Below are 915456 nucleotides of genomic sequence, written 5' to 3' on the forward strand. Positions count from 1 at the left end.
CTTCGATAGCGATCGCCGTCCCGCCGCACAGCGCCCACTCAACCGAGATCGAGCCCGAGCCCGCGCCGATGTCCCACAGCCGTTCACCGGGACGCGGCCCCAGCGCCGAGAGCGCGAGCGCACGGACCGGACGCTTGGTGATCTGGCCGTCATGGACGAAGAGATCGTCTGATAGTCCCGAGCTGCGGGGAAGACCCTGCGTTCCTCTCGCCTCCACGGCCACCGCGACCAGACTTCCGGCAAGATCGCCTGCGAAGCTGTCGGCGCGATGCGCGTTGATACTCTCGCGCGGCCCGCCAAGCGCGGTGAGCGTCCAGAGTGCCGAAGCGCCCCAACCGCGCGCCGTCAGCCATTTCGCGAGATCGCCTGCCGCCTTCGCGTCGCGCACGAGGCAAATGATGCGTGCACCTTGCGCCAGATGCGGCACGAGACGCTCGAATGGCGCGGCATGGAGACCAAGACAGCTAATTGCTTCGAGGCGCCAGCCTAGTCGTGCGGCGGCAAGCGAGAAGGTCGACGGCGCGGAATGCGCAATCCACTCGCCGGCGTCCAGCTTCTCGGCGAGGCTCGCGCCGGCGCCAAACCAGAACGGATCGCCGGAGGCGAGCACCGCCGTCGGACGGCCGCGGCGGCTTAGCACGATCTCCGCATCGAACGGCACCGGCCAGGGGCGGCCGCGCCCGGTTACTCCGGCAAGTGCAAGATGCCGTTCACCGCCAAAAACAGTTTCGGCGTCGTCGAGCGCCTTTCGACTTGCTTCCGACAGGCCGGCGAGGCCATCTTCGCCGATACCGATGATGGTCAGCCAGGGATCAGCCATGACGCGCGCCCTCATTCTGGGCGGAACGGCCGACGCGAGCCTGCTCGCGGCGGAGATCGCGCGTGCCGGCATTGACGCCATCTATTCCTATGGCGGCCGCACCCGCGCGCCCGCCGGTCAGCCGTTGCCGACGCGGATCGGCGGTTTTGGCGGCGTCAGCGGCCTTGCCGATTACATCCGCCGCGAAGAGATCACCCATGTGATCGATGCGACGCATCCCTTTGCCGCCGAGATGAGCCGCAATGCGGTCGCGGCATGCGCGGAAACCGGCACGCCGCTGATCGCGCTGGAGCGCGCGCCGTGGGTGCAAGTGCTCGGCGACAACTGGATCGAAATACCGGATGTCGACGCCGCGGTCGCCGCACTGCCTGAGGCGGCGGCCAATGTGTTCCTCGCCATCGGCCGCCAGCACATCTCGCCGTTCGCAACCAGGCCGCAGCACGCCTACACGCTGAGATTCGTCGATCCGCCCGAGGCGCCGCTGCCCTTCGCCGCGGACGTCGTCGTGTCGCGTGGGCCCTTCACGCTTGAGGGCGAATTGGAGATGATACGCAAACGCAGCATCACCTGGATCGTCGCCCGCAATTCGGGCGGCGACGGCGCGCGCGCCAAGATCGACGCAGCCCGCAGGCTCGGCCTGCCCGTGGTCATGATCGCGCGACCGCAACTGCCGGAACGATTGCGGGTCGAGAGCGCGGCCGAGATCATGCAGTGGCTCGGTCATCGGGCCTGCCTCGGCGCATAGACCCAGCGGCCGACGCGGCGTGTCTGCGAGTTGCCGACGATCACCAGCGTGCGCATGTCGGCCATCTCGGGCGTCGCCTCGTTCAGCCTGACGGTTTCGATCTTTTCATCAGCGGCGCTGATCGCGCGCGCGAAGATCACGAGGCGCTCGCCGCAGCCGGCCTCGTTCAGCACTGCGAGCGCACGGCCAAATCCTTCCGGCCGGCTCACTGAGCGCGGATTGTACATCGCAATGGCAAAATCGGCTTCCGCGGCGAGCCGCAGGCGCTTCTCGATCACCGCCCACGGCTTGAGATTGTCGGAGAGATTGATCGCACAGAAATCATGGCCGAGCGGCGCGCCGGCGCGCGCGGCAGCCGCCAGCATCGCAGTGATGCCGGGCAGCACACGGATCGGCAGCTCCTGCCATTGCGGCGCCTGTTCGAGCGCCTCGAACACCGCGGAGGCCATCGCGAAGACGCCGGGGTCGCCGGAGGACACGATGACGACTTGCCCGCCTTCGGCGGCGAGCCGCAAGGCCTCGCTCGCGCGCTGCAGCTCTTCGCGATTGTCGGACGGATGCAGCTTGAGCCCCGGTCGCGGCGGCACGCGCGCGACATAGGGCGCGTAGCCCAGAATGTCGGTCGCGGCGGCAAGCGCGGCGGAGACCTCCGGCGTCACCAGCGCATCGCTGCCCGGCCCGAGGCCTGCGATGGTCAGCGTGCCCGTCATTCGGCGGGGTCCGGATGCCGGCCCTTGCCGTGCACGAGTACGATCGCAAAATAAGGGCAGTCGGCGGCATCGACCTCCGCGAGCCGCACCACGCGCTCGCCCGGCATGGTGCCGCGCTCGACCAGCCAGGCGTCGTCCAGCCGTCCGGCGGACGCGAGCGCGCGGCGCACCTTGGCGAGATTGCGCCCGGTCTTCATGATCACGACCGCATCGGAATCGCGCATGCGGCGTTCGAGCTCTGCTTCGGCGAGCGTGCCCATGAGCACCGTCGTCACGTCATCTCCGAGCGCGATCGGCTGTCCCACGCCATTCCAGCAGCCGACCATGCCGGGAATGCCGGCGATCACCTCGATCTCGACGCGGCCCTGCAGGCGCGTGTGCAGATGCATGAAGGAGCCGTAGAAGTAAGGATCGCCCTCGCAGAGCACGACGACGTCGACCGCGCGCGCCAGCCGCGCCAGACGTTCCGACCATTCGTCGTAGAAGCCGGCGAGCAGCTGGACGTATTCAGGCGTGTCGAAGGCGATCTCTATGGTGACCGGATATTCCATCGGATATTCGGTCACGTCGGCCGCCAACATGCCCTCGACGATGCGACGCGCCTGGCCGGGCCGGCCCTTCTTGCGGAAATACGCGACATGCCTTGCGCCGCGCACCGTGCGATCGGCGCGTACGCTCATCATATCAGGGTCACCGGGGCCGAGACCGCAGCAGATGATGCGTCCCATCGCTATTCGCTCCGGCTCGCCAGCGCGTTCACGGCGGCGACCGTGATCGCGGAACCGCCAAGGCGGCCCTCGACCGTCAGTGCCGGCACCGGGGAATCGGCCATCAGCGCAGCTTTGGATTCGGCCGCGCCGACAAAGCCGACCGGACAGCCGATGATCGCCGCGGGCCGCGGGCAGTCCCGGTCCTCCAGCATGTTGAGGAGATGAAACAACGCGGTCGGCGCATTGCCGATCGCCACGATCGCACCATCGAGATGCGGGCGCCATAGCTCCAAAGCCGCAGCCGAACGGGTGTTGCGCATGGACTGCGCGAGCGCGGGAACAGTCTCGTCGCCCAGCGTGCAGATGACGGCATTGGCCGCAGGAAGCCGCGCGCGCGTAATTCCTTCGGAGACCATGCGCGCGTCGCACAGGATCGGTGCGCCCTTCTGCAGGGCCGTGCGCGCGGCGACCGCCATGCCTGATGTGAAGCGGATATGCGCCTCCAAGCCGACCATGCCGGCGGCATGGATCATTCGCACCACCACCGGCTCCTCATCCCGCGTGAAGCGCGCAAGATCGGCTTCGGCCCGGATGGTCGCAAAGGACTGCCGGTAGATCGCCGCGCCGTCGGTCTCATAAGTGTGCGGCATCAGTGCCCTCCCATCAGGATGGAGGGATCCTTGACGATGTCTTCGCGGTTCAGTCCCCGCAGGATGGGCTCATCGCGTGTCGACCCACCGCGCACGAGATCGAAGCCTGCGCCGGTCGCGACCAGAGTGATGGCCGCGGGACCGGAATGGGCGCAACCCTTGGCACAGCCGGAGACGTGGAGCCGTGCGGCCGCGCCGATGTTCGGCGCCAGGGCCGCGGCAAGGCCGCGGGTATCGGCATGTGCCTCGCGACAGCGTGGCGCACCGCTACAGGCGATGACGCGCAGCGCAGGGTCGTAGGCCTCGGTGATGAGACCAGGCGCGCTCGGCATTACGCGCTTGCCTTCGCTCAAAACCATCCGCCATGGCGTCATGCGCAGCGCATGTCCGCAACCGGCGAACTGGTCGAGTGTCGCATGCGCCATCTGTCCGAAGGCGACCCCGACCATCGCGCCTTGCGCATAGAGGCCGGGACGTGCCGCCGCCATGATCGGCGCCGGCTCGGCCTCCCCGCGCAATGCCTCCGGCAGGATTGCACCGGCGGCAAGATGCGCCGCCATCCGCCCCCGCCCGCCCCTGGCGCCGCCTGAGATCACGAACCAGTCGGCGAATGCGAGCGCGGTGGTCACAGCCTCGCCGCGTGCGACGGAGCGGCCGAGTTTGTCGCCATCGGCCCGCACCAGCAGTTCGCCGGAACGATCGCGTTCGATCCGCACGTCCGCGGAATCGCCCGCAAGCACGCGTGAGGTGCCGTCATCGATGGCGAAGCCGAACTTGGTTGGAAGTTCGAGCGTGCTGTCGGCGAGCGCCTCCTCGAGTTCGGCAGCGAGCGATTGTGTTGCGTCTCCGGCACGCCAGAACGGCGTCACAAGGATGTTGCGACGGGATTCGGTGTCGGCGTCGGGGTCGAGCAGCGCCAGTTGCGCAAGGCCACTGAGCAGCAGCCTGTGGCTGGTCTCGTTGACGCCCCTGATCTGGAGATTGGCTCTGCTGGTCACGTCGATCAGGCCGTTGCCATGGCGTTCGGCGAGATGGGCCAATCCGGAGATTTGTGCCGCTTCGAGCCGTCCACCGAACGGACGCACGCGGACCACGAGCCCGTCGCCCGATTGCATCGGGCGCAGCGCGCCGGGACACCAGCCCTTGACCACGGAAGCGCTCATGACGCCTCCCGCAGCGCAGCCGCGATCGAATTGCGGCGCGTTCGCCAGAGCGAAGCTTCATACAGGCGCTTGAAACACGTCTCCATCGCCGCCAGCGCCGCCGGATTTTCACGGGCCATGAAGGCGCGGGCGTCGTCATGGCCGAGCGTGGCATCGTAGTAGAGGTCGAACAGATGCGGCGGCACGGCGCCGGCCAGATGCGCGAAGGCGGCCATGTGCTCGAGCGTCGCGGTGATCTCGGCCGCGCCGCGAAAACCGTGGCGCATCATGCCGGCGATCCAGGCCGGGTTGGCCGCGCGCGCGCGGACCACCCGCGAAATTTCCTCGGTCAGCGTACGCGCATGCGGCTGCTCGGGTCGCGTCGCATCGAGATGATAGAGCGATGGTCCTGCCGCGCCGAGATGGGCTGCGGCGGCCGCAATGCCGGCCTCATGCGCGGCATAGTCGGCCGCGAACAGAAGGTCGGTTTCAGGCAAATCCTGGACGTGCACAAAAGCATCGGCGGATGCGAGCCGCTTCTCGATACCGGCACGATCGAGCTTGATCTCGCCATCGGCCGAGAACGCCCATGACGATGCCGAGAGCCACGCTTCGCCGGCGGCTTCGCGCGTCTCGGGCGTGAAGGCGTCCGGGATTGCCGAGAGGCCGACGCCGTATTGTCCGGGACGCGGCGCGAACACGCGCGATGTACGATGGCGATAAGGATTCTCGTCGCCCTCGTCCTCGCGGGCGGACAGCGCCTCGGCTGCCGCCTCGAACAATTGCGCGAGGCCTGAGAAGACGTCGCGAAACAGGCCCGAGACACGCAGCGTGACGTCGATGCGGGGCCGGCCAAGCTCGGCAGGCGCGATGATGTCGTAGCCGGTCACACGGCCGGATGCGTGATCCCAGCGCGGCGCGAGGCCGGCCAGATGCAGCGCCATCGCAAACTCTTCGCCCGCGGTCCGCATGGTCGCTGAGCCCCAGAGATCGACGACAAGGCCCTTCGGCCAGTCGCCGTGATCCTGCAGATGGCGGCGGAGCAATTCTTCCGCGAGCTTGATGCCTTGCGCATGCGCCGACGGCGTCGGCACCGCGCGCGGATCGACGGCGAACAGATTACGTCCCGTGGGCAGCACGTCCTGGCGGCCGCGATAGGGCGAGCCCGACGGCCCCGGCGCGACGCGGCGTCCCGCAAGCGCGGCACGTAGCGCGTCACGTTCAGCGTCGCCGCAGGCGCCGCGGCCGAACACGTGCAGGCCGTCACCGAATTGGCTTTCCTTGAGATCACAGACGAAGCGGTCGATCCGCGGGATCGCTTCGGCCGGAGCGGCGGTTGCCTCAAGGCCAAGATCGTCTTCGAGACCGGCCGCGCGTGCCTCGTCGCGGATCGCGGCGATCAGGCGCTGGCGGCGGGCGGGATCGAGGCCATCGGCCGTCGAGTACTCGTCGAGGAGCTGTTCAAGCCTGCGCAGCCCGTCCGGCACCGCTGATGCTGCGAGCTGCGGTGGCAGATGGCCGATCGTGACGGCACCCACGCGCCGCTTGGCCTGCGCGGCCTCGCCGGGATCGTTGACAATGAAGGGATAGATGACGGGCAATTCGCCGATCAGGGCTTCCGGCCAGCACGCCTGCGACAGCGCCACGGATTTTCCGGGCAGCCATTCCAGCGTGCCGTGCGCGCCCATGTGCACGACGGCATCACAGCCCTGCTCGCGGAGCCAGAGATAGAACGCGACATAGGCATGGCGCGGCGTGCGGGCGAGATCGTGATAGTCGGCATCGCGCGTGGTCGCATCGCCACGCTCCGGCTGAACCGCGATGATCGACCGGCCACATGGAATCGCTGCGAAATGGAACGCGCCGTCGCGACACCCCGGATCGGTTTCCGGCGTGCCCCAGGCTTGCGCGAGGTCATCCTGCAACACTTGCGGAAGGTGCGAGAGCGCAGCGCGGTAATCGGCAACGCTCCAGCTCAAGGTCCGCTTGAGCAGCGTCTCGCCAAGCGCATGGACCGGATCGACATCGAAGCCAGCTTTCGCGAGGTCGGACACCAGGGCCTCGACCGAGGCCAGTGCATCGAGACCCACCGCATGCGCGATCTGATGCGGGCGGCCCGGATAGTTGGAGAGCACGACTGCCATGCGCTTGTCGGCGGCCGGCTTCTCGGCGAGGCGACGCCAGGCCGCTACGCGCGCGGCGACGGCCTTCACGCGCTCCTCATCGGGCCTGTGTGCCAGATGCGAAAATTGCAAATCGGGATCGCGCATCGCCGCCGATTTGAAGCTCACCACGCCCGCAAACAGGCGGCCGTCGACCTCGGGCAGCACCACATGCATCGCAAGGTCGCCGGGCGACAGGCCGCGGAGCGAGCTCGCCCAATCCTCGCGCCGAGCCGTGGAGAGCGCGACCTGGAACACCGGGCAGGATGCGGCATCGAACGGCGTGGTGCCGTCGTCGCCGATCGCCGAGAACGCCGTCGCATTGACGATCGCGGCCGGCGGGTTTTGCGCGAAATACCCGCGCAACCAATCCGCAACGCCCGGGGCCTTCAGCGAGGTGACGAACACACCATGCGCGTCAAAGCCGCGCTCGCGCAGCGTCGCGATCAGCGCATCGACGGGGCCGGTATCCGCGGCGGTGAGGTAGGAGCGATAGAAGGTCACGAGCGCTCGCGGCCTGCCCTCACCCGACGCCGGCGCGGCAATGACGCCGCGCGACGGATCATAAAAGCCCATCTCGGGGACGGTCATCTCGCCGATGACCGGGCCGGCATAAAGGCCAGAGGCCAGCGCAAGCTGCGCGACCGCGGCTTGCGCTGCGACGGGGCCGCCGGTGTCGCAGAGCACCTTGAGCCGCCGCAATGTCGAGACCGGCAGGGTCGAATACGCATCCAGCCGCGTGTCGTCGCGGCCGTCCGCCGGCAGCACGGCCAGCACGATGCCGCGCTCCTTCGCCAGTTGCTGCAGGGCCGCGAGCCCGTACGACCAATAGGATTCGCCGCCGATCAGACGCACGAGGATGCCGCGCGCGTGCGCAAGAGTGCGCTCGACATAGGTGTCGACCGAGAGCGGATGGCGGAGCTCTGCGAGATTGACGAGCCGTAGCGACGGCAGGCTGTCGCGGCCGCGGCGCCAGCCGGCCGCGAACGCCGCCAGATCGGAATCCGAATACGAGAGCACCACGAGATCGGCCGGGTCCTGGCCGATGTCCCTTGGTATCGCGGTCTCCTCGAGACCGCGGCTCTCGCGGAAGACGACGTGCATCAGATTCCGAGTCCCGCCCTGATCGCGGCTTCATCAATGTTTCTATGCTCGCCGATCACGACGAGCTTTGATTGCCTCGCACCTGCGCCCCAGGGCTTGTCGAACTGGTGGCGCACGCGCTCGCCGACCGCTTGCAGCAAGAGGCGCATCGGCTTGCCTTCCACCGCGATGTAACCCTTGACGCGCAGCACATTCTGCTCCCGCGCCAGACGCTGGACGGATGCAACCAGCGTGTCGATATCGGTGACCTCAGGAAGATCAATCACGACGGAGGCAAAATCGTCGTGCTCGTGATCCTCCTCGCCGTCATGATGCGATGGACGCGCGGCGAGATCGTTCTCGGCGGCAGCACCGAGGCCGAGGATGAGGCGCGCGTCGATCGCACCGTCGGTGATCGCCAGCATCGGCACGCGGCGCGACATCTCGGCGGTGATCGCCGCCTTGGCCGCTTCGAGGCCTGCCGCGCCCGCAAGATCCGCCTTCGTCAGCAGCACGATGTCGGCGCAGGCAATCTGGTCCTCGAACACTTCCGATAGCGGGGTCTCGTGATCGAGATTTTCATCGGCCGCACGCTGCGCTTCGACGGCGTCAGGATCCGGCGCGAAACGGCCGGCAGCGACAGCTTCGGCGTCGGCCAGCGCGATCACGCCATCGACCGTGATGCGCGAACGGATCTCCGGCCAGTCGAACGCCTTCAGCAGCGGCTTGGGCAGCGCCAGGCCCGAGGTCTCGATCAGGATATGATCGGGCCGCACCGGCCGCGACAGCAGCTTCTCCATGGTCGGAATGAAATCGTCGGCGACGGTGCAGCAGATGCAGCCATTGGCGAGCTCGATGATGTTCTCTTCTGGGCAATTCGCATCGGCGCAGGATTTCAGAATCTCGCCATCGACGCCCTCGCTGCCGAACTCGTTGACGAGCACCGCGAGCTTCTTGCCGTTGGCGTTGGCAAGCAGATGCTGGATCAGCGTGGTCTTGCCGGAGCCGAGAAAGCCCGTGACGACCGTGACCGGCACTTTTGCGAGCGAATTCATTCGGCGGCCTCCGGCACGACGGCCAAGGGGAGCATGGGGAGAATGGGGGGAATGCGGGCAAGCGATTGCTTGCGGAAGATCTCCGGGCGGCTGCGCCAGGGCACAAGGCCGTCGGGCGCGGCCGCATAGGCCGCGGCGCCCGCGACCACGTCGCGCGCATTCGCATCCGACAGACGGCCATAGACATAGGACCAGCGGCCGGGCGCGCTGAGCGCGACCGAGCAACCCTGGTTGCATGCAGACAGGCATTCGACGGGAACCACGCTGACGCCGTCGGGCACGCCGGCCTCGAGGATCGCACCATGCAGGCGCTTGCCGGGCGTCGTCTCGCCCTCGCCAAGCGTCTGGCCGGCGCGGCAGGTGATGCAGACATGAAGTGTGACGGTCATCGCTTCTTCCAGAATAAACAGCGGGAAGCGAAGAGGCCCACGAACCGTTCTTGCGAAGGCCCGTATCCCCGTCGCGGAACACCCCGTCCGCCGGTCCAAAATCGTCCGCGTTGGCAGGTCTCCCGGCTTGCGGAGCAGGGTTTCCCCTTCGATTCCCGCCTTCCCGATCCCCAGGGGATCAGTGGCTTCGGGCATCTCTCCGGTCACGGTCGCGGGGGCGGCTGCATTTTGGAACCAAATCTTGCCGATTCGGACCCTATCGCATTCCCTCTTCGCCTGTCGTAGGACAGGAACCAACGCCGGGCCACCATTTGCCCCCGACCGCCTCTTGTCAAGCCGAAGGACCCCGTCCGATGACGTCAGAACCGGATACCCAGACGGCCGACGAAACCGACGCCCGCCACGCCTCGAAAATGGCGAAGAAGAAGGTCGCCCGCGACAAGATCATGGCGACCAAGAGCGGCGAAAAGGGCCTCATCATCGTCCACACCGGCGCCGGAAAGGGCAAATCCTCCTCGGCCTTCGGCATGATCGTCCGCTGCGTCGCCCATGGCTTCCCCTGCGCGGTCGTGCAGTTCATCAAGGGCGCCTGGGACACCGGCGAGCGCCGCATGCTCACCGGCCATTTCGGCGACCTCTGCCAGTTCCACGCCATGGGCGAAGGCTTTACCTGGGAGACGCAGGACCGCGCCCGCGATATCGCCGCCGCGCGCGCCGGCTGGGAGAAGGCCAAGGAGCTGATCCTCGACCAGAATCTCCGCATGGTCGTGCTCGACGAGATCAACATCGCGCTGCGCTACGACTATCTCGACATCGCGGAGGTCGTCGAATTCCTGGCGACCTCGAAGCCGCCGATGACGCATGTCGTGCTCACCGGCCGCAACGCCAAGGACGAGCTGATCGAGGTCGCTGATCTCGTCACCGAGATGACGCTGGTCAAGCATCCCTTCCGCTCCGGCATCAAGGCGCAAGCCGGCGTCGAGTTCTAAGAAACTCGCGATGGCGCGCGCATTGATGATCCAAGGGGCCGGCTCGGACGTGGGCAAATCGCTCATCGTCGCTGGCCTCGCGCGCGCCTTTGTGCGTCGCGGCTTGCGCGTGCTCCCGTTCAAGCCGCAGAATATGTCGAACAATGCGGCCGTCACCGTCGACGGCGGCGAGATCGGCCGCGCCCAGGCGCTCCAGGCGCTCGCCGCGCGCGTCGAGCCGCATACCGACATGAACCCGGTGCTGCTGAAGCCGGAGACGGATGTCGGCGCGCAGGTGATCGTGCACGGAAAGCGCATTGCGACCGCGCGTGCGCGTGAATATGCGGCGATGAAGCCGTCATTGATGGCTGCGGTGCTGGAGAGCTTCGAACGGCTGAAAGCGCGCGCCGATCTCGTGCTGGTGGAGGGCGCCGGCAGCCCGGCTGAGGTGAACCTGCGCAAGGCCGACATCGCCAATATGGGTTTTGCGCGCAAAGCCGATGTGCCGGTCGTGCTGGTCGGCGACATCGACCGCGGCGGGGTCATCGCGCAACTCGTCGGCATCCAGACGGTGATCGACCCCGATGATGCCGCGATGATCCAGGGATTTGTCATCAACAAGTTCCGTGGCGATCCCACGCTGTTCGACGACGGCTACAGACTGATCGAAGAGAAGACCGCATGGCGCGGCTTTGGCGTGCTGCCCTGGTTCGGGCGCGCCGGCGAGCTGCCGGCTGAGGATGCGCTGGGCCTGAGCGATGCGCGCAAGCCCGGCCAATGCAAGATCGCCTGTCTCGCGCTGTCGCGGATCGCCAATTTCGACGATCTCGATCCGCTCAAGCTCGAGCCCGGCATCGATCTCGTGATGGTGCGGCCGGGCGAAGCCATTCCCGGCGACGTGCGCCTCGTCATCATCCCCGGCTCGAAATCCACCCGCGGCGATCTTGCCTTTCTGCGCGCGCAAGGCTGGGACATCGATCTCCTGGCGCATCACCGCAGAGGCGGCCATGTGCTCGGCCTCTGCGGCGGGTATCAGATGCTCGGACGCAGCGTCACGGATCCCGAGGGGATCGAGGGCCCCGCGGGCGACACAGCGGGTCTCGGGCTTCTGGATGTCGAGACGGTGATGAGCCCGCAAAAGACGCTGACGCGCGTTGCGGCCGTGCACGCCGCGACGGATCAGCCGATTGAGGCCTATGAAATCCACATCGGCCGCACCGATGGGCCGGATCGCGCGCGGCCATTCGCAAGGCTGAACGGCGAACCGGAAGGCGCAATGTCGCGCGACGGGCGCGTGCAAGGCAGCTATCTGCACGGCCTCTTCACGTCGGATGATTTCCGCAAGGCGTTCTTGGCAAAGCTCGACATTGCCGCCGGCGACGAGCCCTATCACGCCAGGGTCGAGAGCGCGCTCGATGCGCTCGCCGATCACATGGAAGCTCATCTCGACGTCGAAGGCCTGCTCGCGCTAGCGCGCTAGCGCCTCGGCCAGGCGCGTCCATTCGGATTCGCCGCCCGGAAGCCCGAGGCGCAGCCATGTCGGCTCCCGCCCGAACACGCGCGACCAGATATGGCGACGCGCCAGCTTCTCCTGCGCGGCAAGCGCGTCAGGCGTCGCGTAGAGACGAAACAGCGGCGTCCCGCCAACGAGCGTCCAGCCTTGCGACTGCACCATGCCGTCGAGGCGACCACAGTCTCGCGCGAGCCGCGCGGAGGCGGCCTCAGCCCAAGCATCGTCACCCAAAGCACGGCAACCGATCGCGATCGCCGCTCCCGAGACCGGCCAAGGCCCCGACATCGAGGCGATCCTGGCGATGTCGGACGAATTGCCGAGCGCGAAACCGAGCCGCAGGCCGGCAAGGCCGTAAAACTTTCCGAAGGAGCGCAGAATCAGCAGCCCCGGCCGGTCCTCGGATGCAAGCGATAGCTGCGGGGCCACATCGGCAAAACTCTCGTCGATGACGAGACGGCCGACGCGAGGCAGAAGCGCCAGCAAATCCCTTGGTGTGTGGCATCGGCCGTCAGGATTGTTGGGATTGACGACAATGGCGAGGTCGGCGCCCGCCAGCGCGTCGAGCTCCCCGACCTCCTGGACCTCCCAGCCCGCGGCCGAGAGGACCCCGGCATATTCATTGTAGGTCGGCGCGAGCATGCGCGCGTGGCCGGTTGGCGCGAGTTGCGGCAGCAGTTGAATCGCGGCCTGTGCGCCGCCAAGCGCGACAACCGCCGCGCTCGTGCGATAAGCCTGCCGCGCCGCCTGATGCAGCGCCTCGATGTCGCCGTGCGACGGCAACGCGCTCCATGCGCGCGAGCTCACCTCGCCCACGGGATAAGGCAGGCGGTTGATCCCGGTCGACAGATCGATCCAGTGCTCCGCGGGGCCGCCGAAACGCTGCTGGGCCAGATCGAGATTTCCACCGTGCTCGCGCATGCGCTGTTCTTTCACGCGAAGGCCAGGATCGCAAGGACACCGGCGAGCAGCAGCATAGCGCGGCGGTAGACCGTCAATCCCCGATCGATGTCGGCAGCAAGCGGATCGCGCGCACCTTCATTCAACCATGGCTCGTTGGTGGTGCTGCCGTGATAGATTCGCGGACCGCTGAGCCGCACACCAAGCGCACCCGCCATGGCGGCTTCCGGCCAGCCGGCATTGGGCGATCGATGTCGGCGTGCATCCCGCATCATGCAAGACAGCGCCTCCGATCGCCGTGGCGCCAGCAGCACGAACAGAAATCCGGTCAGCCGCGCCGGAATGAAATTGGCGACATCGTCGATTCGCGCCGCAGCCCAGCCGAAGGCTTCGTGGCGTTCGGAGCGATGGCCGATCATGGAGTCCAGCGTGTTGATCGCCTTGTAGCCGAGGATCCCCGGAAGACCGAACAGCGCGCCCCAGAACACCGGTGCGACGATGCCGTCGGATGCATTCTCGGCGAGGCTCTCGATCGCCGCGCGAGCGATCCCGGCCTCCTCGAGCGCCAGGGGATCGCGGCCGACGATGCGCGAGACCGCGTCGCGTGCGGCCGCGATGTCACCGGCCCGCATGGGATTTGCGACGGCAGCAACGTGGTCGTGCAGCGAACGCAAGGCGACCAGCGGCCAGCCCAGGACGCCGACCAGTACGATCTGAGTCCAGCCCAAGGGAAGCAGGGACTGCAGCGCCCAGCCGAGCGCGACGGAGAGCGCGATCACGACGAGTGCTCCGGCGAGACCAGCGGCGCGGCGAAATGCCTGCGGATCGGACGGTCGATTCCAGGCGGTGTCGATGGCAGAGATCAGCCCGCCCAACCAGGTGACGGGATGGCCGATCCGCGCGAACAACCACGACGGCCAGCCCAACAGGGCATCCACCACCATCGCAACCGCCATCGCACCCGCAAAACCCACACCCGCCTCCTGTCTTGCCCCTGTTGCGCAAAGCGAAGGCCGAACGCAAGCCCCCGACTGCCTGATTTCGGCTTTGTCTTTGGCCGCGTTTGGTGATTAGTCAGGCCCACAGGAGACCTTTATGGCCGTCATCTTGATCACGGGCGGAGCGCGATCGGGCAAGAGCGCCCATGCGGAAAAACGCGCACGCAGCTTTCCGGGCCGTCCCGTCTACATCGCGACGGCCGAGGCGCTCGACGCGGAAATGGAAGCACGCATCGAAAAGCATCGCAGACGACGCTCAACCGATTGGATCGAGCGAGAGGTACCGCTCGATCTTCTGCAGGCGCTGATGGAAACCGATGGCGGCGGGCCTAGACTGGTGGACTGCCTGACCCTGTGGCTCTCCAACATGATGCATGCGCAGCGCAACTGGGATCACGAAGTCATGAAGCTCGCCGTCTTCCTGCGCGCCCAGAAGAGCCCCGTCGTCTTCGTCACCAACGAAGTCGGCCTCGGCATCGTCCCCGACAATGCGCTGGCGCGGAGCTTCCGCGACGCGGCCGGATTCATGAACCAGGCCATCGCGGCCGTTGCCGACGAGGCCGAGTTCGTCGTCGCCGGCCTGCCGATGAAGCTGAAATGATGCCGCGCGACGAATTCTTGCGGAATGTCATCGCCGATCTCAGGATGGCGGTATCGTTCGTGACGATACTTCCCGTCGCCTCGTCGAAGCCAGCTGGCGACGGGGCCATCGCGCGCGCGGCATGGGCGCTTCCCGTTGCAGGGCTGGCGGTCGGCCTTGCCGGCGCCTTGGTCTACAAGCTCGCCAGCCGGTTCGGTCTGGCACCGAATCTTGCCGCCCTGCTCGCGCTGGCCGCGACCGCCCTCATGACCGGCGCGCTGCACGAGGACGGCCTTGCCGATACTGCCGACGGGCTCGGTGGCGGCCGCACGCGCGAGCGCAAGCTCGAGATCATGCGCGACAGCCGGATCGGCACTTATGGCGTCTGCGCGCTGATCCTGTCGTTCGGCCTGCGCTGGAGCGCGCTCGCGGCGATCGCCAATCCGTGGGCCGTCGCGCTCGCGCTGTGCGCTGCGCATACTGCTGCCCGCGCGGGCTTGCCGGCCTTCATGTCGCAGGTTCCACCTGCGCGACCTGACGGCTTGTCGGCGAGTGCGGGATCACCGCCGGGCCGCAGCATTGCGATCGCCTTCGCCGTTGGGATCCTCGCGCTCGCGCTCGCGCTTGGACCGGGCAAGGCGCTGGTGGGCCTGATCCTGCTCTCGCTCGCCGGCCTGATGCTGGCGCGACTTGCCATCCGCCAGATCGGCGGGCAGACCGGCGACATTCTCGGCGCGTTCGAGCAGACCGGCGAGATCCTGATCCTGCTGGTTGCCGCAGCCTTCCAGATCGGACACTGACGTCGTGGTCGAGTTCGACGAGACCTTCCGCCAACACTTGCGCGAGCTGTTCGTGTGGCGCCGTGACGTGCGCCGCTTTCGCACCGACCCGTTGCCGGACGGCGCCATCGATCGCCTGATCGAGACAGCCTGTCTCTCACCCTCGGTCGGCCTCAGCCAGCCCTGGCGCTTCGTCATCGTCGATGACGCCGCGCGGCGTCGCGCCGTGATCGACGACTTCAAAGCGTGCAACGCCGACGCACTGAATGCCTATGCCGGTGAGCGCGCGGCGCGCTATGCCACTCTGAAACTGTCGGGTCTCGAACAGGCCCCCGGCCACCTCGCCGTTTTCGCCGACAAGGCCAGCGATGTCGGTCACGGCCTCGGCCGCGCGACGATGCCAGAGACGACGGAATATTCCGTGGTCGCGGCGATCACCGCGATGTGGCTGGCCGCGCGCGCCGAGGGCATCGGGCTTGGCTGGGTATCGATCCTCCATCCGGATCGCATTCACGCCATTCTCGACGTGCCGGACACCTGGAAATTCATCGCCTATCTCTGCATCGGCTATCCGGAAATCGAATGCGACCGGCCCGAGCTGGAACAGGCGAAGTGGGAGCAGCGCCGCGGCCCGGATGAGTTCACGCTGCGGCGTTAAGCGCGTCCCCCCTACGTCCTACGACCTACTCCTGCCGGCAACCGCCGCCACAGGCGCAGGAGTTTCCTGCTTCTGGAACATCAACAACGGCCGGAAAATGACCCGGCCGTAGGCCTCGTAGTGGTGCTGGGTCGAGACCGCCATCTTCAGCGGCGTCGCGTAATTCGCCTCGAACGTCATGAACGAGGCATAAGTCCAGGAGAAGCCGACGCCCACCGAGCCCAGCTCGGTGATCCCGGGGAACGTCGAATACACCGCGCCCCAGTCGGTGAAGATGTAGGTGTCGAAACCCCTGAGCCATTGCGACCAATTGTAGTGCAGCTCGGCGTTGAAGTAGTAGCCGCTGTCACCGGACGCCGAGTTGGAGGGATAACCGCGCACGGTAGTGGGACCGCCGATCGAGAAGATCTGGTCGCCCGGTAGCAGCTTTTCCTGCGTGTACTGCCAGCTCGCCAGCACATTGGTACTGAAATTTGCAGGTCCCGCCGCGCTGGTCGCGAACATCGAGCCGGTATAGGTGTTGAACGTGCGATTATTGCCGAGCACGTGGTCTTGCCATGTGATGTAGTTCACCGCCGGCGAAACCGTGATCGAATAGGTGTTGCCGGAATTGGTCACCGAGAGGCCCGCCGTGGCCTTGTCGTAATGATCATGGGTCACGGCGACCGTGGCGAAGCGGCTGACCGTCTTGCCCTCGGTCTCCGCGGCGTTGAGCAGCACTAGCCAGTTCTGCGTGACCCAGATCGGCTGGCTGAAATTGACCGCGGCCTGGCTCGAGCGTCCGGTGACGTCGAGCGCGACGAACGGCCCCTGGATGATCTTGATCTTGCCTTCGGTATAGCTGACGCCGGCGCGGCCGCCCCAAGGATTGACCGGAATGCTGTAGGCGACGTTGCCGTTGAGATTACCGTCGGAACGGACGCCGTAGAAGGTCAGGCGGTCGTCGACACCGAACAGGCCGTGGCGCTTGTAGAAGGCCCCACCCTCCCAACGCCCGGTGTTTTCCGCGCCCTGGTTGTCGGTGAAGAGCTGCAGGGTGTCGACCGGCGGCTCGATCACGGCGAACTGGAGATCGGTCAGGCCGAAGCTCGTTCCGGGCTGCAGCAGCGCCTTGATCTGCACGTCGTTGGTTCGATTGAACCAGATCACGTCGCGATTGAGTTTTGGAACGTCGAGGACCTCGCCTTCGGGCTCCTTCACGCGCTGAAGGATGTATTCGGTGCGGGTCTGCTTGTTGCCCTCGATGGTCGTCTTCTGGAGCCGGCCTTCGGTCAGCTTGACGCGGACGATGCCGCCCTTGGCATCCTGCTCGGGCAGCGTCGCGATGCCCGTGACGATGCCGCGCTCGGTATAGATGGCGTTGATGTCGGCGACGAGCTGCAGCAGCGAGGCGATGTCGACGTTCTTGCCGATGTACTTCTTCGCGATCTCGGCGAGCTCGGCCGGCGTGATGAACTTGGAGGCGTCGAACTCGACGTTGCGCAGGCGGAACTTGGGACCGCCCGGCTTCAGGAGCTGGGACTTCTCCCGCTCGCCGCCAATCACCGCCGGGCCGTTGAGCTTCGGCGGCGCGCTCTGCTGTTCGAGCTGCCTTCGTTGCCGGTCGACGTCGTTCTGGATCACGCCGGGATTGATCGACGGAATCTGCGCCCGCGCGGAGGCGATGCACGACGCTGCGAGCCCAACTCCTATCGCCGCCCCCAGAATCCGCATCCCTGGTCCCGTTACCATGCCTGTGCGAGACGGCCGATGGCCGGCTTCGCCGCCTCGATCGCCGCGTCCTTCCAGCCGGCGCGTCCCACGCGCTGGCCCTGCCGGCGCAGCTTGCGCATGTCGCTCAGCCCCTCGACGTTGACGGCGGGACCAGAACCGATGGTCTCGACCGGCCGCGGCATCAGCAGTGCATCGAGCCGCGCCTTGCCGGAGAGACCGAGCAGGTAGAACGTCCCCCCGTCCTTCTTCGCGAGCCAGGTCTCGATGCTCTCGGTGCCCTCGCCGTCGACGGAGATGTTGCGCACCATGCTCGCGCCGGTGAAGTCGTTGCAGCAGGTGTGGGTCGGCCCATAATTGGTGACCGTCGCGGAGACGTTGCCGGTGTAGAACACCACATAGGCGTTGCTGACATTGGCATTCCCGACCTGGCTCATCGTGAACACGCCACCCGGCTGGTAGAGCTGGAGCGACGGCCAGTTGGACGGGGCCGGCGTACGGTTGTTGAGCAGCACCTGCTGGGTTGCCGTGGTCAGCATCAACTGGCCCGGCACATAGCCGTTCAGGATCGCGACCGCATGCGCGTCTGTCCAGAAGTTGGCGTCCACCACCCTGAACTGGTTGATGATGATGCTGTCCGGATCGATCGAGACGTTGGCCGAGGTTGCGGTGCCGCCGTTGTAGCCGGTGATGTTCATGATCAGCGGAACCGACGGGTTCGAGCGAACCTGCTCGCCCTTGACGTTGATAGTATCGGCGGCGAGGTCGAGCTCCTTGACCACGCTGACCCAATCGATGGTCAGGTCACCCGATGAAGTCAGCTTGATCACATTGCCGCTGACCCGGTCCAGCGAGACCGATCCGGCCACATCGAAATGCGTATCGCCGCTGGCCGAGATCGATCCGCCGCGGAGCGAGCCGGTGTCGGACTTGACGTTGAGGTCGCCGGCATCGCCCGGGATGCCTCTCGTGGTGAGCTGGCTGAAGACGATGTCGTTGACGGCATGCAGGGTCTGTGTGCCGCTGCTGATCGCGGTGCCAACGGTGATCCCCCCGGCAGTCGCGGTGACGTCGAACGTGCCGCGGGCCGTGAGATTATCCCAATGAACGACAGTGCCGCTCAAGGCCGCGGTGCCGGTCGCGGCCGTGAGGTTATGACCGGTGTTGCTGCCTGCCGCGATCAGCCTTGCCGAGCCGTTGGCGGAGACCGAGCCGAGCGTCGGCACGCCGCCCGACATCACCGTCTGCGCCAGGATGAAGCCGTTGTCGGCGGTGACGTTGATGTTGCCGAAGTCGCCGCTGTAGCCGGTGGCCGCGAGGGACTTGAACGTCACGTTCTGGGTGGCGTGGACCGTCTGCGACCCGCTGCTGTCGGCGGTGCCGATGACGATGCTGCCATTGCTCGCAAGGGCGCTGAAGGTGCCGCTCGCACCCGCCGCCGTACCCGCCAGCACCTGATCGAGCGTCAGCCCACCGGTGCCGAGGATGTCCACGCTGCCCTTCACTGCCGAGAGCAGGCTCGCCTCGGTGTCGGTCAGAGACTTCAGATAGATGTCGCCGGCACTCGTGCTTGCCGACAGCCGCGCGGCGCTGAGAATGAACCGGCTCGTCGCGTTGCCGATGCCGTTGGATGCGCTCAGCGAAACTTCGGCACCCGAGCCGGACGCGACGAATTTGGTCTGGCCGTCGCCATTGTCGATGATGGCTCCGAGCGAGGCGACGCCGCCGGAGGTGACGATGATCGAAGGCGTGTTCGAGGCCGCGGTATAGGAGAGCGATGAATTCAGCTGGCCGATGCTCGCGTCGCCGGTGGTGGTCACGGAGATCGCGCCGGCCGCGTTGATGGCGGAGTAAGCTCCCATCGACAGTGTCGCGGCTACCAGCGTCACCCCGCCGACGCTGCTGGTCGCTGTCACGGGGGCCGTGCCGATGCCGGCCGCGAAGGTCATGCCCCGGTTGGCGAGGAGCTGCATCAAGCCGCCGCTGGCGAGGTCGGCATTGATGGTGAGCGCGCCGCGCGCAACGTTCAGCGTCTGTGCGCCGCCGGATGTCAGCGTCCCATAGGCGCCGTTGGTGCCGACGACGAGATCGCCGGTGACCGCGAGGAGGCTGAGATCGCCGACCGCCGAGCCGGTCACGGCGCCGGAGATATTCACCTGCACCGGCTGGAAGGTCGAGCCGTTGAAGCCGATGCTGCCGCCGGCGCGCAGATCGAGGTCGGTGCCGAGAATATGGATCGCGGTACGGTCCGTGAAGCCGGACTCGGCGTAGATGCTGCCGGTCGCCGCGAGCTGGATTGCATTGCCGGCGGCGATGTTGCCGAGAATGAGATCGCCGGTGGTCTGCTTCACATAGATGCCCTGCGCCGACGAAACCTCGTCGAGCTGGTCGTTGGCCGGGTCGGCGAAGGCGATCTGGATCGCGTTCGCGTTGGTCGCGGGATTGCTTCCGGCAGCCCCGGGGGCGCCGACATTGCCGTGCTCGGCGATCAGGGTGAGGTTGCCGATATCGCCGGAGATCACCGGCATACCGGTCACGCCCGCGGCGGCGGTGATGCTGGTGACGGCGTCGAACTTGACGTCGCCGCGGCCGGTCACCTCGATGCCGTTGGCCTGCGCGGCCGCGATCGGGCCGTAGTTCGCGGTGATGCCGCCGAGCGTGAGGCTGTTCTTGCTGCCGAGATAGACATTGGTCAGCGCCTTGGCCGAGATCGCAATCGGGTTGTCGACAACGACGAGGTTCTGCTGCGACAGGCTGACCGTATAGGTCACGACGTGGGTGGTCGGATCCGTGACCGCGCCGACGGTGAGCTGACCCGGACCGGCCGTCGCGAGCAATCCCCTTTGCGCCGGCGTCAGCGACGAGGAATCGACGCTGGTGAAGGTGAACGTCTGGGGCGCAGCCGAATTGCCGACCGAGCCGTGCGGCGCGTAGAGCATGATCTGGTTGGCGCTGACGTTGGCCACGACGTTCTCGTCGATCGGCGGCGGTGCCGCGCCGACGGCCGACGACGAGACGGTGTAGGCGAGCTGGCTCTGCGTCCACTGCGCGCCCGCGGTGATGATGCCGTAGACCCGCTCGGTCGACGCGAGCGTATAGGCGTAGTTCGCATTGTAAGTGTTCAGCGCCGTTTGCAGCGCCGTATTGCTCGGCAGGCGCTGATTGGCTGTCGTTACGCCGTCGAACAGCTTCGTGAACAGGGTCGACGACAACGAGCTGCCGAACACGGTTCCCAGCGGATCTGCCGGTGCGGTGCCGAGCAATGTCGTCAGTGAGGTCTTGAGCTCATCGGTCGTGATCTTGCCGAGCAGGAACTGGTCCCTCAGGAACCGCGTCGTGGCCTCGACCTTCATGTCCGTCGTCGAGACGTTCGCGGGATCGATGCCGAGCTTGGCCGCCACCTGCGCCCGCAGCACGGTCAATCCCACCGAAGTCGGGTTGTAGGTGCTGCCGTTCGCGAAGGCGATGTTCTTGAGCTGGAAGTAGTCGTTATAGGCCGACGTCACCATCGACTGGTAGCTGTTGACGGCGTTGGTCGCGGCGTTGCCGCTGAGCAGGTCGAGGCTGGTCCAGACATCCTGGAGATGCTGGCTCTGGGCCTGGGTGAGACCAACCGCCGCCCTTCCGTTCAGGATACTGGCCTGGTTGCCGTCGGAGCCGGCCGCCTCCAGGAACACCGGGCCGCCGCTCGACTGGACCGTGCCGAGGCGCAGATCGCCCTTGGACTGCACGATGTAGGTGCCGGTCGCCGAGGCGCTGTCGAGAACCCCGCCATCGACATTGCCGCCGGCCTGCGTCGTGCCCGTCGCCTGGATCACCAGCGGATTGATGTTGGTCAGCGTGCTCGCGCCATTGATGACGGCGCTCGTCGCACCGATCGCGCCGGCGGTGGAGTTGATCTCGACGTTCTTGCCGATCACGACGGGGTTGGCGACGTCGTAGGGCGAGGCGGAGTTGATGTCGCCGGTCGCCGAGATAAAGACGCTGCCCTGCGGCGTGCTGCCTGCCGAATTCACCTTCACCTGATTGATCGAAAGCGAGCCGACGGCCGCGATCGCTATGTCGTGGTCGATTGAACTGGCCGTCAGGCTGCCGCCATAGACCTGCACCTGGACGGGAGCACCGTTCGCGCCGATCGTGCCGATGCCGCCATCCGCCGAGAGAATGACGCTCCGTCCCGATATCACCGGGTTGTTCGCGTTCGTGCCGCTGGTGATAGCCGAATTGGCCCGCGTGGCGCTGACCGTCGTCGTACCCGAGAGGTTGTTGATCGGACCGTTGACGACGATGCCGGAGTTGGACGTGACCAGAACCGTGCTGTTGCCGCCGCCGCTGAACGAGATGTTGATCGGGTTCGACGCCTTCACCGTATTGGTCAGCGTCAGGGTCAGGTGATCATAGATATTCTGGTACCAGTTGTATTGGTTGTCCGTGCCGCAGCACTTCTCGGGATGGGTGTTGCCGCCACCGGTGTGATAGGAACCGGTCGCGGTGACGACTTCCTGGAAGTTCGATGTCTGTGGGCCAGTGCTGCCGCCGCCGCCCTGGGCCTGTTGCACGTCCGAAACCAGGCTGATGGTGCGGGTCCAGTTCTGCCCGGTGGCCGAGTTGGGCGTATAGTGCCATCCGTAGTCGAACTGCGTCGAGCTCGTCGGACGATCCAGCGTAGCCGTATCGACCCACTGGTAGAACATGTTTGCCTTGGTCGCGTACTGGATACCTGCCGTGCCGCTGAGGCTCGTCAACATCGTGTCCGTGTACTGGCTCGCATTGACGCCGCTCGTCTGATACGTCGACACCTGCTGGCCGCCCGCAGCGGACGGATTGTAGACGTACCACGTCGTCTGCTGCTTGAGCTGATCGACGATCTCGATCACGCTCGGCGCGCTGACGCCGGTATTGATGGTGTTGGTGACGAGCTGCAGGCCGGTTGTGTTGTTGACCGTGATCGAGCCGGCGCCACCTTTGACCGCGATAGTGCCTTGGGAGACACCGTCCTGGGTCGAGGTCGAGATGATCCTGCCGTTCAGATAGACGTAGCCGCCCGAGCCCTGCACCACGCCGTTCACGAGGATCTGGTCGGTGAGAGCGTTGTACTTCACCCCGATCTTGATGTCGCCGGCGGCCTCCGTCGTCGCAGACGCCGTGATGTCGTAATAGCTACCGTTCCGTGCGTTGACCTGGGCCTGGGCAAAGTCCGCGCCCGCATTGCGGCTCTTGAGGTCATTGATGGCGGTCAACGTGGAGCCGCCGATGTCGACCGAGTAATCGCTGCTCGTGCCGCTCTGGATGGTGCCGTTGATGTTGATGACCCCCGCCGAGATGATGATCGCCTTGCCGAAGATGAAGGGCGCGTTAGCCGGCGGGTTGGTCCCCGTGCTCGAGTTCGCGGCTGAGTTCGAAGACGCAGCCTTCGGCGTGATCACGTCCGGCTGGATATTGACGACTTGGAAGTAGGCAGAGCACCCCGCGCAATTGAATGGCGAGTAATACGTAGCCGTGTGGTTGGTGGTGGTGGTGTTGCCCTGTGCATCTGTCGAGGTCGTGGTGTAGTCGTAGGTCGAGTTGCTGTAGACGCCTTGGCCGGTATAGGTATTTCGCTCCCACGGCGCGGTGGAGATGGTCTGAGCCGTCGGCCCCTCCATGATCGCGAGCGTAGCAGCATTCGGCACGCTGCCGACGTTCGGGTTACCGTTGCCGGGCGCACCCTGGCCCATCGGCAGGAAGATCGCCGAATAGAGCGACAGGCCGTCGTAATATAGATCCAGCATGCGCGCGGTGAAGATGGTGCTGTTGCTCGCCGTCTGCTGAACGCCGTTATTGCCGTCGACGCAGCAATAGTACGAATACGGGTGGCCGCCGCCCGCGCCGATGTGCGGGCTGTTCGCGTAATCGCCATAGGCGCCGAGATAGGTCGCCGCCGCCATCACCGCCGTCAGCGTGTCGTCGTCACCCGGCTTGAACTCGACACCCGACCATTGCGAGAGAACATCGTGGTTGGAGGTGTAGAAGCTGCCGATGCCGCCGAGGAAGACGAACGAGCCGTTGGGCGCCACCATCTGGACGGTCGCCGCGTTGAGCGACTGCGACGCGACGATGCTGCCGAGATTGTTGGTGATCTTGAGCAGGCCGTTCTCGTTGTTGACGACGCCATCGAAATAGATGTCGGGCGTGCGGGTCAGCTGGTTGCCGTTCTGGTCGACGCCGAGCCCGCTGGAGGGATCCAGGCGGTTGTAGGTGGCCGAGATGTCGATGATCGGCGTCGCGCTCGGCGTGGCGGTGAAGGTCACATTGGAGTGCGAATCCGGATCGACATGGTCGATCTGGCGATAGGTGATGTTTCCTCCGGTGATATTGGTGACCGTGAGGTTGGCCAGGTCCATGAAGTCGAGACCCCTGTTCTCGATCTTGATCATCGGCGAGCTGCGCGCGATGACCGCCGGCGCAATCGGATTCGTGCCGCTGTTTCCGGTCAGCTTCTGCGCCAGGATCGAGACGTTGCCGGCGGACACCAGCATATCGCCGAATGCGAAGGCATTGCCGGCGGCGTCGGAGGTATACGGCGCCTGCTGGATCAGCGCGTTGATCTGGCGCTGGAAGTCGCCGGTCGGATCGGTGCCGGATGGCGACATCGTGGCGGGGGCCGCGGGCGTCGCCGCCGCGAGCTGTGTGCGGATCTGCGTCGCGGTCAGGCCGGTCAGCGCGGCGAGCTGGTTGACGACGCTCTGATAGGGATTGAAGCCGCCGACGATGGTGTACTGGACCACCTGGTGGTTCCAGCTCATCATCGGGTTGAAGTGATCGACGTCGGCGACATATTCGAGGGTGGGCGTCGACGAACCGCCGGACAGCAGTGACGAATAAGGACTCGTCGTGCTCGCGGTCGGCGCGCCTGCACCTATGTCGATCGTAATGGTGATGTCGTTGTTGATGCCCGCGACCACCAGGCCATTGAGCGCGACATCGCCGGTTCCGCTGGTGTGGCTGTGATTGTCGCTGTTCTTGGCGCTGAAGATGTCCAGATACGGATTGTAGTTGCTGCCGTTGCCGGAGGCCGTGACCTGACCCTGGGTCGCTCCCAGGGAAATGTTCTGGACGCCGAGCACGCTCGAGGTGTTGGCGAGCGTCAGGCTCGTAGTGTCATCGGCATTGGCCGTGCCGCGGTAGAGCGTGGAGATCGGAATGGCGGTGTTGTTGTAGACGACCGTCGTCGCGCTTGCCTGTACGCTGCTGAAGATGATGGTGTCGCCCGACATCCCGGCATAGATGTTGATCTGGCCCCAGGCCTCGACCTTGGCGTTGTTGCCGACGGTGACGGCCTGGTTGGCATGAACCCAGCTGTTGGTGCTGGCGCCGACGCCGGCGATCGCACCGTAGAGACTGGCATTGGCGTTGTTGGCCGCCGCCATCTTGGCGGCCGTGCCGATATAGATCTTGCCGGCGCTGAAGAGTTCGCGGGCATTGATGTTGACCGCAAGCGTGGCGTTCGCCGTCATGTTGGATTCGGCTCCGCCGCCGGCGAAGAAGGCGGCTGTGGCCAGGCTCGCCGTGTCGTTGGTATTCAGCGTGTTGTAGGCTTCGATGTTGATCACCGCCGCCGATGTCCGCGGATCGCCGTTGAGGCTCAGCACCGTCCCGGCGCCGATGTTGGTGGTGACGGCCTGGGTGACATGCGTGTTGCTCAGTGCCGCTGCACCAGCGAACACGCCACCGGAGCCCGACCGCGCGCCGCCACCAGCCTGGTTGACGATGTCGTTGGCGATGACGACCATGTCGCCGCCGGCCGAGTTGATGATCAGATGAGGTCCAATGTCGACGGTCGTGGTCGCGTTGACGTCGTTCTGCGCGCTGCCACCGGAGACGCCGGCCGTGGACGCCTGGTAGGCGTCGCCGCTGGCGGCATAGTTCGTGGTGTGCTTGGCCTGGATGTTGAGACCGCCAAAGAAGAGCGTGTCATCCGTCGTGCCGCCGTCGAACCGCGCATTGGTCACCGCGGTCGAGCTGGTCGTTGCGACCGCGGCAGCGCCGGCATAAGTGCCACCCGCGCCAACCGTCGCGTTGGAGACGTTGATGTCCTTGCCGGTCGCCGTGATCTGGAGGATGCCGGTGTAGTCGGCGTGATTCAGATGGGTCGCGTCCATATCGTCGGGGGCACCCAGATAAGCGTAGGTGTGCGCGCTCGAGGACGTCTGGGCGACCGTCGCACCCACTGCCAGGAAGCCGGTCGAAAGTCCGGTGGCCTGGGCGTATTGGCTGCTGTCGTTCTGGGCCGTAATGACCACGTCGGCGTTGGGAAGCGTAATCCCGGTGCCTCCATACGCACTCACCGTCGCGTTCTCGGACGCCCTGGCGTAGCTGCCTTGTGCACCGATCAGCGAACCGCCGCCGCCGGCGAGCGACCAGGCGTAGGTCGTCGTGCCGCTCGTCGGAACCAGCGCCATCGCGGTTACGGCGAGCGCACCGCCCGAGAAGCTGGTGTTGTCGCCGACATCGGCGGTGACAGTGGCCGTCACCAAGGATTCCGCGACGGATACGCCGATGGCGCCGCCGCCGACCGCGACGCCGATCGCTTCGCCCGAAAGATTGGGGGTGAGCGATGCCGACACCAGCGTGCCGACGCCGGCCGCGGAGGTGGTGATCGAGGCGCTGGAACCGATCTCGGCCAGAACAGTCGAATTTTCCTTTGCGGTGGCGACTGCCCCGTCACCGGCGACGATGCCGCCGGCGACCGCGGTCGCGGAGGCCGACATTGCGCCGGCCTCGCCTGCGCCAACCGCAAGGGTCGAGCTGTTCACCGTCGCGTTCGACAGCACCTTTGCCGCGACCGAACTGGATCGTCCCGTAGTGGCGATCGATACCCCGATGGCCGCGAGGCCGCCGGTGCCGCCGCCCGCGGTCACGCTCTGGGTCGAGCTGTCCATCGCCATGACCGCGACGCCGGTGCCGCCCGAGCCGGTCACGGAGCCACCGAGCTGCGCCGTGACCGTGTTGGCGACGTTGCCGACCGCCACGGCGGCATCCGCGCCGAAGTAGAGCGCGGCACCGCCGGCGATCGCCTCGCTGTCGACGGTCTTGCCCGAATAAGGTCCGGTGTCGGCGTCCTTGACCCGCGCGGCGACCGTCACGGAAGGCGCCGCAACGATCGCGCTCAGATTGGCGAGCACGCTGCTGTTGACACTGGTGTAGCCGATGCCGGCACCGATCCCGATATTCTTGCCAAAGCCGGCGCCGAGCAGGAACATCTTGGTCGCGTTGGCGCTGGTGGCGCCGACGTTGACCTGCGTGCCGGTGACATTGCCACCCGCGATCTGAGCGGTGACACCGTCATTGCCGCCGGTCAGCACGGTGCTGACGTCGTAGGTCGAGGTTGCGTTGGCGTTGCTCGGATTGCCCGAGGTGCCGCTCGCGACCGCGTCGCTGCCGTGCGAGGAATTGGTGCCCGCGTTCACCGACGCGATGGTGCCGTTGTTGCCCTGGTTGAGCTGGCCGGTCTGCTCGCCCTGCGTATCCGGATCGGCGGTGTTGGTGCCGATGATGATGACGCCGACGGTCGCGCCGATGCCGATGCTGCCGCCGATGCCGGCGGTGACCGCGTAGGACAGCACTTCCTTGGTGCTGAGCGCGCCGACATTGATCGCACCGGACGAATTGAGGTTGCTGTTGCGGCTTTCCGCAATGGTCTGGCTCTTGAAGACGATGACGTTCGCCGCCGCGCCGACACCGACGCCGGACCCGCTGGCTGCAATCGAAAGTGCGCCGGCGATCTCCTTGATCGCCACGTCCTCGGTGGCGTTGATGGTGACGGCCCCGGCCGCGCCCCCCGTGGGGGACTGCAGCGTAGTGTCGTAAACGCCCGCGATGGTGGTGTTGTTGGCGATCTCGATGTTGGCCATGCCGGCGATCGCCGCCGTGCCGGTCGAAAGCGCCCCGCCGATCGAATAGGCCTGGAAGCGGTTTTTCGTCGTTGCCGTGACGTCGAGCGCGCCGCTCAGATTGACCGCGGTCGTGTGCGCCGCGCCGTTGCCCTGGTAGTGGAACTCGTCGCCGACGTAGGCCTCGGTCCGGTTCGCCGAGACCTGGACCAGGAAGGCCGCACCGATCGCGGCCTGGCTGCCATAGGCGCCCGAGCCGTTCGCCGACGCTATACCGGTGGCGTCGTAGGCATTGACCGTGAGCGAGGACGCCGTGAGGGAACCGCCGTCGACATAGGCTTCGGTGGTTGCGACGAAGACGTTCAACCCGACGGAGCCGGTGCCGAAACCGACCGCGATCGATGACGCGTCCTGCTCGGCATTGGCTTTCACGGTGACGGCGCCCACTGTTGCGCTCGCCGACTGCACACCGCCCACGGTCGCATTGGTGATGTAGGCCTCGGTGTCACGCGACATCGTCGTGCTGAGAATGGTCGCACCGCCGCCCCCGCTCCCGGTTGGCGGTACCACGCCGGCGCCGAACGCGCCGGAATAGGAGAAGCTGCTGGCGGCCACGTCGATCTGCGGGTCGAGCGTCGAACTTGCCAGCCGCGTGTCGATCGCCGCGCCGTCGATATAGGCCTTGGTGGATCCGCTCATCACATTGGTGATCGGATTGATCATGATGGAGATGCCCGAGCCCGCGGACAGCGTCGCGACGTTGGTGACGACAGCCTGGTGCGAACTGGCGACGACGGCGAGGCCGCGTACGCTCTCCTGGGTCTCGCTCAGATCGGGCGTGGTGTCGGTGGGCGCGCTGAAGCCGCCGAGATCGATCGCATGCGCGAGCGTGCCGCTGTTGACCGAAAGCACGTCGCTCGTGCTGGTTCCGAGCGCATCCACCTTCGTCGTCGTCCCGCTGATATAGGCCGCGGTGGTGCCGGTGATCTTGTTCGTGACCATCGAGCCTGCACCGCCGGCCGCGCCCTTGCTGATCGACACGGCGCCGGCGAAAACGCCCGCTTTGTCATTGTTGCCGGCAATCACGGCAACGTTGTTGTTCGCGGTAACGTCGGCCCCGCCGGTGATGCTGGCGGTGACGTTGGTTCCCATCAGGTTGGTGGCGACCGAACCCGCAAGGCCGATCTGCGAAGAAATCGCAATGCCGACGGCAACCGTCGATATGCCAGCGTTCGAGTTCGCGTTGACGGCCACGCTGCCCGAGGCGGTCAGCTTGGAGCCGGTGACGCCTGCACTGACATTGTTGGCGATGCTGCTGTAGACGAGTGCCAGGCCCGCGGCGCTGCCTTGCGTCGAGGCGCCAGCGACTGCGGCGGCTCCGGTGATGCTCGAATTGTCGCTCGCGGTGACGGAGATGTTGGAGGCCGTGACCGTTGATTGTGTCGTGTCGGACTGGCTATTGCCGATCGCCGCCGAAACGGTATTGGCGATCGAGCTGATCGTCATGCCGCCGACGCCGGCAAACTGGCCGCTCGCCAAGCCGAACCCGATCGTGACCGATTGGATCTTCGTGATGTCGACCGCATTCACACTGACACTGCCGAGGGCCGACATCCGGACGTTGGCGATATAGGCCGAATGCGTCGTTGCGATGGTATCGTACACCATCGAGGCGCCGACATTGTTCTTGCCGGCCTGGATGGTGCCCGCAACGGAGATGATGCTGGCACCCGGACCGTTACCCGTGCCACCGTTGAGCGCCGCCGCGCTGAAATCGATGCAGTTCTGCGTGCCATTGCCGGCGGCGGCAGTGCACGTGTCGGACGCGAGATGATTGTTGTTCGACTTCTTGACGAGATTGCCGAGCGCCATATCGAGGTCCGACACGGCGCCGCTGTCAGCCAGCACTGTCACGCGCCCGACGTTGATGTTCACCGTCGCGCTGCTGCTGATATAGGCCGTGGTCGTGGGCGTAATCTCGTCGACGACGATTGCCCCGGCAAGTCCGTTGGCGTTGCTCCCTGCCCCGCCCGAGGCCGCACCGGCCGCAATCACGCTGGCACTGTCGGCCAGCACCAGCAAGCTGTCATAGTTCGAGATCGACGTGTTGCGGATATGCGCGTCGGTGGCATTGCCGCCCGAGGGATCGGCAATCGACGCATAGGTCAGCGCGATGCCGACACCGGCCTTGCCGCCCGACAGATAGAGCGAACCGCCGCCGATTGCGATGTTCGTGGTCTGGTAGGCATCCACCTCGATCGCGCGATTGGTCCCCGTCGCGACGCCCGTGATTGTCGAGTTCTCGATATATGCATTGGCGCTGTCGGTGACGATGCCGACAGATCCCGACAGAGCGAGCGCATTGGCCGACGTTCCGCCGGCCACGCCGAGTGCGACGACGGTTTCCGACCCGCCATTGAGCGCCTGCACCGTCACAGACATCTGGTTCTGCATCGTGGTGCCGGAGATATAGGCGAGCGTGGCATTGTTGGATATCGCCGCCGCGATGGCGGCGCCGATCGCTGCTCCCTGAGACGACCCGCCGGACATATTGGCCGCGGCGGAGCCGGAGCCGTTGCTGAGGATCGTGTCGTTGAGCGCCTGCACGATCGTATTCGTGTTCACCGCGGTCGCCGTGGTGAATTTGTTGACCGACGTATTCCTTATATAAGCACTGGTCCCGAGCGAGACGTCGCTCACGGACGAGCTGCCCGCAAGGTCCATGGTGAAACCGCTCGTGCTCGATCCCGAGCCCGAGCTGATCTTGTTTGCAGCCAGCGCGATCCCGGCCGGCCCGCCGGTCGCGGCGGCACCGGCGGCGTTCGCCTTGTCGGCGAAGCTGGACAATGACGGCTCGCTAATCGAAGCCGCGACGGCCGCAGACGTGATCCGGCCAGAGGTGGTGGCGCTGATCGTGAGGTTGTCGGCGTTGACCAAGCCGCTTCCGCCGCCGTTGCCGGCAAACGGATCGTTGCTGCTGAACGGCCCCGGCCGGATGTCGGAATGGTTGTCGCCGATATAGGCGGACGTATCCATATTCGCGCCCAGATAGGCAACGGACAATCCAACCGCCGAACCGCCGCCGACATTGACCGCGCCGGCGATCGTCACGACGGACAGATCCTGCTGCGCCAGGACGCCGAGCGTCGGAGAAAAGACGCTGGCCTGGCTGGAGATCGAGGCGTGCGTCGTGTTGTTGAGGAAGCCGAGCGAGGTGATGCCGTTCAGCGCCAGCGCGCCACCGGCCTTTCCGGACGACGGCGCGACCGCGACGAACTGGTCCGAGGTGATCGCATTGACGGCGATATCGTCCGCCGCCCGCAGCGATGCACTCTCCGAAACGCCGGCAATCGTGCTGGTGTTGAACTGGACGAAATTGAGCGAGCCGCCCACCGAGGAGCCGCCGGACGTGTTGCCGGGCAGGAAGCCGAGTGTACCGACATTGCCGGCGGCGTCGATCGACGCCGTCGTCGTCGTTGCCGCGATCTGGATGCTGGCGTCGTAAGTGTGGACGTCGCCGTTGTTCACCGTCCCGGACCAGCTGCTGCCGCAAGCCGCCGTGCATGTCGCGGTCAGGCTGGCGCTGCTGGCCACCCACGCCGTCGTATCGTTGTTCACGACAAAATGGTTCACCGAGCCGGCCACGGCGGCGGTATCGCCCGCGTCGGCGGTGGCGTTGGCATAGCTGGTCAGGATGTTGCCGCCGACGCCGAGATTGCCGTTGAGGTGGCTGAGAACCTCGGTCAATCCGTCCCACTTCAGCCAGGTATTGGTGATCGGCATCCAGGTGCTGGCGTCGACGGCGATGTTGGCCGCATTGATCACGGTGCCGCCGCCGACATAGGCGTTCGAATTATGATTGAAATTGCCCCATGCGACCGCGGCGCTGATCGCGACTCCCTCGCCGCTCGTGGGGTCCGAGGCAATCGCAGACGCGGTGGCGTTGCTGCGCACACCTCGATCGACGAGGGTGCTGACGACGGCGACGTTGCCACTGACATAGAGGCTCGGTGCGCCGCCGTTCGGATTCTGGCCGATCGACGCGGTGGCGTTTTCGGTGCTGTTGGCCAGCGACAGCGCGGCGGCGGCCTTCAAATTGAAATTCACCGGCATCAGCGGGATCATATGCTGGGCGATGATCGAACCCGGGCTGGCCGTGGAGACCATGAAGTCCTGGATCGCGCCGATCACGGCCGGCGTACCGACGATGGTCGAAGCCATGGTCGAGTTGCTCGTGGTGTTCGACGTCGCCTCGACCATCACGGAGCCGTTCATCCGGGAGGACGTGCTGGTGCCCAGTGACGCGCCGAGCTTTGCGGTGGCCGACGTGGTGACGTCGCTGATGGCGAGCGCCCCGCCGATGCCGCCGCTCGCGTTCGGTGTGCTCAGCGCGACCGCGGTGGCACTGGTCGAGAACGAATTGTTGTTGATCGCACGCACCGTCAGCGAATTGCCGGATGCAATCACGTTGCCGACGGAGAGGTTCGCGCCGGTCGCGACATTGGCCGTGGTCGAGACCGAGCCGGTAGAATAGGCAACGGTCGCGACGAATTGCGCGCTGGACGTCGCCGCAACCGCAGTCACGTTCAACGTGGCGTCATTGGTGGCGTGGATGTTGAGGTTGCCGCCCGCGCTGATCGTGGCGCCGGAGGCCACGTTGGTGGTGACGTTGCCGTCGAGCTTGCCGACGACGGCGGCGGCGCCGATCGGCGAGCCACCGAGCAAGGTGCTCGCCAGCGCCGGATCCTGCGCCGTTTCCGAGCCGTGCGACTTGATGTCGACGTTGCCGACGCCGTTGATGTTAGCGTGGCCGTTGATGTTGACCGTCGCCGTGGCGCTCGCGGCCACATAGCCGCCGTTCAGGCCGAGCAGCGAGGCCGCAAGCGTGGTGCCGACCAGCGTGAAGAGGCCGGGGACCGAGCTCGTGAAGCTCGATGTCGCCGTCGAGGTCGCACCGATCGAGATGTCGCCGCCAGTGATCTGGCCATCGATCGTGATCCCTGTGGTGGCGGTGGCCTGGCCCGACAGCTTGGTGTCGCTCGCCGTCGCGGTCAGCGTGACACTGCCGCTGGCGTAGTTCGTTCCACCAGTATTGATCGCCTGGGCGAGAATCTTCGCTCCGTTGACCATGCTGATGGTCGGCGCGTCGATCTCGACATTGATGGCGTTGCCGACGGAATGAGTCTTGGTGGCGTCGAGGTTGCGGGCATCGATCACTGCATGCGCGGCCAGCGTGATCGAGTTGTCGGCCTGAACCACATAGGTGCCACCAGCGCTCAGTGCCGCGATGGCGTTGGCGACGGACGTGTTCCCGAGGGTTACGCCGGTGTCGCCCTGGCTCATGTCGCCGATCACCACATCCGTCGGGTCGATCAGCAGCGTGCCGGCCCGGCCGTTGGTTGCGGCAAGGTTGATGGTAACGCCGCTGCCGACGTCGATGACGCCGTTTCCGCTCAGCTCGACCAGCCCCGCATTGCCGGTTTTCGAGCTGGCATTGATCTTCGCGCCGGTCTTCACCGTCACGTCGTTGCCGGCCTTGACGAGGACGCCGCCGGCATCCGCAGTCCTGCTTGCCGTGCTCAACCGCGCATTCTTGCCGAGTTCAGCCTGGTTGCCGGCCACGACCGTGATGTTGCTCGGCGTCGTGGTCTTGCTTCGCGCGCTCAGCCGTCCGTTGACACTGGCATTGTTGACGGCGCCGATGTGAATGGAGCCGTTGCGCACGGAGATCGCGGCGGCGCTCCGCAGCCCTTTGGAATTCACCGAGGCTGCGAACTTCGCGGCGTGATCGAGATTGGCGATGTCGCGTTGGCTGGCACCGCCGACAAGGACGTTCTGCCCGGTCAGGCGCACGCCGTCGATGGCATTGACCCGGCCGTAGATCCGGATGTTGCCGTCCGGCGAGACGGGGAACGAGCCCGCCATCAGATTGGCGACGGCGGAGCCGTTGATCTGCCCCTGCGCGCCGATCAGGCTGTCGGTGAACTCGCGCGTCGGCGTCGAAACGTTGAGGCTGCCGACATTGACCGTGCCGCTGCGGCCGACCACGAAGCCCTTGGGATCGGCGAAATAGACGTTACCGCCGATCGCGCCATTCATGTAGGAGTTCAGCGTGCCGTTGACGTAGACCGGCGCGTCGCGAACGATGTTGACGAGATTTTGCGTGCCGGTCGGCAATTGCAAATTGACGGTGCTGCCCTGCCCGACGCTGAACCGCGAGAACGAGTTGAAGGCACTGTTGCCGGAGACGGTCGACGTCGTGACGTTGGTTACGCTGCCGGACGTCTGAAGGCTGGTCCCGGTGCGGCCGTCCGGCGTAATCACGTTCGCCGTCTGCGCCTGCAGACGGACGCTGAACACCGGCAGGAAGACCATCTGCATCGCGCAGAGCAGTGACATCGAACGGAAACGCGCAAGCCCCCGTAGCGTCAGCTCGTCATTCTCACGCCTTGCAGATGGTCGGCGCATTTCAGATCCTCTTCATCGGCACTGGCGCCGATCCACAACCGGGTGGGAGAATGTCGTCGAAGCGCGGCATCAGAACTGGCCGGGCGGCAGCTTGAAGATGTCGGGGCTCTTGGCGTCGGCTACGTAGAACAGCAGCAGGCTGGTCGGCGTCAGCACTCGCTGGTTGTTGTCCTTGTTCTCGAACGTGCCCTGGAGCAGCAGGATGACCGAGCGATCCTTGGCGTCACTGCCGCGGAACATCACGATGCCGCCGTTGACGGGCATGTTGACCGCGATGGAGTCGGGCTTGAAGCCTTCGCTGAGGAAATGGGCGCGCAGGATGTTGGCGTTGGAGAACAGCTTCTCCGGCGTGATCGCCGTGTCGGTGCCCTTCGACCAGACCGCGCCGATCTGGATCAGGGACTTCGACTTGTAGCCGAACACGTAGGAGAGCTCGGCCGTGCCGCCGTTCGGCAGCAGCTCGGGCGCCGAATAGAGCAGGCTGTGCGTCAGCTCGGAGGCATTGTCCTGCGCCCTGATAGCGTCGGGCTTTGCGCTGAAATCCTTGGCTATCGCCGCGCGCACGTCGGCCTCGTTCATCCCGAATTTGGCGGAGCGGAAGCCGTCGATCGCCTTGGAGTCGATCGCTTTGGACTTGTCGTCCGGGGCAGCTGTCTCGGCGGCGGTTGCCGACGTCGCGCCGGCGGCGACCGGCGTACCGGCTGCTGCGGGGGCAGCACCGGCGGCTCTCGGTGCCGGCGCAGCTTTCTGCTTTGGCACGGCGCCCTGGGCCGCAAGGGGCCCCGCTGCAACGGTGGTGAGCAGGCCAACGAGGGCCGGAACGAGATAGATTTTGCGCATCGAAAACCTTCGAAAAAATTTGAAACAACGCTTCAAAAATCGGCAGCTACGAAATCGGCCTCCCCGAACCGTCATCACGACCGAGACGGAAAATGTTGCAACGCCGCAGGGCGTTACAAGGTGTCACGGAGGAGGCAAGGTTCGAAACAGCGACTCTTTGGCGGCGTAGGAATACGGTATCGGGCTGCCAAACGCTGCGAATGAGCAGTCACAAACGCATTTTTTCATCAATTGTGGACGCCGGCTGTTCGCGCTAAGCATCGGGCTGGGGCAAACCATCATGCAAAGACATTCATGACCGAACGGCCTTCCGCTCTCGCGGTCGATCGCCGCGGGTTCATTCGCCTTGCGGGCACCACCGCTGCGGGATGGCTGGCGCTCGGCGCAACATCTGATCGCATGCGCGTCGTCGCATCGCTGACCGCATTGCGGCTCGACGACGAATTGACCAGAAGAAGCATGATCGACAGCCCGACCTCTCGCCTGGGTGGTCTCATCGTGGGCTTGAGGCAGCGAGGTTGGGTCGAAGGCGTCAATTTCCGATTCGAGCTCCGTTCGACCTTCGGCGCGCCGGATAGACTGAAAACCGCGGTTCAGGAATTGCTGGCGCTCAAGCCGGACGTGATCCTGACCGGCTCGACGGTCGAAACCGCGGCCGTCCTGGAAGCCACCAAAACCATCCCGATCGTGTTCGCGACCGCCAACGATCCCGTCGGCAACGGCTTCGTCGAAAGCCTTGGCCATCCCGGCGGCAACGTGACCGGCTTCACCAACAGCACCGCCGAGATGGGCGGCAAATGGCTTCAGCTCATCCGGGAGGCCGTGCCGGATCTTGCGCGCGTCGGCATCCTGTTCAACCCGGCGACCACACCTCGCGGCGGCCGCTTCTTCCTCGATTCCATCGAGCAAGAGGCTGCACTGTCCGGCGTGTCCGTGGTCCCCGCCCCGGTCAGCGCGCCAACGGACATCGACGAAGCCGTCAGGCGCTTTACCGAACCGCCCAGGGCGGCGATGATCGCGCTCGTCGACAGCTTTCTGGTGGTCAACCGGCAGGCGATCATCGCGGCGACCGCCAAATATCGCGTACCCACGATTTACCCCTTCCATTATTTCATGGATGCGGGCGGGCTGATGAGCTACGGGCCGACGCTCGAAGTGCGCTCGGCTGACTATGTCGATCTCATCCTGCGCGGCACCAAGGCCGGCGATCTGCCGGTGCAATCGCCGCGCAAATACGAACTCCTGATCAACCGCACGGTCGCCCGCACGCTGGATTTGACGATACCATTCACGCTGCTCGCGCGCGCCGACGAGATCCGCGAGTGAACGAGACGATCGACCAGGGAGATTTGCGGCCACCTCCCGGCCGGCTGTTCCGCAAATACCTCTACTCGATCGTCGCGCTCGCTTTTGCCGCGCTAGCCATCAACACCGGCTTCGACGTCTGGTTCTCCTATCGCGAGCAGAAACAGCTACTGGCGGCGACCCAGCGCGAGCAGGCAGCAAGCGCCGCCATCCAGATCGGCCAGTTCATTGGCCAGATCGAAAGCCAGATCAGATGGCTCTCGCGCCTGCCCCCGGAGCTGTCCACGAACGAGGACCAGCGTCTGAACGCCATCCGCCTCCTGCGCCTCTCGCCTGCGATCGCGGAAATCGCCGAGCTCGACGCCCAAGGCCGCGAGCAGGTGCGCGTGTCGCGCCGTGTCGCGGACAGGATCGGCAGCAAGGCCGACCTCTCCGCCTCGCAGGCGTTCCGCGGCGCGAATGAAAGCCGCGCCTATTACGGGCCGGTCTACTTCCTCGGTGACACCGAGCCGTTCATGACGCTCGCCACGCGCGGAACCGGCCTGACGCCCGATGTGATTGTCGCCGAGGTCAATCTTCGCTTCATCTGGGACCTCGTCGCCGGGATCAGGGTAGGCAACACCGGCAAGGCCTATGTGGTCGATCGGATGGGGTTGTTGATCGCGCATCCCGATTTGTGGCCGGCGTTGCGTCGCAGCGATCTCTCCGGCCATGCCGACGTCCGCGCCGCGCTCGATGGCGTCGGGCCGCCCTCCGGCGGCCTGGTCAAGGAGGATCTGTCCGGTCAACGCGTGCTGTCGACCTATGCGACGGTCCCCTCGCTGGGCTGGCTGGTGTTCGTCGAGCTGCCGCTCACCGAGGCCTATGCGCCGATTTATGCGTCGATCGGACGCTCGACTTTTCTCCTGATCATCCTGCTGGCATGTGCGGTGCTGGTCTCTCTGTTTCTAAGCCGGCGCATGACCGTGCCGATCCAGATCCTGACGCGGGGCGCCCGGCGGATCGGCAGCGGCGACCTCGGCCTGCGGCTCGCAATCAAGACCGGTGACGAGCTGGAGGCGCTCGGCGACCAGTTCAACCGGATGGCCGCTCATTTGCGCGAATCCTATGCGACGCTCGAGCGCAAGGTAATCGAACGCACCTCCGAGCTTGAAAGGACCCGCGACCAGGCCCTTGCCGAGCACGATGCCGCCGAGCGCGCGCGCAGCGCGGCGGTGGCGGCCAATGAGACCAAATCGCGCTTTCTCGCGGTCGTCAGCCACGAGCTGCGCACGCCGCTGAACGGCGTCATGGGCGTGCTGCAACTGCTCGACGACGGCAGCCTCGGCGAAGCGCAGCGGCGCCACCTCACGACCGCCGCCGCGTCGGGCGAAACGCTGATCGCGCTGGTCGACGGCATCCTCGAATATGCGCGCCTGGAGGCCAGCGCCGAGACTCTGGAGACCCGCGATTTCCGCCTCGACCAGCTCATCGAAACGGCCGCCGATCTGATGCGTCCGCAGGCCGTTGGCAAGGGCCTGACCTTCGATCTCGCCTGCGATGCGACGGTCAATATCTCCGTGCACGGCGATCCGGTGCGGCTCAATCGCATTCTGCTCAATCTGATCGGCAACGCGATCAAGTTCACCCCGCGCGGGGGCATCGGCTTGAGCGCGGCCGCCGAGGGACATGACGATCATGTCCTGCTGCGCATCACCGTTCGCGATACCGGCATCGGCATCGCGCCCGACATGCACGAGCGGATTTTCGAGGATTTCGTCCAGGCCGACGACAGCATCGCCCGGCGATTCGGCGGCACCGGCCTTGGACTGGCGATCGCGCGGCGCCTCACCCGCCTGATGCGCGGCGAGTTGACGGTGGCGAGCACGCCGGGTACGGGCAGCTCGTTCATGCTTGAGGTACCGCTTGGCCTTGCCGCGAGCGACATCGCGCAAGGCGCGGTCCAGCCGCCATCGCGGCAGCTTCGCGTGCTGCTGGTCGACGACGACCCCGTCAATTGCGAGGTCGGCGAAGCGATGTTGAAGAGGCTTGGCCACCACGCCACCATCGCCACGAACGGCGCGTCGGCCATCGCGCTCGCCCGCGATCAGGCGTTCGATATCATCCTGATGGATCTGCACATGCCCGACATGGACGGGGTCGAGGCGGCATCGCGGATCCGCAAGCTCGGTCTGCCGACGATGCCGCGCATCATCGCGGTGACCGCCGACATGTCGCGCCGCGCCCGCGAACGGCTCGCGGACGCAGGCATTGCCAGGATCGTCAGCAAGCCGATCCTGATCAATGCGCTGCGCGAGGCGATCGAGGATGATGCCCAGAACCAGCCGGCCGCGGCGCAACTCGCCGCAGGCGCATTGATCGACCGGCATTTCCTCGATGACCAGAAGGAGCTGCTGGGCGCGGCGCAGATCGCAAAACTCCACCGCCTACTGGAACAGACGAGCAAAAAGCTGGTCGAGGACATCGCCAAGGCAGCAGTGATTGGCGATCCCACGCAGCTCGCACGCTGCGCGCATCAACTCGGGAGCGCCGCGAGTGCACTCGGCCTCGTCCGCCTGTTCGAATTCTGCCATGAGGTCGAGCTGGCGGCAGTCACGATGTCCCCGCCCGAATCCCACAGCGCCGCCCGCGAGCTCGCCGCGCTTCGGAAGGCCTCGATGAGCGCGCTGGACGATCTGCTTCGGCCGGCCTAAGAGCCTTCGGTCACTGACTGAAATACAAGATGATCGGAGGCGCCGGTGCGCGCAAGATATCTCGCCATTGTTCTCACGCTGCTCGCCCCTGCCGCGCGCGCCGAGGTCGAACAGTTCCCGTCCGGCTTCAAGACCAGAACCATCGCGGCCAACGGCACGCAGATTCATGTTCGCGTCGGCGGTCAGGGGCCTGCCGTGATCCTGATCCACGGTTTCGGTGATACCGGCGACATGTGGGTCAAGCTCGCCGCTGACCTCGTGCGCGACCACACCGTTGTCGTGCCCGATCTGCGTGGTATGGGCCTCTCGAGCAAGCCCGACAATGGCTACGACAAATGGACCCAGGCGGCCGACATGCGGGCCGTTCTCGCAGCGCTCGGCATCGAAAAGACCGCCGTCGTCGGCCACGACATCGGAACCATGGTGGCCTATGCCTACGCGGCCCGGTATCGCGACCTGACCGAGAAGCTGATCGTCATGGATGCCCCGGTGCCCGGGGTGCCGCCGTGGGACGAGGTCGTTCGCAGCCCGCAGCTTTGGCATTTTGATCTCGGAGGCCTGGACATGGAGCGGCTGGTCAAGGGTCGCGAGCGCATCTACCTCGACCGCTTCTGGAATGACTTCGCGGGCACGCCTTCCAGGATCGCGGAAGCGACACGCCGTCATTACACAGCGCTCTATGCGCGGCCGGGCGCCATGCGTGCTGCGTTCGCCCAGTTCAGGTCGATCCGAACCGACGCCGAGGACAACAAGAAGGCGATCGCGACCAAGTTGACCATTCCCGTGCTGGCTGTCGGGGGCGAAAAATCCTTCGGTGCGACAGAGGCCGTCGTGATGCGAAACGCCGCGACTGACGTCACCGAATTAGTCATTCCGGACGCCGGTCATTGGCTGATGGAAGAGCAACCGGCGGCGACCGTGAAGGCGATACGCCAATTCCTCGACACCAAAAACTAGAGCAGCGAGCCGCGCGGAGCCGACATATCTCGCTCGGTCCCTCCGCGCGGGTCATTTTAATCGGCCCGACGCTTCATCCTCCCGCCCGAACCGCTCCACCAGAAAATCGATGAACAGCCGCACCTTCACCGACAGATGCCGGGTCGGCGGATAGACCGCATAGAGCGCGAGCGGCGGCGCCGAATAATCGTCCAGCACCGTTCGCAGCTCGCCTTTCCCCAAGGCGTCGGCGGCGATGAACTCCGGGAGCAGCGCGAGTCCCCTGCCCTTGATCGCGACATCGCGCAGCACTTCGGCATTGTTTACGCAGAGCGACCAGGCCGGCTGGATCCAGTGATCGCCGTCGGTGCCGGTGAGCTTCCACTGATTGCCCGTAAGCAGGAAGCCGTAGGTCAGCGAGGTGTGCCCGCGGAGATCCTGCGGGTGTTTTGGTGTGCCGTGACGTGCGAGATAATCGGGTGAAGCACAGATCATGCGCGCCACCGGCATGATTTTTCGCGCGATCAAACTCGACGATTCCAATTCCGCGATCCGCAAGGTCACGTCAAAGCCGTCCTGGACGGGATCGAGCAGATCGTCGCTGAGAACGAGCTGGAGCTGCAGCTCCGGATATCGCGCCATGAAATCGGCAAGCACCGGCCCGAGCCGCAGGGTGCCGAACGACATCGGCGCGTTGACGCGCAACAGGCCGCGAGGCGCCGACTGGGCTTGCGTGACCGCCTGGTCGGCCGCCTCGATCTCCGACAGGATCACGACCGCGCGCTCGAAATAGCGCTGGCCGTTCTCGGTCGGGCTCGCATGGCGCGTGGTGCGGTTCAGGAGCTGCACGCCGAGGCTCTCCTCGAGGTCGGCGATGTATTTGCTGATCGCCGAGCGTGACAGCCGCAACTGCCGGCCCGCCTCGGCAAAACTGCCGCTTTCGACCACTTTTACGAAGGCCCGGAGGCTGGCGACCTTATCCAAGCGTCGGCCCCGTGGATTGTTTCCAAATCGTAGACATAGACGTCATATTTGCATGGATTGTCTCCAATTCAAAGCGGAGCGATATTTCCGGCCAGAGCAAGACCGCTCCCCTAGCGTTGGAGGACGACAATGTCTGGACTGCACCATGTGACCGCGATCGCCGGCGACCCGATCAGGAACTTCGGCTTCTACACCCGAGATCTCGGCCTGCGCTTCGTCAAGAAGACGGTCAATTTCGACGATCCCGGCACCTATCACTTCTACTATGGCGACGAGACCGGCCGCCCCGGCACCATCCTGACCTTCTTTCCGTGGGCCGGCGTGCCGGCCGGGCGCCGCGGCGTCGGCGAGACCCACCAGACCGCCTTCCGCGTGCCGCAGCGCTCGCTCGGCTATTGGACGCAGCGCTTCGTCGAGAAGGGCATCGCCTACGAGGCGCTGGAGAAGCGCTTTGGCGAGTCCGTGCTGCCGTTCACAGACCCTGATGGCATGGCGCTCGCGCTCGTCGGCATTCCCGGTGCCGAGAGCGAGCCCGGCTGGAGCAACGGCGACGTGCCGGCCGAGCATGCGATCCGCGGCTTCCACGGCGTGACCTTGCTGCTCGACAGCGCGGCAAAGACGGCTGCCGTCCTCACCGACGTGTTCGGCTTCAAGGAGATGGCGCGTGAAGGCTCGGTGATCCGCTTCAAGGCACCGGGCGATGTCGAAGGCAGCGTCGTCGACATCTACGAGGCCAAGGGCTTCCTGCGCGGACACCAGGGTGGCGGCTCCGTGCATCACATCGCCTTCCGCGCAGCCGACGACGCCGAGCAATGCAAGATGGCGCAGAGGCTCGTCAGCAATCACGGCCTGCACCCGACCGAACAAAGGGACCGCAACTACTTCCGCTCGATCTACTTCCGCGAGCCCGGGGGGGTGCTGTTCGAGATCGCGACCGATATCCCCGGCTTCGCCGTCGACGAGCCCGTGGCGACGCTGGGACGCGACCTCAAGCTCCCGAGCTTCCTCGAAGCGCAGCGCAAGCAGATCGAGGCTGTGTTGCCGAATTTGGCAGAGAGCGTGTCATGACCGAGAGTTCATTCGTCCATCGTTTCGAGCCCGCGACCAGCACGGGCTCTCCTCCGGTGCTGCTGCTGCACGGCACTGGTGGCGACGAGAACGATCTGCTCGGGCTTGGCAAGATGATCTCGCCTGGCTCGGCCCTGCTCTCGCCGCGCGGCCGCGTGCTCGAGCATGGCATGCCGCGTTTCTTCCGCCGCCTTGCCGAGGGCGTGTTCGACGAGGACGATGTGCGGCGGCGCGCGCGCGAGCTCGGCGACTTCGTCAGCGAGGCACGGCAGCGCTACGGCCTCGCCGCACCGGTCGCGGTCGGCTTCTCCAACGGCGCCAACATCGCGGCCGCGCTGTTGCTGCTGGAGCCGGACGTGTTGGCAGGCGCGATCCTGCTCCGCGCCATGGTGCCGCTGTCGGATCCGCCGAAGGTTGAGCTCGGCGGCAAGCCCGTCCTGCTTCTGTCAGGGCAGGCTGATCCGATCGTTCCGGCGAGCAATTCGGGGAAGCTTGCCTCGCTGTTGTCGGAAGCCGGAGCCCGGGTCGAACACAAGGTTTTGCCGGCGGGCCATCAATTGTCGCAAGCCGATTTGACGCTCGCCCGCGACTGGGTCGGCAAATTCGCCGCCGAAGTCGCCTGATCCCGAAAAGCGGCGCATCGTCTTCGAGCGGTGCGCCGCGGCTTTACTCGAACCAGCCGCGGCGCTTGAACCAGATCAGCGGCAGCACGCCGCTGGCAATGATGGCGAGCCACGCCAGCGGATAGCCGAACGTCCAGTCCAGCTCCGGCATGTGCTTGAAGTTCATGCCCCAGATGCCGACCATGATCGTGGGCGGTACGCCGACGACCGAAACGATTGTCAGGATCTTGAACAGCTCGTTCTGCTGGATGTTGATGAAGCCGAGCACGGCATCGAGCAAAAGCTGGATCTTGTCCGACAATCGCGTCTCGTAGTCGCCGAGCGAAGCGACATCCTTCGAGACGGCCTCGAGGCGCTTCTTCGACGCGGCCGTGATCCATTCACTCCCGACATCGCCGGCAAACGAGGCGACGCGACCGACACCAAGCAGGACATCGCGCGCCTTGGCGAGCCGATCGGCCAGCTCCCCGATGTTCTCCAGCGCCTCGCGCATCCGCCGGCTGGAGCGGACCGGCCGCTTGGTGCGAACGAGTCCACCCTTGAAGACGTCCCGCGAAAGCCTGTCGACCTTCGCGCCGAGATGCTCAAGAACATCGGCGCCGCGATCGACCATGGCCTCGACCAGGCTGGTGAACACGCACATGCCGTTCTCCAGGCTGTCATCGGAGCCGATACGCTTGCCGATGTCGTCGAAGATCGGCAGCTGCGCGAAGCGCACCGTCACCAGCACGCGCGGGCCGATGACGAATCCCACCGGCGTAATCTCGGCCTCGTCGTCCTCGTTGAGCCGGACCGCCGGCGAGCTGAGATAGAGCGTGCCGTTGTCGACGATCAGGCGGCTCGACGCTTCGATCTCGCTGAGCGAATCCTCGGACGGAACGCGTATCCCGAGCAATCGTTCGACGAACTGCTTTTCTTCTGCGGTCGCGTCCAAAAGATCAGCCCAGATGATCTCGGACGGCATCTCCGCGCCGATCTTCTGCCAGTCGTCGGATGGCCACCTGTACAGTTTAAGCAAGAACCGAACTCCGCATACCCTCGCGCCGGATCGCACGGCCTGCGGCCATCCTGCGCCGAACTAACGCATCAGGGTTCCGAACGTTCAAAGTCGGGGAGCATCGGGCCGGCGCAATCAAACCAAGCGGGCGCGCCTCCTTCGATGATGCCATCATGCCAGTGTTTTGCCCGACGGGTCAACGGCATCGCGCAACGCAAACCATTCAATTGCGTGACGCGCAAGTCATTGAAATGACTATCCCCGGCTACTGTGCATGGGGTTGTTTTTCAGGTTTTTGTTTGGACCGGTCTCGTGACGATCTCTTCCGTTGGGAGAGATCGTCACCGAAATCACGCAATCGACCTCCGCGACCCTACTCCCAGGCCCATGCCGAGAAGTCGTTCTCGTACTGCGGCACGTCCTTCCAGACGCCTTTCAGCTTTTTGTTGGTGATGGTGATCAGCTGCGGCTGGTACAAATAGCCAGAGACCGCGTCGGTGGCCAGCATGCGCTGGGCGTCGCCGAGAAGCTTGACACGGGCGGCTTCCTCCGGCGTCGACACGATCTGCTTGTAGAGCGCGTTGAACGCCTCGTTGTTGTAGCCGAGATAGTAGTCCTGTTCGGTGATCTTGACGAGATCGAACGGCTCGACATGGCTGACGATGGTGAGGTCGAAATTGTGCGGACCATTGCCGGCGAATACCTGCGACAGCCATTGCGCCCATTCGACGTTCTCGATCTTGGCGATGATGCCGACCTTGGCGAGTTGGGCTGCGAGGATCTCGCCGCCCTGCCGCGCATAGGATGGCGGCGGCAGCTTCAAGGACAGCTCGAGCGGGGTGGTAACGCCGGCCTCGGCGAGCAGCTTCTTGGCCTTCTCGGGATCGTAGGGGTTGATGCCTGTGGTGTCGACATAGCCGAGCGCGGTCGGGACGTAGAAGCTGCCGATCGGCGTGCCGAAACCATCGACGGCGCCGTCGATCATCGCCTTGCGATCGATCGCAGCGAGGATCGCACGGCGCACGCGAACATCGTCGAGCGGCTTCTTGCGATGGTTGATGCCGACGATGGTCTTCGCCCTGGAGCCGCCGACCATAACGTTGAAGCGCGGATCGGCCTTGAACTGCGCGATGGTGCGCTGGGCCGACACGCGGGGAAACGCATCGACATCGCCCGACAGCAGCGCCGCTGTCTGCGCCGACGGATCGGAGATGAAGCGGATCGTCACCTTCGAGAGCTTGATCGCGGCGGCGTTGCGGTAGTCGGCCCATTTGGTCAGGGTCATCGAGGAGCCCTTGGCCCAGGCGCCCAGCTGATAGGGCCCGGTCCCAACCGGCTGCGTGATGTTCGTCGGCGCGCTCTTCGGCTCGACGATCGAGCCGCTGGCCTGCCCCAGCAGGAACGGTAAGTTCGGCTCCGAATGTTTCAGGCTGATCACGACCGTGTCGGCATCGGGCGCGTCGACCTTCTCGAAACTCTGGAACAGGCTCTTGTCTTTGTTGGTGCTGGTGGCGACAGCATTGCGCTCGAACGAGAACTTCACGGCGGCGGAGTCGAACGGCTCGCCATTGTGGAATTTGACGCCCTTGCGCAGCTTGAACGTATAGGTCTTCAGATCGGGCGAGGCCGTCCAGCTCTCGGCGAGCAGCGGCGAAGTGGTGCCGTCCTCGTTGATCTTGGTCAGGGTCTCATAGATGTTGTAGAGCGTGACCTCGGCGATCGCGGCGGCGGCGGCGTTTGTGGGATCGAGCCCCGGCGGCTCCAGCGCCATCGCCATGACGACGCTGTCCTTCTTGGACTGCGCCAGCACCGGCAACGGAGCCACGGCAAGCGCGGCGGCGAATGCGACGATCGATAGTTTCCTGAACATGCTTAACTCCCCGGCCTTCTCTCATCCCAGCCTACGCCAATCCCGCCTAGGACGCTAACCTTCCACGGGCAATTGCGGCAACGCCATCACGGCTTCCGCCTTGTGGCAGGCGGCCAGATGCGTCTCGCCCAGCTTGCGTAGCTCAGGCAGAACCTCGCGGCAATGCTGGTCGGCGAGCGCGCACCGCGAGACATAGGGACACCCGGTCGCGGCCGCCGATTGCGAGGCGATTGCCTGGGCCCCGCGCCGGCGCCGGCCGCCGGCGGCGCGCACCCGCGGCACGGCATCCAGCAGCGCTCGCGTGTAGGGATGGGCGCAGCGCTCGAACAAATCCTCGGGACGGCCCTGCTCGACGATGCGGCCGAGATACATCACCGCGACCTCGTCGCAGAGATAGTCGACGACGGCGAGGTCGTGGCTGATCAGGACGTAGCTGAGGCCGAACTGCTCCTGGAGGTCTTGCATCAGGTTGAGCACCTGCGCCTGCACGGAGACGTCGAGCGCGGAGACCGGCTCGTCGGCGACGATCAGCTTCGGCTGGGTGATCAGCGCGCGTGCGATGGCGATGCGCTGGCGCTGGCCGCCAGAGAACTCGTGCGGATATTTCTCCATGTCGGCACTACGCAGGCCCACCTGCTGCAGCACCGCGGAGACGCGGGCACGAAGCGTCGTGCGATCAATCCCCTCCAACACGGTCAGCGGCTCAGCGACGATGCGCGCGATGGTCTGGCGCGGGTCGAGCGATCCGTAGGGATCCTGGAACACCATCTGGAAATCGCGGCGCGCGCGGCGCAGCTCGTCCGCAGAGATGCGGTTGAGGTCGCGGCCGAGCAGCGCGACCTGCCCCGATGTCGGCCGCTCCAGCGCCATCACCACCCGCGCGAAAGTCGATTTGCCCGAGCCGGACTCGCCGACGATGCCGAGGCTCTTGCCGGCGTCGACCCGCACGCTGACACCATTGAGCGCGCGCACCTGCCCCGGCGGGCGGAACACGCTTTCACGCGGCAGCGTGTAGCGCTGCTCGAGATCCTTCACGTCGAGAAGAGGCGCCGTGGTCATACGGTCAGCGCTCCGACGCGTTCGGCCATGGAGACGTCGGTCCGGATGCAGCGCACCAAGTGGCCGGGTCCAACGTCCACCATCGGTGGAAGCGCGGCCCGGCAATGCTCGATGACGAGCGGACACCGGTCGGCGAAGGTGCAACCGAAAGGCAGATCGGCGAGCTCCGGGACCGTGCCCGATATCGTCGTCAGCCGCGTCCCCTTGCGCGCGCCGAGCTTCGGCCGGGCGCGGAACAGGCCCTGCGTGTAGGGATGTCCCATCCGGCGGAACACTTCGTCGGTCGGCCCGCTCTCGATGATCGTGCCGCCGTACATCACCATCATGCGTTGCACGTTCTCGGCGATGACGCCGAGATCGTGCGAGATCAGGATCATCGACATGCCGCGCTCTTCGACGAGATCGGCGATGAGGTCTAGGATCTGGCCCTGAATGGTGACGTCGAGCGCCGTGGTCGGCTCGTCCGCGATCAGCAGGTCGGGCTCGCAGGCGAGCGCCATCGCGATCGTGACGCGCTGACGCTGGCCGCCGGAAAACTGGTGCGGATAGGCATCGACGCGGCGCGCCGGATCAGGCAGCCCGACGCGGTCGAGCAAGGCGATCGCTTCTCGCCGCGCCTGCGATGCCGAGTATTTCCTGTGACGCCGCAGCGGCTCGGCGACCTGGTGGCCGATCGTGTGCATCGGGTTGAGCGCGGTCATCGGCTCCTGGAAGATCATGCTGATGCGATTGCCGCGCAACCGACAATATTCCGCGTCCGACAAACCAGCGAGTTCGCCGCCGTCCAGCTTGATGCTGCCGGTGACGACCGCGCTGTCCGGCAGCAGTCCCATCAGCGACAACGCCGTCACCGACTTGCCGCAGCCGGATTCGCCGACGAGCCCGAGCGTCTCGCCGCGCTTCAGGGCAAAGCTGACGCCGCGCACCGCCTGTGCAGGCCCGCGGCTGGTATTGAGGCGCACGCCGAGATTGTCGACCTCGATCAGCGGCATGGTCGAGCGCTCGCCCATCCTCATCGCTCCCGCGCAAGTCGAGGGTCGAGCAGATCGCGTAGTCCGTCGCCGAGCAGATTGAGGCCGAGCACCGCGATTGCAATCGCAGCACCCGGATAGACCGCAAGCATCGGCGACTGGAACAGCAGTGTCTGCGCGTCGTTCAGCATCCGCCCCCAGGACGGCTGCGGCGGCTGCGTGCCGAGACCGAGATAGGACAAGGCGGCTTCGGCTAGAATCGCAAGCGCGAACTGGATGGTCGCCTGCACGATCAGGATCGAGAGGATGTTGGGCAGCACGTGCTCGATGGTGATGCGAAACTTGCCCTTCGCCGCCGCGCGCGCGGCCAGCACGAATTCGCGCGCCCAGATCGCGTTGGCCGAGCCGCGCGTCAGCCGGATCAGCGTCGGGATCTGGAAGATGCCGATGGCGACGATCGAGGTCACCATGCCCGGCCCCACGACTGCGGCGAGCATGATGGCGGAGAGCACGGCCGGAAAGGCGAAGGTGAAATCGGAGAAGCGCATGATGATCTCTTCGGTCCAACCGCGCCTGGCCGACGCGATCAGGCCGAGACAGACGCCGAAGGTGAGGCCGATGCTGACCGCGATGATGCCGACCATGATGGTGGAGCGGGCGCCGGCGAGCAGCAGCGAGACGATGTCGCGGCCGAAGACGTCGGTGCCGAGCCAGTGCGCGGCCGAGGGCGACCGGAGCTTTGAGGCAATGTCGATCTCATAAGGCGACCAGGGCGTCCACAGCAGCGACAGCAGCGCCGAGGCGAGCACCAGCAGGCTCAGCGCGCCGCCGAGCACGAAGCTGCGATGACGCAGCGCGCGGCGCCAGAAGGTCCGGGCCGGCAGAGGGCGCGCTAAGGCCGGCGCATCGACGAGGGTGGCGAGCGGATCACTCACAGATCGTGGACCTTGATGCGGGGATCGACGAAGGCATAGAGCACGTCGACCACGAAATTGACGATGACCACCATGGTCGCGAGCAGCATCACGCAATTGCGCACCACGATGAGGTCGCGGTTGGCGATCGACTGGAAGATTAGCCGGCCGAGGCCGGGCAGATAGAACACGTTCTCGATCACGATGGTGCCGGCGAGCAGATTGGCGAATTGCAGCCCCATCACGGTCATCACGGGGATCATGGCGTTGCGCAGCACGTGGCTCCACAGCACCTCGCGCTTGCCGAGGCCTTTTGCGCGCGCCGTGCGGACGAAGTCTTCACGCAGCACTTCCAGCACCGCGGAACGCGTGACGCGCGCGAGGATCGCGGCCTGCACCACCGCGAGCGAGATCGCCGGCAGCAGCAGCGACTTGATGCCGGGCCAGAAGCCGTCCTCCCAACCGGGAAAGCCGCCCGCGGACAGCCATTGCAGCCGCACCGAGAACAACAGCACCAGCAGGATCGCGAACCAGAAATTTGGCAGCGCGATGCCCACCTGCGTCAGCGACATCACCCCGACATCGCCGAGCTTGTTGTGGTTGGCGGCGGTGTAGATGCCGGCCGAGAGCGCCAGCGTCACCGTGATCAGCATGGACATCATCGCGAGCGGAATGGTCAGCACCAGCCGCTCCGCAATCAAGGCGGCAACCGGGGTGCCGTAGACATAGGAGTTGCCGAGATCGCCGACGAGCAGCCCCTTGATCCATTGCAAATAGCGAAGCGCCAGCGGCTGATCGAGCCCGAGCTTGACGGTGAGCGCGCGGACCGCATCTGGCGAGGCATCGGCGCCCATCAGCATCTGCGCGGCGTTGCCCGGAAGAGCATCCAGCACCAGGAAAATGATCACGGAAGCGCCGACCAGCGTCGCTAGCAAGGTCAGCACACGTCGGAGGACAAATACGCTCATGCGTTCACGAGCTCCGACGTCGTCCTGGCGAAGGCCAGGACCCATAACCCCAAGCAGCAGTTTGGCGAAGACTCGTCCTTCGGTACTGGCACTGCCCGTCACCGATCAATTCCGCGGTATGGGTCCTGGCTTTCGCCAGGACGACACCGAGGCGGATGCGGGCGTCATGCCGCATGGGGACAAATAGGCTCATGGGCGTTCGGATTCAGGGGGCATCCGCGGCACGATCAACATGTCCGAGGGCCGGAGGCAAGCGCTTTGCTGCATGCCCATCTGCTCAAGCCGGCCAGCGGGACAGGAGGTCATGCGAGGCCTCGAACAGCGCGCTCACGCGCAGCAAGTCCGCATCAGCGCGGAAGCGGCCGACGAGTTGCAATCCGATCGGCAGGCCATCGCGGCCGAAGCCGCAGGGCAGACTGATCGCGGGGTGTCCGGTCATGTTGAACGGCATGGTCCAGGGGAACCAGTGCGGCCGGACGCTGTCAAAGTGCTTGCCGTCGATCTCGATGGTGCCGAACAGGTCCTGATCGATCGGCAGGGCGGTGCGGGTGATGGTCGGCATCGCCAGCAGATGCCCGCGCGCAAGCAGGGATTGCACCCGGCGGAACAGCGCCGTGCGCGCGAACATCGCCTCTTGATAGGCGACGCCGCTGACGTCGGTGGCAAGCGCAAGCTGCTTGAGGAAGGCCTCGCTCAGCGCGTCCCCATGCTCGGCTGCGAGTTTTGCAAAGCGCGTCCGCCAGACCGTGTGATTGATGGCGCGCCAGATCGGCTCGATGTCGAACCCCTCGCCCGAAAACTCCTCGAGCTCGGCACCCAGGCCCGCGAGCCGATCGAGGCTCGCCTTGAATCCGGCCTCGACATCGGCAGAGACGGGGCGTCCGGGCGGCGACAGGCAGTACAGGATTTTCTGCCGACGCAGATCGCCGCGCGGGGCGGCCCTGCCGATGAAGTCGGGCACGGGAACGCCGATCGACCAGGGATCGCAAGAATCCTCGCCGGCCATCGCCTGCATCATCAGCGCGGTGTCGGCGACGGTCCGAGTCATCGGCGTGACATAGGTCTGGTTGCCGAACGCGTCCAGCACCTGGCTATGCGGGATGACGCCGTTGCTTTGCTTCAGCCCGACCACGCCGTTGCAGGCGGCGGGAATCCGCGTCGAGCCGCCGCCATCGGTCGCGATCGCAAGCGGTGCGATGCCGCTCGCCACCGCCACCGCGGCGCCGCCGCTGGAGCCGCCCGACGAGCGCTCGGCGCTCCACGCATTGCGGGTTCGGCCGAACAGCGGCGAGTCGGTCAGGCACTTGCTGCCGAATTCTGGTGTCGTGGTCTTGCCGATCAGGATCGCGCCTTGCGCGCGCAGCCGTGCAACCGCGACGGCATCCTCGGTCGGAACATTGTCCTTGTAGGGAACGGCGCCGAAAGTGGTCCTCACGCCCCTGGTATTGACGATGTCCTTGACGGTGACGGGGATGCCGTGCAGCAGGCCGAGCGGCTCGCCGGCCATCACCTTGCGCTCGGCCTCGCGCGCAGCCGCAAGCGCCTCGTCGCCGCAGATCGTGATGAAGCAGTTCAGCTCGGGCTGGAGCGCCTCGGCACGGGCGAGCACCGCGCGGGTGAGCTCGACGGGCGATATCTGCTTTGTCGCGATGAGGCCGCGCAGCACGGTTGCGGATAGCTGGCAAGGATCGCCGTTCATCGTCACATCGCTCCGAAGCCGGCCGCCGGTGGCCGATAGCATTGACAGCCAGGATGACAGTTTTGTTAACTCGCCGCCAATACGATTTTGAACACCAACCCATACGTTTTCGGTATGCCAATGGATCTTCGCCGGCTCCGCTATTTCGTCGCCGTCGCCGAGGCGCGCAGTGTCGGCAAGGCTGCCGAGCGGCTGCGGATGGCGCAGCCGCCGCTCTCGGTCCAGATCCGCAAGCTGGAGGCCGAGGTAGGTGCACCGCTGTTCCGCCGCGGCACGCGCGGCATGGATTTGACCGACGCGGGCCAGGCACTGCTGGCGCGCGCCGGCGAGGCGCTGGCGCTGGCGGCTGACGGCATCGAGGCCGCGCGCGCGATCGCGGCCGGCAGCCGTGGTCGGCTGTCCGTCGGCTACATGTTCGTATTGGCGAACGCGATGCTGCCGCGTCTCATCCCCGAGTTGCGGCGATCTATTCCCGGCGTCGATCTCGATTTCGCCGAGCTCAGTGCCACGACGCGCGAGCCGCGTCTGCTCGACCGCAGCGTCACCGTCGCGCTGTGCATGCCGGCGATCCACCATCCCGAGATCCAGGTAGCCCGGATCGGCGCGCAGCCGTTCGTGCTGGCGGTGCCAAACCGTTCGCCGCTTGCGCGCCTGAGCGCGGTGCCAATGACACGCCTACAAGGCCGTCCGCTGATCGCGCTGCCGCCGCCGGAGCGGGACCCCTCCTCCTCCGCGGTCGCGGCCCTGCTGCGGCGGCATCAGATCGTGATGCCGATTGCGAGCCGGGTGGAGACGGTGCATTCGGCGATGAGCCTGGTTCTCGCCGGTGAAGGCCTCGCCATCCTGCCCGCCTGCGCCCAGCTCGGCGCGCCGCGCGGCATCGTGTTCCGGCCGCTGCGGGACGCAAGCGATTCCATCGACATCGCGGTCTGCTGGCGGCGCGACTCCCAGAGTCCGCTGATCCGCACGTTCCTCAAATGCGCCGAGAAGGCGGTCGCGCGGCTGTGAGGCGGCCTACCAGCTCCAACTGATCTCGTCGCTCCAGGGCGGGTCGGCACCGGGACGGGTGCAGGTGAGGCCGGCGCAATTGGCGGCAAAGGACAGCGCGCGGCGAAGCTCGTCTGCGCCGATATCCTTCAGTTGTTGTCGGGCGAGACGTCCCTGCCTGTGCAGGGCGAACAACAACGCCGCCTGAAAACTGTCGCCCGCGCCGATGGTGTCGGCGACCACGACCTTGGGGGCGGCGACCTCGATCTGCCCTGCCCCCGCAGGCCACGCGATGGCGCCGTTGTTGCCGCGGGTGATGACGACGAGGCTGGCGCCCTGCGCAAGCAGCGTGTTCGCGCGCTGCTGATAAGGCTCGTCGCCGAACAGGTAGGTAAAATCGACGTCCGACATCTTGATGAGATCGGCACAGCCGGCAAACTCCGTCATGCGCGCGAGATAGGCCGGTTTGTCCTTCACGAAGTTGGGCCGGCAGTTCGGATCAAAGGAGATTGTCGAGGACGCCCGTGCGTCCGCGATCAGGGCCTTGGTCTCGGTCGCGCCCTGGTCGTTGACGAGTGTGGTCGAGCCGACATGGAGGGCTTCGACGGTGTCCAAAGGAATGGAGCCGCGCCGGTAGGTCCAGTTCCGCGTCGCGGTATCGGCATCGTAGAACGCGTAATGCGACTCGCCGGCGACAATACGAACGAAGGCAAGCGTGGTCTGGTGACCGCTGCGGGTGGCGAGGGCGAGCTCGACATTGGATGCAGCGGCGTGGTCGGCGATCATGCGCCCGAACAGGTCGGTCGAGATCCCGCCGACAAAGCCGGTCCGCGCGCCGAGCCGCGCCATACCGATTGCGACGTTGAGGCAGGAGCCGCCGACCGCTGGCATCACCGCTTCGCGCCCGTCGGTGTTTCGCGTCGGGACGAAATCGATCAGCGCATCGCCGCAGGAAATCAACATCCGTTTCAACCCCCGGCCATTCCACGCATCGCGGCGCGGCTGCCGCGATCGACCTCGCGCAGCAACTTGTAGACCTCGCGCTTGCGGGCGTGAAAGGCGGCGATGTCGGGCGTGGTCGCCTCGCTCTTCCGTCCCAGCGCCGACATCTTTGCCATGGTCTCCCCGATCGAGCCATAGGCGCCGCCGGCAACCGCGTCGAGCATGGCAGCGCCCAGCAGCACGGGTTCTTTGGTCTGCGGCAGCGCGACCGTGAGGCCGGTGGTGTCCGCCATGATCTGCCGCACCAGCGGACTGCGGCTGGCGCCGCCGCCCATGATCATGATGCTGGAGTGGACGCCATGCGCGGCAAAAGCCTCGATCACCTCGGCAAGTCCATAGGCGAGCCCGCACAGACCGGCGACGAACAGCCGTTCCATCGAGGCGATGTCGGTGTCGAGATCGAGGCCCGCGATCACCGCGCGCGTGTCAGGGTCGGCGTAGGGCGAGCGGTTGCCGATAAACTCAGGAAGCACATGGACGTCGCAGGCCAGCAGCGCGACACGGCTGGCGCCGCCTGCGCGTGCGAGGATGCGGCGCTCGAGAAACTCGATAAGGTCGAGGCCCTCGCTGCGCGCCGCCGCGCTCGCCTCGGCGTGGCCGGGATGCGACTTGAGAAGATGGTCGATCGCAGCGCCCGCAGCCGACTGCCCGCCCTCGTTGAGCCAGAAATTTGGTACCATGCCTGAGTAGTAAGGACCCCACACGCCCGGCACGAAGCACGGCTGTTTCGTCGTCGCCATGATGCAGGCCGACGTTCCCATGATATAGGCAAGGCGGTCGGAGACATCTGTCGCGCCGTCCGATTCATCGCGGCCGCCGATTGCGCCGATGCCGCCGGCATGGGCATCGATCAGGGACGCTCCGACCGGCGTGCCCGGCGACAAGCCAAGATCGGCAGCTGCCGTACCGGTTAGACCGGCGCCGAGCCGCGTGCCGGGCGCGACGATTTCGGTGCCGATGCGGGCGTATTTCTCGTTGACGAAGTCCGACAGGCCGATGCGCTTGAAGAATGGCGCGCTCCAGCCACCGCCGTCATGCGCGAGGTAGTTCCATTTGCAGGTGACGGTGCAGGTCGAGCGCTGCAACGAGCCGGTGGCGCGCCAGGTCAGGTAATCCGCCAGATCGAAGAAGTGCCCTGCAGCGTCGAAGCTCGCGCGCAGATGCCGCTTCAACCATAGCAGTTTCGGCATCTCCATCTCCGGCGAGATCGAGCCGCCGACATAACGCAGCACGGCGTCACCGGTCTCGTTGATCAGCCGCGCCTCGGCCGTGGCGCGGTGATCCATCCAGACGATGACGTTGCGCTGCCTGTCGCCGGAAGCGCTGACGGTGAGCGGCTCGCCCTGCCGGTCGAGCACCACGAGAGAGCAAGTGGCGTCGAAACCGATACCGCCGACGCTATCGGGCGCGATTGCAGCTTCCGCCATCGCGGCCCGCACCGACGCCGTGCAAGCGTCCCAGATATCCTGGGACGACTGCTCGACGATGTCACCGGCCTCATGCCATATCCTGATCGGATGCCGTGCGATCGCCAGCAAGGTGCCGGCTTCGTCGAACACCCCAGCCCGCGTGCTCGTGGTCCCTACATCGACGCCGATATACGCTCGCGGCATTGTCGCCCCCGGAAGCTCTCGTCAGTTTTGACGCAAGCCTACCAGCAAGTGTAGCCGCCATCCACCACCACGATACTGCCGGTCATCAGGCTCGCGGCCTCGGACGAGAGGAACAACACCACGGAGGCGATCTCCTCGACCTGCCCCATCCGCGCCATCGGGGTTCCACCGATCCAGGCGTCGTACATTCTCGGATTGCTCTTCACGAAGGCGTTGAGCGGCGTCTCGATATAGGTCGGCGCCACCGCGTTGACGCGGACGCCGCGCGCGCCCCATTCGGCGGCGAGCGATTTCGTGAGATGGTGCACGCCGGCCTTGGAGGCATTGTAGAAGCACTGCTCCTGCGGCTTGTTGACGATGAAGCCGGACATCGAGCCGACATTGACGATGGCGCCGCTCTTCGCTTTCAGCATGTGCTTGCCGAACTCGCGGCAGCACCAGAATGTGCCGTTGAGATTGACGTCGATGACGTTGAGCCAGTGCTCGTCGGTCACGGTCTCCGCCGGCGTCTCGCTGCGCGCAATGCCGGCGTTGTTGACGAGGATGTCGACCTTGCCGTGGCGCGCGACGAGGTCGTTCGCGACCTCCGCCACGCGCTTGGTGTCGGTGACGTCCATGATCGCCGTCTCGGCGTCGAAGCCCTTCGCCTTCAGGCTGGCTTTCGCACTGTCGGCGACCTTGCTGTCGCGATCGCCGATGACGACCCTGGCGCCGGCTTCAGCCAGCGCTTCGGCGCAGGCGAGCCCGATGCCTTGCCCGCCGCCGGTTATGAACGCGGTCTTGCCGTTCAGTTTGAATTTTTCCAGGTACATGTTGCTGTTTCCGATTCTTGTCGTTTCTTGCCGTTTCTTGTCAGGCCTTAATGGCGTTGCCGCTTGCGTCGAAGCGATGGATGCGCGCGGGCTCCGGCACCAGCGATACATGGTCGCCGGCGTGCAGGCTCAATTCACCGATGTAGCGCGCCGTCAGCATGCCGAGCGGACCGGCATCGACATAGAGGAAGGTGTCGCTGCCGAGATGCTCGGCCACTGCGATCGTTCCCTGCCAACCGCCGGAGCCGTCGCGTTCGATCTTGAGATGCTCCGGCCGTACGCCAATCGTTGCCGCGCCCTTCTGCAAGGCGTGCTCGCCGGTCGCGAAATTCATCTTGGGCGAGCCGATGAAGCCGGCGACGAACAGGTTGGCCGGCTTCTCGTAGAGATCCAGCGGCGAGCCGTATTGCTCGATCTTGCCGCCGTTGAGCACCACGATCTTGTCGGCCATGGTCATGGCCTCCACCTGGTCGTGGGTGACATAGATCGCGGTGGTGCCGAGCTGCTTCTGGAGCCGCGTCACCTCGATCCGCATCTGCACGCGCAGCGCCGCGTCGAGGTTGGAGAGTGGCTCGTCGAACAGAAACGCCTTGGGCTCGCGGACGATGGCACGGCCGATCGCGACGCGCTGACGCTGGCCGCCGGACAATTCGCGCGGCTTGCGGTCGAGATAGGGCGTGAGGTTCAGCGTCGCAGCGGCCGCCTCGACCTTGCGGTTGATCTCGTCCTTGGCCAGTCCCGCCATCTTCAGGCCGAAACCGATGTTGCCGCGCACGCTCATATGCGGATAGAGCGCGTAGGACTGGAACACCATCGAGAGCCCGCGCTTGGCCGGCGGCGTGTCGATAACGTTCCTGCCGTCGATCAGGATCTTGCCGCCGGAGACGTCCTCGAGCCCCGCGATCAGCCGCAACAGCGTGGTCTTGCCGCAGCCCGATGGCCCCACGAACACCACGAACGACCCGTCGGAAATCTCCAGGTCCGCGCCCTTGATGATGTGCACGGGGCCGAAGGATTTCTGCACGTCCTGAAGTGTGATCTGACCCATGATCCGGCAGCCCTTCCTACTTTACCGCGCCAAAGGTGAGCCCGCGGACGAGCTGCTTCTGGCTGAACCAACCGAGGACGAGAATAGGCGCGATCGCCAACGTGGAAGCCGCCGACAGCTTTGCCCAGAACAGCCCTTCCGGGCTCGAATAGGATGCGATGAACGTCGTGAGCGGCGCAGCGTTCGAGGTCGACAGATTGAGCGTCCAGAACGCCTCGTTCCAGGCCAGGATCAGGTTCAGCAGCATGGTCGACGCTAGGCCCGGGATCGCCATCGGCGTCAGCACATAGACCAGCTCGCGGCCGATGGTGGCGCCGTCCATGCGCGCGGCTTCCAGGATGTCGCGCGGGATCTCCTTGAAATAGGTGAAGAGCATCCAGATCACGATCGGCAAATTGCCGAGGCACAGGATGAAGACGAGGCCGATGCGGGAATCGAGCAGGCCGAAGGACTTGTAGATCAAGTAGATCGGCACCAGCACGCCGACCGGCGGCATCATCTTGGTCGAGAGCATCCAGAGCAGAATGTCCTTGGTGCGCTTGGTCGGCGAGAACGCCATCGACCAGGCTGCGGGAATGGCGATCAAAAGCGCAATGAGCGTCGAACCGCCGGCGATGATGATCGAGTTCAGCGCGTGGTGGAAATAGTCACTACGCTCCTGCACCGTTGCGTAGTTCTCGGTGGTCCAGTGGAAGAACAGGAAGGACGGTGGAATCGCGAAGGCCTCAAGTTCGGTCTTGAAACTCGCCAGCACCGTCCAGAGGATCGGGAAGAAGATCAGGAAGCCGAAGAACCACGCCCCGATCGTCGAGACCACTACCCGCTGCCTCGTCGCCATCCGCGCCATGTCTCATGCCTCCAGGTTGCGGCCGACGATGCGGACCAGGAAGAAGGCTACGATGTTGGCGATCACGACAGCGACGAGGCCGCCGGCCGAGGCGGTGCCGACATCGTACTGGATCAGTGCCTGCGAATAGATCAGGAAGGCGATGTTGGTGGTCGACAGTCCCGGGCCGCCGCCCGTGGTAACGTAGATTTCGGCGAAGACGGTGAGCAGAAAGATCGTCTCGATCAGGATCACCACCGTGATGGGGCGCGCGAGGTGCGGCAGCGTGATGTAGATAAAGGTCGAGACCGCGCTGGCGCCGTCCATTTCGGCGGCTTCCTTTTGCTCCTCATCGAGCGACTGCATCGCAGTGAGCAAAATCAACGTCGCAAACGGCAGCCATTGCCAGGACACGATCAGGATCACGGCGAGCAGCGGCGCGTCGGTGAACCAGTCGATCGGCGTCAACCCGAACACCGACGCGATCCAGGCAAACAGCCCGGACACCGGATGCATCAACAGGTTCTTCCAGACCAGCGCGCTCACTGTCGGCATGACGAAGAACGGCGCGATCACCATCAGCCGCACGATGTTGAGGCCGATCACGGGCTGGTCGAGCAACAGCGCCAGCGGAATTCCGAGCAGGACGGTCAGGGCCAGCACCGAGCCGACCAGCACCAGCGTATTCTGGAGCGACGCGAGGAACGCGGGATCGGTGAGGAAGTAGCGGAAATTTTCCAGCCCAACGAACGCTTCCGAGCCGGGATCCAGCAGACTGTAATGCAGCGTCGAGAAATAGAGCGTCAGCGCGAGCGGGACGATCATCCAGATGAACAGCAGTCCGACGGCCGGCGTCAGGAGCGTCCGTGCGAGAAGCTGCGTCTGCCGGGTTGCCATTCTTGACTTGTCCGCTTGCGGGAAGAAGGCGGCCATCCATCTGGAGCGGTGGATGGCCGCAAGTCCGAGCTCAGGAGGGGGAGCTCGCGTTCACTTGATGTAACCCGCGCGCTTCATCTCGCGCTCGGTTGAAGATTGCGCCGCGGTGAGCGCGGCATCGACCGTCATCGATCCCGCAAGCGCGGCCGAGAACTGCTGGCCCACCTGCGTGCCGATGCCCTGGAATTCGGGGATCGCCGCATATTGCACGCCGACGTAGGGCACCGGCTTCACCGTCGGCTTGTTCGGATCGGCGGCATCGATCGAGGCCAGCGTCAGCTTCGCAAACGGGGCGACCTTCAGATATTCAGGGTTCTGGTAGAGCGAGGTTCGGGTGCCCGGCGGCACGTTGGCCCAACCCTCCTTCGCGGCGACGGTCTTGGTGTAGTCCTTGCTCGTTGCCCATGCGATGAACTTCTCGGCCGCCTCCGTCTTCTTGGAGCCGGCGGGGATCGCGAGATTCCAGGCCCACAGCCAGTTGGCGTTTTTGCCGAGCCCGGTGTTGGGCGCCAGCGCGAAGCCGACCTTGTCGGCGACCTTGGAGTCCTTCGGATTGGTGACGAAGGACGCCGCGACGGTGGCATCGATCCACATCGCGCACTTGCCGGCATTGAACAGTGCGAGGTTCTCGTTGAAGCCGTTCGAGCTCGCACCCGGAGGTCCGGCCTGCTTCATCAGGTCGACATAGGTCGTGAGCGTCGCCTTCCATTCCGGCGTGTTGAACTGCGGCTGCCACTTCTCGTCGAACCAGCGTGCGCCATAGGAGTTGGCCATGGCGGAGAGGAACGCCATGTTCTCGCCCCAGCCGGCCTTGCCGCGCAGGCAGATGCCGTAGACGCCGGCGCTCTTGTCGGTGAGCTTCTTGGCGGCGTCGACGACGAAATCCCAGGTCGGCTTTTCCGGCATCTTGAGGCCGGCCTTGTCGAACAGGTCGGTGCGGTACATCACCATGGAGCTCTCGCCGTAGAACGGCGCGGCGTAGAGCTTGCCGTCGACGGAGACCGCATCCTTGATCTTGGGCAGGAGGTCGGCGACGTCGTAGTCGGCGCCGAGATTGGCGAGCGGCACCAGCCAGCCCTTCTTGGCCCAGATCGGCACCTCGTAGGTGCCGATGGTGAGGACGTCAAACTGGCCGCCCTTGGTGGCGATGTCGGTGGTGACGCGCTGGCGCAGCACATTCTCCTCAAGCGTCACCCATTTGACCGATATATCGGGGTTCTTCTTTGTGAATTCGGCCGTCAGCCCCTGCATGCGGATCATGTCGCCGTTGTTCACGGTGGCGATCGTCAGGGTCGTTTCGGCCATCGCGGGGACGGCCAGCAACAGGCAAGACGCGCCGCAGACGGCGCCGAGGACGTGTTTCACGGTGACCTCCCTAGGATCGCGCTTTTGAGCATATGCCCACGCGTTGGGCGTATGTTCGACCGAGGGCGGGCCGTTGTCAAGCAGGCGCGCGGGCGTTTCGGCAACTTATGAGTGCTGCGATGCAGGGAGCTGGTGCGTCGCCCTCCCCGTCATGCCCCCGCGTAGGCGGGGCATCCAGTACTCCGTGCCGTCTGTTGGTTTGCCTCAAGCGGCGCCGCGGCGTACTGGATCATCCGCCTTCGTGGATGATGACAGCAGTGCGAGGGGCGAGATCGCCGCCCTACCGCTCCAGAATCGCCCTCGCGGTCGCCTCGTCCGTAATCAGCCCGTTGATCAACCGTCCATTCAACGCGGCCGCGATCGCCGGCACCTTGGCCGCACCGACCGCGGCGCCGATCGTGGTGGTCTTCGCCGGGACCTCCGGCGGGATGCTGGTCAGGCGCCTGTTGGTTCCGGCCTTCAGCAGCCGGCCCTTGGAATCATAGGCCCATCCGGTGATCTCGCCGATCGCCCCTTGCCGCATCATCTCGAACAATTCGTCGCGGGTGACGAAGCCGTCGACATGGACCTGCGCCTTCTGGTCCATCTGGCCGATGCCGACGAGACGTAAATCCGCCTTGGCCGCGACCGCCTTCACCTTCGCGATCGGCTCGATCCGGACCATCTTGTTGCGCTCGTCTTCGGACGACATCAGGAACGGCAGCGGCATCGGATAGTGCCGCGCGCCGGTGCGGTCGGCGAGCCGGCCGACGGTGTCGTAGAAGCTCGCCGAACCGTCGGCGGAGATATTCCCGACCAGCGAGACGATCTGGTGGTTGGGCCGGTCGATCGGCGTGACGCGCTCGACCGCGGCCCGCACGGCCCGGCCGGTACCGAGCGCGACGATGACGGGGGTCTCCGCACGCAGGGTGGAATCGAGCAGGTTGGCGCAGCGTTCGGCAATGCCCGCTGTGGCCTGCGGCGCGGCGGAATCCGCCGGCACCACCTCGCAATGGGTAAGCTGGAAACGCTCCTTCAGACGCGCCGCCAATTCCATGCACGCGGCGATGGGATGTTCGAGCCGGAAGGTGATGAGCCGTTCCGCGAGACACAGCGACACCAGCCGCTGCGCCGACGCGCGCGAGACCTGGAGCATCTTCGCGATCTCGTCCTGGGTGTGACCGGCAATGAAATAGAGCCAGCCGGCACGCGCGGCATCATCGAGCCTGGACCTTTCGTTCTCGGCGGCCATGGCGGCGTCAGGCGTCCTTCCAGAAATCGATCATGCGCGCGAAGACCCGGTCGGCCCCCGCGCCCGACAATATAGCCTGCCCGTCGCGTCCGCGATAATGGCTGCCGCCGGCAAATCCCCAGACCGTCATGCCGGCCGCCTTCCCCGCCTGCACACCGCTCGCACTGTCCTCGATCACCAGCGTGCGCGCCGGTTGCGCGCCCATCTGCTCGGCCGCGTGGAGAAAGAGATCGGGCGCCGGCTTGCCATGCCTGACCATCTGCGCGGTGTAGATCCGGTCGCCGAAATGTGGTGCGAGCCCGGTGACGTCAAGGGAGAGCGCGACACGGTCGATGTCGCTGGACGAAGCCACGCAGAATGGTGCCCGCAATTCCGATATCACGGCGGCCACACCCGCGATCGGCTGGAGTGATCCGGCGAACCTGCTCAACACATGCGACTTCAAGCGCGGCAGAAAGCCGTCCGGCACGACCTGTCCGAGATCCCGATAATGCTGCTCTACCGCCTTGGTGCTACGTCCGAGAAAGAGTTCGAGCGCCTGCTCCGGGCTCAGCGCGATGCCACATTCGGCCAGCGCGTCGGACAGGCACCGACAGCTCAACAGCTCACTGTCCACCAGCACGCCGTCGCAGTCGAAGACGATCAGATCAGGTTTCAGCCGGCCCTGGTTCATCCCGCCATTCGATCATATACCCAATACATGGGCAATAGCTCACCCGAGACCGGAACGCCGCACCCTTTCCTGAATCAGTGCGCCACCTGCCGGTAAATCGCCGGCAGCGCCGCGGGCAGTCGGCGGATATTGCCGACGATGGCGTACCCGCCACGCCCGAACAGCGTCGGGAAATAGGATTGCGCGGTTGCGTCCACCGTCACCCCGAAGGCGGCAATGCCGAGCCGGCGCGCCTCCTGCACCGATTTGCGGGTGTCCTCGACCGCGAAACGGCCTTCGTAATGATCGACATCGTTCGGCTTGCCGTCGGTGAGGACGAGCAGCAGCTTCTTGCGCTGCGGCTGACGGGCGAGCCCGGCCGAGGCGTGGCGCACCGCCGCGCCAATCCGCGTGTAATAGCCAGGCTTCAGCGCGCCGATACGACGCTCCACTGCCCCGCTCATGCGCTCGCCGAAGGCCTTGACGGTTTCGAGCCGCACCCAGGATCGCCGGCGCGACGTGAAGGTCAGGATGCTGTGGTGGTCGCCGCAGGCCGACAGGCCATGCGCGAGCACGAGCAGCGCCTCCTTCTCGACGTCGAGCACGCGATGGCCGTCGACCCAAGCGTCCGTCGAGAGCGAGACATCGACAAGCAGTGTGACGGCGAGATCGTGCCCCTGCGGGCGCATCGCGACATGGATGCGATCGAGACCGCCGCCGCTGCCGGCGCGAAGATCGCACCGGGCGCGCACGAGCGCGTCGAGGTCGAGGTCGTGCCCGTCGGCCTGGGCGCGCATCAATTCGTGGCGCGGCCGCAAGATCTCGAAGCGCCGCCGCACCTGACGGATATGCCGGCGCATATACTCGTCGAGCGACCAGGTCTCGCCGGTCTCGGATGCGGCGCCCGCGAGCACGCGGCAGTGATCGGGCAGGTAGGAGCTGCTGCGGTAGTCCCATTCGGGATAGGTGAGGTCTGCGTTCAGCGGCGACGCGTCGAGGGCTTCCGGCGGCAGGTCGAGATCGAATTTTAGCCGGCTCGCCGGCTTGCCGCTGCGCCGGCTCAGCGTCATCTCCTCGAGATCGTCGGCGGCCTTCTGCGCATCCTCGTCCTCGCTGTCGTCAGCCGGACGGTCGACATTGACCATCTGGGCCATTGCGAGAATCTTTTCGAAGCGGTTGAGCACGAAGGGATCGCGGCGGTTGGCGTTGTCCTCGCGCTCGCGCACGGCAAAGCGCTTGCGGCTGTCCTCGGCGGCGGCCCCCGCGCCCGGCGCGCACGCGTCGTCGCCCGCATGCACAGGCGAGAGCTCGCGCGTCCAGCAATCGCCCCAGAGCGGACAGGGTAGGACCGAGCGATAGCCCGGCGGCGACTTGTCCGGCAGCGGACCTGTCCCCACCATCGCCGGCCACAGCTGGCCTGCGGGCGCCTTTCCGGTCCCGAGCAAGGCCAGCACGATCCGCTCGATCTCCTGCTCAAGACGCGGCAACGGACGTCGCGGCCGGGCTTCGGCAGTTGCGGCGGTGAGCCGCGCGTAATCAGCAGCGAGCCCGGGAAACTGCGTGAGCACGAAGACCGCCGTCTCGCTCGCCCGGCGCAAGACCAGAAGGTCCCGCCGCAGCGGATCATCCTCCGTGATCGTCTCGATCGGCGCGACCGCGAACCACGCCGCAAGCCAGCGATAGAGGCATGCGTTGAGGTCGTGGTCGGCATATATCGCGATGCGGTCGGGGAGGAAGATGGTCGTGGCGTCGCGGCCCGGCTGTTCGAGACGTTCGTCTCCAAGGCCGATGCGTTGCCGCCAGCCGAGCCGATGGCCCGCCCTGCGTGCGCCTGCGCTCGCGATCTGAACGCCCGTCTCGCCGCCCAGCGCACGGAACATCACCGCGAGCCGGCCTCTCACCTCCGCAAGCGCGACCGCGTGATCATCGTGAACCGGATAGCTCGCGGTGCCGCCGACCATGCGGTGCCAGGCGCGGCCGACCGTCTCCTCCAGTTCGAGGAAGTCGAGCATGGAACCTGCCTCATCCAATCACGGCGCGCGCGGCATCCAGCAGCGCCGCCTTGACATCGGAATCGTCGGTCAGCGGCTCGATCATGCCGGCGAGCACCGCATCGGCGATCGAGACTCCCGCCGCAATCAAGGTCGCGCAATACACCACGAGCCGGGTCGAGACGCCCTCCTCCAGATCATGCCCCTTCAGCGCCCGCAGACGCCCGGCAAGCGCGACCAGCGGCCGTACGCGATCCGGCGGCAGCCCACTCTCGGCCGACACCACCGCAATCTCCTGCTCGGCCGGCAGGAAGCCGAACTCGATGGCAACGAAGCGCTGCCGCGTCGACGGCTTCAGCGCCTTGAGCAGGGTCTGGTAACCGGGATTGTAGGAGACAACGAGCATGAAGCTCGCGGGAGCAACGAGCTCCTCGCCGGTTCGCTCCAGCGGCAGGATACGGCGGTCGTCGGTGAGCGGATGCAGCACGACGGTGACGTCCTTGCGGGCTTCCACCACCTCGTCGAGATAGCAGATGCCGCCCTCGCGGACCGCGCGCGTCAACGGACCGTCGGTCCACACGGTGTCGCCGCCTCTCAGCAGATAGCGGCCGGTGAGATCGGCGGCGGTGAGATCGTCGTGGCAGGCGACGGTGTGGAGCGGCAAGCCCAGCCGCGCCGCCATATGCGCGACGAAACGCGTCTTGCCGCAACCGGTCGGCCCCTTCAGCAGGACCGGAAGCCGGTGCCGCCAGGCGTGCTCGAACAGGGCGCATTCGTTGCCGCTTGCGACATAGGCCGGTAGCGCGGGTGCGGGCGCGGCCAAGGCGTGAAGGGCTGCTTTCATGATCTCTCTCCGAAAATTCCTGAAGCGGCGGCCGCGATGAAACGCGGCCGCCGTCACGCTTACTCGGCCGGCTGCAGCGCGGCGGGAATGGTCGCCAGCTTTTCGCGGCCGGGCACCAGCACCGCCCAGACGAACATCAGCGCGGAGATCGCGACGAACGCACCGGAGCCGAGCCGCACCCAGTAGAAGAAGGCGAGCTGGTCCTGCACGTCCATGTAGCCCTGGCCGAGCACGCGCTGGAGATGGACCTGGATCACGCCGGCAAAGGTCAGCGCGAACGTCATGGTCATCATGGCCGTGCACATGATCCAGAAGCTCGTCATGCTGAGCCACTGGTTATAGGGCGCGCGTCCCTTGATCTGCGGGATGGCGTAGGCCATCACGGCAAGATTGAGCATCACATAGGCGCCGAAGAAGGCGAGATGGCCGTGCGCAGCGGTGACCTGGGTGCCGTGGGTGTAGTAGTTCACCGAGGAAAGCGTGTGCAGGAAACCCCAGACGCCGGCGCCCAGAAACGCCATCACCGAACAGCCGACCGACCACAGCAGCGCGGCGCGGTTCGGATGCTTGCGGCCGGCCTTCCAGGTCATCTGCACCGTGAAGATCACCATCGTGAAGAGCGGCGCGACCTCGAGCGTCGAGAACAGCGAGCCGATCCACTGCCAGTAGCCGGGCGCGCCGATCCAGTAGAAATGGTGGCCGGTGCCGAGAATTCCCGAGAATAGCGCAAGGCCGATGATGACGTAGAGCCACTTCTCCACCACCTCGCGATCGATGCCATTGAGCTTGATCATGAGATAGGCGAGCACGGAGGCCATGATCAGCTCCCAGACGCCCTCGACCCAGAGATGGACGACGTACCACCAGTACATCTTGTCGACCGCGAGGTTCGCCGGATTGTAGAAGGCGAACAGGAAGAAGATCGCAACGCCCCACAGGCCGAACAGCAGGATGTTGGTGACCGTGGTCTTGCGCCCCTTGAGCGCGGTCATGGTCACGTTGAACAGGAACATCAGGCAGACGACGACGATGCCGACCTTGATGATGAAGGGCTGCTCAAGGAACTCACGGCCCTCGTGGTAGTGGAAGAGATAGCCGACCACCGCCACGCCCGCTGCGCCGAAGAACATCCAGAACTGGATCTTTGCGAGCAGCGGGCTGTACAGCTCGGTCTCGGTCTCCTCGGGCAGCAGGAAGTAGGTCGCGCCCATGAAGCCGAGCAACGACCACACGATCAGCGCGTTGGTGTGAATCATCCTGACGATGTTGAACGGCAGCAGCACCGACAGCGTGTTGGGCAGGACGTAGATGGTCCCGGCGAGGAGGCCGAAAAGGACCTGGGCCAGGAACAGGGTCAGCGCGCCGTAGAAATACAGCATCGCGACTTTCTGGGTCTGATATTTCATCTCGGTTCTCTCTGTCTTGAAAGAGGAAAGCGGGTGGGCTTAGCCGGCCTTGTTCGGCGGCCAATCCTGGCGCTTGATCGTGCTCACCCATTGCAGGAAATCGGCGAGATCGTTGAGCTCCTGGTCGGTGAGGTTGAACTGCGGCATCTGCCGCCGCCCCTCCGCGCCCGAGGGCTGCGACTGCATCCAGGCCTTCAGCGTCTCTCGCGCGCCGGCCGGATCCTCCTTGCCGCCCCATCGATCCCAGACGTTGCCGACTTCGGGCGCGAAATAGGCGCCTTCGCCGAGCAACGTGTGGCAGTTGATGCAGGAGTTCTTCTCCCAGACATGCTTGCCGCGGGCGACCGACGACGTCAGCGTCGCCGCGTCCGTCGAGGTCGTGGCCATGTAGTAGTGGCTGTGCGCCGTCAGCCCGATGAAGATGGCGAAGAAAAAGGCCGAGCCGCCGTAGAAGACATTTCGAGCGGCCGACTTGGTCAGGCGTTCAGCCATTGCCAATCCTTTCAATTGAGTCCTGTCGCGTAAATCGGTGATGCGATTTATTGCCGATTGGCCCGGCCCGTTCTTTGTCAGGGCGCAAGGAGTGAGTCAGATCAGGGCGATGACTGCGGATGTGAGCCAGGCAAACAGCACCACGACGAGGATCCAGGCGCTGACGAGGCCGCGCCAGAGCGCGGGCACTGCGCGAAGATCGAGGAAATCGAGCGCTATCCGGCGCCCCTTGACTGCGGCGAGGGCCAGCAGCAGGGCGTTGCCGAGCAGCGGCCGCGGCACCAGCGGCGGCACCAGGACGGTCGCGAGTGCGAGGCCGATCAGCGCGAGCCAGGTGAAGTCCAGGCGATCCGGCATCGTCACCGCACCAGATAAAGAATCGGGAACATCACGATCCAGACCAGATCGACCATGTGCCAGAAGGCCGTTCCCGTCTCGACGCTGAACGCCTCCGCGCGGCGGCAGACCACGGCTAGGATGATGATACCGAGGCAGACATGCAGGAGATGGAAGCCGGTCAGGAGGAAGTAGAGTGTGAAGAACGGACTGGTCTCGAGTCCGATGCCGCGTCCGATCTCTTCGGCATATTCGCCGAGCTTGATCGCCACGAACAGGCCGCCAAGCCCCATGGCCGTGAGGAGCCAGTAACGTGTCGCCCGCCTCTCGCTGGCCCGCGCGGCCTTCGTAGCCCGGGCTGCGGCCCAACCGCTCGTCACCAGCACGACAGTGTTCAATCCGGCGAGACCCGGATCAAGCGCCGCCTGCCCCGCCGCAAACACGGCCGGATGGATCGCGCGAGCGACCGTAAACGTACCGAGAAACAGGCCGAAGGCGGCGAGCTCGCTGAAGATCAGCACCCAGATCATGGGATCGCCGGGAAGATCGTCCAGAATTCCCCAGCCAGCTCCCTGTGGTTCGCAATCGGCTGCCGACATCTGCTCTTCCGGATCAGGACACCGGCCAGACTTAGCTCGGCCGCGCCGATCCGAGTTTGCTGCCGGACAAACTTGGGGAATGCCGATCTATTTATTTGCGCCGTCGCAACGTCCGGTCGGCCGGGTCGCGGTACGAAGCACTCCAAGGTTCCATGGAGCTGCGAGCCATGACATGAGCGATGCACAAATCGGGCTGATGACCGCGACGCCCATCATCATTGTCTTCGCCGTCGCACTCCGGCGAATGGGCGTGCTGTCGACCGTGGCAACCGTCTCGGCGGTGAGCCTCTCCGTCGCGATCGCGGCGGTGCTCTTCACGACGCAGTAATGACTGCCGCAGCCTCATCTCCGCTGATTATACACGTCGATGCACACCGCCCCGAGCAGGACCAGGCCCTTGATGACCTGCTGATAGTCGATGCCGATGCCGAGGATGGACATGCCGTTGTTCATCACGCCCATGATCATGGCGCCGACCACGGCGCCGCCGACGCGGCCGACACCGCCATAGGCTGAGGCGCCACCGATGAAGCAGGCGGCGATGACGTCGAGCTCGAAGCCGAGACCTGCCTTCGGCGTTGCGGTGTTGAGCCGCGCGGCGAAGACAAGGCCGGCGAGCGCAGCGAGCACGCCCATATTCACGAAGGTGAGGAAGGTCAACCGTTCCGTCTTGATACCCGACAGGCTTGCGGCCTTGGCATTGCCGCCGACCGCATAGATCTGCCGGCCGATCACGGTGCGGCGGGTGACGAAGCCGTAGAGCGCGATCAACGCGCCCATGATCACGAGCACGTTGGGCAGGCCGCGATGCGAGGCAATCAGATAGGTGAAATAGAGCACGGCGCAGGCGAGCAGGATGCTCTTGCCGAGGAAGAACGCGTAGGGCTCGACCTCGATGCCGTGCAACTGCTCGCGCGACCTTCCCCTGGCGCTGGCGTAGACGAGGCCGAGCGCGAGCACCGCACCGATCAGCATGGATGTCGGATGCAGGGTGCCGGCCTCCGGCAAGAGCTCGGGAATGAAGCCGGAGGACAGTTTCTGGAAGGTCGCCGGGAACGGTCCGAGCGACTGGCCCTGCAGTACCGCGAGTGCGAGGCCCTTGAACACCAGCATGCCGGCCAGCGTCACGATAAAGGACGGAATCTTGAAATAGGCCACCCAATAGCCCTGTGCGGCGCCGATCGCGGCGCCCAGCAGCAGACAGGCGATGAAGGCGAGCGTGTAGTCGATCTTGTAGGTCACCATCAGCACGGCGGCCACCGCGCCGACGAAGCCCGCGACCGAGCCGACCGAGAGGTCGATATGGCCGGTGACGATGACCAGCAGCATGCCCAGCGCCATGATGACGATGTAGCTGTTCTGGAGCACCAGATTGGTCAGGTTGAGCGGCTGCAGCAGCGTGCCGCCGGTCATGACCTGGAAGAACAGCATGATCGCGATCAGCGACATCAGCATGCCGTAGGTGCGCAAATTGTTCTTGATGAAGCTGCCGTGCCGGCCCGCCTCGGGCAGCGAAACCGTCTTGTCGGTCATGGCTGCGATCCTCCCATCTCGGCACCCGCCAGGGCGCGGCTTCCATAATTTCTGTCGTTGCGCATAATGGCGCGCATGATCTTTTCCTGCGTCGCTTCGGTGCCGGGGAACTCTCCGACGAAGGCGCCGTCGTTCATGACACAGATGCGGTCGCAGATGCCGAGCAGCTCGGGCATCTCCGAGGAGATCACCACCACGCCGCGGCCGGCCTCTGCAAGCTCGTTGATGATACAGTAGATCTCGTATTTGGCCCCGACATCGATGCCCCGGGTCGGCTCGTCCAGGATCAAGACCTTGGGGTCGGTCATCAGCCATTTCGACAGCACGACTTTTTGCTGGTTGCCGCCGGAGAGCTGGCCGGTCTCCTGATAGACGTCGGAGCAGCGGATGCGCATCCGGTTGCGGTAGTCGCTGGCGACCTTCAGCTCGGCGATGTCGTCGATGACGCGGTTCGGCGCGACCTGGTCGAGGCTTGCGAGCGTGATGTTCTTGCGGACGTCGTCGGCGAGGATAAGTCCGAGCTGCTTGCGGTCCTCGGTGACATAGGCAAGGCCGGCGTCGATCGCGGCCGCGACGTTGGGCAGCACGATCTCATGGCCCTCGAGCCGGATGCGACCGCTGATCGTGGTGCCCCACGAACGGCCGAACAGGCTCATGGCGAATTCGGTCCGGCCGGCGCCCATCAATCCGGCAATGCCGACGACCTCGCCGCGTTTCACGCTGAAGTCGACGTTCTTGATCACCTGCCGCTCGGGATGGATGGGATGGTAGACCGACCAGTTCTCGACGGTGAGGACGGGTTCGCCGATCTTTGCACTGCGCTCCGGAAAGCGATGGGCGAGATCGCGGTTGACCATGCTGCGGATGATGCGGTCTTCCTGGATCGGCTCGGCGCGGCAATCGATGCCGTCAACGGTGCGGCCGTCGCGCAGCACGGTGATGTGGTCGGCAACGCGGGCGACCTCGTTCAGCTTGTGCGAGATCAGGATCGAGCCGATGCCCTGCTCGCGGAAGGCCATGAGACGTTCGAGCAGCGCGGCACTGTCGGCCTCGTTGAGGCTAGCGGTCGGCTCGTCCAGGATCAGCATCCGCACCCGCTTGGACAGCGCCTTGGCGATCTCGACGAGCTGCTGCTTGCCGACGCCGAGATCGGTGATCAGCGTATCCGGTGATTCCTTCAGGCCAACCTGCGCCAGGAGTTCCCGGGTACGCCGATAGACCTCGTCGCGATCGATGACGCCGAGCTTGGACGGCGGATGCGACAGGAAGATGTTTTCGGCAATCGACATCAGCGGGATCAGCGCCAGCTCCTGATGGATGATGATGATACCGAGCGCCTCGGAATCGTTGATGTCGCGGAAGCGGCGCTCCTCGCCATCAAAGATGATGGTGCCCTCGTAGCTGCCGGCCGGGTAGACGCCGCTGAGCACCTTCATCAGCGTGGACTTGCCGGCACCGTTCTCGCCGACGAGGGCGTGGATCTGCCCGGCTTCAACCGAGAAGTTGACGTCGCGCAGCGCCTGCACGCCGGAAAAGCTCTTGCTGACGTTGCGCATCTCCAGCATTGCGGTCATCGGATCATTCTCCCGGACTTTTCCACGTCGTCATGGCCGGGCTTGTCCCGGCCATGACGAGTATGTGGACACGCATTTCATCCCCATCGGGAAAAGGAAGTGGCCTTACTGGAACTGCGACTTCTTGTAGTAGCCGCTCTCGACCAGGACCTTCTCCCAATTGTCCTTGTAGACCACGACCGGCTTGAGCAGATAGGACGGCACGGTCTTGGCGCCGTTCTCGTAGGTCTTGGTGTCGTTGACGGTGACCTGCTTGCCCGCAAGCGCAGCGTCGACCATGTCGGCGGTCACATTGGCGAGATCGCGGGTGTCCTTGAAGATGGTCGAATACTGGTCGCCGCGCAGCATCGCCTTGATCGAGGGCACCTCGGCATCCTGGCCCGAGATGACAGGCATCGGCTGGCCGGCGCTGCCATAACCGACGCCCTTCAGCGAGGAGATGATGCCGATCGACAGGCCGTCATACGGCGACAACACCGCGTTGACCTTCTTGTTGCCGTAGTAGGCGCTGAGCAGATTGTCCATGCGGGCCTGCGCCGTGGCGCCGTCCCAGCGCAAGGTCGCGACCTTGTCCATGCCCATCTGGCCGGAGACGACGACGAGCTTACCGCTATCGATGTACGGCTTCAGCACGCTCATCGCGCCGTTGTAGAAGAAGTAGGCGTTGTTGTCGTCGGGCGAGCCGCCGAACAGCTCGATGTTGAACGGACCCTTGCCATCCTTGAGGCCGAGGCCCTGCACGATCGACTCGGCCTGGAGCACGCCGACCTGGAAATTGTCGAAGGTCGCGTAATAGTCCACGTTGGGCGTGCCGCGGATCAGGCGGTCATAGGCGATCACGGTGATGCCCTTTGCTTTCGCCTGCTTGAGCACGTCGGAGAGCGTGGTGCCGTCGATCGCGGCGATCACCAGCGCTTTCGCGCCCTTGGTCACCATGTTCTCGACCTGCGAGAGCTGGTTCGGAATGTCGTCCTCGGCATATTGCAGGTCGGTGTTGTAGCCGCGCTCCTTCAGCACCTTGACCATGTTGTTGCCGTCGTCGATCCAGCGCGCCGACGATTTAGTCGGCATGGCGATGCCGACTGTTGCTTTGTCCTGGGCTGAGGCGGTGACGCCCGCGGCCATCGTCGCAGCGCCGGCCAGCGCCAGCGCGAGGAAGGTCGTCTTCAGTTTCAACATGTTTCGCTCCCTTGGATGTCAGACTGTTTTTTCGTGTCGTCGAGAAATTTGGCGGTGTGTGGCTTCGAGCCTCCTATGCGAGCTTGACGTCAGGCTCCGCGCGACCGCGCGCGGATGCCTCCAACAGGAAGGTGCGGCCTGCTTGCGGATCGGCGGCACGTGCCGCCGCATCCATGTCCTGCCAGGCCGAGGTGACGAGAAGACGCGACAGATCAGGGCCGACAAAAGCGGGGCAGCTCGCCTGCTTTGCCGGCACGCTCAGCGAACGCAGCCGCTCGCCTTGCGGAGAGTAGACGTCGATACGGCCAGCGCCCCAGCAGGCGTTCCAGATGTTTCCGTCGGCGTCGCACACCGAACCATCGAGGCCGCCGCTACCGGTGTGGCGCAGCAGCACTTCCGGCTCGCCGCGCGGCAGGCCGGTGACGGGATTGAGCGGCACCGCGTAGAGCACTGCCCGCGCGGTGTCGGCGAAGTAGCCGGTGGCGCCATCGGGCGAGAAGCAGATCGAGTTGGGAATGCTGATGCGCGGAAACAGCATCGATATCTCGCCGTGATGGAACGCGTAGATCGCCCCTGCTCCTGCTTCCGCCTTTCGGCCCATGGTGCCGATCCAGACCGTGCCGGAGGGATGCACGCGGGCATCGTTGGAGCGGGTCGCGTGATTGTCGGCTTCGAGCGGACAGAACAGCGTCATCGCGCCGTCGGCGATTTTGCGGATATAGAGGCCGTCTTCCGCGACGATCAACTGCCGCTCGGCGTCGATCCGCCCAAGTGCGCTCGCCATCCGGCCGAGCGCATGAACGCGGATGCTGCCGCTGCCGAGCTGCGCCTCGAACAGTCGCCCCTCGCGGATATCGAACCACCAAGCCGTGTCCGTGGTCACATCATAGGTTGGCCCCTCGCCGAGATGGCAGGAATCGTCCGAAAGAACCGAGGTCGCCACCTGCTCCATCATCATGGCCTCCTCACTGCAAAGCGATAGACCGTGTGATGGCGATAGACCTGGCCAGGATCGAGGCGTGGGCTCGGGAAATCCGCCCGGTTCGGTGCATCCGGCCACATATGCGGCTCCAGGCACATGGCGTCCGACTGCCGGTAGAGCTTGCTGCCCTTGCCCGAGATCGTGCCGTCGAGATAATTACCCGAATAGACCTGCAGACCGGGCTGATCGGTGAACAGCTCCATGATGCGCCCCGAGCGCGGCGCCTCCAGCCGCGCCGCGAGCGCAAGCCTGCCGTCACGCGCGAGACAGTAGGTGTGATCGTAGCCCCTGCCGTTGCGCAATTGCTGGTCGCTCTCTCGGATGCGCTCGCCGATCGCCCGCGGCTCTCGGAAGTCGAATGGCGTGCCGGCAACGCTGCGCGGCGGCTCGGGCAACGGAATGGCGGTGGGATCGATCGCCAGGAAATGCCCGGCCGCGACCGTCAGCTGATGATCGAGAATTGGCGTGCCTGATGTCGCGCCTTCCAGATTGAAGAAGCTGTGGTTGGTCAGGTTGACGATGGTCGGCCGGTCGGTCCGCGCCTCCATACGAAGCGACAACTCAGTCGGGCCGGTGACGCGATAGGTCAGGCGAACGTCGAGACGACCGGGATAGTTCTCTTCGCCGTGCGGGCTGACATAGGTCAGCGTGACCGCAGGTTCGGCGCCGCCGTCGATCTCCGCAATGTCCCAGAGCTTGCGATCGAAGCCGTCGAGACCACCATGCAGCGCGTTCGGACCGTTGTTGACGGGAAGCTGCACCGTCTCGCCGTCCAACGAAAATTGCCCGTTGGCGATGCGATTGGCGTAGCGGCCGACGGTGGCACCGAAGAACTTTCGCTCGGCGAGATAGCCGGCGAATGTGTCATGGCCGAGCACGATGTCCTCGTAGCTCCCCTTGGCATCCGGCGCGATCAGCGCCTGGATCACCGCGCCATGGGGGATGATGCGCGCCTCGAACCCGCCCTCTCCGCGCAGCACGATGCGCTCCACCTTGCGGCCGTCCGGCAGCGTTCCGAAGATGTCTTTTTCTGTTTTCGATCCAGCCATGATCAATCCACAAACGGTTCGACGATCGTGCGCCTGCCGAGCAGGAAGGCGTCCGCAACGAGACGAAGCGGCGCCAGATCGACGTCGCTCGCGCCCGTCGCGGCGAGCGTGACGAAGCGCCGGTAAAGCTCCCGATATTCCTCATCGGGCGCCTCGGCAACGGTCCTGCCATCGATCGCCATGATCCGGCCGCCGCGGGATAGCGTCATCCGGCCCTCGTCGGTTTCGACGAGGATATCCCAGCTCTGCGGTCCGGTCTGGCGGAAATCGAACTCGGCGGTCACAGGCAGGCCGTTGATGTCGGTCAGCGTCAGCTTCGCGGCGATCGGCGCCTGGCAATTGGCGGGGAAGGCGAGCTCGGCCGCGCTGACGAACACGGGCTTCGGCAGGATCCTGGTCAGGATCGACAGCGCATTGATGCCGGGATCGAACACCCCGAGCCCGCCGGGCTCCCAGATCCACGCCTGCCCGGGATGCCAGACGCGCACGTCCTCCTTCCAATTGATGTGGACGGAGGTGATCCGCCGCGCGGCAAGCCACTCGCGCGCCGGCTCGACTGCCGGCGCATGGCGCGAATGCCAGGTCGCGAACAACGTCCGCTTCGCCTCATCCGCCATCGCGATCAGCGGATCGAGCTCGGCAACGCCGGCACCGGGCGGCTTCTCCAGCATGACATGCTTGCCGGCCCTGAGCGCTGCAACGGCCTGGGCACGGCGCACTTGAGGCGGCGTGCAGAGCGACACCGCGTCGATCGGCGGACCTTTTTCCAGCAGCTCTTCGATGGTCGCGAAATGCGGCAGATCGGGCAGCGAGGCATTGCGGCTGGCGACAGCGGCCAGCGTCGCGCCGGGAACCGCTGCGATGGCGCCGACATGCTGGTCCCGCGCGATCTTGCCGAAGCCGACGATGGCGATGCGAAGTTCAGTCACGATCTTTCTCCAGCTTCCGCGGACGGCAGCGCTTCGGCCGGTACAGTCTCGATCACTGTCCCCTCATGGCGGCGCATGCCGTTGTGAATGACGTAGACCATCGCCTCCGACGCAGTCGTGGCATCACCGGCGGCGATGGCATCGACGATCTTCTGATGCCAGAGCAGAACGATGTCGCGGTCTTCCGGTTCGACCGGTGCGCTGAGCAGGAATGAGGCGCGCAGCGCAGCCTCGATGACGTGCCCGATCGAGCGCATGAAGAGATTACCCGACGCTCGCGCCACAGCGACATGAAGCGCGAGGTCGGCATCGGCAAAGCCGACGGCGTCGGAAGCTTCAAGTCGCATCCGCTCCATGCAGCGGTGCAACTCGGCGACGTCCTGCTCCGACCGCTGCGCGGCCGCCAGCATCGCCGCGCGCGGTTCGACCGCAAGGCGGATCTCGGCGAGGTCGTTGAGGAAGCGCTTGTCGATACCGGCGTCCAGGTGCCAGGCCAGCACGTCGGCGTCGAACATGTTCCAGGCAGCGCGCTCGCGCACCACAGTGCCGACTCGCGCCTTCGTGGTGAGCAGGCCCTTGGCCACCAGTGTCTTCACGCTCTCGCGCAGCACCGGCCGCGACACGCCGAACATCGCGATCATCTCGGCATCGCCGGGCAGCCGCGTGCCTTCCGCATATCGGCCGGCGATGATGTCGACGCCGATCGATCGGGCCACCTCCGCGTGATTGGAGTGCGCCCGGCGCGTCGGGATGACGAGGATGCGCGAGGTGGTCATGAGACTGCTCCCGCGCGCTTTGCCACGGGCCGGCGCGCGAGCGCGACCAACCCCTGTTGCAAGGCGATGAAGGCGAACAGCAGCACGCCGGTCGCGATCTTGGTCCACCAGCTCGACAGCGTCCCGTCGAAATTGATGTAGGTCTGAATCATGCCCTGGATCAGCACGCCGAGGAAGGTGCCGATCACCGAGCCCTGCCCGCCCGTGAGCAGCGTGCCGCCGATCACGACGGCCGCGATGGTGTCGAGCTCGACGCCGACGGCGGAGAGCGAGTAGCCGGCGCTGGTGTAGAAGGAGAAGACGATGCCGGCGATGCCGGCGAGAAGGCTCGACAGCATGTAGATCTTCACCGTCATCCTGCCGACGGCAACGCCCATCAGGCTCGCGGTCGCCCGGCTGCCGCCAAGCGCATAGACATTGGCGCCGAACCGGGTGAGCTGCAGCAGCAAAGCGCCGCCGATCACGATCGCAAGCATGATGATCGCGACCGCCGTCAGCCGCCCGCCGCCGGGTAGTCGCAGTGCGAAGTCCGACACGGTCGAATAGACCGGTGCTGTGATCGGCACCGATTCCGTCGAGAGCAGAAAGCTGGCACCCCGGGCGAGGAACATGCCGGCGAGCGTCACGATGAAAGGCGGCAGATCGAAGACATGGATCACCGCGCCCATCGCCGCGCCGAAGGCTGCCGAGAGCGCGAGGATGGCGACGAAGGCGACCAGGGGCGGCATTCCCCAACGCTCGATCGCCAGCGCGACGAACACCGTGGTGAAGCCGATCACCGAGCCGACCGAGAGATCGATGCCGCCGGAAATGATGACGAAGGTCATGCCGGTCGCGACGATGCCGAGGAAGGCGTTGTCGGTGAGGAGATTGCCGACCACGCGGGTGGATGCGATGTTGGGAAACTGCATCGCGCAGAGCGCGAATCCCGCGACGAGCACGATCGCCGTGATGAGGACGGGCCGCAGGCCTTTCATGCCTTTGTCCTCCGCAGCCGCGTCACCACGTCGGCAAAGCCGGACAGCTTCGGCGATTGCAGCAACAGCACGGCGAGCACCACCACCGCCTTAACCAGCAAATTGAACTCCGGCGGATAGCCCGACAGCAGAATCCCGGTGTTCATGGTCTGGATGATCAGCGCGCCGAGTACGGCCAGCACGAGACTGAAGCGGCCGCCGAACAGCGAGGTGCCGCCGATCACCACCGCGAGGATGGCATCGAGCTCGAGCCAGAGGCCGGCATTGTTGGCATCCGCGCCCATGATGTCGGCCGCAGCGATCACGCCGGCAAGCGCAGCGCAAACGCCGCACCAGACATAGACCGCCAAGATCATCGCGCGCGTACCGACGCCGGCAAGCTCGCTCGCCCGCGCATTGCCGCCGGTTGCCTCGATCAGCAATCCGAGTGCCGAGCCGCGCACCACCGCGCCGGTGAGGATCAACATGCCCAGCGCAATCGCGACCGGCACCGGCAGGCCGAGAATAGAGCCATTGCCGAACCAGACCAGATCGGGCGAGGAGAAGGTCACGATACGGCCTTCGGTGATGAGCTGCGCGATGCCGCGCCCCGCCACCATCAGGATCAGGGTCGCCACGATCGGCTGCATGCCGAGCACCGCGACGAGAAATCCGTTCCACAATCCGCAGATCAGGCCCGCGCCGAGCGCAGCCGCCAGCACCACGGCCAGACTGTGGCTGTCGGCAAGGCTCGCCGCGATCGCGCCCGAGATCGCCATGACCGCACCAACCGACAGATCGATGCCCCGCGTCGCGATCACCAGGACCATGCCGAGCGAGAGCAGCGCAACAGGCGTGCCGCGGTTGAGCACGTCGACCAGGCTGCCGAACAGCCGGCCGTCCTGGAGGCGCAGATCGAAGAATTGCGGCGACACCACGCGATCGACCGCCAGGATGACGATCAACGCAAGAATCTGTGCAAGGCCGCGGCGCGGCAACAGTGCGGTCATGCCCGGCCCTCATGCGCGACACTGGCGCCATCGGCCGCGATGGCGGCGAGAATGCTGCCGACTTCAATGGCCTCGCCGGCGAGCTCCTCGACATGAGCGCGGTCGCGCAGCACCACCACGCGGTCGGAATAGGTCACGATCTCGTCGAGCTCGGAGGAGATCACGAGCAGCGCAAGCCCGTCGTCGCAGAGCTCGCGGATCAGGCGGATGATCTCGGCATGCGCGCCGACGTCGATGCCGCGGGTCGGCTCGTCCAGCACGAGGAGCCGCGGCGAGGTCGCAAGCCACCTTGCCAGCAGGACCTTCTGCTGATTGCCGCCGGACAGCAGGCCGACGGGACGCTCCGGATCGGGCGGGCGAATGTCGAGCATCTTGACGTAACGGCTTGCGATCTCGTCCTGCTCGCGTCGCGACAGCGGCCGATGCAAACCGCGCTTGGCCTGGAGCGCGAGCACGATGTTCTCGCGCACGGTGAGCTCGGCGACGATACCGTCGGTCTTGCGCTCCTCCGGGCAATAGCCAAAGCCGTGGCGCACGCCGTCGCGCGGCGACTGAAGCCGGACAGGCGCGCCTTCCACCCTCGCCTGTCCGCGATCGGGGCGCTCGGCGCCGAACACCAGCCGCGCCGTCTCGGTCCGGCCCGAGCCGAGTAAGCCGGCGAGACCGACGACCTCGCCATGGCGCAGCTCGAGATTGAACGGCGCGACATAGCCGGCCTTGCCGTAACCCTCGAAGCTCGCGCAGACTTCGCGGGCCTGATGCTCGCGCGTCGCGGCCCGCGCGCTGGTGGTCTCGGCCAACTCGCGGCCGAGCATCATCCGGATCAGCTCGAGCCGCGACAGCGACGCGGTCTCCCGCTCGCCGACCAGGCGACCATTTCGCAAAACGGTGATGCGATCGGATATCTCGTAGACCTGGTCGAGGAAATGGCTGACGAAGACGATGCCAATGCCGCGCTTGGCGAGCTGGCGCATGATACCGAAGAGTATCTCGACCTCATGGCGATCGAGACTCGCGGTCGGCTCGTCCAGGATCAGCACGCGCGCCGAGAGATCGACGGCGCGCGCAATCGCGGTGACGTGCTGGATCGCCACCGAATAATTGCCAAGCGGCGCTGATACGTCGATGTCGAGGCCGAAATCCGCGAGCAGCGCCTTGGCGCGGCGTCGCATCTCGCCTTCGCGCACGATGCCGAAGCGCATCGGCTGCCGGTCGAGGAACAGGTTCTGCGCCACCGAGAGGTTCGGCAGCAGATTGACCTCCTGGTAGACAGTGGCGATGCCGGCCTGGAGCGCCGCCTTGGCCGAGCGCGGCGCGACCTCTTCGCCGCCCAGCCTGACGATGCCGGCATCGCGCGGAAATACGCCCGTGACGACCTTGATCAGCGTGGACTTGCCGGCGCCGTTCTCACCGAGCAGCGCATGGATCTCGCCGGCGCGAAGCGTGAAGTCGACCTCCTGCAACGCACGCACAGCACCAAAGCTCTTGCTGATCCCGCGCACCTCCAGCAGGGAAGCAGCGGAATCCGGGCTGTTCTCCATGACAAATTCACTCCCAGCGGCGCCCGCTGTCGATGCGGACACGGAACCTGTTCGTTCGCAGCAGTTTCGAAGGGGATCGCCGGACTGCCGAAACCCGGCGGCCCGGCGACGTCCTCGCCTCAGTAACCGAGGCCCTTCTTGCTGTCGTAGATCTTCTGCGGATCATCGGTGGCGGTGTAGAGCTTGGATTCCGTCTGGATCCATTTCGGCGGAACAGTGCCCTTGCCCTTGAAGGCCGCGATGGCATCGAGCGCGGGACCCGCCATGTTCGGAGTCAGCTCGACCGTGGCATTGGCTTCGCCGGCCACCATCGCCTTGAAGATGTCGGGGACCGCGTCGATCGAGACGGTGAGGATCTCCTTGCCCGGCTTGAGGCCGGCTTCCTTCATCGCCTGGATTGCGCCGACCATCATGTCGTCGTTGTGCGCATAGACCGCGCAGATCGATTTGCCGCCGCCTTCGGCCTTGATGAAGCTTTCCATCACTTCCTTGCCCTTGGCGCGGGTGAAGTCGCCGGTCTGGCTGCGCACCACCTTCAGGTTCGCATGCTTGGCGATGGCGGCGTCAAAACCCTTCTTGCGGTTGGCGGCGACGCTCGCGCCGACCGTGCCCTGCAATTCGACGATGTTGCAGACCTTGGCTCCGACGGTCTTCGCCAGCCAGTCGCCGGCGACCTCGCCTTCGTGCACGCTGTCGGAGGTCACGGCGGTGAGATAGAGCTCTTTGCCGGACGGATCGATGTCGCGGTCGAGCAGCACGACCGGGATCTTGGCCTCCTTGGCTTCCTTCAGCACCGAGTCCCAGCCGGTCGAGACGACGGGCGCGAGGAAGATCGCATCGACATTCTGCGCGATGAAGGAGCGGATCGCCTTGATCTGGTTCTCCTGCTTCTGCTGCGCGTCGGCGATCTTGAGATTGACCTTGCGCTTGGTGGCCTCCTGCTTGGAGACCGAGGTCTCGGCCGCGCGCCAGCCGGATTCCGATCCGATCTGCGAGAAGCCGATGGTGAGCTCGGCGGCGTTCGCCGGCAGCGCGAGCAGCAACGCGGCCGTGGCGCTGGCCGCAAAGAGGGCTTTGAGGATCATCAGGCGTATCTCCCAAAATGTTATCCGGGGCGCCAGTTGGTAGCATCGCACCCGCAGGCCGACCTTTGAGGCGGCGGGAGGGACTATTTCACGGAAGTTTGGTTCCGACTAGTCATATTATCTGACTATTCGCTCGGGACATCGCAGTTGGCAGGGCGGTCATCGTATGACACGCCAAGCGCGATTTTGTTCCGCGGATGCAACGGGAAGATGAACGAGATGATGTGGCTTCGCCAGCGCCACATCGTCATGGCCGGGCTTGTCCCGGCCATCCACGGCTTTGCCATGCAGGACCAAGAACGTCGATGCCCGGGACAAGCCCGGGCATGACGACCTTCTCCTGATTTCGATGTGCAATCGCCCGCTGTCGGCGGGGCAACATGCCGGCCGCTAGATCAGCTTCCGCTGCGCCAGATTCTTCATCAGCGCACCCATGCCGAACGTCCAGGGCTCGCACTCGTCGCTGGTCCGCATGCGGTTGACGAGTTTACCGAGCTGGGGCGCCGCAATGGTGACGATGTCGTCGCGCTTGTGGGTGAACCCCTGCCCCGGCGCGTCGCGATCCTTGACCGGCGCGAACATCGTGCCAAGGAACAGCACGAAGCCGTCGGGATATTGATGCACCTTGCCGATGGTCTGCTCGACCAGATCGGTCGGATCGCGGCTGATCATGCTGATCGAGGAATGGCCGTCGAGGACGAAACCGTCCTGCCCCCTCACGTTCAGGCTGATGTCGAGCTTGCGGGCGTCGTCGAGGGTAAAGCTGTCGTCGAACAAACGCAGCAGCGGACCGATCGAGCACGAGGCGTTGTTGTCCTTGGCCTTCGACAACAGCAGTGCCGAACGGCCCTCGAAGTCGCGCAGATTGACGTCGTTGCCGAGCGCGCCGCCGACGATCTTGCCGCGGCTCGAGACGAACAGCACCAGCTCCGGCTCGGGGTTGTTCCAGGTCGACTTCGGATGCAGCCCCGCATCCATGCCGGTGCCGACCGACGACAAGGTCGGCGCCTTGGTGAAGACCTCGGCATCGGGGCCAATGCCGACCTCCAGATACTGGCTCCAGGCGTTCTGGTCGATCAGCACCTGCTTCAGGTGCATCGCCTGGTCCGAACCGGGCTTGAGTTTCGACAGATCGTCGCCGATCAGCCGCGTCACCTCTTTCCGGATCGCTTCGGCCGAGGCCGGATTGCCTTTCGCCCGCTCCTCGATCACGCGCTCCAGCATCGAGATGGCGAAGGTCACCCCGGCGGCCTTCAGCGTCTGGAGATCGACCGGCGCGAGCAGCCACGGCTTTTTCGCATCGCGCTGATCGGGCGGCGTGTTGGCGACGATGGCTTCGAGATCGCCGATGCGCTCGCCCTCGGTCGCGGCAAGCGCCTTCGCCGGATTGTCTTCCTCGCAGAGCGTGCTGACGGTCGGGAATTTTGCGGTGACGTCGAACACACCATCGCCGCGCACGGCGACCACGGCCGGGCCATTCGCCTGCGGCAGCCAGACGCGGCCAACGAGCGTTCCGCGCGTGCCGTCCTCGGGGAGAAGGTCCTTAACCGTCAATGTCGTCATGGGCGCATCCTCGCTCTTTTCGGATCGACCTCCGCTCGCGGAGGCCTATCACATTGGCGAAGACCAATAAACGTCTGGGACGGGAAGTCCAGCGCGGCAGGCGGCTGCGCTTCTATGCCCCCGCCCGCGCTTTTCGGGCCGCGATCTGCTGAAGCGCCCAGCGCGCGTTCTTGCGCACCTCGGGATCGGGATCGTCGGCGATGACGGCAAGGAACGCTTCGCCGTCGTGGTGGGCGATCTCGCCGAGCGCAGCAGCGGCTTCCTTCCGCAAATTCGCCTGCTCATGGTTGACGCAATTGCCGATCGGGCGCACCGCGCGCTCGATCGTCATCCGGCCAAGGCTGCGGATTGCCTTCAGCCGCACCTGCCAGAACTCGTCACCGAGCGAAGCGATGAGCTGGTCGGCGGCGATCGAGCCGTTGACGTTGAGGCCCAGCGTTTCCGCGGCCATCTCCCGCACCATCCAGTCCGAATCCTTCAACGCGCGCGTGATCATCTCGGCTGCGGGCTTCATCTGCGAGAAGGCGAGCGCGCTGACGGCGGCACGGCGCACATGCGCGTCTGGATCGTTGATCAGCGCGGTCAGCGCCGGAATTGATTCCTCCAGCTTGAGGAACCCGATCACGCCGATCGCCTGCACCCGCACGGCGGCATCGGAATCCTGGAGCGCTTCCAGCGCGGGTTTCAAGGTGTCCTTGCAACGCAGTTCCTTGAGCGCACGCAACGCGCCCATGCGGACGAAGGCGTGGGCATGCTTGACCAGCGGCAGGATGATTTCGGCGCAGGCTGGATCCTTGAACTCCGCCATGCTGTCGGCCGCGGCGGCCGCAACGATTCTCTCGGGATCGACCAGCAGCTTCACCAGCGCGCTGGCGGCCTCCGGCCCGTCGAACTCGCCGAGCGCCATCGCGACCTGCTGGCGCACGCCGGCATCGGGATCGGCGACCATTTTGGCGAGATGGCCGACCGCTGCGGGATCGCCGGAATGGCCGAGCGCGATGATCGCGACGCGGCGCTCCCCTGGATCGGCGGCCTGGAGCCGCTCGTCGGCATCTTCGAGATCGTCGTAGGATTCGAACGGGCTCGACATGGCTACCTCAGCAGATAGGGAATGTTGACGGTGACGGCGCCGGTCGGGCAATCCGCCTCGCAGGGCATGCAGTACCAGCATTCGTCATAGGCCATGTAGGCCTTGTTGGTCATATCGCTGATACGCAGTACGTCGAGCGGACAGACGTCAACGCACACGGTGCAGCCCTTGTCCGCGATGCATTTGGCGTCGTCGACGACCACCGGAACCGATGTCTGATAGGAAGCGAGAGGCATCGTATGTCTCCTGTTATTTGTGCGGCGGGTCAGGCTGTCGCGCGGATGCGCTGCTTGTCGTAGAGATCCTTCTCGTCGTCGGCGATCGGCACGACATAGGGCTCCACGGCGCGCTTCTCGCTGCTCATCTTGCCGTCCCGCTTGCTCAGAAGCGTGTGGCAGAACCAGTTCTCGTTGTCCTTCTCCGGGAAATCGGTCCGCCAGTGATAGAGGCCCCAGCGGCTTTCCTCGCGGTAGAGCGAGGCATGCACCGCCATGTCCGCGCAGTCCATGATCGACTGGACTTCGAGCGCGCGGAGCAGTTCGTGCGCATTGCGCGCGATCATCCGCTCCTCCATGTCTTCCCTCGCTTCGGCGAGCCGACGCATGCCGAGCTCGTATTTGCGCGTGACTTTCGGCGGCTGCAGATAGTCATTGACGAGACGCCGGGTCTTGTACTCGATCTGGTTCGGTGGAATCCCGTCCTCGCGTTTGGTCGGCGCCATCACGCGGTCACGCTCCCTGGCGACATCGGCCGCGTCGAATTCCGCGAAATCGTGATTGTCCGCGAATTCCATCGCGTCGACGCCGGCGACCGAACCGTTGGTGAAGGCACCGAGCATGTAGTTGTGCGGAACGCTCGCCATGTCGCCGGCGGCATAGAGGCCCGGCACGGTGGTGCGCGCGTTGTCGTCGACGAACACGCCGGACGCGCTGTGACCGGAGCAGAAGCCGATCTCGGAAATATGCATCTCAATCGACTCGCTGCGGTAGTCGACCCCGCGCCCCTGCTGGAACAGGCCGCGCGTGGGACGTTCGACCTTGTGCAGCGTCGATTCGATTTCCGAGATCGTGTCGGGGTGAAGATGCTTGAGCTGGAGAAACACCGGGCCCTTGCCGGACAGCAGCTCGTTGTAGAATTCCAGCATCATCTGGCCCGACCAGTAATCGCATTCGATGAAGCGCGATCCCTCGTTGTTGGCGGTGAAGGCGCCGAAGGGACCGGCGACATAGGCGCAGGCCGGGCCGTTGTAGTCCTTGATCAACGGATTGATCTGGTAGCATTCGAGGTTCGCCAGGGCCGCACCGGCATGATAGGCCATGGAATAGCCGTCACCGGAATTGGCCGCGTTCTCGTAGGTGCCGAACATGTAGCCGGAGGTCGGCAGGCCGAGACGGCCGGCGGCGCCCATGCACAGGATGACGGCCTTGGCCTTGATCACCAGCATCTCGGCGGTCCGGGTATTAACGCTGATCGCACCGGCAATGCGTCCGTCGGCAGATTTGAGCAGCCGCGTCGCCATGTAACGGTTGGAGATCAGGATGCGGGCACGCCGCAGCTGGCGATACAGCGCCTTCTTCACGGTCTCGCCGTTCGGCATAGGCAGCACATAGGTGCCGATGTGGTGCACCTTCTTGACGGCGTAGTCGCCGTTCTCGTTCTTCAGGAAGCGGATGCCGAAACTGTCGAGTTCCTCGATGATCGAATAGCAATTTTGCGCGTATTTGTAGACCGCCTTCTGATCGACGATGCCGTCATTGGCGATGGTGATTTCCTTGGTGTACTGCTCCGGCGTCGCGTAGCCGGGAATGACGGCGTTGTTCAAGCCGTCCATGCCCATCGAGATCGCTCCGGAGCGCTTGACGTTGGCCTTTTCGAGCAGGACGACGTTGGCCTTCGGATTCTTCAGCTTCGCCTTCAACGCCGCCATCGGGCCGGCAGTGCCGCCGCCGATGACGAGCACGTCGCAGGAAACCTCCGAAAGTCCGTCGACGATCTGATCTAGTGACATCGCTTGCTCCTGGTTCGCCGGCAGGTCCGGCGCCTTTGCATCAGATTTGTTCAGCAGGCGTCCCGGCGATAGCAATTAGTTGTCGCCGAGGTGCGATTTGCGCCTCAGCGCTCGACAAAGGCCTTTTCGATCACGAAATGGCCGGGGCGGCTGTGATTGCCCTCGACAAAGCCACGCGCGGAAAGCATCGCGGGAAGTTCCTCCAGCATCGCAGGGCTCCCGCACAGCATGATGCGGTCGGTCTCGATATCGAGTCCCGACTGCCCGATATCGTCGAACAGCTGGTTCGACGCGATCAGGTCGGAGATACGACCGCGATTCCTGAACGGCTCGCGGGTAACGGTCGGGTAGTAGACGAGCTTGTCGCGGATCAGCGGCCCGAAGAACTCGTGATCGCGCAGGCCTTCGACGAGGTGCTCGCCATAGGAGAGCTCGGAGACCTGGCGGCAACCGTTGGCGAGCACGATGGTCTCGTAATTCTCGTAGACGTCGGGGTCCTTGATCAGGCTGGCGAACGGCGCGAGCCCCGTTCCGGTCGGGAGCAGCAACAGGCGTTTGCCGGGAATGAGATTGCCCGTGATCAGCGTGCCCGTGGCCTTGCGGCCGACCAGGATGACGTCCCCCTCCCTGATCTTCTGAAGGCGCGAGGTCAGCGGACCATCCTGCACCTTGATCGAGAAGAACTCGAGCGCCTCCTCGTGATTGGCGCTCGCCATGCTGTAGGCCCGCAGCAACGGCTTGCCCTCGACTTCCAGCCCGATCATCGCGAACTGGCCGTTCTGGAAGCGGAAGCCCGGATCGCGCGTCGCGGTGAAGCTGAACAGGCTATCGGTCCAGTGCCTGACCGACAGGACCGTTTCCTTCTGAAATGCGCTCATTGTCTCTCCTGACCTCGATTCCGCACAAGGTTTCGGAGAGACAGGAATCCGGCAACGCCGAACTGAAATTCCCGGTCGATTAGTTTCACATTTCGTGGACGATGATCGAAGAGCAGGCAGCGAAGATCAGCGTCGCGCACCTGTGCATGGCAATTAGTTGCTATCGCAGCAGCGCTGCGACAACGTAGACAAGGGTCGGAGACACGTCATGACCTTGGTGGCACCGACCGTGGCAGACTACGAAGCAAGCGCCGATCTCGCGACGCTCCGCGTCCGCACCGCTAAGGACGACACGCTGGACTTGCCGGCGGAAACGCTCCGCCTCTCCTGCAAATGTGCGCACTGCACCCGCGCCCGCTTCGACGGCCGCTTCCCCGAGCGGTTTCCAGGCATCGCGATCACCGAGATCGGCGATCTCGGTTACGGGCTGAACATCTCGTTTTCGGATGGGCATAACCGGGGGATTTACCCGAAGCCGTATTTGTTGAGCTTGGCCGGGCGCTAGGGATAGGATTCCTTCCTGCGTTCCGTTGTGTTTCCCCGCGCAGGCGGGAATCCAGTACGCCGCGGCCCCTCCGTATCCCATTGCTTTCCCTGGAATACTGGCTCGCCCGGTCTTCGCCGGGCGATGACAGGTGAGTGATTGGCACGGACATTGCTCCTCTTTAGAACGGTTTGAACGTTCCGGAGGCAGACGATGTTGCAGGCGGCCAATGTGGTTCGCGGGACCGGCCCCGCAACGGTCCGGCCTGCTGGCGGTTCCTCGCTGCTACTCACCGAGAACCAGCAATGGATCGGCGGACCGCCGGCATTGATGGACAAGCTCAGCCAGCGCGAGCGGGAGCTGGTGCTGAAGCAGGGCCGCCGAAAAGTGCTCAACCGTGGCCAGACGCTGTTCAGCCAGGGCGGCAAGCACGACGGTATCTGGCTGATCGAGAGCGGCCGTATCCGGGTGTTCTACACCTCCCCGCTCGGCCGCGAGATCACGCTGGCCTATTGGCATGTCGGCAATTTTGTCGGCGGGCCGGAAGTGTTTGAAGGCACTGTGCATCAATGGTCCGGCGTTGCATCCAGCAATTGCAGCGTGGTGCATCTGCCCGGAAAGGAACTGCGATCCCTTGCCGTCGAGATTCCGAACCTCGCGATCGGCCTGATTGAAGGCCTGACCTTCAAGGGCAAGTGCTATTCGGCGCTGGCCCAGATGCTGGGAACGCGCTCGATCACGCAGCGCCTTGCGCATCTGTTGCTGCATCTCGTCGACCTCTATGGCGTCGATGACGCCGACGGCCGGGTGATCGCGGCCGCCTTCACCCATGCCGATATTGCCCACATGGTCGGCGCCACCAGGCAATGGGTCACGATCAGCCTGAAGCGCATGCAGGAGAAGGGAATCGTGCTGACCAAGCGCTCCCAGATCGTGGTCTGCCGGCCCGACGTGCTGGAAGAAATGCGAGGGCAAGCGTCTGACTAGGGCTGGTGCCCACGCAAGCGGCTTTATATTGCAGGACTGCCCAAGGACTATGCAATCAACTTTTCCCGGCAACTAATCGACTGTGGCGCTCATTCCGGATTTGCCCTGCCCACGCCCTCACCCAATCATGGCAACCACAGCACATCCAACCGAATGAGGATGAGAATGGTCCGCCATCTTCCCACGCTCTCGATCGCGATGTCGGTGACGTCGCTGGCGCTTCTCCTCGCGCAGCCGGCCGCGGCGGAAACCGTCACGCTCGGCATTGGAACGCAGGACACCACCACCAACACGGTGACCGCCGGCGTCGTCATCCGCCAGCTCCATCTCCTCGAAAAATATCTGCCGAAGGAGGGCAAATACGCCAACATCAAGTTCGAGCTGGAGTGGCAGAACTTCACATCCGGTCCGCCCGTCACCAATGCGATGATGGCGAACAAGCTGCAGATCGGCATGATGGGCGACTATCCGTTGATCGTGAACGGCTTCACTTTCGACAGCAATCCGGAGAGCAAGAGCCGGCTGATCGGCATCGCCGCCTACAGCCTGTCGGGCTCCGGCAACGGCATCGTCGTTCACAAGGATTCGCCCTACTACGATCTCGCCGATCTCAAGGGCAAGCTCGTGAGCGTGCCGTTCGGCTCGGCCGCGCACGGCATGGTGCTGAAGGCGATGCAGGACCGCGGCTACGCGTCGGATTTCTTCCAGCTGGTCAGCCAGAGCCCCGAGGTCGGTTCGACCAATCTCCAGGAGAAGAAGATCGACGCGCATGCCGACTTCGTTCCGTTCGCCGAGCTGCTGCCGTTCCGCGGCTTTGCCCGAAAGATCTTTGACGGCGTCGAGACCAATCTCCCGACTTTCCACGGCATCGTCGTGCGCACCGATTTCGCCGAGAAATACCCCGAAGTCATTGTTGCCTACTTCAAGGCGCTGATCGCCGCCAATCAGTGGCTGCGCGACGATCCCAAGCTCGCCGCCGAGAAAATCCAGGAATGGACCGGCATCAACAAGGAGGTCGTCTACATCTTCCTCGGCCCCAGCGGCAACATGACCACCGATCCCTCGATCAAGCCGGCGCTGATCGACGCCGCAGCGGCCGACGTCAAGGTGCTGCAGAACCTCGGCCGGATGAAGGAGTTCGATCCCAAGAAATGGGTCGACGACAGCTACATCCGCAAGGCCTATGCCGAGATGAAGCTCGACTATGACGCGCGGCTCGCCAGCGCCAGTAACTACGAGATCTCCGGCGAAGATTCCTTCTGCAAGAAGCCGATCGCAAATCCGCGCAAGGCCGGCGAGGTCTGGGTCGACGATTCAGGCATCATGCCCTTCTCGTCGGCGAGCTGCACGCTCGGTGCCTATGCCGACTACAAGGCCAAGGGCAAGAAGATCAACGTCACCTACGTGTTCGATACCACCCGCGGCATCAAGCTGTTCGCCGACCAGGCCTTCTTCGCGGTCGGCAATGGCGAGGTTGCGCCGTTCCTGTTGAAGAAGGACGCTGAAGCCTATGCCGCCAAGATCAGCGGCAAGGTGCTCGGCTTCGACGACGCGGTGAAGGCGGCGGTCGGCGGGGGCAAGACGTGAGCAGTCCCGCCCTCCTCAGACATTCCGAGGACAGCATGCCGGCAAGCGCAATCGCGGAGGCCAGCGCCATGCCCGCCTCCACTCCACCCGCATCACCGCCCTCCTTCAGCACGCTCACGTTGCGCTGGTACCGGCTCAACCGCGGTGGGCTGCGTGCGACCGCGATCGGCATTATCTCGCTGCTCGCCTTCCTGCTGGTCTGGCACCTGCTGACGACCTATCGCGTCGTGTTCTTCGTGCGCTTCACCAACGTGCCCTCGCCGCTCGCGGTCTATGCGAGCTTCACCAAGGCGATCCACGATCCGAAATTCCTGCTGCACGTCCTCCTGAGCTGCCGGCGCATCTTCTTCGGCTTCTCGCTCGCGGCGATCGTCGCCGTGCCGCTCGGCCTGATCATGGGCCGCTTCAAGCTCGTCCACGAGATCATCTTCCCCGTGGCGGAGGTGCTGCGGCCGATCCCGGCGATCGCCTGGGTGCCGATGGCCATCATGCTGTGGCCGACCAACGAGCAGAGCATCGTCTACATCACGTTCCTCGGCTCGTTCTTCCCGATCCTGGTCAACACGCTGCACGGCATGTCGCTGGTCGATCCCGTGCTGGTGCGCGCCGCGCAATGTCTCGGCGCGCGGGAGCGCTCGATCTTCCGCGACGTGTATTTTCCAGCCTCGCTCCCGCACATCTTCACCGGCCTCACGGTCGGCATGGGCGTGGCCTGGGTGTCGTTGATCGCCGCCGAGATGATCTCGGGGCAGTACGGCATCGGCTATTTCACCTGGGAGGCCTATTCGCTGGTTCAGTATGCCGACATCGCGCTCGGCATGATCGCGATCGGCGTGCTCGGCCTCGGATCGAGCATGCTGATCCGGGGGGCCGGACAATTGGTGATGCCGTGGAGGCTGAAATGAGCGAGGTCGTTGTCAAGGCACCGCAGGGCCATATCGAGGTCAAAAACTTCTCCCTCAGCTACGACAGCATCGAGGGGCCGGTCGAAGCCGTCACCGATACGCAGATACATGTGAAGCCTGGCGAGTTCGTCTCGATCGTCGGTCCATCCGGCTGCGGAAAGTCGACGCTGCTCAACGCGGTCGCCGGCTTCCTCAAGCCGACCACGGGCATCGTCACCGTCGACGGCGAGACGGTGAACGGCCCCAGCGCCGAGCGCGGCATGGTGTTTCAGCAATATTCGCTGTTTCCCTGGAAGACGGTGCGGGAGAACGTCGAGTTCGGCCTGAAGATGCGCGGCATGCCGCGCTCGCAGCGCGAACGTGCCGCGCGCACGCTGCTGGGCCTCGCGGGCCTGGAAGCCTTCGAAAAGCATTATCCCGAGAAACTCTCAGGTGGCATGAAGCAGCGCGTGGGCATCGTACGCGCGCTCGCGACGGGACCCAAAGTGTTGTTGCTGGACGAGCCCTTCGGCGCGCTTGATGCGCAGACCCGGGTCATCATGCAGCAGATCCTCACCAACATGTGGCAGCGGCTGAAGATCTCGGTGCTGTTCGTCACCCACGACATCGACGAGGCGATCTTCCTCTCCGACCGCGTCTACTGCATGACCGCACGCCCCGGCTCGATCAAGGCGGAGATTCCGATCCCGCTGGAGCGGCCGCGGCAGCAGTCGATGATGATGTCGTCGGAATTCCTGGCATTGCGCCGCGGACTGATGTCGCTGATCCGCGAGGAGAGCATCAAGGCGATGGGCGGCGAGCTCAACGACATGGGCATGCAGGGCCTGAACATCGAGCTGCACGGGCATTCGCTCGCCGATGTGATTTAGCGATTTCTCGACGCTTACCCTCTTACTTCCCTTCTCCCGTTGCGGGAGAAGGAGGCGGAGTGTGGGGCAGCAGCTTGTCTCACTTGAACCAGTGCACCAGCGCGATGCTGATGCCGAGCAGTAGCAGCAGCGACAATGTCACGGCCGCCGTCACCCTGCCCCCGACATTGGCCAGCACCCTGACGTCGACACCCAGGCCCAGCGCCGCCATCGACACCACCGTGAGGAAGCTGGTGATCTTCGTCACCGGACCGACCACCGTGCCCGGCACGATCTCCAGGGATCGCAGGGTCGCCAGCGCAAGGAAGCCGAGGATGAACCACGGGACCAGGCGGAAAAAGCCGACATTGGCCTTCTTGGCGTCGCTGTGCCAGCGCGAGGCCGTGAGCGAGAGGCCGACGACCACCGGCCCGAGCATCAGCACGCGCATCAGCTTGACGAGCGTGCCGATCTGCGTCGAGACGAGCCCAGCCGGCACCGTCGCGGCCAGCACCTGAGGCACGGCATAGACGGTGAGGCCTGCGAGGATGCCGTACTGCGTGGCCGATAGCTGCAGCAACGGAATCAGCAGCGGCAGGCCGAGCACCATCATCACGCCGAGGATCGCGGTGAAGGAGATCGAGGATGCGATCTCGTCATTGTTGGCGCCGATGATCGGCGCCACCGCCGCAATTGCCGAATTGCCGCAGATCGAGTTGCCGCAGGCGATCAGGATCGAAAGCCGCGTCGACAGACCAAGCAGGCGGCTGATGCCGAAGGAGACGCTGAGCGCGATCACGACGACCGCTGCGATCGAGGCCAACAGCGCGACGCCCGACGCCGCGATCGCGGCAAAGCTGATCGAGGCCCCCAGCAGCATGACGGCAACTTCGAGCAGCTGCTTGGCGCTGAAGGCGATGCCGGACTGCCAGCGCGGCGCGGGCTTCCAGAAGCTGCGCACGGCCATGCCGAGCAAGATCGCCATCACCAGCGCCTCGACATAGGGATGCTCGAAGACACCCAATTCCGCCCGTTCGAGCAGGGCCGAAACGCCGGCCACGGCGATGCAGAGGAGGATGCCGGGAATCAGCGCAACGATGCGGCTGGTGGCCGTGGTCGGCTTAGCGTCGGCCGGGCTGGATGCTTGATTCTGCGACACAAATCTCTCCCAGAGGAGAAGGATTTATACGCAGCGCCAGCCGATTGGGAAATAAGTTTTCGACATATCAGAGCCGAGGGAAGTTCTATCCTCAACCCGGGATAATGCGGCTCGACGGCCAGGCGCCCTTTAGAAGATCAGGCGCGCCTTAGAAGATCAAGCTCTTGGCCAGTGAGGCAACGCGGCTGAAGCCGTCATAGACGCCGGGCTCGAAGAAGGCCGCGCGCGCCAGCACGATACCGGCGACCAGCGACCAGAACAGGCCGGTGCCGACCCGCAGCAGCAGCTTCGACCCGCGCGAGCGCGGCTGCGTGTCCGTTGCGGACACCAATTGCTCGCCGAAAGGCTCAAACCTGGTGCGTTCCATAGCAGTCAATCCATCAATTTCTGATCGAAATGTCGTCGTTTCGGCCCCAAACAGCAATGGAAGCGATTGGCGTATTTGCCCCTCGACGGGGAAACTCCTTCCGTCCATTAGACCCGGGGCAACAGTTTTCTTCTTTTGGCCTATTTGGACACTGGCGGCTCCGCCTAGAGGGCCAGATAACGTCGCCGGATCGTCTCGTTGGCCTTCAGCTCGTCGATCGCGGCGGCATAGACGATCTGGCCCTTGTCGATGACAGTGGCATGGCTCGCCAGCCCCAGGCAGAAATGCATGTTCTGCTCGGCGATCAGCACGGTCGATCCGAGCTTCCGGAGTTGCCGCAACAACTCGCCGATCCGCTGCACGATGATCGGCGCGAGACCCTCGCTCGGCTCGTCCAGCAGCAGCAGCGCAGGATTGCCCATCAGCGTACGCGCGATCGCGAGCATCTGCTGCTCGCCGCCTGACAGGCGCCCGGCGATGCGGTGGCGCAGCGGCTCCAGCAGCGGGAAGACTTCGTAGATGCGCTTGATGGGCCATTCGTCCTGGCCCTCCGGTCCGCGCTTCCGGCCGATGACGAGGTTGTCCTCAACCGTATGCTCCGGAAAGATCTGGCGGTCCTCCGGCACGAAGCCGAGGCCGGCGCGCGCGATATGGTGCGGCTTGCGGCCGGAGATCACCGCGCCGCGCAGGCTGATTTGACCCCGTCGCGGCGGCGCCAAGCCCATGATCGCCTTCATGGTCGTCGACTTGCCTGCGCCGTTGCGGCCGAGCAGTGCCATGGTCTCGCCCTGCCGCACCGCGAGCGCGACGCCGAACAGGATCTGGCTCGTGCCGTAGTAGACATCGAGATCGGCGACTTCGATCACAGCGCTCATGCGGCGGCTCCCGCATGCTCGGTGCCGAGATAGGCCTCGATCACGGCACTGTCATTGCGGATCTCGTCGGGCGTACCGTTCGCGAGAATGCGGCCGTAGCAGAGCACCACGATTTTCGGTGCGATCTTGAACACGATGTCCATGTCGTGCTCGATGAAGACCACGGTGATCTTTTGCGTCTCCCAGAGCTCACGCACCTTGTCAATCATGCGCCAGCGCTCTTCCGGGCCCATGCCGGCGGTCGGCTCGTCCAGCAGCAGCACTTTCGGTTCGAGCACCAGCGCCAGCGCGATGTCGAGCAGCTTCTGGTCGCCATGCGACAAGGTCGCAGCGGTGCGATTGCGTTTGCCGGCGAGACCCAGCAGCTCCATCACGTGCTCGGCGCGATCGCGCGTCTCGGGCAACGGAAAGCGCTTGTGCAGCACCGCGGAGGTGCGCTGGTCGGCGCTGACCGCGGCGAGCATGGTCTCCTGCACCGTCAGCGATTTAAAGATGCTGGCGACCTGAAACGCCCGGCCGATGCCATGGCGGACTATCTCCGGCGGCGAGCGGCCGGCGAGATCAACGCCATCGAGCAGCACCTCTCCGGAATCCGGCTTCAGCGCCCCGGTGATCAAATTGAAGAAGGTGCTCTTGCCCGCGCCGTTCGGGCCGATCACGGCCGTGAGCGAGCCGTCGGGGAAGTCGAGAGAGACGTCGTTGGTCGCTTTCACACCGCCAAAGGATTTTGCGAGGTTGCGGATTTCAAGCATGGCTAGCGCCCCTCGCCCGCATCGCGCTGGTGCGTGTACCATTCGGCGACGAAATCCAGCAGGCCTTTGCGCAGGCCCAGCGCGAAGAACAGGATCACGACGCCGAGCACGATGCCGTGGTATTCGGTGAATCGCGTGACTGTGTCGTTGAGCAGCAGCAGCAGTACGGTCCCGACCATCGGCCCGAGGAAGGTCGAGACGCCGCCGAGCATGTTGATGAAAATGCCCTCGCCCGAGATGGTCCAATAGGCGAATTCGGGATAGGCGCCGGAGACGAACAGCGCCATCACCATGCCGCCCATCGAGGCAAACAGCGCCGCCAGCACGAACACGGTGAGCTTTGCGCGCCAGACGTCGATGCCGAGGAAGCTCGCGCGCGCAGCGTTGTCCCGGATCATGCGCAGCGTGTAGCCGAAGGGGGACTGCGCGATCTGGCGCATTGCCAGCAGGCCGAGGACAAGGAGCGCACAGCTCGCGACATAGAGATGGACATGATTGGCGAGATTGATGCCGAGGAAAGCGGGACGCGGAATGCCGCCGCGCAGGCCCTGGTCGCCGCCGGTGAAGGAGGCCCAGGACAGGATGGTCGAGTGGATCAGCATCTGGAACGCCAGCGTGACGAAGGCGAAGTAGATCTCCTTCAGCCGGACGCAGATCGCGCCGATAACAGCTGCGACGAGCGCAGTGATCGCCAGCGTCGCGACGAACGCGACCGGAATGGGCACGCCGAGCTTCTGCATGATCAGGCCGAAACTGTAGGCGCCGAGGCCGAAGAACATGCCGTGGCCGAACGAGGTCAGCCCGGTGTAGCCGACCAGCAGGTTGAGCGAGGTCGCGAACAGGCCATAGGCGGAGCAGCGAATGACGAAATCGAGCAGCGCCTTGCTGTCAGTCAACAGCGGCAAACTGGCCAGCACGGCTAAGGCGATCAGCGCGATCAGGACATCGCGATAGCGTTGAAGCGCGGCGACGCTGCGCACCGGCGCCAGCCTGTCGGCGCGCCCGGCCTCCAGCTCGGTCATGCCGCCTCCTTGCCGAACAGGCCGGTGGGCTTCGAGACCAGCACGATCACCATGAACAGATACATCAGGCCTTCCGTGAACAGGGGAAAGCCGAGCGAGCCGAACGAACGGATCAGGCCGAGCAGCAACGCGCCAACCAGCGCGCCCACAATCGAGCCCATGCCGCCGATCACGGTGACGATGAAGGATTCGATCAGCACCGAGAATCCCATGCCCGGGGTCAGCGATCGCACTGGTGCGGCGAGCGCGCCGGCGAGGCCAGCCAGCATCCCGCCGAGCGCGAACACGCCGCCGTAGATCAGACCGGTGTTGATTCCGAGCGCGGATACCATGCCGGGATTGTGCGCGGCGGCACGGATCACCTTGCCGATGCGGCTGCGCGAGAGCCCAATACCGAGCACGATCGCCGCGACCAGCGCCACGCCGATCAGCAGCAGATAATAAGGCGGCACGACGCCACCCGCGATGAACAACGGCATCACCTGGAACGCCGCGGGCATGCCCATCGACTTGAATTCCGGCCCCCAGATCAGCCGCACCACATCATCGAAGATCAGCACGAAGGCGTAGCAGACGAGCAGCTGCATCAGCACATCGGCACCATAGACGCGGCTCATGAAGACGCGCTCGAAGATCAGCCCAAGGACCGCGGTACCGGCTGCACCGGCAAGCATCGCGAGTGCAAAGCTGCCCGTGAGCTGATAGGCCGTCATCGCGAAATAAGCGCCGAACATGTAGAAGGCGCCGTGGCTGAAATTGACGATCTTGAGCACGCCAAAAATTAGTGTCAGCCCAACCGCGACCAGGAACAGCAGCATGCCAATGATGAGGCCGCTGGTGGTTTGCGTCACCAGGCAAGCGGAGCTGGAGAGGCAGCCGGCAAGCGCGTCGAGATCCACGGGGGCACTTTCATTGTCGTGCGCCGATCCCGGCGCGGAGAGCTAAATGAAGACGGAGGCGATCGCTCGCCTCCGTCGCGCGGGCGATCAGGTGTAGCCCTTGCTCTTCTTCCACTCGGCCTCGAGCTCGAAGATGGTCTTCCAGTCGCCTGCCTTGACCTCGGGGACATAGGGCTCCTGCGGGATCGTGGTGCCCCAGCCGATGGCGTAGCCAACCAGCGTGTGGTCGTCGCCGCGCATAGTCACGGTGCCGTCGGCGCCGAACGGGCACTTGATGGTGAGGCCCTTCAAGACCTCGGCGATCTTCTTGCCATCGGTTGAATTGGCCTTCTTCGCGGCTTCGGCGAGGAACATCACCGCGGTCGCGTTCTGCCACGACCAGTTGGTTGGATATTCGTTGTACTTGGCCTTGTAGGCATCGCCCCAGGCCGCATTTTCCGGCGTGGTCGGGAACGACTTGATGTAGCGGTTGCCGGAATGGATGCCCTTGGGCAGGTTCTTCACCACGGTGAGCGCGGTGTAGTCGGCCATATTGACGGCGAACACCTCCATCTGGCCGAACATCGCGTAGATGTTGGCCTGGTCGATATAGGAGGTGAGATCGCCGCCCCATAGGCAGGAGTACAGCGCCTGCGGCTTGGCCTGCAAAATCTTGGTCACCACTTCGGTGTAGTCGGGCTGGAACAGTTTGGGCCAGGACTCGCTGATGATCTCGATGTCCGGCGCGAAGCGCTTCAGGTACAGCGTGAACTCGCCCGTGGTGTCGCGGCCATAGGCATAGTCGGGCGAGCAGGTCGCCCATTTTTTCAGGCCCTTGGCTTTCGAGATCGCAGCCGCATAACTGCCGCCGACGATGGAATCGTGGATGCCCTGGCGCACGCAGCGGAACGCGTTCGGGACGTGCTGCTTCGGATCGGCCGTCAGCGACGACGCTTCCGAGCAGGTGTGGACACAGAGCACGCCGAGATCGCGCGCCACCTCGTGCACCGCGAACGATCCGGACGAAGCCTCGCCGTCGATCAGCCACTCGCAGCCGTCAGTGTTGACGAGTTCGCGCGCGACGCGGGCAGCTTCCTGCGGCTGGCCCTTGGAGTCGCGGATCACCATTTCGATCTGCCGCCCAGCGAGCCCGCCGGCTGCGTTGACCTTGTCGACCTCGAGCATCACCGCGTTGCGGGACGACGTGCCGAGCTGCGCGACCCGGCCCGACAAGATCGTCGGCATGCCGATCTTGATGGTCTTGGCTTGCGCGCGCGCCACCCACGGCGCGGCAACACTCATCGCACCGGCGCCCATCAGCGCCAATGTTGAACGGCGGCTGATGCCCGGCGTGCGGGTTCTCGTCATTTTTCCCTCCCTCTGTCGGGTCGGCGTGTCCTGATCCCAGCCGGAGATCTCTCGTCTCCGTATTCCCAAGGATTTCAGAGGCAGGGGGTGACGTCAAGCCGAACATGAATTATGAGTCAGAATTCATTATACAGGAAACGGCGCCGACCATCGGCCCAAAGCCCGCAAAATGATCAACCTGTCGAGCTTCGTTGCCTTTCATGCCCGGCGCACGCCGGACCGGCCTGCGCTGAAATATCGCGGCGAGGAGATCTCCTATGCGGTCCTCGACGCGCGCGTGTGGAAGGTGGCCGGCTGGCTCGCGGCACAAGGCATCGGCGCCGGCGACGTCGTAGCCGTGCTGATGAAGAACAGTGCAGCCTTCCTGGAACTCGTCTTTGCCACAAGCCATCTCGGCGCGGTGTTTTTACCGATCAACTTCCGCCTCTCGCGCGATGAGGTCGGCTACATCACTGGCGATGCCGGTGCTCGCCTGTTGATCGCCGATGAAGAATTGGCTGTGAATGCCGCTGGAGCGCAAGTTGTCATACTCGACGAGGCAGCACAGCAGAGCGTGACGTGCCTCGCCGGCGACTCTGCGGCCGCGCCGATGAACGTCCGCCAGCCGTCCGACCTGATGCGTCTGATGTACACCTCGGGCACCACCGACCGCCCTAAGGGGGTGATGCTCAGTTACGATAATTTCTACTGGAAGTCGGCGGACCAGACGGTCGCACTGGGCTTGAGCGCGGAGACGCGCCTTCTCGTCGTCGGCCCGCTCTATCACGTCGGCGCGCTCGATTTGCCCGGCATCGCCGTGCTCTGGCATGGCGGCTTCATCCATATCGAGCGCTCTTTCGAACCGGAGAGCGCGCTTGCGGCAATCGCGGAAGACAAGCTCAATGCCGCATGGTTCGCGCCTGTCATGACCACGGCGATGCTCACCTGCACGACGCGTAACCGCTACGACGTGTCGAGCCTGAAATGGGCGATCGGCGGCGGCGAGAAGACGCCTGAACTGCGTATCCGCGCCTTCTCCGATTATTTTCGCAATGCGCGCTACATCGACGCCTACGGCCTAACCGAGACCGTCGGCGGCGACACCTTCATGGACGCCGGCCGCGAAATCGAGAAGATCGGGTCCACCGGGCGCGCCATTGCTCACGTCGAGATCGAGATCCGCGACGAGGACGGCAACAAGCTGCCGCCGAACGTCAATGGCGAGATCTGCCTGCGCGGGCCGAAGATCATGCGCGGCTATTGGAAGGATCCGGAGAAGACTGCGTCAGCCTTCTTCGGCGAGTGGTTTCGCAGCGGCGACGTCGGCTATCTCGACGACGACGGCTTCCTGTATTTGACCGACCGCAAGAAGGACATGATCATCTCCGGCGGCGAGAACATCGCATCCTCCGAGGTCGAGCGTGTCATCTACGATTTGCCCGAGGTGCGCGAGGTCGCGGTGATCGGCCTGCGCGATCCGCGCTGGGGTGAGCGGCCGGTCGCGATCGTCGTGCTGGCCGAAGGCGCGAGCCTCGAGCTCGCGGCCCTCATCGAGCATTGCCAGTTACGGCTGGCGAGCTTCAAGGTACCGAAACAGCTCATCATCCGCGCCAGCCTGCCGCGCAATCCGTCCGGAAAAATTCTCAAGCGCGTGCTGCGCGCTGAACTGGAGACCGTGGCATGACGCGAGGCCCCGCCACCGAGAAAGTCACAAAGCTCAACCGCGTCGAGCGCAACGCCTGGACCAAGCAGAAGATCTTCGAGGCCGCCACGAAAATCGTCGGCAAGCACGGCTATGCCGAGGCCTCCGTTGCGCGCATCACCGAGGAGGCTGGCGTCGCGCAAGGTACCTTCTACAATCATTTCGAGAACCGTCAGGAGCTGCTCGACCAGCTGCTGCCGAAGATCGGCCTCGACATGGTCGAGTTCATCCGCGCCCGCACCGGCACGGCGGATGCAGCACGGCAGGAGATCGCGCGTTTCTCCGCCTTCTTCGACTTCATCCGCGAGGTCCCGGAATTTCTGCGCATCCTCAACGAGGCCGAATTCTTCGCACCCCACGGTTACCAGAAGCATCTCGACAACATCTCGGTCGCCTATGTCCGCATTTTGCGTCGCGCGCGACGTTCAGGCGCGATCGAGAATTACAGCGACGAGGAGTTCGAGGCCATCGTCCACATGCTGATGGGCTCGCGCGGCTATCTCAGCCGCCGCTACTCCTATTCCGCCGATGGTGTCACCGCTGTTCCCGACCACGTCATCTCCGCCTATCGCAAGCTGATGACGCGCGGCCTCTTCACTGCATCCGGAGATCAAGACACGCCATGAACATCGAATGTCCGCACAAGGCGCTCGACCTCACCTCGGCGATTGCAGAAGGGGACATCCGCTGCCTGCTGATGGTGCTGGTGCACATGACCGGCGACGAGCGATGGCTGGAACCGCCTTATCTGCCAAAGCGCGACATCCGCCTCATTCCCGATCCCGAAGCCGGCGTGCCCCGGGAGATCCAGGATGAGATCCGCGCCGCGGTGGTCAAGCTCTTTGCCGGCGGCACGCCTAAGCCCGTGATCACCGATCCCGGCGAGGAGCTATTGCTAAAGATGATGCGCGCCTGTCTCGGCGAGAATGTCTCGCCGGAATATGCGCCCCTGATGCGCGAGGAGATGGGTTTCGTGCCGCGCGAAACGCGCTGGGCCAAGCGCCCTTCAGACCAACAACTCGCCGAGCAGCATGTGCTGATCGTGGGTGCCGGCGTCTGTGCCATCGCGCTCGCCGTCGCACTCGGCCATCTCGGCATTCCCTACACCATCGTCGAGAAGAATCAGGAGCTCGGCGGCACCTGGTGGATCAACCGCTATCCAGGTTGCGGCGTCGACACGCCAAACCACTCCTATTCCTACTCCTTCGGCCCGGGCAATGCCTGGACCCGTTACTTCTGTCAGCGCGAGGAGTTGCATGGATATCTGGTCAAGGTCGCCAACGAATACGGCATCCGCAAGCATCTGCGCGTCAACACCGAGCTGACCTCGTCGCATTGGGACGAAGGCAAGCGGCGCTGGATCTCGACGCTCAGGACCGAGAATGGCGAGGAAACGTTCGAATCCACCGCGCTGGTCTCGGCGATCGGCCAGCTCAACGATCCCTCGCGCGCCAGCTTCAGGGGCGAGGAAGATTTCGAGGGAACGATCCTACATTCCGCCCTGTGGTCCGATGACATCAAACTCGACGACACGCATGTCGCCGTGATCGGCACCGGCGCGACATCGATGCAGCTCGTGCCGGCGATTGCCGACCGTGTCGCCTCGGTCACGATCTATCAGCGCAGCGCGCAATGGGCGCGGCCGGTGAAAGGGTATGCCGACCCCATCAGCGAAGGCGCGCGCTGGCTGCTCGCACATCTGCCCTTCTATGTGCAATGGTATCGCTTCAACATGTTCTGGCGCTATGGCGACGGGCTATTGCCCTTCCTGCGCAAGGACCCGGCCTGGCCGCATCCGAATCGCGCCGTCAACAAGGGCAACGACCGGCATCGTCAGGAACTGACCGATTTCATTCGATCGGAATTGAAGGACCGGCCGGACCTGATCGAAAAATGCGTCCCGACCTATCCGCCCTACGGCAAGCGCATTTTGCTCGACAACAACTGGTTCAAAACCCTGACGCGCCCGAACGTCGAGCTCGTCACCGACGCGATCGATCATTTTGAACAGAGCGGCATCGTCACCGCGGACGGCAGGCATCGCTCCGCCGACACCATCGTGGTCGCCACCGGCTTCAAGGTCACGGAGATGGCCGCGCGCCTCAACATCAGCGGCCGCGACGGCAAGGATTTGCGCGAGGCCTGGGGCAACGACAATCCGACCGCGTTTCTTGGCCTTACCGTCCCCGGTTTTCCCAATTTCTTCTGCATGCTCGGCCCCAATTCCGGTCCCGCGCATGGGGGCAGCGTCATCTTCCAGTCGGAATGCCAAAGCCGCTACATCTCCGCCTGCCTTGCCGCCATGATCGAGCACGACGTCGCCGCGATCGATCTCCGCAAGGAAGTACTGGACGACTACGTCCAGAAGGTCGATGTCGAGCACGAGGCAATGATCTGGACTCATCCCGGCATGAGCACGTACTATCGCAATTCGAGCGGCCGCGTGTTTTCCGCGATGCCCTGGCGATTCGTGGATTACTGGCGCATGACGCATGATCCGGATCTGCGGCAGTACAAGCTGACGAAGGCTTGAGCTAGGGAGGGAGCTGTCATGCCGAAGCCCAACGTGCGCATCTACACTGACTACAAGAGCCCCTACGCATTCGTCGCCAATAAGCGTCTGTTCGAACTCGAGGAAACGCACGGCGTCGAGCTCGAATGGCTGCCCTATACGCTGCGCGTTGCCGAATTCATGGGGACCGTGGAAGAGCGCACGCCGCATTTCTGGCGCAAGGTCCGCTACGCCTATATGGACGCCCGGCGCTATGCCAATGCGCAAGGGCTCGTCATGAAAGGGCCCCGGCGGATCTACAACGCGTTCTATTCCAGCGTCGGCATGCTGTTCGCCCAACAGCACGGCTTCTTCCGGCCTTATCACGACACGGTGTTTCGTCGGTTCTGGAGCCATGAGCTCGAGATCGACGATCTCGCCGCAATCACCGACGTCATCACGTCCTGCGGTGGCTCAGCCGGTGAGTTCGAAGCCTACGTCCACGGCCCTGCCCGCGCCGAACACGACCGCATCATCGACGAGGCCGAAGCGCTCGGCGTGTTCGGCGTCCCGACCATGGTGTTCAACGGCGAGCTGTTCTGGGGTGGCGACCGCATCGACATGCTGATCGAACGCATCAAACATCCCGAGACGATCGAGGCCGCGCTCGGCAGCCGCCATCGCAAGCCGGTATGAGCAGCAACGCTACGCCGCCAGCCCACTCTCGACCGGGGCAAACTCCAGCCCGAGGCTTTCGGCCACCGCCTTGTTGGCGATGCGGCCGCGATGCACATTCAGCCCGTCGCGCAGATGTGGATTTTCCAACACCGCGGCAAAACCCTTGTTCGCGAGCATCAAGCCGAACGGCAGCGTCGCGTTGTTCAGCGCCTGACTCGACGTCACCGGCACCGCGCCGGGCATGTTAGCCACGCAATAATGCACGATGCCGTCAACCAGATAGGTCGGATCGGCATGCGTGGTCGGGTGCGAGGTCTCGAAGCAGCCGCCCTGATCGATCGCGACGTCGACCAGCACGGCGCCCGGTCGCATCGATGTCAACATCGCGCGCGTGACGAGCTTGGGCGCACTCGCGCCCGGCACCAGCACCGCGCCGATCACGACGTCGGCAGCGAACACCTCCTCCTCGACCGACTCGATGGTGGAGAAGCGGGTGCGCACGCGCCCGGCAAAGAGATCGTCAAGCTCCCGCAACCGAGGAATCGAACGGTCGATCACGGTGACTTCGGCGCCAAGGCCCGCGGCCATGCGGGCGGCTTGCGTTCCCACCACGCCGCCGCCGAGCACGACGACCCGCGCCGGCTGCACGCCGGGAACGCCGCCCAGCAGCAGCCCGCGGCCGCCAGCCGAGCGCTTGAGCGCGGCGCCGGCAGCCTCGATGGCAAGGCGGCCGGCGACTTCGCTCATCGGCGCAAGCAGGGGGAGGTGACCGGCCGCGTCGGTGACGGTTTCATAGGCGATCGCAGTGCAGCCGGAGGCAAGCAAACCCCGGGCCTGTTCGGGATCCGGCGCGAGATGGAGATAAGTGAACAGGATCTGGTTTTCGCGGAGCTGGGCCCACTCGCTTTTCTGGGGCTCCTTCACCTTCACGATCATGTCGGACTTCGCGAAGATGTCGCGAGCGTTTTCGGCTATGATGGCCCCTGCCCGCCGGTAGACTTCGTCGGAGGCGCCGATGCCGCCGCCCGCACCGGTCTCAACCGTTACCTCGTGCCCAGCCGCGACATATTCGCGGACCGCACCGGGGGTGAGCCCGACGCGATATTCCTGCACTTTGATCTCCTTGGGCACACCGACGCGCATCCTGGGCTCCTTTTGATTCACCTCATGATTGTAGCGGGGTGCCCGGTTTGGTTTCGTGCAAATATCCGCTAGCTTTGGCCTCACTGCGCCGGCTTCCGGCGCGCAAACGCCCTTTCACGCTGGAAACGAAACTTTGGCCCTCGACCGGAAAGATCTCGCCATCCTCGCGGAACTCACGACCAATGCGCGGGCCAGCCACACCGAGCTCGCCAACAAGGTTGGCCTGTCCAGCACCGCGCTCGGGCGGCGGCAGAAGGCGCTGGAAGACGACGGCTACATCCAGGGCTATCAGGCTACGCTCGACCTCGCGCAATTCGGCCTCACTACCACGGTGCTGGTCCGTATCGCGCTGGAAAGCCAAAGCGATGAGGCGTTGAAAGCGTTCGAGGCGGAGGTGGTGAAATGCCCGTCCGTCGTGCGCTGCTTCCTGATGTCGGGGACCGACGACTACATCCTGATCGTGCTCGCCCGCGACATCCAGGATTTCGAGCGCATCCACCGCATGGAGCTGTCGCGCCTGCCGCGCGTAGCGAGGGTACAATCGAGCTTCGCGCTGCGCGAGGTCGTCAACCGCGCCGTGCCGAATGTGGTGTTCGGCGAAGCGAAGCGCTGATCGCAACCTCTCGGAAAGGCGAACTGCCGGCAAGTGGACTCAAAAGGAACCAACCGGCCGGTGGTCCGTTGGGCGCTATTGGCCGGCGGAGGCGTGCCCCCGCGTCAACACGGCTGACGTCCGGCACGGTCGCCGTCGCAGGGAGCAGGACATGGGCGATGTCACGCATCAGATTTCCGAACGAATCCCGATCCATCTTGTCGTCAACGGCGTCAGTCACACGCTCGATCTCGTGCCATGGACCACGCTGCTCGACGCCTTGCGGGACCATCTTGCGCTGAGCGGCACCAAGAAGGGCTGCGACCATGGTCAGTGCGGCGCCTGCACGGTGCTGGTGGATGGCCGGCGCGTCAATTCCTGCCTCACGCTCGCCGTCATGAAGGACGGCGCCGAGATCACGACCGTCGAAGGTCTTGCCAAAGACGGCGCGCTGCATCCCCTCCAACAGGCTTTCATCGACCATGACGCCTTCCAGTGTGGCTATTGCACGCCGGGACAAATATGCTCGGCGGCCGGACTGCTCGTCGAAGGCCATGCCCACGATGCCGACGAGATCCGGGAGCTGATGAGCGGAAACCTCTGCCGCTGCGGCGCCTATCCGAACATCGTCGCCGCCATCCAGCAGGCAATGGGCCAGCCATGAACAACTTTCAGTACGCCCGAGCCACTGATGTCGCCGACGCGATCCGCCTGCTCGCCGCCGATCCCGGCGCCAAACTGATTGCCGGGGGCACCAATCTGATCGACCTGATGAAGGAGAATGTCGAGCGCCCCACCCGGCTGATCGACATTTCCCGCCTGCCGCTCCGCAAGGTCGAGGAGACGTCCGACGGGTCCTTGCGCATCGGCGCCCTGGTGCCGAACTCGGACCTCGCCTACCATCCATTGATCGAGCAGCGCTATCCCCTGCTCGCCAGCGCCATTCTGGCCGGCGCCTCGGCGCAATTGCGCAACATGGCGTCGGTCGGCGGCAATCTGATGCAGCGAACGCGCTGCGCCTATTTCTATGACACGGCCACGCCCTGCAACAAGCGACATCCCGGCAGCGGCTGCTCGGCGATGGACGGCCTCAACCGCAACCATGCGATCCTGGGTACGAGCGCCGCCTGCATCGCGACTAATCCATCCGATATGAGCGTGGCTCTTGCCGCGCTCGATGCGTTCGTGCACATCGCGGGTCCCTCCGGCGAACGCACCATCGCGCTGACCGATTTCCATCGGCTGCCCGGCGACAAGCCTCATGTCGATACCCATCTCCGCACCGGCGAGATCATCACGGCGATCGAGCTGCCGCGGCACGGCTTTGCTCAAAACTACAGCTACCTCAAAGTTCGCGACCGGATGTCCTATGCTTTTGCTCTGGTCTCGGTTGCCGCCGCGCTCGAATTGGAGGGCAACGCGATCAGCGGGGCACGCGTGGCGCTCGGCGGCGTGGCTCACAAGCCCTGGCGCAGCCTCGAGGCGGAAGCTGCGTTGCGCGGCCAGGCCGCGACGCCCGATCACTTCTCACACGCCGCGGATCTCTTGCTTCAGGGAGCAACGACCCGCTCGCATAACGGCTTCAAGGTCGAGCTCGCACGCCGCGCCATCGTGCGCACACTGACACAGGCGGCGAATGCCACGCCGCAATCCCAGGCTCACAAGAAGATCGCGTGAGGACCCCATGAACGCTTATGTCGGAACGCCAACGTCGCGTGTCGACGGACGGGCCAAGGTCACGGGGGCCGCCAAATACGCCGGCGAATTCCCGGCCGACAAGCTCCTCCATGGCTTCGTCGTCGAGGCCACCATTCCATGCGGGCGCATTGTCCGCCTCGACACCGGCGCGGCACAGCAGGTCGAGGGCGTGCTCGACGTGCTCACGCATGCGAACCGTCCGCCGCTGGCGGACAAGGACGAGGCGTGGAAGGACGAGGTAGCGCCGGATGGGTCGCCCTTCCGTCCGCTTTACGATGACACGATCAAGTTCAACGGCCAACCGATCGCGCTGGTCGTGGCGGAGGACTGGGAAACCGCGAAATTCGCCGCAACCCTGGTGCGGATCGAATATGAACAGCATAGTTTTGCGACCGACCTCGAAGGCGAGCGCAGCAACGCTGCCGAGAAGGACAAGCCGCATAAGCCGCGGGGCGACGCCGCAGCCGCCCTTGCGGGGGCTGATGTGCGCCACGAGGCGGACTACGTGATACCGACCGAGCATCACAACCCGATGGAGCTCTATGCGACCACGGCGGTCTGGGACAGCAGTGGCAAGCTCACGATCTACGACAAGACGCAAGGCGTTCAGAACGTCCACAAATTTCTATGCGGCGTGTTCGAAAAGAAGCCGGATGATATTCGCGTGGTCTCGCCATACGTCGGCGGCGCCTTCGGCTCCGGCTTGCGGCCGCAATATCAGGTGGTGTTGGCAACGCTTGGCGCGCTCGCGCTGAAGCGATCCGTGCGCGTCGTGCTGACACGGCAGCAGATGTACGGGCTCGGCTACCGGCCGATGACCATCGAGCGTGTCGCGCTCGGCGCGAAATCCGATGGTACGCTCGACGCGGTCACGCACGAGGCCATTGCCGTCACCTCGCGCTACGAGGATTTTGCACGCAACGATACCGGCTGGGCCGAACAGCTCTACAAGAGCCCGAACAGCCGCTCCTCCCACAAGCTCGTCCACCTTGACGTCTCCACGCCCTGCGACATGCGCGCACCGGGCGCGGCGTCGGGCGTCTGCGCGCTTGAATGCGCCATGGACGAGCTCGCCGTCGCGCTCAAGCTCGATCCGGTCGAACTGCGGTTGAAGTGCTACTCGGACCGCGACCAGAGCGAAAACCTGCCCTACACCAGCAAGCAGTTGCGCGAATGCTACGCGCGCGGCGCGGACGCCTTCGGCTGGAGCAGACGCAATCCTGCGCCTCGCTCGATGCGCGACGGCAAGGATCTGGTCGGCTGGGGCATGGCGACGGGCGTGTGGGAAGCACTGCAGATGCCGGTCGCCGTCCGTATCGTGCTGACGTCGAACGGACATGCCGAGGTGTCATGCGCCGCATCCGACATCGGCACCGGCACCTACACCATTGTGGCTCAGGTCGCAGCCGACGCACTCGGCCTGCCGATCGAGAACATCAGCGTCAGGCTCGCAGATTCCAGTCTGCCCCAGGCGCCCGTCGAGGGCGGCTCCTGGATGGCTGCCTCGAGCGCACATGCGGTGCTCGCAGCCGCCGAGGAGGTGCGCAAGGAGCTGTTAGGTCTGGGTGGAAAAATCCCTGGCTCGCCGCTCGCCGGCGCCGAGTTGGCCGATACGGTCCTGATCGACGGCAGCATTGCCGGGGCCAGCGACACCAGACGCGCGGTCTCGATCGCCGACGCGATGCGCCATGGCGGCGTCGAACGCATCGAGAAGGAAAAGCTCAACCAGTTCGACGAGGACAAGAAGCACGCGCGCAATACCCATTCAGCCGTCTTTGCCGAGGTCAAAGTCGACGAAGAGCTGGGCGTCATTCGCGTCACGCGCGTGGTCAGCGCCGTCGCGGCCGGGCGGATTCTCAACACCAAGACCGGCCGCAGCCAAATCATGGGCAGCGTGGTCTGGGGGATCGGGATGGCCCTGCACGAGGAGACGGTGATGGATCATCGCTTCGGCCGGATCATGAACGCGAACATCGCCGAGTACCACATCCCGGTGAATGCGGATGTTCACGATATCGACGTGATCTTCGTCGACGAGCCGGACAATCGTATCAACAAGCTCGGCATCAAGGGACTGGGCGAGATCGGCATCGTCGGCGTCCCGGCGGCGATCGCAAACGCCGTCTATCACGCCACCGGCAAACGCATCCGCCGCTTCCCGATCACACTGGACAAGTTGTTGGACTGAGACGGTGCAGCGGTCCGCTCGGCGCCAGCGTCACCTCACGGGGCCCGGCCGCCAGGCCTCACGACGGAAAGTCAGCCGGTCTGACCTGGATGCGGTCGGCATGCAACGACCAGTGGTGCAGCGCCTGATCCTCGCAAAACCTCGCCTTCGCCCGCTCTCTGGCTTCGTCCTCGTCGGAGGCGTCGATCTCAAGCGTGCCCTGGCACACCTCGATCTGCCGGCCGTACTGGCCGAGCACGTCCTTCATGAACCTGACCACATAAGTTGACATGGGACCTCCTGCCTGCCCCGGCGGCGCTCACTCTAATCCCATTTAGCCGGATTGCGGGAGGGAGATTTTGACGCGGATCAAAGGCGGCGCGGTTCCCGCCCGTCGATCATTCCGTGGCGCGTAGCGCTAACCGGGAAATGGACAGCAGGAGCGTAGCACCCTGGAAGGACAAAGCGACTGCCGACTACGCCGGCGTCACACCAAACGCATGCTTGAATCGCTCGGCATAGCGTGGCCAGACCTCCGGATTGATGATGCGCGGCGGGCGCTTGCCGTCGAGCGTATCCAGCACCTGCTCGGCCGCGATGCGGCCCATGTTCTGCCGCGCCTCGATCGTGACGCCCGCGGTATGCGGGCTCGCCAGCACGTTGTCGAGTTGGAGCAGCGGATGCTCCGGCGGCGGCGGCTCCTTGGACCAGACGTCGAGACCGGCGCCCGCAATGCGCTTGTCGCGCAGGGCCTGGAGCAGCGCATCCTCATCGTGGATGAAGCCGCGCGCCGTGGTGATAAAGTACGCATGCGGCTGCATCAACCCAAACTCGCGCACGCTGATCATGTTGCGGCTGCCCTTGTTGAGCGGGCAGGAGATCGAGATAAAATCGGCGCGGCGCAGCAGCTCGTCGAGCTCCACCTTTTCCCCGCCCCGTTCGGCCATCACCTCGGCCGTGAGGTAGGGATCATAGGCCAGCACCTTCATGCCGAACAGGCCCTTGCACAGCGCGGCGATGCGGCGACCGACATTGCCGAGGCCGATGATGCCGACGGTTTTGTGCTCGATCTCGTTGCCGACGAGTTCGTTGCGGTTGACGTTGGCCTCCCTGCGAAGCTTGCGGTCGGACTGGATGATGCGCTTGGACAGCGTCAGCATCATCGCCAGCGCATGCTCGGCGACGGAATGGGCATTGCCGCCGGACTGGTTGACGACCAGCACGCCCGCATCGGTGCACGCCTCGACGTCGACGGGATCGAAGCCTGCACCATTGCTCGAGACCAGCAACAGGTTCGGCGTGCGTTTCAGGAAGGCGGCATCGACGTGGAAATGCGGGGCGAGTTCGTCCCGGGCGGCGCCGATCTGGTAGACATGAGCGACACCGATGATCGGCGCGTAGAAGTCTTCGGGACTCTCGTTCTCGATGCGATCGAGCCGGACGTCGGGCCGCGCCTTCAGAATGTCGATATAGATCGGATTGGCCAGATATTTGACGTAGAAGACGCGCTTGCTGTTGACGGACATAAGGACCTTTCCGGCTCTCTCCTGGAGATCCGCAGGGCCAGCGCGGCGCGCGCTCCTTTCATGCGTTCCTCCGTTCTCTTGTTATTGCCGCTTATGACACGGCGCCAGCGGCCGCGGCAGGCCGTCTGGCGCAGATCACGGTGCAGCCCGGACATGTTGACAATCCCGCTGCCTGCGTCAAGTTCGGCAGACCGCCGCGACGGCCGACACGAGCCTAAGGCAATGGCAAAGACCAAGAAGCATGCGCGGCCGAAGGGAGAACGCAATGCCGATTGCGGAGCAACAAACCTCGTCCGAGGCGGCGCAGACCTCCAGTGACACGAGCTGGCACGGCATCGTCCTGCAAACCCTGAAGCGGAACGAGATTAGCCTCGTCCCTTACGTGCCTGACCGCGTGCTGACGCCGCTGATCAAGAACCTGCACGCCGATCCGTTCTTCACCACCTTTGCCACCGCCCGCGAGGAGGAGGCCGTCGGCATCGTCTCGGGCGCCTGGATGGGCGGACGACGAGGCGCGGTGTTGATGCAGACCTCGGGCTTTGCGACGCTCGCCAACGTGCTGGCCTCGCTCGCGGTGCCCTACCAGATTCCGCTGATCATGTTCGTGTCCGAGCGCGGCACGCTCGGCGAGTTCAACTACGGCCAGTCACTGGTCTGCCGCACCATGCGTCCGGTGCTGGATTCGTTGGCACTGGAGCATCACACCATCACCCGGCTCGACGAGCTCGAATTCATTGCCGACCGTTCGATCAAGCAGGCCGTGACGACGCAGGCGCCGGTGGCACTGATCCTCAACCCGCTGCTCACCGGCGGCAAGGTGTTCAACAAGTGAGGCCTGCCCGAATGAATACCGACGCGCGCAACACCAAAGTGATGAACCGCTTCGACGTCACCTCGCGCCTGATCGCAAAACTCGAGCACGAGGAAGCCGTGATCGGCGGCATCGGCAACACCAATTTCGATCTCTGGGCCGCCGGCCACCGTCCGCAGAATTTCTACATGCTCGGCAGCATGGGGCTCGCCTTCCCGATCGCGCTGGGCGTGGCGCTGGCGCAGCCGGAGCGGCGCGTCTTTGCGCTCGAAGGCGATGGTTCGCTCCTGATGCAGCTCGGCGCGCTCTCGACGATCGCGGCGTTGAAGCCGAAGAACCTCATCATGATCGTGATGGACAACGGCATCTATCAGATCACCGGCGCGCAGCCGACACCGGCCGCGAACGTGGCTGACATCGTCGCCATCGCGACTGGCTCCGGGCTTGCCAACAGCGCCTGGGCCGCGGACGAGGAGGATTTCGAGCGTCTGGTCGAGGAAGCCATGTCGGCCGGCGAGCCCAGCCTGATCGCCGTTCGTATCGATGACAAGCCGGGCGTCGGCGCCACCCGACGCGATCCCGTACAGATCCGGGAGCGCTTCATGCACGGCCTTGGCGTGCGGGAGCCGCTTTAACATTTCGTCATTAACTACACGGCGATCTGATCCTAGCGCCTCGGCAGGCTGCTGCAATCCGTGCTAAGCGGTGCGGATGTCCTTTTTAGTTCGCTCCTCTGCCTGGCTGCTTGCCGCCGCCGTCGCCTTTGCCACCCTCGGCCCGCCCGGCCTGCGGCCCCATTCCGACCTTGGCCAGGACGGCGAACATGCCCTCGCCTTCGTGCTGGTGGGACTAGCCTTCGGCCTCGCCTATCCGCGCCGCCGCCTGTCGGCCACAGCCATCGCCGTGGTGCTGATCGGCCTGCTCGAACTGATGCAATTCTGGGCACCGGGACGGCATGCGCGGCTGGAGGACTTTCTGGTCGATGCCGGCACCACCTGCATTGGCTTCGCGCTCGCGGCCATCGCCGATTGGGGCATGACGCGGTTTCGCGCGAATTCGGCCCTGACGAGCCAAGGCCCCGCGGAATGATGCTCCGCAGGGCCCGTCTCTTCAAAGCTCACGCTCGATCGATCAGTCGATGATCTTGACGACGCGGCGCGTGCGCGGCTCCACGATCACGCGGCGATCGTTCACGACCGCATAGCGATATTCGGTGTAGTTCGGCACGGGCCGCAGCACCACGGTCGGCGGCAGTGGCTCGCCGACCACGACGCGATCCTCGACGACTACGGATTCACTACGCGGGATGCCGCCCAGAATGGCATTCGGAATTTCCAGACCGGCGCCGACAGCGGCGCCGACGGTACCACCGACCATCGCTCCGACCGGGCCGCCAATGTCGCCGCCCGCGCGTGCGCCGTTCCTGGCGCCTTCTTCGGTCGTCGACTGAGCAAAGGCCGCACTCGACGCCAGCAGCGACGCGGCAGCCAACGAAATCGCAAGACGGGTTTTCATGTGCTTATGTCTCCAGTGATTGTTGTGCGCCTTCAACCGCGGGGCCGGATCATTGTTCCGGTTCCCCGCCCGATCTAGGCAGAACTACAAGTGGAGACTGTTACCCGGTAACAGTTCAGGTCGCGGCGATCTCGTGCCCCGCCATCAGTTCCAGCGCGCGCACCATTGCCGAGTGATCCCAACCCTTGCCGCCATGCGCGGCGCAAGACGAGAACAATTGCTGCGCCACTGCCGTGCTCGGCAGCGACAGGCCGAGGACGCGGGCGCCTTCAAGCGCGAGGTTGAGATCCTTCTGGTGCAGCTCGATGCGGAAGCCGGGATCGAAATTGCGCTTCACCATGCGCTCGCCATGCAATTCGAGAATCCGCGACGACGCAAAGCCGCCCATCAGGGCCTGCCGCACCAGCGCCGGATCCGCACCGGCTTTCGACGCGAACAGCAGCGCTTCGCTGACCGCCTCGATCGTCAACGCGACGATGATCTGGTTGGCGACCTTCGTCGTCTGGCCGTCGCCATTGGCGCCGACCCGGGTGACATTCTTTCCCATCCGGTCGAAGATCGGCTTCATGGTGTTGAAGGCGCGCTCGGGGCCACCGACCATGATGGTGAGGCTTGCCGCCTTGGCACCAACCTCCCCGCCTGACACCGGTGCGTCGAGATAATCCGCGCCGAGCGCCTCGATCTTCTTCGCAAACTCCTTGGTCGCCAGCGGCGAGATCGAGCTCATGTCGACCACGATCTTGCCCTTGGAAATGCCGCCCGCGACGCCGTCCTTGCCGAACAGCACGGCCTCCACATGCGGCGTATCCGGCACCATGATGATGACCGCATCGGCCTCCTCCGCGACCTCCTTGCTTGACTTGCAATCAACGCCGCCGGCGGCGATCAGCTCGGGTGCGACCGGCCCGACATCGTGCAGGAGAACGCGATGGCCTGCGGCCAGAAGATGCCCGGCCATCGGCCGTCCCATGGTGCCAAGTCCAATAAAGCCGATGTCGATCATGTCAAAGTTTCCTCAGGTCTCAAACGTTTGCGCGGCGTGCCAGGACAGGCCTTCCAGCGTCGTGGTGCGCGGCTTGTATTCGCAACCGATCCAGCCGCGATAGCCGATCGCGTCGAGATGGCGGAACAGGAAGGGATAGTTGATCTCGCCGGTGCCGGGCTCGTGACGGCCGGGATTGTCGGCGAGCTGTATATGCGCGATCTGCGGGAGATATTCCTGCATGGTACGGGCGAGATCGCCCTCCATGATCTGCATGTGATAGATGTCGTACTGGATAAACAGATTGTTGGAGCGCACCTCGGAGATCAGCTGCACGGCCTGCTCGGTGCCGTTGAGGAAGAAGCCGGGAATGTCGAGCGTGTTGATCGGCTCAACCAGAAGCTTGATGTTCTCGCGCGCCAGCGTCGAAGCGGCGAAGCGCAGATTCCCGACCAGGGTTTCGTTGAGTTCGCGCGGATCGGCATCGACAGGCGCGATGCCGACGAGACAGTTGAGCTGCTCGCAATCGAGCGCCTTGGCATAGTCGATGGCGCGAAACACGCCGTCCCTGAACTCGCTGACACGATCCGGCAGGATCGCTATGCCGCGCTCGCCTGCCGCCCAATTGCCGGCCGGCAGATTGTGCAGCACCTGTGTCAGCCCATGGCTGTCGAGTTGCTCGCGCAGCTGCGCCTTGTCGAAATCATAGGGGAAGAGGTACTCGACCCCACCGAAGCCCGCTGCTTTGGCCGCTGCGAAGCGGTCCACGAACGGCATTTCGTTGAAAAGCATGGTGAGATTGGCGGCGAATTTCGGCATGATGCTGCTCCCTATTCCGCCGGCTGCAGCACGCCGGGCCGCGCTGTCGCGACCTCGTCGAGCGGCAAATCCAGCACCTCCTCGAATTCGACGATGTTGTCGATTTCCGTGCCCATCGCGATGTTGGTGACGCGTTCGAGAATGAACTCGACCATCACGGGCACGCGGTGCTTCGCCATCAATTCGCGCGCAGTGGCGAACGCGGCCTGCGCGTCCTTGGGATCGGTGACGCGGATCGCCTTGCAGCCGAGCCCTTCGGCGACGGCGACGTGATCGACGCCGTAGCCGCCGAGCTCGGGCGCGTTGATGTTCTCAAAGGAAAGCTGGACGTGATAGTCCATGTCGAAGCCGCGCTGGGCCTGTCGAATCAGGCCGAGATAGGAATTGTTCACGACGACGTGGATGTAGGGCAGATTGAATTGCGCCCCGACCGCGAGCTCTTCGATCAGGAACTGGAAATCGTAGTCGCCGGAGAGCGCGACGATGTCGCGATCCGGACACGCCGCACGCACGCCGAGCGCCGCGGGTAGCGTCCAGCCGAGCGGTCCCGCCTGCCCGGCATTGATCCAGTTGCGCGGCTTGTAGACGCCCAGGAACTGCGCGCCAGCGATCTGCGAAAGGCCGATCACGGAGACGTAGCAGGTGTCACGGCCAAAGGCCTTGGTCATCTCCTCGTAGACGCGCTGCGGCTTGATCGGTACGTTCTCGAAATGGCTCTTGCGCAGCATCGTCTTCTTCCGGTCGCGGCAGGAAGCGGGCCACGCCTGGCGCTCGCGCAGCCTGCCTGACCGGCGCCACTCCTTGGCGACGGCGACGAACAGTTCGAGTGCCGCCTTCGCGTCCGAGACGATGCCGAAATCGGGATTGAACACGCGCCCGATCTGGGTCGGCTCGATGTCGACATGCACGAAGGTGCGACCCTTAGTGTAGGTCTCGACCGAGCCGGTGTGGCGGTTTGCCCAGCGATTGCCGATGCCGAGGACGAAATCGGATTCGAGCATCGTGGCATTGCCGTAACGGTGGCTGGTCTGAAGACCGACCATGCCGGCCATCAGCACGTGGTCGTCGGGGATAGCGCCCCACCCCATCAGCGTCGGCACGACCGGCACGTTGGCGATCTCGGCGAATTCCACCAGTAGATCCGAGGCGTCAGCATTAATCACGCCGCCGCCCGCGACGATCAGCGGCCGTTCGGCCGCATTGAGCATCTCCAGCGCCTTCTCGACCTGCTTGCGGGTCGCGGTCGGCTTGTAGACCGGCAGCGGCTCATAGGTCTCGTCGTCGAACTCGATCTCGGCGAGCTGCACGTCGAGCGGCATATCGATCAGCACGGGGCCGGGCCTTCCCGAGCGCATCACGTGAAAAGCCTGGCTGAACACGCGTGGCACAAGCGCCGGCTCGCGCACCGTCACCGCCCATTTGGTCACGGGCTTTGCGATCGATTCGATGTCGACGGCCTGGAAATCCTCCTTGTAGAGCCGCGCCCGCGGCGCCTGGCCGGTGATGCACAGGATCGGGATCGAGTCGGCGATCGCCGAATAGAGCCCGGTGATCATGTCGGTGCCCGCCGGCCCCGAAGTTCCGATGCAGACGCCGATATTGCCCGCCTTGGCCCGCGTATAGCCCTCGGCCATGTGCGAGGCACCCTCGACGTGCCGCGCCAGGATATGGCGGATCGAGCCGCGCTTCTTCAGCGCCGAGTAAAGCGGATTGATCGCGGCCCCTGGAACGCCGAAGGCAGTCGAGATGCCCTCCTTCTCCAGAATTCGCACGGCAGCATCGATGGCTCGCATCTTCGCCATATCGGACCTCGCTCGGTTATGTTGGCTCGAGCGAGATCATCGGGCGCGCGGGATACAATCTCAACGAGATCGATTTTATTTTCCACGATGCGGCAACCGCGGAAAAATCGCGGCAGCTTCAGTCAGTTAAGTCGAGACACGCGTGAAAGCGGTCACTCGAACAGCGGCGCCAGCTGCATTTGCGGGACCAGCACGAGGCCCTTGTCGGTGATGCGAATTTCCGGAATGACCGATAGCGGAATCAGATTGAAGCCCATGTAGGGGATGGTGCAGCCGGCTTCCGCCCATTCCTTCTTCAGCGCCTTGACCTCTTCGGCCACTTCGGTAACGCGCTTGTCGGACAGGAGGCCGGCGATCGGTAGCGGCACTAGCGCCCTCACCTTGCCCTCGGCGACGAGGCAGACGGCGCCCTGTTGCTCCTTGATGGCGGCGACCGCGACCTGCATGTCGGCCTCGTTGGTGCCGGCCACGATGATGTTGTGGCTGTCGTGCCCGACGCTGGAGGCGACCGCGCCGCGCTTCAGGCCAAAGTCCTTCAACAGGCCATAGGCGACATTACCGGCCGATTTGCCGTGACGCTCGACCACCGTGACGAAGCACAGGCCGTAGCGGGCGAACAGTGAGGGCCAGTCCTTTGCGGGCTCGATCGCGATCTTCTCGTGGATCAGCGTGATGCCGGGCAGCGCCGTCTTGATCGCGTTGACGGTACAGGCTTTCGCCGGAAGCTCCGGCGTCAGCTTGACCTTCTGGGGCAGTTTTACGGTCGCATAGGCCGCCTTCGGGTATTGATAGCGCTGCGACAGCGCCTGATCGAGCTTCGGCGTGATCTTGCGGTTCTCGACCACGAGCTCGCCGCCATACCAGGTGCATTGCGGCTTCAGATTGTCGTCCATCAGCACCAGATCGGCGCGGCGGCCGCCGCCGAGCCCGCCGATATCGCTGTCCATGTTGAAGCGCGTGGCGCCATGCAGCGATCCCATCGACCAGGCCTGCTCGGGCGACATCCCTGCCTTCACGGCTTCGCGCACCACCCAATCGAGCCCAAACAGCAGGAGATCGTCGGCATCGCGATCGTCGGTGCACACGGCGGTGCGTTTATGCGAGGCCCCGAGTTCGGTGATGGTCCGGATCGCCTGCGGCAGCGAGTGCCAGGGCGTGGTCGGCGGTCCCCCGCGCAAGAACACCCAGACCCCGGCATCCAGCAAGTCGTCGGCGATGTCGCGGTCGATCGCCTCGTGGGTATCGGTGACACCTGATGCCGCATAGGCCGCAACAAAGTCGCGGCCGTAGACGTGACCGGACACCGGCCGCCCGCGCTTCAGGGCGGCGGCGAGGATCGCGTGGCTTCGCTCATCGCCCATGGTGACGGGCACAAAATCCATCTTCTCACCGAGCCCGACGGCTTCCGGCCAGCGGTCGAACAGGCCGGCGATCTTGTCCGGCGTGAGATCGCCGCCCGCCGTCTCCAGTGCGGCCGAAGTGGCAGGGACCGTGGAAGGCACCGTCAGGAAGATCGAAAGCGGCGCCTCGCGCGCGTCCTCCAGCATCGCCTCGACGCCGGCGACGTCCATCACGTTGCCGATCTCGTGGCTGTCGCAGAAGATCGTGGTGGTGCCGTTGAGCAGTGCCGCCTCGGCATAGGCACAGGCCGTCACCATCGAGGATTCGATGTGGATGTGCGGATCGACCAGCCCCGGCGCGACGATGCCGCCGGCCGCGTCGTAAACCGGCACGTTGCTGAAGACTTTCTTCGCAGCACCGGCCGGCTTCACCGCAGCAACGCGGCCGCCGGTGATCCAGATTTCGCGGCTCGCGTGGATGCGCTCCGAATAGGTCGAGAGCACCCGCGCGCCGGTGACGACTAGATCCGGCGCGACACGCGCCGAGGCCACATCGGCCAGACGCCGGGTCATCGAATGCAACGGGGCGACGGCGAAGCGGGTAAGTTTGGTCATCAGGACCCTCGCGTGGCGTTATGGCCCTGCGATGGTTACGCCCTGCGCCGGGCCGGGCAAGCGCAAATATAACGGCACGCCCTGCTTACGCCTTAGGCGGCGAAGTGCCTGCCGTCCCTGACCTCGCGGGTCTGCGCGAGTTCCGTCGTCTCGGGGCCGCTGCGGCAGCGGGCTTGACCCGAATCCGCATCGACCTCCCGTTCTGCTCGTCGATCTCGAACGCATTCGTCTTGCGCACGAGGTCACTCAGTTTGCGGAAGCCGAACGTTCTCGGATCGAAATCGGACGCAAGATTGGCAAGTTGGCGGCCGACTTCCCCAAGCGTCACCCATCCGTCCTCGCTCTCCATCTGGGTGATGACCTTCTTGATGATGGGGGTTGCGGCATCGAGCGGCTGAAGCGACGTCGATCTCAAGGCGGCGTCCTGGGTGTTCGCCGGGGCGGGAAGCAGGTTCTCCGTGTAGACGAACCTTCGGCAGGCCTGCCGGAAGCTCTCCGGCGTCTTCTGTTCGCCGAACCCAAAGACATCGATGCCCTGCTCCCGGATCCGGGCGGCGAGACGGGTAAAATCGCTGTCCGACGACACCAGGCAAAAGCCGTCGAACCGGCCGCTGTGAAGCAGGTCCATCGCGTCGATGACCAGGGTGATGTCCGACGCATTCTTCCCTGTCGTATAGGCGAACTGCTGCTGCGGGATGATGGCGTGTTTCGACAGGATGTCGGCCCAGCCCCTCGACCTGGCATTGGAGAAGTCGCCGTAGATGCGGCGAACGCTGGCCTCGCCGATCTTGGCAATCTCCTCGAACAGTCCATCGGCGATCTTTGCCGAAGCATTGTCGGCATCGATCAGGACAGCGAGACGGGGCGAACGGAGCTCTGACGGCATGACTTTCCCTCACGAGATGGACTTAGCACGAGAAGACGCTCGCGTCGGGGTGGCTAGTCCTCGTTCGCCTTGAAGCGTCCTATCCCTTTCAGCACGAAGGGTGCCAGCAGCGCGATCAACGCCAGCGCAAGCAGCGTCGCCGAGATCGGGCTCTGGAGCAGCGTCATGGGATCGCCCAGACTGATCGCGAGCGCGCGACGCAGCTGGCTCTCGGCGATCGGGCCGAGGATCAGGCCGACCACGACGGGCGCGATCGGAAAGTCGAACCGCCGCATCAGAAAGCCGAGCACGCCGAAGCCGGCCAGCATCGACAGTTCAACCACCGACGGCTTTGCGGCGATGGTGCCCATGGTCGCGAACACGAGGATGCCGGCATAGAGCCACGGCTGCGGGATCGCCAGCAGCCGCACCCACAGGCCTACCAGCGGCAGATTGAGTACCAGCAGCATGCAATTGGCGATGAACAGGCTCGCGATCAGGCCCCACACGAGGTCGGGCCGCTCGGCGAACAGCAGCGGCCCCGGGTTGAGGCCGTATTGCTGGAAGCCCGCCAGCATCATCGCGGCCGTCGCCGAGGTCGGCAATCCCAGCGTCAGGAGCGGCACCAGCGTGCCCGCAGCCGAAGCGTTGTTGGCGGCTTCCGGTCCTGCGACGCCTTCGATCGCGCCCTTGCCGAATTCATCGGGGTGTTTGGTCAGCCGCTTCTCGCAGGAATAGGACAGGAAGGTCGGGATCTCCGCGCCGCCGGCGGGCAGCGCACCGATCGGGAAGCCGAACATGGTGCCGCGCAGCCACGGCTTCCACGATCGCTTCCAGTCTTCCTTGGTCATCCACAGCGAGCCGCGCACCGGCTCGAGCTTCTCCTCGGTGTGGTGGCGGCGCGATGCGACGTAGAGCGCCTCGCCCACCGCGAACAGGCCGACCGCGAGCGTCGTCACTTCGACGCCGTCGAGCAGCTCGGGCACGCCGAACGCAAGCCGCGCCTGGCCGGTCAGCTTGTCGATGCCGGCGAGGCCCAACGTCAGACCAATGAACAGGCTGGTCAGGCCGCGGATCGGGGAATCGCCGAAGGTTGCCGACACCGTGACGAAGGCGACGCACATCAGTGCGAAATAATCCTCCGGGCCAAAGCGCACCGCGAAATCGACCAACCACGGCGCGAGAAAGGCAAGCCCGATGGTGGCGATGGTGCCGGCGACGAAGGAGCCGATCGCGGAGGTCGCGAGCGCCGGTCCGCCGCGGCCGGCCTTGGCCATCTTGTTGCCTTCGAGCGCCGTCGCCATCGAGGCGCTCTCGCCGGGCGTGTTGATCAAGATGGCCGTGGTCGATCCGCCATACATGCCGCCGTAATAAATCCCGGCAAACATGATCAGCGAACCGCCGGGATCGAGCTTGTACGTCACCGGCAGCAGCAACGCGACAGTCAAGGCCGGGCCGATGCCGGGCAGCACGCCCACGGCGGTGCCGAGGAACACGCCGATCAGGGCGTAGAGCAGATTCATTGGCTGGACGGCGACCGCCATGCCGTGGGCCAGCGCCGCGAAAGTTTCCATCACAGCAGTCGCTCCAGGGGACCGGCCGGAAGGCTCAACGTCAACAGCCGATCGAACGCGAGGTAAATGAGGGTCGACATCACCAGAGCGATGGCGGAATCGACGAGGACGGCGCGGCGCCCAAATGCTGCCGAGGTCGTGACGAACAGCGCCGACGTTGCCAGGATGAACCCGCCGCCGAAGCCGATGATGCCGATCAGCAGCGCAAGGCCGGCGAGGATCAGGACCACAGGCACGGGATCGGCGCTCTCGCGCGCCGGCAGACTGCCGCGCAACGCGTCAACGAGATTGCCGATCGCGAGCAGCGCGAGGCCGGAGGCGATCACGACCGGCATGGCTTCCGGCCCCATCCCGTACATCGTGGTCGATTGCAGACCGCGCGCGTCCCAGACCAGCACCGCGGCAAGACCTGCGAGCAACGCCGCAATCACGATGCCGGCGCGATCGACGCGCCGCGGCGGCTGGACGGGATCGCCCGGAGTCATGACTTGACCAAGCCGACTGATCTCAGCACGTCAGTCACACGTACCGTTTCCTTCTTCAGGAAATCGGCGAAGGCATCGCCGCCGAGATAGGCATCCTCCCAGCCCTTCTGCTTGAGGATGTCCTTCCAGGCGTCCGACTTCACCATCTTCTCGACCGCGTCGCTCAGCGTCTTGCGCTGCTCCGGCGTGATTCCGGGAGGCGCGACCACCGAGCGCCAGTTGGCGATCACGAGGTCGATGCCCTGCTCCTTGAAGGTGGGGATGTCGCTGCCTGGAATGCGCTTCTCCGAGGTCACGCCGATCGCGCGCAGCTTGCCGGACTTGATCTGCCCATCATATTCGCTGAGGCCGGAAATGCCGGCAGTGACCTTCGCGCCGAGAATGGCGGCGAGCGACTCGCCGCCGCCCGAGAACGGGATGTAATTGATCTTCTTCGCGTCGGCGCCAACGGCGCCGGCGAACAATGCCGCCATCACATGATCGACGCCGCCGGCCGAACCGCCGGCGAAGGTCACCTTGGCGATGTCGGCCTTCACCGCTGCGGCCAGATCCTGCGCGGTCTTGATCGGCGAATTTGCCGGCACCACGATCACCTGGATTTCCTCGGTGAGGCGCGCGATCGGCGTCACCTGCTCGAGCGTGACGGGTGATTTGTTCATGGCGAGCGCGCCCACCATGACGAAGCCGTTGACCATCAGCTGGTTGCCGTCACCCTTGGCGCCGTTGACGAACTGCGCGATGCCGACGCTACCGCCGGCGCCGGGAACGTTCGTGACCTGCACGCTGCGTGCGACGCCGGCGGCGACCAGCGCCTGCTGCATCGAGCGCGCGGTCTGGTCCCAGCCACCGCCCGGCGCCGCCGGTGCCATCAGCTTGAGCTCGAGCTGCTGGGCAAGGGCCGGCGTGGCTGCCGCAAGGGTCAGCGCGACGGCTGCGCCGACGAGGCGCGCGGGAAGTTGAAACATGGGACGTCTCCGGGCTCATGCGGACATTTGCCGCATCGTGTCGTTTGGTCGCATATCAGCCAAAACGGCCGACACTGTCCAGTGACATACCCCTGGTTTCTGATTAGCGGGGCGTCGGAACTACCCCGCCGAGCGCGGCCGTCAGTTCGGCTGCAACATCCCGGACGACTTGCCCGATGTCCGGTAACCTCTGATCGGTCAGCCGGCTGGTCATGCCGGAGACCGAAATCGCCGCGAGCGGCTCGGCGCAGTCGTTGTAGACCACCGCGGCAACGCAGCGCAGGCCCATGCAGGCCTCTTCATCATCCAGCGCGTAGCCTTGCTTGCGGATCTTTTCGAGTTCCTTGAACAGGTCGCTCGGCCGCACGATCGACTTCTCGGTCAGGCGTGGCATGCCGTGATGGCGGATGACGGCGCCGACGTCCTCGTCGGAATAGGTTGCGAGCACCGCCTTGCCGACGCCCGACGTCACCATGGGAACGCGGCCGCCGACCTGGGTCAGCGAGCGCATGATTTCGCGGCTCTCCATGCGGGTCAGCACGATGATGAACTCGTCGTCGACCATGGCGAGATTGGCGGTCTCGCGGGTGAGATCACGCAGCTTGCGCAAATAGGGAATAGCCTGGGCGCTGAAATTGCGCCGCCGGGCAAAGCTCGCGCCGACGGTGAAGCTGCGCACGCCGACATGCCATTTGGATTCGGCGCGGTCGAATTGCACGAAGCGGCGGCTTTCCAGCGTCGCCAGCAGGCGGTGCACGGTCGAGGCGGAGAGCCCGGTGCGGACAGCGAGATCGCTGAGGCGATAGCCCTCGTCATCCTCGGACAATGTTTCGAGGATCGACAGCGCGCGGTCGACGGATTGCACGCCGCCGTCTCGCGCGTCGTGGTCGGCCTCCGATGACGATCGAGGCTCGATCGATTTGCGCCGGATCACGTTCCTGCCCATCGCGACCTGACTGTTCTCACCTCTCCCCGCATCCGCCTTCGCCGAGCCTTCGGCGGGCAAGCGCGGGGAGAGGTGAAGTAGTAGCTCAGAGCAGCCCTGCCCCGCGCGCCCATTTGTACTTGGCGCCGAGAACCTCGACCGGCAGTTCGGTCGAATAGGCATAGGCCGGGATGCCGTTCTGGTAGAGATATTCGGCGGCTTCCTCGACCTCGACGTCGCCGGCGAGCGAGGCGACGATCGGCTTCACGAAGCCCTTGGCCTCCATCTCCTTCTTCACCTCGACCATGTTGCGGGCGAACACCATCGGCGGCGTGACGATGGTGTGCCAGTAGCCGAGGATCAGCGAATGGATGCGCTCGTCCGTCAGGCCGAGCTTCACCGTATTGACGTAGGTGATCGGCGGCTCGCCACCGGTGATGTCCACGGGATTTCCGGCCGCGCCAAACGGCGGGATGAACTTGCGGAACGCCGCATCCAGATCCGCCGGCATCGCCATCAGCGACAGGCCGTTGTCGACGCAGGAGTCCGACAGCAGCACGCCCGAGCCGCCGGCACCGGTGATGATCAGCACGTTCTCGCCCTTCGGCGTCGGCAGCACCGGCACGCCGCGCGCGAACTCGAGCAACTGCCGCAAGCTACGGGCGCGGATCACGCCGGACTGCGCCAGGACGTCCTCGTAGATCTTGTCGTTGCCGGCGAGCGCGCCGGTGTGCGACGAGGCCGCCTTCGCACCGGCCGAGGTGCGGCCGGCCTTGAGCACGATGACCGGCTTTTTCTTGGAGACGCGCTTTGCCGCTTCCGCAAAGGCGCGGCCGTCCTTGAGGTCTTCGCAGTGCTGCGCGATCAGATTCGTGTTCGGATCCTGCTCGAAGAAGGCGAGCAGATCGTCCTCGTCGATATCGGACTTGTTGCCGAGGCCGACGATCGCCGACACACCCATCTTGGCCGAACGGGAGAAGCCGATGATGGCCATACCGATGCCGCCCGACTGCGAGGACAGCGCCGCGTGACCCTTGACGTCGTAGGCGGTGCAGAAGGTCGCGCAGAGATTGGCAGGCGTATAATAGAAGCCGTAGATGTTCGGTCCCATCAGGCGGATGTCGTACTTCTTGCCGACTTCGACGATCTCGGCCTGAAGCTCAGGCGCGCCGGCTTCCGCGAAGCCCGACGGGATCAGAACCGCGCCGGGAATTTTCTTCTCGCCGCATTCGGTGAGCGCCGCGGCCACGAACTTCGCAGGAATTGCGAACACGGCGGTGTCGATCACGCCGGGCACGTCCTTGACGCTCTTGTACGCCTTGTAGCCGAGGATCTCGGCGGCCTTGGGATGGATGGGGTAGATGTCGCCCTTGTAGCCGCCGTTGATGAGGTTCTTCATCACGGAATTGCCGATCTTGCCGTCTTCAGCCGAAGCGCCGACCACGGCAACCGCCTTCGGCTGCATGATGCGGCTCATGGCCGCGACGATCTCTTCGGTTGCGCGCGGCTTCGGCTTGGGCACGTAAGCGAAGTCGACGACAATGCGGACGTCGGCCGCGATCGCGTCCTTGGCCGTCGCGAACACCGGGTTGAGATCGAGTTCGACGATCTCGGGGAAATCGGTGACGAGCTGCGAGACCTTGACGATGACATCCGCAAGCGCCGTGCGGTTCACCGGCTCGCCGCCGCGAACGCCCTTCAAAATCTCATGCGCCTGGATGCCGTCGAGCATCGATAGCGCGTCTTGCTTGGTCGCGGGCGCGAGGCGGAAGGTAATGTCCTTCAGGACCTCGACCAGCACGCCGCCGAGGCCGAAGGCAACCAGCTTGCCGAACGAGGCGTCGGTGATCGACCCGACGATCACTTCGGTGCCGCCGGCCAGCATCTGCTGCACCTGGACACCCTCGATCTTGGCATCGGACTTGTACTTCCTGGCGTTCGAGAGGATCGTCTCGTAGGCCTTCTCGGCGTCTTCGGCCGTCTTGAGGCCGACGATGACGCCGCCGGCTTCGGTCTTGTGGAGAATGTCCGGCGAGACGATCTTCATCACCACTGGGAAGCCCATCGAGGCGGCCATCTTGCCGCCTTCGCCGGCCGATTTCGCCACACCCTCCTTCGGCACCGCAATGCCGTAGGCGTCGCAGACCAGTTTGCCTTCCGGCGCGGTCAGGCTGGTGCGCTTGTCCGCCTTGACCTGGTCAAGCACCTTGCGGACGGCATCTTTGGAATTGGACATGTGGCTCTCCCTTGACCTTGGTTCTTGCGTTCTCAAAGCGCGCGCGTGTTGCGGCTGCCCGTGATGCTTTCCATTCGCCGCGCTCTGTTCCATGTCGCGGAACGGAGTGGCATAAAGCCAAGGTTACTCCGCCGGCACGGATCAAAAATGGCTGGCGATGGCATTTGGTATGCCAGAAGCCAACTTGTCAAGCTGCCGCGCACCTTAGAACGCTGCAAAAAATAGGCAGCTTGACATCTTGGTATTTGGTATGCCAAAAACTTTCCCGTTAATAATCCTGTAAAAGACGACTCCCACTGGAGGAGATTCGTCGTGTCACTGCGGAAACCAACCAAGGCGTTGCCGAACATGGCCGAGGCAGATATCGCAATCGTTCGTATTGCCCCGGAGTCGAGCTTCAAGAACAAGGCGTACGACGCCTTGAAAGAAGCCATCCTCAAGATGGACATCTACTCGACGCCCGAGCCGGTGATGCTCGACGAGCGCGCGTTGTCCGAGCGCCTGGGTGTGAGCCGCACGCCGATCCGCGAAGCCATCGCGATGCTCGAGCAAGACGGCTTCGTGAAGACGGTTCCGCGCCGCGGCATCATGGTGGTGCGAAGGACCAAGAGCGAGATCGTGGACATGATCCGCGCCTGGGCGGCGCTGGAGAGCATGGCGGCGCGCCTCATCACCGCCACAGCGCGCAAGAAAGACATCACGGCGCTGCGCGACTACTTCAAGGATTTTGGCAAGGACCGCCTCCCCCAGGATCACGTCGAGGAATATTCGCGCGCCAACATCGCCTTCCACCAGGCGCTGATCTCGCTGTCGGAATCACCGGTGCTGGTCGATCTCACCAACGACCTGCTGCTGCACGTGCGTGGCTATCGGCAGCTGACCATCGGACGCAAGGACCGCACTGCGACGTCGCTACCCGAGCATCTCGGCATGATCGAAGCCCTGGAGGCGCGCGATACCGAACTCGCCGAGAAGCGCGCCCGCGATCACACCCTTGGCCTTGCCGCTTACGTCGAGGCGCATGGCCAGGAACTCTTCTAGCCAGCAACGTTCACCAGAAGGGCGAGGCATCGCCCCCAAAAGCCTGAAACGGCATCTTGAGACCAGGGAGACAAGGCCCATGCTGAATACCGCGACCAAGTCCGAAGCACCGGGCACCGAGCAGGAATTGACGGATGGTTTTCATCTCGTCATCGACGCGCTCAAGCTGAACGGCATCAACACCATCTATAATGTGCCGGGCATCCCGATCACGGATTTGGGCCGCATGGCGCAGGCGGCCGGTATTCGCATGATTTCGTTCCGCCACGAGCAGAACGCCGGTTATGCGGCGGGCATCGCCGGCTACCTCACCAAGAAGCCCGGCATCTGCCTCACCGTCTCCGCGCCCGGCTTCCTCAACGGTCTCACCGCGCTCGCGCACGCCACCACCAACTGCTACCCGATGATCCTGATCTCGGGCTCCTCCGAGCGCGAGATCGTCGACCTCCAGCAGGGCGACTACGAAGAGATGGACCAGCTCGCGATCGCCAAGCCGCTGTGCAAGGCAGCCTATCGCGTGCTGCACGCCCAGGACATCGGCATCGGTCTTGCCCGCGCCATCCGTGCCGCCGTCTCCGGCCGTCCGGGCGGCGTCTATCTCGACCTGCCGGCAAAACTGTTCGGCCAGGTGATGAACGCCGATGCCGGCCGGAAGTCGCTGGTCAAGGTGATCGACGCGGCTCCCGCGCAGATCCCCTCGCCCGCTTCGATCAAGCGCGCGCTCGATGTTTTGAAGAGCGCAAAACGTCCGCTCATTATCCTCGGCAAGGGCGCGGCCTACGCGCAGGCCGACGAAGAGATCAAAACCTTCGTCGAGAAGAGCGGCATCCCCTTCCTGCCGATGAGCATGGCCAAGGGTCTCCTCTCCGACACCCATCCGCAGTGCGCAGGCGCCGCCCGCTCGACGGTGCTGAAGGAATCCGACGTCGTGCTGCTGATCGGCGCCCGGCTGAACTGGCTGCTCTCGCACGGCAAGGGCAAGAACTGGGGCGAAGCGCCCAAGAAGTTCATCCAGGTGGACATCGAGCCAAGGGAAATGGACTCCAACGTCGAGATCGTCGCGCCGGTCGTCGGCGACATCGGCTCGGTCGTCTCCGCCTTCAACCAGGCGATGGCTTCGGGCTGGACCACCCCGCCGGCCGAATGGACCAAGGCGATTTCGACCAAGCGTGAAGAGAACGTCGCCAAGATGGCGCCGAAGCTCATGAACAACAAGTCGCCGATGGACTATCACGGCGCGCTCGGCGTGCTGAAGAACGTCATCAAGGATCATCCCGAGGCGATCCTCGTCAACGAGGGCGCCAACACGCTCGACCTCGCCCGCGGCGTCATCGACATGTACAAGCCGCGCAAGCGTCTCGACGTCGGCACCTGGGGCGTGATGGGCATCGGCATGGGCCAGGCGATCGCGGCGGCTCTCGAGACCGGCCACCCCGTGCTCGCGGTCGAAGGCGACTCGGCCTTCGGCTTCTCCGGCATGGAGGTCGAAACCATCTGCCGCTACAATTTGCCGATCTGCGTCGTCATCTTCAACAATGACGGCATCTATCGCGGCACCGACGTCAACGGCGCCAATGCCGATCCGGCGACGACGGTGTTCGTCAAGGGCGCCCGCTACGACAAGATGATGGAAGCCTTCGGCGGCGTCGGCGTGAACGCGACCTCGCCGGACGAGCTCAAGCGCGCCGTCAACGAAGCCATGGCCTCGGGCAAGCCGACGCTCATCAACGCGGTGATCGATCCGGCTGCCGGTTCCGAGAGCGGCCGCATCGGCAATCTCAATCCGCAGAGCGTTCTGCAGAAGAAGAGGTAACCAGCCGCCGGGTCATTCCCCGCGCGGGCGGGGAATCCAGTCATCGCCAAATCATCTTGAGGCGAGCACTGAGGCCCAACTGAACCTTCAGCGAATACTGGATGCCCGCCTTCGCGGGCATGACGGAAACAGAAGAGTAACAGGAGCAACACGATGACAAAAGCGCTCGAGGGCGTTCGCATTCTCGACTTCACCCACGTCCAGTCCGGGCCGACCTGCACGCAGTTGCTCGCATGGTTCGGCGCCGACGTGATCAAGGTGGAACGTCCGGGTGTGGGTGACATCACCCGCGGCCAGCTGCAGGACATCCCGAACGTGGACAGCCTGTATTTCACCATGCTCAACCACAACAAGCGCTCGATCACGCTCGACACCAAGAACCCCAAGGGCAAGGAAGTTCTCACCGAGCTCATCAAGAAGTGCGACGTGCTGGTCGAGAACTTCGGCCCCGGCGTGCTCGACCGCATGGGCTTCCCCTGGGAGAAGATCCAGGCCATCAACCCGAAGATGATCGTCGCCTCGATCAAGGGCTTTGGTCCCGGACCGTACGAAGACTGCAAGGTCTATGAGAACGTCGCGCAGTGCACCGGCGGCGCCGCCTCCACGACCGGCTTCCGCGACGGCCTGCCGCTGGTGACCGGCGCGCAGATCGGCGACAGCGGCACCGGTCTGCATCTGGCGCTCGGTATCGTCACCGCACTCTATCAGCGCACCCATTCCGGCAAGGGCCAGAAGGTGACGGCTGCGATGCAGGACGGCGTCCTCAACCTCGCGCGCGTCAAGCTGCGCGACCAGCAGCGCCTCGCCCACGGTCCGCTCAAGGAATACAGCCAGTTCGGCGAAGGCATTCCGTTCGGCGATGCCGTGCCGCGTGCCGGCAACGATTCCGGCGGCGGCCAGCCCGGCCGCATCCTGAAGTGCAAGGGCTGGGAGTCCGATCCGAACGCCTACATCTACTTCATCACCCAGGCTCCGGTCTGGGAGAAGATCTGCGACGTGATCGGTGAGCCCTCCTGGAAGACCGATCCTAACTACGCCAAGCCGGCCGTCCGCCTGCCGCGCCTGAACGAGATCTTCGGCCGCATCGAACAGTGGACGATGACGAAGACGAAGTTCGAGGCGATGGAAATCCTCAACAAGGACGACATCCCCTGCGGACCGATCCTGTCGATGAAGGAGATCGCCGAGGACCAGTCGCTGCGCGCGACCGGCACCGTGGTCGAGGTCGACCACCCCACCCGGGGCAAGTACATCTCGGTCGGCAACCCGATCAAGCTGTCGGACTCCCCGAGCGATGTGGAGCGCTCCCCGCTGCTTGGCGAGCACACCGACGAGATCCTGCGCACCGTGCTCGGCTTCTCGGACCATCAGGTTGCCGATATCCACAAGTCCGGCGCGCTTGATCCGCCGCAGAAGCAGGCCGCGGAGTAAGCGGGCTTATCTCACGACGCGAAAGGCCGCCGGCTTCGGCGGCCTTTTTGTTGATGCGGAAGGGCTGCATCGCACGATCGGCACGCTTGCCGCGCCGCGAAGGCTGGATTAAAGATTGGTCCGCGAGGAACTGATGCGGTGGCCGGCCGTTACTCCCTCGTCCGCCGTGCTCCCGGGAATGCGAGCACGCCCGGAAATGCCAGCATGTCATCTCCACAGCGAGTGCAGCACGCCTCGCAAAGATCTGCCTCACGCTGAAGAACTGGTCTCCTTCGTTTGCGAGGGTGGCAAGTCGGCCTTTCAGTTCAGGCACGGCGGCGGCGCGTCCGGCACTCGCCAGGACCACGCTCGTTGATTAAATTGAGGGCTTAAATGTCGAAAGATCAATCCTCTGATCGCGCCAAGCGTGAAGCCAACAAGGCGTTCAAGCCGGCGACAACGCAGAAGCCGATGAACGACTATGCGAAGGACCAGAATTCCTTCAACGAGAATCGCGAACGGCTGAAAGCGGAGCGATTGGCCCGGGAGGCGAAGCCGGGAAGCGGCTCCGAATAAGAGCGTCAGTCCCAGGCTCCGACCGCGGATTCCGCTGAACGCGGGACGCCGAAATCCGCCTGATCTACAGCATCGATAGCACGACGATTCCGTCTTCGACGGCACCAGAAGCGAGCTGCGCCCGCGCCACCCGCTCGAGCTCCGTCCGGTTCTTGCGAAGATAGCTGAAAGCCTGTTTCTGCGTCAGGAACGTCGTCGCAAGACGGCACATCTGTCGGCCCGCGCCAAGCGCGAGAAAGAAGGTGATGGTACCACCGCCATCCGACTTGATTCTAGGCACGACCCGCACTCTTGGGCATTTGGTCGGTCCTCTCCGAGTTGTCGTCGGCGCAATGGAAGGCAGCTATGGCGTCACCTTCTTCTTGCGCTTCGTCGGCGTGACCGCGGGCAGCGATGCCTGAAGGGCGGCGTCTGCCGCTTCCTTGGCTTCGCGCAGCTCTCGAAGCCGCGCCATGTTCTTGCGAACATCCACGGCTTGCTTTCCAACATCAACCATCGCCCGGGCGCCTTCCTCAGCGGCCAAACGCTGACGGTTAGAGCGCGCGATGCTTTCGGGTGACGGTTCGGCCGGTCTCTTGGCGCTCATTATTCACCCTGCTTTGCAACGGACAAAACCCGCTCAATCCTGGGATCGAGCGGGTGGCATGGCCGTTTCAGTACATCCGTGAAACGGCACTAAGGCTTTAGGCCAGCGAGAGATTCTCAGCGCTGACCTTGCCCCGCATCTTGTCGGTCTTGAGCTCGAAGTTGACCTTTTGGCCTTCAGCGAGACCTGCAAGACCAGCCCGCTCGACCGCGCTGATGTGAACGAACACATCGTTGCCGCCGTCGTTCGGCTGAATGAATCCAAAGCCCTTTTGGCCGTTAAACCACTTCACAGTACCTGTCGTCATTTTCTTCTCCAAAGCGCATACGCGCAGGTTCCGCGTGATCGTCACGCAGAACAAATTCTATTCGTCGATGTCTATGGAAAAGGAGCCCGCGGGCGCATTCAACAAGGCACAGCGGCTGAACGAACAGCCTCAACGTATACCTCATCCTCGCCATTTGCAAGGCTTGACCGAATTTAACGCCTCGGGAGCCCGGCGGTAGGTCCAGGACGCCGCCACCGAGCACACTCATCATTCGCCGCCAGCTGCTCTGGGAGGGCTGCCGAGCGCCACATGCGCTCGACGGCGTTCTCCAATTCAGAACGCATGCATCGCAATAATGCATTTTTACAAAACGAGGGGGTGACCTAGGCTTGATCGAAGTCAAGCCGTACGGCTGCGCAATGAGGCGCGACGACGGAGGGATCGATACCGATCGATGCGGCTATTTTTGAATCAGACGTCGCCCTACGCCCGCAAGGTAAGAGTCGCCATTCATGAGCTCGGATTGAACGACGCGATTCAGTTTATCGAAGTCGACCCCTGGCTCGAGCTGCATCATTTCACCGACATCAACCCGCTCTCCAAAGTGCCGGCACTCGTTCTCGCCGACGGAACGCTTGTGACCGAGAGCGACACGATCGGACAGGCCCTGCACGGTCTGACCATCGACTCGCGACTGATCCCGAACGAGCAGCCTGCACGACACCTCTGTCTTGGACGCGCTGCGCTGTATCAGGGCCTGATCGATGCAACCTTCATCTGGGCTATCGAAGGGCGCAGGCCATCGGAGATGCGCTGGGCGGATTGGGTTGCGCGTCAGGAGCGAGCGATTTCGCGGACGCTGTCATCGATTGAAGCTCGATTCGACCTCGATGACCGGCGCTTCGACCTCGGCGACATCGGGCTCGCCTGTGCACTTGACCATATCGATTTTCGCGCGGGGCATCTGTCATGGCGTTCCGAGAGACCAAGGCTTGCCGGCTGGTTTGAACGCGCGCGCGTTCGGTCGTCCATGATCGCGACACGGCCATGCTGAGTTTCGAGCCCGGAACGGTCTTCAGCAGCCGTCACCTCGCCGATATCTTCAGCACCGCCCCGATGCGTGCTATTTTCAGTGAGCGCAATTCACTTGAGTCCATGCTTCTGGTCGAGGTCGCGCTGGCGAAGGTTCAAGGGCAGCTCGGCGTGATTCCTGCCGATGCTGCTGCTGCGATCGCCTCCGCTGCACGTACTGAACTACTCGATCTCAATGAATTGGCCGCGCGCACTTTGCGCGCCGGCTTGCCGGTCGTGAACCTGGTCGAGCAGTTGATCCGGCTCACCGGCGAACCCCATGGCGAATTCGTCCATTGGGGCGCCACGAGCCAGGACATCATGGACACCGCGCTCGTGATGCAGATACGCGACGCGCTCGAGCTCATCCACCGCGATCTGGAGCGCCTGATATCGACGCTTGCGGATCTGGCGCGGACCCATCGCGATACGCCCATGGTCGGCAGGACCAAGCTTCAACACGCGATCCCGATCACCTTCGGGTTCAAGGTTTCCGTCTGGCTGTCGGGCCTGCTGCGCCACAGGCAACGGCTCGCCGAACTCAAACCAAGGGTCCTGCAGGTCCAGTTCGGCGGTGCGGTCGGCACGTTCGCATCGCTCGGCGATGATGGCGACAGCGTCCGCGCTGCACTGGCCCACGAACTCGGACTCGGCGAGCCACTGGTGGCATGGCATGCCGCGCGGGATGGTTTGGCCGAGACGGTTTGCCTGCTTGGGCTAATCTCCGCGACCCTGAGCAAGATCGCGACCGATGTCGTGTTGATGGCGCAGACCGAGGTCGGCGAAGTGCTGGAGCCAGGCGGCCAGGGCCATGGCGCCTCCAGCACCATGCCGCACAAGCGCAACCCGATCATCTGCGAGCAAATTCTCAGCACCGGACCGTCGCTGCGCCGGCTGGCAAGCGCCATGCTCGACGCTTCGGTCCACGACCACGAACGGGCGACGGGACCGTGGCAAGCCGAATGGTTGTTGCTGCCGGAAGCGTTCGTGCTGGTCTCCCGGGCCATGGACAACGCTGTTCGCCTCTGCAGCGGATTGGTCGTCAGACCCGATGCGATGCAGGCCAATCTTGGGCGGACGCAGGGGCTCATCGCCGCCGAGGCCGTCATGATGGTGCTGGCTCCGCACGTCGGGCGCCATCATGCGCACGAAATGGTGGGTGCGGCATGCACGCACGCCATCGCTTCAGGCCTGACACTAGCCCAGAGCCTTTCGCGAGATCCGGCCGTGACGGCCCACATCGCGCCCCATGAGATCGAGGCGGCTGCGGACCCGGCCCGATACATCGGCCTGTCCGGCCGTGAGGTCGATCGTGTCCTCGCGGCGGTGCAAGGCGACGCCATTGATGCGGAGTGAGGCCATATGATTCTGAAACGCAAGCACACGGCCCTCGTCGCAGCTGCGGTGCTGACACTATTGAATGCGGCACACGCCGAGTCGCCGTTCCCGTCACGACCGATCACGTTGGTCGTCCCGTTCGCGGCTGGCGGCCCGAATGACGTGATGAGCCGGATCGTGTCCGAACACATGGCGCGAAAACTCGGACAGCCGATCATTGTCGAGAACGTCGCTGGGGCGGGCGGCACGACCGGCTCAACGCGCGTCGCGAAAAGCGCGCCCGACGGTTATACGCTCGTCAGCGGTCACGTCGGGACGCATGCGGCATCGGTCGCGCTGTATCCAAATCTCCGTTACGATCCGCTGGTTGATTTCACGCCGATTGGCCTGGTCGCGGAAACGCCGATCCTCGTCGTCGTTCGCCGCGACCTCGCCGCAGATAGCATGGCGTCGTTCATTGCGATCGCCAAGGCGCGTGGCCCGGACCTCACCTTGGGCCATGCGGGTGTCGGTTCGATCAGCCACATCAGCTGTCTGCTGTTCACCTCCGTGATCGGATTCAAACCGGTGGAGGTGCCATATCGCGGATCAGCGCTGGCGATGACTGACCTGGTCGCGGGCCGCAGCGACTTCAGTTGTGGACTGTTGGGCGACGTTCTTCCCTTCCTGGGTGACAACAATCTGCGTTTTCTGACCGTTTCGGCCGCCGCACGTGTTCCGCAATTGCCGGACACACCGACGTCCCGGGAAGCAGGGCTTCCACAGTTTGTCGCATCGAGCTGGTTCGCGTTCTACCTGCCGAAAGGCGCTCCCGACGCCATTCGCGACCGGTTCTCGGATGCGCTTCGCTCAGCGCTCGACGATGACGGCGTGCGGAAACGGCTCGAACTGGTAGGCTTGATCCTGCCACCGCCGGACCAGCGAGGCCCCGAACCGCTCAAGCGGCGGATGACCGAAGAGATCGCGCGTTGGCAGGACATTGTCAAAACCGCGCAGATTCGACTCGATCAATAACTGCAACCGATGCAGTCGAGCGCGTGATCGCCGGCCAGCTTCCGCCGTCGGCGCCTCACGCAGCAGGCGGGCGGAACATTCCGACGATCCCCGGCTAAAATCTCGCATTCACCATGACGCCGCAGGACGTGGCGGCAGTCTGCCAATCATCCATCAAAAAATTCGAGACGCGCTGTCGGATCGGCGGTATCTCGTCCGTCATCTAGACATGAAAGGGCAATAGACGCTGACGTCGAGCCCGGCGATTCATGAGGAAGATGATCATGCCCAGCACTGTTCGCCTGCACCGCGTTTTGACCACCAGCCCGGAGAAAGTCTATCGCGCCTTCCTGGAGGCGGATGCGCTGGCGAAATGGCTTCCGCCGAACGGCTTCACCTGCACCGTCCATCATTTCGAGCCGAAGGTCGGGGGCACGTTCAAGATGTCGTTCCGCAACTTCACGACGGACAACAGCCACGCTTTCGGCGGCGAATATCTCGAACTCGTCCCCGGCGAACGTCTGCGCTATACCGACAGGTTCGACGACCCCAATCTGCCGGGCGAGATCCAGGTCACCGTGATCCTGAAGAAAGTATCCGTCGGCACCGAGGTGGATATCACGCAGGCTGGCATCCCCGACGTCATCCCGCCGGAGGCATGTTATCTCGGCTGGCAGGAATCGCTGCGCAATCTGGCGAGGCTCGTCGAGCCTGAGATCAAGCAATAGCGTCTGGAAGGACGAGGCGCACACAATCGCGCGAATGCCCTACGTCCCTGCCCGCGGCGCAATCCCGCCGCTTGCGGTCCAGCGGTCGGGGTCCGGGCTGTGTCCGATCAAAGCAAGACCGTAGGCGATCGACTCGAACTGATCGCCCGACATCAGCCGTTCGTTGCCGAACCGCTCGGCGAACAGTTTTCGGACAGCGGGCACGAAGGACGTGCCGCCGGTCAAAAACACCTTCTCGACGTCGCGCGCGGTGATGCCGGCTTCGCCCAGCACTTTGTCGACGGTGGCCCCGAGCCTCGCGATATCGTCGGCAATCCAGGCTTCGAAATTCTTCCGTGTGATGGTCGAGCCAATGTCGACCCCGCCGCCTTTGAAGCGGAACTCCACCTGGTCCTGCGCCGACAGCGCGACCTTGGCGTCAGACACCGCGCGGTACAACGAAAAGCCGAGGTCGAGATCGACGATGGTGATGAAATCCTCGAGCAGAGCCGGCTTCACCGCGGTGCGCGCAAGCTCCCGGAGCTCGCGCAGGTCGCCGTTGCTCTTCATCATCGCGAGCTGATGCCAGCGCGCGAGATTTGTGTAGTGGCCGGTGGGGATCGGCAGCACCTTGTCGAACGACCGGAAGCTCGAGCCCTTGCCCAGCCGCGGCGAGACGACGTGATCGACGATGCGGTAATCGAAGGTATCGCCCGCAATCCCGATGCCGGCATGGCCGAGCGGCTCGGCGCGCAAGGCGCCGCCGGCACGCGAGAACCGCATCACCGAGAAATCGCTGGTGCCGCCGCCGAAATCCGCAACCAGCACGGTCGCATCGCGCTCCAGACGGCGGGCGAAGGAGAACGCTGCACCCACGGGTTCGTAGACATAGCGCGCGTGGCCGGCGCCAAGGCGCTCGAACGCGGCCCGGTAACGTTGCATCGCTAGCGCCTCGTCGGGATTGCCGCCGGCGAAGCGGACGGGGCGGCCGACCGTGATGGTGGACGTCTCGAAGCCGAATCTGTCACCGCCATGGCGCGCCAGGGTCCGCAGGAACGCCGCCAGAATATCCTCGAACCTGTAGCGCTGCCGGAACACCTGGGTGGTGTTGAAGCTGGAGCTCGCGGCGAAGGTCTTGAACGACTGGAGGAAGCGGTAGACATGCCGTCCCTCGAGGAACGTCTCGATCGCCCACGGACCGCCTTCGGCCTGGGCGCCGGCTCCCGGCCGGTCCTCCCAGAAGCACAGCGCCGATACGAAGACACTGTGGCGCTGTCCGCCATGATCGAAGCGGATGGCCTCCACCCGGCGGTCGTCCGCCGCAAGGGCCACGACCGTGTTGCTGGTCCCAAAATCGATGCCGATCGAGACGGCGGGCGAGGCGCTCGACATGAACCACTCTGACAGATGATTGGAAGGGGGCAGACCACTAGCGGCTTCGCGCACCGCTGCCAAGGCTCCGTTTTTTGGACATCGGCGGTCAAATGATAGAGTTTCGGCGGGGTTGGGGCATATCGCGCTCAAATCGGCCGATTTAACGGATTGTTATGCTGCAATGCGAAGAGCTAAATGCTGCTATGCAATGGCATGCATAGACTTTGGCATCTGGTATACATAGATTGCCCTTCGAAATGAGACAGCACTGCTGACCGTCTCAAGAAAGGGATTTCCGATGTCCAAGACCGCTTCCGTCGCTCTCGCCCCCTCCTCCTCGCTGTTCGCCCGCCTGATGGCCACGATCGACCGCCTCCTGATGGCGAGCGCCAAGATCTCGAACCACAACGGCGACCTGCCGCGCTTCGGCCTGTAAGCCGGGCAGCCTCCCCCGCCGCCGCGCTGCGGGACGGTTTTATATCGGTTTGCATACGACTTTTGATGAATGGCCCCGGATGACGGGGCCATTTCTACTTGTGCTGTCCTGAGTCACAGCCGCAGCCGGGTGCGGTCCTGCGACATTTGCGCACGGTGGCCGGACCAGCGCTTGAAGCTTGGCATAATGCATACAAGAATGCCCCTCCAGCGCTCGCAGAAAAATTAGAGGCGCCACGGGAGGCTTTATGACGGACATGGTGCAGGCAACGGCCCCAACCGCCGCGCGCGTTAGCGACACGTATCGCTGGGCGCAATTGGCGGTCGGTGTCGCGGCGATGGTGATGATCGCCAACTATCAATACGGCTGGACGTTCTTCGTCCCCGACATCCAGAAGAAGTTCGGCTGGGATCGCGCGTCGATCCAATGGGCCTTTACGCTGTTCGTGCTGTTCGAGACCTGGCTCGTGCCGATCGAAGGATGGTTCGTCGACAAATACGGCCCGCGCCTCGTCGTGCTGGTCGGCGGCGTGCTCTGCGCCATCGGCTGGGCCATCAACGCGCAGGCGACCACGCTCAACGGCTACTATCTCGGCATGATCGTCGCGGGCATCGGCGCCGGCGGCGTCTACGGCACCTGTGTCGGCAACGCGCTGAAGTGGTTTCCCGACAAGCGCGGTCTTGCGGCGGGCATCACGGCCGCGGGCTTCGGTGCAGGCTCTGCGCTGACCGTCGCGCCGATCCAGGCCATGATCAAGGACAGCGGTTTCCAGACCACCTTCCTCTATTTCGGTCTCGGACAAGGCATCATTATCTGCATTCTCGCCTTCTTCCTGTTGGCGCCGAAGGCAGGCCAGGTGCCCAGCGTGGTGGCGAACGCCAATCTGCAGCAGACCCGCCGCAACTATCAGCCGACGGAGGTGCTGCGTCAGCCGATCTTCTGGCTGATGTACTTCATGTTCGTGATCGTCGGCGCCGGCGGCCTGATGGTGACGGCCAATTTGAAGCCGATCGCGGCCGACTGGAAGATCGACAACGTGCCCGTCACGCTGATGGCGGTGACGATGACCGCGGTGACCTTCGCGGCCACGATCGACCGCGTGCTCAACGGCTTGACGCGTCCGTTCTTCGGCTGGATCTCCGACATGATCGGCCGCGAGAACACGATGTTCATCGCCTTCGGCATGGAAGGTATCGGCATCTGGATGCTCTACCTCTGGGGCCACGATCCGCTCTGGTTCGTGCTGCTCTCGGGCTTCGTGTTCTTCGCCTGGGGTGAGATCTACTCGCTGTTCCCCTCGACCTGCACCGACACGTTCGGCGCCAAGTTCGCGACCACCAATGCCGGCCTGCTCTACACCGCCAAGGGTACCGCCGCGCTGCTGGTCCCGATCGGCAACTACATGCAGCAGTCGTCGGGCAGTTGGGACAACGTGTTCATCATCGCGGCCGGCGCCAACATCCTGGCCTCGGCGCTGGCGATCGCGGTGCTCAAGCCCTGGCGCAAGGTTGTGGTCGCGCAATCGACCGTCTGACGCACTCCAAAAGCGCTTCTCGCGCAAAACGCCCGGCCTCGCGGCCGGGCGTTTTCGTTTGCGCGACGTTTTCATGAACCCGCCGTTCCCAGACGGAACTCCGCATATTTTATCTGCGGCCCGCCAAGATAGGGCTTGCAATCTGGAATATGGTATACCAAGGTCGCAGCAGCGCTTGCGACGATAAGCCACAATATTGCGACATCAGGTCATCTTTCAACCGGTGTCGAAGCAGACAGGCGCTTGGGAGGTTCTTGATGATTTCCAGCACCGATGGCGCTGTCACGGCCGCGCCTCTCCGCACAGGTTTCCGTTGGCTCCAGCTGGTCATGGGCATCGTCTGCATGGCGATGATCGCCAACCTGCAATATGGCTGGACGCTGTTCGTCGATCCGATCGACCACGCGCACCACTGGGGACGCGCCGCGATCCAGCTCGCTTTCACCATCTTCGTCGTCACCGAAACCTGGCTGGTGCCGATCGAGGCCTGGTTCGTCGACAAGTACGGCCCGCGCATCGTCATCATGTTCGGCGGCGTCATGATCGCGCTGTCGTGGATTCTCAACTCCTATGCCGATAGCCTCACTTTGCTCTACGCGGCCGCGATCATCGGCGGCATGGGCGCGGGCGCGGTGTACGGCACCTGCGTCGGCAACGCGCTGAAATGGTTTCCCGATCGTCGGGGCCTCGCCGCCGGTGCGACTGCCGCCGGCTTCGGCGCAGGCGCTGCGCTCACCGTTGTGCCGATCGCGACCATGATCGCAACGAGCGGCTATCAGCACGCGTTCCTCACCTTCGGCATCGGCCAGGGCGTAATCGTTTTCGTGCTCGCCTTCTTCATCCAGCCGCCGCGGATCTCGATCCCGCCGAAGAAGAAGCAGCTCAATCTGCCGCAGACCAAGATCGACTTCACCCCGCCGCAGGTGCTGCGCACCCCTATTTTCTGGGTGATGTATCTCGTTTTCGTCATGGTCGCCTCCGGGGGCCTGATGACTGCGGCGCAGATCGCCCCGATCGCGCACGACTTCAAGATCGCCGACACGCCGGTCACGCTCGCCGGCTTCCAAATGGCGGCACTGACGTTCGCGATCTCGCTCGACCGCATCTTCGACGGTTTCGGACGTCCCTTCTTCGGCTTCGTCTCCGACACGATCGGCCGCGAGCACACCATGTTCATCGCCTTCGGCACCGCCGCGCTGATGCTGCTGACGCTGTCGGCCTATGGCCACGTGCCCGTCGTCTTCGTGCTCGCCACCGCGGTCTATTTCGGCGTGTTCGGCGAGATCTACTCGCTGTTCCCGGCGACCTGCGGCGACACCTTCGGCTCGAAGTTCGCAACCACCAACAACGGCATGCTCTACACCGCGAAGGGGACGGCATCCCTGCTCGTTCCGCTCGCAAGCGTGATCTCGGCCACCTATGGCTGGAAGGCCGTATTCGTGGTCGCGGTGGCGCTGAACGCGACGGCGGCGCTGACGGCGCTGTTCGTGATCAAGCCGATGCGCCGCTCCTTCATCCTCGGCAAGGAAGCCGAGAGCGCCAACGCCGCGACCGGGAACGCCAAGACCGAGACGGCATAACGAACACGCACCTTGCACGGGTGAGACAGGGGCGCAGCGATGCGCCCCTTTCTTTTTGGCTCACGGCAAATGTCAGCATGACTGCCGCAAGATTTTTCGGATCAGCCAAATCGAATGCTTGACGATTGGCATTATGTATACCACACTTGGCTCATCATTCACCCAGGGAGGTTGCAATGCTGGTCGGAGACATTCTGCGCAAGAAGACACCGCGCGTTGTCACGGTGCGAATGAACGAAACGGTGGGTATCGCCGCCAAGCTGATGCGCGCCAACAATATCAGCGCACTGGTCGTGAAGGACGTGGTCCGCTCCGAGGGTAATACCGCGGTCGGCATGTTCACCGAGCGCGACGTCGTGCGCGCCGTCGCCGAGCACGGCGCCAATGCCGTCAACGTCAAGGTCTCGCAGCTCGTCTCGGTGCAACAGCTCGTGTCCTGCACGTCGAGCGACACGATCGAGCACGTCCGCCATCTGATGAACCGGAATCACATCCGGCACCTCCCCGTCATCGACGATTACAGCCTCGTCTCCGTCATCAGCATGCGCGACATCGCATCCTTCATCGACGAAGCGATCAACGGCACGCCGCAAGCAGCTTAAAAGCGCCTCACTTCCCCTGCGACTACCGGACCCGGCTCGGACCCTTCCGAGCCGGACCGGATCTTTCGTCCCGAAATCCGGCTTCCGCTGCTTCGCGAGGATTCCATGAAGATCTGCATCTACGGCGCCGGCGCAATCGGCGGATATCTCGGGGTTCAGCTCGCGCGCGCGGGCGCCGACGTCAGCCTGGTCGCACGCGGCGCGCATCTTGCCGCGATGCGCGAGCGCGGCCTGACGCTGCTCGCGGGCGAGGAGAAGCACACCGTGCATCCGCGCTGCACCGACGATCCCGCCGAGCTCGGCGTGCAGGACTACATCATCATCACGTTGAAGGCGCACTCGATCACCGGCGTGATCGAGACGATGCAGCCGCTGCTCGGGCCCCACACCCGCATCGTCACCGCCGTCAACGGCATCCCCTACTGGTACTTCTACAAGCATGGCGGCCAATACGAGAACGCGACGCTGGAGAGCATCGACCCCGGCGGACGGCAGTGGCGCGAAATCGGCGCCGCGCGCGCCATCGGCTGCATCGTCTATCCCGCCACCGAGATCGAGGCGCCCGGCGTGATCCGTCACGTCTACGGCAACAACTTTCCGCTCGGCGAGCCCTCCGGCGAGACCACCCCGGACGTGCAACGCCTCGCCGATCTCTTCGTCGCAGCCGGGCTGAAAGCGCCGGTGCTCGACCGCATCCGCGACGAGATCTGGCTCAAGCTGTGGGGCAATGTCTGCTTCAACCCGATCAGCGCACTCACCCATGCAACGCTCGACGTGATCTGCACCGATCCGGCCACCCGCGCGCTGTCGCGCGCGATCATGATGGAGACGCAAGGCATCGCCGAGACGTTCGGCGTCAAATTCCGCGTCGACGTCGAGCGCCGCATCGAAGGCGCCCGCAAGGTCGGCGCACACAAGACCTCGATGCTCCAGGATCTCGAGCGCGGCCGCCCGATGGAGATCGACCCGCTCGTCACCGTCGTGCAAGAGATGGGCCGCCTCACCGGCGTCGCCACCCCCGCGCTCGATTCAGTGCTGGCGATGGTGACCCAGCGCGCCCGCATCGCCGGTCTCTACGACGGCATCTCGACGCCATCAGATCCGCGCGCACTGGCGGTGGCATAATGGCTGGCGAGATCAAACAATGGCTCCGCTTCCGTAAGAGCGGTGCGACCGGCTTCGGCACGCTGAATTCGTCTGGCGTCAGCGTTCATGAGGGCGAGATGTTTGGCCGCCATGCCGCCACGGGCAAGACGCTGGCGCTGTCGGAGGTCGAACTGCTCGCGCCCTGCGCGCCCAGCAAGATCGTCGCGCTCTGGAATAATTTTCACGCGCTCGCGGCCAAGCTCAACCAGCCCGAGCCGCCGGAGCCGCTCTACCTCCTGAAGGCCACCACCAGCATCACGACACCCGGCGCCGTGATCCGCCGCCCCTCTCATTACGACGGCAAGACCACCTATGAAGGCGAGCTCGGCATCGTCATCGGCAAGACCTGTGCCCGGGTGTCGCCGGCGGAAGCGGACAGCTTCATCTTCGGCTACACCTGCGTCAACGACATCACCGCCAACGACATCCTGACCAGCGACCCGACCTTCCCGCAATGGGCGCGGGCCAAGGGCATCGACGATTACGGCCCGTTCGGCCCGGTCATCGCCACCGGTCTCGATCCGGCCAAGCTGGTGGTCCGTACCATCCTCAACGGCGCGGAGCGGCAGAACTATCCGATATCGGACATGATCTTCACCGCGCAGGAGCTGGTCAGCCGGATCTCCCACGACATGACCCTGCTTCCCGGCGACCTCATTGCCGTCGGCACCTCGGTCGGCGTCGGCGTGATGAAAGAGCCGGTGAACACGGTAACCGTCGCGATCGACTGCATCGGCGAGTTGACCAACGAGTTTCGGCTGTAGCGCACTCTGTCATTCCCGGGCGGCGCGTAGCGCCGAGCCCGGAATCCATCGGGCGGCAGAGACTGCAGATCAATGGATTCCGGGCTCGCGCCGCGCGCGCCCCGGAATGACGGCGGAGGAAGCCAGCGCCCCACCCCGCGTCGGGAAACCCCGGCAACCCGCGCCGCCCCTCCATCGATCGGCTGACGCGGCAGGCCGTGGATCGCGCTACCGGAAACCTCCGGCAAGCCCCGCGGCCCTTGATCTCGGTTCCGCTCTCCAATAGCAACTATGGCGATAATGTGCCGGCGTGAGGAAGTCACGATGTGGCTGTTTTTCCTGGTTGCCTGGTTTGTTCTGCTCACCGCCGTCGCGATCTTCGCCCAGCAGGCGCTCGGTTACGATGTCAGCCACCTGCCTGCCTGGTTCGGAGGCCTGCCCGTCCCGCAGCGTATTGCGACCGGCGCGATCCTGGCCCTGGTTCTGGCACTGATCGGCGCCTCCGCCTGGCGGCTCTCACGCCAGGACCGGCGCCTCGACACGTTGCGCGATCGCCTCAAGAAGACCCGCGAGGACGTCGTCGTCGCCCACGCCCTGCAGAACCATCTCGACGCCACCGTCCAGCACCTGATCGAGAGCGATCCCCGGGAGGCCGTCTCCGCTCTCCACGACAAGCTGGGCGAGACCGAGCAGCGCGCCCTGCTGCAGCGGGGCCGCAACGAATCCACCGACATGCACGACCAGCTCGCCGAAATCCGCCGCCGCCAGCAGGAGCTGCGCGACATGGTCGGCAAGGTCGCCGAGCAGCGTCGCGCCGTCGAGCCGGTTTTCACCGAGATTCGCGACCGCCAGAACCAGCTCGAACGCTCGCTGCACGACCTCGAGACTGACGACCGCAAGAACAACCTCGCCGACAGGCTGAAGGATATCGCGCGCGACGTGTCGACGCTGCTGTCGCGGGTCGGTACGGTCCAGAACACCTTTGCGACCCTGAACCAGTACAAGGAAGATCTGGCGAAGTCCCACGCCGAGCTGGTGCCGCTGCGGGCGTCGGACGCCGGCCTCAATGCCTTGATCGGCGAGCTGAGCCTCGGTCATGAGCGCCTCGCCAAGAGCGTCGACGAACTCGAAACCGGCGGCGAAGCCCCTCTCGGCACCCGCGTCGAGACCCTGTCGAAGAACAAGATCGAGATCGAGCAGCGCCTGGCCCGCATCGACGACAGCTTCCACATCCTGAAAGGCATCGGACTCGACTTCGAAGAGCTCGGCCAGCGCCAGGCCCAGCTCGAACGCTCGCTCGCCGGTGTCGAGACCGACGCCGATGGCAAGACGCTTGCCGACCGCCAGAATGCGCTGAACGATTTTGTGCTCCAGTCGCGCCAACGCCTCGGCGCGTTGCATGAGACGCTGGCGACGCTGAACGCCTTCAAGACGGAGCTGTCGAAGTCGCAGGCCGACCTCCTCCCGCTGAACGCGCCCGTGTTCGGCATCGAGGCCCTGATCGCGGACGTCGGCACCACGCGCGATCTCCTTGCCAAAACCGTCGGCGAGATCGAGGCGAGCGGCGACGTCACCCTCGCCTCTCGCGTCGAGGCACTGACCAGGAGCAAGCGCGAGGTCGAAGACCGCCTCGCCCGCATCTTCGACAATTTCAACGCACTCGACGGCTTGCGAAAAGACATCGGCGGCATCTTCTCGACGATCCGGAACAGCCTTAACCGGATCGGGTGAGCCTCGTAGCAACCGTTCTTAATGGTTGCTACCAGCCGCGGGCTTCGAAACTTTCAGACACATCACATCTCCGCGCGCCCGGCATATGCCGCCAACATGTCGCCGGCGCGCCGCACTGTGGACGCATTCGGCCGCCCTTCTGTGAGCGTGTCTGGGGGCACGGCGGTGCCGTGTTTGGACCAAACCTTCTAGGGGTATGACTGTGAAGAAGATTGTATTTGTCGTGGGTGCTACGTTTGCTCTGGTGACGGCTGCGAACGCTGCGGATCTGCCGCGCCGCCAGCCCGTTCCCGTCTATTCGGAGCAGGCGCCGATCGGCAAGATGCCGATTGGCAAGAGCCCGGTTGGAAAGGCCCCGATCGGCAAGGCGCCCGGCCCGGTCGCGGCGCGCTACTGACGTCTTAGCGAATACGCGCAGAAGAGGCACTCTGCGTGAGTGGCCGACAGTCGAGGGGCATAGCGTGACGAACAAACCTGATCGATCGGGACCCTGCATCCTTGCGGGATTCGCGCTCGCTGCCATGCTCGCGTGTACGACACCCTCGGCCTCGGCCCACGAAGCGAACAAGCGCGTTGCCGATGCAAACGCGCTTGCCACGACCGACACCGTATCACGGCCGGCGCCGCAAACGACGCGGCGCGCGGTCGCGCGCGCGGAGAAAGGTCCGTACTACGTCGATTTCCGCGCCCGCACGGCCGCGAGCTGGGGCCACGCCTTCGTCTGGTACGGCAAGACCAGCGAGCGCGCCGTCGAGGTGGCAGGGCTCACGCCCGCCGGCGACACCTGGGCCTATGTGCTCGGTCACCTCACCTGGGTGCCCGCGGAGACCGGCGCGAGTTACGGCGATCTCGACCCAGATTATCTGACCGCGAACTACCGCGTCTATCTCAACGAAGCCGACGCCAAGCGCGTGTTTGCCTATATCAAGAAATTGCAAGCGAACTCGCCGGTCTGGAACGCCGAGACCACCAATTGCACCGGGTTCATCGGCGACATCGCCGAGTACATGGGATTGAAGGTCCCCAACCGCTGGCAGCGCCCTGAAAACTTCGTCAACAGCCTCAAGGAAATGAACGGCGGCCGCCAGATGGTGCGGCTGTCGACGGAGTAGAGCCCGCCAGGACGCTCCACGCGACGCCGTCATTGCGAGCGCAGCGAAGCAATCCAGAGTCCCTCCCCGGGTAAAGTCTGGATTGCTTCGCTGCGCTCGCAATGACGATGCCGAAGCAATTGGGGCACGATGGATCGGCGGAGTGCCCGTCGGGCAAAACACCCGCGCAAATTTACCACCCCGCCCTGTCAATCCCCGCCCGGAAAAATTTTCCACTTTACCGAAATTCGGATTTGTCGTACGTACGCGATACCCTGACCCGGGACAAGGGGCGGATCGCGATCGTCACGAACCGCGGGCTGGGCAGCGATGGACGCGACGGCGTCGGGCATAATAGGCATTGCAGGGCGGCTTCGGCCGTGAGCAATGGCCTTCGTGCCTACGACACGATGCCGACAGCGTCTTCGCATGGCTTCGGGTGTGAGCACACGCCAGTTCCCGAGGTCCCAGCGAAGACGTGCGCGGACGAACAAGTCGTGTGGTCCTGACGCCCGGGGTCTGTGCGTCAAGTCCTGCGGTGATGCGGCGGTCCAACCGGGCGCGCGCATCAGTTATCTGCATGGCGACGGGGGCAATAGTGCATCGCTCCCCGGGGAGAGCACGAAGGACACGTTAAAACCATCGCGCAGGGAAGGCCGGGCGATCCGGCGAACCTGTGGTCCACCCCGTGTGCATTCCTTTGGCGCACGGACTTGCGGGTGTCAGCCGGCGCCCGGCCTTCCCTGCGCCCTTGTCACGACGAGGGTGATGCGATCGGGCAAAGCTCGGGCGAATGCGCCGCGAGGATGCGAAGGCGTGCCTTGCGACGGAATTGCAAGTTGATGGTCTCCGAAAGCTCCTCATCCTCCGTCGGTGTTGAAGCAGCGGCGCACAAAACCCTCACGCCACCGGTGCTACCCACCTCAATTATCCGCCCTGCGGAATCCCCCCACTCCCGGCATGATCGCCCCGCTTCCACCGCACGCCCTCCCAATAGACTTTTCCCGACCCGGGCGGCATCCTGCCGCCATCAAACGATAACAGAGCGCCACACAGGCGGAGGAAACAGATCATGCTGCAGACACGGTTCACCAAGCTCGTCGGTGTCGAGCACCCGATCGTCCAGGGCGGCATGCAATGGGTCGGGCGCGCCGAGCTGGTCGCCGCCGTCGCCAATGCCGGCGCGCTCGGTTTCATCACGGCGTTGACCCAGCCGACGCCGGAGGACCTCCGGAAGGAGATCGCCCGCTGCCGCGATCTCACCGACAAGCCGTTTGGCGTCAACCTCACCATCCTGCCCGCGATCAAGCCGCCGCCTTATGCCGAATACCGCGCCGCCATCATCGAGAGCGGTATCAAGGTGGTCGAAACCGCCGGCAACAAGCCGCAGGAACATGTCGACGAGTTCAGGAAGCACGGCGTCAAAGTCGTGCACAAATGCACCAGCGTCCGTCACGGGCTCTCCGCCGAGCGCATGGGCGTCGACGCCATCTCGATCGACGGGTTCGAATGCGCAGGCCACCCCGGCGAGGACGACACCCCCGGCCTGATTTTGATCCCGGCCGCCGCCAACAAGATCAAGATCCCGATGATCGCCTCCGGCGGCTTTGCCGACGCCCGCGGCCTGGTCGCCGCACTGGCGCTGGGCGCCGAAGGCATCAACATGGGCGCCCGCTTCATGGCGACCAAAGAGAGCCCCATTCATCAGCTCATCAAGGAGAAGATCGTCGCCAATGACGAGCGCGAGACCGAGCTGATCTTCCGCACCATGCGCAACACTTCCCGCGTCGCCAGGAACGAGATCTCGACCAAGGTCGTCGCGATGGAGAAGGAAGGCGCCAAATTCGAGGACATCCGCGAGCTCGTCGCGGGCGCCCGCGGCAAGATGGTCTACGCGACCGGCAACTCGGACGAAGGCATCTGGTCGGCGGGCCAGGTCCAGGGCCTCATCCAGGACATCCCGACCTGCGCCGAACTGATCTCCCGCATCGTGCGCGAAGCCGAGGCCATCATCCGCAGCCGGCTCGAAGGCATGATCGTTCACCCGACAGCGCAAGCTGCGGAATAGTCACTGCAAGAAGCGAGAGCCATACATGAAGGCTTATGTCTACGGCCCTGGTGGCGCTACGATTTCCGACGTCGCTCAACCAAAGCCTGAAGGCACGCAGGTGCTGGTCCGGGTCCGCGCCTGTGGCCTCAATCGTGCCGACACCGGCATGCGCAAGGGCCACGCCCATGGCGCCGCCGGCGGCGCCGGCACCGTGCTCGGCATGGAATGGGCCGGCGAGGTCGCCGCGCTCGGGCCGGATGCCAAGGGCGTCAAGGTCGGTGACCGCATCATGGGCTCGGGCGGCGCAGCGTTTGCCGAATACACGCTGGCCGATCACGGCCGGCTGTTCCGCGCGCCCTCGAACATGAACTTCGAGGAAGCCGCCACCCTGCCCGTCGCACTCGCGACCATGCACAACGCCGTCGTCACCATCGGCGGCGTGCAGCCCGGGCAGGCCGTGCTGATCCAGGGCGCAAGCTCCGGCGTCGGCCTGATGGCGATGCAGATTGCGAAGCTGAAGGGCGCCAGGCTCGTGATCGGCTCCTCGACCGATGCCACTCGTCGCGGCCGGCTGAAGGAGTATGGCGCCGACCTCGCGGTCGATTCCTCCGACCCCACATGGGTCGACGAGGTGCTGAAGGCGACGAACGGCGAAGGTGTCGACCTCATCATCGACCAGGTCTCGGGCGAAGTCGCCAACCAGAACCTCGCGGCGACCAGGGTCAAGGGTCGCATCGTCAATGTCGGCCGGCTCGGCGGCACCCATGCCGATTTCAACTTCGACCTGCACGCGGCCCGCCGCATCAGCTACATCGGCGTCACCTTTCGCACCCGCACCATCGCGGAGATCCGTGAGATCTTCGAAGAGGTCAAGAAGGACATCTGGGGCGCGGTCGAGTCGCGCAAGCTCCAGCTGCCGATCGACAAGGTGTTTGCCTTCGACGACATCGACAAGGCGTTCGAGCACATGGAGGCCAACAAGCACCTGGGGAAGATCGTGGTGACGCTGTAGTGACCGCGGGCAGCGGCGAGAGGCCATATGGCGCGCTCTCTCAGCTCGTCGTGGCCGGGCTTGTCCCGGCCATCCACGTCTTTCCCGCGATTTAGAAAGATCGTGGATGCCCGGGGACAAGCCCGGGCATGACGGAGGTGGAGGCGCCCGCTCCTGCAACTCACTAGCGTGTACGCCTGTGGATCGTCGCTTGATGTTCGCCCCTGGGCTGCTAAATCCCCGCCATGAGCTCCCAACACGACAAGACCTCGGTCGCAGCGATCTCGATCTTCGCCAGTGGCGGCATGGCGGCGGCCAAGTTCGCGGTCGGCATCGCGATCGGCTCGCTGGCGCTGATTTCTGAGGCGCTGCATTCCTCGATCGACCTGGTCGCGACCATCATCACCTGGGCCGTGGTGCGGGTGTCCGACAAGCCGGCGGACGAGGAGCATCATTACGGCCACGGCAAGCTCGAAAGCGTCTCGGCGCTGGGCGTCACCGCCCTGCTCTATGTGCTCGCCGGCGGCATCCTGGTCGAGTCCTACAGCCGGCTGCGCGAGGGAACCGCGCCGCCGACCATTTCGGCCGTGCCGTTCGTGGTGCTGGTGATCGACATCGTCGTCAATCTCTGGCGCGCCCGTGCCCTGCACCGCGCTGCGCGGGAGACCAGGAGCCAGGCGCTCGCCGCCGACGCGCTGCATTTCGCCTCCGACGTGATGGGCTCGCTCGCCGTGATCGTGGGCCTGATCCTCGCCGGCCTCGGCTTCTGGTGGGGCGACGCGGCTGCCGCCGCCGCGGTGGCCGTGATGATCGCCCTGCTCGGCCTGCGCATGGCCGGTTCGACCGTGCAGACGCTGGTCGACCGCGCCCCGGAAGGCGCGCATGAGACGGCCACGGCCGCGATCCGCAGCGTGCCGGGCGTGATCGATGTCGAGCGGCTCCGCGTGCGCATGGTCGGGGCAACCACGTTTATCGACACGATCGCAAAGGTGCCGCGGACTTATCCCATCGACCGGGTCGAGGACATCAAGCGCAACGCGCAAGCAGCCGTCGAGAAGGCCTTCGGCGATACCGACCTCACCTTCACCGCAGTCCCCGTGGCGCGCGACAACGAGACCGTGCGCGACCGCATCATGGTCATCGCACACAATTCGGGCCTCGCCATCCACCACGTCACTGTGCACGATCTCGGCGCCAAGCTGATCGTCAGCATCGACCTCGAGGTCGACGCCGGGATGCAGCTCGACGCCGCCCATGACGTCGCCAACACGCTGGAACGCAACATCCAGGAAGAATTCGGCGCGGACGTCGAGGTCGACGTCCATATCGAGCCGCTGGAACCGGAACTGCCGTTCGGGGTCGACGCCGAACCGGAACGGGTGCGGGCCATCGCCGCCGCCCTGACGGAATATGCCGCCGGCGGCGAGATCCACGACATCCACAATGTCCGCGTCCGCAACACCGATGCCGGCGAGATCGTCAACTTCCACTGCCGCGCCGAGCCGTCGATGAGCGTGATCAGGGTGCACGAGCATGTCGACGCGATCGAGCGCGCGTTGCGGCGCGCGTTCCCCAGCGTGAAGCGCGTCATCAGTCACGCCGAACCGCCGCGCGCGTGACGCAGAATGTGCGAGGAGTCACACGTTCTCGTTTCGGACTCGCCGCGCACGTAAGTTTGCGGACGCGCATCACGCAAACTGCGCGTTGGATAAGAATAAATTCGCGTTAACGATTCGTTGACTCTCGACAGCCCGCGAAAACTGGATTCAAATCGACCATGATTCGGAAGCGATGTGGGGCTGCTTCCGAAGTCCAGTTGCAAGCAGGTTTCCAGGGGGCTTTAGGCATGTCGCGTGCAGACGCCGCGAACGCGTGCGTCCAATCCGATTCGATCAAAGGATTGGCGCAATCGATCGCGAAACCTGCCTATCATCGGCTCCTGATCGCGGAGCCAGCGCTGCGCCGTGCCGTGCCGACGCTCATCATCGCGTTCCTGATCACGATCTGCCTCGGCGCATTCGTGCAGGTCGTCGACCAGACGCGCCAGAAGCGACTGGTGATCCGCCACGACATCTCGGCGCTCGCCGACCTGCTCGCCGAGCGGATCGACCGCCTCACCTCCGCGCGACAGGAGCGGCTGAAGAACATCGAGAGCCTGCCGGCGCTGCTGCCCGATCTCATTCCGTCCTGGGGCACCGCCTCGGGCCGCCACGTCATCGTCACCTCGGCCGGACTCGATCGCCGTATCCTCGCCCGTATCCCGGTCGACAGCGATCCCTCGGGCAACGACCGCCTGCTCGACGCAATCACGACGGCGCAACTGCTGGCGGCGCCGCCGCGCGACGGCAACATCTCCGACATGACGCTGCCGAACGGCAATGCCGCGATGGCGACCTCGCGGCAGATCAAGTCGCTGCCCGGCTTCGTGACCGTGATCCAGGAGCGCAACGAGCCGATCTGGGGCTCGGACGCCGCGCTGTCGGTGACGCTGTCGGCCACCACCGGTTTCGTGGTCCTGATCCTCGGCTTCGCCTTCCACTGGCAGTCCACCCGTGCCCGCGAGGGCGACCTGATCAACGACGCCGTGCGCGGCCGGATCGATACCGCGCTCAACCGCGGCCGCTGCGGACTGTGGGACTGGGACCTGTCGCGCGGCCGCATCTTCTGGTCCCAGTCGATGTTTTCGATGCTCGGCCTCGACGGCCGCAACGAGCTCCTCACCTTCGGCGAGGTCAACGCGCTGGTGAAGTCCGACGACATTGACCTGTTCGAGATCGCCGACCAGCTCATCTCCGAGAAGATCGACCACATCGACCAGACCTTCCGCATGCAGCATGTCGACGGCCACTGGATCTGGCTCCGCGTCCGCTGCGAAAAAACCAGCGGCGCGACCGACTCCAGCGTTCACCTGATTGGGATCGCCGTCGACATCACCGAGCAGAAGAGCCTCGCCGAGCGGACCGTGGAAGCCGATCTGCGCCTGCGCGACGCGATCGAGACCATTCCCGAAGCCTTCGTGCTGTGGGATGCGAGCGACCGCCTGGTGCTCTGCAATTCGCACTTCCAGCGCCTGCACAAGCTGCCCGACAGCGCCGTTATCCCCGGCACCTCCTACGAGACCGTGCTCGAGGTCGGCCGCATGCCCGAGGTCCGCACCCGGCACAACGAGACTGCGAGCCAGGGGCCCGGCGCGCGCACCTTCGAGGCGCAGCTCGATGACGGCAGCTGGTTGCACATCAGCGAGCGCCGCACCAAGGACGGCGGCTACGTCTCGGTCGGCACCGACATCACCCGCATCAAGGAGCACGAGCAGAAGCTGGTCGACAACGATCTGCGCCTGCGCGCCACCGTAATCGACCTCAAGCGCTCGCAGGCAGCCCTGGAACGCCAGGCCGGCGAACTCGCCGATCTCGCCGAGAAATACCAGCGTGAGAAGACCCGCGCCGAGGAAGCCAACCAGACCAAGTCGAAATTCCTCGCCAATATGAGCCACGAGCTGCGTACGCCGCTGAACGCGATCATCGGCTTCTCCGAGATCATGGGCTCGGGCATGTTCGGCGAACTCGGCTCGGAGAAGTACCAGGAATACTGCCACGACATCCTGACCAGCGGGCATTATCTGCTCGAAGTCATCAACGACATCCTCGACATGTCCAAGATCGAGGCGGGCCGCATGAAGCTCGACATGGAAGAGCTCGACCTGGCGCAAACGCTGGCGGAATCCCTCCGGGTCGTCACCGGCCGCGCGCAGGACAAGCACCTGACGCTCGACGCCGACATTGCAAAGTCCATCTCCGTCGTCGCTGACCGCCGCGCCACCAAGCAGATCATCGTCAATTTGCTCTCCAACGCCGTGAAGTTCACGCCCGACGGCGGACGCATCGTGGTGCGCAGCCGGCAGCTCGACGACAGGATCGTACTGATGATCGCCGACACCGGCATCGGCATCGCGCCGCATTCGCTGGCGCGGCTCGGCCGCCCGTTCGAGCAGGTCGAGAGCCAGCTCACCAAGACCTATCACGGCTCGGGACTGGGGCTGGCGATCGCCCGCTCACTGGCGCAGCTTCATGGCGGCTCGATGCGGCTGCGCTCCAAGCTCGAGGTCGGCACCGTCGTGCGCGTCACCCTGCCCCGCGACGCGATCAAGTCGGCGTCCGGAATATCGGCCGCGGCTTGATTGCTACGATTGCAGCGACGGCGCGACTTCCCGCGCGACGTTGACCAGCGCCGCAATCAGCGGCGTCATCGGATCACGCTGCGGGATCACCATGCCGATGCTGTAATTGACATCGGGATCGGTGATCGGGATCGATCGCACGGTATCGGAAAGGCCGAGCGTCTCGGCGAGCTTGGCCGGCATCACGCTGGCCCAGCGTCCCGTTTTCACATGCGTGAACAGCACGAGCAGCGAATTCGAGGTCAAGGTCGGCGTCGCCTCGGCGCCGACCGAACGTAACGCGCGGTCGATGATGCGGCGGTTCTGCATGTCGGGTGTCAGCAGGCACAGCGGCACCTGCCCGACCTCCTTCCACGTCACCGTCTCGCGATCGCCGAACATTCCATCCGGCGCGGTGAGCAGACGATAGCTCTCGCTGTAGAGCGGGATGGTGCGCACCTTACCGATCGGCTCGTTCTCGATATAGGTCAGCCCCGCATCCACCTCGAGATTCTCGAGCAACCCCAGCACCTCCGATGAGGTGGTGGACTGGATGCGGAAACGCACCTCGGGATGCCTGGCACGGAACGGCGTCGTCAGCGCGGCGACCATGCCCAGCACGGTAGGGATTGCGGCAATACGGATCTCGCCGGAGAGCTGATGCTTCAGCCCGTTGATCTCATCACGCATCGCGCGGGCATCGCCGACGATCCGCCGCGCCCAATCCAGCGCCCGCTCGCCTTCCGGCGTAAAACCCTGGAAACGGGAGCCGCGCTGGACCAGCATCACGCCGAGGATCTCCTCGAGCTGCTTCAGCCCGGTCGACATCGTCGGTTGCGTCACGCCGCACATTTCGGCAGCCCGGCCGAAATGCCGTTCCTTCGCCAGCGCCAGCAGCAGTTCAAGCTTGTCGAGCAACCGTTCGTCCCCCGGATCGTGTGGTGGCATGCAAGCTAGCATGCCCTCCCCCTCCCAACACGCAAAAACCGCCCGGCGGACGGCTCCAATCGCAATTCCAAATCGAATGATTGCCATCGCAAATCGATCGGAATCCGCAATCGCAGCATGAGACAGCTTTATTGATCTTCGAACGATTCCAAATAGTTTGCCCTGAGCAGACGCTCCGGTTGAGAACGAAGAATGACAGCGGTTTTTGAGCCTTGGGACGAAACGCGCGGCGCCGAGATCATCGCCGAACACAGCAAGCAGGAAGGCGCGACGCTGGTGATCCTGCACGCGCTCCAGGAGGCGTTCGGCTACGTGCCGGCGGCAGCCATTCCCATGGTGGCGCAGGCGCTCAACCTGTCCCGCGCCGAAGTGCATGGCGTGTTCACGTTCTATCATGATTTCCGCCACAAGCCGGCCGGTCGCCATGTGCTGAAACTTTGCCGCGCGGAGGCCTGTCAGGCGGCGGGCGGCGACGCGCTGGCTGCGCGTGCGGAGGCGAAGCTTGGCGTCTCGCTCGGCCACACCACGGCCGATGACCGCGTCACGCTGGAGCCGATCTACTGCCTCGGACTGTGCGCAACCGCGCCGTCCGCGATGCTCGACGGCCGGCTGATCGGCCGACTCGATGAAAAGCGCATCGATGCTCTCGTTGCGGAGGCGCAGCGATGAGCATCCGTCTATATGTCTCTCGCGATGCGGGTGCGCTTGCGGTCGGCGCCGACGAAGTCACGCTGGCGCTGGAGCAGGCTGCAGCCAAGCGTGGCATTGCCATCGAGATCGTCAGGACCGGCTCGCGCGGCCTGTACTGGCTCGAGCCGCTGGTCGAAGTCGCGACGCCGCAGGGCCGGATCGCGTTCGGCCCTGTGACCGAGACCGATGTGCCCTCCCTGCTCGACGCGCTCGCGAGCAACACGCCGCATCTGCTGCGGCTTGGGGCCACCGACGAGATCCCCTGGCTCAAGCGCCAGACCCGCCTGACCTTCGCGCGCTGCGGCGTGATCGACCCGCGCTCGCTCGACGACTACCGCGCCCATGGCGGCTACAAGGGCCTGGAGCGCGCGCTCTCGCTCGGCTCGGAAGCGATCCTCAATGAAGTGACCGCGTCCGGCCTGCGCGGCCGCGGCGGCGCAGGCTTCCCGACCGGCATCAAGTGGAAGACGGTCGCGCAGACGAAAGCGGATCGCAAGTTCATCGTCTGCAACGCCGACGAAGGCGACAGCGGCACCTTCGCCGACCGCATGATCATGGAAGGCGATCCCTTTCTCGTCATCGAGGGCATGACGACCGCGGGGATCACCGTCGGCGCGACCAAGGGCTACATCTACATCCGCAGCGAATATCCGCATGCCGTCGAGGCGATGAATGCGGCCATCCAGGCTGCCAAGCGCGGCGGCTATCTCGGCGTGAACATCGGTGGCTCCAAGCACAGCTTCGATCTCGAAGTGCGGGTCGGTGCCGGTGCTTACGTTTGCGGCGAAGAGACCTCGCTGCTGGAAAGCCTCGAAGGCCGTCGTGGCATCGTGCGCGCAAAGCCGCCACTGCCCGCGCATCACGGCCTGTTCGGCAAGCCGACCGTCATCAACAACGTGCTGTCGTTCGCCGCCATCCCCTTCATCCTGGCCGAGGGCGCCAAGGCCTATGCCGATTTCGGTATGGGCCGCTCGCGCGGCACGATGCCGATCCAGCTCGCCGGCAACATCCGCCACGGCGGGCTGTTCGAGACGGCGTTCGGCGTGACGCTCGGCGAGCTCGTCGACGACATCGGCGGCGGCACGTTCACGGGCCGTCCGGTCCGCGCGGTGCAGGTCGGTGGTCCCTTGGGCGCCTACTTCCCGCGCGCGCTGTTCGACACACCGTTCGACTACGAGGCCTTCGCCGCGCGCGACGGCCTGATCGGCCATGGCGGTATCGTCGTGTTCGACGATCGTGTCGACATGCGCAAGCAGGCGCGTTTCGCCATGGAGTTCTGCGCCATCGAATCCTGCGGCAAGTGCACGCCGTGCCGGATCGGATCGACCCGCGGCGTCGAGACCATCGAGAAGATCATCAACGGCGAACGCGTTAGCGAAAACCTCGCACTCGTCGAAGATCTCTGCAACACCATGAAATTCGGCTCGCTCTGCGCGCTCGGCGGCTTCACGCCCTACCCCGTGCTCAGCGCATTGAAGCACTTCCGGGAGGATTTCGTCCCGGCCCCGACCACGCTTCAGGCCGCGGAATAGGAGAACGACAATGTCTCTGATCGAAGAAATCGACTTCGGTACACCGCGCTCGAAATCGGAAACAATGGTCACGCTAACAATCGACGGCAACCAGGTCACGGTGCCCGAGGGCACCTCGATCATGCGAGCGGCGATGGACGCTGGCCATCAGATCCCGAAACTCTGCGCGACCGACATGGTTGATGCGTTCGGCTCGTGTCGCCTTTGCGTCGTCGAGATCGAGGGCCGCGCCGGAACGCCGGCCTCCTGTACCACGCCTGTCATGTCCGGCCTGATCGTGCACACCCAGAGCGAACGGCTCAAGAAGCTGCGCAAGGGCGTGATGGAGCTCTACATCTCCGACCATCCGCTCGACTGCCTCACCTGCGGTGCCAACGGTGATTGCGAGTTGCAGGACATGGCGGGCGCCGTAGGCCTGCGCGACGTGCGTTACGGCTATGAGGGCGAGAACCACGTCTTCGCCAAGACACCCGGCAAGTCCAATGGCGAGATCAACGCCGCCTGGATGCCGAAGGACGAGTCCAACCCGTACTTCACCTACGATCCCTCCAAGTGCATCGTCTGCTCGCGCTGCGTCCGCGCCTGCGAGGAGGTGCAAGGCACCTTCGCGCTCACGATCTCCGGCCGCGGCTTCGACAGCCGCGTCTCGCCCGGCATGAGCGAGAGCTTCCTCGGCTCCGAATGCGTCTCCTGCGGCGCGTGCGTGCAGGCCTGCCCGACCGCGACGCTGACCGAGAAATCCGTGATCGAGATCGGCCAGCCCGAACACTCGGTCGTCACCACCTGCGCCTATTGCGGCGTCGGCTGCGCCTTCAAGGCCGAGATGCGCGGCGAGGAAGTCGTCCGCATGGTGCCGTACAAGGACGGCAAGGCCAATCGCGGCCATTCCTGCGTCAAGGGCCGCTTCGCCTGGGGGTACACAAACCACAAGGAGCGCATCCTCAACCCGATGATCCGCGAGCGGATCGAGGATCCCTGGCGCGAAGTGTCGTGGGACGAGGCGTTCTCGTTTGCCGCCGAAAGGATGCGCGGGATCCAGAAGGAATACGGCCGCGACGCCATCGGCGGCATCACCTCGTCCCGCTGCACCAATGAAGAAACCTATTTGGTGCAGAAGCTGATCCGCGCCGGCTTCGGCAACAACAATGTCGACACCTGCGCCCGCGTCTGCCACTCCCCGACCGGCTATGGCCTCTCGACTACGTTCGGTACCTCCGCCGGCACGCAGGATTTCGACTCGGTCGAGGACACCGACGTTGTCGTCGTCATCGGTGCCAACCCCGCTTCGGCCCATCCGGTGTTCGCCTCCCGCCTGAAGAAGCGACTGCGCCAGGGCGCCAAGCTGATCGTGATCGATCCGCGCCGCACTGAGATGGTCGAATCGCCGCATGTGAAGGCGCTGCACCTGCCGCTGATGCCCGGCACCAACGTTGCGGTGATGACGGCACTGGCGCATGTGATCGTCACCGAAGGTCTCGTCGACGAAGCCTTCGTGCGCGAACGCTGCGACTGGAGCGAGTTCGAGGAATGGGCGGCGTTCGTCGCCCAGCCGAACAACAGCCCGGAAGCCACCGCCATCCTCACCGGCGTCGATCCGAACGATCTGCGCCAAGCAGCGCGCGTCTACGCCACCGGCGGCAATGGCGCGATCTATTACGGTCTCGGCGTCACCGAGCACAGCCAGGGCTCGACCACCGTGATTGCGATCGCGAACCTCGCGATGGCCACAGGCAATATCGGTCGCCCCGGCGTCGGCGTGAACCCGCTGCGCGGCCAGAACAACGTGCAGGGCTCCTGCGACATGGGCTCGTTCCCGCACGAGCTTCCCGGCTATCGCCACATCTCAGGCGATGCCGTGCGTGACCAGTTCGAGGCGCTGTGGAACGTCAAGCTTAACCCCGAGCCCGGCCTGCGCATTCCCAACATGTTCGACGCCGCGGTCGAAGGCACGTTCATGGGGATCTACGTGCAGGGCGAGGACATCCTGCAATCTGATCCCAACACCAAGCATGTGGTGGCGGCACTGTCGGCGATGGAATGCGTCATCGTCCACGACCTCTTCCTGAACGAGACCGCGAACTACGCCCATGTGTTCCTGCCGGGCTCCAGCTTCCTCGAGAAGGACGGCACCTTTACCAACGCCGAGCGCCGCATCCAGCGCGTCCGCAAGGTGATGACGCCGAAGAACGGCCTCGCCGACTGGGAGGTCACCATCGGCCTTGCCAAGGCCATGGGCTTCGAGATGACCTACAGCCATCCTTCCGAGATCATGGACGAGATCGCGGCGCTGACCCCGACCTTCGCCGGCGTCTCCTATGCCAAGCTCGACGAGCTCGGCTCGGTGCAGTGGCCCTGCAACGAAAAGGCGCCTGAGGGCACGCCGGTGATGCATATCGACGGCTTCGTCCGTGGCAAGGGCAAGTTCGTCGTCACCGAATATGTCGCGACCGACGAACGCACCGGCCCGCGCTATCCGCTGCTGCTCACCACGGGCCGCATTCTCAGCCAGTACAATGTCGGCGCGCAGACCCGGCGCACCGAAAACGTGGTCTGGCATGCCGAGGATCGGCTGGAGATCCATCCGCACGATGCCGAACAGCGTGGCGTGCGCGACGGGGACTGGGTGCGGCTGAAGAGCCGCGCCGGCGAGACCACGCTGCGTGCGGAGATCACCGATCGCGTCGCGCCGGGCGTCGTCTACACCACGTTCCACCATCCGGACACGCAGGCCAACGTCATCACAACCGACTATTCGGACTGGGCGACCAACTGCCCCGAATACAAGGTCACGGCGGTGCAGATTTCGCCGTCGAACGGCCCGTCTGACTGGCAGAAGGCCTACGACGCGCAGGCGCGGCATTCCCGCCGCATCGCGCCGGCCGAGGCCGCGGAGTAGCGGCATGCACGTGCCGGTCCAGGCTATCGACCGTGAGATCTGGCGCGACGGTGTCGCGTCCGAAGGAGCGCGGTTGATCCCGGAGGAGACGCCGCTGGCGCTGACCTACAATGGCGGCACCTACGCCGTCATGATGGGAACGCCGCAGAACCTCGAGGATTTTGCGGTTGGCTTCAGCCTGGATGAAGGCATCATCAAATCCGTTGATGACATCAAGTCACTCGAGGTGGTCCGCCTAGACGAGGGCATCGAGCTGCGCATGTGGCTTGCGTCGGAGGATGCCGCGCGCATCAGCGAGCGCCGCCGCCACATCGCCGGCCCGACCGGCTGCGGCATTTGCGGCATCGACTCGATCGCGGAGGCCGTGCGCCCTGCCGCTGTCGTGCCGCACGGGCACAGCTTCACGCCGCAACAGATCATGACTGCGATGCAGGCCATCGCCCCGCTGCAATCGATCAACATGCAGACGCGCGCGGTTCACGCCGCGGCGTTCTGGTCGCCATCGCATGGCATTGTGGCGCTCCGCGAGGACGTCGGCCGCCACAACGCGCTCGATAAGCTTGCCGGCTCTCTGGCGCGGAGCCGGACGGACGCAAGCGCCGGCATGGTCCTGCTGACAAGTCGTGTCTCGGTCGAGATGGTGCAGAAGACCGCCGCCATCGGCGCGCCGGTGATGGTCGCCGTCTCCGCGCCGACCGCACTTGCGGTGCGCACCGCGGAGGCCGCCGGCATCACGCTGATTGCCATTGCCCGCCAGGACGGGTTCGAAGTATTTTCGCATGGCGGCCGGGTTGTCGCCCGTCATGCCACGGAGGTTGCCGATGTCGCCTGACCGCCTGATCTACATGGCCAACCAGATCGGCACGTTCTTCCGGAGTCAGGGTCACGACAAGGCCGTGCCGGGGATCGCCGACCACATCAAGAAGTTCTGGGATCCGCGGATGAAGCGCGCGATCTTCGCCCATCTCGACGCCGGCGGCGCGGGCCTCGAGCCGAACGTGCTTGAGGCACTCACTTCGCTGAAGCCGACGACGTCCCTTCCAGCAGCGCCCTGAAGACGCGGCGCACCTCGCTCTGCGTCTCCTTCACGCGCGCCTCCAGCGAGGAGAAATGCGGCGCATCGCCCGCGCGTGCCATCACGCGCAGGAGGTCGGTGCCCGCGGTTTCCGGCTTGAACCGATCGTTGACGCAGAGCCGCAGGATCTGCGTCAAATCGTGATAGAGCCGCGCTGCGGCACGCAATATCTCGGTCTCCGATTGTGCGAGCACGCCGAGCCTGCATGCATTTTCCAGCACCTGCGTCGTGGCGACGTCGAGAATCTCCGGTTTCTCGTGAGCATGCACGAGCTGGAGATATTGCGCGATGAAGTCGATGTCGACCATGCCGCCGGCCGCATATTTGAGGTCCCAGCAATCAGCTTCGCCCTTCTCCTGGGCGATCGCACGCCGCATATCGGCAACATCGTTGGCGGTGATTCCGGCGTCGCGGCGGCGGGTCAGGACATCGCGGATGACGCGCTCGATCCGTTGCCGGAATTCGGGCGAACCCGACACGACGCGCGCGCGCGTCAGCGCCATGTGCTCCCAGGTCCAGGCCTCGTTTGCCTGGTAGTCCGCGAACGAGACGAGGCTCGAGGCCACGGGGCCGGCACGTCCCGAGGGGCGCAGCCGCATGTCGATCTCGTAGAGCACCCCGTAATTGGTGCGCGTCGTGAACGCGCTGATCAGGCGCTGGGTGAAGCGCGCGAAATAGTGAGCACCTTGCAATGACTTCGCACCGTCGGAGTCCGGATTGTCGCTGTCGAAATCGTAAAGCAGGATCAGGTCGAGATCGGACGACGCGGTCATCTCGCGGCTACCGAGCCGGCCCATCGCGATGATCGCGGTCTCCTGGCCCCTGATCCGGCCGTGCTGGGCGGCGAAGCGGTCGGCGACGAGACCATGCACGGTATGCACGATGCCCTCGGCGACGTCGGCAAATGCGGTGCTCGCCTGCTGCGCCGAGACCGTGCCCGAGAGAATTCGCGTACCGATCAGGAACAGGCTCTCCTGCCCGAAGAGGCGCAGGCGGTCGAGAAACTCTTCGTAAGAGCCGGCGTCCTGCACTGTACTCGCGAGCCGCCCCGACAATTCCTGCCGGTCGGGCATGGCGCCGAAGAAGCGCGGATCGATCAGGCCGTCCATGAGCTGCGGCTGCCGCGCCAGCATCTCGCCGAGCCGGGGCGCCGCGCCCAGCACCAGGGCCACGAGCGCGACGAGATCGCGGTTCTGACCGAGCAGCGTGATCAGCCGGCCGCCGCGCTGGAGCGCCCCAAGGAAATGGTCGAACGCCACGACGGCCCGATCCGGCTCCTCGGCATGAGCGAGACCGTCGATCAGGGCCGGCACGAACTCGACGAATGCGTTGCGCGTCGCCTCGACGCGGAAGACGCGGTACTCGCCAGTGATCCAGTCGCGCACGGTCTGCGCGACGGCGGCAGGCTTCTTGAAGCCTAGCGTCGCCAGATGCTGAAGCAGCCGCGGATCGTCGGGACCCGCACTGTAGTCGAGCGCCGGAAGCTTGGCCGTGCCGGTCGGATCGTCGCCCTCGAAAAGTTTTTCGTAGTGGCCCTGGACGATCTCGAGCTGGCGTAAAAGGTCGCGGGCAAAGGCCTCGCGATCCGGATAGCCGAAGAACCAGGCGAAACGCTCGACCGCCTCCTTATCCTCGGGCAGCGTGTGGGTCTGCTCGTCGGCGATCATCTGGAGGCGATGCTCGACCCGGCGCAGGAATTGGTACGCCGTGGTCAGTTCGTCACGCGCCGCAAATGTGATCCAGTTGCTGGAAGCGAGCACGCCAAGCGCGGCGAGCGTCGGCCGCACGCGCAACTCGGGATGTCGCCCCCCGGCGATCAATTGCTGGGTCTGGGCGAAGAACTCGATCTCGCGGATTCCGCCGCGCCCGACCTTCACGTTATGCCCTTCGACCGCAACCTCGCTCTGGCCGCGATAGGTCTGCATCTGTCGCTTCATGTCGTGAACGTCGGCAAGCGCGGCGAAGTCGAGATGCTTGCGCCAGACGAAGGGCGCGATCTCCGCGAGCAGCGCCTTACCCGCCTTGGGATCGCCGGCGCAGGCTCGCGCCTTGATCATCGCGGCGCGCTCCCAGGTACGCCCTTCCCGCTCATAATAGTTCAGCGCGGCGTCGCGCGAAATCGCCACCTGCGTCGAGGACGGATCGGGACGCAGGCGCAGATCGACGCGGAAGACATAGCCGTCATAGGTGCGCTGCTGGAGAATGCGTGCCATCCCCTGCGTCACCCTCACGAAGAATGGCTGGGGTTCGATATCCGCGGCCAGCGTCGTATGGTCGGGATCGAAGAACACGATGAGATCGATGTCGCTGGAATAGTTCAGCTCGCCTGCGCCCATCTTGCCCATCGCAAGCACGATCAGCCCGCAGCCCTCCTCCGGCGCCTCGGGATTGGACGGCAAGAGCTTGCCACGTGCGGCTTCCTGCCGCAGGAGGTATTGAAGCGCCGCCCGCACCGAGGACACCGCGACATCGGTGAGCGCTGCGGTCACCCGCATCACCGGCCAGACCCCGCCGATGTCGCACAGTGCGATCAGCAGCGCGGCCTCCGCCTTCATGCGGCGAAGCAGCCGCATCACCTCGGCTTCATCGGATGCCGCTAGCACGGCGCCGTTCGCCTCCGCGACCAGCGCGGCGAGATGCGCATCCGGATCGCATTCCAGCAGCCGGATCAGGCGCTGTGGATCAGCGCGCACCAGCTCGAACAGATAAGGCGAGAATTCCGCGATGCCGGCCAGGATGTCCCGCGCGAAGGGCTGAGCCAACAGCGCTTCAAGACGGGTGAATTGCGCGGGCTCGAGCTCGGCCAGCCAGCTTTCAAAACGTCCTTGGTCGGTGACGGAAGCGGCAATATGGGGAGCCTCCGCGAAGCGTGCGGCAAGTCTCTCACCATGCTTGTCCGCGTTTCCCGGCGCGGAATGGTTCATGCCACCTTCTGTGGCACATCCTGCATTGGCGGAGCAACCCTGTCGCCGACCCCCGCTCGCGCCGGCAGTACCAGCGTGGCGACAAGCCCGGGCTGGGCGTCACCCAACCTCAACTCACCACCATGCAATGTCGCGACCGCGGAGGCGAGACTGAGGCCGAGGCCGGATCCAGGCAGCGTGCGGCTCACTTCCAGCCGCACGAATCGTTCCACCACATGCTTGCGGTCGGCTTCGGGGATGCCGGGACCGCGATCGGTGACGCTGAGGAGCACCTGATCGCCCTCGCGCCTCGATTCGATCGTGATCTGCCTGCCCTCCATGCTGACCACAGTTCCCGCCGGCTGCGCGGCCGGCTTGCCGTATTTGATCGCATTCTCGACAAGATTGGCGAGAGCCTGGCTGATCAACTCGCGGTTGGCGTGAACCGGCGTCGGCTCGCACCTGACCTTCAAGGTCATGCCGTCGTCTTCAGCCAGCGGCTCGTAGAGCTCGTGAATACCGTTGGCGACGTCGGCGGCGTCGAAATCATCCATGTTGCCGCGCGCCTGCCCTGACTCGGCGCGCGCGATCATCAGAAGCGCGTTGAAGGTGCGGATCAGCCCGTCGGATTCCTCGATGGTCCGTTCCAGCGCGGCGCGGTAATCTCCCTCGCCGCCCGATTTCGCCAGCGCCTCCTCGGCGCGGTTACGCAAGCGCGTCAGCGGCGTCTTGAGGTCATGGGCGATATTGTCGGAGACCTCCTTCAATCCCGCCATCAACGCTTCGATACGCTCCAGCATGGCGTTGAGATTTTCGGCGAGGCGGTCGAGCTCGTCGCCGCTACGCCCCACCGGCAGGCGTTCGCTGAGATCGCCGGTCATGATGCGATGGGCCGTGCCACTCATCGCATCGATGCGCCTGAGCACCCTGCGCGCCACGAAGATGCCGCCGCCCAGGCCGAGCACAACGACGATCAGGATCGACCATTGCGCGGCCTTCGCCACGATGCCGAACAGCCGTCGCCGCTCGGCCAGATCGCGTCCGATCAGAAGCCGGAAGCCGTTTTCCAATTCGGTGACGCGAACGAGCGCAAGATGGTCCCGATCATCGGCATCCTCGATCCGCCGGTAGGCGGTCTCCGACCAGCCGCGCGTCGCCATCACGCCGGGCGCCAGCGAGCCGACATTGCCGGCGATCGACTGGCCCGTCGGCGTCGTCACCAGATAGAGGTTGGCGCCCGGCCGCAACGCCCGGTACTCGATCGCGAGCACGAGAGCACGTAAGCCGCGGCGGCCGTAGATCTCGTTGATCTCCGACGTCTCGGCATTGACCGTCTGCGTGATTTCCTCGGTGATCAGCCGCCGCGTATTCCAGGCGAAATAGGCCAGCAGCGAGGCCGCGAACATCGCGAACAACAGCAGATAGACCAGCGTCAGCCGGAATGCCGTGGTGCGGACGAGTTTACCGAATGCCGTCACGGATCATATATCCCGCGCCGCGAATGGTGTGCAGCAGCGGCCGCTCAAAACCCTTGTCGATCTTGGAGCGCAGCCGCGAAATGTGCACGTCGATCACGTTGGTCTGCGGATCGAAATGATAGTCCCAGACGTTCTCCAGCAGCATGGTGCGGGTCACCACCTGGCCCGCATGCTTCATCAAATATTCGAGCAGGCGGAATTCGCGCGGCTGCAGCGTCAACTCGTCCTTGCCGCGCGCAACGCGGTGGGAGAGCCGGTCGAGCTCGAGATCGCCGACGCGGTACAGCGTGTCCTCGGCCGGACCGCCGCGGCGGCGCGACAGCACCTCGACGCGGGCCAACAGCTCGGCGAAGGAATAGGGCTTCGGCAGATAGTCGTCGCCGCCGGCGCGCAGGCCCTTGATGCGGTCGTCGACCTGGCCGAGCGCGGAGAGAATCAGCACCGGAGTCGAATCGTCCTTGTCGCGGAGCGCGCCGATCACCGACAGGCCGTCGCGCTTGGGCAGCATGCGGTCGACTACCAGCACGTCGTAATCGCCGTTCTCGGCCATGGCGAGGCCTTCCTCACCGTCCGCGGCGTGGTCGGCAATGTGCCCGACCTCGCGAAACGCCTTCACGAGGTAGTCGGCGGATTCGCGGTCGTCTTCGATGATGAGGAGGCGCATCGTGCGTTCGGCAACGGTCAAGGGAGTGAACCTTCTCTAAACATGGCGCGAGCGGCAATCGCATGCAAGCCGAGTGAGAGACTCTGGCGTCGAGAAAAAGGCGGGCGGTGAAGCTGGGGGGACTTCACCGCCCTAGGCCTTCCGACGGAGGGGGGCGTATTCCACCGGAAGGTAGACAGGGGAAGCAAACGTTGCGCTGCTCCCCCGAAGGGCGCCGTCGGCGGGGGCGACTGATGCCGGCGACACCCTTCATCTCGGAGGCCTCCTGAGGCCTGGCCCTGGGTCAGCCCTTGGTTAACCCTTGGCGATGGGCACGGCGACGAAGCGCGACTGGCCGCCGCTCTTCACCCGCATCAGGACGCTGTTCTTGTTGTCGGTCCGCGCCGTGTTGATGGCGTCGCGGACTTCGCCGGCGGTGCTCACGCTCTTGCCGCCGACTTCGAGAATCACGTCACCTTCCTTGAAGCCGCGTTCGGCAGCCGCGCTCTTCGGATCGACTTCGGTGATCACGACGCCTTCCTTGCCGGCACCGGCCACGGAATCGGCGGGCGCGACGGTCATGCCAAGCTTAGGCACGTCGGTGCCGCGGCTCGCGCCCTTGCCGCTGTCCTTATCGATGTCCGCCTTGGCCTCGATCGTGTTCGGCAGCTGGCCGAGGGTGAGGTTCACCACCTTGTCCTGGCCCTTGTGCAGCACGTTGAGCTTCACGGTCGCGCCGGGCGCCAGGCCGCCAATGGTACGGGCGAGCTCGCGTGCGTCCTTGACCGGTTCGCCGTTGACCGACGTGATCACGTCACCGGACTCGATGCCGGCCTTGGCGGCCGGACCATTCGCCTGCGGCTCTGCAACCAGCGCACCTTCGGCCTTCTTCATGCCAAGGCTGTCGGCGATGTCGGATGTCACCGGCTGAATCTGCACGCCGATCCAGCCGCGGCTGACCGAGCCCTTGTCCTTGAGCTGCGCAACCACGCTCTTCACAGTGCTCGCGGGAATCGAGAACGCGATGCCGACGCTGCCGCCGGAAGGCGAGTAGATCGCGGTGTTGACGCCCATCACCTCACCGTTGGTGTCGAAAGCCGGACCGCCGGAATTGCCCTTGTTCACGGGCGCGTCGATCTGGATGAAATCGTCATAGGGGCCGTTGCCGATGTCGCGGCCGCTGGCCGAAACGATGCCAGCAGTCACGGTGCCGCCGAGGCCGAACGGGTTGCCGACCGCGAGCACCCAGTCGCCGATCCGCGGCTTGCCCTCGGCAAGCTTCGCGAACGGGAAGTTCGAGCTGCCCTCGACCTTGATCAGGGCGAGGTCGGTGCGCTGGTCGGTGCCGATCACCTTGGCGGTGTAGGTCTTGCCGTCGTCGGTGGTAACTTCGACCTTGTCGGCGCCGTCGACCACGTGGTTGTTGGTCACGGCGAAGCCATCAGCCGAGATGAAGAAGCCGGAGCCCTGGCCCTGCACGACGCGGCCACGACCGCCACCACCCTTCAGGCCCGGCATGCCATCCGGACCGCCGAAGCGGCGGAAGAACCGCTCCATCGGCGAGCCCGGCTGGAACGGCGACTGCGCGTCATCGCCGTCATCGTTGCTCGCGGACTTCTCCTTCATGTTGACCTTCACCGAAATCACCGAGGGCTTCACGCGCTCGACCACATCGGCGAAACCGACGGGACGTTCGACCTTGCGGACCTCGTTGTTGACCTGTGCATGCGCCGGGCTTGAGAACAGGTCGGCCGGCGAGGTCGACGTGCCGAAGCCGTAGACGGCGGCGCCGAGGCCGGCGACGACCGAGGCCATCAGCGCGATCTTGCGGGCCGAGAAAACGGACCGGCGGGGCTGCCGGTAGGACGGAAGGTTCGAGAGGTCGGAACGGTCGGTCATGCAGAGATCTCCAGGGCCTTGAAATCCATTTGGTACCTGACGGCGGCACCTTACGGACCTGAAGATGGGGGCTGCCGCCTTACCGTGCGCTGGCGGCGGGGTTAAACTTTTGTAATGAACGCGTGTGCGGATGCGGCAGTTTATCGCGGCCGAAAATCGCGAACCTGCAGGAACTTAACGAAGTTCCAGGAACGCCCGCGCAGTGCCCGCTTTGATGCAGCGACGAAGCTAACGCGATGTGGCCTCGTCCGACATCAATGCGGCGAGACGCGCCTCTTCCTCGGGCGTGAGCGGCGGAGCTGGGACATCCGCACCATTTCGCGAGCGCCGGCGGATTTGCAGCCATAGCGCCAAGCCGCCGCCAATCAGCAGCAGCGGCGCGAGCAGCCACAGCAGCACGTTCTGGCGCTCGAACCGGGGCTTGAGCAGCACGAACTCGCCGTAGCGCGCGACCAGAAAATCGAGCACTTGCGAATTGCTGTCGCCGGCCGCGATACGCTCGCGCACCAGAAGCCGCAAATCGCGCGCCAGCGGCGCATCGGAATCGTCGATCGACTGGTTCTGGCAGACCATGCAGCGCAGCTCGCGCGACAAGTCGCGTGCACGCGACTCCTTCGCAGGGTCCGACATGATCTCGTCAGGCTGCACGGCATGCGCCGCAGGCAAGGCCAGCAGCATCAGCGCGACGAACGCGGCCATCATCCGGCGCATCGGTTCACTCCGCCGGCTGCAGGCGCTGCTTGGCCCGCGCCGGTTTCGGCGCACCCACCCGCAAGCGCCGATCCGACAGCGACAGCACGCCGCCGAACGCCATCAGCACAGGTCCCCACCAGATCAGCAGCACCAGCGGCTTGTGATAGATGCGCACGGCAATGGCGCCCTCGGCAGTGGCGTCGCCGAGTGAGATGTAGAGCTGGCTGGCACCGCGCGTCAGCAGGGCGGCCTCCGTGGTCGACGAGCCGCGGGTGGTGAAGCTGCGCTTGGACGGCGTCATCACGCTGAGCTTCTCGCCGTCACTGCTGACGTTGAATTCGGCGATCATCTCGTGGAAGTTTGGCCCTTGACGCTGAAACAAGCCGTCGAGCTTCACCTCGTAGCCGGCGACATGGGCGACGTCGCTCTGTTTCATGGTCGCGATATATTCGCTGTTCCAGGTGGTCTCGCAGACGATCCCGATCAGCGCGACGCCGAGGCCGGCATGCGCAAAAGCGGAGCCCCAGGCCGAGCGCGGCAGGCCGCGGGCGCGGTGCAGTGCCGTTGCGAAAGGTAACCGCACGAGGCCGGTCCGCTCGACGATATCAGTGACGGCACCGGCGATGACGAAGACGCCAAGCCCGATCGCGAGCGGCGCCAGCGCGCTCCCGCCGAGCACCCAGCCCCAGACCATGGCGGCGGCGACAAGCCCGGCAACGCCTGCCGCGAGCAGACGCTGGGTGACGCCGAGCAGATCGCCGCGTTTCCATGCCAGCATCGGCCCGAACGGTACGGCGAGCAGCAACAGCGTGAACAGCGGAGCGAAGGTGAGGTTGTAGAACGGCGCGCCGACCGACATCTTGAAATCGGCGAGCATCTCCATCGCCAGCGGATAGAGCGTGCCGAACAGCACCACCGCGCAGGCGACCGTGAGCAGCAAATTGTTCAGCACCAGCGCCCCCTCGCGCGAGATCGGCGCAAACAGGCCGCCCTGCTTCAACGACGTCGCGCGCCCCGCGAACAGCGACAGGCTGCCCCCGATGAACAGGCAGAGAATCAGGAGAATGAACACGCCGCGGGTTGGATCGGTCGCGAAGGCATGCACCGAGGTGATGACCCCCGAGCGCACCAGGAAGGTGCCGAGCAGCGATAGCGAGAAGGTCAGGATCGACAAGAGGATGGTCCAGACCTTCAGCGCGTTGCGCTTCTCCATCACCAGAGCCGAATGCAGCAGCGCGGTGCCGGCAAGCCACGGCATCAGCGAGGCGTTCTCGACCGGGTCCCAGAACCACCAGCCACCCCAACCCAGTTCGTAATAGGCCCAGTACGAGCCCATGGCGATGCCGAGGGTCAGGAAGATCCAGGCGACCAGCGTCCACGGCCGCACCCAGCGCGCCCAGGCGGCGTCGATCCGCCCCTCCAGCAGCGCCGCAATCGCGAAGGAGAACGAGATCGAGAAGCCGACGTAGCCGAGATAAAGCATTGGCGGATGCACGGCGAGACCGATGTCCTGAAGCACCGGATTGAGATCGCGTCCCTCGATCGGCGGGTTTGCGATGCGCAGGAATGGGTTGGAGGTCACCAGGATGAAGAGATAGAAGGCGCTGGCGATCCACGCCTGTACGGCCAGCACATGCGCGCGCAGCGGCAGCGGCAGATTGTTGCCGAAGGCCGCGACCAATCCGCCGAACAGCGCGAGGATCGACACCCACAAGAGCATCGAGCCTTCATGGTTTCCCCACACGCCGGTGATCTTGTAGAGCAGCGGCTTCGTGGAATGGGAATTCTCGTAGACGTTGGCAACCGAGAAATCCGAAGCTACGTGCAGCATCACTAGCGCGATGAACGACGCACCGACGAACAGGAGCTGCGCCAGCGCAGTGGAGCGCGCCACATTCATCAGCGCGTCATCGCGCAGCCGCGCCCCGATCAGGGGCACGATGGACTGAATCAATGCCAGTCCGAGCGCCAGCACCAGCGCATAATGTCCCGATTCCGCGATCACCGAACTGCTCCCTGCGGATTGCCCTGTGCGGTCGTAGCCGCGGGCTTGACGCTATCTGAAGCCTTGGCGCCGTAGTCATCCTTCCAGTGCCCCTGCTTCTTCAGGGCATCCGCGACGTCCTTGGGCATGTAGGTTTCGTCGTGCTTGGCGAGCACGGTGTCGGCCTTGAACACGCCATCGGCGTCGAGCGCGCCCTCGGCGACGACGCCCTGCCCTTCCCGGAACAGATCAGGCAAAATGCCCTTGAAGGCGACTGGAAGCTTTGCGCCGCCGTCGGCGACTTCGAAGGTCACTACGAGATTGGCGCCGCGCTGGAGCGAGCCGGGCTGCACCAGGCCGCCGAGGCGAAACCGCTTGCCGGGCGCGACGTGCTTCTCGGCGACCATGGTCGGCGTCGAGAAAAACACGATGGAGTCGCGCAGGGCGTTGAGCACCAGCGCGGCCGCGAGCGCGAGCACGGCAAGCGAGCCGCCGATGATGGTCATACGTCGCTGCTTGCGCGTCATGGCGTATCCATTCCCTGCCCGTCTCGTCCTGACGTCGTCATCCGTCGAGCCCGAGTGTCTTGAGGCCTTCATCGAGCTGGCGCAACCGCGCTGCATCATTGGCAACCGCCTGGCGGGCATCGGTCGATGCCCCCACCGCCTTGTCGCGATCACCCATCACGAGATAGGCGCGCACCAGGCGCAGCCAACCCTCGACGTCGTCGCCGTTCTGCTTGAGGCGCGTGGCGAGCCGTTCGACCATGCCGCGAACCATCGCGTTGCGATCGCCCTCTTTCATGTCCTTGGAAGCTGCGAGCGTTTCATCCGACAGCGCCGGCATCGTAGCGCCACCGCCGCCGACCCGCGCGAGCGAGGTCTGCACCAGAGGGCGCCACGGCGCATCCGCCGGCGCTTTCGCCAGCAGCGCGCGCCAGATATTGGCGGCATCGTCCTTGCGGCCGTCCTGCTCGGCGGCGAGACCGAGAAAATAATTCGCCTTGGGGTCGTCGGCGCTGAGCGCGTGCGCGCGCTCGAACTCGGCCTTGGCTTCGGCGGTCACGACGCCGCCGGCGGCGGCCGACATCGCTTCGCCGAGATCGGACCGGCGCTCCGCGCTCTCGCCATTATAGGTGAGCGAGTTGCGATAGGCGCGCACCGCGTCGTCGAAGCGACCAAGCCGTTCCAGCACGGGCGCGATCACGTTCCAGCCGCGGCCGTCGGTCGGATTCTTTTCCAGATGTTGCTCGACCTGCACGACCAGATTCTCGAGCGACTGCGCCATGCCGGACCCGGATCCGCGCTCCCGCTGCGCCAGCGGAAAGTCCTGAAGCCTGGGCGAGCCGAGCGGCACATAGACACCAATCGCAACCAGCGGCAGGCCGGCGAGCGCCAGCACGGCCGCCGCTCGGCGCCATTTGACGCTGGATTTCGGCGCCGTTGCTTGCTCGCTGCCGGCCGCGGCGAGCAACCTGCGGCTGACCTCGACGCGCGCGGCCTCGGCTTCGGGCGCTGCGATCAGCCCTGCGGCAAGATCACGCTCGATCTCGGCGAGTTGGTCCTTGTAGACCGCGACCTCGCTGCCCTGATTTTGCGCGCGTCCGCTACGGCCGAGCGGCAAAAGCACGGCGAAGATCGCCGCGACCGTCATCAGCGCGAACACGAACCATAGCGTCATCTGGCAAGCTTCCGGCGGCGCGCAAGCCGCGCCCACAGGTGGCTTTACACCACGGCCGGATGATGCGGCAATTGACAATTGTCAATTCGGCGCGACCGCGCACAGTCCCGAAATGGTGAAAATCCAACGACTTAGCCGATCTCGAAGTCCGCACTTTGAGCGGCGTCCTCGCCATGCCCGTTGAAGGCCTTCAGGAAGTATGTTCCCGGCTCGATTGCATCGGGCAATCTGATGCGCAACGCCCCGACGGGAACGGGCGATGCTACCCTGGTGACGGTCTCAGGAAACTGGCGACCGCTTGCCTTCTCGACCAGCACCACCTTCGCGCCGACCATCAGCCTTTGATATTTGGCAACGACGACGCGATTCTCGATTTCGATGGAACTGATAACGGATTTCATGCGCCCACAGATAGAAATATCAAGAATTTGCACGGCGACCGTAGGGCCGGCCACCGACACCGTCAACCTGAAATTGTGATCACAAAATATGCGCCTGGATCAGCTCGCGCGCGACGATTTGCGCTCGCCCGTGGCCGCGTTCTCCGCGGCGCGGCTCATCAGCGAGGCATAATCATCGCCGAACAGCACCTGGCAGAAGCGGATCGCGGCCTGCACCTGCTGCTGCCGATAGGTGCGGACCTTGTGATCGGCGCCACGCAGCGACTGCACCAGCTGCTCGGTCGAACGCTCGACATATTGCTGGAGGTCGGAATAGGTGCGCAGCGTCACCTCGTTGATCGCAAGCTCGCTCGCATAATTGCGACAGGTCGCGACGAAATCGATCAGTGCCACGGCTTCCTCGACCTCGGTGCTGTCGATCCGCGCGCCCGGCGGAATGTCCTTCTCGGCGCGCTGGCGCAGGATGCGGCGGACGCGGCCGGGCACACTGTCGATCTCGGATTGCAGCGCGTTGGAGATGTCGGCCCGGATCGAGGTCAACTGCTTGCCCCAGGCGGAATCGTTGCGCAGGTCGAGCTCGGTACGCAGGCCTCGGACGCCGTCGTGCAGCGTCTTGAGATTGCCGGCGACATTGTCGAAATGGCCGCGCTTGATGTCCATGCGCAGGATGGCGGCCACGCAGGACAGATCATGCAGCGCCATCGTGACGGCGACGCCATAGGGCGTTGCCGCGACACGGATCTCGTCGTCGGACGCGGCAATCTTGATGGCGAGGCGGATGATCTGCCATGGCGCGGTCATCCGCTGCGTGACGATGGAGAGCGCGAAGGGCAGCATCTGCGGCGTCTGGAGGACGGGAATGTTGAGCGCGGCAGTCACTGAGGCGATCTGGGCATCGCTGAAGGCGCGCAAAGAGCGCGGCAGCTTCTCGTTCAAGGTGGCGATGGCGTCGCGGACCGCGAGCACCGCCCCGGTCGAATAGAGATCCTCGATCACGTTGGGCGGACCGACGCGGGCGAGCGCACGCGATTTGTCACCCCCGCCCGGCCCCGTTAGCTCGAAGATGGCATCCGCGGCGACCGCCTGGAGCTTCGAGGCCAGCGCTTCGACCTGCCCTGCACTGTCGGCCGGCATGCGCGCTAGCGCCACCTCGAATTCGCTCAGCTTGGCCGGAGCACCGTCGCGGCCGAGCCATTGCCAGATCGGAGCCAGCGAAGAGCGGCGGATCTGCCCGGCCCGGATCGGGGCGCCCGCTTCGACCAGGAATGGTTCCAGCACCTGGAACAGTAACCGCGACAGATCGTCCGTACGCGGCGGTGGGGCCGCGTCGGCTTCCGTCTTGCGGACGATCTTGCGCAGTTGGTCGAGCACGAGCGTTGCCACGGCCGTGTCCTGGCCACGCTCGAGCGCGCGCTCGAACTCCCGCATCAGCAGTGCCTGCGCCTGCGGCGGGAGCTGCGCGAGATATTCCCTCAGCCGCTCGATCGATGTCTGGCTCATGCGCCCGGGTAATGAACGGTAAAATGGCGGACGTGGGATCCGTCCTGCCCGATCATAGGTGGGCCCACTTAAGAAGCCGTTTAGGAAGTCGCTCCGAATACCCCGGGTTTCGTCCGGATCGACGTGCCGCAGGCCAAATAGTCATGTCGGAACAAGGCATTATATTCCGGGGAGGACCAGCTCCGCCCGCAGCCCCCCGGTCGCCGCGCGGCCAAGTGAGAGGCTGCCGCCGTAGAGCGCAGCGAGCTCGGTCACGATCGACAGCCCAAGCCCAGATCCCGGCTTGGACTCGTCGAGCCGCTGGCCGCGCCGTGAGACCTGCGCGCGCTCGGCCTCCGACAGGCCGCGGCCGTCGTCGTCGACGACGATATGCAGCCGCGGACCGGCGCTCGTCTGATGGGGCGCTTCCACTAGAACTTCGATGAAGACCCGCGAGGCCGCCCATTTGCAGGCGTTGTCGACGAGATTGCCGACCATCTCCTCCAGATCCTGCCGCTCGCCGCGAAATTTCGCCGACGGATCGGCCTCGGCCTCGACCACGATGCCGCGGCCGCGGTGGATCTTCTCCATGGTCCGCCGCAGTGCCTCGATGGCCGGTGCAACCTCCGTCACCGTCGCGACGACCGAGACCCGCGCCGCGATGCGCGCGCGCTCGAGATGATGGGCGACCTGGTCGCGCATCACGTCGGCCTGCTCCATCACCTTTGCCGCGAACGGATCGGTGGCATGCGCGCCGGCCTCGTTCACGATGACCGAGAGCGGCGTCTTGATGGCGTGGGCGAGATTTCCGACATGGGTGCGGGCGCGCTCGACGATCTCGCGATTGGCGTCGATCAGCGCGTTGGTCTCGCGCGCCAGCGGCGCGATCTCGACCGGGAACTCGCCCTCGAGTCGCTCCGCCCGCCCAGACCGGATGTCCGCGATGGATTCGGAGATGCGCTTGAGCGGCGCGAGACCGAAGCGGACCTGGAACACCGTGGTCAGCAGCAGCACGATGCCGAGCGCGGTGAAGGTGCCGCCGAGGTAGTAATCGAAACTGCGCGTCTCGTCGAAAATCTCGGTATCGTCGCCGGCGACACTGACGAGAAATTTGCCGTCCGCGCCGAGATCGACCGGCCGCTCCACCATCCGCAGGTTCTGTCCCTCGGGACCGTCGACATAAGCGATCCGGATGCCGGCGGCGGTGAGCTCTGTGCCCTGCTCTTCCAGCTTCGGCAGCTTCTTGTCCCAGAGCGAGCGCGAGGAGCGCACCTCCGGCTTTTCGGTGTCGGTCCGCGTGATCTGCCAGTACCAGCCGGACAACGGCAGCTCGAACAGAGGCTCACCGAGCGACTGGAACTGGCGATCCGGCGGCTCGTCGGGGGTGGCGACCTCGGCGATCAGCGTGCGGAGATAGAGATTGAGCCGGCGGTCGAAGGCGCGCTCGGTGGCGTTCTTGTAGACCGACGACAGCACCACGCCGGTGATGGCCAGGATCACCACGAGCCACGCGGTCGCCGACAGGAACAGGCGGTTCGCGAGCGAACTGGCGGGCATCGGAATGATCCCGGAGGCGCGGGGTGGCATGGCGTCGGAACTCATGACCCGAACAAGGCCTCTGCCGCGCCGCCCGTCAAGCCAAGATACGTCCAGACAAGATAGTTCGAGACACCGCGCTTCAAGCGCCAGGGGCCGGCGGGGTCAGGAGATAGCCGAGGCCACGGACGGTCTGGATGATGTCGACGTCGAGCTTCTTGCGGATGCGGCCGACGAAGACCTCGATGGTGTTGGAGTCGCGATCGAAGTCCTGGTCGTAGAGATGCTCGACCAGCTCGGTGCGGGACACGACGCGGCCCGAATGGTGCATCAGGTAGGCCAGAAGCCGATATTCGTGCGAGGTCATCTTGATGGGATTGCCTGATACGCTGACCCGGCCGGTCCTGGTGTCGAGCGTGACGGGGCCGCAGCTCAGCTCGCTCTGGGCGTGGCCGGTGGAGCGGCGCAGCAGCGCGCGGATGCGCGCCAGCACCTCCTCCAGGTGAAACGGCTTTGCGACATAGTCGTCGGCGCCGGCATCGAAGCCCTGGACCTTGTCGCTCCAGCGGTCGCGCGCGGTGAGGATCAGCACCGGCATGGTGCGGCCGTTGCGCCGCCAGGCTTCCAGCACCGAGATGCCGTCCTTCTTCGGCAGGCCGATGTCGAGCACCACGGCATCGTAGGGCTCATTGTCACCGAGATAATGCCCCTCCTCCCCGTCGAAGGCGCGATCGACGACATAGCCGGCGTCGGTCAGGGCCTTGGTAAGCTGGCGATTGAGATCGGGGTCGTCCTCAACGACGAGCAGGCGCACGCTTCTCTCCAGGATTAGGCCGCATGAACACCCGCACAGATGAGCAATTCCGGCGTGAACTGAATATGAACACGGGGAACCGGCCGCGTTACTTTTTGGTCATATCCGACCTGTTCGCGGTCAACGCACTGCGCCCGCCAGGCCATCGGACGAACCGGCGGCATGGCGGGCGCAATGTGCCGCGTTACGCGGCGAGTCGGAAGGTGCGAACCGTCCGGTCGATCTGCCGATCAGGTCCGGAAGAACACGAACCAGATGACGGCGAGGATCAGGATCGCGAGCCCGGTGGATATGGCGAGCAGCGCCGCCACCGACGGCCCGGGCTCGCCTTGGCGCGCCTCGGTTGGAGTTTCCACGATCTGACGTTGGTCTCGCGTGGTTGCCATGGTGACCTCAATTTCTGGGCGTCGCGTCGGATGGCCGCGACTCCTCGCGGCGGAATGTCCCGTGGCAACGCATGATGGGATATGATGTTCCGGCCTTTGCGGCCGGATCAGGCTGCAACCGCGCACCGGGCGGCCGGTTAACGCAGTTGCAAGATTCAGCGAACCGCCTTGCTATGATTCGTTGTTCCCCGATGGTATCTTCGTGTTCTGTCCCCGTTGCGTTTGGAGTAGCCCATGGCCCCCCGCGCCAATTGGAAGGGTTTTCTGCGTTTGTCGCTCGTGACCTGCCCGGTCGCGCTCTATCCGGCCACTTCGGATACCGAGAAGGTCTCGTTCAACCAGATCAACCGCAAGACCGGGCACCGGATCAAGTACCTCAAGGTCGACGCCGAGACCGGTGACGAGGTGACCTCGGAGGACATCGTCAAGGGCTACAAGGTCGACACCGACACCTATATCGAGGTCACCAAGGACGAACTCGACGACATCGCGCTGGAGTCTACCCACACGATCGAGATCGATGAGTTCGTACCGAAGACCGACATCGATAGCCGCTATCTGATCCGCCCCTATTATCTCGTGCCCGATGGCAAGGTCGGCCACGACGCCTTTGCGGTGATCCGCGAGACGATCCGGAGCATGGACAAGGTCGCGATCGGCCGCGTGGTGCTGACCAACCGCGAGCACATCATCGCCCTGGAGTCGCTCGGGAGCGGCCTGATGGGGACGCTGCTGCGCTACCCCTATGAGGTGCGCGGCGAGAAGGACTATTTCGACGACATCCAGGACGTGAAGCTGACCAAGGACATGCTCGACCTTGCAAAGCACATCGTCGAGAAGAAGTCCGGCGCGTTCGAGCCCGAGCTGTTCGAGGACCATTACGAGACCGCGCTGATCGACCTCATCAACAAGAAGCGCAGCGGCGCGCCCATCACCGCGAAAGCGGCGCCGAAGACCGGCGGCAACGTCATCAACCTCATGGACGCGCTGAAGAAGAGCATCGCGAACGAGAAGGACGCAGGTCCCGCGGTGAAGGTGGCCAGGGATGCGACCAAGGACACCGTCAAGGGCAAGAAGCCGAAGAAGCGCGTCGAAGGCCAGCGCGAGATGCTGCTGCCGATCGCCGGCAAGGGCGGCAAGGACGCTGCTGCGAAAGCCGCTCCCAAAAAAGCCGACAAGCCGGTGCGCGCGCAGGCGCGGGCGAAGAAGGCCGGCTAGCAGCATCGCACCAGCGGCTACGCCGTGATACCTCCCCTCGCCGGTCGGCCGACCTGACATGCCCTGGTCGACCGCGTTCGACGACCCCATTTCGTTACGTGGCGGGCGCAAGCTGCGGACGCTGCAAGAAGCTGCCGATCACATCATGCGACTGCCCGAGGATACGCAGCATGCGAGCCACTGGCAGATCGCGATCGAAACCCTGATCAACGCGGCCGAGACCGGCGGCGGCTGGATGATGTTCGCCCGCATCGCGGTGTTACGGGCGCTGAATGCGGACGTCGGTGACTGAGCCCGGCACCCCGCTCGAGAACAGGCTCAACAATCCGTTAAGCCAAGCCCGCGCTTTCAGCGTCCACCTGCGGCCGGCGGCGGCACGTAATCCTACGGAAGACAAAATTAACCGCCGGTACCCGCTCAGCGCAGCATGCTCGCCCCTGATTAGACTCGGGATTCACAGCCTCGTGCAGCAGCAGGACGCCAGAAAAAACTACATCGGCATCGTCAACGACGCGGCCGAGGAAGAAAGCCCCGCCGGCCGCTCCGCGCGGGCGCAGCCGTGGGCGATGAGCTATCTGGTCGGACGCCTGGCAGCAGTGCTGAAACGCTCCGAGAAGGCCGCGCCGGAACGCCAGATCTCGTCCTGAGACGCCATGACGACATCGCCAAATGCGTCCGAATTGGGTGACGAAACCTTAAGTCAATCGATGACACCATATCAAACGGCAGGTGAGGACCATCCACCTGCGTTTTGATGCGCCCACGAAAAATTAGTGAATCAATTTACCATTCCGAAAACGGCACCAGCCTAAGTTGGACGGATGAACAGGAGTTGACGATGACTTTGCTCAAGTCATTTCTTGCCGATGAAAACGGTGCCACTGCCATCGAGTATTGTCTGATCGCCACCGGGATCGCGTTTGCGATCATCGCGGCCGTGAACAATACGGGCAGCGCACTCCTGAGCGGCAAATTCAACTCGATCAGCGCGGCGGTGAAGTAGCCGGCATAGGCAGGCCGCAATCCCGTCAGCACGAGTCCGCGTGCAACGCGCCAGGTGACGGGCTCCTCGTTCCGCTGCAGCGGCGACCCCTGTTCGATTCTCGCGAAGTTCGCATTATGACGTTGTGTCGTGCGGCTGCGCCATCGTAGAGCGTAAGCTCAAACTGCAGCGGCCCGATGACATGATTCCTTCCGACAAGCCGACCTCGACAATCCGGGCCCGTCTTGGCTCGGACCGGTCGGTGGCGATCACCGTCCTTGCTGTCCTGGCGACCGCGTCGTTTCTTCCGGTACTGCTGACCCCTATCCCCGCGATGGTCGACTATCCCAATCATCTCGCCCGGATGTATATCCTGAGCCAGAACGGCACCCCCAACGCCAATCCGCATTACGAAGTGGCCTGGGCATTCTATCCCAACCTTGGAATGGATCTGCTGGTCCCGCAGATGGCACGGCTGATCAGCGTCGAGAATGCCACACGGCTGTTTCTGCTCCTGAGCCAATTGCTGATCGTCGGGGGCGCGCTTTTGCTCGAATGGGCCCGGAAGGGACGGGTCCATCTCGCCGGCTTTGCGGCGCTGGCTTTCCTTTACTGTCTGCCGTTCGCCTGGGGCTTCGTGAATTTCGAGTTCGGACTGGGCCTCGCTCTCTGCGGCATCGCCGTCTATCTGATGCTCGCGGAACGCCCATGGCCACTGCGTTTCGTCGTCAACATGGTGTTCGTCGCTGCGCTGTTTACGGCGCATTTCTTCTCCCTCGGCATCTATGGCGCGACGCTCGGCCTTTACGAGCTCTCGCGCATCCGCCATGGGCGAATTTCGTACGGGGTCGCCGCCGCGCGGCTCGGCGCGCTGGCTCTACCGGCGCTTGCCCTGTTTGGGATCATGCGCATGACCGCGGGATCGATCGGAAGCGAAGGAACGAGCTGGTTCCTCGGATTCAAGCCGATCTGGCCGTTGCGCATCATGAACGGTTACAATCTGACGGTCGCGGCGGCGACCGGGCTGGCATTGACGATCGCGCTGCTTTTCGCGGCAAGACGCGGCGTCCTCAAGCTCGAGGCAGCCGGGATCTGGCTCGCGATCGGCTTCGCGCTGCTGTACGTCGTCATTCCCTCGAAGCTGTTCGGAACCTCGTTCGTCGACCTTCGCGTGATTCCCGCTGCGGCTCTGATCCTGCCGGCCTTCTGCTCGATGACGCTGCCCAGCCGAGCATGGAGAATGGCAGCGCTCGCCGCGATCAGTGGCGTCATACTGATCAATCTCGCCGTCGTGCTCGCGGTGTGGTTGCCTTACCGCACCGACTATGCGGCCATCGTCGAGTCGTTCCACAAGATCGATCGCGGCTCGCGCATCCTGGTCGCCAGCACGGACGACAATGGAGACCCGCCCTTCGCCGACCTTACCTCATATCCGATGTATTATGCGCCTACGCTCGCTGTGCACTATGCCAACGCGTTCGTGCCCAATCTATTCACGGAAGCGGGCAAGCAGCCCGTGCGGGCCCGCGAGGACGTGCGCCATCTTGCCATTCCCTACGGGGGGCCGGTGCCGCTGGGCGTGCTTACCGCGATTGCGGCAAGCCGGCCGCCGGCTGGCGTTCCGCCGTTCGTCCGCACCTGGCACCAGGATTACGACTATCTCTACGTCCTCGGGCCGCGGGTCGCAAACCCGCTGCCGGATCTGCTGGAAGCGCTGGACACTTCGGAGCGATTTGTTCTCTACAAGATCCGCCGCAGGTTCTAGGCCGCAAGTCCTAGGCCGCAAGTCCTGGGCCAAAGCCGCGGCTGCCCAGCGTGGTTAATCGCGCGTCACCACCCGCACCGCTTATTGGAGGCCACCCGCGGTGCCCCATATCCTTAATGGTTGTGGCAAGGCGACCTTAACGACCGCCGGCATAGACTTCCGCTCCTGCAACGAGTTGGACTCTCTCGCATGGCGGCCAATTTCCAGTCGATCCGCTACAGCCTCGTCATCCCCGTATTCAACGAGGAAGCGGTGTTGCCGGTGCTGCTGCGCAGGCTCGACCTGGTTTTGTCCCGGCTCGACGGGCCGGCAGAAGCAATCTTCGTCGACGACGGCAGCAGTGATTCCAGCTCGATCGTGCTCCAGGCGCTCGCCACGCGCGACCCGCGCTTTCGCTATATCGGCCTGTCGCGAAATTTCGGCCATCAGATCGCCATTACTGCCGGCATGGACGCCGCGCAAGGTGAAGCGATCATCGTCATGGATGCCGACTTGCAGGATCCGCCCGAAGTGATCGAGCAATTGATCGCAAAATGGCAGGAAGGCAACGACATCGTCCACGCCCGGCGCCTGTCGCGCGACGGCGAAAGCCGATTCAAGCGCGCGACCGCGCATCTGTTCTACCGGCTTCTCGGCAGGATGTCCTCGGTCGGCATTCCCGCCGATGTCGGCGACTTCCGCCTGATCGATCGCAAGGTGCTCGACGCGCTTCGGCAGATGCCGGAGCAGGACCGCTTCGTACGCGGCATGATCGCCTGGCTCGGCTTCCGGCAGGCCGAGGTCACCTTCCACCGCCTCGAGCGCGCAGCGGGTGAGACCAAATATCCACTGTTCAAGATGGTGCGGCTCGCGATGAACGCCGCGCTCGGCTTTTCCGATCTGCCCTTGCGGCTCGCAATCTGGTGCGGATTGACCGTCTCGGGACTCGCACTGCTCTACGGCGGTTGGGTGATCCTGTTGTGGCTCAGCAACGATAGTCATCTCGTCACCGGCTGGTCCTCGACGATGGTCGTCGTGTCCCTGCTGTGTGGAATGAACATGCTGATGACGGGTATCGTGGGGCTTTACGTCGGCCGCATCCACGCCGAGGTGAAACGTCGCCCGCTCTACGTCGTGCAGACCCGCGCCGGCTTCGACCGCAACGAGGCGGCGGCCGCACCCGCGATCCACGCCGTCAACCAGTGACCCAGCGCATGACCGAACTCTTCGACGGTTATCACGACAACTACCGTGACGTGGTCCAATCCTCGATCGACTTCTCCGGCTTGCCGCATCATTTCTTCATGCGCGCCAAGGCCGATCTCCTGGGCAATCTGATCGCGCAGCGGCTCGACACGGAGAGGCCGGATATGCTGGACGTCGGCTGCGGCGTCGGCAGCCTTCATCCCCTGCTGCACGGCATGGTCGGCCGCTTGAGCGGTATCGACGTTTCTTCGGCCAGCCTGGCGCAGGCACGCGCTGACAACGGCAGGGTCGACTACCGCGAGTTTGACGGCCGCACCTTTCCTTTCGACAATGCCAGCTTCGATCTGGTCACGGCCGTCTGCGTGATGCACCACGTCGTGCCAACCGAATGGGCGCAATTCATCGCGGAGATGCGGCGCGTGACGCGCTCCGGGGGACTCGTCTGCGTCATCGAGCACAATCCGTACAACCCGCTGACCCGCCTTGCCGTCGCGCGTTGTGAGTTCGACCGGGACGCCGTGTTGCTCGGGGCCGGCACAACCCGAAAATTGATGGCTTCCGGCGGCCTGCGCGAGATCGGTGCGCGCCATTTCCTGCTGCTGCCCTGGGACACAAGGCCGGCGCGGCGCCTCGAACACACGCTGAGCGGCGTGCCGCTCGGCGGCCAATACGCCGCCTTCGGGACCGCTTGATCTATCTTTGCGGCATGTCCCGCCGCTTGTGCACGACCGCCACGTCGTCGCTGTAGACGCGCTGCCATCGGGGCAGCCGGTCCAGCATCGCTATCGCGGGCGTCCCCGGCGCGAGCAGCGTCGCGCCGATGTTGTATTCGTCGAGCAACTTGAGAAAGTCGCCGAGGTCGAGCAGCGCCAGGGCGCGATTGTAGCGGTTGATGAACGCCCCCCCGTACAGTTCACCGCGACCATCGATAAAGGTGGGAATGCCGGCAAAGATCAAATAGCCGCCGAAGGAATAATCGTTGAGCACGTGCCCCGCCGTGGCGAGTTTAGCTTCAGCGACGGCAGCCTGAGGGGTAATGGCTGGAGCCGGCCGTATATCACGGGCCAGTGTCGCCCCGCTCGCCACGATCAACACACCGAGCGCGACCAGGTTCAGGCCGCGCGACGAGCCGGCGGCATCTTCCCCAACCGGTCCACCGAACTTCCGCCCCAGCGGAGCCGCCAGATAGAGCGGCGCCAGCATGGCCAGCAGATCCGCATTGCGGATCTGGGCCAGCGCGAAATGCAGCAAGCCGATCACGACCAAGGTACGGACGACCGGCAGCGTCACGCCACGCGAGAGCGCGAAGATCGCGGCCAGCAGCAGCAACTCGAAGAAGCCTATGTGGCTGAAATCCTGCGGCCGCCATTCCGCAATCCAACCGAGCGCGGGGCCGAGGCCGAGTGTGGTCAGCGGCATCAGCAGCGGTTCCGGCCCGTAGGGTGTCAGGCAGGACGCTACGACCGCAAGCGCGGTGAATGGCAGCCACCGCAGGAATACGCGTGGCCATTCGCTGCGCTTCTCGCGCAGCAGCGCCTCGAGCCCCGCTGGCCCGATCAGTCCAAGCGCCAGCACCACACTGCCGTGCAGATTGGCCCACACGACCAGCAGCGGAAGAGCCCAATACGGCGGAGGTCCACCACGATCCATGCAGCGTACCAGGGCAGCCGCCCAGGTCACCATCAACGGCAGCACCAGCACGTGTGGCCGCGCCAGCATATGCGGCGCCAACAGGATGACGGCCGCGATCACCATGAGCAGCGTATGGATTGGCGAAAGCTCGCGCAGCAGGAAGAACGTGAACAGGCCAAAGGCGAGCGCTATCGCCGCGGCGGCGACGACGAGGACGCCCTGCCAGCCGGCAAGCGCGTAGGCTCCGGCGTAGATGATCTCCGAGAGCCATTCGAAGGTGATCCAGGGGGCGCCGTACCTCGAAAAGGAAAATGGATCGCTCGCCGGCAGCGTGCCGTGCGCGATGATCCAGCGCCCGACCTCGATATGAGAATAGCTGTCGGGATCATTGAGCAGCCGCGGTCCAAGGATCAGCAGCAGGACATAGACGCCAAGGCTCACCAGCCAAGGGAGCGCCGCACGCGCCGAAAACGGTTGAACCTCGCTGTGGACGACCTGGTCACTCATGGCGAGCGCAAGTTAGGGCACAAGCGTTAAATTCCTCTTTGACTTGACCGCGCCTGGCTTGGTGCGCGGCGGGCCGGTCACGCTTTGTGAACCATACTCCCGGCTACGAAATCCGGGCTGCGGCGCTTTGAGGACGATGTGAGTCCTGATACCCTTCACACGTCAATCCACCAACCACAGCTGCTTGAAGGATGCGGATGAGAAGCGTGATGCTTTTGGCTTTCAGCCTCATCTTTGTGGGCGTCTGGTCGCAGGACAGCGCGCGAGGACAGACTTCGGCCGCGCCGCCGGTTTCGCTTTCTCCGCCCAATGCATCGCCGCCGCATGCGGGCGCTAAAAATTCCAGACCTCCGCCGGCAGCATCCATCAGAGAGGCTTCGCCGCCGGTCATCGGCGGGCTTCCATCGGCGCCGAACCCGGCCGTCGACTACGATGGCTTCAGCGTAGGCGCCGGCGACGGCAATGACACCTCGAGCCTGCTAGTCCCGCCGGTGAGGTCTCGCACGGCGAAGGGGTCCAGAGCCGATCCGGGTGCTAAAGGCGCCGCTGAGCAACTGATTGATCAAGAAGACGAGGCGTTGAAACGCAAGCTGATGATCTGCCAAAGCTGCAAGTAGCAGTCGTAGCGGATGGAGCGCAGCGGAATTCGTCATTGGTCTTTCCGGTGGAACGGCCCCGGATTGCGCTGCGCTCCATCCGGGCTACGGCAGCCTGCTGCATGGCTGACCTACCTCCGCGGGCATCGAGCTGTGCTTTACCCTACGCCAATTTCCTGATCCTCTCTCCCCTAATCAGCCGGACCAACCGGCCTGCCCCAGGGAGAGAGACGCCATGAAGCTCGGCACCGCGATTGCGGAAATCATGAAGCGCGAGGGGATCGAGATCCTCTGCGGCTATCCGGTCAACCATCTGATCGAGCATGCGGCGAAGGCCGATATCCGGCCGGTGATGGTACGGCAGGAGCGCGTCGGCATCCACATGGCGGATGCGATCTCGCGGGTGACATCGGGACGCTCGATCGGCGCGTTCTGCATGCAGCATGGCCCCGGTGCGGAGAATGCGATGGGCGGCGTCGCGCAATGCTACGGCGAATCCGTTCCCGTACTGGTGCTGCCGATGGGCTATCAGCGCCGGCTTGCGCATATCGAGCCGAACTTCAATTCCAGCGCGGCGATGAAGGCGTTTTCGAAATCGTCGGAACCGATCATCCTCGCCGCGGAAGTCGCCAACATTTTTCGCCGCGCCTTCACCAAGCTGAAAAACGGCCGCGGCGGGCCTGTCATCGTCGAGATCCCCGCCGACATGTGGAACGAAGATGTACCGGAGCCGCTGAACTACACGCCTGTGCTGCGCACCCGCTACGGCGCGGACCCCGTTCATGTGAAGGAGGCGGCCCACCTGCTCGTCAACGCCAAGCTCCCGGTGATCTATGCCGGCCAGGGCGTACATTACGCGCAGGCCTGGCCGCAATTGAAACGGCTGGCCGAACGGCTCGCCATTCCCGTCACCACCAGCCTTGGGGGCAAATCGTCCTTCCCGGAAACGCATCCACTCTCGCTTGGCTCCGGCGGCCTTGCGGTGCCGCGCGCGGTGCCGAAGTTTCTGGCCGACGCCGACGTCATTTTCGGCATCGGCTGCTCCTTCACTGAAACAAGCTTCGGCATTGCGATGCCGAAAGACAAAACCATCATCCACTCGACGCTCGATCCGAACCATCTCAACAAGGACGTGGAAGCCAGGATCGGCCTCGTCGGCGATGCCGGGCTCGTGCTTGATGCGCTGTTGGAGGAGATCGGCAAGACCGTCACCGCGGATCGCGACGCATCGGCGGTCGCGGCGGAGATCGCGGCCTCGCACAAGGAGTGGCTGGCGAAATGGATGCCGAAGCTCACCAGCAATGATGCGCCCTTGAGCCCCTACCGGGTGCTGTGGGACCTGCAACATACCGTGGACATCGGCAACACCATCATCACCCACGATGCAGGCAGTCCGCGCGACCAGCTCTCGCCGTTCTGGAAGGCGGTCGAGCCCCTCACTTATCTCGGCTGGGGCAAGACGACGCAACTCGGCTACGGCCTTGGGCTCGCAATGGGCGCGAAACTCGCAAAGCCCGACAAGCTCTGCATCAATGTCTGGGGCGACGCGGCGATCGGCTTCACCGGCATGGATTTCGAGACCGCGGTGCGCGAGCGCATTCCGATCATGTCGATCCTGCTGAACAATTTCTCGATGGCGATCGAATTGAAAGTGATGCCGGTCTCGACCGAGAAATATCGCTCGACCGACATTTCCGGCGACTACGCCGCGATGGCACGCGCCTTCGGCGGCTATGGCGAGCGGGTGACGAGACCCGAGGACATCATCCCCGCGATCAGGCGCGGCATCCAGAAGACGCAGGAAGGCGTTCCCGTGCTGCTGGAGTTCATCACCAGCAAGGAGACCGAGGTGTCGCGGCCGGGCACGTAAAACTGGCCGGATTCTGGCCACAAAACTCGCTGTCGCGGACGCTGGCTCCGGCCGCAGGAGATGTGATAATCCGCGTTGGTGCCGCGCATGTCGCGGCAGCAAGCCGGATTGCGAATGACCACCCCTTCCGACGACATCGAGGAATTCGAGCGCCTGTTGCAGTCGGCAGCAGCCGAAAACGCGCAGCTTCGAAGCGAGCTTGCGACTGCGCGCGATCGTCAGAGCGCCAGTGCCGGGATTCTGCGCACCATCGCGGCCTCTCCGTCCGATGCCCGGCCGGTCTTCGAGGCGATCGCGTCCAGCTCCCGGCGATTGCTCGGCGGCTTCTCCGCCACCGTGCTTCAGTTCATCGAGGACGAGCTCCACCTCGTGGCGTTTACACCAACCAGCCCCGAGGCGGACGAAGGACTCAAGGCGTCGTTCCCGCGCAAGATTGCCGACTTTCCGACCTTCGCGCTGGTGCGTGGCGGCGAGACGATCCAGTTTCCAGATAGCGAAGCCGCGGAGGTCCCGGAGCTGAACCGGAACCTTGCGCGGCTGCGCGGCTTCCGCAGCGTGCTGTTCATGCCGCTGATGAATCGGGGTACGCCCGTCGGCATGATCAGCGTCACGCGCGCGGAGCCCGGCGCGTTTGCAGCCGACCTCGTGCAGCTGCTCCAGACCTTTGCCGACCAGGCGGTGATCGCGATCGAGAATGCGCGGCTGTTCAACGAGACGCGCGAAACGCTGGAACGACAGACCGCCACCGCCGACATTCTGAAAGTGATGGCCGCTTCCCCGTCCGACGTGCAGCCGGTATTCGATGCCATCGCCGCCAACGCCAACCGCCTGATCGGCGGCTTCTCTACGGCGGTGTTGCGCTACATCGGCGGCGCCGCGCACCTTGCGGCGTTCACGCCGACCGATCCGGCCGGCGATCGCGTGCTGCAGTCCTCGTTCCCGGTGCCATTCGCGCAGTTCCCGCCCTACCAGCTCGTCGCCGATGGTGTGGCGGCGCAATTGCCCGACACCGAGGTCGAACCGGCAGCCCGCGACATCGCGCGCGCCCGCGGCTACCGCAGCATGCTGTTCGCGCCCTTGATGAGCGACGGCGAGGCCATCGGAATCATCATCGCCACGCGGCGCGCGACCGGCGCATTCGGCGAGCATCATGTGCGGCTGCTGCAGACCTTCGCCGACCAGGCGGTGATCGCGATCAAGAATGTCAGCCTGTTCAACACAACGAGGGAAGCGCTGGAACGGCAGACCGCGACCGCCGACATCCTCAAAGTGATCGCGGCCTCGCCCGCGGATGTGACGCCGGTGTTCCAGGCAATCTCCGACAGCGCCAAGTCCCTGGTCGGCGGACATTCCTCCACCGTCACTCGCGTCATCGACGGCCTGCTGTACCTGGCCGCCTTCAGCACCGACAACGAAGCCGGCAACGAAGAGCTGCTCAGCTCGTTCCCGGCGCCGCTGTCGGCATCCGGCATTCACAGCCGGGTGGCGACGAGCGGAGAGTTCGCCTTCCGCAGCGACATGCAGAACGAGCCCGACCTCACGGACGCCATGAGAGAGCTGGCGCGGACGCGAGGCTATCGCAGCATCCTCGTGATCCCGATGCTGCGCGACGGCGTCGCGATCGGCACCATCGGCGTGACGCGGCCGGAGGCCGGTCCCTTCCCGGACAAGGCGATCGCCCTGCTCAAGACCTTTGCCGACCAGGCCGTGATCGCCATCGAGAACACGCGCCTGTTCAACGAGGTGCAGGACCGCACCAGGGATCTCGCCAAATCGCTCGACGATTTGCGCGCTGCCCAGGACCGGCTGGTCCAGACCGAGAAGCTGGCCTCGCTCGGCCAGCTCACGGCCGGTATCGCGCACGAGATCAAGAACCCGCTCAACTTCGTCAACAATTTTGCATCGCTCTCCGCCGAGCTGACGGACGAGCTGAACCAGGCGCTCGCGCCTGTCCCACTCGCGGACGAGATCCGCAGCGAGGTCGACGAGCTAACCGGGCTCCTGAAGGGCAATCTCGCGAAGATCGTGCAGCATGGCAGGCGCGCCGACTCCATCGTCAAGAACATGCTGCTTCATTCCCGCGAGGGCGGCGGCGAGCATCGGCTGAGTGACATCAACGCACTGGTCGAGGAGAGTCTCAACCTCGCCTATCACGGCGCCCGCGCCGAGAAGCCGCAGTTCGACGTGACGCTGAAGCGCGAGCTCGATCCGGCGGCCGGGCAAGCGGAAGTGTTTCCGCAGGAGATCACCCGGGTGCTGCTGAACCTGATCTCGAATGGCTTCCACGCGGTGGCCAAGCGCAAGTCGGATGACGGCGCCGCCGATTACGAGCCGGTGGTGATCGCCGCGACACGCGACCGGGGCGACAGCATCGAGATCCGCATCCGCGACAATGGCACCGGCATTCCGCACGAGGTAAAGGAAAAGATGTTCGATCCGTTCTTCACCACCAAGCCAGCCGGCGAAGGCACCGGCCTCGGATTGTCGATGAGCCACGACATCGTGGTGAAGCAGCACCGCGGCACCATCGACGTCGCGACAGAGCCCGGCGCGTTCACCGAGTTCACGATTCGATTGCCGCGAAACAGCAGCTTTCCGGATGGAGGCCGCGGCTAGCGGTTCCTACTCCGCCATCTCAACGGGTTGCGTCGTGGAGGGACCGGCCAGCGGGCGCTCCTCCATCATGATCAGGCAGAGCGCGGCGCCGGCCATCAGCGCCGTGGCGGCGCCGAACACGTAACGGAACGCATGCCGCATGTCGTCGGCGGGGATCGCATTGACGGCGCCGTGATGCTCGCCGGCGAGCGGAACGTCGGCACCGAGCGCGATGAGCAGGATGGCCGCGAACGCCGCGACCGTGAACGATGACATCAGCGAGCGGAAGAAGTTCAACGCGCCGGTGATGGTGCCGACCTGCGGACGGGCGACCGAATTCTGCACCGAGACCACGCAGACCGGAAAGGTGGTGCCGAGGCCAAGCGCAAATGCAGCCATCAGCGTCAGCAGCGCCCATAGCGGCAACGTCGTCAAGGTGAGGCCGAGGCCGCACAGCGCAGCCCAGGACGTTCCGACAATGGCGACCCGCTTGTAGTGCTTGGCGCGCGCCATGGTGCGACCGGCGACGGCTGCGCCGACGGTCGAGACCGCCGCGAGCGGGATCAGCGCAAGGCCGGCTTCGCTGGCGCTGAGATGATAGACCGCCTCGTAATAGAGCGGCAGCTGCACGGTGAGGCCCGTGATCGCACCGAGCGCGCAGCCGCCGGCCATAAGCCCGAACGGCACAACCGATCCTCCGAGCAGCGGCAGCGGCAGGAACGGCTCGTCCGCGCGGCGCGCGTGCCACACGAAGGTGACCGCGAGCGCGACGGCGCCGCCCACCATCGCAAGCACGGTCGGCGAGAGCCACGGGAAGCGCGTGCCGCCCCAAGTCAGCACCAGCATGAAGACGACGGCGGAGGCCATCAGCAGCACGCCACCCAGCCAGTCGACCTTGCGCTTGCGGTGGAACACCGGGATCTTCTTCATCCTGGGCAACAGCAGCGCGATCGCAGCAGCTGCGAGCGGCACATTGATCCAGAAGATCATCGACCAGTGCAGATGCTCGGCGAACACGCCGCCGATGACCGGGCCGAGAATGCCGCCGACCATCCAGACGCTGGAGAAATAGGCTTGATATTGGCCGCGCTCGCGTGGGCTCACGACGTCGGAGATCACGGTCTGCACCACCGGCATGATGCCGCCGCCACCCAGCCCCTGGAGCCCGCGCGCAAGAATCAGCATCGGCAGGTTCGGAGCGATTGCGCACAGCACCGAGCCCGCGACGAACAGGCTGAGCGAGATGATGATCATCACGCGGCGGCCGTAGATGTCGCTGAGCGTGCCGAACACCGGCGCGACCGCGGTCGAGGCGAGCAGATAGGCGGTGATGACCCAGGAGAGATTGGAGACGTCGTGGAACTGACGTCCGATGGTCGGCAGTGCGGTCGCGACGATGGTCTGGTCCAGAGCGGCCAGGAACATCGTCAGCATCAGGCTGATGACGATGGTGCGGACCTCGTCCTGCGACAGTGGCGCCGGCGGCGCAAGCGAGGGAGCGTCATCGACGCTCAAGACCTCGCTCGGAAGCCGCGACAATTCCTCGGCGATATCGTCGGGCAATGTCTGGGTGTCGGCAGAACTGTTCTGCCGCTCGAACTTGTTCATCTCGATCGGGGGCCATGAGGCGGCGCAACGCCGCGAAGGATTCGTTCTATGCAGCCCAATGTAGACAGCAAAGTTCTTCTCAGGCAGGCACTGCGGCGCATGGGAGCATCCCACCCGACGGTCATCCCGAACAAGTGATCTAGCTGGTGCGGCGGATCAGTCCTTCGGACGTCGCTTCAGGCGGGCCCGTTTCGGCAGCTGCGCCGGCCATTGCACGATGTGGTTCTCGAGCTCCTCGTCCGGGATCTCCACCTCGCTGCCTTCGACCCGTCCGCGTACGGAGACGCCGGCCTCATGCACCGTGTCGGGATCGCCTGACACCAGCGGATGCCACCAATAGAGGTCGCGCCCTTCCGCAACGAGCTTGTAGCCGCAGCTTGGCGGCAGCCAGTTCAGGGTGCGGACATTGGCCGGGGTCAGGCGGACGCAGTCCGGAACCTTGTCGGAACGATTCGCATAGTCCTTGCAGCCGCAGGTCACCCCATCGAGCAGCTTGCAGCCGACATGGGTGAAGTAGATGTCGCCGGTGCCCTCTTCCTCGAGCTTGTTCAGGCAGCAGCGGCCGCAGCCGTCGCACAGGCTCTCCCATTCGGGCCCCGACATCTCTTCCAACGTCTTGGTTTTCCAGAAGAATCCTTCCTGGCCTGAAGGTCGTTTGGGAGCTGCGGTCATGCGCCTCAACAAAAGTTCGAAAGAGCTACGGCTGGTGCCATCTAGGGCGTGCCGCCCTGGGGCTGCAAGCAACGCCCGCGTGAGGCCCGTAATGAACCGGGGTCAATTAGGCCTGTTGTTCAAAATCGCAAGCGTGACCATTGGTTTATAGGCCCTGCTCGGCTAGAAGGAACAGCAAGTCCCCACCGTCGCTGGCCGGGCGCCTTGGGTTTGCCGCAACACTCCCGCAAGACGTCTCGATGCCGCCCCGGCCGGGTGCTTGAACGCTTTTGAACCAAGCCGCAAGGGTTCTAGGTGCGCCAGATCATACCACCGCATTGGAAAGCCCGGATCCGGAATTTCTTCCTGGATCTCGATGCGCGCATCGACTCCTCGCTGTTCTCCTCGGCCAAGGGCATCCGCGAGCTCTACGAGCGCTACTCGACCTTCATGGACCGCTTCTATGTCGGGCGGTGGAAGCGCTGGGTATTCATCGAGCCGCTGTCGGAGGCTGCGACCCTCGGCCTCGGCGGCCTGGTTGTGATGCTAACCCTCGCCATCCCCGCCTTCCGCGAGACCGCGGACGAGGACTGGCTGAAGAAGTCCGACCTCGCGGTGACTTTCCTCGACCGTTACGGCAACCCGATCGGCAGCCGCGGCATCAAGCACAACGATTCGATCCCGCTGGAAGATTTTCCGGACGTGCTGATCAAGGCGACGCTCGCGACCGAGGACCGCCGCTTCTACGAGCATTTCGGCATCGACATCGCCGGCACCGCCCGCGCTCTCGTCACCAACGCCCAAGCCGGCGGCGTCCGCCAGGGCGGCTCCTCGATCACCCAGCAGCTCGCCAAGAACCTGTTCCTGAGCAACGAGCGCACCATCGAGCGCAAGGTCAACGAAGCCTTCCTCGCGGTCTGGCTGGAATGGCGCCTGACCAAGAACGAGATCCTCAAGCTGTATCTCGACCGCGCCTATATGGGCGGCGGCACCTTCGGCGTCGACGGCGCCGCGCATTTCTACTTCAACAAGTCGGCACGAGACGTGACGCTCGCCGAAGCCGCGATGCTCGCCGGCCTGTTCAAGGCACCGACCAAATACGCGCCCCACATCAACCTGCCCGCCGCCCGCGCCCGCGCCAACGTGGTGCTCGACAATCTCGTCGACGCCGGCTTCATGACCGAGGGCCAGGTGTTCGGCGCCCGCCGCAATCCCGCCTTCGCGGTCGACCGCCGCTACGAGGCGTCGCCGAATTATTATCTCGACTACGCCTTCGACGAGATGCGCAAGCTGGTCGACACCTTCCCGAAATCCTACACCGAGCGCGTCTTCGTGGTCCGGCTCGCGATCGACACCAATGTGCAGAAGGCGGCGGAAGACGCGGTCGAGAACCAGCTGCGCCAGTTCGGCCGCGACTATCACGCGACCCAGGCCGCGACCGTCGTCTCCGATCTCGACGGCGGCATCCGCGCCATGGTCGGCGGCCGCGACTACGGCGCCAGCCAGTTCAACCGCGCCACCGACGCCTATCGCCAGCCGGGCTCGTCGTTCAAGCCTTACGTCTACACCACCGCGCTCCTCAACGGCTTCACGCCGAATTCGATCGTGGTCGACGGCCCGGTCTGCATCGGCAATTGGTGCCCGCAGAACTATGGCCATTCCTATTCCGGCTCGGTGACGCTGACGCAGGCGATCACGCGTTCGATCAACGTGGTACCCGTCAAGCTGTCGATCGCGATCGGCCAGAAGAACGAGCCCAAAGCGCAGAACCCGGCCAAGGTCGGCCGCGCCAAGATCGTCGAGGTCGCCCGCCGCTTCGGCCTCAAGGCGCCGCTGCCCGACACGCCGTCGCTGCCGATCGGCTCGGACGAAGTCACCGTGCTCGAGCACGCGGTGGCGTATGCGACCTTCCCCAACCGCGGCAAGGCGGTGACGCCGCATTCCGTGCTGGAAGTGCGCACCGGCGCGGGCGATCCAGTCTGGCGCTGGGACCGCGACGGGCCGAAGCCGCGCCAGGCGATCCCCGCCTCCGTGGCCGCCGACATGGCCGGCATGATGAGCCACGTCGTCAGCGAAGGCACGGCGCGCCGCGCAGCCCTCGACGGCATTCCGACCGCCGGCAAGACCGGAACGACCAATGCCTATCGCGACGCCTGGTTCGTCGGCTACACCGGCAATTTCACCTGCGCGGTCTGGTACGGCAATGACGACTATTCGCCGACGAACCGGATGACCGGCGGCTCGCTGCCGGCGCAGACCTGGCACGACATCATGCTCGCGGCGCATCAGGGCGTCGAGGTGCGGGAAATCGCCGGCATCGGCATGGGCCAGAAGCTGCCGCCCGAGCGGATCGCCAACGCGCAGGCCAATGCGGCGCCGAAGGTGCTGGAGACCAAGCCCGGTCCGCCGCCGGTATTGACCAAGCGCGGCGCCGACGTTTTGGTCCGCGTCGAGAAGCTGCTGGATGACGCGGCCAGGACCGCGACCAAATCGGCGGCCACCGATCCCAAGCAAGCCAAGCCGGCATCGTCCACGAGCGCGCTCGCCTTCCCGCAGAACTATGCGGAAGAGAATGCGAACGCATCCGCCCCGCGCAAGAACTAGTCGAAACAAGAACTGATCGAAACAAGTGCGGCTGATCCTGATCACATTGACGGCCCTTCTGCTCGCAACCGTGGTGGGCGTCGGCGCGACCTGGATGACGACGACGCGCGGGACCGAGATCGGCGCGCTGACCATCGGCCCCTGGACCGCGCGTCCGCGCACCGGCACCGCCGACGTCGATCCCTATTCGCGCGCCACCATCGTGCGCAACGGCGAGCTGCCGATCGGAACCGGCGACGGCGTCGCCTTCACGGCGACCGCGGACGACAAGAAGAAGGTGCTCGACGGCCGCTGTGACGTCGTGGTCTCCGGCGTGACGCCGCCGGCGCGGTTCTGGACGCTCACGCTTTACGACCGCAAGGGTCATCTCGTCCCCAATTCGCTGCAGCGCTACGGCTTCACCAGTCAGGAGATCGTCCGGCAGTCCGACGGCTCGTTCGAGATCCGCATCGCCTCGCGCTCGCGCGCCGGCAACTGGCTGCCGACCGGCGGCATCGAGCGCTACGCGCTGATGCTGCGGCTCTACGACACCCCGGTCGGCGTTGCCACGCGCACCCAGCGCGATGCGCCGATGCCCACCATCACGACGGCGGGCTGCTCATGATCCGGCTGTTGTTCACCATCGTTGCCGGCGTGGTGCTGGGCCTCGTGGTCCATCTCGTCAGCGTGCTGGCGCTGCCGCGGATCGCGACCCAGGACGCCTATTCGCGGCTGACGCCGATGACCAAGCTCAACGCCGTCACGCAGCTTCCGCTCACCGATCCGCAGACCTCGCCGATGCCGTTCATGGATCCGGCCTTTGCGCTGGCGATCTGCCGCTACGATCTGTCGAACGGCCCGATCAAGCTGACGGTCCCCGTCAGTCAGGCCTACACCTCGGTGTCGTTCTACACCCGCAACGAGATCGCCTATTATGCCATCAACGACCGCTCGGCCGGCAAGAAGGTGATCGAGCTCGACCTTATGACCGAGCCGCAGCACAACGAGCTGCCCGAGGACGAAGAGATCACCGCCGCCGACCGCCTGATCATCGATTCCCCCAGCGCCACCGGCCTGATCGTGATGAAGGCGCTCGCCCCAGAGCCCGGCCTGATGCCGCAGGCGCAAGGCTCGCTCGCGGCCGCGAGCTGCGGTCCGCAGACCGACTCGCCGGCCAAGGCGGAAGCGCCGCGCGCACGGCGCTAAAGCGCGTCGCTTCGGCAGGCCGCAAAACAAAAAGCGCGAAAACAACCCCATGCACAGTAGCGAGGGTGTTGAAATCATTCGCCATTTTGGTTGCACCAAATAGGCGTTTGCCGGACCGATACATCCCTGCCCGTCGCGCTGTTCGGCTTTGACTCGTCGGGCAAAACACTGGCAGAATGGCAGCATCGAAAGTTCACCCGCGCGGAGCAATCCGCCGCGGGTTTTTTCTTGCTGGAGCCTCACCGAACATGGCCTGAATCCCTGCAGGGCGGTGTCACCGTCAGGTCGGTGGCTGCAGTCCTGGCGAGTTGAGCCAATCATCTAACGACAAGCTTGTTTCAGCCCAGCGTGCGCGTCTGAGGGCGGCATCTCTCACCGGCCCTGGCGGGAGCAGTTCCGCAGTTGAGCGAAGACGAGCGGCCATTTCTGCAAGCCCCTCTTCGTGGGATTCATTGATCTTGCGCCGCTGGCTCACTGCACGATCGGTTCCGGAGGAGGCGGGAGCGCAAGCAGGCGTTCTCATCACCGATAAAAGCCACTGATCGGGCGGTGACGCCGGAACGTAGATATTGGTGGAAGCTTCCGTCGGCGCACTATTGCACACAAGCGGCAGAGAGCGGTTCACGTTGGCGGCACTTCCTCCTGCAGCGTGCATGGATCAGGTTGGAGTCACCAAGCTTCACGCATCCCGATCGTGCGGGGAACAAGGTGAGGGCATGCAGGTTGACCTTGCGGCAGGGAAAGTTGTCATGAGCGAAGAAGAGCTTACCAGCAGAGCCGAGCGCGCCCTCGTCACCGTTGCGCTCAGCTTGACGATGCTGGTTCTTTGCGTCGGGGCCCTGATCTATCGTTAGCGCGTTGCTGTGCGCTGCTCGGTGTTTGCCAATCCTACCGCTCTTTGGTCGGATGCACCCATTTGTGCGGGGTGATGCTTTGCGTTGCGGTCAGCTTGATCATGTAGAAAGGCGGAGCGGAACGTCCCTCCTATGAAGACGGCCCGGCTCGCGATGACAAATTATCGATTGTTGGCGGGCCGGAACGGCCGACCACCACTACCCCTCGCGTTGTGGAAAACCGGACGGCGATGCGAATCCTCCGCGCAGCGCGCCTTCACCTTTGACACGTCGGGCAAAACACTGGCAGAATGGCATCATCGAAAATTCACCCGCGCGGAGCAATCCGCCGCGGGTTTTTTGTTGGCGGAGACGTTGCCGAGAACGACGACCTTCGCCGCCCACCTATTCGGCAGCTTGCGGAGCGCGCATGGTCCATTCATCGGCAGGAGCCGATCGCTCGCCCGGCGGAAGCCCCCGCCCCTTCACCAGGCCGAAAATCGCGGGGATCACGACGAGGGTCAGCACTGTCGATGACGTCATGCCGCCGATCATAGGCACCGCAATGCGCTGCATGATCTCCGACCCCGCCCCGGTGCTCCACATGATCGGCAGCAGACCGGCCATGATTGCGACCACTGTCATCATCTTGGGCCGCACGCGTTCGACCGCACCCACCATGATGGCATCGTGAAGGTCTCGTCGGGTAAAGACCCTGCCGTCAGCGCTGCACCTGGCTTTTGTCTCGACCAGCGCGTGATCGAGATAGATCAGCATCACCACGCCAGTCTCGGCGGCAACGCCGGCGAGAGCGATGAAGCCGACCGCGACGGCAACGGACAGGTTGAAGCCGAGCCACCACATCATCCAGATGCCGCCGACCAGCGCGAACGGCAGTGACAGCATCACGATGAGGGTCTCGGTCATCGCCCGGAAGTTCAGGTACAACAACAGGAAAATGATCGTAAGCGTCACCGGAACGACGATCTTCAGGCGGGCGGCGGCGCGCTGCAGATATTCGTATTGGCCGCTCCAGATCACGTAATAACCGGCCGGAAACCTGATGCTTTCGGTGACGGCGCGCTGCGCATCGGCGACGTAGCTTCCGATGTCGCGATCCCGGATGTCGACGTAGATGTAAGTCGCAAGCTGACCGTTCTCCGTCCGGATCGAGGTCGGCCCGCGTGCCGGCTCAACCTTGGCGACCTCGCCGAGCGGCACGGCACCGCCCGAAGGCATCGGCACCAGGATGTCGCTGGCGATGGCCTTGGGATTGTCGCGGAGATCACGCGGATAGCGCATGTTCACCGTGAACCGTTGCCGGCCTTCTACAGTCGTCGTCACAGTCTGACCGCCGAGCGCGGCCGCGATGGTGTCCTGAACGTCCTGGATCAATATGCCGTAACGGGCGAGCACCTCGCGATCCGGAACGATCTCGAGATAATAGCCGCCGATGCCGCGTTCGGCGTAGGCCGATGACGTGCCAGGCACGGTCTTGATGACGCGTTCGATCTGCTTCGCGAGCCGGTCGATCTCGCCGAGGTCCGTGCCCATGACCTTGACGCCGACCGGCGTGCGGATGCCGGTGGAGAGCATATCGATCCGCGCCTTGATCGGCATGGTCCAGGCGTTGGAGACGCCCGGAAATTGCAACGCCTTGTCCATCTCGGCGACAAGACTGTCGACGGTAAGGCCGGAACGCCACTCCTCTTTGGGCTTCAGGTTGACGATTGTTTCAAACATCTCCGTCGGTGCGGGATCGGTCGCAGTGGCGGCTCGTCCCGCCTTGCCGTAGACCGAAGCGACCTCCGGGAACGATTTGATGATGCGGTCCTGCATCTGCATCAGCTCGGCTGCCTTGGTGACCGAAATGCCGGGCAGCGTCGTCGGCATGTAGAGCAGCGTCCCCTCGTTCAGCGCCGGCATGAACTCCGTGCCGAGCTGGCGCGCCGGCCAGATTGTCACCGCAAGCACGACGAGCGAAGCCAGGATGACCAGCGTCTTGGCGCGCAGAACCCCCTTGATCACGGGACGATAGATCCAGATCAGGAAGCGATTGATGACGTTCCTGCTCTCCGGGACAATCCTGCCGCGGACGAAGATCACCATCAGCGCCGGCACCAGGGTGACGGACAGCAGGGCCGCGGCGGCCATGGAGAAGGTCTTCGTGAACGCCAGCGGGCTGAATAATCGCCCCTCCTGCGATTCCAGGGTGAAGATCGGCATGAACGACACGGTGATGATCAGCAGGCTGAAGAACAGCGCGGGCCCGACCTCGGATGCTGCGTCGATCAGAATCTGCACGCGAGACTGATGAGGCCTCGCCCGTTCGAGGTGCTTATGTGCGTTCTCGATCATGACGATGGCGGCGTCCACCATGGCGCCGATCGCGATCGCGATACCGCCGAGGCTCATGATGTTCGATCCCAGCCCGAGCAGCTTCATGGCACCGAACGCCATCAGCACGCCGACCGGCAACATCAGGATCGCGACGAGTGCGCTGCGGACGTGCAGAAGGAACACGATGCAGACGAGCCCGACGACGATGCTCTCCTCGAACAGGGTGTGCTTGAGGGTATCGATGGCCGCATAGATCAGGCTGGACCGGTCGTAGACCGGCACGATCTCGACCGATTTCGGCAGGCTGCTCGCGATCTCCCCGAAGCGCTTCTTGACGTTTTCGATGACGTCGAGTGCGTTGACGCCGAACCGCTGCAGCACGATGCCGCTAGCAACCTCGCCCTCGCCGTTCAATTCGGCGATGCCTCGCCGCTCGTCCGGCCCGAGCTCGACGTTGGCGACGTCCCGCAGCAACACCGGCGTGCCGTTGCTCGTCTTCAGCACGATGTTGCCGAGATCGTTGATGCTCTTGATGTAGCCCCTGCCGCGGATGACGTATTCGAACTCGGAGAGCTCGACGGTGCGCCCGCCGACATCGGCGTTGCTGGCGCGGATCGCCTCGCGTATTTTTTGCATGCTGATGCCGCGGTCGCGCATCCGCTGCGGGTCGAGGACCACGTTGTACTGCTTGACGAAACCGCCGATGCTGGCGACCTCGGCGACGCCATCGGCCTTGGCCAGCGCGAACTTCAGATTCCAGTCCTGGATCGTGCGCGTGTCCGCCAGGTTCAATTCCTTCGATATGACGGCGTATTGGTAGACCCAGCCGACGCCGGTCGCGTCGGGCCCGATGGTCGGGGTGACACCGGCAGGAAGCCTGGACGACGCACCGTTGAGGAATTCCATCACGCGCGAGCGGGCCCAGTAGATGTCGGTGCCGTCCTCGAAGATCACGTAGACGAAAGAGACGCCGAAGAACGAGAAGCCGCGCACGACTTTCGATTTCGGCACGGTGAGCATCGCCGTCGTCAGCGGATAGGTGACCTGATCCTCGATCACCTGCGGCGCCTGCCCGGCATATTCGGTGTAAACGATGACCTGCGTGTCCGAGAGGTCCGGGATCGCATCCAGCGGGAGGTGAACCAGGGCATAGAGGCCGGCGGCGGCGGCGAAGCCGGTACCGAACAGCACGAGCAGCAGATTGCGCGCCGACCAGGCGATGACGCGGGCAATCATTTGCGATCTCCCGTTGCGTTGCCAGGGCCGGCGTCGGTGGCTCGCGACGCCGCCTCACCAAAACCCTTCAGCGCCGCTTTCAGGTTGCTTTCCGCATCGATCAGAAAATTGGCGGAGGTAACCACCGCCTCGCCGACCGAGAGACCCTCCCGCACCTCGACATAACCGCCGCCGCGACGGCCCAGCCTAACCTCCCGCGGCTCGAAACGCCCTTCCCCTGTGTCGACGAGGACGCTCTGCCGGCTGCCGGTGTCGAGCACCGCACTGTCCTGTATCGCCAGGACGGGCGCGGCATCGGCCGTGTCGATGTCGGCATCGACGTACATGTCCGGCAGCAGCACCGCGTCCGCGTTGGCAAGCTCGATCCGGACACGAACGGTTCGCGTGTCGCGGTTCACCTGCGGATAGACAACGGCGATCTTCCCGGTGAAGGTTCGGCCCGGGAAACTGCGTGCGCGTACCGCGACCGACTGCCCCACCGCGATGTCGCCGAGATCGCGCTCGGCCACGTCGACCAGCGCCCAGACGACCGAGGTGTCCGCGATCCGGAACAGCACGTCGCCGGGATTGGCCCGCATACCTTCGATCGCGCCGCGCTCGAGCACGATCCCGTCGCGCGGCGCAGACCAGCGTATGGTGACGGGCGAGGTGTGCATCCTGTCCATCTCCGCGATAACCGCGTCGGGAACATCGAGATTGATTAGCCGCTGTCGCGAGCCGCGGCCATACGTCTCAACGCCGCCGACCGTCTTGGAGGTGATCGTCGCGAGATACTCCGCCGCCGCGGAAGCGACGGCCGAACTGTAGATTTCCATCAACGGCTGGCCCGCCTTTACGCGCGTGCCGGTGGTCACGTCGGCGACCTTCTGCACGAAGCTTTCGGCGCGCATCGCGATCACCGACACGCGGCGTTCATCGAGTTGGATCGTGCCGGGCGCCTTCACCGAGACCCGGATCGAGCGGCGCTCGACCGGCTCGGACTTCACGCCCGTGCGCTGGATCTTGCCGGGCGACAGCTTCACGGTACCGTCGTCGGTGTCGTCGCCTTCGTAAACGGGGACATAGTTCATCCCCATCGAATCCTTCTTCGGCACCGGCGAGGTGTCGGGCAGCCCCATGGGATTGCGGTAGTAGAGGATTTTCCGCGAGGACGCCTGCTGCGGCTTCGGTACGGCCCGGACCGGCTGATCGTCGTCATAGACCGGCAGGTAGTCCCGGCCGCGCTCGTCCTTCTTCGGACCAGCAGACCAAAGCGGCGCGCCGCCCGGATCGCGGTAGTAGAGCGGAGTTGGCTCAGCGGCAGCCGCAGCGGATATGATGTCGGCATCGAGGAGCCCGCGCGCACGGCTCAAATGCCAGTAGCCGGCCAGGACCAGGCTGCCGCCCAGCGCAAGAGCAGTCAGGAGACGCAGCGTTTTCATGTCGTGTATCCGCGCGCCCGGGAGCGCGCTTCCATGTGAATGAAAAAGGGGAATGTCGGGCGCCGCCAGGCAGCGCCCGAACGCTCACTTGGTCGCGGTGACGATCACCTTCCCGATGACGGTCTCGGGTTCGCCCTGCACCTTCGCCGATAGCGTGATCTGGTAGCGGCCGGCCATCGGCAGGTCCGTCTTGAAGGCGTACACACCGGGTTCCTTGGAGGGCAGCGGTGCGACCGGCGACTCCATCTCGGCCATCCCGTCCGGGGCCATGTCGACGCGGGTCTTGAAGACGACCGCATCCGGCACGGGCTTGCCGGTCTGCTTGTTCGTCAAGCGAACGGCGAGCGTGACGTCTTCACCCTTCTTCATCTGCGGATTGACGGGGTCGAAGGCGTAGTCGCCGGCGCCCGCAAGCGCGGCGGAAGTGGCAAGCGAAAGGGTGGCGGCGACAGCCGCGGTGCTGAATCTGGAAAGCATCGTCCTGTCCTCATGAATTGATCTATCGCCGTGGCGCGGGAGCGCGCACGTCAAGTCATCGTCGCGAGCCGGCATGCCGCTCGCGCCTCGGCCTTTGCGAGATCAGATTCGAGGTGGTCGGAAAGGAGGACTGGCGCCGCGGAAGCAGACAACCTGATCGGCTGGAATGGTCAACTTGCTGGCCGCCACGGCGAGATATTCAAAAGCGACGGGCCTGACATCACCGAGCGCGATGATCCCGCCAACGCAGCAGAAGCCCATTCCGCACTTGTCGCCACCAGTGTGGGAGCCCGTTCCCTTCATGTCGGGACAACAATCGTCCATCGACATATCCGCGTCGCCGCTCATGTGCATGGTCGTCGCCATGTCGTCCGACGAGATTGCGAGGTTCGCCGCGGACGCGCTAACCGGCAACATCGCCAAGGATATGGCGATGGCGAATGCCTGGATGGTACGGACGAACTGCATCAAATATTAAATCTCACTTTCGGGCCGGAACACCGCCTCAGTAACATATTCGAGCATCGAAAACAGTCATTGATCTTGGTCAAGGGGTTCGTGACCGAGGCCGGAACGACGGCCGGGTCCGTCCCCCAGCGGACGACCGACGGTCCGACCAGCGTCAGCGGCACCGGCTCGTCGAAATTCGGCGGACAAATCCCGGGCGCAAGCGGAGCGTTCCGAGGCGCAAGCACCCGGAGGCAGCTCACGATCAAGACACGATCAGGGTCGCTTGTGCGGCAAAGACGAGCATGATAGCAACGGCCATCGGGTCAAACACAACCGCCCGACCAGCTTTCGAGCCAAGCGTTGTTTCGCTCCATTACGGAGGTGAAACATGTCTTGCGACAGCACCACTGGCTCAATCAGCACATCCAGCGCAGCCTTCGCCCCCTCTCCAAACCCTCGATGGTTCTGGAAGTTAACGCTCGCGCTGCTGGACGGCATCACACGGCGCCGCCAATACGACGAGCTTCTCGAACTGGACGACCGGCTTCTCGCGGACATCGGCTTATCGAGAACAATCGTTGGGGAAGCTCGACAGTGTTACTTCTCAGGTTGGCGTGACGATCGGTGATTGTCATATCCGCTCGATGAGCGGTCACACCTGAGCATGCGAAGGCGGCGCGTCTGCTCATCCCTGTGGATCAGACGGCCGCGCCAGGCTCGCGAAAAGGCTCTCAGAAGTCCAGCTTGTCGCGTATGGCATCAATTCCGGCTTTCGCGCACGCTTCGTCCGCGTCACCGCCCGGAGCGCCGGACACGCCGACCGCTCCGACCAGGGAGCCGCCCGCTTCAACGATCAGTCCTCCGGCGATGACGACTGCTCCGGGAAGGTTGCGAATGCCCGCCTGCATCATGCCCGGCTGGCTGATCGCATTCAGCTCGGTCGTGCTGGTCTTGAACGAGGCAGCAGTCCACGCCTTGCCGGCTGCCGTCGAGGGCGTGTGAGGGCCTGCAAAGCGGTCGCGCAACATCACTTGCGTGACGCCGAACCGGTCGACGACAGCGACTGCAACCTGGTACCCACGCGTGCGGCAGTTCGCCAGCGCAGCGCGCGCAAGATCGAGCGCCAGTTCGGGACCGAGCGATTTATAGGCGACCAAACTTTCCTCGGCCCGTACTGGGCAGATGGACGCAATCAGCAGGGCCGTCGCGACGGACAGGCATCGAACGTTCATGGCAATCTCCGGCACAGGTGACCAAACGCCTATTTGGTCTCACCATATGTCAGATCGTCGAACAGGGTCACGCTATCTGCCTTGGTCCACAGGCCGATCATCCCGGCGTCCGGAATGGTGGCGTCTTCCACCTCGAACAATTGCTTTCCGTCATAGCTCACCTTGAACCGACTTCCCGCGAAGTCGCAGCGCAGCAGGTGCCATTGCCCGGACGATACCGGCGCGCTGACGCCATAGCCGTCTTTGCGACCCACGATCTCAAGTGAGATTCGAACGCCCTTGATCGTCTTGTACAGCACGACATTGTCCTCCAGTGCGTTGGCCCGCACCACGTAGTAATTATCGGCATCCTTCGCACGCCAAATAACTCCCGCCGCGCGATCCTCGGAGCCGGCGACGGCCTTGAATTTCACCTCGACGAAGCCGTCGCGGATGGCGGTATCGCGCTTGATGGCGAGGGGAAACGTCGCCCGTCCGGATTGCTTGAGAACGTTCGGCTTGCTGGGCGCCGTGGCCTCGGCCTCAACGGTCCATTTCGGCTGTCCCTTGCCGGTCATCGTCAAAGTCCACCCGTCGGGCGAACTTCCGGCAGCAGCGTTGTCGAAATTCAGGGTCTCGGCCACGGCGTTCCCTCCCACTAACAAGGCCAGCATGGAAGCCAACGCAAGCTTGTCCATGAGCTTGTCCATGCATCAGCCCTTCGTGCTCGCCGTCTTGTCGATCGCCGCACGGAGGCCCTCTGCAAGCTTGACGGCGTCGTCGTTCGCCCAGAAATGCATGAAGAAGAGCCGCGGCTGTTCGTCCAGCATGTGGCTGTGCAGCGCCGTCACCTCGATGCCGTGGGTCCGCAGCGCCAGGATGACGGGGTTCACCTCGTCGCTGGTCAGCACGAAGTCGCCGGTGATGGCGGCCTTCCCCGCGCCCGTCGGTTGGAAATTGATGGCGATCGCAACGCCCATCGCGGCGACGGGGCTCAGCAACATGCCGTCTTCCGTGATGGGGTCGCGCCGCTTCACGTTGAACTGGTAGACGCCGCCATTCGCTTTCCCGTTCACTCCGATGATCTGGTCGAGTTTCGCCGTGTCAAGGTCGATGGCGGGTGGCGGGCTCGCCGGTGCGGTGACCGTCAGTGGGGTCTTGCTTTCGGCCAGCGCATCATGGATTGCCGAGGCCAGTTTGACGGGGTCGCCGTGTCCGGCGACGTGCATGTAGAACGTTGCCGGGCTCGCACGCAGCAAATGATTGTGCACGGCTGTGATCTCGAGCCCGCTCGCGATCATCTTCGCCATCACGGGATTGATCTCGGTCTCGAGCAGCACAAGGTCGCCCATGATCATTGCGCCGCCATGCGCCGGCTTAAACGCGATCCAGCCACCCAACGCCAGCGCCGGCTTGATCGAAACCCCGTCCAACGTCACGGAGAGATCGCTGCGGGGAAAGCCGTAACGGCGGACGTCGTCCGAGACGGCGGGCTTGCGGCCCAGGGTCTCGTCCACCTTCTGCCATTCGGCATCCTGGGCATATGCCGGGATGAAGAGGCCGAAGCGAAATGCAAGCAGACAAACACCAATGCCGACCACGGCCCAGATGATTCTTTTCATTGTGCTACTCCTCAGGCTTTGGTTTCGCTGTTTGACCCGGTCGCCGCTGTCGACGACGGACCCGCCCCAAGTGAAGTCCGGTTCGCGATCTTTCCCCTACATCACGCCCACGAGGCGCGACAAAGCGCGGGCATCAACGCGCGCAGCGGTGCTGTGATCGGCACGGGAGCCGAGCCGAAAAATCGAGCCTATCTGCCGGATGAAGTAGGGAATGTATGATGATGACATGCTGCGCCCTTGGTGATCAGGACGCGATGCTTGGGCATGTCGCCTCACGGGGAGATCGCACATCCCCGAGCCCCAAATAAAAACCCGAAGGTGGGAGCTGTCAACGGGCGCGTGCATCGGGCTGCCCACCGGAGCCGCGGGCGACCGTCACAAAGAATTCACCGCTCCGCGGAACCGCGCCAGCCACGTCTTGAAACTCGCGAACGGGCTCGCTAGTGTCCTTTGCGTGGGGACAAAGCAGACTCCCCGTGAGGCCTCGGTCCAAGCTCTGCGCAGCACGCCATTCGTGGAGCTTGCGCATGGACACCGAACGACACCCTTCTCAACAATACACCGTCGCTATCCTCTCGCGAGGCGACGCTGCCGCGCGGCGGGATGCGACGGCGCAAAACAGCCGCTTCGTCCGCGTCTTCGAAGCACTCGCCGCCGTCGGTATCGAGGCGCGCCCGGCGATCTACGACGAAAACTTCGCTGAGGACGTCCGTGAACAATTGCTCGCGATGGACGGCGTGCTCGTCTGGGTCGATCCGATCCACCAGGGCAAGACGCGTGTCGAGCTCGATCCCCTGCTGCGTGACGTCGCCGCACGGGGCGTGTGGGTCAGCGCGCATCCGGACGTCATCCTCAAGATGGGCACCAAGGAGGTACTCTATCGTAGCCGCTCGATGGGGTGGGGATGCGACACGGCTTTATATCAAACCGCCGAGGCCATGCGCGCCGAGTTGCCGACATGGCTCGCCACCGGTCCGCGCGTGATCAAGCGCAACCGCGGCAACGGCGGCCAAGGCGTGTGGAAGGTCGAGAAGCTACCGACTTCCCCGATGATAAAGGTGCTGGATGCGACCAAAGATGGCTCCGAGGAACTGACGCTGGATAGTTTTCTCGGTCGCTGCGCCGAATATTTCGAAAATGGCAGCGTGGTCGATCAGCCATTCCAGCCACGCTTGAGCGAAGGCGTGGTGCGCTGCTATATGTCGGGCAATCGCTGTGCCGGCTTCGGCTATCACAAAGTCAAAGCCCTGGTCGACTCGCCGGCCGCCCGTTCCGAGGCGGGACCGCGCCTCTACACCTCGAACGCAGACCCGCGCTTCCAGCGGCTGCGTCGATTGATGGAAGATGAGTGGACCCCGGGAATGATGAAGACACTGGAGATCGACGAAGGCTCGCTCCCGGTCATCTGGGACGCGGACTTCCTGTATGGTCCGAAAGACACGACTGGGGCCGACACCTACGTCCTGTGCGAGATCAACGCGAGTTCATGCTTCGCGATACCCGAGGAGGCCCCGGCAGCGATCGCGCGGACGGTGAAGCAGCGGCTTACGCAGACGCAAAGAGCGAGTTGGCCAAATGAACCGCCGGCGGGCGCATAGCGTCATCCCGCGCTGCGGCTCGGAGACGGTTGCGCCCGCGCCCACAGCAGCGCCAACGGCCCCAGCGCGATTCCGGCCGCAAGAACGCTGAACGCCAGCAGCCAGCCGGTCGCGCTCTGCGGGCCGCCGGCTGCGTCGAGCGCGGCGCCGGTGCCCCAGGCACCGACAGCCGACAGGCCGAAGCCGACCGTCGAATGCAGGGCCAGGGTCGCGCCGCGATGTTCGGACACAGCCGCGGCGGACATGCCGGCGGTCAACGCGCCCGAATCCGCCGGCACTGTCAGGCCATAGACGAGCAGCAGCAGCGCGAGCACCCATGCCGGCGCCGTCGCGTTGAGGCCGATGACCAGCGCGACGCAGGCCGACGCGATCATCACGACCGTGATCGCGCGATGGCGCCCGAATTTCAGCGCGGCCTCGTTGCCGAGGATGCTGGCCGGCATCGAGATCACCGCAAAGCAGAAGCTCAACACGACGGGGCTCAACCATGACGGCGCGCCTTGGTGGGCGACGACGAAGGTCCAGAAGCCGACCAGCCAGGTGCGGATGCCGTAGAGCTCGAAGCAATGGGCGCCGTAGCCGAAGATGTATCCGAGCGCCTCGCGATTGGCGAAGACGGGCGCGAAGTTCAGGAGACGTCCCGCCTTCGGAGCGGGCCGCTGTGCCTGCATCAGAAGGCACGCGACGACCATTGCGATAGGACCGAAGCCGGTGACAAGGAAAGCCGTCCGCCATCCCCAGCGGTCGGCGATCACTTGCGCGACCAGGAACGAGAGGCCGACGCCGACCGAGAAGCTCGACGTGTACAGCGTGACGGCGCGGGAGGTGTCGCCGGCGGGCAGCCGGTCCGTCAGCGCCTTCAGGCCCGGCATGTAGGCGCCGGCAAATCCAAGCCCTGCCAGGGACCAGATCGCGGTCGCGGACCAAAACCCTTGCGCGAAGATTCCGAACGCGGCGGTCGCCAGTCCGCTGACGATCGAGCCCCAGAGCAGGACGAGCCGTGCGTCGATCCGGTCGGTCAACGTCGTCAGCAACGGCACGGCGAGCATGTAGCCGAACGCGTAACCGCTCGCCATCAAGCCGCCTTCGGCCGCCGACAGTCCCCACGCCGGCATCAGATGCTGCGCCAAATTCGCGGACAGCGTCACATGCGGCAGCAGATTGCCGACCTGGCCGATGCACATCACCGCGATCAGGGACCGGCCGCTCAAGTCACGAATGCTGTCCTCCCGCCCCCGGGCCGAAACGGCGCACCAACCACAATGGGCAACTCTCCGGCTTCACCTGCAAGAACCAAATTCATGAACAACCGCAGCCCGAAGCGCCGGCCTTCTTTGCCGCTTCGTCGGCGGCGCAACACGCCGTTGGTTCCTGCTTCACCGGCCCGCCGCAACAACCTGATGCGGCTTCAGTGGACTCGACGCCACCGCGCGTGCAAACGCCGGTCTCCGGCAGCACGAGCTCCACCCTTGCGGCGGCTTTCTTGTCGCCGGCGAGATCGGCCGCAATCGAGCGCACCTGTTCATACCCTGTCATCATGAGAAAGGTCGGCGCGCGGCCATAGGACTTCATGCCCGCCATGTAGAAGCCGGGCTCATCGTGCGAGAGCTCGCGCGCGCCGTGTGGGCGCACCGTGCCGCAGCTGTGCTCGTTGGGATCGATCAGCGGCGCCAGCGCGACCGGCGCCTCGATGGCGGGATCGAGCCGCAGGCGCAATTCGGACAGGAACGAAAAGTCGGGACGAAAGCCCGTCGAGACGATCAGCTCGTCCACGATCACGCTTCGTCCGCCGCAACCCAAGCCGGCCGCGATCTCGAGGCGGCCTTCGGAGTCCGAGAGACGCGTGACTCCGAATTCGGCTTCGACCTTGATCTTCCCGGTGGCAACGAGCGCAGCGAACGCGCTGCCGAGCTCTCCGCGCGCAGCGAGCTTGTCATTCCGGCCGCCGCCAAACGCCTTGGCGGGATCGGCGCCGCGCAACAGCCAGATCGCTTGCGTCCCCGGCGCCTCATCCGCGAGATGCACGAGATCGATCAGCGTGCCCACCGCGGAGTGGCCAGCGCCGAGCACCGCAACGGTCTTCCCGGCATATCTGGCGCGCCCGGCACCACGGACATCGGGCATGCCATACGCGATGTGGCCCGCGCATTCTCGCTCGCCGATCGCGGCCAGACCATTACCCCCGGCGGGATTGGGCGAGAACCATGTGCCTGACGTATCGATCACGGCATCGGCGCGCAGCACTTCGGGACCTTTGCCGTTCTGGTAGCGGATTTCGAATGGCGCCTGCTGACGCCCCTTCGTCTTCGCCTTGTCGAAGCCGACGCGGCTGATGGCCGTGACACGGCTGGATGTCCGGATCACCTCGCGCAGTGCCGTTCGCGTCGCAAGCGGCATCAGATATCGATCGAGCAGTTCGCCACCTGTGGGATATGAGCTCGGGTCCGGCGAATTCCATCCCGTCGGCGCGAGCAGGCGCGCGGCGGCCTTGTCGACGTTGTATTCCCACGGCGAGAAGAGCTGGACCTGCTGCCACTCGCGAACCGCGTGCCCCGCCTCTGGTCCGGCCTCGAGCACGACGGGCGACATGCCGCGTTCGAGCACATGCGCGGCCGCGGCCAGGCCGACAGGGCCTGCCCCAATGATGGCTACCGTCTTTGCGTCGCTCATGCTGTTGTTCCCATCATTCTAGTACCATCGAATAACTTGACCCGAAAAAATGATCAGGCCGCCGTTTGCGTGTCCTTGCATCCGACCTCGTCGGCACAGCACTCCGCCGCCAGGAAATCGACCAAGCCCCGCATCGCGTCGAAGTTCGCGTGGCAGATCAGCGTCGTCGATTCCCGGACCTGACTGACGAGCCCGACCGAGACCAGGGTTTTGATGTGATGCGACAGCGTCGACGCCGGAATCTTCAGCTTGTCCTGCAGGCGGCCGACGGCCATGCCTTTGTGCCCTGCCCGCACCAGGGCACGATAGATCTGGAGTCGCGTCCGGTTGCCCAGGGCTTCAAGGCGTGCTGCTGCGTCATCGATCTTCATGGCGGGCATGCTGCGCCAGCTGACGCCTAAGTGTCAAACCGTATTTCTAGAATCTACGAAATATGCTCGCCCATTGTTGAAAATTCCGGATTGACGGCGTCGCAATAATTCCATAAGTCTGGATATATGGAAACCGAAGAAGCCGTCCTCGCCCTCGCCGCCCTGGCCCAGGCGACCCGTCTGGAGGCCTTCCGGACGCTGGTCCGGCACGAGCCCGACGGGCTTGCGGCCGGCGATCTCGCACGGCTGTTGGAGGTCCCTCAGAACACGCTCTCGGCGCATTTGTCGATCCTGACGCGCGCGCGGCTCGTCACCTCCGAGCGGCGCAGTCGTTCGATCGTCTACCGCGCCAATCTCAGCGAATTCCGCGACGTCGCGGTTTTCCTGCTGCGGGATTGCTGTGGCGGACGGCCGGAGGTCTGCGAACCCGTCGTCGAAGTCCTGAGATCCTGCTGCAAGCCGAGACGAAGGGAGCGGAGCCGTGCCTGATCAGTTCGATCTTCCGCGCCGCCTCGCGGCCGAAGCGCTCGGCACAGGCATTCTCGTCGCCACGGTGGTCGGCTCCGGCATCATGGCGGAGACGCTGACCAAGGATGTCGCGCTTGCGCTGCTCTGTAACACGTTGCCCACCGGCGCCATTCTGGTCGTCCTGATCACGGCGCTGGGTCCGATCTCCGGCGCACATTTCAATCCGGCGGTGACGTTGGTCTTCACCGGCAAGCGCGAGCTGCCGGTGAATGACGCCGCACTTTACGTCGTCGCGCAGATCGCCGGCGGCATCGCGGGAACGATGGCGGCGCATCTGATGTTCGGACTGCCGCTGATCGATCTCTCGGCGAAGATGCGAACCGGAGGAGCGCAATGGTTCGCCGAAGCCGTCGCCGCCTTCGGTCTGGTCGCGACGATCCTGGCCGGCATCCGGTTTCAGCGGACGGCCGTCCCCTGGCTGGTAGGCCTGTACATCACGGCGGCTTATTGGTTCACGGCCTCGACCTCATTCGCCAATCCGGCCGTGGCCATCGCGAGGTCGCTGACGAATACGTTCGCGGGCATTCGTCCCGCCGACCTGCCCGGCTTCATCCTCGCTGAACTCTGCGGAGCCTTTGCAGCCATGCTGTTGATGAACTGGCTGCTCGGACGCCCCCAGGCGCGAGGCCCCATCCCAATCGCGGAAACGACCCGATGAGCGTCACGATCTATCACAACCCCGCCTGCGGCACCTCGCGCAACACGCTGGCGATGATCCGGCAGAGCGGCGCCGAGCCCGTCGTCATTGAATATCTGAAGACGCCGCCATCCCGCGAAAGACTGGTCGAACTCGTCAAGGCCCTGGGCATTTCCGTTCGCGCGCTGCTGCGCGAGAAAGGCACCCCCTACAAGGAGCTCGGCCTCGACGACCCCAAATGGTCCGACGACGAGCTGATCGACCAGATGCTCGCGCATCCCATCCTGATCAACCGGCCGATCGTGGTGACGCCCAAGGGCACACGCTTGTGCCGGCCCTCGGAAGCGGTCATCGATCTCCTGGACCATCCCGTCGGCCGGTTCGTGAAGGAGGATGGCGAGGTCGAGGGGCGATAGGCTTACGGGGCGCCTGTGTTGCCTCGGATCAGATCTTCGGGATCTTCGCCCGCTCGACCACGCCGGTCCATTTGCTGATCTCAGTCTCGATCAGCTTCTTCATCTCCTCCGGCGAACTGCCGCGAACCTCGCCGCCGACGGCGGTCTCCAGACGTTGCTTGAGGTCGGGATCCCGAAGAGCGTCCAACGTCGCCGCATTGAGTGCGACCATTATGGCGGGCGGCGTTCCCTTCGGGGCCAGCAGGCCGGCCCAGGTGCGCACGTCATATCCCTTGATCCCGGCTTCCTGAACCGTCGGCACGTCAGGCAACAATGCGGTGCGCGTCGGCGAGGTCACCGCCAGGCCGCGGATCGCACCGCCTTGAATTTGCGCGGCGAGCAGGACCGGCGTGCCGACGATCACCGGAACCTCTCCGCCGAGCAGCGCGGTGACTGATTGAGAATCGCCGCGATAGGGCACGTGCACGATCTCGACGCCGGCGGCTGCGTTCAACAGCTCTCCTGCAAGATGGTGCGTACTGCCGAAACCGACCGATCCGAAGCTGAGCGCACCGGGCTTCTGCTTTGCCATGGCGACGAGCTCGCCTAGCGATTTTGCCGGATAATCGCTACGCACGGCAATGACGAGCGCGTAATAGACCAGCGTCGAGATCATCTCGAAACTCTCGGCCGGCTGGTAGGCGAGGGTCTTGTAGGTCGCCGCGGAAATGGCGTGAGCGCCGGTGACGAGCCCGATCGTGTAGCCGTCGGGCGCCGCTTTCGCGATGGCATCGGCGGCGATGTTGCCGCCGGCGCCAGGCTTGGCCTCGACGATGATCGGCTGCCCGAGCTTCTTGGAGAGCCCGTCGGCGATGATGCGCGACAGCGTGTCGGCCGCGCCGCCGGCGGCAAATCCATGCAGCAGCCGGATCGGGCGCGACGGATAATTGTCGGCCGACGCCTCGGTGGTTGCGAGACAACCGCCAAACAGAAAAATCGCCGCAGCAAGCCGCTTCATCCTTCGCATGGATGCGTCCTCCCTTTTGATTGTTCTATCGTTGGCCGCAGCGAGGCGGCGTTGTTCAAGTCGAGTTTGAGTCCGCTAGCGGGCGAACTCCGTGCATTCAGGCGATGGCGGCATGCCCCAGACGTCGCGCGGCAGGCCGACCCAGACTTTTGGCCGCTGCGGTCGATCGCGATGCCAGGGACGCGGCTCGAAGTAGCCGAGCTCTTCGTCGGTCATGCGGTCGAGGTCGTGGAACAGCTCGACCAGATGTCCGTCGGGATTGCGGTGGTAAATCGCCGTGTTGTGGCCTGGGCCGTGACGCACCGGTCCCCAGAGCACCGGGAGCTTGTGCCGGGCGAGATGGTCGCACGCCTGCTGCATATGGGTCGGCCCCCGCAGCTCGAACGCGACATGATGCAGGCCGCGGCCGGGCGCGCGGGCGAAGTTCAGCGTGTGATGCTCATAGCCGCTGCGCATGAAGACGAAGCGGTCCTCGATCCAGTCGGAGACTCGCAGGCCCATGGCGTTGGCGTAGAACTCCGAGGCCGCGCGCGGATCGGGCGTGCGAAGGGCGACATGGCCGAGCTTGGTGACGGCAAGCGCACCGATCCGTTCCTGCGCGGGCGTCGGCGTCCAGCCCTGGATCAACTCGAAGCGCGTGCCTTCGGGATCGCGGAACGACAGCAGCCTGGAAACGCCAGGCAGCGGATCGCTCTGAAGTTCGGGCCGCAGATCGGCCTGCTTCAGCGCGGCGCCGAGCGCCTCGATCTGGACATCAGGCGATATCTCGAAGGCGATGCTCGTCAGCGCCGCGTCGCCGGATTCGATCACCAGCGAAAGCTGCTCGGCATCGTTGGCGAGAAAGATGCGGTTGCCGTCGCGGCCGACGAGGCCAAGACCGATCACGGCGCGATAATAGTCGAGCAACCGCTCGGGATCGGGCGAGGCAAAGCTCGCGTGCCGGAGCCGGGTGAAGCGTGCAATGGGTGCTTGTGTCGTCATCGTGCGATCCACCCCCTCATGGCGTCATGATGATCTTGCCGAGCGCGGAGCCCTGCTCGAGCAGCGTGTGGGCCTGCCTGACCTCGTCGAGCTTCAGGACCGCCGAGATCGCCGGCTTGATCGCGTTGCGGCTGAGCGCCTCGATCACGTTGCGCATGAGCGCGCGACGCCCGTCGCGATCGTGGTCGTAGATATGGAAGGAGAAGCAGCGTATCGCCGGGCAGATGTCGAGATGGTCGCGCATCGCCGCCATCAGGTTTTCTTCCGGCAATCCGGCGAAAGCGTTGTACGACAGCAGCGTCCCCCATTTGCCGAGCGCGCCGAGATAGCCGGTGAACTCTGGTCCACAGACGTGATCGAGCACGAGGCCGACGCCCTCGCCATTGGTCAGCTCGCAGGTCCGCGCCACCACGTCTTCGCGGCGGTAGTAGATGACATGATCGGCGCCGTTGCTCCGCGCGAATGCGGCCTTCTCGTCGGTGGAGACCGTACCGATGACATTCATCTGTGCGAGCTTGGCGAGCTGTACCAGCGCGGTGCCGACACCACCGGCAGCCCCGATCACCAGCACGCTCGCGGGTGCGCGCGGATGGCGGCACTCGTGCAGCAGCGCGTAGGCGACCTGGTAGTTCGACAGACACACGGCCGCTTGCAGATCGACATTGTCGGGCAGCACATGAATGGCGTCCGCGGGAGCGACCACATAGTCGGCGTAGCAGCCGCCGCGCTGCGACAGGTCGCGTGCGCTCAGCAGCACCTTCTGGCCGATCGCAAGGCCCTCGATGCCGGGCCCGAGCGCGGCAATGCGGCCGGCGACGTCGTTGCCGGGATTGGCCGGCAGCGGCGGCATCCATTTGTAGACGCCACGCCGGATCAGCACATCGGGTTGCCCCACCCCGAACGCTTCGGCCCGGATTTGCACCCGGCCGGGTCCGGGCACAGGCACCGGAAGCTCGACCAGTTCGAGTGCATCCGGACCACCCGGCTGCCGCACCAGCACCGCTCTCATGATGTCACACACCTCCTCCCGAGCCGTATTTTCGAAAATCATATCCTTTACGAAAATTATTGCAAGATGGTCTTTGGCGCGGCATGTTGAGCTATCGATTCAATGACAGAAACCATGTCCGACAGCGCCATTCGCCCCCGCAAGGAATTCGGCAAGACCATCGCCGCCGACGTCACCCATCGGCTGCGCGAGGAGATCATTGCCTGCGGGCTGGCGCCGGGCGAGCCGCTGCGATTCGACGTCCTGCGCGAACGATTCGGCGTAAGTTTCACCACGCTGCGCGAGGCACTGACGGCGCTTACCGCCGAGGGCCTGGTCGACGCGCAGGAGCAGCGCGGATTTCGCGTGGCCCCCGTCAGCCGCCAGGATCTGGTGGAGGTCACCGATGCGCGGGTCCTGATCGAGGTGGAATTGATCCGCCGTGCCATCGAGCGGGGCAACGACGATTGGGAAATCGCCGTCATCTCGACACTGCACAGATTGAAGCGAATCGAGCAGCGCGATCCCGAACATCCACTGCGCGATCCCGAGTGGAAGATCGCCCACCGCCAATTCCACCAGGCGCTGGTCTCCGCCGGCGGCTCGGCGACGCTGCTGGCAATTCGCGCCGAGCTGTTCGACCGCGCCGAGCGTTATCGGCACCTGTCGGCCAATTTCCGGCCGCGTCCTCGCGACAAGGCCGGCGAGCACCAAGCGATCATGCAGGCCGCGATCTCGCGCAATCCGGATCTCGCGGTGCAGCTGATCGAGACGCATATCCGCTCGACCGCCGACAACGTGGCAACATACGCCGCGCACCTGCTCGATACCGAATAGGCTGCACCGTCTTTTTATTGGGCTGGGCTTGCGCCTCCATCGATTTTCGAAAATAATGTAAAAGATCGAAAATGCTAACCTTTGGGGCGAAACCATGAAACTACTGTCATTCTTGGACGGAACTCGGGAAAGTTGGGGCGCCGTTGTCGAAAATGGTGTCGTGGATCTCGGTCGCACCCTGCCCCAATACCCTGTTCTCGCGGACTTCCTCGGCAGCGACGACTATGCGCGGCGCCAGGCCATCGTCGCCGGGCACAAGCCCACGATGGCGCTGAGCGACGTCAAATATCTGCCGGTGATCCCGCGTCCCGAGAAGATCGTCTGCGCCGTGCGGAATTATCTCGACCACCACAACGAAGCCGTGGCGTTCGGCATGAAGCGCGAGATCACCGAATTTCCACCGATCTTCCTCCGGGTCTGGCGCTCCCAGGTCGCGCACAACGCGCCGGTGGTTCGGCCGAAGGTCTCGGACAATTTCGACTGGGAGGGCGAGCTTGCCGTCGTCATCGGAAAGGGCGGCCGTCACATCAACCAGGCCGACGCCTGGAATCACGTGGCGGGCTACTCGATCTACAACGACGTCAGCGTGCGCGACTGGCAGCGTCACGCCCAGCAGATCGCCTCCGGCAAGAACTTCGTCGGCACCGGCCCGTTCGGTCCTTGGCTGGTGACACCGGACGAGATCGGCGATCCCACCAAGCTGAAGCTCGAGACGCGCGTCAACGGCTTGGTGGTGCAGTCGTCCGACACCTCGATGCTGATCTTCTCGATCCCGCGGCTGATCGAGTACAGCTCGACCATCTTCGACCTCGTCCCCGGCGACGTCATCGCCACCGGCACGCCGGCCGGCGTCGGCTTCACCCGCAAGCCGCCGGTCTTCCTCAAGCCCGGCGACGTGATCGAGGTCGAGATCGAGAACATCGGCGTGCTGCGCAATCCCGTCGTCGACGAAGCATAGAGCCAGCGCATGTCGTCCCAAGCCTTGTCACCTCAAGCCGTGGCCCAAGACATGTCCCATGACATCCGCAAGACCTCGCTCGGCGTCGAGACCATCTGGCACGAGCGCGGTCCCCGGCTGGAGACGCCGCTGCTGGTCGGAACGGCCGTCGCGGTGATCCGCAATCCGTTCGCCGGCCGCTTCGAACCTGACCTGATGCCGTTTCAGGCGTCCTTGCGCGAGCTCGGGCGCGAGCTCGCGACACGGCTGATCGCGCAGCTCGGCGGTGCCGCGCAGATCGAGGCCTATGGCAAGGGCATCATCGTCGGCGAGGACGGCGAGCTCGAGCACGGCGCGGTCTGGCACGAGGCCGGCGGCCAGGGCATGCGCGAGGTGCTCGGTCAGCCCAAGGCGATCGTTCCGGCGGCGAAGACCATCGGCGGTCCGGGCACGCGCCTGATGGTCCCGCTCGGCCATATCCACGCCGCCTATGTCCGCAGCCATTTCGGCACCGCGGAGATGACGCTGTGGGATTCACCACGGCGCGACGAGATTGCCTTCGGGCTCGTGATGGCGACCGGCGGCCGGCCTCACGCGCGCATCGGCGGCCTCGCGGCGTCTGCAATCTCCGTGCACGATGGGCAGCGTTGATGAGCGCCCGATGCGCTGAGGGATTTTGCCGGAACGCTGCAGAGGCAGCGCGCCAAACCCGACGCAATCGAGCGCCGGCGCGCAGCCGTAAAATGATCAACTCTTGAAGCGATCAGCCTTTGGAGACGACCGCGCGACCGTAGGGCGGCTGGGCCGCGACCGGCGGGTTAGCGGTCTGGGCGGCGAGTTCGCCGATCAGGCGGTCGGCATCGGCAGCCATGCCGTCGGGCGCCTGGATCACCAGCCGCTCCAGACCCCAGCGATAGGACGAGACGCGCTGCTCGAGGCACTGCTGCACCCACTGGATGATCAGCGAATTCTCCTGCATGCGCTCGACCGCGTCCTCCTTCTCCTTCGGCGAGAGGAAGGAGACACGCGCCATGCTGGCGTTGCGCTTCCTGTCGAGGTCGATGACGCGGATCGCGGAGGCGAAGAACGGCTCGAAGCGGGTGATGTCGTTGCGCACGTCCTCGATCAGCTGCGCATAGCGCGAGGAGTGCGAACGGTGCGGCTCGTCGATCAGCGTGCGTCCGTACATGGTGCGGTCGAACACGATCTTTTGCCGCCAGGGCGAGGGCAGCGCCTTGTAGTCGCCGAACACGCTCTTCCAGGCAGGCCGCGACAGCGGCGGCTCGATCAGCGGATAAGCGAGGTCGCGAAGCTGGCGCTCCTCGTCGGTGAGCTGGAATTGGGATGGCTTCAAGCCGATGCTGGAGGTGACTTCCGCGCCCAGCCAGCGATGCATGTCGTCGCTGCGCATGTCGGCGCGGGTCCGGCCGAAATCGCCGCCGCTACAGGCGGCAAGCGTCGCGCCCAGCACTGCGAGCATGATGGCCGTTACGACGGGCCGGATCTGGCGGAGGTTCTCCGGCATTGCAAAGGCCGAAGGCTAGCGGCGACGACGACGGCGCCCCGGCGCTGTGCCCTGCTCCGGCCCGTGATCGCCGCTGGGCTCGTCGCTCTCGCGCTCGATGCGGATCACGGGAAGGATCAAAATCGTGCCCATGTCCGCGCGCGGAGCCACGTCCCCCGACGCGCTCACCCGGCGACCGGCCGGAAATTCGATGATGGTCCCCATATCAGCTCTCTTCAATTGCCGCGCGACCCGGCGCGCCTCTGCAACATGGGATCATTAAGATCAGTTCATGGTTAACGGGGTGTAAACGTGCCGGCGGAACCGTAACCGCACGGGTAGGACCCGCCGTCCCGTTGCGGCACGAGAACGCTTCAAAGCAAGCGTTCGGCTTCACGCCTCGTTTTCCTTAACGAGCCTTTAAAGGAGCCCGCGATAGGGTGGCGGCGAGTATCTCTTCCAGGTCGCGTATCTCTCCATGACCAAGTCGTTGTTTCCAGGATTCGACGGGCTGATGACCCTCTCCCGTCGCGAAGGCGTCGATGTCCGTCCGACGCTGCTGCGCGTGCTGACCGACCTCTATGTCCAGTCGAGCACCCACAGCGACGACGAGCAGCGCCAGTTCGTCGAGCTCGCCACACGACTGATCGACCAGGTCGACGACGCGACGCGCGCGGCCGTCAAGGCGCGGCTTGCGATCTATCCGTCGACGCCCGTCCCGATCATGCAGAAGCTCGGTCTGTCGGCCGCGCAGGAGGGCCGCAGGGTTCCGCTCGCGCGCGAAATCCCGGCGCCCGTCACTGCCCCCGCCCTTGCTCCCCCTCCTGCCCCCTTGCCGGTTCGCACGCCAACCGACGCCGAGCTGCGCATGGCCTCGAACATGGCGATGCAGCCAAAGGACGCGGCCGATATCCACGACATGTTCTTCCGCGCCGGCGCCTCCGAGCGCGCGCTGATCCTGCACAATCTGGCGCAGACGCCGCTGAAGGCCGCGCCGCGGATTCCGACCGTGCGCGCCAAGCGCGCGATCCAGATCCTCGAGATGGCGGCGATCGCGGGCGATTTCGAGAATTTCACCTTCGAGCTCGGCGACAGCCTGATCCTGCCCTCGCGCGTCGCAGCCCAGATCGTCGACGATGCAAGCGGCGAAGCGCTCGCGGTCGCCGCGCGCGCGCTCGACATGCCGAGCCCGGTATTCCAGCGCATCCTGCTGTTCTTCAAGCCGGAGATCGGCAACTCCGTGACCGACGTGTACCGGCTGTCGCGGCTTTACGATCGGCTCAGCGACCGCTCGGCGCTGGTGATGCTGGCCGCCTGGCGCGGCTCGACGCTCGCCGTCAACCGCGCAAAGTACCAGCCGTCGCTGCACGACAGCGAGCGCCAGCGCGCGCGTGCGGGCGCAAGCCAGACGCGCCCGGGCGTGCAGCCCGGCTCCGCGCCCGCGGTGCGGATCGGCACCAGCGGATCATCGGATCGCTAGAGGCGAGTGCGACCTGATACCGTCGCTTGCTCCACAAGCTCGTCATGCCCGGGCTTGTCCCAGGCATCTACGTTCATCGGTGGCGCAACCAAGATCGTGGATGGCCGGGACAAGCCCGGCCATGACGACGCAACAGCGTCCTGATCAGGTCTTCGCTAATTCGAGAAAATGCCGCCCGGCGCGGTCTTCGGTCTCGACGATCCAGATGTCGGAGTCGAAGCGGATCTCCTTGGTCAGGCGCTCCTCCACCGCGGGCTCCGGCATCGGCTGCGGCGCAAACGGCACGAAGAAGCGATCGACCGGCCGGCCGTCGTCATAAGAGGTCTGCGGCGCGGGCACGTAGAGCATCGCATTGCCGTCGAGCAGCGAAACCTTCACGAACACCGCACCCGCCTCCTCGGCGCCGCGACGGCGCACCGCGCCGAACACGCCCTCGGTCTGGCACCGGCGCAGATAGGCCGAGACCCAGATGTTTGATTTCAAACGCATGGACGCACGATAAGCCAGTGCTGTAATGAGCACCAGCCTTGAGGCTTCGGTCTCGGCGAAGCGTAACGACTATTCGACGGGGTGGCCGATCGCGGCGCCGAGCTCGCGGAGCAGGCGGTCGGACACCTGCCCGGTGACCTGCATCTTGTGCTCGCGCTCGAATTTCTGGATCGCGGACTGGGTCTCGCTTCCCATCGTGCCCGTGATCTTCAAATTCCCGTAGCCGTATTCGGACAGCGCGCGCTGCACGCCGGCGATGCGCTGCGCGGCCGGGCTCTGCTGCATGGGGATCGGCGCCGGCGGACGCGCGACGGAGGGCGGCGCCGAAATCGTTTGCTTGACCAGATTGGTCATGGGATCGCCCGAGCGCGGCGTCGATGCGGTCGCCTCGACGGGCCTCTCCGGCGGCTTGTCCGCAGCTCTGGGCTCGGCACGAAACTCCGTCGCTCTCGGCTCGAGCGGCGAGGTATCGGCGCCGACGGGACGCGGACGGGGCAAGGGGTTCGACAACGCCAGGGACGACGGTGCGGGAAGATTGATCACGGTGCCGAACATCGGCGCCGGATGCCGGCCGGTCTGGAGGAACAGCGCATTGGCAACGATCGCGCCGATCGCGGCAACGGCGACGAGACCGGCCAGCGTATCCTTGGGGCTATGCAGCAGCACCCGCAGCACGAGATTGCGCTCGGTCTCGACATCGATGACCGCGGCCTTGGCGCCACGGCGGCGCGGAGCGGCTTCGTCCTTGGCAGACTTTTTAGGCACTTTTCTTCACCAGAGCGGGTTGGTCCTGAACTTGGTCGTGCGGATGGTCCTGAAGTTCCTTGTGCTGAAGTTCCTGGCGCAGCACCGGCGTCAAGGTCGCGATCTTGTTCTCGCTCGCCTTGCTGTCGGACATCTTGGCCTCAGAACTTTTGGCCTGCGGCGTGTACACGAGCGGCAGCTTGACGGTGACGGCAGTGCCCTCGCCGAGCCTGCTTTGTACTGTCAATTCGCCGAGATGCAACGCCACGAGGCTCTTCACGATCGAAAGTCCGAGGCCGGTGCCTTCGTGGCGGCGCTGATAGGTCTTGCCGGCCTGGAAGAACGGCGCGCCGATGCGCTTGAGATCGTCAGGCGCGATGCCGATTCCGGTGTCGCTGACGCGCAGCGCAAGCTGGGAGCCCGAGACCGCGGCTGTGACGGTGACCTGACCGCCGCGCTCGGTGAACTTGACGGCGTTGGCGACGAGGTTGAGCACGATCTGCTTGAAGGCGCGCGGATCGCCGGTCATGACAGGCAGGTCCTGCGGCGCATCGGTGACGAGATCGACGCCGTTCTCCCGCGCCTTCAGCGCCAGCAGATTGCAGCAATGCATCAATGATGCACGCGGCGCGAACGGCTCCGACGCGATCTCGAAATTACCCGATTCCATCTTGGACATGTCCAGGATGCCGTTGACGACCGAGAGCAGATGCTGGCCGGAATCGTTGATGAGCTGGGCGTATTCCCTCCGCTGGGCCGCGCCCAGCATCAAGGTCTGCTCCTGCGTGATCATCTCGGAGAAGCCGATGATGGCGTTGAGCGGCGTGCGCAGCTCATGGCTCATGGTGGCGAGGAAGCGCGTCTTGGCGGCGTCGGCCGCCTCTGCAGCGCTGCGTGCCTCGTCGAACGCCTGTTCCCCGAGCTTGCGGTCGGTGACATCGCGCATCACGGCGACGACATCGGCCTCGCGCGTTGCATCGCGGCCCATATCCTGGTCGAGCGGGCGGCAGCGCATCTCGACCCAAATGAAATCAACCTGGCCGCGCTCCGAGCCGGCACGCTCCCGGCGCAACCGGAACTCGACGCTGCGCACGTCGCCGCGCGCGGCATCGGACAGCGCCGTCAGATACGCCGGGCGATCGGCGACATGGACGCGATCGAACAGGCCGTGGCCGAGCAGTTGCGGGACGGGCACGCCGAGCATGGCTTCCACTGCCGGTGAAATGAACTGCACCGCGCCGTTGCGCTGATGCCGCGAGATGACGTCGCTCATATTCCGCGCCAGGAGGCGGTAACGCTCTTCCTCGCGCGACAGCAGCGCAACGCTGGTGCGCGCGAGCGATTCCGCACCGAAGGCAAGGCCCGCGGCATAAAGCGTCGCCGAGGCGACGCCGAACGCCATCAGCACGCCGCGTTCCGCGGCGCTGGTGTCGCCAATTGGCAGCCAGCCGAGCTGGCTGACGAGGATCAGGATGCCGGCGCAGGACAGCGCCAGCAGCGATGCAAAGGCCGCGACGCGGCGCGAGGCCGACAGCGCAGCTTCGAGAGGAACTACGACCAGCCAGATCGCGGCAAATGATTCGATGCCGCCGGTCGTCACCGCAACCGCCATGATCAGGCTTGAGAGCGCCAGCGACGACAGCACATGCGCGCCTTCGTAACGGCCGGTGCGCGACAGGAACCAGGACAGCAGGATCGGCGCAATCAGCCAGGCGAACGCCGCGACCTCGATCGCGGTCGGCGCGCCGCGCATGGCGAGATAGACCGGGAATGCGGCAAAGGCGGCCAGGCTGCCGAGCAGCCGCGGGGCCATGAAGGCACGATGGCGCGCTCGCGTCAGCGCGTCGTAACGCGCGGAGGGATGCAGCAGCGCATCGAGACAATCGCGGATGATACTCAAAACTGTCACGGGTCTCGCGCTTCGGCTCAATCGTCGGGAAGACGCGCCGGAACGCCTCCTTATCGTCGAGCCACCGTGTCAGAGCGACCTTAAACGAACACTAAGGCAGCGCGGCGCGCCGCCGGACACCGCGTCATCGCACGGCTTTTTAGGCGATTTGACGACGTCATCGGCAGGGATGGTGAACACAGGGTTTCACCGTGATCCGCATGGTTTCGAAATGGTGGACGGGTGGCCGGCAGAGTTCGCGGCGCGGACGTCAATCGAAAATTTACGACACCGTCGATTGCTAAGATTCTTGAGTCAATTTTCCGCGAATTAAGCGGAAGGCAATCACTTGCGATTTATCGAGAGTTGCTAGGTCCGACATCCGCGGAGATCGCCGCGGCGGGCTCTAACATACAGGTCGCAAGATGCGCTTTCTGCTTCGCATCACATTCTGGCTCGGGCTGGTGCTGGTGCTCCTGCCGCGGGACAAGACGCCGGAATCGGACAAGCTGCCGCAGATCGGCGCTGCCGACGCGGTGCAGGCTGCGACCGCAGCCGTCTCCGACATGACCCAGTTCTGCAAGCGCCAGCCCGCAGCCTGCGAGGTCGGCGGACAGGCCGCGACCATCATCGGCCAACGCGCGCAGGATGGTGCGAAGAAGATCTACCAGATCATCAACGACAAGAAAGAGCAGCTCGAGAAGACCGACAAGAAGGCGCCCGACCACACCGGCTCGATCGCGCTGGCCGGCGAAGGCGATCTTGCCGCGAGCGAGGCGCCGCGCGACACCCTGTCCCAGGACGACCTCGCGCTGGAATGGCGCGGCCCGGCGCCCGCGACAGCGAATTAGCGAGCCAAACCCTATCGATTTCGGCGCTTTGCGTCCCTATATTGGCCTGAACGGGAACTTTGGGCCAGCATGACGACGATCGACGAAATCAGGGATAATTTCGAGCTTCTGGATGAGTGGGACGACCGCTATCGGTACGTCATCGAGCTCGGCCGCACCCTGGAACCGATGTCCGAGGCCGAGCATTCGGCCGAGAACAAGGTGAATGGCTGTGTCAGCCAGGTTTGGCTTCAGAAGCTGATCGATCGTCGCGATAGCGGCGCGCCGATCCTGACATATCGCGGCGACAGCGACGCCCACATCGTGCGCGGGCTGGTCGCGATCGTGCTGTCGCTTTACTCCGGCCGCACGCCGCAGGAGATTCTTGCGACCGACGCTATTGCCGTCTTCGACGAGTTCGGCTTTCGCGATCATCTGACGCCGCAGCGCTCCAACGGCCTGCGCTCGATGGTCGAGCGCATCAAGACCGACGCGAAAGAGGCGCTCGCGGAAGCGTCGTAGAAATTCTACTTCCGCTTCCGCTGCTGCTGCCCCAGTCCCATCTGCTTCGCAAGCTGCGAGCGGGCCACCGCATAGTTCGGCGCGACCATGGGATAGTCGGCCGGCAGGCCCCATTTCTCGCGATATTGCTCCGGCGTCATGTTGTACTGGGTGCGCAGATGGCGCTTCAGCGACTTGAAGCGCTTGCCGTCTTCCAGACAGACCAGATAATCGGGCGCGATCGACTTCTTCAGCGAGACCGCCGGCTTCGCCGGCTCAAGCGGCGCCGTCTCGGTGCGGCCGGACGAAACGCGCACCAGCGCGCCATGCACCTGGCTGATCAGGTTCGGAATCTCGGCCGCAGCCGTCGGATTGTTGCTGAGATAGGCCGACACGATGCCCGCCGTCAGCTCAATGAAATTCTTAGCCCCGGTATCCGACATCGGCCCGACCTTTCTCCACTTTGCGTCGCATGGGATTGACGACGCCAAAGTATTCCGTGTCAACAATACGTTCGGCTGAAACGGAACGACTAGGAGTATGGGCCGATTTACTGACGAAGCAACAAGAACGCCAGCGCTTTACTTGGCTGCGCCAGATTTCCCTGCGCCCGCTCTCAAGCGCCCCGCTGGTCGAGGTGGGAGCGCAGCTCGTCGATCGAGGCAAAGCGCATCATCCCCTCCGGCATCTGGGCTTCGATCGAGCCGTCGGAATAGAGCGAATAGGCCATGCCGTCGACGATGCCGGATTTGAGCACGGTCACGGGCGCCTGCTCGGCGGCTGCCGCCGGTTCGGGTGCAGCTGGCGGGGCGGCCTCCGCGAAGGTCGATGGCGAGCGCGGTGGCGGGCGCCGCGCGGCGGGCGGCGGCTCCGGAGACCTCACACGGTCCGGCTTCGGCCAGGCGTCGTCGAAGCTGGCAGGGGGCGTCTCCGGGGCGGCAGGCTCCGCTGAGGGCTCAGCGTGCGGCAGCGGCGGCAAGCCCTCGCCGGTCTTCGCCTCCGCGCGCTCGCGCTCCTTGCGGGAGGTCGAGGCGAACAGCAGGTTGCGCCGGCGCGGCGGTTCCGGAACCTCGGGCGGGCTCGGAGCTTCGGGCGCTGGCGGAGGCTCGGCGCGCGGACGCTCGCGCGCGGCGGCTTCGTTCTGCCAAGGCGGCGGTCCTGCGGTCGGCAATGGCGGCGCCGGCTCGATCTTCTCTGCGTCCGGCTCAGGCGCGAGGCCGGGCGTTCCAGGGATCCCGAGACCCGGCAGCACGGGCCTGACCCGAACGTCCGATGGTGCGATTGATCCTGCCAGCCGGCGGGCAATGCCCTTCAGTTCCGCGACCACGACGTAGAGGCCGGCCAGTAACAGTCCGGAGCAGACGCCGATGGTGCCGGAGATTATGAGGGTACTACCGAGACTGAATTCCCTGACGGTGAAGCCGAACAGGATCGCAAGGAGGCCCGCCAAAACGGCGAAAATCCCAGCGATCAACAAAGCCAAGGTCATCGAACTCACCCCCGGCCGCGCATCCACACGCGACACTCGTCACGCCACGATACCGTCATCCGGTGTTCCACGCCAACGTCGAATTATAGCCTGCGTTCCTAAAGGAAAGGAAATCAGGGACTTATTCACATTCCCTTCAGCTACGGCTCGCTACTTTTAAGCTGCTCAGGAGTTGGTCGGATTTGCTGCGCTGCATCAGGAATTAGCCATAATGCCCAATTACTTGGTAATGGAACTGCGCTATAGGGATTCCGGGGAAGTGGCCCGCGCGCACCAGCAGGGCCAAGAGGGGATTCCGGGTCACCAATAGCCATGACATCCATCACGACTTCGGCGATCGACACGCCTCTGCGGCGCTCGGTTGAACGGACTTGCGACGATCTCGCCATGCTGGTGCTGGCTGCGGTCGCCGTCATTGCTGGCTTGACCTTCCGCGACTACGGGCTCGGCTGGGACGACTACACCCACGCCGAATATGCCGACCTGCTGCTGCGCATGTTCGGTTCCGGCTTCAAGGACACCGCGGCACTCTCGTTCGCCAATCTCTACATGTATGGCGGCGGCTTCGACATGGTCGCGGCCCTCCTGCACAAGGTGATTCCGCTCGAGCTGTTCGAGACGCGCCGTCTGGTCGGCGCCGTCGTCGGCGTGGTCGGACTTGCGGTGACGTGGCGGCTCGGCCGCCGTATCGGGGGCCCCCTTGCGGGACTTGCCTCACTCTTGCTGCTCGCGCTCTGCCCGATCTTCTACGGCCACATGTTCATGAACCCGAAGGATGCGCCCTTCGCGGTGGCCATGATCATCCTGATGCTGGGCCTCGTCCGGCTCGCCGAGGAATATCCGCAGCCTTCGCCGCGCACGATCTTGATCGTCGGCCTTGGTGCCGGCCTCTCGCTTGGCACCCGCATCCTGGGCGGACTTGCGCTGGTCTATGCCGTGATCGGCTTCATGCCGCTGTTCCTGGAGGAACTGCGCAGCGAGGGCCTGCGCGAGTCGATCCGACGCTTCGCCTATGTCGTCTACGTGCTCCTGCCTGGCCTCGTGCTCGGCTACCTCGTGATGGGGCTGATCTGGCCGTGGTCGATCATGGAGCCCGGCAATCCCTTCGAGGCGCTGACCTACTTCTCGCACTTCTTCGAGAAGCCCTGGAAGGAGATGTTCGACGGCGCGATCGTATCCGTGCCCGACATGCCCTGGTCCTATCTGCCGACGCTGTTTGCGCTGCAGTTGCCCGAGGTGATGCTGGTGCTGATGTTCGGCGCCGTGATCGGCACCTTCGCACTGCTGCCGCGCAGCGAGGTTCCCGCCCGCCGCAAAACCATCCTGCTGATGCTCACGCTCGCAGCGACGCTGCCGCTGGTGATCGCGATGGTGAAGCGGCCGGCGCTGTACAACGGCATCCGCCATTTCGTCTTCGTGATCCCGCCGATGGCGGTGCTCGGCGGCGTCGCCTTTGGCTGGGCCATGGAGCACCTGCGCGCCAATCACCGCACGTGGCAGCCGGTCGTGCTCGCCACCTTCTGTTTTGGCCTTGCGCTCTCGCTCGCCGAGATGATCCGGCTGCATCCTTATCAATACACCCACTTCAACCACATCGCCGGCACCGTGCGCGGCGCCGACGACCGCTTCATGCTGGATTATTGGGGCCTCGCGCTGAAGCAGGCCTCGGACGAATTGCGCGAGCAGTTGGTCGAACGCCAGGAAGTGCCGCCGCGTAACCGCAAATGGAAGGTCGCCGTGTGCGGTCCGCAGCGGCCTGCCCAGGTCGCGCTCGGCCCCGACTTCACCATCGGTTGGGATTCCAATGCCGCCGATTTCGCCATGACTCTCGGTGAATTCTACTGCAAGGGCCTCACCGCGCCCGTGCTGGTCGAGATCAAGCGCGACGACGTGGTGTTCGCTCGCGTCTACGACATCCGTGGCAGCAGCATTTCCAGCCTGCTCTCGATCCCTGCGCCGTAAGATTCTTCTCTCCCGAGCCGGAGTGCCGTAGCCCGGATGGAGCGAAGCAAAATCCGGGGACCGGTCCCGCATTCCGCTTCGCTCCATGCGGGCTACGCTGGACTGCCGCGCTTTCAGCGCCTTGCCGCCAGCTACCGCCGAGACTACCCTCCCTCCCCGCAACAACGATGTTCGGAGAGACCAGCCATGTCGCCAGCGGAAGCGCGCCTGAAGGAAGTGCCGTCGAACATGACGGAGGCCGAGTGGCAGCAACGGGTCAATCTCGCCGCCTGCTATCGCCTCGTCTCGCTCTACGGCTGGGACGATTTGGTCGACACCCACATCTCCGCGCGCGTGCCCGGGCCCGACCATCATTTCCTCATCAACCCCTACGGGCTGATGTTCGACGAGATCACGGCGTCGAGCCTCGTCAAGGTCGATCTGCACGGCAACCAGCTCTCCGAGAGCGAGTACAGCATCAATCCCGCCGGCTTCACCATCCACTCGGCGATCCACGAGGTGCGCGAGGACGCCATCTGCGTGCTGCATCTCCACACCCTCGACGGCACCGCGGTCTCGAGCAGCGCCGAAGGCCTGCTGCCGCTGAACCAGACCGCCCAGCTCGTCACCCACGACCTCGCCTATCACGACTATGAAGGCATCGCGCTCGACCACGACGAGCGGCCGCGGCTGCAGAAGGACCTCGGCGACCACAACCACATGCTGCTGCGCAACCACGGCACGATGACGGTCGGCCGCTCGGTCGCCTCGGCCTTCGAGCGCATGTATCACCTCGAGCGCGCCTGCTCGATGCAGGTGCGTACGCGCGCGCTGGGCACGCCGGTCTATCCGGTCGACGATGTCGCGATCGATAAGAACACCGAGCTGCTCGCCAACCGCGACCGGGCCGAATTACGCGCCACCAACCTCGTGTGGCCTCCGCTGCTGCGCAAGCTGGACCGCGAGCTCCCGGGCTACCGCTCTTGAGATTTTCCGGATTTGGTGTAGGGTAGCGGTCAACGAACCTCTACGCCTTTTGGAATGAAACGCCGCCCAATTCCGGGCGGCGTTTTTATTTGGCTCGTCATTGCGAGGAGCGAAGCGACGAAGCAATCCAGGCTATCTCCGCGGACAGATTTCTGGATTGCTTCGCTACGCTCGCAATGACGAGGAAAGAGCGCCCTACTTCACCTCAGCCAGCGCCGCGAGGATGCGCGCCCAGGAACGGATGCCTTTCTGAAAGCTGCGGAGGTCGTACTTCTCGTTCGGCGAGTGGATGTTGTCGTCGTCGAGGCCGAAACCGACGAGCAGCGAGTCGAGCCCAAGCGTGCGCTTGAAGTCCGCGACAATCGGGATCGAGGCGCCCGATCCCATCAGCACGGTCTCCTTGCCCCATTCCTCGGTCAGCGCGGTCTTGGCCGCGGCGAGCGGCTTCATGTTCCAGTCGAGCGCAATCGCAGGCCCGGCAGAGTGGTCGCCGAATTCGACCTTGCAGTCTCCCGGAATGCGCGCTGTCACGTACTCACGGAAAGCCTTGCGGATCTTTTGCGGATCCTGCCCTTCGACCAATCGGAATGACACCTTGGCCGATGCGTGCGACGGGATCACCGTCTTCGAGCCCTCACCGATATAACCGCCCCAGATGCCGTTGACGTCACAGGTCGGACGCGTGGAAGCCTGCTCGACGAGGAGCCTGCCCTTCTCGCCGGCCGGTATCGATAGCCCAACGGGCTTGAGGAACGTGTCCGGCGTGAAGTCGAGCTTCTTCCACTGCGCGAGAATGTCCGGCGGCGTATCCTTCACCCCGTCATAGAAGCGGGGGATGGTGATACGGTTGTCATCGTCGAACAGCCCGCCGAGAATTTTGGTCAGCACCCGGATCGGGTTCATCGCACTGCCGCCAAACACGCCGGAATGCAGGTCGCGATTGGCGGCGGTGATCTTGAGCTCCTCGTAGAGCAGACCGCGCAGCGAGGTCGTGATCGCCGGCGTGTCGCGATCCCACATGCCGGTGTCGCAGACCAGCACGTAGTCAGCCTTAAACTCGTCCTTGTTGGCTTCGATGAACGGCACGAAGTTCTTCGAGCCGACTTCTTCCTCGCCTTCGATCAGGAACGTGACGTCGATCGGCAGCGATCCCGTCACCTTCTTCCAGGCGCGGCAGGCCTCGACGAAGGTCATGACCTGGCCCTTGTCGTCCTCGGCGCCGCGCGCCACGATGATCTTGCGGCCGTCGGCATGGTCGGTCACAACGGGCTCGAACGGCGGACGGTGCCAGAGCTCGAGCGGATCGACCGGCTGCACATCATAGTGGCCGTAGAACAGCACATGCGGCCGGCCGCCCGCGACGCTCTTGCCGACGACCGCGGGATGGCCGGCGGTCGACCTCACTTCAGTCGCAACGCCGAGGCTCGCGATGTCCCTGGCAAGATGCTCGGCCGCCGCCTTGCAATCGGCCGCGAAGGCCGGATCGGCGGAGATCGACTTGATCCGCAACAACGAGAACAGACGCTCCAGGCTGTTGTCGAACTCCTTGTCGATGTGGTCGAGCACGGATTGAAGCTGCGCATTTGCCATTGGTCGTATTCCCTGCGTTCGAATCCCAAGACGTCGGGGCTCAAGATGTGTTCTCAAGAACTATCGGCTTTTAGCGCTGCCGCGGCGTCGGGGCCAGCCGCAACCGGCGGATGCCGGATGTGCCATGCGAGACTAGCTGCGAGGATCGCCGTGGCGACGAGGTTATTGCCCCAAGCCTGAAAGACATTGGGAAACCACGGCAGCGCCAGCAGCATGAGGATGCCGGCGGCGCCAAGGGCGAGCCAGGTTCCCAGGCGCACGTTGGCCCGCTCGTCGAAGGCGGCACGATGCATCAGCACCGTCATCGGGAAGAACAGCCACATGAAGTAGTATTGCCGCGCCAGGGGCGACGCCACCGTCATCAGGCAGAACAGGATGCCGAGCTCCTCGGCGTCCGAGCGCGCCGTACGCCGCGCTTGCCGTGGCATGACGGCGACGAAGCCTAGGCCGAGCAACGCCGACAGCGCCAGCACGATCCAGTTCGCCGTCCTGTAATCGACGTCGATGACATTCATTGTGCGCGGCGGCTTGCTGGGGTCCTCCTGATTGTAGTTGATTGGCCGGACCAGCCGATGCGTGACGGCAATGAGTGACTGGTTCACCCACGACCAGTTCTGCTCGTCGCGCTGGCCAAATCCTTTTTCCGAACTCGACCCGACCATGCCCTGATACCAGGTCTTGACCTCGGCGGCGTTGCGCTCGAAGCCGCGAATGGGGCCCGGCACGACATAGAGAAGTATGCCGGTGAAGGCGACTGTCGCGACGGCGGCTCCCCAGTTTCGCCGCCATACCAGATAGGGCAGCACCGCAATGGGAAACACCTTGATGGCGGTGGCGAGCGCGAACATGAAGCCTGCGAGCCAGGAGCGCTGATGCTGCAAGCTCCAGAAGCCGTAGAGCATCATCGCCAGCAGGACGAGGTTCGGCTGGCCAAGATCGAACATGTCGAACACGAAAGTCACGGTGACGAGAGCGGGCAGCGCCTCCAGCCAGGGGCCGGGCCTGCGGCCCGAACCGGTCATGGCATTGGAGAGCATCCCGGTGTACCACCACGCCGCGATATTCAGGATCGACAGCACGCTGTAGAGCGCGATCTTGCCGAACCAGCTCGGGATCGCCAGCAGGATCGCCGGCAGCGGTGGGTAGATGAACTCGAAGTACTCACGGATGTCGCCGGGATAGAGCGGCCCACCGTTCAAGACTTGCTGCCCGGCCCAGTACCACAGGCCGTAGTCCTTGGTCTTACCGTGACCGAAGATCTCGGGACCAAGGACGTCGGCAGCCAGGATGAAGCAGCAGAGCAGGAAGAGCAGGTCGAGCGGCGCACGCAACGACAGGTTTCGGAATGCGCCGGGTCGAACGAAAGATTCAGGTGAGGTCACGGTGTGGTCCAGTCAGGGGCCATAGCACCTAGCAGACCGACGGACGCTTGGAGAGTCCTGATCACCTGAATTTGTGGTGTTCAGCTTCGCGCGCGTATGGGCAATCGCATATCAATACCCGCGGAATCTCGTCATGCCCGGGCTTGTCCCCGAGCATCCAAGTTCTTCGAACTGCAAGTGAGGCGTGGATGGCCGGGACAGGCCCGGCCACGACGTTGTGGAGGCTTTAGTGCCTCAAATCTAGCTTGACTGCCTACCTGCGCAGCAAGCCGCCGAGCGCGCCGCGGACCAGCGTGCGGCCGATCGAGCCGCCAAGCTGGCCGGCGACCGACTTGCCGATGTTGGCGGCCATCCCCCCGATCACCTGATTGGTGACCGATCGGGTCATGTCACGCGCGATGACCTGGCCCGTGGAGAGGCGGCCGCGCTTGACGTTGGTGCCGAAGATGGTGCCGACCATAGAGCCGATCTGGCCGAGGATGCCGCCGCCTCCACCGTCCGCCGAAGCATCCGCAGTGGCAGCCGTGCCGGCAATGCGCTTCTGGATCATCTCGTAGGCGGACTCTGCATCGACGGCGGTGTCGTATTTGCCCTTCACCGGGCTTGCATCCATGATCGCCTTGCGCTCCTCCGGCGTGATCGGTCCGATCCGGGCCGACGGCGGCCGGATCATCACCCGCTCGACCATCGCCGGCGTGCCGTTGCCTTCGAGAAAGGACACCAGCGCCTCGCCCTTGCCGAGCTCCATGATCACCTTGGCAGTGTCGAGCTTCGGGTTGGGCCGGAAGGTCTGGGCCGCGGCGGCGACCGCCTTCTGGTCGCGCGGGGTGAAGGCGCGCAACGCGTGCTGCACCCGGTTGCCCAATTGTCCGAGCACGCGATCGGGTACGTCGACCGGGTTTTGCGTCACGAAATAAACGCCGACACCTTTCGAGCGGATCAGGCGCACCACCTGCTCGATCTTGTCCATCAGCGCCTTGGGCGCGTCGTTGAACAACAGATGCGCCTCGTCGAAAAAGAAGACCAGCTTCGGCTTGGGCAGATCACCGGCCTCGGGCAGCTCCTCGAACAGCTCCGACAGCATCCACAGCAGGAATGTCGCGTAAAGCCGTGGGCTCTGCAGCAGCTTGTCGGCGACGAGGATGTTGACCATGCCGCGGCCGTCACGGTCGGTCTTCATGAAGTCTTTCAGCGTCAGCGCCGGCTCGCCGAAGAATTTGGTGGCGCCCTGGTTCTCCAGCACCAGGAGCTGGCGCTGGATGGTGCCGACCGTGGCCTTGGTGACGTTGCCAAAACCCTGCGCCGCCTTCTTGATCTCGGCAAGCGGACTCTCCTCGGCATCCGCCCCCTTCTTGCCGGCATCGGGCACGATGGCATCGAGCAGCGCGCGCAGATCCTTCATGTCGATCAGCGTCAGCCCATTGTCGTCGGCGACGCGGAAGGCGACGTTGAGCACGCCTTCCTGCACGTCGTTCAGGTCGAGCATACGTGCGAGCAGCAGCGGGCCCATTTCCGTGACGGTCGCCCGCACCGGGTGGCCCTGCTCGCCGAAGACGTCCCAGAACACCGTCGAGAACTGGTCGGGCTGGAACGTCAGCCCCATCTCGGTGGCGCGCTTGACGATGAAGTCCGCGGGCACGCCAACCTCGGAGATGCCGGAGAGGTCGCCCTTGATGTCGGCCGCGAACACCGGAACACCGGCGCGCGCAAATCCTTCCGCCATGACTTGCAGCGAGACCGTCTTGCCGGTTCCGGTTGCACCCGTGACGAGGCCGTGGCGATTGGCGAACGCCAGCGTCAGCCATGCCTGCTCGTTTCCTTTACCGACGAAGATCTTGTCGTCGGTATCGCCGAGCTTGCTGTCCTGTGCGGTCATTATTCCCTGATCTCTCTGCCGTGTTTCGCATATCGAAACTCGAATGCACCAGTTCCGTAGTTTAACGCATGTCGTGCGCTGATTGAAACCATTCAACGCGCTCCGGGCATCGACATCGCCGGAAATATGCGGGTGACATCCGCCGAAAGTAGGAACGACGCGTTCGCATCGCGGCATTTTTTTGCCGATTTCATCTCCGCTCTTGCATCACTGCAACACTTCTCGCGCGTTCGAGAATGAATCGGAACGTTGATGGCGTTCATCGCTTGTATTTCACATCACACCGGCTCAAGATCATTTTCGAAAGCAATACTCCGGCATGTGAACCGGCTGAGGGGCGGCCATATGGACGAGCTAATCGGGCGGCTGGCGACAAACGCCAGCATAGATAGTGCTGTCGCCGAAAAGACCGTCGGCATTATCCTGGGCTTCCTCCGCAACGAGGGTCCTTCCGACAGCGTCCAGGTACTGATCGACCAGATTCCGGGTGCAGAAGCGGCTATCGAGGCGTCCCGCAGCGGCGGAGGACTGTCGCGGCTGATGGGCGGCGGCCTGATGGCGGTCGGCACGCGCCTGATGGGCCTCGGACTTGGCATGTCCGAGATTCAGAACATCGCCCGTGAACTTTTTCGCTTCGGCCGAGACAAAATCGGAGCGGATCAGATGGGCAAGATCATCGCGGGGACCCCGGGCCTCAGCCAGTTCGCCTGACGCCTGCGCATTTCACATCGAGTATCATGACATATCCGATCTCCGAGATTGAGGGCCTGTCGGCCTTTGCCGCCAACAAGTTGAAGGCGCAGGGTATCCGCACCACCGACGCGCTGCTCGAGGCGGCCTCGACCGTGAAGGGCCGCAAGGCGCTCTCCGCCAAGACCGGCATCAGCGAGCAGTTGCTGCTGGAATGGGCCAACGTCTCCGATTACATGCGCATCCCCGGCATGGGCAGGGCCAAGGTCGGCCTGGTCCGCGCCGCCGGCGTCACCACCGTGCGCGAGCTCGCCTACCGAAATCCGGCAAGGCTCGCCCAGAGCATGCGGGACGCCAACGAAAAGAAAAAGCTGCTCCGCATCCTGCCCTCGGAGAAGTCGGTCGGCGACATCATCGCAAAAGCGAAAAAGCTGCCGCCGAAGATTTCGTATTGATCCAGGGACAAGGCTGGGCAGATAGAGCACCGCTCCTTCCCGGTCGTCATTGCGAGCGTAGCGAAGCAATCCAGAGTCTCTCCGCAGCGGCAGCCTGGATTGCTTCGCTGCGCTCGCAATACGGAGTGTGGGCAAGAGCATTGCGCCCTCACGGGCCCCGGAGCGCATTGGGCGACTGGGTCGCCCCCCAATCCCACCTTGAATCCCCCCTGCCCGACCGCTAAAGCGGGCCGCATGAATGCCTCGCCCTCCCCATCCGTCCCGGCGGCCGGTTCAGTCGGGCCTGACGTGCTGCGGACGCTGCTGGAGCGGCCGATCCCGGCGGTGATGGGCGTGCTCAACGTCACCCCGGATTCCTTCTCCGACGGCGGCGAATTCATCGCACCCGAGCAGGCGCTCGCGCGGGCACGGGCGATGATCGAGGCCGGGGTCGACATCATCGATATCGGTGCCGAGTCCACCCGGCCCTACAAGGGTGCGCGGCCGGTCACGGCGGAAGACGAGCTGGCACGGCTGAGGCCGGTGCTGTCGGACATCGTGGCGCTCGGCGTGCCCGTCTCGATCGACAGCATGAAGGCGGAGGTGGTGGCCTTCGCGCTCGCCCAGGGCGCTGTGATCGCCAACGACGTTTGGGGCCTGCAGCGCGACGCCGGCATGGCGCCGATGGTGGCGGCCAAGGGCGTCCCCGTCATTGTCATGCACAACCGCGACAGCGTCGATCCCGCCATCGACATCATTGCGGACATGAAGGCGTTCTTCCAGCGCTCGCTCGACATCGCGGCACAAGCCGGCATCGCCCGCGACAAGATCGTGCTCGATCCCGGCATCGGCTTCGGCAAGACGGCCGAACAGAGCATGATTGCGCTGGCGCGGCTTCGCGAGCTCGACATGTTTGGCCTGCCGATCCTGGTTGGTGCCTCGCGAAAACGCTTCATCGCTTCGGTGTCGCCGTCGGAGCCGACAGAGCGACTCGCCGGCTCGATCGCCGCGCATCTGATCGCTGCACAACGCGGCGCGAAAATCATCCGGACCCATGACGTCGCCGAGACCTTGCAGGCCCTGCGAGTGGCGCACGCAATCGAGAGCAAGCCATGACCGATACGATCTTCGTGAGCGGCCTGTCGATCCATGCCCGCCACGGCGTGATGGAGCACGAGACCGAGGTCGGCCAGCGCTTCGTCATCGACCTCGAGCTCTATACCGACCTGTCGGAGCCTTCGCGCTCTGACCGGCTTTCCGATACTGTGTCCTACGCCGACGTCGTGGCGACTACTACGGCAGCCTTCAAGAACACCAATTACAAGCTGCTGGAGCGCGCGGCCGGCGCGGTGGCCGACGCCATCCTGTCGCACTTCCCGCGCATCCGTGCGGTCAAGATCACCGTGCACAAGCCGCATGCGCCGATCGCCGCGATCTTCGACGACGTCGGCGTCATGCTGACGCGCTCGCGGCACCCCTGACATGGCAAGCGTCCTGATCGCGCTCGGCGGCAATGTCGGCGATGTCCGCGCGACGTTCCAGAAGGCGGTCGCCCATATCTGCGGCATGGCGCAAGCCGCGATGATCGCCCGCTCGTCGGACTATGCGACGCCGCCCTGGGGCGACGAGAACCAGGCTCCCTTCATCAACGCCTGCGTCGAGATCGAGACCGATCTCGATCCGCACGCGCTGCTGTTCATGATGCAGAAGGTCGAGCAGAAATTCGGCCGCACGCGCGACAAGGAGCGGCGTTGGGGGCCGCGTACGCTCGATCTCGACATGATCGCCTATGACGATGTGTCGTTTCAGAAGCCCAATCTGACCCTGCCGCATCCGCGCCTGTTCGAGCGCGCCTTTGTGCTGGTGCCGCTGGCCGAGATCGCGCCCGACCGCGTGATCGCAGGCATTCGCGTCCGTGACGGTCTCGCCAGCGTCTCGACGCAAGGCATTGAGCGGCTTCCGGATACCGGTTAACCAAAAACAACCGTTTGCAGGGACGGCCGGCCGTGGCAATTTCGACTGCGAACAACAAGATTTTCGGGAGCCCCTCGCCGCATGACCTCCGCGACTGACGACCTGCCGCTGGCGGCGGATTTTCCCAAGGCGACCGTTGACGACTGGCGCAAGCTGGTCGATGGCGTGCTGAAGGGCGCGCCGTTCGAGAAGCTGGTCGCCAAGACCTATGACGGAATCAAGATCGATCCGCTCTATCCGCGCGCCAAAGGCGTTGCGCCCGTGGTTGGCCGGCCGGCGGCGGCGCCCTGGCAGATCATGCAGCGGATCGACCATCCCGATGCAAGGGCGGCGAATGCGCAGGCACTGACCGATCTCGAAAATGGCGCGACAGGGCTTGCGCTGGTGTTCGCCGGCGGCAATGCCGCTCACGGTTTCGGGCTGGAACCGACCGCGGACGCAGTCGCAAAGATCTTGAGGGATATCCATCTCGATGCCGGCATCGGGCTGGAGCTCGAGGTCGGTCCGCAATCGCGGATGGCGGCGATCCACGTCGCGGAATATGTGAAGAGCAACGGCATCGATCCCGCGGCCTGCGACATCCGCTTCGGGCTCGATCCGCTCGCGGCCGGCGCCGTGTGGGGCCATAGCCCGTATACCTGGGAGGAGATCGCTCCCGCCATTACCGGCGCGATCAAGGGCCTGGTCGCGCTCGGCTTCAAGGGGCCGTTCGCATCCGCCGACGGACGTGTCATCCACGATGCCGGCGGCTCTGAGGTGCAGGAGCTCGCTTTCGTGCTCGCCTGCGGGGTCGCTTACTTGCGCGCGATCGAAAGCGCCGGCGTTCCGCTGGAGCAGACTCAAGGCATGGTCTACGCGCGGCTTGCCGCGGATGCAGATCAGTTCCTCACCATGGCAAAATTCCGCGCCTTGCGGCTGCTGTGGGCGCGTATCGAGACGGCGTGCGGGCTCACGCCAAAACCGCTGTTCATCGCCGCCGACACCGCCTGGCGCATGCTGACGCAGCGCGATCCCTATGTGAACATACTGCGCGCGACCATGGCGACGTTTGCGGCCGGACTCGCCGGCGCCAACGCGATCACCGTGCTGCCGCATACGCTGGCGCTCGGCCTGCCCGATCCGTTCGCGCGGCGCGCGGCGCGCAATACGCAAGCCGTGCTGCTGGAAGAGAGCAACCTCGCCAAGGTCAGCGATCCCGCGGCGGGCGCAGGCGGCATCGAGACGTTGACGGGCCAGCTCTGCGACGCGGCCTGGGCGCTCTTCCAGGAGAGCGAGAAAGCCGGCGGCGCCTTCGCTGCGCTTCAGCAGGGCCTGTTCCAGAGCAAGGTCGCGGCCGCGCGAAAAGCCCGCGACGCCAACATCGCAAAACGCCGCGACGTGCTGACCGGCGCCAGCGAGTTTCCGAACCTGCACGAGAACGAGACCGCGGTGCTGAAGGCGACGCCGATCGCGCTGGCGCCTTATGGCGAGCAAAAATACAAGTTCGACGCGCTGCCGCCGATCCGCCTGGCGGAACCGTTCGAGGCGCTGCGGGACAAATCCGATGCGGCGTTGAAGGATCGCGGCGCGCGGCCGAAAGTGTTTTTGGCCAATCTCGGCACACCCGCCGATTTCACGGCGCGCGCGACCTTTGCCAAGAGCTTGTTCGAGACCGGCGGCATCCAGGCCGTCGACAGCCAGGGCTTCGCCGATCCGGCCACGCTCGCAGCCGCGTTCAAGGCCTCCGGCGCCAAGCTTGCCTGCCTTTGTTCCAGCGACAAGGTCTATGCGGAACAGGCCGAAGCCGCGGCGCAGGCCCTGCAAACCGCCGGGGCCCGACTTATCTATCTGGCAGGCCGCCCGACCGATGCCGAGGCGGCGCTGCGTGCAGCCGGCGTCACCGGTTTTGTCTTCGCCGGGGGCGACGCGCTTGCGACATTGCAAGACGCCTATCGACGGATGGAGCAGGCATGACCGAAGCCAGCAAACCAGTTTTCACCGGCGGCTGCCAATGCGGGGCAGTGCGCTTTGGAGTCACGACGGCGCCGAACAGGGTTTCGATATGCCACTGCCGGATGTGCCAGAAGGCCAGCGGCGCTCCGTTCGCCTCGTTTGCCGACATCAACAAGACGGACTTCGCCTGGACCAAGGGGAAGCCGTCGTTCTTCCGCTCGTCCTCCATCGCCGAGCGCGGCTTTTGCGCCGCCTGCGGCACGCCGCTGAGCTTTGGCCGCATCGACGGCGACCGCATCGAGGTCATGACCGGCGCGTTCGACCGCCCCGACCACGTGGTGCCGACGCGACAGTTCGGCTCCGAGTCCCGTCTCGGCTGGGTGGTCGGGATCGCCAATTTGCCGAGCCAGACCACGCAGCAGAATTACGGACCGGAAAAGATGGCGACCATCGTCAGCCATCAGCATCCGGATCATGATTGAGCGCCTATGATATGGTTGAAACCATGAGCCGCATTCCGAACTTCGCCGACGTCGCCTTCGAGCGAGCCGCCACCGGCGCCCCGACCGGCAGCGCCGAGCCGTGGCTGACGCCCGAGGGAATTCTGGTGAAGCCCGCTTATGGCGAGGCCGATCTGGCCGGACTCGACTTCCTCGACACCTATCCGGGCATCGCGCCTTATCTGCGCGGCCCCTACCCGACCATGTATGTCAACCAGCCCTGGACCGTGCGGCAATATGCCGGCTTCTCCACGGCGGAGGACTCCAACGCGTTCTACCGCCGCAATCTCGCGGCGGGACAGAAGGGCCTTTCGGTCGCTTTCGACCTCGCCACTCATCGCGGCTATGACAGCGACCATCCACGTGTCGGCGGCGACGTCGGCATGGCCGGCGTTGCCATCGATTCCATCTACGACATGCGCACGCTGTTTGCGGGGATTCCGCTCGACCAGATGAGCGTGTCCATGACCATGAACGGCGCGGTGCTGCCGATCCTCGCGCTCTACGTTGCGGCCGCCGAGGAACAGGGCGTGCCGCCGGAGAAGCTCTCAGGGACCATTCAGAACGACATTCTGAAAGAGTTCATGGTGCGCAACACCTACATCTATCCGCCCGCGCCTTCGATGCGGATCATCTCGGACATCTTCGCCTATACCTCGCAGAAGATGCCAAAATACAATTCGATCTCGATCTCCGGCTATCACATGCAGGAGGCCGGGGCGACGCAGGACCTCGAGCTCGCCTATACGCTGGCCGACGGCGTCGAATATCTTCGTGCCGGACTTGCGGCGGGCCTCGACGTCGACCGCTTCGCGCCGCGGCTGTCGTTCTTCTGGGCGACCGGGATGAACTTCTTCATGGAAGTCGCCAAGATGCGCGCGGCGCGGCTGCTCTGGGCGAAGCTGCTCAAGCCGTTCAACCCGAGGGATCCGCGCTCGCTGTCACTGCGCACGCATTGCCAGACATCCGGCTGGTCGCTGACCGCGCAGGATGTCTTCAACAACGTGATGCGCACGACTGTGGAAGCGATGGCGGCGACGCAGGGTCACACCCAGTCGCTGCACACCAACGCGCTCGACGAGGCGCTGGCGCTGCCGACCGATTTCTCCGCGCGTATCGCCCGCAACACCCAGCTTTTCCTGCAGCAGGAGAGCGGCACCACCCGCATCATCGATCCCTGGGGCGGCTCGTTTTATGTCGAGCGTCTGACGCGCGACCTCGCCGCCAAGGCCTGGAGCCACATCCAGGAGGTCGAGGAGCTCGGCGGCATGGCCAAGGCGATCGAAGCCGGCGTGCCGAAACTGCGCATCGAGGAAGCCTCGGCCAAGACCCAGGCCCGCATCGATGCCGGCAAGCAGGCGGTGATCGGCGTCAACAAATACAAGCCGACCGGCGAAGCTCCAATCGATATCCTCAAGGTCGACAATACCAATGTCCGCCGGCTCCAGATCGACAAGCTGACGCGGCTGAAATCCGAACGCAACCAGAAGGACGTCGAGGCCGCGCTCGCGGCGCTGACACGCTCGGCCGGCGAAGGCAACGGCAATCTGTTGGCGCTCGCCATCGACGCTGCGCGCGCGAAGGCAACGGTCGGCGAGATCTCGGACGCGATGGAAAAAGTGTTCGGCCGGCACCGCGCCGAAATCAAATCCATCACCGGCGTCTACAAGCGGGAGGCGTCCAGCATGGGTAACCGGGTCGAGAAGGTTCAGGCGCTGATCGACGCCTTCGAGGAGGCCGAAGGCCGCCGTCCGCGCATCCTGGTCGCAAAAATCGGTCAGGACGGTCACGACCGCGGCCAGAAGGTGATCGCGTCGGCCTTCGCCGATATCGGCTTCGACGTCGATATCGGGCCGCTGTTCGCGACTGCCGACGAAGCCGCGCGCCAGGCTGTCGAGAACGACGTCCACATCCTCGGCGTCTCCTCGCTCGCCGCCGCCCATCTCACGGCCGTGCCGGAGCTGAAGGCCGCGCTGAAGAAGCAGGGCCGCGATGACATCATGATCATCGTCGGCGGCGTAGTGCCGCCACAGGATTACGACGCGCTCTACGCGGCAGGCGCCGAAGCGATCTTCCCACCAGGCACGGTGATCGCGGACGCGGCCGAGGAGCTGATCCGCAAGCTGAACGCCCGGCTCGGGCATAGCGAGGCGGCGGAGTAGGTCGCCATCGATCTTCGAAAGGACAGTGCGTGATATTTTCCGCGCCAGCGTTGATGCGCGCTAACTTTGGTCGCAGCCTGCAGCGCGTTGTTGGCGACCGCCCATGCTGCCGACCCCAAGCCCGACGCGGTCATCAAGACCAAGAGCATCGAGGCCCGCGTCTTCCTCGACGACAATATCAAGTTCGATGCAGCGCTGGCGGCCGACTGCCTGGCGGAAGGCAAGAAGTGGATCGACAAGAACGCGGCAGAAGCCGCCGCCTCGCGCAAAGAGGATCCGCAGTTCTTCAGGGATGGCGGCTGGGACTTTGAGCGCAAATATACGATCCGGTCCGTCGTCGCTGACCGCTATGTCAGCATTCTCCGCAACGACTACATGGACACCCACGGCGCCCATCCCAACTCCGACGTGAACACGATCCTGTGGAACAAGGCCGAGAACAAGCGCATCTCCATCCGCCCGTTCTTCACCGAGACCGCCGACAACGGCCCGGTCATGAAGGCAATGATGAAGGCGGTGATCGCCTCATTGAAAATCGAGAAGAAGAAGCGCGGCGCCGGCGAGACCGCGACCGACGAATGGTTCAAGAGCGTGGAGCCGAGCCTGCTCAAGATCGGCGCCGTGACGCTCGCGCCGTCAACCGACGCGGGCAAGAGCTCCGGCCTCGCCTTCCACTACCCGCCCTATGCGGTCGGCCCCTACGCCGAGGGCGAATATGTCGCATTCGTGCCGTGGGAAGCGCTGAAGCCTTATCTCAGCGCGGAAGGCACCCGTATCTTCGGCGGCGCGCGGCCGAAGAGCGACGCGGACGAACCGCAGTGATCGTGTTTGAGCAGCGACTAGCTCACAGAGCGCTGGTAGCGCTACCTTGCGGCCGCGCTGCAAAGCCGACTAGAATGTCGCCATTGACAAGAGCGCCCGAAATCATGGGCGCCGCTGGGAGGCATTCATGTCCAAGATTACGCGCCGCACCTTTGCGGCTTCATCTGTCGCAGTCGCCGCATCCGCAGCATTCGGCCTCACACCCGCACGTGCGCAAGCCTACCCGGCGCGACCCGTCACGGTCATCGTGCCCTGGGGCGCGGGCGGCGGCACTGACGCGACTGCGCGCATTGTCGCAGCGCTGCTGGAGAAGGATCTCGGCCAGCCCTTCAACGTGATCAATCGCACCGGCGGCTCCGGCGTCGTCGGCCATACCGCGATCGCGACCGCGCAGCCCGATGGCTACACCATCGGCATGCTCACGGTCGAAATCTCGATGATGCACTGGCAGGGGCTGACCGAACTGGCGCCCAAGAGCTACACCCCGCTTGCGCTGATGAACGAAGACCCCCCGGGCATCCAGGTCTCCTCCTCCTCGCCTTACAAGACGGTGAAGGAACTCGCCGAAGCCATCAAGGCGGCCCCTCCCGGCAAGTTCAAGGCCTCGGGCACCGGCCAGGGCGGCATTTGGCACCTCGCGCTGGTCGGCTGGATGCAGGCGATGGGCCTGCCCGCCAACCAGGTCGCCTGGGTGCCGTCGAACGGCGCCGCACCCGCGATGCAGGATCTCGCCGCCGGCGGCCTCGACCTCACCACCTGCTCGGTGCCGGAAGCCCGCGCCATCATCGAGGCCGGGAAGGCCAGGAGCCTTGCCATCATGGCGCCGGCCCGCAATCCGATCTTCAAGGACGTGCCGACGCTGAAGGAGGCGATGGGCATCGACTACGCGACCGGCGCCTGGCGCGGCATCGCCGGGCCGAAGAACCTGCCGCCGGAGATCGCAACGAAGCTCACCGCGGCGCTGCAGAAGGTCTACGACTCTGCCGAGTTCAAGGACTTCATGGGCAATCGCGGATTCGGCACCGTGTGGGGCGATGCCGGCCAGTTCGCAAGCTTCATGGACAAGGGCGACGCCCAGATGGGCGAAGCGATGAAGGCGGCGGGTCTGAGCAAAGCGTGATCTCCTGCGGCTCTCACGCGAAACGATAGTTGATTGAAGTGGCCGGTCCACACGCTCAGTTCACCTCGCCCCGCTTGCGGGGAGAGGTCGGAATTCGGGCGGAGCTTGAATTCCGAGTGAGGGGGACTCTCCGCGAATCCAACTTTTACCTCCCCGGCGGAGAGCCCCCCTCACCCCGCCCCTCTCCCCGCGCGCGGGGAGAGGGAGAACACCTCTTGTAGGACTTCTCCCATGCGACTTCCCGACTCCGTCACGGGATCGTTTCTCGTCGTGCTCGGCACAGCAGCCGCCTATGGCGGCTGGCTGCTGCCGCCGGTGCCCGGGCAGCCGGTCGGCCCCAACATATTTCCGCTCGTGATCGGCATCGGGCTTGCGCTGTGCGGGCTCGCAATCGTGTTCGGTATCGGTCACACCTTCGAGGAGACGGAAGAGCTGATCCCGCTCGAGGATGGCCAGGCAGCGGCTGCTCCACCGCCGCAAGGAAAGGTCTACGGCCTGCGCGCGCTGCTGCCGCCGGCGCTGCTGCTGTTCTACGTAGTGGCGGCCGACCGGCTCGGCTTCATCATCACCGCGGCGATCATGGTCTACGTCACCTCGACGGCGTTGGGGGCGAAGTGGAAGCTGGCGCTGCCGCTCGCAGCGCTGGCGCCCTTCGCCATCCACCTGATCTTCGGCAAGCTGCTGCGCGTGCCGCTTCCCGCCGGCCTGTTGCCGACGCCCTGGTGATCCCATGATGAAAACCCTGATTGAAGCGTTCGCACTGATCTCCACCTGGGAGGTCATCATCGCGATGTTCGCAGCCTCCGTGTATGGGCTCGTGATCGGCTCGCTGCCGGGCCTGTCGGCGACGATGGCAACCGCGCTGCTCGTCCCCGTCACCTTCTACCTCTCGCCGATCGCGGCGATTGCGACCATCGTGGCTGCGTCCTCGATGGCTATCTTCTCCGGCGACATTCCCGGTGCGCTGCTGCGCATCCCGGGAACGCCCGCCTCGGCCGCCTATGCGGACGAGGCTTACGCCATGACACGCAAGGGGCAGGCCGAGCTTGCGCTAGGGGCCGGCGTGTGGTTCTCGGCCGTCGGCGGCATTGCCGGCGTGCTGTCGCTGATGATCCTGGCGCCACCGCTGGCCGAGATCGCGCTGTCGTTCTCGACCTTCGAGTATTTCTGGCTGGCGCTGCTCGGCCTGATGTGCGCGACGCTGGTAGCGCGCTCCTCGCCGGTGAAGGCGATCGCCGGCATGTTCCTCGGCCTGCTGGTCTCCTGCATCGGCATCGAAAATCCCGGCGGCGTGCCGCGCTTCACCTTCGGCCTCACCGATCTGTTCGGCGGCATCGAGCCGATCCCCGCGCTGGTCGGCGTGTTCGCGGTGGCCCAGGTGATGCGCGCGATGCTGACGCCCGAGCCGCCGCCGCTGCCGCGGCGCAAATTCGGAAGCATCATGGCCGGCCAGTGGAAGCTGACCAAGAAATACCATTGGCAGATGACGCGCGGAAACATCGTCGGCATCATCATCGGCGTGCTGCCCGGCGCCGGCGCCGACATGGCCGCCTGGGTGTCCTATGCGATGTCGAAGCGCTTCTCCAAGGAACCGGAGAAATTCGGCACCGGCCATGTCGAGGGCCTGGTCGAGGCCGGCGCCAGCAACAATGCCAGCATCGCCTCGGGCTGGGTGCCATCATTGCTGTTCGGCATCCCCGGCGACACCATCGCAGCGATCGCGATCGGCGTGCTCTACATGAAGGGGCTCAACCCCGGACCGACGCTGTTCACCGAAAAAGCGTCGAGCATGTACGCGATTTATCTAATGTTCATCATCGCGAACATTTTGATGATCCCGCTCGGCATCGCCATGATCCGGGTTGCCGCCTACATCCTGCTGGCACCGCGCTCCGCAATCATGCCGATCATCATGCTGTGCTGCGCGGTCGGCTCGTTCGCGATCGGCAATAACATGTTCGGAGTCGTCACCGTCGCCGCTTTCGGCGTGATTGGCTATGTCATGGAAGCAAACGGCTATCCCGTTGCCGCGATGGTGCTCGGCATCGTCATGGGCACCATGGTCGAGCAGGCTTTTGTCACGTCGCTGATCAAGTCCGACGGCAGCATTTTGCCGTTTTTCGAGCGCCCCGTGGCCGCGATCCTCGCCGCCATGGCGATCGGGGCGCTGCTGTGGCCGGTGATGGTCTGGGGATGGCGGAAGCTGAAACCGGTGCGGACGGGGGTGGCGGCGACAGGCCGGTGATATCGGGCGGGCGGCCCTCGCCTGCTCCGCGCGGGCGTTGTAAAGCAGGGCATGGTTGAGAAAAAGCCTTCCCTGGACATCAAATCCCTCGCCCATGAGCTCCGCGCCGGCAGCCGTGCGGCGCTGGCGCGGGCGATCACACTGGTCGAGAGCCGGCGCAGCGACCATCAGGCGCTGGCGCGCGAGCTGGTGCAGATGCTCTTGCCTGACACCGGCAGGGCAGTCCGCGTCGGCATCACGGGCTCGCCCGGCGTCGGCAAATCCACCACCATCGACGCGCTCGGCATCCATCTCATCGAGCAGGGCCACAAGGTCGCGGTGCTCGCGGTCGATCCGTCCTCGGCGCGCAGCGGCGGCTCGATCCTCGGCGACAAGACGCGGATGGCCCGGCTCTCGGCCTCCGACGACGCCTTCATCCGCCCCTCGCCGTCCTCCGGCACGCTCGGCGGCGTCGCCGCGAAAACGCGCGAGGCGATGCTGCTGTGCGAAGCCGCCGGCTTCGACGTCGTGCTGGTCGAGACCGTCGGCATCGGCCAGTCCGAGACGGCGGTCTGCGACATGACCGATTTCTTCCTGGCCCTGATGCTGCCGGGGGGCGGCGACGAGCTCCAGGGGATCAAGAAGGGTCTGGTCGAACTCGCCGACATGATCGCGATCAACAAGGCCGACGGCGACAATCTCAAGCGCGCCAACATCACCGCCGCCGATTATCGCGGCGCGCTGCATATCCTGACGCCACGCTCCGAGCATTGGCATCCGCCGGTCGAAACCTATTCGGCGCTGACCGGCGACGGCATCGCGAAGATCTGGCAGAAGGTCCTCGATCACCGCAAGGCGATGAATGCATCCGGCGACTTCGCCGCACGGCGGCGCGAGCAGCAGGTGAAATGGATGTGGTCGATGCTGGAGCAACGCATGCTGGCGCGGTTGCGTAGCGAGGCGTCGGTGCGCACCAAGGTCCGGAAGATCGAGACCGAGGTCGCCGATGGCCATCTCACACCGGCGCTCGCCGCCGAAAAGATCCTGGAGTTGCTGCAATGAGCGACAAGCTCCGCATTCTGCTCACCGGCTTCGGCCCGTTCCCCGGCGCGCCCTACAATCCGACCCAGCCGCTGGTCGCCCGCCTGGCGCAATTACGCCGTCCCGCACTCGACGATGCCGCGATTTCCAGCCACATCTTCCCGGTCACCTATGCCGCGGTCGACCGGCAATTGCCGGAGGTGATCGCGAGAGAAAAGCCCGACGCGCTGCTGATGTTCGGCCTCGCCGCACGCACGCCCTATCTGCGCATCGAGAGCCGCGCGCGCAACGCCGTCACCATGCTGTGGCCCGATGCCGCCAACACCCGCTCGAGCAAACGCGGCATCGCCGGCCATGCGGACGCGATGATATTCGGCCCGCACACCGCAAGGCTGCTGCGCGCCGCGCGCCTTACCGGCATCGACGCGCGTGCCTCGCGCGACGCCGGCGCCTATCTCTGCAACTACCTAAGCTGGCGCGCGATCGAAAGCGTCAGGGCCGGCGGGCCGCAGCTTGCGGGGTTCATCCATATTCCCCTGCTCGCGCGCAGTGGCGCCGTGCGCCGCAAGGGCGCGCCGCGGATCACGCTCGAGGAACTGGTGGACGCCGGGGAAGCGATGCTGATGGAGATGGTACAATTGGCACGGAAGGCGCGGAACACGACTGCGTAAACATTTAACCCTACCGCGAACAATCCTCACGCGCCCAATCGTCCTGCGCTACCTAACCGCTGCGGACCCCCGCGTCCGCCGGAGGACGCGTCATGGACCTCAATCGCCGCCATCTCATCGGAGCTTCGACCGCAGGCATCGCCGGCGCGCTCGCGATACCCGCCGACGCCGCGCGTGCGGCGCCGCTGACGTCGCTGCTCGGCCGCGATGCCACGCAATATGGTGTGCGACCCGGCAGCAGCGAGGATCAGACCCGCGCCCTCCAGCGTGCGATCGACGAAGCCGCGCGAGCGCAGATGCCGCTGGCGCTGCCACCCGGCGTCTATCGCAGTGGGTTGCTACGCTTGCCAAATGGCGCGCAACTGGTCGGCGTGCGCGGCGCGACCAAGCTCACCTTCACAGGCGGGGCCTCGGCGATCCAGAGCGACGGCTCCGATGCAATAATCGGCCTTTCCGGCATCACCTTCGACGGCGGCGGCATTCCGCTGCCGACGCGGCGCGGGCTGATCCACGTGCTCGGCGGGCGCGACGTCCGCATCACCGGTTGCGAGATCACAGGGTCCGGCGGCAGCGGCATCTGGCTCGAGCAGGTCTCCGGCGACATCTCGGGCAACATCTTTACCAACATCGCGGTGACGGCGGTGGTGTCGTTCGACGCCAGAGGTCTCAGCGTCTCCCACAATACCATCACCGGCACCAACGACAACGGCATCGAGATCCTGCGCACGGCCATCGGCGATGACGGCACGCTGGTCACTGATAACCGCATCGAGGACATCAAGGCGGGCCCCGGCGGCTCCGGCCAGTACGGCAACGCCATCAACGCGTTCCGCGCCCGCAACGTCATCGTGCGCGGCAATCGCATCAAGAACTGCGATTACTCCGCCGTGCGCGGCAACTCGGCCTCGAACATCCACATCACCGGCAACAGCGTCAGCGACGTGCGCGAGGTCGCGCTCTATTCGGAATTCGCGTTCGAGGCCGCGGTGATCGCCAACAACATTGTGGACGGCGCCGCCGTCGGCGTCTCCGTCTGCAATTTCAACGAAGGCGGCCGCATCGCCGTGGTCCAGGGCAACATCATCCGCAATCTGATCCCGAAGCGGCCGATCGGCACCGCGCCCGATGACGATGCCGGTATCGGCATCTATATCGAGGCGGATTCATCGGTCACCGGCAACTTGATCGAGAACGCGCCGTCCTACGGCATCGTCGCCGGCTGGGGCAAATATCTCCGCGACGTCGCCATCACGGGCAACGTGATCCGCAAGGCACTGGCCGGCGTCGGGGTGTCCGTCGTGCCCGGCGCCGGCACCGCGCTCGTCAACAACAACATGATCTCGGAAACCCCGCGCGGCGCCGTGGTCGGCCTCGATCATGCGCGCGCGGTAACGTCCGACCTGTCGGCGGACGGCGCCCAGCGGTTTGCGCAATTGGTCGTCGGCGGGAATGCGGTGCGGCGGTAGGCGTACGGTTGAAAGTCGGGCCGTTCATCCTTCGAGGCTCGCCCCGCGGTGCTCTGCACCGCGAAACTCGCACCTCAGGATGACGGGATATATCTTCAGGTTGTCACCTCCAACTTGACAACCAGAGCACCGTCGTCATCCTGAGGTGCGAGCCGTGCGGTGTGGAGCACCGCGCGGGGAGCCTCGAAGGATGATGTTGTGGGCATCTACGTCTACATGTTGCGCTGCGCAGATGGTTCTTTCTACATCGGAAGCGCTACTGGCGATGACACGTCCAGCCGGGTCGATCAGCACAATGCCGGTACCTATCCCGGCTATACCTTCTCGAGACGCCCCGTCGTCCTGGTGTGGTCCGAGTATTTTGACCGGATCACGGACGGCATTGCCGCCGAGCGGCAACTGAAGGGATGGAGCCGCGCCAAGAAGGAAGCCCTCATCAAGTCGGATTGGGATTCGGTGAGTCAGCTCGCACGGCGGCGCGCGGGAGAGCCCAGGAAGAAATAAGTCTTGGTGCGGCTGGCACACGGGCCGCTCATCCTTCGAGGCTCCCTAATCGGCGCGTTGCGCCGCTTAGCTCGCACCTCAGGATGACGGGTTAGAGAAGGCGCGGCGTCTGTCTCAAGCATTTGCCTAGAACGCGTTCCGCAGCAGCGGGTACTTCGCTTCGAGGCCGTCGAGGCTGAAGGTGAACTCAACCAGGCGCTCGGGGGCAGCGACAATTTCGGCTGCCGGCGGGGAGAACTGCGGCAGAAGCGCCGCCATCGCGGTCAGCGCCTTGGGCGCTGCCATCGCGGGCGGCACCTTGGGCCCTGTCATTGCCACGGGCGCGGTGGGCGGCGCCATGGCAGCAGGCACTTCGAGCGGTGCCATCGGGCCCGGCGCGGCGACCGGCGCGACCGGGGAGATTTCGGCGAGAACGCCCGGCTTGGGATCGAGCCTGACCGACACGGCGGTCTCGGGGGCGATGCGCACGGCCTTCGGTTGCACGGTCTGCGCCTGCTGCTCGCGCGGAAACATGCGGGGCATTGTCGCCGGCGACCAGCCGAATGCGGGCGAAACGCTCGCGGCCGCCGTGGCGACGTCAGCGCCGGTGGCAAGCGCGCGCCAGGTCTGGACCGCGAGCTTGGCTTCCTGGATGTTTTCGAGAAATGCGATCTCGGAATGATAGCGGCGCCAGCGGCCGGTCTCGAACATCTCGGAGAGATGCACCAGCCGCTGCTCGGCGAGAGCGCACCAGCGTGCCGCAATGTCGCGGCCAACGGCCACGTCGCGAACAGCCTCTTGGCGATGTGTCATAAATCAGCCCGTCAGGAGAAAATACGGACGCGACGCAACGCACACGAATCAATTTAGACGCGACGTGAATATTTTGTGGAAAAGTTTTGACTTGTCCAGCAACGACGATGTTTTCGTCGCCAAACTCCGTAGTCGTGCGGAGATTCAAGGGGATTTGAAGTCAAGCTTCGCACAAGCATAGCGCGCTTGCGGCGTGCCAGCAGAGCGGTGGGGATGAGCGAGTCACGATCTCTCAACCGGAAGCTGATCTCATGCAGGGCTTCGAGGAATCGGACGTCCAAAAAGAAAAGACCCGTCCGGGGGGACAACCGGACGGGTCGAGCCATATGGGCGCTTGGGGTGGATGGGCGCTCGCGCCTGATATGACTTATGGGGAGGGATAACCGCTCCCACATAATTTGGTCGTGGCAGCGGGCCGAACGTTCAATGCGGCGTTTGATTTTTCGACCTTCGCGCGGCGCGCAAAGTCGTCGCAGTCGCTATCGCGTCGCCGCACTATCCGCCTGAGAAACCGTGGCTTTATCCTCGGTGCTCGACAACGAGGGTTGCTCTAATGCGCGGATGCCGGGCCCGTCGCGACGCTTCCCGATATCTTCACGTTTTGTTGTACCGGACGCGGCTGCGACCGGCGTCGCGCCGGCGGCGGGAACGGCCATGACCGCGGCAAACGCGTCGGCCTCGCCATCGCCGAAGAGATCGTCGCGCCCGGGTGAACCGAGGTCACGCGCCGTCTTCGCCAGCGTCGTGCGCAGCGCTTCCGGCTTCAAGGCGTAGTTGCGCTCGAGCAGCAGCGCCGCGACGCCGGAGACATAGGCGGCCGAGAACGAAGTACCCGACGTCATCTGGTATTTGCCGTCAGGCGCGGGGAGGAAGATATCGACGCCGGGGGCCGCGACCGCGATGTAGTTGCCACGGTTGGAGGCGGTGAACAGCCGGTCCTGCTGGTCGGTCGCGCTGACCGCGATCACGTTGGGATTGGCGGCCGGATAGAGCGGCGGGGACTTCGCGCCGGCATTGCCGGCGGCCGCGATCAGCACCAGGCCACGCGCGGCGGTCGCGGCGATGGCCCGCTCGATCACCGCGTCCTTCGGGCCGGCAAAGCTCATGTTGACGATCTGCGCGCCATGCTCGGCGGCATAATTCAGCGAGCGCAAGATGATGTAGGACGAGCTCTCGGCCCCACCGGTGGTGCCGCCGAAAGCGCGGATGGCGATGATGCGCGCCTCGGGCGCGCTGCCCATCAGCTTGGCATGCGCCACGATGGCGCCGGCAATTCCGGTGCCGTGAATGTGCGGGCCCTCGGCGATGCCGAGCGCATCGAAATTGTCGGCAATGGAATTGGCAAGTTCCGGATGTTGGACGTCGATGCCGGAGTCGATGACGGCAACCGTCACATTAGCGCCATGCGCCAGCGCATGTGCCTGCGGCAGCCGGAGCTTGGCCAGCGCATATTGCGCGGGATCCCCCTCGGTCGGCACCGACGATTTCTGATCCTGGAGCATGTAGCGGAAATTCGGCTGGATCGAGCGCACGCTGCCGTCCGCCGCGAATTCGCGCCGCACCGTCGCGGAGGGTCGGCCGTCGGTGATGCGGAACAGTCCGAACGTTGCCCCGATCAGCGGAAAATTCTCGGAGGACACGCGGGTCAAGCCATGGCGGCGCGCAAGCTCGTCGGCCTGGGTCGCCGACAGCCCGGCATCGATCTCGGCAACGAATTCGTTGGCGAAGGTGCGCAAGTCCGCGGCGACGGGCGTGTTGTTGCCGCGCCCCTTCCCGGCGGTCTTCTTGCCCGATTTACCCGAGCCATCGCCGCCTGCGTTCTGCTGCGCCAGGCATTCGCCGGCGGCGTCGCGATAGGGCGCGGTACAGGCGGGATAGAGGTTCGGGGAGTAGCGCGCATAAGGCAGCACCGGCGTCGGCCCCATCCGCGCCGAAATCCTCGTCGTCGCGATCGGACCGGGGCCGCGGCCGACGGCCACCGCTCTGGCGGCAACACCGGGACTGACGCGTGCGGCGACACCCGGAGAAATGGTCGGCATTCGGGAGGGGACGCTGATCGTCGGCGTGCGCATGATCGCCTGCGCCTGCGCAACCTCGACGCCGAGACAGGCGGCGAGCAAAAGCGCGGCTGCGACCGACGAAGCCCAGGCCCCGGCTCTCACTCCATTTTCGGACTTGCGCGTCATCGGCTTGGAAGCGCTACGGCGCCGCGACGGCGAGGTTGACGAACTTCTCGCGCTGCATCTTGCCGAGCAGCGAGGCGAGTTCGTCCTGGCTCATCGCCTTGTCGAACTGGAGGCGGAACATGCCGCCCTTGGCATCACCAATGATCGAAGCCTGGTAGCCGTCGAGCAATGCCGTGATGTCGGCGACGCGCGCCTCGGGCGTAAAGCGCACCAGCGCGCGCGCTGGCGGGACGCTCGTGCCGAGGTCGCGTGTGAGCGGAGCACTGGTCGAGAGCGAAGCAGTCTGGAAGGTCGCCGTCTGGCTCTTCGTCAACACGGCGCCGATGATTCCGGCTTGCAGCACGAGCGCCATGGCGCCAAGGCTCGCCGACCAGGCCAGAGTGCGCGGCGACAGGCTCGCAAAGAAGGTGGCGATGCGCGCCGACAGCGGCAGCGAACCGGACGCCCGCGCCGGCTCGGCGTCGATCGCCGCGAACAGCTTCTGCATCGCGCGCGCCGACGGAGCACCCAGGCTCTCGTTCAGATGAATGGTCTCTTCATACTCACCGCGGATCGCGGCATATTGCTTCGCGAGCTCGGGATCGCGCGCCAGCGCTTCCTCGACGCGGCGCGCATCGCGCGGGTTCAGCGTGCCGGCGGCGTGCCACGGCAGCAGCAGTTCAATTTCACCGGGCTCTTGCTCCAGCATCTTCTTGCTCAAAGCCATCATGGCCAGCCTCGCTCAATGCCGGCTGCCTTCAGCAGTTCGGCCAATTTCTTGCGCGCATAGAACAAGCGCGTCTTCACAGTGTTCTCCGGGATGCCAACGATTTCGGCCACCTCTTCCACGGATTTTTCGTGGTAGTAGACGAGATCGACGATTTCCCGATGATCCGGCGAGAGGCCCGTCAGACACTCCCGCAACGCTTCACTGGTATCCTTCTTCTGCACCGCCGTTTCCGGATTGTCGGACGTATCCTCGATCGCGTTCGCGGCGTCGTCGTCCAACTCAAAATCCTTCCTGCGCCGGAGCGCAGACAGGGCCTTGAATCGGGTAATGGCCAGCAGCCAGGTGGAAACGGCGGATCGGCCCTCGAACTTGCCGGCTTGACGCCAGACGTCGAGAAATACCTCACTGATGAGGTCTTCTGCCGCCTGCTCGTCCCGCACGAGCCGAAGGCCGAACCGATACACCCTGACATGGTGCCGCCCGTACAGCACCTGCATGGCGAGCCGGTCGCCTTGAGCGATCCTGGCGATCAGGATCTCGTCTGAAGCCGCTTGTGTCACGCTCAAAGGCCGTCTCGCAAGGTTGGTCGGGTCGATGCGGCAGACGGTTCGACGGGAGGGGTAAAATTCTTCAACCTACCGCAGTCGTACGGGGCGCTGTGTGATCTACCCCACATACGCGAAATTTCCTGTTGCCACCCGCGGCTGGGCGCCTCGCTCAAGAACGGTAACATAGTAATAAAGCACTTTCCTGCGCAATTCCGTCCCAGCATAGAAGGTCCGACGTGCATGGAACCTTAGCAGCCTAGCACGACATATGTCTTCCGAAGCCCTGCTTTGGCTCGAACGCGTCGCACACGATGCCTAATCGCCGGCAAATTCCTGGAGCGGTCGACATCCCGCGCTGCCGCGCTGCACAGCGTGGATTCGGTTTCGAAGGATACCAAACCTAAAGGCTTGGGACGTAGATTTTTGCGCTGACATCCACCATTGGCGGGACCATGAGCACGGCTGCGACGTCCTTTCCCGAGAGGAATGCCGCTGAGACCGCGGATCTCGCCCTGACGACCGAGGCAGCGGCACCCGAAGTCCTGGCGCGCCGGATCCGACAGCGCCGCCAGATGTATGTCGGCCAGGTGGCGAGCTACTCGCTCGGCGCCTCCGTCCTGCTGCTCTACGCCTTTGACGGCGTGATCTCCATGGGCGTTCCGTCACTGTTCTGGCTCAGCGGTCTTCTGATCATCGGTACCTTCACCGTGCTGTCGGAAGCGGGCTTCGCCGACCGGTTCGAGGATCATTACCTCACCGTCTTCCAGATCTCCGCGCATATGACGCTGCAACTGCTTTTCCTGCTCGCGGTGCCGACAGTCGGAGTCGCGTTCCTGGCCGTGCTGTTTCTGATCTTCGCCTTCGGCACGCTTCGCATGACCTCGAGTCAGGCGATGCTCACCTGGGGTCTCGCCACGTGCGGGCTCGCCTTGGTCTTCCTCGCCTCGGACTTGCCAATCGGACTGCCGGTTGCGACCCAGCTGCAACGGGCCGCTTCGATGCTGTGCTTCGTGCTGGTAATCGGCCAGTGCGCCTTCCTCGGCCTGTTCGGCGCCACGCTGCGCAAGATCCTGTACCGGCGCAGCATCGAGCTGAAGGCCGCCTATCAGCGCATCGAGGAGCTGGCGGAGCTCGACGAGCTCACCGGCTCCTACAACCGCCGCTGCATCATGCGGCTTCTCGACGCCGAGATCGAAAAATCGCGGCAGACATCGAAGCCTTGCGCGATCGCACTGATCGACCTCGACTGGTTCAAGCGCATCAACGACGCCCATGGCCATCCCGTCGGCGACGAGGTGCTGCGCACCTTCGCGATCACCATTTTCGCCAATATCCGCCCGGCCGACTGCTTCGGCCGCTACGGCGGAGAGGAATTCTTGCTGCTGCTGCCGGGGATGGACGGCGATGCGGCGTCACGCATGCTCGATCGGCTGCGCGGCATCGTCGCAGATCTGGACTGGAGCGCATTCTCCCCAGGCATGCGCGTGACCATTTCCGCGGGCGTTGTGACGCTGCGCGACAACGATACTGCCGATACCTTTCTCGTGCGCGCCGACAGCGCGCTCTATTCCGCCAAGGCACAAGGGCGCAACCGCATTGCAACGAGCTGACCAATCCATTTTCTCCCGGCGCGACAGAAGCCGCTGCCGGGCCGACCGCTCCAGGACAGGGCAATGAGATCCAAATCCGCAAAATCATCCGAGAATTTGCTCGAGGAATTGCAAACCACGCTCTCGCACGGCACCGTTGCGCACCGGGTCGAGATGCTGCGCCGCGTCACGGACCTCTTCGTGGGCAATGCGGTGGATTATTCCGACGACCACGTTCGTGTGTTCGACGACGTGTTCCAATGCCTGATCGAGCAGATCGAGACATCCGCCAGGGCGCTGCTTGCCGAGCGCCTCGCACCGATCGCGGCTGCGCCGCCGAAGATCATCCGCACGCTCGCGCTCGACGAGGTGATCGAGGTTTCCGGCCCCGTGCTGTCGAAATCCGAACGGCTGGACGAGGCGACCCTGATCGAGATTGCGCGTACCAGGGGCCAGGCCCACCTCAAGGCGATCTCGCTGCGGCGGGTGCTGTCGGAAGCGCTGACCGACGTGCTGGTGACCCGCGGCGACGAGGACGTGGTGCAATCGACCGTCAGCAATCCGGGCGCACAACTGTCCGAGGGAAGTCTCGCCGACCTCGTGACCCGCGCCGAGCGTGACGACGACCTCGCCAGCTGCATCGGCCTGCGGCCTGACCTGCCCCGCCATCATTATTTGAAGCTGGTCGCGAAGGCCTCCTTGGCCGTGCGCAGGAAGCTGGAGGCCGCGCATCCGGAGCTTGCGGACGACGTGTCCAGCGTGGTCCAGGAAGCGGCCCAGCGGATCCGCGCCGCCGCCATGACCAGGCAGACCGAGAGGGCACGGGCGCTGGTGAAGTCGCTGCACGAGGACGGCCGCCTCACCGAGCTCCAGGTCGCCACCTTCGCAGAGCAGGGCAAGTTCGACGAGACCAATGCGGGGCTCGCGGCGCTTGCGGGCGTTGCGGTCGAGACCGCCGAGACCATGATGATCGAAAGCCGGGTCGAGGGCGTGATGATCCTCGCCAAGGTCGCGGCCATGCAATGGTCGAGCGTCCGCGCCATCATCGCCCTGCGCGAGAAGCTCTCAGGCGGCTCGCAGACCGACATGCTGACGCTGCGCGACGCTTACGAGGCGCTGCGCAGCTCGACCGCGCAGCAGGTGCTGCGCTTCCACCGCATGCAGCAGGGCGCGACGCCGGCGGCGTGAAGCGGGCGAGCTAGTAGCGTAGGACCTTCGCCCCCACCAGCGCGCCAATTGCCGTCACCAACGCGGTGGCGAGCGTGTACCAGGTCGCGACGAACAGTGGCGAGTCGTCGGTGCAGTGCGAGGCGTACAGCGTCGCGGCAAGGCCTGCCGACACCAGGCCGGCGAGCGCACCGGCGAGCGCGGGGTGCGACGGCGCGCCGTGGCGCAGGCCGAACAAGGCCCCCGCAAGCAGCGGCAGCGACATCGCAGGGATTGCGAACAGGCACACCCTGGAATTTTTGCCCATCAATCGCATCGTCACCGGCATGGCCGGCGCCATCATTGCCTCGCTTCCGATCGCCACCGCGAGCAGCCCGACCGGCAGCAGCAGCAGCCAGCCCCAGCCACGCAGCAAGGCTTCGGGGCGCGACAGATGCAGGCTGACGATGATCGCAGGGATCGCGAGCGACAGCGTCACCGCGAACTTCATGTCGAAGAACGGGTTGCGCATCGCGCTCATCACGTCGTGACGCACACCGAGGAAGGTGGCGAAGATCAGGATCGACAGGGGCGCGGCGACCAGCAGCGCCATGGTCAGCACCGCGCCGACGCGCGGCGGGCGATGGGCGTTGTCGGCGGCGAGCGAGCGAATGAGTTGATCGGTATCCATGACTACTGGTCCCGCAGTTTGGCAGTCAGCGCCGCAAGTCCGCGATGTAGCGCGACCCGCACCGCGCCCTCGCTCATCGAATATTTCGCCGCCGTATCCTTGATCGAGGTGCTGTCGACCGCGATCGACTGCAACACGTCGCGCTGGCGTTGCGGCAGCGTATTGAGCTGACTGGCGACTTCGCCTGCCGAAGCCGCCTCCTGCGGCGCCTCGCCCGGCAGGATCTCGGCGAAATCGTCGATGTTGACGAAGATCCGCCTGCCCCGTCGCCGCAGCATGTCGATCAGCTTGTTGCGGCCGATCGCAAACAGCCACGGGGCGAAGGGGGCTTCGCTGTCCCAAGTGTGCCGCTTCAGATGCACCGCCAACAGAATCTCCTGCACGATATCCTCAGCCTGGTCGGGAGGCTGCCCGGCCCGCGCCAGGCCACGCCTCGCGGCAGCGCGCAGCACAGGCGTGACCGCCTTCAACAGGCGATGATACGCCGCGTCATCGCCTGCCATGGCCGACCGCATCAGGCCGGTCCACTCGTCCTCACGTCCGCGCACGCGCGCCCTCACCATGCAATTCGGCCGCTCTTTCAGTTTGTTACGCCGGCAGCGGCAAGATCACGAATTCGTGATCTGTGCCTGGCCACGCGACCGAAGCGGCCCTCAGGATTTGCGACGGCTCTTAACACCGATCGGTCCCGTTCGCACCCCGTGGCCAGTCGCGACGGCAGCGGTTTGCCGCGCTTTTGCCCAGTGTGGCCCGAAGATTCCCATTTTCTGCCCCGCTGTGGTCACGCCCCAGGGTCTCTGTTCGGTCCCGGGACGGGCGGAATTTGGGGAGATCGTCAACATGATGAAAGCCAGCGGGCGCGCGGCCGTGATTCTCCTGGCCGGGTTTTTCTTGGCCGGGCTTTTCGTGCTGTTCGGGGGCGTTGCACAGGCGGCGCCGGGTTCAGCCGCAAGCAGCAAGTCGGACAGTGCAGGCAAACAGGCCGACGCGGTCAAGCCTAGCAAGCAGCAGCGGCGTCACACGTCGCGCCACCGCGACAGCACCAAGACGGCGCAGAAATCCGACGACAAGGCCGACAAGAAGGACGCCGCGGCAACCGCCGACGAGGCGAAGGCCGACAATCGTGACATGCCGGCGTCGAGCCAGATGCCGCCGGAAGTTGCGAACGCCAATGCGCAGCTCGCGGCCGCCGAAACACCGACAGCAGCTGCCGCTTCCGCAATGACGGGCCGCGCCAACGACAACGTCCAGGCAGCGGCCGATAATACCGCCGCCCCGAACGCCGAGAGCCAGGTCGTCCCACCCGATCAGCTCAACGACATCGACCGCGCCCTGCAACGGGACAACGCGCCGGCGCCGAAGGCGGTGATTGCCGCAACCGAGGCGCAGCCGCGTCCGGCACCGGTGATGGCAAGCAGCCAACAGAGTTCGGCCTGGGACCAGAGCTCCCTGATCGGAAAAATCTTCATCGGCGTCGGCACGCTGCTGACGCTGGCCTCCGCCGCGCGCATGTTCATGGCCTGATTGTGGCCTGATAGCCGTCCGGAACGCGGACCTCGCCGCGTGTCCCGGGCGCTCCTGCTCCGATGGCCTTGGCGCCTCTTGAAGCCCACCGCACGAGCGGGCACATTGCCCGCTCAACCAAAAGCGTGGGTGGAGCATGAGCACGTTCGAACACATCATCGTCGAAAGCAAAGGCGCGGTCGGCATCATCAAGCTGAACCGGCCGAAGCTGCTCAACGCACTCTCCTTCGGCGTCTTCCGCGAGATCGCCGCGGCAGTCGACGATCTCGAAGCGGATGACGCCATCGGCTGCATCGTCGTGACCGGCAGCGAGAAGGCATTTGCCGCCGGCGCCGACATCAAGGAGATGCAGCCGAAAGCCTTCATCGACATGTTCTCGGAGGATTTTGCCGCGATCGGCGGCGATCGGATCGCGCGCTGCCGCAAGCCGACGATCGCCGCAGTCGCGGGCTATGCGCTGGGCGGCGGCTGCGAGCTCGCGATGATGTGCGACTTCATCATCGCCGCCGACACCGCCAAATTTGGTCAACCCGAAATCACGCTCGGCACCATCCCCGGCATCGGCGGTACCCAGCGCCTGACCCGTGCGATCGGCAAGTCCAAGGCGATGGACCTTTGCCTCACCGGCCGCATGATGGATGCAGCCGAAGCCGAGCGCAGCGGCCTCGTCAGCCGCATCGTTCTGGCCGACAAGTTGATGGACGAGGTGATGGCCGCGGCCGAGAAGATCGCCACGATGTCGCGGCCCGCGGTCGCGATGGCCAAGGAAGCGGTCAACCGCGCCTTCGAGACCACGCTCGCCGAGGGCATGAGCGTCGAGCGCAACCTGTTCCACTCGACCTTCGCGCTGGAGGACCGCTCCGAGGGCATGGCGGCGTTCATCGAGAAGCGCAAGCCGGTGAACAAGAACCGGTAAGGAGGGAGCGGTCAGGCTGGTGTAAGGCGCTGCCGCTTTCCCGCAGAATCCCTGTGATGTCGCTGCAACAAGCACGGAATACATGGGGGTTTCCCCCGCGGCAGTTTGCCTGCGAGACCCCGGCTGGTTAAACAGTTAAGAGAGCCGCCGTCGGCGGGGGCGGACAGCCGGGATTTGCGGATTACATGATTGGGCGTGCCGCCAGAGCTGGTCGCGTGATGACGCGGCATCGATCGGGCGTGGCTCCTGTGCTCGCGACATGGACCACGCTGGCGCTCTGTTGCGCCTTGCCCTCCGCCGCACGGGCGGAAGCGCTTCCGGAGGCGCTCGCCAAGGCCTACCAGACCAATCCGCAGCTCAATGCCGAGCGTGCGCGGCAGCGCGCCACCGACGAGAACGTGCCGCAGGCCCTCGCCGGCTACCGGCCGCAGATCGAGGCAAGCCTCAGCGCCGGGCTGCAATCGGTCCGCAATCTGCTGCCCAACAACACCATCCAGACCGCCAATCTGAAGCCATGGATCATCGGCGTCACCGTGTCGCAGACCCTGTTCAACGGTTTCCGCACCGCCAACAACGTGCGGGCCGCTGAACTCCAGGTACAGTCGGGCCGCGAGGCGCTGCGCAACGTCGGCCAGGGCGTGCTGCTCGACGCGGTCACCGCCTACACCAATGTGCTCGCCAACCAGTCGCTGGTCGAGGCGCAGCGCTCCAACGTCGCCTTCCTGCGCGAAACGCTTTCGGTCACCCAGCGGCGCCTCAACGCCGGCGACGTCACGCCGACCGACAGCGCCCAGGCCGAGGCGCGGCTCAACCGCGGGCTTTCCGATCTCAACGCCGCCGAAGTCGCGCTGGCGGTGAGCCAGGCGATCTACGCGCAAGTGATCGGCAATGCGCCGTCGCAGCTTCGGGTCGCCGAAGTCGTCGACCGCTATCTGCCGAAGAGCCGCGAAGACGCGCTGACGATGGCGATCCGCCAGCACCCGGCGGTGATGGCGGCGGGCTTCGACGTCGATGTCGCCTCCACCAACATCCGCGTCGCCGAAGGCGCGCTGCTGCCGAGCGCCAGCGTCCAGGGCAGCGCCAGCAAGAGCCGCAACAACGACCCGACGCTCGGCACCTTCGCCGAAGATCAGGCCTCGATCGTCGCCAATGTCACCGTGCCGATCTACGACGGCGGCCAGGCCGCCGCACAGACCCGGCAGGCCAAGGAAATCACGGCGCAGAGCCGGCTCGTGCTCGACCAGGTGCGCAACCAGGCGCGCACCGCGGCGGTCAGCGCGTGGGTTGCCAATGAAGGTGCCAAGGTCGCGGTCTCGGCCTCGGAGTCCGAAGTGAAGGCGGCGACCGTCGCGCTCCAGGGCGTGCAGCGCGAGGCCGCCGGCGGACAGCGCACGACGGTGGATGTGCTGAACTCGCAGGCCGATTTGATCCAGGCCAAGGCCCGCCTGATCGGCGCCAATCGCGACCGCGTGATCGCCTCCTACACGCTGCTCAGCGCCGTCGGCCATCTCGACGTCAAGACCTTGAGCCTGAACACGCCGGACTATCTGCCCGAGGTACACTACCATCAGGTCCGCGACGCCTGGCACGGCCTGCGCACGCCGTCCGGGCAGTAGTTTCAAATCGTCTGGCTTGCTGCCGATGAAAAGCTGCCGCATCCATCTGATGGGAGCTTCAGGCTCCGGCGTGACGACGATCGGCCGCGCGCTCGCTGGCCTGCTTGCGCTGCCGCATCACGACAGCGATGATTATTTCTGGCTGCCGACCGCGCCGCCCTACCAGACCACGCGCCCCGCCGCCGAACGTTTGCGGCTGATGCGCGAGATGTTTCTGCCGCGGCTCGATTGGGTGCTGAGCGGAACCGTCACCGGCTGGGGCGACGAGCTCATCCCAGTCTTCGATCTCGTCGTCTTTGTGACGACGCCGCGCGAGCTTCGCTTGAAGCGCCTGCGTGGGCGCGAGGCTACGCATTTCGGAGCGGATGCCGTCGCACGGGGCGGCTGGCGTCATGAGGAGGTGGAGTCGTTCGTCGATTGGGCCTCGCACTACGAAGCCGGCGACCGCGACGGCCGTAGTCTCGCAAAAGATGAGGCGTGGCTCGCGAAGCTGCCCTGCCCGGTCGTGCGCATCGACGGCTCACGCCCGCTTGCGGACCTCGTCGAGCAGCTATGCAGCGAAGCGCAGCGGCTGCCGGGCTGATGTGATACTGTCGCGACGCCACTGCCAGATAATAAAAACAGGGAGAGAAACCATGCTCAGCCGACGCAGCGTCCTGCTTGCCTCCCTTGCCGCCGGAGTTGCCATGTCGAACAAAGCCCACGCACGCGCGGCGCAGCCCGCGACGCCGGTCAATTTCGACGTCCCGGCCCATGCCTGCGACTGTCACACCCATATCCATGGCGATGTCGAAAAATTTCCGTTCTTCGCCGGACGCGTCTATACGCCCGAGCCGGCGAGCCCCGAAGAAATGGCCGCGCTGCACAAGGCGCTGCATATCGAGCGCGTGGTGATCGTGACGCCGAGCGTCTACGGCACCGATAACTCCTCCACCCTGTTCGGCATGAAGGCGCGCGGCGCGGCCGCGCGCGGGGTGGCCGTGATCGACGACAAGACGACCGAGGCCCAGCTCGACGCGATGCATGCAGACGGCTTTCGCGGTGTCCGCCTCAATCTTGCGACCGGCGGCGTTAACGACCCCAATGTCGGCCGGCCGCGCTTCACCGCCGCAGTCGAGCGCATGAAGGCACGCGGCTGGCACGTGCAGCTGTACACCACGCTCCCCATGATCTCGGCAATCAAGGACCTCGTCGAGACGGCGCCCGTACCCGTTGTATTCGACCATTTCGGCGGCCTTGATGCTTCGCTCGGGCTGGAGCAGCCGGGATTTGCCGATTTGGTCGCGCTCGTGAAATCCGGCAAGGCCTATGTCAAGATTTCCGGCGCCTACCGCTCGTCGAAGCTCGCACCCGATTATCAGGACATGGTGCCGTATGCCCGCGCGCTGATCGCGGCGAATGCCGACCGCATCGTCTGGGGCACGGACTGGCCGCATCCGGATTCGAGCCGTGTCGAAGGACGCAAAGCCACCGATATCGCGCCGCTCTACCAGATCGACGACGGTCGCCTGCTCAACCAGCTTCCGGTGTGGGCGCCGGATGCGGACGTGCGCAAGAAGATCCTGGTCGACAACCCGGCGCGACTCTACGGGTTTTGACGTCAGCGTGCGCGGCGGGAGAAGAAGGAGATCAGCACCGGCAGCGTCACGAGGATCACGATCGGGGCCAGCATCATGCCTGTTACCACGACCACCGCGAGCGGCTTCTGCACCTGCGAGCCGATGCCCTCCGACAGCGCGGCCGGCAACAGGCCGATGCCGGCGACGACGCAGGTCATCAGCACCGGCCGAAGCTGCAATTCGCCGGTGCGTATCACCGCGCTCATGCGGTCCATGCCCTCTTCGATCAGCTGGTTGAACTGCGACAGGATGATGATGCCGTCCATCACGGCGATGCCGAACAGCGCGATGAAGCCGATCGCCGCCGAGACACTGAAGGCGGTGCCGGTGATCAAGAGACCGAGCACGCCGCCGAAGATCGCCATCGGGATCACGCTCATGGCGAGCAGCGTGTCGGTCATCGAGCCGAAATTGAACCAGAGCAGGACGCCGATCAGCGCCAGCGACACCGGCACCACGATCGACAATCGCCGGATCGCATCCTGGAGATTGCCGAATTCGCCGACCCAATCCATGTGCGCGCCGGGCGGCAGCTGCACCTGATCGGCGATCTTCTGCTGCGCCTCGCGGATGGCGCTGCCGAGGTCGCGTTCACGCACCGAGAACTTGATCGGCAGATAGCGTTCCTGCTGCTCGCGATAAATGTAGGCCGCACCCGAGACGAGGCTGATGGTGGCGACCTCGCTCAGGGGTATCTGCGTGACGGTGCCGTTCGGTCCGGGCGCGCCGATCCGCAAATTCTGGATCGCCTCGGCGCTCCTGCGGAATTCCGGCGCGAGGCGAACGATGATCGGGAAGTGGCGGTCGCTTCCCGCCTCGTAGATGTCTCCCGCGGTGTCGCCGCCGATCGCGACCTTGATGGTGGCGTTGATGTCGCCCGGCGCGAGGCCGTAGCGCGCGGCCTTGGCGCGGTTGATGTCGATCTGGATGGTCGGCTGCCCGAGTGAGGTGAACACCGCAAGGTCGGTGACGCCCTGCACGGTCGCCAGCACCGACTTGATCTTGTTGGCGGTGTCGGTCAGCGCCTGGAGATCGCTGCCGAACAGCTTGATCGAGTTCTCGCCCTTCACGCCGGAGACGGCTTCGGAGACGTTGTCCTGGAGATATTGCGAGAAGTTGAACTCGACGCCGGGGAAGCGATCGTCGAGCTGCTTGAGCAGCTGCGCGGTCAGTTCCTCCTTGTCGCGGGTGCCGGGCCACTGGCTGGCGGGCTTGAGCGGCGCGAAGAACTCGGCGTTAAAGAAGCCGGCGGCGTCAGTGCCATCATCGGGGCGGCCGTGCTGCGACACCACGGATTCCACTTCAGGCCGCGCGCGGATCACCTTGCGCATCTCGTTGACGTAGGAGTTGCCTTCCTGGAGCGAGATGGTCGGCGGCAGCGTGGCGCGGATCCAGAGATTGCCCTCCTCCAGCTTCGGCAGGAATTCGAGCCCAAGCAAGCGGCTGAGCGCAACCGTCATCAGCACGAGGCCGAACGCGCCACCGAGCATGATGCCGCGGTTGGCAACCGCCCAATTCAGCACCGGCATGTAGATCCGATGCAGGATCAGCATCACCCTGGTCTCGGTCTCCCTGACATGCGCGGGCAGGATGATCGCGGACAGCGCCGGAGTGACGGTGAAGGTCGCAAGCAGACCGCCGGCCAGCGCGTAGGCATAGGTGCGCGCCATCGGCCCGAAGATGTTGCCCTCGACGCCGGAGAGCGTGAACAGCGGCAGGAAGGCCGCGATGATGATCGCCGCGGCGAAGAAGATCGAACGAGAGACGTCGGCCGCCGCGCTGAGGATGGCGTGGCTTTTCATGCCGAACAGCGTCTCCGACGACATCTGCTCGGATTCCGACATGGGCGTCGTCTGCGTCAGGCGTCGGAAGATCGCCTCCACCATGATGACGGTGGCATCGACGATCAGGCCGAAATCGATGGCGCCGACCGACAGCAGGTTCGCCGATTCCCCGCGCAGCACCAGGATGATCACCGCGAAGAACAGCGCGAACGGAATGGTGGCGCCGACGATCAGCGCACTGCGGAGATCGCCGAGGAATATCCACTGCAGCAGCACGATCAGCAGAATGCCGACCACCATGTTGTGCAACACGGTGTGGGTCGTGAGGTCGATCAGGTCGCCGCGGTCGTAGATGCGTTCGATACGCACGCCGGGCGGCAGGATGCTGGAGTTGTTGATGGTTTGAACGAGCTGGTGGACGCGCTTGATGGTTGGCGAGCTCTGCTCGCCGCGGCGCATCAGGACGATGCCCTGCACGATGTCGTCGGCCTCGTCGAGGCCGGCAATGCCGAGACGTGGCTTCTGGCCGACGGTGACGGTGGCGACGTCCTTGACCAGAACCGGGTTGCCGTTGGTCTGCGAGACCATGGTGTTGGCGAGGTCGTCGATCGAGCGGATCAGGCCGACGCCGCGCACCACGGCCGATTGCTGACCGATATTGACGGTGTTGCCGCCGACATTGACGTTGGAATTGCCGACCGCCTGGAGCAATTGCGGCAGCGTCAGGCCGTTGGCCACCAGCTTGTTGAAGTCGACCTGGAGCTCGTAGGTCTTGCTCTTGCCGCCCCATCCGGTGACGTCGATCACGCCGGGCACGGCGCGGAAGCGCCGCTGGAGAATCCAGTCCTGGATGGTCTTGAGGTCGAGCACGCTGTAGTTCGGCGGGCCGACGAGACGGTAGCGGAAGATTTCGCCAATTGGACTGAGCGGCGAGATCTGCGGCTGCACGTTGCCGGGCAGCGGCGCGAGCTGCGCCAGGCGGTTCAAGACCTGCTGCAACGCCTCGTCATAAGTGTAGGCGAAGGAGAACTGCAGTTTGACGTCGGAGAGGCCGTAGAGCGAGATGGTGCGAATGGTCGTCAGGTTCTTCAGGCCCGCGACCTGGGTCTCGATTGGAATCGTGATGTAGCGCTCGATCTCCTCGGCCGACAGGCCCGGGCTTTGCGTCACGATGTCGACCATCGGCGGGGTCGGATCGGGGTAAGCTTCGATGTTGAGCTGGTTGAACGCAATCAGGCCGCCGATGAGCACGGCGACGAACATCCCAACCATCAGGAAGCGCCGGTTGACGGCAAGGGCGACGAGGCGATCCATTCAGGTCTTCAGCTTGTCTTTTCCCGGCCCGTCGATCAGCTGCCGGACGCCGCGCGGTCGATGAACAGGCTGCCTTTGGTGACCACCTGCTCGCCGGGCTTCAGATTGCTGGTGACCTCGACGAGATTGCCATTGATGAGACCGATCTTGATCTCGCGCAGCTCGACCGACTTGTCCTCGCGTGCGACCCAAAGGCGGACCTTGTCGGCTTCGTAGATCAAGGCCTGCTTCGGTACCGCCGGCGCGGCGCGGTCGCCGGACGAATAGATCGTAACATTGGCGAACATCTCGGGCTTCAGCAGGCCGTCCTTGTTGTCGATGGTGGCGCGGACCAGCAGGCGGCGGGTGTTCGGATCGATCGCGGCGGCGACGTAATTGACCTTGGCGGTCAAGGGGCGGCCTGGCAGCGCCATCACGTTGACGGTGATGTCCTGCCCGATGCACACGGCAGCCGCATCGCTCTCGCGCACGAAGGCGGTGAGCCAGACCGTGGAGAGGTCGCCGACCACGAAGACCGGATCGCTGGCGCCGGAATTGACGTACTGGCCGGGGCCGATCTTACGCTGAACGACGGTGCCCGCGATCGGCGAATAGATCGTGACTTCCGGATTGATGACGCCCTTGTCCTGGAACGCCTTGATGGTCTCATCAGTGAAGCCGAGAATCCGCAGCTTGTTGCGCGCGGCTTCCAGCGCTGTCGTCGAGGAGCGCATGTCGTTCTGCGCCTGAACCTGGGTCGCTTCCGCCTGCTGATAGTCCTTCAGGGGGATGGCATGGCCCTCATAGAGGTCCTTGGCGCGCTTGAACTGGATGTCGGCAAGATCGATCGCCGATTTTGCCTTGTTCTGCGAGCTCATCGCCGCAATGAAATCGTTCTGGGCCTGCACGGTGTCGGCGGCCTCGATTGTGAACAGCGGTTGACCTTGCTTCAGCACCTCGCCGGGCTTGGCGAGCAGCTTGGTCACCCGCCCCGCATAGGGCGAAAACACCGGCGTCGAACGGTCCTCGTCGACTGCGACCTTGCCCTCGGTGACATACTCGGCGCGGAAGGTCTTGGCCTTGACCGGCTCGATCGTCAGCGTCGCCCATTCCGACGGCGTCGGCGTGAAGTTCTGCGCATTCCTGCGCGACTGGCTGGAGATCTCGGAGTGGTTCTTCTCCTTGGCTCCAGTATGGAGGAAGCCGTAGGCCCCGGCACCGGCAAGAGCTAGTAAAACTACGGATGTAATCACCCGTTGTTTTGTAAGCACCTGCAATCGCTTGGTATTTTCAACTACCATGGGGCCCGGTCATGTCTGCGATGATACCGGCGGATGCCTGCCTCATCGGTCGCGCTAATAGTGCCGAATTGTGATTTCAAACAACCTAAAAAACGCCGCGCGCCTTTCGGTTTGCGTTAAATATTTGCGACGCGTCAGCTTCACGTCAGCTTGTCACCGGCCACTCTGCCGGATGACTGCCGAGCGGCATCGCCGGACGGCTCCATTGCGCCGGCGTCTTCGACAGCAGCGCTGAATGGCGCACCGCCTTCAACGTGCCGAAGCCAGATGGCATGCTCTCGATGAATGCAGCATGTACGGCCTCGCCCGTAATATCCGGGGTGTTCAGGCCATTTTCGAGCCGTCCGAGATTCCACAGCCAGCGCCCGGTCTGGGCTAGCGACACACGCACGTGCCAGCTGCCGCCTTCGCGGACCTGGCGGGCCTTGGCCATCATCGCGCCGAACGCCATCAGATAGCCGGTGGCGTGGTCGAGCATCTGCGCCGGCAATTCCTTCGGTCCATCGATGCCGGCGGCCTCTCCCTCAGCATGGTTGAAGCCGGTCGTGGTCTGCACCAGCGAATCGAAGCCGCGCCGTTCCGCCCAGGGACCGGCATGGCCATAGGCCGATAGCGTTACGTAGACGATGCCGGGATTAATTGTCGCTGCGTCCTCCGGCGTAAAGCCGAGAGCGGCGAGCGCGCGCGGGCGATAACCCTGTGAGAAGATGTGGGCGTCCTTCAACAGCGCGCGCATCTGCGCTCTGCCCGCCTTGCTCTTCAGCTCGATGAAGGTGGTGAGCTTGCCGCGGCCGGTGTCGATGGTTAGCCACGGAATCGCCGGCAGCGCGGGGCCCGACACGAGCAGCACATCCGCGCCGTGCGCGGCGAGCGTGCGGCCGGCGACGGGGCCCGCGATGACGCGAGAGAGATCGAGCACGCGCAGGCCGGAGAGTGGGCGATCGCCTTTTGGCAGTCGTTGCGGCCACGGCTTTGGCGGAGCCTCGCCGATCTTCTCGATCGAGACCAGCGGCAATTCGGCGAGCGCGCGGGCCTGCGGCAGCGCCGACCATTCGTCGTAGGAACGCATCAGGGCGACGACGCCGCCCGCGGCGTAGGCCGCGGTCTCGAAATCCTCGCCCTTCCAATGCATCAATGCGGCCTGCACCGTCTCGCGCTCGGGCTTGCAGCCGAGGACCTTGCAGACGGCGTCGCGATGATGTGGGAAATTGGTGTGGCAGCGGACGAAGCGATTGTCGCCGGTCCTGTAGACGCCGGCGATGGCGTCCCAGGCGGGCGGCGGCGGCTTGTCTTCGACACGCAAGTAGCGCTCGGAGCGGCATTCGGCGACGGCATGGCGCAGGTCGACGCTAACGTCCTGCGCCTCGCCGCCGCGCAATCTCCAGATTTCGGCGGCGGCGAGGCCGGCGGCGGCGACCGTCGTCTGGCCGGCAACTGCAACGCGAAACGAAGACGGGATTTGCGGCTCCTCGCCCATCAACCGCACGCGCGCAAGCGCAGCGGCGTCACCGCCGGCGGAGGTCCAGATGCCACTGAGAATCTCGGCGGGGCTTTGCATGACCCTTCTCTCCCTCTAGTTTGCGACCATCGCATTAGCACACAAGGACATGCAATGGCCGCCATCGATCCTCTCACTGCAGGCGCCGTGTTCATCGCAACGGCGGCCACCGACGCGGTCTATGTCATGTTCACCTCGGCCGTGATCGCGCGCAAGCGCGTGCCTGCGGCGAACTGGAGCGCGGTCTGGTACATGCTCTCGTCCTATGCGGTGATCAGCTACACCGAAAACGCGTTCTATGTGGCTTTCGCGGCGATCGGCTCCTGGGCCGGCGCCTACGCCTCCCTGACATTCCTGCACCGCCCGCCCGGCGGCCCGCCGGTGGGCGCGGCACCGGAGTGAGGGCCGCTGCTTCCACACCGTCATTGCGAGCGAAGCGAAGCAATCCAGAGTCTTTCCGCGGTGGCAGTCTGGATTGCTTCGTCGCAAGGGCTCCTCGCAATGACGATGTGGAGGCTTTTGGGCTTCCCTCGAAACAGCTACACTCGCTGCGACCAACAAAAAAGGAAAACCAAACAATGGATCTCGGTCTCAAAGGCAAGAACGCCATCGTGCTCGGCGGCACGCGCGGCATCGGGCGGGCGATTGCGGTGACGCTGGCCGGCGAAGGCAGCAATGTCGCGGTGTGTGCACGCAACGCCGATCAGGTTGCCGCCACCGTGACCGAATTGAAAGCCAGCGGGATCCGCGCGACAGGCGGCCCGGTCGATGTCACCGACGGCGCGGCGCTGAAATCCTGGATCGAGGGCGCGGCAAAGGAGCTTGGCGGCATCGACATGCTGTTCTCCAACGCGGGCGCGATGGCACAAGGTCATGATGCCGCATCGTGGGAGCAGAATTTTCGGCTCGACCTGCTCGGCGCGGTGCATGCGTTCGACGCCGCGCGGCCGTTCCTCGAGGCCAGCGGCGACAAGGGTGGCGACGCCGCCTTCATCATCATCTCCTCGATTTCAGCGGCGCAAGCGGACACGGCGAGCTCCTACGGCCCGATCAAGGCGGCGTTGATCCACATGGCCAAGGGACTGGCGCGGCAATATGCGAAGAAGAAGATCCGCGTCAACGTGGTCTCGCCCGGCACGGTCTATTTCAAGGGCGGTGTCTGGGAGATGATCGAGCAGAACATGCCCGAGCGCTACAATGATGCGATGAAGCGTAACCCCACCGGCCGCATGGCGACGCCGCAGGAAATCGCGAGCGCAGCGGTGTTTCTGGCAAGCCCGGTGTCGGGGTTCACCACGGGCTCCAATCTGGTGGTGGACGGCGCGATCTCGAACCGGGTGAATTTTTGAGGCGGGCATGCGCGTCCCTGCCAGTTTCGTCATCCTGAGGTGCGAAGCTTGCGATGCAAAGCATCGCAAGAAGAGCCTCGAAGGATGAACGGCCCGGATGCAGCCGGGCCGTCGCCCTTCGAGGGCCGCTGAAGAAGCGGCCACCTCAGGGTGACGGTGCGAGAGGGGCGCGGCCCACACCCTCAATGAAAATCCCGCGACGGCGGCAGGATGCGGACGTTGCGGGGGTGGCGGAGTTTTTGCGCGGGCGCATCCGGATGCGCCCGGGGATCGTCGTTGAGCGGCTCGATCGGGGCGGCGCCTGCCGGCACCGGATGCTTGCGACCGAGGGCGTCGTTGGCAAGGCCGACCAGATCGTGCGAGCGGTCGACCATGCGCTGGGCGATAAGGTGCGTCACCTTTTCTGGGCTGCTCTGGATGTAGCCCTCGACCAGGATGAGGCGCGCGCCCATCACTTCCTTCCGGTACTGCTCCATGATCTTCGGCCACACCACGACATTGGCGATGCCGGTTTCGTCCTCCAGTGTCATGAACACGACGCCGCTGGCGCTGCCCGGCCGCTGCCGTACCAGCACGACGCCGGCACAGCGGACGCGGCGCCGCTCGTTGTCATGATTGATGTCCTTGCAGGCGACGATGCGCTCGCGCGTAAACATCTCGCGCAAAAATTCCACCGGATGGCCTTTGAGCGAAAGGCGAATGGTCTGGTAGTCCGCGACCACCTGTTCGGCACGCGGCATCACCGGCAACGGACTGGCGTGCTCGTCCGGCTGCTCGCGTGCGGTGGCCACCTCGAACAGCGGCAGCGGCACGTCGTCGGGCAGGCGCCGCACCTGCCACAGCGCCTCGCGGCGGTCGAGCCCGAGCGAACGGAACGCGTCGGCATCCGCCAGCAGGATCAGCGCGCGCTTGGGCAGTCCGGTGTCGCGCGCGAAGTCTTCCAGAGAGGTGAAGGGCCGGCGGTTGCGGGCGACGACGATGCGGTCGGCCCAGTCGGGCGCTCTCTCCACATTTTCATTCCGAGGCGCGCCTCTTTTCAGCCTTTCCTCATCTTCATCGAGCCAATGGAAACCGTCGATCTGGCGGAAGCCCAGGCGCACGGCGCAATACTTGCCACGTCCTTCTTCCAGCGTGTTCTGCGCAAAGCTGTAGGACACGTCGATATCGCGCACCTCGACGCCGTTCTTGCGAGCGTCGCTGACGATCTGCGCCGGGGCGTAAAAGCCCATCGGCTGCGAGTTCAGGAGGCCGCAGCAGAATGCATCAGGGTGATAATGCTTCAGCCATGAGGAGATGTAGACAAGCTGCGCGAAGCTTGCGGCATGGCTCTCCGGAAAGCCGTAACTGCCAAAACCCTTGATCTGTTCGAAACAGTTTCTGGCAAAATCAGGCGCATAGCCGCGCGCGATCATGTTGCCGATCATCTTGTCTTCGAACTTGCCGATGGTGCCGACATTGCGGAACGTCGCCATCGCACGGCGCAGGCCGTTGGCCTCCTCGGCCGTGAACTTCGCGGCTTCGATCGCGATCCGCATCGCCTGTTCCTGGAACAAGGGCACGCCGAGTGTCTTGTGCAGCACTCTGTAAAGCTCGTCCTTGTCGCCATGCTCCGGTGACGGCGATGGATAGTTCACTTTTTCCAAGCCGTTCCGCCGTCGCAAATAGGGATGCACCATGTCGCCCTGGATCGGCCCCGGCCGCACGATCGCGACTTCGATCACGAGATCGTAGAAGGTCCGTGGCTTCAGGCGCGGCAGCATGTTCATCTGCGCGCGGCTCTCGACCTGGAAGACGCCGAGCGATTCCCCTTCACACAGCATGTCGTAAACCTTGGGATCGTCCTGCGGGACGCTCGCCAGCATCCAGCGTTCGCCCTTGTGCTGTTCGATCAGATCAAAGCACTTGCGGATGCAGGTCAGCATGCCCAGCGCGAGCACGTCGACCTTCATCATGCTGAGCGCGTCGACATCGTCCTTGTCCCATTCGATGAAGGTGCGATCATCCATCCCGGCATTGCCGATCGGCACATAGGTGTCGAGCCGGTCTTGCGTGAGCACATAGCCGCCGACATGCTGGGACAGATGACGCGGGAATTCGATCAGCTCGGTCGCGAGTTCGACCGCGAGGTTGATCATGGAATTTTGCGGATCGAGGCCGGCCTGTCTGACCTGCATGTCGTTGAGGCCCTTGCCCCAGCTTCCCCAGACGGTGTCGGCGAGTGCGGCGGTGACGTCCTCGGTCAGGCCCAGCGCCTTGCCGACGTCGCGGATGGCGCTGCGCGGGCGATAATGAATGACGGTGGCGATGATCGCGGCGCGATGGCGGCCGTAACGCCGATAGACATATTGCATCACCTCCTCGCGCCGCGAATGCTCGAAATCAACGTCGATGTCGGGCGGCTCTAGCCGCTCCTTGGAGATGAAGCGCTCGAACAGCAGATCGACCTTAGTCGGGTCGACCGATGTGATGCCCAGTACGTAGCAGACCGCCGAATTCGCCGCCGATCCCCGCCCTTGGCATAAAATGTTCTGGCTGCGGGCGTAATGCACGATGTCGTGCACGGTGAGGAAGTAATGCGCGTATTTCAGCTCGGCGATCAGCGCGAGTTCTTTCTTCAGGGTGGCGCGCAGCTTGTCGTCGATCTTGCCGCCGAAATATTTGTCGACACCGGCCCAGGTCAGATCCTCCAGATGCCCCTGCGCGGTCTTCCCCGGCGGCACCGGCTCATCCGGATACTGGTATTTGAGCTGATCGAGCGAGAAGGTGATCTTGTCCGCAAAGCGCATGGTCTCCGCGATAGCCTCGGGAAAATCGCGGAACAGCCGCGCCATCTCCCTGGGCGTCTTCAGAAATCGTTCTGCATTGGCTTCCAGCCTCCGGCCGACCGCCTCGATCGTGTTTTTCTCCCGGATGCAGGTCAGCACGTCCTGCAGAGGACGGCGCGCGGGATGGTGATAAAGCACCTCGTTGGTCGCGAGCAGCGGCACTTTTGCTTTTGAGGCGAGATCATCGAGCTGCGCGAGGCGGCGGCGGTCGTCGCCGCGATAGACCAGGCTCGCCGCCAGCCACACGCCCTCGGCGCGACTTGCCTTCAGCCTGGCGAGGATGTCCTGCGCTTGCGCCGCATCGAAACGATGCGGCAGCGTCAGGATCAGGAGCTGGCCTTCGGCAAACGCAAGGAGATCGGCGAAGGTGAGATGGCACTCACCCTTCGCGATCCGCGTGATGTCGTCGCCGCGCTTGCCCCTGGTGAGAAGCTGGCACAGCCGGCCATAGGCGGCGCGGTCGCGCGGATAGACCAGAATATCGGGCGTACCATCGATGAAGACGATGCGCGTGCCGATCAGCAGTTTTGGCTTGTGCAGCACCTCGTCATTGTCGAGTTCCTTGTAGGCCCGCACCACGCCGGCGAGCGTGTTGTGGTCGGCGATGCCGATCACGGGAATGCCGAGTTTGCCGGCCTGGTGCACATAGTCGCGCGGATCCGACCCGCCGCGCAGGAAGGAGAAATTCGTAGTGATGCCGATCTCGGCATAGGCGGGCGTGTTCATGCGAAGAGACCGTGCACATACCAACCGGGAGGAACGGGCTTGCCGTCGCGGTCGAAGCACTCCCCCTCGTAAAGACCGTCGCGAAAGATCCAGAAGCGAAGGCCCTCGGCATCCTCGATGCGGAAATAGTCCCGCGTCAGTTGCTTGCCGTCCTGCCGCCACCATTCCATGGCGATGCGCTCGGGGCCTTCCACCCGCACCACCGCATGCTGCGCGCGGCGCCAGGTGAATTGATGCGGCGGCCCGTCGGGCACGGTCGCGAACGGCACATTGATCGGCTCAGGCTTGTCGAACAGCCGCAACGGACGCAATGGCGGCTCGGTCTCGGTGCGCGCGGGCCATTCGGCCTGCATCGCCACGGCGAGATGATGCTGGGCAGGCGCGGCCAGCACCGCACATTCGGGGATATGGGTATCCTCAGGCAGATGCACGACGACGCGCTTTCCGCCGATGCGCGCGGCGATGCGGTCTATCAGCGCGGCAAGCTCGTCATTGTCGTGGACATGGGCGTCGAGATCGCGCTGCTCCTGCACCACGATCTCGGTGCGGCTTGCCGACAGCCGAACCATGTCGAAGCCGAAGCCGGGATCGAGGGGATCGGCGAGTGCATCGAGACGCTCGCGGAACAGCCGGTCGATGACTTTGCTTTGCGTCACGGGACGTCCGGTCTCGACCATGATGGCACGCACCGCGCCGTCGGTGCGGAAGAAGGTGGCCACCAGCCGGCGCGCGCCCTTGCCCTGCTTCTCCATCGACGCGATCAACGTGTCCGCGAGGCGCGACAGCGTCATCGCGATCATGGTGTCGGTCGCGATCGGCTCGGCAAAGCGTTTCTCCACGATGTAATCGGGCAGCGGCTTTCGTGGATTGATCGGCGCATCGCCCTGCCCCAGCGCATGCGCGAGCAGCGTGGAGAACCGTGCGCCGAACCGCGCCGTGATTTCGCTCGGCGTGCGCGAGGCGACATCGCCGATGGTCTTCAGGCCGGCGCGTCGCAGGCCGGTGCTGATGGCCTCACCCGCACCAAGCGCGGACACCGGAAATCGGCTGATTGCCGCCGCCTCCCCACCATCGGCAACGATGGTCCTTGAAGATTGCCGCGTCAGCGTACGCGCGCAGACCGAGGTGCCGGCGATCGCCGCGCTGACGACAAAGCCCTGGCGGTCGAGGGCACGGACAAGGGTTTGCAACAGCGCAGCCTCGCCGCCGAACAGATGCGCGCAGCCGGTGATGTCGAGGAACAGCCCGTGCGGCGGATCGAGCGCCACCAGCGGCGTGAAGCGGTCGCACCAGTCGGCGATGTCGCTGATCGTCTTGGCATCGGCCACGGCATCGGCGTCGAACACCCTTAGATCCGGACACATCGCCCTGGCATTGGCCAGAGGCTGGCCGATATGCAGACCGAGGCGCTCGGCCGCCTCGTCCAGCGCATGGATCACCAGCGCGTTGCTGTCCTTGGCAACGACGATGCTGGGCTCATTGTTTTTATGCAGTCCGACGTTGCCGAAGAACCGCTGGATCCGATCGATGGGCAGGCGCGGCAGCCACAGGCTGAGGATACGCCGACGATTCAGAGAACTGGCACTCATCACATTTCCATTCCATGATCCACCGGCCGCACGGGCCATGACGATTGCGCAGGAGCTCGGCATCGAAGCGCGGCGCGCCCCAGGCACTCCACATCACGCCCGGCGGCGAATGCGCCGCGCGAAGCATCCATCTGGTCTCGGCGGTCGAGGGCAAGGGTTGCGCGGCCATCCGCAGCAGCAAACCGGTGACACCGGAAGATTGCGCAGCCAGCGTCAGCTTGCGGCTCGCCACGAGATCGAACTGCCTGGTCTCACCCCAGAGCTCGAGCACGACCGCGCCCAGCGCGTCGCAGGCGAGCGCATCGGCCGACGTGCGCAGCGCACTCTCCACGTCGGCGGCGCGTACCATCACCATGCGGCGCGGATCGAGACCGATCTCGGCGAGCCCGCTCATCGACAGCGCACCGGTTTCAATTTCCGAAAAATCCTGCCGCACCCACAGCAGCGGTTTGCGCGCCGTTACGCGCCCCGCAAGTCCGGTGACAAAGCCGGTCGCGGCCGCGCCCTGACGTCCTTCGCAAAATACCTCGTGGATTGCCGCGCGCGCGAGCCCGCCCTTCAGCGCGCTGTCGGCCTCGCGATGGCCGAGCGCGACACGGTCGCGATGATGCATGACCTCCGCCGTCTCGATGCGCTCGATCTGGCCGCGCAAGGCTGCAAGCGCGCTGATGCGTGCGCCGCTCATGGTCGCCGCTCCTCAAGGGTGATTGCCGGTGGCTCTCAAAAAGAGAACCAGCGGCTAGCTCATTTGTTCATGATATGTTCTAATATAAAGCTAACGACGCCCCGGGAGTCAATCGAATTGGCGGGCCTCGGGATTCATGAGTTGAATCAAAGGGATTCCAATATGGACGTGCAACGCAAGCTGGAAATCCTGGCGGACGCCGCCAAGTATGATGCGTCCTGCGCCTCCAGCGGCACCGAGCGGCGGGATTCCAGCGACGGCAAGGGCATGGGCTCGACCGCGCCCGGTATGGGTATCTGCCATTCCTACGCGCCGGACGGCCGCTGTATCTCGCTGCTCAAGGTGCTGCTGACCAACGCCTGCAATTACGACTGCCTCTATTGCGTCAACAGGGCCTCCTCCAACGTACCGCGTGCCCGCTTCACTGTCGACGAAGTGGTCAAGCTGACGCTCGACTTCTACCGGCGCAATTACATCGAAGGGCTGTTTCTCTCCTCCGGCATCATCCGCAACCCCGACTACACCATGGAGCAGGTGGTGAGCGTCGCGCGCAAACTACGGGAGGAGCATCACTTCCGCGGCTACATCCATCTCAAGACGATCCCCGAGGCTGACGATGCATTGATCTCCGAGGCCGGCAAATATGCCGACCGTCTCTCCATCAACATCGAGATGGCGCAGGAGACGAGCCTGCAGCAATTCGCGCCCGAGAAGGACGTGCGCGCGATCCGCCGTACCATGGGCCGGCTGCGGCTGAAGTTGGACGAGGCCGAGGAAAGCCGCAGCGCGAAGACGAAAGCCAAGCCGCAGCGCTTCGCGCCGGCTGGCCAAAGCACGCAGATGATCGTCGGCGCCGACGCGGCCTCCGACCACACCATCCTTCACACCAGCGCCAATCTCTACGGTTCATACCGGCTGAGGCGCGTCTATTATTCCGCGTTCAGCCCAATCCCCGACGCCAGTCGCGCGCTGCCTCTGCGCGCGCCGCCCTTGCTGCGCGAGCACCGACTCTACCAGGCCGACTGGCTGATGCGGTTCTACGGCTTCGACGTCGGCGAGATCGTCGACGACAGCGCGATGCTGCCGCTCGACATCGATCCAAAACTCGCCTGGGCGCTGCGCCACCGCGACCGCTTCCCGCTCGACGTCAACCGCGCCAGCCGCGAGGAATTGTTGCGCGTGCCGGGCTTCGGCACCAAAGCGGTCGAGCGCATCATCGCGGCGCGCCGCACGACCACCATCCGTGTCGCCGATCTCGCGCGGCTGCATGTGCCTCGGAATAAAGCGCTGCCGTTCATCGTCCTCAGCGATCACCAACCCACGCCGCATCGTCTCGATGAGGCACGGCTGATCGAACGGTTCAAGCCGAAGGCAACGCAACTGGGATTTGGCTTCTGATGCAGTACATCACCCTCGAGAACGAAACCGATTTCGATGGCTGGCGCAAAGCCGCGCGTAGCCTCGTGCTTCACCAGGTGAAGCCGGCCGACATCACCTGGGCCGTGTGGGGCGGCGAAGCGGAGCTGTTCGCGCCGCCCTCGCCGTCTCCGCTGCCGGCCGGCGGCGACGGCACCTTCAACGTGCCTGCAAAATTCGTCGAGCTCGCCAAGGCCGCGATCCTGCATCGCGATCCCGAGCGCTTCGCGATCCTCTATCGCCTGTTGTCTCGGCTGAAGGACAATCACGACCTCATCGAGGTCGCGACCGATGTCGATGTCGCGCAAGTCACGGCCATGGCAAAGGCGATCTACCGCGACGAGCACAAGATGCATGCCTTCGTGCGCTTCCGCGAAATCGGCAGGGAACGCGAAGCACACTACGTCGCCTGGTTCGAGCCGGAGCATCATATCGTCGAGCTCGCCGCGCCGTTCTTCGCCAAGCGCTTTGCCGACATGCCCTGGTCGATCCTGACGCCGGATTTGTGCGCGCATTGGGATGGCCACGCGCTCTCGTTCACATCAGGCGTCAGCAAGAGCGAGGCGCCGAGCGAAGACCGGCTGGAGGAAACCTGGCGGCGTTACTATGCCAGCATCTTCAATCCGGCCCGCCTGAAAGTGAAGGCGATGCAGACGGAGATGCCGAAGAAATATTGGAGGAACCTGCCCGAGGCTTCGATCATTAAGCCCTTGATCGAGGACGCCGAACGCATGACCGGCGCCATGATCGCCAATGCCGCAACCGATCCGCACAAGCCTCAAAAGCGGCCGGAGGCTCCGATGAAACGCAAGACCGCTGCCAACGATCTCGAAGCGCTCCGCGAGGAGGCCGCCCACTGCCGCGCGTGCCATCTCTACAAGGACGCGACGCAGACCGTGTTCGGCGAAGGCCCGAAGTCCGCCAACATCATGCTGGTCGGCGAACAGCCCGGCGACAAGGAAGACCTCGCCGGCCATCCCTTCGTCGGTCCGGCCGGCCAGATGCTCGACCGGGCACTGCAGGAGGCCGGCGTCGACCGCAAGAAGGTCTATGTCACCAACGCGGTGAAACACTTCAAATTCGTGCCGCGCGGCAAGATCCGCCTGCATCAGAAGCCGAATACGCCGGAGATAAAGGCCTGCCGACAGTGGTATGAGCGGGAAGTCTCCGTCATCCAGCCCGATCTCATCGTCGCGATGGGCGCGACCGCCGCGCAGAGCGTGTTCGGCAAGATCACGCCGATCGGCAAGACCCGCGGCCGGCTGATCGACCTTCCCGACGGTCACAAGGCGCTGGTGACGGTGCACCCGTCCTATCTGCTGCGGTTGCCCGATCCGGAAGCCAAGGTGCTGGAATATCAGCGCTTTGTCGAAGACCTGAAGATCGTCGCCGGGTTGCAGAAGAAAGCCGCGCGGGCGGCGTAAATAGCGGCGGAAATCGGCTTTCAACCGCTGCTTGTCATCCAGCCTTCAAATCCATCGCGGACAATACCCTTACCTGAAAGTTAAGGGGCGTCCTGACATGACCGATGTAGCATTCGACCGCGCGGTAGCCGATCCCGCGCCGATCCAGCCGGCCTCGCGGCCAAATCTCGACAAGGGCTTCAATCCGCTGACGATGATCCTGTTCTTCGGCATCCTCGCCGCGGGTCTGCTCTATGTGGCCTACAGCATCTATTCGGATGTCGATGCGACCGGCACGCGGGTCACGAGCTACCTGCCCTACATTCTCTTGTTTGTCGCGCTGCTGATCGCGCTGGGCTTCGAATTCGTCAACGGCTTCCACGACACCGCCAACGCGGTAGCGACCGTGATCTACACTCATTCGCTGCCGGCCGAAGTCGCGGTGATGTGGTCGGGCTTCTTCAACTTCCTCGGCGTGCTGCTCTCGTCCGGCGCCGTGGCCTTCGGCATCGTCTCGCTGCTGCCGGTCGAGCTGATCCTTCAGGTCGGCTCCAGCGCCGGTTTCGCGATGGTGTTCGCGCTACTGATCGCCGCAATCCTTTGGAACCTCGGCACCTGGTATTTCGGCCTGCCGGCCTCCTCCTCGCACACGCTGATCGGCTCGATCATCGGCGTCGGCGTCGCAAACGCGCTGATGCGCGGCCGCGACGGCACCTCGGGCGTGGACTGGGGCAAGGCCACGGAGATCGGCTATGCGCTCCTGCTGTCGCCGCTGGTCGGCTTCGTCTGCGCCGCCGGCCTGCTGCTGCTGCTCAAGCTGATCGTCAAGAACCCGGCGCTCTATGCCGCCCCTGAGGGTAACAAAGCTCCGCCGATCTGGATTCGCGGCCTGCTGATCCTGACCTGCACCGGTGTCAGCTTCGCCCACGGTTCGAACGACGGCCAGAAGGGCATGGGCCTGATCATGCTGATCCTGATCGGTACCGTGCCGACGGCCTATGCGCTCAACCGCGCATTGCCGGAGTCGCAAGTCGCCCAGTTCGCGAAGATCTCGGAATCGGCCTCCAAGGTGGTTGCGGCCAAGGGCGCCGGCCATGCGATCATCGGCGATCCCCGTCCTGCGGTGACGCAGTACGTCACCTCGCATCACATCAGCGAAGGCACCTATCCTTCGCTCTCAGTGCTGGTGAAGGATGTCGGCGAGCAGGTCGCGAAATACGGTTCGCTGAACAAGGTGCCGGCGGAAGTCGTCGGCAACACCCGCAACGACATGTACCTGACCTCGGAAGCGATCCGCTTCCTGATGAAGGACAAGGAAAACGACCTCAGCAAGCAAGAGGTCGCGACCTTGAACGCCTACAAGGGCGGACTCGACAGCGCGACCAAGTTCATCCCGACCTGGGTGAAGGTCGCGGTCGCCATCGCGCTCGGCCTCGGCACCATGATCGGCTGGAAGCGCATCGTCGTGACCGTCGGTGAGAAGATCGGCAAGACTCACCTCACCTACGCGCAGGGCGCTTCCGCCGAGCTCGTCGCCGCCGCCACGATCGGCGCCGCCGACGTGTTCGGCCTGCCGGTCTCGACTACCCACGTGCTGTCGTCCGGCGTCGCCGGCACCATGGCCGCGAACGGTTCGGGTCTTCAGGTCGCCACCATCAGGAACATGGTGATGGCCTGGGTGCTGACCTTGCCCGTCGCCATCCTGTTGTCGGGCACGCTGTACGTGATCTTCTCGCGGATCTTCTGAGCCGATCACGTCGCTCGGAAGACAAAGGGCCCGTGCGGTGCACGGGCCCTTTTCATGTGTGCTTTCGGCTTGACCTTACGATGCCGCGAGCGATTGCTCGACCAGCTTGACCCAGTACGACGTGCCGTAAACGATCGCCTCGTCATCGAAATTGTAGGCGGGGTGATGCAGGCCGGCACTGTCGCCGTTACCGCAGAAGATGAAGGCGCCGGGGCGCGCTTCAAGCATATAGGCGAAATCCTCGCCGCCCATCAGCGGCGGCATCTCGAGCACGTTGGCCTCGCCCGCAACTTGCCCCGCGATGCGACGCGCGATCTCGGTCTCCGCGGCGTGATTGTTCACCACGGGATAATTCCGCTTGTAGTGCAGATCAATCTTGGCCCCGGTGATCTGCGCCACGCCCGCGACAACCTCGTGCACGCGCTTCTCGACCAGCTTGCGCACCTCCGGCGACAGCGTGCGGATGGTGCCCCTCAGTGTCGCGGTTTGCGGAATAACATTGCGGGCATTGCCCGCGTGGAACTCGCAGATCGAGATCACGGCCGATTCCAGCGGATCGACGCTGCGCGCGACGATCGACTGCAGCGCCGTGATCACCTGCGCGCCGACCAGAACGGAGTCGACACATTTGTGCGGCCGCGCGGCATGGCCGCCGAGACCCTCGATCATGATATCGACCTCGTCGGTCGCTGCCATGATCGGACCCGGCCGGATCGCGAACGAGCCCACCGGAATGCCCGGGCCGTTGTGCATGCCGTAGACCTGCTCGATGCCGAAGCGCTCCATCATTCCGTCCTTGACCATCGCCAAGCCGCCGGCGCCACCCTCCTCGGCCGGCTGGAAGATCACCACCGCATCGCCGGCGAAGTTGCGGGTTTCGGCGAGATAACGGGCAGCACCGAGCAGCATCGCGGTGTGGCCGTCATGGCCGCAGGCGTGCATCTTGCCGGGAGTCTTCGACGCGTAAGGCAGGTTGGTCTGCTCCTCGACCGGGAGCGCATCCATATCGGCGCGCAGGCCGATGGTCTTGAGGCCCTCGCCGGCCGGCTTGCTGCCCTTGATCACGCCGACCACGCCGGTCTGGCCGATGCCGGTCACGACCTCATCGCAGCCGAATTCGCGCAGGCGGTCCGCGACGAATGCTGCGGTGCGGTGGACGTCGTAGAGCAGCTCCGGATGCTGGTGGATGTCCCGGCGCCAGGCCTGAATATCGGGTTGAAGGTCGGCGACGCGGTTCACGATGGGCATGGAGGGTCTCAAGCTTTGTTGAAAATGCAGGCCTGTCTACCATGCAAGCACCAGTCCACCCAACTGGCGGGGAGTCTGGGGTAGCTCTGTCCTCTCGTCATGGCCGGGCTTGTCCCGGCCATCCACGTCTGACTATTAGAACGGAAAGCGCGTGGATGCCCGGGACAAGCCCGGGCATGACTCCTATTGGGTGGAAGCAGAATGCCAAGGCGGCTCGAAGGTGAGTTTGACTACATTGTCGTTGGGGCTGGCACGGCCGGCTGCATCGTCGCCAACCGGCTGTCGGCCAATTCCAGCAATCGCGTCCTCGTCCTCGAAGCGGGCGGCGACGACAACTGGATCTGGTTCCACATTCCCGTCGGCTATCTCTTCGCCATCGGCAATCCGCGCTCGGACTGGATGTTCAGGACCGAGGCCGAGCCCGGCCTGAACGGCCGCTCGCTCGCCTATCCCCGTGGCAAGGTGATCGGCGGCTCGTCGGCGATCAACGCCATGATCTCGATGCGGGGACAGGCCGCCGATTACGATCACTGGCGCCAGCTCGGCATGACCGGCTGGGGTTATGACGACGTGCTGCCGCTGTTCAAGCGGCTCGAGGATCACTTTCTCGGCGCGAGCGAGCATCATGGCACCGGGGGCGGCTGGCGCATCGAGGCGCCGCGGCTGTCCTGGGACGTCCTCGATGCGGTGGGCGATGCGGCCGAAGAGATGGGCATCAAGCGTATCCCGGATTTCAATACCGGCGACAACGAAGGCACCAGCTATTTCCACGTCAATCAGAAGCGCGGCAGGCGCTGGTCGTCGGCGCGTGGCTTTCTCAAGCCGGTTCTGAACCGCCCGAACCTACGGCTCGAAAAACATGTGCTTGTTGATCGTCTGATCATTGAGCAGGGCCGCGCTGTCGGCGTGCGCTTCATCCAGAATGGCGAGATCATCGAAGCGCGTGCGAAACGCGAGGTAGTCCTCTCGGCAGGCGCGATCGGCTCGGTGCAGGTGCTGCATCGCTCCGGCATCGGGCCCGCCGACTGGCTGTCCCCGCTCGGCATCGACATCGTGATGGACAAGCCCGGCATCGGTCGCAATTTGCAGGATCATCTCCAGCAGCGCGCGATCTACAAGGTCGAGGGCGTGCGCACATTGAACGAGACCTATTACAATCTGGTTCGACGCGGCTTGATGGGCCTCGACTACGCCTTCCGCCGTCGCGGGCCGCTGACGATGGCGCCGTCGCAGCTCGGCATCTTCACCCGCTCCGATGCGACGCGCGCACGCGCCAACATCCAGTTCCACGTGCAGCCGCTATCGCTCGACAAGTTCGGCGATCCTCTGCACCGCTTCCCCGCGATCACGGTGAGCGCCTGCAATCTCCAGCCGACATCGCGCGGCACCGTACGTCTGCGTTCGGCGGCGCGGGACGAGAAGCCGATCATCGCGCCGAATTACCTTTCAACGGATGACGACCGCCAGGTCGGCGCCGACGCCATCCGCACCACCCGCCGCCTGATGCAGCAGAAGGCGCTCGCAAAATATCGCCCGAGCGAATATCTGCCCGGCCCTGCCGTCGGCGACGACGATGCCTCGCTCGCGAAGGCCGTCGGCGACATTGGCACCACCATCTTCCATCCCGTCGGCACCGCGAAGATGGGCGCGGTGAGCGATCCGATGGCGGTGGTCGACGAACGCCTGCGCTTCTACGGCCTAGACGGCCTTCGCATTGTCGATGCGTCAATCATGCCGACCATCACATCGGGCAACACCAACACACCGACTGCGATGATCGCCGAGAAGGGTGCGACGATGATTTTGGAGGACGCGAAGTGAATGCGTAGCCCCGATGGGGCGTAACGAAATCCGGGAGGACGCTCGATTAGTCCCGTATTCCGTTACGCTCCATACGGGCTACGCGTCCAACCACCTCACGAAAACGTCATCGCGTCCGGGAATAACAACCCCACTCCCCCAATCACCTCCCCGAAGCCCAATTCCGGGCGAAGTGGAGCAGCGCGATGAGCGAACACGATCACGGCGAGGACGGCTTAAGCCGCCGCAAGGTGTTGGAATGCATGACCTGGGCCGGCACTGGGGTGCTCTGGACCATCACCGGTGGCGTCCCCCGCTCGCTCGGCATCATCGATTCCGCGCAAGCCGCGACCGCGGCCGCGCCCGGAATGACCTTCCTCCAGATCAGCGACAGCCATGTCGGCTTCGACAAGCCGGCCAATCCCAACGCGCTCGGCACGCTGGAGGAAGCCGTCAACAAGATCAACGCGATGCCGGTCAAGCCGTCGTTCATGATCCACACTGGCGACATCACGCATCTCTCCAAGGCCGCCGAGTTCGACAATGCCGACCGCATCATCTCGCAGAGCAAGCTCGACGTGCACTACGTGCCCGGCGAGCATGACTTCCTCGACGAGGAGGTGAAGTTCTATCGCGAGCGCTACGGCCGCGGCACCAAGGGCGCAGGCTGGTATTCGTTCGACGCCGGCGGCGTGCACTTCATCGGCCTCGTCAATGTCGTCGACCTCAAGGCCGGAGGCCTCGGCAATCTCGGCGCCGAGCAGCTGGCCTGGCTCGAGGACGACCTGCGCGGCAAGTCGAAATCGACGCCGATCGTGCTGTTCGCCCACATCCCGCTCTGGACCGTCTACCCCGAATGGGGCTGGGGCACTGAGGACGGCGCCCGCGCGCTGGAACAGGTGAAAAGTTTTGGTTCGGTCACCGTGCTGAACGGCCACATTCACCAGGTGATGCAGAAGGTCGAGGGCAACGTCACGTTCCATACCGCGCGCTCGACCGCCTTCCCGCAGCCGGCGCCGGGAGCTGCCCCCTCGCCCGGACCGATGAAGGTCGAGGATGCAAAGCTCCGCGCGATGCTCGGCGTTGCCAGCATCAACTTCAAGCAGAACGAGCAGCGGCTCGCGATCATCGACACGCCGCTCCAGGGTTGATGCAGGGCGAACGGAAACTGACAGATGAAGACTCTCAATCGCCGCGACTTCGGTGGCGCCTTCGGTCTCGCTTTGGCCGCGGCCATGCTGTTACCCGCCACAACCGCCCATGCCGAAGACATGGAGGTGCATATCGACAATTTCGTCTTCCAGCCGGCCGAGCTCAAGATCAAGGTCGGCACCACCGTGACCTGGACCAACCGGGACGACATCCCTCACACCGTGGTGTCGGCCGGCAAATTCAGGTCCAAGACCCTGGACACTGACGACAAGTTTTCGTTCACCTTCACCAATGCGGGCGAATACAAATATTTTTGTTCTCTGCACCCGCACATGACGGGGATGATCAAGGTTGAGTAACATCTCGAACCAAGGCATCAACGTCTTGCCCGGCCGGTGGTCCCACGCCGGCCGGGCTCATGTGCCTTCGGTCACACACACGGACGAGACGAACAGGGACGAAGCGAAGAGCGACGAAACGAATCAACGAGCAGAACAAGAGGCAAAGCGAGGAGCGATGCCCGCCAACGACGATTTGCAGAAGGCGCAACGCTTCCGCGAGGCGGCGCTGCCCCATCTCGACGACGTCTACACGCTCGCGCGCTATCTCTTGCGTGACGCCTCCGATGCAGAGGACGCGGTGCAGGAGTGCTATCTGCGCGCGCTGAAGCATTTCGACAGCTATCGCGGGCCGGCAATGAAGCCCTGGCTATTCGCGATCCTGCGTAACGTCTGCAATGCCGAATATGCACGCCGCGCGCACAGGCACGGCGCGATCGAGGATACCCCCGGCGCTGCCGAGCAGACGCCGATCTGGCAGGAGACCGAGGCCAGCCCGGAAACCGAAGTGCTGCGCAGCCGCGATGCGGGCGCGATCCGCAAGCTGATCGACGCGCTCGCCGAACCGTTCAAGGAAACATTCGTGCTGCGGGAGATCAACAACCTGTCCTATCGTGAAATCGCCGAGGCCGTCGGTGCACCCGTCGGCACCGTGATGTCCCGCCTCGCCCGCGCGCGCGCCATGCTGCGCGCGGCCTGGACGGCGGATGAGGAGCAAGCAAGATGACCTGCGACGAAGCAAGGATCCTGCTTCACGCGCTGCTCGATAACGAGCTCGATGCCGGCCATGCGCGCGAGGTCGAAGCCCATATCGCCGGCTGCCCGGCCTGCGCTGCGGAGCTTTCGGCACAGCGCGAGATGCAGCGCGTGCTCGCGGACGCCAATTTGCGCTACACCGCGCCGGCGAGCCTGCGTGCGCGTATCGAGGCCTCGCTGCCGCAGCGTCAACAGCCGAGCCGCCGCTCCGTGCTGCGCGGCTTTGCGATGGGCTCGGCAGTCTCCGCGCTCGCCGCATCCGGCGTTGTCGCATTGGTGCTGCGCCAGGACGACCAGCAGCGCATCCTGTCGGAGGTCGTCTCCGCGCATCTGCGCTCGCTCCAGGCCGGCCACCTCATCGACGTGCTCTCGACCGACCAGCACACGGTGAAGCCCTGGTTCAACGGCAAGCTCGACGTCGCCCCGCCCGTGATCGACCTCACCGCACAAGGTTTTACGCTGGTCGGCGGCAGGCTCGACTATATCGACGCACGCGCCATCGGTGCGGTCATCTACAAGCGCCGGCAGCACGTGGTCAATCTGTTCGTGTCGCAGACATCGAACGCGGAATACCGCGCGCCCAAGACCGAGACCATGCAGGGCTTCAACTGCCGGCGCTGGGGCAATCGCGGCCTGAGCTTCTGGGCCGTCAGCGATCTCGGCGCAGACGAGCTCGCCGAGTTCGTCGACAAGTTCGAGGCGGCGATGAAGGCGAATGTGGAAGGGTAACCCCTAGAGTCGTATCAGAAATTGATACAAATCCCTTGCGCATGTATCAACCAATGATACAGTGCCAGAGTGATCAGGACGTTTCGAGATAAAACGACTGAAGCGGTCTTTAACGGCGAAAGCCCGAAACGCTTTCCGGCGGACCTGGTGAAGGTTGCTCGCCGGAAATTGCGCTATCTTCACGCTGCGGGCGAACTCAGCGATTTGAGGGCACCACCCGGAAATCGCCTTGAAGCCCTCACGGGCGATCGCAAGTGACAGCACTCGATCAGGATCAACGACCAGTTCCGAGTGTGCTTCGTCTGGACATCACAAGGTCCCGTTCAGGTCGAGATCGTGGATTATCACTAGGAGAATGCGACGATGGCCAAGAAACTCAAGCCCATGCATCCTGGTGAGGTTCTTCGGGAAGAATTCCTGAGCCCGCTGGAAATGTCGGCAGGCGCGCTCGCCAAGACATGCGGCCTGCCGCGTACGCGTATTGAGCGGATTGCGAGTGAGCAGACCGGAATCACCGCTGACACCGCGCTTCGGCTTGCCAAAGCGCTCGGCACGACCGCCGAGCTATGGCTCAATCTCCAGAACGATTACGATATCCAGATCGCCAAACGCGATATCGGGAAGGCTCTCGACCGCATCGAGACTGTGAACAAGCCCAAGGCGGCCTGAGGGATCAGGTTACGCCGATCGCCTCACCGCGTTGTCCACCAGCGTCTTGCCGAGCGACCAGATCGCGCCGGGGACCTTGTGGCTGCCCGCGATGACGTCGTCAAAGGCCCGCTCGATCCAGCCGCAATCTTCCTCGGTGATGGTGAGCGGCGGCAACAGCTTGATGGTGTGGCTGCCGTGGCCGGCGACTTGCGTGAGGATCTTGTGGTCCTTGAACAGCGGCACGGTGATGAGCTGGCAGAACAGGCCCTTGTTGGCCGCCTCCAGCACGTTCCAGGACGCCCGCAGTCGCAGCGATTTCGGCGGGCCGAACTCGACGCCGATCATCAGGCCCTTGCCGCGGACTTCCTTCAACAGCTCGTAGCCGGGCACCATGCGCGTGAGCGCGAGGCGCAGCTCGGCACCGCGCTTGGCGGCGGACTCGATCAGCTTCTCGGACTCCATGACGTCGAGGGTGGCGATGCCCGCGGCCATCGCCAGGTCGTTCTTGGAGAAGGTTGAGCCGTGCACCACTGCACGGTCCATCTGGTTGAAGATCTTGTCGAAGATGCTCTTGCGCGTCAGCACCGCGCCGACCGGCACATGGCCGCCGGACAGCGACTTCGACAGCAGCACCATGTCGGGCTCGACGTTCCAGTGCTCGACCGCGAGGAAGCGGCCGGTGCGGCCCATGCCGGTCTGGATCTCGTCGGCAACGAACAGCGTGCCGTATTTCTTGCAGAGCGCGGCCGCACCCGGCAGGAACTCGTCGGTGGGCATGTTGACGCCCTTGCCCTGGATCGGCTCGACGACGAAGGCCGCCACCTCGCGCGAGGCCAGCGCCTTTTCGAGCGCGGCGAGATCGTTGAACGGGATCGAGGTGCAACCCGGCAGCAGCGGCTCGAAGCCGGTGCGGAAGTTCGAATCGCCCGTCAGCGACAGCGCGCCATAGGTCAGGCCGTGATAGCCGTGGGCACAATAGACGATGCCCGGACGGCCGGTGGCGCCGCGGGCGAACTTGATCGCCGCTTCGACGCATTCGGCGCCGGAATTGGCGAAGAACGCCTTGTCGAGATAGGGGACGTACTTCAAAAGCCGCTCGGCGAGCACGCCAGCGAGCACCGAGACGTCGAACTGGACGAGGTTGGGCAGGTCGGCATCGAGAACGCTCTTGAGCGCCTCGCGCATGACAGGATGATTGCGCCCGATCGCAAACACGCCAAAACCGGACAAGAGGTCGAGATAGCGAGCCCCGTCGCGGTCGTAGAGGTACTGTCCCTGCCCCTTCTGGAAGCCGACATCGTAGCCGATGGTCTTCAGAACCCGAACGAACTGCTCGTTCAGATGCCGATTATGCAGGGCGCTGCGCTGGGCCTGGCGGTCCGCGAACAGCTGAGACATGTCTGGATTTGGGCTGTGCATCCGCTACATACTTCGGTTGAGGGCCGTCTCGTCAACTGAAAACGGACCGTTGCCAAAAACGGTCTGTGCGGCCTTTTGCCCTTTTTCGGACCATCTTCGCAAGCAGAGCTTTAGACCATGTTGCACTGCCAAGGAACTATCATGCGTTTAGCCCTTTACACCGGACTAATACTGGCTGGCGGTTACACCTGCCTGACCCCGGCGCTCGCCGCCGATCCGACCGGCGACTGGCGGGTTGCCGATGCCGTCGCCAACATTCGTGTCGCCCAATGCAATGGCAGCATGTGGGGCGCGGTTTCCTGGGAAAAACAGCCCGGCGGCCGCGACGAGAACAATCCGGACGCCTCGAAAAAGACCCGGCCCACGCTAGGCATGGCGACCCTGATCGACATGAAGAAGAAGCCCGGCGCCGATCAGTGGGAAGGTCAGGTCTACAACGCCAAGGACGGCCAGCTCTACAGCGCGACCATCACGCCGGTTGGCACCGACCAGCTCGAGATCAAGGGCTGCGTGATGGGCTTCCTGTGCGGTGGCGAGACCTGGACCCGGGTCAGCCCCCCGATTCCCCTGAGCCCCGCCAACGCCATGGCCAAGGGCGCGCCGAAGCCCACCGGCGCCGCGCCGAAAGCCCCGGCAACGACGGGCGCTACGGCGGCGCAGCCTGCGCCCGCACCTCCCAAGCCCGGCGGCACTGCCAAACCCGGTCAGAAGGGCGCCGCCGACCAGGTCGGCGACATCTGCCTACTCCCTGAGATTGCGGGGTTTGCCCATTAGGGCGGGCTGAAACAGCAGCACGGCGGCGAGCGTCGTCACCAGCGACAACGCGAGCAGCTTGCCCATGCTGGACGTGCCGGGATGGCTCGACAGCCAAAGGCTGCCGAACGCCGTCGCCGTTGTCAGTGCGCTGAAAAAGATCGCGCGCGTCAGGCTGGTCTGGAGCAGGTTTGTCCTGCCCGAGCGCCAGGCCACGACATAGTAGATCTTGAAGGCCACGCCGACGCCGAGCAGCAGCGGGAACGCGACGATGTTGGCGAAGTTGAGCGGCAAGCCGATCAGCACGCAGATCTCGAGCGTCACCGCGCCGGCCACCAGCAGCGGCACCAGCGTCATCAGCACGTCGACGAACCGGCGCAGCGTGATCCACAGCAGCAGGCCGATCACCAGCAGCGCATAGATTCCGGCATGGATGAACGCCTTCACCACGGTGTCGCCGGACTTCAGGATCGAGACCGGACCGCCGATCGCGGTCGGCTCCGCAACGAGCACAGCCGCCGCAAATCTGCGCAGCGTGTCGTTGTCGTTGGGATCGCCCTTCGGCAGCGCCTCGACGCGGATGATGCCGTCCTTGCTCTTCCAGGCGCTAACGAGATCTGCCGGCAATGACTTCAGGGTGACCGGCTCGGCCTGCATCGCGTTCCGGAGCTGGTCGAAAACGATCTTCATCGGCGCGACGAACACGTCCTGGGCTTTATTCCGCGTGGCCTCGTCGCCATTGGCGAGCTTTTCCAGCGCGTCAGCGAGCCGACGCGAGGCGACCGCACCCGGGCCTTTCGCATCCCCTGCCGTCCGGCGCAGATTGTCGACCGAGGATTTCAGCGCATCGACGTTTTCCTTGTCCGTCGGCGCGGCGTCGATCTGGTCGGGATTGAGCGCGGGGTTCAGCACCTTGGCGCCCTGCGCGATCAGCTTCAGCTTCGGCGCCTGGTCTTCAGGAACGAAGCTGTTGAGCGACATCACCCGCAACACCTCCGGCACCTTCTCCAGCTTCGCCTCCACCTGCCTTGCCTGCTCTTCAGACGTGGTCATCACGTTGATGGCATTGGCGCCGGTGTTGGGATCCTTGCGCAAATCGAGGAAGGTCGCGATCGACTCCGCCTTGGGGTTGCGCAGGTTCATCGGGTTGAAGTCGAACTTCATGAAATAGAGCAGCGGCAGGCCGGCGATCGCCAGAAACATCGTACCACCGACGACCAGCACGCGGTGCTTCTCCAGGAAGTGATCGAGCGGCGCCAGGAAGGCGTAGCCGACCGGCTCTTTCTCGCCGGGCGGGTTCAACAGCTTCAGCATCGCCGGGAGCACGGTGATGCTGGTAACAAACGCCACCAGCATGCCGACGCCGGCGATCTGACCGAGTTCGGCGATGCCCTTGTAGTCGGTGGGGATGAAGCAGAGGAAGCCGGCCGCGGTCGCCATTGCCGCCAGCGACAACGGAATTGCCGAGCGCTTGGCGGCCAGCACCAGCGCACCCGAAAGGTCGTTGTGCTTGTAGCGTTCGGAGCGATAGCGGACGCTGTACTGAATGCCGAAATCGACGCCGAGGCCGACGAACAGCACGGCGAACGCGATCGACAGCAAATTGAGCGAGCCCACCATCATCAGGCCCGCGGCGGTCGTCAGCGCAAGACCGACGAAGAGATTGACGAACACCGCGAAGATGATCTTCGCCGAATGTAGCGCCAGCCACAGGATGAGCAGCACGACGAGGACCGTGCCGATGCCATTGACGACGGCACCTTCCTGGACGGTTGCATATTCCTCGTTGGCGATCGGGACCGGACCGGTCAGCCGCACACGCGCCTGATATTTGGTGGCAAAATCCAGATCGGCTGCGGCCTTGCGGATCGCGTCGGTGGCGCCTTTGCCGGGCTCGAGCGCGTTGTAGTCGAGGACGGGCTTGAACTCGATGAAGGCGCGCTTGTCCGAATCCGTCAGCGGGTCGTCACTGACGAGCTCGCGCCAGGAGAAGGTCGCGTTGCCCTTATTGAGCACGGTCTCGACCGTTTGCGCGATCTGGTTGAAGGGCCGTTCGGTGTTGTCGAGCTTGACCTGGCCGCGCTTGACGCCGGCAAGTCCCGTTTCCAGCGCGCCGGTCAGGCCGCGGATCGAGGGATCGCCCGCCATGATCTCGATCAGGGGCGCGGCGGATTCGAACTGGCTGGTGACCTTGGCGACTTCCTCAGTCGGCAGGAACAACAGACCATTCTTCTCGAAGAACTCGCCGGTGCCGAGCTGCTGCATCGACTGGAAGTCGGTCTTGTTGTCCTTCAGCTTGGCATAGAGCGCGTCCGACGCCGCGGTCGCCATCTCCGGCGTCTTGGCTTCGACGACCGCCGTAATCGTGGCATCGCGGTCGAAGGCGCGATCGAACTGCTGGTCACGTTGGCGCCAGTCCAGATTTTGGGCAATCAGCGAATTGATGTCGGTGTTGATGGCAAAGTGCCGGGACGTGTAATAGCCCGCCCCCACCGCCAGCAGGAGCCCGAGAACGACGACGAGGGAGGCAAACCGGGTGCAGGCCCTGACGGTGGCAACGACTACGCTTTGCAGCACTACTTTTCTTTCTGCGGTTAACAGCTTGCCGGAAACGCCCGCTGTTTAACGGAGTTCCCGGCCGAAACCTATTGCTGTTTTGAGTGGTTATCGCCGTCAGAAGGTTCGAGGTAAACGGCGGAAGACCATGGCAAAATCATGCGGGGCAGTCGGTATAGCCGGGGAGTTGAGGCGGGAAAGTGACGAAGCGCGCGCACAAATGTCGCCACTTTTGCGGCCACGGGCGCCCTCTACTATAGTACCGCAAAAGTGATCCACTAGGGAACCAAAGTTCGTTCCACCTTTCCTTACTGCCGATTTTTTGACACAAAGTGCTGCGCCTCCATGCACCGGGGCGGCGACAGGGGTGGGCGGCTACCGCCTGCGCGAAACCGTGGTGCGGATATTGCAACTCATTGGTTCGTATCGGGGTGTCCCCTGAACTTGAGAGCGGATTGGTGCAACTTGCGTGATGGGCGTCCAATGGAAGTTTATCTGGCGCAACCGCGTGGCTTTTGCGCGGGAGTGGTGCGTGCGATCGAGATTGTGGAACGGGCGCTGGAGAAGTACGGCCCGCCCGTCTACGTGCGCCATGAGATCGTGCACAACAAGTACGTCGTCGAGAGCCTGAAAAACAAAGGCGCGATCTTCGTCGAGGAACTTTCGGAGGTGCCGCCGAAGGCCGTGACGGTCTTCAGCGCTCATGGCGTCGCCCGCAGCGTCGAGGAAGAAGCGGCCGCGCGCGACCTTCCAGTGCTCAATGCCACCTGCCCCCTGGTCACGAAAGTTCACAATCAGGGGAAGCGCTACATCGCCAGGGGCCGCACCCTGATCCTGATCGGCCATGCTGGCCACCCCGAGGTCGAGGGTACGATGGGCCAGGTTCCCGCCCCCGTCCTGCTAGTCCAAAGTGTTGAAGAGGTTAAGGCCCTTGAGCTGCCGGCGGATACGCCAGTGGCCTACATCACCCAGACCACCCTGTCTGTGGATGACACCAAGGACATCATTTCGGCCCTGCAGGCCCGCTTTACAGATATTCAAGGTCCGGATATCCGGGATATCTGCTATGCGACACAGAACCGCCAATCTGCGGTAAGGGATTTGAGCAAGCTGGTCGACGTGATCTTGGTGGTGGGCGCTGCCAATAGCTCGAACTCGAACCGGCTCCGCGAAATCGGCACTGAGGCCGGTGTCGCGAGTTATCTGATTGCCGACGGCAGCGCGCTCAATCCCGAGTGGTTGAAAGATGCCAGAACCGTCGGTGTCACGGCTGGCGCTTCGGCGCCCGAGGTACTCGTGGATGACGTGATCGAAGCAATGCGGCGGATCGGACCGGTCAAGGTCTCGGTGCTCCCCGGCCGCGAGGAAAACATCGAATTCCGGCTTCCGGCCCAACTGGCTGCGAGCTGACCCACCCGAATTTCAAGCCCAGAAAGAAACTTGTAATGGCTATCCCCTTCTTCAAGGAAATGCGTATCGGCGGCTATTTGATCAAGCAGAAGCTGCTTGGCCGCAAGCGCTATCCGCTCGTGCTGATGCTGGAGCCGCTGTTCCGCTGCAACCTCGCCTGCGTCGGCTGCGGCAAGATCGACTATCCGGATGCGATCCTCAACCGCCGCATGACCGCACAGGAGTGCTGGGACGCGGCCGACGAGTGCGGCGCGCCGATGGTCGCCATTCCCGGCGGCGAGCCGCTGATCCACAAGGAGATCGGCGAGATCGTGCGCGGCCTCGTGGCGCGCAAGAAGTTCGTCTCGCTCTGCACCAACGCGTTGTTGCTCGAGAAGAAGCTCGATCTGTTCGAGCCCTCGCCCTATCTGTTCTTCTCGGTGCATCTCGATGGCCTGAAGGAGCACCACGACAAGGCCGTGTCGCAGAAGGGCGTGTTCGACCGCGCCGTCTCCGCGATCAAGGCGGCCAAGGCCCGCGGCTTCACCGTCAACGTCAACGCCACCATCTTCGACGGCCACCCGGCCGAGGAGATCGCCAAGTTCCTCGACCTCACGGTCGAGCTCGGTGTCGGCGTCTCGATGTCGCCCGGCTACGCCTATGAGCGCGCGCCCGACCAGGAGCACTTCCTCAACCGCACCAAGACCAAGAAGCTGTTCCGCGACGTCTTTGCGATGGGCAAAGGCAAGAAGTGGAATTTCATGCATTCCGGCCTGTTCCTCGACTTCCTCGCCGGCAACCAGGAATATGAGTGCACGCCCTGGGGCATGCCCGCGCGCAACATCTTCGGCTGGCAGAAGCCCTGCTATCTGCTCGGTGAAGGCTACGCCAAAACCTTCAAGGAGCTGATGGACACCACCGACTGGGAGACCTACGGCACCGGCAAGTACGAGAAGTGCGCCGACTGTATGGCCCATTGCGGCTACGAGCCGACGGCGGCGACCGCAGCCATCAACAACCCGCTGAAGGCGATGTGGGTGTCGCTGCGCGGCATCAGGACCACGGGTCCGATGGCGCCGGAGATCGACATGAGCAAGCAGCGTCCGGCGCAGTACATCTTCTCGGCGGAAGTGCAGAAGCGCCTGTCGGAGATTCGCAAGGACGAGGCCGCTGCTGCCCAAGAGAAGGCCGCACGGAAGGCTTCGACCGCTGCCTAAGCGCGATGCCCTGTAGCCCGGATGGAGCGCAAGCGAAATCCGGGACGGTGCCTCCGCGTTGAAGGCCCCGGATTGCGCTCTGCTCCATCCGAGCTACGCAGATCAAAACAAAAGGCCCGGTCGCCATCGCGACCGGGCCTTTTGTTTTGTCAGATCGCAGAACCCCGCTCAGGCCGCCTCGGAGACCAGCGCCTCGCCCTCGACCAGCTCGGTGCCGATCAGGAAGTCGCGGCAGCCGCGAAGTGAGCGCAACGCGCGGTTGAAGTCGAGGCCGGTCGAGACCAGTCCATGCAGCGCGGTCGGATTGCGCGCGATGCCGCGCAGCACGGCCAGCACGTCGATCTGGCCGTTCGGCTTGATGGCGGCGCGGGCGAGCGCCGGCAGCGCGCGATGGGCGGGATCGCTGATGACGCGGACCGCGGCGAACGGCAAGCCGGCCTCGGCGGCGTAGGCGGCCGCGATGTGGCTTTCCATGTCGACGGCGGCCGCTCCGGTCTCGGAATGCAGCGCCGCCTTGCAGGAGCGCCCCGTAACCACTTCCTCGGCACCGGCGAGGCTGCCGCGCACCACGCGGCGGCGCCCCGACGTCAGGCGGTCGATCAGGTCGTCGCCGAGCGAGAGGCCGGCGGCCCAGCGGGTGTCGCCCGCGAGCACCTCGGTCGCCAGCACGACGTCGCCGGAGCGCAGCGTCGGGTCGAGCCCGCCGGCAACGCCAAAGGAGATCACACCGCGAATCGTCTCGGGATCCAGCACCGTCAACAGCGCCCGCAACTGGGTCGGGCTGCTCGACGAACAAATGACCGCCATTCCGGGCCCGGCCGCGATGCGGGCCTCCTGAACCAGTCCAGTCACGATCAATATCGGCCTCGGATCAACGGTTTGACCCGCGGTAAGATAGTCCCCCGTCCCCAAAGTCACATTCCGACCCCTACCACCCTGCTGTTGGTGTTCCGCAAGTTCCGATACCGCGCCAACGCCCACAGCGGGAAGAACTTCGGGTAACCATGGTACCGTAGATAGAATACACGGGGAAAGCCTGTGGCGGTGTACCGCTGTTCGTCCCACAGTCCTTTTTCGTTCTGTGTTGCAATCAGGTACTCCACCCCGCGGGCGACGGCCGGGTGATCAACCTCGCCTGCCGCCATCAGGGCAAGCAAGGCCCATGCCGTTTGCGAGGCGGTCGAGGCGGCCGCTTCCCAGCCCCGGTAATCCAGCCGGTAGCTGACGGCATCCTCGCCCCAGCCGCCGTCCTTGTTCTGGATCGAGGCCAGCCAGCCGGCGGCTTTCCGGATCATGGGGTCGTCATGGCGGACGCCGGCCATGTTGAGGGCGCACAGCACCGACCAGGTTCCATAGATGAAGTTCATCCCCCAGCGGCCATACCAGGACCCTTCCGGGTGCTGGGTCTTTCGGAGGTAGTCGATCCCGTCCGCGACATGCTTGCTGGTCTTCGCGGTCTCGCCGAGCTGGGCCAGCATCGAGACGCAGCGCGCGGTGACGTCCTCGGTCGGTGGATCGAGCAGCGCGCCATGGTCCGAGAACGGGATGTTGTTCAGATAATATTCGAGATTGTTGACGTCGAAGGCAGCCCAGCCGCCGTCGTCGCTCTGCATGCCCTCGATCCACTCCCGCGCACGGTCGATCGCGGCGTCATAGCCGGTCGCGCCGTGCTCCCGGCGCATGCGGTCCATCGACATCACCACCACCGCGGTATCGTCGAGATCGGGATAATGGGCATTGTTGTACTGGAAGGCCCAGCCGCCCGGGCGCACGTCGGGCCGCTTCACCGCCCAGTCGCCCTTCACCTCGAGCTCCTGCTTCGGGATCAGCCAGTCGAGACCCTGCTTGGCCGCCGGCACCGCCCTGTTACCGCCGGCTTCGAGCAGCGCGTGGGCGGTCAGCGTCGTGTCCCACACCGGCGAGACGCAGGGCTGGCAATAGGCTTCGTCGTCCTTGATCACGAGCAGCTTGTCGATACCCCGGCGCGTGATCGCGCGCGGCGGGAAGTTCTCGTCCTTGCCGAGTGCGTCGTACATCATGACGATGTTGGCCATTGGCGGATAGATCGCGCCCATGCCGTCCTCGCCATTGAGCCGCTCCTCGGTGAAGGCGAGCGCTGCCTCGATCGCGCGCTTACGCAGGCTCTTGGGAAACATCGGCTCGACCACGCGCAAAATGCCGTCGAGCGCGCGGAACAGCACGAACCAGGCCATGCTCTGGTGCGGCGCCTTGGCAGTCATGCCGATCGAGCGCGGATCCTGCAGGAACAGCTCGTCGATACCGATGCCCTTGGGATTCCTCGCCCGCGGCTTCAGCGCGGCGATGACCATCAGCGGCACCATGGTGGTGCGCGCCCAGTAGGAGATCTTGTTGATGTGGAAAGGCGACCAGAACGGCAGCAGCACGATCTCGATCGGCAGCACCGGTACCGCGCGCCAGGTCACGACGCCAAACATCGCAAGCATGAAGCGCGTGAAGACGTTGCTGTGAATGGCGCCGCCGCGGGAATGGATCGCCTCGCGCGCACGCACCATGTGCGGCGCGTCGATGGAATCCCCGATCATTTTCAGCGCGAAATACGCCTTCACGCTGGCGCTCATGTCAAACTCGCCGTCATGCACCAGCGGCCAACCGCCATGGGCGCCCTGAACGCGGCGAAGATAATTGGCGATCTTGGCTTCGAGCACGGCATCGACCGGCTCGGCCAGATAATGGCGCAGCAGCACGTATTCGGCCGGAATCGTGCAATCGGCCTCGAGCTCGAACACCCAATGGCCGTCGGGTTGCTGGAAGCCGAGGACGCCTTCGGTGGCCGACACAATGCTCGATTCCAAGTTTCTCAATTCTTGGGCTTCGCGGCTGGTCGCGTTCACGGAATCCATCTCGCTCGATTGCTCCGATAGTCGATTGAATTGGTCGAAATTGACCGGGACAAATGCCCGTCAGGGCCGCCTGTCAGTATCCCTTGGCGGCCAGAACCAGATCGGCGGCGCGATCACCGGATCGGACCGATCCCTCGATGGTTGCAGGCAATCCCGTAGCAGTCCAATCGCCTGCAAGAAACAGGTTTTTCAGCGCAGTGACCGGCCCTGGACGCAGGGCATTCTGCGCCGGAGTCGCCGCAAATGTGGCGCGGCGCTCGCGCACGATCTGCCAAGGGGGCAGCTCGCCGGAAACACCGCCCGCCTTGCAGACGTCGTTCCAGATCGCCTGCGCGAGTTCCTCGCGCGGCATCTCGACCAGACGGTCGCCGTTGCTGATGGTGACGGAAAGCCGGTTCGGGAACGCAAACAGCCATTCCACGACGCCACCGATTACGCCGAGGATCGGAGCCGATCCCGCCGGCGGCTCAACACGGAAATGCGCATTCACGATGGCGCGGAATTCGGTCGGCGTCTTCAGGCCCGGCAGCAAGTTGGAGGCAGCGCGCGGCGGCACCGCCATCACGACGACGTCGCCCGCGCCGATCTGGATCACATCCTCGCCGCCGAAATTCAGCGCACCGACCTTGCCGTCATGGGTCGCAAACGAGCGCAGCTCATGGCCGAGCTGAACGGTGTGGCCGCGCTCCTGCAGGAACGTCACGGCAGGCTCGATCAGCACCGCACTTAGTCCGTCCCGCGCGATCAGGGGACGGCAGGCCTGCCCGCCGGCAAGCAGCGTCTCGCGGACGATCGCGCCGGCAAGCCCAGCCGAGCCTTCGGGTGGATCGACGTTGAGCGCCGCCAGCAGTAGCGGCTGCACCAGGCGCTGATAGAGGATGCCCTCGCAGGGAATGGACTTGCCGACCAGCGTCTCTTCCGAGGCCCAGATCAGCGGCGCCAGCTTCAGATAATCGGTCAACCCGGTGTCGGGGACGCGGCGGCTCTCGTCGAGCACCCACGTCGGCAGCCGGCCGTCGCCGAGATCGATCTGCCAGCGCTGCCCGGTCGTGATATCGACGAAGGGAAACTGCGCGCGCTCCGGACCGACGAGGCCCGCCTCGGTGCCGATCGAGCGCGCATATGCGCGCGCGTGGCTATTGCCGGACAGCAGCAAATGGTTGCCGTTGTCGATGGTGAGATTGGTGGCACCGTCGAAATAGGAACGGCAGCGGCCGCCGGCCTGCTGCGTCGCCTCGTGCACGGCGATCTTGAAGCCGGCATTGGCAAGCCGCACGGCGGCGGAGAGGCCGGAGATTCCAGCGCCGATGATGTGAGCTGTTTTTTGCATCAGATGAGAGCGTAACGGAGCAGGATGGCGATGCGTGTGATCTTCGACACACGCACCGGCTGACGCGGCGCGTTGAACCCGCGCGCGATCAGGAGATCCAGAATGGCATGATAGTATTTCGACATCATCCGCGGCGCGCGCACCGCGCGGCGCCGGTTGCGATTCATGATCTCGTCCGACTTCTCGAAATACACCTTTGCGCGTTGCGCCAGCGGCAGGCAGACCTTCGGCAGCGCGCGCTCGACGATCACGCGGTCCGGATCGTTGGAGGTGATGCCGGCATGCAGCAGCGCTTCGCGCGGCAGATAGAGCCGCCCGAGGCCCGCGTCCTCGTCGATGTCGCGCAGGATGTTGGTGAGCTGGAGCGCGCGGCCGAGATGATGCGCGAGCTCGATGCCGTCTTCTTCCGGCAGGCCGAAGACCCGGACCGACAGCCGCCCCACGGCACTCGCAACGCGATCGCAGTAGAGATCCAGCGTCGCCATGTCGGGCGCGCGGATGTCCTGCGGCACGTCCATCTCCATGCCGTCGACGATCGCAAGGAAATCCTCGCGCTTGAGGCCGAAGGTCTTCACCGACGCGACGTAGTCCTTCAGCCGCGGCGGCGGATTGCCCTGGTAGAGCGCATCGATGTCGTTGCGCCACGCCTGAAGGGCGGCGAGCCGCTCGTCGCGCGGGCCATCGGAATCGGCGATGTCGTCGACCTGGCGGCAGAAGCTGTAGATCTGGAACATCGCTTCGCGCTGGTCGTGCGGCAGGATGCGCATCGCGGCGTAGAACGAACTGCCGGATGCGGTCGAGCCATAATTGGCGCCGGGCGAGGTCGCCTCAAGCGTCATGTGCAGTCCCCGGTCTGGAAATGGCCTTGCGTCCGACCGCGCGGCGGCCGACTTCGCCGATCATGCCGGCGAGGCTGAAGGTGAGGAGCTCGAGCTTGTTCAGGTGCACGCGCTCGCGCAAGGGATCGCGCACCTTCAACAGGCGCACGATGCGGTCGGCATAGGCCTGGATCACGGAGACCTCGACGCCGAGGCGGAAATCCCGGATCTCCGCAGCTAGCGACCTGCCCTCGTCGAGCAGCGCTTCGTTGCGCACGGCGAGAGCCTGAAGGCAGGCCAGCATCGCCGGCGGCGATTGCGCCAGTCCGAGCTGCTCGACCGAGGCGCCACTCGCGGCCAGCGCATCGCGCGGCAGGTAGACGCGGTTGAGCTCGCGGAAATCCTTGCCGCAATCCTGAAGGTGGTTGTTGATCTGCAGCGCTGCGCAGAGCGCATCCGACGCGGCCCAGGTCGAGGTGCTCTCACCATGGACGTCGAGCATGAAGCGGCCGACCGGCATCGCCGAGTAGCGGCAATAATGGATGACCTCGTCCCAATTCTCGTAGCGCAACTTGGTCACGTCCATGCGGAACGCGATGAGCACGTCGAGCGCGTGGCGCGGCGCCATGCCGCGTTCGGCCAGTGCGTGCCGCAGGCTGACGGCCTCGGCCTGGGTGTCGCCCTTGCCGAGCAATTCCGCCTCGAGCAGGTCGAGATAAGCGAGCTTCTCGTCGGGCGGCAGCGTGGCGTGGTCGGCGATGTCGTCGGCGGTGCGGACGAAATTGTAATACGCCAGGATCAGCGCGCGATGACGCGGATGAATGATCCAGGACGCGACGGGAAAATTCTCGTCGCGCTCACCCTTGCCGGATCGCAATTCGCTCGCAGAGGTCATCGAGGGCTGGTCTACAATCGTTTGGACAGGAAGGGCTTTTTCGCTCGCGCTAGCCCGTGCCGGCGATGCCGCCGCGGCCCCCATATAGGGGAATACGGCCGCAAAACCAATCCTGTCTCTCGATGGCTGCCCTTTGCGTATCAGGTCCGAAAAAGCGGCCCCGGAAGCCGCCTTTTGTGGGCCAGTGGCCGAGCTTACTGGTTGTGGTTCTTCAGGACCTGGTCGCAGGCCTGCGAAATCTTGGCCCGGTTCTCCTTGAGGCAGGCCAGGATGGTGAAATCGCCCTGGTCGATGACCGGACGGCAGAGCTTCTGCACATCGCGCGAGCAGGCCTTCTGCTCGGCGTCCGTGCCGCGCCCTTGCTGGGCGAACGCTGCGGTCGAGAGGGAGGCCGACAGCAAGGTGAGAGCGACGAGAAGCTTACGCATTGTATTCCTTCATTCTGACGGCAGAATCGCACCAATCCCGGGCAGCACAGGGCGACGACCGGATCGGATTGTTCTGATGGCAAGTCGCCGCAGGAGTAGCGGCCTCAGAGAAGGCACAAGCACTGGCAAATGCGGCCAAATTGGCGCCACGTCCACCAAATCAGGTCTTCCCTATGCCTTCTCTGGCAAATGTAAGAGATTGATACTACGCCATAATTCAGGCACGCCGCGTTTTGCTGCGCACCTGTTGCAGAGCTGCATCTCTCCATCCCGCCTTGGGCGCCAGAAACATGCCGAAACGCAGAGAATCCGGAGGTCAACCATGGCAAGCGCGCTTCGCGATGCCGACATGTGGGCGGCCGGCCATTGAACCTGACACAGGCTCGGAACACTAAACCTTCGATGTGGCGAGACGTCCTTGGTGACAAGCGAACGTCGTTCCAAAACGGGATATCTTGAGATGAAATTCTTTGGACGATCTGAACTGGCAATCAAGGCGGCCGGCATCGGCGCTGTGCTGCTGTTCTCAGTTTCGGCAAGTCAGGCTCAGTCGTCCGGACCGTTTGCAGGTTTCGAGGGCGCGTGGACCGGGACGGGTACGGTGTCGCTGTCCGACGGCTCCACCGAGCGCATCCGCTGCAAGGCGGACTACAAGGTTGCCGGCACCGGTCTCAGCCTCAAGCAGGCGCTGCACTGCGCGTCCGACAGCTACAAGTTCGACCTCACCAGCGACGTGACCAGCCAGGGCGAGCGGATCTCCGGCAATTGGAGCGAGACCAACCGCAACATCTTCGGCAATCTGCAGGGCACCGCCGGCGGCGGCCAGATCGAGGTTTTCGTCGAGGCCAACGGCTTTGCCGCCAATTTGTCGCTGCGCACCAACGGCACCAAGCAGACGGTGCAGATCTCATCCAAGGGCGAGATTCGCGGCGTCAACATCACGATGACGAAGGGCTGACAGCTCTTACCGCTTCGAAAGAAGCAAGCCCCGGTTCTCGCGAACCGGGGCTTTGTTGTTTTTCGGAGCCGCGGCGCAATCGCCGGACCCCGCCGATCCATGTCCGATGGATCAGCCGCTCAGATCGCCGGCTTGTCGGTGCCCTGAAGCTTGCCGTGCAGATTGATCAGCCACATCGCCGTCGGCCGCAGGATGAAGAGGTCGGCGACGAGCGCCATGACCATCGAGAAGGCGCTGAGCCAGCCGAACAGCCGTAGCGACGGCAGGTCGGAGAACACCGTGACGACGAGACCGCAGGCCAGCACCAGCGTGGTCAGGATCAATGCCGGGCCGACCAGCACGGTCGCGCGCTCCACCGCGAGCGCCGAGCCGACGCCCGGCTTGCTCTCGAGCCTGAGGCGATTGAGAAAGTGGATGGTGGCGCTTAAGCCCAGGCCAAACGAAACGGTCAGAGCCACGACGCTGGCGAATTGCAGTCCCTCACCCATCGCCCACAGCACCGTTCCCGACATCACCACGGGGAAGATGCCCGGCAGGATGCAGGCGAACATCACCACCCAGGAGCGGAAGGCCAGGCCGATGAAGATCGCGACCAGCGCGAATTCGACGGTGAGCCCGCGATTGAGCTTCTCGATCATGCCGGCCGAGTTGCGCGCGGCAATCGCGGCAAGACCCGTGACCGCCACTTCATAGCCGGGATGCTTCTTGCGGACGGCGTCGAGCTCGGAATCGAGCTTGTCGACGATCGGCAGGAGCTGGCTGGAATCCTTGTCCGGCACGCGACCTGCGACCACGACGGCGTCCTGCTCGGCATCGATGAACCGGCGCACCAGATGCTCCGGAATGACGCTGACATATTCCTTCAGGGTCGCGACATCGGCGCTGCCGGCCTTATCCGCGAGCCAGCGGCGCAGGGTCTCGACCGACCAGACGTTGCCGACACCGGCTGCCTTCTCCACCGTCGCGTGCACGTCCGCGATGGTCTGCAGCGTCTCCGGCGAATAGAGCGATTCACCCTTGGGGAACTGGATCAGAACGTTGACCGGGTTGGCGCCCGTGAGCTTGGCGTCGAGCCGGTCGCTGGCGGCGACCGCCTGGCGCTTGTCCGGCACCTGGTCGGCGAGCCGGTAGCGCGGCTCCAGATTGGCGTAGATGACGCCGAGGCCGGCGACGAACAGCACGGCGATCAGGCTGAACAGGCCGGGACGGCCCACCATGCGCACCGCGATCCAGTAGCAGAAATTACGCAGCGCCTGCACGCCGGCATCCGCGCTCTGGAACTTGGTCGCAAAGACCTTCTCGTTGCGCACCAACAGCACGCCGAACACCGGCACCAGTGACAACACCGCGACCAGCGCGATGATGGTGGCGGCGAGACCCGCCTCGCCGAACTTGCGGATCAGATCGGAGTCGGAGAACTGGAGCGCGATGAAGGAAATGCCGGCGGTGCCGTGCGTCAGCACGCAGGCCGGCCCCACCACCAGCACCGCGTTCTTGAACGCGGTGAACTTGTCCTGGCCCGCGATCAGCCGGTCGCGCGCGGCGAAAGTCAGCTGCATCGAGTCCGAGAAGCTGATCACCATGATGAGCGGCGTCATCACGTTCAGGAACATGTTGAGATTGAAATTGGCCCAGCCGAGCGCGCCGAGCGCCAGCAGGATCGCGATCATGGGCGGGAACGCCGCCGCCACCATGAACGAGATTTTTCTAAAGAAGATGATGGCGATGACACAGCCGGCGAGAATGCCGAGGATGTTGTAGGTGAGCCCGTCGCGCTCGACCGCGTTGCGGATCTCGAGCTGCATCACCGGCACGCCGGAAAGCTGCACGTTGAGGCCGGTGTCGCCGAGGTCTTCCTTCATCAGCGCGCGGATGTCGGCGACGGTCTTGGTCAGCTTGTTGGAGGCGACCACCTCCGGATCGAGCGACAGCACGATCAGCGCCAGCGTGCCGTCCTCGGACAACAGCTTGCCGCGGATGATCTCGTTGGCTTTGACGCCCTCGATGAACTTGTTATAGGCCTCGCCCTCGGGTAGCTCGGGCGGAAACAGCGCGGCGGGAAGCTTGCCCGGCGCCGGCGCCTGACGCGCGGAGAACAGCGAGACCAGTCCGCGCGTGCCCTCGACCAGTTGCATGTCGGTGACGAAGTCGCGCAGCTTCTCGAGGTTGTTCCGCGCCAGCAGGGTCTTGCCCTCGACCACGACGAGGACGTCGAATTCCTCAGCCGGGAACTTCTTGGTCACCGCTTCGTACTGGCGGAATTCCGGCGTGTTGGACCGGAACAGCTGCGACAGCGAATCGTCGATCTTGATCCGGTGGATGCCGAACACGGCGCCGACGATCAGCACGAGCAGGACGATGCACGAGACGATGGGCGCCCGGACTGCGATCAGCCCGATGCGCTCCAGCCCGAAGGCGATCGAGGACGCAGGTCCCTGCTCGACCTTGTCGACATGAACCTCACTCTCGCTGTGCTTTTCGAGCATGCCTTGTCCAGTTCCTAAATCGGCTCGGGTCTGTGAGCTTGTCGCGCCCCGCGAACGGCTTGAAAATGCCATACCAATGGGAGGCTTGCCCTTTGAAAATGCGCAGAAAATCGCCGCGAGGGGTTTAGCAGGTCAATCACCCTTCTCGCAAGCAGGCGGAGTGTGGCCGAATCGATCAAGATATGGCGATTTTGCCTTAATGTCCTTCATCCGGGCAAAGCCGTGCCAATTCGACGCGGCGCGCGGTCCGCGCTCTCGTCCTTCAGCGCCACACCGGTCAGTTCCCGCGCGAGCCCCTCGCGGACCAACCAGGCGATCTTGAAGGCGGCCTCGTCATAGCTCAACCCGGCCTTGTGGATGTTCGACACGCAATTGCGCTCGGCATCGCTGCGATCAGGCTTCGGGGCGAAAGTCAGATAGGCGCCGAGACTGTCGGGCGCCGACAGGCCCGGCCGCTCGCCGATCAGCGTCACCACCATGCGCGCGCCGAGAATGGCGCCGATCTCGTCGCCGAGCGCGACGCGCGCGCCTGAGGCGACGACGACATGGCCGATCGCGACACCATCGTCGGCTGCGAGCAACGGCAGCAGGCGCATTACGAGCGCGACCGCATGGGCGTGGACCGCCGCCGCCGACAGCCCATCGCCGATCACGACCGCGAGTTGGCACGGCTCCGAGGCGCTCCGCGTCAGGACCTCGGCTGATCCGGCATCGAGCCGTCTGCCCAGATCGGGCCGCCGCAGATAGTCCCCGCGGTCGACCGCCTGGCTGTTCGCCTCGTTAACGACGAGGCCAAGCGCGCGGAGGTCCGCGACCAGCCGCGGCGCATCGAAGACGGCATGCACGGCATCGCGGGCGCGGGCATGGTCCAGCGTGAAATCGAGCAGTGCCCGCGTCGGCAGGCTGGCGCCGCTGCGCCCGAGCGCGACGCGCGCGGGCGTGAGCGACCGCAGATCGAGGGTCGGACGACGCGGGGTGGCCGGATCAGACATGTCGCATCATTCGGCGGGGACGGAGGCCTCGCGTAGCCGGATCGAATAATTCGAGGCGTTCTGCTGGCCGGTCGAGGCCGCCCGCGCAAAGGTGATGAGATGGTGGGCGATCAGGGTGCAGCCGATCAGGCCTTCGAGATCGCCGCGCTTGATGCGGCCCAGCGCAAACTTCCAGAACACGCGCTTGTAGTCGCCGAGCACGCCGACCTTCCAGAAGATGTTTCGCAGCATGACGAGGCCGCGCCTGATGTTGGGCCAGGTCTTCATCTCGGCCGGCGTCGGCATCTTCAGGCGGTGCACGTAAACGTGGTCGCATTGATACTGGAAGCGCGCATAGACCTTCTCGGGCTCGTAGGCGACGGCCATCGCGTGCTTCCAGGACGCGACGACGTCGTCGTAGGGCAACAGGAAGTTGACATTGGAATCGCGACCGTCGTCCTCGACGAGGCGTCCCTCGCGCTCCAGACGGTCCCACAGCGGCGTCTTCGGCAGCGCCTGAAGCAGGTTGATCGTGAGCAGCGGAATCCGGGAGTCCTCGACGAAAGCGAGCAGCGCCTCCGAGGTATTCGGTTTGTCGGTGTCGAGCCCCATGATGATGCCGGACACGACCTCCATGCCGTAGGAGTTGATGGTTTGCACGCCCTCGAGGATCGGGACCATCATGTTGTGGTCCTTGTGCATCGCCTTCAGCGCATCGGGGTCGGGCGTCTCGATGCCGCAGAAGATGGTGACGAAATAGGCCTCGCGCATCTTCTCGAGAATTTCCGGCCGCTTGGCGATGTTGAGCGTCGCCTCGCAGGCGAGCCGCACCATGTAGCCGGTCCTCTTCTGCCATTCGATCAGATGCGGCAGGAGGTCCAGCGCCGCCTTGCGGTTGCCGATGAAATTGTCGTCGACGAAATAAACCGTGTCGGTCATGCCGCATTCGCGCAGGCGGTCGAGCTCGGCGATGATCTGCTCCGGCGACTTGAGCCGCGGATTGCGGCCGTAGAGGCCGGGGATGTCGCAGAACTCGCACTGATAGGGACAGCCGCTGGAATACTGGATGCTGCCGAGGAAATATTTCTTGACGTCGGCGAGCTCGTAGGCCGGGATCGGAAACTCCGTCATCGGCACACGGTCCTTGGTGGTCAGCACCACCTGCGCTTCCGGACGCGAGATATCGCGCGACAGTATTTCGAGCAGCTGATTGGTGGCGTCGCCGAGCTCGCCGACATGGAGATAGTCGAAGGAGGGATAGTAATCCGGGCAGGCGCTGACGGAGGGACCGCCGAGCGCGACGGGCAGATCGAACTCGTGGGCGCGGCGGCAGATATCGTTCATCTGCTGGCGTTGGATGTGCATGCCGCTGACGAAGACCGCCTCCGCCCATTCGAACTCTTCCCTAGTCGTACGGCGAAGGTTCTCATCGACGAATTTGACCTGCCACTCCTCGGGCAGATAGGCCGCGAGCAGCAAAAGCCCTTGCGGCGGCATGAAGGCGCGGACGCCGTCGGTCAGGGGGTAGGAATGCTCGAACGTCCCGAACGACGATGTGTATCGCGGAAACACGCAAAGAATCCGCCGGGACGTCCCGTTACTTTCAGCTCGCATCAAAGCTCCCCCGCCACGCTCGACTTAGCTGCGGAAATTGCCAGACAGACACATAGCGTAATGCTGCCGCCGGAATTTCTCAATATTGTGGCATGAGCATAATTCCCTAGGGCACCAATGGTTTCCTCGAGCCGCCTGGTGCTTCCGCCGCGTCACGCGATCAGCCGTGAGGCAAAATCGGGCAGCAGGCCTGCATCGCCGGCAAGCCGGAAGTCAGCGCCCGCAATCCCCGACTGCGCCAGCCAGTCGTCGAATTCCGGTGCGCGGCGCAGTCCGAAGACGTCGCGGACGTAGAGCGCGTCGTGAAAAGACGTGGACTGATAGTTCAGCATGACGTCATCGGCACCGGGGACACCCATGATGAAGGTGACGCCGGCGGCCGCGAGCAGCGTCAGCAGATTGTCCATGTCGTCCTGGTCCGCCTCGGCGTGGTTGGTGTAGCAGATGTCGATCCCAAGCGGCAGGCCGAGCAGCTTGCCGCAAAAATGATCCTCCAGCCCGGCGCGGATGATTTCCTTGCCGTCGTAGAGATATTCCGGGCCGATGAAGCCGACCACGCTGTTTACCAGGAGGGGCGCGAAGGCACGGGCCACCGCATAGGCGCGCGCCTCGCAGGTCTGCTGGTCGACGCCATGATGGGCGTTGGCCGATAGCGCCGAGCCCTGCCCGGTCTCGAAATACATCACGTTCTGGCCGACCGTACCGCGCCTCTGCGACAACCCGGCCTCTTGCGCCTCCTTGAGAAGCGCGAGGTCGATGCCAAAACTGCGGTTGGCGGCCTCAGTGCCGGCGACCGACTGGAAGACGAGGTCGACCGGCACGCCCTGCCCGATCAGCGACAGCGTCGTGGTGACATGGGTCAGCACGCAGGCCTGGGTCGGGATCTTCAGCCGCGCGATGATCTCATCGAGCAGCCGCAGCAATTGGCCGATCACGGCCGGGTCGTCGCTCGCCGGATTGATGCCGATGCAGGCATCGCCGGCGCCGAGCAGGATGCCGTCGAGGATGGAGGCGGTGATGCCTCTGGCGTCGTCGAAGGGATGGTTGGGCTGGAGCCGGGTGCTCATCCGGCCCTTCAGGCCGATGGTGTTGCGGAAAGCGGTGGTGACCTCGCATTTCCGCGCCGCCAGGATCAGATCCTGGTTGCGCATCAGCTTCGACACCGCGGCCGCCATCTCCGGGGTGATGCCGCCTGCCACCTTGCGCAAGATTTCGGGCGTCGCGGCATCCGACAGCAGCCAGTCGCGAAAGGCACCGACCGTCAGCGAAGCCACCGGCGCGAAAGCCTTGGCGTCGTGACTGTCGATGACGAGGCGGGTGACCTCGTCGGTCTCATAGGGGATGACGGCTTCCTGCAAGAACTGCCCGAGCGGGACGTCGGCCAGCGCCATCCGCGCCGCGATCATCTGTTCGGCACTGGCGGCGGCGATCCCGGCCAGCCGGTCGCCGGAGCGCGGCGGCGTCGCCTTGGCGAGCAAGTCGCGCAAATCCGGGAACGTGTAGGTCGTGGCGTCGATGGTGTGGCGGTAGACCAATCGTCTCTCCGGGGTTCGTCGGCCAGAGGCCGACTCCAGGGCCGATCCCAAGACTATACCTTCAGATCAAGACGCTGAAATATCTTACCTTTCTTTCGACCAAGGGCGAAGGGGGGCCAAACCCGGCGTTAACGCCGCGTCCATCTTCATTCTGCATAGTTTTGCATCAATTTGTACGACTGCGCTCTCCGGGCCGCTTCCGGCCATTCGGGCCCCTGAAAACCATGACAATCGACCAATCTGGGAATGCCACCGGCCTCGCCGGCCGCTTCACGCTTGCCAACAAGCTTTACGCGATCTTCGCGCTGTTCGCGTTGCTCACGGCGGCGATCGCGATGCTGTCCGACTACAACAGCCGCCGCGGCGCCGACCTGACGAACGCGATCGAGACCGCGAACGCCGCCGCGCTGAACGTCGAGCGGGTCAACTCGCTGGTCTACGCGGTCGTGATGGAATCGCGCGGCGTCTACATGTCGACTGAACCGGCCGTGGTGAAGAAATACGGCGAGGGCCTGCTCAAGTTCAACGCCCAGATCCTCGACGTCGTGAAGCGCTGGGCGACCATCGTCAAGGCTGACGATGCCGAGCAGTTCGCCACGTTCAAGAAGCGCATCGAGCAGTTCGTCGAGTTTCGCAAAGAGCTGGTGCGCCGCGGCGTCGAGATCAATGCGGCCGCGGGCCGCGAATGGGGCGACAACGACGCCAACCGCGCCGTGCGCTCGGCGCTGAACAAGGATCTCGAGGCGCTGTCCAAGGTCTATGCCGAGCGCGCGAGACAAATCGGGCACGAGACCGAGACCAATCGCACCCTGTCCTTCGTCCTGACCTGCCTCGCCGGCGTGGCGCTCGCCCTCGTCGTGATCGGCATCGTCATCATCGCCCGCTCGATCGCACGCCCCCTCTCCGCCATTACCGCGACCATCAAGCAGGTCGCTGACGGCGCCGAGAACGTCGTAGTGCCCCACAGCCACCGCGCCGACGAGATCGGCGCACTGGCACGCGCGATCCAGATCTTCCAGGACGCGATGGGGCGTAACCGCAACCTCGCCTCACAGGTCTCGCAGGACTCCGCCGCGCGCGAGGAGCGCGCCCGCCACATCGAACAATCCGTCGACGCGTTTCGCGAGGCGATCGGCGCGATCATGCGCGGCCTCAGCGACAACGCCTCCGTCATGCGCGAGACGGCGCAGACCATCACCCGCGTCACCGCGGACGCGAGCAGCCGCGCCGGCACGGCGGCGAACGCCACCGAGCAGGCCTCGCACAACGTCACGGCGGTTGCAGGCGCGGCCGAGGAGCTGTCTGCGTCGGTGGTGGAGATCGGCCGGCAGGTGCGGCAATCCGCCAGCGCGGTCGAGCAGACCGGCCAGCGCACCGAAAAATCGATCGCCGAGATCGAGAGCCTGGCAGCCGCCACGCAACGCATCGACGGCGTGCTCAGCCTGATCCAGGCGATCGCCGAGCAGACCAATCTGCTCGCGCTCAATGCCACCATCGAAGCCGCGCGCGCCGGCGATGCCGGCCGCGGCTTTGCCGTCGTCGCACACGAAGTCAAGGCACTCGCAGGCCAGACCGCGAAGGCGACCGCCGACATCAGCGAGAACGTCTCGATGATCCAGTCCTCCACCCGCAACGCGGTCGACGCCGTCCGCGAGATCGGCGGTGCGGTGCGCGAGATCAACGATGTCACCTCGGCGATCGCCGGCGCCATCGGCCAGCAGGATGCCGCCACGCGCGAGATCTCGTCCAACGCGCAATCGGCTGCCCAAGGCAACGAGACCCTCGTCGCCAACATCAGCTCGCTCCGCGACGCCATCGGCGAGACCGACACTGCGGCCTCCTCGGTGCTGACGGCTGCGAGCAGCGTGACCGAGACGGCGGAGACGCTGTCGCGCGAGGTGGAGAAGTTCTTCCAGAACCTGCGCTCAGGCGCGGCGGACGGCCGTATCGCCAAGGCGGGGTAGCAGCACGTCCATCGCCAGCAGAGCCGGCGGTGGGTCGCTCCATCAAAAAACGCGAAAACAACCCCATGCACAGTAGCCGGGGACAGCGATATCAATGGCTTGGCTCCAGTCCAAAACTATTCGTATTTTACGAAATTATATTTGACTCGTCGGGCAAAACAGGGGCATGATGTCAATGCTGGAGCCTTCCGCGCTGGGCCGGCAGATCGTGAGAAGCCGAAGGCTGGCTGAGGCCGCCTCCCTGTGAACCAAAGCCGCGGAGCAGTCCGCGGCTTTTTGCTATCGCCACCACCTGGGTTTATCGGAAGCGATGCAGGAGACAGTGATCCTTGGAAGCGGCCCAAATGCTCAGGCTTTTCGGCGGGAAGCAGGCCGGAAAGATCACACCGAGTCGCTAGCGCGAGCTAAGCGGGGCGCCATACCGCGCTCTTGGAGCAGCGCGCGGAACTAAACCCGGCGTGGCTTGTTCATCCCCAACGTGGCTTGGCGCTCCCGATTCAATGCCGCCGTCAGCGCAACATCGTCCGCTCCAGATGCTCATGGCAACAATGCGTACCCGTCGGGATCGTAGCCCTAGCCGATCGGGCCTGGTCAGTTGTGGCCGCCCTCGCAAACCGGCCTGAAGCTCATGCATCGACTTCGACAGGTTGCGTCATGTCAGGACTAGACGACCTTCCCAAAGATGTGCCGTCCGAACTCACTGGACCCTCAACAAACTCGCCGTCTTTCCCGGCCTAGCGAGGAGCTGTGATCAGGCAGCCATTCAAAGCACGAACACCGGAAGAGCTGATTTCCCTATTGAGCGCCGTGGCGATGGCCATTCTCGCGTCGATCATTGTCATGGTGCTGTATTATGGTCGCGAGATCATCATTCCGATAGCGCTGGCTGTCTTGCTCAGCTTCGTGCTGGCGCCCCTGGTTCGACTGGTTCAGCGTCTGCGCATTCCACGCAGTTTGGCTGTGGTGAGCGTGGTCGTAATCGCCTTCGCGTTCATATTTGCGATGGGCAGCCTGCTAGCTACCCAACTCGCGCAGCTGGCCGGCGATTTGCCGCGATATCAGTCCACAATCAGCGAGAAGATCCAATCCTTCCGTGAGACCACCGCCGGTCGAGGCACGCTCGAGCGGGCTTCCAGCATGTTGAAAGACCTCAGCAAGGAGCTCGACAAGCCGAAGGAGGCCGCGAATTCGTTGGGGACCATAGCAGCTCCGAAAGCGGCCCAGCCGAAGCCCGTTCCTGTGGAAGTGCTCCAGCCCGATCCCGGCGCGCTGGAGAGCTTGCAAACGCTGATTTCACCATTGCTTCATCCGCTCGCAACGACCGGGATCATCGTCATATTCGTGATCTTCATTTTGCTTCAGCGCGAGGATCTTCGTAATCGTCTGATCAGGCTGGCCGGTTCGGATGACCTGCAGCGAACCACGGCTGCCCTTGATGACGCGGCGAGCCGCCTCAGCCGGCTTTTCCTTATCCAGCTTCTCGTGAACGGGGGCTTCGGCATCATCATCGGAATGGGTCTGTGGCTGATCGGCGTTCCAAGCGCGATCCTGTGGGGTATTCTGGCAGCAGTGCTGCGCTTCGTGCCTTACATTGGGGCGGTCATCGCCGCCGCCTTTCCTCTCGCTCTCGCGGTCGCGGTGGATCCAACCTGGACGATGCTGCTTTGGACGATTGCGCTGTTCGTGGTGGTGGAGCCCGTCGTCGGCCATGTGCTGGAGCCGATGGTCTATGGACACAGCACGGGACTGTCGCCGGTGGCCGTTGTCGCTTCTGCGACGTTCTGGACGGCGCTCTGGGGTCCGATCGGCCTCGTTCTGGCAACACCCCTTACAGTGTGTCTGGTCGTACTGGGCCGCCATGTCGAGCGCCTGGAGTTCCTGGACGTCATGTTTGGAGACCGACCAGCGCTCTCTCCGCCTGAGATATTCTATCAGCGGATGCTCGCCGGCGATCCGACAGAAGCATCGGCAAAAGCCGAGGAGTTCTTGAAGGAGCGATCTCTTGGCTCCTATTACGACGAAGTCGCCCTGCGAGGACTGCAACTGGCTCAAGCGGATGCCGAGCGCGGTGCTCTGGCTCCCGACCGGCTGACCAAGATCAGGGATGCAGTCCAAGAATTTGCCAATAACATTTCGGAGCAGGATGAACGTCCGTCGCCGAAGGTCAACCCGACTACAGATGTCGAAGCTACATCTGCCATAGAAGGCGTGGCTGAGGACGCGCCTTATGAGAGTCTGCGGGTTCTGCGCAAGGAGGACTTGCCTTCCGAATGGCAAGGCGATCATCCCGTGCTCTGCCTGGCTGGACGAAATCCGATCGACGAAGCCGCTGCGATCATGCTGGCTCAACTGACGAATGCGCATGGCTTGTCGGCACGAGTTGAAGCAGCGGGAGCGTTATCGACGGCGAATATCTTCCGGCTGGAGACCGCCGGGGTCGCCATTGCCTGTCTTGTCTATATGGACGCAAGTAGTCCTGCCCATATGCGTTACTCGGTGCGACGGCTTCGCCGTAAATTGCCGAACGCTACAATCATTCTGGGTTGCTGGATGAAGGACATCGACCCAGCGGCGCTGGAAACTCTGCGGGAAGGTGCCAAGGCGGATTTGGCTGCTGCAACTCTGGGCGGAGCGCTTAAACTCTGCATAGAGGCGACGGGTGTGGATGGCCTTGGCACAGGAGCCGAAGGCCAGACTTCGAAGATCACGGCCGCTTAGTAGTTTAGACGCGCAGACATGGCTGCTCCGGGCGCGCAGCAAACCATGATGTCATCATGAAGATGGCGCGGCGCCCGCGACCTTCGTTCGTACTGCGCGATTCAGCCAACCGGTCCGGCGGTCCAATCGCCGCCGGCAAGCGGCCGCACTTTTACGTCAGGAATGACCCCGCGCTCCAGGCTCGGATCGAAATGGCGCATGGTCCGCTCATTGAAGTCGATGATGCGGCCAGGCCTTAGCGGTCCCACATCATTTATCCTGACGATGACCTTCTTGCCGACAGCCTCGACGAGGGCGTATTTCGGCTTCGCGCCAAATTGGACCCCACCGAATTTCTTACGCAAGCTCGTCTTGATTGCAGCCGACCAGACTGAGGGATCATAGCGTTCGCCGGAGGCCGTCTTCGGGCCGCCCTCCTCTTTGCCAGGCTTGAACGGATTGTACATGGATGCCGCGCCAACGATCGCTTCCCCAGAAGCGGCATTGTCGGCAGCGCTTGAGTGAACCCCACCAGCTTCACATCGCGCAATCGGAACGGAAACGGCAAGCGCAACCACGGCGCCGCAAATTGCGGCGCTCGATCGGAACCCCATTATATCTCCTGTGATTTTCGATTGTTCGGTTCCGGTGCCGCAAATCATTTTGCGGATGGAGCCAACCCCTGGCTCCGGAACCGTTGTGGGAACCGTAGTGGTCCAGCACGGTGTTTTAGTTGTCGCCGTCTAAGACAGACATTGCGTCAACAGCATGACGACGAGCGACAGAGAAATAGTGCGACGACATGACTCTCACGGCGCCACCAATCAGGACAATCGGTGCGCTCGTCGGCCTGACCGTGGTTTCATACTCATCGACGTTGTCGATGCAGAAGCGATCATCGCAGCGACGCTGCGGCGGAGGCAGCCACCTAGCGTGAGATGGCTTGCTTGCGCGATGTCGCAGAGGGTGTTTGCGATGTCCTTGCGCAGCAAGGCCCGCTGCTGAACACGTTCCTGGAATGAGCCGGCGCACAGATCCGATCCGCTTGTCCACTCCGTCCGTGTCGGCGGATATGGGACAGAAATGCTGAGCTTGTCTTCTTTCACTTTCCCCGGCATCAGTCGCAACTGCTCACAGCATCTAACAACCCTTAACGAGCTATTGACCGGCTTCCGAGCCATGTTGCAGAGCCAGACGAAGGACTGCCTGCTCCGCAGGCTCCGATCGCCTGAGGTCAGGAGGCAGTCCGATGCCGATGCCATACAATTCCGAGAACCCAATCGACAGAAGCCGGCGCGCGCTTTTGAGTACCGCCGCGATTGGAATTGCAGCGGTGATTTCCACGAGCGTGTTTTCGCTGCGTGGCGCGGCGGCCGCCGGCGAAAGCACAATTCGCCCCTTCCACATTGCCGTGCCGGAGGAGGACCTTATCGAGCTTCGGCGGCGGGTGTTGGCGACGCGATGGCCCGATCGCGAGACTGTTTCCGATCAGTCCCAAGGTATCCCGCTGGCGAAGCTCCAGTCCCTCGTCAACTATTGGGGAACGTCCTACGACTGGCGACAGATCGAAGCGAGGATGAATCGACTTCCGCAGTTCGTCACCAACATCGACGGCATCGATATCCACTTCATTCATGTCCGCTCCAAACATCCCAACGCCCTCCCTGTCGTCATAACCCATGGCTGGCCGGGATCGGTCTTCGAGCAGCTCAAGCTGATCGATCCACTCACCGATCCAACCGCCCATGCGGGCCGCCCCGAAGACGCGTTCGACGTCGTGATCCCCTCGATGCCCGGCTATGGATTCTCCGGCAAGCCGGTCGATATCGGTTGGGGTCCTGACCGCACGGCGCGCATCTGGGCGGAATTGATGAAGCGATTGGGCTACACCGACTATGTCGCGCAGGGCGGCGACTGGGGCTCGCCGGTCTCGAGTGCGATGGCACGGCTGGCGCCGGCAGGACTGCTCGGCATCCATATTAACTTGCCGGCGATCGTCCCGCCCGAGATTGCGGCGATCCTCGCGGCCGGCGGGCCCGCCCCGGCAGACCTTTCCGCCAAAGAGCGCGCAGCGTTCGATGCATTCAGTGCGGCCGGCAAGATGGGCAACCGGTCCTACGCGCTGATGATGGGAACGAGACCGCAAACGATCGGCTACGGCTTGACGGATTCTCCCGCCGGCCTGGCGGCCTGGATGCTCGGGCATCCCGGCTTCTCGCATTGGAAATTTGACGGCACCGACTCCGAAAAGTCCCGCGACGAGGTGCTCGACGACATCACACTGTACTGGCTGACGAACAGCGCCACCTCCTCGGCGCGACTTTACTGGGAATATAGCGGGCGCAGCCCCGCCCTTGCGGGTCCCGAGAAGACTGCGGAGATCTCGCTGCCGGTTGCCATCACGGTCTTCCCCGGCGAGAGCTATCAAGCCCCGGAGACATGGGCCCGGCGCGCCTATCGCAACCTGACCTACTTCCACGAGGTCGACAAAGGCGGTCATTTTGCTGCTTGGGAGCAGCCGGCGCTTTTCTCCGCCGAGCTGCGCGCCGCATTCAGGCCGCTTCGCCCCGCACATCTGGTCCAGTGATGGTGGTCAAGAGCGCCGCGGGCAAGGTGTTGATCTAACTGCCGAGGGCGTTGCTTAGCCCATCGCCCCGCCTCGCTTGATCAGCTCCTTCCCCACCGCGGCCAGATGCACCTGATCCGGCCCGTCGCCGATGCGGATGAAGCGGGCGTAAACGTAAGCACGCGCCAGGAACGTGTCCTGCGAGACGCCGGCGGCGCCGTGGATCTGGATGGCGCGGTCGATAACGCGGGCGGCCATGCTGGGCACGACGATCTTGGCGGCGGCAATCAGGTCGCGCGCCATCTTGTTGCCTTCGCGATCCATCCTGTCGGCGGCTTGCAGCGTCAGCAAGCGCGCCTGCGCGATCTCGCAGAATGAGTGTGCGATGTCCTCGCGCACCGAGCCCTGGTCTGCGAGCGGCTTGCCGAAGGCCGTGCGGGAGACCGCGCGCTGACACATCAATTCGAGCGCGCGCTGGGCGCAGCCGATCAGCCGCATGCAATGATGGATACGGCCGGGGCCGAGCCTGCCTTGCGCGATCTCGAAGCCGCGGCCCTCGCCGAGCAGGATGTTCTCCGCGGGCACGCGAACGTTCTCGTAGACGATCTCGGGATGGCCGACCGGCGCGTCGTCATAGCCGTAGGTCAGCATGTCGCGGACGATGCGCACGCCGGGAGTCGCTCTCGGCACCAGGATCATGGATTGCTGGCGGTGGCGATCGGGATCGTCGGGCGCGGTCTTGCCCATCACGATCAGGATCTCGCAATCCTCGTTCATCGCGCCGGAGGTGAACCATTTGCGGCCGTTGATGACGTAGTCGCCGCCGTCGCGCCTGATCTCGCACTGGATGTTGGTGGCATCGCTGGAGGCCACCTGCGGCTCCGTCATCGAGAAGCCGGAGCGAATGCGCCCCTCCAGAAGCGGCTTCAGCCAGCGCTCCTGCTGTGCCGGCGTGCCGTAATTTGCCAGCACCTCCATGTTGCCGACATCGGGCGCCGAGCAATTGAACACCTCGGGCGCCCAGAGGATGCGGCCCATGATCTCCTTCACCGGCGCATATTCGAGATTGCTGAGGCCCGGACCGTGCTCGCCGGAGAGGAACAGATTCCAAAGCCCCTGCTCGCGCGCCAGCCGTTTCAGGTCCTGAAGGATCTGCGGCGTCTTGTAGCGTGTCGCCTCCGGCTTGACCTGCTCGTAATAGAGCGCCTCGACCGGCTCGACATGCGTCCGCATGAACCGGCGGACGCGCTCCTGCAGCTCGAGCGAACGCTCGGAGTGGTGAAAGTCCATGGTGTCCTCCTTTTCCTTCTCCCCTTGCGGGAGAAGGTGGCGCGAAGCGCCGGATGACGGGTCTCTCTCCGCGAACGCAATAAACAGCTTCGCGCGCGGAGAGAGACCCCTCACCCGGCTCGCCGCTTCGCGGCGATCCACCCTCTCCCACAAGGGGAGAGGGTGCACCGTTTGTGCGGTCGCGCCCGCAGTCCCTCACGTGCCGCGCAGCAGCTCGCTCGCGACGATCCAGTCGTTGCCGTCGAACTGGAGCATATAGCCGTCCTTGATTGGGCGGAAATCCTGCGGCGTGGTGTTGAGCGTGATGCCGGGCATCAGCAGCGACAGCGGCACGTTCTTCAAATTGGCCGCCTGCGCCATGATGTTCTCGCGCGTCAGATTATCCTTGCACTGCTTCAGCAAGACCACCAGTGCCTCGGCGACGGTGTAGCCGTAGAGACCCGCGACGTTGTTGACGTCGGCATTGGGCAGGCGCTTCTTCATGAAGTCGATATAGGCCGTCATCGCCGGATCGTTCTTCGGCGCCTCGACGAACGGCTTGAGCGAGCCGAGCGAGAGCACGCCCTTGCCGGCATCGAGGCCGGCGGGGACCATCACGGTGGCCTTGTTGGCGCAGCCCGAGGCGAGGAAGCGCGTCGCCTGCCAGCCGACTTCATGCGCTTTCCGGATCGCCTGGGCGCAGGCGCGCGGCGTCACCGAATAGATCATGAATACGTCGGCCTTGGTGTTGGCGAGCGTCAGCACCTGGGAATCGACGGTGGGGTCGGCCACCTCGAAGCTCGACGCCATCGCGATCGCCTTGTCGGCGTCGGCACCAAGCGCTTCCTTGACGCCGCGCAGATATTCCTTGCCGGCGTCGTCGTTCTGATAGAGCACCGCGAAGCGCGCGTTCGGGTTCTTGGCGCGGGCATAGGCGACGTCGATGGCGGCCTCGCTGGTGTAGTTCGGTGCCCACGGCAGCGCCATCGACCACGGCATGTTGGCGGGGTCGTTCCACTTCGAGGCCGAGCTGATCAGAAACAGCTGCGGCACCTTGTTGCTGTTGAGATATTTCGCGATCGCCGAGCTCGGCGCGGTGCCCATGGTCGCGAAGATGAAGGCGACGCCGTCGCCCTCGACCAAACGCCGCGCCGCTTCCATGGTCTTCGGCGGCGAGAAGGCGTCGTCGAGCGACAGGAGATTGAGCTTGCGGCCGTTGATCCCGCCCTTCTCGTTGACCTCGTCGAAATAGGCCGAGATCACCCTGCCAGTGATGCCGAGCGGCGATGCGGGGCCGCTATAGGGCATGGTGTTGCCGATCTTGATCTCGGTGTCGCTGACACCGGGACCGTAGGATTTTTGCGCGGAGACAGGCGTGGACAGGCAGGCAGCCAGCGCTGCAGCCAGGGCCAAAGCGGCTTTCATGGTTTCTCCCCGGTGATGATCGCCGCGCGAGTCGGAAAGCGCGACGTGCTGCTTTTTGCCAGCACGTCAGATCAGCGGAGTTCCGCTAGAGGGTCTTGCGTCGAGTTGCTGATCAGTGCCGCCGCTTCAGGCTGAAGCCCAGGCTGACCCAGCCCGCGCCCGCCATGATCAGGTCGATGCCGAGAAACAGGCCGAGGATGTAGACGCTGTTTACCGGCCAACGTGCCAGGATCAACAGCCCGAGCAGCAGCGTGACGACGGCCGACAGCGCCACCCAGACCCACGGGCTTTCGCGCTTCATGCTGAAGGCGAGAAACAGCCTGACCGCGCCGGAGGCGAGCAGCGAGGCGCCAAGGAACAGGGTCAGCAGCGCCGCAGCAAACAGCGGGTTCGCGAAGGTCAGGAAGCCCGCGACGATGTAGAGCACGCCGAGCAAGGCCCAGATCACGAACTTGCCCCAGCTCTTCATCTGGAACGCACCGATGATTTCGGCCGCGCCTGCGACGATCATCATGGCGCCAACCACGATCACGCTCGCCACCGTCGCCATCACCATGCTGCCGAGCGCGACGAATCCGGCAATGAGATAGACCACGCCGAGAGCGACGATCCATCCCCATTTGCCATGCAAGGCCGCGATGCCGGAGCCCAGGCTGGAAGGATGGGAGATATCCGAGGCATTTGTCATGAGGGGCCACTCCTGCATGGGAAGCCAGCGAGCACAGGCCAGAATAGCGCGCGCCGCACCGGAGACAGCCAGCACAGCAGCCCTCGCGGGCAGCAACATTGACGCAAATCAACATCGGAAGCGGCGCCTCAGCCGCGCCTCCGCTCCATCTCCAGCTCGGCCTTGAGGTTGTCGAGATCGCGATAAATTGAAGCAATCGCAAGGACTCGGCCGCCCTTGCGATACTTCAGCAGGCAGTCCTTGCCGGAAATGCTGCCGTCGATCGCGATGTCGTCGAAGCTCTCGGCGTGGCCGACATAGTTGATCGGCACGTCATAGTGCTGCGACCAGAAGAACGGCACGGCCTCGAAGCGCTCGCGCTTGCCGAGCATGTTGCGCGCCGCGGTCTGGCCTTGCCGCTCCGCCACGACCCAGTGCTCGACGCGGATGGTTTGCCGCGAATGCGGATCGGGCCAGCGCGCGATGTCACCGGCCGCAAAGATACCGGCTATGCTGGTCTCCAGATATTCGCTGACGCTGACGCCCCGGTCGGCCGCAAGCCCCGCCTGCTCGGCGAGCGCAAGGCGCGGCTTGACGCCGATGCCGACCACGACCAGTTCGGCCTCGATCACGCCGCCGCTCTTCAACGTGGCGCGCGTGCCGTCCAGCTTTTCCACCGTGTCCTCGAGATGGAAGTTGACGCCATTCTCCTCATGCAGCGCGCGCACGAAGTCGCCCATCTCGGGACCGAGCACCTTCTGCATCGGTCGTTCGTCCGGCGCGACCACGTGCACCTCGATCTTGCGTGCCCGCAAGGAGGCCGCAACTTCGAGGCCGATGAAGCTGGCGCCGATCACCAGCGCACGCTTGGCGCTGCCGGCCGCCTTGATGATGGCGCGGCTGTCGGCGACGGAGCGCAGGGTGTGGACATGAGGCTGGTCGGCACCCGGAATCTGCAATCTGACCGGCTCGGCGCCGGTCGCGAGCAGCAGCCGGTCGAACGGCAGCCTGTCGCCGTTGCCCAGCGTCACGCTGCGCGTCTTCGCCTCGATCGCGGCGACATTCGTGTTGAGCCTGAGATCGATACTGGCGTCCCGATAATAGTCCTCGCCCCGCAGCGGCAGCCAATCCTCCGGCGCGTTGCCGGCGAGGTAATCCTTGGACAGATTGGGCCGGTCCACCGGCATCGCGCTGTCATTGCTGAGCATCGTGATGGCGCCGGCAAAGCCCTCGCGACGGAGCGTCTGCGCCGCCGCGAAACCCGCCGCGCCGCCGCCGATGATGACAAATTTTTCCGGCGTTGGCGCTGTCCGGTGGGGCACCGAAGGCTTCGGCACCTCGCGCTTGCGCTGAACCACGATCTTGTCCTGATCGCGCGAGACCTCCCACACCGCCAACGCATTCAGCGCCGGCGGACGGGTCGCCTCGCCTGACCGCAAGGAGAAGCAGGCGTGATGCCAGGGACAGCGGATGGTGTCGCCAACCACGAGTCCTTCGGCGAGCGGACCGTGATAGTGGCTGCAGGCCGGCTCGATCGCAAAGATCTCGCTGCCGGCCTGCACCAGCAGGACGTCTTCCTCGCCGACATGGCCGAGCAATTTGCCATCCTTGAACGCGGCGAGCGTCACGCCTCGGCTCAGGTCGGGGCCGCTTGGCTTCTTGTCCTCGGTCATGGCATTGCCTCCTTGAGCCGTCGCGGATCAATCGTCCGAATTGGCCAGCCCCAGCAGCTCCTGGCGGGTCAACGCATTATCGCGGAACACGCCGAGCATGCGGCTGGTGACGAGATCGGTCCCGGGCTTGTGCGCGCCGCGCGTGGTCATGCAGTGATGCGTTGCCTTGATGATGACCCCGACACCTTCGGGCTTCAGCACATCGTTGATCGTGTTGGCGATCTGCGCCGTCATCTTCTCCTGGATCTGAAGGCGCTTGGCGTAGATGTCGACGAGACGCGCGAGCTTGGAGATGCCGACGACGCGCCCTTGCGGAATATAAGCGACCCAGGCGCGGCCGACGATCGGTGCCATGTGGTGCTCGCAATGGCTTTCGAAGCGAACGCCGCGCAGGACGATCATCTCGTCATAGCCTTCGATCTCCTCAAACGTCTTTTGCAGGATTTCGGTGGGGTCCTGCGCATAGCCGGAGAAATACTCCTCGAAGGCGCGGGCGACCCGGTCCGGCGTTTCGCGCAGACCGTCGCGCGCGGGATCGTCGCCGGCCCAGCGGATCATGGTCCGGATCGCCTGCTCGACCTCCGCCCTCTCGGGCCGTTCGGTCGGCGCTTGCGCGACGGCGACACGCTCCAGCCTGCGCGTTTGTGTCTTCATCGAAAACCTCCCCTGCACCGAACCGCGTACAGAAAGCGGCCCCACAGCTTGGACGGCTGCGATTGGAAAAGGTTCCCGGGATCAGGAAAAATTGGAATCCGCGAGAGCGGCAAGACTGAGGGACGAGAAACCCGGCTCTATGAGGCCGCTTTCCGCACATCGAGCACGGCCCGCGCCCATTCGGCCGGCCGCTCCTGCGGCAAATTGTGGCCGGCCCCTGTAAAGACGCGCCGCTCGAAAAAGCCCTCGAATTTGCGTGCATGGTGCGCGGTGCCGGAATTGACACCGTCGCTGTCGCCGTCGATCGCGATGGTCGGCACCCGAACCGGCGGCTGGGCGGCGAGCTTCGCCTCGATCGCGGCATAGGCGGGATCGCCCGCGACCAGCGCGTAACGATGTCGATAGGAGTGGATCACGACATCGACGAAATCAGGATTGTCGAACGAGATTGCGCTGGTCTCGAACGTCGCGTCGTCGAACGCCCATTTCGGCGACCACATCGACCAGAGCTGGCGCGCAAAACCGCGCCGGTTGCGCTCCAGCGCGCGGCGGCCGCGCTCATTGTGGAAGAGATATTGATACCAGAGCGCCGCCTCCTCCGTTGGCGAAGCCGGCTCCATCGAACGCGCGATGTTCTGGATGTTGTAGGAATTGCCCGAGACGAGGGCGATCACGCGCTCCGGATGCAGCACCGAGACCACGCAGGCCGCGCGCCCGCCCCAGTCGTAACCGCCGACGACCGCGCGCGAGATTCCAAGCGCATCCATGAAGGCCAGCAGATCGGCGCCCAGCGCCGCCTGCTCGCCGGAGCGCAATGTCGCAGCGGAGCGGAATCGCGTCGGCCCGTAGCCGCGGAGCCAGGGCACCAGCACCCGCGCGCCCGCTTGCGCAATGATCGGCGCGGTCTCGGCATAGGCGTTGACGTCGTAGGGAAAGCCGTGACCCATGATGCAGGGCCAGCCGTCCGGCGCGCCGTATTCGCGATAGGCGATGTCGAGGATATCGGTGGTAATTGTTTTTTGTTGCATTACAAGGCGAAGCTATTTTTGCGGCCCGGACAACGTGATGTCGCGCTCGGCGCGGAACACGTTGCTGTAGAGGTTGGCGATCCACTGGCGGCCGATCTCGGTCTTATTGAGGTAGCCGATCTCGGTCTGGATGTGCGGCGCGACGCTATTCCAATAGAACTGCGGATAGCGGTTCACGATGTCGGCCGGCGAATCGTAGCCGAGCTGGCGGTTCATGCCGACCTCTTCGAATTCGTAGTAGAGCGCGTTGGCCTTGCGCAGATAATTGGGGTCGCCGAGCTGGCCGATGAAATCGGCGGCGCGCAGGATCGAGGCGTCGTCGTCATAGTCCTGGCCTTCCCGGGCCGGAAACCGCGTGCCCTCGATGGCGCGGGCGATGCGTTCCGGATCAAGCCCTGGAATGTGCTGCAGCCGGCGCATGACGTACAGCTTGGATCGGTCGACATGATACATCATCAGGCTGGCATCTGATGAGCCGCGGGGCAGGGAGACCTTGGTGCCTGCCGCATCGACCAAAAAACCGTCCTCGTCATCTTCTTCGAACAAGCCGCGGACATAGCCGATGTCATGGGCAAGACACGCGATCAGGACGTGGACGTAATCCTCGGCCGAGAGATGAATATGAAGATACCGGCCGCTCAGGATGGAATGGCCCGCGAGCGTGACCAGCATCGTATGTTCGACATTATGATAGAGAGCGTCGCTGTTTCCGATGCATTCCATCGCCGTGCGGGTTGCGCTCTCGACGATGTTTGCCGGAGAATCGCCGTACCTGCGGCGCATGAACGAACCCAGCGTCTTCTCCAGGGATTCCGCCGCCAGTCTCGGTAACGTCATCATGGATGCAGCCCCGTCTGTCGGTGGTGTCCCACATCAACTCCCGACGTCTCATTCTCGTCCTCGACGCAGGCGCCAGCATAGCCCATCTTGGCCGACTGGCAAAACCCGGGGGCGTAAACACGCAAATATGTTTGCGGTTGTTGCCCCGCGATATCGCAGTTGCGGTGCCGGTTCGATACACCCAGGCTAGGGCGTCGCGGGCACGGCAGGACTCGCAATCATTCCACCAGCAGCACGTCGACCGCGACGTCGAGCTTCTGCTTCGGCGAGCCGACGATGATGCCGTCGACCGGCGAAACGTCGGAAAAGTCGCGGCCGACCGCGAGCACGATATGGTCGCCAGCGACCATAAGATCGTTGGTCGGATCGAAATTGACCCAGCCAAGCTCCTCCCCGCACCACAGCGACACCCAGGCATGAGTGGCGTCGGCGCCCTGCAGGCGCGGCTGGCCCGCCGGCGGAATGGTGCGCAGATATCCGCTGACATAGGCCGCCGGCAGGCCCAGCCCGCGCAAGCCCGCGATCATCACATGGGCAAAATCCTGACAGACACCATGGCGCTTGACGAAGACCTCGTTGAGCGGCGTCGAGATCACCGTCGCCTTGGGGTCGTAGCGAAATTCGGTGCGGATGCGATGCATCAGATCGACCGCCCCGGCGAGGACGCCCGCACCGGGCGCGAAGCTTTCCGCCGCATAGGCACTAACCGGTCCCAGCACCGGCACCAGCGGGCTCGCAAAGACATAGCCGACCGGCGAGGACGGCCCGAGGCTCGTCGCCTCGAAGGCGATGTCGCGAATGTTCTCCCAGCCCGGACTGGCAGCGGCGCGCGCCGGCGGCTGGCGCGACACCTTCACGCGAGAGCGGGAATCGATGCGCAGAGTGCGATGCGCGGCCTCGATCACGACGCTCTCGGTCAGGGTGCCGAAGAAATCGCGCCGGACGCTACGCTCGGCGGGGCGCGGACGGATCTCGACCTTATGCGAGATCAGCTCCTGGCCATGGCCACTCCTCGGCTCCAGCCGCAGCGTGCAGCGGGCGAAGCTGACCGGACTCTCGTATTCGTAAGTTGTGACGTGACGGATGTCGTAGATCACGCGAGCCCCGTCAGCTTTTCCGGTCGGCTGGCATTGGGGCCGTGCGGGAAGTAGTGCTGCCCGACCGCGTCGGCGAGGCTGAGCAGATCCTGCTCCAATGCGAACAGCGTCTTGACCTCGAGCTTCTCGGCCTCCGCGGTCGCGAGCATCGCCTGCATCGCGACCGCAAGCCGCTGCGGCTTCTCGATCAGGCCGTGCTCCTTCAGACTCGGCAGTGCGGCGATGTGTTCGTTCAGCGCCGTCACCTGGAACGCCACCGAACGCGGATTGTAACTGTCGAGCACGGCGAGGTCGCGCACCGGCGCCAGGATCGGCGCCAGCAGATAGCGCGAGCGGTAGGTGATCTGGCAATCCACCAGCGTCAGCAGGATATCGAGATCCTCGTCGCCGGCCTCGTCATAGGCAAACTGCCGGGCGAAACGCGTCGTGTTGATGGCGCGCTCGGTGCGACGGCCGATATCGAGGAAGCGCCAGCCGGCGGCGCGGTTCATGTTCTCGTGCGCAAGGCCGGCAAAGCTCGCGAGCTCCTGCAAGGTCAGCTCGGCCGCGCTCAGCACGCTGTCGTCGTCCTCGACCTCAACGGCCAGCCGCTCGGCCATCTCGGTGATGACTTGCCAGGCGTCCGGCGACAGCCGCTCGCGCAAGGAGGTCGCCGTGCGCTGGGCCGCGCGGACCAGCGACAGTGCCGAGCCGAAACGCTCCGGGCTCTGCAGCGCTTCGGCGACGATGCGGCCGGGCGCCGCGCGCGAGGTCTGCGAGATCGCGCCCCAGGTCACCAGCAGGCGCTGGATACGCTCGGCCGATTGCAGCGAGGCCGCGGTGCCCTTGTTGGGCCCGCTCGGCGAGCCCAGCGCCCGCACCAGCCGCAGCGTCGCCTCGGCGCGTTCGAGGTAGCGGCCGAGCCAGAACAGATTGTCGGCCGCGCGACTCGGCAGCACGCCGGCGATCCGGCGGATGCGCACCTTGTCGGTGGCGGGCAGCAGCGTCGCGCTCGAGACCTGCTTGTCCGAGACCACCCAGACGTCGGCGGAACGCGCGCCGTCGCCCATCGACACCGCGCGCGCATCCGGCTGCTCGGCGATCCGGCAGAAGCCGCCGGGCATGATGGCCCAGCCGTCGGGCGTCGCGGCTGCGAACACGCGCAGCACGAAGGGACGCGGCGTGATCTGCCCCTGCTCCCACACCGGCATGGTCGAGAGCCGCACCACCTCCTGGCCGACATAGTCCATGCCGCGCGCGGCGATGGCGTCGCTCAGGCGCCGGCGCCCGGCGGCATCGAGCTCGCTCGCGAGCACTGGACCATTGCTGTCGAAACCGGGAACGCCGCGCCGATAGGCGCCTTCGATCGCGACCTCGTCGAGCCGCGACAGCACCTCGTCGCGCGCCGAGCGCTGGCCGCACCACCAGGTCGCGATGTGCGGCATCTTCAGCTCTTCGCCGAGCAGGCGGCGGCTGAGCGCCGGCAGGAAGCCGAGCATCGCGCGCGCCTCCATCACGCCCGAACCCGGCATGTTGGCGACGACGACGCCGTCCTTGCGCAGCACGTCGATCAGGCCGGCCACGCCGAGCCGCGAGGAGGCATCGAGCTCGAGCGGATCGAGCGAATTGGAATCGACGCGGCGCAGCAGCACGTCGAGGCGCTTGAGACCCGCAACCGTGCGAATGTGGATATGGTTGTCGCTGACGGCGAGATCGTCGCCCTCGACCAGCAGGAAGCCGAGATAGCGCGCCAGCGTCGCGTGCTCGAAATAGGTCTCGCTGAAGCTGCCCGGCGTGAGCACGCCGATCCGCGGCTCGTCGCGGTCGGCGCGCGCGCGAAGGCTGTCGCGAAACGCCTCGAAGAACGGCGCGACGCGCGGCACGTTCATCGACTTGTAGAGATCCGAGAACGCGCGCGAAAGCACCAGGCGGTTCTCCAGCGCATAGCCCGCGCCCGACGGCGCCTGCGTGCGGTCGCCGAGCACCCACCAGCGGCCGTCGGGCCCGCGGCCGACATCGGCGGCATAAAGCGAGAGATAGCGTCCACCCGGCGGCGGCACGCCGCAGACGGGACGGAGATATTCGGGGCTGCCGGCGATCGCAGCCGCCGGCAGCGCGCCTTCGGCGACGAGGCGGCCCTCGCCATAGATGTCGCGCAGCACGAGCTCGAGCAGCTCGGCGCGCTGGGTGATGCCGTCGGACAGCTGCTTCCAGTCGGCCTCGTCGATCAGCAGCGGCAGATGGCTGATCGACCAGGGCCGGTCGGCGCTCTCGCCGGGCGCGCGATAGGTGACGCCGGCCTCGCGGAGATGACGGTCGGCCATGCCGAACCGCCGCTCGACCTCGTCGGGCGCGAGCGCGCCGAAGGCGTCGAAGAAGCGGCTCCAGACCGCGCGGGGCTTGCCGTCCGGGCCGAGAAACTCGTCGGGGATGCCGGGCAGGCGCTTGTAGTCGCGGACCCATTGCGCAAAGCGGCGCTGGCCATCACGTTGACCTTGCGCCCTACCCGCCTTGTCGTCCTCTTCGGCTGCGCCCTCGGCCATGCGCCTCTCCCTGCCCCCGCATCATACTCATTGCAGGAGCGGGGTCCGCAAGTCGAGGGTCAGCGGAAACTCATTTGTGCGTTCCTCAGGCGGCGGCTGCATCGGGCCCGGCGTATGGCCGTGGTCCTGGAAGCGCGCCAGCCGCCGCGCCTCGGCCTCGTAGGTGTTGACCGGCTTGGTGTCGTAGCTGCGGCCGCCGGGATGGGCGACGTGATAGACGCAGCCGCCGAGCGAGCGGCCGTTCCAGGTATCGATGAGGTCGAATGTCAGGGGCGCGTGAACGGGAATGGTCGGATGCAGGCCTGAGGCCGGCTGCCAGGCCTTGAAGCGGACCCCGGCCACGGCTTCGCCGGAGCGGCCGGTGGCGGTCATCGGCAGGCGACGGCCGTTGCAGGTGACGATATGGCGGCCCTCGACGAAGCCTTCCGCCTTGACCTGGAGTCGCTCGACCGATGAGTCGACATAGCGCACGGTGCCTCCGGCCGAGCCCTCCTCGCCGAGCACGTGCCAGGGCTCCAGCGCCTGCCGCAGCTCCAGCGTCACGCCGCCATGATGGATGCGGCCGAAGGCGGGGAAGCGGAATTCGAGCTGGGCCAGATACCATTCAGGCTCGAACGGATAGCCGGACTGCTTCAACTCGGTGAGCACTTCGAGGAAATCTTCCCAGATGAAGTGCGGCAGCATGAAGCGATCATGCAGCGCGGTGCCCCAGCGCACGAACTTGCCTTGTTGCGGCTCGCGCCAGAATTTTGCGATCAGCGCGCGGATCAGCAGCTGCTGCGCCAGCGACATGCGCGGATCCGGCGGCATTTCGAGCGCGCGAAATTCGACCAGGCCGAGTCGGCCGGTCGTGCCGTCCGGTGAATAGAGCTTGTCGATGCAGATCTCGGCGCGATGGGTGTTGCCGGTGATGTCGACGAGGAGATGCCGGAACAAGCGATCCACCAGCCACAGCGGCGCCTGAGTGCCCGGCGGCGGCACGTGCGTGAGCGCGACCTCGAGCTCGTAAATGCTGTCGTGGCGGGCTTCGTCGATGCGCGGCGCCTGGCTGGTCGGGCCGATGAACAGGCCGGAGAAGAAATAGGACAGCGACGGATGACGCTGCCAGTGCAGCACCAGGCTCTTCAACAGATCAGGCCGGCGCAGGAACGGCGAGTCCTGCGGGCTTGAGCCGCCGACCACGACGTGATTGCCGCCGCCGGTGCCGGTATGGCGGCCGTCGACCAGGAAACGATTGGCGCCGAGGCGTGTCTTGCCGGCATCTTCATAGAGCCCGGCGGTGATCTCGACCGCCTCGCGCCAGTTCTTTGCCGGCTGGACGTTGACCTCGATCACGCCGGGATCGGGCGTCACCTTGATGACGTCGACGCGCGGATCGAATGGCGGCGGATAGCCCTCGACGTGAACCTGGAGCTGCATCTCCTCGGCCGTCGCTTCGAGCGCCGCGATCATCTCTAGATAATCCTCGATCTGCTCGACCGGCGGCATGAAGGCGCAGAGCACGCCGTTGCGGACCTCGACCGACATCGCGGTGCGAACCGGAACGGAGGTGTTGAGCTCTTCGGGCTCGAGCCGCTCCGGCGAGTCGGGACGCGCCGGAAGGCTGAACACCGGCAGCTTGCCGCGGGCCTCCATCGGATCCCGCTCGACGATGTAGGGATATTGATCGGGCGGGACATAGCCCAGCGAGTCCAGCGGCAGGCGCAGGCCGAGCGGCGAATCCCCCGGCATCAGGAACAGATGACTGCGCCGGAGCTGCCAGCGCTCGCTGCGCCAGCGTGGTGCCGCATTCCAGCGCTGCACCGGCAGCACGAAGCCGCGAGGATTATTGAGCCCCTGCTCGAACACCCGCGCCATGCGCGCGCGGGCCTCCGGATCGGACAATTTGGAATCGGACGGATCGACGTTGACGGGAAGCTCGGATTCCTTCTGCAGCCAGTACGCGGTGTCCTCATAGGCCGGCATGATGTAGCCCGGATCGAGGCCAAGCCGCAGCGCCGTGCCTTCCACGAACGCCTGGACGTCCTTGGCCTGCGCCGGCCGCGGATTTTCGATGCTGGCGATGAGGTCGGCATTCTTCCAGATCGGCACGCCATCCTTGCGCCAGTACAAGCCAAACGCCCAGCGCGGCAGGCTTTCGCCGGGATACCATTTGCCCTGACCGAAGTGCAGCAGGCCCCCGGGTCCGAAACGCGCGCGCAGGCGGCGGATCAGATCGTCGGCGAGCCCGCGCTTGGTCGGACCGACGGCGTCCGTGTTCCACTCGGCGCCTTCGAGATCATCGACGGAGACGAAGGTCGGCTCGCCGCCCATGGTCAGACGCACGTCCTGCGCGGCAAGATCGCCGTCGACCTGCTCGCCGAGATCGTTGAGCCGTATCCAGGATTCGTCCGAGAACGGTTTCGTGATGCGCGGCGCCTCGCGAATGCGCTTGACGCTCATGTCGAAGGCGAATTCGACCTCGGCAAAGCCGGCGCCGCCGGAGATCGGCGCCGCGGAGCGGTAGTGCGGCGTCGCGGCGACCGGGATGTGGCCCTCGCCCGCGAGCATGCCCGAGGTCGCGTCGAAGCCGATCCAGCCCGCGCCCGGCAGGTAGACCTCGGCCCAGGCGTGCAGATCGGTGAAATCGTTCTCAACCTCCGGCGGCCCCTCGATCGGATCGATGTCGGGACGGACCTGGATCAGATAGCCGGAGACGAAACGGGCGGCGAGACCGAGGTGACGGAAGGTCTGGATCAGGAGCCAGGCGGAGTCGCGGCACGAGCCGGCTGCGGAGGAAAGCGTCTCCTCCGGCGTCTGCACGCCCGCCTCCATGCGGATGACGTAGCCGATCCTTTTCTGCAACTCCCTGTTGAGATCGACCAGGAAATTGACGGTGTTCGGGGCTTCGGGCGGGATCGTGTCGAGATATTTCGCGAACAGCCGATCGGGCTTGACGGTCTCGAGATAAGGCGCGAGCTCCGTCTTGAGATCTTGCGTATATTCGAACGGAAAGCTGTCGGCATAGGGCTCGACGAAGAAGTCGAACGGATTGACCGTAGTCATCTGCGCCGTGAAATCGACCTCGATCTTGAGCTCGGTCGTCTTCTCCGGAAAGACGTAACGCGCGATCCAATTGCCCAGCGGATCCTGCTGCCAGTTCACGAAATGATTGGCCGGAGTGACCTTGAGCGAATAACTCAGGATCGGCGTGCGGGTATGCGGCGCCGGCCGCAGACGAATGGTCTGCGGGCCTAGATCGATCGGGCGGTCGTATTTGTAGTGCGTGACGTGGTGTAATGCGACGTAGATCGACACGGGGTGCGGTACTCCAGCAGCTTTTTTGAGCAGAACACCGCTGGTGACCTCGATCAAGCACTAACAACGGGCAAAGGGTGCCTACGCAAGGTGCGGGCGGTCGCTTTCTTCCTTCTCCCCTTGCGGGAGAAGGTGGCGCGAAGCGCCGGATGAGGGGTACGTCTCCGCGAATTCCGGCGTGAGAGGTGCGCGCGGAGAGAGACCCCTCACCCGTCTCGCCGCTGAGCGGCGAGCCACCCTCTCCCACAAGGGGAGAGGGGAAGAATGCGCGTCCTCTCCGCGATGTCTTACGCCGCTGACGTCAGCCGTTGCAGGAACTGCGTCACCTCGCGCCGGAGCGTCTCGACCTCGCCATGGACGCGTTCGGAGGCGCTGTGGACGCGGCTCGCCACACGGCCGGTATCGGCGGCGGCTTCGCTGATGCCGGTGACGTTGGAGGACATTTGCGAGGTGCCGGCCGAGGCTTCCTGGACGTTGCGGGCGATCTCACGGGTGGCGAGACCCTGCTGCTCGATCGAGGTCGCGATCGAGGCGGTGATGCCGTTGATCTCGGTGATGGTCTGCGCGATCGCCTCGACGGCGGCGACCGAATTGGTGGTCGATTGCTGCATCTCGCCGACCTTGGCGCTGATCTCCTCGGTCGCTTTCGCGGTCTGGTTGGCGAGGCTCTTGACCTCGGATGCGACCACGGCGAAGCCGCGGCCGGCCTCGCCCGCTCGCGCGGCTTCGATGGTGGCGTTGAGCGCCAACAGATTGGTCTGCTCGGCGATCTCGCTGATCAGCTTGACCACGTCGCCGATCCGCATCGCCGCATCCGCAAGCGTGCGAATCTCGCTGCCGGCACGATTGGCTTCGTTCACCGCCCGCCCCGTGCTCGTGGTCGAGCCGGCCACCTGGCGGCCGATCTCGGCGATCGATGATGCGAGCTGCTCCGCGGCGCTCGCGACGGTGGCGACGTTGCGCGAGGCCTGGTCGGACGCACTGAGCACGCCGGAGGTCTGCCGGCTGGTCTTCTCGGCCGCCGCCGCCATCTGCCCGGCGTCGGATTCGAGATCGGTTGCCGCGCCCATGAGAGTGCCGGCGACCTGGTCCAGATGCGTGCCGAACTGTTTTGCGAGATCCGCGATCTCGACCACGCGACGGCCGAGGCTGTCGGTGCCGGAATTGATGACGGTGGCTGAACGGCGGAACGAGCCGGGTAATCCGCGCGCGAGGATCTTGCGGAAATATTTACCGCGGCTTGCATAGTCCATCGACGCCGAAGCTTCCCGCAAATAGGCATCGGTGATGTCGAGCATGTCGTTGACCGACTTCTGAATGGCGCCGATCCGTCCCGCCTGGCGGATGCTGAGGATGCGCGCCTCGAGGTCGCCGCGTGCTGCCTTGCGGCACACGTCTGCCACCTCGTCGACGGCCACCGTCGTGCGGTGCTGGCACCAGACGGCATAGACGAGCAGCAAGACCGTAACGCCCAACAACGCCGCGCCGGAAATTCCGGCCGCACCGGCGAGCGAGAGCACGAACGCAACGACGGCAAGAACGGATGCGAGTGCGGTCGCTCCTTGCGCCTTAGAGAGAGAGCACAAATTCATCGTAACCGACACCCTGTTGCTTGAGCAGCGCGACCATCGCCTCGAAGCTCGCATGCATGCCGTCCTTGGCATTGGCATGCCGCGCCTCTTCCGCGCACAGCGCCTTATAGATCGGCTTGATACGCTCGATCTGCGCAGGATCGGGTTTGCGACGGTTGGAGTGATAGCCGACGATATTGCCACGCTCGTCGAATGTCGGCGTGACGTGGGCGAACACTCAGTAATGGCTGCCGTCCTTCGCGAGGTTGACGACGTAGGCGAAGATCTCCTGCCTGGACCGAAGCGTGTCCCACAACAGCTTGAAGACGGAGCGTGGCATCTCGGGGTGGCGGATCAGGCTGTGGGGGGCGCCCATCAGCTCCTTCCAGGAGTACTTCGCCATGCGGATGAAGACATCGTTGGCGTAGGTGATGCGGCCCTTGAGATCGGTCTTCGACACGATCAGCTCCTCCTCTCCGAGGAGATGTTCCACGCCGGTCGGCCGTATCGCACGCGTCATCGTTGATGAATCCTCACGAAGGGCGAACGCCCCACATGAGTGGAGCTCGCATCGCTCCAGGGATTACGGCAGAAGATGTTAATCAGGTGTGACCGCGGGAACGCCCGTGATCACTTGACGGCTCCGTATCATTACTTAGGAGCGTCGCTTGCAGTGTGGGGCTACCGCCGACGCGCAACGAGGGGACTACATCGTCGCGCCCAACACCCATGGCGCGAACTCGGCGCCGCCGAAATCAAAACTCTCGCTCTTGGTCGGCTGTCCGGACGCGGTCTTGAGGATGAGATCGAAAATGCGCTGGCCGCACTGCTGGACGCTCTCCTCGCCTTCGAGGATGGTGCCGCAATTGACGTCCATGTCCTCTTCCATGCGCTTGTACATGGGCGTGTTGGTGGCGAGTTTGATCGAGGGCGCCGGCTTGCAGCCGAACACGCTGCCGCGACCCGTGGTGAAGCAGACCAGATTGGCGCCGCCGGCGACCTGCCCGGTCGCGGCAACGGGATCGTAGCCGGGCGTGTCCATGAAGACGAAACCCTTCTTGGTGATGGGTTCGGCGTAGCGCAGCACCTCGACGAGATTGGTGGTGCCGGCCTTCGCCATCGCGCCGAGCGACTTCTCCAAAATGGTGGTGAGACCGCCGGCCTTGTTGCCCGGGCTCGGATTGGCGTTCATCTCGGCGCCTTCGCGCGTCGTGTATTCGTCCCACCAGCGCATGAGATCGACCAGCTTCTCGCCGACCTCGCGGCTGACGGCGCGGCGCGTGAGCAGATGTTCGGCGCCATAGGTCTCCGGCGTCTCCGACAGGATCACGGTGCCGCCGTGACGCACGATGAGATCGCTGGCCGCACCCAGCGCCGGATTGGCAGAGACACCGGAATAGCCGTCCGAGCCACCGCATTGCAGCGCCACGGTCAATTCGCTCACCGGGACGGACTCGCGCTTGACCTTGTTCGACTCCGCAAGTGCTTCGCGCACGAAGGCGATACCCGCCTCCACCGTTTTGCGGGTGCCGCCGACCTCCTGGATGTCCATCGCGCGCAGACGTCCCGCGAGCTTCTGCTCCTCCATCAGGCCGCCGATCTGGTTCACTTCACAGCCGAGGCCGAGCACGATGACATGAGAGAAGTTCACGTGCCGCGCATAGCCGCCGAGCGTGCGGCGGAGCAGCGCCAGCGGCTCGTTCTGCGTCATGCCGCAGCCGGTCTTGTGGGTCAGCGCGACCACGCCGTCGACATTGGGGAAATCGGCCAGCGGATTGTCGCCGGTGAACAGATTCTTCTTGAACACATCGGCGACGAGGCTTGCGACATGCGCGCTGCAATTCACCGAGGTGAGGATGCCGATATAGTTGCGCGTGGCGACGCGGCCGTCCGGGCGGCGGATGCCTTCGAAACTCGCCGGCAGATCGAAATTCGGCGTCGGCTTGACGTCGGCGCAATAGGCGTAGTCCTTGGCGAAATCGCCCATGCCGCAGTTCTGCACGTGCACGTGCTGGCCCGGCGCGATCGGCGTGGTCGCAAAGCCGATGATCTGGCCGTAGCGGATCACCGGCTCCCCGACTGCGATCGGCTTGATCGCGACCTTGTGGCCGGAGGGAATGCGCTCGACCGTGGTCACGCCGTCGGCGACTACCGTTCCCGGCGGCAGGCTCGCGCGCGCGATCAGCACGCCATCATCGGGATGCAGGCGAATGACGGGGCTGATAGTCATGGGAGGTCTCCTGTATCGAAACTATCGTGCCCCGGACGCAGCGCAGCGTGAAACGGTGCGCTGCTGAGCCGGGGCCCAGTTGTTTACGTAATGTGCTTCACTGGCTTCTGGGTCCCGGCTCTGCGGAGCGGCGCTACGCGCCGCACCGCGTCCGGGACACAGAGAGAGATCAGGCCTTGCCGCCGGAATCCTTCCGGGTGGCGTTGACCTGCATCTTGGCGTAGGTCGTCATCAGGCCGACCTCGTTCGAGAGCGTCACCAGCTTGAAGCCCATGTTGATGGCGCGCGCAGCACCCTCGGCGCCGCTGCAATGGATGCCGGGGTTGAGGCCGCGCTTGCCGCACTCCTTGATGATCTTCTCGTAGATCGCGAGGATCTCGGGCTCGGTGCGATCGAGCTTCGGCTCGAGGCCGTAGGAGAAGCCGAGGTCGGACGGGCCGATATAGACGCCGTCGATGCCTTCGACGTCGAAGATCGCTTCCATGTTCTCGACCGCGGTCCTGGTCTCCATCATCGGCAGCAGCACGATGTCGTCGTTGGCCGTCTTCTGGTAGGAGCCGGCGGTGCCGTACATGCCGGCGCGGATCGGGCCGTTGGAGCGCACGCCCTTCGGCGGGTACTTGGAATAGGAGACGAGGTTCCTGGCTTCCTGCGGCGTGTTGACCATCGGGCAGATCACGCCATAGGCGCCGCCATCGAGCACCTTGCCGATGATGCCGGGTTCGTTCCAGGGCACGCGGACCATCGGCGTGATCGGATGCTTGTCCATCGCCTGGAAGCACTGCACCATCGACAGATAATCCTGCACGCCGTGCTGCATGTCGACGGTGACGCTGTCGAAGCCGCATTGCGCGATCATCTCGGCCGAGAAGCCGGAGGGAATCGCGAGCCACGCGTTGACCACGGCCTTGCCCGACTTCCAGATTTCCTTGACCTTGTTCGCCACGTTGCCTTCCTTCTTTGTTGTTCGGACCGTGTTATTTGGACCGTGTGATTTGGACCATCGTCACCATGACGAGCGTCGCGACAGCACAACCGCTGTTACCGCGAACTGGCGCGTCGCGCTACGCTCGCAATGACGCAAGACCTATGCGGTCGCCCTCTGGATGCTGACTTCGCTGACGCCGACCTCGCGGGCGGTATTCACTATTGCCGCCCAGGTGTCATCCGGCAAGGGGATGCCGTTTCGGGTCCGCTCAGCCCGGGTTTTCCGCTCAGGGTCGCCGGGAATCAGCACCTGGTCGACCCCGGCCACCGGCTTGGTGGCACGGATGAAGTCGGCATAGCGCGACACCTCTGCGTCGAAGACATGGGAGGTATCGACCACTTTCGGATCGACGTAGAAGGCCAGCATGCCGTTGGCGAAGCGGCGGCCGCCGGACGTGGCCCCGGTTCCGGTCAAGGCGCCGCCGAGCAGCTCGCACATGAAGGCAAGGCCCGAGCCCTTGTGCTCGCCGAACGCACGGATTGCGCCCGTTCCCTTGGTGTGATCGCGCGGCCCGTCCGGCGTGTAGGGGCCGTAGAGTACGGCCGGCTCCTCGCTCAGGCTGCCGTCGGCATCGACCAGCGCGCCCTTCGGCAGCTTCTTGCCGCCGCGGCTCGCGACCAGCACCTTGCCTTCGGCCACGACTGAGGTCGCAAAATCAAGCACGATCGGATCCTGGCCTTCGCGCGGAATGCCGACGCAATAGGGTGCGGTGGAGAGCCGTTTCTCGACGCCGCCGAAAGGCGCCACCAGCAGCGAGCCCGCGGCATTGACGAAATGTACCGAGATCAGTCCTTCGGCGGCGGCCATCTCGGCCCAATCGCCGACGCGGCCGATATGGCCGGCATTGCGCAGCGCGACGGCGGCAAGTCCCGCCTTCCTGCACTTCTCGATGCCGATCCGGACCGCCTGCGGCGTCACGGTCTGGCCGTAGCCGAACTTGCCGTCGACCACCGCGAGCGAGGGCGTGTCGAGCACGATTTCGGCGTTCTGGTTGGGCACGACCGCGCCGCTCTTCTGCCAGCGGATATAGACGGGGACGCGGATCACGCCGTGGCTGTCATGGCCGGTCAGATTCGCCGCGGTTAGATAAGTGGCGATGCGCCGGGCTTCGTCAGGCGACGACTGCGCATGCGCGAAGACCTCGGTGACGAAGTCGATCAGCTTCTGAACCTGGATGGTGACCATGAGGGTCTGTTTGCCTCTACCTGGCGCCGATTTTGCAGTCATCGGCTTGAGCGGCACTTGAGCGAAAAAATGCGGCGATGTCCATGATTGTTGCCGCGCGCTCGCGCATATCTGCTTTCACTCCTCGGCACTTGCCTCCTCGCCGGCACCGAGCCCTGCGAGACTTTGTTCGAGCTCGCCGAGCATCCCCTGCAACTCGACGAGCTTGCGCGCGCCAAAGCGGCGCGTGATCTCCGCATAGATCGCTTCGGAGGACGGCGCCACGGACGCCATCAGCTTCACGCCTTTTTCCGAGATCGAGACCATGCTGCGGCGCTGGTCCGCCTTGGCGGTCTTGCGCTCGATCAGATTGCGCGCCTCCAGATCGCGCAGGATGCGCGACAGGCTCGGGCCGAGCAGGAACGCGGTGCGCGCGAGTTCCGTGACCTCGACCGTGTCGATCGCCGCGAGCGCGCGCAGAATGCGCCATTGCTGCTCGGTCAACCCATGCTCACGCAACGAGGGACGGAATTGCCGCATCACGGCTTCGCGTGCCCGCAGCAACGACATCGGCAACGAACGCGAGAAATCGCGCATCGGCACCTGTCGCGCGGCGGTGGCGCCGTCGTCCGCTGGATCAGCCGGTCTCTTCACGATGATGCCCCTTCAACCGCAAAACGTTTGCAGTGCAGCAAGCCAAAATGGCGTTGACGCATTCACTTAACATGTTAAGTATCTTCGAGCTCCACATTTTGTAAGATCACAAATGGCGCTTTCCAACGACGATATCCGAGCTTGCGCGAGCCGTCTGCACCAGGCGGAGAAGACCCGTACGCAGATCCGGCAGCTGTCGCAGGACTTTCCCGACATCAGCATCGCTGACGCCTACGCGATTCAGAAGGCCTGGGTCGACGTCAAGATTGCGGAAGGGGCCATCGTCAGGGGACACAAGATCGGCCTGACCTCGAAGGCGATGCAGAGCGCGCTTGGCATCAACGAGCCTGATTCCGGCGTATTGCTCGACGACATGTTCTTCGCCGATGGCGGCCTCGTCCCGACGGAGCGATTCATCGCGACGCGCGTGGAAGCCGAGCTCGCCTTCGTCATGAGCAAGCGCCTCGCTGGCCCCGACTGCACGCTGTTCGACGTGCTCAACGCCACCGACTTCGTCGTGCCGGCGCTGGAGATTCTGGACACGCGCATCGAGCGCGTCGATCCCCGGACTAAGGCGACGCGAAAGATCTTCGACACCATTGCCGATAACGCGGCCAACGCCGGCATCGTGCTCGGCGGACGGCCGATCCGCCCGCTGGATGCTGATCTGCGCTGGATCGGTGCGCTCTGTTTCAAGAACGGCCAGCTCGAAGAGACCGGCCTTGCCGCCGGCGTGCTCAATCATCCCGCCACAGCCGTTGCCTGGCTCGCCAACAAGATCGCACCGCTTGGCCTTGCGCTCGAGCCCGGACAAATCGTGCTCGCCGGCTCTTTCATCCGTCCGATCGAGACCCGCAAGGGCGACACAATTCAGGCCGATTATGGCGCCTACGGCTCGGTAAGCTGCTACTTCGCTTAGACGAACAAGAAAACAGGGAGTGAAACCGCGATGCCGCATTTCACGATCGAATATTCGGCCAATCTCGACAGCCGCCTCGACATCGGCGCGGCGTGCGAGGTGGTGCGCAAGGCGGCGGTCGAGACCGGCATCTTCCCGCTCGGCGGCATCCGCGTCCGCGCCGTCAAATGCGAGCATTATGCGATTGCGGACGCGCGGCAGGACTACGGCTTTCTCGACATGGTGCTGCGCATTGGCGAAGGCCGTGACCTCAAAACCCGCGAAGAGGCCGGCGAGCATGTCTTCCAGGCGCTCTCCCGGCATCTCGATCCCGTGTTCGCAAGCTCGAAATTCGCCCTCTCGTTCGACATGCAGATCAACGACAAGGACACGAGCTGGAAGCGCAACAACATCCACGACGCCCTGAAAGCGGAGGCCGCCCATGGATAAGCCCACGCCGAAAGCCGATGTGTTCCAGGCCAATCGCGACCGCATCGCACCGCTGCTGAAGACGCTGCGCGCCGACGGCATCGGCCACATGATCGACGGCAAGATCGTGCCGTCGATCTCAGGCGAAACGTTTGAGACCAAATCGCCGGTCGACGGCGCGACACTCGCGAGCGTCGCCCGCGGCAATGCCGAGGATATCGACGCCGCGGCAACCGCTGCTTCGCTGGCCTTCAAATCCTGGCGCGACATGGCGCCGGCGATGCGGAAGAAGCTGCTGCATCGCGTCGCCGACGCCATCGAAGACAATGCCGAGGACATCGCGGTGCTCGAATGCATCGACACCGGCCAGGCCTATCGCTTCATGGCAAAGGCCGCGATCCGCGCCGCCGAGAACTTCCGCTTCTTTGCCGATCGATGCGGCGAGGCCCGCGACGGCCAGAACACGCCGAGCGACGAGCATTGGAACGTCTCGACCCGCGTGCCGATCGGCCCGGTCGGCGTGATCACGCCGTGGAATACGCCGTTCATGCTCTCGACCTGGAAGATCGCGCCTGCCCTCGCTGCAGGGTGCACGGTCGTGCACAAGCCGGCGGAATGGTCGCCGATCACGGCGGCTATCCTTGCGAAGCTCGTCAAGGAAGCCGGCGTGCCCGACGGCGTGCTCAACACCGTGCACGGTTTTGGCGAAGAGGCCGGCAAGGCATTGACCGAGCATCCCGCCATCAAGGCGATCGGCTTCGTCGGCGAAAGCTCGACCGGCTCAGCGATCATGGTTCAGGGTGCGCCGACCTTGAAGCGCGTGCATTTCGAACTCGGCGGCAAGAACCCGGTGATCGTGTTCGACGACGCCGATCTCGACCGCGCGCTCGATGCTGTCGTGTTCATGATCTACTCTCTCAACGGCGAGCGCTGCACGTCGTCGAGCCGCCTGCTGATCCAGGCCGGCGTCGCCGAAAAGTTCATCGAGAAGCTGACCGCGCGGGTGAAAGCGCTGAAGGTCGGCCATCCCCTCGATCCCGCAACCGAGATCGGGCCGCTGATCCACGAGCGGCACCTCGCAAAAGTCTGCTCATATTTCGACATCGCACGCCAGGACGGCGCGACGATCGCCGTCGGTGGCAAGGCCTATGACGGCCCCGGTGGCGGACATTATGTCGAGCCGACCCTGGTGACCGGCGCGCATGGCAAGATGCGCGTGGCGCAGGAAGAGGTGTTCGGCCCCTTCCTCACCGTGCTGCCCTTCAAGAACGAAGCAGACGCGATCGAAATCGCCAACGACATCCGCTACGGCCTGACCGGCTATGTCTGGACCAACGATGTCGGCCGGGCGCTGCGTGTCGCTGATGCGCTGGAAGCCGGCATGATCTGGCTGAACTCGGAAAACGTCCGCCATCTGCCGACGCCGTTCGGCGGCATGAAGGCCTCGGGCATCGGACGCGACGGCGGCGATTACTCGTTCGATTTCTACATGGAAACCAAGCACGTCTCGCTCGCGCGAGGCACGCACAAGATTCAGAAGCTGGGAATTTAGAGCCACCGTCGTTCCGGGGCGCGAAGCGAACCCGGAACCTCGAGATTCCGGGTTCGGTCCTAAGGGAACGCCCCGGAATGACCGGGTCTAGAGAGGGGAAACGCAATGCCCGTACCGCAACATATCTTCGAGCCGCCGTTCAACATCATCCGCTCCAGCCACGCCGTGCTGGACGTCACCGACCTGAAGCTCAGCCGCGAGTTCTATGAAAGCGTTGTCGGCCTGCATGTCGAGGACGCCGACGACAAGGTCGTCTACTTGCGCGCCGCCGAAGAGCATCAGCATCACTCGCTGGTGTTGCGCAAGGCGGCGGCGCCTGCCTGCAACCGCCTCGGCTTCAAAGTCGGCAATGACGGAGATCTGGACAAGGCCGCGAAGTTCCTGTCCGAGAACGGTCTTGGCTACGCCTTCGTCGATCAGCCCTTCCAGGGCCGCACGTTGCAGTTCACCGACCCCTTCGGCTTCCAGATCGAGCTGTATGCGTCGATGGACCGGCGGCCGCATCTGCTGCGCCGCTACGACCTCTACAGAGGATGCCACCCGCAGCGGCTCGACCATTTCAACGTGTTCGCCGCCGAAGTGCAGGACACCGTCGAATTCTATGCGCGGCTCGGCTTTCGCCTCACCGAATACGCCGAGGAGGACGGACCGAACGGGCGCATCGCCGCTGCCTGGATGCATCGCAAGGGCAATGTCCACGATTTTGCCATCACCAACGGCAAGGGCCCGCGGCTGCACCACTTCGCTTACTGGACGCCGACGGCGATGAACATCATCCATCTCTGCGACGTCATGGCCTCGCAAGGCTTCGTGAAGAACATCGAGCGTGGTCCCGGCCGCCACGGCATCTCGAATGCGTTCTTCCTCTACGTCCGCGACCCCGATGGACACAGGCTCGAGCTCTATACCAGCGACTATTTCACCGGCGATCACGACCACGAGCCGCTGCGCTGGTCGCTGCGCGATCCCCGCCGCCAGACATTATGGGGCGCGCCGGCCCCGCGCTCCTGGTTCGAGCAGGGCTCGCCGTTCTCAGGGCAAGCCGTGCGTGAGCCGAAGTTCGTGGCCGACGTGCTGGTGGCGGATTAATGTCAGTGACTGTCAAAAGCTCTCTCCCCGTCGTCCGGGCGAAGGCCGGGACCCATAGCCACAGGGAGACGTTTGGCGAAGGTTGGTCGTTCGGGATTGTCGTTGTGCGCACTCGATAGATCACGCGGTATGGGTTCCGGCCTTCGCCGGGACGACAAGGATATGATGAGCCGTCCATGAACCTCCCTCGCCTCGCCACCTATTCCGTCAACGGTGAAACGAAGTACGGCGCCGTCGTCGATGGCGGCGTTGTCGAGCTCTCCGCGCGCCACGCCAAAGATTATCCGACGCTGCGCGAGGTGATCGCGGCAGGAAAGCTCGCGAGCCTCGCCGAAGAAGCCGCCGGCCGCACGCCCGATCACGCGCTCGGCGATATCATCTGGCTGCCGCCGGTACCCGCGCCGGAAAAGATCATCTGCATCGGCGTCAACTATCCCGACCGCAATGCCGAATACAAGGATGGCCAGGACGCGCCGAAATATCCGAGCATGTTCATGCGCTCGCCGCGTTCTTTCGTCGGTCATGACACGCCGCTGGTGCGCCCGCGCGCATCCGCGCAGCTCGACTACGAGGGCGAGATCGTGCTGGTGATCGGCAAGGCCGGCCGGCACATTGCCGAGCACGCCGCGCTCGATCACATCGCCGCGCTGACGCTCTGCAACGAAGGCTCGGTGCGAGATTGGCTGCGCCATGCCAAGTTCAACGTCACGCAGGGCAAGAACTTCGATTCCAGCGGCAGCCTCGGCCCGTGGCTGGTGCCCTACACGCAGGAATCGCAGATCGCCGACATCCGCCTCACCACGCATGTCAACGGCGAGCTGCGGCAGGACGACCGCACCAGCCGGCTGATGTTTCCGTTCCGCTATCTCATCAGCTATATCTCGACCTTCGCGACGCTTGTCCCCGGCGATATCATCGTCACGGGCACGCCGACCGGCGCCGGAGCGCGGTTCGATCCGCCGCGTTTTCTAAAGCCCGGCGATGTTATCGAAGTCGCGGCCGAGGGCATCGGATCTTTACGCAACGGCGTCGTCGACGAAGCCTGAACACCCATTGAAATGGAATAGTGCCATGACCACCCTCACCGGAGGCGAAGCGATCGTAAGCGGGCTTGTCGCTCACGGCGTCGACACCGTGTTCGGCCTGCCAGGCGCGCAGGTCTACGGCCTGTTCGACGCCTTCCACCAGGCTCAGCTCAAGGTGATCGGCGCGCGGCACGAGCAGGCCTGCGGCTACATGGCGTTCGGCTATGCGCGCTCCAGCGGCCGGCCCGGCGTGTTCAGCGTGGTGCCGGGTCCCGGCGTGCTCAACGCCAGCGCGGCACTGCTCACCGCGTTCGGCTGCAACGAGCCGGTGCTGTGCGTCACCGGCCAGGTGCCGACGCAGTTTCTGGGCAAGGGCCGCGGCCACCTGCACGAGATGCCCGACCAGCTCGCGACCTTGCGCACCTATGTGAAATGGGCGGACCGCATCGAGTATCCCGGCAACGCGCCGACCACCGTCGCGCGCGCCTTCCAGGAGATGACGTCCGGACGGCGCGGACCCGCCTCGGTCGAGATGCCCTGGGACGTCTTCACCCAGCGCGCGGACACTGCTGCGGCACAGGTGCTGGAGCCCTTGCCCGCGCCGCAGCCCGACCCTGATTTGATCAAGCAGGCGGCCGCGCTGATCAGGAACAGCAAGGCGCCGATGATCTTCGTCGGCAGCGGCGCGATCGAAGCGCGCGAGGAGATTCTCGAACTCGCCGAGATGGTCGACGCGCCTGTCGTCGCCTTCCGCAGCGGCCGCGGCATCGTCTCTAACGCGCATGAGCTTGGACTCACGATGGCGGCGGCCTACAAGCTGTGGCCGACAACAGATTTGATGATCGCGATCGGCACGCGCGCCGAACTGCCGGCATCGGGCTTCCGCTGGCCGTATCAGCCGAAGGGGCTGAAATCCATTCGTGTCGATATCGATCCGGCCGAGATGCGCCGGCTCGCCTCCGATGTCGCTATCGTCGCTGACGCCAAGGCCGGCACGGCCGATCTCGTCACCGCCGTGAAGAAGGGCGGCTTTGCCAGGACCAGCGGCCGGCGGGGTGAGATCCGCGAGGCGACTGCGACCGCGCAAGCCGAGATCCAGCGCATCCAGCCGCAGATGGCGTATCTCAACATCCTGCGCGAGGTGCTGCCGGCGAACGCGATCGTGACCGATGAATTGTCGCAGTTCGGTTTCGCATCCTGGTACGGCTTTCCGATCTACCAGCCGCGCACCTTCATCACGTCAGGCTATCAGGGCACGCTCGGCTCGGGCTTCCCGACCGCGCTCGGCGCCAAGGTCGCCAATCCCGACAAGCCGGTGGTGGCGATCACCGGCGACGGCGGCTTCATGTTCGGCGTGCAGGAGCTCGCCACCGCCGTGCAGTTCAACATCGGCGTGGTGACGCTGGTGTTCAACAACAACGCCTACGGCAATGTCCGCCGCGACCAGCGCGAGCGTTTTGACGGCCGCGTCGTGGCGTCCGATCTGGTCAATCCGGATTTCGTCAAGCTCGCGGAATCCTTTGGCGTCGCATCCGCGCGCGTCACCGCGCCGGACCAGTTCAAGGCGGCGATGGAGAAGGCCCTTGCGCATGGCGGGCCCTATCTGATCTCGGTCGAGGTGACGCGGGACTCGGAAGTCAGCCCGTGGGCGTTCATCCACCCGCCGAAGCCTTGAGGTGAACGCCGCCCTGTAGCCGCGCCGCCGCGATCACCAGCAGGCCCGCGCCTGCGACCGCCCAGCAGGCGACCGGGGCCCAGTGCAGCAGCGGCGCGTAGTCAGGCATTTTCTGCAAGCCGCCGGCGACCGCCGCCATCCGCGCGAAGGTCCCGAGGGCCAGCGCCGAGAAGACGAGGCCGGTCACCTTTCCCTCCGCGCCGGTCGAGCCGATGGCCAACGCAGCCGAGATCGCGCTCATCAGCATGCAGCCCCACGCCGCTCCGGCGAGAAACTGCGCGACGATCAGCGTGTTGAGGCTGCCGGCGAATTCGGCCGCAGCAATCGCGACCGCTCCAAGCAGCCCGGCCGCGCCCATCACGATTACGCCGCCACGGTGCTTGACGACGAGGCTTGCCGGAAACATCGCAATGTTGAAACCGATCCAGAACACCGGCATCAGCCATTGCAGCTCATCCGGCTTGGCAAAGCGCAGGTAGAACGGCGCGCTGTTCAGAGCGAAGTGCAACTGATAGCCGAGCGCGAGCGCCACCATCGCGACGATGAAGGCGATCGGCACGAGGCCAAGCGGCCTTGCTGCCTCGGCCGGTGTCGGCGGCGCGGTGTCGCGGGCCACGTCGTGCTCGATCCGTGACAGTCCGATCGCGGTCAACAGCAGCACTGCGCTCGATATCACGAAGGGCAACCGCGCATCGTGCTCGCGCAGCACCACGCCGAGATAGGGCGAGACCGCGCCGGCGACGCCATAGCCGAGCATCGCGAGCGCGGCGAGGAACGGCACCTGCGGCCGGGCGCGGTATCTGCCGAGCAGGGTCAGCGGTGGCGCGCGCAACGCGGACGAGGTGATCGACCAGACCACGATCAGGGCAATGAACCACCCCTGCGCGGCCACGCCGCGCCCTGCGACGAAAGGCAGCGCGACGAACGCGCCGCAGGAGATCGCGGCCAGGAGCCCGACGAACAGGCCAAGCCTGCCGAGATGGGGAGCGATCTTGTCGGCGGCGATCCCCATCACGGTATCGGCGATGGTGAAGATCGCCTGGTCCAGCATCAGGATGAAGATAACAGCTGACGGCGCGATGCCGACCTCAGCCGCGAGCTTTGGCAAATAGACGACGTAGGTGGTCCAGCCAAGCGTGAACGCCAGTTGCAGCACGGCCAGATACAGGCCGGTGCGGTTGGCCGCGCCAGTGCCGGCCGAGAGCTGTGTGGTCGCCATATCGCCGTCTCCCCCGCCGGAAGCTTAGACGAGCGGGGGCTGCGAGGAAACGCGTCAGCGGACTTTTCGGAACGTCAAATTGATCCGCTTCCGCCCGAGCAGCGCGTGCTCGCCCTCGGCGAGCGGCGCGACGCCGTGATAGGCGAGCCTGCTGGGCCCGCCCCAGACCACGACGTCACCATGCACTAGCCGAAAGCGGCGCGGCTTATCGCTGCGTGCCATGCCGCCGAACAGGAACGTCGCAGGCAGGCCGAGCGAGACCGAGACAATCGGCGCTGAATAATCCAGCTCGTCCTTGTCCTGATGCAATGACAGCCGCGTGCCGGGCTCGTAGCGGTTGACGAGGCAGGCATCGGGCGCGAAGCCGGCAAAGCCGCCCTGCTCCGCCGCGCGGCGGGCGAGATCGCGGAGCACGGGCGGCATCGCCGGCCACGGCGCGCCGGTCCGCGGGTCGATGGGATCATAGCGATAGCCGGTATGATCGGTAATCCAGCCGCGCTCGCCGCAATTGGTCATGGCCACCGACATCAGATGCCCGCCGGGCGTGGTCATGCGACGGAACGGCGACTGCGCCACGATGGCGCGCACCGCTTCGATCAATTCGCTCTCGATCGGCTTGACGAAGCCACGCAACAGCACAGCGCCGTCGGCGATCTCCTCGCGCGACGGCTGGGCTTCGGCGACATGGTCGAACAAATCCGCCATCAGCGCCAGCGTTTATTTCGCATCGTGAAAGATCACACCCAGCGTGTGGCGCTGGCCAGAGCGAATCCGGCTGACGCCATGGCGGAGATTAACGCGGTAGGTGCCGCGTGTCCCCTGCACCGGGCGGTGATGCACAGCGAAGGCGACCGCGTCGCCCTGCGCGAGCGGAACCACCTCGGCGCGGGACTGCATGCGCGGTCGCTGCTCGGTCAGTACGAACTCGCCGCCGGTGAAATCGCGGCCGGGCTCGGACAAGAGGATTGCGACCTGGAGCGGGAACACGTGCTCGCCATAGAGATCCTGGTGCAGGCAGTTGAAATCGCCTGCCTCGTATTGCAGCAGCAGCGGCGTCGGTCGCGCCTGCCCGGCCTCGTGGCAGCGCTTCAAGAACGCCGCGTGAGCGGCGGGATAGCGGATATCGATCCCCATCGCCTCGTTCCAGCGATTGGCGACGCCCTGGAGATGCGCGTAGAGCGCCGGGCGCAATTGCGCGATCAGGTCCGGCAGCGGATAGGAGAAATATTTGTACTCGCCGCGGCCAAACCCATGGCGGCCCATGACGATGCGGCTGCGGAAATTGGCGTCGTCGGGATAGAGCGCGGCGACGGCGCGGCATTGATCCGGCGTGAGCAGGCCCTTCAGGACGGCGCTGCCCTGGGTGTCGAGTTCGCCGGTGATCTGGGGCCAGCCGAGGGCATCGACGTGGGCAGCAGTATCCGCTGATGGGGATTGAGGCGATTTGCGTGCTGTTGCTGTCATGCACCGATTCTCGCAACCCGACGTTCACCCGGCCACCCGATTCCCGACTCTCTCCCCGTCATTGCGAGCGGAGCGAAGCAATCCAGAATTCCTCCGCGGAACCAGTCTGGATTGCTTCGTCGCAAGAGCTCCTCGCAATGACGATGGAGAGGCTTCAGCCTCGCACCGGCAGCGTCACCACGTCATAGCCGTGCTTGATCGTGCGCTTCAGAACGGGGTCTTCCAGCTCGAAATCGAAACGGTCGGCGGGGCGGATACCCCCCTTCGCCGCGAACGTACCGCCGAACATGGCACAGCCGTCGGGGAATTTTCCACGCTCGAAGCCACGCGCGATCAAGTCAGGGACCGGAAGCATCGCGTCGAGCGTGCCCTCCTGGTAGAGCACGCGCTCGCTCTTGATGGTGGCCCAGGAGCGCAGGATCATCCTGTCCCAATGGCCGATGACGTCCTCGAGCTCCCACAGCGTGGATGCGATCGGCTTGTCGCACATCTGCTTGGACACCGTGACGTTGTAGGCCTCGACCTTGCGGTCGGTGTGGTCGGATCCGCAGCCGACGAAAATGCGGCCCTGCCAGCCGATCAGCACGAACTCGACTTCGCCGGAGGAATCGCCGCCGGTGCACTCGATGCTATCTTCTATGGTCAAGCGCCGCGCCGAGGCGCGATAGTAGATCGGCGTCGAGGCCGGCGGGGCGATACCCATCTCCTGCAGCTCGGCAATGTGCTTGTCGCGCGCGACCGGATCGCGGCCGGTCCAGCCGGCGATGACCATCTGGTCGATCGCCAGCGTCAGCGGCGTGGTGGTGTCCTGGGCGTCAACGGTGAAAGTCAGGTCAAACACGAATTAGGGCCTCCATGCCGGCAGCAAGCTCGAAGATACGGCGGTCCGATCCGCCCGCGCCCGCCAGCATCAGGCCGACGGGAATCTCACCCTCGCGATGCGCCGGCAGCGAGATGGCGCAGCCGTCGATCATGTTGATCAGGGTGCAATTGCGGAGCGCCCGCAGGTTTTCCATGGTGAACGCCTTGTCGTCGGCAAGATCCGATATTTTCGGCGGCGTGTTGGCGGTGGTCGGCAGCACCAGCGCGTCATAGGACGCGATGCGCGCATTGACGCGGGCGATCAGCGAGCGGCGCTCGTTGAGAAGATCGATGTAGTCCGCCGCGCTCTGCGCTTCGCCGCGCATGATACGCACGGAGACTCTGGGATCGTAGACGTCGCCCTTGGATGTGAGCAGGTAGCGATGCCAGGCGTAGCTTTCGGAAGCCGCAAAGCCACCCTTGGCGTTCATCGGTCCGATGTCGTGGAATTCGGCCATCTCGATGCGCTCGATGATCGCACCGTGATCGGCGAGACTCTTGAGCGCCCGCTCGAACGTCCCGGCCACAGCCGCGTCGAGGTCGTCGAGCGCGATCGTGGTCGGCACCGCAAGCCGCATGCCCTTGACAGGGCGCGGCTTCAGCGGGGCGATGGGCTCGTTGGCGAGCACGGCATCGAGAATGGCACAGCAACTGACCGATCGTGCCAGCGGCCCGATGCTGTCGAGCGAGAACGACAGCGGCACAGCCCCGTCGAGCGGTACGCGCCGCTGCGTCGGCTTGTAGCCGACGATGCCGTTATAGGCCGCCGGAATCCGGCAGGAGCCGCCGGTGTCGGTGCCGAGCGCGCCATGCGCCATGCCGTCGAGCACGGACACCGCTGCGCCCGAGGACGAACCGCCGGGCACGTGGCCCTCGGCCCGGTTCCAGACGCCTTTTGGCGTACCGTAATGCGGATTGATGCCGATGCCGGAATAGGCGAACTCGGTCATGTTGGTGCGCCCGATCACGACGAAGCCGGCCTTGCGCAGCCGCGCCACCGTGGGGGCATCCTGTTCGGCCGGCGAGGAATCGTCGAGCGCGCGGGAGCCGGCGCGCGTCACCTGGCCCCTGATGTCGAAGAGATCCTTGATCGAGACCGGGATACCGGCATAGCGCGAGGGCGCTGCCTTCACCTTGCGCAAACCATCCATCGCATCCGCCGCCACAAGCGCGGCGTCCTTGTCGACGTGGATGAAGGCACGCTGCCCCTCGCCACCCGGATCGGCGATTTTGGCGATGCAAGCCTCGACCAGCTTGCGGGAGGAGGTGCGGCCGCTTTCGAGGTCTTCGGCGAGCTTCGTCAGTGTCGGAAAATCGGGCATGTCTGTCTCACGGAATATTTGCGTGCAATGTATAGCGCTGCCTCACTTCGACACAAGCATTGTGCGCATGATGGCATGCATGCGCATTGCTGGACCGTTGACGCGCCATGGTCGATTGTCGCATCAAGATCGCAACAGCCGGGCTTAGCTTAGCCTTGGGAGGACCTGCCGAGATGGCCGAACCGCAGCGCGCGCGACCGAAACCGACGCCCGAGACCCAGCATTTCTGGGACGGCACCAAGGCGGGCGAGTTGCGCCTGCAGCGCTGCGACGCCTGCGCGCATGTCTATTTCCCGCCGCGCCCGTTCTGCCCGTCCTGCGCCTCGCGCAAGGTCAGCATCTTCAAGGCGACCGGCAAGGGCTTTCTCTACAGCTACGTGATCAACCACCGTCCCGCCGCGCCCGGCTTCACGCCGCCTTACGCGATCGCCGTGGTCGAGCTCGAGGAGGGGCCGCGGATGATGAGCAACATCATCGACTGCCCGCAGACGCCGGAAGCGCTCGAACTCGACATGAAGCTCGAGGTCGCCTTCGAGGCGCTCGACGACAAGGTCACCCTCCCCGTATTCCGTCCGGCGAAGGGATAGACCATGCGCAGCAACCAGGTTGCCGTCGTCGGCGCGGCCGAGACCACCGAGCTCGGTGTCATCCCCAACGCCTCGCAGCTCCAGCTTCACGCGGACGCGGCGCTCAATGCCATTGCCGATGCCGGACTGAAGCTGTCGGACATCGACGGTTTCGCCACGGCGGTCGAAACGCCGCAGCAAGTCTGCCACTATCTCGGCATCAAGCCGACCTGGGTGGACGGCACCTCGGTCGGCGGCTGCTCCTTCATGCTGCACGTCCGCCATGCCGCCGCGGCGATCGAGGCCGGCCTGTGCAAGACCGTGCTGATCACCCATGCCGAGAGCGGCAAGTCGATGATCGGCAAGGCGCCGCGCTCGATTCCCGCCGACAGCCTGCAAGGCCAGTTCGAGGCGCCGTTCGGCGTCTACGGCCCGCCCAGCATGTTCCCGATCCCCGTGCTGCGCTTCATGAAGACCTACGGCATCACACACGAGCAGCTCGCCTCGGTGGCAGTGGTGCAGCGGGAATGGGCGGCGAAGAATCCGCGCGCGATGATGAAGGATCCGATCACGGTCGCAGACGTCCTCAACTCGCGCATGATCGCCTATCCGTTCCGTCTGCTGCAATGCTGCCTCGTCACCGACGGCGGCGGCGCGCTGATCCTGACCTCCGCCGACCGTGCCAAGGATTTTCCGCACAAGCCGGTCTACATCATGGGCACCGGCGAGAGCGTGGAGACGCCGATGGTCAGCCAGATGGAGACTTTCAACTCCTCGCGCGCGTTCAAGACCGCGGGGCCCCTCGCCTTCAAGGAGGCCGGCATCGCACACAAGGACGTCGATCATCTCATGATCTACGACGCGTTTGCGCATTTGCCGCTGTTCGGCCTCGGCGACCTCGGCTTCATGCCGCACGAGGAGACCGGCAAGTTCATCGCCGACGGCAACACGCGCCCGGGCGGCAAGCTGCCGCTCAACACCAATGGCGGTGGCTTGAGCTACATGCATTCCGGCATGTACGGCATGTACGCGCTCCAGGAGAGCGTCCGGCAGATGCGCGGCATTGCGCCGGCGCAGGTCGCCAACGCGAAGATTTCGGTGTGCCACGGCGTCGGCGGCATGTTCGCCGCGTCGGGCACGATCGTGTTTACGAACGAGAGGTAACGCACCGTCATTCCGGGGGCGCGCAGCGCGCACCCGGAATCTCGAGATTCCGGGTCTGGTGCTTCGCACCATCCCGGAATGACGGGCAAAACAGGAGACATCCACATGAGCAAATCACTGCAAGACAAGGTCATCATCGTCACCGGCGCAGGCCGCGGCATCGGGCGGGAGATCGCGCTGCTCTGCGCTGGCGAGGGCGCCAAGGTCGTCGTCAACGATCCCGGCGTCGCCGCGGACGGCGCCGGCACCAGCGCCGCGCCCGCCGAGGAAGTGGTCGAGGAGATCAAGAAGCGCGGCGGCACCGCGGTTGCCAATTTCGAGTCGGTGGCCGAAGCCATTCCCGCCAGCAAGATCGTGAAGACCGCGACCGATCATTTCGGTCGGCTCGACGGCGTCGTCAACAATGCGGGCATTTTGCGCGACATGATCTTCCACAAGATGAGCGTGGAAGCGTTCGAGGCTGTCATCAAGGTGCATTTGATGGGCTCGTTCTACGTCAGCCACGCCGCGGCGCGGATCTTTCGCGAGCAGGAGAGCGGATCGTTCGTGCACTTCACCTCGACCTCCGGCCTGATCGGCAACTTCGGACAGGCCAATTACGCCGCCGCCAAGCTCGGCATCGTCGGCCTGTCGAAGTCGATCGCGCTCGACATGGGCCGCTTCAACGTCCGTTCCAACTGCGTCTCGCCGTTCGCCTGGACTCGAATGATCGGCACTATCCCGACCGAGACCGAAGCCGAGAAGGCGCGCGTCGAGAAGATCAAGCAGATGGGACCGGAGAAGATCGCGCCGGTCTGCGCCTATCTGCTCTCCGATGCCGCCAAGGACGTCTCCGGGCAGATCTTCGGCGCACGCATGAATGAGCTGTTCCTGTTCAGCCAGAACCGCCCGCTGCGCTCGGTGCATCGGAGCGAAGGCTGGACGCCGCAATCGATCGCGGAACACGGCATGCCGGCGCTGAAGGGTTCGTTCTACAAGCTCGACCGCTCCGCCGACATCTTCCCCTGGGATCCCGTGTAAGCGAATTCCACTTTTGCTGCATTGCGATCTCCGGTTGTCCAGCCGGGGATCGCCCGCTTTACGCCCGATTGCAGGCGGACAGTTTTCTCCCAAACAAAAAAATGGGAGGCGACTATGACAAACCCACTGACCATCTCCACCGACGTCAATGAGCCTGTTCTCGCGCGCCGCACCCTGCTGAAGGGCGCGGCAGCGGCAGTTGCGGCGACGGGCGTCACCATGACCGCAGCGCTGGGGGCGTCCGTGACGCCCTTGGGCCAGACGGGTGCACCGACAAGATCGACCGCGCCACTACCGTTGGGACCCCTGCCGGGCAGCCGTTATCCGGACGCCCATTTGGAATCCGCCAAGAAGGGGCCGCCATCGTTTGGGCCCCCCGGCTTTCCCGCCTTTGCCGGCACCATGGCGGTCGAGCGCGTCGCAACGGGCTTCCGCTGGGCCGAGGGGCCCGTATATTTCGCGGCCGGGCGATACCTGCTGTTCAGCGACATTCCGAACAATCGCATCATGCGCTTCTCGGAGGACGACGGTCACGTCAGCGTCTATCGCCAGCCCTCGATGAACTCGAACGGCAACACGATCGATCGCGAAGGACGCCTGATCACGTGCGAGCACAGCGGTCGGCGCGTGACGCGAACTGAACTCGACGGCTCGATCACCATCATTGCCGACAAATTCAACGGCAAGCGACTGAACTCGCCCAACGATGCGGTCGTGACGGCCGATGGCGCGATCTGGTTCACTGACCCGGCCTACGGCATCGGCGGCTTCTACGAGGGGATCAAAGCGGAGCCCGAGCAGGAGAAGAAGAACGTCTACCGGGTCGATCCCAAGTCCGGTGACGTCAAGGTCGTCGTCGACGACTTTGTCGAGCCGAACGGACTCGCTATTTCGCCGGACGAGAAGAAGCTCTACATCTGCGACACCGGTTTCACCGACGGACCGGACAATCCATCCCATATCCGCGTGTTCGATCTCGACGTCGCCGGGGCAAAGGTGTCGAACAGCAAGGTGTTCGCAGAGATGCCGAAACCGAGCATCACCGATGGTGTCCGCTGTGACACCGAAGGACGCGTCTGGTGCTCGGTGGGCTGGGGGGACGCAAACGAAGACGGCGTACGCTGCTATACGCCCTCGGGCGACTTGCTTGGCAAGATTCATATTCCGGAAACGGTCGCTAATTTGTGCTTCGGAGGTCAGCAGCGAAATAGGCTCTATATTTGTGGCTCGACATCGCTCTACGCCGTCTACACGAGCGTACAGGGCGCAATGAAGCCGTAGAGAATAATAGAGTGGCGAGTAGCGAATAATTTGGACGCGCGCCGGTTCGCTACTCGCTTCTCAACCCGTATTCCTCAAGCCCGCCGAGATGCCGTTGATCGTCAGCTGAATCCCGCGCAGCACCTGCTCGTCCGGGTTCTGCGCGCGATGCTCCTTCAGCAGTTCGACCTGCACATGGTTGAGCGGGTCGAGATAGGGGAAGCGGTGGCGCACCGAGCGCTCCAGCAGCGGGTTGCCCTGCAGCAGACGGTCTTGGCCCATGATGTCCAGCAGCGTCTCGATGCAGGAATGCCATTCGCGGCGGATACGGCCGAAGATTTTTTCGCGGAGCGCTTCATCCGGCACGAGCTCGGCATAGCGCGAGGCGATCGCGATCGAGCTCTTGGCCAGCACCATGTCCATGTTCGACAACAGCATGCGGAAGAACGGCCATTCCTTGTAGAGCTCTTTCAGGAACGGCATGCCCTTGTCGGGATGCTCCGCGATCCATTGCTCGACCGCGCTGCCGAATCCGTACCAGCCGGGCAGCATCAGGCGGCATTGTGCCCAGGAAAACACCCAGGGGATCGCCCGCAAATCCTCGATCGCTCGGGTCTTCTTGCGCGAGGCCGGGCGGCTGCCGATGTTGAGGGTCGCTATCTCGTTGATGACCGTGGATGCCCAGAAATAATCGACAAAGCCGTCGGTCTCGTAGACGAGGCCGCGATAGGCCTTGAAGGCGAGGTTTGAAAGCTCGTCCATCGCGGTCAGATATTCGCGCCGCGGCGCGCTCTGGCGCGGATGCAGCAGGCTCGCCTCCAGCGTCGCAGCGGCCAGGATCTCGAGATTGTTGCGGCCGACTTCGGCGTTGGAATATTTCGACGAGATGATCTCGCCCTGTTCGGTGATGCGGATCTGGCCGTTCACTGCCCCGCCGGGCTGCGCAATGATGGCGTCGTAGCTCGGTCCGCCGCCGCGACCGACCGAACCGCCGCGGCCATGGAACAGGCGCAGCCGCACGCCATGGCGCTCGAACACGTCGACGAGGCCGATCTCGGCCTTGTAGAGCTCCCAACCCGAAGTGACGAAGCCGCCATCCTTGTTCGAGTCGGAATAGCCCAGCATGACCTCCTGCACGCTGCCGCGGCTGTCGACCAGGCGGCGATAATCATGCAGCGAGAGCATGCGGTCCATGATGGTGGAGGACGCCTGCAGATCCTCGATGGTCTCGAACAGCGGCACGATGTTGATGGCGCTGCGCCCGGAGGGATGCACCAGCCCCACCTCCTTGAGCAGCACCGCGACCTCGAGCATGTCGGACATGCCCTTGCACATCGAGATGATGCACTGGGGGATGGCGTCCGAGCCGAACTTCGCATGCGCTTCGGCGGCGGCATGGAAGACGTTGAGCTCGCCCATGGTCTCGTCGCTGTACTTGACGAATGGCGACACCAGCGAGCGCGTCGAGCGCAACTCATTGGTGAGCAGCGAGATGCGGGCGTCCTCGCCGAGCGCGAGATACGACATGCCGGGGTTGGCGGCGTCCATCAGCTCGGCGATGGTGCGCTCGTGCACCGCCGAGTTCTGGCGGATGTCCAGCCGCGCCAGATGGAATCCAAAGCAGTCCACCGCACGCCGCAGCAGCCGCAGCCGGCCGCGGGCGATGACGCCGGCGTTGTTGGAGATCAGCGAGCGGTGCAGCACGTCGAGATCGGCCTTGAACTCCCCGACGCTGTCATAGGGAGCGCCCTTGCCGACCGGCCGACGGGTGATCTCGACCTGAAGCATTTCGGCCGTGGCGGTGAGGCGCGCATAGATGCCGGAGACCGCAAGACGATACGGCTCGCCGCTCCGATGCGGCGAGGTATCGGGCGAGCGCTCCGCGAGCGTGCGCAGCTCCTCGGAGACGTCGGCGAGATGCGCCGCGATCGACAATTCCGAGCCGAGCACGTGCAGCTCATTGAGATAGAACTGCATCACCCGGCTCGACTGCAGCCGCAGCGTGCCGCGCATGACGTCGGCGGTGACGAAGGGATTGCCGTCGCGGTCGCCGCCGATCCAGCTTCCCATGCGCAGGAACGAGGCGAGCTCGCCCGCGGCCTGCTGGCCGCCCTCCTCCAGCCGGTCCTCCAGCCCGTTGACCAGCCGCGGCACCTCGCGGAGAAACGTGTAATCGTAGAACGATAGGCCGTTAGCGACCTCGTCGAGCACGGTGAGCTTGGTCCGGCGCAGCAGATTGGTCTGCCACAGCGTCAGCACCTCGCGGCGGAGCTGCTCGTCGCTGGCGGCCGCCTCGTCCGCCGTCAGCGCGACGCGCTCGCGACGATCGAGCAGGCCAGCGACCTCCATCTCGCGGTCCATGGTGCTCTTGCGGCGGACCTCGGTCGGATGCGCGGTCAGCACCGGGCTGACCAGCGCGCTCTTGAAGAAGTTGCGCAGGGCATCGGCACCGATGCCCGCCGCCCTCGCATGGGCGAGCGTCTCGGCCAGCACGCCGGAGCCGCCGCCCTTGTTGGCGCGCATCTGCCGGATGTTGTTCTGGTCTTCGGCGATGTTGGCGAGGTGGGAGAAATAGCTGAAGGCGCGGACGATCCGCACCGTCTCCGAGGTCGACATGCTGTCGAGGATCTGCTCGAGCTCGCGGCGGGCGAGCCGGTCCTCGTCGCGGTGGAATCGGATCGAGGTCTGCCGGATGCGCTCGACCAGGTCGAACACATCGGCGCCCTCCTGGTCACGCACGGTGTCGCCCAGGATGCGACCGAGCAGGCGGATGTCGTCGCGCATCCGCGCATCCGCCTCCAGCGCCTGGACATCCTCGGGGCGGTTGGGGCGTTGGTCGGCGGTGTCGGATGGTAATGTCTGGAGGGACATGGCTCGCTCCCCTGGTTCGAGCTCGCTTGACTGCCCGGCTCAGCCGAGTGTGCGATATTTTTCTACCGCAGTGCAAGGTGAACTTCGTGGCGGCGCACACCGCCGGGGGCGGTCGTGTCCCGGACGCGCTGCAGCGCCCTTAAGCGTTGCTGCGCAGAGCCGGGGCACGAGAGATTTGCCTGTAACGCATCACTGCACACGTCCGCGGTCTCGCGGCGCGAGCGCCCGAGTTTTGCTGTCCGTTTCGCCCTCGTCGAGAAGAAGGGCGCAGGGAAGGCCGGGCGCCGGCTGGCACCCAGGGTCCGCACGCGAAAAACGCACGCGGGGGTGACCACAGGTGATGCCGGAACATCCGGCCTTCCCTGCGCAATGGTTTTACGGCTTATGGCGCGCTCTCCCCGGGGAGCGATGCACTATTGCCCCCGTCGCCTCGCGGATGATCGATGCGCGCACCCGGTCGGGCCGCACATCACCGCAAGCCTTGACGCACAGACCCCGGGCGTCAGGACCACACGCTTTTGCCGTCCGCGGACGTCCCTCCCCGAACATCCGGAAGCTTGCGCGTGCTCGCTCCCGAAGCCGAAAAGAAGCGCTGTGACAGCTCCGGGTCGTTCGCGCAGATCGCGATGGCTCACAGGCGTAGCCCGCCCTCCCACCTCGTCACGCGCCGGCGCTGCCGCGTCCATCGCATCCCGGCTCACGTATCGTGACGATCGCGAAACGCCCTTTTTAGCGGGCCAGGATGCCTGCGGTTTACCCGAAGAGGTGAATTCGGTCAATCAGAATATCTGCGGGACGTGTGCTTGACCTGTATGTGGCGTGTTTTGCCTGTCAGGCAACGCGAGGGATTGGGGGCGCAGCACTGACTGTGCGGGCTCGCATCGCAGTGCAGAGCGCGTAGGATTGCGAAAGCGTTCATATGTTCGTCATCGGCGGACGGATCGATGGGTGCCGCTCACGCTCTCTCCCATCCTACGAGCTCAATCTGAGCGCCGCCTGATGCGCTGGTACAGCCAAAATTTGCAATCTTGGTACTGGTTTCGTGACCAGGCACGACGCATCTAGCCGCTAGTACCGCGACCGAAGCGAACCCGATCGGCAGTCTCAGTACAAGCCGGTCAATGCAGACAGCGCAGATCGCGGACACTTCCACACTGCCCGGCAGTTTGTGGATAGCCGTTGTGCTTAAGCTGCCCGCAACAGTTGCATCAAGAGACAATGACCGAGGAGATAATCCCATGAAGGCGATCGTTGTAACGGAACGGGCCGCGGGAACGGCCGGGATGAAGCTGGTGGACCGGCCCGAGCCGCAGGCATCGATAAACGACGTCGTTGTTCGGGTTCATGCGTCGGGATTTGTTCCGACCGAGCTGACGTGGCCCTCGACCTGGACCGATCGCCTCGAGCGTGACCGAACGCCGTCGATCCCTGGGCATGAGTTGGCTGGAGTGGTCACCGCTCTCGGATATGGCACTACGGGGTTGTCGGTAGGACAGCGGGTGTTTGGCCTCGCGGACTGGTATCGCGACGGCACGCTCGCCGAGTATGTGGCGATCGAGGCGCGCAATCTCGCGCCGCTCCCGGGCGACGTCGACTTCACGGTGGGCGCAAGCCTGCCGGTCTCGGGCCTAACCGCGTGGCAAGGGCTGTTCCAGCATGGCCGTCTCCAGGCGGGGCAGAGCGTCCTCGCACACGGCGCGGCCGGCGCAGTCGGGTCGATGGTGACGCAACTCGCACGAGAGGCCGGCGCCTACGTCATCGGCTCTGGACGCGCCGCCGACCGTCAGACAGCGCTCGACTTCGGCGCGAAGGAGTTCGTCGACCTCGACAACGATGCCCTGGAAGACATCGGCAAAGTCGACTTGGTGTTCGATGTCATCGGCGGTGACATTCAGAAGCGGTCCGCAGGGTTGATTCGAGTGGGAGGAACACTGGTCACCATCGTCGGGCCCGCAGAGGCGCGACCCTCCGATGGCCTGGCGGTCGACTTTGTCGTCGAGGCCGATCGTGCCCAACTGAGTGAGATCGTCCAGCGGGTGCGGGACGGACGATTGCGGACAAACATCGGCAACATCTCGATCTTCGACGATGCGGTCACCGCCTTAAACCCGACCAGGCGACGCAAGGGTAATACGATCATTCGCGTTCGTCCCTGAGGGAGCATGCCCATCGATGCACGCAGCGTGCAGGATGGGCTGAGCCCTTGCGAAACCCATCATATTTCGACATCGGCGGACGGTTTGATGGGTTTCGCTCACGCTCTACCCCTCCTACGAGCTTAGGTCTCAAGCTCCCGGATGTGCTTCGCGGTCCATATCGAACGTAGGTCACCCAACTCCGGTTTGGGGACAATCGTGACGGTTACCAGCGGTGATGGTGCCGCCAGCCATAATGATGGCCTCGGCCTCTGCCCCAGCCGTAATGATGACCACGGCCGCCGCGATGACCCCAGCCGTGACCACCGCCATGTCCGTGGCCGCCCTTGACCTCGATAGTGTCAGTCTGAGACGCGCCCAGTGCGTCGGGCTTGGCAGCGGGCATCGCCGAAGCTGAAGGTGAGGGTATTAAAGCAACGGTCCCCGCCACAAAGCCGACCAAACAAAGCCACTTCATGCAATCGCCTCCCGATAAAGAATAAGCCAAGGGCAGCCAGCCGCAGCACATTGCCGCCGCGTTCGCTCCCGCTCGTCAACAATGAAGCCGGGAAAAAGTTGCAATGAAATCTGACGCATTGCGGAGGCGTAGGATACCTGTGCCCGGTTGAAAGCAGTCGTGGTCCACTTCGAATCAGAAGCTGCCTTCACGCACTCCGGCTCCGTTAGGTCGGCAACGGGCGCAGCACACCTCGGATGGGTTGGGCCCTTGGGAAGCCATCATGCTTCGTCATCGTGGACGGTTTGATGGGTTGCTCGCGCTCTACCCGTCTTACGAGTTCTAGGCTGCCTTGACGGCTCTGATCGCGATCCGGCGGACGATTTCCGCAGCGATGTCGCTGATCGAGCCGATGAAGTCGACAGGCCCATCATATTCCGTCGCATTCAAAGGCATACCGCGCGTTGCGGCGCCGTGCGTCCCCAGCACCATCGTGACGCCGCCGGCGAAATGTATCGCCTCCAAGCCACGCGATCCGTCGTTTAGCTCACCGCGCAATACAACTCCGATCGCGCGCCTTCTGGCGTGAGCTGCGACAGACGTGAACAACAGGTCAACCGTCCGATTGCGATACTGGTCTTGCGGGCCCTCAATCAGGTGGACGCGGCTTCGAGCCGCCAGAGAAAGGTGCGCTGCAGGTTCGCCGACGTAGCAGACGCCAACCTCGAACTCCTCGTCCTCGTCCGGTATCATCACGGGCAGCATCGACCGGCGCGCCAGCACCTCACGCAGATAACTGATGCGGTCGCTGGGGCGATGCAGGACCACAAGCACGACGGCGGCCAGATTGGCAGGAAGCGCTCCGAGTAAGTCCCCCAAATCGCGCAAGCCCTCAGCACCGGAAGCGCCGATTGCGACAAAACAAGGCCCGAACTCATCCGCTCGATTTGGCTGCATGTCGCCAAAATGGCAGGCTGCACTGCGACAGGATTGATCTGCCTCAAGTTTGGTCCGAATGAGCTTGGATCGGGCTAGTCTCGCGACTTCACTAGAAAGCGCGTAGCATGGGTTGAGCACAGCGAAACCCATCATGCGCCCTCATCGGCGGACGGATGATGGGTTTCGCTGGCGCTCTACCCATCCCACGAGTTTGCTTCAAGCCGGCACGATCACCTTGCCGATCGGCCAGAGCGCGATGCCCGCGAGCTTGAGGTGGGCCCAGGCGAAGGGAATGCCGATGATGGTGATCGCGAGGGCCAGAGCGGTGAGGAGATGGCCGAGCGCCAGCCACCAGCCGGCCAGCACGAACCAGATGATGTTGCCGATCACCCCGAGCGGGCCGGTGCCGATATCGCTCATGCCGGTGACCTCATAGCGGCTGACCGCCCGCGAGCCGAACGGCATCAGCGTGTAGACCGCGATGTTGAAAGCCGCCCGCGCCCAGGGCAGGCCGATGATCGTGATGGCCATGATGACCGCGGCGACCAGCCAGCCGAGCGCCATCCAGGCGCCGCCGATGAGGATCCAGAGCAGGTTCAGCAGGATGGAAACGGGAGCCATGGGATGATCCGAAGGTCGATGATCCCGTTCATATAACATGATCGCCGAGATCATGGTTCACGACCGCAAGTTGGCGCACGATTGCTATCGATGTCGTCGTCGCTTTGCGCGAGGTCGAGCGCAGCGGGCATCGCCGACCCTCCCTCGAAAGTGATCGTTACCGGGTAACTACGGTGTTCCCTTGCAGGAACGGACGCGCTATCGGAAATCGGCAATCGGGAAAAATTGGCATAGAGCGCAGCTGCGGAAGCGGCCGCTTCAGAACGCCTGTCGGTATTTTTATACCGGAAACAAGCACTCTCCCGTGTGTTGGAATTGAGTTTCGCAAAAACGAGGAGGCTGAGTCTGCGGGGGGTGTCCTGCGCGCGGTCGACGATGGGGCTTTCATGAAAGTGGCAAACGAGGTCATCGAGCTGTTGGTGCAGTCGGCGGGCACATGGCTTTTTGAGGGCCACCGCTCCGGCCTGACCGACCGCGAATGGATGGCACTTCGCTTCCTGGCGCGCGCAAACAGATTCTCGAAAACTCCGAGCGCCCTGGCAACCTATCTAGGCACGACTCGGACGAGCGCATCCCAGATCGCCGCCGTACTTGCAGAAAAAGGACTGCTGACCCGCAAGGCGTCGACGGAAGACAAGCGCTCGATCGCGCTGTCCGTGACGCCACAGGGCACGAAGTTTCTCGATCGCGATCCGATCAGTGCCCTTCGGGATCAGGTTGTGATACTCGAGCTTGCCGACAGAACGCGACTACGCGATGCACTCCGGCAGGCCCTTCGCCGTCTTGATACTGCGCTAAGGCGGCATCATACAGACGTTTGCAGCGAGTGCATGTTCTTGGCAGAAAGAAGCAAGCAGAAGGGCAGTCACTTCGAATGCCGTTTGTTTCGAAAAGAACTGGCCCTCAAAGAAACAGAATTGCTCTGCACCCATTTCGAGAGGCGCACCTGAGCGTTTGGCAGCCTTTCCTGGCGGAGGCTTTTTCGTCTGTCTGCGGTCAGATCTTCCGCCCCGCCTGCTCCCAATAGGGATCGCGCAGGCGGCGCTTGAAGATCTTGCCGGAATCTTCGCGCGGCAGCCCGGTGCGGATCTCGATGTGCTTTGGCACCTTGTAGTCGGCGAGTGAGGCCTTCAACCGCGCGCGGATATCGCCGGCGTCGAGCGCGATGCTCGGCTGCGGCTCGACTACGGCCATCAGCGCTTCGCCGAACTCGGCATCGGGGATGCCGAACACCGCGCAATCATGCACGCCGGGCACGGCGTGCAGCACGGACTCGATCTCGGCCGGGTAGATGTTGACGCCGCCCGAGATCACCATGTCGCGCTTGCGGTCGCAGATGAAGACGTAGCCCTCTTCGTCGATATAGCCGACGTCGCCGGAGGTGATGAAGCCGTCGCGATCGATCTCGGCGCGCTTCTCCGGCTTGTTGTGGTAGGTGAAATCGGCCATCCCGGCCATACGCGAATAGATCTCGCCGATCTCGCGCACGCCCAGCACGCTTCCGTCCTCGCCGATGAAGCGCAGCTCGGCGCCGGGCGATAGTTTGCCGACGGTGCCGGGCTTCCTCAGCGCATCCTCGGAGGTCGCGAAGGTGACGGCGCTGGATTCGGTCGAGCCGTAGAATTCGTAGATCACCGGCCCCCACCATTCGATCATGGCGCGCTTGACGTCCGCCGGACAGGGGGCTGCGGCGTGAATGATGTGGCGCAGCGAGGAGACGTCGTATTTCTTGCGCACCTCCTCCGGCAGCTTCATCAGGCGGATGAACATGGTCGGCACCATGAAGATGGTGTCGATTTTGTAGCGTTCGATCAGCTCGAGAAACTCCTCGGCCTCGAAGCGCGGCATCAGCACCAGTGCGCCGCCGAGCTTGCCGGCGCGGATGCCGAACGAGTTCGGCGCGGAATGATAGAGCGGGCCCGGCAGGATCGTGCGAGCGCCGGGCTTCAATCCGTAGATCATCGCGCGCATGCGCTCGCCGGCGGCTGCCTGTTCCGGCGTCGGCGCATTGCGCCGTACGCCCTTGGGATGGCCTGTCGTGCCCGAGGTGTAGATCATGTTCATGGGCTGCGGCACGATCGGTCCGTCATAGGGCTGATGCTGCGCGAGCCAGGATTCGAAATCGATCGCGAAGTCCGGCGTCTTCAGATGATCGGGATCGATCTTATAGCTGGACAGGATCTCCGGCGGCGTCGGCACGCTGAGCACGGTGACGCCTTTCGGGATCGCATCGCGCAAGGCATGTAGCATGTCGGCATGGCCGATCAGCACGGAGGTGCCGGTGTCGTTCAGGATGTAGTTGATCTCTTCCGGCTTGAAGTGCCAGTTGATCGGCACGCCATAGGCGCCCAGCCGCATCGCTGCATAAGCGGCCTCGATGAAGGCGATGTCGTTGCGCATCAGCATGCAGACGCAATCGCCCTGCCTGACGCCGATCTTGCTGAGGCCGGCGGCGATGCGGTCGGCACGGTTGGCGACGTCGACATGGGAGCGGCTGCGCTCGCCGGAGACGATGCCGAGGAAATTTGAGGTTTCGCTCATTGTTGATTTTTCTTCGTTAATTAGTAGCGGTGCCAGTTGGTCGTCATCACCGGGCTTGTCCCGGTGATCCACGTTCTGCTTCGTCGCCTTGCCAAAGAACGTGGATGGCCGGGACAAGCCCGGCCATGACGGAGACAAGAGTCAATCCGCAAACTTCGGCGCGCGCTTCTCCAGGTTGGCACGCACCGCCTCGGTCTGATTGGCGCTGCCGATCAGCTTCTGCTGCTCGACGGACTCGGCGAGCAGCGCGGGGCCCGGATCGACCGAGAGATTGTTGAGCAGGCGTTTTGCGGCGCGGATCGCATCGGGGCTCTTGCCGGCGATCTCGCGCGCGACTTCGAGGGCACTCGCGCGCGGGTCGTCGCAGATGCGCGTGGCGAGACCGTAAGCCATCGCCTCCTGCGCGGAGAAGATGCGGCCCGTGTAGGTGAGATCGCGCAAGATGTCGTCGCGCACGAGCGAAGCCAGGATCGGCGTGCCCGCCATGTCGGGCACCAGGCCCCATTTGATTTCCATCACCGACATCCGCGCATCGGGGGTGAGGAAGCGCATGTCGGCGCCGAGTGCGAGCTGGAAGCCGCCGCCGAAGGCGACGCCCTGGATCGCCGCGATCACCGGCACCGGAAGTTGGCGCCAGCCCCACACGGCTTGTTGCGCAAAGTTCGCCTGGCCGTGCGTGCGTTTCGCGAGGTCGCGATTTTCGCCACCCGGAATTCCGTTGCCGCCCTTTTCCTTCATGGCGGCAAAACGCCCCATGTCGAGACCGGCGCAGAAGGCGCGGCCCTCGCCGGACAGCACGACGACGCGCACGCTCTTGTCCCTTGAAAGCCGCTCGGTTGCAGCGACAAGGGCCTCGAACATGGCCTGATCCAGCGCATTCATCTTGTCCGCGCGCACCAGGCGCACGTCGGCGATGCCTTCAGAAATCGAGATCGAGACGCGCTCTTCCATGGATGAATTCTCCCCTGGTTCCCGGCTGTTCTTGTTCGGTGCCGCTTTACAGGACGACGGCAGCCCGATTTAGTCAATCGATCAATTAACCGACAATCGCAACAGGGGAAACAGCCATGTTCAAGGAAAATCTTCTGGCGGGACGACGCATCCTCGTGACCGGCGGCGGCACCGGGCTTGGCAAGTCGATGGCGGCGCGATTCCTCCAGCTCGGAGCGGAGGTGCACATCTGCGGCCGGCGCAAGATCGTTTGCGACGAGACCGCGACCGAGCTGATGGCCGAGTATGGCGGCCGCGTGAGCAGCCACGGCGTCGACATCCGCAACGCGCTCGCGGTCGAGGAGATGATTGAGACCATCTTTCGCGACGGCCCCCTCACCGATCTCATCAACAACGCCGCCGGCAACTTCATCTCGCGCAGCGAAGAACTGTCGCCGCGCGGCTTCGACGCAGTCGCCAACATCGTCATGCACGGCACGTTTTACGTGACGCAAGCGGTCGGCAAGCGCTGGATCGCTTTGAAGCAGCCCGGCAACGTCGTCTCGATCACCACGACCTGGGTGCGCAACGGCTCGCCTTACGTGGTGCCGTCGGCGATGAGCAAGTCGGCGATCCATGCCATGACGATGTCGCTCGCCACCGAATGGGGCCGCTACGGCATCCGGCTGAATACGATCGCGCCGGGCGAGATCCCGACCGAGGGCATGAGCAAGCGCATCAAGCCCGGCGACGAAGCCGGCGCGCGCACCAAGGCGATGAACCCGATGGGCCGCGTCGGCACCATGGAGGAATTGCAGAACGTCGCCGTGTTCCTGATCTCCGGCGGTTGCGATTGGATCAGCGGCGAGACCATCGCCATGGACGGCGCGCAGGCGCTCGCGATGGGCGGCAATTTCTACCAGCTCCGCGACTGGAGCGACGACGATTGGAAAACCGCGCGCGAGAGCATCATGGCGCAGAACGAAAAGGACCGGGCGAAGCGGGGGTGACGTAGTCGTCCTGGCGAAAGCCAGGACCCATTACCACCGAATGTCTTTTGGCGAAGATTGGTCATGACCAGTCTTCGCCAAATTGCGTTTTGTGGCTATGGGTCCTGGCTTTCGCCAGGACGACGGCATGGAGGCGTCAGCGCGACCCTCTCCCATCTTGTCATCGCCCGCGGATGACGCCACACTCCCCACCATAAAAACAAGACGCCACGGGAGAGACATGTCCACCACACAGCCATTGGCTGACCTCGCCGACATGGTGCGCGAGCGCGCGACAAGCCGCGGCGACGCCATCGCCTTCGAGTTCGAAGGCCACGTCACCAGCTTCGCCGAGTTCGACATCAAGACCAAGCGCGTCGCCAATGCGCTGATCGCGATGGGTGTGAACAAGGGCGAGCGCATCGCCTATCTCGGCAAGAACAGCGACATCTATTTCGAGCTGCTGATGGGCGCCATGAAGGCCGGCGTGGTAATGGCGCCGGTGAACTGGCGGCTCGCGGGCCCCGAGGTCGCCTTCATCGTGAGCGACTGCAAAGCGCCGGTGCTGTTCGTGGGACCTGAGTTCATCACCCAGGTCCGCCAGATCAAGGACCAATTGCCGGGCGTGCGCAGCGTCATCACCACCGAAGGCGGCGCACCGGAGTGGCCTGACTTTACAGCCTGGCGCGATGCACAGAGTGGCGACGATCCCAAGGTGCCAATCGACACCCGGGACATCGCGATCCAGCTCTATACGTCAGGTACGACAGGCAAGCCGAAGGGCGCGATGCTGTCGCATGCGAACTTCCTCAACCTCGTGCAGACCGGAAATGCCGAGGACAAGCCCGAGTGGAACCGGTGGTCGACCGACGACGTGTCGCTGGTCGCGATGCCGATCTTCCACATCGGCGGCTCCGGCTGGGGCGTGATGGGGCTCTATCATGGCGCCCGCGGCGTGATCGCGCGCGAATTCGATCCGACCAAGGTGCTGGATTTCTTCGAACAGTCCGGCATCACAAAGCTGTTCATGGTGCCGGCCGCGATGCAGTTCGTGGTGCGGCAGCCACGCGCGAAGACGGTCGATTTCTCACGGTTGAAATACATGCTCTATGGCGCCTCGCCGATCCCGGCGGCGCTGCTGAAGGAATGCATCGAGATCTTCAAATGCGGCTTCGTGCAGATGTACGGCATGACCGAGACCACCGGCACCATCGTCGCGCTGCCGCCGGAGGATCATGTCGAGGGGCTGGAGCGGATGCGCTCGGCCGGCAAGGCGCTGCCGGGCGTCGAGATCGCGATCCTCGATGTCGACGGCAAGCCGCTGCCGCCGCGCGAGGTCGGCGAGATCGCAACACGCTCGGGCTCCAACATGGCAGGCTACTGGAACCTGCCGGAAGCGACCGCTGCGACGCTGCGCGGCGACGGCTGGCTGCGCACCGGTGACGCCGGCTACATGGACGAAGACGGCTATCTCTACATCCACGACCGCATCAAGGACATGATCATCTCCGGCGGCGAGAACATCTACCCGGCCGAGGTCGAGAGCGCGCTGTGCGATCATCCTGACGTCGCGGAGGCCGCCGTGATCGGCATCCCCGACGACAAATGGGGCGAGGCAGTGAAAGCCGTCGTGGTGATGAAGCCGGGCAAAGAGGCAACCGCCACCGACATCATCAACTTCACCCGCGAGCGTATCGCCGGGTTCAAGACGCCGAAGAGCGTGGAGTTTTTGCCGGCGCTGCCGAGGAATCCAAGCGGCAAGATTTTGCGGCGGCAGTTGAGGGAGCCGTACTGGGCGGGGAAGGATAGAAGGGTGAATTAGTTAGGCATCGTCGTCCTGGACAAGCGAAGCGCGATCCAGGACCCATTACCCCAGGGAGTGGTTTGGCGAAGACACGTGGTTGCCAGCCTGCCTCAACGACTTCTCCCTGGGGTACTGGGTCCTGGCTTTCGCCAGGACGACGTGGAGAGATAGCTCGCAACAATCCCTCAATGCTTCCCCGGCCCCATATACCCGAACAGAAATCCCGCCACTTTCCGCATCTGGATCTCCTCGCTACCCTCGGTGATGCGATAGCGGCGGTGGTGGCGGTAGATGTGCTCGAACGGCTTGTGGCGCGAATAGCCCATGCCGCCGTGGACCTGCATGGCGCGGTCGGCGGACTCGCAGCAGAGGCGGTTTGCCCAGTAGTTGCACATCGAGACGCGGTCGGAGAGCGTGCGCTCGATCTGCTCCTCGGTGAGCTTGTCCATCTCCCAGGCAGTCTTGCGGATCAACAGGCGCAGCATCTCGGCTTGCGTCGCCAACTCGACCAGCGGGAACTGGATCGCCTGGTTCTCGGCCAGCGCCTTGCCGAACGGTTTTCGCTCGCGCGCATATTTCACGCTCTCGTTGATGCAATAGACCGCTGCTCCCAACGAACTCGCCGCCTGCCGGATGCGGTTCTGATGGACAAAACATTGCGCCAGCGACAGGCCGCGGCCGACCTCGCCGAACAGCGCGTCCTCCGGCACGAACACGTCGGTGAAGCTGACGCGCGGATGATCGGTCGGCATGTTGAAGGTCCACATGTACTCTTCGATCTTCACGCCATCGCTCTTCGCCGGCACCAGGAAACAGGTGATGCCGCGCGCATCGCCGTCATTGCCGCTGGTGCGCGCGAACAGCGCGCAATGCGTGGCAACATGCATGCCGGTCGTCCACATCTTCTCGCCGTTGATGATCCAGCCCTTGACGTTGTCGCGGGTCGCCGGCACTGCGCGCGTTTCCATATGGGTCGCATCCGAGCCGTGATGCGGCTCGGTCAGGCCGAAGGTGATGCGGTACTTGCCCTTGATCGAACCGTCGATCATCGCCTTCTGGTCGTCGCGGCCGTAGCGGTCGAGCATGGTGGCGACGGGGAAGTTGCCGACGATGGAATGCTCGTTCTGGAGGTCGTTGTGCAGGCCGAGCCCCTTGGCGGCAAAATGCTCGCGGATCACGGCCATCCAGAGGTTGGAGCCATCCTTGCCGCCATGCTGCTTCGGCACCGGAAACCGCAAATGGCCGGCGGCGTCCGCGAGATCCTTGGCCTTGCGCAGCAGCGCTTCCCATTCGTGACGCGGCAGGCCGCCATTCTCGAAATCGGTGCGCGCCCATTCGCGACGATGATCGAAGAAGCGGATGTTGTCGTCGGCCGCTTCCAGCGGCTTGATCTCGCGTTCGATGAAACGGTCGAGCTCTGCGAGATAGGCGACGAGATCGGCAGGCAGTGAGAAATCCACGAGTCTCTCCCGGATGATCTTTCGTTTTGCGTTAAGGCGCTAAGCGCAGTTTTGCTTCCCACGATTAAGGTGAGAAGAGCGTTGCCAAGTCAAGCAATGCGAGACGTGTGAGAGGCGCAAGGCGCGCCCGCGCAATTCGATGGTGTTGAAACGCGCCTGCGCGCTAGTATGGCCGCAATATACCTTCACGAGAAAATGCGGGAGCGACCATGGAGCTGAAGTTCTCAAAGGTGGAACGCAAGGGGCCGATCACGATCGTCACGCTGTCGCGGCCCGAGGTCTACAACGCGCTGCACACCGACGCGCATTTCGAGCTGCAAAAGGTGTTCGACGATTTCTCCGCCGATCCCGAGCAGTGGGTTGCGATCGTCACCGGCGCCGGCGACAAGGCGTTCTGCGCCGGCAATGATCTGAAATGGCAGGCGGCCGGCGGCAAGCGCGGCTGGGACAAGGGTGGCTTCGCCGGCCTCACCGCGCGCTTCGACTGCGACAAGCCGATCATCGCCGCGGTCAATGGCGTCGCCATGGGCGGCGGTTTCGAGATCGCGCTGGCCTGCGACCTCATCATTGCCTCGGAGAACGCGACCTTCGCCCTGCCCGAGCCGCGGGTTGGGCTGGCCGCACTCGCCGGAGGCCTGCACCGGCTGCCACGCCAGATCGGGCTGAAGCGCGCCATGGGCATGATCCTCACCGCGCGCCATGTCAGCGCCAAGGAAGGTCTCGAACTCGGCTTCGTCAACGAGGTGGTGCCGCAGGGCGAGGCGCTCACGGCCGCGCTGCGCTGGGCCGACATGATCACCAAGAATTCGCCGATGTCGATCCGCGCCTCGAAGCAGGCAATTCAGAAGGGGCTTGGCGTGTCGCTGGAGCAGGCGATCGAGGAGCAGCGGGAGTATCCGGCGGTGAAGGCGATGGTGGCCTCGCAGGATTACGTCGAAGGACCGAAGGCGTTCTCGGAGAAGCGGCCGCCGAAATGGATGGGGAAGTAAACTGTTTCCGTCATGGCCGGGCTTGTCCCGGCCATCCACGCCTCACCGCACGGCGCGAAGAACGTGGATGCCCGGGACGAGCCCGGGCATGACGATGTGGAGAGAGTAGCGCGCCTGCATCAACGCCGTCATTGCGAGCGCAGCGAAGCAATCCAGACTGTCTCCGCGGAGACGGTCTGGATTGCTTCGTCGCTACGCTCCTCGCAATGGCGAGGAGAGGTCTACCCGCCTCGCGACAGCTCGCGCTTGTACGACGCGTAATTCGGCTGGTCGACTGCGAGCTTGTCCATCGTGGTTGCCCACAGATGCTCAGCGAGACCCGGCGTCGCAAGATCGACCTCGCCCTTGGCGATGCGCTCGGCGAGCGCGCGGTTGAGATCCGTCACCGAGCCGTCGACGCCGAGCAACCCGCGCAGCCGCTCCACCTCCGCAGCATCGCTCCCCTCCTCCCGCGTCAACTGCCGCGTCACGAGATCGAGGATGTTGACGGCGACGCGCAGCTTGAAGGCCTGATGGCCGGAGATCAGCGGTGCGATGTCGTTGCGGAGGAAATCGGAGACCGATTTGGTCAGCTCGATCGGGGTCGGTTCGTCCTGCATGGTCAACTCCCCCGCGGCGCCAGCAGCCGCAACAGATCGATCTCAGTCTCGGAAGCGCGACGGCCGATCATGGCGCGTTCCATCGAATGGTCCGGGCCCTCGCGAAACCGCTGCATCATGCCGCCGCACATGATGCCCCAGCGCAGCGTGCCCATCACTTCCCAGAATTTGACACGCGATGGGTCGACCTTGCGTCCCGCGGACTCATAGCCGGCGAACAGCTCCTCACGCGAACCAAACCCGCCGACCGGCTTGTCGATCTCGCCAAAGCGCCACGAGTTGACGCAGACCCAGCCGAGGTCCTCCATGGGATCGCCGAGATGGGCGAGCTCCCAGTCGAGCACCGCGCGCACGCCATCGGCACCAATGATGAGATTGCCGTTGCGGAAATCGCCATGCACCAGCGTCGTCTCGGCGGCAGGGCCCGGATCGTGGTCGCGCAGCCAGCGCAGCGCCAGCTCGAACACCGGCTTTGGCCAGTCCAGGCTGCGATAATCGCGCTCGAACTCGGCGATCTCCTGGCTCGCATCGCGACTGCGCAGCTCGGGCAATTTGTCCAGCGGCAGCCTGTGCAGCTTCGCGAGCACGCCGCCGATCTGCCGTGCGAGAAGCGGCCGCGCCGCGGCGAATTCATCATCGCGAAGAATCTTGCGCGCGATGGTCTCGCCTTCGACCCTCTGCATGACGAAGCCGGTGCCGAGATCGTCGTCGGGCACCAGCACATGCATCACGCGGGGCGACGGCACGCCGGCCTCATAGGCGAGCTGCATCAGCTGCGCTTCTGCGGCAAGACCCGCCGCGCGCGTCGGCGCCGCGCCATAGCCCTTCGGTGAGCGGCGCAGGATTGCGCCGATCACGCCATCAGGATGCGCAATGTCGAAGCGCCAGGTTTCCTGGCTGGCCCCACCGGACAGCCTTGCCACGCCGGCGACACCGGTCGCGCCCGGGCACCAGCGCGCAACGCTGCGGGAGAGTTCGGCCTCGATCATTTGCCTTTGAACTGTGCCGGACGCTTCTCAAGGAACGCACCGACGCCTTCGCGGAAATCATCCGTGTCGCCGGCGCGGAGCTGGCACTGGAATTCGAGATTGAGCTGATCCTCGAAGGAATTTTCCGGGCTGTCCCAATAGAGCTTGCGGATCAGCGACAGCGCGACCGTCGGGCCGCTGGCGAGGTCGTGCGCGAGCTTCATCGCCTCCTCCATCAGCACGCCGTCATCATAGACGCGGTTGACGAGGCCCCATTCCAGCGCCTTCTCGGCCGGGAGCCGCTCGCCCATCAGCGACAATTCGATCGAGCGTGCCTTGCCGATCAGCCGCGGCAGCAGCCAGGTCGAGCCGCAATCCGGCACGAGGCCGATACGGCGGAAGGCTTGAAGAAAGTAAGAGGACCGCGCGCATAAAATCATGTCGCCGAGCAGCGCGAAGCTCATGCCGGCGCCGGCCGCCGGGCCGTTGACCGCGGTCACGATCGGGCAATGCAGGTTGCGGATGCGGCGCAGGAAGGGATGGAAGCCGGTCTCGAGCGTCAGGCCGGCCTTGGTCTTCTTCGACTGGTTGTTGCGGCCCTGGAGATTCGCGCCGGTGCAGAACGCTCGCCCCGCGCCCGTCAGCACCACGCAGCGCACCTCGTCCTTCTTCTCCTCGATCGCGTCGAGCGCTTCTGAGAGACCGCCCAGCATATCCACGGAGACCGCGTTCATCACCTCCTGGTGGTCGAGCTTGAGGATCGCGACTGCACCGTCGAGATCGAGCGTGACGTGTTTGAACTGCATGGTTTCCTCGTGAGTTGCGGCCTGCGCCAGTTTCGCAGACCGGAATTGCTTTTGCCGGAGCGCATATTTGATTTTTGGCGCGGTCTTGTCCATGGTGATCGGAGCATAGCAAGCAATCTTGCGCGCAGCGGCTGATGCGCGCATGCCAAAAAAACAGGAAACGCGCCATGAACCTTTTCGACCTTTCAGGACGGGTCGCCGTAATCACCGGCGGCAATGGCGGGATCGGACTCGGCATCGCGCAGGCGCTCGCCGGCCAGGGCTGCAACGTCTCGATCTGGGGTCGCAATCCTGACAAGAACAGCAGCGCTGCCGCGAGCCTGGCGCGTCTACCGGGCAAGGTCGATACGCGGGTCTGCGACGTCACCGACCCGGCGTCGGTCAATGCCGCGATGAAGGCCACGCTCGACATATTTGGCCGGGTCGACGGCTGCTTCGCCAATGCCGGCATCGGCGGCGGCGGCCGGCGTTCCTTCATCGAACGCACCGAGGAGGAATGGCGCACGATGTTTGCGACCAATCTCGACGGCGTGTTCCACGCGTTCCAGGCGGCCGCAAAACACATGACCCAGCGCGCCGAGGCTGGCGATCCCTTCGGCCGGCTGGTGGCGACTTCGAGCCTCGCCTCGATCTTCGGCACCGCCCGCAACGAGCACTACGCGGCGACCAAGGCTGCGATCAATGCCCTGGTGCGTGCGCTGGGCGTCGAGCTGGCGCGCCACGGCGTCACCGCGAATGCGATCCTGCCCGGCTGGATCAAGAGCGACATGACTTCGGGCCTGATGGCCAACGAGAAGTTCGTGGCCAACGTGATGCCGCGCATTCCGGTGCGGCGCTTCGGCGAGGCCAGCGATTTCGGCGGCATCGCGGTGTATCTGATGAGCAAGGCCTCGTCGTATCACACCGCGGATACGTTCGTGATTGACGGCGGCTATACGGCGTATTGATTCTTGTAGCCCGGATGGAGCGCAGCGCAATCCGGGACCGCCAAAGCAAACAAGACCCGGATTACGCTGCGCTCCATCCGGGCTACAAATCATAATGAGGGGAACGGCAGAATGTTTTCACACGTGATGATCGGCACCAACGACCTCGATAAGGCCAAGGCGTTCTACGACAGCCTGCTCGGAACGCTCGAGGTGCGGCCGGCGCGCGTCGACGGCCATCGCATCTTCTACATCACCAAGACCGGCGTGTTCTCGGTGACGAAGCCGATCAACGGCGAGGCAGCGACGTGCGCGAATGGCGGCACCATCGGCTTTGCCGCCAACTCGCCGGAGCAGGTCAATGCATGGCATACGGCCGGCGTCGCCGCCGGCGGCGTTCCCTGCGAAGATCCTCCCGGCATCCGCCAGGGCCCGGGCGTCAACCTCTATATTGCGTATTTGCGTGACCTCGACGGCAACAAGATCTGCGCGATGCATCGGATGGCGAGCTAGATCGGCATATTCAGTGTCGTCCCGGCGAACGCCGGGACCCATAACCACGGGGAGTGGTTGTAGCGCAAACTCGTAACTCCGAGTCTTCGTCAAACTCCTCCCTGTGGTTATGGGTCCCGGATCTGCGCTGCGCTTGTCCGGGACGACGCTGGAGAGTGTTCGCCCCCATTCAAACAACATTTCAAACGCTCGCGATATTCCATCGCGTGGCATGGCTCGCGTTGGAAAAATGCGCGCTCGCACTTTGGTGACGCTACGACTATTCTCCGGCTCAACGCGATCTCAGCGTCCCCGGGAGGAACAATGACAAAACACACTTATATTCCCCGCACCACCAACTACACCCTCAATCCCGGCGACGAGCTCAACGACCTCAGGATGTCGGACCAGGTCCGGCCGCTCTATGATCACGTCAGGAAGTTCATCCGCGACACCGTCGAGCCGATGTCGATCGAATTCGCCAAAGCCGGCGAAGGCAAGGAAGACCGCTGGAGCTTCACGCCGAAGCAGCTCGAGGTGCTGGAGAAGGCCAAAAACAAGGCCAAGCAGGAGGGACTCTGGAACTTCTTCCTGCCCGACGACGAAACCGGCCAGGGCCTGAAGAACCTCGACTACGCCTATATCGCATCAGAGCTCGGCAAGAGCCCGCTGGCCTCCGAGAGCATGAACTGCTCGGCGCCGGATACCGGCAACATGGAGGTGCTGGAGCGCGTCGGCACCAAGGAGCAGAAAGAGAAGTGGCTGAAGCCGCTGATGAACGGCGAGATCCGGTCGGCCTATGTCATGACCGAGCCGAACGTCGCCTCCTCCGATGCCAAGAACATCTCGACCACCGCCAAGCTCGTCGGCGACGAATGGGTCATCAACGGCGAGAAGTATTACATCTCCGGCGTCGGCGATCCCCGCTGCAAGATCCTCATCGTGATGGTGAAGACCAATCCAGATGCGGCGCCGAGCAAGCAGCAGTCGCAGATCCTGGTGCCGCGCGACACCCCCGGCGTCGAGGTGCTCGGCCCCATGTACGTGTTCGGCCAGGACCACGCGCCGCGCGGCCACATGCACATGCGCTTCAACAACGTGCGCGTGCCCAAGGAGAACATTCTGCTCGGCGAAGGCCGCGGCTTCGAGATCTCGCAGCTTCGGCTAGGCCCGGGCCGCATCCATCACTGCATGCGCACCATCGGCAAGGCCGAGAAGGCGCTCGATTTGATGGTGCAGCGTGGCCTCACCCGCGAAGCCTTCGGCAAGAAGATCGCCCATCTCGGCGGCAACATGCAGATCATCGCGCAGGCGCGCTGCGAAATCGAGGCGATGCGGCTGATGGTGCTGAAGGCCGCCAAGGCCATGGACGTGCTCGGCAACAAGGAGGCCCGCGTCTGGGTCTCCATGGTCAAGGCCATGGTGCCGGAGCGCGCCTGCAAGATCATCGACCAGTCGATCCAGATGCACGGCGCCACCGGCATCTCGCACTGGACCCCGCTCGCCGAAATGTACCAGGACGTCCGCCATCTGCGCTTCGCGGACGGTCCGGACGAGGTGCACTGGATGGTGGTGGGACGCCATGAGCTAAGCATGGCTTGAGGTCTCGCCAAGCGCGGCCCTGCCGTAGGGTGGGTTAGCGAAGCGTAACCCACCACTGTTCGTCTCCGGGGAAGCGAAAGAGGTGGGTTACGCTAGCGCTAACCCACCCTACAATACTGCGATGTTCAACACCGCGCTACGACGCGGCCACCTCGCCGACCTTGTCCTGCGTCTTGGTCTCGAAATCGCTCGCGTCATGCCGCTCGTGGAGCTGGCTGGCGGGATCGCCGGAGACGCGGTTGACCATGCGGCCGCGCTTGACGGCCGGGCGCTTGGCAATCTGGTCGGTCCAGCGCTGCACGTGCTTGTAGTCCTGCACGGACAGGAATTCGCCGGCGCCATAGACCAGCCCCTTGGCGAGCGCGCCGTACCAGGGCCACACTGCCATATCGGCGATGGTGTATTCGCTGCCGGCGAGATATTCGTTGTCGGCGAGCCGGCGGTCGAGCACGTCGAGCTGGCGCTTGGTCTCCATCGCAAAACGGTCGATGGCATATTCGATCTTGGTCGGCGCGTAGGCGTAGAAATGGCCGAAGCCACCGCCGAGATAGGGCGCGCTGCCCATCTGCCAGAACAGCCACGACATCGCTTCAGTGCGGCTCTTGATATCCTTCGGCAGGAAGGCGCCGAATTTTTCCGCAAGATAAAGCAGGATCGAGCCGGACTCGAACACCCGGATCGGCTCCGGGCCGGAGCGGTCCATCAGCGCCGGGATCTTGGAATTCGGATTGATGTCGACAAAGCCGCTGCCGAACTGGTCGCCATTGCCGATCTTGATCAGCCAGGCGTCGTATTCCGCGCCCTTGTGGCCGAGCGCCAGAAGCTCCTCCAGCATCACGGTGACCTTGACGCCGTTCGGCGTCGCCAGCGAATAGAGCTGGAAGGGATGCTTGCCGACCGGCAGCTCCTTGTCGTGGGTGGGACCGGCGATCGGACGGTTGATGCTGGCAAACTGTCCGCCGTTCTCCTTGTTCCAGGTCCAGACCTTGGGCGGCACGTAGGCGGGGGTGTCGGTCATGAGATGGCTCCGGCGAAAAAGATGCGCCTGCATTAATTAGCCCACGGACGGCCGATGGCAAGCCCCGCCGGCCCTGCGTCCCGCGCGGGCCTCGAGGCCGCGTCATGCATCCGACCTTGTCGAGGACGGCCAGCACCAGAGCCGCATCTGTCGAGCCGGGCGTAGGGCTTCGCGCAACACGGCGTGTGCACGCAAGATGCGCCGCCAAATCCAGATTGGCATTGCGCAAGACGATGGTCTAGCGTCGATGAGCCTCCGCTCAAGATTGCGACAACAGCAACGCGAAGGCCCGCCGGAGGAAACGATGAAATCGCCGATCTGCGACATGCTGGGCATCGATTTCCCGCTGCTCGCCTTCAGCCATTGCCGCGATGTCGTCGCCGCCGTCAGCCGCGCCGGCGGGTTCGGCGTGCTCGGTGCGACCGTGCACACGCCTGATACCCTCGAACGCGAGCTGAGATGGATCGACGAGCACGTTGACGGCAAGCCTTACGGCATCGACGTTCTGATCCCGGAAAACATCTCGACAGCGGGCGAGAAGGACGTCACCTGGAAAAGCCTTGAAGCGCGCGTGCCACAGGAGCACCGCAACTACACGCGTGATCTCCTGAAGAAATACGATATCGAACTCACGACCACCGAGGTCGCCGACAACCAGCCGCAGCCGTTCGATGGCAGGACCGCGCTGGAGCTGCTGGAGGTCTCGTTCAACCACCCGATCCGCCTGATCGCCAATGCCCTCGGCGTGCCGCCGAAGGCCATGATCGAGATGGGCAGGAAGCACGGCGTGCCGGTTGCAGCTCTCGTCGGTGCCAAGGAACATGCGCTGCGCCAGGTCGCGGCGGGAGTCGACATTCTCGTGGTGCAGGGCACCGAAGCCGGCGGCCATTGCGGCGAGGTCTCGACCATGGTGCTGGTGCCGGAGGTGATCAAGGCGCTCAAGAAGGTCCGCGACGTGCCGGTGCTCGCCGCCGGCGGCATCATGACGGGACGGCAAATGGCAGCCTGCATGGCGATGGGTGCTGCGGGCGCCTGGACCGGCTCGGTGTGGCTTGCCACCGTCGAATCCGAGACCACGGAAATCTTTCGCGAGAAGATGATCGCGGCATCGTCGCGCGATGCGGTGCGCTCGAAGGGCCGCACCGGAAAGCCGGCACGGCAGCTTCGCTCGGTCTGGACCGACGCCTGGGACCGCGCACCCGAGAGCCCCGGCGCATTGCCGATGCCGCTGCAAAGCATCGTCAGCCGCGACGCCTTCAACTCGATCGACCGCGCAGCGGCGGGCGGCAACGCGAAGGCGCGCGATCTCGTGAGTTACTTCGTCGGCCAGGGCGTCGGGCTGATCGACAGCGTGAAATCGGCCGGCGCCGTGGTGCAGGAGTTCAAGGAAGAGTTCGCCGAAGCCGTCGAGCACATGAATGCGCTGGTGGCGGAGTGATTGCCACACCCCGTCATTGCGAGCGCAGCGAAGCAATCCAGACTACCATCGCGGAAAGACCCTGGATTGCTTCGCAGCGCTCGCAATGACGGAACAACTGACATCGTGAATTGAAGCATGACAGATAAGAAGCATATCCCCGAAGACCGCATCCCCGTCATTGTCGGCGTCGGCGAGATCGTCGACCGCCCCAAGGAGATCACCAAGGGTATCGAGCCGCTCGACCTGCTCGAACAGGCGCTGCGGCGCGCGGAAGCTGATGCCGGCGCGATGCTGCTCGGCGAGGTGCAATCGCTCGACGTCGTCAACTTCCTGAGCTGGCGCTATCGCGATCCGGAGAAGCTACTGGCGCAGCGGCTCGGCATCGCGCCTTCGCATTGCTATTACGGCCCGGTCGGCGGCGAGAGCCCGATCCGCTACATCCACGAAGCCGCAAAGCGCATCGCGCGCGGTGAATGCAGTGTTGCCGCAGTTTGCGGCGCGGAGGCACAGTCGACGGCGACCAAGGCGGAGCGTGCCGGCGCAAAGCTGCCATGGACGCCGTTCGCGCATGATGTCGAGGAGCCGAAGCGCGGCGCGGCATTCCAGAAGCCGCTGGCCGTGAAGCTCGGCGTGTTCCGGCCCGTGACCGTCTATCCGTTCTACGAAGCGGCATCGTCCGCCCATTGGGGCCAGACGCCGCGCGAGGCGATGGCTGAGTCGGGGACGCTATGGTCGCGCTATTCGGAAGCCGCTGCGCAAAATCCAAATGCCTGGTTGAAGCGACGCTATGCGCCGGACGAGATCACGACGCCGACCGCCGACAACCGGCTGATTGCCTGGCCCTACAACAAGCTCATGGTCGCCAACCCCAGCGTCAACATGGGCGGTGCGCTACTGCTCACCAGCCTCGCCAAGGCGCGTGCGGCCGGCATTGCCGAGGACAAGCTCGTCTACCCGCTCGGCGGCGCCTCGGCGGAAGAGCCGCGCGACTATCTCCTGCGCGACCAGTTTTATGAAAGCCATCCGCAGAACGCAGTCTTGAAGGCCGTGATGGATTTCGCCGGCGGCGACGGCAAGAAGTTCGACGCGATCGAGCTCTATAGCTGCTTCCCGTGCGTGCCCAAGATGGCGCGGCGGACCCTGGGGCTGGATGGGGACGTGCAGCCGACCGTGACCGGCGGCCTCACCTTCTTCGGCGCGCCGCTCAACACCTACATGACCCATGCGGCCTGCGCGATGGTGCGGCGTGTTCGCGACGGCGCAAAGCTCGGCCTGCTCTACGGCCAGGGCGGCTTCGTCACCAAGCATCATGCGCTGGTGGTGTCGAAGGCCCCGCCGCGTGAAGCATTGGCACAGGAGACGAACGTGCAGGCGGCGGCGGACAGCAACAAGCGCGCGGTGCCGGAGTTCGTCACGGATGTCTCAGGCAAGGGCAAGGTGGAGAGCTTTACGGTGCTCTACGGCCGTGGTGGCGATGTCGAGCACGGCGTGGTGATGTTGCGGACGGAAAACGACAGACGCACGCTGGCGCGGATTCCGGCGGGCGATACCGCGACGCTGGCGCATCTGCTCGACATGAACAGGACGCCGGTGGGTTCGCTTGGAGAGATCACGATGTCCGCGGATGGCGTACCGGAGTGGCGGGTGGTGTAGGCCTCGTAGGGTGGGTTAGCCGAAGGCGTAACCCACCTCTTTTGCTTGCTCGGAGACGAACAGTGGTGGGTTACGCTTCGCTAACCCACCCTACAGGACCGCCCTACCCCTTCGGCGCCTGCTTCTCCGACGCCGTCGCCGGCTTGCCCTTGGCGCCGGCGCCGGTCACGCGGACCTGGTCGCCGTCGGAGAGGCCGTCCGGTGGTGCGGTGATGACGCGGTCGTCGGGCGCGATACCCGAGGCGAGCTCGATCTCCTTGCCAAGATCGCGCGCGATGGTCACCGGCTTGAACAGCACCTTGTCGTCCGCACCGACGGTCGCAACGCGCAGGCCGCTGCCGTTGAAGATCAGCGCGCTGGCGGGAATGCTGAGCGGCGCGGTGTCGCGCTGCAGGCTGAGCTTCACGCTGGCGTAGCCGCCGGGCATCAGCTCACCTGCGGAATTGTCGAGACCAAGTTGCATGCGCGTCGTGCCGGAGGCGACATCAACCGCCTGCGAGGAAGCCTCCACCGTCGCCTGGAAAGTCCGGTTCGGATACTCCGGCAGCACGATGGCGGCCTTGGCGCCGATCTTGATCGCGGGCACGTAGTTCTGGGGAACGTTGATGTAGACGCGCAGCTTGGTGATGTCGGAGACCACGAACATCGCCGGGCCCGAGCCCCCGCCCGAATTGATCAGCGCACCGACGTCGGTGTCGCGCGCCGTGACCACACCGTCGAACGGAGCGGTGATCTTCTTGTAACCGGCCAGCGCTTCAAGGCGCTCGACATTGGCCTGGCCCGAGCGAACCGCCGCGTTCTTGTTGGAGAGATCGGCGGTACGCTCGTCGATCTCCTGCGCGGAGACGAAGTTGGAGGCAACCAGCGTCTTGCGGCGGTTGAGGGTGGCTTCCGACAGCCTGGCACTGGACTGCTGGCTAGCGAGGTCGGCGCGGGCCTGAAGCAGTTGCTGGTCGAGGTCGGGCGCCTCGATCTCGGCGATCACCTGACCGGCCTTCACCCGTGCACCGATGTCGGCGCTCCAGCTTTTGAGATAGCCGGGAACGCGGGCAAAGATCGGCGCGCGATAATAGGCTTCGAGGCGGCCCGGTAAATCGATGGTGGAATTGAGGGCCTTGGCGTTGGGCAGCGTCACCGCGACGCTGGGAACAGCCTGGTCATCGGTCCATGCCTTCAGTCTGGAGCCCTGCTCCTCGCGGGCGCGGATGCCGGTGCCCACGACCAAGCCTGCCGCGATCAGCGCCACCACGCCGAAAATGCCCAGTTTCCGGTGCGACACCGGGGAGCGGGGTTCAGTGGGCGACATGCGGAGACTCCGATGAGGCGGCGGCTTTGGCGCCTTGCTTCTTGTGGACCATGCTGAACACCACGGGAACAAACATCAACGTGGCGAAAGTTGCAAAGATCAGGCCGCCGATCACGGCGCGGCCGAGCGGCGCATTCTGCTCGCCGCCCTCGCCGAGTCCGAGGGCCATGGGCGCCATGCCGATGATCATGGCGAGCGCGGTCATCAGCACCGGGCGGAACCGGACGAAGCCGGCTTCCAGCGCCGCGGCGATGGGATCGCCGAGCTCTTCGTAGCGCTCGCGGGCGAACGAGATCACGAGCACGCTGTTGGCGGTGGCAACGCCCATGCACATGATGGCGCCGGTCAGCGCCGGCACCGACAGCGTCGTCTCGGTGGCGAACAGCATCCAGACGATGCCGGCGAGTGCTGCGGGCAGCGCCGTGATGATCACGAAGGGATCGGACCAGGACTGGAAGTTCACGACGATCAGGAAATAGATCAGGACGACCGCCCCGAGCAGGCCGAACAACAGGCCGGTGAAGGCGCTGTTCATGGTCTGCACCTGGCCGAGCAGCACCACGGAAGATCCTTTCGGCACCTCCTTGGCGGTGTCGGCGATCACCTGGCGGATGTCGGTCGCGACCGCACCGAGATCGCGGCCCGAGGTCGTGGCGAAGATCTGCACCATCGACTGGATGTCGTATTGCGAGACCACCGCGCTCGAGGTCGAGCGCCTGATGTCCGCGATGCCGCCGAGGATCGGCGACTGCGAATTGCCGGCGGCCGTGATCGGCAGCGTCTGAAGCGCGCTGAGCGAATCCATCTGGTATTGCGGCGTCTGCATCACGATCGAATAGGACACGCCGTTATCCGGATTGAGATAGTAGGTCGGCGCCACCTGCGATGAGCCGGCCAGGTTGACCACGAGACTGTTGGTGACGTCGCGCTCGGTCAGGCCGACATATTGCGCGCGGGTGCGGTCGACATCGATGTTGAAGGTCGGATTGTTCGGCGACTGCTGGATGCGCGCATCCGCGACGCCGGGAATCCTGCGGACCTTGGCCAGCAGATTATTGGCATACACGAAGTTGGCGCTGAGATTGGCGCCGCGGATCTGCAGGTCGATCGGCGCCGGCGCGCCGAAGTTCAGGATCTGGCTGACGATGTCGGCCGGCAGGAAGGCGAAGCTGACGCCGGGGAACAAGCGCGGCAGTTGCTCACGCAGCACGCGCACATGCTCATCGGTCGGCTTGTGGCCTTCCTTCAGCTTGATCTGGATGTCACCATCCTGCGGGCCGATCACGCCGGTGTTGTTGTAGGTCATGTTGATGCCGGAGATCGGCATGCCGATGTTGTCGGTCAGCGTTTCGATCTCGCCCGGAATCAGCTTGCGGATCGCCTTCTGCACGTCGGCGAGCTGGTTCGCGGTCTCCTCCACGCGGGTGCCGACCTGGGTGCGGACGTGCATCAGGATGTTGCCGGCATCGACCGCGGGGAAGAAGTTGCGGCCGAGGAACGGCACCAGCGCGAAGGATGCGCCGACCACGCAGAGAAAGCCGATCACGAACACGGGACGGTTCGCGAGCGCGACCCCGAGGAAATTGTGGTAGCCGCCGCGAATGCGCTCGAAGCGAGCCTCGAAGCCGCGCTGGAACCACACCAGGGGATTGCGCGACTTCGGCGGGCCGTCCTCGTGGTGGACATGTGCCTGCAACAAATAGTTCGCCATGGTCGGCACCAGGGTGCGCGACAGCAGGAACGACCAGATCATCGCGAACATCACCGCTTCCGCCATCGGCACGAACAGGAAGCGCGCCACGCCCGTGAGGAAGAACATCGGCACGAACACGATGCAGATGCAGAGCAGCGAAACAAAAGCCGGCGTCACGATCTGGTTGGCGCCGTCGAGGATCGACTGCTCGACCGGCTTGCCCTGCTCCAGATGGTAGTTGATGTTCTCGATCGTCACGGTGGCGTCGTCGACGAGAATGCCGACCGCGAGCGCCAGCCCGCCGAGCGTCATGATGTTGAGCGTCTCGCCGATCGCCGACAGCATGATGATGGCGCCGAGCACGGAGAGCGGGATCGAGACCGCGATGATGACGGTCGAGCGCCAGCTGCCGAGGAACAGCAGGATCATGATGCTGGTGAGCAGCGCCGCGATCACGCCTTCGAACGCGACGCCTTCGATGGCGCCGCGGACAAACACCGACTGGTCACCGATGAAGCCGATCTTGAGCGCGTCCGGTAGCTGGTCCTTGACGTCGATCACCTTCTGCTTGATGCCCGCGATGATGTCGAGCGTCGAGGTCGCGCCCGCCTTCAGCACCATCATCAGCACCGAGCGGTTGCCGTCGACATGGACGATGTTGGTCTGCGGCGGGTTGCCGTCCCTGACGGTCGCGACGTCGCGCACATAGACCATCGCGCCGTTGACGGTCTTGATCGGGAGATTGCCGAGCTCCTCGAGCTTCAGCGGCGAGTTGTTGAGCTGAATGATATATTCGAACTGCCCGATCTTCTGGGTGCCGACCGGCGTGATCAGGTTCTGGGCGGCGAGCGCGTTGGCGACGTCCTGGCCGGACAGGCCCCGGGCCTGGAGCGCGGTGGGGTCGAGGTCGATCTGGACCTGGCGCTGCTTGCCGCCGAACGGATAGGGGATAGCTGCGCCGGGCACGGTGACCAGCGGCGTACGGAGCTGGTTAATGCCGATATCGGCGAGGTTCTGCTCGGTCAGCCCGTCGCCCGACAGCGCCACCTGGACGATCGGCACGGTGGAGGCGGAGTAGTTCAGGATCAGGGGCGGCGTCGCGCCCGGCGGCATCTGCTTGATCAGCGTCTGCGAGATCGCGGTGACCTGCGCATTGGCGGTGCGGATGTCGACGTTCGGCTGGAAGAAGATCTTGATGATGCCAAAGCCGTTATAGGAATTGGCAGTGATGTGCTCGATGTCGTTGACCGTCGTGGTCAGCGCGCGCTGGAACGGCGTGGTGATGCGACCCGACATCTGGTCGGGCGGCAGGCCGGTGTATTGCCAGACCACGCCGATCACGGGGATGCGGATGTCCGGGAAGATGTCGGTCGGCGTCCGCAGCGCCGCCAGCGGTCCAATGATCAGAAGCAGGAGCGCGAGCACGACGAACGTATAGGGCCGGCTCAGGGCAATACGGACCAGAGCAATCATTCGTTGGGCAATTCCAGATCAGGGACAGGAAACACCGCCCCCGCAGGTTCCTCGGCTGATTTACCTGAAGACCGCCCAAATGGCCAACGACGCCGCGTCACGTGCGGTAACTTCCCTGCTATCGCACTGCGAAATCGCATTCCAGATATGCAGCTCATGCCCGAAACATGACAGAAGCCGCTGTCCCCCGCGTAAAAAAAGCGGCGCCCGAGGACGCCGCTTTCAGGGATTTCGTGCCCGCCGGCCTAAGCCGCGCGGACGTTGGTCAGGAACTTGCTGACCTCGGTCTTGAGCCGGCCGGAGTCGTTGGACAGCATCTGTGCCGCCGACAGAACCTGCGAGGAAGCCGTGCCGGTCTCGGTTGCGCCGCGCTGCACGTCGGTGATGTTGGATGAGACCTGCTGGGTGCCCTGCGCCGCCTGCTGGACGTTGCGGGCGATCTCCTGGGTCGCCGCGCCCTGCTCTTCCACTGCCGCCGCGATCGCCGACGAGATCTCCGACAGACGCTCGATGGTCGACGATATCTCCTTGATGGCGCCGACCGAATCGTTGGTCGCCGCCTGGATGCCGGAGATCTGCTGGCCGATCTCACCGGTAGCCTTCGCGGTCTGCTCGGCGAGCGCCTTCACCTCGGAGGCCACCACCGCAAAGCCGCGGCCGGCTTCGCCAGCACGTGCGGCTTCGATGGTCGCGTTCAGCGCCAACAGGTTGGTCTGGCCGGCGATGGTGTTGATGAGCTCGACGACGTCGCCGATGCGCGAGGCCGCCTTCGAGAGCTCGCTGACGCGTTCGGTGGTGGAGCGCGCCTGGCCGACGGCATCGCCCGCCATCCGCGCCGATTCCTGCACCTGGCGGCTGATCTCGCTCACCGATGAAGCCATCTCCTCGGTCGCCGAGGCCACCGACTGCACGTTGGTCGAGGCTTCCTCCGACGCTCCGGCAACCGTGGTCGCCAGCCGCTGCGAGCGGTCGGCAGTCGAGGTCAGCGTCGAGGCGGAAGCCTCTAACTGGGTCGAGGCCGACGACACGGTCTGGACGATCTCGCCGATCATGGTTTCGAATTCGCGGGTGATGTTGTCGACGCGACGACCGCGCTCGATCTTGACTTCCGCGTCGGCGGCGGCAGCCTCGTCGGCGGCCTTCTTGGCGATCAGCGCTTCCTTGAAGATCTGGAGCACGTCGGCCATGGCGCCGATTTCGGTCTTCTCGCCGCGATGAGGGACTTCGGCGGAAAGGTCGCCCTTGCCCAGCGCCTGCATCGGCTCGGTAATCGAGTTGATGCCGTTCGAGACGTCCTGGACGAGGTAGAAGCCAACGCCAATCCCGATGATGACGGCCGCGCCGAGAATGATCGAGACCAGCATGAAGGCATAATTGTAGCTATCTGCAGCGTCCTGAGCAGCCTGGTCTCCACCCTTGGTGTTCAGCTCGATGTCCTTCCTCAGGACCTCGTCGGCCTGAAGCCCGATCTTGTTGACCGTCTTCGTGTTCAGCTCATGCGCTTCGTGCGGGACCTTGCCGGCGTCCTTGCGCGACAGCGCCATGACCTCCTGGGTGCCCTTCTTGTACTCCTCCCAGAGCTTCGACCATTCTCCGTAGAGCGCCCGCTCTTCAGGCGAGGTGATCATGCCTTCATAAGTTTTGCGAAACTTCATGTTGGCCTCGATCACGGTCGCGAGCGTCTTTTCCATCGCGAGCTTCTCGTCCAGCGTTTCCGATAGCATATGTTCTCGGATGACGTTGCGGTAAGTGATCACGCCGGCACGCAGGTCGCCGAGCACGCGCACGCTGGGCATCCAGCTCGTGGTGATGTCGACGGTGTTGGCATTCATCGACCGCATCTTCATGACGGCGAGCAGACCCATGCCGGCCATCGCGACCAGCAGGAACGCCACGACACTGATGATCTTGGCGCGAATGGAAATGGTGGCGAGCATATGGAGTCTCTTGTGCTGGCGCGGCGGCGCGTCCGGAAATTTTACGAATCAACCTAAGGGAGCAGCACCGACATCCAACACGAGAGCACCTGAGCAGATGTTAACGACGACTCCGTACGAGTACGAAGCCCGAAACAAATGAACAGGGCGCTAAAAATGCCCTGCGCCTAGCGCATGAGCCCAAGCGCGTCGGAGAAAAACTCCGCGCCGCCGAAGTTTCCGGACTTCAAGGCGAGCAACATGTCGCTTTTTTCAGCACCGACCGCGCGCAGCACCGGAACGCCCGCCGCGATCTCCGCTCCCACGAGAAAGCCGGGAATCCTCAACCGATCGACCACGGCGCCGGATGTCTCTCCGCCGGCAACGACCAGGCGCTTGACGCCGGCTTGCACCAGACCCTCGGCGATGTCGGCCATCGCCTGCTCGATGGCATGGCCGGCCGCGTCGCGACCATGGCGCGCCTGGAGCGCGGCGACCTGATCGGGCGTCGAGCTCGATGCGATCAGAACCGGACCGTCCGCCAGTCGCGGCTTCGCCCAGGCCAGCGCGCGCTGCGCCTCGTCCTCGCCCGTAGTTATACGGTCCGGATCGAGATGCAGCACCGGCATGACACGCTCCGCATTGGCAATCTGCTGAAGCGTCGCCTGCGAGCAGCTTCCGGCAAGGCACGCCGCCGGTCCTCCGACCGCTGCCCCCGCCTCGCTGCTCGCCGCGGTCGATGTGACCTTGCCTGTCGACACCAGCGCCCGCGCCAGCCCAAGACCCATGCCGGAAGCGCCGACCGACAGCCGATGCTGGACAGCGACGAGGCCGATGGTCTCAAGGTCCCGATCGAACACGGCGTCGATGATCGCCGCGCCGACACCCTTGCCCGCCAATTCGGCCAGCCGCGCCCGCACGGCATCCGCGCCGCGCGTGACCGTGGCGAGGTCGACGAGGGCGATTTGCGTCCTGCTCTGGCGCGCCAGCACGCGCACCAAGTTGGAATCGTGCATCGGGTTGAGCGGATGGTCCTTTAGCGGGCTCTCGTTCAGCGGCACGGCGCCGACGAACAGATTGCCCTGGTAGACGGTGCGGCCGGTCTCCGGAAAGGCCGGCGTCACCAGCACGGTCGCCTCGCCGCAATCGGCGCGCAGCGCGTCCATCACCGGGCCGATGTTGCCGGCATCGGTGGAATCGAAGGTCGAGCAGATCTTGAAGAGTACGTGGCTCGCACCGCGGACGCGCAGCCATGTCTCGGCCGCGCGCGAGCGCGACACGGCGAGGCCGGCCTCGATCGAACGGCTCTTCAGCGACACCACGACGGCGTCGACCTCGGGCAGCGCAAGATCGTCCGCGGGCACGCCGATGGTCTGCACGGTGCGCAGGCCCGCGCGCGTCAGCGTGTTGGCGAGGTCGGAGGCGCCGGTGTAGTCGTCGGCAATGCAGCCAAGAGATATTTTCGCTGCAAATGTCACGGCTTCGCTCCCGCATAAGGCCTGAACCAGGCAAGGCCGTCGGTGGTCTTGCCGCGCGGATTATATTCGCAGCCGACGAAGCCGGCATAGCCGAGCCGGTCGAGTTCGTCGAACAGGAACGGATAGTTCAGCTCCTCGCCGTCAGGCTCGTTGCGCGAGGGGATGCTGGCGATCTGGATGTGGCCGATGAGCGGCATCATCTCGCGCAGCCGCATCGTGACGTCGCCATGGATGATCTGGCAGTGATAGATGTCGAACTGGAGCTTGAGGTTCGGAAGCCGCAGCTCCTGGATCAGGTCGCGCGCGAATCCGAAATCGTTGAGGAAATAGCCGGGCACGTTGCGCGCATTGATCGGCTCGAGCACGATGTCGATGCCGTGCGGCGCAAAGAACTCGGCGGCCCACGCCACCGATTTGTAGAACGCCTCGATGGCGACGCGCTCGCCGCGGTTGGCGATGCCCGCCATCAAATGCAGCCGCTTGACGCCGGTCGCTTTGGCGTAGGGCAGCGCGGTCTCCAGGCTCGCCTTCAGCTCGGGGAATCGCGACGGGAGTGCCGCAAAGCCTTTCTCGCCGGCATTCCAGTCGCCCGGCGGCAGATTGAACAGCGCCTGGGTCAAGGCGTTGCGCTTGAGCCGCTCGCCGACCGCCTCGGCCGGATGCTCATAGGGAAAGAGAAACTCGACGGCGGTGAAGCCGGCCGCCGCTGCGGCGTCGAAGCGGTGGAGGAACGGCACCTCGGTGAACATCATCGAGAGATTGGCGGCAAAACGGGGCATGGGAATCCTCTTGTCTACTTGTCGCCGGGAAGCTTGACGCCGGTGACCTGCGCATACATTCGCGCCACCGAGGCGTCGTCGTCGCGGCCCATACCGGCGGCTGACGTCATCAAGAACATCTGGAGCGCTGCGGCGGAGACCGGGACCGGGAATCTGGCACTGCGCGCCATGTCCTGGATGATACCGAGGTCCTTGACGAAGATCTCGACCGCACTGCGCGGCGTGTAATCGCCGTCGAGCACGTGCGGCATGCGGTTCTCGAACATCCAGGAGTTTCCGGCGGACGCCGTGATCACCTCATAGACCTTGCGGATGTCGAGACCCTGCTTGGCCGCAAACGCGATCGCCTCGCTGGCCGCGGCGATATGCACGCCGGCGAGCAACTGATTGATCATCTTGAAGGCGGCGCCCTGGCCTGCGGCATCGCCGAGCTCGTAGAGCTTTGCGGCCATGGCATCGAGCGCGGGCCGCGCTTTCTCAAACGCAGCCGGACTGCCGGAGGCGAGGATCGTCAGCTCGCCTTGCGCTGCGCGCTGCGCCCCGCCGGAGATCGGCGCATCCAGATAGTGCCGGCCGGTCGCCTCCAACTGCTTGGCGAGACGCCGCGCCACGTCGGGATCCATGGTCGCCGACGACAGGAAGACGCTGTCCTTGGCCATGGTTTCGGCGACGCCATCCTTGCCGAACAGGATCGTCTCGGTCTGCGCGGCATTGACGACGACGCTGACGACGATGTCGGCGCCCTTGGCAGCTTCAGCCGGCGTCTTGGCGCCCGCGCCGCCCTCCGTCACGAAGCGCGCGACCGCATCAGCCGAGACGTCGCAGCCGGTGACGACATGACCGGCGCGCTTCAGCGAGGTCGCCATGCCAAACCCCATCGAGCCGAGCCCGATGACGGCGACGCGCTGATTCTGTGACGTGGAGGCGGACATACAACTGATCCTTGCGACGTTTCCCGGACGGCCGCCCTTTGCGGCAGCTTGGCAACCGAATAACACGGCTTGGCCGCGCTGCCAAAGCGTGAGACAAACGGACATGACGGCCATGAGCAACGAGACATTGCTGCGTGAGGATATCTGCCGCTTCGGACGTTCCCTGTTCGAGCGCGGGCTGACGCCCGGCTCCTCCGGCAATATCAGCGTCAGGCTGGACGGCGGCGGCTGGCTGGTGACGCCGACCAATGCCTCGCTCGGCTTCCTCGATCCCGCAAAACTGTCGCGGCTGGACGATCAGGGCCGACCGGTTTCGGGCGATGCGCCCACCAAGGAAGTTCCGCTGCACAATGCGCTCTACGCCACGCGCGGAAGCGCAAGGGCGATCGTGCATCTGCATTCCACCCATTCGGTCGCGCTGTCGATGCTCCCGGAGATCGACCCGCGCGCCGCGCTGCCGCCGATGACGGCCTATTATCTGATGAAATGCGGTGCCACCGCGCTCGTGCCTTATTACCGCCCGGGCGATCCCGCGGTCGCCGATGCGATCAGGGGGCTGGCGGGAAAATACTCATCCGTGCTGCTCGCCAATCACGGCCCGGTCGTCGCGGGCGACACGCTGGAAGCAGCGGTGTTCGCGACCGAGGAACTGGAGGAGGCGGCGAAGCTGTACCTGCTGCTGCGCGGGATGAACCCACGGTATTTGTCGCCGGAGCAGGTGACGGATCTGGTGAAGGTGTTCGGGGTATCGCTGCCGGAGCATGGGCACTAACCACACGTACCGCCGTCATCCTGAGGTGCGAGTGGCGCGATGCGAAGCATCGTGCCGGGAGCCTCGAAGGATGGGCTACAGGCGCTTGCGGCTCATCCTTCGAGGCGCGCGAAGGGCGCGCACCTCAGGATGACGGTAGAGATTGCTGCGGCAGTCTAGTTACAGCCCCAGATACGCCTTGCGCACGTCCGGATTGCCCTTGATCTCGCTTGCTGCGCCCTGCATCAGCACGCGGCCGGTTTGCAGGATGTAGGCGCGGTCGGCGATTTCCAGGCACTCCGCCATGCGCTGCTCGACGATCAAGACGGTCATGCCGGCATCGCGGATGCGCTTGACGGCCTGGAAGATCTCGTCGACCAGCTTCGGCATGATGCCCTGCGAGGGCTCGTCCAGCATCAACAACCGCGGGCGCGTCATCAGCGCACGGCCGATCGCGAGCATCTGCTGCTCGCCGCCGGAGAGCGTCTCGGCGCGCTGCTCCAGGCGCTCGGAGAGACGCGGGAACAGCTGGAACACGAGATCGAGCGGACTCTCGCGGTCGACCTCGCCGCGGTAGAGGTAGCTGCCGAGGCGCAGGTTGTCGCGCACGGAGAGGCGCGGAAACAGGCGGCGGTTCTCCGGCACATAGGCGATGCCCGTGGCGGTGATATGATGCTGCGCCATGCCGTCGAGGCGCTTGCCGTCGAACGTCACCGTGCCCGAACGCGGTCGCTCGGCGCCGGCGATGGATTTTAGCAGCGTCGACTTGCCCGCGCCGTTGGCGCCGGCGACGCAGACGATCTCGCCCTTGGCGACCTCGATGCTGACCGCGGAGATCGCGACCAGGCCCTGATAGGCGGTCGTGACTTCACGCACCGACAGCATGACGATCTCCCAGATATGCGCTGATCACCTTGGGATCGCGGACGATTTCAGTGGGCTTGCCCTCGACCAGCACCTTGCCGAGGTCGAGCACGATGGCGCGATCGACCAGCGGCATCACGATCTCCATGACGTGCTCGACCATCAGCACGGTGATGCCGGCGTCACGCACCTTGCGCACCAGCGCCACACCGGTCTGCGCCTCCGTCGGCGTAAGACCAGTGAGGACTTCGTCGAGGAGCAGAAGCTTTGGTTCGGTCGCAAGCGCGCGCGCGACTTCGAGGCGGCGTTTTTCGGCCGGCACGAGGTCGCTCGCGAGCACGTTGGCGCGCGCGGCAAGGCCGGTGAACTCCAGCACCTCATGCGCCTTGCGGCGGGCCTCGCGCATCACGGTGTTGCGCACGAGAGCGCCGACGATGACGTTGTCGATAACGGTCATGGTCTCGAAGCTCTTGACGACCTGGAAGGTGCGACCGACGCCGCGCTGGCAGCGCTCGGCGGCCGGCATGCTGGTGACATCCTCGCCGTCGAACCAGATCGAGCCTTGCGTCGGCGGCAGCACGCCGGCGATGAGATTGAACAGCGTCGACTTGCCGGCGCCGTTCGGGCCGATCAGGCCGATGATCTCGCCGCGGCCGACCGAGATCGAGACGTCGCTGTTGGCGACGAGGCCGCCGAACCGCTGCCAGACGCCGCGGGTTTCAAGCAGCGGGGTCATCGCGTGGCTCCCTTCCGCTTCGCACGAGAGAACAGGCTCACCAGACCCTGCGGCAGGGCGAGCGAAATCAGCACGATCAGCGTGCCGTAGACGATGAGGTCGACGCCGCGGCCGGAGCCGCCGATATAGGAGCGCGTCAGCTCCGTCATCGGGATCAGGATCGCCGCCCCCAACACGGGCCCCCAGAGGGTGCCGATGCCGCCGAGCACGGCCGGCAACGCCATCAGCAGCGAGAACTGGAAGCCCATCACGCTTTCAGGATCGATATAGGCGAGAAACTGCGCATAGAAGGCGCCTCCGATGGCAACGAGAAAAGCGGAGACGGCAGCCGCGCCCATCTTGGAGTTGAACACGACGACGCCGAGGCTCTCGGCCGCTTCCGGATTGTCCTTCACCGCGCGCCACCAGAAGCCCCATTTGGAGTCCTCCAGCCACCAGGTGACGAACCAGGCGAGGCTACACAGCACCAATGCGAAATAGAAGTATGGCAGCTTGCTGCGCATGAACTGGAATTTCAGCCAGCTGTCGCCGCGCACCGGAATGGTGATTCCCATCGCGGCACCCGCCCATTCCCAGTTCTGGAACAGCAGCAGGCCGATCTCGGCGATGACAATGGTCGCGATCACGAAATAATGGCCGCGCAGGCGAAAGAAGGGATAGCCGAGCCCCATCGCGATCGCGGCCGCGACTGCGCCGCCGGCGAGCATGCCGAACCATGGCAGTACGCCGAACTTGGTGAACAGGAGCTCGGTGGTGTAGGCACCGATGCCGAAATAGAGCGCATGTCCCAGCGAGATCTGCCCGCAATAGCCGGAGAGAATATTCCAGCTCTGCGACAGCGCCGCATACATCAAGGTCAGGATCAGGATGTTCTGGACGTAGACGTCCTTGATGAACAGGGGAGCGAGCGCCGCCAGGGCGGTCAGCACCGCGGCGATGATGAGGTCGCGGCGGCGCCGCACGGCAAAATCCTTGTCCATCACATCGATCCGAACAGGCCGCGCGGCCGGATGAAGACGACCAGCAGGTAGACAGCGTAAATGCCGACCGATTTCAGCGACGGCGGCAGCACCAGCGCGGTCGTGGCCTCAACGAGGCCGACGATGATCCCGCCGGCGAAAGCGCCGAACACGCTGCCGAAGCCGCCGAGCGCGACCGTGACGTAGGCGATCAGCGCAAAGGATGCGCCGACGTCGGGATAGATATAGAAGAAGCTCGCCATGATCGCTCCGGCAAGGCCGACCAGCGCGGCACCAAGCCCCCAGCCGAGCGCGAACACGCGGTTCTTGTCGATGCCGACGAGGGCCACCGCGCCGGGATCTTCACGGGTGGCCTCCAGCGCGCGACCGAAATCGGTGCGATGGATGAAGAAGTAGAGGCCGGCAAACGCCAGGATCGAAACCAGCGCACCCATGAGCTGCGGCTCGGGCAGGAAGACCCCGGCGATCGAGATCGTCTTGCCGCCAAGCCAGGACTGCGGAACGCTGCGATAGTCGGGCGTGAAGAAGAACTGGGCGAGGCCGCGCATCACGATGGCGAGGCCGAAGGTGGAGAAGATCTGCACCATGCCGGCATTGGCCTTGGCCCGCATGGCGAAGCGTACGATCAACAAATAGACCACCGCTCCGAATACGAACAGCGCGGCGGCCACCAGCGGCGCCGACAGCAAGGGGTCGATGGCGAAGAACGTGAACAGGAAGAAGCTCACATACATCGCGATCATCAGGAACTCGCCATGGGCGAAGTTCACGACGTCCATCAGGCCGAAGATCAGCGCGAGGCCGACGGCGATCAGTCCGTAGAGCAGGCCCATGAGGAGGCCGCTCGCGAGACTTTGGATAATGGTTTGGGCTGTCACCGGTGGTCCCCTGCTCGAAATATCATCGTCTGCTCCGTCATTGCGAGCGACGCGAAGCAATCCAGAATCTCGTCGCGGAGACAGTCTGGATTGCTTCGTCGCTTCGCTCCTCGTAATGACGAGGCTCTTGCGACGATCTCGATTGCTCGCCTGCTTCGCCGCTTACTTCATCGGCCAGATCGCCTCGGCGATCGCGGCCTGCGGCGGGAAGATGGTGACGAACTTGCCGCCGACATATTGCAGGAGCACCGGGTCAGCGTCGTTGTTTTGACCCATCTCGTCGAACTTGACGCGTTTCCAGGGCATGATGGTCTGCTCGCCCGGGATGTCGGTGGCGGCCAGCGCGTCGCGGATCTTCTCGCCGTCGGTCGACTTGGCGCGGCTGATGGCGTCCGCGAGGATGATCAGGCCCATGAACTGACGCGAGGTGAGATCGTTGAAATCCTTGCCCGACCGCGTCTTGAACATATCGTTGATCTTGCCGACCATCGGGCGCTTCTGCGCGAGATCGAGCGAGAAGGTGCCGCGCGAGATCACGCCTTCGAGCTTGTCGCCGACGGCGTCGTAGAGCGCCTTCTCGGAGAAGCCGGCGTCCTGCGCCACGATCGCGTTCGGCTTGTAACCGAGCTCGCCCATGGTCTTCACCAGCAGGATGCCATCGGTGGTGTAGCTCGAGGGCATCAGCACGTCGGCGTTCGCGCTCTTGAGCTGCTGCACCTCGGCCGAGAGCGAGGGCGAGTTGGCGCGATACTTGATGTCGGAAACGATCTTGTAACCGCGCTCGCCGGCGATCTTGGCCTGGGCGTTGCCGGAATCGGTGCCGAAGATGGTGTCCTCGTGGAACAGCGACAGCGTCTCGATCTTGGTGCCCTTCTTCTTCAAGGCATCGAAGAAGTCGAACATCGCGGCCGAGTACATCTCGTCGTGCGGCGAGGCGCGGAAGTAATATTTCAGGCCGCGGCGATGCAGGCTCGGCGAGGAGTTGTCGGCGGAGACGAACGGGATCTGATAACGCTCGCAGATCTGGCTGACCGTGACGGCGACCGCGCTCTGATAGGTGCCGATGATGGCGCAGACCTTCTCCTGCGTGATCAGGCGCTCGGCTTCGGCACGGCCCTTCTGCGGATCGGCCTGATGGTCGGCGAACACGAGGCGCACTTTTGCGCCGCCGAGGCCCGGCAGGCCCTCGCCCTTGGCCAGCGGCAGGTCGAAATCCGTGGCCTTGTTGATGACTTCGAGCGCGGTCTCATACGCCTTCTGCGCGTCGACGCCCTGCTGCGCGCTGCCGCCGGAGAACGGATAGATCACGCCGATCACGACTTCCGAAGTCTGTGCGCGCGCTGCCAGCGGCACCAGCGCGGCCGTAGCGGTGGCTCCTAACAATACGTCGCGGCGAGTGATCGTCATGGCAAAGTCCCCTGTTACTGAATTTCGGCTGATCGAATGAAGCGATTGATGGATGCGGTAAAGCTCGAAGAAGCAGCAAATGCTGCCCACTAAATCACGGCCATGGTCCTGTTCTTGAGATCCGTCACCAGCATCAGGCCCGGCGAATGCGTGATCGCGAACGGCAGCTTTGCGGCGTTGATGACCGATTGCGGCGTCACGCCGCACGCCCAGAACACCGGAATCTCGTCGTCGGCGACCGGCACCGGATCGCCATAATCGGGCTTGGCGATGTCCTTGATGCCGATCAGATGCGGATGGCCGAGATGCACGGGCGCGCCATGGACAGCCGGATAGCGCGAGGTGATCTGCACCGCGCGGATCGCATCCGCCGGTTTGAACGGACGCATCGACACCACCATGGGACCGGCGAAGGGACCGGATTCGCCGCAGGCGATGTTGGTGCGATACATCGGCACGCGCACATTGTGCTCGATGTGGCGGATCGGCATGCCCTCGTCGAGCAGCGCCTCTTCGAACGAGAACGAGCAGCCGAGCACGAAGGTCACGAGATCGTCGCGCCAATGCTTTGTCACATCGGTCGGCTCGTCCACCACCTCGCCGTCGCGCCAGACGCGATAACGCGGCACGTCGGTGCGGATGTCGAGATCGGCGCCCAGCGCCGGGATGTGCGGACTGCCGACGTCGGACATGCCGATGATCGGGCACGGCTTCGGATTGAGCTGGCAGAAGCGGTGAAAGGCACCGGCATATTCGGCCGGCAGGATCGCCAGATTGCCCTGGACGAAGCCGGGGGCAACGCCGGCGGTGGAGGCGACCAGCCCCTCGCGGTAGGCGAGCCGCGCCTTGCGGCTCGGGAGCGTGTCGGGCGTTTCAGTTTGCTGCACTGCCACCAAAACAGTCATGGGATCGACCTGCCTATAAACTCGACAAAGACAAGCCAACACCACGCGTGCTATAAAGTCTAATCTTCCTTTCTAATCAATATCGATAAATTTCATTTATCGGACGGGAAATCCTTCCAATGCTGGACTTCAGATCGATCGAGACGTTTCTTTGGGTTGTGAAGCTCGGCAGCTTTCGCGGCGCCGCAGCACGCCTCAACACGACCCAGCCGGCGATCTCCCAGCGCATCGCCCAGCTCGAGCGCGAGATGGGTGTGAAGCTCCTGAATCGCGACCATCGCGTGGCCTCGCCGACGCCGAGCGGCCGGCAGATGATGGTCTACGCGGAGAAGCTGATCGGCCTGCGGGCCGCGATGATCGCTGAGATCGGCGATCGCTCGGCGATGCGCGGCGTGATGCGGCTCGGCGTCGCCGAAACCATCGTGCACACCTGGCTGCCGCGGCTGGTGAAGAGCATGAACGAGGTCTACCCGAACCTGTCGCTGGAGATCGAGGTCGACATCACGCCGAACCTGACCGCGCGCCTGCTCGCGCAGGAGATCGAGCTGGCGTTCGTGGTCGGGCCGCTGTCGGCCTCCGGCGTCCACAACCGCGTGCTCGCCGATTATCCGATCGGCTTTCTGGCAAGTCCTTCGCTCGGGCTCGGCAAGGGTCCAGTGACGCCGGCGGATCTCGCGCGCTTTCCGATCATCACCTTCCCGCGCAAGACCAAGCCTTACGAGGTCGTGCGCGAAGTGTTCGATCGGCCGGAGCTGCCGCCGATCCGGCTGCACGCCTCCGCCTCGCTTGCGACCGTCATCCACATGGCGGTGGAGGGCCTCGGCATCGCCGTGATCCCCGACGCCATCGTCGAGAGCGAGCTCGCAGACGGGCGGTTGCAACTGCTCGACACCGATCTCAAAATCGCGCCGCTGACATTCACCGCGAGCTGGCTCGCCTCGCCGGATGTCGTGGCGGTGGAACGGGTCGCCGAGCTTGCATGTCAGATCGCGCAGAGCAGCCTCGCAGTTGACGCGCCCGCGCCGGCGCGTCATTGAAACAGGCGCCGGATTTTCTTTCGTCATTCGGGGCGCTCGAAGAGCGAACCCGGAATGACAGCTAAGATGGACTGACCGCATGAGCCGAGCCGCCACCAATTTGCAAATCGATTCCGCCCGCCTCTGGGGCTCCATCCACGAGACCGCGCAGTTCGGCGCGACGGCCAAGGGCGGCGTGCGGCGGCTGACGCTGAGCGCAGAGGACAAGCTGGTGCGCGACTGGTTCCGCAAGGCCTGCGAGGACGCCGGCTTAGAGGTGCACACCGACGCGCTCGGCTCGCAGTTCGGCCTGCGCAAAGGACGCGACATGTCGAAGCTGCCCGTCGGTATCGGCTCGCATCTCGATACGCAGCCCACCGGCGGCAAGTATGACGGCATCCTGGGAACGCTCGGTGCGCTCGAAGTGATCCGCACGCTGAACGACGCTGGCATCGAGACCGAGGCGCCGATCTGCGTCGTCAACTGGACCAACGAAGAGGGCTCGCGCTTCGCTCCTGCGATGATGGCCTCCGCCGCTTATGTCGGCGACTTCACCACCGACGACATCCTGTCGCGCAAGGACGTCGAAGGCGTCACCGTCGGCCAGGCGCTCGATGGCATCGGCTATCGCGGCGACAAGCCGGTCGGCTTCCAGAAGCTCGGCTGTTTCGTCGAGTTGCACATCGAGCAGGGTCCGATCCTGGAAGCCGAAGGCAAGACCATCGGCGTGGTCGATTCCGGCCAGGGCGTGCTCTGGTACGACGGCAAGATTTCCGGCTTCGAGAGCCATGCCGGATCGACCCCGATGCCGCTGCGGCGCGATGCGTTGGCGACGCTGTCCGAGATCGTGCTGGCGATGGAGGCCATTGCGAAGAGGCACGGGCCGAAGGCCGTCGGCACCATCGGCGAGGCCGTGATCGCAAACCCCTCCCGCAACGTCATTCCCGGCGAGATCGCCTTCACGATGGATTGCCGCAGTGCGGATGGCGCGATCATGGATGCGCTCGATCGCGATTTGCGCACCGCGATTGGCGAGATCGCCGCGCGCCGCAAGGTCGAGGTGAAGATCGACCTGGTCTGGCGCAAGCCGCCAACGCATTTCGATCCCAAGCTGATTGCTGCCGTCGAGAACGCGGCGAAGACGCTCGGCTACTCCTCTCGCCGCATCACCTCCGGCGCCGGCCACGACGCCTGCAATCTCAACACAATCATGCCCGCCGCAATGGTGTTCGTGCCCTGCAAGGACGGCATCAGCCATAACGAGCTGGAGGACGCCACGCAGCCCGATTGCGCCGCGGGCACCAACGTCCTCATGCACACTGTGCTGGCGATCGCCGGCGTCGCATCCTGACCGGAGAGAGCCATGCGCGGAGTTTTCGTCGACGCCAATGAAGCCTTGGCCGTAATCATGGAGCGGCTGGAGCAGCCCGGCGATCCCAAAGTGCGGATCCACAGGGATCCCGACATCAAGCCCGAGCAATATCCTGAAATCCTCGACGGCGCCGAAATCGCAATCGTCGACCACACCGCGCTGCCGACCGATGTCGCGAAGAAGTGCACAGGGCTGAAGCACGTCGTGTTCCTCGGCACCGGCGCGCGCAGCTACATGAACCCGGAAGAGCTCGCCGAGCTCGGCATCTCCGTGCACCTGATCAAGGGCTATGGCGACACGGCGGTGGCGGAATGCGCGATCGCGCTGATGTGGGCTTCGGCCCGCGTCATCGCGATGATGGACCGCGAGATGCGCGGCGGAAACTGGTTGCGCGAAGACGGCATGCAGCTCACCGGCAAGACGCTCGGCCTGATCGGCTTCGGCGGCATTGCCGGGGAAGTCGCGCGCATTGCCTCGGGCAGCGGCATGAAGGTGATCGCCTGGAACCGCTCGCCGAAGAGCTATCCGGGCGTGGAATTCGTCGATCTCGATTCGGTGTTGGCGAGAGCAGACGTCGTATCGCTGCATCTGCTGCTCAACGACGAGACGCGCGGCATGATCACCCGCGAGATGATCGCGAAAATGAAGCCGGGCGTCATCCTCATCAACACCGCCCGCGCCGCCGTCATCGACGAGGCCGCCATGATCGACGCGCTGAAGTCGGGCCACATCCGCCATGCCGGCCTCGACGTCTTCAACATCGAGCCATTGCCTGGGGATCATCCGCTGACCAAGCTCCCCAACGTGACGTTGTCGGCGCATTCGGCGTTCCGGACCCCGGAGGCGAGCGAGAACCTGATTGGCGCGGCGTGGGAGCACTGCCGCCGGATCGTAAAGGGATAAGAGCAACAACAATGGCCGATTATCGCACCATCAAGGCACAACCGCTCATCGAAGCCATCAGTGCCATCGTCAAGGCCGGCGGCTCTACAGACCGAGAAGCCGAGCTCGTGTCCACCAACCTGGTCGAGGCAAACCTCAAGGGGCACGACTCCCACGGCGTCGGCATGATCCCGCGCTATGTCCAGAGCGTCACCACGGGCGGCCTCGCCGTGAACCAGCACGTCAAGATCGTGCTCGATACCGGTCCGCTTCTCACGCTCGACGGCCTCACCGGCTATGGGCAGGTCATCGGCCATGAAGCGATGGAGCTGGCGGCCGAGCGCGCCAAGCGCAACGGCGTGTGTCTCGTCGGCCTCTCCAACTCGCACCACATCGGGCGCATCGGCCACTGGGCCGAGCAGTGCATCGACCACGGACTGGTCTCGATTCACTTCGTCAACGTGATCTCGCGTCCGATCGTGGCCCCCTGGGGCGGCAGCGATGGGCGCCACGGCACCAACCCGTTCTGCGTCGGCATCCCGCGCGCGGGCAAAGACCCCATCGTGCTCGACTTCGCCACCAGCAGGATCGCGCAGGGCAAGACCCGCGTCGCCCACAACAAGGGCGTCGAGCTCGAGCCCGGCACCATCATCGACAACGAGGGCAAGCCGACCACCAACCCGCGCTACACCGTGATCCCGCCGCACGGCGCCATCCTGCCGTTCGGCGAGCACAAGGGTTCGGGGCTCGCGCTGGTGTGCGAAATCTTCGGCGGCGCGCTCTCCGGCGGACAAGTGGTCAAGGGCCCATCCGATGGCAAGTACAACGTCCTCAACGGCATGCTCTCGATCATCATCGACCCCGGCAAGCTCGGCACTGGTGAGAATCTCGCGCGCGAAGTCGAGAGCTTCGTCGCCTGGCACACCGGCTCACCGCCCGCCCCCGGCGTTGACAAGGTGAAGATCGCGGGTGAGCCCGAACGCGAGACGAAGAAGAAGCGGCTCGCTGAAGGCATTCCGGTCGATCCGACCACGTGGCGGGATATTTTGCTGGCTGGGAAAACGTTCGGGTTGGATCAGGCGGCGATCGAGAAGATCGCGGGCTGATTGGAGTCATAGACTCAGATTGGTCGTCCCGGCGAAAGCCGGGACCCATAACCACAAAAAGCAGTTTGGCGAAGGCTCGGAGTTACCAGCTTCACTCCACAGCCACTCCCTGGGGTTATGGGTCCCGGCCTTCGCCGGGACGACCCGTGGTTGGTAACTCGGCTCAATCCACCATCTCCGCAACCGCCTTGCCGCATGCGGTCGTGTCGGCGTTGCCGCCGAGGTCCTTGGTGCGGAGCGTGCGCTCGGCCAGCGTTCGCTCGATCGCATCGACGATCGACTTGCCGGCTTCCTTCTCGCCGAGATGCTCGAGCATCATCGCGCCGGACCAGATTGCGCCGATCGGATTGGCGATGCCCTGTCCCGCGATATCGGGCGCCGAGCCGTGCACCGGCTCGAACACCGACGGGAAATTGCCCTCGGGGTTGATGTTGCCTGACGGCGCGATGCCGATGGTGCCGGTGCAGGCCGGGCCGAGATCGGACAGGATGTCACCAAACAGATTGGAGCCGACCACGACGTCGAACCAGTCCGGATGCAGCACGAAGTTCGCGGTCAGGATGTCGATGTGGTACTTGTCCCACTTCACGCCCGGAAACTTTTTCGCCATCGCCTCCACGCGCTCGTCCCAATAGGGCATGGTGATGGAGATGCCGTTCGACTTGGTCGCCGACGTCAGGTGCTTCTTCGGCCGCGACTGCGCGAGTTCGAATGCGAACTTCAGGATGCGATCGACGCCGACGCGGGTCATCACCGTCTGCTGCGTCACGAACTCACGGTCGGTGTCCGGGAACATGCGGCCGCCGACGGAGGAATATTCGCCTTCGGTGTTCTCGCGCACCACCCAGAAATCAATGTCGCCGGGCTTGCGGTTAGCCAGTGGCGACGGCACGCCCGGCATCAGCCGCACGGGGCGCAAATTCACATACTGATCGAACTCGCGGCGGAACTTGATCAACGAGCCCCAGAGCGAGACGTGATCCGGAATCTTGGCCGGCCAACCGACCGCACCGAAGTAGATGGCATCGTGCTTGCCGATCTTTTCTTTCCAATCGTCCGGCATCATCTGGCCGTGCTTCTCGTAATAGTCCCAGGACGAGAAGTCGAAATGATCGAAATGAAGCGACACGCCGTGCTTCTTCGCCGCGGTCTCCAGAACGCGCAGACCCTCCGGCATCACTTCCTTGCCGATGCCGTCGCCGGGAATGACCGCGATCCGGTATTGTTTCTTGCTCATCGAGAACGTCCTTGATTGGTCCGGCAGCCGCCGCCTTTTTGACCGCACTGCAATGGACCAAACGCGGCGGCAGTGCAACGCTGCACTGCAATGTTGACCATGGCGCGGCCGACCGCCTACTGATTTCATTCCTGTTCCTCTCCTGCGAGTAACTCCCATGGATCTGCATCTGCGTGGCAAGCGCGTCCTGATCACGGGCGCGTCCAAGGGTATCGGCGCAGCCGCCGCCCAAGCCTTTGCCGAGGAAGGCTGCCATCTCCTGCTCGCCGCCCGCAACGGCGATCAACTCAAGGCTCTGGCCGAGCGCTTGCGCTCGGCGCACCAGATCGATGCCGCCAGCAGCATCGTGGATTTGCGCAAGAGCGAGGATTTGACGCGGCTCGCCAGGGAAGCCGCCGACATCGACGTACTCGTCAACAACGCCGGCGACATTCCCGGCGGCTCCATCGACAAGATCGACGAGGCGACCTGGCGGCACGCCTGGGAGTTGAAAGTGTTCGGCTACATAAACCTCACGCGCATGATCTATGCGCAGATGAAGGCGAAGGGCGGCGGCGTGATCGTCAACGACATCGGCGCGGCCGGCGAGAAATTCGACGCCAACTACATTTGCGGCAGCGCCGGCAACGCCGCCCTGATGGCCTTCACCCGCGCGCTCGGGGGCAAGAGCCTCGCCGACAACATCCGCGTGGTCGGCATCAATCCCGGCCCCGTCGGCACCGACCGTCACGTCACCCTGCTGAAGACGCGGGCAAAGCACCAGTTCGGCGACGAGAACCGCTACAAGGAATTCCAGAAAAGCCTGCCGCTCGGCAGGCCTGCACATGCGCGCGAGATCGGCGATCTCATGGCGTTCCTCGCGTCCGATCGCGCAGGCTATACGTCCGGCGTGATTTACACGGTGGACGGCGGAATCAGCGCGGGATGGGGTTAACTCTGTCCACGTCGTTGCGAGCGCAGCGACTTGTCCGCCGAAGCTTTAGCGAAGGCGGACAAGTCGCTTCGCTCCTTGCAAGGACGGAGCCTAGCACAAGCACAGGAGTAAAATAGTTGTCTCAAGAGTTGATCCGAGAAACCGCTTGCGCCGTCGTCGACAAGCTGCGGTCCGGCGACGTCTCGCCGCTGGAACTGTTGGATGCGCTGGAGAAGCGCATCGGCGAAGTCGATGGCAAGGTCAACGCGCTGCCGACGCTCTGCTTCGACCGCGCGCGGGATAGCGCAAAGGCGCTGATGCGGAAGCCGGCCGGTGCGCGCGGATTGCTCGCGGGTCTGCCAGTGCCGATCAAGGACCTGACCGATGTTGCTGGCGTGCTGAACACCCAGGGCTCACCGATCTTCAAGGACAATGTGCCCAAGCAGTCCGACCTCATGGTGGAGAACCTCGAAGGTAACGGCGCGGTCGTCTACGCCAAATCCAACACGCCGGAGTTCGGCGCCGGTGCGAACACGTTCAACGAGGTGTTCGGCGCGACCCTCAATCCCTGGGATACATCCAAATCCGCCGCGGGCTCCTCGGGCGGCGCGGCCGTTGCGCTCGCGACCGGCATGGCTTGGCTCGCGCAGGGCTCCGACATGGGCGGCTCCTTGCGCAGTCCCGCGGCGTTCTGCGGCGTCGTCGGCATGCGGCCGAGCATCGGCCGCGTCGCGCACACGCCGAAAGCGGCCATCGACCGCAATCTCGGCGTCGTTGGTCCGATGGCCCGCAACGTCGAGGATCTCGCGCTGCTGCTGGATGCCATGAGCGGCGATTATGCCGCCGACCCGCTGTCGCTGCCGGCGCCCTTGACGTCGTTTCTCTCGGCGGCGCAATCAGGCAACAAACCGAAGCGCATCGCCTACTCGCCGGACCTCGGCATCACGCCGGTCGATCCCGAAGTCAAAGCGATCACGCGAAAGGCGGCGGAACGCTTTGCCGAAGCCGGCGCCATCGTCGAGGAGGCGCATCCGGACTGGCGCGAGGCGCACGAGTGCTTCCACGTGCTGCGCGCGTTCGACTTCGCGATCAGCAAGGCGCAGCTGCTGCGCACCAAGCGCGACCTGCTCAAGCCCGAAGTGATCTGGAACATCGAGGAAGGCCTCAAGCTCACGATCGAGCAGCTCGAACGCGCCGAGTCGCAGCGCGTCGGCATGACCGCCCGCGCGGTCGAGTTCTTCAAGAGCTACGATCTGCTGCTGGTACCGACCACCATAGTGCCGCCCTTCCCGATCGAGCACCGCTATGTCGCCGAATGCGCCGGCAAGAAGTTCGAGAATTACGTCGAATGGCTCGGCATCGTCTACGCCATCACGCTCGCCTGCTGTCCCGCGTTGTCGCTGCCGTGCGGCTTCACGGCGTCGGGCCTGCCGGTCGGCCTGCAGGTGGTCGGCGCGCCACGCGCGGATGCACAGGTGATCGCCGGCGCGAAGGTGCTGGAGGATATTCTGGGTGTGCGCGGCACGACGCCGATTGATCCGCGGGTGAAGAATTAGGACGAGGAAGGCTCAGCGGCTCGGTAAACTCCCTCGCCCCACTCTTGCGGGGAGAGGGTTGGGGTGAGGGGCTACTTCCGCGAAGACGGTGGCAATCAACTCGCGGAGATTCCCCCTCACCCGATCGCTTCGCGATCGACCTCTCCCCGCAAGCGGGGCGAGGTAAAGAAGCATCACCTTCCGCTCGTCGCCTCCAGGCTGCGGCTATACCGCGACATCGCAAAGCAGAAGACAAAATAGATGGCGGCGACGAAGATGTAGACTTCGACGGAGAATTGCTGCCACGCCGGATCGATGATCGCGGTCTTGGCCGTCGTCAGCAAGTCGAAGATCCCGATAATCAGGACGAGGCTGGTGTCCTTGAAGAAGGCGATGAAGGTGTTGACCAGCGGCGGGATGACGTGACGGATCGCCTGCGGAAGGACGATCAGCCTGTTCTTGCGCCAGTAGGACAGACCGAGCGCGTCGGCCGCCTCGTATTGCCCGCGCGGCACGGCCTGGAGGCCGCCACGAATGACTTCGGCAAGATAGGCACCCGCAAACAGGATGATCGCGACCTGCGCGCGCAGGAGTTTGTCGATGTTGAAACCGTTCGGCATGAAGAGCGGAAACATGACGCTCGCCATGAACAGCAGGCTGACCAGCGGCACGCCGCGGATCAACTCGACATAGAGCACGCTGACCGAGCGGATCGCGGGCAGTTTTGAACGCCGGCCGAGTGCGACGAGGATGCCGAGCGGGAAGCCGAAAGCCAGACCAAAGGTCGCCAGGATCAGTGTCACCGGTAGGCCGCCCCAACGGTCCTGCGAGACGAACGACAAGCCGAATATGCCGCCCCACATCAGCACGCTGATCAGCGCGAGCGCTCCGATCCAGAGATAGGCCAGTTCGCGCCGCCATAAGGCGCGGCGGCTGGAGAGATAGAACAGGCCAATGAAGAGCAGCACCGCCAGCGCCGGCCGCCACTGCTCGTCGAACGGATAGGTGCCAAACAGGATGAAGCGATATTTCTCGGGGATGATCGCCCAGCATGCACCGACGCCGCGTACCGCGCGGCAGGCGCTGGAATCGTTCGCCGGGGTGAGCCAGACCGCATTGGCAATGCCCCACTGCACGAAGCTGAAGATGGCCTTTGCGAGCACCGCCAGCAATACGACCGAAAGGATGCCGTTCGGGATCGACGAGAATAAGTTCGTGCGCAACCAACGCAGCACCGGGTTGCCGATCTGCGGCCGGCGGGCGGCGCGCGGTGCTTCCGGAATCTCGGCGATCGCCGTCATGGTCAGCGCTCCACCAGCGCGATACGCGAATTGTACCAGTTCATGAAGAAGCTGATGCCGAGGCTGATGGTGAGAAACACCGCCATGATCAAAGCAATGGCCTCGATCGCCTGCCCGGTCTGGTTCAGCGTCGTGTTGGCGATCGAGACCACGTCCTGATAGCCTATCGCGACCGCAAGCGAAGAGTTCTTGGTCAGGTTGAGGTACTGGCTCGTCATTGGCGGCACGATCACGCGCAGTGCCTGCGGCAGGATGATCTGCCGCAGCATGAAGCTGCGGCGCAGTCCGAGCGCGTTGGCGGCATCCCACTGCCCGCGCGGCACCGACTGGATGCCGCTGCGCACGATCTCGGCGATGAAGGCCGAGGTGTAGGTGACGAGCGCGATCAGTAACGCAAAATATTCCGGCGCGAGCGTCAGCCCACCGACGAAGTTGAAGCCGCGCAACCCGGGCCATTCGATCGTCCAGGACACGCCGAGCAGCACGGACACCGCCGCAGGCAGCACAACGAGCAGCCCGAGCACAAAAGCCCAGGTCGGCCGCGGCTTGCCGTCGCGCATTTGCTGCGCGATGAGCCCCCGCCGGATGACATAGACCGCGACGAGCCCGAGCATTGCCGTGCCGAGCACCCAAAGCTGCGGCGTCCCGATCGGAATCGCCGGCAAAATCAACCCGCGATTGGACAGAAACACGCCCTCGATCGGCCGCCATGCCGCGCGCGCGGCCGGCAGCGCTTGCATCAGCACGTACCAGAACAGGAGCTGGAGCAGCAGCGGGATATCGCGGAGCGTTTCGACATACACCGCAGCGAGCCGCGACAGCAGCCAGTTGGCCGACAGCCGCGAGATGCCGATCACCGTGCCCAGGATGGTTGCAAGCACGATTCCGATCACGGCGACGCGCAGGGTGTTGGCGATGCCGACGACGAAGGCCCAGAGATATGAGTCTCTCGGATTGTAGGCGAGCAGGCTGTCGGCAATGGGCATGCCGGCCTCACGGCCGAGGAAGGCAAATCCGGTCGTGATGCGGCGCGCGGAGAGATTGGTCACCGTGTTGGACCAGAGGAAGACGATGACCGCGACTGCGATCCCGACCACCAGGGCCTGCCAGAACAGGCCTTTCAGCTCGCGCCGTCCGAAAGCGCCGAAGAAGCGGCGGCGCGGCGGCGGTCTCGGAGCGTCTGACGTCACAGCACAAAAATCCTTCGCGAAACGGCGATTTCCGGCGGCGTACGTCAACTGTTGCACCAAACTCTACTTCGTGCAACAAATGTTTCATGACCGAACCCGCGAAATCCTCGCCCCTGAGCGAACTGTGCATTGCATTGCCATCGCTTCCGATGCGGTTGCAGGAGGTCGGGCGTTTCGTCGCGGCCAACGATTACGACGCCACTACGCGTTCGATGCGCGATCTCGCAGCGGTGGCCGGCGCCGATCCCGCCGCGTTCACGCGGCTTGCCAAGGCGATCGGCTATTCGGGCTGGGATGAATTGCGCGCCGCACTGACGGAGGCGCGGCGGCCCTCGCAGATAGCGCCTTTCTCCGGCCGCGCCCGGAGCCGCCGCCACGGCCCGAACGCCGATGTCGCGCTCGTTACCGAAAAGCTGGAGGCCGAGGCCGCCGGCCTTCCGCGCATCCCGGCCCAGCCGATTGCGGAGGCGGCGCGCGCGCTCCACGACGCAAAACGGATCTGGATCACCGGCTATCGGAGCTGCCGCAGCGTCGCGGAATTGCTGAACTACGAGCTCCGGCTGTTTCGTCCCGAACAGGTGCAACTCGTCGGCGCCTCCGGCCCCGACGATCTCGACCTCGGCGCGTTTCGGCCCGGCGAGGCCGTCATCGTCATCGGCTTCATGCCCTACACCCATGCAAGCGTCCGGGTCGCGCAGGCCGCCTATCGCGCCGGCGCGGCCCTGATCGCGATCGCCGACAGCCCTTCGGCGCCGATGGCTGAAGGCGCCGACCACGTGCTGCTGTTCGAGGCGGCCTCCTCTCCCGGCTTTTTCCCGAGCCTCACCGGCGCCATTGCGATCGCGCAATCGCTGGCCGCCGTGACGTTTTCGCTCGGCGGCACGGCCGCGAAGAAGCGGCTGGAGCATAGCGAGGCGCGGCTGGCCGCGGCTTCAACTTACGTTTCAGAGAAAGGTTGACCCATGGCCGCTCGCACCAGCCGCATGCTGCATCGCTCGCTGCGCGAAACGCCGCCCAAGGCGATCGGTGGCGAAGGCGTCTACCTCTTCGCCGAGGACGGGCGGCGCATCATCGACGCCTCCGGCGGAGCTGCGGTCTCCTGTCTCGGCCACCAGCATCCGCGCGTGATCGCAGCGATCACGAAGCAGGCTTCGACCCTCGCTTATGCCCACACAGCCTTCTTCTCGTCCGAGCCGGCGGAGGCGCTGGCCGAGAGGCTGGTCGGCCATGAGCCCGGCGGCCTCGCCTACGCCTATTTCGTCAGCGGCGGGTCGGAGGCGATCGAGGCCAGCATCAAGCTCGCGCGGCAATATTTCATCGAGCGCGGCGAGCCGCAGCGGCAGCATTTCATCGCCCGGCGCCAGAGCTATCACGGCAACACGCTCGGCGCGCTCGCGGCGGGCGGCAATGCCTGGCGCCGCGCACCCTACGCGCCGCTGCTCTCCGCAGCCTTCAGCCACGTGACACCGGCCTTCGCCTATCACGAGAAGCACGAGGGCGAATCCGATGCGCAATTCGTCGCCCGGCTTGCGGCCGAGCTCGAAGCCGAGTTTCAGCGGCTCGGTACCAATACCGTCGCCGCGTTCCTCGCAGAGCCCGTCGTCGGCGCCACCGCAGGTGCCGTGACGGCGCCGGACGGCTACTTCAAGGCGGTGCGCGAGATCTGCGACCGCCACGGTGCGCTGCTCATTCTCGACGAGGTCATGTGCGGCATGGGCCGCACCGGCACCACGCACGCCTGGGAGCAGGAAGGCGTGGCGCCCGACATCCAGGCGATTGCCAAGGGTCTCGGCGGCGGCTACCAGCCGATCGGCGCGATGCTCGCGAGCGGCAGGATCATCGACACAATCCGCGCAGGTTCGGGCGCCTTCCTGCACGGCCACACTTATCTCGCGCATCCCCTCGCTTGCGCTGCTGCGCTCGCGGTGCAGGACGTGATCCGCGAGGACGGCCTGCTCGACCGGGTCAAGGAGAGCGGCAAGCTGCTCGAGCAGCGGCTCACAGAGCGCTTCGGCAATCACCGCCATGTCGGCGACATCAGGGGCCGCGGCCTGTTCTGGGCGATCGAGCTCGTCGCCGATCGCGCCAGCCGGACCTCGTTCGATCCCGCGCTGAAGCTGAACCAGAAGATCAAGGCGGAGGCCTTCGCCAACGGTCTCGGCTGCTATCCCGGCGGCGGCACCGTGGACGGCATCCGCGGCGACCACGTGCTGCTGGCGCCGCCCTATATCGCTTCGCCGGACGAGATCGACCTGATCGTCGACAAGCTCGGCACGGCCGTCGACAACGTATTGCGTAGTGTCAATCACTGAGGGGAGAATAGCATGATGAGGAAAGTGGTTATCGTAGCCGGCGTGCTCGCGGCATCGACGGTGGTCGCATCGGCGGCAACGCTCGACACTGTGAAGAGCCGCGGCACGCTGATATGCGGCGTCAGCGCCGGTTTTGCCGGCTTCTCCGCGCCGGATTCGCAAGGCAACTACAAGGGTCTCGACGTCGATTATTGCCGCGCGCTCGCCGCCGGCGTGCTCGGCGATGCCAGCAAGGTGCGTTACGTCTCGCTGACCGCGCAGAACCGCTTCACCGCGCTCCAGTCCGGCGAGATCGACGTGCTCTACCGCAACTCGACGCAGACCTATCTGCGCGGTGTCACGCTGGGCCTGCGGCAGGGACCGGTCAACTTCTACGACGGTCAGGGCTTCGTGGTGAAGAAGGACCTCGGCGTGAAGGAGATTAGGGATCTCAAGGGCGCCACTGTCTGCGTCGCGCAGGGCACCACGCATGAGGTCACGCTCGGCGATTATGGCCGCGCCAACGGCATCGACTGGAAGCCGCTGGTGTTCGACCGCGTCGACACCATGTACCAGACCTTCTTCGGCGGCCGTTGCGATGCCATGACCCAGGACGCTTCCGCGCTTGCTGGCGCCGTCACGACCGCGGCGCCGAACGCGGCCGACTACGTCGTACTGCCGCAGACCATCAGCAAGGAGCCGCTCGGCCCCTTCACCCGCAATGGCGACGAGGTCTGGAGCGACATCATCACCTGGCTGCATTACGGCCTGATCGAGGCCGAAGAGCTTGGCGTCACACAGGGCAATGTCGACGAGATGGCGAAGTCGCAGACGCCCGCGATCCAGCGCCTGCTCGGTGCCTCCGGCGATCTCGGCTCGCGGCTCGGGCTCGACAATAAATGGCTGGTCACGGCCCTCAAGGCCACCGGCAATTACGGCGAGATCTACGAGCGCAATGTCGGCAAGGCGAGCCCGCTGAAGCTCGAGCGCGGCCTCAACGGCCTCTGGAGCAAGGGCGGCTTGATGTACGCCGTGCCGTTCAAGTAAACGCTTAGCGTGTCCCGGACGCGCTGCGCCCGGGACACCCGACCTTGTATCAGGTAACGTTCAATGACGACGTCTCCTCGCATCGCGCTGATCCACGCCCTCAAGCATTCCATCGCTCCGATCGAGGCTGCGTTCGCAAAAGCGTGGCCGGAAGCGCGGTTGATGAACCTGCTCGATGACAGCCTGTCGGCGGACCTGGCGCGTGACGGCAAGCTCAATGATGCCATGACCGCGCGCTTTCTTGCGCTCGGTCGCTACGCCGCGGCGACAGGCGCGGATGCGATCCTGTTCACCTGCTCGGCCTTCGGTCCCTGCATCGAGGCGGTTGCGCGCGTGCATGCGCCGATGCCGGTGCTCAAGCCGAACGAAGCCATGATCGCACGGGCAGTGACGATGGGCCGGCGCATCGGCCTGCTCTCGACCTTCCCGCCGACGCTGGCCTCGATGCCGCCGGAGTTTCCGGCCTCCGTCCAGATCGTGCCGAAACTTGCCGAAGGAGCGCTGGCGGCGCTCGACCGCGGCGACCGCGCTACGCATGACCGGCTGATCGTGGAAGCCTCACGCGATTTGTGCGATTGCGACGTCGTCGCGCTCGCGCAGTTCAGCATCGCGGCAACTGCGCCTCTCGTGGCAGAAGCTACCGGCCGTCCCGTCGTGACCACGCCTGACAGCGCCATCGAGAAGCTGATGAAGTTGCTGAAAGCGAAGACCTAAGCGCCGGCCTTGTTCCGGCGCCGCGCGCCCTTGATCGCCGCCGCAAGCGCTGCCTTCGTTTCGCTGACAAAATCCTCGACCAGGTCCTCGCGTGTGGCATGGGCCGCCTCGCCGGTGAACAGACCCTGCTCGGCCAGCATCACCACGCCGTGCAACGCCGCCCAGATCTTGAGCGCTTGCCGCTCGCGCAGGTAATCGACTGCCGGAGCTTCCAGAGCCTCGATCACGAGCGCAAACGTTTCGCGGGTCGCTTCGTGCAGCTCGCTGCCTTTCGCCGCGCACGACACCGTGCGCGAGGCGAACATCAGGCGATAGATGCCATTCCGGCGTAGTCCGAAATCCAGCGTCGCCTGCGCCAGCAGCGACAGCTTCGACCGCTTCGATGGCTTTGCCATCGCCGCACGCAGAAGCGCGCTGAGTTGCCGGAACGCCTCCGCCGTCACCGCCGCAAGCAACGCCTCGCGATCGGCGAAATGCCGGTAGGGCGCCGGCTGCGAGACGCCCAGCTGCTTCGCAAGCGCTTTGATGCTGATCGCCTCCGTCCCGCCCTGCTCGGCTTCGCGCAGCGCGGCCTTGATCAAGGCGTCGCGGAGATCGCCATGGTGGTAGGTATTCTCGGGCTTGCGGGCAAGTTGTGAACGCATGTTGCGCAGAGCCTATAAGTTTGCGCTTGACAGGGGAAGCCTGCCGCGAATGTAATAGCCTATAACTTGAACAAAAACTCAGATGGGAGCGCGCGCCGCCTTCAGGTCGGAGCGCACACGACCGAGGGAGCCGCCATGACAGAGCGACTGAGGGTTCACGTCGATCCCGACAAATGCCAGGGACACGCGCGCTGCAAGGCGCTGGCGCCGGAGCTGTTCGAGCTCGACGAATACGGCAACGCCCACGAAGCCGGCGACGGCATCGTCCCGCCCGGCCTCGAAGACAAGGCCTGGCTTGCCAAATCCAATTGTCCGGAAATCGCGATCGACGTGATCGAGGAGTAGCGCAGCCGCTGCCGCCCCGCGTGCTTTCCGCGAACACGAGCCCCAAGGGATTTCGAGATGTCCGACGTCAGCCAGCCAGCCGCCCATCCGCCCGTTACCGGCTGGGTCCATGATTTCGACCACACCGATCCGCAATGGACGGAAGATCCCTTCCCGATCTGGGACGAGCTGCGCGCCGCAAGCCCGGTCGTGCACACCGAGCGCTTCCTCGGTTGTTACATGCCGACGACCTATGAGGCCGTGCGCGAGATCGCCAACGACAGCGAGCATTTCTCCTCGCGTCGCATCATCGTCCGAGACGTTCGGCCGGAGATCACCAGCAGAAACTCCGCCCCGCCGATCACGTCCGATCCGCCCGTGCACAAGCCAGCCAAGCAATTACTGCTGCCGCCGTTCACGCCGGACGCGATGAAGAAGCTGGAGCCGCGGGTGCGCGCGATCTGCAACGAGTTGATCGATGGTTTCATCGCTGAAGACCGACTGGACGCGGCAGAGCGCTACACCAAGCACATTCCGGTTCGCGCGATCGCACACATGCTCGGCATCCCCGAGACAGACAGCGATCTCTTTATCCGCTGGATCCACATGATCCTGGAACTAGGCATCAAGGACGAAAACACGCTGCTCCAGGCGGTGCAGGAGATGACCGTCTATTTCAGCGCCCATATCGAGGCGCGCAAGAACAAGCCAACCGACGACCTCATTTCCTATCTGATGAATGCCCGGGACAAGGACGGCAATCCGCTCGAGGATTCGCATGTGCTGGGCTCGCTGCGCCTGCTCCTGATTGCCGGCATCGACACCACCTGGAGCGCGATCGGCTCCTCGCTCTGGCACCTTGCCCGGACGCCCGCCGACCGCGAGCGCCTGATTGCCGAGCCCGAGCTGATCCCGACCGCGGTGGAGGAGCTGCTGCGCGCCTATTCGCCGGTGACGATGGCGCGCGAAGTGGTCAAGGAGACCACGATTTCGGGCTGCCCGGTCAAGGCGGGCAACATGGTGCTGCTGTCCTTCCCGGCCGCCAACCGTGACCCGAAAATGTTTCCGGATGCTGACAAGGTCGTGATTGACCGCCGCGAGAACCGCCACGCCGCCTTCGGCCTCGGCATCCACCGCTGCGTCGGCTCGAACCTTGCGCGCATGGAGATGCAGGTTGCGCTGGAGGAATGGCTGAAGCGAATTCCGGACTTCGCCCTCGATCCGGCAGGCACGGTGACCTGGTCACAGGGAACCGTCAGAGGCCCCCGCCAGTTGCCATTTTTGCTCGGAAAGGCGATGTAGACCTCTCCAAAGAGCGATACGGAGAGGCCGGACGTGACTGAGCAAATAATCCGACCGGCCTCCGACCACATTGACGTTGCCGACGCCAAGCGCCGGATCAAGGCGATCTTCATTGGCTCGATCGGCAATCTCGTCGAGTGGTACGACTTTTACGCCTACACCGCCTTTGCGCTCTATTTCGCACCCGCCTTCTTTCCCGGCAACGACCCTGTCGTCCAGCAGTTGAATGTCGCCGTCGTATTCGCGGCGACCTTCCTGATGCGGCCCCTGGGCGGCTGGCTGTTCGGCTATATCGCCGATCATTACGGGCGGCGCATCTCGCTGACGCTGTCGGTCGTCTTCATGTGCTTCGGCTCGCTGATCATCGCGTTGACGCCGACCTACGCCACGATCGGCTTCGCCGCGCCGGTGATCCTGGCGCTCGCCCGCGTCATCGAAGGCTTGAGTCTCGGCGGCGAATACGGCGCCAGCGCCACCTACCTCAGCGAGGTCGCCGACCCCAAGCACCGCGGCTTCTATTCGAGCTTCCAATACGTCACCCTGATCGGCGGCCAGCTCACCGCGATCATCGTCCTTCTGCTTCTGCAAAAGATCTTCCTCACGCCGGAGGAACTGAGAGCCTGGGGCTGGCGCATCCCGTTTGCGATCGGTGCGGCGCTCGCGATCTTTGCCGCCGTGATGCGGCGCGGCTTGCACGAGACCGAGGCCTTCGAAGAAGCCAGGAAGGTGGTGAAGCCGACCGGCTCGCTCACCAATTTGCTGCGCTATCCCCGCGAGCTGCTCCTGGTGGTCGGCCTGACCGCGGGCGGCACTGCGGCGTTCTACACTTTCACCACCTACATGCAGACCTTCGTCAAGCTTTCGGTGGGGTTGACCGAAGACCAGACCACTTTCGTGATCTTCGGCACGCTGATCTTTGCGACCATCCTGCAGCCGATCTATGGCGCCATCTCCGACAAGATCGGCCGCAAGCCGCTGCTGATCTTCTTCGGCGTCGCCGGCACGCTCGCAACCGTGCCGCTGCTGATGACGCTCAAGGAAACCAAGTCGCCATTCATCGCGTTCATCCTGATCTGCGGGGCCTGGCTTTTCGTCGCGGGATACACCTCGATCAACGCCGTGGTGAAGGCCGAGCTGTTCCCGACCAATGTCCGCGCCCTCGGCGTCGGCCTGCCCTATGCGATCACCGTCTCGCTGTTCGGCGGCACGGCGCCGGCGATCGCGCTCTATTTCAAGAGCATCGGGCATGAGGAGTGGTTCTACTACTATCTCGCCGGCATCATCTGCCTGTCACTGATCATCTATTCCACCATGCGCGACACCAAGCACGCCTCCGCGATGCACCGACACGAGTAGCCGATGGCCGAAGACAACGAGCCGCCCGACAGCAAGCTGACGCGCACCAAGGAAAAATGGGCGCGCGAAGGCCGTTTTTTGACCGGCAAGATCACGCGCCCGGAAGATCAGCGCCTGCCGCCCGGCCAGCATCTGACAAAAGATTGGCCGGTGCTCGATCTCGGGGTCGTGCCGCCGGTTTCGCGCGAGCGCTGGCGGCTCGACGTCCACGGCGCGATCGAGAACCCCGTGTTCTGGACCTTTGCCGAGTTCGCCGCCCAGAAGCAGGCGCAGTTCACCTCCGACATCCACTGCGTCACCACCTGGTCGCGCTACGACAATGAGTGGGAGGGGCTCGCCACGCGCGAGCTGCTCGCGGCTTGCCGGCCGCGTGCGGACGCGCGCTTCGTCGTGCTGCATTCCCATGACGGCTACACCACCAACCTCGCGCTGGACGATTTCGCCGCCGAGGACGCATTGCTTGCCCATAGCTGGTCGGGTGAGCCACTATCGGCCGAACATGGCGGCCCGGTGCGGCTGGTCGTGCCGCATCTGTATTTCTGGAAGAGCGCCAAATGGCTCCAGGCCATCGAGTTCCTGACCGAGGACGCGCCGGGCTTCTGGGAAGTCCGTGGCTACCATAACCGTGGCGATCCCTGGGCAGAGCAACGCTATTCTGACGACTAGGTTCAAGCAAGGACGGGGGAAGCTCATGCCGACAGAGCGCTTTCAATTCACCGGCGAAGCCGGCCATCAACTTTCGGCCGCGCTGGAGCTACCCGACGGCGAGCCCGCGGCCTTCGCACTGTTCGCGCATTGCTTCACCTGCGGCAAGGACACGCTGGCCGCCAAACGCATCTCGGTCGCGCTCGCCGCCAAGGGCATCGCGGTGCTGCGCTTCGACTTCACCGGCCTCGGCTCCAGTGAAGGGGATTTTGCCAATTCGACGTTTTCCTCCAACGTCGCCGATCTCGTGCGCGCCGCCGATCACCTGCGTAGCCTCCGCAAGGCGCCGTCGATCCTGATCGGTCACAGCCTCGGCGGCGCCGCGATCCTCGCGGCAGCAGGCCAAATCCCGGAAGCCAAGGCGGTTGTGACCATTGCGGCACCATCCGATCCCGCCCACGTCACCGGCCTGTTCAAAGAGCATCTCGACGACATTCGAACGCAGGGTGAGGTCGAGGTCTCGCTCGCGGGGCGCCCGTTCCGGATCAAGCGCGAATTCCTCGACGACATCGCCGAGCACGAGCTGATGAAGGACGTCACCGGCCTGCACAAGGCGCTGTTGGTGATGCATTCTCCGCTCGACGATACGGTCGGCATCGACAATGCGACGAAGCTCTTCGTCTCCGCCCGGCATCCCAAGAGCTTCGTCTCGCTCGATCATGCCGATCATCTCCTGACCAAGCCGGCCGACGCACTCTACGCAGCCGACGTCATCGTGGCCTGGGCAAGCCGGTACATCGACACGGCAAAACCTGCGAAGGCGATGGATCTCCCCGAGGCACCGCGCCGGGTCGTGGTGCAGGAGACCCGCAAGAGCAAGTTCAACCAGGTCGTCAGCGTCGGACCGCACCGTCTGGTCGCGGACGAGCCGGTCGCCGCCGGCGGCGAGGATGCCGGCCCTGGTCCCTACGATCTCCTGCTCGCTGGCCTCGGGGCCTGTACCTCCATGACCATGCGCCTCTATGCCGACCGCAAGTCGCTGCCGCTCGATCGTGTCACCGTCTCGCTGAAACATTCGAAGATCTACGCAAAAGACTGCGCGGAGTGCGAGACGCGCGATGGCATGCTCGACCAGATCGAGCGCGACATCGCGATGGACGGCGCGCTCGATGCCGAGCAGCGCAAGAAATTGATGGAGATCGCCGACAAGTGCCCCGTGCACCGGACGCTGACCTCGGAAATCCGCATCGTGACCAAGGCCGTGGATTAGCGCGCTTGTGCTAGAAGCAGGACGCCATCGTCCGTACCGCCGCGGTGATCTCGCTCTCGCGCCAGGCCGCGAAGCCGAGCAGCAGGCCGTGATCGCGCGGCCTGCCCAGTGCCAAGCCGGACAGGGCACGCGTTTCAACGCCCGCTTCGACCAACCGCTTGACCGCCGCCTGATCGGCGCGGCCGCGCTTGAGGCGGGCGACGAGCTGGAGGCCGCCCGGGGGCACTTCGGCAGCGAGCACGTCGCCTAAATGGCGCTCCAATCCCTCGACGAGATGATCGCGGCGGGCGTGATAGATCCGGCGCATCCGGCGCAGATGCGCCAGGAAATGCCCGTCGGCAATGAACTCGGCCAGTGCTTCCTGGATGTGGCTCGCGGCGATCAGTCCGATGTGCCGCTGTACGATCTCGAGGATGTTGACCAGTGCCGGCGGAACGACGAGATAGCCGAGCCGGATGTCCGAGGTCATGGCCTTCGAGAACGTGCCGACATAGAACACGCGGCCATGGGCATCGAGTCCCTGCAAAGCCGGCACCGGCCGGCTGTCATAGTGGAATTCGCCGTCGTAATCGTCCTCGACGATCCAGGTCTTGCCGGGCCTGCTCAGGCCAAGAAATTCCGTGCGACGCGAGAGCGACATCAGGCGGCCGGTCGGGTGCTGGTGCGACGGCGTCATGAAGATCAATGTCGGGGCCGCCAGTCCCGGAATCCGCTGCATGCCCTGCTCGTCCAACCTCACCCCGATCACGCGCGCACCGGACGCACGGAAGGCGGCCGCGGCGCCAGGATAGCCGGGATCCTCGACCCAAACGTCGTCGCCGGGGGTGATGACGGCGGCCGCAATCAAGGTCAGCGCAGCCTGCGCGCTCGGCAGAACGAGGATCTGATCCGCCGTCGCGCGCACGCCCCTGCTGGTCGCGAGATAATGCGCCAATGCCTCGCGCAGGCGCGTCCGGTTGACCGGTCCGAGCTCGCGCTTGGCCGCGTGCACGGCGCTGCGGCGCAGGCAACGCGCCCAGACCTCGTTTGGAAACTCCCTGAAATCGCCGTGCCCGGGACGCAAGGGTCTCAGTCGCGCCTGATAAGACATCGGCCAGTCGGTCTGCGTGAGGCTCGAAGCCCAGGGCGATAGCCGCGGCTTGCCAAGGCGCATGCGAGATGCGACGGCGCCCGCCTCTGCGACGCGCTCGCCGCCGTCGACCGTGACTATCGGACGGCGGCCGTGCGACGTTTCGAGATATCCCTCGGCGGCGAGCTGCTCGAACGCATAGGTCACGGTGTTGCGCGAGACGCCGAGATCGCTCGCAAGCCGGCGGCTCGAGGGCAGCGTGCGGCCTTTGACGAGACGGCCGCTCGCGATCAAGCTGCGGAGCTGGCCCGTCAGTTGAGCCACCAGCCCCTCGTCGTCGGCTCGGTTCAGGTCGATCTGGGCGGAGATCAGGCTTTCCGGAACTGGCACCTTAATCCTTTCCTATCTGGCACTTCTTAAGGTGCCAGATAGAAGCTATCCGCAGGACCGGATTGCTTCAAGGACCTGTGAGATGAACTCCCTTTCCCCCCGCGCGGCCGTTGGCCTGTTCCTCATCGTCGTGCTGGCTTGGGGCGTGAACTGGTCGGTGACGAAGCAGCTGGTGCAGTTCGTGCCGCCGCTGTGGAGCGCGACGATCCGGAGCTGGATCGCGCTGGCTGGATTGTTCGTGATCCTCGGGCTCAGCAACAATCTAGTGATCCCGGACCGGCGTGACATTCAGGTCGTCCTCAGCGTTGCACTGCTGCACATGACGCTGTTTTCGGTTCTGGTTGCTTCGGGTCTGCGCTTCCTGCCCGCAAGCAAGGGCGTCGTGCTCGGCTACACCACCCGCTCTGGGTCGCGATCGCCGCGCCCCTGCTCGGGAAGGACACTTTGACGCCGCCGAAGCTCGCCGGCGCACTGCTGGGGCTGATCGGCCTGATCGTCATCCTGAACCCGGCCTCGATCGACTGGGCCAATGTCGTGCTCGGCGCCGGCATGGTTATCCTGGCCGCAATCTCCTGGGCCGGGAACATCATCTATATTCGCGCGCATCGCTGGATCGCCTCGCCGCTCCAGCTTCTGATCTGGCAGGTGCTGGTGGCGACTATCGTGCTGTCAGTGAGCGCGACCATCGCGGAGGGCCTGCCGCGGGTGGAGTGGTCGTGGAGGCTCGTCCTGCTGTTCCTGTATTCCGGGCTGATCGGAACGGTGCTGGCCTATTGGGCGATGTCGATGGTGAACAAGAGTATCTCGGCCCTGACGACCTCGCTCGGCACCACCGCAACACCTCTCGTCGGCATCGCCAGCGCCGCGATCCTGCTGGGCGAGCCGATCGACATGAGCCTTGCGATCGCGGCGGCGCTGATCGTCACCGGCATCGGTCTCGCAACACTTGGCGATCGCCTGCTGCGTGGTCAGGCTACCGCGAAGGGCTGAACGCGCAGCATCCCGCGCAAGCCCGCCGTCGTGCCGAGCAGGATGCCGGCAAGTGCGACAAACGAGCCGAGCGCGAGCGTCGATACGCCAGTGAGCCCCTGCCCGATCGAACAGCCGAAGGCCATCACGCCGCCGATGCCCATCAGCGCGGCGCCACCCGCCGATCGCAGCATGTGGCGTGGCGAGGAATAGCCTTCGAGATGGAAACGGCCGGTCGCAAGCGCGGTGACCAGACTGCCAGCGAAGACACCGGCAACTGTCGCGATGCCGAAATTCGGCGTCAGGCCGGTCGAGAGCATGGCGTATTGCAGGCTATCCGCGATCGGCGCGATGAAGGTGAGCGAGGTCACTGGGACGGGGTTGAAGTCATCTGCGCCGAGATAGCCAGTGACGAGCCAGCCGCCGGCGACCAGGAGACCGACGATGACGCCGGCTGCGATCTGGCCGGGCGAACGCCGGAACGCCGGGTGCGCGAAAGCAAACAGGATCAGCACGACGACGATGACGGCAGCAGCCAGCGCGCGCGAAACCGCTTCAGCCGGACCGAACACGGCCAACAATGACGGCAGCGAATTCACGTTGACCGTGGTTTGCGAGGCCTGGACAAGCGCGATGCGCGCCGGCGCGATCAGGCCCTTGAGCGTCATCTGCGCGGCGATGGCGAGCACGACCACCACGACGAAGGAGCGGAGATTGCCGCGACCGAGCAGCACCAGCGCGCGCGAACCGCAGCCGTTCGACAGCACCATGCCATATCCGAACAGAAGCCCGCCGAGAAACAGCACCGGCACCGAAAACGACTGTTGCAGGTAGATCGACTTGCCGAGATCGACCATGCCGTTGCCGGCGATGAATTGGCTCGCTGCGGTCGCAACCGCGATCGCCAACGCATAGGTGCGTACCAGCCGCCCGTCCCCCTTCGACAGCCAGCCGCGCATGCTGCTCATCAGGCAGAAGCCGCTGAGCAGGCCGACGGCGCCGTAAACCAGGCCAATGACGAGGCCGGCGAGGATGACGAGTTGGGTGGACGATTCCATCATCAAGGCTTCAGGATCACGCGATCCCGCGACGAGCCGGCAACGGCGACATAGGCCTCCTTCGCGCGTTCGAGCGGATAGACGGCGTTCGCCTTGATCGGGAACGGTTTCAGGTGTCCGCTCGCGAAGCCCGGGCCGAGGTCACGCAGCACAGCACCTGTCGCGATCGACGACAGGCCGAGCGTGTCGATGCCGACATAGGTATGTTGCCCGCGATAGAATTCGAGGATGTTGAACTGCACGATGCGGTCGATCGCGGCGATCAGGATCTGGCGGCCGCGAAGCGCGAGCGACTTGTGCGCCGCCTGGAAATAGGGATCGCCGACCGTGTTGAAGACGATGTCGGCGCCTTTACCATCGGTCAACTCGCGTACGCGTGTGGCCACATCGGTCGCGGAAGCGTCGATCACTTCGATGGACGCGTTGGTATGGCCCTCATAAGCTTCCGCCTTGCGCACCACGCCGATGACACGCGCGCCCTGCCAGGTCGCGATCTGCACCGCCGCTTGACCGACCTTGCCGTTGACGCCGAACACCAGCACCGTTTCGCCGGACTTTGGAATGCTGGCGCGGCGAAAACCCTCCATCGCGGTGACAAAGGGCACGCCGATGCCGGCGGCCTCCTCCCAGGACACGGTCTTGGGCTTATCGACCACCGCGTCGGATTCAACGACGAGATGGCTGGCGTGAGTGCCGTCGCGACGGATGCCGAGATCGCCGGAGGAGCCGAACACCTCGCGGCCGATCATACCGGCCGGTCCGTCGATCACCACACCTGCGTAGTCGCGCCCGGGCGTGCGCGGAAAGACGGCATAGGGCATTAGCCCCGTCGCGGCCTTGACGTCGGACGGATTGACGGCGGCAGCCTTGATCTCGATCAGGAGATCATTCGGACCACGCGCGAGGGTATGACGCTCGACGGCAGGTGCAAGCGCGGCGGCGTTCTCGGCCTTGGCATTGAGGCGCACGCAGCGCGCGTCGACGGCTCTGGTATCGGCTGGTGGTGACATCGAAAGGCCCACAACTTCTCGCGGGCCTTGTCGCCTTTGGGGACGGTCGAGTCAATCCGTCAAGTCAATCCTTGGGCCGCTTGTCGTAGAGCCGCTTGGCCTTGCCGAGCGAGCGCTCCAGCGTGGCCGGCGCAACCACGCTCACCCTGGAGCTGATGCCAATGGTGTTCTTGATGTGAGTAGAGATCCGGTCGGCATGATCGAGGAGACCCCGGCCGTCCCAACTCTCCGGCCGCGCCTCGGCAATGATGGTCAGCTCGTCCATTCGTCCTTCGCGGGTGAGTTCCAGAATGAAATGCCCGCCGCACCAGTCGGTGGCGAGCAGAACCTCCTCGATCTGGGTCGGGAACAGGTTGACGCCGCGCAGGATGATCATGTCGTCTGAGCGCCCCGTCACCTTCTCCATCCGCCGCATGCCCGGCCGCGCCGTGCCCGGCAACAGGCGCGTGAGATCGCGGGTGCGATAGCGGATCACCGGAAATGCTTCCTTGGTGAGCGAAGTAAAGACCAGTTCGCCCTTTTCCCCGTCGGGCAGCACCGCACCTGTGTCGGGGTCGATCACTTCAGGATAGAAATGGTCTTCCCAGATGTGCAGTCCGTCCTTGCTCTCGATGCATTCCTGGGCGACGCCGGGGCCGATCACTTCGGAGAGGCCATAGATGTCGGTCGCATCCATGTCCAAGGCATCCTCGATCTCGCCGCGCATCGCATTGGTCCAGGGCTCCGCGCCGAAATGCCGACCTTGAGCGAGCACTGGCGCGGATCGAGCTTCTGGCGCTTGAACTCGTCGAGGATCGCAAGCATGTAGCTCGGCGTCACCGTGATGATGTCGGGCCGGAAATCGTTGATGAGCTGCACCTGCCGCTCGGTCATGCCTCCGGAGATCGGCACCACCGTGCAGCCGAGCTTTTCGGCGCCATAGTGCACCCCTAACCCGCCGGTGAAGAGGCCGTAGCCATAGGCATTGTGGATGATCATGCCGGTGCGACCCCCGGCGGCGCGGATCGAGCGCGCCATCACGTCCGACCATGTGTCGATGTCGCGTTGCGTATAGCCCACCACGATCGGCTTGCCCGTCGTGCCGGAGGACGCATGCACGCGCACCAGTTTTTCACGGGGCACGGCAAACATGTTGAAGGGATAATTGTCGCGCAAATCCGTCTTCACCGTGAACGGGAATTTCGCAAGATCCGAGAGCTCTCGAAATTGCGACGGATGCACGCCGGCCGCATTGAAGGCCTCGCGATAGTGAGCGACGTTGTCGTAGGCGTGCTTCAGCGACCAGGCCAGCCGCTGCACCTGCAGCGCTATGATTTCGTCGCGCGATGCGCGCTCGTGCGCATCCAGCTCGGCCTTATAGGTGTCGCCACCTTCCTTGAGCCTCGTCAGAGCCATCCTCGTTTCCCCGTATCATTGCTTTTCTTTATTGGTCCTGCGCCGGCAGCCAATTGCCGGAAATAACCCGCGAATGCCCGCGGAATTCGGCGATGACTGTATCGCCGGCAGTGACGCGCACGTCATAGATTCCGGAGCGGCCGCCGCGCGTGACCTCGCGCGCTTTTGCGACGAGGCGATCGCCGAGCTTGCCCGGCTTGATGAAAGTGATCTGGCCCTGCGCCGCCACGACGCGGTCGTTATGCGAGTTGCACGCGAAAGCGAAGGCGGAATCGGCCAGCGTGAAGATGAAGCCGCCATGGGCGATGCGCTGGCCGTTGACCATGTCCGGCCGCACATTCATCGCCAGCGTCGCATAGCCCGGCCCGATCTCGACGATCTCCATGCCGAGTCCTTTGGAGGCATCGTCCTCCGCCCACATCGCATCCGCGCAGGCGCGGGCAACATCCTCGGGCGACAAGGAGGCTTTGACGTTCACGCGCTTCTCCCGTCCGATTGTTTGCACACGATGTTCTGCTGCCTGGCTCAAGCTGTCAAACGTGGTCGTAATCGACCACGACCCGCTCCGACGATGGTTTCGCCTGACAGGTCAGGACAAAGCCGGCCTTCAGCTCCCAGGGTTCCAGCGAGTAGTTGATGTCCATCGGCGCCTCACCTTCCACCAGTTTGGCGCGGCAGGTCGAGCACATGCCGCCCTTGCAGGCGAAGGGTAGATCGACGCCGGCGCGCAGTGCGGCATCGAGGATCGCCTCGTCCTCGGCGACCGGCACGTCGCGGCGCTTGCCGTCGATGATCAGCGACGCGATCGCTTTCGGCGGCGCGTCCGGCGCAACGATCTTCTTCGGCCGCGGCTTGCCACCGAATTCGGAGACAAACCGTTCGACGTGGATACGATCTTCCGCGATGTCGAGATCTCGGCAGGTCGCCTCGATGTCCTCGCTCATGCCGGACGGACCGCAGATGAAGACGTGATCGACGCTTTCCGCTGGCACCAGCGAGCGCAGCAGCACCCTCACCTTGTCACCGTCGAGCCGGCCGTGCAGGATCGGAATATCCTGTTCCTCGCCCGAGATGACGTGGAAGATCGAGAGGCGGTCGATGAAACGGTCCTTGAGCTCTTCAAGCGCCTCGAGGAACATGATGTTGTCAGTCGTGCGATTGCCGTAGAACAGGAAGAAGTGGCTGTCCGGTTCGCGCGCAAGCGTGCCCTTGACGATCGACAGGATCGGCGTGATGCCGGAGCCTGCGGCAAAGCCGACATGGATGCGGCCGGCGCCGGCCGGCGGGATCACGCCGAAGCGTCCCGTAGGCGTCATCACGTCCAGCGCGTCGCCACACTTCAAATCGTCCGCCGCCCAGCTCGAAAACGCGCCTCCATCAACCTTCTTGACGGCGATGCGTATCTCGCCGTCGTCGGGGCCGGAGCAGATCGAATAGGAGCGGCGCACTTCCTCGCCATCGAGCATGGTGCGGAGTGTGAGGTATTGGCCGGGCGTGAAGGCGTAGTCGGTCGCAAGCTCGGTCGGGATGGCAAATGTCAGCGATACGGCGTCCGTCGCCTCGCGGCGGAGGTCGTTGACGGCCAGGCGATGGAAGCGTGGTGCGGCTGCTGACATGATCAATGACACTTAAAATAATCGAAGGGTTCGCGGCAGGTCCTGCAGCGCCAGAGAGCCTTGCACGAGGTGGAGCCGAATTCGGACAACAACTCGGTATTCGCCGAGCCGCATTGCGGGCACGTAACAGCCTGCTCGCCGAACAGCGCGCGGCGTGAATTCGAAGCCTGCGGCGGCGCGATGCCGTAGGCGTGAAGCTTCCGGCGGCCCTCTTCGCTCATCCAGTCGGTGGTCCAGGCCGGCGACAGCACGGTGCGGACCTTTGGCGTGCGGAAACCTGCGCGCTCCAGCGCGACCTCGATTTCCAGCGCGATCATGTTCATGGCCGGGCAGCCCGAATAGGTCGGGGTGATCGCGACCTCGACGTGATCGCCGTCGAGCACGACATCACGGAGCACGCCGAGATCGGCGATGGTCAAAACCGGGATTTCGGGATCGACCACGCTCGCCGCGGCATCCCAGGCCCGTTGGCGCAGTTCGCTATGGGGCTCCAGCACCGTCACCATGTCTGCCCCGGGAAAGTGCGCTGCATCGACTGCAGCTCGGACAGAAGATGGCCAAGATGCTCGCTGTGCCGCCCGGAACGACCGCCTTGCTGCATCCAGCCGGTCTGCGGCAACTCGAGCGTGGCTTCACTGACGACACCCGAGAGCGTCGTCAGCCAGCGACCGCGCAAGCTTCCGGGATCGACGGCGATATCGGCATGGATCAGGGCGCGCTCGCCTTCATCGACGGCAAACATCTCACCGGTGAAGGCCCAGAGATGATCGATCGCGGCCTGCGCGCGGGCGTGGCTCTCATCCGTACCATCGCCCAGCCGGATGATCCACTCCGAGGCATGGCGAAGGTGATAGGCGCTCTCCTTCTCCGACTTGGCGGCAATCGCAGCGAGCGTCGTATCGCGCGAGATCATCATGGCGCGCCAGTAGAGATCGGCGAAGGCGGAATAGAAGAACTGCCGCACCAGCGTCTGGGCAAAGTCGCCGTTCGGCTGCTCGAGGAGCAGCAGATTGCGATACTGCCGGACATCGCGAAGGTAGGCGAGCTTGTCTTCGTCGTTGTCCTTGCCTTCGGCTTTGGCTGCGTAGGTGTAGAGTTCGCGGGCTTGGCCGATGAGGTCGAGCGCGATGTTGGAGAGCGCCATGTCCTCTTCCAGCATTGGCGCATGTCCGCACCATTCCGACAGCCTGTGTCCAAGGATCAGTGCGTCGTCGGCGCGGCGCAATGCGTAGAGCACCAGCGGCGTCTCTGAGACCTGGATGTTCGCGGCGGGCATCACATGTGCCCCACTTCGTCTGGCACTTCGTAAAACGTCGGATGCCGGTAGATCTTCGATTCCGCCGGCTCGAACATCATGCCCTTGTCCGCGGGATCGCTTGCGGTGATCGCCGTCGACGGCACGACCCAGATCGAAAGACCCTCGCCGCGACGGGTGTAGATATCGCGGGCGGCCTGCAAGGCCATCGTGGCGTCGCTCGCATGCAGCGAGCCGACATGCTTGTGCGCGAGCCCGTTGCGGCTGCGAATGAAGACTTCCCACAGCGGCGTGTTCGGCGTGGCCATCGCGATCTCCCTACTCTGCCGCTTGTGCAGTTCGACGTTGCGCGCGCTTTGCGGCATAGGCCTCGGCCGCCTCGCGTACCCAGGCGCCTTCGTCATGCGCTTTGCGGCGCGCAGCCATCCGGTCACGGTTGCACGGGCCGTTGCCGGCGAGCACCTGCTTGAACTCGGTCCAGTCGATCTCGCTGTAACGCCAGTGCCCGTCCGCATCCTGAATCATGCCGGGATCGGGAATGGTGAGGCCGAGATATTGCGCCTGCGGCACGGTGGCATCGACGAACTTCTGGCGCAGCTCGTCATTGGAGAAGCGCTTGATCTTCCATTTCGTCGAGGTGTCGCTGTGCTGGCTGGTGGCATCGGGCGGTCCGAACATCATCAGCACCGGCCACCACCACCTGTCCAAGGCATCCTGCGCCATCGCCTTCTGCTCGTCCGAGCCGCGGCACAGCGTCAGCATGATCTCATAGCCCTGGCGCTGGTGGAACGACTCCTCCTTGCAGACGCGGATCATCGCGCGCGCGTAAGGACCGTAGGAGCAGCGACACAGCGGGATCTGGTTCATGATCGCCGCGCCGTCGACCAGCCAGCCGATGGTTCCGATGTCGGCCCAGGTCAGCGTCGGATAGTTGAATATCGAGGAATATTTTGCCTTGCCCGCGAGCATGGCGTCGACCAGCTCTTCGCGCGAAGTGCCGAGTGTCTCGGCCGCGGCATAGAGATACAACCCGTGGCCGCACTCGTCCTGCACCTTGGCGAGCAGCGCGGCCTTGCGGCGCAAGGACGGCGCGCGCGTGATCCAATTGCCTTCGGGCAGCATGCCGACGATTTCGGAATGAGCGTGCTGGGAGATCTGGCGCGTCAGCGTCTTGCGATAGGCCGCCGGCATCCAGTCGTTCGGCTCGATGCGCTCTTCGGCATCGATGCGCGCCTGGAACTGCGCAGCTTTGGCCGCGTCCTCAAGACCGCGATCATCGGTCTCGGTCGTGTTCAGCGCCTGGGTATACATGCGCGTCCTCCCATTTTATTGAGAGGGAATATATAACAAGAATTATCTCATGCAAGATATTTCTGTAACATAATGATCAAGTCGCGAATCGCCTTTCCAGCAGCTTCCGCGCCGGCAGCAATGGCCCCTTATCATTGGTTCCATGGCCATCAAGCCATTGTTCCGATGGGGCAAGCAGCGCGCGATAGATGTCGCCGCACAGAGCGCGGGCGGCCTTGCCCGGCCAGTTCGCCGGAAGCAGGCTCTCGGGCAGCAGCGGATCGCGCAGCACCACGCGGCGGTAGTGGTGGATCAGGAGGATGCGCGCCGTGAAGGCGTCGGCCTCGGACAGTTCTGTGCCGCGCCCGATCGCCGCGCGCAGCGGCTCGAAGGTCTTCATGAACTTGAGATAGGCGTCCGCGGTGCGGTCCAGTGGCCAGCTCGCGCTGAGCAGCCGGCGGCCGCTGTCATCCTCGGCGGAGACTTCCAGACGGATGGCGCCCGCGGCCTCGTCCGGCACTGGCACGCCTGATGGGGCGACCCACACGCCCGGCAGCGGGCTGCCGAAGCCGGCATTGCGCAGCGCCTCGCGCGAGGCGTCGCGATCCTCGCCATTGCCGATCAGCAGCAGCTCGAAGCGCCCGGTCCAGTCGGACGGCGGCGGATCGTAGATATGGCGCGTCGCGGCCTCGAAGATCTGGCGGCCCTTGTCGGCTAAGCGGTAGAAACTATTGCGGCCGACCTTTTCGCGCGTCAGCCAGCCATCGGCGGCAAGCCGCGACATCGCGGTACGCACCACGCCGCTGTCGATGTCCAGGCTCTCGAAGAATTCCAGCAGCGTGCCGAGCCATACCGAACCGCCACGCGGCACGATGGCATCGCCGAACACCGTGATGACGATGGAGCCGGTGCGCGACGGCTCGCGCTTGAGCTGCTCGATGATGCGGGACAACGGATGCGCCATGCGCGAGGCATAGCGCGTTTGGTGCGGGCGCGACAATGGACGGGTGCGACGGTCTTCTCCCTCGCCCCGTTCTTACGAGGAGAGGGTCGGGGTGAAGAAAAGCCCTACCGATGCGGATCGGGATAGATCACGCTGCGCCAGCCGCTGCGGTCGAAGGGCCGCCACTGGCCTTCCTTCTGCGCGAGGCGGTCGGCGACGGCATAGACCGCAGCCGGGTGATGGCCCATGCCGCAATGGCTGCTCTCGATCTCGATGCTCTCGGTCTGCGCGGCCGACTTCTCCATGCAGCCCTGCCAGGCGCAGACGCCGTCGGTGCGGCTGAAGATCGCCGTGGTCGGCACCGGCGGCGGGACGGCGAGGTCGCCGCCGAACTGCGGATCGACCTCGTCGGACTTCCGACCGCTCGCCCATTCATAGACGCGCCAGGCATTGGTCGAATGCGGATTGCCGGCAAAGGGGCTGCCGAGCGTGATCACCTGGCGCACGCGGTCGGGCATCATCTTGGCGAGCTGGCGCGCATAGAGGCCGCCGAGGCTCCAGCCGACTAGGCTGATCTTGCGGCCGTGCCTGTCGCTGAGCTCCTGGACCAGGTCGACCATCGCGTTCTGCACGCCCTCGCGCAGGCCGTAATTGCGGCCTTGGCGCCAGCCGCTCACCGCATAGCCCTTGCCGGAGAGAAAGGTGCGCAGTGCACGCGTGGACCCGTCGGAGGCCACGAGGCCCGGCAGAACCAGCACCGGATGCCCATCGCCGCGCGGCGCAAGGCTGAGCAGCGGCAGCGCGCCGAGGAATGCGCCGAACTCGTGGATCGCTCGCCCTTCCAGGAACATCAGGGTGCGAGACGGCGGGCTCAGCGTCTGGGCAGTAGCGGTCATCAATGGTCCCCTTGGGAGAATTGCTGAAAAGGCCACCGGTTGTTTGCCGGCAAACGGGTATGGGATTCCAACACGCCGGCTTCTTGATCGTTCCGCAACGCAACATGAATCAGCTAGGCAGCGGGTTCCCGACATTCAAGCGGGTGAAACTCGAGGCCACAATAGGCCGGCGCGTTAATGCTGGCGTCCGTGACGCAAAAGTCACAACCATCGAAGCAGGAATTCTACGGAGTAAAGCGCAAGACCCGCGAGCCCGCCGATCAGCGAGCCGTTGAAGCGGATGTACTGCAGGTCGCGGCCAATGTTGATTTCGATCAGCGAAATCAGCTGCGCCATATCCCACGATTTGACTTGGTCGGAGATGAAGGTCGAAACGCCGCTCTTCTGGTCCGCGACGAAGCTGCGCAGCACCGCGACCAGACCCTTGTTGATCTCGCCGCGCAGCTCGGCATCGCTGGCGAGCGCTTCGCCCGCCGCGACACACATTCCGGCGAGATGATGCTGCAGCACCTGCGTCTCGCCGCTTGCGCTACGCTCGATGAAGGAGCGCGTGTTGGCCCAGACGGTGCGGGCGAGATCGGCGAGCTCGGGACGCGCGAGCAGATCGCGCTTCAAACCATCGATTCGGTCGATATAGGCCTGGTCGGTGCCGAGCCGGTCGACGAAGCTCAGCACCATGCGATCGAACTCACCGCGAAAAGCATGTTTGGGATCGCTGCGCACTTCATTGAAGAAAGCGGTGGCGGAGGCCACGATCTTGTTCACCAGGAACTTGTCGGCGCGATAGAGCCTGAGCAAGGTCGGCAATTCCGCGCGCACCTTCTCGCGGATCATCGCCATCGTCTCGGTCTGGTTCAGCGTCTCGTGCATCACGCGCAGGAGATCGTCGAACAGGATCTGGTGCCGCCCTTCCGCGACGAAACCGCGCAACGTGCCGGCCGCGAGCGGCGCCAGGTCGATCGCCTGCAGCTGCGAGGACATGCGGCGAAGGATGAAGGTCATCAGGCCCGAGCTTTCCGTCGCGGAGACGGCCTCCGGCAGCAGGCGCAGCGCAAAGCGCGCAAGGTCGTCACTACGCTTGCGGTCGCGCAGCCAGTCGGCAACGAAGGAGCCGAAATCGATCTCCTTCAGCTTGGCCTCGACGGGAGCAGCCTCGAGGAAATGCACCTGGATGAATTCGCCGAGCTTGTCGGCGATACGGGCCTGGTTGCTCTGGATGATCGCGGTGTGCGGGATCGGCAGGCCGAGTGGACGCTTGAACAGCGCCACCACCGCATACCAGTCAGCGAGACCGCCGATGGTCGCGGCTTCCGCGAAGGCCGCGATGAATCCGAACACGGGATGCACGGGCAGCAGCCATTTCGCGACGACGAACAGAACAAGCGTCGAGCCCAGCACCAGCGTCGCCAGCGCTTTCACGCGGCGAAGCTCGGCTGCACGTTCAGCATCGCCGGGGGAGTCGAAAGAGAAGGTGCCTGATGGAGTCATCACAGCATCACCCTATCCGTCATTGCGAGCGAAGCGAAACAATCCAGAGTCTTTCCACGGAGGCAGACTGGATTGCTTCGCGGAGCCTGTCATCGGGCCGCGCTTCGCGCGGACCTGTTGGCTCGCAATGACGGCTGCGGCGCAAAAACAAGGCCCGCCGAAGCGGGCCTCAAATTCAGTTTCTCGTCTCAGGCAGATCAGGCGGTCTTGTTGTAGACCTTGGCGAAATTGTCCTGAGCGGACTTCGCACCGTTGGCGGCGAGCTTGCCGAAATAGTCGGTGGTCGCCTTGGCGCGCGAGACGAACGCTTCGCCGCGGGCGCGGAGCAGGCCGGACTGGATCTCGACAGCTTCGCTGAACGACTTGGCGGACGCGAGCTTGTCGATGCCCGCGAAGAACGCCTCGGCGTCTTCGTAGATCGCCTGCTGGATGTTGCGGCTGATCTTGCCGGCTTCGGTAACCGACTCGGTCACCGCGTTTTCGACGGCGGCGGTCACGCGCTCGGAGCCAGCGAACACCTCGGCAGCACGATCCTTGGCGGTGTTGGCGGACTTCTTGACGAACTCGCGGGCGGCCTCGGGAACTTCCAGGTTCTGGATGTTCTTGAACGCGTCCTTGAAGCCTTCGAAAGCGGTATTGGTGGTCATTGGGGTCTCTCCATCCTCATTGAGTTGAGCTATGGGCTCACCCCGTCCGGTTTTGGCCCGGGGCACGGCTTATATGGCATAGTTAATTGTGCGATGCAACATTCATATTGCAGTGCGATATCACGGAACCGTGAAAAGCCTTAATGTAGGGCAATCTGGCGCCTCCCTGACCATTCGGGTTCCCGAACACCCGTCCAGTGGTTCTCAAAGCTGGACGGCACCCGGCAGCCCATAGGCCTCCATCTGGGCCTGGACCTGCGCGATGTTATGACCGAGCACGACGATGTCGTGGGTCTTGCCATCGACGTCCCGGACGTGGTCGCGCAGCAGCGCCTCGGCCTTGAAGCCGAGGCTCTCGAACAGCGTGATCGCCGCCTGCTGATCGACCGTCATCTGGACCGAGAGCTTCTCAAGGCCGGCGCCGAGCGCGAGTGCGAAGGTCTCCTGTGACAGCGTCCGTCCCACCCCCTTTCCGCGCACGTCGAGCGAAACCACCATCCGGATCTCGCCAACATGGGGCGACCAGGAGTGCGGGTCGCGCACCAGCGTGCCGCAGCCGACGACCGTGCCGCCCCTGACTGCGAGCAGGCTCGTGATCGCGCCGCGCTCGATCTCCTTCACCCAGGCGGAGAGCACCTTCGGCTCACTGATGTTGCGCGGCAGGAACAACAGGTCGTGGGTCGGCAGGCCCTTGCCGAAGGCGAGCACCGCGGCTTCGTCCGCGGGCGACATCAGGCGGATCTCGATATCGCCGGCGTCGGTTTTGACGTGACGCGGATAGGAACGCTGCTCGCTCATGTCGATCTCTTCCCCAGCCAGGAATCCAGTTTCGGCCATAGCCGCTTCACCGCATTGGCGCCGGCGACGAGCGAAACGTGACCGCCCTTCAGCATCACCTCCACCTTGTCCTCCGATCCAATCTTGGCGATCAGGTGCTTTGCCGCCTCATACGGCACGATGTGGTCGTGTTCCGCCACCGCATGCAGGAACGGCACCTTGATGTCCTCGAGCTTCGCAGCACGGCCGCCGACCGACATGGTGTCGTTGAACAGCTTGTTGTCCCACATCAGGTCCTTGGTGATGGTGCGGAAATATTCGCCGGCCAGCGGCAGCGTGTCGGTCGCCCAGCGGTCGAACATCCGGTAGGATTTGACGAACTCGTCGTTCCAGATGTTTTCCCAGAGTTGGATCTGGCTGACGGTGCGGGAGGCCGGGCGCAGCATCTCGAACGACGACAGGATCATCTCGGGCGGCACGTTGCCGACGCTGTCGACGAGGCGATCGACGTCGAAATAGCGACGGTCGGAGAAGTTTGAGAACAGCTTCATCTCGCGAAAGTCGATCGGCGTGGTGAAGCAGATCAGATTCTTCATGGGCCCGTCCTTGTGGATCGAGCCGTAGAGCAGCGACAGCACGCCGCCGAAGCAATAGCCGATGACGGAGACGTCCTGTTCGCCGGAATCCTGCTGCACGCGGCGGATGCAGTCCGGGATGAAGTCGAGGACATAGTCCTCCATGCGGAGGCTCTTCTCCTCCGGCCGTGGCGCGCTCCAGTCGAGCATGTAGACGTCGTAGCCGCGCTTCAAGAGGAACTCGATGAAGCTCTGGCCGGGCACGAGGTCGAGAATGTAACCGCGATTGGTGGTCGCCATCACGATCAAGATCGGAATTCGATAGACCTCGTCGGACATCGGCCGATAATGGTAGAGGCTCATCGTGCCGCGCGAATGCAGCACGTCCTTCGGCGTCGAGCCCAGCGTGGGACCGGACGTCGAGAAATATTCGACGCCCTTGATGCTGCGCTGGATGGCGCGCTGCACCTCGGACTGGATGCGCTCCGGGATCCCTGCGAAATCTAATCCGGCGGGTGCATTCATGCCTGCTCTCCGCCTTCAGATGGCGGCCGCTTGGTGCGCGGCGGGCGCAATGCGGTGTCGCCGCCCTGAGAAATGCCGGAACTTGCCGCCATCTGGCTCAGCATCGATTTGATCTCACCGATCTGTCCTTCGATGGACTGTAACCGTTCCGCAAGGCCGGTGACCTGATCCCGACTCGGCAGATTCATGGAGACCAGATATTTCTCCATGAGCTCGCCGAGCTGCTTCTGAGCACCTGCAGCAACGCCGCCGGCCCGGTTCACGGCTTGCGAAAACTCGGGCGACGACATGGCCTGGTTGGCGAAGGAGTTGAACCCCTTTTCCATCTCGCCAACCATCTTTTGCCACACGGCGATGGGGTCGTTGCTCTTGTCGGTCATCGGCGTCCTCCTGAAATCGAGAGCTTCGATGCCCTTCCCTTTTTTCCGCTATACCACACCCTTGCGCGGTGCCGGTCAACCGGCAAGCAGCGGGTTCGGTGTCGCGAACGCGGCTTCATTGCGAGGGGAAACCGTGCGATACAGCATCAATCAAAAGCCGAGGGAACGCACCCGTGAATGCCTATCAGCCGCCGCAAACCGTCCGCGCCAACGGCATCGACATCTGTTACGAGATTTTCGGCAACGACAATGCCGAGCCGCTGCTGCTGATCATGGGGTTGGGCGCCCAGATGATCCACTGGGATGATGCGTTCTGCGAGCAGCTCGCCGCGCACGGCTTTCGCGTCATCCGGTTCGACAATCGCGACATCGGCAAGTCGAGCCATCTCACAGGCGGCAAGCGTCTGACGCCGCTCGAGCTGTTGAAGCTCCGCTTCCTCAGGATTCCCGTGGCCGCAACCTACAAGCTGATCGACATGGCGAAAGACACCGTCGGACTGATGAATGCGCTCGGCATCAAGTCGGCGCATCTGGTCGGGGCGTCCATGGGCGGCATGATTGCGCAAGAAGTGACGTTGTCGTTTCCCGAGCGCGTGCGCTCACTGACCTCGATCATGTCGACGACCGGCAATCCGCGCGTGCCGCCCCCGACACGTGAGGCCGCCGCGATGCTGATGGCGCCGCCGCCGCGCAGCAAGGAGGAGTTCATCGTCCGCTACGGCCAGACCTGGAACGTGTTGCGAGCCGGGTCCTTTCCGGAGGAAGAGGCGCTCGATCCCGGTCGTGCCGAACGCGTGTTCGCGCGCGGGCTCAATCCGGCCGGCGTCGGCCGGCAGCTCCGCGCGGTGCTCGCCTCCGGCAGCCGCAAGGAGCGGCTGCATGGCGTGAAGACGCCGACACTCGTCATCCATGGCACCGTCGATCCGCTGGTCCGTCCCGAGGGCGGCAGGGATACGGCAGAGTCAATTCCGGGCGCCAAGCTGCTGATGATCGACGGCATGGGCCATGCGCTGCCGATGCGCTTCTGGCCGGAGATCATCGGCGCCATCGCCAAGCACGCGCATGGCGCAGCGGCGCAGGCGGCGTAGGTTGACCGGCGCAGAAGGTCTCCTCGCGGTGACCATGTGAGCTGCCGGTTACTCTCTTAACGCGAGCCGGTGCGAAAGCTATACAGGTCTTCCTTCAACGGGCAGGAAGAGGCTGCAGCCTCTCGGAGTTCACATGCATCACATCGTCCGGTCAGCCGCGATCGTCGCTGCTTCAGTCATCACGCTGTCCCTCGCCAGCGGCGCCGCGATGGCGGGTAGCGCGCAAGAAGAAGCCAATCGCAAAACTGTCCTTGCCTTCTACGAAAAGGGGCTCAACCAAAAGGATGCCGATGCAGCCCTCGCCTATGTCGGCGACCGTTATGTCCAGCACAATCCAAACGCGGCCGATGGTCCGGACGGTTTCCGAAAGTTCATCGGCTTCCTCCGCGAGAAATTCCCGAGCTCACACAGCGAGATCAAGCGCAGCTTCGTGGATGGCGACTACGTCATCCTGCACGTTCACGCGGTTCGCGAGCCCGGCAGCAGGGGCAACGCGATCCTCGACATCTTCAAGCTGGAGAACGGCAAGGTCGTCGAACACTGGGACGTCGTTCAACCGATCCCGGAAAATCCGGCGAACAACAACACGATGTTCTGACATCGTAGCCCGCGCGCCGTGCCCACGATGCATCGGCATCGACGGGGGAAATGGTGGGCACGCTTCGCTTTGCCCACCCTACTTTTTCTTGGCCATCCAGATCACGTGACGCGCGCCACCGCCTCTTCCGGTGGCGCGAATGTTGACTTCGTTGACGTCGAAGCCAGCACTCCCGAGCCGCTTGGTGAAGGCCGGGTTGGGTCCCGAGGACCAGACCGCGAGCACGCCTCCCGGCCGCAGCGCCGTCTTCGCAGCCTTCAATCCGCTCGCATTGTAGAGCGCATCATTGCCCTTCCGGGTCAGCCCTTCCGGTCCGTTGTCGACGTCGAGGAGAATGGCGTCGAAGGCCGACCGCTGCGTGCGGATGATTTCGCCGACGTCGGTTTCCTGGATGCTCACCCTGACATCATCAAGGCTGTCGCCGAACACCTGCGCCATCGGGCCCCGCGCCCAGGCGACCACCGCCGGCACGAGCTCGCAGACCACGATCTTCGCCTTGCTTCCGAGCACGGTCAGCGCCGCACGCAGCGTAAAACCCATGCCCAGGCCGCCGATGAGGACGACAGGTTTTGCGACCGCCTCGATCTGCTTCGCTGCGAGCGTGGCGAGCGCAGCCTCCGAGCCCGACAGGCGGTTGTTCATCAGCTCGTTGGTGCCGAGCTTGATGGAAAACTCCTTGCCTCGCCGCATCAGGCGAAGCTCTTCATCGGAGCCGGGGATTTTGGCGGTATCGATCTTTTCCCAGGGAATCATGCAAGAGCTTTAGCATGTCCCGGCCGCCGGCCTACCCTCCCGCCCACACGTCCAGCACATACCGGTTCTTCGCGCCCATCTCCTCGATCCAGCGGGCAGCCGTGGCGGCATCGCTGCCGCTCTTCTCGCGATGGATCGCGACCAGCGCCGCCTTCACGTCGGGCTCCATCTTGCTGCCGTCGCCACAGACATAGACGATCGCGCCCCGCTCGATCAGCGGCCAGACCTTGTCCTTGTGCGCGGTGAGGACGTGCTGCACATAGGTCTTCGGGCCCTCCGCGCGCGAGAATGCCGTGAACAGCTCGGTGATGCCGCTCGCCGCCAGCGCCTTCAGCTCGTCCACGTAGAGAAAATCCTGGTCGGGATGCCGGCAGCCGAAAAACAGCATGGCCGGACCGAGCGCGGCGCCCTTCGCCTTGCGCGCGGCGCGCTCCTGGAGGAAGCCGCGGAACGGCGCCACTCCCGTGCCCGGGCCGATCATGACGATCGGCACGGATGGATCGTCCGGGAGCCGGAAGCCGGCCTTGGTCTCACGCACGGTTGCGTGGATCACGTCCCCAGCGCGCCGATTGGCGAGATAGTTCGAGCAGATACCCTTGTAGGTGCCGCGGCCGGAGGCGGCCGGTCCTTCAACCACGCCGACCGTCACGCTGCAACGAACCGGCTCGACCGACGGCGAAGACGAGATCGAATAATAACGCGGCGCCAGCAGCGAGAGCATTTCCAGATAGACGTGGAACGGCAATTCGCAGGCCGGATATTCGAGCAGCAGATCGAACACCGATTTCCGCCTGGCCAGAATCTCGCTGCGATAGCGCTCGAGTGTTTCAGGCTCCTCGCCAAGGAAGGCCAGCAGCTTCGGCTTGGTCACCGGGCAGCGGGTGTGCTCGGCCATGATCTGGATCTGCTTCCACGTCGCCACTTGCTGGAGCTCGACGAACTCGCTGAGCAGGCGACCAACCGACACGGCATCGCCCACCGGCAATTGCGCGCGGCGGCCTTCGGCGACCTGAAGCCTGATCTGGTCGGCCGGCAGGAAGCCGAAGCGGCGGGCAACGGAATCCACCAGCGTCGGGTCGTTGCGCGGGACCACACTCAGATGGTCGCCGACCCGGTACGTGATGTTGGACGGCAGCTGCACCTCGATGTGGCGTGTCGAACGCTCCGACGGATTGGAACCGGCCTTGTTCTGAAGCTCGTTATTGACCAGCACCTTCATGGCCACCGCGCCGCCCTGGGCGACGATGGTGTTGACGGCGGTCACCGCGACCGGCTCGATCGCGTAGAGCGGATCGTCCTCCGCGGTACGGGTGAAATTCCAGTCGATGCCGAATTCCTTGGTCGCGACCTGGGCGGCTGCCGGGAACCATTTCTGAAACTGGCCATCGAGATCGCTGCGCGCATCGCCCTCGCCGCGCGGATAGACCGCGCGCGCACCATGCGCCGATAACTGTTCGTCGATGAAGCGCGGCACCGATTGATAGGTCGCGGCCCAGTCGCTGTTGCCGCAGCCGAACACGGCGTATCGCACATTAACAAACGCCTCCTTCGGCAGCTCGTCGCCGAGCCATTTGACAAATTGCGTCGCGTTGTCCGGCGGCGCGCCGTTATAGGAGGCGCAGATGATCAGCACGCCGCCCTCCCGCGGCAGCTTGCCGACGTAATCGTCGAGCGGCCCGAGATGCACGGCAAAGCCGTTGATCTCGGCAAGGTCGGCCATGCGCGTCGCGAGCTCCTCGGCGGTGCCGAGATTGGAGCCGTAGAGTACCAGCATCGGCGTGTTGTGGCCGGGACGCGCGGTGGGCTGACGCGGAGCCTTCGGCGCCGACGACACCGCTACAGGTCCGCCATAGGCACCGCGCTCGCGATCAGCGCGCGGACGGACCTTGATCTTGAAGCCTTCCGGCTTCATCGTCAGCGTTTCCTTCAGATGCATCTGGTAGCGCTGGTGGTCGATCAGCTTGAAGCGCTGGAGGATCATGCCGAGCGCGAGCGCAGCCTCGTGCATGGCGAAGCCGCGGCCGATGCAGGCGCGCTGGCCGTTGCCGAACGGCTTCCAGGCATTGATCGGCCGTTTGGCTTCCGCCTCCCGGCTGAAATTCTCCGGATCGAACGCGTCCGGGTTCGGCCCCCAGACCGAGGGATCGCGATGCAGCGCGGTCACCAGGATGGTGGTGAACGTACCCTTCCTGAGCTTGTACTTGCCGCCGCCGATAGTCTCGTCGTGCAGCGGCGAGATGCCATAGGCCGGCGCCGGCGGCCATAGCCGCAGCGCCTCCTTCAGGATCTGGGTGATGTAGGTGAGCTGCGTGATCTGCTGATAGGTCGGACGCACGTCGACATTGGGACCGAGGACGCGATCGACCTCGTCATAGGCCTTCTTGAGAATGTCGGGGTGCTTGAGCAGCGCATAGAGCGTGCACGACAACAGGCCGCTGGTGGTCTCGTGGCCGGCGATCAGGAACGTATTGATCTGATAGCGGATGTTGACGTCGTCGAGTTGCTCGCCGGTCGAGCGATCGACGCCCGTCATCATCGCTGCAAGCATATCCTTCTTGTCGTCGGCCGCCTCGCCTCCCTTGCGGCGCTCCGCAATGATCTCGTCGACCATCTTGTTCATGAAGTCGACGTCTTCAGCCATGGTCTTGCGCCGCTTCTGCATCCAGAGCTGCTCGAACGGCAGGCCGCGCGTCATCATGATGGTTTCAAGCGAGCGCACCAGCGACTCGACGAAAGGATGGTAGTCGCGCCGGTAGAACGAATTGAAGCGATAGTCGAAGCCGCACAGCCCGATCGTATCCAGCGTCAATGCCGTCATGTCGTGGACGACGTCGATCTCGTCGTCGGCGTTGAGCCGTTCCCATTTGCCGACGAGCTGCTCGGCAATGTCGACCATGCTCGGGTGATAGGACTGCATGGCGCGGTTGCCGAAGGGCTGGAGCAGGATGTTGTGCGCCTTGCTCCAGTTCGGCTCCCTGGTATCGGCCGTAAACAGGCCATCGCCGCCGACCGCGCGCACCCGCCGCAGTGCACCGCGCACCGTCTTGTCGAAACGCTTCTCGTCCGACAGCTCGTCGACGAGGTCGTGGCCTGAGACGACCACGATCGGCGAACCCATCATGTCGAGCCAGAAGATCGGCCCCAGCTCCTTGGCAAGCCGGGTCAAATGCTGCACCGGTGCGGCCGAATCCAGCGACAGCATGTTGCCGACCACCGGCTTGGTCGGCGGCTGCGGGATCGGATCCAGTCGATTCTTGGATGACATCGAAATGTAGTCCCCCTGCTTCAATGTCGTCATTGCGAGCGAAGCGAAGCAATCCAGAAATATGTCCGCGGAGGCAGCCTGGATTGCTTCGTCGCTTCGCTCCTCGCAATGACGAGTTCGCAATGATCAGCTAGCCAAACCGCCTTCTACGCCATTCGATCAGCTTCGCGCTGACCTCCTCCGGCTTCTCCTGCTGCGTCCAATGGCCGCTGTCCTTCACCAGATATTTCTCCAGGTCAGATACCAGCGTCTCCATGCCTTCGGCCGCCGACGGCGGCAGCACGGCATCGTTCTCGGCCATGATCATCAATGACGGCACGCGCACGTGATGGTCCAAGCCTTTCGCGCGCTCCCAATTGCGGGTGAAGTTGCGATACCAGTTGATGCCGCCGGTGAAGCCGGTTTTCGTGAACGTATCGACGAACACCTTCTTCTCGTCAGTCGACAGGATCGGTGCACGCGGATCGTGCTTTGCATCATAGGCCGCGATCATCTGCGGGAACGCGAGATTGGTCTTTGACGAGGCGCCGACACCAGCGATCGGCGGCTCCTCCGGTTTCGCCGCCGGCCGCGCCAGCGGCTTGCGCATGAAGGCGTCGAACGTCTGCTCGACGCGGCTGCTAAAGACCCTATCCGGCTCACGCGCGGGATCCTGGAACTGGACGATATACATCTGATCGCCGAAGCGTTGGCGGAACAGCGCGATCGGGTCGATCGGCGCGCGGTCCCAATGCGGCGTGTTGACGCCGACCACACCGGCGACGCGCGAAGGATGCCGCAGCGGCATCTGCCAGACGACGAATCCGCCCCAGTCGTGGCCGACGAAGATCGCTTTGTCGACCCCGAGATGATCGAGCAGACCGACGAGATCGCCGGTCAAATGCTCCATGTCGTAGTCCTCGACCGGTTCGGGCCGGTCGCTCGCGCCGTAGCCGCGCTGGTCCGGCGCGATCACGCGGATGCCGGCCTCGCTCAGCGCCTTGATCTGGTGGCGCCAGGAAAATGCGAGTTCAGGCCAGCCATGGCACAGCACGATCGGCGGCTTGTCATCGGCCGGGCCGGCCTCGTAGTAGCCCATGCGGATTCCGTTCGTCTGCGCGAACTTGAGCGGCGGCATTTCAATCATCGACACATTCCTACTCCGCGGCGCCCCTGATGTCGGCCGACGGCGGCGCATAGGCCGCCTCCAGCGCGGCGAATTCTTCCGGCAGCATGTCGCACATCACCTGTACGTGCGGAATGATGTTGGCGCCGACGATGAAGCCGAAATCGAGCTGGTCGCGATAGCTCTGCACGGTGATGTTGAGCGCCTGCCCGTGCGTCGAGATCGACACCGGGAAGATGTGCAACAGCTCCGCTCCCGCGGCGTAGAGCGTCTGCCGCGGCCCCGGCACGTTGGACACCGTGATGTTCGCAGCCGGCGGCAGCACATTCGACAAATCAGAGCGGCTGTAGAGCAGCGCCATGATCTGCACGACGATCGGCGTGCCCAGCATCGAGATATTGGAGATCTGCGGCATCAGTGCCCGCAGCGGATGCGACATCTCCTTGGACTTGGTCGATTGCGCGATAATGGCTTCCAGGCGTGCCTTGGGATCGTCGATGTTGGTTGCGATCGAACAGATCATGCCGAACACCTGGTTGTTGGCCTCGGTGTTGCCCTCCTCGCGCAGCGAGATCGGCACGGCGGCGGTCAGGGACTTCGCCGGCAGCGTTCCGTGTTGTTGGAGGTAGCGCCGGACCACGCCAGAGGCGAGCGCCAGCACGACGTCGTTGAGCTTGCCGCCGGCCTGCTTGGCCAGCGCCTTGGATCGCGACAGCGATATCGAGACGCCGGCGAAGCTGCGCTCGGACGAGATTGATTTGTTGAGCATGGTCGGCGGCGACACCATGCTGGCGAGGCTCTCGCGCGATTTGGGATCGGATATCTTGCCGAGCACGTCCGAGACGCTCTTGACCATGGTGGGGATGTTGCCGGCAAAGCGTACCGCACTCTCGATCTGGTACATCGCATTGTCGAACAGGATCGAACCGATGTCGCTCTTGCCGGTGCGCGGCAGTTGCAGGTTCTTCGCGGCCGCCGATGCATCGAGCGGCTGGGTGAAGAGCTGCTGGTAGGAATCGACCAGGTTCGCTGCGATGTCGCGCGGCTCCTGCCCGGGCTTCGCTCCCGCGGTCGGCGGATCGACCTTCCGCGGGATCGGCGAGATATCGTAGATCATGTTGGTCAGCGCCGCACCGGCGCCGCCATCGATGGCGGCGTGATGCATCTTCGAATAGAGTCCGATCTCGTTGTCCTTCATGCCTTCGAACACGTAGAACTCCCAGAGCGGGCGGGCTCGGTTCAAGAGCTTGGCGTGCATCCAGCCTACGATGCGTTCGAGCGTGGCGCGGTCGCGCGGCTGCGGCAGGCTGGCGCGAAAGATGTGACGGTCGATGTCGAACTGATCGTCCTCGACCCAGGAGGGATGATCGATGTCGAGCGGCGCCTTCTCCAGCCGCGCCTTGAGGATCGGCGCGATGTGCAGGCGCGAGACGATCATCGCCTTGAAATCTTCGAAGAAGTCGCCCTTATAGTCGTCCGGCAGGCGAAAGATCGCCATGCTCCCGACATGCATCGGCATTTCCGGCGTTTCCAGATAGAGAAACGACGCGTCCAGCGACGACAGCTTTTTACCGTCAGCCATAGTTCCCTCCGGAGTATTTGACGGGCGCCTTAGGCGGCGCTTCTCGTCAGGCCGATACTGCCTGTTCCGGCGGGGCATATGCAATGGCAAACGGCCCTGCCCGGTCAAATGGCCAGAACTCCCCCTCCGGTTGCGCAAGGCGGTCTGCCACGGCCCACAGCGCTGCGGGATTCACCCCAAGCCCGATATGGCTCGCCAGGTGCACCTCGATGTTCTCGGCACGGTCGGAGGGACGCAGCAGGCAGGTCCGCCAGTTCACGATGCCGTCCGCGCGCGAATAGATCGACGTCGCCGGCACCGGAAGATCGCCGGCGATCGCCGCGCGCAGCTCGGCGAAATCCTCGACACGCTCGCCGGACATCATCTCGTAGAGCCGCGTCGCATTGGTCGCCCGTACGTCATTGGCAAAAGGGCTGCCGAGCGTGATGACGTTGCGGACCATGTCGGGCGCCTGGAGCGCGAGATCGCGCGCATAGACGCCCCCGAGACTCCATCCGACCAGGCTGACCTTGCGTCCGCTCGCAGCATGGATTTCGGCGAGACGGGCGCGCAACGAATCCCGCATCCGTCCGAACCCGCCGAAATTACGGCCCATCCGCCAGGCATGTGCCTCATAGCCGAGCTCGCTGAGATAGCGCCGCATCGGCGCCATCGAGAGGTCGCTGGCGAGGAAGCCAGGCAGCGCCAGCACCGGATGGCCATCGCCTTTGGGCGCCCGCATCAGGACCGGCGACAGCAACAGGCTGGCGTTGAGTTCGAGCAACCCACGGGATTCGGCAAGCAGCAGAGCAAGGCCGGGCGGACGAAGCCGGCCTGAGGTCTGCGGCCCGTCCGGACCGGGCGGCATTATTTCTTCTTATCGCCGCTGCGCGTGCCGCCGAGACCGGCCATGGTGACGAACATGTCCTGAAACCGCTCGGCGAGCTTTGGATCGAAGGTGAACCAGCTCTGGATCAGCGACTCCGGCGAGACCTTGTCGATGTTGCTCAGAACCTGCTGCTGCAGCTTGTCCATCACCGCCGTCTGCATCGGTGCCAGATCCGGCAATCCGATGAACTGGCGGGCCTCGAGGGGGGTGCAGTCGATTTCGATATTAACTTTCATGTCCCCTCCAGATGAGATTCGAGCGGCCTGCCGCAGTATCGCCGCGAGACGGTGTGCAACGCAAGCGACCTGAGGCCGGCGGCAGCCTCCGGCTTCCTCGATCGGCGGATATGGTCAATCAAAATTGCTCGCCCGCGCCCATCCACCCCTCAATGCCGGTCACCATTGCTGCACAGCGGTGCAACTTGGCGCGTTCCTTGCTGGAATGGCGCTTGCACGGGTCGAGAAGTCTGGGCAACATGGATTGGGACGCCCGCCGAACAATCAAAAATCACGGCGCGGCAGAGTTGAGAGGGTCAAGAATGTCAGTCGGTCGAACTCTGTTTGCGGCGACGCTCGCCGGTATGCTTGCGTTGACGATGTCGCCGGCGTCGAGCCAGACGCTGCGCTATGCCAACCAGGGCGACCTGAAGTCGCTTGATCCCTACTCCCTGAACGAGTCCACCACCCACGCCCATCTCGGTCACGTCTATCAGGGCCTCACCGCGCGCGACAAGGATCTCAAGATCATTCCGGCGCTGGCGGAGAGCTGGGAAACCCCGGAGCCGACCCGGTGGCGCTTCCATTTGCGCAAGGGCGTAAAATTCCACAACGGCGACCCCTTCACCGCCGACGACGTGCTGTTCTCCGCCGATCGCGTTCGAAACAAAAACTCGAACATGCAGACCCGCTTGGCGCCCAACGTCAAGGTCGTCAAGGTCGACGACTACACGGTCGATTTCGTGCTGCCTTCGCCCAATCCCATCCTGCATTCGGCATGGGACGTCTGGTACATCATGGACAAGAAGTGGGCTGAAGAGAACAAGGCGGTCGAACCGACCCCGGTGTCCGCGACCTCGCCGAGCTACGCCTCACTGCACGAGAACGGTACCGGTCCCTTCATCATCGAGAGCCATCAGCCCGGCGTGAAGACCGTGTTCAAGGCCAACCCCAATTATTGGGGCAAGATGGAAGGCAACCTGAAGGAGATCATCTTCACCCCGATCGCCTCCGACGCCACCCGAGTCGCTGCGCTGCTTTCGGGCGAGGTCGATGTCATCGAGCCGGTGCCGATCCAGGACATTTCCCGCGTCGATGCGAGCCCGAATGCCCAGGTGCTGAAGGCGCCGGAGCTTCGCACCATCTTCATCGGATTCGACACGGTTCGCGACGAGTTGCTCTATTCCAACATCAAGGGCAAGAACCCGTTCAAGGACGTCAAGGTGCGGGAGGCGTTCTACAAGGCGATCGATATCGAGCTGATCAAGACGCGCGTGATGCGGGGACTGTCGACACCGTCGGCACTGATGATCGCGCCGGAGCTGTTCGCACTGTCCAAGGAGTTCACGCGTCCCAAATTCGATCCTGACGGCGCCAAGAAGCTCCTGACCGAGGCCGGCTACCCCGACGGCTTCGAGGTCACCATGGATTGCCCGAACGACCGCTACGTCAATGACGCCGCGATTTGCCAGGCTGTGGTCGGCATGCTTGCGCGCATCGGCGTCAAGATCAACCTCCTGGCACAACCCAAGGCGCAGTACTTCGCCAAGGTTCTGAAGCAGGGTGGCTACCAGACCTCTTTCTTTATGCTGGGCTGGACGCCGAGCACGATGGACTCCCACAATGTGCTGAACGACATCATGGGGTGCCGTGACGACGCGAAATCCTCGCGGGGCGAAGCCAATCTTGGCGGCTATTGCAACAAGGAATTCGACGCCATCACCGACAAGGTGCTGGTCGAAACCGACACCGCCAAACGCAATCAGCTGATCAAGCAGGCGTATGAGATCAGCATCAAGGACTGGGCCTATATTCCGCTGCACCAGCAGGCGCTGGCCTGGGGCGTATCGAAAAAGGTCAACCTGCCGCAGCGCGCCGACAATCTGGTCATGTTCCACTGGGCGACCAAGAAGGAATAGCGTCAGTCGAATACGAGGTCCCGGCAGCGTCAGGCTTCCGGGACCTTTCCTTTTCCGGCTGACAAAGACGTCGGCCAGACGCACACTCAAGGAAAGTGGAAGGCATGCTCGCTTTCACTCTTCGCCGGGCCGTTCAGGCCATCGGCGTCATGTTCGCCGTCGGCATCATCGCGTTCTCGATGTTCCGCTTCGCCGGCGACCCCATCAATCAGATCGTCTCGCTCGATACGCCGGCGGCCGAACGCGCAGCCGTGCGCAAGTCGCTGGGCCTCGATGATCCCGTGCCGGTGCAGTTCGTGCGCTATTTCGCCGATGCAGCGCAATTCAAGTTCGGCGTCTCCTATCAGTTCCGGCAGCCGGTCTCGACGCTGTTGATGGAGCGTATGCCTGCGACGCTGGAACTCGCGATCTGCGCGACCGTCTTTGCAATGGTGTCGGGCATCCTGATGGGCGTCTATTCGGCGCTCAGGCGCGACACCCTGCTCGCCAAATTATTCCAGGCGGTTTCGCTGATCGGCATCTCGCTGCCGACTTTCCTGATCGGCATCCTTCTGATCTATCTGTTCGCGGTGACGTTGGGCTGGTTGCCGTCGTTCGGCCGCGGCGAGGTCGTCAAGCTCGGCTGGTGGACCACGGGCCTGCTCACATTGTCGGGCCTGAAGGCGCTGATCATGCCCTCGATCACGCTCGGGCTGTTCCAGATGACGCTGATCATGCGGCTGGTGCGCGCGGAGATGCTGGAAGTGCTTCGGACCGATTATATCCGCTTTGCCCGCGCCCGCGGGCTGACGACCCGGGCCATTCATTTCGGGCACGCGCTGAAGAACACGCTGATTCCCGTGATCACGGTGGCGGGCCTGCAGTTTGGCTCGGTTATTGCATTTTCGATCATCACCGAAACTGTGTTCCAATGGCCCGGCATGGGACTTCTGTTCGTGCAGGCCGTGCAAAACGTCGATATCCCGATTATGGCCGCCTACCTGCTGATGGTCTCGCTGATTTTCGTCACCATCAATCTGGTGGTGGACATTCTCTACACCGTCGTCGATCCGCGCCTGCGCGCGACCGTCGGCCGCGCCACATAAGGCAGCCTGCATGTCCGAAGTGGTCGCCTCCAATCCCGACAAGCCGAGCACGCTGCCGACGCATGCCGCCCGTAGCTGGTTCAGCCGCGCACTCGACAGCGACATCTTCTATTCGTTTCGCCGATCCAAGCTGACCATGGTGGCGGCAGCCATTACCGTGCTGTTCTTCCTGCTCGCGATCTTTGCCTCCGCGCTCGCGGTCCAAGACCCGTTCGATCCGGCTCAGCTCCAACTGATGAATTCCCGGATTTCACCGCTCTGGACCGCCGAGGGGCAGAGCCCGTTCCTGCTCGGCACCGACGAGCAGGGCCGCGACGTGTTCTCCGCCATTCTCTACGGGTTGCGGATCTCGCTCGCGGTCGGTGTGGCCGGCGTGATCTTCGCCGGCGCGCTCGGCATCGCGCTTGGCCTGATCGCCGGCTATTTCGGCGGCGCGGTGGACGGCGTGATCATGCGGATCGCCGACGTGCAACTCACTTTCCCCGCCATCCTGATCGCGCTGCTGGTCAATGGCATCGCGAAATCCATCCTCGGCAACCGGCTGGATGCAACCAGCATGCTGGTCGTGCTGGTGATCTCGATCGGCCTGAGTTTCTGGGTGGGGTATGCGCGGACGGTACGCGGCTCCGTGATGGTCGAGAAGAACAAGGATTACGTCGCTGCCGCGCAACTGATCGGCCTTCCCGCGCCAAAGATCATGTTCCGCCATGTGCTGCCAAACACGATGGGCCCGATCCTGGTCATCGCCACGATCAACCTCGCGCTCGCCATCATCACCGAGGCGACGCTGTCCTTCCTCGGCGTCGGCCTGCCCGACACAATGCCCTCGCTCGGCACGTTGATCCGCATCGGCAACAACTACCTGTTCGCGGGCGAATGGTGGATCGTGGCCTTCCCTGGTATCGCGCTCGCCAGTTTGATCCTGTCGATCAACCTGCTCGGCGACTGGCTGCGCGACGCGCTCAACCCGAAGCTCCGATGAGCAGAACTTCGATGACCAAAATTTCGACGAGAGCGTCTCGCTCATGACCGACCCCATTCTCTCCGTGCGTAATCTTCATGTCGAATTCGCCTCCCGTCGCGGCACGTTGCGCGCTATCGACGGCGTCTCCTTCGACATCGCCAAGGGCGAGGTCCTCGGGGTGGTCGGCGAATCCGGCGCCGGCAAGTCGGTCACGGGACTGGCCGTGATCGGCCTGATCGATCCGCCCGGCCGCATCGCCGGCGGCGAGATTCGTCTTGCGGGCCTTCGCATCGACAATTTACCGCCGGAGGAGATGCGTCGTATCCGGGGAAAACGGATCGGCATGATCTTCCAGGATCCGCTCACCTCGCTCAATCCGCTCTATCGCGTCGGCGACCAGCTCATCGAGACGATCAGAACCCATCTGAACCTGTCCGAGACCGCCGCCCGTCGCCGCGCCATCGACCTGCTCGCCGAGGTCGGCATTCCCGCGCCCGAAAAGCGCATCGACGGCTATCCCCACGAATTCTCCGGCGGCATGCGCCAGCGCGTGGTGATTGCGCTCGCGATTTGCGCCGAGCCGGAGCTGATCATCGCGGACGAGCCCACCACTGCGCTCGACGTCTCCGTACAGGCGCAAATCATCTCGCTCATCAAGCGACTCGGACGCGACCACGGCACCGCCGTGATGCTGGTGACGCACGACATGGGCGTCATCGCGGAGGCATCCGACCGTGTGGCGGTGATGTATGCCGGCCGCGTCGCCGAGATCGGTCCGGTGCAGGACGTCGTCAGGAACCCGCTGCACCCTTATGCCAAGGGCCTGATGGGTGCGATCCCGACCCTTGCCGGCGACGACAAGCGTCTGGTGCAGATCCCCGGCTCCATGCCGCGCCTGTCGGCGATCCCGCGTGGCTGTTCGTTCAATCCGCGCTGCGCATTCGCCTTCGACCGATGCCGCGTGGAGAGACCGGAGCCGCTGCCGCGCGGCACGCAATCCGTCGCCTGCCACCTCTATGACAGCGTGCCGGCGGAGAGCGCGGCATGAGCACTTCCTTCGTCCAGGCCACAAATCTGCGGCGCGTCTTCGACGTCTCGAAACCCTGGCTCAACCGCGTCCTCGAGGGCGGCCATCTCGAATACCTCAAAGCTGTCGACGGCGTCACCTTCGACATCAGGAAGGGCGAGACTTTCGCGCTGGTCGGCGAGTCCGGCTCGGGCAAGACCACGGTGGCGCGGATGGTCGTTGGCCTGCTGCCGCCGAGCTCCGGCGACGTGCTGATCGACGGCGTCTCGATGACCGACCCACGGCAGGCACCGGCACGCCGAAAGCTCCGCCGCCGCATCCAGATGATCTTTCAGGATCCCTATGCGAGCCTGAACCCACGCTTCCGGGTCGACGCCATCATCTCCGAGCCGATCCGTGCTTTCGACCTGATCGAGGGCGAGCGCGACATCCAGGCGCGCGTCGGAGAGCTTCTCACCCTGGTCGGCCTGCATCCTGACGACAGGTTGAAATTTCCGCATGAATTCTCGGGCGGCCAGCGTCAGCGCATCGCGATCGCTCGCGCGCTCGCCTCCGACGCAGAGTTCATTGTCTGCGACGAGCCAACTTCCGCGCTCGACGTCTCCGTGCAGGCGCAGATCCTGAATCTGATGCGCGACCTCCAGGACAAGTTCGGCCTGACCTACATGTTCATCAGCCACAACCTTGCCGTGGTCCGCCACATGGCGAGCCGCGTCGGCGTGATGTATCTCGGCCGCATCGTCGAGATCGCGGAAGGACGCGAGCTGTTTGCCCGGCCGCGCATGCCCTACACCAAGATGCTGCTCGGCGCCGTGCCCGATCTCGCCATGAGCGGCCGCCAGCGCATTCCGGTCAAGGGCGAGATCCCGAACCCGATCAATCCGCCGCCCGGGTGCGCCTTCAATCCGCGCTGCCCGCTGGCATTCGATCTCTGCCGCAAGGAAGCACCTGAATTGATCGACGGCGTCGCCTGCCACGCAGTCAACACCGCGCCGGTACCGGCGTGACGCGCGCGTGCCATGCAGCCTGCGCATTTGGCGGCGGCCTGGCCCTGTGATCAATTGCGCGCGCCGCAAATGAGGTAGTCCATGGCCAGCATCGTCAATCCCGATCCCTTCACGACGCGCCCCGAGATCGAGGGCACCTTCGGGGTCGTCGCGACCACGCACTGGATCGCGACCGCTATCGGCATGGCTATCCTGGAAAAGGGCGGCAACGCCTTTGACGCCGGCGTCGCCACCGCTTTCACGCTCCAGGTGGTCGAGCCGCATCTGAACGGCCCCGGCGGCGACGTTCCGATCATCGTGCACGACGTGAAGCGCGGCCGCACCGAGGTGATCTGCGGCCAAGGTCCGGCACCGGCCCGCGCCACCATCGCGCATTACAAGAGCGAAGGCCTCGACATGGTGCCCGGCACCGGCCTGCTCGCAGCCTGCGTCCCCGGCACCTTCGAATCCTGGATGATGCTGCTGCGTGACTACGGCACAATGCGCGTGCGCGACGTGCTGGAGCCCGCGATCTCCTATGCGCGCGACGGCTATCCGCTGGTCGAACGCGCCTGCGCCACGATCCAGACCGTCGAGCAATTATTCCGCAAGCACTGGCCGACGTCAGCCGCCGTCTATCTCCCGAACGGCAAAGTGCCAACACCCGGCACGCTCTTCACCAACAAGACACTCGCGGCGACCTACGCACGAATCCTGAGCGAGGCCGAAAGCGGCGGCGGCGGTCGCGACGCCGAGATCGAGCGCGCACGCAAGGCCTGGTCGCAGGGCTTCGTTGCGGAAGCCATCGACAAATTCTGCCGGACGCAGGAGGTGATGGACGTCAGCGGCTCGCCACATCGCGGTGTGCTGTCGGCCGATGACATGGCGCGCTGGCAGCCGACGGTCGAGGCCCCGCTCACCTACGATTATGGCCGCTACACTGTCTGCAAGGCCGGGGTCTGGAGCCAGGGGCCGGTGACGCTGCAGCAGCTCGCGCTACTGAAGGGCTTTGCGCTCGATGGGCTCGACCCGACGGGCCCGGAATTCATCCATCTCCAGATCGAGTGCGCCAAGCTCGCCTTCGCCGACCGCGAAAAATTCTACGGCGACCCCAAGTTCAGCGAGATCCCGATCGCAACGCTGCTGTCAGATGCTTACAACGACGAACGTCGTAAGTTGGTTACCGAGAAAGCTTCGCTCGATCTCCGGCCTGGTGCGGTCGAGGGCTTCGGCGGCGTCATCAAGTTGCGCCGCGCCGAAGGCCAACGCGAGGCCGTCGGCGCGCTCGGCGCCGGCGAACCAACCGTGGGGCGCTTCGGCGAGGTGCGCGGCGACACCGTGCATTTCGACATCATCGACAAGGCCGGCAACATGGTGTCGTCGACGCCGTCGGGAGGCTGGCTGCAATCCTCACCTGTCATTCCCGAGCTGGGTTTCTGCCTCGGCAGCCGCGCACAAATGTTCGATTTGGAGGAGAATCAACCGAGCTCGCTCGCGCCGGGCAAGCGGCCGCGCACCACGCTGTCCCCAACCATGGCATTGCGCGACGGCGAGCCTTATCTCGCCTGGGGCTCGCCCGGCGGCGACCAGCAGGATCAATGGATCACGCAGTTTTTCCTGCGGCACGTCCATTGCAACCTCAATCTCCAGGAGGCGATTGACGCCCCGGCCTGGCACTCCGAGCATTTCCCGATCTCGTTCTGGCCCCGCACCGCGCGCCCCGGCGTGCTCGTGGTTGAGAACCGTGTGCCGAAAGCGACGATCGACAATCTTCGCGAACGCGGACATATCGTCGAGGTCGGACCGGACTGGTCGGAAGGCCGCCTCACCGCGGCCTCGCGCGTCGGTCCGCGCCGCCGCGCCGCCGCCAATCCACGCGGCATGCAGGGCTACGCCGCAGGACGCTAAAGGCAGCACATGACCTGGTCGATCATCGCGCGCGATTCCGCTACCGGCCAGTTCGGCGTCGCCGTTGCCACGCGCTTCTTTGCCGTCGGCGCGCGTGTCCCCTATATCGCAGCGGGCCTTGGCGCCATCGCGACGCAGGCCTTCGTCAACCCCTATTACGGCATCGACGGCCTCAAGCTGCTGCGTGAAGGTCTCAACGCGCACGACGTGCTGTCCGCCCTGCTCGCGACCGACGATGGCCGCGAGAGCCGCCAGATCCACATCATGGACGCCAGCGGCGCGATTGCCGCGCATACCGGGCGCGACTGCGTCGATTGGCGCGGGCACATTGCGGGCAGCGGCTTCTCGATCGCCGGCAACATGCTCGCGGGCGCCGATGTGCTCGACGAGACCGCAAAAACCTATATCGCCAATGACAGCCTGCCCTTCCCACGCCGCCTGCTCGCCGCGATGCGCGGGGGCGAAGCCGCCGGCGGCGACAAGCGCGGCAAGCAGTCCGCCGCGCTCCTGATCCACGGCGAGGAGGAATGGCCGGCGCTGGACATCCGCGCCGACGATCATCCCGATCCGCTGGGCGAGCTCGAGCGGCTGGAACGCGTCAGCCAAGAGCTCTGGGTCCACTTCCGCGCCTCCATGCCGACGCGGCAGAACCCGGCCGGCAACACCGATCGCAGCGTCATCGACGCCAGCATCGTAGCAGCGCGCGCAAAACGATCATGAACCCGAGCCCCCTCATCGAGATCAGGGATCTGCGCATTCGTTTTCACGGCGACGACGGCCGCATCACCCACGCGGTCGACGGCGTCGATCTCAGCGTCGCCAATGGCGCAACGCTCGGCCTCGTCGGCGAATCCGGTTGCGGCAAGAGCGTGACGTCGCTGGCGATCATGGGCCTGCTGCCGAAACAGAGCGCGGAAATCTCCGGCGCGATCCGCTTCGACGGTTTCGACCTGCTCAAGACGTCGGACCAGACGCTGCGCGACCTTCGCGGCAACCGGCTCGCGATGATCTTTCAGGAGCCGATGACCTCGCTCAATCCGAGCTTCACGATCGGCGATCAGATCGTCGAGACGATTCTGCGCCACCGCGGCGGTTCGCGCAGGAGTGCGCGCGAGCGGGCGATCGATCTGCTGCGTCGCGTCCACATCCCCTCGCCCGAGCGGCGGATCGACGAATATCCGCACAAGCTCTCCGGCGGCATGCGCCAGCGCGTCATGATCGCGATGGCGCTCGCCTGCGACCCGCGGCTGCTGATCGCGGACGAGCCGACCACCGCGCTCGATGTCACCCTTCAGGCCCAGATCCTGGAGCTGATGCGCGAGTTGAAGGCGGCGAGCGGCGCGGCCATCATCCTGATCACCCACGATCTCGGTGTCGTCGCCGAAGTCTGCGACGAGGTCGCGGTGATGTATGCTGGCGAGATCGTCGAGCGCGCGGCGGTGGACGAGCTGTTCTCGGCGCCGCAGCATCCCTATACCGTCGGCCTGCTCGGCTCGATCCCGCGGCTCGACCATCGCGCCGAACAGCTTGCCACGATCGAGGGCATGGTCCCGAACATGGCGCAGCCGCCCGCGGGCTGTCGCTTTGCCGCACGCTGCCCTTTCGTGCTGGACGCCTGCACCAAGGCGCCGCCGCCGCTGGTCGAAGTCAGTCCCGGCCACCTCTCGCGCTGCATCCGCGCGCCGCTCGAACGTCTGGTGTCGTGATGGCGCTCCTCGATGTCCATGGCCTGGTCAAGCATTTCGTCGCCGAGCGTTCGCTGTTCGGCCGGGCGCTGGCGCATGTCAAAGCCGTTGATGGCGTTTCCTTTTCGCTCGATGCCGGCAAGACGCTGGCGCTGGTCGGCGAATCCGGTTGCGGCAAATCCACCGTCAGCCGCCTGGTGCTGCGGCTGATCGAGCCGGATGCAGGCACGATCCGTTTCGAAGGCCGCGATCTCCTCTCCTTCGACGCCGGCGCGCTGCGCGCCTTTCGCCGCGAGGCCCAGATCATCTTTCAGGACCCCTACGCCTCGCTCAATCCGCGCATGACCGTCGGCCAGATCCTGACCGAGCCGCTGGCGTTGCACAATCTGGTGCCGCCCGCCCGGCGGCGCGAACGCGTCGAGGAGATCCTGCGGCTGGTCGGGCTGGAGCCGCGGCTGGCGCGGCGTTACCCGCACGAGTTCTCCGGCGGCCAGCGCCAGCGCATCGCCATCGCCCGCGCGCTCGCGGTCGAGCCGAAACTGATCATCTGCGATGAGCCGGTCTCGGCGCTCGACGTGTCGATCCGCTCGCAAATCCTCAATCTGCTGCGCGAGCTCCAGGACCGGCTCGGGCTGGCCTACATTTTCGTCTCGCACGACCTCGCCGTGGTCAAGCACATCGCCGACCACGTCGCGGTGATGAATCTCGGCCAGATCGTCGAAACGGCGGCCGCGGACGCACTGTTCGCCGCGCCCCGCCATCCCTATAGCCGGGCGCTGTTGTCGGCGATCCCCGTGCCTAAACCGCGGGCAAAGCGCAGCCGGATTGTGCTGCAGGGAGAGATTCCCAGCGCGCTCAATCCGCCGCCGGGATGCCGCTTCCACACCCGCTGCCCCTACGTCGTCGACCGTTGCCGCAGCGAAATGCCTCAGCTCGTGCGGGATGGCATCGGACATGCAACGGCATGCCACCGAACGTCGGAACTGCCGTCGTCCGAGGCAATCGTCCCGACGGACGGCGGCTTCTCCCCGGTTCTCGAAAAATTGGTCGCCGCCTTCAGCGGCGGCCCGGAAGCAGTCCGCGCCAGCGGGGTTAGTTCATTGGGAACGAACCCGGCATAGCCGTAAAACAGAGGTTGAGAGCGATGAGTCCTATGCGTTTGGCACTCCTGGCGTCGGCATTGCTGACGTCGCTCATAGGCGCGGCCCAAGCCCAGGCCCAAGCCCAGACGACGCTTCGCATCGGCATCGCCGAGGATCCTGACATCCTCGATCCCAGCATCGGCCGCACCTATGTCGGCCGCATCGTGTTCTCCGCCTTCTGCGACAAGCTGTTCGACATCGACGAGAAGCTCAACATCGTGCCGCAGCTCGCGCTGTCTCATGAGACCTCGGCCGACGGCAAGGAGATGACGGTCAAGCTGCGGCCCAACGTGAAATTCCACGATGGCGAGCCGCTCGACGCGGAAGCGGCAAAATTCTCGATCGAGCGTCACATGACGCTGCCGGGTTCGTTCCGTAAGTCCGAGCTCGCGAGCGTCGACCATGTCGAGGTCGTCGATGCCCTGACCATCAAGCTGGTGCTCAAGACGCCTTATTCGCCGCTGATCGCCCAGCTGACCGACCGCTCCGGCATGATGGTGTCGCCGAAGGCGGCCAAGGAGGCCGGCGACAAGTTCGGCCTGCATCCGGTCTGCGCCGGTCCCTACAAATTCGTCGAGCGCGTGCAGCAGGACCGCATGGTGTTCGAGAGATTCGCCGACTACTGGAACAAGGACAACATCCATATCGACCGCGTCGTGTTCCTGCCGATCGTGGACGCCACGGTGCGCCTCGCCAACCTGAAGTCCGGTGGGCTCGATCTGATCGAGCGCGTGCTCGCCACCGACATCAAGGATGTGCGCGCGGATTCGCGGCTCGTGCTGTCGACGGCACCGGAGCTCGGCTATCTCGGCCTCACGGTCAATATTGGCAACGACAAGAGCAAGGGGCCGCTGAGCCAATCGGCGAAGGTCCGCCAGGCGCTCGATCTGTCGATCGATCGCGAGGCCCTCAACCAGGTCGTCTTCAACGGCGAGTTCACCCCGGGCAATCAATGGGTCAGCCCCACCCATCCCTATTACCAGAAAGCGTTTCCGGTTCGTGGCCGCGACATCGCGAAGGCCAAGGCGCTTCTGAAGGAAGCCGGCGTCACTTCGCCAGTGACAGTCGACTACATGATTCCCAAAGGCGCGGAGAATGAAGCCGTTGCCCAAGTCGTCCAGTCGATGGCCGCGGAAGCGGGCTTCGACATCAAGATCCGCGCGGTCGAATTCGCGACCACCTTCAAGCAGGCCCAGGCCGGCGAGTTCCAGATCTTCCAGATCAACTGGAGCGGTCGCATCGATCCGGACGGCAACTCCTACATCTTCATGCGCAGCAAGGCACCGCAGAACGATGGCGTCTATTCGAATCCGGAGACCGATAAGCTGCTGGAAGAAGGAAGGCTGACCGCCAATGTCGCGGAGCGCAAAGCGATCTACGAAAAGATGGCCAAGATCCTGCTCGACGATTTGCCGATCATCTACATCTACCACCGCACGCTTCTGATTGCGCACACGACCAAGCTCCAGGGTTATAGACAGATGCCCGACGGGCTGGTGCGCGTGGTCGGGCTGAAGTTCAAGTGAGCACGGCGTCGCCTGACATGCGGCCGGCGCCATGCTGAATTTCCTCGCCCGCCGCATTGCGCAGATCGTGCCGACACTTTTCTTCGTGTCGGTGCTGATCTTCTCGCTGCAGCAATTATTGCCGGGCGATCCGGCGCTGGTGATGGCCGGCGAGGAGCGCGATCCCGCCGTGATCGAGCAGATCCGCCAGCAATACCGGCTCGATCAGCCGATCCCCGTGCAGTACGTCTACTGGCTCAAGGGAGTCCTGACCGGCAATTTCGGAGAGTCGCTGCGCAACAAGATGCCGGTGCGCGAGCTGATCGCTCAGAAGCTGCCGGTGACGCTCCAGCTCGGCTCGATGGCAATGTTGATCGCGCTCCTGATCGGCATTCCCGCCGGCATCGTCTCCGCCGTGAAAAAGGGCACCGTCTGGGACTATGGCGCCAATTTGTTCGCGCTGTGGGGCATCTCGACGCCGAATTTCTGGCTCGGCATCATGCTCATCTTCCTGTTCTCGATCGAACTCGGCTGGCTGCCGGCGTCCGGTTACGTACCGCTGACCGAGAACTGGCGTGCGAGCCTCGCTGCCACCATCATGCCGGCCTTCGTGCTCGGCAACGCGATTTCCGCGGTCCTGATGCGGCACACCCGGAGCGCCATGCTCCAGGTGCTGGAAAGCGACTACGTCCGCACCGCGCGCGCCAAGGGATTGTCCGAACGCTCGGTCATCCTCAAGCACGCCATGCGCAACGCACTCACGCCGATCATCACGCTCGGCGCGCTCGAGCTCGGCACGCTGTTGTCGGGGGCGGTTCTGACCGAGCAGATCTTCTCCATTCCCGGCTTCGGCAAACTGATCGTGGATGCCGTGTTCAACCGCGACTACGCGGTGGTACAGGGCGTCGTGCTGGTGACGGCGACGGTCTACATCGCGCTGAACTTGGTTGCCGATGTCGCCTACATCCTCGTCAATCCGCGGCTGCGGGGCTAGACTCATGACCGATGCCGCTCTGCCCGCCGCTCCCATCGCGCAAGCCGACGAGCTGGACAGCCCGGCGCGGCGCGCCCGGCGGCGCCTGTTCAAACGCAAGGCCGCAGTGTTCGGACTTGTCATGATCACGTTGTTCGTCGGCCTCGCGCTGCTCGCGCCGCTCGTCGTGCCCTACGATCCCATCGCGACGAGCTGGAGCCTGGTTCGCAAGCCGCCCACTGCGGCGCACTGGTTCGGCACCGACGAGCTCGGTCGCGACATTCTGAGCCGCGTCGTCTACGGCGCCCGCGCGTCGCTGCTCGCGGGCCTCATCTCGGTCGCGATCGCGCTGGGCGTTGGCGTTCCGCTCGGCCTGCTCGCCGGCTATCGCGGCGGCTTCGTCGACGCACTGATCAGCCGGATGACCGACGCGATGCTGGCCTGCCCATTCCTGATCCTGGCGATCGCGCTCGCCGCATTCCTCGGTCCGAGCCTCGGCAACGCCATGATCGCGATCGGCATCTCGGCAACCCCGATCTTCATCCGCCTGACCCGCGGCCAGGTGTTGAACGTTAAGGCCGAGGACTATGTCGAGGCGGCGCGCGCGCTCGGCAATCCGCCGTGGCGGATCGCGTTCTCGCACATCCTGCCGAACATCCTGCCGGCGTTGCTGGTGCAGGCGACGCTGTCGATTGCGGCCGCCATCATCGCCGAAGCCGCGCTGTCCTTCCTCGGCCTTGGCCAGCAGCCGCCGGCGCCATCCTGGGGCAGCATGCTCAACGCAGCGCAGCGCTTCCTGACCCAGGCGCCCTGGATGGCGCTCTGGCCGGGCCTTGCGATCTTTCTCGTGGTGCTGTCGCTGAACCTGCTCGGCGACGGCCTGCGCGACGCGCTCGATCCACGCCAGCGCTAGATCACGAACTCGCGCATCACGCGGCGGCAATCCATCTCGTATTCGAGATCGACGACCGGCGGTCGGGCATAGTGCCAGGTCAGGCCGGACCGCAGCGCCCCGCGGCGGACCAGCTCGTCGACCAGTGCGTGGTGGAAGTCGTGCACGGAATACGCCTGCACGCCGGTCGTGTCCTTCCAGCCGAAGCCGAAGGCCGTCATCCTGTTTTCCATCTGCGATGTCGTCGTATAGCGCACCTTCTCGCGAAGGCCTTCCGGGCTGAGGTCGCGGTAGCGCACGGTGCGCTCGACATAGGTCCCACTGCCCTCGCGCGCCTCGGCGCCGCCGGCGATCACGAAGCTCGGCGTCTTCGAGCTTGTCGGCCGCGTGAATGAGAAGGCATAGAATGACGGCTCGGCCGGTGGATCGATCTCGGGACAGACATTACTGCGCGCCACCGGATTGGTGGTACCGTCGAAGATGCCCCATTCGGACAGCGTCTTCACATAGTGCAGGTTGAACGCGCGAAAGCCTTCCTCGCTGAAGGCTGCGGGCGAGCGCAGCTCGCAGGCGCAGAACGCCGTCAGCGGCCGCCCCGCCTCCTGAATATACTTCGCGGCAAGCGCAAACCCTTCCGCGAGCGGCACCAGCCGGTCGAAGCGGACGCGCTCGATCTCATAGCCGTCATCCGCGGCCGCACCGGCCGAATACTGGAATACGGACGGAATGAAGCGGTAATTGCCGGCGGAGAATTCACCAATCATGTCGGACTCCTATTTCAGTTGCATGCGAATGCCCTTGGCGCCGTTAAGCAGGCGCTTCAGGTGAAAGCCGGCCAGCGTATCGTCGGCATGCATGCCGACCAGCGCGGCGAAGGCCGGCATGGCCGCGGCATCACCGGCCTCCATCTTGGCAAAAGCCTCGGAATACAGCGCCGTTTCCGGGGCAGCGAATTGGGCCGGCGTCAGCGGCTCGAACGCGCGCAACGGTTCGCTGCGTCCACGCAGCATCAGCTCCCCGACGGGACGACCTCGAAAATTCTCAGCCGCCTCGGCGACGCCGGCACTGACGCAAATCCGGGTGCCCAGATGCTTGTTCGCGGCTTCCAGTCGCGCCGCGATGTTGATGGAGTCGCCATACGCGGTGTAGTCGAAAAACCGGTTGCCGCCGAAATTTCCGACCAGTGCCGGCCCGGCGTGAATGCCGATGCGGGTGGTGCCGAAATTCACGCCTCTCGCTTTCCAGCGCGCGGAAAAATCCTCCGCCCAGGCGTCGAGATCGTGTGCACAGGCGACCGCGCGCGTCGCATAGTCCGGCTGATCTCCGGGCGCGTTGAAGAGCACCTGGATTGCATCGCCGATGATCTTGGCAACCGTCCCTTCATGCGCGAAGACGATCTCTGTCATCCCGCCGACATACTCGTTGAGAAGCGCGCCCAGCGTCTCCGGCGGCGCACTCTCGACCAGCGAGGTGAAGCCGGTAATATCAGTGAAAATGGTCGCGATATCGCGCCACTGTACTTCGATCCCCCTACCTTCGCTCCCTGCCGCGAGACGCTTGGCGAGCTCGGGCGAGAAATGACGCGAGAGCGCCGCATGGGCGCGCTCTGCTGCCGCCTGGCGGCCTCGCACCTCACGCAGCATTTCGATGTGGCGGATGGTCTTCTGGATCGTCAACTCGAGGTCCGCGAAGTCGATCGGTTTGGTCAGGAAGTCGAACGCACCGCGGTTCATCGCAGTGCGGATATTGCTCATGTCGCCATAGGCCGACACGATGATGGTGGACTTCTTGTCTTCGGCTTCCTGGAGCTTCGCCAGCAGCGACAACCCGTCCATCCTGGGCATGTTGATGTCGGAAACTACCATGTCGACATGCGGGTTCTGCTCGAGCGATTGCAGCGCTTCGAGGCCGTCGCGCGCGAACATGATGGTCACCGACCCATCGCGAATCTGCCTGCGGAATTTTTGCAGGACCAACGCCTCGAGATCCGGCTCGTCGTCGACGAAGAGGATGGTCGCGGTCATGCGGCTTGCCCGAGCCTCGTGTCGATTTCCTGCCGCAGCAGCGCGAAATCGATCGGCTTGGTGAGAAGTCCAGCGGCGCCGCGCTCGATCGCCTTCCGGCGCGTCTCGGCGTCGCCATAGGCGGTGATCATGATGACGGGAACGTCAGGATGCGCATCACGCACCTTCGGCAGCATGTCGAGCCCGCTCATGCCGGGCATGTTGATGTCGGACAAAACCAGGATCAACGAGGGATCGTGAACCTCCGCGGCGAGCTTCAGCGCATCGGGCGCGGACGGCGCGAATTCCATCTGGAAGCGGCCGGCGCGCAAATCGCGCCGAAACTGCTGCCGAAACAGCGCCTCGACGTCGGGCTCGTCATCGACGACCAGGATGTAAACGTTCAAGTCTTGCCTCCGGAAGTGTCGCCCGCCGCCATCATGCGCGGCAGGGTGATGATGAATTCGGTGAACACACCGGGCTCGGTGTTCACGTCGATCGTGCCGCCGTGCTGATTCACCACGATGTCATGGCTCATGGAAAGGCCGAGCCCGGTGCCCTCGCCGGCCGGCTTGGTGGTGAAGAAGGGATTGAACATCTTCTCCCTCACCTCCGACGGGATCCCGGTGCCGTTGTCGCGAATACGGATCTCGAGCTTGTCGCCGAGAGTTTTGGTTGCCGCGCGCAACGTGGGCTCGAAGGCGTCTGCGGCGCTCTCCTTGCGCTTGACGGTGGCGTAGAAGCCGTTCGAGATCAGATTGAGGAAGACGCGCGTGATTTCCTGCGGATAAACATCGACCATGCCCGCCGCGGGGTCGAAGCCGCGCTCGATGGTGACGTTGAAGCCGGGCCTTTCGACACGTGCGCCGTGATACGCGAGATTAAGGCTCTCCTCCAGGATCGCGTTGATATCGCTGGGGCGATGCTCGCCGGAGCCCTCGCGCGAATGCAGCAGCATGTTCCTGACGATGGAATCGGCGCGTTTGCCGTGCTGCACCACCTTTTCGAGGTTGCTCTTGAGGATGCCGGTCAGCTCCTCGACCTCCTCTTTTGTCTCGCCGTCGAGCGAGGCCGCTTGCAGGGCCTCGTTGAGCTCATCGATCAGCTCCGTCGACACCGCCGAGAAATTGTTGACGAAATTGAGCGGGTTCTTGATCTCGTGCGCGATCCCCGCCGTGAGCTGGCCGAGGGACGCGAGCTTCTCGGTCTGGATCAGGCGGTCCTGCGCAGTGCGAAGATCGTCGAGGGATTGCCGGAGTTCTGCGGTCCGCTGCTCCACCTTGTTCTCGAGGTCTGCATACGATTCCTGCAGGCGCTCGCCCATGTGGTTGAACTGGTCTGCGAGACCCTCGAGCTCGTCACCGGTTCTGATCGAGATGCGCTGGGAGAAATCGCCGCTGCCGATGCGCTCGGCGCCGCTCCGCAGCGCCTGGATCGGCCCGACCATGCGGCGCGCGAGGAATATCCCGGCGAGCACCGCGAAGATCGACGCCGCGAGCAGCACGAATGCGAGCCGTTCCAACGCGGCATAGAGCGCCGCATAGGCCTCCTCGACCGGGAGCTCGACGAACATGGTCCAGTGCAGCGGCGCGATCGGGGCCGATGCGGTCAGCACCTTCTGTCCCTGGAGATTGCGCGCTTCGGAAAGCGCGTCGAGCGTGGCGCTGCCTCCGGCAAGCGCGGCGCGCACCTGGGTGAGACCAGACATGTCGGTGTTGCGCAGGACCAGGCTGATATCGGGGTGCGCGATCAGGCGTCCTTCCGGGCCGACCACGTAGGCGTGTCCGTGCTCGCCGACCTTGATCTGGGACACAACGTCCCAGATCAGCTTGAGATTGACCTCCGCGATACTGACGCCGGCATCCTTGCGCGACCCGGCCTGGGCCAGGGTCATGTACGGCTCGGACTCCCTGCGAAAATAGACCGGACCGTAAAAGACCTTGTGCGCGACCGCCTCGGTGAACTTCGGATCGTCCGACAGATCGATGCCGCTGTCGATCGCGTCCATGGCGAGCCGCGAGACCCGCAGCCGCTCCCTGCCGGTCGCATCGACCTGGGCGAGCTCGGTGACCGCGGGGACTTGGCGCAGCAGCCGCAGCGCATCGAACCGGCGCTGCTCGATCGAGCCCGCCGACCACGGCAGCTGCGTGGTCCAGCCGAGCTGGCTCTCGATCTCCTTGACGAACTGACCGATCTTGGCCGCGGCCGCCTCCGCCTGTTCATGCTGAACCCGGATCAGAGCGGACTTGTGCTCGCGATAATAGAAGAAGACCTCGAACAGCCCGTTCGCCAGCAGCGCGATCGCGACGACAGCCACGAACAGCGCGACATATTTGGTGAAGAGCCGGCTCTTGATCCCCTGCCCTGGCGTCGTGCCGGACGCGACGGCAACCGGCGCCGCGCTTGGCAGCGTCCTGGCTTGCGGGGTGTCGGGGTGGAGGGAAAGGCTCATCCCGCCGAACCTAGCAAGAAGACCGGACCTTGTCTCTCGCGAGCGGGAAAGGCTAGCCGACGCGCCGGAGGCAATAGAAAAGGGCGGCAGCGGATTGGCCGCTGCCGCCCTCGGGTTCCTCGATTTGCGGCCTCAGGTCGGCCGGAGCGCCTTGGAGCCGAGGTCCAGATCGTTGACCTGCTTGTTCCGCTCGGAATCGGCCGCCGCGCGATGGTCGGTCGCCAGCACCACATAGACCGCCGGCAGCACGAACAGCGTGAACAACGTGCCGATCGACATTCCGGCGACAACCACCAGACCGATCGAGAAGCGGCTGGCCGCGCCTGCGCCGGTCGCGGTCAGGAGCGGGATCAGGCCCGTCACCATCGCTGCCGTGGTCATCAGGATCGGTCTCAGACGAATGCGAGCCGACATTTCGATGGCGGAGCGGCGATCGAGCCGCTCGTTGATCTGGAGCTCGTTGGCGAACTCCACCATCAGGATGCCGTGCTTGGTGATCAGGCCCACCAAGGTCAGCAGACCGACCTGAGTGTAGATGTTCATGGTCGCCACGCCGAAGAATAGCGGGATCAGCGCGCCAACGATCGCCATTGGCACCGAGATCATGATCACCAGCGGATCGCGCAAGCTCTCGAACTGCGCCGCCAGCACCAGGAAGATGATGATCAACGCGAAGCCGAAGGTGATCGCGAGCTGGTTGCCTTCCTGCACATATTGCCTGCTGTCAGCCAGATAATCATGGCTGAAACCTTGCGGCAGGTTTTTGGCCTCGCTCTCGAGGAAGTCGACCGCCGCACCCACGGTCACGCCGGGCATCGGCACCGCCGAGAAGGTCGCCGAATTGAGCTGATTGTAATGTGTCAGCGAATTCGGCTCGGTCTTGGTCTCGATCGACACCACCGTCGAGAGCGGAAGCTGCTGGCCGGTGTTGGTGGTCACATAGTAGCCGGCAAGAGATTCCGGCGAGAGCCGCTGGCCGCGCGGCACCTGCGGGATGACCTGATAGGATCGGCCTTCGAGGTTGAAGCGGTTGATGTAGTTGCCGCCGAGCAGCACCGCCAGCGAGCTGCCGAGGTTCTGCATGCTGATGCCGAGATCCTGCGCCTTGGTGCGGTTGATCGTCACCTTCACGTTGGGCTGGTTGTAGGCGAGATCGCTGTCGGAAACGATGAACATTCCGCTCTTGCGGGCCGCAGCCTTCAGCTTCTCCATCTGCTCATAGACAGTCTGGAAACTGGCGGTGGAGTTGATCACCATCTGCACCGGGAGGCCGCCTGGGCCGCCTGGCAGCGGCGGCAGGTTGAATGCGAACGCCTGCACGCCCTCGATCTTGGAAAGCTCGGCCTGCACCAGCGACTTCAGCTGGATCGACGAACGCTTGCGCTCCTCCCACGGCTTCAGCAGCATGCCGGCGATACCGCCCTGCGGGCCGTTGATGCCGTTCAGCACGAAGCGCAGATCGGTCTCGGGGAATTTCTGGAATTCCTTGTCGAGCTTCTCGCCGTAAAAGTCGACGTAGTCGATGTTGGCGTATTTCGGCGCCTTGGTCACCGCGAACACGATGCCCTGGTCTTCCTCAGGCGCCAGCTCCTTCGACGTGTGCATGTAGAGGAAGCCGACGAGCCCGAGGATGGTCACCGCAAACAGGCCGGTGATGGCCTTGTAGTCGAGCGAGCGGTCGAGCCTGCGCCCGTACCAACGCGTCAGTGCGCCAAACACCTTGTTGACGAGCTTGGCGAAGCGACCCTCTTCTGTGTTCTTCAGCAGCACCGAGCACATCATCGGCGACAGCGTCAGCGCGATCACGCCGGACACGATCACCGAGCCCGCAAGCGTGAAGGCGAATTCGCGGAACAGCGAGCCGGTCAGGCCGCCGAGGAAACCGATCGGCGCGTACACGGCCGCGAGCGTGATGGTCATCGAGACGACGGGACCCACGATTTCGCGCGCGCCTTCCAGCGACGCCTGGACCGGCGTTTTCCCTTCCTCCAGATGACGATGGATGTTTTCCACCACGACGATGGCGTCGTCGACCACGAGGCCGATCGCGAGCACCATCGCGAGCAGGGTCAAGAGGTTGAAGCTGAAGCCCAGCGCCAGCATCAGCGTGCAGACGCCGATCATCGACAGCGGGATGGTGACGACGGGAATGATGACCGAACGGAACGACGCCAGGAACAGGAAGATCACCACGATCACGATGATCACGGCTTCACCCAGCGTCTTCTCGACCTCGTCGATCGAGGATTGGATGAACTTGGTCGAATCGTAGGCGACCTTCATCTTCATCGACGGCGGCAGATTGCGCTCCAACTCGGGGAATAGCGCCCGCACGCCCTTGACCAGCGTCAGCGGGTTGCCCTGCGGCGTTGCCTGCACACCGATAAAGATCGCGTGCTCGCCGTTGAAGGCGACGCTCGCGTCCGTGCTCTGGGCCGCAAGCTCGACGGTGGCGATGTCCTCCATCCGCACGAAGCCGCCGTCCTTGGCCTTGACGATCATCTTCTTGAACTGGTTGACGTCGGTCAGGCCGGTATTCGTCGAGACGTTCGAGACGATGAGATAGCCCTTGGTCTGTCCCGCCGCGGACTGGAAGTTGTTGGCGGTGATCGCGGTCGCAACATCCGCAGGCGACACGTTGCGGCCCGCCATCTTCAGGGGATCAAGCCACAACCGCATCGCAAAGGTCTGGCCGCCGAGAATGTCGGCGGAAGCCACGCCATCGACGGTCGACAGCACCGGTTGCACAACGCGCGTCAGATAGTCTGAGATCGCCGAGCCCGACAGCTCTTCGGACGAGAATCCGAGATACATCACGGCCGTGGTCTGGCCCGTGGTCTTGGTGACGATAGGGTCGTTGGATTCCTTCGGGATCAAATATTTGACCGAGTTCGTCTTGGCCAGAACCTCGGTCAGCGCCTGGTTCGGATCGAAATTCAGCTTGATGTAGACCTGGATCGTCGAAGTGCCGAGCACCGAGGACGAGGTGATGTAATCGACGCCTTCGGCGGAAGCGACCGCCTGCTCGATCGGGGTGGTGATGAAGCCCTGGATCAGGTCCGCGGACGCGCCCGGATAGACGGTCGTGATGTTGATGACCGTGTTCGACAGCTTCGGATATTGCCGAATCGGCAGCGTCGTCGCCGCGCGCAGGCCGATCAGCAGGATCAGCAGGCTGACGACGACCGACAGGACCGGGCGTTTGATGAAAATATCAGTAAAGCGCATCGCGGCGATCTCGATTTCTTTGACTTGCAAAGCGCATGACCCGGCCGTGCCGGATCATGCTGCAACGTGTACGATGTCAGTAGCGCGGCGGCTGCGCCGGGATCTGCGGAGCCGGGTCGGTCGAAATCGACACCGCCGCGCCCGATTGCAGCTTGAGCTGGCCGACGGCGACGACCTTGTCGCCGGGCTTCACGCCCTTGACGATTTCGACGCGGCCTTCGACCCGGTTGCCGGTCTGCACGAAAGTGCGCACCGCGCTCAGGCTGGTCTTGCCGTCAGCTTCCTTCTTCTCGGTGATCACGAACACCGAGTCGCCGTACAGCGTGTAGTCGACCGCCGTCTCCGGCACGGTGACCACGGCCGGCTTGTCCGGCAGCACCACCGTGGTGGTCACGAACATGCCGGGCTTCAGGATCTTCTCCGGATTGGAGATGGTCGCCTGCACGCGGATGTTGCGGGTGTCGGCCGAGATCTGCGGCTCGATCGTGGTGATCTTGGCGTCGAAGGTGCGGCCGGGATAGGCGTCGACCTTCAGCCGGACCGGCTGACCGACCTTGAGATTGCCCGAGTCCTTTTCCGTCACCGTGAAGTTGGCCCACAGCTCCGACAGATCCGTCAGCGAAACGATGGCCGTGCCGGCGGTCAGATACTGGCCGACCTCGACCTTGCGGACGCCGAGATCGCCGGAGAACGGTGCACGGACCAGCTTCTGCGAGATCAACGCTTCGGTCTTGGCGATACCCGCCAGCGCCTGATCGTACGCGGCCTGCGCGGTGTCGACGGTTGCCTGCGGGCCGAACTGGCGCGACGCCAGTTGCTTGGCGCGGTCGAGCGACAGCTGTGCGACGGTGGACTGCGCCTTGTAATTGGCAAGGTCGCCCTGCTCCGGTGCGTCGAACATCTGCACCAGCGGCGTGCCGGCCTCGACATGCGTGCCCGGCTCGAACTTGATCTCGGTGACACGGCCGTTGACGTCGGCGCTGACGTCGACCTGGTGCACGGCGGACAGCCCGCCGACGGCGGTCAGCAGATTCGGCACCACCTCGGACTTCGCCTCGGCGGCGCTGACCGCGACCGGCGGCGGCTTGTTGTTGGCGAAGAACTGCTTGATCATCTGGCCGCGGAAAAAATTGAACCAGACGAGGCCGCCGACGAGCACGGCCAGAAGCGTGCCGACGATGATGAACCAGAGCACCGGCCGGACCGGACGCTTGGGAGCCTTGTTGTCGATCGGTTCGCCCGAAATCTTGTGTTCGGTGACGATGTTCATGTCATGCACTCTCTGCAATCGCCGCCTTGTCCGCACACGCGGCCTGATCGCGGCCCAAATGCGCAGCAATTGCGGCGTCGTTAAGTCCGATACCCCTCAGGAGAAACTCACAGAGCTGCCGCTCGAGGTCGTTCGCCATGCCGTAAGCGAGACACGGCGTGGCCGGCAGCCTGGTCAGCGCAGCCGTCATCACAGTGTGATGCGCAAACCAGAACAGGTTGAGCGGTTCGCCGTTGTATGGCCGCGCGTCCCTCGCGGCAACCGCACGCTTGAGCGAGGCGACGAAGGCCGCCCCGATCAGCGTCTCGATCTTGGCATATAACAACCGAGCGAATTCGCCATCATCCAAATGACTCGTGGCCATCAATCGCAGGCGCTGGGCCTCTTTCTGGTCGGGCCCGTCGGCGATGTGCATGAAATGCCCGACCATGCCGCGGATCACTTCGACCAACGTCGCGGTCGACGGCTCGCGTTCGAGCAGCTCCATGAGCGCCGGGTCCGCCTCGCATTCGTCGCTGAGAATTTCGGCGTAAAGCGCGGCCTTGGACGGGAAATGCTTGAACAGCAGCGCCTCGGAAATGGCAGCGGCGGCCGCCACGCTCTTGGTCGTGGTGCCGGTATAGCCGTGTCGGGCAAAGCAACGCTTTGCGGCGCCGAGGATCAATTGACGCCTCAGGTCGCTCGTCATACGCAATGAGCTCATGCTAGTGAGTAAGCACTCACCCACGCAAAAGTCAAGCACTATGCTGCATCGCAACCTGAGTGCGTTGTAATTTCAGTGGAAATTCGCCGCGCCCACACGGCCTCCGTGCAGGACGGAGGCGCCGGAAGGATCGCCTAAATCGGCTGGAAGCCGAGGTCGCCGCGGATCCGGTTGAGAATGTAAGTCCCATCCCGGCTCGGCAAAATCCGCTCCAGATTGGCGCTGTCGATCTTCACATTGGCAAAGCGCGGCCCGGCGGAGACGTCGTGGACGGCTTTGGCGAAGGCCTCGACCTCGGCCATGGTCGTGACAGACCGGCTATCCCCGATGCCGCAGGCCCGGGCGACGCCGACCAGGTCGGCGGCGACGGAGGTGTGGCTGGTCTGACCGCCGGTCTCGCCATAGGCCTCGTTGTCGAGCACCGCGATCGAGAGATTGGACGGCTTTTGCAGGCCGATGGTGGCAAGGCTGCCCAGGCCCATCAGCATCTCACCGTCGCCGGTGATGACCAGCACCGGCAATTTCGGCTGCGCCAGGGCAAGCCCGAGGCCGATCATCGCCGCCCGCCCATGCCGCCCCAGAGGTAGAAATTGCGCGCATGGTCGCCGGCCGCGCACATGTCGTTGGTGGAGGCGCCGAGGCCGCCGATCGCAACCAAATCCTTGCGGTCCGCAAGCAGCGTGGACACCACCTGACGGCGGTCGAGGAGATTGGCCTTGCTCATTTGGTGAAAACCTTGGCGCCGATCAGGCGCTGCGACAGCAGGACGGCGGTGGGCGTGAGCGCGTTATAGGCCTGCGCGGCCGCCGCCTCGAGCACGGCCGGCACCTCGGCAGCGGTCGAAGCGCGCAGCACCTTGACTCCCGAGAGTTCGAATACGCCCTGCGTGGTCGATCCCATCGGCACCTGCCACGGATTGAACTCGCCCCACTCGCCACGCATGGTCACCAGCGTGAGGAAGGGAAAGCGCAGGATCGGGATCAGCGACAGCATGTTGATGCAATTGCCGACCCCGCTCGACTGCATCAACAGCACGCCGCGCTGTCCGCCGGCCCAGGCGCCCGCCAGCAGCGCCACGCCCTCCTCCTCCGTCGTCAGCGAAATGCCACGCATCGTCGACGAGGCCAGTACGCGCTGGATCAGTCTCGAATGGCCGGCGTCGGGCACGTAGGGCACCTGGCGGACGTCGAAGCGTTGCAAGGTCGCGAAAATATCGTCGGGCCAATGAGTGCTGGACTCGGCGGCCGTGTCGTCAGCGCCAGCGTGCATTTTCCTGTCCGGTCGGCTTGCAAATCAGGCCTCGACTGTAGACGGTGAACCGAGCCGCTCAAAAGAGCGAATACAGCATATCGGACTCAACCGGCGAGTATGGCGGCATGAACGCAAGTGCGAACGAACTGGCGGCCAGTTTCGATCTGGAGAAGCTGACGCCGGAGTTCTACGACAATCCCTACCCGACCTATCGTGCACTGCGGGAGAACGAGCCGGTCAAGCGCCTGCGCAACGGCACCGTGTTCCTGACCCGCTATGACGATCTCGTCACGACCTACAAGAACACAAAATCGTTCAGCTCGGACAAGAAGCGCGAGTTCGCGCCGAAATACGGCGACACCCCGCTCTACGAGCACCACACCACGAGCCTCGTCTTCAACGATCCCCCGGCGCATACCCGCGTGCGGCGCCTGATCATGGGCGCGCTGTCGCCGCGCGCGATCGCGGGGATGGAGCCTGATATCGTCAAGCTGGTCGACGGCCTGCTCGACGCCATCGCCGCCAAGGGCAGCTGCGAGCTGATCGAGGATTTCGCCGCCTCGATTCCCATCGAGGTGATCGGCAATCTGCTCGACGTGCCCCATGACGAGCGCGCGCCGCTGCGCGAGTGGTCGCTGGCGATCCTGGGCGCCCTCGAACCGGTCGTGTCGCCTGAAGTCGCTGCCCGCGGCAACAAGGCCGTGACGGATTTTCTCGCCTATCTCGAAACGCTGGTCGCACGCCGACGAGCGAAGCCCGGCAACCCCGAACGCGATGTGCTGACGCGGCTGATCCAGGGTGAGGAGAATGGCGAGCGGCTGACCGAGAAGGAGCTGCTGCACAACTGCATCTTCCTGCTCAATGCCGGCCACGAGACCACCACCAACCTGATCGGCAACGGCCTCGTGGCGCTCGACCGCAACCCGGATCAGAAGCGGCGGCTGATCGACCACCCCGAGCTGATCAAGACTGCGGTCGAAGAGATGCTGCGCTACGAGAGCTCGAACCAGCTCGGCAACCGCATGACCACGGAGCGGGTCGAACTCGGCGGCGTCATGCTCGATGCCGGCACGTCGATCACGCTGTGCATCGGCGCTGCCAACCGCGACCCGGCGCAGTTTCCCGACCCCGAGAGCTTCGACATCGCGCGCACACCGAACCGGCATCTCGCCTTCGCCACGGGCGCGCATCAATGCGCCGGCATGGCGCTGGCCCGACTGGAAGGAGCCATCGCGGTCTCACGCTTTTTGGCGCGCTTCCCGAACTACGCCGTGAGCGGACAGCCGGTCAGGGGGGGACGGGTGCGCTTCCGCGGCTTTTTGAGCGTGCCTTGCGCGATCGGCTGAGGCCTCAAACAAAAAAACGCGAAAACAACCCCATGCACAGTAGAAGGTTACCGGCGCGCGATGCGCCGGTGATCCCGCGCAACCATTTGACATCTCAAGCCATCGGCGCCGCTGGGCGCAACAAATTCCGGAACGCCTAAACCACCGTCTTGTGCCGCGCGATGCAGGTTTGCAGCACCTCATCCATCGGCTTGCTCCACCAGTCGTTGGAGAAGATTTCAATCTCCGAATAGCCGGCAAAGCCCTGCGCCTCGACCGCTGCGCGCACCGATTTGATATCAATCACGCCATCGCCCATCATGCCGCGGTCGTTGAGAATGTCCCTGGTCGGCACCAGCCAGTCGCAGACATGGAAGGCGAGCAGGCGATCCTGGCCGGCGCGCGCGATCTGCCCCATCAGCTCCGGATCCCACCAGATGTGATAGACGTCGAGCGCGACGCCGAGCATGCCGCTGCGATCACGATCGAGCCGGTCGCAGATGTCGAGCGCCTGCTTCGCCGTGTTGACGCAGGCACGGTCCGCCGCATAGGCCGGATGCAGCGGCTCGATCGCCAGCGGCAGCTTTGCTTGTTTGGCATAATCGAGCATATCTGCGAGCGCTTCCTCGACCTGCGTCCGCGCGCCGGCGATGTCCTTTGACGCTTCGCTGCCCGGCCGCGAATATTGCGGCAAGCCGCCGACGACGAGCACAATGCAGGGTGCCCCCAGCGCCTTGGCTTCGTCCACACAGCGCCGGTTGTCGTCGCGCACCTCACCCCGCCGCGATGCATCCGACGTGAACATGCCGCCGCGGCAGTAGCCCGATAGATCGAGGCCGGCCTCGCGCACCGCGCGGGCGGCGCGGTCGAGGCCGACGGCTGCGACCTGGTCGCGCCACGGGTCGATGGCACGGATGCCGTGCCTGGCACAGGCGTCGATGATTTCGACGAGGTCACCCTGCTTGCGGATTGTCGCCGTGTTGAGCGACAGCCAGCGATGATCGGACGAGAAATCACGCATCAGGAGTCCAGTCCGTGCGAGGCCAGCACCGTCTTCATCCGCCGCGTCGCCAGCTCAGGATTGGCAAGCAGCCCGGCCTTGTCGGCCAGCCGGAACAGCTCGGCCAGATGCAGCGTCGAGCGCGTGCTCTCCTGCCCGCCGACCATGGTGAAGTGGTCCTGGTGGCCGTTGAGATAGGCCATGAACACCACGCCGGTCTTGTAGAAGCGCGTCGGCGCCTTGAAGATGTGCCGCGACAGCGGCACCGTCGGCCCCAGCACATCGTGGAAGCCGGCTTCGTCACCCGCCGCAAGCCGCGACAAGGCGTAGGACGCCGCCGGCGCAATGGCGTCAAAAATGCCGAGCAGCGCATGCGAAAAGCCCTGTTCGTCGCCGGCAATCAGCTCCGCATAATTAAAATCGTCGCCGGTATACATCTTGATGCGCTTGTCGAGCCGCCTGCGCATGTCGATCTCGCGCTGCTTGTCGAGCAGCGAAACCTTGACGCCGTCGACCTTGGCGGCGTTGCCGTTGATAATGGCGACCGCAATATCCATCGCCTTGTCGAGATCATTGGTGCCCCAATATCCCGTCAGCGCCGGATCGAACATGTCGCCGAGCCAGTGGATGATCACGGGCTCGCGAACCTGCGACAGCACGCGGTCATAGACCTTGGCGTAATCGTCGGTGTTGCGGCCCAGCTTCGCCAGCGCGCGAGACGCCATCAAAATGATCCGGCCGCCGACCTTCTCGACCGCAGATATCTGCTCCTCATAGGCGCGGATCACGTCGTCGAGATTCCTGGCGTCCTCGACCGCGAGATGGTCCGTGCCCGCTCCGGAAAACACCAACGCGTTGCGTCGCTTGGCGGCCGCGACCGAGCGTGTGATCAGCTCCAGCGAGGTCGGCCAATCCAGCCCCATGCCGCGCTGCGCGGTATCCATGGCTTCGGCGACACCGAGGCCGAGATCCCAGACGTGCTCGCGGAAGGCGATGGTCTTGTCCCAGTCGACGGCGGCGGAGAGCCACGGGTCGTTGTCAGCGAAGGGATCGGTCACGGTATGGACGGCCGAGAACGCGATGCGGTTCAGCGGGCCCTCGAGCTTTGCGGGAAACGTTCGCGAGGCCGCGAGCCGGTAGGTCTCGATCGAGCGATCGGCCTTCGGCAATTTGAGCGACAACGACGACGTTGAAGGGACGGGCTTGGGCTGGACGGGCTTGTTCATGATTTTAGACCTCTCCCCGTCATTGCGAGGAGCGAAGCGACGAAGCAATCCAGACTATCGCCGCGGAGGCACTCTGGATTGCTTCGCTTCGCTCGCAATGACGGCTCAATAATATCGACACTTGTCCAATAGACCTCAGACCTTGATCGGGGCGACATCGATCCAGCGCCGCTCCTTCCAGCTCTTCAGCGCGCATTCGGCGAGCTGCACGCCCTTGACGCCTTCGAGCAGGGTGAACTTGTAGGGCGCTTCCTCATAGACGTGGCGGATGAACATCTCCCACTGCTCTTTGAAGCCGTTGTCGTAGCTGACGTTGTCAGGCAGCTTCTGCCAGTCGCCGTAGAAATCGTGCAGCCGCTTCTCGTCGGGATTCCACACCGGCCGGGGCGTCGCCTGCCGCGCCTGGATCATGCAGTCGGAAAGGCCGGCGACGGCCGAGCCGAGCGTGCCGTCGACCTGGAAGGTGACGAGATCGTCGCGATAGACGCGCGTCACCCAGGACATGTTGATGTGGGCGATGGCGCCGCCCTTGAGGTGGAACGTCGCATAAGCCGAATCGTCGGCGGTCGCCTTGTACTTCTTGCCCTGCTCGTCGAAACGCTCGGGAATGTCGGTGTTGCCGATGCAGCTCACGCTCTCGACCTCGCCGAAGAGATTGTCGAGCACGTAGCGCCAGTGGCAAACCATGTCGAGGATGATGCCGCCGCCGTCCTCGTCGCGGTAATTCCATGACGGCCGCTGCGCCTCCTGCCAGCCGCCTTCGAACACCCAATAGCCGAACTCGCCGCGCACCGAGAGGATGCGGCCGAAAAAGCCGGAGTCGCGCAGGAAGGCGATCTTCTTCAGGCCGGGCAGGAACAGCTTGTCCTGCACCGTGCCGTGCTTGACGTCCTTGGCGTTGGCGAGCTTCACGACCTCGAGCGCCTCCTCGAAATTGGTCGCGATCGGCTTCTCGCAATAGACGTGCTTGCCGGCATTGATGGCCTGGGTCAGCAGCCCGGGGCGCGCCTGCGTGGTCGCGGCGTCGAAGAACATGGTGTCGTTCTTGTCGGCGAGCGCGGCATCGAGATCGGTGGTCCAGCGCGTGATGTTGTAGCGCTTGGCTAGGGCCTCGACCTTCTCGGCGCTGCGGCCGACCAGGATCGGATCGGGCATCACGCGGTCGCCGTTCTTCAAGCGGACACCGCCCTGCTCCCGGATCGCGACGATCGAGCGGATCAGATGCTGGTTGAGGCCCATGCGGCCCGTGACGCCGTTCATGATGAGGCCGAGGCGTTGGATGGTCATGCCGATTGCTCCTGAAGTGATTTTGGCTGTTCGAGCGGGCGCAGTGCCGACCAGTCCGGATGGACAGACGTCGCAAATCCCGTTGTGTGAAGCGATCCCGTCAGGAGATCGCCGTGGTGAATGGAGAGCCGGATGCCCTGCCCGGCATCGGCGTAAAGATCCGGGTGCGCGGCGGCGAAAGCCTGGGCTTCAGCGGCGGGCGTGTCACCGAAGCCGTCGACGTAATGATGACCGTTACGTTCGGCATGGGTGATGCCGACGAAGGCGCCGAGCGCGAGATCCTGCTGCACGGCAAGCCCCGCCTGGCAGGTCAGGTCCTCGCCGGTGACGAAGAACTTCTCGCCGCCCGCGCTCCATTTCGCCGCGCGCGTCGCGTTGACGATGGATTTGTAAAGCCCTTTGCAGGATTTCGAGGAGATGCCGTGATAGCCAAGCGCCCGTGCCGCAGGAAACGCGTCGTAGGAATCGTCGGCTTCGTCGATGATAAAGCCGCGCGCAGCGAGCGAGCCGAGCGGCGACTGCCTCGTGACATCGCGCGGCATCGGCTGCTCGACATAGAGCAGCCTGGATGAAATCGATCGCAGCGCGGTATCGTGGTCGAGCCGGTCGATCAGTTCCTGCAACGCCGCGAGATCGGCATATTGCTCGTTGGCATCAAGCGTTACCTTATAGTCATGCTCCAGCGCATCGAGCTCCTTGCCAATGCGGGCCAGTCGCGCTGCATCGGCGACGGGATCACCCGACAGCTTCAGCTTGAAATATCTTGCACCGGAGTTCTCGCGGGCATCGGCAACCCCGCCCTCGCCTTCGACGGTATCGTCGAGGCCGACGGTATGCCTGATGGCAACCCGCAACAGCGGCTTCCGGCCGGTTAGAAAAATCGTGAGATCGGTTTCCTTCAGGTCGGGCGAAAGCCGCGCATCCATGCCGGCAATGTTGCCGGCCATGCCGTCGAAAAAATTGGTCTCGGCGGCGCGGAGCAGCGCGTCGAGGATCGCCTTGTCGATTTCCGCAGGGCCGTAAGCCGCGGCAAGCGCCGGAATGTTCTTTTTCGCACAAGTTGCGACCTGGGCACCGATGCACGAGGCATGCAGATCGAATGCCGTGAGAAATCCGGTCCGCGCGAGATAAAGCCCCCGCGCGATCTCCAGCGAGCGGCGCAAATCATCGACAGTCTGCGCCGGCGACAACTCCGGCCGCTTGTCGAACCATTTCGGCACCAGCAGCTCGGCGCTGGCACCGACCGCGCCTCCTCTGCCCTCGACCTCGATCTCGACGCGCACGAACAGCTGCGGCGTCGCGTTGATCGTGATCGCGCCGAAGCGGAACGGCCGCGCGAAATGCACGGGTCGTTCGAAGAACGCGATGTCTCGCAGCTTCAGGCGCACCGGCATGGTCCTAGGACGGTCGTCATGCCCGGGCTTGTCCCGGGCATCCACGTTCTCTCTCGCGCGGGGCAAGGCGTGGATGGCCGGGACAAGCCCGGCCATGACGCCGCGGAAGTTAAGGCTGATCCCATCCGTCCTAGTCCAGCGCCCCTTGCGAGAAAAAATGCTTGCGTATCCGCTGCACGAGCTCGGTGAAAACTGGATCCGCCATCACGTCCAGCGAACGGGGCCGCGGCAGCGGCACGTCGTAGATCGCGGCGACCGCACCGGGGCGCTCGGTCATCACCAGCACGCGATCCGCGAGGAATACGGCCTCGGGGATCGAATGCGTGATCAGCAGAACCGTCTTCCGGGTTTCGCGCTGGATCCGCATCAGCTCGACATTCATGCGCTCGCGCGTCAGCGCATCGAGCGCGCCGAACGGCTCGTCCATCAGCATGATCCGGGGATCATGCACCAGGGCGCGGCAGATCGAGGCGCGCTGCTGCATGCCGCCGGAGAGCTGCCACGGCAGCTTCTTCTCGAATCCTTCGAGCCCGACCATCTTCAACAGTGCCTTGGCGCGGTCGAGATATGTCTGCCGCGGCAGCCGCTTCATGTCGATCGGCAGCATGACGTTAGACAGGATGTTGCGCCATGGCAGCAGCAGCGCGTTCTGGAACACGATGCCGACATTGCCGTGCGGCGCCGTCACCTTCTCGCCCTCGACCAGGATCTCGCCCGTCGTCGGCGGCAGCAATCCCGAGATCAGCTTGAGCAGCGTGGACTTGCCGCAGCCGGATGGGCCGACCACGACGAAGAATTCGCCGTCGTTGATGTGGAAATCGAGCGGCCGCAACGACGGCACATCGCCGTCGCGCGTCCGATAGGTCTTCGACACGCCGGACAGTTTGATGCCCGACGCGTCGCCGGCAGCCCGGTCGCTCACCAGTCTCAGATGCGCGGCTGGCTGCAGGGTTTCACTCATGTTCGCCGCAGCTTTCACGAGCCGCTCTTCGGCAGATAGTCGTTGGAGTAGAACGCCTTCGGGTTCTCCTTGGCCTTGGCATCCAGCCCGCCATATTCGACCATCAGGTTGACCGTATCAGTCATGTTCTGATCGGTGACCTGGAACGGCCGCTTGGTCTTGGTCTCCGCGGTGCGGTAGAGCGGAATGGTCAGCTCAAAACCCTGCGTCAGCGTATCGATCTTGCCGCCCTTCGGGTTGGCATCCAGGATCGACTGCGCTGCCGCCTTCGGCTCCTTCTCGGCGGCCTCGACCGCCTTGGTCGTCGCCGACATGAAGCGGCGGACGAGGTCGGCATTGGCTTTCACATAATCAGTGTTGGCGATGATGCCGGAGGAAACCATGTTGATGCCGTAGTCGGCGAACTTGATCGGGTAGACGTCCTTGCCGGTGGCGTCCTTGATCTTCATCGACTGGTCCATGACGTAGCCGAGCAAGAGATCGGCCTGGCCGTTGATGACCGCGTTGAGCTTGGTCTGGCCATCGCCGGCAACGGTCTGGAAGTCGCTCTCCTTGAGACCGGTCTTCTTCAGGAACAGCGGCCAGATCTGCGTCATGGAATCGGCCGGCGTGATCGCGACCGTCTTGCCCTTGATATCCTCGGGCTTCCTGATGTTCTTGTCGGCAAAACCCATCGCGGACATCGGGCTGGTCTGGAGCAGCACGCCGGTCGCAACCACCGGCGCGCCCTTGATCGCGGCGCGCATCATGGTGGGCACGTCGACATAGCCGAAATCGGCGGTCTTGGCGGCCACCGCCTGCGTGGTCGCCGCCGAGCCGCGGCCTTCCTGGATCTCGAGGTCGATGCCCTCGGCCGCGTAGATGCCCTTGGCCTTGCCGTAATAGAACGGCGCGTGCTCGCCATAGACATACCAGTTGAGCATCAGCACGACCTTGTCGGCCGCTTGCGCCGGCATGGCCGCAAACACCATCAGCGCCGCCGAGACAGCTCCTATCCATCGCTTCATCATCACTCTCCCTTGTCGCTGTTGCGTCGGCCGTTTGGCGGCCGCTCGTTGCTTTGGTTGTTGTTAAGAGGCGAAAATCACGTCCTCGCGCTGGCTGACATGCCAGGGAATGACCAGCTTCTCGATCCGGTCCACGATCCAGAACAGGATGACGCCGAGCAGCGCGAGGATCACGAGCGCTGCGAACATCGTCGGCAGGTCGAAGGTTCCGATTGAGCGTTGCATCACATAGCCGATGCCGGAATTGGAGCCGACGAACTCGCCGACGACGGCGCCGACCACGGCGAGCGTCACCGACACTTTGAGGCCGGAGAAGATGGCTGGTAGCGCATGCGGCAGGTTCACCGCACAAAACACCTGGAAGCGGCTGCCCTGCATGGCTCGGGCGAGATCGACCATATCCGGATCGACCGACTTGAAGCCCTGCACGGCGGAGACCACCACCGGAAAGAAGCCGAGCAGAAACGCCGAGATCACCTTGGGAATGATGCCGAAGCCGAACCACACCACGAACAGCGGCGCGATCGCAATCTTCGGCACGGATTGCGAGAACACCAGCAGCGGATAGACGTAGCTCTCTACTGTCTTGGAGCCCGCGATCAGCATCGCGATGGGGATACCAAAAAGCGCCGAGAGCGCGAAGCCGCAGACGGTCGCATAGGTCGTCGGCCAGGACTGGCGCAGCAGTTCCGGCCAATCGGTACGCAGCACCGCAATGACATCGCCCGGCGACGGGATCTGGTAGGCGGGAATCTTGAACAGCCGGATCGCGAGATCCCAGGCCACGACGATGAACACCAGGAACAAAAACGGCCGGATCCAGGCCGCGTTCAGCATCTTGGACACCGCACTCTGCGGCTTCAGCTCAGCCACGTCTCACTCCCGGCAGTCTTGTTCGTTGCCGAGAAATTAACCCGTTGGGTAAATACTGTCCAGCGGTTTTCCTGCGACGTTTTGTGCGGGGTTCCGGCTGGATTGAAGACCGGGCCCCCAGTGTCGTCCTGGCGAAAGCCAGGACCCATAACCACAGGGTCAAGTTTGGCGAAGGCTGGTCGTTCGGGACTGGCACCAGGCGAGATTGATAAATCACGCGGTATGGGTCCTGGCTTTCGCCAGGACGACGATGGAGAGACTATCCCGCCTCAACAGTTGTCATCGCGCGAAACGAAGCGACAGCCTTAAACCGCCTGAGCCACCACGACGCGCGACTTCGGCGCCTTCGTCGCATCTAGCAACGCTGCGGAGCGCCCCGTCAGCGCTGCCAGCACGAGGCCGACCATGTGGTCCAGCCGCTCGTCCTTGGCGTCCTTGGCCAGCAAATCGCGACCGAAGATCACGCTGAGCGTCGCCGAGTTCGAGAGATAGAAGAAGCAGAGTCCCGCGATCGAGATGTAGAGCTGGACAGGATCGACCGCGACCTTGAAGTCGCCGCCGGAGACACCGCGCCGCACCACGGTGCCGATCATCTCGACGAAGGGCGAGTGCATCGACTTGACCTTGGTCGAGCGCTTCAGGTGCTTTGCGCGCGCGAGATTCTCGGTCTGGAGCAACGACAGGAATTCGGGATTGCGCAGGAAGTAATTCCAGGTGAACTCGATCAGGCGGCGGATCGCTTCGGGCGGGTCGAGATGCTCGAGATCGAGCCCGCGCTCCTCGCTGCGGATCTTGTCGTAGGCGCCTTCGAGCACCGCGAGATAGAGCTCATCCTTGTTGCCGACGTGATAATAGAGCATCCGCTTGTTGGCGCCGGCGTTGGCCGCAATCCGGTCGACGCGCGCGCCGGCAAGCCCATGGGCAGAGAATTCCTGCTTGGCGGCTTCGAGAATGCGCAGCCGCATCCCCTCGGGATCGCGCTGCCATTTCAGAGTTCGCTTTGCCTTCGCCAAACCGGTTGCTCGCTGGGTGATGTCAGGACAGATGTAACACGCGCGCGGCCCGCCGCATAGTTTCGTCATTGCGAGCCAACGGGTCCGCGCAGAGCGCGGCCCGATGACAGGCTCCGCGAGGCAATCCAGACTGCCACCACGGAGACAGTCTGGATTGCTTTCGTCGCAAGAGCTCCTCGCAAGGACGCTGGGAGAGACTGAACTTCACTCCACCGGCTTCGGCGAGCGCTCCAGCAGGACCGTCTGGATGCCGCAGGTGCCGTTCCTGACCGTCATGATCCGCGTGCCCGGCTTGCGGCCGTTGCGCACTTCGCTGACCTCGAGACCGGCGGCGATCAGGCGCGCGCGCGTGGCGTCGATGTCGGTCACCCGCCAGCTGAGGCCCCAGAGGCGGTCATGCAGGGAATCGCCGCCCGCGACGGGGCGGCGCACCACCTCAACGACGAGATCGCCGCAGCGGAAGAACATCAGCTGGCCCCAATCCTGGTGCGAGCGGTCGAGCGCCAGATCGAGCCCGAGCCGCGCACCATAGAGCGCGGCGGCGCGATCGGAATCCTCGGTGGTGATCACGACGTGGTCGAGTGCATCGATCGGCCCGATATCGGTCGCCGGCGAGAGCGGACGCTCATCAGCCAGTTCGAGGAAGAACATGCGCACGCCGCGCGTGAGCTCCGTCGCGGCGCGCGTCCGCTTCCAGTGCAGGATCGCGCCGCTCTCCGCGTCGCTGCTTTCGACCTCCGCAACCGGATCCGGCTTGAGCGCCACCCGCTCCAGCCGCCGGTGCATCCTGCTCATGTCCGCGACACGAAAGCACAGGCTGGCGAGCACGCCTTCCTGGTCGCCGAGCAGCGCGCGCATGCGGTCGGCGGTCACGCTGAAGCCGTTCGGCGCCATCAATTCGATCGTCATGTTCGCAAGAGTGAACAGCACCCGGTCGGCGCCCTCGCCCGAGTTCTGCCAGGCCGGCGCGCGCCCGAGCAGCGTCTGATAGGCCGCCCTGGCCGCACCGATATCCCTGACCAGTGCGACGACGTGATCGAGGCCGGTGATCATGTTTCCCCCTGTTGATGGCCCGGAACCGTGGACCGAGAGACGGCGTTTGTCCGGACTTGGCATTGCCCGGTGATGGTCGTATTCCGGCCGCATGCCGACCTCAAGCGCTTCGAGCGGCGGTTTTGCGAATAATTTCAGCGGTCCCTCGGCGGAACCGGTGTTACAGTAAGCGCGCCGGCCGGGACCACAAAGCGCATCACGGACAAGCAATGCAGGCTCTCTTCATCGGACAGACCTATATCGACGTCGTCTTCATCACCGACCACATGCCGAGCGGCGACGAGAAGCACGTGGCCTCCGACTACGCGGTTTCCTTTGGCGGCAATGCGGTGACCGCGGCGTTCTGCTGCGCCAAGCTCGGCATCGTGCCCGATCTCATCGCCACCGCGGCCAATGACTGGCTCGGCCGCATGTTCATGGACATGTGCGCGAAATACGCGATCTCGCTGCATGGACGGAAAGTCAACCAGTCCTCGCTGTCCTTCATCATGCCAAAGGACGGCAAGCGCGCCATCGTCCGCTGCCGCGACGACGACCACATCCATCCATTCCCGATGCTCAATCTCGGCGGCTGCCGCGCGCTGCATGTCGACGGCCATCAGCCCGATGCCGCGATCCACTACGCAAAAGTCTGCCGCGAGGCCGGCATTCTGACCTCGCTCGACGGCGGCGGCCTGCGTACCAACACGCATGAGCTATTGGAATTCATCGACGTCGCCATCGTCGCCGAGCGCCTGTGCGAGCAGATGGATCTGACGCCTGAAAAGATGCTCGATTACCTTAAGAGCCGCGGCTGCAAGATCGGCGGCATCACCATGGGCGAAAAGGGCCTGCTCTGGTACGACGAGACCGGAACGGTGCAGGTGATGCCGGCGATGCCGATTCCGCGCGAGCGCGTGATCGACACCAACGGCGCCGGCGACGTCTTCCACGGCGCCTATGTCTATTCCTATCTCGCCCATCCCGGTAAAAGCTGGCGCGAGCATTTTGATTTTGCCCGCGCAGCCTCGACCTTCAAGATACAGCGTCTTGGCAACGAAGCCGGCCTGCCGACGCTTGTCGACATCGCCAAGGTCAGGCACGAGTTCGAGGTCAGGGTCTAGCGTTCGCCGAGGTCTCTCATGGGGCGCGTCTTCGTCGCCGGCAGCATCAACATGGATGTGGTGGCGACAGCCGATCGCCATCCGAAGATCGGCGAGACCGTCGCCGGCAAGCAGGTGCTGTATTTTCCGGGTGGCAAGGGCGCCAACCAGGCGGTCGCGGCGTCACGACTTGGCGCGCGGACCACGCTGATCGGCCGGCTGGGCAAGGATTCGTTCGGCGGTGAGCTGAGGACGTTCCTCGGCGCGCAAGGCATCGATCTCGGCTCCATCCGCGAGACGGCCGAGGCGCACACCGGCACGGCCATCATCACGGTGGCGGAGGCCGACAACACCATCGTCGTCATTCCCGGCAGCAATGCGCTGGTCGGCATCGACGATATCGCGGCCGTTCCGCTGGCGAAGGGCGATGTCGCGGTCAGCCAATTCGAGATCCCGCGGCCGACGATCGCCGCGTTCTTCCGGCGGGCTCGCGACGCGGGCGCCACGACGTTGCTCAATCCGGCCCCGGCACAAAACATGTCGAGCGAATTGCTCGCGCTGGTCGACATCCTCGTGCTGAACGAGACCGAGCTCGGCCTCCTGGCCGGCGTGGAGTTGTCCGACAGTGACGCGGCTGCCCGGATCCTCGACGTCGCGCGAAAACTTCAGATGCGCGAGGACCAGACCATCTGCGTGACCATTGGCAAGCGCGGCGTGCTGGTGCTCGCCGGACGCGAGGAGATTTCGGTGCAAGGCCGCGTGGTGAAGGCAGTCGACACCACAGGCGCAGGCGATTGTTTTGTGGGAGCGCTCGCGGCGCAACTCGCCGAGGGCGTCGACTTGCGCGCCGCACTCGCCTTCGCCAATGCCGCCGCCTCGATCTCCGTGCAGCGCATGGGCGCGGGACCGTCGATGCCGACCGCCGCGGAAGTGATCGCCGTCCTCAATGCCGGCTGATCACGCCAGCGCGCTCTTCAGGTCAAAACTTTCGTCGGCGGCCTGCGCCGGGGTGATCGAGCGATCCAGGCCGAACAGGCGGCGGCCGAACATGTGGTCGCCGGCACGGTTGATGGATTCGATGCCGAGCAGACTGTCGCCCTTGTAGCAGAACGCCGAGAACGCCTTCTTGGCGGGGTCGCCGCGCAGCACGACGCGATCGTAGCCGGTGGTAAGGCCCGCGATCTGGAGCTTATCCTCGCCCTGATCGCTCCAGAACCAGGGATGGCTGTCATAGGCCTTGCGGTCGCCGGTCAGGCGCGCCGCGAGGCAGCGCGCGTGATCGGTGGCATTCTGCACCGATTCCAGGCGCTGCGATCCGCCGAAGCGCGGGCTATTGAACAGCGCGCAATCGCCGATCGCCGAGATATCAGGATCGGCCGTCGCGAGATATTCGTCGACGATGATACCGGCCGCGACAGGCAGCCCCGCCTCCGCCGCAAGCTCGATGTTCGGCAGCACGCCGACGCCGACCACGACGAGATCGGCCGGCAGATGCCTTCCGTCGCTCAGGGAGACGCCGGTGACCTTGCCGTCTTCCGCCTCGATGGACGTTGCCTGTACGCCGAGGTGAATGCGGATCCCGGCCTCGCGATGCCGCGCCTGAAAATACTCCGAGACCTCCGCCGTCACCGCGCGCGCCATCACGCGCGGGGCGAGTTCGAGCACATCGACCTCGAGGCCCTTGATGCGCGCGGTGGACGCGAATTCGAGGCCGATGAAGCCGGCCCCGATCACCACCACCCGCGTCTTCGACGGGATGATGTTTCGCAGCGCCTCGCTCTCGTCGAGGATGCGCAAATATTTCACGTCGGGAAGGTTCGCATTGGGCAGATCGAGCAGCCGGTTGCGCGCGCCGGTCGCCAGCACGAGGTGGCCATAGGGCAGCGTCCTGCCCGAGGCGAGCAGCACCTTGCGCCCGGCCCGGTCGATCGACACCGCGCGGCCCGCGACGAGCTCGATGGTTTGGTCCTGGTAGAATTTCTCCGGCCGGAACATCAGGCTCTCCGGCCCGGCCGCGCCCTTGATATAGGCCTTGGACAGCGGCGGCCGCTGATAGGGCAGATGCGCCTCGTCATTGATCAGGCAGATGGGAGCGGAAAAGCCTGCCTGACGCAGCGATGCCGCGACCTGATAGCCGCCATGGCCGGCACCGATAATGACCACCGGACCATCCGTCATCGGACAGCCCATTTCCGCAAGACACGAGCGTCACCCATGTCATCTCCTCTCGCGCTGATTTTGGCTTGCTTGCTCAGGAGGAGCCGGCGCTCGTGTCCGTCCCTTTGGCGAAGGCGGGCCCATTTGAGCCTATCGTTCCTGCTTGCGCAAGAGCACCAAGCGGGGATTGTCACCCCTCGCCTTCTGCGATTTAGTTCGAGCTCAGACCTCATGCCGGGGATTTTCCAATGACCGCTCCCGTCTCCCAGCCCGACGATCCAGCCTTGCTGCGGATCGATGGCCCGATTGCCACCATCACGCTGAACCGGCCCGCCGCGTTCAACTCGATCAACCTGGCGATTGCGCAAAAGCTCGAACAGATCGCGGCTTGCATCGAGGGCGCCGACGACGTCAGGGTCGTGGTCCTCGAAGGCGAAGGCCGCGCCTTCTCGGCTGGCGGCGATCTGCAGACGATCGGTGCGGCGGCTGAAGCCAATACGGTGACGCCTGTCGTCGGCGAGCTGTTGAAGCACTATCATGCCTTCATCGAGATCATCCGGCGCATGCCGAAGATCTCGCTGTCCAGCGTGCACGGCTCGGCGGCCGGCGCCGGCATGGGCCTCGCTTTCGTCACCGATCTCTGCATCGCTGCGGAGGATGCCAAATTCACGCCGGCCTACGCCAAGATCGGGGTGTCGCCGGATGGCGGATCCACGGTCGGCATCGTTAACACGGTCGGCTCCCGCCGCGCGCTCCAGATTTTCCTGGCCGAGGACAATTTTACCGCGCAGCAGGCCCATGAATGGGGCTTGGTTACGAAGATCGTTCCCGCCGCCGAGCTGAAGGCGGCAACGCGAACCCTCGCCGAGCGGCTGGCGCAGAACCCGCCCGCCGCGATCGCGGGCACCAAGTCGCTGGTCTACCAGGCCGCCACGACGCCGGTGAAGCAGCAGCTCGACGCCGAGGAGCACAAGATCATCATGGCGATGAACACTGAGGAGTTTCGCGCCGCCGTCAAGAAATTCACCAGCAAGAGCAAGTAGCTCTCACTGCGGACAGATATACCCCGTCCCTGCGGGCGACTTGAAGCAGCCGACCGACTCGGGGAGCACCTGCCGCGGCAGCCACAGCACCACGCTCGGGAAGTAGATCGCGGACGCGATCGTCCCGAGGAACACCAGATAGATCGGCAACGCGGCGCGCAACGCCTTTGCGAAACTGACGCCGACGAATTTCGAGGCCATCAGCAGCACCAGCCCGTAAGGCGGCGTGATCAGGCCGAAGGCCAGCGTTGCGATCAGCACCACGCCCATATGCACGGCGTTGATGTCACCGGCTTCCGTCAGCGTGTTGACCAGCGGCATGAAGATGATGATGGTCGGCACCGGCTCGATGAAATCGCCGACGATCGTGAACAGCAGCACCATCAACAGCATGATCAGATGCGGATCGTTGCCGGCGAGCGACGTGATGACTTCGGCGATGTAGCTCGCACCGCGCAAATAGGCGAGCATCCAGCCGAACGCATTGGCGGCGCCGATCGTGATCAACGGCAGCGAGAAGATCAGGCCCGCGAGGCAGAAATCGTATGGGATCTTGCTGATGTGCCCGCGGTTGAGCGCGGGAATCACGACGACGACGATCCAGACCACGGCCACGACACCGGCTTCCGTCGGCGTGAACCAGCCGGTCAGAATGCCTCCTAACAGGATCACAGGAATCATCAGCGGTAGCGCCGCATCGCCGGCCGCAAACACCACCTGCCGCAGCGGGGCGCGCGGCTTGCGCAGGCCGGACGGGCCGAAGAAATAGCAGTAGATCATCAATCCGAAGCCGATCATCAGGCCCGGCACGACGCCTGCCATGAACAGGCCGGCGATCGAGACGTTGCCGACGGCGCCATAGACCACAGCGGTGATGCTCGGCGGCACCAGCGCCGCAATCGTCGAGGCGGATGCGATGATGGCGGCGATGAAGGCGGGCTCGTAGCCCTCGCGCTTCATCGGGCCGCCCAGCGCGCGGCTCATCACCGCGACATCGGCAGTGGTCGAACCCGACATTTCCGAGAAGAACATGCTGAAGACGACCACGACCTGCGACAGGCCACCTCTGATGTGGCCAACGAGGGACACCGAGAGATTGGCTATTCGAACCACCACATTGGCCGAGCTCATGAGCTCGCCGACTAGCAGGAAGAACGGGATCGCCAGCAGTGCCTCGGAATCGACGCCGTCAAACACCTTCTGGATGATTGCGGCGAGCGAGACGTCCGACAGCAGCGCGCCGATGAAGACGCCGGCCAATAGCGAGAACGGCACGGGCACGCCGAGATAGCCGAAAGAGAGGAAGCAGACCGTCATCAAGGCCAGAACAATGGGTGCACTCACGGCTGCGCCCTCATCTGTACGTCGCTGATGACAGGAGCCCCATCGTCCTCCTCCAGCGGCTCGGGATGGTCAAAGCCGTTGCGCAGACCGTTGACGAGCTGCTCGATGGTGAAAAGACCGACCAGCACGCCCGACAGCGGAATGATCGCGTAGAGCGAGGCGATCGGCGTGCCCGACGGCAGGCGAAAACTGCCGAAGCCGCGAAGATAGTTCTGATAGCCGTACCAGATCAGGCAGAAGGCGACGCCGAGCACCACGATCCGGATGATGATCTCGACGATCAGACGCGGCGTGCCGTGCATCGCCTCGGAGATCGCGGTGAGATAGAGATGGTCGTTGCGCCGGGTCGCAGCCGCCGTCCCGACGAAGATGGCGTAGACGAACAACGTCGAGGTCACTTCCTGGAGCCACAACCAGGGATGGCCGATGGTGCGGGTGACGATGTCGGCGGTCACCGACAGCGAGAAGCCGAAGCAGAGCACGCCGCAGAGGATCATCAGCGCAAGCTCGAGCCAGTCAAGCCCGCGCCATTTGAGGTGACGTTGGCGCTGCACCAGCAGTTTGTCGGCGATGGTCATTAATGTCGTCCCGGCGAAGGCCGGGACCCATACCCCCAGCTGCGTGTGGTCAAAGCAAGCTGGCGGCTATCCTGCCCCAAGCTTCGCCGCGGCGTATGGGTCCCGGCCTTCGCCGGGACGACTCGTGGAGGCACGGACATTCCCGGGGGGCCTAATTAATCGAGCGGATCAAATCCTTGATCTTCTCGGCGTGCGGGCCGAGCTCCTTGGCGAGCTTGTCGAGATAGGGATCGGCGACCGCCGTGAAGGTCTTCTTGTCGACGTTGTCGACGATCTTCACGCCCATCTTCTTCAACTTCTCTGCCGCGGTGCGTTCGAGGTCGAAGGCCTTCTGCGGCTCCTTGGAGCTGACCTCGTTCCCCGCCGCCTGCACCCAACCTTTCTGCTCGGCCGACAGGCTCTGCCAGAGCTTGTCGGAGATGAACACCAGCGCGTTGTTGGCCTCGTGCTCGGTGATGTTCAGGACCGGCGCGACCTCGTAGTGCTTGTTGACGAGGTAGACGTTGATGCTGTTCTCGGCGACGTCGACGACGCCGGTCTGCAAGCTCGTGTAGACGCTGCCGAACGGCATGTGCACGGTCTGGGCGCCGTAGGCCGGGAACATGGTGTCCTCGGTCGCGGTCGCCTGCACCCTGATCTTCAGGCCCTTGATGTCGCCGACATTGTGGATCTCCTTCTTGGAGTACATGTGGCGCACGCCCTGCGACCCGGTCGCGATCACATGCAGGCCCTGCGTGGTCTCGTCGATCATGGTCTTGAGCGCGTCAAACACTTTTTGATCGGCCAAGCCCTTGACCACGTGGTTCTCGTCGCGGAACAGGAAGTGCAACGACATCACGCCCGCTTGCGGCGAGATCGTCGCCGTGTTCGCCGAGGAGATGATCGCAAATTCGACGTCGCCGGCTTTCACGAGCTGGAGCACCTGCGGCTCCTGCCCGAGCTGCGCGCCCGGATACTGGTCGATGATCATGGTGCCTTTGCTCAATTCCTTGAGCTTTTCGGCAAAGAGGTCGCCCGCGATGGAATAGCCGGTGTTGCGCGGCTGGTCGTAGGCGAAGCGATAATGCTTCACCTCCTGCGCCGATGCGCCCGTGACGAACAGGATCGCGGCCGTTGCCGCCAGCCCAAGCATGGATCGTGCAATCATCGTTTCCCCCTGTTTTAACGCCCGCCGCTTATGCGGTCTGGGCTACGCTTCCGGGTGATTGGTCACCCTCTCTTAGTTTTCTGCTCAGTCTTTCTTCCCAGTTCTCTGCATGAAATCGAAATCGCAGCCCTCGTCGGCCTGCATGATGGTCTCGTTGAACAGCCAGGCATAGCCGCGCCGCGCCTCGTCCGGCGCAGCCGCGGGTTTCAATGCCGTACGCCGCCGTTCCAGCTCGGAAGCATCGACGAGAAGCTCGATGCTGCGCTGGGCGACGTCGAGCCGGATCATGTCGCCGTTCTTCACCAGCGCCAGCGGCCCGCCGATGGCGGATTCCGGCGTAATGTGCAGCACGATGGTGCCGAACGCGGTGCCGCTCATGCGCGCATCGGAAATGCGCACCATGTCCTTGGTACCGCCACGTGCGAGCTTCTTCGGGATCGGCAGATAGCCCGCCTCGGGCATGCCGGGCGCGCCCTTCGGCCCGGCATTGCGCAGCACCAGCACATCGTCGGCGGTAACGTCGAGATCGGGATCGTCAACCCGGAGCGTCATATCCTCGACGGATTCGAACACCACCGCACGGCCCGTGTGTTGCAGCAGCTTTGGGCTCGCGGCGGATTGCTTGATGACCGCGCCGCGCGGAGCGAGGTTACCGTGCAGGACGGCGAGGCCGCCTTCCTTCTTGATCGGATTGTCGCGCGGGCGGATCGCGTCCTGGCCGGGCACGTCTTCCGCATTCGCCGCGACATCGCGCAGGCTCTCGCCCGTGATCGTCTTCGCATCGAGATCGATGAGATCGCCCAGCTGCGCCAGCAGTTTCGGCACGCCGCCAGCGTGATGGAAATGCTCCATGTAATGCTCGCCGGACGGCTTGAGATCGATCAGCACCGGCACCTCGCGGCCGATCTGGTCGAACACCCCGAGGTCGAGCCGGTGCGGCGAGCGATGTGCCATCGCGGTCAAATGAATCAGGCCGTTGGTCGAGCCGCCGATCGCCTGGAGCACGACCTGGGCATTTCTAAAAGATGCCGGCGTCAGCAATTCGCTCGGCTTCGGACCCTTGGTCTTGGCCATCTCGGCGGCCACCCTGCCGCTCGCTTCGGCAAGCCGAAAGCGTTCCGCATGCGGCGCGGGGATCGTCGCGCTCATCGGCAGCGACAGGCCCATGGCCTCGATCATGCAGGCCATGGTCGAGGCGGTACCCATCACCATGCAGGTGCCGACCGACGGCGCGAGACGGCCGTTGACCGCCTCGATCTCGACATCATCCATTTCGCCAGCGCGATACTTGCCCCAGAGACGGCGGCAGTCGGTGCAGGCACCCAGCACCTCGCCCTTGTGATGACCAACCACCATGGGGCCAACGGGAATGACCACCGTCGGCAGGTCGGCGCTGATCGCGGCCATCACCTGCGCCGGCAGTGTCTTGTCGCAGCCGCCGATCACGATCACCGAATCCATCGGCTGCGCGCGGATCATTTCCTCGGTATCCATCGCCATCAGATTGCGCAGATACATCGAGGTCGGATGCGCAAAGCTCTCCGCGATCGAGATCGTCGGGAACACGAACGGCATCGCGCCCGACAGCATCACGCCGCGCTTGGCGGCCTCGATGATCTGCGGGACGTTGCCGTGGCAAGGATTGTAGTCGCTGTAGGTGTTGGTGATGCCGACGATCGGGCGCTCCAGCGCGTCATCGGAATAGCCCATGGCCTTGATGAACGCCTTGCGCAGGAACAGCGAGAAGCCGGCATCGCCATAGCTCGTCAGCCCTTTGCGCAACCCACTCGTCATCACACCACTCCCATGACCGGGTCATTGTCGTACATCCTGCCCCTTGATTGTCAATAAGGCAGACGCCAAACCTGCCACTTTCCGGACCGCCGCACTGGTAAAATGACTAGATTATTGACAATCCGAGCCTTCCCTGCTCCACAGGACGGACCGGCCACGCGCCGGAAGGCCGAGGGCATGTCCGACACTCACACCGCAGACGCCATCACGATCCGGCGCGACGATCCGGACGACATCGTCGCGCGGCTCGAGGAGGACATCATCTTCGGCCGCCTCGCGCCCGGCGCGCGCCTGACCGAGGACGCGCTGATGTCGGCTTACGGCACCTCGCGGCACTTCGTGCGCCAGGCGCTGGTGGATGCGGAGCGCCGCGGCATCGTCCGCCGCGAGAAGAATGTCGGCGCCACCGTGCGTTTCTATTCGGCCGAAGAGGTGCGGCAGATCTACGAGGTGCGTGAGATGCTGACGCGACAGGCGGCGCTGATGATCTCCCTGCCCGCACAGCAAGGCCTGATCGACGAGCTCTCCGCATTACAGCGGCAATATTGCGCGAGAGCGGATTTGCAGGACCTGCGCGGCATCCACGAGGCCAACGATGCCTTCCACCTCGCTCTGTTCTCGGCCTGCGGCAATCCCTATCTGGTGCGCTCGCTCCAGGACTACATGAACCTCACGCTGCCGATGCGCGCCAAGAACCTCGCCGACCGAGACGGCCTCGCGCAATCACGGCGCCAGCACGAGCTGATGATCGAGCTGTTGAAAGGCCGCGACAGCTGGGCGCTGGCCCAGCTCTGTGTCGATCATATGCGATTCAGCAAGATGGACTATCTGGCGCGGATTGCGGGTGAGGCTGAGCGCTAGCGCTTTTGTCCATCCGCCCGTGGCAAGTCAAAACGGGCGCTCAATATCGTCTCAGCAGGCCGCGCTCCACGCTGGTATCGCCATAGGCAGCGCAGGCGCCTTTCGGGTCTCTGATCAAGTCTCCACGAACACGCCTGAACGCTTTGACGGCCGCGTCGGACACCTCGAGGCGGGATTTGCTGGGATCAGAGGTCTCGCCATCGCGGGCCTTGATGGCCGCCGCATAGGCGTCGATCATCGCCATCGCGGCATCCGTGCTGCCGAGAAGTCGGGCGCCGAGCTGGACACTGCCGGCGCCATTGACCTCGTAGCCGACGCATCGTTGTTCGAGCACCGCGGACGCGGTGACAAGCTGGTCGAGAAACATCGCCTCGGCGTCGCTGAGCATCGCGGCTCGCGCCGGGCCCGACATGATCAACGCGAGCAGTACGACGGCTGGCAATTTGATTTTCATTGTCCTGACTCGCGCTGCCGCAATCGAACCGTAGTCGAGGCACCGGTTGCCGAATGCGATCGCGCCGATCGAGAACCAAATGCCGAAGGCATGGTTGACCTAGATCAATGGGCAGGGCGGCCAAGCCAAAGCTCAGCCCTTGCATGCGCTCGTTCTCAGTGAACCGAGGCACCGCGTCGAGATTGCCATCAAAACCTTTTGTCAACCCATCGAAATAGCGCGCCGTCGGAAATAGATAGGACCGACGCCCAGCGGCGAATCGCACATTCTTCCCCGTATTCCCTCCCGACTGAAATGCCATGACCGAACAAACCCTGACCGAGCCGATCGTCGAGACGCAGGAGCTGTCCCGCGGCTTCTCGCGCTACCAAGCGATCCTCGTCGCGCTGCTGGCGCTGGTCCAGTTCACGATCATCATCGATTTCATGATCATGTCGCCGCTCGGCGCCATCATGATGCCGGCGCTCGATATATCGGCCGCTCAGTTTGGGGTGGCGGTCTCGGCCTATGCGTTCAGCGCGGGAATTTCCGGCATCCTGGCGGCCGGCTTTGCCGACCGGTTCGATCGCAAGCGGCTACTGTTGTTCTTCTATGCCGGCTTTACCCTTGGCACGGCGCTGTGCGCGATCGCGCCCAACTATCATCTGTTGCTGCTGGGGCGGATCGTGACCGGCCTGTTCGGCGGCGTGATCGGCTCGGTCGTGCTCGCCATCGTGACCGATCTGTTTACGCTGCAATTGCGCGGCCGCGTCATGGGTTTCGTGCAAACCGCCTTCGCCGCAAGCCAGGTGCTGGGCATCCCGGCCGGTCTTTTCCTCGCCAACCAGTGGAACTGGCACGTCGCGTTCGGCGCACTGGTCGGCCTGTCGGTGATCGGGATGGTCTCCGTGATGTTCCTGATGAAGCCGGTGAACGGCCATCTCGGGCTGAAGCAGGATAGAAATCCGTTCCGGCATCTGATCGCGACGGTCTCGCAGCCGCGCTATTGGATGGCGTTTTCGGTAACGACCCTGCTGGCGACCGGCGGCTACATGCTGATGCCGTTCGGCAGCGCCTACACCGTGCACAATCTCGGCATCGACATCGTGCATCTGCCGACGATCTATCTCGTCTCCGGCCTGTTCAGCATTGTCATCGGCCCGCTGGTGGGACGCGCGAGCGATGCCTTCGGCAAATACCCCACCTTCGTCTTCGGCAGCGCCATGTCCATCGTCATGGTGCTGATCTACACCCATCTCGGCGAGGTGAGCCTGACGGTCGCGATCCTGGTCAACGTCCTGATGTTCGTCGGCATCTTCTCCCGCATGATTCCGTCACAGGCGCTGATTTCCGCAATCCCCGAGCCGGCGCAACGCGGCTCCTTCAGCGCGGTCGGCGCGTCGCTGCAACAGCTCTCCGGCGGGCTCGGCTCCGTGCTCGCCGCCGCGCTCATTGCGCAAGAGGCCGACGGTACGCTGCGGCATTTCGACCGGCTGGGATACGTCGTCGTAACGACGGCGGTGATTTCCCTGATTCTGATGTATTTCGTGCAGCGGCCCATCGCGGCCCAGGCCGGCAAACGCGTGGTCTAGGGCGTCGACCCCGACGCCCTAGATTTGCGAATACGCCTTACCGCTTGGTCCAATCGATGATGCGACTTGTGTCGCCGTCGAACTCGTTGCTGCAGAACGCGCCGCCCTGACAGTAATCGCCGACCGGATCGGGCTTCAGCTTGGCCTGCTCCGCCATCGCATGCGCCACGTGGTCCTCGGAGCGCCCCGTCGGGCGGTAGCCGAACTCGTAGGCGCGGTGGTTGTCCCACCAGGCGCGCTCGTTCAGGGACACGCCGTAGAACACCTCGAAATGAATGTCGGGATGCTCGAGCCCGATCTGGCAGAGCTGCACCAGGTCTTCCGGCTTCAGCCAGATCGAGATGCGGCGAAGGTCCAGCGGCACGTCGCCGAAATTGCCAATACGAAGGCAAGTCACCTTCAAGCCATGCTTGTCGGCATAGAGCGCGCCGACCGCTTCGCCGAACACCTTGCTGACGCCATAGCGGCCGTCGGGGCGCGGGGTCACGTCGGTGCCAATCTTGTGGTCGCGGGGATAGAATCCGACGGCATGGTTCGAGGAGGCGAACACCACGCGCTTGACGCCCTTGCGATACGCCGCCTCGAACAGATTGTAGCCGCCGATGATGTTGGCCTGGAGGATGTCGTCCCAGGGGCCTTCGACCGAATAGCCGCCGAAATGGATGATGCCGTCGACGCCCTCGCAGATCGCCTCGCACTGCGCCAAGTCAGAGAGGTCCGCCGCCTTGAATTGTTCGTTGGGGCCGAGATCGGCCGGCGGGCGGATGTCGCTGAGCAGCAGGTCCGGATAGATCGGCGGCAACAGTTGTCGCAAACGCGTTCCAATCCCGCCCGAAGCTCCCGTCATCAAAATGCGCGGCATGTCTGTCCTCGTATGTAGCGACCGATTTGCGGCCGTAGATATCTGATGCTAGCAGACTTGGACAGAGGGAACGCAACAACGAGAATTGCACATGAACGATGCATCGTCCCAGAACCAAGGATCGCAGCAAGGCTGGCGGCCGGCGACCTATTACCCCGATCCGGCGATCCGCGCCCTCGACCCCCGCTTCGAAAAATACTGGCTGAAACTCTCGGCGGTGGAGCGGCTGACGACCGGCCTGCGCTGGGCCGAGGGTCCGGTGTGGTTCGGCGACGGGCGCTATCTCCTGTGCAGCGACATTCCGAACCAGCGCATTGTCAAATGGGAGGAGGAGACCGGCGCCGTCAGCGTGTTCCGCAAGCCGTCCAATTTCGCCAACGGCAACACCAGGGATCGCCAGGGCCGGCTCGTCACCTGCGAGCATGGCGGGCGACGCGTCACCCGCACCGAATATGACGGTAGCATCACCGTGCTGATGGACTCGTTCGGCGGCAAGCAGCTCAACTCGCCGAACGACGTCGTGGTGAAGTCCGACGGCGCGATCTGGTTCACCGATCCGACCTTCGGCCTGTTAGGCAACTACGAGGGCTACAAGGCCGAGCCGGAAATTGATCCGAACGTCTACCGGCTCGACCCCACAACCCGCAAGGCGACCATCGTCGCCGAAGGCGTGCTCGGGCCGAACGGGCTGTGCTTCTCGCCGGACGAGAAAATCCTCTACGTCGTGGAATCACGCGGCGTGCCAAACCGCAAGATCCTCGCCTATGACGTCTCGGCGGACGGCACCACGATCTCGAACAAGCGCGTCTTCATCGACGCAGGCCCGGGCACGCCTGATGGCATGCGCTGCGACATCGACGGGAATCTCTGGTGCGGCTGGGGCATGGGCGATCCCGAGCTCGACGGGGTCGTGGTGTTCGCGCCCGACGGCGTCATGATCGGCCGCATCGCGCTGCCCGAGCGCTGCGCCAATCTCTGCTTCGGCGGCGTCAAGCGCAACCGCCTGTTCATGGCCGCGAGCCAATCGATCTACGCGCTGTATGTGAACACGCAAGGCGCGGTGGGGGGATAGTTTCGCCGCCGTCACGCCTCTCGTCATTGCGAGCGAAGCGAAGCAATCCAGAATCTTTCCGCGGAGGCAGCCTGGATTGCTTCGTCGGTACGCTCCTCGCAATGACGAAAGATAGAACAAAAACGCCGGAGCGGTTTCCCGCTCCGGCGTCATGTTTACTAAGGCGCTAAAACCTACGCCGCGTTGAAGCCCGCAACCGCCTTCACTTCGAGGAAGTCCTCGAGGCCGTACTTGCCCCACTCGCGGCCGTTGCCGGACTGCTTGTAGCCGCCGAACGGCGCAGAGCGGTCGTTGGGCACGCCCTGCAGATTGACGTTGCCGGCGCGGATCTGACGACCGACGCGCTTGGCGTCCTCGACGGACGCACCGGTGACATAGCCGGCAAGCCCATAGGGCGTGTCGTTGGCGATGTGCACGGCCTCGGCTTCGTCCTTGGCGCCGATGATGGTCAGCACCGGTCCGAAGATCTCTTCACGCGCAATCGTCATGTCGGGGGTGACATCGGCGAAGATGGTCGGGCGGACATAGAAGCCCTTGTTGACGCCCTCGGGCAGGCCCGGGCCGCCCGACACGAGCGTTGCGCCCTCGTCGATGCCCTTCTTGATCAGGCCCTGGATCTTGTCCCACTGGCCGCGGTTGACCACGGGACCGATGGTGGTGCCTTCGGCGCGCGGATCGCCCGCCTTGGTCTTGTCGGCGACAGCCTTCGCGATCGCGGCGACTTCCTTCATCTTCGAGGCCGGCACGATCATGCGCGAGGGCGCGTTGCAGGACTGGCCGGAGTTGTTGAACATGTGCATCACGCCACCGGTCACCGCCTTCGTGAGGTCGGCGCCTTCGAGGATGACGTTCGGCGACTTGCCACCGAGCTCCTGGCTGACGCGCTTCACGGTAGGTGCCGCACGCTTGGCCACGTCGATACCGGCGCGGGTCGAGCCGGTGAACGAGATCATGTCGATGTCGGGATGCTCGCTCATTGCAGCGCCGACCTCGGGGCCGAGACCGTTGACGAGGTTGAACACGCCCTTCGGCACGCCGGCTTCATGGAGGATTTCCGCGAAGATCAGCGCCGAGGTCGGGGTGAACTCCGACGGCTTCAGGATCATGGTACAGCCGGCGGCGAGCGCGGGCGCGACCTTGCAGGCGATCTGGTTGAGCGGCCAGTTCCAGGGCGTGATCATGCCGACCACACCGACCGGCTCGCGCAGCACCATGGCGGTGCCGACCGGTTCCTCGAAATGATAGTTCTTGAGCACGTCGAGCGTGGTCATGAGGTGGCCGAGACCAGCGCCGGCCTGGAGCTTCTCCGCCATCGGCAGCGGCGCACCCATTTCGTCGGAGACGGCAGCGCCGATCTCCTTGAGACGGCCCTTGTAGATCTCGATGACTTTGGTGAGCAGCGCGACGCGCTCGTCACGGCTGGTCTGGGAGAACGTCACGAACGCGCGCTTGGCGGCGGCAACGGCTTTGTCAACGTCGGCCTTGGAGCCCAGCGCAACCTCGTACATCGTCTCTTCCGTCGCCGGATTGACCACGGCGGTGGACTTCTTGACGGCGGGATCGACCCAGGCGCCGTCGATGTAGAATTGCATGCGATTGACCATAGTGAACCTCTTCTTGGGGGCTTGGGGGGCGTTTCGGCAGGCATCCTTGCACGAAAGCGCCGGCAATTGAACCCGCCATATGCGGGGCCAGCGTTGCGGCGGACGGAGGTTATATGAGCCGATGGCGGGAGCGAGGCAAGGTGGCCATGGACGTCGTCCTGGCGAAAGCCAGGACCCATTACCACAAGGGCCAGTTAGTTTGCTCTGGCGTCTGCCGCCTGCAACAACTGCCGCGGCGTATGGGTCCTGGCCCCCCGTGCGCAATTGCGCACTAGGCCAGGACGACGACCGAGAACTAAACAGCCATCTTCCGATGCAGCACCGGCGCGCCGGTGGTGAGGCTTTCGGCCGCATCGATGATGGCGTTGGCGTCGATGCCGTGGTGGCGGTAGAGGTCGGCGATAGTGCCGGTCTGCCCGAACTGCTCGACGCCGAGCGCCTCGACGCGATGGCCGCGGACGCTGCCGAGCCAGCCGAGCGCCGCCGGATGGCCGTCGATCACGGTCACGATGCCGCAGTCGCGCGGCAGCGGCGCGAGCAGTCTTTCGATGTGGCTGAGATGCTGCACGCCTCTACGATCACGGCGCAATTTCCGTGCGGCGGTCCACCCCGCATGCAGACGATCCGCGGATGTGATCGCGAGCAGCCCGATGTCGCGCCGGCTCTCGCCGATGAAGCCGGTCGCCTCGATCGCTTCCGGCGCAACGGCGCCGGTATAGGCGATGACGGCTTCGGCGTTGGGGCCCGGCTTGCGCAGCCAATAGGCGCCGTCGGTAATGCCCTGTGCGAGCTCGGGCGTCATGATCCGCTGCGCCTGCTCGATGCTGCGCGTCGAGAGCCGCAAATAGACCGAGCCGCCCTCGCCCGGATCGCGCTGCATGTGGTTGAATCCCCACCCCATGATCACGGCGAGCTCGTCGACGAAGGCCGGCTCGAACGAGGCAAGGCCGTCCTGCGCCATGCCGATCAGAGGCGTTGCGATCGACTGATGCGCGCCGCCTTCGGGCGCCAGCGTGATCCCTGATGGGGTCGCCGCCACCATGAAGCGCGCATCCTGGTAGCAGGCATAGTTCAGCGCATCGAGACCGCGCTCGATGAAGGGATCGTAGAGCGTACCGACCGGCAGCAGCCGCTCGCCGTTGATCTGGTGCGACAGGCCGAGCGCCGAGAGCATGATGAACAGGTTCATCTCGGCGATGCCGAGTTCGAGATGCTGGCCCTTGGGCGAGAACTCCCAGTTGAAGGTGGATGGAATTTTCTCGCTGCGGAATAAGTCCGCCTTCTCGCCGCGCGCGAACAGGCCGCGCCGGTTCACCCACGGACCGAGATTGGTCGAGACGGTGACGTCAGGCGACGTTGTCACGATGCGCCTGGCAAGCTCGCTGTCGCCGCGCGCGATCTCGTTCAGCACCAGCCCAAAACCCTGCTGGGTCGACATCTGCGGCGCCGGCTTGAAGGCGAGCTGCGACGGCACCTCGATCACAGGCGCGGTGAGCCGGCGGCCGTCCTGGTTGAACGGCACCCGCGCGAGGAAGGCGTCGAGCTCGGCGGCACTTTGCGCGAGGCCCTCGTATCTGTCCCATTCGTGTCCGGGCCGGATGTTCTGGCTGTCGCGATATTTCTCCATCTGCGCGACCGTCATCAGGCCGGCGTGATTGTCCTTGTGGCCCTGGAACGGCAGGCCGACGCCCTTGATGGTGTAGGCGATGAAGCAGACCGGACGATCGTGATCGATGGATTCGAAGGCGTCCAGCATGCTCGCCATGTCGTGGCCGCCGAGGTTCGACATCAGCGCCAGCAATTCGTCGTCGCTGCGCCTGTCGATCAGTTTGGTGATGGGGCCCTGATCGCCGATCTCGTCGTGAAGATGTTTGCGGAACGCCGCGCCGCCCTGGAAACACAGCGCGGCGTAGAGCGCGTTCGGGCAATTGTCGATCCAGCGCTTCAACGCCTCGCCGCCGGCTTCCGCAAAGGCCTCGCGCATCAGCCGGCCGTACTTCACGATCACCACGTCCCAGCCGAAATTGCGGAACACGGTCTCGAACTTTTCCCACAGACCCTCGCGGACGACGGCGTCCAGCGACTGCCTGTTGTAGTCGACCACCCACCAGGTGTTGCGCAGCCCGTGCTTCCAGCCTTCCGCGAGCGCCTCGAAAATATTGCCCTCGTCCATCTCGGCGTCGCCGACCAGCGCAATCATCCGCCCTTCGCGGCGATCCTTCATCCAGCCATGCGCCTTGACGTAGTCCTGCACCAGCGAGGCGAACAGCGTCTGCGCAACACCGAGGCCGACCGAGCCGGTGGAGAAATCGACGTCGTCGACGTCCTTGGTGCGCGAGGGATAGGACTGCGCGCCCTTGAAGCCACGAAAATTCTCCAGCTTCTCGCGGCTCTGCCGGCCGAACAGATACTGGATGGCGTGGAACACCGGGCTCGCATGCGGCTTAACCGCGACGCGATCCTCGGGTTTCAGCAAGTGGAAATACAGCGCCGACATGATGGTGGCGAGCGAGGCCGACGAGGCCTGATGTCCGCCGACCTTCAGGCCGTCCGCGTTCGCGCGGACGTGATTGGCGTGATGGATGGTCCATGACGACAGCCACAGCGCCTTGCGGGCGAGCGCGGTCAATGTGTCGAGGCGGGCGGTATCGACGGGCATGGCAATGCTCCCGGAAAACAGGTGCCCGATGATACCCCCGGGGGAAGCGCCAAACTTCTCAATTTTTTGCGCAATACCAGCCAAGATGGGGATACCTTACCAATCAGCTGCCAAAAACGACAGGTTCATCCTAATGCCCGATCTCGACGCCATCGACCGAAAAATCCTCGCTCTGCTCCAGACCGACAGCCGGCTGACCATGCAGGAACTCGCCGACAAGGTCGGGCTGTCGGTGTCGCCGTGCCATCGCCGGGTCAAACTGCTCGAGGAACGCGGCGTCATCTCGCGCTACATCGCTACCGTCGATCAGAAGGCGCTGGGGCTGCATGTCAGCGTCTTCATCTCGATCAAGCTGGCGCGGCAGAAGGAGGAGGATCTCAACCGCTTCGCGCGGGCGATCTCGAAATGGGAGGAGGTGCTGGAGTGCTATCTGATGACCGGCAACCGCGACTACCTCCTGCGCGTCGTCGCGGCCGACCTTGCCTCCTACGAGACTTTCCTGAAGACCAAGCTGACCCGGCTCGACGGCATCGCCTCGATCGAATCAAGCTTTGCGCTCAGCCAGGTGAAGTACTCGATCGCGCTGCCGGTGTAAGGCATCATCGCCACGGCTGCACGATGATCTTGGTGTGGGCCTCAGGATTGGCGAGATCGGCGAAAGCATTTGCGACGCCGTCGATGCCGACCTCGGCGGTCACCATCGCCGCCGCATCCACCTGCCCTTCCGCGATCAGGCGCAGTGACGCCGCGAATTCGTCCGGCGTGTAGCCGAGCACATACTGGACATTGAGCTCCTTCATGATCCCGAGCATGGGCTCGCTCCTGTCGGTCTCCATGCAGACGCCGACCACGACGATCCTCGCATCGCGCGGCGCGCCTTCGAACACCTGTTGCAACAGACCGGGCACGCCGACGCATTCGAAGATGATCGCGGGCTTCAGCGCGGGCAGCATCGCCTGCAACGGCGGGCGCGCCGCCTTCTCCCCATCCGACATCTGCGCATGCTCGGCCCAGGTCGCATAGGGCTGCGACACCCTGGGATCCACGACGATATCGGCACCGAGTTTTGCCGCAAGCGCGCGCCGCGCCGGCGAATAGTCGGCGGCGACGATCGGATGCAGGCCCTTGAGCTTCAGCGCCGCAATCACCGCCAGCCCGACCGGGCCGCAGCCGATCACGAGCGGCACCTCGCCGCCACGGATGTTGGCCTTGGCGACCGCATGAACGCCGACCGCGAGCGGTTCGGTGAGCGCGGCATGCTCCGGCGCGAGACCGTTGGGCACCTCGAGCAGCAGCGCTTCGCTCAGCAGCATCGCCTCGGCGTAGCCGCCGATGTTGTCGTTGGAATAGCCGATGCCTTCGATACCCGCAGGCGTCACCAGCGCCGGCAGCGAGCAGACGCGCGTGCCGGGCGTGAGCTTGCGCGCGGTGCCGGGACCATAGTCGACGACCTCGCAGCAGAATTCGTGGCCGAACACGACGTCGCGGGCGAGGTCCATCGGCTTGCGCCCGGTCTTCCGCGCCATCTCCACCATGCGGTGGGCGTGCTGGCGCGCGTGCAGGTCGGAACCGCAGATGCCGCAGGCGAGCGTCTTGACCAGAACCTGGCCGGGGCCGGGCTTTGGCTCGGCCATCCGATCGACGACAATCTCACCGTTCCTGAAAATCGCAGCGCGCATCCGGCTCCTCCCGTCTTGTTGGAGCCGTTGATAGCACGAAGCGGACGCGCGAACTTGCGTCAGGGGTTCGGGGAACGCTCTTCCATGATCAGGAGTTGGGCGCGTCGGATGCGCTCGCGATGGGCGATGTAGAGGCCGCTGGCCACGATGAAGGCCGCGCCGGTGACGGTCCAGACATCAGGCACTTCGCCGAACAGGAAGAAGCCCAAAATGCTGACCCACAGCAATTGCGTATACGAGAACGGCGCCAGCACCGAGGCATCGCCGTAGCGATAGGCCAGGACGATGATCCACTGGCCGACGGTGGAGGCGACGCCGATCACGATCCCAAGCCCGATCGCGGTCCAGGTCGGTGTGACCCAGATGAATGGTACCATCAGAGAGAGGATCGCAACGCCTGTCAGCGCCGAATAGGCCATCGTGGTGAGGACGGCTTCACGCCCGCTCATCATGCGCGTCAGGATCAGCGCCGCAGCCCAGCAGAACGCCGAGACGATCGGGAAGAACGCGGCGGCGTGAAACGCGCTGGAGCCCGGGCGCAGGATGATCAGCACGCCCGTCAGGCCGATCGCGGTCGCGATCCAGCGGCGCATTCCGACTTTCTCGCTCAGGAACACGATCGAGAGCGCGGTGACGAACAGCGGCGAGACAAAGCCGGTCGCGGACGCTTCCGCGATCGGCAGGAAGCTCAGGCCGGTGATGAAGAACAGAGAAGAGCCGAGCAATGCCGCGCCGCGCATCAGCTGCAGGCCGAGACGCTCGGTGCGCATGGCATGAAGCGGCGAGCCCGGCAGCATCACCGGCGTGAACATCAGCGCGAATGTCACGAAGCGGATCCAGGTGATTTCGATCGACGGCAGGCTCGACGACAGATATTTCGCGGTGACATCGGAGCAGCCGAGAAAGATCGTCGACAGAAGCACCAGCGCGATGCCCTTGAAGGGATGATCGACGCGCGCCGGCGCGCGGCGCGCCTGCGGCTTCTTTTCCGGCATGGACATGGGAATACTGTCGAGCCTTGCGGCTGCGGCGGGCGGCGGGGTCACGGCTGGAACCTAGAAATGCGAATCGGGAATGATCGTAAAAAACGATAATTGCGCCGCTTTCACAACTTCCGAAAACAGGATGCCGATATGCGCTCACGTCCGCGCGCGTCAAGACTCCATTAATAATAGGCGTTTGTGCACTACAGCATGGGCAGGCCGCGCGGCTTCGGACCGCGCGGAAACGCCGCATCCAGCACCGCAATCTCGTCTTTCGTCAGCACGAGATCGCCGGCCGCGGCGTTTTCGCCGGCATGTTCCGCGGACGACGCCTTCGGGATCGCGAACACCGTAGTCGCACGGGTGAGGAAGCTCAGTGCGACCTGGCGCGGCGTCGCGCGACGCGCCTCCGCGATGCGCGCCAGCACCGCGCCGCCCTTGCTGTTGCTCGCAGGGAAATCGTCGTGGCCGAATGGCGAATAAGCAACCACAGCGACACCATGCTGTTCGCACCACGGGATCACCGTGTGCTCGATCGCGCGTTCCTTCAGATGATAGAGCACCTGATTGCAGGCGATGCGGTCTTCGCCGGCAGCGTCGAGCATCTCGTCGAGATCGTCGGCGTCGAAATTGGAGACGCCCCAGGATTTGATCTTGCCGGCCTTCACCAGTTCCTCGAATGCGGCGACGGTGTCCTCCAGCAGATACGAGCCGCGCCAGTGCAGCAGATAGCAATCGAGCCGGTCAGTCTTCAGCCGCTTCAGCGAGCGCTCACAGGCGGTGATGGTTCCGCGGCGCGAGGCGTTGCTCGGCAGCACCTTTGACACGAGGAACACCTCGTCGCGTCGGCCCGCGATCGCATCGGCGATGACGAGCTCGGCATCGCCATACATTTCGGCGGTGTCGATGTGGGTCATGCCGAGATCGAGCCCGCGCTGCAGCGCCGTGACCGCGCGCTTGCGGTCGCCATGGTCGAGATACCAAGTGCCCTGCCCGATGACGGGGACGCTGGCGCCGGTTTTGCCGAAGGGTTTCGTGTTCATATTTGCTCCGATACCGCTCGCTCGCTCAGGCAACCGCCATCGAGCTCAAGAGTTCAATCCGCCGATGTCAGCGACCAGTACGCTACCGGTCGCAGACTCCGTGATGTAGAGCTGATCTTTGTTCGCGCCACCGATCGTGACATTGGTGCAATTCGGCCCTGCACACGACTTGACCCGCGCAATCAATTCGCCGTTGGGCGCGAACACGAAGACGTGGCCGAGCGAGGCGTGACCGACGAACAGCCGGCCCTTGGCATCCATGGTCATGCCATCCGGGCCGCTGGTGCCGAACAGCGAGCAGAAGCGGCCGACCTTCGACACGCTGCCGTCCTTCATGAACGGCAACCGCCACACCGCGTTGTCGCGCGTCATCGCGACGAACAGCACGGTCTCGGTTGGATCGAGCACCAGACCATTCGGGCTGATACCGGTGTCAACAAGGCAATCGAGCCGGCCGCTTTGCGTCAGGCGATAGACGCGGCCGCTGGGGTCATGCAGGCCGGTCTGCCCCTGGTCGGTGAAATAGATGTCGCCGTTGGAAGCGAGATGCAGGTCGTTGCAGCCGCGGAATGATTCCGAATTGCGCGCCGTCAGCACCGGCGCCATGCGCCCTGCCTTGGCGTCGAACTCCATGATGCCGTGCCTGTAGTCGGCGACCAGGATACGGCTGTCGGCCGCGATCTTCAGTCCGTTCGGCCAGCCCTGATATTCAATCGCCAGCGACCACTCGCCATCAGGCGCGATGCGGAAGATGCGGCCGAAGGGAATGTCGACGATGTAGAGATTGCCATCCCTGTCAAACGACGGCCCCTCGATGAAGGAGTCCGTCGGCACACCCGGCCGGTTGGCATCGGCCCAATCGGTGCGCTCGCCCTTGCGGCGGAATTTGTCTGGCATGGCGGAGAAGAGCCTGGTCTCGATCAGGCGCGGGGGCGTTTCCAAGTACATCATTGTTGTTTTTGTCGTTGTTGATGGGAGAGCGCGGCACCATAGGGCACAATGGGACGTGCGTCGATTGGGCCGAGGCATAGCGCCCCGGCCTCGCTGTCATTCCCCGCGACCCGGCTACGCCAAGGCTTCGCCGGGGTTGAGGTCCAGGGGCGCCGAAGCTTTAGCGTAGGCGTCAAGCGGGGTATCCAGTACGCCGTGGCCTCTCCGCTGGATCACAGGCGTCTCGGCGTACTGGATCGCCCGGTCAAGCCGGGCGATGACGGCGGAGTATGCGGCGACGACCGAGAAAGTCGCGCCTACCCCGCCGCGCCCGCACGCTTGGCCTGCTTTGCCGGAGCCACCTCGGTCGTCGCGATCAGGCGCTTCAGCTCGGGGATGCAGGAGCCGCAATTGGTGCCGGCCTTGAGCTTTGCGCCGATCTCGGCGGCTGTGCGCGCGCCTGCGGCGATGGTGTCGCAGATGGTGCCGCGGCCGACGCCGAAGCAGGCGCAGACGACAGGCCCGGTCGAGGCGGCGCCTTCGCTCGATTTGCCGGACAACAGCATGCGCCGCTGCTCGTCGGTGACATGGTCGGCCACGAACAGGCTCTTCACCACCTCCCAGTCGCCGGCATCATGCGCGGGGCCGACGAACAGACAGGTCTCAATGCGATCGCCATCAAACGAAGCCGCGCGGTAGACGCCGCCGCCGAAGTCGCGATAGTCGGCAACGTCCTCGCCCGCAATGCCACCGAGCCAGGCCGGCCAGCGCGACAGGTCGGCATTGTCGGCGAAGAGATAGCCGAAGCCGCCGGCAACAGTGACGCGGGTCCACATCAGGTTCGGCGGCAGCTCCAGCTGCTTGCGCGACAACGCAAAGCCGCGGAAGACGTATTCATAAGGCGAAATCGCCGCCGGTGTCGCCTTGGACTCCGGCTGCCCCGAGAACGGATCGGTGAACGGTGCGACCAGCGCCCCGACGCGACCGTGCGAGGCGTTCATCGCACTCCAGTGGATCGGCGCGAACAGCGTGCCGCGCTGCTGGCGATCGCTGACGACGACCTTGAGGGTGCACTGGGCGTAGTCGGTGGTGATGCGGGCGTAGCCGTCATGGACAATGTTGTATTTGTTGGCGTCATCGGGATGGACCTCGACGAACGGCTCGGGCAGATGCGCGCCGAGCCGCTGGCTGAGGCCCGTGCGCGTCATGGTGTGCCACTGGTCGCGGATGCGCCCGGTATTGAGCCGCAGCGGCCGCGACGGTCCGATCTCGCCACGCAGCGCCGGCACTTCCGGCGCGACGAAGCGGCCCTTGCCATCGTTGGTGAAGAAGCCGCCGGCCGCGAAGAAGCGCTCGCCGGGCGCCCCGCCTTCAGGCGCGGGCCACTGCACGGGCTTCAAGGCGTCGAAGGCCTCGTCGGACAGCGAGGTCAGCGCGCCGATATCGAAGTCGCGGCTGCCATCGTTCTCGAACGCCGAGAGCGCGGCGTGCTCGCGAAAGATGTCGGCGGCGGATTTGTAGCCAAAGCTGTCGCCGAAGCCGAGGCGTTTTGCGGTTTCGCTCAGGATCCACCAGTCCGGCCGCGCCTCGCCGGGCGCCGGCAGGAACGAGCGCTGGCGCGAGATGCGGCGCTCGGAATTGGTCACAGTGCCCGACTTCTCGCCCCAAGCGAGCGCGGGCAGCAGCACGTGCGGGCCGGCATCGACCGTGTCGTTGGAGAGCACGTTCTCGGAGACCACGAACAGCTCGAGCTTCTTCAGCGCCTCGCGCACGAAATCCGCATCGGGCAGCGACACTGCGGGGTTGGTGCCCATCACCCACAGCGCCTTGACCTCGCCGCGATTGATGGCTTCGAACAACTGCACCGCCTTCAACCCTTCATGGGTGGCGATGCGCGGCGCCTTCCAGAACCGCCTGACACGATCGATGTCCGGCGGCGTGAAGTTCATATGTGCGGCGAGCTGGTTGGCGAGGCCGCCGACCTCTCGGCCGCCCATCGCGTTGGGCTGGCCGGTGAGCGAGAACGGCGAGGCGCCGGGCTTGCCGATCCGGCCCGTGGCGAGATGGCAGTTCAGGATCGCATTGACCTTGTCGGTGCCCTGCGCCGACTGATTGACACCTTGCGAGTACAGCGTGACGACGCGGGGCGTGTCACGGAACATCTTGAAGAAGGTGGCAACGTCCTGCTCGGAAAGGCCCGTGGCGAGTGCGGTCGCGGTGACGCCGCCGGCGATGCTGCGTGCGCGCGCCAGCGCGTCGTCAAAGCCCGACGTGTTTTGCGCGATGTAGTCCTGATCCAAAGCACCATTGTCGGCAAGGTGAACGAACAGGCCGGAGAACAGCGCCGTGTCGGTGCCGGGCTTGAGGCCCAGGAACAGATCGACGTCGGTCGCGGTGTCGGTGCGGCGCGGATCGATCACGATCATGCGGGCGCCGCGCTCCTGCCGGTTCTTCAACATGCGCTGGAACAGCACGGGATGGCACCAGGCGGCATTCGAGCCGACGAACACCAGAAGATCGGCCTGGTCGAGATCCTCGTAGCAACCGGGCACGGTGTCGGCGCCGAAGGCGCGGCGGTGACCGGCGACCGAGGACGACATGCAAAGCCGCGAATTGGTGTCGACGTTCGCCGTCCCGACAAAGCCCTTCATCAGCTTGTTGGCGACGTAATAGTCCTCGGTCAGGAGCTGCCCGGAGAGATAGAATGCGACCGCGTCGGCGCCGTCGCGCGCGACGATGTGCTGCATGCGGTGGGCGACGTGATCGAGCGCATCGCTCCAGGCGACGCGTTCGAGCACGCCCTTGCAGCGGATCATCGGATAGAGCAGCCGGCTTTCCAGGCCGACGGTCTCGCCCAGCGCCGAGCCCTTGGAGCACAGCCGGCCGAAATTGGCTGGATGATCGGGATCGCCCGCGATCGCCGCGCCGCCCTTGCCGTCTGGCGTCGCCAGCACGCCGCAGCCGACGCCGCAATACGGACAGGTTGTCTTGGTGGCGCGGAGCGTGGGATCGATCGCCGTCATATCAAGCCGCCTCTATCAAGCCGCTTTGGAGGGACGCGCGAGTGCACGGCCGAACATCATGTCGGCGCGGATGGCCGCCACCTTTTCGCGGTTGCGGATCAGCTCGAGATACCAGAGCGCATCGACGGTATCGCCAATCAGCAGGGCGCCGGTGAGCCGGCCCTCGGCGATGACGAGTTTCTTGTAGGTGCCGCACCTGCGGTCTGACAGCACGAGGCCCTCGCTGCCCTCCCCGCCCATGAAGTCGCCGGCGGAGAATACGCTGACTCCCGACACCTTCAGATTGGTCGAGACCACGCTGCCCTGATAGGCCGCGGGACGGCCGGAGAGATGCCGCGCCAGCACGCGCGCCTGTTCGTAGGCAGGCTCGACGAGGCCGTAGCAGGTGCCGCGATGCTCGGCGCATTCGCCGAGCGCGTAGATATCGGGTGACGCCGTCTGCATCTCGTCGTTGACGACGATGCCGCGGTTGACTGCGATGCCGGCGTCCTTTGCGAGCGCGATGTTGGGCCTGATGCCGGCGGCGAAGATCACCGCATCGGCCTCGATGCGGCTGCCGTCGGCAAGCTCGACCGCTTCGACATGGTCCTCGCCGAGGATGCGGGCTGTGGATGCATTGAGCAGGATGCGAATGCCCTTGCGCTCGACCAATGTCTTGAGCAGGTCGGCGGCCGGCGCATCGAGCTGGCGCTCCATCAGCCGGTCCATCAGGTGCAGCAGCGTCACGGGCGCTCCGGCCTTGGCGAGGCCGTACGCCGCTTCGAGTCCGAGCAGACCGCCGCCGACCACGACGACGCGCTTCCTGGCGGCCGCGAGCGTCAGCAGCAGGTCGACGTCTCGGGTGTCGCGGAAGGTGTGCACGCCGGCGAGATCGGCGCCCGGTACGTTGAGCCGCAGCGGCGTCGAGCCGACGGCGAGCACGAGCTTGGAATATTCCATGCTCTCTTCGCCTTCGATCTTGAGCTCGCGTCGGCCGGTGTCGATCTCGGTGACGCGATAGCCGTAGCGCACCGTGACGCCGCGATGGCGCCACCAGTCGGCAGGCCGGAGCTCGATCTCGTGAGAGCCGGTCTCGCCCGCCAGCACCGAGGAGAGCAGAACGCGATTGTAAGCGAGCCGCGGCTCTTCGCCGATCACAGCGACGGCGTAGCGGCCGAGCGAGGTCTTCGCGAGTTCGTCGACCAGACGCGCGGCCGCCATACCGTTACCCACGATGACCAGCGGTTCACTCACAACGCATCTCCTATTCGGCGGCCTGCGGCTGTGCGCCGTAGGCCTCGGAAATCATGTAGCCGGACAACACGCCGTAGGCGTCGGTCCAGGCGGTAGCGAGTTCGGGCGTCCAGGCTTCGCCGAGCCCCTTCTCCAGGGTCCACAGCAAGGTCGCGCCGACCACGGGGTAGTGCTCGGCCTTGGCGCCGTAGGCGACGTGACGCTTTGCCAGCGCCGAGGCCGCGGGAAGAATCGAGTCCAGGTTCGATAGGCCGCCGACGACGGCGGCGAGCATGCCCATCAGCTTCTTGCGCTGCTCGGTCATGTCCTCGGGAAACATCGCGCGCACGGATGGCGCCACCTCGAACAGGCGATCGTAGAACAGCACCGCGGCCTGCGCGGAAATCGGCGCGACCTTGGCAAAGCTCTGTTGGACGAGGGTGATCTGTTCTGGCGTCATGATGTTCTCCTGCCTGTTGGGTTTGCCTTGGTGCGCGCCATTGCGAACCAGGTTCATTGTCAAACTGTCGGGCAATGCTTCTTCCCGCGTACGGGGAGAAGCGAGATTCGTACCAAGTCTCTATCCTTTGAGCATGATCTTGCCGGAAAACCGCTGCACACTTTTCCGGATCATGCTCTACACCCTTGCTCCGGCGAGGCTTGACGCGCCTTCGCCCTGCGGGCTGCGACGCAGATAGAACCACCAGGTCAGCGCGAGGCAGGAGGCGTAGAAACCGAGATAGATCGCGAGCGCGAGCTGCGGACCGCCGGTCAGGGCGATCGACTTGCCGAACCCGGTCGGGATCAGATAGCCGCCGACGGCGCCGACCGCGCCGATGAAGCCGACCGCAGCACCGCTCTCGATGCTCGCCGTCTTCAAGGCGACCGCGCGCTCCGCATCGCCCTTGCCGCGCACCCTGAACAAATTCTGCTCGCGGAAGATCGAGGGGATCATGCGGTAGGTCGAACCGTTGCCGATTCCCGTCGTCACGAACAGGACCAGGAACATCGACAGGAAGCCGATGAAATCCTTGTGCCCGACGAAATAGAGCACGCCGATCGTCGCCCCTGCCATCACGATGAAATTCCAGAACGTGATGACCGAGCCGCCGATCCTGTCGGCAAGCCAGCCACCGAGCGGCCGCGACAGCGAACCGACCAGCGGTCCCAGGAACGCGATCGCAATCGTGACTTGCGGGAACTGGGTCTTGATCAACAGGGGAAATGCAGCCGAGTAGCCGATGAAGGAGCCGAACGTGCCGATATAGAGATACGCCATGATCCACGTGTGCTTGCGCTTGACCACGGCGAGCTGGTTCTTGATCGACGACTTGGCCGTGGTCAGGTTGTTCATGAAGAACACTGCGCCGAACACCGCGATCGCGATCGGCAGCACCCACATCAGGCCGGCGTTTTGCAGGAAAACACCGTCAACAGGAGTTGCCTGGAACAGGTTGATGACGGCGAGCGTCATCAGGATCGGGGTCAACAGCTGCACGCTGGAGACGCCGATATTGCCGCCGGCCGCATTCAGTCCGAGCGCCCACCCCTTCATCCGGTCGGGGAAGAAGAACGAAATATTGGTCATGCTGGAAGCAAAATTTCCACCGCCGAGACCGGCGGTCGAGGCAATCAGCAGCATCAGCCAGAACGGCGTGTCCGGCTGGCCGACGAAATAGGCGAGCGAGAGCGTCGGAATGAACAGGATCGCCGCACTGAAGATGGTCCAGTTGCGACCGCCGAAGGTCGTCACCGCGAAGGTATAGGGAAAGCGCATCAACGCGCCGATCAGCCCGGGCACCGCGACGAGCTGGAACAGTTGGTCGGTGGTGTAGTGGAAGCCCGCCTGCGGCAGCTTGGTGGTAACGATGCTCCAGATCAGCCAGACCGAGAAGCCGATATGTTCGGCCACGATCGACCAGATCAGGTTGCGTCGCGCGATAGTCTTGCCAGTCGCATTCCAGAACGCCTCATCTTCGGGGCGCCAGTCCGAAATCCAAGTCCGACTCTTGGTCATTGCAGAATCCCTTCCAGGCTCACCGCTGCGTCGTTGCAGGCTCAGCCTCCGGCCACGGAGGCGCGCTCCGAGGCTTCACCCCGGTGGCGAGTTACGATGCTGATTGATGATGTTGAGGGACGTCGTCGTTGGCGTCGCGATTGGTGCTTCAATTTCCGTGCCAACTGCGCGCATTCCGGAAATGCAGGAAATTCAGAAGCTTGTTCGAAGTGCTCCGAATTTTCGCAGCACTATTTCGCACGCAAATTTTGCGATTCGCTCAATCCCTGTGCGCCGCACAAGGATTGAGCTTGATGATTCAAAATTAGGCGTTGCGTTAGCCGCCTGTCGGTGGCGCGTTTACGCGGCTTCGACGAAGCGATGACGCTCGTAGAGGAATTCGAGCACGCGCTGCCGGCACTTCAGATAAGTGGTGTTGGTCGCGAGCTCGAGCCGCTTGCGAGGACGCGCCAGCGGCACCTCCAGCACCTCGCCGATGCGCGCGCTCGGGCCGTTCGTCATCATGACGATGCGGTCGGACAACAGCACCGCCTCGTCGACGTCATGGGTGATCATCAAAATAGTGTTGCCGAGCTTCTGATGCAGCGCCATCACCGAATCCTGCAAATGCGCGCGGGTCAGTGCGTCGAGCGCGCCGAAAGGCTCGTCGAGCAGCAACACTTTCGGCTCCATGGCAAGCGCGCGGGCAATGCCGACGCGCTGCTTCATGCCGCCGGAGATTTCCGAAGGCCGCTTGTCTTTGGCATGGGCCATCTGCACGAGGTTGAGATTGTGCATGACCCAGGCGTCGCGTTCGGCGCGCTTCTTGGTTTTGGCAAAGACCTTGTCGACGCCGAGCCGGACGTTCTCGTACACGGTCAGCCACGGCAGCAGACTGTGGTTCTGGAACACCACCGCGCGGTCGGGTCCCGGCGAGTTCACCTCGCGGTTCTCCAGCAGCACGCCGCCGGTGGTGGCGTTGGTCAGGCCTGCGATGATGTTGAGCAGGGTCGACTTCCCGCAACCGGAATGGCCGATGATCGAGACGTATTCGCCCTTCTCGATGGTGAGATTGATATCCTTCAGCACCTCCGTGGAGGCCGCGCCGCGCGTAAAGATCTTGTCGATGTGGTCGAGCTTCAGATAAGCGGTCATGTGCTTCCCTTCAGTTCAGCGCGGTGCCGCGGGTGACGATCTTGCCGGCGCCCGCGATCAGGCGGTCGAGCACGAAGCCGATGATGCCGACATAAAACAGTGCCAGGATGATCTCGCTGATATGCGAGGAATTCCAGGCGTCCCAGATGAAGAAGCCGATGCCGACGCCGCCGATCAGCATTTCCGCGGCGACGATCGCAAGCCAGGACAGCCCGATGCCGATGCGAAGCCCCGTGAAGATGTAGGGCGCGGCCGCCGGGATCATGATCTTGGCGAAGAATTCGAGCGGGTTGAGCTGCACCACCGCGGCGACGTTGCGGTAGTCCTGCGGGATGTTGCGGACGCCGACCGCGGTGTTGATGATGATCGGCCAAATCGAGGTGATGAAGATCACGAAGATCGCCGACGGCTGGCCGTCGCGGAACGCGGCGAGCGACAGCGGCAGCCAGGCCAGCGGCGGGATCGTGCGCAGCACTTGGAACAGCGGATCGAGCCCGCGCATCGCCCAGACCGACTGCCCGACCAGCACGCCGAGCGCGATGCCCGCGATGGCCGAGAGCGAATAGCCGAAGGCGACACGCTGGAGGCTGGCGGAGAGGTGCCAGAACAGCCCCTTGTCGATGCCGCCATGATCGAAGAACGGATCGAGGATCAGCTCCTTGGTATCCTTGAACACCTTCGACGGCGGCGGCAGTGCCGAGCCGGCGCGGCGGCAGACCAGCTCCCACACCAGAAGCAAAAGCGCGATCACGACCAGCGGCGGGATCACGCGCACGGCAGTCTCCCTAGCCATTCGCGCGTAAGTCTCCGAACGCGGCGGCCGCTTCGGTGTCAGCGCGACGACCGGCGCGGCAGCGCTCGCGGGCTTCGCGGTCTCAACCTCGATCTTCGTGGCGGGCATGTTCATCGCAATATCTCTCCGGCTGCAAAAGGCGATGCGGCCGCCCGGAGGCGGCCGCTGGCTCCATCAGACTTCGACGCGCTTGATCGCGAGCGACTTCAGATAGGCAGCCGGATTTTCCGGATCGAACACCTTGCCGTCGAAGAACGTCTCCTTGCCGCGCGAGGTGGAGGTCGGGATCTCCGCGCTTGCGATGCCGAGCGTCTTGGCCGCGTCGCGCCACATGTCTTCGCGGTTGACCTTGGCGATCAGCGCCTTGGTGTCGAAATTCGCCTCGTACTTGCCCCAGCGAATGTCCTCGGTGAGGAACCAGAGGTCGTGGCTCTGGAACGGATAAGAGGCGAAGTCGCGCCAGTACTTCATGATGTGCGGCGAATTCTCGACCACCTTGCCGGGAAGGCCGTAGTCGAACTTGCCGGCGGTGCGGTCGAGTACGTCTTCGACAGGACAGTTCATCCACTGCCGCTTGCCCATGATGGCGGCGAGCTCGGCCTTGTTCTCGGCCTTGTCGGACCACTGCTGCGCTTCCATCACCGCCATCAGCAGAGCCTTCGCGGCCTTCGGATATTTGTCGACGAAGGCCGCGCGCATGCCGAAGGATTTTTCCGGGTGCTTGTTCCAGAGCTCGCCGGTCGTGATCGCGGTGTAGCCGATGTTCTGGTGGATCAGCTGTAGGTTCCAGGGCTCGCCGACGCAGAAGCAGTCCATCGTGCCGACCTTCATGTTGGCCACCATCTGCGCCGGCGGCACCACGATGGTCTCGATGTCCTTGTCCGGATCGATGCCGCCGGCGGCAAGCCAATAGCGGATCCAGAGGTCATGCGTGCCGCCGGGGAAGGTCATCGCGGCCTTCACGGCCTTGCCCGAGGCCTTCTTCTTCTCCAGCGCCGCCTTGAAGGGCGTGGCGTCGACGCCGAGCTTCAGGTCGGCATATTCACTGGCAACGGAGATGCACTGGCTGTCGAGATTAAGCCGCGCCAGGATGTACATCGGCGTTGGCTGGTTGTTCTGCGTCACCTTGCCGGCCGAGATCAGATACGGCATCGGGGTCAGGATGTGCGCGCCGTCGATGCCGTTGCCTTCGGAGCCGAGCACGAGATTGTCGCGCGTGGTGCCCCAGGAGGCCTGCTTCTGCACGTCGGTGTCAGGCATGCCGTATTTGGCGAACAGGCCCTTGTCCTTGGCGACGAACAAGGGACCGGCATCGCTCAGCGCGATGAAGCCGAGCTTGGCGCCCTTGACCTCGGGGCCTGCGTCCTGCGCGAAGGCGCCGGCGGGGAAATTCAGTTTTGCGGCGGCCAGGAGTGCGGCGGTCGAGCCGGCGGCCTTCAATAATTGACGGCGGCTGAGGCCAGTATCCGACGGCCGGCGGGTGCGCTTGGTCATAGGCGGTATCGTCCTTTGCGTCGTTGCAGAATGATTGTGTCAGTGCACACGAGCAGCCCGTCCGTCCGGCGACGCCTGAAGCAGCGCATGCGAACGCGCGACGGGGAGACCCCCGTCTGGTGGCGTCGGCAATTCGGATGAGAAGTCTCGCGGGACGGCTTCAATGGCGTCGACCTGGAACTATTCAAGCTTCGTGCCAAGCGCCGCAGCGCAGAAAACGACCCAACATCAGTGCGTTAGTAGCGATGCGCCAGTCTGTCGCAGGCCTATTCCGCTCGCGAAATTTGCGGCTTGCCCAACAATTGTGCGACGCACAACAGTTGTGCAGCAGCTCAAGGAAAAGGCCGCGCCACGCGCAAAAGCCGGGCCAGCCAAAGCTCTATCAGATTGATATTGCTTGCATTTCAAGAGTCCAACACACGGCACGCAACTTGCATTTCGGTTTGGGTCAACGAAGACTGCGGCTTGCCGCACTGATGCAGGCGCTGGCGGCTGCATCCCGGAAGCTCAACTGCTTCGCGGCCCTCCTCGACTCGGTCGTCGTGACGCAATCCCAAGGCTTCCAAATCCCCCCGGCCCACGCGCGGCAGACACCCCGCACGGCCAATAACTTTCAGCGGCGCACTCAGGGCGTCTCGATCTCTCTTACGAAGCAAAAGGAACCATCGATGTCGTATCTCGCGCCTTCGGAATTCGTCACCAAGATGGTGGATGCGGGCGAGTCCAAAGTCTTCATGTCCACCCGGGATACCATCATCCGGGCCTACATGGCCGGCGCTATCCTGGCGCTCGCGGCATGGTTCGCCGTCACGATCAACGTGAACACGGGACAGCCGCTGGTCGGCGCGCTGCTGTTCCCGGTCGGCTTTGTCATGCTGTATCTGCTGGGGTTCGACCTCCTGACCGGCGTGTTCGTGCTCTCCCCGCTCGCTCTGATCGACAAGCGCCCCGGCGTCACCTTCGGCGGCGTGCTGCGCAACTGGGGCCTCGTCTTTGTCGGCAACTTCGCCGGCGCCTTCACCGTGGCCTTCATGATGGCCTTCGTCACGACCTTCGGCTTCACGCAGGATCCCGACAAGGTCGGTGCAGCCATCGGCAATATCGGCGAAGGCCGAACGCTGGGCTACGCCGCGCATGGCGCCGCCGGTATGGCGACGCTGTTCCTGCGCGGAATGCTCTGCAACTGGATGGTCTCGACCGGCGTCGTCGGCGCCATGATCTCGACCTCGGTCCCCGGCAAGGTCATCGCGATGTGGATGCCGATCCTGGTGTTCTTCTACATGGTGTTCGAGCATTCCGTCGTGAACATGTTCCTGTTCCCCTCCGGCCTGATGCTGCACGCGAAGTTCTCGATCATGGACTATTTGATCTGGAACGAGATCCCGACCGTGCTCGGCAACCTCGTCGGCGGCCTCGCCTTCACCGGCATGACCCTCTACGCCACGCACGTCATGACCAAGCCGAAGCGCCAGGCCGGCAAGGCCACGTCGCCCCGCGTCGCGGCCTGATACGTCTCGACAGGAGAGCCTCGCCCGATCAGGGTGAGGCTCCCCTTTGCCGGTGATGACGATGACCCGCGGACTTCAGATCTCGGTCGGCCAGCATTCCGACAAGGGTCGCAAGCCCATCAACCAGGATTTTCACGGCGTCCTCGTTCCGGACGAGCCGATGCTCAGCCTGAAGGGCATTGCGGCCGTCCTCGCCGACGGCATCTCCAGCAGCACGGTGAGCCAGATCGCCAGCGAGTCGGCGGTCAAGAGCTTCCTGATGGACTATTACTGCACGTCGGAATCCTGGACGGTGAAGACCTCCGCCCGCCGGGTGCTGGATGCGACCAATTCCTGGCTGCACGCGCAGACGCGCAAGAGCCAATATGCCTACGACCGCGACAAGGGTTATGTCTGCACGCTGAGCGCCATGGTCATCAAGGCGACCACTGCGCACATCTTCCACGTCGGCGACTGTCGCGTCTACCGCGTGGCGGGCAAGGCGCTCGAGCAGCTGACCGACGATCACCGCATCATCGTGTCCTCGGAGCAGACCTATCTCGGCCGCGCGCTCGGCATCAATCCGCAGCTCGAGATCGACTACCAGAGTTTCGAGATCGAGACTGGCGACACTTTCCTGCTGGCGACCGACGGCGCCTATGAATTCGTCGACGCGCGTTTCATCACGAACGCGCTCAGCGAGCATGCAGCCGGGCTCGACCGGGCGGCGAAGGCGATCGTCGAGGAAGCCTACCGGCGCGGCAGCGACGACAACATCACGGTCCAGATCCTCCGCATCGATGCGGTGCCGCAGCGCGAGCCGGCCGGCATCTTCAACCAGACCTCCCAGCTGCCGCTTCCCCCGCTGCCGGAGCCGCGGGCCATCTTCGACGGCTACAGGATCGTCCGCGAAATCCACGCCAGCAGCCGCAGTCACATCTACCTTGCCGTCGATGCGGTGACCGAGGAGCCGGTCGCGCTGAAGCTGCCGTCGATCGATTTGCGCGACAATGCCGCCTACCTGAAGCGCTTCCTGATGGAGGAGTGGATTGCGCGCCGGATCGACAGCCCGCATGTGCTGAAGCCGTTGTCGCAGTCGAAACGGCGCGGCTACCTCTACGTCGCGACCGAATTCGTCGAAGGTCAGACCTTGCGGCAGTGGATGACGGACAATCCGCGCCCCGATCTCGAAACCGTCCGCGGACTGGTCGAGCAGATTGCCGCCGGCCTGCGCGCCTTCCACCGCATGGAAATGCTGCATCAGGACCTCAGGCCCGACAACATCCTGATCGACAAGACCGGCACCGCGAAGATCATCGACTTCGGATCGGTCAAGGTGGCAGGCGTCGCGGAGGCCGCCCCGCAGGATGAGACCGGCGAAATTCTGGGAACAGTCCAGTACACGGCGCCGGAATATTTTCTTGGGCAAGGCGGCACGCCGCGCTCCGACATGTTTTCACTCGCCGTGATCTGCTACCAGATGCTGACGGGAAAGCTTCCCTATGGCACCCAAATCGCCAGGATCCGGCGCAAGGCGGATGTGCGGAGGCTCAAATATCGTCCGGCCGACGACGACACCAACGTGCCTGCCTGGGTCGACGGCGCGCTCAGACGTGCGCTCCATCCGGATCCCTACGAGCGGCACGAGGATCTGTCTGAATTCGTCTTCGAGCTTCGCACGCCCAATCCGGCCTATCTCGACACGCGGATCACGCCGCTTTTGGAGCGCAGCCCGCTGATGTTCTGGAAATTGACCACGGCGGCGCTCGCCTGCGTCGTCGTGGTCCTGCTTGCGATGTTGCACGCGCGCTGATCAGGGGGTGTAGCCACGCAAAGCGTCACCACGTGATCAGCGGAGAGCGATGCAGCCAGGGATCGGCGCGCACCTGATCGAGCACGAATTTCGCAACGTCTCCGCGCGCAATGCTGCCGCCATGGAAGCCCGAAAGATCTGTCAGCGCCCGGACCGAGCCGCGGCCGGGCTTGTTGTTCAGGATCGAGGGGCGAACCAGGACCCAGTCCAGCCCGCTGTCTCTGACGATCGCTTCCTGCCGGTTCTTGTCGGCGTACACCTTCTTCAGGAGAAGCGGAAAGATCACATTGTCGGCGACAAAGCCGCCATGCCCGGCACTGTCGCCGGCGCCCATTCCCGTGATGCAAACCAGCCGCGAGACCTGCTCGGCCTTCATCGCACTCACGAGCGCGCGCGTCGCGGTCGAGAGAAGCGTCACCTCGCGGAACGGGCTTACCGGCGTACCCAGCGCACTGACCACGGCATCACGGCCTTTGAGGGCTTCGCGCAGGGCTCTTTCATCGCGGGCGTCTCCGACGATGAGCTTCGCCCCCGTGATGTCACTCGCCTTGCCGGCGGACCGGACCAGCACGGTGACGTCGTAGCCTCGCGCCACCGCCTGGTTGACGATCAGGCGACCGGTGGCACCGGTCGCTCCAAGCACCAATATCTTCGTTGCGCCTTCCGGATCCGCCGGAGAAGTGGCGGTTGAAGAGATCATGATAGCATTCCTCGTTGTCGTGATGGGGACGTGCCGTGCCGTCAGGCAGAGGCCGCGATCTCGGAGACGAAGTCGCGATCGGAGCGCAGCGGGCGGCCCAGCAGCGCGGTCAGCCGCGCGGCGTCTCCGGCCTCGGGGATCATTCCCTCGGTGAGGAAACGCTCGCTCATCAGCCGCATGTCGAAAGCCATCCAGCTCGGCATGAACTGCCGGAGGTTCTTCTCGAAGCCGGCGGTATCGTCACCGGGATAGGCGATCGTACGGCCCAGCACCTCCGACCAGACGGCGGCGGCTTTCGCGCCGGTCAGCGTATCAGGACCGACGAGATTGATGCGCGTGAGCGGAAGCGGTGTTGCAGCGCGCTCACGACGGATGAGCTCGACGGCCGCGATCTCACCGATGTCGCGCGCATCGATCATGGCGAGCCCCCTGCTCCCGATCGGCATCGGATAGATGCCGTATCCGGTCACCACGTCCTTGATCGTAACATCGTTGTTCATGAAGTACGCCGGGCGCAGGATGGTGGCGTTGAAGCCCATCTGCTCGATCATCCGCTCGACGCCGAACTTGCCGGCAAAGTGCGGGACGTTGACGTAGCGATCGCTGTGGATCACCGAAAGGTAGACGACCCGCTCGACGCCCGCCTCGCGGGCCACGTTGAGCGCGATCAGCGCCTGCGTGAATTCATCCGGCACCACCGCGTTGAGCAGGAACAGGGTCGAGACACCCTTGAATGCGCTACGGATCGAGTCGACGTCGAGCAGGTCGCCCTGCACGACGGTGACGCCTGCCGGGAGGTTTGCCTTGGCAGGATCGCGGGCGAGAGCGCGGACATCGGCACCGCGCTTGACGAGCTGTTCGACGACGTGGCGGCCGATGGTGCCGGTTGCGCCGGTAACGAGGATGGTCATAGGGATCACTCCGGGTTGGGTCAGAAGACATCCGGGAAATTAGTGATCCACAAACGAACCGAAAGCCGCTATATTTGGACGGACTGTCTCACCGGTGGAACGATGGACCTGCTCGCACTCACCGACTTCAATCTCGTCGCCCGGCACGGCGGGTTCGGACGGGCCGCACGGGCCGCCGGACGGCCGAAAGCCACCCTGTCCCGGCGGGTCGCCGAGCTCGAAGCGGCCCTCGACCTGCGCCTGTTCGAACGGGGCGCGCGCACCCTGAAACTCACGCAGGAAGGACGCGCCCTTTATGAGCGGACGGGGGCCTTGCTCACCGAACTCGACGAGACGGCAACAGCGATCGCGTCGGGTGGGGACAGGCCGCGGGGGCGCTTGCGGATCAGCGCGCCCTTGCTGTTCTCGCAGACTGCAATGGGAAACCTCGCGGCGGGGTTCGCGCTCAAATATCCGGAGATCCGTCTTGAGGTCACGACGGAAGATCGCTCCGTCGACATGGTGGAGGAAGGGTATGATCTGGTGATCCGGGTCAATCCCGATCCGGATGACAGCCTGGTCGGACGAATCTTTCTGCGCGACCGGCTGGTGGTCGTGGCGAGCCCGGACCTGAAACGACCGCGGGGCAATCTCACCACGCCGGCTGTCATGCGCGGCGCGGGCGACCAGCTGACAAGCTGGGACGTGACGCTGCCAGGCGGAAAATCGCGCATCGCGATTGATCCGGTCCTGCGCCTGTCATCGCTCATCATGGTCCGCGATGCGGTGCGGGCGGGCGTCAGCGCCGCACGCCTCCCGGTGTCACTGGTCAGTCACGACCTCGCTGCCGGCACGCTGGTGCTTTGGGGCGACATCGAGGGACCGGAGATCGCGTTGTGGACACTCTATCCTTCACGCCGGCTCCTAAGCGCGCGCGTATCCGCCTTCCTCGACTTCATGAAGGAAGCCTTTCCAACGGGGGCACCTGACGAACTGGCGGCCTTTATCGGGCGCTGACCCGTCCGCGATCTCTCAGGCCGGCTCCGCCGCCTTCACTCCGAGCGGTTTCGGCGCCATGCCGCCGCCGGGCTTGAGGTGGAATTCGTAGGTCATCAAGTGCCACTGCCCGTTCGCCTTGGTGCCGTCGGGCATCTCCGGGTCGCTGCGCGGTTCGACCTTGGCGACGAGGTCGTCCTTGACGCCGAACACGACGTCGGAATCCAGATATTTGTCGCCGTCCATGAAGACGTGGGTGATCAGCGGCTCGTAGCCCTTGGCATTGACCAGGAAGTGCACATGCGCCGGGCGCATCGGGTGGCGGTTGGTCTGCACGATCATCTCGCCGACTGGACCGTCGGTCGGGATCGGGTAGCTGCACGGCAAGATGGTGCGGAAGAAGAAGCGGCCATCGCTATCGGTGATGAAGCGCGCCCGTGCCGAGGCGCCGACCTCGTCATAGTTCGGCTTCTGCGAGTCGTAGAAGCCGTCATCGTCGGCATGCCAGACGTCGACGGGGACATTCGCGAGCGGCTTGCCCTTGAGATCGGTGACGCGGCTCTGCACGAACATCCGTTCGCCGGTTTGATTGTTCGGTGAAATGTCGGTGCCGTGCGCCGTCACCTTGTGCTCGCCGACATAGAACGGCCCGAGCACGGTGGTCTGGGTGGCGCCCTCGCGCTCGCGATGGTTGACCGCGTCGACCAGCATGGAAACGCCGAGCACGTCGGACAGGAGGATGAATTCCTGCCGGGTGTCCGTGCATTTCTGGCCGGTGCGGGTCAGGAAATCGATGGCGTATTCCCACTCCTCGAAGGTGAGGCCGGTCTTGCTCACGTAATCGTGCAGCGACTTCACCAATTCCTGGAGCAGGAATTTCGCGCGGGGGTTTGGCGTATTGTCGAAACTCCGGACGACGGCTTCGGTGAGTTCGGTCTCGTTGAATTGGGTCATGGTGCGTTTGCCTGCGTTTTTCATTCGCCCGTCGGGGATCTTTTGGGCTGCTTGGAGGCGTTCCAAGGTGAAGCCTACACCAAACAGCCGGCCGGCGTTAAGCGCGACCGGCTTGGAATGAGACCGCCATTTCGGCTATCAACGTCGGACAAAACTGCCCGGAGGAACTGATGCTCGCCCCCACCCCCGCCTCGCCCGAATCCGTCGGCATGTCCAAGGCCGCGCTCTACCGCGTCGATGCGCATCTGAAGAGCCGGTACATCGATGCCGGTCGCTTCCCGGGCACGCATCTCCTGGTCTATCGCCGTGGCAAGATCGCCCACAGCTCGGTGCAGGGTTTTGCCGACGTTGAGCGCAAGCTGCCGGTCAAGGACGAGACCATCTACCGCATTTATTCCATGACCAAGCCGCTCACCAGCGTCGCCTTCATGATGCTGGTCGAGCAAGGCCTCGTCGCGATCGATGAGCCGGTCGCCAAGTACATTCCGGAATGGAAGGATCTCGGCGTGTTCGTCGCCGGCACCGCGCCGGCCTTCCTGACCCGTCCGCCCTCGCGGCCGATGCTGATCGTCGACCTCCTGCGCCACACCTCCGGGCTGACTTACGGCTTCCAGCAACGCTCGAACGTCGATGCCGCCTACCGCGCTGAAAAGATCGGCGAGGTCGAGAAGTCAGGCACGCTGCAGACCATGATCGAGAGCCTCGCAAAAATCCCGCTGGAGTTCTCGCCGGGCGAGGCCTGGAACTACTCGGTTTCGACCGACGTGCTCGGCTACCTCATTGGCAAGATCTCCGGCATACCCTTCGAGCAGTTCCTGAAGCAACGAATCCTCGATCCACTCGGCATGTCCGACACTGATTTCCACGTGCCGGCTTCCAAGGCCCACCGGTTCGCCGCCTGTTACTCGGCCGACCCGGGTGGCGGCATGACCTTCCATGCCGGTCAGCGGCGCGAGGGACTGACATTGCAGGACGACCCCACGACGAGCTCGTTCCTGTCGCCGCCGTCCTTGATCTCGGGTGGCGGCGGGCTGTGCTCGACGACCGCCGACTATCTCACCTTCTGCCGTGCGCTGCTCAAGGGCGGCGAACTCGGCGGCGTCAGGTTGATCGGGCCGAAGACGCTGGCGCTGATGACGACCAACCACATTCCGGGCGGCCGCTTTCTCCCCGAGGTGTCGCGCTCGCTGTTCTCCGAAGCCACCTATAGCGGCATCGGCTTCGGCCTCGGCTTCGCCGTGACCATGCGCCCGGCCGAAACGCTGGTCGCCGGCAGCCCCGGTGAATACAATTGGGGCGGCGCGGCCACGACGTCGTTCTGGATCGATCCGGCCGAGGAGCTGATCACCATCTTCATGACGCAGGTGCTGCCATCCAGCGCCTACCCGCTTCGGCGCGAGCTGCGCAGCATGGTCTACGCCGCGATCACCGAGAGCAATCTCTAGGCAAAATGCACTGATCCCGCGGCATCAGAGCCGCGGGATCGAGCCCTGCTCATTTCAACATCTCCGGCACGATCAGACGCGGCAGGAACAGCGACACGCTTGGCCAGACGATGACGGCCGCCAGCACGAGCAGCATCGGAATCAGCATGATCACCGTGTCCTTCAGGGCATAGCGCAGCCGTACGCCGGCGATCGAACAGGCGATCATCAGACATAAGCCATAGGGTGGCGTCACCAGCCCGAAGGCGAGCGATATGATGGAAATGATCGCGAACTGGACAGGATGGAGGTCTACGGACCTGGCGAGCGGCTCCAGCACAGTGCCGACGATGATGATCGCCGGAATGGCGTCGAGGAAGCAGCCCACCACCAGAAAGCAGAGCGCGATGAAGAAGCCCGCCCCGATCGCGCCCATGCCCCAGGTCGAGACGTTGGCCAGCAGTTCCTGCGGAATCTTGTAGTAGGCCAGCAGCCAGCCGAACGCGCTTGCGGTGCCCACACAGAACAGCGCGACCCCGGCCAGACGCCCGGTGTCGAGCAAAGCCTTGTAGAGTTCGCGCGCGCCGGTTTCACGGTAGAAGAACGTCGACAGCGCAACGGAATAGAGCACCGCGACGCAGGCGGACTCCGTTGCGGTGAACCATCCGAGCAGAATGCCGCCGACAATGATGAACGGCGTCATCAGCGCCGGTATCGACCGCCAGATGGCGCAGCGCATCTCGACCCAGCTCGCTTTCGGATAGGTCGGATAACCGCGACGCGTCGCGTAGACATGCACGGTCGCCATCTGTGCGCCCGCGATCAGCAGACCCGGCACGATGCCGGCCAGGTACATCGCGGCGATCGAGGTCGAGATCAGCCCGCCCCAGACGATCATCAGGATCGAGGGCGGGATGATGACGGCGAGCACGGCCGAGACGGCGGTGATGGCGATCGAGAACGAGAGGTCGTAGCCCTCCTTGGTCTGGGCATCGATGAAGATCTTGGACTGGCTCGCCGCGTCCGCGGTGGAGGAGCCGGAGATGCCGGCAAAGAACACCGACAGCACGACGTTGATCTGCGCCAGCGACCCCGGCCAGTGCCCGACCATCGAGCGGGACAGCGCGACCAGCCGGTCGGTGATGCCGCCGATGCTCATCAAATTGGCGGTGAGCAGGAAGAACGGCACCGCCAGCAGGATGAATGAATTATAGGCGTTGAAGGTTTCCTGCGCGAGCGTCATCAGTGACAGATGCGGCTCGATCAGCAGGATCGGCACGCAGGCAAGGCCGAGCGCGAAGGCGACCGGCACGCGTATGATGAGCAGGCCAACGAAAGTACCGAACAGGACCATCGCGGCCTGTCCGGCAGAAAGTATATTGCCGCTCATTGATTTGCCCCAACCAGAATCCGCATCTCGTCGATAATCTGTTCACCGGCGAACACGATCCAGGTCACGCCGGCAACCGGCCAGGCGACGTGGATCATCCAAAGCGGCAGATCGGCCAGCTCCGACGTTCTGTTCCAGGCAAAGCGGGTGAACTCGAGTCCGGCGGATACGAACACCAGCGCCAGCGCCAGCACGCCGAGTCGCGCAAGAATCCGCACCATGGCCTCGCTTCGGCGTGACAGGTTAGGCCAGACGTCGACTTCAAAATGCTGCGACTCTCTGATGCCGACCATGGCACCGATCATGATTGTCCAGATGAACATGAACCGCGCCATCTCCTCGGTCCAGATGTAGGACGGAATCAATGGCGTGTAGCGCGAGATGATCTGCAACGTGACCGGAATGACGAGAATGCCGACAGAGGCGGCGAGCAGAATTTCCAGCAGTTTTGCATAGGCCGCCGTTGCTCGGCGCCATGGCGACGGGTTCGGTGGCATCGATATTTCGGTCATTACGACTCCGGGGGATCACAATCACGCAATGGGGCAAGCCGTCCGGCTTGCCCCGACGTCCTGTCACGTGGGCCGCGACAGTTCTCAGACGACGTTGATCTTCTCGAAAATGCCTTCCGCGCCGATTTCCTTGGCGTAGGTGGCCATCACGGGATCGGCGAGCTTCTTCATGGCGTCCCGCTCTTCGAATGGAACGCGCTTGAGCTTGCCGGCCTTCTCGAGCGTGTCGAGCTTGACGACCTCTTCGCTCGACTCCAGTTGCCGGCCGTAGTCGCCGGCCTCCTTGCCGGCCTTCATGATCGCGTCCTGCAACTCCTTCGGCAGGGTCTTCAATGTCTTCACCGAGAAGCAGATCGGCCGGATCGACACGGCGTGCTGGGTCAGGTTGAGATGCGGGGCCACTTCGTAGAACTTCATTGCCTCGACGCCTGCCGCCTCGTTCTCGCCGGCCGATATCACGCCGTTCTGGATCGCGTTGTAGATCTCGTTATAGGCGATCACCGTCGGGCTCATGCCCACGGCGGCAAAGGTCTTCGACCAGATCGGCGCGCCTTGTACGCGCACCTTGAGGCTCTTGAGGTCGGCGAGGTTCTTGAGCGGCTTGTTCGCGAAAATGTTGCGGATGCCACCGCCGGAATAGCCGATCAGAACGACCTCGGCCTTGGCTGCGACTTCGTCGGCGATCGGCGCCAGGATATTGGCTTCGACGACCTTGTTCATGTGTTCGATGCCCTTGAACACGAAGGGCGCATCGATGAACGGGGCCGCCTTGGCGAAGGTCGACATGTGAGCCGGCGAGACGATGCCGTAATCGACGGCTTTGCCCTGCGACATGTACTCGAAATACTGCTTTTCGAGGCCGAGCGAGGAATTCCTGTGCAGCGTGAAGTTGACAGGCTTGCCGTAGTACTTCTTCACCAGCTCTTCGAACCGGAGCAGTGCCCGGTTGAAGGCGTGGTCGTCGTTGAACTGGACCGCGCCGTTCAGCGTGATCGGCGACTGCGCCCGGATGATCGACGGCATGCCAATCGCAGCCGCCGCAGTGGTCGCGCCGATCCCAGCGAGAAATGATCTTCGCTTCATCGTCTCCCCTCCTTTTGATGCTCCGGCCCTGTCGCCGGGCCGTGAGCGCAGCCGGTATGCGGCTTGCGAGTGGGAAGCGTATGAAAAACGTCGGCGCGACGGAAGTCATTTCGTGTGCGCGGGAAGTCCTCTTCGTCGCAGGGCCACCACTTTTCGCGAACTGTTGCACTGCAACTTGCGTCCAGCCGATGCCTTGGGAGGCTGAGGGGCGGCCTCCTCCGCAGACAGATGGCTTGCGGACCTGTGCGCTGCACGCACAGACCCGCTCGCCTTCCAGTGCGCTTTAATGCAAATGGCCGATCAGATAGATGCCGCCGCCGAGCACCAGCACGGCCGGCACGGCCCACAGAATCAGAACTGGCATTTGTCATCCTCCTCAGTTCGACGTGCAGACCTTGACGGTCTTCATGCCGCTTTCAGCCTCGGTGCGCGACTTGTAGATCGTGCCTGACGGGCTGACGACGGTCATGGACGTATCCGTCGGCTTCTTGTCGACGATCGTGCACTTCTTGGTCTTGACGTCCTGCACGACGTAGAACTCGTCGGCCGCGAACGCCGGCAGGGATATTGCAGCAACCATCAGTGCTGCAGTGGCAATTTTTAGCTTCATCTGTAGTCCTCCTCCAGAGCCCGAGCCGTTTCGCCCGGTCATCTACAAACGGGAAAAACCGGCAATTAGTTCCAGGGGCCGGGAACGCCGTCCGCGATGAGGGGTTGTTGCGGCGCATCTTCAAACGAGGAGAACGAGATGAAGAAGTTGTTCCTGCTTTCCGCCGCGGCGGCTCTGATTTCGACCGGTGCCTTCGCGCAATCCACCGTCGTGACGACGACCGGGACCGGCCATGCGGCGGCCGTTCAGATCGAGCCGCAGTACCGAACCAAGATCAAATCCTACGTCACCGAGCACCGTATCCGTCCGGTGACGACGAAGGAAAAGATCGTTGTCGGTGCCGCGGTGCCGAGCGACGTCGAGCTCGAGGCCGTTCCGGCCGACTGGGGCCCGTCCCTCACGAAATATCGCTACGTCTACTCCGGCGAACGCGTGATGCTCGTCGATCCCGGCTCGCGCACGGTCGTTCAGGAAATTGATTGATCCAGGTGTCGGGCGGCTGCCTTGAAGGCGGCCGCCCTCTCCGGGAGTTGAAGTTATGAAATCGCATCGTGAGGCCCGGATCGCCGGGCTCAGCCTGGCGGCTGTCTACGCCATGTGTCTACTACTGACCGCAGTCAGCATGAGCTGAGGCGCAGGCATCCCAACTGCGCTGTAAGGTATCGCCTCTAGACGGTTCGTCCAGCTGCGCAAAAAATTATGGCGCAGCGCAAATCCCGCCCCTATGGTCTCCCAAAATCATAAATCCGGCGCTCGCCTGCGCTGGAACCGGGACGCCTGCGTTTGTCAAAGCTCACTTTGCCGGTCCGGCTCGCTCTTCTGGTCACGGGAACGATGTTGCCGCTGATCGTCTTCGCGGTCGGTATTGCCGTCTACAATTACAAGCAGGACCGCAACGACGCGACCCGCCGCGTGCTGGAGAACGTGCGCAGCATGCGCCTCGTGCTGGACTCCGAGGTGCAGCGGATGACCGGCGGCCTGCAGGTGCTTGCGCTGACGAATTCGCTGCGCAACGACGACTTCCAGAATTTCCGCCGCATCGCGCTCGGCTTCGTCGATCAGTACGGCAAGGGCGGCCTCGTGTTGATTTCCGATCGCAAGGGCCGGCTGTTGTTTTCCTCCGCGACCGAGGACACCGCGAGCCTGCCGCCACGCGGTCATCTTGAGGTCATCGAGAAGGTGTTTGCGACCAGATCGCCGCAATATTCCGACCTGTTCACCGGCGCGATCAACGGCCGGCAGGTTCTTACGGTCGAGGTTCCGGTGCTCCGCGACGGCGAAGTGATCTACGACCTCTGCTTCAGCCCGCCCGTCAGCATCTTTCAGGACCTGGTCGAGAAGCAACGGCCCGACCGGGATTGGACGGTTTCCCTGCTCGACACCAAGGCCTTCGTATTCGCGCGCACGCCAAATCCGACGGAGACGTTCGGCAAACGGGCTACGGGCACACTGTATGAGAGTATGTTGCGCACGCCGGAAGCCGCACTCTCGACGGTTTCGCTCGACGGTGTTGCGTTGTCCACCGTCTATAAGAGGTCACGGCTGACCGGCTGGACCATCGTGGCCGGCGTCGCCGAGAGCTCGCTGATCGCGCCGCTCTGGCGCAACATCGCGATCACCAGCCTGATCGGCGGCATCCTGCTGCTGACCGGCCTGACCTTCGCGGTCAGGATGGCAACCACGATCGCGCGCGGCGAGATGCTGCACAATCTCCTGATCGACGAGCTCAACCATCGCGTCAAGAACACGCTCGCCTTGATGCAGGCGATCGCAGTGCAGACTTTCCGCAGTGCCAGCCGGGACGAGCGGACGAAATTCGAGGGTCGGCTGGGCGCGCTGGCCGAAGCGCACAATTTGCTGAGCCAGGAGAAATGGGCGGGCTCCGAGCTGCGGGAGGTGATCACCCGCGCGCTACAGCCGTTCCTGCTAAACAATCCAGAGCGCATCCGCATGGCAGGCCCCGCGGTGCCGCTGTCGCCGCGGCTCGCCGTGGTGCTGTCGATGATCGTGCACGAGATCGCCACCAATGCCGCGAAATACGGTGCGCTGTCCAACGAGACCGGCCGGGTGACGCTGGAGTGGGAGGTCCTTGCTGAGGCGCCAAAGCCGCGGCTGCGCCTGATCTGGACCGAGATCGGCGGACCGCCGGTGACGGCGCCGGTGCAGCGCGGCTTCGGCTCACGCCTGATCGAGCGCAGCGCTCGCGACCAGCTCGGCGGCGAGGCAACGGTCGACTTTCTGCCCCGCGGCGTGGTCTGCACGGTGATTTGCACGCTGGACGAGGCGCGGTGAACGGAGACATCGGCGATGAAGATTGCAAGCATTCGCACGCACATCCTCGAAGCAAAGCTGTCGCAGCCCTTTGCCTATTCGCGCGCCTGGTACGACACACGCACCGCGATGCTCGTCGAGATCGAGACCGATAACGGCCTTGTCGGCTGGGGCGAATGCTATGGGCCTGCCCGCATCACGGCGGCGGTGGTGCAAAGTGTCGCGCCGTGGCTGATCGGCGAGGATCCGTTGCGCACGGACGTACTGTGGCAGATGGTCTACGCGCGCTTGCGCGATCACGGCCAGAAGGGCGTCGTGATCCAGGGGATGAGCGGTATCGACATCGCGCTCTGGGACATCAAGGGCAAGCATTTTGGCGTACCCGTGCATCAGCTTCTTGGCGGCGCCGCGCGCAAGCAGGTTGCGGCCTATGCAACCGGTCTCTACCGGCGCAGGTCAGGCGATCCGCTCGAATATCTGCCGGAAGAAGCGGCGGGTTATGCCGCCGAGGGATTCCGCGCCGTGAAGCTGAAAGTCGGCTTCGGAATCGTCGAGGATGCCGCAGTCACCCGCGCGGTGCGCGAAGCGATCGGCCCCGATGTCGCGCTGATGGTCGATGCGAACCACGCCTATGACGCGGTCGCGGCGATCCGGCTCGGCCGCCTGATCGAGCGCCATGACATCGGATGGTTCGAGGAGCCGGTGCCGCCGGAGGACCTCGCGGGCTATCGCGCAGTGAAATCCGCGCTCACGATTCCGGTCGCCGGCGGCGAGTGCGAATTCACGCGCTTCGGCTTCCGCGAGCTGTTCGTCTCGCACGCGCTTGACATCGCCCAGCCCGACACCTGTGCGGCAGGTGGTTTGAGTGAATGCAAGAAGATTGCCGACATGAGCGAGGCGTTCGGCATCCGCTACAATCCGCATGTCTGGGGCACCGGCATCGCGATCGCCGCCTCGCTCCAGCTCCTCGCCGTGCTGCCCTCGCACACGCCGACTTCGCTGTCACCGCTCGAGCCGATGCTTGAATTCGACCGCACCGAACATCCGATCCGGCAGGCCATTTTGAAGGAGCCGATCGAGCATGCGAAGGGCATCGTGCGAGTCCCGGACGGCCCGGGACTTGGCATCGAGATCGATCGCGGGGCATTTGCGCGATTTGCCGCGAATTAACGCATGGACTTGCCTCGCCGGCGCCGAACTGGGCCGCCTCGCGGCCCAGTTCGTGTGTCCGCCGGATCGCCAAACCTCTAGACGGTCGAGATGCCGTCGATCGGGCTGATATCCCCGACAAAGCGCAGCAGGTCGGCCATCGTGAATTCGCCCGGCACTTTTGATGGAAGTGTTGGCTTCCAGCTCTTGCCCTTGAGCCAAAGGTACGATTGACGATCGCCATGGACGAGGCCGACAAAAACCTCGGCAAGAAGCGTCGCTCCAACCGGTCCGAGCCTTTCGCCGCCACCCCGCTGCTCCGCCTCCTTGAGGATGTAGTACCAGAGCGGGGTGTGTTCGTGCAGACCATGCGTCTTCGCTACCGCACCGTCGGTCCCCTTCGAGATTTCGGCCGGCGTCAGAGGATTTTTGATTTTCATGGCCTTGGCGATGTCCTGCCCGGACGGCAATCCCAACAGCACCCCGCGCTTGAGATTTCGGAACGGCAGGCTGCTGCCGTCACCAGGCAAGGTGTGGAGTTGCGGCACGACAAAGGGGTCGATCTTGCGAGACGGATTGAATGCAACACCTGGCGGATTGGACGGCAGAATCTCGTGGAAGCGGCGCCAGTCAATAATCCAGTTGCTTGAGAGCACCGGAAGCGGGAGCGGCGGTTGAATCGGATTGGGCGCGAGATCTCCGATGATTCCTCCCGAAAGCCCTGTAAACTTGAACAGCAGATCGAGCGTCGCAGGAACGACGCCGCCAGGCGTGAAGATTCTGTTGTGGCTATAGACCTCGCGGACCATGCTGTGGCCGAGACGGTAGACCGCGGCGGAAAACTCAACAGGCATGTAGGGTGTCTTCTTGAAGCGGTAGAAGCGCCGTCCCTGCTCGAGGATCTTCGCCACCATGCCTTTTTCGGTGATCCGCTCCACAAAATCGTGCAAGACCATCCATTGATAGTGCCAGGTGACCATCCGGCGCGCTTCTTCGAAGATCTCGCCCTGCGGCTTGCCTGACGCAGCGAGCTGATCGCAGACCTTGTTGTGAAACTTCAGCATCGCAAGGTGAGTTTGCGCAACCAGCAGATTCTCGTCATTGCGATGGTCGCCGATCAGGGCAAACCCTTCGGGACTGCGCGGAAGGTCGTTACGATGATCTCCCGTGATGTTACCGGCACCGACGTTGACGGTTTTGCCGATCAGCAGCTTGGGACCCGGGCTCTTGCCATTGTCGCTCGCCGAATTGCGCGCGTACAAATGGCGACTTCCGTCCGGTCCCAGACCGTAGACGCTGTCGAGATCGAGCGCCGGTGTACGAAAATTCTCGACGGCCGTTGGATCGGCCTCCTTGTCGCCAAAGGAGGTCAGATCCAGTGTGATGTCATGATCGATGAATTGCCCGAGATAGGTAAAGCCGGCAGGTACGTTGGCACTGTTTCCCGTGGGATCGCCTGGGGTGGGATCCTTCATCGCATCGGCGAGTGCATGGAGCGGACCGTCGTCGACGGCCAGCGGTTCGAGAGTCGGAAACATCCGACCAAACATGCCCGGATCTTCGTGTCCGGAAAGCGTATCCAGAAATTGCCGCGTCGGGTGACGTCCGGCTTTGCCATGACCGGGTTGAACGTTGACTTCGGTTCCCATCGATTGCTCCTGCGCAAAATGCTGTGAGGAAGAGGGGCGCCGGGATTGTCGATTGGTCAAAAATTCTCGTTTCAGTATACGCTTTTGAAATTTGCCCCTCTGGGTGCAGTAGAATGAAATATTACCTCAGATTGCATCCGAAGTGTGTCCTTGCGGGCGAGGCGTTTTGCCCCACCCGGACCCGCTCAGTTGATCGCCTAGCGCTTCGCGGCGAACCGCGCCCAGATCTCGGCGTCGGTGTAGAAGTCGACGCCGCCATCCAGATCTCTCACGAGCCACTCGCCGAGATAGACAATTTGAGCGCCGCTGCGCCGCTCGTGCCGGAGCTCGAACTTTCCTTCGGCATCCCTTTGGAGCGAGCAGGTTGACTGGACCCAATTCGGCCACTCCGGCAACGGTTGACCTACAAATTGCCAGGCGACCAAAGCGACGTTGTTCGACAAGGATTCTAAGAGCAGTGTCTTGGTCACGAGATCTCCACCATGCGGTTTCCGCTCCTCCAACGTCTCGGGATGGAAAAGGTTTGATTTCGTTGGGCTCCGCAGTGCGAGCATGGTCCGAGGTCCTCAACGGTTCCTTTCAGGTTTCATCCGTGAAAACCCGGTCTCCCGCTGGTGCCTCCGCTGCGCCCTAACCGAACGTCTGCAACGCCGGAAACGTCTCCAGCAGCCAGATGCTCACATTCGAGACCGCGCCGGTGAGAAATCCAATGCCGGTGATCACCATCAGGACGCCCATGGCGCGCTCGACATTGACGAGATGGCCCTTCATGCGCGCGAACAGGGTGGAAAACTGCTCGATCATCAGGGCGGCGATCAGGAAGGGAATGCCGAGGCCGGCCGAATAGACCGCGAGCAGGCCGGCGCCCTTGGCCACCGTCGCTTCGGCCGCGGCGACCGAGAGGATCGCGGCGAGGATCGGGCCGATGCAGGGCGTCCAGCCGAAGGCAAAGGCGAGCCCCATCACATAAGCGCCCCAGAGGCCGACCGGCTTGGGCGCGGTCAAGCGTCCCTCGCGCATCAACAGACCGATTCGCGTCAGGCCCAGGAAGTGCAGGCCCATGACGATGATGACGATGCCAGCGAGGATCGAGAGTTCGGCCGACCAGGCGCGGATCAGCCCGCCGATCAGCGAGGCGCTGGCGCCGAGCGCCACGAACACCGTGGAGAAGCCGAGCACGAACAGGAGCGCCGACATCATGATCGCGCGTTTGGAGACTGATGCGGGCTCGTCGCTTTCGACATGCTCGATCGTCGCGCCCGTCAAATAGATCAGGTAGGGCGGGACCAGCGGCAGGACGCAAGGGGAGAGGAAGCTGACGAGGCCGGCAATCAGCGCCGCCGGGATCGAAACATTTTGCATGATGCAGTCGGAGCCATCTCAGGCGCCGATGCGGCGCGCGGGGAATGCGCGCGGCCCGGAGCCGAACCGGCTCTGGTGTAGCCGATGCCAGCGAATGCGCAACTGAGGCGCTCAAAACCAGGGCTCCTCCCGATGCCGTCTGTGATCACAGATGCGGCATCGGGACACGCACAAATCTCGCCAAAAAGCGAGGCTCGGCGGCGCGGCTACTTCACCACGCGGAGCAGCGGACGCCGGGGCTGGTCCTGCGTCTGCTTGGAGGGGGGCTGCGGTTCGCTGGTCGCGCTCCGCAACATTTCGTCGCACAGTGCCTTGAGATCGGCACTGTCAATTCCTTTGAGTTTCATCCGCACGTCCAGGATGACAATGGACAGCAGCTCGGCCGACTCGCGGCTGTTGCTCTCGTTGAGCACCCGGCGGCACTCTTCGAGCGTTTCCAGCACCGACTGCAATTGTTCGTCTGAATGCGACACCGGCGTTCTTTCCGCTAATTCGGCCTGTGAGACGTGGTTGTGACGACCTCTTTGGCCCCCATGGAGCGTCGAGGATAACACGAGGCCACTGCGCCCCCGAACATGATTTCAGTGTGTTTCTGCCTTGAAACCGCGGTTCCGGCGCGTGCCGCTTCGCCCCGCCGGCCGTCGTCGAAGCGCTCAGTCGTCGAACGCTCGATCGTAAAACACTCGGTGGTAAAACGCTCGGTGGTAAAACGCTTGGCGTACTGCAATTGATCCATCTCGGAAGGCGTCACCGGCTCGCGCGCAAGGACGTTCATTGCGGACAGCGCCGACGATCCCGCAGCCATGTCACGGCTCACAACGGAACTCACGCCACACCCCTCATACGGGCGATGGTTTGCCCGATTTCCAACCCTTGTTCCCAGTCCTGGCAGCACCAGAATACCACTGCGGCGCAGTAAGGATGACGTTCAAAACTCGTCGTTCCCCAACCCGCCGTGGTTGTGGTTTGCCCAAGATTCTGCCAGTTTAGCGACCCGAAGGGACTTGTATGCACTCCTTGGCGGAAAGGGGCGTTCCACTGGAGGAACGCCCAAAGACAAACATCAGCGGCCTGTCGGACTGGGATGCGGCGCGCATTTTCCTGGAAGTCGTCCGATGCGGAAGTTTCCGCTCGGCGGCCGAGCGCCTGTCGCTGTCGATCAACGCCGTCCGCCGCCGGATCGATGATTTCGAACGCCAGACCGGCACCACCCTGTTCACCCGCGACGTCCACGGCACCCGTCTGACCGACGAAGGCGCGCTGGTGGTCTCCGCCGTCGAGAAAATGGAGGCGGCTGCCTTCGACGTGCTGCGCACCAGCGATTCGACAGCGAACGCCCTGTCCGGCGAAGTCCGCGTCGCAGTCACCGAGGGACTTGGCACATTCTGGCTCGCCCCGCGACTGGTCGAATTCCAGCAGGCCTATCCGAAGATCCTGGTCGACCTGCACTGCGCGATGCGCTCGGCCGACGTCTCCCGCCACGAGGCCGACGTCGCCATTCACCTGTCGCGGCCTTCCGCGCTCGACGTCAAGCTGGTGCGGCTCGGCCGCATGCATCTGATGTTCTGGGCCTCTGAGAAATACATTTCAAAACATGGCGCGCCGCGCTCGGCGATGGAGTTGATCAAGCACCGCCTGGTGCTGCAGTTCGCCGACCAGCTCGACGCCAAGCAAACTTTCGAGAGCTTCTTCCCCGGCGTTCCGGAGCGTGACCTTCTGGTCATGAAGACCAACGTCTCGAGCGCCAATTACTGGGCGGTCGCGAATGGCGCCGGAATCGGCGTATTCCCGAGCTACGCCGTTGCGCTTGGCGGGAAGTTGATTCCACTGGAGATCGAGCTGAACAGATCGCTGGATATCTGGTTGTCCTACCACCCTGGTAGCGGCCGGATTCCGCGCGTGCGGCACATGATTGACTGGCTGATCGAAGCCTTCAATCCGGCGCGTTTCCCGTGGTTTAAGGAAGAGTTCGTGCACCCGCATGAATTCAAGGACGAGTATATGGGCGAACCCCTGACCCAGCTCTTCGGGGGGTTTTCAACCGAAGACCGATGAGAAAAAAGATGAAGACAGCGGCGAAGAGAATGAAGCAGCGCAGTGCCGGCAAGCCGGACATTGAGCTGGGCAAGCGGATCCGTCTGCGGCGCGTCGAGATGAAGGTCTCGCAGGCCGAGCTCGGCGAGAAGCTCGGCGTCAGCTTCCAGCAGGTCCAGAAGTACGAGAAGGGCGTCAATCGCGTCGGCGCAGCCCGGCTTCAGCAGATCGCCACCGCCCTCGATGTGCCCGTGACCTTCTTCTATGACGGCGACAACAAGGCGCGCGAAGTCGAGAGCCTGCTCTTCCTGGACTCGGCCTTCAGCCTCCGCCTGCTGCGCGCCTATAGCAAGATCAAGGACCAGACGGTGCAGCGTCAGCTCGTCTCGCTGATGGAATCGATCGCAGCGAACGAAGCCTGAGCCGATCGGCGCCCGCGCCTTTCCGCCCGATGTTCAATCCGCCGCGTCACGGGGCGCGGCTGGATTGGACGAGACCCGGACGAGATCTATCCGGCCCGCGTGCTTGCGCGGACTTCTCGGGGCGGCATGACCGCCCCTTTTTGTTGACCATTTTTCCCGCCGTCGCCCGCAGTTTGCGCGAACCCATTCCGGCCCTGTCGCGACCCAATCCAGAGACCGCCGCCCGGCGTCCGGAGCTCGCGATGCGCCGTGCTTAAGGGAGCCGCAACCGGGAGGCGCTAGCCTCCCGCCGATTTCTCGAATCAGCGCGACGACCGGGAATTGCCGATGCGAGCCCCCGTCCGGGCCTCGTTCTCATGGGAAAGATGGGACACATGTCGAAACGCCATGCGATGATCATTGCCGTCGGCATGCTTGCGAGCGCCTCCGCGCTTGCTCAGACCGAGACCATTGGACAGGCCGGGCCCAAGCCGGCGACTGCGGCTGGCACGGTGCCGGCCACCGCCAATCCGGCCCACGCAGCCGCACCGAAAACTGCAGCGCCGGCGTCCGCTTCGACGGCAGAGAGCCGCTCGGCCGCCGCGCTCGCGCTGACGCACGAGCCGACCTATGACGAGGGCTCCGCCCAGCGCATCAAGGATGCGGCGCTGAGCTATTCTGATCTCGCCGTGCGCGGCGGCTGGCCGGCGATCCCGGCAGACGCCAAATTCGCGCCCGGCGCCCAGGGCACCAATGACGATCTCCTGCGCAAGCGGCTGATCGTCTCCGGCGATCTTGCCGCCGACAAGGCGAGCGGCGCCTTCGACCAGGATCTCGCCGACGCCGTGAAACGCTTCCAGGCCCGCCACGGCCTCGCGCCGACCGGAACGATGACGCCCCGCACGATCGCGGCGATGAACGTGCCGGTGCAGAAGCGCATCCGACAGCTGGAGGCTTCGCTGCAGCGGCTCGAGAACATGAATTTCGGCTTCGGCCAGCGCTATGTCGTCGTCAACATCCCCGCCGCCTTCGCCGAAGCGATCGAGAACGACGTCGTGGTGAGGCGCTATCGCGTGATCGTCGGCAAGACCGAAAAGCCCTCGCCGACGCTGACGACCCAGATCAGCAGCGTCGTTCTCAATCCGACCTGGACGGTGCCCGCCTCGATCGCCAAGACCGAGATCTCCGCGCATATGCGTAAGGACCCCACCTATCTGTCGCGCATGCACATGGAGGTGCTCGACGCCCACGACAATCCGATCGACCCAAATTCGGTCGACTGGTCGGGCACGCATACGCCGAATTTCACCGTGCGCCAGCACAACGGCACGTTCAACGCGCTCGGCGCGGTCAAGATCGACATGCCGAATTCCTATTCGGTCTACATGCACGACACCAACCAGCGCAATCTGTTCAGCGACGATTACCGCTTCGATTCTCATGGCTGCTCGCGCGTCGATAATGTGCGCGATCTCGCCGCCTGGCTCTTGAAGGACCAGCCGAAATGGAGCCGCGCCGCGATCGACGCGGGCATCGCCAGCGGCCAGCATCTCGAGGTCGCTATGGCGAAGAAAGTGCCGGTGGCCTGGATCTACCTCACGGCGTGGATGACCAAAGACCAGACCGTCCAGTTCCGCAACGACGTCTATCACCAGGACGAGCAGCTGCTGGAGGCCACCGCCGAAGAGGCGGCATTCTTCAGCAGTGCCGGCAGCCATCCGTTAACGGCGCACATGACGAGATAGACCGCGCCATGCAATCGCGGCACAGGCGGCTGCAAAGCCACCTCCGTTGCCGCGGTTGACCCTGGCCTCGCCCCGGCCGAACATTGCGCCTCGCCAACGAAAGCGAGCGCGATGTCCGACATATCAAGCACGACCGAAATTCCCTACGCCGACGGCAAGATCCTCAAGCACACAGCCGGTGGCGTCGGCGTGATCACCTTTAACAATCCCGACAAGCGCAATGCGATGTCGCTGGAGATGTGGGAGGGATTTGGCGAGGCGTTGACAGCCTTGCGCGACGACGCTGCCGTGCGGGTCGTGATCCTGCGCGGCGCCGGCGGCAAGGCCTTCGTGTCGGGCGCCGACATCAGCCAGTTCGAGAAGACGCGCCACAACGCAGCTGCCTCCGAGGAATACGCAAAACGCAGCGCCGCCCAGCGCGCGCTGCTTGCCGATTATCCCAAGCCGACGATTGCCTGTATCCAGGGTTTCTGTCTCGGCGGCGGCATGCAGGTGGCAATGCTCGCCGACATCCGCATCGCCTCCCATGGAAGCCAGTTCGGCATTCCCGCGGCGAAACTCGGCATCGCCTACGGTTATGATGGATTGAAGCACCTGGTGTCGCTGGTCGGACCGTCCTGGGCCCGGCTCCTGATGTACACGGGCATGCGCATCGATTCCACCGAAGCGCTGCGCATCGGGCTGGTCGAGCGGGTGGTTCCGGAGGATCAGCTCTGGGGTGAGACCATGGCGATCGCCGAGACGATCTCGCAAAATGCGCCGCTCGCGATCAAGGCCGCCAAGCTCACCATCGCGCAGGTGCTGAAGGACGAAAGCGCGCGCGACATGGAGGCGATCAGGGCGGTCGGCAACGCCTGCATGGACAGTGGCGATTTTCGCGAGGGCCGGCAGGCCTTCATGCAGAAGCGCAAGCCGCAGTTCCAGGGACGGTGACTCCGTCGGAGCAAAATGAAACAATCCAGAGTGCCTTTGCCTGCTTCGTCGCTTGGCTCGTCGCGATGACGGCAGGCAACGTGAACATGCATTCAGGAAGATTAAATTCCCACGCCCCTGCAACACCATAGCAACCAGCTGATTTGCTGGAAGTTCTCTCGCCATCAAACGAGGGAGATTGCGATGAAACTGAAATTTGCTGTTCTCGGGCTGGCTGCCCTGGGCGGCGCAGCGCTCGCGTCAGGACAGGCACTCGCGGCGATGCCGAACGGCATTCCGCAGGCCGACCGTATCGCGAGCGGCCCGGCAGCCGAAGTCGATCAGGTTCGTTGGGTGTGTAACCCGTGGGGCCGCTGCTTCTGGCGTCCGAACTATTATGGGGCCTACGGCTATTACGGCGGCCCGCGACGCTTCTACGGTCCACGTCCGTGGGGCTGGGGCGGTCACCGCCACTGGCGTCGCTGGTGAATTGCGAGGGGCCGGGAGGCCCCTCTTCCTTGACTATAGCGCCTCGAGCACCGCCTTCGTGATGTCGGCGGTGCCGTTGCTGCCGCCGAACTCCATCGGCTTGAGGCCGCCGGCGTAGACCTTGTCCACGGCGCGCTCAATTTGCTCGCCGGCCTCAGCGGCGCCTTCGACGCCGTGCTTGTCGGCGAGCCAGTCCAGCATCATTGCAGCCGACAGGATCATCCCGGTGGGATTGGCCTTGCCCTGCCCCATGATGTCGGGCGCGGTGCCGTGGCACGGCTGGAACACGGCATATTTGTCCCCGATGTCGGCCGACGGCGCCATGCCGAGGCCGCCGATCAGGCTCGCGGTGATGTCGGAGACGATGTCGCCGAACATGTTCTCCATCACCATCACGTCGAAGTCCCAGGGGCGCTTCACCAGCATCGCCGAGCAGGCATCGACATAGAGCCGGTCGGTCTTCACCTCCGGATGACGCTTGGCGATCTCGTCGAAAATACCGCGGAAGAACGCAAAGGCCTTGAACACGTTCGCCTTGTCGACGCAAGCCAGCATCCCCGGCTTGCCGCGCGCCTTGCGCCGCTCGGCGAGGCGAAACGAGAACTCGAACAGGCGCTCGGACGTCTTGCGCGTGATCACCATGGTTTCGCGCGCGTCCTCGTGGGTGACGACGCCCTTGCCCATCGAGGCGAACAGGCCCTCGGTGGACTCCCTGATCACGACGAGATCGATTCCACGCTGGTCGGCGCCGACGATCGGGCTCGGCACGCCCGGAATGAGCCGCGCCGGGCGCACACCGGCATAGAGATCGAAGATGAAGCGCAGCTCGATCTGCGGCGCGATCTCAGTGTTATCAGGATAGCGCACCGACGGCAGGCCGCATGCGCCGAGCAGGATCGCGTCCGCCTCCTCGCACAGCTTGATCGTGGTATCGGGCATCGATTTGCCGGTGGCGAGATAGTTGGTGGCACCCGCCGGCGCCTCGGTGAGGCGGAAGCTCAGGCCGGATTTCGTCTCGATCTTGCGCAAGACTTCGATGGCCGGCGCCATGACTTCGGGACCGATGCCGTCACCGGCGAGCACGGCAATGTGGAAGGCGTTATTTGCGGACATGGAAAGCCTCAGGAGGAGCGAGCTAAGTCGTCATTGCGAGCGAAGCGAAGCAATCCAGAACTGCATCTGCGGAGACAATCTGGATTGCTTCGTCGCTTCGCTCCTCGCAATGACGGAGGATGGAGCGTTGGTTACGGCGTCAGCACCGTGCGGCCAACCACCGCGCCCTGCTGCAACTGCACCAGCGCGTCGTTGGCCTTGGCGAGCGGCTGCCGCGTCACGGGGATCGGCGCTATGTTCTTCGCTCGCACGAGGTCGAGCAGTTCCTGCGTCTCGCGTAGATTGCCGACGTAGCTGCCCTGGATCGTCACCGCCTTGATCGGAATCAGCGGCAGCGCCCAGGTCGCTCCGCCGCCGAACAGGCCGACGATGACGAGCTTGCCGCCCTTGGTCAGACAGTCGAAGCCGAGTTGCGTGGTGGCGGCGTTGCCGACGAGATCAAGCACGGCGCGGATGGGACCACCGGCTTTCTTGGCAAGCTGCTCCAGCGCGTCGGGCGCCTTGGGATCGACGGTCGCGAGCGCGCCGGCTTGCTCCGCAGCTTCGCGTTTCTTCGTGTCGATATCGATCATGATCGCGCCCTTGCCACCCATCGCCTTCAGCAGCGACAGTGCCATCAGGCCGAGTCCGCCGGCGCCGAACATCACGATCGGCGTGTCGAAGTGCTGCTCGAGCTTCTTCAGCGCGCTGTAGGTCGTGACGCCCGAGCAGGCGTAGGGCGCAGCCGACGCGGGATCGAGGCCTCTAAGATTGAGCAGATAGCGCGGATGCGGCACCAGCATGTGGTCGGAATAGCCACCGTCGCAATAGACACCGAGCGAGCGTGGCGTCAGGCACATATTCTCATCGCCGGCGAGGCAGGTCGCGCATTTGCCGCAACCGATCCAGGGATAGACCAGCCCGACATCGCCGATCTTCACATCGCCCTGGTCCGACGACTTCACGTCCGGGCCGAAGGCAAGGACCTCGCCGACGGTCTCGTGCCCCATGGTCAGCGGCAGGTTGATGCCGCGGTCCTTCAGCGACAGCGGCTTGCGACCGTGGCCGAGATCGTAGCCGCCTTCCCAGATGTGGAGGTCGCTGTGGCAGACGCCGGCGGCCTTGACCTTGATGAGCACCTGCGTGCCGGACGGCTGCGGCGTCGCTTCGTCGAACTCCTGCAGCGGTGCCTTGAAATCGGCGACCTTGAAACTTTTCATCGGTGTCCTCCCGGATACTTTTCTTATCGCCGCCACCATCGCATGGGCGGCAGAACGAGACAAACTCGGACCTGTCTAGTTTAGGCCGACGGATGATGGCAAGCCGACCACACGCAAAGCCGCATTGCTTGCTGCACGAAGCTGTCCGTCAGCTTTGCGCGGCTGTTTTGCCTGACGGAATTGGTCCATCGTCGGGGAGCCCGATCTCCGCGCGCAGCCGGTCCGTGTGCTCGCCAAGCACGGCCATCGTCTTGCCCGGTGCCGTGTCGGCACCGGTCATCCGGAACGGCAGATTGAGGACCTGGAACGAGCCGCCTCCGTCTTCTACAGACGAGAGCGCCTCACGATGCGCGAGTTGCGGATCGGCCAGCGCCTCGGACACGGTGCGGTAGGCCGAAGCCGGCACGCCCGCCGCACCTAGCGCGACAAGACAGGCCTCGGTCGAGAGCTGCCGCGACCAGGCCTCGACACCGTCCATCAAGTCGGCCCAATGGTCGCGACGCGCGGCGTAGGTGGCGAAGCGCGGATCGGAGATCCATTCGGGGCGGCCGATCACCCCCATCAGTCCCTGAAACGTCTTCTCGCTGGCAACCGTGATCATGACATAACCGCTCGCGGTCTCAGTCGGCCCAAACATCGGGCGCGGCGGCGGCTTCACGGTGAACTGCGAGTTCTGCAACTCGATCACCGTCAGCGTCAGCATCGATTCGAGCATGGAAACGTCGATGTGCTGGCCGAGCCCGGTGACCGTTCGCTGGTAGAGCGCCGACGCGATCGCGCCGAACCCGTAGGTGCCGGTGACGACGTCGGCATGGTAGATGCCGCAATAATCCGGGCGGCTGCGGCCGGGCTGGTAGGCGAGATGCGCCATGTCGTAGCCGGAGGCTGCATGGATCACCGGCGCATAGGCCGGCAGTTCGGCCGACGGGCCGCTCTGGCCGTAGCCGGAGATCGAGCAGTAGATCAGCTTCGGGTTGATGGCGCGCATTCTGTCGTAGTCGAGCCGCAGCCGGTGCATCACGCCGGGGCGGAAGTTCTCGACCAGGATGTCGGCGGTCGCGGCCAGCCGGCGGACCGCCTCCTTGCCGTCCTCGGACTTGAGGTCGAGCACGACGCTCTTCTTGCCGACATTGAGCTGGCCGAACACGGTGCTGCAGCCCTTGCGCAGCGGCGGCCGGGTCCGCATCGTCTCGCCGCCGTCGGTCTCGATCTTGATGACCTCGGCGCCCATGTCGGCGAGCATGCGCGCACAGTGGGGGCCGGCGATGGTGGTCGAAAAATCCAGGACCCTGAGGCCGGCAAAGGCCTTTGTCGTCGTCCCCTCATGCTTATCTGATAGCTGCATGCCTGCTTGCGCCCTCGGGTCACTAGGAACTTATCGAAGTTCTCTGTTGTTGGTGCGCCGACCCTAGAGCGCGGCGCCTGAGTAGGAAAGTCTTTACCGAACAGACACGTCTCACGGGCGGGCTTGGGAAATCCGGGGCAACTGGACCCGTTCTTGCATAGCAGCAATCGGGCTCCGGCAGAGGGCAGCAGTTCTTGAGGGTCTTGTTCGTTACAACGGAGATGGACGACTTTGTCCGCGTTGGCGGACTCGGAGCCGTTTCCGCTGCACTCCCCCGAGCCCTTCGTCCCTTCGCCGACATCCGGGTCATGCTGCCCGGCTATCGCGACATCATCGAACAACTCACGCATATTCAGATCGTTGGCCGCTGTCCGGCGTTCGCGGAGATGCCGGCCTGCTCGCTCGGCCGCGCCGCGACCAAGGACGGCCTGCCGGTCTATGTGCTGCTGTGCTCGCAACTTTACGACCGGCCCGGCAACCCCTATGGCGACGAGTCCGGGCGCGACTGGCCCGACAACGACATCCGTTTCGCGCGCTTTGCCTCGGCCGCCGCTGAGCTCGCGATGGGCACGCTGGACAAGGATTGGGCAGCAGACCTGATCCATGCCAATGACTGGCAGGCTTCGCTCGTGCCGGCCTACCTCGCCTGGCGCGGCTCCAAGCTGCCGTCGATCCTGACCATTCACAACCTCGCCTATCAGGGCCTCTTCCCGAAGGACTCGCTGCGGCGGATCGGCGCACCGGAGAGCTCCTTCCACATCGACGGCGTCGAGTTCTACGACCAGCTCTCCTTTCTCAAGGCCGGACTGGTCTACGCCTCGCATCTCACCACAGTCAGCGGCACCTATGCGCGGGAGATCACCACGGATGAATTCGGCTGCGGGCTCGAAGGCCTGCTTCGAGTCCGCTCCGACGCGGCCGAGCTCACCGGCATCCTCAACGGCATCGACGAGAGCTGGGACCCCCGCTCCTGCGCTCAGCTTGCCCAGCAGTTCGGCGCCGGCGACTGGATCGGCAAGAAGGCCAACGCGGACTATGTTCGCAAGCAGTTCGGGCTTGCGGTGTCGCGCGGCCCGATGTTCGGCATCGTCGCCCGGCTGGTGCACCAGAAGGGTATCGACCTCGTGCTGGCGGCAGCCGACGAGATCGTCGATGCCGGCGGGCAGATCGTGGTCACCGGCTCCGGCGAGCCGGCGCTCGAGCAGGCGCTGATTGACGCGCATCGCCGGCGGCCTGACGCGATCGGGGTCGTGATTGGCTTCAACGACGCCCAGGCGCGGCGCATCTTCGCCGGCAGCGACTTCACATTGATGCCGTCGCGCTTCGAGCCCTGCGGGCTCAGCCAGATGTACGCCCAGCGCTTCGGCTCGCTGCCGATCGGGCATCAGACCGGCGGCCTCGCCGAGACCATCACCGACGGCGAAACCGGCTTCCTGTTCTCAAAACCTTCGCATGAATCCTTCCTCGGAGGTGTCCGCCGCGCGTTCTCCGCCTTCATGGCGCAAGACCAGCTCGACACCATGCGTCGCAGTGCGATGGGACGGTCGTTCTCCTGGAGCATCCCGGCCGGCAGCTACAACGCACTGTACCGGAAGTTGGCGGCGGTGTGAGAAGCCGGGTGTTTCCTCGTCATTGCGAGCGTAGCGAAGCAATCCAGACTGTTTCCATGGCAGCAGCCTGGATTGCTTCGTCGCAAGGGCTCCTCGCAATGACAGTGGTTTGTGGCAGCCGCGGAGGACTTCACCCCTTCCCGCGCTGATCCATCTGCGGCCGGCCGATCCAGACTCTGTTGAGGCACCGTGTCATCCAGTCCGGCTGCGGCTCGCCGCGCAACCGCGCTTGCGCTTCCTGGTAGGGACCGACATAGCGCAACCGGTCTGGCAATTTGGGGTAGACGCGCCGTATCCATCGGAGCGCATTTTCGGCTGCCCTCTCATCGCGCTCATCAAGTTCGAACCCAAACCCAGCACGCAGGCGTTCCGGCAGCAGGCTTGCCGTGAGCGCGCGATACCAGCGCGGCGGACGCAACCACGGGCGCGCGCCACCAAAGATCTGCGCGGCGATCTCGCGCGCGGCCGGGCTGACGGTCAGCGTGTCTGACTGCGCCATCGCCGCCGTATAGGCCGCAAAGTCAGCCCAGTCCGCGGCCAGATCATCGCCGGTCAATCCGAACAACGCGCCGAACGTCCGACTCTCGGTCCAATAGCGTTCGCGATTCTCCGCCGAGAGCGGCGGCAAAACCAGATCATGCGCCATCAGCGCGGTCTCGACCAGCGTGGCATGAACCCAGCGCAGCGACGGGATGTCGTTGGCACAGTAGCGCGAGCCTGCCGCGAACGGACCGACAGTCTCCGGCATCTCGCCGACGATCATGCTGTGGCGCCGGTGCAATTGCCGCGACGACAACAGCGCGCGGTCAAGCGAGCCGAACACCATGGCAAAGACAATATCGAAGGTGCGGTGAAATCGTCCGATTGGATCGGCCAAGGTCCGCGAGTGCTCGGCGATGGCAGCCGCGACCCAGGGATGCGCGAGTTGAAGGAGCAGCGCCCGGCCCGCGCCGAGGAAGATCACGGCCTCGCGGTCGATCTGCCAAGTCACCGTGTCAGGACCGAACACGCCGGCAACCGCTCCCGCCATATCAGCACGGACGTGATCAAGCGCCAGTTCCAGATCGCTTCCCGACACCACTTACATGGCCTTTCAGCTGCGGACGAAGAGCGACGATCCGCAAGGCCTGTGGCATTTCGATGATGGCGGACGATCGCTTGCGGCCCTACTCCGCCGCCATCGGCATCTCGTCCATATGCTCGTGCAGCACCACGCCGGCAAGCGGATCGAATTCGCCGATCCACGGTTTTCGCGCGAGCACCGACCTCGTGTGGGCATAGCCGGCATGCCAGCGCCGCGTGATCCCCGACGGGCTGAAGTCGATATCCTTGGTGTGGGTCTCGCGATCGAGTTGCGGCGCCAGCAGCCGCACGACATGCATACGGGTCGGGCAGCCGTAGCTCATCAGCTCCCTCACCGCGGCATCGCCGCGCTCGCTCTCAGGCAGGCGTTCCGCAAGCTGGTTGATGACATGGCGCAGGCGATGGGCCTGCTGCTGGCGTTCGATCTGGCTCGCGATCCGACTCGAATATATCACATCCTTGTGGCGGTTCAGCACCTCCGCCATCGTGGTCGGCTCGGCGCCGACGGGATTCCACAGATGCACGGAGAAGATCAGCGAATTCTTGCGCGGATTGTCGTCGAACACCGCTTCCGTCGGCGTATTCGAGAGGATGCCTCCGTCCCAATAGAGTTCGCCATCGATCCGCACTGCCGGGAATGCCGGCGGCAATGCGCCCGAAGCCATGACATGCTTCACCGTCAGCTCACCGTCGCGGCTGTCGAAATAGCGCATCTGGCTGGTGCCGACATGCGCCGCACCCACCGTCAGCCGCGGCGCGCAGCGATTGGCCAGATCGAAATCGACCAGCTCGCGCAGCGTCTCCTCGAGAGGCCCAGTGGAATAGAATCCGGCGTGATCGGCGCCGAGTGGATAGGAATCGCCGGCATGCGCCAGCGGATTGGGCCGGAAGAACCCTGGAATGCCGTGGGTCACGGCCGACCAATAGGCAAGCTTCTCGTTGAAGCCGGGAAATGAGGTGTGCCAGTCCCAGACCGGCTTCTGCTCCATCCGCTTCCAGAACTCCCTCAAGCGCGCGAGCCGGTGCTCCGGCGCATTACCCGCAATAAGGCTGGCATTGATGGCACCGATCGAGGTGCCGATGATCCAGTCCGGCTCGATGCCGGCCTCGTGCAGCGCCTGGTAGACGCCCGCCTGGTAGGAGCCTAACGCACCGCCGCCTTGAAGCACGAGGACGACCTGCCCGGGCAGGTCCTTGCGCTGAATGTTATTCTGCGTGCCGTTCATGGTTCGCTCCTGATCAGCCTGCACTGCTCCGAGATTCGCTGCCGGCCGCGACTTGTTAAGCCGGCTCATGTTAATGCGCGGTCCAGCCGCCGTCGACCGGCAGCGCGACGCCGGTGATCGAAGCCGCCGCGTCAGTCGAGAGGAATACCGCGAGCGCGCCGAGCTCCTCGACCGTGGCAAAGCGCTTGTTGGGCTGTTGGGCCAGCAGCACGTCGCGGATCACCTGGTCGCGCGAGATTCCGTGCGCCTTGGCCTGCCCATCGATCTGCGCCTCGACCAGCGGCGTATAGACGTAGCCGGGACAGATCGCGTTGCAGGTAATGCCCTCTTCTGCCGTCTCCAGCGCGGTCACCTTGGTGAGCCCGACGATGCCGTGCTTGGCGGCGACGTAGGCCGCCTTGAACGGCGAGCCGACGAGACCATGAGCGGAAGCAATGTTGATGATCCGGCCGAACCCGTTCTGTCGCATTGCGGGCAGCGCGAGCCGCGTGGTGTGGAAAGCCGACGACAGATTGATCGCGAGGATCTGGTCCCATTTCTCGACCGGAAACTGCTCCAGCGGCGCAACGTGCTGGATACCGGCATTATTGATCAAGATATCCAGGCGGCCGGCCTGCGCAACCGTCGCCGCGATCATCTCGGCGATCGAATTCGGCCTGGTCATGTCGGCCGGCGAAAATCTTGCCTTGACGCCGAACTCCGCCGCGATCTGCTCGCGCGTCCGGTCGAGCTCGGCTGCCACACCAAGGCCGTTCAGCACGATGTCGGCGCCGGCCGCGGCAAGTGCCCGCGCGATACCGAGGCCGATGCCACTGGTTGAGCCCGTGACCAGCGCAACCTTGCCCGCGAGCGCCCGGGCGGCGGACGTCTGGGGCTTGACGGACATATTCACTGGCAAAATCCTCCGACATGACGACTGGTGTTGAGCCGACTGTGAAGCATCGCCCGGCTTGACGGAAATGCCCGTTGGCTTCCGAAACCATGCCCGTGCGCTATTGCGGTCGGGATGTCATTCTCCGCTCCGATCGGCTAGATTCCGGCTGGTCTTGCCGGGAGCCGATCCATGGAAATGCACCAGGTCCGCTATTTCCTCGCGGTGGCGCAGCTCTTGAACTTCACGCGTGCCGCCGAGGACTGCAACGTGACGCAGCCTTCGCTGACCCGCGCGATCAAGCAGCTCGAGGCCGAGCTCGGCGGCGATCTGTTTCGCCGCGAACGGCCCGCAGCGCAACTGACCGAGCTTGGCCAGCGCATGCATCCGCTGCTGAAGCAGTGTTTTGATGCAGCCATCGGCGCACGCTCGCTGGCCTCATCGTTCCGCAGCGGCGAGATCGGCGCACTCCGCGTCGCCCTGACGCATTCGATCGACCTGTCGCTGCTCATCCCGCATCTCAACCAGATCAAACGGCAGTTCAACCGGCTCGAATTCCGCTTCCTGCGCGGCTCGAGTCGTGAAGTGGCCGACTTGCTGAAGAAGGGCGAGGCCGAGCTCGGGATTGCCGCGGACATCGACGAGGCCTGGGAGCGGCTCGATGTCTGGCCGCTGTTCACCGAAAGCTTCGAGCTCGTGGTCAGCGACGGACACCGCCTGGCCGGCCGCAGCAGCATCGAACTGGACGATTTGCGCGCAGAGCAGCTGTTGAGCCGGACGTTCTGCGAGCACTCCCGCAGCATCTCCGCAAGCCTGCGCGAGCACGGCATCGCGGTCGAACAGGGTCACGAGATCTCGAACGAGCGCGATTTGATCGAGCTGGTCGAGGCAGACATCGGCGTCGCCATGGTGCCGCACACCTCGCCCGTTCCGGAGACGCTGACGCGCGCTGCGGTCGCCGGGCTGGACGCCCGTCGCACCGTCAGCCTCTACGGGGTGGCCGGCCGACAGCGCACGGCAGTGGCCAATGCCGTGATGCGCATGCTGCGCGGTGCGGATTGGCGGGAGATTGCGGGGTAGCAGCCACGCTCGCTGCTAACCCTTTTTGGCCTCCCTGCTCGCGCCTTCCAGCGCTTCAAGCAGATCATCGATCTCCATTCGCTTGCGGAAATCCGGATCGACGAAGCGGGCTTTCACGAGACCGTCGCGACCGACGACGAACACGGCCGGGATCGGCAGCATCCAGCCATCGTTGCCGTGGAATTTCGCCATGTCCTGATAGGACAACAGGCTCTGGATCTCGGCACCGAGCCAGATCGCGAGATTGAGCGACAGCGCATAGCCGTTGTCGAGGTCGGTCAGGACCGGAAATGGCGCACCGGCTTCCGCTTTGAGCTGCTGGGTGTATTCCTGCGTCTCCGGCATGACCGCGACGATGCGCGCACCCATGGACTGGATGCGATCCAGCGCCTGGACCACCGCACGGACATTGAGCCGGCAATAAGGGCACCAATGGCCGCGGAAAAACATCACGGCGACCGGCCCGCTCTCGATCAGTGAGGACAGCGCAACGAGACGCCCGCTCTCGTCCGGCAACATGAACGGCGGCATCGCCTCGCCCGGACGCGGCGCGGTCTCGCCGCCGCCGCTTCCATTCAATCTCGTCACCAGATGATCGACGGCCTCGCCATAGGCCGGGAACACGTCGCGGCTGGCGTCGGCATAGGCGCGGAGCTGCTCGTTCAGCGTGCCATCCATGTCACGGCAGCGCTGGAAGGCGAGTTTGAGCCGCTCGGCATCGGCCGGCGAGAGAGAGGTCATCTTGCGCTCCAGCGTTCAGAGGACGAATATTAGGTGCCCGATCCGGCCGCCCGCAAGGGGCGGCCGTCATGCGCGCGCGATCAGTTCACGTAGAAATTGCCGGTCGGATCCAGCCGCCCCGAGGTGGAATACAGCGATCCGTTGTCCATGAAGAAGACGGTGTTGTCGGGGACCTTCTTGGCGCCCTTCATCATAGCCTCGTGGTTCTTCTCCGCCGGGGCCATGGCCATCGCCGACATTTTGCCGGGTCCGCCATACATGTAGGCCATGCCGGCCTTGAAGTCCCATGTCGCCCCCGAGAAGGCCGATGAGGCGATGACCGCGAACGCAGCCGTGGCAATCAAAGTCTTGGACAATTTCGTCATGAGAGGCTCCTCCGGATTGACGTGAACGCCCGCCAATTGGGCGCCCTGCCATCGAACGCCAATCGCGCGGGAAGCGGAAATGCCGATCCCCAATCGGTTCGATAGCGAGCGCGTATCGGGGCCGATAGCGCCGGTCTATCGCAGCGAGAGCGAAAGAGCATTTCAGAACGAGCGCTCTCTCGACGAAAGTCCCGACATAGCCAGCGACCATCGCGGTTGCGGCCAACACAGGAGACGTCCCGATGTTCGAGCATCACACTTTGTCGCGCGCGGTCTGGCCCAGCCTTGCCGTCCTCGGCGTATTGACACTCTCGGCGCAGCCAGTCTCCGCCGGTGAATGTCCGGCCGGCAAGATCAAGCCGAACGCGCACCAGATGGTCGATTACAAGCCGGTCGGCGTCACCGACGTCACGCTCGGCGCCATCGACCTCGGCAAGCAGCCGGCACACATTGAAGGCCGCGAGCTGCGCTTCCGCAAGCTCACCATCGAGCCCGGCGGCATCGTGCCCTGGCACAGCCATGACGACCGCCCTGCTTTGATCTTCGTGCAGCAAGGCGAGATCGTCGAACACGCTTCCAACTGTGTCGATCCGATCGTGCACAAGGCCGGCGACATCCGCCCGGAGGTATCCGGCACCTCGCATTGGTGGAAGAACCTCGGCAAGGAAACGGTCATCCTCTACGTCGGCGACGTCCGCAAGGACCCGCACGACCACAATATGTAACGGACGCCCCGGCCCCAGCCTGATCGTTGGCCGATGTGGCACCCGGATCCTCATGCCGCCAGCATGCCGGGTGCCACATCTTTCACAGGAGACGCGACGCCATGACCGATCTTTCCGCGCCGATCAAGCCGAGCGCGATGGCAACGGATGAGCATTCCGCGCGACCCATACTCCGCACGCTCGTCATTGGATTGATCGCATTCCTGACCGTCGTCGATCTCTTCGCGACACAGGCAATCCTGCCCTCGCTGACGCGCCACTACGGCGTCACGCCGGCAGCGATGAGCCTGGCCGTTAACGCCAGCACGTTCGGCATGGCGGTCGCAGGCCTCGTTGTCGGCTTTCTCAGCCCGCACATCGACAGGCGGACCGGCATCCTGCTCAGCCTGACCCTGCTCGCGATTCCGACGAGCCTGCTGGCGACTGCGCCCAATCTTGCCGTCTTCACGGGCCTGCGGGTGGCACAGGGCCTCTGCATGGCATCCGCCTTCGCGTTGACATTGGCTCATCTCGGCGAGCAATGCAGCGCAATGGATTCCGGCGGCGCCTTTGCCGCTTACATCACGGGAAACGTCGCCAGTAATCTCGTCGGCCGGCTGGTCTCGGCCGCGATCGCCGATAGCCTTGGCCTGGCATGGAATTTCTATTTCTTCGCGGCGCTCAATCTGGCCGGCGCCGCACTGGTCTATTTCACCATTGCGCGCGTACAGCCGATGCGTGCAACGACGCCGACGGCATCGGCGTTTGCCGCGACGATCGCGCAGTGGCGGGATCCACGGCTGCGAGCCGCCTATGGCATCGGCTTCTGCATCCTGTTCGCATTCATCGGTACCTTCACATTCGTCAATTTCGTTCTGGTTCGACCACCGCTGTCGCTGGGCATGATGGACCTCGGCCTCGTTTACTTCGTCTTCCTGCCGTCGGTGGTCACGACGCTGCTGGCGGGCAGAGTGGCATCACGCCTCGGAACGCGTCCGACGATCTGGGGCTCGCTGGCCATCGCCGGGATCGGCCTGCCGTTGATGCTGGTCGCACACCTGGGCGCGGTCCTCGCCGGGATGGTTCTGGTCGGCATCGGCACCTTTTGCGCGCAAGCCGCTGCGACAGGATTCGTAGGACAGGCTGCGGCTGAAAACCGCGGCATCGCCAGCGGCACCTATCTCGCCTGCTATTTCTGTGGCGGGCTCATCGGCACGGCCGTCCTCGGCCGACTGTTCGACGCGTTTGGCTGGGATGCCTGCGTGGCCGGGGTAGGCGTGGCGCTTGCGGTCGCGGCCCTGCTGACGCTCGCCTTGAGGCGCTAGCGCTTGGCCGGCGCCTCCTGCGGCGGCTCGTCGTCGGCGATGGCGCGCCAGGCGGCGCCGTCGAGATCGTCGTACTGGCCGCTTCGAAGCGACCAGAGGAAGGCGGCGAGACCGGCGAGACCGAGCATCAGCGCCAGCGGCACCAGGATGACCAGGATTTCCATCAAACGATCTCCCGCGAGGCGCCGCGCGCACGCAGCGAGTTCAGCATCACCAGGATCGACGATCCGCTCATGGCGGCAGCCGCGATCAGGGGTGTCACGACGCCGCTGATCGCGACCGGCACCGCGAGGACATTGTAGCCGATCGCTAGCCAGAGATTTTGCCGCATCAAGCGCAACGCCTTGCGTGAAGCGTCGATGGCGGCGACGACCGGGGCCAGCGGCCGGCCGAGGAAGACGAGATCGGCGGTCGCCTGGCTCAGATGCGCGGCCGAGATCGGCGACATCGAGACATGGGCCGCCGCCAGCGACGGCGCATCGTTCATGCCGTCGCCAACCATCAGGACCTTCATGCCCCGCTGCTTCAAGACCTCGATTCGCGCGATCTTGTCGGCCGGCGTCACCCCGGCCCGCCATTCGGAGATGCTCAGCGCATGGGCCGCGGCGATCACCGCCGGTTCACGGTCGCCGGAGAGAATCTCGATGCCGATATTGCGCGCCTTGAGCGCCGCGATCACAGCCTGCGCATCGGGACGGAGGCCCTGGCGCACAGAGAGGATGAATCTTTCGCTGCCCTTGCTGAAAGCCACGACGGAAGCTTCGGGATCGAGATTTGTCACGTCGGAAACCAGCGTCTCGGCGCCGCAGAAGGACGGACGGCCGAGGCGAATCTCGATACCATCGACCACAGCGCGCACGCCCTGGCCGGCCTCCTCGATCGCGCCGACGATCGGCGATGTGGCGTCGGAGGCCTGCGCGACCGCGGCGGCGACCGGATGATGGCTCGACAGCGCGAGCCGCCCGGCAAGCTCGAGGACATCAGCGGGGATATCGGCCGCATTCATCACTTCGAGATCGGGCAGCGTCAGCGTGCCGGTCTTGTCGAAGATGACGTGGTCGGCTTCCGCGAGACGCTCGATGGCATCGCCGGAGTTCAGCAGGACACCCGCCTTGAACATCGCGCCCGAGGCCACCGTCTGCACCGTCGGGATGGCGAGTCCGAGGGCGCAGGGACAGGTGATGATCAGGACCGCGACGCCGGTCACGATCGCATCGTGCCAGCCGGCGCCCGCAATGACCCAGCCGAGGATAGTGATGAGCGCGGTGGCATGCACCACGGGCGCATAGAGTCGCGAGGCGCGGTCGGCGAGCCGCATGTAGCGCGAGCGCGCCTGCAGCGCATTGTCGAGCAGCCGCGTGATCTCGGCGAGCAGCGTCGCCTCGGAGGCCGCCGAGACCCGCACCCGCAGGCTGCCCGAGATGTTCATCGATCCCGCATAGACCGGCGTGCCCTGCTCGGCCGTGACATAGAGCGTCTCGCCGGTGATCAGGCTCTGGTCGATCTCGGAACGGCCCTCGATCACGGTGCCGTCGACCGCGCAGCGCTCGCCGGGTCGCAGCAGCACGATGTCGCCGGGATAGATCGCGGCCACCGGCACTTGAGATATCTCGCCAGGCCCGACGAACTTCGCCGCGGTCTCCGCCTTGAGCGCGGCGAGATTGCCCGCGACCGCGCGGGTCCGCCGCCGCATGTTCTGGTCGAGAAAGCGGCCGACCAGGAGGAAAGTGAGCAGCATGATGGCCGCGTCGAAATAGGCGTGCTCGGCGTGGTTGATGGTCTCGACCACGGACATGCCCAGCGCCAGCGTCACGCCGATCGAGATCGGCACGTCCATATTGGTGGTCCTGGCCGACAGCGCGCGCCAGGCCGAGCGGAAGAACGGCTGACCGGCATAGGCCGCCGCCGGCAGCGCGATCAGCGCCGACAGCCAGTGGAAGAAATCGCGCTGCTCCGGCAGCATGTCCGAGACGTTGCCGGACCACACCGGGATCGACAGCATCATCACGTTCATGGTGGCGAACGCAGCGACGCCGAGGCAGCGCAGCAAGAAGCGCGATTCGGCGACCTCGGTCGCCTCCGCGCTCTCGGTCTCGTAAGGATAGGCTTTGTAGCCGAGCTCTTCGAGGCGATCGATGAAGCGGGCCGGATCGAGCGTGCCCGCCTTCCACTCCAGCGCAACGCGCCGGTCGGTGAGGTTCACGCGGGCCAGCGTGACGTCGGGAATCGCGGATAGCCCGCGCTCGATCTTGGCCATGCAGCCGGCACAGTGAACGCCCTCGACCGCGAGATCGATGTGCTGGACGCCCTCGCCCGCAGTCCGGACGTAATGCGAAAAGTCCCGCGAGACGTGCATGGCAAAATCCTTCAGTTCAGGATCACGCGGTTGCGCGACATGAACACGCGCGTTCCCCGCGCCTCGCCCTCGATCACCAGGTCCCACTGGCCCGGCGCGACCGATGCGGCATTGCCGCGATAGAGGCCGATGCCGATCTCCGAGAGCTCGATGGCGAGATCGGCGCGCTTGTCGGTCGGACGCTCCAGGCGGCCGCCGAATTTCAGTCCCGCGATCGGTTGGCCGCTCGCGTCGCGCGCCTCGACCTGAAGCACGGCGCCGCCATCGGCGCGGCGCTCGACATGGGCGTTGACCTTCCATTTTCGCGCGGTCTGGTCCTGGGCCGCCGATATCTCGCGGTCATAGGTCAGGCCCGCGGCATAGGGGCTGTCGACGTCCGTGCCCGGCAGCGTCGCGATCGCGAGCTTCATCATGGTCACGTTGACGCCGATCACGACGCCGAAGAAGGCGACCAGCATCAGAAACACTTTGGTTCCGGTCAGCGGCTTGGTTGCCATGGCGAACTCCTGATCCTAGGGCGCGACGAAATTGTCGATGGCGCTGGCGACTTCGCCGAGGCCGATATCGGTGACGTGAAAGCGAACCGGGATCGACTTTTCCGGATTGCCCTCCACCGGCGCGGTCACGAGCACCCGCAGCTCGCTGGTGGAGTCGCGCGGAACCACGATCATCGGCCGGTCCTGCGTCACGGAATCGACCCCGATGACATGGATCGTCGCATTGACCGGACCGTTCGCGTCGATCGCAATGACGCGGTCGTAACCGCTCTTGTTGAGCAGCCGCACCGTGTAGGCGTTGCGGATCGAACCGTCGCTGAGCCTGACTGCAACCGGGTTGCGGTCGTGCAGCACGTTGACGTCGAGCAGGCTGCGGGTCGCCAGCGTATAGATCATGATGCCGCCGACCGCCGCGATGATCGCGCTGTAGGCGACGGTGCGAGCCCGGACGATGCGGTAGATCGGCGCCTTGCCTTCCTGGCGGCGCTGGATGTTGATGTCGTTGTCGTAGCCGATCAGCCGCTTCGGCCGACCGATCTTCGTCATTACGTTGTCGCAAGCGTCGATGCAGAGCCCGCACTGGATGCATTCCAGCTGCGGTCCGTTGCGGATGTCGATGCCGGTCGGGCACACGGCGACGCATTGATAGCAGTCGACGCAGTCGCCGACTTGCTCGCCGAGCGCGCGCAGCTCGGCCGCCTTCTTGACTGACGTACGCTTCTCGCCGCGATCGTAACGATAGGTCACGTTGAGCGCCCATTCGTCGGTGAGCGCGGCCTGGATCCGCGGCCACGGGCACATATAGGTGCAGACCTGCTCGCGCATGAAGCCGGCGAGCACGTAGGTCGTAGCAGTCAGGATGCCGATCCAGATATAGGCGATCATCGGCGCCTGGAAGGTGACGAGTTCCCTCACCAGCGTCGGTGCGTCGTTGAAATAGAGCACCCAGGCGCCGCCGGTCCACCACCCGATCAAGAGCCAGATCGAATGCTTGAGCACGATCTCGGAGATGCGCTCCAGCTTCATCGGGTCGGACGATTTGTCCTTCTTCATCCGCTCGCGCCGGTCGCCCTCGATCAGACGCTCGACCGCATAGAACAGGTCGGTCCACACTGTCTGCGGACAGAGATAGCCGCACCAGATGCGGCCGCCGACCGAGTTCATCAGGAATAGCGCCACCGCGGCGACGATCAGCAGGCCGGTGAAGTAGTAGACCTCCTGCGGCCACAGCTCGATGAAGAAGAAATAGAAGCGGCTGTTGGGAAGATCGATCAGCACCGCCTGGCTCGGAGCACCGAGGCCGCGGTTCCAACGCACGAACGGCAGGAAGTAGTAAACGCCGAGGCAGAACGCCATCAGGCCCCATTTGATCCGGCGGAAGGTGCCGGAGATGCTCTGGGGATAGACTTTCTTCTGGGCCACATAGAGCGGCCCGTTGTCATCGTCTAATGGGATGGCTTTTGGGTTCACGGGCCTGTTCATCGCCTGCAGCTTTCGAGAGGTGCGATTGAACCTAAACCCGACGCCGCCGCGTCAGTTGATCCAGCGCAAGCGGGGACACTTTTGTTCGCCCCCGTTTGCTGCCGGTTGGCTATTTTCCGCCGCCCAGCGAGTGGACGTAAACTGCCATCGCCTTGATGGTGGCGGGATCGAGCCGCCCTTCCCAGGCCGGCATCACACCCGCGCGGCCCTGGCTGATGGTCTCGATCAGCGACGCCTCGTCCGAACCATAGAGCCAGATCTTGTCGGTCAGGTTGGGAGCGCCCATCTCCGGGTTGCCCTTGCCGCCGTCGCCATGGCAGGCGACGCAATTCTCCGCGAAGATCTTCTCGCCCTTGGCCGCGTCATAGCCCTTGCGGGTCGGAAGGCCCGACAATGCCCGGACATAGTTGGCGGCCGTGACGATGTCGTCCGGCTTCAGCACGCCGTCCTTGCCGAAGGCGAGCATCTGGCCTTCATGCGTCTTGGCGTGCCCGGAACGTGCGCCGAACTGGATGGTCTGCATGATCTGGTCGAGCGATCCGCCCCACAGCCAGTCGTCGTCGTTCAGGTTCGGATAGCCCTTGGCACCGGCGCCGCCTGAGCCGTGACATGGCGCGCAATTGTCGCCGAACACGGTCTTGCCCTTGGCGCGCGCGAGCGCGAGCAACGCCGGATCCTTCTCGATGTCGGCGAGCGAGGCCGCGCCCAGCGCAACCATCTTGGCTCCGCGGATCTTCTCGAGGTTGGCGAGCTCGACCGCGACGTCGGCGCGCGTCGAGTAGCCGAACAGGCCCGTGGTATTGCTGGAGACCAGCGGCCAGGCCGGATACACGATCCAGTAGCCGATCGCCCAGACGATGGTGAGGTAGAACGTGATTACCCACCAGCGCGGCAGCGGCGTGTTGAGCTCCTTGATGCCGTCCCACTCGTGTCCGGTCGTGGTCCTCCCGGAGACAGGATCGATGTCGCTATGATGATCGGTCATGATCTCTTACTCCTCCCGCAACGGCAGGTGTGCCGCTTCGTCGAAAGCTGCCTTGTTACGGGGCCAGAATGCGTAGGCGATGATCGCGAGAAAGATCGCGACGAACACCGGCGTCCAGATCGTGGTCACGAGACCGGACGCGAGATTGTCGAGTGTCAGGATGGCTTTCATCGTAGGTGCCTTCTCAGCGAAGATTGGCTTTCTCGTTGTAGATCTTGAAGTCGACCAGCGTGCCGAGCATCTGGAGATAGGCGATCAGCGCGTCCATCTCGGTCGGCGTGCCGGTCTTGCCGTCGAAGTTGCGCACCACGGCCTTGGCGTAGCGCTTGGTGAAAGCGTCGGAGCCGGCATTGTCAGGATCGGCCTGGGCCCTCATGTCAGCGCCCGCGTTGGCGATCTGGTCGTCGGTGTAGGGCGTGCCGACGGTCCGCAGCGTGCGCATGTGGTCGGCGATCGTGTCCGGATCGACCTCGGTCTTGCTGAGGAACGGATAGCCCGGCATCACCGACTGCGGCACGATTGCGCGCGGGTTGGTCAGATGGGTGACGTGCCAATCGTCGGAATATTTGGCGCCGACGCGGGCAAGATCGGGACCGGTGCGCTTCGAGCCCCACTGGAACGGATGATCGTACATGCTCTCGGCGGCCAGCGAGAAATGACCGTAGCGCTCGACCTCGTCGCGCAAGGGGCGGATCATCTGCGAATGGCAGAGATAGCAACCCTCGCGGATGTAGACGTTGCGCCCGGCGAGCTCCAGCGGCGTATACGGCCTGATCCCGTCGACCGCCTCGATCGTGCTTTTGAGGTAGAACAGCGGGGTGATCTCGACGAGACCGCCGATCGCGATTACCAGCAGGATGCCGACGATCAGGATGATCGAGTTCTTTTCGAAGATTTGGTGGCGTGTCCAGAACGACATAGAAAACTCCTCATTCCGCCGGCTGAAGAGCGACGGGCATCTGGACTTCCTGTTCGCCGACGCGAACGGTCATCCAGAGATTATAGGCCATGATCAGCGCGCCAATCAGGAACAGCCCGCCGCCGGCAGCGCGGATGATGTAGAAGGGATGCATCGCCTCGACGGTCTCGATGAAGGAATATTCGAGGAATCCGAGCGAGGTGTAGGCGCGCCACATCAGGCCCTGGAGGATGCCGGACACCCACATCGCCGAGATGTAGAGGACGATACCCAGCGTCGCGATCCAGAAGTGCCAGTTGACGAGCTTAAGGCTGTAGAGGCCCTTGCGATTCCAGATCCAGGGTACCAGGCAGTAGAGCGCGCCAAAGGAGACGAAACCGACCCAGCCGAGCGCGCCGGAGTGCACGTGGCCGATGGTCCAGTCGGTGTAGTGGCTGAGCGAGTTGACCACCTTGATCGACATCATCGGGCCTTCGAAGGTCGACATGCCGTAGAATGCGACGGAGACGACGAGCATGCGCAGCACGGGATCGGTGCGCAGCTTGTCCCAGGCGCCCGACAGCGTCATCAGGCCGTTGATCATGCCGCCCCAGGACGGCATCCACAGCATGATCGAGAAGGTCATGCCGAGCGTCTGGGTCCAGTCCGGCAGCGCCGTGTAGTGCAGATGGTGCGGGCCGGCCCAGATGTAGAGGAAGATCAGCGCCCAGAAGTGGATGATCGAGAGGCGGTAGGAGTAGATCGGCCGCTCGGCGCGCTTCGGAATGAAGTAGTACATGATGGCGAGGAAGCCGGCGGTGAGAAAGAAGCCGACCGCGTTGTGGCCATACCACCACTGGAACATGGCGTCCTGGATGCCGCCCCAGGCGATGTAGGACTTCGAGCCGAACACCGAAACCGGCAGCGCCGGGTTGTTGCCGAGATGCAGGACCGCAATCGTCACGATGAAGGCGAGATAGAACCAGTTCGCGACGAAGATGTGCGGCTCCTTGCGCTTGATGATCGTGGCAAGGAAAACCAGCAGATAGGTGACCCAGACGATGGTCAGCCACAGGTCGGAGTACCATTCCGGCTCGGCATATTCCTTCGACTGGGTGACGCCGAGCAGATAGCCGGTACCGGCGATCAGGATGAAGAAATTGTAGCCGACGACGACGAACCAGGGCGCGAGATCGCCTGCAAGGCGAACGCGGCAGCTCTTCTGGACGACGTAGAAGGAGGTCGCGATCAGGACGTTGCCGCCGAAGGCGAAAATCACCGCGGACGTGTGCAGCGGACGCAGGCGGCCGAAGCTGGTCCAGGGCAGATCGAAGTTCAGCGCCGGCCACGCCAGTTGCGAGGCGATGATGAGACCGACGAGAAAGCCGGCAATGCCCCAGAACATCGCCATGACGGAGGAGAACTTGATCGGCCCCATGTTGTAATTGGGCCGGCCGTTGATCTCCGCAGGCGGCAGCGCCGCCGGCCGGTCGAGGTAGCGGTTGATGATGCAGAAGACCGCGGCCAGGCTCGCCGCCGCGCTCAGCGCGGCGTGGAAGGCAAAAGGCGCATCGAGCGCCTTGGCCGAGGCAATCACGCAGAGGAAGGCGGTGACCGCGAACACGACAGCCAGGCCGCTTTCACCTGACGTCATGGACTTGGAGATGGAGGGCTGGCTCATGCGGATTCTCTCTGAAAGAACACAGGGCCAGAAACCACATTCACCCTCGCGGGGAATTGATTGAAATCAAGGGAGATGGATTTCTGTTAATGTGGGCGATCCGGCGCCAGTTGCAGTGCCCTCTCCCCTTGCGGGAGAGGGCAGCGAGGACGGCGCGGCAATCTCATTTGGGTGAGGGGTTGGCGCCGCATCAAAAGTTTTTCCGCGGATAGAACCCCTCATCCGGCGCTTCGCGCCACCTTCTCCCGCAAGGGGAGAAGGGAAGAAAAAGAATCCTCCGTAGAATCACGCAGCCGCCTTCTCACTCCCGTGCCGTCGCCTTGAGCGCTGCGATGACGTTCTCGCGAGCGACGATTCCGACCAGCCTCTGCGCGCCATTGAGCACGATGATGCTCCTGATGCGGTGCTCGACCATGATCTGGAGCACGCGCGTCAGCCGCGTGTCGGGGCTGACATAGATAAAGTCGGGCGTCATGACGTCGCCGATTTTACGGCTCATCAGGTCGTGATAGCGCGGCAGCATCTGGCTCGGCGTGAAGGCGAAGCACTTCAGGATGTCGAACTTGGTGACGATGCCGACGACCTGCCCGTCGTCCTCGACGGGATAGGAATTGAAATCGTCGCGTTCGAACATCTCGCTGAGCGCGAGCAGGTCGAGGTCGCGCCTCACCGTCTTGACGTCGTGCGTCATGTGGCCGTCGACGGTCTGTTCAAGGAATCTGTACACGGCGCGTCCTTTTTGATTCGTCTCCAGCGTCAGTGCGACAGCAGCACGCAGCGGGCAGATTGAGTGACCAGATATTGGGTGACGCCGCCGAGGATCAGTTCGCGGAAGCGCGAATGGCCGTAGGCACCGGCGACGATCAGGCTGGCGCCGACATCGCCGGCAATTTTCTCCAGTTGCCCGGCGACGGTTTCGTTCCGGGCCGCTTCGGAAACGCGCGCGATCGCGGTCACGCCATGACGGGCAAGCCACGCCGTCACGTCGGTCACGCCAGCGACCGCGGCGGGGCGGTCGCCGTCGCCTTCGGGAATTGCGACGACGGTGACATCCCTGGCCTTGCGCAGTAGCGGCAGCGCATCGGCCAGCGCCCGCCGCGCTTCCGGCGTATCCTTCCACGCAACCAGGACACTGCGCAGATCGAGCCAGTTGACGCCATCAGGCACGACCAGGATCGGCCGGCCGGCTTGCATCACCAGATCCTTTGGGCTCGCGAGCGCGAAGGCGTCGGAAAAGGCCGGGCTCTGCCCGCCGGTGACGACGATATCGGCGCAACGCGCGTGGGCGAACGTAAAGCGCGCCGGGAAATCCATGGCGCTGCGCCATTCCACATGCCCGCCGCGATTCCTGATCGCGGCGCGGAATTGCGCCTCGAGCTCGCCCAGACGTCGCTTGACCGAGGCTTCTCCCTCATCGATCAGTCCCTGCGCTGCGGCGCCATCGCTGAAATAGAGCGGCGGGGCGAACTGCCCCGCAGCAACGCCGATGATCGACGCTTCAAATCGTTCGGCAAGCTCGCCCGCGACCTGAAGCCGCGCCCCGTTGGGCTGATCAAGCGCCAAGCTGACCATAACGGTCGCGTATGTCATCGAGATTCTCCGAGGCAATGGGCTTTGATCCGATCGTAAGCCCGCCGCCGCCTGGCAGGATGAGATAGATCAAACCTTGGATCACCGCGCCGGAGTGGAATCTGCCAATGGTATAAGACATCGGAACTTGCCTCCGGCCCCTCCTTGGGTACATTGCCGACGGTAACGCTGTGCGGTTCCCCGCATCAGAATGGGAGTGATCGTTTGGCGCCGACCCGTGTGATTCATCCGCAAGATGACGGCCGGGGCGAACATTTCCGCGTTCGAATCGAAGGATTTGGCGTCGGGACCTGGGATCTCGATCTCAACACACTGGAATTGGAGTGGTCGGAGACGGCCAGAATCCTGTTCGGGATCGAACCTGACCAAACGGTGAGTTACGCGCTGTTCCTGTCCCGTCTCGAACCGAACGACCGCGGGCGGATCGAGAGTGCGATCCGACACGTCTCCGAACGGGGCGGCAGCTTCGACGTGTCGTTCAAGGTCGCGAGCGCGTCGGGCAGAGCGCAGTGGATCCGCGCCCGCGCGGGGCTGATTCGGGACGAAGCCGGCGCCGCCCGACATCTCAGCGGTATCTTTCTCGATGTCGACGAGGAGAAGCAGGTCGAGGAGGCCCTTCGCACCCGCGAGAATCACCTCCGCTCGATCCTGCAGACGATTCCCGACGCCATGATCGTCATCGACGGCCACGGCATCATCCAGTTGTTCAGCTCGGCGGCCGAGCGCCTGTTCGGCTGGGCCGAGCCGGAGGTGATCGGCCAGAACGTGCGCATCCTGATGCCGGAGCCCGACAGCTCCCGTCACGACGGCTACATCGCGCGCTACCGCACCACCAGCGACCCGCACATCATCGGCATCGGCCGCATCGTGACCGGAAAGCGTCGCGACAGCACGACCTTCCCGATGCACCTGTCGATCGGCGAGATGCAGTCGGGCGGCGAGCCCTATTTCACCGGTTTCGTCCGCGATCTTACCGAGCATCAGAAAACCCAGGCGCGGCTCCAGGAATTGCAGTCCGAGCTCGTCCACGTCTCTCGGTTGAGCGCGATGGGCGAAATGGCGTCCGCGCTCGCTCACGAACTCAACCAGCCGCTGGCAGCGATCAGCAACTACATGAAGGGGTCGCGGCGGCTGCTCGCCGGAAGCCAGGATCCGAATACGCCGAAGATCGAGAGCGCGCTGGACCGCGCCGCCGAGCAGGCGCTGCGCGCCGGCCAGATCATCCGCCGCTTGCGCGACTTTGTCTCCCGCGGCGAATCCGAGAAAAGGGTCGAGAGCCTGTCCAAGCTGATCGAGGAGGCTGGCGCGCTCGGGCTCGCCGGCGCGCGCGAGCAGAACGTACAGCTCCGTTTCGGCCTCAATCCAAATGCCGATCTCGTGCTCGCCGACCGGGTGCAAATCCAGCAGGTGCTGGTCAACCTCTTCCGCAACGCGCTGGAAGCGATGGCGCAGTCGCCACGGCGCGAGCTCGTCGTCACCAACACCCGCGTCGCCGACGACATGATCGAGATCGAGGTCTCCGATACCGGCTCCGGCTTCCAGGACGACGTCATGCCAAACCTGTTTCAGACTTTTTTCACCACCAAGGACACCGGCATGGGCGTGGGACTGTCCATCAGCCGCTCGATCGTCGAGGCTCACGGCGGCCGGATGTGGGCCGAGAGCAACGCATCGGGTGGGGCGACATTCCGCTTCACGTTGCCGGCAGCCGACGAGAACTGATCCATGACGACCAAGGGAATCATCTACGTCATTGACGACGACGAGGCGATGCGGGATTCGCTGAATTTCCTGCTGGATTCAGCTGGCTTCGGCGTCACACTGTTCGACAACGCGCAGAGTTTTCTCGACGCCCTGCCTGGCCTCGCCTTCGGCTGCGTCGTCTCCGATGTGCGGATGCCCGGCATCGATGGGATCGAGCTTCTCAAGCGCCTGAAGGCGCAGCGCAGCCGGTTTCCAATCCTGATCATGACCGGCCATGGCGACGTGCCGCTCGCGGTCGAGGCGATGAAACTCGGTGCCATGGATTTCCTGGAAAAGCCGTTCGAAGATGACCGCCTCATCGCCATGATCGAATCCGCGATCCGCGAGGGCGAGCCGGCGGCCAGGAACGAGGCCATGGCCCAGGACGTCGCCGCTCGCGTCGCTTCCCTGAGCCCCAGGGAACGCCAGGTCATGGAAGGGCTGATCGCGGGCCTATCCAACAAGCTGATCGCCCGCGAGTACGACATCAGCCCGCGCACCATCGAGGTCTACCGGGCCAATGTGATGACCAAGATGCAGGCCAACAGCCTGTCGGAACTGGTGCGGCTGGCCATGCGGGCCGGAATGCTCAACGATTGAAGTCACCAGGATTGAGGCAAGTCAAAACCGGTCGCTCGCCCTGTGCTACCAGATCGGAATGATTGCGATCAGCTCCCATCCTGAGCGGCTCCCGATGTCGTCACCCGCAAAGCCAAGCATCTATGTGGTCGACGACGATGCCGCTGTGCTCGGCTCGCTGAGGTTTTTGCTGGAAACCGACGGTTTTGCCGTGCGGACCTTCAGGAACGCCACGGCGCTGCTCAATGCGGCGAGCCCGTCCGGTGCAGACTGTTACGTGATCGACTACAAAATGCCCGACATCAACGGCATCGAGCTGGCCGGGCGACTGCGCCAGTCCGAGGGCGATACCCCGGTGATCCTGATCACCGGCTATCCCGACCCGAATATCTCGGCCCGGGCGGCGGCCGCAGGCGTAAATGAAGTGATTCTGAAGCCGCTTCTGGACGAAAACCTGGTCAAGCGCATTCGCCACGCCATCCAGAACCGGGTCCATAGCTGACCTACGGGATTCTACGTAAGGCGACCTCCTTAAGATATCTCGCGAAATTTTCGAGGCACCCGATACCGCGTACCAAGGCGTCATCACAACGGAGATGGCGCAGATGCTGACCCAGACCTTCAACACCCCGGCGATCACCACCCAGATCGGTGGCAAGATCGCACCCGCCCATCCCGTCTCAGACCAGTTCGGCGCGATTGCCGGCCATGTCGGCCTCGTTGCCACCGAGTTCTCCTACCGCAAGGAAGAGGAGATCTATGGTGAGGACGAGCCGGCCGAGTATGTCTATCAGGTCGTTACCGGCGCCGTGCGCAGCTACAAGCTTCTCTCCGACGGCCGCCGCCAGATCGGCTCCTTCCACCTTCCCGGCGACGTATTCGGCCTCGAATCCGGCACCACCCACCGCCTTGCTGCTGAAGCTATCATCGACACCACGGTGCGCCTCGTGAAGCGCGCGAGCCTCGAGAAGGCCGCAGCCACCGACGTCCAGGTCGCCCGCAAGCTCTGGGCCATGACCGCTGGCGAGCTTCGCCACGCCGAAGACCACATGCTGCTGCTGGGCCGCAAGACCGCGATGGAGCGCGTCGCAACCTTCCTGCTCGAAATGGACCGCCGCCTCGCGGTTGCCGGCATGATGGCGCTGCCGATGTGCCGCCGCGACATCGGCGACTATCTCGGTCTCACGCTCGAGACCGTCTCGCGCGCGCTGTCGCAGCTTCATGCCCAGGGCATTCTCGGCTTCTCGGGCGCCCGCCAGATCGTGCTGCGCAACCGGGCACGCCTGCACAATCTCGACGCCTGATCTCCCCTCTTCCACCCGCTCATGGCCGGCTGAATTAGCCGGCCATTTCTTTTGCTGCGATCATGCCCCTGCGCCGCGTCTCCGGCATCACAAGCAGAATAAGCAGAAGTCCCGTCGCGGCGACGCCAGATAGCCCCATGAACGCCGTGGCATTGCCGAACTTGTCGCTGACATAGCCGCCAAGCGCGGTGCTCAGCGACGCGCCGATGCCCATTGCCGTGCCGACGATGCCCTGCGCGAGGTTGAAATGGCCGCTGCCGAAGGCGACGTCGGCCACGATCAGCGGGATCATCACCGCGAACACCGCCGCGGTGAGACCGTCGAACACCTGCACCAGCACCAGCAGATACGGATCGCGCACGGTCGCGAACAGCAGACCGCGAATCGTCAGCGCCGCGAATCCGATCAGCAGCAGCGGCCTGCGGCCCCACGCTTGCGCCTTGCGCCCGACGCTCGGCGACAGCAGCGCCACGATCGCCTGCGGCACGACGATGCAAAAAGCGACGAGCACCGTCGCCCACTCGCTCGATCGCGCCGTCACCGCGCTTGCCATCAGCGGCATCATCGAGGCGTTCGCGAGCTGCAACAAGAGCACGCTGAGCGCAAAGACAATGAGCGGCCGCTGCCGGATCAGATGCCAGATATTGGTGTCGCCGCGTTCCTTCGCCTCGCGCGGCATCTCGCCGTGACAGCGGGCGATGTCGACCTCATGCTCCCGGATGCGAGAGAGTGCGATCAAAGTCGGAATCGCGAGCAGAAAGGTGACCAGGAATACCGAGCGGCTCGACAGCAGATAGCCGGCCGTTCCCATCACCGCAGCCGCAACGCCGTTGCCAAGCGAAGCGAAGCGCGCGTTCCGGCCGAGACGCTCGCCTATCGCGAGCGGGCCGACCAGACCGAGGCTGATCGCCGCGATCGCCGGTCCGAGCACGCAGCTTGCTGCCGCGTGCAAGGTGGCCGCAGCCACCACCACGGGGAAGATCGGCATTGCCGCATAGGCAAGCGCGCAGCAGCCGATGGTGGCGATCGCGAGGCCTGCGACCAGCCGCTCGGATTTCGCGGCATCGATGATGGCGCCGCCCGGCATCTGGCCGATCAGGGCAACGATGCCGCCGATCGACAGCACGAGGCCGATCTCGACCTGGGTCCATTTCTGGGTCGTCAGATAAACTGCGATGAACGGCCCGAATCCGGTCTGCACGTCGGCGAGGAAGAAGATGAACCAGTCGAGGCCGCGCAGGCTCTGGCGCGACGGCGCCGGGATGCCGGCAGGCGACGGCACCGAGAATTTGTCCTGCTCAACGCGGCCCTCGCGATCCGCATGATTCGGCTTTCTCGACAACAGCACCGGCGGCCATTCCTCCCCGCGCCTCACTGAACAGCTTGCAGTGGCTGCAGGCTGCCGGACGCGCCGAGCACCACCATCGGCGTGTCCTCCTTGTATTCCGGCGCGGCTGCGACCTGTGCCTTGGTCAATTCCAGCGTGATGCTGTCCTTCTTGTTGACGATCTTGCCGAACCGCATCGCGTTCCAGTCCACCACGATCTTGCGGCTGCCGACGCCGAGGAAGCCGCCGAAATCGATCACGGCAGCGCGCACGTGCCCACTCCGATCGACGATGACGTCGACGATGCGGCCCATGTCCTCGTTCGCCGCGCTGAGCACGTCACGTCCAAGCACACCGTGCGCGTCGCTCGCGCCGATGATCGTGACCGACGGCGGTGGCGCGGCATTCTTTGGCGTGACGGGGACGGATGACGCCGGCGGCTGCACCGTCGGCGGTGCATTCGCTTCAGTCGCGGGTGCGGGCGCCTGCTCCGCGGCGCGTGACACGGCGAGCGTCATCCCGACGACCATAACGACGCCCAGGGCCAACCATCCGGCGGTACGCATGCACCCTCCTCCCGGCGCGCCGCTAGCGCGCCAGCACGATCGAAACCTGGATCTGGCCACGCGTACGCAGCACCTCCAGCGCCACGTCGTCGCCATGGCGGCTGACGCGCAGGTCCACGCTGGACTCGCCCAGACGCAGATCGCGCAAGATCACCTCGTGCAGAAACGCCGGCAGATGCGGATTGCGCAGCCGGATCTCGCCGCGCGCCACGTCGAACTCGATGCCCAGCGCCGCCTCCAGCAGCGTGAACGCCGTTGCGCTGGCCCAGGCCTGCGGCGCGCAGGCAACCGGATAGAGCGTCGGGCCGCGCCGCTTCTCGCGCCGGAAACCGCAGAACAATTCGGGCAACCGGCGCAGGTCCATGTAGGTCGCGGCGTCGAACAGTCCCTTGAAGACATGCGCGACCGAATGCTTGAGCCCGTAGCGCGCGAGCCCGAGCGCGATCAGCGCATTGTCGTGCGGCCAGATCGACCCGTCATGATAGGACATCGGGTTGTAACGCACCTCGCCGACAGCGACGGTGCGGATGCCCCACCCCGAAAAGAAATGCGGCCGCATCAAATCGGCGGCGACGAGCCGCGCGCGATCCTCGCGGATCATGCCGCTGAACAGGATCTGGCCGGCGTTCGAGGTCCGCACCTTGCACGGCCGCTTCTTGCCGTCGAGCGCAAGCGCATAGGTGCCGAGCTCCTCGCACCAGAACGCGGCCTCGAAACGCTCGGCCAGCGTCTTGGCCTCGGCCTCGAGCTTCCTGGCGAGATCAGGCTTGCCGAGCCGAAGCGCGCAACGCGCGGCGAGCCGCTTGGCGGCAAAGACGTAACCTTGCACCTCGGCGAGCGCGAGATTGCCTTCCGCAAGCTGGCCATCGGCATGGAAGATCGCGTCGTAGGAATCCTTCCAGCCCTGGTTGGCGAGGCCCTTTTCCGTGGCGCGCTGATATTCGACGAAGCCGTCCTTGTCGGGATCACCGGGGCCGTCGATCCAGGCCAACCCCGCTTCGATGGCCGGCCACAGCTCTGTCAAGGTCTTCTCGTCGCCGGTGCGCTCGAAATAGCTTCCTGCCAGCAGGACGAACAAGGCCGTGGAATCGACGCTGCCGTAATATTGCGCGAACGGCACCTCGCGCAGCGCCGCCATCTCGCCGCCGCGCATCTCATGCAGGATCTTGCCGGGCGCGGCATCGGCGAGCGGATCGACCGCTTTGGCCTGGAAATGGGCCAGCCGCCGCAGCACGCCCTTGGCGATCCGCGGATCGACCCACAGCATCTGCAGCGCGGTGATCAGCCCGTCGCGGCCGAACGTCGTCGAGTACCAGGGAATCCCCGCATAGGGATAGCGGCCCTGCGGCGTCTCCGTCATCAGCATGTTGAGGTCGGCCATGGCCTGGCACAGCACCTCGTTGAAGATGTTGTTGGAGGTCTCGATGCTGGCGGCCCCCATCGTCGATCGGCGCATCTCGCGGCGGTGGGCGAGCAGGCTTCTGAAAAAGCGCGCCGGCTTCTCCGCGACCGGCCGGTTGCAGGACACGGCCACGAACAGGGATTTCGACTCATGCGGGTCGAGTTCGAGCTGCCAGGTCGCGGCATTCACCGACAACTTCGTCGGGCGCGGATCGAAATGCAGGCTGGTGGTGCGCTCGGCGTCATCGAGACCGCGGTAGTCGAACAGCACGTCGGTCGGTCCCAACAGCCGGCTCGAGCCGATGCCGCGGCGCGGGCGCCGCTCGCCGCGGACTTCGAACAGATCGGCGAAATCGTTGTCGAACAGCAGTGTCAGCGCGAAGGCAGCCGGGCGGTCGCCGTGATTCTGCACGCCGATGCGCTGATAAGCGGTGCCGCGCCACAGGAAGATCGTGCGCACGATGTGCAGCAGGTCCTTTTGCAGCACGAGACTGCCCTGCCGGTAGATGTCTGGATTGGTGAGATCGACGGTCAGGGCCGAATTGTCGTCGCGCAGATTCGAGCCCAGCAGCAACGGCTGGAGATCGTCGAGCACGAGCTCGAGCCTCGCAAGGTAGCGCGTGTCGTGATGGAACAGGCCATCGGGCCCGCCGGCCGACGCGCCGATGTCGCCATGGCTGTCGAGCACGATGAAGGTGTCGTCGTGCTTGAGCGAACGCCGCGGCCGCGCCGACGGTCCCGTCATCGGAATATAGAAAGGCTGCTCCGCGACCTGGTCCACGGTCCGCGTCACGGAGACGAATTGGGTAACGGCTTCAGCCGACATCAGCAGCTCCCCTGCGCTTGTTTCGACACGCAACCGACTCGAACGCGACTGTTGGTTTACGCGGCGGCTTGGGCGAGCCGGCTCATTTCCTGCGTGACCAGCTCACGATAGGGCCCGTGGCCCTGCATCAGACGCTCGGGCGACCCGTCCTCGATGATCTTACCACCCCTCAACACGACCACGCGATCGAAATTGCGCAGGGTCGCGAGACGATGGGCGATCGCGATGACCGTGCGGCCGCGCATCAGCCGCGACAACGCCTCGCGGATCGCCTCTTCGGATTCGCTGTCGAGCGCGGCGGTCGCCTCGTCCAGCAGCAGGATCGGCGCGTCCTTCAGGAAGGCGCGCGCGATCGCGATGCGCTGGCGCTGACCGCCGGACATCTTGACGCCGCGGTCGCCGACCATGGTGTCGAGACCACCAGGCAGGCTTTCGACGAAATCGCAGCGCGCCGCAATCGCCGCACGCAGCACCTCGTCGTCGGTCGCGTTCGGGCGACCATAGCGGATGTTTTCGCGAATCGAGCGGTGGAACAGCGAGATGTCCTGCGGCACGACAGAGATCGCCTCGCGCAGGCTCAGCTGCGTCACCTTGGAAATGTCCTGACCGTCGATGGTGATGCTGCCCTCGTCGGTATCGTAGAAGCGCTGCAGCAGCGTGAACAGCGTCGACTTGCCGCCGCCGGACTGGCCGACCAGGCCGACACGCTGGCCTGGTTGCAGGCGCAGGCTGAATCGTTCGAAGATCTTCGCAGCCCCGGGATAGCCGAAAGTGACATTGTTGAACGCGATCGCCGCGCCACTCTTCACCAGTGGCTCGGCCTCGGGGTGGTCGCGCAATTCATGCGGCACCAGCAGCGTGGCGATCGCCTCGGTCAGCCGCGCAACGTGCTGGGTGACGTCGACCAACGCCACCGCGAGATCGCGCGTCGCGTTCAAAATAGAGAGACCGAGGGTGCAGACCAGCACGACGTCGCCCGTGGTCGCCCGGCCATCCTGCCAGAGCATGATCGCCCAGGCCATCAGGGCGATCGTGAGCACGACAGTGACGCCGGCATGGATAAGCCGCAGCTTCTCCAGATAGCGCAGGCTGCGGCCGCGCGCGGTGAGCTCCCGGTTCACAGTCGCGTCGAAGCGCTCATGCTCGTGCCCGATGCCGCAGAAGGCGCGGACCAGCGGCATGTTGCTGATGACGTCGATCATCTCGCCGTCGACGACGGCGGCCTTGTCGGCGAAGTCGTCATGCAGCGGCTTTCCCGCGGCAGCGAGGCGGAACATCGCAAGCACCATGCCGCCGGCAATCACCATCAGGCCGAGTGCCATATAGGGACTGACGGTTCCAATCAGTGCGATTGCGGCAACCGTTGCGATGCACGGCGGCAGCACATTCCAGACGAACATGTTTTCGACCGTAAACACCGCATTCGACGTCGCCGTGATGCGGCTGGTCAGCATGCCGGGCATGCGGTCGGAGAAGTAGCTCGGCGCGTGGCCGGTCAGATGACGAAATATGTCACGGCGTAAATCACCCGTGACACGGACGAAGGTGAAGCTGGCCGTCCAGCTCGCGACCCGCCAAAGGAAATTGTCGGCGGCGATCAGCGTCATGAGGAAAATGAATGCCAGCCATACGTTCCCACCATGCGAAGCGCCGGCCGACAAGCTGTCGACGAGGGATTTGACGCCATACTGAGTGCCTACGGAGCAGGCAACGGCCGCCACCACAGCGGTCAGGATCACGAGATGCGACGCAAGGCGACGCCGAAGATAGCGCAAAACAAAGGCAAACGGCCGGTGCGCGTATCCAGAAAGATGATCCATGTGACTATCGACCCCGTCGTGATGATTCAAACTTTTGTTGTTAGCCGACTGAACATCGGCCACTTGCCTCGGTTCCCGGGCACACTCATCACGACATGCGGATGCGGGCGTTCTGCGAAGATGTGATGGCAGCATCGCGACGAGCATCCGACGTGTCGAATAAGTAACGTTCTGGAGAAGGAACTTCGCAAGTGCGGGAACGTTCCCTTGACTGGCGTGCCGGTGCTGAACAGGCGGGGGCTTTCTACAATCATGATCGCACAGAGGAGATGGTGAGATGCGCATCGCGCAGGTAGCTCCGTTGACGGAGGCTGTTCCACCCAAGCTGTATGGCGGCACCGAGCGGGTGGTGCATTGGTTGACGGAAGAGCTGGTGGCCCTTGGGCACGATGTGACGCTGTTCGCGAGCGGCGACTCGCAAACCTCGGCAAAGCTGGATGCGCTGTGGCCGCGGGCACTCCGTCTCGACGGTTCCGTGCGCGATCCCAATGCGCTGCATATGGTGATGCTGGAGCGGGTGCGGCAGAAATGTGACGATGAGGAGTTCGACTTCCTCCACTTCCACCTCGATTATTATCCGTGGTCGCTGTTCTACCGGCAGCCGACACCGTTCCTGACCACGCTGCACGGCCGGCTCGACCTGCCGGAGCATCAACCGGTCTTCAACACCTTCTCGAAGGTCCCCGTCATCTCGATCTCGAACGCGCAGCGCCGGCCGGTGCCGCAGGCGAACTGGGTAAGGACGATCCACCACGGCCTGCCCGAGAATTTGCTGACGCCGAAGCCGGCGAAACAGGAATATCTCGCCGTGCTCGGCCGCATCGCGCCGGAAAAGGGCGTCGACCGCGCCATCAAGATCGCGACGCATTGCGGCATTCCGCTCAAGATCGCCGCCAAGGTCGATCGCGCCGACCAGGATTACTATGACGAGCTGATCCGGCCGATGATCGAGAACAATCCGCTGGTGGAATTCATCGGCGAGATCAGCGATCATGAGAAGTCGGACTTCCTGAGCGGCGCACTCGGCCTTTTGCTGCCGATCGACTGGCCGGAGCCGTTTGGCCTGGTGATGATCGAAGCCATGGCCTGCGGCACGCCGGTCATCGCCTTCAACCGCGGCTCGGTGCCCGAGATCATCGACGATGGCCTCACTGGCTTTGTCGTCGAGGACGTCCTCAGCGCAGCCGGCGTCGTCGGTCGCCTGCCGCAACTCGACCGCTCCCTCATCCGCAAGCAGTTCGAGACGCGCTTCACGGCGCGGCGCATGGCGCTGGATTATCTCGCGGCCTATCGCAGCCTCGACGAGGAACAGGCGCCGCGGATCAAGCTGGTGAGCAGCGCGGAGTAGCAGGAGCACGCGCCCATCCCATCGCGACCGTCATGGCCGGGCATGTCCCGGCCATCGACATTTGCGTGGGGCGCGCTCCTCTCTATCAACCGTCATTGCGAGCGCAGCGAAGCAATCCAGGCCGTCCCGGCGGAGAGATTCTGGATTGCTTCGCTGCGCTCGCAATGACGGAAGAATGCGGTACTCTATCTCACCACCGCCCGCTTCGGCTCGACGATCTCGAACATGCGCGGGAATTCGTCCATCAGGCCCATCAGCTCGGCGAGGCGCATCGGATTGCCGGCGAATTTGACCTTGCCGGCGGCCACCGCCTCCGGGAAGCTGGTCAGTTTTGCGATCACCTCATCGAGCGTCGACCGCGCGAGCGTGAAGCTGGCATCTGCATTGTCCGCCTGCATGCCCGCTGTGTAGGTGAGCGCGCAGTTCTCCAGATTGAGCACGAAGGTCTCGCCCGTGTCGGAAAAGCTCCAGTTCAGCACGATGTGCTTTCCTTCCGCCTTCGGTCCGTTGAGGCGGATGCCGAGCACGTCCCAGAGCTGTGAGGTGCGCAGCGCCGCCAGCGTCTCGCGGGGCATTGGCGGGCGTGCCGGCACCTTCGGCATGCCCTGGCGCAATTCCTGCGCGCCGAACAGATAGGCATTGCGCCAGGTCGCGCTTTCGGCGGCGTAGCCGAGCTGCTCCAGCGTATCCGCCAGCAACGCACGCGCGGCCTGATTGTCCGGCTCGGCAAAGACGAGATGGCCGAGCGCCTGCGCCACGAAGCGGAATTCGCCCTTGTCGAAATCGACACGCGCCCGCGCGAGGATGGCGCCGGCGCCGCCCATGTACTCGACGAATTTCTTGCCCGACTCAACCGGGGGCAACGGATCGAGATTGACCGGATTGGCGTCGTACCAGCCCAGATACTTTTGATAGATCGCCTTCACATTGTGCCGGATGTGGCCGTAATAGCCGCGGCCGTGCCAGGCGCCCTCCAGGCTCGTGGGCAGCTGGATCGTTTCGGCGATCTCGGCCGCGGTGAGGCCGTGGTTCATCAGGCGGATGGTCTGGTCATGCGCGAACTTATAGAGGTCGCGCTGCTGGCGGATCATGGTGCCGATGCGTTCGCGTCCCCACACCGGCCAGTGATGCTGGCCGCACATCGCCTCCGCCTTGCCGTCCCAGAGCTGCAGGGCCTCGCCCAGATATTTCGACCAGGCCAGCGCGTCGCGCACGTCGGCGCCGCGGAACGGTAGCAGATTGTGGAAATTGTGGGTGCAGTTCTCGGCCAGGTTCAACAGCTTGTAACGCGGGATGAAGAAATGCATCTCCGCCGGCGCTTCGCTGTTCGGCGCCATCTGGAATTCGAACTCGACGCCGTCGATCACGCGCCGGTCGCCGGTCGCCATGATCAAATCGGTCGGCCGCAGCAGCGCCACCGAACCTGCCGCCATCGACTTGCCAAGGCCGCAATCGACCTGCCCGCGCGCACCCTTGGCGAGGAGCGGCCCGAACTGGTACTGCGCCCGGCGCAGCATCGCAGGTCCCGCGATGATGTTCTCGGAGACGGCATGCTCCATGAACAAGTTCGGCGCGATGATCGGCACGCGGCCGGTCGCGAGTGCATCCTCCTCCAGCACGCCGCGCGCGCCGCCCCAATGGTCGGTGTGGGTATGGGTGAAGATCACGGCCGCGACCGGTCGCCGGCCGCGATGCCTGTAGTAGAGATCGAGCGCGGCGCGCGCGCCCTCGATCGAGGTCAGGGTGTCGACGACGATGACGCCACTGTCGCCTTCGATCAGCGTCATGTTGGCGATGTCGAGCCCACGCACCTGGTAGATTCCGGGTACGACCTCGAACAGGCCGTGCTGCATGTTGAGCCGCGACTGCCGCCACAGGCTCGGATTGACCGTGGCCGGCGCCTGCTCTGCGGCGAGAAAGCCGTAGGGCTCGAGGCTCCAGACCGTCCGCCCTTGCGGATTGGTGATCTCCGCGTTCTCGATGGTGCCGAGAAAGCCGCGCGCGGCGTCGTCGAAATCCCGCGTGTCGGAAAACGGCAACGCATTCAGCATCGCCGTCTGCTGCGCGATGACGGACGGCGTTGCGCTCTTCGGCCCGTTGCTGGACGTGTCTGCCATCTCGACCTCCTCCCCGCCTGTTCCGCGGCATCTAACCGCATCTCGTGGCCGATTGCCATGGCGGGAGGACGCAGCAACGCGTAGCCCCGCGCCCACAGGTGGAGAGAAGCAGCTTGTTCGCAGCTACATGCCCAGCAGCCTCGGCAACCACAGCGACAGGCCCGGCCAATATGTCACGACCACCAGGAATGCCAGCATCGTCAGCAGCCATGGCCACACCGCGACCGTGAGCTCGGTGATGCCCATCTTGGCAATGCCTGAGGCGACGTAGAGATTGAGGCCGACCGGCGGATGGCACAGCCCGACCTCCATGTTGACCGTCATCAGGATGCCGAAATGGATCGGATCGATGCCGAGCTTGATCGCAACCGGAAACAGGATTGGCGCCATGATCAGGATGATCGAGGACGGCTCCATCACGTTGCCCGCCACCAGCAGCAGGAGATTGACGAGGAGCAAGAATCCAATCCAGCCGAGGCCCTGGTCGATCATCCATTGCGCCAGCGCTTGCGGCACGTTCTCGTAGGTCATCAGGAACGAGAACAAGACTGCGTTGGTGATGATGTAGAGCAGCATCGCCGAAAGATTTGCCGACGACAGCAGCACGCGCGGCACATCTCGCAGCTTCAGATCCTTGTAGATGAACACTGCGACGACGAAGGCGTACACCGCACTGACGGCGGCAGCTTCGGTCGGTGTGAACAGGCCGCTGTAGATGCCGCCGATCACGATCACGATCAGCAGGATACCCCAGATCGACTTGCGGAACGCATCGAAGCGTTCGTAGAAGGTTGCTTTCGGCATCCTCGGATAGTCGTTACGCCAGGCCCGATAGAACGTCGTGGCGCCGAGCAGCATGGCGAGCACGAGCCCTGGCACGATGCCGGCGATGAACAGCTTGCCGACGGAGGTGTTGGTGGAGACGGCAAAAAGCACCATCGGAATCGAGGGTGGAATGAGAATTCCCAGCGAGCCCGAGGTCGTGATCACGCCCGCCCCGAACCTCTTCGGGAATCCCTGCGCGACCATCGCGGGCAGGATCACCGATCCGATCGCCACCACGGTGGCCGGCGACGAGCCGGAAATCGCGGCGAACAGCGCGCAGGCGACCACGCCCGAGAGCGCGAGGCCGCCGTACCAATGCCCGACCAGCGAAGTCGCGAACGCGATCATCCGGCGTGCCACGCCGCCATGGGTCAGGAAGTTGCCGGCAAGGATGAAGAACGGGATCGCCATGATCTCGAAGCTCTCGATGCCGGTGAACAGCTTCAGCGCCACCGATTCCGTTCGCACGTCGGTCAGCGTGAACATGAAGCTGAGCACGGTGAGGCCGAGCGCGATCGAGATCGGCATGCCTGTGAGCATCAACGACAGCAGAAGGCCGAAAACCACGGCGACACGCAGGCCCTGCGGCAGCGTGATCACGTGCGCGGAGTGGGCGAAGCACACGGCCACGATCAGGACCGGCAACAACATCAGGACCCAGCCGAGCGGGCTGCGTTCGTCGCGGATGACCTGACTGCGCGTGACCGGGGCCGGATGGACCGGGTCTACTTCCACGCCCTCGACGCCGGCCACGTCGTGATGCGGCAGCTCGCCGGTGTGATAGAACGACCAGGCAACCTGCAGGAAGCGGAAGCACATCAGCCCGGAGCCGAGCGGGATGGTGAGATACACCAGCCACATCGGCGCTTCGAGATCGTTGGATTGCTGGCCGGTCTGCCACATCTGGCCGACGAACGCGGCCCCGAAATAGCAAACGATCGCGGTGAAAAGGGCGCCGCACATCAGGCCGAACGTGATGACGCGGCGGCGCGATCCGCCCGGAAGGACGTTGACCAGGACGTCGACGCCGACATGGATGCCGGTGCGCACCCCGTAGGCCGCACCGAACTTCGCCATCCAGATGAACATGTAGATGCAGAGTTCCTGCGCCCAGGACAGGTCGAGAGCGGCAAGCCAGACGAACGCGGCTCGCGCGGGAACGGACAGGAAGGCCAGATTGCGCGCCTCTGCCCATTTGGCGATGTCGATCGACAGCCCGGCGCCATATCGGTGCAGCACGGCAACGAAGATGAGCGATGTCGCGGCCGCGATCATCGTCGCGATCAGCCATTCCTCGAGATGATTGAGCACACGATTCAATGCACGCAGCAATTTGGTCCCCTCAGCTTGGCTCATCATTCAAGAGCAACGGCCGGGAGTGCGATCACTCCCGACCGTTCATGGTTGTTCTCAAAGCGCGCCGGCGTCAGTTCATCTTGACGTCGAGTTCCTTGGCGACGAGATCGAGCACTTCCTGCCCCACCCGCCCCTTTGCCCATTTGTAGGTCGGCTGCATCGCTTCCTGCCACGCCTTGCGATCGGCGTCAGTCAGATAATGCAGCGTGGTCTTGCCCGTCTTCTTGATCTCGGCCAGTGCATCCTCGTTTTCCTGGTGCGCGATCTGGTTGGTGTAGTCGGTCGCCTCGTTCATCGCCTTCTCGAGCTGGGCGCGGATATCAGGCGGCAGGCCGGACCAGAATTTCGAATTGACGATGACGGCATATTGCAGGTGCGCGTGATAGGACACGGTGATGTCCTTCTGCACCTCGTAGAACTTCTGCGTCAGGTAGTTGGACGCGGTGTTCTCGCAGCCGTCGACCACGCCCGTCTGCAAGGCCTGGTAGACCTCGGAAAACGCCATGATCTGGGGGATCGAGCCCATGATACGAAGATATTGGTCGGCGACCTTCGATCCGGAGATGCGGAATTTGAGCCCCTGGAAATCGGTCGGCTTCATCAGGGCACGGTTGGCGGAGAGCATGTGGAAGCCGTTGTCCCAATAAGCGAGCCCGGTGATGCCCTTGGTTTCGAGCTTCTCGAACAGCCACTTGCCAATCTTGCCCTTCATCGCGTTGGAATAGGTCTGGTCGTCCTTGAACAACCAGGGCAGGTCGAGCGCCTCGAACTCCTTGATACCGAGCGGTGCGAACTTGGCGGTCGAGGGCGCGAGCATCTGCACCGAGCCGAGCTGCAGCGCCTCGATCTCCTCCTTGTCCTTGTACAGCGTGGAGTTCGGGTAGATTTCAATCTTGACCTTGCCGTCGGTGTACTTCTCCGCGAGCTCCTTGAACTTCAGCGCGCCTTTGCCCTTGGGAGTGTCGTTGGCGACGACGTGGCTGAATTTGATGACGATGGGGCTCTGGGCCTGGGCCAAGACGGGTGACAAGACAGGCGCCACGAAAAGTGCTGCGGCGGCGACCGCAAGAAGCAGCTTGCGCATGAAGGTACCTCCCAACAACCTCTAAAACCGGGTCTTTTTTGTTTTCCGGTTTCAGTAGTGGCAGCAATCCGCTACCCGAACAACTAGACCTAAGCCCAATTTGCCGCAGCCAAGCTATCTTGCGCAACCCGGCACCCGCTGCCGTTCCCGGAAGCGAGCGCTTATGTCGCATTGCGGCAGTGCGATCAGCCGCTGCGCTGGGCGACCATGAACAGACGCCGGAACGGAAACAGCGTCTGTCCCGCGGCGTTCTTCGGATAGGCTTTCGCGACCCGCATCCCATAGGCGGCTTCGAACGCGGCCTTCTCGTCGCCCTGCAAGATGTCGAGATAACGCGTCAGCCAGGTCCCCTTGGTCCACTCCTTCACGGGGTTCTCGCCTTCCAGCACTTGCAGATATTCGGTCTCCCAGATGTCGATATTGGCCGACATCGGAGCAAGAAGACCGTGATAGTAGGCCGGCCCTTCGACCGGCGGCGGCGTGACGAGATGCTCGACCTTGGACCGCCAGGGACCGTCCAGCGCGGTCTCGCCGATCAGCACATGCGAGGGTGCCAGAAAGTTGCGCGGCATCTGCACAGCGAGCATTCCGCCGGGCGTTACCTTCTCCATGATAGATGGAAACAGTGCCGCATGATTGGGCAGCCAGTGCAGCGCGGCATTGGAATAGACCACGTCATATTGTTTCATCGGGCGCCAGTGGCCGAGGTCCTCGTGGGACCATTCCACGTCCGGTGCCGCCTTGCGGCCGGCAGCAACCATCTCGGCCGAGCCCTCGACACCGGTCACCGCCGCGTCCGGCCAACGCTCCTTGATCAGCTTGGTGACGTTGCCGGCGCCGGCGCCGAGATCGGCGACCGCACGCGGGGCGAAATCCGGAATCCGCATCAACAGATCGATGGCGGGCCGAAGCCGGTGACCGGAGAACTTTAGATATTGCTGCGGGTCCCAGACCATCGCCGACGCCTTTTCTTTTTCGTGTTTCCTTCACCGTTGCTCTTGGTTACCACTGCTCGTCCCGCTCAGGCAATTCGCAAGCCGGCCCGACGGGGCAGGAAACGAACAGCAAGAAGCAAAACGCAAACAAGAGAGCGTGTGACCATGGACCTTGGGCTCAAATCGAAAACCGCCGTCGTCACCGGAGCGAGCGTCGGCATTGGCCGCGCCATCGCCAAGGGCTTGGCTGCCGAAGGCGTGCACGTCGTCGGCGTGGCACGGCGCACCGACCTGCTCGCCGAGCTGGTGACGGAAGTCGGCTCCGGCCTGATCACCCCGTTCGAGCAGGACGTGATGGCCAAGGACGCGGCGGAGAAGATTTCGGCTTTCGCCGTGAGCGAGCTCGGCCATGTCGACATCCTCATCAACAACGCCGGCGGCAGCCGCCCCCTCCCCGTCGATGCGCCCGACAGCCAATGGGACGAGGCGATCGCGCTGAATTTCACCAGCTACCGCCGCATCGCGCATGCGCTGCTGTCGCAGATGATCGAACGCAAATGGGGCCGCATCGTCAACATCACCGGCAAGTCCGAACCCGAAGGCCTCAACGCTGCCTTTGCCGCCAAAGCCGCCGTGCACGCCTGGGCCAAGGGCCTGTCCCGCGAGATCGGACAGCACGGCATCACCATCAACTGCATCCCGCCCGGCCGCATCATGAGCGAACAGATCCGCCGCAACTACGCGCCCGATTATCGCGAGCGGTTCGCGGAAGAAGAGATTCCCGTCGGCTATTGGGGCGAGCCGGAAGACCTCGCCGCGCTCGCGGTGTTTCTGGCGTCGCCCGTGGCGCGGTACATCACGGGCACGGTGATCCCGGTGGATGGGGGACTGAGGAGGTATCAGTTCTAGGGGCGTGCGCTCAGCCTCTCGCCCTTTCTAACTGACAAGCGATGGGAGGGATGAAAGTGCACGGGTTCGCATCCCGCCCTCTCTTTCAAGGAACCACGGGCCTGATCCTTACGTTGCTCCAGCGTCACTGGAGGAAAATTCATGTCCAAGAAGTCACTCGCCGACATCGCGAATGAAATGGCCGGCATCGACATTGCCATTCTTTCGACCCACACCGAGAATGGCGAGATCGCCAACCGTCCCATGAGCAACAATGGGGACGTCGCCTATGACGGCACGTCGTACTACTTCAGCTATGAAAAGGCTCGGGCCGTATCGGATATTCAACGCAATCCGAAAGTAGCGCTCGGATATTCATCAGAAGCGGGCCTTCTTTCGCAGGGGATCTACGTTGCCGTTGAAGGCACTGCCGAACTGATCCGGGACAAGGCGACTTCCAACAGCATTGGACGAGTGATCTCGACAAGTGGTTCGATGAGGGCGTCGATACGCCAGGCATCGTGCTGATCAAGGTGAAAGCCAACCGCGTAACCTATTGGAAGGGGCGTGAAGAGGGAGAGGTCGAGCTCGGCTAGGTGATCGTGCGGCGATTTTTGCAGTGGTTCTTCCGCAACCGCGAAACCGGTGCCATCACGATCGCTCAGTGGCCCAACCTTGTACTGTGGATCGTGATCGTTGCCGGCGTTCTGCTTTGGATCTGGCCTTCCGCGGGCAAAGTCAGCGCCGGTTTGACAATCCTGGTAAAGGGCGGGCTCATCATCTGGGCCGCCGACGAGATTGTCCGCGGCGTGAACCCCTGGCGGCGCTGTCTCGGTACTACCGTGATCGCCTATGAGTTCTTGACTCTTCTGCTGTGAAGCCGTGCCAGTTTCTTGAGGCGGCGGAATAGCCGGCTCACAAACGTAGGAGCGGACTTCGCCGAGCCATGCGCGGCCTGCGCATGGCGTGGCTGTTACCGACATTGAGCGAGCCGCCGAGGCCGAGGCTGCTGCAGAGATCGCCGCTGTTATTCGATCACGTCGTCCGCGCGCACCAGCAACGACGGAGGTATCTCCACGCCGAGCGCCTTTGCGGTCTTGTGGTTGATAACGGTCTTGAACTGCGTCGGCTGCTCGATGGGAATCTCCGCGGGGTTGGCACCCTTCAATATCTTGTCGACGAAAACAGCGGCGTGGCGGAACATTGCGGTGAAGTCGACACCGTAACCCATCAGGGCCGCCCCCCGGGAGGCGACGATGGGTGCGGCAACCGATGGCACATGGCACTTGTCCACAATCGCGGCCACCATGGACGTGTTGGTGACAAACGCGTTTGCGTCCGTGATCACGAGGCCGTCCATAGAATTAGAACCGACGAGTGACAGCGCGCTTTCGAGATCGCCGGGGACGTCGACCTCGATAGGTAGTAGCTCCATCTTCAATGCCTGCGCTGCGTTCCTCATGGTGCTCATGGTAGCGTTGTTCAGTGGATTTCCTCGCTGCATGAGCACCCCTACGCGTCTGGTCGAGGGAGCCAAGCCTGCGAGGATCTCCAAGCGCTTTGCAGCTAGTTCTATCAGGAAAAAGGTCTGTCCCGTGATGTTGCCGCCAGGATGAGCCATGCTGGCTGCAAGCCCTATGGTCACCAGATCGGGGCCCACGATCATCACGGTCGGAATTCTTGTCGTTGCGTTGTGAGCGGCAAGAATCCCGGGAAATGTGGCTGTGACGAGAACGTCAACATCAAGAGCGACGAGTTCATTCGCAAGCGCCGGCAGCCTGCCGTCGTCGCCGCCGGCGTCGCGATATTCGACATGAACGTTCACGCCGTTAACCCAACCGAGATCGCTGAGCCCCTTGATGAATGCGTCGACTTCCAGATTCCGCGGTGGAGGGAGGAGAAGGCCAATTCGGGGCACTCGCTTTGCTTGCTGTGCTCGCGCTGCCAGAGGCAACGCAGACGCCACAGCAACCAAAGTCAGGAATTCTCGTCGTTTCATTACCAATCCAATCTCATACACCCCGGCTGAGAACAGCCATTGTTCTACGTTGGTCCAAGCGAACTGATGACCGGGTCGGGTCAGAGGCGGCAGTCTGCACCGGAGGCGATGACTTCTGCTCGAGCCAGACTCCGGACCTGCCGATGCCCTACGCCAACCGACGATAAGGGCCAACGAGCGACGTCATCCCCCGCAGCAGCGGCTCGGATCATGGCGAGAGCGACGCCACGTAGGCAGCCAGCGCGATCATGTCGTTTTGCGACAGCTTTTCGACAGTCTGTTGCATCAGGGAGCTTGCGCTTGCCACGCGCCCCCCGCTTTGGAATTCATGGAGCTGGCGCACGATGTAGGTCGGCGAGCGCCCGGCAATTGGCGGAATATCACCGACGCCTTTCAACTCCGGACCGTGGCAGCTACCGCAGGCAACGGTGATTCCCGATCCACCCGTCTTGGCGAGTGTTTCTCCCCTCGCCAGGCTTCCAACCGGCACATAGGCTGTGAAGCTCGCCCGGGAGTCTCGAAGCTCGAACTGATCCACATCGTCCGGTACCTCGACGATGCGCGGGCCGAGGATTTCGGAGCCGCCCTCCGGGCTTTTGACGTAGAACAAGCGGGATGGCCCTGTCTTTGGAATGCTTTCGCTTTCGACGACCTTGATGATCTGCTTGGGCTTCTGCGCAGAGAAATAATCTGCCGCAGCGCGCACCTCGGCGTCGGTCATGGCTTTGACTGACGCCATCATCAATTGTGTGGAGGGCCTCTCCGGCCCCGACATCTTTCGCGCGCCGCTTTTGAAATCAGCCAGCTGCTGAACGAGATAGCTCGCCGGCAAGCCCGCGAGACTCGCATTTTCAGGACCGCCGGTGCCCTCGACGCGATGGCACGATCCGCAAGCGCGGACATCCGGCTTTCGTCCGTTGGCAACGATTTCCGGCATGGCCGGGTGGTCGTCCGGATGCCAATCGGGCGCAAAGAAAAGATCGCGCGCCTGCCTCCAGCTGAACGCGGCGTTGCTGCCGGCGAGTTGATTGGGCTTGTCGTCAGCCGGGGGCACCTTGACGGTCGGGTCCCACAAGAACGCCCAAGCCGGAAGCCCATTCTGCGCCAAGGCAGCGGTCGCGGTGAGGATCAGGGCTGCCCACAAAATTGGCACAGACATCTTCATGGCAATAAACCTCTGCAAATGCATCGAGTAAAATCAGCGAAAAAGAAAAAAGAAACTTAGCACTTCGAAAGCGGAATGCCGGAGCTGCACGCCTGGATCTGCTTCACCACAGGAAGCGCACATCGCTCCTTCATGGGAAGCACCCGATGGTCTTTTGCCGATCGGTGCAATCCTGGCATCCTGCCAGTGTTTTGCCCGACGCGTCAACGTCAGGGCCGCCGCGAATGTCATCGCTGCGCGTTTCGGAAATCCCTTATTAATCAAGGGGCCTTCTACTGTGCATGGGGTTGTTTTCGCGTTTTTTGTTTTGAGCCCTTAAAAAAAACATGCACATGACCACTCACCCCGCCTGCAAGATCTCCGCAATCGCGGCCCCCGCCGCGATCGTGCCGAGTTTGCCGCCGACGTCGCGCGTCGTCCTGCCCTCGCCGATCGCCTTCGTTACGGCCGCCTCGATCGCACGCGCGGCTTCCTCGTAGCGGACCGCGCCACTCTTCTCGCCGTACCAGGCGAGCAGCAGGGCCGTCGAGAGGATCAACGAGACCGGATTGGCAACGTCCTGTCCAGCGATGTCGGGCGCCGAGCCGTGCGCGGCCTGCGCCATGGCGTGGCTGTGACCGACATTGAGCGAGCCGCCGAGGCCGAGGCTGCCGGAGAGCTCGGCCGTGAGATCGGACAGGATATCGCCGAACATGTTGGTAGCGACGATGACGTCGAAGCGGTCGGGGTTGCGCACCACATGCGCCATCATGGCGTCGACGAGGATGTCGTCGACAGCGAGGCCGGGATAGGCGTTCGCCGCCTCGCGGCAGATCTCGAGGAACATGCCGTCGCCGAGCTTGAGCACATTGGCCTTGTGCACGATCGTCAGATGCTTGCGCCGCTTCATCGCCAGCCGGCACGCCGCATGCGCGATGCGCTCGCAGCAATGGCGCGTGATCCGACGCAGCGAGATCACGACATCCGACGTGACCAGCATCTCGCCATTGCCCTGCTCCATGTTGCGGTCGGCGTAAAACCCTTCCGTGTTCTCGCGCACCACGACGAGGTCGAAATTGCCGACCCGGCCGGACAGCCCCGCATAGGTGCGTGCGGGTCTGACATTGGCGTAGAGGTCGAGGTTCTTGCGAAAATGCCGCGAGGGATTGATCTCGCCATGGGCCTCGTCCTTGAAGTCGAAGGTCGCGGTCGGCCCGAGGATCAGCCCATCGGCGGCGCGGACGATCTCGAGCAGCTCGGGACGCACCGTCGTACCAAATTGTTTGAGGCTCGCATGACCGACTGCGTGCTCCTCCAGTCGCAGATTGAGCTGGAAGCGTTCGGAGGCCGCGCGCAGCACGCCTGATGTCGCAGTCGTGATCTCGGGCCCGATGCCGTCACCGGGCAAAACGACGATGTGCATGGCGATCCCCTGACATTGCAGCAGTTCGCGCGATCATACGCCGGCGCGCAGGTTCATCGCCCAGCCTTCGCGCATACACTGCATGCAAGCATATGCCTGTGGAAGGCGGCCGCGCCGTAGTACATGCCAAGTCCCTGGAGCCGGCCGCCGGAGCAACGCGCGAACGCAATGACAATCACGTTACCCGCCGGCGCGCGCGAGCCCGACCACACCATTTCCGACGGCCTTCCGGCCGCACAGCGGCGCTGGGCCATTGCCGCGATCTTCACCGCGCTGGCGATGGCCTCGCTCGACACCGCGATCGCAAACATCGCGCTGCCCGCCATTGCCGGCGACCTGCATGTCAGCCCGGAGCAGTCGGTCTGGGTGGTCAACGTCTACCAGATCGCGCTGGTGGCGACGCTGCTGCCGCTCGGAGCGCTCGGCGAGATCGTCGGGCACCAGCGCATCTATCTCGGTGGCCTGATCCTGTTCACCATCGCCTCGCTGTTCTGCGCGGTGGCCTGGTCGCTGGACAGCCTGCTGGTTGCGCGCACGCTGCAAGGGCTGGGTGCGAGCGGCATCATGAGCGTCAACACGGCGCTGGTGCGTTTCGTCTATCCCGGCCGGATGCTCGGCCGCGGCTTCGGCCACAATGCGTTGGTGGTCGCGACCGCCTTCACCTTCGGTCCCTCGATCGCATCCGCCATCCTCGCGGTCGGCCCGTGGCCATGGCTGTTCGCCGTCAATATCCCGTTCGGCCTCGTCGCGATCGGCATCGGATTTGCGATGCTGCCGAAGACGCCGCGCGCCGATCACGGCTTTGACTTTCTCGGCGCGGCCCTCGCGTCGGCCTGTCTCGGCTTGTTCATCACGGGCATCGGCAGTGCCGCGCATAATCTCTCACCGGTGGTCGTTGGCATCGAGCTGGTCACGGCGTTGGTGCTCGGCTTCATCCTGACGCGCCGCCATGCCGACCATCCGGCGCCGATGCTGCCGATCGACCTGTTCAGTCGGCCGATGTTCGCGCTGTCGGCGGCGACCGCGGTGTGCTCGTTCGCGGTGCAGGGCCTCGCCTTCGTCTCGCTGCCGTTCTATTTCGAGGACGTGCTGGGGCGTTCGCAGGTCGAGACCGGCTTCTTCATGACACCGTGGCCGCTGGTGGTCGGCATCATGGCGCCGATCGCCGGGCGCCTCTCCGACCGGCACGCGGTCGGATTGCTCGGCGGCGTCGGGCTCGTGCTGCTCGGCCTCGGCATGGCGCTGCTCGCGATGCTGCCGGCCAATCCTGCGATCCCCGACATCATCTGGCGGATGGTGATCTGCGGTATGGGGTTCGGCTTCTTCCAGGCGCCGAACATGAAGGCGGTGATGTCGAGCGCGCCGCCGCATCGCAGCGGCAGCGCCTCGGGCATCGTCGCCACCGCGCGCCTGACGGGGCAGACGATGGGGGCGGCGCTCGCCGCCCTCTGCTTCTCGCTGGCCGGTCACGATGGCGCAGTCGTGGCATTGGCGCTTGGCGCGGGCTTTGCCGCGCTCGGCAGTGTGATGAGTTTTTTGCGGCTGGCGGTGAAGTAGACCGTCAGGCTAGATGTCGGGCCGCCGGCACCTCGACAGCCGCGACCGGAATGACCGTCTCCTCGTCGAGCGCGGCGAGGCGCGTATCGATGGCAGCGATGACCTTGCGCGAGAACGGCCCGAGATGGGCATAGGCCGCGATCATCTGCACGGCGATCCGCGCCGATGTGGTGTCGCGCTTGGCGCAGTTCATGAAGGTCTGCCACAGCGGACCGCGCGCCTCGGGAAGGGCTGTGACCACCTTGTGCACCGTTTCCATCGCGCCGATCCGGGCGCGGATATCGCCTTCCGCGAGCTCCTGGCGCTGGCGAGAGCGGTCGAGCAGCGTCATCAGACGGTCGATGCGCCTTGCATAGGCCTCCGGGCTGTAGATGTGCTCCAGCACGCGCTTGTAGTCCGTCAGGATGTCGCGCAACGGGCGCACCGGATCGAAGTTGATCCCCGCGGTGCACTGATCCGCGCCGATGGTCGGCGCCAAATCGTGGCCCGGATGCAGCCGGCCTTCGCGCTCGAGGCGGCGCGTCAGCTGCGTGTTCGGCAAGGCATAGAGCAGGCCGACCATGCTGACCGGGATCGCCGCCTCTTCGATGAAGTCGATCATGGCATCCGCCATCGAGAGCTTCTCATTGTCGAAGCCGACGATGAAACCCGCGGTGACGAGCATGCCCGCGGCGTAGATCTTGTGGATGCTCTCGGCGATGTTGCGCCGCGTGTTCTGCTTCTTCCGCATCGCGACCAGCGTCGCCGGATCCGGACTTTCAATACCGACGAAGATGGCGAAGAAATTCGCCTGGCCCATCAGGTCCAATAGCTCGGGATCGTCGGCCAGATTAACCGAGGCCTCCGTCGACAATTCGAAGGGATAGCCGTGAGCACGCTGCCATTCGGCAAGCTGCGGCAGGAACAGCCGCAGCGACTTCTTGTTGCCGATGAAGTTGTCGTCGACGAAGTCGAGATGGCCGCGGTAGCCCATGGCGTAGAGCCTGTCGAGCTCGACCAGCATTTGCTCATTCGTCTTGGTTCGCGGCACCCGGCCATAGAGCTCGATGATGTCGCAGAATTCGCAGGTGAACGGGCAGCCGCGGGAATACTGCACGCCGAGATAAAGGTAGTCCTCGAACTTAAGGAGGTCGAAGCGCGGCACCGGCGTCTTGGTGACGTCGGCCTGGAATTTCGGCGCGATGAAGACGCCGGATCGTGCGCCACTGTCCCAGGCCGCGACGAATTCGTGGAGAACGCTTTCGGCCTCGCCGAGCACTTGGAAGTCGGCCCTCTCATAGATGTGGGGGCTCGAGGTGGGATCGGGACCGCCGACGACCACCGGCTTGCCCGCGGCACGGCAAATTTCGATCAGGCGCAACGTGTCGGCCTGCTGCGGCATCATTCCGCCGGTGAAGACAACGTCGGCCCAGGAAAGATCCTCCTCGCTGAAGGACTCCGTGTTGCAATCGATCAGCCGGACCGTCCAGCTCTCGGGCAACATCGCGGCAACCGTGATCAGCCCCAAAGGGGCCGCGGGCCGCTTCACGCCCAACACTTTGCAGGATTCGCCAAAGCTCCAGAAGGACTCTGCCGAGAACAGCGGATAGAGCATCAGGACTTTGCAAGGCTGCGGTACGTTCATGGAACCTCTTTTTGGCTGATTCCACTGTAGCAGAGCATCGTCGACTTGCACCCCGGCAAAAGGGACAAACTGTCGCTCTCGGTTCCAGGGGCGCGACGGCGCGGGAGCCGGTAGACGTCGCCCCAAGCCGTGCCGCGAGCCGCCCAGGGGGGAATCTCCGGCGGTTACCCCTCGGACTATTGATTTGAACCTTTCCAATTTGCCGGACACATTGCGCCCCTGCGTCCAATCGGTGGATTGGGCCAATCAGGGGACTGCGATGGCAAACCTAACAATCAACGGAAAAACCTTCACGCTCGACGTCGAGCCGGACACGCCGCTGCTGTGGGCAATCCGCGAGAATGCCGGCCTGACCGGCACGAAATACGGCTGCGGCATTGCACAATGCGGCGCCTGCACCGTTCACATCGACGGCATCGCCACCCGCTCCTGCGGCGTTTCGGTCAGCGAGGCCGTAGGCAAGAAGATCACGACCATCGAAGGGCTCGCCTCCGGCAACGCACTGCACAAGGTGCAGGAAGCCTGGATTGCCCAGGATGTTCCGCAATGCGGCTATTGCCAGAGCGGCATGATCATGGCGGTGGCAGCGCTGCTGAGCGAGAAGCCGAAGCCGACCGACGCCGACATCGACGAGGCCATCACCAATATCTGCCGCTGCGGCACCTTCCAGCAGGTGCGCGAAGCGATCCACACGATCGCAAGCGCGTAAGGAGCCGCCACATGAACAAGCATGTCTCTCCCAGGATGAACCGCCGTGCCTTCGTCATCGGCACTGCCGCGGTCGGCGCAGGTCTCGCAATCGGCCTCGATATCCCCTTCGGCGGCCCCACCGTGGTCCGCGCCGCCGACGGCTCCCCCGAGATCGGCGCCTGGGTCGTGGTCAGGCCCGACGACACCGTCGTCATCCGCATCGCCCGCTCCGAAATGGGCCAGGGCTCGCTCACCGGCCTCGCCCAGCTCGTCGCCGAGGAACTCGAATGCGACTGGTTGAAGGTCTCGACCGAATATCCGACACCGGGCCAGAGCGTCGCCCGCAAGCGCGTCTGGGGCGATTTCTCGACCGGCGGCAGCCGCGGCATCCGCTCTTCGCAAGACTACGTCCGCAAGGGCGGTGCCACCGCACGCGTGATGCTGATCCAGGCCGCCGCCGAGGCGTGGAAAGTGCCGGCGTCCGAATGCACCGCCGCCAACAGCGTCATCACCCACACGCCGTCTGGCAAGACCACGACCTACGGCAAGGTCGCCGAGGCCGCGGCCAAGCTTGCGCCGCCGGCCGACGTCAAGCTGAAGGATCCCAAGGACTGGAAGCTGATTGGCAAGGGCGTGAAGCGGCTGGACACCGCCGAGAAGACCACCGGCACCATGATCTACGGCATCGACATCAAGCTGCCGGGCATGCTGAACGCCGCGATCAAGGATTGCCCGGTGTTCGGCGGCAAGCTGAAGAGCTTTGACGAAGCCAAGATCACCGGCATGAAGGGCGTCAAGAAGGTCGTCAAGGTCGGCGACACCGCGGTCGCGGTGGTTGCCGACACCTGGTGGCAGGCCAAGACCGCGCTGGAGGCGCTGCCGATCGTCTGGGACGAGGGCGACAACGCCAAGGTCTCCAGCGAGTCGATCGCGAAATGGCTGACCGAGGGTCTCGACAACGCGCAGCCGGCCTATGTCGGCAACAAGAACGGCGACGCGAAGGCGGCGATTGCCGGTGCCGCCAAGAAGATCGAGGCGGTCTACAGCTACCCCTACCAGAACCACGCCACCATGGAGCCGATGAACGCCACGGCGGTCTACACAGCGGACAAATGCGAGGTCTGGTGCGGCACGCAGAATGGCGAGGCGGCCTTCGCGGCCACCTTGGAAGCGTCGGGCCTGCCGGCGGAGAAGTGCGACGTGCACAAGGTGATGCCGGGTGGTGGCTTCGGCCGGCGCGGCCAGACCGACTATGTCCGTCAGGCCGTCTTGATCGCCAAGCAGATGCCGGGCACGCCGATCAAGCTTTTATGGTCGCGCGAAGAGGACATGGCGCACGGCCGATATCACCCGATCACCCAGTGCAAGATGACCGGCGCGTTCGATGCCGACAACAATCTGATCGCGCTGCACTATCGCCTGTCCGGGCAATCGATCCTGTTCTCGCTTCGCCCTGAAGCGCTGCAGAACGGCATGGATCCGGCCGCATTCCAGGGCGTCGCCCAATCCGGCGAAGCTGCGTTCGGCTACTCCGTGCCAAACCTCCTGGTCGAGCATGCGATGCGCAACCCGCATGTTCCGCCGGGCTTCTGGCGCGGCGTCAACGTCAATCACAACGCGATCTACATGGAATGCTTCATGGACGAGCTGGCCCAGGCCGCAGGCCAGGACCCGCTCGAATTCCGCCGCAAGCTGATGGGCAATCACCCCAAGCATCTGGCGGTGCTCAATGCCGTGGCCGAGAAGATCGGCTGGAGCACCCCGGCGCCGAAGGGCATCTATCGCGGCATCGCGCAGGTGATGGGCTATGGCAGCTATGTCGCCGGCGCCGCCGAAATCTCGGTGACCGACGGCAACAAGATCAAGGTGCATCGTATCGTCGCCTCCACCGATCCCGGCTACGTCGTCAATCCGGCGCAGGTGGAGCGGCAGATCGCAGGCTCCTTCGTCTATGGCCTCTCCGCGCTGTTCTACGGCGGCTGCACCGTCAAGGACGGCAAGATCGAGCAGACCAACTTCGACACCTACAATTCGATGCGCATCAACGAGATGCCGAAGGTCGAATCGGTGATGGTGCCGAGCGGCGGGTTCTGGGGCGGTGTCGGCGAGCCGACCATCGGCGTCGCGGCGCCGGCGGTGCTCAATGCGTACTTCGCGGCGACGGGCAAGCGCATCCGTTCGGTGCCGTTGCGCGACCAGAACATCACCTTCGCCTGAGAAACGCCGCGGCGGCCGGAACGGCCGTCGCGGCACACTTTCCGGACAAGACTCATGAATGCGCCGGTGACACGGCGGGATGCCCTCCTTGGCATCGCCGCCGCGGCCACATCATTCGCCGTCCCTTCGATCCTGCGCGCGCAATCGGCGGGCCGCGTCGTCGTGGTCGGCGGCGGCTTTGGCGGCGCGGCGTGCGCCCGCGCGCTGAAGCGCGCGCAGGTAAACTTGCAAGTCATCCTGATCGAACCCAATGCGGTCTTCACCTCCTGCCCCTTCAGCAACGAGGTGATTGCCGGCCTGCGCGATATCGAAGGCCAGCAATTTGGCTATGACAGGCTCGGTGCCGAGGGCGTCACGGTGATCAGCCAGGCCGTAGCCACAATCGAGCCGCAGCTGCGCAGCGTCGTGACGGCCGATGGCGTTGCGCTGCCATATGACCGTCTCGTCCTCTCTCCCGGCATCGACTTCCATTTCGAGGCTCTGCCTGGCTACGACGACACGGCATCAGAAAAAATGCCGCACGCCTGGAAGGCCGGCGCGCAGACGCTGCTGCTGCGTCGGCAGCTCGAGGCCATGCCGGACGGCGGCACCGTCGCGATTGCGATCCCCGCCAATCCCTCGCGCTGTCCGCCGGCGCCTTACGAGCGCGCAAGCCTGATCGCCCATTACCTGAAAACGAAGAAGCCGCGCTCAAAGGTCTTGATCCTCGACGCCAAGGACAATTTCTCCCAGCAGCGACTGTTCGAGAGAGCGTGGAAGGAGCTTTACGGGGACATGATCGAACGCATCGGGCTGTCGCAAGGCGGCCGCGTGACCTCGGTCGAGCCTGCGACCAGGACCATCGTCACCGAATTCGGCAACTACACGCCTGATGTCGCCAACGTCATTCCGCCTCAACGCGCTGCACATATTGCCCAGATCGCGGGCGCTGCGGATGCGACCGGCTGGTGCCCGATCGATCCTGTGACCTTCGAATCGAAGCTTGTCCCAAACATCCACGTCATTGGCGATGCCTGCCTCGGCGGGGGCATTCCCAAATCGGCATCCGCGGCAAGCGCACAGGGCAAGGCCTGCGCTGCCACGATCGTGAACCTCCTCGCCGGCCGCGCATCAGAAACGCCGCGACTGACGGGCGTCTGCTACAACATCGTCGCACCCGGCTACGGCTTTTCACTCGCGGGCAATTACCAGCCCAGGGGCGACATCTTCGCCGAGGTCGAGGGCGGCGCGACCAGCCCGGTCGAGGCGCCGCGCGAATTGCGCGCCCGCGAGGCGACTGATGCCGAGCACTGGTTTCAAACCATCACGGCGGACACCTTTGGCTAGAGCATCGGTCCATATCGCAGTTCTGATCGTCGCCAGTTGCGCCTTCGCCTGCCAGGCAGGAGCCGAGGAGCTCCTGCCCTACAACATTGCCGGCGACGGCATCGCGGAATCGCTCACCGGCGCGCCCGGCGATGCCGCGCGCGGGCGCGCGCTTGTGCTCGCGCGCACCACCACCTGCATCCTGTGCCATTCCGGTCCCTTCCCGGAGACCCGGTTCCAGGGCGACCTCGCGCCTGACCTCTCGGGTGCGGGGAACCGCTGGACGGTGAGCCAGTTGCGGCTTCGACTGGTCGATGCAGCGCGCTTCAACCCTGAGACCATCATGCCGTTCTATTATCGCAACGACCACCTCGTGCGGGTCGGGCGCAACTTCGCCGGCAAACCGATCTTGTCCGCCGCCGAGATCGAGGACATCGTGGCTTTTCTTGCAACGCTTCGGGACTAGGACTGTTCATGCCGACCACGCGACGCCAATTCTTGAATCTCGCCGGGAGCGTGACGTTCGCCGGGACGATCCCGATCGTCACGCTGCGGCCGCTGGAGGCGACACCGGCGATGCTCACCGCCGCGATCCGCAACGTCGTCGGCGAAGCACCTGTACGCACCGGCAAGGTGAAGCTCGACATTCCGCCGCTGGTCGAGAACGGCAACACGGTGCCGCTGACCGTGAGCGTCGCGAGCCCGATGACGGCGGCCGACTACGTCAAGAGCATACACGTCTTCAACGAGAAGAACCCGCAGCCGAACATCGGCAACTTCCATCTCGGCCCCTCCTCTGGCCGCGCCCAGGTCTCGACCCGGATCCGGCTCGCCGACACCCAGAAGGTGGTGGCGATCGCGCGTCTTTCCGACGACACGTTCTGGCAGGTCACGACCGAAATCGTCGTGACGCTGGCCGCCTGCACCGAGGAGATGAATTGATGGCCGCGCTCATCAACGTTCCTGCGAAAGCCAGGCGCGGCGAAATCATCGAGATCCGCACCTTGACCTCGCACATCATGGAGACCGGCTTCCGCCATACCGCGGACGGCGCGCTGGTGCCGCGCGACATCATCACGAGCTTTACGTGCCGCTACAACGGCACCGAGATTTTTCGCGCCGATCTCTTTCCGGCGATCGCGGCCAATCCCTATCTGTCGTTCTTCACGGTCGCGAAGGAGAGCGGCAAGTTCGAGTTCGAATGGATCGGCGACAACGGCTATTCGTCCAGTGCATCGGCGTCGATCACGGTCGAATGAGTTTTTGGCGCGCGATATCGGCCGCGGCGCTCCTCGCCACCGGCCCTGCCCTGCTCGCCGGCGAGATTCCGCTGGATGCGCGCCGCTCCGGCTATTCGTTCATGGGACCCGACACGCGCGCGATGCAGGATGACAACAGCTCGAATCCCGGCATGCTGTTCGTGCTCGACGGCGAGGCGTTGTGGACGAAGAGGACCGGCAGCGCCGACAAGGCCTGTGCGGATTGCCATGGCGATGCACGCGGCAGCATGAAAGGCGTCGCGGCGCGCTACCCGGCCTACGACAAGGCGCTGGCGCGCCCCGTCACGCTCGACCAGCGCATCAATCTCTGCCGCAGCAATCATCAGCAGGCACCGGCACTCCCCTACGAGAGTCGCGACCTGCTGGCCCTGTCCGCCTTCGTCGCGCACCAATCGCGCGGCACCGCGATCACGACGGGCGACGATCCGCAACTGAAGCCATTCGTCGAACAGGGCCGCGACCTCTTCATGCGGCGCGAGGGCCAGCTCAACCTTGCCTGCACTAATTGCCACAACGACAATTTCAACAAGCGACTTGCCGGCGCGCCGATCACGCAGGGACAGCCGACCGGCTATCCGCTTTATCGGCTGGAATGGCAGACGCTGGGATCGCTGGAGCGCCGGCTACGCAGTTGCATGACGGGTGTCCGCGCCCAAGCCTATGATTTCGGCGCACCCGACCTGGTCGCGCTGGAGCTCTACCTGATGTCGCGGGCGCGCGGCCTGCCGATGGAGACGCCGGCCGTGCGGCCGTGATCCGTCAGATTAGGGCTAGGCACGCGCGGCACGGCCGCTAGTATCCCTCCCAAACAAAACGAGTCATCCGGGAGGGATATAGTGGCTGACCATCAGATTTCGCGTCGTACGCTCTTGACGGGCACTGCCGCAGCTGGCGCGCTCAGCCTGACGGGACTGCCAGCCCGCGCGGAGGTGAACTGGAAGAAATACGCCGGGACCAAGCTAGAGGTGATCCTCGCCAAGGGCCCGCGCGGCGACAACCTGCAAAAATACGTCAAGGAGTTTACCGAGCTCACCGGCATCCAGGTCGAGGCGGAGCAGATTCCCGAGCAACAGCAGCGCCAGAAGGTCGTGATCGAGCTCACCTCGGGCCGGCCGAGCTTCGACGTCGTCCATCTCAGCTATCACGTGCAGAAACGGCAATTCGAGAAAGGCGGCTGGCTCGCCGACCTCACGCCTTACATGAAAGACCCGACGCTGACCGCGCCCGATCTCGTGGAAAGCGATTTCTCGGCCGCCGGCCTGCAATACGCCAGGAACGACAAGGGCCAGATGCTGTCGCTGCCCTGGTCGGTCGACTATTTCATCCTCTATTACAACAAGGAGCTGTTCCAGAAGAAGGGCGTCGCCGTCCCCAAGACCCTCGACGAGATGGTCGCGGCCGCCGAGAAGCTCACCGATGCCAAGGAAGGCACCTACGGCTTTGTCGGACGCGGCCTGCGCAACGCCAACATGACGTTGTGGACCAACTTCTTTCTCGACTATGGCGGCGAATTCCTCGATGCGAAGGGCAACATCCTGACCGACGGTCCGGAAGCCATTGCTGCAACCAAGCTCTATCAGACATTGTTGACTAAAGTCGCTCCGCCCGGCGTCGCCGGCTTCAACTGGATGGAGTCGATGGCCTCGTTCACGCAAGGACGTTCGGCGATGTGGATCGACGGCGTCGGCTGGGCGCCGCCGCTGGAAGACCCGGCGGCCTCGCGCGTGGTCGGCAAGGTCGGCTACACCGTCGTGCCGGCCGGTCCGAAGGGACAATATTCAGCGACCTATGGCGACGGCATCGGCATCGCCGCGGCGAGCAAGAACAAGGAAGCCGCCTATCTGCTTTGCCAATGGGTTGTGTCGAAAACGCAAGGCGCCCGGCTGTTGCAAGCCGGCGGCGGCGTGCCGTTCCGCAACTCGATCCTGAACGATGCCGAGGTCCAGAACGGCGTGAAGATGCCCAAGGAGTGGCTGCAGTCGGTGATCGATTCCGCCAAGGTCAGCAAGCTGGGCCTGCCCGTCGTGATTCCGGTCGCCGAATTCCGCGATCTCGTTGGCGCGGCGATCACCGCGACCCTTGCCGGCGCCGATCCCGCGACAGAGTTGAAAAAGGCCCACGAGCAGTACCGGCCAATCCTGGAGCGCAGCGAAAAGGCGTGAGTGCGATCATACAGGCTAATCCGGCAGCGGCACCGTCAGATGCCGCGCCGGAGAAGGAGTTGCGGCCGCCGTCGTACTGGCCGTTCGTGGTGCCGGCGCTCATCGTCGTGCTCGCCATCATCATCTTCCCGTGGGTCTTCACGATCTGGATGAGCCTGAACGAGTGGAAGGTCGGCTCGGCGACCACCTTCGTTGGACTGTCCAACTATCTGCGGTTGACGAGCGATCCCCGCTTCATTGAGGCGATCGGACATACGCTGCTCTACACCGCACTCTCCGTGCTGCTGCCGCTCGTGCTCGGCACGTTTGCGGCCGTGGTGTTTCACCAGAAATTCCCCGGCCGCGGCTTTCTGCGCGGCGTTTTCATCATGCCCATGATGGCGACGCCGGTGGCGATCGCGCTAGTCTGGACCATGATGTTCCACCCGCAGCTCGGCGTGCTGAACTATCTGCTGTCGCTGGTCGGGATTCCTGCGCAGCTCTGGGTGTTTCATCCCGCGACCGTGATTCCCTCGCTGGTGCTGGTCGAGACCTGGCAATGGACGCCGCTGGTGATGCTGATCGTGCTCGGCGGCCTGGCCGCGATTCCGAGCGAGCCTTATGAAAGTGCGCAGATCGATGGCGCCAGCCTCTGGCAGGTATTCCGATTCATCACCCTGCCACTGATCATGCCCTTCCTGTTCATCGCCGGCATGATCCGCATGATCGACGCCGTGAAGAGCTTCGACATCATTTTTGCGATCACGCAGGGCGGACCGGGATCGGCGTCGGAGACGATCAACATCTATCTCTACAGCGTCGCCTTCTCCTATTACGACCTCGGCTACGGCTCGGCGATCGCGGTCGTGTTCTTCCTGCTGATCGTTCTGCTTGCGGCGGTGATGCTCTACGCGCGCCAGCGGATGCTGTGGACCGAGATCGCGAGCGACACATGACTCCAAGGCAAATCATCGGCAAGATCGGCCTGTGGTTTTCGGTGTTCGTCATCGTGTCCCCGGCAATCCTGTTCTTCCTCTGGATGCTGTCGGTGTCGCTCAAATTCGAGATCGACAATGCCGCCTATCCGCCGGTGTTCATTCCCGAGCATGTCGCCTGGAAAAACTATGCCGACGTGCTCGCTTCCAACCGCTTCCTGACCTATTTCATCAACAGCCTAATCGTGACCGGCAGCGCGACGTTGCTTGCGCTACTCGTCGGTGTCCCCGCCGGCTACGGCATCGCCCGGATGGCCGCGCACAAATCTGCGATCGTGATCCTGATCGCCCGCATCACGCCGGGCCTGTCCTATCTAATCCCGCTGTTTCTCATGTTCCAGTGGCTGGGGCTGCTCGGCACGCTGGTGCCGCAGATCATCATCCACCTCGTGGTCACGGTGCCGATCGTGATCTGGATCATGATCGGCTATTTCGAGACGACGCCGATGGAGCTGGAAGAAGCAGCCCTCATCGACGGCGCTACGCGCTGGCAGGTCTTTCGCCATGTCGCGCTGCCGATCGCCAAGCCCGGCATCGCGGTCGCCTTCATCCTGGCCGTGATCTTCTCCTGGAACAATTTTGTGTTCGGCATCGTGTTGGCCGGACGCGAGACACGGACCCTGCCGGTCGCTGTCTACAACATGATCTCGTTCGACCAGTTGAGCTGGGGGCCGCTCGCGGCCGCCGCTCTGATCGTCACCCTCCCGGTGCTGCTGCTCACGGTGTTCGCCCAGCGACAGATCGTCGCCGGGCTCACCGCTGGTGCCGTCAAGGGCGGGTAGCTACTCCGCCGGTGCCGCGTGCATGTCCGCATGCGGCATGTAGGGCTCGCTCGCGCCGAGCTTGCTGGCCGCGAACAGACCGGCGGCCATCACGGCATAGGCGAACGCGACCGCGGGCGTGACGCCAAAGCCGCCACCGATGCCGACGGCCTCGCCGTGCATGAAGCCAAAATAGGTCAGGACCGCACCAACCAGCGCAAACGCCGAGGCCTTCTCGAAGTCGCGCTCGATGATGAAGACGCTGATCGCACCCAGGATCAAGCCGCCGAGGATGGAGCCGCCGCCCATCACTTCGAGTCCGTGATAGAACACGCCCTGCTGCGGCAACGCGGCGATCGCGGCAGCCTTGACCGCGTCGGCCTTGTCGGCGGCCATTCCACCGACGGTCGCAGCCGCGTTCATGGTCGAGCCCAGCATGGTGTCGATCTGGAGCTTGGCCCACGCAGCCAGATGCGGAGTCAGAGCCAGCACGATCGCGGGCGCGTGCTTGACCGGTGTGGTCTGGAATGCCTGCGCGCCAATGAGCATGCCGATATAGAGCAGGATCGGCGAGATCGCGACCACCGGCACCAGCGCCAGCAGCACCGAGATGATGCCGAACCAGGCCAGCACCACCACCATGATGCCCGTCGCGGCGGAGTAACCGATGCGCCCGCCCATGGCCTTCCAGCCGGGATGGCCGATATAGACGGCGTTGATGAAGGGATTTCCCATCAGGCAGCCGATCAGGCTGACGACGCCATCGGCGGTGAGCACGCGCGTGGTTGGATATTCGTCGCCGGCGGCCTCCGCGCTCTCGACATTGTCCATGGCCTCGACCAGATCATAGATGCCGAATGGAATGGCGGTGACCAGGATGATTCCGAGGAATTCGAAACCAGAGAAGACATAGCCTACCGCCGGAATCGGCACCGAGAAGCCGAAGTTTGCGAAGGCATCGCCGACGCCCTTGACGCTGAGCCCGCCGAGACCGAGGCCGAACAGGTTCGAGCCCCAGGCGATGACCATGCCCACCGCGATCGCAACGAGACCGGCGGGAATGCCGCGCCAGTATTTCACGCCTCCGAACCAGCTCACCAGGATGATGGCGAAGCAGACCAGGCCGATCTGTGGCGTCATGTACATTTCGAGCGCCGGCCGCATCGAGATGAAGGTGACGGAGACGCCGGCGAGCGTGCCAAGCAGCGCCGCGCGCGGCGTGATCTTTCGAATGAAGGGCGCGATGAAGCCGCCGATCATCAGGATGAAGCTCTGGAAGAACACCCAGACCAGGCCCGCCGACCAGCCCTTGAGCGGATCACCGGTCTTGATAGTGATCGGCAGCATGATCACGAAGGTGACAATGAACATGTGCGGCACGCTGACGCCCGAAGGCAGCGCGCAAACGTCGTTGCGGCCGGTCTTCTGCGCCAGACGATAGGCGAGGTATGCGTAGTAGAAGGTGGAGAGACACATCATCAACCCGAGCGCGGGCAGGATACGGCCGAACACGAGACTGTCAGGCATCTTCAACACGAAGCGCAACAGGCCCGTGAGCACTAGCATGTTGACGAGGATGTTGGTGCCGAAGCCGAAAAACGCGTTCCAGTCGCCCGGTGTCCATAGTGCCGGCTTGAACTCGGAGGTGCCGGCCGTCCCCGTCGTGCCTGTGCTCATCGTGATGCCCCTACGCTGATGTGGAAATCTTCATCGCCTCCAGAACCGCGGCTGAGCTTGCGACCCAGCCGAAGATGCCGCCCTGGGCCTTGATCATCTTCAGGCCCATCTCGTGAAACTCAGGAAAGTAGGACGCGCAGCCGTCCGAGATGACGACGCAGCGATAGCCGCGGTCGTTGGCCTCGCGCACGGTGGTGTTGACGCACACTTCGGTGGTGACGCCGCACACCAGCAGATTCTCGATGCCGTATTTCTCCAGCACGTCGGTGAGCTCGGTGGCGTAGAACGCGCCCTTGCCGGGCTTGTCGATCACGATCTCGCTGTCGAGCGGATAAAGCTCCGGGATGATGTCGTGGCCAGCCTCGCCGCGAATGAGAATGCGTCCCATCGGACCGGGGTCGCCGATGCGCAAGGATGGCGCGCCGCGCTCGACTTTCGCCGGCGGCGCGTCGGAGAGATCGGGCAGATGGCCCTCGCGCGTGTGGATCACCAGCATGCCGGTATCCCGCGCAGCCTTCAGCACCGCACCGATCGGCTTCACCGCCCGCGCAAGCTGGCTGACGTCGTTGCCGAGGGTCTCGCCGAAGCCGCCGGGCTCCATGAAGTCGCGCTGCATGTCGATGATGAGGAGCGCGGTGGCGGGCCAGTCGAGCTTGACCGGCTCCGGTTCGGCGCTGATGACACCCAGTGTCTGCTTGGTTGAGCTCAACATGACTCAAGGCCCCCGCGAGAACTCTCTCTTCAGGAGTTCTGCAAGCGCCATGCCATTGTGTACAATTGAAGTTGAGCCGACGGCGCAGGAAAATTTACTGCACTGTCAGAACGTTATTGGAAAAGCCGGGGTCTGCTTATTCGCTGTGCGGCGGCTTTGCGACGTGCATTTGCCCAAAGGATGAGCGCTCTCCGTCGTCATTCCGGGGCGACGCGTAAGCGTCGAACCTGGAAGCCATCGGGCGGCTAAACACGCGGTGAAATGGATTCCGGGCTCGCGCTACGCGCGCCCCGGAGTGACGAAGGTGGCGTTAGCGACCCGCTTCTTACGGGCGCCGATGCTGCTCCCCATAAGGCACGCAAGAGGCTTCAGCGTCGCCATGTAGTCGACCTTCAGGTCTTGAGGATCACGGGGTCGACCAGCGGCTTGAGTTCGCGAAGACGTCTGTCGAGGGCTGTCGGCGCACCGACGATATCGGCCGCGTACCTCTGCGTGGAGTATCTGGCGCGGGGTGGTGCCATGGCCCGATCAGCGCCTCAGCCGTCTCCGTGATCTCGGTATTGAACGCGCTTGCAGCCATCGTGTTCTCCGCGAGCAAGCCATGACCAGCAGGAGCGCCACGGATGCGGTGAGCGATATTGACTTCGTCTGCGCATGCCTTTGACTGTCACAATTCGCGTCGCGCAGCCGCTCCTCCCTCCCGCAGCGCAAACCCCAAGTCGAATAAGAGCCGAAACAAGAGACGAGGACTTCTGAAATGACGCTGATGCAGGTCGAGCTGGACGACAAATACCGGCTCGAATCGAAGCGGATCTTCCTGTCCGGCACGCAGGCGCTGGTCCGGTTGCCCATGTTGCAGCGCGAACGCGACCGGCTTCAGGGCCTCAACACCGGCGGCTTCATCTCGGGCTATCGCGGTTCCCCGCTCGGCATGTACGACCACGCGCTGTGGCGCGCGAAGTCACACCTCCAGCAGCACGACATCGCCTTCGTCCCCGGTCTGAACGAGGACCTTGCGGCGACCGCCGTCTGGGGCAGCCAGCAGGTCGGCCTGTTTCCCGGCGCCAAGGTCGATGGCGTGTTCGGCATCTGGTACGGCAAGGGGCCCGGCGTCGACCGCTCGGTCGACGCGCTCAAGCATGCGAATGCCGCCGGCACCTCGCTCAATGGCGGCGTGCTCGCGCTTGCCGGCGACGACCACGGCTGCCAATCCTCGACACTGGCGCACCAGAGCGAACAGGTGTTCGCGGCGGCGCTGATCCCTGTCATCAACCCGGCGACGCTGCAGGACTATCTCGATCTCGGCCTCTACGGCTTTGCGCTGTCGCGCTTCTCCGGCTGCTGGGTCGGCTTCAAGGCGATCAGCGAAACCGTGGAGAGTTCGGCCTCGATCTACAGCGATCCCGAACGCATTCAGATCAGGCTCCCCGACGATTTCGAGATGCCGCCCGGCGGCCTCAACATCCGCTGGCCCGATCCGCCGCTGGACGCGGAGAGGCGCCTGTTCGGCCCGAAGATGGCGGCGGTGCAGGCCTTTGCGCGCGCCAACCAGCTCGACCGCATCGTGCTCGACTCCAGGCCGGCACGGCTCGGCATCATCGCGACCGGCAAGGCCTATCTCGATCTGCGACAGGCGCTGGCCGATCTGGGCATTACCGACAAGGACGCGCAGAACCTCGGCCTTCGCATCTACAAGGTCGCACTGACCTGGCCACTTGAGGAAAGCGGGGCCAAGCGCTTCGCCGAAGGACTTCAGGACGTGCTGGTCGTCGAGGAGAAGCGCGGCTTCATCGAAGACCAGCTGATGCGTATCCTCTATAATATCGATGCTTCCAGCCGCCCGACCGTGACGGGAAAACGCGACGAGCGCGGCGCACCGCTATTGCCGAGCGAGGGCGAGCTGACGCCGACCATCGTTGCATCCGCGCTGGTGGCGCGGCTGCGCAAGCTCGGCCACCACAGCCCGGTGCTGGAGCAGCGCCTCGCCCGGCTCGAAGCGTTCGACACTCCTGTTCCGGCCTCCGCGCAAATCAAGCTCGCGCGCACGCCGTTCTTCTGCTCGGGTTGCCCACACAACACCTCGACGCGCGTGCCCGAGGGAAGCCGCGCCATGGCAGGCATCGGCTGCCACGGCATGGCTTTGAGCATGCCGACCCGCCGCACCGATCTGATCTCGCATATGGGCGCCGAGGGCGTGAACTGGATCGGGCAAGCGCCCTTCACCACCGAACAGCACATTTTCCAGAATCTCGGCGACGGCACCTACACCCATTCCGGATTACTCGCCCTTCGCGCGGCATCGGCCGCCGGCATCAGCATCACCTACAAGATCCTCTACAACGACGCCGTCGCGATGACCGGCGGCCAGCCGGCCGAAGGCGCCTTCAACGTCGCCCAGATCGCGCACCAGGTCTGGGCCGAGGGCGTCAAGCGGCTCGCGATCGTGTCGGACGATCCCACCAAATACCCTGACACCAACTACTTCCCGCAAGGCGCGACCGTCCATCATCGCCGCGAGCTCGACGCCGTTCAGCGCGAGCTGCGCGACATCAAGGGCCTTACGGTCATCGTCTACGACCAGACCTGCGCCGCGGAAAAGCGCCGCCGCCGCAAGCGCGGGCTCTATCCGGATCCCGCCAAGCGCGCCTTCATCAACGAGCTCGTCTGCGAAGGCTGCGGCGACTGCTCGCAAGCGTCCAACTGCGTCTCGGTGCAGCCGCTGGAGACCGAGTTCGGCCGCAAGCGCCAGATCGACCAGTCGAACTGCAACAAGGACTTTTCCTGCGTCGAGGGTTTTTGCCCGAGTTTCGTCACCGTGCATGGCGGCACGCTCAAGCGGATCAAGACCTCGGCGGTGGACTCAGGCCAGTTGTTTGCCGACCTGCCGCTGCCACCCGCGCGTGAGCTGGACGCCCCCTACAACATCCTCGTCACCGGCATCGGCGGCACCGGTGTCATCACCATCGGCGCGCTGCTCGGCATGGCCGCCCATGTCGACGGCCGCGGCTGCTCCGCGCTCGACTTCACCGGCCTGTCGCAGAAGAACGGCGCCGTGATGAGCCATGTCCGCATCGCCGCGAAGCCGGAGGACATCTCCGCGGTCCGGATCACCACCGGCGGCGCCGACGTCATCCTCGGCTGCGACATGATCGTCTCGGCCGGTCCCTCCGCGCTCAGCCGCGCTGAGCGCGGCGTGACCAAGGCCTATGTCAACGCCGACCTGCAGCCGACTGCAAGCTTCGTACAAAACCCCGATCTCGATTTCGAGATGGGCACGATGCAGACGGTGCTGCGCGATGCCGTCGGCGACAAGAACCTCGACATCATCGATGCCACCGGCATTGCCTCGGCGCTGATGGGCGATTCGATCGCGACAAATCCCTTCATGCTCGGCTTCGCCTTCCAGAAGGGCGCAATCCCGCTATCGCTGGACGCGTTGCTCCGCGCCATCGAGATCAACGGCGCCGCGATCGAAATGAACAAGCTCGCCTTCACCTGGGGACGCCTCGCCGCCCACGACATGTCGCGGGTGCGCAGCGTGCTGCAATTCAGGAGTCGGGGCGCCGCGCCGACGAAGTCGCTCGACGACATCATCGCGACGCGCGCGGAGTTTTTGACCGGCTATCAGGACAAGGACTACGCCGACCGTTACCTCGCCGCCGTCGCCAAGGTGCGCAAGGCGGAAGCAGCTGCCTCGCCCGCGTCCACGGAGCTGGCCGAGGCCGTCGCGAAAAACCTGTTCAAGCTGATGTCCTACAAGGACGAGTACGAGGTCGCGCGGCTCTATACCGATGGCAGCTTCTCCAAGAAGGTCTCGGAGAAATTCGACGGCGACTTCAAGCTGAAGTTCTATCTGGCCCCGCCGATCTTCGCCCAACGCGACAAGACCACCGGACATCTCCAGAAGAAGGAATTCGGCGGCTGGATGATCCATGCCTTCCGCGTCCTCGCCAAACTGAAATTCCTGCGCGGCGGCGCGTTCGATCCGTTCGGCCGCACCGAAGAGCGCCGGACCGAGCGGAAGCTGGTCGCGGATTATCTCGGCATGATCGATCAGCGTATCTCCTGGCTGAAGGCGGAGCAGATCCCGCTGCTGACGAGGCTCGCACGGCTGCCGGAGACGATCCGCGGCTTCGGGCATATCAAGGAAGCCAACATCAAGCTGGCGGCGGCGGAGAAGGCGCGGCTGGAAGCGGAACTGGAGAACAGCCGGTTTGCGGCGGCTGCGGAGTAGCTGTCGGAGGTGCAAGCTCTCTCCGCGTCATTGCGAGGAGCCCTTGCGACGAAGCAATCCAGACCGCCACCGCGGAAAAAATCTGGATTGCTTCGCTGCGCTCGCAATGACGGCAGTGGTGGCGGCTAGACCAACGCTGTGGCCGCACTCGCCCCGGCCACATTCCCCTCCGCCAGATGCCTTCCCGCGATGTACCCGAACGTCAGTGCCGGCCCGAGCGTGATGCCCGGCCCGGGACAATTGCCGTTCATGATCGAGCCCATGTCGTTGCCGCAGGCGTAGAGCCCCGCAACCGGCGTGCCGTCCTCGCGCAACACCCGGGCTTGAGCATCGACCTTCATGCCAATCGCCGTGCCGAGATCCGCCGGATAAATCCGCATCGCAAAGAACGGCGCACAGAGGATGGGCGCGACGCAGGGGTTCGGCTTGTGGCTGATATCACCGAGGTGTCGCTGATAGATGGTGCTGCCGCGACCGAATTCCGGATCACGGCCCTCCTTCGCATCGGAGTTGTAGCTCGCGATCGTCGCCGCGAGTGTAGACGGCTTGATGCCGATCTTCGTTGCCAGCTGCGCGATATCAGCGGCCTCGACCAACTCGCCGCTTGCCGTGTAGCGCCGGATATTGCGCGTGAACGGCTTGATGCGGCCGAGGCCGTAGCTCCACAGGAACTGGCGGTCGCAGATCAGATAGAACGGCCGGTCCGGTTCGCCGTCCCCATCGCGCAGCATCGCGAGCACGAACTCATGGTAGGAAAGCGCCTCATTGACGAAGCGCCGGCCGGCCGCATTGACCGCGATCACGCCGGGCTTGGCGCGATCGGTGACCGTGTGCGGGAAAACGCCTCGGCTTCCATCGGCGCGCCGGAACAGCGAGGCCGGCACCCAATAGGCCGGGCTCGTCGCATCCGCATTGAGCGCTGCGCCGGTTGCAGTCGCAAGGCGGATCCCGTCGCCCGTCCCGGACGTGTGGGTCGCCGAGATGAACCCGGCCGCGGGTGGGAAGAAGCGTTTGCGCAAGGTCGCGTCGCGCGAGAAGCCGCCGGTCGCCAGCACCACACCGCGTCGCGCCGCAATCAGCCGATCGCGTGCGCCGTGACGGATGACCACGCCGCCGACGCGCTCGCCCTGCATCGACAAATCCTCGACGTCGGCGCTGAAGAGGATCTCAACCTGGCGTGCCAGCAGCGAGGCATACAGCCGTGCAGCAAGCGCATTGCCGAGATGCAGCGTCGTGCCGCGCGGGCTCCGCAGCCGCTGCCACGCATACTCCGAAACCAGCCGCGCCGCGCGAACAGTCGAGCGCAGCGATCGTCCGGCCCGGCGCAGATGCGGAATGTCGAGGCGGTTGACCATCATCCCGCCGAACCGCGTGAACTCCGGCAGCGGCGCGCGCAGCCGCGCGAAATGCGCGCCCAGCCGCGTGCCGTCGAAGACGACCGGCTCGAGCACGCGCCCGCCCGGCGTCGCGCCCAATCGCTCCGGATAATAGTCCGGACAGGCCTTCACCGGCTGGAGGCGCACTTGCGTGTTGGCTTCGAGATAGGCGACCGCTTCCGGTCCGCGCGCGAGGAAGGCGGCGCGGAGGCCCGCATTGGCGGGCTCGGGCACCGCGTTCGACAATTATTGCACGGCGTCCGTGACGCTGTCGGAGAGCCCCGCCTCTTTCATCTTGGCATTGGCGGGAATCCAGACCATGCCGTCGGACCATGCGGTGGTGCCGCCGACGAAAGCGGTCTTCTCGATCACCAGCACGCGCAGGCCTTCAGCGGCGGCGACGGCCGCGGCCGTCATGCCACCGGCGCCGGCACCGACGACGATGACATCGTAGGTCTCATGCGCCGGCATCATGCGGCGGGGTTCCCGAGGCGAGGCATGACACCGTCATACCTCGCTTCGGCGCCACCACGCTAGCGGGCCGGCCTGCGCTCGACCGGGTCGATCTCGATCGCCCGCAGGCGGCCGAGCCGCAGCACATCCATGGCCAGCCGCCGGCCGATCCGGTCGCGGTCGAGCACGCGGATCAGATCGTCGACGCCGTTGATCTCGACGCCGTCGAGGCCGATCACGACATCGCCGGACAACAAGCCCGCCTTCGCCGCCGGCCCGTCCGGCTCGATCTGCGCCAGCAGCGCGCCCATCTTGTTCTCGACGCCGGCCAGCACCGCGTGCCGCCGCGGGATCGGCGCGGTCTGGCCGGCCACGCCGATATAGGCACGACGGACATAGCCGTGGCGGATGATCTCCGACAGCACGAATTGCGCGGTGTTGCTGGCGACCGCAAAGCAGATCCCTTGCGCGCCATTGATGATCGCGGTGTTGATGCCGATCACCTCGGCATTCGACGACACCAGCGGCCCGCCGGAATTGCCGGGGTTGAGCGCAGCATCGGTCTGGATCACGTCCTCGATGGTGCGGCCGCTGACCGAGCGGATCGAGCGCCCGAGCGCCGAGACCACGCCGGCGGTGACGGTCGATTCAAAGCCAAGCGGATTGCCGATCGCGATCACGAGCTGGCCGCGCCGCAAGGTCTTGGAGTTGCCGAGCGCCGCGTAGGGCAAGTCCCGCACGCCATTGGCGCGAAGCAGCGCAAGATCGGTGTCGGGATCGACGCCTAGCACCCGGGCGTCGCCGACATGGCCCTCGACGTCGCGCAGCCGGATCTCCTTTGAGGAGCCGACCACGTGGCTGTTGGTGAGCACGAGCCCGTCCGGCGAGATCACGATGCCCGAGCCGAGCCCGCCGCGCTCGCGGCCGTTCGGCACCTTCGGTCCCGTCTCGACGCGCACGACGGCCGGACCGACACGGTCGGTCACGTCGATCACGGCATTGGAATAGGCGTCCAGCAGGGCCCGGTCATTGTCCGGGACAGCCGCCGCCGTTCGCGATGACGGTGCGTCATCGACGATGTCTGAAGTAAAATCCAACATGGCAAGAGTCCTTGAGGCTCACACAGATGGTGGCCTGCTCCGCGAGGCGCAAGGGACCCGTCCGAGGCGCAAGGCTGGACTGCCCAGGTGGCTAGGGCGCCCGTCGCAGCGTGCCTGCCCTTGCCTTGACCGGATCGAGCAGCGACCAGTCTCCCTCCGGGAGCACATAGCCCTTGGGAAATGGCGCGCGTAGTTCGAGCCCGAGCGAGCGCAGCACCCGATCGTCGCGGTAATAGCATTGCAGCACCACGCGGACGAGCGTGGCCGCAGCCGCACCTCCGGAACTGCGAAACTCCCGCGCCACCGCATCGCGCCGGGCAGCATCGAGCTCGGCGAACGGTCGGCCCGCGAGCCGCGCCAGATGGTCCAGCGCCGCCGCCACCAATTTGGCGTCACGCCCGAGCGTCGCCAGCATGTCGGCCTGGATCGCGGGGTCGTCGGCGCCGGGCACCTTGTACTCATCGCTGGCGGGAACGATCATCGCGGCGATAGCGCTGAGGTCGTCGCGCTGGTTGCGTGTCAGTTGATTGTCTGCGGACATGGCGGCCTCAATCGAACAAATTGGCGAGGCGCTGCTTCATCTGATCGGCGATGTAGAGCGCGAGGGCCTGGATGGTGGACGTTGGGTTGACCCCGCCCGAGGTGACGAAGATGCTGCCGTCAACGATGAAGAGGTTCTTCACATCGTGCGAGCGGCCCCATTCGTTGACGACGGAGCGTTCCGGGTCGGTGCCCATGCGTGCCGTGCCGAGCAGGTGCCAGCCGCCCCACGGGATCGGCGAGTTGACGCAGATGTCGCTCGCCCCCGCGGTCTCGAGAATCTCCCGCCCGCGCGCCAGCGCATGCTCCATCATCTTCCGGCTGTTCTCGCTGATCGTGTAATTGATCTTCGGCGCGGGAATGCCGTGGCCGTCCTTCAAGACCGGATCGAGCGTGACTTGGTTGTGCTCCTCCGGCAAGTCCTCGCAGATCGCGGAAAAGCCGAGCCGGTGACCGTTGAGCTTGCGGAAGATGCGGTGATGATCGGCGCCCCACGGCAGGATCCCCTTCTGTTCGCTGACGACAGCCTCGAACACCGGCCCGGCGCCGCGCACGAACTGAACGCCGTAGCCGCGGACGAAGCCGCGCGACAGGTCCGTGTCGTACCACTCCTTGCTCCACAGGCAGGTCGGCGGCGCGCGGTTGCTATCGGTCGGCTCCTTCACATAGCCGTAAATCTGTGCATAGGGATGGAACATCAGGTTCTTGCCGACGAGGCCGGACGAATTGGCAAGCCCGTCCGGAAAGCGGTTCGACGCCGAGTTCAGCAGCAGCCGCGGCGTGCCGACGCCATTGCAGGCGATGATGACGACATGCGCGGGCTGGAACTGCTCGACGCCGTCCTTGTCGTAATAGACCACGCCGGTGGCCATGCCGTTCTCGTCGGTGGTGATCTCGCGCACCCGGCAGTGCGTACGCAGTTCGACGCCGGCGCGGACCGCGTGCGGCCAGTAGGTAATGTCGGTCGAGGATTTAGCGCCTTGCGCGCAGGCCGGCGTGCAATGGCCGAGATTGATGCAGCGCGCGCGGCCCTCGTAGTCCATGGTCGCGACCGTCGTATCCGACGGCCACCAGTGCCAGCCGAGCTTGTTCATGGCTGTGCCGATGATCGCGCCCGACAATCCCATCGGCTGTGGCGGCATCGGCGGATGCGTCAGCGGTGAGAGCGGGTCGCCCGAGAGGCCGGACGTGCCCATCATCCGGTCGTTCTCTTCGAAGAACGGGGTCAGCGCGTCGTAGTCGATGGGCCAGTCGTCGGCGACGCCGTCGAGCGTCCTCACCTTGAAATCGGAAGGATGCAGCCGCGGCCAGTGCGCGGTGTACATCACCGTCGAGCCGCCGACCGCATTGTAGTTGACGACCTTGATCGGCGAATTGTCGTCGTTGATCGGATAGTCCTCGGGCCGGCCGCGGACATTCGGGCTGGACGACCACTCGCCGTAGAACTTGGCCTCCCAGTCCCGGCCCGTGCTGGGATATTCCGCCGGGTTCATCCAGCCGCCCTGCTCCAGGCAGAGAATATGCATCTTGGTCTCGGCCAGCGACCACGCCACCGCCGCGCCTGAAGCGCCGGCGCCGATGATCAGGACGTCCACGGGGTCTTTCATCGCGAAATTTTCCTCCCTTCGCCGCTTCCCGGGCGATTCGGCCTCCGCTCCGCAAGGCCGGCGAACGATAGGATCAGAGCTACGGCCGAGTAAAGCCACGAGGCCGGAATGTCGTACTTCGCGGGGCGCAGACCATTGGTATCGCCACATCCGGATGCTAGGAACAAGGCGCACGAGCCATCGATAGCGAGACCTTATGTCCTTCCGAAAATCCTTTGCCAGCGCCCGCGCTTTTGCGCTCGTCTCCTTTCTTGCCCTGTCCGGATTTCTGGGCACCTCCGGCCCCGCCTCCGCGCTGACCGCCGCCGCGACGGTCCGCGACGGCAACGCCATCCAGCTTGGCGACGTCACCTACCGCCTCGACGGCGTCGACGCACCCGAGCTGGACCAGGTCTGCATCGACGATCACGCCGATCCCTGGACTTGCGGCATCGAGGCTCGCGACCAGCTCGCCAAGCTGATTGGCAAGCGATCCGTGCGCTGCGACGATGTCGGACCGGAGAAGAGTTTTGGCAAGCGGCACCGCGCGATCTGCACGGCCGAAGGCGACAAGACCAGCTTGAACGAGCAGCTGGTCAAGCTCGGCTATGCCATCGCCCGCGAGCCGGTCAAGGCGAACGTCAAGTCGGCCGCGGCCGACGCGAAATCAACCTCGGCCGGAATCTGGAAGGGGTGCTTTGTTGCACCGCAGGAATTCCGCACCGGCAAGAAGGACGGCGCGCTCCTGGGCGCCGCCTGCCGCGCCGATCGCGACAAGGAGATTCGCGCGGTGTTGTTTCCCGAGGATCTGACGATGCCGCCGAGCTGTGGCATCAAGGGCAAGCTTGCGGTGCGCGCGCGCGTCACCGGCAATATCGGCATCTATCATTTGCGGGGCTGCCCGAGCTACCCCGCGACCACCAAGCCGGACCGCTGGTTCTGCTCGGAGGACGACGCCCAGGCTGCGGGCTTCCGCAAGGCCTACAATTGCCGACGGCCGAAATAATCAAGCCCATCACGCAGCCGTGAGCGGCAGCCGGAGACAGTATTCATCCGGAATTGAACTCTATCGGGAGTTGCTGCATTTGTAAGCGTACGCAAGCGCTTTGCGCGAGCGTTTCCTTGGCGGCAATCCGGCTCCGGCCCGATTGCTTTGCTCGGGCGTTTCCTCCCTAGACTTGGGCCGCTTGTCACAACAAGCGGCTCTTCTTTTTTGTGCGCTCCTAGCGGCGCATCGGCATGATCTGATCCATGGCCGGCATGTTCGCATTCAGATGCGCCATGATCCAGACGGTGCCGCCGACCACCAGGAACACGACCAGCAGCCCGAAAGCCAGCGCCAGCACGTTATTGGTGTTGTCGGGGCCGGTGGTGATGTGCAGGAAGAACACGAGGTGCACACCCATCTGCGCAATCGCCAGGACGATCAGCGCGACGGGAATGGAAGGTTGCCAGACCAGATCGGTGCCGGCGATGAAGAACGAGGTCGCCGTGAGCAGCAGCGCAAGCACGAGGCCGACCACATAGCCGAGGATCCTGGTGCCGACACTGTGTTGTTCTTCCTCGCCCGGCGCGAGGTCGTGTTCGGCCCGCATATGTGCCTGATCGCTCATACGCCACTCCCAAGCAAATAGACGACGGAGAAGACCCCGACCCAGACGATGTCAAGCGCATGCCAGAACAACGCAAAGCACATCATCCGGCGCAGCACGTCGGCACGAAAACCCTTTGCGAAGACCTGGGCCATCATGGTGAGGAGCCACAAGATGCCGGCCGAGACGTGGAGGCCGTGGCAGCCGACCAGCGAGAAGAACGCTGTGAGGAAGGCGCTGCGCGACGGGCCATAGCCTCGCGCGACGAGATCGGCGAACTCGCGAAACTCAATGACCAGGAAGATGAGGCCGAGCAAACACGTCACCGCCATCCCGAGATAGAACCAGAACCGGTTGCGCACATCGGCCGCGATACTCGCCATGCCACAGGTGAAGCTCGACAGCAGCAGACAGACCGTCTCGATCGCGACGTTCCGCTGCTCGAATATCTCCGAACCCTTCGGGCCGCCGGCGGTCTGGTCGGCCAGCACCGCATAGGCCGCAAAGAAGCAGGAGAACATCACGATGTCGGAGAGCAGGAAGACCCAGAAGCCATAGGCGGTCACGATGCGCTTCGGCGCCGGGCCGGGATGCTCGATGACGAGCCCGATGTGATGGGGATCGGCGTGCGCACGGCCGGCGGTCGCGGTCATTGACATCAGACTGTCCCCGCCATGCTGACGAGGCTACGCCGCTCCTCGAGGTTGACGCGGTCTATCTCCGCGACCTCCTCCGCCGGAATGACGTATTCGTCATGGTCGCGCCAGGCGAACACGACGAATGTCGCGAACGCTCCGATACCGCCCAAGATCACCATCCACCAGATGTGCCAGATCAGCGCAAAGCCCATGACCGTGGCGAAGAACGCGCAGACGAACCCGGTCGGCGAGTTCCTGGGCATCTCGATGTCCTGATACTCGGGCGTATCATGATCGAGCGATTGCTGCTTGGCATGAGCCTTCATGTCCCAATAGGCATCCTCGCCGCGCACATCGGGATTGAAAGCGAAGTTGAAAACCGGCGGCGGCGACGACGTCGCCCATTCCAGCGAGCGGCCGTCCCAGGGATCGCCGGTGCGGTCCCGCAGGGCCTCGCGGTTGCGGATGCTGACCACGATCTGCACGATCTGGCAGATCACGCCAATTGTCAGCACGGCCATGCCGACGGCTGCAACCAGCATCCAGGGCCGCCACGCCGCGACGTCATAGTGCTGCATGCGCCGTGTCATGCCGAGCATGCCAGCGACGTAGAGCGGGATGAAGGTGACGTAGAAGCCGAGGAAAGTGAACCAGAACGCGAGCTTGCCCCAGCGGTCGTTGAGGCGAAAGCCGAACGCCTTCGGGAACCAGTACTCGAATCCGGCGAAGGCGCCGAAAAGCACGCCGCCGATGATGACGTTGTGGAAATGCGCGACCAGAAACATGCTGTTGTGGAGGATGAAATCGGCCGGCGGCACCGCGACCAGCACGCCCGTCAATCCGCCGATGATGAAGGTGACCATGAAGCCTATCGACCAAAGCATCGGCGTCTCGAAGCGAATGCGTCCGCCGTACATCGTGAACAGCCAGTTGTAGATCTTCACCCCGGTCGGTATCGCGATGATCATGCTGGCGATGCCGAAGATGGCGTTGACGTCGGGGCCCGCGCCCATCGTGAAGAAGTGATGCAGCCAGACCATGAAGGAGATGACGCAGATCGCCATGGTCGCCAGCACCATCGAGCGATAGCCGAACAGCGCCTTGCCCGAGAAGGTGGAGACCACCTCGGAGAAGATGCCGAAGGCCGGCAGCACAAGGATGTAGACCTCGGGATGCCCCCAGGCCCAGATCAGGTTCATGAACATCATGACATTGCCGCCGGCCTCGTTGGTAAAGAAGTGGAAGCCGAGATAGCGGTCGAGCAGCAGCATCGCGAGGGTGGCGGTCAGAATCGGGAAGGCCGCGACGATGAGGAGGTTCGAGGCCAGCGTGGTCCAGCAGAACATCGGCATGCGCAGATAGTTCATGCCTTTGGTGCGCAGCTTCAGCACCGTCGTCACGAGATTGATGCCGGCCACCAGCGTGCCGACGCCGGAGATCTGCAGCGACCACGCGTAATAGTCGACACCGACACCCGGCGAGTAGGACAGCTCCGACAGCGGCGGAAACGCGAGCCAGCCGGTGCGGGCGAACTCGCCGATCACGAGCGAGAGATTGACCAGCAGCGCACCCGTCGCGGTCAGCCAGAAGCCGACCGAATTGAGCGTCGGGAAGGCCACGTCTCGTACGCCAAGCTGGAGCGGCACGATGAGATTCATCAGTCCGATGACGAACGGCATCGCCACGAAGAAGATCATGATGGTGCCGTGCGCGGAGAATATCTGGTTGTAGTGCTCCGGCGGCAGATAGCCCTGGGACTGGAAGGCCACCGCCTGCTGGATCCGCATCATGATGGCGTCGCTGCCGCCGCGCAGCAGCATCACCGACGCCAGCAGGATGTACATCACGCCGATCCGCTTGTGGTCGACGCTGGTGATCCATTCGTGCCAGAGATAGGGCAGATGCCCCTTCACCACGACCCACGCCAGCACGGCGAGAATGCCGACCAACACCACGCCGCCTGCGATCAGCGGTATCGGCTGGTCGAACGGAATGGCCGACCAATCGAGCTTACCGAGCATCATGGCCTCCACTGTGCGACCGGCCTGCTTCGGATGCGAGCTCCGGACCCGGTCCTGGCGGAATGTGCTGGGTCGCGATCAGGTCGAACAGGCGGGGATCGTCGAGCCGGTAAGTGGGCCTGCCCTTTTCGATGCCCTGCTGCATCAATTTCTTGTAGCTGTCCTCATTGAGGACAGCATCGCTCTTCGCCGTGGTCGCGACCCATTCCGGAAAGGCGAGCGGCGAGACCACATTGACGTCGAACATCATGTCCGGAAAGCCGTCGCCGGAGAAATGCGCCGACAGGCCCTGCAGCTTGCCTTCGTTGTCGGCGCGCAGGTTCAGCTTCGTCACCATCCCGTTCATAGTGTAGATCATGCTGCCGAGTTGCGGGATAAAGAACGTGTTCATCACGCTCGACGACGTCAGCTGGAAATTCAGTTCGGCGCCGGCCGGCACCGTCAGCGTGTTGATGGTGGCAATGCGCTGGTCCGGATAGATGAACAGCCATTTCCAGTCGAGCGAGACGGCCTGAATGCGGACCGGGCTGCCGGTGCCGGGCACCGGCGCTGCGGGATCGAGCTGGTGCGAGCCGATCCAGGCGACGCCACCGAGCAGGATCACGGTGAGCGCGGGGATCGCCCACACCACCATCTCCACCCGCCCGGAATAAACGAAGTCGGGCTGAAATTTTGCTTTGGGATTGGAGGCGCGAAACCAGAACGCGAAGGCCAGGATGGCGATGATGGTCGGTACCACGATCGCGAGCATGATGAAGACGGAATCGACCAGGATAGTGCTGTTGGCCGCAGCCACAGGCCCTTGTGGATCGAGCAGATTCATCGGCAAGCCACTGGCGGTTGGGAAGCCCCGGGACAGAGCCTAGCGTGGGAAAGGCTCCGCAACAAACGCGATCGTGCGAGGTCGGTTCCTGCGCAGCAGCAAGCCATTGGCGTGCATGTGCTTTCGCGCTGACGACGCAGCCATGCATGTTCGGCGGGACAGCGTGCATCCGATGCGACCATCAGGCGGCATGATCGGCCTTTGACCGCTGACAGCCCGTGCTATCGTAATGGAAAAGCAGGGAGAAAAACGTCATGCGTCTGAACGACAAGGTCGCCATCGTGGTCGGGGCCGGGCAAAGCCCCGGCGAAGGCATGGGCAACGGCCGCGCCACTGCGCTGACCTTCGCGCGCGAGGGCGCCAAGGTGTTGTGCGTCGATCATCATCTGGAATCGGCGCAGGAAACCGTCAGCCTGATCGCCGAGAAAAACGGCACCGCCGCGGCGTTCAGGGCCAACGTGACCAAGATCGCCGACATCAAGGCGATGGTGGCGGACGCGCAGGCGCGCTGGGGCCGGATCGACGTGCTGCACAACAATGTCGGCGTCAGCCTGGCCGGCGGCGACGCCGAGCTGCTGCAAATCACCGAGGAGGCCTTCGACCGCGTCGTCGCCATCAATCTGAAGAGCTGCATTTGGGCGGCGAAAGAGGTGATCCCGATCATGCGCGCGCAAGGAAGCGGCGCGATCATCAACATCTCCTCGATGGCGGCGATCACCACCTATCCCTACGTCGCTTACAAGGCGACGAAATCCGCGATGATCGCCTTCACCGAACAGCTCGCCTACCAGAACGCCGAATACGGCATCCGCGCCAACGTGATCCTGCCGGGCCTGATGAACACGCCGATGGCCGTCGACACCCGCGCCCGCGAATGGCACAAGACCCGCGCCGAAGTTGAAGCCGAACGCGACAGCAAGGTGCCGCTGCGCAAGAAGATGGGCACGGGTTGGGACGTCGCGAATGCCGCGCTGTTCCTGGCATCGGACGAGGCGAATTTCATCACCGGTGTGACGTTGCCGGTGGATGGCGGAGCGAGCGTGCGGAGGGGGTAGACATCCCAAGCACGCTGCTCTTCCTTCTCCCCTTGCGGGAGAAGGTGGCGCGAAGCGCCGGATGAGGGGTTTCTCTCCGCACACGCATAGAGGAGTTCTCCGATAGAACCCCTCACCCGTCTCGCCGCTGCGCGGCGAGCCACCCTCTCCCGCAAGGGGCGAGGGTGCACCTTCATCGTGGCACGCCTGTCACCCGCCAGATCGTCCCGTTGCCATCCTCCGACACCAGCAGCGATCCATCTTTCGCCACCGCAACTCCGACCGGCCGCCCCCACACCTCGGTATCGCTGACCACGAACCCCGTGACGAAATCCTCGTACTCGCCGGTCGGCTTACCGTCCTTCATCCGGATCCGGATCACCTTGTAGCCGGTGCGCTTCGAGCGGTTCCAGGAGCCGTGCTCGGCCGCGAAAGCATCGCCCTGGTATTCGGATGGAAACTGCGTGCCCTGATAGAAGGTCATGCCGAGCGAGGCCGAGTGCGGCTGCACCAGCACATCAGGCACCGTCACCTTGTCCTTGAGGTCCGGCCGCGCGCCGCCGTGGCGCGGGTCTTCATTGCCGCCGATATAGAACCATGGCCAACCGTAGAACGCGCCTTCCTTCACGCTCGTGACGTAGTCAGGCACGAGATCGTCGCCGAGGCCGTCGCGCTCGTTGGTCGAGCACCAGGGCAGCCCGGTCTGCGGCTGGATCGCAAGACCGACGCAGTTGCGGATGCCGGTGGCGTAGATCTTCCGCTCCTTGCCCTCGGGGGTAAAGGCGAGCACGGTGGCGCGTTCGGTCTCGCTCGCCCAGGCCGCACCGAGCGGCTGCGCTTTCGACCAGGCTTCCATTCCACCCGGCGGCGTGCCCATGCCCTCGGCGACATTGCTGAGCGAGCCGACCGACACCAGCATACGCTTGTTGTCCGGCGTGAAGACGATGTCCCGGGTGGAATGACCGCCGTCGTGGGGCAGGCCTGCCACGATCGTCTCCGCCTTGCCACGCGGCTTGAGATCGCCGGCCTGATAGGGAAAGCGGACGACGCTGTCGGTGTTGGCGACGTAGACCCATTGCGGATTGTCGCCGTTCGGGAAGAAGGCGATGCCGAACGGTTGCCGCAGTCCGCTGGCGAACACCTCGTTGGTCGCGGCCTTGCCGCCTTCGCCGGCGCGCAACACGCGGACGTTGCCCGCGCGCGTCTCGGCGACGAATACATCGCCGTTCGGCGCCACGCGCACGATGCGCGGGGCGCGCAGACCCTCGGCGAACAGCTCGATCTTGAAGCCGGCCGGCACCTGCAGCGCAGCCTCCGGCGGGCGCGGCACCACGCGCGACGAACTCGCAACCGACCGCGTGGCCCCGGGCCTGACCAGATCCTGCGGTCGGATCAGCCTGACTGTGCCGGGCTTGTCGGCCTGCCAATCGCCGTAGGCGTCCTTGCCTTGCAGCACCGGCTCAGCCTGTGCGCAGGTCGCGACAGCGACCAGCCACCCCGCGGACATCGCCACGAACGAAATCCTGTTCTTCACGTCGTTCCCTCCCGGCCGTTACGTCTGGCGTATCAACGCCGATCAACACGCAAACGTTCTGCGACAGGTCAAATGCCTGCCGAATCCCACGTCAGCTCATGCCCGCACGATGTGCATCAGCCGCAGCCCATCGTACTGGAAAATGCGACTGATCGGTGCGACACATTGTAAGGGCGGGACCGCCGGTCGCGGTCATCAAGCTGCGGCATTGGTGTCGCATCTGTTGGGGTGATCATGTGGGGATCCATCATATCGGAATGGGCGAGCCTGCTGCTCCGCTGGCTGCACGTGGTCGCCGCGATCGCCTGGATCGGCAGTTCCTTCTATTTCATCGCCCTCGATCTCAGCCTCAAGCGCACCAGCGATCTGCCCGACGGCGTCCAGGGCGAGGCCTGGCAGGTCCATGGCGGCGGGTTCTACCGGATCATGAAACATCTGGTCGCGCCCGCCCAGATGCCGGACGAGCTGACCTGGTTCAAATGGGAGGCCTACACCACCTGGCTATCCGGCTTCGCGCTGATGGTGGTGGTGTATTATCTCGAGGCCGATCTGTTCCTGGTCGACAAGTCGATCCTCGACCTCACGCCATTCCAGGCCGGCCTGTTCAGCCTCTGCAGCCTCGCGCTGGCATGGCTGCTCTACGAAGGCGCCTGCCGCACCGGGCTGGCGCAGCGCGAACTGCCCTTCGCCCTCGGCGGCTATCTGTTCCTGATCGCACTGACCTATGCTTTCACCCACGTGCTGAGCGGCCGCGGCGCGTTCAACCAGATCGGGGCGATCATCGGCACCATCATGGTCGCCAACGTCTTCACGCTGATCATCCCGAACCAGAAGAAGATCGTAGCCAGCCTTCTCGCAGGGCAGGCGCCCGATCCAAAGCTCGGCAAGACCAGCAAGGAGCGTTCGGTCCACAACAACTATCTGACGCTCCCCGTGGTCGTGCTGATGATCAGCAACCACTATCCCCTGCTCTACGCCACGCGTTTCAACTGGATCATCGTCGCGATCATCCTGGCGCTCGGCCCCGTGATCCGCCATTTCTTCAACGAGGGGCATGCCGGGCGCAAATCGCCGTGGTGGGTGTGGGGCGTCGCAGCGGCCGGCGTGATCGCAATTCTCTTTCTCTCGGCGGCCGGCCCGCGCGAGGTCAAGACTAGCGCGCTGTCAGCGCAGCCGACGCTTGCCAATGTCGAGGAGATCGTGATGTCCCGCTGCAGCATGTGCCACGCCGCCGAGCCGGTCTGGGCCGGCATCGTCACCGCGCCGAAGGGCATATTGCTCGACGCGCCCGAGCACATCCATCGCAACATCCGCCTGATCGGCCGCGTCGCCGCCTGGTCCAATGCGATGCCGCCGGGCAACATCACCGAAATGACCAGCGAGGAGCGCGCCATCCTCGCCGCCTATATCGAGCAGGCGCGCTGACGCCATCGCGCGTCGATATCGCGTTTCGCGGAATGAAATTTTCCGCATGTCCCGCCGATTTGAAAATGACTTGGCCGCCTATCCGGCGTAGACAGGATTTGCGGCCGCCGACGGCGGCCCAGTCAGTTTGCATTCGGGGAAAGAACAGTGGCCCTCAAGAACGTCATCGGTATCGACCACGCCGTGGTCATGGTTCAGGACCTCGACAAAGCCGCCGAAAATTACCGGCAGCTCGGCTTCACCATCTCGCCGCGCGGCACTCACAGCGCACATATGGGCACCGGCAACTACACCATCATGTTCGACCCTGACTATATGGAGCTGCTCGGCGTGCTCGCGGCGACCGAGCACAACGCGCCGGCGCGTGCCTTCCTCGACAAGCGCGGCGAAGGCATCGAGCGCATCGCCTTCACCGCGGTCGATTCCACCGCCGGCGCGGAGGAAATCCGCGCGCGTGGCCTGGAGCCGATCGGCCCGACCGATTTCGAACGGCCCGTGACGCTGCCTGATGGCACGATCTCGGCGGCGAAATTCCGCACCTTCATGTGGCCGACCGCGGAAGCGCCCGGCGGCGTGCGCATTTTCGCCTGCCAGCACAAGACGCGCGAGACGGTATGGATTCCCGAGTTGATGAAGCACGCCAATGCGGCCAAGCGGATCAAGCAGACATTGATCGCGACGCCCGAGCCCGCGAAGGAAGCCGCGCATCTGGGACGGCTGATCGACCGCGAGCCAAAGGCTGATGCCGACGGCGCGGTGACCGTGGCCTCCGGTGGCGATCGTGCCGATTTCGTTTACTTGACGCTGGAGCAGCTCGGCAAACGCTATCCCGGCGTGCCGCTCGCGGGTCTTTCCGAACGCGGTGGCGCTGCCCTGGTGCTCGCGAGCGGCGATCTCGCGGCCACCGAGAAGGCGCTTGGTTCGGCAGCGGTGCGCAGCGGGCCTGCGATCTGCGTGCCGCCGGCCAAGGCGAACGGTACCCTGCTCGCCTTTGTTGCCGGCTGATTTGAACTAATTCTTTAACAAGCGTTTACCGGGCCGCCCTAGGCTTCTGGGTTACCCGCGCCTTCAGGGGCCAAGCGCATGTTCAAAGAGAAATCGCCGATCGCCTATGACGCGCCGGCCGAACTGAAGAAGTGGCCGTCGCTCAAAGGCGAGAGGCAGAAGGATCGAGGTCCGCCCTATCTCGTCTACAACGGCACGCTCGCCGACTGCGTCCGCGAGCTCATGGGCAAGCCGATCAAGGGCATCTCGCTCTACGATATCATGACGAGGCCGCAAGCAGCGTTCGATCAGACCGTGCTGTCGCCCGGCGATGCCGCCGAGATCGCGATGCGCAAGGACTTTCCCAAAGACTAATTCGAGGCGCGCCTGCCGCCGGACTTCCCCTGCTGCCTGGACGAGGAGTCCGTCGGCGCATCCAGGAAGACCACCGGCGTGCCGCGCTTGACGTGTTCGCCCAGCGCGCGCACGTCCCAATTGGTCAGCCTGACGCAGCCATGCGAGGCGGACTTGCTGACCCTGTCGGGCTCGGCCGTTCCGTGGATGCCGTAACCCTGCGCGGACAAGCCGATCCAGTATGCTCCCACCGGATTGTTCGGGCCCGGCTGAACATCGAACGGCTGTTTCGATTTGACGCTTTTGAACTTGTAGTCAGGGTTGTAGTGATAGACCGGATTCTCGTGGGTGCTGGTGACCTTGAGCGTACCGCTCGGCGTCGGACGATCCGGACTTCCGATCGACGCGGGAAAGAATGCAATCAGGGTGCCGCCCCCGTCGAGTGCTTTCAACGTGCCGTTCTTCTTGTCGACGTCGAGCCGCGCGATCTGCGGCAGCTCTCGCCGCGCCGGAACGTTTGCAACGACGATGGTCTCTCCGACCTTGTCGAAGGCCTTGTCCGGGTTGAGCGCCCTGAGCAGATCGGCGCTCATGTGGAATTTCTCGGCAAGGCCTTCGAGCGGACTGATGTAGCTCAGCGCCTTCAGCGGCTTCATGTCGTCGAGCTTGCCGGGCAGCTCCTTCAGAAACGGGCCCTTCACATCCGCGTCCGTGATCTTGTATTCGACGAGGACAGGGCCTTCGCTCGCGGCATTCAACTTGTCCCAAAGCTCCGGTACGATCGTTTTGTCGGATGCAACGCCGTTCTGCTCGGCGAATGCCTTGAGCGCCTTCTGCGCATTCTCGCCGAGCTTGCCGTCGATCTCCCCGGGCGAGAACCGCGCACGGTCGAGCAGAATTTGAAGCTTCACGATCGCGGCGTTGAGCTTGTCGCTGGCAATTTGCTTTGCGGGACGCGAAGCATCGTTCACCGCTGCTGCATCGAGATTGCCCGCAAGCACCGGAGAAATCACCGACAGCGAAATCACCGCGCCAAGCATCCACCGCATCATCTCGCTCGTCCAATTCGCAATGCCCGCAAAATCGCGGAGAGAAGTGTTTCCCGGCGGGAACACCGTAGTAACACCTGCGCAACCTGCGAGACCGCAGCTTTGCCGCAATCGCAGGGTTAAGAACTCCTTATCGCCGGCGCACCGCTGGCCGTTCACCCACAGTTCGAGGTTGCTCCAGCAATGCGATTTGTCGTCGCGGCTTGCGCCGCGTTCATGATTCTGATGTGCGACTTCGATCCGTCGGCGTCCCGCCAAACATCAGCTTTCGACCGTGCCGTTCTTCAAAACACTCAGGCCTCGCCACTTGTTCCCGTGGTCGAGCTGTTCCTTGCAAGCGTGCAGGCCCTCGAGCTCGCCAATGCACGCGCGTCCCATGAGGAGACACCCGAGCCGCCGCGCGCGGTTGAACCCGTCGCGCAGGCGCCGGCTTCGCCGACGGAGCGCTTCTGCCACGCGCTCCGTGGAGCCGCCGAAGCCAGCGGCATTCCGGTGCCGTTCTTCGCGCGCCTGATCTGGCAGGAGAGCCGCTTCAAGTCGAACGAAGTGAGCCAGGCCGGCGCGCAAGGCGTCGCACAGTTCATGCCGGAAACGGCAGCGGAGGTCGGGCTGGATGATCCGTTCGATGCGATGAAGGCGCTGCCGGCGTCGGCGAAATTCCTGCGCAAGCTGCGCGACGATTTCGGCAATCTCGGCCTTGCCGCGGCTGCCTACAATGCAGGTCCCGGCCGGATCCAGAAATGGCTCGCCAAAGAGAGCGAGCTGCCGCGTGAGACACGCGACTATGTCCGCATCATCACCGGCACCAAGGCCGAGGACTGGACCGAGCGCGCGGAAGCCCTCGCGATCCGGATCGACCTGCCGCGCGAGGCGCCCTGCGAGGGCATCGGCAGCCTGTCCAAGACGAAAGATGTCGCCTGGGTTCCGGTGAACCTGACGCCCTCTGTCACGACCATCATTCGCAAGGCCGAGCAACTGGCGGCGCGATTGACGACCAACCGCGCACGCAAGCGGCTTGCGTCCCTGATCCGGAAGAGCACCCACGGCAAGGCACGCAGCATGATCGCCGCGCGCGCGGCGGGAAAGAGCGCGAAGGCCCGCGCCATTCGTTTTGCGGCGCGCGAACGATCTTCGGGCTGATGCGAAATCCGGAAGCCGTTCGATGGGGCGGCTTCCGGTGGTCCGCGACCTGGTCGATACGATGGCTTTCCCTTCCGCTCGACCCATCCGACGAACTACGAACGCGACGATGTATAAGTCAAAAAGATCAGCGAGCCGATGCCAAGCATGGCTGCCATGAACAGCAGCACCGCCGGCAGTCCCGCGAACGCCGCCACCGCGCCGGTGATCGACTGCATCAGCGCCGCGCCGAGGAAGAAGGCGAGGTTGATCGCCGCGAGCGCCTTGCCTGCCACTTGCGCGTCGACCAACTGCCGCGACATGCCGAACAGCAGCGGCTGCGCCGAGGTCGCCAGGCCAATGAGCACGAACAGCACGAGGTCGTATTGCGGCGGCATCACGGGAAGGCCGAGCAGCATCGAGACGGCATAGTGCGGCGCCCCTAACGCCATCAGCGCCAGCAGCAATGCGCCGGCCAGGTGCGTTCCCGCCACCAGCGCGCGGCGGCGGCCGATCCTGCGGTCGATCATGCCGATGACAAGCGGACCCGCAATCATCGCCAGCGTGAACGCGCCGAGCTGGTTGCCGGCCTCGACCCGCGACAATCCCTTGACCTGCATCAGCCATGGCCCGCCCCACAGGCCGCGCAGCACCAGCGAGGTCGCAAGCGACACCAGCGCCAGCGCGATCAGGCCGCGCAAAGGCCGCGACAGTCCGAGCCTGAGCACCTCGATCATCTGCGACAGCGGCGAGGATTCGTCCTTGTGCTCGGCCGGCTGGTTCGGCACCAGCAGGAACACCGCGAACGCCACGGCGACGCCGCCGAGCGCCGAGATCCAGAACCCGGCGCGCCAGCCGTAGGTGTCGACCACGAAGGCGAGCGGGCTCGACGACAACAGCATGCCAATATTGCCGATCGAGAGGATCGCGCCCGACCACAGCCCGAAGCGCGCGACCGACAATTGCTTGGCCGCCAAGGTCATCGGGCACATCAGCATGCCGGAGGTTGCAACGCCCAGCAGCACCTGACCGACCGCGAAGCTTTCGGGCCCCGTCGCGAACGCGGACGCGATGGCGCCGACCACGGTTCCCGCGAGCAGGCTCAGCGACACCGGCCGCACGCCAAAGCGGTCCATCGCCGCACCGACCGGGATCTGCGCGGCCGCAAACGCGAATGGGTAGACCGAGGTGAGGCTCGCCAGCGCCTGTGGCTCGATGCCGAAGTCCGCCGCCATCAAATCGAGGCTGACCGCCGGAATGGTGCGCAGCAAGGTCGACAGCATGTGCCCGCAGGCGAGCGCGATCAACGCAAGGATCAGCGCGCGGGTGGCTCCCGCGTCGTTTGTGGCGGCGGTGGTCATGGGCGTTGCGTCCCGGCAAGGTTTCGGGTGGGGTTACATGATTGGCGGGTGCATGCCAACATCGGAACGCCATGGCCGCAAAGTCATGGATGCACAAGGCAAGTGACATCATGTATCTCGGCATCGACCTCGGCACCTCTGCCGTCAAAATCATTCTGGTCGACGACGCGCAGCGCGTGGTGGCGAGCCGCAGCCGGTCGCTGACGGTGTCTTCGCCGCGTCCCGGCCATTGCGAGCAGGACCCGGCGCAGTGGATCGAAGCTACATTCGCGACGCTGGACGCGCTGAAGGCGGATCACGCGCGCGAACTGGCCGAGGTCGAGGGCATCGGCCTGTCCGGCCAGATGCACGGCGCGACGCTGCTCGATGCCGGTCACACGCCGTTGCGGCCCTGCATTCTCTGGAATGACGGACGGTCCTTTGCGGAATGCGCCGAGCTGGAGCGGCGCTGGCCCGCGTTGCGGACGACGACAGGCAACAAGGCGATGCCGGGATTCACCGCGCCAAAACTGCTGTGGGTCGCCAGGCACGAACCGGAGATCTTCGCGGCGACAAAACTCGTGCTGCAACCAAAGGCCTATCTGCGCCTGGTGCTGACGGGCGAGGCGATCGAGGATGTCTCGGACGCCTCGGGTTCGCTGTGGCTCGATGTTGCCAGCCGCGATTGGTCTGACGAGGGGCTCGCCGCGACTTCTCTCTCGCGCCGACAGATGCCGCTTCTAGTCGAGGGCTGCGCGCCGGCGGCACGGCTGCGGAGCGAGATGGCGCAGCGCTGGGGCATGACCGGGCGACCGATGATCGCCGGTGGGGCCGGCGACAATCCGGCAGGAGCCGTCGGCATCGGCGCCATGAATCCCGGCGCAGCCTTCATTTCGCTCGGAACCTCCGGCGCATTGCTGGTGCCGACCGAGACGATCGCGGCCAACCCGGAGCGGGTCGTGCACACGTTCTGTCACGCCGTCCCCGACAGGTGGATTCAAGCCGGCGCGATCCTCTCGGCGGCATCGTGCCTGGCCTGGATCGCGCGGCTGTTGGGGACATCCGAGGCCGACCTGCTGGCGCCGCTGGGGTTGCGCCCGATGGCGCCGTCGCCGGTCAGCTTCCTGCCGTACCTCTCCGGCGAACGCACCCCGCACGATGATCCGGATGTGCGCGGCATGCTGGATGGCCTCAGTCATGCCACCAATCGCGACGCGATCGTGCAAGCCGTGCTGGAAGGCGTCGCCTTCGCGCTCGCGGATTGCCGTGACGTGCTTGCCGAGACCGGACTGGCGATCGCGGAGGCGGATGTCATTGGCGGCGGCTCGCGGTCGCGGTTCTGGCTTTCGGTGCTGGCTAATGTCCTGAACATGCCCGTGCATCGCTTTGCCGACGGCGAGACCGGCGCGGCGTTTGGCGCGGCGCGGCTCGGCCGCCTCGCCGTCACCGGTGAGGCAATCGAGACCGTTTGCACCGCGCCACGGCGCGTCGAGACGTTCGAGCCTGAGCCGGCGCTCGCGCAAGCCTATGCCGAGCGGCTTGTGGAATGGCGCCGCCTGTACCGGCCGCGGCGCTGATCGCGATACGCGATGATGTGGCGAAGAAAAGGCATCGCACGCGAGATCGGTTCCGTCTGCAAAAGATAAAAGCAGCGCCGGAGCGTTGGTCGGCCAGCGGGCGGTATTGCCTCGCGCCACAACCTTTTGTTTAATGCTCGCACCCGCGCCAGGGACCAACGAGACGCGGGTGAGATTGCGATGCCGCTATCGGCGCGTCGGGGAGGTGTGATGAGCGAGCCCATCCTCGAGATGCGCCGGGTCTCCAAATCATTCTTCAGTATCAAGGCGCTGCGCGACGTCGATCTCACCGTCTACGCGGGCGAGATCCACGCTTTGATGGGCGAGAACGGCGCCGGCAAATCCACCCTGATGAAGATCCTGTCGGGCGCCTACCGGCCCGACCCGGGCAGCGAAATCCGCATCGACGGCCAGCCCGTGCAGATCAGCGGTCCGCTCGGCGGCCGCGCGGCCGGCATCGCGATCATCTATCAGGAACTCTCGCTCGCCCCCAATCTGAGCGTCGCGGAGAACATCTATCTTGGTCGCGAGGTCTCCCGCGGCGGCTTGCTGGCGCGCGAGGCGATGCAGGCCGGCGTCGGTCCGATCCTCGCGCGGCTCGGCGCGGATTTCACGCCGCAGACGCAGGTGGCCAATCTCTCGATGGGCCAGCGCCAACTGGTCGAGATTGCGCGCGCGCTGCACGCCCGCTCCAGGATCCTGATCATGGACGAGCCGACCACGGCGCTGTCGGCCGGCGAGAGCGAAAGGCTGTTCGCGCTGATCCGACAGCTGCGCGCCGAAGGTCTCGCCATCATCTACATCTCGCATCGCATGGACGAGGTCTACGCGCTCGGCGACCGCGTCACGGTGCTGCGCGACGGCACGCTGGTCGGTTCGCTCGACAAGGGCGACATCCGCGCAGACACAATCGTCCGGATGATGGTGGGACGCGACGTCTCCTCCTTCTACAAGAAGGAGCATGATCCCAGAAACGATCCCAACGCGCGGTCGGGAGCTCCCGTGCTTGCGGCTGTCGACATCGCCGACGGCAGGCGCGTCAAGGGATGTTCACTGACGGTGCATGCGGGCGAGGTCGTCGGCCTTGCCGGCCTGGTCGGCGCCGGCCGCACCGAACTTGCGCATCTCATCATCGGCGCCGCGCCGATGGTCTCGGGCCATGTCGAGATCGAGGGGCGGGCGGTCTCCATCCGCACGCCCGGTGAGGCGCTGGACGCCGGCATTGCCTATCTCACCGAGGACAGGAAGGCGCTCGGCTTGTTCCTCGACATGTCCTGCCTCGACAACATCAATCTCGCGGTGCTGGGCCGGGATGCGAAATTCGGCGGCATCCTCGATCGCGACAAGGCCCGCGACCGCGCCAAGCGCGCGTTCGCGGGGCTCGACATCCGTGCTGCGAATGTCGGTGTTCCCGCCGGCGGGCTCTCCGGCGGCAACCAGCAGAAAGTGCTGTTGTCGCGGCTGCTCGCGATCGGCCCGAAGATCCTGATCCTCGACGAGCCGACGCGCGGCGTCGATGTCGGCGCCAAGTCCGAGATCTATTCGATCATCGACAATCTCGCAAAGTCGGGCACCGCGGTTCTCGTCATCTCGTCCGACCTGCCCGAGATCATCGGCATCTGCGACCGCGTCATCGTGATGCGCGCAGGACATATCGCCGGCCAGATCCGGCGCAACGCGACATCGCCGCTCAGTCAGGAGGAGATCATGGCCCTCGCCACCGGAACGGAGCAGCTCGATGCCTGAGAACGGCGCCTCCTCCAGCACCGCCCCCGTCGCGCCCGGTCTTGCCGCCGCGCAGGAGACGAAGCGGCAGCGGACGCGGATGATCATTCGCGCGGTCGGCATGCTGCCGGTGCTGCTGTTGCTGTGCATCGGCTTTCACGTGCTGTCGGACGGCCGCTTCTTCACCGGCCAGAACATCGGCATCGTGGTGCAGCAATCCGCGGTCAATACCGTGCTGGCCGCGGGCATGACCTTCGTCATCCTCACCGGCGGCATCGACCTTTCGGTCGGCTCCATCCTGGCGGCGTCGGCGATGGCCGGGCTGATCATCTCCAAATTCCCTGATCTCGGGGTGCTGTGGTTGCCGGCCGCGGTGCTCACCGGCGCCGTCTTCGGCATTCTCAATGGCGGCTTGATCGCGCTGTTGCGCCTGCCGCCCTTCATCGTCACGCTGGGATCGTTGACCGCCGTGCGCGGCGCGGCGCGCCTGCTCGGCGCCGACACCACGGTGTTCAATCCGTCGATCCCCTATGCCTTCATCGGCAACGGCGCCTTGACCCTCATTCCCGGCGTCGTGTCGATTCCCTGGCTCTGGGTGATCGCGTTGCTGGTCATCCTGGTGTCGTGGCTGGTGCTCAAGCGCACCGTGCTCGGCGTGCACATCTACGCGGTCGGCGGCAACGAGAGCGCGGCGCGGCTCGCCGGCATCAAGGTCTGGGCCGTGCTGATCTTCGTCTACGGCGTGTCCGGCCTGCTGGCGGGCCTCGGCGGCGCTATGCAGGCGGCGCGCCTGTATGCGGCCAATGGCCTGCAGCTCGGCCAGTCCTACGAGCTCGACGCCATCACCGCCGTGATCCTGGGCGGCACCTCCTTTGTCGGCGGCATCGGCTCGATCTGGGGAACGCTGGTCGGCGCGCTGATCATTGCGGTGCTGTCGAACGGCCTGATCCTGATCGGCGTGTCCGACGTCTGGCAATATGTGATCAAGGGCCTGGTGATCATCGGCGCGGTGGCGCTGGACCGCTATCGGCTGCAGGGCTCGGCGCGGACCTGAGATCAAGAAAATGCAGCCAGCGCTGCGCCGTCACGTCCATTCCGTCATGGCAACTGGTCGCCGTGCCGGAGCTTCAAACAGACCAGGGAGGAAGCCAATGTTGAAGTCGATCTCGTTTGCCGGCGCCGCGATGGCGCTCGTCCTGAGCTCTGCGCCGTGCTTCGCCAAGGAGCTCAAGTCGATCGGCGTTTCCTTGGGTTCGCTCGGCAATCCGTTCTTCGTCGCGTTGTCGAAGGGCGCCGAGTTCGAGGCCAAGAAGACCAACCCCAACGTCAAGATCACCACCGTCGGCTTCGAATATGATCTCGGCAAGCAGGTCACCCAGATCGACAATTTCATCGCCGCTGGCGTCGACCTGATCCTGCTCAACCCCGGCGATCCCAAGGCTGTCGGCCCGGCGATCAAGAAGGCGCAGGCCGCCGGCATCGTGGTCGTTGCCGTCGACACCGCGGCCGAAGGCGCCGACGCCACCGTGACCACCAACAACGTCCAGGCCGGCGAGATCTCCTGCCAGTACATCGTCGACAAGCTCGGCGGCAAAGGCGACGTCATCATCGAGAACGGCCCGCAGGTCTCCGCGGTGATCGATCGCGTCGTCGGTTGCAAGAACGTGCTCGGCAAGAACCCCGGCATCAAGGTCCTGTCCAACGACCAGGACGGCAAGGGCTCGCGCGAAGGCGGCCTCACGGTGGCGCAGGGCTATCTGACCCGCTTCGCCAAGATCGACGCCATCTTCGCCATCAACGATCCTCAGGCGATCGGCACCGACCTTGCGGCGCGCCAGCAGCAGCGCACCGGTATTATCATTACCGCCGTCGACGGCGCCCCCGACATCGAAGCAGCCCTCAAGGACCCGCAGTCGCAGCAGATCCAGGCCTCCGCCTCGCAGGACCCGTTCTTCATGGCCCGCCGCGCCGTGCAGGTCGGCGTCAACATTCTCAACGGCCAGAAGCCGGCGTCCACAGTCGAGCTGCTGCCGTCGAAACTCGTGACGCGCGACAATGTCGGCGAGTACAAGGGCTGGACCTCGGACCGCTCGCAGTAGCAGGCGGAAGACGGCCGGCGTCGGGTGCGGCGCTGGTCGGCTCGCGTGGGGCGGCGTTAGCTGGGCATGCAGCGGTTGACCGGGTCGGCCGCGCTCTCGTTAAGCTCATGATCTTGAGGTCACAGGTTCAATCTCGTCTCTCATCATATGCGCAGGCTTGGACCGGCCGACGTCCGCTTTTCGACACCAAGCGGACCCCTGAGTTTCAATGCAAGAGTTTAGCTTGTGACCCCAAGCGGACCTTGGCCCTCCACGAAACGCGGGATTAACTTGCAGGTGTTTTGAGTGATCGGCACCAAGCCGTAGACGTTCACGCCTTAATATCCTCTAGAAGGAGAACACCATGATCCTTTTTGTGTGGGGCACAATACTCATGGTCACCTTCATTCCGGGCGCCATTGTTGGCTGGCTGGTTGGGAAAATTCCGTGTCCCACAGGGGTGTGCGGAGCATTGTTGGTTGCTGGATCAGCCCTTCTGGGGTTTGCGGCCTCCGAGATAATCGCTCCAAATCAGTCGGCCAGGTTTCATGAAGAAGAATTGCTGATGTACTCCCCACCGATTTTGGTCGCGATGTTGCTCGGACTATGGATCAGCCGCGCAAAAAAGAGGCCTCCGGCTCGCCCGTGGTATCTGCCCCCAGAGAAAGCGGAGTAAGGCCATCTCTCAGTTGGGTGACCTCATTTTTCTTCAGGGCGGCTATTGGCCCGTTTGAGACATGCCCGCCTATTCTGAGAATGTCCGTTCACCGGGGTAGACCGGAAGTCGCCATGATCCGGCCAACCGACGCGAATGACCCAACGACGACACTTTTTTGCGGGGCTGGCGGACAACGGCCAGCGCGCCTTTCCCGGCCTTCGGGACCGTGTTGAGCCAGATCAATGCCGATCCCGCGACGAGGCCGAATTTCCGCCGTCGCACTCAGTATGGATAGGGCGCCCGCTATGAAACCCCTGCTCAAGCAAATCCTGCACAGCCCGCTGCTCTGGATGCTGATCTTCGTTCCGGCCGTGCTGGTGGCGGAAGCGGTCGCACCGCATTCCCATACGCTGCTCTTCGTGCTTTCGGTACTCGCCATCGTGCCGCTGGCCGCCCTGCTCAGCCACGCGACCGAAGCGGTCGCCGCTAAGACCGGCGATGCAGTCGGCGGGCTGCTCAATGCGACGCTGGGAAACTTGACGGAGCTGATCATTGCGATCACCGCGCTTCAGGCCGGCCAGTATATGCTCGTGAAAGCGTCGATTGCCGGCGCGATTGTCACCAACGCCCTGTTTATGCTAGGTGCCTGTCTATTGCTCGGCGGCCTGCGCTATCACGTCCAGGAATATAATCGTGCCGGCGCGCGGCTCTACTCCGGTCTCTTGCTGATGGCCACCGTCGCCCTGCTCGCCCCGTCAGCGGTCGCCGACCTCGATCTCGTACAAGGCGACGCTGTCATGCGGAAGCTCAGCGTCGGTCTCGCCATACTGCTCATCATCGCTTACGCGCTCGGCCTGCTGTTCTCACTGAAGACCCACAAGGAATTGTTCGCAAGTGCCGACCATAGCGAGGGTGAGGAACATTGGCCGATTGGCCTTGCGGTCGGCACGCTGCTCGTCGTCACTTTGTTGGTTGCACTAGTGAGTGAGATTTTTGTCGAGTCCGTCCAGAAGGCGGCGGAAACGTTTGGAATGAGCCCAGCCTTTGTCGGCTTTATCATCGTCTCAATGGTCGGCGCCGCCGCCGAGTTTGCCGTGGCATTTTCTGCGGCGCGCAAGGACCGCCTCGACATGAGCGTCAGCATCGCGCTCGGCAGCGCTTCCCAGATCGCGCTGTTCGTCGCACCCGCACTGGTGCTGCTCAGCTATGTCGTCGGGCCGTCGCCAATGAGCCTGCAGTTCTGGCCGGGCGCCGTCACCATGGTTATGATTGCGACCGTGACCGCGAGCTTCATTACGAGCAGCGGGCGCTCGGCCTGGTTCGTCGGCGCCCTGCTTATCTTCATCTACGCGGTCTTTGCGCTGACGCTGTACGTGGTCCCGCCAGCGAGCCAGGGGATTGGGTAACGCCAACGCCTCCTTTTCCTCACCATCCGTCGGCGCCGTGCCGTTTGTGAGTGAGTCCGTTGTTGGCCCAGAATTGCGGTTGGACAATTCCAGCGGGTCGCGCAGCGGCATCGTGTGTTGGTGGGTTGCGCCGGCGCGTCAATGCGTTACCACGATGAAATCCGTGTCTTGTCCCGTCTCCTGGCTAATTCCGTCGTCGGAAACAATCAACGAAGAGGCCGGCGTCAGGAGTTCAGAGATCTTCTCAACCGTATCCCGGGGCATTTCGATACGGTTGAGCGCAGCGTTGGCTTTGTCGGGTAACGGTCCCGGCGCGGTTTGCTTCGCGGGCGCTTCTCGCCGTTTCGTGGCAGCTTCGAACATACGGGGCAATTCCTCCGGAATCGACACGACGCTCCAGCGAATAGCTGTTCCCTCGTTCTGGAATTCCATTGCGGTAAACACGTGCGTTCCCAGCGGCTCCTCCGGATTTTCGATCTTGACCGGGACATCAAACAACGGCGTGAAGCCCTGACGCACGAACAGCTTGCTCAACTTACGACTGACGAAGATTGAGATCGGGACGATCTTTTTAGGCACGCTTGCAGCGGGAGCCGAGCCCGGCTCCTGGAGACTGGCGGCTTCTGGAGTCTCGGCGTTTGACACCAGTGATCCCTGCTTTGCCGCGGCTGCACCGATGCTCTTGGTTGCGGCGGTGGCACTCTGGAATTCGGACGAACCGGACGCGGCTTTCGGTTGAAAAAGCTGCGGATTGGCTATCTCGACCGGCTGGACATCACCATGCGCAATGATCACGCGCGTGCCGCGCTTCGTGAGATGCCAGAGTCGAACGGCAAAATCATTCTTCAAACGGATGCAGCCGTGTGACGCTGGATGCCCGGGCACGACACCGGCGTGCAACGCTATCCCTGACCAGGTGATGCGTTGCATGTAGGGCATGGGGGCGGCGCTATAAATATTTGAACGGTGCCATCGTTCTTTGCTGATGACGCTGAACACGCCGAGGGGCGTCGGATGCCCCTCCATTCCCGTGGACACCGAAGAGCGTGCAATCAGGGCCCCGTTGTCAAAAAGCGAGATCCGTTGGTCTGCGATCGAGATGATGATCTGGAGCGGGCCCTTCGGAAGGGGCTCGGGCCGAACGCTCTTCGCCGTTTCAGAGTTTGTCTGCCGGTGGTGGTGCTTGTCTTTGTACGGAGCGTATTGGCTTCGCCAGAACGTGTGTTGGGGTCCAAGCAGAAATTGAGCGTGTGCGATCCCCGCAGGGAACATGAAAATGGCGAATACAGCGGTTGTTATCGCGCGCTGCATTGCTGGCAATTCCTTAACGAACATCGCCCGGTCCCCGTAGGCGCCATTCCATCGTTTCGAGACGATGCGCGAAGCCGAAGCCTGATGCGTCATCCTGACGGCGCACCAAGCCTCTCCTCCAAATCTGGTCGCAGTGGGTCGAAAATTGGACCGTACTCACAATTGCCGTGGGAGTTGCCGCTGAGACGGGCGCGATTGCTTGTGATCGACGCGTTGCAATCGGGCAACACGTTTTAGAAAAATTGACGAGCGGCCGTTCGCGCCATTGCGCGACCCACATTGAACCCAAGAATGAGCCTCTTCGCATGCTTGGCTTTTCTACACGGCTCCGGTGGAGCCTATGGGGGGACGGCATCATGAACCCGCGGCGATTTACGATAGTGGTGCCGACGTTTTGCGGAACGGTCGTTCTCGCGGGGTGGATCGCTGGCTGGCTGGCTGGCTTCGGTCCGGCCGGCACCGAGAACGCCCGCGCAGTGACAATCCAGGAGCGCGCAGCATCTCTCGCCGCCAACGCGAGGCTCGCGGATGAACCGCAGGCAATCGCAATGGGCAACACCGGACCCGCGAACGCCGCTGTCGCTAGCGCCGAAGTAGCGACGGCCGCTGAGCCCGCGGCGGGGACGGCCACCGACACGACGGCGGCCTCGGATAAATCGGAATCGATCGTCGTGGCCGCGTTGCCCGATCCGTCGCAAACGCTGTCGGCCGATTTACCGCCTGCGCAGGACTCGGTGGACTTGGGCCACCACGATGTCGCCCAGTTGGCGCCGACCACGTGCGGTGCATCCGGCGGTGCCTCCAGCACGGGGCCGCAGGATTTCCGGTATCTCATTTGTTATGTCTGGTCCGAACTGCCGCCTGCCGAGAAGCCGGCTGCGATCGTCTTGCGTTCGTTCAAGGACATCCCGGTCGGAACGCCGGTGGAAGAGATCAAGCGCGCGTCCGACGCTTTCGGTCTGGATTTCGCTTTCATGAAGGCGGTGGCCAAGGTCGAGTCCGGGTTCGACCCCAAGCAACGCACCGGATCGTATATCGGGCTGTTCCAGCTGAGCAAATACGAGTTCAGAAAATTCGGCTCCGGAGACATTCTTAATCCCCGCGATAATGCCGTTGCGGCGGCCTACAAGGTCATCACGGAAGGCATTCTGTTCCAGTGGGTGACGCACAGGAAGCCGGACTTGAACGATCTTTACCTGATCCATCAGCAGGGCTGGGAAGGCGCCGCGGAGCACCTCAGCCAACCCAATCGCATCGCCTGGAAATCGATGTGCGCCACAAGCGAAGGCAGGGAGAAGGGCGAAAAATGGTGCAGGCGCGCGATCTGGGGCAATACGCTTCCGGCCGTCAAAGAGGCCTGGAAATCCGTGGAGAAGCTGACGTCGGAGGCGTTCGTCGGAATGTGGCGCGAGCGGGTTGCTCATTTCCAATCGAAATACATGGGCACCGCGACCGCCGAAGCCGAGCGGGCGCAGGCACCAGTGAATTCCCGTTGAGTGGTTAGCAGGAGTTGCCGCACCCGCGGGCGAGCGGGGCTTCACCGTCGCTGGTCGCGCGGATGCACTTTACATCGTCAACGACGCGCTCGGGTCGTTCCTGCTGCTAGCGAGGCGATCGATCAGGTGCCGATGTCTGCTTGTGGCGCGAAGGCGAAGTGTCCGGCACGCCGGCAGCTAGGGCCATAGCAGACATCGAGAATACGCGGGCAGATCGACGCGAATGACCCGAAGCGGAGCACCTTGAAAGTGAAGTCAAATCATGATGCCAGGCATGAAGCATCGGACGCGCGGATGGCCGTCTATGTAATGCCTCCAGACCATTGTACGGCCGAAGCGGTTTGGTTCTGTGACAACCGCACCGTCGGGTACGAGCACCCATTCGCCGTCAATGAGGACGCGGTAACGGCCCCGACTGGACTCCCAATCGGCATCGGACACTATGTATCCATCGGCATCGGTACAGCACTTTCCAAATTCGCTCTGCAAGCTTTCAAACCACGACTTCAGCGGAGAGTGGTCGTATCGGCCATCATCGCGTGCAAGTACCGGCGTCAGTAGCAACGCTGAACCCAGCAACGATAACGCAAGTTTCGCTGGACACATCTGTTTGCCTCCGCGAGATTCGCCGGCCGATCCGCTGGCTTTGTGCGGCTTAGGCTGGCAACCCGGAAACTAGGTCCGTTGCAACTGCCGCTGACGAGTGACGATAGCTACAATCGCTCGATGCTGTGATGGGACAGGTCATTGCCATCGCCCACTGACGTGAGTCCGGCAATTCGAGCGAAGGTTCAAACAGGACAACACTTCAACTAAAGGTCAGTGCAGCTGCTTCTTTGGCCTAGCCTGCCATTAGCCGATCTCCAGGCTGGTGCAGAGCTTGTCCGCTCATGACGGCGTAGCCGACCAAAGCCCTCACAGACTTCCGTGCTCCGCCGTGCATGAGCGGGATTTGCCGTGCACTGCGGGTGAGAAGATAGCTATTTTGATCTCGCTTCCAGTGCGAGCAACGCAAGGATCAGCGCGCGGGCACCGCCCGCGTCGTTGGTGGCGGCGGTCCCCATCAACCTCCCGTCCCGATCAGTTTTTCGGTGGCGTTACACGATCGGACGGCCCGTGCGCAAATGGCGCGCCGACAGACCATCGTTGCAGATGGCGAACGGGTCAGATCACAGCGTGGAAAATCATGTACAGCAGGCCGGCGATCAGCATGGCCGCGGGCAATGTCAGAACCCATGCCAATACGATGTTCCTGATCGTCCCCGTCTGCAGCCCCGAGCCGTTAGCCGCCATGGTGCCGGCGACGCCGCTGGACAAGATATGCGTGGTCGACACCGGCATGCCGTAAAACTCAGCGCCGAGGATGGTGCCGGCCGCTACCAGCTCGGCCGAAGCACCTTGCGCGTAGGTCAGGTGCTGCTTTCCGATACGCTCGCCGACCGTCACGACGATCCTGCGCCAGCCGACCATGGTGCCGAGGCCAAGCGCGATCGCGACCGAGACCTTGACCCAGGTGGGAATGAAGCGCGTGCCGTCTTCCAGGCTGGTGCGATAGCTTTTCAGGACAGCGGCGTCGCCCGGCTCGAGCTTGGCGCCCGCGTCGGGCAGCAGACGGATGGCGTCGGCCGCCAGGTACATGTCGTTGCGCATGTTGGGCGTCGCCGCCGCCGGAACCCGGCTGATCGATCCGTAGCTCTTCACGCCATTGGCGACCTCGTCGGACAGGCTTGCGAGCGCTGCGAACACGTCCGGCCGGTTCAGGTCCCGGGTCTTGAGCGCGGTCCCAATCAGGCCGCGTGCATCGTTCGGACTGACCTGCTGAGCGCCTTGTGCACGCGCCGCGAACACCGACTTCGCCTTGCTGGTGATGTCGACGAACGCCGGCGTGCTCGAATCCGGCATGGTCCGGTTCAGAGCGTAGGCGGTCGGCGCCACGCCGATCAGGATCAGCATGATGAGGCCCATGCCCTTCTGCCCGTCATTGCCGCCATGCGCAAAGGACACGCCGGTGCAGGTCAGGATCAGGATGCCGCGGATCCACCACGGCGTCTTGCCCTTGGGCTCCTGGTACAGCTTCGGCACGGGAACGACGGCCTTCAGCAACAGCAGCAGCAAGGCCGACAACGCGAAGCCAACAACCGGACTGAACAGCAGCGCCTTGCCCACGCTCATGGCCTGGGTCCAGTCGACCCCCGACGTGGCCTGCCCGGTGGGGGCGAGAAGCTCGTTGGTAAGCCCGACGCCCATGATCGATCCGATCAGGCAGTGCGACGAGCTGTTCGGGATGCCCATCGACCAGGTCGCGAGATTCCAGATGATTGCCGCGATCAGCAGGGCGAAGATCATGGCGTAGCCGGCGGTGCTGCCGACCTGGAGGATCAGGTCGACCGGCAACAGCGTGATCACGCTGTAGGCCACCGCGCCGGTGGAAACCAGCACGCCGAGGAAGTTGAACACGCCCGACCAAATCACCGCGGTCAGCGGCGGCAGGCTGTGGGTGTAGATGACGGTTGCGACCGCGTTGGCGGTGTCATGGAAGCCGTTCACGAATTCGAAGCCGAGTGCGATCATGAGGGCAACGCCGAGGAGCAGCAGCGCACTGATCGCGAGCGGCTCGCCGACGCTTTGCGTATCGGTGAAGATGCCGTAGGCAGCATAGCCGATGCCGCTGACGAGGAAGAGCAGGAAGACCGCCACCATGCTGACATGGGGTTTCTTGTGGAGGTCGGGTTTGGCGGCGGCTTGCGCGACCGGACGTGCATCGTTGAGTGCGAGATCGGACATGGGGATTGCTCGGCGGTCAGTCTGTCAGCGATGATCCCGGCGGATCAGGAAATCCATGGGAGCCTCAGCTCAGCCGCTGGGCACGGCGCGCAGCCGGCGCAACCGGTGCAGCTCCTTTGCCGCGTCCTTCATCAGCCCATCGGCGGCCTCGCGTTCCTGGCCGACGATGACCCCCGATGTGAAAGCCTGGGCGCGGCGGTGCGCAGGCGGCCCCGTCAGCGCAGCCTCGGTCGCCAGTTTGCGGTGTGTCATGAAGTCGTTCAGCGATCCCAGGGCCGATTGAATCTGCTTCAGCCGACGGGAAAGAGCTGCAAGCTCCCTCCGGCCGCGATCGCCGTAAAGGCTGCTGAAGAAGTCGGTTGCATAGCGAACCTTCTTGATCTTGATCCGCAGCTTGTGGCGTTGCACCGGATCGAGATCATTCAGTCGCTTGCCTTGCTTTCGCGCCTTCCTGATGCGCCGATCCAGCACCTCCGCGGCGTAGGCGGCGATCGAGCGGTCGTCATCGACGCGAGGCCGTCCGGCTTCGATCCACTCGATCGTATCGATCAGCAGGCGGCGGTAACGCGCCGCCGCGACCGCGTCGCGGGCGCGCTTGAAAGCCGCCATCCTTTGCCTTGAGAACCTCTCGCGGATCGCCCGTGCCCCGCGTGCCGGGACGCCATGCCTGGTGATCGGCTGTAAGCTCTCCTTCAGAAACACGTCGATTTCACGCGCAGGCGCCAGTTCGTCGGTGAGCCATTTCAGCTCGGCCTTGATCCGCGCCGTGCTCGCTCGCGGCAGGATATCGCCGAACAGCGAAATCGCCGCGCGCAGGCGCCGCAGCCCAACGCGCATCTGATGAACGCCCTCGGCATCGAGGTCACGCACCGGATCGGCGTTCGCCGTGATGTGACGCAGCGTCGAATGCGCGATCAGGCGGAATGCCTCGTGGGGCGATTGCTCGGGAATGAGCTCGATCGCCTCGGCATGTTGCGCGCCGCCGCCGCTGTCCGCGACGAGCTGGTAACCGCGCTCGGCCTTGGAGCGCAGATCAAGCTCGGCCCCCGTTCGGCGTTCGAGATCGCGCGCGAGGCGGAACAGGTCCGCGACATGTCCGGATTTGAGTTCCAGCTCCAGTTCGGCAACGGGCCGTGACCGCCGCCCGGCGCTGATGCGGCCCCGGTCGACGGCGAGTTCGATCTGGCTCTTTCGTACGCGGCGGGCCTGCGCCATCCGACGGATGTCGGTCTGGAATACCGGCTTCAGCTTGCGGGGAAGTTTCCCCGTCGCAAGGCGCCGGAGCGGTGTATGGCTGGTCTTGGCAAGATCGGGATTTGCGCCGGAGACCTCGTGCTCCCATTCTCCGCGCCTTACGCCGCCCGCGCCGCCTGCTTTGACGGTTTGCACGTAGCGGTCCTCGATCTTGCGAACGCGCAGCGTCAGGCCGTGGCGCCTGAGCTTGTACCTGTTCGTATCGTAGTAGGTCGACACCAGCGTCTGCTCGGATTTGTCGCGGCGCTGGCCCGCCGCGCCGCTCCGCAACACCGACGACAGTTTTTGCGGTGAAATCCGGAATTTCAGTTCCGTTTCTGCATTCATGGCTGGATCTTTCGGTTGCCCATTCAAAGTGGCGCCCCCGCGGGAAGTTCCCATGCTGCGAGGATTTCAACGCGGCCGGCGATTAAGGGCGCCGCAAAGTCATGGAAACTTCACGGAACAGGCGCCAGCGTGCTCGATTGAGTAGCAGCACCACGATTGAAGGATGGGCCGGGCGGAGACTGCCGAGAGCCAGGCTTGCCGCAGCGATTGATCGCAGAGCAAATACGTCGATGTCCGGAACCGCGATCACCGTTCGAGAGCTCACGGCCAGGGTGCTTGCCATTGTCCATGCGCATCCTGGCTGCGAGCTCGTGAAGGAGATCGCGATCACGCCGGTTGAGATCACCGGCGCCGGAATGACTTGGCACGCGAATCTCGTCGACAGCGGCGGTGCCGATGCGCAGCGCGCGGCCAGCGTCTTGAGGCAGGCGAGAGATGATCTCGAGCCGATGTTTGAATTGGTTGACGAACCCCCACCGAAAGACGAGCCATGAAAAAGCCCGCGATCCATCCAGATGACTTCCCGGTTGAGACCAGCAAAACGACCGTCAAGACCAACAAGCGCGAACCGCTTGCGGACGCCGAAAGCGAGCCGGTGGCGGAGGAGATCGCCGACCGTCTCAACGAGCATGCCTATCGCGAGGAGCACGATCGATGGTCGCCGTGACCTCCGGATTTCCATGGTCGCGATCGACGCTACGCGCAACAGCCGTCCGCTGTCATTCCGCCGACGGACTGGGGCGGCTTAGTTCGTGAAGCAGTTCGCCTGCCTGATCCAGCAGCGTCCGAACGTTGTTCCGCTCCGCGACCGCTTCCCCCGTGAACATCCCATGCTTCCGCGCATTGCGGTTGCCGGGCGGCGCGCCCGTCCTTGCGGTGCCGCCATGCATGCGACATCGACTCTTGCCGCGCATCGCCGGCGCGCAACAGGGGGTACCACTACGAGCCCTTGCGCCGCAGCGGCGGCTCGCTTGCATCGGGCTGGTATTGCGAACGTGATCGCTGCTCATGCGATGGCGCCGTCCTCTACGTCAACGTTCGGCTCCGCGACGATCAGGCTCGCGTGTTGCGTGACGTTACCCACGATCGCCCTGCCGCCATCCTGCACCGACAAATTCCGGACCGTGATCGCGCGCTCGCCGTTGTTGCGGTGGCGGCTGAGTGCCTCGATCTGGCTTGCGAAGGTGCGGGCCAGCCGGGCCAGTCCGCGTGTGAGGCTCTCCTGCTGCGGAATGTCATCGGTGAGAGCGAGGCGGCAGGCAGAGCGCATCGCTGCGGCGTGAACGGACACCATCTGCACCGCGAGCATGGCCTCGATCGAGTCCTTCGGCGCGATGCTCTTCACCAGCGAGATCAGGAAGGCGAGATTGGCTTCATCGGGTTTCCGTCCGGTCATGCTGGCCTTCACCAATTGCCTGAGGAGACCATGGAGCGCGTCGCAATCAGCGGCGCCGAGCGCCTCGGCCAGCAGCCGTTCGCCGGCTTGCGGGTCGGCATGGAGGATCGCAATCCCCCGCTTGTAGAGCTTGACCCGCGGGCTCGCGGCGGAGCCGCTGCGATCGTTTGCCGCAACCGGGGGCGTGCTGTGGCGTTTCGCAGATGTCGTCATGTGCTGTGTCCTCTGCCCGTGCGGGCTCATTGCGCGCGACATCGATCGCTCGCTGCGCGCCTGTGGGATTTTCGAGATGTCGATGAAGGGTTTACGCGCAATCGCCGCGCGGCGCCCGTGGTCGGGCGGCGTGGACGCTGGCGATTTTTGCGATGATGGCATTCTGCCGGTGTTTTGCCCGACGAGTCAAACGAAGATTGCGAAGCGCGCAATCCTCGTTCGTGCAAATCCCTGTCCGCGCAAGTCCTTGTTCTCGCAGGTGTCGGCTACTGTGCATGGGGTTGTTTTCGCGTTTTTGTTTCGAAGCGGCTCCGACCTGCCGCGCGACGGAATGCCGGACTGCAAACGCGATTGCGAAATCCGGCGCGGCCGCTCATCATGATACTCGAATGCGCCGCGTCATGCAAAAGCGGCTGCGATGCGTCTAGGGAGAGAACCAATGCAAAGAACACTTCGCCTGCTGGCGATCATCGCCGGATTGTGCGCGACGACCGGGGCCCTCGCGCAAAAATATCCGGTGCGGCCGGTCAAGATCATGGTCGGCTTCAGCGCGGGCGGCCCGGTCGACGTCGTCGCGCGCATCGTCGCCGATCGGCTGAGCAACAAGCTCGGGCAAGCCTTCGTGGTCGAGAACCGCGCCGGCGCCAACGGCATGATCGCCGCCGAAGGCGTGGCGCGTGCGGAAGGCGACGGCTACACGATGCTGGCCTGCAACTCCTCCACGATCACACTCAACAAGACGCTGTTCAAGGATATCCGCTACGACCCGGAAAAAGACTTCGCGCCACTCACCACGGTCGTGTCGGCGCCGCTCGTGCTGGTGGTCAACCCGGAGAATCCCAAGACGGCGAACATCAACACCGTCGCCGATCTCGTCGCCGCGGCGAAGGCTGCGCCCGGCGCGCTTGCCTACGGCTCGGGCGGCAACGGCAACCTCGCCCATCTCGCCATGGAGCTGCTGAGCCAGAAGGCCGGCGTCAAGATGATCCACGTGCCCTATCGCGGCGGTGCTGCCTCGGAGGTCGGCATCCTCGCGCAGGAGGTCCTGGCGGTGTTCGACCCCTTGTCTGCCGTGCCGCTGGTGAAGGCCGGCAAGCTGCGCGCGCTCGCGGTATCCTCGGCCGAGCGGCTGCCGGCACTGCCGGATGTGCCGACCGTTGCGGAAGCCGGCTATCCCGGTTTCGACATCTCGTTCTGGGTCGGCTTCTTCATGCCGAAGGCAACGCCCGCGCCGATGCTCGAGATGCTGCACCGGGAGATCGTCGCCGCCGCCAACGATCCGGTGTTACGGGAGCGGCTGGAGACGCAGGGCGTCGTCAGCGTGCTCAGTCCGGCCGAGTATGCCGCCAAGATCGCGAAGGAGACCAGGGAACTCGCCGAAGTCGTGGCGGCCGCGAACATCAAGGCGGAGTAGGAGCGCAACTTGCCGGACATGCCCTAGTTGGCCCGAGCGCAGCGAAACCCATCGCTACTTGCGAAGATGACGATGATGGGTTTTGCTGCGCTCTACTCATCCTACAAGAAGAAAATAGAAGGAGGCTGCATGCCGCGCATTTCGACTATCGAGACCGGATTCTACCGGATCCCCCTTCCCGTCACGCTGTCGGACTCGATGCATGGCGACATGGCGGCATTCGAGCTGATCACTTGCCGGGTGCGCGATGTCGATGGCGCCGAGGGCGTCGGCTATACCTACACGGTGGGCCGCAACGGCGGCGCCGTCGCCGACATCCTCAAGCGCGAGATCCCGCCGCTGGTCGAAGGACGCGAGGCCGATGATACCGAAGCGATCTGGCATCACGTCTGGTGGGGCCTGCATTATGGCGGCCGCGGCGGGCCGGCGGTGCTGGCGCTCTCGGCGCTCGATATCGCGCTGTGGGATTTGAAGGCGCGGCGCGCGAAATTGCCGCTGTATCGATTGCTCGGCGGCTTCGCTCCGCGCGTGCCCTGCTATGCTGGCGGCATCGACCTCGATCTCTCCGTCGAGGCGCTGCTGAAGCAGACCGACGGCAATCTCGCCAAGGGTTTTCGCGCCATCAAGATGAAGGCCGGCCGCCCCGATCTCAAATCGGATGTCGCGCGGATCGCGGCGATGCGACAACATCTCGGCGACGGCTTCCCGCTGATGGTGGATGCCAACATGAAATGGACGGTCGAGGAAGCGATCCGCGCCGCCCGCGCGTTCCAACCCTACGACCTCACCTGGCTCGAGGAACCGATCATTCCCGATGATATCGCGGGCCACACCCGCATCATGCAGGCCGGCGGCGTGCCGATCGCGGCGGGCGAGAATTTGCGTTCGCTGTGGGAGTTCAAGAACTACATCGTCGCCGGCGCGGTGTCCTATCCCGAGCCCGACGTTACCAATTGCGGCGGCGTCAGTACGTTCATGAAGATCGCGCGGCTGGCGGAAGCGTTCAACCTGCCCGTCACCAGCCATGGCGCGCACGACATCACCGTGCACCTGCTCGCGGCCTGCCCGAACCGGTCGTATCTGGAGGCGCACGGTTTCGGGCTCGACAAATATATCGAGCATCCGCTGGTGCTGCAGGACGGCCTCGCGCTCGCGCCGGACCGGATCGGCCATGGCATCAGCTTCGATTGGGACGGGCTGGCGAAGCTGTCGCCGTAGACGCGGAGCCGCGGCCGCGGGTGTGCCCCCTCTCCCGCTTGCGGGAGAGGGTTGGGGAGAGGGTGTTTCCGCAGTGAGATCCCCAATGACGATCGAGCCCTCTCCCGGCCTCTCCCGCAAGCGGGAGAGGTGAAGTGGAGCGCGCAGAGCGGTCGGTTTGCCCCAGCAATCACCAACGCGTTGCCGCACGCGAGGCATTCGCTGACGCTTGATGCAAGCTGCGGTTATTCGGCTATGGTGTCGACGCCGACACACAATCCGAGAGATTCCCGCCTTGACCCCCGAGCTGCACCAGAAACTGACCGCGTGGCGCCGGCATTTGCACGCGCATCCCGAACTGTCCCTCCAGGAGAAAGCCACCGCCGCTTTCGTGCAGGACAAGCTCAACGAACTAGGCATTCCCTTCGTGTCAGGCATCGGCGGTCACGGCATCGTCGCGACCCTCACGCGAGGGGCTGCACAGGGCCGCGTCGGCCTGCGCGCCGATATGGATGCGCTGCCGATCACCGAAGACACGTCCCTGCCCTACGCTTCGCAAAATCCCGGTGTGATGCATGCCTGCGGCCATGACGGGCATTCCGCTTCGCTGCTCGGCGCCGCCGCGCTGCTCGCCGCCGACACCAGCTGGAGCGGAACGGTCGATTTCATCTTCCAGCCGGCCGAGGAAGGTTTTGGCGGCTCGCGCGCGATGGTCGCGGCCGGGCTGTTCGAGCGCTTTCCGATGGATCGGGTGTTCGGCTTTCACAACTGGCCGGGACTTTCCGCCGGCACCATCGCGGTCCATGACGGCGTCGTCATGGCCTCCGGCGGGCGCATCACCATCACCATTGATGGTCATGCCGGACACGCCGGCATGCCGCATCTGACGCGCGATCCGGTGATGGCGGCCGGGCATCTGATCGTGGCGCTGCAATCGATCGTCTCGCGCAGCGTTGATCCGCTCGACACCGCCGTGCTCTCGCTCTGCACGCTCGAAGGCGGCACGGCACGCAACCAGATCGCCGGACGCGTCTCGATCGGCGGCACGCTGCGTTACCATCGTGACGCGGTGAAGGACACCGTCTTGGCGCGGATCGAACAGATCTGCGCCGGGATTGCCACGAGCTTCGGCGTCAAGGTGACGCCCGAGATCGTCATTGGCGTCGGCGTCGTCATCAACACGCCGGCCGAGGCGGATCTCGCGCGCCTCGCCGCGGACAAGGTGCGGGCCGAGTTGCGGCGCGACCTCGCGCCCAGCATGGCCGGTGAGGATTTCGCTCACTATCTCTCGCGGCGCCCCGGCGCCTTCGTCTGGATCGGCAATGGCGAACTGCGCGACGGCGCCGAGCTGCACGGCCCGCGCTATGATTTCAACGACGCGATCCTGCCGGTGGCGGCGAGCTGGATGGCGGAAGTCGCCAAGGCGGCGCTGGCCTCCAACTAGAGTGTGTATCCATGAATGACACTGCACTTGATGCCCGCCATGCTCCGACGGGTCAAAGGCGGCGGTCTGCACCGGGCAATGACTTCTGCCCTACCGACTCCACACCTGCCGCTGCAATGCGCCAACCGACGGCGATGGACGACTTCAGACTTCAGCGCCGCCTCCGGCCGCGCCAGCAGCCTCATTCTAGATCGTGAAGGTCCTTGCCGAGCGGCGCCGTCATCCGAAACTCCGAAAAAGCCACTTCCAACCCGGCCCGCTCCGGCGTGCAAGCCATCGGTCCAACAAGATAGGAAGGGTTCTTGGCAAACGGCGCAAGCCTCATGAGAGGCCAAACCTTGCCATCGTTCGAAGCTTGCACACGAAGAACGCCATGAGCAACGGTTACCCGCAATCGGAAATCACGTGCGTCGTGCTCATAGGGTGCCGTTGCCCAGTCCGACCGCCCATCCGTCAATACGCTCGAAAGCATGGCCCGTCCGTCGGCAAATTCGATTCCGGCCTTAAGCCAGCGATTAGCGTCTACGCGCACCATGATGCCGGCTTGATCGTAGAGCGCTTGGAAATTACCGCGCACCCGCAACTCGGCCGTGAAGGCATCCCCGGCCTTAAACCCGAGAAAATGTCCGTTGTCGCGGATAAAGCCGTAGTGAGTCTCGCGCCAGAAGTCGGTGGCATTGTCAGTGACCACTTCAAGGCTGTTGCCCTTCTCGGTCCATTGTTTCGGCTCATTCAGCCAAATGCCGTCAGATCTGCCAAGTATCATTTTAACCTCGATGCAAACCATGTGATGGTCTCGACGAGCTTTCGGGTTTCGGCCCGACATCGCGATAGCGGCATCGAAGAACTGAACCTGAGCAAATCCAATCCGTCATGCCTCGCTGAACGGGCCTCAACGAGGTGCGCCACTTACTTCGTCGACGGACCAATTTCGAAAGTCGGCGATCAGCCGCCGCGGCGGATCATCTTGAGGCCCGACCGTCTTGCCGTGCTTCAAGCGATAACGAACTCGCCGGGTCTTGCGCATTCATCCGGCTAAGCCGGGCTGCGCGTAGTAAGCCCACCGCCCTGCGAACACGCGCCCGCTCAAGAGATCTCGCGCGGCAGCTTCCAGCCCGGCTTCGGCTCGAACGTCTCCTCGACCTGCGCGACGTGATAGCCGGCAGGCAGAAGCCTGCCGCCCTCCTCGTCCGCGACCGGCACGTCGGTCACCAGACCCTCGATCAAGGCGGCTTCCCACACCTCCTTCTCGGAGGGAAAGGGGTCGCCGATCTGCTTGTTGCCTTCGAACAGCGCGTACATCGGTTCCGGTCCTGCGTTGATCAAGCTCACGAGCAACGTATCGGCCGCACGGACGTTCCCATCCGGAAAATCGCAACGGATGGACACGTCAAACATGGCGCGCGTTCTGATCGGAACTTCCGGCTGGCATTACGCCTCCTGGCGAGGCCCGTTCTTTCCCGAGGGCGTGACGCTGAAGCAGCAGCTGAGCTATTACGCCGGACAGTTCGACACCACCGAGCTGAACGGAGTGTTCTACCGCACCCCGACGCCAGAGGCCGTCAAGGGGTGGCGCGAGCAGACCGGCCGCGATTTCGTCTTTGCCTGGAAGGCCTCGAAATTCATCACGCATTGGAAGCGCCTGTCGGACCGTTCGGTGAACAGCCTCGAGCTGCTCGAGGATCGTATCTCACGGCTCGGCGGCAAGGCCGGCCCGATCCTGTTCCAGCTGCCGCCGCAATTCGAGGCCAACGCGGACCGCCTCGCCGGCTTCTTCAAGCTGTTGTCGCGGAAGCGGCGTTACAGTTTTGAATTCCGTCATCCGAGCTGGTATCAGCCGCGCATCTTGCGGATGCTGGCCGACGAGAACATCTCGCTGTGCCTGTCCGACCATCACGACGCGCCGGCGCCGTGGAAGCGCACGGCGGATTTCGTCTATGTGCGCGGACACGGGCCGAGCGGGCGCTATCACGGGCACTATACAAAACCCACGCTGGCGCAATGGGCGCGGCGCATCAAGTCCTGGAAGCGGCAGGGCTGCGACGTCTTTGTCTATTTCGATAACGACCAGAAGAGCGCGGCGCCGGCCGATGCCCAGGCGTTGAAGCAATTGCTGTAGCGCACGGACAGGGCCGGCGACGCGCCGTCATGCCGCCGTGCAGGCGCCGTCGTTCATCGCTAGACGATGCCGCTTTGCCGGAGCGCCGCGATCGCGGCCTTGTCGTAGCCGAGCTCGCTCAGGATAAGGTCGGTATGCTCGCCGAGCGTGGGCGGGCGCGTCGCGATTTCGCCGGGCGTTTCCGACAGGCGGACGGCGGCGCGCGCCACCGGCGCGGGCTTCGGCAGACCGGGATAGTCAACGTCCTGCATGAAGCCGGCGGCGCGGATGTGCGGATGATCCAGCGCCTGCTGCGGGCTCAGCACGGGGCCGGTCGGAATCATGGCCTTGCCCAGGGTGTCGACGGCTTCCTGCGTGGTGCGCTCGGCGCACCAGCGCGCCATCCGCTCGCTGATGATAGAGCCGTTGTTGCCGCGGCTGATGTCGTCGGCAAAGCGCGGATCGTTCAGCCAGACCTCCTCCTCGCCCATCAGTTTCGCCCAGCGCTTGAACAGCGGATGCCCCGTGACTTGGCACAGCACCCAGCCGTCCTTGGTGCGGTAGATGTCGGCGGGTGCCGCGGTCTGGCCGAGATTGCCTGTCGGCACCCGATTGACGTTGATGACGGCCTGCTCGATCAGCGTGGCATTGGTGAAGGACAAGGCGGTTGCGAGCAATGCGCCCTCGACGATCTGCCCGCGCCCGGATTTGCCGCGCTCGATCAGCGCGGCGAGCGTGCCGAACGCGCAATGCAGCGCGGTCCCGAAATCAACCCAGTTGACCGCGGCCCGGTAGGGCGGATCGCCGGCGCCCGTCATGTACACCGAGCCCGACATCACCTGGCCGACGCCGTCGAAGCCGACGCGGTCGGACCATGGCCCCGGCCCGCCGAACGCGGTTGCCGTCGTCAGGATGATGTCGGGCTTGATCGCCTTGAGCGAATCGTAGTCGAGCTTCATCGCGCGCAAGGTCTGCGGCGGTAGATTGGCGACGACCACGTCCGCAGTCGCAATCAGCCGGCGCATCACCTCCTGCCCTTCCGGCTTCATCGGATCGAGCGTGAGGCACTTCTTGTTACGGTTGACCTGAAGGAACAACGCCCCTTCGCCATTTTCACCCACCGGCGCCACGAAGCGATCCTCGCTGCCGTCGCGCTTCTCCACGCGAATGACCTCGGCGCCGAATTCGGCCAGCAAGGTCGCGCAATAGGGCCCCGCGATATAGCGCCCGAAATCGAGAACCCGGACGCCGTCCAGAACCCCTCCCATCGATCTCTTTCCTTTGTGCTTTTTGTCAGCTTACAGGGATTGGCGTTTGCGGCAAGGCGGCAACGGGCGCCATACTCCGCCCCTGAGATGTGGTACGCGAATCATTTCGACTGGCGGAAATTGTGCTCTAGTATGGACCTGTCCCTGCCCCATCAGAGCCCCGTCCATGCCGCAACAATTCGATCGATCCAAAGAAGATCTCGGCAACGCGATCCATTTCGAGCACGTCAACATCCAGGTCCCGGACCAGCGGCTTGCCACGCTGTTCTATGTCGCAGGCCTTGGGCTCACCCGCGATCCCTTTCTGATGGTGTCCGACACCAACATGTGGATCAACGCCGGACGGAGCCAGTTTCATTTGCCGAGCGGCCGGCCGCAGGTGCTGCGCGGGCATATCGGACTGGTCATCGCGGGCCGCGAGGCGCTGCTGACGCGATTGGCGTCGGTCGCCAAGAAGCTCGAGGGCACCGCGTTCGCCTTCGCCGAGCATAACGACCACGTCGAGGCGATTTGTCCGTGGGGCAACCGTTTGCGATGCTACGAGCCCGACGCCGCGCGCTTCGGCCGCGTCGCGCTCGGCATTCCCTACGTCGAGTTCGACGTGCCGGTAGGATCCGCCGCGCGCATCTGCGCCTTCTACCCCGAGATCATGGGCATGCCATCGGAGCTGTGGAACGGCGACGGCACGGTCGCCGCCGTGAAGACGGGGCGCGACCAGCATTTGTTATTCCGCGAGACCGATCGACCGCAAGGCGACTATGACGGCCACCACGTGCAGATGTACATCACCGATTTCTCCGGCCCTTATCGCAAGCTGCTGGCGCGCGATTTGATCTCGCGCGAGGACAATCAGTACCAATACCGCTTCTGCGACATCGTCGATCTCGACAGCGGCAAGCCGCTGTTCACGGTCGAGCACGAGGTGCGCAGCGCCACCCACCCGATGTTCATGCGGCCGATGGTCAATCGCAATCCGGCGCTGAACAATCGCAACTACGCATCCGGCCACGATCAATCGCTTTGGGCGATGGGACCGGATCAGTATGAGGGATAGGGGACCGGAAATCGCCCCTAGCCGGAACAATAGGTTAAAGGCCGTCGCCATCTACAACGCCTGGCCCCGAAGTGCATCCCCTGACTAGAGGACTGGTGCATCAAGGCGGGGGCGCTGAAGCGATGGCTTGGCTCAGTCGCGAAGGCTCAATCCCAAACATTTCGCGGAAGCTGGCACTGAAGTGAGCCGAGGAAGAAAAACCTGTTCCGAGCGCGGCATCCGTAAGCCTTGCGCCAGCTTGCATCATTCGTATGGCAGCCCCCATCGAAACCCACATGCGATATCGGCGAAATGGGATCCCGACGTCGCGCTTGAAGACGTGCATGAGACGTGACTCGGACATTTCGAGTTTCTTTGCGATTGACGCCAAGGGCGTCCGGGCGGCAGGCTCGGCGTGAAGTTGTTTAATCAACTCTGCGATCCGACAATCAATCCCGCCCGGCGCGGGGGCGTTGAGGTGCTCAACTAGCTCGCCGCGCGCCTTCTTCCAATCGATCACCCCATCCGATAGCCGAGTGGACAATTCGATCAGCTCATTTTCGATGCTCAGGTCGAATGAGGCTCTTGGTGTTTGTTCGGCTGCAAGCGTTTGCAGGTGCTCCAGGTCGCGGCTGCGCGCATCCACATAAAGGAAAGCAACCCGGCCTCGCCCAATTTGGAAATGATGCAACATATTCGGCGGGATCAACGCAGTCCGGCAACTGCGATAAGCGGAGTTTTGCATCTTCGGATTGCTGGCAACGCCGAATGGTCGATCGACGCCAATTGCCAGCACGGCTACGGCGTTCCGATGAGGGCTCAGCCGAAAACTAGGGCCGACGTAGAAGGCACGTGCTCCCCAGGAAAAGAGCGGCCCGGACGCAGCAGGTTTTTGAAAGCGACTGTTCTCCATGTCGGGCATCATACCTCCATGATCGATTTGACGCTCTATCACAATCTCGCTTCCGCATCGTCGCAGAAGGTCCGCCTGAGTTTGGCGGAAAAGAAGCTGGACTTTCAAAGCGTGGAAATATCGCTGGGAGGCGAGCAGCACGCGCCGGGTTACCGTGCCGTCAACCCAGCCGGCGTCGTGCCGACGCTGATGCACAGGGGCGACCGGATGTTCGAAACGGCCGCCATTCTCGAGTATCTGGATGAGGTGTTTCCATCTCCGCCGTTGAGCCCTTCCGACCCGGTCCTGCGGCAGCGGATGCGCGCTCACATCTGCCGGCTCAATGAAGTCAACCATCCGGCCAATGGTATGATGCACTATGCGATACTCGCGCGGCCGGCTCTTCTCCACTTGCCTTCCGACCGGCTAGAGGCGTTGCTGGCAGCGATGCCCAACGAGCGAGACCGGAAATTGCGCCGAGCGGCCGTGAGCCAGGGCCTAAAAGCCCCGGAGTTCGCCGATGCCGTGCGCACTCAAGAGCAGATGCTCGACACATTCGAGGAAATGCTGGGCCGCACCTCCTACCTGATCAACGATGACGTGACCCTGCTCGATTTGACGGCGCTGCCTTACATCGCCCGGCTCGACCAGATGGGGTTGACGAAGTTGATCACGAACTGTGATCGGCCTCATCTTGCGGCCTGGTACAAGCGCATGAAGCTTCGCCCCTCGTGGGAGGCCAGCTTCGCCTTCCTCGCGGCCGGCCCCTTCAAGGATTGGCAGACAATGGGTCGCGCGGCGATGCCAAGCATCCGACCGCTGCTGCGCAGACCGCCGAGGAACCATTGAGCCCGCCGACAGCCTCGTGTCGGAAGGCTGTCCTGAAATCAACTATGGAGTTCGCCATGACCGATACCATGATGCCATCAGGGCAGGAACAATCGCCCGCCATTGCTGCTCCGAAAGACGCACGGCCCGTCATTGTGACTCTCGACATGACCGCTCGCAATGCGGAGGCCTTAAAGCAGCACCTGCTGGTGGTCATACCAGTGACACGGAAGGCCGCGGGGCAACGGTTCAGCTGGTCGACACAGGATCCGGAAAACGCCGCCCGTTTCACCCTGATCCAGGAATGGGATAGCCTCGCGCAGCAGCAGGGTTACATCGCGTGGCGGACACAAAGGGGTGATCTTACAACTCTTCTGGATATGCTCGAGGCTCCTCCACGCATTGAAATACGAGAAGTCTTCGATCGTTGAGAGGGAGCATGCATCCACACCATCGGAGAAGGAGACTCGACATTTTCATCTGCAACCCCGGTATGGTCGATGGGGAGGACCTACGCCGGCTGTTGCCGACCAACTGCAAGCTGCGGTCGGCGGGGCCTCATCGAACGCCAAAGAAGGGGCAGGATAGGTGAGCGTTATCAAGTGGCTGGGGCGGGAGGGTACTCAGCCAGGTTTGGACCTGTGACCGCTGAAGCTACGCACCTGAAAAGACTGGAGAAAATCCGGGCGACACTGGCACTGTGTAGCATCTTGGTGTCGCACTATCAAGAAACACCAAAACCGAAACGGCGGCGGCATATCTGAACCAACTGGCACTGTCGTCTCACGTGCGGAGCGACCGCAACGCAGGATGAGCGACCATACCGCCCCGAGCTGGAAGCCGTTCATGTCGTGTGGCTTGAGCGGCGCGCGGCCAACGTGTGCGACAGCAGCACCGCGGCGGAGTCGAAAGGATTCGGCGACCTTCGCCCGTGCGATGTAGTGCTCCGCCTCCCGCACGACTTGACCGAAGATGGCGCATTGCGTTCGGCCTCGGCCGCAGGATCGAGGGCGGCCGGTGCGAGGAGTATCGAGGAACGACCTCCAAGCCTTCCGATGCCACTAAACGGCTGCCCGCCTACAAGGAGGGTCGACCGTTTCCAGGCGGCCTTGCAACGGCAGCTGCCTTCGTCGGCGGAAACGGACCCTCCATTCAGTGCGGGGCGTTGGTAGTAGTCAGGATCGGCGGAGCGGTCGCAGCTTGCAACACATGCGGGGCCGGCTCACGTCCACCTCGTCGCGCGACTTCCCTGCCTTGTAAGGACCAGGTGCACAACCCGGCCCCCACACGGCCGAAACGCGGTCGGTAGTTCGGAGCGGCATCACCGCAAACAAGGTAACGGCGGTACGGATTGGGCTGGGAGGCGCTCGACACTCGGGGACATCAAGCCGCTGGGCCCACGCCGCTTCTTTCCTTGATCACGTTGGGTGTCGCGGGCCTACCGGTCCTCATGCTCGAACTGTTCGGCAAGTCCCTTGTATTCTTCAGTCAGATCCTTGATCCTTTCAGCGAATTCCGGGTGAGCCGCCCCTTCGGCTAATTGACGCAACCACACGGCCCTTTTGCGCGACCTTTCCGTGTCAAGATCGATAGGAGCTTTCAGATGCATTTGCTTTTCCTCCTATGCTCACAGAAAAGCCGCCCCGAAGAGCGGCCTTTACATCCTTGGACGTAATTGTGTGCGGCGTTCGAGCGCCGTCTTTGGCAGACGTTGAAGCATACTCCCACTCCTCGGGCGATTACTATCGTGCAGCGAACCGAGCCACATCACGACTGAACCTTCCTCGCCCGAGCGGAGGTCATGATAGTCAGGATTTTCCTGACGGGCGACAAGCGATCTCCCGACTGCCCGGCGAGCTGCCAATCGCTACATTTCGTTGGGCCTGAAGTGATTGTTCGTGCAGAGTCCCGTGAGGAACGCATTTTTTGAGGGCGCCCCGGCCGACAACTTTTTGCGCAGCATCAAAAAGGACTCGCCGTACAGCCGAGAAACTCGCGTGCAGGTGCCAGCAAGGCTCGGGCTGCAGGCACCGGCCTTGCGTGCGCACACTCATCTGCCCGCTTCTGTCCGCATGTGCAATTGCTCGATCGACAACTCCACTCTACCCCGCGATCTCGGCGCCGCACGTTGTCGAACCACTGGCTGCTCACAGGAGCAGCTGGGTAGGAGTCATCTGAATGTACGGCACCCTGCTGCTACTCGTCATGCTAATCGCTCTCTCCGTCTTCGGCCTCGTGGCCTTGGAGGTCGCGGCGCGTCGATCGCCTGAAGGTAAACCTCAAGCGGCCAGGCCGAAGCGCCGGCTGAGATAATCCACGTTTCTCGGTCCATTCGCTGGAGATTGCTCAGTCGATAGCCGCCGTGCAACGGCGGCTATCGCGGCGCTCTGTCCTTGTCCTTATTTACTCGGTGCTGCGAGGCGAGCCGGCGAGTGATCGCTCGAGCCGCCAGTCGCATTCGGAGACGAACCCGGTGCACCACTCATTGCATACAGGTAGAGCGCCACGACGAACATCAGAACCGATACGATGCTGACAATCCAGCCAACGGGGCCGTTCGCGCGGGAGCCCCACAAGCTTGGCCCGTTACCGTTTGGTTGAGGCATTTTATTCTCCCAAGCCAACAATACTGGACCGCGGCCTTTCCGCACATGAGGCTTCTTAGCACAGTCGGGTTCGGGCATGATCGGCCCGAAATTCGGATTCGGAGGTTCGTTTTGCTGGTCGCACTCGTCGTCGTTTTCGTCGTGGTTTATGCCGCTATAGCGCTTGAGCACCCGATCCAAATAGAGAAATCAGCTTCCGCCCTCTTTGGGGCCGGCCTGCTCTGGACGATCTATGCCGTGGGTGCAACTGACCACGAAGCGATCATCGATCAGCTCCGCGAGACCATCGGTTCGACGGCAGGGATCATATTTTTCCTGATGGGCGCCATGACCATCGTCGAGGTCATCGACGCCCACGACGGATTCGAGATCATCACCTCGCAAATCAACACGAAGAAATTGACGATCCTGCTGTGGCTCATCTGCTCCGTGACGTTTTTTCTGAGCGCCGTGTTGGATAATCTCACCACCACCATCGTCATGGTTTCGCTGATCAGGAAGCTGCTGGACAAGCAAAGTGATCGGCTGTTGTTCGTCGCGATGATCGTGATCGCTGCCAACGCAGGCGGCGCGTGGTCCCCCATTGGGGACGTCACCACGACCATGCTGTGGATCGGCGGCCAGATCACCGCTCTCGCCATAGTCAAGACGCTATTCCTCGCGTCCCTCACGAACATGCTGATCCCGCTGCTCATCGTGAATTACCAGCTGCGGGGGCGAACTTTCGCTTCTCCCAAGGTCGATGGCAGCGACGATGCCTTCACGCCCACCTTCGAACGAAACGTCATGTTCGCCCTCGGGGTTGCCATCCTGGTCCTGGTGCCAGCGTTCAAAACCGTTACGCACCTGCCGCCTTTCATGGGCATCCTCTTCGGCTTGGGAACATTGTGGCTCGTCGGAGAGGTCATTCATCGCCGGAAGCAACCGCTGGAGAGAAGGCCGTTGACTGTGGCGCACGCTCTTACCCAGATCGACCTCAGCTCAATCGTCTTCTTCCTGGGCATTCTGCTGGCCGTTGCCACGCTGGAGCACACCCATATTCTGGCCGCCCTTGCAGCCTGGCTGGATCAAAGCATCGGCCGCACCGACGCAATCGTGCTTGCGTTGGGGCTGCTCAGCGCCATCGTCGACAACGTTCCATTGGTCGCAGCATCGATGGGCATGTATGGAATGGGCCAGTATCCACCAGACAGTTTCCTTTGGGAATTCATCGCCTACTGCGCCGGAACGGGCGGATCGATACTGATCATCGGCTCCGCTGCGGGCGTTGCCGCGATGGGAATCGAGAAGATCCAGTTCATTTGGTACATGCGAAAAATCAGCGTACTCGCGCTTCTCGGATACTTCGCCGGAGCGGCGGTCTACATTGTGCAATTCCGGTACTTTCACTGAACGCAGATTCTTTTCAGTGTGTCTGTCCAAGGATTCAACCCCTCGGCAGAGCGGCTAGTCGCACCGCCCGCACGCGCGGCGTTCAGGACGGAGCACCGCTCAATTTCCAACCACAACAAACAGAAGCGCGGAAGCAGACATGTTCGACGAGCGACGGTTCGACATCTTGTCCCCGGAGTTTCACGCGAACCCTTTTACGACGCTCGACCGCATGCGAACCGAAGGCCCGGTGGTGCGCTTGAGGTTGCCGATCGTCGCCGCACCTGGCTCGCGGCGAGCCACGAGAGCTGCGCAGACCTGTTGAAAAGCAGCCAGGACTTCGCGCGCGATCCCGCCAACGCCGGAAGCAGAACGCAGGAGCGGATATTGAAAGTTCTCCCGAGGACGCTCGGGCTTCTTGCGTCGAACATGCTCGGCCACGACGATCCGGAGCACCGTCGCCTGCGTGCCCTCGTCGACCACGCCTTCCAGAGGCGCACGATCGCAGCTCTCAAGCCGACGATCGTTGAGACGGCCGATCGGCTGCTCGACAAGCTGGACGGCAAGCCCGAGGCCGATCTCATGGCAGAGTTCTGCCGGGATCTGCCTCTTTCGGTAATCTGCGCGATGCTAGGGTTGCCGGAGAAGGATCACGATCGGTTCAAGAACTGGTTGGGCGGGTTGAAGGACACTGCGAATGTCTTTGCGGTGATACGCGCCATCCCCGGTGTGATCAGCGTCGTGCGGTACCTTCGGCGCGTTTCGAGACCCGGTGGCGGGGCGCGGCCGGAAGGGCTGATCGCTGCGCTGCGCGAGGCCGAGATCGAAGGCCAGAGGCTCAGCGAGGACGAAATCGTCTCCATGATCTTCCTCCTCTTCGGTGCGGGACAGGAAACCACCACGCATCTGATATCGGGCGGTCTCTATGCGCTGCTCACGAATAGGGACCAGTTGGGCCGGTTGCGCCAAGACCCGGGCCTGATGCCGACATGCATCGAGGAATGTCTTCGTTACGTCTCTCCCGTGCAGATGACCAAGCCTCGTTTCGCAATCCGGGATTTGATCTGGCAAGGACGCCAGGTCCGGCGCGGCGAGATGTTTGCGGCATTCCTTGCCGCGGCGAACTGCGACCCGGCACGGTTCGAGCAGCCCCACACGTTCGACATTACGCGCCATCCCAATCCGCACCTCTCGTTCGGCACCGGCGTACACTTTTGCCTCGGATTCCAGCTCGCGCGCGCAGAAGCGTCGATAGGCATTCAGCGCATCCTGGATCGCTTTCCCGCCTTGCGGCTCGCACATGGGCCCGAAGACATCAGGTGGCACAAGCGGCTTGGCATCCGCGCGTTGGCGAGATTGCCGGTGCGACTAGCGGCCTAAGGGGCCGGTCCGAGAACTGGGCCATCGGCTGCTCTCGCCTTGCCGCCTCTTTCGATTACCGAAGGATGTTGCGGATATGCCAGACCATGGTGGCGGCATAGACGAGGAGAGCAATGCAAATGCCAGCCGCTAGTTGAGGCTTTGAAAGCGACGCTCTCGTCAGGAAGAACACGATGCAAAACAGGGCGATGACGCCCAGCAACGACGGCACATGTTTCATAGTCGCCTGCCAATCCTTCCGGGCGGCCGGAGCGATACTACCCCTTCCGCGCTCAGATACCTCGCCTCGCTCATCCCGCCTCCGGTTCACGAGTCGTACCAGCACCGCGGCGCTTGATCTCCGCCGCGCGAACCTCGACCGACATTTTGGTGCGGTCTGGCGATTCGACGATCGCCTCCGGCGCCCCAGCTGCTCCCATCTCCAGGAGCTTAGCCTCGTCCTGCTTTGTCCGGGCCTTACGACGTCGCACGGGACTTCTCCGGCTCTCGCATACTCTGATTGGCCTTCCACCCGCCTCAGTCGACCGCGAGACATCGCGGCTGAATGATACCCACTAGATCTCCCCGTTGCGGTGGAAATGAGCCGAATGGAAGAAGGACCTTCCACATTGGCGCTCGTGTACGCCTCTGACGCTGCAATCAGTTGTGTGACGGCCAAGCGGTCGTAGGCGGGATGCCGCGGATTCAGGTGCAGGTTCGTCTCGACGATCATCACCTGTGTCACTCCGGAGGATTGGACCTCGACGGCAAATGACACGAACGAGACATGCGGGGCTCCAAAGGGCATCGGTTGGACTTTCACAAGCGCCGGACTTGGCTGAATCCCCAGCCGAGGCCGAGCATGGCCGCGATAAGCGAGCCGAGAAGGACGCCCAGTTTGGCCGCCGTCAGCAGTCCTTCATCAGAGAAGGCGAGCATCGAGATGAAGATCGACATCGTAAAACCGATTCCGGCCAGCAGGCCGACAAGGCAGACCCCAGCCCACGAGACGCCCGGGGCCAACCGGCACAAGCCAAGTCTTACCGCCGCCCAAGTCGCGCCGACGACGCCAAGCGGCTTGCCGGCGACCAGGGCGAGCGCGGTGCCCAGCATCACCAAATGCCCGCCGGCGGGCAGTTCGACGCCCGTCAGCGCGACGCCGGCGTTCGCCAGCGCGAAGATCGGCATGATGAGGTAGGCCACCCACGGATGCAGCGCCGTCTGCACCCGAGAGACCGGCGGCAGTAGCTCCCGTTGGGCCACGCGCAGGTCCCGCAGTGGTTGCGCCAACCTGTGCGGATCCTTCGCCCTAACCGCATCGCTGCTTCGCAATTGCTTGAGAGCGCGAGAGACCATCTCCAGTGGTGGCTCCCGCATGGGGATGGCGCGCGCGGGAGTCATCAGCCCGAGCAGCACACCCGCTAGGGTGGGGTGGATCCCAGCCGCCATGAACCCGATCCAAACCAGAGAACCAGGCAGGACGTAGAAAAGCGCAGAGCCGACTCCGATCCGGCGAAAGCCCAGGACGGCGACAACGCCGATCATCGACACGACGAAACCGCCAGGCTGAAGGCCTGCGGTGTAGAAGAGCGCGATGATCAGCACTGCAATGATGTCGTCGATGATAGCCAGAGCAAGGAGGAACACCCGCAAATTGACCGGGATTCTTCGTCCGAGCAGGGCGAGCACTCCGACTGCGAAGGCGATGTCCGTCGCCGTAGGCACGGCCCAGCCCTGCCCTCGATCCGGACCGGCGTTGAGGCTCAGATAGATGAGTGCCGGGAGGACGACGCCACCAATCGCCGCGACCAGCGGCAGCATGGCCTGGTCCAGCCTGCTCAGCGCGCCTTCGTGGACTTCCCGCCGAATCTCCATGCCCACGACGAGGAAGAACACGGTCATCAGCACGTCGTTGACCCAGAAATGCAGCGAGCGTGAAAAGACAAATTCCCCCAGACCAATCGTTACCGGAAGGTGCCAGAAATCGTGATAACTGTGGGCCACCGGCGAATTCGCCCAGATCAGTGCAGCGGCGGCGGCAACGAGCAGCACCGCACCGCTGACGGCCTCGACATGCAGGAACCGCTGAAGGGTGTTGAGGGCCTGTTCCGCCAGCCGCTGGGCTTTCGGCAGATCGTCAAACGGAGGATTGTGGTTCACGGGCGCAGGATCTCCGCGTGGCGGCCCGACCATCGCTTTCCTGTCGCTGCCGATACAGCGAACACCCGAGCCCCGGTTATACATCCCATGGGCGTCATTTCAACCTTGGACGAGACGGAACAGTGCCTGGGGGGAAACGGCCGTGGAGAGGATCAGCGGCAGCGGCTGCACCATCCGTCCCTCGGGTGGTACTCATCCCGGGAGTGCTCCCCGACGCTCGGAATCCTTTCAGCCTCAGGAAGAGGAGTACCGGCGCGCTGCAAACGCTCGGCACGCTCCGGTCACCAGCGCCACCGAGATCAACACCTCCACAGCATAGTCGTCGATCATGCGCATGGCATGGTAGGCGACGTATCCGGTGGCAAGCCCGAGCACGATCCCACCTCCCGCTTCCCGCAGGAGCAGTTCGGCGATCTCTCTCCGAGACCGAGGTGGCGCCTTCTCCGGAGACGGCGAAGCGCAGCAGCACGGTGAACAGGACGATGCCGACGCCGTCGTTGAAGAGAGCCTCGGTCTCGATCTGCGGCATAGACGCGTGGACGAAATTTTCCAACCGCTATCGCCATATCCCCCTGCACACCGCCGGCAATCAGCCTATCCCTCGTCGACCACAGAAACACTCCAGCAGTTGCGACTACGCGGTCGACCGTTGCGAGGGCTAGGTCACGCAGTCTCATTTGCGGGCCGCGATCCAGGAAGCGACCAAAAAGCCATTTGCGTAGAACCACGAACGTTCCCGTTCTCGGTCTGTTTGCCGGCGACGGCTGCTTCGAGAACATCCTTGCTCCCGGCCGGCCAAGTGACGAGCGTCTCACGCACCGGTGGGCTCGGTCCTGCGTTCTGAGCTGGAGTGACGACGTGCGGAAAGCCTTCGTCGCCGCGCTATCCGAGCAAGACTCGAGCGCGCCGCTTCGGTCCGGTATCGTACTGATCGCTTGTCCGCCTGCTCACAGGATCTCTCAAGCTGCTCTAGTGCTTGAAGGTCGCGCGAATACTCCCGTATCAGCTCCCCCAAAGCCGTCCGAGCAGCACCGGGCGGAAGCACTTCCGCGAGGGCTGCGCACCGTTCAATGCGGCAGGACAGCGCGTCACGTAAGGTCATCAAAACGCATCCGCCAGAGCCCTTTGCCTACCGAATTTGGCGCATATTGTACCCGCGGCGAGCCGCATTCAGCAAGAGCCGGCCAGACTCATAGTATGCAGGTGGCTCTGCCGTAGCAGTAATCAGCGCGCCGTTCACTCGCAGGCTGATGCGGCGGCCGGGTCGATCTCGCGGCGTCCACGCGACGGGGTGAATAAAAAGAACGGCCAGCAACCGAGCTGGAATTCAAGCCATTTGGGCGAAGTAAGACGCTGGCGAAGGCGATCCTGTCCGTTAGGGAATCGGGATCTAGAGCTACGCGTACGGGTCGGAACGATCGCGAAGGTTTTGCCACCATTGCTGCGAAAGCAGCGTTGCTCTCAACCGACATGTTGTTTTCGCACAATAAGCTGCAGACGAGCAGAACAGATCGTCATATTCTGGGTTGCCTAGGGCGCGACACGGACCACTTCCAAATCGCTCGTGTCGTAGTCAACGAACTTTGCCGCTTAACGCGCGTACAGAACGCTCGGGAGCCAGACGACGATCGACGGGAAAAGAATGCAGAGGCCCACGCCGAACCATTGCAGCGCCATAAACTGCAACGCGGCGCGAAAGATGGTTGCCATGGTGATCTCTGGCGGCGCGACGCTCTTAAGATAAAACAGCGAATAGCCGAACGGTGGAGAAAGGAAAGCCATCTGCATGTTGACCATGAAGATGACGCCGTACCAGAGCGGTACATCCTCCGTCCGTACGCCCGGGAGGCCGAACAGCCCACCCCATTCCAGGCTCTTCATTATGGGCAAGAAGATCGGCACAGTTAGCAAGAGGATGCCGACCCAGTCGATGAACATGCCGAGGACGAAGAGGATCAGCATCATCAGCATCAAAATGCCGTAGGGCGGCAAACCAGTGCCAAGAATCGTGTTCGCCACAAAGGTCTGCCCGCCCTTCACGATGAAGAAGCCGACGAACATCGTCGCACCGAAGAATATCCACATCACCATCGCGGTCGCCTTTAACGTCGCGATGGCAGCCTCCTGCACCGCCAGCCAGTTCAGCCTCCGGTGCAGCGCGGATACGAACAGCGCGCCGAAAGTGCCGATACCGGCCGCTTCCACCGGCGTCGCAATGCCGACAAAGATCACGCCGAGCACCAGCACGATCAGAAGCAGCGGAGCAATGGTATTCTTCAGCAGCCGAAGCTTTTCGCGCGTACTGACGCGTTCTTCGGGCGGCAGCGCGGGTCCAAGGCTAGGGTTGATGTAGCAGCGGATCAGAATGTAGGAGATGTACAGCCCCGAGAGCAGGAAGCCCGGAAAGATTGAACCGACCAGCAATTCCCCCAGCGATTGCTGCGCGACCACTGCATAGACGATCGCCATGACGGAGGGCGGGATCAGAATTCCCAGCGTCCCGCCGGCGAGCAGCGAACCGCAGGCAAGCTTCTGGTCATAGCCGCGCTTCAGCATCGCAGGCAACGCAATCATGCCCATGGTGACTTCGGTGGCGCCGACTACGCCAACCATCGCGGCGAGCGCCGTGCAGGCCAGCACGGTCGCGGCGGCAAGGCCGCCCTTGACCGAGCCCAGCCATTTATAGACGGCGTCAAACAGTTCCTCGATAATGCCCGCTTTCTCCAGCATCGCGGCCATGAAGATGAACAGCGGCACCGCCGAGAGCTGGTAGTCGGTCATGAAAGGGAAGATGCGGGCCGGCATCATGTTCAAGATGGCCGAATTCCCGAACAGGAACAGAAACACTACCGCGAGACTGCCCGTGCAGAATGCCATCGGCAGGCCGAGCGCCAGCAACACTCCCAGCGACCCAAACAGCAGCAGCGTAAGCCATGCGATATCGATTTCGAAACCCACGGCTCAGCCCCTCCCGCGCCTCAGAATGAGGACATCTTTGATCAGCTTCGAAAGGCCCTGAAGCGCGAGCAGCGCAGCGCCAATGGGCATCATCAGCTTCACCGGCCAGTATTGCACACCCCATTCGGTAAAGGAGACTTCGCCGGTGCTTCCGGGATTGAACGAATCCATGGCGAAGCGCCAACTCGTGAAGAACATCGCGAACACGAAGATGAAAAAGAATACCGAGGTGATGATGTCGGCAATGGCTTTGCCGCGCGCCGAAAACTTCACGTAGAGTACATCGACGCGAACATGTTGATCGCATTGATAGGCATAGGCGCCTGCCAGCATGTATTGCATGCCGTACATCAGGAACATGCTTTCATGCAGCCAATTGGTCGGCGAATTAAACGCGAAGCGAGCGATCACCTCGTAATAGTAGCCAAACACCGAGATGACGGCCCAGTAGGCGACGTACTCGCCGGCGCGAATGTTCACCGATTCGATCGCGTCGGTTAATCGCGTGTGCAGGCTAAGCGTCGGATCTTCCTGCGTTCCGATTTGGGGCACGTCGGGCGGCACGACTTCGGGTGGCGCGTTGGCCAGTTGCTCGGCCTCGCGGAGCCGTTGCCTGCGCGTCAGGCCGGGCAGCAGGAAGGCGTCGCCGACCAGCATCGCCGCCATCAGGATGGCAAGCCAGCGTGAATAGCCATGCCAGCGCGCCAGGTCAGTCTCGGCCTGCTCAAAATCCGATCTGGCCTTGGGGCCGGCGGCCTCGGCCTTGGCCAGGCGCTCCTGCATCTGCGGCGTCGCAGTTACGTTGGGCGGAATCTTGGCATGATCGAGTTCCGATATAGCGGCGCCGACCGCAGCGCGCGTGCGCGAGACATCCTCGCGCTTGTCGCGGATGACGTCGGTGGTGTGAAGGATCAGCAGGAACACCGGAATGAAGATGAAGCCCCAGTTGTTCTTCAGGTAGAGGCGATGCAGGCCCATGAAGCCTGAGCAGAGCCAGAACATATAGGCGATGAAAAGCGACGGGCCTCTGGGAACGCCTCGCCGGTGCTCACGCCGGACGAAGTAAATGGCCACAAGAGGAAAGACGACGAGCGTGCCCCAGTACAGCCAATGGGGCAGCACAAACGGAAGGCTGGGCATGAGTTTCCCCGGAATTCCCCGCGTCTGCAGGAACAGCAGACGGCTCCGACTTGATCGATGGAAAGGCGCATTCCCGCTGCGGCCCTCCTGGCAAGGCGAACGGCGGCACGGACTCCCGCGCCGCCGTCACCGACAGCGTTCAGAGATCGAGCTTCTGGCCCTGATACATATCGGGTGTGACGTAGCCGTAACTCGGCGATTCCATTACCTCTAGTTGGGCTTTGAAGACGCGAGCGGCGTCCTTGTCCTTGTTTGCCCACTTAAACCAGATCGGCACCGCGACGCGCTGGAATTTCTCTAGATCTGAAACCGGCAGGCGGTTGATCTCAGTCCCGGCTTTGATGAATTTCGGCCAAGCTTCCATATCGGCCTTCTGGATCGCTGCGTGATGCAGCGACGAATAGGCCTCAATTTCGAGTTCAACCCAAGCCTTCATCTTTGGCGACAGCTTATTCCAGTGGTTCATGCCGACGCAAAAGTCCATGAGATCGACGGGCTGATAGATGGATTCGAGTCCGACCGGCCCCATCCAGATGTACTTGGTGACCTGCTGGAATCCGAGATCCCAGTTCACCGCTGGACCGGTGTAGTCGGCCGCCTCGATGGTACCTTTTTCGAGCGCCGAGAAGACCTCCCCGCCGGGAAGTAGCGTGGTCTTAGCGCCAATCGCCGCGAAGCCCTCGGCGATCATACCGCCGGGAACGCGCAGTTTGAGGTCCTTGAAATCTTCAATCGAACGGATAGGCCTCTTTGAATGGATGATGTTGGGGCCATGATGGATGCGCCCGACATACATGATGTTCTGCTTGGCGAAAATCTCGCGCGCCATTTTCAGGCCGTCCTTCGAGTAGAAGAACACGTCCCATTCATGCGGATAGCGCAGACCCATCAGATAGGACGATAAGAACGCCGTCGCCGGCACCTTGCCGACCCAATAGACGGTGAAGGAGTTCATCGCCTCGAGGACGCCGTTCTTTACGCCGTCAAGCAGCTCAAAGTCGCCGACAACTTCCTTGGCAGCGAAAGGCTTGAATTCGAGCTCGCCGCCGGTTTTTTCCTTGATCGATGCGGCCCACGTCTTGAATGTATTGAGCCCCACGCCAGCTGGCCACGAAGTCTGGACCTTCCAAGTCGTCGTTTCAGCTGCATCGGCATTGCGGATATAGGGAGCGCTTATGATCGCTGCTCCCGCAACGGCGGCACCACTCAATACGGTGCGGCGTGTTGCTGTCGTGTCTGGACGCACTTTCATTGCTTCCTCCCTGGCGTGTTCTTTGAATTTGAACGACGTTTCTTATTTTTCATTAGTTTGAAGCGGTCTTGACTAAGCATCAACCCCGCAGCCTCCGGAATTATGCCCATCTTTAAGTTGGGAGACATGGATTTTGCCGTCGTTTTAAGGCAACGTTAGACTAAAGACGGATACTATTTTGCCTCGCTACGAGCGCCGACCGGCGCAGCGGCCGAAAGACGACAGGCCAATTCAGCGTCTCGGCCAGGGATATAGCGCTTTACCGCATTTTGCAGGCGGGCTCGGCTTTGCGTTTCCAAATCGCAAGGCAGGGATTTCACTTCAAAGGAGGTGTGCGGAGTGCCTTTTCAAATTACGCCACTGCCGCGCTCACCAACTGGTGGGCTGAGAGGTGCTTCTCTCATGCCTGGACATGCCTCTATCTAGTTAGTAGGCCCGAAATCAGGGCCGCAGCGCCGAGTCCAATGAACGACAAAACAACTGGTGGATACAGGACCAGCGCTGCTTCAAAGCGCAGGAACTTCGGTTGCTCGCCGGTCCGATCGGGAAGCCCAATGAAGATCAGGATGCCTGCTACCGCAAGCATCGCAGCTCCGATCAGCATGTTCATATTCGCCTTCCTCCACATCACGGAGCAAAAAGTCGCAAGCTCGAGAGTGCGACCGAGCTGTCGTTTTGGAAATAACCAACCGTACGCTTTGGTACCGATATTCTTGCAGACCGCTTTTGAAGAGAGCCCCTCAGATCTGCTTCACGCCATGACCGGCCTTGGTGGCCATGCCAAGAACCCGCTCGCGGGTGCGACTTCTCGCTGCGTCCACCAGCATCGTGCCTGCCCAGCGATAGACGTTATGCTCCTTGACCTGCTGTCGCATGAGCTTCATGCGCTCGGCCTGCTCCTCGATGGGCATTGTAAGTGCAATCTCGATAGCCGATGCCATTTCTTCGGTGTCATAGGGATTGACGATGAGGGCCTCGGATAATTCTCGTGACGCCCCGGTGAAGCTCGACAAGCTAAGGACCCCAGCGTTGTCTTCTCGCGAGCTAACGAACTCCTTCGCGACGAGGTTCATTCCGTCGTGCAGGCTGCTGACGACGCAGGCATCGGCCCCTCTGAACAGCCGGAACACGTCTGACGGCTCGTAGTGCCGCGCGACCAAGTGTATCAGGGGTTGGCGACCGCGGTGCCGCTCGTTTATTTCGGCAGCGAGCGCCTCCGCTTCAGCCTGGAGCTTCGAGTACGAGCTGAGTTTGCTGCGCGTCGGTGCTGCGATCTGGATGAAGGCAACCCTGTCTTTCCAGGCCGGATTGCGCAGCAGGAGCGCGTCGACCGCCCGCATACGATCGAGAATGCCTTTGGTGTAGTCAAAGCGTTCGACACCGACAATCAGTCTCGTTCCTTCCGCCAACTCGAACTGCGAGATGATACTGGATCGGCATTCCGTGGGAGGTGGTAGCTTTTCCAGTTCCCGTGGCGGCCATTCGATCGAGATTGGATAGGCACGTATTCTGGTCTCGTGTCCTCCAAGGCTGACCGCCTGCACCTCGCGATCGATCCTGCTCTCCAAGAAGCGATCCACACCCTCGATGAAGTTGTTACAGTGAAATTGGGTATGAAATCCAACAATGGTGCTGCCGAGCAATCCTTCGATAATCTCCGCCTTCCATGGGCAGATGCTGAATGTTTCCGCATTCGGCCACGGAATGTGCCAGAAGGCTATGATCGTCGCCCTGGGCAGGCGCTCACGGATCATTCTTGGAGCAAGCGCGAAGTGATAGTCCTGGACCAGCACGATGGGGTCCTCGGTCCGCGCCTCGGCAACGACTGCATCGGCAAAGCGCTGGTTGATCTGCCGATACATCTGCCAGTCGCTCGACCTGAACGTAGGGCGCACGAAAACGATATGGCACAATGGCCAGAGCCCTTCGTTGGCAAAACCGTAATAATATCCGTCCTGTTCTTCCTCGGAGATCCAGATGCGCCGAAGCGTGTAGGCCGGAGTTGCCTCGGGCACGCCGATCCTATCGTTGTCGTCGACCGTCTCCCGATCGGCGCTGCCGCTGCCGTGTGCGATCCACGTGCCGCCGCAGGCACGCATGATCGGCTCCAGAGCCGAGACCAATCCACTCGCCGGCCGCTGCACCACAATCCCCGCTTCCGAAGTGTTGTGAATGTAGGGCTCCCGATTGGAAAGGACGAGAACTTCTGCCCCCGGCAGGACGCTTTGCAGCACCTCCTGAAGCGATTTCGGCGTCCAATCGATCTGGCTTGTAAACGTAACTTGTTCGGCGCCACGCAACAGCTTGTGAATTTCTCTATCAATAGACGAGCCACCGAGTTGGAGTGGCACTCCCTGAGCACCTCGACGGACCTCCTCGACCGCGCGTCGCAATGCCTTCATCCAGCCGCGCATCATGAGGACGGCGAAAATGATCGTGCCAACGGTCAGGACCAGAACGACGCCGGCAAGCGCGGCAAGCAGATACGCCAGCACCTGGCTGGACCTGGCCGCCGCGAAGCTGAGGTCGGTTAGAATGACGAGGTAGGAACGACCTCGGCTACTCGAGATCGGAAACGCAGCTACAAGAATTCGTCGCCCGCCGCTGGCGATGCTTGCGAAACTCTCGTTCTCGGATTTGGCCGACTTTTCGCAGGAGAAGCTCGCCGGCATCTCCGGTGTTGGCGCGAGCAACGAGCCTTCCGGATCACAAAATCCAACCGCGAGAATCTTCTTGTCGAGCGCCACTCTCTTGAAAAGGTCCGAGAGCCGGTCCCAGGCCTGGTCTTCCACATCACGACTAAGCAACGGCTGGATGGCGTTGAAGACCAGCTTGGATCTGGCTTCAACATCGCTTCGCGACCACTGCTGTACGATTCCTCCGGTAAATGGCGAGATACCGAACGCCACGATTGCGGCTACCGCCAGGCCGAAAATGCCATAGCGGAAGAACTCCTTGTACGATATCGGGGTCACTCCGGAGCTACCCCGACTGTCCGCAGGCATTTGCTCGAGCCGTCCAGCAGGCGCAGCTCTCGCGGCGCATTGGGCACTGCCGATTGCGCTAAGCGGTAGTGAGCGAACATATACCAGACCAAAGGACGGCTGCTGTTAGCTCGGATTGGCGAGCCGCCTCCCCTCCTCAAGGCCCGTACGCTCGTTGTTGCAGGTGAGACAAGTCGCACGTGCCATTTGCGTACCGTGGATTGCCAGCCGTTCATGCCGATGCGGCGTCTTTTCCTCGCAAGACAGGCAGTACGCTTGCGGAAACACATTGAGTGCCGTTTGATTCGATTTGCTGATCATGAAAGCCCCCTGCGCAATATCCTTCGGAGGTCGCCCGCGAGCAAGCGGCTGCGGGGCAGATCGGCTGCTATTGTACAGAACTGTACCGTGTTTCGTCACGTAGCAAGCTGTGCGCGCTCTGCCGAAGATCACTCCTGTCCCACACAGCAGCCCGCCAACGTCCGGGTGAATTAGCGCGCGGCGGGAGTTGGAATCCCAGCGTTCCTCGGCTGGGGTCCGCCTCCCCTGACGGCATCACCTGTCCATCCGTCCCGGGCAAGGTCGGTGGTCGATTCCCCTGCCCGTCGTTCAAGGCGCGAAAGCGGTTGTACGTTTGCACACCCAGCCAATCTTGCGAGTCAGCGCCTCTTGAATTCGAGCCTCACTTGCGCTTCTTCGGCAGCGCGTTCTTCCCGACGATCGAAAGCGCGATCAGACTGAATGTGATCAGGCGCGGGATGAAGTAAACCGGCTCGCTCGCATTCGTAACCTGCACCACAGCCAGGACAAATCTTGCAACGGCGTCGATTACAAACGCAGCTGCAAAGAACAGGAAAAGGGTGTCGCCCGTCTTACGCCAAAACTTCAGGAAGTATATGCTCGCCAGGAGCGATGCGAATGCCGTCGCACCTGAAAGAACGGGATTCAAATGGTCCATCACTCGGCCTCCCAGATCATGCCGATAAGCAGGACCGTCATGGCGAACAGGCCGATCGACAGACGCACGGCGGAAAGATCAACTTGAGGAAATACGATCTTATCGATCCACAGAGCAGCATTTTCGAAAGTCAGACCCGCGAAGCAGACGGCGCTCCACAGGAGCAACCTTGACCTGTTACCGATATATGCCCGAATGAGCAGCCATGCACAAAAGCCGCTCGTGATCGCGCAAAGTGTGTAAATCACCGCAGCCATGACTAATCCTTTCGAATCCTGAAGGCATCTGAAAATGCCTGGATGCGGTGTGGGCTGTTGTGGATGATATGTGTGATTGGGATCAAATGCCGCGAATACGCCAAGGCCAAGCTATCGACCATTGGCCGCAATTCGGGCCGCGGCGCAAACGCATAGATCCCCGCCTCGCCGTCGAGGAAGCCATCCTTCCTCAGGGACGCTAGAGCATCGGCCATCTCGATCTTGCCCGCGTAAAGGCGTGCAGCGAGCGATTCCACGTCGAAGCGCTCGCCGGGCCGCTTGTGGAAGAACAAAAGGGCTTCGAGCTGCGCCACAGAGCGAATGTAGCGTCGGACAAGCTCCTCTACCTCTTCCGGCAGTGCTTCATCAGACATCGTCGACCTCAGCAGGCGGCACGCAAGCTGATCGATTCAATGCGGAAATTCAAGACTGCTTTTCCTGCCACTACAAATCTAAGCCGACCGGATCAAATGCAACTGGAAAAGGCGGCGCCATCTCAGATGGCACCGCCGATAAGCATGCTGGAAATAGGGACCGAAATCGGCTCAGTACTTGAATTCGGGCATCTTCTTCAGCTGATCCTTGTTGGCGTTCAGCACCACGTGATCCGGATACCAATTGTCGCTTCGCTGGGCCGACGTTGATGCGCTTCCTGTCGTGCTCGTCGAACCGGCATTGCCGGTCTTTCCAGCGCCATCGCTGGACACGGTCTTCACCGGTTCTTTGGCGAATTTGAGCTGATCGAACGTTACGGCGACGTTGTGCTCGCCCATTCCAAGGAATCCTCCCACTCCGATCACCACGTTGGCAACCCGCCCGCTGGAATCCAGGATCAGATCATTGATGTCGCCGATCTTCTCGTTGCCGTTGTTATAGACGTTCACGCCAACGAGTTTCGATGCACGCCATTCACCTTCCTTATGCATGGAGGCGGTCGAGGCAGCCGGCTGCACGTTGGGCGCCGCGGTCGTCGCGTTGTTCTGGGACGACTGCCCCATGACCGGCGTAGCCAGCAGCATCGCGGAGGCAAGAATGCAAAGTGATATCTTCATGACGATTGCTCCTACTTCTGTTGGATCATCGTCAACTCATCGCACGCTCGCAAGTTTCGTTTTCCTGAATGCGAATGTACGCTCCCGCACGAGACTTATCCGACCAGCTTGAGGCGGCTCCGCATCTTTTGATGAAGCATTGCACGTGTCACGGAAGGGTTGCATATGATGAACTCGACCATAGCGATAATGTCGTCCCTGGTGCGATTGCAGCAAGGGTTCTCGTAAGCGGCAAGAAGCCTTTGGGCCTCCTCCAAGGCTCCCACCAGAACTTCGGTATCGGTTCGGATCCGGACTTCTTGCGATGACATCTCCGCCTCTATTGCTTCAAGAATATCTGAACTCTGTTGGCTGCCGTACAGCCGACTTAACGGCAGTGGGGAATCGCGTTCACGAATATGCAATGCGGAGGGGCGGCACCGCACAAGGACGGTTGTGCGCCGACAGGATGATCCCCTGACAATCGCAAGACATCGCTTTCAGCCTGGCCTCGTCCATGACGACGATCCCCGCCCTGCGACAGCCAATCACTCCGTCGCGCATCATACTCCCGAGAGCGACCGTAACGCCGGCGCGCCGGACCGCGAGAGCATTGGCTATGTAACTATGCGTGAAAGGTATCTCGCGAGACCCGAGCCTGTCGCTGGCAACCAGGAGCCACCGGGCGAGGCGCTGGTGCAGCGTGTGCCTGGAATTGCAGGCTGATAGCTGCGAACTGTGAATCAGGATCGCCTGAACATAGCCTAAAAGCATCTTTTCAAGCTCGACGTCCCTCTTGATCAAAGAAATCAGCTGATCGGACTGGATCCGAAGCGCTTGGCCCGGCACTCTCACGCTGCAGCGGTGCGGCGAAACGTGCATGCCCAGGACCAACGGCACGCCGACAAAATCCTTCATCCCGAGCGTATGGATCTCGACCGGCAGGCAGTCGCCCGCACGGGTCGTGACAGAACACCCGCCGGACTCGATGAAGTAGGCATGGCGAAGAGGAGTGCCGCGATCGTAGAGAATTTGCCCTTTGTTCAGAGACACCGTCTCGCAGCTTTCGAGCAAACGGCACTGCGATGAAGCCGACAGTCGGGAGACGAGTTCGTTGCGGCTAGTCCCGCAGAAGGGCTCGTCCAAACCAAGCCGCTTCGGGTTGAATTCGTTTTCGATCAACCGCAGTGGCGATGAAGAATGTTCCATGTCAAGCCCAATTCTAGACCGCTACAATGATTGCCTGTACGATGGGATGGATCGAGCGATCCTGGGAGTCAGGGTGACCGATAGAACTGTCGGGAAAAACCTGACAAGAACCAGAAACATCGAGGAAGTGCCAGCACGTGGGCGTTTTGCTGTCTCATTTGATACCCACCCGCATGGAGGCGCCCACCTCAATCTCCCGGCGCGCAGCCCGCCGCCCCTTGATCCTCGTCTTCATCGCGGCAGCGATGCCTCTTGCGCTTTTTGCCGGTTGGGTCGTTTTCCTGAACGCGCAGCAGCAGCGCAGGGGCTCTCAGGCTGCCGCCGTGGAGACGCTCGATAGCGTCGTCAACCGGCTTGCCTCCGAGATCAGTCTCCAGCTCGAGATCGCCGAGACCGTCGCGGCCTCCGCAACACTCGACAAGCCGGACCTTGACGCGTTCTATCGCGAAGCGACGCGAGTCAACGAAGCACGTCCTCTTTGGCAGACGATTCAGCTCGTCGATCCTGACGGGAATCAGGTGCTTGATGTCAGCCGTCCACTCGGGGATGGGATGCGCGCCACCGCCGACCGAGAGAATTTCGAACAGATCCTGAAAACGAGAAAGCCGGCGATCGGCGGAATTGGGCCACGTGGTCCCATCACCGGCAAACGCGTGGTGGCCGTCAGGGCCCCCGTTGAGCGCGATGGGCAATTGAAGTTTGTACTCACGGTGGCCCTGGTGCCCGATGCAATAAGCCAGATTTTGAAGAGCGCAGGAGCCCCGGCCGGCTGGGTGGGTTTCGTGGTCGATGCCAAGGGGAACATCGTCGCCCGCACCTTCGGTGAACAATCCGAACTCGGACAATCTGCCAGCGCTACGGTCCGCCAGGCGATAGCCTCAGCGCCAGAAGGAAGCTACGTCAAAACCACGCCTGCCGGCGAACAAGTCGACTCGATCTATAAAGTCATCCCCGGAACCAGCGGATGGTCGGTCCATTTCGGAATACCGACGCAGGAACTGAATGGTCCCGTCCAGCGCTCAGCCATTTTCCTTGCCGGGGGTGGGGTATTGAGCTTCGTCTTGGCTCTGACTTTGGCCTGGTACACCATACGCGACATTTCGCTTCGCCGGCGCGAGCAAGAGGCGCAGGCAGCATTGGCACTCAGCGCAAGTGAAGAGCGACGGAGGCTGACGATCGATGCCGCAGATCTCGGCGTGTTCAGCTGTGATTTTGCGAGCAGAGAAGCGATCGTGTCGCCCCGCGCCCGGGAGATGCTCCGGATAGACGGTTCGCGCTCCGAAGGAGATACGATCCTTCCGATGGATCGGATACTGAGCTGTATTGATCCCGCCGACCAGCGGAACTTTGAGGCTTCCTTGCTGAGTTGCCGTTCGGGAAACGTGGCGATTGCAGATTTCCGGACCGCTCCCCCTCACAGCCGGTGGCTGCGGGCCAGCGGACGACTGTCTCGCATCGATGATAAGAACTTGGACGTCGTATATGGCGTCATTCTGGACATCGACGAGACCAAGCGAGCTGAGCTGGAGCGACAGCAACTGCTTCGACGTCTTTCCGAAGCGGAAGAAAATGAACGCCGGAGAATCGCAAGAGAGCTTCACGATCAGATCGGCCAAACGGTCACAGGTCTCCTTCTCGGTCTAAAGAACCTGGAGCCGCTTCTTGGCACGAGCCCGAAACGCAAGCTCGGATTGGAGAGGCTCAATTGGCTGCAAGGACTGGCGAGAGGGATTGGGCGCGATATCCATCAAATCGCCTCTGACCTGCGCCCGACTGCCCTTGACGACCTGGGCCTTTACAAGGCGCTGGAGGCATTCTGCGCAGAGATCCAGCGCCGGTTCGGGATCAGCGTCGATTTTCAGCCTCTGGGCAGAAGAGATCGTCTCGGCCAGGACGTCGAAATCGCGGTTTACCGCGCCGTCCAGGAGGCCGTGAACAACGTGGTCAAACACGCGCAAGCTCGAAACGTCAGCGTGGTCATCGACCGGCGCACAGCTGAGCTTAGGATCGTCGTCGAAGACGACGGGAACGGCTTCGACTTTCAGGAATTCTCGCGGGGTGAGAGCCGCCACGCAAAATTGGGCCTATCCGTCATCGAGGAGCGCCTCACGCTGCTCGGTGGATCTTTGGCGATTGAATCTGAACCCGGCCACGGCACCTCTCTTTTCATGAGAATACCGGTGCCAATAGAGGAGATGGGCTATGTGCCCGATCCGGATCACGTTGACTGACGATCATCCGCTTGTTCTGGCCGGAATGAAGGCGTTGCTTCAGGACGTGCAGGACATTGAGATCGTCGGGGAAGCAACGGATGGACAGGCCGCCCTAGACATCATTCGCCAGGCCACACCGGACATTGCCATCCTGGACATTTCACTGCCCGGTATCAGTGGCCTCGAAGTTGCTCGCACCCTGGCGACGCAGCTTCCTCAGGTCCGTCTGCTGGCGCTGACCGTGCACGAGGATCACGCCTACGTTCATCCGATGCTGCAAGCGGGAGCTCGCGGCTATCTGCTGAAGCGCTCCGCGGCCGACGAGCTCGAGCGCGCAGTTCGCGCGATCGCTGGAGGTGGTTTGTATCTGGATCCCGCAATAGCGGAGAAAGCACTTCCATCCGCGCAGGGCGCCCACTCGTCTTCCGGCGCTTCCACAGCCGGCGAGCTGACACCGCGCGAGAGTGAGGTCCTCAGATTCATCGCACAAGGCTTCAGCAACAAGGAAATTGCCAATCAGCTAAGCATCAGCATCAAGACCGTCGAAACTTACAAGGCCAGGGCGGTCGAAAAGCTCGGACTGTTCACGCGTGCCGACATCGTGCGCTACGGCGTGGCCCTTGGCTGGTTGAGCCATTCGGGAAAGAGTGCGGATCAAGTTTGAGCGGGAAGTAGGTGGGCCAAACGGCCCTGCGTGGCATGCGGACGTCAGGATTATCCCGACAAGCCCCGCTCATCTCCTGACTGCCCGATGGGACGCCGTCCACTATCTTTCATGAAGCGGACGAGAGAACCAACGCGAATCGCCGGCCGGAACACCGTTCTTTCCGGCTTCTGCACTCCGCACGTATTGGACGGATCATGGTTGTTTGGAGGCATACATGAGAAATGTACTTTTCCGAGGACGTCCCGGTCGCCAGCTCTTTGCACAGTATGAGAAACTGCCCGGGCTCGCCACTCGGACGAGTTCGCGGCTAGATGCCCGCACGGCGAGAACCGCGGGCATTTGCCTCGCTTGCATCTATCTCACCTGTCTCCTGTTCTCGGCGTACGCGATTGCTTGACGGCAATAGGCGTTTGGCAACCGACATCGAGGAATGACGAAGTCGGATTCAACGTCCCGATCCTTTGCAGGAACTCGCTCGATCATGGATACAGTCGTGGTGCTCCTGGTCCTCGGTATGTTGTTCACGGCTCTTTGTGTCGCGGCGCTGGAGATCGCGGCACGTCGATTTTCCCGGACTCTTGAGCGTCAGCTTCCGATGTAAAGTGCGGCGCACCCATCTCACTGCGCGAAGATTGCTCTTATGCAAGGTGAGGGCCGCCTCGATCGACGGCCCTCCAAGTTTGCGCCTATCGGCAGACACGCACGTGCTTGACGATACGCCGACCATGATAGCCCCGAGTGACTATGGTTCGCACGGTGCAGACCCTCCGATGATGATGATAGTGATAGCCGGCCTGCATCGTCTCGGATGTTGCCGCTGCGCCGACCGGTGGCGCCATCATCGCATTGGCAGGAACCAAGAACTGAGTGCCCGCAAGCAAAGCAGCGGCCGCAAATCCATAGGCGATTTTCTTCATAGTTTTTCCTTGTCGTACGCCCCCTCCGCGCTTCTAGGTCGGTCCAATGAATGCGGAGTGAACGACGATACTGACAATCGTCGTCGCGATCTTTCGCCGCAGATGCAGAAAATGGATAGCTGCCCCCGCCGCTGAGAGGTGCTTGGAATTGAGGCTTATTCCAATCCGCTTAGATGTCCCGCAGGAACTGCCGAAGTTGCTTTTTGCTTATTCACGTCTCAAAAGTCGCTATCTCGAACGCACTACCCTCACCGGCTAGAGCGAACAGCGGCCTTAACGGAAGGGAGTGGACAGGCACTCTCGCCAGAGCACAAGGAGCCTGCCGTGCTTTCGCTGATGGATATTGCTGCCGTTCTGCTCACATTGTCTGCCGCCTTCGGCTGGCTCAATCACAAGTTCCTGCCGCTCTCCCGCAGCGTAGGTCTTCTTTTGATGAGTGTCCTGACGTCGCTGCTGATGATCGGTCTGGATGCAGCGGTTCCGACGGCTCATCTGCTAAACCAACTTGCCGACGGACTCCGACAGATCGACTTTACCGAAGTCGTCGTCAACGGAATGCTTGCATTTCTGCTGTTCGCCGGCGCGTTGCACGTAGATCTGGACACACTCAGAAGCCGCGCCATTCCGGTATTTATTCTGGCCGTTCTCGGCACCTCGATTTCAACCGTCCTCGTAGGCCTGATGTTCTGGTTCATCTGCGGCCTTGTGAACCTGCCCGTATCGTTGGCTTGGGCATTCGTGTTCGGCGCATTGATCAGCCCGACTGACCCCGTTGCTGTCCTGAGTACGCTTCGCAACACCAAAGTGCCGAAAGAGCTGCAGATCGAGACGGAAGGCGAGGCATTGTTCAACGACGGCGTCGGGATTGTTCTGTTCACGATCATGCTTCGCTTTGCGAGCACCGGAGACGGCGCTCAGGTTTCGGCTGCCGATGTCGCTGAGTTACTTGTTCGCGAAGCTGGTGGCGGAATAGTGCTGGGCTTGTTGACTGGCTATGTTGCGTATCGCGCGATGCGGCTCATCGACGACTACCCCATAGAGGTACTGATCTCTCTCGCGCTCGTCACCGGAACATACGCACTTGCGTTACATCTGCACGTCAGCGGGCCGCTCTCCATGGTCGCCGCAGGCCTCCTCATCGGCGACCGAGGACCGCGATATGCGATGAGCGAGCGGACACAAGGATATCTCTTCGCGCTCTGGACCCTCATCGACGAAATCCTCAATTCCGTCCTTTTTCTGCTTATCGGGCTCGAGACCTTGATACTGCGCTTTGATCTTCGCAGCCTTGGCCTGGCAGCAGCCTCAATTCCAGTCGTTCTCTTCGCCCGGTTTGTCTCCGTTTCAGTCCAACCGTTTTTGTTCGGATGGACTCAGCTGCTTTCCCTGCGCAACGCGCCCTTTCTCACCTGGGCGGGCGTTCGAGGCGGGATTTCAGTTGCACTCGCCCTATCAATGCCGGATAGCCCGGCCAAGGCCGCCATCCTCGCCTCAACCTATGCGGTCGTCCTGTTCAGCATCATCATTCAAGGCTCGACTCTAGGCTGGGTGGCAAAGCGGACTGTCGGACAATAGGTCTCGTCTCCAATGACCCTTCAAGCGCAGGCGACAAGCGTCTCATTTTTGCACTGATCAATCCTCATAGCTGTCGATGACCGCATCTGCGATCACGCGTTTGGTCAGGACGCCGACGATATCCTTAACGCGCGGGCGCGAGGCAGAGCGGACAACAATTGCCGCGCCAGCCCGATGGCGCTTCAACCTGGCAAACACCAAGCTTAGAAGGTCCTGATCGCGGCAAATGACCATCCGCCGCTCGACGAATTGCTCGACCATGAGAGCTGGATTCGATTGCGACTCCGCCCATAATCCGGAACGTGGTGGGATCAGCCCGACAATCCGGCCTTCGCGCTCAACCACGATAGGAAGTGCGTCATCGATATCTTCCGCAGCCATGGCCTGCTTTAGTGTCGTTCCTACTCCGGCGACGATAAAGCGCCTTTCCATGATGTCCTGGGCCTGCTTCACCAGATAGAGGTTGATATGCCGCTCCTTTGGAATGCGGTGACCGCGGTGGCGCAGCTTGACCGTGTAGATCGTCTCGTTGACGAGTGCACGCCTGACGCCTGCAGCCAACGCCACCGCAACGATCACCGGAACGATGATTGCGTAATCGCGGGTCATCTCGAAGACCATCACGATCGCCGTCATGACGCCGCCCGTACCTGCACCGACGACGGCCGCCATTCCAATGATCGCGGCCGAAGATGGCGTTAGCCCTGAATGAGGCAGGATTGAATTGGTTGCAGCGGCAAAGGCGGCACCCAGCGTGGCGCCAAGGTATAGTGATGGCGAGAAGATCCCGCCCGACGCCCCGCAGCCGAGGCTGACCGTCGTTGCCAACAGCTTCAGCACGAACAGCAGAGCCAGTAACCCCGCCGCCGTCATCTTGTGGTCCAGTATCTCCTGAATGACGGAGTAGCCCACTCCGTCGACGTAGGAGTGGCCAAAGGCATGGGTGAGCACCACCATCGTCAGGCCGATTGACGACATGCCGATGATATTTTGAACATACTCGTTGCCAGACAGCTTCGGAAACCCGTCTTCCATGAAGACGAGCAGACGGATAAACGCCCAGGCTGCCGCTCCAGACAACAGGCCAAGCAGGACGAATGCGAGAGCTTCCTGCGCATTGAAGGATGCAACCATGCTGAATTGCACATCCGGAACCGAAAAGGCCGGGTCCGGACCGATCAGGATGCGCCCGATCGTCGTCGCAGCCCCCGTGGCCACGACGACTGGAAGGAATGTCCGGTTTGAAACTTCCGGCAGAAGAATTTCCAGAGCAAACAGCACGCCGCCCAGCGGAGTATTGAAGGTCGCGGCGATGCCCGCGCCCGCGCCCGCGGACAGCAGCGTGATCCTCTGCCGGGTCGAGAGCCCGATGAATTGAGCAAAGGCTGAGCCCAGGGCTGAGCCTATCTGAATGATGGGGCCTTCGCGCCCGACGGCGGCGCCGCTTCCGATGGATATCGCGGATCCCAGCGCCTTTATCAAAGCTACCGAACCCCGAATTTTCCCGCGCTTGTAGAATATGGCGTCCATCACTTCGGGTACGCCATGTCCCTTTGCTTCTGGAGCAAACCGCCGGACGAGAAAGACGACGATGAGGCCGCCGATCACAGGCGCAAGAAGAACAAAGTCGCCGAAAGGACTGGGGCCCTCACTGACGTTTGCGTCGTAAGCGACACTCAGCCTGCCTTGAAAGACAAGTTGTGCACGAGGCCGATCAGCGCGCGAAACCCGACGGCGCCAAGTACGGTCATGACGCCAATCACCAAGGCGAGCGCGCAAAGTACGAGAAGGCTGACCTTCCGCTCTTCAGCAAACGGCTTGATGCTGCTGCCGATCAGGGCTTTTCGCGTGCCGTAAGTCAGGACCGAGGGCATTTGACCACTATTGCGCACAGACACCGATATGAACTCTGGTTCCGAAAGGCGGTTCCTGCCAAGAGGCATGGCGACAATCCGCGCCCACCGAGCCTCCAGGTCATCGCCATTGGACGCCCTTAGTGGTTGTCTGTCGATTCATGGTCCCCGCCCAGCGGTAGTCAGGAAGCTCCAGTTCGTCGGCGATGTCCCGCCCAATTGCGAGCCTCGCCAGTCCCGGTATCGAGAAACTTCTGACCAAGACGTTGCGGAAGAGCATTCCCACACGCGTTCTCGGCGCCAGGGCCCCGGCAAAGCGCTCCGCACCCCGCTGTTTCCGGCCTATATAGCTCTTCAGCCGCGCCTCGTATCCCGCAAACGCCTCCAAATATCGTCCACCGGACATGGCGAGTTCACCGGCCAAGACATAAGCTGAAATCATCGCCAGCGCGGATCCCTGCCCTGCCAGGAGCGAGACGCAGAAAGCGGCATCACCAATGAGCGCCACCCGACCTCGTGACCAGTTCGGCATCCTGATCTGACTGACGGTGTCGAAATAGAGTTCACCGGCGCGCTCCAGTTGGCGAGCATCTGATCGCACTCCCAGCCATCTCCGCCATACATTTCACGAAGGAGCGCCTTTTGCGAGTTCGGCGTTTCCGTAAAAACTGAGTGATGCTCGGCAAATACCAAGAGAAACAACGTACGATCGTCACGCAGCGTGAAGCGGCCGACCATGCGGCCCGGCTGACCGTAGATCAGATACACATCCTCGTCGCGCGATCGATAGCCGTGAGCTTCGAAGGCGGCCACGGTATACCCCAGACGCCGCTCGAACTGAGCCTGTGGTCCAAAGACCAGATTGCGCACGGCTGAATGCAGGCCGTCTGCCCCGACGAGAAGGTCGAACCTGCGCTTGCCGCCGTGCTTCAGTTGGACTTCGACGCAATCCGGTTTCTCTTCGACGAGAATGATCTCGTCTCCGAAAATGGCTTCGACGCCGCTGGCCCGTTCGAACAGCATGCGCGAGAGGTCACTGCGCTGAAGAGTAACGTATCGTCCATTCGTCAACTCGGAGAAGACGTCGGTACCGAAGCCGGCCAGCCGACGGCCAGCTTCATCTACGATCCGAAATTCTTGGGCGTAGTAGCCGTCGCGATTGATCTCCGGGATCAATCCCATCCGTTCAGCGATGGTGTAGCCGAGCCCCCAAAAGTCGATGACATAGCCTCCGCTCCGTAGAGCGGAGGCGCGCTCGAGGAGCGTCGGCTGGAATCCGGCTGCTTTCAACCAATAGGCAAGCGTGGGTCCGGCAATTCCAACCCCGGAGATTAGAACGCTGTTCATGCCATCTCCTCAGAAACGAACGACGATCAGCACGACGATGCCCGAGCTCGCTCTGGTGCTTCGGCGGTCTTCGGACGAGAATTAGTCGCTTGCGTACAAGAACATTTGAGGCCGCAACAGAGTATTACATACATCGCGACGCGATCGCCGCGATGATGTTCCGAGTGGTCTCGCCTGCGCAACTTCACTGTCGAGCTTCGGAATCTGGACTGTTCCGACAAAGGAGACGAATTGGAAGACAAGTTGACTGTTCATGTGAGGCATATCGAGCGCACCCTTCGTGTAAGCGCAATCGCTCTATTTGTCATTCGGCCTGCAATATTGGGTCTGACTCATTTCTGATGAAGTTTGCCGGGCGACTGTGCTTCTCAAACGGAGAATCAGCGCCATGCGGACGGGCTTTCAGATCTCATCGCTAGTACCGAGTGGTTTGGTGTTTGATGGCGTAAGTGACTCAATGGATTCGCTTATTCTGGCTGTTAGGTCGGAAGCTGCGGAGGCTCGGTGCCCTTTGTGCGCGACAGCGTCGAGCCGCATCCATAGCCGCTACGTCCGGCACGTTGCCGATTTGCCATCAGCGGGCAGAAAGGTGCGCCTCCGATTGCTCACGCGGCGCTTCACATGCGAGGTGCCGCATTGCCGCCGGCAGATCTTCGCGGAGCGGTTCGGAGAAGACGTCGTTCCGCTCCGACGGCGTCGGACGGCACGGCTCGAACACATCGTCCATCACCTGGGGTTGGCGCTCGGCGGCCGGCCGGCAGCCAGCTTCGCCAAGCGGCTCATGCTGCCTGTCAGCAACGATACCTTGCTGCGGGTGGTCCGCCGGCGGACGGCGATGCCGACGGATCGATTGCTTGTTGTGGGTATCGATGACTGGGCGTTCCGGAGAAACCGTCGGTACGGGACCATCGTATGCGATTTGGAGCGCCGGCGGATCGTTGCCTTGCTGCCCGACCGGGAAACGGCGACCGTCCAGGCGTGGCTGTCGAAGCACCCGGGCATCAACATTGTGTCGCGAGATCGCGGTGGTGGATATGGCGAGGCAGCAGCCAAGGCGCTGCCGAACGCAATCCAGGTCGCCGACCGCTGGCATCTGATGGAAAACGCGAGCGCGGCCTTCCTTGATGCGGTGCGCCGCTCCATGAGTAAAATCCGAACCGCAATCAGGGCGACGACGATCGATCTTAAACTGCTGACCTGCGCGGAAAAGCTTCGCTATCAGGGCTATCTGCGGCGACAGGACAGCCATGCCGCAATCGCGGTTCTTGTCAGCGACGGTGTGCCGCTCAAGGAGATCGTCCGCCGCACAGGACATAGTCGCAATCTGGTTCGCCAAATTAGTCGCGGCGGCGGTACGGATGTCTTCCGCACCCGTCAAAGCACCCTGGATGGGCACCTGGCGTTCCTGGACGCGCAGTGGTCAGGCGGCTGTCGCAACGGTGCCGAACTCTGGCGCCGTTTGAGAGGGCAAGGCTTTAAGGGATCACTGCGCGTGGTGGCAGAATGGGCCACGCGACGGCGACGCGCCGAGACTATTAGCCGTCAACAATTGCAGAAGGTCCCTGCCGCCAGGACGATAGCGCAGTTGATGACGACGAAGCGCGACCACCTAACCAAGGCCGAGACCGTCACGGTTGCCGCTATTGAACAAAGCGTTCCTATGCTGGCCGATGCCCACGCTCTCGTTGGCCGCTTCCACGCGATGGTCCGAAAGAGGGCCGAGGTCGAGCTCGAATCTTGGATAGATGAATCCAAGCGGAGCCTCATTGGCACATTCGCGAATGGCATCGCCAACGATAAGGGCGCGGTGACGCGGCAATCACGCAACCGTGGTCCAATGGCCAAGTGGAAGCTCAGATCACCAAGCTCAAGCTGGTCAAACGGCAGATGTACGGGCGCGCTAAGCTCGATCTCCTTCAGGCTAGGCTGATTGGCGCGCCATAAAAACAAACACGATCATCGAATATGCGTCAGAGCCAAATTTGCAAGCCGATTGACAGCGAGAAAGCGCGGTAGTGATCTCCTCAACCATTCCATCCGCGAAGTACTCCTGTTCGGGATCGCCAGACATGTTCGCGAACGGCAGTACGGCGATGGAGGGCTTGTCGGGAACTGCAGGAGCGCTCTCGGGCCCATCGCCTGGATCTGGGCCCGCAACTTCGCGCGCCTCCCGCACCTGTCCGATGAAACGGAAGCCCTTTCGCGGTAGTGTTTTGATGAAGCGCTGCTCTTCGCCGGAATCGCCGATTGCAGCCCGGGCAGCATTTAGGCGGGTTGTTAGCGCCGCGTCAGATACGCTGCGCCCATTCCAAATGGCTTTGATGAGGTCGTCCTTGCTGACAACTCGCTCCCGGTTGCGGATCAAGTAGTCGATCACATCAAATACCTGGGGCGCGACCGGGACGAGTTCGTCCCCGCGATGCAGCTCGCGCCGGTCGGTGTGGAAGACGTACTCCTCAAACAGATAGCGCAACTGCCATCCTCCGCCGTGTCAGTTCCGCAGCGAAGCAACGCCTCTCCCGCCAGCCGGAATGGAAGAGAATAAGCCGCTGATAAGGAAAATGTAAGCCGCTCGTAAAGCGCACCGGACCGCCCTTCGGCAGTCTAGCCGAGAAAACGTAGCAGAGGCGACGATGAGCGCGACCTACGACTCCAAGAGAATGCGACGGGCTGGTGCATTTGCACAACGGAGTGCCGGCCTACTTGTCTGCTCTGCGCTTGTCGTCGCCTGCGCCAACGCTGCTGAAGCCCAATGCTCGGCGCAGGATGTCCTGCGCAATCACCTGGCGCTCAAGGGGACTCCACCAGCCCGCGACACTCGGACTTCATTCAGCTCCGCCGCCGAGGTTCCTTTCTGGAAGAGGATTACTGTCGGGACGTTTAGGGATTTGGCCGCTCTTCGGGACGCGATGAGTGCACTGGGCTGCGGTGTTGGGAGCTCGGCCGACGAGATTCTCGGAAGGCCGACCTTTACCCTCAGCACGAAGAAGACAGAGGTCGAGCTTGTTGCCGTATCGCCAGCCGAACTTGGCTTTGCGGGCACAACGGCAACGCTGCGGAAAGTCTATGCGCGCGCGCAATTGCTGGGCCTTCTGCTTGCACCCGCCGAAGTCGCGCTGCAGCTAAGGCTTCAGTATCTGGACCAGCCGATCGGCGAATTCCTTATCATGGCCATGGATCCGATCAGGACATGGGCTGGTGTACCGGTCATCCTAACAGTGGCCAATGGTGGGGCGGGTCTCATTCTGATCGGGCAGGACGGCGAAGACGGTTTGGACCTGCCGGTGAGGTCGCGTTTTGTTTTCGTTCGGCCCGGTACATCCGGGCCTTCCCAGGCAGCCGCATTCGCTCCATAGCCAGGGGTAAAACCGATTTTGTCGCTTCCGTCCTCCGCATATCGCAGAGCGAGACAGTAGATCGGCGCATAGCGCGCTTGCAGCATCGTAGAGAGGAACGAATGTCGGCGAGAATACATGCAGCGCTGATGCTTGGCCTGATTGTGTTGGCGAGACCGGTGCTCGCCCGTGATGACGGGCGCTACGCCAATTCGCCGCTGAAGCCATGCGCGCGTATATGGAGAGCGAGTTGCGGCACGAGGACGGCAAGGTCCCGAAGCACGTCGCCACCAACATCCTCGCCCTGATCGATCGCCTGTCGACCGGCGACGGGCTTTGCCATTGCGACCTTAGCCCCGGCAACGTGATCATGACGGCGGAAGGCCCCAAGCTCGTCGACTGGACCTTCGCGATGCGCGGGCCCGCCGCCTTCGATCTTGGGTACTTGCATGTCATCCTGTCCGAGCTCGGCCCGGAAATAGCCAACAATCCGGAGCGGCCGCGCGCGACCAATGCGGCGGCGCAATCCGAATATGCGCGATTGGCCGGCATGTCTCTCGCGGAGCTGACGGCGGCAATGGAGCCGTATTTGCCCATCGTCCGCACCTTCGTCGTCCTTGGCAACGTGGTGCCTGCGCTGCGGGAGCCACTGATCCAGCGCATCGAAGCGGGGCTGCGTTCGGAACACTGAACCGTCTTGTCGCGCGCGCGAGCCGAAGTGGCCTCGAAGCGACGCATCAGTGTCTTGTTTGGGATCACTGGCGGTCCTCGACATGCAGCTGGCTCGATGTCCTCAATCAATATCGAAGCCGAAGTTGACTGGCCTGACATTCGGCCCATCCCAGCCTTCGCTAGAATTCCGAGCCATTTTCCGCAAAGCTTAACATGCCTGAATCCCCAAGCCGGCAAACGCGGCTAGGATGGGGCTTTCCCTTTGGGGGGAACCTCATGTTCGACACGGAAGCTACCGCGCTTTTGCGCGCGGTCCTCGATGAAGTCTGCGAAAGCGTTTCGCACCGCGAGATTGGAGCACGGACTCACGTCGCTTCGAAAATCCTGGAGGCCGCCACCAGAGGCGAGGTTTCGCCCGATGGGCTCAGGCGGGTCGGCCACGACGCGCTGTCCCGTGCACCCACGATGTGGCGCTGATTGATCCGGAGGGGGCGTGAATTTCCAGGTGACGGTCCTCAAGATCCTGGTGAGCTATCCGGATGGCTTCGCCGTCATGGAGGACCTCAAACGCGACATGGCCATCCTGGCGACCAGCGGCCGCGAATGGGCGGACCGGACCAAGCGTCTCGCCGCGCGGGTGCCCGATCTCGATATCTTTTCCCACGGGCTGGTCGAACGCCTCAGCGGCGGATGGCAGATCACGGCCAGGGGAAGGGCGGTGCTGGAGTTCATGGAGGCCCGCCCCGGTGCGCCCGGACCGATCCCGGCGCCTTTGGTCGAGGAAGCTACGGCTCCGATAGCCGCTGCGACGCAGGTTCCTCCGCTGCCACAGCCCGTCGATCGAGCCAAGCGGCGCCGTGAGCGCCGCGAAAGGCGGCGCGAGGCGCGCGAACGAGCGAGGGCGAACGCCTCCTGAAGTGTCCTACAGAGGTGGCAACGCACGAAAAGAGGACGGAGGGCGAGCCCGCGCGGTATCACCAGCCGCGACCATCCCGCCGGCCCTTACCAGGCCCAGCACCCCAGATTTGAACGGAGGGCCCGTTTCCGCCGACGAGAGCACCTGTTGCTTAAGGCCGGGCTGGAAGCGGTCGATCAGAACGCAAGGCGTCCGGAGGCCGGTCAGCTCCACGATCGCCGTTGGTCCAAGCTCGATGAGCGTCCGGAGAGGCATCCGCTCAAGGTCCAGACCGGCAGTGGTGACATTCTCGCCCAGGTCCCCCGCTGCGACCTGGTGACCGCGATCGGCGGCAACTGCGACCACGGTGGCCTCCACCGAGAAGCCGTGCCCTTGCTGCATCAGGCCGCCCGGGCGAACGAGCGCCGCTTCTGGCGGAGGTAGCGCGTGATCTCCGGAAGGGCCATCGCGTTCAGGACCCGGTCGGCGGGGACACCGCCCTTCCGAGCCATCTCGACGCCCCAGTGCATGTGGTCGAGCTCGGGGACCGAGTGCGCGTCCGGATTGATGCTCATCAAGCAGCCGAACTCAAGGGCGGCGTGGTGCCAGCGCCAATCCAGGTCGAGGCGCCATGGATGGGCGTTGATCTCGACGACGACGTCATGCCTGGCGCATGCCCGCAGCACCTTCTCGATGTCGATTTCATAGCCCGGCCGCCGCTGCAGCTGCCGCCCGGTCATATGGCCTATGATGGTGGTGTGGGGATCGGAGATCGCACGAAGCAGGCGCTGCGTCTGCGCCTTGCGGTCGAGTTTGAATCGGCCGTGGATGCTCGCGACCACGAAGTCGAAGCGCTGCAGCACTTCGTCCGCATAGTCCAGCGAGCCGTCGGCCAGAATGTCGGACTCGATGCCTTTCAGGATCCGGAAATCCTTGCCGAAGCGCTTGTTCAACCGGTCGGCGTCCCGGTGCTGCTGCGCGATCTCTTCCTCCGAGAGACCGCCTGCGTAGTGCGCGGACTTGGAGTGGTCGGCGACCCCGAAATACTCGAAACCGCGCTGGCGCGTGGCCTTGGCCATCGTTTCCAAGGTCTCCGTGCCGTCGGACGCATCGGTGTGGCAATGAAGGATTCCGCGCAAGTCCTTGTCGGTGACGAGCTTCGGCAGCTTGCCCTTCAGGGCCAGCTCGACCTCGCCGCGGCCCTCACGGAGTTCAGGATCGATGAACGGCAGGCCGAGGGCACTATAGATCTGGGCCTCGTCGCCGGCGATCAGGGTGCGACCCTTGTGCAGCCCGTCGCTCTCCAGCCGCATTCCTTTCTCCGCGGCCAAAGCCTGGAGCCTCTCGATGTGAGCGGCTGAGCCGGTGCCGAAAAGAAGGGCGGCCCCGAAGTGGTTGCGGTTGGACAAGCGGATTTGCAGTCCGTCCGCCGCCGAAGCATTCGCCGCCTTCTCGATCTTGGCAGCCTCCGCGACGATCCTGAGGTCGCCGACGAGTTCGCAGCCGCGGCGGAAGTCGCCTGCGATCGTCACGCGCTTGAGCTCCGGCCGGGCCTTGCGGAGCGAGTCTTTGGCGTGCGCAAGCAGGGCGGCGGCACGGTGCAGATGGAGGCGACCTTCTCCACTTTTCGCGATGACGAGGTTCTGCAGAATCTTGGTCTGCAGCGCCGCGCCGAGACCTCTGGCCTTCTTGATGCGGTCGTCCTTGGCGGCGGCCTCCAAATCCGCGAGCGAAGTGATGCCGAGATCCTTGTAGAGCCGCAGCACCTTCTCGGGGCGGAGGCCGGGAACGGCGAGCATCTCGAGCACGCCCTCGGGTATCTCCTTCCGGAGCTTCTCAAGGCTCGGATGAGAGCCCGTCTTGTGAAGCTTGGCGATAATCTTGGCGATCGCCTCGCCGACGCCGGGGATTTCCGTGAGCCGGTCTTCGGCGATGAGCACGTCCAGAGGGACGGCAAGGGCCGCCAGGCTGTCTGCGGCCCGCGTGTAGGCTTTGGCCCTGTAGGGGTTCCCGCCACGCAACGCCGTCCGCTGTGCGTATTCTCGCAGGAGACTGACGATCGTGCGAACGTCCACGGAAGCCACTCAACGAGCCTCCCGTTCCGCGCCCGGCCTCACCGGAGCAAAGGCTCCTTTAGCGGGTGGGCGGTCATCGCGCCGGCGATCGAGAGATGCCTCAAGTTTCTGCGCTGCCCGGAAGTCCTCAATGTGCTGCGTGTTCGGACTATAAGCGGCCTCCTTCTTGAGGAGATTGTAAATTCGCCCCGCAACCAGCTGCAGATGCTTCATCCTGCCGCGCGGCATCGATCGGGCTTTGCAAAGAGCCCGGACGGCGTAGGCGCGGAAGTAATCGAAGGCATCAGACATGGTCTCGGTAAACGCCCATTCTCGCCTATAGTTCGGTCGACATTGTCAGCCCGCAGGACCGTTTGGACGAGATTTGGCGTGCACGTATAATCGTCAGCAGACCACAGCTCAGCGCGTGGCGAGAACAATGAAGGCAGGGGCGATGAAAAGCGCCGCTGCCACGTTCGTTTACGGCCGGCCTGTTCGAAACGTTCGGACCTCACGTTTTCGGACTTGGCTGCGGAGTGGGGAGACCTTGGGGAGGCTGAGAAGGTGCGGGATTACTCTGCTGCTGAGGTGCTACGGCGTCGCCGCCCGCATGAGGAACGCAGGTACCGATGTTGCTGAGCAGGCGCTTGGCCTGGAGATCGCGGACCTTCGAGTATTCGCGTCGTCGCTCGATATTGGCCGCGGCCCATCTGTCCCAGGCCTCGAAAGCGTCCGTATAGTGCTTTCGCATCTGTTCCTCGGCGGCGAGGCAATCGGCGAACTTGTCGAAGACCAGGTCGGTGTTGACCGGGGTCATTCCTCCTACCAGGACCACGAGCATCCATTTCATCTTGCCGATCGCCTTTCGCGCCGGGCGAATTCTCCGCTAACCCGCAAAATTCCGCTCGCTGTGGTTAGATGGCCCGACGGCTGCGACCGGCCACAAAACCGTAGACGAAAAGCACGATGATGGCGCCTACCACTGCCCCCACTAGCCCCGCGCCTTCTCCAGCCCGATACCAGCCGAGAGCCTGACCAAGATAGGTCGCAACGAACGCCCCTACTATTCCCAGGATTGTGGTCAGGATGAAGCCCGACGGCTCGTTGTCGCCAGGCATGATGAACTTCGCGATGATGCCTGCGATGAAGCCGATGATGATCGTCCAGATGATGCCCATGTCTCTCTCTCGTCGCCGTGATTATCCCGCCGATGAAGCCGGCAGACGTCCATCAGGCGTGTATTTGTCCACGGCCGTCGGAAGCTCTCGGGACAAGCGCTCGAGAATCTCCTGCTGCGACAGGCCGGTCTGCTGCTCCAGCTTTTGAAGGACGTCCGGACCGATAGCCTGCTGGAGTTCGGGCGGGGTGACTTCCCGGTTTGGCCCCTGATTGATCCAGGATTGAGCCGCATCGCCCTGTCCGTTCTGCTTGAAGTGCTCGAGCAACTCGCCGATCCCGCCGTTCAGCAGCGAACCGACGCCGCCGCCTCCCACAAGGCCGCCAAGATTGCCGAGCATGCCGCCCAAGGAATCCTTGGCACCCGACGGCTGACCGGAGGTCGCATTGCGAAACATGTCCGCCAGCTTGTCACGATTCTGGTAACCGGCGATTGCGAGCATACCCAAGAGGGCGGTCATCGATGGCATTCCGCGACTCATTTTCGGCTCCTGAGTTCGACGATCGGCAACCAACCTACGCTGGGCTGAGAAGTTCCAGGTTTTCCCGGTCCGTGGGTTTGGAATGGAGGATTTAGAAAAGCATCTGCAAGAAACGGGGGCGGCTCCGGGCGCGTACCTGAAGCCAATTGGAGCGGAGCGTCCGGAGGTGCACAACTCGGACGACGTGCGCCAAAGGGCCGCTGTGCTCATGCGGCGCGACGAAGCCTTCGTGCATGCTGTTGAGGAAACGAATGGAAAAAGGCCAGCAAGGTGGAGCCGAGATGCTGCGTCGCTCGCAGTCGTTCGGCTCGGGCCCGCAACAGCTTCTTTGCGGGAACCCCGCGATTCCTTGAAGCGTTGCACTGCCGTCAGTTTGGCGGACGGAGGAGCAGATGGCAGCCAAGAAGAAGACCGCACGAGGACGCAAACAGGATCGCGCCCGCGTGGCTAAAGGCCAGGACTACGAAGTGCGATACGAAGCAAAGAAGACTGGCCGCTCAGCCTCGGCGGTGAAGAAGGCTGTGAAGAAGGTCGGCAACAGCCGCAAGCGGGTCGAGAAACGTCTCGGCCGCTGAGGCCAGGTTCGCCGCGTATTCGGCATCTTGCCGCCGAAGCCAACGGCATAGAACGGCAAATGGATCACTGCCGCGCTGGCCGAGGACAACGTGCCGGAAGGGTGGCCTACGTGGCAGCTCGCTACCTGTGCAAGGCACAGCGCGCTCCCCCACCCTCTTTCAGGTTCAGGCTGCTAGGCCCGCGTTCAGGGCGAAGTGCGATGCCGCACTCGTCTACCATCTCAAATCCTCGCTGGTGAGGCTAAAACCACCGGCAGAGACCCTCCGGCCAGATTGCCGGCTGCGCAGCAACGTTTCTGCAGTGCGCTTGGGCCGACTGCGACGGCGACCCGCTGCGCCACCCGATTGCCCGAAACTTGACCGATGGCCCGCTGCGGCCTTCGGAGCCGTAGGTCCTTCGCTGCGCGCGGACTTTGCCTCAAGCAGTGGAACGGGCTCGGCCGGATACGGTTGATGTGGCGGGCCCGCGCGAATGCACGGCCTGCGTGGCTCCGCCCTCAAGCCCCCCAGCCCCCAAAAGGCGGGGCCACGCTCATTCCCCTCCTCGTCCTCCCGCAGAATATTTCGGCGTCAGTAACTTGCGTGAATCCCAGTGTTGGCGGGTTCAGGCAGTATCCCGCTTTCGCGGGGGAGACCTCGAATGTTCGATGCTGAAACCACCGCGCTGTTGCGCGCGGTCCTCGACGAGGTGTGCGAGAGCGTGTCGCGCTACGAGACCTCTGCTCGCACCCACGTGGCCGCCATGATCCTCGAAGCCGCCAGCAAGGGCGAGACCTCGGCCGACGGGCTGAAGCGGATCGGCGTCAATGCGCTTCGCGAGGCGCCGATTGTGCGGCATTGACGCTGCTCTCGAGCGAGCACGCGCCCAGAGCCGCCCGGCCTCTAAGCAAGGCGTGTAGTCATTAAAGCGACAGGAGCCATCTCCGGTTTGCCGTCAACACCTGCCCAAGAGTGGATCGCCTCCGAGGTCGGAGATGGGTCACAAGGAGGCGTTCTAAACGCGCTAGGATTCCATTTCCTGCAAATCGCGTCAGTGCGACTGTCGTTTCAAACCTGACAAGCCTAAATAGCCATTTCCCCCTGAGGTGGTATCGTCCCTGATCCGGCACACAAACGTGCCAAGCGGATTTGTCGACGATGGTGCAAGATCGGCCAGATCGGATCGAGCGCAGATTATCGGCGATACTGGCGGCCGATGTGTCCGGTTATTCTCGACTTATGCATCAAGAAGAAGAGGCCACCCACGCCAAGTTAATGACGCTGCTCGCGCAAGGCGTCAGGCCCGTTATCGCCGAACATGGCGGGCGTGTAGTGAAGAACACTGGCGATGGGTTTTTGGCAGAGTTTCCTAGTGCCGTGGAAGCGGTTCGGGCTGCGATACAATTTCAGGCGCGGGTCCGCGAACTTACCAACGGCGATCCGGAGGACAAGCGCATCGCGTTTCGGGTGGGCGTAAATATTGGTGACATAATTGTCGAGCCCCACGACATCTTCGGCGACGGCGTCAACATTGCGGCCAGGCTTGAGAGTGTCGCAGAACCGGGCGGTATCTGCATCTCGTCGGCCGCCTACGATCAAATCCAGGGCAAGCTCCATGACAGGTTCACCGACCTCGGCGAGCTTATCCTCAAGAACATCGGGCGTCCGGTTCGGGCCTATGCCGTGGTTTTGGATGAATCCGGCCCAGTCAAGCTGCCTCAGCCTGCGGGATCAAGCCCATCCTCAACACCTCGCCGTTCCGTTGTTGTACTGCCCTTCGCAAACCTCAGCCGCGATCCCGAACAGGACTACTTTGTTGATGGTGTGACCGGGAGCCTCACCACAGACTTGTCGCGGATCAATGGCTCATTTGTCATCGGTCAACACACCGCCTTCACGTATAAGGGAAAGCTGATGGATGTCAGGCAGATTGGTCGCGAGTTGAATGTTCGTTACGCGCTTGAAGGCTCGGTGCAACGTTGCGAAAATCGTCTGCGGGTGAATGTTCAGTTGATCGATGCGAAGACGGGCAATCATCTATGGGCCGACCGCTTCGATAAGCCCATTGCTGACCTGCTCGATATGCAGGACGAAATTGTGGCCAGGATTGCCCGTACGTTGGACGCCCAACTCATAGCTGCCGAGGCCCGGCACGCAACAAGGATGCTAAATCCTGATTCCATGGATTTCTATTTCCAAGGTCGCCATTCCGTGAGCAAGGGACTGACACCCGAATATTTGAAAGGAGCTCGCGATTCTTTTGAATCGGCGTTGGCGATTGATCCTAAAAATGTTGATGCAATGAGCTGGATGGCGTCGGTCGAGGCAGCACTAGGACTGCTGTTCTTAACCGACCACCCCCATGAACATCTGAAAGCGTCAGAGACCATGGTGCTCAAGGCGCTGCGCCTTGCCCCTGAACATGCCTGGGCTCATTTCACGTTAGCCATGCTACTCATCTGCGCGAATCGGATGGTCCAAGGCGTGGCCGAGTGCCAGCGAGCTTTGGCGCTGGATCGCAATTTGGCTGACGCGCATGTAATGATGGGCATCGCCAAATATTATCAAGGTCGCGGAGCAGATACGGAGTCTCACGTCAACGAGGCACTACGCCTGTCCCCACGCGATATTTTCGCCTTCCATTGGATGAGTACGGCGGGTTTTGCCAAGCTGCAGATCGAAGCAGACAGTGAAGCAGCCGCCTGGTTTGCTCGAGGAATCGAAGCCAACGGAAACTTTCCAAATCTGCATTTTGGCTACGCTGCGGCGCTCGCGCTTCTTGGAAGACTGGACGACGCTCAAGTGGCCGCGAAAACAGGACTTGCACTTGATCCAACGTTTACTATCCGTCGCGTCAAAGACGCTCCAGTGCGCGGCGAGGCGGGGTTCGTTGCCGGAGCCAAGCGCTTCGTCAAGGGGTTGTACCTTGCCGGAGTTCCGGAGCGATGATGTCCGCCCGGGTCACAAGCCGTCACGCCCGAGGTCGGAGCTTCCGCTTTGCATGGTAAGCCGACCTTTATCAGTACACGTCCTAGCCGAGGCTCACGCCTCGAGCCAGCAGCCTCGCGTCCAGATACACCCGATCGACACATCGTTGTACCGGTCCCGGGTAGTCTTGCTCTACCCAGGACGCATCGGCGAAGCGGACGTCCTCGACCTTCGACAGTCGAAGGCAGATCCATCTGCTTGTATCGGACGCTTCATGCTCGAACTTGGCTCCACAAAGAAGCGCCAGTGCGCGCTCCTCCCCGGCGGCGTGGCCTAGTATGTAGGGACAGACCGTCTGGCGCTGGCCGGCATTGCTCACGTGCACGGGCCGGCGTCCGAGGATCACTTGTCTGAGCGCCATGAACACCTGGCTGTGGCCTTCGCTCACGATCTGGAACGGTCGCTTGCGACCGCTGCGGGGTCGGTACGCGGCGAAGTCCGGGTTGAACGTCGCTGCTCGGCTAATCCCCAGGCGCTCCATCAGCGAAAAACTCATTCGGTCGATGAAGGAAAAAACCACCTCGGGAGAGCTCACCTGTATCTCCGCGGCCGCATCCAGATCGGCGCGCATGACGGGTTCGACCCGAACTCCGCTGTCGCGCAGCCGCTCCCAGAAGCTTTCCGCCACGTCCTTTCCGAATTTGGCCTTGAGCAGTTGCCACGTCTCGATCAGCACCAGGTCCGTGGTGAGGTGCCGGTCGATGCTCCGAAGGATTGACTTGGCGCGCTGATTTTGAGCATCCCGCTTGTATACCGCAGCGAAGCATACCGACGTGTCAACGAAAGCACTCATGGGTGTCACTCCTCAACCGGATGCTCCCAAATCCTGCCCGTCGGATCGTTCTGCTCAACCCACTTTTCCGCACACGCTCGCGGGGCAAAGAGCCTGCCCCAATCGACGTCGCCAATGTCTGTGGACTCCGGATCGTGCGAGTGGAGCCAAACCGATCCTCGGGCCCGACCGCCTTCCACTTCGTACTCCCAGGCTACGCCTTCGGGGTCGTTTTCCTTGAACCACCTTTCGGCGACGTCGGCAGATGCAAACACCTTCACCCAGCCGGGATCCTCGATCGTGCGCGGCGCGCGGTCGTAGTAGTCGAGGTAGAGCCATACGGTTCTGCCCTCGCGGCGAGCTTCATCATGGCTGCGGACCACCTCGTTCACCCTTTGCCTGTCGGAGCGATCGGCCTCGGGCAGCGACATCACCGCAGCGTACAGTTCGGCAGGAATGCTGCGCCTGTCACGGGGACGTTTGTGGCGCCATTCCACCCATCGTTCCATGTCACGGGGGCTGCAATGGGAATTCCCTCTCGGGCTCGTGGGGAATAGGTGCCGATGGCCGTGGTACCGCGGCCATTGCGCAAATAATCGAGGAAGATGCGATCGCGACGCTTTGCCTGAGCAGACAGGAGGTAGCGGTCTGGATGGCGCGCTGCGAGGGCGGAGACCAACTGATGCGCGACCCGATGCGCCTTGTCGTGCAGCACCGGCTGGTCCAGCGGCGCCATCAGATGGATTCCTTTGCCGCCGGTGAGCTTGGGCCATGTCTCGAAGCCTTCGCGTTTCATCAGGGTCCGCAGAGCGAGCGCGGTCTCCACGACGGCATCCCAGTCGACGCCCTCTCCGGGATCGAGATCGATCACGATGCGGTCGGCATGTTCGAGTCCTCGACGGTCGCATTCCACGGGTGCAGCTCGACCGCTCCGATCTCGACAAGGCCCAGAAAGCCTTCCAGGCTGTCGACCCACAGGCGCGTTCCTTCGCCGCCCTCCCGCTTCTGAATCCGGAGCTGGTGCACGGCGTCCGGGATGTCCTTCGGCAGCGGCCCCTTGTGATAGAAGGTGGTGCCGTGCACGTGACGCACCAGCTTGAGCGGACGATGGCCGAGGTGCAGGAGGGCTTTCTTCCATACCTTGCGCCAGTAGTCGGCGAGTTCTTCTTTTAACGGCACAACGGCGTGGGGCAGAAGCTGCAGGATGTTCTCTCTGGGAACGCCCAGTTTCGGTCGGCCGGCTACGGAGGGCACCAGACGCGGCGCCTTGACCTTGCGCACCGCAAGATTATCGCGAAAGCCCTTGAACACGGCTTCGCGAAGCAGGCCGTCATCGGTCAGCGCGCCATATTGGACTTCGATTTCCAGGGTCGGCTCGACCCAGGTCGCCTTCGGCTTTTTGACCGCGACATCGAGCGGAGAAGTCTTGCGGATCAACGGATCCAGCCGCTCGCGCAATTCCCGCGCCGTCGTCTCGGTGTAGCCGGTACGCACCTTGCCGGCGTAGAGCAGTTTGTCGTTCTCGGGCCGGCCGACGTAGAGGGAGGCAACCTTGCGCGGGCGCGCCCCTAACTTCTCCACGAAGGCGACAATCGGAAAGGTCTCGCTCTTCTTGCACTTGAGCTTGATCCAGTTCTCCTGCCGCCCCGAGCGGTAGGGCTGGCCGAGCCGTTTGGCGACCAGGCCTTCCAGCCCCAGTTTGCACCCTTTGTCGAAGACCTCGTTGCCGTCGGCCGCAAGCGCTTCGACATAGATGAATGTTTCCGGTGCGTCCTTCAGAAGCCGCTGCAGCAGGCGCTTGCGTTCCTCGTACACGACGCGGCGCAGGTCGTAGCCATCGAGGTAGAGGAGATCGAAGGCGTGGTACCGCACACGCTCGCTGCGCATTCGGCCGAGCTCCCTCCTGAGCTGCTGGAAATCCGGCAGGCCGCCACTGCCGTACACCACCGCTTCGCCGTCGATGATCGCGCTGTGTGCCTTGAGCAGGTGGGCGCTCGCTGCGATCGAGGAGAACTGCTCCGTCCAGTCAAGGCCCGTGCGCGAGTAAACTTTGATGTCGCCCTCTTCCAAGTGCAGTTGTGCGCGGTAACCGTCGGCCTTGATCTCGTAGACCCAGTCTTCGCCGCGCGGCGGCTTTTCGCGCAAAGTGGGATCACACGGCTCGATGTAACCAGGAATAGCAGCTCTGATGGCGCCATGGACACGCGATACTCCCGATCGAGACTGACGCAACGCCACGGCACACATGTCGATTCAACGCCGTCGCCCTAATTCGTTCCGTGTCTCGCCTAGCACTCGCGTCGGAACGTGGGTTGTCTCCGAGCGTTGGCGGGCCGTGGGCGTGGGTAGGAGCGGTGCGATGATAGAATCGGAGACCCTGCTGGAGAAATGTCCCCAATGCGGCGCTTGGCCTATGGCGGCGAACATCCAAAAGTCCGCTTTCGCGCAACGCGAAATCCAGTTCAGGTGTCCGAGGTGCCAGACGGAGGAGGTCGGCCGGCTCCGTCGTCCAACGTCCCCGTTGCGCGCTGCCTGACACCACGCGGCCAAAGCACCGGAGGCGCTGTCACTGTGGCTTTCGAGGTGGCAGGTTCTCGCCCGGCGGCGAGACCAGGCTGACCAGCCTCGATCCCAATGGTCCCCACGAGCAAGGTGGCGCGCTTTCAATCCGCAGCAACATGCGTCTGGAACGTAATTGACGTTCCGGCTTTTTGCTCCGTGATAGTCGGAGGGAAGTGTGATGAAATCGACGAGTGCTCTCGCATTGGCACTTGCCGTCTCGACAGCGACGGCCTCGGCGCAGCCGGTGCGATGGACCAGGTACACCATTCCCCAGACCGGCACCTCGATGGATTTTCCATCGTCCATCTTCACGGAAGAAGCTGGCCGACCCGACGGCTACGGGCAACGGTTCCGAACCGCCGACGGGCGTGCAGACATCACGATCCAGGCCGCGCCCAACGCGGAGAACGATTCACCCGCGGCCTTTCTCGCCAAAAAGCATCCGCCTTCACGCATTCAGTACAAGCGAGTGACATCACGGTTCTTTGCGGTCTCCAGCTACAGGGGCGACAAGGTTTGGTACAATCGCTGCAACTTCTCGGGGCGGCTGATCCATTGCGTCCTGATCAACTATCCCGCAGAGGAAGAGCGCGCCTGGGACAACACCGTCACTCGTATGAGCCTGTCGCTCAGCGGAAGGTAGTTGCGCTGCGGAACTCCGCGCAGAACATCTCCGCGCGTTCCCTTCACAGGGTGCTCAGGTCGTCCGGCACGTCGCCAAACTTGCGGATCACGGTTGCGTCTCCGAATTGGCCCGTGGCCGGATCCCCGCTGCGGCTGAAGGCCACCGCGCCGACAATGCCAGGCTTTCGTGAAAGCGCCTCGGCTTTCATTACGGCGGCGTTGGGATTATTGAAGCATTCGACGGCCTCACCGGCAGCGACACCGTCATCCGAAGGGAGGAACGGCAGAGCCACATAGTAGGTCACCGCGGGCATGTCAGTCGTACCAGTGCTTTCAGTCGCGCGGGACGTCGAACCGGCCACGCGAGTAGCCGGCAGAAATCGAAGCCCGCAGGTCTTCGACCTGCGCCTCCAGGAAGCCATTCGCGACGATGAGCGCCTTGAGAGCTTCCCGGGCGTCGCCCGCACAGGCCGCAATCGCCTGGTCGGCGGCGACCTCCAAGTCTAAGGTGGCCAGTCCGGACGCCATGGGTTGGGCCATCGCCATATGTTCTCATTTTGTTTCGTGAGAGACGCCGGAGTGCCACCGAAGTGCCGCCTACCGCGCGACCCACATCACGGCGCCTCGACAGAAATTGAAGGCGAGGCGTCCATAGAGAAAGCCGCTTCCCGGCTCGGACGCAGCGAGGCGGTACGAATTGCCGAGAGCTCGGAGGATTTCGATCATCTCCATCAATTCATGATGCGTCAGCGTTAAATGAAGACTGGCGTGCGACACCAGCAGGGCTTGAATGCCGAGATTGCTCATGACGGACCTGCCTTTGCGCGCGGCAGCGGCATGAATCGCGCGAGATAGGCGCTCCGCCATTGATAGGGTGTATCGCCGACAAAGCGCTTGAACACCGTGGTGAAATGCGCCTGGGTCTGGAAGCCCACGGTCAAGGCAATATCGACCAGAGTGACTTCGGCCTGCTTGAGCAGCTCCTGGGCGCGCTCGATGCGGCGCCTCAACAGATATTCGTGAGGCCGGTCACCGACGGCTGCGCGGAACTGTGCGGCGAAATGCATCCGGCTCAGGCCGGCGACCGCGGCCATGTCCCGAAGCGTGATCTTGGCGGCCAGATTCTTGTCGACATATTCCAGAACGCGCTTGAGGCGCCAGGTCTGCAGCGACCGTACGGTCCGGCAGGTCCCTTCCTCGTGAACACCATCGGCCGGATCGAGTGCGGTCGGTGCGCTGGACGCTTGCCGGCTGAACGTCCGGGTGAGGATCGCAAGCCGCAAGGCGTCGGCCATGATCGCCGAATGGGCATCGTGCGCGGCTTCGGTTGCCGCGAGCGCGTCCGACAGGCGCCGCATGACCGGATCGGCGGCTTCCGCTGCAACCGCCTGCCCGCTCTCGACAGGCTGCCCCGCCAGGAGTTTTGAAGAGAGCCGGAAGCGAGGACCACGAACGGCAGAACGTTCGGCGTCCGCCGCATGCTCGACCGCCAGGGCCATGTCCAGATGGACGAAAGAGAGCATCGTTCCGCTTTCGCCGAACCGGTCGGGGAGTTTCGACAGCCCGAGCCGGTCGCGATCGATTGCCGAGATACCGATCGCGCGAACGTCATGATCCTTGATCGCCTGTGAGCGTGAGATCTGCAGCGACATCGTCGAATCTCCTTGTCCCGTTTTCGATCCGGCCTGGCCTGACCGGCTTGCCCGAACGCCATGAGAGCAGAGTAATTCGGCGGTGTGCGCGATCCATTCTACCCGCGGGTGCGTCTATAGGGTCTCGGGTTGACCGCGTCATACCTAGGTATGATCACGACCTGTTCGTCGGGTGAGCGCACCTATGCGATGCCTCCCAGGCATCGCGGCCGCGGACAGGACTTGCGGCGCGACGCCTGCGGTAAGTTGACGCGCTTTCCGCGCGCCATCCACCGGCGGGACCACGCGAGCTCCCTCGTTTTCCGGGGAATGCCGCTTACCGGCGCTTTCACCGCATCGAGCGGCACGACAGGTCTTCCACGAGAGCACGAAAATCGCGCGGGTGGATGTTGTGAACGCGATCAAATCGCGGCATCAACGCCGCTGATAGCTGATGTGAGAAGAACGACTGCAAGCGACGATGACGCGTCATGATCTGACCACGGGCTCATCCACGAGCCGCACCGGCTTGCGGTCCTTGTCCGCCGTCCTCGCCTTTGCAGTTTTCCTGGTTGATGTCCTGACGCCGCTCGAGGGCGCCGTGGCGGTTCTCTACGTCGTGGCAATCCTGCTCGCGGCGAAAACCAACCGGCGCGACGACACCATCGTTGCCGCGGCCTGCTGCGTCGTCCTGACGATAACAGCCTATCTGCTGTCGCACGATCTGCGAACGATCGCCTCACCCGCCCTTCGTGTGCTGGTGAGCCTCGCGGCAATCGGGATCACGACCTTGCTGGCGCTGCAAAATCACGCCGCGACGAAGCGTCTCGCGGCGCAAGCCCGCTTGCTCAACCTCTCGCACGACATGATCTTCGTCAGGGATCGCGGCGGCGTGATCACCTTCTGGAACAAGACGGCCGAGCAGGTCTACGGGTGGTCTGCCGACGAGGCGGTCGGGCAGCTCGCCGATGCGCTCCTGCAAACCAGATATCCCGACCGGCGCGAGGTCATCGAAGCGGGCCTGGTGGGAACCGGTCGATGGGAAGGCCGTGTGCAGCAACGAACGAAAGACGGCGCGGCGCTCGCCGTCGATGCCCGATGGGCCTTGCAGCACGACCGTCTTGGCAAACCCGTCGGGGTCCTTGAAACGCACACCGACGTCACCGACCGCGTGGCCGCACACAGCGCGCTGGTGCGAAGCGAACAGCGATACCGCCGTATGTTCGACGCAAGCCGGATCGGCGTCGTCGAAGAGGATTGGAGCGAACTTCGAACCGCACTGCAATCGCTGGATACCGCGGGAGCCAGCCTGCGCGACCATCTGGCGCGACACCCCGATTTCGTCCGGCATGCCCGCCGGCTCGCTGCAATCACCGACGTCAATCCGGCCCTGCAAAAGATGGCGGGAGCAAACGGCGCCTCGACCTTTATCGAGAATGTGGACCTGCTTCTCGGCGAGAACGACCGCAGTTTCCTCGGCGCATTGATCGCGTTCGCGGAAGGCGAGCCGTTCTACGAAGGCGAAACCGAGCTCGTCAGGCTCGACGGACGCAAAGTTCCCGTGCTGTTCACGATCACCTTCCCTTCCGGGCCTGACGGCGACCACAACGTGCTCGCCTTCGTCGTCGACATCACCGAGCGCAAGCAGGCGCAGGATGCGTTGCTCGCGGCGCAGGCGGAGCTCGCCCATGCCGCGCGCGTCGCCACCCTCGGCGAGCTCAGCGCCTCCATCGCCCACGAGATCAATCAGCCGCTGGCGGCGATCGTCACCAGCGGCGAGGCCGGCTTGCGATGGCTGCGGCGCGACGTGCCCGATCTGAAGGAGGTAGCGGCCACGATCGTTCACGTCGTCGCACAAGGCCGCCGTGCCGGCGAGGTCGTGGCCCGTATCCGCACCTTCCTGAAGAAGGCGCCTGCCCAGCAGGACAGTCTCGATGTCGCCGAGATCATCCAGGAAGCGGCCCTTCTGGTCGCGCGGGAGCTCGCGAATGACGACGTCGTCCTGACTGTCGAGACGAAGCCTGGCCTGAGGCCAATTCGCGGCGACCGGATCCAGCTTCAGCAGGTGCTGGTCAACCTGCTGGTGAATGCCGGCCAGGCCATGTCGGACCAGTACGAATCCCGTACCGTCATGCTGCGCGCCAGCCCCGTCGACGGCGAGAGACTCGCCATCACGGTGCAGGACAGCGGTCCCGGCATCCGGCCCGACGACATGCCGCGCCTGTTTGATCCGTTCTTCACGACGAAGCACGGTGGAATGGGCATGGGACTTGCGATCTGCCGAACGACGGTGGAAGCTCACGGTGGCGAGTTGTCGGCCGAGAGCCCCCCGGGCGCGGGAGCGACATTCCGCCTGACACTGCCATACAGCCAAGAACACACTCGACCATGACACGACCAGACCACGCGCAACCGCCTACCCAATCGCTCAACTCGGTCGTCATCATCGTTGATGACGACGCAGGGATCCGCGCCTCGCTCGACAGCCTGTTCCGATCCGTCGGCCTCGATACGCGTCTGTACGGCTCGCCGTCCGAACTGCTTGGAGGCCCGCTGCCCGACGGCCCCGGCTGCATCGTGCTGGACGTCCGCCTTCCCGGCGTGAGCGGGCTCGATCTGCAGAGCCAGCTCGTCCGGCAGGGCATCAGCTATCCGATCATCTTCATGACGGGCCATGGGGACATACCGATGTCGGTGCGTGCCATGAAGGCTGGCGCCGTCGATTTCCTCTCCAAGCCATTTCGCGACCAGGACATGCTCGATGCCGTGACCGCGGCGCTCGAACGCGATGCGCAGTACCGGGCGGAAGCCGCGACCAAGGAGGACATCCGCGCCCAGTACGAGACTCTGACGGCGCGCGAGCGCGAGGTGATGGGCCACGTCACCGCCGGCCTGATGAACAAGCAGGTCGCCGCCCTGATCGGGCTCAGCGAGATCACTGTCAAGATTCACCGCGGGAACGTCATGCGCAAGATGGGTGTCCGGTCATTCGCCGACCTCGTTCGCAAGGCCGAGGCGCTCGGGGTTTCCCAGACCCGCAGGACTACGGACCAAACCTGAGTATAATTCCGGCGGGACTGCCCCAGGTGCATAAAGCGTCATCGGCCGCGCAGAGGGAGATGCTCTTCCTTGCGGAACCCGCGGTCAGGATTGGGCGTCCATGGCCAAGAGCTTGGTGATTGCGATCGTAGACGACGACGAAGGCGTTCGCGCATCGCTGGCGAGCCTCGTGCGTTCGGTCGGCTACGAGGCTCAGGCCTACGAATCCGGCATGGACTTCCTGCGGCAGGCGCCCGGAGAGGATCCGGCATGCATGATCGCCGACGTCCAGATGCCGGTCATCACCGGCGATGAGCTGCAGGCCCAGCTGGTTGCTGCCGGCCGCCATTTTCCAATCATCTTCATGACGGCGTTTCCGAGCGAAACCGTGCGTCAGCGCGTCATGGCCGCAGGTGCGCATTGCTATCTCGGCAAGCCTTCCAGCGGTGACGAGATCATCCGCTGCCTCGAAGACGCGCTGGCAGGCAGCGGGCCGCAATAGTCCAGCCCGCGGCTGGGCGGACGAGAGCCGTTTTCCCTCAACCCGGCGTGCAATCCGGCAACGAGGTTGGTGAACCGGAAATACCGACGAGCCCGCACACCTCATATTCGCGCGCGAATCACGACACTGGCAGGGCTGGCCGCTCTGCCGAGGGAAATGGGGATCTCGCGCGATGCAGATCAATGCCGATGCTGCCGTCGAGGCGCGCCCATGGGTCTTCGCCGGCTTTCCGGCGAGCTCCTGGGCCTTTGCGCTGCGGGTGTGGCTCGCGATGCTTCTCGCGCTGTATGTGAGTTTCTGGCTCGAGCTCGAATCGCCCTCGTCGTCAGCCCTCACCGTGGCGATCCTGGCCCTGCCCACGCGCGGTCAAGGCATGGAGAAGGCCGGCTACCGGCTGCTTGCAACCGCCATCGGCGTCACGGCATCGATCGCAATCGCCGGCGTGTTTGCCCAAACCGACGGTCTCCTGCTCGCGGTGCTCGGCATTTGGGTCGGCCTTTGCGTTTGCGCCGTCGGGATGCTCGACGGCAATCGCGCTTATGCAGCATCTCTCTGCTGCACCACGGTCGCGCTGATTGCCATTCAGCAGATCGACAGCCCGCTGCAAGTATTCCCGACCGGTGTCGCGCGGGGCGCGGCCATCAGCGTCGGGGTCCTCGCGGTGGCGCTCGTGAATGAAGTTCTGGCCGCGCCGAATTATCACCCGGCCCTGGCAAGACGCATCGAGGCGCTGGCTGGCCGGGTCATAGATCTCGCGCAAGATGCCGAGCGCGGCCGAGCTCCATCCGCGCCCGTTGCGGCGAGCATGCTGCATGATATCGCAGCGCTGCGCCCGGACATCGCGAGCCTAGCGGCGGAATCGAGCGTTGGCACCACAAGAGCCGCGGCCGCGCGTTCGGCGCTGGTCGATCTCGTCACCGCGTTCTCTCTCGGCCGCATGCTGGCAGCGCTCTCCGCCACGTCCGCTCCGGCGCAAAATGCGGACGATCCGGACCAGGATGCGGCCGGGCTGACAACTATTTCCCAATCCTGGCTGCTGACCGAAATCAGCCGCAAGAACGCGCAGGTGCGCAGGAGTCTCGACGCGCTGCGTGCAGGGACGCGCCCCTATCGTGCATGGCACGCGCCGCTCTATCGCTCGCGCCGCATTGCGGCCGAAACCGGCGCACGGGCCGCGATCTCGTTCACGCTGATCGCAATCTTCTTCGTGCTGGCGGGCTGGCCGACAACAGAACTCTGCCTCTCACTCGTCGCCGTGATCATCGGCCTCGGCTCGACGTCGCCCTCGCCACGCAACTTTACGATGGTGGCGGTGATGGCGACGCCCATCGCCTGCGTGCTCGCCGGCACCCTGAAATACCTCGTCTTCACGGGGGTGTCCGAGTTTCAGTTGCTGGCGATCGGTCTCGCGCCTGTCGTCATCGGCCTCGCGCTGCTGATCACGCTGCCGAGCCCGCTGCCGTCTTCCCTTGGCCGCCTGGTCCTGGTGTTCACGCTCGCCGTGCTCGCGCCGGCCAATCCGCAGAGCTACGACCCCCGGGTATTTGTCGTGACGAGCCTGTTTGTCTGCCTGGCATCCGCGCTCGTGTTCGCGGCGCAGGTGCTGCTGCCTCCCTTGTCGGGCGACCGGCGAGTTCGGTTGCTGCTGGAAGAGGTCCGGCGCGAGCTGAGCCGCCGCGACAGCGAGCGAGCCCGGCACCTCGCGCCGGAGGAAGCCGCCTTTCGCGACGCGGCGCGGATCGAACAGATGGTGACAGCAAGCGGCCCCTCCGCAATCAGTGATCAGATCGCCAGCACTGCCATGCGCTTTTTCGACCAGGCCGACGCCCTGCGGCGCTGCTGTGCCGAACTGGACCGGATCGGACAGGGCCCGCTCGCCGGAGCGGCGCAGGCCGCGCGAGAGGCCCTCGCCCGGCGGGACGGCGGCGCGATCCTCGCTTCGGCCGGGGCGCTGCACCAGGCGGGAGCGCGAAACAACCTGTCCACCAGTGCAGCCATAACCGCGCTGATTGCGGCAAGTGCGGCGTTCACGCCGTCACCCTCTCCGACCGGCTCCAGCCGAGAGAAACGATCATGATGAACACCTATCGGGAACTCGTCATCGGCGGCGTGCTCATTGCCCCCATCGTCTCCTATGCGTCAACAGCGATGCTCGCGTTCCTGATGCTGCGCCCGCTGCTGCGCTTCGTCGGGTTCGCAAGATTCTTCAGCAACCCGTCGCTGGCCGAACTCAGCCTCTACGTGGCGATGTTCGGCATGCTCGCACTGTTCTTCTAGGGAGAAAAGTCATGGAAGCCACCCTGCCCCGCAGCGCCGCCCCGCTTCACGGCGAACCACCGACCACAGTACCGGTGGATGGCTTAGACACCTTGGACGGTTCGAACATGCCGGAGACCGTTGCGCGCGACATCAGCGATCACGTCGCAGGCGGCGTCAGACCTCCGGAACAGGCGGCTCCCTTCGCGAAGGTGCTGCGCGAGGGGACCCGCCGCTTCATCCACGGCGCCGGCAAACATCTTGCGACCCTCGGCATCGCACTCGTCGCCGTCTTGATATCGCTCGCGACCTGGCAGCATTACGTCACCGCGCCCTGGACGCGGAACGGCAGCGTGCGCGTCCAGGTCGCCAACGTCGCGCCGCAAGTTTCGGGCGAGATCGTAGAAGTGCGAGTGACCGACAATCAATTCGTCCATAGGGGCGACGTGCTCTACGTTATCGACCCCTTCGACTTCGAGGTGGCCGCCCATGTCGGCAAGGCCGTCCTCGACCAGCGCGCGGCGGATCTCGAAGTGAAGCAGGCCCAGTTCAACCGGCGCCAGCGCTTGTCCAACCTCGCAACGACGCCGGAGGAACAGCAGATCTTCGCCGGCAATGCCTTGCAAGCAAAGGCCGCGTATGAGGCGGCGGCGCATCAGCTTGCTCAGGCGGAATTGAACCTGAAGCGAACCAACGTAACGAGTCCGGTCGACGGCTACGTCACCAACCTCCTGCTGCGCGTCGGCGATTATGCTGCCACCGGCACCAGCAACGTCTCCATCATCGATGCCAACAGCTTCTGGATCGACGGCTACTTCGAAGAGACCAAGATGGCCGGCGTGTGCGTGGGCGATCGTGCGGAGGCACAGCTGGTCGGCTACTCCAAGCCTCTTCAGGGACATGTAAAAACCGTGACCCGCGGCGTCAGCGTGTCGAACGCCGCATCCGGCACCCAAGGCTTGCCCAACGTCGATCCCATCTACACCTGGGTTCGGCTTGCGCAGCGCGTACCGGTTCGCGTCGCCATCGACGCGGTGCCTCCGGGGGTGCCGCTGGTCTCCGGCATGACGGCAACGGTGACGATCCGGCAGCCCTCAGGCAAAACCCAAAGCCGGCTTGAGCAATTCCGCACGAACTTTGTGGATCCCGTCGCCGATCTGTTCGGCGCGGGACGTCCGCCTCGCGCGAACTGCCTTCAGGCCACATCCCAACAGCGCCCCGAGGTGGAAGCGGTTCCGTATTCGCGCGAACCCGCCGTTCCCCCGGCAGAGACGATCGCGCCCGGCCTCACACCCGCCCTCGATGCCCCGCCACGCCTGCCCTGAATCAGACGAAGACGCCCGGCCGGACGGGACCGCATGCACCTCTCGTCCGGTGGTTCTCTCCTCACATGCACTTGATCCCTTTGATCCAATTGAATTTTTTACGACACGCGGTCGTACCCGCTCGCATTTGCAAAATCTAATACCGCTTCAGCTTCCTTAACGAGCCTTCCGACGCGGTCGCACCTATCGTTCGAACCTGAACCAATTGCATTCTGCGACGGCAGCAGAATCCAAGGACACGGGGACGAACGATGCTTACTGATATGCAAGCGGCCGGCGCCCGGGTGACGTATCAGCCCAGCCGCCGCGAACCGGCCTCCCCGCAAGACTCTCGCGCATTTCTCCTCGAACGAAGGTGGCGCCAGCCCGGCCAACATGCCGGCACCGCGTCCGAGGACATTACAATCTCGCGCTGGACCTCTGCACAAACTGGCATAAGGCACGAAGAAGCCCGGACGCCTTGCGACCGATACTTCCTGGCGATCGCCTTGAAAACAACACGCGTCAAACTGACCAGAGGCCGTCACACCGTCTTCGACGGCGTCATGCCGGCGGGGACGTTATATATCGGCGCACCGTCGCAGCGGCTCAGTGCGCAGTTCTACGCGCCGTGCGATTTCCTGCACTTCCACGTCTCCGCCGGCAGCTATTTTTCGCCTCTACGGCCTGGAGCTGGCCACACCGCGCCGGAAGGCCTCAACGACCTCGTCCTGCTCCGCGACCCCTTTGCCGAGCAGCTTGCGAAAGCACTGACCGAACGCGGCCATTCGGCCGACCGGGAATTCGCACGCTGCATCGGCCGGACGCTGGCAATGCACATTGCCCGCCGCGAGCTCCCTCACGCGAAAGTCAATGCGTTGCCGAAATGGCGCCTGCGGCGCGTCGAGGAATATGTCGGGACGAACTTCGACCACGGCATCACCCTGTCCGAGCTTGCCAAGGTGGCGGGACTGTCGCGGATGCACTTCGCAGCCCAGTTTCGTGCCGCGACGGGATACCGACCGCGGGAATACCTGCTGCATCAGCGCATCGAGCGTGCGAAATCGCTGCTATCGAATTCCGAGACGGTCCTGGCCGAGGTGGCGCTGACCGTCGGCTTCTGCACGCAGGCGCATTTCTCGACCGTCTTCAAGCGGATCACAGGTGAAACCCCCGCGCGCTGGCGATGCGCCAGCCGGAACGCGTCGGCTTCGTCCTGGATCTCCGGCGGCGATCCGGCTGCGACACGCTTGGCCGTGTCCCACGTGCTGCCCGCGGACTTCACGTGAATCATGCGAAATGAGAAACAGCCGGGGTTCGTGAAATACTTTGGCCGGGCGATCGGCGATGCTGCGCATGTTAGGTGACCGAGACCCCCAAGTCACCGCTCGAGCCTCTCTCCTCCCTGGGCATACGAGCATTTTGGGGCCGTCCTCCCCCAAAGGACGGCCCCCTTTTTTCGACCGCGCGGCGCGATCGACGGCATCGTCTCTTCGGAACCTGCCGGCGCTTAAGCGCTCAGGTGACGCGTAGCCCAGGCGCGGACACCCTGAAGGCTCCTGAAATCGTCCAGCGAGCGAGCCGGAAGCCCGGGCTCGATCTCGGCAACCATCCTGCTGAGCGCATGTCCCGGCCCCAGTTCGAGAAACCCCGTTGCGCCCGCCTCGACACAGGCTTGCAGGCAATCCGTCCATTGCACCGTTTGCGAGATCTGCGCGGCAAGCTTGTCGAGACCGCTCTCGAGCGAGACGACCGGAGCGGCATCTATTCCGCTCAGAATGCGCGCACCGGTCCTCGGCGGGAATACCGCCGACACCAGGCGCAAGGTCTCACGAAATACGGCGGACGCCGCGGCGAGACGTTTGGTGTGGGAGGCCACCTCAATCGGCAACGCGACGATCCTTGCGCCGCGCATCGCCCGCGCGTCTGCGGCAATCCCGCTTAGCGCCTCCCTGCCACCGCCGATGACAAAGGCATCGCCGGGATTGAGGATGGCGATCGCCGCGCCGTGACGTTCACAAAGGCGACCGATCTCGTGTCGCGAAAGACCACGGACGAAAATGAGTCCGTCGCCGGCGCGCGTGGCCGCATCCATGGCCTCTGCGCGGCGCGCCACGAGGTCAAGCGTGGCGGTCGCATCGAACAAACCGCCGACACCCCAGGATGCGACTTCGCCGACACTATAGCCGGCAATGATGACGCCACGCGGAATGACATCTGCGAGCGCACACGCCGCGGCGAGCGGCTGCAAGGTGCAGAGGATCTGGCCGGCACGGTTGTGGTGCAGGGCCTCTTCGGGTTCGCCGCGGACGAATTCGCGCGGATCCCTGCCACCGAGTAATGCCGCCGCATTTGTAAACAGCTGCGCGGCTTCCGGCGCATCGCTCGTGAGAGCGAACATGTCCCGGTGCTGGCCGCCTTGTCCCGAGCAGAGGATCGCAAGCGTCATGGTCGCGGCCTAGTGGGGAAAGAGCAGCGCAATCGCGATCGCCAGGGTCACGACGCTGAAGCCGGTGCTGGCGATGACCATCGACCCTGCCCTTGCGGAATCCAGCCGGTAGTTGACGGCGAACAAGATTCCGAAGAAGCCCGAGGGCGTCGCGGCGAGCAGAATAGCCGTTTTCGCCGCATCCTTCGTAATCGGAATGAGATAAATGAGCGCAACTGCCAGCAGCGGGCGCACGATGTCCGAGGCCAGCGTTGCTGCGACGATCTTCCAGTCCAGCCGAAACGACTGCGCCGACAGAATGGCTCCTGTGAGAAACAGGGCGACGCCGGCAGCCGAGCTTCCGATCAGCGCGAGGCTCGCATGGGCCAGCGCGTCGAGGCTCACATCCGACAACGAGAACAGGATGCCAAGCGCGGGCGCGAGCACCACCGGCTTGGTGATCGCACGCCGAATCGCCGTCAGGACCTGCCGCGCCGCCATTTGCTCGCCGCGAGCCTTGGCGGCGCCCATTTCCGCCATGATCAGGGTGAGCGGACTGATGAGGATCGAGCCCGCCGCCAATGCGACCGCAACCGGCACAGTGCCGGCCGGCCCCACGACTGAGGTCATGATCGGAAGGCCCACGCCGGCGAGATTCGGAAAGCCGATCGTCAACGCCTGTAACGATGCTTCCGACCGGGAGACCTTGGAGACCTCACGCGCGGTAAAGTACCAGGCGAGATAGAGCAGCAGCATCGTCACGCCGAGCACCAGGAAGAGCGGGACCTGCTCGATCATGTCACGGCGCGACGCCGAGGCTGTCGCCGCGAACAGAGAGGCCGGCAGCGCAAAATCCATCACAAGTGCGTTGAGGGCGTCGACGTGAAGATTGTCGACGATATGAAATTTTCCGGCGGCGTATCCCAGCAACAGAACGAAGAAGACCGGCACCAGCGCCATCAGGATTGCGTTGGACATCATGGATCAGGCCTTTCATGGGCGTCGACGAAGAGCGTCATTGCAAGCAGGTCGGCCGATCCACCCGGGCTGAGGCGACGGGCGACGAAGCTTTCGTGGATCGACTGCGCCCGCGCACGCCAGCCGGACGCGCCGACGCCGCCTGAAGCGATGAAGCGACGCGCCGCGTCGTGTGCAAAGCGAAGGCCGTCGAGCCCACCGCGATGCAGGAGGTTGGTGTCTTCGACGAATGCGATCAACGCAAAGCACGCCTCGACCCGGGCTGCTTCAGTATCTTCCGGCGCAGTCATCGTCGCTCTGCGCAAGGCCGGCAAGCCGATCCGGTAGACGCTGGGAAATCCGTTTGCGGCCTCCATCCGCGCACCGCCCGCACGAAAGCGGCGGTGGGCTGCGCTGCCATGGCTGTGCAGCAGCACCGGGCCATCGAATATGCCCTCGCCCCACAGACGCGCCACGACAGCGCCAAGCGGTAGCCCGGGATCGACCAACCCGCCAGCTCTCGCGCCGGCTGCCGCGCACAGCAGGCCGAGCCCGAAGACCGCGCCACGATGCGTGTTGACTCCCGCAGTCGCTGCCAGCATGGCCCGCTCCGCTTCAAGACCAATGATCCGCAGCCGCCCCATGCCGCAGCCGAGCGCGCCCGCATCGGCCAGCCGTTGCAGATAGGGCCCGATGGCCGCAGCGCTGCGACGAAACGTGCCCGCGTCCATGTCGACGTGACTGCCGTTGTCGACATGGCTCACCAGCCCCGGCTTCGGCCAGGTTTCGAGCTCCTTGACGAGGCAATCGGCGGCGACGGCGCCGATGGCGGAGACATCGGGCCCGATCCGCGCCCGGCGCAGAACCGGCCGCTCCACGCCTCTTGCGGCCGTGGTGATCATGATCCCATCGCTCCCGACATGAATTGAGGCCTGCCGAGCAGGACCACGCGCTCGAGGCTCTTGACCAGAAGCTCGCTCGCGCCGCCGTGGAATTCGCGCCAGTTGACCGCAGCGCCGTCGGCGCCCATCAACTCGCCATCCAGCCGCATCGGCGCGTCAGTCTCGATCGCAGCGACATCGGCGACGAAGCGATCGATGTCGGTTTCGCGGCGAAACTCGAACAGGACATCGAGGTCGGAACGGCCGGTGACGTAGTCGAGCCCGGTCAGCGCCTGCCAGGCCAGGCTGCCGAAGACGCGCGCGTCCACCGAATGGCGAAGCGCCAGCCCGTCGAGCCGGTCGAGCGTCGGCCACCAGTTGCGCGGCGCGTAGGCCCGCGCCTGCCGCAGCGACGGCGGCCTCGCGACCGAGACGACGTGGTCGATATCGACCACGAACGAGACCCGTTTCTTGCCGGCAGAGGGTGGCAAGGGCAGGCCCAGCGCGAGGCCGGTTGTCTCGCATGGCAGAGCGCGTCGCCTGATTGTCGGCCATCGCATTTTGGGCCAGCGCGCGAGAAGGGAATCGGCTGCGAGATCGTCGCGCGCGTCCAGCATCGCGCGCCAGCCTTCGGGGCTGACGAAGACCAGGTCATGACGACCCGGTGGACGCTCACCGTACTTGCAGGGCGAGATCATGAACGCGCTCCGCGATCTCGGTGGCCTTCAGCCGGCCGCCACGCTCCTTGCCGAGCGCATCCCGCCGGTCTTGCACGGCCGGCAAACCAGCCAGCAGCGCCTCCAACTGGTCGGTAAGCGAAATGGCATTGCTCCACGTCATGTGAACGGCTCCCATCTGTGCGAGATTGGAAAGGCCCGGTGCGAACACCGGCGTCGACTTCGCCTTTTCCTGCAGGGCCTCCATCGACAGCTTGGTGACCTTCGCCATCGACGGCAGGTCCATCACCGCGGGATCGGCCCCGGGCAATCCGACCAGCACACGCGTCGCAAGACCCGTCGCAAGCAGGGCGCCCGCAGCCGAGTGACCATACAGAAGGCCGATGGTCGGGCGGCCATTCATGTCCGCATGGATCAGCACCTTCGCCAGATGCGCGAGGAACTCGTTCAACCCGAGCATCTCGTCGCGCTTGCTCATGCGCTGGCTGTCGCTGTCGACGAGCACCAGGATCGGCCCGGAGTCCCGGTCAATCGACTCCAGGATGTGGCCCGACAGCCTGATCGTTTCGTCGACGCCTAGCGCCGTCCGGTCTGCAACACCAAGCACGAGGAGCCGGCCGCCGGACCGCAGCATCGCCGAGCCGAGGATGACGCCCTTGTCGTTCCTCACCTCATGGCCGTCGGGAAAGAGCGAAGCGAGGATATTATCGAGCGTCACGGCTGGTCCTCCCGATCCGGTTGGCAAGGGCAATGAACTGATCGGCCGGCAGCTCTGGAACGGCTTCGGCATGCGCGATGCCTTCCGCCGTCCAGATGTCCACGGCATCGCCGCAGTCACCGAAGCTGCGCAGCCGGTCGGCAAGCCGCCGCTGCTCGGCCTTCAGCCTGTCGAGACCGAAAGGTCCGAGCAGGCCGAGCAGCTCCAGCGCGGCCTCGCGAAAATCCTGCACGTTGTCGTCGGCGAAGACATCGGCGGCGCCGAGCAGGCGGCGATGCTTGCCTCCCATGGTCCGCCAGACCAAAGCGCGATCGCGGGAATCGAACTCCTCGACGCCGCGATTGGTCTCGATCACTTCGGGGCCCGACACCGCGATGCGCCCCGGCTCCGAAACGATGAGAGCGGAGCAACAGCCTGCGATCAGGCCGCCGCCGCCATAGCATCCGGACCTACCGCCGATAAGACCGATGACCTTCACGTCGGCACTGCGCGCTTCCATCACGGCGCGCATGATCTCGGCGATGGCGAGCTCGCCGGCATTGGCTTCCTGCAACCGGACGCCGCCGGTATCGAACAGGATCAGGACGGGGATCGAGCTGATCTGACGCGCGGCGCGGAGCAGCCCGGTCAGCTTGGCGCCGTGCACCTCGCCAAACGCGCCGCCCATGAAGCGGCCTTCCTGCGCGGCGACGAACACCGGCGAGCCATCAAGGCGACCGTGACCGACGACGACGCCATCGTCGAACTGCTCAGGAAGATCGAATATCGTCAGATGCGGGCTGACCTCGCGCTGCTCCGGCCCGATGAACTCGACGAAGCTGCCGGCATCGAGCAGCAGCTCCAGCCGCGTGCGAGCCGACGCCTCGTAGAAGCTGGTGCTACGGGCCCGTTCGGCCGGCGTGATGTCCTTGAGCGGAGCGGTCATTGGCCGGCCTCCGCGATCAATCGCACCGCCTGCGCCAGCCGCAGCGACACCGTATCCGGACGCGCGCCGCCGTCATTGATCGAGAACTTCAGCCCGCCCGGCGAATAGCGCTCGACGAAATCGCCGATCACGGCGCTCCAGACTGCTCCGAAGCCCACGGCCGCGGTCTTGATGTCCACGGCGCATTGCGCATCCGGCAAGCTGCGCTCGACCAGCACTTCCAGATTTCCGGACGCGACCACGCCGACAATCGCGCTTTGCCTGGTGCCACCGGCTCGCGCGCGAACCTGGTGTTGAAAGTTGAGATCTTCCATGGTCCGTCCCTCACCAATTCCTGAATTTTGACGGCGGCGCGTAGAGTCCGCCCGACCAGTGCACGAGATCCTTGATCGAGCGCGCCGCCAGCAGACTGCGATCCGCATCGAGCGGATTGATGCCGAGATCTTCCGGTCTGCGGATCACGCCGCGCTCGCGCAGGCGCGAGACCATGCCGTGGTCCCGCCGACGGCCGACGTCGGTGTAGCCGGCAACGCCGCGGATGGCCTGTTCGCGCTCCTGAGCGGTGCGGCACAGCAACAGGTTTGCCACGCCCTCCTCGGTGACGATGTGCGTGACGTCGTCCCCGTAGATCATGATCGGCGCGAGATCGAGCTTCAGCTTCTCGGCGAGCTCGATCGCATCGAGCTTCTCGACGAACAGCGGCACGTTCTTGTCGCCGAACGTCTCGCCGATCTGCACGACCAGCTTGCGGCCGCGGCGCATCAGTGCCGAGCCGTCGGGATCGGCCTCCGCTCCGGCCTTCAGCCATGGCTCGCTCGGATGGCGCCGCCCGCGGGCATCCGCCCCCATGTTCGGGGCGCCGCCAAAGCCTGCGATGCGCGATGTGGTGACGGTCGACGAATTTCCTTGCAGATCGATCTGCAGCGTGGAGCCGATGAACATGTCGCAGGCATAGAGGCCGGCGGTCTGACAGAAGGCGCGGTTGGAGCGCAACGAGCCGTCGGGACCGGTGAAGTAGATGTCGGATCTGGCGCGGATGTAGTCGTCCATGCCGACCTCCGACCCGAACGAGTGGATCTGCCGCACCCAGCCGGACTCGATCGCGGGAATGAGCGCGGGATGGGGATTCAACGCGAAGTGGGTCGCGATCGTGCCCTTCAGCCCCAGCCTCTCGCCGAATGTCGGCAGCAGGAGCTCGATCGCGGCCGTGCTGAAGCCGATGCCGTGATTGAGCCGCTGCACGCGATAGGGCGCATAGACACCCTTGATCGCGAGCATCGCTGTCAGGATCTGGCCTTCCGTGATCGCGGCCGGATCGCGCGTGAACAGCGGCTCGACGAAGAACGGCTTGTCGGCCTCGACGATGAAATGCACACGATCCGCCGGGATGTCGACCCGCGGAACGGTGTCGACGATCTCGTTGACCTGTGCGATCACGACGCCGTCCTTGAACGCGGTCGCCTCGACCACGGTCGGGGTGTCCTCGGTGTTCGGGCCGGTGTAGAGATTTCCCTCGCGGTCGGCGCTGACGGCGGCGATCAGCGCGACGTGCGGCGTGAGGTCGATGAAGTAGCGGGCGAACAGTTCGAGATAGGTATGAACCGCGCCCAGCTCGATCTTGCCGCCGAACAGCATGCGCGCGATGCGCGCCGATTGCGGCCCTGAATAAGCATAATCGAGCCGCTTCGCGACTCCGCGGTCGAACAGGTCCAGATGTTCGGGCAGAACGACACCCGACTGCACCATGTGCAGATCGTTGACCTTGGACAGATCGACCGCCAGCAGCGCGCTGCTTAAGAGATCCGCCTGCTTCTGGTTATCGCCCTCCAGGCAAACCCGGTCACCCGGCCGGATCACGGCCTCCAGCAGGCGCGTGACGTCGTGTGCTTCAACGATCTTGCCGCGTGCAAGGCCGGCTCCCGCCGCAATGCGCGCATCGCGCGCGGCTCGATTGTTCTGCCAGCTCGTCATGACCGTCATTCCCTCAGACTGGCGCCGCACAGAAGCATCAGCGCTTCTTCGATTGCATTCGCAAAATTTCGAAACAGTCGGGCCGGCGGGAGCGCGGTCACTCCCGCCGTCCTTCCTTCTGCCGGTCGTGCGTCAGGACCGGCGAAGGGCGATCAGCGCGTAACCGGCGACTGAATGCTGCGCGCGGCGCGGGTGATGACCGCTGCCACTTCCTTCGGACGCGACTCGTAGACCGAGTGGCTGGCGCCCGGGATCACGGTGGTCTGGCTCTTGGCGCGCTCATAGTACCAGCGCTCCAGATCCGGACTGATGATCTGGTCGTTGCCGGCGACGATGCCCCAGCTCGGCTTGGTCTTCCACGCCGCCGCCGTCAGCGGCGTGCTGAACACTTGGGTCGCGGCCGGGACCTGCGAGCGCGCGACGAACTCGGCCCGCTCGCGCGGCAGATCCGGCGCGAACAGTTTCGGGAATTGCACGGGATCGAGATAAGTGAATTTGTCGGGCGTCACCTTGATGACGCCTTCGGTCTTTCCGAGCACGCTCGGCGTCTTCTTGCCCAGCGCCGATTCGTCCTCGCCGACGTCGGGCGCATGTGCGGCGACATAAACAAGACCAACGACGTTGGGATGAACGCCGGCCTCGGTGATGATCGAGCCACCGTAGCTGTGACCGACGAGAAGCGTCGGCCCATCCTGCAGGTCGAGAATGCGCTTGGCCGCAGTGACGTCGTCGGCGAACGAGGTCTCGGGCTCCTGCACCATGGTAACGCGGAAGCCTTCCTTGGTCAGGATCTCGTAGACCGGCTTCCAGCCGGACCCATCCACCCAGGCGCCGTGCACCAGCACGATGTTCTTGAGGGGTTCCGCGCGCGCCGGGGCGACGGTCGAGAATAGCGAAAGGGCGGCAGCAACGGCGAGGCCAGCGTTGAGGTGTTTCATGTCGGGATCACTCCGGGTTGGAATGACGCAACACTAGTTCGAGGCCTGCGACCGCGTATTTCCTCAAACCAACCGTCCTTGCCACTTCGCACGTCACAAAATATCGACCGTCCAGGTGCCGCCTCGGCACTCGGACGCGCCGTCGCGCCCGACGACACCGGCCGGATGACCGGTCATGACGCGGGCGTTCATACGCGAAAGACGAAAGGCACTGGTTCTGTCATCCAAGACGTCCTCTCCGGCGCCGCTCGAATTTCCACGCATGGAATCGGACAATGAGATCCAACGCAGAATTCCGCATCGCCCTCCTCATCTTGCTGTGCGCATCATCGCCGGCGCACGCAGGCACCTGCACGGATGAGATCGCGAAAGCCCAAGTCCGGCTCGATCAGGCCATCGAGCGAGATGCTGGGTCGCACGGCTGGAAGCCGGAGAGCCTCAGCGCGCTGCGCAGCCATCAACCCACGCCCCGCTCGCTCGCCGAGGCCGAGGGAGGCAACGGTGTCGACTTCACGGATGCGCTAGATTCGCTTGATCGCGCCCGCGCCGCCGATCACATCGGCGACACAGGCACGTGCACGCGGGAACTCGCCCACGCGCGCGCCATTCTGAGATAGCCAAGTCGGATTTCGACGATCGAAGCCGGGACTGATCGCCGTTGCTAGTAACGCAGCACGGTGAGGTCGCCGCGCGAAGAGCAATGCAGCTCGTGAAAACGCCGAATGCTTCCTGCCGTCGTGCTGCCGGGGAGCAGGACGTGCGTTCTGGAAATACCCGCACTCCGGCGACTCTCTAATGTTCGGGGGCATTCAGCCGGAGCACTCTTCCATGCGGAAACAGCACTCGTCGAACCACGGCCGCGCAAAGCGGTCAAGATCGCGCCGGTTCACCTTGACGCATCTTGGCGCAACACTTGCGACCGGAATCCTGTGGCTGACCTCGGCCGCGGCGATCGCTCAGACGACGATGCCGGGAATGCAGCCTCCCGCCGGCATGCTTGCGACGTCGCCGCTCAACCCGCAATCGACGCGACCCGTGGGCATTCCGCTGGGATCGACCGAAATCGCAACGCCGGGCATCTCCCCGATCAATCCCGCGCAAAGCACGATCGCCTGCGCCGGGTCGGGAAATGCCCCATCTTCCGGAACATTGTTCGATGGTGGCGGGCTGTCCGGCACCTCATCGACCACCTGCGCCGGCAGCACCGCAACGGTCTCGTCCCTGCCCTCGACAGCGACGGTCGGTCGCGTCGGAATTCCGTTGGGCGCCACCGAAATCGGCGGCGCCGGAATCAGTCCGTCCGTGCCGGTGGCCGGCCCCACATCCTTGAACGGCACAACGTCCTTTAACGGCACAACATCGATCGACAGCTCCGGCAATCCCTGAGGTCAAGGAGGATCATCACAGTGAAACGGAACCTCACCATTACGCTCGTTACTCTCGCTGCGGTCATGGTCGGCACAGGCTTCTGGTTCTTCGGCACCAACCGGAAGCCGGCCGTGGCAGCCGCCCCCGTGGCCGCTGCGGTGCCGGTGGTCGCCGCCACGGTCACGGGCAAGGACGTTCCGATCTATCTGCGCGGCATCGGCACGGTGATCGCCTACAACACCGACGTCGTGCGCAGCCAGATTCAAGGACAGATCGTCAAGATCGCCTTCACCGAGGGACAGACCGTCAAGGCCGGCGACTTGCTCGCCCAGATCGATCCACGTCCTTACGAAGCACAGATCGAGCAGTTGACGGCCAATCGCGACAGGGACCAGGCGCAGCTCGTGAATGCAGAAGCCAATCTTTCCCGCTACAACCAGCTTGGCGACAAGGGCTATGCGACCCCGCAACTGATCGAGACGCAGACAGCGCAGGTGGCGCAGCTCAAGGCCGCCGTGAAGGCGGACCAGGCCCAGATCGACGAGGCCAACGTCCAACTGAGCTATACGCGCCTGTCGTCGGCCGTTCCCGGCATCACCGGCGTTCGCCAGATCGATGTCGGCAATGTCATTCATCCGACCGACGCCAACGGCCTCGTCGTCGTCACCCAGATCGAGCCGATTTCACTGCTGTTCACCCTGCCCCAGGCGGACCTGCCCATGATCCAGGAACACGCCGCAAAAGGCTCCCTGAAGGTCATCGCCTACAGCCAGGACAACAAGACGAAGCTCGACGAAGGTACGCTGCTGCTGGTCAACAACGAGATCGCGGGAACGACCGGCACCGTCCAGCTCAAGGCGGTGTTCCCGAACCATGAGCACCGGCTGTGGCCGGGCCAGCTGGTGAACGCGCGCCTACTGCTCGAGCTTCAGAAGAATGCGATCACTGTCGCCGGCTCGGCCGTGCAACAGGGGCCGAACGGCAGCTACGTCTATGTCGTGGGCAACGACCAGACGGCGGCCTTGCGTCCGGTTCACGTCGCCCAGATTACCGATGGCCAGGCCCTGATCGATCAGGGCCTGAAATCCGGTGACGTCGTCGTCATCGACGGCCAGTATCGACTGACGGAAGGCAGCCGCGTTCGCGAGCTGCACGGCAAGGCCGCGCGCGAAGCCGACCTGCAAAGCGCCGTGCAGGCCGCAATCCCATGAACCTCTCCGCGCCCTTCATCCTGCGGCCGATCGCAACCGCTCTGCTGATGGCGGGCTTGCTGCTGTGCGGCCTTGCGGCCTATCCGTTGCTGCCGGTCGGCGCACTGCCGAACGTCAACTACCCGACCATCCAGATCTCGGCGCAACTGCCCGGCGCCGACCCAGGCACGATCGCCTCGTCGCTCGCCACGCCGCTCGAGCAGCAGCTCAGCCAGATCCCCGGTATCACACAGCTCACCTCGTCCAGTGCGCTTGGCGTGGCCCAGCTCACGGTGCAATTCGAGCTGTCACGCACGGTGGACAGCGCGGCGGTGGACGTGCTGGCCGCGATCAATGCCGCAAGCCCGTTCCTGCCGCCGAATATCCCCTACCCGCCGACGATCCGGAAGGTGAATCCGGCCGAAACGCCGATCATGCTGATCGCGCTCACATCAGACTCACTGCCGCTGACCACGGTCGATGCTTATGCGGAGAACATCCTGCTGCCGAAGATCTCGCAGGTGCCGGGCGTAGGCCTCGTCGGCATCGGCGGCCAGCAGAAGCCCGCGATCCGCGTTCGCGTCAACCCGCAGGCGCTTGCCGCGCGCGGCATCGGCCTCGAAGACGTCCGCAGCGTGATCGCCGGCGCCAATGTCGACCTGCCCAAGGGCACGCTCAACAGCCCACGCGTCACCTACACGCTGAACACCAACGACCAGTTGCTCAAGCCCGCCGCCTATGAAGACCTAATCATCGCCTATCGCAACGGCTCGCCGGTGCGGATACGCGACATCGGTACCGCGATCGAAGGGCCCGAGAACGACCTCCTGGCCGGCTGGTACGGCAAGGATCGCGCCATTATCCTGGCCGTCCAGCGCGTTCCAGGCGCCAACGTGATCCAAACGGTCGACCGCATCAAGAAGCTGCTGCCGCTACTGCAGGCCTCCGTTCCGCCCGCGATCAAGGTTACGATCGCCGCCGACCGGACCGCCACCATTCGCGCCGCCGTCTCCGACGTTCAATTCACGCTGATGCTGACGGTCGCTCTCGTGGTGATGGTGATATTCCTGTTCTTGCGGAATTTCTGGGCCACCATCATCCCGGCGATCACAGTTCCCCTGTCGCTGGTCGGCACGTTCGCCGTGCTTTACGTGCTCGGCTACAGCCTGGACAACCTCTCGCTGATGGCGCTGTCGATCGCGGTGGGTTTCGTGGTCGACGACGCCGTCGTCGTGATCGAGAACATCGTGCGCCATCTCGAGCAGGGCATGACGCCGATGGAGGCCGCGCTGAAGGGTTCCAGCGAAATCGGCTTCACCATCGTCTCCATCACGCTGTCGCTGATCGCTGTGTTCATCCCGCTATTCCTGATGGGCGGGTACGTCGGCAAGCTGTTCCAGGAATTCGCCATCACGATCACCGCCGCGCTGCTGCTGTCGCTGATCATCTCGCTGACGCTGACGCCGATGATGTGCGCGCGGCTCCTGAAGGACGACTCGCGGAGGAAGCACGGCCGGTTCTACCTTGCCTTCGAACGCGGTTTCGACGCACTGCTGGCACTTTATGCGAGAGGCTTGCGAATCGTGCTGCGTCATCGCTTCGCGACGCTGCTCGTGATGCTCTCGACCGTCGCGCTGACCGGCTATCTGTACGTGATCATACCGAAAGGCTTCTTCCCGCAACAGGACACCGGGCAGATCGTCGGCATCACCGAAGCCGCACAGGACATCTCCTTCCCCGCCATGTCCGAGCGCCAGCAGGCGGTCGTCGACATCCTCTCGAAGGATCCTGCGGTCCAGTCGGTGGCAAGCTATATCGGCCCGGGCGGTCCAACCGCGACGCTCAACCAGGGACGTATCTTCATCGTCCTGAAGCCGAAGCCCGAGCGCAAAGCCAGTGCCGATCAAATCATCGAGCGGCTGGGGCCTGCGCTCTCCCATATTCAGGGCATCAGACTTTACATGCAGGCCGCGCAGGACATCACCATCGGCGCCCGGCTGTCGAAGACGCAATATCAGTACACGCTGACGGATGCCGATTCCAACGAGCTCACCAATTGGTCGGCGATCTTCCTGGCAAAACTCCGCGCGCTCGATTTCATCACCGACGTCGCGAGCGATCAGGCCAATGCCGGCCCCAGGCTCGAAGTCACCGTCAATCGCGAGGTCGCATCGAGCTTCGGCATCCTGCCCACGACGATCGACAACACCCTCGACGATGCATTCGGCCAGCGCATCGTCTCCACCATGTTCACCTCGCTGAACCAGTACCATGTCGTGATGGAGGTCGATCCGCGTTTCCAGTACGGCCCCGAAGCGCTCAAGGACATCTACCTGAGCTCGGCCACCGGCCAGCAGGTCCCCCTGAGCACGTTGGTCCATAGCGTCATCAAGCCCGCCCCGATCCTGATCAACCACCAGAGCCTGTTTCCGTCGGTGACGATCTCGTTCAACCTGCGGCCTGGCGTCGCGCTGGGCGATGCGGTGGCGGCGATCCAGAACATCGAGAAGAGCACCGGCAAGCCCGCCTCGCTAACCGCTTCGTTCCAGGGCAATGCGCAGGCGTTCCAGTCCTCTCTGTCGGGCACTCCGCTATTGATCGGGGCGGCGCTGATCGTGATCTACATCATCCTCGGCGTGCTCTATGAGAGCCTGATCCACCCGATTACGATTCTGTCGACGCTGCCTTCGGCCGGCATCGGCGCGCTGCTGTTGCTGCTGGCGGTCCACATGGATCTCAGCGTCATCGCCATCATCGGCATCATCCTGCTGATCGGCATCGTCAAGAAGAACGGCATCATGCTGGTCGATTTCGCCCTCGCGGTGGAGCGCCAGCACGGGCTCAGCCCGGAAGAGGCGATCTACCAGGCCTGCACGCTGCGCTTTCGCCCGATCCTGATGACGACGATGGCGGCGCTGCTGGGCGGCGTGCCGCTGATGATCGGCTCTGGCACCGGCGCCGAGCTGCGTCAGCCGCTCGGCTACACGATCGTCGGCGGACTGATGCTATCGCAGATCCTGACGCTCTACACGACGCCCGTGGTCTATCTCTATCTGGACCGGCTCAGCAATTGGCTCTCCGGACGCAAGCCGCGGTCAGCCGAGACATCCGGTCCATCCACGCGGGAAGCAGATACGGGATTGCGCCATGAATCCGCTTGAGCAGTTAACCGCCGGCATGATGCCAGCTCGATCACGGCTTCGTGCGTTTTGACAAAGCGCCGACGAAAACGCAAAAGACCGCTCTTCGGCGAGGCGGTAAACCTTCTGCATGACGCTCGAATGCCTGGATGGCTCCGACCCCGTACAGCCCCGACGATGGTGGCGCCGTGTGCTGCCGATCCAGACAATACAGGATCGGATCCTGCTGTGGGCTTGGGGTAGCCTTGTTTTGACCCTGCTGTCCTTCGCCTGTTCACTGCTTGGAGACAATTTTACGGCAATCGCTTTCGCTGCTTTTCTGGCTGCTTCGCTGACGCTCGTCGGCGCGATCATGGATATCACCGCCCAGAAGAAGGCCCATGTCGAGCTGGAGCGGAGCGAGCAGCGCTACCGCCATTTGTTCAGCCGCATGCCGATCGCGTTCCGGCAGCTCGACGCCAGCAGGCTGGTCGTGCTGTTCCGAAAATTGCGCGCCGAGGGCGTCAAGGACCTCGGCGCCTATTTCGACAGCCATCCAGAATTCCTCCGGACCTGCATGGATGCGCTCTCGTTTCAGGAGGCCAACGAACGGACCATCCAGATGTTCGGAGGCGGCGTCGACGACTATGTCGGACGTTCCATGGCCGAGACCTGGAAGGAACGTCCCGATACGTTCCGGCGGGCCATGGAGTCTCGTTATCGCGGCGAGACGAACTTCGAGGAAGAGACCAGGATGGTCACGTGGGACGGCCGCGTCGTCGACGTTCTCTTCACGACGGCTCGGGTCGGCCCCATCAATGATCTCGAAATAAGCCTGGTTGGCACGATCGACATTTCACAGCGAGTTCGCGCTCAGGAACGGCTCCGGCAGGTGCAGGCCGAGTTCGCACATGCCGCGCGCGTCTCGATGCTCGGCGAGCTCACCGCGTCGATCGCTCACGAAGTGAATCAACCCCTGGCCGCTATCGCCACCAATGGTGCCGCCGGGCTGCGGTGGCTGAACAGGCCCGTCCCTGATATCGTCGAGATTCGCAAGGCCATCGAAAACATCGTCGTGGATACCCAACGAGCCGCCAACATCGTGGCGCGCGTTCACGGGATGGCCTCTCGGAAAGCCCCCGCGCAGGCATCCCTGCCGTTCGACGACATCATTCGCGAAGCGCTGCTCTTCCTGCGACACGAGATGGAATCCCGCAGCGTGACCATCCTGCACCGGCCTGATCCGACCACGCCGCAGGTGATCGGTGACCGCACCCAGCTCCAGCAGGTGATCGTCAATCTGGCCATCAACGCGGTGCAGGCGATGACGCAAGCGGGATATGATGATCGGAGGATCGTCATCAGCACGGTCACGCAGGACGCGGCGAAATTGTGCTGCGCCGTGGAGGACAATGGTCCTGGCATCCCCGCCGAACATATCGATCGGCTGTTTGAGAGCTTTTTCACGACCAAGGACAGCGGGATGGGCATGGGACTGCCGATCTGTCGCTCGATCGTCGAAGCACATGGAGGCCGGATCGGCGCCGAAGGCAACGGCGCGAATGGCGGCGCCCGTTTCTGGTTCACGCTGCCGGTCTCCGACCCGGTGGATTCGCCGCGCTGCGACCTGCACGCAGATACCTGAGCGACGTTTCCGGCTCTCAGCTATTGCCCGGAAGCGGCCGAGCGTACCAGGCGGATCGGGACGCCTTTGTATGACGGCGTGAAGCTCAGGGGATCACGGGCATAGAGCGGCACCAGCGGATTGGTCTCCGGATAGTACGCCGCGCAACAGCCGGTCGGAAAGGAATAGGCCACGACGCGGAAGTTGCGCACGATCCGCTCGGCGCCATCGGTCGAGGCGGTTATCAGGTCGACGCGATCGCCATCGGCAAGCCCGCGCTTGCTCAACTCGTATTCGTTGAGAAACACCACGTCGCGCTGGCCGAACACGCCGCGATAACGGTCGGACAGCGAGTAAAGCGTGGTGTTGTACTGGTCGTGGCTGCGTATGGTGGTGAGCCACAGAGAATCGGGATCGCTCTCCGGCGGGTCCTCGCCGCAGCCCGGGAAGACCAAAAAGTGCGCCTTGCCCGATGGCGTCGCCCAGATCCGCTCGCGTGCCGTCGAGGTGAGATGGAAGCCGCCGGGGACGCGAATGCGGGCGTTGTAGCCCTGGAAGATCGGGAACACAGCCTCGATCGCATCGCGGATGCGGTCGTAATCGGCAACAAAGCCGTCCCAGTCGACCACCGTGCGCTCGCCCAGCGTCGCCTTCGCAACGCCGGCGACGATCGCGATCTCGCTGCGCAGATGCTCCGATGCCGGCTTGTTGCGGCCACCGGACGCATGCACCATCGACATCGAATCCTCCACCGTGATCGACTGCGGTCCGGATTCCTGTACATCGATCTCGGTGCGTCCGAGGCATGGCAGGATCAGGGCGGCACGGCCATGGATCAAATGGCTGCGGTTGAGCTTGGTCGAGACGTGGACGGTCAGATCAAGCTTGCCAAGCGCCGCCTGGGTCGCCTGCCAATCCGGAATGGCTGCGGCGAAATTGCCGCCCATTGCCAAGAAGGCCTTCACCTCGCCGCGGATCATCGCCTCCAGCGCGGTGACCACATTGTGTCCCGGCGCATCCGGAGGCCTGAAGCCGAAGCGTTGCTCCAGGCGCTCGAGGAAATCCGCCTTGGGAACCTCAGTGATCCCGACGGTCCGATCGCCCTGCACGTTGGAATGACCGCGAACCGGGCAGACGCCGGCGCCATCGCGCCCCACATTGCCGCGCAACAGCGCGAGATTGGCGATCTGCTGGACGTTGTTCGCGCCGCGCCAGTGCTGGGTGATGCCCATGCCGTAGACGAGGATGGCACGCTCGGCCTTCATATAGGCGCCGGCCGCATATTCCATGTCCTCGCGCGACAGGCCGGATTGACGTTCGATATCAGGCCATTGCGTGCGTTTGAGATCGTCGATCAACGCCTCAATGCCGGCGGTGTGGCCGCGGATGAAATCCCAGTCCAGGATCTCCGGTTGCTCGCCGGCACGGGCGGCCTCGTCCGCTTCCACCAGAATCTTCATGATCCCCTTGAGGACGGCAACGTCGCCGCCGACCCGCACCTGGAACAGCTTCGAGCTGATCGTCGTCGACGACAGCGTGATCATCTCGACCGGGCTCTGCGGCGCCTGGAAACGTTCGAGCGCCCGCTCACGAAACGGGTTGAACGAGATGATCGAGGCGCCGCGGCGCGCCGCGTTGCGCAGGCTGGTCATCATTCGCGGGCTGTTGGTGCCCGGATTCTGGCCGAAGATGAAGACGCAATCGGCCTTGTCGAAATCCTCCAGCAGCACCGTGCCCTTGCCGACACCGAGCGAGTACGGCAGGCCGACGCTGGTGGCCTCGTGGCACATGTTCGAGCAGTCGGGGAAGTTGTTGGTGCCGTATTCGCGCACGAACAGCTGATAGAGGAAGGCGGCTTCGTTCGAGGTCCGTCCGGACGTGTAGAACTCCGCCATGTTGGGATCCGGCAGCGCCCGAAGCTCGCGACCGATCATGTCGAACGCGTCGCTCCATTCCACCGGCAGATAGCGATCCGAAGCGGCGTCATAGGCCATCGGATGGGTGAGTCGGCCGAGCATTTCGAGCTCGTAGTCGTTCCAGTTCGCAAGCTCGGAGACGGTATGCTCGGCGAAAAACTCGGGCGTGCAGCGCCTCGACGTTGCTTCCCAGGCAACCGCCTTGCCACCGTTCTCGCAGAATTCGAATGACGAGGTGTGCTTCGGATCGGGCCAGGCGCAGCCGGGGCAATCAAAGCCATCCGGCTGATTCATCCGGCTCAGCGTCGCCACGCCCTTCAGCGGCGTCCGCTGCACCAGAAGCGCCTTGCTGAGCGCCTTGAGTGCGCCCCAGCCGCCGGCGGGCTCATGGTAGGGACGAACCGATTTCGTCGTCATCTCGATATCTCTCGATGAGCAATTCTCCGAGCAAGTTAAGGATCGTGCAGGCAGAGCCGTCTTTTCAAAACGAAGCCGAATTTCGCAATCGCACACGTTCGGCTCCGAGGCAGCGGGCTGAAGCAGCCAGTGCATTCCGGAAAAAGCAAGGCCGTTCGCGGAAGCTGTGCCAGCAGCCAGGAACTAGGCTGGGAGTCCGTAGCCCCCTCGCCACAGAGGCTTTTGACTATTCTCAGGAGACCCCAATATGTTTTCCCGACGTGATTTGCTGGCCATGTCTGCGGCAGGCGCCGCCATGGTCGGCTCCGGCGCACAGGCAGCAACCTTCGGCAATCCAGACGAGCCACCGCAAGGCGCAATCAACGCCAAGAGCCGCGGGAGCCTGACCGATCCCGGTCCGCAGAACCCGGCCCTCGCTGAACAGTTTCCCTCCGTCCAAACCCCGCCCGCGACCGACGTCGGCGGCCTGCCGATGGATTGGGCTTCGTTCAACAACGCACCCAGACGGATCCAGGATGGCGGCTGGGCGCGGCAAGTCACCGTCGCGGATTTCGCGATCTCGAAGGAAATCTCCGGCGTCAACATGCGGCTGTCCGCAGGCGGCATCCGGGAGCTGCATTGGCATCAGGCGGCCGAATGGGCGATCATGACCTACGGCAGTTGCCGCATCACCGTGCTCGACACGCAGGGACGTCCCTATGTCGGGGACCTCAAGGCGGGCGACCTCTGGTATTTCCCACCGGGCGCGCCGCATTCGCTGCAAGGCCTGGGGCCCGACGGCTGCGAATTCGTGATCTGTTTCGACGACGGCCACGCCAATGAGTTCAACACGCTGCTCGTGACCGATTGGCTCGCCCATACGCCGCCCGAGGTGCTGGCGAAGAATTTCGGCGTTCCGGCCGACGCCTTCGCCAGGATTCCGCTGCACAATCGCTGGATCTTCCAGGGCACGGTGCCCGGCGATCTCGCCGCCGATCGTGCTGCAATTGCCAAGCACGCCGAAGCACCGCCCTATCCGTTCATCCATCCGCTCGGCAGTTCGGCGCCGGTGAAGGAGAGCTCAGCCGGCAGCATCCGCGTCGCCGACAGCAGCAACTTCAAGGTCGCCACCACCGTCGCTGCGGCGCTTGTGACGATGCCGCCGGGAGCAGTCAGGGAGATGCATTGGCATCCGAATGCCGACGAGTGGCAGTATTATATCAAGGGCAAGGCGCGGATGACGGTGTTCGACACCGGCCCCAACGCGCTGACGACGGATTTTTCGGCCGGCGACATCGGCTATGTCAGGCGCAATCTCGGCCACTATGTCGAGAATGTCGGCGACACCGAATTGCAGTTCGTCGGCGTGTTCCGTGCGCCCCGCTACGAGGAGGTGTCGCTCTCCAACTGGTTGACGCACACGCCCCCGCGGCTGGTCGCCCAGCATTTCAACGTCGACGAGAAGCTGATCGCCCAGTGGCCCGACAACAGCCCGGGCGTCATGCCGAAGGCCCGAACGTAGGGAGCGTCGGACATAGGCGCCCTTATTCTGCCGACCATAGCGCCTCCGATATCGTCTATAGTGTTCGCCCACGGGCGAACGTATGCCCGTTTCGAAGCCTCTGGGCTCAGAGGGTCAGCCTTGGTCTCGCCGATCGCGATGCCGGCGGCAGAACCAAAGAACGTGCATCGACGATGCAATCGGCAGGGCAAGGCTCCACGCGCCGAGCCACCTCGTCGCGCAACTGCCGAGGGCGGCTCCCAACAGGAACATCAGGCTGAGCAGAAGCATGACCCCGGCGCCGCGTGCCGCATCACGATCGGATGTCGCGACGGACTGGTCGATGGCGCGGAACATGTTGCCGGTGACGGTAGTCGAGAGATACTTCCAACGCTCGACCTGCCGGAAGCTCGCTGACTGCAGCGCGACACCGAAGGAGATTCCGAGGATCGCGACCATATCCGGTACGCGATGAAGCAATAGCATCGCCGCTGCCAGGCAGACGATCTCTCCGAGGAGGCAGCGCAGCGGCGCCCGGATGCGGATCGCGATCGACGCGCCGAGGAGAAACGCGACCATCGGAAGCAGATGGTGGGCCGCCTGCTGCCATTGGCCGGGCGAGAGCCAGGTAAAGGCGTCGAGGAAGCCACCTGACATGCTCAGAACCGAAGCGACGAGAAGGGATCGCTCCGGAGCGTAGACGCCGACGGGCGCCTCGACGTCCAGCGCGGAAGATGCGGCTTGCATCGCCATATTGGTCGGCCCGCGAGGTCAGAAGTCGGTGCGTCCCGCAGCCTCGTCAGGCAGCAAGACGCGGCGCGGGTGCGTGAAGACGCCATATCCGTCATCGCGGGCGATCGCGAGCAGCGTAATCCCCGCCTCGTCCGCAGTCCGGATTGCGAGTGCGGTCGGCGCGGAAACGGCCACGATGACCGGGGCGCTGATCATAGCCGCCTTCTGCACCATCTCGACCGAGACGCGGCTCGTCAGCAGCACCGCGCCATCGCAGGCCGATTTCCCTTCGCGGACAAGCGACCCGGCGAGCTTGTCGAGCGCATTGTGCCGGCCGACATCCTCCCTGACCAGAGCAACGCCGATGCGGGGATGCCAGAAGGCCGCAGCATGGACGGACCGTGTTTGCTGATTCAGGATTTGGAGGGGGGACAGCGCCTGCATGGCGCCCAGCAGGTCCCGTGCGTGAAAGGCGATGCGACGGCCCTGGACCCGTGACGACGCGCGGCGCGCCTGTTCGAGGCTCTCGATGCCGCATAGCCCGCATCCGACCGGGCCGCTGATGGCGCGTCGGCGCGACGCCAAGGTCGCCGCACGGTCGCCGTCGAGCCACATCCGCACTTCCATGCCGAGATCGTTCGAGATCAGCTCGATGCTCCTAATCTCGCCTGCGCGGTCGATGATTCCTTCGGTGAGGCTGAAGCCGACGCCGAAATCCTCCAGATCGGCCGGCGTCCCCATCATCACCGCATGAGTCGAACCGTTGTAGGTGAGCGCGATGGCGCTCTCCTCGGCGACCAGTCGCGACGTCGACCTCGTGCGGCCGCCGCGCCAGGCAATCTCCCGGTGCCGCGTATACGTCGACTCCGTCATCATGGTTCATACCGTCGCCGGCTAGGGCGAATGGCGGGAGGAGTGAACGAAGCCGGGATCGGGTCGTAGAGTATGATGACTCCGGCCTTCGAAATCGACATGTCAGCCATGATTTGACTCTCGTTCGCACGACCGGTCCGCTGGTCATGAATGAGCGCAAGCCTACAAGGATCCGCCCGGGCTATCTTTTGAGGATGCAGCGACGGCTTGCCCGCACCTACGAACTCGGGCCACTCCGGCCGGTCTCGTACAGGAACCAGATCCGCCGCTCCGTCTCGTCAATCCAGTTTTCCAGCAGGCTTGCGGTCGCGACGTCGCCGTATTCATCGCAGAGCTCGTGGACCCGGCGCATCTCCCGCGTCAGCTGCTGGTTGTCGCTGCGCAGCTCGGCCAGCATGTCCTGCGGATCGACATAATCCGCGTCGTTGTCGAGAATGCGCTGCTCGCGCGCGATGTGGCCAATCGAGCGCAGTGTAGTTCCGCCGATCTTGCGTGCCCGCTCGGCAATGTCGTCGGTCATGGCAAAAATCTGCTCGGCCTGCTCGTCGAGCAGGAGATGATAGTCGCGGAAATGACTGCCCGATACGTGCCAATGGAAGTTCTTGGTCTTCAGGTACAGCGCGAAGACATCGGCCAGCAGCGCTCTCAGCGCGGCTGGAACGTCCCGGTTCGCATTGGCCCCGAGATCCGTCAGGCTTTGGAGATCTGCCTTGCTCATTGTCGTCACCCTTGTTGGAGATTGACAAACTTTAGCGGCGCATTTCGCCGATGTGCGAAGCGTTCATTCCGCCGGCGTCGTCCTGTTCCGCGACGGCAGGAGCGCGATCGTCCCGAAGACGCCGTCGCGGCGGATCAATGCGTGGAACAACCCGGCCGCCAGATGCAGCAGCACGAGGGCAAAGAACGCAAATCCTAGATAGACATGAGCATTCCACAGCAATGTGTGCACGCGATCGCTCTGCGGCAGCAACGCCGGAATTCGGATCCCGCCATACAGGACGACCGGATAGGCCGCAGCCCAAAGCATGCCGAGACCCAGCAACGGCATGACGATCATGAAGCCATACAGGAGTTGGTGCGACAATCTCGCTCCCAGCTTCATCGCCTGCGGAAGATCTGCCGGCAACGGCGGCGCGCCGTAATGGAGCCGCAGCGCCAGCCTGATCACGACGAGGACCAGAAGCGTGACGCCGAGCGTCTTGTGGGTCAGGATCAGCGGCAGATATATCGGCGTCACGGTGGACACCATGCCGACGCCGATGAAGAACATGGCAAAGATACAGGCTGCCATCAGCCAGTGCAGCAGCCGCTGAATGAGGGCGAAACGATGCGGAACGTTGCTCATGGCTTGACCGTCCCGGCTCGCGGATAGTCGCCGGCTTCGGCCGCACGCAAATCGTAGGACCTGCGGTAGACCGACGAACGTGCAGCCGGGAAGGGATCGTCGGACACCCGGATTCCCTGAGGCAGCACGGTCGGATCGAAGTTGATGTCGCGGCAGGGCCCGTCCTGCTCCGGTTCGATCCGCTGCACGATGAGCGTTCCGACCTGCACCGTGCGGCGGCCCTCGGGCCATGGCTTGCTCGGATCGGCGGTCGGATCGCCGGGATCGGCGACCGTCGTCATCATGGTCCAGCGTTGCGGGCCGGCGGTGCGGACGCGCTCCGCGATCTCCTGCTCGAGAAAATTTGGACCGCGCTTTTCCAGCTCGGCTTGCGAAACCGGAACGGGCTGCACAGTGAGCAGTAGCGACCATCGCACCGCGTGCTCCGCGCCGTTCGCATTCGTGAAGATGAAACTGTTGAGCCCGTGGTAAGGCTCCTCCGCATAGCTGGTGGTCCAGGGCGCCGTCTTGGCCCAGGTCGCGAAGGCGGAAAATTCCGGATTTGCCTGGATGAAAATCTTCATCGCGTCCGGCTCCTTCTTGGCTGATGCAATCAGCAGGTCGTGAAACGCCTGCAGCGTCGACACTGCAAAGAACGGCGGGTTGATCAGCGCCATCCGCCACTCTTCGCCGTCCGCCGCAGCGATCTGCAATCCCAAACCGCGCACACGGACAGTTGCATCCACGGCGTTCGGATCGGCAGTGCCGAGATTGAAGCGGCCCAGCGCCGGATACGTGCCGCGCGCAAAGACCCTGGCCCGCGAAAGTTCCACGCCTTTTCCGTTGGCCTCGAAGACGCCCGTGAAGCAGACCCCCTTCGCGTGATTTCGCCGGTGCCCGAGCGGTGCGCCGCTCGCAGGCGTGAGCGCCAAGATCATCCGCTCCGGCGTGAGGCGCCCGGGCGAGAGCCAGCCGGCAGTGTAGGCGAACGCGGCAGCTGCGCCTCCGAGGACGGCAGCGATCAACACGAGCGATCCGAGTCTCGAACACGGCGGTTTGCCTGATTGATTCATGCTTTTCCTTGCAACGAGCGAATTCCCCGCGGACGCTTCGCACGGCCCGTTCTGTCGAGCGGCTCAGGTTCCTTGTAGCCGGCCGCCACGGTTGCGATCTTCTGAAAGCCAACGGCAATTTCGCGAAGGCACGTTCGGGTCCGTTCGGTCAGCGGGTCACCCGTCCTCACCCGCTTTCGGGCTTTCTCGAAAAATTTCGTGCGATGTGGAAATCAGCCGCCGGGCTCGAAAGACCAGTCCGGCGCCCGACCGTATTTCAGAAGCTCTTCGCGCAAGGCCAGCGATCGATTGCCGAACGAGGAACGTGTCGCAACGGCGCTGGCGTCCCTGCGGAGGGTGGAATGCGATTGGGATGCGAATGCACAAAGTGATCATCGTTACAGGAGCTGCGAACAGCATCGGACGAAGCACCTGCAGGAAATTGGCGCAGGCCGGCCATACGGTCTACGTTTCATTGCGGGAAGCGGGTGACCACGATGAGCACGGCGGCGCTGAGGCGGGAGACGAGGGCGGCAAGCATAGCGCGGATCTCCGAACCATCGCGTTCGACGTCTCCTCGGAAGCCTCCGTCAACTCGGCCATCGATGCCATCGTCGCCGAGAACAACCGCCTCGACGTGATCGTGCACAATGCCCGCCAGGTCCTCTACGGGCCGGCGGAGGCCTTTACACCGGCCCAGCTTGCCGAGCTCTACGACACCAACGTGCTGGGTGCGCAACGGCTCAATCGGGCCGCGTTGCCACAGTTGCGCAAGCAAGGCCATGGCCTGCTGATATGGGTCTCGTCAAGCAGCGCGCGAGGCGGCTCGGTTCCTTTCGTGGGCGCCTATGCTTCCTCAAAGGCCGCCCTTGACGCGCTGGCGCTCGGTTATGCCGGCGAGCTCGCGCGTTGGGGCGTCGAGACGACCATCGTCGTTCCCAGCGCGCTGGGGCCCGGCCATTATATTCGCTCCGGCCGGCCGCTGGACACCGTTCGGGCCGAGGAATACGCGGATGGCCCGACGGCCGATTTGAGCGAGATCGCGCTATCGGCACTTGCGCAGCTTCCGGCGAAGGATCGAACTCCGCAAGACGTCGCGACCGCCATAGCCGATATCGTCGATATGCAATTCGGACAGCGTCCGCTGCGAGTTCATTTCGGTCCGGACGACGACGGAGCCGCAGCCGTCGGCGCCGTCGCCGACGGCGCCCGTGCTGAACTGCTCCGCCGGATCGGATTGGAGGACATTCTCAAGCCCGCATTCATCGGATAGGGCGTGCGCGTCGTGACGTCGCACGTTCAAGCCTCAGACGAAAGTGATGGAGCCCGATGCTTTACCCTGAAACTACCGGATGTTACCGTCTGAGGGCCACTGCGTTCACACGTCTTGGTGTGCTGCCGAGTCATAGAACATGACGAGTCGTGCGCCGGGTTGATATCCGAAAATGGCCCCCCGCTGGCATAGCAACGACATGATGGCCCAAGCTGGCCGCTCCGCCCAAGACGAGCCCGCCTGGGAGATATTCCTCTTCGGGCCATTTCGCCTGGACCCATTGCAGCGGCGGATTGAACGAGACGGAAGCCCGCTGCAACTGTCGGGCCGTGCGTTCGACATCCTGCTGGCGCTGGTCCGGCAGGCCGGCAACGTCGTCAGCAAGACGGATCTGATAGCCACGACATGGCCGGGCGCCAACGTCGAGGAAAACAGCCTGCGTGTCCATATCGCCGCACTTCGCAAGGCACTCGGAGATGGCAAGGGCGGCGTCAGATATCTGAGCACGATCTCCGGACAGGGCTACTGCTTCGTGGCTGCGGTCTCGCGTCCGGAACAAAGGCAATTTGCGCCGACCGATCCGACTTATGTCCACAATTTGCCGGCGCATCCCCGGCAGATGGTGGGGCGCGAGCAAGCCATCCAGGACATCTCGGAAAGGCTGAGAGCCGAACGCTTCGTCACGGTCATCGGCCCAGGCGGCATCGGCAAGACCGCGGTCGTCGTTTCCGCGGGCCACGCCCTGCGCGCGGAATTCGCCGGCCATGTCCACTTCGTCGGTCTCGGCGAGACCGGCAACGCCGCTCCGGTGCCGGCGATCGTCGCATCGTCTCTTGGACTGCTGGCGCGATCGAATGATCCGACGGGCAGCCTGGCGGCATTCCTGCGCGATAGGCGCATGCTGCTCATTCTGGACTGCTGCGAGCATGTCATCGAAGCAGCGGCGGCGCTGGCCGAGCGGCTCTACCGGGCGGCCCCGGATCTGCACATCCTGGCCACGAGCCGGGAATTGCTGCGCGTCGAAGGCGAGTTCACCTACCGTCTCCCGCCGCTGCCGAGCCCACCGGAAAAGACCGTTCTCACGGCTGCGAACGCCCTCGCCTATCCCTCCGTTAAACTCTTCGTGGAGCGTGCGACGGCAGGAGGCAGTGAATTCGCGCTGACCGATACGAACGCCTCTGATGTCGGCAACCTCTGCCGTCGGCTCGACGGCATTCCGCTCGCCATCGAGCTCACCGCCGGCCATGTGGGCGCATATGGCGCGAGAGCGATGCTCCAACTCCTCGACCAGCACCTCAATTTGCTGTGGGAGGGACGTCGCACCGCATTGCCTCGGCACCGGACGCTGCGCGCCACCATCGAATGGAGCTACAATCTCCTATCCGAGCCGGAACGTGCGGTTCTCGGCCGGCTGTCGGTGTTCGTCGGCAGCATGACCCTGGACGGCGCCCGGTCGATTGCCGCGGCTACGGAGGACGACGACACGATCCTGGCGATCATCGACGGCCTCGTTGCCAAGTCGATGCTTGCACTGAACACCGGCTCGCAATCAACCCGCTACCGCCTTGCGGACTCGACGCGGGCATACGCGCAAGAGAAACTTGTCGCCAGCGGGCACGCTGGCGCGATCTCGCGACGTCACGCCTGCTACTTTCTCAATCTCCTTGAAAGGATCGGGAGCGAAGCGAACCGAGACCTCTCGGCGGTTGCCGAGGAATTCGGTAACGTCCGCGCCGCACTGGCGTGGTGCTTCTCCGACCAGGGAGACCGCAGAGCCGGCGTGGCGCTCGCCGCGGCATCGATACCGCTCTTCTTCAAGCTGTCGCTGCTGGCAGAATGCGAGCTCTGGGTCACCCGCGCCATCGAAGCACTCGATGAAACCAATGGAAGCACAAGGCAGGGCCCTGTCCTTCACACTGCGCTGGGCGCCGCCCGCATGCTCATGGGACAGCTGGATGAATTGGGCGCAAATCACCTCCGCCGGGCGCTCGAGCTGACGGAAAAGATCGGCGACATACCAAGCCAGATCCGCTTGATCGACCAGTTGCATCTGCTGCAATTGTTCGTCGGCAAATATGATGATGCACTTGGCACCGCCAAACGCGGCGAAGCCATCGCGCTGACCAGCAGCGATTCCGTTGCGGTGGCGCGCATGCGCGTGTTGCTCAGCATCTCCTGTCAGTATCTCGGCAAGTTCGCGGCCTCTCGCTCATACATCGACGCGGCGTTGCGGCATCCGGGCCTGGATGGGGAGGTCCTTAGCGGACTCACCCTCGAATATCCCAAACGCGCTCAAATCACCCTTGCTCGCGTCCTCTGGCTTCAGGGACATCCCGATCAGGCGACGCGACTGGTGCGCCGCGCGATCTCGGATGTCGTCGCAGCGAACCATCCGGTCATGTTCTGCAGAGCGCTGCCATGGGCGTTCGGCGTCTTCTTCTGGAATGGCGACCTGGAGGATTGCGAAGAACATATCGACAGGTTCGTCCTCGAGGCTCGAAGGCACAACCTCGCCATTCTCCAGATGGTCGGCGAGGCCATGAAGGGGATTACACTGCTGGCTCGAAACGAGACCGGTATCGGGCTCGCTATGCTGAAAGGCTCGATCGAGAGGCTGCAAGGCCTGTGCTTCGGCGCGGTCGCGGGGTTGCGCATGCCCCTCGCCGAAGCTCTGGCGGCGACAGGTCACGGCGACGAAGCCCTGCACACCATTGATCAGGCGATTGCCGAGGCCCGGCACAGCAACTTCATGATGGACATGCCCGACATGTTGCGCGCGAGGGCGGAAGCGCTGATGCACAAGAGCAATCCGGATCTTTCGCGGGCGGAGCTGAGCCTCGTGCAGGCGCTCGACCTCGCCCGGCATCAGGGAGCCCTGGGCTACGAGCTTCGCGCGGCGATCGGGCTTGCGAGATTATGGCAGCGAGGCGGCCGCCGCCAGAAGGCGCACGATATGCTTGCGTCCGTCTATCTGCGATTTACCGAGGGGTTCGATACGCGCAGCCTCAAGATGGCGAGAGAGTTGCTTGCCGAGCTGAAGCCCGCGCGCCCGTGCGCGTCTGCGGCCAGATGACCCTCTCCTGATCGCGCAAGCGCGCTTTGCGCCAACCGAGCGGCGCTCTTAGAGGCCGCACCGGCATCCGATTGGTTGAATCGGGTGCCGCTCCCCGGCGCATCCAGGACCTACGATCCGAGCTTCGCCATCATTGCACGCGCGTCGCGGAGGTCCACTGTCTCGAAACCTTCGGTGAACTTGCCGTATGCGGAAGCGAGAACACGGCCTGCATCGGCCCGATGCCCCTCGCTCACCTTCAATCGTGCCACGCTGATCGCCGTCCGCAGCTCCCAAGCCAGGGCCCCCTGGCTCCGCGCCACCTCGAACGCCCTGTCGAAGGCCTGCGCGGCGGCGCTCGTCGAGCGGTGCTCACCGGGAAGCAACAGCAATTCGCCCTTGATGCGCCAGAGTTCGGCGACATACCACCCCTCGTCCCTCGCCTCGCATCGCGCGAGCGCCTCGTTGGCGGTTGCAAGCCCCTGCGATACCTCGCCGGCCTCGCCGAGAGATACCGCGAGTTCACCGAGGGGAAGCAGAAAGCGCGGCAGGTGGCGCGCCTCTCCCGCGAGCTCGAACGTCTTGCGCAGCAGGGGCAATCCGGTCGCGAGGTCGCCCCGGCGCGAGATCAAGAGGCCCCTGAAGGCGCGTGCCCACAGATTCCACAGGCGGATCGGGTGTCGTTCGGTGTGTTCGAGCAGCATCGTACAATAGCGCTCGGCCGCGTCGAGATCGCCGGCCAGGAACGCAATCGGGCAGGCACCCTGGCCGAGGACGCTGCAAAACGTCAGTGCGTGACCACTGGTCCGGCCTTCCTCGACGTTGTGCTCGACGACGCTCAAGGCCTGATCCGCAAGGCCAAGCAGCCACAGGATCCGAGCCTGGAAATAGCGCGCCGAGACCCGCAGGTCGAACCGGAAACGAATGACCTGCGGCTTTGCCGCAAGTTCCGAGAGCCGCGACAGGGTTCCCCCGATATGATGATAGGCGAGCCGCTGGTCGCCGCGATAATGCAGCGTGGTCGCGAGAAGCCGGTCGGCCATCATGCGGTCGACGGGATTGCCGGCGTCGGCCACGACCTCCGCAAAGCGATTCGCAAATTCAAGCGCCCTGCGGAATTCGCCGTTGTTGAACTGATCGATGCAGAGCCCCCACAGCGCGCGCAGCAGGTAATCCCTGTCACCGAGCTGCTCGGCAAGCTGCAGGGTCGTAGCCCAGGCGGGACCGGCCTCCCGGGCCCTGCCAACACCGTACATCAGCGACCAGCCGCGCGCGGCCGACAGCTGCATCCGAAGCCGCGGCGCGTTCGCAGCCGTCGGATCGAGGCGCGTCAAAGCGAGTTCGGTCCGCTCGCGGCATTCGGCGAGCAGCGACAATTGCACCCAGAGCGGAACCGCGGCCGCCGTCAGGGCGGCCCCGACTTGCGAGTCCCCGCCGGGGGAGAAGGCCCAATCGAGACTCGTCCGCACGTTGTCGATGTGTCGGCCATAGAGGGTGAGCCACTCCGCCTGCGGTCGCACTTCGCTGTCGGCTTCGGCGCTGGCAAAGAATTCGCAATAGTATTTCGCCTGGCGACAGGCGGCGCCGGAATGTTCTCCGCTGGCACGCAGCTTCTCCAATGCATAGGCGCGCGTCGTATCCAGCAGACGATAGTGCGGGCTGTCGCCGCGAATATCCGCGAGAACGAGCGACTTTGCCACCAGCCTGGCAAGCTGACCGGTCACATCGCCGATGTTCTCGCCGGCAACTGCAATCACTGCATCGAGCTGGAATTCGGCGGCGAAGATGCCGAGCTGCCGTAGCAGCCACGCCTCGCCGTCCGGCAAGAGGTCGTAACTCCAGTCGAGCGTAGCGCGCAGCGTCTGCTGCCGCGGCAACGCGGTGCGCCGGCCGGTCGTCAGGAATTTGAACCTGTCATCGAGAAGTGACGCGATCTTCGGCGGGCTAAGCATGACCGCGCGCGCCGCCGCGAACTCGATCGCCAGCGGAATGCCGTCGAGCCGCCGGCAGATGGATGCGATGGCGCCGATGTTCTCCTCGTCGGGCACAAAGCTTGAACCCAGCGCCTTCGCCCTGCTCGTGAACAATTCCACTGCGCTGTACGCGGAAGCGCCAGCGGGCTCGTGCCAGGCTTCAGGCGGCACGCCCAGAGGAGGCACGCGGTAGACATGCTCCCCCTCGATACGCAGCGCCTCCCGGCTTGTCGCAACAATGATCGTCCCCGCACAGTGGCTGCCAACCAGCTCGGCCAGCTGCGCCACGGCGTCGATGACGTGTTCGCAATTGTCGAGAATGAGCAACAATGGCCGAGAGCCGATCGCACGCGCGATGGCATCAGGCGAGATCTCCTCGCCCTCGAGCTTGGTGCCCAGGACACTGGCGATGACCGAGCAGACGAGTTTTGGATCAGACAGCGAGGCCAGTTCGACCAGCAGCCGGTCAGCCACAAAGCCGGGAGGCGGCGTTCTGGCGACCTCCAGCGCCAGCGACGTCTTTCCGATGCCGCCGGGCCCGACCAGGGTCACGATGCGATAGGCCGACAGAAGCCGCCACAAATGTACGATCGCAGCCGTTCGGCCGATGAGATCGAATGATGCGCTGGGAATGTTGATCGACGGCAGCAGGCCGGTTGCGGCAGATTGTAGCGGGGTCTCCATATGCCGGACCCGCCATGCTCCCAGCAAACGATAGCCGCGGCCAACGCTTGTTGACAGCATCTCGCGGTCGGAACCGAGCGCCTTTCGGATCGCCGCGATATGCACGCGAAGTGCACTCTCCTCGACAAAGACGCCGCGCCAGACGCGCTCCGTCAGGTCGTCCCTGGTGACGAGCTGACCCTGCGCTTGAACCAATTCCGCAAGAATTTCAAAGGCACGCCCCCCCAAGGGAACGAGTTCTCCAGTCGCGCGCAATTCGCGTCTGGCGAGATCGATTTCCCATTCCGCGCAAATGTAGACGGGACGCTGGCCTGGCTCAGCCATCATTGGGACAGCCCCAAGCGGTTTCGTCATTTTCAGTCCAGCTTACCACCAACCCTGTCGAAAGACAGAGGTAGCCGGGCGGCGCAGCCGCCGGCCCCTGTCTCGCAATGCGCGCGGTTCAGCAGCCGCGGCAGATCGATCCTTCCAGCATCTTCTCAAGCCGGGCGTCTTCCTTGTCGATGGTCTGGTCCGTGCCAATCAACGGACCCTTCGTCGCGTGACCACCGCTGTCCGTCGACGAAAGGGCGGTGCCCAGCGAATTCGTTCCGGGTGTGGCGGCGCTCGTACCGAGCGCACCGCCTCTCTCCATCGACATATGCGACCCCATGCCGCCGCGGGCGGACGCGGTGCCCGAGAGCACAACGCCGGCGAGGACGCAAACAACAGCAAATGATTTCATTGCTCACACTCCAGGTGTTCGAACTATCTGCCTTCCAGAAACGGACACCGGACGCGTTTGACCACGCACAAACGCGCGAGACTCCTGACAAGCGTGACAGACTCTTCCCGCAAGAGTGAAGCAGATCCACCGGGACTTTCCGCTCCGACGACCTAGATAGCCTTCATCAAAACAAACTTCGGAAACGCCACCAGCCGAGCAGCGATCATCGCCAAGCGACTCTCCGCACAGAGCAAACAATGGAGAAGCGCCATGAGCGTACTCAAAATTCTAATCGCAGCGGCGCTACTCTCAACGGCAACGCTATCGTCGGCATCTGCGGCCTGGTCTTTTGCCGATCAGGAGCCGGCAGCCTTTGCATCGATGTACCCCGATCGCGACGTGCTGAATGGCGGCGCACTGACGCCGGCCGGGCGAATGGGCCTCGAACGGCCCGGCGGTGCCGCGCCCGTCTTCGGCGTGGGCCAATTTCACGACCGCCACTGGCATCGATGACGAGACACCACAATCGAGCACTGCGCGTCCTGCAAGTGCAGATGATGGTGTCCGCAATCCGGGAGTGCGACCGCGCCATGCGGCGCACCTTGCCGGCTTTGCGGCAAGGCCGATGACATCGATCCCGATAGCTGGCCCGAAAACTGCGAAACTTAACAGTTCTTCAGCATCCGTAACGGGCCCCACGGCGCCGTCCGCGCTATAGTCGCGACGCCGACTGCTGCACGCGCTCGTCCGGCGCCCCGGGCGGGCGCGGCCGAGCCACGCCTCGTCAGGGTTTGGCACGTGCAAAAACCGGCAGCGCCATGGAGGCATCGCTTGATCACGGGCAGAACTGGTATTTCGATCTCGGGCAACGCGCGGCGCCTGGGAAAGCTCCTCATCTCCTGCGCCGTGCTTGCAGCCGGCAGCGCTTCCGCGGAGCCGCGATACGATCCCGGCGCAAGCGACACCGAGATCCGGATCGGCAACATCATGCCCTACAGCGGCCCGGCATCGGCTTACGGCATCATCGGCAAGACGATGAGCGCGTATTTTCGCATGATCAACGACAATGGCGGGATCAACGGCCGGAAGATCAATTTCATTTCGTATGACGACGCCTACAGTCCATCCAAAGCGGTCGAGCAAGCGCGACGGCTCGTCGAGGACGACGAGGCGCTTGCGATCTTCGCGCCGTTCGGCACGGCCAGCAACGCCGCCATCCAGAAATACATGAACAGCCGGCATGTGCCGCAATTGTTTGTCATCACCGGAGCATCGCGCTGGGCCGATCCCGAGCACTTTCCGTGGACCATCGGCTGGCAACCGAGCTACCGAACCGAAGCACGCATCTATGCGGACTACATTCTGCGGCACCACCCGGGGGCGAGGATCGGTATCCTGCACCAGAACGACGACTTCGGACGCGACTATCTGCTCGGGCTGAAGGACGTGCTGCAGGACAGGTACGCGCAAATGGTGATTGCCAGCCAGTCATATGAGGTCGGCACGCCGACGATCGACTCCGAGGTCGCCGCGATCAAGGCCGCTGCGCCCGACATATTCATCGACATCGCAACACCCAAATTCGCCGCCCAGGCGATCAGGAAGCTCGCCGAGCTGGACTGGCGTCCCATCCACATCGTGACGAATGTCTCGGTCTCGGTCGGCGCGGTGCTGAAGCCCGCCGGACTGGACAAGGCGAAGGGAATTCTCAGCGCGGGGTATCAGATGGACGTGACTGATCCGCAGTGGGACAGCCATCCGGGCATGCAGCATTTTCGCGCGTTCATGGCGAAATACTATCCGGAGGCAGATCGATCGGAGAGCGGGCCGCTGGTGGCCTTCAACATGTCGAGTGCACTCGTGGAGGTGATCAGGCGTTGCGGCGGTGACCTCACGCACGAAAGGATCATGCGTGTGGCCACCGATCTCGATCTCGACATCGAAGCCTACATTCCCGGCGTTCGAATAAAGACTTCACCAACGGACTTTGGTCCGATCGAGCAGCTCCAGATGATGCGCTTCACCGGCGAACGATGGGAATGGTTTGGCCCGCTGCTCGACGGTCGCACGGACCAGGCGACGTCCTCGCGCGACTAGAGCGCGGGAAGTCGGATGAGCTGTCGATGTCAGACGTCAACGCATCGCGACGGCTTCGTGCAAAGAGGAAAATGTTCGTTCGATCAACACTGCGGATCCGGCGCACGCATGCACACTTCTCAGGTGCGAGCCGAGGCGTTCCCGGCGTCGCTTTCTCAAGGAGATGTTCGATGACGACACTGAAGCTTTTGTCCGCCGGACTCGTGGTCGCAGCCATGATTGCCTCCCCCGCGATGGCTCGCGAAGGCAGCGCGAAGCGCACCAATGTCGAGGCTTATGCGTCGGCTCAGCGCGTGCCGGCCTCCGCCAAGCGCGGCTGCGCCCGTGCTCCCGACGTCGGTGCCTACGCAACCGCCCCCTGGCGCCGGCCGCCCTGCGAGCCAACCTCCGGCTATTAAGTTCGCGAACCGGAGCAAGTCCGGTTGACGCCGACTGGAAGTTGATCGTGTCAACGTTCCGGGTTTTGACCTCTCGGCGGAAGGAAGGACGGCGGCTCACGATCAGGCCGCTGTTCTTGCGACTGGTGCACGTCTCCTGAAGCATTGGGCTCCGGAGTTCTTGCGCTGACGATTCCCGGCGATGCCGAGTAAATGATGCTTCCATTGATGGCATCAGGTTCCCTCCGACGGACCCTTCCATTCCGAATGCGCCCGGCCATCGTCACGAATTCGTGTATCGAACATGAACGTGTCGGGTGCCAGCATCGAAAGTGAACGAAGCGCCGGCGACTGAGCGGGCCTTCTTGACACGCCGACGATCTCCCCTGTAGGAGACCCAAGCGCATTGACGCTTTCAAATTCTTGCCAAGGTTTCGGTGATCGCAAGGGCGGGCTCGTGATTTCCCCCGGATCACGTCAGCGGAATTGATTCACGGGCCCATGTCATCGCCGGTTGATCGCACCTACTCTTTCGGACATTGGCATATCGATTGCCAACGAAGAGAGCTGAGGCACCACAACGTCGCGGTGCCGATCGGAAGCCGCGCGTTCGAGATTCTTGAGAAGCTGGTCGACTCGGCCGGTCTCCTGGTCACCAAGGATGACTTGATCGGAAGCGTCTGGTCGGGCCTGACAGTCGAAGACAACACGCTTCAGGTCCATATCTCGGCCGTCCGCAAGGCGCTCGGCGAGGATCGCAATCTGCTCAAGACGGTTTCGGGCCGCGGATATACGCTCGCCGGGACCTGGCGAAGCGGGCATCTGGATCACCCTGCCGCCGCATCGGTAGCGATTCCAGCCGACGTGCCCTTTCCAAGCAACCTGCCGAGTATCCGTGCGCCCCTCATCGGTCGCGAGGATTGCATGAGCCAATTGGTCGATGTGCTTTCGGCCTATCGGGCCGTAACCCTCGTCGGACCCGGCGGCATCGGAAAGACGAAGCTGGCAATCGAGCTGGCGCGCGGCGTCGCGCCCGCGTTCAACGATTCCGTGGCGCTGGTCGAGCTCGCGACCCTGCAGGATGCGGCACTTGCGCCATCCGCATGCGCCCGTGCACTCAAGCTCGCCTCGAATGACAAGGAAGTCTCGGCCGCGAACATTGCGCAGGCCATCGGAACCCGTCGTCTGCTTCTTGTCCTGGACAATTGCGAGCATGTGATCGAAGTGGCCGCGCAGATCGCCAGTGCCGTGCTTCGCTATTGTCCGCACGTCACCGTTCTCGCGACCAGCCGCGAAGGCCTCCGCATCGACGGCGAATATGTTGCGGCCATTCCGGCGCTGTCGGTTCCTGATCCCGATATGCACGATCCCGACTTGCTGCTGCGGGCAAGCGCAGTGCAGCTGTTCGTCGCGCGAACGCGGGCCCTGCGTGCGAGCTTCGTTGTGGGCGCGGAGGAGCTTCAGAGGATCGCTGCCATCTGTCGCCGGCTCGACGGCATTCCGCTCGCATTGGAGTTTGCCGCAGCCCGGGCCGCCAATCTCGGGGTCGACACCGTACTGCTCCGTCTCGACAAGCGCTTCGAGCTCCTGAACGCCGGCCGCCGCGACCAGTTGCCGCGACACCAGACCCTGCGGGCGACCCTGGACTGGAGCTATGACCTCTTGCCGCCGGCAGAGCAAAACCTGCTTTGCCAGCTCGCGGTGTTTCCGGCCGGTTTCACGCTCGATGCGGCCAGTGCAATGATGGACGACACTCTGTCGCGGTCGGACGTCATTGAAACCTTGTTCAATCTGGTCGGGAAATCGCTGGTGTCGCTGGACCCCTCATTCGAGGGGCGATGGCGGCTCTTGGAGAGCACCCGCGCTTATGCACTGGAGAAGCTCGCAGAGGCGGGCCTCGTCGAGCGGGCGGCAAGGCGGCAGGCCGGCTTTCTCAGGCAGATCATCGCGCCGCTCGGCGATGCCTCCCCCGCTCCCGACGACATCTCCCGCTTCGCTCAGGAGATCGGCAACGTGCATGCCGCACTCGATTGGGCGTTCTCGCCCGGTGGCGATACCGCGCTTGGCATCGAGCTGACGGCCGGCTTCGTTCCGGTATGGATGCAGTTGCTGTCCTTCATGGAATGCTCGACGCGGATCGAGCACGCGCTTGCGCATTTCACTCCCGGGTTCACCTGCGTTCCGAAGCTCAAGGCGCAGCTCTATGTCGCGTTGGGCTTCGCGCTTCTCAACACGGCGGGAACAGCGGACCGCATGAAGGCGGCGCTGAGCATCGGTCTCGTGCTCGCCGAGGAATTGTCCGACCTCGAGCTTCAGCTCAAGGCGGTCTGGACCTTGTGGAGCTATAACCTCAACTCGGGCCAATATGCCGCGGCCAAGGAGGTCGGCGAGCGCTACCTCGAGATCGCGCTGCGCACCGGAAGCCCCGCCAACGAGGCTGTAGGCCGTCGCCTGATCGGCGCCGCCACCCATTTCTTTGGAATGCAGGAGGATGCACGACGCGAGCTGACGCTGTCCCTGGATCATTCGGCTCACGGATTGAACGGCGGCGCGAACCAGATGTGGTTTCTGCTTAACCAGAGCGTTCTTGCCAAGGCGATGTTGGCGCGCGTCCTGCTGCTGCAGGGCAGGATCGCCCAGAGCAGATCCCTGGCCGCCGAGTGCCTGCAGGAAGCCCAGCGCGAGAAGGACAAGCTTGCGATTGCCTATGCACTCCGCAACGCCGTCTGCCCGATCGCGCTGATGACGCATGATCTTGCCACCGCCGATCAGGCAATATCCTCTCTTCTCGAGCTCGTCACGCGCGAGGGGATAGCTTTCTGGACCAGCTGGACGTCCTGCCTGAAGGGACAATTGCTGGTTCTGCAAGGCAAGCATCACGACGGAATAGCGCTGCTGCGCAGCGGCCTGACAGCGCGGACCGAGAACGGATGGCTGATGCGCAATCCCGAGTTTCTCGGATCGCTCGCCGAAGGCCTGCTCGCGAGCGGCGAGGCTGCGCAGGCCCTGACCGTGGTGGAAGAGGCCTTGTCAATGTCGCGGCAAGGCCGGCAATTGTGGTGCCTTGCCGACCTGTTGAGGATCAAGGCTGAAATTCTCCTGGCCAACGATCCATCCGACCTGTCTCGATCCGAATTGCTGTTCGGCGAAGGATTGTCGGTTGCCAGGGACCAGCAATGCCGCTTTTACGAGCTGAAGGTTGCGGCAGCATGGGCAAGGATCTTGGCGGAATCGAACCGTCAGCAGACCGCCCTCGATCTCGTCGGTCCGGTCAGCGCTCTGTTCGATCAGGACATCGATCTTCCGGCACTCGCCTTTGCCCGCACTCTGGCTGAAATACCGGGCATCTCGCTTTCGACATCCGACGGCGATCGGCCCCCATCCTGCACCTGCCACTAGGTTTGTGATGCCTTTCGGCCGACACCGCCCCTCACTCCATCTTCCGGACCTTGCCTGATGAACATCTCTCGACGACGGATTTTGGGCGGCATCAGCGCGTCGGTGTTTTCGCCCGGCATCATCCGTGCGCAGGGCACGAGACCGATCAGGATCGGCGAGATCAACTCCTATAGCAGCGCGCCCGCATTCACCCTGCCCTATCGTCGCGGCTGGCAGTTGGCTGTCGAACAGGTCAACGCCAAAGGCGGCCTTCTCGGGCGCGAGCTGCAGGTCATCAGCCGGGACGACGAAGGCAAACCCAGCGTCGCGATCCGCGCGGCAGAGGAGCTCGTGCGCAGGAACGACGTCGATCTGCTGGCAGGCGCTTATCTCTCGAATGTCGGCCTCGCGATCAGCGACTTCGCACGGCAGAACCGGATCCTGTTCGTGGCGAGCGAGCCGCTCACGGACGCCCTCGTCTGGGAGCGGGGACATCGATATCGCTACAGGCTCCGCCCCTCGACCTACATGCTGGCAGCGATGCTGGTTGAGGAGGCCGCTCAACTCAAGGCGACACGATGGGCGACGATCTCTCCGAACTACGAATACGGACAGTCGGCCGTAAGGTGGTTCATGCAGCTTCTGCGCCAACGTCGCCCCGATGTCGCGTTCGTTGGCAGTCAGTGGCCGCCGCTGGGTGCGATCGACGCCGGCGTGGTCGTGAACGCGCTCGCACAGCAGAATCCCGAAGCGATCCTCAACATCACCTTCGGGCCCGATCTCACCAAATTCGTCCGGCAAGGAAAGGATCGCGGCCTGTTCGAAGGACGAGACGTCGTGTCGTTCACGACGGGCGAACCCGAATATCTCCATCCTCTCGGAGAGGACGCGCCGACAGGATGGATCGTGACCGGCTATCCCGTGACCGAGATCCTGGACCAGGCCAATAGCTCGTTCGCGTCGGCCTATTCCTCGCGATATGGCGAGGCTCCCACCATGGGCTCCGTGGTCGGTCACGCCATGATCAGCTCCATCGTGGCTCCGATCGAGCGACTCGGGAGCCTCGATACCGAAACCATGGCAGATGGGTTTGGCAGTGTCGCCTTCGATACACCGTTTGGGCCGGCAATTTGGCGTTCGATCGACCATCAAAGCACGATGGGAACATTTGTCGGTCGCACCGCGGTCAGGGGCAACAAGGCCGTCATGGTGGACTGGAAATACAGGGAGGGTGGAAGCATGCTTCCGCCGGATGCCGAAATCCGCAAGCTGCGCCCGGCAACATGACCGGCGAATGCCGTGTGATGCGATGACACGAAACCCCTGCAAGTCCACCTCAGCATCCCGGCGGCAGAATCGGCGACACGCCCGGCGTCGGCGCTGCGCCTGAGGCGTTCGCCGGCAACACAGTGGCAGGCTCCGCCAGGTTCATCGAGACCCCTTCCGCGCAAGCCGAGCTGTTAGGGCTCGGCACGACGGCCGCATTCGGGTCTATGCCCGTGCCGCCGGCGTCGCTGGTGTCCGCCGGGATCGTGCCGGGCGCGGGGCTTGCAGACACCTGCGAAATCGAAAGCGGCAGAGACGCAGCGCTCGTAACCTGTCCTCCCGGCGTTGAGCTGCAGGCCACTGTCGCACCTGTTCCCGCCGGAGCGGCCGCGGAGATCGTCCCGATGGAGCTACCGCTCTGTCCCGTGGCCGGCAGGATCGGCGCCGCGATGCCCGGAGGCGAAAGGCCAGTGGGCGATACAGTTGGAGTCGCCGGCACTGGCGCCGGTGATGACGAGGGTGGAGCGCAGACGACCACCGTTCCCGGCGTCGTCGGATCCGACGCAAGAGGGACGGGCGCCAACGTCGTATCCGGCGCACCCGGCACGGTCGTTGCGGAAAACGGCCCCGGACTGTTGAGCGGCGAGATCACGATCGCGCCCGGCACCGTCGGCAGATCCATTGCGGTGCTGCCGGTCGTTGCGATCTGTGCCTGGCCTGGAGAGAAGCCGAGCAGGAAAGCGACCATCATTGCAAACGCGAACCGTATCATCTTTTGTGTCCCTAGCTCGTCTCAAGCTTGCGAACGGTGACCTTGCTGCCTTCCGCCAGAGTGACCGCAGGATTGAGCACGACCTGATCGCCGGGCTGCACGCCGTCCCGCACTTCCACAACGGTGCCGAAATCCCTGGAGATCGAGACCTGCTGCAAATGAACCGTGCCGTTCCGCACGACCGCGACGTGGAGGCCATTCTGATCGAAGACGAGCGCGTCGGACGGGATCGTCATCGATGGCGTCCGACGCGGGATCGATAATTCGACCGTGCAATAGATGCCGGGACTGAGCAGACCATCGGGATTGGGCACGTCGATCTCGGTCAACAGCGTTCGGCTCCCCGGCTGCAGCGCGGTTGCGATCCGCGTAACCTTGCCCGCAAACGTTCGTCCCGGAATCTCGGGGACGCGGATGTCCGCATCGACGCCCGGGGCAACCCCAAACGCCTCGTCCTGCGGCACGAAGACCTGGGTCCGGATCACGTTGGAATGCATCATCGTGAACATGAAGGTAGACCCGGCTTGCACCAGGCTGCCATTGTCCACGTTACGCTGCGTGACCACACCGTCGAACGGGGCCACCACGCGCTGGTAGGACTTCTCCTGCTGGAGAACGCGAATCTGCGCCTCCTGTGCCGCGATGTTCGACTGGGCGACGCCCACCGCCCCCTGCTGCGCGCGCAGGGTGAGGCGGTCGTTGTCGCCCTGCTGTGCCGTCAACCAGCCCTGCTTGACGAGATTGCTGTCCCGCGAATTGGTGACGTCGGCCAATTCCCGGCTGGCCTGCGCCTGCTGAAGGGCGGCCTGGTTCTGGGCGAGGGTCGCCTGCGCCTGCGCGATCTGCTGATCCAGTTCGGGAGCGGTAATTTCCGCGAGGAGATCACCCTTTTTGAGGCGATCGCCGATATCGACGTGGCGCTTCTCGATGTAGCCGCTGGTCCGCGCGAAGATGTTGGCCGCCTCGAACGCGGTCGTCGTCGCCGGCAGGCTGACCTTCATAATGTCGCCGCTGGGCTTGACTGTCGCCACCCGAACTTCGGGAACGTTGGTCCGAACCTGTTCGGCTACGGCGGCCACCTGACGCGCAGCCTCATAGTGCCGCCAGCCGCCGATGCCGAGGCCGCCCGCAAGCAGCAGGAGCACGCCTCCGCCGAGCAGCGCGCCACCGTAACGGCGTCCGGATCGTGCACCCTTGCCCGGCAGCTCCACGACCCGGAGGTTCTCCGCCCCGGGGCGATCTCTCGCCCCGTCGTCATCGGTCCTTGCGCGAACGTCGCTCATTCCGGTTGCTCCTCGAATACGCCGTGGCGAGGTTTGCCGTCGTTGCCCTTACGCAGCATGGCGAAGAGATAAGGCACGATCAGCAAGGTGGTCGGGGTTGCAAACAGAAGCCCGCCGATGACCGCCCGCGCGAGCGCGGCATTCTGCTCCTCGCCCGGCCCGCCGATCGCCATCGGGATCATGCCCACGATCATCGCGGCCGCGGTCATCAGGACGGGCCGGATCCGCGTTCGGCCCGCGCTCAGCGCTGCCTGGAAAGCGGAATGTCCCTTCAACTGCTCGTCACGCGCGAACGTCACGAGCAGGATCGAATTTGCCGAGGCAACGCCGATCGCCATGATGGCTCCCATCAACGATGGCACGTTCAGCGTCGTCCCGGTGATGAACAGCATCGTCACGATCCCGCAGAATGTCGCCGGCAGCGCCAGGATGACGACGAAGGGGTCGCCAAAGTTCTGGTAGTTCACGACCATCAGCAGGTAGACCAGGATGGCCGCGAACAGCAGTCCGATCCCGAGATCGCGGAACGACTGATGCATGCTCTGGATCTGTCCCAGGACCTGGATCGAATTGCCTGGCTGGAGCTGCTTCTGCAGGGTTGACGTCACCTTCTCGATGTCGGCCGCAACGCTGCCGAGATCGCGGCCCTGGACGCTCGCATAGACGTCGAACACCGGCTGGACGTTGGCCTGGTTCGAATTGGTAGGAACGGTCCCTCGCTTGAACGTCGCGACATTGCTGAGCAAGCCGGGCACCGTCTGGCCGCTTGCGGCAGCCGAGGCCGACACCGGCGTGTTGCCCAGGGCGTTCAGCGAGTTGGCCCTGTATTCCGGTGTCTGCACCGCCAGGTAATAGGGGATGCCTGACGTCGGGTCCGTCCAGAAATTCGGCGAGACCTGCGCAGACGAGCTGAGGCTGACATTGATATTGGTCGCCACCGTGCTCGCATTGAGGCCCAGCTGCGCGGCGCGAGTGCGGTCGATGTCGGCGTAGAACGCGGGAGCATCGACCTCCTGCTGCAGATGCGCATCGACCACGCCGGGGATCGCCGCGAGGCTCTTCTGCAGCTCCTTGGCCACGGCCAGATTGTTGCTGCCGTAACCGACCGTGCGGACATCGATCTGCGCCGGAAGCCCGAAGTTCAGGATCTGCGTGACGATGTCGGCCGCCTGGAAATAGAAGGTGTCCTCCGGGAAGGCCGCCGGCAGCACCTGCCGCAGCTTCCTGACGTAATCCGCCGTCGGCTTGTGCCCATCCTTCAGCGACACCAGAATGGTGCCGTCATTCACCCCGATCGTCGAACCGTCGGTGAATGCGAGATTGTAGGCCCGCGCCGGGAGACCGATATTGTCGACGATCAACGCGCGGTCATGCTCCGGAATGACTTCGCGGATCTTGTCCTCGACCGCCTGGAAGATCGCTTCCGTACGCTCGATCCGCGTGCCCGCCGGCGCACGAACATGCAGCTGGATCTGACCACCGTCGATCAGGGGATAGAAGTCCCTGCCGACATAGGCGAACATGGTGGCTCCGAGCGCCAGCACCAGCACGGCGACGACGGGCACGACGGCCCGAAGCCGCAATAGCTTCAGCAGCAGATCGGAATAGCCATCGCGCAGGCGCTCGAAGCCGCGCTCGAACGCAGCGGAGGCGCGCGCAAAGATGTTCGACGGGCGCTCGCTTTCGCCATGGCGCCGTTCACCCTTCAGCAGCAGGCCGATAGTGATCGGCGTGAGCGTCCGCGACAGCCCGTAGGACGCCAGCATCGCGAACACCACTGCGAGGCCGAGCGGCGTGAAGAGGTATTTGGCCGGGCCTTCCAGGAACACGACCGACGTGAACACGCAACTGATGGCGAGCGTCGAGACCAGTGTCGGGATGGCGATTTCAGCAGCTCCATGCAGGGTCGCCTCCGACAACGGCATGCCTTCCTCGGTCCAGAGCCGGTGCGTGTTCTCGATCGTCACCGTCGAATCGTCGACGAGGATGCCGACCGCGAGGGCGAGCCCGCCGAGCGTCATCGTGTTGAGGGTCTCGCCGAGGAAATACAGCACGATCAGCGAGGACAGCATCGCCAGCGGGATCGAGATCAGGACGACCAGCGTCGATCGCCATGATCCCAGAAACACCAGGATCATCAGCGCGGTGAGGCCGGCCGCGATCGCACCTTCGCGCAGCACGCCATTGACCGAATGGGTCACGAAGATCGACTGGTCGAACAGCTCGTTGATCTTCAGCCCCGCTGGAGCCGACGCGCTTATCGAGGTCAAAGCCGCCTTCACGCCGTTGACGACGGCGAGCGTCGAGGCATTTCCATTCTTGATGACGCTGAGCAGGACGGCGCGGTGGCCGTCCTCGCGCACGATGTTCTGCTGGACCTGGGCGCCGTCGCGGACCTGGGCGACGTCCTTCAGGAAGATCGTGGCCCCGTTCGCGAACTTGACCGGGATCATGTTGAGATCCTGGATCGTGGCCGGCGTCGCATTGGTGCGAACGGTATACTGGGTGTCGCCGATCTTGGCCGTGCCGGTCGGCAGGGTCAAATTCTGGGTGTTGACCGCATTGACGATGTCGAGCGGCGTCAATCCGCGCGACAGCAGCTTGTTCGGATCGATGTCGACCATGATCTGGCGGTATTTACCGCCGGCAGGCGTGGGCAGCGTCACTCCCGCCACCGGAGCCAGTTGCTGGCGGACCCGGTAGATGCCGAAATCGTAGAGCTGCTGCTCGTTCAGGCTGTTTGACTGGAGACTGAGCTGGAGCACCGGCACGCTCGAGGCATTGAACTGCACGATGATCGGCGGCTGGATCCCCGGCGGCATCAGGGCGCGGATGGCGTTGGTCCCCGAGACGATCTGCGAGATCGCGAGATCGAGATTGACGTCCGGCTGGAAGTAGATCTTCTGAATCGACAGGCCGTTGAGAGTCTGCGCTTCGATATTCTTGATGCCGCTGACATTGGCGCTGATCGAATACTGGCTGTAGGTGCTGACGCGCTGCTCCATCTCCGGCGTGGACAGACCGGTGTAGCTCCAGATCACCGTGACCACGGGGATCCGGATCTCCGGGAAAATATCCGTCGGCATCGAGCGGATCGCGATGCCGCCGAGGAACAGGATCAGCGCGGCAAGCACATAGAATGTGTGCGGAAGCCGTAGCGCGAAGCGAACAATTCCCATTGTGGTCTGCCTGGAGCGGGTTACGCGGGATCGTCGGACAGATGAGAGCGGCCGGACCAGCGTTCAAATGAAAATGAATTCAGACGCTGCATGCGGTGCCCCGTGGCGCATCCTGCGCGGCGAGCATCACGGCCCGCTTGACCTTGGCAAAGGCGCGCATCTCGATCTGCCTGACGCGTTCGCTGGATATGGACAATTCGTGGGCCAGCCGATCGAGCGTGACGGGGCATTCCGTCAACCGCCGCGCCTCGAAGACGCGACGTTCCCGCGCCGCAAGCCCCCCGAGCGCAACACGCAAGGCGCTGGCACGCCGCTCGGTCTGCTCGTGATCGACCAGCACCGTCTCGGCGTCGACCGCCCCGTCGACCAGCATGGCTTCCAGCTCCGTTCCGCTGTCCTCGCCACCGACGCGCACATTCAGCGACATGTCGCCATGCAGCCGCGCGTCCATCTCGATCACCTCGCGCGTCGTGACCTCGAGCTTCCCGGCGATCGATTCGGCAACGTCAGGCGTGAGCCCCGCCATCGCGCTGCCGGTGGCTTTCCTGATCTCGCCGCGGAGCTTGAAAAACAGCTTCTTCTGCGCGGCCGTCGTCCCGATCTTGACGAGGGACCAGGACCGCAGGATGTACTCGTGGATGGCGGCCTTGACCCACCAGACCGCGTAGGTGGAGAAGCGCGCGCCGCGGTCGGGTTCGAAGCGTGACGCTGCGATCACGAGACCCAGATTCGCCTCGGCAATCAGATCGACCATCGGAAGGCCGTATCCCTTGTAGCCTCGCGCCAGCCTGGCCGCGAGGCGGAGATGGCTGGTGACGAGAGCATCCGCCGCGCTCCGGTCCCTCGTCTGCTGCCAGCGGCGTGCAAGCTGCTGCTCCTGACCGGGTTCGAGGAAGTCGTAACGCCCGATGGCCGCGGAATACGCGCTGAGGAACGGCACCGGTGCGACCGGCGTAGCAGGAGGATTGCTTCTCGTAACTTCGTGGCTAGTCTGCATCTGTCGCTCCCACGGTCCAGGCCGGCTGTTCAATCTCGAAAGCATCGCGCGCCATCTGGCTCATCCCATCTGGTCGGCGTCGGCGTGCAGCAATGTCCGCGACCGGCGCGCGGCGGCCTTGCCCGCCCGTCCGGTCCAGGCCAGGATTTCGATTCGCCCTCCGGGGGCCGGACCGACGATCAGCCGGAAGCCGTGCAGCTTGACGATGGCGGCGACCAGGCTCAGTCCGAGCCCGACACCCGGCGTATGGCGCATCTTGTCGGAGCGATAGAACCGTCGCAGCACCGCCTCGCGATCCTGCTCGCTGATGCCGGGCCCGGTATCGCTGACGCACACCAGCGCCGTGTCGTCGTCCGCTTCCAGGGCGAGTTCGACCCGCCCACCCGACGGCGTGAACTTGACGGCATTGTCGACGAGGTTGGCGACCGCCTCGAACAGCAGGTCGCGGTCGCCCCACACAAGCACATCGCGCGCGATGACCACACTGAGCCCCACGCGCTTGTCCTCGGCGATGGGCTCGTAGACGTCGCACACCTCCCGCAGGATCTCGTCGAGCGCGACCTCGCCAAAGCCGGCTATGCGGCGATTGATCTCGATCTCGGTCAGGCGCAGCAGGGCGGTGACGATCGCGAGCGATTGGTCGATGCCGGCAATGGCCTTGTCGATCGTCTCCTGCAGTTCCTCAAGCGTGGCTGCATGGGAGCGCCCGCGCTCCAGCGCCAGACGGACGCGCGTGAGCGGCGTCCTGAGATCATGGGCGATGTCGTTGCCGACGCCGGCGAGCGCATTGATCATCGTCTCCATCTCGTCGAGCATGCCGTTGACGATCCCGGCCAGCCGCGCGAACGGATCGTCCGTCCCGTCCTGCGGGAGCCGCTCGCGCAGTTCGCCGGCCACGATGCGCTGGACCCGCTGGTTCACCTCCTCCACGCGCCTCTGAGCGCGGAGGCTGAGCCAGGCACCGGCCAGCAGGCAGAGGCTGAAGGCCGGCAGCAGGCCCAGGGCCAGCGCCTGCCCCACCACAGTCGAGATCTCGCGCGTCTCATCGACATTCCGCCCCACCACCAGGACATCGCCGCCATCGAGGCGCTGGCCGATCACCCTGACGACGGGATTGTGCTTTGCCCTCTCCTTGATGAGATCGAGCCGTACGCCCTGCACCGCTCCGTCGAGCCCGAGCTCGCGCGGCACGCGGTCGATGTTGCCGGCAAGGCGGGTGCCCGCGGCATCGAACAGTCCCGCATATTGCACGCCCCTGGAATCCTGATCGAGATGATCCGCGATCGCCCTGATGCGGTGGGCCGGCGACAGCTCCGCGATGAAGTGAATCTGGGTGGTGATCATGCGATCGGAGCGCGCGATCAGATAGTCATCGAGCTCCCAATAGATGAATGCGAATAGGCCGACCACGAACAGCGCGAAGCCGGCCGCCATGGCCAGGGCCCAGAGGAACGTGCTGGAGCGGATCAGCTGGATCTGACGCATCGCCGGTCCCTATTGCCGCGAACGCAGGACGAAGCCGGAGCCTCGGACGTTGTGGATGAGCGGCACCTCTCCGGGCCCGTCGACTTTGTGACGGAGCCGGCCCATATGCACGTCGATCAGGTTCGTAGTCGCCGGAACGAACTTGTAGTTCCAGACCTCCTCCAGCAGCATTGCACGCGTCAGCACCTGGTCGTTCCGGCGCATCATGTATTCGAGCAGGCGGAATTCGCGCGGCAGCAGCTCGAGCCGGCGTTCGCCACGTCGCGCGGTCCGCTCGATCAGATCGAGCTCGAGCGGTCCGACATGCAGGATGGTTTCGCGGCTGTCGATCGGACGGCGCAGCAACGCTTCGATCCGCGCGACCAGCTCGATGATCGCGAACGGCTTCGTGAGATAATCATCTCCGCCCATGCGCAATCCGCGCACCCGGTCGTCCACCGCGCCGAGGGCGCTCAGGACCAGGACGGGCGTCCTGACCTGGTCGTTGCGCAGCGCCTCGATGACGGTGAGCCCGTCCATTCCCGGCAGCATGCGATCGACGATCATGGCATCGGGGCTCGACGCGCGCGCGCGGTCGAGGCCGTCGACGCCGTCGGCGGCCCAATGCACCTCGAACCCGCGATCGGCGAGCTCCGCGACGATCGCCTCGGCGGTCTCGGCGTCGTCCTCGATCAGGAGAATCCGGTTCATGATCCTCGCTCCACGTTCCGCGCGGCGTCTCGGCGCGCGGTAGGGGCGCGTGGGCTCGGCGACGCGCTGGGTCATGTGCGATACCCGCGCGCGTCGCGCGCGCAGCCTTGACGCCGCCTGTTGCCGGCCACTCGCTGCGGTACGAGATAGGCTTGCGGCGCATCGGGCGCCATTGAATTGCAGTTCATGATGCGGGCTGCGCGCCGCGCCAGCAGCGCCAGTGCACGGGCGATACGTGTTGCCAATGTCGTGATCATCTTGTGGGCTCCGCTTCGAACTGCGCTGCATCGAATATATGCGCTCGACGCACTCGCGGTCGTTCCGGGGGACAACGGATGTTATGGATTCGCACGATCGTGGTACGACGTTACATCGGCTCACGGGCCGTTGAATTGCGGTGAGCAATTCGTGCATTTGAATCGCGGTCGATCGCGCCCACCTCGATGACCAGCCGGCTTGGTCGGCCTGATGTCATCAAAGGAGAGAGCGAATGACCACGTCCAAACTGTTGTCGATGGGACTGATTGCGGCCGCGATGCTCGGCGGCCCCGTGATGGCGCGCGAGCATCACCGCGTCGTGCGGCAGCCCGCGATGGAGGCCGACACGGTCGCAACGAGCGCGCCGGTCTATCAGGGCGAACGCGGCTGCGTTCCGGCGCCGCGCGTCGGGGCCTTCGCCACTGCGCCATGGACCGGCAACAACGTGCCTTGCGAGCCCGGCACCGGTAGCTTCTTCTGATCGCGCCAACGTATCCGGCCGGGTGACTTCGCCGCCGGACGCCTATCGAATAACGGGGAGCGGACTGATCTCGTCAGCCCGCTTCCTTGCGTTGGGTTGCGTCGCGCCCACGCGCGACGCGATCACCTTCGTGCGCGGCGCGCCCGATATCTGACTCGAATGTCTGACCTCGAATTCAGTTGGACTGTCGCGCCGCGCTCCTACCTCTCCAGCGTCACACGCCCAGCCATCAAGCAGCCTCGCGCGCACCGCGCGACGCGGAAGTGGGCTTCAGGGATGACCGGGCTCAACACGAGAGGAGTTTTCCATGAAACGAGTCATCATGATTCTGGCCACAGCAGCGCTCGCCTCGACGCTCGCGATCGGCACGGCCGACGCGCACGGCGGTGGCGGCGGCGGCCACGGTGGATTTGGCGGCGGCGGCTTCGGCGGCGGACATGCGGGCTTTGGCGGCGGCGCGCATTTCGGCGGCATGGGGCATGAAGGCGGATTCGGCGGCGGCGCCCGGTTCGGTGGCGAGCACCTCGGCTTTGGCGATCATGCCGGCGGCCTCCGCCAGCACGCGTTTCACAGCTACGGTCGCTACCGGCCCGGATATGGACTCTACGGCGCCGGTCCGGATTGCTATGATTGGTACGAGCTGCATCCCGGCCGGCCGTTGCCGCTGAGCTGCAGCTAGATCCGCACGCACGACGCCGATCGGTCCGGATCGCACAACGTTACGGTCCGGGCCGATCGCGCTGCGCAAGTTTCATGGCGTGTCCGTCGGATGCGTGATGGCGAAACACGCGGTTTCGCGTTCTCGCGGCGCGTTTCGCCCGAGCTTTGCCTGGTCACTTCACCCTCGAAGCCAAGAGGGCGCAGGGAAGGCTGGGTACCGGCTGGCACCCGCGGTCCGCTGCGCGAAAATGGAGCGCAAAATAACCGCACAGCGCCAATCACTCGGCCTTACCTGCGCAGTGGTTGGACGGCTTATGCCGTGCTCTCCCGGCACTTGTTGTCTCGATAGCCACGGTCTCGGCGCAGCCGGTGCGATGGACCAAGTACACCATTCCTCAGACCGGCACCTCGATGGATTTTCCATCTTCGATCTTCACGGAAGAAGCTGGCCGACCGACGGCTACGGGCAACCGTTCCGAACCGCCGACGGACGTGCTGACATCACGATCCAGGCCGCGCCTAACATCGAGGGCGATTCACCCGCGGCCTTGCTCGCGAAAAAGCGCATTCAGTACAAGCGAGTGACACCACGGTTCTTTGCGGTCTCCAGCTACAAGGGCGACAAGGTCTGGTACGACCGCTGCAACTTCTCGGGGCAGCTAATCCATGGCGTCCTGATCAATTATCCCGCAGAGGAAGAGCACGCCTGGCACAACATTGTCACTCGAATGAGTCTGTCGCTCAGCGGAAGGTAGTTGCCTTGGACATCAGTTTGGCAGACGGAGGAGCAGATGGTGGCAGCGAAGAAGAAGACCGCACGGGGACGCAAACAAGATCGCACCCGTGTGGCTAAGGGCCAGGACTACGAAGTGCGATACGAAGCAAAGAAGACTGGCCGCTCGGCCTCCGCGGTGAAGAAAGCCGTGAAGAAGGTCGGCAACAGCCGCAAGCGGGTCGAGAAACGTCTCGGCCGCTGAGGGCAGGTTCGCCGCGTATTTCGGCGTGGCGATTGGCGGCCCTCAGATCCTGCAGGAGAAGCGGGTGAAGGCAGTCAGCATCTGCAAGCGCGGCTCACGTCGCGCAGGTAGATCTCGGTCCGGAGAAATGCGAGTTCGGTTTCTAGAGCGGACTCGCGGACGTCAACGTACCAGGATTATGGCCGACCGTCCGTCCCGTCGCTCCAGCGATAGCCGCGGCGCTTCAGCGATCCTTGACTTCGAACGGCGACTGTTCGGCCATATCCGGATGGTCCTCTGTCGTGCGCTCTCGAGCAGGACAGCGAGCGCTGGCGCGCCGGTCGTTGGTAGGTCGAAGTCCAAGATCTCGAGCAGCGCGTGACAGTCGTCAACCGCGCGGTGCGCCTGGTGGAAATAGCCGGCGCCGTTCAGAAGGTAGCCGAGCTTCGCTCCATCGAAGCCGTGCTGCCGCCAATCGACCTCGGTCGCGGAGCATGCCCACGCCTTCCGCTCGAAGACGGGCTAGTAGCGTTCGGAAAACTTCCGATCGAATCTACTGTTATGCGCGATGACCAGGACCACGGAATCGTCGACGAAGGCGTTCACGGCGGCCTCGTCGATCCTGTGGCCGGCCACCATTTTCATCGGTGATGCCGGTAAGCGCCGTGATCTCGGCCGGGATCGGCTCGGACGACTCATTGAAGGCGGAGAACGTGTCCGTGACATCAATGATGCGACCGTCCGGCGTGTAGCCAAACTTGACCATGCCGAGCTCGATGACTTCGTCCTTGCGGTGGTCGAGGCCGGTTGTCTCGGTGTCGAGCAGGATGCCGATCTTGGTTTCCTGTCCGAAGGCCGGCATCCACGTTGGCCGCGGTACCAGGCGGCGCAGCACCCGGTAGTCGCTCGATCGGCCTAGTACCTCGGCCATCGCGGCCAGATCCGATGCGTCTTGAAACATCTCTTCTCGTGTTGAGCCGATGAGGTAGTCCCGTCAGGCCCCACAATATCGGGACCGCTCGGCGCGAGATATCTGAAAGACAAGCGATTCACGGGCTTTTCGGGAGTGTCGGTGCAGTTGGCCCCCCTTGCGGGACGCTCGCGCAGGGCCTCAATCGCGAGCGCTCCAGAGGTCCGCGCTATGAACGGGCGGATCGGCGGAGCAGCTCCAAAAGGCTAGACAGGCGTCCGCGTATGATGCCGACCCGGGATTGCTACGGCCCCACTGGTGCGTGATCGTTTACGATCTGCAGCTATATTTGGGTCCATGGACTCCTCGTACGACTCCGAGCGCGAGGCCGTCGCGGCAATGAAGCTTGCCGCCGAAGCCGATGGGCTAGAACGGCAGAGATGGATCACCGCCGCCCTGGCGTGGTCAGAACTCACTCGCCTCCGGGGGCTGCCGAGCACAACCTGCCGGAAGGGTGGCCTACGCGGCAGCTCGTTACCGGTGCGAGGCGCAGCGCCTCCCCCACCCGCTTCCAAGCCCCTAGGATTGCGATCAGGGGGAAACGCGATGTCGGACCCGCCCACGGCATCCAATCCTCCCTGGTGAGGCCAGGACCACCGGCCGGGTAGGCGAGCTTGGTCCTGGGGAAGCGTCTGTCGGCAGATCCCTTCGCGCACTGCGGGACGGCCGCCAGGCTTCATCGGGTGCGCGGTGCGGCACCATCAAGAACGACAGGGGTGGGGGCGTCAGGCCTCGCCGGGTCCAGAGAAAGTCGCTGCAGCCGGCGTCGTGCGAGGCGTTGGCAGCGGCCGCTCGGTCGGTCTGGATGCCGAGGGATGACCGCCCCTGCTGTCATACCGTTCGGCGAGATCCAGGAGACGACGCCGGGTGAACGGTTCGGCTTTCTCCGCCATACCCCGGACCCTTTGGGCCAGACCTCGGTAGAACTCCTGCTCCATGACACGCCCCTCAACATCACTGCCCGGAGTTGCGTGCTCTGCGGTCACGAAGTCAAGAAGGCTGGCAACAGTGTGAACCCGACCAAATTTTTATCGGCCAGCTTGAGATCGCGATCTCGGCTGAACTAGAGTGCCATGGCAGGGGGAAAAAAGATGGCCATGCTCCATCCGGTCCGGAAGGCGTGCCCGGCGTGCGGCAAGCCGATGAAAGCTGTGTCCGACGGAGCTTCGGAGCGGCGGTCGCGGTACGTGTGCACCGATGCTCGCAAGTAGGCGGATGGCCCGTTGCGACCTCCGGAGCCCTAGGCCTTCGCTGCGCGCGGTCTTGGTGTCGAGCATGGATGGATACTGCCTGCCTTCGGGCAAGCGAAGAAAAGCCGCCTGGCCGCGCTGGTTTCGGGATCGCCGGACAAGCTGACCGTGCCTGGCCGCCAGTATGGCGTCCGACCGGAAGCTCTGCTCGGTTATGAGGAACTCGAGCGGCTCCGCGAAATGGAAGACGTCAAAGTCGTCTACATCGTTCTGCCGAACTCGATGCACAAGGAATACGTTCTTCGATCCGCGGCCATCGGAAAGCACGTGCTCTGCGAGAAGCCAATGGCGACGAGTTCAGAGGATGCTCGATCGATGATCGAGGCGTGCTCATCGGCCCGCGTCAAGCTGATGATCGCCTATCGCTGCCGCTACCAGCCTCATCATTTGGAGGTCATTCGTCGTGCGCAAAGCGGAGAGCTCGGGCCGATCAAGCTGATCGAATCGATCAACGGTCAGAACCAGGGAGATCCCGAGCAATGGCGGCTCCGCAAGGCATTGGCCGGCGGCGGATCCCTGCCGGACGTAGGTATCTATTGTCTCAACGCCGCGCGGGCTGTCACCGGCCGTGAGCCGGTCGAGATAGAGGCTCGCATCCACTCGAGCGAGGGCGATCCGCGCTTTCGGGAAGTGGAAGAGAGCGTCGCCTGGATCATGCGGTTCCCTTCGGCGCTATGGCCAACCTTTCGACCAGCTACGGTATCCATAGGGCATCGCGCCTGGCGGTCCACTCGGACGGCGGCAGTCTCCTGTTGGACAACCTATCCGTACAAAGGGCAGCGGCTGACAGTACGTCGCGCAATAGACAGCCGCGAGACCGAGACGTCGATCGAGATCTCTGCAAAAGACCAGTTCGCTCTGGAATTGGATCACATGGCGGAATGCGTTCTCACCGACAGGTCGCCAAGGACGCCCGGCGAGGAAGGTCTGCGCGACATGAAGCTCATGGAGGCGATCTACAAGTCAGCGGATCAACGGACCGTTGTTAGAATCGACTGAACTCTCAGATGCAGCCGCGTAGCTCGGCGCTTCCAGGCACCTGCTCGTTTATGAATGGCTACGCAGCTTCGCGGTACCCCTCCTCGCTCCGCTTCTTGTTGATGAGATTCAACAAATGCGCCGAGGCCCGCGCAACGCATAAGGCTCGATGATGAGTGGCGAGCGAGATGCCATATATCTCGCAAAGTTTCCCAAGTCCGTAGGACTTGTGTCCCGGATAGCGGCGTCGCATTCCGGCGCACGTGCAGAGCTTGGGGAATCTGAAGCGCCGCGCGATCCTTTCGAATTCGTAGGCCATGAAACCGTAGTCGAAGCTGACATTATGGGCGACGAAAATGCCGTCCCCATGAACTCCATGAAATTGTCCGCTACCTCCGCGAACAAAGGTGCGTCCCGAACCATTTCGTTCGTGATGCCGGTCAGCTGAACGATCTTTGCGGGAATGGAGCGCTGAGGATTGATGAGAGAATCCCTGACCGCCGACGCCGCCCAGAGACGACACCGAGAAACAGCCGCCCTGCATGTCGCCCCACGCGAGCTGCCCTGCGAGCGCCTTGTCGGCGAGCGAGCGCATCTCCGCGGCGATCTGCCGAAGGCCCTTCTTATCGCAGTCCCGGATCACCGGCACGACCAGACCTTTCGGCGTGTCGACGGCGAAGCCGATGTGGACGTAGTGCTTGAGGATCAGCTCATCGCCATCGAGCGAGGAATTGAAGCGCGGGTATTTCTGCAGCGCCAAGGCCGCGGCCTTGATCAGCAGCGACACCATGGTGAGCTTCGCCGTGGCCTTCGCGGCCTCGGCGTTGGCGAGCTGACGAAAGGCCTCGGCGTCGGTCACATCCGCTTTGTCGAAATTCGTAACATGTGGAATGACGCTCCAGTTGCGCGAGAGGTTCGCGCCGGTCAGCTTCTGGATCCGCGTCAGCGACAGGCGCTCGACCGCGCCGTACCTCTCGAAATCCACCTTGGGCCAATCGACCGGCGCGTCGGGCGCTGGCGCCATCGCCGGTCTTGATCGCACCAGTCCGTTGACGAAGGCCGCCACATCCTCGCGCAGAATCCGGCCCTTGGGCCCGGTGGGCACGACAGAGTCCAGCGCCACACCGAGCTCACGCGCCAAAGCGCGAACCGACGGCGACGCATGCGCAGCCCCGCTGGGCTGCGGCAGCTGTGCACGTGCTCGCGAGTCATCTACTGGAGCGGCGGGCGTCCGCTGTGACAGCGCCTCCTGCTGCGGGAACCGTTGCTCCACCTGTGGCGCCGACGCAGCCGCCGGCGGAGCCGCGGTGGATTCACCGCGACCTTCGAGGATCATCAGAATCGAACCTTGAGAAACCCGCGCCCCGACCTCGATCATCAGTTTGGCCACCGTGCCCGCGGCCGGGGATGGCACCTCCATCGTCGCCTTGTCGGACTCGATCGACAGCAACGGCATGTCGATTGTGACCTCGTCGCCGACCGACACATTGATTTCGACTACCGGAACATCCTTGTAGTCCCCAATATCCGGCAGAACGACTTCAATTGAATGAGACATGCGCGCTCCGCCCTCTGTCAGCGAGACCAAGGCGATGCAACGCCGGTCGGCAATCCGTAGCTGGCGATGGCTTCGGCGACCAGCTCACGCGCCACGTCACCCGATTTTGCCAGCGCCGACAGCGCCGCAACGACGATCTGCTTGCGATCGACCTCGAAGAAAGATCTCAGCGCGGCGCGCGTATCGCTACGCCCGAAGCCGTCGGTGCCCAGCACCGTATAGGGGGCCTCGATGTAAGAACCGATCAGTTGCGGATACGCCCGGACATAATCCGATGCCGCGACGATAGGCACCTTGCCGCCGAGGCATTGTGCGACGTGGCTCTCGACCGGCTTCGACAGCGGCGAGAGCCGATTAGTTCGCTCCACCTCACGCGCCTCTCGCGCCAGCTCGGAAAAGCTCGTTGCCGACCAGACTTCGCTGGGCACTTTCCATTCGCATTGCAGCATCGCCGCGGCGGCGAGCGCCTCCGGAAGAATGGCGCCCGAGCTGACCAGCCTGATCTTCGCCGGCCCGTCAGCGCTCGGCAGAACCCGATAGAGACCCTTGATAATGCCGTCGCGCGCATCGTCGGGCATCGAGGGCTGCGCATAGTTCTCGTTCATCGCCGTGAGGTAATAGAACTCGTCGTTGCCCTGCTCGAGCATCGACCGCATGCCGTGATCCAAGATGACGGCCACCTCGTAGGAGAATGCCGGATCGTAGGCCCGGCAGTTCGGAACCGTCGCCGCCATCAGATGGCTGGACCCGTCCTGATGCTGCAAGCCTTCGCCACCAAGCGTCGTCCGGCCGGCCGTCGCCCCGATCAGAAAGCCACGCGCGCGCTGGTCCGCCGCCGCCCAGATCAGATCGCCGACCCGCTGAAAGCCGAACATCGAATAGTAGATATAGAACGGCAGCAACGGGAAGTTATGGATGCTGTAGGAGGTCGCCGCCGCGGTCCAGGACGAAATCGCCCCCGCCTCGGTGATCCCCTCCTCCAGCAATTGACCGTCGATCGCTTCCTTGTAGTACAGCATCGAGCCGGCATCTTCCGGCTCGTAGAGCTGCCCTGCCGGCGAGTAAATGCCGACCTGCCTGAACAGGTTCGCCATTCCGAAGGTGCGAGCTTCGTCGGCGACGATCGGAACGATGCGCGGGCCGAGCGTCTTGTCCTTGAGCAAATTGGTGAACAGCCGTACGATCGCCATCGTGGTCGACGTCTCCTTGCCGTCGCCGCGCAGCGCGAACTCCGCGTAGGATTGCAGCGGCGGCACCGGCAGCGCCGCCGAAGCGCGTCGCCGCGCCGGCATGTAGCCGCCGAGTGCCGCGCGACGGGCGCGCAGATACTGAATTTCCGCGCTGTCTTCCGCAGGCCTGAAGAATTCCAGATTCTCGACTTGCTCGTTATTGAGCGGCAGGGCGAACCGGTCGCGGAACGCATACAGCGCGTCGACGTCGAGCTTCTTGGTCTGGTGCGACGTCATACGCGACTCGCCGGCGCCGCCCATGCCGTAGCCCTTCTTGGTCTTCGCCAGAATGACGGTCGGCCGACCCTTGATGTCCTTCGCGGCGGCAAAGGCCGCGAACAGCTTCTTGAAGTCGTGGCCACCGCGCTTCAGGCCGTCGATATCCGCGTCCGACATGTGCGCAACCAGCGCCCGGACCTCGGGGTCCTCGCTGAAGAAGTTGGCGAGGTTGTAGGCCCCATCCTTGGCGCCGAGTGTCTGATACTTGCCATCGACGGTGTCGGCGAATTTGCGCAGCAGCGCATGCTTGCTGTCACGCGCGAAGATATCGTCCCAGTCGGATCCCCATAGCACCTTGATGACGTTCCAGCCGGCGCCCTGGAAGAGAGACTCGAGTTCCTGAATCACCTGCCCGTTGCCGCGGACCGGCCCATCCAGGCGCTGCAGGTTGCAATTGACGACGAAGGTGAGGTTGTCGAGATTTTCCCGCGCCGCCAGGGCGAGCCCGGCGATCGATTCCGGCTCGTCCATCTCGCCGTCGCCGAACACACCCCAGACGTGGCGACCAGCCGTCTGCACCAGACCGCGATGCTGCAGATACTTCATGAACCGCGCCTGGTAGATCGCGCTGATCGGGCCGAGGCCCATCGACGCCGACGGCACCTGCCAGAACTCCGGCATCAGCCAGGGATGTGGATAGGACGACAGACCGGGGCCGCTCAGTTCCTGGCGATACAGCTTCAGATTCTCGTCCGACAGTCGGCCTTCGAGATACGCTCGTGCATAGACTCCGGGGGACGAATGCGGCTGGAAATACACCAAGTCCCCCTCCGACTCGGAGCTTGACGCGCGAAAGAAATGATTGAAACCGACTTCGAAAATTTCCGCGGCCGAGGCGTAGCTGGCGACGTGCCCGCCGAGTTCCCCATAGGCCTTGTTGGCACGGACCACCATCGCGAGCGCGTTCCAGCGAATGATCGCCGTCAGGTGGGTCTCGATCGCGACGTCGCCGGGGTAGGACTTCTGCTGCTCGAGCGGAATCGAATTGCGATAGGGCGAAAACGGCGGAGAGTCCGGCAGAACGCCGAGCTCCTTCGCACGCCGATCGAGCGCAGCCAGGATGTATCGCACGCGCACGGCACCGGCGCTGTGGTGGAGCGATCCAAGCGATGCGAGCCAATCGGCGGTTTCGACCGCGTCCTGGTCGGCGTTGACGGCCTTGCGTGGCGGATCGATGTGTGCAGTCATACGTCGGGCTCCGAGAAAGCCCGCACTTGGTAGCATCGGGTGCTGTGGCACGTGCTGCTGAATACGGCTGCGTTCCGACGGATTGCCCGGCTCCGGCGGGACGCCGAGGCTCGCATCGCAGCATTCTCTGCTGTTGGTTCAATCAGGCGAGTGATAGAGCCGTGGGCCGCATGACAGGTGCTTCCGCTTGGTCACGGCGCAACATGCCGCCTCACTAAGCGCTCACGCCGCAGTAGCGGGCATCTTGTCGCAGATCAGCGAACTCGACGGCTCGCCGCGACTAGTGACCTGACCTTTCAAAACAGCTAACCTCGGCTAGGAGCAGAATCTGCATCAAGGCTTGACTGACTTGACGAATTGGCAGGATTGAAATGCCGCCCGAGACCGAGTTCGATCGCGATTTTGCGCGAATGGATCTGCCCGATCTTCGGATCAACTATGATCCGGTCGATCCGGACCAGTTCGATCGTCCCATCACTTCATTCTGTCTCGAAACCAGCAAAGACAACGACGACCTGCCGCTGCACTCACACCGCAAAGGCCAATTGGTCGTCGCTTCTCATGGCTCGGTGATGTGCCGGGCGCCTGGCGGCTTGTGGATCGTGCCTCCGCAAGGCGCGGTATGGATCCCGGCCGGCGTGCAGCACAGCAATTGCGTGGCCGATTTCGGCAAACTCTACACCGTGTTCATCGATCCGCAGGTCAGCATGCTGCCGCGGACCTGCTGCACGCTGATGATCACGTCGCTGGTGCGAGAATTGATCCACCGCCTCTCGGTGTTCCCACCGCTCTATCCGCTGGAAGGACCGACCAGCCGTCTCGGCCGGGTTTTGCTCGACGAACTCGTGCAAATGTCGACGACGGATGAAATGTATCTGCCGATCTCCCCCGACGCCCGTCTTCAACACCTTGCGACCTCCTTGTTGAATAATCCGGGCGACCGCAGCACGATGGACGAAGTCGCCTCGCGCTACGCGATGAGCGAGAGTACCTTCGCACGCTTCATCGCCAAGGAAACAGGGATGACCTTCGGGCGCTGGCGCCAGCGTCTCCACATTCTGATCGCCATGCAGCGCCTCACGGCGGGCAGTTCGGTCCAGGCCGTGTCGCTGGAACTGGGCTACGAAACGCCCAGCGCGTTCATCACGATGTTCAAGAAGACGATGGGACAGAGCCCCCTCCGCTTCCTTGCCGAGCGGTCGCGCATGATCAATTCGGACAGTTTGCCCTAGCTCGCACGTCCTTGCCTCGGTATTTGACGACCGCGACCCCACGACGCTTTCGCGGGGCCGCACGTAAGGACGTCAGCGTTTGCTGTAAGGCGCAAGCGGATACTCGAGCGACGCTTCCGCGATGGCCTTTGGAGCCACCACCCGCGGCCTGCCTTTCAAACCCTGCAGCATCACCATCGAACAGTGGATGTTCTGGCCGGTCTCGTCGAACTTGGTGTTGTCGCCGTACATCAGGAAAGGCTTCATGTCGGTCGTCGTGAGCGCGCCGTGAATCGCCGGCGACTCCGGCGACGCCGCCCGCGTCACGGCGTCTGCGACGATCTGCACCGCCTCGAATGCGCAGCCCGCATTGGCATCGAACCAGTCGTTCGGGTAGTCGGCCGCGAACATCTTCATGATCTTGTCGGTCTCGGCGCCCTTGGGATTGAGCCACAACGCCGACAGAATCGGACCGTCACCGTACTTTCCGAGCGCGTCGTGATACGCCTTGTCCGACACGCCGTTGGAGTTGGGCGAAAACACCATCTTGGGATCCCAGCCCTGCTTGATGCATTCGCGCGCGATCATGATCGCGTCGTTGACGCGCGTGACCGAGATCAAGGCATCGGCACCCGATGCTTTCGCCTTGGCGACCTCTACCGACAGATCCTTGGCCTTTTCGTCATAGGCAACGTACTGCGCGATCTTGAGCGGAACGCCCACTTCCTTCCACGCCTGATCGATGCTGGCCGCCGTCGACTGCCCCATCGTGTTGTTGAGATGGAGAACGACGGCGCTGCTCGGCGGATCCTTCAGCGTGCCGAGCACTGACTTCAGCTCGGTCAGCGATTGCCGCACGATGGTCAGCGACGTGGGGTAATAGCGGAACACTTGGGTGAAGCCTTGCGAAGTCACCTGGGTGGCGCTCGCGATGTGGACCACCATCGGCACCTTGGCGGCCTCGCAGGCCTGCAGCGCCGAAATGGTGGCGCCGGAATCCCACGCGCCGATCAGCACGGTGCAGCCCTGCCGGATGAGGCTCTCGGCGGCAATCCGGCCGTTCTCCGGACGGCTTTGCGTATCGGCGTGAACAATCTCGATGTCGAGGCCGAACCTCTCACGCGCGAATTTTGCGCCGAGATCGATGCCGCGCACGCAGGCCTGACCGGGAAACGCCAGCACGCCGCTGCTGGGCATGATCGCTCCTACCTTCACCTTCATGTTCGCCGCAAACGATGGCCTTGATACCAATACCAGGCCTGCCGCAATTCCCAATCCGCCTCCGACAATCCTCCGCCGCGTGATTCCGCTTCGCTTGGTCATATCGATGTCCTGTTGCTGAAGGAATAAATCTATCTCGCCTAGTAGCTTCGTGCGTTGAAGGAGCGACCGCCGATCTCAAAGGCCCATTTCGGCCTTGATCAGTTTTTCCTCGGTTTCGTCGTAGAGCGACGCGATCAGCGACTGATAGCGCTCGTTGATCTGCTTGCGACGCTTCTTCCGCGTCGGCGTCATCACGCCGTTCTCGAGCGACAGCTCCTCCGGCAGAATGCGGAACGCCTTGATCTGCTCGGCTCGCGCCAGCCTTCCGTTGGCCTTGCCGATCTCCGCCTCGATCAGCCGGTTGACGATCTCGGAGCCTGCCAGGTCGGCGTAACTCGCGATCTTGTCGTCGCGCGACTTCGCCCAGTCCATTGTGGCGGTGGCATCCACTTCGATCAGGGCGGTGAGATATTTTCGCCCCTCGCCGATCACAGCCGCCTCGGAGATAAACGGGCTGTGCCTCAGCTCGTTTTCGATCTGAGTCGGGCTGATCGATTTGCCGTTCGACGTGTTGATGATCTCCTTCTTCCGGTCGACCAGCTTGAAGGTTCCTTCCGGCGACACTTCGACGATGTCGCCGGTGTAGAGCCAGCCGTCGCGAAGCGCCGCTTTCGTCTCGTCCGGCTTGTTCCAATAGCCCGCGAACAATCCCGGTCCACGGACGATCATCTCGCCGTCCTGGAGCACGGCGGTTTCCCAGGCCGGATCCGGCAGCGGGACCCCGACGTTGCCGGCCTTCGGCCACTCCGCCATCTGCACCAGATTGGCACCGACCAGTTCGGTCTGGCCGTAGCACTCCTTGAGCTGCAAGCCCCACAGCTGCCACAGCGACATCAGCTCGGACGGCATCGCCGCCGACGAAGTGAACGCGACCTTCAGCTCGTCGAAACCGACCTCCGCGAGCAGCGGCAGGAACACTTGCTCGCGGCAGGCCGCGAACAGGTTCGAGACGAAGGCATCTTCGTGGCCGCGCTGTCGGTCCTCGAGCGCCCTGCGCGCGATCGTCATGGCAAGTGCGTACTTCTGATCTCCAGCACCGCCGGCGGGATGTACCTTGCTGAGAAGTTGCGTCGCAAAACGCTGGTAGAAACGTGGCGGCGCCATGTAGTAGGTCGGCTTGACTTCTTTGATCGTCCGGACGAAGTCCGCGGTCGTCTCGCCGAAATACGGAACTGCGTCGGCGATCAGCGGCAACGTCGTCGCCTGCCCGCGCGCGACGGTGTGCGACATCGGCAAATGCACGACCACTCGGTGTTCCTCTTCGCGCATGCTGGGGGCGAACAGGGTGATGCAATGAACGCCGGCGAGAATGGAAAGGTGCGTCAGCATAGCGCCTTTGGGGTTTCCGGTCGTCCCGGACGTATAGCCGATGCTGACGACATCGGACGCCTTTGCTGTCGCGCTTTCCTTCTGCAGATAATCGTGCGCGTCGACATCGTGTGCTCCGACAACGTCGGCCAGAGACTTGATCGACGCCGTGGCCTCGCCGGTCCAATCCGGGTCGAGCACGATGATGCCGCGGAGCTGCTCGGCCTGACCGGAGGCGAGCACGATGCGAAGCTGCTGCTCCCCGCCGACGAACGCGAACTTCGCGCCTGAATCCGTCAAGCAGTAAGCCACTTCTTCGGGTGACGAGGTGAAGTACACGCCCACCATGACGCCGCCGGCGCACATCGTGGCCATGTCGGCGATCAGCCATTCCTCGGACGAATCGCCCATGATCGCGACCCGATCGCCGCGCTCGAGACCAGCACGCCGCAGCGCGCTGGCCAAGTTCGCGACACGCTGCGCATAGGCGCCCCACGTCATGGCGGTCCAGGCGCCGTGACGCTTTTGTTGCAAGGCGATCTTGTCGGGCCGCTCCGCGAGTCGCGCAGCCAAAAGCTGCACGACGGTCGTATCGGCCAACTGAGCGCCGGATGTCATCGCAGCGACGTTCATCTCAGCGCTCCGCGAAACGCTTACGCTTGGCCGCGAATGCCGCAACCGCCTCGGCCCGCTCGGGCGACTTGAAGGTCAACATCTCCAGCGCCGCAGAGGTGTCGAGCAGCAGGTGGGCGTACTGCTTGATGATCTTGTTGACACTGTACTTGGTCCACACGATCGATTCCTTCGGCCCGCTTGCCAGCAGTTCGGCGTATTCGATCGCGGCATCGAGAACGTTGCCGTCCGCGACCACCTCGTTGATCATGCCGATAGCAGCCGCTTTCTCGGCGGAGATGAATTCGCCGGTCATCAGATAGTGCTTCGCGCGCACCGGCCCCATCAGCAGCGGCCAGATCACCGCGCCGCCATCGCCCGCGACGACGCCGGCATTGACGTGCGTGTCGGCGAAACGAGCTGTCGAGCTCGCATAGATCACGTCGCAGAACAGCGCGAGCGTGGCACCGAGGCCGACCGCGACACCGTTGACGGCCGCGACGATCGGCACTTCGACTTCCAGCATGTTGCGGATGAGGTGGCGACCGCTGCGCGTCGGGGACGGCAGCGTTCCCTTATCCAGCGACTTCTGATCGCCACCGGAGCAAAATCCGCGGCCCGCACCGGTGAGAACGATCGCGTCGACAGATATGTCGTGATCCAGCTTGACGAAGACGTCTTCGAGCTCCTCGTGCATCTCCCAGTTGATCGCGTTGAGGATCTCCGGGCGGTTCATCGTGACAATCGCGACGCCGGTGGCGCGCTGTTCGACGATCAGGTACTTGTAGTCGTATTGCGACATTGATTTCACCGTTGGATTACTGCTTCTGGGTACGCATCTGCCGGATCTGCCCGAGGATCTCCTCGGTCGGCCGCACGACGTTGTTTCTGTCGTTGAAATGCGGGATGACGTAGCGACCGACCATGTCGATCGCCTCCATGATCTTTTCGTGCGGGACGGAGTCCATGTGCAGCAGCACCTCGTCGATTCCCATGGCCTCGAACTTCTCGATCTGACGAATGACCGTATCGGGGCTGCCGCACACCGTCGTGGCCGACTCGTTGACCAGATAGTTCCAGTCGTTGGCGGCAAGTACCATCGACGGCACGCTCTCTCCCATGTACTTGTAGTCGTCGGCAATCGCCGCGAGACGCGGATAGGCATCGGTCGAGATCTTGGCATAGTGCATCAGCGGGCCGGCATAATCCGCCTTGGCCTGCTCGTCCGTTTTCCCGATGCCGATGAACAGCGGAATGCCGATACGCGGACGCTGCAGCGGTCCCCCCTCGTCGCGCTTCCAGTTTTTTTGATAGGCGCCGATCAGCTTCTGCTGCGCTTCCCAACCCTGATAGATGTTGCTGCTCATCACGGCGAAGCCCTGCGAGGCGGCCCAGACGTGACTGCGCTCGCTGGTCGCCGCGATCCCGATCACCGGATGCGGCTTCTGCAGCGGCTTCGGAACCAGCTGGCGCGGAGGGATCTGGTAGTACTTGCCGTCGAAGGTGAAAATGTCCTGGCGCATCGCCGTTTTCAGCAGCGCCAGTCCTTCTTCCATCTGGGCCAGCGTTTCGTTCGGATCGACGTTGAACGCCCGCATCGCGATGGTGGTGTTGGCGCGGCCGCCGTAAAATTCCATGCGGCCGTTGGACAGGATGTCGGTCACCGCAAGCCGTTCGGCCGAACGCAAGGCGTGGTTGATGCGCTGCGGCATCAGCGTCACCGCCGCGCGCAGCTTGACGCGCGATGTCACCGCGGCCAGATAGCCGAACACCACTTCGGGCGCCGAGCTCGAGATCCCACCCAGTGCCACGTGCTGCTCGGAGAGCGCGACGCAGTCGAAGCCGACCTTCTCGGCCAGACGGACTTCGTCGACCAGTTCGTGAAGCCTGCGCGAGTAACTGTGGCCGACCTGGGTTTCCTGTTCAGACCAGAACCCAAACGTAAGTGCCATGTCTCCATCCTTTTAGCTTGCGAGATGGCACAGGGTTTCATAGGCGTGGCGATATTTTCGCCCGAAAGCCGCGTTGCGTAGTAACGCTTTCCGAATTTTATGCTGTCAGCATTCGCAACATGGCAGACGCCCCGGGAAGCTTCGCCACGCAGCGGACGGGCTGACCGTCAACGGCGGGCGCTGGCGGCTCCGGCCTCGCTATCGAAAGTCTTGATCAGCAACTCGGCGACCGCCGCGAGGCACGCTTCGCCGATGGCGTAGCTCGAGCCGATCGGACTTCCGATCACGCCGTTCTGCGAAACCGATCGGATGCCGTTCTTCCACATCAGCTCGAGATCAGCCTCCGACAAGCCGCCAAGATGGCCCACCTCGAAGCGGTCCGGTCTGACGCTGTCGGGCCTAATGACCATCATCAGCGACGTCTCGGCGATGTCGGCGTGGCCGCCGACGGCCGACACGTCTCCTCCGGCTTCGCGCACCGCATCGCGCCACGTGTCGATCCATTTCGTCGAGTCGAAGAACGCCAGGATCTCGACATCCGGGGGGACGGCTTCGCGCAAGCGACCGAGCATGTCCTTCAAGACCGGAAAATTGCCGATGTGACCCGAGTGAATCAGGATACGCTTGAAACCGTGCCGCGCCAGGCTTGTGCAATAATCGACACAAATCGCTTCCAGCGTCTCCGGCCGTAGCGAGATCGTACCCGCGAATGGCAGATGGTGAGACGAGCAGCCGACCGTGATAGTCGGTGCCACCAGCGTGTTGCCGCGGCTGCGCGCGATCCGCTCGGCCAGAGCATCGGCATGATCCGCATCCATGCCCAAAGACAAATGCGGCCCATGCTGCTCGACGGCCCCCAGCGGGATCACTACCGTCGTGCACCCATCGGCCAGCGCCGCGGCGACTTCCTCGTGGCTCATCTGCTCCAGATAGATCTGATCGGGATATCCGCGCGTCATCGGCTCAGCCCTTACTGTTCTTTGACAGAAATCTCGCACGCGCGTTGGTTGAGCTCTCGGCTGTGACATAGGCGTCGAGGTCGGCCACGGTCATTTTTTCGAGCGCCTGATCGCTCATTTGCGCGGTGAGGTTGAGCGATCGCTTGATGGCATGGAACAGCTTGCGGTCTTTCTGCCGCAACACGCCGCACACGTCTCGCGCACGGGACGCGACCTCCTCGGTCGGGACGATCTCGTTCACGGCGCCGATCGCCACAGCGCGCTCCGCGCCGACGAGCTCGCCCCAGTACAGCAGCTCTTGCGCCGCCCGCACGCCGAGCTTCTCGACGGCCCGGCGCATACCTTTGGTCACCGGCAGCAGGCCATGGTTGATTTCCGGAAATCCAATCTTGCACGCCGCATCGGCCACAATATGGTCCGCATGCAGCAGAAACTCCAGGGCGCCTCCGACCGCATAGCCGCGGACGGCGCAGACGATCGGGCCTGGATAGTTCTCCATCGCCACGAGAAGTTCGTGGAAGAACCGGATGCGCGGCCTCGCGACGTCGATCCCGACGACTTCCTTGATGTCGCCGCCTGCGCTGAAGAAGCGGTCGCCGCTTCCGGTGAGCACGATGCCGGGCGGATTCTCGTCGTCGGCAAAGCGCCGGATCGCCTCCAGCAACTCGACGATGAGTTGCGCATTCAGCGCATTGGCCGGCGGCCGGTTCATCGTGATCGTGACCAGGTCTTGATCACGCTCGATCAGGAGAGAAGTGGCGGTGTTCATAAGTGAGACCCAAGCGAGAGGCGGCTGCAATAGCCGGGGAGCGGGGGACCAAACGGCGGCTCGACGAGCCGCAACGCCCGGCGCCTCGCCGAGACGGCGCGCCTCACAATCCCAGATAGGCGCGCTGGACATCGGGGTTCTCAAGCAGATCGCGGCTCGATCCGTGCAACACCACGGAGCCGTTCTCGAGCACATAGCCGCGGCTGCTCAGCGCGAGCGACTTGGCGACATTCTGCTCGACGAGAAGGACCGTGATGCCCTGCTCGTTGAGGGATTTGACGACGCCGAACATCACGTCTGTCAGCGCCGGCGACAGCCCGATCGACGGCTCGTCGAACATCACGAGTTCTGGCTTCGACATGATCGCCCGACCGATCGCCAGCATCTGTTGCTCGCCGCCGGACAGCGTGCCGGCGAGCTGGTCGCGGCGCTCGCGAAGTCGCCCGAACAGCTGATAGACGGAATCAAGCGTGTTTGCCCGGTCGTGCCTGGCCCGCTTCAGCGAGCCTCCGATCAGCAGATTGTCCTCGACAGAGAGCGCACCGAAGATCTGGCGGCCCTCGGCGACCTGAGCGATGCCCATTTCGCAGATGTCCCACGGCGGTCGCCGCGAGATTTCGACTCCGTTGATCCTGACGGAACCGCGCGACGACGGCACGATCCCTGCGATTGATCGGATCAGAGAGGTCTTGCCGGCGCCGTTGGCGCCGACCACGCAGATCAGTTCACCCTTGCCGATGCGAAGCGACACGCCGTTCAGCGCATTTGAGCCGTCATAGGCCACGCACAGGTCGTCGATGGCGAGAAGCGCGTCGTCAGGCACGGAAGCCGGCTCCCAGATAACTTTCCAGCACCGCAGGATCCGCCACCACCTCTGACGGCTTGCCCTCGGCGATCTTGGCGCCGTGGTGAAGCACCACCACGGTCGACGCCACCTCCATCACGATCCGCATCACGTGCTCGACCAGCAGGATCGTCAGTCCGCCCTCGGCGAGCCTGTGCAGCACGCCAACGACGCCGGCCGCTTCGGTTGGACGCAGCCCCGCCATCACTTCGTCGAGCAGCAGCAGCTTGGGGCGGGTCGAGAGCGCCTTCGCCATCTCCAGCATCTTGCGATCGGGCAACGTCAACTGATCAGTCCGGGCATTCGCCTTGCCGGCGAGCCCGACATTTTCGAGCGACTCATAGGCCGTGTCCCGCGCCTCCTTGACGTTCGTCGTCCAACTGAAGGCGCCCACCATGGCATTCTCGAGCACCGACATATCTTTCATCGGCCGGACGATCTGGAAGGTGCGCGCAATGCCCATGCGGCACACCACTTCGGGCGGCTCGCGCTCGAGCAAACGCCCCTCGAACAGCACCTGCCCGGCGGTCGGTCTCAGCGCCCCGGCGACGAGATTAAAGCAGGTGGTCTTGCCGGCGCCGTTCGGCCCGATCAGGGCGGTGATGCGGCCTGCCTGCAGTGAGAAGCTGACGTCATTGACCGCGACCAATCCAACGAACGCTTTGGTCAGGTTCTTCACTTCGAGCAGCGCGGTCATTCCTCGACCTTCCGCAGTTGTGAGATCCGGCCGCACGCCGGCAGCTGGATCGCCCCGTAGAGCCGGACGATCGCCGGCCAGATGCCGTCGGGCAGAAACCACACGACCAGGATCAGCACCGCCCCGTAGGCGACGCTGTTCAGTCCGGGGAGCCCCAGGCTGTCGCCGAGAGCCCCCATGGCGTGATGCAGCGGGATCGCGGCCATCGAGCCGACCAGCGGGCCGAACGCAGTGCCCAATCCGCCGACCACGGGGCCGATCAGTACGTCGACCGAGATCGCCATGCCCATGATCGAATCCGGAAAGATCGCGCCCTGCACCAGGCCCAGCACGCCGCCGCCGATCGCGGCCGTCGCGGCCGATATCGAGACCACCAGCACCTTGTGGCGAAACGTCCGCACCCCCAGCGCGCGGGCGGCCTCGTCGTCATCCCGCATCGCCCGCCAGACATAGCCCCAATAGGACCGCGAGATCAGCTCCGTTCCCGCGACGCCGATGGCCGCGAGCGCGAGCGCGACGAAGTAGTAGAACCGCGCGTCACCGCGCAGCATCCCGAGGTCCATCGCGCCGCTCGGCGCCTGATAGAACAGGCCCTGCATGCCGCCGACATAGTCCCACCCGCCGAACATGATCCGGGCGAATTCGGCGGCTGCGATCGTGAGCAGCGCGAAATAGATGCCCCGGACCTCGAAGCGGAAGCTCAGCCACGCCAGCACCGCGCCGACGAAGCCCGCAATCACCGCGCCCAGCAGCAGACCGATCCACGGAGTGACGCCGTATTTGATGTTCAGGATCGCCACCGCATACGCACCGATCCCAACGAACAGCGCGTGACCGATGGATAGTTGCCCGCCGATCCCGAGCATCAGGTTCCACGATTGTCCCATGAAGGTGAACAACAGGACGATCGTCAGAAGCGAGATGACGTAGGCGTTGGACATGCCACCCACCACGGCCAGGGCGGCGAAGACCAGAGCGCCGGCGCCCCAACGCTTGATGTCGCTGGCTTGATCAGATGTCCTTTGCACCGAAAAACCCCCTCGGACGGAAAATCAGGATGATGATCAGGAGCGCGTAAGGGAGTGCTGTTTTCATCGACGGCGTGAACATCAAGGCCGCGATCGCTTCGGCGACCCCGATCGTCAGGCCGCCCAGAAGAGCGCCGCCGAAGCTTCCGAGACCGCCGACGATCACCGTCACAAAGGCCAGCAGCGTGAAGTCGACGGCGAGATAGGGTTGCGCATCGAACAGCGGCGAGATCAATGCGCCGGCGACGCCAGCGCAGGCGGTTCCGATGCCGAAGGTCACCGCATAGACCCGAGGGATATTCAGCCCGACCACCAGTCCGCCCAGTCGATTATTGGCGGCGCCCCGCAGCGATCGGCCAAATGCGGAGGACTTCAGATAGGCTCCCAGTGCGGCGATCAGCAGTCCGGCCGTAGCGGCCGCCTGGATGCGGGCCCAATCTAAGGTGAGCGGGCCCACGCTCACGGTCTGGAAGGACAGCTGAGACGCCGTCGGCCGCGGATCCGGACCGAACGACATCAGCAATACGCCGCTGAAAAGCAGTGAAAGGCCGATGAAGACGATGAACTGATAGTGATGCGGCCGATTGACGAACCGCTTCACGACGAGCGTCTCCAGCAAATAGCCGAACACGAACATGACGACCGCGGCGATCGCGGCGGCTAAACCGATCGGGACGTCCCAGATTCGAACGGTCCAGTATCCGATGTAGATCCCAAACACGACCATCTCACCATGAGCGAAATTGACCACGCGCATGACGCCGAAGATGATCGTGAGACCGAGCGCGACGAGCCCGTAAACCAGCCCGATGAGCACCCCGCCAGCGATTACATTGAGCCAGAGTGACAGCATCAGCGACCGACCGCTGATGGATGCGCGATGGAAAGTCTTCGTCTTCCTTGCATGCTGATCGGTCCATCTTGGCTGTAGCGGAAACGTAGCGGCGTCGGACGTCGTCCTGTGTTTCAGATCGCCTTTGGCGCGGCGAAACATCCGTCGATGTAGATGAGCGACTCACATCCGGCTCTCGTCGTCTGAGCCACCACCTTTCCGGTGAAGATGGTGTGACTACTGTCGCTGTAAGCATTCACCACGCGGCAATCGAAGCTGCTGACCGCGCCGACCAGACTTGGTGCTCCGGTTTTGAGATCGCACCACAAACCGTCGCCGAAGCGGATGTCGCCCTTGCTGCCGTCCTGCCCGGAAAACTTGAGCGCCAGATCGCGATGATCGACCCCCAGAATATTCCAGCAGAACGACCCACTGCTGAGAATGGTGTCGTGCGCACCGGCAGATCGATTGACGCAAACCAGCACGCTGGGCGGAGCCGCCGACAGCGAGCAGCCCGCCGTCAGTGTCAGACCATGGCGGTTCGGCGCCCGGCCTGTCGTGACGATCGACACGGTGCCCGGCACGCTGCGCATCGCAGCGCGGAATGCTGCGGCATCGAGTGGGCTCGGTTCGGACAGCGGCGGTGTTGCGGGCGACATGGCTACGAGTCTTGTATTCATGGGATGGATGCGCCCTATTTGTCTGGTTGTGAGTTCGGGGCATGCAGCGCTGCCCCGGTGAATGTCTGGGCTATCCGGCTGCTTGATAGAACTGGATGACGTTGCCGCCCGGATCCCGCACCTTCACCGCACGGCCGTGACTGGCCATGTCCCGAACCGCGCCGACTTGCGCACCCATGGCTGCGGCACGCTCCATGGCGGCCTCGAGGCTGTCGACATCAAAGACGAGAACGGCATCCTTGAGTTGTTCCGACGCGGATTCCATCGGGTCGGCGACGCAGAACGCAGCCGCATCGCTCACGAACTGGATCCACTTGCCGGGATCAGCGAAGCGCACCTTCAGACCCAAGCCTTCGTAGAACTCGGCCAGGCGTCCAGGATCGTTCGCTGTCAGATAGACTTGCTTCAGTTTCACGCTCGACAATCCAACCGTCCGCCGCCCGAGTGCGATCGTGGATGAATAGTCGCTCGAGCCTCTCAGCATTACTGCTTGAACAACGCGTGTCGCAGAAGCTTCATCAGCATTTTATGCTGCAGCGACTTGTCGGGTCGCTTGATCCAGCTCTGCGTCCGGCCGATCTTTGCCATTTTCTGGTCGTCGAGGGTGGGCTGTCGTTCCTGCCGAACCACTCGTCTCGCTCAACGCCGGCGGTGCGGTCAGCGACGTGGGACCACGGCCACACGCGGCGAAAGGCGGTCGTACGAGTTGCGACGCTCGACACCGAAGCTCTGCTGCACATCCAGTCAAGTGCCAGGGGGAGGGAGCCACTCGATGAAGCGCCGGCCGTTACATCGTGATCGATCCGTCGATCAACATCGGCCTGCATATCGCATGTGCAAAAAATGTATCAAAATTAGGCAACTAACACTCTGATCGCGATGCACAATCCGAAGGTTGACGGTTTTTCGATACAAGTCGGCGATTAGTCGAAATCCCACAAGCGCGATTGCGGTTAGCGTTTTACCACGCGATTGTCATCGCCCCGCAAACGATGGTGATAAGTGCCGCAAGAAGACTGCCAGATTTGGGAGACACGCGATGTCGACAACCTCTCTCGACAGAATAGATATCAAGATCCTCAACGAGCTCCAGCAGAATGCGAGCTTGACCAATGTCGAGCTCGCATCACGCGTCAATCTCTCGCCGTCGCCGTGTCTGGCTCGCGTCAGAACACTCGAAAAACTCGGCGTGATCGATCGACGGATCGCCCTTCTCGATCCCGCCGTACTCGGCATTGGTGTAACGGCTTTCATCCAGATCAAGCTGGAAAAGCAGGTCCAGACGTCACTCGAGAGTTTCACCCGATCCATCGACCGGCTGGCCCAGGTGATGGAATGCTATCTGATGACCGGTGAGAGCGACTACATGCTCCGCGTCATGGCGGTCGACATCGAAGATCTCGAAGACCTCATCGTCAACAAACTATCCCGCATCCCCGGTGTCAGCAGCATTCGATCAAATCTGGCTCTCAAGCGTATTTCGCACAAGACGGTGTTGCCGATCGACACCAATCGACCGGTCACCGTAAAGGCTTGCGCCAACCCCTCGCGCCCTCTGGAGCGCTCCCCAAGGCCCCGATACGACGCAGCTGGTCCTTTGCTGTCCGACGCGCCGATCGGGCTCGACACCAATTGTCCCAGCTACAGCGTGGAAAGACTATGAGGCGCCCCGCCATGGCCTCCGGCCAGTTAGCAATATTGGTGAAGTCAAGATCGGCAGAGTGCTCGAGCGGCGCTCCGAGCCTGACAATCCGCACACGACCTAACGCGAGCACACGTCGGCTCCAGCGAGCAGAGCGACCGAGATGACGGCATGGATCGAAGCGGCCCTGCAAGCGTTCGCCGACGGCGAAATCGTCGTGGTCACCGACGACGACGATCGCGAGGGAGAGGGCGACCTCGTCGTCGCAGCCTCGCGGTGTACGGCTAAGAAGATGGCGTTCATCATCCGCCATACATCGGGAATCGTCTGCGCTCCGATTGCCCTCGAAGACGCGAGACGCCTGCGGCTTGACCCGATGGTTCTCAACAACTACTCGGCTCACACCACGGCGTTCACCGTGTCGGTGGACTACCGGCCGGATAACGGAACGGGCATCTCGGCCGAAGAGCGGGCCTCGTGCTGCCGTGCACTCGCCAACCCCAACACTGGCGCCGGCGATTTTTGCCGGCCGGGACACATCTTCCCTCTGATCGCAAAGGAGGGGGGCGTACTCATGCGTTCGGGGCACACCGAGGCCGCCGTCGACCTCTGCAGACTGGCAGGTCTCGAGCCGGTCGGTGTCATCAGCGAACTGATGAACGACGATGGCTCAGTGATGAAGGGTCCGCAAGTCGCGGCGTTCGCCGACAAGCACAAGCTGAAACAGGTCACCATCGTTGACCTCATCAGCTTCCGGCAGGCCCGCGAGACGCTGATCGAGCGCGTCCCGCACCTCAGGCATTCGGCGAAGCTTGCAGTTCGTCTCGCGACAGATCTCCCCCGGCCCAGTCTGGCCGGCCTCGGCCTCGGAGAAGTAGCGCGCCGGCATCGGCACGATGGGAGCCACGGGGCTGCGCCGCATCGCTTCTGCTTTCGACCGAACATTGCCTACGAGCAGAGGCCGAGAAAGAATAAGGCAGCCGGCTGCGTGCCCCAACGCGCGAGCGGTTCAGTTCTTAGGCCCAAGACGGAACTAAGCTGAAGCGCACCGACACGTCGCTATCATGGGCACTCAAACGCACGACGTGGGCGGCGAGCAGAGTTTTAATTGCCCGATGACGGAAGATTCTATGCAGCTCGCACAGAAGCCAGGAACTTGCCGACTTCAGCGCTGAGACGACTGCTGTCGCTCGAAAGTGACCGTGCTGCTGACAGAAGCTCTGCCGAGGCGGAGCCCGTTTCCGTAGCGCCGCGCTTGACGTCGCTGATGTTGGAACTCACCAGGGCCGTTCCCGCTGCGGCCTTTTGCACGTTACGAGAGATCTGCTGCGTCGAAAGCGAGCGTCCGAAGGCCCTTCTCGCAAAGGGGCAATTCAAGGCTCTGCAATCGGATCGCGTTCGGCTGCAGCACGGCTCGGCCGAAGAGGCCGCCGTGATCCGGGAAATTTTCGATCAGTTCGTCAACTGCCGGCAATCCTACAGCGACATCAGTCGCCAACTGAACGACGCAGGCATCGCCAATCACAACGGTCGGCCCTGGACCGACAGCATGATTCCCACGATTCTCGGGAACGAGAACTACATCGGCAAGACCGTCTACAATCGCACCTCAAGACGCTTGGGCCAGAAGCTGGTCAAGAATCCGGATAGCGCTTGGGTCCGGGGCGCTGCGGCGATCGAGCCTATCGTGGACCAAAGCATCTTCGCTCGCGCCCAGAAGCTGCTGGCCGAGCGCCGCGTGGAGATTCCGGAAGAAGAGATGCTGTTGCGCCTTCGTCTCACGCTCCGCCGGCGCGGTAAACTCAACTCGCACATCATCAATACGACTCTGGGTCTCAATCACGTCTCGTCGTACGTGAAGCACTTCGGTTCGCTGCGGAAAGCCTATGCGCTGATCGGATATGTGTCGCCGCGCGACTGCGACTGGATCGATAACCGGGATTTTTGGGCCGCCGAACAATCGAGGCATGCCACAGAACTCGCGGAGGCGCTGCGAACGGAACTTGGCCTCCAGGCCGATCTCGTTCCTGACGGCATCGGGCTTGATGTGGGAGGTACGCGGGTGGTTTCGTTTCTGGTCGCGCGACGACTTGCGCATCGCGGAACGGACCACGCGGCGCAATGGAAAGCCTACCGGAGGCAGATCTCATCTGGCCTGCTTGCCGTGATGCGGTTGGATGCGGCCAATCGGGAGATTGAGGACTACGTGCTGTTGCCTGCCCCGTTGAGGTCAGGACGATACGTCTGGCTCTCATCTGATTCCCTTCGTCGACATCGGGGCGCGCTTTATCAGGAAAAGGGGGCATTGTTCGGTGCCATCAAGACAGCGCTGGCAAAAACCAACCGTGCCGCCCCAACCAGCTCAGAACCGTCGAAATCGCGATCGAAATCAGGCCGGCCCAAAGCCAAGGACTTCGGCGGGCGGCGCTCACGGTGCGGAGATACAAAATCGCTCCGATAAGCGTGCCGTAGTTCCTTCGGAAGTCGCCATTCAGTTTCGCGATCTTGGACAATTCCGAGGATGTATCGACGTCATTTGCCATCGGGCTGGCTCCTTCATCCTGCTAGGACCAGCGCCTTATGAACCACTGTTTTGCCCGACGGAGCAAGTGATATTTCGCGTTATCAGAAATCACATGATCGCACTGGAACTTGGTCGGAAGCTTTAACCCTTGCCCCGCATTGCACGGTGAAGCCGGCCTTCCATCCTTGGCAGCGTCCTACGCTTTCGGTGCTTCATTGGATCACTAGCTGCCGATCTTTATTCGCCGGCTAGTGCGAGACGTGGAGGAACCCGTGCAGACTTGGCAGGTTTGAGTGCGATGACAAAGCTCGGCATAGGCTCTCCGCATTTTTCCCTGACGCGCCGTGGTGCGCTTGGACTGTCGGCAGCAACGTTACTGGCTGTGAACGCCTCGCGTGCCGGATTGGCTCAGGCAGCACCTGTAGACACCGGCATGACGCAAGGGGACAAGTTAACCTTCCCGTCCATCGTAAGATCAAGTGAAGCGAACGAAGAGAATGCGGACGGCCCCCTCCCGTCGAGCGAACGAGTCGGCTTCGCCATCGTCGCTTTGGGTCGTCTCTCTGTCGAGCAAATACTGCCTGCCTTTGGGCAAGCGAAGAAAAGCCGCGTGGCCGCGCTCGTTTCGGGATCGCCGGACAAGCTGACCGTGCTTGGCCGCCAGTATGGGGTTCGACGAGAAGCTCTGCTCGGTTATGAGGAACTCGAGCGGCTCCGCGAAATGGAAGACGTCAAGGTCGTGTACATCGTTCTGCCGAACTCGATGCACAAGGAATACGTTCTTCGATCGGCGGCGATCGGTAAGCACGTGCTCTGCGAGAAGCCAATGGCGACGAGTTCAGAGGATGCTCGATCGATGATCGAGGCGTGCTCATCGGCCCGCGTCAAGCTGATGATCGCCTATCGCTGCCGCTACCAGCCTCATCATTTGGAGGTCATTCGTCGTGCGCAAAGCGGAGAGCTCGGGCCGATCAAGCTGATCGAATCGATCAACGGTCAGAATCAAGGAGATCCCGAGCAATGGCGGCTCCGCAAGGCATTGGCCGGCGGCGGATCCCTGCCGGACGTCGGCATCTATTGTCTTAACGCCGCGCGGGCCGTCACCGGCGAAGAGCCGGTCGAGATAGAGGCTCGCATCCACTCGAGTAAAGGCGATCCGCGCTTTCGGGAAGTGGAAGAGAGCGTCGCCTGGATCATGCGTTTCCCTTCGGGCGCTATGGCCAACCTTTCGACCAGCTACGGCATCCATAGGGCATCGCGCCTGGCGGTCCACTCGGACGGCGGCAATCTCCTGTTGGACAATGCCTATCCGTATAAAGGGCAGCGGCTGACAGTGCGTCGCGCAACAGAGAGCCGCGAGACCGAGACGTTGATCGACATCCCTGCAAAAGACCAGTTCGCTCTGGAATTGGATCACATGGCGGAATGCGTTCTCACCGACAGGTCGCCAAGGACGCCCGGCGAGGAAGGTCTGCGCGACATGAAGCTCATGGAAGCGATCTACAAGTCGGCGGATCAACGAACCCTTGTTAGAATCGACTGAGATCACTGAAGTGGCCGCATGGCTCGGCCCTTCCCCGGAATGGCTACGCTGCTTCGCGGCACCCCTCTTCGTTCCGCTTCTTGTTGATGAGGTTCAACAACTGCGCCGTTGCCCGCGCGTCGCATAAGGCTCGATGATGATTGTGGAGCGAGATGCCATATATCTCGCAAAGCTTCCCAAGTCCGTAGGACTTGTGTCCCGGATAGCGCCGTCGCATTCCCGCGCACGTGCAGAGCTTCGGGAATCTGAAGCGCCGCGCGATCCTTTCGAATTCGTAAGCCATGAAACCGTAGTCGAAGCTGACATTATGGGCGACGAAAATGCCGTCCCCCATGAACTCCATGAATCGGTCCGCCACCTCCGCGAACAAAGGCGCGTCCCGAACCATTTCGTTCGTGATGCCGGTCAGCTGGACGATCTTTGCCGGAATGGAACGCTGCGGGTTGAGGAGAGAGTGCCACTCGTCCACGACCCGGTGGTTGCGGATCTTCACAGCGCCGATCTCGGTGATGCGGTCTCCGTTCGACCATGAGCCGGTGGTCTCGATGTCGACAACGACGTAATCCTGCTCGGGGTCGAAGCGGTAGTCGACCCGACCGATCTCGGCCACAATGCCGGCGTCGCCGAGCTGGCGGAGGCGGGTCAGTTGGTTGCGGCGGATCACGTCGCCTTCCGCCTTGACCTCCATGAAGGACGCCTTGCCGTCCTGGACCAACATGAGGTCGGGGAAGCCGTCTCGCATCCCGCGGAAATCGTCGCACATGCCGCGGACAATGCTGGCGATGCCGGCCGTATCGGACCCTTCGAGCAGGGCGCGCAGCGCCTCCACTTGCACGTGATCCCAGCTGAAGATCCCGTTCGGGCGCCCCCACCTCGCTGCGACGGTGCGGAGGATCAACGGGAGTGCGGATCCGGACGCGATGGCCGCCAGCTTCTCGTCGATTGTCGCGGCGAAGAGCCGACGGAAGCTGCGGTCCTTCAGGCAATGAGGCATCCAATCGAACCCGCTGGGCATGCGGGTGCTCTCGAACAGTTCGTCCCAGAAGAGCAGGCCAAACAGGGTTTGCCACAGCACGTTCTCGGTGAAGTAGACCTTCGTGCCCTCGCGCCGCAGCACGCCGGCGACGCCCGCCTCGGGATTGCCGCGATGAGTGTCGTCTACGGTGATCGTGCGGCCGGACCGCAAAAGTTCGGTGTGGAGACCTGTGCGCCGTCCGCCGAACTTGCGGGCGTAGAAGTCGGTAGCGAAATGGTGTTCTTCGTCGCTGGCGGGATCATCGATCATGCGCTGCAGCAGCGCTTCGGCCTCTGTCTTGTCGCCGTCATTGTAGAGCAGTCGGACCAGGCGCTCGTTGCAGTCCGGCGAAGACCCCGCCCGGTAAAGCTGAAGGGCAAGATCGCTTTCGCCTGCTTTCTCGAAGAAAAGCCCCGTTTGATGCGCGGCTCGGCTGCGGAGATCGCCGGCGAACTGAGTCCCGCAGGCGGGCCCGGCGAACAGGTCGACGGCGGCCCGTCTGTGGACAGGCTCCGTTCCGACCTCCAGGCTGTCGAGGATCTGGCTGTAGTGGAACGAGGCGAGCGCCTCCTCGGCATCGGTGAAGCGCGCGCTAAACGACGTCTCGCGGTTGGTGCGGAGGATTCCCAGGTCGCGCAGCGCGAAGTTCTTCAGGCTCACCTCGGTCTTGCCGAAATACAGGTAAAGCAGGAACTCGATCGGCCGCGTCCCCTCGAGCGCGATGAAATTGCGGGCGCCACAGTGCTGCGCTGCGACCGAAAAGGGGATGGTGTGTAAATAATAGTCGACGAACTTCGGCTTCGACCAGGATTTGCGGACGTCTCCTCGCCCGGCCGCCTGCGCTCCGGTGACGAGGACGTCCTTCGGCAGGGACGAGACGAAGGCCGCATAGTCCGCCTCGCCGAGCGCGCGGGCCTGACCGGCCGCGGTCAGATCGGCGGCCGCACGCTCGACGTCATCGATCTCGGGGTAGTTGAACAGGGATCGGTTGAAGATGGCACCGCGCCTGTTGATCATGCGGACCAGGAGGCAACGCGCATCTCTCGAAAGGCCCTCGAACCGCGCCATGAAGGCGTGATGATCCGGACCAAGTACAGGGGCGTACGTCCGCCGCACGAACCCCAGCATTTCGGCGAAGTGGTCGAGATAATAGTAGACGGGCAGTTGCGGCAATTTGGCCAAGCGGACCTTCGGGGCAGAATCGTTGTTCTATTTTTGTTCGAGGGCCACCCTCAGAGTCAAGCGCCTCGACAGGCTACGGGTGACCAGAGCCGTCCATCGGCGCCGCGTCTTCCTTCACGCCGCGAGCGACGATCCGGAGCGTCCCGTCCGGAAGAGGCCGCTGCAGCTTCAGGGCTTCCTCGGCGGGCGCCGTCATCCAAGTTTCGACCTCATCAGGTGTCGTCAGGATCACCGGCATCGCCTTCGGATGGATGGCGCCGACCTCGGCGTTCGGCTCGGTCGTGAGGAACGCGTAAAGGTCGTTGGTGGTCTCGCCCTCCCTCACCTTCCGGACCGATGTCCAGTTGGTCCAGATGCCGGCGAAGCACAGGAGTGGGCGGGACTCGTCGAGCGCAAACCAGATGTCGCCGCCTTCGGCCTTGTTGAATTCGGAGAAGCTGTTGAACGGCACCACGCAGCGATTCTCGACGCCGAGCCAGCGGGTCCAGTGTTTGCTCTTCAGGTTTCGGATGTTGGTGGTTCCAGAATCCGGCTCCATCCGGAGCAATTCCTTGAAGTCGACTGTCTTGCCCTTAGCTTGCAGCTTCTCCGCCCGCTTCTTCGTCGCATCCATCAAAGCTTTCGACGACGAGGGCATGCCCCAGCGTGCCGTGGCGAGTTCGCGCCCCTCGACGCCATTCCGGATGATCGGGGCCTTGTAGTCGGGGAAGACGCCGGGCATCGGCGCGAGGTTGCCGACGTAGCGGTTGACGACTCGGAACAGCGCGCTGATGGCGGCCTGGTTGGTTGTGATCGAATACAGATTGCAGATGTGGACGGCCCCCCACTTGTCAGGATTGTAGCAGACTTTTGGCCAGATCGCTTGCTATCAGATGTCCGGCCTGTTTGCGCGGACAAAGCCCGCTGGCCGAGATGGTGTTCGTTACGCACGCTCCAAGCACATGGGCGACACTCTTAGTGCCAGTGTAATCTTCGGAAGCTCGCGCGTATCGACCGATCGGTCCTTCCATCTACTGCGTCCTGCAAGTTCGTGGGCAATCCGCCGAGCAACCTCGCTCGCGGGCCGATTTCAGATCAAGTCGGCATGGCGGCCACCGGCTGCTTGTACACGCCACCCGATATCATCAAGCGCCAAGCTATGCGGGCAAACTTGTTTGCCAAGGCCACCGCGACCAACTTTGGCGGCTTTCGCCCCAGCAGCGAAGCGAGCCATGGTGTGGGCTTATGACGGCCCTTTCGGATACTCTACTGCAATGCGAGACGGCTCGTAGCCTAGCGTGTTGATCAGCCGCGCGAGCCAAAGCTGCCGGGTGCGCTCTTCAGGTTTGAGCTGAAATTCTTTACCCCTTACCAAGCACGTCGTGTAGCGAATAAGTTTACCTCTGACGTTTCGCTCCATGGTGCGATTATCAAGCGCGCGGTGTTCTTCTTGCTGTTCTCTTTGATTCGGCTTTGAGCCATATTCTATTGGTCCCCCAGTGCCGCCTGCCTGCTTGAAGGCTGCAACGCGGTTGCTCTCAGCTTATATTTTGCAACCTTCACGATGGCTATGACAGAGCCATCCATTGTCCACTTAAGTCGAGAGCGAATCAGAGAATTATCGTGGCGCGTTGCGGGTCTCGCGCTTGCCCACGAGCTTGCGCAGATCGTCCGGGACTGCTTTCTGGAGTTGGTAGATTCCTGTTTCGGATGCTTCCAAGGACGCGACATGGCTAACGGCATTGTACCACCCTTCTGTACCACTGAGGAGCGGGTAAGCCGTTGAGTTTGCTGAATTGCTTTGGATATCAGGCTCTTAGAAGAGCGATGGTGCCCAGGGGCGGATTAGATCCCGGGGTGGGGGATTGGAGACACACCTGTTGTTTGAGCGATTGCTCCTTGTTCAGTGCTGAATCTAAATCTTCTCGTTTCTGATGCAATCAGACGTATGGGCCGGAATATGGGCCACTAAACAGCGAAGCGAATTGCGTACTGATCAATAACGACTTTTCGCTCTGTATGGCGGAGAGAGTGGGATTCGAACCCCCGTTAACCTGCCACACTTTCGCAAATCGCAGTCCGCACGTCGGCTCTCCGCGCCGATGTTGATCGTTCACGACGAGAATTGATCCGCGACCGTTGAGGATGTATCAATGAGATATCCCTCGTGTCGAAACATCGGTCGGCCGAGTCTGGAAAATCAAAGGGTTACGCTGGAATTGGTAGCGGGAGAGGGACTCGAACCCCCGACCCCAGGATTATGATTCCAGTGGTCTAACCATCGGCTGGTTACTCCAACTGTTTTGCACGCGATGGCTGTGAAAACGGCGCCACTTCCCTGTTTTGGACCCAGGGAACGAGATTCGTGGCATGCGGCTCGAGATGGTCGGTGATCACGTTGAGCTTCATGATGAACTCGAACAAGGTGTCGAGTTCATGGGGCTCGCAGTAGCGCTCGCTGGTTTCGCCGTCGCCGCCGTGGCCGAGGAGATCCGCGCGGTCCTCTTTCGTCAGCAGCTTCTTCTTCAGTTGCGCGCCGAAGAGATGGCGCACGGCATGCGCGCCCAGCCCCTCTTCGGTGATTTTGGCCGCCGTAAGGATCGGCTTGAACAACTTGTAGAAGCGGTTGCCCAGCGGCGAGCGGCTGCTGGGAGAGTACAGATCGGGGAAGAGCAGCTTATATCCGAGCGTCTTGATTTCCCCGACGTAGTCGAGGAAGCCCAATCGGATCAGTTCCGGATGGATCGGAATATTGCGTTTCGACTGAGCGTTCTTGATACGCCGCTGCTCATTAGCCGCAATGTGGATGTACGGCCTGCAGCCTTCGCGATCGAAGATGATATCGTCCGCCATCGCACCGCAAAGCTCCTCGCGCCTCGCGCCCGTATAGTAGATGAGGATCGGGACGAAATAGAGGGCACAGTGGAAGATCTGGGCCGCCCCCTGCTCGCCCCACTTCCCGAGATCGTCCCAGCCGGCGCAGTTGATGAACGGCGGCGTCCGGAACATCGCTTTCGCGCTGTCGATGGGCAGCTTGCGCCTCTCGTCGCGGGCGCGCTTGTTCTTGCTGCGGCTCTTTGCGCGCAGCTTGGTCAGATCGATCGCTTCCAGACTCTTCACGCCGCGCGCCGTGGCGTGTTCGAAGATCTGGCCAAGGAAGGTCGCATGGCGATTGATAGTACCGCCACTGATCCCGCGCTTGACCTGCACGACGGATCGCCCCTTCTCGCGAAGCTGCTCGATCGTCAGTTGCTCGTCACGCGCCGATTTGCCGTAGTGCTTGTAGATGTCGAAGCGGAGGAAATCGACGAACTTGCCGACGTGTTCCTGGCGCAGCAGGCTGAGATCGAGAATGCGCTGATCCTGAACCATGAACTTGACGAACAGGTTTGCGATGCTCTTGGCCTGCCGTTGCGTCTTGTCGTCCCAGTGTTCGTCCGCGCGATTCTGCTGGGCGACGCGATCCGCCAATTGCGCGAAGTCGGCCATGGGAATGAACCGCGGGATGGTCGGAGCATCGACCTCCGGTGGATCGGTGGGACGATCCACCGGACGATTCACCATAGACGGAGGCGGCTTCGGTGGATCGCTCTTTGCGAGCATCATGCGATCCACCAGTCCGTCATCCTCGATCCTCACACCACCGTAGCGCCGGTCGGACTGGGCCAGCGCCAACTTCATCCCCCGAAGATAGGTCCCCTGGGCCACAGCGAGATTCATGGCGGTCGGCGTGGCGGCGACGCCCTCGATCATGCCCCGCAGGATGTAGTGCTTCGTGGGGACAAGGTCGTTGACGCGAAGCATGGCCAGGTGGTCCTGGACGGCCTCGATGTCGGCTTCGGAGAGCCCGTCGGCGGTCATGCGCCCGCGATCTTCCTCGCGCACCACGGCATTGACGCCCTGGGCGTCCAACAGCGCGTAGGCCCAATAGGCCCTCCAGTCGTCGGCTTTCGCCTGCCCGAGATCAAACCCGGGCGAGCTCTTGGCCGCGAAGGCGACACGGTCGAGCTTGGCCAGATGCCCGTCGACGACGGCATGGAGCATTGTCTCAATTTGAGACCTCGTCAGATGCGGGTCGGGGCCGTCGGCGAGCATCGCAACATCGTCCAAGGTCAGGTTGAGCTGGTTGGCCAGGCGACGGGCGACAGCGCGGCTCATCGTCCGAAGGCTCATAGAAACATGCGGGCGGCCATAGCGAATGGCAAGCGCCCGAGGGGTACGGCGCCGCCAATAGTAGACGGCTTGGCGGCGAAAGATGTGGAAAGCCATTGCGAGCGACACCCTGTGCAGCAGTGATGTGTCGCAGCGCTGTGCAGCAGCGCCCCAGCCAGGCCGGTTTCGTCAGCAATTTCAGGGGAAGCGGAGCCGCTGGCTGGGGCGGGAGGGATCGAACCTCCGAATGGCGGAATCAAAATCCGCTGCCTTACCACTTGGCTACGCCCCATCAGGCCCTCGGGACCGGCGGCGCCAGGAGCGTCCGCGGATTCCCTCGAGTGGTGCCGGTCTATAGGGAGAGGCGCGGCATTTCAACCGCCCGGAGGGGCAAATTACCACAGGCGCCGGTGGCGCCGCGCCATGCCTTATATGAGCGCTACGCCACCCCGTTCCCAACGGGCGCTCCGCCACCCCTCCTGACAGTTGAGACCGCTGCCGTTTCATGGGAATACGGCGGCAAGAACTGTCTCCCCGGGAGTGAGCCATGACCTACCGCGCGCCGATCTCTGACATGCTGCTGTCGCTCAACCACGGCGCCGGCCTGAAGGCTGCCATGGAGGCCGGCCATTACGGCGATTTCGACGGCGATATCGTGAGCGCCGTGCTGGAAGAAGCCGGCAAGTTCGCAACCGACGTGCTGGCGCCGCTCAACAAGGTCGGGGACGAGCACGGCATCAAGCTCAGCGACGGCAAGGTCACGACGGCGCCGGGCTGGCCGGACGCCTACAAGCGCTGGACTGAGGGCGGCTGGAACGCGGTCTCCGGCCCCGAGGATTTTGGCGGCCAGGGCCTGCCGCTCGCGATCAACGCGGCCTGCACCGAGATCTGGAGCGCCGCCAACGTCGCCTTCGGCCTCTGCCCGCTGCTGACGGCGTCGGCGATGGAGGCGCTGGACGCGCATGGCAGCGACGAGCTGAAGAAAATCTATCTCGAGAAGCTCGTCTCCGGTGAATGGACCGGCACGATGCAGCTGACCGAGCCGCAGGCCGGCTCCGATGTCGGCGCGCTGCGCACCCGCGCCGAGAAGCAGGCCGACGGCACCTATCGCATCAAGGGGACGAAGATCTTCATCACCTATGGCGAGCACGACATGACCGACAACATCGTGCATTTCGTGCTGGCACGCCTGCCGGACGCGCCCGCCGGGACCAAGGGGGTATCGCTGTTTCTCGTTCCCAAATTCATGGTCAACGAAGACGGCTCGCTCGGCGCGCGCAACGACATCTTTGCCTCCGGCGTCGAGCACAAGCTCGGCATGCATGCCTCCCCCACCTGCACCATGACCATGGGCGATCATGGCGGCGCGATCGGCTTCCTCGTCGGCGAAGAGAACCAGGGCATGCGCTGCATGTTCACGATGATGAACCAGGCCCGCCTCGGCGTCGGCCTCGAAGGCGTCGGTGTAGCCGATCGCGCCTATCAGCAGGCATTGTCGTACGCACAAGAGCGCAAGCAGGGCCGCGCCCTCGGCAACAAGGGTGACGGCTCCGATCCGATCTTCGTGCATCCCGACGTCAAGCGCATGCTGATGCGGATGCGGGCGCAGACCGCAGCGGCGCGCACCATCTGCTATGCGACCGCGGTGGCCATCGACGTCTCGACACGCGCCAGTGACCCGAAGGTCCGCGCCGACGCTGCCGCGCGCGCGGCGCTGCTGACGCCGATGGCCAAGGGCTATTCGACCGACATCGGCAACGAGGTCGCCTATCTCGGCGTGCAGGTGCATGGCGGCATGGGCTTCATCGAGGAGACCGGCGCGGCGCAGCACTATCGCGATGCCCGCATCACCGCGATCTACGAAGGCACCAACGGCATCCAGGCCATCGACCTCGTCACGCGAAAACTCGCGGCCAATGGCGGCGCATCGGTGTGGGCGCTGCTCGAGGAACTCTCGGCAATCGTGAAGCAGGTCGAAGCCTCCAACGATCCCGCCTTCGGCACCACGGGCGTGAAATTGCGCGAGGCGCTGGAGGCGCTGACGCGCACCAGCAAATGGCTGCTGGAGCGGGTTGCGTCTGCGCCGAACGAGGCGCTGGCCGGCGCGACGCCGTATCTGCAACAGTTCGGCGCCACGCTCGGCGGCTGCATGCTTGCATCCGAAGCGCTCGCCGCGAAATCCGATGGCATCACGGACGCCGCGCGCTACGTCTCGCTTGCGCGCTTCTTCGCCGAGAACATCGCCGTGCAGGCCGGCGCGCTCGAGCGCACCGTGACAGAGAGCGCGGAGTCGGTCGCCGCGGCGGATGCGGTATTGTTGGGGTAAGCGGGACGCGTGGCCCGGATGGAGCGCAGCGCAATCCGGGGCCGTCATCGTTCGTGGCACGAATCCCGGATTGCGCTGCGCTCCATCCGGGCTACGAAGCTGCGAGCTTCGTACGTCTCCCCGGCCGCCACAGCACAATCCCCGCCGCCACCAGATCGAGCACCACGCACATCGCAAACGCGCTCGTGTAATCGCCGGTTACGCTGCGCACGAGGCCGACGATGCCGGGGCCGAAGGCGCTGACGATGCCGCTGATCGAGGTGCCCAGTCCCATCGCGGCGGCGAAGGCGCTCGCGCCGATCTCACGATGGATGATCAGCGGCGGGAACGTAATCATGTTGCCAATCGAGAAGCCGTAGACGGCGCAGCACACGAGCAGCACCGTCGGGTTCGTGCTTTGCAAAAGCACGAACAGCGCCGCCGCCTGGCTCGTCATCGATGCCGCGCAGGCGAGCCGCGGATCGAGCCGGTCCACGAACAGGCCGAGCGACAGGCGCCCGACCACCGCCATCGCCGCCATGATGGTGACGGCAAGGCCAGCACTGGCGCGGCCGATCAGCGGTTCGAGGAACGTCACTTGGTGAATGATGAATCCCATCTGCGCCAGCAGAGCGATCGCGATCGGCAGCACCATGGTCCAGAACGCCGCGTTGGCGAGCAGCGTCCTGCGCGAGTGAACCGTAGGCAAGGCGGTGCCGCCAGCGGACAAGTCTCCGCCCGACGGCGACGGCATTTCGGCCCGCCAGCCAGTGAAGATCACCACCACCGGCAACACCAGCACCATCATGGCTAGCGTGGCCGCCAGCATCGCTGAACGGAAGCCGATGCTGCTGCTCAGCGACAGCAGCAGCGGGACGAGGACGATGCCGCCGCAGGTCGCGCCGTTGTAGGCGAGGCTGAGCGCAAGCCCGCGGCGCCGTTCGAACCAGGAGTTCAGCACGGTCGCGATCACCACCGTGCCCATGCCGGTCCAGCCGACCGACATCAGCGCATAGGCGAGATAGAGCTGCCAGGGCGTCTGCAGCAGCGCCAGCAGCACCGTCGAAGCGCCGAGCGCCGACAGGCCGCACAGGATCAGCGACCGCAGCCCGATGCGGGCGAGCAGATCGTCGGTGAAGATGACGAGGACGGCAGTCAGGAGAAAGGAGAAGGTGCTGGCCGCAGAGACCAGCGTGCCCGGCCAGCCATGCGCGCGCTGGAGCTCGGCGAGATAGACGCCTTGGCCGTACAGGCCGAAGCCGAACATGAAGAAGGCCATCAGGAAGCAGGCCAGCACGACACGCCAGCCGCGGTAGTGCAGCGAGGATTCATCAACACAAGTGGCGGCAATCATCAATCGAGCAATCGGCCAAATGGAGCGGCGCGAGCCGATCGTGCACCACAACCAGGGGTTTTTCAATCGAAAAGGGGTAGCTAATTATTGCGACGCGCAACACAGCAGCGGGCTGATGCGCCCGTCTCACGTGAATTCGGGCCCCAAAAGGTCGAGCCAGCGCATTGGCACGCCTGCAAGATGATGTAGGCTGACGTTTCGGCGAGTCTAGCCAATGTCAGTATCGCGGCGACCGCAGGGGCCTCTCATGTCGAATGGCAACATCATCGTCACCGAAGAGCGCGGAACACGCGTGATCACCCTGCGCCGCCCGAGCAAGAAGAACGCGATCACGCAGGACATGTATCGGGAGATGAGCCGCGCGATCGACACTGCGCAGAACAATCCCGAGATCCGCTGCATGATCATCACCGGGGGCTCCGGCGTGTTCACCGCCGGCGACGACATCGACGATTTCATGCACGCCGACACGTCGCGCCCCGAGACGCTGTCCGACGGCGCCAAGTTTCTCTATTCGCTCGCCCTCAACGCCAAGCCGGTGATCGCGGCCGTGGATGGCGCGTCGATCGGCATGGGCACCGTGATGCTGTTCCATTGCGACTATGTGCTGGCCTCGAACGCGGCAACCTTCTCCGCACCCTACATCCATCTCGGGCTCGTGCCGGTCGGCGCGTCCAGCCTCTTGATGCCGAACACGATGGGTTACCAGCGCGCCTTCGCGATGCTGGTGATGGGACGGACTTTTACGGCCGCGGAAGCGCATGCCGCCGGCTTCGTCAACACCGTGGTCTCGCCGGGTCATACCGAGGTCGAGGCGCGCAAGGTGGCGCGCGATATCTGCCGGCTCCCCGCCGAAGCGGTGGCGACCTCGCGCAAATTGCTGCGCGTCGCATCCGAAGAGCTTACCCGCCGCATCGACCAGGAGGCCCATTTGTTCGGCGAGCGGCTGAAGTCGGAAGAAGCCACCGCCGCGTTCAACGCGTTCGCGAACAGGAAGAAGAAAAAGTAGGTACCATCCGGCGCCCCTGAGCGACGGCGAGAACTTTCGTGAAATCTTCGTGCGGAACGACTAGTCTGGTTCCATGCGACATGTTCTCCGCCTGACCGTCTTCTCGCTCGCGCTCGCCGCCCTGCCCGCGTCCGCCCAAACCGCTGCCCCCGTCGAACTGCGCATCCTCGCGATCAACGATTTCCACGGCAATCTTCGCCCGCCGCCGGGCGGCATCCGGATCAGCGATCCCGAGGACAAGTCCAGGAAGGTGATGGTGGCTGCCGGCGGTGCCGAATACATGGCGACGCTGGTGAAGCAGCTGCGTGAGGGCCACAAGAACACGATCTTCGTCGCCGCCGGCGACCTGATCGGCGCGAGCCCGTTCCTGTCGGCGATGTTCCACGACGAGCCTTCGATCGAATCGCTCTCGATGATGGGGCTCGCGATCACCTCGGTCGGCAATCACGAATTCGACGAGGGCAAGACCGAGCTGTTGCGGATGCAGAACGGGGGTTGTCATCCCGTCGACGGCTGTCAGGCACCGCATCCCTTTACGGGCGCCAAATTCCATTATCTCGCGGCGTCCACCATCGAGACCGCGACCGGCAGGAGCGTGCTGCCGCCTTACGAGATCAGGGAATTCGAGGGCATCCCCATCGCCTTCATCGGGCTGACCTTGAAGGAGACCGCGGGCATCGTCTCGCCCGCGGGCATCACCGGCCTCGAATTCCGCGACGAAGCCGAGACGGTGAACGCGCTGGTGCCGCAACTGAAGGCGCGCGGGGTCGAGGCGATCGTGGTGCTGATCCACCAGGGCGGCGAGCCGGCCGGCGACTACAACGAATGCCCTGCCATTACGGGGCCGATCGTCGACATCGTGAAAAAATTCGATCGCGCCGTCGACGTCGTCGTCAGCGGCCACACGCATCGTGCTTATGTTTGCCAGGTCGACGGGCGGCTCGTCACCAGCGGCGACAAATACGGGACCCTGGTCACTGCGATCGACCTCAAGCTCGATCCTGTAACGCGCGACGTCGTCAGCGCCAGGGCCGAGAACGTCCTCGTCGCCAATGCGTCACTGCCAAAGGATCCCGAGCAGACCGCACTGATCGATGCCTACGACAAGCTTTCGGCGCCGATCGCCAATCGCCCGGCTGGATCGGTGACGCAGACGCTGTCACGCGTGCCGAACGACGCCGGCGAAAGCGCGCTCGGCGACGTCATCGCGGACGCGCAGCTCGCCGCGACCAGGGACGCCAAGGACGGCGGGGCCGTCATCGCGTTCACCAATCCCGGCGGCATCCGCACCGACATCATTCCGAAGGAGAACGGCGCGATCACCTTCGGCGACGTTTTCGCCAGCCAGCCGTTCCGCAACCGGCTTGTCACCATGACGCTCACGGGCAGCCAGCTCAAGGACATGCTGGAGCAGCAATGGCTCGATCCGAAGCGGCCGCGGATTCTCCAGGTCTCGAACGGGTTCAGTTACGCCTGGGATGCGGCGAAGCCATTCGGCGAGCGCGTGATCAACGAGAAGATGACGCTGAACGGCAGAACGATCGAAGCCGGAAGCGGCTACCGCGTCACCCTCAACGATTACCTCGCAGTCGGTGGCGACGGCTTTACGGTCGTCAAACAGGGCACGGGGCTGCAATATGGCGGCTACGACGCTGACGCGCTGTTCGCGTTCTTCAGGGCGCACGGACCGGTCGGGCCTCTGCCGCTGAGCCGCATCCTGCGTGTGAATTGATCCGGATCAAACGGACCGGTCCGGGAGCACCCTTTGCCATTCCCGGGGGAACGCATAGATTGGGTTTTGCATTTGCGTTTTGGCGCCGGATGCGCCAAGCGACGTCGAGAGCCCGCATCCCATGAGGCCGACTGATGAGTACGCTTCTCCTCTCCCACAAGGCCTGCCTCGACCACGTCACGCCGCCGGGACACCCTGAAAGGCCGGACCGCCTGCGCGCGGTGGAGGAGGCGCTCTCGCATGAGCGCTTCCAGTTCCTGGTGCGCGACCAGGCGCCGGAGGGCGATCTCGACCTCGTCACGCTCTGCCACAACGAGCACTACGTCACGGAGCTGCGCCACATCGCGCCGACCAGCGGACTGGTCTATATCGATGGCGACACCTCGATGTCGCCGGGCACGTGGGAAGCGGTGATGCGCGGCGTCGGCGGCGCGGTCGCGGCGACCGAAGCGGTGATGGCGGGCGAGCATCGCAACGCCTTCGTCGCGGTGCGCCCGCCCGGCCACCATGCCGAGATCGGCAAGCCGATGGGCTTTTGCTTCTTCGACAACGCCGCAATCGCCGCGCGTCACGCGCAGCGCAAATACGGCATCACGCGCGCCGCCATCGTCGATTTCGACGTGCATCACGGTAACGGCACGCAGGACATCTTCTGGTCGGACCCGACCGTGATGTACTGCTCCACGCACCAGATGCCGCTGTTTCCGGGCACCGGCGCCAAGAGCGAGCGCGGCGACCACGACACCATCGTCAACGCGCCGCTCGCCTCCGAGGACGGCGGGCCGGAATTCCGCATCGCGTTCGAGAATTTGATCCTGCCGCAGCTCGAAAAATTCAGCCCGGAGCTGCTCGTCATCTCTGCCGGCTTCGACGCGCATTATCGCGATCCGCTGGCGTCGCTGAATTTGCGCGCGGAGGATTATGCCTGGGTGACGCGCAAGCTGATGGACCTCGCCGACAAGACCGCCGGGGGGCGCGTTGTTTCTGTGCTCGAAGGCGGCTACGACCTGCAAGGACTGAAAGAATCTGTTACGGCGCATGTCGGCGCCCTGATGGGCGCTTGACGCACCCGCCACATTGCGCCCGCAAAACTTTGCTTTCTCCGACGTGAAGCGAATCGGGCAATCGGAAACTTATATGGCCGAAAATACCCAAATCGACGTCTCCAGGCTGACCTTCGAACGCGCCATCGAGGAGCTCGAAACGATCGTGAAGCGGCTCGAAGACGGCAAGGTGCCGCTCGAGGAATCCGTGACGATCTACGAGCGCGGCGAGGCCCTGAAGCGCCGCTGCGAGGAGTTGCTGCGCCAGGCCGAGGCGCGCGTCGACAAGATCACCACCGATGCCAGCGGCCAGGCCACGGGCACCGCGCCGCTCGACGTCCAGTAAGGGCGGCCTCCAAAGGCGCCCTTCTTACGCATCGGCCACCCGCAATTTTTCATGATCGCATGCCGCCGTCGGGGCAGTTGCTGCTGCTTTGGGTCCAGGGGAACCGGCGCTCTAGAGATCACGGAACTCCCTCACGGGGACCCCTCGGCCCTTGTGAAACCCGTGTAAAAGAGCTTTCCACCCGCCAAAACCTGCCGAGGAGCCAAGCGGGCTTGGAACCCTTCGGCTGGCGCCAGAATTAACCACTCTGGCCCGGGGGTTGCAGGTGCATGCCCGTAATCGGCCGAGCGGGTTGGCTTTGGCCCAAGCTTTGGTGTAAAGCTGCGCGGAGTGTGGCTTTTTGTAAGCCTTGCGTGGGCACTGATTACCGACGACAAGCGCTTCAAACTGCTGATGAATTGGCTGGGATGGACGAAGCCGATCTAAGTGACAGGGATCACAGAGACTGAACCGGAGAGCACTTAAGCTCACCTAAGCTTGAAGACGGGGCTTTGCCCCATGCAGGTGGCTCCGACGGTTTAAGGACTCGCGCTGCGCCGATATTGAGCAAACCCATCGCGCACCGGAACGATCTTCCGGCGCTGACAAATTGGAAATCGCCGTGAACGCATATAGTAATACGCCGCTTCTCGACACCATCCGGACGCCGGACGACCTGCGCAAGCTCAAGATCGAGCAGGTTCGCCAGGTCGCCGACGAGCTGCGTCAGGAGACCATCGATGCCGTCTCGGTGACCGGCGGTCACTTCGGCGCAGGCCTCGGCGTGGTCGAGCTCACCACTGCGATCCACTACGTCTTCGACACCCCGCGCGACCGGCTGATCTGGGACGTCGGCCACCAGGCCTATCCGCACAAGATCCTTACCGGCCGGCGCGATCGCATCCGCACGCTGCGCACCGGCGGCGGCCTGTCCGGCTTCACCAAGCGCAGCGAGAGCGATTACGATCCGTTCGGCGCCGCGCATTCCTCGACCTCGATCTCCGCGGGCCTCGGCATGGCGGTCGCGCGCGACCTCGCCGGCGGCAAGAACAACGTTATCGCCGTGATCGGTGACGGCGCGATGTCGGCGGGCATGGCCTATGAGGCCATGAACAATGCGGGTGCAATGAACTCGCGCCTGATCGTCATCCTCAACGACAACGACATGTCGATCGCGCCGCCGGTCGGCGCGATGAGCGCCTATCTGTCGCGGCTCTACTCGGGCAAGACCTATCGCACGCTGCGCGATGTGGCCAAGCAGATCAACCAGCGCCTGCCCAAGATCATCGCCAGCCGCGCCAACCGCGTCGAGGAATATTCCCGCGGCTTCATGATGGACGGCGGCACGCTGTTCGAGGAGCTCGGCTTCTATTACGTCGGCCCGATCGACGGCCACAACCTCGACCATCTCCTGCCCGTGCTGAAGAACGTGCGCGACATGGAGACCGGCCCGATCCTGGTTCACGTCGTGACGCAGAAGGGCAAGGGCTACGGCCCGGCGGAAGCTTCCGCCGACAAGTACCACGCGGTGGTCAAGTTCGACGTCGCGACCGGCACCCAGGCCAAGTCCAAGCCGAACGCGCCGGCCTATCAGAACGTGTTCGGCCAGAGCCTCGTCAAGGAAGCGGAGAAGGACGACAAGATCGTCGCCATCACCGCGGCTATGCCGTCCGGCACCGGCGTCGACATCTTCAATAAGGCGTTCCCGGACCGCACCTTCGACGTCGGCATCGCCGAGCAGCACGCAGTGACGTTCGCCGCCGGTCTCGCCACCGAAGGCTACAAGCCATTCTGCGCGATCTACTCGACCTTCCTGCAGCGCGGCTACGACCAGATCGTGCATGACGTCGCGATCCAGAGCCTGCCCGTGCGCTTCGCCATCGACCGCGCCGGCCTCGTCGGCGCCGACGGCGCCACCCATGCGGGCTCGTTCGACAACGCCTATCTCGGCTGTCTGCCGAACATGGTGATCATGGCCGCGGCTGACGAAGCCGAGCTGGTGCACATGGTCGCAACCCAGGTCGCGATCAACGATCGTCCGAGCTCGCTGCGCTATCCGCGCGGCGAAGGCCGCGGCATCGAGATGCCCGAAATCGGCGTTCCGCTCGAGATCGGCAAGGGCCGCATCGTCCGCCAGGGCAGCAAGATCGCCCTGCTCTCGTTCGGCACGCGCCTCGCCGAATGCGAGAAGGCCGCCGACGAGCTCGCAGCCCATGGCCTTTCGACCACGATCGCGGATGCGCGCTTCATGAAGCCGCTGGACACCGAGCTGGTGCTCAAGCTCGCGCGCGACCACGAGATCCTGATCACGATCGAGGAAGGCTCGGTCGGCGGTTTCGGCTCGCATGTCGCGCAGTACCTGACCGACCAGGGCGCGCTCGACAGCGGCCTGGTGCGGTTCCGCACCATGGTACTGCCCGACGTGTTCCAGGACCACGACACGCCGGCGGCGATGTACGGTCGTGCCGGTCTCGACGCCAAGGGCATCGTCGCCAAGGTGTTCGAGGCGCTCGGCAAGGACGTCAAGGCCGAGACGGTCAAGCTCGCCTAAGAGCGAGCTTCGACCTTCTGCGAAGCAGCTCTCATGAAGATCTATCTGGCAGGTCCCGACGTGTTCCTGCCAGATGCGGTCGAGATCGGCCGGCAGAAGGCTGCGATTTGTGCCGCGAACGGCCTCACCGGGCTCTATCCCCTCGACAACGAGATCGACCTCGCCGCTCCCGACGCCTCGCGCCAGATCTTTTGCGGCAACGAGGCGATGATGGACGCGGCCGATGCGATCATCGCCAACCTCACGCCGTTCCGCGGCGCCGGCGCCGATCCCGGCACCGTCTACGAGCTCGGCTACATGGCCGGCCGCCGCAAGTTCTGCCTCGCCTATTCCAATGACGGCGCCGCCTATGCCGACCGCCTCAGTCGCTTCATGGGCGTGACGCCCGAGGACGGGCGGCTGGTCGATGCGCAGGGGCTGACGGTCGAGGATTTCGGCCTCGTCGACAATCTCATGATGATCCACGCGCTGGAGCTGCATGGTTGCCCGCTGGTGACGCCGGCGCAGATGCCGATCGACGTCTGGCACGATCTGGCCGCGTTCGAGGCTTGCGTCCGGATGGCGGCCGCGCGATTGATCGCTACATAAGCGCCTCAGGCGTCTTCGGAGAGATTATGTCCCCTGCCCGCAAGCGCGCGGATGTTCTGCTGGTCGAGCGCGGCCTGTTCGAGAGCCGGGCGCGAGCGCGCGCGGCGATCGAGGCCGGGCTCGTCACCGCCGACGACAAGCAGGTGGTAAAGCCGTCGGAGTCCATCGCCGAGGACGCCATGATACAGGCCGAGGCCGCGCACCCCTACGTCTCCCGCGGCGGCGTCAAGCTCGCCGGCGCGCTGGAGCGCTACCCGATCGAGATCGAGGACCATATCTGCCTCGACGTCGGTGCTTCCACCGGCGGATTCACCGAGGTGCTGCTGGCGAACGGCGCGAGCCTCGTCTTTGCCGTCGACGTCGGCACCAGCCAGCTGCATCCCTCGCTGCGCGGTCACTCCAAGATCGTGTCGATGGAAGAGACCGACATCCGCGCCTATGACGGCAGGCGCCTGCCGGCGCGGCCCGATGTCGTCGTGATCGACGTCAGCTTCATCTCGCTCAAGACGGTGCTGCCCGTGGCGCTGTCGCTGGCGGCCGCGCCGATGAGCCTGCTGGCGCTGATCAAGCCGCAATTCGAGGCGGACCGGAAGCACAACAAGAAGGGCATCGTCCGCGACGCTGCCGTGCACCGCGAGATCTGCGACGACATCGCAGCCTTTGCTGCCTCGCTCGGCTGCACCGATATTGAGGTGTTTCCGTCGGCGATCACCGGCGGCGACGGCAACATCGAATTCTTCCTGGGCGCGCGCCGTGGTTGAGCGCCTGACGATCGATCACGTCGGCCATCGCGGCGATGGCGTCTCGCTCGACGCTGGCGATGCCGTCTATGTGCCCTACACGCTCGGCGGCGAGACCGTCGAAGTCGATCATGTCGTCGGCAACCATCCCGACCGCCGCAAGCTGCTGGCAGTGGATGTCGCCAGCCCCGAGCGCGTCACACCGTTCTGTCCGCATTTCGGCGTCTGTGGCGGCTGCGCGATCCAGCACTGGGCGACTGAACCGTACCATGCCTGGAAGCGCGGCATCGTGGTCGAGACCCTGGCCCAGGCCGGCATCGACTGCGAAGTGGCATCGCTGGTCGACGCCCACGGTGCGGGGCGCAGGCGCATCACGCTGCACGGCCGGTTCGGCACGCATGACATCCTCAAGGTCGGCTTCTCGGCTGCCAGCTCGCACGACGTCATCCCGATCGATCGCTGCCCGATCCTCGATCCCGGGCTCGAGGGTGCACTCGATGCCGGTTGGGCGCTCGCCGAGCTGCTGACGTCCAAAATGCCGGTCACGAAACCGCTGGACATCCAGGTCACCGCGACCGCCAACGGTCTCGACGTCGACGTGCGCGGCTCCGGCCCGCTGCCAACGCCGCTCGTGACGGCGCTGTCGCGCGTCGCCGAGCAGCACCGCCTGGCGCGGCTGACACGGCACGGCGAACTGGTGCTGCAACGACTGCCTCCGACCGTGCAGATGGGCCGTGCTGAAGTGACGCTGCCGCCGGGCTCGTTCCTGCAGGCAACCGTCGCGGGCGAAGAGACGCTTGCGTCGCTCGTCGCGGAGCGCGTCGGCAAGGCGAAGAACGTTCTCGACCTCTTCTGCGGTGTCGGGCCGTTTGCGTTGCGGCTGGCCGAGAAGGCCCGCGTCACCGCCCATGACAACGACGCCGGCGCCATTGCAGCGCTCGAAAAGGCCGCACGCACGCCGGGGCTCAAGCCGATCAAGGCCGAGCCGCGCGATCTGTTCCGCCGTCCCCTGGTGGCGCCGGAGCTGCGCGATTTCGAAGCCGTCGTGTTCGACCCGCCGCGCCAGGGCGCGCAGGCGCAGGCCTTGAAGCTCGCCGCGAGCAAGGTGCCTGTGGTGGTCGCGGTCTCCTGCAACGTCGCAACATTTGCCCGCGACGCGCGGCTATTGATCGATGGCGGCTACAAGATGGATGCCGTGGTGCCGGTTGATCAGTTCCGGCATACGCCACACGTCGAGCTGGTGGCGCGTTTTGTGAGATAACCGCGTCCTCCCCTTTGATGCCGGTCAACCGACCGGCTCTGCCGTTGCGCTTAGCTCGCGCGGGAATGGCCGCGGAGCGGATGATGGCGATCGACCGACGACGATTCATGACCAACACGTTCGGCATTTCCGCGGCGGCGCTCACGGCCAGTCCCGCGGAGGCCTCGACCAGGAGCTATGAGGACGCGGTACACGCGGCTCGGGCCCCGCTGCGATCGACCCCGAGAGATCGCGAGCTCGTGCGTTTTGCGACACTCGCGGCCAACAGCCACAACACGCAGCCCTGGATTTTTTCTGCCCATGACAATGAAATCGTGATCAGGCCCGACGTCGCACGCCGCTGTCCCGCGGTCGACCCGGACGATCACCACCTCTTTGTCAGCCTCGGCTGCGCCGCCGAAAATCTCGCGCTTGCGGCGGCAACGCTGGGCTGGCGCGCAAACCAGACGGCCGACGGCGACCGGATTGTGATCGCACTCGACCAAGCTCCGCCTGCCGCATCGGCGCTGGCCGCCGCAATTCCAGTCAGGCAATGCACCCGTGCCGCATTCGACGGTAGGCCGGTCGCACCCGAGATGTTGCGCCAGCTCGAGGACGCCTGTCGCGAGCCGAACGTGTCGGCAATCCTGCTGACCGAACGCGCTGCCATCGCCAAAGTCACCGACTATGTGCTCGAAGGCAATTCCGCGCAAATGCGCGACAAGGCTTTCATGAGCGAACTCGTGAGCTGGATGCGCTTCAACGAGGCGGATGCGGTCGCGTCCATGGACGGACTATTCTCGCGCGCGTCAGGCAGCCCGTCACTGCCGGCATGGGTCGCGCGGCCGCTGCTGAAGCTCGTCTTCACCGAGCAGGGCGAGAACAGAAAGTACCGTGACGAACTCGACAGCTCCGCTGGGGTCCTCGTGCTTGCCGCCGACCGGAGCGACATATCGCAGTGGATCGCGGTCGGACGCGCTTGCCAGCGGTTCGGTTTGCAGGCGACCGCACTGGGGCTGAAATATTCCTTCGTCAACCAGCCGGTCGAGGTGCCGAGACTGAGGTCGCAATTCGCAGCCTCACTCGGACTCGGCGAGCGGCGTCCTGACATTGTGATCCGTTTCGGAGAGGGGCCGGATTTGCCGAAATCGCTGAGGCGCAGCCCGGAGCAGGTGATGCGCGGATGATCCAGTCTAGCGTCGAAGGCCGCCCAGGGCCGGCGACTCGCCGGGCAGCATCGACGAGTTGATGTCGCTGTCCATGCGCCCGGATTGCTGCTGGGTGAAGCCGGCGCCGAACGACAGGCTGAGGTTGGAGGTCGGCTTGAACTCGACACCCGCGAATGCGCCATAGCCGGGCGAGGCGCTGGAGGTGAGCGGCGCAAGCGAGCTGCCAATGCCGCCGCCGTATTTCAGTGTGTCGAAACCGGCAAAGAACGTGACGGGCATGCCACCCGCGGTCTTGGTGTTGTAACCGAACTGCGTGCTGTCGTAGGAGAGCGCGCTGAAATTGCCGCTCAGTCCGGCCGGGCTGAGGCCGCTCCAATTGAGGTTGCCATGCTGGCTGCCGACAAAGAAGCCGTTCGCAAGATTGCTGCGGCCGCTCGCGTCGCCGCCATTGAAGCTCGGGAAATTGCCGTAGCTGTCGGCGCTCTGGCCGGCAACGCCGCCGAAGCCGAAAGGTCCGCCGGGGATCCAATATTGCAGCGGTGCACCTTGCGCATGAGCCGGCGCTTCGCCGAGGCAGAGCAGGGCAAGAAAAACCGCGAGACCGCAAGAGCGTGTAAGCCTGGACATCCAAATACCGTCGAAAAGCTTGCGAATTATACCCACCAGACATCATGAATGCCAGCATAGCGACACCAGTCTTCCCTTGAGTTCCGGGATCACGTTTTCCTGCCAATTGAACTTCCCGCATGCCGGATTGACCCACCTAAGGGGGCGCGTCAGCACGGAGGCTGTCATGGAGGTCAATTCCGACAGGTTGAATGCCTTTATGGGCAAGATGGTCACCGAATTCGGGGCGGCGATGAATGCGTCGCTGGTCCTGCTCGGGGACAAGCTCGGTCTCTACCGTACCCTTGCCGCCAAGGGACCGATGAACTCGTCCGAGCTCGCAAGCGCCACCGGGACGGCGGAGCGCTACGTCCGCGAATGGCTCGCGAGCCAGGCGGCGTCCGGCTACATCGAATACGATTCCGCTTCGGCAAAATTCTCGATGCTGCCGGAGCAGGCGATGGCGCTTGCCGATGAGGACAGTCCGGTGTTCCTCGGCGCGTTCGGCAATGTCATTGCCTCGGCGTTTCTCGACGAGCCGAAGGTCTCGGACGCATTCAAATCCGGCAAGGGCGTCGGCTGGAACCGGCGCAGCGAATGCCTGTTCTGCGGCACCGCCCGCTTCTTCCGGACCGGGTACATGCATCATCTGGTGCAGGAATGGTTGCCCGCGCTCGACGGCGTCGTGGACAAGCTGAAGCGCGGCGCCAAGGTCGCCGATGTCGGCTGCGGGCACGGCGTCTCGACACGGCTGATGGCGGAAGCCTTCCCGAACTCCCGCTTCTACGGCTTCGACTATCACGAGGGTTCGATCGAGGCCGCGCGAAAGGCGGCCACCGAAGCCAGATTGGGCGACCGGGTCAGCTTCGCTGTTCATTCCGCCAAGACCTATCCGGCCGAGGGCTATGATCTCGTCTGCTTCTTCGATTGCCTGCATGACATGGGCGATCCCGTCGGCGCCATCGACCACGTGCGCGAGACCATGGCAAAGGACGGCACCTGCATGCTGGTTGAGCCGTTCGCAGGCGACCGCCTCGAGGACAATCTCAACCCGGTCGGGCGGGTCTATTATGCGGCGTCGACCATGATCTGCACGCCGGCCTCGCTCGACCAGGAGGTGGGCCTCGCACTGGGCGCGCAAGCGGGCGAGGCAAGGCTGCGCAAGGTCGCGCGAGAGGGCGGACTGACGCGCTTCCGTCGCGCCGCTGAAACGCCCTTCAATCTGATTCTGGAGGCGCGGATCTGATCTTCCCCATTGCGGCGCGTGGCTACGGCATAGGCCATACCGATGCTGCAGCCACGCCTGGCGCCGACATCCTTGCCTCGCTCGCGCCGCAACGAAAGCTGGCCGCCGCAAATGATCGGCAATGGCGCTTTGGCGCCCGCCTGCGACGTCTTGCGTCAGATCGACCGGCAATTGAAGGCGCTGACGCGGTCCAGCGAGCAGCAGCCGTGATCGGCTACGCCGTCCTGTCCACCGCGGACGATGTATCCGACGGCGGATATTTCGTCACGGGCACCACGAACGACTTGTTGCGGACCTGGTAGATGATCTTGCCATTCTGCCCGTCGTCGGTCGCAATCTGCGCCTGCCCGAACATGATGACGTTCTTGTAGACGGTGCCGGTGCCCTGACGGGTGACGCCATCGGTGGTGACGCTGACCTGCGCTTCGTTGCCGTTGACAGCGAGCACCCTGAAGCTCGCGCTCTTGCCATTGTCACTGGAATAGCCGCCCCAGCTTCCCATCAGGCGGCTGTCGGAGGCCGGCGGCGCCTGCTTCTCGAGAGTCGCGGTCTGCTTGCCCGCGCCTGCAGATGACAACAGCACCAGACTCTTGCCGTCCTTGGTGCCGACCGTGACCGTGCCGAAGGTGAGAAGCGAACCGGCGACCTCGCCAAAACCGCGCTCCGTGCGTCCGTTATGGGTGTACTCGACCTGCGCCCGGGCACCGCGGATGTTCACGACCTTGAAGCTGACGGGCTGGTTGTTGCCGGCCCAATTGCCTTTCCACTCGCCGAGCAGAGAGCTCTGGTGATACACCCGCTCGAGAGCGGGAGAAATCTGGCTGGTGCTCGACGTGACGATGGCCATTGGATTGCTCGGCGGATTTGTCTGACAGGCCCGCTTGGTTCGCGCCCCGACAGGAACGTCAGAACAGTATCCGGAAACAATTGGAAGCAGCCGATTAGGGCCACGCAACAGTTAACGCATGGTTAAAATTCCATCGCAGGCAAATAGGGCAAAAGGTCTCGTCCGGTAGGCTGCGCTCAGCGACCCCAGCGGTCCGACCAGATCTTCTCGCCAATCATGCAGTTCACACGCGGCTCCTTGTCCTTCTCCGCAACGCGCATCACCGGGCGTTCCGGCATACGGCCCGCAACCTCCATCAGGAGCTTGGTGCGGATGGCTTCCTTGAACTTGTCGCGGTCCTTGATCGTGATGACGAAGGAACCGGGGCCGCCAATGACGCAATCCTCATAGTAGAAGTCGAGATTGTCGATATCCATGGTCGAATAGGACGGCTCCTTGACCATGATCGGCAGACCGTTGATGACGATGCCCTTCTCGATCGCTGCGTCGCGCGCAATCGTGACCGGCGTGCCATTGTTGTTGGGACCGTCGCCGGAAATGTCGATCACGCGGCGCAAGCCCCGATAGGGATCCTCGTCGAACAGCGGCATCGCGAAAGTGATCGCGCCGGAGATCGAGGTGCGCGAGGCGCGCCGGATCGGCGTCTTCAAGATTTCGGCGGCGACGGCATCGGCGGTCTCCGGTCCATCGACCAGCCGCCAGGGGATGATGATCTTCTGGTCGGTCGAGGCGGCCCACTCGAAATAGGTCACCGCGATCCGGCCGTTCGGGCCCAACTTCAGCGCCTGCAGGAATTCCTTCGACTGGATCGCCTGCGCATAGCCTTCGCGCTGGACCGCGAGCTCGTCCATGTCCATGGAGTAGGAGACGTCGACGGCGAGGATCAGCTCGACATCGACCGTCTGGGCGTCCCTGTCGGCTGCTTGCCGCTGCGGCTGAATTTTAGGCGACTCAAACTTGGGTCCTGGTGCCGCGATGCCCGCGACGTCCCCTCCGGCAAACATGCCGGTCATCAGCACAGCCCCGATCGAGAACAGCAAGCGCATCGCAGCCTCCCGTCGTATGACGCGATGGTGACATGCAATCGCCTTGCCGCAAAGTCCGAAGATCGCTTGCGCTTCACATTCCAGTTAGGGATTTGCGAGTTAGCATTTGCGGCTCGGGAATTATGAAGCATTACGCAAAGCTGCCGCCATATTGCCCCGTTCGCGCCGCTCCCGGAATGACGGACCACTGGACAGAGCACCCTCGCCTACTTGTCCGGCGCGATTTCCATGCTAGGCTGGCGATACAGATGGGGATGGAGTCCCCCGACAACCGCCCGTGACCGTAGTGGGCTGATGACTCCTGCTTGAGGAGGGGCAATTTCTAGGCCTCTGCCTTCGGCGGGAGCATGGACACACCCGCCGCTGGCGGGTTTTTTGTTGTCTGGATGCGAAGGCCAAGGAGAGGTCAAGCAGAGGTCAAGCAGAGGCCGAGGAGAAGTCCTGGACGTGACGACGACAACACCGAATGCTGCACGTGCAGGGCTGCCCAAGGGGATCTGGGTGCTCGGTTTCGTCTCGATGCTGATGGACGTCTCTTCCGAGATGATCCACGCACTGCTGCCGGTCTATCTCGTCACCGTGCTCGGCGCCTCCACGCTCACCGTGGGCTTCATCGAGGGCATCGCCGAGGCGACAGCCTCGATCACGAAGATCTTCTCCGGCGCGCTGTCCGACTGGCTCGGCCGGCGCAAATTGCTCGCTGCGCTTGGCTACGGGCTCGCCGCACTGACAAAACCGCTGTTCCCGCTTGCCCCCAGCGTCGGATGGCTGGTCGCCGCGCGCTTCATCGACCGCGTCGGCAAGGGCATTCGCGGCGCACCGCGCGATGCGCTGATCGCCGATATCGCCCCCATCGGCCTGCGCGGCGCGAGCTTCGGCCTGCGTCAGTCGCTCGACACCATCGGTGCGTTCGTCGGGCCGCTCATGGCGATCGGTCTGATGTGGTGGACGGCGGACAATTTTACGGTGGTGTTCTGGGTGGCCGTGCTGCCGGGCTTCCTGTCGTTCGGACTGATCGCGTTCGCGGTGAGCGAGCCGGAGCCGGATCCAGGCCGGGAGCCGTCAAGGAATCCGCTGAACACCGCCGCGATGCGCCAGCTCGGATCCGTATACTGGCGCGTGGTCGCGGTTGGCGTCGTGTTCACGCTGGCGCGTTTCAGCGAAGCTTTCCTGATCCTGCGCGCACAGAACATCGGGCTCAATGCGATGTGGGTGCCGGCGGTGCTGGTGCTGATGAACATCGCCTATGCGTTGTCGGCCTATCCGGCCGGCGTGCTCTCGGACCGGATCAACCGCACCGGCCTGCTCGCGCTCGGCCTCGTCTTCCTCGCCGGCGCCGATCTCGCGCTCGCGCTGCTGCCAAGCCTTGGGGGCCTCGCCCTGGGTGTCGTGCTGTGGGGGCTGCATATGGGATTGACGCAAGGCCTGCTCTCGGCCCTCGTCGCCGACGCAGCGCCACCGAGTCTGCGCGGCACTGCGTTCGGCTATTTCAACCTGTTCACCGGCCTTGCCTTGCTGGCCGCAAGCGTGATCGCCGGCGCCTTGTGGGATGCCTATGGTCCGGCCGGCACCTTCCTGGCGGGGCTCGGCTTCGCGCTGGTCGCGCTCATGGGACTATTTGCCGTCGGCAACGGGCTGGCAACGGAGGAGAAACGATGACGGGGGGCTGTTCGCCGTGCTGAGCGGAGTGCTAGCGATCATGATCGGCAGCGTGCTCGGCGGCTGCGCGCGCTATTTCATCTCCGGCGCGATCGCCCGGCGGCTGGGCGAGACGTTTCCGTGGGGCACCGTGACCATCAACGTCACCGGCGCCTTTCTGATCGGCATTTTTGGCGCATTGGCGACCCATCCCGGCTCGCTCTTCGCCGCGCCCGATCCATGGCTGTTCGCGGTCACCGGCTTTCTTGGCTGCTACACCACGGTGTCCTCGTTCAGTCTGCAAACGCTGACGCTGGCGCGCAACGGCGAGCCGATGCACGCGCTGGGGAATGTCGCGGTCTCGGTCGTGCCCTGCCTCACCGCCGTCAGTTGCGGCTTCCTCCTCGCGGACGCTCTGGGAGGCTAGGCAGATGAAGTCCCCCTCCTCTGCCGATCGCTGGCGCACCGCGACGCTCTATGCCTGGGTTGCTGCCGGCAGCATGGTCGGCGGGCTGACGCGCTATCTGGTCGGGCTTGCGCTCGGCACCGGCTCCGGCTTCCCCGTCGCGACGCTGTTCATCAACGCCACGGGCTCACTGATCATCGGCTTCTACGCGACGCTGACCGGGCCCGACGGCCGCCTGCTGGCGCGGCCCGAGCACCGGCAGTTCGTCATGACCGGGTTCTGCGGCGGCTACACGACGTTTTCGACCTTCAGCCTGGAGACCTTCCGCCTGTTCCACGGCGGCATGAAATATACGGCGCTCGCCTATATCGCGGCATCCGTCATTTGCTGGCTGGTGTCGGTATGGGCAGGCCATATGATAGCCAGCGGCACCAACCGATTGACGAGGAGGTGACCATGCAAATCCCCAACCAGGCAGTTTCGCTCCGGATCTTCATTGGCGAGAACGACCATTTCCACGGCAAGCCGCTCTATGAAGCGATCGTGATGACGGCGCGCGAGCGGCATCTGGCCGGCGCCGCCGTGCTACGCGGCCCCATGGGCTTCGGCAAGTCGAGCCGGCTGCACACTTCGAAGATTCTGCGGCTCTCGGAAGACCTGCCGCTGCTGATCGAGATCGTCGACAGCGAGGACAACATCAATGCATTCCTGCCCATCCTGGATGGCATGATGTCGAGCGGCCTGATCACCTTGGAGAAGGTGCAGGTCTTGCAATATGGTGCAAAGGCCGCGCGCTGAGCGCGCCGGCAGGAACCGGAGCCCGCCATATCCGGGAGGCGGAATGAACGATACCGTTGCCAAACCGAAAACCAGGACGAAGACCAAGGTCGAGCGGCCGAAGCTGCATAAGGTCATCCTGATCAACGACGACTTCACGCCCCGCGAATTCGTCACGATGATCCTCAAGGCCGAGTTCCGGATGACCGAGGATCAGGCCTACAAGGTGATGATCACCGCCCACAAGCTCGGCGCCTGCGTGGTCGCGGTGTTCACCAAGGACGTCGCCGAGACCAAGGCTACCCGCGCAACGGATGCCGGCCGCACCAAGGGCTATCCGCTGCTGTTCACCACGGAGCCGGAGGAATAGTGGCACCGGTCAGGCTTTGGTGCTTTGGCGCCCTCTTTCGATTTCGGCGCCGAAACTGCTCTTCCGAATAGTGTATCTATTGGCCGTCAACAGGCGCATGGTGAGCCATCACCGGCCCGTCACGGCATCCATCGGTGACTGAGAGAGTCTTTGCGCTCCCGCCCAATGCGGAGCGTCCCGTGCAAGACACCACCAAAAGAAATATCCCGCTGAGCAATCGCCTTGCCCAATTGGCGGCCGAGGCTCGCCGTCGCGCAGAGATTGCCCCGCCCGGTGTTCAGCGAGAAGCGCTGCTCAAAGCGGCGCGATTGAGCGAAACGGCCTCGCACATTCATGACTGGATAAGCCTGCCTGGCTCCAAAACACCGAGGTAGTGGCAAGCCAACCTGGTCGGCGGCCTCTTCACGTCGAGTGATGATCCGGGCTAAGGGCGGCGTCCGCCTTCAAATCACGCCTCAAATATAAGTTGTATAAAATGAACTATATTTCATTTTGGTTGTTGTAACAGCGTCCCCAATGAAGTGGGGCGGTCAACAGCCAAAGCAGCCCCAAATGATGAAATCTCTTATCGCGTTCGCGATGTTCGCGCTCCTCGGAGTGTCCGTAATGGTGTTGCCCGGTTTTGCTCCGCAAGTAAAAGCGCGCGAGACCGTTGCTTTGGCGAAGGCGGACCGGCTGGCGAGCCATCCGGTGGCCAGGAATTGCGTAGGCCAGGTCTGGCCGGACTTCGAAGCATCGTGTCTACGCCGAGGTGAATCCGATGTCAGGATTCATGAAGCTCGTTTGGTGACGGCGCGCCGCTAGACCAACAATCGCAAAGCGCCGACCGGGCTTGTCGGATGATCCAGGAAAGTGTCGTGCACAGATGTCAACACCTCCAACCTCCTTGCCGAATGTTCTCGTCGTCGAAGACGAGATGATCCTGCGCATGCGCGCAGTCGATATCGTGGAGGATGCAGGCTTCTGCCCTGTGCAGGCCGTCAACGCCGACGAAGCCATCGCAATCCTCGAGTCGCGGTCGGACATCTCGCTTCTGTTCAGCGACATACAGATGCCCGGGACCATGGACGGCCTGAAGCTGGCCCACGCGGTGCACGATCGCTGGCCTGCCATCAAGATCGTGCTCGTCTCCGGTCAGGTAAAGCCGTCTGAAAACGAAACGCCGGCGGACAGCCGCTTCTTTCGCAAGCCGCTCGCCGTCGACGAAATGATCTCGCAGTTACAGACGATGATCGGAGCGGGCGCGCTAAAAATCCTCCCGACCACAACGACGGATCCCGGGGAAAACCCTGAGGGTGCTCGATCGCCACAGGAATCGGTTCTGGTAGCGGAGAACGACAATCTGCGCCTTTTGCTGGAACAGGCCGACACCGACGCCAAGGTCCTGCTCGCTCAAGCCGGCATCGAAGCCCACGAGCGCGAGGCGGCCGACAAGTTGCAAAAGCTGATCCTCGGAGAGCTGCATCATCGCATCAAGAATACGCTTGCGACGGTGAGCGCAATCGCAGCCCAGAGCTTCCGGGCCGCAATCAATCTCGAGCAAGGCCAAAAAGCCATGGATGGCCGCTTGCTGGCGTTGGGGCGTGCCCACGACCTGTTGATACAGGTCAGCTGGTCAAATGCGAGCCTCACTCACACCCTGAGCGGCGCCACCGATCCTTTTGATAGTCAGGGGGGCCGACGATTCCATTTCAATGGGCCGGATCTCCGGATCACGTCCGGTGCCGTGATAGCGCTCGCCATGACGTTCAACGAGCTCTGCACCAACACCACGAAGTTCGGCGCGCTGTCCAGTTCCTCCGGGCATGTCGAGGTCGCATGGACGGTGGACGAGATCGAGCAAAGGCTGCGCCTGAAGTGGAGCGAAAGCGGCGGCCCTGCGGTGGCGCCGCCAACACGACGGAGCTACGGCACCCGGATGATCGAGTCGCTCGGCCAGCAACTGAACGGGCAGGTGCGGCTGGCCTACGAACCGTCCGGATTTGTCTATCAGCTGGATGTACCGCTGAAGTCGGTGATGGCGGCGAACGCCTGAACTCTGCTCACCGGGTTGATGGCGGCGGACATCCGAGGACGACCTCAGGCCATCGCCACCGGCGTCTCCTCCGTCAGCCCGTACACGCGCTGCGCCTTTGAAAAGCCCGCGATAGGGAATTCGCCGAGCTCGTGCCAGTCGTGGCGGCAGACATTGGCGAAGCCTTCCGAGGCGACGACGGTCCGCCCCAGGCGACCCGTGATCTTCTCGAGTCTGGCGGCAAGGTTCACGGCGGGGCCGATGCAGGTGAAATCGAGGCGGTTGCCGCCGCCGATATTGCCGTAGAGGATGTTGCCAACGTGGAGCGCCACGCCGAAGCGGAAGCGCTCGACGACGTCGCCGACAGGATACGCGAGCGCCTCGACGCTGGCGCGGGATTCGCGCGCCGCCTCCAGCACTCGCGTGCAGACATGCGCGGCATCGCCGACATATTCGTCGATCGGGAATACAGCGAGCAGGCCGTCGCCCATGAATTTCAGCACCTCGCCGCCATGGCCGCGGATCGCGGTGACCTGGCAGTCGAAATAATGGTTGAGGATCTCGACCACGGTCTCGGCCGGCAGCCGGTCCGATAGTGCGGTGAAGCCGCGCAGATCGGAGAGCCAGATCGCAGCCTGCATGGTGTCGTTGTGGCCGCGGCGGATCTGACCACCAAGGATGCGCGCGCCGGCACGATTGCCGACATAGGTGTCCAGCAGCATCTCGGCGGTGCGGCGCAGGCTGATGATCTCGGTGATGCGCGCGAGCGGTTTGACGATGGCGTGAATCGCCGCGATGTGTTCATCGGTGAAGCCGCCTGGATGGCGCGTGGTCCAGCTCGTCGCGTGGACCGAGCCGTCGAGAAACTGCATTGGCGTCGCGACGTAGTCGGTTACGCCTTCGGCACGCATATCGTCGAAAAAAGGGAAATGCTTGCTGCCGGGATCGTCCATGCGTCCCCGCACCTCAAGTCCCTGCTCGAACACGACCCGCAGCGGACTTCTGGCGAATTCCGGCGTCTCCAGGATCGCGAAATCGACCGTGCCGATCTCGACCTCCTCGCCCTCCCGCCAGATGAAGTTGCGACCGAAAATTTCAGGATGCAGCGTGCGGATGAAGATGCCGAACCGCCATAGCGGCAGACCGGCTGCGACCATCCGTTCGCAGGCTTCCGCCGTCATCTCGGCCGGGGCCTTCGACGACCAGGCGCCGTCGATCAGCCAGCTGGTGATACGTTGGAGCTCGGAGCTTTCCATGTCCGCATTTGCGGACGAAGTTGTGGGGTCGTCAAGCTGCGCGGTGGGCTAGTACAAGCGCCTCGCGCAACGCTAGCGCCCGACCTGGCCGCGGTCGCGCAGGAAATGATCGGCCAACACACAGGCCATCATGGCTTCGCCGACGGGGACGGCGCGGATGCCGACGCAGGGATCGTGGCGGCCTTTGGTCATGATCTCGGTGTCGGCGCCGTTGCGATCGACGGTGAGGCGCGGCTGCAGGATCGACGAGGTCGGCTTGACCGCGAAACGCACCACCACCGGCTGTCCCGTGGAGATACCGCCCAGCACGCCGCCGGCGTGGTTGGACAGAAAACGCGTGCCGTCATTGCCGGTGCGCATCTCGTCGGCGTTCTCTTCGCCGGTGAGTTCGGCCGCGGCAAAGCCGGTGCCGATCTCGACGCCCTTCACCGCATTGATGCTCATCATTGCGGAGGCGAGCTCGGCGTCGAGCTTGGCGTAGATCGGCGCGCCAAGGCCGGCCGGCACACCTTCGGCGACGACCTCGATCACCGCGCCGATCGAGGAGCCGCTCTTGCGGATGCCGTCGAGATAGGTTTCGAAGAACGCGGCCTTGTCCTTGTCCGGACAGAAGAACGGATTCTTCGCGATCTCGTCCCAGTCCCACTTCGCGCGGTCGATCTTGTGCGGCCCGATCTGCACCAGCGCGCCGCGCACCTTGACATCGGGCAATACTTTTCGCGCGATCGCGCCGGCGGCAACGCGCGTCGCGGTCTCGCGCGCCGAGGAGCGGCCGCCGCCGCGATAGTCGCGCAGGCCGTACTTCGCTTCATAGGTGAAGTCGGCATGACCAGGGCGAAACTTGTCCTTGATCTCGGAATAGTCCTTTGAGCGCTGGTCGGTGTTCTCGATCAACAGCCCGATCGGCGTGCCCGTCGTCACCTGCGCGCCGGTCTCCGGATGCGCCATCACGCCGGAGAGGATCTTGACCTGGTCCGGCTCCTGGCGCTGGGTCGTGAAGCGCGACTGGCCGGGCCGGCGGCGATCAAGATCACCCTGGATGTCGGCCTCGACGAGCGGGATCATGGGCGGGCAGCCGTCGACCACGCAGCCGATCGCCACCCCATGGCTCTCGCCGAAGGTCGTGACGCGGAACATGTGGCCGAAGGTGTTGAAGGACATCCGTCTCTAGCTCGTAAGTCAGTGCTGACTTAACTCGCCCTGAAATTGGGGTCAAATGCCTACACAGTCGTCATGGCCGGGCTTGTCCCGGCCATCCACGTTCTTGGCCCCGCAAGCTCAAGAGAGCGTAGATGCCCGGGACAAGCCCGGGCATGACGGCGGAGGACGCGGAAGCGAACCGGCTTAACTAAACTTCTCCAGCCGCCCGTCCCGGAACACGTAGACGGCGCCCTGCTCGATATAGAGTTCGGCGGCGCTCGCCGGCGTCTCCAGGCCGAGTGAAACCATCAGGGCCCGGCAGGTCCCACCATGGGCGACCGCGACGGTGTCGGTCCGGAGCTGGTCGTACCAGGCGCGCACGCGGATCTGTACATCGGCGTAGGTCTCTCCGCCTGCGGGGCCGACCGTCCATTTGTCGGCGAGGCGCCGGGCGTAGATGTCGGGATCGGAGGCCTCGCTCTCGGCCAGCGTCAGCCCCTCCCAGACGCCGTAACCGATCTCACGCAGGCGGTCGTCGAGCGCATAGTCTGCAATCGGCAGTTCGAGCTTGCTCCGCGCCAGTTCCATGGTCTCTCGCGCGCGGCCAAGCGGACTCGAGACGTAAGCTAATGCAGCCTTGTCGCGGCCCTCGCGCTTGAATAGATCGGCGAGAATGCCGCCGGCCTGCACGGCCTGATCGCGACCGCGCGCGTTCAGCGGAATATCCTTGATGCCCTGAAGCCTGCCGAGCGCATTCCACTCGGTCTCGCCGTGGCGCAGATAATAGATCGTGGGCACGGGCATTGCTGGCTGAAAAGTTAGTCCTTCCCGCCGAACGAAATGTCAGGCGCGTCCGGGCGCTTCATGCCGAGCACGTGATATCCGGAATCGACGTGGTGCACCTCGCCGGTGACGCCGCGCGAGAGGTCGGAAAGGAAATACAGCGCGCTGCCGCCGACGTCTTCCGTGGAGACGTTGCGCCGCAGCGGTGCGTTGGCCTCGTTCCACTTCAGGATATATCTGAAATCGCCGATGCCGGACGCCGCGAGGGTCTTGATCGGCCCCGCGGAGATCGCGTTGACGCGGATGTTCTTCTCACCGAGATCGGCGGCGAGATAACGCACGCTCGCTTCGAGCGCCGCTTTCGCGACGCCCATGACGTTGTAATGCGGCATCCACTTCTCGGCGCCGTAATAGCTGAGCGTGATGAGCGAGCCACCGTCGGTCATCAGCTTCTCGGCGCGCTGCGCCACGGCCGTGAACGAATAGCAGGAGATCAGCAGGGACTTCGAAAAATTCTCCTGCGTGGTGTCAACGTAGCGCCCGTCGAGCTGCTCGCCATAGGCGATCGCATGCACCAGAAAATCGATCTTGCCCCACTTCTCCTTCAGCACCGCGAAGGCCGCATCGATGGTCGCGGCATCGGTGACATCGCAATGGCCGAGCACGAGCCCGCCGATCTCAGCGGCGAGCGGCTCGACGCGCTTCTTCAGCGCATCGCCCTGATAGGTGAAGGCGAGCTCGGCACCGGCTGCGTGGCATGCCTTGGCAATGCCCCAGGCGATCGAGCGGTTGTTGGCAACGCCGAGGACCACGCCCCGCTTGCCCTGCATCAGACCTGAATTCTGCGCCATTTTGCTAACGTCCCGTCGAGCTCCCGGTGAGGTTTGGAGGTACACCAGCCCTCCGTTGCGGTACAGTCCTAATACGCGGCGTTAACGCTGTTTCAAGCGCCGGAATAGCCGTTCCGCTCGGGTGTTATGATCGTTGTGGCGCTCGCGCCGAACATCAGGACGTCAAGATCGCAATGAGTGCGTTTCGCCAGAGTGTTGAAGCCATGATCCCGGCGTTGCGCCGCTACGCCCGTGCGCTCACGCGCGAGGCGGATGCGGCCGACGATCTGGTGCAGGATACGCTGGTGCGGGCGCTGCGTTCGGAGCGCCTCTTCCTCGGGGGCGACGTCAGGAGCTGGCTCTATACGATCCTGACCAACCTCAACAAGAACCGGCGGCGTTCGCTGGCACGGCGCCCGCAATTCATGCAGCTGACGGAGAACAATCCCGATGCCAGCGGGACCGAAGCCGAAGGGCGCGATATCGAGAGGGCGCTGGCGACGCTCGTCGAGGAGCAACGCTCGGTGCTGCTCCTGGTCATGCTGGAGGGCATGAGCTACCGCGAGGTCGCCGACATCCAAGGCGTGCCGATCGGCACCGTGATGTCGCGCCTGGCACGCGCCCGCGCCCACGTTAAAGCCTCGCTGGAGGGTGAGCGCCCGGCGCTCAGGCGGGTGAAATGATGGCAGGATTAATGCATCGCGCCGGTCGTCTCTCCTGCATGGCGTGGGGAGCGGCGCAGTTGAACCACGAAGAACATTTTGGGCCGCAGAGCCAGAGACGATCGATATGAACGACCGCAAGATTCCAGTGACCGAGGACGAACTGCACGCCTATGTCGACGGCGAGTTGCCGGCCGAGCGCCGCGCCGACGTCGAGGCCTGGCTTGCCGCGCAGCCTGAGGATGGCGAGCGCGTGCAGTCCTGGCGCGCCATGGCCGAGATGCTGCACGCCCGCTACGATTCCGTCGCCCAGGAGCCGGTGCCGGCGCGGCTGGAGCTCGAGCGGCTGGAGCGCCGCCCGCGGCACTGGCTCTATGGGGCCGCCGCGGCCGTGCTGGTGGCCTTCGTCGCCGGCGGCACCGTCGGCTGGCTGGCGCATGGTGCCGCCAACGCGCCCTCGACCTTCCAGAGCTTTACGACTGACGCGCTCGACGCCCACCGCCTCTATGTCGTCGAGGTTCGCCATCCCGTCGAGGTCGGCGGCAACGAGCGCGACCACCTCCAGGCCTGGCTGACCAGACGCTGCGGCTGGACCGTGTTTGCACCGAACCTGGAGGCGAGTGGACTGAAGCTCGTCGGTGGCCGCCTTTTGCCGGGGCCGAACGGGCCGGCGTCGTTCCTGATGTATGAGGGCGCCTCGGGCGAGCGATACACGATCTACACCGCCAAGACCGAGAACGGCGCGACGCAGATGCGCTACGCCGGAATGGACAAGGATGGGGCGCTGTTCTGGTCGGAGCGAAACGTCGGCTACGTCGTCAGCGGTGGCGGCGACCGCGACCGGCTAACCAAAGTGGCGCAGGCGGTCTACGACCAGGCAGAGAAAAACGGCACCTAGACAACCACGCAACCGCGGTGCCTCGATTCCGACATTGAAAATTTGGAATGAAGACATCGGCGCGTCTCATTATCGCACCAGATGATCACGCGAAAATGAGCAGCGTTCGATCCGCCGATCGACGCGGGCGGCCTCGATTGGGGTTTTTGGTACCGCGCTGGTCCCCCTCTCGAGGCCGCACCTTTTTATCGGCTGCCCCGCCGGACAGCCGACATGTCGAGCACGTGAGCCAAGAAGGGCTACCACGCCTCGGGCATATGATGAGCATCATCTCCATGGACGACGCTCTCAGTCTTTAGGAGAACCCCTTCAGCTACCGATCTCGCCCTAAAGCGCGATCAGTCGCGCTTTAGCTCTTGTTCGTGCGTGATCTTTTCGGAAAACCGCTACGCACTTTTCCGGACCACGCGTCAACCAAGCCCGCTACGTGGATTGTAGGGGTGCTGGTCCCGCCACTTCTCCATCAATGCTTCAAGCTCGGCGTCGTTCCCGTCCGGTAGCATAATCCTGATGGTGACGAAGAGATCCCCGGTTCCGCCAGCTTTTGGCAATCCTTTGCCCTTGAGGCGGAAGGTCCGGCCACTGGAGGTGTTCTGCGGGACCGAAAGCTCCACGGCATTGCCGAGGGTGGGCACGCGGACCTTGCCGCCAAGCACCGCCTCATAAAGCGTGACCGGCAGGTCGATCCTGAGATCGGCGCCCTCGATCTTGAAGAACGGATGCGGCGCGATGCCGATCGTGATCAGGAGATCGCCGGGCGGATGGCCCTGCGCGCTCTCGCCCTGTCCCCGCAACCGGATCTGCTGGCCCTCGGTGACTCCGGCCGGAATCTTGACGTTGAGTTCCTTGCCGTTCGGCAGCCGGACGCGCTTCTCGCCGCCCTTGACCGCCTCCTCCAGCGAGACGGTCATGGCGACATTGACGTCGAGATCGAGCCCGATCCCGCCGGTGTCGAATTCGAACTGGGCACCGCCGCCAGCTCCGGGGCGCGGACGCTGCGCACCGCCGAACATGCTGTTGAGGATGTCCTCGAACGCGCCGCCGCCCGGACCAGGGCCCGCGCCGCCACCGCGGAACGTATAGCTTTCGAACCCGCCGGGACCCGCGCGACCGCGCGGCCCGCCGCCGCCCGGAAAGCCCTGGAAGCGCGGCTTGCCGTCGGCGTCGATCTCGCCGCGGTCGAATTGCTTGCGCTTGTCCTCGTCGCCGAGGATCTCGTTGGCCGTATTGAGCTCAGCGAAGCGCTCGGCCGCCTTCGGGTCGTTCTTGTTGCTGTCGGGATGGTGCTTCTTGGCAAGCTTGCGATAGGCGCTCTTGATCGCGGCAGCGTTGGCGCTCCGCGGCACCCCCAAGACCTCATAGGGGTCGCGCATCCGTCACGTCTCCTTCAAGAAATCGAATTGTTCAAAGGGCTCCCCGCCCCACTTGAGCCTCATGTGGGGGGCGAGTGGTATTTTTGCAACTAGCCTGGTGAAGCGATTCCTAGCTCCGCCACGGCTTTAGCGTATGAATCTCCCAACTGCCACGGCTGCTTTGGCAGCCGGCGCCCTGGAGCCAGCTTTCGGTGCTGCCGTTGACGTAGCTCGCCAGGAAGTCGCGGCACTTGCGGCCGTCCTCGGCGGCATAGGATTGCGCGATCGGCGTGACCGAACCGCGCGCCCCGGTGTCCGGATTCTCCCAATGCTGGCTGGAATCCTTGTCGTTCTTGCTGAGGACGTCGGAGGCGGCGTTGCGGGCGAAGGCGAGATCGGTCTCGGTCGGTGCCCTGGCCGGCATTGCGATCGAGCCGGTGAGGTCGCTGTCCTCGGCCTTGGCGTAGGCACTCTTGTCATTGCGGGAAAAGCTGCAGCCGCCCGTGCCGAGCCCGATCAGAATGATCGTCATGACGAAGCCGGACGGCCGGATCGCCGATAGGCCAACGCGTCCCCATACCCTATATAGGGCGGTAGCAGACAACAGCGCGTTTTGGACCGCAGAACGCAACTCGGACCCCAGACATGACCGACACGACCTCGATGAAACACCAGACACCCTTAACATCCGGTGATTTCACTGCCGCCGACGAGCCGTTTGCGCTGTTCGAGGCCTGGCTGAACGAAGCCATCAAGAGCGAGCCGAACGATCCGAACGCCATGGCGCTCGCAACCGTCGATCCCGATGGCCTGCCGGACGTGCGCATGGTGCTGATGAAGGGCTTCGATACCGATGGTTTCGTCTTCTACAGCCACGTCGCCAGCCAGAAGGGCCGCGAACTCGCCGCAAATCCTAAGGCGGCGTTACTTTTTCACTGGAAGTCGCTGCGACGTCAGGTCCGCATCCGCGGCAACGTGACGCCGGTGACCGAGGCCGAGGCCGACGCCTATTTCGCGACCCGGCCAAAGCAGGCGCAGATCGGCGCCTGGGCGAGCAAGCAGTCGCAAGAGCTCGAGAGCCGCTTCGCCTTCGAGCAGGCGATCGCCAAGGTTGCCGCCAAGCACATCATCGGCGAGGTGCCGCGTCCGCCGGGCTGGAGCGGCTGGCGTATCACGCCGTCGCGTATCGAGTTCTGGCACGACCGCCCATTCCGCCTGCACGACCGCATCGAATTTCGCCGTGACGCGGCCGGCCAGAAATGGTCCAAGACGCGGATGTATCCTTAGTATTTTGTTCGAGCATGATCCTTTCGGAAAGCCGCTGCACGCTTTGCGCTAACGCGGCCCTCCGGGTCCGGATCATGCTCCAACCTGAAAGACCTTCATGCCGCAGCCTTCCAACGCGCCTCGCCGTACGCTGCTCCTGACCGGGGCGAGCCGCGGCATCGGCCATGCCACCGTCATCCGATTTTCCTCGGCCGGCTGGCGCGTGATCACCTGCTCGCGACATCCCTTCCCGGAGGATTGTCCGTGGGATGCGGGCCCTGAGGACCATATCCAGGTCGACCTTGCCACCCCCGCCGATACCACCCGCGCGATCTCCGACATCCGCGACCGTCTCGAAGGCGGCATGCTGCACGCGCTGGTCAACAACGCCGCGATCTCACCGAAGGGCGCCGGCGGCTCCAGGCTCGGCTCGATCGACACCGACCTCGACACCTGGACGCACGTGTTCAACGTCAACTTCTTCGCGCCAATCATGATGGCGCGCGGGCTGATCGAGGAACTGAAGACGGCCAAGGGCTCTGTCGTGAACGTCACCTCGATCGCGGGCTCGCGCGTGCATCCCTTCGCGGGCGCGGCCTATGCCACCTCGAAGGCCGCGCTGGCATCCTTGACGCGCGAGATGGCGTCCGACTTCGGCCGCGTCGGCGTGCGCGTCAACGCGATCGCGCCGGGCGAGATCGACACCTCGATCCTGTCGCCGGGCACCGAGAAGATCGTCGACCAGCAGATCCCGATGCACCGGCTCGGCACACCCGACGAAGTCGCCAAAATCATCTACGTGCTGTGTACGGACACCTCGTCCTACGTCAACGGCGCCGAGATCCACATCAACGGCGGCCAGCACGTGTAGGCTACCTCGGTCATTGCGAGCGCAAGCGCTCCTCGCAATGAGATGTTGGAAACAACGCCGGGGAAGCAAGGCGATCCAGACAACGCCGCCGCAAGACCTGGATCGCCCTTAGCTTCCGTTCCTCAATCGAGTCGAATCCGACGTGACCTCTCGCGTGGCTGCGGAGCGGCCGTGCTGATCGCAGTCGAGCAATCGTCGTCGTTCTCGCCGTCGAGCAGCGGAGCACCACAGTGCCGGCACATGCGTGCCGACATCGACGACGCCTTGCCGCTCGTCACGACGTGGCGATAGCTCGCCAGATCGATGACGTTGGGGGGCGTCGTTATGTGTTTTTCAACCATGGCTGTTCCTCGCGGCTAACACTCTGCTTATCGCAGACAAGTTTCGCGCAAACGTTCAGCCCACCGCTCAAATTTTACCGGAGGAATTGGGGCGGCGAGCACACATCGCCGTGCGGCCGAAATCCCGCTCTATTCTGCAACACCCGACACCGTGTCTCTGGGTCCCGCGTAAGGTCTCGGTAGCTATTACAGCCACTTCTTCCACTTGAAGATCCAGTACGGGACGATCGCCGCGATCAGCATCAGGACCAGCGCGTACGGATAGCCGTGCGCCCATTCGAGTTCCGGCATCGCTTTGAAATTCATGCCGTAGATCGAGGCGATCAGCGTCGGCGGCATCAGGACGACCGCCATGACCGAAAACAGCTTGATGATGTTGTTCTGCTCGAGATTGACGACGCCGAGCATGGCGTCGAGCACGAAGGTGATCTTGCTGGAGAGGTAGGAGGCGTGATCGGTCAGCGAGACGACGTCGCGCTGCATGGTCTTGAGCTGCTCGCGCATGTCCTTCGACCATTTCACGCCCTCCACCACCGCCGAGAGGAAGGCGACGACGCGGCCGATCGAGACCAGGCTCTCGCGAACCTTGGAGGTCAGATCGCCCTTGCGGCCGATCGAGATCAGGATTTGGGAATATTGCTTGGCGTGACCGTGGCGCTCGCTCTCCGGCTCGAAGATGTCATGCGAGACCTGGTCGATCTCGGCGCCGCAGCGCTCCAGGATGTCGGCGCAGCGGTCGATCACGGCATCGAGCAGTTCCATCAGCACCATCTCGCCGGTGACGGCTGGCGCGCAGGACCGGGCCAGCTTGGCCTCGACCAGCGCAAAGGGCTTGGGCTGGTCATAGCGCACCGTCACCAAGCGGTGGTCGCCGAGAATGAAGGTCACCGCCGTGGTCCGGGGCATGTCGGTATCGGAGTGGCACATCAGCGTTGCCGTCATGTAGCGCGCGCCGTTCTCCATATAGAGACGGCTGGAGATCTCGATCTCCTGCATGTCCTCCCGGGTCGGGATCGCGATCCCCGACAGCTTCTCGACGGCCTTGTCCTCGGCCGCGGTCGGGTTGACCAGGTCGATCCACACCGCATGCTCCGGCACTGCCGCAAGATCCTCGACGATGGCCTTCTTGAGGGAGGATTCGGAGGGAACGAACACAGAAAACATGCACTACTCCAGCAAGGGCCTGCGACAGAACGGACAGCCCTTAGCGCGATTCTGACAAGTTGATGATGACAAGCACATTAACGGAGCGTTTGCATTTGTGGCGGCGCCATGGCTCAACTGTGGCATAGAATCGACACATACCCCCGTTTTGCCCAGAAACCGACGCTTGCCTGCAAAACTTGCGGCAGAAAAGCCACAGGTAAGGTCTTGCAGCGCGGGAGAAGCTTCGTAAGGCTGGAATTGTGGCAGATTTCAACGATAATGGAGCCATCGGAATCGTGGAATTGGGCTTGCTCAAGCCCCACGAAAGCTTGTTGTTGTCGATTGGAACCAAATCATGTCGTCGCTGAAAGTTACGCTGGGTATTTTGGCCGCTGGCCTGATGCTGTCGGGCTGCATGCAAGCCACGCATTTTGAAGCGACCGACACCAAGGCCTTCAAGCCGAAGGACAAGGAACTCCTCGCCAAGGTCAGGTACGAGAAGACTGCGGTCGCAGAGCCTTTCCGCCGCGCTATTGTCGATTACCACCGCAAGGAAACGCCGGGCTCGATCGTGGTCGATTCCGACAACCACTATCTCTATTACGTGCTGGATGGCGGCAAGGCGATCCGCTACGGCATCACGGTTGGCGAAGAGGCCATGGCCTGGTCGGGCATCGCCAAGGTGGGCAGCAAGACCGAGTGGCCGGCCTGGCACCCCACCCCCGGCGAGATTTCGCGCCTGGGCGTACCGACCTATGTCGCACCCGGCCCGGACAATCCGATGGGCTCCCGCGCGATGTATCTCTACTCCGGCGGCAAGGACACATTGTTCCGCATTCACGGCACCAATCAGCCGGAATATATCGGCGCCTCGATTTCGTCGGGCTGCATCCGCCTGACCAACGAGGACGCGATCGATCTCTATGACCGCGTCAAGGTCGGCACCCTCGTTGTGGTGCTCGAGCCCAAGCACGGTGATTCGCCCTACAATTCACGGCTTGCGCTCGGCGGCAGCCAGACCGGCCAGGCGGGCAGCTACTGATCAGGTTCCTGATCTCAGATACTCAAAAGCGCCGGTTTCACCGGCGCTTTTTTGTTGCCGGCTTGTGCGCCTGGGTTTTGTTGCCGTCGGCCGCCGGCTTGCGCGCAGAGGCAGGAGATTTCTCCGCCGCCTCGTCATCAACTCCTTGCTTGGTCTCGGGCTTCGCTTCAGGTTTGGCCGCGACCTCACGCGGCGGCGCCTCCTCGGGCCGTTCCGCCGGCAGCAGCGGGGCAACCTGCGGCAGGGGATCCCAGACGTTCCACTGGCAGATCCGGTAGTCGTTGCGCCGCTGCGCCAGGTCGAGATGGATATGGTCCTCGTGGTACCAATCCGAGCCGGGGCCGAGCACTGTCGAAAAGCGCGAGCAGACCGAATGCAGCACGCGTTCCCGCACCTCGCGGGGCATGGTGCGATCGGTCAGGCCGATCGACTGCCCGTTGGCGAGCTTGATGGCGCGGACATCGATCGCGTTGGCCTTGCCGTGCTCGGACAGCATGGCGCCGACAACGCGGTTGCGGCCGCGGCACTCGAAGCTGTCGAAATTGTCGAGATCGCTGATGGTCGAGCCGAGGCTCGCGGCCAGCGGCACCACGTCCTTGCGCACCCAATCGGCGATGGCGGACGCCATGGTGCAGCGGAGGATCGCCGCCGGCTTGACCGCCACCTTGCGCTTGTCCGGCAGCACGATGGCTTCGAGCCGCACCAGATCCTCACCGCCACAGGCGCCAGGCCCCCGGATATCCGGGATCGAGGGCGCGATAGCGATCTCCTCGGTCAGCGCGAGGCGGCACGCCGAGGCCTGCTTCTCGGGCGGCGGCGCCGCCTCGGCGGGCTTGTTGGCGCCAGGTTTGTCCGCGGAAGGCTTGTCGGGAGCAGGTTTGCCGGGAGAAGGCATTTCCGCGGAAGGCTTGCCGCCGGTCTCCGCAGGAGCATCGTCCGACGCCTTGGGGGCCTCCTCGGGGCGAGACCTTGGGAGCGGGACCTTGCCAGATATCTTGGCAGAATGAACCGTCGCGTGGGGCCGTGGTGCAGCAATACCAAAGATATCGAGTGGGGACCCATATTTGCGCGCCTCTGCCCGATCCGCGAGCCCGAGCGTGACGGTAACCATTGCCGCGCCGACGGACATATAGCCGCGACAAGACCATTTGCGGCGAAAGGCGGGCAGGCTAAAACTCATGACAATTCTTTGGCCCAACGCTGAGAGCGACAATCCGCCCAGCGGCTTCTCGGAGGAACGACGGAATGCTTGGTTTGATGCAAGACTGGCCCCTGCTCTGCCACCGGATCATCGAACACGCCGCCAGGATTCATGGCAAGCAGGAGGTCGTGACGCGCTCGGTCGAGGGACCGATCCATCGCACCACCTATGCCGATATCCACAAGCGCGCGCTCAAGGTCTCGCAGATGCTGGAGCGCGACGGCATCAAGCTCGGCGACCGTGTCGCAACGATCGCCTGGAACACCTGGCGCCATCTCGAGGTCTGGTACGGCATCATGGGGATCGGCGCCATCTGCCATACCGTCAATCCCCGCCTTTTCCCCGAGCAGATCGCCTGGATCATCAACCATGCGCAGGACCGCATCGTGATGACCGACATCACATTCATTCCGGTCCTGGAGAAGATCGCCGACAAGCTGACAAGCGTGGAACGCTACGTCGTGCTCACCGACAAGGCGCACATGCCGCAGACGACGCTGAAGAACGTGGTCGCCTACGAGGACTGGATTGCGGAGGCCGACGGCAAGTTTAAATGGAAGGACTTTGACGAGAACACGGCGGCCGCGATGTGCTACACGTCAGGCACCACCGGCGATCCTAAAGGGGTGCTGTATTCGCATCGCTCCAACGTGCTGCACGCGCTGATGGCCAACAATGTCGACGCGCTCGGTACCAGCGCCTCCGAGACCATGCTTCCCGTGGTGCCGCTCTTCCACGCCAACAGCTGGGGCATCGCCTTCTCGGCACCCTCGCAGGGCACCAAGCTCGTCATGCCCGGCGCCAAGCTCGACGGCGCCTCGGTCTATGAGCTGCTCTCGACCGAGAGGGTGACACATACCGCCGGCGTGCCCACGGTGTGGCTGATGCTGCTCCAGCACATGACCGCCAACAATCTGAAGCTGCCGGACCTGAAGATGGTGATCTGCGGCGGCTCGGCGATGCCGCGTTCGATGATCAAGGCCTTCCTCGACATGGGCTCGAACGTCCGCCACGCCTGGGGCATGACCGAGATGAGCCCGATCGGCAGCGTCGCGGCGCTGAAGCCGCCGTTCCAGAACGCGACCGGCGAGGCGCGGCTCGACGTGCTGCAGATGCAGGGCTACGCGCCGTTCGCCGTCGAGATGAAGATCACCGACGATGCCGGCAAGGAACTGCCGTGGGACGGCACGACCTTCGGTCGCCTCAAGGTCGCCGGCCCGGCCGTCGCCAAGGCCTATTACCGGGTCGACACTGACATCCTCGACGAGGACGGCTTCTTCGACACCGGCGACGTCGCGACCATCGACGAGGCCGGCTACATGCGGATCACCGACCGCTCCAAGGACGTGATCAAGTCCGGCGGCGAATGGATCTCCTCGATCGAGCTGGAAAACCTCGCAGTCGGCCATCCGGCCGTGGCGGAAGCCGCCGTGATCGGCGTATTCCATCCCAAATGGGACGAGCGTCCGCTGCTGATCGTGCAGCTGAAGCAGGGCCAGCAGGCCAGCCGCGAGGACATCCTGAAGTTCATGGACGGCAAGATCGCCAAATGGTGGATGCCCGACGACGTTGCCTTCGTCGACGGGATCCCCCACACGGCGACGGGCAAGATCCTGAAGACCGCGCTGCGCGACCAGTTCAAGGAATACCGCTTCCCGAACGCGGCGGCGTAGGCGGCCAAACCAAACACCGTCATTCCGGGCGATGCCAACGGCATCGAGCCCGGAATGACAGGCCGTAACATCCCGGGAACCCTTGAATTTGCCTCGGGGCCGTGGTCTCAACGGCCCATAGTCGTGCCAGATCGGCCGGCACCGTCCCCAAGACTCCGGCAGAGCTTACCCGATGGCCCGCAGGTTTTCCGCTCCCTATCAGTCGGAGCCCGTGTCCAGCCTCGCGAGCTGGGCGCGCAATCTGGCCGTGTTCTCCGTGGTGGCGGTGGTGGTCTCGATCATCATCCTCCGGTTCGGCTTCCTGGAGATGAAGCCGGCGCTCGCGACCTTCTTCGGCGGGCTCGGGATCGCCGCACTCTCGATCCTGTTCGGGCTCGCCGGCTTTGCCGCGATCTGGCAGAACGGCTCGCGCGGCATGGCGCGCATCCTGCTCGCCTTCCTGATCGACGGCGCGATCCTCGCCTATCCAGCTTATCTCGGCCTGCAATACCGCAAGCTGCCGGCGATCCACGACATCACCACCGACCCGATCGATCCGCCGCGCTTCGACGCACTGGCCCGCCTGCGCACCGGCGATGGTGCCAACACCGCTGTGTATGCCGGCCTCTATTCGGCCGAGCAGCAGCGTCAATTCTATCCTGATATCGAGCCGATCGAGCTCGAGATTTCGGTCGACCGCGCCTATGCGATCGCGCTTCAGCTCGTCAACAAGCGCAAATGGCTTGTTATCGACGAGCGCGCGCCGCAGCCGCCGCGCCGCATCGGTCGAATCGAGGCGGTGGCGCGCTCACCGATCATGGGGTTTCGCGAGGACATCGCGATCCGGGTCGTGCCTGACGGCGAGGATTCCCGCGTCGATATCCGCTCCGCCTCGCGCTATTTCGAGAGCGACCTCGGCAGCAACGCCGCGCGCGTGAAGAAATTCATCGACGACCTCAACACCGCCGCCGATGCCGACGCACTCAAGCCGGTAAAGAAGACGCCGGTTGCGCCGCCGAAGGCGCCGGCCAAGACGGTGAAGAAATGACGGAACGCTAAGCGTTCGCCATCCGATAGGTCCCGCCGATCACGGGATCGCCGTCCGTCGCCACCACGCCGCGGGCGACGAGGTCTTCCAGATGCGCCAGCACGGAGTAGCCCGCTGCGGTGGTGAGTCTCGGATCGATGCCGATATAGATCGCCCGGACCATGGTCGGGATGTCGGTCTCGCCCTTGGCAAGGCGGTGCAGGATGGAGGCCTCGCGCGCCTTGCGGTGACGGATCAGGAACCGCACGAAGCGCGGACCGTCCGGAATTTCAGGGCCGTGGCCGGAGAAATACACATCCTCTTCGCGCGCGGCGAGACGATCCAGCGATTCCATGTAGTCAATCATCGAGCCGTCGGGCGGCGCCACGATCGAGGTCGACCACCCCATCACGTGATCGCCGACGAAGTTGAATTTTCGCTCGGGCCAGGCAAACGCGAGGTGATTGGCGGTATGGCCGGGTGTCGCCACGGCCTCGAGCCGCCAGCCGTCGCCTTCGACGACGTCGCCATGGGCGATCCTGATGTCGGGCGCGAAGTCGCGGTCGGCGCCGGATTCCGGGTTGTGCTTCTCGCTCTCGAAACGCGGGCGTGAGGCGCGGTGCGGGCCTTCGGCGTAAACTGGCGCGCCGGTCGCCCGCTTGATCCGCGCGGTGTTCGGCGAATGGTCGCGGTGGGTGTGGGTGACGAAGATATGGCTCACCGTCTCGCCGCTGACGGCATCGAGCAGCGCCGCTGCATGCGCCTCGTCGTCCGGACCGGGATCGATGATCGCGACGTTGCCGCGGCCCACGATGTAGCTGACCGTACCGGTGAAAGTGAACGGACTCGGATTGTTGCAGAGCACCCGCCGTACGCCGGGACGGACTTGCTCGACGACGCCGGGCTTCAGCGGAAAGTCGCGGTTGAACGGGACGTCGTCGTTGTCGGACATGGCTTGCTCATACCTTGCTGACTTCGTCATGCCCGGCCTTGTGCCGGGCATCCACGTTCTTCGCGTGGTCTAAGACGTGGATGGCCGGGACGTCTAGCGCGAAGACGCGCTTCGCGCTTCTGCCCGGCCATGACGCAATTCGAGAGTTCAGCCGCATCGCCCATTCAGGCGGTTTGCTCAGAAAAACGCCTGAATGCCCGTGATCGCGCGGCCCAGGATCAGGGCGTGGACGTCGTGGGTGCCCTCGTAGGTGTTGACGGTCTCGAGGTTATGGACGTGGCGCATCACGTGATACTCGATCGAGATGCCGTTGCCGCCGTGCATGTCGCGCGCGACGCGGGCGATGTCGAGCGCCTTGCCGCAATTGTTGCGCTTCATGATCGAGATCATCTCTGGCGCGAACTTGCCCTCGTCCATCAGGCGGCCGACGCGCAGCGAGCCCTGAAGGCCCAGCGCGATCTCGGTCTGCATGTCCGCGAGCTTCTTCTGCACGAGCTGGGTCGCGGCGAGCGGCTTGCCGAACTGCTTGCGGTCGAGCGTGTACTGGCGGGCACGGTGCATGCAGTCCTCGGCCGCGCCGAGGACGCCCCAGGAAATGCCGTAGCGGGCGCGGTTGAGGCAGCCGAACGGGCCCTTCAGGCCGGAGACGTTGGGCAGCAGCGCGTCTTCCGGGACCACGACACCATCCATCACGACCTCGCCGGTGATGGAGGCGCGAAGCGACAGCTTGCCGCCGATCTTCGGTGCCGACAGGCCCTTCATGCCCTTCTCCAGCACGAAGCCGCGGATCTGGTTGTCGTGCGCGGCCGACTTGGCCCAGACCACGAACACGTCGGCGATCGGCGCGTTCGAGATCCACATCTTGCTGCCGGTCAGGCGATAGCCGTCAGACACCTTCTCGGCACGGGTTTTCATGCCGGCCGGATCGGAGCCGGCGTCAGGCTCGGTCAGGCCGAAGCAGCCGACCCACTCACCGCTGGCGAGCTTCGGCAGGTACTTCTTGCGCTGGTTCTCGTCGCCGTAGGCGTAGATCGGATACATCACCAGCGAGGACTGCACCGAGTTCATCGAGCGGTAGCCGGAATCGACCCGTTCGATTTCGCGCGCGACCAGACCATAGGCGACATAGCCTGCATTGGCGCAGCCATATTCCTCCGGCAACGTGATGCCGATCAGGCCGAGCTCGCCCATCTCGTTGAAGATCTCGCGATCGGTCTTCTCTTCGAGATAGGCCTTGGCGACGCGCGGCAGCAGCTTGTCCTGGGCGTAGGCGCGCGCGGTGTCGCGCACCATGCGCTCGTCTTCAGTGAGCTGCTCGTCGAGCAGGAACGGATCGTCCCACTGGAAAGAAGCCGAACTCGGCTTGTCCTTGGCCTGAGGGCGCGCGGTCATGAAACGTCCTTTCGTCTGGTTCCGTCAATTTGCCCGACAAAGTAAAGCGCCGCGGCAACAAGTGCAATTGCGTTGCAGATGTATGGGTCTGCGTGAATCCCGGGGACCGGCGAGGCGCACCTCGGGGGATGCGCTTCGCGCACCCCGAGATGACAGTGCTAGCTTTCGAGCTGTTCGTTGGCGACGATCTCGATGCCGAAACCCGAAAGGCCCTTGTAGTCGTGCACCGAGGAGGTGAGATGCCGGATCGAGGTGACGCCGAGATCGCGCAGGATCTGTGCACCGACGCCGACTTCGCGCCACTGGCGGTTGCGGTCGGCCTCGGTCGCGCTCTCATCGGGCAGCGGCGCCACGGGGACACCGGCAGCACCGTCGCGCAGATAGACCAGAACGCCACGGCCGGATTTCTTGAAGTGCTCGAGCACCGCCGCCATGCGCTTGTGGCCGGTGAAGATGTCCTTGACGATGTTCGGCTTGTGGAAGCGCGTCAGGACGTTCTTGCCGTCGCCGACGCCGTTGTAGACGAAGGCAACGTGGGCGATGGAATCGAACGGCGAGCGGTAGGCATAGCCCTGCAGCGGCCCGATCGGGCTCTCGGTGACGAAGGTCGAGACCCGCTCGATCAGCTTCTCGCGCACCTGGCGGTAGGCGATCATGTCGGCGATGGTGACGTGCTTGAGCTTGTGCTGCGCGGCGAAGCGGGCGACCTGCTCGCCCTTCATCACGCTGCCGTCGTCGTTCATCAACTCGCTAATGACGCCGACCGGCGGCAGGCCGGAGAGCTTGCACAGGTCGACCGCGGCCTCGGTGTGGCCGGAGCGCAGCAGCACGCCGCCGTCCTTGGCGATCAGCGGGAAGATGTGCCCGGGACGGGCGAAGTCGTTGGCGCCGGCGTTGGGATTGGAAAGCGCGCGGCAGCACGAGGCGCGCTCCTCGGCCGAGATGCCGGTGCCGCCGTCGGGCTTGTAGTCGATCGAGACCGTGAATGCGGTGGTGTGCGCGGAATCGTTGTGGGCCACCATCGGATCGAGCCGGAGGCGGCGCGCATCTTCGGTGGTGATCGGCACGCAAACGATGCCGGAGGTGTGGCGGATGATGAACGCCATCTTCTCGGCGGTGCAGAACGAGGCGGCGACGATCAGATCGCCCTCGCCCTCGCGGTCATCGTCGTCGGTGACGACCACGAGCTCACCCCGGGCAAAGGCCTGCAAGACTTCCTGGACGTTATCCGGCATTTCCCAATCTCTGACGGTTATGGCCCGGAGGCTTAGCCGGACTTGGGCCGGGGCGCTAGTGTCCCCGGCGCAACCACATATGCCGGACCGCAGCCCTGCCCGGGGGCGACTTGCACCGGGCATACCAGCGATATGGGCGCGGAAAAGCCCGGCGAGAAGCCGGCCGGGCGCGGTCAGGGCAGCACTTCGCGCCGTTCGCCGAGCCGCTGATCGAGCTCGGCACGCTTGTCGGCCAACAGGCCGGCTTGAGCGGCCTCGATCACCGTGAACAACTCATGGGCGTCGCTGAGCCGGGTCACGGTGACATAGCTGGCGCCAGCCGCGTAGAGTTCATCCACATCCGACAACAGATCGGCCGTGGCAACGATCATGGCGGTCGGGTTGAGGGTGCGGACGTGGCGGACCAGCTTCTCGTTGCTGGCCCCCTTCAGAAGCGAATCCGGTACGCTGAGGATGATCATCTCGGACTTGCTGACGCCGGCATGGAGCAGCGTGTCGGCGCTGCTGATATCGCCATAGATCACGTGCAGGCCGCGCGATAGCAGCGTCTGGTACACATTGGGATTGAAGTCGATCACGGTGATCTGCTCGAGCAGCACCGGTGCCTGCCGTTCGATCTCGGCGAGCAGCGCGCTCGCCGCACGGAAAAAGCCGAGGATGACGATGCGGCGGGCCTCGCCATGGCCTTCGTGCCCTTCCTCACCATGGCCATTGCCGTGGTCGAGATCGCGCAGGCCTATCCGCTTCAGGGGGCCGATCGCCCAGCGGGTGATCTCGTCGCTGCGGGTCATCACGAAGGTCGAGAGCACCGCCAGCACCACGAAGGCGAAGGAGGCCGCATTCGCCGTCTCGGCCGCGATGTGGTGGGCGGCGACGCCGGTCTGGATCACCACCAGCGAGAACTCGGAGATCTGCGCCAGGTTAAGCGCCGGCAACAGGCTGGCGCGCAGGCCCTGTTTCATCAGATAGAGCGGGGCGAAAGTGGTGACGAGGCGGCTCACCACCGTGAATGCCGCGATCATCAGCGCAAGCCCGATCACGGAGAGGCCGGGCACAGGAATGGTCATGCCGAGCGCGACGAAGAACAGCGTGATGAAGAAATCGCGAAGCGTGGTGACCTTGGCGGTGACGTCGAGCGCGTAAGGAAAGGTCGAGAGCGAGACGCCGGCGATCAGGGCGCCCATCTCGCGCGACAGCGACAGCCGCTCGGCAGTCTCGGCGACCAGGAAGCACCAGGCGAGCGCGCCGAGCAGGATCAGCTCGGGGCGGCGGGCGATCTGGTGAAACAGGCGCGGCAGCACGTAGCGGCTGACCAGCAGGGCGGCGGCGACCAGCACCGCGACGCGGCCGATCGAGAGCAGGATGACGCTGATTTCCAGATTGGCAAGGCTCGGCTGCACGGCCAGGAACAGGATCGCGAAGATGTCCTGGAGCACCAGCACGCCGAGGGTGATGCGGCCCGGCAGCGTGTCAAGCTCGCGCTTCTCGTAGAGCACCTTGACGATGATGACGGTGCTCGACAGGGCGCAGGCGACGCAGAGATAAACCGCGTCGAACTGGCCCCCACCGAGCGACAAGCCGATGCCGGCGAAGAACAGCACCCCGAGCAGGCAGCCGCCAAGGAGCTGGCCGCCCGCCGCGAACAGGATGACCTTTCCCGCCCGCACGATCTTCTTCAGATCGATCTCCAGGCCGATCATGAATAGCATGAAGATCAGGCCGAGCTCGGAAATGACGCTGATCGATTCCTGCGACTTGACCCAGCCGGCGCCAAATGGACCTATGCAGAAGCCGGCGATAAGATAGGCCAGGATCAGCGGTTGCCTGGAGAAGTGGGCAAGTAGGCCCAGCATCCAGGCAAACAGGATACAGAGAGTGATGTCGCGAATGAGCTCGTGCATGCCAGATTGGTCCGTTTTGCCGCACCCTAGTGATCGAGTGCGGCGCGGCAAGCGAGCAATTCGTCACATGCGGATCGGGCTCGCCATTGCAATGCTGCTATGCCCCCTCGCCTCCGCCATCCCCGCAGCCGCTCAATCCAAGGTCAATATCGAACAAAGCTTTGCCGATTCCCTCACCGCGCTGCCGAAGGAAGAACTCGCCGTCTCCGGCGGGTTCTACGTGCCCGCTTATTCCAGCGTCGCGATGAGCCAGGGCAAGCTGCGCGTCGACTTCTCGGTGACCTTGAGCGTGCACAACGCCTCCGAGACCCAGCCGCTGGTGGTCAAGCGCATCGCCTATTTCGATACCGCGGGCAAGCAGGTCGAGAGCTATCTGAAGGCACCCGTCGCATTGAAGCCCCTCGCCACCGTCTCGATCTTCATTCCGACCGACGACGTACGCGGCGGGACCGGAGCCAATTTCCTCGTCGACTGGGCTGCAACAAGCGAGATCGCCGAGCCTGCTGTCGAGGCCTTGATGGTTGGCGGCGTCGCCAATGCGCATTACGCTTTCATCAGCCAGGGCCGTCCGACCCGGACGGTCGGCAAGAAATAAGCAAGAAGTACGACTGACCGGCGCAAAGTCGGCAGCCTCACAAGAATAGAACGAGGAACGCTCCCATGACGTCCAGCTTCGATTTTGCGCCCCTGTTTCCCGCAGGGCTGCCGGCCCCCTCTGCGCGCTGGACGGGTCTCGCCAAATACAGTTTTGTCGGTGGCAACAACGACTCCGAGCAGGTGCCGCTCGATCATCTGATCGAGGCGGCCAACCTGGCTCTACAACGCGAAGGCCGCTCGCTCGCCACTTACGGGCTGGCACATGGTCCCCAGGGCTATCTGCCCTTGCGCGAATTCCTGGTGACGAAACTGAAGCGCGATGCCGGCATCAACTGCACGGTCGACGATCTCCTGATCGTCTCCGGCTCGCTGCAGGCGCTCGACCTCGTCAACGCCACGCTGGTGACGCGCGGCGATACCGTGATCTTCGAGCAGGATAGCTATCAGGGCTCGCTCACCCGCCTGGCACGGCTCGGCGTCAACGTGGTCGGCATCCCGCTCGACAAGGACGGCATGCGCATGGACGCGCTGGCCACCACGCTGGCCGACCTCAAGGGCCGCGGCATCCGACCTAAATACATCTACACCATTCCGACGGTGCAGAACCCAACCGGCAGCATCATGCCGGAGGGTCGCCGCACCGAGCTGTTGCGGCTGTCGGCAGACTACGGCGTGCCGATCTTCGAGGACGATTGCTATGCCGATCTGGTCTGGTCAGGACAGCGGCCGCCGGCGATCCATGCGATGAGCCCGAACGGCGGCGTGATCCATATCGGCTCGTTCTCGAAGTCGATCGCGCCCGCGCTGCGCGTCGGCTTCATCGTCGCGCCGTGGGATGTGATGTCGCGGATGCTGGCGCTGAAGACGGACGCCGGCTCGGGCGCGCTGGAGCAGATGGTGCTTGCCGCCTATTGCAAGCCGCATTTTTCAACCCACGTGCCGGCGCTGACGAAGGCGCTGCGGACCAAGCTCGACACGCTGATGGAAGCTCTCAACGAGCAGTTCGGGACGGCCGCCGAGTTCGAGGAGCCCAAGGGCGGCATATTCCTGTGGATGAAACTGCCCGATCAGGTGGATACGCTGAAGCTGTACCAGGCCGCGCTTGCCGCCGGCGTCTCGATCAATCCGGGGCCGGAATGGTCGACCGACAAGAATCATTCCAGATCGCGCCTGCGGCTGTGCTTTGCGAGCCCCTCACATCAGCAGATCCGCGAGGGCGTCGCCGTGCTGGCCGAGATCTGCCGCAAAGAGTTCGGTGTGCCGGCCCGCAGCGCCAATGTGGAGAAGGCGCAAATGTGAGGGCGATGCCTTAAGCCGCGACGTGAAACTCCACGTTCACCTGGCCGCTGCCGGATGACGGAAAGTACTCACAGAGCTGCTCGGCCCTGTCATGGTACTCGTACCAGCCAAGCGCGGCGAACAGCATGATGGTGTCGGCCATACCGCCCTCACCGTTGCACTTGGTTGCGTAATCCGGAAGCATGTCGAGGAATTCGCGGTAGCGACGGCTCTGCCAAAGCTCGAGCACGCGCAGGTCGACCTGGCGGTTGAACTCGCTGGCAACGCTCGTCCACGCCTCTGGGCCCAGCTTCTTGTTGGGCCAGAGCCGATGTGAGAGCGAGCCGCTGGCCAAGATCGCAACCCGTTCGCCGGATTTCTCGATGGCACGTCGCGTCGCCTCGCCGAGAGTCCGGCTTTCCTCGAACGACGTGAACAGCGGCGAGGCGATCGAAACCACCCTCGCGAAGCCGTCCGAATTCATGTAGTGCATCGGCACGATCGTGCCATATTCAAGCCCGAGGCTCGGCACTTGATGCGCGTTGACATCGAGCCCTGCAACGCCGGCTTCGGCGGCGATCGCTTCGGCGAGCCTCGTGTCGCCCGGCAGATCATAACTCAAATCCTGAATCATGTGCGGCGCCTCGTGGCTGGTGAACGAGGCGCGATGCCGCGCGTTGGCGTTGATGTGATAGCCGAAATTGGAGAGCCAGTGGGTGTCGAACACCACGAAGGTGGTGACGCCGCGCGCTTTCGCCCGCCGACCGAGCTCGCGCAACGAGTCCACGGCCGCCTCGCGCGCCGAGCGCAAATGACTGCCGGGCTTTTCCGAGAGCATCAGCGATGGGACATGCGTGACCTTGGCTGCCAGTACGAGTTGCCCCATCGTGCTCACCTCAAGCGTCAAGCCGCCTGGGGCTGGCTGCCGTGGATCGCGGAGGCCAGCCGCAGCAGCAGCACGATCGAGACATTGCCCTTGCCGGCCTCGATCTGGGCGATGTAGCGCTCGGATATGCCGGAGCGGCGGGCAAGCTCCCGCCGCGACAGGTCGCAGCGCATGCGCGAGGACTTCAAGCGGTCGCCCAGCTCGGTCAGAAACGCGGTCTCGGAATAAGGCGGCACGGCACAGCTCCCCGGCAGCACCTCGCCTGCGAAATCCCTGACTTGATTCAGCATCGGTCTATCCAATTTCGCCTTCGGGAGCGCCATCCTACCCCGGAAGTGGCCGGCCTCATTGACGCGGATCAAATTCGCGCGCGAATGGCGGTCAGCGTGGACGATCGCGCGCAGGATGCTACACTTCGGAATTATTCGGAGGTGGGGCTTTTCAGGACATGAGGCGTTGTTTGAGCCGCTGGATCGCGGCAGCAGTGCTGTGGGTTGCTTTCACGCCCGCGGCCGGTGCCGAGTCGCTTGCGGCGACCATCGAGCAATGGGGCCTGCTCGGCTCATGGGCGGTCGACTGCGCGGTCCGGCCGGACCGCGACAAGGGCGCGCTCTTGACTTACGAGATCCGGAAGGACGGAAGGGTGATGTACCGGCGCAATTTCGGCGAGGCCAAGGACGAGAACGAAGTCGTATCCGCGACGGTTAACGCCGACGGCCTGCTCGATGTGATGGTGTACTTCCCCTTGCTGCAGCAGACGCGCGAGTTCGGTCTGCTCCTCTCAAAGCAAGGCAGCTTGCGCGCAATCTACAATCGCAGTGAGCGCGGCGAGTACACGATCAGGGACGGCAAATACGTCGCGACAGGCGCGCCAACACCCGCACAACAGCGCTGCGATTAACCCACCTGAACAGGCGTTCAGAATTCTCCTGCGATTCCTCCGGAACGTTCACGCGAATGCGCCGTTTAGATTTGCATTCGATTGGAGGAGGACATCATGAAGAAGCTTGGTTATGTGCTTGCCGCGGTCGGCGCTCTCGCTGTTGCATTGCCGACGCTCGCCAGCGCGGAGACGGTGGTGATCAAGCGCGGAGGTCATCATCACGGCGCGTACGGCGCCCGCGCCGAATACGGCATGCATCGCGATCACGGCTGGCATCGCGGCTGGCGCCATCGCGACCGAGTCGTCGTGATCAAGCGTGGTCACCGCCATCATTGGGACTAATGCGCAACGCAATACGGAAATGGCCCCTCACGGGGCCATTTCTTTGCGTGTACGAAACGGTCGGCGAGGTCAGTCCCATGCCGGCGCAAAGCCGGGATTGACGCAGCGCCTGTCCTTCGGCAGCGCGGCGATCTTGTTGCGGTCGGCATCGTCGAGCGTGATCTTCAGCGCGTCGAGATTGGCCTGCTGGCTCTCGCGGCGTGAGGCTTTCGGGATCGCGGCGACACCGTCTTGGTCGAGCAGCCATTTCAGCGCGACCTGCGCGGCGCTTGCATTGTGTTTGGCGCCGATCTCGGCCAGCACCGGATCGGAGGCGACGCGCCCCTGTGCCAGCGGGCAATAGGCGACCAGCGGGATCGACTTGGCGTTGAGATAGGCCAGCACCTTCGATTGATCGAGCATGGCGTGATATTCGATCTGATTGCAGGCGATCGGCGCCTTGATGTCCTCGACCGCGATCTTGAGCAGCGCCGTGGTGAAATTGGCGACGCCGATCGCCAGCGTGCGCCCCTCCTCCTTCAGCGTCATCAAGGTCTCGAACACCGCACCCCAGTTCGCCGCCCTGGACGGCCAGTGCACGAGATAGAGGTCAACATGATCGAGCCGCAGCTTGTTCAGGCTGGTCTCGAAGGCGCGGCGGATGGCGTCGGGGCTGAGGTTCTCGTGCCAGACCTTTGTCGTGACGTGCAGCTCGCCCCGCGGCAGCCGGGCCGCGGCGAGCGCCGCGCCGATCGATTCTTCGTTGCCGTACATCTCGGCGGTGTCGATATGGCGATAGCCGATCGACAGCGCGCTCTCGACCGCCGCGCGACAGGCATCGCCCTGCATGCGGAAGGTCCCGAGGCCGAGCTTGGGCATGCTGATGCCCTGTGTCTTGAGATTATCCATGAAGAGGCTCCTGACATCGTTCAGCCCGCCGGAGGCCAGCAGCGATGCTGCGTGAGCAAACTCTTCGGGGATGGAAAAGAGGTGGCGGGAATGGACAGCATAGCGCGGCAGGTGCACGGCGGCCAATCAAGATCGGGTTAGCGACCTACGAATGCTGCGCCACCACGGCTGGACGCGCCTGCGGCTGCGGCACGATATCGACCGACCAGAGGTCCCGGTTGTCGATGTCCTTCAGCGTTACTGTCATCACGCCGGTTCGGCCTTCAATGTCGACCTTGCCGAAGAACTGGAGTCCGAAACAGGGCGCGAGGTTTTCGCCCTGCGCTTCACTGCATGCGTTCTGGTATATCGCGACCGGACCAAAGGTGTTGTCGAGCTCGCCCGGCCCCCAGGTGCCGGCATGCAAGGGTCCCGAGACGAACTCCCAGAACGGTTCGAAGTCTTGGAATTGCGCCCTGTTCGGGTCGTAATAGTGCGCGGCGGTGTAGTGCATGTCGGCGGTGAGCCAGACGATGTTGCGGATCCCGGCGCGCTTGATGGACGCGAGAAGATCGGCGATCTCGCGCTCACGCCGGTCGGGCGGCCCATTACCCAGTGCGACCGCATCGAGGCTGACTAGGCCGATCGGCAAGTCGGCCGCAATCACCTTCCAGGTCGTGCGCGAGGCGGCGAGCTCACGCTTCAGCCAGGCGAGCTGTTCGGCACCGAGGATCCAGCCGCGGTGATCGTCGCCCTTGTTCCAGCTATCGTCGCGATAACTGCGCATGTCGATCATGAAGACGTCGAGCAGCGGACCATAGGCGATCTTGCGATAGACCCGCCCCTTTCGCGCGCCGATGTCGCGGATGGGCATGAAGTCGAAGAAGGCGCGGCGGGCGCGCGAGACCAGGCGCGGGGTGCCGTCATCCTCATGGCCGGCCCCGTCATAGCTGCCGGTCGGCGACCAGTCGTTCGTGACCTCGTGGTCATCCCATTGTGCAAACATCGGCACCTCCGCATGGAAGGCCCGGAAGTGCTCGTCGAGATGGTTGTATTTGTAATTGCCCCGGAACTGCGTCAGCGTATGCGCGACCTCGGATTTCTCTTCGGTCACGACATTGCGCCAGATCTCACCATTCGGCAGCTTCTGCTCGGAGGGAATCGTACAGTCGGCGTAAATGTGATCGCCGGAGTGGATGAAGAAGTCGGGGCGATTGTCGAGCATGGTGCGATAGCTGCGGTAGCCGCCGCGCGATGTGTCGATGCCCCAACCCTGCCCCGCGGTATCGCCGGACCACAGGAACGAGATCGACCGGCCGGCAGCCGGCGCAGTGCGGAAATGGCCGATGCGGCTTTCGCCGGCGATGTCGGTCGCGATATCGTCGAAGCGCACACGATAGAAGATGTCCTGCCCGGGCGGCAGATCTTCCAGCAGCAGTTTTGAGGTGAAGTCGGCATCGGTCGACGCATCGCGCGAAGCCGACGCAATGACGGTCTTGAAGCTTTCCACGGTCGAATAGTCCACCTGCATCCGCGCGGGCCGGTCGGCGCGCGCCCAGATCACGGCGGAGCCATCCGAGACGTCGCCGGACTGGATGCCGCCTAGGATCTGCGGACGATCCGCGGCGCGGCTGAGATGTGGCGTTGCGAGCGCGGCAACGGCGAGGCTGGAGGTGGAACGGACCAGGAATTGCCGCCGGGTCCAGGCGCGCGAGGCGCGGAGCGCTACCATTCAGGAAACCTTCGTCGAATCGCGACGGAAGGTGCCTGCGTCGTTTGACCCCCGGCTTACGGTTTCTTGACCGCGGGCCTACGGTTTTGCGACGTACGGATGACGGCTCGGAACTGAGCTAATGCTTCCAGTTGCAGATGCCGCCGGTGCGACAGGGCCAGGTCTGGATGCGGGTGTCCATCGCCTGCGCGTCGAGCGGATTGCCGTGGCGATGCGCGAGCTTGGTGCGTGCCGCACCGCGTGGCTGCGCGGGCTTGGCGTGCACGACCTTCGGCACCGGCACGCGCACGCGTTCGGCGGCGACCTTCTTCGGCACGTCGACCGGCTCGGCGCGCGCCTGCGCCTCGTTGCTGCCGCGCGCCTCCAGCGCGACCGGCGCGAATTGGGTTTCGGGCCCGAGCCGCTTCGGCGACAGCACCGCCTTGGAAAGATCGAGGCCGAGATATTCGTCGGGCTTGTAGTCGTCAGCGCGCGCGACGCCGCCCCATGCGAGCACGAGAGCAACGGCAATTGCAAAAGGAGCGCTCTTTGGAATCACGGACGCCTCCTGAAATTGATTGTTAAGAGGTAATTTACCTCTATTTAGGAGGCGTCGCGCGCAATTCCAGCGGTCAACTGCCGCCGTGGTTAAGAAGTTTGGCGGTGTCACGCGACCTTTCGCGGTGCACCCGCCTCTTCAAGAAACCCCATTAGACGGGTACGGATGATGGTTTCCGCCTCAGCCATGATCCTGTCGACGAGTTCCTTGCAGGTGGGAATGTCGTGGATGAGGCCCGCGACCATGCCGCAGCTCCAGGCACCCGCGTCCACCTGCCCGTCCAGCATGATCCTGGGATAGACGCCTGCGACTTGGTCGTGGATGTCGTCGATCTTCAGCTTGTCGCCCTTCTCGCGTTCGATCTCGAGCAGGCGGTCGACATTGGCGTTCTTCAGCACGCGCTCGGTGTTGCGCAGGCTCCGCATGATCAGGCGGGTGTCGAGCTCGGTCGCCGCGACCAGCGCGTTCTTGACGTTCTGATGCACCGGGGCTTCCTTGGTGGCGATGAAGCGCGTGCCCATGTTCATGCCAGCCGCCCCCAGCGACAGCGCCGCGACGAGGCTGCGGCCGTCGGCCATACCGCCGGACGCGACGAACGGAATCTTCAATTCCTCCGCCGCGCGCGGCAGCAGAATCATGTTGGGAATGTCGTCCTCGCCGGGATGGCCGCCGCACTCAAAGCCGTCAACGCTGACGGCGTCGCATCCGATGCGTTCGGCCTTCAGGGAGTGGCGCACCGAGGTGCATTTGTGGATGACCTTGATCCCGGCAGCCTTCAGCGCGGGCATGTAGGCTTCCGGGCTGCGGCCCGCGGTCTCCACGGACTTGATGCCGCCCTCGACGATGGCAGCGATGTATTCCGGATAAGGCGGCGCGGCGAAGGTCGGCAGGAAAGTAAGGTTCACGCCGAACGGCTTGTCGGTCATATCGCGACAGCGCGCGATCTCCTTTGCCAGCAACTCCGGCGTCTTCTGCGTGAGACCGGTGATGATGCCGAGCCCACCGGCATTGGAGACGGCAGCCGCCAGCTCGGCAAAGCCGACGAAATGCATGCCACCCTGGATGATGGGGTGCTCGATGCCGAACAGTTCGGTGATCGCGGTCTTCACTTAAACTACCTCCCGGGCTCTTGCTTGACGTTCGGACCAGTCTAGCCGGACTTTTGCGCCGCGGTCATCCTTTCTCTCTATCCATTCTCTCCGAACGGCCGTTGGTTCAATGCCCCCGCGCAGGGGCGCCCAGCTTGATCGGGCGCAGCACCGCGGCGGTCGGGATCATCAGCACCGCGATGATCGCGAGCGTCCAGAACACGTCGATATAGGCGAGCAAATCGACCTGATGCTGCAAGGTGCGGCCGACCCAGGCGACCGCCTGCGCGGCCGCATCGCTCGCATTCGAGCCCTGAGCCTGGAAGAAGCGGGTCATCGTCTCGATAGTCTGCTGGTAGCCGAGATCCGACGGCGCGGCGTGCTCGATCAGGCGGCTCTGGTGGAATTGCTGGCGCTGCGCCAGAATTGTCTGCGCCAGCGCGACGCCCATGGAGCCGCCGATATTGCGGGCGACGTTGATCAGCGCCGAGGCCTGGTTGGTCTTGTCGGGCGGCACGCCGTCATAGGACGCGGTCGTGACAGGCAGGAACAGGAAAGGCAGACCGAGCGCGAGGAAGATGCGCGACATCGCTGCATAGCCGTAGGTGATGTCGCCGGTGAGGCCTGTGAGATGCCACATCGAGAACGCGACGATGGTAGCGCCAAGCATGATGAGGTATTTCGGCTGAACGCTGCTGACGAGACGGCCCACCACCGGCATCAGCACCAGGGTCGCGATTCCGCCCGGTGACAATGCGAGCCCCGCCAGCATGGCGGTGTAGTTCAAATCGCTCTGGAGGAGTTGCGGCAAGAGCTGCGTCGTCGAGATCAGCACCGCGCCGGTCGCAAGCATGACCAGGAAGCAGGCGGCGAACTGGCGACGGCCGAGCAGGCGGAGATCGACGATGGGATCCTCGCGCGTCAGCTCCCACGGGATCAGCGCAAGCAGCGAGACGGCCGCAAGCACCGCGAAGAACACGATCATGTTCGAGCCGAACCAGTCGTTGCGCTGGCCCTCGTCGAGCACGTATTCGAGCGAGCCAAGCCCGATCGCGACCAGCAGGAAGCCGACATAGTCGACGCGCAGGCCCTTGCTCAGCAGCTTCTCCCTCTCCTCCTCCGCACCCGACGGCTCCTTGACCAGCGTGCCGACCAGGAACAGCGACAGCAATCCCATGGGGACATTGATCAGGAACACCCAGTGCCAGGTATAGGTGTCGGTGATCCAGCCACCGAGCGTCGGACCGACCACGGGCGCGACCACGACGGCGACGCCATAGATTGCGAAGGCCTGGCCGCGCTTGTGCGGCGGAAAGGAGTCGGCGAGGATCGCCTGCTCGCTGGTCGCCATGCCGCCGCCACCAAGGCCCTGAAGGATGCGGAACAGCACCAGCGACTGCAAATTCCAGGCGAAGCCACACAAAAGCGAGGAGGCCGTGAAGATCGCAACGCAGATCATGTAGAAGCGCTTGCGGCCGATCACGGTCGACAGCCATCCCGAGATCGACAGCACGATGGCGTTGGCCACGAGATAGCTGGTGATGACGTAGGTGCTCTCGTCGATGCCGACGGCAAGCCCACCAGCGATGTGGCGCAAGGCGACATTGGCAATGGTGGTGTCGAGCACCTCCATGAAGGTCGCGATCGAGACGACGAACGCGATGAGATAGGGATTATGACCGCCCGCCGCCGAGCGCTCCGGCGACCAGCCGCCCGCGGACGCGCCGCCTTGCGCCGTGTCGGTCATCGCACCCTGGTCCAGGGCACGACCGACATGCCGGGACCAACGGGCAAATCGGCCGGCCAGCTATCGACCACGATCTTCACCGGCACGCGCTGCACCACCTTGACGTAATTGCCGGTGGCGTTCTCCGCCGGCAGCAGGCTGAACGCGGTGCCGGAGCCAGGCTGCACGGACTCGACATGGCCGGTGAGCTTGCGCCCGGGATAGGCGTCGATGCGGATCTCGACCGGCTGGCCAGGCCGCATGTCATTGAGCTGCGTCTCCTTGTAGTTGGCGACGATCCAGACCTCATCGGGCACGAACATCATCAAGCTCTGGCCCGCGTTGACGAAGGTGCCCTTGGCGCCGCTGAGCTTGACGACGCGGCCGGACTGCGCCGCAACGACGCCGGTATATTGGAGATTCAGCTTGGCCTGATCGAGCTGCGCCTGCGACTGCTCGAGCTGCGCCCGGGCGCCCTCGAGCTGCGCCTGCAGCGTCTTGATGCCGACTTGCGCAGCCGTCACCGCGGTCTTCGCGCGCTCGGTATTGGCCTGCTGCGCCTGAAGATCGGAGCGGGTCTGCTGCTGGCGCTGAACGGTGCCGGCGCCCTTCTCGACCAGATCCTGGGCGCGCGCGAATTCTTCCTGCGAGAACTGGAGCTGGGCCTGGGCCTGTTCGAGCTGCGCCTCCGCCTGCTTGATCTGCTCCTGCTGCGAAACGATCTGCGCCTCGACATTGGCGATGTTCGCCCTGGCGACCGCGACCTGAGCATTGGCCTGATCGATGGCGATGCGATAGTCGCGCTCGTCGATCTTGGCAAGAATGTCCCCGGCGTTGACATGCTGGTTGTCCGTGACCGGGATGTCTGTCACGTAGCCGCCGACCTTCGAGGCCACGGAAAAGCTGCGCGCCGCGACGAAGGCATCGTCGGTGGATTCATAGTGGCGTATCTGGAGCCAATAGAGCAATCCGCCGATCAGAGCTGCGAGCAAGACGATGGCGCCAACGCTTGCCACCAGCCAATGCTCGCGAATCCGGTCTCGCAGCGACGGCGCCTGCTCCGGTTTCGAGCCCTCGGCGTCGCGGGCCTGATCAGGAGATGTCTTCGGAGCTTCTTTCGCCCTCTGCGGCTGCTCCGCGGACGGTCCACGCTCCCGTGTCTGAGCATCCACGGTGAACACCTTTCTCGGGGATCAAACTGGCGGCAGAGCCGCCAAAGCCGGCACACGCGCCGCGAGCCCAACTACAACTCCTGATCATGGTTCCGCTTGTTGCGAGCGCCATCGCGTTCGTGAACGGCCTGCCCAAAAAGCGAGCGCGGCACAGTGCGTGCCGCGCTCGCCGCGATATCTCATGGGCAGCGCACCTTGTGTCAGTGCGTCTTCGTCGCTTGCCATTTCTCGAGATCGGGCTTCACCTCGTCCGATCCCTGCTCTTTTTCCGGAGTGCCCTTCCAGGGCTTGTCTGTCTGCTTGTGCGAACCCCAGTCGCTCTGCTGCCGGGGATCGTCGTTAGGCCGTTCCTTGCTCATCGAGCTTCCTTTCGGTGGAAACGCTTACGCGAAGGGGACGCCGTAATAGGAGTTGATGCCGCGAACCGCGGCGTCATCACCCCAGTTCCAATCGCTCCGTTCGCCGTATTTCGGCGCGCCTTCCAGCTCCTTGGTGGTGATGCCGGTGACATAGCCGCCGAGCTCCGTGTCGTATTTCAGCGACTGCCACGGCAGCGGGTAATGGTCGTTGCCGAGGCCCAGAAATCCGCCGAAGCCGAGCACGGCGTAGGACACCTTACCGCTGATCTTGTCGATCATCACGCGTTCGATCGAGCCGATTTTGTTGCGATCGGCGCCATAGACCGATGTTCCCTCGACCTTGTCGCTGCCGATCAACCGACCCATCTCGTCTCTGTCCAGTTCACCCTGATTCAACATCTCAATTCTCCACTCAGCCAGTGTGGAGACAACCCGAAGAGGTGCTCGATCGTTCCGGCATGTTCCGCCAGACTTGAGGAACATCGCCGGAAACGGGCGGTTCTCTCAAATTCAAATCCCGGAAACCAAATACCGGAAAACGAAGGGCCGCCCTCGATGTCCCAGACCGTCTCCGACTTCATCGTTCAACGTCTGCATCAATGGGGCGTGCGCCACCTCTTTGGCTATCCCGGCGACGGCATCAACGGCGTGTTCGGGGCCCTTCAGCGCGCTGAGGGCAAGATCGGCTTTGTCCAGGCGCGGCATGAGGAGATGGCCGCCTTCATGGCGACCGCCTATGCGAAGTTCTCCGGCCAACTCGGGGTCTGTATCGCAACTTCGGGCCCCGGCGCCTCGCATCTGATCACCGGGCTCTATGATGCCCTGCTCGATCACCAGCCCGTGCTCGCGATCGTCGGTCAGCAGGCGCGCAATGCACTGGGCGGACACTATCAGCAGGAACTCGATCTGGTCTCGATGTTCAAGGATGTGGCTGGCGCCTATGTCATGCAGGCCTCCTCGCCGGCGCAGATCCGGCATCTGATCGATCGGTCGATCCGGATCGCGCTGGCACGGCGGACGCCAACGGTGATCATCCTACCCAACGATATCCAGGAGGAGCCCTACGAGGATCCGCCCCGCGCTCACGGCACCCTGCACTCCGGCGTCGGCTATAGTCCTCCAAGCATCAAGCCTCGTGACGCTGACCTCGACCGTGCCGCCGAGGTGCTCAACGCCGGCAAGAAGGTCGCGATGCTCATCGGCGCCGGCGCGCTCCACGCCACCGAGGAGGTGATCGCGGTCGCCGACCGCTTGTCAGCCGGCTGCGCCAAGGCGCTGCTCGGCAAGGCAGCGCTCCCCGACGATCTGCCCTGGGTCACCGGCTCGATCGGCCTGCTCGGCACCGAACCCAGCTACAACATGATGATGGAATGCGACACGCTGCTGATGGTCGGCTCCGCCTTTCCCTATGCCGAATTCCTGCCGAAGGAAGGCGCGGCGCGCGGCGTGCAGATCGACATCGACGCCAGCATGATGTCGATCCGCTTCCCCATGGAGGTTGGCCTGGTCGGCGATGCCGCCGAGACGCTGCGCGCCCTGCTGCCGCGGCTCGCACCCAAGACCGACGGCGCCTGGCGCCAGGGCATCCAGGACGACGTCGCGAAATGGTGGAAGACGCTAGATGATCGGGCACATCAGCCCGCAGCACCGGTCAATCCGCAGCTCGTCGCCTGGGAGCTGTCTCCGCGCCTGCCGGACCGTGCCATCATCACCAGCGATTCCGGCTCCTGCGCCAACTGGTTCGCGCGCGACTTGAAGATGCGCCGCGGCATGACGGCCTCGCTCTCAGGCGGCCTCGCCTCGATGGGTGCGGCGGTGCCCTATGCACTCGCCGCGAAATACGCCCATTCCGACCGCCCGGTGATTGCCCTCGTCGGCGACGGCGCGATGCAGATGAACAACATGGCCGAACTGATCACCGCCGCGAAGTATTGGCGCGACTGGAAGGATCCGCGCTTCATCGTCTGCGTCTTCAACAACGAAGACCTCAACCAGGTGACCTGGGAGCAGCGCGTCATCAACGGCGATCCGAAATTCGAGGCATCGCAGCGCATCCCAAACGTGTCCTATTCGCGCTTTGCCGAGCTGATCGGCCTCTCCGGCATCTATGTCGACAGCCCGCAGCTACTAGGCTCGGCTTGGGACCAGGCGCTCGCGAGCGAGATGCCGGTGGTGCTGGAGGTCAAGACCGACCCCGAAGTGCCGCCGCTGCCGCCGCACATCACCTTGCAGCAGGCCAAGAACTTCTCTCTTGCGCTGATGAAGGGCGACCCCAACGAGAGCGGAGTAATCAAGGGCGCGGCGCGGCAGGTGTTGGAAAAGATCCTGCCTGGAAGTGAATGAGGTGAAGCATGAGCGATTTCCGCGATATCCAGCATGGCGTGAACGATCCCGTCGATGGCCTCGACGTGAAGCGGCAGATCAACGACAACCGGACGCCGCACGAGCGGGCACAACGCCATGCAGACGTACGTGCCGAGGCCACCGCCACGCCGACCGAGCCGTTCCTGCCTGAACGGCTTCGGCGCAAGCCGACCGATCCAATCAACCCACGGAGCGGGAGGAGACCGACGGATTAGCCGTTAGGAACTCCGGCCGCTGCAACGTGTTGGTGGGCGCAACGTCGCGCGGCGAGAGGCTGCGCGCCCATTCGGAGGGATCGGACCATGAAACGTACCATCATCGCAGCTGCCTGCGTGCTTCTCGCAGGCCCCGCGCTCGCCCAGTCGCTTGGCGAGAAGACCGGCGTCAACTCGGCGCTCGGCGTCGCGCCCGCTACCGCCGACTTCGTCAAGGAAGTCGCCATCAGCGACATGTTCGAAATCGAGTCGAGCAAGCTCGCCCAGCAGAAAGGCAACGCGCAGGAGAAGACCTTTGCGCAGCAAATGGTGACCGACCACACCAAGACCAGCAGCGAACTCAAGGGCCTCGTCAGCGGCGGCAAGGTGCAGGCCACCCTGCCGACAGCACTCGACAGCTCGCATCAGAGCAAGCTCGACAAGCTCAAGAGCGCGAACGGCAAGGACTTCAGCTCGGACTACAATTCGTACCAGGTCAGCGCCCATGAGGACGCGGTCTCGCTGTTCGAGCGTTACGCCAAGGGCGGCGACAATTCCGAGCTGAAGGATTGGGCCGGCAAGACGCTGCCGGCGCTCAAGCACCACCTCGACATGGCCAAGGAGCTCGGCAAGGCGCCGAGCGTCGGTCAGACCAAGTAAACATCTTCCGAGGACGCCGGCTCGTGGGTCGGCGTCCTCCCGTTTTGCAACGATGCCTCTCTCCGCGCATTGGGATCGCGAGATCGCGGAGACCGTCATGACACATCAAGACAAGGCTTCCATATCCCGCCGGCACGTCGTCCAAGCGGCGAGCGCAACGCTTGCTGCTGCTTCGCTGGCCTCTTCGACAGCGAAAGGAGACACATCCATGGCCGAGCAGAAACTCGTCGATCCCGTCAGCCGTTTTCCAAAGCCGCCGTTCAAAAAACAGTCGCAGCCCTGGCCTGGCCTCGCCGGCAAGATGGAGCCGCCTCCGGATCACGGCGAGACCAGCTACAAGGGCTCCGGCCGGCTCGCCGGACGCAAGGCGCTGATCACCGGAGGCGATTCCGGCATGGGCCGCGCCGCCGCGATAGCGTACGCACGCGAAGGCGCCGACGTCGCCATCAACTATCTGCCGGCGGAAGAGCCGGATGCGCAGGACGTCACCGCGCTGATCAAGAAGGAAGGGCGTACCGGGCTCGCCATTCCCGGCGACCTCAAGGATGAGGCTTTCTGCAAGACGCTGGTCGAGCAGGCCGTCCAAGGTCTCGGCGGACTCGACATAGTCGTCTGCAACGCGGCGCGGCAGCAGACACGTGCGTCCATTCTCGACGTCTCCTCGGAAGACTTCGACGCGACCATGAAGACCAACATCTACGCGCCGTTCTGGATCATCAGGGCGGCGCTGTCGCATTTGAAGCCCGGCTCGTGCATTATCGGCACGACGTCGGAGCAGGCTTACGACCCCTCGCCCGATCTCTACGATTATGCGCAGACCAAGGCGGCGACGATGAACTACGTGAAGTCGCTGGCGAAGCAGCTTGCCTCCAAGGGCATCCGGGTCAACGGCGTCGCACCGGGACCGATCTGGACGCCGCTCCAGGTCTCCGGCGGCGCCACGATGGAGAAGCTCGAAAAATTCGGCGGCATGACGCCGCTCGGCCGTCCCGGCCAGCCCGCCGAACTGGCCTCCATTTACGTGCAGCTTGCCGCAGCCGACGCGAGCTATGCGACGGGCCAAGTGTATGGGTCCGCTGGTGGATCTGGACAGCCGTAAACGGCGCTTTGGTCCGGCTGCAGGCTGATGCCGCAAAGTTGAGCCCAGGAACCTTCTTTGTCTCCGGGCTTTACAAAACTGTCACAAAGGACATTACGCTTGCAGACAGATGGCATTGGTAGAGGTCAAACCCAGCCGGATCGACACCGCGATCGCGGATACGATCGCTGATCACACCAATTCAGGCGTCGAGCACACGGCGCAGACATTGACCTGGGCCGCCGACGAGCACGTGCTGCTCGTGCTGGCCGCAATAGGGTGGCTCTATACTCACATTCGGCAGCCGCAACAGCGGCCCGTGGCAAATCACATGCTGGCCGTGTCGTTGGCGACGGCCGTCCTGCCGCATCTCCTGAAATCCGTGTTCGATCAGACCAGGCCAGACCGGCTGACCGTACGCGGGCACGGGCATGGAGTACCCGTCTCAGGACGGGCGCGCGACGCCTTCCCGTCCGGTCACGCGGTCCATATGGGCGCACTTGCCTCGGCGGCGGGCTTGGTGTCGAAGACGCCCCGCCGATTGCTGCGCACGGCCGCGATCGCGCTGTCGCTGACCCGGATCGCGGTACTCGCGCATTGGGCAAGCGACGTGATCGCAGGCTTTGCGCTTGGCGCGGCCGTCGAGAGACTCTTGCGGCCATGGACACTGACGCAATCGTTCCGCAAGCAAGTCAATCGGCGGGAAAAGCCGTGACCGAATATATCGTGCGCTTCATCGCCGGTGGCATCATCGTCTCCTCTTTTGCGGCCTTGGGCGATATGCTCAAGCCCAAAAGCTTTGCGGGGTTACTCGGCGCAGCACCGTCGGTCGCACTGGCGACGCTCGGCATCGCCGTCGTCCAGCACGGCTCGCAATATGCTGCGGCCGAAAGCTGGACGATGATCTATGGCGCGGTCGCGCTCGGCTGCTACAGCGTCGTCGTCTGCCATCTGCTGATCAGATATCGTGTGTCCGCGCTGCCCGCGACCGTCCTCGCTGTCATCGTGTGGCTTGCGGTCGCCTTCGGCCTGCTCGCCGGCTTCGGAGGTGCGGAATGATGCCGGTCAAGCTGTCGCTCTCCGCACTCAAGCAGACACGCTGGTACGAATACGGCATTCGTTTCCTGCTCGGCGGCCTGGCGACCGTGCTCACGGGGGTTCTGGGAGCGCGCTTCGGTGTGTCCGTCGGCGGACTTTTTCTTGCGCTTCCCGCCATCTTCTGCGCCAGCGCCACGCTGGTCGAAAGCCATGAACGCCGCACCAAGGAGAAGGCCGGGCTCAGCGGCACGCGCCGCGGGCAAGAGGCCGCCGGGCTCGACGCAGCGGGTGCCGCCTGGGGAAGCATCGGTCTCCTGGCATTCGCCACCGTCTTTCATTTCACCGTGGCTGCCAGCGTTAAGGGCGCTTTCGCTGCCGCGTTGATAGCCTGGACCGTCGTTTCGGTATTGGCTTGGTGGCTCAGGCGCAAGCTGCGCAGCGTCTCCCGCAAGCCGCACCGATCAGCCCATTCGCTGTCGGCAAAGGGCTCTCACCTCGCGAAGCGGTAGCCCGCTTAGGCCTGCGTCGACGGCTGCAGTCTCGGCGGTTGAAGGCCCGGGCTGTTGGCCCAGCGCTCGACCTGCTCGATGACCTTTTGGTGGCTCGGGCGCACCGGTTTGGGTGCGTCGCTCTCTTCGACATGTTTGCGGGGCAATCTGACTTCGTTGGTCATGACGTCTCTCCCATTTGCGGGAAGCATACACCTGCCCAACGACCTCTGCATCATATAACTTATTGATTTCGTTATATTATTTTACTCACTTGGCGCCATAGAAGCATCTTATGGAACCGCGGTGGAATGAGTTCGTTGAGTAAACTACTCAACTTGCTCATTTGGATGAATGATCATGAACGACCTTCGCGCCGAGCGGCTCCAGGTCATGCTGTCACCGGAAGAACTGGCCGCGGTCGACGACTTCCGGTTCAAACATCGCATGCCGACGCGAGCCGCGGCTGTGCGCGAGCTCCTCAAGCTCGGACTGGCCACCGCCGCTGTCGATGCAGGGCCTAATGTCAAATCGAGCAGGTTCGGGGTTTTCGGACGCGGCCCGGACGGCCACACACAACCGCATCCGCAGCGCGACACAGAAGATTAGTCCAGCCTGATGCTCAACAAAACGGCCCCGGCACGGGTGCCAGGGCCGTCCTTGGAGATTACTTCCGGATCACCGGGGGCATGACAACCGGAAGCAATCCCTCGACTCTTTGCGGGCCGATTCGTTCCTGATGGAATTAGCCGCTCGGGGCGTCGCCGGAATCATCGGGCGCCATGCCGGAGCCGGGCGTCTTGCTGTTGTCGTTCAGTTTGGGATCGCGCGTGGCCTCACGAGAGGGCGAGCCCTTTGGCTCCGACTTGTGCACGGTCTGCGCGCGCTGCTTGTCCCGCGGCTGCTGTTCACCGCGCTGATCTCTGATGATGCCTTGGTCGGAATGGGCCATGATAGCTCTCGCCTCTTTGCTGTCTCGAAGCGCTTACGCGCCGGAGCGTCGAAGGTTCCGGACGCGCGAGACGAGACTGCGGCTAACTGTGCGCCGAGTGCACCGGGGCCGATGCATTCTCATGATGCACTTGCCGCACCGTCGTCACCGTGGCGAACGCGACCGACACGCCAAAGGCAAGAATGAGCGAAAGAAGAGCCAGACGTGGAGCCATTGCAAAAACCTCCTGGATAGGAAATCAACGCGATCGACTGTTACGAATGATCCTGCTTGCCGTCCGTGAGCAGTCTCACACGCAGATCCACGAAACGAGAGCGTTACGCATCCTGCTTTTGAAGGACGCGGGCTGGAACGGGCGGGACCTCGCCGTCGAGCCAATCCTGCTCGTTGGCGAGTGCCGTCCACGCGTTTGCCATGCGCAGAAAACGATTGTGCGCCGGCTGTCCTTCGGACCGCTCGGCGAGCTGGAGGCAGTTGTCGGCGTTGTCCCTGAAGATCTCAGACTGTTTCATAAAGATGAATTGGGGACGGAACCGTCGCGTCGCAACCGCCCTTACCGGATCGTAACATCTGCGGAACTTTCGACCGCCATCCGCCATTGGATATCCATGCGGATTCTTCTCGCGATCGTTTTGGCGTTCATCAGCACGGCAGCACTGGCCGACAGCACCGGGGAGCGACGGCCGGCCGGCCGCACGCCCACCGCAACCGAAACCATCAGCGATCTCTACACCTTCAGTCGCTTCCAGCAAGGCTTGCTGGAGAGTACCGACCTGAAGGGCAATGCCGAGGTCAAGAAGCTCGCCGCCCTGCGTGCCGAAGAAGCGGCCCGACGCGACAAGGCCCTGAAGCCAATTCAGGAGGCAATCGGCACCGAACCGCGCGTCACCAAGACGACGCCGGCGAGCGCGAGCCTGGTCGAACCCGAAACCTCGGACGGACCGACTTTCGTCAGAAGCTTCTATGCCGCGCAGATCCCCGAGTATAAATCGGTGATCGACCTGCTCGAACGCTATCTCAAGGCGCCAGACAATGCCGCGCTTGCAGCGTTCGCGCGTGAGCAGCTCCCGATGTTGCGCTCGCAGGTCAAGGACGCCGAGCGCACCATGGCGGACAAGTAGGGCTGCCAAGCAACCCCTTACTTTTGTCGGCTCTCCGGCTGCGCGCTGCGGCTGCCCTCCAGCATCTTGTCGCGGCCGGCATCCCCATTGTCATCCTTGCCGCCCGAACTCGACGTGCCGCTACCACTGGGATTAGACCGGGTTGACGTACCCGTGGTTGGTGTGTCCGCGCGTGGGGTCGCGGAGCTTGCGGCGGGATCGCCGGTGACGGCCCCGCGGCCGCTGGGGGCCCCGCCCTGCGCGAACGCCGATCCGGCCAACAACATCACGGTCCCGATGACGGCAAATCCTGCTTTCATATGCGCTCTCCCTGTACTTGCGGGCTTAACAGCAGGCCTGGCGGTCCGTTCCGGAAGGCGATGACCGAGGCCGGACAAGGGGCCCCCGACGCATCTTCCGCCCGGGAAAAAAAAGGAACCCGATGGAACCATTCCGGACAGCCGCGATTATGCTAATCGGGCTGAGCAAAGCAGGTTCCACTTCCGGGCGCCTCGACGTTGGCGCTTGATTTCGAATTTGGCTGACGCTCTATTTTGATAATCGCGTCTTGCCTAGGATTCGGCCGACGCCTGCGGGGGAATCAGTATGAGCGACCTCGATCCCGGATCTGCATCACGTTCCGGTCGTCGCGTTCCAAAGCCAAAGACCAACGGCATGTCGGAGCCGGATTCCCGGGCAGAATTGCTGCTCGCCCTGCAGGCCATGCGAAACGGCGATTTCTCCGTGCGCATGAGCGGCGACTATCTCGGCATCGACGGCAAGCTCGCCGACACTTTCAACGACATCATCGCCGCCAATCAGCGCATGGCGCAGCAGCTCGAGCTGGTCGGCCAGGTGGTGGGCCGCGAGGGCAAGACGCGGCAGCGCGTGAAGTTTGGGCTGGCCTCTGGCTCCTGGGCCGACATGGAAGGCTCCGTCAACACGCTGATCGACGATTTGCTGTGGCCGACGCGCGAGGTGACGCGCGCGGTGGCAGCCGTGGCGCAGGGCGACCTGCTCCAGACCGTCAAGCTCGACGTCGATGGCCGCCCCCTGCGCGGCGAATTCCTGCAGTCGGCAACCATCGTCAACACCATGATCAAGCAGCTTGGCGTGTTCACCTCCGAGGTGACGCGCGTGGCGCGCGAGGTCGGCACCGAAGGCAAGCTCGGCGGCCAGGCCCAGGTGCCGGAAGTGACCGGCGTCTGGAAGGATCTGACCGAGAGCGTCAACTCGATGGCGAACAACCTGACCAACCAGGTTCGCAACATCGCCGAGGTGACGATCGCGGTTGCGAACGGCGACCTCTCGAAGAAGATCACGGTCGACGTCCGCGGCGAGATCCTCCAACTCAAGGAAGCCATCAACACGATGGTGGACCAGCTCCGCTCCTTTGCCTCGGAAGTGACGCGCGTGGCGCGCGAGGTCGGCACCGACGGCAAGCTTGGGGGCCAAGCCATCGTGCCCGGCGTCGCCGGCACCTGGAAGGATCTCACCGACAGCGTCAACGCGATGTGCGGCAACCTCACCGCGCAAGTTCGCAACATCGCCAACGTCACCACCGCCGTGGCGCGCGGCGACCTCTCGCGCAAGATCACGGTGGACGTGCGCGGCGAAATCCTGGAGCTGAAGGACACCATCAACACCATGGTGGACCAGCTCAACTCATTCGCCTCGGAAGTGACGCGCGTGGCGCGCGAGGTCGGCACCGAAGGCAAGCTCGGCGGCCAGGCCCAGGTGCCGGGCGTCGCCGGTACCTGGAAGGACCTCACCGACAACGTCAACTTCATGGCGTCGAACCTTACCGCGCAGGTCCGCAACATCGCCGACGTTGCCACCGCCATCGCGAGCGGCGACCTCTCGAAGAAGATCACGGTGAACGTCTCGGGCGAAATCCTTCAGTTGAAGGAAACGCTCAACACCATGGTCGACCAGCTCAACGCCTTCGCCGGCGAAGTCACGCGCGTCGCTCGCGAGGTCGGGACCGAGGGCCGGCTCGGCGGCCAGGCCAACGTGCTCGGCGTCGCCGGCACCTGGAAGGACCTGACCGAGAGCGTCAACTCGATGGCCTCGAACCTCACCGCGCAGGTCCGCAACATCGCCGAGGTGACGACCGCGGTCGCCGGCGGCGATTTGTCGAAGAAGATCACGGTCGACGTCCGCGGCGAAATCCTGGAGCTGAAAGACACCATCAACACCATGGTGGACCAGCTCAACGCCTTTGCCGGCGAAGTCACGCGCGTCGCACGCGAGGTCGGCACCGAAGGCAAGCTCGGCGGCCAGGCCCAGGTGCGCGGCGTCGCCGGCACCTGGAAGGATCTCACCGACAGCGTCAACTCGATGGCCTCGAACCTGACCGGCCAGGTCCGCAACATCGCCGAAGTCGCGACCGCGGTGGCCAAGGGCGATTTGTCGAAGAAGATCACCGTCAACGTATCAGGCGAAATCCTTCAGCTGAAGGAAACGCTCAATACCATGGTGGACCAGCTCAACGCCTTCGCCGGCGAAGTCACGCGCGTCGCGCGCGAAGTCGGCACCGAAGGCAAGCTCGGTGGCCAGGCCGAAGTCCCCGGCGTTGCCGGCACCTGGAAGGACCTCACCGACAGCGTCAACTCGATGGCGGGCAACCTCACCGCCCAGGTCCGCAACATCGCCGAAGTCGCGACCGCGATCGCCGGCGGCGACTTGTCGCGCAAGATCACCGTGGACGTGCGCGGCGAGATCCTTCAGCTCAAGGACACGCTGAACACGATGGTCGACCAGCTCAACCGCTTCGCGGGCGAGGTGACGCGCGTCGCGCGCGAGGTCGGCACCGAAGGTCGGCTCGGCGGTCAGGCCAACGTGCCCGGCGTCGCCGGCACCTGGAAGGACCTCACCGACAGCGTCAACTCCATGGCGGGTAACCTCACCGCGCAGGTCCGCAACATCGCCGAAGTCACCACCGCCGTGGCGCGCGGCGACCTCTCGCGCAAGATCACCGTCGACGTCCGTGGCGAAATCCTCGAGCTGAAGAACACCATCAACACCATGGTGGACCAGCTCAACGGCTTCGCCGGTGAAGTCACCCGCGTCGCGCGCGAGGTCGGCACCGAAGGCAAACTCGGCGGCCAAGCCGAGGTGCCCGGCGTTGCCGGCACCTGGAAGGATCTCACCGACAACGTCAACTTCATGGCCTCGAACCTCACCGCGCAGGTCCGCAACATCGCCGAGGTCGCGACCGCGATCGCCGGCGGCGACCTGTCGAAGAAGATCACGGTGGATGTGCGCGGCGAAATTCTGCTGCTCAAGGACACCTTGAACACCATGGTCGAGCAGCTCCGCTCCTTCGCCGCCGAAGTGACGCGCGTCGCACGCGAGGTCGGCACCGAGGGCCGGCTCGGCGGCCAAGCCGTCGTGCCCGGCGTCGGCGGCACCTGGAAGGACCTCACCGACAACGTCAATTTGCTGGCCGCCAACCTCACCACGCAAGTCCGCAACATCGCCGAAGTCACCACCGCCGTGGCGCGCGGCGACCTGTCGCGCAAGATCACCGTCGACGTGAAGGGCGAAATCCTCGAGCTCAAGAACACCATCAACACCATGGTGGACCAGCTCAATGCATTCGCCGGCGAAGTCACGCGCGTTGCCCGCGAGGTCGGCACCGAAGGTGAACTCGGTGGCCAGGCCCAGGTGCCCGGCGTCGCCGGCACCTGGAAGGATCTCACCGACACCGTCAACTTCATGGCGGCGAACCTGACCGAGCAGGTCCGCGGCATCGTCAAGGTGGTGACCGCGGTCGCCAACGGCGACCTGAAGCAGAACCTCACCGTGAAATCGAAGGGCGAAGTCGCGGCGCTCGCCGACACCATCAACAACATGACCGAGACGCTCGCGACCTTCGCCGACCAGGTGACGTCGGTGGCGCGCGAGGTCGGCGTCGAGGGCCGGCTCGGCGGTCAGGCCGACGTGCCCGGCGCCGCGGGCACCTGGAAGGATCTCACCGGCAACGTCAATTTGCTGGCAGCCAACCTCACCTCGCAGGTGCGCGCGATCGCGGAAGTGGCGACCGCCGTGACCAAGGGCGACCTGACGCGGTCGATCCAGGTCGACGCCCGCGGCGAGGTCGCCGAGCTGAAAGACAACATCAACACGATGATCACGAACCTCCGCCTCACGACGGACGTGAACACCGAGCAGGACTGGCTGAAGACCAATCTGGCGAAATTCACCAACATGCTTCAGGGCCAGCGCGACCTCACCACCGTCGGTCGCCTGCTGCTGACCGAATTGTCGCCGCTGGTGAACGCGCATACCGGCGTGATCTATCAGGTCGAGAACGAAGACAGTCCGCGGCTCCTGCTGCTTGCCTCCTATGCCGGCGACGGCGTCTATCCGTACCCGCGGGTGCTGCCATTCGGCGACGGCCTGATCGGCCAATGTGCGCTCGACCGGCGCCCGCGCGTGATTGCGGACATTCCGCCCGACGTGGTGCCGATCAATTCGGCATTGCTTCGCGTCGCGCCGAAGAACCTCGTGGTGCTGCCGGTGCTGTTCGAAGGCCAGGTCAAGGCGGTCATCGAGCTCGCCTCGCTCACCTCCTTCACGACCTCGCAGATGACCTTCCTGGAGCAGCTTACGGACTCGATCGGCATCGTGCTCAACTCGATCGAGGCGACGATGCAGACCGAGGGCCTGCTCAAGCAGTCGCAGCAGCTCGCCGGCGAACTCCAGACCCAGCAGCGCGAATTGCAGCAGACCAACGACCAGCTCGAGCAGAAGGCCCAGCAGCTCGCCGAGCGCAACGTCGAAGTCGAGCGCAAGAACCAGGAGATCGAGCAGGCCCGCCGCGCACTGGAGGAAAAGGCGACCGAGCTCGCGCTGACCTCGAAGTACAAGTCCGAATTCCTGGCCAATATGAGCCACGAGCTGCGCACGCCGCTGAACTCGATCCTGATCCTCGGCCAGCAGCTCACCGACAACCCGGACGGCAATCTTACCGGTAAGCAGGTCGAATTCGCCCGCACCATCCATGGCGCCGGCACCGACCTGCTCAATCTCATCAGCGACATTCTCGATCTCTCCAAGATCGAGTCCGGTACAGTGACGGTCGACGCCGAGGAAATCCTGACCGCGAACCTGCTCGATACGGTCGGGCGACCGTTCCGTCACGAGGCGGAGAACCGCAACCTTTCGTTCAAGATCGACGTCGATCCGAATCTCGCACGCAGCCTCGTCACCGACTCCAAGCGACTGCAGCAGGTTTTGAAGAACCTGCTCTCCAACGCCTTCAAGTTCACCGCCGAAGGCGAGGTGCGCCTGAAGGTCGCCGCCGCGGTCGGCGGCTGGGGCACGGATCATCCCGTGCTGAACTCGGCGCCGGCGGTGATCGCATTCGAAGTGTCCGATACCGGCATCGGCATTCCCTTGGAGAAGCAGAAGCTGATCTTCGAGGCGTTCCAGCAAGCCGATGCCGGCACCAGCCGCAAATATGGTGGCACCGGCCTCGGCCTTGCGATCAGCCGCGAGCTCGCAAGCCTGCTCGGCGGCGAGATCCACCTGCGCAGCTTGCCGGGCAAAGGCTCGTGCTTCACGCTTTACCTGCCGCTGAAATATTCCGGCCCGACGCTCGCGCCCCGCGCGGCGCCCCAACAGAGCCAGCCGCCGGCGCTGCAGCCCGCGACAGCCGAACCGCAGCGCGTCATCGAGCAGCTCCCCGACGACCGGCTCAACCTCGAACCCGGCGACAGCATCCTCCTGATCGTCGAGGACGACCCGCACTACGCGCGCGTGCTGGTCGACCTCGCGCGCGACAAGGGATTCAAGGTGCTGGTCGCCGCCCGCGGCGCGGAGGCGCTGGAGCTTGCAAAGCAGTACCAGCCGAGGGCCGTCTCGCTCGACGTGTTCCTGCCTGATATGCTCGGCTGGACCGTGCTGAGCCAGCTCAAGCACAATCCGCTGACACGCCACATCCCCGTGCAGATCATCACGCTCGATGAGGACCGCCAGCATGCGCTGGCGCGCGGCGCCTTCTCCTTCGTCAACAAGCCGACGACGACCGAGGGTGTCTCGGCCGCACTGACGCAGATCAAGGAATATGCGCGGCCGCGGCGCAAGCGGCTGCTGATCGTCGAGGACAACGAGGCCGAGCAACTCTCGATCCGTGAGCTCCTGCACCACGACGACATCGAGATCGTGACGACCGGCACCGGTGCCGATGCACTCTCGATGCTGCGTGAGAACCCCTGTGATTGCGTTGTGCTCGACCTGCGGCTGCCCGACATGACCGGCTTCGAGGTGCTGGACCAGATCCGCAACGACGACGCGCTGTCGAATGTCCCGGTCGTCGTCTTCACCGGCCGCGAGCTGTCGGCCGAGGAAGATGCGGAACTCCACACCATGGCGCGGAGCATTGTCGTCAAGGGCGTGGAATCGCCGGAGCGCCTGCTTGACGAGACCGCGCTGTTCCTGCATCGCGTGATCACGGAATTGCCGGTGGAGAAGCAGCGCATGCTCGAGAAGCTGAACAGTTCCGACGAGGACCTGATCGGCAAGACCGCCCTGCTCGTCGACGACGACGCCCGCAACATCTTCGCGCTGTCGAGCGTGCTGGAGCGGCGCGGCATGAAGGTGCTGACGGCCACGACCGGCAACGAGGCGGTGACCTTGGTCGAATCCAACCCGGAGATCGCCATCGTGCTGATGGACATTATGATGCCGCAGATGGATGGCTATCAGACCATCGGCGTCATTCGTGAAAATCCGACCTTCGCCCGTCTTCCGATCATCGCGTTGACGGCCAAGGCCATGAAGGGCGACCGCGAGAAATGCCTCGAGGCCGGCGCGTCCGACTACCTCGCCAAACCCGTCAACACCGATCAACTGCTGCTTGCAATCCGCATGTGGCTGCACCGCTGAGTTGGATGCCCGTATGGACCACGAAAAGGTCAACATCCTCCTCGTCGACGACCAGCCGGCCAAGCTGCTCGCCTATGAGGTGATCCTGAAGGATCTCGGCCAGAACCTCGTGATCGCCTCGTCGGGTCGCGAGGCTCTGGAGGTGCTGCTCAAGACCGAGATCGCGGTGATCCTGGTCGACGTCTGCATGCCCGAGCTCGACGGCTTCGAGCTCGCCGCGATGATCCGCGAGCACCCGCGCTTCCAGAAGACCGCGATGATCTTCATCTCGGCCATTCAAGTCAGCGACATCGACCGTCTGCGCGGCTACGAGATGGGCGCGGTCGACTACGTCCCGGTCCCGGTCGTGCCGGAGGTGCTGCGCGCCAAGGTCAAGGTGTTTGCAGAGCTCTATCGCAAGACGCGCGAACTCGAACGGCTGAACCAGGATCTCGAGGACCGCGTGCGTGCACGTACTGCCGAGCTGGAGAATTCCACCGCAAAGCTGCGCGAGAGCGAAGAGCGGCGCAGCATGGCGATCGCCGCCGGCAAGATGGGCTCCTGGGACTGGGACTGGATCACCGGCGACTGGATGTGGGATGAGGGACAATACCGCATCTTTGGTGTTGGCCCGGAGAGCTTCGAGGTGAATCCGGCCAACGTTCAGGCGCTGTTGCATCCGGATGACGTCGATCAGTTGCGCAAGGCGATCGCCGAATTCAACAAGGGCACACGCTCCTATGAAACGGAGTTCCGGATCGTGCGGCCCGGCGGCGATGTGCGCTGGTGTGTCGGCACGGCCGCTGCCACGGTTGACGATAGTGGTCGGGTCATGCGCGTCAGCGGCGTGACGGTGGACATCACCGAACGCAAGCGCGCCGAGGAACGGCAGACTCTCCTGGCGCGGGAAGTCGATCATCGCGCCAAGAATGCGCTGGCGCTGGCGCAATCGATCGTGCGCCTCACCCGCGCCGACGAGGTCAAAGCCTATGTCAGCGCCGTCGAGGGACGCATCAATGCACTGGCGCGCGTGCATACGATCCTGTCGCTGTCGAGCTGGCAGGGTGCCGAACTCTCGAAGCTGATCGACGAGGAGCTGGCGCCCTATTCCCTCGGCGGCCAGATCAAATTGGCGGGGTCCGAAGTTCAGTTGCTGCCGGCAACGGCCCAGACGCTCGCGCTGGCGCTGCATGAGCTTTTCACCAACTCGGCGAAGTATGGCGCGCTCTCGACGCGGACGGGACGGCTCGCGATCGGCTGGCAGGTCGAGGAAGAGCTGCTCACGCTGACCTGGGAGGAATCCGGCGGTCCGCTCGTGATGACGCCGAAATCCCGCGGCTTTGGTACGCGGAGCCTGCTTGCGAGCGTCGAGTCCCAGCTCGGCGGGCAGGCGCGATTCGATTGGCGCGCCGAGGGTCTGTTGTGCCGGCTCGAGGTGCCGTTGGTCCGCAAGACTGCCGCGACAACCGGGCCCGGCAACTTTGAAGCCGCCAGCTCCGCCGAATTGCAGCGCGCATCCGGTTAAGCGGACGCCGCACTCTTCCTGCGTTGCGTCGTTCGCGCTTCGCGCGCGACGCGTCCTTCGAGCCAGGCTTCAGTTTGGGCGAGATCGCGCAGCGCCTTGGCATAGCGGCGCGCCGCGCTTCGCTCCGCGCCGCGGGGCAGCTGGCGCGCTTTGCGGAGGATGTCCGCGGCGGCGTTGCGATAAGCCAGAGAGCGATAGAGAAAGACCACCTTACCCATATCGAATGTTCCCGTGTTGCGCGCTCATTCTTGCAGGCCCGGCATGAACGTCGGATGAAGCGGGCGATGACAATTCGTTCATGCGGGTGGAACCGGTGCGTGTCGCACGCGTTGCATGCGAGATCGGGATAGAGTTCCATGCGCACGAAAAAGTCGTCGGACCTGATCTCTCCCAGCGGGCTCGTCAAGCTGATGACGCACGCCATGATGGGCGCAGCCTTAGGGCTGGCTTTCAGTCTCCTGCTCGTGCTGTCCAATCCAGACGTCGCCAATTTGCTGAGCCACGGCGGAAGACAGGCCGTTGCCGTTTTCGCCTTCACATTGGTGACGACGTTCGCGATCGGCGCGACACTCACCGGCCTCGTATTCATCCTCACAGAAGACAAGCAATCTTGAAGTCTTGGTGATTTGCCGGAACTCCTTTGTTCGGAACTCCTGCGACGAATAGCGGTTGGCTGCCTGCGTCAATTCAACTCAGGGAGTTCCCGCGCATGAAGACCACCAAGCTCGCTCTTGCCGTGATGTTGGCAACCGGCCTCGCCGCCGCACCGTTCGCCGTGCAGGCCAAGTCGCACAAGGCGAAACACGGATCCTCGATGTCATCGTCGCAGACCACCACGGGCGCCAACACCAAGTCCTCCAAGGGTGCTGACCCCTCCGGTCAGGGCGGCTCTGGCCCCGGCTCCGACCAGGGCGGCACCATGACGAACAACAAGGGCGGCATGAGCAACACCAAGTAGGTGTTGTTCGTCGAACTCATGGAGGCCCCGCGACCGCGGGGCCTTTTTGCTTGGCGTTCGAACGAACTTTTCTCGGGCCGCTTCGTCAACATGCGGAATCGACAAGCCCCGCATGCCGCGCTGCGCGCAGGCTTCAGCTACGATGGCTGCCCAGGATGTCAGGACGGACGCCCACAGGATCTGACTTCACCAGATGATCGAGTCTTGCACGCTTGCGCGCGATCAAGAGCTGGGCCGCGGCGTCGTCGAGTCCCTCGCGTTGCAGCTGCCGGATCGCAGAGCCCAGTTCGAGAATCTCGGCGCGCAGCTTGAGAATCCGGTACGCATCCGGGTCTTCCTCCACCGTGCGCTCCCAAAGCTCTCAGCGGCGCGCGATCATGCGCAGAGGACTACCCGATGTCTTCGCGGAACGAAGGCGCATCCTATCGCGGACATTCGGCAGGACATCGCCGCCACCCGCAGCCTTCCATTCGCCAATCAGCAGATTGATTTTCCGACGCAGATCCATCTGCGCCAGGGCCTTCTCTGTGCAATCGTGCTCGCGGTCGACGAGTTCGCGGATGGACACCTCGATATCGGCCATTTCCAGCCTCAAGGCGCTGATATTACGTCGAATTTCATTAATTCTGTTGTCCATGACTTGTTAGAACAAAATAAGAACATATAGTCAAGTCACGATTTCAGAAGGGAGAAGCGACATGCAGGTTCAAGGAAAATACGACGCCAAGACGTTCCTCACCGAACAGATGACGCGAGCGCAGGGCCTCCGGCTGAAACGGCTGAGCGAAGAAGCGTATCAACCCGCCCTATATGCACGAGATCTGTCCTCCGGCGAGGCAGCACGGCGCATTCAGGTGCTGGAAGCGGAGATCGAGCTGGCGGATTCGTTCTAGGCCAAGTCGCGCATCCGGGACGTGCATGCGCGCTTTCGGAACTATGCCTGTCTCGGATGGTTTTCCCCGGCCAAGGGAGAACATGCATGGCACGCAAGGCAAAGAAACGCCGCTACTCTCGCAGCTCCGGCAGCGATGTCGAAAGCGAGATGAAGCGCTACAAGAAGGGTACCGCGAAAAGCGGACCGGGCGGTCGAGGCGGACGCGTGAAGAGCCGCAAGCAGGCGATCGCGATCGGCCTGTCGAAAGCGCGCAAGAAGGGCAAGAAGGTCCCGAAGAAAGCCGCAAAGCGGAAGACGTCCAAGAAAACGTCGAAGAAATCGTCCAAGAAGACAACTCGGAAAACATCCAAGAAGACTTCGAAGAAAACCTCGAAGCGCAAATCCTCCAAACGGTCGCGCTGACCTCCGTCAGATCATGCTGCCCGGCATGAAGCAGCGGATCGAAACGCCGAACGCGGTCTTCACCGGCCACACCATGGTGCGGCCGGCCCGGTTCGGCTCGGTGATCACGGCTTCGTCCGGCACCTCGACCCACTCGCCGTCGAGCCGCACGCGATAATGTCCATTGTGCGAGTCCCAGTCGGGATCGGCGACGGCAAACCCATCCGCATCCGAGCAGCACGGACCGAGATGGCTGCGCAGGCCGTCGAACCACGGCTTGAGAGGCGAGTCCGCGTAGCGGCCGTCGTCGCGCCCGAGAGCGTTTCCACCCCATAGCACGAGGGGCGCCACGAGCAGCGCAGTCCTCAGCGAGAGCTTCAATCGATCCATGTCGGCACCGATCAAATACGAATTGCCGGCCGGCTCAGCGGCGGCAAGTTCGAAGTTCCACGCTTGCAATCGTCCCGGCGGCTTCATTGCCGTCGAGTCCACAACATCCGCAACTGTGACGAGCGAACACGGCTTTTTCGGACGAACCGGGTCATCCTCCCTGCCGTTAACGAGAATGTTATCGGCGGGCATCCGGAATCCTGAAGGCGAACAGGAAAGGCGGCCCGTGGGCCGCCTGTTTGGATCTGCGCCGATCGACGTTCGCCCTATGCGAGCGGCACCGCCACGAACCGGGTCGCCTGTGCGCTTCTGACCTGCAGCAGCACGCTGCGCTTGCCGGACGATTTCGCCTGCGCCAGCTCCGAACGGACATCGCCGATATTGGCGACGGCCTTGCCGCCCACGTTGAGGATGACGTCGCCGGTCTGGATGCCGCGTTGCGCGGCCGGCCCTTGCGGATCGACTTCAGTGACGACGACGCCCTTCTGGCCGGCGCCCTGCACGTCGCCGGCCGGAGCCAGGCTGAGCCCGAGACGCGGCGGCATGCCGGCATCCGGCTGCGACTTGCCCTCGTCGGCTCTAGCCTGCCGCTCGTTCGGCAACTCGCCGAGCGCCAGTGTCACCGTCTTGCTGTCGCCCTTGTGGACGACATCGAGCTTCACGGACGTGCCCGGCGCCAGGGTGGCGATGGTGCGGGCGAGATCGCGGGAATCCTTGATCGCGGTGCCATTGACGGCGGTGATGACGTCGCCCGCCTCGATGCCCGCCTTCGCCGCCGGGCTGCCGTCCTGCGGATTGTCGACGATCGCGCCGCGCGCCTCCTTGAGGCCGAGGCTGTCGGCGATATCCGACGTCACCGGCTGCACCTGCACGCCGAGCCAGCCGCGTGTGACCGCGCCCTTGTCCTTCAACTGTGCGACGACGAGCTTTGCGGTCGAGGCCGGAATGTCGAAGCCGATGCCGACCGAGCCGCCGGAGGGCGAGAAGATGGCGGTGTTCACGCCGATGACGTTGCCGTTCATGTCGAAGGCCGGACCGCCGGAATTGCCCTTGTTGATCGGCGCGTCGATCTGGATGAAGTCGTCATAGGGACCGTTGCCGATATCGCGGCCGCTGGCCGAGACGATGCCGGCGGTCACGGTGCCGCCGAGCCCGAAGGGATTGCCGACCGCGACCACCCAGTCGCCGATGCGCGGTTTCTGGTCAGAGAATTTGACGAACGGAAAATCCTTCTTGCCCTCGACCTTGATCAGCGCGAGATCCGTCTTCGGATCGGTGCCGACCACTTTCGCGCTGTAGATCGTGCCGTCGTCCATCGTCACTTGCACCGACTCGGCGTGATCGACGACGTGGTTGTTGGTCACGGCATAGCCGTCGGCGGAGATGAAGAAGCCAGAGCCCTCACCCGTGATCATCTGGCGGCGCTGGCGCGGCATGCCCTCCATGCCACCCGGGCCGCGGAAGCCGAATTGCCGCGAGAACTGGTCGAACGGCGTCTGCTCGTCCGAATCCATGCGGTTCTGTTGCAGCATCGCGCTCTTATCGTTGTCCTGGTCGATCCTGACCCGGACCGAGATGACGGCGGGTTTGACCTTGCTGACGAGGTCGCCGAAGCCCGGCGGTGTCGCGGCGCTCTCCGCGGCCTGGGCAGGCGCGATGAAGGAGGTCGCGCTGAACGGCGAAGAGCCGGGGGCAGTCGCCAGCACGGCCAGGCCAAGCGCGGCCACGGTGCCGAGCAGCGCGAGCCGGCGCGGTCTCAGGATCTTGCGGGACGCGGTGGTGTCGGAATTGACGCGATCGTTCATGTCGATATGTCCATTTTGGGTAAGTCGCCTTGCACCCAACATGGCGGACGCCACCTTACAGCGTCCCGTCCACGCGATTAAATCTTGTAAATCTTGGCAAAGTGGCCGGGGCCGTCGACAAAAGTCGAGGCTGCACATTTGATGCAGCTCAACGCGAGCCCTGCGCACCGTGAAAGACTGCGGCCACCGGATGGAATCCATCGGAGGCACGTCATGTACAAAGATATTCTCGTCCACATCCCCACCGAGCGCCCGATGCGACCGGTGATCGATGGCTCGATCTCCCTCGCATCGAGCCTCAACGCCCACCTCGACGCAGTCGCGGTTGGTTATGTGGCAACCAGTGCGGCCTACGTGATGGAGGGCGGCGCTGCCGTGGCGGCGGTGTTCGAGATGGAGCGCGAAAGCGCAGTGGAGCGCGCCGAGGCGGCGCTCGCGGTGTTCAAGATCGAAGCGATGAACGCCGGCATTTCCTACACATGCCACTCGCTCGGGGCGATGCCGGGGGATGCGGTCGGCTTGCTTGGCGAGATGGCGCGGCTGCACGATCTCAGCATCGTGCTTCAGCCGGACCCGGCGCAAGGCTCACTCGACAACGATGTGCCTCGCGAGATCCTGTTTCAGGCGGGCGGGCCGGTGCTTTTCCTGCCCTACACTTTCCATGGAGCGTTCAAGGCGAAACGGATCGGCATCTGCTGGGATGGCAGCCGCCTCGCCGCGCGCGCCATGCGCGACGCCGCACCATTCCTGGCTCGCGCCGAGGAGATCGTGATCATTGCGATCAACGAAACAGACACGATTCCCGACGAGGTCTCGACGCGCAATCTGGCAAGGCATCTCGGTCGGCGTGGACTATCGACCCGCACGGTCAACCTGTGGGCCGCGCGCTCTCACATTCAGCCGACCATGCTGTCGCTGGCAGCCGATGAGAGCCTCGATCTTCTGGTCATGGGCGGTTACGGCCATTCGCGATTGCAGGAGCGGTTCCTCGGCGGCGTCACCCGCGCCATGCTGGAAGCCATGACCGTCCCGACGCTGATGTCGCATTAATCGAGGGCTGACCCAGGTCGGGCTGGCCACAAGCCCTGTCGTTCGGGCTGACAACCCCGTCCTTGAGCGGTGCCGGATCGGCAAGTTCAGGTCATATTCGAACAATTTGCACCGTCACGCCGCGGCGGGCCTCTCCCACGCCGTGGCCTCGACGCCGTCGTTGTCGTGTGGCGCATTGCACGCGTCGAAATGCGCCTTGAGTTCGACTTCGGCGAGATATTCGAAATGTTCGGCCTGGCCGAGCAGTTCCCAGCTCTGGAGCGGCCGATAGGCGGCCTGCTGACGACAGAGGGACGCCAGCGCACGGTAGCGACGTACGTTATCCATGAGACCCTCCCTCGCATTCACAGAGAGCTTATTGCCCTTATTTGCGTCAGGGCGATGGCGGCTATGCAAAAGATTTGCTGCGCCCGCCACGCGCCTCGACTCGCCTGTTTTTAGGCAAACGCGCATTCAGGGGAAAGTTCCAATCAGCGCGGACTCAACGCTTGGGAACCTTACCGCGGACCAATGGCCAGGCGTTGTGGGTCATCGGATGAGCGCGGGCTCACCGGCTCGGAGCGTCCGCGCCGAACTATGTTGCAGGTTTCGAACCCTGCCGGCCTCCGCAGCAGCGCGGATGGCCGCGATGTTGCCGGCATAGTCCGCGCTGCCCCTGCCGCGAAACACGGCGGACCCCGCCACAAGCGTATCGGCGCCCGCAGCGGCCACGGCAGCGGCATTGTCGCGGGTGATGCCGCCGTCAACCTCGAGCCGGATCGGCCGGTCGCCGATCATGCTTCGGATGCGCCCGATCTTCTCGAGTTGGGACTCGAGGAAGGACTGGCCGCCAAAACCCGGATTGACCGTCATCACCAGGACGAGGTCGAGACGATCGAGCACATACTCGATCGCGCTTTCGGGAGTAGCGGGACACAGGCTGACGCCGGCTTTCTTGCCGAGCGCGCGGATGGCCTGGAGCGAGCGATCGAGGTGCGGACCGGCTTCGGCATGCACCGTGATGACATCCGCGCCGGCCTTCGCGAACGCCTCCAGATAGGGATCGGCCGGCGCGATCATGAGATGCACGTCGAACATCTTCTTCGTCAACGGCCGGATCGCCTTGATGACATCCGCGCCGTAACTGATGTTCGGAACGAAATGCCCGTCCATGACGTCGCAATGAATCCAGTCGGCGCCCGCAGCGTCGATCGCTACGATCTCCTCGCCGAGGCGCGCGAAATCCGCGGCCAGGATCGACGGCGCGATGAGGATTTCTCTCGTCATGGCTTCGCACTCCTCTGCGCGTCCGCACCGCCGCTGAACACGCGGCTCGCCAGGACGTCCATGGGATCGATCGTTTCGAGGTCGGCGATCTCGAGCATGCGATCGAGATCGGACACCAGGCGATCGGCCTGCCGCAGGCGGATGCGGTCGACGGCGTTGCGGATCGAGCGCGCATTGGAGAAGAACGGCTGGGTCCGGCGCAGCGCGATGTATTTCTCGAACGCCTCACGCGCCGCCGCCGAGAGGCGATAACCCCGTTCCTTCAGCATCAGCTCGGCGATGACGAGCAGCTCGGCTTCCGCATAGTCCGGAAAGTCGATGTGGTGGGCGATCCGCGAACGGAAGCCGGGATTGGAGGCGAAGAAGTTCGTCATCCGCTCGCCATAGCCGGCAAGGATCACGACGAGGTCCTCGCGCTGGTTTTCCATCACCTGAAGCAGAATCTCGATCGCCTCCTGGCCATAGTCGCGCTCGTTGTCCGGACGGTGCAGATAATAGGCCTCGTCGATGAACAGCACGCCGCCCATGGCCTTCTTCAGTATCTCCTTGGTCTTCGGCGCGGTGTGGCCGATATACTGGCCGACCAAATCGTCGCGCGTCACCGAGATCACCTGCCCACGCCGCACGAAGCCGAGGCCGTGCAGGATCTTTGCCATGCGCAGCGCGACGGTCGTCTTGCCGGTGCCGGGATTTCCGGTAAACGACATATGCAGCGTCGGCGGCGAGGAAGCCAATCCCGCACGCTGCCGGATACGTTCGATCAGCAGGAGCGACGCGATCTGGCGCACGCGGTTCTTCACCGGCTTCAATCCGATCAGCTCCTGCTCAAGCTGCTGCAGCGTGCCGGTGATTCCAGCCGCTTCGGCCTCCTTGCGGAGATCGAAACTGGTCTCGCCGGGTTCAGTGGTCAAGGGATGGGGGACATCCAGCATCGGCACCTCGAAGAAAAGGGCTTCGCCGCGGGGAAGCGGCGAAGCAGTGGTCCGCCAAGGAAACGGAGCAGGGAGTGCTCCGCGCGGAGGAGAATGACTTAGGTTGGCGCGTGCGCGGGCTGCCGGCGCACGGTGGTGTAGCGGATCGCGCGTCCGCCCACCTCCTGCCGCACCAGCTCGAACTCGGCCTCCTGCGGCGGGCGGTTCACGATGAACGAGATCCGCACCGATTCCCAGCCATGGCTGGAGTCGAAGCCGCTGAGGCGGATGTAGCGGTCGCCATACACTCTGCGGCATTCGGCGAGCTCCATCATCACGCCGGCGGCGTCCTGGAGATCGAACATCGGCAGGCCCCACATCTCCCAATAAGTGTTACGGGGATGCGGATCGTCGGTGAACTCGATGTTCACCGCCCAGCCATTGGTCAGGCAATACTGCACCTGCTTGGTGATCTGATCGTCGGTCAGATCCGGCAGGAACGAGAAGCAGCCTTGGGTCAGCTTCATGGCAAATCTCCTCAAACGGTTTCGAGCGCGGTCGGCACGAAGTCCGGCGTGTCGGTGGATTCATAGTTGAAGGTGACGTCCTTCCAGACCTCGAGCGCAGCCTTTAGCGGCGTGCAGGTCTCGGCCGCCCTGGCCAGAATTTCGGGACCTTCATGGACGTAGTCGCGGCCCTCGTTGCGGGCGAGGATCATCGCTTCCAGCGCCACGCGGTTGGCGATCGCGCCGGCCGCGATGCCCATGGGATGGCCGATGGTGCCGCCGCCGAACTGGAGCACGACGTCCTCGCCGAGCAGGTCGAGCAGCTGGTGCATCTGGCCGGCGTGGATACCGCCGGAAGCGACCGGCATCATCTTGTTCAGGCTCGCCCAGGACTGGTCGAAGAACAGGCCGTGTTCGAGCTTGGTCGGATTGAAGTCCTCACGGCAGACATCGTAATAGCCGCGCGTGGTGTTGGGGTCGCCTTCGAGCTTGCCGACCACCGTGCCGGCGTGGATGTGGTCGACGCCGGCAAGCCGCATCCACTTTGCGATGACGCGGAACGACACGCCATGGCTTTTCTGCCGCGTGTAGGTCGAGTGACCGGCGCGATGCAGATGCAGGATCATGTCGTTGCGCCGCGCCCATTTCGCCATCGACTGGATTGCGGTGTAGCCGATCACGAGATCGATCATCACGATGCACGATCCGAGCTCCTTCGCGAACTCGGCGCGCTCGTACATGTCCTCCATGGTTCCCGCGGTGATGTTCAGGTAGGTGCCCTTCGCCTCGCCGGAGGCCGCCTGCGCCCGGTTCACCGCCTCCATGCAATAGAGGAAGCGGTCGCGCCAGTGCATGAAGGGCTGCGAGTTGATGTTCTCGTCGTCCTTGGTGAAGTCGAGCCCGCCCTTCAGCGCCTCGTAGACCACGCGACCGTAATTGCGGCCGGAAAGCCCGAGCTTCGGCTTCACGGTGGCGCCGAGCAGCGGCCTGCCGAATTTGTCGAGCCGCTCGCGCTCGACCACGATGCCGGTTGCCGGTCCCTGGAACGTCTTCACATACGCGACCGGGAAACGCATGTCCTCCAGCCGCAGCGCCTTCAGCGGCTTGAAGCCGAACACGTTGCCGATGATTGAGGCCGAGAGGTTGGCGATCGAGCCCGGCTCGAACAGGTCGAGGTCGTAGGCGATGTAGGCGAAATACGAGCCCGGCGTGCCCGGCACCGGATCGACGCGGTAGCATTTCGCACGATACTTCTCGGCGGCGGTCAGGCGGTCGGTCCACACCACCGTCCAGGTTGCGGTCGAGGATTCGCCGGCGACGGCAGCCGACGCCTCGATCGGGTCGACGCCCTCTTGCGGCGTGACACGGAACAGCGCGATCACGTCGGTGTCCTTCGGCACATAGTCGGGCTCCCAATAGCCCATGCGCTTATATTCCATCACGCCCGAGCGATATCTTTCCTTGCCGCGGACGGTTCCTGCGTGTGCATTCATGGCTCTCTCCTGCTCTTCTCTCTCTGAATGATTAGGCCGCGACGGACTCGCGGGCGTCGACGCTGGGATCGAGTTCTCCGGCGCGGTAGCGCCGCGCCATCTCGCTCAAGGGAATGACCTTGATCTTGCTGGCGTGGCCAGCGGTGCCGAACTGCTCGAAGCGGTCGCGGCAGAGCTCGCGCATCGCATCCATGGCGGGCTTGAGGAATTTGCGCGGATCGAACTCGGATCGCGTTTGCGCGGCGACCTTCCGGAACACCGCGGTCATTGCCAGCCGGCAGTCAGTGTCGATATTGACCTTGCGCACGCCGCTCTTGATGCCGCGGACGATCTCCTCGACCGGCACGCCCCAGGTCTGCGGCATCTCGCCGCCGAACTGGTTGAACATGTCCTGGAGCGGCTGCGGCACAGAGGAAGAGCCGTGCATCACGAGATGCGTGTTCGGCAGCCGGCGATGAATCTCCTCGACCACCCGCATCGCCAGAATGTCACCGTCCGGCCTGCGGCTGAACTTGTAGGCGCCGTGCGATGTGCCCATCGCGATCGCGAGCGCATCGACTTTGGTGGCGCGGACGAAGTCGACCGCCTGGTCGGGATCCGTCAGCAACTGATCATGGCTGACCGTGCCTTCGACGCCGTGACCATCCTCCTGTTCGCCGCCGCCATGCTCGAGCGAGCCGAGCACGCCGAGCTCGCCTTCGACGGAGGCACCGACCCAATGGGCGAGATCGACGACGCGGCGGGTGATCGCAACGTTGTAGTCGTAATCGGCCGCCGTCTTGGCGTCGGCCTTGAGCGAGCCGTCCATCATCACCGAGGTGAACCCATGGGCGATCGCGGACGCGCAGGTCGCCTCGTCATTGCCATGGTCCTGGTGCATGCAGAGCGGGATGTCCGGATAGGTCCGCTCCAGCGCGTCGATCATGTGCGAGAGCATGAGGTCGCCGGCATAGCTGCGCGCACCGCGCGAAGCCTGGATGATGACGGGTGCGTCGACCTCGGCCGCCGCCTGCATGATCGCGATGCCCTGCTCCATGTTGTTGATGTTGAACGCCGGCACCGCGTAGCCGTGACTGGCGGCGTGGTCGAGCAGCTGACGAAGGGTGATACGGGCCACGACAATTCCTCCTGTTATTGCTTGCCTGTGCGGGCAATCGCCCGCCGGGCGGCTTCCGCAACGCTTTGCGGCGTGATGCCGAATTCGCGGTAAAGCACGGGCGCGGGCGCCGAAGCACCGAAGCCGCGCATGCCGACGAATTCGCCATCAGGGCCGATCCATCGATGCCAATCGCCGGCGACTGCCGCCTCGATGCCGATCCGTGGCGCGGTGCCGAGCACGGCAGCGCGGTAGTCCTCCGGCTGCTCCTCGAACAACGCGAAGCAGGGCGCGGAGACTACGGCCGCGCGGACGTGCTCGGTGGCGAGCAGGCGGGCCGCCTCCAGCGCGATGGACACTTCCGAACCCGTTGCGATGAGCGTCACGTCGCGGCCGCCCTCGGGCGAGACGATGAGGTAGGCGCCGCGCGCGACCCGGTTTCTACCGCGCACATCGCTGCGGAAGGTCGGCAGGGCCTGGCGGGACAGGCACAGCACGGAGGGACGATTTTCAGCTTGGAGCGCGCAGTCCCATGCTTCCAGCGTCTCGACCGCGTCGGCCGGCCGGAACACAAGCAGGTTCGGAATGACGCGGAGCGCTGCGAGATGCTCGACCGGTTGGTGCGTGGGGCCATCCTCACCCAGCCCGATGGAATCATGGGTCATCACATGAATGACGCGGATCCGCATCAAGGCCGCAAGGCGGATCGCCGGCCGGCTGTAATCGGAGAAGGCGAGGAAGGTGCCGCCATAAGGAATGAAGCCCCCGTGCAGCGCGAGGCCGTTCATCGCGGCCGCCATGCCATGCTCGCGGATCCCGTAATGGATGTAATCGCCGGCGAACGCGTCGCGCTTGACCGGGGTCTGCGCCTTGGCATGCGTCAGGTTCGAATGCGTCAGGTCGGCCGAGCCGCCGACAAATCCTGGAATCGTTCCTGCGATGCCGTCGAGCACCTGTTGCGAAGCCTGCCGCGTCGCGAGCTTTGGACGCTCGGTGGCAAAGCGTTCGCGTAATTTCGCCGAGGCCTGGGCATAGGCGTTCGGCAGGGCAACCGCCTTGCCCTCGACAAACAGATCGCGCTGCTCGGGCGTCGCGCCTTCATAGCGATCGAGCCAGGCAAGACGCGCGACCTGACCGCGCTGCCCGATCATCCGCCATGCTTTCATGATCGTGACGGGCACCACGAAGGGCTGATAGTCCCAGCCGAGCGTTCGCCGCGCCGCCGCCGTCTGCTCGATGCCGAGCGGCGCGCCATGCGCCTTCTCGGTGCCCTGTCGATCCGGCGCGCCATAGCCGATGATGGTGCGGCAGGCGATCAGCGACGGTCTTGCGCTCTCACGCTCCTCGGCTATCGCCTGCGCAACTGCTTCGGGATCGTGCCCATCGACACGGCGCACCGACCAGCCGGAGGCAGCGAAGCGCGCAAGTTGGTCGTCAGAGGTCGCAAGCGAGGTCGGGCCGTCAATGGAGATGCCGTTGTCGTCGAACAGCACGATCAGGCGGCCGAGCCCGAGATGGCCGGCGAGCGAAATCGCTTCCTGGCTGATGCCTTCCATCAGGCAGCCGTCGCCGGCGATCACATACGTAAAGTGATCGACGAGGCCGTCGCCATGCCGCGCATTGCCCATCCGCTCAGCGAGCGCCATGCCCACCGCGGTCGCAATCCCCTGCCCCAGCGGGCCGGTCGTCGTCTCGACGCCCGGCGTATGGCCATATTCCGGATGTCCAGGTGTCTTCGAGCCCCACTGCCGGAAGGCCTTGATGTCGTCGAGGCTGAGGTCGCCGCCGGTGAGATGGAGCAATGCATAGAGCAGCATCGAGCCATGGCCCGCCGACAGCACGAATCGATCGCGATCCGGCCAATTGGGGTGAGCCGAGTCGAACTTCAGGAAGCGCGAGAACAGCACGGTCGCGACATCGGCCATGCCCATGGGCAGGCCGGGATGGCCGGACTGCGAAGTCTCGATGGCGTCGACCGCGAGGAAGCGGACGGCGTTGGCGAGATCGCTATGCGATACCGCCGTGAGGTCGGCGTCGGCGTGGACGGAGATGTTCATCGGATTCTCCCCTCGTTCACTTCAGGTTTCGCTTGCGCTCGATCAGCTGCATGATCAGCGGCGTCAGGATGAGCTGCATGGCAAGATCGAGCTTGGCGCCGGGGCACACGATCGAATTGGCACGCGACATCCAGCTTTGCGGCAGCATCGAGAGCAGATACGGGAAGTCGATGCCGCGCGGGTTCTTGAAGCGGATCACGACCATCGATTCGTCCGGCGTCGGGATCCAGCGCGCGATGAACGGATTGGAGGTGTCCACCGTCGGCACCCGCTGGAAGTTGATGTCAGTCTCGGAAAATTGCGGGCAGATGTAGTGGATGTAGTCGGGCATCCGCCGCAGAACGGTGTCGGTGACGGCCTCAGTCGAATAGCCTCGCGCACTGCGGTCGCGGTGCAGCTTCTGGATCCATTCGAGATTGATGACGGGCACGACGCCGATCTTGAGGTCGGCGTAGCGTGCGACGTTAACCTTGTCGGTAACGACAGCGCCGTGCAGGCCCTCGTAGAACAGCAGGTCGGAGCTCTCCGGCAACCGTTTCCATTCGGTGAAGGTGCCGGGTGCGGCGCCATGCAGCGCAGATTCCTCGACATCGTGAACATAGTGCCGCGTCGTCGCCGTGCCGGTCTCGCCATAGTCGCGGAACGCCCGCTCCAGCTCCTCGAACAGGTTGGTCTCGGGGCTGAAATGGCTGAAATGCCTGTTGCCGCGATCGGCCTCCTTCGCCATCTGCGTGCGCATTTCCGCGCGATCATAGCGATGGAAGGCGTCGCCTTCGATGTAGGCGGCGTTGACCTTCTCACGGAAGAAGATCTGCTCAAAGGTCTTCTTGACCGACGTCGTGCCGGCGCCGGAGGAGCCGGTGATGGAGATGATCGGATGCTTCCTGGACATGGGATGCCTCGCTTACAGCCGGAAGAAGCCGCGCCGCGCAAACAGCGGTGCTGAGACGCTGGCGACCAGCAAGGGATCGCAATGCAGTTCCTCGACGCGCTGCACCTCGTTGCTCGAACCCATGATCAGCGGCACGCGCTGATGCAGGCTCTGCGCCGAGAGTTCGAGGATGCGTTCGCGACCGGTCGAAGCAGAGCCGCCGGCCTGCTCGACGATGTAAGCCATCGGGTGCGCCTCGTAGACGAGGCGTAGGCGGCCGTCGCCATAACCGGGCCGTGCATCGGAGGGATAGAGGAAGACGCCACCGCGGGTGAGGATGCGGTAGGCCTCGGCAACCAGCGAGCCGACCCAGCGCATGTTGAAATTGTGGTTGGCCTGCCCCTCCACACCGGCGAGGCATTCGTCGACGAAGGCGCGCACCGGCTGTTCCCAATGCCGCCGGTTCGAGGCGTTGATCGCGAACTCCTCGCAGGTCTCGGAGATCTGCACGGCGCTGCGGGCGAGACGGAAGCAACCGGACTTGCGGTCAAGTGTGAAGATGTCGACGCCCTCGCCGAGCGTCAGCACCAGCGAGGTCTGCGGGCCGTAGGTGACGAACCCCGCCGCGAGCTGCGCCGAGCCGCGCTGGTGGAAGGCGAGCGCGAGATCATCGGGCGCAGGCAGGATCGAGAAGATCGTGCCCACGGTCATGTTGATGTCGATGTTTGAGGAGCCGTCGAGCGGATCAATCGCGACGCAGATCTTCGCCGTGCGGTCACCGATTTGGGGTTCGCGCATCTCCTCCGACGCCAGTGCCGCGATGGGCAGTTTGCCGAGACAGCGGCGCAGGATCGCATCCGCCTGCAAGTCGAGATCGCGCTGGACGTCACCGTCGCTATTGCGGCCGGTGGTCAGGCCCGATGCGTCGGCGAGATCTCCCGTGGCGATGAGATCGGCGATCTCGATCGCGGCCGCCGCGATGGCGTCGACCGCGGCCGCCACGGCCAGCGCATGCGGCGCCGTCTCCGAATACCGTTGAAGGTGGTCGTCCAGCCTGAGTTGCCCGGTCATCTGCGTCCATCCCTTTGCTGGCGCCACATCCAGTTCCCTCCCCGCTGGAGGTCGGTGCGGTCAGTGCCAACAACGATGAGATTGACAGGGGCGGCTTAATAAGGAAAATTTCTAATCATAATGAGCGCCAAAGAATTATCTTATAATGCCCATTCAACGGCACAGCTCCGGCATCTGACGATCCGGCAGCTTCGCTCGCTCGCCGCGCTCGCGGCCAAGGGCAGCGTCACGGCAGCCTCCACCCAGCTCGGCCTGACGCAGCCGGCCGTGACCCAGCAACTGCGCCAGCTTCAGGATCTCGCCGGCCTGCCGCTGCTGCAGCGGACCGGCGACGGCATGCTGCTCACGGAGGCGGGCAAGGAGGTGCTTACCCTCGCCGAGCGCGTCGAAGCCGCAATCGCCGACTGCCAGGGCGCGCTCGACCTGCTCGCCGGGCGGACCGGCGGCACGGTGCATCTCGGCGCGGTCTCGACCGCAAAATATTTCGTGCCGCACGCCATCGCGGCGTTCTCGAAGCGGTATCCAAAGATCGAGCTCAAGCTCACCATCGGCAATCGCGAGGAGATCCGCGAGGCCATGCACGGCTACGACCTCGACTTCGCGGTGATGGGTCGGCCACCGGCCGATGTCAGCGTCGACGTCCGTCAGCTCGGGCGTAATCCGCATATCATCGTCGCACGCAAGGGGCACTGGCTGGAGAAGGATTCCGGCCTCAACCTGACCGACCTCGTGCACGAGACCTTCCTCACCCGCGAGCCCGGCTCGGGGACGCGGACATTGATGGAAGGCATGTTCCAGAGATCGGATCTCGAGCCGATCATCGGCATGGAGATGAGCAGCAACGAGACCATCAAGCAGGCGGTGATCGCCGGGCTCGGCATCGCCTTCATCTCGGCCCACACCGTGGCGCACGAGCTCACCGAGGGTCGGCTCGTCGTGCTCGACGTCGCGGGCCTGCCGATCGTGCGGCAATGGTACGTGATCCGCCGCAGCGACAAGGTGCTGTTGCCGCCGGCGCAGGCGATGTTCGATTTCTTGGGATCGGAGGGGTCGAACTATCTGCCCGAATTGCCCGAATTCGGCGCGCAATAGCCTGTCGAAATTCAGCCCATCAGCTTCATCGCGACCGTGGCCGCCAGAATGACGATGATCTGGAGGAGGCGCTCGGTCGTGAAGATGCGGTTGAAGGTGGTCATCGCTTGCCCCGGCCGACTTGGGATGTCTCGGTCGGGACGTTGCTAGCATAGACGGGCGTCGAGATAACTCCGTAATCGCCCCGTGTTTTCCGTGCACGCCCCCACGACTGAGCCTTCGGCGGGCCTGCCCAAGGCCGCGCCGATGGTTAACGATCAGGCCGCACGCGTCGCGGCGTAATCCATCCGCGCGGCGAAATAGGCTTCCAGCTCCAGCAGCGCCCGCGCTTCCCAATCCCTCGCCTGCTCCAGCAGCGACCAGCTCTGGCCCGGGCGGAATGCAGCGGTCTGGCGATAGAGCGATGCGATGCCGCGGTAGCGGCGCACATTCTCCAAGATGGCGTGACCGGTGACTTGGCCGGTGATTTGGCCGTTCATGTCCGAAAACTCCCTCGTCATTCCCGGGGGAGAAATTGCGGCCAAATCTTTTTCGAAAAGTTAGCGCCGGACAGCAAGCGCGCGAATGGTTTCCGGACTGTTGCCTGCGCGCAACGCGCGGCCGCGCAGTGCCGATCTATTGCGAATTCGTTGCCGCGCTCTCGCTTCGCGGCTTCAACCCGCCGCGGCTGATGATCGCCATCGTCGCGCGGCAGAGATCGGCAAGGCCGATCACCAGCACGGCGAGCAGGCAGAACAGTTTGATGGAATCGGCATGCGCGCTGGTCAGCGAACTGAACTCGAAGAAGGGCGGCATGAACGCCCACCACACCAGCGGAATGGTGAGCACCGAGGCGAACGCCGCCGCCGGTGCGCCCGCGACAAGACCGAGCACGAACAGGCCGGGCAGGAACGCCGCGAAATAGAGTTTTGCGCCGAGCGAGACACAGACGCCCTGGAGCGCAGCCGACATTGCGACAACGACGAATCCAAGCAGGAACGCCTGCCACGACCACGGTCGTACCCGCGCTACGCCAACCAGCCCCGCACGCCTCATCAGCCTCCCCCTGCCGCCCGTTAACCAGGCTCGCTTGCGACCAAAGTACTACACCGGCAGGGAAACTGCGAGGCGGAAATTGCCGGCCGGACGGCCTTGGTAAACGGGCCGGATCGCACAATTTGGACCACCGCGCCCCCTTACTCGGTAGCCGCATAGATCAGGCCTGCGATGGGCAGCGCGAGGCCAATGGCCGATGCGAGCGTCCAGCCGCCTTGCGCAAACGCCCAGGCGCCGACCGCCGAGCCCGCCGCGCCCGCGGTGAAGAACGTCGCCATGTAGAGGCCGTTGAGGCGGCTGCGATGCTCATGCCCCAGAGCGAAGATCGCGCGGAAGCCGAGCACGACGTTGCCCTGCACGCCGATGTCGATCGCGATCGCGGCCACGACCAGGCAGGCGAGGTTCAGCACCGATCCGGCCGCGCCGACATGCGTGATCAGGAAGCCCGCGGCCGCGAGCAGCAGCGCGACCAATGTTGCCATGCGGCTATGGCCGCGATCGGCAAGCCGCCCCGCGATCGGAGCCGCGAACACGCCGGCGACACCGGCGAGCGCGAACAGCGCGATGCCGCGCTGGGTGAAGCCGAATTCGCTCGCGAGCAGCAGCGGCGTCACGGTCCAGAACAGGCTGAAGGCGCCGAACAGGCTGGCCTGGTACAGCGCGCGGCGGCGCAGCAGCGGCGTGGTCCGCACCAGATGCGGCATCGACAGCAGCAACTCGCCGTAATGCATCCGCGCGACCGGCTTGCGCTTCGGCAGCGTCATCCAGAGCACGGCTGCGAGCACGATCATCAGCGCGGCCGAGCAGAAGAACACCGCGTGCCACGACAGCATCGCCGTAACGAAGCTCGACACCGGCCGCGCCAGCATGATGCCGAGCATCAGGCCGGTCGAGACGTTACCGACGACGCGGCCGCGAATGGCTGCCGGCGCGAGATGCGCCGCATAGGGAATGATGATCTGCACCGCGACCGAGCCGAGCCCGATGAACAGCGCGGCGATCAGGAACGGCAGCGCGTGGGACGAGAACCCCGCAGCGAGCAGGGCTGCCGCGCCGAGCGTGATGACGGAGCAGATCAGGGTACGGTTCTCGACGAGGTCGCCGAGCGGCACGATGAAGAGAAGCCCCACGCCGTAGCCGATCTGCGTCATGGTGACGATCAGCCCCGCTGCCGCATGCGACAGGCCGAGCGCGACGCTGATCGGAGCGATCAGCGGCTGGGCGTAATAGATGTTGGCGGCGACCATGCCACAGGCCGCGGCAAGCACGAAGGTCAGTCGCTGCGACACCGCATCCGGCTCGGGCGCGGTCTCGATCGTGGCATTCATCGTCATTCACGCGGTCTCCAGATATAGGAAACGATTGTTTCCTAATATGACAAAAAATTCAGGCGAGCAGCTTCATCGCGATGGCGACCAGGCGCTCGCCGTCGAGCGAAAGACGCGCCTTGCCGACGACGCGCAGACCCTGCGTGATGCAGATCATCAGCCGCGCGGTGTCGTCGGCGGCGACATGGCGGGGTATAGAGCCGTCGGCCTGCCCCTCGCGAATGAGGCCGGCGATGAAGCCTTCGTTGGTCTCGAGCCGCGCGCTGACGAGGGCGGCGACCACCGGATCGACCGCGGACAATTCGACCGCGCTGCCGACCACGAGGCAGCCGCGCCGCCCCTCGCTGCCCTGGGAGTGCTCCACATACGACAGCAGCAGGTTGCGGAGCCGCTCGCGGCCAGTGCCGCCCTGCGCCGCGGCGCTGCGCGTCTGCTCCTGGCGCAACGCGACGTAGCGCTCGAAGGCGGCGAGAAACACCGCATGCTTGTCGCGAAACGCCTTGTAGACGCTGCCGGTCGCCAGCCGCATCGCCGCGGTGAGATCGCCGATCGAGGTGGCATGATAACCACGCTCGGAAAACACGCGGACCGCCCTGTCGAGCGCAGTGTCCATGTCGAACTCCCGGGGACGGCCGGGCGGACGGACGATGGAACGGGATTTGCGGGCGGTCTTTTGCATTGCGGGATAATAGGGAATGATTGTTTCCGAATAAAGACGCTCGAAAAGCAATTGGTTGTGATCGGGGTTTGGGTCGAACTGATCGCCACCAACTCCGGCGTCGTCCCAGGGAGGGTTTGCCGGACACTCTCTCTACATCGTCATTGCGAGCGCAGCGAAGCAATCCAGAATCCCTCCGCGGCGGCAGACTGGATTGCTTCGCTGCGCTCGCAATGACGGAGTATGAGGTGACGGCTTCGTCCTCCCAGCACCACTGTCATTCCCCGCGAAAGCGGGGAATCCAGTACGCCGCGGCTTCGCGGTTCAATCATAACTGTCTCGGAGTACTGGATCGCCCGGTCAAGCCGGGCGATGACAGGGAGTGTGTAGCCGCAGACACACCTTCGCAGCCTCGCGGCGCAATTCGCCCGAGCTTTGCTTCGTCACTTCACCCTCTTGTCCAAGAGGGCGCAGGGAAGGCCGGGTGCCGGCTGGCACCCGCGGTCCGCTGCGCGAAAAGCACACGCAGGAAAACCGCACAGCAGCATACAGGTGTAGCCAATCACTCGGCCTTCCCTGCGCGATGGTCGGACGGCTTATGCCGTGCTCTCCCGGGAGCCGAACTTTCCCTCTGGCCTCCCTCGCCTCGCGAATTGGATGATGCTGTCTGCCCGGTTGGGCTCGCACACACCTCCGCGAAAACTTGACCGTAGCAACGACGGCCAGGACCACACGGTTTTGCCGTACGCGCATTCGCCATTTCGCCGCAGGGTTCGACGGCATCGTGCACGTAGCCATCGAAATACCGACGAGACGAACTTCACAGCGCCGCTCGTCCGCACGTGGCCACGGGCTCACAGGGACTACCCGCCCTGCCCGCACCTCTCGTGCCGACGCTGCCGCGTCCATCGCAACCCGGCTCGCAATCAAGACGACAACGAGATCGCCCCTCAAGGATGAGCCGGGATGGCCGACACATACGACAAAACCGAATTTCGGTAAAGTGGAATATTTTTGCGCGGTGGGATCGACAACCCTGCAGGTGTTTTGCCCGTCGGGCAATGAGGCGCTCGCATCAAGTCACAAGCTCGACCGTCGTCCCGGCCTAGTGCGCAATTGCGCACGAGGCCGGGACGACAGCGGTGGGTGGGCCGACAGAGAAAGAAACATCACTCCTTCGTTCGCACCGGCGTTCCGTCGGCCATGAGGGCCACGCCCTTCCGTTCGACAATCATCCCGTAGGCCTGAGGCTGACGGTGAATGTCGAAATTGAATGTGGTGCGCTTGTAGGAGTTGCAGAGATCGAGATCGCAGCGGGCGAGCGCGATCTCGTCGCCTTTGGTCGTGCACCGCGCGATGATTTCGCCGGAGGGCGCGATGATGCAGCTTCCGCCGATGTGATCGACGCCCTCCTCGATACCCGCTTTGGCGACGCCGACCACGAAGGTGCCGTTCTGGTAGGCGCCGGCCTGCATCACCAGATGATTGTGGAACAGCGAGAGATCGTCATGCTCGGGCGCGGGCGGATTGTGCACCGGCGTATTGTAGCCGATCATCACCATCTCGACGCCCTGCAGGCCCATCACGCGGTATGTCTCGCTCCAGCGGCGGTCATTGCAGATCGCCATCCCCATCACACCGCCAAAGGCCTCGGTCACGCCAAAACCATCGCCGGGCTCGAAATAGCGCTTTTCCAGATGCTGGAATTCGCGCCAGGGCTCGTGCTCCGCATGGCCGGGCAGATGAACCTTGCGATATCTGGCGACGACGGCGCCGCTTTTCTCGACCAGGATGGAGGTGTTGTAGCGCCTGACAATTCCGGACTCGACCGTCAGCTCGGCATAGCCAAGGGAAAATCCGATGCCGATCTCGCGCGCGAGCTCGAACAGGCCTCTCGTCTCCTGCCCCGGCATCTCGCGCTCGAAAAAGCTGTCGATCTCCGCCTGATCCTCGAAATACCAGCGCGGAAAGAACGTGGTCAGCGCCAGCTCGGGATAGACGATCAGATCGCAGCCGTTGGCGTGCGCCTGGCGCATCAAGGTCATCAGGCGCGCCACGACCGCGGTTCTGGTCTCGGTCCGCGCGACAGGGCCAAGCTGGCCGGCTGCCACAGTCACAAATCTTGCCACGAATTCTTCCTCGTCCGCTTCCCGGGTCAGGTCGCGGCAGAGCCTATCGCGCGATGCGTCGCGCGCACAGCCTCGCTGTCCGGCACGGTGCCCAACCGAGAGGCAGCCCGACCGTCACGCCGAACGCGCCGCTCACCATCCTGCGGCGGCGGGCTCGTTGAAGAACTGATCGCGCGCCGCCATGCGCGACGGCGGGCGGCGACGATGCCGCTCCGCGACGCGCTTGTTCGGGGCGGCCGCCTTGGCCTGCCTGGGCTCTGCGGCCTTGGCGTCCGAAGCCTTGGACTCCGAAGTCTTGAGCTCCGTGGCGGGCTGCGCCGCCATCGCAAATGCCTGGCGTGTACCTTCCGGCGCGGCCGGCGCCGCGTCCGATGTCGATGACGCCACAGTTTTGGTCAACGGAATCTGTCGCACGTTGGTGTCGAAGACGATCTTCTCCGGCCATGTCTGCGCGGAATGAATCCGGGCGATCGAGAGGTCCGGCCCAGATTCGGCGGCCGCGCTCACGGGGCCGGCCAGGTAGTAATCAGCAAGGTACAGGAGGGCGAGCAGAGCGCCGCCGGTGAAGACGAAATAGCGGATGAGCGGCATGGGTCCCTCGATCGCCTCGTTATCGAGGCCCCTGCAGCAACGGGAAAGAGTGGCAAACGTTCCGGCGCGAGGGCGAGCAATCGCGGAGAAACTCGCTCAGTCGTCACTGGCATTCCGCTTGCTGCAAGGGAGGCAAATCCCTCAGACCCGCAGTGGGTCTGTCTCATCGTGAGGCGATCATGCATCCGACGTCCCGTTTCGAAGCGACCATGCCGACCCAGCTCCACGCATTGATCTCCGATCTGCGCTGGCGCATGCGAATGATCGACGCCGACATTCTGGAGGAAGAGCGGAAGGCTGGAAACTCCGATCCCCAGAACGTCGCCTACCCCATGCTCGCGCAGAACCTGCGGGCCCGGCGCGACAATATCCGGGTGAGCATCGCCATTCTCTAAAGCCGGCTTGAAAAGCAATCGACCGAGTGGCCGCGCGCGGCCTGATGCCGTGACGGGCCGAGCTCCAGACGCACGCCGACGCGAAGGAACTCGCGTTGCCGATCTGCAACGGTTCCCGTCCGTCTGAAGCCCGACAAAAGAAATTCCCATTGCGGCCACGAACCCCTCTCACAACGCCGTGAGACGAGCAGGGGAACTACGATGCGTGCGCAACGAGTCTGGGTGGTGAATGGGGCCGCCAGCGTCGAACAATTGCAAACCAGATTGGACGATCTAAACAAGCGGCTCGGTCAACTCGAGACCCAGCACCCTGATAGCTGGAAAGTCGAAGAGCTCAGATCGAGCGCGCTCAGCCTGTCGCGCGAAATCGACGAGATCCGCTGCGCCGAAGCGACGGCGGCGCTGAGCGAGCTGCTGCGGAAGTAGCCAGCGTTCGCGATTCGCCCGCCGCGCAAGGAACCAACGCCGCCTCCCCGCCATTGCCATGCCGAGCATGGAGCAAAATCATGACCAGGCACCTGACGCGGGCCGATCTCGCGCGCGGCGTGGCCGGCGCGGTATCCACGCTGGTCCTGTGCGCGGCGATGGCCTTCACCATCGCGCGCCACTTCGCATTGTGAGGCATTGGGCGCTGTGAGGTATTTGCGATGACGTCCGACCCCGAGGAATCAGTCAGGCTGCAAGGCTACGGCGAGATGACCTTGCGTACCGCCGTCACGACGATGATGTTGCTGGCACCGCGCGAGCGCGCGGACGCCGCCATCTTCCGCGTCCGCGACGGCGTGCGGCTTGCCTCAGGCGAAATTGCCGAACTCGCCTCCGAATGGGGCATCAAGCCAGCGCCCGAGATCAGGTCTCCGAAACTCGTCCCGGAGCAGGATTGGACGCAAATCGTTCGCGGCATGGTCCGCGAGGCGCCGCTGCCGGCGCTGATGATTGCGTTTATGGTCGGCGTGCTGGTGGCGAGGCGGTAGTCCTCTGACCTAGCTTGCGACGCCGAGTTATCGATATCGGCAAACGCCGAGCCATGCCGCTCGCACACGCCGCCCTGTCCGGCCAAATCGGTCGTGGACCCGCCCTGAAAATCGTTGCAAGAAGGCGCTCCCGGGCGCCGGCGGCCGGTCCGCCAAGCCTTTGGGAACGAGCCTTAGGAAAACGTCGACTTTTGGAAGAATGGTCGGAGTGGCAGGATTCGAACCTGCGACCCCTGCGTCCCGAACGCAGTGCTCTACCGGGCTGAGCCACACTCCGACAAGAGGCCGGCTTATAGCGTCGGGTTTGGCGCACCGCAAGCGGCCGAGCTGAGGAATCTTATCCCTGTGAAAACGGGTCTTGAAACGCTGATTTTACCGGCCGGCGCGGCCGGCGCGGAAGCTGCCGCCCGGACATTGGCCGCCGGCGGGCTGGTCGCGTTCCCGACCGAGACGGTCTACGGGCTCGGGGCGGACGCCGGAAATGCCGGCGCGATCGCCCATCTTTACGCCGCCAAGGGGCGGCCGGCCTTCAATCCGCTGATCGCGCATGTCGTCGACCTCGCGGCCGCGCGGAGGATCGGACGATTCGACGCCTGCGCCTTGCGTCTCGCGGAGGCGTTCTGGCCGGGGCCGCTGACGCTGGTGGTGCCGAAGACGGAAAACTGCCCGGTGGCCGAGCTTGCCACCGCGGGCCTCGACACGGTCGCGATCCGCATTCCCGCCCATCCGGTGGCGCAGGCGATCCTGCGCGCCTTTGGCGGGGCTGTGGTGGCGCCGTCGGCCAACCTCTCCGGCCACGTCTCGCCGACGCTGGCCGCCCATGTCGAGGGCGACCTTGCGGGGCGGATCGACCTGATCGTCGACGGCGGGCCGGTTACGGTCGGCGTCGAATCGACCATCGTCGGCTGTTTCGCGGCGCCGATGCTGCTGCGGCCCGGCGGGCTGTCACGCGAGCGGATCGAGGTCGTGCTCGGCGCGCCGCTGGCGCGACTGCCGGCGGAGGCCGACAGCGACGACAGCCAGCCGCTGGCGCCGGGCATGCTGGCCTCACATTACGCGCCACGCGCCAATGTGCGGCTCAATGCGCAGGATGTCGCGCCGGGCGAAGCGCTGCTGGCGTTCGGCCCCGCGCGCCTGCCTGGCCTGGAGGCCGCCACCGCCGTCATGAATTTGTCCCCCACCGGCGATCTCGATGAAGCCGCCGCCAATCTGTTCGGCTATCTTCGCGCCCTCGATGTGAGGAGCCCGCGGGCGATTGCGGTGATGGCGATCCCCGAACAGGATCTGGGCGAAGCGATCAATGATCGGCTGCGCCGGGCGGCCGTGGCGCGATAGCGCATGATCCGGAAAAGTGTGTAGCGGTTTTCCGGCAAGATCATGCGCAAAGAGTAAGAAGCTTGAGAAGAGACAAGACAATGAACGTCAATCATTCCGCCACCCCACCGCTTGCGCCCGAGCTGATCGAACAATTCCGCAAGATCGTCGGCGAGAGGCACGCCATCACGGATGCGGCCGACATCGAGGCCTATGTCACCGAGGAGCGCAATCTGTTCCACGGCCGCTCGCCACTGGTGCTGCGCCCGGGCTCGACCGCCGAAGTGGCCGCAATCTGCAAGCTCGCCTCCGCGCACAGAATCGCGCTGGTGCCGCAGGGCGGCAACACCGGGCTCGTCGGCGGCCAGACGCCGCACAATGGCGAGGTGGTGGTGTCGCTGCGGCGGCTCGACAAGATCCGTGAGATCGACACTGCGTCGAACACCATGACCTGCGAGGCCGGCGTGGTGCTGCAGATCGCGCAGCAGAAGGCCGCGGACGTCGACCGGCTATTTCCGCTCTCGCTCGGCGCGGAAGGGAGCTGCACCATCGGCGGCAATCTCTCGACCAATGCCGGCGGCACGGCCGCGCTCGCCTATGGCGTCGCGCGCGAGATGGCGCTGGGGCTCGAGGTGGTGCTGGCGGACGGGCGCGTGCTCAACGTGCTCTCCAAGCTGAAGAAGGACAACACCGGCTACAATCTGCATAACCTCTTCATCGGCGCCGAAGGCACGCTCGGCATCATCACCGCGGCGACGCTAAAACTGCTTCCGAAGCCGCGGTCGATCGAGACCGCCTTCGTCGGGCTGAAGTCGCCGGACGCCGCGCTGAAACTGCTGGCAATCGCGCAAAGCGAGGCCGCCAATGCGCTGACGAGCTTCGAGCTGCTCTCGGAGATGGCGGTCGATTTCTCGATCCGCCACGGCATCGACGTGCGCGATCCGCTCGCGCAGAAGCATGCCTGGTACGTGCTGATGGAATTGTCTTCGCCGGGTGACGATGCCCGCACGCCGCTGGAAGCGATCCTCGGCCGCGCCATGGAGGACGAGATCGTCGACGACGCGGTGATCGCGGCCAACCTCACCCAGCGAGCCGGCTTCTGGAAGCTGCGCGACGAGATGTCGTCGGCGCAGAAGCCGGAGGGCGGCTCGATCAAGCACGACATTTCCGTGCCGGTGGCCACGGTGCCCGCCTTCATTGCCGAGGCCAATGAAGCCGTGGTCAAACTGATCCCCGGCGCGCGGCCGGTGCCGTTCGGCCATCTCGGCGACGGCAATCTGCACTACAATGTCAGCCAGCCCATCGGCGCCAACACCGCGGATTATCTGGCGCGGTGGCACGAGATGAACGCGGTCGTGTTCGCGATCGTGCTGCGCATGGGCGGTTCGATCTCGGCGGAGCACGGCATCGGCGTGCTCAAGCGCGACGAGCTGCCCGACGTGAAGGACAAGACCGCAATCGAGCTGATGCGACAGCTCAAGGCGATGCTCGATCCGCTCGGAATCATGAACCCGGGAAAAGTGCTGTGAGTGCGCTCAGGATCGATGCGATCACCGACCCCGATGTCGAGCCCGTGGTCGCGCTGTGGCAGCGCTGCGGCCTGACCCGGCCCTGGAACGATCCGCATGCCGACATCGCGCTGGCGCGTCGGCGCGACAATTCCACCATCCTGCTCGGCCGCGACGGCGGCGCCATCGTCGCCACCGTGATGGTCGGCCATGACGGCCATCGCGGCTGGGTCTATTACGTCGCCGTCGACCCGGATAGACAGAAGCGTGGCTACGGACGCGTCATCATGGCAGCGGCCGAGGACTGGCTGCGCGCGGCTGGAATTCTGAAGCTCCAGCTCCTGGTCCGGCGCGGGAATGAGCAGGCCAATGCGTTCTACCAGTCGCTGGGTTTCGAGGAATCGACCTCGGTGATGTTCCAGAAGTGGCTCGACGGCCGCACCACAACGCCAAGCAATTGAGATCGAAGCATGACGATTTCCGACCGCGTCCGCATCAAGGACGTCCGCGTGCTCTCGGACGGCTGGACCACGCTGAAGAACACCACGTTTGAGTACCGGCGCGCCAATGGCGAATGGCAGACGCAGCACCGCGAGACCTATGAGCGCGACAACGCAGCCGCCGTGCTGCCATATAATCTGGCACGCCGTACCGTGATCCTGGTGAAGCAATTCCGCCTGCCGGCGTTCATTCGCGGCTACGACGATCTCCTGCTCGAAGCCGCCGCCGGCGTGCTGGACGACGCCTCGCCCGAAATGCGCATCCGCGCCGAGGCCGAGGAGGAGACGGGTTATCGCCTGCACCACGTCCACAAGGTGTTCGAGGCGTTCATGAGTCCCGGCGCCATCACCGAGAAGCTGCATTTCTTTGTCGCCGAGTACGAGCCGGAGATGCGGGTCAGCGACGGCGGCGGTCTCGAACACGAAGGCGAGGACATCGAGGTGCTGGAGCTCGGCATCGACGAGGCGCTGGCGATGATCGCGGACGGCCGCATCATCGACGCCAAGGCCATCATGCTGCTGCAGCATGTGGCGCTGCATGTGTTTCGGTGAGCTCGCTTACTCTTGAGCTCACCCCCGACTATCTCTAGTCTGTCGCCAACAAGAACCAGGAGACGCGCCCCATGACCGCTTCGCGCGACGACGAATTCGGCTTTGCGCCCGACTATGACGCCCCCGTTCCCTATATGCAGCGCACGCGGGACTATTACGCCGCGATTGGCTACACCACGGCGTATCGCTGGGCTCATTACACCGAGGCGCCGTTCCAGCCGCTGAAGAAGCCGCTGGCGCAATCACGCGTCACCATCATCACGACGGCCGCGCCGTACGATCCGGACAAGGGCGACCAGGGACCGGGCGCGGCGTATAATGGCGGCGCGAAATTCTACCAGGTCTATGACGGCGACACGGCGAAGCAGCACGACCTGCGCATCTCGCATATCGGCTACGACCGCAAGCACACCACGGCCACCGACAACGGCACCTGGTTTCCGCTGCCGCAGCTTCTGAAGGCGAGCGCCGCCGGGCGCATCGGCGAGGTCGCCCCGCGCTTCTTCGGCGCGCCGACCAACCGCAGCCATCGCGTCACCCTTGACACCGACGCGCCGGAAATCCTGGCGCGGGCCGTTGCCGACAAGGTCGATGTCGCCGTGCTGGTGCCGAACTGCCCGGTCTGTCACCAGACTACGGCGCTGGTGGCACGGCATCTCGAAGCCAACGGCATTCCGACCGTGATCATGGGCTGCGCCAAGGACATCATCGAGCACGCCGCCGTGCCGCGCTTCCTGTTCTCGGATTTCCCGCTCGGCAATTCCGCCGGCAGGCCGCACGACGTCGCCTCGCAGGCGCAGACGCTCGAGCTGGCGCTCACGCTGCTGGAGACCGCAAGCGGCCCGCAGACCACGATGCAGTCGCCGCTGCGCTGGAGCGAGGACGCTTCCTGGAAGCTCGACTACAACAACGTCGCGCAGCTCTCAGCCGAAGAGCTGGCGCGCCGCCGTGCAGAATTCGACAAGCAGAAGGAGATCGCGCGCGGCAATCGCGCCGCCTGACGTCCTCCGACAACCAAAAACAAAAAGGGAGAGCGACGTGACGCGACCGTTCGAGGGCGTGAAGATCCTGGACTTCACGCAAGTGCTGGCCGGCCCCTATGCGAGCTACCAGCTCGCGCTCCTGGGCGCCGACGTCATCAAGGTCGAGCGGCGCGAGGGCGAGGACATGCGCCGCACGCCGCTCAGCCGCGAATGGGCGGAGCGCGGGCTCGCGCCGGCGTTCCAGGCCATCAACGGCAACAAGCGCAGCCTGACGCTCGATCTGCAAAAGCCCGATGCGATCGCAATCGTGAAGAAGCTCGCGAGCCAGGTCGACGTGGTCATGGAGAATTTTCGCCCCGGCGTGATGGACAAGCTCGGCATCGGCTATGAGGCGCTGTCCGCGATCAATCCGAAGCTGATCTACTGCGCGGTATCAGGCTTCGGCCAGACCGGTCCGGATCGGCTGCGCCCCGGCTATGACGGCAAGATGCAGGCGCTGTCGGGCATCATGGCGATCACGGGTCATCCCGAAACCGGCCCGACGCGTGCAGGCTTTGCCGTGTGCGACGTGCTGTCGGGCGCCACGGCTGCGTTCGGCGTGTCGAGCGCGCTGTACCAGCGCGATCGCACCGGCAAGGGGCAGCTCATTGACGTCTCCATGCTGGAGGCGACGATGGCGTTCCTGTCGGGGCAGATCGCGGACTGGTCGGTCGCCGGCCATCGCCAGCAGCTGTCGGGCAATCAGGCCGTCAGCCGCAGGACCACGGCGAATTTGTTTAGATGCGGCGACGGTCACATCCTGCTTGCCGTCAACAACGAGAAGCAATATCGCGCGCTGATGTCTGCGCTCGGCCGCGAGGACACGCTCAGCGATCCGCGCTTTGCCGACTGGTTCGCGCGCAACGAGAACGAGCCGGCGCTGCGCGCCGTCATCGAAGAGGCGCTCGCGGCAAGGCCGGCGCGCGAATGGGAAACCATTCTAGAAGATGCCGGCGCGCCCTGCGCCAGCATCTGGAAGGTCGAGGAAGTGATCGACCATCCGCAGATCAAGGCGCGCGGCGCGATCCAGGAGCTCGATACGCCCTACGGGCGGCTCCGTTTCGCCGGCAGCGGATTCAAGCTCGCGCATGGCAGCGGCAAGCTCGACCGGATGGCGCCGAAGCTCGGTGCCGATACGGACGCGGTGCTGGGCGAGCTGGGATTTGACGCGGCGGAGATCGCGGCGTTGAGGGCGAGGGAGATTGTGTGAGGCCGAAGCCGCCTAGAACAACGACCCCTGCCCGTCATCGGTCGACCCGGCCGCCGCTTTCCGCACCGCCCGCTTCGGTTTCGCGGCCTCTACCTCCGCCTCGATCTCCTCCGCGCTGATCGGAAGGAGCAACTGGTCGTCGTCATTGGCGACGCGGTTGACGCGGGTGGAGACCGGGTGCCAGGCGAATTCGCCGATGCGCGGCGCTGTCATCAGCGGTAACACGGCATCGACGTCGTCGCTGCGGCTGTCGAGCCAGCGCTCGAAATCGCGCGGGCTGATGGTGAGGGGCACGCGGTCATGCAGCGTGGCGAGATCCTCGCCCGCGGCCGCCGTGACGATCGCGACCGTGTCGAGCTCCTCGCCGTTCGGCCCGACCCAGGTCTCGAACACCGCTGCAAAGCCGAGCGGCGCACCGTCGGCGCGATGGATGAAGAACGGCTGCTTGCGGCCATCCTCCGTCTTCCATTCGTAATAGCCGTCGGCCGGAATCAGGCCGCGTCGCCGGCGAATCGCGCGTTTGAAGGCGGGCTTCTCCAGCACCGTCTCGGAACGCGCATTGATCAGGAGCGTAAACCCGCGGGGATCCTTGACCCAGCCCGGCAACAGCCCCCAGCGCATCAGGCGAAAATGGCGCGCGCCGTTCTCGGCCAGCACGACCGGGATCGGTTGTGTCGGGGCCACGTTGAACCGGGGCGGGAAGTTCGGCTGCTCAATGTAGCCGAACAGTTGCCGCAAAGCCGCGGGGGCCGAAGTTATGACGAAGCGTCCACACATCCTTGAGGGCCTATATAGGGTCCGTTCAGGTCCTTTTAACCCCGAACGTTAACACTGCGGCAGATGAGCTCAACGGTCTCCCAGCCGGCGCGAATGCATGGACAGACGGCGCCCGAGGCAGCGGCCTGGGCCGAGCGGCTGCGCGTGGCCAACATCAACCCGCGGACCGGGCTTGCCACCGACTATCTCAACCATTTCAATGAAGCCGTGATGCTGCTGGAAATGGTCCCGGACATGCCGGAATGCGCGGAAGATTTTCTGACCTGGTCGCCGCTGTCCTATGCCGAGCATTTCACCGCCTCGAATTTCAAGGCCCGGGATCTGGCGATCGAAGCCTATGAAAAGGCCGACCCGAATGTGCGCGCCCAGTTCGACCACCTCGCCGACACCATGACCTCGATCCTGACGGCGGTCGGCTCGGCCATGCGCGAGGTCGAGAAGGACACGACCCGCGTTCGCCTCGCCGAGCAGGCCGCCCACTGGGTCAAGCCTCTGATCGCGGCTTGCGGCGGCATCATCAATGGCGGCGCGGAAGCCGACATCGACACCATCATGGCGAACTGAGCCCGAGCAGGTGAAGTCATGGCTGCGATCGTTCAGCCCACCCGTCCCCAGATCGCGGTCAGTGCCGCGATTTTTCGTGACGGCAAAGTGCTCCTGACCCGTCGCGCGCGCTCGCCGGCAAAGGGGTTCTATTCGCTGCCGGGCGGCCGGGTCGAGTTCGGCGAATCGCTGCACGAGGCGCTGGCGCGCGAGATCGGCGAGGAGACCGGGCTCGCTATCGACATCATCGGCCTCGCGGGCTGGCGCGAAGTGCTCCCCGCCGCGGCCGGCGCCGGCCACTACCTGATCATGTCCTTTGCTGCCCGCTGGGTGGCCCGGGAGCCGGTTCTCAACGACGAGCTCGACGACTACCGCTGGATCGCCCCGGAGGCCCTGGCGAGCCTCGGCGACCTCAAGCTGACCGGCGGGCTGGAAGAAGTCATCCAGTCCGCCCACCGGCTGATCGGCCCCTGACGGCCCCGCCTTGCGTCCACCGCCTTGAGGGGGCATACACCCGGCCGATGTCGACGCGATTTCTGGCCATTTTTGTCCTGATTCTCGCCTGCGCCTCGGTGCCCACGAGGGCTCAGGACGGGGCAGCGCCGTTTGACGGCGATTTGCAGCGGCTGGCCGAGATCCTCGGGGGGCTGCACTATCTGCGCGGCATCTGCGGGTCCAACGAGGGCAACAAATGGCGCAGCGAGATGCAGGCGCTGATCGATGCCGAAACACCCGCGGGCGAACGCCGCACCCGCATGATCGCCGGCTTCAACCGCGGCTATAACGGTTTTCAGCAGACCTACCGGAGCTGCACGCCGGCCGCGACGGTGGCGATCCGCCGCTACATCGAGGAAGGCTCGAAGATCTCTCGCGATCTCACGGCGCGTTACGCGAACTGAACTCTCCATTCGTCATTCCGGTGCGCGACGAAGTCGCGAGCCCGGAATGACAGCGGCGGGAACCCTGTCATCGACTTTGTACACAGCCGTTAACCGTTCCTAAAGATGTGGCCTAGCGGGCGTTAACGCGCGTGCTACACCTCTCGCACAGCGCATCGCCGTGGATCGCGCCCCAGCCCTGATCGAGTTTCATGAGCCATCCAGTGTCCTACGCCCCCGCACGCGCGCCGCTGCCCGATCACGAGCAGAAGCAGGCCGCACTGAGCTATCTCAACGAGGCCTGGGCCGAAGCGCGCCATGATGGCGTCGACGGCGACTGCCTGGCGCAGGCCAGCCTGTTCGCGGCCCTTGCCGAGCTCGTCGGTACCTATGGCGAGGACGCAGTGGCGAAGTTCGTCGAAGGTTTTCCCGGCCGCATCCGCAACGGCGAATTCTCGGTCGACATCTCCCGACAGTAAGCGCGTCCGAAAATGACCCCGCCACGCAGGCGGGGCCGGTTTCCGCCGCAAGCGCGGCATGCGCCCAGCCCGTTACGGCTCGATCTTGAGCGTCGCTTTCATGTTGGGATGATAGCGGCAGTAATAATCGACCGTGCCCGCCTTCTTCAGAACCAACGTCCCTGATTTTTTCGCCGGCAGGTTCACGTCGAAATCGCCGTTCCCAGCGGTCGCAGTGTGGGCGAAGACGTCCTTGTTGATCCATTCAATGGTGTCGCCGACCTTGGCCGAAGCGTCTTTCGGCGACACTTCGAGATTCTCCATCGTGATCTCTATGGTCGCAGCGTGCGCCGGGACGACCAACGCCACGAGCAGGACCGCTGACGCGATCGCAGACAATCGTCCCGGCATCATCGCCTCCCTATTTCAGCTCCGCCGCGACATGCTCGGCGTGCTGCTGATGGCCCTGGAAGATTTTCAGACCGGTCTGCAGCAGGCTCTTCAGTTCGGCATTGCTGGCGGATGGAATGAGCTGGGTTTCCAGCGCGCCGTTGACCGTTTTGTGGTAGGCGACCTCGTTTGCGACATAGGCCTTGTCGAAGGCCGCACCGCTCAGCTTGTCCAGTTCGGCGAGCTTCTCGCTCGCCTGCTTAGACAGCGCCTTGCTGGTGTCGTTGTCTTCAGGCGTGACGTTCAGCTTCTTGACCAGCGCGAGCGCCTGCTTGTTGACGGCCTCGTGGTCGCGCAGCATGTCCTCGGCGAACGCCTTCACGTCCTTGTTCCTGGCCTTCTTCTGCGCCTGCTTGGCTGCGTTGATGTCGATCACGCCCGCGGTGTAGGCGATATGGGCGATCTGCGGATCGGTCAGCTTGTCGGCTGCTCTGGCGCCTTGCAGCAGCGCAGGGCTCAACAACAAAATTGCAGCGGCGATCGCCGCGCTCCAACGAACGAACATGGTTTGAAACTCCTGTGGTGCCGGACGTTTTGCCGGCGCGTTGCTTCACAGGCGTTGGATGGGACTATGGCGCGAACGTTCCCGAAAAACTTCAGCCGCCGATGCCGAGCCGCTTCAGCACTGACACGGTCAGCCGCTCGCAGCGCCACCCGGCGAACGGGAACGCATCCATTGCCACCGGACCGATCTCCTTCTCGACGTTCTCGCGCAACATGGTGCGCGCACGGTGCAGTCGCGTCTTCACGGTCTCGGGCTTGACGCCGAGCAATTCGGCGGTCTCCTCGATGTTCATGCCTTCCATGACGCGTGCGACGAAGACCATACGGAAGACATCCGGCAACTCATCGATGGCGCGCTCGACGACGCGCTGGATTTCACGTTGGGCCATGGTCCTTTCCGGATCGCCTGCGGGAGAAGCGGGAAATTTTATGATCTGCGCCTCGAGCGTCGCTTCCGGCACCGAGCCGAGCTCGACATGCGGCCTGGCGCTTCGCGCCCGGCCTAGCGCCTCGTTGATGGCGATGCGCGACAGCCAGGTCGACAGTCCGGACTCGCCGCGGAAGCCGTCGAGATGGGTGAAGGCGCGGACATAGGTTTCCTGAACGACATCCTCGGCTTCGCTGTCGCTGCGCAGAATTCCGCGCGCCAGACGATAGAGCCTGCGGTTGTTGGCCTGCATGATCTCGCGCAGCGCGGCCTCGTCACGGCCCCGCGCCCGCTCGACCAGTTCGGCTTCCAATGTCCTGATTTCTGAAGACTTGGCGCCGGCGGACGTGCCAGCTGCTGTCCGTGGCATGGCGGTCACCTGCTCGTTTGGCTTCGTTCCCGGACATTGGATGCAGACCGACGATAAAGGTTCCGGACTTTTCTTACCCTCCCCCGAGGTAAGACCGCCTAATCCGTCTCGATCGGGAGCTCCGGTTCCCTCGCCCACTCGCCCATTGAGGCGTCGTAGAGCGTCAGCTTGTCGTAACCGAGCTGCGTCAGCAGCAGCAGGTCGATCGTCGCCGAGATGCCGCCGCCGCAATACAGGATCACATTCTTGTCGCGGGTGACGCCTGCGGCGACGAATTTGGCTTCGGCATCGGCGAGCGTCGTCAGAGTCTTGTCGGCATTGGTGAGCGTTGCCGCTGATACGTTGACGCTGCCGGGAACGCGGCCGGGCCGCCCGTAGCGGCTCGGCTCGAGGCCGCGATGAAATTGCGGACCGAGGGCGTTGACGATAACAGTCGCGGGATCGCCGAGTCGCGCCTTCACTGCATTCTTGTCGACGAAGAAGCCTGCTCGCGGTGTGGCCTTGAAGGTCGTGGCCGGATAGCCTTTCGGGGCGCCTGTTACGACCGGCCGTCCCTCTTCCTTCCATTTGTCGAGGCCACCGTCGAGCACCCGCGCGTCAACGCCGATCGAGCGCAGCATCCACCAGAACCGCGTCGACCACATCATGGTGCCGATGCTGTAGAGCACTACGGACTTGGATGCATCGAGGCCGTGGCGGCCGAAGGCAGCCTCCAGCTGGGCCACGTCAGGCATCATGAAGAATTGCCGCGCAGAGGCGTCGGAGAACTCGCCTTGCAGGTCGAGAAAATCAGCGCCCGGGATATGGCCCGCCTCGAACGTCTTGTCGCCGGGCACCGCGCGATAGGGCACGTCGCTGCCCGGCGGCACCGGCTCGTTGTAGGTCGTGCAGTCGTAGAGGCGCAAGTTGGGATCGCCGAGCTGGGCTGCGAGTTGCTCGGTGCTGATGAGGGATGTCGGTTGGGTCATTGTGCGCTCCCATGTCTCCCAATGTCGTCCCGGCGAAGGCCGGGACCCATAGCCCCGGGAAGAAATTATGTGGAGGCTAGTCGTTCGGTACTGCGACTTTCGCAACCGAGACACCTCGCGGTGTGGGTCCCGGCCTTCGCCGGGACGACATCGAGTGTGCTGCGCGCGCGTGCTGCCTCACCGCAAATTACTTACGCCTTCAACGTCTCCAGAAACCGCACCGGCTCACCTTGCGCGGCGGTCACGAGCTCGCCCTGCCACATCACACGGCGGCCGCGGATGAAGGTGCCGACGGGCCAGCCGGTGACGCGCAACCCGTCATAGGGGGTCCAGCCGGCCTTGGACGCGACCCATTTGTTGGTGATGGTCTCGCTGCGCTTGAGATCGACGACGGTGAAGTCGGCGTCGTAGCCGGCGGCGATGCGGCCCTTGCAGGCCATGTTGTAGAGGCGCGCGGGGCCGGCGCTGGTGAGATCGACGAAACGCGCCAGCGACAGGCGGCCGGCATTGACGTGGTCGAGCATGAGCGGCACCAGCGTCTGCACGCCGGTCATGCCGGAGGGCGAGGCCGGATAGGTCTTCTGTTTCTCTTCGAGCGTATGCGGGGCGTGGTCCGACCCGAGCACGTCGATGATGCCCTGCTCGATGCCGCGCCAGATTCCGGCGCGGTGATCGGCGCCGCGCACCGGCGGATTCATCTGCGCCAACGTGCCGAGCCGCTCGTAGCATTCGGGCGCGACCAGCGTGAGATGATGCGGTGTCGCCTCGCAGGACGCGACATCCTTGTGGTCGCGCAAAAATTCGATCTCTTCCTTGGTCGAGATGTGCAGCACATGGATGCGCTTGCCCGTCTCGTGCGCGAGCTTCACCAGCCGCTGCGTTGCCATCAGCGCCGCGGTCTCGTCGCGCCACACCGGGTGCGAGCGCGTGTCGCCCTCGATGCGCAGCGATTTGCGCTCGTTGAGGCGGTATTCGTCCTCCGCGTGGAACGCTGCGCGGCGGCGAATCACCTGGAAGATGCGGCGCAGGCTTTCGTCGTCTTCCACCAAGAGCGCGCCGGTCGAGGAGCCGATGAACACCTTGACGCCGGCGCAACCGGGCGCTCGCTCCAGCACCGGCAGGTCCTGCACGTTCTCGCGGGTGCCGCCGACGAAGAAGGCGAAGTCGCAATGCATGCGGTGATGGGCACGCTTCACCTTGTCGGTGAAGGTGGCCTCGGTCACGGTCAATGGCGAGGTGTTCGGCATCTCGAACACGGCGGTGACGCCGCCCATCACGGCGCTTCGCGAGCCGGTCTCGAGGTCTTCCTTCTGCTCCAGCCCGGGCTCGCGGAAATGCACCTGCGTGTCCATCACGCCGGGCAGGATGTGCAGGCCCTTGCAGTCGATCACCTCCGCGGCGGAAGCCTGCGACAGCGCACCGATCTCGGCAATGCGGCCGTTGACGACGCCGATATCGCGGGCTCCCTCGCCGTCCTGGTTGACGACAGTGCCGCCCTTGAGGATCACGTCGAAACGCTGGGTCATGGCTGAAGGCCTCTCTCGTCCCCAAGCGCAGGGCTTGAGGTCTTGTCGTTTTTGCCTTGCGGGCTTACGTTCCGGAGCAACATGTCGCAAGAGATTTTCGTATGAAATCAGCGTTTCTTCCGGACCGGGGCGTGATCAAGGTCGCGGGCGAGGATGCGCGCAACTTCCTCAATGGCCTCGTCACGACCGATGTCGACAAGCTGAAGCCGGGCCTGGGTCGATTCGGCGCGCTGCTGACGCCGCAGGGCAAGATCATCGTGGATTTCCTGATCACGGAAGCGCCTGCCGGCCATGGAGGCGGGTTCCTGATCGATTGCCCGAAGCCGCTTGCCGACGGTCTCGCTACCAAGCTGAAATTCTACAAGCTGCGCGCCAAGGTCACGGTGGAAAACCTGTCCGACGATCTCGGCGTGCTCGCGGCCTGGGACGGCAAGCCCGCGGCCCAGCCCGACCTCGCCTTCGCCGATCCGCGCAATGAGGGCCTCGGCTACCGCATCCTGATCCCCGAAGATCTCAAACAGAAGCTGTCCGATCTGATCGGCGCCGAGCTCGTCGATGCCGCCGCATACGAAGCCCACCGCATCGCGCTCGGCGTGCCGCGCGGCGGGCTCGATTTCACGTACAGCGATGCGTTCCCGCACGAGACCAACATGGACCGCCTTTCCGGCGTCGATTTCGACAAGGGCTGCTATGTCGGTCAGGAGGTCGTCTCGCGCATGCAGCATCGCGGCACCGCGCGCACCCGCAGCGTCAAGGTGCTGCTCGAGGACTATTCGCCGGAGCCCGGCGTCAGCGTCATGGCCGGCGACAAGCCCGTCGGCACGATGGGCTCGTCGGCGAAAGGAAAGGGTATCGCGCTGGTGCGCATCGACCGCGTCGCTGATGCGCTCGATGCAGGACAGGCGCTGACTGCCGGTGGCCTCGCTGTGAGGCTTGCGGAACCAGACGTCGTGCGCATTCCAACGAAGCAACCCATCGCATGAGCCGTGCTCCCCGCCTGCATCCCGACGGAAAGACCCGCTGCCCCTGGCCCGGCGAAGATCCGCTTTACGTCGCCTATCACGACACCGAGTGGGGCGTGCCGGAATATGACGACCGCGCGCTCTATGAGAAGCTGATCCTCGACGGTTTCCAGGCCGGCCTGTCCTGGATCACGATCCTGCGCAAGCGCGATAATTTCCGCAAAGCCTTCGACGATTTCCAGCCGGAAAAGATCGCACGCTACAGCGAGAAGAAAGTTCACGCGTTGATGAACGATGCCGGCATCGTGCGCAACAAGGCCAAGATCGACGGAACGATAGCAAGCGCGAGATCGTATCTCGATATCATGGAGAAGGGTCCCGGCTTCTCGAAATTCTTGTGGGACTTCATGGACGGAAGGCCCAAGGTCAATCATTTCAAGACCACCGCGAGCGTGCCGGCCTCAACGCCGCTCTCGGTGCAAATCTCCAAGGAGCTGTCCTCGCGCGGTTTCAAATTCGTCGGCCCGACCATCGTCTATGCCTTCATGCAGGCGACCGGCATGGTCAACGATCATCTCGTCGACTGCCATTGTCACGCGAGCTGCGGCAAGACGCAGCGCAAGCCGCGCCTCAAGTCCAAATGACGGCCAGGAAGTCGTCACGCGATGTGGCGTCTCGTGCCTGGCAGCGCATGCTGTCGGGCCGGCGACTCGATTTGCTCGACCCCTCCCCGCTCGATATCGAGATCGCCGACGTCGCGCATGGGCTGGCGCGTGTGGCCCGCTGGAACGGCCAGACCATCGGCGCACACATCTTCTCGGTCGCGCAGCACACGCTGCTGGTCGAAACCGTGATGCGGCACGAGAACCCGCGCGTGGATCTGCGCGTGCGGCTCGCCGCGCTGCTGCACGATGCGCCCGAATATGTGATCGGCGACATGATATCGCCGTTCAAGGCGGTTCTGGACGGCCATTACAAGGCCGTCGAGAAACGCCTGCTCGGCGCCATCCACATCCGCTTTGGCCTGCCGCCGGTGCTGCCGGAGGAGATCACGTTGGCGATCAAGGCCGCCGATCGCGGCGCGGCCTATCTGGAGGCGACGACGCTCGCCGGCTTTAGCGAGAGCGAGGCCAAGCGCCTGTTCGGCAAGGATCCCGGCCTCTCCGACAGCGTCCGGCGCGAATATCTCACCCCCTGGACGGCTGCCCGGGCCGAGAAGCAGTTTCTGGAGCGGTTTGGCGCAGTGTTTGCGTGATCGTTGTCGTGGGTTAAAGTCCTGCAGGGCGGGCAGGGGCGCCCTTGCGCCGTGCCCACCCATTTTTCGCAAATGAGACGAAAGTGGTGGGTACGCTTCGCTTTGCCCACCCCGGCAACGCTCGCTATAATCTGCGGAAAAAGGTCCGCCATGATCCACGTCTGTTCCCTCGCCGCCCTTCCCGAAACCGTCCGCCTCACCAAGGCCAGCCATGTGCTGACCGTGATGGCCAATGTCGAGCAGGTGGCGCGGCCGGTGTCGGTGCTGCCGGCCAACCATCTCAAGGTGTCGATGGACGACATCACCGAGGAGATGGACGGTTTCGTCGCGCCATCGGAAACGCATATCGAGCAGGTGCTGAACTTCGTACGCAGCTGGGACCGCGACGCGCCGCTGGTGGTGCATTGCTATGCCGGCATCAGCCGCTCCACCGCGAGCGCCTTCGCCGCCGTGTGCGCACTCAATCCGGATCGCGACGAGACCGAGATCGCAAAGAAGATCCGGGCAGCTTCCCCGATCGCCTCGCCGAACCGCCGCATCGTCGGCCTCGCCGACCGTGCGCTGGGGCGCAACGGCCGCATGCTGCGTGCGCTCGACGAGATGGGACCGGGCGCGATGATGGTCGAAGGCCGCCCCTTCGTGATCGAGCTCGAATGAACGTTGCGCACGACAGCACAGGTGCGCTTCCTCTCCCGCTTGCGAGCAGGGCCATCGCAGGCGTGCCTTTACGCAAACGCCTCCACGTCGTCATGGCCGGGCTTGTCCCGGCCATCCACGACCTCTCCTGCGGCACGAAGAACGTGGATGCCCGGGACAAGCCCGGGCATGACGAGTTTGCGGCTGCACCGGCGATCGCCATCGCATGAGCGAAAAGCTGTTGACGCCGATCGAGATCGGCCTGACCGCCGCGATCGTCGCGATCGAGGATCACGAGCCGCTGATCCTCACTGCGCGCGACAGTGACGGACTGGCCGGCCTGCCGTTCGGCCCGTTCGATGCGCCGAGCCATCGCACTTTCGAGATCGGCCTGCGGGCTTGGGTCGAGGAACAGACGAGCCTGCGGCTCGGCTATGTCGAACAGCTCTACACGTTCGGCGATCGCGGCCGGCATGCCGAGGCCGGCGACACCGGCGCGCACATGGTGTCGATCGGCTATCTCGCACTGACGCGCGCCATCGGCGGCGAACTGGCAGACACGAGTGCGAGCTTCGCGCCGTGGTATCGCTTTCTACCCTGGGAGGACCGGCGCGAGGGGCCGCCCGCGATCATCGCGCGCGACATCATTCCCGCATTGACCGAGTGGGCCGAAGAGGAGACGCCGGAGACGACGCGCGCATTGCCGCGCAAGGATCGCGTGCGGTTCTATTTCGGTCTCGACGGCGCATCATGGGACGAGGAGCGCGTGCTCGACCGCTACGAGCTCCTGTACGAGGCCGGGCTGGTCGAGGAAGCACGGCGCGACGGCCGCCCTGCGGCATTAGCGCGCAAGGCGCTGTCCGCGCTCGGCACATCCATGCGCTTCGACCACCGCCGGATTCTTGCGACAGCGATCGCGCGACTGCGTGCAAAACTGAAGTATCGTCCTGTGGTCTTTGAACTTTTGCCCGCCGAGTTCACACTTACCGAATTGCAGTATACGGTGGAGGCGATCTCCGGCCGACACCTGCACAAACAAAATTTCCGCCGCCTGGTCGAAATGGAAGCCCTGGTCGAACCGACCGGGGTGATGTCGACACAGACGGGCGGACGTCCGGCGGCGCTCTACCGCTTCCGTCGCGACGTGCTCCAGGAGCGGCCCGCGCCGGGCTTGCGCGTACGCTCCCGGCGCTAACCCGAGATATGCGTGATCGGCCCCTGCCCGCCGATTGCCTGGAGGCTTTATGTCTGACGGCCCGTTTGACGTCTTCGCGCTGATCATTGCGATCATCGCTTTCATCATCGCGATCAAGGCCTCCAGCCAGACGGCTGAGCTGCGACGACGGCTGAGCTCGCTCGAAGAGACGTTCCACGCACAACGACCCGTGCAGCCGCCGCGGATCCCGGCAGATGTGTGGGCTGAAGCGTCCGCGACGACTTCCGCAGCGCCGCCGCCGCTTGTGCCCCAAGCCGAAGCGGAAGCCGAGGCGCCGCCCCTGCTCGCCACGGAGGACGTTTCACCGCCCCCGCTCGAAGCGAGCACCGAGGCCGACGCGACGCCGCCGCTGCCCGCACCCGCGCCCGGCTTCGAGGAACGGCTCGGCACGCGCTGGGTGGTGTGGATCGGCGGCCTTGCGCTCGCGCTCGGCGGCTTCTTCATGGTGCGCTATTCGATCGAAGCCGGCCTCGTCGGCCCCGGCGTGCGCGTGTTCCTTGGCGGCGTGTTCGCGCTTGCGCTGCTTGGCGCCGGCGAATGGTCGCGGCGCAAGGAGAGCATCTCCAGCATCGCCGCGCTGCCAATCGCAAACATTCCCGCGATTCTCACCGCGGCCGGCACGGCGGTGGCATTTGCGACCATCTACGCGGCTTACGCGCTCTATGGCTTCCTCGTGCCCGCGACCGCCTTCGTGCTGCTCGGCCTCGTCGCGCTCGGCACGCTGGCCGCGGCGCTCCTGCACGGGCCTGCACTTGCGGGCCTCGGCGTGGTCGGCGCGTTCGTGACGCCGATCCTCGTCTCCAGCGGCAAACCGGACTATTGGGCGCTGTACATGTATCTCGCCATCGTCACCGCCGCGAGTTTTGGTCTCGCGCGTATCCGGCTGTGGCGCTGGCTTGCGGTCACTACCATCGCCTTTGCCGTGCTCTGGATCTTTCCGGGTCTCGACACCAGCGACTTGCAGGTCGCGCCGCACGCTTTCCATGTGATTGCAGGCTTCGTTCTTGCCGCTCTTCTCGTCGTCTGCGGCTTCATGTTCGGCCCGACGATCGAGGACGGTGAGATCGAGCCGGTCTCGTCGGGATCGCTCGGTGCCTATCTGTTCGGCGCGATGCTGATCGTGCTGTCGAGCGCGCATGCGGACCTGGCGCTGATCGCCTTCACGCTGCTCGTCGGCGCGACGTTGCTTGTCGCCTGGCGCGCGCCGGCGGCCACCGGCGCGCTCGGCGCGGCCGCCGCGACCGTCTTCGTCGTGTTCGCCGAATGGGCGGTGCGCGCCAATCCCGACATGCTGGTGCTGCCGGGCGGCCCCATGGCCGGCATCGCACCGACGGCGATCGACGGCGCGGTGACGCTGCATCTGGTGATGGCGGCGATCTTCGCCGCCGGCTTCGGCATCGCGGGCTTCCTCGCGCAGGGACGTTCGAACTCGGCGATCATTCCGGTGGTGTGGTCGGTCGCGGGTGTCGCGACGCCGATCGCGATCCTGGTCGCGCTCTACGCACGCATCGCGCATCTCGACCGCTCGATCCCGTTCGCCATTCTCGCGGTGCTGCTCGCCGCCGCCTTTGGCGCTGCCACCGAAGCGCTTGCGCGCCGCGAGACCCGGCCGGGCGCCATGATCTCCACGGCCTTGTTCGCGACCGGCACGCTCGGTGCGCTGGCGCTGGCGCTGACGTTTGCGCTGGAGAAGGGCTGGCTCACGATCGCACTGGCGCTGATGTCGCTCGGCACCGCCTGGATCTCAATGCAGCGGCCGATCCCGTTCCTGCGCTGGCTGGCCGCGATCTTCGCAGGCCTGGTCACCGCTCGTATCGGCTATGATCCGCGCATCGTCGGCGACGCCGTCGGAACCACGCCGATCTTCAACTGGCTGTTGTGGGGCTACGGCCTGCCGGCGGCATCGTTCTGGGCGGCGAGCCTGTTCCTGCGCCGCCGCGGTGACGACGCCCCTCTGCGCATGGTCGAGAGCGCCGCGATCCTGTTCACCGCGCTGCTCGCCTTCATGGAGATCCGCCATTTTGCGACCGGCGGCAACATGACGTCAGCACCATCGCTGCTCGAATTCGCCCTCCAAGTCTGCATCACGCTCGCCATGGCGATCGGACTAGAGCGCCTGCGGCTGCGCAGCCGCAGCGTCGTGCACAATGTCGGCGCGGTCGTGCTAACGGCCATCGGCGGGCTCATCAGCGTGTTCGGCCTCTTGATCCTGGAGAACCCACTGCTGTGGCGCACCGATGTCGGCGGCGCCGTGTTCAACCTGCTGCTGCTCGGCTACGCGCTGCCGGCGGTGCTGATGCTGTTGCTGTCCTATGCAGTGGCCGGCGGACGCGGCAAGGCTTACGCCAACACGATTGCGGGCGGCGCGCTGCTGTTCGCGCTTGCCTATGTCACGCTGGAGATCCGCCGCTTCTATCATGGCCCGATCCTCTCCACCGGGGCGACGACGGGCGCCGAGCAATATACCTATTCGATCGGCTGGCTCGGCTTCGGCGTGGTGCTGCTCGGCGTCGGCATTCTCGTCAATTCCGAGCGGGCGCGACTGGCGTCGGCCGTCGTGATCGCGCTGACGATCCTGAAGGCTTTCGTCATCGACATGTCGACGCTGACGGGCGTCTACCGCGCGCTGTCCTTCATGTGCCTCGGCATCGTGCTGGTCGCGATCGGCTGGCTCTACCAGCGTATCCTGTTCCGGCGGCAGGTCGCACCGCCGCCGGCTCCGCAGACGAGCATTTGAAGGTCAGGCCGCGCGAACCGATTCCAGGAATTGCGCGACTTCGACCTTGAGACGGGTGCTGTCCGTGGCCAGCGATTTCGCTGCCGACAGCACCTCGGTCGAAGCCTCGCCGGTCTCGATCGCACCGCGCTGCACGTCGGTGATGTTCGACGAGACCTCCTGCGTGCCGACCGAGGCCTGCTGCACGTTGCGCGAGATTTCCTGCGTCGCCGCGCCCTGTTCCTCGACGGCGGCGGCGATGGCCGCAGCCACCTCGGACAGCCGCTCGATGGTGCCACCGATCTCCTGGATGGCACTGACCGATTCCTGCGTCGCCGCCTGGATGCCCGAGACCTGCGCCCCGATCTCGCCGGTGGCTTTCGCAGTCTGCTCGGCCAGCGCCTTGACCTCGGAGGCGACGACCGCGAAGCCGCGGCCCGCCTCGCCGGCACGCGCGGCCTCGATGGTCGCGTTAAGCGCCAGCAGATTGGTCTGGCCCGCGATGGTGTTGATGAGCTCGACGACGTCGCCGATGCGGGACGCCGCCTGCGACAGCGCGTTGACGCGGTCGTTGGTCCGCGTCGCCTGCTCGACGGCCTCCGCCGCCATTCGCGCTGAATCCTGCACGCGGCGGCTGATCTCGGTGATGGAGGACGACAGCTCCTCCGAAGCCGATGCCACCGCCTGGACGTTGGTCGAGGCCTCCTCGGAGGCGGCTGCGACGACGGTCGCGAGTTCCTGTCCGCGCTGCGCGGTGTTGGTCAGCGTCGAGGCGGAGGCCTCGAGCTCGGTCGAGGCCGAAGACACGGTGCCGACGACCTCGCCGATCATGGCTTCGAACTTGCGGGTGATGGCGTCGACGCGGCGGCCGCGCTCGATCTTGGCTTCGGCGTCGCGCGCAGCGGCCTCGTCGGCGGCCTTCTTGGCGATCAGCGCCTCCTTGAAGATCTGCAGCGCATCCGCCATCGAGCCGATCTCGGTGCGCTCGCCGCGATGCGGCACCTCGGCCGAGAGGTCACCTTCGCCGAGCGACTGCATCGGGCGGATGATCGAGGCAATGCCACGAGAAACGTCGCGCACGAGATAATAGGCGGCGCCGATCGCGATCACGACCGAGAACACGATGATGCCGACCAGCACGCGGAAGATCATGGCGTAGCTGTCGGCGGCCTGCTTGGTCTCCAGCTCGGCGCCGCGATTGTTCATCTCGATGCCCTTCTGAAGCAGCGGGTCGGCGGCCTGGGCCATCTTCGCGACTTTGGTCTGCAACAGCTCGTTGGCGTCGGTCGGGAAGCGGCCGACATTCTTGCGCGACAGCGCCATCACGTCCTGCACGCCGTTCAGATACTCGGCCCACGCCGTGCTCCATTGCCCATAGAGCGAGCGCTCCTCGGCGGTGGTGATTAGCGGCTCATAGACCTTGCGCGTCTGGTCGATCCGCGCCCGCAGCGAGGCCAAGCGCTTCTCGGCGGCGTCCTTGCCCTCGGCGGTGTCCTGCATCAGATGCAGGCGCAGCGCGACGCGCAGCTCGTTGATGTCCGCGCGAAGCGAGCCGAGCGCGCGCACGCTGGGCAGCCAGCTCTCCGCGATCTCGATAGTATGGGAATTGATGTTCTGCATGGTGCCGATCGCCGTCACGCCGACACCGGCGAGCGAAAGGACGAGGACCGACAGCACGGCCAGAAGCTTGAAGACGATGGACAATTTCGACATCACGACAAATCCCGATGTTACCTAGCAACGCGCAAATTGTCTGCGCCGCAAATCGCCACGATGGTGGCGAGACGGAAGTCAGTTCAACAATGCTGGCTGGTTCTTATCCCGTGAGATTGCACACATAGTCGCAAGCAGGCGTTAACAGGGAGCTACGTAAAATTACGGGACAAGCCTGAAAATTACGGGACAAGCCTGATAGTCGCTATTTCTCCTGCAACCATCCGTTGCACCTGCACAGCCCCCTCATGCCGCGACGCGATCGCGCCCGCTTGCGCCGCAACATGCGAGGCGGCCGCCGCTACGCCGCCCGTACCGATTCCAGGAAACGCGCGACTTCGCTCTTGAGCCGGTTGCTCTCCTGCGACAGCGATTGCGCAGCAGAATGCACCTGCGCCGAGGCAGCCCCGGTTTCGCCTGCCCCGCGCTGGACGTCGCCGATATTCGCCGAGACTTCGGAAGTGCCGTTCGCAGCGTGCTGGATGTTGCGGGAGATCTCCTGCGTAGCGGCGCCCTGCTCCTCGACCGCGGCGGCGATGGTCGACGAGATCTCCGACATCCGCGCGATGGTATCGCCGATCTCCTTGATCGCACCGGCTGAGTCTTGCGTTGCGTTTTGGATCGCACCGATGTGCTGGCTGATCTCGCCGGTGGCCTTCGCAGTCTGCTCGGCGAGCGCCTTCACTTCGGTCGCGACCACGGCAAAACCCTTGCCGGCTTCGCCCGCCCGCGCCGCCTCGATCGTTGCATTCAACGCCAGCAGATTGGTCTGGCTGGCGATGGTGTTGATCAGCTCGACCACGTCGCCAATGCGGGAGGCGGCCTTGGTCAGCTCGGCGACGCGCGCATTGGTGCGCTGGGCCTGCTCGACGGCGACATCGGCGACACGCGCCGATTCCTGCACCTGGCGGCTGATCTCGGAGATCGAGGAGGTCATTTCCTCGCTCGCTGAAGACACCGACTGCACGTTCGCGGAGGCCTCTTCGGAGGCGGCCGCCACGACGGTGGCAAGCCCGTTGCCGCGCTCGGCGGCCTGCGTCAGCGTGTTCGAGGACGCCTCCAGCTCGGTTGCAGCCGACGAAACGGTATCGATGATCTCGCCAACCGCGCCTTCGAAATTATCGGCGAGCCGGTGCATGTCAGCCTTGCGCAGCTGGCGCCCGCGCGCCTCAGCTTCGATCTGCTCGGTGCGCAGCCGCTCGGCCTCCGCCATATTGGTCCTGAACACTTCGACGGCACCGGCCATCTCGCCGATCTCGTCCCTGCGCCCGATGCCGGGAACGGAAATCGAAAGCTCGCCGCGCGCAAGCCGCGTCATCGCATCGACCATGCCGGCAAGCGCCTTCGAGATCGAACGTCCCAGAAGGAAGCCGACCGCGGCGAGCACGACGACGGTAATGGCGAAGGCGACCATCATCCACATGCGCACGGCATCGCGGGTCGCAGCCTCTGCAGCTTCGGCCTTCTTGTAGAGTCCTTCGACTGTATTGCGCACCTCGACCATACCCGGCTCGAGCTCGCGGAAGATCTTCATCATGCTGGCGTCGAGGGCTGCGCTCTGCTGTGCAGTGTCGGCCCACGCCGTGAACTCGGACTGGTATTTCTGCAGCTTGGCCGTGATGTCGTTCATCACAGCCGTAGGAACTGCGACGACCTCTATCGCCTTGGAGAATTCGACCGCCGCCTTCTTCATCTCGGCGATGTATTTTTGGTCGCGCCGCAGCATGAAGTCCTTCTCATGCCGGCGCATCATCAGCATCCAGCTCGTGGTCCTGGGATCGTCGATCTCCTTGAGCTTGGCTTCGATGTCGTGCACCGCGGCGCGGAGCGAGCCGGACAGGCCCAGCGTCTCGTTCAGGCCGAGCCGGGTCTCCGCGGCAACCAATTTTCCGAAGTCCGACGCGTATCGCTTGAAGCCGTCCTGGGCCTGCTTCATCCGTTCGGAGAGCGCGCTCATGCCGCCGGCCGCCATCAGACGCTCGACCTCCTCGAAATCGCGGTTGATCGGCCCGATCAACTCCGCGTGCGCCTTGGCGTAGCTCTCGTTGCGGCGCTGCTGAAAGTTCTTCTCGTTGCGGCGCGCCTCCAGCATCTCGATCGAGAGCTGCTTGTCGAGATCGGCAATCGCACGAGCCCGGTTGGCGACGGCGCGGGAGGCGTCCTGGGAGAGGCTGCCAATCTGATAGATCGCGCCGAAGGCGACGAGACCCAACAATCCGAACAGTCCGATCGCCATGACCTTATGGGTGAGGCGAATGGAAGGGCCACTCATGGGATGTGCTCCAATACGATCGATACGCAATACAAGCAGGGCGACTCAGCGCCCGGAATATTGCGGAGATCATGACTGCATCGGTTTTCCGGAAGGTTAACCGTGCGCGGTCTCCGTCGCGTCTCCGCGATATTCACGCGCGCAAATGCCGCGCCTCTACGCGCGGGGGTTGCAGTTCTCTCAGGACATGCCGCGTCAGGCTGCGCGCACGGTGTCGAGGAATTTGCCGACCTCGAGCTTGAGGCGATTGCTGTCGCCCGACAGCGACTGCGCCGCCGCCAGCACCTGCGAGGATGCCGAGCCGGTTTCGCCTGCACCGCGCTGCACGTCGGTGATGTTGGACGAGACCTGATGGGTGCCTTCGGCCGCCTGCTGCACGTTGCGGGAAATCTCCTGCGTCGCCGCGCCCTGCTCCTCGACGGCCGCCGCGATCGTGGACGATATCTCGGACAGCTTTTCGATGGTGTTGCTGATCGCGCTGATCGCGCTGACCGAGTCCTGCGTTGCCGCCTGGATACCCGAAATCTGCTGGCCGATCTCGCCGGTCGCCTTCGCGGTCTGCTCGGCGAGCGCCTTCACTTCGGAAGCCACCACGGCAAAGCCGCGACCGGCCTCGCCGGCGCGTGCCGCCTCGATGGTGGCATTGAGCGCCAGCAGGTTGGTCTGGCCGGCGATGGTGTTGATCAACTCGACCACGTCGCCAATGCGAGCCGCCGCCTTGGACAATTCGCCGACACGATCGGTCGTGGTTCGGGCCTGGGTAACCGCCTCGCTCGCGACCCGCGCCGATTCCTGCACCTGCCGGCTGATCTCGGTGATCGAGGACGACAGCTCTTCGGTCGCAGAGGCAACCGACTGCACATTGGTCGACGCCTCCTCGGAGGCCGCGGCCACAACTATCGTCAGTTCCTGTGCCCGCTCCGCCGTCGAGGTCAGCGTCGAGGCCGAAGCCTCGAGCTCCGTCGCGGCCGAGGAGACGGTGTCGACGATCTCGCCGACGGCGCCTTCGAAACTGTCGGCAAGCCTGCGCATGTCCGCCTTGCGCTGCTCGGCCGCCATCTGGTCCTGCCGCATCTTGGCTTCCGCTTCCTCGCGCGCCTTCTGCTCCGACACGATCTTGAATTTCTCGACGGCCGCGGCGACGCCGCCGACCTCGTCCTTGCGGCCGAGACCCGGCAGGACAACAGAGAAGTCACCGCCAGCGAGCTTGTCCATGGCAACTGTGAGCGCGCGGATCGGCCGGGCGATGGTCAGGAAGGACATCAGCCACGAACCTATGAGGACGAGCACGGCGCACGCGCCGACCACCATGCCGAGACGCTCGCTCGCGGCCATCTCCTGTGTCGCGGCAGCGATTTCTTCCTCGCTTTTATGCTTGGCGAAATCGGCAATCTCGCTGGTCAAATTATCCAGTTGCGTAGCGAGCGGCAGCGTCACCTCACGGACATGGCGCGCGCCTTCCTCGGAAATCTTGGCGGCGCGGGCGGGGTCCGTGGCCGCCACGGCAATGGCCTCGCTGCGAACTGAGGCGTTCTGCTGCGCGCCCTTCAGGTAATCGGCTGACGTAGACTTGAGCTTCTCCATCCGCGCGCGATTTTCCGGGGAGTGCGTCAATCTGAGCATGGAATCGACGACGCCGTTCAGCGCTTTCGACCGCTCAAGCAGAGTCTCGCTCGCCTTTTGCAAGTCACCCTGATTGTTGGCAAGACGCATGTCCCGTACAGCGAGCTGCATGCCGCGTATCCCAAGCTTGGCTTCGGTGGCCTCGCGCACCAATTCCTGCTGCGCAATCGCTGCTTGGTTGGAATGACGCACGGTGTTGTTGCCGATGACCTGGCTCGCGATCATGGCGCCGACGAGAATAACGCCGAACGCCGAAGCGAGCGCGAGCTTGGTACCGATTTGCAGATTCTGGATGAGTTTCGACATGGGCGCGTTTCCCGGGGATTACGCGGCCAAGTCATTGTCGGCCGCCCTCGGCGTTGATCGCCCTTGCCTAAAAACTGAGCCTCAGGTGTGGTGATCCGGTTAACGACCGCCCCCGGACAAATACCGGACTCGCCAGAAATCCCTTGAAATACGGCACGGTCCGCGCGCTTAACAGGTTAACCACACGCGGCGGTAGGATGCCCGATTTCTAGCCAGTGCGACCGAGGGCCTTCTGGCTCTCGCCGATCAGGCTGATCCGGAACACCGGCTCCTTGTTCTCGTCGAGCAGCTCCATGCGCCATTCGGCGTTCTGCTTCAGGCCGCGCGAGATGCCGCCGAGCAAATTGGCACAGACTTCGGTCATCTCGGTCCAGGCCGCAGCGCGATCCTCGAACTCATATGGCTGGTCGGCAGCACCGGAATAGCGGCCGGTGCTGATACGGAAGAAGTACAGCGACATCGTTGAACCCTTTGATCGGGCCGCGCCCCCCGGCCGTACGCAAACTGGGGCGCGAACAGCTACCAACGCATGAAAGCCGCCGTCCGTATGACTACGGCGCGGCGGCTTCGTGTTTGACGGCAACTCTCAACGGTAAAGTGCGCCGAGTGTCCCGCGCAGCCAACTCACTGGGTCGAGCGGCGCAGCTCCAGCGGGGCGTCGTCCCTGGCGGGCTCTGATTTGGCTTGCGGCTTCACCGGCTCGAGCCGGCTGCTCTCGACGCGCGGGGTCTCGACACGCGCGGCGACTTCGGTGTTGGGCGTGCCGACCGAACCCGTGTGTTCCGAAGTGCGCAGCGAGCGCGGCCGCGCGACAGCGCGCGCCATCAGCATCTGGTTGCCGCCTTGGTGATGGAAATCGCAATAGGCGAAGCCCATTCCCGACACCGAGCCGCGGAAACTGCGATCGTCGGTCTTTTCAAGGTTGAAACAGGGCTCGAACGGAATGCCCTTGATCGAGGCGCAGACGTTCTGGCCGCGGATCTGAAGCGTGTTGCCGGGCAGGCGGAGATGTTTCACCGGACCTGCACCCGAGAACTGCACGGCGCCGGCGGCGCCGAGGTCGTCCATGATGCGGCCCGCGCCCCGGGTGCCGTCAAAGCAGGTGAAAGCAAACACCTTCCCCGCGACGAAGCGGCGCGCCTCATCGGCGTTCATGCTTCCAGCAATGGCCGGCGCAAACGTCGCTACCGCCGTGACCGCCCCCAACACAATACGCGCAAGCATGCTCAACTCCGAACCAACCCCGCAGCGGGCTATGCCTTATCTCTTTACCCGCTGCTTACCATACTAACCATGGCGACATTGAAGCAGCATGGTTGGTAAAGTCTGAACGCCGTTAGACAATTTTTACCACCGTGCGACCGCGGACCTGGCCGGCCAGGATTTTAGCGCCCCACTCCGGAACGTCGGAAAGCGGAATTTCGTGAGTAATTTCAGCTAGTTTCGTTCGATCCAGATCGGACGCCAGGCGTTGCCAGGCGGCTTTCCGCGGCTCGATCGGGCACATCACGGAATCGATGCCGAGAAGGCACACCCCGCGCAAAATGAAGGGTGCGACGGAAGACGGCAGGTCCATGCCGCCGGCCAAGCCGCAGGCGGCGATCGCGCCGCCATACTTCGTCATCGACAGGAGATTTGCGAGCGTGGTCGAGCCGACGCTATCGACGCCACCTGCCCAGCGCTCCTTGGCGATGGGCTTGGCGGCCGCCGACAATTCATTGCGATCGATCACCTCAGTCGCGCCGATCTCTTTCAGATAGTCCGCTTCGGACGCACGGCCGGTGGAGGCGATGACGTGATAGCCGAGCTTCGAGAGCACGGCGGTTGCGACCGAGCCGACGCCACCCGCCGCGCCCGTCACCACGACCGGACCGCTCTTGGGCGACAGCCCGTGCTTCTCCAGCGCCAGCACGGACAGCATCGCGGTGAAGCCGGCGGTGCCGATCGCCATGGCGTCGCGCGCCGACAGGCCCTGCGGAAGAGCGACCAGCCAGTCGCCTTTCACCCGCGCCTTCTCGGCGTAGGCGCCGAGATGGGTTTCGCCCATGCCCCAGCCGGTGCAGACGACCTTGTCGCCCGCCTTCCATTGCGGATGCGAGGACTGCTCGACCGTGCCGGCGAAATCGATGCCCGCAATCATCGGGAAACGGCGCACTACCGGCGCCTTGCCGGTGAGCGCGAGGCCGTCCTTGTAGTTCAACGTCGACCATTCCACGCGGACGGTCACGTCGCCCTCCATCAGCTCGGCTTCGTCGAACTGCGTGAGCTGCGCGGTGGTGCCCTTGTCCGCCTTGTCGATCCGGATCGCCTTGAAAGTGGCCACAGCAAAACTCCCTGACTTGTTTCAGGGGATGTTTAGCCGATCAGGCAGGCTGCGCAACCGCCCGCTGGACCGGTTTCTCCACGATCGGAAGATTGATGAGCGCCGAGAGCACGCCGAACAGGATCGAGAGCCACCAGATCGGCGTGTAGGAACCGAACCGCTCGAACACGATGCCGCCGAGCCAGACGCCGAGGAAGCCGCCAACCTGATGGCTGACGAAGGCGAAACCATAGAGGGTGGCGAACCAGCGCGTGCCGAACATGATCGCGACCAGCGCCGAGGTCGGCGGCACGGTCGACAGCCAGGTCAGGCCGGAGACCGCTCCGAACGCAATCGCCGAGAACGGCGTGATCGGGAACGAGATGAAGGCAAGCGTCGCAAGCGCGCGGGTGAAATAGATGGTCGAGAGGATGTAGCGCTTGGGCAGGCTGTTCTGGAGATAGCCGACGCTCAGCGATCCCATGATGTTGAACAAGCCGATCGCCGCGATCACCCAGCCGCCGATTTGCGTGGAGATGCCGCTATCGACCAGGAAGGCCGGCAAATGCACCGTAATAAAGGCAAGCTGGAAGCCGCAAGTGAAGAAGCCGAGGACAAGCAGCACGTAGGAGCGATGGCCGAAGGCTTCCGCGAGTGCTTTGGTGAAGGTCTGTTGGTCCGCAGGCGCCGCGTTTGCCGTGCTTGCGACCGGCGGCGTCGAGAGCGCCAGCGCCAGCGGGATGATCAGCAGCATCAGGAAACCGAACACGGTGAGCGCCTGCTGCCAGCCGAAATTGTCGATCAAGGCCACACCGATCGGCGCGAACAGGAACTGCCCGAACGATCCCGCCGCAGTGCCGGCGCCGAGCGCAAGGCCGCGCTTCTCGGCCGGCAAGAGCTTGGTGAACGCCGAGAGCACCAGATTGAACGAGCAGCCGGCGAGACCGAAGCCGACCATGACGCCGGCGCCGATGTTCAGCGACAGCGGAGTCGAGGAATAGCGCATCAGGAGCAAGCCGCCGGCATAGAGCAGAGCGCCGACGCACATCACCCGGAACAGGCCGAAGCGATCGGCGACCGCGCCGGCGACGGGCTGGCCCAATCCCCACAGCAAATTCTGAAACGCGATCGCGAGCCCGAACACGTCGCGGCCCCAGGCATATTCATGGCTCATCGGCTGCACGAAGAAGCCGAGCGCCGAGCGCGGGCCGAAGCCGAGCATCCCGATCGCGCAGCCGCAGAGAATGATGATCGCCGGCGTGCGCCAGGTGGAGGAACGGGAAACCGAACCGAGTTCGCCCATCTGTGTCGACATGCTGTTCCTCGTGCGTCGTCGCGGATTTCGCAAAATGGCAACCGCGAGCCAGCTCGTTTAATGCATTTGCATGAAAACCCCAAGTCAAAAACGATTGCATTCCGCGAAGAGCTGGCGCCGGAGCATTGCATTTCCTCGCGGCCTTATCCGACGCGCGCCGAGCGTCCGACCTAACGGAGCCGGGTGTCCATTTGACGGAAATGTGTGCGGCGAGATCTGGCGGCCTGCCGCGCAGGGTGTTATGTTTGATTTACTCAAGTTGAGCATATTCGATAGTCCACCGGCCCCTCGGCCGGATTTCTCAGGCTAAATATATACTCATACTGAGCATAATTGACATGCACGGGAGGCTTCGATGCCGCTAACTGGAATTTACGGTCCCGACGATTTTGCCAACCGGCCCCAGGGCCACGTCATCACCACGGCACGGGCCGAGCAGGCGCGAACCGGACCTTCGCTGCCGGTGCCTTCGCTGGAATGGACGCCGGAGGTCGAGCGAGCCACCGCACCGCTTTACGAGCGCGTGAAACACGTCATCCCGCCGATCGAATGGCCGCTGATGGCCCCGACGATCAAGGCGATCAACGCGCTGAAGCAGGCGCGGGGCGCGGTGATCCTCGCCCACAATTACCAGGCGCCGGAGATCTTCCACTGCGTCGCCGACATCGGCGGTGATTCGCTCCAGCTCGCGGTCGAAGCCACCAGGGTGAAGGCCGACATCATCGTCCAGTGCGGCGTGCACTTCATGGCGGAGACGTCGAAACTGCTCAATCCGGACAAGACGGTGCTGATTCCCGATACGCGCGCCGGCTGCTCGCTCGCTGCCAGCATCACCGGCGCCGACGTCCGCCTGCTCCGCGAAAAATTTCCCGGCGTGCCTGTCGTGGCCTATGTCAACACCTCCGCGGAGGTGAAGGCCGAGGTCGATATCTGCTGCACCTCGTCGAACGCGGTTCAGGTGGTCGAGAGCCTCGGCGCGCCAAGCGTGATCTTGCTGCCCGACCGCTATCTCGCCACCTACGTGGCCTCGAAAACCGACGTGAAGATCATCGCCTGGAAGGGCGCCTGCGAGGTGCACGAGCGTTTCACCGGCGCCGAGCTGCGTAGCTACCGCGAGGCCGATCCCTCCGTTCAGATCATCGCGCATCCCGAATGCCCTCCGGATGTGCTGGCCGAGGCCGATTTCACCGGCTCGACCGCGCACATGATCAACTGGGTGCGCGAGCGGCGGCCGCGGCGGCTGGTGATGATCACGGAATGCTCGATGGCCGACAATGTGCGCGCCGAGCTGCCCGATGTGGAGATGCTGCGTCCCTGCAACATCTGCCCGCACATGAAGCGCATCACGCTTGCCAACATTTTGGAGAGCCTGCTGACGCTTCGCGAGGAAGTGACGATCGATCCCACGCTTGCGGACCGCGCAAGGCGCTCGGTCGAGCGGATGATCAATCTGAAGAACTAGCGACACACATCCGTCGTCCCGGCCTAGTGCGCAAGTGCGCACGGGGGGCCGGGACCCATAACCACCGAACGCCGTCGTTGCAAAGGACAGCGTCAAACAGCTGAGCCAAACAACAGCTGCTGCGACGTATGGGTCCCGGCCCCCCGTGCGCAATTGCGCACTAGGCCGGGACGACGGCGAGAGCCTGGAGAAAGCTATGACAACAAATACCATCCACGACTTCCCCCGCACCGACGATGTCGTCGTCGTCGGCGGCGGCCTTGCCGGATTGTTCTGCGCGCTCAAGCTCGCGCCGCGGCCGGTGACATTGATCTCGGCCGCGCCGCTCGGACAGGGCGCGTCGTCCGCATGGGCGCAAGGTGGAATCGCCGCTGCAATGGCTGAAGGCGATACGCCGGAGGCGCACGCCGCGGACACGATCGCGGTCGGCAGCGGCATCGTCGACGAAGCGGTGGCGCTCGGCATCGCACGGGAAGCCGCGCCGCGGATTCACGATCTTCTCGCCTACGGCGTGCCGTTCGACCGCGATCTCGAAGGCCGGCTCGCAGTCGGGCGCGAAGCCGCACATTCGGCGCGCCGCATCGTGCATGTGCGCGGTGATGGCGCGGGCGCCGCCATCATCGCGGCGCTGAGCGATGCCGTGCGGCGCGCGCCGTCGATCCGGCTGATCGAAGGCTTCGTCGCCGAAGCGTTGTTGACCGAGGACGGCGCCGTGACCGGCCTACAATTGCGCCAAACTGGCGAGGCGGAAGCACGCCCGATCCTGCTCGCCGCGCGGACGGTGGTGCTCGCCACGGGCGGCATAGGCCATCTCTATGCCGTCACCACCAATCCGCGTGAGGCGGGCGGATCCGGCCTTGCGATCGCCGCGCGCGCGGGCGCGGTCATTGCGGATCCCGAGTTCGTGCAATTTCACCCGACCGCCATCATGGTCGGCCGCGATCCCGCGCCGCTCGCCACCGAAGCGCTACGCGGCGAAGGCGCGACGCTGATCAACGGCCGTGGCGAACGTTTCATGGCGGCGCGCCATCCGCTCGCCGAACTCGCACCGCGCGACATCGTGGCCCGCGGAGTGTTCGCGGAGATATCGGCCGGGCGCGGCGCCTTCCTCGACGCGCGGCAGGCGCTGGGCGGACGTTTTGCCGACAGATTCCCGACCGTTCATGCTAGCTGCATCGCTGCCGACATCGATCCTGCCACGCAGGTCATCCCGATCGCACCCGCGGCACACTATCACATGGGCGGCATCGCGGTGGACGATCGCGGCCGCACCTCGATCGACGGGCTCTGGGCCGGCGGCGAAGTGTCGTCCACCGGCGCGCATGGCGCGAACCGGCTTGCGTCGAATTCGCTGCTCGAGGCCGTGGTCTACGCCGCACGCATCGCCGATGACATCGCCGGCCGCACCAGCCCCTCGCCCGCCCGCCTTGCGGACGTGGTGATACCGCGGGGCGGCGCGCCGGATGCTGCGGCCGTGAAGCAGCTGCGGATGCTGATGAGCGCGCATGTCGGCGTGATCCGCGATGATGACGGGCTTGCGGACGCGGTTCGCAGCTTCGCCGCGCTCGAACACGAGGCCACGAGCATCGCGGTCCGCAACATGGCAACGGCAGCCCTGCTCGTGGCGGCGTCGGCCTCGAACCGGTGCGAGAGCCGCGGCGCGCATTTCCGCTCCGACCATTCCGCGGACGTTCCCGCCCTCGCGCAACGCACCATGACCACGCTCGCAGCAGTGCGCGAGATCGCGGACAGCCTGACCGAACGTCCGAAACCACGAACCGCGCAACCATTGACCGTCTGACGGAGTCTTCCCATGATCACCCCGACCTCTCTGCTCTATCCCGACGCCTTCCTCTCCCCACTCGCGATTGACGAGGCAGTGCTCCGCGCGCTCGGCGAGGATCTCGGCCGCGCCGGCGACATCACCTCGCTTGCGACGATTCCCGAGGCAACGAAGGCGCAAGCGATCTTGGTCGCGCGGCAATCCGGCGTGATCGCCGGCTTGCCGCTGGCGCTCGCCACCTTGCAAAAGCTCTCGCCTGACATCGAGGTACGCGCACATGTTCGCGACGCCGCGCGCGTCGCCCGCGGGCAGCAGGTGCTGACGATCTCGGGGCCAGCACGCGCCATCCTCACGGCGGAGCGGACCGCGCTGAATTTCGTCGGCCGCATGTCGGGCGTTGCGACGCTCGCGGCCGACTACGTTGCGCGCGCCGAGGGCACCCGGATGCGAATCTGCTGCACGCGAAAGACCACGCCCGGGCTGCGCGCGTTGGAGAAATACGCGGTTCGCTGCGGCGGCGGCTACAATCACCGCTTCGGGCTCGACGACGCGATCCTGATCAAGGACAACCACATCGCTGTCGCCGGCGGCATCCGTCCCGTGCTGGAGCGCGCACGCGCCCATGCCGGCCATCTCGTCAAGATCGAGATCGAGGTCGACACGCTTCCGCAGTTGCGCGAGGTGCTCAACACCGGCCTTGCTGACGCCGTGCTGCTCGACAACATGGACATTGCGACGCTGCGCGAAGCCGTTGGGATCAACGAGGGACGCCTCGAGCTGGAGGCATCCGGCGGTGTCACCCTGGACTCGATCGCAGCCATCGCGGCGACCGGCGTCGACTACGCTTCCGCGGGCGCGCTGACGCATTCGGCGCCGAATTTCGACTGCGCGCTGGATATCGAGGCGTGAGGTCGGTCTTACCTCTCCGTCATGGCCGGGCTTGTCCCGGCCATCCACGCCTTGCAACTCGGTGCAAAGAACGTGGATGCCCGGGACAAGCCCGGGCATGACGAATTCTTGTGAACGCCTACCTTCGTTCGCTTACGCCCATCTCGGCGGAGCTCTTGGCTTCCTGGGTGAGCTCGGCGGAGAGCGCGGCGGTCTGCGCCGGGGTGCCCCAACTCGGTTCCTCGCTGCCGTCGCCCCAGGCGCGCGGGCGATAGAAGGTGTGGACGCCGGTCTTGTACATCTTCTTCATCTCGGCGACCCAGGACGGGCGCACCCAATAGGCGTGGTAGTGCGTGGACTTGCCGACCTCGGGCAGCCAGATCTGGCCGTCGAGCATGGCCTTCGAGATCTTTTTCGCACGCTCCCACATCTCGGGCTCGCGGATCACGTCGGCATTGTTGTCGCAGGCGAAGGTGAACTGGCAGGCGAGATGGCGGTGCTTGTTCTGATAGACGGCGCCGCACACCGTGTCCGGATATTTTCCGGAGAACACGCGGTTCATCACCACCTGCGCAACCGCCATCTGGCCGCGCACGGCCTCGCCGCGAGACTCGAAATAGATGGCCTCCGCGAGGCATTTTTCGGATTTCGCGCGCGACTTGTCGTCGAGTGCGAGCCGCTCCGCCGGCGATCTGGCGCGCTGGTTGTCGACGTTGACCTCACCCTTCGGCGCGACGCTCTCGCCGCTTTCGATATCCCTCGCAATATCCACGGACGGCGGCGACAGCGAGGCCGTCACCTTCATGTCGGGGTCGGGCATCACGATCAGCGGCTCCGCACCGGGTTGCCAGCTCTCGATGCTCTCGACATTGCCGCCGAGCGAGGAGCTGCCGAAGAATAGGTTCGAGGTTTTGACGCGGAATGGATCGCGCGGCGGTGCAGCCGGAATGGTGGCCTGCTTCAGCGCTTCGAGCGGCTGGAGCGCGAGCGAGCGCGCAGCGTCGCTGGCTTGTGGCGCATTGGTGTATTGCGGCAACGGCGGCGCGCGCAGCGCTTCCGCGAGTTCGGGGTCGAGCACGGCCGCGGACTCCGGCGACATCGCCTGTGGCAAAGCGACAGTCTTGGCGCCGAACACCGAGCTGTTCGACGTCGCGGGATCTTCCTGCGTCGGCGCTGCCGTCGGCGCGCCCGCTTCGGGAGCCTGCGTCGGTATGACCGTTGCGAGGCGATCACCCTTCATGGAGCGATCGACCTTGGGAAAATCGGCGGCCTGGTAGCGCGGCGGCGCCTGAAGCGCCGGATTGCGGCTGATCGCGCCGGTGACGTCGCGGCCGTCGAGGCTCGCGAGGCGAACCATCGCGCTCTGCGGCGCCGAAGTGCCGATCGGCCGGGAAAAACTGTAGGTGGCGAGCTGTATGGAGGACGCAGCAGAGAACACCTGCTTCTGCCAACGCTCCGCGACGCCGGGTTGGCGCGCCAGCAGCGAGGCAATGTCCTGATAGCCGGTCTCTCTCGGCATCAATGCGAAGATGCAGAGACCGATGCCGAAGGACGCGAACCGCGCGCCCTTCGGATGGGTACGCAACAAAAACATCGATACGCTCACGCTACGCTTACGCTAGAAAAATCGAGCCGCAGTACATCCGTGCAATTCGATCTTTATCGTGAGTATCTAATTTAGGTTGCCGGGGCGTTAATCGGCGTTGCGCATGCGGCACACGCAAGCAATCGCAGGTGTTTTCACGGGGTGACGATGCGCCTTGGTAAATGCGCCCTCACGCGACGGGGTAAACAATTGGTCAACGCGAATGGTGAAGGAACTCTTGCGCGCACGTATCGCTACGGGCCGCGCGGTTCGGTTCCATCGTCACATCAACAACCGCTGTCATGCCCCGCGAAGGCGGGCATCCAGTACGCTGAGGCTTCTGCGTTCAAGCACTGACGTCTCGTCGTACTGGATCGCCCGGTCGAGCCGGGCGATGACAGCGAGTGTGTGGTGGTCGCGATGACAGTGTGGCGAGAGCATCGCTTCAAATGAAAGAGGCGGGGTTTGCCCCGCCTCTTTCGCTCTCAACATTTTAACTCGCCCGCTTATGCCTGGCTCGCGATCGCCTTGCCGAGCGCGGCTTGCGCGGCGGCGAGGCGGGCGATCGGGACGCGGTAGGGCGAGCAGGAGACGTAGTCGAGGCCGATCGCGTGGCAGAAGGCGACGGAGGCGGGATCGCCGCCGTGCTCGCCGCAGATGCCGACCTTGAGCGAGGCGCGCGTCTTGCGGCCGCGCGCGACGCCGATCTTGACGAGCTCGCCGACGCCTTCCTGGTCGAGCGCGACGAAGGGATCGATCGGCAGGATGCCCTTGGACACGTAGGTCCCGAGGAAGCTCGCGGCATCGTCACGGCTGATGCCGTACGTCGTCTGCGTGAGGTCGTTGGTACCGAACGAGAAGAACTCGGCGCTCTCCGCGATCTCGGCTGCGAGCAGGCAGGCGCGCGGCAGCTCGATCATGGTTCCGACCTGATAGGTCAGCTTGGTGTTGGTGTCGCGCATCACCGCCTTCGCGGTGGAATCGATGCGCGCCTTGACGAGGTCGAGCTCCATCTTGGTGGCGATCAGCGGCACCATCACCTCGAGGCCGACAGCCTTGCCGGTACGCTTCTCGGCCTCGACCGCCGCTTCGAAGATCGCACGCGCCTGCATCTCGGCGATTTCGGGATAGGCGATCGCGATGCGGCAGCCGCGGAAGCCGAGCATCGGATTGAACTCCGACAGCTCGCGCGCGCGGTCGGCCAAGCGCCGCGGGTCGGTGTTCATGGCGCGCGCCACTTCCTCGACCTCGGCATGGGTGTGCGGCAGGAACTCGTGCAGCGGCGGATCAAGCAAGCGGATCGTGACGGGGAGGCCCTTCATGATCTCGAACAGCTCGACGAAGTCGGCGCGCTGCATCGGCAGCAGCTTTGCCAGCGCAGCGCGGCGCGACTGCTCGTCCTCGGAGAGGATCATCTCGCGGACCGTACGGATGCGCGTCTCCTCGAAGAACATGTGCTCGGTACGGCAGAGGCCGATGCCTTCGGCGCCGAACTTGATCGCGGTGTGCGCGTCCTCCGGCGTGTCCGCGTTGACGCGCACGCCGATCTTGCGGACCTGGTCGGCCCATTTCATCAGCGTACCGAACTCGCCGGACAGTTCGGGCTCGATCATCGGCATGCGGCCGGCGAGCACCTGGCCGAGCGAGCCGTCGATAGTGATGACGTCGCCGGTCTTGAAGGTGCGTGAGCCGATGCTCATGGTGCCGCGGCCGTAATCGACGCGGATGGTGCCGCAGCCGGAGACGCAGGGCTTGCCCATGCCGCGCGCGACCACCGCAGCATGCGAGGTCATGCCGCCGCGGGTGGTCAGGATGCCTTCGGCGGCGTGCATGCCGTGGATGTCTTCGGGACTGGTCTCGATCCGGACCAGAATCACCTTGCGTCCGTCGGCCTGAAGCTTGGCCGCTTCGTCCGAGGAGAACACGATCTCGCCTGAGGCCGCACCCGGCGAGGCCGGCAGGCCGGTCGCGATCACGTCGCGCTTGGCGTTGGGGTCGATGGTCGGGTGCAGCAGCTGGTCGAGCGAGGCGGGGTCGATCCGCGTCACCGCTTCCTTCTTGGTGATCAGGCCTTCATTGGCGAGCTCGACCGCGATGCGCAGCGCCGCTTTCGCGGTGCGCTTGCCGCCACGGGTCTGCAGCATCCAGAGCTTGCCCTGCTCGACCGTGAACTCCATGTCCTGCATGTCGCGGTAGTGCTTCTCGAGCAGCGTGTAGATCCGCGTCAGCTCCTTGAAGGCCTCCGGCATCGCCGATTCCATCGACGCCTTGTCGGAGCCCGAGTCCTTGCGCGCTTCCTCGGTGATGTCCTGCGGCGTGCGGATGCCCGCCACCACGTCCTCGCCTTGCGCGTTGATCAGGAACTCGCCGTAGAGCTTGCTCTCGCCGGTCGAGGGATTGCGCGTGAAGGCAACGCCGGTCGCCGAGGTCTCGCCCATGTTGCCGAACACCATGGCCTGCACGTTGACCGCGGTGCCCCAGGATTCCGGAATGTCGTGCAGTCTGCGGTAGGTCACCGCGCGAGCGTTCATCCAGGATGAAAACACCGCGCCGATCGCGCCCCAGAGCTGGTCGTGCGGATCCTGCGGAAAATCCTTGCCGGTTTCGCGCGCGACCACGTCCTTGTACTTGCCGACCAGATCGACCCAGTCGTCGGCGGTGAGATCCGTGTCGAGCGTGTAGCCCTGGCTGTCCTTGAAGGTGTCGAGGATTTCCTCGAAATGATGATGCTCGAAGCCGAGCACCACGTCCGAATACATGGTGATGAAGCGGCGATAGCTGTCATAGGCGAAGCGGCGATCGCCTGACAGTTCCGACAGCGCTTCCACGGTCTCGTCGTTGAGGCCGAGATTGAGCACGGTGTCCATCATGCCCGGCATCGAGGCGCGGCCGCCGGAACGCACGGAGACGAGCAGCGGGTTCCTGGAATCGCCGAAGATCTTGCCGGTCAACTTGCCGACATGGTCGAGCGCCTTCTCAACCTGCGACTGCAATTCCTTCGGATAGGACTTGTCGTGCGCGTAGAAGTAAGTGCAGACCGAGGTCGGAATGGTGAAGCCGGGAGGCACCGGCAGGCCGAGATTGGCCATTTCGGCGAGGTTGGCGCCCTTGCCGCCGAGCAAATCGCGCATCTCCGCTTTGCCCTCGGCCTTGCCGTCCCCGAAGGTGAACACCCACTTGCCGGCCTTGGCCGCAACAGGCGCAGCCTTGGTTGAAGCAGTCTTGCTCGGTGCCGGCTTCACAGCGACTTTCGGCGCAACAGGCTTCGTCGGTGCCTTTGCAACAGCCTTGGAAACAGCCTTGGCGGCAGGCTTCACAGCCGGCTTGGCAGCAGCCTTGGCAACCGGCTTCGCAGCGGCCTTGGCCACGGGCTTCGGAGCGCGCTTGGCAAGTGCCTTGCGGGCCGCCGGCGCGGCTTTCGCCTTGGCGGAGGACTTTGATTTCGCTGGCATTTTCGCTGGAGTTTTCGAGGCGGCTTTGGCCATAGCTTGCACACAACCTGCGAGAGGAATGGGTAATTGCGGGCCTTACACCACTTTGGGCAGGTCCGCGCAAGTCGGAGAGTTCCGTAGAATGAAGGCCTAGAGATGGAGCCACTTCAACAATCCGAGCCCGATCGCACCATTTATGATGAGAAAGATCGCGACGATCAGGTTCAGGAGGCGCGGCATGATCAGGATGAGCACACCCGCAAACAGCGACAGGATCGGCGAGATGTGGGCGACGGTGATGTGCATGAATTTACTTTCCGTGGGGTGGGGGCGAATCGCGGCGGGATCATAGCGGACTGGGTTCCGCGGGTAGAGACGCACTGGGCACGCGCGAGTTCCCGGCTTCGCGAAAACTGCCCGAAAATGCCGCGAATGCGGCGGGCATTTTCCGGAACATCGCGAAGACGCATGCATTGGCAACCGGTCGCGCCATTGGCGCTTCCCGAAAACCTTCTCGAAGGAGTTGCCCATGCGGAACAGGATTCTTGCTCTTGCAGCGCTCGCGGCCGCGATCGGCTCGCCCCTTGCGGCGCAGGCGCAAAGCAGCGTCACCGTGGGACGCGCGCCCGTCGTCGTCGACAGTGGCCCGACCATTGCGGTCGAGCAGCGGCCGGCTTTCCGCGACTATGTCGTTGAACAACGTGTGCCGGCTTTCCGCATCCCGGATCGCGTGGTGGTCGGTGCCACCTTACCTGAAAGCGGCGTCACCTATTATGACGTGCCGCAACGTTTCGGCGCCACCACCTATCGCTACACCGTCGTGAACGGCGAGACCGTGCTGGTCGAGCCGCGCTCGCGGCGCATCGTCGAGGTGATGGACTAGCGTTGTGAGGGATCAACTAGGTGTCCGGCGCGTCACATCAATCAGGCTGACGCGAGCAGTTTAGTCGGACATCAGGCCCCGCCCGGTCCTCCCCCCGCCGGGCGGGGCTTTTTTGTGCTTCGTGTGTGGGTGCTGCTCTCGTGTCCCGGGCAAGCGAAGCGCAGACCCGGGACCCAGAAGCCGCGAGCACGCAGCAGCATGGGCCCCGGCTCTGCAGCGCACCGCTAAGAAGCGCTGCGCTGCGTCCGGGGCACGAGATCAATCCTGGATCTTCGAGAAATCCGCCACCGCACGCGTGGCGCTGCGGATCTCGTTGAGCAGCTTCAGGCGGTTCTCGCGCACCTTCGCATCCTCGTCGTTGACGCGAACTTTCTCGAAGAACGCATCGACCGGCGGACGTAGCTTGGCCATCGCACTCATTGCGGCAGCGAAGTCTTCCTTCGCGACAGCAGCGCTTGCCTCCGCCTTTACTTCGCCGATCGCCTTGGCCAGCGCCTTCTCCTCGCCGAGGCCGTAGAGCGCAGCATCCGGCGCACCGTCGAAGCTGCGCTTGTCCTTCTTCTCCTCGATGCCGAGGATATTGCTGGCGCGCTTGATACCGGCGAGCAAATTCTTGCCGTCATCGGTCTCGAGAAATTTGCCGAGCGCCTCGACGCGGCGGACGATCATCAGCAAATCATCCTGGCCGCCAAGCGCGAACACGGCATCGACGAGATCGTGCCGCGCACCCTGTTCGCGGAGCTGCACTTTCAGCCGGTCTGCAAAGAAGGCGAGCAGGTCGCTCGGAAGCTTCTGCGCATCGGCAGGCTTCAAGGACAAGCCGGCGAGTGCGGACGCCGCCATCTTCATGATCGACAGACGCAGTGCGTTCTCAGCGATCAGCCTGATCACACCCAGCGCCGCGCGACGCAACGCATAGGGGTCCTTGCTTCCCGTCGGCTTCTCATCGATGGCCCAGAAGCCAACGAGCGTGTCGAGCTTGTCCGCGAGCGCCACTGCGACGCTGACCGGATCGGTTGGCACGCGATCAGCTGGCCCTTGGGGCTTGTAGTGCTCCTCGCAGGCCGCGGCGACGGAGGCATCCTCGCCCTGCGCGAGCGCGTAGTACTTGCCCATCAGGCCCTGCACCTCGGGGAATTCGCCGACGACTTCGGTCAGCAAATCCGCCTTCGCCAGATGCGCCGCGCGCGTCGCCTTGGCGACATCGGCGCCGACCAGCGGGGCGATCTCGGCGGCGAGGCATTCGATCCGCTTGATGCGCGCGGCCTGGGTGCCGAGCTTCTCGTGAAACACGATCTGCTCGAACTTCGGCAGCCGGTCTTCCAGCTTCGTCTTCAGATCCGTCTCATAAAAGAACTTCGCATCCGACAGGCGCGGACGGATCACGCGCTCGTTGCCGGCGACGATGGTCTTGCCGCCGTCGGGCGCCTCGATGTTCGCCGTGAGGACGAACTTGTTGGTCAGCTTGCCCGTCTTGGGATCTTTGACGACGAAGCACTTCTGGTTGTTGCGGATGGTGGCGCGGATCACCTCATCGGGGATCGCGAGATATTCCGCTTCGAAGGATCCCATCATGACGACGGGCCATTCGACGAGGCCCGAAACCTCATCGAGCAGCACCTGGTCCTCGACCAGTTCGAACCCTTGCGCGAAGGTCAGCTCCTTGGCGTCGGCAAAGATAATGTCCTTGCGCGCCTGCGGATCGAGGATGACTTTTACCGCCTTCAGCTTCGCTTCGTAGTCTTCGAAGCGGCGCACGGAAATCGCGCTAGGTGCCATGAAGCGATGGCCGTAGGTGGTCTGGCCGGCCTCGATGCCGTCCACCGAGAATTTGACGACATCGGGCTCTTCGGTTTCGAGCCCGAACGTCGCAATGATCGCGTGCAGCGGGCGCACCCAGCTCAGCGATCCTGGTTTGCCGGAGCGCGCGCCCCAGCGCATCGATTTCGGCCAGGGGAAGGTGCGGATGATGACGGGAAGGATTTCCGCGAGCACGTCGATGGCGTCGCGGCCGGGCTTCTCGATCAGCGCGATGTAGAAGTCGCCCTTCGGGTCGCGCTGGATCTTGGCCTCATCCAGCGACGTCAAACCCGTCGCTTTCAGAAAACCCTGCACGGCGGCATCGGCCGCGCCGATCTTCGGTCCACGGCGTTCGGTCTTCAGGTCAGGCTGGCGCGCAGGGATGCCGTGCACGGTCAGCGCGAGGCGGCGCGGCGTCGCGAACGCCTTGGCGCCTTCGTAGACGAGACCTTCGGCGACGAGCTTGTCGGTGACCATGCGGCGCAAATCCTCCGCCGCCTTGGCCTGCATGCGCGCGGGGATTTCTTCGGAAAACAGTTCAAGCAAAAGATCGGGCATCAGGCAGCTCCGCCCGCTTCAGTATGGATCCAGGCCTCGCCGCAAGCTTTTGCCAATTCGCGCACGCGAAGAATGTAGCTCTGCCGCTCGGTCACCGAGATCACGCCGCGCGCGTCGAGCAGGTTGAACACATGGCTCGCCTTGATGCACTGGTCATAGGCCGGCAGCGACATCAGATGGGCCTCGCGCTTGCCGTCCTTCCAGCCAGCTTCTAGGTACTTTCTGCACGCGCTTTCAGCCATCTTGAATTGCTCGAACAGCATCGCGGTGTCCGCGATCTCAAAATTGTGTTTCGAATATTCCCGCTCGGCCTGCAGGAAGACATCGCCATAGGTGACCTTGGCGTCACCGTCGCGGCCGTTGAAGTTGAGGTCGTAGACGCGATCGACGCCCTGCACGTACATCGCGAGCCGCTCGAGCCCATAGGTGAGTTCGCCCGCGACCGGCGCGCATTCGACACCCGCGACCTGCTGGAAATAGGTGAACTGGCTGACTTCCATGCCGTCGCACCAGCACTCCCAGCCGAGGCCCCAGGCGCCCAGCGTCGGGCTCTCCCAATCGTCCTCGACGAAGCGAATGTCGTGCATGGCGGAATCGATGCCGATCGCGGCGAGCGACTTCAGGTACAGCTCCTGAAGGTTCGGCGGCGACGGCTTCATGATCACCTGGAACTGGTAGTAGTGCTGCAGCCGGTTCGGATTCTCGCCGTAGCGGCCGTCCTTGGGCCGCCGCGAGGGCTGCACATAGGCCGCATTCCAGGGCTTTGGCCCGAGTGCGCGTAACGTCGTCGCCGGATGGAAGGTACCCGCGCCCATCTCCATGTCATAGGGCTGCAGGATCACGCAGCCCTGCTCGGCCCAGAACCGCTGGAGCGCGAGGATAAAACCCTGGAACGAGCGTTCCGGGCGCATATGGGCGGGCAAGGAGGCGTCCATCGTCAGATCGGGCTCTCGCGGGGGGTTGAATCGCGCGGGACCGTATCGACGGCAGGGGTGGGAATCAAGGCAAAGGGGGTGGATTCGGGCCCAGTTGTCCGTCATGCCCGGGCTTGTCCCGCCTGCGCGGCCGAAGCCGCTTCGGCGAGGCGAAGGCCCGGGCATCCACGTTCTTCGTGCGTCAGGCAAGACGCGGATGGCCGGGACAAGCCCGGCCATGACGACTGCACCAACTAACCCGGCCGATAGGCTCCAGTCACGGGATCCTGTTTCAGGGTCTGGACGGCTCCCATATGGGCGGCCTCGGCGACGCGCGAGAGGCGCATCTCCTCCAGCTCCTGGTTGATCCTGACAGCGGTCTTGTAGGCCCAGCGGACCACGGCAAGCCCGCCCAGGACGCCCGCGAATGCGACGAACGGCGGCATCGGTCGTTCCTTGTTCAGTGCTCAGCCCCCACGCACATTCTTGCGCAGACCGGGCCGCGCCGCAATTGGCTCGGCTTCAAGTCTCCTTGGGGCCAAATGGCGCGGCAGGGCTCCATCTAGAACCCGAATTTCGCCCAGATCGCCCGCGTCTCGACTGCCGAGATCAGGTCGTCCGGCAGGCCGGCCATTGATTCCATGGCCGAAAGCTGCCCCGCGCCGGGCGATTTCCGGCCCAAAAGGCCGGAGAGCAGACCGGTCGGCTGGGCAATCACGGGGGTGAGAACCTTCTCGCCAAAGCGGGCACGAAGAGTTGAGCGGAGATCGCCAATGCTGTCGGCGAGCCCCAGCGCGATCGAACTCTCGCCGGCCCAGTATTCGCCCGTGAACAGGGTGTCGTCGGAGCCCTTCAACCGCGCGCCGCGGCTCTCCTTCACCAGGGCGATGAAGATCTGGTGGATCTCGCGCTGGAGCGCCTTCAGCTTGGCGACGTCGTCGGGGTTTTCGGGGAGAAACGGGTCGAGCATCGCCTTGTGCGCGCCGGCGGTGTAGAGGCGCCGCTCGATGCCGAGTCGCTTGATCGCTTCCTGGAAACCAAAGCTGCCGCCAACCACGCCGATCGAGCCGAGGATCGAGGACGGATCGCAGATGATCTCGTCGCCGGCGCAGGCGATCATGTAGCCGCCGGAAGCCGCGACGTCCTCGACGAACACCAGCACCGGCAGCTTCTTCTCCGCCGCGAGCTGCTTGATGCGCAGGTAGATTTGGCGCGACTGCACCGGCGAGCCGCCGGGCGAATTGATCACCAGCGCCACCGCTTTGGCGTTGCGGGTCGAAAACGCCCGCTCCAGCACCCGCGAAACGGTCGCGAGCGTCATGCCTGGACGCAGCGGCGTCACTGCGCCGATCACACCGGACAACCGCACCACCGGCACCACGGCCGTGCCGGGACGGAAGCGCGCCGGCAGATATTGCATGAGCTTGTCGGCCAGGCCGGAACTCTCACGATCGTTCAATTGTTCGGCCATGCCGTTACCTCTGATTAACTATTTCTTATCACGCGACTGTCATTGGAAGGGCCCGGAACGTGTTTTGCAGAAACCCCGTTGAGAGGCTGCAATGGGCCAGCGGAGAACACCATGAAAATCTATCTGCTGATGCTGCTGATCGGTGCGCTGTTCATGGCGATCCGCTTGACGACTCCCCAAGAGCAGCAGTCGGAATCGCTTCCGCAATAGCTCAGCACGGTTCCACCAGGGGTAGAACCGCTCTTCCCTCCAGAATATCCATCACCTCTTTTTTCGGCACACGTGACTCCTCGTTGAGCATGAGGCCCGGCAGCAATCGTGCCGGGGCCCTCCCGCCCTTGATCGCGCGCACCAGCACGCGGATCGCGGGCCGTCCTGCTTCACCGTGAACCGGCAGAATCGCGAGACTGCCGAAGCCGCGAGACAGCGCCGCCAAAACCTCCGCGATCCCATCTGCGCGCCAAATCAATGTCAGCGCGCCATTCGGTCGGAGGATGCGCCGCGCCGCATGCACCCAGGCATTCAGCGTCTCATCCGTCGCCACATGCGCGATCTGGCGCGCCTGATCGGGCGAGCCGCGATGGCGAGCGGGATCGTTGAAGGGCGGGTTCATCAGCACCACGTCGACGCTGTCCGGCGCGAGCCCGCTGGCTACGAAGGCCTGCGCGTCCGCGGTGACGTCGAGCACGATCGTCTCGGCGGCAATCGCATTCGCTGCCGCATTGGCGCGCGCAAGCTCCGCCAGCTCGGGATCGATCTCGACCAGGCCGAGCCTGATCCCCGGAACGCGCCGCGCCAACGCAAGGCCCGCCGTGCCGATGCCGGCGCCGAGATCGACGACGCGGTCGCCCGCCCTCGCCTCCGTCGCCGCCGCGAGCAGAATGGCGTCGTGCCCGGCGCGATGGCCGGACCGCTTCTGCTTCAGCCGCAATTGCCCGCCGAGAAAGGCGTCCTCGGTGAGGTCTGCCAGCGCTTCACTCATCGCCGCGCAGTTCGTGGCTGAGGCCGGCCTCGGTCAGGAGCTGCCGGGCCTCGAGGGCGTCGTCCTCATGGACCAGGATCCGCCGCGGCAAAATGCCGAGCGAGCCCTCGATGATGCTCATGTTCTGGTCCAGCACCAGATGATGGATGTTGGCGCCGTCGAGCAGCGCGCCGATCGCCGACACCAGCACCATATCGTTGGTCCGAACCAGTTCTCGCAAAACACAGGCCTCCTGCCTGACGGGGATTAAGCGCCAAATGTCAATGGTTCCACGGCCCTTGCCGCATCCCCGTCCAGTTTCTATTGTCTTTCCATCAGAATAGCCCTTCCGGGGCAAATATTGGAGACCGGCGTGGCCGTCATCGTACCTTTCGAAACTCCCGGCGCGTCGATCGAAGAGCTGGTTGCCCTTGTCGCCGGTGACATGGAGCGCGTCAACGCCACGATCCTGTCGCGGACCGGTTCGGACGTGACCATGATCCCGGAGGTCGCCAACCATTTGATCTCCTCCGGGGGCAAGCGCCTGCGGCCGATGCTGACGCTGGCCATGGCCAACCTCGCCGGCTACACCGGCGACGGCCATATCAAGCTCGCCGCCAGCGTCGAGTTCATGCATACCGCCACCCTGCTCCATGACGACGTCGTCGACGAGAGCGAGATGCGCCGCGGCAAGCTGTCGGCACGCATGCTCTGGGGCAATGAGGCGAGCGTGCTGGTCGGCGACTTCCTGCTCGGCCAGGCCTTCCGCATGATGGTCGAGGTCGGCTCGCTCCGTGCGCTCGACATTCTCTCCGCGGCCGCCGCGACTATCGCCGAGGGCGAGGTGATGCAGCTTGCCGCCGCCAAGAACACCGCGACCACCGAGGACGAATATCTCGCCGTGATCCGCGGCAAGACCGCCGAGCTGTTCGCGGCCGCCTGCGAGGTCGGCCCCGTGATCGCCAACCGTCCGAAGGCGGAGCAGACCGCCTGCCGCTCGGTCGGCATGAATCTCGGCATCGCTTTCCAGCTCGTCGACGACGTGCTCGACTATGGCGGCAAGAGCGCCAAGCTCGGCAAGAACACCGGCGACGATTTCCGCGAGGGCAAGATCACGCTGCCCGTCGTGCTCGCCTTCCGCCGCGGCAACGACACCGAGCGCGCCTTCTGGATCCGCGCGCTCGAGCGCGGCGAGATCGGCGACACCGACCTCGACCACGCCATCGGCTTGATGAACAAGCATCGTGCGCTCGAAGACACGCGCAGCCGCGCCCAGCACTACGGCGCCATGGCGGTGGACGCGCTGGCGCTGTTCCCGTCCTCGCCAATGAAGAGCGCGCTGGAGCAGGTCGTGGCGTTCTGCCTGGCACGGTCGCATTAGCTTCTCGCATCCTTAGCGCTTGCTAGTAACCACACCCTCAGTGTCGTCCCGGCGAAGGCCGGGACCCATTACCCCGGTCGGCGTTGTCTTAGCGGCTGTGGCCACCATCGTGCATCACAACAACAGTCGTGGGTATGGGTCCCGGCCTTCGCCGGGACGACATCGTTGAGGTACGAGCCACCACTGCATCAACAGCGTCATTGCGAGCGCAGCGAAGCAATCCAGAATCTTCCCGCAGAGGGACTCTAGATGGCTTGGCTGCGCTCGCAATGACGAGCTAGGTGTGCGAGGGCCGCCTTCCAACTTGCAGTCAAATCCTATGCGCCATCTTGCGGCACACACCCGTCGGAGTGTTCCAACGGTTCGTCTACTAACTTGCATTTTGCAAGTTACTCTCCTACCTTCCCCCCATGCAGCCCAAATCCCCTTCCATCCAGGAATGTCCGGTCGGCCGCGCCGTGGAGACGGTCGGCGAATGGTGGAGCATCTTGATCCTGCGGGATGCGTTCCAGGGCGCAACGAAGTTCGACGAATTTTCGCAAAGCCTCGGGATCGCGCCGAATATCCTGTCGCGGCGATTGGCCCATCTCACCGAAAGCGGCATGTTCGTCCGCCGCCGCTACAATGAACGGCCGCCGCGCTACGAATATGTGCTGACCGACAAGGCGCGGGACTTCTTCCCCGTGCTCGCAACCCTGCTCGCCTGGGGCAACAAGCATCTCGCCCCGAAGGGCGAAGCCATCCTGCTCGCGAACCGGCGCAATCGTCGCCCCTTTAATCCTGTCGTGGTCGATGCCGCCGACATGCAGCCGATCACGCTCACCAATGCGGTCATTATCGCGGGTCCCCGCGCCAGCCGTGTCATGCGCAAACGGTTGACCTCGCTCAAAGCCATGAACCCGGCCGTCGCGCCGGCTGGAGACTGACATGCGTCGTATCGTCGTGACGGGAATGGGCGCGGTGTCGCCGCTTGGCTGCGGTGTCGAACTCTCCTGGCGTCGGCTACTGGCCGGTCAAAGCGGGCTGCGCCCGCTGCCGGAATGGTCGCAGGCGCTGCCCGCACGCATCGCCGGCCTCGTGCCCGACAAGGCCGATGACGCGGACGGCGGCTTCGATCCCGCGCAGGCCGCCGCGCCGAAAGACCAGCGCAAAATGGACCGCTTCATCCTGTTCGCGCTGCTCGCCACCGCAGAAGCGGTTGCGCAGGCCGGCTGGACGCCGCAGGACGCGGCGGCGCAGGAACGAACCGCGACGATCATCGCCTCCGGCGTCGGCGGTTTTCCGGCCATGGCGGAGGCGGTGCGCATCACCGAACAGCGCGGCCCGCGCCGGCTGTCGCCGTTCACGATCCCCTCCTTCCTCGCCAATCTCGCCGCCGGCCACGTCTCGATCAAATACGGCTACAAGGGAGCGCTGGGCACACCGGTCACGGCCTGCGCCGCTGGCGTTCAGGCGATCGGCGATGCCGCGCGCATGATCCGCACGGGCGAGACTGATGTGGCGATCTGCGGCGGCGCGGAAGCCTGCATCGACATCGTCAGCCTCGGCGGCTTCGCCGCGGCCCGCGCTCTGTCGAGCGGGTTCAATGACGCGCGCGCCTCGCGCCCGTTCGATCGCGACCGCGACGGTTTTGTCATGGGCGAAGGCGCCGGCATCCTGGTGATCGAGGAGCTGGAGCATGCATTGGCACGTGGCGCGACGCCGATCGCGGAGATCGTCGGATACGGCACAACCGCAGACGCCTATCACATGACATCGGGTCCGCCTGACGGCGACGGCGCCCGGCGCGCCATGGAAATCGCGCTCCGGCAGGCCAAGCTTGCGCCCGCGGATTTGCAGCATCTGAACGCGCATGCGACATCGACGCCGGCCGGCGACGAGAGCGAGCTTGGCGCGATTGCCGCGCTGTTCGGCCGCAACCGCGGCATCGCCGTGAGCGCGACCAAATCGGCCACCGGCCATCTGCTCGGTGCTGCCGGTGGACTGGAAGCGGTCTTCACCGTGCTCGCCCTGCGCGACCAGATCGCGCCGCCGACGCTCAATCTCGAAAACCCTGATCCCGGCGCTGACGGCATCGACATCGTCGCCGGTGTGGCGCGCCCGATGCCGATGCAGCACGCGATCTCGAACGGGTTCGGCTTCGGCGGGGTGAATGCCAGCGTGATCTTCCGCCGGATGGGCTAAACGACGGGCCTTGCAAACGACGGGCCTTGCAATCGCGGCAAGCATCGCTACCAAAGCAGGATGATCAACACGAATTTCTGGCTGTTCCTGGCCGCCGCTTGTCTCATCGCCGCCGTTCCCGGCCCCGGCATTTTCTACGTCGCGGCACGGACCTTGTCGGAAGGGCGCACCAGCGGCTTTGCATCGACCGCGGGCACCGCGCTCGGCGGGCTGGTTCATGTGGTCGCGGGCAGCCTCGGCATCTCCGCGATCATCCTTGCCAGCGCCGAGCTGTTCGCCGCCGTGAAATTTGTCGGCGCACTCTATCTGGTCTGGCTCGGGATCAGGACATTTCGCAGCGCCGGTCGCCCGCTGTCATTCGACAGCGAACCCGTCGGCGACAAGCGCGCCTTCCGCGACGGCGTGCTGGTCGAGGCGCTGAACCCGAAGACCGCCGCATTCTTCCTCGCCTTCGTTCCGCAGTTCCTTGACCCGACGGGATCGAACCCGACGCTGCAATTCATCACGTTGGGTGCGATCTCGGTGACGCTGAACACGCTCGCCGATATCGTGGTGGTGCTGATGGCTTCCGCGACACGCACGCAGTTGATCGGAAGGCCGCATTTGATGCGACGTCTCACCCAGGGCTCCGGCGTCTTCATCGCAGGGCTCGGCCTGTCGCTCGCACTGGCCCGACGGCCCGTGAATGGATAGCGCCACCATGCTCGCTCCGCAAAGCCGCAGTTACGAGTCTCACGGCCTGCGGCTGCATTATGCCGACTGGGGCAACGACGGCGCGCCCGTCGCCATCCTGGTTCATGGCGGCCGCGATCACTGCCGGAGCTGGGACGTTATCGCCCGGTCGCTACAGCCGCACTTTCACGTGCTCGCACCCGACCTGCGCGGTCACGGCGATTCCGACTGGACCAAAGGCGGCAGCTACGCGCTGACGGAGTATGTGTACGACCTCGCCCAGCTCATCCGTGCCATCGCAGCGCCTCAAGTCACTCTCATCGGCC

816 protein-coding genes, 2 tRNA genes, 17 pseudogenes and 2 riboswitches (2 of these 837 cut by a window edge) are annotated in these 915456 nt (G+C 64.1%); of the genes and pseudogenes, 362 read left to right on the forward strand and 473 right to left on the reverse strand.

Features of this window, described 5'->3' with window-relative positions; translation table 11 throughout:
* On the reverse strand, positions 1-820 hold the 5' portion of the coding sequence (gene cbiT, locus ABIC03_RS04740; RefSeq protein WP_275167603.1) for a precorrin-6Y C5,15-methyltransferase (decarboxylating) subunit CbiT. 362 nt of this gene lie to the left of the window's left edge; 820 of the gene's 1182 nt are visible here — the first part of the coding sequence; the start codon lies at positions 818-820; the stop codon falls past the left edge of the window.
* Between cbiT and ABIC03_RS04745 the strand changes: the two genes are divergently transcribed.
* Positions 819-1565: a cobalt-precorrin-6A reductase gene (locus tag ABIC03_RS04745; protein ID WP_354055934.1), complete on the forward strand. Its 747-nt coding sequence runs from the start codon at positions 819-821 to the stop codon at positions 1563-1565. The genes cbiT and ABIC03_RS04745 overlap by 2 nt on opposite strands.
* Here the strand turns inward: ABIC03_RS04745 and cobJ are convergent.
* Genes cobJ through ABIC03_RS04780 form a run of 7 tightly spaced genes read right to left on the reverse strand, consistent with a single transcriptional unit; the run spans position 1541 to position 9466 of the window.
* Complete coding sequence (cobJ, locus tag ABIC03_RS04750; protein WP_354055936.1) at positions 1541-2275, reverse strand: precorrin-3B C(17)-methyltransferase; 735 nt, start codon at positions 2273-2275, stop codon at positions 1541-1543. The two genes, ABIC03_RS04745 and cobJ, sit on opposite strands and share 25 nt — an antisense overlap.
* Positions 2272-3003 carry a precorrin-2 C(20)-methyltransferase gene (locus ABIC03_RS04755; protein ID WP_354055938.1) on the reverse strand — a complete coding sequence of 244 codons (732 nt, stop codon included), beginning with the start codon at positions 3001-3003 and terminating at the stop codon, positions 2272-2274. Before ABIC03_RS04755 ends, cobJ begins: the two co-directional genes overlap by 4 nt.
* A 2-nt stretch (positions 3004-3005) precedes the next feature.
* On the reverse strand, positions 3006-3635 hold the full coding sequence (locus tag ABIC03_RS04760) for a precorrin-8X methylmutase (RefSeq protein ID WP_354055940.1): 630 nt from the start codon (positions 3633-3635) through the stop codon (positions 3006-3008).
* Positions 3635-4798, reverse strand: coding sequence for a precorrin-3B synthase (gene cobG, locus ABIC03_RS04765; RefSeq protein ID WP_354055942.1), 1164 nt, complete (start codon positions 4796-4798; stop codon positions 3635-3637). Before cobG ends, ABIC03_RS04760 begins: the two co-directional genes overlap by 1 nt.
* Complete coding sequence (cobN, locus tag ABIC03_RS04770; protein ID WP_354055944.1) at positions 4795-8043, reverse strand: cobaltochelatase subunit CobN; 3249 nt, start codon at positions 8041-8043, stop codon at positions 4795-4797. Before cobN ends, cobG begins: the two co-directional genes overlap by 4 nt.
* Positions 8043-9077 carry a cobalamin biosynthesis protein CobW gene (gene cobW, locus ABIC03_RS04775; RefSeq protein WP_354055946.1) on the reverse strand — a complete coding sequence of 345 codons (1035 nt, stop codon included), beginning with the start codon at positions 9075-9077 and terminating at the stop codon, positions 8043-8045. Before cobW ends, cobN begins: the two co-directional genes overlap by 1 nt.
* Positions 9074-9466 carry a DUF1636 family protein gene (locus tag ABIC03_RS04780; protein WP_354055948.1) on the reverse strand — a complete coding sequence of 131 codons (393 nt, stop codon included), beginning with the start codon at positions 9464-9466 and terminating at the stop codon, positions 9074-9076. Before ABIC03_RS04780 ends, cobW begins: the two co-directional genes overlap by 4 nt.
* A gap of 95 nt (positions 9467-9561) precedes the next feature.
* Positions 9562-9779: riboswitch (cobalamin riboswitch) on the reverse strand.
* Between the two features lie 40 nt (positions 9780-9819).
* On the opposite strand from ABIC03_RS04780, the gene cobO reads away from it, so the two are divergent.
* Complete coding sequence (cobO, locus tag ABIC03_RS04785) at positions 9820-10455, forward strand: cob(I)yrinic acid a,c-diamide adenosyltransferase (protein WP_354055950.1); 636 nt, start codon at positions 9820-9822, stop codon at positions 10453-10455.
* A 10-nt stretch (positions 10456-10465) separates the two neighbouring features.
* Complete coding sequence (locus ABIC03_RS04790; RefSeq protein WP_354055952.1) at positions 10466-11914, forward strand: cobyric acid synthase; 1449 nt, start codon at positions 10466-10468, stop codon at positions 11912-11914.
* Here the strand turns inward: ABIC03_RS04790 and cobD are convergent.
* Together cobD and cbiB are read right to left on the reverse strand one after the other, a co-directional pair.
* Positions 11903-12865 (reverse strand): threonine-phosphate decarboxylase CobD, encoded by a 963-nt coding sequence (gene cobD / locus ABIC03_RS04795; protein ID WP_354055954.1) that lies wholly within the window; start codon positions 12863-12865, stop codon positions 11903-11905. The two genes, ABIC03_RS04790 and cobD, sit on opposite strands and share 12 nt — an antisense overlap.
* A gap of 11 nt (positions 12866-12876) precedes the next feature.
* Positions 12877-13818 carry an adenosylcobinamide-phosphate synthase CbiB gene (gene cbiB / locus ABIC03_RS04800; RefSeq protein WP_354055956.1) on the reverse strand — a complete coding sequence of 314 codons (942 nt, stop codon included), beginning with the start codon at positions 13816-13818 and terminating at the stop codon, positions 12877-12879.
* Between the two features lie 121 nt (positions 13819-13939).
* On the opposite strand from cbiB, the gene cobU reads away from it, so the two are divergent.
* The 3 genes from cobU to bluB are packed head-to-tail and all read left to right on the forward strand — an operon-like array spanning position 13940 to position 15859.
* A complete protein-coding gene (cobU, locus tag ABIC03_RS04805; protein ID WP_354055958.1) occupies positions 13940-14443 on the forward strand; it encodes a bifunctional adenosylcobinamide kinase/adenosylcobinamide-phosphate guanylyltransferase in 504 nt (167 codons plus the stop codon).
* Positions 14440-15222 (forward strand): adenosylcobinamide-GDP ribazoletransferase, encoded by a 783-nt coding sequence (gene cobS, locus ABIC03_RS04810; protein ID WP_354055960.1) that lies wholly within the window; start codon positions 14440-14442, stop codon positions 15220-15222. Before cobU ends, cobS begins: the two co-directional genes overlap by 4 nt.
* Before the next feature lie 4 nt (positions 15223-15226).
* On the forward strand, positions 15227-15859 hold the full coding sequence (bluB, locus tag ABIC03_RS04815) for a 5,6-dimethylbenzimidazole synthase (RefSeq protein WP_354055962.1): 633 nt from the start codon (positions 15227-15229) through the stop codon (positions 15857-15859).
* An 18-nt stretch (positions 15860-15877) separates the two neighbouring features.
* Here the strand turns inward: bluB and ABIC03_RS04820 are convergent, their stop codons facing one another.
* From ABIC03_RS04820 to ABIC03_RS04830, 3 genes are all read right to left on the reverse strand, one after another.
* Positions 15878-17572 carry a ShlB/FhaC/HecB family hemolysin secretion/activation protein gene (locus tag ABIC03_RS04820; protein WP_354055964.1) on the reverse strand — a complete coding sequence of 565 codons (1695 nt, stop codon included), beginning with the start codon at positions 17570-17572 and terminating at the stop codon, positions 15878-15880.
* 11 nt (positions 17573-17583) lie between these two features.
* The gene (locus ABIC03_RS04825; protein WP_354055966.1) at positions 17584-33909 is read right to left on the reverse strand and encodes a leukotoxin LktA family filamentous adhesin; all 16326 of its coding nucleotides are present in this window, start codon (positions 33907-33909) and stop codon (positions 17584-17586) included.
* Positions 33910-33978: 69 nt separating this feature from the next.
* A complete protein-coding gene (locus ABIC03_RS04830; RefSeq protein WP_354055968.1) occupies positions 33979-34749 on the reverse strand; it encodes a hypothetical protein in 771 nt (256 codons plus the stop codon).
* A gap of 294 nt (positions 34750-35043) precedes the next feature.
* Here ABIC03_RS04830 and ABIC03_RS04835 point away from each other — a divergent pair, with 294 nt between their 5' ends.
* Genes ABIC03_RS04835 through ABIC03_RS04845 form a run of 3 tightly spaced genes read left to right on the forward strand, consistent with a single transcriptional unit; the run spans position 35044 to position 39704 of the window.
* Positions 35044-36075 (forward strand): ABC transporter substrate-binding protein, encoded by a 1032-nt coding sequence (locus tag ABIC03_RS04835; protein WP_354055970.1) that lies wholly within the window; start codon positions 35044-35046, stop codon positions 36073-36075.
* A complete protein-coding gene (locus tag ABIC03_RS04840) occupies positions 36072-38747 on the forward strand; it encodes a hybrid sensor histidine kinase/response regulator (protein WP_354055972.1) in 2676 nt (891 codons plus the stop codon). Before ABIC03_RS04835 ends, ABIC03_RS04840 begins: the two co-directional genes overlap by 4 nt.
* A 45-nt stretch (positions 38748-38792) precedes the next feature.
* On the forward strand, positions 38793-39704 hold the full coding sequence (locus ABIC03_RS04845; protein ID WP_354055974.1) for an alpha/beta fold hydrolase: 912 nt from the start codon (positions 38793-38795) through the stop codon (positions 39702-39704).
* A gap of 51 nt (positions 39705-39755) precedes the next feature.
* On the opposite strand, the gene ABIC03_RS04850 is transcribed toward ABIC03_RS04845, so the two are convergent.
* Positions 39756-40667 carry a LysR family transcriptional regulator gene (locus ABIC03_RS04850; protein WP_354055976.1) on the reverse strand — a complete coding sequence of 304 codons (912 nt, stop codon included), beginning with the start codon at positions 40665-40667 and terminating at the stop codon, positions 39756-39758.
* Between the two features lie 129 nt (positions 40668-40796).
* Between ABIC03_RS04850 and ABIC03_RS04855 the strand changes: the two genes are divergently transcribed.
* Entirely contained in the window at positions 40797-41735 is a 939-nt protein-coding gene (locus ABIC03_RS04855) for a ring-cleaving dioxygenase (protein WP_354055978.1), read from the forward strand.
* Entirely contained in the window at positions 41732-42358 is a 627-nt protein-coding gene (locus ABIC03_RS04860) for an alpha/beta hydrolase (RefSeq protein ID WP_275167627.1), read from the forward strand. The genes ABIC03_RS04855 and ABIC03_RS04860 overlap by 4 nt, the downstream gene beginning before the upstream one ends.
* A gap of 43 nt (positions 42359-42401) precedes the next feature.
* Here the strand turns inward: ABIC03_RS04860 and ABIC03_RS04865 are convergent, their stop codons facing one another.
* From ABIC03_RS04865 to ABIC03_RS04895, 7 genes are all read right to left on the reverse strand, one after another.
* A complete protein-coding gene (locus tag ABIC03_RS04865; protein ID WP_354055980.1) occupies positions 42402-43376 on the reverse strand; it encodes a magnesium transporter CorA family protein in 975 nt (324 codons plus the stop codon).
* Positions 43377-43728: 352 nt separating this feature from the next.
* Positions 43729-45225, reverse strand: a complete 1497-nt coding sequence (locus ABIC03_RS04870; RefSeq protein ID WP_354055982.1) for an ABC transporter substrate-binding protein — start codon at positions 45223-45225, stop codon at positions 43729-43731.
* A gap of 54 nt (positions 45226-45279) precedes the next feature.
* The gene (locus ABIC03_RS04875) at positions 45280-46284 is read right to left on the reverse strand and encodes an ABC transporter ATP-binding protein (protein WP_354055984.1); all 1005 of its coding nucleotides are present in this window, start codon (positions 46282-46284) and stop codon (positions 45280-45282) included.
* On the reverse strand, positions 46281-47294 hold the full coding sequence (locus ABIC03_RS04880; protein ID WP_354055986.1) for an ABC transporter ATP-binding protein: 1014 nt from the start codon (positions 47292-47294) through the stop codon (positions 46281-46283). The genes ABIC03_RS04875 and ABIC03_RS04880 overlap by 4 nt, the downstream gene beginning before the upstream one ends.
* Before the next feature lie 2 nt (positions 47295-47296).
* Complete coding sequence (locus ABIC03_RS04885; protein WP_354055988.1) at positions 47297-48190, reverse strand: ABC transporter permease; 894 nt, start codon at positions 48188-48190, stop codon at positions 47297-47299.
* On the reverse strand, positions 48187-49137 hold the full coding sequence (locus ABIC03_RS04890) for an ABC transporter permease (protein WP_354055990.1): 951 nt from the start codon (positions 49135-49137) through the stop codon (positions 48187-48189). Before ABIC03_RS04890 ends, ABIC03_RS04885 begins: the two co-directional genes overlap by 4 nt.
* 277 nt (positions 49138-49414) lie before the next feature.
* Complete coding sequence (locus ABIC03_RS04895) at positions 49415-50836, reverse strand: amidase (protein WP_354055992.1); 1422 nt, start codon at positions 50834-50836, stop codon at positions 49415-49417.
* Between the two features lie 120 nt (positions 50837-50956).
* On the opposite strand from ABIC03_RS04895, the gene ABIC03_RS04900 reads away from it, so the two are divergent.
* Positions 50957-51844 (forward strand): LysR family transcriptional regulator, encoded by an 888-nt coding sequence (locus tag ABIC03_RS04900; protein WP_354055994.1) that lies wholly within the window; start codon positions 50957-50959, stop codon positions 51842-51844.
* Positions 51845-51850: 6 nt separating this feature from the next.
* Here ABIC03_RS04900 and ABIC03_RS04905 read toward each other — a convergent pair whose 3' ends face one another.
* The 15 genes from ABIC03_RS04905 to ABIC03_RS04975 form a co-directional block, all read right to left on the reverse strand.
* Complete coding sequence (locus ABIC03_RS04905; protein ID WP_354055996.1) at positions 51851-52786, reverse strand: carbohydrate kinase family protein; 936 nt, start codon at positions 52784-52786, stop codon at positions 51851-51853.
* A gap of 5 nt (positions 52787-52791) precedes the next feature.
* The gene (locus ABIC03_RS04910) at positions 52792-54438 is read right to left on the reverse strand and encodes an FGGY-family carbohydrate kinase (RefSeq protein ID WP_354055998.1); all 1647 of its coding nucleotides are present in this window, start codon (positions 54436-54438) and stop codon (positions 52792-52794) included.
* A gap of 38 nt (positions 54439-54476) precedes the next feature.
* Entirely contained in the window at positions 54477-55250 is a 774-nt protein-coding gene (locus ABIC03_RS04915; RefSeq protein ID WP_354056000.1) for an SDR family NAD(P)-dependent oxidoreductase, read from the reverse strand.
* Between the two features lie 40 nt (positions 55251-55290).
* Entirely contained in the window at positions 55291-56298 is a 1008-nt protein-coding gene (locus ABIC03_RS04920) for an ABC transporter ATP-binding protein (protein ID WP_354056002.1), read from the reverse strand.
* 16 nt (positions 56299-56314) lie between these two features.
* The gene (locus tag ABIC03_RS04925) at positions 56315-57145 is read right to left on the reverse strand and encodes a carbohydrate ABC transporter permease (protein ID WP_354056004.1); all 831 of its coding nucleotides are present in this window, start codon (positions 57143-57145) and stop codon (positions 56315-56317) included.
* 3 nt (positions 57146-57148) lie between these two features.
* Positions 57149-58021: a carbohydrate ABC transporter permease gene (locus ABIC03_RS04930; RefSeq protein ID WP_354056006.1), complete on the reverse strand. Its 873-nt coding sequence runs from the start codon at positions 58019-58021 to the stop codon at positions 57149-57151.
* Positions 58022-58111: 90 nt separating this feature from the next.
* Positions 58112-59425: an ABC transporter substrate-binding protein gene (locus tag ABIC03_RS04935; RefSeq protein WP_275167642.1), complete on the reverse strand. Its 1314-nt coding sequence runs from the start codon at positions 59423-59425 to the stop codon at positions 58112-58114.
* Positions 59426-59705: 280 nt separating this feature from the next.
* On the reverse strand, positions 59706-60656 hold the full coding sequence (locus ABIC03_RS04940; protein WP_354056009.1) for a sugar-binding transcriptional regulator: 951 nt from the start codon (positions 60654-60656) through the stop codon (positions 59706-59708).
* 7 nt (positions 60657-60663) lie between these two features.
* Positions 60664-61329 (reverse strand): HAD family hydrolase, encoded by a 666-nt coding sequence (locus tag ABIC03_RS04945; RefSeq protein ID WP_354056011.1) that lies wholly within the window; start codon positions 61327-61329, stop codon positions 60664-60666.
* Positions 61330-61403: 74 nt separating this feature from the next.
* The gene (locus ABIC03_RS04950) at positions 61404-63320 is read right to left on the reverse strand and encodes a VWA domain-containing protein (RefSeq protein ID WP_354056013.1); all 1917 of its coding nucleotides are present in this window, start codon (positions 63318-63320) and stop codon (positions 61404-61406) included.
* A 10-nt stretch (positions 63321-63330) separates the two neighbouring features.
* Positions 63331-64143 (reverse strand): CbbQ/NirQ/NorQ/GpvN family protein, encoded by an 813-nt coding sequence (locus ABIC03_RS04955; protein ID WP_354056015.1) that lies wholly within the window; start codon positions 64141-64143, stop codon positions 63331-63333.
* A 59-nt stretch (positions 64144-64202) separates the two neighbouring features.
* Positions 64203-65549, reverse strand: coding sequence for a cbb3-type cytochrome c oxidase subunit I (locus tag ABIC03_RS04960; protein WP_354056017.1), 1347 nt, complete (start codon positions 65547-65549; stop codon positions 64203-64205).
* A gap of 39 nt (positions 65550-65588) precedes the next feature.
* A complete protein-coding gene (locus ABIC03_RS04965; protein ID WP_007608447.1) occupies positions 65589-66041 on the reverse strand; it encodes a c-type cytochrome in 453 nt (150 codons plus the stop codon).
* A 96-nt stretch (positions 66042-66137) separates the two neighbouring features.
* Complete coding sequence (locus ABIC03_RS04970; RefSeq protein WP_354056019.1) at positions 66138-66398, reverse strand: cytochrome C oxidase subunit IV family protein; 261 nt, start codon at positions 66396-66398, stop codon at positions 66138-66140.
* A gap of 2 nt (positions 66399-66400) precedes the next feature.
* On the reverse strand, positions 66401-66976 hold the full coding sequence (locus ABIC03_RS04975) for a cytochrome c oxidase subunit 3 family protein (protein ID WP_354056021.1): 576 nt from the start codon (positions 66974-66976) through the stop codon (positions 66401-66403).
* 172 nt (positions 66977-67148) lie between these two features.
* On the opposite strand from ABIC03_RS04975, the gene ABIC03_RS04980 reads away from it, so the two are divergent.
* Positions 67149-67304: a hypothetical protein gene (locus ABIC03_RS04980; protein WP_275167650.1), complete on the forward strand. Its 156-nt coding sequence runs from the start codon at positions 67149-67151 to the stop codon at positions 67302-67304.
* A gap of 14 nt (positions 67305-67318) precedes the next feature.
* Here ABIC03_RS04980 and mmsB read toward each other — a convergent pair whose 3' ends face one another.
* From mmsB to ABIC03_RS05060, 16 genes are all read right to left on the reverse strand, one after another.
* The gene (gene mmsB, locus ABIC03_RS04985; RefSeq protein WP_354056023.1) at positions 67319-68509 is read right to left on the reverse strand and encodes a multiple monosaccharide ABC transporter permease; all 1191 of its coding nucleotides are present in this window, start codon (positions 68507-68509) and stop codon (positions 67319-67321) included.
* The gene (gene mmsA, locus ABIC03_RS04990; protein WP_354056025.1) at positions 68506-70083 is read right to left on the reverse strand and encodes a multiple monosaccharide ABC transporter ATP-binding protein; all 1578 of its coding nucleotides are present in this window, start codon (positions 70081-70083) and stop codon (positions 68506-68508) included. The genes mmsB and mmsA overlap by 4 nt, the downstream gene beginning before the upstream one ends.
* A gap of 105 nt (positions 70084-70188) precedes the next feature.
* On the reverse strand, positions 70189-71262 hold the full coding sequence (chvE, locus tag ABIC03_RS04995) for a multiple monosaccharide ABC transporter substrate-binding protein (RefSeq protein ID WP_354056027.1): 1074 nt from the start codon (positions 71260-71262) through the stop codon (positions 70189-70191).
* A 73-nt stretch (positions 71263-71335) separates the two neighbouring features.
* Complete coding sequence (locus tag ABIC03_RS05000; RefSeq protein ID WP_354057502.1) at positions 71336-72214, reverse strand: SMP-30/gluconolactonase/LRE family protein; 879 nt, start codon at positions 72212-72214, stop codon at positions 71336-71338.
* A 2-nt stretch (positions 72215-72216) separates the two neighbouring features.
* On the reverse strand, positions 72217-73293 hold the full coding sequence (locus tag ABIC03_RS05005) for an aldose epimerase family protein (protein ID WP_354056029.1): 1077 nt from the start codon (positions 73291-73293) through the stop codon (positions 72217-72219).
* A 2-nt stretch (positions 73294-73295) separates the two neighbouring features.
* Positions 73296-74222, reverse strand: coding sequence for a Gfo/Idh/MocA family protein (locus ABIC03_RS05010; RefSeq protein ID WP_354056031.1), 927 nt, complete (start codon positions 74220-74222; stop codon positions 73296-73298).
* Positions 74219-74998, reverse strand: coding sequence for a FadR/GntR family transcriptional regulator (locus ABIC03_RS05015; RefSeq protein WP_354056033.1), 780 nt, complete (start codon positions 74996-74998; stop codon positions 74219-74221). Before ABIC03_RS05015 ends, ABIC03_RS05010 begins: the two co-directional genes overlap by 4 nt.
* Entirely contained in the window at positions 74995-75975 is a 981-nt protein-coding gene (gene yjfF, locus ABIC03_RS05020; RefSeq protein ID WP_354056035.1) for a galactofuranose ABC transporter, permease protein YjfF, read from the reverse strand. The genes ABIC03_RS05015 and yjfF overlap by 4 nt, the downstream gene beginning before the upstream one ends.
* Positions 75972-76964 carry an ABC transporter permease gene (locus ABIC03_RS05025; protein WP_354056037.1) on the reverse strand — a complete coding sequence of 331 codons (993 nt, stop codon included), beginning with the start codon at positions 76962-76964 and terminating at the stop codon, positions 75972-75974. The genes yjfF and ABIC03_RS05025 overlap by 4 nt, the downstream gene beginning before the upstream one ends.
* The gene (locus tag ABIC03_RS05030) at positions 76961-78505 is read right to left on the reverse strand and encodes a sugar ABC transporter ATP-binding protein (protein WP_354056040.1); all 1545 of its coding nucleotides are present in this window, start codon (positions 78503-78505) and stop codon (positions 76961-76963) included. The genes ABIC03_RS05025 and ABIC03_RS05030 overlap by 4 nt, the downstream gene beginning before the upstream one ends.
* A 119-nt stretch (positions 78506-78624) precedes the next feature.
* The gene (gene ytfQ / locus ABIC03_RS05035; RefSeq protein ID WP_354056042.1) at positions 78625-79590 is read right to left on the reverse strand and encodes a galactofuranose ABC transporter, galactofuranose-binding protein YtfQ; all 966 of its coding nucleotides are present in this window, start codon (positions 79588-79590) and stop codon (positions 78625-78627) included.
* 390 nt (positions 79591-79980) lie between these two features.
* Positions 79981-81153 (reverse strand): fumarylacetoacetate hydrolase family protein, encoded by a 1173-nt coding sequence (locus ABIC03_RS05040; RefSeq protein WP_354056044.1) that lies wholly within the window; start codon positions 81151-81153, stop codon positions 79981-79983.
* 112 nt (positions 81154-81265) lie between these two features.
* On the reverse strand, positions 81266-82243 hold the full coding sequence (locus tag ABIC03_RS05045) for a HEAT repeat domain-containing protein (RefSeq protein WP_275167663.1): 978 nt from the start codon (positions 82241-82243) through the stop codon (positions 81266-81268).
* Between the two features lie 2 nt (positions 82244-82245).
* A complete protein-coding gene (locus tag ABIC03_RS05050; RefSeq protein WP_007593252.1) occupies positions 82246-82479 on the reverse strand; it encodes a 4Fe-4S dicluster domain-containing protein in 234 nt (77 codons plus the stop codon).
* Between the two features lie 29 nt (positions 82480-82508).
* On the reverse strand, positions 82509-84251 hold the full coding sequence (locus tag ABIC03_RS05055; protein ID WP_275167664.1) for a fumarate reductase/succinate dehydrogenase flavoprotein subunit: 1743 nt from the start codon (positions 84249-84251) through the stop codon (positions 82509-82511).
* A 104-nt stretch (positions 84252-84355) separates the two neighbouring features.
* Positions 84356-85129 (reverse strand): ferredoxin--NADP reductase, encoded by a 774-nt coding sequence (locus ABIC03_RS05060; RefSeq protein WP_354056048.1) that lies wholly within the window; start codon positions 85127-85129, stop codon positions 84356-84358.
* 208 nt (positions 85130-85337) lie between these two features.
* Here ABIC03_RS05060 and ABIC03_RS05065 point away from each other — a divergent pair, with 208 nt between their 5' ends.
* The 5 genes from ABIC03_RS05065 to ABIC03_RS05085 all read left to right on the forward strand — a co-directional run bounded on the left by ABIC03_RS05065 (position 85338) and on the right by ABIC03_RS05085 (position 89961).
* Complete coding sequence (locus ABIC03_RS05065; RefSeq protein ID WP_027569172.1) at positions 85338-85634, forward strand: gamma-butyrobetaine hydroxylase-like domain-containing protein; 297 nt, start codon at positions 85338-85340, stop codon at positions 85632-85634.
* A 192-nt stretch (positions 85635-85826) separates the two neighbouring features.
* Positions 85827-86600: a Crp/Fnr family transcriptional regulator gene (locus ABIC03_RS05070; RefSeq protein ID WP_275167666.1), complete on the forward strand. Its 774-nt coding sequence runs from the start codon at positions 85827-85829 to the stop codon at positions 86598-86600.
* 165 nt (positions 86601-86765) lie between these two features.
* Positions 86766-88187: an ABC transporter substrate-binding protein gene (locus tag ABIC03_RS05075; RefSeq protein WP_354056051.1), complete on the forward strand. Its 1422-nt coding sequence runs from the start codon at positions 86766-86768 to the stop codon at positions 88185-88187.
* Entirely contained in the window at positions 88184-89092 is a 909-nt protein-coding gene (locus ABIC03_RS05080; protein ID WP_502916915.1) for an ABC transporter permease, read from the forward strand. The genes ABIC03_RS05075 and ABIC03_RS05080 overlap by 4 nt, the downstream gene beginning before the upstream one ends.
* Complete coding sequence (locus tag ABIC03_RS05085; protein WP_354056055.1) at positions 89089-89961, forward strand: ABC transporter ATP-binding protein; 873 nt, start codon at positions 89089-89091, stop codon at positions 89959-89961. Before ABIC03_RS05080 ends, ABIC03_RS05085 begins: the two co-directional genes overlap by 4 nt.
* Positions 89962-90040: 79 nt before the next feature.
* Here the strand turns inward: ABIC03_RS05085 and ABIC03_RS05090 are convergent, their stop codons facing one another.
* From ABIC03_RS05090 to ABIC03_RS05120, 7 genes are all read right to left on the reverse strand, one after another.
* Positions 90041-91099, reverse strand: a complete 1059-nt coding sequence (locus tag ABIC03_RS05090; protein ID WP_354056057.1) for a YeiH family protein — start codon at positions 91097-91099, stop codon at positions 90041-90043.
* Between the two features lie 148 nt (positions 91100-91247).
* A complete protein-coding gene (locus ABIC03_RS05095) occupies positions 91248-91466 on the reverse strand; it encodes a hypothetical protein (RefSeq protein ID WP_007593267.1) in 219 nt (72 codons plus the stop codon).
* 164 nt (positions 91467-91630) lie between these two features.
* Positions 91631-92341 (reverse strand): ABC transporter ATP-binding protein, encoded by a 711-nt coding sequence (locus ABIC03_RS05100; protein WP_275167672.1) that lies wholly within the window; start codon positions 92339-92341, stop codon positions 91631-91633.
* Entirely contained in the window at positions 92338-93093 is a 756-nt protein-coding gene (locus ABIC03_RS05105) for an ABC transporter ATP-binding protein (protein WP_354056060.1), read from the reverse strand. Before ABIC03_RS05105 ends, ABIC03_RS05100 begins: the two co-directional genes overlap by 4 nt.
* Before the next feature lie 2 nt (positions 93094-93095).
* Positions 93096-94115, reverse strand: coding sequence for a branched-chain amino acid ABC transporter permease (locus ABIC03_RS05110; RefSeq protein WP_354056063.1), 1020 nt, complete (start codon positions 94113-94115; stop codon positions 93096-93098).
* Complete coding sequence (locus ABIC03_RS05115) at positions 94112-95014, reverse strand: branched-chain amino acid ABC transporter permease (RefSeq protein WP_354056065.1); 903 nt, start codon at positions 95012-95014, stop codon at positions 94112-94114. Before ABIC03_RS05115 ends, ABIC03_RS05110 begins: the two co-directional genes overlap by 4 nt.
* 87 nt (positions 95015-95101) lie before the next feature.
* Complete coding sequence (locus ABIC03_RS05120; protein WP_354056067.1) at positions 95102-96361, reverse strand: ABC transporter substrate-binding protein; 1260 nt, start codon at positions 96359-96361, stop codon at positions 95102-95104.
* A 169-nt stretch (positions 96362-96530) separates the two neighbouring features.
* On the opposite strand from ABIC03_RS05120, the gene ABIC03_RS05125 reads away from it, so the two are divergent.
* Genes ABIC03_RS05125 through ABIC03_RS05140 form a run of 4 tightly spaced genes read left to right on the forward strand, consistent with a single transcriptional unit; the run spans position 96531 to position 101229 of the window.
* Entirely contained in the window at positions 96531-98024 is a 1494-nt protein-coding gene (locus ABIC03_RS05125) for an AMP-binding protein (protein ID WP_354056069.1), read from the forward strand.
* Entirely contained in the window at positions 98021-98668 is a 648-nt protein-coding gene (locus ABIC03_RS05130; RefSeq protein WP_354056071.1) for a TetR/AcrR family transcriptional regulator, read from the forward strand. Before ABIC03_RS05125 ends, ABIC03_RS05130 begins: the two co-directional genes overlap by 4 nt.
* The gene (locus ABIC03_RS05135) at positions 98665-100575 is read left to right on the forward strand and encodes a flavin-containing monooxygenase (protein ID WP_354056073.1); all 1911 of its coding nucleotides are present in this window, start codon (positions 98665-98667) and stop codon (positions 100573-100575) included. Before ABIC03_RS05130 ends, ABIC03_RS05135 begins: the two co-directional genes overlap by 4 nt.
* 18 nt (positions 100576-100593) lie before the next feature.
* Positions 100594-101229, forward strand: a complete 636-nt coding sequence (locus ABIC03_RS05140; RefSeq protein ID WP_354056075.1) for a 2-hydroxychromene-2-carboxylate isomerase — start codon at positions 100594-100596, stop codon at positions 101227-101229.
* Positions 101230-101238: 9 nt separating this feature from the next.
* Here ABIC03_RS05140 and ald read toward each other — a convergent pair whose 3' ends face one another.
* Complete coding sequence (gene ald, locus ABIC03_RS05145; RefSeq protein ID WP_354056077.1) at positions 101239-102354, reverse strand: alanine dehydrogenase; 1116 nt, start codon at positions 102352-102354, stop codon at positions 101239-101241.
* Between the two features lie 133 nt (positions 102355-102487).
* Between ald and ABIC03_RS05150 the strand changes: the two genes are divergently transcribed.
* The 4 genes from ABIC03_RS05150 to ABIC03_RS05165 all read left to right on the forward strand — a co-directional run bounded on the left by ABIC03_RS05150 (position 102488) and on the right by ABIC03_RS05165 (position 106832).
* Entirely contained in the window at positions 102488-102967 is a 480-nt protein-coding gene (locus ABIC03_RS05150; RefSeq protein ID WP_275167682.1) for an Lrp/AsnC family transcriptional regulator, read from the forward strand.
* A gap of 151 nt (positions 102968-103118) precedes the next feature.
* Positions 103119-103610, forward strand: coding sequence for a (2Fe-2S)-binding protein (locus ABIC03_RS05155; protein WP_275167683.1), 492 nt, complete (start codon positions 103119-103121; stop codon positions 103608-103610).
* On the forward strand, positions 103607-104623 hold the full coding sequence (locus tag ABIC03_RS05160) for an FAD binding domain-containing protein (protein ID WP_354056080.1): 1017 nt from the start codon (positions 103607-103609) through the stop codon (positions 104621-104623). The genes ABIC03_RS05155 and ABIC03_RS05160 overlap by 4 nt, the downstream gene beginning before the upstream one ends.
* Before the next feature lie 7 nt (positions 104624-104630).
* The gene (locus tag ABIC03_RS05165) at positions 104631-106832 is read left to right on the forward strand and encodes a xanthine dehydrogenase family protein molybdopterin-binding subunit (protein ID WP_354056082.1); all 2202 of its coding nucleotides are present in this window, start codon (positions 104631-104633) and stop codon (positions 106830-106832) included.
* Between the two features lie 58 nt (positions 106833-106890).
* On the opposite strand, the gene ABIC03_RS05170 is transcribed toward ABIC03_RS05165, so the two are convergent.
* Both ABIC03_RS05170 and ABIC03_RS05175 read right to left on the reverse strand, forming a co-directional pair.
* A complete protein-coding gene (locus ABIC03_RS05170) occupies positions 106891-107103 on the reverse strand; it encodes a hypothetical protein (RefSeq protein ID WP_007608382.1) in 213 nt (70 codons plus the stop codon).
* A gap of 184 nt (positions 107104-107287) precedes the next feature.
* Positions 107288-108337 (reverse strand): hydroxyacid dehydrogenase, encoded by a 1050-nt coding sequence (locus tag ABIC03_RS05175; RefSeq protein WP_354056084.1) that lies wholly within the window; start codon positions 108335-108337, stop codon positions 107288-107290.
* 265 nt (positions 108338-108602) lie between these two features.
* Between ABIC03_RS05175 and ABIC03_RS05180 the strand changes: the two genes are divergently transcribed.
* The 3 genes from ABIC03_RS05180 (at position 108603) to ABIC03_RS05190 (ending at position 110237) form a co-directional block, all read left to right on the forward strand.
* The gene (locus tag ABIC03_RS05180) at positions 108603-109169 is read left to right on the forward strand and encodes a thiamine pyrophosphate-binding protein (protein WP_275167687.1); all 567 of its coding nucleotides are present in this window, start codon (positions 108603-108605) and stop codon (positions 109167-109169) included.
* Between the two features lie 11 nt (positions 109170-109180).
* Positions 109181-109783 carry a thiamine pyrophosphate-dependent enzyme gene (locus ABIC03_RS05185; RefSeq protein ID WP_354056087.1) on the forward strand — a complete coding sequence of 201 codons (603 nt, stop codon included), beginning with the start codon at positions 109181-109183 and terminating at the stop codon, positions 109781-109783.
* Between the two features lie 76 nt (positions 109784-109859).
* Positions 109860-110237, forward strand: a complete 378-nt coding sequence (locus tag ABIC03_RS05190) for a VanZ family protein (protein WP_354056089.1) — start codon at positions 109860-109862, stop codon at positions 110235-110237.
* A gap of 42 nt (positions 110238-110279) precedes the next feature.
* Here ABIC03_RS05190 and ABIC03_RS05195 read toward each other — a convergent pair whose 3' ends face one another.
* The 11 genes from ABIC03_RS05195 to ABIC03_RS05245 form a co-directional block, all read right to left on the reverse strand.
* Entirely contained in the window at positions 110280-110663 is a 384-nt protein-coding gene (locus ABIC03_RS05195) for a DUF1236 domain-containing protein (protein ID WP_275167690.1), read from the reverse strand.
* 115 nt (positions 110664-110778) lie between these two features.
* A complete protein-coding gene (locus ABIC03_RS05200; RefSeq protein WP_354056091.1) occupies positions 110779-111666 on the reverse strand; it encodes a 2-hydroxy-3-oxopropionate reductase in 888 nt (295 codons plus the stop codon).
* Positions 111667-111678: 12 nt separating this feature from the next.
* Positions 111679-112464: a hydroxypyruvate isomerase gene (gene hyi / locus ABIC03_RS05205; protein WP_354056093.1), complete on the reverse strand. Its 786-nt coding sequence runs from the start codon at positions 112462-112464 to the stop codon at positions 111679-111681.
* An 11-nt stretch (positions 112465-112475) separates the two neighbouring features.
* Complete coding sequence (gene gcl, locus ABIC03_RS05210; protein ID WP_354056095.1) at positions 112476-114266, reverse strand: glyoxylate carboligase; 1791 nt, start codon at positions 114264-114266, stop codon at positions 112476-112478.
* 152 nt (positions 114267-114418) lie between these two features.
* The gene (locus tag ABIC03_RS05215) at positions 114419-116221 is read right to left on the reverse strand and encodes an adenine deaminase (protein ID WP_354056097.1); all 1803 of its coding nucleotides are present in this window, start codon (positions 116219-116221) and stop codon (positions 114419-114421) included.
* An 85-nt stretch (positions 116222-116306) separates the two neighbouring features.
* Positions 116307-117107, reverse strand: a complete 801-nt coding sequence (locus ABIC03_RS05220; protein ID WP_354056099.1) for an NYN domain-containing protein — start codon at positions 117105-117107, stop codon at positions 116307-116309.
* Between the two features lie 53 nt (positions 117108-117160).
* On the reverse strand, positions 117161-118660 hold the full coding sequence (locus ABIC03_RS05225; RefSeq protein ID WP_354056101.1) for a tripartite tricarboxylate transporter permease: 1500 nt from the start codon (positions 118658-118660) through the stop codon (positions 117161-117163).
* Positions 118660-119145 carry a tripartite tricarboxylate transporter TctB family protein gene (locus ABIC03_RS05230; protein WP_354056103.1) on the reverse strand — a complete coding sequence of 162 codons (486 nt, stop codon included), beginning with the start codon at positions 119143-119145 and terminating at the stop codon, positions 118660-118662. The genes ABIC03_RS05225 and ABIC03_RS05230 overlap by 1 nt, the downstream gene beginning before the upstream one ends.
* Entirely contained in the window at positions 119142-120110 is a 969-nt protein-coding gene (locus ABIC03_RS05235) for a Bug family tripartite tricarboxylate transporter substrate binding protein (protein WP_354056104.1), read from the reverse strand. Before ABIC03_RS05235 ends, ABIC03_RS05230 begins: the two co-directional genes overlap by 4 nt.
* A 103-nt stretch (positions 120111-120213) precedes the next feature.
* A complete protein-coding gene (locus ABIC03_RS05240) occupies positions 120214-121056 on the reverse strand; it encodes an IclR family transcriptional regulator (RefSeq protein ID WP_354056106.1) in 843 nt (280 codons plus the stop codon).
* 85 nt (positions 121057-121141) lie between these two features.
* On the reverse strand, positions 121142-123271 hold the full coding sequence (locus tag ABIC03_RS05245; RefSeq protein ID WP_354056108.1) for an acetate--CoA ligase family protein: 2130 nt from the start codon (positions 123269-123271) through the stop codon (positions 121142-121144).
* A gap of 348 nt (positions 123272-123619) precedes the next feature.
* Here ABIC03_RS05245 and ABIC03_RS05250 point away from each other — a divergent pair, with 348 nt between their 5' ends.
* The 4 genes from ABIC03_RS05250 to ABIC03_RS05265 all read left to right on the forward strand — a co-directional run bounded on the left by ABIC03_RS05250 (position 123620) and on the right by ABIC03_RS05265 (position 128111).
* Positions 123620-124312: a GntR family transcriptional regulator gene (locus ABIC03_RS05250; RefSeq protein WP_275167814.1), complete on the forward strand. Its 693-nt coding sequence runs from the start codon at positions 123620-123622 to the stop codon at positions 124310-124312.
* A gap of 79 nt (positions 124313-124391) precedes the next feature.
* Positions 124392-126125: an oxalyl-CoA decarboxylase gene (gene oxc, locus ABIC03_RS05255; RefSeq protein ID WP_354056110.1), complete on the forward strand. Its 1734-nt coding sequence runs from the start codon at positions 124392-124394 to the stop codon at positions 126123-126125.
* Between the two features lie 153 nt (positions 126126-126278).
* The gene (gene frc / locus ABIC03_RS05260) at positions 126279-127556 is read left to right on the forward strand and encodes a formyl-CoA transferase (protein ID WP_354056112.1); all 1278 of its coding nucleotides are present in this window, start codon (positions 126279-126281) and stop codon (positions 127554-127556) included.
* Positions 127557-127928: 372 nt separating this feature from the next.
* Positions 127929-128111 (forward strand): hypothetical protein, encoded by a 183-nt coding sequence (locus tag ABIC03_RS05265; RefSeq protein WP_275167705.1) that lies wholly within the window; start codon positions 127929-127931, stop codon positions 128109-128111.
* A gap of 64 nt (positions 128112-128175) precedes the next feature.
* On the opposite strand, the gene ABIC03_RS05270 is transcribed toward ABIC03_RS05265, so the two are convergent.
* The 3 genes from ABIC03_RS05270 to ABIC03_RS05280 form a co-directional block, all read right to left on the reverse strand.
* Positions 128176-128400, reverse strand: coding sequence for a hypothetical protein (locus ABIC03_RS05270; protein WP_275167706.1), 225 nt, complete (start codon positions 128398-128400; stop codon positions 128176-128178).
* Positions 128401-128454: 54 nt separating this feature from the next.
* Positions 128455-128697 carry a transcriptional regulator gene (locus ABIC03_RS05275; RefSeq protein WP_275167707.1) on the reverse strand — a complete coding sequence of 81 codons (243 nt, stop codon included), beginning with the start codon at positions 128695-128697 and terminating at the stop codon, positions 128455-128457.
* Between the two features lie 97 nt (positions 128698-128794).
* Positions 128795-129004, reverse strand: a complete 210-nt coding sequence (locus ABIC03_RS05280; RefSeq protein ID WP_007593324.1) for a cold-shock protein — start codon at positions 129002-129004, stop codon at positions 128795-128797.
* A gap of 415 nt (positions 129005-129419) precedes the next feature.
* Between ABIC03_RS05280 and ABIC03_RS05285 the strand changes: the two genes are divergently transcribed.
* The 4 genes from ABIC03_RS05285 (at position 129420) to ABIC03_RS05300 (ending at position 133095) form a co-directional block, all read left to right on the forward strand.
* Complete coding sequence (locus ABIC03_RS05285; protein WP_354056115.1) at positions 129420-130019, forward strand: glutathione S-transferase family protein; 600 nt, start codon at positions 129420-129422, stop codon at positions 130017-130019.
* Positions 130013-131392, forward strand: coding sequence for a 3-carboxy-cis,cis-muconate cycloisomerase (gene pcaB, locus ABIC03_RS05290; protein WP_354056116.1), 1380 nt, complete (start codon positions 130013-130015; stop codon positions 131390-131392). The genes ABIC03_RS05285 and pcaB overlap by 7 nt, the downstream gene beginning before the upstream one ends.
* 6 nt (positions 131393-131398) lie before the next feature.
* The gene (locus ABIC03_RS05295) at positions 131399-132388 is read left to right on the forward strand and encodes a Bug family tripartite tricarboxylate transporter substrate binding protein (protein WP_354056117.1); all 990 of its coding nucleotides are present in this window, start codon (positions 131399-131401) and stop codon (positions 132386-132388) included.
* A gap of 263 nt (positions 132389-132651) precedes the next feature.
* Positions 132652-133095, forward strand: a complete 444-nt coding sequence (locus ABIC03_RS05300) for an SRPBCC family protein (protein ID WP_354056119.1) — start codon at positions 132652-132654, stop codon at positions 133093-133095.
* A gap of 39 nt (positions 133096-133134) precedes the next feature.
* Here the strand turns inward: ABIC03_RS05300 and ABIC03_RS05305 are convergent, their stop codons facing one another.
* Positions 133135-134466, reverse strand: a complete 1332-nt coding sequence (locus ABIC03_RS05305) for an Hsp70 family protein (protein WP_354056121.1) — start codon at positions 134464-134466, stop codon at positions 133135-133137.
* 280 nt (positions 134467-134746) lie between these two features.
* Between ABIC03_RS05305 and ABIC03_RS05310 the strand changes: the two genes are divergently transcribed.
* The 13 genes from ABIC03_RS05310 to ABIC03_RS05370 all read left to right on the forward strand — a co-directional run bounded on the left by ABIC03_RS05310 (position 134747) and on the right by ABIC03_RS05370 (position 150529).
* Positions 134747-134884 (forward strand): hypothetical protein, encoded by a 138-nt coding sequence (locus tag ABIC03_RS05310; RefSeq protein WP_007608347.1) that lies wholly within the window; start codon positions 134747-134749, stop codon positions 134882-134884.
* Positions 134885-135131: 247 nt separating this feature from the next.
* Positions 135132-136418: an oxalate/formate MFS antiporter gene (gene oxlT / locus ABIC03_RS05315; RefSeq protein WP_275167713.1), complete on the forward strand. Its 1287-nt coding sequence runs from the start codon at positions 135132-135134 to the stop codon at positions 136416-136418.
* Positions 136419-136675: 257 nt separating this feature from the next.
* The gene (oxlT, locus tag ABIC03_RS05320) at positions 136676-137998 is read left to right on the forward strand and encodes an oxalate/formate MFS antiporter (RefSeq protein WP_275167714.1); all 1323 of its coding nucleotides are present in this window, start codon (positions 136676-136678) and stop codon (positions 137996-137998) included.
* Between the two features lie 176 nt (positions 137999-138174).
* The gene (locus tag ABIC03_RS05325; RefSeq protein WP_354056124.1) at positions 138175-138600 is read left to right on the forward strand and encodes a CBS domain-containing protein; all 426 of its coding nucleotides are present in this window, start codon (positions 138175-138177) and stop codon (positions 138598-138600) included.
* A gap of 105 nt (positions 138601-138705) precedes the next feature.
* Entirely contained in the window at positions 138706-139725 is a 1020-nt protein-coding gene (locus tag ABIC03_RS05330) for a 2-dehydropantoate 2-reductase (protein WP_354056126.1), read from the forward strand.
* Positions 139725-140510, forward strand: a complete 786-nt coding sequence (locus ABIC03_RS05335; protein ID WP_354056128.1) for a fumarylacetoacetate hydrolase family protein — start codon at positions 139725-139727, stop codon at positions 140508-140510. Before ABIC03_RS05330 ends, ABIC03_RS05335 begins: the two co-directional genes overlap by 1 nt.
* A 303-nt stretch (positions 140511-140813) precedes the next feature.
* Positions 140814-142220, forward strand: a complete 1407-nt coding sequence (locus tag ABIC03_RS05340) for a coiled-coil domain-containing protein (protein WP_354056130.1) — start codon at positions 140814-140816, stop codon at positions 142218-142220.
* A 196-nt stretch (positions 142221-142416) separates the two neighbouring features.
* Positions 142417-142617, forward strand: a complete 201-nt coding sequence (locus tag ABIC03_RS05345) for a hypothetical protein (protein WP_275167719.1) — start codon at positions 142417-142419, stop codon at positions 142615-142617.
* A gap of 64 nt (positions 142618-142681) precedes the next feature.
* Complete coding sequence (locus ABIC03_RS05350) at positions 142682-143332, forward strand: hypothetical protein (protein WP_275167720.1); 651 nt, start codon at positions 142682-142684, stop codon at positions 143330-143332.
* 1051 nt (positions 143333-144383) lie between these two features.
* Entirely contained in the window at positions 144384-145379 is a 996-nt protein-coding gene (locus ABIC03_RS05355; RefSeq protein ID WP_354056133.1) for an NAD(P)H-dependent flavin oxidoreductase, read from the forward strand.
* A 25-nt stretch (positions 145380-145404) separates the two neighbouring features.
* Complete coding sequence (locus ABIC03_RS05360) at positions 145405-146373, forward strand: quinone oxidoreductase family protein (protein WP_354056135.1); 969 nt, start codon at positions 145405-145407, stop codon at positions 146371-146373.
* A gap of 224 nt (positions 146374-146597) precedes the next feature.
* Positions 146598-147971 carry a cation-efflux pump gene (locus ABIC03_RS05365; RefSeq protein ID WP_354056137.1) on the forward strand — a complete coding sequence of 458 codons (1374 nt, stop codon included), beginning with the start codon at positions 146598-146600 and terminating at the stop codon, positions 147969-147971.
* 227 nt (positions 147972-148198) lie between these two features.
* Positions 148199-150529, forward strand: a complete 2331-nt coding sequence (locus ABIC03_RS05370) for a PAS domain-containing sensor histidine kinase (protein ID WP_027569134.1) — start codon at positions 148199-148201, stop codon at positions 150527-150529.
* Between the two features lie 3 nt (positions 150530-150532).
* On the opposite strand, the gene ABIC03_RS05375 is transcribed toward ABIC03_RS05370, so the two are convergent.
* Positions 150533-151426: a LysR family transcriptional regulator gene (locus tag ABIC03_RS05375; protein ID WP_275167726.1), complete on the reverse strand. Its 894-nt coding sequence runs from the start codon at positions 151424-151426 to the stop codon at positions 150533-150535.
* Positions 151427-151648: 222 nt separating this feature from the next.
* On the opposite strand from ABIC03_RS05375, the gene ABIC03_RS05380 reads away from it, so the two are divergent.
* The 5 genes from ABIC03_RS05380 to ABIC03_RS05400 are packed head-to-tail and all read left to right on the forward strand — an operon-like array spanning position 151649 to position 157629.
* Positions 151649-152125 (forward strand): formate dehydrogenase subunit gamma, encoded by a 477-nt coding sequence (locus ABIC03_RS05380; RefSeq protein WP_354056140.1) that lies wholly within the window; start codon positions 151649-151651, stop codon positions 152123-152125.
* A complete protein-coding gene (locus tag ABIC03_RS05385; protein WP_354056142.1) occupies positions 152122-153678 on the forward strand; it encodes a formate dehydrogenase beta subunit in 1557 nt (518 codons plus the stop codon). The genes ABIC03_RS05380 and ABIC03_RS05385 overlap by 4 nt, the downstream gene beginning before the upstream one ends.
* Before the next feature lie 10 nt (positions 153679-153688).
* On the forward strand, positions 153689-156574 hold the full coding sequence (gene fdhF / locus ABIC03_RS05390; protein WP_354056144.1) for a formate dehydrogenase subunit alpha: 2886 nt from the start codon (positions 153689-153691) through the stop codon (positions 156572-156574).
* Between the two features lie 4 nt (positions 156575-156578).
* On the forward strand, positions 156579-157406 hold the full coding sequence (fdhD, locus tag ABIC03_RS05395; protein ID WP_354056146.1) for a formate dehydrogenase accessory sulfurtransferase FdhD: 828 nt from the start codon (positions 156579-156581) through the stop codon (positions 157404-157406).
* On the forward strand, positions 157396-157629 hold the full coding sequence (locus ABIC03_RS05400; RefSeq protein WP_275167731.1) for a formate dehydrogenase subunit delta: 234 nt from the start codon (positions 157396-157398) through the stop codon (positions 157627-157629). The genes fdhD (ABIC03_RS05395) and ABIC03_RS05400 overlap by 11 nt, the downstream gene beginning before the upstream one ends.
* Here ABIC03_RS05400 and ABIC03_RS05405 read toward each other — a convergent pair.
* From ABIC03_RS05405 to ABIC03_RS05465, 13 genes are all read right to left on the reverse strand, one after another.
* Entirely contained in the window at positions 157586-160573 is a 2988-nt protein-coding gene (locus tag ABIC03_RS05405; protein ID WP_354056148.1) for a bifunctional [glutamine synthetase] adenylyltransferase/[glutamine synthetase]-adenylyl-L-tyrosine phosphorylase, read from the reverse strand. The genes ABIC03_RS05400 and ABIC03_RS05405 overlap by 44 nt on opposite strands.
* A complete protein-coding gene (locus tag ABIC03_RS05410; RefSeq protein WP_354056150.1) occupies positions 160570-162030 on the reverse strand; it encodes a sensor histidine kinase in 1461 nt (486 codons plus the stop codon). The genes ABIC03_RS05405 and ABIC03_RS05410 overlap by 4 nt, the downstream gene beginning before the upstream one ends.
* Positions 162014-162694 carry a response regulator transcription factor gene (locus ABIC03_RS05415; protein WP_035969420.1) on the reverse strand — a complete coding sequence of 227 codons (681 nt, stop codon included), beginning with the start codon at positions 162692-162694 and terminating at the stop codon, positions 162014-162016. The genes ABIC03_RS05410 and ABIC03_RS05415 overlap by 17 nt, the downstream gene beginning before the upstream one ends.
* A gap of 294 nt (positions 162695-162988) precedes the next feature.
* Positions 162989-164572: a Do family serine endopeptidase gene (locus tag ABIC03_RS05420; protein ID WP_354056152.1), complete on the reverse strand. Its 1584-nt coding sequence runs from the start codon at positions 164570-164572 to the stop codon at positions 162989-162991.
* A 228-nt stretch (positions 164573-164800) separates the two neighbouring features.
* The gene (locus ABIC03_RS05425) at positions 164801-165283 is read right to left on the reverse strand and encodes a cytochrome c-type biogenesis protein (protein WP_275167736.1); all 483 of its coding nucleotides are present in this window, start codon (positions 165281-165283) and stop codon (positions 164801-164803) included.
* A gap of 4 nt (positions 165284-165287) precedes the next feature.
* Positions 165288-167270 (reverse strand): heme lyase CcmF/NrfE family subunit, encoded by a 1983-nt coding sequence (locus tag ABIC03_RS05430; RefSeq protein ID WP_354056155.1) that lies wholly within the window; start codon positions 167268-167270, stop codon positions 165288-165290.
* A complete protein-coding gene (gene ccmE / locus ABIC03_RS05435) occupies positions 167267-167776 on the reverse strand; it encodes a cytochrome c maturation protein CcmE (protein WP_354056157.1) in 510 nt (169 codons plus the stop codon). The genes ABIC03_RS05430 and ccmE overlap by 4 nt, the downstream gene beginning before the upstream one ends.
* A gap of 37 nt (positions 167777-167813) precedes the next feature.
* Entirely contained in the window at positions 167814-168929 is a 1116-nt protein-coding gene (ccmI, locus tag ABIC03_RS05440) for a c-type cytochrome biogenesis protein CcmI (RefSeq protein WP_354056159.1), read from the reverse strand.
* Between the two features lie 131 nt (positions 168930-169060).
* Complete coding sequence (locus ABIC03_RS05445) at positions 169061-169330, reverse strand: hypothetical protein (RefSeq protein WP_354057503.1); 270 nt, start codon at positions 169328-169330, stop codon at positions 169061-169063.
* 99 nt (positions 169331-169429) lie between these two features.
* Positions 169430-170830, reverse strand: coding sequence for a hypothetical protein (locus ABIC03_RS05450; RefSeq protein ID WP_354056161.1), 1401 nt, complete (start codon positions 170828-170830; stop codon positions 169430-169432).
* A 159-nt stretch (positions 170831-170989) separates the two neighbouring features.
* The gene (locus ABIC03_RS05455; RefSeq protein WP_354056163.1) at positions 170990-172366 is read right to left on the reverse strand and encodes an ATP-binding protein; all 1377 of its coding nucleotides are present in this window, start codon (positions 172364-172366) and stop codon (positions 170990-170992) included.
* 121 nt (positions 172367-172487) lie between these two features.
* A complete protein-coding gene (locus ABIC03_RS05460) occupies positions 172488-173159 on the reverse strand; it encodes a response regulator transcription factor (RefSeq protein WP_247349962.1) in 672 nt (223 codons plus the stop codon).
* Between the two features lie 230 nt (positions 173160-173389).
* Entirely contained in the window at positions 173390-173545 is a 156-nt protein-coding gene (locus tag ABIC03_RS05465; protein WP_007593402.1) for a hypothetical protein, read from the reverse strand.
* Between the two features lie 234 nt (positions 173546-173779).
* On the opposite strand from ABIC03_RS05465, the gene ku reads away from it, so the two are divergent.
* From ku to ABIC03_RS05500, 7 genes are all read left to right on the forward strand, one after another.
* Positions 173780-174763 (forward strand): non-homologous end joining protein Ku, encoded by a 984-nt coding sequence (ku, locus tag ABIC03_RS05470; protein WP_354056165.1) that lies wholly within the window; start codon positions 173780-173782, stop codon positions 174761-174763.
* A 58-nt stretch (positions 174764-174821) separates the two neighbouring features.
* The gene (locus tag ABIC03_RS05475) at positions 174822-175055 is read left to right on the forward strand and encodes a hypothetical protein (RefSeq protein ID WP_354056167.1); all 234 of its coding nucleotides are present in this window, start codon (positions 174822-174824) and stop codon (positions 175053-175055) included.
* Positions 175036-175410: a hypothetical protein gene (locus ABIC03_RS05480; protein ID WP_354056169.1), complete on the forward strand. Its 375-nt coding sequence runs from the start codon at positions 175036-175038 to the stop codon at positions 175408-175410. The genes ABIC03_RS05475 and ABIC03_RS05480 overlap by 20 nt, the downstream gene beginning before the upstream one ends.
* Before the next feature lie 191 nt (positions 175411-175601).
* Positions 175602-175766, forward strand: coding sequence for a Flp family type IVb pilin (locus ABIC03_RS05485; RefSeq protein ID WP_275167744.1), 165 nt, complete (start codon positions 175602-175604; stop codon positions 175764-175766).
* 181 nt (positions 175767-175947) lie between these two features.
* Positions 175948-177510, forward strand: a complete 1563-nt coding sequence (locus ABIC03_RS05490) for a hypothetical protein (protein WP_354056171.1) — start codon at positions 175948-175950, stop codon at positions 177508-177510.
* 189 nt (positions 177511-177699) lie between these two features.
* Positions 177700-178695, forward strand: a complete 996-nt coding sequence (locus ABIC03_RS05495; protein WP_275167746.1) for a glycosyltransferase family 2 protein — start codon at positions 177700-177702, stop codon at positions 178693-178695.
* Between the two features lie 8 nt (positions 178696-178703).
* A complete protein-coding gene (locus ABIC03_RS05500; protein ID WP_275167747.1) occupies positions 178704-179387 on the forward strand; it encodes a class I SAM-dependent methyltransferase in 684 nt (227 codons plus the stop codon).
* Position 179388: 1 nt separating this feature from the next.
* On the opposite strand, the gene ABIC03_RS05505 is transcribed toward ABIC03_RS05500, so the two are convergent.
* Entirely contained in the window at positions 179389-180834 is a 1446-nt protein-coding gene (locus ABIC03_RS05505) for a hypothetical protein (RefSeq protein WP_354056174.1), read from the reverse strand.
* A gap of 197 nt (positions 180835-181031) precedes the next feature.
* Here ABIC03_RS05505 and ABIC03_RS05510 point away from each other — a divergent pair, with 197 nt between their 5' ends.
* From ABIC03_RS05510 to ABIC03_RS05520, 3 genes are all read left to right on the forward strand, one after another.
* Positions 181032-181451, forward strand: coding sequence for a hypothetical protein (locus tag ABIC03_RS05510; RefSeq protein WP_354056176.1), 420 nt, complete (start codon positions 181032-181034; stop codon positions 181449-181451).
* A 130-nt stretch (positions 181452-181581) separates the two neighbouring features.
* Positions 181582-183300, forward strand: a complete 1719-nt coding sequence (locus ABIC03_RS05515; protein WP_354057504.1) for a thiamine pyrophosphate-requiring protein — start codon at positions 181582-181584, stop codon at positions 183298-183300.
* Between the two features lie 114 nt (positions 183301-183414).
* Positions 183415-185916 (forward strand): GAF domain-containing sensor histidine kinase, encoded by a 2502-nt coding sequence (locus tag ABIC03_RS05520; protein WP_354056177.1) that lies wholly within the window; start codon positions 183415-183417, stop codon positions 185914-185916.
* A gap of 6 nt (positions 185917-185922) precedes the next feature.
* Here the strand turns inward: ABIC03_RS05520 and ABIC03_RS05525 are convergent, their stop codons facing one another.
* Together ABIC03_RS05525 and ABIC03_RS05530 are read right to left on the reverse strand one after the other, a co-directional pair.
* Positions 185923-187503, reverse strand: coding sequence for an MDR family MFS transporter (locus ABIC03_RS05525; RefSeq protein ID WP_354056179.1), 1581 nt, complete (start codon positions 187501-187503; stop codon positions 185923-185925).
* A 156-nt stretch (positions 187504-187659) separates the two neighbouring features.
* Positions 187660-188175, reverse strand: a complete 516-nt coding sequence (locus tag ABIC03_RS05530) for a YcgN family cysteine cluster protein (protein WP_275167752.1) — start codon at positions 188173-188175, stop codon at positions 187660-187662.
* A 294-nt stretch (positions 188176-188469) separates the two neighbouring features.
* Between ABIC03_RS05530 and ABIC03_RS05535 the strand changes: the two genes are divergently transcribed.
* The 3 genes from ABIC03_RS05535 to ABIC03_RS05545 are packed head-to-tail and all read left to right on the forward strand — an operon-like array spanning position 188470 to position 191943.
* Entirely contained in the window at positions 188470-190758 is a 2289-nt protein-coding gene (locus ABIC03_RS05535) for a transglycosylase domain-containing protein (protein ID WP_275167753.1), read from the forward strand.
* Positions 190759-190783: 25 nt separating this feature from the next.
* Positions 190784-191362: a DUF1214 domain-containing protein gene (locus ABIC03_RS05540; RefSeq protein ID WP_007593444.1), complete on the forward strand. Its 579-nt coding sequence runs from the start codon at positions 190784-190786 to the stop codon at positions 191360-191362.
* On the forward strand, positions 191359-191943 hold the full coding sequence (locus ABIC03_RS05545) for a DUF1254 domain-containing protein (protein ID WP_354056182.1): 585 nt from the start codon (positions 191359-191361) through the stop codon (positions 191941-191943). The genes ABIC03_RS05540 and ABIC03_RS05545 overlap by 4 nt, the downstream gene beginning before the upstream one ends.
* 1238 nt (positions 191944-193181) lie before the next feature.
* Here ABIC03_RS05545 and ABIC03_RS05550 read toward each other — a convergent pair.
* The 4 genes from ABIC03_RS05550 to ABIC03_RS05565 all read right to left on the reverse strand — a co-directional run bounded on the left by ABIC03_RS05550 (position 193182) and on the right by ABIC03_RS05565 (position 198718).
* Complete coding sequence (locus tag ABIC03_RS05550; protein WP_354056184.1) at positions 193182-196352, reverse strand: efflux RND transporter permease subunit; 3171 nt, start codon at positions 196350-196352, stop codon at positions 193182-193184.
* Complete coding sequence (locus ABIC03_RS05555) at positions 196349-197773, reverse strand: efflux RND transporter periplasmic adaptor subunit (RefSeq protein ID WP_354056186.1); 1425 nt, start codon at positions 197771-197773, stop codon at positions 196349-196351. The genes ABIC03_RS05550 and ABIC03_RS05555 overlap by 4 nt, the downstream gene beginning before the upstream one ends.
* 84 nt (positions 197774-197857) lie before the next feature.
* Positions 197858-198250, reverse strand: a complete 393-nt coding sequence (locus ABIC03_RS05560) for a FixH family protein (RefSeq protein ID WP_354056188.1) — start codon at positions 198248-198250, stop codon at positions 197858-197860.
* 102 nt (positions 198251-198352) lie between these two features.
* The gene (locus ABIC03_RS05565) at positions 198353-198718 is read right to left on the reverse strand and encodes a hypothetical protein (protein WP_354056190.1); all 366 of its coding nucleotides are present in this window, start codon (positions 198716-198718) and stop codon (positions 198353-198355) included.
* 370 nt (positions 198719-199088) lie between these two features.
* Here ABIC03_RS05565 and ABIC03_RS05570 point away from each other — a divergent pair, with 370 nt between their 5' ends.
* Positions 199089-199328: a YjiS-like domain-containing protein gene (locus ABIC03_RS05570; RefSeq protein ID WP_275167758.1), complete on the forward strand. Its 240-nt coding sequence runs from the start codon at positions 199089-199091 to the stop codon at positions 199326-199328.
* Positions 199329-199431: 103 nt separating this feature from the next.
* On the opposite strand, the gene ABIC03_RS05575 is transcribed toward ABIC03_RS05570, so the two are convergent.
* The 3 genes from ABIC03_RS05575 to ABIC03_RS05585 are packed head-to-tail and all read right to left on the reverse strand — an operon-like array spanning position 199432 to position 201533.
* Positions 199432-199932, reverse strand: coding sequence for a GlcG/HbpS family heme-binding protein (locus tag ABIC03_RS05575; RefSeq protein ID WP_354057505.1), 501 nt, complete (start codon positions 199930-199932; stop codon positions 199432-199434).
* A gap of 29 nt (positions 199933-199961) precedes the next feature.
* Positions 199962-200621 carry a hypothetical protein gene (locus tag ABIC03_RS05580; protein WP_354056193.1) on the reverse strand — a complete coding sequence of 220 codons (660 nt, stop codon included), beginning with the start codon at positions 200619-200621 and terminating at the stop codon, positions 199962-199964.
* Between the two features lie 3 nt (positions 200622-200624).
* Positions 200625-201533, reverse strand: a complete 909-nt coding sequence (locus tag ABIC03_RS05585) for a DUF1259 domain-containing protein (RefSeq protein WP_354056195.1) — start codon at positions 201531-201533, stop codon at positions 200625-200627.
* 527 nt (positions 201534-202060) lie between these two features.
* On the opposite strand from ABIC03_RS05585, the gene ABIC03_RS05590 reads away from it, so the two are divergent.
* The gene (locus tag ABIC03_RS05590) at positions 202061-203131 is read left to right on the forward strand and encodes a Cj0069 family protein (RefSeq protein ID WP_354056197.1); all 1071 of its coding nucleotides are present in this window, start codon (positions 202061-202063) and stop codon (positions 203129-203131) included.
* Between the two features lie 2 nt (positions 203132-203133).
* Here the strand turns inward: ABIC03_RS05590 and ABIC03_RS05595 are convergent, their stop codons facing one another.
* From ABIC03_RS05595 to ABIC03_RS05605, 3 genes are all read right to left on the reverse strand, one after another.
* Positions 203134-204315 carry an MFS transporter gene (locus tag ABIC03_RS05595; protein ID WP_354057506.1) on the reverse strand — a complete coding sequence of 394 codons (1182 nt, stop codon included), beginning with the start codon at positions 204313-204315 and terminating at the stop codon, positions 203134-203136.
* 115 nt (positions 204316-204430) lie between these two features.
* A complete protein-coding gene (locus tag ABIC03_RS05600; RefSeq protein WP_354056199.1) occupies positions 204431-205801 on the reverse strand; it encodes an NAD(P)-binding domain-containing protein in 1371 nt (456 codons plus the stop codon).
* A 53-nt stretch (positions 205802-205854) separates the two neighbouring features.
* On the reverse strand, positions 205855-206172 hold the full coding sequence (locus ABIC03_RS05605) for an ArsR/SmtB family transcription factor (protein WP_354056201.1): 318 nt from the start codon (positions 206170-206172) through the stop codon (positions 205855-205857).
* A gap of 126 nt (positions 206173-206298) precedes the next feature.
* Here ABIC03_RS05605 and ABIC03_RS05610 point away from each other — a divergent pair, with 126 nt between their 5' ends.
* From ABIC03_RS05610 to arsC, 3 genes are read left to right on the forward strand one after another with little or no spacing between them, the layout of a single operon-like run.
* Positions 206299-206661, forward strand: a complete 363-nt coding sequence (locus ABIC03_RS05610; RefSeq protein WP_354056203.1) for an ArsR/SmtB family transcription factor — start codon at positions 206299-206301, stop codon at positions 206659-206661.
* Positions 206654-207358 carry an aquaporin gene (locus ABIC03_RS05615; protein WP_354056205.1) on the forward strand — a complete coding sequence of 235 codons (705 nt, stop codon included), beginning with the start codon at positions 206654-206656 and terminating at the stop codon, positions 207356-207358. The genes ABIC03_RS05610 and ABIC03_RS05615 overlap by 8 nt, the downstream gene beginning before the upstream one ends.
* Entirely contained in the window at positions 207355-207753 is a 399-nt protein-coding gene (gene arsC / locus ABIC03_RS05620; RefSeq protein ID WP_354056207.1) for an arsenate reductase (glutaredoxin), read from the forward strand. Before ABIC03_RS05615 ends, arsC begins: the two co-directional genes overlap by 4 nt.
* Before the next feature lie 28 nt (positions 207754-207781).
* Here the strand turns inward: arsC and ABIC03_RS05625 are convergent, their stop codons facing one another.
* From ABIC03_RS05625 to ABIC03_RS05635, 3 genes are all read right to left on the reverse strand, one after another.
* Entirely contained in the window at positions 207782-208759 is a 978-nt protein-coding gene (locus tag ABIC03_RS05625; RefSeq protein WP_354056209.1) for a tripartite tricarboxylate transporter substrate binding protein, read from the reverse strand.
* Positions 208760-208834: 75 nt separating this feature from the next.
* A complete protein-coding gene (locus tag ABIC03_RS05630) occupies positions 208835-209740 on the reverse strand; it encodes a VOC family protein (protein WP_354056211.1) in 906 nt (301 codons plus the stop codon).
* Between the two features lie 16 nt (positions 209741-209756).
* A complete protein-coding gene (locus ABIC03_RS05635; protein WP_354056213.1) occupies positions 209757-210749 on the reverse strand; it encodes a zinc-dependent alcohol dehydrogenase family protein in 993 nt (330 codons plus the stop codon).
* 114 nt (positions 210750-210863) lie between these two features.
* Between ABIC03_RS05635 and ABIC03_RS05640 the strand changes: the two genes are divergently transcribed.
* The 3 genes from ABIC03_RS05640 (at position 210864) to ABIC03_RS05650 (ending at position 213153) form a co-directional block, all read left to right on the forward strand.
* Entirely contained in the window at positions 210864-211565 is a 702-nt protein-coding gene (locus ABIC03_RS05640; RefSeq protein ID WP_354056215.1) for a GntR family transcriptional regulator, read from the forward strand.
* A gap of 94 nt (positions 211566-211659) precedes the next feature.
* Complete coding sequence (locus tag ABIC03_RS05645; RefSeq protein ID WP_354056217.1) at positions 211660-212523, forward strand: fumarylacetoacetate hydrolase family protein; 864 nt, start codon at positions 211660-211662, stop codon at positions 212521-212523.
* 51 nt (positions 212524-212574) lie between these two features.
* Complete coding sequence (locus ABIC03_RS05650) at positions 212575-213153, forward strand: amino acid synthesis family protein (protein WP_354056219.1); 579 nt, start codon at positions 212575-212577, stop codon at positions 213151-213153.
* Positions 213154-213265: 112 nt separating this feature from the next.
* Here ABIC03_RS05650 and ABIC03_RS05655 read toward each other — a convergent pair whose 3' ends face one another.
* Both ABIC03_RS05655 and ABIC03_RS05660 read right to left on the reverse strand, forming a co-directional pair.
* The gene (locus ABIC03_RS05655; protein WP_354056221.1) at positions 213266-214027 is read right to left on the reverse strand and encodes a hypothetical protein; all 762 of its coding nucleotides are present in this window, start codon (positions 214025-214027) and stop codon (positions 213266-213268) included.
* A gap of 15 nt (positions 214028-214042) precedes the next feature.
* Positions 214043-214231 carry a hypothetical protein gene (locus ABIC03_RS05660; RefSeq protein WP_007593508.1) on the reverse strand — a complete coding sequence of 63 codons (189 nt, stop codon included), beginning with the start codon at positions 214229-214231 and terminating at the stop codon, positions 214043-214045.
* Positions 214232-214484: 253 nt separating this feature from the next.
* Between ABIC03_RS05660 and ABIC03_RS05665 the strand changes: the two genes are divergently transcribed.
* Complete coding sequence (locus tag ABIC03_RS05665) at positions 214485-215486, forward strand: DUF2336 domain-containing protein (RefSeq protein ID WP_275167774.1); 1002 nt, start codon at positions 214485-214487, stop codon at positions 215484-215486.
* Between the two features lie 144 nt (positions 215487-215630).
* Here the strand turns inward: ABIC03_RS05665 and ABIC03_RS05670 are convergent, their stop codons facing one another.
* The 3 genes from ABIC03_RS05670 to ABIC03_RS05680 all read right to left on the reverse strand — a co-directional run bounded on the left by ABIC03_RS05670 (position 215631) and on the right by ABIC03_RS05680 (position 218628).
* On the reverse strand, positions 215631-215975 hold the full coding sequence (locus ABIC03_RS05670; RefSeq protein WP_275167775.1) for a DUF1491 family protein: 345 nt from the start codon (positions 215973-215975) through the stop codon (positions 215631-215633).
* Positions 215976-216044: 69 nt separating this feature from the next.
* Positions 216045-216740, reverse strand: a complete 696-nt coding sequence (locus tag ABIC03_RS05675) for a peptidoglycan-binding domain-containing protein (protein ID WP_354056224.1) — start codon at positions 216738-216740, stop codon at positions 216045-216047.
* Positions 216733-218628 (reverse strand): PAS domain-containing sensor histidine kinase, encoded by a 1896-nt coding sequence (locus tag ABIC03_RS05680; RefSeq protein WP_354056226.1) that lies wholly within the window; start codon positions 218626-218628, stop codon positions 216733-216735. Before ABIC03_RS05680 ends, ABIC03_RS05675 begins: the two co-directional genes overlap by 8 nt.
* Before the next feature lie 404 nt (positions 218629-219032).
* On the opposite strand from ABIC03_RS05680, the gene ABIC03_RS05685 reads away from it, so the two are divergent.
* Together ABIC03_RS05685 and ABIC03_RS05690 are read left to right on the forward strand one after the other, a co-directional pair.
* On the forward strand, positions 219033-219458 hold the full coding sequence (locus ABIC03_RS05685; RefSeq protein WP_275167780.1) for a DUF5330 domain-containing protein: 426 nt from the start codon (positions 219033-219035) through the stop codon (positions 219456-219458).
* 69 nt (positions 219459-219527) lie between these two features.
* Positions 219528-219959: a SufE family protein gene (locus ABIC03_RS05690; RefSeq protein WP_354056229.1), complete on the forward strand. Its 432-nt coding sequence runs from the start codon at positions 219528-219530 to the stop codon at positions 219957-219959.
* A 5-nt stretch (positions 219960-219964) separates the two neighbouring features.
* Here ABIC03_RS05690 and ABIC03_RS05695 read toward each other — a convergent pair whose 3' ends face one another.
* Positions 219965-220381, reverse strand: coding sequence for a Ros/MucR family transcriptional regulator (locus ABIC03_RS05695; RefSeq protein WP_354056232.1), 417 nt, complete (start codon positions 220379-220381; stop codon positions 219965-219967).
* A 173-nt stretch (positions 220382-220554) separates the two neighbouring features.
* A complete protein-coding gene (locus tag ABIC03_RS05700) occupies positions 220555-221427 on the reverse strand; it encodes a DUF308 domain-containing protein (protein ID WP_354056234.1) in 873 nt (290 codons plus the stop codon).
* A gap of 312 nt (positions 221428-221739) precedes the next feature.
* Here ABIC03_RS05700 and ABIC03_RS05705 point away from each other — a divergent pair, with 312 nt between their 5' ends.
* Both ABIC03_RS05705 and ABIC03_RS05710 read left to right on the forward strand, forming a co-directional pair.
* Complete coding sequence (locus ABIC03_RS05705; RefSeq protein WP_354056237.1) at positions 221740-223389, forward strand: glycosyltransferase family 39 protein; 1650 nt, start codon at positions 221740-221742, stop codon at positions 223387-223389.
* 186 nt (positions 223390-223575) lie between these two features.
* Positions 223576-224355, forward strand: a complete 780-nt coding sequence (locus ABIC03_RS05710; RefSeq protein WP_007593534.1) for a class II aldolase/adducin family protein — start codon at positions 223576-223578, stop codon at positions 224353-224355.
* A 195-nt stretch (positions 224356-224550) separates the two neighbouring features.
* On the opposite strand, the gene ABIC03_RS05715 is transcribed toward ABIC03_RS05710, so the two are convergent.
* The 3 genes from ABIC03_RS05715 to ABIC03_RS05725 all read right to left on the reverse strand — a co-directional run bounded on the left by ABIC03_RS05715 (position 224551) and on the right by ABIC03_RS05725 (position 229203).
* The gene (locus ABIC03_RS05715; protein ID WP_354056239.1) at positions 224551-225945 is read right to left on the reverse strand and encodes a M20/M25/M40 family metallo-hydrolase; all 1395 of its coding nucleotides are present in this window, start codon (positions 225943-225945) and stop codon (positions 224551-224553) included.
* Positions 225946-225998: 53 nt separating this feature from the next.
* Positions 225999-227327 (reverse strand): glycosyltransferase family 87 protein, encoded by a 1329-nt coding sequence (locus tag ABIC03_RS05720; protein WP_354056241.1) that lies wholly within the window; start codon positions 227325-227327, stop codon positions 225999-226001.
* Between the two features lie 253 nt (positions 227328-227580).
* Positions 227581-229203, reverse strand: a complete 1623-nt coding sequence (locus ABIC03_RS05725; RefSeq protein ID WP_354056242.1) for a helicase HerA-like domain-containing protein — start codon at positions 229201-229203, stop codon at positions 227581-227583.
* 345 nt (positions 229204-229548) lie between these two features.
* On the opposite strand from ABIC03_RS05725, the gene ABIC03_RS05730 reads away from it, so the two are divergent.
* The 16 genes from ABIC03_RS05730 to ABIC03_RS05805 all read left to right on the forward strand — a co-directional run bounded on the left by ABIC03_RS05730 (position 229549) and on the right by ABIC03_RS05805 (position 244743).
* Positions 229549-229914 carry a DUF2267 domain-containing protein gene (locus ABIC03_RS05730; protein ID WP_247399217.1) on the forward strand — a complete coding sequence of 122 codons (366 nt, stop codon included), beginning with the start codon at positions 229549-229551 and terminating at the stop codon, positions 229912-229914.
* 26 nt (positions 229915-229940) lie between these two features.
* Complete coding sequence (locus ABIC03_RS05735) at positions 229941-230348, forward strand: DUF4332 domain-containing protein (protein ID WP_007608193.1); 408 nt, start codon at positions 229941-229943, stop codon at positions 230346-230348.
* A 234-nt stretch (positions 230349-230582) separates the two neighbouring features.
* The gene (gene folP, locus ABIC03_RS05740) at positions 230583-231443 is read left to right on the forward strand and encodes a dihydropteroate synthase (protein WP_354056243.1); all 861 of its coding nucleotides are present in this window, start codon (positions 230583-230585) and stop codon (positions 231441-231443) included.
* Positions 231440-231808 carry a dihydroneopterin aldolase gene (gene folB / locus ABIC03_RS05745; protein ID WP_007608190.1) on the forward strand — a complete coding sequence of 123 codons (369 nt, stop codon included), beginning with the start codon at positions 231440-231442 and terminating at the stop codon, positions 231806-231808. The genes folP and folB overlap by 4 nt, the downstream gene beginning before the upstream one ends.
* 1 nt (position 231809) lies before the next feature.
* Positions 231810-232301, forward strand: a complete 492-nt coding sequence (folK, locus tag ABIC03_RS05750) for a 2-amino-4-hydroxy-6-hydroxymethyldihydropteridine diphosphokinase (RefSeq protein WP_354056246.1) — start codon at positions 231810-231812, stop codon at positions 232299-232301.
* A gap of 81 nt (positions 232302-232382) precedes the next feature.
* The gene (locus ABIC03_RS05755) at positions 232383-234254 is read left to right on the forward strand and encodes a methylmalonyl-CoA mutase family protein (RefSeq protein WP_354056247.1); all 1872 of its coding nucleotides are present in this window, start codon (positions 232383-232385) and stop codon (positions 234252-234254) included.
* Positions 234251-234715, forward strand: coding sequence for a GFA family protein (locus ABIC03_RS05760; protein ID WP_354056249.1), 465 nt, complete (start codon positions 234251-234253; stop codon positions 234713-234715). Before ABIC03_RS05755 ends, ABIC03_RS05760 begins: the two co-directional genes overlap by 4 nt.
* A 23-nt stretch (positions 234716-234738) precedes the next feature.
* Positions 234739-236895 (forward strand): methylmalonyl-CoA mutase, encoded by a 2157-nt coding sequence (scpA, locus tag ABIC03_RS05765; protein WP_354057508.1) that lies wholly within the window; start codon positions 234739-234741, stop codon positions 236893-236895.
* Between the two features lie 90 nt (positions 236896-236985).
* Entirely contained in the window at positions 236986-237717 is a 732-nt protein-coding gene (locus ABIC03_RS05770) for an RsiV family protein (protein WP_354056251.1), read from the forward strand.
* Positions 237718-237844: 127 nt separating this feature from the next.
* Positions 237845-238837: a tripartite tricarboxylate transporter substrate binding protein gene (locus tag ABIC03_RS05775; RefSeq protein WP_354056253.1), complete on the forward strand. Its 993-nt coding sequence runs from the start codon at positions 237845-237847 to the stop codon at positions 238835-238837.
* Between the two features lie 231 nt (positions 238838-239068).
* The gene (locus ABIC03_RS05780) at positions 239069-239563 is read left to right on the forward strand and encodes a tripartite tricarboxylate transporter TctB family protein (RefSeq protein WP_354056255.1); all 495 of its coding nucleotides are present in this window, start codon (positions 239069-239071) and stop codon (positions 239561-239563) included.
* 4 nt (positions 239564-239567) lie between these two features.
* Complete coding sequence (locus ABIC03_RS05785; protein WP_275170653.1) at positions 239568-241082, forward strand: tripartite tricarboxylate transporter permease; 1515 nt, start codon at positions 239568-239570, stop codon at positions 241080-241082.
* Positions 241083-241133: 51 nt separating this feature from the next.
* Complete coding sequence (gene meaB, locus ABIC03_RS05790) at positions 241134-242123, forward strand: methylmalonyl Co-A mutase-associated GTPase MeaB (protein WP_354056257.1); 990 nt, start codon at positions 241134-241136, stop codon at positions 242121-242123.
* Positions 242120-242773: a pyroglutamyl-peptidase I gene (locus ABIC03_RS05795; RefSeq protein ID WP_354056259.1), complete on the forward strand. Its 654-nt coding sequence runs from the start codon at positions 242120-242122 to the stop codon at positions 242771-242773. Before meaB ends, ABIC03_RS05795 begins: the two co-directional genes overlap by 4 nt.
* A 92-nt stretch (positions 242774-242865) precedes the next feature.
* Positions 242866-244239, forward strand: a complete 1374-nt coding sequence (locus ABIC03_RS05800; protein WP_354056261.1) for a TIGR03808 family TAT-translocated repetitive protein — start codon at positions 242866-242868, stop codon at positions 244237-244239.
* 198 nt (positions 244240-244437) lie between these two features.
* Positions 244438-244743, forward strand: a complete 306-nt coding sequence (locus ABIC03_RS05805; RefSeq protein WP_354056263.1) for a GIY-YIG nuclease family protein — start codon at positions 244438-244440, stop codon at positions 244741-244743.
* Positions 244744-244869: 126 nt separating this feature from the next.
* Here ABIC03_RS05805 and ABIC03_RS05810 read toward each other — a convergent pair whose 3' ends face one another.
* The 4 genes from ABIC03_RS05810 to ABIC03_RS05825 all read right to left on the reverse strand — a co-directional run bounded on the left by ABIC03_RS05810 (position 244870) and on the right by ABIC03_RS05825 (position 248996).
* Entirely contained in the window at positions 244870-245505 is a 636-nt protein-coding gene (locus ABIC03_RS05810) for a TIGR03809 family protein (protein ID WP_354057510.1), read from the reverse strand.
* Positions 245506-246014: 509 nt separating this feature from the next.
* Complete coding sequence (locus ABIC03_RS05815; protein ID WP_354056265.1) at positions 246015-247721, reverse strand: S8 family serine peptidase; 1707 nt, start codon at positions 247719-247721, stop codon at positions 246015-246017.
* Positions 247722-247734: 13 nt separating this feature from the next.
* Complete coding sequence (locus ABIC03_RS05820) at positions 247735-248430, reverse strand: hypothetical protein (RefSeq protein WP_354056267.1); 696 nt, start codon at positions 248428-248430, stop codon at positions 247735-247737.
* Entirely contained in the window at positions 248427-248996 is a 570-nt protein-coding gene (locus tag ABIC03_RS05825; RefSeq protein WP_007593582.1) for a sigma-70 family RNA polymerase sigma factor, read from the reverse strand. Before ABIC03_RS05825 ends, ABIC03_RS05820 begins: the two co-directional genes overlap by 4 nt.
* A 434-nt stretch (positions 248997-249430) precedes the next feature.
* Between ABIC03_RS05825 and ABIC03_RS05830 the strand changes: the two genes are divergently transcribed.
* Positions 249431-250588 (forward strand): GGDEF domain-containing protein, encoded by a 1158-nt coding sequence (locus tag ABIC03_RS05830; protein WP_354056270.1) that lies wholly within the window; start codon positions 249431-249433, stop codon positions 250586-250588.
* 63 nt (positions 250589-250651) lie between these two features.
* Positions 250652-251755: a DUF2336 domain-containing protein gene (locus ABIC03_RS05835; RefSeq protein ID WP_354056272.1), complete on the forward strand. Its 1104-nt coding sequence runs from the start codon at positions 250652-250654 to the stop codon at positions 251753-251755.
* 10 nt (positions 251756-251765) lie between these two features.
* Here ABIC03_RS05835 and ABIC03_RS05840 read toward each other — a convergent pair whose 3' ends face one another.
* Entirely contained in the window at positions 251766-252404 is a 639-nt protein-coding gene (locus tag ABIC03_RS05840) for an NrsF family protein (RefSeq protein ID WP_354056274.1), read from the reverse strand.
* A gap of 2 nt (positions 252405-252406) precedes the next feature.
* Positions 252407-252952, reverse strand: coding sequence for a sigma-70 family RNA polymerase sigma factor (locus ABIC03_RS05845; protein WP_354056276.1), 546 nt, complete (start codon positions 252950-252952; stop codon positions 252407-252409).
* A 292-nt stretch (positions 252953-253244) separates the two neighbouring features.
* On the opposite strand from ABIC03_RS05845, the gene ABIC03_RS05850 reads away from it, so the two are divergent.
* From ABIC03_RS05850 to ABIC03_RS05870, 5 genes are all read left to right on the forward strand, one after another.
* The gene (locus tag ABIC03_RS05850) at positions 253245-253928 is read left to right on the forward strand and encodes a hypothetical protein (protein ID WP_275170640.1); all 684 of its coding nucleotides are present in this window, start codon (positions 253245-253247) and stop codon (positions 253926-253928) included.
* A 136-nt stretch (positions 253929-254064) separates the two neighbouring features.
* The gene (locus tag ABIC03_RS05855; protein WP_354056278.1) at positions 254065-254844 is read left to right on the forward strand and encodes an enoyl-CoA hydratase; all 780 of its coding nucleotides are present in this window, start codon (positions 254065-254067) and stop codon (positions 254842-254844) included.
* Positions 254845-255062: 218 nt separating this feature from the next.
* Positions 255063-256460, forward strand: coding sequence for a TolC family outer membrane protein (locus ABIC03_RS05860; RefSeq protein ID WP_275170638.1), 1398 nt, complete (start codon positions 255063-255065; stop codon positions 256458-256460).
* Between the two features lie 25 nt (positions 256461-256485).
* The gene (locus ABIC03_RS05865) at positions 256486-257043 is read left to right on the forward strand and encodes a P-loop NTPase family protein (RefSeq protein ID WP_354056281.1); all 558 of its coding nucleotides are present in this window, start codon (positions 256486-256488) and stop codon (positions 257041-257043) included.
* A 52-nt stretch (positions 257044-257095) separates the two neighbouring features.
* Entirely contained in the window at positions 257096-258058 is a 963-nt protein-coding gene (locus ABIC03_RS05870) for an amidohydrolase family protein (RefSeq protein ID WP_354056283.1), read from the forward strand.
* Between the two features lie 2 nt (positions 258059-258060).
* Here ABIC03_RS05870 and ABIC03_RS05875 read toward each other — a convergent pair whose 3' ends face one another.
* The 3 genes from ABIC03_RS05875 to ABIC03_RS05885 all read right to left on the reverse strand — a co-directional run bounded on the left by ABIC03_RS05875 (position 258061) and on the right by ABIC03_RS05885 (position 264015).
* Positions 258061-261177, reverse strand: a complete 3117-nt coding sequence (locus ABIC03_RS05875; protein ID WP_354056285.1) for an efflux RND transporter permease subunit — start codon at positions 261175-261177, stop codon at positions 258061-258063.
* A 35-nt stretch (positions 261178-261212) separates the two neighbouring features.
* Complete coding sequence (locus ABIC03_RS05880) at positions 261213-262457, reverse strand: efflux RND transporter periplasmic adaptor subunit (RefSeq protein ID WP_354056287.1); 1245 nt, start codon at positions 262455-262457, stop codon at positions 261213-261215.
* Positions 262458-262602: 145 nt separating this feature from the next.
* Positions 262603-264015: a CoA transferase gene (locus ABIC03_RS05885; RefSeq protein WP_354056289.1), complete on the reverse strand. Its 1413-nt coding sequence runs from the start codon at positions 264013-264015 to the stop codon at positions 262603-262605.
* 54 nt (positions 264016-264069) lie between these two features.
* On the opposite strand from ABIC03_RS05885, the gene ABIC03_RS05890 reads away from it, so the two are divergent.
* A complete protein-coding gene (locus tag ABIC03_RS05890; RefSeq protein ID WP_092024185.1) occupies positions 264070-264357 on the forward strand; it encodes a hypothetical protein in 288 nt (95 codons plus the stop codon).
* A gap of 176 nt (positions 264358-264533) precedes the next feature.
* A complete protein-coding gene (locus ABIC03_RS05895; RefSeq protein WP_354056291.1) occupies positions 264534-265304 on the forward strand; it encodes an SDR family NAD(P)-dependent oxidoreductase in 771 nt (256 codons plus the stop codon).
* A gap of 182 nt (positions 265305-265486) precedes the next feature.
* On the opposite strand, the gene ABIC03_RS05900 is transcribed toward ABIC03_RS05895, so the two are convergent.
* The 3 genes from ABIC03_RS05900 to ABIC03_RS05910 are packed head-to-tail and all read right to left on the reverse strand — an operon-like array spanning position 265487 to position 271129.
* Positions 265487-268855, reverse strand: coding sequence for an error-prone DNA polymerase (locus ABIC03_RS05900; protein WP_354056293.1), 3369 nt, complete (start codon positions 268853-268855; stop codon positions 265487-265489).
* Positions 268852-270444, reverse strand: coding sequence for a Y-family DNA polymerase (locus ABIC03_RS05905; protein ID WP_354056295.1), 1593 nt, complete (start codon positions 270442-270444; stop codon positions 268852-268854). The genes ABIC03_RS05900 and ABIC03_RS05905 overlap by 4 nt, the downstream gene beginning before the upstream one ends.
* Positions 270341-271129, reverse strand: a complete 789-nt coding sequence (locus tag ABIC03_RS05910) for an ImuA family protein (protein WP_354056297.1) — start codon at positions 271127-271129, stop codon at positions 270341-270343. The genes ABIC03_RS05905 and ABIC03_RS05910 overlap by 104 nt, the downstream gene beginning before the upstream one ends.
* 162 nt (positions 271130-271291) lie before the next feature.
* Here ABIC03_RS05910 and ABIC03_RS05915 point away from each other — a divergent pair, with 162 nt between their 5' ends.
* The 3 genes from ABIC03_RS05915 (at position 271292) to ABIC03_RS05925 (ending at position 275695) form a co-directional block, all read left to right on the forward strand.
* A complete protein-coding gene (locus ABIC03_RS05915) occupies positions 271292-272527 on the forward strand; it encodes a putative DNA modification/repair radical SAM protein (RefSeq protein ID WP_354056299.1) in 1236 nt (411 codons plus the stop codon).
* Positions 272527-273969, forward strand: coding sequence for a UdgX family uracil-DNA binding protein (locus ABIC03_RS05920; RefSeq protein WP_354056301.1), 1443 nt, complete (start codon positions 272527-272529; stop codon positions 273967-273969). The genes ABIC03_RS05915 and ABIC03_RS05920 overlap by 1 nt, the downstream gene beginning before the upstream one ends.
* Before the next feature lie 97 nt (positions 273970-274066).
* Positions 274067-275695: an inorganic phosphate transporter gene (locus ABIC03_RS05925; RefSeq protein WP_354056303.1), complete on the forward strand. Its 1629-nt coding sequence runs from the start codon at positions 274067-274069 to the stop codon at positions 275693-275695.
* 75 nt (positions 275696-275770) lie between these two features.
* On the opposite strand, the gene ABIC03_RS05930 is transcribed toward ABIC03_RS05925, so the two are convergent.
* A complete protein-coding gene (locus ABIC03_RS05930) occupies positions 275771-276943 on the reverse strand; it encodes a M20 aminoacylase family protein (protein ID WP_354056305.1) in 1173 nt (390 codons plus the stop codon).
* Positions 276944-277144: 201 nt separating this feature from the next.
* On the opposite strand from ABIC03_RS05930, the gene ABIC03_RS05935 reads away from it, so the two are divergent.
* The 7 genes and pseudogenes from ABIC03_RS05935 (at position 277145) to ABIC03_RS05965 (ending at position 282387) form a co-directional block, all read left to right on the forward strand.
* Positions 277145-278764 (forward strand): GMC family oxidoreductase, encoded by a 1620-nt coding sequence (locus ABIC03_RS05935; protein WP_354056307.1) that lies wholly within the window; start codon positions 277145-277147, stop codon positions 278762-278764.
* Positions 278765-278949: 185 nt separating this feature from the next.
* Positions 278950-279894 (forward strand): metallophosphoesterase family protein, encoded by a 945-nt coding sequence (locus ABIC03_RS05940; protein ID WP_354056309.1) that lies wholly within the window; start codon positions 278950-278952, stop codon positions 279892-279894.
* Positions 279895-279918: 24 nt separating this feature from the next.
* Complete coding sequence (locus tag ABIC03_RS05945) at positions 279919-280254, forward strand: cupredoxin domain-containing protein (RefSeq protein ID WP_354056311.1); 336 nt, start codon at positions 279919-279921, stop codon at positions 280252-280254.
* A gap of 157 nt (positions 280255-280411) precedes the next feature.
* On the forward strand, positions 280412-280960 hold the full coding sequence (locus tag ABIC03_RS05950) for a sigma-70 family RNA polymerase sigma factor (protein WP_354056313.1): 549 nt from the start codon (positions 280412-280414) through the stop codon (positions 280958-280960).
* The gene (locus ABIC03_RS05955; protein ID WP_354056315.1) at positions 280957-281718 is read left to right on the forward strand and encodes an anti-sigma factor family protein; all 762 of its coding nucleotides are present in this window, start codon (positions 280957-280959) and stop codon (positions 281716-281718) included. The genes ABIC03_RS05950 and ABIC03_RS05955 overlap by 4 nt, the downstream gene beginning before the upstream one ends.
* A gap of 69 nt (positions 281719-281787) precedes the next feature.
* Positions 281788-282069 (forward strand): annotated as a pseudogene (locus ABIC03_RS05960) (type II toxin-antitoxin system RelE/ParE family toxin).
* Between the two features lie 12 nt (positions 282070-282081).
* Complete coding sequence (locus ABIC03_RS05965; RefSeq protein WP_354056317.1) at positions 282082-282387, forward strand: HigA family addiction module antitoxin; 306 nt, start codon at positions 282082-282084, stop codon at positions 282385-282387.
* 9 nt (positions 282388-282396) lie between these two features.
* On the opposite strand, the gene hpnO is transcribed toward ABIC03_RS05965, so the two are convergent.
* The gene (gene hpnO, locus ABIC03_RS05970) at positions 282397-283788 is read right to left on the reverse strand and encodes an aminobacteriohopanetriol synthase HpnO (RefSeq protein ID WP_007608097.1); all 1392 of its coding nucleotides are present in this window, start codon (positions 283786-283788) and stop codon (positions 282397-282399) included.
* Positions 283789-283929: 141 nt separating this feature from the next.
* Here hpnO and ABIC03_RS05975 point away from each other — a divergent pair, with 141 nt between their 5' ends.
* Positions 283930-284562, forward strand: coding sequence for a DUF2147 domain-containing protein (locus ABIC03_RS05975; protein WP_354056319.1), 633 nt, complete (start codon positions 283930-283932; stop codon positions 284560-284562).
* On the opposite strand, the gene hpnN is transcribed toward ABIC03_RS05975, so the two are convergent.
* Positions 284530-287118 (reverse strand): hopanoid transporter HpnN, encoded by a 2589-nt coding sequence (gene hpnN / locus ABIC03_RS05980; RefSeq protein ID WP_354056321.1) that lies wholly within the window; start codon positions 287116-287118, stop codon positions 284530-284532. The two genes, ABIC03_RS05975 and hpnN, sit on opposite strands and share 33 nt — an antisense overlap.
* 462 nt (positions 287119-287580) lie before the next feature.
* On the opposite strand from hpnN, the gene ispH reads away from it, so the two are divergent.
* Positions 287581-288507, forward strand: coding sequence for a 4-hydroxy-3-methylbut-2-enyl diphosphate reductase (ispH, locus tag ABIC03_RS05985; RefSeq protein ID WP_219684809.1), 927 nt, complete (start codon positions 287581-287583; stop codon positions 288505-288507).
* 35 nt (positions 288508-288542) lie between these two features.
* Positions 288543-289703 (forward strand): adenosyl-hopene transferase HpnH, encoded by a 1161-nt coding sequence (hpnH, locus tag ABIC03_RS05990; protein WP_007593619.1) that lies wholly within the window; start codon positions 288543-288545, stop codon positions 289701-289703.
* A gap of 168 nt (positions 289704-289871) precedes the next feature.
* Here hpnH and ABIC03_RS05995 read toward each other — a convergent pair whose 3' ends face one another.
* From ABIC03_RS05995 to ABIC03_RS06020, 6 genes are all read right to left on the reverse strand, one after another.
* Complete coding sequence (locus ABIC03_RS05995; RefSeq protein ID WP_275170606.1) at positions 289872-290621, reverse strand: phosphorylase; 750 nt, start codon at positions 290619-290621, stop codon at positions 289872-289874.
* A complete protein-coding gene (gene shc / locus ABIC03_RS06000) occupies positions 290618-292585 on the reverse strand; it encodes a squalene--hopene cyclase (protein WP_354056324.1) in 1968 nt (655 codons plus the stop codon). The genes ABIC03_RS05995 and shc overlap by 4 nt, the downstream gene beginning before the upstream one ends.
* 73 nt (positions 292586-292658) lie before the next feature.
* On the reverse strand, positions 292659-293915 hold the full coding sequence (gene hpnE / locus ABIC03_RS06005; protein ID WP_354056326.1) for a hydroxysqualene dehydroxylase HpnE: 1257 nt from the start codon (positions 293913-293915) through the stop codon (positions 292659-292661).
* On the reverse strand, positions 293915-294754 hold the full coding sequence (gene hpnD / locus ABIC03_RS06010; protein ID WP_354056328.1) for a presqualene diphosphate synthase HpnD: 840 nt from the start codon (positions 294752-294754) through the stop codon (positions 293915-293917). Before hpnD ends, hpnE begins: the two co-directional genes overlap by 1 nt.
* Positions 294744-295628, reverse strand: coding sequence for a squalene synthase HpnC (hpnC, locus tag ABIC03_RS06015; protein WP_354056330.1), 885 nt, complete (start codon positions 295626-295628; stop codon positions 294744-294746). Before hpnC ends, hpnD begins: the two co-directional genes overlap by 11 nt.
* 194 nt (positions 295629-295822) lie before the next feature.
* Complete coding sequence (locus ABIC03_RS06020) at positions 295823-296056, reverse strand: hypothetical protein (protein WP_007593627.1); 234 nt, start codon at positions 296054-296056, stop codon at positions 295823-295825.
* Between the two features lie 460 nt (positions 296057-296516).
* Here ABIC03_RS06020 and ABIC03_RS06025 point away from each other — a divergent pair, with 460 nt between their 5' ends.
* On the forward strand, positions 296517-297014 hold the full coding sequence (locus ABIC03_RS06025) for a hypothetical protein (RefSeq protein WP_106942534.1): 498 nt from the start codon (positions 296517-296519) through the stop codon (positions 297012-297014).
* A gap of 119 nt (positions 297015-297133) precedes the next feature.
* Here the strand turns inward: ABIC03_RS06025 and ABIC03_RS06030 are convergent, their stop codons facing one another.
* The 4 genes from ABIC03_RS06030 to ABIC03_RS06045 form a co-directional block, all read right to left on the reverse strand.
* The gene (locus ABIC03_RS06030) at positions 297134-299500 is read right to left on the reverse strand and encodes an efflux RND transporter permease subunit (RefSeq protein ID WP_354056333.1); all 2367 of its coding nucleotides are present in this window, start codon (positions 299498-299500) and stop codon (positions 297134-297136) included.
* A gap of 206 nt (positions 299501-299706) precedes the next feature.
* Positions 299707-300492 carry an ethanolamine ammonia-lyase subunit EutC gene (eutC, locus tag ABIC03_RS06035; RefSeq protein ID WP_354056335.1) on the reverse strand — a complete coding sequence of 262 codons (786 nt, stop codon included), beginning with the start codon at positions 300490-300492 and terminating at the stop codon, positions 299707-299709.
* Positions 300493-300498: 6 nt separating this feature from the next.
* Positions 300499-302085: a B12-binding domain-containing radical SAM protein gene (locus tag ABIC03_RS06040; protein ID WP_354056337.1), complete on the reverse strand. Its 1587-nt coding sequence runs from the start codon at positions 302083-302085 to the stop codon at positions 300499-300501.
* A gap of 152 nt (positions 302086-302237) precedes the next feature.
* Entirely contained in the window at positions 302238-303620 is a 1383-nt protein-coding gene (locus tag ABIC03_RS06045) for an ethanolamine ammonia-lyase subunit EutB (protein ID WP_354056339.1), read from the reverse strand.
* A 224-nt stretch (positions 303621-303844) separates the two neighbouring features.
* Here ABIC03_RS06045 and ABIC03_RS06050 point away from each other — a divergent pair, with 224 nt between their 5' ends.
* Positions 303845-305584, forward strand: coding sequence for a methyl-accepting chemotaxis protein (locus ABIC03_RS06050; protein WP_354056341.1), 1740 nt, complete (start codon positions 303845-303847; stop codon positions 305582-305584).
* A gap of 747 nt (positions 305585-306331) precedes the next feature.
* Complete coding sequence (locus tag ABIC03_RS06055) at positions 306332-308302, forward strand: AI-2E family transporter (protein ID WP_473304220.1); 1971 nt, start codon at positions 306332-306334, stop codon at positions 308300-308302.
* Between the two features lie 101 nt (positions 308303-308403).
* Here the strand turns inward: ABIC03_RS06055 and ABIC03_RS06060 are convergent, their stop codons facing one another.
* Positions 308404-308895: a septal ring lytic transglycosylase RlpA family protein gene (locus ABIC03_RS06060; RefSeq protein WP_354057513.1), complete on the reverse strand. Its 492-nt coding sequence runs from the start codon at positions 308893-308895 to the stop codon at positions 308404-308406.
* A 635-nt stretch (positions 308896-309530) separates the two neighbouring features.
* On the opposite strand from ABIC03_RS06060, the gene ABIC03_RS06065 reads away from it, so the two are divergent.
* Positions 309531-310868 (forward strand): epoxide hydrolase family protein, encoded by a 1338-nt coding sequence (locus ABIC03_RS06065; RefSeq protein ID WP_354056343.1) that lies wholly within the window; start codon positions 309531-309533, stop codon positions 310866-310868.
* 54 nt (positions 310869-310922) lie between these two features.
* Here ABIC03_RS06065 and ABIC03_RS06070 read toward each other — a convergent pair whose 3' ends face one another.
* From ABIC03_RS06070 to hpaR, 16 genes and pseudogenes are all read right to left on the reverse strand, one after another.
* Positions 310923-312137 carry an acyl-CoA dehydrogenase family protein gene (locus tag ABIC03_RS06070; RefSeq protein ID WP_354056345.1) on the reverse strand — a complete coding sequence of 405 codons (1215 nt, stop codon included), beginning with the start codon at positions 312135-312137 and terminating at the stop codon, positions 310923-310925.
* A 195-nt stretch (positions 312138-312332) separates the two neighbouring features.
* Entirely contained in the window at positions 312333-313541 is a 1209-nt protein-coding gene (locus ABIC03_RS06075) for an ABC transporter substrate-binding protein (protein ID WP_354056347.1), read from the reverse strand.
* Positions 313542-313653: 112 nt separating this feature from the next.
* Positions 313654-314229: an HdeD family acid-resistance protein gene (locus ABIC03_RS06080; protein ID WP_354056349.1), complete on the reverse strand. Its 576-nt coding sequence runs from the start codon at positions 314227-314229 to the stop codon at positions 313654-313656.
* Between the two features lie 128 nt (positions 314230-314357).
* On the reverse strand, positions 314358-315881 hold the full coding sequence (locus tag ABIC03_RS06085; RefSeq protein ID WP_354056351.1) for an FAD-dependent oxidoreductase: 1524 nt from the start codon (positions 315879-315881) through the stop codon (positions 314358-314360).
* Between the two features lie 27 nt (positions 315882-315908).
* Positions 315909-316535 (reverse strand): GTP cyclohydrolase I FolE, encoded by a 627-nt coding sequence (gene folE / locus ABIC03_RS06090; protein ID WP_275170588.1) that lies wholly within the window; start codon positions 316533-316535, stop codon positions 315909-315911.
* A gap of 137 nt (positions 316536-316672) precedes the next feature.
* Positions 316673-317563, reverse strand: coding sequence for an alpha/beta fold hydrolase (locus tag ABIC03_RS06095; RefSeq protein ID WP_354056353.1), 891 nt, complete (start codon positions 317561-317563; stop codon positions 316673-316675).
* Positions 317564-317575: 12 nt separating this feature from the next.
* Positions 317576-318403 (reverse strand): metal-dependent phosphohydrolase, encoded by an 828-nt coding sequence (locus ABIC03_RS06100; protein ID WP_275170586.1) that lies wholly within the window; start codon positions 318401-318403, stop codon positions 317576-317578.
* Positions 318404-318621: 218 nt separating this feature from the next.
* On the reverse strand, positions 318622-319500 hold the full coding sequence (locus ABIC03_RS06105) for a transglutaminase family protein (RefSeq protein WP_354056356.1): 879 nt from the start codon (positions 319498-319500) through the stop codon (positions 318622-318624).
* Positions 319497-322022, reverse strand: coding sequence for a circularly permuted type 2 ATP-grasp protein (locus tag ABIC03_RS06110; RefSeq protein ID WP_354056358.1), 2526 nt, complete (start codon positions 322020-322022; stop codon positions 319497-319499). The genes ABIC03_RS06105 and ABIC03_RS06110 overlap by 4 nt, the downstream gene beginning before the upstream one ends.
* A gap of 27 nt (positions 322023-322049) precedes the next feature.
* A complete protein-coding gene (locus ABIC03_RS06115) occupies positions 322050-325319 on the reverse strand; it encodes a transglutaminase family protein (protein WP_354056360.1) in 3270 nt (1089 codons plus the stop codon).
* Between the two features lie 287 nt (positions 325320-325606).
* Entirely contained in the window at positions 325607-326911 is a 1305-nt protein-coding gene (locus ABIC03_RS06120) for a methyl-accepting chemotaxis protein (protein WP_354056362.1), read from the reverse strand.
* Positions 326889-327410 (reverse strand): annotated as a pseudogene (locus tag ABIC03_RS06125) (PAS domain-containing protein). Before ABIC03_RS06125 ends, ABIC03_RS06120 begins: the two are co-directional and overlap by 23 nt.
* Before the next feature lie 186 nt (positions 327411-327596).
* On the reverse strand, positions 327597-329120 hold the full coding sequence (locus tag ABIC03_RS06130; protein ID WP_354056364.1) for a UxaA family hydrolase: 1524 nt from the start codon (positions 329118-329120) through the stop codon (positions 327597-327599).
* Between the two features lie 169 nt (positions 329121-329289).
* Positions 329290-330066, reverse strand: coding sequence for an HpcH/HpaI aldolase family protein (locus ABIC03_RS06135; RefSeq protein ID WP_035974924.1), 777 nt, complete (start codon positions 330064-330066; stop codon positions 329290-329292).
* A 141-nt stretch (positions 330067-330207) separates the two neighbouring features.
* Positions 330208-331293 (reverse strand): malate/lactate/ureidoglycolate dehydrogenase, encoded by a 1086-nt coding sequence (locus ABIC03_RS06140; protein ID WP_354056367.1) that lies wholly within the window; start codon positions 331291-331293, stop codon positions 330208-330210.
* Positions 331294-331410: 117 nt separating this feature from the next.
* Positions 331411-331929: a homoprotocatechuate degradation operon regulator HpaR gene (gene hpaR / locus ABIC03_RS06145; RefSeq protein WP_354057515.1), complete on the reverse strand. Its 519-nt coding sequence runs from the start codon at positions 331927-331929 to the stop codon at positions 331411-331413.
* Between the two features lie 109 nt (positions 331930-332038).
* Here hpaR and hpaH point away from each other — a divergent pair, with 109 nt between their 5' ends.
* From hpaH to ABIC03_RS06175, 6 genes are all read left to right on the forward strand, one after another.
* Entirely contained in the window at positions 332039-332845 is an 807-nt protein-coding gene (gene hpaH, locus ABIC03_RS06150) for a 2-oxo-hept-4-ene-1,7-dioate hydratase (protein ID WP_354056369.1), read from the forward strand.
* A gap of 30 nt (positions 332846-332875) precedes the next feature.
* Positions 332876-333274, forward strand: a complete 399-nt coding sequence (locus ABIC03_RS06155; RefSeq protein ID WP_354056371.1) for a 5-carboxymethyl-2-hydroxymuconate Delta-isomerase — start codon at positions 332876-332878, stop codon at positions 333272-333274.
* On the forward strand, positions 333267-334805 hold the full coding sequence (gene hpaE, locus ABIC03_RS06160; protein WP_354056373.1) for a 5-carboxymethyl-2-hydroxymuconate semialdehyde dehydrogenase: 1539 nt from the start codon (positions 333267-333269) through the stop codon (positions 334803-334805). The genes ABIC03_RS06155 and hpaE overlap by 8 nt, the downstream gene beginning before the upstream one ends.
* A 105-nt stretch (positions 334806-334910) precedes the next feature.
* Complete coding sequence (hpaD, locus tag ABIC03_RS06165) at positions 334911-335894, forward strand: 3,4-dihydroxyphenylacetate 2,3-dioxygenase (RefSeq protein ID WP_354056375.1); 984 nt, start codon at positions 334911-334913, stop codon at positions 335892-335894.
* Positions 335895-336070: 176 nt separating this feature from the next.
* Complete coding sequence (locus ABIC03_RS06170; protein ID WP_354056377.1) at positions 336071-336940, forward strand: fumarylacetoacetate hydrolase family protein; 870 nt, start codon at positions 336071-336073, stop codon at positions 336938-336940.
* 25 nt (positions 336941-336965) lie between these two features.
* Positions 336966-338594: a thiamine pyrophosphate-dependent enzyme gene (locus tag ABIC03_RS06175; RefSeq protein WP_354056379.1), complete on the forward strand. Its 1629-nt coding sequence runs from the start codon at positions 336966-336968 to the stop codon at positions 338592-338594.
* Here the strand turns inward: ABIC03_RS06175 and ABIC03_RS06180 are convergent.
* The 5 genes from ABIC03_RS06180 to ABIC03_RS06200 all read right to left on the reverse strand — a co-directional run bounded on the left by ABIC03_RS06180 (position 338572) and on the right by ABIC03_RS06200 (position 343460).
* Entirely contained in the window at positions 338572-339813 is a 1242-nt protein-coding gene (locus ABIC03_RS06180) for an MFS transporter (RefSeq protein WP_354056381.1), read from the reverse strand. The genes ABIC03_RS06175 and ABIC03_RS06180 overlap by 23 nt on opposite strands.
* A gap of 54 nt (positions 339814-339867) precedes the next feature.
* On the reverse strand, positions 339868-340521 hold the full coding sequence (gene alkB, locus ABIC03_RS06185) for a DNA oxidative demethylase AlkB (protein WP_354057517.1): 654 nt from the start codon (positions 340519-340521) through the stop codon (positions 339868-339870).
* Positions 340522-340530: 9 nt separating this feature from the next.
* Positions 340531-341277 carry a 2OG-Fe(II) oxygenase gene (locus ABIC03_RS06190; RefSeq protein WP_354056383.1) on the reverse strand — a complete coding sequence of 249 codons (747 nt, stop codon included), beginning with the start codon at positions 341275-341277 and terminating at the stop codon, positions 340531-340533.
* A gap of 154 nt (positions 341278-341431) precedes the next feature.
* Positions 341432-342118: a DUF2848 domain-containing protein gene (locus ABIC03_RS06195; protein ID WP_275170569.1), complete on the reverse strand. Its 687-nt coding sequence runs from the start codon at positions 342116-342118 to the stop codon at positions 341432-341434.
* On the reverse strand, positions 342111-343460 hold the full coding sequence (locus ABIC03_RS06200; RefSeq protein ID WP_354056385.1) for an amidase: 1350 nt from the start codon (positions 343458-343460) through the stop codon (positions 342111-342113). The genes ABIC03_RS06195 and ABIC03_RS06200 overlap by 8 nt, the downstream gene beginning before the upstream one ends.
* 173 nt (positions 343461-343633) lie before the next feature.
* On the opposite strand from ABIC03_RS06200, the gene ABIC03_RS06205 reads away from it, so the two are divergent.
* The 4 genes from ABIC03_RS06205 (at position 343634) to ABIC03_RS06220 (ending at position 347491) form a co-directional block, all read left to right on the forward strand.
* Positions 343634-344047, forward strand: coding sequence for a Zn-ribbon domain-containing OB-fold protein (locus ABIC03_RS06205; RefSeq protein WP_354056387.1), 414 nt, complete (start codon positions 343634-343636; stop codon positions 344045-344047).
* Positions 344048-344050: 3 nt separating this feature from the next.
* Positions 344051-345190 (forward strand): thiolase C-terminal domain-containing protein, encoded by a 1140-nt coding sequence (locus tag ABIC03_RS06210; protein ID WP_354056389.1) that lies wholly within the window; start codon positions 344051-344053, stop codon positions 345188-345190.
* A 105-nt stretch (positions 345191-345295) separates the two neighbouring features.
* Positions 345296-346210, forward strand: coding sequence for an SDR family oxidoreductase (locus tag ABIC03_RS06215; protein WP_247288650.1), 915 nt, complete (start codon positions 345296-345298; stop codon positions 346208-346210).
* Between the two features lie 114 nt (positions 346211-346324).
* The gene (locus tag ABIC03_RS06220; protein ID WP_275170565.1) at positions 346325-347491 is read left to right on the forward strand and encodes an SMP-30/gluconolactonase/LRE family protein; all 1167 of its coding nucleotides are present in this window, start codon (positions 346325-346327) and stop codon (positions 347489-347491) included.
* A 60-nt stretch (positions 347492-347551) separates the two neighbouring features.
* On the opposite strand, the gene ppc is transcribed toward ABIC03_RS06220, so the two are convergent.
* On the reverse strand, positions 347552-350341 hold the full coding sequence (gene ppc, locus ABIC03_RS06225) for a phosphoenolpyruvate carboxylase (RefSeq protein ID WP_354056392.1): 2790 nt from the start codon (positions 350339-350341) through the stop codon (positions 347552-347554).
* A gap of 1238 nt (positions 350342-351579) precedes the next feature.
* On the opposite strand from ppc, the gene ABIC03_RS06230 reads away from it, so the two are divergent.
* Positions 351580-352497 (forward strand): NADP-dependent oxidoreductase, encoded by a 918-nt coding sequence (locus ABIC03_RS06230; RefSeq protein WP_275170563.1) that lies wholly within the window; start codon positions 351580-351582, stop codon positions 352495-352497.
* Positions 352498-353275: 778 nt separating this feature from the next.
* Here the strand turns inward: ABIC03_RS06230 and ABIC03_RS06235 are convergent.
* Positions 353276-354025 carry a chemotaxis protein CheB gene (locus tag ABIC03_RS06235; RefSeq protein WP_275170562.1) on the reverse strand — a complete coding sequence of 250 codons (750 nt, stop codon included), beginning with the start codon at positions 354023-354025 and terminating at the stop codon, positions 353276-353278.
* A 63-nt stretch (positions 354026-354088) separates the two neighbouring features.
* Positions 354089-354493, reverse strand: coding sequence for a YccF domain-containing protein (locus ABIC03_RS06240; RefSeq protein WP_354056395.1), 405 nt, complete (start codon positions 354491-354493; stop codon positions 354089-354091).
* 386 nt (positions 354494-354879) lie between these two features.
* Here ABIC03_RS06240 and ABIC03_RS06245 point away from each other — a divergent pair, with 386 nt between their 5' ends.
* Positions 354880-355443: a MarR family transcriptional regulator gene (locus ABIC03_RS06245; RefSeq protein ID WP_354056397.1), complete on the forward strand. Its 564-nt coding sequence runs from the start codon at positions 354880-354882 to the stop codon at positions 355441-355443.
* A 46-nt stretch (positions 355444-355489) separates the two neighbouring features.
* Here the strand turns inward: ABIC03_RS06245 and ABIC03_RS06250 are convergent, their stop codons facing one another.
* Together ABIC03_RS06250 and ABIC03_RS06255 are read right to left on the reverse strand one after the other, a co-directional pair.
* A complete protein-coding gene (locus ABIC03_RS06250; protein WP_354056399.1) occupies positions 355490-357034 on the reverse strand; it encodes an acyl-CoA synthetase in 1545 nt (514 codons plus the stop codon).
* Positions 357035-357175: 141 nt separating this feature from the next.
* Positions 357176-357985: a crotonase/enoyl-CoA hydratase family protein gene (locus tag ABIC03_RS06255; protein ID WP_354056401.1), complete on the reverse strand. Its 810-nt coding sequence runs from the start codon at positions 357983-357985 to the stop codon at positions 357176-357178.
* A 116-nt stretch (positions 357986-358101) separates the two neighbouring features.
* On the opposite strand from ABIC03_RS06255, the gene ABIC03_RS06260 reads away from it, so the two are divergent.
* Together ABIC03_RS06260 and ABIC03_RS06265 are read left to right on the forward strand one after the other, a co-directional pair.
* The gene (locus tag ABIC03_RS06260; RefSeq protein WP_027516806.1) at positions 358102-358974 is read left to right on the forward strand and encodes an SDR family oxidoreductase; all 873 of its coding nucleotides are present in this window, start codon (positions 358102-358104) and stop codon (positions 358972-358974) included.
* Between the two features lie 220 nt (positions 358975-359194).
* Complete coding sequence (locus ABIC03_RS06265; RefSeq protein ID WP_354056404.1) at positions 359195-360775, forward strand: fatty acid--CoA ligase; 1581 nt, start codon at positions 359195-359197, stop codon at positions 360773-360775.
* Positions 360776-360942: 167 nt separating this feature from the next.
* Here the strand turns inward: ABIC03_RS06265 and ABIC03_RS06270 are convergent, their stop codons facing one another.
* Positions 360943-362217, reverse strand: a complete 1275-nt coding sequence (locus tag ABIC03_RS06270) for an acyl-CoA dehydrogenase family protein (protein WP_354056406.1) — start codon at positions 362215-362217, stop codon at positions 360943-360945.
* 209 nt (positions 362218-362426) lie between these two features.
* Here ABIC03_RS06270 and ABIC03_RS06275 point away from each other — a divergent pair, with 209 nt between their 5' ends.
* Positions 362427-363206: an enoyl-CoA hydratase-related protein gene (locus ABIC03_RS06275; protein WP_354056408.1), complete on the forward strand. Its 780-nt coding sequence runs from the start codon at positions 362427-362429 to the stop codon at positions 363204-363206.
* A gap of 221 nt (positions 363207-363427) precedes the next feature.
* On the opposite strand, the gene ABIC03_RS06280 is transcribed toward ABIC03_RS06275, so the two are convergent.
* Genes ABIC03_RS06280 through ABIC03_RS06290 form a run of 3 tightly spaced genes read right to left on the reverse strand, consistent with a single transcriptional unit; the run spans position 363428 to position 365579 of the window.
* Positions 363428-363805, reverse strand: coding sequence for a DUF6285 domain-containing protein (locus ABIC03_RS06280; RefSeq protein WP_275170553.1), 378 nt, complete (start codon positions 363803-363805; stop codon positions 363428-363430).
* Positions 363806-363807: 2 nt separating this feature from the next.
* A complete protein-coding gene (locus ABIC03_RS06285; RefSeq protein WP_275170552.1) occupies positions 363808-364794 on the reverse strand; it encodes a phosphotransferase family protein in 987 nt (328 codons plus the stop codon).
* Positions 364791-365579, reverse strand: a complete 789-nt coding sequence (locus ABIC03_RS06290) for an enoyl-CoA hydratase/isomerase (RefSeq protein ID WP_275170551.1) — start codon at positions 365577-365579, stop codon at positions 364791-364793. Before ABIC03_RS06290 ends, ABIC03_RS06285 begins: the two co-directional genes overlap by 4 nt.
* A gap of 167 nt (positions 365580-365746) precedes the next feature.
* Between ABIC03_RS06290 and ABIC03_RS06295 the strand changes: the two genes are divergently transcribed.
* From ABIC03_RS06295 to ABIC03_RS06305, 3 genes are all read left to right on the forward strand, one after another.
* Positions 365747-366526 (forward strand): SDR family NAD(P)-dependent oxidoreductase, encoded by a 780-nt coding sequence (locus tag ABIC03_RS06295; protein ID WP_354056411.1) that lies wholly within the window; start codon positions 365747-365749, stop codon positions 366524-366526.
* Positions 366527-366637: 111 nt separating this feature from the next.
* The gene (locus ABIC03_RS06300; RefSeq protein ID WP_354056413.1) at positions 366638-367018 is read left to right on the forward strand and encodes a VOC family protein; all 381 of its coding nucleotides are present in this window, start codon (positions 366638-366640) and stop codon (positions 367016-367018) included.
* Between the two features lie 303 nt (positions 367019-367321).
* A complete protein-coding gene (locus ABIC03_RS06305; RefSeq protein WP_275170548.1) occupies positions 367322-368599 on the forward strand; it encodes an acyl-CoA dehydrogenase family protein in 1278 nt (425 codons plus the stop codon).
* A gap of 136 nt (positions 368600-368735) precedes the next feature.
* Here the strand turns inward: ABIC03_RS06305 and yghU are convergent, their stop codons facing one another.
* Positions 368736-369617 carry a glutathione-dependent disulfide-bond oxidoreductase gene (gene yghU / locus ABIC03_RS06310; protein ID WP_354056415.1) on the reverse strand — a complete coding sequence of 294 codons (882 nt, stop codon included), beginning with the start codon at positions 369615-369617 and terminating at the stop codon, positions 368736-368738.
* A gap of 304 nt (positions 369618-369921) precedes the next feature.
* Here yghU and ABIC03_RS06315 point away from each other — a divergent pair, with 304 nt between their 5' ends.
* Both ABIC03_RS06315 and ABIC03_RS06320 read left to right on the forward strand, forming a co-directional pair.
* Positions 369922-371055 (forward strand): nitronate monooxygenase, encoded by a 1134-nt coding sequence (locus ABIC03_RS06315; protein ID WP_354056417.1) that lies wholly within the window; start codon positions 369922-369924, stop codon positions 371053-371055.
* A 117-nt stretch (positions 371056-371172) separates the two neighbouring features.
* Positions 371173-372690, forward strand: a complete 1518-nt coding sequence (locus ABIC03_RS06320) for an acetyl-CoA acetyltransferase (protein ID WP_354056419.1) — start codon at positions 371173-371175, stop codon at positions 372688-372690.
* A gap of 103 nt (positions 372691-372793) precedes the next feature.
* On the opposite strand, the gene ABIC03_RS06325 is transcribed toward ABIC03_RS06320, so the two are convergent.
* The 6 genes from ABIC03_RS06325 to ltnD form a co-directional block, all read right to left on the reverse strand.
* The gene (locus ABIC03_RS06325) at positions 372794-373996 is read right to left on the reverse strand and encodes an efflux RND transporter periplasmic adaptor subunit (RefSeq protein ID WP_354056421.1); all 1203 of its coding nucleotides are present in this window, start codon (positions 373994-373996) and stop codon (positions 372794-372796) included.
* Positions 373983-377162: an efflux RND transporter permease subunit gene (locus ABIC03_RS06330; protein WP_354056423.1), complete on the reverse strand. Its 3180-nt coding sequence runs from the start codon at positions 377160-377162 to the stop codon at positions 373983-373985. The genes ABIC03_RS06325 and ABIC03_RS06330 overlap by 14 nt, the downstream gene beginning before the upstream one ends.
* Positions 377163-377407: 245 nt before the next feature.
* Positions 377408-379099 (reverse strand): methyl-accepting chemotaxis protein, encoded by a 1692-nt coding sequence (locus ABIC03_RS06335; protein WP_354056425.1) that lies wholly within the window; start codon positions 379097-379099, stop codon positions 377408-377410.
* 167 nt (positions 379100-379266) lie between these two features.
* On the reverse strand, positions 379267-380556 hold the full coding sequence (otnK, locus tag ABIC03_RS06340) for a 3-oxo-tetronate kinase (protein ID WP_354056427.1): 1290 nt from the start codon (positions 380554-380556) through the stop codon (positions 379267-379269).
* A complete protein-coding gene (gene otnI / locus ABIC03_RS06345; RefSeq protein ID WP_354056429.1) occupies positions 380553-381335 on the reverse strand; it encodes a 2-oxo-tetronate isomerase in 783 nt (260 codons plus the stop codon). Before otnI ends, otnK begins: the two co-directional genes overlap by 4 nt.
* Before the next feature lie 14 nt (positions 381336-381349).
* Positions 381350-382267: an L-threonate dehydrogenase gene (gene ltnD / locus ABIC03_RS06350; RefSeq protein WP_275170540.1), complete on the reverse strand. Its 918-nt coding sequence runs from the start codon at positions 382265-382267 to the stop codon at positions 381350-381352.
* 103 nt (positions 382268-382370) lie between these two features.
* On the opposite strand from ltnD, the gene otnC reads away from it, so the two are divergent.
* Entirely contained in the window at positions 382371-383039 is a 669-nt protein-coding gene (gene otnC / locus ABIC03_RS06355) for a 3-oxo-tetronate 4-phosphate decarboxylase (protein WP_354056431.1), read from the forward strand.
* A 159-nt stretch (positions 383040-383198) separates the two neighbouring features.
* Here the strand turns inward: otnC and ABIC03_RS06360 are convergent, their stop codons facing one another.
* The 6 genes from ABIC03_RS06360 to ABIC03_RS06385 form a co-directional block, all read right to left on the reverse strand.
* On the reverse strand, positions 383199-383903 hold the full coding sequence (locus ABIC03_RS06360; protein ID WP_275170538.1) for an ABC transporter ATP-binding protein: 705 nt from the start codon (positions 383901-383903) through the stop codon (positions 383199-383201).
* Positions 383887-384618: an ABC transporter ATP-binding protein gene (locus ABIC03_RS06365; protein ID WP_354056434.1), complete on the reverse strand. Its 732-nt coding sequence runs from the start codon at positions 384616-384618 to the stop codon at positions 383887-383889. The genes ABIC03_RS06360 and ABIC03_RS06365 overlap by 17 nt, the downstream gene beginning before the upstream one ends.
* A complete protein-coding gene (locus tag ABIC03_RS06370; RefSeq protein WP_354056436.1) occupies positions 384615-385598 on the reverse strand; it encodes a branched-chain amino acid ABC transporter permease in 984 nt (327 codons plus the stop codon). Before ABIC03_RS06370 ends, ABIC03_RS06365 begins: the two co-directional genes overlap by 4 nt.
* Complete coding sequence (locus tag ABIC03_RS06375; RefSeq protein ID WP_026233279.1) at positions 385598-386476, reverse strand: branched-chain amino acid ABC transporter permease; 879 nt, start codon at positions 386474-386476, stop codon at positions 385598-385600. Before ABIC03_RS06375 ends, ABIC03_RS06370 begins: the two co-directional genes overlap by 1 nt.
* A 162-nt stretch (positions 386477-386638) precedes the next feature.
* Positions 386639-387883, reverse strand: coding sequence for an ABC transporter substrate-binding protein (locus ABIC03_RS06380; RefSeq protein ID WP_354056439.1), 1245 nt, complete (start codon positions 387881-387883; stop codon positions 386639-386641).
* Positions 387884-387972: 89 nt separating this feature from the next.
* Entirely contained in the window at positions 387973-388788 is an 816-nt protein-coding gene (locus ABIC03_RS06385) for a putative hydro-lyase (protein ID WP_247359970.1), read from the reverse strand.
* 119 nt (positions 388789-388907) lie between these two features.
* Here ABIC03_RS06385 and ABIC03_RS06390 point away from each other — a divergent pair, with 119 nt between their 5' ends.
* The 4 genes from ABIC03_RS06390 to ABIC03_RS06405 all read left to right on the forward strand — a co-directional run bounded on the left by ABIC03_RS06390 (position 388908) and on the right by ABIC03_RS06405 (position 393164).
* Positions 388908-389825: a LysR family transcriptional regulator gene (locus ABIC03_RS06390; RefSeq protein WP_275170535.1), complete on the forward strand. Its 918-nt coding sequence runs from the start codon at positions 388908-388910 to the stop codon at positions 389823-389825.
* Between the two features lie 79 nt (positions 389826-389904).
* Complete coding sequence (locus ABIC03_RS06395) at positions 389905-391155, forward strand: Zn-dependent hydrolase (protein WP_354056442.1); 1251 nt, start codon at positions 389905-389907, stop codon at positions 391153-391155.
* A gap of 12 nt (positions 391156-391167) precedes the next feature.
* Positions 391168-392079: an NAD(P)-dependent oxidoreductase gene (locus ABIC03_RS06400; protein ID WP_354056444.1), complete on the forward strand. Its 912-nt coding sequence runs from the start codon at positions 391168-391170 to the stop codon at positions 392077-392079.
* An 11-nt stretch (positions 392080-392090) separates the two neighbouring features.
* Positions 392091-393164 (forward strand): malate/lactate/ureidoglycolate dehydrogenase, encoded by a 1074-nt coding sequence (locus tag ABIC03_RS06405; RefSeq protein WP_354056446.1) that lies wholly within the window; start codon positions 392091-392093, stop codon positions 393162-393164.
* A 163-nt stretch (positions 393165-393327) separates the two neighbouring features.
* Here the strand turns inward: ABIC03_RS06405 and ABIC03_RS06410 are convergent, their stop codons facing one another.
* Positions 393328-394401 (reverse strand): tartrate dehydrogenase, encoded by a 1074-nt coding sequence (locus tag ABIC03_RS06410; RefSeq protein WP_247984892.1) that lies wholly within the window; start codon positions 394399-394401, stop codon positions 393328-393330.
* A 157-nt stretch (positions 394402-394558) separates the two neighbouring features.
* Between ABIC03_RS06410 and ABIC03_RS06415 the strand changes: the two genes are divergently transcribed.
* Positions 394559-395335, forward strand: a complete 777-nt coding sequence (locus tag ABIC03_RS06415) for an SDR family oxidoreductase (RefSeq protein ID WP_354056449.1) — start codon at positions 394559-394561, stop codon at positions 395333-395335.
* Positions 395336-395451: 116 nt separating this feature from the next.
* Complete coding sequence (locus tag ABIC03_RS06420) at positions 395452-396870, forward strand: amidase (protein WP_354056451.1); 1419 nt, start codon at positions 395452-395454, stop codon at positions 396868-396870.
* A 173-nt stretch (positions 396871-397043) separates the two neighbouring features.
* Here the strand turns inward: ABIC03_RS06420 and ABIC03_RS06425 are convergent, their stop codons facing one another.
* Positions 397044-398150, reverse strand: a complete 1107-nt coding sequence (locus ABIC03_RS06425) for an amino acid ABC transporter permease (protein ID WP_354056453.1) — start codon at positions 398148-398150, stop codon at positions 397044-397046.
* 2 nt (positions 398151-398152) lie between these two features.
* The gene (locus tag ABIC03_RS06430; RefSeq protein ID WP_354056455.1) at positions 398153-399340 is read right to left on the reverse strand and encodes an amino acid ABC transporter permease; all 1188 of its coding nucleotides are present in this window, start codon (positions 399338-399340) and stop codon (positions 398153-398155) included.
* Between the two features lie 86 nt (positions 399341-399426).
* Here ABIC03_RS06430 and ABIC03_RS06435 point away from each other — a divergent pair, with 86 nt between their 5' ends.
* The 4 genes from ABIC03_RS06435 to ABIC03_RS06450 all read left to right on the forward strand — a co-directional run bounded on the left by ABIC03_RS06435 (position 399427) and on the right by ABIC03_RS06450 (position 403392).
* On the forward strand, positions 399427-400299 hold the full coding sequence (locus tag ABIC03_RS06435; RefSeq protein WP_354056457.1) for a MurR/RpiR family transcriptional regulator: 873 nt from the start codon (positions 399427-399429) through the stop codon (positions 400297-400299).
* Between the two features lie 3 nt (positions 400300-400302).
* On the forward strand, positions 400303-401652 hold the full coding sequence (locus tag ABIC03_RS06440) for an aspartate aminotransferase family protein (RefSeq protein WP_354056459.1): 1350 nt from the start codon (positions 400303-400305) through the stop codon (positions 401650-401652).
* Positions 401653-401664: 12 nt separating this feature from the next.
* Positions 401665-402678: an amino acid ABC transporter substrate-binding protein gene (locus ABIC03_RS06445; RefSeq protein WP_354056461.1), complete on the forward strand. Its 1014-nt coding sequence runs from the start codon at positions 401665-401667 to the stop codon at positions 402676-402678.
* Between the two features lie 63 nt (positions 402679-402741).
* On the forward strand, positions 402742-403392 hold the full coding sequence (locus tag ABIC03_RS06450; protein WP_354056463.1) for an aspartate/glutamate racemase family protein: 651 nt from the start codon (positions 402742-402744) through the stop codon (positions 403390-403392).
* On the opposite strand, the gene ABIC03_RS06455 is transcribed toward ABIC03_RS06450, so the two are convergent.
* Complete coding sequence (locus tag ABIC03_RS06455) at positions 403389-404036, reverse strand: TetR/AcrR family transcriptional regulator (protein WP_354056465.1); 648 nt, start codon at positions 404034-404036, stop codon at positions 403389-403391. The two genes, ABIC03_RS06450 and ABIC03_RS06455, sit on opposite strands and share 4 nt — an antisense overlap.
* 135 nt (positions 404037-404171) lie before the next feature.
* Between ABIC03_RS06455 and ABIC03_RS06460 the strand changes: the two genes are divergently transcribed.
* From ABIC03_RS06460 to ABIC03_RS06480, 5 genes are read left to right on the forward strand one after another with little or no spacing between them, the layout of a single operon-like run.
* Positions 404172-404381 (forward strand): ferredoxin, encoded by a 210-nt coding sequence (locus tag ABIC03_RS06460; RefSeq protein WP_015687579.1) that lies wholly within the window; start codon positions 404172-404174, stop codon positions 404379-404381.
* A 57-nt stretch (positions 404382-404438) separates the two neighbouring features.
* The gene (locus tag ABIC03_RS06465; protein ID WP_354056468.1) at positions 404439-405662 is read left to right on the forward strand and encodes a cytochrome P450; all 1224 of its coding nucleotides are present in this window, start codon (positions 404439-404441) and stop codon (positions 405660-405662) included.
* A gap of 33 nt (positions 405663-405695) precedes the next feature.
* Positions 405696-407018, forward strand: coding sequence for an MFS transporter (locus tag ABIC03_RS06470; protein WP_354056470.1), 1323 nt, complete (start codon positions 405696-405698; stop codon positions 407016-407018).
* Positions 407019-407021: 3 nt separating this feature from the next.
* The gene (locus ABIC03_RS06475; protein WP_354056472.1) at positions 407022-407684 is read left to right on the forward strand and encodes a sulfite oxidase-like oxidoreductase; all 663 of its coding nucleotides are present in this window, start codon (positions 407022-407024) and stop codon (positions 407682-407684) included.
* Positions 407685-407709: 25 nt separating this feature from the next.
* Positions 407710-408933, forward strand: coding sequence for a bifunctional alpha/beta hydrolase/OsmC family protein (locus ABIC03_RS06480; protein WP_354056474.1), 1224 nt, complete (start codon positions 407710-407712; stop codon positions 408931-408933).
* Positions 408934-408943: 10 nt separating this feature from the next.
* On the opposite strand, the gene pdxR is transcribed toward ABIC03_RS06480, so the two are convergent.
* The gene (gene pdxR, locus ABIC03_RS06485) at positions 408944-410392 is read right to left on the reverse strand and encodes a MocR-like pyridoxine biosynthesis transcription factor PdxR (protein ID WP_354056476.1); all 1449 of its coding nucleotides are present in this window, start codon (positions 410390-410392) and stop codon (positions 408944-408946) included.
* A gap of 82 nt (positions 410393-410474) precedes the next feature.
* On the opposite strand from pdxR, the gene ABIC03_RS06490 reads away from it, so the two are divergent.
* The gene (locus tag ABIC03_RS06490) at positions 410475-410840 is read left to right on the forward strand and encodes an EamA family transporter (protein WP_354056478.1); all 366 of its coding nucleotides are present in this window, start codon (positions 410475-410477) and stop codon (positions 410838-410840) included.
* Positions 410837-411382, forward strand: a complete 546-nt coding sequence (locus tag ABIC03_RS06495; RefSeq protein ID WP_354056480.1) for a DMT family transporter — start codon at positions 410837-410839, stop codon at positions 411380-411382. The genes ABIC03_RS06490 and ABIC03_RS06495 overlap by 4 nt, the downstream gene beginning before the upstream one ends.
* On the opposite strand, the gene ABIC03_RS06500 is transcribed toward ABIC03_RS06495, so the two are convergent.
* The 16 genes and pseudogenes from ABIC03_RS06500 to ABIC03_RS06575 all read right to left on the reverse strand — a co-directional run bounded on the left by ABIC03_RS06500 (position 411361) and on the right by ABIC03_RS06575 (position 425216).
* Complete coding sequence (locus tag ABIC03_RS06500) at positions 411361-412419, reverse strand: YeeE/YedE family protein (RefSeq protein WP_354057519.1); 1059 nt, start codon at positions 412417-412419, stop codon at positions 411361-411363. The genes ABIC03_RS06495 and ABIC03_RS06500 overlap by 22 nt on opposite strands.
* Positions 412420-412421: 2 nt before the next feature.
* On the reverse strand, positions 412422-413429 hold the full coding sequence (locus tag ABIC03_RS06505; protein ID WP_354056482.1) for a quinone oxidoreductase family protein: 1008 nt from the start codon (positions 413427-413429) through the stop codon (positions 412422-412424).
* A gap of 64 nt (positions 413430-413493) precedes the next feature.
* Positions 413494-414824: pseudogene (gene paaK / locus ABIC03_RS06510) on the reverse strand (phenylacetate--CoA ligase PaaK).
* Between the two features lie 28 nt (positions 414825-414852).
* Entirely contained in the window at positions 414853-415302 is a 450-nt protein-coding gene (gene paaI, locus ABIC03_RS06515; RefSeq protein WP_275170513.1) for a hydroxyphenylacetyl-CoA thioesterase PaaI, read from the reverse strand.
* 55 nt (positions 415303-415357) lie between these two features.
* Positions 415358-416440, reverse strand: coding sequence for a 1,2-phenylacetyl-CoA epoxidase subunit PaaE (gene paaE / locus ABIC03_RS06520; RefSeq protein ID WP_354056484.1), 1083 nt, complete (start codon positions 416438-416440; stop codon positions 415358-415360).
* A gap of 2 nt (positions 416441-416442) precedes the next feature.
* Positions 416443-416946, reverse strand: coding sequence for a 1,2-phenylacetyl-CoA epoxidase subunit PaaD (gene paaD / locus ABIC03_RS06525; protein WP_354056486.1), 504 nt, complete (start codon positions 416944-416946; stop codon positions 416443-416445).
* Positions 416940-417716, reverse strand: coding sequence for a 1,2-phenylacetyl-CoA epoxidase subunit PaaC (gene paaC, locus ABIC03_RS06530; RefSeq protein ID WP_275170510.1), 777 nt, complete (start codon positions 417714-417716; stop codon positions 416940-416942). Before paaC ends, paaD begins: the two co-directional genes overlap by 7 nt.
* The gene (paaB, locus tag ABIC03_RS06535) at positions 417716-418003 is read right to left on the reverse strand and encodes a 1,2-phenylacetyl-CoA epoxidase subunit PaaB (RefSeq protein WP_211396968.1); all 288 of its coding nucleotides are present in this window, start codon (positions 418001-418003) and stop codon (positions 417716-417718) included. The genes paaC and paaB overlap by 1 nt, the downstream gene beginning before the upstream one ends.
* Positions 418004-418013: 10 nt before the next feature.
* Complete coding sequence (gene paaA / locus ABIC03_RS06540) at positions 418014-419006, reverse strand: 1,2-phenylacetyl-CoA epoxidase subunit PaaA (protein ID WP_354056487.1); 993 nt, start codon at positions 419004-419006, stop codon at positions 418014-418016.
* Between the two features lie 76 nt (positions 419007-419082).
* Positions 419083-419949, reverse strand: a complete 867-nt coding sequence (gene paaX, locus ABIC03_RS06545; RefSeq protein WP_354056489.1) for a phenylacetic acid degradation operon negative regulatory protein PaaX — start codon at positions 419947-419949, stop codon at positions 419083-419085.
* Between the two features lie 104 nt (positions 419950-420053).
* Positions 420054-420824, reverse strand: coding sequence for an alpha/beta fold hydrolase (locus ABIC03_RS06550; protein WP_354056491.1), 771 nt, complete (start codon positions 420822-420824; stop codon positions 420054-420056).
* A 201-nt stretch (positions 420825-421025) separates the two neighbouring features.
* Positions 421026-422312, reverse strand: a complete 1287-nt coding sequence (locus tag ABIC03_RS06555) for a DUF445 domain-containing protein (protein ID WP_354056493.1) — start codon at positions 422310-422312, stop codon at positions 421026-421028.
* A gap of 197 nt (positions 422313-422509) precedes the next feature.
* Positions 422510-422959 carry a phasin gene (locus ABIC03_RS06560; RefSeq protein WP_354056495.1) on the reverse strand — a complete coding sequence of 150 codons (450 nt, stop codon included), beginning with the start codon at positions 422957-422959 and terminating at the stop codon, positions 422510-422512.
* A 204-nt stretch (positions 422960-423163) separates the two neighbouring features.
* Complete coding sequence (locus ABIC03_RS06565; protein ID WP_354056497.1) at positions 423164-423757, reverse strand: GNAT family N-acetyltransferase; 594 nt, start codon at positions 423755-423757, stop codon at positions 423164-423166.
* Complete coding sequence (locus ABIC03_RS06570) at positions 423754-424836, reverse strand: PHA/PHB synthase family protein (protein WP_354056499.1); 1083 nt, start codon at positions 424834-424836, stop codon at positions 423754-423756. The genes ABIC03_RS06565 and ABIC03_RS06570 overlap by 4 nt, the downstream gene beginning before the upstream one ends.
* Entirely contained in the window at positions 424833-425216 is a 384-nt protein-coding gene (locus tag ABIC03_RS06575; protein ID WP_354056501.1) for a hypothetical protein, read from the reverse strand. Before ABIC03_RS06575 ends, ABIC03_RS06570 begins: the two co-directional genes overlap by 4 nt.
* 173 nt (positions 425217-425389) lie before the next feature.
* Between ABIC03_RS06575 and ABIC03_RS06580 the strand changes: the two genes are divergently transcribed.
* Together ABIC03_RS06580 and ABIC03_RS06585 are read left to right on the forward strand one after the other, a co-directional pair.
* A complete protein-coding gene (locus tag ABIC03_RS06580; RefSeq protein ID WP_354056503.1) occupies positions 425390-426304 on the forward strand; it encodes an alpha/beta fold hydrolase in 915 nt (304 codons plus the stop codon).
* Positions 426305-426437: 133 nt separating this feature from the next.
* Positions 426438-426902: a nuclear transport factor 2 family protein gene (locus tag ABIC03_RS06585; RefSeq protein ID WP_354056505.1), complete on the forward strand. Its 465-nt coding sequence runs from the start codon at positions 426438-426440 to the stop codon at positions 426900-426902.
* Between the two features lie 78 nt (positions 426903-426980).
* Here ABIC03_RS06585 and ABIC03_RS06590 read toward each other — a convergent pair whose 3' ends face one another.
* The 6 genes from ABIC03_RS06590 to ABIC03_RS06615 form a co-directional block, all read right to left on the reverse strand.
* Complete coding sequence (locus tag ABIC03_RS06590) at positions 426981-427655, reverse strand: spermidine synthase (RefSeq protein WP_354056507.1); 675 nt, start codon at positions 427653-427655, stop codon at positions 426981-426983.
* Positions 427656-427686: 31 nt separating this feature from the next.
* Positions 427687-430920 carry a bifunctional cytochrome P450/NADPH--P450 reductase gene (locus ABIC03_RS06595; RefSeq protein ID WP_354056509.1) on the reverse strand — a complete coding sequence of 1078 codons (3234 nt, stop codon included), beginning with the start codon at positions 430918-430920 and terminating at the stop codon, positions 427687-427689.
* Positions 430921-431050: 130 nt separating this feature from the next.
* On the reverse strand, positions 431051-432046 hold the full coding sequence (locus ABIC03_RS06600; protein WP_354057521.1) for an alpha/beta fold hydrolase: 996 nt from the start codon (positions 432044-432046) through the stop codon (positions 431051-431053).
* A 10-nt stretch (positions 432047-432056) separates the two neighbouring features.
* On the reverse strand, positions 432057-433607 hold the full coding sequence (locus ABIC03_RS06605; RefSeq protein ID WP_354056511.1) for a WS/DGAT/MGAT family O-acyltransferase: 1551 nt from the start codon (positions 433605-433607) through the stop codon (positions 432057-432059).
* A 46-nt stretch (positions 433608-433653) separates the two neighbouring features.
* Complete coding sequence (locus ABIC03_RS06610) at positions 433654-434454, reverse strand: lipase family alpha/beta hydrolase (RefSeq protein ID WP_275170497.1); 801 nt, start codon at positions 434452-434454, stop codon at positions 433654-433656.
* Positions 434454-434711 (reverse strand): DUF6489 family protein, encoded by a 258-nt coding sequence (locus ABIC03_RS06615; RefSeq protein ID WP_007593837.1) that lies wholly within the window; start codon positions 434709-434711, stop codon positions 434454-434456. Before ABIC03_RS06615 ends, ABIC03_RS06610 begins: the two co-directional genes overlap by 1 nt.
* A gap of 302 nt (positions 434712-435013) precedes the next feature.
* Here ABIC03_RS06615 and ABIC03_RS06620 point away from each other — a divergent pair, with 302 nt between their 5' ends.
* From ABIC03_RS06620 to ABIC03_RS06675, 12 genes are all read left to right on the forward strand, one after another.
* Entirely contained in the window at positions 435014-436609 is a 1596-nt protein-coding gene (locus ABIC03_RS06620; RefSeq protein ID WP_275170496.1) for an ABC transporter substrate-binding protein, read from the forward strand.
* A 104-nt stretch (positions 436610-436713) separates the two neighbouring features.
* Positions 436714-437694, forward strand: a complete 981-nt coding sequence (locus ABIC03_RS06625) for an ABC transporter permease (protein ID WP_007607877.1) — start codon at positions 436714-436716, stop codon at positions 437692-437694.
* Between the two features lie 10 nt (positions 437695-437704).
* Positions 437705-438676 carry an ABC transporter permease gene (locus tag ABIC03_RS06630; RefSeq protein WP_275170495.1) on the forward strand — a complete coding sequence of 324 codons (972 nt, stop codon included), beginning with the start codon at positions 437705-437707 and terminating at the stop codon, positions 438674-438676.
* A 43-nt stretch (positions 438677-438719) separates the two neighbouring features.
* Positions 438720-439706 carry an ABC transporter ATP-binding protein gene (locus ABIC03_RS06635; protein ID WP_354056515.1) on the forward strand — a complete coding sequence of 329 codons (987 nt, stop codon included), beginning with the start codon at positions 438720-438722 and terminating at the stop codon, positions 439704-439706.
* Complete coding sequence (locus ABIC03_RS06640; protein ID WP_354056517.1) at positions 439703-440692, forward strand: ABC transporter ATP-binding protein; 990 nt, start codon at positions 439703-439705, stop codon at positions 440690-440692. The genes ABIC03_RS06635 and ABIC03_RS06640 overlap by 4 nt, the downstream gene beginning before the upstream one ends.
* Before the next feature lie 81 nt (positions 440693-440773).
* Positions 440774-442579, forward strand: a complete 1806-nt coding sequence (locus ABIC03_RS06645; RefSeq protein WP_354056519.1) for a gamma-glutamyltransferase family protein — start codon at positions 440774-440776, stop codon at positions 442577-442579.
* A gap of 9 nt (positions 442580-442588) precedes the next feature.
* Positions 442589-443299 carry a DUF1028 domain-containing protein gene (locus ABIC03_RS06650; RefSeq protein WP_354056521.1) on the forward strand — a complete coding sequence of 237 codons (711 nt, stop codon included), beginning with the start codon at positions 442589-442591 and terminating at the stop codon, positions 443297-443299.
* Positions 443296-444285, forward strand: a complete 990-nt coding sequence (locus ABIC03_RS06655; RefSeq protein ID WP_354056523.1) for an ABC transporter ATP-binding protein — start codon at positions 443296-443298, stop codon at positions 444283-444285. Before ABIC03_RS06650 ends, ABIC03_RS06655 begins: the two co-directional genes overlap by 4 nt.
* A complete protein-coding gene (locus tag ABIC03_RS06660; RefSeq protein WP_354056525.1) occupies positions 444285-445385 on the forward strand; it encodes an ABC transporter ATP-binding protein in 1101 nt (366 codons plus the stop codon). The genes ABIC03_RS06655 and ABIC03_RS06660 overlap by 1 nt, the downstream gene beginning before the upstream one ends.
* Before the next feature lie 23 nt (positions 445386-445408).
* Entirely contained in the window at positions 445409-446932 is a 1524-nt protein-coding gene (locus ABIC03_RS06665; protein ID WP_354056527.1) for an ABC transporter substrate-binding protein, read from the forward strand.
* 31 nt (positions 446933-446963) lie between these two features.
* Complete coding sequence (locus ABIC03_RS06670) at positions 446964-447905, forward strand: ABC transporter permease (RefSeq protein ID WP_275170487.1); 942 nt, start codon at positions 446964-446966, stop codon at positions 447903-447905.
* Positions 447906-447909: 4 nt separating this feature from the next.
* Positions 447910-448797, forward strand: a complete 888-nt coding sequence (locus tag ABIC03_RS06675; RefSeq protein ID WP_354056530.1) for an ABC transporter permease — start codon at positions 447910-447912, stop codon at positions 448795-448797.
* Here the strand turns inward: ABIC03_RS06675 and cnbZ are convergent.
* From cnbZ to ABIC03_RS06720, 9 genes and pseudogenes are all read right to left on the reverse strand, one after another.
* A complete protein-coding gene (gene cnbZ / locus ABIC03_RS06680) occupies positions 448794-449540 on the reverse strand; it encodes a 2-amino-5-chloromuconate deaminase CnbZ (protein ID WP_354056532.1) in 747 nt (248 codons plus the stop codon). The genes ABIC03_RS06675 and cnbZ overlap by 4 nt on opposite strands.
* A gap of 9 nt (positions 449541-449549) precedes the next feature.
* Positions 449550-450800 carry an adenylate/guanylate cyclase domain-containing protein gene (locus tag ABIC03_RS06685; RefSeq protein ID WP_354056534.1) on the reverse strand — a complete coding sequence of 417 codons (1251 nt, stop codon included), beginning with the start codon at positions 450798-450800 and terminating at the stop codon, positions 449550-449552.
* The gene (locus tag ABIC03_RS06690) at positions 450797-451186 is read right to left on the reverse strand and encodes a response regulator (RefSeq protein WP_354056536.1); all 390 of its coding nucleotides are present in this window, start codon (positions 451184-451186) and stop codon (positions 450797-450799) included. Before ABIC03_RS06690 ends, ABIC03_RS06685 begins: the two co-directional genes overlap by 4 nt.
* Positions 451183-453231, reverse strand: coding sequence for a sensor histidine kinase (locus tag ABIC03_RS06695; protein WP_354056538.1), 2049 nt, complete (start codon positions 453229-453231; stop codon positions 451183-451185). The genes ABIC03_RS06690 and ABIC03_RS06695 overlap by 4 nt, the downstream gene beginning before the upstream one ends.
* A gap of 132 nt (positions 453232-453363) precedes the next feature.
* A complete protein-coding gene (locus ABIC03_RS06700) occupies positions 453364-456459 on the reverse strand; it encodes a MexW/MexI family multidrug efflux RND transporter permease subunit (protein ID WP_275170691.1) in 3096 nt (1031 codons plus the stop codon).
* 76 nt (positions 456460-456535) lie between these two features.
* On the reverse strand, positions 456536-457729 hold the full coding sequence (locus tag ABIC03_RS06705) for an efflux RND transporter periplasmic adaptor subunit (RefSeq protein ID WP_275170481.1): 1194 nt from the start codon (positions 457727-457729) through the stop codon (positions 456536-456538).
* A 1-nt stretch (position 457730) separates the two neighbouring features.
* Entirely contained in the window at positions 457731-458432 is a 702-nt protein-coding gene (locus ABIC03_RS06710) for a TetR/AcrR family transcriptional regulator (RefSeq protein ID WP_354056540.1), read from the reverse strand.
* Between the two features lie 134 nt (positions 458433-458566).
* Positions 458567-459156 (reverse strand): annotated as a pseudogene (locus tag ABIC03_RS06715) (thiamine pyrophosphate-dependent enzyme).
* Positions 459153-459701, reverse strand: a complete 549-nt coding sequence (locus tag ABIC03_RS06720) for a phosphonopyruvate decarboxylase (protein WP_354056542.1) — start codon at positions 459699-459701, stop codon at positions 459153-459155. The pseudogene ABIC03_RS06715 and the gene ABIC03_RS06720 overlap by 4 nt, the downstream one beginning before the upstream one ends.
* A 107-nt stretch (positions 459702-459808) precedes the next feature.
* On the opposite strand from ABIC03_RS06720, the gene ABIC03_RS06725 reads away from it, so the two are divergent.
* Complete coding sequence (locus ABIC03_RS06725) at positions 459809-461029, forward strand: cytochrome P450 (RefSeq protein WP_354056544.1); 1221 nt, start codon at positions 459809-459811, stop codon at positions 461027-461029.
* Positions 461030-461165: 136 nt separating this feature from the next.
* Here ABIC03_RS06725 and ABIC03_RS06730 read toward each other — a convergent pair whose 3' ends face one another.
* From ABIC03_RS06730 to ABIC03_RS06770, 9 genes are all read right to left on the reverse strand, one after another.
* A complete protein-coding gene (locus ABIC03_RS06730; protein WP_354056546.1) occupies positions 461166-462029 on the reverse strand; it encodes a sugar phosphate isomerase/epimerase family protein in 864 nt (287 codons plus the stop codon).
* Positions 462029-463234: a dihydrodipicolinate synthase family protein gene (locus ABIC03_RS06735; RefSeq protein WP_354056548.1), complete on the reverse strand. Its 1206-nt coding sequence runs from the start codon at positions 463232-463234 to the stop codon at positions 462029-462031. The genes ABIC03_RS06730 and ABIC03_RS06735 overlap by 1 nt, the downstream gene beginning before the upstream one ends.
* A 135-nt stretch (positions 463235-463369) precedes the next feature.
* Entirely contained in the window at positions 463370-464521 is a 1152-nt protein-coding gene (locus ABIC03_RS06740) for a Gfo/Idh/MocA family protein (RefSeq protein WP_354056550.1), read from the reverse strand.
* A complete protein-coding gene (locus ABIC03_RS06745) occupies positions 464518-465915 on the reverse strand; it encodes an enolase-like domain-containing protein (RefSeq protein ID WP_354057523.1) in 1398 nt (465 codons plus the stop codon). Before ABIC03_RS06745 ends, ABIC03_RS06740 begins: the two co-directional genes overlap by 4 nt.
* Before the next feature lie 130 nt (positions 465916-466045).
* The gene (locus tag ABIC03_RS06750) at positions 466046-466876 is read right to left on the reverse strand and encodes an ABC transporter ATP-binding protein (protein WP_275170473.1); all 831 of its coding nucleotides are present in this window, start codon (positions 466874-466876) and stop codon (positions 466046-466048) included.
* A gap of 14 nt (positions 466877-466890) precedes the next feature.
* A complete protein-coding gene (locus ABIC03_RS06755; protein ID WP_354056553.1) occupies positions 466891-467883 on the reverse strand; it encodes an ABC transporter substrate-binding protein in 993 nt (330 codons plus the stop codon).
* 63 nt (positions 467884-467946) lie between these two features.
* Positions 467947-468756 (reverse strand): ABC transporter permease, encoded by an 810-nt coding sequence (locus tag ABIC03_RS06760; protein WP_007593901.1) that lies wholly within the window; start codon positions 468754-468756, stop codon positions 467947-467949.
* A 305-nt stretch (positions 468757-469061) separates the two neighbouring features.
* Entirely contained in the window at positions 469062-469769 is a 708-nt protein-coding gene (locus ABIC03_RS06765) for a TetR family transcriptional regulator (protein WP_354056555.1), read from the reverse strand.
* Positions 469770-469973: 204 nt separating this feature from the next.
* The gene (locus ABIC03_RS06770) at positions 469974-470822 is read right to left on the reverse strand and encodes a VOC family protein (protein ID WP_275170470.1); all 849 of its coding nucleotides are present in this window, start codon (positions 470820-470822) and stop codon (positions 469974-469976) included.
* A gap of 209 nt (positions 470823-471031) precedes the next feature.
* Between ABIC03_RS06770 and ABIC03_RS06775 the strand changes: the two genes are divergently transcribed.
* Positions 471032-471925: a sugar kinase gene (locus tag ABIC03_RS06775; protein ID WP_275170469.1), complete on the forward strand. Its 894-nt coding sequence runs from the start codon at positions 471032-471034 to the stop codon at positions 471923-471925.
* Between the two features lie 18 nt (positions 471926-471943).
* Positions 471944-472861 carry a ribokinase gene (locus tag ABIC03_RS06780; protein WP_354056558.1) on the forward strand — a complete coding sequence of 306 codons (918 nt, stop codon included), beginning with the start codon at positions 471944-471946 and terminating at the stop codon, positions 472859-472861.
* Here ABIC03_RS06780 and ABIC03_RS06785 read toward each other — a convergent pair whose 3' ends face one another.
* A complete protein-coding gene (locus ABIC03_RS06785; protein WP_354056559.1) occupies positions 472862-474082 on the reverse strand; it encodes an NAD(P)/FAD-dependent oxidoreductase in 1221 nt (406 codons plus the stop codon).
* A gap of 227 nt (positions 474083-474309) precedes the next feature.
* Here ABIC03_RS06785 and ABIC03_RS06790 point away from each other — a divergent pair, with 227 nt between their 5' ends.
* Positions 474310-475104 (forward strand): enoyl-CoA hydratase/isomerase family protein, encoded by a 795-nt coding sequence (locus ABIC03_RS06790; protein ID WP_354056561.1) that lies wholly within the window; start codon positions 474310-474312, stop codon positions 475102-475104.
* A gap of 3 nt (positions 475105-475107) precedes the next feature.
* On the opposite strand, the gene ABIC03_RS06795 is transcribed toward ABIC03_RS06790, so the two are convergent.
* The 4 genes from ABIC03_RS06795 to ABIC03_RS06810 form a co-directional block, all read right to left on the reverse strand.
* Complete coding sequence (locus tag ABIC03_RS06795) at positions 475108-476448, reverse strand: TRAP transporter large permease (protein WP_354056563.1); 1341 nt, start codon at positions 476446-476448, stop codon at positions 475108-475110.
* Positions 476445-477026 carry a TRAP transporter small permease gene (locus ABIC03_RS06800; RefSeq protein WP_354056565.1) on the reverse strand — a complete coding sequence of 194 codons (582 nt, stop codon included), beginning with the start codon at positions 477024-477026 and terminating at the stop codon, positions 476445-476447. The genes ABIC03_RS06795 and ABIC03_RS06800 overlap by 4 nt, the downstream gene beginning before the upstream one ends.
* Before the next feature lie 151 nt (positions 477027-477177).
* Positions 477178-478173, reverse strand: coding sequence for a TRAP transporter substrate-binding protein (locus tag ABIC03_RS06805; protein ID WP_354056567.1), 996 nt, complete (start codon positions 478171-478173; stop codon positions 477178-477180).
* 84 nt (positions 478174-478257) lie between these two features.
* Positions 478258-479967, reverse strand: coding sequence for an IlvD/Edd family dehydratase (locus ABIC03_RS06810; RefSeq protein WP_354056569.1), 1710 nt, complete (start codon positions 479965-479967; stop codon positions 478258-478260).
* A 177-nt stretch (positions 479968-480144) separates the two neighbouring features.
* Here ABIC03_RS06810 and ABIC03_RS06815 point away from each other — a divergent pair, with 177 nt between their 5' ends.
* Positions 480145-480828 (forward strand): GntR family transcriptional regulator, encoded by a 684-nt coding sequence (locus ABIC03_RS06815; protein ID WP_354056571.1) that lies wholly within the window; start codon positions 480145-480147, stop codon positions 480826-480828.
* Between the two features lie 40 nt (positions 480829-480868).
* On the opposite strand, the gene ABIC03_RS06820 is transcribed toward ABIC03_RS06815, so the two are convergent.
* On the reverse strand, positions 480869-481282 hold the full coding sequence (locus ABIC03_RS06820) for a hypothetical protein (RefSeq protein ID WP_354056573.1): 414 nt from the start codon (positions 481280-481282) through the stop codon (positions 480869-480871).
* A 299-nt stretch (positions 481283-481581) separates the two neighbouring features.
* On the opposite strand from ABIC03_RS06820, the gene ABIC03_RS06825 reads away from it, so the two are divergent.
* Positions 481582-482853, forward strand: a complete 1272-nt coding sequence (locus tag ABIC03_RS06825; RefSeq protein ID WP_354056575.1) for an MFS transporter — start codon at positions 481582-481584, stop codon at positions 482851-482853.
* A 37-nt stretch (positions 482854-482890) separates the two neighbouring features.
* On the opposite strand, the gene ABIC03_RS06830 is transcribed toward ABIC03_RS06825, so the two are convergent.
* A complete protein-coding gene (locus ABIC03_RS06830) occupies positions 482891-483715 on the reverse strand; it encodes an NAD-dependent epimerase/dehydratase family protein (protein WP_354056577.1) in 825 nt (274 codons plus the stop codon).
* A gap of 91 nt (positions 483716-483806) precedes the next feature.
* On the opposite strand from ABIC03_RS06830, the gene ABIC03_RS06835 reads away from it, so the two are divergent.
* On the forward strand, positions 483807-484787 hold the full coding sequence (locus ABIC03_RS06835) for an SMP-30/gluconolactonase/LRE family protein (RefSeq protein WP_354056579.1): 981 nt from the start codon (positions 483807-483809) through the stop codon (positions 484785-484787).
* Between the two features lie 173 nt (positions 484788-484960).
* On the opposite strand, the gene ABIC03_RS06840 is transcribed toward ABIC03_RS06835, so the two are convergent.
* Complete coding sequence (locus tag ABIC03_RS06840) at positions 484961-486391, reverse strand: aldehyde dehydrogenase family protein (RefSeq protein ID WP_354056581.1); 1431 nt, start codon at positions 486389-486391, stop codon at positions 484961-484963.
* Positions 486392-486686: 295 nt separating this feature from the next.
* Entirely contained in the window at positions 486687-489050 is a 2364-nt protein-coding gene (locus tag ABIC03_RS06845; RefSeq protein WP_354056583.1) for a thiamine pyrophosphate-binding protein, read from the reverse strand.
* A gap of 133 nt (positions 489051-489183) precedes the next feature.
* Here ABIC03_RS06845 and ABIC03_RS06850 point away from each other — a divergent pair, with 133 nt between their 5' ends.
* Positions 489184-489645 (forward strand): Lrp/AsnC family transcriptional regulator, encoded by a 462-nt coding sequence (locus tag ABIC03_RS06850; protein WP_354056585.1) that lies wholly within the window; start codon positions 489184-489186, stop codon positions 489643-489645.
* Between the two features lie 4 nt (positions 489646-489649).
* On the opposite strand, the gene ABIC03_RS06855 is transcribed toward ABIC03_RS06850, so the two are convergent.
* The 11 genes from ABIC03_RS06855 to ABIC03_RS06905 form a co-directional block, all read right to left on the reverse strand.
* Complete coding sequence (locus tag ABIC03_RS06855; RefSeq protein WP_354056587.1) at positions 489650-490729, reverse strand: zinc-binding dehydrogenase; 1080 nt, start codon at positions 490727-490729, stop codon at positions 489650-489652.
* A 59-nt stretch (positions 490730-490788) separates the two neighbouring features.
* A complete protein-coding gene (locus ABIC03_RS06860; protein WP_354056589.1) occupies positions 490789-491730 on the reverse strand; it encodes a DMT family transporter in 942 nt (313 codons plus the stop codon).
* Positions 491731-491915: 185 nt separating this feature from the next.
* Entirely contained in the window at positions 491916-492755 is an 840-nt protein-coding gene (locus ABIC03_RS06865) for an aldo/keto reductase (RefSeq protein WP_354056591.1), read from the reverse strand.
* Positions 492756-492800: 45 nt separating this feature from the next.
* Positions 492801-493703 (reverse strand): SMP-30/gluconolactonase/LRE family protein, encoded by a 903-nt coding sequence (locus ABIC03_RS06870; RefSeq protein WP_354057525.1) that lies wholly within the window; start codon positions 493701-493703, stop codon positions 492801-492803.
* Positions 493704-494002: 299 nt separating this feature from the next.
* Positions 494003-496708: a nitrate reductase gene (locus tag ABIC03_RS06875; RefSeq protein WP_354056593.1), complete on the reverse strand. Its 2706-nt coding sequence runs from the start codon at positions 496706-496708 to the stop codon at positions 494003-494005.
* Between the two features lie 15 nt (positions 496709-496723).
* Positions 496724-497941: an NAD(P)/FAD-dependent oxidoreductase gene (locus ABIC03_RS06880; protein ID WP_354056595.1), complete on the reverse strand. Its 1218-nt coding sequence runs from the start codon at positions 497939-497941 to the stop codon at positions 496724-496726.
* A 10-nt stretch (positions 497942-497951) separates the two neighbouring features.
* Positions 497952-498380, reverse strand: a complete 429-nt coding sequence (locus ABIC03_RS06885) for a globin family protein (RefSeq protein ID WP_354056597.1) — start codon at positions 498378-498380, stop codon at positions 497952-497954.
* 177 nt (positions 498381-498557) lie between these two features.
* Positions 498558-499937, reverse strand: a complete 1380-nt coding sequence (locus ABIC03_RS06890) for an MFS transporter (RefSeq protein ID WP_354056599.1) — start codon at positions 499935-499937, stop codon at positions 498558-498560.
* A 339-nt stretch (positions 499938-500276) separates the two neighbouring features.
* A complete protein-coding gene (locus ABIC03_RS06895) occupies positions 500277-501071 on the reverse strand; it encodes an ABC transporter ATP-binding protein (RefSeq protein ID WP_007593952.1) in 795 nt (264 codons plus the stop codon).
* Between the two features lie 10 nt (positions 501072-501081).
* Complete coding sequence (gene ntrB, locus ABIC03_RS06900; RefSeq protein WP_354056601.1) at positions 501082-501978, reverse strand: nitrate ABC transporter permease; 897 nt, start codon at positions 501976-501978, stop codon at positions 501082-501084.
* A 60-nt stretch (positions 501979-502038) separates the two neighbouring features.
* Positions 502039-503358, reverse strand: coding sequence for a CmpA/NrtA family ABC transporter substrate-binding protein (locus ABIC03_RS06905; RefSeq protein WP_354056603.1), 1320 nt, complete (start codon positions 503356-503358; stop codon positions 502039-502041).
* A gap of 668 nt (positions 503359-504026) precedes the next feature.
* Between ABIC03_RS06905 and ABIC03_RS06910 the strand changes: the two genes are divergently transcribed.
* Together ABIC03_RS06910 and ABIC03_RS06915 are read left to right on the forward strand one after the other, a co-directional pair.
* Positions 504027-504866, forward strand: coding sequence for a formate/nitrite transporter family protein (locus ABIC03_RS06910; RefSeq protein WP_275170445.1), 840 nt, complete (start codon positions 504027-504029; stop codon positions 504864-504866).
* A gap of 55 nt (positions 504867-504921) precedes the next feature.
* On the forward strand, positions 504922-506658 hold the full coding sequence (locus tag ABIC03_RS06915; RefSeq protein WP_354056605.1) for a bifunctional protein-serine/threonine kinase/phosphatase: 1737 nt from the start codon (positions 504922-504924) through the stop codon (positions 506656-506658).
* A gap of 25 nt (positions 506659-506683) precedes the next feature.
* On the opposite strand, the gene ABIC03_RS06920 is transcribed toward ABIC03_RS06915, so the two are convergent.
* Both ABIC03_RS06920 and ABIC03_RS06925 read right to left on the reverse strand, forming a co-directional pair.
* Positions 506684-507358: an NAD(P)-dependent oxidoreductase gene (locus tag ABIC03_RS06920; RefSeq protein ID WP_354056607.1), complete on the reverse strand. Its 675-nt coding sequence runs from the start codon at positions 507356-507358 to the stop codon at positions 506684-506686.
* 41 nt (positions 507359-507399) lie between these two features.
* Positions 507400-508269 (reverse strand): SDR family oxidoreductase, encoded by an 870-nt coding sequence (locus ABIC03_RS06925; RefSeq protein ID WP_354056609.1) that lies wholly within the window; start codon positions 508267-508269, stop codon positions 507400-507402.
* A gap of 102 nt (positions 508270-508371) precedes the next feature.
* On the opposite strand from ABIC03_RS06925, the gene ABIC03_RS06930 reads away from it, so the two are divergent.
* On the forward strand, positions 508372-509265 hold the full coding sequence (locus ABIC03_RS06930) for a LysR family transcriptional regulator (protein WP_354056611.1): 894 nt from the start codon (positions 508372-508374) through the stop codon (positions 509263-509265).
* A gap of 15 nt (positions 509266-509280) precedes the next feature.
* Here the strand turns inward: ABIC03_RS06930 and ABIC03_RS06935 are convergent, their stop codons facing one another.
* Positions 509281-510198 carry an intradiol ring-cleavage dioxygenase gene (locus tag ABIC03_RS06935; protein WP_354056613.1) on the reverse strand — a complete coding sequence of 306 codons (918 nt, stop codon included), beginning with the start codon at positions 510196-510198 and terminating at the stop codon, positions 509281-509283.
* Between the two features lie 170 nt (positions 510199-510368).
* On the opposite strand from ABIC03_RS06935, the gene ABIC03_RS06940 reads away from it, so the two are divergent.
* Positions 510369-511643, forward strand: coding sequence for a serine hydrolase domain-containing protein (locus ABIC03_RS06940; protein WP_354056615.1), 1275 nt, complete (start codon positions 510369-510371; stop codon positions 511641-511643).
* 49 nt (positions 511644-511692) lie between these two features.
* Here ABIC03_RS06940 and ABIC03_RS06945 read toward each other — a convergent pair whose 3' ends face one another.
* The 4 genes from ABIC03_RS06945 to ABIC03_RS06960 all read right to left on the reverse strand — a co-directional run bounded on the left by ABIC03_RS06945 (position 511693) and on the right by ABIC03_RS06960 (position 515217).
* Complete coding sequence (locus tag ABIC03_RS06945) at positions 511693-513012, reverse strand: TRAP transporter large permease (protein ID WP_354056617.1); 1320 nt, start codon at positions 513010-513012, stop codon at positions 511693-511695.
* Positions 513009-513524, reverse strand: a complete 516-nt coding sequence (locus tag ABIC03_RS06950; protein ID WP_354056619.1) for a TRAP transporter small permease — start codon at positions 513522-513524, stop codon at positions 513009-513011. The genes ABIC03_RS06945 and ABIC03_RS06950 overlap by 4 nt, the downstream gene beginning before the upstream one ends.
* A gap of 84 nt (positions 513525-513608) precedes the next feature.
* Complete coding sequence (locus ABIC03_RS06955; protein ID WP_275170438.1) at positions 513609-514607, reverse strand: TRAP transporter substrate-binding protein; 999 nt, start codon at positions 514605-514607, stop codon at positions 513609-513611.
* A gap of 376 nt (positions 514608-514983) precedes the next feature.
* A complete protein-coding gene (locus ABIC03_RS06960) occupies positions 514984-515217 on the reverse strand; it encodes a hypothetical protein (protein WP_275170437.1) in 234 nt (77 codons plus the stop codon).
* Between the two features lie 138 nt (positions 515218-515355).
* Here ABIC03_RS06960 and ABIC03_RS06965 point away from each other — a divergent pair, with 138 nt between their 5' ends.
* From ABIC03_RS06965 to ABIC03_RS06975, 3 genes are all read left to right on the forward strand, one after another.
* On the forward strand, positions 515356-515700 hold the full coding sequence (locus tag ABIC03_RS06965; protein WP_275170436.1) for a DUF1236 domain-containing protein: 345 nt from the start codon (positions 515356-515358) through the stop codon (positions 515698-515700).
* 351 nt (positions 515701-516051) lie between these two features.
* A complete protein-coding gene (locus ABIC03_RS06970) occupies positions 516052-517509 on the forward strand; it encodes a sensor histidine kinase (protein ID WP_354057527.1) in 1458 nt (485 codons plus the stop codon).
* A gap of 15 nt (positions 517510-517524) precedes the next feature.
* Positions 517525-518658, forward strand: a complete 1134-nt coding sequence (locus tag ABIC03_RS06975; RefSeq protein WP_354056621.1) for a mandelate racemase/muconate lactonizing enzyme family protein — start codon at positions 517525-517527, stop codon at positions 518656-518658.
* A 77-nt stretch (positions 518659-518735) separates the two neighbouring features.
* Here ABIC03_RS06975 and ABIC03_RS06980 read toward each other — a convergent pair whose 3' ends face one another.
* The 5 genes from ABIC03_RS06980 to ABIC03_RS07000 form a co-directional block, all read right to left on the reverse strand.
* A complete protein-coding gene (locus ABIC03_RS06980; RefSeq protein WP_354056623.1) occupies positions 518736-520286 on the reverse strand; it encodes a peroxidase family protein in 1551 nt (516 codons plus the stop codon).
* A gap of 197 nt (positions 520287-520483) precedes the next feature.
* The gene (locus ABIC03_RS06985; RefSeq protein WP_275170433.1) at positions 520484-520756 is read right to left on the reverse strand and encodes a hypothetical protein; all 273 of its coding nucleotides are present in this window, start codon (positions 520754-520756) and stop codon (positions 520484-520486) included.
* A gap of 160 nt (positions 520757-520916) precedes the next feature.
* On the reverse strand, positions 520917-521648 hold the full coding sequence (locus ABIC03_RS06990) for a cytochrome c biogenesis CcdA family protein (RefSeq protein WP_354056625.1): 732 nt from the start codon (positions 521646-521648) through the stop codon (positions 520917-520919).
* Between the two features lie 206 nt (positions 521649-521854).
* The gene (locus ABIC03_RS06995) at positions 521855-522121 is read right to left on the reverse strand and encodes a hypothetical protein (RefSeq protein ID WP_106942703.1); all 267 of its coding nucleotides are present in this window, start codon (positions 522119-522121) and stop codon (positions 521855-521857) included.
* Between the two features lie 14 nt (positions 522122-522135).
* On the reverse strand, positions 522136-522453 hold the full coding sequence (locus ABIC03_RS07000) for a hypothetical protein (RefSeq protein ID WP_354056627.1): 318 nt from the start codon (positions 522451-522453) through the stop codon (positions 522136-522138).
* 203 nt (positions 522454-522656) lie between these two features.
* Between ABIC03_RS07000 and ABIC03_RS07005 the strand changes: the two genes are divergently transcribed.
* From ABIC03_RS07005 to ABIC03_RS07025, 5 genes are all read left to right on the forward strand, one after another.
* Positions 522657-523703: a LysR family transcriptional regulator gene (locus tag ABIC03_RS07005; RefSeq protein WP_275170430.1), complete on the forward strand. Its 1047-nt coding sequence runs from the start codon at positions 522657-522659 to the stop codon at positions 523701-523703.
* A 29-nt stretch (positions 523704-523732) separates the two neighbouring features.
* Positions 523733-524104 carry a helix-turn-helix domain-containing protein gene (locus ABIC03_RS07010; RefSeq protein WP_026233304.1) on the forward strand — a complete coding sequence of 124 codons (372 nt, stop codon included), beginning with the start codon at positions 523733-523735 and terminating at the stop codon, positions 524102-524104.
* A gap of 374 nt (positions 524105-524478) precedes the next feature.
* On the forward strand, positions 524479-525828 hold the full coding sequence (locus ABIC03_RS07015; protein WP_354056630.1) for a L,D-transpeptidase family protein: 1350 nt from the start codon (positions 524479-524481) through the stop codon (positions 525826-525828).
* A 111-nt stretch (positions 525829-525939) separates the two neighbouring features.
* Positions 525940-526761 (forward strand): enoyl-CoA hydratase, encoded by an 822-nt coding sequence (locus ABIC03_RS07020; RefSeq protein ID WP_354056632.1) that lies wholly within the window; start codon positions 525940-525942, stop codon positions 526759-526761.
* Between the two features lie 183 nt (positions 526762-526944).
* Positions 526945-527229, forward strand: a complete 285-nt coding sequence (locus ABIC03_RS07025; RefSeq protein WP_354056634.1) for a hypothetical protein — start codon at positions 526945-526947, stop codon at positions 527227-527229.
* Between the two features lie 33 nt (positions 527230-527262).
* Here the strand turns inward: ABIC03_RS07025 and ABIC03_RS07030 are convergent, their stop codons facing one another.
* From ABIC03_RS07030 to ABIC03_RS07040, 3 genes are all read right to left on the reverse strand, one after another.
* Entirely contained in the window at positions 527263-528342 is a 1080-nt protein-coding gene (locus ABIC03_RS07030; protein WP_354056636.1) for an isocitrate/isopropylmalate dehydrogenase family protein, read from the reverse strand.
* A gap of 131 nt (positions 528343-528473) precedes the next feature.
* A complete protein-coding gene (locus ABIC03_RS07035; protein WP_354056638.1) occupies positions 528474-529541 on the reverse strand; it encodes an alcohol dehydrogenase in 1068 nt (355 codons plus the stop codon).
* Between the two features lie 148 nt (positions 529542-529689).
* The gene (locus ABIC03_RS07040) at positions 529690-530886 is read right to left on the reverse strand and encodes a CaiB/BaiF CoA transferase family protein (protein WP_275170424.1); all 1197 of its coding nucleotides are present in this window, start codon (positions 530884-530886) and stop codon (positions 529690-529692) included.
* Positions 530887-531080: 194 nt separating this feature from the next.
* Between ABIC03_RS07040 and glgA the strand changes: the two genes are divergently transcribed.
* Positions 531081-532496: a glycogen synthase GlgA gene (gene glgA, locus ABIC03_RS07045; protein WP_275170423.1), complete on the forward strand. Its 1416-nt coding sequence runs from the start codon at positions 531081-531083 to the stop codon at positions 532494-532496.
* Positions 532497-532626: 130 nt separating this feature from the next.
* On the opposite strand, the gene ABIC03_RS07050 is transcribed toward glgA, so the two are convergent.
* From ABIC03_RS07050 to ABIC03_RS07060, 3 genes are all read right to left on the reverse strand, one after another.
* Positions 532627-533577, reverse strand: a complete 951-nt coding sequence (locus ABIC03_RS07050; RefSeq protein ID WP_354056641.1) for an oxygenase MpaB family protein — start codon at positions 533575-533577, stop codon at positions 532627-532629.
* Between the two features lie 85 nt (positions 533578-533662).
* On the reverse strand, positions 533663-534805 hold the full coding sequence (locus ABIC03_RS07055) for a patatin-like phospholipase family protein (protein ID WP_354056643.1): 1143 nt from the start codon (positions 534803-534805) through the stop codon (positions 533663-533665).
* Positions 534806-534875: 70 nt separating this feature from the next.
* On the reverse strand, positions 534876-535691 hold the full coding sequence (locus tag ABIC03_RS07060) for a 3-hydroxybutyrate dehydrogenase (protein ID WP_354057529.1): 816 nt from the start codon (positions 535689-535691) through the stop codon (positions 534876-534878).
* Between the two features lie 177 nt (positions 535692-535868).
* On the opposite strand from ABIC03_RS07060, the gene ABIC03_RS07065 reads away from it, so the two are divergent.
* Positions 535869-536756 carry a LysR family transcriptional regulator gene (locus ABIC03_RS07065; RefSeq protein WP_354056645.1) on the forward strand — a complete coding sequence of 296 codons (888 nt, stop codon included), beginning with the start codon at positions 535869-535871 and terminating at the stop codon, positions 536754-536756.
* Positions 536757-536771: 15 nt separating this feature from the next.
* Here the strand turns inward: ABIC03_RS07065 and ABIC03_RS07070 are convergent, their stop codons facing one another.
* Together ABIC03_RS07070 and ABIC03_RS07075 are read right to left on the reverse strand one after the other, a co-directional pair.
* A complete protein-coding gene (locus tag ABIC03_RS07070) occupies positions 536772-537497 on the reverse strand; it encodes a peroxiredoxin-like family protein (protein WP_354056647.1) in 726 nt (241 codons plus the stop codon).
* An 80-nt stretch (positions 537498-537577) separates the two neighbouring features.
* On the reverse strand, positions 537578-537862 hold the full coding sequence (locus tag ABIC03_RS07075; protein ID WP_354056649.1) for a hypothetical protein: 285 nt from the start codon (positions 537860-537862) through the stop codon (positions 537578-537580).
* Between the two features lie 242 nt (positions 537863-538104).
* Between ABIC03_RS07075 and ABIC03_RS07080 the strand changes: the two genes are divergently transcribed.
* Complete coding sequence (locus tag ABIC03_RS07080; RefSeq protein WP_354056651.1) at positions 538105-538587, forward strand: cupin domain-containing protein; 483 nt, start codon at positions 538105-538107, stop codon at positions 538585-538587.
* Positions 538588-538688: 101 nt separating this feature from the next.
* Positions 538689-539891, forward strand: coding sequence for an MFS transporter (locus ABIC03_RS07085; RefSeq protein ID WP_354056653.1), 1203 nt, complete (start codon positions 538689-538691; stop codon positions 539889-539891).
* On the opposite strand, the gene ccoS is transcribed toward ABIC03_RS07085, so the two are convergent.
* From ccoS to ABIC03_RS07135, 10 genes are all read right to left on the reverse strand, one after another.
* Entirely contained in the window at positions 539888-540055 is a 168-nt protein-coding gene (gene ccoS, locus ABIC03_RS07090) for a cbb3-type cytochrome oxidase assembly protein CcoS (RefSeq protein WP_007594007.1), read from the reverse strand. The two genes, ABIC03_RS07085 and ccoS, sit on opposite strands and share 4 nt — an antisense overlap.
* The gene (locus tag ABIC03_RS07095; RefSeq protein ID WP_354056655.1) at positions 540055-542247 is read right to left on the reverse strand and encodes a cation-translocating P-type ATPase; all 2193 of its coding nucleotides are present in this window, start codon (positions 542245-542247) and stop codon (positions 540055-540057) included. The genes ccoS and ABIC03_RS07095 overlap by 1 nt, the downstream gene beginning before the upstream one ends.
* An 11-nt stretch (positions 542248-542258) precedes the next feature.
* Positions 542259-542744: a FixH family protein gene (locus ABIC03_RS07100; protein ID WP_354056657.1), complete on the reverse strand. Its 486-nt coding sequence runs from the start codon at positions 542742-542744 to the stop codon at positions 542259-542261.
* Between the two features lie 15 nt (positions 542745-542759).
* Complete coding sequence (ccoG, locus tag ABIC03_RS07105; protein WP_354056659.1) at positions 542760-544226, reverse strand: cytochrome c oxidase accessory protein CcoG; 1467 nt, start codon at positions 544224-544226, stop codon at positions 542760-542762.
* Positions 544227-544335: 109 nt separating this feature from the next.
* On the reverse strand, positions 544336-545211 hold the full coding sequence (gene ccoP, locus ABIC03_RS07110; RefSeq protein WP_354056661.1) for a cytochrome-c oxidase, cbb3-type subunit III: 876 nt from the start codon (positions 545209-545211) through the stop codon (positions 544336-544338).
* Between the two features lie 6 nt (positions 545212-545217).
* Complete coding sequence (locus tag ABIC03_RS07115; protein WP_015687703.1) at positions 545218-545382, reverse strand: CcoQ/FixQ family Cbb3-type cytochrome c oxidase assembly chaperone; 165 nt, start codon at positions 545380-545382, stop codon at positions 545218-545220.
* A 13-nt stretch (positions 545383-545395) separates the two neighbouring features.
* The gene (ccoO, locus tag ABIC03_RS07120; RefSeq protein ID WP_354056665.1) at positions 545396-546130 is read right to left on the reverse strand and encodes a cytochrome-c oxidase, cbb3-type subunit II; all 735 of its coding nucleotides are present in this window, start codon (positions 546128-546130) and stop codon (positions 545396-545398) included.
* A 10-nt stretch (positions 546131-546140) separates the two neighbouring features.
* On the reverse strand, positions 546141-547790 hold the full coding sequence (gene ccoN, locus ABIC03_RS07125) for a cytochrome-c oxidase, cbb3-type subunit I (RefSeq protein WP_275170410.1): 1650 nt from the start codon (positions 547788-547790) through the stop codon (positions 546141-546143).
* A 301-nt stretch (positions 547791-548091) separates the two neighbouring features.
* Positions 548092-548517, reverse strand: a complete 426-nt coding sequence (locus tag ABIC03_RS07130; RefSeq protein ID WP_354056668.1) for a CBS domain-containing protein — start codon at positions 548515-548517, stop codon at positions 548092-548094.
* Positions 548518-548546: 29 nt separating this feature from the next.
* Positions 548547-549380, reverse strand: a complete 834-nt coding sequence (locus ABIC03_RS07135; RefSeq protein ID WP_354056670.1) for a universal stress protein — start codon at positions 549378-549380, stop codon at positions 548547-548549.
* 204 nt (positions 549381-549584) lie between these two features.
* Here ABIC03_RS07135 and fixL point away from each other — a divergent pair, with 204 nt between their 5' ends.
* The 4 genes from fixL (at position 549585) to ABIC03_RS07155 (ending at position 553006) form a co-directional block, all read left to right on the forward strand.
* Positions 549585-551102, forward strand: a complete 1518-nt coding sequence (gene fixL / locus ABIC03_RS07140) for a sensor protein FixL (RefSeq protein WP_354056672.1) — start codon at positions 549585-549587, stop codon at positions 551100-551102.
* 3 nt (positions 551103-551105) lie between these two features.
* Positions 551106-551723 (forward strand): response regulator FixJ, encoded by a 618-nt coding sequence (gene fixJ, locus ABIC03_RS07145; RefSeq protein ID WP_275170406.1) that lies wholly within the window; start codon positions 551106-551108, stop codon positions 551721-551723.
* Positions 551724-551781: 58 nt separating this feature from the next.
* Positions 551782-552204: a response regulator gene (locus ABIC03_RS07150; protein WP_275170405.1), complete on the forward strand. Its 423-nt coding sequence runs from the start codon at positions 551782-551784 to the stop codon at positions 552202-552204.
* A 103-nt stretch (positions 552205-552307) separates the two neighbouring features.
* A complete protein-coding gene (locus ABIC03_RS07155; protein ID WP_275170404.1) occupies positions 552308-553006 on the forward strand; it encodes a helix-turn-helix domain-containing protein in 699 nt (232 codons plus the stop codon).
* A 34-nt stretch (positions 553007-553040) separates the two neighbouring features.
* On the opposite strand, the gene ABIC03_RS07160 is transcribed toward ABIC03_RS07155, so the two are convergent.
* The 4 genes from ABIC03_RS07160 to ABIC03_RS07175 are packed head-to-tail and all read right to left on the reverse strand — an operon-like array spanning position 553041 to position 558946.
* Positions 553041-554354, reverse strand: a complete 1314-nt coding sequence (locus ABIC03_RS07160; RefSeq protein WP_354056675.1) for an MFS transporter — start codon at positions 554352-554354, stop codon at positions 553041-553043.
* A 23-nt stretch (positions 554355-554377) separates the two neighbouring features.
* Positions 554378-554899 carry a PRC-barrel domain-containing protein gene (locus ABIC03_RS07165; protein WP_275170402.1) on the reverse strand — a complete coding sequence of 174 codons (522 nt, stop codon included), beginning with the start codon at positions 554897-554899 and terminating at the stop codon, positions 554378-554380.
* 22 nt (positions 554900-554921) lie between these two features.
* The gene (locus ABIC03_RS07170; RefSeq protein ID WP_354056677.1) at positions 554922-557126 is read right to left on the reverse strand and encodes an amylo-alpha-1,6-glucosidase; all 2205 of its coding nucleotides are present in this window, start codon (positions 557124-557126) and stop codon (positions 554922-554924) included.
* Positions 557127-557182: 56 nt separating this feature from the next.
* On the reverse strand, positions 557183-558946 hold the full coding sequence (locus ABIC03_RS07175) for an ABC transporter ATP-binding protein (protein ID WP_354057531.1): 1764 nt from the start codon (positions 558944-558946) through the stop codon (positions 557183-557185).
* Positions 558947-559223: 277 nt separating this feature from the next.
* On the opposite strand from ABIC03_RS07175, the gene ABIC03_RS07180 reads away from it, so the two are divergent.
* Positions 559224-560294: a glycosyltransferase family 4 protein gene (locus ABIC03_RS07180; RefSeq protein WP_354056679.1), complete on the forward strand. Its 1071-nt coding sequence runs from the start codon at positions 559224-559226 to the stop codon at positions 560292-560294.
* 185 nt (positions 560295-560479) lie between these two features.
* Here ABIC03_RS07180 and ABIC03_RS07185 read toward each other — a convergent pair whose 3' ends face one another.
* The 5 genes and pseudogenes from ABIC03_RS07185 to ABIC03_RS07205 form a co-directional block, all read right to left on the reverse strand.
* Positions 560480-562411, reverse strand: coding sequence for an alkyl/aryl-sulfatase (locus ABIC03_RS07185; RefSeq protein WP_354056681.1), 1932 nt, complete (start codon positions 562409-562411; stop codon positions 560480-560482).
* A gap of 123 nt (positions 562412-562534) precedes the next feature.
* The gene (locus tag ABIC03_RS07190) at positions 562535-563815 is read right to left on the reverse strand and encodes a TRAP transporter large permease (protein WP_354057533.1); all 1281 of its coding nucleotides are present in this window, start codon (positions 563813-563815) and stop codon (positions 562535-562537) included.
* 222 nt (positions 563816-564037) lie between these two features.
* Positions 564038-564595, reverse strand: a pseudogene (locus tag ABIC03_RS07195) (TRAP transporter small permease); the annotation flags it as partial.
* Positions 564596-564662: 67 nt separating this feature from the next.
* Entirely contained in the window at positions 564663-565676 is a 1014-nt protein-coding gene (locus ABIC03_RS07200; protein ID WP_354056683.1) for a DctP family TRAP transporter solute-binding subunit, read from the reverse strand.
* A gap of 185 nt (positions 565677-565861) precedes the next feature.
* Positions 565862-566632: a methyltransferase domain-containing protein gene (locus ABIC03_RS07205; RefSeq protein ID WP_354056685.1), complete on the reverse strand. Its 771-nt coding sequence runs from the start codon at positions 566630-566632 to the stop codon at positions 565862-565864.
* A gap of 144 nt (positions 566633-566776) precedes the next feature.
* Here ABIC03_RS07205 and ABIC03_RS07210 point away from each other — a divergent pair, with 144 nt between their 5' ends.
* The 3 genes and pseudogenes from ABIC03_RS07210 to ABIC03_RS07220 all read left to right on the forward strand — a co-directional run bounded on the left by ABIC03_RS07210 (position 566777) and on the right by ABIC03_RS07220 (position 568377).
* On the forward strand, positions 566777-567520 hold the full coding sequence (locus tag ABIC03_RS07210; protein WP_354057535.1) for an SDR family NAD(P)-dependent oxidoreductase: 744 nt from the start codon (positions 566777-566779) through the stop codon (positions 567518-567520).
* A gap of 141 nt (positions 567521-567661) precedes the next feature.
* Positions 567662-568095, forward strand: a pseudogene (locus tag ABIC03_RS07215) (pyridoxamine 5'-phosphate oxidase family protein).
* Positions 568096-568101: 6 nt separating this feature from the next.
* On the forward strand, positions 568102-568377 hold the full coding sequence (locus tag ABIC03_RS07220; RefSeq protein ID WP_354057537.1) for a hypothetical protein: 276 nt from the start codon (positions 568102-568104) through the stop codon (positions 568375-568377).
* Between the two features lie 149 nt (positions 568378-568526).
* On the opposite strand, the gene ABIC03_RS07225 is transcribed toward ABIC03_RS07220, so the two are convergent.
* From ABIC03_RS07225 to ABIC03_RS07235, 3 genes are all read right to left on the reverse strand, one after another.
* A complete protein-coding gene (locus ABIC03_RS07225) occupies positions 568527-569498 on the reverse strand; it encodes an ABC transporter substrate-binding protein (RefSeq protein ID WP_354056687.1) in 972 nt (323 codons plus the stop codon).
* Between the two features lie 208 nt (positions 569499-569706).
* Positions 569707-570663 (reverse strand): c-type cytochrome, encoded by a 957-nt coding sequence (locus ABIC03_RS07230; RefSeq protein WP_354056689.1) that lies wholly within the window; start codon positions 570661-570663, stop codon positions 569707-569709.
* Positions 570664-571003: 340 nt separating this feature from the next.
* Entirely contained in the window at positions 571004-572065 is a 1062-nt protein-coding gene (locus ABIC03_RS07235; RefSeq protein WP_354056691.1) for an isocitrate/isopropylmalate dehydrogenase family protein, read from the reverse strand.
* A 168-nt stretch (positions 572066-572233) separates the two neighbouring features.
* On the opposite strand from ABIC03_RS07235, the gene ABIC03_RS07240 reads away from it, so the two are divergent.
* Entirely contained in the window at positions 572234-573622 is a 1389-nt protein-coding gene (locus ABIC03_RS07240) for an MFS transporter (protein WP_354056693.1), read from the forward strand.
* Positions 573623-573626: 4 nt separating this feature from the next.
* Here the strand turns inward: ABIC03_RS07240 and ABIC03_RS07245 are convergent, their stop codons facing one another.
* Entirely contained in the window at positions 573627-575246 is a 1620-nt protein-coding gene (locus tag ABIC03_RS07245) for a B12-binding domain-containing radical SAM protein (RefSeq protein ID WP_354056695.1), read from the reverse strand.
* A gap of 259 nt (positions 575247-575505) precedes the next feature.
* Between ABIC03_RS07245 and ABIC03_RS07250 the strand changes: the two genes are divergently transcribed.
* The 10 genes from ABIC03_RS07250 (at position 575506) to ABIC03_RS07295 (ending at position 584656) form a co-directional block, all read left to right on the forward strand.
* Positions 575506-575955, forward strand: a complete 450-nt coding sequence (locus ABIC03_RS07250) for a (2Fe-2S)-binding protein (RefSeq protein ID WP_354056697.1) — start codon at positions 575506-575508, stop codon at positions 575953-575955.
* 11 nt (positions 575956-575966) lie between these two features.
* Positions 575967-578153, forward strand: a complete 2187-nt coding sequence (locus ABIC03_RS07255; protein ID WP_354056699.1) for a xanthine dehydrogenase family protein molybdopterin-binding subunit — start codon at positions 575967-575969, stop codon at positions 578151-578153.
* 54 nt (positions 578154-578207) lie between these two features.
* Entirely contained in the window at positions 578208-579479 is a 1272-nt protein-coding gene (locus ABIC03_RS07260; RefSeq protein ID WP_354056701.1) for an FCSD flavin-binding domain-containing protein, read from the forward strand.
* Positions 579472-579924, forward strand: a complete 453-nt coding sequence (soxX, locus tag ABIC03_RS07265; protein ID WP_354056703.1) for a sulfur oxidation c-type cytochrome SoxX — start codon at positions 579472-579474, stop codon at positions 579922-579924. The genes ABIC03_RS07260 and soxX overlap by 8 nt, the downstream gene beginning before the upstream one ends.
* An 8-nt stretch (positions 579925-579932) precedes the next feature.
* Positions 579933-580400 carry a SoxY-related AACIE arm protein gene (locus ABIC03_RS07270; protein WP_354056705.1) on the forward strand — a complete coding sequence of 156 codons (468 nt, stop codon included), beginning with the start codon at positions 579933-579935 and terminating at the stop codon, positions 580398-580400.
* Positions 580400-580717: a thiosulfate oxidation carrier complex protein SoxZ gene (soxZ, locus tag ABIC03_RS07275; protein WP_106942743.1), complete on the forward strand. Its 318-nt coding sequence runs from the start codon at positions 580400-580402 to the stop codon at positions 580715-580717. Before ABIC03_RS07270 ends, soxZ begins: the two co-directional genes overlap by 1 nt.
* The gene (gene soxA / locus ABIC03_RS07280; protein ID WP_354056707.1) at positions 580714-581493 is read left to right on the forward strand and encodes a sulfur oxidation c-type cytochrome SoxA; all 780 of its coding nucleotides are present in this window, start codon (positions 580714-580716) and stop codon (positions 581491-581493) included. The genes soxZ and soxA overlap by 4 nt, the downstream gene beginning before the upstream one ends.
* 81 nt (positions 581494-581574) lie before the next feature.
* Complete coding sequence (locus ABIC03_RS07285; RefSeq protein ID WP_354056709.1) at positions 581575-582900, forward strand: ABC transporter substrate-binding protein; 1326 nt, start codon at positions 581575-581577, stop codon at positions 582898-582900.
* Complete coding sequence (locus ABIC03_RS07290) at positions 582897-583835, forward strand: carbohydrate ABC transporter permease (RefSeq protein WP_354056711.1); 939 nt, start codon at positions 582897-582899, stop codon at positions 583833-583835. Before ABIC03_RS07285 ends, ABIC03_RS07290 begins: the two co-directional genes overlap by 4 nt.
* Positions 583832-584656, forward strand: coding sequence for a carbohydrate ABC transporter permease (locus tag ABIC03_RS07295; protein WP_275170382.1), 825 nt, complete (start codon positions 583832-583834; stop codon positions 584654-584656). The genes ABIC03_RS07290 and ABIC03_RS07295 overlap by 4 nt, the downstream gene beginning before the upstream one ends.
* Here ABIC03_RS07295 and ABIC03_RS07300 read toward each other — a convergent pair whose 3' ends face one another.
* The 3 genes from ABIC03_RS07300 to ABIC03_RS07310 all read right to left on the reverse strand — a co-directional run bounded on the left by ABIC03_RS07300 (position 584657) and on the right by ABIC03_RS07310 (position 587545).
* The gene (locus ABIC03_RS07300) at positions 584657-586312 is read right to left on the reverse strand and encodes a regulator (protein WP_354056714.1); all 1656 of its coding nucleotides are present in this window, start codon (positions 586310-586312) and stop codon (positions 584657-584659) included. It lies immediately after the preceding gene.
* Positions 586313-586322: 10 nt separating this feature from the next.
* Positions 586323-587024 (reverse strand): cysteine hydrolase family protein, encoded by a 702-nt coding sequence (locus ABIC03_RS07305; RefSeq protein ID WP_354056715.1) that lies wholly within the window; start codon positions 587022-587024, stop codon positions 586323-586325.
* Between the two features lie 392 nt (positions 587025-587416).
* Positions 587417-587545 (reverse strand): hypothetical protein, encoded by a 129-nt coding sequence (locus ABIC03_RS07310; protein ID WP_354056716.1) that lies wholly within the window; start codon positions 587543-587545, stop codon positions 587417-587419.
* Between the two features lie 236 nt (positions 587546-587781).
* Here ABIC03_RS07310 and ABIC03_RS07315 point away from each other — a divergent pair, with 236 nt between their 5' ends.
* Entirely contained in the window at positions 587782-591258 is a 3477-nt protein-coding gene (locus tag ABIC03_RS07315; protein WP_354056717.1) for an indolepyruvate ferredoxin oxidoreductase family protein, read from the forward strand.
* A 125-nt stretch (positions 591259-591383) separates the two neighbouring features.
* Here the strand turns inward: ABIC03_RS07315 and ABIC03_RS07320 are convergent.
* The 4 genes and pseudogenes from ABIC03_RS07320 to ABIC03_RS07335 form a co-directional block, all read right to left on the reverse strand.
* Positions 591384-593108: pseudogene (locus ABIC03_RS07320) on the reverse strand (FAD-dependent oxidoreductase).
* A gap of 59 nt (positions 593109-593167) precedes the next feature.
* A complete protein-coding gene (locus ABIC03_RS07325) occupies positions 593168-594187 on the reverse strand; it encodes a S1C family serine protease (RefSeq protein WP_354056718.1) in 1020 nt (339 codons plus the stop codon).
* A 91-nt stretch (positions 594188-594278) separates the two neighbouring features.
* Complete coding sequence (locus ABIC03_RS07330) at positions 594279-594728, reverse strand: gluconate 2-dehydrogenase subunit 3 family protein (protein ID WP_354056719.1); 450 nt, start codon at positions 594726-594728, stop codon at positions 594279-594281.
* Between the two features lie 7 nt (positions 594729-594735).
* A complete protein-coding gene (locus ABIC03_RS07335; RefSeq protein ID WP_354056720.1) occupies positions 594736-596334 on the reverse strand; it encodes a GMC family oxidoreductase in 1599 nt (532 codons plus the stop codon).
* A 196-nt stretch (positions 596335-596530) separates the two neighbouring features.
* On the opposite strand from ABIC03_RS07335, the gene ABIC03_RS07340 reads away from it, so the two are divergent.
* The gene (locus tag ABIC03_RS07340; protein ID WP_354056721.1) at positions 596531-597319 is read left to right on the forward strand and encodes a thermonuclease family protein; all 789 of its coding nucleotides are present in this window, start codon (positions 596531-596533) and stop codon (positions 597317-597319) included.
* 217 nt (positions 597320-597536) lie between these two features.
* Here ABIC03_RS07340 and cyoD read toward each other — a convergent pair whose 3' ends face one another.
* The 4 genes from cyoD to ABIC03_RS07360 are packed head-to-tail and all read right to left on the reverse strand — an operon-like array spanning position 597537 to position 601387.
* Positions 597537-597926, reverse strand: coding sequence for a cytochrome o ubiquinol oxidase subunit IV (gene cyoD, locus ABIC03_RS07345; protein ID WP_275170373.1), 390 nt, complete (start codon positions 597924-597926; stop codon positions 597537-597539).
* The gene (locus tag ABIC03_RS07350) at positions 597923-598564 is read right to left on the reverse strand and encodes a cytochrome (ubi)quinol oxidase subunit III (protein WP_354056722.1); all 642 of its coding nucleotides are present in this window, start codon (positions 598562-598564) and stop codon (positions 597923-597925) included. The genes cyoD and ABIC03_RS07350 overlap by 4 nt, the downstream gene beginning before the upstream one ends.
* Positions 598564-600564, reverse strand: coding sequence for a cytochrome o ubiquinol oxidase subunit I (gene cyoB / locus ABIC03_RS07355; protein ID WP_354056723.1), 2001 nt, complete (start codon positions 600562-600564; stop codon positions 598564-598566). Before cyoB ends, ABIC03_RS07350 begins: the two co-directional genes overlap by 1 nt.
* Positions 600554-601387: a cytochrome ubiquinol oxidase subunit II family protein gene (locus ABIC03_RS07360; protein WP_354056725.1), complete on the reverse strand. Its 834-nt coding sequence runs from the start codon at positions 601385-601387 to the stop codon at positions 600554-600556. Before ABIC03_RS07360 ends, cyoB begins: the two co-directional genes overlap by 11 nt.
* Before the next feature lie 254 nt (positions 601388-601641).
* Here ABIC03_RS07360 and ABIC03_RS07365 point away from each other — a divergent pair, with 254 nt between their 5' ends.
* The gene (locus ABIC03_RS07365) at positions 601642-602442 is read left to right on the forward strand and encodes an SDR family NAD(P)-dependent oxidoreductase (RefSeq protein WP_354056727.1); all 801 of its coding nucleotides are present in this window, start codon (positions 601642-601644) and stop codon (positions 602440-602442) included.
* Positions 602443-602614: 172 nt separating this feature from the next.
* Here the strand turns inward: ABIC03_RS07365 and ABIC03_RS07370 are convergent, their stop codons facing one another.
* Positions 602615-603955 (reverse strand): PQQ-dependent sugar dehydrogenase, encoded by a 1341-nt coding sequence (locus ABIC03_RS07370; RefSeq protein ID WP_354056729.1) that lies wholly within the window; start codon positions 603953-603955, stop codon positions 602615-602617.
* A gap of 234 nt (positions 603956-604189) precedes the next feature.
* Between ABIC03_RS07370 and ABIC03_RS07375 the strand changes: the two genes are divergently transcribed.
* The 3 genes from ABIC03_RS07375 to ABIC03_RS07385 all read left to right on the forward strand — a co-directional run bounded on the left by ABIC03_RS07375 (position 604190) and on the right by ABIC03_RS07385 (position 606739).
* Positions 604190-605380, forward strand: coding sequence for a urate hydroxylase PuuD (locus ABIC03_RS07375; protein WP_354056731.1), 1191 nt, complete (start codon positions 604190-604192; stop codon positions 605378-605380).
* 147 nt (positions 605381-605527) lie between these two features.
* Positions 605528-606385: a VOC family protein gene (locus ABIC03_RS07380; protein ID WP_354056733.1), complete on the forward strand. Its 858-nt coding sequence runs from the start codon at positions 605528-605530 to the stop codon at positions 606383-606385.
* Positions 606386-606463: 78 nt separating this feature from the next.
* Positions 606464-606739 carry a hypothetical protein gene (locus ABIC03_RS07385; protein WP_027516602.1) on the forward strand — a complete coding sequence of 92 codons (276 nt, stop codon included), beginning with the start codon at positions 606464-606466 and terminating at the stop codon, positions 606737-606739.
* On the opposite strand, the gene ABIC03_RS07390 is transcribed toward ABIC03_RS07385, so the two are convergent.
* Positions 606736-607770, reverse strand: coding sequence for a L,D-transpeptidase family protein (locus ABIC03_RS07390; RefSeq protein ID WP_354056735.1), 1035 nt, complete (start codon positions 607768-607770; stop codon positions 606736-606738). The two genes, ABIC03_RS07385 and ABIC03_RS07390, sit on opposite strands and share 4 nt — an antisense overlap.
* Positions 607771-607950: 180 nt before the next feature.
* Between ABIC03_RS07390 and ABIC03_RS07395 the strand changes: the two genes are divergently transcribed.
* The gene (locus ABIC03_RS07395) at positions 607951-608907 is read left to right on the forward strand and encodes a lytic transglycosylase domain-containing protein (protein WP_354056737.1); all 957 of its coding nucleotides are present in this window, start codon (positions 607951-607953) and stop codon (positions 608905-608907) included.
* A 95-nt stretch (positions 608908-609002) separates the two neighbouring features.
* On the opposite strand, the gene ABIC03_RS07400 is transcribed toward ABIC03_RS07395, so the two are convergent.
* Positions 609003-610247 (reverse strand): MFS transporter, encoded by a 1245-nt coding sequence (locus ABIC03_RS07400; protein WP_354056739.1) that lies wholly within the window; start codon positions 610245-610247, stop codon positions 609003-609005.
* Positions 610248-610357: 110 nt separating this feature from the next.
* On the opposite strand from ABIC03_RS07400, the gene xylB reads away from it, so the two are divergent.
* The 6 genes from xylB to cax all read left to right on the forward strand — a co-directional run bounded on the left by xylB (position 610358) and on the right by cax (position 617670).
* Complete coding sequence (gene xylB / locus ABIC03_RS07405) at positions 610358-611803, forward strand: xylulokinase (protein ID WP_354057539.1); 1446 nt, start codon at positions 610358-610360, stop codon at positions 611801-611803.
* A 210-nt stretch (positions 611804-612013) separates the two neighbouring features.
* Entirely contained in the window at positions 612014-613549 is a 1536-nt protein-coding gene (locus ABIC03_RS07410) for a sugar ABC transporter ATP-binding protein (protein WP_354056741.1), read from the forward strand.
* Positions 613542-614582, forward strand: a complete 1041-nt coding sequence (locus ABIC03_RS07415) for an ABC transporter permease subunit (protein WP_354056743.1) — start codon at positions 613542-613544, stop codon at positions 614580-614582. Before ABIC03_RS07410 ends, ABIC03_RS07415 begins: the two co-directional genes overlap by 8 nt.
* Before the next feature lie 97 nt (positions 614583-614679).
* Positions 614680-615627, forward strand: coding sequence for an ABC transporter substrate-binding protein (locus ABIC03_RS07420; protein WP_354056745.1), 948 nt, complete (start codon positions 614680-614682; stop codon positions 615625-615627).
* Positions 615628-615970: 343 nt separating this feature from the next.
* Positions 615971-616282: a hypothetical protein gene (locus ABIC03_RS07425; protein WP_354056747.1), complete on the forward strand. Its 312-nt coding sequence runs from the start codon at positions 615971-615973 to the stop codon at positions 616280-616282.
* Between the two features lie 287 nt (positions 616283-616569).
* Positions 616570-617670: a calcium/proton exchanger gene (gene cax, locus ABIC03_RS07430; protein WP_275170359.1), complete on the forward strand. Its 1101-nt coding sequence runs from the start codon at positions 616570-616572 to the stop codon at positions 617668-617670.
* Positions 617671-617808: 138 nt separating this feature from the next.
* Here cax and ABIC03_RS07435 read toward each other — a convergent pair whose 3' ends face one another.
* Positions 617809-619005 (reverse strand): L,D-transpeptidase, encoded by a 1197-nt coding sequence (locus ABIC03_RS07435; RefSeq protein WP_354056749.1) that lies wholly within the window; start codon positions 619003-619005, stop codon positions 617809-617811.
* A gap of 524 nt (positions 619006-619529) precedes the next feature.
* Here ABIC03_RS07435 and ABIC03_RS07440 point away from each other — a divergent pair.
* Positions 619530-620477, forward strand: a complete 948-nt coding sequence (locus ABIC03_RS07440) for a lysozyme family protein (protein WP_354056751.1) — start codon at positions 619530-619532, stop codon at positions 620475-620477.
* A 255-nt stretch (positions 620478-620732) separates the two neighbouring features.
* Here ABIC03_RS07440 and ABIC03_RS07445 read toward each other — a convergent pair whose 3' ends face one another.
* From ABIC03_RS07445 to ABIC03_RS07455, 3 genes are all read right to left on the reverse strand, one after another.
* Complete coding sequence (locus ABIC03_RS07445; protein ID WP_354056753.1) at positions 620733-621083, reverse strand: hypothetical protein; 351 nt, start codon at positions 621081-621083, stop codon at positions 620733-620735.
* A gap of 558 nt (positions 621084-621641) precedes the next feature.
* Positions 621642-623261 (reverse strand): inorganic phosphate transporter, encoded by a 1620-nt coding sequence (locus ABIC03_RS07450; RefSeq protein WP_275170355.1) that lies wholly within the window; start codon positions 623259-623261, stop codon positions 621642-621644.
* A 69-nt stretch (positions 623262-623330) separates the two neighbouring features.
* On the reverse strand, positions 623331-624896 hold the full coding sequence (locus tag ABIC03_RS07455) for a CYTH and CHAD domain-containing protein (protein ID WP_354056755.1): 1566 nt from the start codon (positions 624894-624896) through the stop codon (positions 623331-623333).
* Positions 624897-625072: 176 nt separating this feature from the next.
* Between ABIC03_RS07455 and ABIC03_RS07460 the strand changes: the two genes are divergently transcribed.
* Together ABIC03_RS07460 and ABIC03_RS07465 are read left to right on the forward strand one after the other, a co-directional pair.
* Positions 625073-625336, forward strand: a complete 264-nt coding sequence (locus tag ABIC03_RS07460) for a hypothetical protein (protein WP_354056757.1) — start codon at positions 625073-625075, stop codon at positions 625334-625336.
* Positions 625333-625509, forward strand: a complete 177-nt coding sequence (locus ABIC03_RS07465; RefSeq protein ID WP_354056759.1) for a hypothetical protein — start codon at positions 625333-625335, stop codon at positions 625507-625509. Before ABIC03_RS07460 ends, ABIC03_RS07465 begins: the two co-directional genes overlap by 4 nt.
* A gap of 52 nt (positions 625510-625561) precedes the next feature.
* On the opposite strand, the gene ABIC03_RS07470 is transcribed toward ABIC03_RS07465, so the two are convergent.
* Together ABIC03_RS07470 and ABIC03_RS07475 are read right to left on the reverse strand one after the other, a co-directional pair.
* Positions 625562-625852: an HGGxSTG domain-containing protein gene (locus tag ABIC03_RS07470; protein WP_354056761.1), complete on the reverse strand. Its 291-nt coding sequence runs from the start codon at positions 625850-625852 to the stop codon at positions 625562-625564.
* A complete protein-coding gene (locus ABIC03_RS07475; RefSeq protein WP_354056763.1) occupies positions 625849-626451 on the reverse strand; it encodes a hypothetical protein in 603 nt (200 codons plus the stop codon). The genes ABIC03_RS07470 and ABIC03_RS07475 overlap by 4 nt, the downstream gene beginning before the upstream one ends.
* A 76-nt stretch (positions 626452-626527) precedes the next feature.
* Here ABIC03_RS07475 and ABIC03_RS07480 point away from each other — a divergent pair, with 76 nt between their 5' ends.
* The 4 genes from ABIC03_RS07480 to ABIC03_RS07495 all read left to right on the forward strand — a co-directional run bounded on the left by ABIC03_RS07480 (position 626528) and on the right by ABIC03_RS07495 (position 630506).
* The gene (locus tag ABIC03_RS07480) at positions 626528-626833 is read left to right on the forward strand and encodes a hypothetical protein (protein WP_354056765.1); all 306 of its coding nucleotides are present in this window, start codon (positions 626528-626530) and stop codon (positions 626831-626833) included.
* Positions 626834-626890: 57 nt separating this feature from the next.
* Positions 626891-627865, forward strand: a complete 975-nt coding sequence (locus tag ABIC03_RS07485; protein WP_354056767.1) for a Bug family tripartite tricarboxylate transporter substrate binding protein — start codon at positions 626891-626893, stop codon at positions 627863-627865.
* Between the two features lie 129 nt (positions 627866-627994).
* A complete protein-coding gene (locus ABIC03_RS07490; protein ID WP_354056769.1) occupies positions 627995-629083 on the forward strand; it encodes a mandelate racemase/muconate lactonizing enzyme family protein in 1089 nt (362 codons plus the stop codon).
* Between the two features lie 274 nt (positions 629084-629357).
* Positions 629358-630506, forward strand: a complete 1149-nt coding sequence (locus ABIC03_RS07495; RefSeq protein ID WP_354056771.1) for an amidohydrolase — start codon at positions 629358-629360, stop codon at positions 630504-630506.
* Between the two features lie 181 nt (positions 630507-630687).
* On the opposite strand, the gene ABIC03_RS07500 is transcribed toward ABIC03_RS07495, so the two are convergent.
* Together ABIC03_RS07500 and ABIC03_RS07505 are read right to left on the reverse strand one after the other, a co-directional pair.
* Positions 630688-631272: a DUF1349 domain-containing protein gene (locus tag ABIC03_RS07500; RefSeq protein ID WP_275170670.1), complete on the reverse strand. Its 585-nt coding sequence runs from the start codon at positions 631270-631272 to the stop codon at positions 630688-630690.
* A 320-nt stretch (positions 631273-631592) separates the two neighbouring features.
* A complete protein-coding gene (locus tag ABIC03_RS07505) occupies positions 631593-631904 on the reverse strand; it encodes a hypothetical protein (protein WP_354056773.1) in 312 nt (103 codons plus the stop codon).
* On the opposite strand from ABIC03_RS07505, the gene ABIC03_RS07510 reads away from it, so the two are divergent.
* The gene (locus ABIC03_RS07510; protein ID WP_354056775.1) at positions 631903-632625 is read left to right on the forward strand and encodes a DUF72 domain-containing protein; all 723 of its coding nucleotides are present in this window, start codon (positions 631903-631905) and stop codon (positions 632623-632625) included. The genes ABIC03_RS07505 and ABIC03_RS07510 overlap by 2 nt on opposite strands.
* Positions 632626-632684: 59 nt before the next feature.
* Here ABIC03_RS07510 and ABIC03_RS07515 read toward each other — a convergent pair whose 3' ends face one another.
* The gene (locus tag ABIC03_RS07515; RefSeq protein WP_354056777.1) at positions 632685-633872 is read right to left on the reverse strand and encodes a CaiB/BaiF CoA transferase family protein; all 1188 of its coding nucleotides are present in this window, start codon (positions 633870-633872) and stop codon (positions 632685-632687) included.
* A gap of 166 nt (positions 633873-634038) precedes the next feature.
* Here ABIC03_RS07515 and ABIC03_RS07520 point away from each other — a divergent pair, with 166 nt between their 5' ends.
* Positions 634039-634926: a VOC family protein gene (locus tag ABIC03_RS07520; protein ID WP_354056779.1), complete on the forward strand. Its 888-nt coding sequence runs from the start codon at positions 634039-634041 to the stop codon at positions 634924-634926.
* Between the two features lie 100 nt (positions 634927-635026).
* Here ABIC03_RS07520 and ABIC03_RS07525 read toward each other — a convergent pair whose 3' ends face one another.
* Complete coding sequence (locus ABIC03_RS07525; RefSeq protein ID WP_354056781.1) at positions 635027-635827, reverse strand: helix-turn-helix domain-containing protein; 801 nt, start codon at positions 635825-635827, stop codon at positions 635027-635029.
* 9 nt (positions 635828-635836) lie between these two features.
* Between ABIC03_RS07525 and ABIC03_RS07530 the strand changes: the two genes are divergently transcribed.
* On the forward strand, positions 635837-636646 hold the full coding sequence (locus ABIC03_RS07530) for a glutathione S-transferase family protein (protein ID WP_354056783.1): 810 nt from the start codon (positions 635837-635839) through the stop codon (positions 636644-636646).
* A 56-nt stretch (positions 636647-636702) separates the two neighbouring features.
* Entirely contained in the window at positions 636703-637056 is a 354-nt protein-coding gene (locus ABIC03_RS07535) for a putative quinol monooxygenase (RefSeq protein ID WP_354056785.1), read from the forward strand.
* Between the two features lie 1007 nt (positions 637057-638063).
* Here ABIC03_RS07535 and ABIC03_RS07540 read toward each other — a convergent pair.
* A complete protein-coding gene (locus ABIC03_RS07540; RefSeq protein ID WP_354056787.1) occupies positions 638064-638234 on the reverse strand; it encodes a hypothetical protein in 171 nt (56 codons plus the stop codon).
* Positions 638235-639342: 1108 nt separating this feature from the next.
* Here ABIC03_RS07540 and nhaD point away from each other — a divergent pair.
* Positions 639343-640623, forward strand: coding sequence for a sodium:proton antiporter NhaD (gene nhaD, locus ABIC03_RS07545; RefSeq protein WP_354056789.1), 1281 nt, complete (start codon positions 639343-639345; stop codon positions 640621-640623).
* 366 nt (positions 640624-640989) lie between these two features.
* Positions 640990-641982 (forward strand): cytochrome P450, encoded by a 993-nt coding sequence (locus tag ABIC03_RS07550; RefSeq protein WP_354056791.1) that lies wholly within the window; start codon positions 640990-640992, stop codon positions 641980-641982.
* A gap of 290 nt (positions 641983-642272) precedes the next feature.
* On the opposite strand, the gene ABIC03_RS07555 is transcribed toward ABIC03_RS07550, so the two are convergent.
* The 13 genes from ABIC03_RS07555 to ABIC03_RS07615 all read right to left on the reverse strand — a co-directional run bounded on the left by ABIC03_RS07555 (position 642273) and on the right by ABIC03_RS07615 (position 655910).
* On the reverse strand, positions 642273-642452 hold the full coding sequence (locus ABIC03_RS07555) for a hypothetical protein (RefSeq protein ID WP_354056793.1): 180 nt from the start codon (positions 642450-642452) through the stop codon (positions 642273-642275).
* Positions 642453-642780: 328 nt separating this feature from the next.
* Entirely contained in the window at positions 642781-644154 is a 1374-nt protein-coding gene (nhaA, locus tag ABIC03_RS07560) for a Na+/H+ antiporter NhaA (RefSeq protein ID WP_354057542.1), read from the reverse strand.
* A gap of 201 nt (positions 644155-644355) precedes the next feature.
* Positions 644356-644496 (reverse strand): hypothetical protein, encoded by a 141-nt coding sequence (locus tag ABIC03_RS07565; protein WP_201266204.1) that lies wholly within the window; start codon positions 644494-644496, stop codon positions 644356-644358.
* Between the two features lie 1215 nt (positions 644497-645711).
* On the reverse strand, positions 645712-647079 hold the full coding sequence (locus ABIC03_RS07570; RefSeq protein ID WP_085402328.1) for a TRAP transporter large permease: 1368 nt from the start codon (positions 647077-647079) through the stop codon (positions 645712-645714).
* Between the two features lie 3 nt (positions 647080-647082).
* On the reverse strand, positions 647083-648219 hold the full coding sequence (locus tag ABIC03_RS07575; protein ID WP_354056796.1) for a TRAP transporter small permease subunit: 1137 nt from the start codon (positions 648217-648219) through the stop codon (positions 647083-647085).
* A 139-nt stretch (positions 648220-648358) separates the two neighbouring features.
* Positions 648359-649471: a TRAP transporter substrate-binding protein DctP gene (dctP, locus tag ABIC03_RS07580; protein WP_354056798.1), complete on the reverse strand. Its 1113-nt coding sequence runs from the start codon at positions 649469-649471 to the stop codon at positions 648359-648361.
* A 418-nt stretch (positions 649472-649889) separates the two neighbouring features.
* Positions 649890-650081: a hypothetical protein gene (locus ABIC03_RS07585; RefSeq protein ID WP_354056800.1), complete on the reverse strand. Its 192-nt coding sequence runs from the start codon at positions 650079-650081 to the stop codon at positions 649890-649892.
* A gap of 130 nt (positions 650082-650211) precedes the next feature.
* Positions 650212-652476, reverse strand: coding sequence for an alpha,alpha-trehalose-phosphate synthase (UDP-forming) (locus ABIC03_RS07590; RefSeq protein ID WP_354056802.1), 2265 nt, complete (start codon positions 652474-652476; stop codon positions 650212-650214).
* A 661-nt stretch (positions 652477-653137) separates the two neighbouring features.
* Positions 653138-653413 carry a DUF5985 family protein gene (locus ABIC03_RS07595; protein ID WP_354056804.1) on the reverse strand — a complete coding sequence of 92 codons (276 nt, stop codon included), beginning with the start codon at positions 653411-653413 and terminating at the stop codon, positions 653138-653140.
* Positions 653413-653670: a DUF5985 family protein gene (locus ABIC03_RS07600; protein ID WP_247502678.1), complete on the reverse strand. Its 258-nt coding sequence runs from the start codon at positions 653668-653670 to the stop codon at positions 653413-653415. The genes ABIC03_RS07595 and ABIC03_RS07600 overlap by 1 nt, the downstream gene beginning before the upstream one ends.
* Positions 653671-653672: 2 nt before the next feature.
* On the reverse strand, positions 653673-654044 hold the full coding sequence (locus ABIC03_RS07605) for a hypothetical protein (RefSeq protein WP_354056806.1): 372 nt from the start codon (positions 654042-654044) through the stop codon (positions 653673-653675).
* A gap of 171 nt (positions 654045-654215) precedes the next feature.
* On the reverse strand, positions 654216-654722 hold the full coding sequence (locus ABIC03_RS07610) for a PRC-barrel domain-containing protein (protein ID WP_354056808.1): 507 nt from the start codon (positions 654720-654722) through the stop codon (positions 654216-654218).
* A gap of 390 nt (positions 654723-655112) precedes the next feature.
* Entirely contained in the window at positions 655113-655910 is a 798-nt protein-coding gene (locus ABIC03_RS07615; RefSeq protein WP_354056810.1) for a Crp/Fnr family transcriptional regulator, read from the reverse strand.
* A 137-nt stretch (positions 655911-656047) separates the two neighbouring features.
* On the opposite strand from ABIC03_RS07615, the gene ABIC03_RS07620 reads away from it, so the two are divergent.
* Together ABIC03_RS07620 and ABIC03_RS07625 are read left to right on the forward strand one after the other, a co-directional pair.
* Positions 656048-658141, forward strand: coding sequence for a sensor histidine kinase (locus ABIC03_RS07620; RefSeq protein ID WP_354056812.1), 2094 nt, complete (start codon positions 656048-656050; stop codon positions 658139-658141).
* Positions 658113-658787 (forward strand): response regulator, encoded by a 675-nt coding sequence (locus tag ABIC03_RS07625; protein WP_354056814.1) that lies wholly within the window; start codon positions 658113-658115, stop codon positions 658785-658787. The genes ABIC03_RS07620 and ABIC03_RS07625 overlap by 29 nt, the downstream gene beginning before the upstream one ends.
* A 689-nt stretch (positions 658788-659476) precedes the next feature.
* Here ABIC03_RS07625 and ABIC03_RS07630 read toward each other — a convergent pair.
* Positions 659477-659707, reverse strand: a complete 231-nt coding sequence (locus ABIC03_RS07630) for a hypothetical protein (RefSeq protein ID WP_354056816.1) — start codon at positions 659705-659707, stop codon at positions 659477-659479.
* 324 nt (positions 659708-660031) lie between these two features.
* Between ABIC03_RS07630 and ABIC03_RS07635 the strand changes: the two genes are divergently transcribed.
* Positions 660032-661282, forward strand: a complete 1251-nt coding sequence (locus tag ABIC03_RS07635; RefSeq protein ID WP_354056818.1) for a cation:proton antiporter — start codon at positions 660032-660034, stop codon at positions 661280-661282.
* Between the two features lie 57 nt (positions 661283-661339).
* Here ABIC03_RS07635 and ABIC03_RS07640 read toward each other — a convergent pair whose 3' ends face one another.
* From ABIC03_RS07640 to ABIC03_RS07655, 4 genes are all read right to left on the reverse strand, one after another.
* Positions 661340-662890: a chloride channel protein gene (locus ABIC03_RS07640; protein ID WP_354056820.1), complete on the reverse strand. Its 1551-nt coding sequence runs from the start codon at positions 662888-662890 to the stop codon at positions 661340-661342.
* A 68-nt stretch (positions 662891-662958) separates the two neighbouring features.
* On the reverse strand, positions 662959-663225 hold the full coding sequence (locus ABIC03_RS07645; protein ID WP_354056822.1) for a hypothetical protein: 267 nt from the start codon (positions 663223-663225) through the stop codon (positions 662959-662961).
* A gap of 31 nt (positions 663226-663256) precedes the next feature.
* On the reverse strand, positions 663257-663667 hold the full coding sequence (locus ABIC03_RS07650) for an FAD-dependent monooxygenase (protein ID WP_354056824.1): 411 nt from the start codon (positions 663665-663667) through the stop codon (positions 663257-663259).
* A complete protein-coding gene (locus ABIC03_RS07655; protein WP_354056826.1) occupies positions 663574-664482 on the reverse strand; it encodes an FAD-dependent monooxygenase in 909 nt (302 codons plus the stop codon). Before ABIC03_RS07655 ends, ABIC03_RS07650 begins: the two co-directional genes overlap by 94 nt.
* A 388-nt stretch (positions 664483-664870) precedes the next feature.
* Here ABIC03_RS07655 and ABIC03_RS07660 point away from each other — a divergent pair.
* A pseudogene (locus tag ABIC03_RS07660) lies at positions 664871-666426 on the forward strand (ISL3 family transposase).
* A 55-nt stretch (positions 666427-666481) separates the two neighbouring features.
* Here ABIC03_RS07660 and ABIC03_RS07665 read toward each other — a convergent pair.
* Positions 666482-666955 (reverse strand): annotated as a pseudogene (locus ABIC03_RS07665) (winged helix-turn-helix domain-containing protein); the annotation flags it as partial.
* Positions 666956-667115: 160 nt separating this feature from the next.
* Here ABIC03_RS07665 and ABIC03_RS07670 point away from each other — a divergent pair.
* The 4 genes from ABIC03_RS07670 (at position 667116) to ABIC03_RS07685 (ending at position 669405) form a co-directional block, all read left to right on the forward strand.
* Complete coding sequence (locus ABIC03_RS07670) at positions 667116-667838, forward strand: hypothetical protein (RefSeq protein ID WP_354056828.1); 723 nt, start codon at positions 667116-667118, stop codon at positions 667836-667838.
* A gap of 205 nt (positions 667839-668043) precedes the next feature.
* A complete protein-coding gene (locus ABIC03_RS07675; protein WP_354056830.1) occupies positions 668044-668508 on the forward strand; it encodes a phosphotransferase in 465 nt (154 codons plus the stop codon).
* 257 nt (positions 668509-668765) lie between these two features.
* The gene (locus ABIC03_RS07680; RefSeq protein WP_354056832.1) at positions 668766-668966 is read left to right on the forward strand and encodes a hypothetical protein; all 201 of its coding nucleotides are present in this window, start codon (positions 668766-668768) and stop codon (positions 668964-668966) included.
* A 16-nt stretch (positions 668967-668982) separates the two neighbouring features.
* Positions 668983-669405, forward strand: a complete 423-nt coding sequence (locus ABIC03_RS07685; protein WP_354056834.1) for a hypothetical protein — start codon at positions 668983-668985, stop codon at positions 669403-669405.
* A 6-nt stretch (positions 669406-669411) separates the two neighbouring features.
* On the opposite strand, the gene ABIC03_RS07690 is transcribed toward ABIC03_RS07685, so the two are convergent.
* The 5 genes from ABIC03_RS07690 to ABIC03_RS07710 form a co-directional block, all read right to left on the reverse strand.
* Positions 669412-669786 (reverse strand): MOSC domain-containing protein, encoded by a 375-nt coding sequence (locus ABIC03_RS07690; RefSeq protein ID WP_354056836.1) that lies wholly within the window; start codon positions 669784-669786, stop codon positions 669412-669414.
* Positions 669786-671468 carry a PHP domain-containing protein gene (locus tag ABIC03_RS07695; RefSeq protein WP_354056838.1) on the reverse strand — a complete coding sequence of 561 codons (1683 nt, stop codon included), beginning with the start codon at positions 671466-671468 and terminating at the stop codon, positions 669786-669788. The genes ABIC03_RS07690 and ABIC03_RS07695 overlap by 1 nt, the downstream gene beginning before the upstream one ends.
* Positions 671469-671949: 481 nt before the next feature.
* A complete protein-coding gene (locus tag ABIC03_RS07700; protein WP_354056840.1) occupies positions 671950-672288 on the reverse strand; it encodes a hypothetical protein in 339 nt (112 codons plus the stop codon).
* A gap of 64 nt (positions 672289-672352) precedes the next feature.
* A complete protein-coding gene (locus tag ABIC03_RS07705; RefSeq protein WP_354056842.1) occupies positions 672353-672616 on the reverse strand; it encodes a GlsB/YeaQ/YmgE family stress response membrane protein in 264 nt (87 codons plus the stop codon).
* A gap of 21 nt (positions 672617-672637) precedes the next feature.
* Positions 672638-673096 carry a YidB family protein gene (locus ABIC03_RS07710; RefSeq protein WP_354056844.1) on the reverse strand — a complete coding sequence of 153 codons (459 nt, stop codon included), beginning with the start codon at positions 673094-673096 and terminating at the stop codon, positions 672638-672640.
* Between the two features lie 392 nt (positions 673097-673488).
* On the opposite strand from ABIC03_RS07710, the gene ABIC03_RS07715 reads away from it, so the two are divergent.
* The 3 genes from ABIC03_RS07715 (at position 673489) to ABIC03_RS07725 (ending at position 676599) form a co-directional block, all read left to right on the forward strand.
* Entirely contained in the window at positions 673489-673671 is a 183-nt protein-coding gene (locus ABIC03_RS07715) for a DUF3606 domain-containing protein (protein WP_085352473.1), read from the forward strand.
* A 640-nt stretch (positions 673672-674311) separates the two neighbouring features.
* On the forward strand, positions 674312-674512 hold the full coding sequence (locus ABIC03_RS07720; RefSeq protein WP_354056846.1) for a hypothetical protein: 201 nt from the start codon (positions 674312-674314) through the stop codon (positions 674510-674512).
* A 296-nt stretch (positions 674513-674808) separates the two neighbouring features.
* A complete protein-coding gene (locus ABIC03_RS07725) occupies positions 674809-676599 on the forward strand; it encodes an adenylate/guanylate cyclase domain-containing protein (protein ID WP_354056848.1) in 1791 nt (596 codons plus the stop codon).
* Between the two features lie 82 nt (positions 676600-676681).
* On the opposite strand, the gene ABIC03_RS07730 is transcribed toward ABIC03_RS07725, so the two are convergent.
* The 3 genes and pseudogenes from ABIC03_RS07730 to ligD form a co-directional block, all read right to left on the reverse strand.
* Entirely contained in the window at positions 676682-677431 is a 750-nt protein-coding gene (locus ABIC03_RS07730; protein ID WP_354056850.1) for a type II toxin-antitoxin system VapC family toxin, read from the reverse strand.
* A gap of 5 nt (positions 677432-677436) precedes the next feature.
* Positions 677437-677841, reverse strand: a complete 405-nt coding sequence (locus ABIC03_RS07735) for a hypothetical protein (RefSeq protein WP_354056852.1) — start codon at positions 677839-677841, stop codon at positions 677437-677439.
* A gap of 68 nt (positions 677842-677909) precedes the next feature.
* A pseudogene (gene ligD, locus ABIC03_RS07740) lies at positions 677910-679657 on the reverse strand (DNA ligase D); the annotation flags it as partial.
* Between the two features lie 493 nt (positions 679658-680150).
* Between ligD and ABIC03_RS07745 the strand changes: the two are divergent.
* Positions 680151-680615, forward strand: a complete 465-nt coding sequence (locus ABIC03_RS07745) for a hypothetical protein (protein WP_354056854.1) — start codon at positions 680151-680153, stop codon at positions 680613-680615.
* 43 nt (positions 680616-680658) lie between these two features.
* Here ABIC03_RS07745 and ABIC03_RS07750 read toward each other — a convergent pair whose 3' ends face one another.
* The 4 genes from ABIC03_RS07750 to ABIC03_RS07765 are packed head-to-tail and all read right to left on the reverse strand — an operon-like array spanning position 680659 to position 682248.
* On the reverse strand, positions 680659-680910 hold the full coding sequence (locus ABIC03_RS07750; protein WP_354056856.1) for a hypothetical protein: 252 nt from the start codon (positions 680908-680910) through the stop codon (positions 680659-680661).
* Positions 680911-680929: 19 nt separating this feature from the next.
* The gene (locus tag ABIC03_RS07755) at positions 680930-681142 is read right to left on the reverse strand and encodes a hypothetical protein (RefSeq protein ID WP_354056858.1); all 213 of its coding nucleotides are present in this window, start codon (positions 681140-681142) and stop codon (positions 680930-680932) included.
* 51 nt (positions 681143-681193) lie between these two features.
* Positions 681194-681403 (reverse strand): hypothetical protein, encoded by a 210-nt coding sequence (locus ABIC03_RS07760; protein WP_354056860.1) that lies wholly within the window; start codon positions 681401-681403, stop codon positions 681194-681196.
* On the reverse strand, positions 681400-682248 hold the full coding sequence (locus ABIC03_RS07765) for an AraC family transcriptional regulator (protein ID WP_354056862.1): 849 nt from the start codon (positions 682246-682248) through the stop codon (positions 681400-681402). The genes ABIC03_RS07760 and ABIC03_RS07765 overlap by 4 nt, the downstream gene beginning before the upstream one ends.
* A gap of 460 nt (positions 682249-682708) precedes the next feature.
* Between ABIC03_RS07765 and ABIC03_RS07770 the strand changes: the two genes are divergently transcribed.
* The 7 genes from ABIC03_RS07770 to ABIC03_RS07800 all read left to right on the forward strand — a co-directional run bounded on the left by ABIC03_RS07770 (position 682709) and on the right by ABIC03_RS07800 (position 690617).
* A complete protein-coding gene (locus ABIC03_RS07770; RefSeq protein ID WP_354056864.1) occupies positions 682709-684619 on the forward strand; it encodes a PAS domain-containing sensor histidine kinase in 1911 nt (636 codons plus the stop codon).
* Positions 684616-685287: a response regulator transcription factor gene (locus ABIC03_RS07775; RefSeq protein ID WP_354056866.1), complete on the forward strand. Its 672-nt coding sequence runs from the start codon at positions 684616-684618 to the stop codon at positions 685285-685287. The genes ABIC03_RS07770 and ABIC03_RS07775 overlap by 4 nt, the downstream gene beginning before the upstream one ends.
* Before the next feature lie 100 nt (positions 685288-685387).
* Positions 685388-685768: a response regulator transcription factor gene (locus ABIC03_RS07780; protein ID WP_354056868.1), complete on the forward strand. Its 381-nt coding sequence runs from the start codon at positions 685388-685390 to the stop codon at positions 685766-685768.
* A 172-nt stretch (positions 685769-685940) separates the two neighbouring features.
* A complete protein-coding gene (locus tag ABIC03_RS07785) occupies positions 685941-687845 on the forward strand; it encodes an FUSC family protein (RefSeq protein WP_354056870.1) in 1905 nt (634 codons plus the stop codon).
* Positions 687842-688045, forward strand: a complete 204-nt coding sequence (locus tag ABIC03_RS07790; RefSeq protein ID WP_354056872.1) for a DUF1656 domain-containing protein — start codon at positions 687842-687844, stop codon at positions 688043-688045. The genes ABIC03_RS07785 and ABIC03_RS07790 overlap by 4 nt, the downstream gene beginning before the upstream one ends.
* A gap of 11 nt (positions 688046-688056) precedes the next feature.
* A complete protein-coding gene (locus tag ABIC03_RS07795; RefSeq protein WP_354056874.1) occupies positions 688057-689349 on the forward strand; it encodes an HlyD family secretion protein in 1293 nt (430 codons plus the stop codon).
* 488 nt (positions 689350-689837) lie between these two features.
* A complete protein-coding gene (locus tag ABIC03_RS07800) occupies positions 689838-690617 on the forward strand; it encodes a helix-turn-helix domain-containing protein (RefSeq protein WP_354056876.1) in 780 nt (259 codons plus the stop codon).
* A 221-nt stretch (positions 690618-690838) separates the two neighbouring features.
* Here ABIC03_RS07800 and ABIC03_RS07805 read toward each other — a convergent pair whose 3' ends face one another.
* From ABIC03_RS07805 to ABIC03_RS07850, 10 genes are all read right to left on the reverse strand, one after another.
* Positions 690839-691777, reverse strand: coding sequence for an ACP S-malonyltransferase (locus ABIC03_RS07805; protein ID WP_354056878.1), 939 nt, complete (start codon positions 691775-691777; stop codon positions 690839-690841).
* 9 nt (positions 691778-691786) lie between these two features.
* The gene (locus ABIC03_RS07810; protein ID WP_354056880.1) at positions 691787-692737 is read right to left on the reverse strand and encodes an AEC family transporter; all 951 of its coding nucleotides are present in this window, start codon (positions 692735-692737) and stop codon (positions 691787-691789) included.
* Positions 692734-693615: a triphosphoribosyl-dephospho-CoA synthase MdcB gene (gene mdcB / locus ABIC03_RS07815; RefSeq protein ID WP_354056882.1), complete on the reverse strand. Its 882-nt coding sequence runs from the start codon at positions 693613-693615 to the stop codon at positions 692734-692736. Before mdcB ends, ABIC03_RS07810 begins: the two co-directional genes overlap by 4 nt.
* Entirely contained in the window at positions 693612-694292 is a 681-nt protein-coding gene (gene mdcG / locus ABIC03_RS07820; protein ID WP_354056884.1) for a malonate decarboxylase holo-[acyl-carrier-protein] synthase, read from the reverse strand. Before mdcG ends, mdcB begins: the two co-directional genes overlap by 4 nt.
* Positions 694267-694989: a biotin-independent malonate decarboxylase subunit gamma gene (mdcE, locus tag ABIC03_RS07825; protein ID WP_354056886.1), complete on the reverse strand. Its 723-nt coding sequence runs from the start codon at positions 694987-694989 to the stop codon at positions 694267-694269. The genes mdcG and mdcE overlap by 26 nt, the downstream gene beginning before the upstream one ends.
* A complete protein-coding gene (locus ABIC03_RS07830) occupies positions 694976-695914 on the reverse strand; it encodes a biotin-independent malonate decarboxylase subunit beta (protein WP_354056889.1) in 939 nt (312 codons plus the stop codon). Before ABIC03_RS07830 ends, mdcE begins: the two co-directional genes overlap by 14 nt.
* Positions 695911-696228 carry a malonate decarboxylase acyl carrier protein gene (gene mdcC, locus ABIC03_RS07835; protein WP_354056891.1) on the reverse strand — a complete coding sequence of 106 codons (318 nt, stop codon included), beginning with the start codon at positions 696226-696228 and terminating at the stop codon, positions 695911-695913. The genes ABIC03_RS07830 and mdcC overlap by 4 nt, the downstream gene beginning before the upstream one ends.
* Before the next feature lie 10 nt (positions 696229-696238).
* On the reverse strand, positions 696239-697885 hold the full coding sequence (gene mdcA, locus ABIC03_RS07840) for a malonate decarboxylase subunit alpha (protein WP_354056893.1): 1647 nt from the start codon (positions 697883-697885) through the stop codon (positions 696239-696241).
* A gap of 152 nt (positions 697886-698037) precedes the next feature.
* Entirely contained in the window at positions 698038-698823 is a 786-nt protein-coding gene (locus ABIC03_RS07845) for an alpha/beta hydrolase (protein WP_354056895.1), read from the reverse strand.
* Positions 698824-698916: 93 nt separating this feature from the next.
* On the reverse strand, positions 698917-699051 hold the full coding sequence (locus tag ABIC03_RS07850) for a hypothetical protein (RefSeq protein ID WP_354056897.1): 135 nt from the start codon (positions 699049-699051) through the stop codon (positions 698917-698919).
* 47 nt (positions 699052-699098) lie between these two features.
* Here ABIC03_RS07850 and ABIC03_RS07855 point away from each other — a divergent pair, with 47 nt between their 5' ends.
* Complete coding sequence (locus tag ABIC03_RS07855; protein ID WP_354056899.1) at positions 699099-699440, forward strand: hypothetical protein; 342 nt, start codon at positions 699099-699101, stop codon at positions 699438-699440.
* A gap of 339 nt (positions 699441-699779) precedes the next feature.
* Here the strand turns inward: ABIC03_RS07855 and ABIC03_RS07860 are convergent, their stop codons facing one another.
* Positions 699780-700202, reverse strand: coding sequence for a hypothetical protein (locus ABIC03_RS07860; RefSeq protein WP_354056901.1), 423 nt, complete (start codon positions 700200-700202; stop codon positions 699780-699782).
* 27 nt (positions 700203-700229) lie between these two features.
* Between ABIC03_RS07860 and ABIC03_RS07865 the strand changes: the two genes are divergently transcribed.
* From ABIC03_RS07865 to ABIC03_RS07875, 3 genes are all read left to right on the forward strand, one after another.
* The gene (locus tag ABIC03_RS07865) at positions 700230-701402 is read left to right on the forward strand and encodes an efflux RND transporter periplasmic adaptor subunit (protein WP_354056903.1); all 1173 of its coding nucleotides are present in this window, start codon (positions 700230-700232) and stop codon (positions 701400-701402) included.
* Entirely contained in the window at positions 701399-704542 is a 3144-nt protein-coding gene (locus ABIC03_RS07870; protein ID WP_354056905.1) for an efflux RND transporter permease subunit, read from the forward strand. Before ABIC03_RS07865 ends, ABIC03_RS07870 begins: the two co-directional genes overlap by 4 nt.
* Positions 704543-704711: 169 nt before the next feature.
* Positions 704712-706145: a sensor histidine kinase gene (locus ABIC03_RS07875; protein ID WP_354056907.1), complete on the forward strand. Its 1434-nt coding sequence runs from the start codon at positions 704712-704714 to the stop codon at positions 706143-706145.
* A gap of 20 nt (positions 706146-706165) precedes the next feature.
* On the opposite strand, the gene ABIC03_RS07880 is transcribed toward ABIC03_RS07875, so the two are convergent.
* Positions 706166-708457, reverse strand: a complete 2292-nt coding sequence (locus tag ABIC03_RS07880; protein WP_354056909.1) for an FdhF/YdeP family oxidoreductase — start codon at positions 708455-708457, stop codon at positions 706166-706168.
* A 247-nt stretch (positions 708458-708704) separates the two neighbouring features.
* Between ABIC03_RS07880 and ABIC03_RS07885 the strand changes: the two genes are divergently transcribed.
* The gene (locus ABIC03_RS07885; RefSeq protein WP_354056911.1) at positions 708705-709958 is read left to right on the forward strand and encodes an oxalate decarboxylase family bicupin; all 1254 of its coding nucleotides are present in this window, start codon (positions 708705-708707) and stop codon (positions 709956-709958) included.
* A gap of 114 nt (positions 709959-710072) precedes the next feature.
* On the opposite strand, the gene ABIC03_RS07890 is transcribed toward ABIC03_RS07885, so the two are convergent.
* The 5 genes from ABIC03_RS07890 to ABIC03_RS07910 form a co-directional block, all read right to left on the reverse strand.
* The gene (locus ABIC03_RS07890) at positions 710073-710690 is read right to left on the reverse strand and encodes a YoaK family protein (RefSeq protein WP_354056913.1); all 618 of its coding nucleotides are present in this window, start codon (positions 710688-710690) and stop codon (positions 710073-710075) included.
* An 18-nt stretch (positions 710691-710708) separates the two neighbouring features.
* Positions 710709-711545: a formate dehydrogenase accessory sulfurtransferase FdhD gene (gene fdhD, locus ABIC03_RS07895; protein WP_354056915.1), complete on the reverse strand. Its 837-nt coding sequence runs from the start codon at positions 711543-711545 to the stop codon at positions 710709-710711.
* A 214-nt stretch (positions 711546-711759) separates the two neighbouring features.
* A complete protein-coding gene (locus tag ABIC03_RS07900) occupies positions 711760-712260 on the reverse strand; it encodes a Dps family protein (RefSeq protein WP_354056917.1) in 501 nt (166 codons plus the stop codon).
* Between the two features lie 63 nt (positions 712261-712323).
* Positions 712324-712887 (reverse strand): cytochrome b, encoded by a 564-nt coding sequence (locus ABIC03_RS07905; RefSeq protein WP_354056919.1) that lies wholly within the window; start codon positions 712885-712887, stop codon positions 712324-712326.
* Positions 712884-713939, reverse strand: coding sequence for a catalase family peroxidase (locus tag ABIC03_RS07910; RefSeq protein WP_354056921.1), 1056 nt, complete (start codon positions 713937-713939; stop codon positions 712884-712886). The genes ABIC03_RS07905 and ABIC03_RS07910 overlap by 4 nt, the downstream gene beginning before the upstream one ends.
* Positions 713940-714297: 358 nt before the next feature.
* On the opposite strand from ABIC03_RS07910, the gene ABIC03_RS07915 reads away from it, so the two are divergent.
* Together ABIC03_RS07915 and ABIC03_RS07920 are read left to right on the forward strand one after the other, a co-directional pair.
* Positions 714298-715191: an SDR family NAD(P)-dependent oxidoreductase gene (locus ABIC03_RS07915; RefSeq protein ID WP_354057544.1), complete on the forward strand. Its 894-nt coding sequence runs from the start codon at positions 714298-714300 to the stop codon at positions 715189-715191.
* Positions 715192-715393: 202 nt separating this feature from the next.
* Complete coding sequence (locus ABIC03_RS07920) at positions 715394-718264, forward strand: ATP-binding protein (RefSeq protein ID WP_354057546.1); 2871 nt, start codon at positions 715394-715396, stop codon at positions 718262-718264.
* Positions 718265-718374: 110 nt separating this feature from the next.
* Here the strand turns inward: ABIC03_RS07920 and ABIC03_RS07925 are convergent, their stop codons facing one another.
* Positions 718375-721227, reverse strand: a complete 2853-nt coding sequence (locus ABIC03_RS07925; RefSeq protein ID WP_354056923.1) for an ATP-binding protein — start codon at positions 721225-721227, stop codon at positions 718375-718377.
* 115 nt (positions 721228-721342) lie between these two features.
* Positions 721343-721624: a hypothetical protein gene (locus ABIC03_RS07930; RefSeq protein ID WP_354056925.1), complete on the reverse strand. Its 282-nt coding sequence runs from the start codon at positions 721622-721624 to the stop codon at positions 721343-721345.
* Between the two features lie 252 nt (positions 721625-721876).
* Between ABIC03_RS07930 and ABIC03_RS07935 the strand changes: the two genes are divergently transcribed.
* The 5 genes from ABIC03_RS07935 to ABIC03_RS07955 all read left to right on the forward strand — a co-directional run bounded on the left by ABIC03_RS07935 (position 721877) and on the right by ABIC03_RS07955 (position 728745).
* Entirely contained in the window at positions 721877-722119 is a 243-nt protein-coding gene (locus tag ABIC03_RS07935) for a hypothetical protein (RefSeq protein ID WP_354056927.1), read from the forward strand.
* A 318-nt stretch (positions 722120-722437) separates the two neighbouring features.
* On the forward strand, positions 722438-723703 hold the full coding sequence (locus ABIC03_RS07940; protein ID WP_502916916.1) for an ABC transporter substrate-binding protein: 1266 nt from the start codon (positions 722438-722440) through the stop codon (positions 723701-723703).
* Positions 723704-723873: 170 nt separating this feature from the next.
* Positions 723874-724101 carry a hypothetical protein gene (locus ABIC03_RS07945; protein ID WP_354056929.1) on the forward strand — a complete coding sequence of 76 codons (228 nt, stop codon included), beginning with the start codon at positions 723874-723876 and terminating at the stop codon, positions 724099-724101.
* Between the two features lie 567 nt (positions 724102-724668).
* The gene (locus tag ABIC03_RS07950) at positions 724669-727479 is read left to right on the forward strand and encodes an ATP-binding protein (protein ID WP_354056931.1); all 2811 of its coding nucleotides are present in this window, start codon (positions 724669-724671) and stop codon (positions 727477-727479) included.
* Between the two features lie 57 nt (positions 727480-727536).
* Complete coding sequence (locus ABIC03_RS07955; protein WP_354056933.1) at positions 727537-728745, forward strand: ABC transporter substrate-binding protein; 1209 nt, start codon at positions 727537-727539, stop codon at positions 728743-728745.
* A gap of 49 nt (positions 728746-728794) precedes the next feature.
* Here ABIC03_RS07955 and ABIC03_RS07960 read toward each other — a convergent pair whose 3' ends face one another.
* The 7 genes from ABIC03_RS07960 to ABIC03_RS07990 form a co-directional block, all read right to left on the reverse strand.
* Positions 728795-729496, reverse strand: coding sequence for a hypothetical protein (locus tag ABIC03_RS07960; protein ID WP_354056935.1), 702 nt, complete (start codon positions 729494-729496; stop codon positions 728795-728797).
* 11 nt (positions 729497-729507) lie between these two features.
* Positions 729508-730779: an efflux RND transporter periplasmic adaptor subunit gene (locus tag ABIC03_RS07965; RefSeq protein WP_354056937.1), complete on the reverse strand. Its 1272-nt coding sequence runs from the start codon at positions 730777-730779 to the stop codon at positions 729508-729510.
* Positions 730776-733958 (reverse strand): efflux RND transporter permease subunit, encoded by a 3183-nt coding sequence (locus ABIC03_RS07970; RefSeq protein WP_354056939.1) that lies wholly within the window; start codon positions 733956-733958, stop codon positions 730776-730778. The genes ABIC03_RS07965 and ABIC03_RS07970 overlap by 4 nt, the downstream gene beginning before the upstream one ends.
* A 79-nt stretch (positions 733959-734037) precedes the next feature.
* The gene (gene rpoH / locus ABIC03_RS07975) at positions 734038-734955 is read right to left on the reverse strand and encodes an RNA polymerase sigma factor RpoH (protein WP_354056941.1); all 918 of its coding nucleotides are present in this window, start codon (positions 734953-734955) and stop codon (positions 734038-734040) included.
* Between the two features lie 60 nt (positions 734956-735015).
* Entirely contained in the window at positions 735016-736440 is a 1425-nt protein-coding gene (locus tag ABIC03_RS07980) for a sensor histidine kinase (protein ID WP_354056943.1), read from the reverse strand.
* A 9-nt stretch (positions 736441-736449) separates the two neighbouring features.
* Complete coding sequence (locus ABIC03_RS07985) at positions 736450-737130, reverse strand: response regulator transcription factor (protein ID WP_354056945.1); 681 nt, start codon at positions 737128-737130, stop codon at positions 736450-736452.
* A 71-nt stretch (positions 737131-737201) separates the two neighbouring features.
* On the reverse strand, positions 737202-737387 hold the full coding sequence (locus ABIC03_RS07990) for a hypothetical protein (protein ID WP_354056947.1): 186 nt from the start codon (positions 737385-737387) through the stop codon (positions 737202-737204).
* 233 nt (positions 737388-737620) lie between these two features.
* Between ABIC03_RS07990 and ABIC03_RS07995 the strand changes: the two genes are divergently transcribed.
* The 4 genes and pseudogenes from ABIC03_RS07995 to ABIC03_RS08010 all read left to right on the forward strand — a co-directional run bounded on the left by ABIC03_RS07995 (position 737621) and on the right by ABIC03_RS08010 (position 739506).
* Positions 737621-737869, forward strand: coding sequence for a hypothetical protein (locus tag ABIC03_RS07995; protein WP_354056949.1), 249 nt, complete (start codon positions 737621-737623; stop codon positions 737867-737869).
* A 307-nt stretch (positions 737870-738176) separates the two neighbouring features.
* On the forward strand, positions 738177-738548 hold the full coding sequence (locus ABIC03_RS08000) for a hypothetical protein (protein ID WP_354056951.1): 372 nt from the start codon (positions 738177-738179) through the stop codon (positions 738546-738548).
* Positions 738549-738874: 326 nt separating this feature from the next.
* Positions 738875-739284, forward strand: a pseudogene (locus tag ABIC03_RS08005) (hypothetical protein).
* 36 nt (positions 739285-739320) lie between these two features.
* Entirely contained in the window at positions 739321-739506 is a 186-nt protein-coding gene (locus tag ABIC03_RS08010) for a DUF3606 domain-containing protein (protein WP_275170237.1), read from the forward strand.
* Between the two features lie 42 nt (positions 739507-739548).
* Here ABIC03_RS08010 and ABIC03_RS39250 read toward each other — a convergent pair.
* A pseudogene (locus tag ABIC03_RS39250) lies at positions 739549-740446 on the reverse strand (3'-5' exonuclease).
* 734 nt (positions 740447-741180) lie between these two features.
* A complete protein-coding gene (locus ABIC03_RS08020; RefSeq protein WP_354056955.1) occupies positions 741181-741393 on the reverse strand; it encodes a hypothetical protein in 213 nt (70 codons plus the stop codon).
* Positions 741394-741741: 348 nt separating this feature from the next.
* On the opposite strand from ABIC03_RS08020, the gene ABIC03_RS08025 reads away from it, so the two are divergent.
* Complete coding sequence (locus ABIC03_RS08025) at positions 741742-742704, forward strand: Gfo/Idh/MocA family protein (protein ID WP_354057550.1); 963 nt, start codon at positions 741742-741744, stop codon at positions 742702-742704.
* Positions 742705-742762: 58 nt separating this feature from the next.
* On the opposite strand, the pseudogene ABIC03_RS08030 reads toward ABIC03_RS08025, so the two are convergent.
* The 3 genes and pseudogenes from ABIC03_RS08030 to mdeB form a co-directional block, all read right to left on the reverse strand.
* Positions 742763-743310: pseudogene (locus ABIC03_RS08030) on the reverse strand (3'-5' exonuclease).
* A pseudogene (locus ABIC03_RS08035) lies at positions 743231-744241 on the reverse strand (2-oxo acid dehydrogenase subunit E2); the annotation flags it as partial. The pseudogenes ABIC03_RS08035 and ABIC03_RS08030, both read right to left, overlap by 80 nt.
* Before the next feature lie 17 nt (positions 744242-744258).
* Positions 744259-746937, reverse strand: a complete 2679-nt coding sequence (gene mdeB, locus ABIC03_RS08040) for an alpha-ketoglutarate dehydrogenase (RefSeq protein WP_354056957.1) — start codon at positions 746935-746937, stop codon at positions 744259-744261.
* 371 nt (positions 746938-747308) lie between these two features.
* Between mdeB and ABIC03_RS08045 the strand changes: the two genes are divergently transcribed.
* On the forward strand, positions 747309-748169 hold the full coding sequence (locus ABIC03_RS08045; RefSeq protein WP_354056959.1) for an AraC family transcriptional regulator: 861 nt from the start codon (positions 747309-747311) through the stop codon (positions 748167-748169).
* A gap of 72 nt (positions 748170-748241) precedes the next feature.
* On the opposite strand, the gene ABIC03_RS08050 is transcribed toward ABIC03_RS08045, so the two are convergent.
* The 12 genes from ABIC03_RS08050 to ABIC03_RS08105 form a co-directional block, all read right to left on the reverse strand.
* Complete coding sequence (locus ABIC03_RS08050) at positions 748242-749471, reverse strand: ABC transporter substrate-binding protein (RefSeq protein ID WP_354056961.1); 1230 nt, start codon at positions 749469-749471, stop codon at positions 748242-748244.
* A gap of 75 nt (positions 749472-749546) precedes the next feature.
* The gene (locus tag ABIC03_RS08055) at positions 749547-751412 is read right to left on the reverse strand and encodes an AMP-dependent synthetase/ligase (RefSeq protein ID WP_354056963.1); all 1866 of its coding nucleotides are present in this window, start codon (positions 751410-751412) and stop codon (positions 749547-749549) included.
* Between the two features lies 1 nt (position 751413).
* Entirely contained in the window at positions 751414-752193 is a 780-nt protein-coding gene (locus tag ABIC03_RS08060) for an enoyl-CoA hydratase/isomerase family protein (protein ID WP_354056965.1), read from the reverse strand.
* A 16-nt stretch (positions 752194-752209) separates the two neighbouring features.
* Entirely contained in the window at positions 752210-753343 is a 1134-nt protein-coding gene (locus ABIC03_RS08065; protein ID WP_354056967.1) for an LLM class flavin-dependent oxidoreductase, read from the reverse strand.
* 167 nt (positions 753344-753510) lie between these two features.
* Positions 753511-754302, reverse strand: a complete 792-nt coding sequence (locus ABIC03_RS08070; RefSeq protein ID WP_354056969.1) for a creatininase family protein — start codon at positions 754300-754302, stop codon at positions 753511-753513.
* A gap of 4 nt (positions 754303-754306) precedes the next feature.
* Positions 754307-755071 (reverse strand): enoyl-CoA hydratase/isomerase family protein, encoded by a 765-nt coding sequence (locus ABIC03_RS08075; protein ID WP_354056971.1) that lies wholly within the window; start codon positions 755069-755071, stop codon positions 754307-754309.
* A 103-nt stretch (positions 755072-755174) separates the two neighbouring features.
* Positions 755175-755894 carry an ABC transporter ATP-binding protein gene (locus ABIC03_RS08080; RefSeq protein ID WP_354056973.1) on the reverse strand — a complete coding sequence of 240 codons (720 nt, stop codon included), beginning with the start codon at positions 755892-755894 and terminating at the stop codon, positions 755175-755177.
* On the reverse strand, positions 755887-756612 hold the full coding sequence (locus tag ABIC03_RS08085) for an ABC transporter ATP-binding protein (protein ID WP_354056975.1): 726 nt from the start codon (positions 756610-756612) through the stop codon (positions 755887-755889). Before ABIC03_RS08085 ends, ABIC03_RS08080 begins: the two co-directional genes overlap by 8 nt.
* On the reverse strand, positions 756609-757640 hold the full coding sequence (locus ABIC03_RS08090) for a branched-chain amino acid ABC transporter permease (protein ID WP_354056977.1): 1032 nt from the start codon (positions 757638-757640) through the stop codon (positions 756609-756611). The genes ABIC03_RS08085 and ABIC03_RS08090 overlap by 4 nt, the downstream gene beginning before the upstream one ends.
* Positions 757624-758634 (reverse strand): branched-chain amino acid ABC transporter permease, encoded by a 1011-nt coding sequence (locus tag ABIC03_RS08095; RefSeq protein ID WP_354056979.1) that lies wholly within the window; start codon positions 758632-758634, stop codon positions 757624-757626. Before ABIC03_RS08095 ends, ABIC03_RS08090 begins: the two co-directional genes overlap by 17 nt.
* Positions 758607-759044 carry a flavin reductase family protein gene (locus tag ABIC03_RS08100; RefSeq protein ID WP_354056981.1) on the reverse strand — a complete coding sequence of 146 codons (438 nt, stop codon included), beginning with the start codon at positions 759042-759044 and terminating at the stop codon, positions 758607-758609. Before ABIC03_RS08100 ends, ABIC03_RS08095 begins: the two co-directional genes overlap by 28 nt.
* Positions 759045-759222: 178 nt before the next feature.
* Complete coding sequence (locus ABIC03_RS08105) at positions 759223-759567, reverse strand: VOC family protein (RefSeq protein ID WP_354056983.1); 345 nt, start codon at positions 759565-759567, stop codon at positions 759223-759225.
* 624 nt (positions 759568-760191) lie between these two features.
* Here ABIC03_RS08105 and ABIC03_RS08110 point away from each other — a divergent pair.
* Both ABIC03_RS08110 and ribB (ABIC03_RS08115) read left to right on the forward strand, forming a co-directional pair.
* Positions 760192-760815, forward strand: coding sequence for an Lrp/AsnC family transcriptional regulator (locus ABIC03_RS08110; protein WP_354056985.1), 624 nt, complete (start codon positions 760192-760194; stop codon positions 760813-760815).
* A gap of 142 nt (positions 760816-760957) precedes the next feature.
* A pseudogene (ribB, locus tag ABIC03_RS08115) lies at positions 760958-761581 on the forward strand (3,4-dihydroxy-2-butanone-4-phosphate synthase); the annotation flags it as partial.
* A 341-nt stretch (positions 761582-761922) separates the two neighbouring features.
* Here ribB (ABIC03_RS08115) and ABIC03_RS08120 read toward each other — a convergent pair.
* Positions 761923-762126 (reverse strand): annotated as a pseudogene (locus ABIC03_RS08120) (methyl-accepting chemotaxis protein); the annotation flags it as partial.
* Between ABIC03_RS08120 and ABIC03_RS08125 the strand changes: the two are divergent.
* Positions 762062-763255, forward strand: coding sequence for a recombinase family protein (locus ABIC03_RS08125; protein ID WP_354056987.1), 1194 nt, complete (start codon positions 762062-762064; stop codon positions 763253-763255). The pseudogene ABIC03_RS08120 and the gene ABIC03_RS08125 sit on opposite strands and share 65 nt — an antisense overlap.
* A gap of 361 nt (positions 763256-763616) precedes the next feature.
* Entirely contained in the window at positions 763617-764861 is a 1245-nt protein-coding gene (locus tag ABIC03_RS08130; RefSeq protein ID WP_354056989.1) for a Gfo/Idh/MocA family protein, read from the forward strand.
* A gap of 43 nt (positions 764862-764904) precedes the next feature.
* On the opposite strand, the gene ABIC03_RS08135 is transcribed toward ABIC03_RS08130, so the two are convergent.
* From ABIC03_RS08135 to ABIC03_RS08155, 5 genes and pseudogenes are all read right to left on the reverse strand, one after another.
* Complete coding sequence (locus ABIC03_RS08135) at positions 764905-767058, reverse strand: exonuclease domain-containing protein (protein WP_354056991.1); 2154 nt, start codon at positions 767056-767058, stop codon at positions 764905-764907.
* Positions 767059-767131: 73 nt separating this feature from the next.
* Positions 767132-767869: an SOS response-associated peptidase gene (locus ABIC03_RS08140; protein WP_354057552.1), complete on the reverse strand. Its 738-nt coding sequence runs from the start codon at positions 767867-767869 to the stop codon at positions 767132-767134.
* Between the two features lie 263 nt (positions 767870-768132).
* Positions 768133-768300 (reverse strand): annotated as a pseudogene (locus ABIC03_RS08145) (IS110 family transposase); the annotation flags it as partial.
* Between the two features lie 1026 nt (positions 768301-769326).
* Positions 769327-771306 (reverse strand): DUF6538 domain-containing protein, encoded by a 1980-nt coding sequence (locus tag ABIC03_RS08150; RefSeq protein WP_354056993.1) that lies wholly within the window; start codon positions 771304-771306, stop codon positions 769327-769329.
* Between the two features lie 100 nt (positions 771307-771406).
* Positions 771407-771481, reverse strand: a tRNA-Gln gene (locus ABIC03_RS08155).
* 255 nt (positions 771482-771736) lie between these two features.
* On the opposite strand from ABIC03_RS08155, the gene ABIC03_RS08160 reads away from it, so the two are divergent.
* Positions 771737-773515, forward strand: coding sequence for an acyl-CoA dehydrogenase family protein (locus ABIC03_RS08160; protein WP_354056995.1), 1779 nt, complete (start codon positions 771737-771739; stop codon positions 773513-773515).
* 91 nt (positions 773516-773606) lie between these two features.
* Here the strand turns inward: ABIC03_RS08160 and ABIC03_RS08165 are convergent, their stop codons facing one another.
* On the reverse strand, positions 773607-774848 hold the full coding sequence (locus ABIC03_RS08165) for an MFS transporter (protein WP_354056997.1): 1242 nt from the start codon (positions 774846-774848) through the stop codon (positions 773607-773609).
* Positions 774849-775095: 247 nt separating this feature from the next.
* Here ABIC03_RS08165 and ABIC03_RS08170 point away from each other — a divergent pair, with 247 nt between their 5' ends.
* The 9 genes from ABIC03_RS08170 to ABIC03_RS08210 all read left to right on the forward strand — a co-directional run bounded on the left by ABIC03_RS08170 (position 775096) and on the right by ABIC03_RS08210 (position 785263).
* Complete coding sequence (locus ABIC03_RS08170; protein WP_354056999.1) at positions 775096-775857, forward strand: enoyl-CoA hydratase-related protein; 762 nt, start codon at positions 775096-775098, stop codon at positions 775855-775857.
* Between the two features lie 73 nt (positions 775858-775930).
* Complete coding sequence (locus tag ABIC03_RS08175; RefSeq protein WP_354057001.1) at positions 775931-777589, forward strand: bifunctional metallophosphatase/5'-nucleotidase; 1659 nt, start codon at positions 775931-775933, stop codon at positions 777587-777589.
* Between the two features lie 134 nt (positions 777590-777723).
* Positions 777724-778653, forward strand: coding sequence for a histone deacetylase family protein (locus ABIC03_RS08180; protein ID WP_275171775.1), 930 nt, complete (start codon positions 777724-777726; stop codon positions 778651-778653).
* A gap of 73 nt (positions 778654-778726) precedes the next feature.
* Positions 778727-778978, forward strand: a complete 252-nt coding sequence (locus ABIC03_RS08185; protein WP_027516568.1) for an exodeoxyribonuclease VII small subunit — start codon at positions 778727-778729, stop codon at positions 778976-778978.
* A gap of 601 nt (positions 778979-779579) precedes the next feature.
* Positions 779580-781508 carry a 1-deoxy-D-xylulose-5-phosphate synthase gene (dxs, locus tag ABIC03_RS08190; protein ID WP_354057004.1) on the forward strand — a complete coding sequence of 643 codons (1929 nt, stop codon included), beginning with the start codon at positions 779580-779582 and terminating at the stop codon, positions 781506-781508.
* A gap of 33 nt (positions 781509-781541) precedes the next feature.
* On the forward strand, positions 781542-782096 hold the full coding sequence (locus tag ABIC03_RS08195; protein WP_354057006.1) for a nucleoside 2-deoxyribosyltransferase: 555 nt from the start codon (positions 781542-781544) through the stop codon (positions 782094-782096).
* A gap of 26 nt (positions 782097-782122) precedes the next feature.
* Positions 782123-782857 (forward strand): TlyA family RNA methyltransferase, encoded by a 735-nt coding sequence (locus ABIC03_RS08200; RefSeq protein WP_354057008.1) that lies wholly within the window; start codon positions 782123-782125, stop codon positions 782855-782857.
* Entirely contained in the window at positions 782850-784097 is a 1248-nt protein-coding gene (locus ABIC03_RS08205) for a class I SAM-dependent RNA methyltransferase (RefSeq protein ID WP_354057010.1), read from the forward strand. Before ABIC03_RS08200 ends, ABIC03_RS08205 begins: the two co-directional genes overlap by 8 nt.
* A gap of 107 nt (positions 784098-784204) precedes the next feature.
* Positions 784205-785263: an Acg family FMN-binding oxidoreductase gene (locus tag ABIC03_RS08210; protein ID WP_354057012.1), complete on the forward strand. Its 1059-nt coding sequence runs from the start codon at positions 784205-784207 to the stop codon at positions 785261-785263.
* Between the two features lie 6 nt (positions 785264-785269).
* Here ABIC03_RS08210 and ABIC03_RS08215 read toward each other — a convergent pair whose 3' ends face one another.
* Complete coding sequence (locus ABIC03_RS08215) at positions 785270-785872, reverse strand: hypothetical protein (RefSeq protein WP_354057014.1); 603 nt, start codon at positions 785870-785872, stop codon at positions 785270-785272.
* 166 nt (positions 785873-786038) lie between these two features.
* Between ABIC03_RS08215 and ABIC03_RS08220 the strand changes: the two genes are divergently transcribed.
* Positions 786039-787097: a class I SAM-dependent methyltransferase gene (locus ABIC03_RS08220; protein WP_275171768.1), complete on the forward strand. Its 1059-nt coding sequence runs from the start codon at positions 786039-786041 to the stop codon at positions 787095-787097.
* A gap of 42 nt (positions 787098-787139) precedes the next feature.
* Positions 787140-787307, forward strand: coding sequence for a hypothetical protein (locus ABIC03_RS08225; RefSeq protein ID WP_275171767.1), 168 nt, complete (start codon positions 787140-787142; stop codon positions 787305-787307).
* Positions 787308-787311: 4 nt separating this feature from the next.
* Here the strand turns inward: ABIC03_RS08225 and ABIC03_RS08230 are convergent, their stop codons facing one another.
* Together ABIC03_RS08230 and ABIC03_RS08235 are read right to left on the reverse strand one after the other, a co-directional pair.
* The gene (locus ABIC03_RS08230) at positions 787312-787944 is read right to left on the reverse strand and encodes a hypothetical protein (protein WP_275171766.1); all 633 of its coding nucleotides are present in this window, start codon (positions 787942-787944) and stop codon (positions 787312-787314) included.
* A gap of 176 nt (positions 787945-788120) precedes the next feature.
* Positions 788121-788990, reverse strand: a complete 870-nt coding sequence (locus tag ABIC03_RS08235; RefSeq protein WP_275171765.1) for a DUF1194 domain-containing protein — start codon at positions 788988-788990, stop codon at positions 788121-788123.
* A gap of 241 nt (positions 788991-789231) precedes the next feature.
* Positions 789232-789301, forward strand: a riboswitch (Fluoride riboswitch).
* A 136-nt stretch (positions 789302-789437) separates the two neighbouring features.
* Here ABIC03_RS08235 and ABIC03_RS08240 point away from each other — a divergent pair.
* The 8 genes from ABIC03_RS08240 to ABIC03_RS08275 all read left to right on the forward strand — a co-directional run bounded on the left by ABIC03_RS08240 (position 789438) and on the right by ABIC03_RS08275 (position 794216).
* Positions 789438-790649, forward strand: coding sequence for an MFS transporter (locus ABIC03_RS08240; RefSeq protein ID WP_354057017.1), 1212 nt, complete (start codon positions 789438-789440; stop codon positions 790647-790649).
* 7 nt (positions 790650-790656) lie between these two features.
* Complete coding sequence (crcB, locus tag ABIC03_RS08245) at positions 790657-791055, forward strand: fluoride efflux transporter CrcB (protein WP_354057554.1); 399 nt, start codon at positions 790657-790659, stop codon at positions 791053-791055.
* Between the two features lie 4 nt (positions 791056-791059).
* Complete coding sequence (gene crcB, locus ABIC03_RS08250; protein ID WP_354057019.1) at positions 791060-791488, forward strand: fluoride efflux transporter CrcB; 429 nt, start codon at positions 791060-791062, stop codon at positions 791486-791488.
* A 2-nt stretch (positions 791489-791490) separates the two neighbouring features.
* Positions 791491-791832, forward strand: coding sequence for a DUF190 domain-containing protein (locus ABIC03_RS08255; RefSeq protein WP_354057021.1), 342 nt, complete (start codon positions 791491-791493; stop codon positions 791830-791832).
* Positions 791833-791875: 43 nt separating this feature from the next.
* Entirely contained in the window at positions 791876-792181 is a 306-nt protein-coding gene (clpS, locus tag ABIC03_RS08260) for an ATP-dependent Clp protease adapter ClpS (protein ID WP_007594672.1), read from the forward strand.
* Positions 792182-792360: 179 nt separating this feature from the next.
* Entirely contained in the window at positions 792361-792555 is a 195-nt protein-coding gene (locus ABIC03_RS08265) for a hypothetical protein (RefSeq protein WP_275171760.1), read from the forward strand.
* Between the two features lie 178 nt (positions 792556-792733).
* Positions 792734-792985 (forward strand): hypothetical protein, encoded by a 252-nt coding sequence (locus tag ABIC03_RS08270; RefSeq protein ID WP_354057024.1) that lies wholly within the window; start codon positions 792734-792736, stop codon positions 792983-792985.
* Positions 792986-793046: 61 nt separating this feature from the next.
* Positions 793047-794216, forward strand: a complete 1170-nt coding sequence (locus ABIC03_RS08275) for a sensor histidine kinase (protein ID WP_354057026.1) — start codon at positions 793047-793049, stop codon at positions 794214-794216.
* A 44-nt stretch (positions 794217-794260) separates the two neighbouring features.
* On the opposite strand, the gene ABIC03_RS08280 is transcribed toward ABIC03_RS08275, so the two are convergent.
* The 4 genes from ABIC03_RS08280 to fabI form a co-directional block, all read right to left on the reverse strand.
* On the reverse strand, positions 794261-795451 hold the full coding sequence (locus tag ABIC03_RS08280; protein WP_354057028.1) for an adenylate/guanylate cyclase domain-containing protein: 1191 nt from the start codon (positions 795449-795451) through the stop codon (positions 794261-794263).
* A gap of 72 nt (positions 795452-795523) precedes the next feature.
* Positions 795524-796612, reverse strand: a complete 1089-nt coding sequence (gene aroC, locus ABIC03_RS08285) for a chorismate synthase (RefSeq protein WP_354057030.1) — start codon at positions 796610-796612, stop codon at positions 795524-795526.
* 183 nt (positions 796613-796795) lie between these two features.
* Complete coding sequence (locus ABIC03_RS08290) at positions 796796-797395, reverse strand: histidine phosphatase family protein (protein WP_354057032.1); 600 nt, start codon at positions 797393-797395, stop codon at positions 796796-796798.
* Positions 797396-797409: 14 nt separating this feature from the next.
* On the reverse strand, positions 797410-798225 hold the full coding sequence (gene fabI / locus ABIC03_RS08295; RefSeq protein WP_027568710.1) for an enoyl-ACP reductase FabI: 816 nt from the start codon (positions 798223-798225) through the stop codon (positions 797410-797412).
* A gap of 173 nt (positions 798226-798398) precedes the next feature.
* Between fabI and ABIC03_RS08300 the strand changes: the two genes are divergently transcribed.
* Positions 798399-798887, forward strand: a complete 489-nt coding sequence (locus ABIC03_RS08300) for a sigma-70 family RNA polymerase sigma factor (RefSeq protein ID WP_007594679.1) — start codon at positions 798399-798401, stop codon at positions 798885-798887.
* 106 nt (positions 798888-798993) lie between these two features.
* Positions 798994-799764: an anti-sigma factor family protein gene (locus ABIC03_RS08305; RefSeq protein WP_354057035.1), complete on the forward strand. Its 771-nt coding sequence runs from the start codon at positions 798994-798996 to the stop codon at positions 799762-799764.
* Positions 799765-800174: 410 nt separating this feature from the next.
* Here ABIC03_RS08305 and ABIC03_RS08310 read toward each other — a convergent pair whose 3' ends face one another.
* Both ABIC03_RS08310 and ABIC03_RS08315 read right to left on the reverse strand, forming a co-directional pair.
* Complete coding sequence (locus tag ABIC03_RS08310; RefSeq protein ID WP_275171753.1) at positions 800175-801137, reverse strand: DnaJ C-terminal domain-containing protein; 963 nt, start codon at positions 801135-801137, stop codon at positions 800175-800177.
* Positions 801138-801246: 109 nt separating this feature from the next.
* Positions 801247-801648, reverse strand: a complete 402-nt coding sequence (locus tag ABIC03_RS08315) for an RT0821/Lpp0805 family surface protein (RefSeq protein ID WP_275171752.1) — start codon at positions 801646-801648, stop codon at positions 801247-801249.
* Positions 801649-801761: 113 nt separating this feature from the next.
* Here ABIC03_RS08315 and pdxH point away from each other — a divergent pair, with 113 nt between their 5' ends.
* Both pdxH and ABIC03_RS08325 read left to right on the forward strand, forming a co-directional pair.
* The gene (gene pdxH, locus ABIC03_RS08320; RefSeq protein ID WP_275171751.1) at positions 801762-802403 is read left to right on the forward strand and encodes a pyridoxamine 5'-phosphate oxidase; all 642 of its coding nucleotides are present in this window, start codon (positions 801762-801764) and stop codon (positions 802401-802403) included.
* Positions 802404-802500: 97 nt separating this feature from the next.
* Positions 802501-803253 carry an SDR family NAD(P)-dependent oxidoreductase gene (locus ABIC03_RS08325; RefSeq protein WP_007607375.1) on the forward strand — a complete coding sequence of 251 codons (753 nt, stop codon included), beginning with the start codon at positions 802501-802503 and terminating at the stop codon, positions 803251-803253.
* Positions 803254-803375: 122 nt separating this feature from the next.
* Here ABIC03_RS08325 and ABIC03_RS08330 read toward each other — a convergent pair whose 3' ends face one another.
* Both ABIC03_RS08330 and ABIC03_RS08335 read right to left on the reverse strand, forming a co-directional pair.
* Positions 803376-803594 (reverse strand): hypothetical protein, encoded by a 219-nt coding sequence (locus ABIC03_RS08330; RefSeq protein ID WP_106942821.1) that lies wholly within the window; start codon positions 803592-803594, stop codon positions 803376-803378.
* A gap of 186 nt (positions 803595-803780) precedes the next feature.
* A complete protein-coding gene (locus ABIC03_RS08335) occupies positions 803781-804758 on the reverse strand; it encodes a magnesium transporter CorA family protein (protein ID WP_354057039.1) in 978 nt (325 codons plus the stop codon).
* 337 nt (positions 804759-805095) lie between these two features.
* Between ABIC03_RS08335 and ABIC03_RS08340 the strand changes: the two genes are divergently transcribed.
* A complete protein-coding gene (locus tag ABIC03_RS08340) occupies positions 805096-805782 on the forward strand; it encodes a L,D-transpeptidase (protein WP_275171749.1) in 687 nt (228 codons plus the stop codon).
* Between the two features lie 37 nt (positions 805783-805819).
* On the opposite strand, the gene ABIC03_RS08345 is transcribed toward ABIC03_RS08340, so the two are convergent.
* Positions 805820-806962, reverse strand: coding sequence for an extensin family protein (locus ABIC03_RS08345; RefSeq protein ID WP_275171748.1), 1143 nt, complete (start codon positions 806960-806962; stop codon positions 805820-805822).
* Positions 806963-807027: 65 nt separating this feature from the next.
* On the opposite strand from ABIC03_RS08345, the gene ABIC03_RS08350 reads away from it, so the two are divergent.
* Both ABIC03_RS08350 and ABIC03_RS08355 read left to right on the forward strand, forming a co-directional pair.
* Complete coding sequence (locus tag ABIC03_RS08350; protein WP_354057042.1) at positions 807028-808656, forward strand: fatty-acid--CoA ligase; 1629 nt, start codon at positions 807028-807030, stop codon at positions 808654-808656.
* A 172-nt stretch (positions 808657-808828) separates the two neighbouring features.
* Positions 808829-809683, forward strand: a complete 855-nt coding sequence (locus ABIC03_RS08355; protein WP_354057044.1) for a DUF1499 domain-containing protein — start codon at positions 808829-808831, stop codon at positions 809681-809683.
* 7 nt (positions 809684-809690) lie between these two features.
* On the opposite strand, the gene ABIC03_RS08360 is transcribed toward ABIC03_RS08355, so the two are convergent.
* The 4 genes from ABIC03_RS08360 to ABIC03_RS08375 all read right to left on the reverse strand — a co-directional run bounded on the left by ABIC03_RS08360 (position 809691) and on the right by ABIC03_RS08375 (position 815142).
* Positions 809691-810614: an MBL fold metallo-hydrolase gene (locus ABIC03_RS08360; RefSeq protein ID WP_354057046.1), complete on the reverse strand. Its 924-nt coding sequence runs from the start codon at positions 810612-810614 to the stop codon at positions 809691-809693.
* Positions 810615-810791: 177 nt separating this feature from the next.
* The gene (locus ABIC03_RS08365; RefSeq protein ID WP_354057047.1) at positions 810792-812006 is read right to left on the reverse strand and encodes an acyl-CoA dehydrogenase; all 1215 of its coding nucleotides are present in this window, start codon (positions 812004-812006) and stop codon (positions 810792-810794) included.
* A 158-nt stretch (positions 812007-812164) separates the two neighbouring features.
* Entirely contained in the window at positions 812165-813241 is a 1077-nt protein-coding gene (ribB, locus tag ABIC03_RS08370) for a 3,4-dihydroxy-2-butanone-4-phosphate synthase (protein ID WP_354057049.1), read from the reverse strand.
* A 173-nt stretch (positions 813242-813414) separates the two neighbouring features.
* Positions 813415-815142, reverse strand: a complete 1728-nt coding sequence (locus tag ABIC03_RS08375) for a cation:proton antiporter domain-containing protein (protein WP_354057051.1) — start codon at positions 815140-815142, stop codon at positions 813415-813417.
* 67 nt (positions 815143-815209) lie between these two features.
* On the opposite strand from ABIC03_RS08375, the gene ABIC03_RS08380 reads away from it, so the two are divergent.
* Both ABIC03_RS08380 and ABIC03_RS08385 read left to right on the forward strand, forming a co-directional pair.
* A complete protein-coding gene (locus ABIC03_RS08380) occupies positions 815210-815737 on the forward strand; it encodes a DUF3124 domain-containing protein (protein WP_354057053.1) in 528 nt (175 codons plus the stop codon).
* A 65-nt stretch (positions 815738-815802) separates the two neighbouring features.
* On the forward strand, positions 815803-817038 hold the full coding sequence (locus ABIC03_RS08385) for an aminotransferase-like domain-containing protein (RefSeq protein WP_354057055.1): 1236 nt from the start codon (positions 815803-815805) through the stop codon (positions 817036-817038).
* Between the two features lie 10 nt (positions 817039-817048).
* Here the strand turns inward: ABIC03_RS08385 and hpaD (ABIC03_RS08390) are convergent, their stop codons facing one another.
* Together hpaD (ABIC03_RS08390) and ABIC03_RS08395 are read right to left on the reverse strand one after the other, a co-directional pair.
* Positions 817049-817903 (reverse strand): 3,4-dihydroxyphenylacetate 2,3-dioxygenase, encoded by an 855-nt coding sequence (gene hpaD / locus ABIC03_RS08390; RefSeq protein ID WP_354057057.1) that lies wholly within the window; start codon positions 817901-817903, stop codon positions 817049-817051.
* A 17-nt stretch (positions 817904-817920) separates the two neighbouring features.
* Complete coding sequence (locus ABIC03_RS08395; RefSeq protein WP_354057059.1) at positions 817921-818193, reverse strand: helix-turn-helix domain-containing protein; 273 nt, start codon at positions 818191-818193, stop codon at positions 817921-817923.
* 158 nt (positions 818194-818351) lie between these two features.
* On the opposite strand from ABIC03_RS08395, the gene ABIC03_RS08400 reads away from it, so the two are divergent.
* Together ABIC03_RS08400 and ABIC03_RS08405 are read left to right on the forward strand one after the other, a co-directional pair.
* The gene (locus ABIC03_RS08400) at positions 818352-818804 is read left to right on the forward strand and encodes a hypothetical protein (protein ID WP_275171739.1); all 453 of its coding nucleotides are present in this window, start codon (positions 818352-818354) and stop codon (positions 818802-818804) included.
* Positions 818805-818900: 96 nt separating this feature from the next.
* Positions 818901-819128: a hypothetical protein gene (locus ABIC03_RS08405; protein WP_354057061.1), complete on the forward strand. Its 228-nt coding sequence runs from the start codon at positions 818901-818903 to the stop codon at positions 819126-819128.
* Between the two features lie 69 nt (positions 819129-819197).
* On the opposite strand, the gene ABIC03_RS08410 is transcribed toward ABIC03_RS08405, so the two are convergent.
* The 8 genes from ABIC03_RS08410 to ABIC03_RS08445 form a co-directional block, all read right to left on the reverse strand.
* Positions 819198-820016 (reverse strand): aldo/keto reductase, encoded by an 819-nt coding sequence (locus ABIC03_RS08410; protein WP_354057063.1) that lies wholly within the window; start codon positions 820014-820016, stop codon positions 819198-819200.
* 145 nt (positions 820017-820161) lie between these two features.
* Complete coding sequence (locus ABIC03_RS08415; protein WP_354057065.1) at positions 820162-821727, reverse strand: alkaline phosphatase D family protein; 1566 nt, start codon at positions 821725-821727, stop codon at positions 820162-820164.
* A gap of 118 nt (positions 821728-821845) precedes the next feature.
* Positions 821846-822265 (reverse strand): hypothetical protein, encoded by a 420-nt coding sequence (locus ABIC03_RS08420; RefSeq protein ID WP_354057067.1) that lies wholly within the window; start codon positions 822263-822265, stop codon positions 821846-821848.
* A 107-nt stretch (positions 822266-822372) separates the two neighbouring features.
* The gene (locus ABIC03_RS08425) at positions 822373-823374 is read right to left on the reverse strand and encodes an NAD(P)H-dependent flavin oxidoreductase (protein ID WP_354057069.1); all 1002 of its coding nucleotides are present in this window, start codon (positions 823372-823374) and stop codon (positions 822373-822375) included.
* Between the two features lie 106 nt (positions 823375-823480).
* On the reverse strand, positions 823481-825100 hold the full coding sequence (locus ABIC03_RS08430) for a DHA2 family efflux MFS transporter permease subunit (protein ID WP_275171728.1): 1620 nt from the start codon (positions 825098-825100) through the stop codon (positions 823481-823483).
* A complete protein-coding gene (locus ABIC03_RS08435; protein ID WP_275171725.1) occupies positions 825097-826251 on the reverse strand; it encodes an HlyD family secretion protein in 1155 nt (384 codons plus the stop codon). Before ABIC03_RS08435 ends, ABIC03_RS08430 begins: the two co-directional genes overlap by 4 nt.
* A 200-nt stretch (positions 826252-826451) precedes the next feature.
* Positions 826452-826610: a hypothetical protein gene (locus tag ABIC03_RS08440; RefSeq protein WP_275171724.1), complete on the reverse strand. Its 159-nt coding sequence runs from the start codon at positions 826608-826610 to the stop codon at positions 826452-826454.
* A 24-nt stretch (positions 826611-826634) separates the two neighbouring features.
* Complete coding sequence (locus tag ABIC03_RS08445) at positions 826635-827009, reverse strand: PRC-barrel domain-containing protein (RefSeq protein WP_275171722.1); 375 nt, start codon at positions 827007-827009, stop codon at positions 826635-826637.
* Positions 827010-827165: 156 nt separating this feature from the next.
* On the opposite strand from ABIC03_RS08445, the gene ABIC03_RS08450 reads away from it, so the two are divergent.
* From ABIC03_RS08450 to ABIC03_RS08480, 7 genes are all read left to right on the forward strand, one after another.
* A complete protein-coding gene (locus ABIC03_RS08450) occupies positions 827166-828953 on the forward strand; it encodes a thiamine pyrophosphate-requiring protein (RefSeq protein ID WP_354057072.1) in 1788 nt (595 codons plus the stop codon).
* An 8-nt stretch (positions 828954-828961) separates the two neighbouring features.
* On the forward strand, positions 828962-829189 hold the full coding sequence (locus tag ABIC03_RS08455; protein ID WP_007594757.1) for a hypothetical protein: 228 nt from the start codon (positions 828962-828964) through the stop codon (positions 829187-829189).
* An 87-nt stretch (positions 829190-829276) separates the two neighbouring features.
* Entirely contained in the window at positions 829277-829828 is a 552-nt protein-coding gene (locus tag ABIC03_RS08460; protein WP_275171719.1) for a DUF4142 domain-containing protein, read from the forward strand.
* Between the two features lie 208 nt (positions 829829-830036).
* Positions 830037-830927 (forward strand): SDR family oxidoreductase, encoded by an 891-nt coding sequence (locus ABIC03_RS08465; protein WP_354057075.1) that lies wholly within the window; start codon positions 830037-830039, stop codon positions 830925-830927.
* 109 nt (positions 830928-831036) lie between these two features.
* Positions 831037-831621 carry a phosphatase PAP2 family protein gene (locus ABIC03_RS08470; RefSeq protein ID WP_354057077.1) on the forward strand — a complete coding sequence of 195 codons (585 nt, stop codon included), beginning with the start codon at positions 831037-831039 and terminating at the stop codon, positions 831619-831621.
* Positions 831618-831965 (forward strand): DUF3147 family protein, encoded by a 348-nt coding sequence (locus ABIC03_RS08475; RefSeq protein WP_354057079.1) that lies wholly within the window; start codon positions 831618-831620, stop codon positions 831963-831965. The genes ABIC03_RS08470 and ABIC03_RS08475 overlap by 4 nt, the downstream gene beginning before the upstream one ends.
* The gene (locus ABIC03_RS08480) at positions 831965-832453 is read left to right on the forward strand and encodes a DUF3147 family protein (RefSeq protein WP_354057556.1); all 489 of its coding nucleotides are present in this window, start codon (positions 831965-831967) and stop codon (positions 832451-832453) included. The genes ABIC03_RS08475 and ABIC03_RS08480 overlap by 1 nt, the downstream gene beginning before the upstream one ends.
* Before the next feature lie 5 nt (positions 832454-832458).
* Here the strand turns inward: ABIC03_RS08480 and ABIC03_RS08485 are convergent, their stop codons facing one another.
* Positions 832459-832617, reverse strand: coding sequence for a hypothetical protein (locus ABIC03_RS08485; RefSeq protein ID WP_354057081.1), 159 nt, complete (start codon positions 832615-832617; stop codon positions 832459-832461).
* Between the two features lie 175 nt (positions 832618-832792).
* Between ABIC03_RS08485 and ABIC03_RS08490 the strand changes: the two genes are divergently transcribed.
* Positions 832793-833041 carry a hypothetical protein gene (locus ABIC03_RS08490; RefSeq protein ID WP_275171708.1) on the forward strand — a complete coding sequence of 83 codons (249 nt, stop codon included), beginning with the start codon at positions 832793-832795 and terminating at the stop codon, positions 833039-833041.
* Between the two features lie 136 nt (positions 833042-833177).
* On the opposite strand, the gene ABIC03_RS08495 is transcribed toward ABIC03_RS08490, so the two are convergent.
* Positions 833178-833384, reverse strand: coding sequence for a hypothetical protein (locus ABIC03_RS08495; protein ID WP_007594775.1), 207 nt, complete (start codon positions 833382-833384; stop codon positions 833178-833180).
* Positions 833385-833701: 317 nt separating this feature from the next.
* Positions 833702-833896: a hypothetical protein gene (locus ABIC03_RS08500; RefSeq protein ID WP_275171706.1), complete on the reverse strand. Its 195-nt coding sequence runs from the start codon at positions 833894-833896 to the stop codon at positions 833702-833704.
* A gap of 96 nt (positions 833897-833992) precedes the next feature.
* Here ABIC03_RS08500 and ABIC03_RS08505 point away from each other — a divergent pair, with 96 nt between their 5' ends.
* Positions 833993-834505: a DUF4142 domain-containing protein gene (locus ABIC03_RS08505; RefSeq protein ID WP_354057084.1), complete on the forward strand. Its 513-nt coding sequence runs from the start codon at positions 833993-833995 to the stop codon at positions 834503-834505.
* A gap of 17 nt (positions 834506-834522) precedes the next feature.
* On the opposite strand, the gene ABIC03_RS08510 is transcribed toward ABIC03_RS08505, so the two are convergent.
* A complete protein-coding gene (locus tag ABIC03_RS08510) occupies positions 834523-834804 on the reverse strand; it encodes a hypothetical protein (protein ID WP_275171702.1) in 282 nt (93 codons plus the stop codon).
* A 286-nt stretch (positions 834805-835090) separates the two neighbouring features.
* Between ABIC03_RS08510 and ABIC03_RS08515 the strand changes: the two genes are divergently transcribed.
* Both ABIC03_RS08515 and ABIC03_RS08520 read left to right on the forward strand, forming a co-directional pair.
* Complete coding sequence (locus ABIC03_RS08515; RefSeq protein ID WP_275171700.1) at positions 835091-841378, forward strand: HAMP domain-containing protein; 6288 nt, start codon at positions 835091-835093, stop codon at positions 841376-841378.
* Positions 841379-841391: 13 nt separating this feature from the next.
* Positions 841392-842882, forward strand: a complete 1491-nt coding sequence (locus ABIC03_RS08520; RefSeq protein WP_275171698.1) for an HWE histidine kinase domain-containing protein — start codon at positions 841392-841394, stop codon at positions 842880-842882.
* On the opposite strand, the gene ABIC03_RS08525 is transcribed toward ABIC03_RS08520, so the two are convergent.
* Positions 842879-843100 carry a hypothetical protein gene (locus tag ABIC03_RS08525; RefSeq protein WP_354057087.1) on the reverse strand — a complete coding sequence of 74 codons (222 nt, stop codon included), beginning with the start codon at positions 843098-843100 and terminating at the stop codon, positions 842879-842881. The genes ABIC03_RS08520 and ABIC03_RS08525 overlap by 4 nt on opposite strands.
* A 138-nt stretch (positions 843101-843238) precedes the next feature.
* On the opposite strand from ABIC03_RS08525, the gene ABIC03_RS08530 reads away from it, so the two are divergent.
* Both ABIC03_RS08530 and ABIC03_RS08535 read left to right on the forward strand, forming a co-directional pair.
* Positions 843239-843496: a hypothetical protein gene (locus tag ABIC03_RS08530; RefSeq protein ID WP_354057089.1), complete on the forward strand. Its 258-nt coding sequence runs from the start codon at positions 843239-843241 to the stop codon at positions 843494-843496.
* Between the two features lie 95 nt (positions 843497-843591).
* Positions 843592-843840 carry a hypothetical protein gene (locus ABIC03_RS08535; protein ID WP_007594791.1) on the forward strand — a complete coding sequence of 83 codons (249 nt, stop codon included), beginning with the start codon at positions 843592-843594 and terminating at the stop codon, positions 843838-843840.
* A gap of 133 nt (positions 843841-843973) precedes the next feature.
* On the opposite strand, the gene ABIC03_RS08540 is transcribed toward ABIC03_RS08535, so the two are convergent.
* Together ABIC03_RS08540 and ABIC03_RS08545 are read right to left on the reverse strand one after the other, a co-directional pair.
* Entirely contained in the window at positions 843974-844183 is a 210-nt protein-coding gene (locus ABIC03_RS08540; protein ID WP_354057091.1) for a hypothetical protein, read from the reverse strand.
* A gap of 18 nt (positions 844184-844201) precedes the next feature.
* On the reverse strand, positions 844202-844423 hold the full coding sequence (locus tag ABIC03_RS08545; protein ID WP_354057559.1) for a hypothetical protein: 222 nt from the start codon (positions 844421-844423) through the stop codon (positions 844202-844204).
* Positions 844424-844538: 115 nt separating this feature from the next.
* Here ABIC03_RS08545 and ABIC03_RS08550 point away from each other — a divergent pair, with 115 nt between their 5' ends.
* Positions 844539-844733, forward strand: a complete 195-nt coding sequence (locus tag ABIC03_RS08550; RefSeq protein ID WP_354057093.1) for a DUF3072 domain-containing protein — start codon at positions 844539-844541, stop codon at positions 844731-844733.
* A gap of 86 nt (positions 844734-844819) precedes the next feature.
* The gene (locus tag ABIC03_RS08555; RefSeq protein WP_354057095.1) at positions 844820-845137 is read left to right on the forward strand and encodes a DUF6496 domain-containing protein; all 318 of its coding nucleotides are present in this window, start codon (positions 844820-844822) and stop codon (positions 845135-845137) included.
* Positions 845138-845143: 6 nt separating this feature from the next.
* On the opposite strand, the gene ABIC03_RS08560 is transcribed toward ABIC03_RS08555, so the two are convergent.
* Both ABIC03_RS08560 and ABIC03_RS08565 read right to left on the reverse strand, forming a co-directional pair.
* The gene (locus ABIC03_RS08560; RefSeq protein ID WP_473303181.1) at positions 845144-845506 is read right to left on the reverse strand and encodes a hypothetical protein; all 363 of its coding nucleotides are present in this window, start codon (positions 845504-845506) and stop codon (positions 845144-845146) included.
* A gap of 266 nt (positions 845507-845772) precedes the next feature.
* A complete protein-coding gene (locus ABIC03_RS08565) occupies positions 845773-847311 on the reverse strand; it encodes a Do family serine endopeptidase (RefSeq protein WP_354057097.1) in 1539 nt (512 codons plus the stop codon).
* A 213-nt stretch (positions 847312-847524) separates the two neighbouring features.
* On the opposite strand from ABIC03_RS08565, the gene ABIC03_RS08570 reads away from it, so the two are divergent.
* Positions 847525-848361, forward strand: coding sequence for a universal stress protein (locus ABIC03_RS08570; protein ID WP_354057099.1), 837 nt, complete (start codon positions 847525-847527; stop codon positions 848359-848361).
* A gap of 114 nt (positions 848362-848475) precedes the next feature.
* On the opposite strand, the gene ABIC03_RS08575 is transcribed toward ABIC03_RS08570, so the two are convergent.
* The 9 genes from ABIC03_RS08575 to ABIC03_RS08615 form a co-directional block, all read right to left on the reverse strand.
* Positions 848476-848688: a hypothetical protein gene (locus ABIC03_RS08575; RefSeq protein ID WP_354057101.1), complete on the reverse strand. Its 213-nt coding sequence runs from the start codon at positions 848686-848688 to the stop codon at positions 848476-848478.
* A 201-nt stretch (positions 848689-848889) separates the two neighbouring features.
* Positions 848890-849627, reverse strand: coding sequence for a ribulose-phosphate 3-epimerase (rpe, locus tag ABIC03_RS08580; RefSeq protein ID WP_354057103.1), 738 nt, complete (start codon positions 849625-849627; stop codon positions 848890-848892).
* Complete coding sequence (gene cbbX, locus ABIC03_RS08585; RefSeq protein ID WP_354057105.1) at positions 849624-850559, reverse strand: CbbX protein; 936 nt, start codon at positions 850557-850559, stop codon at positions 849624-849626. Before cbbX ends, rpe begins: the two co-directional genes overlap by 4 nt.
* A 98-nt stretch (positions 850560-850657) precedes the next feature.
* Positions 850658-851065, reverse strand: a complete 408-nt coding sequence (locus ABIC03_RS08590) for a ribulose bisphosphate carboxylase small subunit (RefSeq protein WP_007594833.1) — start codon at positions 851063-851065, stop codon at positions 850658-850660.
* 11 nt (positions 851066-851076) lie between these two features.
* On the reverse strand, positions 851077-852537 hold the full coding sequence (locus tag ABIC03_RS08595) for a form I ribulose bisphosphate carboxylase large subunit (protein ID WP_007594836.1): 1461 nt from the start codon (positions 852535-852537) through the stop codon (positions 851077-851079).
* Between the two features lie 31 nt (positions 852538-852568).
* Positions 852569-853654: a class II fructose-bisphosphate aldolase gene (gene fba / locus ABIC03_RS08600; protein ID WP_354057108.1), complete on the reverse strand. Its 1086-nt coding sequence runs from the start codon at positions 853652-853654 to the stop codon at positions 852569-852571.
* Between the two features lie 14 nt (positions 853655-853668).
* Positions 853669-855690 carry a transketolase gene (gene tkt / locus ABIC03_RS08605; RefSeq protein WP_354057109.1) on the reverse strand — a complete coding sequence of 674 codons (2022 nt, stop codon included), beginning with the start codon at positions 855688-855690 and terminating at the stop codon, positions 853669-853671.
* A 16-nt stretch (positions 855691-855706) separates the two neighbouring features.
* The gene (locus ABIC03_RS08610) at positions 855707-856582 is read right to left on the reverse strand and encodes a phosphoribulokinase (RefSeq protein WP_354057111.1); all 876 of its coding nucleotides are present in this window, start codon (positions 856580-856582) and stop codon (positions 855707-855709) included.
* Positions 856583-856594: 12 nt separating this feature from the next.
* Positions 856595-857632 carry a class 1 fructose-bisphosphatase gene (locus tag ABIC03_RS08615; protein ID WP_354057113.1) on the reverse strand — a complete coding sequence of 346 codons (1038 nt, stop codon included), beginning with the start codon at positions 857630-857632 and terminating at the stop codon, positions 856595-856597.
* 120 nt (positions 857633-857752) lie between these two features.
* On the opposite strand from ABIC03_RS08615, the gene ABIC03_RS08620 reads away from it, so the two are divergent.
* The gene (locus tag ABIC03_RS08620; protein ID WP_354057115.1) at positions 857753-858724 is read left to right on the forward strand and encodes a LysR family transcriptional regulator; all 972 of its coding nucleotides are present in this window, start codon (positions 857753-857755) and stop codon (positions 858722-858724) included.
* A gap of 257 nt (positions 858725-858981) precedes the next feature.
* Here the strand turns inward: ABIC03_RS08620 and ABIC03_RS08625 are convergent, their stop codons facing one another.
* The 6 genes from ABIC03_RS08625 to ABIC03_RS08650 all read right to left on the reverse strand — a co-directional run bounded on the left by ABIC03_RS08625 (position 858982) and on the right by ABIC03_RS08650 (position 864465).
* Positions 858982-859191: a hypothetical protein gene (locus ABIC03_RS08625; protein WP_275171812.1), complete on the reverse strand. Its 210-nt coding sequence runs from the start codon at positions 859189-859191 to the stop codon at positions 858982-858984.
* Between the two features lie 148 nt (positions 859192-859339).
* Positions 859340-859759, reverse strand: a complete 420-nt coding sequence (locus ABIC03_RS08630; protein WP_354057117.1) for a DUF4118 domain-containing protein — start codon at positions 859757-859759, stop codon at positions 859340-859342.
* A 140-nt stretch (positions 859760-859899) separates the two neighbouring features.
* Complete coding sequence (locus ABIC03_RS08635; protein ID WP_354057119.1) at positions 859900-861093, reverse strand: MFS transporter; 1194 nt, start codon at positions 861091-861093, stop codon at positions 859900-859902.
* 52 nt (positions 861094-861145) lie between these two features.
* The gene (locus ABIC03_RS08640; protein ID WP_502916917.1) at positions 861146-861766 is read right to left on the reverse strand and encodes a TetR/AcrR family transcriptional regulator; all 621 of its coding nucleotides are present in this window, start codon (positions 861764-861766) and stop codon (positions 861146-861148) included.
* A 1148-nt stretch (positions 861767-862914) separates the two neighbouring features.
* On the reverse strand, positions 862915-863874 hold the full coding sequence (locus ABIC03_RS08645; protein ID WP_354057123.1) for an N-carbamoyl-D-amino-acid hydrolase: 960 nt from the start codon (positions 863872-863874) through the stop codon (positions 862915-862917).
* A 132-nt stretch (positions 863875-864006) separates the two neighbouring features.
* Positions 864007-864465 carry a hypothetical protein gene (locus tag ABIC03_RS08650; RefSeq protein ID WP_354057125.1) on the reverse strand — a complete coding sequence of 153 codons (459 nt, stop codon included), beginning with the start codon at positions 864463-864465 and terminating at the stop codon, positions 864007-864009.
* A 179-nt stretch (positions 864466-864644) separates the two neighbouring features.
* On the opposite strand from ABIC03_RS08650, the gene ABIC03_RS08655 reads away from it, so the two are divergent.
* From ABIC03_RS08655 to ABIC03_RS08665, 3 genes are all read left to right on the forward strand, one after another.
* The gene (locus ABIC03_RS08655; RefSeq protein ID WP_354057127.1) at positions 864645-864860 is read left to right on the forward strand and encodes a hypothetical protein; all 216 of its coding nucleotides are present in this window, start codon (positions 864645-864647) and stop codon (positions 864858-864860) included.
* A gap of 201 nt (positions 864861-865061) precedes the next feature.
* A complete protein-coding gene (locus tag ABIC03_RS08660; protein WP_275171667.1) occupies positions 865062-865286 on the forward strand; it encodes a hypothetical protein in 225 nt (74 codons plus the stop codon).
* A gap of 221 nt (positions 865287-865507) precedes the next feature.
* On the forward strand, positions 865508-865834 hold the full coding sequence (locus ABIC03_RS08665) for a hypothetical protein (RefSeq protein ID WP_354057129.1): 327 nt from the start codon (positions 865508-865510) through the stop codon (positions 865832-865834).
* A gap of 200 nt (positions 865835-866034) precedes the next feature.
* On the opposite strand, the gene ABIC03_RS08670 is transcribed toward ABIC03_RS08665, so the two are convergent.
* Positions 866035-866111 (reverse strand) — tRNA-Pro (locus ABIC03_RS08670).
* A 68-nt stretch (positions 866112-866179) separates the two neighbouring features.
* Here ABIC03_RS08670 and ABIC03_RS08675 point away from each other — a divergent pair.
* The 6 genes from ABIC03_RS08675 (at position 866180) to ABIC03_RS08700 (ending at position 871940) form a co-directional block, all read left to right on the forward strand.
* Positions 866180-867169: an L-threonylcarbamoyladenylate synthase gene (locus ABIC03_RS08675; RefSeq protein WP_354057131.1), complete on the forward strand. Its 990-nt coding sequence runs from the start codon at positions 866180-866182 to the stop codon at positions 867167-867169.
* Positions 867170-867249: 80 nt separating this feature from the next.
* Entirely contained in the window at positions 867250-868677 is a 1428-nt protein-coding gene (locus ABIC03_RS08680; protein WP_354057133.1) for an FAD-binding oxidoreductase, read from the forward strand.
* Positions 868674-869117, forward strand: a complete 444-nt coding sequence (locus ABIC03_RS08685) for a GNAT family acetyltransferase (RefSeq protein ID WP_275171658.1) — start codon at positions 868674-868676, stop codon at positions 869115-869117. Before ABIC03_RS08680 ends, ABIC03_RS08685 begins: the two co-directional genes overlap by 4 nt.
* A 9-nt stretch (positions 869118-869126) precedes the next feature.
* Complete coding sequence (locus tag ABIC03_RS08690; RefSeq protein ID WP_354057136.1) at positions 869127-869708, forward strand: NUDIX hydrolase; 582 nt, start codon at positions 869127-869129, stop codon at positions 869706-869708.
* 71 nt (positions 869709-869779) lie between these two features.
* Positions 869780-870709 carry a glycine reductase gene (locus ABIC03_RS08695; protein ID WP_354057138.1) on the forward strand — a complete coding sequence of 310 codons (930 nt, stop codon included), beginning with the start codon at positions 869780-869782 and terminating at the stop codon, positions 870707-870709.
* Between the two features lie 37 nt (positions 870710-870746).
* Entirely contained in the window at positions 870747-871940 is a 1194-nt protein-coding gene (locus tag ABIC03_RS08700; protein WP_354057140.1) for a CaiB/BaiF CoA transferase family protein, read from the forward strand.
* Between the two features lie 12 nt (positions 871941-871952).
* Here ABIC03_RS08700 and ABIC03_RS08705 read toward each other — a convergent pair whose 3' ends face one another.
* On the reverse strand, positions 871953-872717 hold the full coding sequence (locus ABIC03_RS08705; RefSeq protein WP_354057142.1) for an SOS response-associated peptidase: 765 nt from the start codon (positions 872715-872717) through the stop codon (positions 871953-871955).
* A gap of 63 nt (positions 872718-872780) precedes the next feature.
* Here ABIC03_RS08705 and ABIC03_RS08710 point away from each other — a divergent pair, with 63 nt between their 5' ends.
* From ABIC03_RS08710 to ABIC03_RS08725, 4 genes are all read left to right on the forward strand, one after another.
* Complete coding sequence (locus ABIC03_RS08710; protein WP_275171650.1) at positions 872781-873281, forward strand: hypothetical protein; 501 nt, start codon at positions 872781-872783, stop codon at positions 873279-873281.
* 18 nt (positions 873282-873299) lie between these two features.
* Complete coding sequence (locus ABIC03_RS08715) at positions 873300-873734, forward strand: NUDIX hydrolase (protein WP_354057144.1); 435 nt, start codon at positions 873300-873302, stop codon at positions 873732-873734.
* A 47-nt stretch (positions 873735-873781) separates the two neighbouring features.
* Complete coding sequence (locus ABIC03_RS08720; protein ID WP_275171646.1) at positions 873782-874159, forward strand: TIGR02301 family protein; 378 nt, start codon at positions 873782-873784, stop codon at positions 874157-874159.
* Positions 874160-874350: 191 nt separating this feature from the next.
* Positions 874351-874617, forward strand: a complete 267-nt coding sequence (locus ABIC03_RS08725; protein WP_007594892.1) for a hypothetical protein — start codon at positions 874351-874353, stop codon at positions 874615-874617.
* A gap of 72 nt (positions 874618-874689) precedes the next feature.
* On the opposite strand, the gene ABIC03_RS08730 is transcribed toward ABIC03_RS08725, so the two are convergent.
* The 5 genes from ABIC03_RS08730 to ABIC03_RS08750 all read right to left on the reverse strand — a co-directional run bounded on the left by ABIC03_RS08730 (position 874690) and on the right by ABIC03_RS08750 (position 878841).
* Positions 874690-875007 carry a cupredoxin domain-containing protein gene (locus ABIC03_RS08730; RefSeq protein WP_354057146.1) on the reverse strand — a complete coding sequence of 106 codons (318 nt, stop codon included), beginning with the start codon at positions 875005-875007 and terminating at the stop codon, positions 874690-874692.
* Between the two features lie 10 nt (positions 875008-875017).
* Positions 875018-875551: a DUF4142 domain-containing protein gene (locus ABIC03_RS08735; protein ID WP_354057148.1), complete on the reverse strand. Its 534-nt coding sequence runs from the start codon at positions 875549-875551 to the stop codon at positions 875018-875020.
* A gap of 91 nt (positions 875552-875642) precedes the next feature.
* Positions 875643-876347: an RNA polymerase sigma factor gene (locus ABIC03_RS08740; protein ID WP_354057150.1), complete on the reverse strand. Its 705-nt coding sequence runs from the start codon at positions 876345-876347 to the stop codon at positions 875643-875645.
* Between the two features lie 98 nt (positions 876348-876445).
* Positions 876446-877315 carry a sulfurtransferase gene (locus ABIC03_RS08745; protein ID WP_354057153.1) on the reverse strand — a complete coding sequence of 290 codons (870 nt, stop codon included), beginning with the start codon at positions 877313-877315 and terminating at the stop codon, positions 876446-876448.
* 191 nt (positions 877316-877506) lie between these two features.
* Positions 877507-878841, reverse strand: a complete 1335-nt coding sequence (locus ABIC03_RS08750) for a dihydroorotase (RefSeq protein ID WP_354057155.1) — start codon at positions 878839-878841, stop codon at positions 877507-877509.
* A gap of 101 nt (positions 878842-878942) precedes the next feature.
* On the opposite strand from ABIC03_RS08750, the gene ygfZ reads away from it, so the two are divergent.
* The 7 genes from ygfZ (at position 878943) to ABIC03_RS08785 (ending at position 885647) form a co-directional block, all read left to right on the forward strand.
* Positions 878943-879824: a CAF17-like 4Fe-4S cluster assembly/insertion protein YgfZ gene (gene ygfZ, locus ABIC03_RS08755; protein ID WP_354057157.1), complete on the forward strand. Its 882-nt coding sequence runs from the start codon at positions 878943-878945 to the stop codon at positions 879822-879824.
* A complete protein-coding gene (locus ABIC03_RS08760; protein WP_354057159.1) occupies positions 879821-880447 on the forward strand; it encodes a DNA-3-methyladenine glycosylase I in 627 nt (208 codons plus the stop codon). The genes ygfZ and ABIC03_RS08760 overlap by 4 nt, the downstream gene beginning before the upstream one ends.
* A complete protein-coding gene (locus ABIC03_RS08765) occupies positions 880444-881058 on the forward strand; it encodes a YfbR-like 5'-deoxynucleotidase (RefSeq protein ID WP_354057161.1) in 615 nt (204 codons plus the stop codon). Before ABIC03_RS08760 ends, ABIC03_RS08765 begins: the two co-directional genes overlap by 4 nt.
* Before the next feature lie 150 nt (positions 881059-881208).
* On the forward strand, positions 881209-881715 hold the full coding sequence (locus ABIC03_RS08770) for a tyrosine phosphatase family protein (RefSeq protein ID WP_354057163.1): 507 nt from the start codon (positions 881209-881211) through the stop codon (positions 881713-881715).
* The gene (locus ABIC03_RS08775; protein ID WP_354057165.1) at positions 881712-881924 is read left to right on the forward strand and encodes a hypothetical protein; all 213 of its coding nucleotides are present in this window, start codon (positions 881712-881714) and stop codon (positions 881922-881924) included. The genes ABIC03_RS08770 and ABIC03_RS08775 overlap by 4 nt, the downstream gene beginning before the upstream one ends.
* Positions 881921-882889 carry an NUDIX hydrolase gene (locus ABIC03_RS08780; RefSeq protein WP_354057167.1) on the forward strand — a complete coding sequence of 323 codons (969 nt, stop codon included), beginning with the start codon at positions 881921-881923 and terminating at the stop codon, positions 882887-882889. The genes ABIC03_RS08775 and ABIC03_RS08780 overlap by 4 nt, the downstream gene beginning before the upstream one ends.
* Positions 882890-882938: 49 nt before the next feature.
* Positions 882939-885647, forward strand: coding sequence for a DUF2339 domain-containing protein (locus tag ABIC03_RS08785; RefSeq protein WP_354057169.1), 2709 nt, complete (start codon positions 882939-882941; stop codon positions 885645-885647).
* 3 nt (positions 885648-885650) lie between these two features.
* Here ABIC03_RS08785 and ABIC03_RS08790 read toward each other — a convergent pair whose 3' ends face one another.
* The 7 genes from ABIC03_RS08790 to ABIC03_RS08820 all read right to left on the reverse strand — a co-directional run bounded on the left by ABIC03_RS08790 (position 885651) and on the right by ABIC03_RS08820 (position 895157).
* Positions 885651-887339, reverse strand: coding sequence for a methyl-accepting chemotaxis protein (locus ABIC03_RS08790; protein ID WP_275171622.1), 1689 nt, complete (start codon positions 887337-887339; stop codon positions 885651-885653).
* A gap of 301 nt (positions 887340-887640) precedes the next feature.
* Positions 887641-889611, reverse strand: coding sequence for a methyl-accepting chemotaxis protein (locus tag ABIC03_RS08795; RefSeq protein WP_354057171.1), 1971 nt, complete (start codon positions 889609-889611; stop codon positions 887641-887643).
* Positions 889612-889806: 195 nt separating this feature from the next.
* Entirely contained in the window at positions 889807-891540 is a 1734-nt protein-coding gene (locus ABIC03_RS08800) for a methyl-accepting chemotaxis protein (RefSeq protein WP_354057173.1), read from the reverse strand.
* Positions 891541-891748: 208 nt separating this feature from the next.
* Positions 891749-892000 carry a DUF6894 family protein gene (locus ABIC03_RS08805; protein WP_247298960.1) on the reverse strand — a complete coding sequence of 84 codons (252 nt, stop codon included), beginning with the start codon at positions 891998-892000 and terminating at the stop codon, positions 891749-891751.
* Between the two features lie 164 nt (positions 892001-892164).
* On the reverse strand, positions 892165-892764 hold the full coding sequence (locus tag ABIC03_RS08810) for a hypothetical protein (protein WP_275171616.1): 600 nt from the start codon (positions 892762-892764) through the stop codon (positions 892165-892167).
* A 112-nt stretch (positions 892765-892876) separates the two neighbouring features.
* On the reverse strand, positions 892877-893863 hold the full coding sequence (gene acuI, locus ABIC03_RS08815) for an acrylyl-CoA reductase (NADPH) (RefSeq protein ID WP_354057176.1): 987 nt from the start codon (positions 893861-893863) through the stop codon (positions 892877-892879).
* A 40-nt stretch (positions 893864-893903) separates the two neighbouring features.
* The gene (locus ABIC03_RS08820) at positions 893904-895157 is read right to left on the reverse strand and encodes an MFS transporter (protein WP_354057178.1); all 1254 of its coding nucleotides are present in this window, start codon (positions 895155-895157) and stop codon (positions 893904-893906) included.
* A 355-nt stretch (positions 895158-895512) separates the two neighbouring features.
* Here ABIC03_RS08820 and nadA point away from each other — a divergent pair, with 355 nt between their 5' ends.
* From nadA to nadC, 3 genes are all read left to right on the forward strand, one after another.
* Positions 895513-896619 carry a quinolinate synthase NadA gene (nadA, locus tag ABIC03_RS08825; RefSeq protein ID WP_354057180.1) on the forward strand — a complete coding sequence of 369 codons (1107 nt, stop codon included), beginning with the start codon at positions 895513-895515 and terminating at the stop codon, positions 896617-896619.
* A 196-nt stretch (positions 896620-896815) separates the two neighbouring features.
* Positions 896816-898420: an L-aspartate oxidase gene (locus ABIC03_RS08830; RefSeq protein ID WP_354057182.1), complete on the forward strand. Its 1605-nt coding sequence runs from the start codon at positions 896816-896818 to the stop codon at positions 898418-898420.
* 12 nt (positions 898421-898432) lie between these two features.
* On the forward strand, positions 898433-899311 hold the full coding sequence (gene nadC / locus ABIC03_RS08835; RefSeq protein ID WP_354057184.1) for a carboxylating nicotinate-nucleotide diphosphorylase: 879 nt from the start codon (positions 898433-898435) through the stop codon (positions 899309-899311).
* Between the two features lie 118 nt (positions 899312-899429).
* On the opposite strand, the gene ABIC03_RS08840 is transcribed toward nadC, so the two are convergent.
* The 3 genes from ABIC03_RS08840 to ABIC03_RS08850 form a co-directional block, all read right to left on the reverse strand.
* Positions 899430-900884: a cell wall hydrolase gene (locus ABIC03_RS08840; RefSeq protein WP_354057186.1), complete on the reverse strand. Its 1455-nt coding sequence runs from the start codon at positions 900882-900884 to the stop codon at positions 899430-899432.
* A gap of 497 nt (positions 900885-901381) precedes the next feature.
* A complete protein-coding gene (ppdK, locus tag ABIC03_RS08845; RefSeq protein ID WP_354057188.1) occupies positions 901382-904360 on the reverse strand; it encodes a pyruvate, phosphate dikinase in 2979 nt (992 codons plus the stop codon).
* 96 nt (positions 904361-904456) lie between these two features.
* Positions 904457-904612 carry a DUF3096 domain-containing protein gene (locus ABIC03_RS08850; RefSeq protein ID WP_354057190.1) on the reverse strand — a complete coding sequence of 52 codons (156 nt, stop codon included), beginning with the start codon at positions 904610-904612 and terminating at the stop codon, positions 904457-904459.
* A 223-nt stretch (positions 904613-904835) separates the two neighbouring features.
* Between ABIC03_RS08850 and ABIC03_RS08855 the strand changes: the two genes are divergently transcribed.
* On the forward strand, positions 904836-905189 hold the full coding sequence (locus tag ABIC03_RS08855) for a DUF1236 domain-containing protein (protein ID WP_007594952.1): 354 nt from the start codon (positions 904836-904838) through the stop codon (positions 905187-905189).
* A 258-nt stretch (positions 905190-905447) separates the two neighbouring features.
* Here ABIC03_RS08855 and glyS read toward each other — a convergent pair whose 3' ends face one another.
* From glyS to ABIC03_RS08885, 6 genes are all read right to left on the reverse strand, one after another.
* The gene (gene glyS / locus ABIC03_RS08860) at positions 905448-907547 is read right to left on the reverse strand and encodes a glycine--tRNA ligase subunit beta (protein WP_354057192.1); all 2100 of its coding nucleotides are present in this window, start codon (positions 907545-907547) and stop codon (positions 905448-905450) included.
* A complete protein-coding gene (locus ABIC03_RS08865; protein ID WP_354057194.1) occupies positions 907547-908482 on the reverse strand; it encodes a glycine--tRNA ligase subunit alpha in 936 nt (311 codons plus the stop codon). The genes glyS and ABIC03_RS08865 overlap by 1 nt, the downstream gene beginning before the upstream one ends.
* 233 nt (positions 908483-908715) lie before the next feature.
* Positions 908716-908907 carry a hypothetical protein gene (locus tag ABIC03_RS08870; protein WP_085352613.1) on the reverse strand — a complete coding sequence of 64 codons (192 nt, stop codon included), beginning with the start codon at positions 908905-908907 and terminating at the stop codon, positions 908716-908718.
* A gap of 116 nt (positions 908908-909023) precedes the next feature.
* Entirely contained in the window at positions 909024-909932 is a 909-nt protein-coding gene (locus ABIC03_RS08875; RefSeq protein ID WP_275171601.1) for a S49 family peptidase, read from the reverse strand.
* 211 nt (positions 909933-910143) lie between these two features.
* Positions 910144-910914: a tRNA1(Val) (adenine(37)-N6)-methyltransferase gene (locus ABIC03_RS08880; protein ID WP_354057197.1), complete on the reverse strand. Its 771-nt coding sequence runs from the start codon at positions 910912-910914 to the stop codon at positions 910144-910146.
* On the reverse strand, positions 910907-911134 hold the full coding sequence (locus ABIC03_RS08885) for a putative signal transducing protein (protein WP_007594964.1): 228 nt from the start codon (positions 911132-911134) through the stop codon (positions 910907-910909). Before ABIC03_RS08885 ends, ABIC03_RS08880 begins: the two co-directional genes overlap by 8 nt.
* 132 nt (positions 911135-911266) lie before the next feature.
* Here ABIC03_RS08885 and ABIC03_RS08890 point away from each other — a divergent pair, with 132 nt between their 5' ends.
* The 5 genes from ABIC03_RS08890 to ABIC03_RS08910 all read left to right on the forward strand — a co-directional run.
* Entirely contained in the window at positions 911267-912274 is a 1008-nt protein-coding gene (locus tag ABIC03_RS08890) for a polyprenyl synthetase family protein (RefSeq protein WP_007594965.1), read from the forward strand.
* A 410-nt stretch (positions 912275-912684) separates the two neighbouring features.
* Entirely contained in the window at positions 912685-913200 is a 516-nt protein-coding gene (locus tag ABIC03_RS08895; protein WP_354057200.1) for a winged helix-turn-helix transcriptional regulator, read from the forward strand.
* 1 nt (position 913201) lies between these two features.
* Positions 913202-914458, forward strand: coding sequence for a beta-ketoacyl-ACP synthase II (gene fabF / locus ABIC03_RS08900; protein WP_354057202.1), 1257 nt, complete (start codon positions 913202-913204; stop codon positions 914456-914458).
* A 60-nt stretch (positions 914459-914518) separates the two neighbouring features.
* Positions 914519-915151 carry a LysE family translocator gene (locus ABIC03_RS08905; protein WP_354057204.1) on the forward strand — a complete coding sequence of 211 codons (633 nt, stop codon included), beginning with the start codon at positions 914519-914521 and terminating at the stop codon, positions 915149-915151.
* 7 nt (positions 915152-915158) lie between these two features.
* Positions 915159-915456: the 5' end (the start) of an alpha/beta fold hydrolase gene (locus tag ABIC03_RS08910; protein ID WP_354057206.1), read on the forward strand. Its footprint extends 563 nt past the window's final position; 298 of the gene's 861 nt are visible here — the first part of the coding sequence; its start codon is at positions 915159-915161; its stop codon lies beyond the right edge, outside the window.

The organism is Bradyrhizobium sp. RT6a (assembly GCF_040547675.1).
Lineage (GTDB): Bacteria > Pseudomonadota > Alphaproteobacteria > Rhizobiales > Xanthobacteraceae > Bradyrhizobium.

What these genes read in the sequence shown, in the direction of transcription:
- ABIC03_RS04745 (WP_354055934.1), top strand. Translation starts at nt 819, where the DNA reads ATGACGCGCGCCCTCATTCTGGGCGGAACGGCCGACGCGAGCCTGCTC.
- cobJ (WP_354055936.1), bottom strand. Translation starts at nt 2,275, where the DNA reads ATGACGGGCACGCTGACCATCGCAGGCCTCGGGCCGGGCAGCGATGCG.
- ABIC03_RS04755 (WP_354055938.1), bottom strand. Translation starts at nt 3,003, where the DNA reads ATGGGACGCATCATCTGCTGCGGTCTCGGCCCCGGTGACCCTGATATG.
- ABIC03_RS04760 (WP_354055940.1), bottom strand. Translation starts at nt 3,635, where the DNA reads ATGCCGCACACTTATGAGACCGACGGCGCGGCGATCTACCGGCAGTCC.
- cobG (WP_354055942.1), bottom strand. Translation starts at nt 4,798, where the DNA reads ATGAGCGCTTCCGTGGTCAAGGGCTGGTGTCCCGGCGCGCTGCGCCCG.
- cobN (WP_354055944.1), bottom strand. Translation starts at nt 8,043, where the DNA reads ATGCACGTCGTCTTCCGCGAGAGCCGCGGTCTCGAGGAGACCGCGATA.
- cobW (WP_354055946.1), bottom strand. Translation starts at nt 9,077, where the DNA reads ATGAATTCGCTCGCAAAAGTGCCGGTCACGGTCGTCACGGGCTTTCTC.
- ABIC03_RS04780 (WP_354055948.1), bottom strand. Translation starts at nt 9,466, where the DNA reads ATGACCGTCACACTTCATGTCTGCATCACCTGCCGCGCCGGCCAGACG.
- cobO (WP_354055950.1), top strand. Translation starts at nt 9,820, where the DNA reads ATGACGTCAGAACCGGATACCCAGACGGCCGACGAAACCGACGCCCGC.
- ABIC03_RS04790 (WP_354055952.1), top strand. Translation starts at nt 10,466, where the DNA reads ATGGCGCGCGCATTGATGATCCAAGGGGCCGGCTCGGACGTGGGCAAA.
- cobD (WP_354055954.1), bottom strand. Translation starts at nt 12,865, where the DNA reads ATGCGCGAGCACGGTGGAAATCTCGATCTGGCCCAGCAGCGTTTCGGC.
- cobU (WP_354055958.1), top strand. Translation starts at nt 13,940, where the DNA reads ATGGCCGTCATCTTGATCACGGGCGGAGCGCGATCGGGCAAGAGCGCC.
- cobS (WP_354055960.1), top strand. Translation starts at nt 14,440, where the DNA reads ATGATGCCGCGCGACGAATTCTTGCGGAATGTCATCGCCGATCTCAGG.
- ABIC03_RS04820 (WP_354055964.1), bottom strand. Translation starts at nt 17,572, where the DNA reads ATGCGGATTCTGGGGGCGGCGATAGGAGTTGGGCTCGCAGCGTCGTGC.
- ABIC03_RS04825 (WP_354055966.1), bottom strand. Translation starts at nt 33,909, where the DNA reads ATGCGCCGACCATCTGCAAGGCGTGAGAATGACGAGCTGACGCTACGG.
- ABIC03_RS04830 (WP_354055968.1), bottom strand. Translation starts at nt 34,749, where the DNA reads ATGCGCAAAATCTATCTCGTTCCGGCCCTCGTTGGCCTGCTCACCACC.
- ABIC03_RS04835 (WP_354055970.1), top strand. Translation starts at nt 35,044, where the DNA reads ATGACCGAACGGCCTTCCGCTCTCGCGGTCGATCGCCGCGGGTTCATT.
- ABIC03_RS04855 (WP_354055978.1), top strand. Translation starts at nt 40,797, where the DNA reads ATGTCTGGACTGCACCATGTGACCGCGATCGCCGGCGACCCGATCAGG.
- ABIC03_RS04860 (WP_275167627.1), top strand. Translation starts at nt 41,732, where the DNA reads ATGACCGAGAGTTCATTCGTCCATCGTTTCGAGCCCGCGACCAGCACG.
- ABIC03_RS04870 (WP_354055982.1), bottom strand. Translation starts at nt 45,225, where the DNA reads ATGTTCAGGAAACTATCGATCGTCGCATTCGCCGCCGCGCTTGCCGTG.
- ABIC03_RS04875 (WP_354055984.1), bottom strand. Translation starts at nt 46,284, where the DNA reads ATGACCACGGCGCCTCTTCTCGACGTGAAGGATCTCGAGCAGCGCTAC.
- ABIC03_RS04880 (WP_354055986.1), bottom strand. Translation starts at nt 47,294, where the DNA reads ATGGGCGAGCGCTCGACCATGCCGCTGATCGAGGTCGACAATCTCGGC.
- ABIC03_RS04890 (WP_354055990.1), bottom strand. Translation starts at nt 49,137, where the DNA reads ATGAGCGTATTTGTCCTCCGACGTGTGCTGACCTTGCTAGCGACGCTG.
- ABIC03_RS04895 (WP_354055992.1), bottom strand. Translation starts at nt 50,836, where the DNA reads ATGAACGGCGATCCTTGCCAGCTATCCGCAACCGTGCTGCGCGGCCTC.
- ABIC03_RS04900 (WP_354055994.1), top strand. Translation starts at nt 50,957, where the DNA reads ATGGATCTTCGCCGGCTCCGCTATTTCGTCGCCGTCGCCGAGGCGCGC.
- ABIC03_RS04905 (WP_354055996.1), bottom strand. Translation starts at nt 52,786, where the DNA reads ATGTTGATTTCCTGCGGCGATGCGCTGATCGATTTCGTCCCGACGCGA.
- ABIC03_RS04910 (WP_354055998.1), bottom strand. Translation starts at nt 54,438, where the DNA reads ATGCCGCGAGCGTATATCGGCGTCGATGTAGGGACCACGAGCACGCGG.
- ABIC03_RS04915 (WP_354056000.1), bottom strand. Translation starts at nt 55,250, where the DNA reads ATGTACCTGGAAAAATTCAAACTGAACGGCAAGACCGCGTTCATAACC.
- ABIC03_RS04920 (WP_354056002.1), bottom strand. Translation starts at nt 56,298, where the DNA reads ATGGGTCAGATCACACTTCAGGACGTGCAGAAATCCTTCGGCCCCGTG.
- ABIC03_RS04925 (WP_354056004.1), bottom strand. Translation starts at nt 57,145, where the DNA reads ATGGCGCGGATGGCGACGAGGCAGCGGGTAGTGGTCTCGACGATCGGG.
- ABIC03_RS04930 (WP_354056006.1), bottom strand. Translation starts at nt 58,021, where the DNA reads ATGGCAACCCGGCAGACGCAGCTTCTCGCACGGACGCTCCTGACGCCG.
- ABIC03_RS04940 (WP_354056009.1), bottom strand. Translation starts at nt 60,656, where the DNA reads ATGGCCGCCGAGAACGAAAGGTCCAGGCTCGATGATGCCGCGCGTGCC.
- ABIC03_RS04945 (WP_354056011.1), bottom strand. Translation starts at nt 61,329, where the DNA reads ATGAACCAGGGCCGGCTGAAACCTGATCTGATCGTCTTCGACTGCGAC.
- ABIC03_RS04950 (WP_354056013.1), bottom strand. Translation starts at nt 63,320, where the DNA reads ATGCTCGACTTCCTCGAACTGGAGGAGACGGTCGGCCGCGCCTGGCAC.
- ABIC03_RS04955 (WP_354056015.1), bottom strand. Translation starts at nt 64,143, where the DNA reads ATGAAAGCAGCCCTTCACGCCTTGGCCGCGCCCGCACCCGCGCTACCG.
- ABIC03_RS04960 (WP_354056017.1), bottom strand. Translation starts at nt 65,549, where the DNA reads ATGAAATATCAGACCCAGAAAGTCGCGATGCTGTATTTCTACGGCGCG.
- ABIC03_RS04965 (WP_007608447.1), bottom strand. Translation starts at nt 66,041, where the DNA reads ATGGCTGAACGCCTGACCAAGTCGGCCGCTCGAAATGTCTTCTACGGC.
- ABIC03_RS04970 (WP_354056019.1), bottom strand. Translation starts at nt 66,398, where the DNA reads ATGCCGGATCGCCTGGACTTCACCTGGCTCGCGCTGATCGGCCTCGCA.
- ABIC03_RS04975 (WP_354056021.1), bottom strand. Translation starts at nt 66,976, where the DNA reads ATGTCGGCAGCCGATTGCGAACCACAGGGAGCTGGCTGGGGAATTCTG.
- ABIC03_RS04980 (WP_275167650.1), top strand. Translation starts at nt 67,149, where the DNA reads ATGAGCGATGCACAAATCGGGCTGATGACCGCGACGCCCATCATCATT.
- mmsB (WP_354056023.1), bottom strand. Translation starts at nt 68,509, where the DNA reads ATGACCGACAAGACGGTTTCGCTGCCCGAGGCGGGCCGGCACGGCAGC.
- mmsA (WP_354056025.1), bottom strand. Translation starts at nt 70,083, where the DNA reads ATGACCGCAATGCTGGAGATGCGCAACGTCAGCAAGAGCTTTTCCGGC.
- chvE (WP_354056027.1), bottom strand. Translation starts at nt 71,262, where the DNA reads ATGTTGAAACTGAAGACGACCTTCCTCGCGCTGGCGCTGGCCGGCGCT.
- ABIC03_RS05000 (WP_354057502.1), bottom strand. Translation starts at nt 72,214, where the DNA reads ATGGAGCAGGTGGCGACCTCGGTTCTTTCGGACGATTCCTGCCATCTC.
- ABIC03_RS05005 (WP_354056029.1), bottom strand. Translation starts at nt 73,293, where the DNA reads ATGGCTGGATCGAAAACAGAAAAAGACATCTTCGGAACGCTGCCGGAC.
- ABIC03_RS05015 (WP_354056033.1), bottom strand. Translation starts at nt 74,998, where the DNA reads ATGACCACCTCGCGCATCCTCGTCATCCCGACGCGCCGGGCGCACTCC.
- yjfF (WP_354056035.1), bottom strand. Translation starts at nt 75,975, where the DNA reads ATGAAAGGCCTGCGGCCCGTCCTCATCACGGCGATCGTGCTCGTCGCG.
- ABIC03_RS05025 (WP_354056037.1), bottom strand. Translation starts at nt 76,964, where the DNA reads ATGACCGCACTGTTGCCGCGCCGCGGCCTTGCACAGATTCTTGCGTTG.
- ABIC03_RS05030 (WP_354056040.1), bottom strand. Translation starts at nt 78,505, where the DNA reads ATGGAGAACAGCCCGGATTCCGCTGCTTCCCTGCTGGAGGTGCGCGGG.
- ytfQ (WP_354056042.1), bottom strand. Translation starts at nt 79,590, where the DNA reads ATGATCCTCAAAGCCCTCTTTGCGGCCAGCGCCACGGCCGCGTTGCTG.
- ABIC03_RS05040 (WP_354056044.1), bottom strand. Translation starts at nt 81,153, where the DNA reads ATGACGACATTGACGGTTAAGGACCTTCTCCCCGAGGACGGCACGCGC.
- ABIC03_RS05045 (WP_275167663.1), bottom strand. Translation starts at nt 82,243, where the DNA reads ATGTCGAGCCCGTTCGAATCCTACGACGATCTCGAAGATGCCGACGAG.
- ABIC03_RS05050 (WP_007593252.1), bottom strand. Translation starts at nt 82,479, where the DNA reads ATGCCTCTCGCTTCCTATCAGACATCGGTTCCGGTGGTCGTCGACGAC.
- ABIC03_RS05055 (WP_275167664.1), bottom strand. Translation starts at nt 84,251, where the DNA reads ATGTCACTAGATCAGATCGTCGACGGACTTTCGGAGGTTTCCTGCGAC.
- ABIC03_RS05060 (WP_354056048.1), bottom strand. Translation starts at nt 85,129, where the DNA reads ATGAGCGCATTTCAGAAGGAAACGGTCCTGTCGGTCAGGCACTGGACC.
- ABIC03_RS05065 (WP_027569172.1), top strand. Translation starts at nt 85,338, where the DNA reads ATGACCTTGGTGGCACCGACCGTGGCAGACTACGAAGCAAGCGCCGAT.
- ABIC03_RS05070 (WP_275167666.1), top strand. Translation starts at nt 85,827, where the DNA reads ATGTTGCAGGCGGCCAATGTGGTTCGCGGGACCGGCCCCGCAACGGTC.
- ABIC03_RS05075 (WP_354056051.1), top strand. Translation starts at nt 86,766, where the DNA reads ATGGTCCGCCATCTTCCCACGCTCTCGATCGCGATGTCGGTGACGTCG.
- ABIC03_RS05085 (WP_354056055.1), top strand. Translation starts at nt 89,089, where the DNA reads ATGAGCGAGGTCGTTGTCAAGGCACCGCAGGGCCATATCGAGGTCAAA.
- ABIC03_RS05095 (WP_007593267.1), bottom strand. Translation starts at nt 91,466, where the DNA reads ATGGAACGCACCAGGTTTGAGCCTTTCGGCGAGCAATTGGTGTCCGCA.
- ABIC03_RS05100 (WP_275167672.1), bottom strand. Translation starts at nt 92,341, where the DNA reads ATGAGCGCTGTGATCGAAGTCGCCGATCTCGATGTCTACTACGGCACG.
- ABIC03_RS05105 (WP_354056060.1), bottom strand. Translation starts at nt 93,093, where the DNA reads ATGCTTGAAATCCGCAACCTCGCAAAATCCTTTGGCGGTGTGAAAGCG.
- ABIC03_RS05110 (WP_354056063.1), bottom strand. Translation starts at nt 94,115, where the DNA reads ATGACCGAGCTGGAGGCCGGGCGCGCCGACAGGCTGGCGCCGGTGCGC.
- ABIC03_RS05120 (WP_354056067.1), bottom strand. Translation starts at nt 96,361, where the DNA reads ATGACGAGAACCCGCACGCCGGGCATCAGCCGCCGTTCAACATTGGCG.
- ABIC03_RS05125 (WP_354056069.1), top strand. Translation starts at nt 96,531, where the DNA reads ATGATCAACCTGTCGAGCTTCGTTGCCTTTCATGCCCGGCGCACGCCG.
- ABIC03_RS05130 (WP_354056071.1), top strand. Translation starts at nt 98,021, where the DNA reads ATGACGCGAGGCCCCGCCACCGAGAAAGTCACAAAGCTCAACCGCGTC.
- ABIC03_RS05135 (WP_354056073.1), top strand. Translation starts at nt 98,665, where the DNA reads ATGAACATCGAATGTCCGCACAAGGCGCTCGACCTCACCTCGGCGATT.
- ABIC03_RS05140 (WP_354056075.1), top strand. Translation starts at nt 100,594, where the DNA reads ATGCCGAAGCCCAACGTGCGCATCTACACTGACTACAAGAGCCCCTAC.
- ald (WP_354056077.1), bottom strand. Translation starts at nt 102,354, where the DNA reads ATGCGCGTCGGTGTGCCCAAGGAGATCAAAGTGCAGGAATATCGCGTC.
- ABIC03_RS05155 (WP_275167683.1), top strand. Translation starts at nt 103,119, where the DNA reads ATGGGCGATGTCACGCATCAGATTTCCGAACGAATCCCGATCCATCTT.
- ABIC03_RS05160 (WP_354056080.1), top strand. Translation starts at nt 103,607, where the DNA reads ATGAACAACTTTCAGTACGCCCGAGCCACTGATGTCGCCGACGCGATC.
- ABIC03_RS05165 (WP_354056082.1), top strand. Translation starts at nt 104,631, where the DNA reads ATGAACGCTTATGTCGGAACGCCAACGTCGCGTGTCGACGGACGGGCC.
- ABIC03_RS05170 (WP_007608382.1), bottom strand. Translation starts at nt 107,103, where the DNA reads ATGTCAACTTATGTGGTCAGGTTCATGAAGGACGTGCTCGGCCAGTAC.
- ABIC03_RS05175 (WP_354056084.1), bottom strand. Translation starts at nt 108,337, where the DNA reads ATGTCCGTCAACAGCAAGCGCGTCTTCTACGTCAAATATCTGGCCAAT.
- ABIC03_RS05180 (WP_275167687.1), top strand. Translation starts at nt 108,603, where the DNA reads ATGCCGATTGCGGAGCAACAAACCTCGTCCGAGGCGGCGCAGACCTCC.
- ABIC03_RS05185 (WP_354056087.1), top strand. Translation starts at nt 109,181, where the DNA reads ATGAATACCGACGCGCGCAACACCAAAGTGATGAACCGCTTCGACGTC.
- ABIC03_RS05190 (WP_354056089.1), top strand. Translation starts at nt 109,860, where the DNA reads ATGTCCTTTTTAGTTCGCTCCTCTGCCTGGCTGCTTGCCGCCGCCGTC.
- ABIC03_RS05195 (WP_275167690.1), bottom strand. Translation starts at nt 110,663, where the DNA reads ATGAAAACCCGTCTTGCGATTTCGTTGGCTGCCGCGTCGCTGCTGGCG.
- ABIC03_RS05200 (WP_354056091.1), bottom strand. Translation starts at nt 111,666, where the DNA reads ATGATCGACATCGGCTTTATTGGACTTGGCACCATGGGACGGCCGATG.
- hyi (WP_354056093.1), bottom strand. Translation starts at nt 112,464, where the DNA reads ATGCCGAAATTCGCCGCCAATCTCACCATGCTTTTCAACGAAATGCCG.
- gcl (WP_354056095.1), bottom strand. Translation starts at nt 114,266, where the DNA reads ATGGCGAAGATGCGAGCCATCGATGCTGCCGTGCGAATTCTGGAGAAG.
- ABIC03_RS05215 (WP_354056097.1), bottom strand. Translation starts at nt 116,221, where the DNA reads ATGACCAAACTTACCCGCTTCGCCGTCGCCCCGTTGCATTCGATGACC.
- ABIC03_RS05220 (WP_354056099.1), bottom strand. Translation starts at nt 117,107, where the DNA reads ATGCCGTCAGAGCTCCGTTCGCCCCGTCTCGCTGTCCTGATCGATGCC.
- ABIC03_RS05225 (WP_354056101.1), bottom strand. Translation starts at nt 118,660, where the DNA reads ATGGAAACTTTCGCGGCGCTGGCCCACGGCATGGCGGTCGCCGTCCAG.
- ABIC03_RS05230 (WP_354056103.1), bottom strand. Translation starts at nt 119,145, where the DNA reads ATGACTCCGGGCGATCCCGTCCAGCCGCCGCGGCGCGTCGATCGCGCC.
- ABIC03_RS05235 (WP_354056104.1), bottom strand. Translation starts at nt 120,110, where the DNA reads ATGTTTCAACTTCCCGCGCGCCTCGTCGGCGCAGCCGTCGCGCTGACC.
- ABIC03_RS05240 (WP_354056106.1), bottom strand. Translation starts at nt 121,056, where the DNA reads ATGGGCAGGAACGTGATCCGGCGCAAATCGATCGAGCCTCGATCGTCA.
- ABIC03_RS05245 (WP_354056108.1), bottom strand. Translation starts at nt 123,271, where the DNA reads ATGTCCAATTCCAAAGATGCCGTCCGCAAGGTGCTTGACCAGGTCAAG.
- ABIC03_RS05250 (WP_275167814.1), top strand. Translation starts at nt 123,620, where the DNA reads ATGGCCGAGGCAGATATCGCAATCGTTCGTATTGCCCCGGAGTCGAGC.
- oxc (WP_354056110.1), top strand. Translation starts at nt 124,392, where the DNA reads ATGCTGAATACCGCGACCAAGTCCGAAGCACCGGGCACCGAGCAGGAA.
- frc (WP_354056112.1), top strand. Translation starts at nt 126,279, where the DNA reads ATGACAAAAGCGCTCGAGGGCGTTCGCATTCTCGACTTCACCCACGTC.
- ABIC03_RS05265 (WP_275167705.1), top strand. Translation starts at nt 127,929, where the DNA reads ATGTCGAAAGATCAATCCTCTGATCGCGCCAAGCGTGAAGCCAACAAG.
- ABIC03_RS05275 (WP_275167707.1), bottom strand. Translation starts at nt 128,697, where the DNA reads ATGAGCGCCAAGAGACCGGCCGAACCGTCACCCGAAAGCATCGCGCGC.
- ABIC03_RS05280 (WP_007593324.1), bottom strand. Translation starts at nt 129,004, where the DNA reads ATGACGACAGGTACTGTGAAGTGGTTTAACGGCCAAAAGGGCTTTGGA.
- ABIC03_RS05285 (WP_354056115.1), top strand. Translation starts at nt 129,420, where the DNA reads ATGCGGCTATTTTTGAATCAGACGTCGCCCTACGCCCGCAAGGTAAGA.
- pcaB (WP_354056116.1), top strand. Translation starts at nt 130,013, where the DNA reads ATGCTGAGTTTCGAGCCCGGAACGGTCTTCAGCAGCCGTCACCTCGCC.
- ABIC03_RS05295 (WP_354056117.1), top strand. Translation starts at nt 131,399, where the DNA reads ATGATTCTGAAACGCAAGCACACGGCCCTCGTCGCAGCTGCGGTGCTG.
- ABIC03_RS05300 (WP_354056119.1), top strand. Translation starts at nt 132,652, where the DNA reads ATGCCCAGCACTGTTCGCCTGCACCGCGTTTTGACCACCAGCCCGGAG.
- ABIC03_RS05305 (WP_354056121.1), bottom strand. Translation starts at nt 134,466, where the DNA reads ATGTCGAGCGCCTCGCCCGCCGTCTCGATCGGCATCGATTTTGGGACC.
- ABIC03_RS05310 (WP_007608347.1), top strand. Translation starts at nt 134,747, where the DNA reads ATGTCCAAGACCGCTTCCGTCGCTCTCGCCCCCTCCTCCTCGCTGTTC.
- oxlT (WP_275167713.1), top strand. Translation starts at nt 135,132, where the DNA reads ATGACGGACATGGTGCAGGCAACGGCCCCAACCGCCGCGCGCGTTAGC.
- oxlT (WP_275167714.1), top strand. Translation starts at nt 136,676, where the DNA reads ATGATTTCCAGCACCGATGGCGCTGTCACGGCCGCGCCTCTCCGCACA.
- ABIC03_RS05325 (WP_354056124.1), top strand. Translation starts at nt 138,175, where the DNA reads ATGCTGGTCGGAGACATTCTGCGCAAGAAGACACCGCGCGTTGTCACG.
- ABIC03_RS05330 (WP_354056126.1), top strand. Translation starts at nt 138,706, where the DNA reads ATGAAGATCTGCATCTACGGCGCCGGCGCAATCGGCGGATATCTCGGG.
- ABIC03_RS05335 (WP_354056128.1), top strand. Translation starts at nt 139,725, where the DNA reads ATGGCTGGCGAGATCAAACAATGGCTCCGCTTCCGTAAGAGCGGTGCG.
- ABIC03_RS05340 (WP_354056130.1), top strand. Translation starts at nt 140,814, where the DNA reads ATGTGGCTGTTTTTCCTGGTTGCCTGGTTTGTTCTGCTCACCGCCGTC.
- ABIC03_RS05345 (WP_275167719.1), top strand. Translation starts at nt 142,417, where the DNA reads ATGACTGTGAAGAAGATTGTATTTGTCGTGGGTGCTACGTTTGCTCTG.
- ABIC03_RS05355 (WP_354056133.1), top strand. Translation starts at nt 144,384, where the DNA reads ATGCTGCAGACACGGTTCACCAAGCTCGTCGGTGTCGAGCACCCGATC.
- ABIC03_RS05360 (WP_354056135.1), top strand. Translation starts at nt 145,405, where the DNA reads ATGAAGGCTTATGTCTACGGCCCTGGTGGCGCTACGATTTCCGACGTC.
- ABIC03_RS05365 (WP_354056137.1), top strand. Translation starts at nt 146,598, where the DNA reads ATGAGCTCCCAACACGACAAGACCTCGGTCGCAGCGATCTCGATCTTC.
- ABIC03_RS05370 (WP_027569134.1), top strand. Translation starts at nt 148,199, where the DNA reads ATGTCGCGTGCAGACGCCGCGAACGCGTGCGTCCAATCCGATTCGATC.
- ABIC03_RS05380 (WP_354056140.1), top strand. Translation starts at nt 151,649, where the DNA reads ATGACAGCGGTTTTTGAGCCTTGGGACGAAACGCGCGGCGCCGAGATC.
- ABIC03_RS05385 (WP_354056142.1), top strand. Translation starts at nt 152,122, where the DNA reads ATGAGCATCCGTCTATATGTCTCTCGCGATGCGGGTGCGCTTGCGGTC.
- fdhF (WP_354056144.1), top strand. Translation starts at nt 153,689, where the DNA reads ATGTCTCTGATCGAAGAAATCGACTTCGGTACACCGCGCTCGAAATCG.
- fdhD (WP_354056146.1), top strand. Translation starts at nt 156,579, where the DNA reads ATGCACGTGCCGGTCCAGGCTATCGACCGTGAGATCTGGCGCGACGGT.
- ABIC03_RS05400 (WP_275167731.1), top strand. Translation starts at nt 157,396, where the DNA reads ATGTCGCCTGACCGCCTGATCTACATGGCCAACCAGATCGGCACGTTC.
- ABIC03_RS05405 (WP_354056148.1), bottom strand. Translation starts at nt 160,573, where the DNA reads ATGAACCATTCCGCGCCGGGAAACGCGGACAAGCATGGTGAGAGACTT.
- ABIC03_RS05415 (WP_035969420.1), bottom strand. Translation starts at nt 162,694, where the DNA reads ATGCGCCTCCTCATCATCGAAGACGACCGCGAATCCGCCGACTACCTC.
- ABIC03_RS05420 (WP_354056152.1), bottom strand. Translation starts at nt 164,572, where the DNA reads ATGACCGACCGTTCCGACCTCTCGAACCTTCCGTCCTACCGGCAGCCC.
- ABIC03_RS05425 (WP_275167736.1), bottom strand. Translation starts at nt 165,283, where the DNA reads ATGCGCCGGATGATGGCCGCGTTCGTCGCGCTGATGCTGCTGGCCTTG.
- ccmE (WP_354056157.1), bottom strand. Translation starts at nt 167,776, where the DNA reads ATGACGCGCAAGCAGCGACGTATGACCATCATCGGCGGCTCGCTTGCC.
- ccmI (WP_354056159.1), bottom strand. Translation starts at nt 168,929, where the DNA reads ATGACGCTATGGTTCGTGTTCGCGCTGATGACGGTCGCGGCGATCTTC.
- ABIC03_RS05445 (WP_354057503.1), bottom strand. Translation starts at nt 169,330, where the DNA reads ATGAAATCCGTTATCAGTTCCATCGAAATCGAGAATCGCGTCGTCGTT.
- ABIC03_RS05450 (WP_354056161.1), bottom strand. Translation starts at nt 170,830, where the DNA reads ATGAGCCAGACATCGATCGAGCGGCTGAGGGAATATCTCGCGCAGCTC.
- ABIC03_RS05455 (WP_354056163.1), bottom strand. Translation starts at nt 172,366, where the DNA reads ATGCCCGCCAGTTCGCTCGCGAACCGCCTGTTCCTGTCGGCGACCGCG.
- ABIC03_RS05465 (WP_007593402.1), bottom strand. Translation starts at nt 173,545, where the DNA reads ATGGCAACCACGCGAGACCAACGTCAGATCGTGGAAACTCCAACCGAG.
- ku (WP_354056165.1), top strand. Translation starts at nt 173,780, where the DNA reads ATGGCCCCCCGCGCCAATTGGAAGGGTTTTCTGCGTTTGTCGCTCGTG.
- ABIC03_RS05475 (WP_354056167.1), top strand. Translation starts at nt 174,822, where the DNA reads ATGCCCTGGTCGACCGCGTTCGACGACCCCATTTCGTTACGTGGCGGG.
- ABIC03_RS05480 (WP_354056169.1), top strand. Translation starts at nt 175,036, where the DNA reads ATGCGGACGTCGGTGACTGAGCCCGGCACCCCGCTCGAGAACAGGCTC.
- ABIC03_RS05485 (WP_275167744.1), top strand. Translation starts at nt 175,602, where the DNA reads ATGACTTTGCTCAAGTCATTTCTTGCCGATGAAAACGGTGCCACTGCC.
- ABIC03_RS05490 (WP_354056171.1), top strand. Translation starts at nt 175,948, where the DNA reads ATGATTCCTTCCGACAAGCCGACCTCGACAATCCGGGCCCGTCTTGGC.
- ABIC03_RS05495 (WP_275167746.1), top strand. Translation starts at nt 177,700, where the DNA reads ATGGCGGCCAATTTCCAGTCGATCCGCTACAGCCTCGTCATCCCCGTA.
- ABIC03_RS05500 (WP_275167747.1), top strand. Translation starts at nt 178,704, where the DNA reads ATGACCGAACTCTTCGACGGTTATCACGACAACTACCGTGACGTGGTC.
- ABIC03_RS05505 (WP_354056174.1), bottom strand. Translation starts at nt 180,834, where the DNA reads ATGAGTGACCAGGTCGTCCACAGCGAGGTTCAACCGTTTTCGGCGCGT.
- ABIC03_RS05510 (WP_354056176.1), top strand. Translation starts at nt 181,032, where the DNA reads ATGAGAAGCGTGATGCTTTTGGCTTTCAGCCTCATCTTTGTGGGCGTC.
- ABIC03_RS05520 (WP_354056177.1), top strand. Translation starts at nt 183,415, where the DNA reads ATGACCACCCCTTCCGACGACATCGAGGAATTCGAGCGCCTGTTGCAG.
- ABIC03_RS05525 (WP_354056179.1), bottom strand. Translation starts at nt 187,503, where the DNA reads ATGAACAAGTTCGAGCGGCAGAACAGTTCTGCCGACACCCAGACATTG.
- ABIC03_RS05530 (WP_275167752.1), bottom strand. Translation starts at nt 188,175, where the DNA reads ATGACCGCAGCTCCCAAACGACCTTCAGGCCAGGAAGGATTCTTCTGG.
- ABIC03_RS05545 (WP_354056182.1), top strand. Translation starts at nt 191,359, where the DNA reads ATGATCCGGCTGTTGTTCACCATCGTTGCCGGCGTGGTGCTGGGCCTC.
- ABIC03_RS05550 (WP_354056184.1), bottom strand. Translation starts at nt 196,352, where the DNA reads ATGATTGCCCGCGTCATCGCCTGGTCGGCGCGCAATCTGCTGCTCGTG.
- ABIC03_RS05555 (WP_354056186.1), bottom strand. Translation starts at nt 197,773, where the DNA reads ATGAAAACGCTGCGTCTCCTGACTGCTCTTGCGCTGGGCGGCAGCCTG.
- ABIC03_RS05560 (WP_354056188.1), bottom strand. Translation starts at nt 198,250, where the DNA reads ATGCTTTCCAGATTCAGCACCGCGGCTGTCGCCGCCACCCTTTCGCTT.
- ABIC03_RS05565 (WP_354056190.1), bottom strand. Translation starts at nt 198,718, where the DNA reads ATGCAGTTCGTCCGTACCATCCAGGCATTCGCCATCGCCATATCCTTG.
- ABIC03_RS05570 (WP_275167758.1), top strand. Translation starts at nt 199,089, where the DNA reads ATGTCTTGCGACAGCACCACTGGCTCAATCAGCACATCCAGCGCAGCC.
- ABIC03_RS05575 (WP_354057505.1), bottom strand. Translation starts at nt 199,932, where the DNA reads ATGAACGTTCGATGCCTGTCCGTCGCGACGGCCCTGCTGATTGCGTCC.
- ABIC03_RS05580 (WP_354056193.1), bottom strand. Translation starts at nt 200,621, where the DNA reads ATGGACAAGCTCATGGACAAGCTTGCGTTGGCTTCCATGCTGGCCTTG.
- ABIC03_RS05585 (WP_354056195.1), bottom strand. Translation starts at nt 201,533, where the DNA reads ATGAAAAGAATCATCTGGGCCGTGGTCGGCATTGGTGTTTGTCTGCTT.
- ABIC03_RS05590 (WP_354056197.1), top strand. Translation starts at nt 202,061, where the DNA reads ATGGACACCGAACGACACCCTTCTCAACAATACACCGTCGCTATCCTC.
- ABIC03_RS05595 (WP_354057506.1), bottom strand. Translation starts at nt 204,315, where the DNA reads ATGTGCATCGGCCAGGTCGGCAATCTGCTGCCGCATGTGACGCTGTCC.
- ABIC03_RS05600 (WP_354056199.1), bottom strand. Translation starts at nt 205,801, where the DNA reads ATGAGCGACGCAAAGACGGTAGCCATCATTGGGGCAGGCCCTGTCGGC.
- ABIC03_RS05605 (WP_354056201.1), bottom strand. Translation starts at nt 206,172, where the DNA reads ATGAAGATCGATGACGCAGCAGCACGCCTTGAAGCCCTGGGCAACCGG.
- ABIC03_RS05610 (WP_354056203.1), top strand. Translation starts at nt 206,299, where the DNA reads ATGGAAACCGAAGAAGCCGTCCTCGCCCTCGCCGCCCTGGCCCAGGCG.
- arsC (WP_354056207.1), top strand. Translation starts at nt 207,355, where the DNA reads ATGAGCGTCACGATCTATCACAACCCCGCCTGCGGCACCTCGCGCAAC.
- ABIC03_RS05625 (WP_354056209.1), bottom strand. Translation starts at nt 208,759, where the DNA reads ATGCGAAGGATGAAGCGGCTTGCTGCGGCGATTTTTCTGTTTGGCGGT.
- ABIC03_RS05630 (WP_354056211.1), bottom strand. Translation starts at nt 209,740, where the DNA reads ATGACGACACAAGCACCCATTGCACGCTTCACCCGGCTCCGGCACGCG.
- ABIC03_RS05635 (WP_354056213.1), bottom strand. Translation starts at nt 210,749, where the DNA reads ATGAGAGCGGTGCTGGTGCGGCAGCCGGGTGGTCCGGATGCACTCGAA.
- ABIC03_RS05640 (WP_354056215.1), top strand. Translation starts at nt 210,864, where the DNA reads ATGTCCGACAGCGCCATTCGCCCCCGCAAGGAATTCGGCAAGACCATC.
- ABIC03_RS05645 (WP_354056217.1), top strand. Translation starts at nt 211,660, where the DNA reads ATGAAACTACTGTCATTCTTGGACGGAACTCGGGAAAGTTGGGGCGCC.
- ABIC03_RS05650 (WP_354056219.1), top strand. Translation starts at nt 212,575, where the DNA reads ATGTCCCATGACATCCGCAAGACCTCGCTCGGCGTCGAGACCATCTGG.
- ABIC03_RS05655 (WP_354056221.1), bottom strand. Translation starts at nt 214,027, where the DNA reads ATGCCGGAGAACCTCCGCCAGATCCGGCCCGTCGTAACGGCCATCATG.
- ABIC03_RS05660 (WP_007593508.1), bottom strand. Translation starts at nt 214,231, where the DNA reads ATGGGGACCATCATCGAATTTCCGGCCGGTCGCCGGGTGAGCGCGTCG.
- ABIC03_RS05665 (WP_275167774.1), top strand. Translation starts at nt 214,485, where the DNA reads ATGACCAAGTCGTTGTTTCCAGGATTCGACGGGCTGATGACCCTCTCC.
- ABIC03_RS05670 (WP_275167775.1), bottom strand. Translation starts at nt 215,975, where the DNA reads ATGCGTTTGAAATCAAACATCTGGGTCTCGGCCTATCTGCGCCGGTGC.
- ABIC03_RS05685 (WP_275167780.1), top strand. Translation starts at nt 219,033, where the DNA reads ATGCGCTTTCTGCTTCGCATCACATTCTGGCTCGGGCTGGTGCTGGTG.
- ABIC03_RS05690 (WP_354056229.1), top strand. Translation starts at nt 219,528, where the DNA reads ATGACGACGATCGACGAAATCAGGGATAATTTCGAGCTTCTGGATGAG.
- ABIC03_RS05695 (WP_354056232.1), bottom strand. Translation starts at nt 220,381, where the DNA reads ATGTCGGATACCGGGGCTAAGAATTTCATTGAGCTGACGGCGGGCATC.
- ABIC03_RS05700 (WP_354056234.1), bottom strand. Translation starts at nt 221,427, where the DNA reads ATGACCTTGGCTTTGTTGATCGCTGGGATTTTCGCCGTTTTGGCGGGC.
- ABIC03_RS05705 (WP_354056237.1), top strand. Translation starts at nt 221,740, where the DNA reads ATGACATCCATCACGACTTCGGCGATCGACACGCCTCTGCGGCGCTCG.
- ABIC03_RS05710 (WP_007593534.1), top strand. Translation starts at nt 223,576, where the DNA reads ATGTCGCCAGCGGAAGCGCGCCTGAAGGAAGTGCCGTCGAACATGACG.
- ABIC03_RS05715 (WP_354056239.1), bottom strand. Translation starts at nt 225,945, where the DNA reads ATGGCAAATGCGCAGCTTCAATCCGTGCTCGACCACATCGACAAGGAG.
- ABIC03_RS05725 (WP_354056242.1), bottom strand. Translation starts at nt 229,203, where the DNA reads ATGACCGCACAGGACAGCAAGCTCGGCGATACCGACGACAAGATCTTC.
- ABIC03_RS05730 (WP_247399217.1), top strand. Translation starts at nt 229,549, where the DNA reads ATGGACGAGCTAATCGGGCGGCTGGCGACAAACGCCAGCATAGATAGT.
- ABIC03_RS05735 (WP_007608193.1), top strand. Translation starts at nt 229,941, where the DNA reads ATGACATATCCGATCTCCGAGATTGAGGGCCTGTCGGCCTTTGCCGCC.
- folP (WP_354056243.1), top strand. Translation starts at nt 230,583, where the DNA reads ATGAATGCCTCGCCCTCCCCATCCGTCCCGGCGGCCGGTTCAGTCGGG.
- folB (WP_007608190.1), top strand. Translation starts at nt 231,440, where the DNA reads ATGACCGATACGATCTTCGTGAGCGGCCTGTCGATCCATGCCCGCCAC.
- folK (WP_354056246.1), top strand. Translation starts at nt 231,810, where the DNA reads ATGGCAAGCGTCCTGATCGCGCTCGGCGGCAATGTCGGCGATGTCCGC.
- ABIC03_RS05755 (WP_354056247.1), top strand. Translation starts at nt 232,383, where the DNA reads ATGACCTCCGCGACTGACGACCTGCCGCTGGCGGCGGATTTTCCCAAG.
- ABIC03_RS05760 (WP_354056249.1), top strand. Translation starts at nt 234,251, where the DNA reads ATGACCGAAGCCAGCAAACCAGTTTTCACCGGCGGCTGCCAATGCGGG.
- scpA (WP_354057508.1), top strand. Translation starts at nt 234,739, where the DNA reads ATGAGCCGCATTCCGAACTTCGCCGACGTCGCCTTCGAGCGAGCCGCC.
- ABIC03_RS05775 (WP_354056253.1), top strand. Translation starts at nt 237,845, where the DNA reads ATGTCCAAGATTACGCGCCGCACCTTTGCGGCTTCATCTGTCGCAGTC.
- ABIC03_RS05780 (WP_354056255.1), top strand. Translation starts at nt 239,069, where the DNA reads ATGCGACTTCCCGACTCCGTCACGGGATCGTTTCTCGTCGTGCTCGGC.
- ABIC03_RS05785 (WP_275170653.1), top strand. Translation starts at nt 239,568, where the DNA reads ATGATGAAAACCCTGATTGAAGCGTTCGCACTGATCTCCACCTGGGAG.
- meaB (WP_354056257.1), top strand. Translation starts at nt 241,134, where the DNA reads ATGGTTGAGAAAAAGCCTTCCCTGGACATCAAATCCCTCGCCCATGAG.
- ABIC03_RS05795 (WP_354056259.1), top strand. Translation starts at nt 242,120, where the DNA reads ATGAGCGACAAGCTCCGCATTCTGCTCACCGGCTTCGGCCCGTTCCCC.
- ABIC03_RS05800 (WP_354056261.1), top strand. Translation starts at nt 242,866, where the DNA reads ATGGACCTCAATCGCCGCCATCTCATCGGAGCTTCGACCGCAGGCATC.
- ABIC03_RS05815 (WP_354056265.1), bottom strand. Translation starts at nt 247,721, where the DNA reads ATGACGCGCAAGTCCGAAAATGGAGTGAGAGCCGGGGCCTGGGCTTCG.
- ABIC03_RS05820 (WP_354056267.1), bottom strand. Translation starts at nt 248,430, where the DNA reads ATGATGGCTTTGAGCAAGAAGATGCTGGAGCAAGAGCCCGGTGAAATT.
- ABIC03_RS05830 (WP_354056270.1), top strand. Translation starts at nt 249,431, where the DNA reads ATGAGCACGGCTGCGACGTCCTTTCCCGAGAGGAATGCCGCTGAGACC.
- ABIC03_RS05835 (WP_354056272.1), top strand. Translation starts at nt 250,652, where the DNA reads ATGAGATCCAAATCCGCAAAATCATCCGAGAATTTGCTCGAGGAATTG.
- ABIC03_RS05840 (WP_354056274.1), bottom strand. Translation starts at nt 252,404, where the DNA reads ATGGATACCGATCAACTCATTCGCTCGCTCGCCGCCGACAACGCCCAT.
- ABIC03_RS05850 (WP_275170640.1), top strand. Translation starts at nt 253,245, where the DNA reads ATGATGAAAGCCAGCGGGCGCGCGGCCGTGATTCTCCTGGCCGGGTTT.
- ABIC03_RS05855 (WP_354056278.1), top strand. Translation starts at nt 254,065, where the DNA reads ATGAGCACGTTCGAACACATCATCGTCGAAAGCAAAGGCGCGGTCGGC.
- ABIC03_RS05860 (WP_275170638.1), top strand. Translation starts at nt 255,063, where the DNA reads ATGACGCGGCATCGATCGGGCGTGGCTCCTGTGCTCGCGACATGGACC.
- ABIC03_RS05865 (WP_354056281.1), top strand. Translation starts at nt 256,486, where the DNA reads ATGAAAAGCTGCCGCATCCATCTGATGGGAGCTTCAGGCTCCGGCGTG.
- ABIC03_RS05870 (WP_354056283.1), top strand. Translation starts at nt 257,096, where the DNA reads ATGCTCAGCCGACGCAGCGTCCTGCTTGCCTCCCTTGCCGCCGGAGTT.
- ABIC03_RS05875 (WP_354056285.1), bottom strand. Translation starts at nt 261,177, where the DNA reads ATGGATCGCCTCGTCGCCCTTGCCGTCAACCGGCGCTTCCTGATGGTT.
- ABIC03_RS05880 (WP_354056287.1), bottom strand. Translation starts at nt 262,457, where the DNA reads ATGGTAGTTGAAAATACCAAGCGATTGCAGGTGCTTACAAAACAACGG.
- ABIC03_RS05885 (WP_354056289.1), bottom strand. Translation starts at nt 264,015, where the DNA reads ATGCAAAGCCCCGCCGAGATTCTCAGTGGCATCTGGACCTCCGCCGGC.
- ABIC03_RS05890 (WP_092024185.1), top strand. Translation starts at nt 264,070, where the DNA reads ATGGCCGCCATCGATCCTCTCACTGCAGGCGCCGTGTTCATCGCAACG.
- ABIC03_RS05895 (WP_354056291.1), top strand. Translation starts at nt 264,534, where the DNA reads ATGGATCTCGGTCTCAAAGGCAAGAACGCCATCGTGCTCGGCGGCACG.
- ABIC03_RS05900 (WP_354056293.1), bottom strand. Translation starts at nt 268,855, where the DNA reads ATGAACACGCCCGCCTATGCCGAGATCGGCATCACTACGAATTTCTCC.
- ABIC03_RS05905 (WP_354056295.1), bottom strand. Translation starts at nt 270,444, where the DNA reads ATGAGTGCCAGTTCTCTGAATCGTCGGCGTATCCTCAGCCTGTGGCTG.
- ABIC03_RS05910 (WP_354056297.1), bottom strand. Translation starts at nt 271,129, where the DNA reads ATGAGCGGCGCACGCATCAGCGCGCTTGCAGCCTTGCGCGGCCAGATC.
- ABIC03_RS05915 (WP_354056299.1), top strand. Translation starts at nt 271,292, where the DNA reads ATGGACGTGCAACGCAAGCTGGAAATCCTGGCGGACGCCGCCAAGTAT.
- ABIC03_RS05920 (WP_354056301.1), top strand. Translation starts at nt 272,527, where the DNA reads ATGCAGTACATCACCCTCGAGAACGAAACCGATTTCGATGGCTGGCGC.
- ABIC03_RS05925 (WP_354056303.1), top strand. Translation starts at nt 274,067, where the DNA reads ATGACCGATGTAGCATTCGACCGCGCGGTAGCCGATCCCGCGCCGATC.
- ABIC03_RS05930 (WP_354056305.1), bottom strand. Translation starts at nt 276,943, where the DNA reads ATGCCCATCGTGAACCGCGTCGCCGACCTTCAACCCGATATTCAGGCC.
- ABIC03_RS05935 (WP_354056307.1), top strand. Translation starts at nt 277,145, where the DNA reads ATGCCAAGGCGGCTCGAAGGTGAGTTTGACTACATTGTCGTTGGGGCT.
- ABIC03_RS05940 (WP_354056309.1), top strand. Translation starts at nt 278,950, where the DNA reads ATGAGCGAACACGATCACGGCGAGGACGGCTTAAGCCGCCGCAAGGTG.
- ABIC03_RS05945 (WP_354056311.1), top strand. Translation starts at nt 279,919, where the DNA reads ATGAAGACTCTCAATCGCCGCGACTTCGGTGGCGCCTTCGGTCTCGCT.
- ABIC03_RS05950 (WP_354056313.1), top strand. Translation starts at nt 280,412, where the DNA reads ATGCCCGCCAACGACGATTTGCAGAAGGCGCAACGCTTCCGCGAGGCG.
- ABIC03_RS05955 (WP_354056315.1), top strand. Translation starts at nt 280,957, where the DNA reads ATGACCTGCGACGAAGCAAGGATCCTGCTTCACGCGCTGCTCGATAAC.
- ABIC03_RS05965 (WP_354056317.1), top strand. Translation starts at nt 282,082, where the DNA reads ATGGCCAAGAAACTCAAGCCCATGCATCCTGGTGAGGTTCTTCGGGAA.
- hpnO (WP_007608097.1), bottom strand. Translation starts at nt 283,788, where the DNA reads ATGCACAGCCCAAATCCAGACATGTCTCAGCTGTTCGCGGACCGCCAG.
- ABIC03_RS05975 (WP_354056319.1), top strand. Translation starts at nt 283,930, where the DNA reads ATGCGTTTAGCCCTTTACACCGGACTAATACTGGCTGGCGGTTACACC.
- ispH (WP_219684809.1), top strand. Translation starts at nt 287,581, where the DNA reads ATGGAAGTTTATCTGGCGCAACCGCGTGGCTTTTGCGCGGGAGTGGTG.
- hpnH (WP_007593619.1), top strand. Translation starts at nt 288,543, where the DNA reads ATGGCTATCCCCTTCTTCAAGGAAATGCGTATCGGCGGCTATTTGATC.
- shc (WP_354056324.1), bottom strand. Translation starts at nt 292,585, where the DNA reads ATGGATTCCGTGAACGCGACCAGCCGCGAAGCCCAAGAATTGAGAAAC.
- hpnE (WP_354056326.1), bottom strand. Translation starts at nt 293,915, where the DNA reads ATGCAAAAAACAGCTCACATCATCGGCGCTGGAATCTCCGGCCTCTCC.
- hpnD (WP_354056328.1), bottom strand. Translation starts at nt 294,754, where the DNA reads ATGACGCTTGAGGCGACCTCGCCCGGCGCCAATTATGGCTCGACCGCA.
- hpnC (WP_354056330.1), bottom strand. Translation starts at nt 295,628, where the DNA reads ATGACCTCTGCGAGCGAATTGCGATCCGGCAAGGGTGAGCGCGACGAG.
- ABIC03_RS06020 (WP_007593627.1), bottom strand. Translation starts at nt 296,056, where the DNA reads ATGCGTAAGCTTCTCGTCGCTCTCACCTTGCTGTCGGCCTCCCTCTCG.
- ABIC03_RS06025 (WP_106942534.1), top strand. Translation starts at nt 296,517, where the DNA reads ATGAAATTCTTTGGACGATCTGAACTGGCAATCAAGGCGGCCGGCATC.
- ABIC03_RS06030 (WP_354056333.1), bottom strand. Translation starts at nt 299,500, where the DNA reads ATGCTCGAAAAGCACAGCGAGAGTGAGGTTCATGTCGACAAGGTCGAG.
- eutC (WP_354056335.1), bottom strand. Translation starts at nt 300,492, where the DNA reads ATGTCTGATCCGGCCACCCCGCGTCGTCCGACCCTCGATCTGCGGTCG.
- ABIC03_RS06040 (WP_354056337.1), bottom strand. Translation starts at nt 302,085, where the DNA reads ATGCGAGCTGAAAGTAACGGGACGTCCCGGCGGATTCTTTGCGTGTTT.
- ABIC03_RS06050 (WP_354056341.1), top strand. Translation starts at nt 303,845, where the DNA reads ATGACAATCGACCAATCTGGGAATGCCACCGGCCTCGCCGGCCGCTTC.
- ABIC03_RS06060 (WP_354057513.1), bottom strand. Translation starts at nt 308,895, where the DNA reads ATGGGGTTCCGATCGAGCGCCGCAATTTGCGGCGCCGTGGTTGCGCTT.
- ABIC03_RS06065 (WP_354056343.1), top strand. Translation starts at nt 309,531, where the DNA reads ATGCCGATGCCATACAATTCCGAGAACCCAATCGACAGAAGCCGGCGC.
- ABIC03_RS06070 (WP_354056345.1), bottom strand. Translation starts at nt 312,137, where the DNA reads ATGGACTTTCACCACTCCGAGCGTTCGCTCGAGCTGCAGGAGCGCGTC.
- ABIC03_RS06075 (WP_354056347.1), bottom strand. Translation starts at nt 313,541, where the DNA reads ATGAAAGCCGCTTTGGCCCTGGCTGCAGCGCTGGCTGCCTGCCTGTCC.
- ABIC03_RS06080 (WP_354056349.1), bottom strand. Translation starts at nt 314,229, where the DNA reads ATGACAAATGCCTCGGATATCTCCCATCCTTCCAGCCTGGGCTCCGGC.
- ABIC03_RS06085 (WP_354056351.1), bottom strand. Translation starts at nt 315,881, where the DNA reads ATGACCGAGGACAAGAAGCCAAGCGGCCCCGACCTGAGCCGAGGCGTG.
- folE (WP_275170588.1), bottom strand. Translation starts at nt 316,535, where the DNA reads ATGAAGACACAAACGCGCAGGCTGGAGCGTGTCGCCGTCGCGCAAGCG.
- ABIC03_RS06095 (WP_354056353.1), bottom strand. Translation starts at nt 317,563, where the DNA reads ATGCAACAAAAAACAATTACCACCGATATCCTCGACATCGCCTATCGC.
- ABIC03_RS06100 (WP_275170586.1), bottom strand. Translation starts at nt 318,403, where the DNA reads ATGATGACGTTACCGAGACTGGCGGCGGAATCCCTGGAGAAGACGCTG.
- ABIC03_RS06110 (WP_354056358.1), bottom strand. Translation starts at nt 322,022, where the DNA reads ATGGCCGAGGGCGCAGCCGAAGAGGACGACAAGGCGGGTAGGGCGCAA.
- ABIC03_RS06120 (WP_354056362.1), bottom strand. Translation starts at nt 326,911, where the DNA reads ATGAATTTGTGCTCTCTCTCTAAGGCGCAAGGAGCGACCGCACTCGCA.
- ABIC03_RS06130 (WP_354056364.1), bottom strand. Translation starts at nt 329,120, where the DNA reads ATGACTATCAGCCCCGTCATTCGCCTGCATCCCGATGATGGCGTGCTG.
- ABIC03_RS06140 (WP_354056367.1), bottom strand. Translation starts at nt 331,293, where the DNA reads ATGGTCACCATCCAGGTTCAGAAGCTGATCGACTTCGTCACCGAGGTC.
- hpaH (WP_354056369.1), top strand. Translation starts at nt 332,039, where the DNA reads ATGGCGCTTTCCAACGACGATATCCGAGCTTGCGCGAGCCGTCTGCAC.
- ABIC03_RS06155 (WP_354056371.1), top strand. Translation starts at nt 332,876, where the DNA reads ATGCCGCATTTCACGATCGAATATTCGGCCAATCTCGACAGCCGCCTC.
- hpaE (WP_354056373.1), top strand. Translation starts at nt 333,267, where the DNA reads ATGGATAAGCCCACGCCGAAAGCCGATGTGTTCCAGGCCAATCGCGAC.
- hpaD (WP_354056375.1), top strand. Translation starts at nt 334,911, where the DNA reads ATGCCCGTACCGCAACATATCTTCGAGCCGCCGTTCAACATCATCCGC.
- ABIC03_RS06170 (WP_354056377.1), top strand. Translation starts at nt 336,071, where the DNA reads ATGAACCTCCCTCGCCTCGCCACCTATTCCGTCAACGGTGAAACGAAG.
- ABIC03_RS06175 (WP_354056379.1), top strand. Translation starts at nt 336,966, where the DNA reads ATGACCACCCTCACCGGAGGCGAAGCGATCGTAAGCGGGCTTGTCGCT.
- ABIC03_RS06180 (WP_354056381.1), bottom strand. Translation starts at nt 339,813, where the DNA reads ATGGCGACCACACAGCTCTCGGCCGGCACTGGCGCGGCCAACCGCACC.
- ABIC03_RS06190 (WP_354056383.1), bottom strand. Translation starts at nt 341,277, where the DNA reads ATGACAGCAACAGCACGCAAATCGCCTCAATCCCCATCAGCGGATACT.
- ABIC03_RS06200 (WP_354056385.1), bottom strand. Translation starts at nt 343,460, where the DNA reads ATGCCCGATTTTCCGACACTGACGAAGCTCGCCGAAGACCTCGAAAGC.
- ABIC03_RS06205 (WP_354056387.1), top strand. Translation starts at nt 343,634, where the DNA reads ATGGCCGAACCGCAGCGCGCGCGACCGAAACCGACGCCCGAGACCCAG.
- ABIC03_RS06210 (WP_354056389.1), top strand. Translation starts at nt 344,051, where the DNA reads ATGCGCAGCAACCAGGTTGCCGTCGTCGGCGCGGCCGAGACCACCGAG.
- ABIC03_RS06215 (WP_247288650.1), top strand. Translation starts at nt 345,296, where the DNA reads ATGAGCAAATCACTGCAAGACAAGGTCATCATCGTCACCGGCGCAGGC.
- ABIC03_RS06220 (WP_275170565.1), top strand. Translation starts at nt 346,325, where the DNA reads ATGACAAACCCACTGACCATCTCCACCGACGTCAATGAGCCTGTTCTC.
- ppc (WP_354056392.1), bottom strand. Translation starts at nt 350,341, where the DNA reads ATGTCCCTCCAGACATTACCATCCGACACCGCCGACCAACGCCCCAAC.
- ABIC03_RS06230 (WP_275170563.1), top strand. Translation starts at nt 351,580, where the DNA reads ATGAAGGCGATCGTTGTAACGGAACGGGCCGCGGGAACGGCCGGGATG.
- ABIC03_RS06235 (WP_275170562.1), bottom strand. Translation starts at nt 354,025, where the DNA reads ATGATGGGTTTCGCTGTGCTCAACCCATGCTACGCGCTTTCTAGTGAA.
- ABIC03_RS06240 (WP_354056395.1), bottom strand. Translation starts at nt 354,493, where the DNA reads ATGGCTCCCGTTTCCATCCTGCTGAACCTGCTCTGGATCCTCATCGGC.
- ABIC03_RS06245 (WP_354056397.1), top strand. Translation starts at nt 354,880, where the DNA reads ATGAAAGTGGCAAACGAGGTCATCGAGCTGTTGGTGCAGTCGGCGGGC.
- ABIC03_RS06250 (WP_354056399.1), bottom strand. Translation starts at nt 357,034, where the DNA reads ATGAGCGAAACCTCAAATTTCCTCGGCATCGTCTCCGGCGAGCGCAGC.
- ABIC03_RS06255 (WP_354056401.1), bottom strand. Translation starts at nt 357,985, where the DNA reads ATGGAAGAGCGCGTCTCGATCTCGATTTCTGAAGGCATCGCCGACGTG.
- ABIC03_RS06260 (WP_027516806.1), top strand. Translation starts at nt 358,102, where the DNA reads ATGTTCAAGGAAAATCTTCTGGCGGGACGACGCATCCTCGTGACCGGC.
- ABIC03_RS06265 (WP_354056404.1), top strand. Translation starts at nt 359,195, where the DNA reads ATGTCCACCACACAGCCATTGGCTGACCTCGCCGACATGGTGCGCGAG.
- ABIC03_RS06275 (WP_354056408.1), top strand. Translation starts at nt 362,427, where the DNA reads ATGGAGCTGAAGTTCTCAAAGGTGGAACGCAAGGGGCCGATCACGATC.
- ABIC03_RS06280 (WP_275170553.1), bottom strand. Translation starts at nt 363,805, where the DNA reads ATGCAGGACGAACCGACCCCGATCGAGCTGACCAAATCGGTCTCCGAT.
- ABIC03_RS06285 (WP_275170552.1), bottom strand. Translation starts at nt 364,794, where the DNA reads ATGATCGAGGCCGAACTCTCCCGCAGCGTTGCGCGCTGGTGCCCGGGC.
- ABIC03_RS06290 (WP_275170551.1), bottom strand. Translation starts at nt 365,579, where the DNA reads ATGCAGTTCAAACACGTCACGCTCGATCTCGACGGTGCAGTCGCGATC.
- ABIC03_RS06295 (WP_354056411.1), top strand. Translation starts at nt 365,747, where the DNA reads ATGAACCTTTTCGACCTTTCAGGACGGGTCGCCGTAATCACCGGCGGC.
- ABIC03_RS06300 (WP_354056413.1), top strand. Translation starts at nt 366,638, where the DNA reads ATGTTTTCACACGTGATGATCGGCACCAACGACCTCGATAAGGCCAAG.
- ABIC03_RS06305 (WP_275170548.1), top strand. Translation starts at nt 367,322, where the DNA reads ATGACAAAACACACTTATATTCCCCGCACCACCAACTACACCCTCAAT.
- yghU (WP_354056415.1), bottom strand. Translation starts at nt 369,617, where the DNA reads ATGACCGACACCCCCGCCTACGTGCCGCCCAAGGTCTGGACCTGGAAC.
- ABIC03_RS06315 (WP_354056417.1), top strand. Translation starts at nt 369,922, where the DNA reads ATGAAATCGCCGATCTGCGACATGCTGGGCATCGATTTCCCGCTGCTC.
- ABIC03_RS06320 (WP_354056419.1), top strand. Translation starts at nt 371,173, where the DNA reads ATGACAGATAAGAAGCATATCCCCGAAGACCGCATCCCCGTCATTGTC.
- ABIC03_RS06325 (WP_354056421.1), bottom strand. Translation starts at nt 373,996, where the DNA reads ATGTCGCCCACTGAACCCCGCTCCCCGGTGTCGCACCGGAAACTGGGC.
- ABIC03_RS06330 (WP_354056423.1), bottom strand. Translation starts at nt 377,162, where the DNA reads ATGATTGCTCTGGTCCGTATTGCCCTGAGCCGGCCCTATACGTTCGTC.
- ABIC03_RS06335 (WP_354056425.1), bottom strand. Translation starts at nt 379,099, where the DNA reads ATGCTCGCCACCATTTCCATTCGCGCCAAGATCATCAGTGTCGTGGCG.
- otnI (WP_354056429.1), bottom strand. Translation starts at nt 381,335, where the DNA reads ATGCCCCGTTTTGCCGCCAATCTCTCGATGATGTTCACCGAGGTGCCG.
- ltnD (WP_275170540.1), bottom strand. Translation starts at nt 382,267, where the DNA reads ATGTCCGCCTCCACGTCACAGAATCAGCGCGTCGCCGTCATCGGGCTC.
- otnC (WP_354056431.1), top strand. Translation starts at nt 382,371, where the DNA reads ATGACGGCCATGAGCAACGAGACATTGCTGCGTGAGGATATCTGCCGC.
- ABIC03_RS06360 (WP_275170538.1), bottom strand. Translation starts at nt 383,903, where the DNA reads ATGCTGTCGGTGCGTGAAGTCACGACCGCCTATCAGGGCCTGGTCGCG.
- ABIC03_RS06365 (WP_354056434.1), bottom strand. Translation starts at nt 384,618, where the DNA reads ATGACCCCGCTGCTTGAAACCCGCGGCGTCTGGCAGCGGTTCGGCGGC.
- ABIC03_RS06370 (WP_354056436.1), bottom strand. Translation starts at nt 385,598, where the DNA reads ATGGACAAGGATTTTGCCGTGCGGCGCCGCCGCGACCTCATCATCGCC.
- ABIC03_RS06380 (WP_354056439.1), bottom strand. Translation starts at nt 387,883, where the DNA reads ATGACGATCACTCGCCGCGACGTATTGTTAGGAGCCACCGCTACGGCC.
- ABIC03_RS06385 (WP_247359970.1), bottom strand. Translation starts at nt 388,788, where the DNA reads ATGACTGTTTTGGTGGCAGTGCAGCAAACTGAAACGCCCGACACGCTC.
- ABIC03_RS06390 (WP_275170535.1), top strand. Translation starts at nt 388,908, where the DNA reads ATGCTGGACTTCAGATCGATCGAGACGTTTCTTTGGGTTGTGAAGCTC.
- ABIC03_RS06395 (WP_354056442.1), top strand. Translation starts at nt 389,905, where the DNA reads ATGAGCCGAGCCGCCACCAATTTGCAAATCGATTCCGCCCGCCTCTGG.
- ABIC03_RS06400 (WP_354056444.1), top strand. Translation starts at nt 391,168, where the DNA reads ATGCGCGGAGTTTTCGTCGACGCCAATGAAGCCTTGGCCGTAATCATG.
- ABIC03_RS06405 (WP_354056446.1), top strand. Translation starts at nt 392,091, where the DNA reads ATGGCCGATTATCGCACCATCAAGGCACAACCGCTCATCGAAGCCATC.
- ABIC03_RS06410 (WP_247984892.1), bottom strand. Translation starts at nt 394,401, where the DNA reads ATGAGCAAGAAACAATACCGGATCGCGGTCATTCCCGGCGACGGCATC.
- ABIC03_RS06415 (WP_354056449.1), top strand. Translation starts at nt 394,559, where the DNA reads ATGGATCTGCATCTGCGTGGCAAGCGCGTCCTGATCACGGGCGCGTCC.
- ABIC03_RS06425 (WP_354056453.1), bottom strand. Translation starts at nt 398,150, where the DNA reads ATGACGGCGATCGCCGAGATTCCGGAAGCACCGCGCGCCGCCCGCCGG.
- ABIC03_RS06435 (WP_354056457.1), top strand. Translation starts at nt 399,427, where the DNA reads ATGACCGAACCCGCGAAATCCTCGCCCCTGAGCGAACTGTGCATTGCA.
- ABIC03_RS06440 (WP_354056459.1), top strand. Translation starts at nt 400,303, where the DNA reads ATGGCCGCTCGCACCAGCCGCATGCTGCATCGCTCGCTGCGCGAAACG.
- ABIC03_RS06445 (WP_354056461.1), top strand. Translation starts at nt 401,665, where the DNA reads ATGATGAGGAAAGTGGTTATCGTAGCCGGCGTGCTCGCGGCATCGACG.
- ABIC03_RS06450 (WP_354056463.1), top strand. Translation starts at nt 402,742, where the DNA reads ATGACGACGTCTCCTCGCATCGCGCTGATCCACGCCCTCAAGCATTCC.
- ABIC03_RS06455 (WP_354056465.1), bottom strand. Translation starts at nt 404,036, where the DNA reads ATGCGTTCACAACTTGCCCGCAAGCCCGAGAATACCTACCACCATGGC.
- ABIC03_RS06460 (WP_015687579.1), top strand. Translation starts at nt 404,172, where the DNA reads ATGACAGAGCGACTGAGGGTTCACGTCGATCCCGACAAATGCCAGGGA.
- ABIC03_RS06465 (WP_354056468.1), top strand. Translation starts at nt 404,439, where the DNA reads ATGTCCGACGTCAGCCAGCCAGCCGCCCATCCGCCCGTTACCGGCTGG.
- ABIC03_RS06475 (WP_354056472.1), top strand. Translation starts at nt 407,022, where the DNA reads ATGGCCGAAGACAACGAGCCGCCCGACAGCAAGCTGACGCGCACCAAG.
- ABIC03_RS06480 (WP_354056474.1), top strand. Translation starts at nt 407,710, where the DNA reads ATGCCGACAGAGCGCTTTCAATTCACCGGCGAAGCCGGCCATCAACTT.
- ABIC03_RS06490 (WP_354056478.1), top strand. Translation starts at nt 410,475, where the DNA reads ATGAACTCCCTTTCCCCCCGCGCGGCCGTTGGCCTGTTCCTCATCGTC.
- ABIC03_RS06500 (WP_354057519.1), bottom strand. Translation starts at nt 412,419, where the DNA reads ATGGAATCGTCCACCCAACTCGTCATCCTCGCCGGCCTCGTCATTGGC.
- ABIC03_RS06505 (WP_354056482.1), bottom strand. Translation starts at nt 413,429, where the DNA reads ATGTCACCACCAGCCGATACCAGAGCCGTCGACGCGCGCTGCGTGCGC.
- paaE (WP_354056484.1), bottom strand. Translation starts at nt 416,440, where the DNA reads ATGTCAGCAGCCGCACCACGCTTCCATCGCCTGGCCGTCAACGACCTC.
- paaD (WP_354056486.1), bottom strand. Translation starts at nt 416,946, where the DNA reads ATGGTGACGGTGCTGGAGCCCCATAGCGAACTGCGCCAACGGGCCTGG.
- paaC (WP_275170510.1), bottom strand. Translation starts at nt 417,716, where the DNA reads ATGCCCGCCGCGAACATCCAGGTCTCAGAGACGCCGCTGGTGCTCTAC.
- paaB (WP_211396968.1), bottom strand. Translation starts at nt 418,003, where the DNA reads ATGGCCACGCCGAACACGCCGCTGTGGGAAGTCTTCATTCGCAGCCGC.
- paaA (WP_354056487.1), bottom strand. Translation starts at nt 419,006, where the DNA reads ATGTATACCCAGGCGCTGAACACGACCGAGACCGATGATCGCGGTCTT.
- paaX (WP_354056489.1), bottom strand. Translation starts at nt 419,949, where the DNA reads ATGGCGCATCCGTTGTCCCGCATCATCGAGCAGCTCAAGCGCGAGCCG.
- ABIC03_RS06550 (WP_354056491.1), bottom strand. Translation starts at nt 420,824, where the DNA reads ATGACCGCTACTGCCCAGACGCTGAGCCCGCCGTCTCGCACCCTGATG.
- ABIC03_RS06555 (WP_354056493.1), bottom strand. Translation starts at nt 422,312, where the DNA reads ATGACTCCATCAGGCACCTTCTCTTTCGACTCCCCCGGCGATGCTGAA.
- ABIC03_RS06560 (WP_354056495.1), bottom strand. Translation starts at nt 422,959, where the DNA reads ATGACCACCAATACCGCTTTCGAAGGCTTCAAGGACGCGTTCAAGAAC.
- ABIC03_RS06565 (WP_354056497.1), bottom strand. Translation starts at nt 423,757, where the DNA reads ATGAGCGAGCAGCGTTCCTATCCGCGTCACGTCAAAACCGACGCCGGC.
- ABIC03_RS06570 (WP_354056499.1), bottom strand. Translation starts at nt 424,836, where the DNA reads ATGAATGCACCCGCCGGATTAGATTTCGCAGGGATCCCGGAGCGCATC.
- ABIC03_RS06575 (WP_354056501.1), bottom strand. Translation starts at nt 425,216, where the DNA reads ATGACCGACAAGAGCAACGACCCCATCGCCGTGTGGCAAAAGATGGTT.
- ABIC03_RS06585 (WP_354056505.1), top strand. Translation starts at nt 426,438, where the DNA reads ATGCATCACATCGTCCGGTCAGCCGCGATCGTCGCTGCTTCAGTCATC.
- ABIC03_RS06590 (WP_354056507.1), bottom strand. Translation starts at nt 427,655, where the DNA reads ATGATTCCCTGGGAAAAGATCGATACCGCCAAAATCCCCGGCTCCGAT.
- ABIC03_RS06595 (WP_354056509.1), bottom strand. Translation starts at nt 430,920, where the DNA reads ATGTCATCCAAGAATCGACTGGATCCGATCCCGCAGCCGCCGACCAAG.
- ABIC03_RS06600 (WP_354057521.1), bottom strand. Translation starts at nt 432,046, where the DNA reads ATGATTGAAATGCCGCCGCTCAAGTTCGCGCAGACGAACGGAATCCGC.
- ABIC03_RS06605 (WP_354056511.1), bottom strand. Translation starts at nt 433,607, where the DNA reads ATGGCTGACGGTAAAAAGCTGTCGTCGCTGGACGCGTCGTTTCTCTAT.
- ABIC03_RS06610 (WP_275170497.1), bottom strand. Translation starts at nt 434,454, where the DNA reads ATGCCGCCCGGTCCGGACGGGCCGCAGACCTCAGGCCGGCTTCGTCCG.
- ABIC03_RS06615 (WP_007593837.1), bottom strand. Translation starts at nt 434,711, where the DNA reads ATGAAAGTTAATATCGAAATCGACTGCACCCCCCTCGAGGCCCGCCAG.
- ABIC03_RS06620 (WP_275170496.1), top strand. Translation starts at nt 435,014, where the DNA reads ATGTCAGTCGGTCGAACTCTGTTTGCGGCGACGCTCGCCGGTATGCTT.
- ABIC03_RS06625 (WP_007607877.1), top strand. Translation starts at nt 436,714, where the DNA reads ATGCTCGCTTTCACTCTTCGCCGGGCCGTTCAGGCCATCGGCGTCATG.
- ABIC03_RS06630 (WP_275170495.1), top strand. Translation starts at nt 437,705, where the DNA reads ATGTCCGAAGTGGTCGCCTCCAATCCCGACAAGCCGAGCACGCTGCCG.
- ABIC03_RS06635 (WP_354056515.1), top strand. Translation starts at nt 438,720, where the DNA reads ATGACCGACCCCATTCTCTCCGTGCGTAATCTTCATGTCGAATTCGCC.
- ABIC03_RS06640 (WP_354056517.1), top strand. Translation starts at nt 439,703, where the DNA reads ATGAGCACTTCCTTCGTCCAGGCCACAAATCTGCGGCGCGTCTTCGAC.
- ABIC03_RS06645 (WP_354056519.1), top strand. Translation starts at nt 440,774, where the DNA reads ATGGCCAGCATCGTCAATCCCGATCCCTTCACGACGCGCCCCGAGATC.
- ABIC03_RS06650 (WP_354056521.1), top strand. Translation starts at nt 442,589, where the DNA reads ATGACCTGGTCGATCATCGCGCGCGATTCCGCTACCGGCCAGTTCGGC.
- ABIC03_RS06655 (WP_354056523.1), top strand. Translation starts at nt 443,296, where the DNA reads ATGAACCCGAGCCCCCTCATCGAGATCAGGGATCTGCGCATTCGTTTT.
- ABIC03_RS06660 (WP_354056525.1), top strand. Translation starts at nt 444,285, where the DNA reads ATGGCGCTCCTCGATGTCCATGGCCTGGTCAAGCATTTCGTCGCCGAG.
- ABIC03_RS06665 (WP_354056527.1), top strand. Translation starts at nt 445,409, where the DNA reads ATGAGTCCTATGCGTTTGGCACTCCTGGCGTCGGCATTGCTGACGTCG.
- ABIC03_RS06670 (WP_275170487.1), top strand. Translation starts at nt 446,964, where the DNA reads ATGCTGAATTTCCTCGCCCGCCGCATTGCGCAGATCGTGCCGACACTT.
- ABIC03_RS06675 (WP_354056530.1), top strand. Translation starts at nt 447,910, where the DNA reads ATGACCGATGCCGCTCTGCCCGCCGCTCCCATCGCGCAAGCCGACGAG.
- cnbZ (WP_354056532.1), bottom strand. Translation starts at nt 449,540, where the DNA reads ATGATTGGTGAATTCTCCGCCGGCAATTACCGCTTCATTCCGTCCGTA.
- ABIC03_RS06685 (WP_354056534.1), bottom strand. Translation starts at nt 450,800, where the DNA reads ATGACCGCGACCATCCTCTTCGTCGACGACGAGCCGGATCTCGAGGCG.
- ABIC03_RS06695 (WP_354056538.1), bottom strand. Translation starts at nt 453,231, where the DNA reads ATGAGCCTTTCCCTCCACCCCGACACCCCGCAAGCCAGGACGCTGCCA.
- ABIC03_RS06700 (WP_275170691.1), bottom strand. Translation starts at nt 456,459, where the DNA reads ATGCGCTTTACTGATATTTTCATCAAACGCCCGGTCCTGTCGGTCGTC.
- ABIC03_RS06705 (WP_275170481.1), bottom strand. Translation starts at nt 457,729, where the DNA reads ATGAACATCGTCACCGAACACAAGATTTCGGGCGAACCGATCGACAAC.
- ABIC03_RS06710 (WP_354056540.1), bottom strand. Translation starts at nt 458,432, where the DNA reads ATGAGCTCATTGCGTATGACGAGCGACCTGAGGCGTCAATTGATCCTC.
- ABIC03_RS06720 (WP_354056542.1), bottom strand. Translation starts at nt 459,701, where the DNA reads ATGCACGCTGGCGCTGACGACACGGCCGCCGAGTCCAGCACTCATTGG.
- ABIC03_RS06725 (WP_354056544.1), top strand. Translation starts at nt 459,809, where the DNA reads ATGAACGCAAGTGCGAACGAACTGGCGGCCAGTTTCGATCTGGAGAAG.
- ABIC03_RS06730 (WP_354056546.1), bottom strand. Translation starts at nt 462,029, where the DNA reads ATGCGTGATTTCTCGTCCGATCATCGCTGGCTGTCGCTCAACACGGCG.
- ABIC03_RS06735 (WP_354056548.1), bottom strand. Translation starts at nt 463,234, where the DNA reads ATGAACAAGCCCGTCCAGCCCAAGCCCGTCCCTTCAACGTCGTCGTTG.
- ABIC03_RS06740 (WP_354056550.1), bottom strand. Translation starts at nt 464,521, where the DNA reads ATGACCATCCAACGCCTCGGCCTCATCATGAACGGCGTCACGGGCCGC.
- ABIC03_RS06745 (WP_354057523.1), bottom strand. Translation starts at nt 465,915, where the DNA reads ATGCCGGTGCGCCTGAAGCTGCGAGACATCGCGTTCTTCGAACGACCC.
- ABIC03_RS06750 (WP_275170473.1), bottom strand. Translation starts at nt 466,876, where the DNA reads ATGAGTGAAACCCTGCAGCCAGCCGCGCATCTGAGACTGGTGAGCGAC.
- ABIC03_RS06755 (WP_354056553.1), bottom strand. Translation starts at nt 467,883, where the DNA reads ATGAAGCGATGGATAGGAGCTGTCTCGGCGGCGCTGATGGTGTTTGCG.
- ABIC03_RS06770 (WP_275170470.1), bottom strand. Translation starts at nt 470,822, where the DNA reads ATGATCACCGGCCTCGATCACGTCGTCGCACTGGTCAGGGATATCGGT.
- ABIC03_RS06775 (WP_275170469.1), top strand. Translation starts at nt 471,032, where the DNA reads ATGCAGGCTCTCTTCATCGGACAGACCTATATCGACGTCGTCTTCATC.
- ABIC03_RS06780 (WP_354056558.1), top strand. Translation starts at nt 471,944, where the DNA reads ATGGGGCGCGTCTTCGTCGCCGGCAGCATCAACATGGATGTGGTGGCG.
- ABIC03_RS06785 (WP_354056559.1), bottom strand. Translation starts at nt 474,082, where the DNA reads ATGACGGATGGTCCGGTGGTCATTATCGGTGCCGGCCATGGCGGCTAT.
- ABIC03_RS06790 (WP_354056561.1), top strand. Translation starts at nt 474,310, where the DNA reads ATGACCGCTCCCGTCTCCCAGCCCGACGATCCAGCCTTGCTGCGGATC.
- ABIC03_RS06800 (WP_354056565.1), bottom strand. Translation starts at nt 477,026, where the DNA reads ATGACCATCGCCGACAAACTGCTGGTGCAGCGCCAACGTCACCTCAAA.
- ABIC03_RS06805 (WP_354056567.1), bottom strand. Translation starts at nt 478,173, where the DNA reads ATGATTGCACGATCCATGCTTGGGCTGGCGGCAACGGCCGCGATCCTG.
- ABIC03_RS06810 (WP_354056569.1), bottom strand. Translation starts at nt 479,967, where the DNA reads ATGACGAGTGGGTTGCGCAAAGGGCTGACGAGCTATGGCGATGCCGGC.
- ABIC03_RS06815 (WP_354056571.1), top strand. Translation starts at nt 480,145, where the DNA reads ATGTCCGACACTCACACCGCAGACGCCATCACGATCCGGCGCGACGAT.
- ABIC03_RS06820 (WP_354056573.1), bottom strand. Translation starts at nt 481,282, where the DNA reads ATGAAAATCAAATTGCCAGCCGTCGTACTGCTCGCGTTGATCATGTCG.
- ABIC03_RS06825 (WP_354056575.1), top strand. Translation starts at nt 481,582, where the DNA reads ATGACCGAACAAACCCTGACCGAGCCGATCGTCGAGACGCAGGAGCTG.
- ABIC03_RS06830 (WP_354056577.1), bottom strand. Translation starts at nt 483,715, where the DNA reads ATGCCGCGCATTTTGATGACGGGAGCTTCGGGCGGGATTGGAACGCGT.
- ABIC03_RS06835 (WP_354056579.1), top strand. Translation starts at nt 483,807, where the DNA reads ATGAACGATGCATCGTCCCAGAACCAAGGATCGCAGCAAGGCTGGCGG.
- ABIC03_RS06840 (WP_354056581.1), bottom strand. Translation starts at nt 486,391, where the DNA reads ATGGTCAATCGCATGCAATTCTACATCGACGGCGCCTGGGTCGATCCC.
- ABIC03_RS06845 (WP_354056583.1), bottom strand. Translation starts at nt 489,050, where the DNA reads ATGCCCGTCGATACCGCCCGCCTCGACACATTGACCGCGCTCGCCCGC.
- ABIC03_RS06850 (WP_354056585.1), top strand. Translation starts at nt 489,184, where the DNA reads ATGCCCGATCTCGACGCCATCGACCGAAAAATCCTCGCTCTGCTCCAG.
- ABIC03_RS06855 (WP_354056587.1), bottom strand. Translation starts at nt 490,729, where the DNA reads ATGCGCGCTGCGATTTTCAGGAACGGTGAGATTGTCGTCGATCGGATG.
- ABIC03_RS06860 (WP_354056589.1), bottom strand. Translation starts at nt 491,730, where the DNA reads ATGTCCATGCCGGAAAAGAAGCCGCAGGCGCGCCGCGCGCCGGCGCGC.
- ABIC03_RS06865 (WP_354056591.1), bottom strand. Translation starts at nt 492,755, where the DNA reads ATGAACACGAAACCCTTCGGCAAAACCGGCGCCAGCGTCCCCGTCATC.
- ABIC03_RS06870 (WP_354057525.1), bottom strand. Translation starts at nt 493,703, where the DNA reads ATGTACTTGGAAACGCCCCCGCGCCTGATCGAGACCAGGCTCTTCTCC.
- ABIC03_RS06875 (WP_354056593.1), bottom strand. Translation starts at nt 496,708, where the DNA reads ATGACGGCGATCGATCCCACGCTCCGCGCCACCAAGACAACCTGTCCG.
- ABIC03_RS06885 (WP_354056597.1), bottom strand. Translation starts at nt 498,380, where the DNA reads ATGACGCCAGAACAGATCACCCTCGTCCAACAGAGCTTTGCCAAGGTC.
- ABIC03_RS06890 (WP_354056599.1), bottom strand. Translation starts at nt 499,937, where the DNA reads ATGACCAAGAGTCGGACTTGGATTTCGGACTGGCGCCCCGAAGATGAG.
- ABIC03_RS06895 (WP_007593952.1), bottom strand. Translation starts at nt 501,071, where the DNA reads ATGACCGCTTATCTGAAGCTCGACCACATCGACAAGATCTTTACGCGC.
- ntrB (WP_354056601.1), bottom strand. Translation starts at nt 501,978, where the DNA reads ATGAACATGCCCGCCACGAAGATCGAGGTTGAGACCGCGAAGCCCGCG.
- ABIC03_RS06905 (WP_354056603.1), bottom strand. Translation starts at nt 503,358, where the DNA reads ATGACCAAGCGCACCCGCCGGCCGTCGGATACTGGCCTCAGCCGCCGT.
- ABIC03_RS06910 (WP_275170445.1), top strand. Translation starts at nt 504,027, where the DNA reads ATGTCGTATCTCGCGCCTTCGGAATTCGTCACCAAGATGGTGGATGCG.
- ABIC03_RS06915 (WP_354056605.1), top strand. Translation starts at nt 504,922, where the DNA reads ATGACGATGACCCGCGGACTTCAGATCTCGGTCGGCCAGCATTCCGAC.
- ABIC03_RS06920 (WP_354056607.1), bottom strand. Translation starts at nt 507,358, where the DNA reads ATGATCTCTTCAACCGCCACTTCTCCGGCGGATCCGGAAGGCGCAACG.
- ABIC03_RS06925 (WP_354056609.1), bottom strand. Translation starts at nt 508,269, where the DNA reads ATGACCATCCTCGTTACCGGCGCAACCGGCACCATCGGCCGCCACGTC.
- ABIC03_RS06930 (WP_354056611.1), top strand. Translation starts at nt 508,372, where the DNA reads ATGGACCTGCTCGCACTCACCGACTTCAATCTCGTCGCCCGGCACGGC.
- ABIC03_RS06935 (WP_354056613.1), bottom strand. Translation starts at nt 510,198, where the DNA reads ATGACCCAATTCAACGAGACCGAACTCACCGAAGCCGTCGTCCGGAGT.
- ABIC03_RS06940 (WP_354056615.1), top strand. Translation starts at nt 510,369, where the DNA reads ATGCTCGCCCCCACCCCCGCCTCGCCCGAATCCGTCGGCATGTCCAAG.
- ABIC03_RS06945 (WP_354056617.1), bottom strand. Translation starts at nt 513,012, where the DNA reads ATGAGCGGCAATATACTTTCTGCCGGACAGGCCGCGATGGTCCTGTTC.
- ABIC03_RS06950 (WP_354056619.1), bottom strand. Translation starts at nt 513,524, where the DNA reads ATGACCGAAATATCGATGCCACCGAACCCGTCGCCATGGCGCCGAGCA.
- ABIC03_RS06955 (WP_275170438.1), bottom strand. Translation starts at nt 514,607, where the DNA reads ATGAAGCGAAGATCATTTCTCGCTGGGATCGGCGCGACCACTGCGGCG.
- ABIC03_RS06960 (WP_275170437.1), bottom strand. Translation starts at nt 515,217, where the DNA reads ATGAAGCTAAAAATTGCCACTGCAGCACTGATGGTTGCTGCAATATCC.
- ABIC03_RS06965 (WP_275170436.1), top strand. Translation starts at nt 515,356, where the DNA reads ATGAAGAAGTTGTTCCTGCTTTCCGCCGCGGCGGCTCTGATTTCGACC.
- ABIC03_RS06970 (WP_354057527.1), top strand. Translation starts at nt 516,052, where the DNA reads ATGTTGCCGCTGATCGTCTTCGCGGTCGGTATTGCCGTCTACAATTAC.
- ABIC03_RS06975 (WP_354056621.1), top strand. Translation starts at nt 517,525, where the DNA reads ATGAAGATTGCAAGCATTCGCACGCACATCCTCGAAGCAAAGCTGTCG.
- ABIC03_RS06980 (WP_354056623.1), bottom strand. Translation starts at nt 520,286, where the DNA reads ATGGGAACCGAAGTCAACGTTCAACCCGGTCATGGCAAAGCCGGACGT.
- ABIC03_RS06990 (WP_354056625.1), bottom strand. Translation starts at nt 521,648, where the DNA reads ATGCAAAATGTTTCGATCCCGGCGGCGCTGATTGCCGGCCTCGTCAGC.
- ABIC03_RS07000 (WP_354056627.1), bottom strand. Translation starts at nt 522,453, where the DNA reads ATGGCTGCGGGATCGTCGGCGCTGTCCGCAATGAACGTCCTTGCGCGC.
- ABIC03_RS07005 (WP_275170430.1), top strand. Translation starts at nt 522,657, where the DNA reads ATGCACTCCTTGGCGGAAAGGGGCGTTCCACTGGAGGAACGCCCAAAG.
- ABIC03_RS07010 (WP_026233304.1), top strand. Translation starts at nt 523,733, where the DNA reads ATGAAGCAGCGCAGTGCCGGCAAGCCGGACATTGAGCTGGGCAAGCGG.
- ABIC03_RS07015 (WP_354056630.1), top strand. Translation starts at nt 524,479, where the DNA reads ATGTCGAAACGCCATGCGATGATCATTGCCGTCGGCATGCTTGCGAGC.
- ABIC03_RS07020 (WP_354056632.1), top strand. Translation starts at nt 525,940, where the DNA reads ATGTCCGACATATCAAGCACGACCGAAATTCCCTACGCCGACGGCAAG.
- ABIC03_RS07025 (WP_354056634.1), top strand. Translation starts at nt 526,945, where the DNA reads ATGAAACTGAAATTTGCTGTTCTCGGGCTGGCTGCCCTGGGCGGCGCA.
- ABIC03_RS07030 (WP_354056636.1), bottom strand. Translation starts at nt 528,342, where the DNA reads ATGTCCGCAAATAACGCCTTCCACATTGCCGTGCTCGCCGGTGACGGC.
- ABIC03_RS07035 (WP_354056638.1), bottom strand. Translation starts at nt 529,541, where the DNA reads ATGAAAAGTTTCAAGGTCGCCGATTTCAAGGCACCGCTGCAGGAGTTC.
- ABIC03_RS07040 (WP_275170424.1), bottom strand. Translation starts at nt 530,886, where the DNA reads ATGCAGCTATCAGATAAGCATGAGGGGACGACGACAAAGGCCTTTGCC.
- ABIC03_RS07055 (WP_354056643.1), bottom strand. Translation starts at nt 534,805, where the DNA reads ATGAACGGCACGCAGAATAACATTCAGCGCAAGGACCTGCCCGGGCAG.
- ABIC03_RS07060 (WP_354057529.1), bottom strand. Translation starts at nt 535,691, where the DNA reads ATGTCCGTCAAGCCCCAGACGTCCGCCGCCCGGGCGCTCGCGGGCAAG.
- ABIC03_RS07065 (WP_354056645.1), top strand. Translation starts at nt 535,869, where the DNA reads ATGGAAATGCACCAGGTCCGCTATTTCCTCGCGGTGGCGCAGCTCTTG.
- ABIC03_RS07070 (WP_354056647.1), bottom strand. Translation starts at nt 537,497, where the DNA reads ATGACCTCTCTCTCGCCGGCCGATGCCGAGCGGCTCAAACTCGCCTTC.
- ABIC03_RS07075 (WP_354056649.1), bottom strand. Translation starts at nt 537,862, where the DNA reads ATGACGAAATTGTCCAAGACTTTGATTGCCACGGCTGCGTTCGCGGTC.
- ABIC03_RS07080 (WP_354056651.1), top strand. Translation starts at nt 538,105, where the DNA reads ATGTTCGAGCATCACACTTTGTCGCGCGCGGTCTGGCCCAGCCTTGCC.
- ABIC03_RS07085 (WP_354056653.1), top strand. Translation starts at nt 538,689, where the DNA reads ATGACCGATCTTTCCGCGCCGATCAAGCCGAGCGCGATGGCAACGGAT.
- ccoS (WP_007594007.1), bottom strand. Translation starts at nt 540,055, where the DNA reads ATGGAAATCCTGGTCATCCTGGTGCCGCTGGCGCTGATGCTCGGTCTC.
- ABIC03_RS07095 (WP_354056655.1), bottom strand. Translation starts at nt 542,247, where the DNA reads ATGCACGTCTCGCGGGACTTTTCGCATTACGTCCGGACTGCGGGCGAG.
- ABIC03_RS07100 (WP_354056657.1), bottom strand. Translation starts at nt 542,744, where the DNA reads ATGGCAACCAAGCCGCTGACCGGAACCAAAGTGTTTCTGATGCTGGTC.
- ccoG (WP_354056659.1), bottom strand. Translation starts at nt 544,226, where the DNA reads ATGAACAGGCCCGTGAACCCAAAAGCCATCCCATTAGACGATGACAAC.
- ccoP (WP_354056661.1), bottom strand. Translation starts at nt 545,211, where the DNA reads ATGACCGATCATCATAGCGACATCGATCCTGTCTCCGGGAGGACCACG.
- ABIC03_RS07115 (WP_015687703.1), bottom strand. Translation starts at nt 545,382, where the DNA reads ATGAAAGCCATCCTGACACTCGACAATCTCGCGTCCGGTCTCGTGACC.
- ccoO (WP_354056665.1), bottom strand. Translation starts at nt 546,130, where the DNA reads ATGTCGTTCTGGACACGCCACCAAATCTTCGAAAAGAACTCGATCATC.
- ccoN (WP_275170410.1), bottom strand. Translation starts at nt 547,790, where the DNA reads ATGAGCCAGCCCTCCATCTCCAAGTCCATGACGTCAGGTGAAAGCGGC.
- ABIC03_RS07135 (WP_354056670.1), bottom strand. Translation starts at nt 549,380, where the DNA reads ATGACATACGCGACCGTTATGGTCAGCTTGGCGCTTGATCAGCCCAAC.
- fixJ (WP_275170406.1), top strand. Translation starts at nt 551,106, where the DNA reads ATGACGACCAAGGGAATCATCTACGTCATTGACGACGACGAGGCGATG.
- ABIC03_RS07150 (WP_275170405.1), top strand. Translation starts at nt 551,782, where the DNA reads ATGATTGCGATCAGCTCCCATCCTGAGCGGCTCCCGATGTCGTCACCC.
- ABIC03_RS07155 (WP_275170404.1), top strand. Translation starts at nt 552,308, where the DNA reads ATGCTGACCCAGACCTTCAACACCCCGGCGATCACCACCCAGATCGGT.
- ABIC03_RS07165 (WP_275170402.1), bottom strand. Translation starts at nt 554,899, where the DNA reads ATGCGTACCGCCGGATGGTTGGCCCTGGGCGTCGTTATGGTCGTCGGG.
- ABIC03_RS07170 (WP_354056677.1), bottom strand. Translation starts at nt 557,126, where the DNA reads ATGTCGGCTGAAGCCGTTACCCAATTCGTCTCCGTGACGCGGACCGTG.
- ABIC03_RS07175 (WP_354057531.1), bottom strand. Translation starts at nt 558,946, where the DNA reads ATGGATCATCTTTCTGGATACGCGCACCGGCCGTTTGCCTTTGTTTTG.
- ABIC03_RS07180 (WP_354056679.1), top strand. Translation starts at nt 559,224, where the DNA reads ATGCGCATCGCGCAGGTAGCTCCGTTGACGGAGGCTGTTCCACCCAAG.
- ABIC03_RS07185 (WP_354056681.1), bottom strand. Translation starts at nt 562,411, where the DNA reads ATGGCAGACACGTCCAGCAACGGGCCGAAGAGCGCAACGCCGTCCGTC.
- ABIC03_RS07200 (WP_354056683.1), bottom strand. Translation starts at nt 565,676, where the DNA reads ATGCGCAAGCTGCTTCTTGCGGTCGCCGCCGCAGCACTTTTCGTGGCG.
- ABIC03_RS07205 (WP_354056685.1), bottom strand. Translation starts at nt 566,632, where the DNA reads ATGGTCTGGGACCCGCAGCAATATCTAAAGTTCTCCGGTCACCGGCTT.
- ABIC03_RS07210 (WP_354057535.1), top strand. Translation starts at nt 566,777, where the DNA reads ATGGACCTTGGGCTCAAATCGAAAACCGCCGTCGTCACCGGAGCGAGC.
- ABIC03_RS07225 (WP_354056687.1), bottom strand. Translation starts at nt 569,498, where the DNA reads ATGAAACGACGAGAATTCCTGACTTTGGTTGCTGTGGCGTCTGCGTTG.
- ABIC03_RS07230 (WP_354056689.1), bottom strand. Translation starts at nt 570,663, where the DNA reads ATGAAGATGTCTGTGCCAATTTTGTGGGCAGCCCTGATCCTCACCGCG.
- ABIC03_RS07235 (WP_354056691.1), bottom strand. Translation starts at nt 572,065, where the DNA reads ATGCACATCGTCGTTTTGCCCGGTGACGGCATCGGGCCCGAGATCACG.
- ABIC03_RS07240 (WP_354056693.1), top strand. Translation starts at nt 572,234, where the DNA reads ATGACAATCACGTTACCCGCCGGCGCGCGCGAGCCCGACCACACCATT.
- ABIC03_RS07245 (WP_354056695.1), bottom strand. Translation starts at nt 575,246, where the DNA reads ATGAACGTACCGCAGCCTTGCAAAGTCCTGATGCTCTATCCGCTGTTC.
- ABIC03_RS07250 (WP_354056697.1), top strand. Translation starts at nt 575,506, where the DNA reads ATGGCAAACCTAACAATCAACGGAAAAACCTTCACGCTCGACGTCGAG.
- ABIC03_RS07255 (WP_354056699.1), top strand. Translation starts at nt 575,967, where the DNA reads ATGAACAAGCATGTCTCTCCCAGGATGAACCGCCGTGCCTTCGTCATC.
- ABIC03_RS07260 (WP_354056701.1), top strand. Translation starts at nt 578,208, where the DNA reads ATGAATGCGCCGGTGACACGGCGGGATGCCCTCCTTGGCATCGCCGCC.
- ABIC03_RS07270 (WP_354056705.1), top strand. Translation starts at nt 579,933, where the DNA reads ATGCCGACCACGCGACGCCAATTCTTGAATCTCGCCGGGAGCGTGACG.
- soxZ (WP_106942743.1), top strand. Translation starts at nt 580,400, where the DNA reads ATGGCCGCGCTCATCAACGTTCCTGCGAAAGCCAGGCGCGGCGAAATC.
- soxA (WP_354056707.1), top strand. Translation starts at nt 580,714, where the DNA reads ATGAGTTTTTGGCGCGCGATATCGGCCGCGGCGCTCCTCGCCACCGGC.
- ABIC03_RS07295 (WP_275170382.1), top strand. Translation starts at nt 583,832, where the DNA reads ATGACTCCAAGGCAAATCATCGGCAAGATCGGCCTGTGGTTTTCGGTG.
- ABIC03_RS07300 (WP_354056714.1), bottom strand. Translation starts at nt 586,312, where the DNA reads ATGAGCACAGGCACGACGGGGACGGCCGGCACCTCCGAGTTCAAGCCG.
- ABIC03_RS07305 (WP_354056715.1), bottom strand. Translation starts at nt 587,024, where the DNA reads ATGTTGAGCTCAACCAAGCAGACACTGGGTGTCATCAGCGCCGAACCG.
- ABIC03_RS07310 (WP_354056716.1), bottom strand. Translation starts at nt 587,545, where the DNA reads ATGGCACCACCCCGCGCCAGATACTCCACGCAGAGGTACGCGGCCGAT.
- ABIC03_RS07315 (WP_354056717.1), top strand. Translation starts at nt 587,782, where the DNA reads ATGACGCTGATGCAGGTCGAGCTGGACGACAAATACCGGCTCGAATCG.
- ABIC03_RS07325 (WP_354056718.1), bottom strand. Translation starts at nt 594,187, where the DNA reads ATGTTGGATTTTACTTCAGACATCGTCGATGACGCACCGTCATCGCGA.
- ABIC03_RS07330 (WP_354056719.1), bottom strand. Translation starts at nt 594,728, where the DNA reads ATGTCCGCAGACAATCAACTGACACGCAACCAGCGCGACGACCTCAGC.
- ABIC03_RS07335 (WP_354056720.1), bottom strand. Translation starts at nt 596,334, where the DNA reads ATGAAAGACCCCGTGGACGTCCTGATCATCGGCGCCGGCGCTTCAGGC.
- ABIC03_RS07340 (WP_354056721.1), top strand. Translation starts at nt 596,531, where the DNA reads ATGTCCTTCCGAAAATCCTTTGCCAGCGCCCGCGCTTTTGCGCTCGTC.
- cyoD (WP_275170373.1), bottom strand. Translation starts at nt 597,926, where the DNA reads ATGAGCGATCAGGCACATATGCGGGCCGAACACGACCTCGCGCCGGGC.
- ABIC03_RS07350 (WP_354056722.1), bottom strand. Translation starts at nt 598,564, where the DNA reads ATGTCAATGACCGCGACCGCCGGCCGTGCGCACGCCGATCCCCATCAC.
- cyoB (WP_354056723.1), bottom strand. Translation starts at nt 600,564, where the DNA reads ATGCTCGGTAAGCTCGATTGGTCGGCCATTCCGTTCGACCAGCCGATA.
- ABIC03_RS07360 (WP_354056725.1), bottom strand. Translation starts at nt 601,387, where the DNA reads ATGAATCTGCTCGATCCACAAGGGCCTGTGGCTGCGGCCAACAGCACT.
- ABIC03_RS07365 (WP_354056727.1), top strand. Translation starts at nt 601,642, where the DNA reads ATGCGTCTGAACGACAAGGTCGCCATCGTGGTCGGGGCCGGGCAAAGC.
- ABIC03_RS07375 (WP_354056731.1), top strand. Translation starts at nt 604,190, where the DNA reads ATGTGGGGATCCATCATATCGGAATGGGCGAGCCTGCTGCTCCGCTGG.
- ABIC03_RS07385 (WP_027516602.1), top strand. Translation starts at nt 606,464, where the DNA reads ATGTTCAAAGAGAAATCGCCGATCGCCTATGACGCGCCGGCCGAACTG.
- ABIC03_RS07390 (WP_354056735.1), bottom strand. Translation starts at nt 607,770, where the DNA reads ATGATGCGGTGGATGCTTGGCGCGGTGATTTCGCTGTCGGTGATTTCT.
- ABIC03_RS07395 (WP_354056737.1), top strand. Translation starts at nt 607,951, where the DNA reads ATGCGATTTGTCGTCGCGGCTTGCGCCGCGTTCATGATTCTGATGTGC.
- ABIC03_RS07400 (WP_354056739.1), bottom strand. Translation starts at nt 610,247, where the DNA reads ATGACCACCGCCGCCACAAACGACGCGGGAGCCACCCGCGCGCTGATC.
- xylB (WP_354057539.1), top strand. Translation starts at nt 610,358, where the DNA reads ATGTATCTCGGCATCGACCTCGGCACCTCTGCCGTCAAAATCATTCTG.
- ABIC03_RS07410 (WP_354056741.1), top strand. Translation starts at nt 612,014, where the DNA reads ATGAGCGAGCCCATCCTCGAGATGCGCCGGGTCTCCAAATCATTCTTC.
- ABIC03_RS07415 (WP_354056743.1), top strand. Translation starts at nt 613,542, where the DNA reads ATGCCTGAGAACGGCGCCTCCTCCAGCACCGCCCCCGTCGCGCCCGGT.
- ABIC03_RS07420 (WP_354056745.1), top strand. Translation starts at nt 614,680, where the DNA reads ATGTTGAAGTCGATCTCGTTTGCCGGCGCCGCGATGGCGCTCGTCCTG.
- ABIC03_RS07425 (WP_354056747.1), top strand. Translation starts at nt 615,971, where the DNA reads ATGATCCTTTTTGTGTGGGGCACAATACTCATGGTCACCTTCATTCCG.
- cax (WP_275170359.1), top strand. Translation starts at nt 616,570, where the DNA reads ATGAAACCCCTGCTCAAGCAAATCCTGCACAGCCCGCTGCTCTGGATG.
- ABIC03_RS07435 (WP_354056749.1), bottom strand. Translation starts at nt 619,005, where the DNA reads ATGTTCGTTAAGGAATTGCCAGCAATGCAGCGCGCGATAACAACCGCT.
- ABIC03_RS07440 (WP_354056751.1), top strand. Translation starts at nt 619,530, where the DNA reads ATGGGCAACACCGGACCCGCGAACGCCGCTGTCGCTAGCGCCGAAGTA.
- ABIC03_RS07445 (WP_354056753.1), bottom strand. Translation starts at nt 621,083, where the DNA reads ATGTGTCCAGCGAAACTTGCGTTATCGTTGCTGGGTTCAGCGTTGCTA.
- ABIC03_RS07450 (WP_275170355.1), bottom strand. Translation starts at nt 623,261, where the DNA reads ATGTCCGATCTCGCACTCAACGATGCACGTCCGGTCGCGCAAGCCGCC.
- ABIC03_RS07455 (WP_354056755.1), bottom strand. Translation starts at nt 624,896, where the DNA reads ATGGGAACTTCCCGCGGGGGCGCCACTTTGAATGGGCAACCGAAAGAT.
- ABIC03_RS07460 (WP_354056757.1), top strand. Translation starts at nt 625,073, where the DNA reads ATGTCCGGAACCGCGATCACCGTTCGAGAGCTCACGGCCAGGGTGCTT.
- ABIC03_RS07465 (WP_354056759.1), top strand. Translation starts at nt 625,333, where the DNA reads ATGAAAAAGCCCGCGATCCATCCAGATGACTTCCCGGTTGAGACCAGC.
- ABIC03_RS07470 (WP_354056761.1), bottom strand. Translation starts at nt 625,852, where the DNA reads ATGAGCAGCGATCACGTTCGCAATACCAGCCCGATGCAAGCGAGCCGC.
- ABIC03_RS07475 (WP_354056763.1), bottom strand. Translation starts at nt 626,451, where the DNA reads ATGACGACATCTGCGAAACGCCACAGCACGCCCCCGGTTGCGGCAAAC.
- ABIC03_RS07480 (WP_354056765.1), top strand. Translation starts at nt 626,528, where the DNA reads ATGTCGATGAAGGGTTTACGCGCAATCGCCGCGCGGCGCCCGTGGTCG.
- ABIC03_RS07485 (WP_354056767.1), top strand. Translation starts at nt 626,891, where the DNA reads ATGCAAAGAACACTTCGCCTGCTGGCGATCATCGCCGGATTGTGCGCG.
- ABIC03_RS07490 (WP_354056769.1), top strand. Translation starts at nt 627,995, where the DNA reads ATGCCGCGCATTTCGACTATCGAGACCGGATTCTACCGGATCCCCCTT.
- ABIC03_RS07500 (WP_275170670.1), bottom strand. Translation starts at nt 631,272, where the DNA reads ATGATACTTGGCAGATCTGACGGCATTTGGCTGAATGAGCCGAAACAA.
- ABIC03_RS07510 (WP_354056775.1), top strand. Translation starts at nt 631,903, where the DNA reads ATGGCGCGCGTTCTGATCGGAACTTCCGGCTGGCATTACGCCTCCTGG.
- ABIC03_RS07505 (WP_354056773.1), bottom strand. Translation starts at nt 631,904, where the DNA reads ATGTTTGACGTGTCCATCCGTTGCGATTTTCCGGATGGGAACGTCCGT.
- ABIC03_RS07515 (WP_354056777.1), bottom strand. Translation starts at nt 633,872, where the DNA reads ATGGGAGGGGTTCTGGACGGCGTCCGGGTTCTCGATTTCGGGCGCTAT.
- ABIC03_RS07520 (WP_354056779.1), top strand. Translation starts at nt 634,039, where the DNA reads ATGCCGCAACAATTCGATCGATCCAAAGAAGATCTCGGCAACGCGATC.
- ABIC03_RS07525 (WP_354056781.1), bottom strand. Translation starts at nt 635,827, where the DNA reads ATGCCCGACATGGAGAACAGTCGCTTTCAAAAACCTGCTGCGTCCGGG.
- ABIC03_RS07530 (WP_354056783.1), top strand. Translation starts at nt 635,837, where the DNA reads ATGATCGATTTGACGCTCTATCACAATCTCGCTTCCGCATCGTCGCAG.
- ABIC03_RS07535 (WP_354056785.1), top strand. Translation starts at nt 636,703, where the DNA reads ATGACCGATACCATGATGCCATCAGGGCAGGAACAATCGCCCGCCATT.
- ABIC03_RS07540 (WP_354056787.1), bottom strand. Translation starts at nt 638,234, where the DNA reads ATGCATCTGAAAGCTCCTATCGATCTTGACACGGAAAGGTCGCGCAAA.
- nhaA (WP_354057542.1), bottom strand. Translation starts at nt 644,154, where the DNA reads ATGGTCGGGCCGCCACGCGGAGATCCTGCGCCCGTGAACCACAATCCT.
- ABIC03_RS07575 (WP_354056796.1), bottom strand. Translation starts at nt 648,219, where the DNA reads ATGCCCAGCCTTCCGTTTGTGCTGCCCCATTGGCTGTACTGGGGCACG.
- dctP (WP_354056798.1), bottom strand. Translation starts at nt 649,471, where the DNA reads ATGAAAGTGCGTCCAGACACGACAGCAACACGCCGCACCGTATTGAGT.
- ABIC03_RS07585 (WP_354056800.1), bottom strand. Translation starts at nt 650,081, where the DNA reads ATGAACATGCTGATCGGAGCTGCGATGCTTGCGGTAGCAGGCATCCTG.
- ABIC03_RS07590 (WP_354056802.1), bottom strand. Translation starts at nt 652,476, where the DNA reads ATGCCTGCGGACAGTCGGGGTAGCTCCGGAGTGACCCCGATATCGTAC.
- ABIC03_RS07595 (WP_354056804.1), bottom strand. Translation starts at nt 653,413, where the DNA reads ATGGACCATTTGAATCCCGTTCTTTCAGGTGCGACGGCATTCGCATCG.
- ABIC03_RS07600 (WP_247502678.1), bottom strand. Translation starts at nt 653,670, where the DNA reads ATGGCTGCGGTGATTTACACACTTTGCGCGATCACGAGCGGCTTTTGT.
- ABIC03_RS07605 (WP_354056806.1), bottom strand. Translation starts at nt 654,044, where the DNA reads ATGTCTGATGAAGCACTGCCGGAAGAGGTAGAGGAGCTTGTCCGACGC.
- ABIC03_RS07610 (WP_354056808.1), bottom strand. Translation starts at nt 654,722, where the DNA reads ATGAAGATATCACTTTGCATTCTTGCCTCCGCGATGCTGCTGGCTACG.
- ABIC03_RS07615 (WP_354056810.1), bottom strand. Translation starts at nt 655,910, where the DNA reads ATGGAACATTCTTCATCGCCACTGCGGTTGATCGAAAACGAATTCAAC.
- ABIC03_RS07625 (WP_354056814.1), top strand. Translation starts at nt 658,113, where the DNA reads ATGTGCCCGATCCGGATCACGTTGACTGACGATCATCCGCTTGTTCTG.
- ABIC03_RS07630 (WP_354056816.1), bottom strand. Translation starts at nt 659,707, where the DNA reads ATGAAGAAAATCGCCTATGGATTTGCGGCCGCTGCTTTGCTTGCGGGC.
- ABIC03_RS07645 (WP_354056822.1), bottom strand. Translation starts at nt 663,225, where the DNA reads ATGCCTCTTGGCAGGAACCGCCTTTCGGAACCAGAGTTCATATCGGTG.
- ABIC03_RS07650 (WP_354056824.1), bottom strand. Translation starts at nt 663,667, where the DNA reads ATGCCGAACTGGTCACGAGGTCGGGTGGCGCTCATTGGTGATGCCGCT.
- ABIC03_RS07655 (WP_354056826.1), bottom strand. Translation starts at nt 664,482, where the DNA reads ATGAACAGCGTTCTAATCTCCGGGGTTGGAATTGCCGGACCCACGCTT.
- ABIC03_RS07670 (WP_354056828.1), top strand. Translation starts at nt 667,116, where the DNA reads ATGAGCGCGACCTACGACTCCAAGAGAATGCGACGGGCTGGTGCATTT.
- ABIC03_RS07675 (WP_354056830.1), top strand. Translation starts at nt 668,044, where the DNA reads ATGCGCGCGTATATGGAGAGCGAGTTGCGGCACGAGGACGGCAAGGTC.
- ABIC03_RS07680 (WP_354056832.1), top strand. Translation starts at nt 668,766, where the DNA reads ATGTTCGACACGGAAGCTACCGCGCTTTTGCGCGCGGTCCTCGATGAA.
- ABIC03_RS07690 (WP_354056836.1), bottom strand. Translation starts at nt 669,786, where the DNA reads ATGCAGCAAGGGCACGGCTTCTCGGTGGAGGCCACCGTGGTCGCAGTT.
- ABIC03_RS07700 (WP_354056840.1), bottom strand. Translation starts at nt 672,288, where the DNA reads ATGAAATGGATGCTCGTGGTCCTGGTAGGAGGAATGACCCCGGTCAAC.
- ABIC03_RS07705 (WP_354056842.1), bottom strand. Translation starts at nt 672,616, where the DNA reads ATGGGCATCATCTGGACGATCATCATCGGCTTCATCGCAGGCATCATC.
- ABIC03_RS07710 (WP_354056844.1), bottom strand. Translation starts at nt 673,096, where the DNA reads ATGAGTCGCGGAATGCCATCGATGACCGCCCTCTTGGGTATGCTCGCA.
- ABIC03_RS07715 (WP_085352473.1), top strand. Translation starts at nt 673,489, where the DNA reads ATGGCAGCCAAGAAGAAGACCGCACGAGGACGCAAACAGGATCGCGCC.
- ABIC03_RS07720 (WP_354056846.1), top strand. Translation starts at nt 674,312, where the DNA reads ATGTTCGATGCTGAAACCACCGCGCTGTTGCGCGCGGTCCTCGACGAG.
- ABIC03_RS07725 (WP_354056848.1), top strand. Translation starts at nt 674,809, where the DNA reads ATGGTGCAAGATCGGCCAGATCGGATCGAGCGCAGATTATCGGCGATA.
- ABIC03_RS07730 (WP_354056850.1), bottom strand. Translation starts at nt 677,431, where the DNA reads ATGAGTGCTTTCGTTGACACGTCGGTATGCTTCGCTGCGGTATACAAG.
- ABIC03_RS07735 (WP_354056852.1), bottom strand. Translation starts at nt 677,841, where the DNA reads ATGTCGCTGCCCGAGGCCGATCGCTCCGACAGGCAAAGGGTGAACGAG.
- ABIC03_RS07745 (WP_354056854.1), top strand. Translation starts at nt 680,151, where the DNA reads ATGAAATCGACGAGTGCTCTCGCATTGGCACTTGCCGTCTCGACAGCG.
- ABIC03_RS07750 (WP_354056856.1), bottom strand. Translation starts at nt 680,910, where the DNA reads ATGCCCGCGGTGACCTACTATGTGGCTCTGCCGTTCCTCCCTTCGGAT.
- ABIC03_RS07755 (WP_354056858.1), bottom strand. Translation starts at nt 681,142, where the DNA reads ATGGCGATGGCCCAACCCATGGCGTCCGGACTGGCCACCTTAGACTTG.
- ABIC03_RS07760 (WP_354056860.1), bottom strand. Translation starts at nt 681,403, where the DNA reads ATGAGCAATCTCGGCATTCAAGCCCTGCTGGTGTCGCACGCCAGTCTT.
- ABIC03_RS07765 (WP_354056862.1), bottom strand. Translation starts at nt 682,248, where the DNA reads ATGTCGCTGCAGATCTCACGCTCACAGGCGATCAAGGATCATGACGTT.
- ABIC03_RS07770 (WP_354056864.1), top strand. Translation starts at nt 682,709, where the DNA reads ATGACGCGTCATGATCTGACCACGGGCTCATCCACGAGCCGCACCGGC.
- ABIC03_RS07775 (WP_354056866.1), top strand. Translation starts at nt 684,616, where the DNA reads ATGACACGACCAGACCACGCGCAACCGCCTACCCAATCGCTCAACTCG.
- ABIC03_RS07780 (WP_354056868.1), top strand. Translation starts at nt 685,388, where the DNA reads ATGGCCAAGAGCTTGGTGATTGCGATCGTAGACGACGACGAAGGCGTT.
- ABIC03_RS07785 (WP_354056870.1), top strand. Translation starts at nt 685,941, where the DNA reads ATGCAGATCAATGCCGATGCTGCCGTCGAGGCGCGCCCATGGGTCTTC.
- ABIC03_RS07790 (WP_354056872.1), top strand. Translation starts at nt 687,842, where the DNA reads ATGATGAACACCTATCGGGAACTCGTCATCGGCGGCGTGCTCATTGCC.
- ABIC03_RS07795 (WP_354056874.1), top strand. Translation starts at nt 688,057, where the DNA reads ATGGAAGCCACCCTGCCCCGCAGCGCCGCCCCGCTTCACGGCGAACCA.
- ABIC03_RS07805 (WP_354056878.1), bottom strand. Translation starts at nt 691,777, where the DNA reads ATGACGCTTGCGATCCTCTGCTCGGGACAAGGCGGCCAGCACCGGGAC.
- ABIC03_RS07810 (WP_354056880.1), bottom strand. Translation starts at nt 692,737, where the DNA reads ATGATGTCCAACGCAATCCTGATGGCGCTGGTGCCGGTCTTCTTCGTT.
- mdcB (WP_354056882.1), bottom strand. Translation starts at nt 693,615, where the DNA reads ATGATCACCACGGCCGCAAGAGGCGTGGAGCGGCCGGTTCTGCGCCGG.
- mdcG (WP_354056884.1), bottom strand. Translation starts at nt 694,292, where the DNA reads ATGATCTCGCCCTGCAAGTACGGTGAGCGTCCACCGGGTCGTCATGAC.
- ABIC03_RS07830 (WP_354056889.1), bottom strand. Translation starts at nt 695,914, where the DNA reads ATGACCGCTCCGCTCAAGGACATCACGCCGGCCGAACGGGCCCGTAGC.
- mdcC (WP_354056891.1), bottom strand. Translation starts at nt 696,228, where the DNA reads ATGGAAGATCTCAACTTTCAACACCAGGTTCGCGCGCGAGCCGGTGGC.
- mdcA (WP_354056893.1), bottom strand. Translation starts at nt 697,885, where the DNA reads ATGACGAGCTGGCAGAACAATCGAGCCGCGCGCGATGCGCGCATTGCG.
- ABIC03_RS07845 (WP_354056895.1), bottom strand. Translation starts at nt 698,823, where the DNA reads ATGAAACACCTCAACGCTGGCCTCGCCGTTGCTGCCGCCCTTTCGCTA.
- ABIC03_RS07855 (WP_354056899.1), top strand. Translation starts at nt 699,099, where the DNA reads ATGAGATCCAACGCAGAATTCCGCATCGCCCTCCTCATCTTGCTGTGC.
- ABIC03_RS07870 (WP_354056905.1), top strand. Translation starts at nt 701,399, where the DNA reads ATGAACCTCTCCGCGCCCTTCATCCTGCGGCCGATCGCAACCGCTCTG.
- ABIC03_RS07880 (WP_354056909.1), bottom strand. Translation starts at nt 708,457, where the DNA reads ATGACGACGAAATCGGTTCGTCCCTACCATGAGCCCGCCGGCGGCTGG.
- ABIC03_RS07885 (WP_354056911.1), top strand. Translation starts at nt 708,705, where the DNA reads ATGTTTTCCCGACGTGATTTGCTGGCCATGTCTGCGGCAGGCGCCGCC.
- ABIC03_RS07890 (WP_354056913.1), bottom strand. Translation starts at nt 710,690, where the DNA reads ATGGCGATGCAAGCCGCATCTTCCGCGCTGGACGTCGAGGCGCCCGTC.
- fdhD (WP_354056915.1), bottom strand. Translation starts at nt 711,545, where the DNA reads ATGATGACGGAGTCGACGTATACGCGGCACCGGGAGATTGCCTGGCGC.
- ABIC03_RS07900 (WP_354056917.1), bottom strand. Translation starts at nt 712,260, where the DNA reads ATGAGCAAGGCAGATCTCCAAAGCCTGACGGATCTCGGGGCCAATGCG.
- ABIC03_RS07905 (WP_354056919.1), bottom strand. Translation starts at nt 712,887, where the DNA reads ATGAGCAACGTTCCGCATCGTTTCGCCCTCATTCAGCGGCTGCTGCAC.
- ABIC03_RS07910 (WP_354056921.1), bottom strand. Translation starts at nt 713,939, where the DNA reads ATGAATCAATCAGGCAAACCGCCGTGTTCGAGACTCGGATCGCTCGTG.
- ABIC03_RS07915 (WP_354057544.1), top strand. Translation starts at nt 714,298, where the DNA reads ATGCACAAAGTGATCATCGTTACAGGAGCTGCGAACAGCATCGGACGA.
- ABIC03_RS07920 (WP_354057546.1), top strand. Translation starts at nt 715,394, where the DNA reads ATGGCCCAAGCTGGCCGCTCCGCCCAAGACGAGCCCGCCTGGGAGATA.
- ABIC03_RS07925 (WP_354056923.1), bottom strand. Translation starts at nt 721,227, where the DNA reads ATGATGGCTGAGCCAGGCCAGCGTCCCGTCTACATTTGCGCGGAATGG.
- ABIC03_RS07930 (WP_354056925.1), bottom strand. Translation starts at nt 721,624, where the DNA reads ATGAAATCATTTGCTGTTGTTTGCGTCCTCGCCGGCGTTGTGCTCTCG.
- ABIC03_RS07935 (WP_354056927.1), top strand. Translation starts at nt 721,877, where the DNA reads ATGAGCGTACTCAAAATTCTAATCGCAGCGGCGCTACTCTCAACGGCA.
- ABIC03_RS07945 (WP_354056929.1), top strand. Translation starts at nt 723,874, where the DNA reads ATGACGACACTGAAGCTTTTGTCCGCCGGACTCGTGGTCGCAGCCATG.
- ABIC03_RS07955 (WP_354056933.1), top strand. Translation starts at nt 727,537, where the DNA reads ATGAACATCTCTCGACGACGGATTTTGGGCGGCATCAGCGCGTCGGTG.
- ABIC03_RS07960 (WP_354056935.1), bottom strand. Translation starts at nt 729,496, where the DNA reads ATGATACGGTTCGCGTTTGCAATGATGGTCGCTTTCCTGCTCGGCTTC.
- ABIC03_RS07965 (WP_354056937.1), bottom strand. Translation starts at nt 730,779, where the DNA reads ATGAGCGACGTTCGCGCAAGGACCGATGACGACGGGGCGAGAGATCGC.
- ABIC03_RS07970 (WP_354056939.1), bottom strand. Translation starts at nt 733,958, where the DNA reads ATGGGAATTGTTCGCTTCGCGCTACGGCTTCCGCACACATTCTATGTG.
- rpoH (WP_354056941.1), bottom strand. Translation starts at nt 734,955, where the DNA reads ATGCAGACTAGCCACGAAGTTACGAGAAGCAATCCTCCTGCTACGCCG.
- ABIC03_RS07980 (WP_354056943.1), bottom strand. Translation starts at nt 736,440, where the DNA reads ATGCGTCAGATCCAGCTGATCCGCTCCAGCACGTTCCTCTGGGCCCTG.
- ABIC03_RS07985 (WP_354056945.1), bottom strand. Translation starts at nt 737,130, where the DNA reads ATGAACCGGATTCTCCTGATCGAGGACGACGCCGAGACCGCCGAGGCG.
- ABIC03_RS07990 (WP_354056947.1), bottom strand. Translation starts at nt 737,387, where the DNA reads ATGATCACGACATTGGCAACACGTATCGCCCGTGCACTGGCGCTGCTG.
- ABIC03_RS07995 (WP_354056949.1), top strand. Translation starts at nt 737,621, where the DNA reads ATGACCACGTCCAAACTGTTGTCGATGGGACTGATTGCGGCCGCGATG.
- ABIC03_RS08000 (WP_354056951.1), top strand. Translation starts at nt 738,177, where the DNA reads ATGAAACGAGTCATCATGATTCTGGCCACAGCAGCGCTCGCCTCGACG.
- ABIC03_RS08010 (WP_275170237.1), top strand. Translation starts at nt 739,321, where the DNA reads ATGGTGGCAGCGAAGAAGAAGACCGCACGGGGACGCAAACAAGATCGC.
- ABIC03_RS08020 (WP_354056955.1), bottom strand. Translation starts at nt 741,393, where the DNA reads ATGGAGCAGGAGTTCTACCGAGGTCTGGCCCAAAGGGTCCGGGGTATG.
- mdeB (WP_354056957.1), bottom strand. Translation starts at nt 746,937, where the DNA reads ATGACTGCACACATCGATCCGCCACGCAAGGCCGTCAACGCCGACCAG.
- ABIC03_RS08045 (WP_354056959.1), top strand. Translation starts at nt 747,309, where the DNA reads ATGCCGCCCGAGACCGAGTTCGATCGCGATTTTGCGCGAATGGATCTG.
- ABIC03_RS08050 (WP_354056961.1), bottom strand. Translation starts at nt 749,471, where the DNA reads ATGACCAAGCGAAGCGGAATCACGCGGCGGAGGATTGTCGGAGGCGGA.
- ABIC03_RS08055 (WP_354056963.1), bottom strand. Translation starts at nt 751,412, where the DNA reads ATGAACGTCGCTGCGATGACATCCGGCGCTCAGTTGGCCGATACGACC.
- ABIC03_RS08060 (WP_354056965.1), bottom strand. Translation starts at nt 752,193, where the DNA reads ATGTCGCAATACGACTACAAGTACCTGATCGTCGAACAGCGCGCCACC.
- ABIC03_RS08065 (WP_354056967.1), bottom strand. Translation starts at nt 753,343, where the DNA reads ATGGCACTTACGTTTGGGTTCTGGTCTGAACAGGAAACCCAGGTCGGC.
- ABIC03_RS08070 (WP_354056969.1), bottom strand. Translation starts at nt 754,302, where the DNA reads ATGACGCGCGGATATCCCGATCAGATCTATCTGGAGCAGATGAGCCAC.
- ABIC03_RS08075 (WP_354056971.1), bottom strand. Translation starts at nt 755,071, where the DNA reads ATGAACACCGCCACTTCTCTCCTGATCGAGCGTGATCAAGACCTGGTC.
- ABIC03_RS08085 (WP_354056975.1), bottom strand. Translation starts at nt 756,612, where the DNA reads ATGACCGCGCTGCTCGAAGTGAAGAACCTGACCAAAGCGTTCGTTGGA.
- ABIC03_RS08095 (WP_354056979.1), bottom strand. Translation starts at nt 758,634, where the DNA reads ATGTTTCGCCGCGCCAAAGGCGATCTGAAACACAGGACGACGTCCGAC.
- ABIC03_RS08110 (WP_354056985.1), top strand. Translation starts at nt 760,192, where the DNA reads ATGTCGACAACCTCTCTCGACAGAATAGATATCAAGATCCTCAACGAG.
- ABIC03_RS08125 (WP_354056987.1), top strand. Translation starts at nt 762,062, where the DNA reads ATGTTGGAACTCACCAGGGCCGTTCCCGCTGCGGCCTTTTGCACGTTA.
- ABIC03_RS08130 (WP_354056989.1), top strand. Translation starts at nt 763,617, where the DNA reads ATGACAAAGCTCGGCATAGGCTCTCCGCATTTTTCCCTGACGCGCCGT.
- ABIC03_RS08150 (WP_354056993.1), bottom strand. Translation starts at nt 771,306, where the DNA reads ATGGCTTTCCACATCTTTCGCCGCCAAGCCGTCTACTATTGGCGGCGC.
- ABIC03_RS08160 (WP_354056995.1), top strand. Translation starts at nt 771,737, where the DNA reads ATGACCTACCGCGCGCCGATCTCTGACATGCTGCTGTCGCTCAACCAC.
- ABIC03_RS08165 (WP_354056997.1), bottom strand. Translation starts at nt 774,848, where the DNA reads ATGATTGCCGCCACTTGTGTTGATGAATCCTCGCTGCACTACCGCGGC.
- ABIC03_RS08170 (WP_354056999.1), top strand. Translation starts at nt 775,096, where the DNA reads ATGTCGAATGGCAACATCATCGTCACCGAAGAGCGCGGAACACGCGTG.
- ABIC03_RS08175 (WP_354057001.1), top strand. Translation starts at nt 775,931, where the DNA reads ATGCGACATGTTCTCCGCCTGACCGTCTTCTCGCTCGCGCTCGCCGCC.
- ABIC03_RS08180 (WP_275171775.1), top strand. Translation starts at nt 777,724, where the DNA reads ATGAGTACGCTTCTCCTCTCCCACAAGGCCTGCCTCGACCACGTCACG.
- ABIC03_RS08185 (WP_027516568.1), top strand. Translation starts at nt 778,727, where the DNA reads ATGGCCGAAAATACCCAAATCGACGTCTCCAGGCTGACCTTCGAACGC.
- ABIC03_RS08195 (WP_354057006.1), top strand. Translation starts at nt 781,542, where the DNA reads ATGAAGATCTATCTGGCAGGTCCCGACGTGTTCCTGCCAGATGCGGTC.
- ABIC03_RS08200 (WP_354057008.1), top strand. Translation starts at nt 782,123, where the DNA reads ATGTCCCCTGCCCGCAAGCGCGCGGATGTTCTGCTGGTCGAGCGCGGC.
- ABIC03_RS08210 (WP_354057012.1), top strand. Translation starts at nt 784,205, where the DNA reads ATGACCAACACGTTCGGCATTTCCGCGGCGGCGCTCACGGCCAGTCCC.
- ABIC03_RS08215 (WP_354057014.1), bottom strand. Translation starts at nt 785,872, where the DNA reads ATGTCCAGGCTTACACGCTCTTGCGGTCTCGCGGTTTTTCTTGCCCTG.
- ABIC03_RS08220 (WP_275171768.1), top strand. Translation starts at nt 786,039, where the DNA reads ATGGAGGTCAATTCCGACAGGTTGAATGCCTTTATGGGCAAGATGGTC.
- ABIC03_RS08225 (WP_275171767.1), top strand. Translation starts at nt 787,140, where the DNA reads ATGCTGCAGCCACGCCTGGCGCCGACATCCTTGCCTCGCTCGCGCCGC.
- ABIC03_RS08230 (WP_275171766.1), bottom strand. Translation starts at nt 787,944, where the DNA reads ATGGCCATCGTCACGTCGAGCACCAGCCAGATTTCTCCCGCTCTCGAG.
- ABIC03_RS08235 (WP_275171765.1), bottom strand. Translation starts at nt 788,990, where the DNA reads ATGCGCTTGCTGTTCTCGATCGGGGCTGTGCTGATGACCGGCATGTTT.
- crcB (WP_354057019.1), top strand. Translation starts at nt 791,060, where the DNA reads ATGAAGTCCCCCTCCTCTGCCGATCGCTGGCGCACCGCGACGCTCTAT.
- ABIC03_RS08255 (WP_354057021.1), top strand. Translation starts at nt 791,491, where the DNA reads ATGCAAATCCCCAACCAGGCAGTTTCGCTCCGGATCTTCATTGGCGAG.
- clpS (WP_007594672.1), top strand. Translation starts at nt 791,876, where the DNA reads ATGAACGATACCGTTGCCAAACCGAAAACCAGGACGAAGACCAAGGTC.
- ABIC03_RS08270 (WP_354057024.1), top strand. Translation starts at nt 792,734, where the DNA reads ATGATGAAATCTCTTATCGCGTTCGCGATGTTCGCGCTCCTCGGAGTG.
- ABIC03_RS08275 (WP_354057026.1), top strand. Translation starts at nt 793,047, where the DNA reads ATGTCAACACCTCCAACCTCCTTGCCGAATGTTCTCGTCGTCGAAGAC.
- ABIC03_RS08280 (WP_354057028.1), bottom strand. Translation starts at nt 795,451, where the DNA reads ATGGAAAGCTCCGAGCTCCAACGTATCACCAGCTGGCTGATCGACGGC.
- aroC (WP_354057030.1), bottom strand. Translation starts at nt 796,612, where the DNA reads ATGTCCTTCAACACCTTCGGCCACATGTTCCGCGTCACGACCTTCGGC.
- ABIC03_RS08290 (WP_354057032.1), bottom strand. Translation starts at nt 797,395, where the DNA reads ATGCCCGTGCCCACGATCTATTATCTGCGCCACGGCGAGACCGAGTGG.
- fabI (WP_027568710.1), bottom strand. Translation starts at nt 798,225, where the DNA reads ATGGCGCAGAATTCAGGTCTGATGCAGGGCAAGCGGGGCGTGGTCCTC.
- ABIC03_RS08300 (WP_007594679.1), top strand. Translation starts at nt 798,399, where the DNA reads ATGAGTGCGTTTCGCCAGAGTGTTGAAGCCATGATCCCGGCGTTGCGC.
- ABIC03_RS08305 (WP_354057035.1), top strand. Translation starts at nt 798,994, where the DNA reads ATGAACGACCGCAAGATTCCAGTGACCGAGGACGAACTGCACGCCTAT.
- ABIC03_RS08310 (WP_275171753.1), bottom strand. Translation starts at nt 801,137, where the DNA reads ATGCGCGACCCCTATGAGGTCTTGGGGGTGCCGCGGAGCGCCAACGCT.
- ABIC03_RS08315 (WP_275171752.1), bottom strand. Translation starts at nt 801,648, where the DNA reads ATGACGATCATTCTGATCGGGCTCGGCACGGGCGGCTGCAGCTTTTCC.
- pdxH (WP_275171751.1), top strand. Translation starts at nt 801,762, where the DNA reads ATGACCGACACGACCTCGATGAAACACCAGACACCCTTAACATCCGGT.
- ABIC03_RS08325 (WP_007607375.1), top strand. Translation starts at nt 802,501, where the DNA reads ATGCCGCAGCCTTCCAACGCGCCTCGCCGTACGCTGCTCCTGACCGGG.
- ABIC03_RS08330 (WP_106942821.1), bottom strand. Translation starts at nt 803,594, where the DNA reads ATGGTTGAAAAACACATAACGACGCCCCCCAACGTCATCGATCTGGCG.
- ABIC03_RS08335 (WP_354057039.1), bottom strand. Translation starts at nt 804,758, where the DNA reads ATGTTTTCTGTGTTCGTTCCCTCCGAATCCTCCCTCAAGAAGGCCATC.
- ABIC03_RS08340 (WP_275171749.1), top strand. Translation starts at nt 805,096, where the DNA reads ATGTCGTCGCTGAAAGTTACGCTGGGTATTTTGGCCGCTGGCCTGATG.
- ABIC03_RS08345 (WP_275171748.1), bottom strand. Translation starts at nt 806,962, where the DNA reads ATGAGTTTTAGCCTGCCCGCCTTTCGCCGCAAATGGTCTTGTCGCGGC.
- ABIC03_RS08350 (WP_354057042.1), top strand. Translation starts at nt 807,028, where the DNA reads ATGCTTGGTTTGATGCAAGACTGGCCCCTGCTCTGCCACCGGATCATC.
- ABIC03_RS08355 (WP_354057044.1), top strand. Translation starts at nt 808,829, where the DNA reads ATGGCCCGCAGGTTTTCCGCTCCCTATCAGTCGGAGCCCGTGTCCAGC.
- ABIC03_RS08360 (WP_354057046.1), bottom strand. Translation starts at nt 810,614, where the DNA reads ATGTCCGACAACGACGACGTCCCGTTCAACCGCGACTTTCCGCTGAAG.
- ABIC03_RS08365 (WP_354057047.1), bottom strand. Translation starts at nt 812,006, where the DNA reads ATGACCGCGCGCCCTCAGGCCAAGGACAAGCCGAGTTCGGCTTCTTTC.
- ribB (WP_354057049.1), bottom strand. Translation starts at nt 813,241, where the DNA reads ATGCCGGATAACGTCCAGGAAGTCTTGCAGGCCTTTGCCCGGGGTGAG.
- ABIC03_RS08375 (WP_354057051.1), bottom strand. Translation starts at nt 815,142, where the DNA reads ATGCACGAGCTCATTCGCGACATCACTCTCTGTATCCTGTTTGCCTGG.
- ABIC03_RS08380 (WP_354057053.1), top strand. Translation starts at nt 815,210, where the DNA reads ATGCGGATCGGGCTCGCCATTGCAATGCTGCTATGCCCCCTCGCCTCC.
- ABIC03_RS08385 (WP_354057055.1), top strand. Translation starts at nt 815,803, where the DNA reads ATGACGTCCAGCTTCGATTTTGCGCCCCTGTTTCCCGCAGGGCTGCCG.
- hpaD (WP_354057057.1), bottom strand. Translation starts at nt 817,903, where the DNA reads ATGGGGCAACTCGTACTGGCAGCCAAGGTCACGCATGTCCCATCGCTG.
- ABIC03_RS08395 (WP_354057059.1), bottom strand. Translation starts at nt 818,193, where the DNA reads ATGCTGAATCAAGTCAGGGATTTCGCAGGCGAGGTGCTGCCGGGGAGC.
- ABIC03_RS08400 (WP_275171739.1), top strand. Translation starts at nt 818,352, where the DNA reads ATGAGGCGTTGTTTGAGCCGCTGGATCGCGGCAGCAGTGCTGTGGGTT.
- ABIC03_RS08405 (WP_354057061.1), top strand. Translation starts at nt 818,901, where the DNA reads ATGAAGAAGCTTGGTTATGTGCTTGCCGCGGTCGGCGCTCTCGCTGTT.
- ABIC03_RS08410 (WP_354057063.1), bottom strand. Translation starts at nt 820,016, where the DNA reads ATGGATAATCTCAAGACACAGGGCATCAGCATGCCCAAGCTCGGCCTC.
- ABIC03_RS08415 (WP_354057065.1), bottom strand. Translation starts at nt 821,727, where the DNA reads ATGGTAGCGCTCCGCGCCTCGCGCGCCTGGACCCGGCGGCAATTCCTG.
- ABIC03_RS08430 (WP_275171728.1), bottom strand. Translation starts at nt 825,100, where the DNA reads ATGACCGACACGGCGCAAGGCGGCGCGTCCGCGGGCGGCTGGTCGCCG.
- ABIC03_RS08440 (WP_275171724.1), bottom strand. Translation starts at nt 826,610, where the DNA reads ATGAGCAAGGAACGGCCTAACGACGATCCCCGGCAGCAGAGCGACTGG.
- ABIC03_RS08445 (WP_275171722.1), bottom strand. Translation starts at nt 827,009, where the DNA reads ATGTTGAATCAGGGTGAACTGGACAGAGACGAGATGGGTCGGTTGATC.
- ABIC03_RS08450 (WP_354057072.1), top strand. Translation starts at nt 827,166, where the DNA reads ATGTCCCAGACCGTCTCCGACTTCATCGTTCAACGTCTGCATCAATGG.
- ABIC03_RS08455 (WP_007594757.1), top strand. Translation starts at nt 828,962, where the DNA reads ATGAGCGATTTCCGCGATATCCAGCATGGCGTGAACGATCCCGTCGAT.
- ABIC03_RS08460 (WP_275171719.1), top strand. Translation starts at nt 829,277, where the DNA reads ATGAAACGTACCATCATCGCAGCTGCCTGCGTGCTTCTCGCAGGCCCC.
- ABIC03_RS08465 (WP_354057075.1), top strand. Translation starts at nt 830,037, where the DNA reads ATGGCCGAGCAGAAACTCGTCGATCCCGTCAGCCGTTTTCCAAAGCCG.
- ABIC03_RS08470 (WP_354057077.1), top strand. Translation starts at nt 831,037, where the DNA reads ATGGCATTGGTAGAGGTCAAACCCAGCCGGATCGACACCGCGATCGCG.
- ABIC03_RS08480 (WP_354057556.1), top strand. Translation starts at nt 831,965, where the DNA reads ATGCCGGTCAAGCTGTCGCTCTCCGCACTCAAGCAGACACGCTGGTAC.
- ABIC03_RS08485 (WP_354057081.1), bottom strand. Translation starts at nt 832,617, where the DNA reads ATGACCAACGAAGTCAGATTGCCCCGCAAACATGTCGAAGAGAGCGAC.
- ABIC03_RS08490 (WP_275171708.1), top strand. Translation starts at nt 832,793, where the DNA reads ATGAACGACCTTCGCGCCGAGCGGCTCCAGGTCATGCTGTCACCGGAA.
- ABIC03_RS08495 (WP_007594775.1), bottom strand. Translation starts at nt 833,384, where the DNA reads ATGGCCCATTCCGACCAAGGCATCATCAGAGATCAGCGCGGTGAACAG.
- ABIC03_RS08500 (WP_275171706.1), bottom strand. Translation starts at nt 833,896, where the DNA reads ATGAAACAGTCTGAGATCTTCAGGGACAACGCCGACAACTGCCTCCAG.
- ABIC03_RS08505 (WP_354057084.1), top strand. Translation starts at nt 833,993, where the DNA reads ATGCGGATTCTTCTCGCGATCGTTTTGGCGTTCATCAGCACGGCAGCA.
- ABIC03_RS08510 (WP_275171702.1), bottom strand. Translation starts at nt 834,804, where the DNA reads ATGAAAGCAGGATTTGCCGTCATCGGGACCGTGATGTTGTTGGCCGGA.
- ABIC03_RS08515 (WP_275171700.1), top strand. Translation starts at nt 835,091, where the DNA reads ATGAGCGACCTCGATCCCGGATCTGCATCACGTTCCGGTCGTCGCGTT.
- ABIC03_RS08520 (WP_275171698.1), top strand. Translation starts at nt 841,392, where the DNA reads ATGGACCACGAAAAGGTCAACATCCTCCTCGTCGACGACCAGCCGGCC.
- ABIC03_RS08525 (WP_354057087.1), bottom strand. Translation starts at nt 843,100, where the DNA reads ATGGGTAAGGTGGTCTTTCTCTATCGCTCTCTGGCTTATCGCAACGCC.
- ABIC03_RS08530 (WP_354057089.1), top strand. Translation starts at nt 843,239, where the DNA reads ATGCGCACGAAAAAGTCGTCGGACCTGATCTCTCCCAGCGGGCTCGTC.
- ABIC03_RS08535 (WP_007594791.1), top strand. Translation starts at nt 843,592, where the DNA reads ATGAAGACCACCAAGCTCGCTCTTGCCGTGATGTTGGCAACCGGCCTC.
- ABIC03_RS08545 (WP_354057559.1), bottom strand. Translation starts at nt 844,423, where the DNA reads ATGGCCGATATCGAGGTGTCCATCCGCGAACTCGTCGACCGCGAGCAC.
- ABIC03_RS08550 (WP_354057093.1), top strand. Translation starts at nt 844,539, where the DNA reads ATGCAGGTTCAAGGAAAATACGACGCCAAGACGTTCCTCACCGAACAG.
- ABIC03_RS08555 (WP_354057095.1), top strand. Translation starts at nt 844,820, where the DNA reads ATGGCACGCAAGGCAAAGAAACGCCGCTACTCTCGCAGCTCCGGCAGC.
- ABIC03_RS08560 (WP_473303181.1), bottom strand. Translation starts at nt 845,506, where the DNA reads ATGGATCGATTGAAGCTCTCGCTGAGGACTGCGCTGCTCGTGGCGCCC.
- ABIC03_RS08565 (WP_354057097.1), bottom strand. Translation starts at nt 847,311, where the DNA reads ATGAACGATCGCGTCAATTCCGACACCACCGCGTCCCGCAAGATCCTG.
- ABIC03_RS08570 (WP_354057099.1), top strand. Translation starts at nt 847,525, where the DNA reads ATGTACAAAGATATTCTCGTCCACATCCCCACCGAGCGCCCGATGCGA.
- ABIC03_RS08575 (WP_354057101.1), bottom strand. Translation starts at nt 848,688, where the DNA reads ATGGATAACGTACGTCGCTACCGTGCGCTGGCGTCCCTCTGTCGTCAG.
- rpe (WP_354057103.1), bottom strand. Translation starts at nt 849,627, where the DNA reads ATGACGAGAGAAATCCTCATCGCGCCGTCGATCCTGGCCGCGGATTTC.
- cbbX (WP_354057105.1), bottom strand. Translation starts at nt 850,559, where the DNA reads ATGCTGGATGTCCCCCATCCCTTGACCACTGAACCCGGCGAGACCAGT.
- ABIC03_RS08590 (WP_007594833.1), bottom strand. Translation starts at nt 851,065, where the DNA reads ATGAAGCTGACCCAAGGCTGCTTCTCGTTCCTGCCGGATCTGACCGAC.
- ABIC03_RS08595 (WP_007594836.1), bottom strand. Translation starts at nt 852,537, where the DNA reads ATGAATGCACACGCAGGAACCGTCCGCGGCAAGGAAAGATATCGCTCG.
- tkt (WP_354057109.1), bottom strand. Translation starts at nt 855,690, where the DNA reads ATGAACATCTCCGTCCACGCCGACGCCGACCTCACGGCGGTATCGCAT.
- ABIC03_RS08610 (WP_354057111.1), bottom strand. Translation starts at nt 856,582, where the DNA reads ATGTCCAGGAAGCATCCGATCATCTCCATCACCGGCTCCTCCGGCGCC.
- ABIC03_RS08615 (WP_354057113.1), bottom strand. Translation starts at nt 857,632, where the DNA reads ATGACCGGGCAACTCAGGCTGGACGACCACCTTCAACGGTATTCGGAG.
- ABIC03_RS08620 (WP_354057115.1), top strand. Translation starts at nt 857,753, where the DNA reads ATGAGCGCCAAAGAATTATCTTATAATGCCCATTCAACGGCACAGCTC.
- ABIC03_RS08630 (WP_354057117.1), bottom strand. Translation starts at nt 859,759, where the DNA reads ATGAGGCGTGCGGGGCTGGTTGGCGTAGCGCGGGTACGACCGTGGTCG.
- ABIC03_RS08635 (WP_354057119.1), bottom strand. Translation starts at nt 861,093, where the DNA reads ATGACGATGAATGCCACGATCGAGACCGCGCCCGAGCCGGATGCGGTG.
- ABIC03_RS08640 (WP_502916917.1), bottom strand. Translation starts at nt 861,766, where the DNA reads ATGCAAAAGACCGCCCGCAAATCCCGTTCCATCGTCCGTCCGCCCGGC.
- ABIC03_RS08650 (WP_354057125.1), bottom strand. Translation starts at nt 864,465, where the DNA reads ATGCCGCTCATCCGCTATTTCGTCTTCACCGGCGGCGCTCTGCTCGCC.
- ABIC03_RS08655 (WP_354057127.1), top strand. Translation starts at nt 864,645, where the DNA reads ATGCATCCGACGTCCCGTTTCGAAGCGACCATGCCGACCCAGCTCCAC.
- ABIC03_RS08660 (WP_275171667.1), top strand. Translation starts at nt 865,062, where the DNA reads ATGCGTGCGCAACGAGTCTGGGTGGTGAATGGGGCCGCCAGCGTCGAA.
- ABIC03_RS08665 (WP_354057129.1), top strand. Translation starts at nt 865,508, where the DNA reads ATGACGTCCGACCCCGAGGAATCAGTCAGGCTGCAAGGCTACGGCGAG.
- ABIC03_RS08680 (WP_354057133.1), top strand. Translation starts at nt 867,250, where the DNA reads ATGAACGTCAATCATTCCGCCACCCCACCGCTTGCGCCCGAGCTGATC.
- ABIC03_RS08690 (WP_354057136.1), top strand. Translation starts at nt 869,127, where the DNA reads ATGACGATTTCCGACCGCGTCCGCATCAAGGACGTCCGCGTGCTCTCG.
- ABIC03_RS08695 (WP_354057138.1), top strand. Translation starts at nt 869,780, where the DNA reads ATGACCGCTTCGCGCGACGACGAATTCGGCTTTGCGCCCGACTATGAC.
- ABIC03_RS08705 (WP_354057142.1), bottom strand. Translation starts at nt 872,717, where the DNA reads ATGTGTGGACGCTTCGTCATAACTTCGGCCCCCGCGGCTTTGCGGCAA.
- ABIC03_RS08710 (WP_275171650.1), top strand. Translation starts at nt 872,781, where the DNA reads ATGAGCTCAACGGTCTCCCAGCCGGCGCGAATGCATGGACAGACGGCG.
- ABIC03_RS08715 (WP_354057144.1), top strand. Translation starts at nt 873,300, where the DNA reads ATGGCTGCGATCGTTCAGCCCACCCGTCCCCAGATCGCGGTCAGTGCC.
- ABIC03_RS08720 (WP_275171646.1), top strand. Translation starts at nt 873,782, where the DNA reads ATGTCGACGCGATTTCTGGCCATTTTTGTCCTGATTCTCGCCTGCGCC.
- ABIC03_RS08725 (WP_007594892.1), top strand. Translation starts at nt 874,351, where the DNA reads ATGAGCCATCCAGTGTCCTACGCCCCCGCACGCGCGCCGCTGCCCGAT.
- ABIC03_RS08730 (WP_354057146.1), bottom strand. Translation starts at nt 875,007, where the DNA reads ATGCCGGGACGATTGTCTGCGATCGCGTCAGCGGTCCTGCTCGTGGCG.
- ABIC03_RS08735 (WP_354057148.1), bottom strand. Translation starts at nt 875,551, where the DNA reads ATGTTCGTTCGTTGGAGCGCGGCGATCGCCGCTGCAATTTTGTTGTTG.
- ABIC03_RS08740 (WP_354057150.1), bottom strand. Translation starts at nt 876,347, where the DNA reads ATGCCACGGACAGCAGCTGGCACGTCCGCCGGCGCCAAGTCTTCAGAA.
- ABIC03_RS08745 (WP_354057153.1), bottom strand. Translation starts at nt 877,315, where the DNA reads ATGACCCAACCGACATCCCTCATCAGCACCGAGCAACTCGCAGCCCAG.
- ABIC03_RS08750 (WP_354057155.1), bottom strand. Translation starts at nt 878,841, where the DNA reads ATGACCCAGCGTTTCGACGTGATCCTCAAGGGCGGCACTGTCGTCAAC.
- ygfZ (WP_354057157.1), top strand. Translation starts at nt 878,943, where the DNA reads ATGAAATCAGCGTTTCTTCCGGACCGGGGCGTGATCAAGGTCGCGGGC.
- ABIC03_RS08760 (WP_354057159.1), top strand. Translation starts at nt 879,821, where the DNA reads ATGAGCCGTGCTCCCCGCCTGCATCCCGACGGAAAGACCCGCTGCCCC.
- ABIC03_RS08765 (WP_354057161.1), top strand. Translation starts at nt 880,444, where the DNA reads ATGACGGCCAGGAAGTCGTCACGCGATGTGGCGTCTCGTGCCTGGCAG.
- ABIC03_RS08770 (WP_354057163.1), top strand. Translation starts at nt 881,209, where the DNA reads ATGATCCACGTCTGTTCCCTCGCCGCCCTTCCCGAAACCGTCCGCCTC.
- ABIC03_RS08775 (WP_354057165.1), top strand. Translation starts at nt 881,712, where the DNA reads ATGAACGTTGCGCACGACAGCACAGGTGCGCTTCCTCTCCCGCTTGCG.
- ABIC03_RS08780 (WP_354057167.1), top strand. Translation starts at nt 881,921, where the DNA reads ATGAGCGAAAAGCTGTTGACGCCGATCGAGATCGGCCTGACCGCCGCG.
- ABIC03_RS08785 (WP_354057169.1), top strand. Translation starts at nt 882,939, where the DNA reads ATGTCTGACGGCCCGTTTGACGTCTTCGCGCTGATCATTGCGATCATC.
- ABIC03_RS08790 (WP_275171622.1), bottom strand. Translation starts at nt 887,339, where the DNA reads ATGTCGAAATTGTCCATCGTCTTCAAGCTTCTGGCCGTGCTGTCGGTC.
- ABIC03_RS08795 (WP_354057171.1), bottom strand. Translation starts at nt 889,611, where the DNA reads ATGAGTGGCCCTTCCATTCGCCTCACCCATAAGGTCATGGCGATCGGA.
- ABIC03_RS08800 (WP_354057173.1), bottom strand. Translation starts at nt 891,540, where the DNA reads ATGTCGAAACTCATCCAGAATCTGCAAATCGGTACCAAGCTCGCGCTC.
- ABIC03_RS08805 (WP_247298960.1), bottom strand. Translation starts at nt 892,000, where the DNA reads ATGTCGCTGTACTTCTTCCGTATCAGCACCGGCCGCTATTCCGGTGCT.
- ABIC03_RS08810 (WP_275171616.1), bottom strand. Translation starts at nt 892,764, where the DNA reads ATGCTTGCGCGTATTGTGTTGGGGGCGGTCACGGCGGTAGCGACGTTT.
- ABIC03_RS08820 (WP_354057178.1), bottom strand. Translation starts at nt 895,157, where the DNA reads ATGTCGACACAGATGGGCGAACTCGGTTCGGTTTCCCGTTCCTCCACC.
- nadA (WP_354057180.1), top strand. Translation starts at nt 895,513, where the DNA reads ATGCCGCTAACTGGAATTTACGGTCCCGACGATTTTGCCAACCGGCCC.
- ABIC03_RS08830 (WP_354057182.1), top strand. Translation starts at nt 896,816, where the DNA reads ATGACAACAAATACCATCCACGACTTCCCCCGCACCGACGATGTCGTC.
- nadC (WP_354057184.1), top strand. Translation starts at nt 898,433, where the DNA reads ATGATCACCCCGACCTCTCTGCTCTATCCCGACGCCTTCCTCTCCCCA.
- ABIC03_RS08840 (WP_354057186.1), bottom strand. Translation starts at nt 900,884, where the DNA reads ATGTTTTTGTTGCGTACCCATCCGAAGGGCGCGCGGTTCGCGTCCTTC.
- ppdK (WP_354057188.1), bottom strand. Translation starts at nt 904,360, where the DNA reads ATGGCCAAAGCCGCCTCGAAAACTCCAGCGAAAATGCCAGCGAAATCA.
- ABIC03_RS08850 (WP_354057190.1), bottom strand. Translation starts at nt 904,612, where the DNA reads ATGCACATCACCGTCGCCCACATCTCGCCGATCCTGTCGCTGTTTGCG.
- ABIC03_RS08855 (WP_007594952.1), top strand. Translation starts at nt 904,836, where the DNA reads ATGCGGAACAGGATTCTTGCTCTTGCAGCGCTCGCGGCCGCGATCGGC.
- glyS (WP_354057192.1), bottom strand. Translation starts at nt 907,547, where the DNA reads ATGCCCGATCTTTTGCTTGAACTGTTTTCCGAAGAAATCCCCGCGCGC.
- ABIC03_RS08865 (WP_354057194.1), bottom strand. Translation starts at nt 908,482, where the DNA reads ATGGACGCCTCCTTGCCCGCCCATATGCGCCCGGAACGCTCGTTCCAG.
- ABIC03_RS08870 (WP_085352613.1), bottom strand. Translation starts at nt 908,907, where the DNA reads ATGCCGCCGTTCGTCGCATTCGCGGGCGTCCTGGGCGGGCTTGCCGTG.
- ABIC03_RS08875 (WP_275171601.1), bottom strand. Translation starts at nt 909,932, where the DNA reads ATGGCCGAACAATTGAACGATCGTGAGAGTTCCGGCCTGGCCGACAAG.
- ABIC03_RS08880 (WP_354057197.1), bottom strand. Translation starts at nt 910,914, where the DNA reads ATGAGTGAAGCGCTGGCAGACCTCACCGAGGACGCCTTTCTCGGCGGG.
- ABIC03_RS08895 (WP_354057200.1), top strand. Translation starts at nt 912,685, where the DNA reads ATGCAGCCCAAATCCCCTTCCATCCAGGAATGTCCGGTCGGCCGCGCC.
- fabF (WP_354057202.1), top strand. Translation starts at nt 913,202, where the DNA reads ATGCGTCGTATCGTCGTGACGGGAATGGGCGCGGTGTCGCCGCTTGGC.
- ABIC03_RS08905 (WP_354057204.1), top strand. Translation starts at nt 914,519, where the DNA reads ATGATCAACACGAATTTCTGGCTGTTCCTGGCCGCCGCTTGTCTCATC.